General features: G+C 71.6%; 669 protein-coding genes, 20 tRNA genes, 1 other RNA gene, 7 pseudogenes and 4 riboswitches (1 of these 701 cut by a window edge). Of the genes and pseudogenes, 394 read left to right on the top strand and 303 right to left on the bottom strand.

Features of this window, described 5'->3' with window-relative positions; all coding sequences use genetic code 11:
• Positions 1-343 precede the first annotated feature (343 nt).
• Entirely contained in the window at positions 344-910 is a 567-nt protein-coding gene (locus ASC82_RS29105) for a MarR family transcriptional regulator (protein ID WP_056654199.1), read from the bottom strand.
• Positions 911-1,064: 154 nt separating this feature from the next.
• Between ASC82_RS29105 and ASC82_RS29100 the strand changes: the two genes are divergently transcribed.
• Positions 1,065-2,339: an MFS transporter gene (locus tag ASC82_RS29100; protein WP_199862625.1), complete on the top strand. Its 1,275-nt coding sequence runs from the start codon at positions 1,065-1,067 to the stop codon at positions 2,337-2,339.
• Between the two features lie 42 nt (positions 2,340-2,381).
• On the opposite strand, the gene ASC82_RS29095 is transcribed toward ASC82_RS29100, so the two are convergent.
• Complete coding sequence (locus ASC82_RS29095; RefSeq protein ID WP_056654193.1) at positions 2,382-4,055, bottom strand: SpoIIE family protein phosphatase; 1,674 nt, start codon at positions 4,053-4,055, stop codon at positions 2,382-2,384.
• A gap of 106 nt (positions 4,056-4,161) precedes the next feature.
• Complete coding sequence (locus ASC82_RS29090) at positions 4,162-5,526, bottom strand: NAD(P)/FAD-dependent oxidoreductase (RefSeq protein WP_056654191.1); 1,365 nt, start codon at positions 5,524-5,526, stop codon at positions 4,162-4,164.
• A gap of 353 nt (positions 5,527-5,879) precedes the next feature.
• On the opposite strand from ASC82_RS29090, the gene ASC82_RS29085 reads away from it, so the two are divergent.
• Together ASC82_RS29085 and ASC82_RS29080 are read left to right on the top strand one after the other, a co-directional pair.
• Positions 5,880-6,677 carry a helix-turn-helix domain-containing protein gene (locus ASC82_RS29085; protein ID WP_056654189.1) on the top strand — a complete coding sequence of 266 codons (798 nt, stop codon included), beginning with the start codon at positions 5,880-5,882 and terminating at the stop codon, positions 6,675-6,677.
• Positions 6,678-6,942: 265 nt separating this feature from the next.
• The gene (locus ASC82_RS29080; RefSeq protein ID WP_056654183.1) at positions 6,943-9,048 is read left to right on the top strand and encodes a sigma-70 family RNA polymerase sigma factor; all 2,106 of its coding nucleotides are present in this window, start codon (positions 6,943-6,945) and stop codon (positions 9,046-9,048) included.
• Here the strand turns inward: ASC82_RS29080 and ASC82_RS29075 are convergent.
• The 3 genes from ASC82_RS29075 to ASC82_RS29065 form a co-directional block, all read right to left on the bottom strand.
• A complete protein-coding gene (locus ASC82_RS29075; RefSeq protein ID WP_079039539.1) occupies positions 9,035-12,304 on the bottom strand; it encodes a BTAD domain-containing putative transcriptional regulator in 3,270 nt (1,089 codons plus the stop codon). The genes ASC82_RS29080 and ASC82_RS29075 overlap by 14 nt on opposite strands.
• A gap of 57 nt (positions 12,305-12,361) precedes the next feature.
• Positions 12,362-12,952, bottom strand: a complete 591-nt coding sequence (locus ASC82_RS29070) for a Uma2 family endonuclease (protein ID WP_056654179.1) — start codon at positions 12,950-12,952, stop codon at positions 12,362-12,364.
• Between the two features lie 121 nt (positions 12,953-13,073).
• Positions 13,074-15,287, bottom strand: a complete 2,214-nt coding sequence (locus ASC82_RS29065; RefSeq protein ID WP_079039538.1) for an asparagine synthase-related protein — start codon at positions 15,285-15,287, stop codon at positions 13,074-13,076.
• A 572-nt stretch (positions 15,288-15,859) separates the two neighbouring features.
• On the opposite strand from ASC82_RS29065, the gene ASC82_RS29060 reads away from it, so the two are divergent.
• The 4 genes from ASC82_RS29060 to ASC82_RS29045 all read left to right on the top strand — a co-directional run bounded on the left by ASC82_RS29060 (position 15,860) and on the right by ASC82_RS29045 (position 20,858).
• Positions 15,860-17,317, top strand: a complete 1,458-nt coding sequence (locus ASC82_RS29060; protein WP_056654176.1) for a hypothetical protein — start codon at positions 15,860-15,862, stop codon at positions 17,315-17,317.
• A gap of 113 nt (positions 17,318-17,430) precedes the next feature.
• Positions 17,431-18,615, top strand: a complete 1,185-nt coding sequence (lhgO, locus tag ASC82_RS29055) for an L-2-hydroxyglutarate oxidase (protein WP_056654424.1) — start codon at positions 17,431-17,433, stop codon at positions 18,613-18,615.
• 159 nt (positions 18,616-18,774) lie between these two features.
• Positions 18,775-19,494: a tRNA (guanosine(46)-N7)-methyltransferase TrmB gene (gene trmB, locus ASC82_RS29050; RefSeq protein ID WP_242427823.1), complete on the top strand. Its 720-nt coding sequence runs from the start codon at positions 18,775-18,777 to the stop codon at positions 19,492-19,494.
• Positions 19,495-19,550: 56 nt separating this feature from the next.
• On the top strand, positions 19,551-20,858 hold the full coding sequence (locus ASC82_RS29045; protein WP_107105992.1) for a PrsW family intramembrane metalloprotease: 1,308 nt from the start codon (positions 19,551-19,553) through the stop codon (positions 20,856-20,858).
• A 31-nt stretch (positions 20,859-20,889) separates the two neighbouring features.
• Here ASC82_RS29045 and ASC82_RS29040 read toward each other — a convergent pair whose 3' ends face one another.
• The 9 genes from ASC82_RS29040 to ASC82_RS29000 all read right to left on the bottom strand — a co-directional run bounded on the left by ASC82_RS29040 (position 20,890) and on the right by ASC82_RS29000 (position 29,196).
• Positions 20,890-21,837 (bottom strand): aldo/keto reductase, encoded by a 948-nt coding sequence (locus tag ASC82_RS29040; RefSeq protein ID WP_056654173.1) that lies wholly within the window; start codon positions 21,835-21,837, stop codon positions 20,890-20,892.
• A gap of 70 nt (positions 21,838-21,907) precedes the next feature.
• Positions 21,908-23,101 (bottom strand): M23 family metallopeptidase, encoded by a 1,194-nt coding sequence (locus ASC82_RS29035; RefSeq protein ID WP_056654169.1) that lies wholly within the window; start codon positions 23,099-23,101, stop codon positions 21,908-21,910.
• Between the two features lie 11 nt (positions 23,102-23,112).
• Positions 23,113-23,259: riboswitch (cyclic di-AMP (ydaO/yuaA leader) on the bottom strand.
• A 201-nt stretch (positions 23,260-23,460) separates the two neighbouring features.
• Positions 23,461-24,729: a PP2C family protein-serine/threonine phosphatase gene (locus ASC82_RS29030; RefSeq protein ID WP_056654165.1), complete on the bottom strand. Its 1,269-nt coding sequence runs from the start codon at positions 24,727-24,729 to the stop codon at positions 23,461-23,463.
• A 165-nt stretch (positions 24,730-24,894) separates the two neighbouring features.
• Positions 24,895-26,115: an MFS transporter gene (locus ASC82_RS29025; protein WP_056654162.1), complete on the bottom strand. Its 1,221-nt coding sequence runs from the start codon at positions 26,113-26,115 to the stop codon at positions 24,895-24,897.
• Positions 26,112-27,152, bottom strand: coding sequence for a PLP-dependent cysteine synthase family protein (locus tag ASC82_RS29020; RefSeq protein WP_056654159.1), 1,041 nt, complete (start codon positions 27,150-27,152; stop codon positions 26,112-26,114). The genes ASC82_RS29025 and ASC82_RS29020 overlap by 4 nt, the downstream gene beginning before the upstream one ends.
• A 72-nt stretch (positions 27,153-27,224) precedes the next feature.
• Complete coding sequence (locus ASC82_RS29015; RefSeq protein WP_056654157.1) at positions 27,225-27,587, bottom strand: hypothetical protein; 363 nt, start codon at positions 27,585-27,587, stop codon at positions 27,225-27,227.
• Between the two features lie 142 nt (positions 27,588-27,729).
• Positions 27,730-28,470, bottom strand: a complete 741-nt coding sequence (locus ASC82_RS29010; RefSeq protein WP_056654154.1) for a MerR family transcriptional regulator — start codon at positions 28,468-28,470, stop codon at positions 27,730-27,732.
• A 106-nt stretch (positions 28,471-28,576) separates the two neighbouring features.
• Positions 28,577-28,650, bottom strand: a tRNA-Met gene (locus tag ASC82_RS29005).
• Between the two features lie 51 nt (positions 28,651-28,701).
• The gene (locus ASC82_RS29000; protein ID WP_056654151.1) at positions 28,702-29,196 is read right to left on the bottom strand and encodes a rhodanese-like domain-containing protein; all 495 of its coding nucleotides are present in this window, start codon (positions 29,194-29,196) and stop codon (positions 28,702-28,704) included.
• Positions 29,197-29,390: 194 nt separating this feature from the next.
• Between ASC82_RS29000 and sigJ the strand changes: the two genes are divergently transcribed.
• Both sigJ and ASC82_RS28990 read left to right on the top strand, forming a co-directional pair.
• Positions 29,391-30,335 carry an RNA polymerase sigma factor SigJ gene (gene sigJ / locus ASC82_RS28995; RefSeq protein WP_056654147.1) on the top strand — a complete coding sequence of 315 codons (945 nt, stop codon included), beginning with the start codon at positions 29,391-29,393 and terminating at the stop codon, positions 30,333-30,335.
• A 104-nt stretch (positions 30,336-30,439) separates the two neighbouring features.
• Complete coding sequence (locus tag ASC82_RS28990) at positions 30,440-31,750, top strand: DUF1254 domain-containing protein (RefSeq protein WP_056654144.1); 1,311 nt, start codon at positions 30,440-30,442, stop codon at positions 31,748-31,750.
• A gap of 22 nt (positions 31,751-31,772) precedes the next feature.
• On the opposite strand, the gene ASC82_RS28985 is transcribed toward ASC82_RS28990, so the two are convergent.
• The 3 genes from ASC82_RS28985 to ASC82_RS28975 all read right to left on the bottom strand — a co-directional run bounded on the left by ASC82_RS28985 (position 31,773) and on the right by ASC82_RS28975 (position 36,833).
• Positions 31,773-32,366 carry a phosphatase PAP2 family protein gene (locus ASC82_RS28985; protein ID WP_056654142.1) on the bottom strand — a complete coding sequence of 198 codons (594 nt, stop codon included), beginning with the start codon at positions 32,364-32,366 and terminating at the stop codon, positions 31,773-31,775.
• Positions 32,367-32,385: 19 nt separating this feature from the next.
• Positions 32,386-33,744, bottom strand: coding sequence for a diacylglycerol kinase family protein (locus tag ASC82_RS28980; RefSeq protein WP_056654418.1), 1,359 nt, complete (start codon positions 33,742-33,744; stop codon positions 32,386-32,388).
• 146 nt (positions 33,745-33,890) lie between these two features.
• Complete coding sequence (locus tag ASC82_RS28975; protein WP_056654139.1) at positions 33,891-36,833, bottom strand: LuxR C-terminal-related transcriptional regulator; 2,943 nt, start codon at positions 36,831-36,833, stop codon at positions 33,891-33,893.
• A gap of 147 nt (positions 36,834-36,980) precedes the next feature.
• Between ASC82_RS28975 and ASC82_RS28970 the strand changes: the two genes are divergently transcribed.
• Together ASC82_RS28970 and ASC82_RS28965 are read left to right on the top strand one after the other, a co-directional pair.
• Positions 36,981-37,340, top strand: coding sequence for a VOC family protein (locus tag ASC82_RS28970; protein ID WP_056654136.1), 360 nt, complete (start codon positions 36,981-36,983; stop codon positions 37,338-37,340).
• A gap of 9 nt (positions 37,341-37,349) precedes the next feature.
• Complete coding sequence (locus ASC82_RS28965) at positions 37,350-37,814, top strand: pyridoxamine 5'-phosphate oxidase family protein (RefSeq protein WP_056654134.1); 465 nt, start codon at positions 37,350-37,352, stop codon at positions 37,812-37,814.
• 63 nt (positions 37,815-37,877) lie between these two features.
• On the opposite strand, the gene ASC82_RS28960 is transcribed toward ASC82_RS28965, so the two are convergent.
• The 5 genes from ASC82_RS28960 to ASC82_RS28940 all read right to left on the bottom strand — a co-directional run bounded on the left by ASC82_RS28960 (position 37,878) and on the right by ASC82_RS28940 (position 45,119).
• Positions 37,878-37,950: transfer RNA gene (locus ASC82_RS28960), tRNA-Lys, on the bottom strand.
• A 115-nt stretch (positions 37,951-38,065) separates the two neighbouring features.
• The gene (locus tag ASC82_RS28955) at positions 38,066-41,185 is read right to left on the bottom strand and encodes an FG-GAP-like repeat-containing protein (RefSeq protein WP_206779223.1); all 3,120 of its coding nucleotides are present in this window, start codon (positions 41,183-41,185) and stop codon (positions 38,066-38,068) included.
• Between the two features lie 158 nt (positions 41,186-41,343).
• The gene (locus tag ASC82_RS28950; protein ID WP_056654128.1) at positions 41,344-43,704 is read right to left on the bottom strand and encodes a DEAD/DEAH box helicase; all 2,361 of its coding nucleotides are present in this window, start codon (positions 43,702-43,704) and stop codon (positions 41,344-41,346) included.
• 198 nt (positions 43,705-43,902) lie between these two features.
• Positions 43,903-44,586: a hypothetical protein gene (locus ASC82_RS30495; RefSeq protein WP_157863516.1), complete on the bottom strand. Its 684-nt coding sequence runs from the start codon at positions 44,584-44,586 to the stop codon at positions 43,903-43,905.
• A 182-nt stretch (positions 44,587-44,768) separates the two neighbouring features.
• Positions 44,769-45,119 carry a metallopeptidase family protein gene (locus ASC82_RS28940; RefSeq protein ID WP_024756838.1) on the bottom strand — a complete coding sequence of 117 codons (351 nt, stop codon included), beginning with the start codon at positions 45,117-45,119 and terminating at the stop codon, positions 44,769-44,771.
• Between the two features lie 127 nt (positions 45,120-45,246).
• Between ASC82_RS28940 and ASC82_RS28935 the strand changes: the two genes are divergently transcribed.
• The 3 genes from ASC82_RS28935 (at position 45,247) to ASC82_RS28925 (ending at position 45,527) form a co-directional block, all read left to right on the top strand.
• Positions 45,247-45,319, top strand: a tRNA-Glu gene (locus ASC82_RS28935).
• Between the two features lie 38 nt (positions 45,320-45,357).
• Positions 45,358-45,431 (top strand) — tRNA-Asp (locus ASC82_RS28930).
• Between the two features lie 22 nt (positions 45,432-45,453).
• Positions 45,454-45,527, top strand: a tRNA-Phe gene (locus tag ASC82_RS28925).
• A 123-nt stretch (positions 45,528-45,650) separates the two neighbouring features.
• Here the strand turns inward: ASC82_RS28925 and ASC82_RS28920 are convergent.
• From ASC82_RS28920 to ASC82_RS28910, 3 genes are all read right to left on the bottom strand, one after another.
• Positions 45,651-46,493: a cytochrome c biogenesis CcdA family protein gene (locus tag ASC82_RS28920; protein WP_056654122.1), complete on the bottom strand. Its 843-nt coding sequence runs from the start codon at positions 46,491-46,493 to the stop codon at positions 45,651-45,653.
• Positions 46,490-47,230 carry a DsbA family protein gene (locus tag ASC82_RS28915; RefSeq protein ID WP_056654119.1) on the bottom strand — a complete coding sequence of 247 codons (741 nt, stop codon included), beginning with the start codon at positions 47,228-47,230 and terminating at the stop codon, positions 46,490-46,492. Before ASC82_RS28915 ends, ASC82_RS28920 begins: the two co-directional genes overlap by 4 nt.
• Before the next feature lie 61 nt (positions 47,231-47,291).
• The gene (locus ASC82_RS28910; protein ID WP_056654116.1) at positions 47,292-47,720 is read right to left on the bottom strand and encodes a hypothetical protein; all 429 of its coding nucleotides are present in this window, start codon (positions 47,718-47,720) and stop codon (positions 47,292-47,294) included.
• A gap of 103 nt (positions 47,721-47,823) precedes the next feature.
• Here ASC82_RS28910 and hrpA point away from each other — a divergent pair, with 103 nt between their 5' ends.
• The 3 genes from hrpA to ASC82_RS28895 all read left to right on the top strand — a co-directional run bounded on the left by hrpA (position 47,824) and on the right by ASC82_RS28895 (position 52,238).
• Positions 47,824-51,762 (top strand): ATP-dependent RNA helicase HrpA, encoded by a 3,939-nt coding sequence (gene hrpA, locus ASC82_RS28905; protein ID WP_056654113.1) that lies wholly within the window; start codon positions 47,824-47,826, stop codon positions 51,760-51,762.
• 86 nt (positions 51,763-51,848) lie between these two features.
• Positions 51,849-51,922 (top strand) — tRNA-Asp (locus ASC82_RS28900).
• 124 nt (positions 51,923-52,046) lie between these two features.
• Positions 52,047-52,238: a DUF6274 family protein gene (locus ASC82_RS28895; protein ID WP_056654110.1), complete on the top strand. Its 192-nt coding sequence runs from the start codon at positions 52,047-52,049 to the stop codon at positions 52,236-52,238.
• A gap of 330 nt (positions 52,239-52,568) precedes the next feature.
• Here the strand turns inward: ASC82_RS28895 and bldC are convergent, their stop codons facing one another.
• Both bldC and ASC82_RS28885 read right to left on the bottom strand, forming a co-directional pair.
• A complete protein-coding gene (gene bldC, locus ASC82_RS28890; protein WP_003949541.1) occupies positions 52,569-52,775 on the bottom strand; it encodes a developmental transcriptional regulator BldC in 207 nt (68 codons plus the stop codon).
• 586 nt (positions 52,776-53,361) lie between these two features.
• The gene (locus ASC82_RS28885) at positions 53,362-54,207 is read right to left on the bottom strand and encodes a hypothetical protein (protein ID WP_056654107.1); all 846 of its coding nucleotides are present in this window, start codon (positions 54,205-54,207) and stop codon (positions 53,362-53,364) included.
• A gap of 175 nt (positions 54,208-54,382) precedes the next feature.
• Between ASC82_RS28885 and ASC82_RS28880 the strand changes: the two genes are divergently transcribed.
• Together ASC82_RS28880 and ASC82_RS28875 are read left to right on the top strand one after the other, a co-directional pair.
• On the top strand, positions 54,383-55,483 hold the full coding sequence (locus ASC82_RS28880) for a Glu/Leu/Phe/Val dehydrogenase dimerization domain-containing protein (protein WP_079039557.1): 1,101 nt from the start codon (positions 54,383-54,385) through the stop codon (positions 55,481-55,483).
• A gap of 301 nt (positions 55,484-55,784) precedes the next feature.
• Positions 55,785-56,039 carry a DUF3073 domain-containing protein gene (locus ASC82_RS28875; protein ID WP_056654101.1) on the top strand — a complete coding sequence of 85 codons (255 nt, stop codon included), beginning with the start codon at positions 55,785-55,787 and terminating at the stop codon, positions 56,037-56,039.
• 156 nt (positions 56,040-56,195) lie between these two features.
• Here ASC82_RS28875 and purM read toward each other — a convergent pair whose 3' ends face one another.
• From purM to ASC82_RS28855, 4 genes are all read right to left on the bottom strand, one after another.
• The gene (gene purM, locus ASC82_RS28870; RefSeq protein ID WP_056654098.1) at positions 56,196-57,263 is read right to left on the bottom strand and encodes a phosphoribosylformylglycinamidine cyclo-ligase; all 1,068 of its coding nucleotides are present in this window, start codon (positions 57,261-57,263) and stop codon (positions 56,196-56,198) included.
• 41 nt (positions 57,264-57,304) lie between these two features.
• A complete protein-coding gene (purF, locus tag ASC82_RS28865) occupies positions 57,305-58,831 on the bottom strand; it encodes an amidophosphoribosyltransferase (protein WP_056654096.1) in 1,527 nt (508 codons plus the stop codon).
• Positions 58,832-59,197: 366 nt separating this feature from the next.
• On the bottom strand, positions 59,198-60,013 hold the full coding sequence (locus ASC82_RS28860; protein WP_056654092.1) for an META domain-containing protein: 816 nt from the start codon (positions 60,011-60,013) through the stop codon (positions 59,198-59,200).
• Between the two features lie 116 nt (positions 60,014-60,129).
• Entirely contained in the window at positions 60,130-60,918 is a 789-nt protein-coding gene (locus ASC82_RS28855) for a maleylpyruvate isomerase family mycothiol-dependent enzyme (RefSeq protein ID WP_056654088.1), read from the bottom strand.
• Positions 60,919-60,998: 80 nt separating this feature from the next.
• Between ASC82_RS28855 and ASC82_RS28850 the strand changes: the two genes are divergently transcribed.
• Positions 60,999-61,406 (top strand): nuclear transport factor 2 family protein, encoded by a 408-nt coding sequence (locus ASC82_RS28850; RefSeq protein WP_056654086.1) that lies wholly within the window; start codon positions 60,999-61,001, stop codon positions 61,404-61,406.
• Here the strand turns inward: ASC82_RS28850 and ASC82_RS28845 are convergent.
• The 5 genes from ASC82_RS28845 to purS form a co-directional block, all read right to left on the bottom strand.
• Positions 61,391-62,215 carry a M23 family metallopeptidase gene (locus ASC82_RS28845; RefSeq protein ID WP_056654082.1) on the bottom strand — a complete coding sequence of 275 codons (825 nt, stop codon included), beginning with the start codon at positions 62,213-62,215 and terminating at the stop codon, positions 61,391-61,393. The genes ASC82_RS28850 and ASC82_RS28845 overlap by 16 nt on opposite strands.
• A 21-nt stretch (positions 62,216-62,236) precedes the next feature.
• On the bottom strand, positions 62,237-62,743 hold the full coding sequence (locus ASC82_RS28840; protein WP_056654079.1) for a winged helix-turn-helix domain-containing protein: 507 nt from the start codon (positions 62,741-62,743) through the stop codon (positions 62,237-62,239).
• 106 nt (positions 62,744-62,849) lie between these two features.
• On the bottom strand, positions 62,850-65,099 hold the full coding sequence (purL, locus tag ASC82_RS28835) for a phosphoribosylformylglycinamidine synthase subunit PurL (protein WP_056654075.1): 2,250 nt from the start codon (positions 65,097-65,099) through the stop codon (positions 62,850-62,852).
• The gene (purQ, locus tag ASC82_RS28830; protein ID WP_056654072.1) at positions 65,099-65,779 is read right to left on the bottom strand and encodes a phosphoribosylformylglycinamidine synthase subunit PurQ; all 681 of its coding nucleotides are present in this window, start codon (positions 65,777-65,779) and stop codon (positions 65,099-65,101) included. The genes purL and purQ overlap by 1 nt, the downstream gene beginning before the upstream one ends.
• On the bottom strand, positions 65,776-66,021 hold the full coding sequence (purS, locus tag ASC82_RS28825) for a phosphoribosylformylglycinamidine synthase subunit PurS (protein ID WP_015035032.1): 246 nt from the start codon (positions 66,019-66,021) through the stop codon (positions 65,776-65,778). The genes purQ and purS overlap by 4 nt, the downstream gene beginning before the upstream one ends.
• A 378-nt stretch (positions 66,022-66,399) precedes the next feature.
• Here purS and ASC82_RS28820 point away from each other — a divergent pair, with 378 nt between their 5' ends.
• The 8 genes from ASC82_RS28820 to ASC82_RS28785 all read left to right on the top strand — a co-directional run bounded on the left by ASC82_RS28820 (position 66,400) and on the right by ASC82_RS28785 (position 71,017).
• Complete coding sequence (locus tag ASC82_RS28820) at positions 66,400-66,747, top strand: Lsr2 family protein (RefSeq protein WP_079039536.1); 348 nt, start codon at positions 66,400-66,402, stop codon at positions 66,745-66,747.
• 99 nt (positions 66,748-66,846) lie between these two features.
• A tRNA-Gly gene (locus tag ASC82_RS28815) sits at positions 66,847-66,918 on the top strand.
• 79 nt (positions 66,919-66,997) lie between these two features.
• A tRNA-Gly gene (locus tag ASC82_RS28810) sits at positions 66,998-67,070 on the top strand.
• A 139-nt stretch (positions 67,071-67,209) separates the two neighbouring features.
• Positions 67,210-68,151 (top strand): ABC transporter ATP-binding protein, encoded by a 942-nt coding sequence (locus ASC82_RS28805; protein WP_056654069.1) that lies wholly within the window; start codon positions 67,210-67,212, stop codon positions 68,149-68,151.
• Complete coding sequence (locus ASC82_RS28800; RefSeq protein ID WP_056654067.1) at positions 68,148-68,912, top strand: ABC transporter permease; 765 nt, start codon at positions 68,148-68,150, stop codon at positions 68,910-68,912. The genes ASC82_RS28805 and ASC82_RS28800 overlap by 4 nt, the downstream gene beginning before the upstream one ends.
• A 28-nt stretch (positions 68,913-68,940) precedes the next feature.
• Entirely contained in the window at positions 68,941-70,308 is a 1,368-nt protein-coding gene (locus ASC82_RS28795; protein ID WP_056654064.1) for a histidine kinase, read from the top strand.
• Positions 70,305-70,919, top strand: coding sequence for a response regulator transcription factor (locus ASC82_RS28790; RefSeq protein WP_056654061.1), 615 nt, complete (start codon positions 70,305-70,307; stop codon positions 70,917-70,919). The genes ASC82_RS28795 and ASC82_RS28790 overlap by 4 nt, the downstream gene beginning before the upstream one ends.
• 22 nt (positions 70,920-70,941) lie before the next feature.
• Positions 70,942-71,017, top strand: a tRNA-Gly gene (locus ASC82_RS28785).
• 54 nt (positions 71,018-71,071) lie between these two features.
• Here the strand turns inward: ASC82_RS28785 and ASC82_RS28780 are convergent.
• The 6 genes from ASC82_RS28780 to ffs form a co-directional block, all read right to left on the bottom strand.
• Positions 71,072-71,992, bottom strand: coding sequence for a phosphoribosylaminoimidazolesuccinocarboxamide synthase (locus tag ASC82_RS28780; protein WP_056654058.1), 921 nt, complete (start codon positions 71,990-71,992; stop codon positions 71,072-71,074).
• 88 nt (positions 71,993-72,080) lie between these two features.
• Positions 72,081-73,541: a N,N-dimethylformamidase beta subunit family domain-containing protein gene (locus ASC82_RS28775; protein ID WP_056654055.1), complete on the bottom strand. Its 1,461-nt coding sequence runs from the start codon at positions 73,539-73,541 to the stop codon at positions 72,081-72,083.
• 228 nt (positions 73,542-73,769) lie between these two features.
• A complete protein-coding gene (locus tag ASC82_RS28770) occupies positions 73,770-75,602 on the bottom strand; it encodes a hypothetical protein (protein ID WP_056654052.1) in 1,833 nt (610 codons plus the stop codon).
• 260 nt (positions 75,603-75,862) lie between these two features.
• Positions 75,863-77,113: a phosphoribosylamine--glycine ligase gene (purD, locus tag ASC82_RS28765; protein WP_056654049.1), complete on the bottom strand. Its 1,251-nt coding sequence runs from the start codon at positions 77,111-77,113 to the stop codon at positions 75,863-75,865.
• A gap of 61 nt (positions 77,114-77,174) precedes the next feature.
• Positions 77,175-79,304, bottom strand: a complete 2,130-nt coding sequence (locus ASC82_RS28760; RefSeq protein ID WP_056654046.1) for a DNA polymerase III subunit gamma and tau — start codon at positions 79,302-79,304, stop codon at positions 77,175-77,177.
• Positions 79,305-79,497: 193 nt separating this feature from the next.
• Positions 79,498-79,596, bottom strand: an RNA gene (gene ffs, locus ASC82_RS29795) — signal recognition particle sRNA small type.
• Positions 79,597-79,846: 250 nt separating this feature from the next.
• Here ffs and ASC82_RS28755 point away from each other — a divergent pair.
• Both ASC82_RS28755 and ASC82_RS28750 read left to right on the top strand, forming a co-directional pair.
• A tRNA-Ser gene (locus tag ASC82_RS28755) sits at positions 79,847-79,934 on the top strand.
• Between the two features lie 133 nt (positions 79,935-80,067).
• Complete coding sequence (locus ASC82_RS28750) at positions 80,068-80,289, top strand: hypothetical protein (RefSeq protein ID WP_056654044.1); 222 nt, start codon at positions 80,068-80,070, stop codon at positions 80,287-80,289.
• 151 nt (positions 80,290-80,440) lie between these two features.
• Here the strand turns inward: ASC82_RS28750 and ASC82_RS28745 are convergent, their stop codons facing one another.
• Complete coding sequence (locus tag ASC82_RS28745; RefSeq protein ID WP_056654411.1) at positions 80,441-81,025, bottom strand: hypothetical protein; 585 nt, start codon at positions 81,023-81,025, stop codon at positions 80,441-80,443.
• 192 nt (positions 81,026-81,217) lie between these two features.
• Between ASC82_RS28745 and ASC82_RS28740 the strand changes: the two genes are divergently transcribed.
• From ASC82_RS28740 to ASC82_RS28730, 3 genes are read left to right on the top strand one after another with little or no spacing between them, the layout of a single operon-like run.
• Positions 81,218-81,703 carry a DUF1269 domain-containing protein gene (locus tag ASC82_RS28740; protein ID WP_056654041.1) on the top strand — a complete coding sequence of 162 codons (486 nt, stop codon included), beginning with the start codon at positions 81,218-81,220 and terminating at the stop codon, positions 81,701-81,703.
• A 56-nt stretch (positions 81,704-81,759) separates the two neighbouring features.
• Positions 81,760-82,440 carry a GAP family protein gene (locus tag ASC82_RS28735; RefSeq protein WP_056654038.1) on the top strand — a complete coding sequence of 227 codons (681 nt, stop codon included), beginning with the start codon at positions 81,760-81,762 and terminating at the stop codon, positions 82,438-82,440.
• Positions 82,437-84,302: a SulP family inorganic anion transporter gene (locus ASC82_RS28730; RefSeq protein ID WP_079039535.1), complete on the top strand. Its 1,866-nt coding sequence runs from the start codon at positions 82,437-82,439 to the stop codon at positions 84,300-84,302. Before ASC82_RS28735 ends, ASC82_RS28730 begins: the two co-directional genes overlap by 4 nt.
• Positions 84,303-84,414: 112 nt before the next feature.
• On the opposite strand, the gene ASC82_RS28725 is transcribed toward ASC82_RS28730, so the two are convergent.
• Entirely contained in the window at positions 84,415-85,410 is a 996-nt protein-coding gene (locus ASC82_RS28725; protein WP_056654036.1) for an AraC family transcriptional regulator, read from the bottom strand.
• 92 nt (positions 85,411-85,502) lie between these two features.
• Between ASC82_RS28725 and ASC82_RS28720 the strand changes: the two genes are divergently transcribed.
• The 5 genes from ASC82_RS28720 (at position 85,503) to ASC82_RS28700 (ending at position 90,259) form a co-directional block, all read left to right on the top strand.
• A complete protein-coding gene (locus ASC82_RS28720) occupies positions 85,503-86,456 on the top strand; it encodes an NADP-dependent oxidoreductase (protein WP_242427814.1) in 954 nt (317 codons plus the stop codon).
• Between the two features lie 120 nt (positions 86,457-86,576).
• A complete protein-coding gene (locus ASC82_RS28715; RefSeq protein ID WP_056654031.1) occupies positions 86,577-86,984 on the top strand; it encodes a hypothetical protein in 408 nt (135 codons plus the stop codon).
• 58 nt (positions 86,985-87,042) lie between these two features.
• Entirely contained in the window at positions 87,043-87,717 is a 675-nt protein-coding gene (locus tag ASC82_RS28710) for an ABC transporter ATP-binding protein (RefSeq protein WP_056654028.1), read from the top strand.
• 68 nt (positions 87,718-87,785) lie between these two features.
• Positions 87,786-89,969, top strand: a complete 2,184-nt coding sequence (locus ASC82_RS28705; RefSeq protein WP_242427813.1) for an FtsX-like permease family protein — start codon at positions 87,786-87,788, stop codon at positions 89,967-89,969.
• An 80-nt stretch (positions 89,970-90,049) separates the two neighbouring features.
• Entirely contained in the window at positions 90,050-90,259 is a 210-nt protein-coding gene (locus ASC82_RS28700) for a DUF4287 domain-containing protein (protein ID WP_056654022.1), read from the top strand.
• 28 nt (positions 90,260-90,287) lie between these two features.
• Here ASC82_RS28700 and ASC82_RS28695 read toward each other — a convergent pair whose 3' ends face one another.
• Positions 90,288-91,505 (bottom strand): MFS transporter, encoded by a 1,218-nt coding sequence (locus ASC82_RS28695; RefSeq protein WP_056654019.1) that lies wholly within the window; start codon positions 91,503-91,505, stop codon positions 90,288-90,290.
• Between the two features lie 94 nt (positions 91,506-91,599).
• On the opposite strand from ASC82_RS28695, the gene ASC82_RS28690 reads away from it, so the two are divergent.
• From ASC82_RS28690 to ASC82_RS28675, 4 genes are all read left to right on the top strand, one after another.
• Positions 91,600-92,586 (top strand): DUF5937 family protein, encoded by a 987-nt coding sequence (locus ASC82_RS28690; protein ID WP_056654016.1) that lies wholly within the window; start codon positions 91,600-91,602, stop codon positions 92,584-92,586.
• A gap of 14 nt (positions 92,587-92,600) precedes the next feature.
• Positions 92,601-93,428: an alpha/beta hydrolase gene (locus ASC82_RS28685; RefSeq protein WP_056654013.1), complete on the top strand. Its 828-nt coding sequence runs from the start codon at positions 92,601-92,603 to the stop codon at positions 93,426-93,428.
• A 64-nt stretch (positions 93,429-93,492) separates the two neighbouring features.
• Positions 93,493-94,551 carry an aldo/keto reductase gene (locus ASC82_RS28680; protein WP_056654009.1) on the top strand — a complete coding sequence of 353 codons (1,059 nt, stop codon included), beginning with the start codon at positions 93,493-93,495 and terminating at the stop codon, positions 94,549-94,551.
• A 107-nt stretch (positions 94,552-94,658) separates the two neighbouring features.
• On the top strand, positions 94,659-95,957 hold the full coding sequence (locus tag ASC82_RS28675) for a winged helix DNA-binding domain-containing protein (protein WP_056654007.1): 1,299 nt from the start codon (positions 94,659-94,661) through the stop codon (positions 95,955-95,957).
• 10 nt (positions 95,958-95,967) lie between these two features.
• Here ASC82_RS28675 and ASC82_RS28670 read toward each other — a convergent pair whose 3' ends face one another.
• Positions 95,968-96,597 (bottom strand): MarC family protein, encoded by a 630-nt coding sequence (locus ASC82_RS28670; RefSeq protein ID WP_056654003.1) that lies wholly within the window; start codon positions 96,595-96,597, stop codon positions 95,968-95,970.
• Between the two features lie 135 nt (positions 96,598-96,732).
• On the opposite strand from ASC82_RS28670, the gene ASC82_RS28665 reads away from it, so the two are divergent.
• Entirely contained in the window at positions 96,733-97,149 is a 417-nt protein-coding gene (locus ASC82_RS28665; RefSeq protein WP_056654000.1) for a YciI family protein, read from the top strand.
• Between the two features lie 26 nt (positions 97,150-97,175).
• Here ASC82_RS28665 and ASC82_RS28660 read toward each other — a convergent pair whose 3' ends face one another.
• Entirely contained in the window at positions 97,176-98,612 is a 1,437-nt protein-coding gene (locus ASC82_RS28660) for an MFS transporter (RefSeq protein ID WP_056653997.1), read from the bottom strand.
• A 64-nt stretch (positions 98,613-98,676) separates the two neighbouring features.
• On the opposite strand from ASC82_RS28660, the gene ASC82_RS28655 reads away from it, so the two are divergent.
• Positions 98,677-99,351, top strand: coding sequence for a TetR/AcrR family transcriptional regulator (locus ASC82_RS28655; protein WP_056654399.1), 675 nt, complete (start codon positions 98,677-98,679; stop codon positions 99,349-99,351).
• A 125-nt stretch (positions 99,352-99,476) separates the two neighbouring features.
• Positions 99,477-99,764, top strand: a complete 288-nt coding sequence (locus ASC82_RS28650; protein ID WP_056653994.1) for a metal-sensitive transcriptional regulator — start codon at positions 99,477-99,479, stop codon at positions 99,762-99,764.
• Between the two features lie 108 nt (positions 99,765-99,872).
• Here ASC82_RS28650 and wrbA read toward each other — a convergent pair whose 3' ends face one another.
• Positions 99,873-100,481, bottom strand: a complete 609-nt coding sequence (gene wrbA, locus ASC82_RS28645) for an NAD(P)H:quinone oxidoreductase (RefSeq protein ID WP_056653991.1) — start codon at positions 100,479-100,481, stop codon at positions 99,873-99,875.
• Between the two features lie 154 nt (positions 100,482-100,635).
• On the opposite strand from wrbA, the gene ASC82_RS28640 reads away from it, so the two are divergent.
• Positions 100,636-101,274 (top strand): TetR/AcrR family transcriptional regulator, encoded by a 639-nt coding sequence (locus tag ASC82_RS28640; protein WP_056653988.1) that lies wholly within the window; start codon positions 100,636-100,638, stop codon positions 101,272-101,274.
• Between the two features lie 83 nt (positions 101,275-101,357).
• Here the strand turns inward: ASC82_RS28640 and ASC82_RS28635 are convergent, their stop codons facing one another.
• Complete coding sequence (locus ASC82_RS28635) at positions 101,358-102,143, bottom strand: TetR/AcrR family transcriptional regulator C-terminal domain-containing protein (protein ID WP_056653984.1); 786 nt, start codon at positions 102,141-102,143, stop codon at positions 101,358-101,360.
• 127 nt (positions 102,144-102,270) lie between these two features.
• Between ASC82_RS28635 and ASC82_RS28630 the strand changes: the two genes are divergently transcribed.
• The 5 genes and pseudogenes from ASC82_RS28630 to ASC82_RS28610 all read left to right on the top strand — a co-directional run bounded on the left by ASC82_RS28630 (position 102,271) and on the right by ASC82_RS28610 (position 108,544).
• Positions 102,271-104,550: an excinuclease ABC subunit UvrA gene (locus ASC82_RS28630; RefSeq protein ID WP_056653981.1), complete on the top strand. Its 2,280-nt coding sequence runs from the start codon at positions 102,271-102,273 to the stop codon at positions 104,548-104,550.
• Positions 104,551-104,616: 66 nt separating this feature from the next.
• The gene (locus tag ASC82_RS28625; RefSeq protein WP_056653978.1) at positions 104,617-105,177 is read left to right on the top strand and encodes an alpha/beta hydrolase; all 561 of its coding nucleotides are present in this window, start codon (positions 104,617-104,619) and stop codon (positions 105,175-105,177) included.
• A 10-nt stretch (positions 105,178-105,187) separates the two neighbouring features.
• Positions 105,188-106,161, top strand: a pseudogene (gene pip, locus ASC82_RS28620) (prolyl aminopeptidase).
• 42 nt (positions 106,162-106,203) lie between these two features.
• On the top strand, positions 106,204-106,875 hold the full coding sequence (locus tag ASC82_RS28615; RefSeq protein ID WP_056653975.1) for an HhH-GPD-type base excision DNA repair protein: 672 nt from the start codon (positions 106,204-106,206) through the stop codon (positions 106,873-106,875).
• Between the two features lie 115 nt (positions 106,876-106,990).
• A complete protein-coding gene (locus ASC82_RS28610) occupies positions 106,991-108,544 on the top strand; it encodes a M28 family metallopeptidase (protein WP_056653972.1) in 1,554 nt (517 codons plus the stop codon).
• A 29-nt stretch (positions 108,545-108,573) separates the two neighbouring features.
• Here ASC82_RS28610 and ASC82_RS28605 read toward each other — a convergent pair whose 3' ends face one another.
• The gene (locus ASC82_RS28605) at positions 108,574-110,169 is read right to left on the bottom strand and encodes a helicase HerA-like domain-containing protein (RefSeq protein ID WP_056653969.1); all 1,596 of its coding nucleotides are present in this window, start codon (positions 110,167-110,169) and stop codon (positions 108,574-108,576) included.
• A 97-nt stretch (positions 110,170-110,266) separates the two neighbouring features.
• On the opposite strand from ASC82_RS28605, the gene ASC82_RS28600 reads away from it, so the two are divergent.
• Both ASC82_RS28600 and ASC82_RS28595 read left to right on the top strand, forming a co-directional pair.
• A complete protein-coding gene (locus tag ASC82_RS28600; RefSeq protein ID WP_056653966.1) occupies positions 110,267-110,563 on the top strand; it encodes a type II toxin-antitoxin system VapB family antitoxin in 297 nt (98 codons plus the stop codon).
• Positions 110,564-110,661: 98 nt separating this feature from the next.
• Positions 110,662-111,291: a LytR C-terminal domain-containing protein gene (locus ASC82_RS28595; RefSeq protein ID WP_056653963.1), complete on the top strand. Its 630-nt coding sequence runs from the start codon at positions 110,662-110,664 to the stop codon at positions 111,289-111,291.
• 24 nt (positions 111,292-111,315) lie between these two features.
• Here the strand turns inward: ASC82_RS28595 and upp are convergent, their stop codons facing one another.
• Complete coding sequence (upp, locus tag ASC82_RS28590) at positions 111,316-111,951, bottom strand: uracil phosphoribosyltransferase (protein ID WP_056653959.1); 636 nt, start codon at positions 111,949-111,951, stop codon at positions 111,316-111,318.
• A gap of 92 nt (positions 111,952-112,043) precedes the next feature.
• Here upp and ASC82_RS28585 point away from each other — a divergent pair, with 92 nt between their 5' ends.
• The 9 genes from ASC82_RS28585 to ASC82_RS29790 all read left to right on the top strand — a co-directional run bounded on the left by ASC82_RS28585 (position 112,044) and on the right by ASC82_RS29790 (position 117,863).
• Entirely contained in the window at positions 112,044-112,253 is a 210-nt protein-coding gene (locus ASC82_RS28585; protein WP_055646140.1) for a hypothetical protein, read from the top strand.
• A 204-nt stretch (positions 112,254-112,457) separates the two neighbouring features.
• Positions 112,458-112,997 carry a hypothetical protein gene (locus tag ASC82_RS28580; protein ID WP_056653956.1) on the top strand — a complete coding sequence of 180 codons (540 nt, stop codon included), beginning with the start codon at positions 112,458-112,460 and terminating at the stop codon, positions 112,995-112,997.
• Between the two features lie 125 nt (positions 112,998-113,122).
• Positions 113,123-113,551, top strand: a complete 429-nt coding sequence (gene tadA / locus ASC82_RS28575) for a tRNA adenosine(34) deaminase TadA (RefSeq protein WP_056654396.1) — start codon at positions 113,123-113,125, stop codon at positions 113,549-113,551.
• 159 nt (positions 113,552-113,710) lie between these two features.
• A tRNA-Ser gene (locus ASC82_RS28570) sits at positions 113,711-113,795 on the top strand.
• Between the two features lie 412 nt (positions 113,796-114,207).
• Entirely contained in the window at positions 114,208-114,372 is a 165-nt protein-coding gene (locus ASC82_RS30775; RefSeq protein ID WP_185909424.1) for a hypothetical protein, read from the top strand.
• 11 nt (positions 114,373-114,383) lie between these two features.
• Positions 114,384-114,677 carry a Dabb family protein gene (locus tag ASC82_RS28565; protein ID WP_024756131.1) on the top strand — a complete coding sequence of 98 codons (294 nt, stop codon included), beginning with the start codon at positions 114,384-114,386 and terminating at the stop codon, positions 114,675-114,677.
• Between the two features lie 222 nt (positions 114,678-114,899).
• The gene (locus ASC82_RS28560; protein ID WP_024756132.1) at positions 114,900-115,742 is read left to right on the top strand and encodes an RNA polymerase sigma factor SigF; all 843 of its coding nucleotides are present in this window, start codon (positions 114,900-114,902) and stop codon (positions 115,740-115,742) included.
• A 235-nt stretch (positions 115,743-115,977) separates the two neighbouring features.
• A complete protein-coding gene (locus tag ASC82_RS28555; protein ID WP_056653954.1) occupies positions 115,978-116,886 on the top strand; it encodes an RNA polymerase sigma factor SigF in 909 nt (302 codons plus the stop codon).
• A 122-nt stretch (positions 116,887-117,008) separates the two neighbouring features.
• On the top strand, positions 117,009-117,863 hold the full coding sequence (locus tag ASC82_RS29790; protein ID WP_242427812.1) for a hypothetical protein: 855 nt from the start codon (positions 117,009-117,011) through the stop codon (positions 117,861-117,863).
• On the opposite strand, the gene ASC82_RS28545 is transcribed toward ASC82_RS29790, so the two are convergent.
• Positions 117,844-118,788 (bottom strand): oxidoreductase, encoded by a 945-nt coding sequence (locus ASC82_RS28545; protein ID WP_056653951.1) that lies wholly within the window; start codon positions 118,786-118,788, stop codon positions 117,844-117,846. The genes ASC82_RS29790 and ASC82_RS28545 overlap by 20 nt on opposite strands.
• A 119-nt stretch (positions 118,789-118,907) precedes the next feature.
• Between ASC82_RS28545 and ASC82_RS28540 the strand changes: the two genes are divergently transcribed.
• Positions 118,908-119,531, top strand: a complete 624-nt coding sequence (locus tag ASC82_RS28540) for a TetR family transcriptional regulator (protein ID WP_056653949.1) — start codon at positions 118,908-118,910, stop codon at positions 119,529-119,531.
• A 101-nt stretch (positions 119,532-119,632) separates the two neighbouring features.
• On the opposite strand, the gene ASC82_RS28535 is transcribed toward ASC82_RS28540, so the two are convergent.
• Complete coding sequence (locus ASC82_RS28535; protein WP_056653946.1) at positions 119,633-119,875, bottom strand: hypothetical protein; 243 nt, start codon at positions 119,873-119,875, stop codon at positions 119,633-119,635.
• A gap of 198 nt (positions 119,876-120,073) precedes the next feature.
• Here ASC82_RS28535 and ASC82_RS28530 point away from each other — a divergent pair, with 198 nt between their 5' ends.
• Both ASC82_RS28530 and ASC82_RS28525 read left to right on the top strand, forming a co-directional pair.
• Positions 120,074-120,517 carry a MarR family winged helix-turn-helix transcriptional regulator gene (locus tag ASC82_RS28530; protein ID WP_024756138.1) on the top strand — a complete coding sequence of 148 codons (444 nt, stop codon included), beginning with the start codon at positions 120,074-120,076 and terminating at the stop codon, positions 120,515-120,517.
• Between the two features lie 15 nt (positions 120,518-120,532).
• Positions 120,533-122,107: pseudogene (locus tag ASC82_RS28525) on the top strand (MDR family MFS transporter); the annotation flags it as partial.
• Between the two features lie 197 nt (positions 122,108-122,304).
• On the opposite strand, the gene ASC82_RS28520 reads toward ASC82_RS28525, so the two are convergent.
• From ASC82_RS28520 to ASC82_RS28480, 9 genes are all read right to left on the bottom strand, one after another.
• Complete coding sequence (locus tag ASC82_RS28520) at positions 122,305-123,090, bottom strand: TetR/AcrR family transcriptional regulator C-terminal domain-containing protein (RefSeq protein WP_056653940.1); 786 nt, start codon at positions 123,088-123,090, stop codon at positions 122,305-122,307.
• A 35-nt stretch (positions 123,091-123,125) separates the two neighbouring features.
• On the bottom strand, positions 123,126-124,655 hold the full coding sequence (locus tag ASC82_RS28515; RefSeq protein ID WP_056653937.1) for an MFS transporter: 1,530 nt from the start codon (positions 124,653-124,655) through the stop codon (positions 123,126-123,128).
• A gap of 90 nt (positions 124,656-124,745) precedes the next feature.
• Positions 124,746-126,953, bottom strand: a complete 2,208-nt coding sequence (locus ASC82_RS28510; protein WP_056653934.1) for a glycosyltransferase family 39 protein — start codon at positions 126,951-126,953, stop codon at positions 124,746-124,748.
• The gene (locus tag ASC82_RS28505) at positions 126,950-128,230 is read right to left on the bottom strand and encodes a bifunctional glycosyltransferase family 2/GtrA family protein (protein ID WP_056653931.1); all 1,281 of its coding nucleotides are present in this window, start codon (positions 128,228-128,230) and stop codon (positions 126,950-126,952) included. The genes ASC82_RS28510 and ASC82_RS28505 overlap by 4 nt, the downstream gene beginning before the upstream one ends.
• A 26-nt stretch (positions 128,231-128,256) precedes the next feature.
• A complete protein-coding gene (locus ASC82_RS28500; RefSeq protein ID WP_056653927.1) occupies positions 128,257-129,798 on the bottom strand; it encodes a HAMP domain-containing sensor histidine kinase in 1,542 nt (513 codons plus the stop codon).
• A 5-nt stretch (positions 129,799-129,803) separates the two neighbouring features.
• Entirely contained in the window at positions 129,804-130,547 is a 744-nt protein-coding gene (locus ASC82_RS28495) for a response regulator transcription factor (protein ID WP_056653924.1), read from the bottom strand.
• 68 nt (positions 130,548-130,615) lie between these two features.
• The gene (locus ASC82_RS28490) at positions 130,616-131,506 is read right to left on the bottom strand and encodes an amidohydrolase family protein (RefSeq protein WP_056654392.1); all 891 of its coding nucleotides are present in this window, start codon (positions 131,504-131,506) and stop codon (positions 130,616-130,618) included.
• A gap of 22 nt (positions 131,507-131,528) precedes the next feature.
• A complete protein-coding gene (locus ASC82_RS28485) occupies positions 131,529-131,864 on the bottom strand; it encodes an antibiotic biosynthesis monooxygenase (protein ID WP_056653920.1) in 336 nt (111 codons plus the stop codon).
• 74 nt (positions 131,865-131,938) lie between these two features.
• Positions 131,939-132,808 carry a DUF2797 domain-containing protein gene (locus ASC82_RS28480; RefSeq protein WP_056653917.1) on the bottom strand — a complete coding sequence of 290 codons (870 nt, stop codon included), beginning with the start codon at positions 132,806-132,808 and terminating at the stop codon, positions 131,939-131,941.
• Positions 132,809-132,835: 27 nt separating this feature from the next.
• Between ASC82_RS28480 and ASC82_RS28475 the strand changes: the two genes are divergently transcribed.
• Entirely contained in the window at positions 132,836-133,267 is a 432-nt protein-coding gene (locus ASC82_RS28475; protein WP_056654387.1) for a hypothetical protein, read from the top strand.
• Here the strand turns inward: ASC82_RS28475 and ASC82_RS28470 are convergent.
• The 4 genes from ASC82_RS28470 to ASC82_RS28455 all read right to left on the bottom strand — a co-directional run bounded on the left by ASC82_RS28470 (position 133,252) and on the right by ASC82_RS28455 (position 135,442).
• A complete protein-coding gene (locus ASC82_RS28470; RefSeq protein WP_056653914.1) occupies positions 133,252-134,079 on the bottom strand; it encodes a Bro-N domain-containing protein in 828 nt (275 codons plus the stop codon). The two genes, ASC82_RS28475 and ASC82_RS28470, sit on opposite strands and share 16 nt — an antisense overlap.
• Positions 134,080-134,206: 127 nt before the next feature.
• Positions 134,207-134,572 (bottom strand): PH domain-containing protein, encoded by a 366-nt coding sequence (locus ASC82_RS28465; RefSeq protein ID WP_056653911.1) that lies wholly within the window; start codon positions 134,570-134,572, stop codon positions 134,207-134,209.
• A 421-nt stretch (positions 134,573-134,993) separates the two neighbouring features.
• A tRNA-Arg gene (locus ASC82_RS28460) sits at positions 134,994-135,066 on the bottom strand.
• A 285-nt stretch (positions 135,067-135,351) separates the two neighbouring features.
• Positions 135,352-135,442, bottom strand: a tRNA-Ser gene (locus ASC82_RS28455).
• Positions 135,443-135,699: 257 nt separating this feature from the next.
• Between ASC82_RS28455 and ASC82_RS28450 the strand changes: the two genes are divergently transcribed.
• Together ASC82_RS28450 and ASC82_RS28445 are read left to right on the top strand one after the other, a co-directional pair.
• Positions 135,700-136,125, top strand: a complete 426-nt coding sequence (locus ASC82_RS28450) for an SSI family serine proteinase inhibitor (protein ID WP_056653908.1) — start codon at positions 135,700-135,702, stop codon at positions 136,123-136,125.
• Positions 136,126-136,289: 164 nt separating this feature from the next.
• Complete coding sequence (locus ASC82_RS28445) at positions 136,290-140,054, top strand: PAS domain-containing protein (RefSeq protein WP_056653905.1); 3,765 nt, start codon at positions 136,290-136,292, stop codon at positions 140,052-140,054.
• 66 nt (positions 140,055-140,120) lie between these two features.
• Here the strand turns inward: ASC82_RS28445 and ASC82_RS28440 are convergent, their stop codons facing one another.
• From ASC82_RS28440 to ASC82_RS28390, 11 genes are all read right to left on the bottom strand, one after another.
• Positions 140,121-141,773 (bottom strand): long-chain fatty acid--CoA ligase, encoded by a 1,653-nt coding sequence (locus ASC82_RS28440; RefSeq protein ID WP_056653903.1) that lies wholly within the window; start codon positions 141,771-141,773, stop codon positions 140,121-140,123.
• 212 nt (positions 141,774-141,985) lie between these two features.
• Entirely contained in the window at positions 141,986-142,543 is a 558-nt protein-coding gene (locus ASC82_RS28435; protein WP_024759589.1) for a SigE family RNA polymerase sigma factor, read from the bottom strand.
• A 203-nt stretch (positions 142,544-142,746) separates the two neighbouring features.
• Complete coding sequence (locus tag ASC82_RS28430) at positions 142,747-143,835, bottom strand: DUF1906 domain-containing protein (protein ID WP_242427811.1); 1,089 nt, start codon at positions 143,833-143,835, stop codon at positions 142,747-142,749.
• A gap of 160 nt (positions 143,836-143,995) precedes the next feature.
• On the bottom strand, positions 143,996-145,162 hold the full coding sequence (locus ASC82_RS28425) for a lipid-transfer protein (RefSeq protein WP_056653896.1): 1,167 nt from the start codon (positions 145,160-145,162) through the stop codon (positions 143,996-143,998).
• The gene (locus ASC82_RS28420; protein WP_056653892.1) at positions 145,159-145,542 is read right to left on the bottom strand and encodes a MaoC family dehydratase; all 384 of its coding nucleotides are present in this window, start codon (positions 145,540-145,542) and stop codon (positions 145,159-145,161) included. Before ASC82_RS28420 ends, ASC82_RS28425 begins: the two co-directional genes overlap by 4 nt.
• Positions 145,539-146,570 (bottom strand): acyl-CoA dehydrogenase family protein, encoded by a 1,032-nt coding sequence (locus ASC82_RS28415; RefSeq protein WP_056653890.1) that lies wholly within the window; start codon positions 146,568-146,570, stop codon positions 145,539-145,541. Before ASC82_RS28415 ends, ASC82_RS28420 begins: the two co-directional genes overlap by 4 nt.
• A 1-nt stretch (position 146,571) precedes the next feature.
• Positions 146,572-147,540 carry a bifunctional MaoC family dehydratase N-terminal/OB-fold nucleic acid binding domain-containing protein gene (locus ASC82_RS28410; protein WP_056653887.1) on the bottom strand — a complete coding sequence of 323 codons (969 nt, stop codon included), beginning with the start codon at positions 147,538-147,540 and terminating at the stop codon, positions 146,572-146,574.
• Positions 147,537-148,703 carry an acyl-CoA dehydrogenase family protein gene (locus ASC82_RS28405; protein ID WP_056653885.1) on the bottom strand — a complete coding sequence of 389 codons (1,167 nt, stop codon included), beginning with the start codon at positions 148,701-148,703 and terminating at the stop codon, positions 147,537-147,539. The genes ASC82_RS28410 and ASC82_RS28405 overlap by 4 nt, the downstream gene beginning before the upstream one ends.
• Before the next feature lie 340 nt (positions 148,704-149,043).
• Complete coding sequence (locus ASC82_RS28400; RefSeq protein ID WP_055642378.1) at positions 149,044-149,349, bottom strand: hypothetical protein; 306 nt, start codon at positions 149,347-149,349, stop codon at positions 149,044-149,046.
• A gap of 388 nt (positions 149,350-149,737) precedes the next feature.
• Positions 149,738-150,262: an O-acetyl-ADP-ribose deacetylase gene (locus ASC82_RS28395; RefSeq protein WP_056653882.1), complete on the bottom strand. Its 525-nt coding sequence runs from the start codon at positions 150,260-150,262 to the stop codon at positions 149,738-149,740.
• A 78-nt stretch (positions 150,263-150,340) separates the two neighbouring features.
• Positions 150,341-150,425, bottom strand: a tRNA-Ser gene (locus tag ASC82_RS28390).
• Positions 150,426-150,589: 164 nt separating this feature from the next.
• Here ASC82_RS28390 and ASC82_RS28385 point away from each other — a divergent pair.
• Positions 150,590-151,510 (top strand): MHYT domain-containing protein, encoded by a 921-nt coding sequence (locus tag ASC82_RS28385; protein ID WP_056653878.1) that lies wholly within the window; start codon positions 150,590-150,592, stop codon positions 151,508-151,510.
• A 54-nt stretch (positions 151,511-151,564) separates the two neighbouring features.
• Here ASC82_RS28385 and ASC82_RS28380 read toward each other — a convergent pair whose 3' ends face one another.
• On the bottom strand, positions 151,565-153,043 hold the full coding sequence (locus tag ASC82_RS28380) for a trypsin-like peptidase domain-containing protein (RefSeq protein ID WP_056653875.1): 1,479 nt from the start codon (positions 153,041-153,043) through the stop codon (positions 151,565-151,567).
• A gap of 219 nt (positions 153,044-153,262) precedes the next feature.
• Here ASC82_RS28380 and ASC82_RS28375 point away from each other — a divergent pair, with 219 nt between their 5' ends.
• The 3 genes from ASC82_RS28375 to ASC82_RS28365 all read left to right on the top strand — a co-directional run bounded on the left by ASC82_RS28375 (position 153,263) and on the right by ASC82_RS28365 (position 155,975).
• Positions 153,263-154,093, top strand: coding sequence for a glycerophosphodiester phosphodiesterase (locus ASC82_RS28375; protein ID WP_056653871.1), 831 nt, complete (start codon positions 153,263-153,265; stop codon positions 154,091-154,093).
• Between the two features lie 81 nt (positions 154,094-154,174).
• On the top strand, positions 154,175-154,777 hold the full coding sequence (locus ASC82_RS28370) for an ATP-binding protein (RefSeq protein WP_079039529.1): 603 nt from the start codon (positions 154,175-154,177) through the stop codon (positions 154,775-154,777).
• Between the two features lie 220 nt (positions 154,778-154,997).
• Positions 154,998-155,975 carry a DUF5926 family protein gene (locus ASC82_RS28365; protein WP_056653865.1) on the top strand — a complete coding sequence of 326 codons (978 nt, stop codon included), beginning with the start codon at positions 154,998-155,000 and terminating at the stop codon, positions 155,973-155,975.
• A gap of 220 nt (positions 155,976-156,195) precedes the next feature.
• Here ASC82_RS28365 and ASC82_RS28360 read toward each other — a convergent pair whose 3' ends face one another.
• Entirely contained in the window at positions 156,196-156,900 is a 705-nt protein-coding gene (locus ASC82_RS28360; protein WP_242427810.1) for a hypothetical protein, read from the bottom strand.
• A 149-nt stretch (positions 156,901-157,049) separates the two neighbouring features.
• Positions 157,050-157,757 (bottom strand): bifunctional DNA primase/polymerase, encoded by a 708-nt coding sequence (locus tag ASC82_RS28355; protein ID WP_056653859.1) that lies wholly within the window; start codon positions 157,755-157,757, stop codon positions 157,050-157,052.
• A 654-nt stretch (positions 157,758-158,411) separates the two neighbouring features.
• On the opposite strand from ASC82_RS28355, the gene ASC82_RS28350 reads away from it, so the two are divergent.
• Together ASC82_RS28350 and ASC82_RS28345 are read left to right on the top strand one after the other, a co-directional pair.
• Positions 158,412-159,803, top strand: coding sequence for a PP2C family protein-serine/threonine phosphatase (locus tag ASC82_RS28350; RefSeq protein WP_056653857.1), 1,392 nt, complete (start codon positions 158,412-158,414; stop codon positions 159,801-159,803).
• A 237-nt stretch (positions 159,804-160,040) separates the two neighbouring features.
• On the top strand, positions 160,041-161,504 hold the full coding sequence (locus tag ASC82_RS28345) for an aminopeptidase P family protein (RefSeq protein ID WP_056653854.1): 1,464 nt from the start codon (positions 160,041-160,043) through the stop codon (positions 161,502-161,504).
• A 117-nt stretch (positions 161,505-161,621) separates the two neighbouring features.
• Here ASC82_RS28345 and ASC82_RS28340 read toward each other — a convergent pair whose 3' ends face one another.
• Positions 161,622-162,098, bottom strand: a complete 477-nt coding sequence (locus tag ASC82_RS28340) for an ATP-binding protein (protein ID WP_056653852.1) — start codon at positions 162,096-162,098, stop codon at positions 161,622-161,624.
• Positions 162,099-162,302: 204 nt separating this feature from the next.
• Here ASC82_RS28340 and ASC82_RS28335 point away from each other — a divergent pair, with 204 nt between their 5' ends.
• The 9 genes from ASC82_RS28335 to ASC82_RS28295 all read left to right on the top strand — a co-directional run bounded on the left by ASC82_RS28335 (position 162,303) and on the right by ASC82_RS28295 (position 172,066).
• Entirely contained in the window at positions 162,303-163,073 is a 771-nt protein-coding gene (locus ASC82_RS28335; RefSeq protein WP_056653849.1) for a hypothetical protein, read from the top strand.
• Between the two features lie 113 nt (positions 163,074-163,186).
• Positions 163,187-163,987, top strand: a complete 801-nt coding sequence (locus ASC82_RS28330) for a YcnI family protein (protein WP_056653847.1) — start codon at positions 163,187-163,189, stop codon at positions 163,985-163,987.
• Positions 163,988-164,034: 47 nt separating this feature from the next.
• Positions 164,035-164,763, top strand: coding sequence for an SCO family protein (locus ASC82_RS28325; RefSeq protein ID WP_079039527.1), 729 nt, complete (start codon positions 164,035-164,037; stop codon positions 164,761-164,763).
• Entirely contained in the window at positions 164,760-165,212 is a 453-nt protein-coding gene (locus ASC82_RS28320) for a copper chaperone PCu(A)C (protein ID WP_056653845.1), read from the top strand. Before ASC82_RS28325 ends, ASC82_RS28320 begins: the two co-directional genes overlap by 4 nt.
• A gap of 24 nt (positions 165,213-165,236) precedes the next feature.
• Entirely contained in the window at positions 165,237-167,177 is a 1,941-nt protein-coding gene (locus ASC82_RS28315; protein ID WP_056653842.1) for a copper resistance protein CopC, read from the top strand.
• A gap of 71 nt (positions 167,178-167,248) precedes the next feature.
• Entirely contained in the window at positions 167,249-168,490 is a 1,242-nt protein-coding gene (efeB, locus tag ASC82_RS28310) for an iron uptake transporter deferrochelatase/peroxidase subunit (protein ID WP_107106005.1), read from the top strand.
• A gap of 62 nt (positions 168,491-168,552) precedes the next feature.
• Positions 168,553-169,488 carry a prephenate dehydratase gene (pheA, locus tag ASC82_RS28305; protein ID WP_056653836.1) on the top strand — a complete coding sequence of 312 codons (936 nt, stop codon included), beginning with the start codon at positions 168,553-168,555 and terminating at the stop codon, positions 169,486-169,488.
• A gap of 485 nt (positions 169,489-169,973) precedes the next feature.
• The gene (gene serS, locus ASC82_RS28300) at positions 169,974-171,263 is read left to right on the top strand and encodes a serine--tRNA ligase (RefSeq protein WP_056653833.1); all 1,290 of its coding nucleotides are present in this window, start codon (positions 169,974-169,976) and stop codon (positions 171,261-171,263) included.
• A complete protein-coding gene (locus ASC82_RS28295; protein ID WP_056653829.1) occupies positions 171,260-172,066 on the top strand; it encodes an HAD family hydrolase in 807 nt (268 codons plus the stop codon). Before serS ends, ASC82_RS28295 begins: the two co-directional genes overlap by 4 nt.
• Before the next feature lie 130 nt (positions 172,067-172,196).
• Here the strand turns inward: ASC82_RS28295 and ASC82_RS28290 are convergent, their stop codons facing one another.
• Together ASC82_RS28290 and lpdA are read right to left on the bottom strand one after the other, a co-directional pair.
• Positions 172,197-172,814, bottom strand: coding sequence for a rhomboid-like protein (locus ASC82_RS28290; protein WP_242427822.1), 618 nt, complete (start codon positions 172,812-172,814; stop codon positions 172,197-172,199).
• A 94-nt stretch (positions 172,815-172,908) separates the two neighbouring features.
• Positions 172,909-174,312: a dihydrolipoyl dehydrogenase gene (lpdA, locus tag ASC82_RS28285; RefSeq protein ID WP_056653822.1), complete on the bottom strand. Its 1,404-nt coding sequence runs from the start codon at positions 174,310-174,312 to the stop codon at positions 172,909-172,911.
• A gap of 123 nt (positions 174,313-174,435) precedes the next feature.
• On the opposite strand from lpdA, the gene ASC82_RS28280 reads away from it, so the two are divergent.
• Both ASC82_RS28280 and ASC82_RS28275 read left to right on the top strand, forming a co-directional pair.
• The gene (locus ASC82_RS28280) at positions 174,436-175,116 is read left to right on the top strand and encodes an FCD domain-containing protein (protein WP_056653816.1); all 681 of its coding nucleotides are present in this window, start codon (positions 174,436-174,438) and stop codon (positions 175,114-175,116) included.
• Entirely contained in the window at positions 175,113-176,408 is a 1,296-nt protein-coding gene (locus ASC82_RS28275) for an MFS transporter (RefSeq protein ID WP_056653813.1), read from the top strand. The genes ASC82_RS28280 and ASC82_RS28275 overlap by 4 nt, the downstream gene beginning before the upstream one ends.
• 130 nt (positions 176,409-176,538) lie before the next feature.
• Here ASC82_RS28275 and ASC82_RS28270 read toward each other — a convergent pair whose 3' ends face one another.
• Genes ASC82_RS28270 through ASC82_RS28255 form a run of 4 tightly spaced genes read right to left on the bottom strand, consistent with a single transcriptional unit; the run spans position 176,539 to position 180,054 of the window.
• Positions 176,539-177,258, bottom strand: a complete 720-nt coding sequence (locus ASC82_RS28270) for an ABC transporter permease (protein ID WP_056653810.1) — start codon at positions 177,256-177,258, stop codon at positions 176,539-176,541.
• Between the two features lie 14 nt (positions 177,259-177,272).
• Entirely contained in the window at positions 177,273-178,184 is a 912-nt protein-coding gene (locus tag ASC82_RS28265; protein ID WP_056653807.1) for an ABC transporter ATP-binding protein, read from the bottom strand.
• Positions 178,181-179,092 carry an ABC transporter permease subunit gene (locus tag ASC82_RS28260; protein WP_024760470.1) on the bottom strand — a complete coding sequence of 304 codons (912 nt, stop codon included), beginning with the start codon at positions 179,090-179,092 and terminating at the stop codon, positions 178,181-178,183. The genes ASC82_RS28265 and ASC82_RS28260 overlap by 4 nt, the downstream gene beginning before the upstream one ends.
• Complete coding sequence (locus ASC82_RS28255) at positions 179,089-180,054, bottom strand: ABC transporter ATP-binding protein (RefSeq protein ID WP_056654381.1); 966 nt, start codon at positions 180,052-180,054, stop codon at positions 179,089-179,091. The genes ASC82_RS28260 and ASC82_RS28255 overlap by 4 nt, the downstream gene beginning before the upstream one ends.
• Before the next feature lie 227 nt (positions 180,055-180,281).
• Between ASC82_RS28255 and ASC82_RS28250 the strand changes: the two genes are divergently transcribed.
• From ASC82_RS28250 to ASC82_RS28225, 6 genes are all read left to right on the top strand, one after another.
• Positions 180,282-181,127 (top strand): M24 family metallopeptidase, encoded by an 846-nt coding sequence (locus ASC82_RS28250; RefSeq protein WP_024760468.1) that lies wholly within the window; start codon positions 180,282-180,284, stop codon positions 181,125-181,127.
• A 56-nt stretch (positions 181,128-181,183) separates the two neighbouring features.
• A complete protein-coding gene (locus ASC82_RS28245; protein ID WP_056653804.1) occupies positions 181,184-182,974 on the top strand; it encodes an SDR family oxidoreductase in 1,791 nt (596 codons plus the stop codon).
• 143 nt (positions 182,975-183,117) lie between these two features.
• Complete coding sequence (locus ASC82_RS28240; RefSeq protein ID WP_056654378.1) at positions 183,118-184,047, top strand: MerR family transcriptional regulator; 930 nt, start codon at positions 183,118-183,120, stop codon at positions 184,045-184,047.
• A 115-nt stretch (positions 184,048-184,162) separates the two neighbouring features.
• Positions 184,163-184,705 carry an RNA 2'-phosphotransferase gene (locus tag ASC82_RS28235; RefSeq protein ID WP_056653801.1) on the top strand — a complete coding sequence of 181 codons (543 nt, stop codon included), beginning with the start codon at positions 184,163-184,165 and terminating at the stop codon, positions 184,703-184,705.
• Between the two features lie 106 nt (positions 184,706-184,811).
• Positions 184,812-185,264 (top strand): hypothetical protein, encoded by a 453-nt coding sequence (locus tag ASC82_RS28230; RefSeq protein ID WP_056654375.1) that lies wholly within the window; start codon positions 184,812-184,814, stop codon positions 185,262-185,264.
• A gap of 29 nt (positions 185,265-185,293) precedes the next feature.
• Positions 185,294-186,196: an LLM class flavin-dependent oxidoreductase gene (locus tag ASC82_RS28225; RefSeq protein ID WP_056653797.1), complete on the top strand. Its 903-nt coding sequence runs from the start codon at positions 185,294-185,296 to the stop codon at positions 186,194-186,196.
• Positions 186,197-186,206: 10 nt separating this feature from the next.
• On the opposite strand, the gene ASC82_RS28220 is transcribed toward ASC82_RS28225, so the two are convergent.
• Together ASC82_RS28220 and ASC82_RS28215 are read right to left on the bottom strand one after the other, a co-directional pair.
• Positions 186,207-186,716: a DUF6083 domain-containing protein gene (locus ASC82_RS28220; protein WP_242427809.1), complete on the bottom strand. Its 510-nt coding sequence runs from the start codon at positions 186,714-186,716 to the stop codon at positions 186,207-186,209.
• A gap of 192 nt (positions 186,717-186,908) precedes the next feature.
• On the bottom strand, positions 186,909-187,430 hold the full coding sequence (locus ASC82_RS28215; protein ID WP_056653794.1) for a MarR family transcriptional regulator: 522 nt from the start codon (positions 187,428-187,430) through the stop codon (positions 186,909-186,911).
• Positions 187,431-187,586: 156 nt separating this feature from the next.
• On the opposite strand from ASC82_RS28215, the gene ASC82_RS28210 reads away from it, so the two are divergent.
• The 4 genes from ASC82_RS28210 to ASC82_RS28195 all read left to right on the top strand — a co-directional run bounded on the left by ASC82_RS28210 (position 187,587) and on the right by ASC82_RS28195 (position 190,767).
• Positions 187,587-188,225, top strand: coding sequence for a hypothetical protein (locus ASC82_RS28210; protein ID WP_199862623.1), 639 nt, complete (start codon positions 187,587-187,589; stop codon positions 188,223-188,225).
• 1 nt (position 188,226) lies between these two features.
• Entirely contained in the window at positions 188,227-189,159 is a 933-nt protein-coding gene (locus ASC82_RS28205; RefSeq protein WP_056653791.1) for a GDSL-type esterase/lipase family protein, read from the top strand.
• Positions 189,156-189,806 (top strand): NAD(P)H-binding protein, encoded by a 651-nt coding sequence (locus tag ASC82_RS28200; RefSeq protein WP_056653789.1) that lies wholly within the window; start codon positions 189,156-189,158, stop codon positions 189,804-189,806. The genes ASC82_RS28205 and ASC82_RS28200 overlap by 4 nt, the downstream gene beginning before the upstream one ends.
• An 88-nt stretch (positions 189,807-189,894) precedes the next feature.
• Positions 189,895-190,767: a Cof-type HAD-IIB family hydrolase gene (locus ASC82_RS28195; protein ID WP_056653786.1), complete on the top strand. Its 873-nt coding sequence runs from the start codon at positions 189,895-189,897 to the stop codon at positions 190,765-190,767.
• 19 nt (positions 190,768-190,786) lie between these two features.
• Here the strand turns inward: ASC82_RS28195 and ASC82_RS28190 are convergent, their stop codons facing one another.
• The 4 genes from ASC82_RS28190 to ASC82_RS28175 are packed head-to-tail and all read right to left on the bottom strand — an operon-like array spanning position 190,787 to position 198,742.
• Entirely contained in the window at positions 190,787-192,499 is a 1,713-nt protein-coding gene (locus ASC82_RS28190; RefSeq protein WP_056653783.1) for a GAF domain-containing protein, read from the bottom strand.
• 60 nt (positions 192,500-192,559) lie between these two features.
• Positions 192,560-196,174 (bottom strand): thiol reductant ABC exporter subunit CydD, encoded by a 3,615-nt coding sequence (cydD, locus tag ASC82_RS28185; RefSeq protein ID WP_056653780.1) that lies wholly within the window; start codon positions 196,172-196,174, stop codon positions 192,560-192,562.
• Positions 196,175-196,213: 39 nt separating this feature from the next.
• Positions 196,214-197,215 (bottom strand): cytochrome d ubiquinol oxidase subunit II, encoded by a 1,002-nt coding sequence (gene cydB / locus ASC82_RS28180; protein WP_056653777.1) that lies wholly within the window; start codon positions 197,213-197,215, stop codon positions 196,214-196,216.
• Between the two features lie 18 nt (positions 197,216-197,233).
• Positions 197,234-198,742 (bottom strand): cytochrome ubiquinol oxidase subunit I, encoded by a 1,509-nt coding sequence (locus ASC82_RS28175; protein WP_056653773.1) that lies wholly within the window; start codon positions 198,740-198,742, stop codon positions 197,234-197,236.
• 202 nt (positions 198,743-198,944) lie between these two features.
• Between ASC82_RS28175 and ASC82_RS28170 the strand changes: the two genes are divergently transcribed.
• Positions 198,945-199,328, top strand: coding sequence for a cyclophilin-like fold protein (locus ASC82_RS28170; protein ID WP_056653769.1), 384 nt, complete (start codon positions 198,945-198,947; stop codon positions 199,326-199,328).
• Between the two features lie 15 nt (positions 199,329-199,343).
• On the opposite strand, the gene hisC is transcribed toward ASC82_RS28170, so the two are convergent.
• Positions 199,344-200,441: a histidinol-phosphate transaminase gene (hisC, locus tag ASC82_RS28165; RefSeq protein ID WP_056653767.1), complete on the bottom strand. Its 1,098-nt coding sequence runs from the start codon at positions 200,439-200,441 to the stop codon at positions 199,344-199,346.
• 509 nt (positions 200,442-200,950) lie between these two features.
• On the opposite strand from hisC, the gene ASC82_RS28160 reads away from it, so the two are divergent.
• The 3 genes from ASC82_RS28160 (at position 200,951) to ASC82_RS28150 (ending at position 204,541) form a co-directional block, all read left to right on the top strand.
• Complete coding sequence (locus tag ASC82_RS28160; RefSeq protein WP_055642419.1) at positions 200,951-202,057, top strand: LacI family DNA-binding transcriptional regulator; 1,107 nt, start codon at positions 200,951-200,953, stop codon at positions 202,055-202,057.
• Positions 202,058-202,306: 249 nt separating this feature from the next.
• On the top strand, positions 202,307-203,731 hold the full coding sequence (locus ASC82_RS28155; protein ID WP_277914799.1) for a metallophosphoesterase: 1,425 nt from the start codon (positions 202,307-202,309) through the stop codon (positions 203,729-203,731).
• 159 nt (positions 203,732-203,890) lie between these two features.
• On the top strand, positions 203,891-204,541 hold the full coding sequence (locus ASC82_RS28150) for a hypothetical protein (protein ID WP_056653760.1): 651 nt from the start codon (positions 203,891-203,893) through the stop codon (positions 204,539-204,541).
• Between the two features lie 79 nt (positions 204,542-204,620).
• On the opposite strand, the gene thiC is transcribed toward ASC82_RS28150, so the two are convergent.
• Complete coding sequence (thiC, locus tag ASC82_RS28145; RefSeq protein WP_056653756.1) at positions 204,621-206,408, bottom strand: phosphomethylpyrimidine synthase ThiC; 1,788 nt, start codon at positions 206,406-206,408, stop codon at positions 204,621-204,623.
• Positions 206,402-206,536: riboswitch (TPP riboswitch) on the bottom strand. It overlaps the preceding gene by 7 nt.
• A gap of 38 nt (positions 206,537-206,574) precedes the next feature.
• On the opposite strand from thiC, the gene ASC82_RS28140 reads away from it, so the two are divergent.
• Positions 206,575-208,083, top strand: a complete 1,509-nt coding sequence (locus ASC82_RS28140; RefSeq protein ID WP_056653750.1) for a YibE/F family protein — start codon at positions 206,575-206,577, stop codon at positions 208,081-208,083.
• A 135-nt stretch (positions 208,084-208,218) separates the two neighbouring features.
• Here ASC82_RS28140 and ASC82_RS28135 read toward each other — a convergent pair whose 3' ends face one another.
• The 4 genes from ASC82_RS28135 to ASC82_RS28120 all read right to left on the bottom strand — a co-directional run bounded on the left by ASC82_RS28135 (position 208,219) and on the right by ASC82_RS28120 (position 210,560).
• The gene (locus tag ASC82_RS28135; protein ID WP_024760447.1) at positions 208,219-208,653 is read right to left on the bottom strand and encodes an SsgA family sporulation/cell division regulator; all 435 of its coding nucleotides are present in this window, start codon (positions 208,651-208,653) and stop codon (positions 208,219-208,221) included.
• Positions 208,654-208,791: 138 nt separating this feature from the next.
• Positions 208,792-209,562 (bottom strand): helix-turn-helix domain-containing protein, encoded by a 771-nt coding sequence (locus ASC82_RS28130; RefSeq protein WP_199862622.1) that lies wholly within the window; start codon positions 209,560-209,562, stop codon positions 208,792-208,794.
• A 236-nt stretch (positions 209,563-209,798) separates the two neighbouring features.
• A complete protein-coding gene (locus ASC82_RS28125) occupies positions 209,799-210,017 on the bottom strand; it encodes a DUF5326 family protein (RefSeq protein WP_024760445.1) in 219 nt (72 codons plus the stop codon).
• Between the two features lie 225 nt (positions 210,018-210,242).
• Entirely contained in the window at positions 210,243-210,560 is a 318-nt protein-coding gene (locus ASC82_RS28120) for a cupin domain-containing protein (protein WP_024760444.1), read from the bottom strand.
• Between the two features lie 51 nt (positions 210,561-210,611).
• Between ASC82_RS28120 and ASC82_RS28115 the strand changes: the two genes are divergently transcribed.
• From ASC82_RS28115 to ASC82_RS28095, 5 genes are all read left to right on the top strand, one after another.
• Positions 210,612-210,989 (top strand): phage holin family protein, encoded by a 378-nt coding sequence (locus tag ASC82_RS28115; RefSeq protein ID WP_056653744.1) that lies wholly within the window; start codon positions 210,612-210,614, stop codon positions 210,987-210,989.
• A 10-nt stretch (positions 210,990-210,999) separates the two neighbouring features.
• On the top strand, positions 211,000-211,491 hold the full coding sequence (locus tag ASC82_RS28110; RefSeq protein WP_056653741.1) for a low molecular weight protein-tyrosine-phosphatase: 492 nt from the start codon (positions 211,000-211,002) through the stop codon (positions 211,489-211,491).
• A complete protein-coding gene (locus ASC82_RS28105) occupies positions 211,488-212,657 on the top strand; it encodes a cystathionine gamma-lyase (RefSeq protein WP_056653738.1) in 1,170 nt (389 codons plus the stop codon). Before ASC82_RS28110 ends, ASC82_RS28105 begins: the two co-directional genes overlap by 4 nt.
• Positions 212,658-212,884: 227 nt before the next feature.
• Entirely contained in the window at positions 212,885-213,781 is an 897-nt protein-coding gene (locus tag ASC82_RS28100; RefSeq protein ID WP_056653735.1) for a LysR family transcriptional regulator, read from the top strand.
• 35 nt (positions 213,782-213,816) lie between these two features.
• Complete coding sequence (locus ASC82_RS28095; RefSeq protein ID WP_056653734.1) at positions 213,817-214,296, top strand: NUDIX hydrolase; 480 nt, start codon at positions 213,817-213,819, stop codon at positions 214,294-214,296.
• Here the strand turns inward: ASC82_RS28095 and ASC82_RS28090 are convergent.
• Together ASC82_RS28090 and ASC82_RS28085 are read right to left on the bottom strand one after the other, a co-directional pair.
• The gene (locus ASC82_RS28090) at positions 214,239-215,474 is read right to left on the bottom strand and encodes a globin domain-containing protein (RefSeq protein ID WP_056654367.1); all 1,236 of its coding nucleotides are present in this window, start codon (positions 215,472-215,474) and stop codon (positions 214,239-214,241) included. The genes ASC82_RS28095 and ASC82_RS28090 overlap by 58 nt on opposite strands.
• 108 nt (positions 215,475-215,582) lie before the next feature.
• Positions 215,583-216,224 carry an HAD-IB family phosphatase gene (locus ASC82_RS28085; RefSeq protein WP_242427808.1) on the bottom strand — a complete coding sequence of 214 codons (642 nt, stop codon included), beginning with the start codon at positions 216,222-216,224 and terminating at the stop codon, positions 215,583-215,585.
• 143 nt (positions 216,225-216,367) lie between these two features.
• Here ASC82_RS28085 and ASC82_RS28080 point away from each other — a divergent pair, with 143 nt between their 5' ends.
• The 3 genes from ASC82_RS28080 to ASC82_RS28070 all read left to right on the top strand — a co-directional run bounded on the left by ASC82_RS28080 (position 216,368) and on the right by ASC82_RS28070 (position 218,289).
• Positions 216,368-217,231, top strand: a complete 864-nt coding sequence (locus tag ASC82_RS28080) for a GNAT family N-acetyltransferase (RefSeq protein ID WP_056653731.1) — start codon at positions 216,368-216,370, stop codon at positions 217,229-217,231.
• Positions 217,232-217,334: 103 nt separating this feature from the next.
• On the top strand, positions 217,335-217,793 hold the full coding sequence (locus tag ASC82_RS28075; protein WP_024760435.1) for a MarR family transcriptional regulator: 459 nt from the start codon (positions 217,335-217,337) through the stop codon (positions 217,791-217,793).
• Between the two features lie 43 nt (positions 217,794-217,836).
• Positions 217,837-218,289: a GNAT family N-acetyltransferase gene (locus tag ASC82_RS28070; RefSeq protein ID WP_056653728.1), complete on the top strand. Its 453-nt coding sequence runs from the start codon at positions 217,837-217,839 to the stop codon at positions 218,287-218,289.
• A 123-nt stretch (positions 218,290-218,412) separates the two neighbouring features.
• Here the strand turns inward: ASC82_RS28070 and ASC82_RS28065 are convergent, their stop codons facing one another.
• Positions 218,413-219,795, bottom strand: a complete 1,383-nt coding sequence (locus ASC82_RS28065) for a serine hydrolase domain-containing protein (protein WP_056653724.1) — start codon at positions 219,793-219,795, stop codon at positions 218,413-218,415.
• A gap of 81 nt (positions 219,796-219,876) precedes the next feature.
• On the opposite strand from ASC82_RS28065, the gene ASC82_RS28060 reads away from it, so the two are divergent.
• Entirely contained in the window at positions 219,877-220,818 is a 942-nt protein-coding gene (locus ASC82_RS28060; protein ID WP_056653720.1) for an NAD(P)-dependent oxidoreductase, read from the top strand.
• Here ASC82_RS28060 and ASC82_RS30490 read toward each other — a convergent pair.
• Both ASC82_RS30490 and dnaB read right to left on the bottom strand, forming a co-directional pair.
• Positions 220,788-220,925 (bottom strand): hypothetical protein, encoded by a 138-nt coding sequence (locus ASC82_RS30490; RefSeq protein ID WP_157863515.1) that lies wholly within the window; start codon positions 220,923-220,925, stop codon positions 220,788-220,790. The two genes, ASC82_RS28060 and ASC82_RS30490, sit on opposite strands and share 31 nt — an antisense overlap.
• Before the next feature lie 95 nt (positions 220,926-221,020).
• On the bottom strand, positions 221,021-222,502 hold the full coding sequence (dnaB, locus tag ASC82_RS28055; protein ID WP_079039525.1) for a replicative DNA helicase: 1,482 nt from the start codon (positions 222,500-222,502) through the stop codon (positions 221,021-221,023).
• Between the two features lie 424 nt (positions 222,503-222,926).
• Here dnaB and ASC82_RS28050 point away from each other — a divergent pair, with 424 nt between their 5' ends.
• The gene (locus ASC82_RS28050; RefSeq protein WP_056653717.1) at positions 222,927-224,264 is read left to right on the top strand and encodes an MATE family efflux transporter; all 1,338 of its coding nucleotides are present in this window, start codon (positions 222,927-222,929) and stop codon (positions 224,262-224,264) included.
• 85 nt (positions 224,265-224,349) lie between these two features.
• Here ASC82_RS28050 and rplI read toward each other — a convergent pair whose 3' ends face one another.
• The 4 genes from rplI to rpsF form a co-directional block, all read right to left on the bottom strand.
• Positions 224,350-224,796 carry a 50S ribosomal protein L9 gene (gene rplI / locus ASC82_RS28045; protein WP_056653714.1) on the bottom strand — a complete coding sequence of 149 codons (447 nt, stop codon included), beginning with the start codon at positions 224,794-224,796 and terminating at the stop codon, positions 224,350-224,352.
• 18 nt (positions 224,797-224,814) lie between these two features.
• The gene (rpsR, locus tag ASC82_RS28040) at positions 224,815-225,051 is read right to left on the bottom strand and encodes a 30S ribosomal protein S18 (protein WP_005315025.1); all 237 of its coding nucleotides are present in this window, start codon (positions 225,049-225,051) and stop codon (positions 224,815-224,817) included.
• Between the two features lie 58 nt (positions 225,052-225,109).
• Entirely contained in the window at positions 225,110-225,709 is a 600-nt protein-coding gene (locus ASC82_RS28035; RefSeq protein ID WP_056653712.1) for a single-stranded DNA-binding protein, read from the bottom strand.
• A 73-nt stretch (positions 225,710-225,782) separates the two neighbouring features.
• A complete protein-coding gene (gene rpsF, locus ASC82_RS28030) occupies positions 225,783-226,073 on the bottom strand; it encodes a 30S ribosomal protein S6 (protein WP_005482942.1) in 291 nt (96 codons plus the stop codon).
• Positions 226,074-226,359: 286 nt separating this feature from the next.
• Here rpsF and ASC82_RS28025 point away from each other — a divergent pair.
• From ASC82_RS28025 to ASC82_RS28015, 3 genes and pseudogenes are all read left to right on the top strand, one after another.
• Positions 226,360-226,676: pseudogene (locus tag ASC82_RS28025) on the top strand (hypothetical protein).
• 141 nt (positions 226,677-226,817) lie between these two features.
• Entirely contained in the window at positions 226,818-227,936 is a 1,119-nt protein-coding gene (locus ASC82_RS28020) for a peptidoglycan bridge formation glycyltransferase FemA/FemB family protein (RefSeq protein ID WP_024760417.1), read from the top strand.
• An 82-nt stretch (positions 227,937-228,018) separates the two neighbouring features.
• Entirely contained in the window at positions 228,019-229,050 is a 1,032-nt protein-coding gene (locus ASC82_RS28015) for an alanine racemase (protein ID WP_024760416.1), read from the top strand.
• 15 nt (positions 229,051-229,065) lie between these two features.
• Here ASC82_RS28015 and ASC82_RS28010 read toward each other — a convergent pair whose 3' ends face one another.
• Both ASC82_RS28010 and ASC82_RS28005 read right to left on the bottom strand, forming a co-directional pair.
• A complete protein-coding gene (locus tag ASC82_RS28010; RefSeq protein ID WP_079039524.1) occupies positions 229,066-230,640 on the bottom strand; it encodes a glycosyltransferase 87 family protein in 1,575 nt (524 codons plus the stop codon).
• A 121-nt stretch (positions 230,641-230,761) separates the two neighbouring features.
• A complete protein-coding gene (locus tag ASC82_RS28005) occupies positions 230,762-233,575 on the bottom strand; it encodes a transglycosylase domain-containing protein (RefSeq protein WP_199862621.1) in 2,814 nt (937 codons plus the stop codon).
• Between the two features lie 370 nt (positions 233,576-233,945).
• Here ASC82_RS28005 and ASC82_RS28000 point away from each other — a divergent pair, with 370 nt between their 5' ends.
• The 3 genes from ASC82_RS28000 (at position 233,946) to ASC82_RS27990 (ending at position 237,094) form a co-directional block, all read left to right on the top strand.
• Positions 233,946-234,626 (top strand): PadR family transcriptional regulator, encoded by a 681-nt coding sequence (locus tag ASC82_RS28000; RefSeq protein WP_024760413.1) that lies wholly within the window; start codon positions 233,946-233,948, stop codon positions 234,624-234,626.
• 50 nt (positions 234,627-234,676) lie between these two features.
• Positions 234,677-235,759: an inositol-3-phosphate synthase gene (locus ASC82_RS27995; RefSeq protein WP_056653705.1), complete on the top strand. Its 1,083-nt coding sequence runs from the start codon at positions 234,677-234,679 to the stop codon at positions 235,757-235,759.
• 75 nt (positions 235,760-235,834) lie between these two features.
• On the top strand, positions 235,835-237,094 hold the full coding sequence (locus ASC82_RS27990) for an MFS transporter (protein WP_056653702.1): 1,260 nt from the start codon (positions 235,835-235,837) through the stop codon (positions 237,092-237,094).
• 99 nt (positions 237,095-237,193) lie between these two features.
• Here ASC82_RS27990 and ASC82_RS27985 read toward each other — a convergent pair whose 3' ends face one another.
• A complete protein-coding gene (locus tag ASC82_RS27985) occupies positions 237,194-238,660 on the bottom strand; it encodes a CCA tRNA nucleotidyltransferase (RefSeq protein ID WP_199862620.1) in 1,467 nt (488 codons plus the stop codon).
• A 190-nt stretch (positions 238,661-238,850) separates the two neighbouring features.
• Here ASC82_RS27985 and ASC82_RS27980 point away from each other — a divergent pair, with 190 nt between their 5' ends.
• From ASC82_RS27980 to trxA, 7 genes are all read left to right on the top strand, one after another.
• Positions 238,851-241,220, top strand: a complete 2,370-nt coding sequence (locus ASC82_RS27980) for a DUF6049 family protein (protein ID WP_056654358.1) — start codon at positions 238,851-238,853, stop codon at positions 241,218-241,220.
• A 45-nt stretch (positions 241,221-241,265) separates the two neighbouring features.
• Entirely contained in the window at positions 241,266-243,503 is a 2,238-nt protein-coding gene (gene murJ / locus ASC82_RS27975; RefSeq protein ID WP_056653699.1) for a murein biosynthesis integral membrane protein MurJ, read from the top strand.
• 116 nt (positions 243,504-243,619) lie between these two features.
• A complete protein-coding gene (locus ASC82_RS27970; protein ID WP_056653697.1) occupies positions 243,620-245,305 on the top strand; it encodes a protein kinase family protein in 1,686 nt (561 codons plus the stop codon).
• 25 nt (positions 245,306-245,330) lie between these two features.
• Positions 245,331-246,035: an RNA polymerase sigma factor SigM gene (gene sigM, locus ASC82_RS27965; protein ID WP_107105988.1), complete on the top strand. Its 705-nt coding sequence runs from the start codon at positions 245,331-245,333 to the stop codon at positions 246,033-246,035.
• The gene (locus tag ASC82_RS27960) at positions 246,032-246,970 is read left to right on the top strand and encodes an anti-sigma factor (RefSeq protein ID WP_056653693.1); all 939 of its coding nucleotides are present in this window, start codon (positions 246,032-246,034) and stop codon (positions 246,968-246,970) included. The genes sigM and ASC82_RS27960 overlap by 4 nt, the downstream gene beginning before the upstream one ends.
• A gap of 139 nt (positions 246,971-247,109) precedes the next feature.
• Positions 247,110-248,075, top strand: a complete 966-nt coding sequence (trxB, locus tag ASC82_RS27955) for a thioredoxin-disulfide reductase (RefSeq protein ID WP_056653690.1) — start codon at positions 247,110-247,112, stop codon at positions 248,073-248,075.
• Positions 248,076-248,122: 47 nt separating this feature from the next.
• Entirely contained in the window at positions 248,123-248,455 is a 333-nt protein-coding gene (trxA, locus tag ASC82_RS27950; RefSeq protein WP_024760404.1) for a thioredoxin, read from the top strand.
• An 86-nt stretch (positions 248,456-248,541) separates the two neighbouring features.
• On the opposite strand, the gene ASC82_RS27945 is transcribed toward trxA, so the two are convergent.
• The 9 genes from ASC82_RS27945 to rpmH all read right to left on the bottom strand — a co-directional run bounded on the left by ASC82_RS27945 (position 248,542) and on the right by rpmH (position 255,278).
• Positions 248,542-249,159 carry a GNAT family N-acetyltransferase gene (locus ASC82_RS27945; RefSeq protein ID WP_056653687.1) on the bottom strand — a complete coding sequence of 206 codons (618 nt, stop codon included), beginning with the start codon at positions 249,157-249,159 and terminating at the stop codon, positions 248,542-248,544.
• Positions 249,160-249,319: 160 nt separating this feature from the next.
• Positions 249,320-250,417, bottom strand: coding sequence for a ParB/RepB/Spo0J family partition protein (locus ASC82_RS27940; RefSeq protein ID WP_056653683.1), 1,098 nt, complete (start codon positions 250,415-250,417; stop codon positions 249,320-249,322).
• Positions 250,414-251,490, bottom strand: a complete 1,077-nt coding sequence (locus ASC82_RS27935) for a ParA family protein (RefSeq protein WP_079039523.1) — start codon at positions 251,488-251,490, stop codon at positions 250,414-250,416. The genes ASC82_RS27940 and ASC82_RS27935 overlap by 4 nt, the downstream gene beginning before the upstream one ends.
• Positions 251,491-251,726: 236 nt before the next feature.
• Positions 251,727-252,476 carry a 16S rRNA (guanine(527)-N(7))-methyltransferase RsmG gene (rsmG, locus tag ASC82_RS27930; RefSeq protein ID WP_056653679.1) on the bottom strand — a complete coding sequence of 250 codons (750 nt, stop codon included), beginning with the start codon at positions 252,474-252,476 and terminating at the stop codon, positions 251,727-251,729.
• A gap of 92 nt (positions 252,477-252,568) precedes the next feature.
• On the bottom strand, positions 252,569-253,081 hold the full coding sequence (locus tag ASC82_RS27925; RefSeq protein ID WP_024760399.1) for a R3H domain-containing nucleic acid-binding protein: 513 nt from the start codon (positions 253,079-253,081) through the stop codon (positions 252,569-252,571).
• 14 nt (positions 253,082-253,095) lie between these two features.
• Positions 253,096-254,421, bottom strand: a complete 1,326-nt coding sequence (yidC, locus tag ASC82_RS27920; protein ID WP_056653675.1) for a membrane protein insertase YidC — start codon at positions 254,419-254,421, stop codon at positions 253,096-253,098.
• Positions 254,422-254,424: 3 nt separating this feature from the next.
• On the bottom strand, positions 254,425-254,751 hold the full coding sequence (gene yidD / locus ASC82_RS27915) for a membrane protein insertion efficiency factor YidD (RefSeq protein WP_015034858.1): 327 nt from the start codon (positions 254,749-254,751) through the stop codon (positions 254,425-254,427).
• Positions 254,748-255,119, bottom strand: a complete 372-nt coding sequence (gene rnpA / locus ASC82_RS29780; RefSeq protein ID WP_079039522.1) for a ribonuclease P protein component — start codon at positions 255,117-255,119, stop codon at positions 254,748-254,750. The genes yidD and rnpA overlap by 4 nt, the downstream gene beginning before the upstream one ends.
• Before the next feature lie 21 nt (positions 255,120-255,140).
• The gene (rpmH, locus tag ASC82_RS27905) at positions 255,141-255,278 is read right to left on the bottom strand and encodes a 50S ribosomal protein L34 (RefSeq protein ID WP_006381191.1); all 138 of its coding nucleotides are present in this window, start codon (positions 255,276-255,278) and stop codon (positions 255,141-255,143) included.
• Between the two features lie 395 nt (positions 255,279-255,673).
• Here rpmH and dnaA point away from each other — a divergent pair, with 395 nt between their 5' ends.
• From dnaA to ASC82_RS27855, 11 genes are all read left to right on the top strand, one after another.
• A complete protein-coding gene (gene dnaA / locus ASC82_RS27900; RefSeq protein ID WP_024760396.1) occupies positions 255,674-257,428 on the top strand; it encodes a chromosomal replication initiator protein DnaA in 1,755 nt (584 codons plus the stop codon).
• A gap of 842 nt (positions 257,429-258,270) precedes the next feature.
• Positions 258,271-259,401, top strand: a complete 1,131-nt coding sequence (gene dnaN, locus ASC82_RS27895; RefSeq protein ID WP_015034855.1) for a DNA polymerase III subunit beta — start codon at positions 258,271-258,273, stop codon at positions 259,399-259,401.
• A 122-nt stretch (positions 259,402-259,523) separates the two neighbouring features.
• Positions 259,524-260,402 carry a phosphogluconate dehydrogenase (NAD(+)-dependent, decarboxylating) gene (gene gnd / locus ASC82_RS27890; protein WP_024760395.1) on the top strand — a complete coding sequence of 293 codons (879 nt, stop codon included), beginning with the start codon at positions 259,524-259,526 and terminating at the stop codon, positions 260,400-260,402.
• 59 nt (positions 260,403-260,461) lie between these two features.
• The gene (gene recF / locus ASC82_RS27885) at positions 260,462-261,583 is read left to right on the top strand and encodes a DNA replication/repair protein RecF (RefSeq protein WP_056653672.1); all 1,122 of its coding nucleotides are present in this window, start codon (positions 260,462-260,464) and stop codon (positions 261,581-261,583) included.
• Positions 261,580-262,161: a DciA family protein gene (locus ASC82_RS27880; RefSeq protein ID WP_056653668.1), complete on the top strand. Its 582-nt coding sequence runs from the start codon at positions 261,580-261,582 to the stop codon at positions 262,159-262,161. The genes recF and ASC82_RS27880 overlap by 4 nt, the downstream gene beginning before the upstream one ends.
• Positions 262,162-262,525: 364 nt before the next feature.
• Positions 262,526-264,553: a DNA topoisomerase (ATP-hydrolyzing) subunit B gene (gene gyrB / locus ASC82_RS27875; RefSeq protein WP_056653666.1), complete on the top strand. Its 2,028-nt coding sequence runs from the start codon at positions 262,526-262,528 to the stop codon at positions 264,551-264,553.
• Positions 264,554-264,594: 41 nt separating this feature from the next.
• The gene (gene gyrA, locus ASC82_RS27870) at positions 264,595-267,204 is read left to right on the top strand and encodes a DNA gyrase subunit A (RefSeq protein ID WP_056653663.1); all 2,610 of its coding nucleotides are present in this window, start codon (positions 264,595-264,597) and stop codon (positions 267,202-267,204) included.
• A 106-nt stretch (positions 267,205-267,310) separates the two neighbouring features.
• Positions 267,311-267,898, top strand: coding sequence for a DUF3566 domain-containing protein (locus ASC82_RS27865; RefSeq protein ID WP_056653661.1), 588 nt, complete (start codon positions 267,311-267,313; stop codon positions 267,896-267,898).
• 98 nt (positions 267,899-267,996) lie between these two features.
• Positions 267,997-268,070, top strand: a tRNA-Ile gene (locus tag ASC82_RS27860).
• A gap of 168 nt (positions 268,071-268,238) precedes the next feature.
• A complete protein-coding gene (locus ASC82_RS29770; RefSeq protein WP_003958712.1) occupies positions 268,239-268,373 on the top strand; it encodes a DLW-39 family protein in 135 nt (44 codons plus the stop codon).
• Between the two features lie 122 nt (positions 268,374-268,495).
• Positions 268,496-269,830, top strand: coding sequence for a hypothetical protein (locus ASC82_RS27855; RefSeq protein ID WP_242427807.1), 1,335 nt, complete (start codon positions 268,496-268,498; stop codon positions 269,828-269,830).
• A 139-nt stretch (positions 269,831-269,969) separates the two neighbouring features.
• Here ASC82_RS27855 and ASC82_RS27850 read toward each other — a convergent pair whose 3' ends face one another.
• Both ASC82_RS27850 and ASC82_RS27845 read right to left on the bottom strand, forming a co-directional pair.
• Complete coding sequence (locus ASC82_RS27850) at positions 269,970-271,283, bottom strand: serine/threonine-protein kinase (protein WP_056653657.1); 1,314 nt, start codon at positions 271,281-271,283, stop codon at positions 269,970-269,972.
• Positions 271,284-271,346: 63 nt separating this feature from the next.
• A complete protein-coding gene (locus ASC82_RS27845; protein WP_056653653.1) occupies positions 271,347-271,895 on the bottom strand; it encodes a DNA-binding protein in 549 nt (182 codons plus the stop codon).
• 129 nt (positions 271,896-272,024) lie between these two features.
• On the opposite strand from ASC82_RS27845, the gene ASC82_RS27840 reads away from it, so the two are divergent.
• Positions 272,025-272,097, top strand: a tRNA-Ala gene (locus ASC82_RS27840).
• A 306-nt stretch (positions 272,098-272,403) separates the two neighbouring features.
• On the opposite strand, the gene ASC82_RS27835 is transcribed toward ASC82_RS27840, so the two are convergent.
• Positions 272,404-274,842, bottom strand: coding sequence for an XRE family transcriptional regulator (locus ASC82_RS27835; RefSeq protein WP_056653651.1), 2,439 nt, complete (start codon positions 274,840-274,842; stop codon positions 272,404-272,406).
• Positions 274,843-275,042: 200 nt separating this feature from the next.
• Here ASC82_RS27835 and ASC82_RS27830 point away from each other — a divergent pair, with 200 nt between their 5' ends.
• The 3 genes from ASC82_RS27830 (at position 275,043) to ASC82_RS27820 (ending at position 276,611) form a co-directional block, all read left to right on the top strand.
• Entirely contained in the window at positions 275,043-275,486 is a 444-nt protein-coding gene (locus ASC82_RS27830) for a carboxymuconolactone decarboxylase family protein (RefSeq protein ID WP_056653648.1), read from the top strand.
• Positions 275,487-275,529: 43 nt separating this feature from the next.
• Entirely contained in the window at positions 275,530-276,021 is a 492-nt protein-coding gene (locus tag ASC82_RS27825; RefSeq protein ID WP_056653645.1) for a DUF1801 domain-containing protein, read from the top strand.
• Between the two features lie 200 nt (positions 276,022-276,221).
• Positions 276,222-276,611, top strand: coding sequence for a DUF6344 domain-containing protein (locus ASC82_RS27820; protein WP_056653641.1), 390 nt, complete (start codon positions 276,222-276,224; stop codon positions 276,609-276,611).
• Between the two features lie 303 nt (positions 276,612-276,914).
• Here ASC82_RS27820 and ASC82_RS27815 read toward each other — a convergent pair whose 3' ends face one another.
• Positions 276,915-277,658 carry a DUF5324 family protein gene (locus tag ASC82_RS27815; protein WP_056653638.1) on the bottom strand — a complete coding sequence of 248 codons (744 nt, stop codon included), beginning with the start codon at positions 277,656-277,658 and terminating at the stop codon, positions 276,915-276,917.
• A gap of 180 nt (positions 277,659-277,838) precedes the next feature.
• Between ASC82_RS27815 and ASC82_RS27810 the strand changes: the two genes are divergently transcribed.
• Together ASC82_RS27810 and ASC82_RS27805 are read left to right on the top strand one after the other, a co-directional pair.
• The gene (locus ASC82_RS27810; RefSeq protein ID WP_056653635.1) at positions 277,839-278,366 is read left to right on the top strand and encodes a peptidylprolyl isomerase; all 528 of its coding nucleotides are present in this window, start codon (positions 277,839-277,841) and stop codon (positions 278,364-278,366) included.
• Between the two features lie 28 nt (positions 278,367-278,394).
• Positions 278,395-279,282, top strand: a complete 888-nt coding sequence (locus ASC82_RS27805) for a rhomboid family intramembrane serine protease (RefSeq protein ID WP_056653632.1) — start codon at positions 278,395-278,397, stop codon at positions 279,280-279,282.
• Positions 279,283-279,588: 306 nt separating this feature from the next.
• On the opposite strand, the gene crgA is transcribed toward ASC82_RS27805, so the two are convergent.
• Positions 279,589-279,843, bottom strand: a complete 255-nt coding sequence (gene crgA / locus ASC82_RS27800; protein WP_024760379.1) for a cell division protein CrgA — start codon at positions 279,841-279,843, stop codon at positions 279,589-279,591.
• A gap of 140 nt (positions 279,844-279,983) precedes the next feature.
• Here crgA and ASC82_RS27795 point away from each other — a divergent pair, with 140 nt between their 5' ends.
• From ASC82_RS27795 to ASC82_RS27775, 6 genes are all read left to right on the top strand, one after another.
• On the top strand, positions 279,984-280,751 hold the full coding sequence (locus ASC82_RS27795; RefSeq protein WP_024760378.1) for a DUF881 domain-containing protein: 768 nt from the start codon (positions 279,984-279,986) through the stop codon (positions 280,749-280,751).
• Between the two features lie 46 nt (positions 280,752-280,797).
• Positions 280,798-281,499 (top strand): class E sortase, encoded by a 702-nt coding sequence (locus ASC82_RS27790; protein ID WP_056654350.1) that lies wholly within the window; start codon positions 280,798-280,800, stop codon positions 281,497-281,499.
• 64 nt (positions 281,500-281,563) lie between these two features.
• Positions 281,564-281,725, top strand: a complete 162-nt coding sequence (locus ASC82_RS30770) for a hypothetical protein (RefSeq protein WP_024760376.1) — start codon at positions 281,564-281,566, stop codon at positions 281,723-281,725.
• Positions 281,722-282,360 (top strand): aminodeoxychorismate/anthranilate synthase component II, encoded by a 639-nt coding sequence (locus ASC82_RS27785; protein WP_056653630.1) that lies wholly within the window; start codon positions 281,722-281,724, stop codon positions 282,358-282,360. The genes ASC82_RS30770 and ASC82_RS27785 overlap by 4 nt, the downstream gene beginning before the upstream one ends.
• Positions 282,357-283,595 carry a class E sortase gene (locus tag ASC82_RS27780; protein WP_056653628.1) on the top strand — a complete coding sequence of 413 codons (1,239 nt, stop codon included), beginning with the start codon at positions 282,357-282,359 and terminating at the stop codon, positions 283,593-283,595. The genes ASC82_RS27785 and ASC82_RS27780 overlap by 4 nt, the downstream gene beginning before the upstream one ends.
• A gap of 37 nt (positions 283,596-283,632) precedes the next feature.
• On the top strand, positions 283,633-284,307 hold the full coding sequence (locus ASC82_RS27775; protein WP_056653626.1) for a class E sortase: 675 nt from the start codon (positions 283,633-283,635) through the stop codon (positions 284,305-284,307).
• A 73-nt stretch (positions 284,308-284,380) separates the two neighbouring features.
• Here the strand turns inward: ASC82_RS27775 and pknB are convergent, their stop codons facing one another.
• The 6 genes from pknB to ASC82_RS27745 all read right to left on the bottom strand — a co-directional run bounded on the left by pknB (position 284,381) and on the right by ASC82_RS27745 (position 292,535).
• Positions 284,381-286,441, bottom strand: coding sequence for a Stk1 family PASTA domain-containing Ser/Thr kinase (pknB, locus tag ASC82_RS27770; RefSeq protein ID WP_056653623.1), 2,061 nt, complete (start codon positions 286,439-286,441; stop codon positions 284,381-284,383).
• 167 nt (positions 286,442-286,608) lie between these two features.
• Positions 286,609-288,075 carry a penicillin-binding transpeptidase domain-containing protein gene (locus ASC82_RS27765; RefSeq protein WP_056653620.1) on the bottom strand — a complete coding sequence of 489 codons (1,467 nt, stop codon included), beginning with the start codon at positions 288,073-288,075 and terminating at the stop codon, positions 286,609-286,611.
• A complete protein-coding gene (locus tag ASC82_RS27760; RefSeq protein WP_056653618.1) occupies positions 288,072-289,511 on the bottom strand; it encodes an FtsW/RodA/SpoVE family cell cycle protein in 1,440 nt (479 codons plus the stop codon). Before ASC82_RS27760 ends, ASC82_RS27765 begins: the two co-directional genes overlap by 4 nt.
• A 26-nt stretch (positions 289,512-289,537) precedes the next feature.
• Positions 289,538-291,031, bottom strand: a complete 1,494-nt coding sequence (locus ASC82_RS27755; RefSeq protein WP_056653614.1) for a Stp1/IreP family PP2C-type Ser/Thr phosphatase — start codon at positions 291,029-291,031, stop codon at positions 289,538-289,540.
• A gap of 87 nt (positions 291,032-291,118) precedes the next feature.
• Positions 291,119-291,643 (bottom strand): FHA domain-containing protein, encoded by a 525-nt coding sequence (locus tag ASC82_RS27750; protein WP_024760368.1) that lies wholly within the window; start codon positions 291,641-291,643, stop codon positions 291,119-291,121.
• Positions 291,644-291,653: 10 nt separating this feature from the next.
• A complete protein-coding gene (locus ASC82_RS27745; protein WP_056653609.1) occupies positions 291,654-292,535 on the bottom strand; it encodes a DUF3662 and FHA domain-containing protein in 882 nt (293 codons plus the stop codon).
• A gap of 446 nt (positions 292,536-292,981) precedes the next feature.
• On the opposite strand from ASC82_RS27745, the gene ASC82_RS27740 reads away from it, so the two are divergent.
• The 3 genes from ASC82_RS27740 (at position 292,982) to ASC82_RS27730 (ending at position 295,872) form a co-directional block, all read left to right on the top strand.
• Positions 292,982-293,068: transfer RNA gene (locus ASC82_RS27740), tRNA-Leu, on the top strand.
• Between the two features lie 271 nt (positions 293,069-293,339).
• On the top strand, positions 293,340-295,172 hold the full coding sequence (locus tag ASC82_RS27735) for a histidine kinase (protein ID WP_079039518.1): 1,833 nt from the start codon (positions 293,340-293,342) through the stop codon (positions 295,170-295,172).
• 40 nt (positions 295,173-295,212) lie between these two features.
• Positions 295,213-295,872, top strand: a complete 660-nt coding sequence (locus ASC82_RS27730) for a response regulator transcription factor (RefSeq protein ID WP_056653606.1) — start codon at positions 295,213-295,215, stop codon at positions 295,870-295,872.
• 211 nt (positions 295,873-296,083) lie between these two features.
• On the opposite strand, the gene ASC82_RS27725 is transcribed toward ASC82_RS27730, so the two are convergent.
• Entirely contained in the window at positions 296,084-296,554 is a 471-nt protein-coding gene (locus ASC82_RS27725; protein WP_056653604.1) for a MarR family winged helix-turn-helix transcriptional regulator, read from the bottom strand.
• Between the two features lie 82 nt (positions 296,555-296,636).
• On the opposite strand from ASC82_RS27725, the gene ASC82_RS27720 reads away from it, so the two are divergent.
• The 4 genes from ASC82_RS27720 (at position 296,637) to ASC82_RS27705 (ending at position 300,766) form a co-directional block, all read left to right on the top strand.
• On the top strand, positions 296,637-297,719 hold the full coding sequence (locus ASC82_RS27720) for a hypothetical protein (RefSeq protein WP_107105987.1): 1,083 nt from the start codon (positions 296,637-296,639) through the stop codon (positions 297,717-297,719).
• A 102-nt stretch (positions 297,720-297,821) separates the two neighbouring features.
• Positions 297,822-299,285 (top strand): DUF2252 domain-containing protein, encoded by a 1,464-nt coding sequence (locus ASC82_RS27715; protein WP_056653600.1) that lies wholly within the window; start codon positions 297,822-297,824, stop codon positions 299,283-299,285.
• A gap of 266 nt (positions 299,286-299,551) precedes the next feature.
• Positions 299,552-300,364, top strand: coding sequence for a hypothetical protein (locus ASC82_RS27710; RefSeq protein ID WP_107106002.1), 813 nt, complete (start codon positions 299,552-299,554; stop codon positions 300,362-300,364).
• 57 nt (positions 300,365-300,421) lie between these two features.
• A complete protein-coding gene (locus ASC82_RS27705; protein WP_056653597.1) occupies positions 300,422-300,766 on the top strand; it encodes a rhodanese-like domain-containing protein in 345 nt (114 codons plus the stop codon).
• 51 nt (positions 300,767-300,817) lie between these two features.
• On the opposite strand, the gene ASC82_RS27700 is transcribed toward ASC82_RS27705, so the two are convergent.
• The 6 genes from ASC82_RS27700 to paaA form a co-directional block, all read right to left on the bottom strand.
• Positions 300,818-301,951, bottom strand: coding sequence for an acyl-CoA dehydrogenase family protein (locus tag ASC82_RS27700; RefSeq protein ID WP_056653594.1), 1,134 nt, complete (start codon positions 301,949-301,951; stop codon positions 300,818-300,820).
• Positions 301,952-302,049: 98 nt separating this feature from the next.
• Positions 302,050-303,138: a 2Fe-2S iron-sulfur cluster-binding protein gene (locus ASC82_RS27695; RefSeq protein ID WP_056653591.1), complete on the bottom strand. Its 1,089-nt coding sequence runs from the start codon at positions 303,136-303,138 to the stop codon at positions 302,050-302,052.
• A complete protein-coding gene (gene paaD / locus ASC82_RS27690) occupies positions 303,139-303,636 on the bottom strand; it encodes a 1,2-phenylacetyl-CoA epoxidase subunit PaaD (RefSeq protein WP_024760357.1) in 498 nt (165 codons plus the stop codon).
• Positions 303,630-304,367 carry a 1,2-phenylacetyl-CoA epoxidase subunit PaaC gene (gene paaC, locus ASC82_RS27685; RefSeq protein ID WP_056653586.1) on the bottom strand — a complete coding sequence of 246 codons (738 nt, stop codon included), beginning with the start codon at positions 304,365-304,367 and terminating at the stop codon, positions 303,630-303,632. Before paaC ends, paaD begins: the two co-directional genes overlap by 7 nt.
• Entirely contained in the window at positions 304,364-304,651 is a 288-nt protein-coding gene (gene paaB, locus ASC82_RS27680; protein WP_024760355.1) for a 1,2-phenylacetyl-CoA epoxidase subunit PaaB, read from the bottom strand. Before paaB ends, paaC begins: the two co-directional genes overlap by 4 nt.
• Positions 304,648-305,664 carry a 1,2-phenylacetyl-CoA epoxidase subunit PaaA gene (gene paaA / locus ASC82_RS27675; RefSeq protein ID WP_107105986.1) on the bottom strand — a complete coding sequence of 339 codons (1,017 nt, stop codon included), beginning with the start codon at positions 305,662-305,664 and terminating at the stop codon, positions 304,648-304,650. Before paaA ends, paaB begins: the two co-directional genes overlap by 4 nt.
• A 111-nt stretch (positions 305,665-305,775) precedes the next feature.
• Here paaA and ASC82_RS27670 point away from each other — a divergent pair, with 111 nt between their 5' ends.
• Genes ASC82_RS27670 through ASC82_RS27660 form a run of 3 tightly spaced genes read left to right on the top strand, consistent with a single transcriptional unit; the run spans position 305,776 to position 308,560 of the window.
• A complete protein-coding gene (locus ASC82_RS27670) occupies positions 305,776-306,609 on the top strand; it encodes a DUF5819 family protein (protein WP_242427806.1) in 834 nt (277 codons plus the stop codon).
• Positions 306,606-307,856: an HTTM domain-containing protein gene (locus tag ASC82_RS27665; RefSeq protein WP_056653581.1), complete on the top strand. Its 1,251-nt coding sequence runs from the start codon at positions 306,606-306,608 to the stop codon at positions 307,854-307,856. The genes ASC82_RS27670 and ASC82_RS27665 overlap by 4 nt, the downstream gene beginning before the upstream one ends.
• Positions 307,853-308,560: a TrmH family RNA methyltransferase gene (locus ASC82_RS27660; protein ID WP_056653578.1), complete on the top strand. Its 708-nt coding sequence runs from the start codon at positions 307,853-307,855 to the stop codon at positions 308,558-308,560. The genes ASC82_RS27665 and ASC82_RS27660 overlap by 4 nt, the downstream gene beginning before the upstream one ends.
• Before the next feature lie 42 nt (positions 308,561-308,602).
• Here ASC82_RS27660 and paaN read toward each other — a convergent pair whose 3' ends face one another.
• On the bottom strand, positions 308,603-310,300 hold the full coding sequence (gene paaN, locus ASC82_RS27655) for a phenylacetic acid degradation protein PaaN (RefSeq protein ID WP_056653575.1): 1,698 nt from the start codon (positions 310,298-310,300) through the stop codon (positions 308,603-308,605).
• Between the two features lie 124 nt (positions 310,301-310,424).
• Between paaN and ASC82_RS27650 the strand changes: the two genes are divergently transcribed.
• Together ASC82_RS27650 and ASC82_RS27645 are read left to right on the top strand one after the other, a co-directional pair.
• Positions 310,425-311,984, top strand: coding sequence for a 3-hydroxyacyl-CoA dehydrogenase (locus ASC82_RS27650; RefSeq protein WP_107105985.1), 1,560 nt, complete (start codon positions 310,425-310,427; stop codon positions 311,982-311,984).
• Positions 311,984-312,577, top strand: a complete 594-nt coding sequence (locus ASC82_RS27645; protein WP_024760348.1) for a TetR/AcrR family transcriptional regulator — start codon at positions 311,984-311,986, stop codon at positions 312,575-312,577. The genes ASC82_RS27650 and ASC82_RS27645 overlap by 1 nt, the downstream gene beginning before the upstream one ends.
• A gap of 68 nt (positions 312,578-312,645) precedes the next feature.
• Here ASC82_RS27645 and ASC82_RS27640 read toward each other — a convergent pair whose 3' ends face one another.
• Positions 312,646-313,257, bottom strand: coding sequence for an Lrp/AsnC family transcriptional regulator (locus ASC82_RS27640; RefSeq protein WP_242427805.1), 612 nt, complete (start codon positions 313,255-313,257; stop codon positions 312,646-312,648).
• Between the two features lie 192 nt (positions 313,258-313,449).
• Here ASC82_RS27640 and pdhA (ASC82_RS27635) point away from each other — a divergent pair, with 192 nt between their 5' ends.
• From pdhA (ASC82_RS27635) to ASC82_RS27605, 7 genes are all read left to right on the top strand, one after another.
• A complete protein-coding gene (pdhA, locus tag ASC82_RS27635) occupies positions 313,450-314,610 on the top strand; it encodes a pyruvate dehydrogenase (acetyl-transferring) E1 component subunit alpha (protein ID WP_056653572.1) in 1,161 nt (386 codons plus the stop codon).
• Positions 314,611-314,690: 80 nt separating this feature from the next.
• Positions 314,691-315,665, top strand: a complete 975-nt coding sequence (locus ASC82_RS27630) for an alpha-ketoacid dehydrogenase subunit beta (RefSeq protein WP_199862632.1) — start codon at positions 314,691-314,693, stop codon at positions 315,663-315,665.
• Complete coding sequence (locus ASC82_RS27625; protein ID WP_056653566.1) at positions 315,665-317,050, top strand: dihydrolipoamide acetyltransferase family protein; 1,386 nt, start codon at positions 315,665-315,667, stop codon at positions 317,048-317,050. The genes ASC82_RS27630 and ASC82_RS27625 overlap by 1 nt, the downstream gene beginning before the upstream one ends.
• Positions 317,051-317,132: 82 nt before the next feature.
• Positions 317,133-317,987, top strand: a complete 855-nt coding sequence (locus ASC82_RS27620) for an NTP transferase domain-containing protein (RefSeq protein WP_056653564.1) — start codon at positions 317,133-317,135, stop codon at positions 317,985-317,987.
• On the top strand, positions 317,984-319,561 hold the full coding sequence (locus ASC82_RS27615) for a molybdopterin molybdotransferase MoeA (protein WP_079039517.1): 1,578 nt from the start codon (positions 317,984-317,986) through the stop codon (positions 319,559-319,561). The genes ASC82_RS27620 and ASC82_RS27615 overlap by 4 nt, the downstream gene beginning before the upstream one ends.
• Positions 319,558-320,643, top strand: coding sequence for a potassium channel family protein (locus ASC82_RS27610; protein WP_079039516.1), 1,086 nt, complete (start codon positions 319,558-319,560; stop codon positions 320,641-320,643). Before ASC82_RS27615 ends, ASC82_RS27610 begins: the two co-directional genes overlap by 4 nt.
• A 43-nt stretch (positions 320,644-320,686) precedes the next feature.
• The gene (locus ASC82_RS27605; protein ID WP_056653556.1) at positions 320,687-321,673 is read left to right on the top strand and encodes an NAD(P)H-quinone oxidoreductase; all 987 of its coding nucleotides are present in this window, start codon (positions 320,687-320,689) and stop codon (positions 321,671-321,673) included.
• A gap of 174 nt (positions 321,674-321,847) precedes the next feature.
• On the opposite strand, the gene ASC82_RS27600 is transcribed toward ASC82_RS27605, so the two are convergent.
• From ASC82_RS27600 to ASC82_RS27575, 6 genes are all read right to left on the bottom strand, one after another.
• On the bottom strand, positions 321,848-322,396 hold the full coding sequence (locus tag ASC82_RS27600) for a bacterial proteasome activator family protein (RefSeq protein ID WP_024760339.1): 549 nt from the start codon (positions 322,394-322,396) through the stop codon (positions 321,848-321,850).
• 110 nt (positions 322,397-322,506) lie between these two features.
• On the bottom strand, positions 322,507-325,377 hold the full coding sequence (locus ASC82_RS27595; protein ID WP_056653555.1) for an ABC transporter permease: 2,871 nt from the start codon (positions 325,375-325,377) through the stop codon (positions 322,507-322,509).
• A complete protein-coding gene (locus ASC82_RS27590) occupies positions 325,374-326,108 on the bottom strand; it encodes an ABC transporter ATP-binding protein (protein ID WP_056653551.1) in 735 nt (244 codons plus the stop codon). Before ASC82_RS27590 ends, ASC82_RS27595 begins: the two co-directional genes overlap by 4 nt.
• Before the next feature lie 98 nt (positions 326,109-326,206).
• Entirely contained in the window at positions 326,207-326,908 is a 702-nt protein-coding gene (locus ASC82_RS27585) for a PadR family transcriptional regulator (RefSeq protein ID WP_056653549.1), read from the bottom strand.
• A 95-nt stretch (positions 326,909-327,003) separates the two neighbouring features.
• Positions 327,004-327,774, bottom strand: coding sequence for a hypothetical protein (locus ASC82_RS30250; RefSeq protein WP_157863514.1), 771 nt, complete (start codon positions 327,772-327,774; stop codon positions 327,004-327,006).
• A gap of 120 nt (positions 327,775-327,894) precedes the next feature.
• Positions 327,895-329,559, bottom strand: a complete 1,665-nt coding sequence (locus ASC82_RS27575) for a protein kinase (protein ID WP_056653544.1) — start codon at positions 329,557-329,559, stop codon at positions 327,895-327,897.
• Between the two features lie 278 nt (positions 329,560-329,837).
• Between ASC82_RS27575 and ASC82_RS27570 the strand changes: the two genes are divergently transcribed.
• Complete coding sequence (locus ASC82_RS27570; protein WP_056653540.1) at positions 329,838-331,487, top strand: protein kinase; 1,650 nt, start codon at positions 329,838-329,840, stop codon at positions 331,485-331,487.
• A 113-nt stretch (positions 331,488-331,600) separates the two neighbouring features.
• Here the strand turns inward: ASC82_RS27570 and ASC82_RS27565 are convergent, their stop codons facing one another.
• The 3 genes from ASC82_RS27565 to ASC82_RS27555 form a co-directional block, all read right to left on the bottom strand.
• A complete protein-coding gene (locus ASC82_RS27565) occupies positions 331,601-332,617 on the bottom strand; it encodes a phosphotransferase (protein ID WP_056653538.1) in 1,017 nt (338 codons plus the stop codon).
• Positions 332,618-332,632: 15 nt separating this feature from the next.
• Positions 332,633-333,145: a pyridoxamine 5'-phosphate oxidase family protein gene (locus tag ASC82_RS27560; RefSeq protein ID WP_079039515.1), complete on the bottom strand. Its 513-nt coding sequence runs from the start codon at positions 333,143-333,145 to the stop codon at positions 332,633-332,635.
• A gap of 144 nt (positions 333,146-333,289) precedes the next feature.
• The gene (locus ASC82_RS27555; protein WP_056653536.1) at positions 333,290-333,949 is read right to left on the bottom strand and encodes a response regulator transcription factor; all 660 of its coding nucleotides are present in this window, start codon (positions 333,947-333,949) and stop codon (positions 333,290-333,292) included.
• Positions 333,950-334,290: 341 nt separating this feature from the next.
• On the opposite strand from ASC82_RS27555, the gene pdhA (ASC82_RS27550) reads away from it, so the two are divergent.
• The 7 genes and pseudogenes from pdhA (ASC82_RS27550) (at position 334,291) to ASC82_RS27525 (ending at position 340,689) form a co-directional block, all read left to right on the top strand.
• Positions 334,291-335,484 (top strand): pyruvate dehydrogenase (acetyl-transferring) E1 component subunit alpha, encoded by a 1,194-nt coding sequence (gene pdhA / locus ASC82_RS27550; protein WP_056653534.1) that lies wholly within the window; start codon positions 334,291-334,293, stop codon positions 335,482-335,484.
• Positions 335,485-335,486: 2 nt separating this feature from the next.
• Positions 335,487-336,467 carry an alpha-ketoacid dehydrogenase subunit beta gene (locus ASC82_RS27545; RefSeq protein ID WP_056653531.1) on the top strand — a complete coding sequence of 327 codons (981 nt, stop codon included), beginning with the start codon at positions 335,487-335,489 and terminating at the stop codon, positions 336,465-336,467.
• A 31-nt stretch (positions 336,468-336,498) separates the two neighbouring features.
• Positions 336,499-337,404: pseudogene (locus tag ASC82_RS31315) on the top strand (biotin/lipoyl-containing protein); the annotation flags it as partial.
• A 1-nt stretch (position 337,405) separates the two neighbouring features.
• The coding region (locus ASC82_RS31310; RefSeq protein ID WP_242427804.1) for a dihydrolipoamide acetyltransferase family protein at positions 337,406-337,996 on the top strand (591 nt) is incomplete at its 5' end.
• A gap of 77 nt (positions 337,997-338,073) precedes the next feature.
• Complete coding sequence (locus tag ASC82_RS27535; protein ID WP_056653528.1) at positions 338,074-338,562, top strand: hypothetical protein; 489 nt, start codon at positions 338,074-338,076, stop codon at positions 338,560-338,562.
• A gap of 61 nt (positions 338,563-338,623) precedes the next feature.
• On the top strand, positions 338,624-339,277 hold the full coding sequence (locus tag ASC82_RS27530; protein ID WP_024760326.1) for a GntR family transcriptional regulator: 654 nt from the start codon (positions 338,624-338,626) through the stop codon (positions 339,275-339,277).
• A gap of 89 nt (positions 339,278-339,366) precedes the next feature.
• On the top strand, positions 339,367-340,689 hold the full coding sequence (locus tag ASC82_RS27525) for an MFS transporter (protein WP_056653524.1): 1,323 nt from the start codon (positions 339,367-339,369) through the stop codon (positions 340,687-340,689).
• A gap of 71 nt (positions 340,690-340,760) precedes the next feature.
• Here ASC82_RS27525 and ASC82_RS27520 read toward each other — a convergent pair whose 3' ends face one another.
• On the bottom strand, positions 340,761-341,588 hold the full coding sequence (locus ASC82_RS27520; RefSeq protein WP_056653522.1) for a maleylpyruvate isomerase family mycothiol-dependent enzyme: 828 nt from the start codon (positions 341,586-341,588) through the stop codon (positions 340,761-340,763).
• Between the two features lie 155 nt (positions 341,589-341,743).
• Here ASC82_RS27520 and ASC82_RS27515 point away from each other — a divergent pair, with 155 nt between their 5' ends.
• Positions 341,744-342,547, top strand: coding sequence for a carbon-nitrogen family hydrolase (locus ASC82_RS27515; protein WP_056653519.1), 804 nt, complete (start codon positions 341,744-341,746; stop codon positions 342,545-342,547).
• An 18-nt stretch (positions 342,548-342,565) separates the two neighbouring features.
• Here the strand turns inward: ASC82_RS27515 and ASC82_RS27510 are convergent, their stop codons facing one another.
• From ASC82_RS27510 to ASC82_RS27500, 3 genes are all read right to left on the bottom strand, one after another.
• Positions 342,566-342,865 (bottom strand): hypothetical protein, encoded by a 300-nt coding sequence (locus tag ASC82_RS27510; RefSeq protein ID WP_056653515.1) that lies wholly within the window; start codon positions 342,863-342,865, stop codon positions 342,566-342,568.
• Positions 342,866-342,980: 115 nt separating this feature from the next.
• Positions 342,981-343,589 carry a hypothetical protein gene (locus tag ASC82_RS27505; protein ID WP_056653512.1) on the bottom strand — a complete coding sequence of 203 codons (609 nt, stop codon included), beginning with the start codon at positions 343,587-343,589 and terminating at the stop codon, positions 342,981-342,983.
• Positions 343,590-343,617: 28 nt separating this feature from the next.
• The gene (locus ASC82_RS27500; RefSeq protein ID WP_056653509.1) at positions 343,618-345,096 is read right to left on the bottom strand and encodes a PLP-dependent aminotransferase family protein; all 1,479 of its coding nucleotides are present in this window, start codon (positions 345,094-345,096) and stop codon (positions 343,618-343,620) included.
• A gap of 63 nt (positions 345,097-345,159) precedes the next feature.
• On the opposite strand from ASC82_RS27500, the gene ASC82_RS27495 reads away from it, so the two are divergent.
• Positions 345,160-346,386, top strand: coding sequence for an aminotransferase class I/II-fold pyridoxal phosphate-dependent enzyme (locus ASC82_RS27495; protein ID WP_056653506.1), 1,227 nt, complete (start codon positions 345,160-345,162; stop codon positions 346,384-346,386).
• 45 nt (positions 346,387-346,431) lie between these two features.
• On the opposite strand, the gene ASC82_RS27490 is transcribed toward ASC82_RS27495, so the two are convergent.
• Complete coding sequence (locus ASC82_RS27490; RefSeq protein ID WP_056653503.1) at positions 346,432-346,923, bottom strand: LURP-one-related family protein; 492 nt, start codon at positions 346,921-346,923, stop codon at positions 346,432-346,434.
• Positions 346,924-347,083: 160 nt separating this feature from the next.
• On the opposite strand from ASC82_RS27490, the gene ASC82_RS27485 reads away from it, so the two are divergent.
• Entirely contained in the window at positions 347,084-348,901 is a 1,818-nt protein-coding gene (locus tag ASC82_RS27485) for an NHL domain-containing thioredoxin family protein (RefSeq protein WP_056653501.1), read from the top strand.
• Between the two features lie 6 nt (positions 348,902-348,907).
• Here the strand turns inward: ASC82_RS27485 and ASC82_RS27480 are convergent, their stop codons facing one another.
• The 3 genes from ASC82_RS27480 to ASC82_RS27470 all read right to left on the bottom strand — a co-directional run bounded on the left by ASC82_RS27480 (position 348,908) and on the right by ASC82_RS27470 (position 352,580).
• Complete coding sequence (locus ASC82_RS27480) at positions 348,908-349,252, bottom strand: hypothetical protein (protein ID WP_056653498.1); 345 nt, start codon at positions 349,250-349,252, stop codon at positions 348,908-348,910.
• Positions 349,253-349,313: 61 nt separating this feature from the next.
• Complete coding sequence (locus ASC82_RS27475) at positions 349,314-350,621, bottom strand: M18 family aminopeptidase (RefSeq protein WP_056653494.1); 1,308 nt, start codon at positions 350,619-350,621, stop codon at positions 349,314-349,316.
• 129 nt (positions 350,622-350,750) lie between these two features.
• Entirely contained in the window at positions 350,751-352,580 is a 1,830-nt protein-coding gene (locus ASC82_RS27470) for an acyl-CoA dehydrogenase (protein WP_056653491.1), read from the bottom strand.
• A 144-nt stretch (positions 352,581-352,724) separates the two neighbouring features.
• On the opposite strand from ASC82_RS27470, the gene ASC82_RS27465 reads away from it, so the two are divergent.
• From ASC82_RS27465 to ASC82_RS27455, 3 genes are all read left to right on the top strand, one after another.
• The gene (locus tag ASC82_RS27465; RefSeq protein WP_024760311.1) at positions 352,725-353,177 is read left to right on the top strand and encodes an SseB family protein; all 453 of its coding nucleotides are present in this window, start codon (positions 352,725-352,727) and stop codon (positions 353,175-353,177) included.
• 123 nt (positions 353,178-353,300) lie between these two features.
• The gene (locus tag ASC82_RS27460) at positions 353,301-354,263 is read left to right on the top strand and encodes a pirin family protein (RefSeq protein WP_056653488.1); all 963 of its coding nucleotides are present in this window, start codon (positions 353,301-353,303) and stop codon (positions 354,261-354,263) included.
• Positions 354,264-354,358: 95 nt separating this feature from the next.
• Positions 354,359-355,426 carry an AI-2E family transporter gene (locus ASC82_RS27455; protein ID WP_056653485.1) on the top strand — a complete coding sequence of 356 codons (1,068 nt, stop codon included), beginning with the start codon at positions 354,359-354,361 and terminating at the stop codon, positions 355,424-355,426.
• An 86-nt stretch (positions 355,427-355,512) separates the two neighbouring features.
• Here the strand turns inward: ASC82_RS27455 and ASC82_RS27450 are convergent, their stop codons facing one another.
• Complete coding sequence (locus tag ASC82_RS27450) at positions 355,513-356,328, bottom strand: MBL fold metallo-hydrolase (protein ID WP_056653482.1); 816 nt, start codon at positions 356,326-356,328, stop codon at positions 355,513-355,515.
• A 309-nt stretch (positions 356,329-356,637) separates the two neighbouring features.
• Positions 356,638-358,755 carry a SpoIIE family protein phosphatase gene (locus ASC82_RS27445; RefSeq protein ID WP_056653478.1) on the bottom strand — a complete coding sequence of 706 codons (2,118 nt, stop codon included), beginning with the start codon at positions 358,753-358,755 and terminating at the stop codon, positions 356,638-356,640.
• 184 nt (positions 358,756-358,939) lie between these two features.
• Here ASC82_RS27445 and aspS point away from each other — a divergent pair, with 184 nt between their 5' ends.
• Positions 358,940-360,766, top strand: a complete 1,827-nt coding sequence (aspS, locus tag ASC82_RS27440) for an aspartate--tRNA ligase (protein WP_056653475.1) — start codon at positions 358,940-358,942, stop codon at positions 360,764-360,766.
• A gap of 258 nt (positions 360,767-361,024) precedes the next feature.
• Here the strand turns inward: aspS and ASC82_RS29755 are convergent, their stop codons facing one another.
• The 6 genes from ASC82_RS29755 to ASC82_RS27415 form a co-directional block, all read right to left on the bottom strand.
• Positions 361,025-361,558 carry an SMI1/KNR4 family protein gene (locus ASC82_RS29755; RefSeq protein WP_079039514.1) on the bottom strand — a complete coding sequence of 178 codons (534 nt, stop codon included), beginning with the start codon at positions 361,556-361,558 and terminating at the stop codon, positions 361,025-361,027.
• The gene (locus ASC82_RS27435; protein WP_079039513.1) at positions 361,555-366,291 is read right to left on the bottom strand and encodes a putative T7SS-secreted protein; all 4,737 of its coding nucleotides are present in this window, start codon (positions 366,289-366,291) and stop codon (positions 361,555-361,557) included. Before ASC82_RS27435 ends, ASC82_RS29755 begins: the two co-directional genes overlap by 4 nt.
• A complete protein-coding gene (locus tag ASC82_RS27430; protein ID WP_056653472.1) occupies positions 366,291-366,938 on the bottom strand; it encodes a hypothetical protein in 648 nt (215 codons plus the stop codon). The genes ASC82_RS27435 and ASC82_RS27430 overlap by 1 nt, the downstream gene beginning before the upstream one ends.
• A complete protein-coding gene (locus ASC82_RS31305; RefSeq protein ID WP_242427803.1) occupies positions 366,935-367,459 on the bottom strand; it encodes an SseB family protein in 525 nt (174 codons plus the stop codon). Before ASC82_RS31305 ends, ASC82_RS27430 begins: the two co-directional genes overlap by 4 nt.
• Positions 367,460-367,515: 56 nt before the next feature.
• Positions 367,516-368,388, bottom strand: coding sequence for a helix-turn-helix domain-containing protein (locus ASC82_RS27420; protein ID WP_056653466.1), 873 nt, complete (start codon positions 368,386-368,388; stop codon positions 367,516-367,518).
• Positions 368,389-368,693: 305 nt separating this feature from the next.
• Entirely contained in the window at positions 368,694-369,125 is a 432-nt protein-coding gene (locus tag ASC82_RS27415; RefSeq protein WP_079039512.1) for an ATP-binding protein, read from the bottom strand.
• A gap of 156 nt (positions 369,126-369,281) precedes the next feature.
• On the opposite strand from ASC82_RS27415, the gene ASC82_RS27410 reads away from it, so the two are divergent.
• Both ASC82_RS27410 and ASC82_RS27405 read left to right on the top strand, forming a co-directional pair.
• Positions 369,282-370,157 carry a helix-turn-helix transcriptional regulator gene (locus ASC82_RS27410; protein WP_056653459.1) on the top strand — a complete coding sequence of 292 codons (876 nt, stop codon included), beginning with the start codon at positions 369,282-369,284 and terminating at the stop codon, positions 370,155-370,157.
• Complete coding sequence (locus ASC82_RS27405) at positions 370,154-370,417, top strand: DUF397 domain-containing protein (RefSeq protein ID WP_056653456.1); 264 nt, start codon at positions 370,154-370,156, stop codon at positions 370,415-370,417. The genes ASC82_RS27410 and ASC82_RS27405 overlap by 4 nt, the downstream gene beginning before the upstream one ends.
• A gap of 48 nt (positions 370,418-370,465) precedes the next feature.
• Here ASC82_RS27405 and ASC82_RS27400 read toward each other — a convergent pair whose 3' ends face one another.
• Together ASC82_RS27400 and ASC82_RS30765 are read right to left on the bottom strand one after the other, a co-directional pair.
• The gene (locus ASC82_RS27400; RefSeq protein ID WP_056653452.1) at positions 370,466-371,128 is read right to left on the bottom strand and encodes a hypothetical protein; all 663 of its coding nucleotides are present in this window, start codon (positions 371,126-371,128) and stop codon (positions 370,466-370,468) included.
• Positions 371,129-371,294: 166 nt separating this feature from the next.
• Positions 371,295-371,453 carry a hypothetical protein gene (locus tag ASC82_RS30765; protein WP_199862619.1) on the bottom strand — a complete coding sequence of 53 codons (159 nt, stop codon included), beginning with the start codon at positions 371,451-371,453 and terminating at the stop codon, positions 371,295-371,297.
• A gap of 163 nt (positions 371,454-371,616) precedes the next feature.
• On the opposite strand from ASC82_RS30765, the gene ASC82_RS30760 reads away from it, so the two are divergent.
• Both ASC82_RS30760 and ASC82_RS27390 read left to right on the top strand, forming a co-directional pair.
• Positions 371,617-371,820, top strand: a complete 204-nt coding sequence (locus ASC82_RS30760; protein WP_199862618.1) for a hypothetical protein — start codon at positions 371,617-371,619, stop codon at positions 371,818-371,820.
• Positions 371,821-371,914: 94 nt separating this feature from the next.
• The gene (locus ASC82_RS27390; protein WP_056653445.1) at positions 371,915-372,835 is read left to right on the top strand and encodes an intradiol ring-cleavage dioxygenase; all 921 of its coding nucleotides are present in this window, start codon (positions 371,915-371,917) and stop codon (positions 372,833-372,835) included.
• Here ASC82_RS27390 and ASC82_RS27385 read toward each other — a convergent pair.
• Positions 372,832-373,608, bottom strand: coding sequence for a triphosphoribosyl-dephospho-CoA synthase (locus ASC82_RS27385; RefSeq protein WP_056653442.1), 777 nt, complete (start codon positions 373,606-373,608; stop codon positions 372,832-372,834). The genes ASC82_RS27390 and ASC82_RS27385 overlap by 4 nt on opposite strands.
• Before the next feature lie 180 nt (positions 373,609-373,788).
• Between ASC82_RS27385 and ASC82_RS27380 the strand changes: the two genes are divergently transcribed.
• Together ASC82_RS27380 and ASC82_RS27375 are read left to right on the top strand one after the other, a co-directional pair.
• A complete protein-coding gene (locus tag ASC82_RS27380) occupies positions 373,789-374,142 on the top strand; it encodes a DoxX family protein (protein ID WP_242427802.1) in 354 nt (117 codons plus the stop codon).
• Between the two features lie 53 nt (positions 374,143-374,195).
• Positions 374,196-375,512 carry a hypothetical protein gene (locus ASC82_RS27375; RefSeq protein ID WP_242427801.1) on the top strand — a complete coding sequence of 439 codons (1,317 nt, stop codon included), beginning with the start codon at positions 374,196-374,198 and terminating at the stop codon, positions 375,510-375,512.
• Positions 375,513-375,601: 89 nt separating this feature from the next.
• Here ASC82_RS27375 and metG read toward each other — a convergent pair whose 3' ends face one another.
• Positions 375,602-377,209, bottom strand: a complete 1,608-nt coding sequence (gene metG / locus ASC82_RS27370) for a methionine--tRNA ligase (RefSeq protein ID WP_056653436.1) — start codon at positions 377,207-377,209, stop codon at positions 375,602-375,604.
• A gap of 112 nt (positions 377,210-377,321) precedes the next feature.
• Between metG and ASC82_RS27365 the strand changes: the two genes are divergently transcribed.
• On the top strand, positions 377,322-378,140 hold the full coding sequence (locus ASC82_RS27365) for a response regulator transcription factor (RefSeq protein WP_056653433.1): 819 nt from the start codon (positions 377,322-377,324) through the stop codon (positions 378,138-378,140).
• Entirely contained in the window at positions 378,137-379,237 is a 1,101-nt protein-coding gene (locus tag ASC82_RS27360) for a HAMP domain-containing sensor histidine kinase (RefSeq protein ID WP_242427800.1), read from the top strand. Before ASC82_RS27365 ends, ASC82_RS27360 begins: the two co-directional genes overlap by 4 nt.
• Here ASC82_RS27360 and ASC82_RS31300 read toward each other — a convergent pair.
• Positions 379,234-380,844 carry a VWA domain-containing protein gene (locus ASC82_RS31300; RefSeq protein WP_242427799.1) on the bottom strand — a complete coding sequence of 537 codons (1,611 nt, stop codon included), beginning with the start codon at positions 380,842-380,844 and terminating at the stop codon, positions 379,234-379,236. The two genes, ASC82_RS27360 and ASC82_RS31300, sit on opposite strands and share 4 nt — an antisense overlap.
• Before the next feature lie 271 nt (positions 380,845-381,115).
• On the opposite strand from ASC82_RS31300, the gene ASC82_RS27350 reads away from it, so the two are divergent.
• Entirely contained in the window at positions 381,116-383,182 is a 2,067-nt protein-coding gene (locus tag ASC82_RS27350) for a PhoX family protein (protein ID WP_056654326.1), read from the top strand.
• Positions 383,183-383,219: 37 nt separating this feature from the next.
• Here the strand turns inward: ASC82_RS27350 and ASC82_RS27345 are convergent, their stop codons facing one another.
• From ASC82_RS27345 to ASC82_RS27305, 9 genes are all read right to left on the bottom strand, one after another.
• Positions 383,220-384,209: a hypothetical protein gene (locus tag ASC82_RS27345; protein WP_056653431.1), complete on the bottom strand. Its 990-nt coding sequence runs from the start codon at positions 384,207-384,209 to the stop codon at positions 383,220-383,222.
• A gap of 40 nt (positions 384,210-384,249) precedes the next feature.
• Complete coding sequence (locus tag ASC82_RS27340; protein ID WP_056653429.1) at positions 384,250-385,728, bottom strand: APC family permease; 1,479 nt, start codon at positions 385,726-385,728, stop codon at positions 384,250-384,252.
• Positions 385,729-386,113: 385 nt separating this feature from the next.
• Entirely contained in the window at positions 386,114-388,063 is a 1,950-nt protein-coding gene (locus ASC82_RS27335) for an FUSC family protein (protein WP_056653426.1), read from the bottom strand.
• 49 nt (positions 388,064-388,112) lie between these two features.
• The gene (locus ASC82_RS27330) at positions 388,113-388,604 is read right to left on the bottom strand and encodes a hypothetical protein (RefSeq protein ID WP_242427798.1); all 492 of its coding nucleotides are present in this window, start codon (positions 388,602-388,604) and stop codon (positions 388,113-388,115) included.
• Positions 388,605-388,780: 176 nt separating this feature from the next.
• Positions 388,781-389,023 carry a DUF2630 family protein gene (locus ASC82_RS27325; RefSeq protein WP_056653420.1) on the bottom strand — a complete coding sequence of 81 codons (243 nt, stop codon included), beginning with the start codon at positions 389,021-389,023 and terminating at the stop codon, positions 388,781-388,783.
• 18 nt (positions 389,024-389,041) lie between these two features.
• Positions 389,042-390,070: an endonuclease/exonuclease/phosphatase family protein gene (locus tag ASC82_RS27320; RefSeq protein WP_079039510.1), complete on the bottom strand. Its 1,029-nt coding sequence runs from the start codon at positions 390,068-390,070 to the stop codon at positions 389,042-389,044.
• 5 nt (positions 390,071-390,075) lie between these two features.
• Entirely contained in the window at positions 390,076-390,507 is a 432-nt protein-coding gene (locus ASC82_RS27315; RefSeq protein ID WP_056653416.1) for a hypothetical protein, read from the bottom strand.
• A gap of 11 nt (positions 390,508-390,518) precedes the next feature.
• Positions 390,519-390,944, bottom strand: a complete 426-nt coding sequence (locus ASC82_RS27310; RefSeq protein ID WP_056653413.1) for a hypothetical protein — start codon at positions 390,942-390,944, stop codon at positions 390,519-390,521.
• Between the two features lie 37 nt (positions 390,945-390,981).
• Positions 390,982-391,779, bottom strand: a complete 798-nt coding sequence (locus ASC82_RS27305) for an alpha/beta hydrolase (RefSeq protein WP_056653411.1) — start codon at positions 391,777-391,779, stop codon at positions 390,982-390,984.
• Positions 391,780-391,855: 76 nt separating this feature from the next.
• Between ASC82_RS27305 and ASC82_RS27300 the strand changes: the two genes are divergently transcribed.
• From ASC82_RS27300 to ASC82_RS27290, 3 genes are all read left to right on the top strand, one after another.
• Positions 391,856-393,184: a PLP-dependent aminotransferase family protein gene (locus tag ASC82_RS27300; RefSeq protein WP_056653407.1), complete on the top strand. Its 1,329-nt coding sequence runs from the start codon at positions 391,856-391,858 to the stop codon at positions 393,182-393,184.
• A gap of 73 nt (positions 393,185-393,257) precedes the next feature.
• Complete coding sequence (locus ASC82_RS27295) at positions 393,258-393,650, top strand: RidA family protein (RefSeq protein ID WP_242427819.1); 393 nt, start codon at positions 393,258-393,260, stop codon at positions 393,648-393,650.
• A gap of 71 nt (positions 393,651-393,721) precedes the next feature.
• Positions 393,722-394,147, top strand: coding sequence for a hypothetical protein (locus ASC82_RS27290; RefSeq protein ID WP_056653401.1), 426 nt, complete (start codon positions 393,722-393,724; stop codon positions 394,145-394,147).
• On the opposite strand, the gene ASC82_RS30755 is transcribed toward ASC82_RS27290, so the two are convergent.
• Positions 394,105-394,413 (bottom strand): hypothetical protein, encoded by a 309-nt coding sequence (locus ASC82_RS30755; RefSeq protein ID WP_056653397.1) that lies wholly within the window; start codon positions 394,411-394,413, stop codon positions 394,105-394,107. The two genes, ASC82_RS27290 and ASC82_RS30755, sit on opposite strands and share 43 nt — an antisense overlap.
• Positions 394,414-394,578: 165 nt before the next feature.
• Here ASC82_RS30755 and ASC82_RS27280 point away from each other — a divergent pair, with 165 nt between their 5' ends.
• The 3 genes from ASC82_RS27280 (at position 394,579) to ASC82_RS27270 (ending at position 397,597) form a co-directional block, all read left to right on the top strand.
• Entirely contained in the window at positions 394,579-395,550 is a 972-nt protein-coding gene (locus ASC82_RS27280; protein ID WP_056653394.1) for an ATP-binding cassette domain-containing protein, read from the top strand.
• Positions 395,547-396,422, top strand: a complete 876-nt coding sequence (locus tag ASC82_RS27275; RefSeq protein ID WP_056653391.1) for an ABC transporter permease — start codon at positions 395,547-395,549, stop codon at positions 396,420-396,422. The genes ASC82_RS27280 and ASC82_RS27275 overlap by 4 nt, the downstream gene beginning before the upstream one ends.
• Positions 396,423-396,532: 110 nt before the next feature.
• On the top strand, positions 396,533-397,597 hold the full coding sequence (locus ASC82_RS27270) for a MerR family transcriptional regulator (RefSeq protein WP_079039509.1): 1,065 nt from the start codon (positions 396,533-396,535) through the stop codon (positions 397,595-397,597).
• 20 nt (positions 397,598-397,617) lie between these two features.
• On the opposite strand, the gene ASC82_RS27265 is transcribed toward ASC82_RS27270, so the two are convergent.
• From ASC82_RS27265 to ASC82_RS27250, 4 genes are all read right to left on the bottom strand, one after another.
• Complete coding sequence (locus ASC82_RS27265) at positions 397,618-397,992, bottom strand: VOC family protein (protein WP_056654320.1); 375 nt, start codon at positions 397,990-397,992, stop codon at positions 397,618-397,620.
• 5 nt (positions 397,993-397,997) lie between these two features.
• Positions 397,998-398,426, bottom strand: a complete 429-nt coding sequence (locus ASC82_RS27260) for a universal stress protein (protein ID WP_056653387.1) — start codon at positions 398,424-398,426, stop codon at positions 397,998-398,000.
• Between the two features lie 70 nt (positions 398,427-398,496).
• Positions 398,497-399,120, bottom strand: coding sequence for an FMN reductase (locus ASC82_RS27255; RefSeq protein WP_056653385.1), 624 nt, complete (start codon positions 399,118-399,120; stop codon positions 398,497-398,499).
• A gap of 4 nt (positions 399,121-399,124) precedes the next feature.
• Positions 399,125-400,201 carry an LLM class flavin-dependent oxidoreductase gene (locus ASC82_RS27250; protein ID WP_056654317.1) on the bottom strand — a complete coding sequence of 359 codons (1,077 nt, stop codon included), beginning with the start codon at positions 400,199-400,201 and terminating at the stop codon, positions 399,125-399,127.
• A 139-nt stretch (positions 400,202-400,340) separates the two neighbouring features.
• Here ASC82_RS27250 and ASC82_RS30750 point away from each other — a divergent pair, with 139 nt between their 5' ends.
• The 5 genes from ASC82_RS30750 (at position 400,341) to ASC82_RS27230 (ending at position 404,883) form a co-directional block, all read left to right on the top strand.
• Entirely contained in the window at positions 400,341-400,481 is a 141-nt protein-coding gene (locus tag ASC82_RS30750) for a DUF6126 family protein (RefSeq protein ID WP_185909431.1), read from the top strand.
• 204 nt (positions 400,482-400,685) lie between these two features.
• Positions 400,686-401,891, top strand: a complete 1,206-nt coding sequence (locus ASC82_RS27245) for an RNA-guided endonuclease TnpB family protein (protein WP_107105981.1) — start codon at positions 400,686-400,688, stop codon at positions 401,889-401,891.
• A 51-nt stretch (positions 401,892-401,942) separates the two neighbouring features.
• Positions 401,943-403,169: a bifunctional cobalt-precorrin-7 (C(5))-methyltransferase/cobalt-precorrin-6B (C(15))-methyltransferase gene (locus ASC82_RS27240; RefSeq protein ID WP_056653381.1), complete on the top strand. Its 1,227-nt coding sequence runs from the start codon at positions 401,943-401,945 to the stop codon at positions 403,167-403,169.
• Positions 403,166-403,915 carry a precorrin-4 C(11)-methyltransferase gene (cobM, locus tag ASC82_RS27235; protein ID WP_056653379.1) on the top strand — a complete coding sequence of 250 codons (750 nt, stop codon included), beginning with the start codon at positions 403,166-403,168 and terminating at the stop codon, positions 403,913-403,915. Before ASC82_RS27240 ends, cobM begins: the two co-directional genes overlap by 4 nt.
• 293 nt (positions 403,916-404,208) lie before the next feature.
• On the top strand, positions 404,209-404,883 hold the full coding sequence (locus ASC82_RS27230) for a hypothetical protein (protein WP_056653375.1): 675 nt from the start codon (positions 404,209-404,211) through the stop codon (positions 404,881-404,883).
• Here the strand turns inward: ASC82_RS27230 and ASC82_RS27225 are convergent.
• Both ASC82_RS27225 and ASC82_RS27220 read right to left on the bottom strand, forming a co-directional pair.
• Complete coding sequence (locus ASC82_RS27225; RefSeq protein WP_056653372.1) at positions 404,871-405,440, bottom strand: GNAT family protein; 570 nt, start codon at positions 405,438-405,440, stop codon at positions 404,871-404,873. The genes ASC82_RS27230 and ASC82_RS27225 overlap by 13 nt on opposite strands.
• Before the next feature lie 69 nt (positions 405,441-405,509).
• A complete protein-coding gene (locus ASC82_RS27220; protein WP_056653370.1) occupies positions 405,510-406,637 on the bottom strand; it encodes a cobalt-precorrin-5B (C(1))-methyltransferase in 1,128 nt (375 codons plus the stop codon).
• 15 nt (positions 406,638-406,652) lie between these two features.
• Here ASC82_RS27220 and ASC82_RS27215 point away from each other — a divergent pair, with 15 nt between their 5' ends.
• Positions 406,653-407,405, top strand: coding sequence for a cobalt-precorrin-6A reductase (locus ASC82_RS27215; protein ID WP_056654310.1), 753 nt, complete (start codon positions 406,653-406,655; stop codon positions 407,403-407,405).
• Here ASC82_RS27215 and ASC82_RS27210 read toward each other — a convergent pair.
• The 4 genes from ASC82_RS27210 to ASC82_RS27195 all read right to left on the bottom strand — a co-directional run bounded on the left by ASC82_RS27210 (position 407,374) and on the right by ASC82_RS27195 (position 412,622).
• On the bottom strand, positions 407,374-408,783 hold the full coding sequence (locus tag ASC82_RS27210; RefSeq protein ID WP_056653366.1) for a PA14 domain-containing protein: 1,410 nt from the start codon (positions 408,781-408,783) through the stop codon (positions 407,374-407,376). The genes ASC82_RS27215 and ASC82_RS27210 overlap by 32 nt on opposite strands.
• Positions 408,784-409,156: 373 nt before the next feature.
• A complete protein-coding gene (locus ASC82_RS27205) occupies positions 409,157-410,668 on the bottom strand; it encodes a precorrin-2 C(20)-methyltransferase (RefSeq protein WP_056653363.1) in 1,512 nt (503 codons plus the stop codon).
• Positions 410,665-411,318 (bottom strand): precorrin-8X methylmutase, encoded by a 654-nt coding sequence (locus ASC82_RS27200; RefSeq protein WP_056653360.1) that lies wholly within the window; start codon positions 411,316-411,318, stop codon positions 410,665-410,667. The genes ASC82_RS27205 and ASC82_RS27200 overlap by 4 nt, the downstream gene beginning before the upstream one ends.
• Entirely contained in the window at positions 411,315-412,622 is a 1,308-nt protein-coding gene (locus ASC82_RS27195) for a cobalamin biosynthesis protein CobG (RefSeq protein ID WP_079039508.1), read from the bottom strand. The genes ASC82_RS27200 and ASC82_RS27195 overlap by 4 nt, the downstream gene beginning before the upstream one ends.
• A gap of 79 nt (positions 412,623-412,701) precedes the next feature.
• Positions 412,702-412,836: riboswitch (cobalamin riboswitch) on the top strand.
• Positions 412,837-412,876: 40 nt separating this feature from the next.
• On the opposite strand from ASC82_RS27195, the gene cobN reads away from it, so the two are divergent.
• Positions 412,877-416,509, top strand: coding sequence for a cobaltochelatase subunit CobN (gene cobN / locus ASC82_RS27190; protein ID WP_056653357.1), 3,633 nt, complete (start codon positions 412,877-412,879; stop codon positions 416,507-416,509).
• A 149-nt stretch (positions 416,510-416,658) separates the two neighbouring features.
• Here cobN and ASC82_RS27185 read toward each other — a convergent pair whose 3' ends face one another.
• Positions 416,659-417,006 (bottom strand): DoxX family protein, encoded by a 348-nt coding sequence (locus ASC82_RS27185; RefSeq protein WP_056653354.1) that lies wholly within the window; start codon positions 417,004-417,006, stop codon positions 416,659-416,661.
• 92 nt (positions 417,007-417,098) lie between these two features.
• On the opposite strand from ASC82_RS27185, the gene ASC82_RS27180 reads away from it, so the two are divergent.
• Both ASC82_RS27180 and ASC82_RS31295 read left to right on the top strand, forming a co-directional pair.
• Positions 417,099-417,536 carry a MarR family transcriptional regulator gene (locus tag ASC82_RS27180; RefSeq protein ID WP_056654307.1) on the top strand — a complete coding sequence of 146 codons (438 nt, stop codon included), beginning with the start codon at positions 417,099-417,101 and terminating at the stop codon, positions 417,534-417,536.
• An 11-nt stretch (positions 417,537-417,547) separates the two neighbouring features.
• Positions 417,548-417,625, top strand: a pseudogene (locus ASC82_RS31295) (N-acetyltransferase); the annotation flags it as partial.
• A gap of 14 nt (positions 417,626-417,639) precedes the next feature.
• On the opposite strand, the gene ASC82_RS27175 reads toward ASC82_RS31295, so the two are convergent.
• Positions 417,640-418,632 (bottom strand): nucleoside hydrolase, encoded by a 993-nt coding sequence (locus ASC82_RS27175; protein ID WP_056653351.1) that lies wholly within the window; start codon positions 418,630-418,632, stop codon positions 417,640-417,642.
• 154 nt (positions 418,633-418,786) lie between these two features.
• Between ASC82_RS27175 and ASC82_RS27170 the strand changes: the two genes are divergently transcribed.
• Together ASC82_RS27170 and ASC82_RS27165 are read left to right on the top strand one after the other, a co-directional pair.
• Complete coding sequence (locus ASC82_RS27170) at positions 418,787-419,737, top strand: hypothetical protein (RefSeq protein ID WP_056653348.1); 951 nt, start codon at positions 418,787-418,789, stop codon at positions 419,735-419,737.
• Positions 419,738-419,739: 2 nt separating this feature from the next.
• On the top strand, positions 419,740-420,096 hold the full coding sequence (locus ASC82_RS27165; protein ID WP_056653345.1) for a GntR family transcriptional regulator: 357 nt from the start codon (positions 419,740-419,742) through the stop codon (positions 420,094-420,096).
• A 56-nt stretch (positions 420,097-420,152) separates the two neighbouring features.
• Here ASC82_RS27165 and ASC82_RS27160 read toward each other — a convergent pair whose 3' ends face one another.
• Complete coding sequence (locus ASC82_RS27160; RefSeq protein WP_347336089.1) at positions 420,153-420,695, bottom strand: histidine phosphatase family protein; 543 nt, start codon at positions 420,693-420,695, stop codon at positions 420,153-420,155.
• A 212-nt stretch (positions 420,696-420,907) separates the two neighbouring features.
• Positions 420,908-420,983, top strand: a riboswitch (cobalamin riboswitch).
• A 59-nt stretch (positions 420,984-421,042) separates the two neighbouring features.
• Between ASC82_RS27160 and ASC82_RS27155 the strand changes: the two genes are divergently transcribed.
• On the top strand, positions 421,043-421,270 hold the full coding sequence (locus ASC82_RS27155; protein WP_024755781.1) for a CbtB-domain containing protein: 228 nt from the start codon (positions 421,043-421,045) through the stop codon (positions 421,268-421,270).
• A 23-nt stretch (positions 421,271-421,293) separates the two neighbouring features.
• Complete coding sequence (locus ASC82_RS27150; protein ID WP_079039507.1) at positions 421,294-422,091, top strand: CbtA family protein; 798 nt, start codon at positions 421,294-421,296, stop codon at positions 422,089-422,091.
• Positions 422,092-422,195: 104 nt separating this feature from the next.
• On the opposite strand, the gene ASC82_RS27145 is transcribed toward ASC82_RS27150, so the two are convergent.
• The 4 genes from ASC82_RS27145 to ASC82_RS27130 form a co-directional block, all read right to left on the bottom strand.
• Positions 422,196-423,158, bottom strand: a complete 963-nt coding sequence (locus ASC82_RS27145; protein ID WP_056653340.1) for a D-2-hydroxyacid dehydrogenase family protein — start codon at positions 423,156-423,158, stop codon at positions 422,196-422,198.
• 109 nt (positions 423,159-423,267) lie between these two features.
• A complete protein-coding gene (locus ASC82_RS27140; RefSeq protein ID WP_056653337.1) occupies positions 423,268-423,708 on the bottom strand; it encodes a hypothetical protein in 441 nt (146 codons plus the stop codon).
• Positions 423,705-425,180 carry an APC family permease gene (locus tag ASC82_RS27135; protein WP_056653334.1) on the bottom strand — a complete coding sequence of 492 codons (1,476 nt, stop codon included), beginning with the start codon at positions 425,178-425,180 and terminating at the stop codon, positions 423,705-423,707. The genes ASC82_RS27140 and ASC82_RS27135 overlap by 4 nt, the downstream gene beginning before the upstream one ends.
• A 284-nt stretch (positions 425,181-425,464) precedes the next feature.
• Positions 425,465-426,379 carry a helix-turn-helix domain-containing protein gene (locus ASC82_RS27130; protein ID WP_056654302.1) on the bottom strand — a complete coding sequence of 305 codons (915 nt, stop codon included), beginning with the start codon at positions 426,377-426,379 and terminating at the stop codon, positions 425,465-425,467.
• A gap of 153 nt (positions 426,380-426,532) precedes the next feature.
• Here ASC82_RS27130 and ASC82_RS27125 point away from each other — a divergent pair, with 153 nt between their 5' ends.
• The gene (locus ASC82_RS27125) at positions 426,533-427,135 is read left to right on the top strand and encodes an MBL fold metallo-hydrolase (RefSeq protein WP_056653331.1); all 603 of its coding nucleotides are present in this window, start codon (positions 426,533-426,535) and stop codon (positions 427,133-427,135) included.
• Between the two features lie 134 nt (positions 427,136-427,269).
• On the opposite strand, the gene ASC82_RS27120 is transcribed toward ASC82_RS27125, so the two are convergent.
• On the bottom strand, positions 427,270-427,473 hold the full coding sequence (locus ASC82_RS27120) for an antitoxin (protein ID WP_056653328.1): 204 nt from the start codon (positions 427,471-427,473) through the stop codon (positions 427,270-427,272).
• Positions 427,474-427,485: 12 nt separating this feature from the next.
• Positions 427,486-428,925 carry a DUF1254 domain-containing protein gene (locus ASC82_RS27115; protein ID WP_107105978.1) on the bottom strand — a complete coding sequence of 480 codons (1,440 nt, stop codon included), beginning with the start codon at positions 428,923-428,925 and terminating at the stop codon, positions 427,486-427,488.
• Between the two features lie 499 nt (positions 428,926-429,424).
• Between ASC82_RS27115 and ASC82_RS31290 the strand changes: the two are divergent.
• Positions 429,425-436,084, top strand: a pseudogene (locus ASC82_RS31290) (amino acid adenylation domain-containing protein); the annotation flags it as partial.
• 112 nt (positions 436,085-436,196) lie between these two features.
• On the top strand, positions 436,197-438,524 hold the full coding sequence (locus tag ASC82_RS29740; RefSeq protein WP_079039505.1) for a non-ribosomal peptide synthetase: 2,328 nt from the start codon (positions 436,197-436,199) through the stop codon (positions 438,522-438,524).
• 694 nt (positions 438,525-439,218) lie between these two features.
• Here the strand turns inward: ASC82_RS29740 and ASC82_RS31285 are convergent.
• A complete protein-coding gene (locus tag ASC82_RS31285; RefSeq protein WP_242427797.1) occupies positions 439,219-439,395 on the bottom strand; it encodes a hypothetical protein in 177 nt (58 codons plus the stop codon).
• A 6,558-nt stretch (positions 439,396-445,953) separates the two neighbouring features.
• Here ASC82_RS31285 and ASC82_RS27095 point away from each other — a divergent pair.
• Together ASC82_RS27095 and ASC82_RS27090 are read left to right on the top strand one after the other, a co-directional pair.
• On the top strand, positions 445,954-446,967 hold the full coding sequence (locus ASC82_RS27095; RefSeq protein WP_056653317.1) for a pyridoxal-phosphate dependent enzyme: 1,014 nt from the start codon (positions 445,954-445,956) through the stop codon (positions 446,965-446,967).
• An 80-nt stretch (positions 446,968-447,047) separates the two neighbouring features.
• Entirely contained in the window at positions 447,048-447,770 is a 723-nt protein-coding gene (locus ASC82_RS27090; RefSeq protein WP_056653314.1) for a 4'-phosphopantetheinyl transferase superfamily protein, read from the top strand.
• 41 nt (positions 447,771-447,811) lie between these two features.
• On the opposite strand, the gene ASC82_RS27085 is transcribed toward ASC82_RS27090, so the two are convergent.
• Positions 447,812-448,816, bottom strand: a complete 1,005-nt coding sequence (locus tag ASC82_RS27085) for a LuxR C-terminal-related transcriptional regulator (protein WP_056653312.1) — start codon at positions 448,814-448,816, stop codon at positions 447,812-447,814.
• Between the two features lie 186 nt (positions 448,817-449,002).
• Between ASC82_RS27085 and ASC82_RS27080 the strand changes: the two genes are divergently transcribed.
• The 3 genes from ASC82_RS27080 to ASC82_RS27070 all read left to right on the top strand — a co-directional run bounded on the left by ASC82_RS27080 (position 449,003) and on the right by ASC82_RS27070 (position 451,229).
• Complete coding sequence (locus ASC82_RS27080; protein WP_056653309.1) at positions 449,003-449,338, top strand: hypothetical protein; 336 nt, start codon at positions 449,003-449,005, stop codon at positions 449,336-449,338.
• Between the two features lie 149 nt (positions 449,339-449,487).
• A complete protein-coding gene (locus ASC82_RS27075) occupies positions 449,488-449,718 on the top strand; it encodes a hypothetical protein (protein WP_056653306.1) in 231 nt (76 codons plus the stop codon).
• 137 nt (positions 449,719-449,855) lie between these two features.
• Entirely contained in the window at positions 449,856-451,229 is a 1,374-nt protein-coding gene (locus ASC82_RS27070; RefSeq protein ID WP_242427796.1) for an MFS transporter, read from the top strand.
• 214 nt (positions 451,230-451,443) lie between these two features.
• Here ASC82_RS27070 and ASC82_RS27065 read toward each other — a convergent pair whose 3' ends face one another.
• From ASC82_RS27065 to ASC82_RS27055, 3 genes are all read right to left on the bottom strand, one after another.
• Positions 451,444-451,644, bottom strand: coding sequence for a hypothetical protein (locus tag ASC82_RS27065; RefSeq protein ID WP_056653303.1), 201 nt, complete (start codon positions 451,642-451,644; stop codon positions 451,444-451,446).
• A gap of 4 nt (positions 451,645-451,648) precedes the next feature.
• A complete protein-coding gene (locus ASC82_RS27060; RefSeq protein ID WP_347336088.1) occupies positions 451,649-452,065 on the bottom strand; it encodes a DUF5994 family protein in 417 nt (138 codons plus the stop codon).
• A gap of 264 nt (positions 452,066-452,329) precedes the next feature.
• Positions 452,330-453,529 carry a PP2C family protein-serine/threonine phosphatase gene (locus ASC82_RS27055; RefSeq protein WP_056653297.1) on the bottom strand — a complete coding sequence of 400 codons (1,200 nt, stop codon included), beginning with the start codon at positions 453,527-453,529 and terminating at the stop codon, positions 452,330-452,332.
• Between the two features lie 223 nt (positions 453,530-453,752).
• Here ASC82_RS27055 and ASC82_RS27050 point away from each other — a divergent pair, with 223 nt between their 5' ends.
• A complete protein-coding gene (locus ASC82_RS27050) occupies positions 453,753-454,019 on the top strand; it encodes a hypothetical protein (RefSeq protein WP_056653295.1) in 267 nt (88 codons plus the stop codon).
• Positions 454,020-454,091: 72 nt separating this feature from the next.
• Here ASC82_RS27050 and ASC82_RS27045 read toward each other — a convergent pair whose 3' ends face one another.
• From ASC82_RS27045 to ASC82_RS27035, 3 genes are all read right to left on the bottom strand, one after another.
• The gene (locus ASC82_RS27045) at positions 454,092-454,691 is read right to left on the bottom strand and encodes a hypothetical protein (RefSeq protein ID WP_056653292.1); all 600 of its coding nucleotides are present in this window, start codon (positions 454,689-454,691) and stop codon (positions 454,092-454,094) included.
• A 73-nt stretch (positions 454,692-454,764) separates the two neighbouring features.
• Positions 454,765-455,448, bottom strand: a complete 684-nt coding sequence (locus tag ASC82_RS27040) for a response regulator transcription factor (RefSeq protein WP_056653289.1) — start codon at positions 455,446-455,448, stop codon at positions 454,765-454,767.
• Positions 455,445-456,578 carry a histidine kinase gene (locus ASC82_RS27035; protein WP_056653286.1) on the bottom strand — a complete coding sequence of 378 codons (1,134 nt, stop codon included), beginning with the start codon at positions 456,576-456,578 and terminating at the stop codon, positions 455,445-455,447. The genes ASC82_RS27040 and ASC82_RS27035 overlap by 4 nt, the downstream gene beginning before the upstream one ends.
• Positions 456,579-456,771: 193 nt before the next feature.
• On the opposite strand from ASC82_RS27035, the gene ASC82_RS27030 reads away from it, so the two are divergent.
• The 7 genes from ASC82_RS27030 to ASC82_RS27000 all read left to right on the top strand — a co-directional run bounded on the left by ASC82_RS27030 (position 456,772) and on the right by ASC82_RS27000 (position 463,224).
• Positions 456,772-457,146 (top strand): DUF6223 family protein, encoded by a 375-nt coding sequence (locus ASC82_RS27030; protein WP_056653283.1) that lies wholly within the window; start codon positions 456,772-456,774, stop codon positions 457,144-457,146.
• 108 nt (positions 457,147-457,254) lie between these two features.
• On the top strand, positions 457,255-458,640 hold the full coding sequence (locus ASC82_RS27025; RefSeq protein ID WP_056653281.1) for an FAD-binding oxidoreductase: 1,386 nt from the start codon (positions 457,255-457,257) through the stop codon (positions 458,638-458,640).
• A gap of 85 nt (positions 458,641-458,725) precedes the next feature.
• Positions 458,726-459,076: a metalloregulator ArsR/SmtB family transcription factor gene (locus ASC82_RS27020; protein WP_056654292.1), complete on the top strand. Its 351-nt coding sequence runs from the start codon at positions 458,726-458,728 to the stop codon at positions 459,074-459,076.
• Complete coding sequence (locus ASC82_RS27015) at positions 459,076-459,840, top strand: cation transporter (protein WP_242427795.1); 765 nt, start codon at positions 459,076-459,078, stop codon at positions 459,838-459,840. Before ASC82_RS27020 ends, ASC82_RS27015 begins: the two co-directional genes overlap by 1 nt.
• Before the next feature lie 82 nt (positions 459,841-459,922).
• Entirely contained in the window at positions 459,923-460,717 is a 795-nt protein-coding gene (locus ASC82_RS27010) for a TSUP family transporter (protein ID WP_056653278.1), read from the top strand.
• Between the two features lie 86 nt (positions 460,718-460,803).
• Entirely contained in the window at positions 460,804-461,619 is an 816-nt protein-coding gene (locus ASC82_RS27005) for a GNAT family N-acetyltransferase (protein ID WP_242427794.1), read from the top strand.
• A gap of 315 nt (positions 461,620-461,934) precedes the next feature.
• Positions 461,935-463,224, top strand: a complete 1,290-nt coding sequence (locus tag ASC82_RS27000) for an MFS transporter (protein ID WP_056653275.1) — start codon at positions 461,935-461,937, stop codon at positions 463,222-463,224.
• Between the two features lie 153 nt (positions 463,225-463,377).
• Here ASC82_RS27000 and ASC82_RS26995 read toward each other — a convergent pair.
• Positions 463,378-463,699, bottom strand: a pseudogene (locus tag ASC82_RS26995) (response regulator transcription factor); the annotation flags it as partial.
• A 13-nt stretch (positions 463,700-463,712) separates the two neighbouring features.
• Positions 463,713-465,059 (bottom strand): M23 family metallopeptidase, encoded by a 1,347-nt coding sequence (locus ASC82_RS26990; protein WP_242427793.1) that lies wholly within the window; start codon positions 465,057-465,059, stop codon positions 463,713-463,715.
• Positions 465,060-465,344: 285 nt separating this feature from the next.
• Here ASC82_RS26990 and ASC82_RS26985 point away from each other — a divergent pair, with 285 nt between their 5' ends.
• Positions 465,345-465,701 (top strand): PRC-barrel domain-containing protein, encoded by a 357-nt coding sequence (locus tag ASC82_RS26985; RefSeq protein WP_056653271.1) that lies wholly within the window; start codon positions 465,345-465,347, stop codon positions 465,699-465,701.
• 26 nt (positions 465,702-465,727) lie between these two features.
• Here the strand turns inward: ASC82_RS26985 and ASC82_RS26980 are convergent, their stop codons facing one another.
• Entirely contained in the window at positions 465,728-466,066 is a 339-nt protein-coding gene (locus ASC82_RS26980) for a MerR family transcriptional regulator (protein ID WP_056653267.1), read from the bottom strand.
• 733 nt (positions 466,067-466,799) lie between these two features.
• Here ASC82_RS26980 and ASC82_RS26975 point away from each other — a divergent pair.
• Positions 466,800-467,159: a hypothetical protein gene (locus ASC82_RS26975; protein ID WP_056653266.1), complete on the top strand. Its 360-nt coding sequence runs from the start codon at positions 466,800-466,802 to the stop codon at positions 467,157-467,159.
• 106 nt (positions 467,160-467,265) lie between these two features.
• Here the strand turns inward: ASC82_RS26975 and ASC82_RS26970 are convergent, their stop codons facing one another.
• The 5 genes from ASC82_RS26970 to ASC82_RS26950 form a co-directional block, all read right to left on the bottom strand.
• Positions 467,266-467,577 carry an SCO5918 family protein gene (locus tag ASC82_RS26970; protein ID WP_056653261.1) on the bottom strand — a complete coding sequence of 104 codons (312 nt, stop codon included), beginning with the start codon at positions 467,575-467,577 and terminating at the stop codon, positions 467,266-467,268.
• 49 nt (positions 467,578-467,626) lie between these two features.
• Positions 467,627-467,989, bottom strand: a complete 363-nt coding sequence (locus ASC82_RS26965) for a CBS domain-containing protein (protein WP_056653258.1) — start codon at positions 467,987-467,989, stop codon at positions 467,627-467,629.
• Between the two features lie 79 nt (positions 467,990-468,068).
• Positions 468,069-469,571 carry a DEAD/DEAH box helicase gene (locus ASC82_RS26960; protein ID WP_056653254.1) on the bottom strand — a complete coding sequence of 501 codons (1,503 nt, stop codon included), beginning with the start codon at positions 469,569-469,571 and terminating at the stop codon, positions 468,069-468,071.
• 265 nt (positions 469,572-469,836) lie between these two features.
• Positions 469,837-470,040 carry a cold-shock protein gene (locus ASC82_RS26955; protein WP_020133169.1) on the bottom strand — a complete coding sequence of 68 codons (204 nt, stop codon included), beginning with the start codon at positions 470,038-470,040 and terminating at the stop codon, positions 469,837-469,839.
• Positions 470,041-470,433: 393 nt separating this feature from the next.
• Complete coding sequence (locus tag ASC82_RS26950) at positions 470,434-471,075, bottom strand: TetR/AcrR family transcriptional regulator (RefSeq protein WP_056653250.1); 642 nt, start codon at positions 471,073-471,075, stop codon at positions 470,434-470,436.
• A 202-nt stretch (positions 471,076-471,277) separates the two neighbouring features.
• On the opposite strand from ASC82_RS26950, the gene ASC82_RS26945 reads away from it, so the two are divergent.
• Together ASC82_RS26945 and ASC82_RS26940 are read left to right on the top strand one after the other, a co-directional pair.
• A complete protein-coding gene (locus ASC82_RS26945; protein WP_056653245.1) occupies positions 471,278-472,489 on the top strand; it encodes an FAD-dependent oxidoreductase in 1,212 nt (403 codons plus the stop codon).
• A gap of 244 nt (positions 472,490-472,733) precedes the next feature.
• The gene (locus tag ASC82_RS26940; RefSeq protein WP_079039502.1) at positions 472,734-473,417 is read left to right on the top strand and encodes a maleylpyruvate isomerase N-terminal domain-containing protein; all 684 of its coding nucleotides are present in this window, start codon (positions 472,734-472,736) and stop codon (positions 473,415-473,417) included.
• A gap of 272 nt (positions 473,418-473,689) precedes the next feature.
• Here the strand turns inward: ASC82_RS26940 and ASC82_RS26935 are convergent.
• A tRNA-Gly gene (locus ASC82_RS26935) sits at positions 473,690-473,760 on the bottom strand.
• Between the two features lie 494 nt (positions 473,761-474,254).
• Here ASC82_RS26935 and dcd point away from each other — a divergent pair.
• On the top strand, positions 474,255-474,830 hold the full coding sequence (dcd, locus tag ASC82_RS26930; RefSeq protein ID WP_056653242.1) for a dCTP deaminase: 576 nt from the start codon (positions 474,255-474,257) through the stop codon (positions 474,828-474,830).
• Positions 474,831-474,843: 13 nt separating this feature from the next.
• The gene (locus tag ASC82_RS26925; RefSeq protein WP_024755952.1) at positions 474,844-475,341 is read left to right on the top strand and encodes a phosphoribosyltransferase; all 498 of its coding nucleotides are present in this window, start codon (positions 474,844-474,846) and stop codon (positions 475,339-475,341) included.
• A 46-nt stretch (positions 475,342-475,387) separates the two neighbouring features.
• Here ASC82_RS26925 and ASC82_RS26920 read toward each other — a convergent pair whose 3' ends face one another.
• A complete protein-coding gene (locus ASC82_RS26920; protein ID WP_056653239.1) occupies positions 475,388-477,997 on the bottom strand; it encodes a GH25 family lysozyme in 2,610 nt (869 codons plus the stop codon).
• Positions 477,994-478,536 (bottom strand): hypothetical protein, encoded by a 543-nt coding sequence (locus tag ASC82_RS26915; RefSeq protein ID WP_056653237.1) that lies wholly within the window; start codon positions 478,534-478,536, stop codon positions 477,994-477,996. The genes ASC82_RS26920 and ASC82_RS26915 overlap by 4 nt, the downstream gene beginning before the upstream one ends.
• 210 nt (positions 478,537-478,746) lie before the next feature.
• Between ASC82_RS26915 and ASC82_RS26910 the strand changes: the two genes are divergently transcribed.
• From ASC82_RS26910 to ASC82_RS26900, 3 genes are all read left to right on the top strand, one after another.
• Positions 478,747-479,868, top strand: coding sequence for a peptidoglycan DD-metalloendopeptidase family protein (locus tag ASC82_RS26910; RefSeq protein WP_242427792.1), 1,122 nt, complete (start codon positions 478,747-478,749; stop codon positions 479,866-479,868).
• A gap of 122 nt (positions 479,869-479,990) precedes the next feature.
• A complete protein-coding gene (locus ASC82_RS26905; RefSeq protein WP_242427791.1) occupies positions 479,991-481,238 on the top strand; it encodes an ATP-binding protein in 1,248 nt (415 codons plus the stop codon).
• On the top strand, positions 481,235-481,957 hold the full coding sequence (locus tag ASC82_RS26900) for a response regulator (protein ID WP_056653234.1): 723 nt from the start codon (positions 481,235-481,237) through the stop codon (positions 481,955-481,957). The genes ASC82_RS26905 and ASC82_RS26900 overlap by 4 nt, the downstream gene beginning before the upstream one ends.
• 104 nt (positions 481,958-482,061) lie before the next feature.
• Here ASC82_RS26900 and ASC82_RS26895 read toward each other — a convergent pair whose 3' ends face one another.
• Positions 482,062-482,988 (bottom strand): Yip1 family protein, encoded by a 927-nt coding sequence (locus tag ASC82_RS26895; RefSeq protein ID WP_056654277.1) that lies wholly within the window; start codon positions 482,986-482,988, stop codon positions 482,062-482,064.
• 214 nt (positions 482,989-483,202) lie between these two features.
• Here ASC82_RS26895 and ASC82_RS30720 point away from each other — a divergent pair, with 214 nt between their 5' ends.
• Positions 483,203-483,964 (top strand): hypothetical protein, encoded by a 762-nt coding sequence (locus ASC82_RS30720; protein WP_056653231.1) that lies wholly within the window; start codon positions 483,203-483,205, stop codon positions 483,962-483,964.
• Between the two features lie 60 nt (positions 483,965-484,024).
• On the opposite strand, the gene ASC82_RS26885 is transcribed toward ASC82_RS30720, so the two are convergent.
• Together ASC82_RS26885 and ASC82_RS26880 are read right to left on the bottom strand one after the other, a co-directional pair.
• Complete coding sequence (locus tag ASC82_RS26885; protein ID WP_056653224.1) at positions 484,025-486,280, bottom strand: (Fe-S)-binding protein; 2,256 nt, start codon at positions 486,278-486,280, stop codon at positions 484,025-484,027.
• A gap of 147 nt (positions 486,281-486,427) precedes the next feature.
• Positions 486,428-486,943 (bottom strand): sugar transferase, encoded by a 516-nt coding sequence (locus tag ASC82_RS26880; RefSeq protein WP_056653221.1) that lies wholly within the window; start codon positions 486,941-486,943, stop codon positions 486,428-486,430.
• A 256-nt stretch (positions 486,944-487,199) separates the two neighbouring features.
• Between ASC82_RS26880 and dnaK the strand changes: the two genes are divergently transcribed.
• Genes dnaK through ASC82_RS26860 form a run of 4 tightly spaced genes read left to right on the top strand, consistent with a single transcriptional unit; the run spans position 487,200 to position 491,357 of the window.
• Positions 487,200-489,044, top strand: coding sequence for a molecular chaperone DnaK (gene dnaK, locus ASC82_RS26875; RefSeq protein ID WP_056653218.1), 1,845 nt, complete (start codon positions 487,200-487,202; stop codon positions 489,042-489,044).
• Positions 489,041-489,697 (top strand): nucleotide exchange factor GrpE, encoded by a 657-nt coding sequence (gene grpE, locus ASC82_RS26870; RefSeq protein ID WP_056653214.1) that lies wholly within the window; start codon positions 489,041-489,043, stop codon positions 489,695-489,697. Before dnaK ends, grpE begins: the two co-directional genes overlap by 4 nt.
• A 30-nt stretch (positions 489,698-489,727) precedes the next feature.
• Positions 489,728-490,909, top strand: a complete 1,182-nt coding sequence (gene dnaJ, locus ASC82_RS26865) for a molecular chaperone DnaJ (RefSeq protein ID WP_056653205.1) — start codon at positions 489,728-489,730, stop codon at positions 490,907-490,909.
• 4 nt (positions 490,910-490,913) lie between these two features.
• The gene (locus ASC82_RS26860; RefSeq protein ID WP_056653202.1) at positions 490,914-491,357 is read left to right on the top strand and encodes a helix-turn-helix domain-containing protein; all 444 of its coding nucleotides are present in this window, start codon (positions 490,914-490,916) and stop codon (positions 491,355-491,357) included.
• Positions 491,358-491,439: 82 nt separating this feature from the next.
• Here the strand turns inward: ASC82_RS26860 and ASC82_RS26855 are convergent, their stop codons facing one another.
• Both ASC82_RS26855 and ASC82_RS26850 read right to left on the bottom strand, forming a co-directional pair.
• Positions 491,440-491,907, bottom strand: a complete 468-nt coding sequence (locus ASC82_RS26855; protein ID WP_056653199.1) for a hypothetical protein — start codon at positions 491,905-491,907, stop codon at positions 491,440-491,442.
• 5 nt (positions 491,908-491,912) lie between these two features.
• A complete protein-coding gene (locus ASC82_RS26850) occupies positions 491,913-492,893 on the bottom strand; it encodes a hypothetical protein (protein ID WP_056653196.1) in 981 nt (326 codons plus the stop codon).
• A 136-nt stretch (positions 492,894-493,029) separates the two neighbouring features.
• Between ASC82_RS26850 and ASC82_RS26845 the strand changes: the two genes are divergently transcribed.
• Positions 493,030-493,239: a hypothetical protein gene (locus ASC82_RS26845; protein ID WP_157863510.1), complete on the top strand. Its 210-nt coding sequence runs from the start codon at positions 493,030-493,032 to the stop codon at positions 493,237-493,239.
• A gap of 8 nt (positions 493,240-493,247) precedes the next feature.
• The gene (locus ASC82_RS26840) at positions 493,248-493,565 is read left to right on the top strand and encodes a hypothetical protein (RefSeq protein WP_056653193.1); all 318 of its coding nucleotides are present in this window, start codon (positions 493,248-493,250) and stop codon (positions 493,563-493,565) included.
• 105 nt (positions 493,566-493,670) lie between these two features.
• On the opposite strand, the gene ASC82_RS26835 is transcribed toward ASC82_RS26840, so the two are convergent.
• Positions 493,671-494,075 (bottom strand): pyridoxamine 5'-phosphate oxidase family protein, encoded by a 405-nt coding sequence (locus tag ASC82_RS26835; RefSeq protein WP_024755934.1) that lies wholly within the window; start codon positions 494,073-494,075, stop codon positions 493,671-493,673.
• A 123-nt stretch (positions 494,076-494,198) separates the two neighbouring features.
• Here ASC82_RS26835 and clpB point away from each other — a divergent pair, with 123 nt between their 5' ends.
• Together clpB and ASC82_RS26825 are read left to right on the top strand one after the other, a co-directional pair.
• Entirely contained in the window at positions 494,199-496,790 is a 2,592-nt protein-coding gene (gene clpB, locus ASC82_RS26830; RefSeq protein WP_056653190.1) for an ATP-dependent chaperone ClpB, read from the top strand.
• A 118-nt stretch (positions 496,791-496,908) separates the two neighbouring features.
• Positions 496,909-497,442, top strand: a complete 534-nt coding sequence (locus ASC82_RS26825) for a YbjN domain-containing protein (RefSeq protein ID WP_056653188.1) — start codon at positions 496,909-496,911, stop codon at positions 497,440-497,442.
• Positions 497,443-497,606: 164 nt separating this feature from the next.
• Here ASC82_RS26825 and ASC82_RS26820 read toward each other — a convergent pair whose 3' ends face one another.
• The gene (locus tag ASC82_RS26820; RefSeq protein ID WP_107105977.1) at positions 497,607-498,776 is read right to left on the bottom strand and encodes a pyridoxal phosphate-dependent aminotransferase; all 1,170 of its coding nucleotides are present in this window, start codon (positions 498,774-498,776) and stop codon (positions 497,607-497,609) included.
• A gap of 214 nt (positions 498,777-498,990) precedes the next feature.
• On the opposite strand from ASC82_RS26820, the gene ASC82_RS30475 reads away from it, so the two are divergent.
• From ASC82_RS30475 to ASC82_RS26730, 18 genes are all read left to right on the top strand, one after another.
• Complete coding sequence (locus tag ASC82_RS30475; RefSeq protein WP_056653182.1) at positions 498,991-499,176, top strand: hypothetical protein; 186 nt, start codon at positions 498,991-498,993, stop codon at positions 499,174-499,176.
• A gap of 52 nt (positions 499,177-499,228) precedes the next feature.
• Entirely contained in the window at positions 499,229-499,441 is a 213-nt protein-coding gene (locus tag ASC82_RS26810) for a hypothetical protein (RefSeq protein WP_056653179.1), read from the top strand.
• 278 nt (positions 499,442-499,719) lie between these two features.
• The gene (locus tag ASC82_RS26805) at positions 499,720-500,238 is read left to right on the top strand and encodes a DUF2617 family protein (RefSeq protein ID WP_056653176.1); all 519 of its coding nucleotides are present in this window, start codon (positions 499,720-499,722) and stop codon (positions 500,236-500,238) included.
• Positions 500,239-500,439: 201 nt separating this feature from the next.
• Positions 500,440-502,092 (top strand): spermidine synthase, encoded by a 1,653-nt coding sequence (locus tag ASC82_RS26800; RefSeq protein ID WP_242427790.1) that lies wholly within the window; start codon positions 500,440-500,442, stop codon positions 502,090-502,092.
• A 103-nt stretch (positions 502,093-502,195) separates the two neighbouring features.
• Entirely contained in the window at positions 502,196-503,149 is a 954-nt protein-coding gene (locus ASC82_RS26795) for an SRPBCC family protein (RefSeq protein WP_056653171.1), read from the top strand.
• Positions 503,150-503,183: 34 nt separating this feature from the next.
• A complete protein-coding gene (locus tag ASC82_RS26790) occupies positions 503,184-503,969 on the top strand; it encodes an aldose epimerase (protein ID WP_056653168.1) in 786 nt (261 codons plus the stop codon).
• Positions 503,970-504,014: 45 nt separating this feature from the next.
• Positions 504,015-504,554, top strand: coding sequence for an orotate phosphoribosyltransferase (gene pyrE, locus ASC82_RS26785; protein ID WP_056653165.1), 540 nt, complete (start codon positions 504,015-504,017; stop codon positions 504,552-504,554).
• A 211-nt stretch (positions 504,555-504,765) separates the two neighbouring features.
• Positions 504,766-505,788: a class II fructose-bisphosphate aldolase gene (fbaA, locus tag ASC82_RS26780; protein WP_056653162.1), complete on the top strand. Its 1,023-nt coding sequence runs from the start codon at positions 504,766-504,768 to the stop codon at positions 505,786-505,788.
• A 102-nt stretch (positions 505,789-505,890) separates the two neighbouring features.
• The gene (locus tag ASC82_RS26775; RefSeq protein ID WP_056653159.1) at positions 505,891-507,051 is read left to right on the top strand and encodes a MalY/PatB family protein; all 1,161 of its coding nucleotides are present in this window, start codon (positions 505,891-505,893) and stop codon (positions 507,049-507,051) included.
• 53 nt (positions 507,052-507,104) lie between these two features.
• Positions 507,105-508,562, top strand: coding sequence for an MFS transporter (locus tag ASC82_RS26770; RefSeq protein WP_056653155.1), 1,458 nt, complete (start codon positions 507,105-507,107; stop codon positions 508,560-508,562).
• A 22-nt stretch (positions 508,563-508,584) separates the two neighbouring features.
• A complete protein-coding gene (locus ASC82_RS26765; RefSeq protein ID WP_024758824.1) occupies positions 508,585-508,998 on the top strand; it encodes a DUF3151 domain-containing protein in 414 nt (137 codons plus the stop codon).
• A 398-nt stretch (positions 508,999-509,396) separates the two neighbouring features.
• Positions 509,397-510,179, top strand: coding sequence for a DUF3152 domain-containing protein (locus ASC82_RS26760; protein ID WP_157863509.1), 783 nt, complete (start codon positions 509,397-509,399; stop codon positions 510,177-510,179).
• Positions 510,180-510,303: 124 nt separating this feature from the next.
• Positions 510,304-511,146, top strand: a complete 843-nt coding sequence (locus ASC82_RS26755) for a tryptophan 2,3-dioxygenase family protein (RefSeq protein WP_056653149.1) — start codon at positions 510,304-510,306, stop codon at positions 511,144-511,146.
• Positions 511,139-512,341: a kynureninase gene (gene kynU / locus ASC82_RS26750; RefSeq protein ID WP_056653146.1), complete on the top strand. Its 1,203-nt coding sequence runs from the start codon at positions 511,139-511,141 to the stop codon at positions 512,339-512,341. Before ASC82_RS26755 ends, kynU begins: the two co-directional genes overlap by 8 nt.
• Before the next feature lie 103 nt (positions 512,342-512,444).
• On the top strand, positions 512,445-513,314 hold the full coding sequence (locus ASC82_RS26745) for an alpha/beta hydrolase (protein ID WP_056653143.1): 870 nt from the start codon (positions 512,445-512,447) through the stop codon (positions 513,312-513,314).
• A gap of 76 nt (positions 513,315-513,390) precedes the next feature.
• A complete protein-coding gene (locus tag ASC82_RS26740) occupies positions 513,391-514,713 on the top strand; it encodes a histidine kinase (protein ID WP_056653140.1) in 1,323 nt (440 codons plus the stop codon).
• On the top strand, positions 514,710-515,375 hold the full coding sequence (locus tag ASC82_RS26735; protein ID WP_024758818.1) for a response regulator transcription factor: 666 nt from the start codon (positions 514,710-514,712) through the stop codon (positions 515,373-515,375). Before ASC82_RS26740 ends, ASC82_RS26735 begins: the two co-directional genes overlap by 4 nt.
• A 60-nt stretch (positions 515,376-515,435) precedes the next feature.
• Positions 515,436-516,641: a cytochrome P450 gene (locus ASC82_RS26730; protein WP_056653136.1), complete on the top strand. Its 1,206-nt coding sequence runs from the start codon at positions 515,436-515,438 to the stop codon at positions 516,639-516,641.
• Positions 516,642-516,775: 134 nt separating this feature from the next.
• Here the strand turns inward: ASC82_RS26730 and ASC82_RS26725 are convergent, their stop codons facing one another.
• Both ASC82_RS26725 and ASC82_RS26720 read right to left on the bottom strand, forming a co-directional pair.
• Positions 516,776-518,341: a hypothetical protein gene (locus tag ASC82_RS26725; protein ID WP_056653124.1), complete on the bottom strand. Its 1,566-nt coding sequence runs from the start codon at positions 518,339-518,341 to the stop codon at positions 516,776-516,778.
• The gene (locus ASC82_RS26720) at positions 518,338-519,282 is read right to left on the bottom strand and encodes an ABC transporter ATP-binding protein (RefSeq protein WP_056653121.1); all 945 of its coding nucleotides are present in this window, start codon (positions 519,280-519,282) and stop codon (positions 518,338-518,340) included. The genes ASC82_RS26725 and ASC82_RS26720 overlap by 4 nt, the downstream gene beginning before the upstream one ends.
• 83 nt (positions 519,283-519,365) lie before the next feature.
• On the opposite strand from ASC82_RS26720, the gene ASC82_RS26715 reads away from it, so the two are divergent.
• On the top strand, positions 519,366-519,881 hold the full coding sequence (locus tag ASC82_RS26715) for a MarR family transcriptional regulator (protein WP_056653117.1): 516 nt from the start codon (positions 519,366-519,368) through the stop codon (positions 519,879-519,881).
• Here ASC82_RS26715 and ASC82_RS26710 read toward each other — a convergent pair.
• On the bottom strand, positions 519,845-521,248 hold the full coding sequence (locus ASC82_RS26710) for a hypothetical protein (RefSeq protein WP_157863508.1): 1,404 nt from the start codon (positions 521,246-521,248) through the stop codon (positions 519,845-519,847). The two genes, ASC82_RS26715 and ASC82_RS26710, sit on opposite strands and share 37 nt — an antisense overlap.
• 131 nt (positions 521,249-521,379) lie before the next feature.
• On the bottom strand, positions 521,380-522,177 hold the full coding sequence (locus ASC82_RS26705) for a hypothetical protein (protein ID WP_056653110.1): 798 nt from the start codon (positions 522,175-522,177) through the stop codon (positions 521,380-521,382).
• Positions 522,178-522,319: 142 nt separating this feature from the next.
• On the opposite strand from ASC82_RS26705, the gene ASC82_RS26700 reads away from it, so the two are divergent.
• A complete protein-coding gene (locus ASC82_RS26700; protein ID WP_056653106.1) occupies positions 522,320-523,603 on the top strand; it encodes an adenylosuccinate synthase in 1,284 nt (427 codons plus the stop codon).
• A gap of 61 nt (positions 523,604-523,664) precedes the next feature.
• Here the strand turns inward: ASC82_RS26700 and ASC82_RS26695 are convergent, their stop codons facing one another.
• A complete protein-coding gene (locus ASC82_RS26695; protein ID WP_056653098.1) occupies positions 523,665-524,495 on the bottom strand; it encodes an oxidoreductase in 831 nt (276 codons plus the stop codon).
• Between the two features lie 87 nt (positions 524,496-524,582).
• Between ASC82_RS26695 and ASC82_RS26690 the strand changes: the two genes are divergently transcribed.
• The 4 genes from ASC82_RS26690 (at position 524,583) to ASC82_RS30470 (ending at position 528,080) form a co-directional block, all read left to right on the top strand.
• Positions 524,583-525,527: a LysR family transcriptional regulator gene (locus ASC82_RS26690; RefSeq protein ID WP_056653095.1), complete on the top strand. Its 945-nt coding sequence runs from the start codon at positions 524,583-524,585 to the stop codon at positions 525,525-525,527.
• A 192-nt stretch (positions 525,528-525,719) separates the two neighbouring features.
• A complete protein-coding gene (locus ASC82_RS26685; RefSeq protein ID WP_056653084.1) occupies positions 525,720-526,214 on the top strand; it encodes a DUF6232 family protein in 495 nt (164 codons plus the stop codon).
• On the top strand, positions 526,211-526,582 hold the full coding sequence (locus tag ASC82_RS26680) for a hypothetical protein (protein WP_056653081.1): 372 nt from the start codon (positions 526,211-526,213) through the stop codon (positions 526,580-526,582). The genes ASC82_RS26685 and ASC82_RS26680 overlap by 4 nt, the downstream gene beginning before the upstream one ends.
• Before the next feature lie 322 nt (positions 526,583-526,904).
• Positions 526,905-528,080: a hypothetical protein gene (locus ASC82_RS30470; RefSeq protein WP_157863507.1), complete on the top strand. Its 1,176-nt coding sequence runs from the start codon at positions 526,905-526,907 to the stop codon at positions 528,078-528,080.
• 2 nt (positions 528,081-528,082) lie between these two features.
• Here ASC82_RS30470 and ASC82_RS26670 read toward each other — a convergent pair whose 3' ends face one another.
• Both ASC82_RS26670 and ASC82_RS26665 read right to left on the bottom strand, forming a co-directional pair.
• Complete coding sequence (locus ASC82_RS26670) at positions 528,083-529,966, bottom strand: serine/threonine-protein kinase (RefSeq protein ID WP_056654274.1); 1,884 nt, start codon at positions 529,964-529,966, stop codon at positions 528,083-528,085.
• 76 nt (positions 529,967-530,042) lie between these two features.
• Positions 530,043-531,584 carry a substrate-binding domain-containing protein gene (locus tag ASC82_RS26665; RefSeq protein WP_056654271.1) on the bottom strand — a complete coding sequence of 514 codons (1,542 nt, stop codon included), beginning with the start codon at positions 531,582-531,584 and terminating at the stop codon, positions 530,043-530,045.
• Between the two features lie 172 nt (positions 531,585-531,756).
• Here ASC82_RS26665 and ASC82_RS26660 point away from each other — a divergent pair, with 172 nt between their 5' ends.
• The 4 genes from ASC82_RS26660 to ASC82_RS26645 all read left to right on the top strand — a co-directional run bounded on the left by ASC82_RS26660 (position 531,757) and on the right by ASC82_RS26645 (position 535,102).
• Positions 531,757-532,698: an NADP-dependent oxidoreductase gene (locus tag ASC82_RS26660; protein WP_056653076.1), complete on the top strand. Its 942-nt coding sequence runs from the start codon at positions 531,757-531,759 to the stop codon at positions 532,696-532,698.
• Between the two features lie 179 nt (positions 532,699-532,877).
• Positions 532,878-533,099 (top strand): hypothetical protein, encoded by a 222-nt coding sequence (locus tag ASC82_RS26655; protein ID WP_056653074.1) that lies wholly within the window; start codon positions 532,878-532,880, stop codon positions 533,097-533,099.
• A gap of 164 nt (positions 533,100-533,263) precedes the next feature.
• Entirely contained in the window at positions 533,264-534,109 is an 846-nt protein-coding gene (locus tag ASC82_RS26650; RefSeq protein ID WP_056653071.1) for a VCBS repeat-containing protein, read from the top strand.
• A 102-nt stretch (positions 534,110-534,211) separates the two neighbouring features.
• Complete coding sequence (locus tag ASC82_RS26645; protein WP_056653068.1) at positions 534,212-535,102, top strand: glycoside hydrolase family 19 protein; 891 nt, start codon at positions 534,212-534,214, stop codon at positions 535,100-535,102.
• A 7-nt stretch (positions 535,103-535,109) separates the two neighbouring features.
• Here ASC82_RS26645 and ASC82_RS26640 read toward each other — a convergent pair whose 3' ends face one another.
• Positions 535,110-535,688, bottom strand: coding sequence for a Scr1 family TA system antitoxin-like transcriptional regulator (locus ASC82_RS26640; RefSeq protein ID WP_079039547.1), 579 nt, complete (start codon positions 535,686-535,688; stop codon positions 535,110-535,112).
• 156 nt (positions 535,689-535,844) lie between these two features.
• Between ASC82_RS26640 and ASC82_RS26635 the strand changes: the two genes are divergently transcribed.
• Positions 535,845-536,291: a hypothetical protein gene (locus ASC82_RS26635; protein WP_056653065.1), complete on the top strand. Its 447-nt coding sequence runs from the start codon at positions 535,845-535,847 to the stop codon at positions 536,289-536,291.
• Between the two features lie 47 nt (positions 536,292-536,338).
• Complete coding sequence (locus tag ASC82_RS26630) at positions 536,339-537,136, top strand: DUF2785 domain-containing protein (RefSeq protein WP_056653062.1); 798 nt, start codon at positions 536,339-536,341, stop codon at positions 537,134-537,136.
• Here the strand turns inward: ASC82_RS26630 and ASC82_RS26625 are convergent, their stop codons facing one another.
• The gene (locus ASC82_RS26625) at positions 537,137-537,607 is read right to left on the bottom strand and encodes a helix-turn-helix domain-containing protein (protein ID WP_056653059.1); all 471 of its coding nucleotides are present in this window, start codon (positions 537,605-537,607) and stop codon (positions 537,137-537,139) included. It abuts the gene before it with no gap.
• On the bottom strand, positions 537,604-538,209 hold the full coding sequence (locus ASC82_RS26620; RefSeq protein ID WP_056653053.1) for a DJ-1/PfpI family protein: 606 nt from the start codon (positions 538,207-538,209) through the stop codon (positions 537,604-537,606). The genes ASC82_RS26625 and ASC82_RS26620 overlap by 4 nt, the downstream gene beginning before the upstream one ends.
• Before the next feature lie 166 nt (positions 538,210-538,375).
• On the opposite strand from ASC82_RS26620, the gene ASC82_RS26615 reads away from it, so the two are divergent.
• From ASC82_RS26615 to ASC82_RS26605, 3 genes are all read left to right on the top strand, one after another.
• Positions 538,376-539,740, top strand: coding sequence for an aspartate aminotransferase family protein (locus ASC82_RS26615; protein ID WP_056653050.1), 1,365 nt, complete (start codon positions 538,376-538,378; stop codon positions 539,738-539,740).
• Positions 539,741-539,824: 84 nt separating this feature from the next.
• Positions 539,825-540,532, top strand: a complete 708-nt coding sequence (locus ASC82_RS26610) for a GntR family transcriptional regulator (RefSeq protein WP_056653047.1) — start codon at positions 539,825-539,827, stop codon at positions 540,530-540,532.
• A 122-nt stretch (positions 540,533-540,654) separates the two neighbouring features.
• Positions 540,655-541,305 carry a hypothetical protein gene (locus ASC82_RS26605; protein WP_056653044.1) on the top strand — a complete coding sequence of 217 codons (651 nt, stop codon included), beginning with the start codon at positions 540,655-540,657 and terminating at the stop codon, positions 541,303-541,305.
• A gap of 193 nt (positions 541,306-541,498) precedes the next feature.
• On the opposite strand, the gene ASC82_RS26600 is transcribed toward ASC82_RS26605, so the two are convergent.
• Positions 541,499-542,218, bottom strand: coding sequence for an SLATT domain-containing protein (locus ASC82_RS26600; protein ID WP_056654268.1), 720 nt, complete (start codon positions 542,216-542,218; stop codon positions 541,499-541,501).
• A 270-nt stretch (positions 542,219-542,488) separates the two neighbouring features.
• Between ASC82_RS26600 and ASC82_RS26595 the strand changes: the two genes are divergently transcribed.
• The 10 genes from ASC82_RS26595 to ASC82_RS26550 all read left to right on the top strand — a co-directional run bounded on the left by ASC82_RS26595 (position 542,489) and on the right by ASC82_RS26550 (position 553,420).
• The gene (locus ASC82_RS26595; RefSeq protein WP_024760124.1) at positions 542,489-542,824 is read left to right on the top strand and encodes a YbaB/EbfC family nucleoid-associated protein; all 336 of its coding nucleotides are present in this window, start codon (positions 542,489-542,491) and stop codon (positions 542,822-542,824) included.
• Positions 542,825-542,895: 71 nt separating this feature from the next.
• Complete coding sequence (gene recR / locus ASC82_RS26590; RefSeq protein ID WP_024760125.1) at positions 542,896-543,495, top strand: recombination mediator RecR; 600 nt, start codon at positions 542,896-542,898, stop codon at positions 543,493-543,495.
• 35 nt (positions 543,496-543,530) lie between these two features.
• Positions 543,531-544,193, top strand: coding sequence for a DUF5063 domain-containing protein (locus ASC82_RS26585; RefSeq protein WP_056653041.1), 663 nt, complete (start codon positions 543,531-543,533; stop codon positions 544,191-544,193).
• A 36-nt stretch (positions 544,194-544,229) separates the two neighbouring features.
• Positions 544,230-546,227: a tetratricopeptide repeat protein gene (locus ASC82_RS26580; RefSeq protein ID WP_056653039.1), complete on the top strand. Its 1,998-nt coding sequence runs from the start codon at positions 544,230-544,232 to the stop codon at positions 546,225-546,227.
• A 25-nt stretch (positions 546,228-546,252) separates the two neighbouring features.
• Positions 546,253-546,702, top strand: a complete 450-nt coding sequence (locus tag ASC82_RS31430) for a hypothetical protein (RefSeq protein WP_277914796.1) — start codon at positions 546,253-546,255, stop codon at positions 546,700-546,702.
• On the top strand, positions 546,699-548,585 hold the full coding sequence (locus ASC82_RS26570) for a tetratricopeptide repeat protein (protein ID WP_157863506.1): 1,887 nt from the start codon (positions 546,699-546,701) through the stop codon (positions 548,583-548,585). The genes ASC82_RS31430 and ASC82_RS26570 overlap by 4 nt, the downstream gene beginning before the upstream one ends.
• Before the next feature lie 115 nt (positions 548,586-548,700).
• Positions 548,701-549,972, top strand: coding sequence for an aspartate kinase (locus ASC82_RS26565; RefSeq protein ID WP_056653030.1), 1,272 nt, complete (start codon positions 548,701-548,703; stop codon positions 549,970-549,972).
• A complete protein-coding gene (locus tag ASC82_RS26560; protein WP_056653027.1) occupies positions 549,969-551,036 on the top strand; it encodes an aspartate-semialdehyde dehydrogenase in 1,068 nt (355 codons plus the stop codon). The genes ASC82_RS26565 and ASC82_RS26560 overlap by 4 nt, the downstream gene beginning before the upstream one ends.
• 264 nt (positions 551,037-551,300) lie before the next feature.
• Positions 551,301-552,053 (top strand): SigE family RNA polymerase sigma factor, encoded by a 753-nt coding sequence (locus ASC82_RS26555; RefSeq protein WP_079039496.1) that lies wholly within the window; start codon positions 551,301-551,303, stop codon positions 552,051-552,053.
• On the top strand, positions 552,050-553,420 hold the full coding sequence (locus ASC82_RS26550) for a hypothetical protein (RefSeq protein ID WP_157863505.1): 1,371 nt from the start codon (positions 552,050-552,052) through the stop codon (positions 553,418-553,420). Before ASC82_RS26555 ends, ASC82_RS26550 begins: the two co-directional genes overlap by 4 nt.
• Before the next feature lie 62 nt (positions 553,421-553,482).
• Here ASC82_RS26550 and ASC82_RS26545 read toward each other — a convergent pair whose 3' ends face one another.
• Together ASC82_RS26545 and ASC82_RS26540 are read right to left on the bottom strand one after the other, a co-directional pair.
• Entirely contained in the window at positions 553,483-554,223 is a 741-nt protein-coding gene (locus tag ASC82_RS26545) for an SURF1 family protein (protein WP_056653024.1), read from the bottom strand.
• Positions 554,224-554,274: 51 nt separating this feature from the next.
• Positions 554,275-556,140, bottom strand: coding sequence for a prolyl oligopeptidase family serine peptidase (locus tag ASC82_RS26540; protein ID WP_199862615.1), 1,866 nt, complete (start codon positions 556,138-556,140; stop codon positions 554,275-554,277).
• A gap of 71 nt (positions 556,141-556,211) precedes the next feature.
• Here ASC82_RS26540 and ASC82_RS26535 point away from each other — a divergent pair, with 71 nt between their 5' ends.
• Complete coding sequence (locus ASC82_RS26535; protein ID WP_056653018.1) at positions 556,212-557,042, top strand: class I SAM-dependent methyltransferase; 831 nt, start codon at positions 556,212-556,214, stop codon at positions 557,040-557,042.
• Between the two features lie 142 nt (positions 557,043-557,184).
• Here ASC82_RS26535 and ASC82_RS26530 read toward each other — a convergent pair whose 3' ends face one another.
• Positions 557,185-557,478, bottom strand: a complete 294-nt coding sequence (locus tag ASC82_RS26530; RefSeq protein WP_056653016.1) for a DUF6191 domain-containing protein — start codon at positions 557,476-557,478, stop codon at positions 557,185-557,187.
• A 49-nt stretch (positions 557,479-557,527) separates the two neighbouring features.
• Positions 557,528-558,571 (bottom strand): AsnC family transcriptional regulator, encoded by a 1,044-nt coding sequence (locus tag ASC82_RS26525; protein ID WP_056653013.1) that lies wholly within the window; start codon positions 558,569-558,571, stop codon positions 557,528-557,530.
• Between the two features lie 260 nt (positions 558,572-558,831).
• On the opposite strand from ASC82_RS26525, the gene ASC82_RS26520 reads away from it, so the two are divergent.
• Positions 558,832-560,202 (top strand): hypothetical protein, encoded by a 1,371-nt coding sequence (locus ASC82_RS26520; protein ID WP_056653011.1) that lies wholly within the window; start codon positions 558,832-558,834, stop codon positions 560,200-560,202.
• A gap of 62 nt (positions 560,203-560,264) precedes the next feature.
• Complete coding sequence (locus tag ASC82_RS26515; protein WP_056653008.1) at positions 560,265-561,272, top strand: YdcF family protein; 1,008 nt, start codon at positions 560,265-560,267, stop codon at positions 561,270-561,272.
• 40 nt (positions 561,273-561,312) lie between these two features.
• Here the strand turns inward: ASC82_RS26515 and ASC82_RS26510 are convergent, their stop codons facing one another.
• The gene (locus ASC82_RS26510) at positions 561,313-563,154 is read right to left on the bottom strand and encodes an alkyl sulfatase dimerization domain-containing protein (RefSeq protein WP_056654262.1); all 1,842 of its coding nucleotides are present in this window, start codon (positions 563,152-563,154) and stop codon (positions 561,313-561,315) included.
• A 151-nt stretch (positions 563,155-563,305) separates the two neighbouring features.
• Here ASC82_RS26510 and ASC82_RS26505 point away from each other — a divergent pair, with 151 nt between their 5' ends.
• Complete coding sequence (locus tag ASC82_RS26505) at positions 563,306-563,587, top strand: hypothetical protein (protein ID WP_056653005.1); 282 nt, start codon at positions 563,306-563,308, stop codon at positions 563,585-563,587.
• A gap of 13 nt (positions 563,588-563,600) precedes the next feature.
• On the opposite strand, the gene ASC82_RS26500 is transcribed toward ASC82_RS26505, so the two are convergent.
• Positions 563,601-564,761 carry a serine/threonine-protein kinase gene (locus ASC82_RS26500; protein WP_079039494.1) on the bottom strand — a complete coding sequence of 387 codons (1,161 nt, stop codon included), beginning with the start codon at positions 564,759-564,761 and terminating at the stop codon, positions 563,601-563,603.
• 179 nt (positions 564,762-564,940) lie between these two features.
• On the opposite strand from ASC82_RS26500, the gene ASC82_RS26495 reads away from it, so the two are divergent.
• Together ASC82_RS26495 and ASC82_RS26490 are read left to right on the top strand one after the other, a co-directional pair.
• On the top strand, positions 564,941-565,543 hold the full coding sequence (locus ASC82_RS26495) for a gamma carbonic anhydrase family protein (RefSeq protein ID WP_056652999.1): 603 nt from the start codon (positions 564,941-564,943) through the stop codon (positions 565,541-565,543).
• 121 nt (positions 565,544-565,664) lie between these two features.
• The gene (locus tag ASC82_RS26490; protein ID WP_242427789.1) at positions 565,665-566,543 is read left to right on the top strand and encodes a glycosyltransferase; all 879 of its coding nucleotides are present in this window, start codon (positions 565,665-565,667) and stop codon (positions 566,541-566,543) included.
• 30 nt (positions 566,544-566,573) lie between these two features.
• Here ASC82_RS26490 and ASC82_RS26485 read toward each other — a convergent pair whose 3' ends face one another.
• Genes ASC82_RS26485 through ASC82_RS26470 form a run of 4 tightly spaced genes read right to left on the bottom strand, consistent with a single transcriptional unit; the run spans position 566,574 to position 574,339 of the window.
• Positions 566,574-567,674, bottom strand: a complete 1,101-nt coding sequence (locus ASC82_RS26485; protein ID WP_056652994.1) for a hypothetical protein — start codon at positions 567,672-567,674, stop codon at positions 566,574-566,576.
• Positions 567,671-569,563, bottom strand: a complete 1,893-nt coding sequence (locus ASC82_RS26480) for a DUF1998 domain-containing protein (protein WP_056652991.1) — start codon at positions 569,561-569,563, stop codon at positions 567,671-567,673. The genes ASC82_RS26485 and ASC82_RS26480 overlap by 4 nt, the downstream gene beginning before the upstream one ends.
• Positions 569,564-569,567: 4 nt before the next feature.
• Positions 569,568-572,726, bottom strand: a complete 3,159-nt coding sequence (locus tag ASC82_RS26475; RefSeq protein ID WP_056652988.1) for a helicase-related protein — start codon at positions 572,724-572,726, stop codon at positions 569,568-569,570.
• Positions 572,723-574,339, bottom strand: coding sequence for an NERD domain-containing protein (locus tag ASC82_RS26470; protein WP_056652985.1), 1,617 nt, complete (start codon positions 574,337-574,339; stop codon positions 572,723-572,725). The genes ASC82_RS26475 and ASC82_RS26470 overlap by 4 nt, the downstream gene beginning before the upstream one ends.
• Positions 574,340-574,553: 214 nt before the next feature.
• Here ASC82_RS26470 and ASC82_RS31485 point away from each other — a divergent pair, with 214 nt between their 5' ends.
• From ASC82_RS31485 to ASC82_RS26455, 3 genes are read left to right on the top strand one after another with little or no spacing between them, the layout of a single operon-like run.
• Entirely contained in the window at positions 574,554-578,111 is a 3,558-nt protein-coding gene (locus ASC82_RS31485) for a sigma-70 family RNA polymerase sigma factor (protein ID WP_157863504.1), read from the top strand.
• Entirely contained in the window at positions 578,108-579,100 is a 993-nt protein-coding gene (locus ASC82_RS26460; protein WP_056652982.1) for a hypothetical protein, read from the top strand. The genes ASC82_RS31485 and ASC82_RS26460 overlap by 4 nt, the downstream gene beginning before the upstream one ends.
• Positions 579,097-579,984 carry a DUF6339 family protein gene (locus ASC82_RS26455; protein WP_056652979.1) on the top strand — a complete coding sequence of 296 codons (888 nt, stop codon included), beginning with the start codon at positions 579,097-579,099 and terminating at the stop codon, positions 579,982-579,984. Before ASC82_RS26460 ends, ASC82_RS26455 begins: the two co-directional genes overlap by 4 nt.
• On the opposite strand, the gene ASC82_RS26450 is transcribed toward ASC82_RS26455, so the two are convergent.
• The gene (locus tag ASC82_RS26450; RefSeq protein WP_056652976.1) at positions 579,953-581,272 is read right to left on the bottom strand and encodes a DNA cytosine methyltransferase; all 1,320 of its coding nucleotides are present in this window, start codon (positions 581,270-581,272) and stop codon (positions 579,953-579,955) included. The two genes, ASC82_RS26455 and ASC82_RS26450, sit on opposite strands and share 32 nt — an antisense overlap.
• Positions 581,273-581,583: 311 nt before the next feature.
• On the opposite strand from ASC82_RS26450, the gene ASC82_RS26445 reads away from it, so the two are divergent.
• From ASC82_RS26445 to ASC82_RS26430, 4 genes are all read left to right on the top strand, one after another.
• The gene (locus tag ASC82_RS26445) at positions 581,584-582,045 is read left to right on the top strand and encodes a DUF6325 family protein (RefSeq protein WP_199862614.1); all 462 of its coding nucleotides are present in this window, start codon (positions 581,584-581,586) and stop codon (positions 582,043-582,045) included.
• A gap of 25 nt (positions 582,046-582,070) precedes the next feature.
• A complete protein-coding gene (locus ASC82_RS26440) occupies positions 582,071-582,361 on the top strand; it encodes an SHOCT domain-containing protein (protein ID WP_056652973.1) in 291 nt (96 codons plus the stop codon).
• 76 nt (positions 582,362-582,437) lie between these two features.
• Positions 582,438-582,812, top strand: a complete 375-nt coding sequence (locus ASC82_RS26435) for a hypothetical protein (protein WP_079039545.1) — start codon at positions 582,438-582,440, stop codon at positions 582,810-582,812.
• Positions 582,813-582,924: 112 nt separating this feature from the next.
• Positions 582,925-584,541, top strand: coding sequence for an MFS transporter (locus tag ASC82_RS26430; RefSeq protein WP_056652968.1), 1,617 nt, complete (start codon positions 582,925-582,927; stop codon positions 584,539-584,541).
• A gap of 337 nt (positions 584,542-584,878) precedes the next feature.
• On the opposite strand, the gene ASC82_RS26420 is transcribed toward ASC82_RS26430, so the two are convergent.
• Positions 584,879-586,240 carry a DUF1254 domain-containing protein gene (locus ASC82_RS26420; RefSeq protein WP_056652962.1) on the bottom strand — a complete coding sequence of 454 codons (1,362 nt, stop codon included), beginning with the start codon at positions 586,238-586,240 and terminating at the stop codon, positions 584,879-584,881.
• 230 nt (positions 586,241-586,470) lie between these two features.
• Between ASC82_RS26420 and ASC82_RS26415 the strand changes: the two genes are divergently transcribed.
• Positions 586,471-586,776, top strand: coding sequence for a hypothetical protein (locus tag ASC82_RS26415; RefSeq protein WP_056652959.1), 306 nt, complete (start codon positions 586,471-586,473; stop codon positions 586,774-586,776).
• A gap of 172 nt (positions 586,777-586,948) precedes the next feature.
• Here the strand turns inward: ASC82_RS26415 and ASC82_RS26410 are convergent.
• The 3 genes from ASC82_RS26410 to ASC82_RS26400 form a co-directional block, all read right to left on the bottom strand.
• Positions 586,949-587,022, bottom strand: a tRNA-Pro gene (locus ASC82_RS26410).
• A gap of 38 nt (positions 587,023-587,060) precedes the next feature.
• Positions 587,061-587,807 carry a Pr6Pr family membrane protein gene (locus ASC82_RS26405; protein WP_056652956.1) on the bottom strand — a complete coding sequence of 249 codons (747 nt, stop codon included), beginning with the start codon at positions 587,805-587,807 and terminating at the stop codon, positions 587,061-587,063.
• A 17-nt stretch (positions 587,808-587,824) separates the two neighbouring features.
• On the bottom strand, positions 587,825-588,763 hold the full coding sequence (locus ASC82_RS26400) for a metallophosphoesterase (RefSeq protein WP_056652953.1): 939 nt from the start codon (positions 588,761-588,763) through the stop codon (positions 587,825-587,827).
• Between the two features lie 74 nt (positions 588,764-588,837).
• On the opposite strand from ASC82_RS26400, the gene ASC82_RS26395 reads away from it, so the two are divergent.
• Positions 588,838-589,302 carry a GatB/YqeY domain-containing protein gene (locus ASC82_RS26395; protein WP_056652951.1) on the top strand — a complete coding sequence of 155 codons (465 nt, stop codon included), beginning with the start codon at positions 588,838-588,840 and terminating at the stop codon, positions 589,300-589,302.
• 79 nt (positions 589,303-589,381) lie between these two features.
• Here ASC82_RS26395 and ASC82_RS26390 read toward each other — a convergent pair whose 3' ends face one another.
• Positions 589,382-591,622: a transglycosylase domain-containing protein gene (locus tag ASC82_RS26390; protein WP_056652948.1), complete on the bottom strand. Its 2,241-nt coding sequence runs from the start codon at positions 591,620-591,622 to the stop codon at positions 589,382-589,384.
• Between the two features lie 416 nt (positions 591,623-592,038).
• Here ASC82_RS26390 and ASC82_RS26385 point away from each other — a divergent pair, with 416 nt between their 5' ends.
• Positions 592,039-592,383 carry a WhiB family transcriptional regulator gene (locus tag ASC82_RS26385; protein WP_015034550.1) on the top strand — a complete coding sequence of 115 codons (345 nt, stop codon included), beginning with the start codon at positions 592,039-592,041 and terminating at the stop codon, positions 592,381-592,383.
• 24 nt (positions 592,384-592,407) lie between these two features.
• Here the strand turns inward: ASC82_RS26385 and ASC82_RS26380 are convergent, their stop codons facing one another.
• Positions 592,408-593,739 (bottom strand): ArsA family ATPase, encoded by a 1,332-nt coding sequence (locus tag ASC82_RS26380; protein ID WP_242427818.1) that lies wholly within the window; start codon positions 593,737-593,739, stop codon positions 592,408-592,410.
• A gap of 92 nt (positions 593,740-593,831) precedes the next feature.
• Entirely contained in the window at positions 593,832-594,794 is a 963-nt protein-coding gene (locus ASC82_RS26375; protein WP_024760178.1) for an ArsA-related P-loop ATPase, read from the bottom strand.
• A 73-nt stretch (positions 594,795-594,867) separates the two neighbouring features.
• Between ASC82_RS26375 and ASC82_RS30205 the strand changes: the two genes are divergently transcribed.
• The 5 genes from ASC82_RS30205 (at position 594,868) to ASC82_RS26355 (ending at position 598,395) form a co-directional block, all read left to right on the top strand.
• On the top strand, positions 594,868-595,026 hold the full coding sequence (locus ASC82_RS30205; RefSeq protein WP_015034547.1) for a DUF4177 domain-containing protein: 159 nt from the start codon (positions 594,868-594,870) through the stop codon (positions 595,024-595,026).
• Positions 595,023-595,493, top strand: coding sequence for a RidA family protein (locus ASC82_RS26370; protein WP_056652942.1), 471 nt, complete (start codon positions 595,023-595,025; stop codon positions 595,491-595,493). The genes ASC82_RS30205 and ASC82_RS26370 overlap by 4 nt, the downstream gene beginning before the upstream one ends.
• Positions 595,494-595,623: 130 nt before the next feature.
• Positions 595,624-596,508, top strand: coding sequence for an NUDIX hydrolase (locus ASC82_RS26365; RefSeq protein WP_056652939.1), 885 nt, complete (start codon positions 595,624-595,626; stop codon positions 596,506-596,508).
• Positions 596,505-597,335 (top strand): MBL fold metallo-hydrolase, encoded by an 831-nt coding sequence (locus tag ASC82_RS26360; protein WP_056652936.1) that lies wholly within the window; start codon positions 596,505-596,507, stop codon positions 597,333-597,335. Before ASC82_RS26365 ends, ASC82_RS26360 begins: the two co-directional genes overlap by 4 nt.
• Before the next feature lie 175 nt (positions 597,336-597,510).
• Positions 597,511-598,395 (top strand): prohibitin family protein, encoded by an 885-nt coding sequence (locus ASC82_RS26355; protein WP_056652934.1) that lies wholly within the window; start codon positions 597,511-597,513, stop codon positions 598,393-598,395.
• A gap of 88 nt (positions 598,396-598,483) precedes the next feature.
• On the opposite strand, the gene ASC82_RS26350 is transcribed toward ASC82_RS26355, so the two are convergent.
• A complete protein-coding gene (locus ASC82_RS26350; RefSeq protein ID WP_015034542.1) occupies positions 598,484-599,158 on the bottom strand; it encodes a Crp/Fnr family transcriptional regulator in 675 nt (224 codons plus the stop codon).
• A 306-nt stretch (positions 599,159-599,464) separates the two neighbouring features.
• Here ASC82_RS26350 and nth point away from each other — a divergent pair, with 306 nt between their 5' ends.
• From nth to ASC82_RS26335, 3 genes are all read left to right on the top strand, one after another.
• On the top strand, positions 599,465-600,373 hold the full coding sequence (nth, locus tag ASC82_RS26345) for an endonuclease III (protein WP_056652931.1): 909 nt from the start codon (positions 599,465-599,467) through the stop codon (positions 600,371-600,373).
• Positions 600,374-600,454: 81 nt separating this feature from the next.
• Positions 600,455-601,159 (top strand): CoA pyrophosphatase, encoded by a 705-nt coding sequence (locus ASC82_RS26340; RefSeq protein ID WP_056652927.1) that lies wholly within the window; start codon positions 600,455-600,457, stop codon positions 601,157-601,159.
• A 45-nt stretch (positions 601,160-601,204) separates the two neighbouring features.
• Positions 601,205-602,404 (top strand): MarP family serine protease, encoded by a 1,200-nt coding sequence (locus ASC82_RS26335; RefSeq protein WP_056652924.1) that lies wholly within the window; start codon positions 601,205-601,207, stop codon positions 602,402-602,404.
• Positions 602,405-602,465: 61 nt separating this feature from the next.
• Here ASC82_RS26335 and ASC82_RS31265 read toward each other — a convergent pair whose 3' ends face one another.
• The 6 genes from ASC82_RS31265 to ASC82_RS26310 all read right to left on the bottom strand — a co-directional run bounded on the left by ASC82_RS31265 (position 602,466) and on the right by ASC82_RS26310 (position 610,634).
• Positions 602,466-602,660, bottom strand: a complete 195-nt coding sequence (locus ASC82_RS31265) for a hypothetical protein (protein WP_078627229.1) — start codon at positions 602,658-602,660, stop codon at positions 602,466-602,468.
• A gap of 135 nt (positions 602,661-602,795) precedes the next feature.
• Complete coding sequence (locus tag ASC82_RS26330; protein ID WP_056652921.1) at positions 602,796-603,731, bottom strand: alpha/beta hydrolase; 936 nt, start codon at positions 603,729-603,731, stop codon at positions 602,796-602,798.
• Entirely contained in the window at positions 603,728-604,213 is a 486-nt protein-coding gene (locus tag ASC82_RS26325) for a phage holin family protein (protein ID WP_056652918.1), read from the bottom strand. The genes ASC82_RS26330 and ASC82_RS26325 overlap by 4 nt, the downstream gene beginning before the upstream one ends.
• 75 nt (positions 604,214-604,288) lie before the next feature.
• A complete protein-coding gene (gene nhaA / locus ASC82_RS26320) occupies positions 604,289-605,680 on the bottom strand; it encodes a Na+/H+ antiporter NhaA (RefSeq protein ID WP_056652915.1) in 1,392 nt (463 codons plus the stop codon).
• Positions 605,681-605,941: 261 nt separating this feature from the next.
• On the bottom strand, positions 605,942-607,900 hold the full coding sequence (gene acs / locus ASC82_RS26315; RefSeq protein WP_056652912.1) for an acetate--CoA ligase: 1,959 nt from the start codon (positions 607,898-607,900) through the stop codon (positions 605,942-605,944).
• Positions 607,901-608,174: 274 nt separating this feature from the next.
• Positions 608,175-610,634, bottom strand: coding sequence for a SulP family inorganic anion transporter (locus ASC82_RS26310; protein ID WP_079039491.1), 2,460 nt, complete (start codon positions 610,632-610,634; stop codon positions 608,175-608,177).
• A gap of 309 nt (positions 610,635-610,943) precedes the next feature.
• On the opposite strand from ASC82_RS26310, the gene ASC82_RS26305 reads away from it, so the two are divergent.
• On the top strand, positions 610,944-612,260 hold the full coding sequence (locus tag ASC82_RS26305; protein ID WP_056652910.1) for a hypothetical protein: 1,317 nt from the start codon (positions 610,944-610,946) through the stop codon (positions 612,258-612,260).
• 84 nt (positions 612,261-612,344) lie between these two features.
• Here ASC82_RS26305 and ASC82_RS26300 read toward each other — a convergent pair whose 3' ends face one another.
• Positions 612,345-613,331 (bottom strand): ATP-binding protein, encoded by a 987-nt coding sequence (locus ASC82_RS26300; RefSeq protein WP_056652907.1) that lies wholly within the window; start codon positions 613,329-613,331, stop codon positions 612,345-612,347.
• A 102-nt stretch (positions 613,332-613,433) separates the two neighbouring features.
• Here ASC82_RS26300 and ASC82_RS26295 point away from each other — a divergent pair, with 102 nt between their 5' ends.
• Entirely contained in the window at positions 613,434-614,273 is an 840-nt protein-coding gene (locus ASC82_RS26295; protein ID WP_056652904.1) for a hypothetical protein, read from the top strand.
• A 432-nt stretch (positions 614,274-614,705) separates the two neighbouring features.
• Here ASC82_RS26295 and ASC82_RS26290 read toward each other — a convergent pair whose 3' ends face one another.
• The gene (locus tag ASC82_RS26290) at positions 614,706-615,569 is read right to left on the bottom strand and encodes an HAD-IB family hydrolase (protein ID WP_056652902.1); all 864 of its coding nucleotides are present in this window, start codon (positions 615,567-615,569) and stop codon (positions 614,706-614,708) included.
• A gap of 574 nt (positions 615,570-616,143) precedes the next feature.
• Here ASC82_RS26290 and ssd point away from each other — a divergent pair.
• From ssd to ASC82_RS26255, 7 genes are all read left to right on the top strand, one after another.
• On the top strand, positions 616,144-617,187 hold the full coding sequence (gene ssd / locus ASC82_RS26285) for a septum site-determining protein Ssd (RefSeq protein ID WP_056654253.1): 1,044 nt from the start codon (positions 616,144-616,146) through the stop codon (positions 617,185-617,187).
• A complete protein-coding gene (locus ASC82_RS26280) occupies positions 617,184-618,377 on the top strand; it encodes a TadA family conjugal transfer-associated ATPase (protein WP_056652899.1) in 1,194 nt (397 codons plus the stop codon). The genes ssd and ASC82_RS26280 overlap by 4 nt, the downstream gene beginning before the upstream one ends.
• Positions 618,371-619,264 (top strand): type II secretion system F family protein, encoded by an 894-nt coding sequence (locus ASC82_RS26275; RefSeq protein ID WP_056652897.1) that lies wholly within the window; start codon positions 618,371-618,373, stop codon positions 619,262-619,264. The genes ASC82_RS26280 and ASC82_RS26275 overlap by 7 nt, the downstream gene beginning before the upstream one ends.
• Positions 619,261-620,061, top strand: coding sequence for a type II secretion system F family protein (locus ASC82_RS26270; RefSeq protein ID WP_056654251.1), 801 nt, complete (start codon positions 619,261-619,263; stop codon positions 620,059-620,061). The genes ASC82_RS26275 and ASC82_RS26270 overlap by 4 nt, the downstream gene beginning before the upstream one ends.
• 32 nt (positions 620,062-620,093) lie before the next feature.
• Positions 620,094-620,327: a DUF4244 domain-containing protein gene (locus ASC82_RS26265; RefSeq protein WP_056654248.1), complete on the top strand. Its 234-nt coding sequence runs from the start codon at positions 620,094-620,096 to the stop codon at positions 620,325-620,327.
• The gene (locus ASC82_RS26260) at positions 620,314-620,685 is read left to right on the top strand and encodes a TadE family type IV pilus minor pilin (RefSeq protein WP_199862612.1); all 372 of its coding nucleotides are present in this window, start codon (positions 620,314-620,316) and stop codon (positions 620,683-620,685) included. Before ASC82_RS26265 ends, ASC82_RS26260 begins: the two co-directional genes overlap by 14 nt.
• A gap of 107 nt (positions 620,686-620,792) precedes the next feature.
• Positions 620,793-621,113, top strand: a complete 321-nt coding sequence (locus ASC82_RS26255; RefSeq protein ID WP_056652895.1) for an Rv3654c family TadE-like protein — start codon at positions 620,793-620,795, stop codon at positions 621,111-621,113.
• On the opposite strand, the gene ASC82_RS26250 is transcribed toward ASC82_RS26255, so the two are convergent.
• Complete coding sequence (locus tag ASC82_RS26250) at positions 621,067-623,532, bottom strand: DEAD/DEAH box helicase (protein ID WP_079039489.1); 2,466 nt, start codon at positions 623,530-623,532, stop codon at positions 621,067-621,069. The genes ASC82_RS26255 and ASC82_RS26250 overlap by 47 nt on opposite strands.
• Before the next feature lie 80 nt (positions 623,533-623,612).
• Here ASC82_RS26250 and ASC82_RS26245 point away from each other — a divergent pair, with 80 nt between their 5' ends.
• From ASC82_RS26245 to ASC82_RS26180, 14 genes are all read left to right on the top strand, one after another.
• On the top strand, positions 623,613-623,966 hold the full coding sequence (locus ASC82_RS26245; RefSeq protein ID WP_015034520.1) for an STAS domain-containing protein: 354 nt from the start codon (positions 623,613-623,615) through the stop codon (positions 623,964-623,966).
• A gap of 14 nt (positions 623,967-623,980) precedes the next feature.
• Positions 623,981-624,439 (top strand): ATP-binding protein, encoded by a 459-nt coding sequence (locus ASC82_RS26240; RefSeq protein ID WP_055642713.1) that lies wholly within the window; start codon positions 623,981-623,983, stop codon positions 624,437-624,439.
• A gap of 235 nt (positions 624,440-624,674) precedes the next feature.
• Complete coding sequence (locus ASC82_RS26235; RefSeq protein ID WP_056652889.1) at positions 624,675-627,002, top strand: sodium-translocating pyrophosphatase; 2,328 nt, start codon at positions 624,675-624,677, stop codon at positions 627,000-627,002.
• 161 nt (positions 627,003-627,163) lie between these two features.
• A complete protein-coding gene (locus ASC82_RS26230; protein ID WP_079039488.1) occupies positions 627,164-627,883 on the top strand; it encodes a small secreted protein in 720 nt (239 codons plus the stop codon).
• A gap of 77 nt (positions 627,884-627,960) precedes the next feature.
• Positions 627,961-629,529: a methyltransferase gene (locus tag ASC82_RS26225; protein ID WP_242427788.1), complete on the top strand. Its 1,569-nt coding sequence runs from the start codon at positions 627,961-627,963 to the stop codon at positions 629,527-629,529.
• Positions 629,526-630,530, top strand: coding sequence for a helix-turn-helix domain-containing protein (locus ASC82_RS26220; protein WP_056652883.1), 1,005 nt, complete (start codon positions 629,526-629,528; stop codon positions 630,528-630,530). The genes ASC82_RS26225 and ASC82_RS26220 overlap by 4 nt, the downstream gene beginning before the upstream one ends.
• Positions 630,531-630,634: 104 nt before the next feature.
• Complete coding sequence (locus tag ASC82_RS26215; RefSeq protein WP_242427787.1) at positions 630,635-631,711, top strand: ABC transporter ATP-binding protein; 1,077 nt, start codon at positions 630,635-630,637, stop codon at positions 631,709-631,711.
• Positions 631,708-632,481, top strand: a complete 774-nt coding sequence (locus ASC82_RS26210; protein WP_056652880.1) for an ABC transporter permease — start codon at positions 631,708-631,710, stop codon at positions 632,479-632,481. Before ASC82_RS26215 ends, ASC82_RS26210 begins: the two co-directional genes overlap by 4 nt.
• 14 nt (positions 632,482-632,495) lie before the next feature.
• Positions 632,496-633,287, top strand: a complete 792-nt coding sequence (locus ASC82_RS26205) for an ABC transporter permease (RefSeq protein WP_024759188.1) — start codon at positions 632,496-632,498, stop codon at positions 633,285-633,287.
• A 167-nt stretch (positions 633,288-633,454) separates the two neighbouring features.
• Positions 633,455-633,652 (top strand): hypothetical protein, encoded by a 198-nt coding sequence (locus ASC82_RS26200; protein ID WP_056652877.1) that lies wholly within the window; start codon positions 633,455-633,457, stop codon positions 633,650-633,652.
• Positions 633,653-633,947: 295 nt separating this feature from the next.
• Positions 633,948-636,794, top strand: coding sequence for a type I DNA topoisomerase (topA, locus tag ASC82_RS26195; protein ID WP_056652874.1), 2,847 nt, complete (start codon positions 633,948-633,950; stop codon positions 636,792-636,794).
• A 122-nt stretch (positions 636,795-636,916) separates the two neighbouring features.
• Positions 636,917-640,273 (top strand): dTMP kinase, encoded by a 3,357-nt coding sequence (gene tmk / locus ASC82_RS26190; protein WP_079039487.1) that lies wholly within the window; start codon positions 636,917-636,919, stop codon positions 640,271-640,273.
• 100 nt (positions 640,274-640,373) lie between these two features.
• The gene (locus tag ASC82_RS26185; protein WP_056652871.1) at positions 640,374-641,162 is read left to right on the top strand and encodes an ABC transporter ATP-binding protein; all 789 of its coding nucleotides are present in this window, start codon (positions 640,374-640,376) and stop codon (positions 641,160-641,162) included.
• Between the two features lie 20 nt (positions 641,163-641,182).
• Positions 641,183-643,609 (top strand): FtsX-like permease family protein, encoded by a 2,427-nt coding sequence (locus ASC82_RS26180; RefSeq protein WP_242427786.1) that lies wholly within the window; start codon positions 641,183-641,185, stop codon positions 643,607-643,609.
• Here the strand turns inward: ASC82_RS26180 and ASC82_RS26175 are convergent.
• Both ASC82_RS26175 and ASC82_RS26170 read right to left on the bottom strand, forming a co-directional pair.
• Positions 643,599-644,243: a response regulator transcription factor gene (locus tag ASC82_RS26175; protein ID WP_056652865.1), complete on the bottom strand. Its 645-nt coding sequence runs from the start codon at positions 644,241-644,243 to the stop codon at positions 643,599-643,601. The two genes, ASC82_RS26180 and ASC82_RS26175, sit on opposite strands and share 11 nt — an antisense overlap.
• On the bottom strand, positions 644,231-645,475 hold the full coding sequence (locus tag ASC82_RS26170) for a sensor histidine kinase (RefSeq protein WP_056652862.1): 1,245 nt from the start codon (positions 645,473-645,475) through the stop codon (positions 644,231-644,233). The genes ASC82_RS26175 and ASC82_RS26170 overlap by 13 nt, the downstream gene beginning before the upstream one ends.
• Positions 645,476-645,635: 160 nt before the next feature.
• On the opposite strand from ASC82_RS26170, the gene ASC82_RS26165 reads away from it, so the two are divergent.
• The 4 genes from ASC82_RS26165 (at position 645,636) to ASC82_RS26150 (ending at position 649,125) form a co-directional block, all read left to right on the top strand.
• The gene (locus ASC82_RS26165; RefSeq protein WP_056652859.1) at positions 645,636-645,815 is read left to right on the top strand and encodes a hypothetical protein; all 180 of its coding nucleotides are present in this window, start codon (positions 645,636-645,638) and stop codon (positions 645,813-645,815) included.
• Between the two features lie 177 nt (positions 645,816-645,992).
• Positions 645,993-647,195 carry a DNA polymerase III subunit delta' gene (locus ASC82_RS26160; protein WP_056652856.1) on the top strand — a complete coding sequence of 401 codons (1,203 nt, stop codon included), beginning with the start codon at positions 645,993-645,995 and terminating at the stop codon, positions 647,193-647,195.
• 211 nt (positions 647,196-647,406) lie between these two features.
• Positions 647,407-648,972 (top strand): alpha/beta hydrolase, encoded by a 1,566-nt coding sequence (locus tag ASC82_RS26155; RefSeq protein WP_056652854.1) that lies wholly within the window; start codon positions 647,407-647,409, stop codon positions 648,970-648,972.
• A gap of 79 nt (positions 648,973-649,051) precedes the next feature.
• A tRNA-Thr gene (locus ASC82_RS26150) sits at positions 649,052-649,125 on the top strand.
• A gap of 122 nt (positions 649,126-649,247) precedes the next feature.
• Here ASC82_RS26150 and ASC82_RS26145 read toward each other — a convergent pair.
• Positions 649,248-650,858, bottom strand: coding sequence for a site-specific integrase (locus tag ASC82_RS26145; protein WP_024755866.1), 1,611 nt, complete (start codon positions 650,856-650,858; stop codon positions 649,248-649,250).
• Positions 650,855-651,529, bottom strand: coding sequence for a hypothetical protein (locus ASC82_RS26140; protein WP_024755865.1), 675 nt, complete (start codon positions 651,527-651,529; stop codon positions 650,855-650,857). The genes ASC82_RS26145 and ASC82_RS26140 overlap by 4 nt, the downstream gene beginning before the upstream one ends.
• Before the next feature lie 95 nt (positions 651,530-651,624).
• Here ASC82_RS26140 and ASC82_RS26135 point away from each other — a divergent pair, with 95 nt between their 5' ends.
• The 7 genes from ASC82_RS26135 (at position 651,625) to ASC82_RS26105 (ending at position 659,165) form a co-directional block, all read left to right on the top strand.
• Positions 651,625-651,855: a hypothetical protein gene (locus ASC82_RS26135; RefSeq protein WP_056654239.1), complete on the top strand. Its 231-nt coding sequence runs from the start codon at positions 651,625-651,627 to the stop codon at positions 651,853-651,855.
• Between the two features lie 223 nt (positions 651,856-652,078).
• Positions 652,079-653,404: a DUF3631 domain-containing protein gene (locus ASC82_RS26130; RefSeq protein WP_024755863.1), complete on the top strand. Its 1,326-nt coding sequence runs from the start codon at positions 652,079-652,081 to the stop codon at positions 653,402-653,404.
• A 384-nt stretch (positions 653,405-653,788) separates the two neighbouring features.
• Positions 653,789-654,481: a DUF2637 domain-containing protein gene (locus ASC82_RS26125; RefSeq protein ID WP_024755862.1), complete on the top strand. Its 693-nt coding sequence runs from the start codon at positions 653,789-653,791 to the stop codon at positions 654,479-654,481.
• 323 nt (positions 654,482-654,804) lie between these two features.
• A complete protein-coding gene (locus tag ASC82_RS26120) occupies positions 654,805-655,365 on the top strand; it encodes a MobC family plasmid mobilization relaxosome protein (protein ID WP_024755861.1) in 561 nt (186 codons plus the stop codon).
• On the top strand, positions 655,362-657,074 hold the full coding sequence (locus tag ASC82_RS26115) for a relaxase/mobilization nuclease domain-containing protein (RefSeq protein ID WP_024755860.1): 1,713 nt from the start codon (positions 655,362-655,364) through the stop codon (positions 657,072-657,074). The genes ASC82_RS26120 and ASC82_RS26115 overlap by 4 nt, the downstream gene beginning before the upstream one ends.
• Positions 657,075-657,094: 20 nt before the next feature.
• The gene (locus tag ASC82_RS26110) at positions 657,095-658,087 is read left to right on the top strand and encodes a hypothetical protein (RefSeq protein ID WP_051494222.1); all 993 of its coding nucleotides are present in this window, start codon (positions 657,095-657,097) and stop codon (positions 658,085-658,087) included.
• Between the two features lie 607 nt (positions 658,088-658,694).
• On the top strand, positions 658,695-659,165 hold the full coding sequence (locus tag ASC82_RS26105) for a hypothetical protein (RefSeq protein WP_157848173.1): 471 nt from the start codon (positions 658,695-658,697) through the stop codon (positions 659,163-659,165).
• Positions 659,166-659,225: 60 nt separating this feature from the next.
• Here the strand turns inward: ASC82_RS26105 and ASC82_RS26100 are convergent, their stop codons facing one another.
• The 6 genes from ASC82_RS26100 to ASC82_RS26075 form a co-directional block, all read right to left on the bottom strand.
• Entirely contained in the window at positions 659,226-659,639 is a 414-nt protein-coding gene (locus ASC82_RS26100; RefSeq protein ID WP_024755857.1) for an NUDIX hydrolase, read from the bottom strand.
• A gap of 590 nt (positions 659,640-660,229) precedes the next feature.
• Positions 660,230-660,817 carry a class IV adenylate cyclase gene (locus ASC82_RS26095; RefSeq protein WP_024755856.1) on the bottom strand — a complete coding sequence of 196 codons (588 nt, stop codon included), beginning with the start codon at positions 660,815-660,817 and terminating at the stop codon, positions 660,230-660,232.
• A gap of 24 nt (positions 660,818-660,841) precedes the next feature.
• Complete coding sequence (locus ASC82_RS26090; protein ID WP_024755855.1) at positions 660,842-661,489, bottom strand: hypothetical protein; 648 nt, start codon at positions 661,487-661,489, stop codon at positions 660,842-660,844.
• Positions 661,407-662,045, bottom strand: coding sequence for an AAA family ATPase (locus tag ASC82_RS26085; protein ID WP_106962261.1), 639 nt, complete (start codon positions 662,043-662,045; stop codon positions 661,407-661,409). The genes ASC82_RS26090 and ASC82_RS26085 overlap by 83 nt, the downstream gene beginning before the upstream one ends.
• The gene (locus tag ASC82_RS26080; RefSeq protein ID WP_024755854.1) at positions 662,038-662,940 is read right to left on the bottom strand and encodes a radical SAM protein; all 903 of its coding nucleotides are present in this window, start codon (positions 662,938-662,940) and stop codon (positions 662,038-662,040) included. The genes ASC82_RS26085 and ASC82_RS26080 overlap by 8 nt, the downstream gene beginning before the upstream one ends.
• Positions 662,941-663,048: 108 nt before the next feature.
• Positions 663,049-663,741, bottom strand: a complete 693-nt coding sequence (locus tag ASC82_RS26075; protein ID WP_024755853.1) for a haloacid dehalogenase-like hydrolase — start codon at positions 663,739-663,741, stop codon at positions 663,049-663,051.
• A 98-nt stretch (positions 663,742-663,839) separates the two neighbouring features.
• Here ASC82_RS26075 and ASC82_RS26070 point away from each other — a divergent pair, with 98 nt between their 5' ends.
• A complete protein-coding gene (locus ASC82_RS26070; protein WP_199862611.1) occupies positions 663,840-664,616 on the top strand; it encodes a helix-turn-helix domain-containing protein in 777 nt (258 codons plus the stop codon).
• Entirely contained in the window at positions 664,603-665,070 is a 468-nt protein-coding gene (locus tag ASC82_RS26065) for an NUDIX domain-containing protein (RefSeq protein ID WP_024755851.1), read from the top strand. Before ASC82_RS26070 ends, ASC82_RS26065 begins: the two co-directional genes overlap by 14 nt.
• Here ASC82_RS26065 and ASC82_RS26060 read toward each other — a convergent pair.
• On the bottom strand, positions 665,058-665,621 hold the full coding sequence (locus ASC82_RS26060; RefSeq protein ID WP_024755850.1) for an HD domain-containing protein: 564 nt from the start codon (positions 665,619-665,621) through the stop codon (positions 665,058-665,060). The two genes, ASC82_RS26065 and ASC82_RS26060, sit on opposite strands and share 13 nt — an antisense overlap.
• 268 nt (positions 665,622-665,889) lie before the next feature.
• On the opposite strand from ASC82_RS26060, the gene ASC82_RS26055 reads away from it, so the two are divergent.
• The gene (locus tag ASC82_RS26055; protein WP_106962260.1) at positions 665,890-666,876 is read left to right on the top strand and encodes a TIGR02391 family protein; all 987 of its coding nucleotides are present in this window, start codon (positions 665,890-665,892) and stop codon (positions 666,874-666,876) included.
• A gap of 408 nt (positions 666,877-667,284) precedes the next feature.
• Here ASC82_RS26055 and ASC82_RS26050 read toward each other — a convergent pair whose 3' ends face one another.
• Genes ASC82_RS26050 through ASC82_RS26035 form a run of 4 tightly spaced genes read right to left on the bottom strand, consistent with a single transcriptional unit; the run spans position 667,285 to position 674,117 of the window.
• Positions 667,285-670,059: a DNA methyltransferase gene (locus tag ASC82_RS26050; protein WP_024755848.1), complete on the bottom strand. Its 2,775-nt coding sequence runs from the start codon at positions 670,057-670,059 to the stop codon at positions 667,285-667,287.
• The gene (locus ASC82_RS26045; RefSeq protein WP_024755847.1) at positions 670,056-673,364 is read right to left on the bottom strand and encodes a helicase-related protein; all 3,309 of its coding nucleotides are present in this window, start codon (positions 673,362-673,364) and stop codon (positions 670,056-670,058) included. The genes ASC82_RS26050 and ASC82_RS26045 overlap by 4 nt, the downstream gene beginning before the upstream one ends.
• Positions 673,365-673,419: 55 nt before the next feature.
• The gene (locus ASC82_RS26040; RefSeq protein WP_024755846.1) at positions 673,420-673,875 is read right to left on the bottom strand and encodes a PIN domain nuclease; all 456 of its coding nucleotides are present in this window, start codon (positions 673,873-673,875) and stop codon (positions 673,420-673,422) included.
• Entirely contained in the window at positions 673,875-674,117 is a 243-nt protein-coding gene (locus ASC82_RS26035) for a type II toxin-antitoxin system VapB family antitoxin (protein WP_024755845.1), read from the bottom strand. Before ASC82_RS26035 ends, ASC82_RS26040 begins: the two co-directional genes overlap by 1 nt.
• 595 nt (positions 674,118-674,712) lie before the next feature.
• On the opposite strand from ASC82_RS26035, the gene ASC82_RS26030 reads away from it, so the two are divergent.
• From ASC82_RS26030 to ASC82_RS25955, 16 genes are all read left to right on the top strand, one after another.
• Positions 674,713-677,442: a BTAD domain-containing putative transcriptional regulator gene (locus ASC82_RS26030; protein ID WP_079039486.1), complete on the top strand. Its 2,730-nt coding sequence runs from the start codon at positions 674,713-674,715 to the stop codon at positions 677,440-677,442.
• A 442-nt stretch (positions 677,443-677,884) separates the two neighbouring features.
• Positions 677,885-678,913: a LuxR C-terminal-related transcriptional regulator gene (locus ASC82_RS26025; RefSeq protein ID WP_056652847.1), complete on the top strand. Its 1,029-nt coding sequence runs from the start codon at positions 677,885-677,887 to the stop codon at positions 678,911-678,913.
• Positions 678,910-679,569: a pyridoxamine 5'-phosphate oxidase family protein gene (locus ASC82_RS26020; RefSeq protein ID WP_056652844.1), complete on the top strand. Its 660-nt coding sequence runs from the start codon at positions 678,910-678,912 to the stop codon at positions 679,567-679,569. The genes ASC82_RS26025 and ASC82_RS26020 overlap by 4 nt, the downstream gene beginning before the upstream one ends.
• Before the next feature lie 99 nt (positions 679,570-679,668).
• Positions 679,669-680,541, top strand: a complete 873-nt coding sequence (locus ASC82_RS26015) for a diiron oxygenase (RefSeq protein WP_024755840.1) — start codon at positions 679,669-679,671, stop codon at positions 680,539-680,541.
• A complete protein-coding gene (locus ASC82_RS26010; protein ID WP_056652843.1) occupies positions 680,538-681,377 on the top strand; it encodes a hypothetical protein in 840 nt (279 codons plus the stop codon). Before ASC82_RS26015 ends, ASC82_RS26010 begins: the two co-directional genes overlap by 4 nt.
• Entirely contained in the window at positions 681,374-681,844 is a 471-nt protein-coding gene (locus ASC82_RS26005; RefSeq protein WP_079039485.1) for a holo-ACP synthase, read from the top strand. The genes ASC82_RS26010 and ASC82_RS26005 overlap by 4 nt, the downstream gene beginning before the upstream one ends.
• A complete protein-coding gene (locus ASC82_RS26000) occupies positions 681,841-682,074 on the top strand; it encodes a phosphopantetheine-binding protein (protein ID WP_024755837.1) in 234 nt (77 codons plus the stop codon). Before ASC82_RS26005 ends, ASC82_RS26000 begins: the two co-directional genes overlap by 4 nt.
• Before the next feature lie 21 nt (positions 682,075-682,095).
• The gene (locus ASC82_RS25995; protein ID WP_056652840.1) at positions 682,096-682,920 is read left to right on the top strand and encodes an SAM-dependent methyltransferase; all 825 of its coding nucleotides are present in this window, start codon (positions 682,096-682,098) and stop codon (positions 682,918-682,920) included.
• Positions 682,920-683,939 (top strand): 3-oxoacyl-[acyl-carrier-protein] synthase III C-terminal domain-containing protein, encoded by a 1,020-nt coding sequence (locus ASC82_RS25990; protein ID WP_079039484.1) that lies wholly within the window; start codon positions 682,920-682,922, stop codon positions 683,937-683,939. The genes ASC82_RS25995 and ASC82_RS25990 overlap by 1 nt, the downstream gene beginning before the upstream one ends.
• Positions 683,939-684,205 (top strand): acyl carrier protein, encoded by a 267-nt coding sequence (locus tag ASC82_RS25985; RefSeq protein WP_024755834.1) that lies wholly within the window; start codon positions 683,939-683,941, stop codon positions 684,203-684,205. The genes ASC82_RS25990 and ASC82_RS25985 overlap by 1 nt, the downstream gene beginning before the upstream one ends.
• On the top strand, positions 684,202-685,026 hold the full coding sequence (locus ASC82_RS25980; protein WP_056652837.1) for a hypothetical protein: 825 nt from the start codon (positions 684,202-684,204) through the stop codon (positions 685,024-685,026). The genes ASC82_RS25985 and ASC82_RS25980 overlap by 4 nt, the downstream gene beginning before the upstream one ends.
• A gap of 193 nt (positions 685,027-685,219) precedes the next feature.
• Positions 685,220-686,590: a condensation domain-containing protein gene (locus ASC82_RS25975; protein WP_056652834.1), complete on the top strand. Its 1,371-nt coding sequence runs from the start codon at positions 685,220-685,222 to the stop codon at positions 686,588-686,590.
• Positions 686,590-687,642 carry a polysaccharide deacetylase family protein gene (locus ASC82_RS25970; protein ID WP_056652832.1) on the top strand — a complete coding sequence of 351 codons (1,053 nt, stop codon included), beginning with the start codon at positions 686,590-686,592 and terminating at the stop codon, positions 687,640-687,642. Before ASC82_RS25975 ends, ASC82_RS25970 begins: the two co-directional genes overlap by 1 nt.
• Before the next feature lie 35 nt (positions 687,643-687,677).
• Entirely contained in the window at positions 687,678-688,973 is a 1,296-nt protein-coding gene (locus tag ASC82_RS25965) for an MFS transporter (RefSeq protein WP_056652829.1), read from the top strand.
• 135 nt (positions 688,974-689,108) lie between these two features.
• On the top strand, positions 689,109-689,789 hold the full coding sequence (locus ASC82_RS25960; RefSeq protein ID WP_242427785.1) for a 4'-phosphopantetheinyl transferase superfamily protein: 681 nt from the start codon (positions 689,109-689,111) through the stop codon (positions 689,787-689,789).
• 146 nt (positions 689,790-689,935) lie between these two features.
• Positions 689,936-690,559, top strand: a complete 624-nt coding sequence (locus ASC82_RS25955) for a pyridoxamine 5'-phosphate oxidase family protein (RefSeq protein ID WP_242427817.1) — start codon at positions 689,936-689,938, stop codon at positions 690,557-690,559.
• Between the two features lie 6 nt (positions 690,560-690,565).
• Here the strand turns inward: ASC82_RS25955 and ASC82_RS25950 are convergent, their stop codons facing one another.
• The gene (locus ASC82_RS25950) at positions 690,566-691,405 is read right to left on the bottom strand and encodes a sigma factor-like helix-turn-helix DNA-binding protein (protein ID WP_056652823.1); all 840 of its coding nucleotides are present in this window, start codon (positions 691,403-691,405) and stop codon (positions 690,566-690,568) included.
• A 93-nt stretch (positions 691,406-691,498) separates the two neighbouring features.
• Positions 691,499-691,882, bottom strand: a complete 384-nt coding sequence (locus ASC82_RS25945; protein WP_056652819.1) for a DUF6479 family protein — start codon at positions 691,880-691,882, stop codon at positions 691,499-691,501.
• 176 nt (positions 691,883-692,058) lie between these two features.
• On the opposite strand from ASC82_RS25945, the gene ASC82_RS25940 reads away from it, so the two are divergent.
• Entirely contained in the window at positions 692,059-692,568 is a 510-nt protein-coding gene (locus ASC82_RS25940; RefSeq protein ID WP_056652816.1) for a SigE family RNA polymerase sigma factor, read from the top strand.
• A gap of 69 nt (positions 692,569-692,637) precedes the next feature.
• A complete protein-coding gene (locus tag ASC82_RS25935) occupies positions 692,638-693,951 on the top strand; it encodes a hypothetical protein (protein ID WP_056652814.1) in 1,314 nt (437 codons plus the stop codon).
• Between the two features lie 105 nt (positions 693,952-694,056).
• Here ASC82_RS25935 and ASC82_RS25930 read toward each other — a convergent pair whose 3' ends face one another.
• Together ASC82_RS25930 and ASC82_RS25925 are read right to left on the bottom strand one after the other, a co-directional pair.
• The gene (locus ASC82_RS25930; RefSeq protein ID WP_056652811.1) at positions 694,057-695,748 is read right to left on the bottom strand and encodes a bifunctional 3'-5' exonuclease/DNA polymerase; all 1,692 of its coding nucleotides are present in this window, start codon (positions 695,746-695,748) and stop codon (positions 694,057-694,059) included.
• Positions 695,749-695,804: 56 nt separating this feature from the next.
• Positions 695,805-697,049 carry a LuxR C-terminal-related transcriptional regulator gene (locus ASC82_RS25925; protein WP_056652808.1) on the bottom strand — a complete coding sequence of 415 codons (1,245 nt, stop codon included), beginning with the start codon at positions 697,047-697,049 and terminating at the stop codon, positions 695,805-695,807.
• A gap of 163 nt (positions 697,050-697,212) precedes the next feature.
• Between ASC82_RS25925 and ASC82_RS25920 the strand changes: the two genes are divergently transcribed.
• Positions 697,213-698,142, top strand: coding sequence for an NADP-dependent oxidoreductase (locus ASC82_RS25920; RefSeq protein WP_056654231.1), 930 nt, complete (start codon positions 697,213-697,215; stop codon positions 698,140-698,142).
• Between the two features lie 102 nt (positions 698,143-698,244).
• The gene (locus ASC82_RS25915) at positions 698,245-698,814 is read left to right on the top strand and encodes a GNAT family protein (protein ID WP_056654227.1); all 570 of its coding nucleotides are present in this window, start codon (positions 698,245-698,247) and stop codon (positions 698,812-698,814) included.
• Between the two features lie 175 nt (positions 698,815-698,989).
• Here ASC82_RS25915 and ASC82_RS25910 read toward each other — a convergent pair whose 3' ends face one another.
• From ASC82_RS25910 to ASC82_RS25900, 3 genes are all read right to left on the bottom strand, one after another.
• Complete coding sequence (locus ASC82_RS25910) at positions 698,990-701,119, bottom strand: ABC transporter permease (protein WP_056652805.1); 2,130 nt, start codon at positions 701,117-701,119, stop codon at positions 698,990-698,992.
• Positions 701,113-701,865 (bottom strand): ABC transporter ATP-binding protein, encoded by a 753-nt coding sequence (locus ASC82_RS25905; protein ID WP_056652803.1) that lies wholly within the window; start codon positions 701,863-701,865, stop codon positions 701,113-701,115. Before ASC82_RS25905 ends, ASC82_RS25910 begins: the two co-directional genes overlap by 7 nt.
• 70 nt (positions 701,866-701,935) lie before the next feature.
• Positions 701,936-702,826, bottom strand: coding sequence for an NAD(P)H-binding protein (locus tag ASC82_RS25900; RefSeq protein WP_056652800.1), 891 nt, complete (start codon positions 702,824-702,826; stop codon positions 701,936-701,938).
• A gap of 82 nt (positions 702,827-702,908) precedes the next feature.
• On the opposite strand from ASC82_RS25900, the gene ASC82_RS25895 reads away from it, so the two are divergent.
• From ASC82_RS25895 to ASC82_RS30465, 6 genes are all read left to right on the top strand, one after another.
• Complete coding sequence (locus tag ASC82_RS25895) at positions 702,909-703,319, top strand: helix-turn-helix domain-containing protein (protein ID WP_056652798.1); 411 nt, start codon at positions 702,909-702,911, stop codon at positions 703,317-703,319.
• The gene (locus ASC82_RS25890; RefSeq protein ID WP_056652796.1) at positions 703,289-704,434 is read left to right on the top strand and encodes a DUF2786 domain-containing protein; all 1,146 of its coding nucleotides are present in this window, start codon (positions 703,289-703,291) and stop codon (positions 704,432-704,434) included. The genes ASC82_RS25895 and ASC82_RS25890 overlap by 31 nt, the downstream gene beginning before the upstream one ends.
• Positions 704,435-704,978: 544 nt before the next feature.
• Positions 704,979-707,057 carry an FUSC family protein gene (locus ASC82_RS25885; RefSeq protein WP_056652793.1) on the top strand — a complete coding sequence of 693 codons (2,079 nt, stop codon included), beginning with the start codon at positions 704,979-704,981 and terminating at the stop codon, positions 707,055-707,057.
• Positions 707,058-707,169: 112 nt separating this feature from the next.
• Positions 707,170-707,754: a hypothetical protein gene (locus tag ASC82_RS25880; RefSeq protein ID WP_056652790.1), complete on the top strand. Its 585-nt coding sequence runs from the start codon at positions 707,170-707,172 to the stop codon at positions 707,752-707,754.
• 101 nt (positions 707,755-707,855) lie between these two features.
• Positions 707,856-708,407: a SigE family RNA polymerase sigma factor gene (locus tag ASC82_RS25875; RefSeq protein ID WP_056652787.1), complete on the top strand. Its 552-nt coding sequence runs from the start codon at positions 707,856-707,858 to the stop codon at positions 708,405-708,407.
• The gene (locus ASC82_RS30465) at positions 708,404-709,183 is read left to right on the top strand and encodes a hypothetical protein (protein WP_056652784.1); all 780 of its coding nucleotides are present in this window, start codon (positions 708,404-708,406) and stop codon (positions 709,181-709,183) included. The genes ASC82_RS25875 and ASC82_RS30465 overlap by 4 nt, the downstream gene beginning before the upstream one ends.
• 90 nt (positions 709,184-709,273) lie before the next feature.
• On the opposite strand, the gene rpsN is transcribed toward ASC82_RS30465, so the two are convergent.
• Together rpsN and rpmB are read right to left on the bottom strand one after the other, a co-directional pair.
• Positions 709,274-709,579: a 30S ribosomal protein S14 gene (gene rpsN, locus ASC82_RS25865; protein ID WP_056652782.1), complete on the bottom strand. Its 306-nt coding sequence runs from the start codon at positions 709,577-709,579 to the stop codon at positions 709,274-709,276.
• On the bottom strand, positions 709,580-709,816 hold the full coding sequence (rpmB, locus tag ASC82_RS25860) for a 50S ribosomal protein L28 (RefSeq protein WP_056652779.1): 237 nt from the start codon (positions 709,814-709,816) through the stop codon (positions 709,580-709,582).
• Between the two features lie 124 nt (positions 709,817-709,940).
• Here rpmB and rpmG point away from each other — a divergent pair, with 124 nt between their 5' ends.
• The 4 genes from rpmG to ASC82_RS25840 all read left to right on the top strand — a co-directional run bounded on the left by rpmG (position 709,941) and on the right by ASC82_RS25840 (position 712,096).
• Complete coding sequence (gene rpmG, locus ASC82_RS25855) at positions 709,941-710,105, top strand: 50S ribosomal protein L33 (RefSeq protein WP_024758461.1); 165 nt, start codon at positions 709,941-709,943, stop codon at positions 710,103-710,105.
• Positions 710,106-710,111: 6 nt separating this feature from the next.
• The gene (locus tag ASC82_RS25850; protein ID WP_056652775.1) at positions 710,112-710,381 is read left to right on the top strand and encodes a type B 50S ribosomal protein L31; all 270 of its coding nucleotides are present in this window, start codon (positions 710,112-710,114) and stop codon (positions 710,379-710,381) included.
• Complete coding sequence (locus ASC82_RS25845) at positions 710,381-711,595, top strand: GTP-binding protein (protein WP_056652773.1); 1,215 nt, start codon at positions 710,381-710,383, stop codon at positions 711,593-711,595. The genes ASC82_RS25850 and ASC82_RS25845 overlap by 1 nt, the downstream gene beginning before the upstream one ends.
• Before the next feature lie 288 nt (positions 711,596-711,883).
• On the top strand, positions 711,884-712,096 hold the full coding sequence (locus ASC82_RS25840) for a DUF397 domain-containing protein (RefSeq protein WP_030219358.1): 213 nt from the start codon (positions 711,884-711,886) through the stop codon (positions 712,094-712,096).
• 84 nt (positions 712,097-712,180) lie between these two features.
• Here ASC82_RS25840 and ASC82_RS25835 read toward each other — a convergent pair whose 3' ends face one another.
• Positions 712,181-712,681, bottom strand: coding sequence for an ATP-binding protein (locus ASC82_RS25835; protein ID WP_056652770.1), 501 nt, complete (start codon positions 712,679-712,681; stop codon positions 712,181-712,183).
• Between the two features lie 363 nt (positions 712,682-713,044).
• Between ASC82_RS25835 and ASC82_RS25830 the strand changes: the two genes are divergently transcribed.
• From ASC82_RS25830 to ASC82_RS25800, 7 genes are all read left to right on the top strand, one after another.
• Positions 713,045-713,917 carry a helix-turn-helix transcriptional regulator gene (locus tag ASC82_RS25830; RefSeq protein WP_125747364.1) on the top strand — a complete coding sequence of 291 codons (873 nt, stop codon included), beginning with the start codon at positions 713,045-713,047 and terminating at the stop codon, positions 713,915-713,917.
• Positions 713,918-713,979: 62 nt separating this feature from the next.
• On the top strand, positions 713,980-715,437 hold the full coding sequence (locus ASC82_RS25825) for an aldehyde dehydrogenase family protein (RefSeq protein WP_056652764.1): 1,458 nt from the start codon (positions 713,980-713,982) through the stop codon (positions 715,435-715,437).
• Positions 715,438-715,537: 100 nt separating this feature from the next.
• Complete coding sequence (locus ASC82_RS25820; RefSeq protein ID WP_056652761.1) at positions 715,538-716,080, top strand: DinB family protein; 543 nt, start codon at positions 715,538-715,540, stop codon at positions 716,078-716,080.
• A 40-nt stretch (positions 716,081-716,120) separates the two neighbouring features.
• Positions 716,121-716,771 (top strand): PadR family transcriptional regulator, encoded by a 651-nt coding sequence (locus tag ASC82_RS25815; protein ID WP_056652757.1) that lies wholly within the window; start codon positions 716,121-716,123, stop codon positions 716,769-716,771.
• 91 nt (positions 716,772-716,862) lie between these two features.
• A complete protein-coding gene (locus ASC82_RS25810) occupies positions 716,863-717,819 on the top strand; it encodes an ATP-binding cassette domain-containing protein (RefSeq protein ID WP_056652754.1) in 957 nt (318 codons plus the stop codon).
• Positions 717,816-718,580 carry an ABC transporter permease gene (locus ASC82_RS25805; RefSeq protein ID WP_056652751.1) on the top strand — a complete coding sequence of 255 codons (765 nt, stop codon included), beginning with the start codon at positions 717,816-717,818 and terminating at the stop codon, positions 718,578-718,580. The genes ASC82_RS25810 and ASC82_RS25805 overlap by 4 nt, the downstream gene beginning before the upstream one ends.
• Positions 718,581-718,671: 91 nt before the next feature.
• Positions 718,672-719,928 (top strand): hypothetical protein, encoded by a 1,257-nt coding sequence (locus ASC82_RS25800; protein WP_079039482.1) that lies wholly within the window; start codon positions 718,672-718,674, stop codon positions 719,926-719,928.
• A 15-nt stretch (positions 719,929-719,943) separates the two neighbouring features.
• On the opposite strand, the gene ASC82_RS25795 is transcribed toward ASC82_RS25800, so the two are convergent.
• Together ASC82_RS25795 and ASC82_RS25790 are read right to left on the bottom strand one after the other, a co-directional pair.
• Positions 719,944-721,362, bottom strand: coding sequence for a glutamate decarboxylase (locus tag ASC82_RS25795; protein WP_056652748.1), 1,419 nt, complete (start codon positions 721,360-721,362; stop codon positions 719,944-719,946).
• Between the two features lie 30 nt (positions 721,363-721,392).
• On the bottom strand, positions 721,393-722,682 hold the full coding sequence (locus tag ASC82_RS25790; RefSeq protein ID WP_056652745.1) for an ion channel protein: 1,290 nt from the start codon (positions 722,680-722,682) through the stop codon (positions 721,393-721,395).
• A 135-nt stretch (positions 722,683-722,817) separates the two neighbouring features.
• Between ASC82_RS25790 and ASC82_RS25785 the strand changes: the two genes are divergently transcribed.
• Positions 722,818-723,579 carry a MerR family transcriptional regulator gene (locus tag ASC82_RS25785; protein ID WP_056652742.1) on the top strand — a complete coding sequence of 254 codons (762 nt, stop codon included), beginning with the start codon at positions 722,818-722,820 and terminating at the stop codon, positions 723,577-723,579.
• Between the two features lie 11 nt (positions 723,580-723,590).
• Here the strand turns inward: ASC82_RS25785 and ASC82_RS25780 are convergent, their stop codons facing one another.
• Positions 723,591-723,959, bottom strand: a complete 369-nt coding sequence (locus ASC82_RS25780) for a YbjQ family protein (protein ID WP_056652739.1) — start codon at positions 723,957-723,959, stop codon at positions 723,591-723,593.
• Between the two features lie 152 nt (positions 723,960-724,111).
• On the opposite strand from ASC82_RS25780, the gene ASC82_RS25775 reads away from it, so the two are divergent.
• Complete coding sequence (locus ASC82_RS25775) at positions 724,112-724,840, top strand: VTT domain-containing protein (RefSeq protein ID WP_056652736.1); 729 nt, start codon at positions 724,112-724,114, stop codon at positions 724,838-724,840.
• Positions 724,841-725,056: 216 nt separating this feature from the next.
• Here the strand turns inward: ASC82_RS25775 and ASC82_RS25770 are convergent, their stop codons facing one another.
• Positions 725,057-726,727 carry a threonine/serine exporter family protein gene (locus ASC82_RS25770; protein ID WP_056652733.1) on the bottom strand — a complete coding sequence of 557 codons (1,671 nt, stop codon included), beginning with the start codon at positions 726,725-726,727 and terminating at the stop codon, positions 725,057-725,059.
• Between the two features lie 126 nt (positions 726,728-726,853).
• Positions 726,854-727,345: an inorganic diphosphatase gene (locus tag ASC82_RS25765; RefSeq protein WP_056652730.1), complete on the bottom strand. Its 492-nt coding sequence runs from the start codon at positions 727,343-727,345 to the stop codon at positions 726,854-726,856.
• A 103-nt stretch (positions 727,346-727,448) separates the two neighbouring features.
• Here ASC82_RS25765 and dacB point away from each other — a divergent pair, with 103 nt between their 5' ends.
• The 8 genes from dacB (at position 727,449) to ASC82_RS31255 (ending at position 735,913) form a co-directional block, all read left to right on the top strand.
• Positions 727,449-728,936, top strand: a complete 1,488-nt coding sequence (gene dacB, locus ASC82_RS25760) for a D-alanyl-D-alanine carboxypeptidase/D-alanyl-D-alanine-endopeptidase (protein ID WP_056652728.1) — start codon at positions 727,449-727,451, stop codon at positions 728,934-728,936.
• A gap of 60 nt (positions 728,937-728,996) precedes the next feature.
• Positions 728,997-730,136 (top strand): zinc-dependent metalloprotease, encoded by a 1,140-nt coding sequence (locus ASC82_RS25755; RefSeq protein WP_056652725.1) that lies wholly within the window; start codon positions 728,997-728,999, stop codon positions 730,134-730,136.
• Between the two features lie 207 nt (positions 730,137-730,343).
• A complete protein-coding gene (tilS, locus tag ASC82_RS25750) occupies positions 730,344-731,363 on the top strand; it encodes a tRNA lysidine(34) synthetase TilS (RefSeq protein WP_056652722.1) in 1,020 nt (339 codons plus the stop codon).
• A gap of 41 nt (positions 731,364-731,404) precedes the next feature.
• Entirely contained in the window at positions 731,405-731,944 is a 540-nt protein-coding gene (hpt, locus tag ASC82_RS25745; protein WP_030219931.1) for a hypoxanthine phosphoribosyltransferase, read from the top strand.
• Positions 731,945-732,126: 182 nt separating this feature from the next.
• Positions 732,127-734,145, top strand: a complete 2,019-nt coding sequence (gene ftsH, locus ASC82_RS25740) for an ATP-dependent zinc metalloprotease FtsH (RefSeq protein ID WP_056652719.1) — start codon at positions 732,127-732,129, stop codon at positions 734,143-734,145.
• A 100-nt stretch (positions 734,146-734,245) separates the two neighbouring features.
• Positions 734,246-734,854, top strand: a complete 609-nt coding sequence (gene folE / locus ASC82_RS25735) for a GTP cyclohydrolase I FolE (protein WP_056652716.1) — start codon at positions 734,246-734,248, stop codon at positions 734,852-734,854.
• Between the two features lie 67 nt (positions 734,855-734,921).
• Positions 734,922-735,392, top strand: a complete 471-nt coding sequence (locus ASC82_RS31260) for a hypothetical protein (protein WP_242427784.1) — start codon at positions 734,922-734,924, stop codon at positions 735,390-735,392.
• Positions 735,389-735,913 carry a hypothetical protein gene (locus ASC82_RS31255; RefSeq protein ID WP_242427783.1) on the top strand — a complete coding sequence of 175 codons (525 nt, stop codon included), beginning with the start codon at positions 735,389-735,391 and terminating at the stop codon, positions 735,911-735,913. The genes ASC82_RS31260 and ASC82_RS31255 overlap by 4 nt, the downstream gene beginning before the upstream one ends.
• Positions 735,914-735,922: 9 nt before the next feature.
• Here ASC82_RS31255 and ASC82_RS25725 read toward each other — a convergent pair whose 3' ends face one another.
• The 7 genes from ASC82_RS25725 to ASC82_RS25695 form a co-directional block, all read right to left on the bottom strand.
• A complete protein-coding gene (locus ASC82_RS25725; RefSeq protein WP_056652714.1) occupies positions 735,923-736,456 on the bottom strand; it encodes a hypothetical protein in 534 nt (177 codons plus the stop codon).
• Positions 736,457-736,512: 56 nt separating this feature from the next.
• On the bottom strand, positions 736,513-736,998 hold the full coding sequence (locus tag ASC82_RS25720; RefSeq protein WP_056652712.1) for a DUF3180 domain-containing protein: 486 nt from the start codon (positions 736,996-736,998) through the stop codon (positions 736,513-736,515).
• 61 nt (positions 736,999-737,059) lie between these two features.
• A complete protein-coding gene (gene folK, locus ASC82_RS25715; protein WP_056652709.1) occupies positions 737,060-737,659 on the bottom strand; it encodes a 2-amino-4-hydroxy-6-hydroxymethyldihydropteridine diphosphokinase in 600 nt (199 codons plus the stop codon).
• Complete coding sequence (folB, locus tag ASC82_RS25710; protein WP_017240053.1) at positions 737,656-738,015, bottom strand: dihydroneopterin aldolase; 360 nt, start codon at positions 738,013-738,015, stop codon at positions 737,656-737,658. The genes folK and folB overlap by 4 nt, the downstream gene beginning before the upstream one ends.
• Before the next feature lie 191 nt (positions 738,016-738,206).
• Positions 738,207-738,686, bottom strand: a complete 480-nt coding sequence (locus tag ASC82_RS25705) for a nuclear transport factor 2 family protein (protein ID WP_056652706.1) — start codon at positions 738,684-738,686, stop codon at positions 738,207-738,209.
• A complete protein-coding gene (gene folP / locus ASC82_RS25700; RefSeq protein WP_056652703.1) occupies positions 738,683-739,543 on the bottom strand; it encodes a dihydropteroate synthase in 861 nt (286 codons plus the stop codon). The genes ASC82_RS25705 and folP overlap by 4 nt, the downstream gene beginning before the upstream one ends.
• Positions 739,544-739,571: 28 nt before the next feature.
• The gene (locus tag ASC82_RS25695; protein WP_056652702.1) at positions 739,572-741,458 is read right to left on the bottom strand and encodes a phosphatidylglycerol lysyltransferase domain-containing protein; all 1,887 of its coding nucleotides are present in this window, start codon (positions 741,456-741,458) and stop codon (positions 739,572-739,574) included.
• A gap of 164 nt (positions 741,459-741,622) precedes the next feature.
• On the opposite strand from ASC82_RS25695, the gene ASC82_RS25690 reads away from it, so the two are divergent.
• Positions 741,623-742,735, top strand: coding sequence for an alpha/beta hydrolase-fold protein (locus ASC82_RS25690; RefSeq protein ID WP_056652699.1), 1,113 nt, complete (start codon positions 741,623-741,625; stop codon positions 742,733-742,735).
• A gap of 3 nt (positions 742,736-742,738) precedes the next feature.
• Here the strand turns inward: ASC82_RS25690 and ASC82_RS25685 are convergent, their stop codons facing one another.
• Positions 742,739-743,496 carry the 3' portion of a betaine/proline/choline family ABC transporter ATP-binding protein gene (locus ASC82_RS25685; RefSeq protein WP_056652696.1) on the bottom strand. The gene runs 214 nt beyond the window's last position, so 758 of the gene's 972 nt are visible here — the last part of the coding sequence; the start codon falls outside the window, past its right edge; it ends in the stop codon at positions 742,739-742,741.

Genomic DNA, 743,496 nt, shown 5'->3' with positions numbered 1-743,496 from the left:
CCGGTCCCGTTCGCTTTCGCTCCGGGCCCTTCCGGCGGTTCCGACTCTATCAGATCCTTTCGGCGTCTGATCCCCAGTCAGCGGGGTTTGTCTTTCCGACTGTTGGGCCGTTCCGACGTCTCAAACTCTAGCGGATTCTCCCCGTCAACTCATAATCGAGTTTTCGAATTGAATTTCGGCATGCCGAAATTCATCCCGGTGGGGAGATCGTGCTGAGTAGAGGTGCCGCATCTGCGGCGTAAGTGGCCGTCGAAGAACCGTTCCGGCTCCGTGACAACTCGGAGAACATTACGGATCCGGAGGGGGCGTGTCAACCCCCTGCCGGGTGGCCGTGGTGGTGGGGTCAGTCCAGGTCAGTGAGGCGGCCGCCGGCGTCCGGCTGGGTGAGCTCGACGCGGCGCAGGAGACGGATGAGGACCTCGCCGAGGACTCCCCTCTCGTCCGTCGTGAGGTCCTGGAGGAGCTCCTCCTCGAAGTCCGTGGCCATGCGCATGGCCTCCAGCCACTTCGAGCGGCCCTCGTCCGTCAGCTCGACGATCACGCGGACCCGGTTGTTCTCGTCGCGGTCGCGGGTGACCAGGCCTTCGCCCGCCATGCGGTCGATGCGGTGGGTCATCGCGGCCGGGGTGAGGCCCAGTCGCTTCGCGAGCTCGCCCGGGCCGAGTCGGTACGGCGCTCCGGCGAGGACGAGGGTCTTGAGGACCTCCCACTCGGCGTTGCTGATGCCGAGGTCGGCGAGCTGGCGGCCGTACGCCACGTTCATCCGGCGGTTCAGCCGGCCGAGGGCGGAGACGACCTTCTCTACCTGGGGGTCGAGGTCGCGGTACTCGCGCTGGTAGGCCGCGATCTGCTCGTCGAGGCTCGGCTCCTGCGGGGCCTGCGGGCCGGGGCGCTCGGGGGTGTCGGACATGCGGCGAGTATCCCACGTACCCCGTTGGCATTGAAGTCCTTCGGTGTGTACTGTTAAGACGTTAACTTTAGAGGTTAAGTCTTCAAGGTTCAGAGCTACACCTCTGAACCTGCGACCGAAGTGGGTGAGTGTGACCAAGGCGAGGGGCGCTGCGATGCGCCGTATTCAGGCAGGCAGCGCGCTGAGCGCGTTCGGACTCGGCTTCACCGTGCCGTACCTCTATGTGTACGTCGCTCAGGTGCGGGATCTGGGCGCGGCGACCGCGGGCATCGTTCTCGCCGTCTTCGCCATGGCCGCGCTCGTGGTGCTGCCCTTCAGCGGGCGGGCCATCGACCGGCGCGGGCCGGTGCCCGTGCTCCTCGTGGCCTCGGTCGTGGCCGCCGTGGGTGCGGTGGGCATGGGCTTCGCGTCGAGCGTGCCGGCGGCCGTGGGGGCCGCGGCGCTGCTCGGTGCGGGTACGGCGGTGCTCCAGCCGGCGCTCGCCACGATGATCGTCTGGTGCTCGACGCCGGTGGGCCGGACCCGGGCCTTCGCCATGCAGTTCTTCCTGCAGAACCTCGGCCTCGGCGTCGGTGGTCTGATCGGCGGCCTGCTGGTCGACACGAGCCGGCCGGGGAGCTTCATCCTGCTGTTCTCGATCGAGGCGGCGATGTTCCTGGTGCTCGGCGCGGTCGTCGGGACCGTGCGGATGCCGGGCTCCCCCGCGCTGCGGGGCACGCGTCCCTCCGAGGGCGGCAAGGGCGGCGGCGTGCGCGCGCTGCTCGGGCACAAGGCGATGGTGCAGCTGTGCGTCCTCGGCTTCGTCCTCTTCTTCGCCTGCTACGGACAGTTCGAGTCGGGTCTCGCCGCCTACGGCACGGAGGCCGCCGGGATCGAGCCGTCGACGCTCGGGATGGCGCTGGCCGCCAACACGGCGGTCATCGTGGCCGCCCAGTTCCTGGTGCTGAAGTTCGTCGAGCGCCGGAAGCGGACCCGGGTGATCGCGGCCGTCGGTCTCATCTGGACCGTGGCGTGGCTGATCGCCGGGTACGCGGGCCTCGGGCACGGCAGCCAGACCATGGCGACCGCGGCGTTCATCTCCACGTACGCGCTCTTCGGGCTCGGTGAGGCGATGCTGTCGCCGACCGTGGCGCCGCTGGTGGCCGATCTGGCGCCGGAGTCGATGGTCGGGCAGTACAACTCGGCCTTCGCGCTGGTCAAGCAGCTCGCGCTGGCCGTCGGTCCGGCCGTGGGCGGGCCCATGGGGGCCGCGCTGCACGGTCCGTACATCGTGACCTTCGTGCTCTTCTCGCTCGGCATCACGTTCCTCGCGGTCCGGCTGGGCCGGCAGCTCACCCCCGAGCAGAACCAGCCGTCGCTCGCCGCCGCCAAGCCGTCGAAGGTCGTGGCGCGGCACCAGCCCGGGCAGAAGGTCGAGGCCGCGGCCTAGGTCTTCAGTGGACTGGCTCTGTGCGGGCTGGTTCTGTGCGGGCTAGTTCTCTGCGGGTCGGCTCTTCGCGGGCTTGTTCGGGAGGGCGAACTCGCACCAGACCGCTTTGCCGCCGCCCGGTGTGCGGCGGCTACCCCAGGACGAGGCGATCGTCGCGATGATCGAGATACCGCGACCCGCCTCGTCCTCTGTTTCCGCCCGGCGGCGGCGGGGCAGGTGGTCGTCCCCGTCCGTCACCTCGATGATCAGACGCCGGTCCGTACGGCGGAGGCGCAGCCGCATCGGCGGGGTGCCGTGCTGGAGGGAGTTCGCCACGAGCTCGCTGGTGGCGAGGACGCCCAGGTCGCGCAGCTCGACCGGGAAGCGCCAGCTCGACAGGACGCCGGAGGCGAAGGCACGCGCGCGGGGCGCGGCCTCCACCCCGCCGAGCAGCTCCAGGGCGGCGTTGTGGAAGAGCTCCGCGTCCGAGCCCTGGCGGGCGGGGTGCTGGACGACGAGGACGGCCACGTCGTCGTCGTGCTCGGCGGTGACGCCCAGCGCGCGGAGCAGCCGGTCGCAGACCACCTGCGGGGTGCCGCTCGCGCCGGAGAGGGCGCGGGCCAGGGCGGCGACGCCCTCGTCGATGTCCTCGCGACGGCGCTCGACCAGACCGTCGGTGTAGAGGACGGCCGTGGAGCCGGGCGGCAGGGCGATGGAGCCCGAGGCGTGCAGCCAGCCGCCGGTGCCGAGGGGCGGGCCTGTGGGGTCTTCGGCGCGGCGCACGGTGCCGTCCTCGTCCCGCACGAGGATCGGGAGGTGGCCGGCGGAGGCGTACACGAGCTTGCCCTCGCTGGGGTCGTGGATCGCGTAGACGCAGGTGGCGATCTGGCTGGCGTCGATCTCGGCGGCCAGGCCGTCGAGGAGCTGGAGCACCTCGTGCGGGGGCAGGTCCAGGCGGGCGTAGGCCCGGACGGCGGTGCGGAGCTGGCCCATGACGGCGGCGGCGCGCACGCCGCGGCCCATCACGTCGCCGATGACGAGCGCGGTGCGGCCGGCGCCGAGGGTGATCACGTCGTACCAGTCGCCGCCGACGGCCGCGTCCGTGCCGCCGGGCTGGTAGGTGGCGGCGATCCGCAGGTCGTCGGGCTGCTCCAGCTCCTGCGGGAGCAGGGAGCGCTGGAGGGTGACGGCGGTCTCCCGGTGCCGGCGCTCGCTGGCGCGGAGCCGCTCGGCGGCCTCGGCGTGGTCGGTGACGTCGGTGGCGTGGACGAGGACTCCGCCGTCGATGTGGGGGCTGTCCACGGGCAGGCACGTGACCGTGTACGAGCCGCCGTCCTGGGTGCGGCGGGACTTGACCGTGCGGGGCTTGCCGCTGCGCAGGACCTGGTCCATGAGGGGCAGCAGGCCGAGGTCCTCGGCCTCGGGGCAGGTGTCGGCGACGGTGGCTCCCGCGGGGCGGGGGCCGAAGGCGGCGGCGTAGGCGTCGTTGACGTACGCGATGCGGTGGTCGGGGCCGTACACGAGGGCGACCAGGCCCGGGAGACGGCCGAGGAGCTCCCGTACGGAGAAGTCCTCCAGGGCGGGGGCGGCGGCGACGTCGGCATCGGCGGTCTCGCTGCCGGGGTGCTCCAGCTGCTGCCCGTACTCACCGCGGGCGGCGGGCACGGAGCCTTCGGTCCCCCGCGCCGCTCGGCGCTGCGTGCCGGGGAGCCGGGCGCTCCAACGGGTGAAGTTCACGGATCTGTATGCCTCGTGGTGTCGGTGCCGTGCAGAGTCACGCTGTGCAGGTGTGAGCCCACCTATGGTCACACGTCCAGTGTGGACGAGTGCACTGACAGTGATGTCAGGACGACGGCTTGTCGCCGTGGTCGGGTGGCGGTGCGGCGGCGAGTTCGAATTCGGCGCGCGGGTGTTCCAGCGAGCCGAGAGAGACGATTTCCCGCTTGAACAGGCCGGAAAGGGTCCATTCGGCGAGGACGCGGGCCTTGCGGTTGAAGGTGGGGACCCGGCTGAGGTGGTAGGCGCGGTGCATGAGCCAGGCCGGGTAGCCCTTGAGTTTACGTCCGTAGACGTGGGCCACTCCCTTGTGGAGGCCGAGGGAGGCGACGGACCCCACGTACGCGTGCGCGTACTCCGTGAGCGGGCGGCCGGCCAGGGAGGCGGCGATGTTCTCGGCGAGGACCTTGGCCTGGCGGACGGCGTGCTGGGCGTTGGGGGCGCATTCCTTGCCGGGTTCTCCGGAGGCGATGTCGGGGACGGCGGCCGCGTCGCCCGCCGCCCAGGCGTGCTCGACGCCTTCGACGGCGAGGTGGGCGGTGCAGCGGAGCCGGCCTCGTTCGTTCAGGGGCAGGTCGGTGGCGGCGAGGACGGGGGCGGGCTTGACGCCGGCGGTCCAGACGACGGTCCGGGTGGGCAGTCGGGTGCCGTCGCTGAGGACGGCGACCCGGTCCTCGCAGGATTCGATGCGGGTCTCCAGGCGGACGTCGATGTTGCGGCCGCGGAGCTCGCGGATGGCGTACTTCCCCATCGTCTCGCCCACCTCGGGAAGGATCCGGTCCGAGGCCTCGACGAGGACCCACCTCAGGTCCTCGGGCTTGACGTTGTGGTAGTACCGCGCGGTGTAGCGGGCCATGTCCTCCAGCTCGCCGAGGGCCTCCACGCCCGCGTAGCCGCCGCCGACGAAGACGAAGGTGAGGGCGGCGTCGCGGATGGCGGGGTCGCGGGTGGAGGAGGCGATGTCCATCTGTTCGATGACGTGGTTGCGCAGGCCGATGGCCTCCTCGACGGTCTTGAAGCCGATGCCGTGGTCGGCGAGGCCGGGGACCGGGAGGGTGCGGGAGACGGAGCCGGGGGCGAGCACCAGCTCGTCGTAGGTGAGCTCGATGCCGCCGGTGCCCTCCTCCTCGGTGGCGAGGGTGGAAAGGAACGCCGTCCGCTTGGCGTGGTCGATCGAGCCGACCTCGCCGATGAGGATCCGGCAGCGGTCGAGGACCCGGCGGAGGGGGACGACGACGTGGCGCGGGGAGATCGAGCCGGCCGCGGCCTCGGGCAGGAACGGCTGGTACGTCATGTACGGATCGGGGGTGACCACCACGATCTCGACCGTGCCGGCTCTCAGCTCGGTCCTGAGCTGCCGCTGGAGGCGCAGCGCTGTGTACATGCCGACGTAGCCACCGCCGACCACGAGAATGCGCGCAGGTTCGGTCACTGTCCCATGACGCAACGCCGTCCGTTGTTTGTCCACAGGCTCGACAAATTGTGTGACCGGAAGGGTACGGAGGCGCGGGGTGGCGCGCGAGCGGGGTACGGGGCGAACGGTGCAGGTCACGGTAGGCGTGACGGGTGGGTCATGGGGTCGGAATCGGGAGTCTTCCGGTCCTTGCTCCGATCGGGGGGCGCACCGTACGGAACTCCCCCTTCTGAATTGACCCGGACTCAACTATGTTCGTACTTCATCGGGGTGTGGGACGGGAGCGCGTGGACCGAAGCGCTCACGGGCCGGAAGCCTCGTGTCAGGGCGGGGAGTCTCCGGGGGGAGACATCATGAGCGGGGGAACGCTTATGCAGATTCAGGATTCACGGTGGCAGTCGGTCGTCGGGACGGCGACCGCCGACGACGGCCAGGGTGCCGGGGCGCTGTCCCCGCTGGCGGGCGGCAGGTCCGCGCCGCTGCGGGTGGACGCCCAGCGCAATCTGGAGCACGTGCTGCGCGCCGCGCGCGAGGTCTTCGGCGAGCTCGGGTACGGGGCGCCGATGGAGGACGTGGCGCGCCGCGCCCGCGTCGGTGTCGGCACCGTCTACCGGCGCTTCCCCAGCAAGGACGTGCTGGTGCGGCGGATAGCCGAGGAGGAGACCTCCCGGCTGACCGAGCAGGCGCGGGCCGCGCTGGGCCAGGAGGACGAGCCGTGGTCGGCGCTCTCCCGGTTCCTGCGGACCTCGGTGGCCTCGGGTGCCGGGCGGCTGCTGCCGCCACAGGTGCTGCGGGTGGGCGTGGACGACCCTGCGGGGCCGGTCGGTGCCGAGTCGGGTTCCGGTTTCGCTTCCGGTTCCGGGTCGGGTGAGGACGCGGCCCGGGTGCCGTACCAGCGGGGTGTCGCCGATCCCGACGCCCGCGTGGTCGCGCCGCGCGCGGTGCCGGCCGACGAGCGGGACGACGCGGGGGCGGCGGAGCTGCTCGACGTCGTCGGCCGGCTCGTCGACCGGGCGCGTGAGGCGGGTGAGCTGCGGGCCGATGTGACCGTGGCCGACGTGCTTCTCGTCATCGCCACCGCGGCGCCGGCCCTGCCGGACGCGGCGCAGCAGGCGGCGGCCTCGACGCGGCTCCTCGACATCCTGCTTGAGGGTCTGCGCTCTCGGTAGGCGGCCTGTGTCGGGAATGGCCTTTTCGGGTGGCCGTTCCGTGGCGGCCTTTTCCTGGTGACCTTTGCGGGGTGGCCTTTGCGGGGTGACCTTCGTGTGGTCCGGGCGGACCAATGAGCATCGCACGAACGTGTGAGCGGTTACGCCCGGATACAGGAAGTCGCCCCGGACGAGTGGTAAGTGGACGCGGCGCTTCGGCGTGCCCGCGCTCTGTGGCAGGCTTGGCCGGTGTTCGGGTCTGGGCGTGCGTACGGGGGCTTCCGCGATGAGCGGTGACGGTCGGGACGATCCGCTGGGCAGCAGCGGCGGCGCGGAGACCGGAGGCCTGCCTCCCCGGCAGGTGCCGAGCCAGGGCGGACCGGGCAGTCTCTCCGGCGGATCCACGAGCGGGGCGCCGAGCGCGCCTTCGAGTACGTCCGGGACCGTAGAGGCGAGCGTCCCGCAGCAGCGCGAGGGCAAGACGGGGGCCGCGTCGGGCGCCGGGGCCGGGATCGCCGCCGGGGCCGACCAGGACGGGTACGGGCTCGGGGACGAGGCCGAGGGCGTCCTGCCGCCGGCCGTCGAACTGCCGCCCTCCGACGCCGAACTCGTCCAGCTCATGCGGGACGGCGACGACTCCGCGTACGAGGAGCTGTTCCGGCGCCACTCCGACGCCGTCCGGCGGTACGCGCGGACCTGCTGCCGTGACGCGCACACCGCCGACGACCTCACCGCCGAGGTCTTCGCCCGCACGCTCCAGGCGGTACGCGGCGGGGCCGGGCCCGAACAGGCCGTACGCGCCTACCTCATGACCACCGTCCGGCGGGTCGCGGCGAACTGGGCCAGGACGCAGAAGCGGGAGCACCTCGTCGACGACTTCGCCGTGTTCGCGGCGGAGGCCTCGCGCTCCTCCGAGGTCTCCGACCAGGACACGATGGACCTCGGCGCCGACGTACGGGCCATGCACGAGGCCGAGCAGTCGCTCGCCATGCAGGCCTTCCGCTCGCTGCCCGAGCGCTGGCAGGCCGTGCTGTGGCACACCACCGTCGAGGAGGAGTCGCCGAGCGACGTCGCCCCGCTCTTCGGTCTGACCGCCAACGCCACGGCCGTACTCGCCAGCCGGGCCCGCGAGGGCCTCAAGCAGGCCTATCTCCAGGCCCACGTCAGCCAGGCCCTCACCTCGGGCGGCGACTGCGCCCGGTACGCGGACCGGCTCGGCGCCTACGCGCGCGGCGGGCTGCGGATGCGGGCCGAGCGCGGGCTGCGCAAGCACCTGGAGGAGTGCGCCAAGTGCCGGCTCGCCGCCGGTGAACTCGCCCACGTCAACGCCGGGATCCCGGCGCTGCTGCCGATCGCCGTCATCGGCTGGTTCGCCGCCGGGTACTCGCTCAAGGCCGCCGGTGTCGTCGCGGGCGGTGCCGTCGGCGCCGCCGGTGCGGGCGCGGCGGCCGCCGCCTCCGGCGCGTCCGGAGGCTCCGCAGGCGGCGCGAGCTCGGGCGGTGCCGCCGCCGAGGGGCTCGGCATGCCCGCGAAGGCCGGCATCGCGGCCGGTCTGGCCGTCGCCGCGGCCGCCGGGCTCGTCTGGGCCATGGCCGGGGACCCGCAGCCCGTCGCCGCGCCCAAGGCCCCGCAGCCGGTCGTCACCCCCGTCGTGCCGCCGGAGCCCGCTCCCCCGGCGAAGCCGACGCCCGTACCGCCGCCTCCGCCCGTAGCGTCGGATCCGCCGAAGCCCACGCCGACCCCGACTCCGACCCCGCCCCCGACTCCCACGCCGAGCCCGGAAAAGCCCTCCCCGGAGCCGACGCCGACGCCTACCCCCACGCCGACGACGGCCGAGCCGACTCCTCCGCCGAGTCCCACGCCGACGCCGACCCCGACGCCCACGCCGACTCCCCCGCCCACGCCCACGCCCAGCGCCGAGAAGACCACTCCGCAGCCGCCGCCCGCGCCGCCCACCGTCTACCAGGTGGACGAGCTGGAGTACGGGATCTTCGGTGACGGCACCAAGCCCGAGGTGTCCCTCTCCGACAGCAGCTGGATGTGGCAGCGGAACAGCCTCTCGATCAGCGACACCCCGTACGCCCACGGGGTCAGCGTCCACGCGCCGTCCTCGCTGCTCATCAACCTCAACCGGCAGTGCACGAGCTACGACGCGGTCGTCGGCATCGACGACATCAGCGCCCTCTTCGGGCAGGGCGGCGTCCGCTTCTCCGTCTACGGGGACGGCGAGCGGCTCTGGCGCTCCGACGTGGTCCGGGCGGGCGACCCGCCGCTCCCCGTGCACGTCGACATCGCGGGCCGCTCCACGCTCCGGCTCGTCGTCGAGGAGCACACGCCCTTCGGCCGGGCCGCGGTCGCCGACTGGGCGCAGTCCCGGATCAGCTGCTCCTGACCCGCCCCTGCTCCTCGGGCTCCTCCGGCTCCTCGGGCTCCTCGGGCTCCTCCGGGCGCGTACCGAGGTAGGCGTCGACGAGCGACAGGAGGTCGTCGAAGCCGAGGCCCCTGCCGGTGGCGCGGGCGGCGGCGAGGCCGGACGCGCCGAGGACGGCGAGCGACCGCGCCGTCACCTTCTCGGTCTCCCGCAGCTCCGGGACCGAGCGGGGCAGCCCGCCGCGCCAGGAGTCGACGGCGGCCAGGACCGTCACCGCGAGGGCCGGCTCGGCCGCCTCCGCCAGGGTGACCGCGAGGCCCTCGGCGAGCGCCGCCACGATGAGGTCCGCGCACTGGGCGTCCCGCGCGGCGCGCAGCGCCCCGGCGGCGTTGGCCACGGCGGCGGCGCCCCCGCCCTCGTAGGCCTCGACGCGGGCGGCGAGACCGGTCACGACGGCCGAGAAGTGCGGCGGTGCGGGGCCGAGGTCGACCAGGCTGCCCGCCTCCTCCAGCCGGGCGCGGGCCGTCGGGACGTCGCCGAGGTGGAAGGCGATGGCGGCGCCCAGGAAGCACACGAACGTCAGGGTGTCCCGTACGTGGTAGCGCTCGGCCTCCCGTGAGGCCTCGACGAGTCCCTTCTGGGCCGCCTCCATGTCACCGGCGCGGTAGGAGAGTTCGGCGAGGCGGGCGATGAGGAACGGGGTCTCGGCGTGGGCGCCGACCTCACGGGCCAGGCCGAGGGCCTCCTCGTACGCCTCCCCGGCCTCCTCGTAGCGGCCGCGCATCATGTTGGCCTCGGCCGCGGCGCTCGCGATCTGCGCCCCCATCCAGCGGTCGCCGACCCGGCGGGTGAGGGCGCGCAGCTCGGCGAGGTCCTCGTCGACCCCGGACATGCCGTCGGCCAGGCCGCCGGGCATGTCGACGACCAGGTGCGTACGGAACATCAGGCTGACGCCGATCTCCCAGTCGCCGCCGTGGCGGCGGCAGTTGGCGACGGAGGCGTCGAGCAGGGTCCGGATGTGCAGCGGTTCCTCGGTGAGGTACGCCGTGAACGGCCAGAGCAGGCCGGGGAAGCGGGCGGCCTCGGGGCCGGGCTCGGTGCCGAACGCGGCGCGCACGCGGGCGACCTGGGCGACGGTTTCGGGGTCGTCGCGGAACTGGGCGGCCGTGTGGTTCTCGACGGCGAGGAAGAAATGGAGCATGCGCAGGTGCATGCGCGGCCAGTACCGGCGGTCGGCCGGGTCGTCGGGGTCCTCGCCGAGGACGAGCGCGCGCTCGACCCACGTCAGGCCCTCGGGGCGGTAGTTGCGCAGCCACCAGAACCAGCCCATGGCGAAGACGAGGCGGTGGGCGGCGGCCTCGTCGGGGGCGGTGAGGAGGACCCGGTGGAGCGCGGCGCGGATGTTGTCGAGGTCCCGCTCGATCCGTTCGATCCAGGGGAGCTGCTCCCCGGACCGCAGCTTGGGCTCGGCCTCCTCGGCGAGGGCCGTGAAGTGGGCGGTGTGGGCGGCGCCGGTGGCGGCGAGGAGCGCGGGGGTCTCGGCGGCGCGCTCGGCTGCGTACTCGTGGATGGTCTCCAGGAGGCGGTAGCGCATCTCGCCGCCCTCGGTGGGCGTGGCCACGACGAGCGACTTGTCGACGAGCGCGCCGAGGGTGTCGGCTGCTCCGGGGGCCAGCGCCTCGGCGGCGGCGAGGTCCCAGCCGCCGGCGAAGACGGAGACCTGGCGGAGCAGGGTGCGCTCGGCGGGTTCGAGCAGGTCCCAGGACCAGTCGACGACCGCGCGGAGGGTCTGCTGGCGGGGCAGGACCGTGCGGGAGCCGGAGGTGAGGAGCCGGAAGCGGTCGTCGAGGCGGTCGGCGATCTGGCGCGGGGTGAGCAGGCGGAGGCGGGCGGCGGCCAGCTCGATGGCGAGCGGCAGGCCGTCGAGGCGGCGGCAGATCTCGTCGACGGTGCCGGCGTCCTTCGCGGGGTCGAAGGAGGGGCGGACGGCGCGGGCGCGCTCGGCGAAGAGGCGGTGGGCCGGGTCGGGCGGCAGGGGCTCGACGGGGCGGACCGATTCGCCGGGGACGCCGAGGGGTTCGCGGCTGGTGGCGAGGATGCGGAGCTGCGGGCAGTGGGTGAGGAGGGTCTCGGCGAGGGCGGCGGCCGCGTCGATGACGTGCTCGCAGTTGTCGAGGACGAGGAGGAAGGGGCGGCGGGCGAGGTGCTCGACGAGGTGGGCGGTCGGGTCGTCCTGGAGGGGCAGGCCGTCGCGGGTGATCAGGTTGATCTCGCGGAGGCGGAGCGCGGAGAGGACGGCGCCGGGGAGCGCGTCGGGGTCGTCGAGCGGGGCGAGCTCGGCGATCCAGGCGGCGGGGCCGACGGCGCGCACGGCGGCCACCTCGGCGAGCCGGGTCTTTCCGGAGCCGCCGGGCCCGGTGAGGGTCACGAGGCGGGAGCGGGTCAGGTCGCCCTGGAGCGCGGCGATCTCGGGCTCGCGTCCGACGAAGGAGGTGAGGCGGGGGCGGATGTTGCCGGGGGCGGAGTCCCTCTCGGGACCGGTCGGGGACTCGGGCTCGGGCTCGTACGCGAGGAGTTCGTGGTGGAGGGCGGTGAGTTCGGGGCCGGGGTCGGCGCCGAGGGCGTCCGCGAGGGTGCGGCGGGCCGTCTCGTACGCGGCGAGGGCGTCGGCGTGCCGGCCCTCGGCCCGCAGGGCGCGGATGAGGTGGGCGTGGAAGGCCTCGTCGTACGGGTACGTGGTGGTGAGCCCGGTCAGCTCCGGTACGAGTCCGTCGGTGGCGCCCCGGCGCAGGTCGGCCTCGACGCGGCGGCGGAGGGCCGCGAGCCGCTGGGCCTCGGGCCGGACGCCCGCCGGTTCGGGGAGGTCGGCGAGGGCGGGGCCGCGGAAGAGGGCGAGGGCGTCGCGGAGGAGGGCGGCGGCGGTCTCGGGGTCGTCGGCGTCGAGGCGGGCGCCCGCGTCCCGGACGCCGCGCTCGAAGACGTACAGGTCGATGTCGTCGGGACCGGCGACGAGCCGGTAGCCGGGGCCGGGGGTCGAGGCGACGGCCTCCGCGCCGAGGACCCTGCGGAGGCGGCCGACGAGGGCCTGGAGGGCGGCGGGCGCGTCCTGCGGCGGGTCGTCCCCGTACACGTCGTCGGCGAGCTCGGTGGTGGAGGCGGCCCGCCCGCCGCGCAGCGCGAGCGCGGCGAGGAGCGCGCGCAGCCTGGCGCCGCCGAGGGGGAGGGGGTTGCCGCGGGGGTCGAGGGCCTCGGTGGTGCCGAGGATGAGATACCGCACCGGCTCATTGTGTCCGGTGGCGTGCGGGGGCGCCTCGGGGTTTACCCGGGTGGGACCTCAGAAGGCGCCGGTGTCCAGTACGAGTCCGCGCAGGGCGCGGAGCGGGACGAGCGTCCCCAGCTTGTGGATGAACTTGTGGGCGTAGTCGTCCCCGACGGGCTCGGAGCAGACGACGGCCTCGCCGGCCTCACGGTCGATGAGCAGGTAGACGGGAATCCCGGCGCGGGCGTAGGCCCGGATCTTCTGGACGCGGTCACGGCGTGCAGTGGAAGAGAAGGTGATCTCGGCGACGAGGAGGACGGGGTCAGGAGCGTGCCACTCCTGCTGATCATCGAAGCTGCCTTTGGGAGCGATGACGAGGTCGGGGATGACGCGCACCGTGTCGGTGGCCCCCGGCAGGCTGAGGCCGATTCCCGTGTAACGACCGAGCCCCTTGTCGTGGTCGCGGACCTGTCCGCTCAGCTCCGAGACAATCTCCTCGTGCTCGCCATTGGCCGGAGGCACCACGTAGATCTCCCCTTCGATCAGCTCCACACGCCAGCCCTTGGGGGCCAGCGCACTGAACAGCTCGAAGGTCTCCTGCACACTCGCACCCTCATGGTCGGGCAGCCCTTCGGAGAACACGTCCTCCGGAACCGGCATAACCATGACGGACCTCCTTCGCTCGGTGCGACGCTCTCAGCTTAGGCCGGGCATGGCGGCGGGGTCCCGAACGCGTTCACTCGAACGAGCGTGCTGTGACGTTTCACCCGAAGGCCGTCACCCGCCCTCACGCCGGCAGTGACCTCGACGCCGGGATCAGCGGCCCCTGGACCGCCCTGTGGGCGCGGGGTTCCGTCGTGTTGGTCCAGCAGGAGCCTCGGCGGGCGAGGAGGCGGTGGAGCCAGAGTTCGGTGGAGACCAGGTCGGCGAGGCCGTCGAGGGGGATCGGGGCGCCGTCGGCCGCCGCGCGGAGTGCCTCGCGGACGACGCGGGCCTCGATCAGGCCCGCGTCGGCGAGGAGGGGGGCGTCGAAGAGGGCCAGGAGGTGGGGGAGCGCGGCGCGCAGGCCCGCGCGGGTGGCGGCGGCCGGGACCGCCGGGTGGGGCGCGCCCCAGCCCGGGGGGAGGTCGTGGACGCCGGCGCCTTCCAGGACCGTGCGCAGGATGCCCGCCCGGGCGTCCGGCTGGACCCTGAGCGACTCGGGGAGGCCGCGGCAGGCCCGTACGACCTGGTTGTCGAGGAAGGGGGCGTGCAGGCGCTGGCCGCGGATCTCTGCGGCCTGTTCCAGGACCCGGTGGTCGGCCGCCGCACGGGCGAGGGCGGCGCGGGCGCGTGCTTCGCCGGGACGTTGGACGGAGGTCGGCAGGGTCGCCGCCCGGTTCAGGCGAACCGATACTTCAGCCAGCGCCTCCCCCGTCATCCAGCGCGCCGCGGGCCCCGGCCGCGACCAGGCGAGGGCGGAGAGCGAGGCCTCCAGGGGGCCGAAGCCGTCGGGGGGCGTGCGGTTCGCCTCCTGGACACGGCGGGCCGCCGCCTCCAGACCGGTGCGGTACGGGGTACGGGCCAGCTTCCGCGCCGCCCTGTAGACGGTCAGCGGCACCAGGAGCGCGCCCGCCGACGCGCCCGACGCCTTGGCGAGCGCCGCCACCGGGCGCACCAGGGAGCGGCGCCTGCGGTCCATCAGGAGGTCGGCGAGGCGCGCCGGGTGCGCGTCGAGGACCTGCTTGGCGCCCATCCCCGTGAAGTGGTCGGCGCTGCCGCCCGCGAGGCGCCTGCGGTGGCGCTCCGCCGTGACCAGCGCGGGTCCCGGTTCGTCGGTGAGCGGGCCGTCCAGGGCCGCGTACGGCAGGGCCTCCTCGCCGGCCGCGACGACCACGTGGTGCAGGCGCGGGTCGGCCGCGATCTCCCCGGCCCGCTTCAGCTCGTCCTCGCGGTCCGCGCCCGCCCGGGTCGCCAGGTCGTTGAAGGTGACCGCGAGCAGCCGCTCCCCCGCGCCCGTCCCGTGGCCGAGGATCGTGCCCGGCCGCCCCGGCAGCCCCGCCGCGAGGAGGGCGAGCGTGCCGGAGGCGCTGCCGCCGGACAGGTCGGCGCCGATGCCGGGCGCCGGGCCGCCGCCGCGGGCCGCGCGCCGGTCGGCGGGCCCCATCCCGGGGACGGGGCCCGGGTCGGGCAGCGGGGCCTCGGGCGCGTGCCGGGGCGCGGTGAGCCGGGCGCGTACGGCCTCGACCAGGGCGTCCCGTACCCCTTCGACGGCCTGCCGGGCGTCGGACTCGGGCGCCGCGACCGCGAGCGAGGCGACCGTCTCGTACCCGGCGATCTCCCGCGAGCCCTCCCGCAGGATCAGCGCGTGGCCGGGCGGCACCCGCCGCACCCCTTCGTACGGGGTGGAGTCGCGGAGCGCCTCCGGGGTCTCGGGGCAGGCGAGCAGGGCGCCCAGGTGGCCGATGTCGAGCTGGGCCTCGACGAGGTCGGCGAGCGGCAGGGCGGCGGTCGCGAAGGCGGTGCCGCCGGCCCACGGGGTGTGGAACACCGGCCGGGCGCCCGCGAGATCACCGGTGACGGTGACGCGGCGGCCGGCCTTGACGACGACGGTGTAACTGCCGGGCCACGCCGTCAGATGCCGCAGTGCGCCCCCGCGCGCGGTGAGCAGGCCGACCCGCAGTTCCTCGTCGGTGGCGGCGCAGCAGCCGAGCACGGCGAGGCGGGTGTGGTCGTCGACGGCCACCACGCGCACCTCGTCGGGGCGCCAGTCGCCGACCGCCCACAGCGGATCGGGGTCGCCCCAGAGGAGTTGCGCGCCGACGGGCTGCACCGTGCGCCCCTCGGCCGCCGCGCCGGAGCCGTAGTGCGCGCCGGAGCCGTGGGAGTTGTAGTTCGTGCCCGAGCCGTAGGAGTCGTGGCCCGCGGTGGAGTCGTAGCCGCCGTGCACCGCTCCCGCTCGGGGCCCCCCGGTCGTTGCGAAGCTCGCGGCGACACTGCTCCAGCCCACCAGCCATCGCATCGGCGCCTCCACATCCGTTTCGGTGGGAGACATGCTGCCACGACAACGGCGCACGGGGCGGAGTCCGGGTGCACGCGCGCGAAAGCCGAATGCGCCCCTGGCATGGGCCAGTTGGGTACCGGCGTCATTCGGCCAAATATCGACCCTCCCCGGAGGGTCGGAGAGGCGTCCGGGCATCCGCCGGCTCACCCACGCCCTCATGCGTCACCGGCAGCCCGGGAGGCGCTCCCGCCTCCCGGTGCCGTCCGCCGCCCGCGGGGAATGGGGCGGCGGTTTTCCCCCAGCCCACTGGTCCGGGACACCGTTCCCGGCCGAGCGGGCCGACCCACGCACCATCCATGGAAGCGCTCCCCCCGCCGGCCGGACGAGAGCGCACGCCTGGGCGCACGGCCACACGGCGGGAGCACGGGGCGGGCCGGCGGCCCCTTCCTCCGACCGGTCACACAACAATCTCGCCATACGGAACACCGCCCCTTAACGGTAGGGATGCGGCGAACTACGCTGTGTTTACGAATGCCGCACGCCTATGCCCGGCGTCGTGGCGGCCGTCTGGGTTGTCGAGGGGTGGCGTCATGTCCAGGGAGCAACGCGGGCCGAACGAAAAGCTCGGCACGGTTCTCGCCCTCGCGGGAATCAGCAACGCCGGGCTCGCCCGGCGCGTCAACGACCTCGGATCGCAGCGGGGACTGACGCTTCGTTACGACAAGACGTCGGTCGCCCGGTGGGTGTCGAAGGGCATGGTGCCGCAGGGCGCCGCCCCGCACCTGATCGCCGCCGCGATCGGCCAGAAGCTCGGCCGGCCCGTGCCGCTGCACGAGATCGGGCTCGCGGACGCCGACCCGGCGCCCGAGGTGGGGCTCGCCTTCCCGCGCGACGTGGGCGAGGCGGTCCGCTCGGCCACCGACCTGTACCGGCTGGATCTCGCCGGCCGGCGGGCCGGCGGTGGTGGCATCTGGCAGTCGCTGGCCGGTTCCTTCGCCGTGAGCGCCTACGCGACGCCCGCCTCCCGCTGGCTGATAACCCCCGCCGACCCGTCGGTGGAGCGCGAGGCGCCCCGCTCCGGCCCCGGCGGGCAGGACCCGGGCTCCGCCGCCGCGGTCGCCGCGGAGCACGCGCGCGTGGGCCACAGCGACGTCGCCAAGCTCCGCGAGGCCGCCGAGGACGCGCGCCGCTGGGACTCCAAGTACGGCGGCGGGGACTGGCGTTCGTCGATGGTCCCCGAGTGCTTACGCGTGGACGCGGCGCCGCTGCTGCTCGGCTCGTACTCGGACGAGGTCGGCCGCGCCCTCTTCGGGGCGACCGCCGAGCTCACGCGCCTGGCCGGCTGGATGGCCTTCGACACCGGCCAGCAGGAGGCCGCCCAGCGCTACTACATCCAGGCCCTGCGGCTCGCCCGCGCCGCCGCCGACGTGCCGCTCGGCGGCTACGTCCTCGCCTCCATGTCCCTCCAGGCCACCTACCGGGGCTTCGCCGACGAGGGCGTCGACCTCGCCCAGGCCGCACTCGAACGGAACCGGGGGCTCGCCACCGCCCGCACCATGTCCTTCTTCCGGCTCGTCGAGGCCCGCGCGCACGCCAAGGCCGGCGACGGACCGGCCGCGGCGGCCGCGCTGAAGGCCGCCGAGGGGTGGCTGGAGCGGTCCCGGGCGGGCGACGCCGACCCGACGTGGCTGGGCTTCTACTCGTACGACCGGTTCTGCGCCGACGCGGCCGAGTGCTACCGGGACCTGAAGGCGCCCCGCGAGGTGCGCCGCTTCACGGAGCAGGCGCTGTCCCGGCCGACCGAGGAGTTCGTCCGCTCGCACGGGCTGCGGCTCGTCGTCTCGGCCGTCGCCGAGCTGGAGTCGGGCAATCTGGACGCGGCCTGCGCGGCGGGCACGCGCGCGGTGGAGGTGGCGGGCCGGATCTCCTCGGCGCGGACGACCGAGTACGTACGGGATCTGCTGCACCGGCTGGAGCCGTACGGGGACGAGCCGCGTGTCGTGGAGCTGAGGGAGCGGGCCCGGCCGCTGCTCGTGGCGCCGGTGTGAGGTCCGGCCCCGCCCGGATCCACGTGAGCTGCGTCTCGTGAGGGCTCGCGAGGTTTCGCGGGATTGTCAGTGGGCCAGTGCACTATCGGGGTGGGAGGTGACAGGTGGCGCTGGTGTTTGACTGTGACGTGCTGGTGATCGGCGGCGGGATCGTCGGTCTGTCGACGGCGTACGCGCTGACGCGTGCGACCCCCGGCACCCGGGTCACGGTCCTGGAGAAGGAGCATGCCCCCGCGCGGCACCAGACCGGGCGCAACAGCGGGGTGATCCACAGCGGGATCTACTACCGGCCCGGCTCGCTCAAGGCGCGGTTCGCGGTCGAGGGCGCGGCCGAGATGGTCAAGTTCTGTGCGGAGTGGGACATTCCGTACGAGGTGACGGGCAAGCTCGTCGTCGCCACCTCGCGCGAGGAGCTGCCCCGGCTGCACGCGCTCGTGCAGCGCGGCAGGGAGAACGGCATCCCGGTGCGGGAGCTCGGCCCGGCGCAGATCAGCGAGTACGAGCCGCGGGTGCGCGGGCTGGCCGCGATCCACGTCGGCACGACCGGCATCTGCGACTACACGGCCGTCGCCGGGCGCCTCGCGGAGGCCTCGGGGGCGCGGATCCTGTACGGGGCCGAGGTCACCGTGATCGACCGGCGCCCGTGGGGCGTCGCCGTGCGCACGGCGGACGGCCGGATCGTGCGGGCGCGGGTCCTGGTGAACTGCGCGGGGCTGCACTGCGACCGGATCGCACGGCTCGCGGGCGACGACCCGGGGATGCGGATCGTCCCCTTCCGTGGGGAGTACTACGAGCTGGCGGACCCCTCGCTCGTGCGGGGCCTGGTCTATCCGGTGCCGGACCCGGCGTTCCCCTTCCTCGGGGTGCATCTGACCCGGGGCATCGACGGCGGCGTCCACATCGGGCCGAACGCGGTGCCGGCGCTCGCCAGGGAGGGATACGGCTGGTCCGTCGTCCGCCCGCGCGAACTGGCCGGCACGCTGGCCTGGCCCGGCTCGTGGGCCATCGCCCGCGACCACTGGCGGTACGGGGCGGGCGAGCTGCGGCGCTCGCTGTCGAAGCGGGCCTTCACCGAGGCCGTACGGAGACTGCTGCCGGTCGTCGAGGAGTCCGACCTGCGGCGCGCGGCGCCCGGGGTGCGGGCTCAGGCGGTGCTGCGGGACGGGACGCTGGTCGACGACTTCCTGATCCGGGAAGCGCCCCGGACGGTCCACGTGCTGAACGCGCCCTCGCCGGCGGCGACGGCCTCGCTGCCGATCGGCCGGGAGGTGGCCCGGCGGGCGCTGGCGCGGCTGTAGCTCCGCGAGCTGGTGGGTGTGGGGCCGCTGTCGGCTCCACGCCGCCGTCACCATCTGCGGGGCGATCGTAGAATCGGGGGCATTGTGTCTGAGCAGCCAGAGAACAGCCCGCGTCCCGTCGCCGACCCCGCCCAGCCCGTCGCGCGGCGGGGCAGTCGGATGTTCGCCCCCGGTGAGGGGCCCCTGCCCGATCCCGCCGGAGCTCATCACGAGCGGCGGATCCGGAGCTTCCAGCCGCGCCGCAGCCGCGTCACGTACGGGCAGGCCGAGGCCATGCTGAAGCGGTGGCCCGACTGGGGCCTCGACATCGACGGCAAGCGGGTCCTCGATCTGGGCGAGATGTTCGACGGGCTCCCGGTCGTCCTGGAGATCGGCTTCGGCATGGGCGAGGCGACCGCGCAGATGGCCGCCGCCGACCCCGGCACCGGCATCCTCGCCGTGGACGTCCACACCCCCGGCCAGGGCAATCTGCTCGGCCTCGCCGACCGGAACGGCCTGACCAACGTCCGGGTCGCCAACGGCGACGCGATCATCCTGCTCCGCGAGATGCTCGACAAGGACTCGCTCGACGGCTGCCGCGTCTACTTCCCGGACCCCTGGCCCAAGGCCCGCCACCACAAGCGGCGCCTGATCCAGCCCGAGTTCCTCAGCCTGCTCGCGACCCGGCTCAAGCCCGGCGGCGTCCTGCACTGCGCCACCGACTGGGAGTCGTACGCCGAGCAGATGCTGGAGGTCCTCTCCGCGCACCCGGACTTCGAGAACACCCGCGAGGACGGCGGCTTCGCGCCCCGCCCGGACTTCCGGCCCGTCACCCGCTTCGAGGGGCAGGGCCTGGACAAGGGACACGTCGTGCACGACCTCCTCTTCCGGCGGAAGTGACACGGAGTACGGAACTCCTTCGCCCGGTGTCGGTGCGGGTCGTTAGGGTCGCTGACGTGTCGAACCCCGCTCCCGTCCCGCACCGGGACACCGAAGAGCCGGCCTTCGCGGTCGCCGCCGACCGGTCCCAGTGGCGCTACCGGCCCCGCCGCGCCTTCTGGCGCAGCCGACTGGTCCGGGCCGTCGCCGTGATCACCCTGCTCGCGCTCTGCGCCCTGGTCATCCTGGCGCTGGTCCGCGAGCAGACCGGCACGCAGGGCTTCCTCGTCGGCCTGGGCCTCGCGGTGCTTCCCGTACCGCTGCTCATGGCCGCGTTCCGCTGGCTCGACCGGGTCGAGCCGGGCCCCTGGAAGAACCTGCTCTTCGCCTTCGCGTGGGGGGCCTTCGCCGCCGCGCTCGTCGCGATCCTGGCGAACTCCTTCGCGGTCCGCTGGATCGCGACGGCCACCGCCGACCCCGACTCGGCGGACACCCTCGGCGCCACCGTGATCGCGCCGGTCGTGGAGGAGACCGCGAAGGCCGCCGCGATCCTGCTGCTCTTCCTCTTCCGCCGGCGGCACTTCGGCGGACTCGTCGACGGGGTCGTCGCCGCCGGGTTCACGGCGACCGGCTTCGCCTTCACCGAGAACATCCTCTACCTCGGCAACGCCTTCGGGGAGGACCAGCAGTTCGGCTCCACCGGCATCGGCTCGGTGACCGCCGCGACCTTCTTCGTACGGGTCGTGATGTCGCCGTTCGCGCATCCGCTCTTCACCGTGCTCACCGGCATCGGCTTCGGCTTCGCCGCGCTCGCGCCGCGCGGGAAGCGGCTCCGCCGGGTGCTGCTGCCGATCGCCGGGCTACTCCTCGCCATGGGCATGCACGCCGCCTGGAACGGCGCCGCCACCTTCGGCGGCCCCCTGGCCTTCTACGCGGTGTACGGCTGCTTCATGGTCCCCGCCTTCGCCCTGCTGACCTGGCTCGCCATATGGAGCCGGCAGCGCGAGCTGCGCACGATATCCGGTGAGCTCCCGGCGTACGCGGCGGCCGGCTGGCTCTCCCCCGCCGAGCCGCTCGCCCTCTCCTCGATGCGCGCTCGCCAGGTGGCCCGCGCCTTCGCCGCCCGGACGTACGGCCCTCCGGCGGCGCGGGCCGTCGGCGAGTACGAGTCCTTCGCGACGACCCTCGCGTTCCTCCGGGACCGGGCCCGGCGCGGCACGGCCGGACCCGATTTCCCGGCCCGGGAGGAGGAGCTCCTGCACCACCTCTGGCAGCGCCGGGCGGTCGCCTCCCCCGCGCTCACGTACGCGGCGCGGGCGACGGGCCGGGTGTGGGCGCCGCCGCAGTACCTCGACTACGGCGGCTACAACCCGTACCGCAGTTAGGGCCGGACAGACTCCGGTCCGATCGGTCCGGTCAGAGCGCCGACGCCTCCGTCAGGAGCGTCAGCTCCGCCTCCGTGAGGGTGAGGTCCGCGGAGGCGACCAGGGCCGGGAGCTGCTCGACCGTACGGGCCGAGGCGATCGGCGCGACGACGGTCGGCCGGGAGGCGAGCCAGGCGAGGGCGACGGTGGCGACCTCGGCCTCGTGCGCCTCGGCGACCGCGTCGAGCGCGGAGAGCACGGCCCGGCCCCGCTCGGTGTCCAGGTGCTCGCCGGCTCCGGAGGCGCGGACGCTGTCGACGGTGGTGCCGGGGCGGTACTTGCCCGTGAGGAAGCCGGAGGCGAGGCCGAAGTACGGGACGGCGGCGAGCCCGGCGCTCTCGACGGTCTTCAGGAGCGGGCCCTCGTAGGTGTCGCGCGAGACCAGGTTGTAGTGCGGCTGGAGGGCGACGTAGCGGGCGAGGCCCTCGGACTCGGCGAAGTCGAGGGAGGCGCGCAGCCGCTCGGGGGAGATGTTGGAGGCGGCGACGGCCCGCACCGTGCCGTCCTTCACGAGCTGGTCGAGGGCGGTGACGATCTCTTCGACCGGGACGGTCTCGTCGTCGAAGTGCGTGTAGTACAGGTCGATGTGGTCGGTGCCGAGGCGGCGCAGCGATTCCTCGGCACCCGCCTTGATGGTGGTGGCGGAGAGCCCCTTGTACCGGGGGTGGGCGCCGACCTTGGTGGCGACGACGATGTCGTCGCGGTTGCCGCGGGAGGCGAGCCAGCGGCCGATGACGGTCTCGGACTCGCCGCCCTCGTTGCCCTCGGCCCAGGCGGAGTACATGTCGGCGGTGTCGACGAAGTTTCCGCCGGCGGCGGCGTAGGCGTCGAGGACGGCGAAGGACTGGGCCTCGTCGGCGGTCCAGCCGAAGACGTTGCCGCCCAGGGCGAGCGGGAAGACGTGCAGGTCGGAAGAGCCCAGCGGGCGGAGGGAGGTCATGGGGTGATCAACCCTCCGCGCCACCGGGCGTATTCCACGCGAGATGCCCGAGGGGCATCGGCACGTCAGGTCAGATCGACAGGCCCTTGGAGCGGAGCCAGGCCGCCGGGTCGATGCCGTCGCCGCCCGGGGTGTGGACCTCCATGTGGAGGTGGGCGCCGGTGACGTTGCCGGTGGCGCCGACGCGGCCGATCGTCTCGCCGGTGGTCACGGTCTGGCCCGCGGCGACCGTCATGGAGGAGAGGTGGGCGTACCAGATCTCGGTGCCGTCCTCCATCTCCAGGACGACTCGGTAGCCGTAGGAGCCGGACCAGCCCGCCGACTTGACGGTGCCGCTGTGGACCGCCTTGAGCGGGGTGCCCGTGGGGGCGGCGAAGTCGAGGCCGGTGTGGTAGCCGGAGGACCACATCGAGCCGGACTGCATGTAGGTGGCGCTGAGGGAGTACGAGGAGAGGGGCATCGAGTAGCTGGCGGCGAGCTGGGCGAGGCGCTCGGCCTCCGCCTCCGCGGCCTTCCGCTCGGCCTCCGCCTTGGCTTCCGCCTCCGCCTTGGCCTTGGCTTCCGCTTCGGCCTTGGCCTTCGCCTCGGCGGCCGCCTTCTCCGCCGCCTCTGCCTTGGCCTCGGCCTCGGCCGCCGCCTTCTCGGCAGCGGCCTTCTCCGCGGCGGCCTTCTCGGCGGCGTCGGCGGAGGCCTGCTGCTGCTCGGCCTGCTGGAGGATGCGGGCCCGCAGGACCTCGCCCGCGTCGGCGACGCCGCCGCCCGGGGCGGTCTCGGCGGTGGCGGTCTGCGGGGTGTAGGCGGCCTGGGCGGTGCGGGTGGCCGTCCCGGTGCCGTCCGTCTTGTCGGCGGACGGGGTGACGTACGTGGCGGCGGTGAGCGGGTGCGCGTTGCCGCCGGTCGCCTCGATGGTGTCGCGGAGCTTCTCGTCGGCGTCGTCGGCGAACAGCCCGCCGACGCCGGGGAGGTCCTCGGCCGCCGGGAGGTTCAGGTCCGGGAGGTCGGGGAGCGATATCGCGACCGGGGGCTTCTCCTGCGCGGTGGCGAGGCCGCCCGCACCGACGGCCGCGATGACGCCGACGCCGAGGACGGTGGAGGAGCGGGCGAAGTTGGAGCGCTGCTTGACGACCCGGTGCCGGCCGCCGGAGCGGCTCTCGGCGCGGAGGGAGCCCTCGGTGGGGTTCCACTCGGTGTCCGGAGCGGCAGGACCCGCACCACCACCGAAGGCATCGAAGGGGGCTTCGGGTGCGGGAGTGTTGGACGCCACGGGGGCGCGCTCCTTTCCTTCCTTCTCGCCTACCGGGTTAGCTGACGGGTTCGGAGCAGGAAGGTCTCCTACGGGCACGGTCGCACGGGTGCGAAAGGCCCGATTCACCCCAAGTAGTGGTTCCCCGGTTCCTTTTCAGGATTCGGCGCGTGCGCACGGTGCCGCCTCTTGCGACGGCTGGGACGACCGCGCTGCGTTATCGAACGTTAATAGACAGGGGGGTCCTATTCCAAGCTGTTCCCGGTGATCGTTCATTGAATTGGTCGAGAATCGCCCGAGTTGACCCCCCTTCAGCAAGGCACGGTCAAACTCTCGCGATCTGACGTTATGTCAATTGTTATCGCAGTGACACTCCTCGACTACGCCTGGTGACCGCGCTCGCCCGGCGGCACCACCGGCATCGTCCGGCGCCTCTCCTGCTGCCCCGCCGCCGGCCTGCTCAGCGCGAGCAGCGCCATGTCGTCCGTCGACCCGCCGCCCGTGTGGAGCCGTACGTCGTCCACGAGCGCGTCGAGCAGCTCCTCGGGCCCCGGGAAGATCCGCCCGGCGAGACGGGCCGCCGGATCGTAGAAGGCTCCCGCCGCGTCCCGCGCCTCCGAGAGGCCGTCCGTGTAGAAGAGCAGCGTCGCGCCCGGCGGGTACGGCCGCTCCTCGGCCCGGTCCGGCCACACCGCCAGCTCGCCCATGCCGAGCGGCAGCGCCGGCTCCGCCGGATCCAGCACGTCCAGCTTCCCGTCCACGTACAGCAACAGCGGGGGCGGATGACCGCGGTTGACGAGCCGTACGATCCCGCCGCCCCCCTCGCTTCCCTCGCCCCCGTCGCTTCCCTCGCCTCCGTCGCCGCCCTCGCCCCCGTCGCTTCCCGCGCCCGGGCGCGGGATCTCCGCCAGGACGGCCGTCGTGAACCCCTCGAAGGCGTCGAGCCCGTGCCTGCGGGTCCCCTCCCGGGCCAGCGCCCGCTCCAGCCGCTGCGCCACCTCCTCCAGGCTCCGCTCCTGCTCGGCCGCCTCCCGGAACGCCCCGATCACCACGGCGACGGCCTCGACCGCGTCCATCCCCTTGCCCCGGACGTCCCCGACGACGAGCCGCACCCCGTGCGGGGTCTCCTGCACGGCGAACAGGTCGCCGCCGATGAACGCGTCCGCCTGCGCCGCCTCGTAGCGGGCCGCGCACTGCAGCCCGCCGATCCGCTCGGCGGGCGTCGGAAGCACCGCCTTCTGCGCGGTCTCCGCGATGACCCGCGCGGAGGCCAGCCGCTCGCCGCTGCGCCGCACGACGCGGTTGATGAGGAGAGCGAGCACGGAGACGGTGACGACGGTGAGGGTCTCGGTGAGGGCCGGGATCCCCGACACCGTGCCGTTGTAGACGTGCAGCCCGACGGAGGCGAGGACGGCGGCGATCCCGGTGAGCAGGGTCGTGAGCATCGAGAAGAAGGGCGCCGCGATCAGCGGGGCCGCGGAGAAGAGCGGGGCCGCCGTGTACGCGGGCGGCGTCGCCAGGTCGTAGACGACACCGCCCACGATGATCAGCGGGGGCAGCGCACGGAGGAAGCGCCGGGCCCCGCCGTACGGGCGACGGCCCTCACGGCCCCGCCGCCCGCCGCGCGCTGCTCCTGGGGGCTGCCCCACCTGTGCTCTCCTGCCCGGTCCGTACCGGCCACGGTGTTCCGTACCGCGCCCTCCCAGCGTGGCCGCCCCCGCACCCGGCGGCGACCTCCACGGGGCCGACTGGCGTACGCCCCCGGAAGGCCCCGGGAGGCCGCGGACAGGCCCCGGCCCGGACTCGGATGGCCCTTAAGCGGCGTCCGGCGGCGCCGCGAGGCGTCCGCCGCGGGCGAGGAGGGCGACCGCCGCCGCGCACACCAGGCCCACCGCGCACAGGGCAAGCCACGGCACCACCGACCACCCGGTGACGTCGAGCAGCGCGCCCGTCCCCAGGTTCCCAAGGGTGATCCCGATCCCGCAGACCGTGTTGTAGAGCCCGTAGTGGGTGGCCACCCAGCGCCCCCGGGAGAGGGCGACGACGGTGTCCATCTCGTACGGGTAGAGCACGGCGTTCGCGACGGCCAGGACCGCCGCGCACAGCAGCAGCCCGGCCACGCCCCGGCCCAGGGCCGCCGGGATCAGGAAGGCCCCGCCCATCAGCGCGAGCCCGAGGACCAGACACCGCTCGCGGTCGAGGCGGCGCCGGCACCAGGCCGTGATCCGCAGCTGCCCGGCAAGCGCGACCAGCGCCGAGACGACGAACAGCGCCGTCGTGAGCCCCGTGCCCTCCGCCGCGAGCGGCAGCGCCAGATAGACCTGGAAGGACAGCACGTACGAGCCGGTCATCGCGAGCGAGAAGAGCCAGAACGTCCGGTGGGAGAGGACCGTGCGGAACTGCCCCCGCTCCCCCCGGTCCCCGGAAACGCCCCGCACGGGCAGATGCCGGAGCTGTACGAGCGTCAGGCCGGCGAACAGGACCGCCGCCACCGTGCACGTCAGCCGGAACGACACCCCGGTGAGCGCCACCCCGACGAGCGGTCCGAGCAGGATGCCCGCCTGGTAGTACGCGTTGAACAGCGCGAAGGCCTGGACGCGCCGCTCCTCCCCGGCCTCCGCCGCGAGGCAGGCCCGGACCGCCGGGTTGAACAGCGCGCCCGCGAGCCCGGTCGCGAGGGAGGCGGCGATCAGCATCGGCAGCGACTGCGCGAAGGCGAGCGCCCCGAAGCCGACCGTCCGCAGCGCGCAGCCGGCCACGATGAGCGGCTTGAAGCCGAGCCGGTCGGCGAGCGCCCCGCCGACCAGGAACATGCCCTGCTGGGAGAGGTTCCGGGCACCGAGGACGAGCCCGACCGCCCAGGCCGCCATGCCGAGCCCGTCCGCGAGGTGCGCGGCCAGGAACGGCATGAGCATGTAGAAGCCGAGGTTGATGGTGAGCTGGTTGAGGAAGAGCAGCCGCACGGCCGGATCGAAGGTACGGCTCTGCTTCCAGATGCCCCCCTGGGGAGGCGCGGGCGTGGTGGTCGTGGTCAACGCACGGCCCCCGACCGGTCCAGGACCTTGCGGGTCCAGCCGTCGACGCGCGCGCCCGCCTCGTACGCGACCGGGTCCTCCCGTACCGGCCCGTCGAGGAGCCCGTGCGCCGCGCAGAACTCGTCGTTGAAGACGGTGTCGAAGTACCGCTGCGGCCCGTCGGGGAAGACGGCCGCGATCCGCGTCCCGCGCGGCCGGGTGCGGGCCAGCCACCCGGCGACGAGCGCGACCGCGCCCACGCTCCAGCCGCCGGTGGCGAACTGACGCGAGGCCAGCCGGCGGGCCGCCCGTACCGCCTCGGCGGGCGCCACCCAGTGGACCTCGTCGAACGCCCCGTGGTCCACGTTGGCCGGATGGATGGAGGAGCCGAGGCCGCGCATCAGCCGGTTCCCGGCGGGAAGCCCGAAAACGGTGGAGTCGACCGAGTCCACGCCGACCAGCTCCAGGGCGGGGCTGCCGCCGGCGCGCAGCGCGCGGGAGATGCCGGCCGAGTGGCCCCCGGTGCCGACCGCGCACACGAGCACGTCGATCCGGTCCAGCTGCTCCGACAGCTCGGCGGCGAGCCCGCCGTAGGCGTCGCAGTTGTCGGGGTTCCCGTACTGGTTGGGCCACCAGGCCCCGTCGAGGCGCACGAGCAGCTCGGCGACCAGGTCCATCCGGGCCTGCTGCCAGCCGCCCCGCGGGCTGGGCTCGGCGGCGACGTGGACCTGCGCGCCGTGGGCGACGAGCATCCGCTCGACGATCGGTTCGAGGCCGGGGTCGGTGACGACGTGCACGGGGTGGCCGTGGAGCACCCCCGCGAGGGCGAGTCCGAGGCCGAGCGTCCCGGAGGTCGACTCGACGATCGGCGCGCCGGGCCGCAGCTCACCGCGGCGGCGGGCCTGCTCGACCATGTAGAGGGCGGCGCGGTCCTTGATGCCGCCGAAGTTGAAGCCTTCGAGCTTGGCCCAGTAGCCGTCGTCCGTCCAGAGGACGGGGGTGTTGCCGACGGTCTGGACGGCGATGGGCAGGGTGTTGCCGAACAGGAGACTGTTCATGGGGTACGTCCTTGAGGTGGTACGCCGGAAGGAGCCTGGTCACGCGTGCGCGGGGCACGCCGGGGACCCGGCTCAGTTCCGGTCCACTCCGAGGGCGATCAGCAGCAGGCCCGGCTCGGGGCCGGGTCCCGCCCGGCCCCGGACGCAGCGCGCGCGGGGGTCGGTGCGGTGGTCCGCCTCGTACGAGGACGGGGTGACGGTCCCGGCCTCCGGCGCGGCGACCTGCGGGGCGGCGGTCTGCGCGGGCAGGTGGGCGTCGAAGGACCAGGCCTCCCCGGGCCGGTCGCAGCCGTGCGGCAGGGCGGGGGCGGAGACGGTCGCGGTGCCGGAGGCGGGCAGGACGTGCCCGTGCGCTCCGTGGCAGACGCTCATCACGAGGGCGAGGAGCGCGAACAGGACGAGGACGGCGGGCGCCCGCCGTCGCACGTCACTCACGCCTTCGTCACTCATGGTGCGCGTGAGACTACGGTGGGGTTCCGCTCGCCCGCAAAGCGACGGGCGCGGTTTTTGGCCACCGCTTACTTCCGGTACTTCCGTGTGCTTCCGGTACTTCCGGTGCACGCCGGGGCGGTCGTGACTACAGGTTCCGCTCCGCGTAGACCGCCATCGCGTCCCGGACGAGGACCGCGGTGCCCTCGCCGTGCTTGTCGTAGTTCACCGTGAAGCGCGGGTCGTCGACGTACATGCGGCCGAGGCCGATCACGTACTCCTTGGTCAGGGTCGAGGTGGCCGACAGCCAGGCGATCTGGCGCCGCGTGATCGCCTGCACCTCGTCGCTGTCGGCGGCCAGGCCGTCCCGTACCGCCTGCCCGAAGTCGCGGGCGATGCCGGCCTGCTCGTCCAGGAACGCCTTCTTCTGCCCGTCGTCGAGCGAGCGCCACCAGCGGTCGCCCTTCTCGTACGCCGCGCGGCCCCAGCGCTCGGTCACCTCCTCCTCGTACCGCGTGTGGTCGAAGCCGTCGAAGACTTCCTCTGCCATGAGCTCTTCTCCCTTCTCGGTCTTGTGGAGAGTGGTGCGGACGGCCTCGATCTGCCGGCCGATGCGCTCCCGCTCCTGCTCCAGGAGGAGCAGGTGCGTGCGGAGCGCGGCGGACGGGTCGCTCTGCCCCTTCAGGACCTCGGCGATCGCGGGCAGCGAGAGCCCCAGCTCGCGCAGCAGCAGGATGCGCTGCAGACGCACGAGCGCCGCCTGGTCGTAGTACCGGTAACCGTTCGCGCCGATCCGGCTCGGCTCCAGCAGTCCCCGCTCGCCGTAGTGGCGGAGGGTGCGGCTGGTGGTGCCGGCCTTCTTGGCGATCTCTTGGATCGACCACTCCATGCCGACAACGCTAAATCTTGACGTTGCGTCAAGGTCAAACCGACGAGTGCGGGGGAACGACGAAGGCCCGGATCCATAAGGATCCGGGCCTTCGTTTGCTACTGAGTAGCGGGGACAGGATTTGAACCTGCGACCTCTGGGTTATGAGCCCAGCGAGCTACCGAGCTGCTCCACCCCGCGTCGGTAAACACGACTCTACGTCATGACCGGGGCAAAGACGAAATCGGTTTCTCAGCAGCCGCAGTCGTCGGAGTCCACCGGCGCCGTGAGCGGGTCCGCGGCCTTCTCCGCGGGCCCTTCCCACGTCTCGTACGCAAAGCCCTCGCGCACCCAGTACTCGAACCCGCCGAGCATCTCCTTCACCTGGAAGCCCAGCTGCGCGAGGGCCAGCGCGGCGCGCGTGGCGCCGTTGCAGCCGGGGCCCCAGCAGTACGTGACGACCGGCACGGACTTGTCGAGCAGCTGCTCGGCCTGCTCGGGGATGAGCGCGGTCGGCAGGTGGATCGCGCCGGGGACGTGCCCCTGGTCCCAGGAGGCGGTGGAGCGCGAGTCGATCACGACGAAGCCCGGGTCCGTGCCCTCGGCGGTCGCGGCGGCCAGGGTGGAGGCGACGTCGGAGACGTCGGCGTGGAAGGCGAGGCCGGCGGAGAAGTACGCGGCAGCGGCGGCGGGAGAGGCCGGCGGGGTGCGGAGTACGGGGTTGACCTGCGTCGTTGTCGTCGTCATGGTGATCAATCTACGGACGAAGATCACCGCGCTGAAGTGGCGATTCACGGCGGTCGGGGGCCTCGGCCGGGGAATCCCTGGCGTTCGCTACCGGGCGCAGGGGATCTCACGCAACGAGACGGTTCCGGCCGGTGGAAGGCTCTGGGCGGCCCGGGCTCGTGTCACATCCGCAGGGTTCCATCCGTCATGACGGCATGACGGGACGCGAAGGGGGAGATGGACGAGTGAACGCCGAACTGGACCACGGCAAGGAAGCACTGGCCCGGCGGTTCGAGGCCGACCGGGGGCACCTGCGGGCCGTGGCCTACCGGATGCTCGGCTCGCTGAGCGAGGCGGAGGACGCCGTCCAGGAGGCCTGGTTCAAGCTCAGCCGCTCCGACGTCAGCGCGGTGGAGAACCTCAGCGGCTGGCTGACCACGGTCGTCGGCCGCGTCTGCCTCGACATGCTGCGCTCCCGCGGCTCGCGCCGCGAGGACCCGCTGGAGTACTACGTCCCCGACCCCGTCGTCCGCGTCCACGACGCCACCGACCCCGAGCACACGGCGGAGCTCACAGAGTCCGTCGGCCTCGCGCTCCTCGTCGTCCTGGAGACGCTGTCGCCGGCCGAGCGGCTCGCGTTCGTCCTGCACGACATGTTCGCCGTCTCCTTCGACGAGATCGCGCGGATCGTGGACCGCACGCCGGCCGCGACCCGCCAGCTCGCCAGCCGGGCCCGCCGCCGGGTGCAGGACGCCTCGCCCGCCGCGGGGCCGGACGCGCGCCGCCAGCGGGAGATCGCCGACGCCTTCCTCGCCGCCGCGAACGGCGGCGACTTCGAGGGGCTGCTCGCCGTCCTCGACCCCGACGTGGTGCTGCGGGCGGACGGCGGCAAGGTCCTCGCGGCCGCCTCCAAGGTGGTGCGGGGCGCCGAGGCCGTCATCTCGCAGGCGCTCATGTACGCGAAGTTCCGCCAGGCGGCGCTGCCGGTCGTGGTCAACGGCTCGCCCGCGTTCGTCGCGGTCGTCGACGGCCGCCCGACCGTCCTCATGGCGTTCACGATCGCCGAGGACCGGATCGTCGGGCTCCAGATCCTGGCGGACCCGGAGCGGCTCGCCACGCTCGGCCTCACGGACGAGGATCTGGCCCGCGCGACGTTCTGAGGACGGCCCCCGGGCGCTGGGCACCGCATGCGAGAGGGGACCATTCGTGCGATTTTGTACGAGTTGGTCCCCTCTCGTTCGTCGACCCCGCAAAGGTGGCCGTTGTGCAGCCGACCCCCGAGGAGGCCCGCCGGACGGCGGCCGACGCCTGGATCTGGGGCTACCCGCTCCTCGAGAACTACCGCACGATGTACGCGCAGGCCATCGACGCCGACGACCCCCGGTACGTGGGCGGATTCGGGCGCTTCCGGCACTACGCGGAGCCGTTCACCGCCGCCAACACCGACGTCGTGACCCCGAACAACGACACCCCGTACTCCTGGGCCTGGCTGGACCTGCGCGCCGAGCCCTTCGTGGTCTCCGTCCCCGAGATCGACCGCTACTACGTGCTGCCGTTCCACGACCTCGACACCTCGTACGTCGGCTACGTCGGCGCCCGGACCACCGGCCGGGAGGCGGGCGACCACCTGCTCGCGGGCCCCGGCTGGACCGGCACCGTGCCCGAGGGCATCACCGGCGTGCTGCGCGCCGACACCTTCCTCGTCGGCATCCTCGGCCGCACCTACCTGTCCGGCCCCGAGGACGTGCCCGCCCTGCGCGCGATCCAGGAGCGGTACGTGCTCCGCCCCCTCTCCACGTACGAGGACACGGCCGCGCCGCACCCCGTCGACGAGCCGGTCTGGCCGGTCTGGCGCGAGGAGGACCTCGGGAACGTCGAGTTCTTCACGCTCCTCGACTTCCTGCTCCGGTTCTTCCCGGTCCTGGAGGAGGACCGGGAACTGCGCGAGCGGCTCGCGGCGCTCGGCGTCTCCGGCTCGGGCGAGTTCGAGCCCTCCGCGCTGGCCCCCGGCATTCGTACGGCCGTCGAGCAGGGCATCGCCGACGCCCGCGCCCGGCTGGAGGACGCCGAGCGGGACGCGATCGACTCCAGGCGGTGGTTCGGCACGCGCGCCGAGCACGGCACCGACTACCTGACCCGCGCGATCGGCGTCGACAAGGGCCTGTACGGACTCCCGGCCGCCGAGGCCTGGTACGCGGGCTGGGCGCAGGACGACCGGGGCAACCGGCCGCCGAACGCCGCCCACCACGCGTACACCGTCCGCTTCGCACCCGGTCGGCTCCCGCCGGCGCGCTTCTTCTGGTCGGCCACGATGTACCGGCTGCCCGAACGCCTGCTCGTCGACAACGAGATCGACCGGTACTCGATCGGCGACCGCACCCCGGGACTCGTCCACGACGACGACGGCGGGCTCACCCTGTACGTACAAAAGGACCGCCCGGCCGACCCCAAGCAGGCCGCGAACTGGCTGCCCGCCCCCGACGGGCCCTTCACCGTCGCCATCCGGGTGTACGGCCCCGATCCGTCCGTCCTGGACGGCGGCTGGCGGCTCCCGCCGCTGACCGTCACGGACTGACGGCGGACCGCCTCACCCGAGGTCACTTCTCCTTGGCGGTAATCCAGTTCAGGGCCGTCAGGGAGACGGCCGCGCTCGCGACACCCAGGACGGCGCCCGCGACGACGTCACCCGGGTAGTGCACCCCGGTGTGCACCCGGGAGTAGCCCACGGCCACCGCCAGCGCCCCGAGCGGCACGGCGACGCCGGGCATCACCACCCCCACGGCAGCGGCGAACGCGACCGCCGACGCGGTGTGCCCGGAGGGGAACGAGGCCGATTCGGGCATCGGGACCTGCCGGCTCACCACCACCCGGGCCGCCTCCCGGTCCGGCCTCGGCCGGCGGACGAGCCGCTTGCCCAGGATGTTGGCCGAGGCCGAGGCCACGGCGATCGCCCCGGCGCCCGCGAGCGCCGCCCGGCGGGGCCGGCCCGGGACGAGGGCGAGCGCCGCGGCCACGCCGAACGAGATCTTGGAGTGGTTCGCCGCGGTGGAGAGCCTCCGCAGCGCCGTGTCGAGCGTGGGCGTGGGGGTGGCGGCCACGGCGGCGTACACGGCGCCGTCGACGGCCCGGAGGTCGTGCAGGACCGCCCGCAGGGTCTCGGGCTCGGCCGTCTCCGCTGTCATGTCCGTCATGCGCCGCTCCTTGGGTTGTTCAGGGGGTACGAGGGGTGTCGAAGGCGAGCGTGGTGATCCGCCGCCAGTCGAGCGGCGGCAGGGGAGGCACCGTCCCCGGCCGGTCGCGGGGGACGAGGACCCGCAGGGCGCCGGGGCGGAGGGTGCAGACGACCGGGGTGGGCAGGGTCAGCGCCTCGCCGTCGACGGCGACGGAGATGAGATCGCCCTCCACGCTGCTTCCGGGGTTGCCCACGACCTGGACCTTACGGGCCGTCAGCACGTTCAGGCCGGACGCCTGGGTCCCCAGTACCGCCAGCTCGGCGGCCTGCGCGGCGCCGTCCACCCGGATGCCGATCACCCCGAGCTCGCCCCGGTCGAGGCGCGGCCGGTGGGCGGAGGCGACACCGAAGGGATCGGGCGCGGCGTAGGGGTTGTTGCTGACGAGGAGCGCCTGCTGGGCCGGGAGCCGGACGGTGTCGACGGTCGCGTCGAGGCGGCGCCCGCCCTCGCCGCCCTGGAGCAGGTCGGGCAGGACGTCGACGGCGGTGCCGGCCTTCGCGTCGCGGTACTCGGGGCGCTGGACGACGTCCGCGTACACCCCGAAGGAGACGGTGTTGACGAACGGCCGCCCGGCGACCGAGCCCAGGTCGACCCGGAGCTCCTCACCGTCGGTCAGCGCGTCCAGGCAGGTCGCCGGGTCGGTGCGGTCGAGGCCCAGGTCCATGGCGAAGTGGTTGCGGGTGCCCGCCGAGATGACGAGGAACGGCAGGTCGTGCTCGGCCGCCACCGCGGCGACCAGCGCCTGGGTGCCGTCGCCGCCGGCCACGCCGAGGAGGTCGGCGCCGTCGGCCACGGCCTTGCGGGCGAGCGCGGTGACGTCGGTCTCCGCGGACAGGTCGAGCAGGACGACCCGGGCGCCCAGCGCCTCCGCGCGCGCGACGAGCCCGAAGCGGCCGACCTTCCCGCCGCCGGACTTCGGGTTCATGATCAGGACGGGCCGCCGGGGACGGACCGCGGGCACGCCGCGCATCAGCGCGTTCCGCTCCCGGTCGGGGCGGCGCAGCGCGGTCCGCGCGCAACCGAGCGCCACGCCCCAGAGGCCGAGGGCCACGAGCGCGTTGCCCCAGACGCCGCCGACGACGTACAGGACGAGGACGGCGAGCGGCGCGCCCACGGCGAGGATCGCGCCGAACACCCGCACCGGCCCGCGATGGGCGAGGAACCACCAGATGCCCATGGCCGAGGCGACGAGTCCGACGATCCCGGTCAGCAGGATCAGGATCCCGCTCGTCAGGGCGGTCAGGAGCGCCACGACCGCACCGGCGGCCGCCGCCAGCGCCCATCGGGCCAGCTGCCGGGCCGACTCCGTCGGTTCACCGGGACCGCTTGCCGTCACCGACCCCACCTCCACGCTCCGGATCCACATTCCCTCACGGTCCCCCATCTCGCGCCCCGGGAAGACCCGTTCGAAGGAAAAAGATCAAGAAAGGGATGGGGAGGGCCACCAAGGAAGACCCGCGAACGGTGAGCGTGGTTGCTCCTTCACCGCACCAAACCCGACTCGGCCAGGGCCGCCGCACCGGCGGCGGCGTGCTCGCCACCGGCGAGGAGCAGCGTGCGCGCCGCCTGGTAGCGGCTGCCGGCGGCCTCGAACGCCTTCGCCGTGGCGAGGAGTCGCGGCCGGTCGCCGTCGAGCAGGGCGTCGGCCCGGTCGACGTGGGCGGTGGCGACCGGGTTGCCGGCGACCAGGGAACGGGCGGCGGTCGTCCGGGCCCGGGCGTCCGGGTGCCCGGCGAGCACGGACGCCTCCGCCCGGAGGGCCACGTACCAGTGCAGCCAGATCCAGGTGACCCACTTCCACACCTGCTCCGGCTCCGGCGCGAGCCGGTCGAGGGCCTCGGCGGCGTCCCCGTCGTGGAGCAGGACCATGGCGTCGAGGATCGCGCCGTAGCCGTGGCGGTACTCCTCCGCCGTACCCGCCCGGTCGACGATCCCGAGCCACTCCGCACGGGCGGCAAGGTCGCCGCGCAGGCCGTGGACCATGGCGACGGAGGCGGCCGCGGGGCCGAGGGAGAAGGACTGCTGACGCCCGCCCCGCTCCCACGCGTCCAGGAACCGCCCGCTGCCGGTGAGCACCTCGCCGCCCCGGCCGGCGAACGCGTCCGCGACCAGGAGCCAGGACGTGGCGTGATGGCCCACCTCGGCGAGCAGCGGATGCCCGGCGAGCTGCCGGCCCCAGCGGCGTGCCTCCGCGAGACCGCCCGCGCCGAGGGCGGTCCCGGAGGCCATGGCGAGGGCGTCGAGGAGCTCGTGGGTACGCGCCGGGGTCGGCGGCAGCGGGGTCAGGAGGTCGATCCGGCGGCGCGCGGCCGCCGCGGCGCCGAAGCTGTCACCGGCCCAGCTCCGGGCACCGGAGAGCGCGTCGAGAGCGGCGGACTCGGCCACCGGGTCACCCGCGCGGTGCGCGAGCGCGACGGCCCGCTCGGCGAGGGCGATCGTCTCCTCCACGGTGTTGTCGGTGGCTCCCTGGACGGCCCCGAACGCATCCGCGAGCACGGCGGCCTCGGCGAGCGCGACGGCGGCGGAGGCGGAGGGGTCGGGGGCGGGGACACCGCCGGGGTCGGAGGTGGGGACATCGCCGGGGCCGGCGGCAGAATCGCTGCCAGGGCCGGAGCCGGCGACAGGCACAGCGCCGGGACCGGAGCCGGCGGCGCGGTCGGAGGCGCGGACAGCGCCGAGGTCCGGGGCGGGCCCAAGGCCGCCCGCACCCGACAGCTCCCGCGCCTCCGTGAGCATCGCGGACGTCTCCTCCACCGCCGGGATCCGCGTGAACTCGCTGGAGAAGCGGTACGCGACGGTGGCGGCGGCCGCCAGGTCGCGGCCGGTGCCGGCGGGGTCGCCGGCCCGGCGGGCGGCCTCCGCGGCGGCCCGGTGCAGCCGGAACATGTCGTCGCCGAGTCGCCGGCACCCGGCCACCGCGGCGGCCAGCCGCAGGGACTCCCCCGCGTCGGCGTCGGCACCGGCGAGCGCGGCGGCCTGCTCGTACCGCTGCTGGGACTCGCCGGGCAGATTGCGGGTGAAGGCCGACTCCGCCAGGGACAGGGCGAGCCGGTGGGCGTCCGCGCGCAGCCGCGGCTGCTCGGCGGCCCAGGCGAGGGCGGCCCTGAGGTCCTCCGCCACGGCGTCGAACCGGGCGCGCCAGTCCGCGCCGCCGGCGTCCAGGAGCCCGGCCGCCCGGTCCAGGCACCACTCCACGTGCCGCATCCGGACGGCCTCGCTCTCGCCGGCCTCGTCGAGGCGCTCGGCGCCGTACTGACGGATGGTCTCCAGGGCCCGGTAGCGGGTGCCGTCGGCGGACGCCGTGACGGTGAGCAGGCTCTGCTCGGCGAGTCTGCCGAGCCCGTCGGCGACCGCGCCGGGGTCGAGCGGGGCGAAGCCGGCGAGCTCCACGGCCGCTTCGGCGGTGAAGGGCACCACGAAGACCGACACCCGGCGCAGCAGGGCCCGGTCGGCCGGTTCCAGCAGGTCGTGGCTCCAGTCGAGGACCGCCCGCACCGACCGGTGCCGGTCGGCGGCGCGGGGCCCGCCGGCGAGGATCCTCAACTGGTCGGAGAGTCCGGCGACCAGCCCGTCGAGCCCGAGCGTGGGGCAGCGCGCCGCCGCCAGCTCGATGGCGAGGGCCATGCCGTCGAGCCGCTCGCAGAGGGCGACGACCGTGTCCCGTACGGACGGGTCCCACGACAGGCCGACCGCCGCCGACCGCTCCAGGAAGAGCTCCACGGCCTCCGAGTCCCCGCCCCCGGCCCGTGACAGCGGCGGGACGGGGAAGACCCGCTCGAACGGCACCATCAGCCGGGCCCGGCTCGTCACGAGCACCCGCACGCGCGGGCAGGCCGCGAGGAGCCGCTCCAGGAAGGGCGCCACCCCGTCGCGTATCTGCTCGCAGTTGTCCCACACGAGCAGCGCCTGACGGTCCGCCAGTACGGCGAACACCGAGTCGTCGATGCCGCGCCCGGGTTGCTCGCCCACGCCGAGGGCGGCCGCGACGGCCGCACCGACCCGGCCCGGATCGGTGACCGGGGCCAGGTCGACGAACCAGACCCCGTCGGCGAAGTCCCCGGCCAGCTCCGCGGCGACGGCGAGCGCGAGCCGTGTCTTCCCCACGCCCCCGGGGCCGACCGCGGTGACCTGCCGGTGCTTCTTCAACGCCTCCGCGAGCTCCCCGCGCTCCCGCACCCGGCCGACGAACGCCGTCAGCGGCGCGGGCAGCACCGGCACCGCCATCTGTACGGGAGCGAACTCGGCCGCCCGCCGCGAGAGCGCCCGCCGGTCCGGCACCGCGAGCTTCCGCAGAAGCGAGGAGACGTGCGACTCGACGGTCCGTACGGAGATGAACAGCCGCGCGGCGATCTCCGCGTTGCTGAGGTGCTCTCCGAGGAGAGCGAGCACGTCGGCTTCCCGGGACGAGATCACTGGAGTGGACACGCCTCATTATCGGCTCGGCCACGGCACGCGTACGTGGTGTTTCCGTAGTGCTTTCCGTGGTCACCACGGAGGCGCGCCCGGCCCGCCTGACGGAGAGTGGAACCACGGCGAACACGCCACGGAAGACACCGATCCACAGGAGTGACCATGCCCGGTACGACCACCACCCAGGGAATCAAGACGATGCTCCACCCCGTGTCCGACCTGGGGAAGGCCAAGGCCGTGTACACCGCGCTCCTCGGCGTCGCGCCGCAGATCGACGAGCCGTACTACGTCGCCTTCGAGGCCGCGGGCCAGCACATCGGACTGCTGCCGGGCGGTGGCCCGCAGGGCCTGACCCAGTCGCTCGCGTACTGGCACGTCCCGGACATCGAGGCGAAGGTCGCCGAGCTGACCGCCGCGGGCGCCACCGTGAAGGACGCGGCGCAGGACGTCGGCGGCGGCCGCCTGGTCGCCACGGTCGTCGACCCCGACGGCAACCTCCTCGGCCTCCTCCAGGACAGCTGAGCCGGGACGATGACCGCCACCACCACCGCCGCTCCCCGCTCCCGCGCCCAGCGCCGCCTCGACACCGAACACCGGCTCGCCCACGACGTCGACGTCTGGGTGGCCACCGCCTCCCCGGACGGCGTGCCGTACCTCGTCCCGCTCTCCTTCGACTGGGACGGCGAGGCCCTGCTCGTCTCCACCCCGGCGGACAGCCCGACCGGCCGCAACCTGGCCGCCACCGGCCGCGCCCGCCTGGCCCTCGGCCACACCCGCGACGTGTCGATGATCGACGGCACCGTCGAGGTCCTGGAGATCGACGCGCTGTCCCGGGAGCGCGGCGACCGCTTCGCCGAGCACACGGGCTTCGACCCGCGCACGCAGAAGAACCCGTACCGCTGGTTCCGCATCACCCCGCACCGCGTCCAGGCCTGGCGCGAGGCGAACGAAATCGCGCACCGCGAACTGCTGCGCGACGGCCGCCCGGTGACCTGACCCCGGGAACGACGAAGCGCCCCGGCCGGTCGAAACCGATCGGGGCGCTCGTCAGCAAGTCAGTAGGCCGTGTGGGACTCGAACCCACAACCAATGGATTAAAAGTCCACTGCTCTGCCAATTGAGCTAACGGCCCGTGGACAAGCACACCCGAGCAGCATAGCCCGAGAGCTCCCCGGAACCGATCGGGTATCCGACACGAGGCGCGGGCCGTGGCGCGGTACGAGGTGCCGTCCGTGGCGGGTGGTTCGTCAGTGGAGGCTCTTGAAGGCGTTCCAGCCGCCGCCGATGAGCATGCGGGAGCCGTACGGGCCGCGGCAGGTGCCGTCGTAGTCGAAGAGCCGGCCCGCCGTGTCGCGGGCGACGAGGTCCGAGCAGCCGTCGCCGGAGATGTCGCCGACCCCCACGAGGGAGGTGTAGACGCCCCAGCCGCTGCCGACCCTCATCCGCGCGGTCACGCCGCCGGTGGCCGTGCCGTGGTAGCGCCACAGCACGCCCGCCGCGTCCACGCCGAGCAGGTCGCCGCGTCCGTCGCCGTTGAGGTCGCCGGCGCCGACGACCTTCTTGTACAGCTTCCAGTTCGTGCCGATCCGGACGCGGGGCTTCACCCGGTGGTCGGCCGTCCCGGCGTAGAAGTACATGTCTCCCGTCGACGTCTGGCGGGCGATCAGATCGGTGAACCCGTCACCGTTCGCGTCGCCGGGTGACGTCAGGACGTCGTACTGGCCCCAGCCCGAGCCGATCGTCGTGTACGGCGACGAGGCCGAGACGACCTTGCCGCAGCCCGGCCGGTAGGCCCGCAGCTGGTCCCCGACGCGCACCAGGACGTCGGCGCACCCGTCGGCGTTCACGTCGCCGAAGGGCACGAGGAGGGACGAGGTCGGGAACTTCGCGCCGGTGCCCGCGATCCGGGCCGACAGGCCGCTGTAGCCGGTGCCCCGGTACATCGACACGAGGCCCGCCGTGTCCATCACCAGGAGATCGCCCTGCGTGTCGTTCCCTGCCATGTCGCGCCAGGCCGGCTGGCCGCCGGAGACCGTGACCGTGCCGGTCAGCGACAGGTCGCTGCCCTGCCCGTCCGCCGTGTTGGCCTGGAGGTGCCAGGTGTACCGGCCGTTCGCGACGGGCTTCCCCGCCGCCGTCCTGCCGTCCCAGGAGACGTCGATACGGCTCCGGGCCTCGCCGCCGACGTAGGAACGGACCGGGTTCCCGGAGTGCGGGTCGCGCAGCGTCAGCTGCCAGTACGACGAGGGCTTGGACAGCGTCCAGTACGCCTTCCAGCCGTCCTGGATCCGCATGCTCGCCGGCACCTTCGACGAGGCGGCGGTGAGGCCGGAGGTGGGGACGCCGGGCCACACGACGTGGACGAGGTGCCGGGCGTCCTTGTAGGCGACGGCCCCGCCGAAGCGGTCCACGGTCCAGTACTCGCGGCGGGCGCCGCCCACGGGCGCGGAGTCGACGAGCCGGCGCATCGTGGGCTTGCCGTTGGTGAGCTTGGTGAGGTCGTGGAGCCGGAGGTACGCGTCGGAGTCGCGGTCGACGACGTAGCCGTCGCCCAGCAGGCCGTTGGTGTCCGTCCCCGGGGACAGCTGCAGCTTCGTGTTCGCCTTGAGGTCGACCACGCCGCGCTGCTGGGTCGCGCCGCACGCCCAGTACAGCCAGCGTCCGGCGGCAGCCTGGAGCTCCGTCGGGACGCACGCCGTCCCGGTCGTGACCTTGCCGAGGAGACCGCCGGTGGCCAGGTCGGTCCGCGCCACCTCGCCCGCCGTGGCCGTGCCGGTGTACAGGGTGTCGCCCCAGAGGGCCGCCGCCGAGGCCGGTTGGTTGCGGACGACGTTCTTCGCGTCGAGGTCCACGACGCGCGTCCGGCCGCCGCCCTGGAAGACCGCCCACCGGTGGAAGACGTCGGCGATCCGTCCGCTCGTCTCGCCGGTGGACACCCGGCTCACCTGACCGCCGGAGGTACGGGCGGTCACCTCCAGCGGCTGGGAGTCGCCTTGGGCCAGGTAGACCGTACGGCCGTCGCCGCTGTCGAACAGCGGTGTGCCGCTCTCCAGCCGCTTCGTCTCGGCGCCCGCCCACACCGACTGCGGATGACCGGTGTGCACCGGCCCCACCGGCAGCGGCGTCCGTCCGTAGAAGCCGGTACCCATCCGGGTGCCGAGCTCCAGGGTGGAGAGCCGGCCCGCGCCGAGGGCGAGCGAGCTCACCTCGGCGGGCAGCGGCTCCACACGGCTCAGCTTCTCCAGGAGCGGCGCACCGCCGTCCTTCGCCGGGACGGCCTTGAAGGCGGACCAGTCGGAGGAGGACGTACCACCGACGACGGCCGCGCCCCCGCCCGCGATCTGGGTGAGCTCCGCCTCGGCCTTCGCCAGGAGGGTCTGCGAGCGCCCGTCGGGGTGCAGCGCGACGAGCCGCCGCTTCAGGGAGGCGTCCTCGCCGGAGGCCTGGTCCACAGCGAGGACCCAGTCGCCGACGAGGGCGACACGGTCGGTGCCCAGGCCCTCGGGGAGGGCGATCGTCTGCTCGGCGCCGGTCAGCGCCGCACGCTGCCGCACGTGGACGGTGCGGTTCTTGTCGATCCAGGCGATCCGCTCGGGGCTCACGGCCACCGGCGCGGAGAGCGCGGTCCCGGGCGGGGTGGGAGCCGGGATCACGGTCATCTGCCCCGTGCGCAGGTCGACGACGCCGAGGTCGGAGTAGCCGTACGCGGCCGGGTCGCCGGAGCGGCCGAAGCGGAGGACGGCGACGGACTCGTCGCCGGCGACGAGCGGCGCCGCGTGCAGGTAGGCGCCCTCGGGCCAGCCGGTGACGGGCGTGCGGGTCCCGTTCGGGTCGTCGGCGCGCACCAGGGAGTAGCCGGTGGTCGTGGAGTGGTCCCCGGCGGAGGCGTACTGCTGGAAGAGCAGGGTGGAGCCGAGCAGCCCGCGGTAGCTCGCGTCGGCCGGCATGCCGAGCGACTGCTCGGTGCCGGTCTCCAGGTCTCGGACGGCATGGACGCCGATGCCGTGCTGGACGTACAGGTAGCGCCCGCCGGTGCCGGACTCGGCGAAGGGCAGGGCCGCCGTCGTCCCGTACCCCAGCGGAACGCTCTTCGTGGGGTCGGTGAGGTCGGTCCACTCCAGCTGCCCGCCGTCGGGCCGGTCGGGGTCCTCCGTCTCGTGCACGTACCCCGTGGGGCCGGCCGCGGTGACGGTCACCTTCCGGGGCACGGCCCGCCAGTTCGGCGCGATGTCGAGCTGGTCGACGCCGACGATCGGCGACGCCTGGGCGACCACGGCGGGCGAGAGGCCGGCGGCCGTGGCGAGGAGCGCGGTGGCGAGGACGGCTGTACGCGTGCGCGGGCGCCGCACGCGGGCGAAACGAGACAAAGAGAGGTCCCTCCCCAGGGCAACCGGATGACCGGCTGAGCGTATCCGCATCCTTGTTCGCATTCGCCCGAACGACCCTGCGGAGTCCCGGAAACGAGACAGGGCCCGTACCAGCACCGAAGTGCTCGTACGGGCCCTGCTCAGGGTGTTACACGGACTCAGCCGTTGCGCTTCCAGCGCGGCTTGTCGTCACGACGGCCGAAGGAGCCACCGGTCGAACCGGTCGAGCCGGTGCCGCGGTGCTCGTCACGACGGCCGTACGGGCGGTCGCCGCCGCCGGTGCGGAAGCCGCCGGCGGGGCGGTCGTCGCGACGGTCGCGGTTGAACGGACGGTCGCTGCCACGGTGGCCGCCGGCCGGACGGTCGTTGTCACGGCGCTCGAAGGGGCGGCCGCCACGGTCGTCACGGTTGAAGCCACCCGAGGGGCGGTCGTCACGGCGGAAACCACCGGAGGACGGACGGTCGTTGTCGCGGCGGAAGCCACCACGGTCACCGCCACGGTCATCGCGGTTGAAGCCACCCGACGGACGGTCGTCACGGCGGAAACCACCGGAGGACGGACGGTCGTTGTCGCGGCGGAAGCCACCACGGTCGCCACCACGGTCATCGCGGTTGAAGCCACCCGACGGACGGTCGTCGCGACGGAAGCCACCGGACGGACGGTCGTTGTCGCGGCGGAAGCCACCACGGTCACCGCCACGGTCGTCACGGTTGAAGCCACCCGACGGACGGTCGTCGCGACGGAAGCCACCGGACGGACGGTCGTTGTCGCGGCGGAAGCCACCACGGTCGCCACCACGGTCGTCACGGCGGAAGCCGCCACGGTCGCCACCGCGGTCGCCGCCACGGTCACGGCGCTCGTAGTTGCCGCGGTCGTCGCGGGCCGGACGCTCCTCGCGGCGCGCCTCCTCGGCGCGCGCGGCACGCTCGGCCTCGGCGGCAGCCGCCGCGACCTCGGCCTCGGCGGCCTCGGCCATCTCGGCCACGGCGGCCTCCGGGTCCTCGCCGCGCTCACGGGCGGCGCGGGCCACCAGGCGGTCGGCCTCCTCGCGGAGCTCGACGGCACGGCGCTGGAGGCGCTCGAGCTGCTTGGTCAGCTCGACGACCTCGCGCTCGGCCTGCTTGGCCGAGTTGTTCGCGGAGTCGGCCTGGACCTCGGTCAGGGACCGGGCACCGGTGATCTCGGCGACCTCGGGCTCGAAGGCGCCGGCGCTCTGGATGATGTGGCGCGAGGCGTCGACGCCCGCGTCCTCCATCAGCCGGAAGATCTGGCGGCGCTGGTGCGGCAGCGACAGCGAGACGACGACACCGGACTTGCCGGCTCGGGCCGTACGGCCGGAGCGGTGCAGGTAGTCCTTGTGGTCACCGGCCGGGTCCACGTTCAGGACCAGGTCGATGCCGTCGACGTGGATGCCTCGGGCGGCGACGTCGGTGGCGACGAGCGCGTTGACGTAGCCGTCCTTGAAGTCGGCGAGCACGCGGGTACGGGCGCCCTGCGTCATGCCGCCGTGCAGCGCGTCGGCCTTCACGCCGGACTCGACGAGCTGCTCGGCGATGCGGTCGGCGCCCAGCTGGGTGCGGACGAAGATGATCGTGCGGCCCTTGCGGGCGGCGATGGCGGCCGTGACCGGCGCCTTGTCCTTCGGCTTCACGACGAGGACGTGGTGCGACATGGTCGAGACGTTGCCCTGGGCGCTGTCGACCTCGTGGCTGATCGGGTTGTTCAGGTAGCGCTTGACGAGCGTGCCGATCTCGTTCTCCATCGTGGCGGAGAAGAGCATGCGCTGGCCGCCGGCCGGCACCTGGTCGAGCAGCTCGGTGACCTCGGGCAGGAAGCCCAGGTCGGACATCTGGTCGGCCTCGTCGAGGACCGCGACCTGGACGTTCTCCAGGGAGCAGGCGCCACGGTTGATGATGTCGCGCAGTCGGCCCGGGGTGGCGACGAGGATGTCGACGCCGCGCTCGAGGGCGTAGATCTGGTTGCCCATGGACGTACCGCCGCAGACGACCTTGATCTTCAGGCCGAGCACGTCGCCGTACGGCTGAAGGGCGTCCGCGACCTGCATCGCGAGCTCACGGGTCGGGGTGAGGATGACCGCGCGGGGCTTCTTCTTCTCGGTGTGACCGCCGGCCAGCTGGGCCAGGGTGGGCAGACCGAAGGAGAGGGTCTTGCCGGAGCCCGTACGGCCACGGCCGAGGATGTCCTTGCCGGCCAGGGCGTCCGGGATGGTCGCCGCCTGGATCGGGAAGGGGGTCGTCACGCCGTTCTGCGCGAGCTTGCGCACGACGCCCTCGGGCAGACCGAGGTCCGCGAAGGTGACGGTGGGCTCCTCGTCGGCGTCGTCGGACTCGGCGGAGTCCTCGACGTCGTCGAAGTCGGTGGTGTCGTCGATGTCGACGTCGGCCTGAGCGTCGACGGGGGCCGCGGCCTCGGTGGCGACGGTCTCGGTGGCCACTACGGCCTCGACGATCTCGTCGTTCTCGGGCATGACGGCGTGGTCAGAACTGAAAATGGACATGCGAAATGCGAAACCTTCCGGAGTCTCGGCACGCGCCCGTCAACTCCGTGAATTCGCAAATCGACCGCCTCAATGCGGTCAGCCACGGCTAGGGAGAGTACGCGCCACACGGCGCTCTTCTGTGTCGGCGCCGGGCAATGGGATCAAACGATCTACCACCATACGCACCCTCCCCCACCTATGGCAAACCGGACTCCGTCACACCGGCCCGACCTGCGGTGATGCCGCCGGCTCCGAAGGGGCTCCGGGCCCGTCCGCCGCCCGCATCGCACCCAGCTGGGTCTCGGGTCCGGGGGTCGGCGGATCGGTCGGGTTGGAGGTCGGCTCCGGAGTCGGTTCCGGGGTGGGCTCGGTGGTCGGCTCCGGCGTCGGGGTCTCGGTCGGGTTCGGGGTCGGCTCCGGCGTCGGCGTCACGCCGCCGTCGCCACCCGGGCCGCCGGCCCCGCCGCCGTTGTCACCGCTCCCCGCGCCGCCGTCACCGCCGCCGTTGCCCCCGCTGCCCCCGCTACCGCCGTTCGCGCCGTTCCCCCCGTTCCCGCCGCTTCCGCCGTCGCCGGGGCCCCCGCCCGTGCCGTGCTGGCCGCCGGCGGCGCCACCGTTTCCGCCGCCCGTCTGCCCGGGCTTGGGGGTGCCGTCGATCCCGGCGATGCCGCCCGGGGGCAGCTCGGCGCCCGGCGAGGGCTTCGTGGTGGTGGTCGGCGAGCCGCTCGGCACCGGGGACTTCGCGCCCCCGCCGGCCGCGTCGGGCCCGCCCTGCTCCGGCTGCCCGTTCCAGGAACCGCCGCCCCCGTCCGGGAGTCCGGCGCCGCCGCCCGCCTCGGACGCCACACCGCGCTTCCCGCCGGACGCGCCGGGCACCGGCTTCGCCCCCTCGTCACTCACGCTCATACAGCCGCTCAGACCGGCACAGGCCGCGACGGCCAGCGCGGCGGCGGCCCATCTCACACGGGTGGGCAAACGGGTGGGCAAATGGCGCACGGGGGCACCTCCAGGGACACAACAGGCAGGAACGGAACGCGTTGCCCTGCCCAACTCCCTGGGCGCCACAAGGGACACGCCTCGGCTCAGCCGTAGCCCAGCGCGTGCAGCCGCTCGTCGTCGATGCCGAAGTGGTGGGCGATCTCGTGGACCACCGTGATCTCGGTCTCCGCGACCACGTCCGCCCGCGACTCGCACATCCGCAGCGTCGGACCCCGGTAGATCGTGATCCGGTCCGGCAGCACCCCGGCGTACCACTCACCGCGCTCGGTCAGCGGCGTCCCCTCGTAGAGCCCGAGCAGCTCGGGATCGTCCGGGGCGGGCTCGTCCTCCACGAACACCGCGACGTTGTCCATCAGCCGGGCGAGTTCCGGGGGAATCCGGTCCAGGGCCTCGGCGACAAGTTCCTCGAACTCCTCGCGCGTCATCTCCAGCACGCGCCCATTGTCCCCCCGTCAGGGGGACACGACCGGGGTGCGCGGAAACCGTTTTGGCGATCGCGGCCGACATCCCATATGCTTCTCACGTCCCCGACGCGCTGAGAAGCGCCCCGGCGGGCCCTTAGCCCTCATCGTCTAGTGGCCCAGGACGCCGCCCTTTCAAGGCGGTAGCACGGGTTCGAATCCCGTTGGGGGTACGCATTAACGTGTGCGAGACTTGTCTCGCACATTGCAAGGCTCTGTGGAGCAGTTGGTTAGCTCGCCACCCTGTCAAGGTGGAGGTCGCGGGTTCAAGTCCCGTCAGAGTCGCTGAGGCTGGAAACAGTCTCGTGGCTGGGTAGCTCAGTTGGTACGAGCGATCGCCTGAAAAGCGATAGGTCGCCGGTTCGACCCCGGCCCCAGCCACAAACAGAAGGCCCCGTTCGAAAGAACGGGGCCTTCGTCGTTCTCCGGGTTCTCCGGAGACGCCGAGTCCCCCTGGACCGATTCCGTACGGGGAAGGGGCCCGCGCCCCTTCCCCGTCTCCGGTCACGCCTCCTCGCGCTCCCGCGTACGGCTCCCCCGCCGGCCCCGCAGCGCGAGCGCCACCGCCACCACGGCCACCACCGCGACGAGCAGCGCCCAGTCCGGGACCGCGCGCCCCAGCCCGGCCACCCGCTCCTCCACGGCGAACGACTCGTCCACCGAGAGCAGTCCCGGCAGCGCCGTCGTCCCGTCGAAGACCAGGAAGAGCGTGCCGAGGGCGATGAAGAACAGGCCCGAAAGCACCGAGGTCGAGTGGAGCGTGAGCGGCCCGACCCGGAGCGGCCGGCCGCGCAGCCAGCGGCGCCGGCCCAGGTCGTACCGCTCCCAGAGCAGCGCGAGGACGAAGAGCGGGACCGCCATGCCCAGCGCGTACACCGCGAGGAGCAGCCCGCCGTACGCCGGACTGCCGCTCAGCGCCGCCACCGTCAGGACGCTGCCCAGGATCGGGCCCGCGCAGAAGCCCGCGAGGCCGTAGACCAGGCCGAGGGCGTAGACGGAGAGCGCCGACGTGGGCCGGATGCGGCCGCTCGCCTCGGCGATGCGGCGGGAGGCGAAGCCCAGGCCGAGGAGCTGGAGGACGCCGAGCCCGATGATCAGCCAGCCGCCTGCGGTCACCAGGAGGTCCCGGTTGCCGTAGAAGAAGCGGCCCGCGAAGGACCCGGCCGCACCCAGCGGGACGAGGGTGGTCGCCAGGCCCGCGTAGAGGATCCCGGTCCTGGCCACCAGCTTCGCGCGCGTGTCGATCGAGTACGCGAAGAAGGCGGGCAGGAGCAGGGCGCTGCACGGGCTGAGGAGGGCGAGCAGGCCGCCGAGGAACGCGGCGAAGTATCCGATGCCGGAGGTCACTGCCCGGCGCCCGGCTTCTTCGCGGCCTTCGCCGTCTTCGCCGCCGCCTCGATGGCCTCGGTGAAGGTCTCCAGGGGCTGCGCGCCCGCGATCGGGCGGCCGTTGACGAGGAAGGACGGGGTGGAGGTCGCGCCGAGGCCGTACCCCTGCTCCTGGTCCTTGCGGACGGCCTCGCGGGCCGCCGTCCCGTCGGTGTCCTTCGCGAACCGGGCCGCGTCGGGGACGCCGGCCTCCTTCGCGAGGGCCGCGAGCCGGTCCTTCCCGAAGCCCTTCTCCTTGGCCCCCTCGGCGTACGCGGCCTTGTGGAACTCCCAGAACCGGCCCTGCTGTCCGGCGGCCCAGGAGGCGCGGGCGACGGCCTCCGACTCCTCGCCGAAGATCGGGAAGTTCCGCCACTCGATGCGGAGGACGCCCTCGTCCACGTACTTCTTCACGAGGACCGGCTCGGTGTCCCGGGCGAACTTCCCGCAGTAGCCGCATTTGAAGTCGGCGTACTCGATGAGGACGACGGGTGCGTCGGCCCGGCCCAGGGCGAGCTTGTCGGAGGCGTCGCGGCGGGCGTACGCCTCCAGCTCGGGGTAGACGCCGGCGGACGGGTCGGCGGAGACCTCGGCGACGGCGGACGAGCCGGCCGCGCCGTCGGCGGCCGGCTTGGTGGCGGTGTACGAGACGACGCCGAGCAGCACGGCGGCGGCCGCCACCCCGGAGACGATCATGATCGGCTTGGACTTGGACATGCGGAAGCGCTCCTGAGGAGGAAGAGGGGAAGGAGAGGGACGGCGGAGAGCGGCCGCCCGTCTACACCCTCATCAGGGTCGACAGCTCCACCGGTGACGGCGCCGCGCGCTCGGGCGGCTCCCGTCCCGGCGCGGTCCCCCGCCCGTCCGGCTCGCCGTGCCGGACCGCGCACGGCGTCCGGTCGGCGGCGAGGGCGGGCAGCAGCTCCGCGAAGCCGCCCGCCCGGGGCGGCAGGAGGGGATCGGAGGCGCCCGCCTCCGCGGTGTGACCCGGATCGCACCCCGGCACGGCGGCGCCCATGGTGACGGCGCCCATGACGGCCCCGGTCGCGTGCGGGGCGGCGGAGGCGGAGGAGCGGGAGGCGGAGGCAGCGGCGTGGGAGGCGGTGGAGGCGTAGGCCGCCGGCGCCGTCGTCCCGCAGACCAGCAGGCCGAGCACCAGACCCGCCAGCGCGGCGAAGGCCGCCAGGGCGCGGGTGGTGCGGAACATGCGATACCTCTCGGGTCCGGTCGACGTGCCCGAAATAGTACGCACCCGTCACCCGGAAATCGGTTCGCCGCTTCTCGTCCGCAGGTGCGATCCTGGGGTCCGTATGTCTACTTCCTTCGCCGCCCTCCAGTCCGTCCTGGCCGAGGTCTCGCTGCGGGACTCGCACCGGCTCGGCCGTCGTCTCGAAGGCGCCCGCCGCATCCGTAAGCCCGAGGCCCGTGAGGCCGTCCTGGACGAGATCGCCGCCGAGGCGGCCAAGGCCAAGGAACGCGTCGACGGGCGTGCCTCCCGCGTGCCCCCGGTCACGTACCCCGAGCAGCTGCCCGTCTCGCAGAAGAAGGACGAGATCCTGGAGGCGATACGCGACCACCAGGTCGTGATCGTCGCCGGTGAGACGGGTTCGGGAAAGACCACCCAGATCCCGAAGATCTGCCTGGAGCTCGGCCGGGGCGTCCGGGGCATGATCGGGCACACCCAGCCCCGCCGGATCGCCGCCCGCACGGTCGCCGAGCGCGTCGCCGAGGAGCTGAGGACCCCGCTGGGCGAGGCCGTCGGCTGGAAGGTCCGCTTCACCGACCAGGTGAACCCGGACGCGACCTTCGTGAAGCTGATGACGGACGGCATCCTGCTCGCCGAGATCCAGACGGACCGCGAGCTGCGCGCCTACGACACGATCATCATCGACGAGGCCCACGAGCGGTCCCTCAACATCGACTTCCTGCTCGGCTATCTGGCCCAGCTGCTGCCGAAGCGCCCCGACCTCAAGGTCGTCATCACCTCCGCGACGATCGACCCGGAGCGCTTCTCCCGCCACTTCGGGGACGCCCCGATCGTCGAGGTCTCCGGCCGTACGTACCCGGTCGAGGTCCGCTACCGGCCGCTCCTTGAAGAGGACGGCGAGGAGTCGGACCGGGACCAGATCACCGCGATCTGCGAGGCCGTCGAGGAGCTGCAGTCCGAGGGCCCCGGCGACGTCCTCGTCTTCCTCTCCGGCGAGCGCGAGATCCGGGACACCGCGGACGCGCTCCTCAAGCGGAACCTGCGGAACACCGAGGTCCTCCCCCTCTACGCCCGCCTGTCGCACGCCGAGCAGCACCGCGTCTTCCAGGCCCACACCGGCCGCCGGATCGTGCTCGCCACGAACGTCGCCGAGACCTCCCTGACCGTCCCCGGCATCAAGTACGTGGTCGATCCGGGCACCGCCCGCATCTCCCGCTACTCGCACCGGACCAAGGTCCAGCGCCTGCCGATCGAGGCGGTCAGCCAGGCCAGCGCCAACCAGCGCAAGGGCCGCTGCGGCCGTACGTCGGACGGCATCTGCATCCGCCTGTACTCGGAGGACGACTTCCTGTCGCGTCCGGAGTTCACGGACGCCGAGATCCTCCGTACGAACCTGGCCTCCGTCATCCTCCAGATGACCGCTGCCGGCCTCGGCGACATCGAGAAGTTCCCCTTCATCGACCCGCCGGACCACCGCAACATCCGCGACGGCGTGCAGCTCCTCCAGGAGCTCGGCGCGATCGACCCGGCGGAGAAGGACCCGAAGAAGCGGCTCACCCCGCAGGGCCGGAAGCTCTCCCAGCTGCCCGTGGACCCGCGGCTCGCCCGCATGGTCCTGGAGGCGGACAAGAACGGCTGTGTCCGCGAGGTCATGGTGATCGCGGCCGCGCTCTCCATCCAGGACCCGCGCGAGCGGCCGTCCGAGAAGCAGGCGCAGGCCGATCAGCAGCACGCCCGCTTCAAGGACGAGGCGAGCGACTTCTCCGCCTACCTGAACCTGTGGCGGTACGTCCGCGAGCAGCAGAAGGAGCGGGGTTCCAGCTCCTTCCGCCGGATGTGCAAGCAGGAGTACCTGAACTTCCTCCGCATCCGCGAGTGGCAGGACATCTACGCGCAGCTGCGGACCGTGGCCAAGCAGATGGGCATCCATCTCAACGAGGAGGACGCGCCGGAACAGTCCGTGCACGTCTCCCTCCTCGCGGGTCTCCTGAGCCACATCGGTCTCAAGGACGTGAAGGACGGGGCCAAGAACGACTACCTGGGTGCCCGCAGCGCCAAGTTCGCGATCTTCCCGGGTTCGGCGCTCTTCAAGAAGCCCCCGCGGTTCGTCATGTCGGCGGAGCTCGTGGAGACCTCGCGCCTCTGGGCCCGGGTCAACGCCCGGATCGAGCCCGAGTGGATCGAGCCGCTCGCCGAGCACCTGACGAAGAAGACGTACAGCGAGCCGCACTGGGAGAAGGACCAGGCGGCCGTGATGGCCTTCGAGAAGGTGACGCTGTACGGCGTGCCGATCGTCGCCGACCGCAAGGTGAACTACGGCCGGATCGACCCGGAGGTCTCCCGCGACCTGTTCATCCGGAACGCCCTGGTCGAGGGCGACTGGCGCACCCACCACAAGTTCTTCTCCGACAACCGCAAGCTCCTCACCGAGGTCGAGGAGCTGGAGCACCGCGCCCGGCGCCGGGACATCCTCGTCGACGACGAGACGCTCTTCGACTTCTACGACAAGCGCGTCCCCGAACACGTCGTGTCCGGAGCCCACTTCGACTCCTGGTGGAAGCACAAGCGCCACGAGGAGCCCGAGTTCCTCGACTTCGAGCGCGAGATGCTCATCAACGAGAAGGCCGCGGGCGTCACCAAGGACGACTATCCGGACTCCTGGCGGCAGGGCCCGCTGAAGTTCCGGGTGACGTACCAGTTCGAGCCGGGCGCGGACGCGGACGGCGTGACCGTCCACATCCCGCTCCAGGTGCTGAACCAGGTGACGGACGAGGGCTTCGAGTGGCAGATCCCGGGTCTGCGCGCGGAGGTCGTCACGGAGCTGATCCGCTCCCTGCCGAAGCCGATACGCCGCCACTACGTCCCCGCGCCGAACTTCGCGACCCGCTTCCTGGACGCGGTCGTGCCCGTGCAGGAGCCGCTGGCGGGCGCGCTCGCCCGCGAGCTCCAGCGGATGGTCGGCGTCCCGGTCACCGCCGAGGACTTCGACTGGGCGAAGGTGCCCGAGCACCTCAAGGTCACGTTCCGGATCGTCGACGAGCGGCGCCGCAAGCTCGCCGAGGACAAGGACCTGGAGACACTGCGGCTCCAGCTGCGTCCCAAGGCCCGTAAGGCGCTCTCCCAGGCCGCTGCGGCGGCGACGGGCGGCCCGGACGGCTCCGGGCCCTCTCTGGAGCGCACAGGGCTCACGGAGTGGACGATCGGCACGCTCACGAAGGTCTTCGAGACCAAGCGGGGCGGCCAGCCGGTCAAGGCGTACCCGGCGCTCGTGGACGAGGGCGCGACCGTCGCCGTACGGCTCTTCGACACGGAGGCCGAGCAGGCGCAGGCGATGTGGCGGGGCACCCGGAAGCTGATCATGCTGAACATCCCGGTGAACCCGGCGAAGTTCGCCTCGGACAAGCTGACCAACCAGCAGAAGCTGGCCCTGTCCTCGAACCCGCACGGCTCGATCCAGGCCCTCTTCGACGACTGCGCGACCGCCGCGGCCGACAAGCTGATCGCCGACCACGGCGGGCCGGCCTGGGACGAGGAGTCCTTCCGGAAGCTGTACGACAAGGTCCGCGCGGACCTCGTGGACACGACCGTACGGACGGTGGGGCAGGTCCAGCAGATCCTGGCGGCCTGGCAGGCCTGCCAGCGCCGGCTCAAGTCCACCAACAGCCTGGCGCTGATCAACAACCTCACGGACGTGCGCGAGCAGCTGGCGTGGCTGGTGCCCGCGGGCTTCGTGACCCGTACGGGACTCAAGCGGCTCCCGGACCTGATGCGGTATCTGGTGGCGGTGGACCGGCGGCTCCAGCAGATGGCGACCGGCGTCCAGCGGGACACCACCCGCATGGAGAAGGTCCACGAGATGCTCGACGAGTACGCGTGGCTGCTCGAACAGCTCCCGAAGGGGCGCCCGGTGCCCTCCGAGGTGACCGACATCCGCTGGATGATCGAGGAGCTGCGGGTGAGCTACTTCGCGCACGCGCTGGGCACGGCGTACCCGGTCTCGGACAAGCGGATCGTGAAGGCGATCGACGCGGCGGCCCCGTAGCGGGGCCCTGCCGTCGGTGAGTTCGACCAGACCGCTGACCTGCTGTACAGTCTCTCTCGCAGCCACTTACGAGGGGTTGCGAGCAAGGTCCTGTGGAGCAGTTGGTTAGCTCGCCACCCTGTCAAGGTGGAGGTCGCGGGTTCAAGTCCCGTCAGGATCGCTTTCACGAAGGCCCGCATCGCGAGATGCGGGCCTTCGTCGTGTTCCCGTCTCTTGACGGCGCGGGGCGCCCGCCGGTACCCCGGACTCAGGGACTCGGGGGACCGCACCGGAGGGGGTCGCGCATGGCCGCGGCGTCGGCGGCACGACACGACACGCGAGCGCTGCTGCGCGCCCATCTGGCGGCCGCTTCCCGCTACGGACACCTCACGGCGCACTGCGTGGTCTGCCATCGCCTCCTGGAGCTCGTCATGGAGTTCCCGGACGCCGAGGAGCCGGAGCCGGCGGTGGAGGACGAAAGTCCCACGGACCCATGACCAACGGCGGGTTGAAAGCGATCCGGGGAGTGGCAGGCTGGTGAATGGCAAGACTTCGCCAGTGTGACGGGTGTCACCGAACGAGTTTCCCGAACGCCTTCACTTACACCCCTCCTACACCGGCCCGATTTAATATGTGCAATTGCACCACCCTTCGCAGAGTGGCGCCGGGCACAAAAAAGATCGCGCCAGACCCGGCGGAGTCCAGCGCGATCGTTGACGAAGGCCTGTTGGGGCAGGATTCCGTCGGCAGTACTAGGGGTGGGCGACCGGATTGGGGGATCCGGACAGGCCCGGTGTTACAGGGTGCTGCGGGGTGTTGAGCGAGCCTCAGGCCTCGCTGCGCTGCTGCGGAATACCCGCGAGCAGTGCGCGAACCTCGGCCTCGCGGTACCGGCGGTGCCCACCCAGGGTGCGGATGGACGTGAGCTTGCCCGCCTTCGCCCAACGGGTCACCGTCTTCGGGTCCACACGGAACATCGTGGCAACCTCGGCAGGGGTCAGCAGCGGCTCGGCATCAGGGGTGCGAGCGGTCATGAGCGGCCTCCTCGGGAGAACCGAACCAATCTCGGTTCTTTCCTCTAAATTCTGCACCTTGACCCGCCTTGCCCGAAATGGCAGAAGCGGGCCGAGTCGGTTATAGGACGAACGGCTTGTCCTCGGCACTACAACTACACCATCCGTCCAGCCACGTCGGCCAAACCGATGGAATTGCCCTCGCAGGTGTTCATCAGCGGCGGAAGTCGATGGACCATGCCATAACGGACAGTCACGCGGCTGTGACGATCAGTCACAGAGCGATCAGGAGTCCTCAGACCCCCCATAGAGTGCAATGCTGAGCGTTCCGCCCAAACTTGGACGGAAGGAACCCTCCCCGGACTCCTTGTCCTATTTTGGCACGAGGGTGGGTGATGGGCGCAAGGGTGCGTTAAGTGCTATCCGTCACGCTTGAGCCAAAGGCCCGGATCAGGACCAACGTCCCCGGCGCGGGTGTGCCGAAAGACCCCGCCGCGAAGAGAGCGGCGAGAGGCCCCGGAGCCGTCGGGTCCGGATGCCTGAAGATCATTTACCCCAGCCGGACATGTCTTGTCGATGGCGACCTGACGAAGATGCCCGACTGATGTCAGTTCGCGCCCCGCAGGTCCCTGACGACCCGCCAGCGCTCCGCGAGCCGGCCGTACACCTCACTGGCCCGCTCGCCGTCCCCCGCCCGCAGCGCGGCGATCCCCTCCGCCATCTCCGCCGCCGACCGGTCCTGCGCCAGCCACTCCTCCGTGACCGCGTGCACCAGGCCCCCGAAGTCCAGCTCCACGAGCGCCCGCGGATGGAACTCCTCCAGCCACCGGCCCACGTCGACCAGACCCTCCGTCATCGGGCCCTCCTCGATCGACTCCCGCAGGGCCCGCAGCGCCCTCGCCAGCCGCCGCCGCGCCTGCGCCATCGTCGTCCGGTAGCGCAGCACCGGCGCCGCCTCCGGGCCGCCCGGCTCGTACCCCCGGTCCTCGTCCCCGAAGAGCGCGAACCAGCGCAGCGGCACCTGCCAGACCGCCGTACGGATCCACGGCCGGGCGTCCGGGTTCCGCGCGAGCCACCGCTCGTAGTCGCCGGCCACCTGCTCCCGCACCACCGGCGGCAGCATCGCGTCGAGCGCCGGCCCCGGATACCCGTCGGCCAGCAGCTCCTGGACGGCCAGCCAGCTCCGCAGCCGGGTCCGCCACGGGCAGATCACCACCACCCCGTCCACGTGTGCGACGAAGGCCTCCCCGCTCTCCTGGACCGGCACCGGCACCGGGGGCGTCGGCAGCAGGTCGGCGAGCGAGCGCCGCAGCTCCTCCTGCGCCCCCGGCGTGCGCGGCCTGCGGGCGTACCGGGCCCAGTGGCTCCGCTCCGGCTCGGGGAACGCGGCCAGCGGCTCGTACACCCGCAGGTAGGACGCGTAGGGGACGAGGACCGAGGAGGCGACCGACATGCCGCGAATCCTTCCACGGAGGTACTCCGCGAGGGGGTGATCCCGAACGAGAGAGGGTGATCCTGAGCACTGCTGCCGATCTACGCACAGGTAGGACTTACTCTCTTGCCGAACTGGTCCTCCCCCACCCGCAGGGAGGGCCGCAACCGCCGCTTCGTACTTGGGAGTCACCACCGTGACCGATGTGACCGGCGTTCCTGTCGTTCCCGCAGACGTGCTGCACACCTTGTTCCACTCGGAGCAGGGTGGCCACGAGCAAGTCGTGCTCTGCCAGGACCGCGCCACCGGCCTCAAGGCCGTCATCGCCATCCACTCCACCGCCCTGGGCCCGGCCCTCGGCGGAACCCGCTTCTACCCGTACGCGACCGAGGCCGAGGCGATCGCCGACGCGCTCAACCTCTCGCGCGGGATGTCGTACAAGAACGCCATGGCCGGCCTCGACCACGGCGGCGGCAAGGCCGTCATCATCGGGGACCCGGAGACGATCAAGACCGACGAGCTGCTGCTCGCCTACGGCCGCATGGTGGCCTCCCTCGGCGGCCGCTACGTGACGGCCTGCGACGTCGGCACCTACGTCGCCGACATGGACGTCGTGGCCCGCGAGAACCAGTGGACCACCGGCCGCTCCCCCGAGAACGGCGGCGCCGGCGACTCCTCGGTCCTCACCGCCTTCGGCGTCTTCCAGGGCATGCGCGCCTCCGCGCAGACCCTGTGGGGCGACCCGACCCTGCGCGGCCGCAAGGTCGGCGTCGCGGGCGTCGGCAAGGTCGGCCACTACCTCGTCGAGCACCTCCTGGAGGACGGCGCCGAGGTCGTCATCACCGACGTGCGCGAGGAGTCGGTCCGCCGGATCACCGACAAGCACCCGCAGGTCACCGTCGTCGCCGACACCGACGCGCTGATCCGCGTCGAGGGCCTGGACGTCTACGCGCCCTGCGCGCTCGGCGGCGCCCTGAACGACGAGACCGTGCCCGTCCTCACCGCGAAGATCGTCTGCGGCGCGGCCAACAACCAGCTCGCGCACCCCGGCGTCGAGAAGGACCTGTCGGACCGCGGGATCCTCTACGCGCCCGACTACGTGGTCAACGCCGGTGGCGTGATCCAGGTCGCCGACGAGCTCCACGGCTTCGACTTCGACCGGTGCAAGGCGAAGGCCACGAAGATCTTCGACACCACGCTGGCCATATTCGCACGTGCGAAGGCGGACGGGATTCCGCCGGCCGCCGCCGCCGACCGGATCGCCGAGCAGCGGATGGCGGAGGCCCGACGGGGCTGATGCCCTGTCCGGCCTCGCGGAGGATCGGCCCGCCGTCGGAGGGCACCGGGAGAGACATCGCTCACCCCTCCCGGCGGGTCGACCCTCAAGAAGAGGTTAAAATCGCGATTGACCAGCGAGGAAAGGGCGCCTCGAAGGTTCTGTACCGAGGTATGTGATGCGCACGGCGTACCGTAGAGCCGAGGAAACAGGTACCGTTGAAGCCCTACGGGCCGGTCTCTCTTTCGAGAGTCCGTTCCGAATCATGAACGCGTGTCAAGACTCTGGGGTCATCGAGCCCCGTCACCGAGGGGGTCGAGCCATGGGGCGCGGCCGGGCAAAGGCCAAGCAGACCAAGGTCGCCCGCCAGCTGAAGTACAGCAGCGGCGGGACTGACCTGTCGCGTCTGGCCAATGAGCTGGGCGCTTCGACTTCGAACCAGCCGCCGAATGGCGAGCCGTTCGAGGACGACGACGAGGAAGACGACCCGTACGCGCAGTACGCGGATCTCTACGACGATGACGACGAGGACGAGGACGACGAGTCCGGTCCGACCTCGTCCCCGCGTCGCGGTTGACCTTCTGAATCACCGAAACCCGGTCCGGTACACCCGGCCGGGTTTCTGTGCTGTCCTGCGCCGTACGGAAACGGACACGGACAGAGACATACGGATACGGGAGCGGCCCGGCGGTACCCCCTGAGGGGCGCTGCCGGGCCGCTGCCGTACCGCTGACTAGCTCGCGTACGTGCCGACCAGCTCCGCGCCGGTCGTGTGCGCGCCGCGCTCGGTGATCTCGCCCGCGACCCAGGACTCGACCCCGCGGTCCGCGAGGGTCGTCAGGGCCACGTCCACGGAGTCGGCCGGCACGACGGCCATCATGCCGACGCCCATGTTCAGCGTCTTCTCCAGCTCCAGGCGCTCCACCTGACCGGCCTTCCCGACCAGGTCGAAGATCGCGTCCGGGGCCCAGGTGGAACGGTCGACCGTGGCGTGCAGGCCGTCCGGGATCACCCGGGCCAGGTTGGCCGCGAGGCCACCGCCCGTGATGTGGCTGTACGCGTGGACGTCCGTGGTCCGGGTGAGGGCCAGGCAGTCCAGCGAGTAGATCTTGGTGGGCTCCAGGAGCTCCTCGCCGAGGGTCCGGCCCAGCTCCTCGACCTGCTGGTCCAGGCTCATCCCGGCGCGGTCGAAGAGGACGTGCCGGACGAGCGAGTACCCGTTGGAGTGAAGACCCGAGGAGGCCATGGCGATGACCGCGTCCCCCGTACGGATGCGATCGGCGCCGAGCAGCCGGTCGTACTCCACGACACCCGTGCCGGCGCCCGCGACGTCGAAGTCGTCCGGGCCGAGGAGGCCCGGGTGCTCCGCGGTCTCGCCGCCGACCAGGGCGCAGCCGGCGAGGACGCAGCCCTCGGCGATGCCCTTGACGATGGCGGCGACCCGCTCCGGGTGGACCTTGCCGACGCAGATGTAGTCGGTCATGAAGAGCGGCTCGGCGCCGCAGACGACGATGTCGTCCATGACCATCGCGACCAGGTCGTGGCCGATCGTGTCGTACACGCCCATCTGGCGGGCGATGTCGACCTTCGTGCCGACGCCGTCGGTCGCCGAGGCGAGCAGCGGACGCTCGTAGCGCTTGAGGGCGGAGGCGTCGAAGAGGCCGGCGAAACCGCCGAGGCCACCGAGGACCTCGGGGCGCTGCGTCTTCTTCACCCACTCCTTCATGAGCTCGACGGCGCGGTCGCCCGCCTCGATGTCGACGCCCGCGGACGCGTAGCTGGCACCAGTGGTCTCAGACATGCTGAAGAACTTTCGTGTCGTACTGCGGTTGCAGCGGGGTCTTACGGGCGACGCAGGGCGTCGGCGGCCGCGGTGGCGGCCGGGCCGGCGGCCAGCTCGGTCTCCAGGAGCTGCTTGCCGAGGAGCTCGGGGTCCGGAAGCTCCATCGGGTACTCGCCGTCGAAGCAGGCACGGCAGAGGTTCGGCTTCTGGATCGTGGTCGCCTCGATCATCCCCTCCAGGGAGATGTACGAGAGCGAGTCCGCACCGAGCGACTTGCCGATCTCCTCGATCGACATGCCGTTGGCGATCAGCTCCGCACGGGTGGCGAAGTCGATGCCGAAGAAGCAGGGCCACTTCACCGGCGGCGAGGAGATCCGGATGTGGATCTCGGCCGCGCCGGCCTCGCGGAGCATCCGGACGAGTGCGCGCTGGGTGTTGCCGCGGACGATCGAGTCGTCGACGACCACCAGGCGCTTGCCCTTGATGACTTCCTTGAGCGGGTTCAGCTTCAGCCGGATGCCCAGCTGGCGGATGGTCTGGGAGGGCTGGATGAAGGTGCGCCCGACGTAGGCGTTCTTCACCAGGCCGGCACCGAAGGGGATGCCCGAGGCCTCGGCGTAGCCGATGGCGGCCGGGGTGCCGGACTCCGGAGTCGCTATCACCAGGTCGGCCTCGACCGGCGCCTCCTTCGCTAGACGGCGGCCCATCTCCACGCGGGAGAGGTAGACGTTCCGTCCGGCGATGTCGGTGTCGGGGCGGGCCAGGTACACGTACTCGAAGACACAGCCCTTGGGCTTCGCTTCCGCGAATCGCGAGGTGCGCAGGCCGTTCTCGTCGATCGCGATCATCTCGCCCGGCTCGACCTCGCGGACGTAGCTGGCGCCGCAGATGTCGAGGGCGGCGGACTCGGATGCGACCACCCAGCCGCGCTCGAGACGGCCGAGGACCAGCGGGCGGATGCCCTGCGGGTCACGGGCCGCGTAGAGCGTGTGCTCGTCCATGAAGACGAGGGAGAAGGCGCCCCGGACGTCGGGGAGGACCTTCGCGGCGGCCTGCTCGATGGTGAGCGGCGTGCCGTCCTCGTCGACCTGGGCGGCGAGGAGCGCCGTGAGCAGGTCGGTGTCGTTGGTGGCGGCCACTCGGGTCGAGCGGCCTTCCTTCTTGGGCAGGTCGGCGACCATCTCGGCGAGCTGCGCCGTGTTCACCAGGTTGCCGTTGTGGCCGAGCGCGATCGAGCCGTGGGCTGTCGCCCTGAACGTCGGCTGCGCGTTCTCCCACACGGAGGCCCCGGTGGTCGAGTAGCGGGCGTGACCGACCGCGATATGACCTTGGAGGGAACCGAGAGAGGTCTCGTCGAAGACCTGGGACACGAGGCCCATGTCCTTGAAGACGAGGATCTGGGAGCCGTTGCTGACCGCGATACCCGCGGATTCCTGGCCCCGATGCTGGAGGGCGTAGAGCCCGAAGTACGTGAGCTTTGCGACCTCTTCACCCGGAGCCCAGACACCGAAGACGCCACAAGCGTCCTGGGGGCCTTTCTCTCCGGGGAGCAAGTCGTGATTGAGTCGACCGTCACCACGTGGCACGTTTCCGAGTGTAGACGGGCTCGCCCACTGGTCCGAATTGAAGAAAAGCGGCCCCTCCCCCACTCGTGCGATCGCACGAAATGATCATCTCCGGCTTGGAGAGGCCTACGAAGCAGGCGCCGGAAGGGATCCGGCCTCCGGCGCCCCGATGAGCAGACGCTCGTACCAGCCTTCGAGGGCTCCCGCGATGTGACGGAGTGCACCTCTTTTTGGGGCTCGGTTCACCTCCGGGGCGCTGGAGCCGGGCCCACAGGGCCGACCGTGCTCGCCTCCCTCGTTCCTCGGGAGGCGCCGCGCGCTCGTCCCTGTTCCCCCGGCGCGCCCCTTCGGCCCACTCGCCGGTCCCGTGGGTGACGGGCTGCTCCTCTACGGGGCCGCCGTGGCCGTGAGGCCCTCCCCTGAGGAGTCCGTGAGGGTCAGGGTGCGGTGGTCGAGGCGGTAGGTGAGCGGGCCGTCGAGGAGCTCGTACAGCTTCGTCTCCAGCTCCATCTCCGCGCTCGCGCACATCATGCGGGTGGTCGCCGCCGGGCCCTCGACGGTGAGGGTGGTGCCGTCGACCCGGACGGTGGCGGAGAAGTTGTTGCAGCCCAGGTTCCCGCTGACCCGACCGTCCTCGCCGATCACGAAGCGCGCCTTGCTCCCGCTGCCGGCGGGCAGCGAGGAGGCCGTCGTGCCGGAGAGGAGGGAGTCGACCTTCCAGGTGGTGCCGCGCAGCGGGGCGCCCGGCTCCGAGGACAGTTCGAGGCCGTTCCGGCCGTCGGCCGAGGCGAGGGTGAACCGCTCCCCCTTGATCGTGCCCTTGAGCGGGCCGGAGAAGGCCTTGATCAGGTCCTTCTCGAAGCGCTGCCGGTCGCCGGGACAGCCGATCTCGGTGATCTCGTTCTGCGTGACGGTGAGGGTGTCGCCGTTCACGGCGACGGTCGCGCCGAAGTGGTTGCAGCCGGTGTTCCCCTGGGCCCGGCCGTCCTCCTTGAACTCGACGCGCGCGCCGGCGGGGGCGGTGGACTTGCTGCCGTCGACCGTCACGGCCTTGATCGACCAGTGCGTCCCGCTGACGGGCAGGCCGGGATCGACGGTCCCGGCGCCGGCCGCACCGGGACCCTGTTCCGTACCGCAGGCGGTGGCGGTGGCGCTGAGCAGAAGGAGCGGGACCAGGACGGCGAGGACGCGTGGCTTCGGCATGGATGTGGGACGGAGCGGCGGGCCGTCCGGTTCCGCGGGGCCCCGGGTGCTGTACGGCGGACGGGTCCCCGGAGGGTTCTCCGGACGGGTCTCCGGACGGGTCTCCGGACGGGTCTCTAGGAAAGGACGGGGAGTACGCCGCTCAGGTCCGCGCGCTCGCCGCTCGCGCTGACGCGGGCCGCGTCCCGCTCTTCCGCCCACTCCGCGCGCCCGGTCGCGAGCCTGATCCAGGTCAGCGGGTCCGTCTCGACGACGTTCGGCGGGGTGCCCCGGGTGTGCCGGGGGCCCTCCACGCACTGCACGACCGCGTACGGCGGGATCCGCACCTCGACGGCGCCGCCGGGGGCCTTCGCGGCGAGGGCGTCGGCGAGCAGGCGGGTGCAGGCGGCGAGGGCCTGGCGGTCGTACGGGATGTGCAGGCCGGTCGCCGCGTTCAGGTCGTCGGTGTGGACGACGAGTTCGACGGTCCGCGTCACCAGGAAGTCGCCGAGCCGCATCGCGCCGAAGCGGGTCGGGACGAGCCGCTCGTCGGAGACGGCACCGATCCCCTCCTCGTACCGCGCTAGGGTCTCCGCGTACAGCGCCGGCAGGTCGGCCGTGTCGATCGCCCGGGTGTCCTCGTCGATGCTCCCGGCGGCCGTCGCCGTGGCCAGGGGCCAGTCGACCAGGACGAGCTCCCGCCCGGCCGGCTCGGGCTCCGTGAGCTTCCGGGCCAGGGAGCCGAGCACCATCGTGAAGTGCGCCGCCAGATCCCGTACCGTCCACGCCCCCAGCCGGGTCGGAGCGTCGAGCTGCTCCGGCGTGAGCCCCGCGACCGCCTCCCTTACGTGCCCGAACTGGGCGAGCACGGCGGCCCGGGTCTTGGCGGAGTCGTAACTGCGGGCGCGCTTCTTGGCCGGTGGCATGGGGGCGAGGGTAGCCGGAGACTGGGAGAGGGAGGGCTACCCGCACAGACCTCAACGCGTACGAGAGGGGTCGAGCAGCCATGGCTGAGCACCCTGACATCGCCCTGGTCCTCAAGGGTTTCGAGGCGTGGACCAAAGGAGACATGGAGACCGTCGGCAGCCTGATGACGGCGGACTGCACGCACCACTCGCCCGGCCACAGCCAGATATCCGGGCACTTCAAGGGCCGCGACAACATCCTCGACATGTACCGGAAGATGTTCGAGCTCACCGGTGGAGAGATGCGGGTGGAGATGGACAGCGTGTCCGTCGACGGCCGGGGCCACGCGGTGGCGGCGAACACGTTCTACGCCACGCGCGGTGACCGGGGCATCGAGATGAAGGGCGCGCTGATCTTCACGATCATGGGCGGCAAGATCACCGACATCGACGAGTGCGTCGCGGACATCGACCAGTCCGACGCCTTCTGGGGTCAGGCCGCCGCGTAGCCCGGCGCCGTGAAGGTCTCGCCGTTCGCCGGTACGCCGACGCCGTGCCAGGTGAACGGGATGCCGCTGGCCGTGGCCAGGTCCGGGCCGTCCATGAGCTGGAAGTGGACGTGGGGCTCCGTGGAGTTGCCGGAGTTGCCGCACCGGGCGAGTTCCTGGCCGGCGACGACCCGGTCGCCGGTACGGACGGCGAGCGAGCCGCGCCGCAGGTGCGCGTACATCGCGTACGTCCCGTCGCCCAGGTCGAGGACGAGGTGGTTCCCGGTCACGCGGCGGGGGCCGGCGAGCGCCCGGACGGAGGACTCGATCAGCATCAGGTAGACCAGCGCGGGCAGCGAGTTGCGGCTGAGGTGGTCGCGCTGGCCGTCCTCGGCGTGGACCACGGTCGCGTCGGCCACGGCGAGCAGGGGCGCGTCGAAGGCCGGGAAGTGGCGGTTGCCGCGGACGAGGGGCCAGAGCCAGGCGAAGGCGGGGCGGGGGCGCTTCTCGTCCTCCTCGACGATGTCGATGGCGTACGTCTGGCCGTACTGGTGCGTGCCGTGGCTCGGCGTCCGGTCGGCCGGGCTGTTGAGCGCGGACCAGCGGCCGGCGACCGGCGGGGCCACCTCGACGGTCTCGCGCGGCCGCGCCGCGATCCGGCGGCGGGCGGTCACGGAGAGCGCGAGGCCGAGTCCGCCGGCGGCGATCGCCGGGAGCCAGCCCGCCCAGTACGGCCACGGCGGCTCGACGGCCACCGAGGCGAGGGCCTGCACGACGAACAGCAGCCAGAGCGCGCGGTGGAGCAGTAACGCGGACGTGCGCGAAAACATGGACGTTCCCCCTGTCGGTTCCTACGGGCGGGCCGCGGTGAGCATCACGAGGAGCGGGACGACCCGGGCCGCGGGCACCTCGTAGCGGCCGCGGCCGGTGGTGTGGAGCCAGCCGGCGCCGGTCAACTGCCGGAGGTGGTGGTAGATCTGGCCGGTCGTGCCGATCTCCGCGAGCTCCGCCAGTCCGGCGGCGGTACGGCGGCCGCCGAGGATCTCCCGCAGCAGCCGGAGCCGTACGGGATGGCCGAGCGCCGCGAAGGAGTCCGCGGTCTCGGCCCACTCCTCGTCGAGCAGCCGCTCGGTGAGCGCGCCGAACTGCCACTCGTACCGCTCGTCGGTGGGCAGCCGGACCGTACCCGTGAACAGCACACCGCCGTCCTCGCCCCGCGCACCCGCTCCCGCGAGGTCCGCCTTGAGCCCTTCCAGCGCCCAGAACGTGGCGTCGGCGGCCTCGGGGACGGGGCGCTCGGCGCCCTCAAGGGCGGCCATGCGCCGTTCGAGTTCGGCGACCCGCTCTTCCAGCTCCATGACGCGGAGATTACGTAATTACGTAATCTCGTGCAAGCGGGAAGCGGTCGGAAAACGGGAAAGCCCCCACCCGGAAGGGGCGGGGGCTCTCTCGGAGCAGGTCGGATCAGGCCAGCAGGGCCGGGATCGTCGCCTCGTGGGCCGTACGCAGCTCCTCCAGGGAGAGCGCGAACTCGCCCTGGACGTCCACGGCGTCACCGTCGACGACACCGATCCGGGTCGCCGGCAGACCCCGCGCACCGCACATGTCGGTGAAGCGGAGCTCCTCGCTGCGCGGGACGGCGACGACCGCACGGCCCGCCGACTCGCTGAGGAGGAAGGTGAAGGCGTCCAGGCCCTCCGGGACGACCAGGCGCGCGCCGTTCCCGCCGCGCAGGCAGGACTCGACGACCGCCTGCACGAGACCGCCGTCGGACAGGTCGTGCGCCGCGTCGATCATGCCGTCGCGCGAGGCCGAGATCAGGATCTCGCCGAGCAGCTTCTCCCGGTCCAGGTCCACGGCCGGCGGCAGACCGCCGAGGTGCTGGTGGACGACCTCGGACCAAGCCGAGCCGCCGAACTCCTCACGCGTGTCGCCGAGCAGGTAGAGGAGCTGGCCCTCTTCCGCGAAGGCGATCGGCGTACGGCGGTTGACGTCGTCGATCACACCGAGCACGGCCACGACCGGCGTCGGGTGGATCGCCGTCTCGCCCGTCTGGTTGTAGAGCGAGACGTTGCCACCGGTGACCGGGGTGCCGAGCTGGAGGCAGCCGTCCGCGAGACCACGGGTGGCCTCGGCGAACTGCCACATCACGGCCGGGTCCTCGGGCGAACCGAAGTTCAGGCAGTCCGAGATGGCGAGCGGCTTGGCACCGGACGCGGCGACGTTGCGGTACGCCTCCGCGAGCGCGAGCTGCGCACCCGTGTACGGGTCGAGCTTCGCGTACCGGCCGTTGCCGTCGGTCGCCATGGCCACGCCGAGGTTGGTCTCCTCGTCGATGCGGACCATGCCGGCGTCCTCGGGCTGCGCCAGGACCGTGTTGCCCTGCACGAACCGGTCGTACTGGTCCGTGATCCAGGACTTCGAGGCCTGGTTCGGGGAGGAGACGAGCTTCAGGACCTGGTCCTTCAGCTCCTCGCCGGTCTGCGGCCGGGGCAGCTTGTTCGCGTCGTCGGCCTGGAGCGCGTCCTGCCACTCCGGGCGGGCGTACGGCCGGTGGTACGTCGGGCCCTCGTGGGCGACGGACCGCGGCGGCACGTCGACGATCTGCTCGCCGTGCCAGAAGATCTCCAGGCGCTCGCCGTCCGTCACCTCACCGATGACGACCGCGATGACGTCCCACTTCTCGCAGATCTCCAGGAAGCGGTCGACGTGCTGCGGCTCGACGATCGCGCACATGCGCTCCTGCGACTCGCTCATGAGGATTTCCTCGGGCGAGAGCGTGGCGTCGCGCAGGTGGACCTTCTCGAGGTCGACGTGCATGCCGCCGGAGCCCGCGGAGGCCAGCTCGGACGTGGCGCAGGAGAGCCCGGCGCCGCCGAGGTCCTGGATGCCCGCGACCAGCTTCTCCTTGAAGATCTCCAGGGTGCACTCGATGAGGAGCTTCTCCTGGAAGGGGTCGCCGACCTGGACGGCGGGGCGCTTGGTGGGCTTCGTGTCGTCGAAGGTCTCGGACGCGAGGACCGAGACGCCGCCGATGCCGTCGCCACCCGTGCGGGCGCCGTAGAGGATCACCTTGTTGCCGGGGCCGGAGGCCTTGGCGAGGTGGATGTCCTCGTGCTTCATCACGCCGATGCAGCCGGCGTTGACCAGCGGGTTGCCCTGGTAGCAGGAGTCGAAGACGACCTCGCCGCCGATGTTCGGCAGGCCCAGGCAGTTGCCGTAGCCGCCGATGCCGGCGACGACACCGGGCAGCACGCGCTTGGTGTCGGGGTGGTCGGCGGCGCCGAAGCGCAGCGGGTCGACGACCGCGACCGGGCGGGCACCCATGGCGAGGATGTCGCGGACGATGCCGCCGACGCCGGTGGCCGCGCCCTGGTAGGGCTCGATGTACGAGGGGTGGTTGTGCGACTCCACCTTGAAGGTGACCGCGTACCCCTGGCCCACGTCGACGACGCCGGCGTTCTCGCCGATGCCGACGAGCATGGCGTCGTTCTCCGGGACCTTCTCGCCGAACTGCTTCAGGTGGACCTTGCTGCTCTTGTAGGAGCAGTGCTCGGACCACATGACGGAGTACATGGCGAGCTCGGCGCCGGTGGGACGGCGGCCCAGGATCTCGCGGATGCGCGCGTACTCGTCCTCCTTGAGGCCGAGCTCCTTCCAGGGCTGCTCGCTGTCCGGCGTCTCGCTCGCGTGCTTGACGGTGTCGAGGCTCATCAGGCGTTGACCAGCTTCTTGAGGATCGAGGTGAAGAAACCGAGGCCGTCCGTCTTGCCCGTGCCGACCAGCGGCTCGACGGCGTGCTCCGGGTGCGGCATGAGGCCGACCACGTTGCCCGCGGCGTTGGTGATGCCCGCGATGTCGCGCAGCGAGCCGTTGGGGTTCATGTCCAGGTAGCGGAAGGCCACCCGCCCCTCGGCCTCCAGCTCGTCGAGCGTGCGCTCGTCGGCGACGTACCGGCCGTCCATGTTCTTGAGCGGGACCTCGATCTCCTGGCCCCGCTCGTAGTCGGACGTCCAGGCGGTCTCCGCGTTCTCCACCCGCAGCTTCTGGTCGCGGCAGATGAAGTGGAGGTGGTTGTTGCGCAGCATCGCGCCCGGCAGCAGATGGGCCTCGGTGAGGATCTGGAAGCCGTTGCAGATGCCGAGGACCGGCATGCCGGCCTTCGCCTGCTCGATGATGCTCTCCATCACCGGCGAGAAGCGGGAGATGGCTCCGGCCCGCAGGTAGTCGCCGTAGGAGAAACCGCCGGCGAGGACCACGGCGTCGACCTGCTTGAGGTCCTTGTCGCGGTGCCAGAGCGAGACGGGCTCGGCGCCCGCGAGGCGGGCGGCGCGCAGCGCGTCCTGGTCGTCGAGCGTTCCGGGGAACGTGACGACGCCGATGCGTGCGGTCACGACTCGACCTTCACGACGAAGTCTTCGATCACGGTGTTTGCAAGGAAGGTTTCGGCCATCTCATGGATGCGGGCGAGGGCGGCGTCGTCGACCGGCCCCTCCACCTCCAGCTCGAAGCGCTTCCCCTGACGGACGTCGGCGATTCCGGCGAATCCCAGGCGGGGCAGTGCACGCTGCACCGCCTGCCCCTGAGGGTCCAGAATCTCCGGCTTGAGCATGACGTCGACTACGACGCGTGCCACTGGCACTCCCGGTGGTGTGTTGCGTGGGCGGTTCCCTCAGCGTACCTGCCTCCAAATTCTACGCGGGTAGAGATCTGAAGGATCCTCCAAAGAGATCCCCAAAGCGCCGTGAACGGACCACGAACGGAGCGCGAACCCCCGGCACCCCCCGCACGCACACTCGCGCGCAAAATTCCAGCGAAATATTGCGTCCCCCAATCCACCGGGACACGCTGAAACAATTGCCGGGGCTTCACAATGCGATGCCTACCGCTGTACAAAGGAATGCAGAGGAAAGCAGCATTGTCCCGGCACAGCCGAACGGTCGGCATCGTCGCACGTCAGAGACGTCACAAGCGTCCTTCCGACCCCGACGGCCGCAGGAAAGGACCGATATCCGTGGCTCAGCGTGTGGTGGTCACTCTCTCCGATGACATCGACGGCGGAGAAGCTGCTGAGACGGTCGCGTTCGGCCTCGACGGGAAGACGTACGAGATCGACCTGAATGCTGCCAATGCAAAGAAACTCCGCAAGACCCTCGCCCCCTACCTCGCCGCAGGCCGCAAGCAGCAGGCCGGCGCGAAGGGCGGCACGAGGGAACGGGCGGGCGTCGAGACGTACACCCGCACCTCGCTCGCACCCGACCCGGCGGCCGTCCGCGCCTGGGCCCAGTCCAACAAGATGGACGTGCCCGCGAGGGGCCGCATCCCGAAGAAGGTCTACGAGGCCTTCCACGCCGCGAGCTGAGCCGACGCGCGGAGCGGATTTGCATTCCACCCCCCATGATCCGCTAGAGTCTGGAACACGCCGAGGGGCGAGGCCGCAGGGCCGAACCTCACGCAGCGTGCGGGTGTAGTTCAGTAGCAGAACATCCCCCTTCCAGGGGGAAGGCGCAGTGTGCAATTCCTGTCACCCGCTCTGCATCGCATTACCAAGCACTCCGGTGCATCAGGTAGAGTGGTGCTCGCGCCGCCCGATGAAAGTCGGTCGGAGGCATGCGGACGTGGCTCAGTTGGTAGAGCATCACCTTGCCAAGGTGAGGGTCGCGAGTTCGAATCTCGTCGTCCGCTCAGGAAGTCGAAGGCCCCGGTTCTCTGAACCGGGGCCTTCGTCGTGTCCCCGTACGCCCTGCGCCGCCATGACATTTGTCAGAAGCCGCGATGACAGCGCGCACTGCCGGACGGGCCCGGCCGCCGGAAGGCTGGACCCATGACCAACGCGATCGAAGCGGAAGGCCTGCGCCGCGGCTACTCCGGCGGCTTCGAGGCCGTGCGCGGCATCTCCTTCACCGTCCCCCGCGGCGAGATCTTCGCCCTCCTCGGCACCAACGGCGCCGGCAAGACCTCCACCGTCGAACTCCTGGAGGGCCTCGCCGCCCCCAGCGCCGGAACCGCCCGCGTCCTCGGCCACGACCCGTACCGCGAACGGGCCGCCGTCCGCCCCCGCATCGGCGTGATGCTCCAGGAGGGCGGCTTCCCCAGCGATCTGACCGTGGCCGAAACCGTACGGATGTGGGCAGGCTGCACCAGCAACGCCCGGCCCGCCCGCGAAGCACTCGACGCCGTCGGCCTCGCATCCCGCGAGAAGGTCCGGATCAAGCAGCTCTCCGGCGGCGAACGGCGCCGGCTCGACCTCGCCCTCGCGCTCCTCGGCCGCCCCGAGGTCCTCTTCCTCGACGAACCCACCACCGGCCTCGACGCCGAAGGACGGCACGACACCTGGGAACTGGTGCGGGCGCTGCGCGACGAGGGGACGACCGTGCTCCTCACCACGCACTACCTGGAGGAGGCCGAGTCCCTGGCCGACCGGCTCGCGATCATGCACCAGGGGCGGATCGTGCTCTCCGGCACCCCGTCCGAGGTCACCGCCGCCCGGCCCGCCCGGATCCGCTTCACCCTCCCCGAGGGGATCGCGCCCGCCCGCCTGCCGCTCGGTCTGAAGGCCGCCGCCGAGGGCCCGCGCGTGGAGATCCGTACGCACGCGTTGCAGGACGCGCTCGGCGAACTCCTCGACTGGGCCCGCGAGGCGGGCGTACGGCTCCACGGGCTCGACGCCCGCTCGGCCACCCTCGAAGAGGCGTTCCTGGAGATCGCCTCCCGCACCGACGCCCTGGACGTGGACCGGGACGGGGACCTGGAGACCGCCCGATGAACGCGACCGCACGCCGGATGACCTCGCTCGGACGGGCCGAACTGACCCTCCTCGGGCGGAACAAGAACAATCTCTTCATCGCCCTCCTGATGCCGCTGCTGATGATCTTCGTGCTGCGGTCCTCTCTCGGGCAGATGGGTTCGGACGAGCTGCCCGGCGGCATGGCGGGAACCACCGTCATCGGCGGGACCGGGCTGGTCCTCGTCCTCGTCGTCTACATGGGCCTCGTCTCCGCCCTCGTGGCCCGCCGCGAGGAGCTCGTCCTCAAGCGGCTGCGCACGGGCGAGGCGACCGACCTGGAGATCCTCGGCGGCGCCGCACTCCCGTCCGCCGCCATCGCGCTCCTCCAGTGCGCCGTCCTCGCCGTCGGCGGCGTCCTCGTCCTCGACGTCCCCGCGCCCCGGCGGCCGGACCTGCTCGTGCTCGGCCTGCTCGCCGCGATCCTGCTGCTCGCCGGACTGGCGGCCGCGACCACCGCCATCACGCGGAACGTCGAGAGCGCGGGCCTCACCACCCTGCCGTTCTTCCTGATCTCGGCGATGGGCTCGGGGCTGATGGTCCCCCTCGACCTCCTTCCCGACCCGGCCGCGAACATCGCCCGGCTGCTGCCGTTCAGCGGAGTCATGGAGTTCGTCCGGGCCGGGTGGCTCGGCGCCGGCGACACCGAGGACCTGCTGACCGCCGCGCTCACCACGCTGGTCTGGGGCGCCCTCACCGTGTTTGCTGTCCGCACGTGGTTCCGCTGGGAACCCCGCAGGTGAATGAGGGACGGAACGGGGGGCCGGGCACGTGTCCAGGCTGACGGGGTGGTGGAGCGGGCGCGGCAGCGCGGCCAAGGTCGAGCTGTACACCCGGTGGAGCTTCCACTTCTTCCTGCTGATCGAGATCGCCGCCATCGGCCTGGTGCCGGTCGCGGACTCCCGGTACAACCCGCTCGCCAGCCCGCTCGGGCTCGCGCTGACGCTGCTGGTCCTCGCGCACTCCGTGCTGAACGCCGTGCTCTCCTCACGCGCCCTGGACTGGGCCCTGGACCGGCGTGACCGGCCGGTCAGGCTCGCGGCGTCGATGATCCTGCTGACCGCGAGCGGCTCGCTGACGGTGCTCGCGCTGCGGGCCACGGACGTGCTGGACGCCTCGGTCGCCGCCGCCGTCGTCACGGGCCTGGTCACCTTCGCCATGGGCGGGCTCGTGCTCTGCGCGCGCCGGCCCCGGCGCATGCTGTACGTCGTCCCCGCCGCGGGGCTCGCGACCTGCGTCGCGGTCGTGGCGATGGGCATCCACCCGGGCGAGGGCCTCGGCTACGCGGTCGGGATCACCCTGGGCGGTGGCGGCCTCGCCGCCGCCTGCGGCTTCTCCGCCTGGCTGATGAAGATCGTCTGGGAGCTGGAGCGCTCCCGGGACGTGCAGGCCCGGCTCGCCGTCGCCGAGGAACGGCTGCGGTTCGGCCGGGACCTGCACGACATCCTCGGCCGGAACCTGTCCGTGATCGCCCTCAAGAGCGAGCTCGCCGTCCAGCTCGCCCGGCGCGAACGGCCCGAGGCCGTCGACCAGATGATCGAGGTGCAGCGCATCGCCCGGGAGTCCCAGCGGGAGGTGCGGGACGTCGTGCGCGGCTACCGCGAGGCGGATCTGCGGGTGGAGCTGGAGGGCGCGCGGGGGGTCCTCGACGCGGCCGGGATCGACTGCGACGTCCGGTCCCCTGGGGTCCTGCTGCCCGACGAGGTGCAGGCGGCGCTCGGGTGGGTGGTCCGGGAGACCACGACGAACGTACTGAGGCACGGGGACGCGCGGCGCTGCGCGATCGCCGTCCGCGAGGAGGAGGGTGCCGTGCTGCTGACGGTGGAGAACGACGGGGCGGGGAGCCCTTCCGGGATCGGGGACGGGGCCGGGGGCAAGGTCGGGGAAGGGGCCGGTGCCGAGGTCGGTCGCGGGCCCGGTGGTGGGATCGGGGACGGGTCCGGTGCCGGGATCGGTCGGGGGCCCGGTGGTGGGATCGGGGGCGGGCCCGGTTCGGGGCTTGCCGGGCTTCGGGAGCGGCTCGCGGCCGTCGGCGGGAGCCTGGAGGCCGGGCCGGGCGACGGCGGCACGTTCCTGGTGACGGCCCGGGTCCCCGTGCCCCGTACATCCGGTATGTCCCGTACGGAGGCGGCCGGATGACCTCGCCCGTACGCCTCCTGCTCGCCGACGACGAGCATCTGATCCGCGGCGCGCTCGCCGCGCTGCTCGGTCTGGAGGACGACCTCGTCGTCGTCGCCGAGGCCGCGACCGGGCCCGAGGCGATCGCCATGGCCATCGCCCACCGCCCCGATGTCGCCGTGCTGGATCTGCAGATGCCAGGCGCGGACGGTGTGACGGTCGCCACGCTTCTGCGGGACGAACTGCCCGGCTGCCGCACCATGATCGTGACCGGTCACGGCCGTCCCGGGCACCTCAAGCGGGCCCTCTCCGCGGGCGTCCGCGGCTTCGTCCCGAAGACCGTCAGCGCCCAGCGGCTCGCCGAGATCATCCGTACCGTGCACGCCGGAAACCGTTACGTGGACCCGGAGTTGGCGTCCGACGCCATCGCCGCCGGGGACTCCCCGCTGACCGCGCGGGAGGCCGAAGTCCTCGAACTCTCCGCCGACGGGGCACCCGTCGCGGAGATCGCCCGGCGGGCCTCACTCTCCCCCGGAACCGTCCGGAACTACCTCTCCTCGGCCGCCGCGAAGCTCGGTGCCGAGAACCGTCACACGGCCGTGCGTCTCGCGCAGGCGAAAGGATGGGTATAGTTAGCTCCGCGCTACGGCGCATGCGGACGTGGCTCAGTTGGTAGAGCATCACCTTGCCAAGGTGAGGGTCGCGAGTTCGAATCTCGTCGTCCGCTCCATGAAGAAGCCCCCGGTCGAATCGACCGGGGGCTTTCTCATTCCCCTGCGCGCTCCTAGAAGCTGTCGGACCAGGCCTTGCCGGTCAGCAGCTCGTACGCCTCCAGGTACTTGGCGCGCGTCGCCTCGACGACCTCCTGCGGGAGCGGCGGCGGCGGCGTCTCGCTCTTGCGGTCCCAGCCCGAGGCCGGGGACGTCAGCCAGTTCCGCACGAACTGCTTGTCGTACGAGGGCTGGGTGCGGCCCGGCTGCCACTGGTCGGCCGGCCAGAAGCGCGAGGAGTCCGGGGTGAGGACCTCGTCGGCGAGGACGAGACGGTCGCCGTCCGGGGTGCTCTCGAAGCCGAACTCGAACTTCGTGTCGGCGAGGATGATCCCGCGCTCGCGGGCGATGTCCCGGGCCCGGGAGTAGACGGAGAGGGTCGTCTGACGCAGCAGGGCGGCCGTCTCGGCGCCGACCTGGCGGGCAACCTCCTCGTACGAGACGTTCTCGTCGTGGTCGCCGACCGCGGCCTTGGTGGCCGGGGTGAAGATCGGGGCGGGCAGCTCGGAGCCGTCGCTGAGGCCCTCGGGGAGCGCGAGGCCGCAGACCGTGCGGGACTCGTCGTACTCGACGAGGCCGGAGCCGGTGAGGTAGCCGCGGGCGACGCACTCGACCGGGACCATGTTCAGCGACTTGCAGACCGTGGTGCGACCCGCCCAGTCGGCGGGGGCGCCGGCCGGGACCTCGGTGGAGAGGACGTGGTGCGGGACCAGGTCGGAGAGCCGGTCGAACCACCACAGGGAGAGCTGGGTCAGGACCCGCCCCTTGTCGGGGATCTCGGTCGGCAGGACCCAGTCGTACGCGGACATGCGGTCGCTCGCCACCATGACGAGGTCCCCTGCCTCGTTCCGGTACAGGTCGCGGACCTTGCCCGTGTGGAGATGGGTGAGGCCCGGGACCTGCACAGGCTCGGGCTTTTCTACGAATCCGGACACGGTTCCTCCGCGTAGGTTGATCCAGGAGCGTGTCCGATTCTCTCGCACATCCGGGCGGACCCCGCCGCCAGGTGCTGTGACTCCCCGCTCAGTCCCTCTTGCAGATCCGGTCGAGGAGGTTGGCCGTGGCGCGCTGGACCCGGGCGTCGACGTGGCCCGGGCGGTCCAGCGCCGGCGACCAGGCGAAGGTGCCGGAGGCGAAGACCCAGGCGCCGGACGGCGCCTTGTAGAGCGAGGTCTCCTGGTGGCGCACCGCCCCGTCGCCGTCCCGGTAGGGCGAGTGGGCCAGCAGGATGCGGCCCTGGTGCTCGGGGAGCGCGGTGCGCGGGAAGTAGCGGTCGGCCTCGCCCGCGACGAGACCGGGCAGCTCGTCGCCGTCGCCGGCGCCGGTGGCCTCCCAGAGCCAGTGCTCGGCGTTCCGCACGACCATCGGGTGCGGTTCGGGCACCCGGCCCGCGTACTGGATGCCGAGGAGCCGCTGCTCGGGCCGGTCGACCTCGCGCCAGAGGGCGGGGCGGCCGGGGCCGCGCCGCTTGCGGCAGGTGAGGAGGCGGTCCGGCACCCCGGACGGGGACGGGCCCAGCTCCACCTGCCAGTACATGGTGTTGGCGGAGAGGAAGACGAGGGACGTGCCCTGGTCGCGGGCGAGCTCGGCGGTCCTGCGCATCGGCGCCGACCAGTACTCGTCGTGGCCGGGGAAGACCAGGCCCCGGTAGCGGCTGGGGTCGATCCGGCCCGCGTGCAGGTCGCGGGTCTCCGCGTAGGCGAGGTCGTAGCCGTACCGCTCGGCCCAGCGGATGAAGTCGTAGGCGTGGCCGACGTGCAGGGGCAGGCCCGCGCCCGCGTACGGGCGGTCGAAGGAGACGGTGACGGCCGCGTCCTCCTCGCCGAGCAGCCGGCCCTCCTCGTCCCAGGCGTGGTAGAGGCTGGCGCCGGTGCGGCCGTCCTCCGGATAGAGGTTGTACGCCTGCCAGGTCACGTCGGGCAGGACGAGGAGGAGGTCCGCCGGGTGGCTGTCGCGGACCGTGAAGGGGATGTGGGAGCGGTAGCCGTCGGCGGTGGTGAGGACGGCGACGTACGCGCCGATCGACCAGTACGTCGGGACCTGGAGCCGCCAGGACTGCCACCAGTGGTGACAGGAGACCGTGCGGTCGGCGGTGAGCGGGGCGGGCTGGACGATCCCCGAGAGCCGCGGGCTCGTGGTGATCTTCGCGGCGCCGTCGCCGCCGTAGTGACCGATCCGGTAGACGTCGACCAGGAACTGCTGCGGCGGGTCCACGGTGATGTGGAAGTCGATCGACTCACCGGGCGCCACGGCACCGGTCGAGGCGAACCCCTTGATCTGGCGCCGGACGTCGTCGGCCGTGCGCGGGCCGCCGCTGCCGCCGCGGGCCAGGATCTCGTCCGCGTACCAGGGGACCACCTGGCCCGTGTCGTCGAAGTAGTTCTCCGAACCGCGGAGCCAGGGCAGCGGGCCCTGTCCGAAGGGATCGCTCACGGCGTGCGCCAGCGCGCCGGACTCCCACCGTCTGATCTGCTCGGCCCCCATGCTGCGCCCCTCCCTCGACTCCCCCGGTCGGCTGGTCAGTGCCTGTGGTTCTTGCCTTTGTCAGTGACGGTCTCCAGCACATCACATAACGCACGCACTCCGTCACCGTTCGTCGTGAATTGACGAGAGTGGAAGCCGGGGCTCCGGGACGGGGCGGTGGCGGGGCCCGTTCGGGGGCGGTTCCGGCGTGGCTCCGGGGGCGGTTCCGGGGGCGCTTCCGGGGCGCGTTCAGACCAGGCGCACGGGCTTCTCCGGGCGGACTCCGGTGCGGGCGAGCCAGGCGCGCAGGGGCTCCGGATCGCCGTCCTCGACGAGGGCGAGGACCCGGGGGCCGAGGTCCGAGGCGCGCTCGCCGCCGACGATCAGGGCGGGGCCGTCCAGCCAGTCGAGGCCGGGGACGGCCTCCGCGGTGTCGACGGCCGCGCAGCAGACCATCGCGGTCACGTGGTCGGCGAGCAGGTCGCGGCCGGTCCGGGGCGGCTGGAGCGGGAAGAGCGGCAGGGGTCCGTCGGGACCGCTGACGGCCGGGTGCGGGGTCGCGGTGCTCGGCGCCGCGGCCGCCGTCTTCGCGGCCTCGGCGGCGGTGGCGGCCGCGCGGGCCTCCCGTGCGGCCTCCTCACGGGCGAGGAGCGCGCTGAGCGCTCCGGCGAGGGCGTCGGCAGCGGGGTTGGCCTGCGGCTCGTCGTCGAGCGCGGACAGGTCGTCGACGTCGTCGGGGGCGTGCGCCTCGGCCGGGGCGTGCGCATCGGCCGGGGCCGGGGGCTGCTCCTTCGCGGAAGGAGCGATCGACAAGTGCGCCATCACCCGCGTCAGGGTCGGGCCGTCGGCGGCGGTCGAGGGTCGGGCGGCCGAGTCGGCGACGCCGAGCCGGTCGAGGACCTCGTGGAGCCGGGCCGCGTCCGTACGCCACTTCCGGTCGACGACCTCCTCCGGGTACTGGCTCCACTCCACCGGGGACCAGTCGGGGCCGGCCTCGGCCGGGCCGCCGTGGAAGAGGCGGGCGGCGAGCAGCGAGGTGGCCTCGTCGACCGCGCCGGGCTCCTCCAGGAGGTCGCAGGCGGGGCGCTCGCCGAGCCGGGAGGAGAAGCCGTCCGCGAGCCGGTCGCGGCGGGAGAGCTCCGTCAGGGCGGAGACCACGCCCGCGTCGAGCTTGGCGGGCCAGCGGCCCATGCGCCAGGCAGGCAGCGCGACCCGGGTCAGGAGCCGGTCCCAGCCCGCGTAGGCCAGGCCGACCTGCTCCTGGGCGACGATCCGTACGCCGTAGTCCACGGCCTGCGCGCGCTCCGAACCGGCGGCGGCCACCCCGCGCTCCATCTCGCCCGCGTGCCCTCGGCAGGCGCGCAGCAGGACGCGGGCGACCTGCCCGACGCCGTGGGCGCCGAGCCGGCGGAAGGGGTCGAGCCCGGGGGTCTCGGGGACGGCGACGGCGGCGTCGAGACCGCGGACGAAGCGGCGGGCGGCGGCTATGTCGGGGTGGGCGGCCGGGCCCGTACCGGCGACGACCGGGGCGAGGACCGCGCGCAGCTCGGCGACCCGCATCCACCAGAGGAAGGGCGAGCCTATGACGAGGACGGGGGCTGCTCCGGCGCCGTCGGACGTCCGGTGGACCTGCTTGTGGTGCACCCGGTGGGCGCGGTGGGTGCGGTCCTCCAGCCAGCTGTCGCAGTCCGGCGTCAGGGCTATCGCGGAGGGCGCGGGGACGTCGAGCCGGTCGGCCAGGTCCCGCACGAGCCGGTAGAGGTCGGGGGCCGCGGTCTCGGAGAGCTCCACGGTGGGCGTGGCGGCGGGCCGGGCGCGGGCGACGACGAGCGCGACGGCCGTGGCGGCGAGGAGGACGAGGACCGCGAGGACGGTCACCACCCAGCGGGCGGTGTCCCAGCCGGACCCGGTGAAGTGGCCGGTGACCCCGCCCGCGTACAAAACGACGGCCACCGCGGCGGGGAGCACGGCGAGGCCCAACGCCCTGCCACGGACACGGAGGACGGCGAGGGCCCGGGAGCGCGCGGCGCGCGCACCCCACTCCTCGCCGACAACGGCACCGGTACCGGACACGCCGTACATCACCCCCTCCTGCCCTCGTCGGGACTGCCTGTGGCGGTGTTGCTCACTCCCCCACTGTGGCACCCGCCACTGACACCGCAATGCCGGTGGGCCAAGTGCCGGAACGCCTCCGCCGCACCCTAGTTGGGGCTGTGGCGGGCGTCATCCGGATGGCCGAGCCGTCACTCGATCGAATGGCTTTGGGTAAAGGTGATGGCATACGTGCGGCCGTACGGTTCACCGCACGGCCGCACGAAAAAGCGGCGGAACGCCGCGCCGGATCAGGCCTCGGCGGCCTTCCGCGCGATGTCCGTGCGGTGCTGCGAGCCGTCGAGCCGGATACGGCCGACCGCCGCGTACGCGCGCTCGCGGGCCTGCGCCAGGTCCGTTCCGGTCGCGGTGACCGAGAGGACCCGGCCGCCCGCGCTCACGATCACGTCGCCGTCCCGCTTCGTCCCCGCGTGGAGGACGTACGCGTGCGGGGCGTCCTGCTCCGCGATCGCGTCCAGGCCCTCGATGGGGTCGCCGGTGCGCGGGGTCTCCGGGTAGTTGTGCGAGGCGACGACCACGGTGACGGCGGCGTCGTCGCTCCAGCTCAGCGGCGCCTGGTCGTCCAGGGTGCCGTTGGCGGAGTTCAGCAGGACGCCCGCGAGCGGGGTCTTCAGCCGGGCCAGGACCACCTGGGTCTCGGGGTCGCCGAAGCGCGCGTTGAACTCGATGACCCGGACACCGCGACCGGTGATCGCCAGACCCGCGTACAGCAGGCCGGAGAACGGCGTGCCGCGGCGGCGCAGCTCGTCGACCGTGGGCTGCAGGACGCTGTCCATGACCTCGTCGACCAGCTTGGGGTCGGCCCAGGGCAGGGGCGAGTACGCGCCCATGCCGCCGGTGTTCGGGCCCTCGTCGCCGTCGAGCGCGCGCTTGAAGTCCTGCGCGGGCCGGAGCGGGAGGACGGTGACGCCGTCGGTGATCGCGAAGAGCGAGACCTCCGGGCCGTCGAGGTACTCCTCGATGACGACCCGGTCGCAGGCGAGGGCGTGCGCCCGGGCCTGCTCGACGTCCTCGGTGACCACGACGCCCTTGCCGGCGGCGAGGCCGTCGTCCTTGACGACGTACGGAGCGCCGAAGGCGTCGAGCGCCTCGTCGATCTCCTCAGGGGTGGTGCAGACGTAGCTGCGGGCGGTGGGCACGCCGGCGCCGGCCATGACGTCCTTGGCGAACGCCTTGGAGCCCTCCAGCTGCGCCGCCTCACGGGACGGGCCGAAGACGGGGATGCCGACCGCGCGGACGGCGTCGGCGACACCCGCGACCAGCGGGGCCTCCGGGCCGACGACGACCAGGTCGGCGCCGAGCTCGGTGGCGAGGCGCGCGACGGCGTCGCCGTCCAGCTGGTCGACGGGGTGCAGCTCGGCGACCTCCGCGATTCCGGCGTTGCCGGGCGCGCAGTGCAGAGCGGTGACGTCGGGATCGAGGGAGAGAGAGCGGCACAGGGCGTGTTCGCGGGCGCCGCCGCCGATGACGAGGACCTTCACGCCAGCCAGGGTAGCCCGCTGGCCGGGATGCCCCTTGTGCGGGCCACCGAGCGAGACGGCCCTAGTCGTTCGTGTATTCCTCCACAACGGTGGCTCCGAGCTCGCGCACGATCAGGTCGTGACCGGAGAGGGCGGAGTCGACGAGGTCGGGATCGTCCTCCTCCGGCACGTCGTCCTCGGGCGCCACGGGCTGCGGCGCGGGCGGCGCGTACGAGGGCGCGGGAGCCTGCGCCGGAGCGGGCGCGGGGACGGACGCCTGCGGGAAGGCCTGCGTGGGCTGCGCCTGCACGGGGGCGGGCGGCGGGGCCTGCTGGAAGGCGGGCGCGGGGGCGGAGGCCTGCGGCCGGCCGCCGCCGAAGCCGGTGGCGGCGGGCGGCGGATTGGCTCCGCCCGAGGGGTCGATGATCGCCTCGACGCGCCACTGCACGTTGAACGTCTCGGCGAGGGCCTGCTTCAGGACCTCCTCGCTGCCGCTGCTCGCGAAGTTGTCGCGGGCGCCGGCGTTGAGGAAGCCGAGCTGGAGGGTGGTGCCGTCGAAGCCGGCCACCTGCGCGTTCTGGCTGAGCAGGATCCAGGTGAAGCGGCGCCGGTTCTTGACGGCGTCGAGGATCTGCGGCCACAGGTTCCGCACCTGCGCCGTGTCTCCACCGCCGCCTCCGCCGGCCGCGGGAGCGGGGGCCTGCGGCGCGGGCTGCGCGTGTACGGGAGCGGGGGCGGCGGGCGCCGGTGCCTGCGCGGCCGGGGCCGGGGCGGACGCACCGGGCCACGCGCCGGGAGCACCGCTGCCGGGGGCGGCGGCGCCGGGCCAGGCACCGGGGCGGGACGCGGGGGGCTGGGCGGGCTCCTGCACGGGCGCCTGTACGGGGGCGGGTGCGGGTTCCTGCACGGGAGCGGGCGCGGGGGCCGGGGTGGGCGGAAGCGGGGGCGGGGCCATCGGCGTGTGGGCGTCGGGCCCGGGCACGTACCCCATGGCGGGCATGGCGGGCGCCTGCGGCGCGGGCGTGTAGACGGGCGAGGGCCCGGCCCCGGCGGCCGCCCCGCGCTCCAGCCGGTCGAGGCGCGCCTGGAAGGAACGCTCGTCGTCGAAGGCGGCGGGCAGCAGCACGCGCGCGCAGATCAGCTCCAGCTGGAGCCGGGGAGAGGTGGCGCCGCGCATCTCGGTCAGTCCGCTGTTGACCAGGTCGGCGGCCCTGCTGAGCTCGGCGGCACCGAAGACGGACGCCTGGGCCTGCATGCGCTCGATCACGTCGACCGGGGCGTCGATGAGCCCCTTCTCGGCGGCGTCCGGCACGGCGGCGAGGATCACGAGATCGCGCAGCCGCTCCAGGAGGTCGGCGACGAACCGCCGGGGGTCGTTGCCGCCCTCGATGACCCGGTCGACGACCTCGAACGCGGCGGCGCCGTCACCGGCCGCGAAGGCGTCCACGACCGAGTCGAGCAGGGACCCGTCCGTGTACCCGAGGAGAGAGGTCGCCATGGCGTACGTCACACCGTCGTCGGCGGCGCCGGCCAGCAACTGGTCCATGACGGACATCGAGTCACGGACGGAGCCGGCACCGGCGCGCACGACGAGCGGCAGCACGCCGTCCTCGATCCGAGCGCCCTCCTGCCCGCAGACCTGGCCGAGGTAGTCCCGCAGGGTGCCGGGCGGCACGAGCCGGAAGGGGTAGTGGTGGGTCCGCGACCGGATGGTCCCGATGACCTTCTCGGGCTCGGTCGTGGCGAAGATGAACTTGAGGTGCTCCGGCGGCTCCTCGACCACCTTCAGGAGGGCGTTGAAGCCCGCCGAGGTGACCATGTGCGCCTCGTCGATGATGTAGATCTTGTACCGGCTGGACGCGGGCCCGAAGAAGGCCTTCTCCCGCAGGTCACGGGCGTCGTCCACACCACCGTGGGACGCGGCGTCGATCTCGATGACGTCGATCGACCCCGGCCCGTTCCGCGCGAGGTCGCGGCAGGACTGGCACTCGCCGCAGGGCGTCGGGGTCGGACCCTGCTCACAGTTCAGGCACCGGGCCAGGATCCGCGCACTGGTCGTCTTTCCGCACCCACGGGGCCCGCTGAACAGGTACGCGTGATTGACCCGGTTGTTCCGCAGGGCCTGCTGCAACGGGTCGGTGACATGCTCCTGCCCGATGACCTCGGCGAAGGACTCGGGGCGATAGCGGCGGTACAGCGCGAGAGACGACACGTATACGAGGTTATAGGCGCCCACCGACAACCCGGGAAAAACCACCGGGCGGAGCCTCGGCCACCACACCTTCCGCGCCGGGCCGGAACCTCTTCCGCACCGGGCCGGGGCCCTCTTACGCGCCGGGCTGGAACGCTCTTACGCGCCGGGCCGGAACGCTCTTACGCACCCGGCGGAAACCACTTCGCGCGGGAACGTAAGCGCCCCCCACGCACCCGCCAGAGCCAACCTACCCTTGCTGCCTTCCGGCCCTGGGGGAGTTCAGTCAGATAGCGCCACGTGAGGGGCTCCGCCCAGCCTACCCGATCCCCGGAGCCCCCTGACCCACACCCCCTCACACACTTTTTCCGCCCTCGCCGGGGCCCTCGCCGGGACCCTCGCGCGGACGTCTCAGAGGACGTCCCAGAGGGACACCCGGGCGAACCCCGCCGACCTCCTCGCGACCTCCGCCCGACTCCGTACGACCTCCGCAGACCCCCCTCGCACCCCCTTGATCGAATCGAGTTCGCGAGCACCCTCCTCGGTCATGTAATGTTCCGAGCGGAGGATTCGCCTAGAGGCCTAGGGCGCACGCTTGGAAAGCGTGTTGGGGGCAACCCCTCACGAGTTCGAATCTCGTATCCTCCGCCAGCTCAGAGGGCCGGACCGCGCAAGCGATCCGGCCCTCTGGCGTTCCCCCGAAGAGGGTCCGGCCCCGGCTTCCGTCGCATTCGTCGGCGGACGACCGCCGCACAGAGGGGTTCTCGGGCGCATACTGGTCGCAATGACAAAGCCAGCTGCACCGAAGCGCTACTTGCCGACCAGTCCCTTCAAGGCCCCGGTCGCCCCGCCGCCCAAGGAGTTCGCCGTGGGCGACCAGGTGACACACGACATGTACGGCCTCGGCCGAGTGATCGGCATCGAGGACGGAGTCGCCGCACTCGTCGACTTCGGCTCGGTGCAGGAGCGGATCCTGAGCCCGTACAACAAGATGAGCAAGCTGTAGGACCGCTGTGTCGGCCACGGCACGGCGGGCCCAGAGGGCCGGACCGCACCACGCGGCCCGGTCCTCTGGCATGTGAGGGCACAGGCAGGCCCTCGGACGGGCCCTTGGACGGACCCTTGGACGGACCCTCGGGCAGATCCTCGAACAGGCCCTACACGGGGCAGGGGCGGTACTCCAGGCTGAGCTCGCGGTCGACGGCGTAGCTCGTACGCATCGAGGCGTCGATGACCTTCTGCCAGGAGCCGTACTTGGCGTACAGCTGATCCGCGGTCGGGCCGAGCGGGTTGCCGTACTTGGCGAGGTTCCGCTCCTCCAGGATGCGGACCTCCTCCGGGCTCATGCCCGCGCGGGTGATCTCCTTCGCCTGGTTCCGCATGTCGACCAGCTCCCGGGCGATCTCCTCGTCGGTGAAGCCCGCCTCCCGCATGTCGGCCTCGGTGCGGTGCATGTCCTCCAGGAGCCCGTGGTACGCCATCCGCGTCCGCTGGGCCTCGACCTTCTCGTCCATCGGCAGGACGCGGATCCGGCACACGACGGGGTCGGTGCTGGGACAGGGGTCGTCGGCGGGGACGGGCCGCGCGAGCGGGGCCGTGATGATCGATCCGCACGACTCCGCCGCCGTGACCACGGACGTGCCGGCCGTGCCGAGCAGCGCGACCGCGGCCACGACCGGGAGCAGCGCCCGGCGCAGGCGAAGAGAGGGCGAGAGGGAGGGCGAGGGGGAGGGAAGGTGCATGCGCGCCACCCTGGCCAGGGCGCCGCGCCCCTTCACGCAGGCACACCGATGATCACTCCTACGGGGAGCCCGGATCCCTCACCCACCCTCACCACACCACCCATTTGTCCGAGATGCGCCATTCGTGATCACCGCATTTACTGGGGGCTACCTGTTGCCGAGCGCCCTCGGGCGAGCTTCTGGAGGCTGGACGTGGCCACGTTGACCGTGTGGAAATTCGACGCACCCGAGGGTGCCGGGGCCGTGGAGGACACCCTGCTCCAGCTGCAGAAGCAGGAGCTGATCAAGGTCATCGACGCGGCCACCGTCAGCTGGCCGGAGGAAGCGAGCAAGCCCAAGACGAAGCAGCTCAACAACCTCACCGGCGCCGGCGCGCTCTCCGGCACCTTCTGGGGCATGCTCTTCGGCCTCCTCTTCTTCATGCCACTCCTCGGCGCGGCGGTCGGCGCCGCCGCCGGTGCGCTCGGCGGCAAGATGGCCGACGTCGGCATCGACGACGACTTCATCGACTCGGTCAAGTCGAAGGTGACGCCTGGCAGTTCGGCGCTCTTCCTGCTCTCCGCCGACGCCGTCGTCGACCGCGTCAAGGACGCCTTCCCGAACGGCCACGCCGAGCTCATCCAGTCCAACCTGGACAGCGTGAAGGAGGCCAAGCTCCGCGAAGTCTTCGCGAGCTGAGCCGAGTCACCGCCTGAGCAAGGCAACCGATCGAGCGGAAGGCAGGGCTGTTCTCCATGGGCGACGCCGTCGGACAGATGCTGGCCTCGGCCGTCGGCATCGCCATCAGTCCCCTCCCCCTCATCGCGGTCGTCCTGATGCTGGCGACCCCGCGCGGGCGCAGCAACGGCATCGCCTTCACGGCGAGTTGGGTCGCCTCGCTCGCCGTCGTCGTCACCGCCGTCGTCCTGCTCGGTTCGGGCGCGGACGCCTCCGGTGACGACGGGCCCGCCGACTGGACGCTGTGGCTCAAGCTCGGACTCGGTCTCCTCTTCCTCCTCATGGGCGTCAAGCAGTGGAAGGACCGCCCGCGGGAGGGGCAGGAGCCCGAGCCGCCGGGCTGGATGAAGGCGATCGACCGGTTCACGCCCGGCAAGGCGGCCGGCCTCGCCGCCGCCCTCGCGGTCGCCAACCCGAAGAACCTGGTCCTGGCGATCGGCGGCGCCGTCTCCATCGCCGGCAGCGGCGCCTCGACCGGCGGCAAGACCCTCGCCGCCGTCCTCATGGTGCTGATCGGCTCCCTCTGCACCCTGGCACCGCTCGCCGTCTACCTCCTCGGCGGCGCGAAGTCCGCGCAGACCCTCGGCGACTGGAAGGTCTGGATGTCCCGGCACAACGCGGCGATCATGACGACGCTGCTCGTGGTCCTGGGGGCGAAGTACGTGGGCGACGCGATCAGCGGGCTGGCGGCCGCATGACCGTACGGGGGCGGGCCCGTGAGTCCGGGGAGGGCGGGGAGGGCGGGGAGGGCCGGGAGGGCCGGGAGAGCGGGGACGGCAGGGAGAGCGGGGCGAGGGGGGAGGGCCGGGAGAGCCGGCAGGCCGAGCAGGCCGAGCAACGGCCCGGGGGGCCTCTCGGGCGACGGACCGGGCGGCGGATCGGGCGGCGGATCGGGCGGCGGCTACGGCTCGGGCGGCCCCAGCCCGCCGACGTCGGATCCGGCCTCGTCACCGGCCTGTTCTCCATCCCCGAAGGCATGGCCTACGCCGCCATCGCCGGCTTCAACCCCGTCGCCGGTCTCTACGCCGGCGTCGTCCCGGCGATCGTCGGCTCGATCACCGCCCGCACGGTCCTCATGGTCACCACCCTGACCAGCGCCATCGCCCTCACTTCCCAGAGCGTCCTGTCCGGCGCGGGTCTCGACGCGAAGGACCCCGGCAACATCGCGACCCTCACGCTCCTCGCCGGGCTCGTCATGCTCCTGATGGGCGTGCTGCGGCTCGGGGCGGTGATGAGCTTCGTCTCGAACGCCGTCATGACCGGCTTCTCCACCGGCATCGCGCTCCAGATCGTCACCGGCGTGCTGAAGGACGCCACCGGCTACAAGCCCCAGGGCAAGAACCGCCTCTACCAACTCGGCGACTGGCTCGCCCACATCGGCGACTGGGCGCTCGGCGCGACCCTCGTCGCCGCCGCCACGATCGCCGTCTGGGCCCTGACCCGGCTCGTGAAACGCCTCGAACCCGTCGCCCTGCTCGTCGCGATGGTCGTGGCGAGCGTCGCCGTGGCCGTCCTCGGTACGGACGTGGAGCTCGTCCGGGACATCGCCCACATCCCGGCCTCGCTGCCCGGCTTCTCCGCGCCCGACCTCTCCGTCGTCCCCGAGCTGCTCGGCGGCTCGGTCGCCGTCGCCCTCGTCGCCCTCGCCCAGGCGGCGAGCATCGGCCCCTCCGTACCCAACCCGGACGGCTCCCGCTCCTCCGTCAACGGCGACTTCGCCGCCCAGGGCCTCGCCAACCTCGCCGGCGGCCTCTTCCAGTCGCTGCCCTCGGGCGGTTCCCTCTCCCGTACGGGCGTAGCCGTCTCCGCCGGGGCCCGCACCCGCTGGGCCGGCATCTTCTCCGGCATCCTGCTCGCCGTGATCGTCCTGGTCTGCGCGCCGCTCGCCGAACGCATCCCGATGCCCGTCATCGGCGGGCTGATCCTCGTCGTCGGCGGCGAACTGATCTGGGGCAAGCGCCACGACATCCTGCTGGTGCTCCGCACCTCGCGCCTGTCGTCGGCGGCGATGGTCCTGACGTTCCTCGCGACCACCCAAATCCCGCTCCAGCAGGCCATCGTGCTCGGCGCGGTCCTCTCCCTCCTCCTCTACTGCGCCCAGGCAGCCCGCCGCGCCCGTCTCGTCGCCTTGGTACGCGACGAGGACGGCGACTGGCACCCGACCGAGCCGCCGAAGCGGCTCACCGCGGGCGAGACGACCGTCCTCTATTACGACGGCATCGGCTTCTTCGCCGAACTCCCCCACATCGAGGAGACCTTGCCGCGTACGGACGACGCTCAGGGAGCCGTGCTCGTCCTCGTCATGCGCGGCGTCCCGGACGTGCCGTCCTCGACCGTCGTCAAACTCCTGCGCCGGTACGTGGCGGAGCTCCGCCGGAACGGCGGCCGCCTCGTCATCGCGGGCGCGGAGCCGGGCCTCGTCCGCACCCTCAAGGCCACCGGCCTCGAACGCGACCTCGGCCCCGGCGGCATCATCCCGGCCGAGGGCACGCTCCTCGCACCCCTGGACCGGGCGCTGGCGGAGGCGGCGCGCGGACGGCAGGGGGAGCCGGGGACCTGAGGATCTCCGGACCCTCCGGCGTCTCCGGCGTCTCCGGCGTCTCCCGGGCTACCGGGCTACCGGGCTACCGGGCTACCGGGCTACCGGGCTACCGGGCTACCGGGCTACCGGGCTACCGGGCTACCGGCGAGCGGCGAGCGGCCCGCCGATAGCCGCCGGGCGCCGACCCGTGGACGCGCTTGAAGGCAGCGGAGAAGGCGAACTCGGTCCCGTATCCGACCTGTTCGGCGACGGTACGGAGCGGGGCGTCCGTCGTCCGGAGCAGCCGCTCGGCGAGGGTCATGCGCCACCAGGTGAGGTACGCGAGGGGCGGGCGCCCGACGAGGGCGGCGAAACGGCGGGCGAACGGGGCCCGCGAGAGCCCCGCCTCCGCCGCGAGCCGCTCCACCGTCCAGGGCGCGTCCGGCGAGCGGTGCATCGCGTGCAGCGCGGCCGTGACCGCCGGGTCCGCGAGCGCGGCGGCCCACCCGGAGGCCCCGGGCGCCGCCGCGGCCGCCTGCTCGGCGAACCAGATGCGCAGGATGTAGAGGAGCAGGGTGTCCAGGAGGGCGGGCACGGCCGCGTCCGTCCCGAGCCCGGGCCGCCGCAGCTCGGCGGCGAGCAGCTCCACGGCCGCGGCCAGCTCGGGCGGGCGCCCGGGCCGGGCGGCGGGCAGATGGATCAGGTCGGGGAGGCCGTGCAGCAGGGGGTGGGTGCGGGAGGGGTCGAGCTGGTACGTGCCGCAGAGCAGCGCGGTGACGGGGCCGCCGCGGCCGGTGGGGTCGACGCGGTCGGAGACGTACGGGGAGGCCGAGGGGACGGGGACGCACTCCTCGGCGTCGACGACGGTGGCCGAGACGGGGGAGTCGGCGAGGAGGTGTCCGGTGCCGTGCGGCACGAACACGACGTCGCCGGTGGCGAGTTCGACATCGCCATCGCCGGGGCCATCGCCATCGCCACCGCTGGCGCCGGGCGAGCGCAGGACGCAGGTCCCCTCCAGGACGACCTGGAACCCCGCCGACCCCGGCACGGAGGCGAAACGCTGCGCCCAGGGTGCGTGCCAGCGAACGAAGGCGGACCGGGGACGGCCGGACCGCATCACGGCGATCACGTCGCTGAGCACATCCATGGGAGGAGCCTAGCGAGTGGGCGAGACGCACACGTATGAAAGAGGCACGCTGACTCATGGATCGTCTCGATCCCCGCTCCTAGATTCGTCGCATGACGACAACAGCAGGCTCAAGCCCGTCGATGAAGGCCGCCCGGATCCATGGATACGGCGACGCCTCCGCGATCCGTTACGAGGACGCTCCCCTCCCGACCCCGGCCGCGGACGAAGTGCTCGTACGGGTCGCGGCAACCTCCTTCAACCCGACCGAGACGGCCCTGCGCGCAGGCCTGCTGCACGGCTTCCTGCCGGTGGGCCTGCCGTTCACGCTGGGCTGGGACGTGTCGGGGGTCGTGACCGAAGTGGGTTCGGATGTAAGCGACTTCGCGATCGGCGACCGGGTGGTGGGCCGACTGGACGGTGGGGCCGGGGCCACGTACGTGACGGCGCCGGCGCGACTGCTGGCCGCCGCGCCGGTATCCGTACCGCTCGCGCACGCCGCGGCGCTGCCCGTGGCCGGGCTCACGGCGTGGCAGGTGGTCTTCGAGCACGGGCGAGTACGGGAGGGACAGCGGGTCCTCATCAACGGCGCGGGCGGAGGGGTCGGCGGCTTCGCCACCCAACTCGCGGCCCATGCAGGCGCGGACGTCACGGCCACGGCGAGCGCACGCAGCGCGGAGACGGTGCGGCGGCAGGGGGCGCGACGGATCATCGACTACACGTCGACGCCCCTGACGGCCGCCGCCCTGGACTCCCCCGTCGACCTCCTGCTGAACCTGGCCCCCATAGGACCGGCCGAGGCCGCGACCCTGCCCGGCCTCGTACGCCCGGGCGGCCACATCGTGTCGATCGCGACCCCGATCCCGTCCGACACGGTCCGCTCGGTGACGTCCCAGCACATGGTGGCCCGGAACGACGTGGCACAGCTGAGGGAGCTAATTGCCCTGGTGGAGCGGGGTGCGGTGACCATCGACGTCACGGAGACGCGACCACTGGAGGAGCTGGCGGAGGTGCATCGGTCGAGCGAGGGCGGGGGCGTGCGGGGGAAGGTGCTGCTGGTGCCGTGAGGGGGTCGTTCACCGGTTAGAGGGGTGATGAGAGGGAGGGACGTTCCTGCGACCACCGGTGTGTAGTGATGCCGATACTTTCTGTGATGACCAGTCGGTTCGACCAGACAGGGGTTATCGATGCGGAAGTTGGCGACTGCGGTGGTGGCTGCGGGGCTGTTCTTTGGGGGGATGGGGGTGGCGGTTGCGGACTCGTGGCACGGACTGACGATGACCACGACCGGAGCCGAGTTCAAGGGGTCCTACATGTGGGAGCCCCAGCTGCAGAAGCACGGAGGGCTCCGTGTGAAGGGGAGCCTGAAGGACGCGTCCAACGATGACGACCACAACGTGTACCTCCGGGCAAGGGTCAAGGGGTACTCGTGGATTCGTATCAAGGGCGTGCAGAAGAAGACCACTCCTATCGACCACACGTTTTACGACGGCGCCCTACTCCTGACGAGCCAGGTGGAGGTGCAGACGTGCCGAGATCGCGGATCACTGAGGCCGGATAACTGCTCGGCGAACAAGGTGTTCACGCGTCGATAGTCGACCGTTCCGGGGGCCGCCGTCGTGCGGCTCCCGCCCCATAGGAGTGCGCACCACGATGGACGTCATCCTCCACGCCAAGGGTGTGGATCTTCTCTACGGCACACATCCGGCAGTCAGCGGAGCCGACTTCACGCTCAAGCGCGGCGAAGTGGCTGCCATCATGGGGAGCAGTGGCTCGGGAAAGTCATCTTTGCTCTACTGCCTAGCCGGGGTCCTTCTGCCTTCCAGCGGAACCGTAACCTTCGACGGGATCGAGCTGTCGTCCTTACCTGACGGAGAGCTGAGTGCCCTTCGCCGCACGCGCTTGGGATTCGTCTTCCAGTATGGCGAACTGCTGCCCGAGCTGACCGTCGAGGAGAACGCGGCGCTTCCGCTTCGACTTGCAGGGATTAGCAAGACGCACGCCCATGCCGTGGCTGGCCAAGTACTTAGCCGACTCGGGATGGGCGACCTGGTACGACGCCGGACCTCCAAGCTTTCGGGAGGGCAAAGTCAGCGTGTAGCGGTTGCGCGAGCACTGGTACACCGGCCGGACGTCGTGTTCGCCGATGAGCCGACAGGGGCTCTGGACAGCACCAATGCCGCTGCGGTTCTGGAAGAGTTCCTCCAGCTGGCACGAAGGCAGAAGACGGCGGTGGTCATCGTCACTCACGACGCGAACGTCGCAGCGAAGGCCGACACCCAATACATGATGTCGGACGGTGTCCTGGCCCAACGGGTGGAAGCGTGAACACATTCCTACTCGGCATGCGCCTACTGTCGGGCAGCGGCTGGAGGGGACGAGCACGCTTTCTCTTGATGGCGATCGGCTCCGGGCTCGGGGTGGCGTGCCTTGCTGCTGCGCTCACCATTCCGTCGATCATCGCCGCCCATGACGCTCGCTCAGCCAGCCGTGAGCCACGACCGGGTTCGAACAACAGCGCTGTCTACCAAGAATTCCGGGATCCGTACGGTTCACTGCCACTCCGTCGGATCTTCGTTGCTCGCACTAAACCTGGCTCAAGCCCGGTGCCACCAGGCGTTGACAGGCTCCCCGAAGTCGGCGAGGCGATTGTCTCGCCGAAGCTGAGCGAGATCCTGGCGTCCCATCCCGGAATCGCCGGCCTCGTCCCAGGCCGCGTAATTGGAACAATCGGACCGGAAGGCTTGGGGGGCTCCGAGGACCTCTACGCCTACATCGGCACTACCCCTGCCAAGCTGCCCCAGCCAATCCCGCTCGGCGGGTTTGGCAGCAGGCACGCTTGGCATGAGCTGATTGACGAATCGACGGTCAACATCCTCCGGTTCACCCTCGGATGCATCGTCCTCCTCCCCCTCGTCATCTTCCTCTCCGTCTGCGCCCGGCTCTCCGGAGAATCCCGCGCCCGCCGTCTCGCCGCCCTTCGGCTCGTCGGGCTCAGCGTCAAGGACACACTGCGGGTCAACGCCGGGGAGAGCGTGGTCTCCGCGTTCGTCGGGGCCGTGCTCGGGGTCGTCGGGTATCTCGGGGTCAACGAGGTCATGGCGCGGGTCGGGTTGCCGGGGCTGCACTGGTATCCGGCGGACGGGCGGCCCGACGCTTCGACGGTTGCCGTGTGTCTGCTCGGGTGTCCGGCGCTCGCGTGGGTCGTGGGGCAGTTCAGTGCGCGGCGGGCCGCGTTGTCGCCGATCAGTGTCCGGCGGACCGGGGAGCGTAAACCGCCGAAGATGTACGGGACCTTGCTGCTGATCCCGGGGCTCGGGGTCATCGGCGGGTACTGCGTGCTGAGTGTGATGGGGCGTGATCCGTCCGGCGGATCGGCCAGTTCCGTGCTCGTACCCGGTGCCGTGTTGTTGACCGGTGCCGGGCTCGTCTTCGGTTTGGCGCCGATCACGGCATGGCTCGCGCGGCGGCTGGCCGGGGTGGCGAAGTCGCTGCCAGTGGCATTGGCGATGCGGCGTACGGAGGTCGATCCGGGGTCCTCGTTGCGGGTGGCCACCGGGCTCGTCCTGCTCGTGTTCGGGGCCTCGCTCACGCAGGGTGTGCTCGTCGAGCTGGACCAGGTCAGCCGGCGGACGGCGCCCGTTCAGGAGTACAACATCAGCCTCAGCGAGCTGAGTGCCCAGCAGAGGCAGCAGCTCGCGCAGGTCCCCGGCGTGCGGATGCAGGTGCCCGCGTACAGCTCGTGGGATCCGCTGGACGGCACGATGCGGCCGCACGTCGACCTGCTGGTCGCCACCTGCGCCCAGCTCAGGGGCACGACGCAGTGGGCCAGGGGCTGTGTGGACGGACGGATCATGCAGTTGCACGACGACAACTCGGCGTACCCCGAAGACCCTCAGCCCGGTGACCGATTCCCCTTCGAGACGCGTGACGGGCGGAAGATCACGGTCACTGTTCCTCCGGAGCGGATCGACATGAGGCCGTACCAGCCGTCCGTCTTCCGCACGAGCGCCCTGCTCGTCCCTCCCGCCCTCGTCCCCTCCAACCTGGCGGACGCGGACGGCACCCTCACCCTCGTCAGCGACGCCGACCCCGCCACCATCCGTGGCGTACTCGACGGCGTCGGGGCCATCGCTCCCACCGCGTCCGTCGACCCCGTCGGGATCGGGATCGACGCGCTCGCACAGCTCACCGTCATCCGCAGCCTCCTCGCCGTCGGAATGGTCCTCGGTCTGGTCATCGGTGTCGCCGCGTTCGTCGTGTCCGTGGCCGATCGGGCCATGGAGCGGCGCGGGCAGGTGACCGCGCTCGCGTTGTTGGGGGCTCGGGCGGGGACCTTGCGGGTGGTGCAGGTCGTGCAGGTCGTGTTGCCGTTGGTCGTGGGGTTGGGGGCGGCGATCGTCACCGGGTGGCTTGCCGAGTCCAGTTATCTGATCACCGGGGGTGGGGCCGTGCACTGGGACTGGGAGGGGCTGCCGTTGCTCTTCGCCTGCGCCCTGGGCGTGCTGCTGGCCGCGGCCCTCGCCTCCGTGCCGATGGTCCGGCGTCACATCGACCCCGAGCACATTCGGCGGGATTGATCTCGCGGTCGGCGATGAGTTCTGGGGGGAGTGGAGGTCATCACTTCAGTTGCCCACCCCGCCCCACCCAGGAGCTCACCATGTCCGAGAACACCCCCAACGGTCCCGCCAGCTACTTCCCCTCCATCGAGAAGAAGTACGGGCGGCCGATCTCGGAGTGGCAGGAGCTCATCCGTTCCTCGCCGCTCACCAAGCACATGGAGCTCGTCACCTGGCTGAAGGCCGAGCACGGGCTCGGGCACGGGCACGCCAATGCCCTCGTCAAGCACACCTTGACCGAGGGCAAGTAGGCAGTAGGCAAGAAGAAGCCGTGCGCGCTCAGGCCGCCAGGTCGTGGGCCGTGCGGCGGTTGACCCGGGGTGCCAGGGCCAGGGTCCCGGCCGCGGCCGCCGTGCCCGCCGCCAGGGCCGTCCACCACAGGGCGGCCGGGCCCAGGGTCGTGTAGGCCGCGACGCCGACGGTCAGGGCGGCGAAGCGGGCGACGCCCCAGGTCCAGCTGAAGGCGCCCTGGTAGCGGCCCCGGGCGTGGGACGGGGCGAGGTTGGCGACTACGCCGGCGGCGATGCCGGCGACGACGACCTCGCCGAGGGACCAGACCACGACCGACACCGTGTAGCCGGCGATCCCGTCGGCCAGGCCGGTGAGCGCGACGCCCGCGGCGATCAGGACGCTGCCCGCGCTCTGCACCGCGAGCTGCGGCAGCTTCGCCAGACGGGCGGTCGCGAAGGGCTGGAGGCCGACCACCAGGACCGCGTTGACCGCCGCCATCGCTCCGTACACCGCCGGTGAGAGGCCGCTGTCGCGGACCGCGAGCGGCAGGGCGACCTCGGTGAGCGAGTACACGAAGAGCTGGATGCCGAAGAGCGGCAGGAGGAGCAGGGCGAGGCGGTCGCGGAGGACCACTCCGTAGCCGATGCCGTCCTTCGTCTGTCGATCCTTCGTCTGTCGATCAGCGGTCTTCGGGGTCTTCGCGCGGGTCGGTTCCTTCAGGCGCGTCGCCACCACCCCCGCGTACAGCAGCATCGAACCCGCGTCCACCGCGAACAGCAGCCAGTAGCCGTGGGCCGCGAGGTAGCCGCCCAGGACGCCCGCGACGGCGGTGCCGATGTTCACGCCCCAGCCGAAGAGGGCGTACGCGCGCTGGCGACGTTCGCTGTCGACCGCGTCGGCCAGCAGCGCGTACGCCGCAGGCGACACCGTGCTGCCCGCCGTGCTGATCAGCAGCGACGCCGCCGCCATCGTCCACACCCCCGGCGCCAGGAACAGCGCGCCCTGCGCCGCCGCCGCGCCGATCAGGCCGATCAGCATCGTCGGCCGGCGGCCGATGCGGTCGGCGAGGATGCCGCCGACGGCGGGGCCGATGAGGTTGCCCGCGCCGAGGGCACCGAGGACGTACGAGGTGTCGGTGCCGGTCACTCCGCGCGAGGCCAGGAAGAAGACCAGGAACGGGGTGACGAGGTAGCCGAGGCGGTTGACGATCGTTCCGGCGAAGATCGTCCAGACGACGGGCGGGAGGCCGCGGAAGGAGGAAGGCATGGGGTGATCCTGTGGGGCGCCGCCTTCCTCCCTCCAATGATTAAGCTCAGCACGAATCCATTCGACGTATCGCACTGCCGAGGACGGTCACTCCATGGAATCCGGGCTCCGCTTCTCCGCCGCCGACCTCGCCCAGACCCGCTTCGCCGTCTCCCCCATGTGGGAGGTCGTCACCAGCTTCCGCCTCCTCGCCCGGCACCCCGAAGGCACCGGCGCCTCCCCGCACCGCCGCTGGGCCGCCCAGGTCCGCCCCCGCCTCCTGCGGGCCGGGCTCGACCGCGGCTGGCTCGCCGCCCTCGTTCCCGCCCACGGCTACCTCGCCGACTTCCTCAACCCCACCCCCACCGGCCCCTTCCCCACCCTCGACGCCGAACTCGACGCCATCCGCTGCACCCCGCCCGAGCAGGTGCGCGACGATCTGCGACGGCTCGGCGTCGAGGGCATCGACGGGCCCCGGATCCGGCTGCTGCACGAGGCTCCCGAAGCCGCCCTCCGCAAGGTCGCCGACGAGGTCGACACGTACTGGGAGCTCGCCCTCGCCCCCTACTGGGCCCGCATCCAGAAACTCCTGGAGGCCGACGTCTTCCACCGGGCCCGCCAGGTCGCCGAGCACGGTTCGGCGCGGGTCCTGAGCGAACTCCACGAGACCGTACGGTGGGACGACGGCACCCTCCGGCTCGTACGCCGCCACTGCGCGCTCACCCGCGACGAGGCCGGCTCCGGGCTGCTGCTCATCCCCTCCGCCTTCGCCTGGCCCAAGGTCCTCACCCGCTCCGTCCACCCCGATCCGCCCCAACTCGCCTATCCCGCCCGGGGCATCGGCACCCTGTGGGAGCCCCGCACGACCGGCGCCACCGACGCCGTCGCCGCCGTACTCGGCCGCTCCCGCACCCTGCTGCTCACCGAGCTCGACACCCCGGCCTCCACCACCCAACTCGCCACGCACTGCGGCCTGTCCGCCGCCGGCGTCTCCCAGCACCTCATCGCCCTGCGGAACGCCGGCCTCGTCACCGCCCACCGCAGCGGACGCTCCGTCCTCTACGCCAGGACCGCCGTCGCCGACCAGCTCCTCAACCCGTAGGAGAGGATGGGGTCATGGGCGATTCTTCGAGTTTCCGCTGGTCCGAGCTGGTCGTGGTGCGTGACGGCGTCCGGCTGTCCTGTCGCGACTGGGGCGGTTCCGGGCCCGACGTCCTCCTCCTCCACGGGCTCGCCGGGCACGCCGGGGAGTGGGACGCGACCGCCCGCGCCCTGTGCGAGGCCGGATACCGCGTCCTCGCCCTCGACCAGCGCGGGCACGGGAACAGCGAGCGCCGGCCCGAGGACGTCTCGCGCGCCGCGTACGTCGCCGACGTGGTCGCGGTCGTACACGAACTCGGGCTTCAGCAGCCCGTGTTGATCGGCCAGTCCCTCGGCGGGCACACCGCGCTGCTCACCGCCGCCGCCCACCCCGAGCTGCCGAGCGCCCTCGTCCTCGTCGAGGCCGGACCCGGCGGGTCGAACCCGGACGTCCAGACCGGCATCGCGGAGTGGTTCGCCGCGTGGCCCGTGCCCTTCCCCACGCGCGAGGAGGCCGTCGCGTTCCTCGGCGGCGGGAAGCGGCCCGTCGGGGAGGGGTGGGCGAGCGGCCTCGAAGAGCGCGCCGACGGGCTGTGGCCGCGCTTCGACGCCGACGTCATGGTCCGGTCCCTCGACGACAACGCCACCCGCGCCTTCTGGGACGAGTGGGCGGCGATCACCTGCCCCACCCTCGCCGTCCTCGGACAGGACGAGCAGGGCGGGATCATCGGCGACGAGGAGTACGCGGAGATGGCCCGGCTCCGGCCCGGGTCGTACGGGGTGAGCGTGCCCGGCACGGGGCACGACGTGCATCTGGAGCGGCCCGAGGTCCTGCACGCCCTGCTGACGGGATTCCTGGACTGACCCCCCTCCCGCTCCTGATTCTTCTCCTTGCCTTGGAGCGCACTCCAATTCCTAGAGTGCGCGCATGCGCTATCGACCGCTCGGCGGGACCGGGATCGACGTCAGCACCTACTGCCTCGGCACCATGATGTTCGGTGCCGTCGGCAATCCGGACCACGAGGAATCCGTACGGATCATCCATGCCGCCCTCGACCAGGGCATCAACTTCGTGGACACCGCCGACATGTACTCGGCCGGGGAGTCCGAGGAGATCGTCGGCAAGGCGCTGCGCGACCCCCGGCGCCGCGAGGAGACCGTCCTCGCCACCAAGGTGTACTTCCCGATGGGCGGCGAGGGCCCCAACAGGGGTGGCCTGTCCCGCCGTTGGATCACCCGCGCCGTCGAGAACAGCCTGCGGCGGCTCGGCACCGACTGGATCGACCTCTACCAGGTCCACCGGCCCGACCCCGGCACGGACATCGAGGAGACCCTCGACGTCCTCGGCGACCTCGTCACGCAGGGGAAGATCCGGGCCTTCGGCTGCTCCACCTTCCCGGCCGAGGAGATCGTCGAGGCGCACGCCGTCGCCGAGCGGCGCGGGCTGCGCCGCTTCCGCTCCGAGCAGCCGCCCTACTCGCTGCTCGCGCGCGGCGTGGAGGCGTCCGTGCTGCCCGTGGCGCAGCGGTACGGGATGGGGGTGCTGACCTGGAGCCCGCTCGCGTCGGGCTTCCTCACCGGCCGCTACCGCAAGGGGGCGCCGATCGACCTGACCAGCGGCCGGGCCGCGCTCACCCCGCACCGCTTCGACCCTTCGCTTCCGGTCAACGCCGCGAAGCTCGACGCGGTCGAGGAGCTCGTCGCGCTGGCGGACGAGATCGGGTGCAGCCTGCCCGAGCTGGCCATCGCCTTCGTGACCTCGCACCCGGCGGTGACCTCCGTCATCATCGGGCCGCGCACGATGGACCAGCTGGAGGGGCTGCTGAAGGGGGCGCCGTTGGTGCTCACGGACGACGTCCTCGACCGGATCGACGCGATCGTGCCGCCGGGGACGAACCTCTACCCGCCGGACGGCGTCTGGCGCCCGCGCGCCCTCACCGAATCGGGGCTGCGGCGGCGGCCGTTGGGGGAGCGGGCCGCGGGGTGAGACGGCAGGTGGGAGGGAGGCGGTGAGGTGGCGGTGACCGACTGCCGACTGCCCGACTTCCCGCCTTCTTCCTCGGTTCCGCCCACGGCCGACTCCATGCTGGGCCCATGAACGAGACGCGTACGAGAACGATCGGCGACGCCGAGCGCAGGGCCCGGCTCGCGGTGCGGCACCGGCTGGCCCCGGCCGCGCGGGCCGCGACGGCCGAGGAGGTCGGGGAGTCCTTGGTGGCGCTGCACGGGACGGACCCGGCGAGCGTGTTCCTCGCGGTGGGGGCGCGGCTGGCGGGCGGCGGCGCCGGGACGGTCGCGACGGTCGAGCGGGCGCTGTACGAGGACCGGTCGCTGGTCCGGATGCACGGCATGCGGCACACGGTCTTCGTCGTCCCGACCTCGCTCGCGCCGGCCGTACAGTCCTCGACGACCCGACCGGCCGCCGTCAGCGAACGGGCCGCACTTCTGCGGCACTTGGCGGAGGGAAGCTCCTTCGACGCGGCCTGGCTGGCGGAGACCGAGCGGCTCGTCCTCGCCGAGCTCGCCGTACGCGGGGAGGCGACCGGTACGGAGCTGGGCGCGGCCGTACCGAGGCTGCGGGAGACGTACGTGTACGGGCCGGGGACCCGCCAGGAGGGCGTCCAGTCCGTGGCGAGCCGGGTGCTGCGGGTCCTCGGCATGGAGGGGCGGATCGTGCGGGGGCGGCCGCAGGGGACGTGGACGTCGAGCCGCTTCCGCTGGTCGCCGGCGCCCGCGTCCGTCGACGAGCGCCCGCCGGTGGCTCCGGCGGAGGCGCGGGCGGAGCTGATCCGGCGCTGGCTCGCGGCCTGCGGGCCGGCGAGCGAGGCGGATCTGAAGTGGTGGACGGGGTGGAAGGTCACGGACGTGCGCGGGGCGCTCGCCGCGGTGGGGGCGGTGGCGGTGACGCTGGGCGGGCCGGGACCGGGGCCGGGGTCCAGGGCCGGCTCCGGCTCCAAGTCCGGTTCCAGGTCTGGCTCTGGCTCTGGCTCCCACTCCGGCTCCGGCTCCGGCTCCGGGGAGACGGGCTTCGTCCTCCCGGACGACCTCGACCCCGTACCGGCGCCGGAGCCGTGGGCCGCGCTGCTGCCCGCGCTCGACCCGACGGCGATGGGCTGGCAGGCCCGGGACTGGTACCAGGACCCCGGGCACCGGCCCGCGCTGTACGACCGCAGCGGGAACATCGCGCCGACGGTGTGGTGGGACGGCCGGATCGTCGGCGTCTGGGCGCAGCGGCCGGACGGCGAGATCGTCCACCGGCTCCTGGCCGACGTGGGCGTCGATGCGGTGCGGGCGATCGGGGTGGAGGCGGCACGGCTGGCGGCCTGGGTGGGGGACGTACGGGTGACACCCCGGTTCCGGACCCCGCTGGAACGGGAGCTCTCGGCGCCCTGATCACCGGCGCCTACTCGCTGTCGTCGAGCCCGGGGACCCCCAGGGCGGCGAGGCCGTTGAGGACGAGGTCGATGGCGACCGCGGCGAGCAGCAGCCCCAGGAGCCGGCCGAGGAGCTCGATGGTGGTGCCCTGGGCGCGGCGCAGGACGCCGGCGAGGAGCAGGACGCAGGCCAGGTCGAGGGCGATGACGGCCGCGTAGGCGAGGACGACGGTCGAGCGCCAGGCGAAGGAGTCTCCGGAGGCGCCCCCGATGAGGATCGCCGTCATGGCGAGCGGGCTCACCACGTACGGCGTGAGCAACTCGCGCACTCCGCTGACCAGGTCCGGGGCGTCCCGGTGGGTGCTGACGGGGCCGACGTGGAAGCCGAGGACGAGCCCGAGGGCGTAGAGGAAGAAGATGACGCCGCCCGCGAGCATGAGCGCGGGCGTGCTGATGTGGAAGAGGTTGAGCAGCCACGGGGCCGTGATGCCGGTGCCCAGCCCGACGAGGACGGCCAGTCCCGAGGAGACGAGGGCGACGGAGCGCAGCTGGCGGGGGGCGTGGATCTGGGCGAGGCCGGCGAAGGAGAGGAGCACCTTGGGCGGGCCGACGACGGAGAAGAAGGCGATGAAGGCGGTGGAGAAGCTGAGTGCGTGCACCCTGGAATCATGGGACGCCCGGGTGATTTCTCCCGTTTTTCCGGCCGAATCCCGCGCGGTGTCGAGAACCGCCCGCCGGCTCCGACTCTCCTGCGAGAGGCAGAACCGGAACGGAACGGACAAGAGGAGGACACCATGAAGTACCTGGTGATGGTGCAGGGCTCGCAGGCCGACTACGAGGCGATGGTGGGCCGCGGCTCCGCCGAAAGCCCCGCCTGGAACAAGGCGGAACTCAAGGCGATGTTCGAGCACATGAACGCGATCAACGCCGAGCTGAACACCAGGGGCGAGATGCTCGACGGCCAGGGCCTCGCCGCCCCGTCCACGACCCGCTTCGTGACGGTGGACGGCGACGGCAAGCCGGTCGTCACCGACGGCCCGTACGCGGAGACCAAGGAGGTCCTCGCCGGCTACTGGCTCCTCGAGTGCGACTCCCTGGACCGCGTCACCGAGATCGCCGCCCAGGTCGCCCGCTGCCCGGCCCCGGCCGGCTCCCCGGAGTACGCCGTCGTGATCCGCCCGGTCGACGAGACCGGTCCCACTCAGGACTGAGCGCAGGCGGATCCCTGGCCTCTTCCTCAGTGCACCCCGTGGGGGCCGCCCGTCGGGCGGGGGGTGCCTCGGGGGATGAGGAAGGGGGAGGTCAGGGCCGCTGCGGCGGCTGTGGCCGCGCAGAGGGTGAAGGCTGCGGTGAAGCCGATGTTCGTCGGTTGTGTGGTGGCGGTGAGGGCGAGGGTGGAGACGGCGGCGATGCCGATGGAGCCGCCGACCTCGTGGAAGGTGTTGACGATGCCGGAGGCGAGGCCGGCTTCGTGCGGGGCGATCAGGCCGAGGGAGGTCGTGGTCGCCGCGACGAAGACGGCGCCGAGGCCGAGGGACGCCGTGGCGAGGGCGGGCAGGAGGGTGGCCCAGGGGTTGGCGGCCGGGGTGAGGAAGGTCAGCGGCAGGCAGCCGAGGGCCGCCAGGGCCAGGCCGCCGGTGGCGCAGGTGCGCGGGCCCGCCGTGGTCACCAGGCGGGAGCCGAGGTGGGCGCCGATCGCCGTCGTGAGGGCGATCGGGAGGAAGAGCAGCCCGGTGCGGAAGGCCCCGAGTCCGTAGACGTGCTGGAGCTGCATCGAGCCCAGGAAGAAGAACGAGATCAGCAGCGCGGTCGCGATCAGCATGAGGAGTGAGCCCACCACGACCGGGCGGCGCTTCAGCATCCTCAGGTCCATCAGCGGGGCGCTGCTCGCCCGCTCGACCGCGGCGAAGAGTCCGTAGAGCGCGAGCGCGCCGAGCAGTGGCAGCAGGGTCGCGGCGGAGGTCCAGCCGGAGTCGCCCGCCTGGACGAGGCCGTACACGAGGGCGCCGGTGGCGGTGGTGACGAGGAGGGCGCCGGGGACGTCCAGGCGCGCGGTCGTCTGCCCGGCCCTGTTGGCCGGGAGGACCTTCGGGAGCGCGGCCAGCAGGGCCAGGCCGACCGGGACGTTGACGTAGAAGACCCACGGCCAGCCCGGGCCTTCGGTGAGGGCGCCGCCGAGCAGGACGCCGACGGCCGAGCCGGTGCCGCCGATCGCCGCCCAGGCCCCGAGGGCCTTGGCCCGCTCGGCGCCGTGGAAGGCGGTCGTGACGAGGGCGAGCGCGGCCGGGGAGAGGAGCGCGGCGCCGATGCCCTGGGCGATGCGGCCGGCCAGGAGGACGGGGGCGTTCTGCGCGAGGCCGCAGGCCAGGGACGCGGCGGTGAAGAGCGCCAGGCCGGTCAGGAGGACGCGGCGGGCGCCCAGGGCGTCGGCGAGCCGGCCGCCGAGGAGCATGAGCCCGCCGAAGCAGAGGGTGTACGCGGTGACGACCCAGGTCAGGGCGGTGCGGCCGAGGTCGAGGTCGGCGGAGAGGGCGGGCAGCGCGACGTTCACGACGGTGACGTCGAGGATCAGCATGAACTGGGCCGCGCAGATCAGTGCGAGGGCCGTCCAGCGGCGGGGGTGCGGGGCGGAGTGGGCAGGGGTGTGGGCTTGCTCTTCAAGGTGAGCCTTCATAACTGAACTGTACGGCACAGTACAGTTGAACTCAACGGTACAGTTCGGTTGTAGGGTGGCGGCCATGAACGCGCAGCCCTCGGACGTTCCCGCCGCACCCAAGCCCGCGCCCACCGGGGCCCGCGCCGCCCGCAAGCGGCAGGCCGTCGTACGGGCCGCCCGCGACCTCTTCCTCCGCGAGGGCTTCGGCGTCGGCATGGACGCCATCGCCGCCGAGGCGGGCGTCTCCAAGGTCACCGTCTACAACCACTTCGGCAGCAAGGAAGCCCTCTTCACCGCCGTCGTCGCCGGTGCCCTCGACGAGCCCCTGGCCGGAGGAGAGGAAGCGGAAGGGCCGGACCTCGCGCTGCTCGTCGCCGCCGACGGGCCCGACGCGCTCAAGGCCGCCCTCACCGACGCCGGCCGTGCCTGGGCCCTGGCCGTACGCGCCGACGACGAGGGCCGCGCCCTGCGCACCCTCGTCGCCACCGAGCTCCACCGTTTCCCCGAGCTGGGCCGCGCCTGGCGCGCCCACGGCCCCGCCGGCCACCACCCCGCCGTCGCGGACGCGCTGCGCACCCTCGCCGACCGGGGCCTCCTGGAGATCCCCGACCTGGAGGTCGCGGTCCTCCAGCTCTACTCGCTGCTCGTCTTCCCGCAGATGGTCTTCGAGCAGTACGGCACGGAGCTCACCGAGGAGCTGAGCGAGCGGCTCGTGACGGACGGGGCCGAGATGTTCCTCCGCCGCTACGCCGCCTGAGATCTACAGCGGAGGCGTACTCGCCGCGAGAGGGGTTCGTTCGCGGCAGGTGTCATCCTTGGTCTTCGGCGTAGCCCCGCGGTGGGGAGTAAATTACCCCCTGGGGTATCTGTGGAGGAGTGACTGTGGAACTCGATCTCGCGGGCGCGGAGCTCAAAGCGGTCCTGAACCGGCTGCGCCGGGCCCAGGGCCAGATCGCCGGCGTGATCCGGATGATCGAGGAGGGCCGGGACTGCGAGGAGGTCGTGACCCAGCTCGCCGCCGCCTCCCGCGCCCTCGACCGGGCCGGGTTCGCGATCATCGCGACCGGTCTCCAGCAGTGTCTGACCGACATCGATGACGGCCGGAAGAACGGCGAGGACCGCGACGCCATGCGGGCGCGCCTGGAGAAGCTCTTCCTGTCGCTGGCCTAGCCCGCGAACTGTCGCCGGCCTAGCCCACGAAGGACCGAAACGCCGAGCACCCCCGGGGATGTCCCCGGGGGTGCTCGCCGTTTCGGGCGGCTCTTCGGACCTCGGTCGTCAGTCGTCCGCGAGGCCCTTCAGCCGCTTCGCGATCCTCGTCAGGCGCGCGCCCTGGTAGCGGGCGGCCTGAAGGACGTTCTCCTCCGGGGCGCCGTTGGCGGCGGGGTGCGAGGTGCCGTAGGGGTTGCCGCCCGCCGCGTACACGGCCGGGTCGGTGAAGCCGGGCGAGACGATGACCGAGCCCCAGTGGTGGAAGGTGTTGTAGAGCGCGAGCAGCGTCGACTCGTTGCCGCCGTGGACGTTGTGGGCGCTGGTGAAGGCGGTCGCCGGCTTGTCCGCCATGACACCGCGCTGCCACAGGCCGCCCGAGGTGTCCACGTACTGCTTGAGCTGGGCCGCGACGTTTCCGAAGCGGGTCGGGGAACCCAGCGCGTACGCGTCGGCCCACTCCAGGTCGTCCAGCGTGGCGATCTCCACGTCACCCGTGGCGTCGACGTGGGCGCGCCAGGCCGGGTTCGCGTCGACGGCGGCGTCCGGGGCGAGCTCGGGCACCCGGCGCAGGCGCACCTCGGCACCGGCCTTCTCGGCCCCCTCGGCGACGGCCTGGGCGAGCTGGTGGACGGCACCGGTGGCCGAGTAGTAGATGACGGCGACCTTGACGGACATGACGAACTCCCTCAACCGGATTCTTTTCCGCTTTCGATGATTCGAGGTTAAGCGGATCGTTATCCGGTTCGCAAGGGCAGCAGGTATGCTCACATCGAGGAGCGACCGAGGGGGGACACGGGCGGACGAGCGCACGAAGGACAGGAGCCGGCAGATGAGCACGAGAGAACCGCAGGCCGGGAACACGGCGGCGCCGATGCTCAGCCTGCTCCCCACCGTCGGCGGCGGCCCCGCCCCGGAGCGCGCCGACGCCGCCCGCAACCGGCGGAAGATCCTCGACGCGGCCGCCCGGATCGTCGCCGAGGACGGCCCCCAGGCCGTCACCATGAACCAGGTCGCCCACGCCAGCGGCATCGGCGTCGGCACCGTCTACCGCCGCTTCGGCGACGTCTCCCAGCTCCTGTGGGCCCTGCTCGACGACCGCGAGCGGCAGTTCCAGGAGGCGTACATGAGCGGCCCGCCGCCGCTCGGGCCCGGCGCCCCGGCCGCCGAGCGGCTCGACGCCTTCCTCGACGCGCTCGTCGACCGGGTCGGCGAGCAGCGCGAGATCCTGCTCGCCGCCCACTCCGCGGCGCCCCGCGCCCGCTACCACAGCGGTGCCTACCGGGTGATGCACACCCATGTCGCGCTGATCATCGGGGAGTTGAGGCCGGGCTCCGACGCCACGCTCCTCGCGCACCTGGCGCTCGCGCCGTTCTCGCCGGACGTCATGCACCACCTGACCGTCGAGCAGGAGCTGTCGAACGAGCGGCTGAAGGCGGGCGTACGGGAGCTCCTGACCCTCAGAAGCTGAAGGCCCTCAGGCCCCGGCCCGCGCCTCAGACCCCCGGCCCACCCTCAGGACCCCGACCCGCGCCTCGGACACCAGCCCGCCCCTCAGGCCCCCGCCCCGCCCAGCGCCGCCAAGCCGTCCAGCGTCCGCGCGAGCCCGAAGGCGTACGCGTGCTCCGCGTCGTACACACCCCCGTACGCGATCGCCGACGCCTCCCCCACCCGCGCCGCCAGCGGGAACTTCTCCTCGTCGAAGACCCGGGCGAGCAGCGGCTCATGGGTGTCCCACCACTCCGCGTCGGACATCGCGCTCTCCCGCGCGACGGCCCGCGCGTCCAGCTCCGCCCGCGCGCTCGCCTGGACGGAGCCGAGGACGTACGTCAGCGCCGAGTCGCGCGCCACGTCGTCGAGCCCGAGCCCCTCGAAGGCGCCGAGCTCGTACTCGTACTTGGCCATCACCCCGGGTCCCAGCGGGGCGCGCACGACCCGCAGGTCGACCAGCCAGGGGTGCCGCAGGTACAGCGCCCGGTTCGCGTCGGCGACCGCCGTCACCCGGGCCCGCCAGGGCTCCTCCGGGCCGAACGGCGGCCGTTCCATCCGCAGGAAGGCGGCGTCCAGCATCAGGTCGATCAGCTCGGCCTTGCCGGGGACGTACGTGTAGAGCGTCATGGGGGTCACGCCGAGGCGCTGGGCGACCGCGCGCATGGTCAGCGCGTCGAGCCCGCCGCCGTCGGCGAGGCCGAGGCCGGCGTCGACCACGGCGTCGACCGTGAGCCCCTGCCGGGGGCCGCGCCGCCCCGCCGGGGCCGCGGCGCCGTCGCGCCACAGGAGCTCCAGGGTGCGCGCCGGGTCGCCGGCCCCGCTGCTGCTCTTCCCCTTGTCCGCCACCATGTCGTTCCGTTCTCGCCGTTCACGTCGCTCACGACGTTTGTGCAGGTCAGAGTCGTCGAGACTAACTTTGTACGGTGTATAGAGTACCCTTCCCGGGCAAGCAGGCCGACCACCGGAGGGCGCACGCATGAACCACCCCGTCGCAGCGGACAGCCACCACGTCATCCAGGTCCGCGGGGCCCGGGAGAACAACCTCAAGAACGTCGACGTCGACCTCCCCAAGCGCCGCCTCACCGTCTTCACCGGGGTCTCGGGCTCCGGGAAGTCCTCGCTCGTCTTCGGCACCATCGCCGCCGAGTCGCAGCGCCTGATCAACGAGACCTACAGCGCCTTCCTCCAGTCCTTCATGCCGTCCCTGTCCCGCCCGGACGTCGACGGACTGCACAACCTGAGCGCCGCGATCGTCGTCGACCAGGAGCGGATGGGCGCCAACTCCCGCTCCACCGTGGGCACCGCCACCGACGCGTACACGATGCTGCGGATCGTCTTCAGCCGCCTCGGCACCCCGCACGTCGGCACCTCGGGAGCCTTCTCCTTCAACCTGCCCGAGGGCATGTGCCCGCGCTGCGAGGGCGCGGGCGAGGTCTCGGAGATCGACGTAGACGAGCTCGTCGACCGGTCGAAGTCCCTCGACGAGGGCGCGATCACCGTCCCGAACTTCGCCGTGGACTCCTGGTACTGGAAGATCATGGCCGAGTCCGGCTTCTACGACTCCGCCACGAAGCTCGCCGACTTCACCGAGCAGGAGTGGGAGGACTTCCTCCACAAGCCGTCCTGCAAGGTGAAGGTCGGCAGCAACACCTTCACCTACGAGGGCCTCGTCCCCAAGGTCCAGCGGCTCTTCCTCGCCAAGGACCGCGAGTCGATGCAGTCGCACGTCCGGGCCTTCGTCGACCGGGCGGTCGTCTTCCGCGTCTGCCCCGAGTGCGAGGGCTCCCGGCTCACCCGGGCCGCGCTCTCCTCCCGCATCGACGGGGTCAACATCGCCGAGTGCTCGGCGATGCAGATCAGCGACCTCGCCGCGTTCGTCCGCCGGATCGAGGAGCCCTCCGTCGCGCCGCTGCTCGCCGGGCTGCGCGAGCTGCTCGACTCGCTCGTCGAGATCGGCCTCGGCTACCTCTCCCTCGACCGGTCCTCCGGCACGCTCTCCGGCGGCGAGGCCCAGCGCGTGAAGATGGTCCGCCACCTCGGCTCGCCGCTCACCGACGTCACGTACGTCTTCGACGAGCCGACCACCGGGCTGCACCCGCACGACGTGCAGCGCATGAACGACCTGCTCCTGCGGCTGCGCGACAAGGGCAACACCGTCCTCGTCGTCGAGCACAAGCCCGAGGTCGTCGAGATCGCCGACCACGTCGTGGACCTCGGGCCGCGCGCCGGGACCGCGGGCGGCGAGATCTGCTACAGCGGGAACGTGCCGGGCCTGCGCACCTCCGGCACCCTCACCGGCAACCACCTCTCCCACCGGGCGAAGCTCCGCCCCGACGTCCGGACGGGGACGGGCTCCCTCACCATCACGGGCGCGAACCAGCACAACCTCAAGGACGTGAGCGTCGAGATCCCCACCGGGGTCCTGACCGTCGTCACCGGCGTCGCCGGCTCCGGCAAGTCCTCGCTCATCCACGGCAACCTGCCCGGCCGCGAGGGGGTCGTCGTCGCCGACCAGTCCCCCATCCGCGGCTCGCGCCGCTCGAACCCGGCGACGTACACGGGGCTCCTCGCCCCGATCCGTACGGCCTTCGCCAAGGCCAACGGCGTCAAGGCGGCGCTCTTCAGCGCCAATTCGGAGGGCGCCTGCCCGCACTGCAACGGCCTCGGGCTCGTCTACACCGACCTGGCCATCGCGGCGGGCGTGGCCTCGGTCTGCGAGGCGTGCGAGGGCAAGCGGTTCACGCCCGAGGTCCTCACCTACCGGCTGGACGGGAAGAACATCCACGAGGTGCTCTCGATGTCGATCGAGGAGGCGTACGCCTTCTTCACGGCGCTCTCTGCGAAGAGCCAGGCCCGCGCGATCCTCGGCCGCCTCCAGGACGTCGGGCTCGGCTACCTCCGCCTCGGCCAGCCCCTCAACACCCTCTCCGGCGGCGAGCGGCAGCGCCTCAAGCTCGCCATCCACATGGCGGAGAAGGCCGCGGTCTACGTCCTCGACGAGCCGACCACCGGCCTCCACCTCGCCGACGTCGACCAGCTGCTCGCCCTCCTCGACCGGCTCGTCGAGGCCGGCAACACGGTCGTCGTGATCGAGCACCACCAGGCGGTCATGGCCCACGCCGACTGGCTGATCGACCTCGGCCCGGGAGCGGGCCACGACGGCGGCCACATCGTCTTCGAGGGCACACCCACCCAACTGGTCGAGAAGGGCGACACCCTGACGGCCCGCCACCTCCGGGAGTACGTGGGCGGCTGACCGGCCGTGCGCCCGCTCCGTGGACGGTGGTGGACCCGGAGCGGGCACCGGTCGCAGGATCGTGCCATGACCACGTATCTGATCCTGCACGGATTCCAGAACCACCGTCCCGCCGGCCACTGGCAGCACTGGCTCSCCGGCGAGCTGCGGGCGCGCGGCCACGAGGTGCGCTACCCGCAGCTGCCGGAGCCGGACGCGCCCGTCCTCGCGGACTGGCTCGCGGCCCTGGAGGAGCACGGCGAGCGCCCGGCCGAGGGCGAGTTCGTGGTCCTCGCGCACAGCCTGTCCGTGCTGCTGTGGCTGCGGGCCGGGGAGCGGCGGCCGGCCGCCGACCGGGTGGCGCTCGTCGCCCCGCCCTCGCCGCCCGTGACGGCCTCGATCCCCGCGATCGCCGCCTTCGCCGACGGCCTCGACCTCACGGAGACGGGCGTACGGGCACGGCTCGTGTACGGGGACGGGGACCCGTACTGCCCCGAGGGCGCCGACGTCCACTACGGCACCCCGCTCGGCCTCGACACGGACCACGTCCCGGGCGGCGCGCACCTCAACCCCGACTCGGGGTACGGGGAATGGGCCTCGCTCCTGGAGTGGTGCGAGGACCCGTCGGTGCGCGTGAAGGGTCGCTAACCTCGGGCGGATGCACCCCGTAACCGCACCGTACGACCAGGGCCTGCTCGACGTGGGCGACGGCAACCTCATCCACTGGGAGGTCTCCGGCAACCCGGCGGGCAGGCCAGCGCTCGTCGTGCACGGCGGCCCGGGCTCCGGGGCCTCGCCGCGCAGCCGGCGCTTCTTCGACCCGGCGGCGTACCGGGTCGTCCTCTTCGACCAGCGCGGCTGCGGGCGCTCCACCCCGCACGCGAGCGACCCGGCCGCCGACATGTCCGTGAACACCACCGCGCACCTGGTGGCCGACATGGAGCGGCTCCGCGAGCACCTCGGGGTCGACAGCTGGCTGCTGTACGGCGGCTCCTGGGGCTCCACGCTGATCTGGCGTACGCGGAGGCGCACCCCGAGCGGGTCACGGAGATCGTCATCGCGGCCGTCACGACCACCCGCCGCTCCGAGACGGCCTGGCTGTACGAGGGCGTCGGCCGGTTCTTCCCGGAGGCCCACGAGCGCTTCCGGGCGGGGGCGGGCCACGCGGAGGACCTGGTCGGCGCCTACGCGGCCCTCATGAACCACCCCGACCGGGCCGTACGGGAGAAGGCCGCGGCCGACTGGTGCGCCTGGGAGGACGCGGTCCTCTCCCCGGAGGGCATGGGCACCCCGTACACCGACCGGGTCGACGACACCCGGCTCGGCTTCGTCCGGATCTGCTCGCACTACTTCGCCCACGGCGCCTGGCTGGCGGAGGGGGCCCTGATCCGCGACGCGCACCGGCTCGCCGGCATCCCCGGCGTCCTGATCCACGGCCGGCTCGACATGGGCGGCCCGCTGGGCACCGCCTGGGAGCTGGCCCGCGCCTGGCCGGATGCCCGGCTGCACGTGGTCGAGAGCGCCGGTCACCTGGGCGGCGAGGAGACCGGGAAGCTGATCCTCACCGCCCTGGACGGGTTCGCGAGGGGGGTCCCCCTGCCCGGGCGAAGCCCGGAGCCCGCGGGAGGGTGAATCCACCGGGCGTACGCCGGGCGCGAGCGGGATGATCGGTTCATGAGCCCCACGCCCAAGACCCCCGAGATCCATCTCGCCCAGCAGCCCGACGCCGACGCGCTGCTCGGGCGCTCGCCGCTCGCCGCGCTCGTCGGCATGCTCCTGGACCAGCAGGTTCCGATGGAATGGGCGTTCTCCGGCCCGTACACGATCGCCTCGCGGCTCGGGGCCGACGACCTCGACGCACACGAGATCGCCTCCCGCAACCCGGAGGAGTTCGCCGCGCTGCTCTCCGAGAAGCCGGCCGTGCACCGCTACCCCGGGTCGATGGCCCAGCGCGTACAGCAGCTGTGCGCCTTCCTCGTCGAGGAGTACGGCGGCGACGCCGAGGCCGTCTGGGCGGACGCGGCGACGGGGAAGGAGCTGCTCGCGCGGCTCCAGGCGCTGCCCGGCTTCGGGAAGCAGAAGGCGCAGATCTTCCTGGCGCTGCTCGGCAAGCAGTACGGGGTGCGGCCCACGGGCTGGCGGGAGGCGGCGGGGCCGTACGGCGAGCAGGGCTCGTACCGCTCTGCCGCCGACATCACCGGCCCGGAGTCGCTGGCGAAGGTGCGGGCGCACAAGCAGGAGATGAAGGCGGCGGCGAAAGCGGAGAAGGCAGGGAAGGCAAGCAAGGCAGGGGAAGCGGAGAAAGCCTCAAAAGACTCCAAGGGGAGTAAATCACCCGGGAATTGATAATTCCAGATTTCAATCCTGCTCAACGTGACAGGAATTGTGGAGAAGGTGTTCACAGGATGCCCTGCTGATCGCTAACTTCCCCTCAACCTCGTCCGTAACGGGAAGGACTTCTGTGAACGCTACCCAGCGCCGAGCCGCGGCCATTCTGGCCGCCGCCGCCCTCGCCACCCCGCTGGTCCTCGCCTCTCCCGCCACCGCGGTGAAGGACCCCTCGGCCGCACCCGCCCGCGATGCCGCCCAGCTGGCGAAGAAGCTGGTCCGCGAAACCACTGGCCAGGACGCCTACAAGCACCTGCAGAAGTTCCAGGCGATAGCCGACTCGACCGGCGGCCACCGCGCCGCCGGCACGCTCGGCCACGACGCCTCCGCCGCGTACGTGTACCAGCAGCTCAAGAAGGCCGGCTACAACGTCTCGTACGAGCAGTTCGACTTCATCTACACCGAGACCCTCGCCGAGAAGGCCTCCGTCGTCTCGCCCGCGCCCCGCACGCTCGACGTCAAGGCGATGACGTACACCAAGTCCACCCCGGTCGGCGGCATCAAGGCCGACCTGGCCGCCGTGCCCGTCGACGCCGACGGCACCACCGGCTGCGAGCCGGGCGACTACGCCACGGGGACCTTCACCGGAAAGATCGCGCTCATCAAGCGCGGCGGCTGCTCCTTCGCGATCAAGCAGCAGCAGGCCGCCGCGGCCGGCGCCGCCGGCGCGCTCATCTACAACAACGCCGCGGGCGTCCTCTCCGGCACCCTCGGCGACCCCGCATCGGGCAAGCTCCCGACCGGTGGCATCACCCAGGCCGAGGGCGAGCAGCTCGCCGCCGACCTCGCCAAGGGCGCGGTGAACGTCTCCTTCGAGATCCGCCAGCTCCAGGAGAAGCGGATCACCAACAACGTCATCGCGGAGACCAAGGGCGGCAACGCCGCCAACACCGTGATGCTCGGCTCGCACCTCGACTCCGTCACCGCCGGCCCCGGCATCAACGACAACGGCTCCGGCTCCGCCGGTCTCCTCCAGACCGCCCTGGAACTCGCCAAGTCGAAGGACAAGGTCCGCAACAAGGTCCGCTTCGCCTGGTGGTCCGCGGAGGAGAACGGCCTCCTCGGCTCGGAGCACTACGTCGCCAACCTGACGGAGCTCGACAAGAAGGAGATCAAGCTCTACCTCAACTTCGACATGATCGCCTCGCCGAACTACGGCCTGTTCGTGTACGACGGCGACAACTCGGACAACGTCGGCGCGGGCGCGGGCCCCGAGGGCTCCGCCCAGCTGGAGCGCGACATCACCGACTTCATGGACAAGCGCGGGGTCCCGAACGAGGGCACCGACTTCTCCGGCCGCTCCGACTACGGCCCGTTCATCGAGGTCGGCATCCCCTCCGGCGGCACCTTCACCGGCGCCGAGGGCATCAAGACCGCCGCCCAGGCCGCCAAGTTCGGCGGCACGGCGGGCGTCGCGTACGACGTGAACTACCACGCCAAGGGCGACGACCTGAAGAACGTCAACATGAAGGCCTTCGACGTCAACATCGACGTCATCGCCAACGCCGTGGGCACCTACGCCCACGACATCTCCTCCCTGCGCAAGCCGGTCGTCTCCACCCCGACCACGGGCGGCGAGAGCAGCGGCGGCGGCCTGCACGACGACCACCACGAGGTCACCGAGTAGCAGTCCGCCGGTCCTGTCGGTCGGGCCCGTCAGCGCTTCCGGCGGGCCGTACCGAAGATCGAGCGGCTGATCTCCCGGCCCAGCTGGGTGCCGATCGACCGGGCGAGGGACGTGAAGATCCCACTGCCCACCACCTGTTCGGCGAGCGAGGGCTCCGGCTTCGGAGCCCTCGCTCCCTGCTGTGAAGCCGCCGCCTTCCCGGCCTCCTGCGCCGCCGCGGCCTCCAGGGCCGCCGCCTCCGCCGCCTGCTGCTCGGCCGTCAGCCGCTCGTACGCCGACTCCCGGTCCACCGCCTGCGCGTACCGCGCGTAGAGCGTCGACGCCTTCACGGCGGCGTCCAGCGCCGCCGCGTCGATCGGCCCCATCAGCGACTCGGGCGCCCGCAGCCGGGTCGCCGCCACCGGCGTCGGCGCGCCGTTCTCGCTCAGTACGGTGATCACCGCCTCGCCCGTACCGAGCCCCGTGAGCACCTCCTCCAGGTCGTACGCGGAGTTCGGGAAGGTCCGCACCGTCGCCTTGAGCGCCTTCGCGTCGTCCGGGGTGAAGGCGCGCAGGGCGTGCTGCACCCGGTTGCCGAGCTGCGCCAGCACGTCCGAGGGAACGTCCTTCGGCGTCTGCGTCACGAGGAAGATCCCCACGCCCTTCGAGCGGATCAGCCGGACCGTCTGCGTGATCGACTCCAGGAACGCCTTCGACGCCCCCTTGAAGAGCAGGTGCGCCTCGTCGAAGAAGAAGACCAGCTTCGGCTTCTCCTGATCGCCGACCTCCGGAAGGTCGTCGAAGAGGTCCGCCAGCATCCACATGAGGAAGGTCGAGAAGAGCTGAGGCTTGTCCTGCACGGCCGGCAGCTCCAGGACCGAGACGATCCCCCGCCCGTCCGCCGACGTCCGAAGGAACTCGCTCGTGTCGAACTCCGGCTCCCCGAAGAAATCCCCCGCGCCCTGCTGCTCGAAGGCCGTGATCGACCGCAGGATCACCCCGGCCGTGACCGTCGACAGCCCGCCGATCCCCTTCAGTTCGGCCTTCCCCGTGTCCGAGACCAGGAAGGCCACCACCGCCCGCAGGTCCTTGAGGTCGACCAGTTCGAGGCCCTTGGCGTCGGCGTAGTGGAAGATCAGGCCGAGCGACTGCTCCTGGGTCTGGTTGAGCTGGAGCACCTTGGAGAGGAGCACGGGGCCGAAGCTGGTCACCGTGGCGCGCACCGGGATGCCGGGGCCGGTGCCCCCGAGCCCGTAGAACTCGCAGGGGAAGCCCGTCGCCCGCCATTCCTGGCCGACCTGGGCGGCCCGCTCCCGCACCTTCTCGCCGTCCTCCCCGGGCGCCGAGATCCCGGAGACGTCGCCCTTGATGTCGGCGAGGAAGACCGGCACGCCCTGGGCCGAGAGCTGCTCGGCGATCAGCTGGAGCGTCTTCGTCTTGCCGGTGCCCGTCGCGCCGGCGACCAGACCGTGGCGGTTGAGCATCGGCAGCGGGATGCGCACCGGCGCGTCCGGGTGACATGCGCCGTCCCAGAGCAGCGCCCCCAGATCGAGTGCCGCACCGTCGAACGCGTACCCGGCGGCGATCTCGGCGGCGGGCCCGGCCAAGGGCGCGGGCGGCTGTTCGCTCTGCTCACTGACGCTCATGAGGGCACCTTGATTTCACTTTTGTCACGGTTCGCACCAGCATCCCACCGCCCTCGCGTGGCTGCGCCGGGAGCCGGTCGCCCGGTAGGCTTTCCGTGTGATCTTCAAGCGCATCGGACAAGGAAAGCCGTATCCCGACCACGGCCGGGAAAGCACCCGGCAGTGGGCTGACGTCGCGCCGCGCCCGGTCCGCCTCGACCAGCTGGTCACCACCAAGGGCCAGCTGGACCTGGAGACGCTGCTCGCCGAGGACTCCACCTTCTACGGCGACCTCTTCGCGCACGTCGTGAAGTGGCACGGCGACCTCTACCTCGAGGACGGACTGCACCGCGCCGTCCGCGCGGCACTGCAGCAGCGCCAGGTGCTGCACGCCCGCGTCCTGGAACTGGACTGACCGCTTACTGACCCTTTCGGGGTCAGTTCGCCCCCATCCGGACGCGATCACATGATCATCAAGTAGGCATCGCCGACGGGCGGCATTACGCTGCGTTCATGAGCATGCTCACTCCCCCCGGAATGGGCGGAAAGTACCGCATCACGGGGGATGTCTACCCGCGCATGCGCCGCCCCCACCGCCGGCGCCGGATCATCCTCGCGGCCGCGGCCTCCGTGGTCGTGCTCGGCGCGGCCGGCTGGGGCACGCTCCAGCTCGTCGACGTCTTCTCCGGCGACGAGGGCAAGAAGACGACCGCCGGGAAACAGGCCGACTGCAAGCCCGTGGCCAAGGCGACGACCCCGCCCGCGGCCGTCCTCCCCAAGCCCGGCCAGATCACGGTCAACGTCTACAACGCGACCCCGCGCAGCGGACTCGCCAAGACGACCGCCGACGAGCTCAAGAAACGCGGCTTCAAGATCGGCAAGGTGGGGAACGCCCCCGCAGCCTTCGACAAGAAGGTCACCGGCGCGGGGCTGCTGCTCGGCGCGCCCGCGGCCACCAAGGGCGCCTTCCCGGTCCTCGGCACCCAGCTCAAGGGCACCACGACCAAGACGGACACCCGGGCCACGGCGGACGTCGACCTGATCATCGGGACCGCGTTCAAGACGCTGTCCCCGAAGGCGACGGCGGACGCGGCCCTGGTCGCCTTGACCAAGCCCGCGCCCGTACCGACCGGAAAGTGCTGAAGAGCCGCTCAGCAGAGAGAGCTGCTACTCGGCGGAGCCGTACATGCGGTCGCCCGCGTCGCCCAGGCCCGGGACGATGTAGCCGTTCTCGTTGAGCCGCTCGTCGACCGAGGCCGTCACGACGGTCACCGGCGTGCCCGCGAGCTCGCGCTCCATGATCTCGACGCCCTCCGGGGCGGCGAGGAGCACGACCGCGGTCACGTCGTCGGCGCCGCGCTTGATCAGCTCGCGGATCGCCGCGACCAGCGTGCCGCCGGTCGCCAGCATCGGGTCCAGGACGTACACCTGGCGGCCCGAGAGGTCCTCCGGCATCCGCGTGGCGTAGGTCGACGCCTCCAGCGTCTCCTCGTTGCGGATCATGCCCAGGAAGCCGACCTCGGCCGTCGGGAGCAGGCGGACCATGCCGTCGAGCATGCCGAGACCGGCGCGCAGGATCGGGACCACCAGCGGACGCGGGTACGAGAGCTTCACACCGGTCGTGGGCGTCACGGGGGTCTCGATGTCGACCTGCTCGGTCCGCACGTCCCTGGTGGCCTCGTAGGCGAGCAGGGTGACCAGCTCGTCGGCGAGACGGCGGAAGGTCGCGGAGTCCGTGCGCTTGTCGCGCAGGGCGGTGAGCTTGTGGGCGACCAGAGGGTGGTCGACGACGTGGAGACGCATGACTCAACAGTAGCCCGCCCCGCACTGGCGTCGACCCACGCCGCTGGGGGAAGGTGGGGGCACAGGGACCCAGCGATGGGGTGGTGTGGCCGATGCCCGACCTGGAAGAACCGGCCGAGGAAGCCGCCGAGGGGGCGGCCGATCGACCGGCACCGGAGACCGACGCGGAGCGCCGCAGGCGCCGCGCCCAGTTCCTCCGCGAGCTGAACGAGGCCAAGGCGCTGCGCGAGCGCGTGCAGCCGCGGCGCGCCCGGGCCGCCCGCATGCGCCAGGCCATGCGCATGCGGACCTTCCGCTGGTGAGACCGCCGGGCGTGGCCCGCCGTGCGCCCCCTGTGTGCGCCGGGGTCGCACGCCCGCCCGATGGCGGTGCCCTTCAGACTGATGCACGACGCAAGAGCCGAAGACCTCTCCTGAGCGCCCTGTTTCTGTCACGATGCCGATTGGGCGGGGCATCAGGAGCGCGCCGCCGGAACGTCACACCTCTGATCAGTGGGAGAGAGTCAGGTGTACTTCGCCGCACTGCTCGCGCGCACCGAAGACGGGTGGGAAGCGAGCGACACGGAGCTCGACGACGTGGAGACCCTGTCGGATCTGGCCGAGCTGGCCCGTGAGGCCTCGGACGACGACACGGTGATCGTCTACATCGAGCAGGAGGACGCGTGGTTCGGGATCGTCCGGATCGAGGGTGAGGAAGACCCTCGGATCTACGTCTCGGACGGCGCGGCCGCCGCCCGTTCCTCGTACGGGGAGATCCTCACCCGGGAGATCCTCGGCGACGACCTCGACGCCGAGCTCGACGAGCTGGAGTCGCTGGACCTGGACGGCACGGAGGACGGGGAACCCCTCGCCGACGACGCCGACGATGACGACGACGGGCCGGCCGGCGTGGCCGCCGAGGCCGTACCTGCCGCTCCCGTGGGCGACGCGCTGGTCCTCGCGGACCTCGGCCTCTCGGAGCGGGAGCTGCGGGCGCTCGACAGCGACGCGCTCGCGGTGATCGCGGACGCGCTGGGCGCCGCGGAGGTCCTGGAGGCCGTCCGCTAGTGGCACACGCGGTATCCGTCCCCGACCCCGATCCCGTACCGACACCGGGCGCCGAGCACGTACGTACGCCCGGCCCCGATCCCGTACGGACGCCCGACCCCGTACGGGACCCCTGGCGGGACGCCATGCGGCTCGCGCTCGCCGAGGCCGACGCGGCCGCGCCCGCCGGTGACGTACCGGTCGGCGCGGTCGTGCTCGCCGCGGACGGCACGGTCCTCTCCCGCGCGCACAACGAGCGGGAGGCGGCCGGCGACCCGACGGCCCACGCCGAGGTCCTCGCCCTGCGGCGGGCGGCCGCGGTGACCGGGGAGTGGCGTCTGACGGGGTGCACGCTCGTCGTGACCCTGGAGCCGTGCGTGATGTGCGCGGGCGCCCTCGTCCAGTCGCGGGTCGAGCGGGTGGTGTTCGGCGCGCTCGACGAGAAAGCGGGCGCGGCGGGCTCGCTCTGGGACCTCGTACGGGACCGGCGGCTCAACCACCGCCCCGAGGTCGTCCACGGCGTGCTCGGCGACGAGTGCGCGGCGCAGCTGACGGCCTTCTTCCGCTCGCGCTGACGACCTCCGTCCGCTCGGCCTGACGACCTCCGTCCGCTCGGCCTGACGGCCTCCGTCCGCTCGCGCCGACGGCCTTCTTCCGCTCGCGCTGACACCCGTCCTGACCTCGGCTTCGATACGGATTTCATCGCAGCGCCAGTTTCGGCTAAGCTCTCTCTCGGTAGCGTGTCCGAGCGGCCGAAGGAGCTCGCCTCGAAAGCGAGTGTGGCGCAAGTCACCGAGGGTTCAAATCCCTCCGCTACCGCTTCGATCGAAGGGCCTGGTGCATCTGCACCGGGCCCTTCGGCGTATCCCCCGCCCATGTCCGCGGGCGGGTACGGGAAAGGCCCCGGTCCGCGCTCGTGGCGCGGGCCGGGGCCTTCTCCGTAGGACGGGGGGAACGGCATCGGGGGGACAAGCCGTTCCCCCCGATGAGAACCGGACCAGCAAGTCCTGCGCCGCAGTCAGGGGGGAAGCTCGCGGCGCGGACCCCGCAGTGCGGGCCGGTTCCAGAAGCCCTTCGGATTCCTGCCAGATCCTCCGGGCTCGACATCCATACTGCTCGCCCGTCACTCTTCCGGGGGGCGGCAAAAGGCCTCGATCTCCGGGCCCTTGGTCCATAAAGGCTCGGTTAGAGTGGCGCGGTCGTACGGCGGGGGACAGGGGAGGGCTGAAACATGGTGCAAGCGAGGAAGGTCGCGCTGTACGCGGTCGCGGTCTTTGTGCTGTACACGATCATCAACTCCCCCGAGCGGGCGGCGGATCTCGTGGGAGTAGGGTTCGAGGGCATTGCCGGTGCCGCCCAGGGCGTCGGCGAGTTCATGACCGAACTCATCAACTAGGAGCCCTCTCCGTGATCCGCCATCTGGTCCTCTTCAAGCTCAACGAGGGTGTCGAGCGCGACGAGCCGCGCGTCGTCGCCGGTGTCGAGGCGTTCCGCGCGCTCGGCGGGCAGATTCCCGAGCTGCGCTTCTGGGAGTGCGACTGGAACATCACGGACCGGCCGATCGCGTACGACTTCGCCATCAACTCGGCCGTCGAGGACAAGGACGCCCTCCAGCGCTACCTGGAGCACCCCGCGCACCAGGCGGGTGTCGCCCAGTGGCGCGAGTTCGCCACCTGGGTGATCGCCGACTACGCGTTCTAGCCACACCCGGAGCATTCGCGCCGTCGAGGCCCCCCACCGTCATGGTGGGGGGCCTCACGGGGTTCTGGCCTCCCCTTTTGCTCCAACATGCCCTCAACACGTGGCTATACGGTGCTTGCACACAGTGGACATGTCTTGTGATGCTATGACCGCTTTTGACGGATGAGTTGACCGTAGTTGACCCAGTCGACCAGCAAGACCAGCCAAAGGGGTGGCGTGAACGTGCCGGCCAGTACAGCACCTCAAGTCCCGCCCCAGCACGAGGCGGGCGCAGAGGCCCCGCGCCCCCGCCCCCAGAGCACCCGCGGCGCGGACACCCGCGCCCTCACCCAGGTGCTCTTCGGGCAGCTCAAGCACCTGGAACCGGGCACTCCCGAGCACCACCGGGTGCGCGGGGCCCTCATCGAGGCCAACCTGCCGCTCGTGCGGTACGCGGCGGCCCGCTTCCGCTCCCGCAACGAGCCGATGGAGGACGTCGTCCAGGTCGGCACCATCGGCCTGATCAACGCCATCGACCGCTTCGACCCCGACCGGGGCGTGCAGTTCCCGACCTTCGCCATGCCCACGGTCGTCGGCGAGATCAAGCGGTACTTCCGCGACAACGTCCGGACCGTGCACGTGCCCCGCAGACTGCACGAGCTGTGGGTCCAGGTGAACGGCGCCACGGAGGACCTGACGACGGCTCACGGCCGCTCCCCCACGACCGCGGAGATCGCCGAGCGGCTGCGGATCGGCGAGGACGAGGTGCTCGCCTGCATCGAGGCCGGACGCTCGTACCACGCGACCTCCCTGGAGGCGGCGCAGGAGGGCGACGGGCTGCCCGGGCTGCTCGACCGGCTCGGCTACGAGGACCCCGCGCTCGCCGGCGTCGAGCACCGCGACCTCGTCCGGCACCTGCTCGTCCAGCTGCCCGAGCGCGAGCAGCGGATCCTGATGCTGCGCTACTACAGCAATTTGACCCAGTCTCAGATCAGCCAGGAACTCGGCGTCTCGCAGATGCACGTGTCAAGGCTCCTCGCCCGCAGCTTCGCACGTTTGAGATCCGCAAACAGAATCGAGGCGTAACCGGAACGGGTAGACCGGTTCGGAGCAGTTCTGCGGCACCCCAAATGCCGTACACCCCTTGTTTCCTGCGGAAATGCACCGTCTGCTTGTCGACAAGTCACTACAGCGTGTTGCCGACATGTGACATTCTGCTGGAACCGAGTTTGCCGCAGCCCCGCCGCCGGTATTCAGGTGGAGGCTGCGTTCCTCAGATGGTCGCGGCCACCGCGACCGTCCGCGACCTCAAGGGGGTGGCATGTCCACAGAACTGGGCAGCTCGAAGGTGCTCACGCTCACGCCCGTTCCCGTGCCCACGCAGACGACGGCTCCGACCGCGGCCGAGAGCGCCGAGGCCACGCCTCCGCCGCCCGTGGTCGTCCCGTCCGGAGCCCTCGACACGCGCGCCCTCTCGCGCTCCCTGTTCCTGCGGCTGCGCGCCCTGGACGACGAAGGCGCCGCCTCCGACAGCCCGGAGCGGACCTACGTCCGCGACACGCTCATCGAGCTCAACCTCCCGCTCGTGCGGTACGCGGCGGCCCGCTTCCGCTCCCGGAACGAGCCGATGGAGGACATCGTCCAGGTCGGCACCATCGGCCTGATCAAGGCGATCGACCGCTTCGACTGCGAACGGGGCGTGGAGTTCCCGACGTTCGCCATGCCCACGGTCGTCGGCGAGATCAAGCGGTTCTTCCGCGACACGTCCTGGTCGGTGCGCGTGCCGCGCCGGCTCCAGGAGCTGCGGCTCGCCCTCACCAAGGCCAGCGACGAGCTCGCGCAGAAGCTCGACCGCTCCCCCACCGTCCCGGAACTCGCCGCGGTCCTCGGGGTGTCGGAGGAGGACGTCGTCGACGGCCTCGCGGTCGGCAACGCCTACACGGCCTCGTCCCTGGACTCGCCCTCGCCCGAGGACGACGGCGGCGAGGGTTCGCTCGCCGACCGCCTCGGCTACGAGGACACGGCCCTCGAAGGCGTCGAGTACCGCGAGTCGCTGAAGCCGCTGCTCGCCAAACTCCCGCCCCGGGAGCGGCAGATCATCATGCTGCGCTTCTTCGCCAACATGACCCAGTCGCAGATCGGCGAGGAGGTCGGCATCTCACAGATGCACGTCTCCCGGCTGCTCACCCGCACCCTGGCCCAGCTGCGCGAGGGCCTCATCTCCGACTGACCGGACGGCGATCCCCGGGACGGCCCTGGGGACGATCCCGGGGACGATCCCGGGGACGATCCCGGGGGCGGACTTCCGGAAAACCCCGCCTTACTGACGATCCGTCAGCCAGACTGGGGCCCATGAGGCGAAGGAAGCCGGGACTCGTGGCGGTGGCGCTCTGCCTCGGCGGGGCGCTGACCGCCTGTGGCGGCGGAGGAGACGGCGAGGGGTACGCGGCGGTCGGCGCCGGCCCCTCCCCGAGAGGCGCGGTCGCCCCCTCGGGCGCGGTCACGCTGGTCCCCCTGGACAGCCCCACGGCGAGCGGGACGACATCCAGCACGTCGTCACCGGCTCCGGCACCGTCGTCTTCGTCGGCTCTCTCCCCTTCGCCCTCGGTGCCTTCTCCTCCGGGCGCTACCGGCGGCTCGGGGTCCTCCGGCACGGAGTCGAGTACGGATACGGGCACGGGTACGGCTCCGACGACCTCCGCACCCGGCGGTTCCGGCGGTTCCGGCGGTTCCGGCAGCTCCGGCTCCTCCAGTACGGCCCCGGCGACCGGCGGCGGCACCCCGACCCGTACCCCCTCCACCACCACCGCCCCCGGGACCTCACCCGGCTCCGGCGGCCCCGGCCCTTCGTCGGAACCGCCCACGGCGCCACCCTCGCCGTCCCCCACCCCCGCGCCCCGGCCCGCCGTGCTGACCGTCTCCGCGCCCGTCCTCGCGGACGGCGACCGGCGGTGGTGCGAGCGGGTGACCGTCACCTTCAGGAACACCGGCGGCACGGCGGCCGGCTCGGGCACGGTCACCTTCGCGACGCACGTCATCGGCGCCCTCGGCGTCGACTGGGCGACGCTCACCTCCAGCCAGCCCCTGCCCGCGCCGATCGCCGCGGGGGCGGCGCGGACGCGGACGTACGACGTGTGCGTGGACTCCTGGCGGGTGCCGCTGGGCATGCGGATCGACACCCGGCAGGTCACGGCCGTCTGGCAGTGACCGGGAAGCGCACCCCCGTCAGCTCCTCCGACACCTCCCACAGCCGGCGACCCGTTTCGGCGTCGGCCGCTGCGTCGGAGAGGCGTACGCGGGTCGGGGCGCCACGCAGTTCGGCCGGTCCGTCCGGTCCGATGAACTCGCCGCCCTCCACGGCCGGGTCGGTCGCCGCGTACAGCTGGGGCAGTGCGCCCCGCTCCGGGGTCTGGGCCAGCAGCGGGTTGCCGATGCGCCCGAAGACCAGCCGGGTCAGACCGCGCGTGTCCCGGGTCTGGAGGCTCGTCGCGGTGTAGCCGGGGTGGGCGAGCACGCTGCGGACCGGGCTTCCGGCCCCGGTCAGGCGCAGATGGAGCTCCCGGCCGAAGACGGCGTTGGCGAGTTTCGACTGGTTGTAGAAGGCCATGGGGGCGTACCCGCGCTCGCCGTTCAGGTCGTCGAAGCGGAGGCTGCCCTGGCGGTGGTTGATCGAGCTGACGGTGACCACCCGGGGGTCCCGCCCGGCGGCGAGCAGGTCGAGGAGAAGCCCGGTGAGCGCGAAGTGGCCGAGGTGATTGGTGGCGAACTGGAGCTCGTGCCCCTGGGCGCTCAGGGTGCGGGGCGGTGCCATCACTCCCGCGTTGTTGACGAGCACGTCGAGGCGTGGGTGCTCCGCGCGCAGCCGGGTGGCGAAGGCGCGTACGGAGTCGAGGTCGGCGAGGTCGAGCCGCCGCACGTCGAACAGGTCCGGTGCCATCCCGCTCGACACGAGCTCCTCGACGACCTCGCGGCCCTTCGTCTCGTCCCGCACCGCGAGGATCACGCGCCCGCCCCGGCGGGCGATCGCCCGGGTGGTCGCGAGGCCGAGGCCACTGGTGGCTCCGGTGACGACGAAGACCCGTCCGGTCTGGTCCGGGACGTGATCGGCGGTCCAGCGCTGCTTCTTGGTCATGCGACACACGTTGCCGCTCGTGTCACCGAGTGTCAAGCAGTGCTTTTAGTGTCATGAGCTGTCTTCTGTGCCATGAATGCGCCCTGGTGCCAGGGAAGGCACCGCGTTACCATCGGCTCGTGAGCAATCGCCCCGATCTCAGCCTGGCCCAGCGCAAACGACAGCTCGTCGCGACCGAGCTGACCGAGGCGGCACTCCAACTACTCGCCCTCAACGGCTTCGACGCGGTCACCGTCGACGAGATCGCGACCACCGCCGGCGTCTCCAAGCGCACGTTCTTCCGGTACTTCGCGTCCAAGGAGGACGTGGTCGTCCAGTTCCTGGCCGACATGGGCGCCGACATGCGCGCGGGACTCGCCGCCCGGCCCGCCGAGGAGCGCCCCTCCGAGGCGCTGCTGCACGCCGTCTCCGTGCCGCTGACCGTCTGCGGCGACCACGCCGAGCGCGCGCTGCCGGTGGTCCGGCTGATCCTGCGGACGCCCGCGCTGCTCGCGCGCTTCCTGGAGCACGAGGCGCGGTGGCGGGAGGAGCTCACGGAGGAGCTGGCGGAGCGGCTGGGGCTCGACCCCGCGGTCGAGCTCTATCCGCGGCTCGCGGCGGGCATGGCCATCGCCGCGTTCGACACGGTGCTGCACCGCTGGAGCGCCGAAGGGGACGCCGGCGGCGCCGAGGACCCGACGGCCCTCATCGGCCGGGCCTTCGCGCTGCTCGCGCCCGCACTGGACCGCGAAGCGGTCTCGTAAGAGCCGAGGGGAAGCAGGGGAGAAGCCGAGGGAAAGCAGAGGTGGGCCGGGTCCGCGCGATGCGGATCCGGCCCACCCGGGTGTGCGGAGGAGTCGGGCGGTCAGCCCAGGGCGAGCCAGGCGACGGCCGCCAGGACGGCGATCACCGCGACGACTCCGACGATCAGGCCGACGCGCGGCCCGGCCGACGCCGGGGCCGCGGCCTGCGGCTGCTGCCGCTGCGGAGCACCCTCGTCGACGAAGGCGCGGAACATCTGCGTGCTGCCGGCGGGGTCGTAGCCCTCGGGGCCCTGCCCCTGGGGTGCCTGGCCCTGGCCGTACGGTGCTTGGGGGTTGTGTGCCATGAGCCAGGACCCTAGCGAAGTGCGGGTGGGGGGCCCAAGCCCGTCACCCTCCCCCTCGGCCCCGACGTCGCCCCGACCGCCCTTTGCCGATTCTTTAGCGCCGTTTGACCGATTTAGTTTGCCTGAAGCAACCATCCATCTCTATCGTTGCCCTAAGCAACAACATGCATGGAGTGCCCGATGGACCCGACGGATCCGATGGACAGAGGCAAGCGGTACGAGAACCTCGCCCGCCAGGTGAGCGCGATCGGAGCGGTGAAGCGCGGTCTCGCGCGGACCCTGCCCGCCGACTGCCCCGGGGGGTCCGCCATCGTGCTCGCCCTGCTCCACCACCACGGGGACATGCGGATCGGCCGCGTGTCCGAACTGATGGCCGTCGACATGTCGGTCAGCAGCCGCCACGTGGCCCACACCGTGGACCGCGGCTGGGTCGAGCGACTGCCCGACCCCGCCGACCGGCGCTCCCGCATCCTCCACCTGACACCCGCGGGCGAGTCCATGCTCGCCGTCCTCGACCGACGGCTGACGGACATGCTCGCCCGCACCCTCGTCGAGTGGTCCGACGACGACGTCGAACTGCTCACCGACCTGCTCGCCCGCCTCCGCGACTCCTTCGGGGACTGCCGGGCCCACCACGCTTGAGAACGAAGGAAGTTGATGGCTACGACCACACCTGCCACCGGTGTGCGCGACGGGAGTGCCCGACCGGGGGACACCACCACCGGCGGCACCCAGATGACGCACCGGCAGATCATGGAGGCGCTGTCCGGCCTGCTGCTCGGCATGTTCGTCGCCATCCTGTCCTCGACGATCGTCTCCAACGCCCTCCCCCAGATCATCACCGACCTGGGCGGCGGCCAGTCCGCCTACACCTGGGTGGTCACCGCGGCGCTCCTGTCGATGACCGCGACCACCCCGCTCTGGGGCAAGCTCGCGGACCTCTTCTCGAAGAAGCTGCTGGTCCAGATAGCCCTGATCATCTACGTGGCGGGCTCGGTCGTCGCCGGCCTCTCGCAGAGCACCGGCATGCTCATCGCCTGCCGTGTCGTCCAGGGCATCGGCGTCGGCGGTCTGACCGCCCTCTCCCAGATCATCCTGGCCGCGATGATCGCCCCCCGTGAGCGCGGCCGCTACAGCGGCTACCTCGGCGCGACCTTCGCCGTCGCCACCGTCGGCGGCCCGCTGCTCGGCGGCGTCATCACCGACACCGACTGGCTCGGCTGGCGCTGGTGCTTCTACGTGGGCGTGCCGTTCGCGATCATCGCGCTCTTCGTCCTGCAGAAGACCCTCAACCTCCCCGTCGTGAAGCGTCAGGTCAAGGTCGACTGGGCGGGCGCGTTCTTCATCAGCGCCGCCGTCTCCCTGCTCCTCATCTGGGTCACCTTCGCGGGCGACAAGTACGACTGGATGTCCTGGCAGACGGCCGTCATGGTGCTCGGCGCGATCGCGCTCGGCGGGATCTTCGTGCTCGTCGAGTCGAAGGCGAGCGAGCCGATCATCCCGCTCCGCCTCTTCCGCAACCGCACGATCACCCTGGCCTCGCTCGCCTCGCTGTTCGTGGGTGTCGCGATGTTCGCCGGCACGGTCTTCTTCAGCCAGTACTTCCAGCTGGCGCGGAACGAGTCGCCGACGATGTCCGGCGTCCTCACCATCCCGATGATCGCGGGCCTGTTCGTCTCGTCCACCGCCTCCGGCATGATCATCACGAAGACCGGCAAGTGGAAGGCGTGGCTGGTCAGCGGCGGCGCGCTGGCCGCCGGCGGCCTCGGGATGCTCGGCACGATCCGCTACGACACGACGTACTGGCACATCGCGATCTTCATGGCGGTCCTCGGCCTCGGCCTCGGCATGATGATGCAGAACCTCGTGCTCTGCACCCAGAACCAGGTGGACCCCTCCGACCTCGGCGCCGCCTCCTCCGTCGTCACCTTCTTCCGCTCCCTCGGCGGTGCGATCGGCGTCTCGGCGCTGGGCGCGGTCATGGCCCACCGGGTCACGGACTACGTCAAGGAAGGCCTGGCCGAGCTCGGCCCGAAGGCCGCGGGCGCCATGGGCCAGGGCGGCTCGGGCGGCGGGATCCCGGACATGGACAAGCTGCCGGGCCCGATCCGTACGGTCATGGAGAGCGCGTACGGACACGGCGTCGGCGACGTCTTCCTCTACTCGGCGCCGTTCGCGCTGCTCGCCTTCGTGGTGACCCTGTTCATCAAGGAAGTCGCCCTCAAGAGCAGCAGCACGGACGCGGCCGACGAGAAGGCCGCCGAGACGGCTGACGCGAAGGCCGACTCGAAGGCCGACGCGAAGACTGACGCGAAGGCCGACAAGTAAAAAAGCTCCCGGCCGCGCTTCGAGCGGAGGCGCGGCCGGGTCGGGAACGGAGCGGCGGGCAGGGGACGGCCCGCCGCTCCGTCATGTCCAGAGCCCGGCGGTCACGTCCCCGGGGCGTCTTCCGTACGGCTCCGCTCGACCATGACCTCGATGCCCGCGATGAGCACCTCCAGGGCGTAGTCGAAGTCGCGGTCCCAAATGGCGGTGACACTGCCGTGCGAGGCGCGCTCGTCGAGGATCTCCGCCATCGGCTCCAGCGCCTCGACGAACTGCGGGTCGTCGCGGAAGGCCCTGATCGACTCGCCGTAGAAGTCGTCCTGCGACATGCCGGCCTCGGCCGCCCGCCGCTCGAACTGGGACTCGATCGTCCCGTACCCGTACACGAACTGGAAGACCGCCGACATCGCGCTCGGCTGACGGGTCATCGGTAGCCCGGTGTCCCCGATCGCCTCCTGGATCTTCCCGCCGACGAGGATCGCGTGCGGTCCGATGTTCAGGTACTGGCCGGCGCACGGCGACATCCACGGGTGGTTCACCAGCATCCGGCGGTAGTCCAGGGCGAGCACCCGGATCCGCTCCCGCCAGTCCCCCGCGGCGTCGACCGCGGCGAGGTCGATCTCGCCGTAGACCGTGTCCACGGCGTACTCGATGATGTCGTCCTTGGTGTCGACGTACCAGTAGAGGGACATGGCCGTGACGCCGAGCTCCGTCGCGAGCTTGCGCATCGACAGCTTGGCCAGGCCCTCCTCGTCGAGCATCCGGATCGAGGCGGCGACGATCCGGTCCCGGTCGAGCCCGGCCGGACCACCGCCGCTTCGGGGCGCTCTCTCCTCCAGCCAGACGCTGGAACGCGCCGGGTTCTTGGCCCGATCGGCTGCCTTGACCATCGCGTTCCTCCGTCTGTCAGCGGTCCGTCACCATGCTAGGCAGCGACCGGCTGATCGGGCGTCAAGGCCTTCTCCGTCCGCTCGGCCCGGCGGAGCAGGGCCGCGGCGACCAGACCGCCGGCGAAGACGGCGATCGCGCCGACCAGCTGGCTGGTCTGGAGGCCCGAGGCGAAGGCGTCGGAGATCTCCTGGCGCTCGGCCTCGCTGCCCGCGGCGGCCAGGGCGGCCGGGAGCGACGTGGCGGTGACGGCGACGAGGGCGGCGAAGCGGGCGTTGAGCACGGCGCCGAGGACGGCGACGCCGAGGCCGTTGCCGAACTCGGCGAGGGTGCCGTTGATACCGGCGCCCACGCCCGCCTTCTCCGGCGGGATCGAGCTCATGATGGCGTTGGCCATGGCCGGGGACGAGACGGCGATGCCGCCGCCCATCAGGACCAGGCCGAGGAGCATGCCCCAGTAGCTGCCGTCCGTGCCGCCGCCGAGGAGCGAGATCGAGGTGAGCCCGGCGGCGACCAGGGTCATGCCGAGGACGACCGTGGGCGGGGTGCCGAGCCTCATGACGATCTTCGGGCCGATGCCGGTGAGGTTGAGGGCGACGATCGTCAGCGCCAGCGGCGCCATCCGCAGCCCCGCCTCCAGCGGCTCGTACCCGAGCACGAACTGCAGGTGCTGGGTCAGCAGGAAGAGCGAACCGCCCATGCCGAAGACGACGAGGATCGAGCCGCCGATGGCGCCGACGAACTTCTGGTTGCGGAAGAAGTGCATGTCGAGCATCGGGTACGGGGTGTGCAGCTCCCACAGCGCGAAGGCGCCGAGCCCGAGGAGACCGATGGCGGCCGGGATCAGGACCTCGGCGGAGAGCCAGCCGTGCTCGGGGCCGGTGATGATCGCGTAGACGACGGCCGTCATGCCGATCGTGGAGAGCAGCGCGCCGAGCAGGTCGGGGCGGTCGCCCTGCGGGTTCTTGGACTCGGGGACCAGCTTGAGGACGGCGACCAGCGCGAGGAGCGCGACCGGGATGTTGATGAGGAAGATCATTCCCCACCAGAAGTGGTTGAGGATCACGCCGCCGATCAGCGGCCCGCCGGCGAAGCCGAGCGAGGCGACCGTGGACCAGAGCGCGATGGCCTTGACCCGCTCGGAGTCGTCGAAGATCTGCATGACGACGGCGAGCGTGGTGGTCATGAGGAGCGCGCCGCCGACGCCCATGCCCGCGCGGGCGGCGATCAACTGCGCGGTGGAGTCGGCGAGGCCGGCGGCGAGCGAGCCGAGGCCGAAGAGCGCGAGACCGGCGGCGAGGAGCTTCTTGCGGCCGTAGCGGTCGGCGGCGTTGCCCGCGCTGAGCAGGAGGCCGGACTGGACGAGCGAGTACGCGTTGATCATCCACTGGATGTCGGTGGTGGTCGCGTGGAGTTCGGAGGTCAGCGAGGGGATGGCGACGCTGAGCACGGTGTTGTCGAGCAGCACGGTGAGCTGGGCGAGGCAGATGACGCCGAGGATCAGCCAGCGCTGCGGGTGGCCGCCGGCGGGTGCGGTCTGCTCGGTCGCGGCGGTCGGCGCCGTCATGGGCAGGACTCCTTGTACGGTGTACGGGACTAGGTCTCGTACACCGTACAAGGACTCTCGTACGCTGTATAGCGGTTTCTCTCCGGGGCCCTACTTCTCCTGTGTCAGGTCGTAGAAGGTGGCGCCGCCGATGGTGACCTTCTCGAAGGTCTCCGAGACCCACGTGGAGATCTCCGAGTTACCGCCGCCGGGGCCGCCACCCGGGCCGCCGCCCATCCGGCCGCCGTCTTCGCCGGTGCCGGTGGCGCTCTCACCGGTGCCGCTCCCGCTGCCGCCGATGAAGTAGTGGATCTTCCCTTCGGCCACGTACTGCTTGAACCGGGCGAGCGTCGGGGACGGGTCGCTGCCGTTGAAGCCGCCGATCGCCATCACGGGCTTCTCGGTGGCGAGCTGGTAGCTGGCCGCGTTCTGCGCGCCGACCGTGGCCGCGACCCAGGTGTAGTCGTCGGCGTCCGCGAGGAGCGCCGCCTTGGCCTCCGTACCGACGCTGGCGCCGTTGAGGAGCCCGCCCATGCCGCCACCGCCACCGCCGGGGCCGCCTTCGCCTCGGGACATGCCCTGGGGCATGCCCTGGGGCATGCCTTGCGGCATTCCTTGCGGCATTCCTTGGGGCGGGGTGCCGCCGGGCATCTGACCGCCCTGACCGCCTTGGCCACCAGGCATCTGACCACCCTGGCCTTGGCCCTGACCCTGGCCTTGGCCCTGACCACCGGGCATCTGTCCGCCCTGGCCACCGGGGAAGGCTCCGCCCTCGAACATCCGCATGCCGCCGCCCGGGCCCCGGCCGCCCATGGCGCCGCCCGCCGGGCCCGCCGTGACGATCGAGCCCTGGTGCCCGGTGCCCAGCGTCTCCAAGGTGTACGCGAACGGGCCCGCGAGCCCCGCCGCCAGACCGAGGCCCGCCACCGCGAGCCCGAGGCGCCGGTCGATCCGCCCCGCGAAGAGCAGCCCGAGCGCGGCCACCGAGCCCGCCACCAGGACCGCCCAGCGCAGCCACGGCAGCCAGTCCGGCGTCCGGCCGAGGAGCGTCCAGCCCCACACCGCCGTCGCCGCGACCGTCACCGCGAGGGCCGCCGAGGCGAGCCGGCGCGTGCGCTCTTCCCACAGCACCGCCGCGCCCATGCCGACGAGCGCCGCGAGGTACGGGGCGAGGGCCACCGTGTAGTACTCGTGGAAGATGCCGGCCATGAAGCTGAAGACGGCGAGCGTGATCAGCAGCGAGCCGCCCCACACGAGGAACGCCGAGCGCGCGGTGTCCGTCCTGGGAGCCCGCCAGGTGACCACGAGCCCCGCGACGAGCAGGATCAGCGCGGCCGGGAGCAGCCAGGAGATCTGACCGCCGATCGAGTCGTTGAACATCCGGCCGATCCCGGTCTCGCCCCAGCCGCCGCCCTGGCCGCCGCCGCGACCGCCGCCGCCGACGCTGCCGGTCTCGTTGCCGTTGATCCGGCCGAGGCCGTTGTAGCCGAAGGTCAGCTCCAGGAAGCTGTTGTTCTGCGAGCCTCCGACGTACGGACGGGAGGCCGCGGGCCACAGCTCGACCAGGGCCACCCACCAGCCCGCCGACACGATCATCGCGAGCCCGGCGAGGGCCAGGTGACCGATGCGGCGGCCGATCGCGCTCGGCGCGCACACCCCGTACACGAGCGCGAGCGGCGGCAGGATCAGGAAGGCCTGGAGGGTCTTCGCGAGGAACGCGAAGCCGAAGGCGACCCCGGCCCAGACCAGCCACTTCGCCGCGCCCTTCTCCTGCTCCAGGGCGCGCAGCACGCAGTACACCGCGACCGTCATGAGCAGCGCGAGGAGCGCGTCCGGGTTGTTGAAGCGGAACATCAGCGCGGCGACGGGCGTCAGCGTGAGGACCGCGCCCGCGATCAGACCGGCGCCCGCGCCGAAGCGGCGCCGGACGGCCGCGTAGAGCACGGCGACCGTGGCCACGCCCATCAGAACCTCGGGCACCAGGATCTGCCAGGAGCCGAGCCCGAAGAGGCGGACGGAAAGCGCCATCGGCCACAGCGCGGCCGGGGGCTTGTCGACGGTGATGGCGTTGGCCGCGTCGAGGGAACCGAAGAAGAAGGCCTTCCAGCTCTCGCCGCCCGCCTGGACGGCGGCGGAGTAGAAGGAGTTGGCGTAGCCGGAGGCGCTCAGGTTCCAGAGGTAGAGCGCGGTGGTCACGGCGAGCAGGCCCAGGAAGGCCGGCCGGACCCAGGGGGCGTCCTCGGCGCGCCCGCGCCAGAGCCGGACGAGCGGGCGGCCGCGGGACGGCGTGGCATGGGCCGCGGTGGACATGGTGGTCATCGGTCGTTCCTTGCTGAGGCGCGGTCCGGGAAGACCCAGAGCCGGAAGAGGAGGAAGCGCAGGACGGTCGCGGCGAGGTTGGCGACGATCAGGACGGCGAGCTCCGTGGAGTGCGCCGGATCGCCGGTCGCCGCGCCCAGGGCCGCGAGCGAACCGCTCGTCAGGGCCAGGCCGATGGCGAAGACCACCAGCCCTTGGGCCTGGTGGCGGACGGCCCGGTCCCGGCCCCGTACGCCGAAGGTGAGGCGCCGGTTGGCCGCCGTGTTGGCGACGGCCGAGACGAGCAGGGCGCCGGCGTTGGCGAACTGCGGGCCGACGCCGAGCCGGAAGGCCGAGTACAGCGCGACGTAGAAGAGCGTGGACAGCGCACCGACCACGCAGAAGCCGACGAGCTGGCGCGCGAGCCCGCCCGGCACTCCGCTGAGGTCGCGGTCCCGGGGGTCGTCCCCGAAGGGCCGGGCCAGCCGGTCGAGGGGCAGCGAGCCGGTCGCGAGGGCGCGCCCGACCCGCCACACGCCCTTGAGGTCGTCGGTGGCCGTCTTCACGATGTGCACGGTCGAGTCGGGGTCGTCGACCCAGTCGACCGGCACCTCGTGGATGCGGAGCCCGGCCCGCTCGGCGAGGACGAGCATCTCGGTGTCGAAGAACCAGCCGGTGTCCTCCACCATCGGGAGGAGCCGCTCGGCGACGTCCCGCCGTATCGCCTTGAAGCCGCACTGGGCGTCGGAGAAGCGGGCGGCCAGCGAGCCGCGCAGGATCAGGTTGTACGCCCGCGAGATGAACTCCCGCTTCGGCCCGCGCACCACCCGCGAGGAGCGGGCGAGCCGGGAGCCGATCGCCAGGTCCGAGTGGCCCGAGATGAGCGGCGCGACCAGCGGAAGCAGCGCGTTGAGGTCGGTCGACAGGTCGACGTCCATGTAGGCGAGGACGGGGGCGTCCGAGCCCGACCAGACCGTCCGCAGCGCCCGGCCGCGGCCCTTCTGCTCAAGCCGTACGGAGCGCACCTCGGGCACCTCGGCGGCGAGGGCCGCGGCGACGACGGGGGTCGTGTCGGTGGAGGCGTTGTCGGCGACCGTGATGCGGAAGCCGTACGGGAAGGTCCGGATGAGGTGGTCGTGGAGCCGGCGGACGCACGGCTCCAGGTCCTTCTCCTCGTTGTAGACGGGGATCACCACGTCCAGGACGGGCCTTCCGGCGACGCTCACCGGCAGGTGCTCCCGGGCGGGAAGGGCGCCGGGAGTCCCGGACGCGGGGCCCGCGATCGTTGGAGTTCGCATGCCGACGACACTCGCCGGGCCCGCTGTCACGGCTGTGTGATGAGCCTGTGCCCAGCCTGTGAGTGCTGCTCTGCGGGCAGCCGGACGGTGAAGACGGTCCGGCCCGGGGCACTCTCGACGCCCACGCCACCACCATGGGCCAGCACGACGGCACGCACGATGGCCAGGCCGAGACCGGTGGAGCCGGCGTGCCGGGAGCGGGAGGCGTCGCCGCGCGCGAACCGTTCGAAGACGGAGGGCAGGAGCTCGGGCGGGATGCCGGGCCCGTCGTCCTCGATGTCGACGAGCACGCTCGGCCCGTCGGAGCGGACGCGGGCGGTGACCTTCGTGCCGGGCGGGGTGTGGGTCCGGGCGTTGGCGAGGAGGTTGACGAGCACCTGCTGGAGGCGGGCGCCGTCGGCGAGCACGGTCACGGCCTCGCCGTCCTCGGGCAGTTCGAGGCGCCAGAGGTGCTCGGGCCCGGCGGCCCGGGCATCGCTCAGGGCGTCCACGACGAGGGGGACGACGTCGGTGCTCTCGTACGAGAGCGGCCGTCCGGCGTCGAGCCGCGCGAGCAGGAGGAGGTCCTCGACGAGACCCGTCATCCGGGTCGCCTCGGACTCGATGCGGCCGAGCGCGTGCCGGGTGTCGGGCCCGCACTCCTCCCGGCCGCGCCGGGTCAGCTCGGCGTACCCCCGGATCGAGGCGAGCGGGGTGCGCAGCTCGTGGCTGGCGTCCGCGACGAACTGCCGGACGCGGGTCTCGCTCTGCTGGCGGGCGTCGAGCGCCGAGTGGACGTGGTCGAGCATCCGGTTGATGGCCGCGCCGACCTGCCCGACCTCGGTGCGCGGATCGGCCTCCGCCTCCGGGACCCGCTGATGGAGCGCCACCTCTCCGCTGTGCAGCGGGAGGCGGGCGACCAGTCCGGCGGTGGCGGCGACCCGTCGCAGCGGACGCAGCGCCACCCGGACCAGCACGGTCCCGGCGATCGACGCGGCGATGAGCCCGGCGCCGGTGACGCTCAGTTCGACGAGGACGAGGGTGGAGAGGGCGTCGTCGACCTCGGCGAGCGGGATGCCGGTGAGGAAGGTGCCCTCGACGCCCTCCGCGTACTCGACCCGGTAGGAGCCGAGGGCGCCGGGCAGCTCGACGGTGTGCGGCTCGCCGTCACGGGGGACGGCGGCGAGCGCGGCCCGCTGGGCCGCGTCGAGCGGGATGGTCCGGACGTTCCGTCCGAACTCCCCGGCGTCCTCGGACGCGACCTCCGCCGAGTACCCGGCCGTGGTCACCTCGCCGTCCACCAGGACGGCGCCGAGGGTGCCGATCCGGGCGCCGGCCTGAACGAACGCGAGCAGGTCCTTCGACCCGCCCGGGTCGGGCATGCCGGGAGGGGAACCCATGGAGACCGGCGGGCCCGAAGCCCGCATCGAGACGCGGTTCAGCTGCTCGTCGGCCTGGTCGTACAGGTACGAGCGGAAGGCGATGGTCGTGACCGTCCCGATGACGGCCGCAACGACCGCGATCAGCGCGACCGCCGAGACGACGAGCCGGGTCCGTAGCGACCACGGCCGCCGGCGTCCTCCACGCACGGGCGTTACTCCCCCGGCTTGATGAGGTACCCGGCCCCGCGCCGGGTGTGGATCATCGGGGCGCGGCCCGCGTCGATCTTCCGGCGCAGGTAGGAGATGTAGAGCTCGACGACGTTGGCCTGGCCGCCGAAGTCGTACGACCAGACGCGGTCGAGGATCTGCGCCTTGCTGAGCACCCGGCGCGGGTTGCGCATGAGGTAGCGCAGCAGCTCGAACTCGGTCGCGGTGAGGTGGATCGAGTCCCCGCCCCGGGTGACCTCGTGGCTGTCCTCGTCGAGGGTCAGGTCCCCGACGGCGAGCAGCGACTCGCTGCGCGCCAGCGCCGCGCCGGACCGGCGGATGAGGCCGCGCAGCCGGGCGACGACCTCCTCCAGGCTGAAGGGCTTGGTGACGTAGTCGTCGCCGCCGGCGGTGAGCCCGGCGATCCGGTCCTCGACGGCGTCCTTCGCCGTCAGGAAGAGGACCGGCACGTCGGGCAGCTCGCGCCGGATCGAGCCCAGCAGGCTGAGCCCGTCGGCGTCGGGCAGCATCACGTCGAGGATCACGGCGTCGGGCCGGAACTCGCGTACGGAACGCAGGGCGGCGGCGCCGTCACCGGCGCTCCGCACCTGCCAGCCCTCGTAGCGGAGGGCCATGGAGAGGAGCTCGGCGAGCGAGGCCTCGTCGTCGACGACAAGGACGCGGACGGCGGTCCCGTCGGCACGGAGCATGTCGGCGCGGGTGCCGGGGCGGCGTGTGGTGACGGTCATGGGACCACGCTCTCCGCCGCCGCTGAGAGCCTTCTTTCCCTTCCCTGTGAATTCCCTGAGAAAGGCCCTCAGGGGGACAGGCTCGGTTTCACGTGAAACAAGGCGGCCCCGTTCTCGTAGAGGACCCGCCGGAGCCAGTCGTCCCCGAGCCCGAGGCGTTCGAGGGCGTGGAGCTGGTGGGCGTACGGGTAGGGGATGTTCGGGAAGTCGGAGCCGAGGAGGATCCGGTCGCCGAGGTCGGCGAGCCGCCCGAGCTCCGCCGGAGGGAAGGGCGCGAGCCGCTCGCTGAAGTCGGTGAAGGCCATGGTGGTGTCGAGGCGCACGCCCTCGTACCGCTCGGCCAGGGTGAGGAAGTCGCTGTACTCGGGCATGCCCATGTGCGCGACGATCACCCGCAGCCGGGGATGCCGGTCGAGCAGCCGCCCCATGGGTCCGGGGCCGGTGAATTTCCCCGGGGTGGGCCCGGAGCCGCAGTGGACGACGACGGGGGTACCGCTGTCGGCGAGGGTCCCCCAGGCGCTGTCGAGCAGCGGGTCGGTCGGGTCGAACCCGCCGACCTGGAGGTGCACCTTGAAGACGCGGGCGCCGGCGTCGAGCGCCTCGCGGACGTACGTGTCGACGCCCGGCTCGGGGAAGAGGGTCGCGGTGTGCAGACAGTCGGGGGTGCGGGCGGCGAAGTCGGCGGCCCAGGCGTTCAGCCAGGCGGCCATGCCGGGCTTGTGCGGGTAGAGCATCGCGGTGAAGGCGACGGCTCCGAACCCTCGCAGGATCGCGAGCCGGCGGTCCTCCTCCTCGCGGTAGGTGATGGGCCACTCCAGGCCTGTCAGGGGCCCGGCGGAGTCGAAGTACGCCCAGACCTTGTCGAGGACGTTCTGCGGCATGAAGTGCGTGTGCACGTCGACGAGTCCGGGGATCCCGAGCCGCGCGACAAGCGCCCGGATGTCGTCACTCTCGCTAATCCCGTTACTCCCGCTACTCCCGCTACTCCCGCTCAAAGCTGTAGCTCCGTTCGACCTTGCCGATGTGGACGCTGTAGCTCTGGTACCAGTGCTCCCGCCCGTGCGCCTTGGCGGCCTGGTGCTCGGTGTCGAGACGCCAGGCGTCGAGGGAGTCGAGGTCGCGGAAGTAGGCGACGGTGATGCCGATGCCGCCGGGGGTGCGGGCGGACTCGTAACCGAGGAACCCGGGGATGTCCTTGACGATCTCCTGCATGCGGGAGGAGGTCTCGGCGTAGCCCTCGGGCGCCTCGGGGCGGACGGAGGTGAACAGGGCGGTGTAGTAGGGCGGTTCCAGGCCCGCCACCAGCTTCGGAGTCATGTGATCACCCTCGTCCGGGCCGGGCCGGGATGTCCACGGGCGCAGGCCAAAGGGATCCAAGACTTTACGAAGCATCAGAAGAGCTCGCCCTGAGCGCTCTCGGGCTCCGCGACGGCCACGGAGGCCACCGGCACCGAGAACGCCTCCCCGTCCTCGACCCGCTGGAGCGCCCATCCCCCCATGAGCCGGGTGTCGAGGACGACGCAGCGCCCGCCGGGGTCGAGCAGGTGCAGATCGGGCCCGGCGGCGGCGAGCAGCCGCCCGGTGACGACACCGCCGTCGACGAGCTCGGTGACCGTCCCGTCGAGCGCCGGCAGCCCGTCGAGGTGGAAGGCCCCGACGTGGTCGCGGGGCACGAAGTCCAGCGGCTCCAGGGTCTCCGTCCAGCCCCCGACCGCCCGGGCGCGACGGTGCAGCTCCTCGACCTCCCCGGCACGGTCCTCGGCGGGCGGCAGGACGTGGCGCACGGCCCGCTTCCGCTCGTACGCGATCCGGTCGGGCACGCCGAGGGCCTGCCGCAGCACCTCCTCGGTCCGGCGCGCGGCCATCAGGGGCCCCCGCCCGAGCCAGCTGAAGGCGACGGCCCCCTGCTCCAGGAGCCGGGCCTCGCCACGGGCCTCGGCGGTGATCCCGACCTTGGTCATCCCGGGCCCGAACCAGGCGAGATAGACGCGGTACGGCTGCGGGTCGTCCAGCAGGGTGTCCGCCGCGACGGAGTGCGCCCGGTCGAGCCGCGCGCACTCCCCGCACCGTCCCCCGGTGGCCCGACCGGACACGACGGCCTCCAGCGGACAGGGATTGCCCCGGGCACCCGGACACCGCCGCACCCCGACGGCCCGGAAGGCGAGCTGCTGCCCATAGGCGAGAGCACTCACCCTCCCGCCCCGCCACCGCAACCCGGGCGCCCCACCGCTCCACCCGAGCCCCCGACACCACCACTCCACGGGTCCACGCCTCCCTACCCTGCTGTGGTGTCCAGTCTCCGCCACATCCGCTTCCAGTCCCCGACCCGAGGCCCCCGGGGCCATCACCCCGGCGTCTTCGGCCTCGCCAACGCACTCGCCGGGGAGGGGCGGCTCTCCCCGGACGAGTACGCGATCTGGCGCGCCTCCAACGACTGGTACGACGCCCACTTCCCGAATCCGTCGGATACCGACCCGACGGTCTACGACCCGGTGCTCAACCCCGGGGCGGCGGCCTGGTTCCGCCCGACGGCGACGGAGGCACTGGCCCGGGTTGCCCCGTACCTGCGCATCCTGCGGGCGCACGACGTGCCGTGCGTACGCCTGGAGTCGACGTCACCGGGCCGCATCGTGTACGCGGACGAGTACCAGGTGGTGGCAGTGGCCACCCCACCTCAGACCGCCCCGCCTCAAGGCAGCGGGCCTCAGGGCAACACATAGATCCGAGCCCCGTCAGGATCAGGAGCACCCACCTCCCGCATACAGCCGCGCTCCAGGAGGATCCGGACGCAGTCGCGGACGCACTCGCCGGACAGGCCGGTGCGCAGGGTGACGTCCTGGGGCCGGTAGCGGACCCCGCCCCGCACGAGCGCGGGCGCGAGACAGCAGGCGACCGTCCGCATGTCGCCGGTGATGGCCCAGGACTCGACGAGCTGCTGCGGGGTGAGCGCGGCGACGGCGGCACCGGTGCGCTGCCGGGGCACGGAGAGACGCGCAAGGGAGTCGGCGGCCCTTGCGAGGTTCTCGCGTGTCTCGCGGAGCAGCTCCGCGCGGTCGGCGTACTCCTCGTACGCGGCGCTCTGCTCGTCGAACTCGCCCTCCAGCCGGACGAGCGCGTCGACGAGCTCCGGCGGCAGGAGGAACCCGGCGCGGACGGGCGAGGGTTGGAGCCCGTAGCCGCCGTCCCGCTGGACGGCCGTCACGACCTCCGCGACCCACGCCCGGAACGGCGCGGCCTCCGGCCTCCGGCACGCACCCACGAGCTGCACGAGCCCCGGCAGGTTCACCATCCGCGCCGAGGCCCTGACGCCGCTGAGGGCGAGTATCGCGGCACTCCCGGCGAGCTCCCCCGCCCCGGCCAGACACCCCTCGGGCAACACCACCGTCCGCAACGCCTCCCGCGTCCCGGCGTACCCCAACCGCCTCGCCACGTCCACGACCGGGAACCAGTGCGTCCCGTCCGGCGCGGTCAATCGCCTCAAACGCGCCCCGGTGGCGACGTGCACCATGTCATCGATGTCGATCGCATCCATCGATCATCACCTCCACGACGCAAGCTAGGCCGAGGGCATATTCAACTGACATGCAAATCAGACAGGTTCACCCAAAAGGGGAAGGCCCCCGGAAATCCCGGGAGCCTCCCCCAAACGCGCAGAACTGCTACTTCGCGACGAACTGCGTGAGGATCGCCTGCACCTCGTAGATGTCGACGCCCTTGGTGAAGGTCTTCTGGACGGGCACGGCGTTGCCCGAGATCCAGATCTTCAGCTCGGCGTCGAGGTCGAAGGTGCCGGCGGTCTCGACGGCGAAGTGCGTGATGCTCCGGTACGGGATCGAGTGGTACTCGACCTTCTTGCCGGTGATGCCCTGCTTGTCGACGAGCACCAGCCGCCGGTCGGTGAAGAAGATCGTGTCGCGGATCAGCAGATACGCGGCGTGCACCTGCTCCCCCTGCCCGAGCAGCCGCGCGTAGTCCTGCTGCGCCTGCGCCGGATCGATCGCGTGCGCGTTCCCGAAAAGTGCCATACCCCAACCCCCATTGATGAGAAAGAACGATCATCCGACGCCAAACCACACCAACGCAAGAGGCTCCGGACTCTCGTCCGGGGCCTCTCGCCTATGCGCCGGAACGGTCAACAACGGGCTAGCTCACGTCGACGGTTGCTCGGGGCCCCGCCTTCCAACCCCAGAAATCCCACTGGCAGGCAGTCGTGGACGTACTACCGTCGGCGCATACGCATCGGGGGTGAGAGGCCGTGTTGTACGCGCACGAGGTGATCCTGAACGAACTCGCCCAGGGGCTCAGACCGACGGCACGACCGACGGCCGACGGCACCCGTGGATCCAAGGCCATAGGCAGTGACGGCTGACGCGGTTGCCACACTCCGCTGCCGTACCGCCCGGAAACGCAAGAGGCCCGGACTCTCGTCCGGGCCTCTTATCTATGTGCACTCGGCAGGATTCGAACCTGCAACCTTCTGATCCGTAGTCAGATGCTCTATCCGTTAAGCTACGAGTGCTTGTTTTGTTTTCCGTCTTCGCTCCCCGGTCTTTCGACCCGCTCGCGGCGACAGGAAGAACATTACATGACTGCCGCCGTCATGTGAAATCCATTCACCCCACCCCTTGTGACCTGCGAAAACGTCGCGCTGGGGAGGTTCGAGGGGCTGGCGGTCGAGGGGCGTCGGCGGGGGCCCGAGGGGCGGAAACGCGTCGAAAGAGACCGGGGTCACATCGGGTGCCTGAGGTGGCGTGTCCGGGAACGGCCGAAGCCCCGGCCTTGTGGGCCGGGGCTTCGGTAGGGGCGGAGGCGGAGGGATTTGAACCCTCGATGGGCTTTAAGACCCAAACCGCATTAGCAGTGCGGCGCCATAGACCGGACTAGGCGACGCCTCCATGCACCCCGCGCCTACGCGAGTGGTGCGTGCAGATGATGACACAGGCGAACCGGCTGTCACCAATCGATTCTCACCGTACTAGGCCTCCGGGGTCCAGGGCAAAGCCCCGGGGGCCCGCGCCGCCCACCCGGCGCACCCCGCTTGCGCAACGCCCCGGCGCCCGGAGCGTTAGAGGAGCGGGACACCGTGCACCCGCGGCACCCCGCTCGCTCCCGCACCCGTGTCCGCCGTACACCGCCGCTCCTGGAGATCCGTATGTTGCGCCGTCTCGCCCTCGCGACCCTCGCCACCGCCGCCGCCGGGTCCGCCGGGCTCGGCCCCCTGCCGCCGCTGCCCCTGCTCTCCCCGCCCGACACGCTGACCGTGACGATCGCCGAGAGCGGCAGGCCGGCCGCCGACGGCACGTTCGAGCTGACCTGCGACGACCGGGCCGGCGGGACGCACCCGGACGCCGAGGACGCCTGCGCGCGGCTCGAGCAGTTCGCGAAGGAGGGTGTGAACCCCTTCAAGCCCGTTCCGCAGGACGCGTTCTGCACCCAGATCCACGGGGGGAACGCCGTCGCGCACGTCACCGGCACCTGGCAAGGCCGCAAGATCGACGCGCATTTCTCCCGCGTCAACGGCTGCGAGATCGACCGCTGGGAGAACCTCCGACCGTTCCTGCCCACGCTCGGGCAATGACAGTGGCAAGGGCGCGCGTGATGGCACGGGCAGGGCGCGCGCAATGAAGGGCGGGCGGCGGCTCCCTTAGACTCCCTCAGTGACAGGCTGCGGCCCGAGGGGCAAGATGGGGCCCGCCTGCCGACAGGCAAGCACGTGCAGTGGGTCAGGGAGGAACCGTCGTCGTGAGCAGCAGGCCATCCCGAGGCGCTGCTCGCCTCGCAGCCATACTCGACGCCCTCCCCGACGGCCTCGTGCTCGTCAACTGCAACGGCACGGTCGTCAACGCCAACACGATCGCCCTCGGCATGTTCGAGACCCCCGGCACCGCGCTCGTCGGCCGTGGCCTGCTCGATCTGCTGCCCGGCTTCGACTCGCGCCTCATCCCCGGCTCCATGCGCCGCCCCGAGGGCACGGACGAGCGCGGCCGCACCAAGCCGACCCGGATGATCGCCCGCCGCACGGACGGCAGCGAGTTCCCCGTCGAGGTGACCAGCGCCAGCCTGGAGGACGGCCGCGAGGCCTACGACTCGTACAGCGGCTACACCGGCGACGAACTGCTCATGCTCGTCGTGCGGGACCTCACCGGCACCCTCGACACCGAGGCCGAACTCGCCCGCTCGCAGCGCCAGACCGAGATGATCCTGCGCGCCGCGTCCGAGGGCGTCGTCGGCACGGACACCGACGGCCGGGTCGTCCTCGTCAACCCCGCCGCCGCGCAGATCCTCGGCTACCGCGCCGGTGAGCTCGGCGGCCAGGAGCTGCACCCGCTGATCCTCGCCACCCGCGCCGACGGCGAGCCCTTCCCGTACGAGGAGTCGCCGCTCGCCGACACCCTCAAGTCCGGGCGCAAGCACCGGGTCCGCGGGCAGGTGCTGTGGGCGAAGAAGGGCGACCGGGTGCCGGTCGACCTCACGACCGCTCCCGTCCGGGACGGCGACCAGCTCGTCGGCGCCGTGATGACCTTCACCGACCGCAGGCCGTACGAGCAGCTCACCGAGGAGCACGCCGCCGAGCTCGCCGACCGCGCCGAGCGGCACGCGGCCGAGCGGGAGGCGCAGCAGGAGCGGTACGCCTCGCTGGCCGCCCGGCACGAGCAGCTGACCGCCGTCCTCGCCGAGTCGCTGCGCGGGCCCCTGGAGGAACTGCGCACCCGGCTGGGCGCGCTCGCCGCCGACGACGCCGGGCAGCTGTGGCCCGAGGCCAACCAGGTGCTGCACCATCTGACCGCCGGATACGCCCGGATGACGGCGCTCGTGGACAACGTCCTCGGCTACCAGCGCCTGGACTCCGGCGCGGAGAAGCTCGACCGGCGGGTCGCGCTGCTCGACGGGGTCGTGACGGCCGGCATCGACGCGGCCGTCGAGCTGATCGGGCCCGGCCGCGCGCAGTTCGCCGTGCACGCGCCGCCGATCGAGGCCGATGTGGACCCGGACCGGCTCGCGACCGCGCTCGCGCACCTCGTCGCGGACGTCGCCGGCGTCGACGCGACCGGCAAGAACAGGGCCGCCGCGCAGGGCGCGGGACCGGTCGACTCCACGATCGTCGTCGCGGCCGCCCAGCGCGGGGACGTCGTACGCATCGAGGTCCGCGGCCCGTACGCGGGCGGCGACCCGGTCCACGGGCCGGTCGTGCGCGGGATCGTGGCGGCGCACGGCGGTGTCGTGCAGACCCACGAGGTACCGGGTACGAGCGGCGGCGCGTACGTCCTCGAAGTCCCGCTCGGGGCAGGGCGGGGGACCGTCCCCGCACCTGCGGCCCCGCCCGCGTCCGTACCCGCTCTCGCTTCCGAGCCGAAGTCGCCGGACTCCGGTGCACGGGAGGTTCCGGCGCTGCCCGCGCAGGCCACGGGCGCGGAGGGCGAGACCTCCGGCGGCGGCCGTCGCCGGGCCCGACGCGCCTCCACGGACGCCTTCCTGGAGAGCCCGGTCTCCGCGGAGGGCACTGAGGCGAGCGGCCGACGCCGCGCCCGTACGGGAGAGTCGTCCGGCCCCGCCGAACTGATCCCTGCCCAGCAGAACGCCGCCGTGGCCGCGATTTCGGCACCGGCCCCATCGGCTCCGGGTTCGGCCCCGGTTCCGGCTGCCCCCGTCGTCGAGCCCACCGGGCGCCGTCGGGGTCGTCCCGCCGAGGGGTCCGTGGTGACCGCCGCCGAGGGCGCGCAGGGACGGGCCGCGCTGGGCGCCGCCGTGCCGCCGCAGGGTGTCGCCGCGGAGCACGCGAACGCGCCCGTGTCCGCCCACGGTCCCGCCCACGGTCCCGCCCTCGCCCTGCCCGCCGTCGCCTCCGGCGGTGACGTGCCCGCCGCCCAGCCGAGCGGGCGCCGCCGCCGGGCGCTGGCCGCCGCGCAGGAGCGGGCGGCGGCGGCCGAGGCCGGGCCCCGGACGCCGTTCGCGCTTCCGCCGGCCGACGCGGACCGCCCCGATTCCGTCCCCGCTCCGGGTCCCGCTCCCGCTGCGGTTCCGGTCTCCGCCGCGCTGCCCGTCTCCGACGAGGGCCGGCACGAGGCCGTACGCGGTGTCCCGGGCTCCGACCACACGCCCCCGCAGCCCCATCCGCACCTCGCGCAGCAGCCTCAGCCGCTGCCCGAGCCGAGCGGCCGCCGCCGGGCCATGGCGCCGCCGGCGCCCGTACCCCCGTCGGCGACCCCGCTGCCGGGCGCCGTCCCGGCCCCCGCGCCCGCGCCGCTGCCCGCGCCGCAGAGCGTCACCGGTTCCGGGACGGGCACCGGCTCCGTACCGCTGCCGCCCGAGCTGCCGATGCCGAAGGACTCGACCCAGGGGCGGGCGTTCAGCGTGCGCACCCTCGGGCAGGGCGTTCCCTTCGTCCCGCCGACGGCCGCGTCCGGCGCTCCGATCACCCCGGCCGCTCCGTCCGCTCCGATCGCGCCTCCGGCTCCTGTCGCGCCTCCCGCGGCGCCCGTGAGCTCCCCCGCGCCCTCCAACGGCTCCGGGCGGCGGCGCAAGCTCGCCACCCCGCCGGAGGTCGACCCGCCGGCGCCGGCCGCGCTCCCCGCACCGGCCGCCGCCGAGAACACGGCCAAGCCGCACCCGCAGTCCTCCCCCGAGGCCGCGCTCGGGCTCTCCCCGGCCGCCCCCGAGGGCCGCGCCTACGCCATAGGGGCGCCCGCGGAGGGCTCCGCCGAAGGCCCCGAGCCGCTCGACGGCCCCGGTGGCGCGGTCGAGGTCGCCAACCGTCCCGCGCCGCGGCCCGTCGACGACGAGCTGCCCCCCGAGCCGCTCGACAACCCGCGCCGGCTGCTCGTCTGGCCCGCGCCCGACGTCTCCACCCAGCAGGCGCTCAGCGACCGCGGCTACCGCCCGGTGATCGTGCACTCCCGCGAGGAGGTCGACGCCCAGATCGCCGCCTTCCCGGCCGCGCTCTTCGTCGACCCGCTGACCGGTCCCATCACCCGTACCGCGCTCCAGTCGCTGCGCCAGGCCGCCGTCGCCGCCGAGGTGCCGGTGCTGCTCGCTGCCGGTCTCGGGCAGGCGACCCGGGAGGCCGCCTACGGCGCCGACCCCGCCGTACTCCTCAAGGCGCTCGCGCCCCGCGACAGCGAGCAGCACCCGTCCCGGGTCCTGCTGATCGAGGAGCACGACGACATCGCGGAGGCGCTCGCCGCCACCCTGGAGCGGCGCGGCATGCAGGTCGCCCGCGCGGCCACGGACACCGAGGCGGTCACGCTCGCCACGCAGACCCGGCCGAACCTCGTCGTGATGGACCTGATGCAGGTGCGCCGCCGACGGGCCGGGATCATCGACTGGCTGCGCGCGAACGGGCAGTTGAACCGCACTCCGCTCGTTGTCTACACCTCGGCCGACCTCGACGAGGAGGAGCTGCCGAAGCTGTCCTCCGGCGAGACGGTCCTCTTCCTCGCCGAGCGGTCGAACAGCACCGAGGTCCAGGCCCGGATCGTCGATCTGCTCGCGAAGATCGGCACCAACTAGGCATGCGGACGGGGGCGGGAGGGGCCTAAGCCCTTCCCGCCCCCGTGCCCGTCCACTTCGCCGTGACTACAGCTGCGTCACGTCCAGCTCGCCCTCCGCGTACTGCCTGCGGATGACCTTCTTGTCGAACTTGCCGACGCTCGTCTTCGGCACCGCCGGCACGATCGCCCAGCGCTCGGGCAGCTGCCACTTGGCGATGCCGCCCTCGGTCGCGAGGAAGGACCGCAGCGTCTCGTAGTCCGCCGTGGCCCCGTCCGTGAGGACGACGGTCGCGAGCGGCCGCTCGCCCCACTTCTCGTCCGGTACGGCGACGACGGCCGCCTCGGCGACCTCCGGGTGCCCCATGAGGGCGTTCTCCAGGTCGACGCTGGAAATCCACTCGCCGCCGGACTTGATGACGTCCTTCGCACGGTCGGTGAGGGTGAGGAAGCCGTCGGGGCTGATCACGCCGACGTCGCCCGTCTTGAGCCAGCCGTCCTCGCTGAACTTGTCGGCCGGGCGGATCTCCTCGCCGTCGACACCGCCGAAGTACGAGCCCGCGATCCAGGTGCCGCGCACCTCCAGCTCGCCCGCCGACTCGCCGTCCCAGGGCAGGTGGTCGCCGCCGGGGCCGACGAGCCGCGCCTCGACTCCGGCGGGGAAACGTCCCTGCGTGACGCGGTACGGCCACTCCTCCTCGGCGCTCAGGCCGGCCGGCGGGTGGGCCATCGTGCCCAGCGGGGAGGTCTCGGTCATGCCCCAGGCGTGGCAGAGGCGGACGCCGAGCCGGTCGTAGGCCTCCATGAGGGAGGGCGGGCAGGCCGCGCCGCCGATGGTGACCTGGGCCATGGAGGAGAGGTCGCGGGGGTTCGCGGTGACCTCGGCGAGCAGGCCCTGCCAGATGGTGGGGACGGCCGCCGCGTGGCTCGGCCGCTCACGCTCGATCATCTCGGCGAGCGGAGCCGGCTGGAGGAAACGATCCGGCATGAGCATGTTGATGCCGGTCATGAAGGTGGCGTGCGGGAGGCCCCAGGCGTTCACGTGGAACTGCGGCACGACGACGAGGGTGGTGTCCCTGTCGGTCAGGGCCATCGACTCGGCCATGTTCACCTGCATGGAGTGCAGGTAGATCGAGCGGTGGGAGTAGACGACGCCCTTGGGGTCGCCGGTGGTGCCGGAGGTGTAACACATGGCCGCGGCGGAACGCTCGTCGAGCTCCGGCCAGTCGTACGTGGTCGGGCGGCCGGCGATCAGCTCCTCGTAGTCGTGCACGCGCGGCGCGATGCCCTCGAGACCGGAACGGTCCCCGGGGCCCGCGACCACGATGTGCTCGACCGTCGGAAGGTGCGGGAGCAGCGGGACGAGGAGCGGCAGCAGGGAGCCGTTGACGAGCACGACCCGGTCGGCGGCATGGTTGACGATCCACACCAGCTGCTCGGGGGGAAGACGGAGGTTGAGGGTGTGGAGGACCGCGCCCATGGAGGGGATCGCGAAGTACGCCTCGACGTGCTCGGAGTTGTTCCACATGAGGGTCGCCACGCGCTGGTCGCCGGTCACCCCGAGTTCGTCGCGCAGGGCGTTGGCCAGCTGGTGGGCGCGTGCTCCGGCCTCCGCGAACGTGCGGCGGTGCGGCTCCGGCTCGCCCGTCCAGGTGGTGATGGTGGACTTTCCGTGGATCGTCATCCCGTGCTTGAGGATGCGGCTCACGGTCAGCTGTACGTCCTGCATGGTGCTGTACACGGGGCGTCCTCCCGGTGGGCGCTACGTGGCAGAAAGGGTGTGGAGATTCTGCGCACGTACCGCGCGGTATGTCACTACCCGGGAGTACGTAAATTGCCAGTGATCACTGGCGGAAGTCGCTCTTTCCTGCGCTTTCCCTGCGTTTCCCTACGCTCTTCCTGCGCTCTTCCTGCGCTCTTGCTGCCCCTTCGCACCGGGTCCTCGTCGGGTTCTCACCGCACGGGCGTCAGCTCCGGGTCCTCGCGGAGCTTGCCGAGCGCCCGGGACACCGCGCTCTTGACCGTGCCGACCGAGACGCCGAGCACCTCCGCCGTCTGGACCTCGCTGAGGTCCTCGTAGTACCGCAGGACCACCATCTGACGCTGGCGCTCCGGCAGCTTCATCACCGCGCGCCACATCGCGTCGTGCAGGACCTGGCGGTCGGCCGGGTCCGGCTCCGGGAGCCCGGCCGGCTCCGGCAGCTCCTCGCAGACGAACTCGTCGACCTTGCGCTTGCGCCACTGCGACGTACGGGTGTTCAGCAGCGCGCGCCGGACGTAGCCGTCCAGGGCGCGGTGGTCCTCGATGCGTTCCCAGGCGACGAACGTCTTGGCGAGCGCGGTCTGGAGGAGGTCCTCGGCGTCGCAGGGGTTGGCGGTCAGGGAGCGGGCCGTCCGCAGCAGCACGGGACCACGGGCCCGTACGTACGAGGAGAACGACGGGTACGGCACGTGACCGAGGGCGGCCTTCGAGGCGCCGGTGCAGACGGGGCCAGAGGGTGGCGGAGTCATGACTCCACGCTAGAAGCGCACCGTGCCCGGCGGATCGGCCCCAGGTCCCGAACCGGGGTCCGCCTCAGGTCGGAGGAACGGCGACGGCTGGACCTCCTCTGGGTGGAGTCGCCCCACCGAAGGCCTCAGGGTCGAGACCGGATCGAACGGGAGCCGAACCGGGGTCGGGGGAAGGCTGAGGCGGGGTCCGGGCGTGCCGGGTGTCAGTTGCCGGTCGTCGTGACGCGGGCGACCGGCGCGTCCACCGCGTTGCGGTCGATGAGCATCCGGCGTCCTCCGTAGGACTCGGCGACGTTCCCCGCGTACTGGTGGATCCGGGCGTGCGGCGTCCAGGCCTCCGGGTGCAGCGACGTCTCGGTGTACAGCGCGGGCGTCCCCCGCCAACGCGCGAACCACATCACGGACGGCAGGTCCTGCGTGCCCGCCTTCCGCTGCCCCTCGATGTGCCGGACCCCGGTGTCGGCGCTGCTGTAGAAGCCGGGCAGATAGCCGAGGCGCCGCACCTCGCGGTTCCAGGCGCGGACGAACGAGAGGGTGGTGGCGGCACAGCTCGTGTCCTCCACCTGGTAGGCCTCGATGTCCAGGTAGAGCGGACTGCTCGTGCCGATCCCCAGGGCCCGCGCCGCCCGCACCGCCTCGCCCGCCTCCCGGACGCCCTGACTCCAGGGGGTGCCGCCGATGGCGTACGGCCGCTTCGCGGCGGCGTAGACGCACGGCGCCTGGGAGCCGACGAAGAGCGGCAGCAGCCGCCAGCCCATGGCGTGGGCGGAGGCGACCCAGGCGGGGCTCAGCTCCTTCTGGGTGGGACAGCCCCGCCCCCGGCCCCCGAAGTAGACCCCGACGGCCCGGTACGGGGAGTTGAGCCAGGCCTTCATCACCGCGAGCGACGGCGCCTCGCAGGTGTCGAAGGCCTTGCCCGCGAAACGCGGCGCGGGCTCGGCGACGACGGGCGCGGCGGGGACGGGTGCGGCGGGGATGGGTGCGGCGGCGGGTGCGGGTGCGGCGGCGACCGACTCGGCACGGACAGGTGCGGCGACGGCGGGTGGGGCGGCGACGGGTGCGGGTGCGGGTGCGACGACGGGTGCGGCAGCGACGACGGGTGCGGCAGCGACGGGCTCGGCAAGGGCGGGCTCGGCGACGGCGGGTGCGCCCGGAGCGGGGGCCGCGGCCGGAGCCGGGGCCCCTGCCGGGGCCCCTGCCGCAGCCACGGCCGTGGCGCGGGCCGTGGCGCGGGCCGGGCCGCCGGCGAGGAGGGCCGCGCCGGCCATCGCCACCACCAGGGCGGTGACCACGGTCCGCGCCCCGGGAGGCGGCGCGGACCGTGCGTGCGGCGGGCGGACGGGCGACGACGGGGCCGGCGAACGGGTCGGTGGACGCGAGGGCGGCGCGTGAGTGCTCATGGCGCCAGTGGAGGGCCGCCCGCTCCGCCCGGCCACCGCTGGGGCCCTCGCGTCAGCCGTCCGTGCCCAGGATCAACCCGGACGTGGGAACCCCCGTACCCGCCGTGACCAGAGTCCGGGCCGCGCCGGGTATCTGGTTCACCGAGGTGCCGCGCACCTGCCGCACCGCCTCCGCGATGCCGTTCATGCCGTGCAGATAGGCCTCGCCGAGCTGACCGCCGTGGGTGTTCAGCGGTATCGCGTCGGCCGCGACGAAGTCCGCCGCCTCCCCGGGACCGCAGAAGCCGAACTCCTCCAACTGCATCAGCACGAACGGCGTGAAGTGGTCGTAGAGGATGGCCACGTCGATGTCGTCCGGCGTGAGGCCCGCGGTCCGCCAGAGCTGCCGGGCGACCACCCCCATCTCCGGCAGCCCGGTCAACTCGTCCCGGTAGAAGCTGGTCATGGCCTCCTGCTTCCGTCCGGCGCCCTGGGCCGCCGCCAGGATCACGGCGGGCGGCCGCGGCAGATCGCGAGCGCGCTCGACGGAGGTGACGACGATCGCCTGGCCGCCATCGGTCTCCTGGCAGCAGTCGAGGAGCCGCAGCGGCTCGACGATCCAGCGCGAGGCGGCGTGGTCGGCGAGGGTGATCGGCTTCCCGTGGAAGTACGCGGCGGGGTTGCGGGCCGCGTACCGCCGGTCGGTGACGGCGACGTGGCCGAAGGCGTCCGGGGTCAGCCCGTACGTGTGGAGGTACCGCTGGGCGGCCATCGCGACCCAGGAGGCCGGGGTGAGCAGCCCGAAGGGCAGCTGCCAGCCGAGCGCGGCGCCCTCGGCGGAGGGCTCCCGCTGCTGGACCCCGGAGCCGAAGCGGCGTCCGGAGCGCTCGTTGAACGCCCGGTAGCAGACGACGACTTCGGCGACCCCGCCGGCGACGGCGAGCGCCGCCTGCTGGACGGTGGCGCAGGCGGCCCCGCCTCCGTAGTGCACCCGGGAGAAGAAGGACAGCTCGCCGATGCCGGCGGCCTGGGCGACGGTGATCTCGGGGTTGGTGTCCATGGTGAAGGTGACCAGGCCGTCGACGTCGCCGGGGGTCAGCCCTGCGTCGTCCAGGGCGGCCCGTACCGCCTCGGCGGCGAGGGAGAGTTCGCTGCGGCCCGAGTCCTTGGAGAACTCCGTCGCCCCGATGCCGACGACGGCCGCCCGGCCGCCGAGGCCGTCCTTGGTGCGGACGCTCATCGCGCCACCTCCACGGTGACCGTCCCGGTGACATGGTGCCCCAGGCCGTTGGCCCCGACGACCCGGACCGTGGCCGTGTCCCCGGCCACCTCGGTGACCGTCCCGGTCAGGGTCATGGTGTCCCCGGGGTAGTTGGGGGCGCCGAGCCGGATGGCGACCCCGCGGAGGGCGGCACGGGGGCCGAAGTGGTCGGTGATGTACCGGCCGACGAGCCCGTTGGTCGTGAGGATGTTCATGAAGATGTCCGGGGAGCCCTTCTCCCGGGCCAGTTCGGCGTCGTGGTGCACGTCCTGGTAGTCGCGGGAGGCCACGGCCCCGGCGACGATCAGGGTGCGGGTGATCGGGATCGTCAGCGGTGGCAGCTCGTCCCCGGGCTTCATGACGGGTCTCCCTTCGCGAGCAGGTCGCCGAGTTCGGCGAGGAGTTCGGTGCCGCAGCCCAAATAGGCGTCGAGCTGCCGGCCCCACAGGAAGTGCCGGTGGACGGGGTGGTCGAGGTCGGCGCCCATGCCGCCGTGGAGGTGCTGCCCGGTGTGGACGACCCGCTTGCCCGCCTCGGACGCCCACCAGGCGGCCGTCAGGGCGGCCTCGGTGGCGTCCAGGCCCTCGTCGTGGCGCCAGGCCGCCTCGTAGGCCGTGACCCGGATGGCCTCGGTGTCCATGTGGGCGTCGGCGGCGCGCAGCTGGACCGCCTGGTGGGTGGCGAGCGGGCGGCCGAACTGCTCGCGTACGGAGGTGTACTCCACGGCTCTGGCGAGGGACCCGGCGCACACACCCGCCTGGAGCCCGGCGAAGGCGACGCGGGCGGAGGCCAGCACGTCCTCGTAGGCCCCGGGGCCGGTGCCCAGCCGCTCCCCCGCCGTCCCGTCGAGCACGAGCCGCCCCGCCGACCAGGGCGCGGTGAGCTCGACGGGCTCGATGCGGGCCGCGTCCTCGGTGCGGACGAGCCACAGGCCGCGCTCCGCGTCCGGTACGAGGACATGGGTGGCGTCCCTGAGCCACGGCACCCAGTCGACGGCCCCGCCGAGCCGCCCCTCGCGCACCGTGACCCTGCCGGTCGCGGGGAGGGCGCCCGTCACCACCGTCGTACCGTCGCGGAGGCCCGGCAGGAGCCGGGCGCGCTGCTCCTCGGTGCCGTGCCGGGCGACGGCGAGGATCCCGTACACACAGCTCGCGGCGAGCGGGACCTGCGCGGTCGTGCGTCCCTGCTCCTCCAGGAGGAGGACGAGGCCGAGCAGCCCGGTCTCCTCGACGGCGCCGGGGAGGCCTGCCGCGCAGAGGGCCTTCCACAGCTCGGCGTCACTGCCGCTGCCGGCGGCCGCGAGCCGCTCGTGGGTGGCGAGGTCGCCGAAGATCCGTGCGGCCAGCTCCCGGACGGCGTCCTGCTCCTCGGTGGGGGTGAAGTCCATGTCAGCCCTCCCCTCCCGCGCGGAAGACGGGGAGCTCCAGCTCGTCGTCGACCCGCAGGAACTCCAGCCGCACCGGCATCCCGATCCGGACCTTGTCGTACGGCACGCCCACCACGTTGCTCACGATCCGCACGCCCTCGGCCAGTTCGACGAGCCCGACCGCGTACGGCGGGTCGAAGGCCGGGAAGGGCGGGTGGTGCATCACCACGTACGAGTAGACGGTCCCGGCGCCGCTCGCCTCGACGGTGTCCCACTCCGGCGAGCCGCACTCGGCGCACCCCGGAAGCCAGGGGAGCCGCAGGCTCGCGCAGCCACCGCAGCGCTGGATGAGCAGCCGGTGCGCGGCCACGCCCTCCCAGAATCCGGCGTTGTCCCGGTTGACGACCGGGCGGGGCCTCCGGGGCGCCGCCGCGGCGGTCTCCGGGGTCCGCTGCTCGGGCTTCGAGGCCCGCTGTGCGGGCTTCGGGGGACGTCCCGCGGGCGCGTACTTGAGGATCCGGAAGCGGTGGGTGCCCGCGAGCTCGCCGTCCGCCAGGACGTCCATCCGGGTGGTGACGAAGTGCCCGGTACCGAGCTTGGTCGTCTTGCGTGGCGACACGGATTCGATGACGGCGTCGAAGGTGATCGCGTCCCCCGGCCGCAGCGGCCGGAGGTACTCCTGCTCGCAGTCGGTCGCGACGACCGAGGTGTACCCCGCGCCGTCGAGCAGCGCGGACAGCTCGTCGTAGGCCTCGGAGCGGCCGGCGTGCCCGGAGAGGCCGCCCATGGTCCATGCCTGGAGCATGGTCGGGGGCGCGACCGCCCCTGGCCCCTCGTACGCCGGGTGGGCGTCCCCCATGGCCTCGCACCAGTGCCTGATCATGGGCAGGTTGACCGGGTCCTTGCCGACTCCGGCGGTGGCGGCGGACCGCCCCTCGTAGGCGGCGAGCCGCTCGTACAGCTCGTCCGGTGGCGTCTCCGTACCGCTCATCGCCGCCCCCTCCCCTTCATGCCGAGCCGCATCCTCGCGACGATCTCGCGCTGCACCTCGCTCACCCCTCCCCCGAAGGTGTTGATCTGCGCGGCGCGGTTCATGCGCTCCAGCTCGCCGCCGTCGAACTCCCCCGGCGAACCCGCTCGCACCGTCCCCGCCCCGCCCGCGATCTCCTGACATATTCGATACACCTCGACCGCCGATTCGGTTCCCGCGAACTTCACGCCGCTCGCGTCCCCCGGGGCCAGCCGGCCGGCCCCCACGTCCCCCACCAAACGCCAGTTGAGCAGGCGCGTTGCCGCCAGCCGGGCGTGCGCTTCGGCGGCCCGAATCCGTATCCACGGCTCGTCAACACGGCGCCTGCCCGTCACCGGATCGGGGGTGCGCGCCCGGTCGAGCGCCGCCGCGAAGAAGTCCTCGGCCTGCATGCCGATCGCGGCGAGCGCGACCCGCTCGTGGTTGAGCTGCTCGGTGATCAGCCCCCAGCCGCCGTGCTCCGGCCCGACGAGGTTCCCGGCGGGCACCCGTATCCCGTCGTAGTAGGTCGCGGTCGTCGTCAGCCCGCCGACGGTCGCGATCGGGGTCCAGGAGAAGCCCGGCGCGTCGGTGGGCACGAGGACGATGGAGATGCCCCGGTGCGGCGGCGCGTCGGGGTCGGTGCGGCAGGCGAGCCAGATCCAGTCGGCGTTCTGGGCGTTGGAGGTGAAGATCTTCTGCCCGTCGATCAGCCAGGCCGCGCCGTCCCGCACCGCGCGCGTCCGGAGGGAGGCCAGGTCCGTGCCGGCCTCGGGCTCGCTGTAGCCGATGGCGAAGACGGTCTCGCCGCGCAGGATCCGGGGCAGGAAGTAGTCCTTCTGCTCGTCGGTCCCGTACTTCATCAGGGTGGGCCCGACGGTGTTGAGGGTGACCATGGAGACGGGGGCGCCCGCCCGGTAGGCCTCGTCGAAGAAGACGAACTGCTCGTCGGGGCCGCGCCCCTGACCGCCGTACTCCTCGGGCCAGCCGAGACCGAGGAGCCCGTCCGCCCCGATCCGCCGGAGCAGCCGGCGCTGGGCGGCGGCGTCGTCGGGGGGAGGCGGGCCGTCGGGCATCACCTCGCGGAAGTACGCGCGGAGTTCGGCGCGCAGCCGCAGCTGCCGCTCGGTCGGGGCGAGGTGCACGGCGACGGCCTCCCGTGGGACGACTGAGGTTTCTGACTGTCCGTCAGATTCAGGACCCCTGTCAAGGTCGGCGACGCACGCCCTGGGGTGAGCGGTAGACGTTCGGACCCTCCGGCACACGGTCGGCGTTCGCACGCACCCCTGTACCGGCGCGCGCCCCTGTACCGGTACGCGCCCCATACCGGCGCGCACCTCTGCACCGGCGAGCGCCCCCGAACCCGGGGGCGCGAAACGCGAGACGGCCCGCACGCCGGTACCGAAGTACCGGCGCGCAGGCCGTCGTTCGTCGTTCACACCGCGGTCAAGCCCCCCGTCGGGCCGGCTCCCGTGCTACTGCCGACTACCACCACGGGTAGAAGTTCACCACCGCGTTCGACTGGTCGATGTGGGTGAACGCGGAGCCGTTCACGCTCGCCGTGTTGTTCTGGTTGGAGGCACCGGAACCGGTCGCCACCTGCTGCGTGGTGGTCGAGTTTCCGTTGTTGTCCCCACCCACACCGCTGCCGATGATCGTGGCGACGCTCGTGTTCGATCCGTCGTCCGCGAACCCACCGTTGTCGGCCTGGGCCACCCCCGTGAAGAGCGCGGCGGCGAGGGGCAGGGCGGCGGCAGCGGCGAGAACGCGGGCGGTACGGATGCTTGCCATGTCTGTTCCTCCGGGAACTGAAACTGATGCTTTGCACGGAACTGCTTCGAGAACTTCTCTGAACTACAGCCATTACCCAGGCAGTTGGCCGACCGCCTCGGTCGTTGTGCTCGACGTCGCGAATCCAGAGTTGCCCACCGAATCCCCGTCGAACCACCCCGGAGCGGCTTATTCCCCCGCAAGCGTGAGGACAGGCTGATAAACCCCGGCGAAGCGAGAACGGCGCAGCTCAGCCGGTCGATGGGAGGTGAGCGACCGGGAGGATCCGTGCGCGGTAAGGGAGGAAGCGTTCCGGCAGATTTTCCGCCAATCTTTCTCTCGGAAAGACGTCCCGGCGAGTCCCGGGAACGCGCAATTCGAACGCAATCACCGTCCAGACAAATGCGTTCTACGAAAAGTCCTGCCTGCCGACCGCCGCCTCGAAGGCCGCGTACGCCCCCGCATCGAAAAGCACGAACCGCACCTCCTCCACCTCGGTACGGGCGGCCCGCACGGTCTCCACGGCGATCCTGGCCCCGTCCCCCATCGGCCAGCCGTAGATCCCGGTGGAGATCGCCGGGAACGCGACCGTACGAGCCCCCAGCTCGTCGGCGATCCGCAGGGATTCGCGATAGCAGGAGGCCAGCAGCGCCGACCGGTCCTCGTCCCGCGACCAGACCGGCCCCACGGTGTGGATCACGTGCCGGGCCGGCAACCGCCCCGCGGTCGTCGCCACCGCCTGACCGGTCGCCAGCCCCTTGCCGTAGTGGGAGCGCCGCAGGTCCTGACAGGCGGCGAGGATCTCCGGCCCGCCCTTCCGGTGAATGGCTCCGTCGACGCCCCCGCCCCCGAGCAGCGACGAGTTCGCGGCATTGACCACCGCGTCCACCGCCTCGGCGGTGATGTCCCCCTGCACCAGCACGATCCGCACCACGCCAAGACCCCTTCATGCGAAAAGGGGCGCCTCTGACGAGAGGCGCCCCTTGCGATCAGCGTGGACGCTGATCCGGTGCGGTGGGTGTGGGATTTGAACCCACGGTGACTCGCGCCACGACGGTTTTCAAGACCGTTCCCTTAGGCCGCTCGGGCAACCCACCCTCGCCCCTGCCCACCTGGGGTGGAGCGGGCTACAGCGTACCGGCTGGGGAGCGGGGTGGGGCTGGGTCGGCCGGGGAGGGGGCTGAGTTAGAGTCGCTTGTTCACAAGATCTCCACATTTGAGTTTCGCGGCGTGCGCCGCGCGATTCCCGAAGGGTTGCAGGGTGCACGGCACGATCGACGGCTTCAGCTACGGCATGGTCACGCCCTTGGTGGGTTACGTGATGGCCTGTCTGGGAAGCGCCCTGGGTCTGCGTTGCACGGTCAGGTCCCTCAGCACCGACCGTGCGCGGAAGCCCGGTTGGCTGGCGCTCGGCGCGGCCTCCATCGGATGTGGCATCTGGACGATGCACTTCATCGCCATGCTCGGCTTCCAGGTGCGCGAGACGACGATCTCGTACGACGCGTCCCTGACGTTCCTCAGCCTCCTCGTGGCCGTGCTCGTCGTGGGCGTCGGCGTCTTCATCGTGGGCTACCTCGGCGCCCGGCCGGCCCCGCTGCTCGTCGCGGGCGTCTTCACCGGACTCGGCGTCGCCGGCATGCACTACCTGGGCATGGCGGCCATGCGGATGACCGGACAGCTCGGCTACGCCCCCGCCGTCGTCGTCGTGTCCGTGCTCATCGCCGTCGTCGCGGCGACCGCCGCGCTCTGGGCGGCGGTCTCGATCCGCGGCTTCCGGGCCAGCCTCGGCGCCAGTGTCGTCATGGGCGTCGCTGTGACCGGCATGCACTACACGGGCATGGCCGCCGTCAGCGTGCGGGTCGACGAGGCTTCGCACATCACCGACGGTTCCTCGCTCCTGAACGTGCTGCCGATGCTCGTCGGTCCGCTGATCTTCCTCGTCCTGGCCGCGGCCGTCGTGATGTTCGACCCGCTGCTGATCATGGGCGACGACGAGCCGCGCCGCCCCGCGCACCGGAAGCCCACCCGGGACGGCGAGTTCGACGCCGCGCGGATCGACATCGGGGACGTCGTCGGCGCCGGGGATTTCGTCGTCGCCGGGGAGGGGTCTTCGTCCTGGGAGGCGACCCCTGAGGTCCTCGACTCGTACGGCTCGTACGGCTCGCACGGAGGCCGGCGGTAGGGGGCGGGGTGAGCGGGAGCGCCTGGTGCCGGCGCTCCCACTCACAGGCCGGCCCTAGCTGTCGCCCGTGCGTTCGCCGAGGGTGACCGTGGCCGTGGAGGCCTTGCCGTCGCGCTCGTAGGTGATCTTGACCGCGTCGCCCGGCTTGTGGGTCCAGATCTCGCTGATGAGCGTCGGGCCGCTGTCGATCGCGTGACCGCCGAAGCCCGTGATCACGTCGCCGGCCTTGAGGCCCGCCTTCGCCGCCGGGCCGTTCGGGGTGACCGAGGCGGTGCCGCCGGTGCCCTGGGACGCGATCGTCGCTCCCTCGCCCTGCTCGGTCATGTTCACGGTCGCGCCGATCACCGGGTAGACCGGCTTGCCCGTCTTGATCAGCTGCTGGGCCACGTTCTTCGCCTGGTTGACCGGGATCGCGAAGCCCAGGCCGATCGAGCCCGCCTGCGACTGGCCGAAGCCGCTTCCGGTGGACTGGATGGCCGAGTTGATGCCGATGACCGCGCCGCTCGCGTCGAGCAGCGGGCCGCCGGAGTTGCCCGGGTTGATCGAGGCGTCGGTCTGCAGGGCGCTCATGTACGAGTTGCCGCCGCCCGAGCCGTCGCCCGAGGCCACCGGGCGGTTCTTGGCGCTGATGATGCCCGTCGTCACCGTGTTCGACAGGCCGAAGGGCGCGCCGATCGCGATCGTCGAGTCGCCGACCGCCACCTGGTCGGAGTTGCCGAGCGGCAGCGGCTTCAAGCCCTTCGGGGCGCTCTTCAGCTTCAGGACGGCCACGTCGTAGCCCTGGGCCCGGCCGACGACCTCCGCGTCGTACGTCTTGCCGTCGGAGAAGGTCACGGAGAGCGTGCCGCCGTCCGCCGCCGACGCCACCACGTGGTTGTTGGTGACGATGTGGCCTTCCTGGTCGTACACGAAGCCGGTGCCCGTGCCGCCCTCGCTCTCGCCCTGCGTTCCGCCGGACTTCGCCTGGATCGTGACCACGCTCGGCAGCGCCTTCGCCGCGACCGCGGCGACCGTGCCCGGGTCGCGCTTGAACGACGCGGGTGCCTCGCCCGAGGAGACGGTGGTCGAGCCGGTGCCGCCGCCGTCGCCGCGCTCGGCAGCCCAGTAGCCGATGCCGCCGCCGACGCCGCCCGCGACGAGCGCCGCGACCAGGACGGCCGCGACGATTCCGCCGGTCCGCTTGCGGGGCGCCTCGGGGGCGTGGGGTGCGGGCGGGAGGGGGGCGCCCCAGGCCGGCACGGCCGGCGGGGGCGGAGGCCAGCCACCGTCACCGGCAGCAGCCGTCGCGGCCGCCGGAGCCGCCGCGGGGACGGCGGGGGGAGCGGGCGGCGGGGGAGCCATGGGAGTCGCGACGGTCGCGGGCTCGGCAGCCGGGGCCGGGGCGGGCGCCGGGGCAGGGGCCGGGGCGGGGGCCTCGGCCGTCTTCTCCGTCACCGCCTCCACCGGCGGGGTCGGAGGTACGGGAGGCGTCGGAGGGGCGGACGGGGCAGTCGGGTCCGCCGGAACCGCCGTGCCCTCGTTCTCGGTGCTCACAGCTCGCTCTCCTCGTTGACTGCTTGTTGGCTTCTCGATGACTGCGCGGGGTGGTCGTGGGTGGTCATGCCTGGCTCAGGGTGTTGTCACCAGCTTTTCCCACCGGGCGTCAGGCCGCTGTAAGGCGGAGCTGTGCATCCGCTCCCCATCCTTTATATACGGACAGAACGGACAGATTCCGGTGTGCTCGCCCCACCCCGCCAATGGCACCATGACGCCGTGACTCACGCACGGCAGCACCCGAACAGCGCACCCGTCCAGGTCGTCGCCCACCGCGGAGCCTCCGAGGACGCCCCGGAACACACCCTGGCCGCCTATGTGAAGGCCATCGAGGACGGCGCCGACGCCCTGGAGTGCGACGTCCGACTCACCGCCGACGGCCACCTCGTCTGCGTCCACGACCGACGCGTCAACCGTACGTCCAACGGTCGCGGCGCCGTCTCCGCCCTCGAGCTCGCCGACCTCGCCGCCCTCGACTTCGGCGTCTGGAAGGAGCGGGAGGAGCGGGACGACGCCTCGGAGAGCCCCGACTGGGGAGACCCCGAGTACACCTCCGTCCTCACCCTGGAGCGCCTCCTGGAGCTCGTCTCCGACGCCGGGCGCCGGGTCGAGCTGGCCATCGAGACCAAGCACCCCACCCGCTGGGCGGGCCAGGTCGAGGATCGGCTCCTCCAGCTCCTGAAGCGGTTCGGGCTCGACGCCCCCGCCTCCCGCGACGACTCTCCCGTACGGGTCATGAGCTTCTCGGCCCGGTCCCTCCACCGGATCGCCGCCGCCTCGCCGACCCTGCCGACCGTCTCCCTGACGCAGTTCGTCACCCCGCGGCTGCGCGACGGGCGCCTCCCCGCGGGCGCGCGCGTGGCGGGCCCCTCGATCCGGATCGTCCGCCACCACCCCGCCGTGATCCTGCGGCTCCAGAAGGCCGGGCACCAGGTCCACGTGTGGACGGTGGACGAGCCCGAGGACGTCGAGCTCTGCGTACGCCTGGGCGTGGACGCGATCATCACGAACCGTCCGAAGCAGGTGCTCTCCCAGCTGGGCCGCGGCTGAACTCCTGCCCCATTCGTCACACCCTCCCCAGGGCTTACGGGGAGTGCACCGGCGCGTTCAGCGCGTACGCGATCGTCACGAGTGCCACACGCCACGTGCATTGGCCGGTTTCCGGTCCAGTCCAGTGGGGCATCCACACGGTGGCGTGGGGCAAAGGAGGTCTCGGGGGTGGCGTTGGTGGTGGCACAGGAGGTGCCCACGTCGTCGAGCATGGCCGTACCCCATGGCCCTGCGGGCGTGGGTGAGGCGCGACACCGGATGCGGGACGAGCTGTACCGCAGCGGGGTGTCCGAATCGGTCGTCGACGACGCGGTACTGATCCTTTCGGAGCTGCTCAGCAATGCCTGTCGCTACGGCAGGCCGCTGGGACGGGCGGAACGGGGCGAGGGCGATGTCCGGGCGGCCTGGCGGGTCGACCAGGCGGGTGGTCTGCGGGTCGAGGTGACGGACGGCGGTGGTCCCACGAGGCCCGTCCCGTCCACACCCTCGGTCACGGCACGCGGCGGACGCGGGCTGAACATCATCAGCGCGCTCGCCCAGGACTGGGGCGTACGGGACAGCGCGACCGGCGAGGTCACGGTCTGGGTCGTGGTCACCGAGGGACACCGCCGCGAGGACTTCGCGGCGCGCGTCGGCGGTGGCTCGGGCTTCGACTTCCTCGACACGTACGACGATCTGGACTGAAAGACGGACCGGACGGGCGGGCGGACGTGCGGACGTGCGCAGTGGAAGGACGGTCCGGACTGACGGACTGTCCGGATGGACGGACCGGACGAGCGGTCCGGACCGATGTGCCTCGGGCGGGGCCGCGCCCCGCCTGAGGGGCGGGGGTGCCCGGTGCGGCTAGGCTCGCGCCCGATACAGCACGCACACAGCACCGCCGCGATCGGGAGAAAGCCACACCATGGCCAAGAAGCGCCCCCAGACGAAGGCCGGCAAGGCCGGCCAGGCACAGGTCACGAGCGGGGAGATCCCGGTCGTCGGCGCGCGCGAGCCCTGCCCCTGCGGCTCGGGCCGCCGCTACAAGGCCTGTCACGGCCGGTCCGCCTCGCACGCCGTGACCGAGCTCGTCCAGCGCCCCTTCGAGGGCCTGCCCGGCGAGTGCGACTGGGTCGCGCTCCGCGAGCTCGTCCCCGCCGCCACCGTGCCGCTCACCCTGAAGGGCGGGCTGCCCGAGGGCGTGCCGTCCGTGACGCTCGCGACCGTGCTGCCGATGGCGTGGCCGGCGCTGCGCCGCGACGACGGCTCCGTCCTCCTCGCCCTGCAGAACGACTCCTCCTCCGGCGACCTCGCGCGCGACCTCTCCGACACCCTCCAGCGTGCGCTGGAGACCGAGCCGGGCACCCCGGTGCCCCCGCGCCGCGTGCCGGCCGAGGGCCCGCGCCTCCAGGAGCTGCTCGACGCGGACGCGCCGTTCGCCCCGGAGGTCCACACGGGCTTCGAGTTCTGGATCCCGGCCTCCGCGGACGGTGCCGACCCCGAGGTCGCCGCCTCCCTGGAGCGGGCCAACGCCGCCGCGATCCCGACGGTCAGGCTGACCGGCGTCGACTCCGCGTACTGGTGCGAGACCCCGGACAAGAACCACCTGCGCTGGGTCATGCCGCACCCGGAGGAGAAGCTCCTCGACGCGCTCGCCCGGCTCCAGGCCGGCGAGGGCACGTCCCTCGGCGCGGACACCCGCCTCGTCGGCTCCTTCCGCGCCCACGGCCTGATGGTGCCGGTGTGGGACCTGCCGACCTCCATGACCGCCGAGGAGTGCGAGAAGCCGGCCGCCGAGTTCGCCGAGCGGCTCGCCGAGGCGCTCGCCTCTGACGCCCCGCTGACGGCCGAGGAGCGTCGCGCGCGCGGCGGCCTCACGAACCGTCAGGTGACTCTCAGCTGATACCCCAGGTGGTATCGGTGACTGACAGACCGACCAGTCGGTGACTTCCGCCACAACCCGGTCTGCGGGCGGGTAAATCCCTGTCCGAATAACCGAGATCGAATTTGCGAACAGCAGATCTCTTGTTACCGTTCTGGAAGCCCGGTCGCTGGTGCATCCCCCGTCGCCAGCGATCGGGCGTTTCCATGCCCGCCCCAGGCCGCGCCGGGGCGTTCGGCACTCAACTTCCTTCGGTCTCCGCCGTGTTGTTGCCCGACCGCAGCAGCAGCGGAGTGCTGTCCCCTTCGCCGGTACCCGCGAATTCCGCTACCGCCGTATACGCCGTGGCCTTGTCCTGACCGCGTTCCCTGGGCGTTTCACAGGTTCCCGGTTCATCCTGTGCCGCGACCGGACAACGCACTTGTACGGTCCGCCCGCCGGGCGCCATCAGGGTCAGAAACGCGTCGAGTTCCTGACCCGTCGCGTTCCGGTAGTACGTACGCGCCCAGGTGTCGGGGCCTTCGACCAGGACGCAGGTCTGTGCCTCGATCCCCTCGGGAGAGGCGAGTTCCGGCCCACACTTCGTGATCCGCTCCGGGGCCTCGAAGGAGGGCCCGGAAGCGGAAGGGGAAGAGGAAGAGGAGGGGGGAGCGGAGACGGCAGCGGGCGCCGGACCAGCGCCGGTATCCGAGCCCGCGTCAGAGCCGCCGCCGGGAGTCTCCGCCGTACGCGATCCGCGGCCGAGCCCCAGGCCCGACAGCAGGTCCCCGTCCTCGCCCCCGTCCCCGTTGCCTGGCTTCGCGTCGCCCTGACCGGCAGGCCGTACGGGATCACCCATCTGCCCCGTCGGACCCGCCACCGCGACGATCGGCAGCAGCACGGCGATCGTGACGGCCGCTCCGAGTCCGATCATGCGGAGTTTCGCCGGGCTCATCACCGGACTCATGCGACCCACCTGCTCTTTCGCCCGGGATCTTCGACGCGTGGGGCGAACATATCGGCGGCCGGCGGGCGCCCGGTCGGCCGCGCGCCCGTTTCCCCTGCAAGTCGGGCCAGGACACACCCGTTCGGGTGAACGCCCCGGGCGATCAGCCGTCAGTACGTGAGCCGGCTTCCGCCGCCCGGTGTGCTCGTGCTCGCCTCGACCAGGGCGTCCACGACGGCCTCCACGTCCGGCAGCCACGGCCGGGCCGAGCCCGCGAGCGGTGCCCGCTCCCACCGCACCTGCCCGTTCCCGGCGACCGAGGGCGGCAGCAATAGATAGCCACCCTCACTGTGGAACCGCAGCGAACTGGGCACGCTGTCCTTCGCGTACAGCAGCTCGCCCAGCCGTTCGAGGCCGTACGGGGCGACGAGGATCGACCATCGCGTCGGCGTCGCCACCACGGGGCCGAGCCGCATGCCCATCGCGTCGAGCGCGGCCAGCGCCCGTGCTCCCGCCACCGCGGGCAGGCTCACCGCGCAGGGCGCGCCGCCGCCCGTGGCGAGGACCACCGGGGCCTCCGGGCGCCTGGTCCACCACCAGCGGATCATCCGCTCGTCGGTCGTGGCCGCGAGGAGCCCGGGGTCGTACGGGTGCGCGCCGGGGACGGCGCACTCGGGGTCGGGGCAGGCGCAGGCCGGCCCGGCGGCCGTGCGGGTCGTCGCCGACAGGCCGACGCCGGGCAGGACGGGCCAGTCCCACTCGACCGCGAAGGTGAGTGCCGCGTCGAGCCGGGCCGTCCTCACCTCGCGCCGGAGCCGGAGCCTGCGTCGCCTGCCTCGCCTCACAAGGGGTCCCAGGATTCCGAGGATCTCGCGCATGAGCGCTCGTTCCTTTCCGTTGAACGCCGAATCCACATCACACCATGTGCAGATCTCTTCACCGTGCGTATCAGCGCGTACAAGGTCGGTGGTGCGCCGCCCCGCGCCGAAGCGGGGGTCGACGGGCCAGGTATGAACCGGTTGTGCCAGGTCGAGCCGGGGGAGGAACCGGTGGAGCAGGTCAGAACCAGGTGGAGCCAGGTCGGAACCAGGTCGAGCCAGGTCGATCCGTATCGGTGCCAGATCCAAGCCGGGTCAGAACACGTTCCCCGCCACTGGGGGACGGGCCGAGGCCTGCGGCACGTAAGACGCCGGGGTTCCGCGGCACGTTCCGGGGCAGCTCCAACTGCCCCTGCCTGTCATCGAGTACGTACCCAGCACGCTCGGAATGACGCGCTTTCAAACGACGCCAGTCGACCGCAAAAGGTGCACACCGGGGGCAATTTTCGGCCAACTTCCCGCGTACTTCAACCCTTGCGTCCAAGCTCACGGACACCACAAGTCCCATGGGGACAATGCTGGACATCGCTCCTCCAGTGCGTGTACATGTGGATGCATCGAGCGGCGCAGAATGACATGGGGGTTTGCGATGCTATGGCGTCAAACGCACCGGTCGGAAAGCCGACTGACATGAGCGCCCCACACATGCCGAAAGTGGCCGGAATCGATTCCACGGTTCCCCACCCCCCGCACACTACGGCGCCCCTTTCCGGGGTCCCCGCGGCGGCGACGCCCGCCGACGCGGCCCTCCCGCCCGGCGCGCTGATCCAGGACCGGCTGGCCGGCTGGGTCTCCGACCTCACCACCCTCCACGAACTCACCGAGCGCCTCATCAGGACCTCGTCCCTCGACGAGGCCCTCCCCGAGGTGCTCGGCGCAGGTGCCGCCCTCGTCGGCGCCCGCCGGGGCATGGCCGTCCTCGAACCCGCCGACGGCCTCGGCCCCGCCACCACCATCGGCCTCGGGCTCGCCCACGCCGAGCTCGGCACGATCGAGACCGTCCCGCGCGGCGCCACCAGCTACGGCCGCCTCCTCGACGGCCTCCCCGATCCCGCCGACCCGGCCCGCGTCCCCGATCCGATCGCCATCCCCGACGTCCGTACGGAGGAGGGCCTCGACCCGCGCCACCGCGAGGTCGCCGCCCGCCTCGGCTACGCCGCGAGCTACGCCCTCCCCCTCGCCACCGAGGACGCCGGCCGGCTGGGCGCGGCCGTCTGGCTCTACGACGAGCCCGCCGAGCCCTCCGAACGCCAGCGCCACCTCATCGGGCTCTACGGCCGCTTCGCCACCGAGCACCTCGCCCGTCTCCTCCAGGTCGAGCGTGCCCGCGCCCAGGTCGCCACCATCGCCGAGGAGCTGCTCCCCAGCCGCCTCCCCCGCGTCCCCGGCGTCCAGCTCGCCGCCCGCCACCGCACCGGCCCCCGGGGCGGCGGCGACTGGTACGACGCGCTGCCGCTGCCGGAGGGCGCCCTCGGGCTCGCCGTCGGCTCCGTCTCCGGGACCGGGCCGAGCGCGCTGGCCGCCATGGGCCGGCTGCGCGCCTCCCTCCGGGCGTACGCGGTGATGGAGGGCGAGGATCCCGTCGCCGTCCTCTCCGACCTGGAGCTCCTGCTCCGGCTCACCGAGCCGGCGCGCTCGGCGACCGCGCTCTTCGCGTACGCCGAGCCCGCGCAGCGCCGGATCGTCCTGGCCGGGGCCGGGCACGCCCCGCCGCTGATCATCGGCGACCACCGCACCGAGTTCGTCGAGACCTCGCTCTCGGCTCCGCTCGGGATGCTCTCCTGCTGGGAGGCGCCGAGCGTCGAGCTGTCTCCCGCGCCGGGAGAAACGGTGCTTCTCTACACGGACGGGCTGCTCCGCCGTACCGGCGACGCCATGGACCGGGCCTTCGCGCGGCTCCACGCGGCCGCTTCGAGCGTCCCGAGGGCGGACCGGGGCGACCCGGGCGCGATCGCCGACCACGTCCTGCGGACCCTGCTGCCGGAGGGCCTCGACACCGCCGACGACGAGGAGGACGTGGTCCTGCTCGCCGCACGCTTCGAGTGAGCTCATCCCGGGCTGATCCAGGCTGATCCAGGCTGATCCAGGCGGTTCCGGGCTGTTTCCGAGCGGGTTCCGGGCGGGGTTCCGGGCTGCTTCCGGGCTCCTTCGCGTGAGCTCCGCGAGACGCCCGCGCGTGAGCGGAACGTGACGCTCCGGTAATAGGCCTTCCGGCCCTGGGCCCCCTTCCGTACGACCGTACGATGGTGGGGGTTCAGTGTCGTACCAAGAGGAGGCAGACCCGTGGCCGAGGAGCTCACGCCGGAGACCCCGGAAGAGACGACCGAAGAGCAGGCGATCAAGCAGCGGAAGAACGGCCTGTACCCGGGCGTGTCCGACGAGCTCGCCGAGAACATGAAGTCCGGCTGGGCCGACACCGAGCTGCGCGACCTGGCGCCCATCGCGCAGGCCGAGAAGACGGCCGCGCGCCGCGCCGCGCTGTCCGCCCGCTTCCCGGGCGAGCGCCTGGTGATCCCCGCCGGGAACCTGAAGACCCGGTCGAACGACACCGAGTACAGCTTCCGCGCCTCGACCGAGTACGCGTACCTCACCGGCGACCAGACGCAGGACGGCGTCCTCGTCCTGGAGCCGGGGAAGAACGGCCACCAGGCCACGATCTACCTGCTGCCGCGCTCCGACCGCGAGAACGGCGAGTTCTGGCTCGACGGCCAGGGCGAGCTGTGGGTCGGCCGCCGCCACTCCCTCACCGAGGCCGAGCAGCTCCTCGGCGTCCCCGCGAAGGACGTCCGCGAGCTGGCCGCGCAGCTGAAGGAGGCCACCGGCCCCGTCCGCGCCGTCCGCGGCCACGACGCCGGCATCGAGACGGCCCTGACCGACAAGGTCACCGCCGAGCGCGACGAGGAACTGCGCGTCTACCTCTCCGAGGCCCGCCTCATCAAGGACGACTTCGAGGTCGCCGAGCTGAAGAAGGCCTGCGACGCCACCGCCCGCGGCTTCGAGGACGTCGTGAAGGTCCTCGACAAGGCCGAGGCCACCAGCGAGCGCTACATCGAGGGCACGTTCTTCCTGCGCGCCCGCGTCGAGGGCAACGACATCGGCTACGGCTCCATCTGCGCCGCCGGCCCGCACGCCACCACCCTCCACTGGGTGCGCAACGACGGCGACGTCCGCTCCGGCGACCTGCTGCTGCTCGACGCCGGCGTCGAGACCAACGAGCTCTACACCGCGGACATCACCCGCACCCTGCCGATCAACGGCCGGTACACCGACCTCCAGCGCAAGATCTACGACGCCGTGTACGAGGCGCAGGAGGCCGGCATCGCCGCGGTGAAGCCCGGCGCCGCCTACCGCGACTTCCACGACGCCGCCCAGCGCGTCCTCGCCGAGAAGCTCGTCGAGTGGGGCCTCGTCGAGGGCCCGGTCGAGCGCGTCCTGGAGCTCGGCCTCCAGCGCCGCTGGACCCTGCACGGCACCGGTCACATGCTCGGCATGGACGTCCACGACTGCGCCGCCGCGCGCACCGAGGCGTACGTCGACACGACCCTCGCGCCGGGCATGTGCCTGACCGTCGAGCCGGGTCTGTACTTCCAGGCCGACGACCTGACCGTGCCGGAGGAGTACCGCGGCATCGGCGTCCGGATCGAGGACGACATCCTCGTCACCGAGGACGGCAACGTGAACCTCTCGGACGCGCTGCCGCGCCGCTCCGAAGAGGTCGAGGCGTGGATGGCCGGCCTCAAGGGCTGATCCGAACAGCCGAGCTCCGCCTTCGCGCGGACGAATTCGCGCGTACGTTGGAGACGAAGGGCCCCCGCCGACCGACCGGCGGGGGCCCTTCCCCGTACGCGCCCGTCTCTCCCGGGCTCAGACCATCAGGAGGGACGGGCCGTCCTTCCACTTCAGGATCTTGTCGAAGCTGACGACCGCGCCGCCCCTGCCCGAGCGGTTGCCGAACTGCACGTGGTCGGCGAGCTCCTCGATCAGGCGCAGCCCCCGGCCGTGCTCGGCGTCGTCCGAGGGGGCCGTCGGCGCCGACGCCGTCTCGGCACCGGGGAGGCCTGGGCCCGCGCCGGGGAAGCCCGGGCCCGAGTCCGCCACCTCGATGCGGCAGGTCTCGCCGTCCAGGTACGCCGTCACCCGGTACGCCCTGCCCGTCCCGCCGGCGTCGCCGTCACCGCCGTGCTCGACCGCGTTCGCGCAGGCCTCCGTCAGCGCGACCGACAGGTCGTACGACACGTCGGGATCGACCCCCGCCGTCTCCATCGTGCCCAGCAGAAGCCGGCGGGCCAGCGGCACGCTCGCGGCCTCGCGCCGCAGATGGAGTGACCACCAGATGCTCATGCTCCAGCCTCCCGGCAGCGGCTCGACATACCGATACCTATTGCCGGACGGAACCCTTCGTAAGCCCCCGAAGGCGACAAGAGCGCTCGTTCGGCGGATGCACCGCGCCGGTACGCCGGTGTATGTCACCCCGAAGACGCCCAAGAACGACCTTACGGACCTGCCTCATGGCGGCCCTGTGCCTGGTGCGATGATGGGCCCGCCATGACTGCCCCCGCGCTCGCTCCACGGCTGCTGAGGGCCGCGGTGTTCACCGCGGTCTGCGTCGTGCTGTCCGCGCTGGGACACGCCCTCGCCGCCTGTGCGGGCATCGCCCTGTGGACCCTCCTCGCCGGCTTCCTCGGCGTCTTCGGGATCACCGTCCTCCTCGCCGGGCGCGAGCGTTCGCTCGCCTTCGTCGTGGGCGCCCTCGCGGGCGGGCAGCTCGGCCTGCACACCCTCTTCACCCTGGGACAGCGCCCTCTCGCGCTGAGCCCCACGGCCGACGAGGCCCTCGTGCGGCTGGCCGCCAAGCTGGTCTGCGGAGCGGGCACCGGGGCCATCAGCCCCGCCGACGCCGCCAGGATCGTCGGCGACGCCGGGCTCGCCCCGGCCACCGCCCACGGCCACATGGGGCACGTGGCGGCCCCGTCCGACGGGCTCCTGCCCGGCCTTCCCATGCTCCTCGGCCACCTGCTCGCCGCCCTCGCGGCGGGCTGGCTGCTGCGCCGCGGCGACCGGGCCCTGGTCCGGCTCGTCCAGCTCTCCGAGCAGGGCGCGACGGAGCTCGCCGAGTGCACCCTCGTGCGCTCGCTGCGGGCCGCGCTCCGCCTCGTACGGAGCCTGCTCGCCGGACTGCCCGCGGCCCCGCACGCGGAATCGCGGCGGCCCACCCGTACGGCCTTCGACTCCTCGCCGCCTCCGGTCTTCGAGGCGCTCGAGAACACGGTGATCAGGCGCGGCCCTCCGGCCGCCGACTGCGTCCTCGCAGCCTGACGCGGACCGCTCATCAGGAGTGGGCCGCGTACGTCCGCACGCCTGAGCAGGGGTTCCGCCCCTCGGCGCGCCGGATCCCCGTCGTCCTCCTCCGAGCCGGAGTGTCTTCTGCCATGAACGTCTCCCGTCGTTCCGCCTCCTCCCGCGTCTCCGCCACGCGTGTCGCCCTCGCCGGTGGCATCGCGCTCTCCTCCGTCGTGCTGCTGTCCGGCACGGCCTTCGCGCACGTCAGCGTGCAGCCGCAGGGCGAGGCCGCCAAGGGCGGCTACGCGACCGTCAACATCAAGGTCCCGAACGAGCGCGACAACGCCTCCACCGTGAAGCTGGAGGTCAACTTCCCGCTCGACCACCCGCTGGCCTCCGTCATGCCGCAGCCCATCCCCGGCTGGAAGGCCGAGGTGACGAAGAGCAAGCTCAGCAAGCCCCTGGAGCTGCACGGCAAGAAGATCAACGAGGCCGTCTCCAAGGTCACCTGGACCGCCGACGGCTCGAAGATCGGCCCCGGCCAGTTCCAGCAGTTCCCGCTCTCCCTCGGCCAGCTGCCCGAGGACACGGACCAGCTCGTGCTCAAGGCCATCCAGACGTACGACAACAAGGAGATCGTGCGCTGGATCGAGGAGCCGAAGGAGGGCGCGGACGAGCCGCAGAACCCGGCTCCCGTCCTGAAGCTCTCCGCCGCGAGCGGTGACCACCACGGCGGCGGCGCCACCGCCACCACCGCGCCCTCCGCCTCGGCCTCCGAGGACGCGAAGGCCGGGCACGACGACAAGGCCGGCGCCCACGAGGAGAAGGCGGCCACCGCCTCTTCCTCGTCCTCCGACACCACGGCCCGGATCCTCGGCGTCATCGGCATCCTCGTCGGCATCGCCGGTGTCGCCTTCGGCGTCCTCGCCGGCCGCCGCCGCTCGGCCTGACGGCCCCGGAGCCAGACCTCTCTCACCCGACGAGTTCGGAAAGAAGCATGTCCGCAGAGAAGACACCCACCCCTGATTTCGAGAGTGCCGCCGCCCGGCCCGGGCGGCGCACCCCGCTGATCGTCGCCGCGGTCGCGATCGTGGCCGCCCTGGGCATCACAGCCGCCGTCCTCGGCGGCAACGAAGACAAGCCCTCCGGCACGGGCTCCAGCTCCATCGCCGAGGTCTCCGGCGGCAGCGACTCCACCAAGGCCGCCACCGTCCTCGACCGGCCGTTCACCAAGCCCTCGCTCGTCCTCACCGACACCAAGGGCGAGAAGTACGACCTGCGCGAGCGGACCAAGGGCAAGCCGACGCTCATCTACTTCGGCTACACGCACTGCCCCGACGTCTGCCCCATGACGATGAGCAACATCGCCATCGCCAAGAAGCAGCTCCCCAAGGCCGACCAGGACAGGCTCCAGGTCGTCTTCGTCACCACCGACCCCGAGCGGGACACCTCCGCCGAGCTCGCCAAGTGGCTGCCCGCCGCGGGCGACCCCTCCTTCACCGGTCTCACCGGCGAGTTCTCCACCATCCAGGCGGGGGCCCGCTCGATCGGCATCGGCATCGACCCGCCGAAGAAGGAGAACGGCAACGTCGTCTCCATGCACGGCGCCCAGGTGATCGCCTTCTCGCCCACCACCGACCAGGGCTACGTCCTGTACGGCGAGGACACGACCGTCGAGGACTACACCAAGGACCTGCCGAAGCTCATCAAGGGGGAGAACCCGTGAACCGCCGCACCACCGCCCTGTCCGCCGCCGTGGCCCTCGCCGCCTCGCTCGCGCTGACCGGGTGCTCGTCCGACAGTGACAAGCCCGAGCTGAAGGTCAGCGGCGCGTTCATGCCGCAGCCGGTGATGGACATGGCCGGCGGCTTCCTCACCGTCACCAACGACGGCGGCGCGGCGGACAAGCTCACTTCCGTCACCAGCTCCCTCTCGGACGACGTCACGATCCACGAGACGAAGAACCAGAAGATGGTGGAGGTGAAGTCCTTCGACATCCCCGCCAACGGGGAGCTGAAGCTCGAACGCGGTGGCAACCACATCATGTTCATGGAGCTGAAGAAGAAGCCCAAGCAGGGTGAGAAGGTCAGCATCGAGCTCCACTTCGAGAAGTCCGACCCCATCAAGGTCGAGGTTCCCGTCGAGGCCGCCAACCACAACCCGCAGCAGCACTGAGCTCGTTGACGGAGTGACACAGAGATGACAACCACCACCGCCCCGCGCCTCGGTACCGCCGTGGCCCGGCTGCTGATCCTGGCGGCCGCGCTGCTCGGCACGCTGCTGGCAGGCGCCGCCCCCGCCTCCGCGCACGCGGCGCTCACCGGAAGCGACCCGAGGGACGGGGCGGTGGTCGCCACCGCTCCCAAGGAGGTCAACCTGACCTTCTCCGAGCAGGTCGCCATGAGCGCCGACTCGATCCGGGTCCTCGACCCGGCGGGACGGCGGGCCGACACCGGCGAGATACGCGACCTGTGCAGCGGCTCCATCGTCCGGTACGGAGTCGGGCTCCGCGCCGGACTGCCCGATGGCACGTACACCGTGGCCTGGCAGACCGTCTCCGCCGACAGCCACCCGATCGCCGGCGCCTTCACCTTCTCCATCGGGGCCCCCTCCAAGACCTCCGTCGCGCTGCCCGAGCAGAACGCCGGCGGTGGAATCGTCGGCGCCCTCTACGGCATCGCGCGCTACGTCTCGTACGCCGCCTTCGCCGTCCTCGTCGGCGGCGGCGCCTTCGTCCTGGCCTGCTGGCCGCGCGGAGCGAGCGTCCGCCCGGTCCAGCGCACCGTGGTCCGGGCATGGCTGACCCTCACGGTCGCCACGCTGGCGATGCTCCTGCTCCGTAGCCCCTACACCGGCTCCGGCGAGCTCGCCGACGCCTTCGACCTGGCGGGCCTGAAGTCCGTCCTGGAGACCAAGACCGGGGCCGCGCTCACCTCCCGTCTGCTGCTGCTCGGTGCCGCGGCGCTCTTCGTCGCGGTCCTCTTCGGTTCCTACGCCCGCCGCACCGACCCGAAGGAGAGGAAGGACCTCGCCTTCGGCCTCGGCCTCGGCGGCACCGTCGTCGCCGCCGGCATCGCCGGCACCTGGGCCCTGGCCGAGCACGCCTCGACCGGCATCCAGCCCGGCATCGCCATGCCGGTCGACATCCTGCACCTGCTGGCCGTCGCCGCCTGGCTCGGCGGCCTCACGGTGCTGCTCGTCGCCCTCTACCGTGCGCCCTCCGTCGAACGCTCGGCGGTGGAACGCTTCTCGAAGGTCGCCTTCGGCTCCGTGCTCGTCCTCGCGGCCACCGGGCTCTACCAGTCCTGGCGCCAGGTCGGCTCCTGGTCCGCGCTGACCGACACCCGCTACGGGCAGCTGCTGCTGGTCAAGATCGGCCTGATGGCCGTGCTCCTCGGCATCGCCTGGGTATCGCGCCGCTGGACCCAGCGCCTCGCCGACCCCACGTCCACCGAGGAGCCGACCGAGGCGGAGGCGGATGAGGACGGGGAGGCGGACGAGGCCCTCGTCGACGCCGCCTCGGAGCCCGCGTCCGCGTCCGCTTCCGAGTCCGCCCCCGACCCCGAGCGGGCCGCTCAGCTCGCCCGGCAGCGCGCCGCCGTCGCCACCGCCCGCCGCAAGCGGGAGCGGGACGCCGACCCCGAGCGGGCCGGTCTGCGCCGCTCGGTGCTGACCGAAGCCGCCGTCGCCATCGTCCTCCTCGCCGTGACCACCGTCCTCACCTCCACCGAGCCCGGCCGCACCGAGGAGGAGGCCGGCCGTGCCGGCTCCGCCGCCGGTTCGGCCGCCGTGCCCGACCGTCCCGTCGACATCCGGCTGCCCTTCGACACCGGCGGCGTCGACGGCAAGGGCGTCGTCCGTCTCAGCCTCGACCCCGGCCGCACCGGCGCCAACGCGCTCCACCTCTTCGTCGAGCGCCCCAACGGCAAGCCGCTGGACGTCCCCGAGGTCAAGGTCGCCCTCACCCTGGAGGCGAAGGACGTCGGCCCCCTGCCCGTCGCCCCCGACCGCATCCAGACCGGACACTGGAGCGCGAGCGGCGTCCAGATCCCGATGGCGGGCGAGTGGAAGATCCAGGTGACCGTCCGCACCTCCGACATCGACCAGACCACCATCGACAAGAACGTGAAGATCGGCTGACCCTCGTGACCGAGAGCCACAACAGCGGCAACAGCGACAGCAACGGCAGCGCCGACAGCGGCCACGTCGACATCTCCCGGCGGCGCCTGCTCGGCACCGTCGGAGCGGCGGGCGCGGCCGGACTCGTCATCGGCGCGGCCGGCGGCGTCGGGATCTCCGGGGCGGTGTCGCACGACGACACCACCACCGGTGCCGCCGGCCCGCAGTCGCTGACCTCCGTCGGCGCGACCGAGGTGATGTTTCACGGGAAACATCAGGCCGGTATCACCACCCCTCTCCAGTCCCGCGGTCATCTGATCGCCTTCGACCTCGCCCCGGGCGCCGGTCGCAAGGAGGCCGCCGCCCTGCTGCGCCGCTGGTCGGCCACGGCGAAGGCGCTGATGGCGGGCAAGGCCCCGGCCGGGGACACGGGCATCGCGCTCGACGCCGGGCCCTCCTCCCTCACGGTCACGTTCGGCTTCGGCCGGACCTTCTTCGATCGCACCGGCCTGGCCGCGCGCCGCCCCACCGGGCTCGACCCGCTGCCCGCCTTCTCCTCCGACGCGCTCGACCCCCGGCGGTCCGAGGGCGATCTGTGGGTGCAGATCGGTGCCGACGACGCCCTCGTCGCCTTCCACGCGCTGCGCGCCCTGCAGAAGGACGCGGGCGACGCGGCCCGGGTGCGCTGGCAGATGAACGGCTTCAACCGCTCGGCCGGTGCCACCGCGAAGCCCATGACCGCGCGCAACCTCATGGGCCAGGTCGACGGCACGGGCAACCCGAAGCCCACGGACCCCGACTTCGACCGGCGGATCTTCGTCCCCGCCGGGGCCACCGGCGCCCAGGAGTGGATGGCCGGCGGTTCGTACGCGGTGGTGCGGCGGATCCGGATGCTGCTCGACGACTGGGAGAAGCTGCCGCTGGACCGGCAGGAGAAGGTGATCGGCCGCCGGAAGTCCGACGGTGCCCCGCTCACCGGCGGCACCGAGACCACCGAGCTCGACCTCAACAAGTTCGGGCCTGACGGAAAGCTGGTGATCCCGGACAACGCCCACTCCCGGATCTCCGCCCCCGAACAGAACGGCGGGGCGGCGATGCTGCGCAGGCCCTTCTCCTTCCACGACGGGATCGGTCCGGACGGCACGCCGGACGCCGGGCTCCTCTTCGTCTGCTGGCAGGCCGATCCGCTCCGGGGGTTCGTCCCGGTGCAGCGCAAGCTCGACCGGGGCGACGCGCTGTCCTCGTTCATCCGGCACGAGTCGAGCGGCCTCTTCGCGGTCCCGGGCGGCCCCGCCGAAGGCGAGTACGTGGGCCAGCGGCTCCTGGAGGCGTAACCGCGTCCCGTCACCCCGTTCGAGCGGGCGCCCCCGCGCCCGGCGACCATTAGGGTGACGGTATGTCCGCCACCCGGTTCACGTATCTCGGCCCCGAAGGCACCTTCACGGAGGCCGCGCTGCGTACGCTGCCCGAGGCCGCGACCCGGGAGCTCGTCCCGATGGTCTCGGTTCCGGCCGCGCTCGACGCCGTACGGAACGGGGAGGCCGCCGCCGCGCTCGTACCGATCGAGAACTCGGTCGAGGGCGGGGTGACCGCGACCCTGGACGAGCTGGCCTCCGGCGAGCCGCTGATGATCTACCGCGAGGTGCTGCTGCCGATCGCCTTCGCGCTGCTCGTGCGGCCCGGGACCCTGCTCTCGGAGATCAAGACGGTCACGGGCCATCCGGTGGCCCAGCCGCAGGTCAGGAACTGGCTGCGGGCGCATCTGCCCGACGCCGTGTGGGAGTCGGCCGCCTCCAACGCCGACGGGGCCCGACTGGTCCAGGAGGGCCGGTTCGACGCCGCCTTCGCCGGTGAGTTCGCTGCGGCGACGTACGGTCTGGAACCGCTGGTCACCGAGATCCACGACGCGGAGAACGCCGAGACCCGGTTCGTGCTCGTGGGCCGCCCGGCCCGCCCGGCGGCTCCGACCGGCGCGGACAAGACCTCGGTGGTGCTGTGGCTGGGTGACGATCATCCGGGTGCCCTCCTCGAACTGCTCCAGGAATTCGCGGTGCGCGGGGTGAACCTGATGCTGATCCAGTCCCGGCCCACGGGAGCGGGGATCGGGAACTACTGCTTCGCCGTGGACGCCGAGGGCCATATCTCGGACCGCCGGGTGGGCGAGGCGCTGATGGGGCTCAAGCGGATCTGCCCCAAGGTGCGCTTCCTCGGCTCGTACCCGCGGGCGGGCGTCGCGGTCGAGGACGTGTCGGCGCTGCGGCGCGGGACTTCGGACGTGGAGTTCATGGCGGCCTCCGACTGGCTGGCGAGGGCCCAGGACGGTCGGGCCTGACCCGATACTGACCGACCGCTCCCGCCGCCGGGAGCGGTCGTCCACAGGTACGAACAACTAGTCCTACCTGCATACTTTTCAGTTACCCACAGAGGTTATCCACAGGCCCTCGCTCGGCCTGGGGACAAGTCGACATCGCAATCCGACATGGTCGACAAATCGCCCCAGCCACTCCCTGGCCGCCCCCCGGTCGTCCACAGCGCACTGATGACGCATCCGTCACCGCGTTTCCCCGGATCAACTCTTTGGAGCGAGCAATTCCCACCCGATTGAGTGGGCAAATGGTGTTTGATCACGGAATTACCAGGTCGGCGACGAGAAATCCCCGCGATCTCTCCCGTAGTCCACAGAACTTCCGCACAGCCTGTGGATAAGTGAATGCGGTGGCCCACAGTCCACTTTCCCCTGAGCGGCAATTCGGGCAAAACAACACGCGCGGCGTTATCCGGTGAGGGCGCGCAAGCGGGCACCGGTAGCCTGGTGGGGTGATTGACCTTCGCCTGCTCCGTGAGGACCCCGACCGTGTTCGCGCCTCCCAGCGCGCCCGTGGAGAGGACGTCGCGCTCGTCGACGCCCTGCTCTCCGCCGATGAGCGGCGCAGGTCGTCCGGCGTCCGCTTCGACGAGCTCCGATCCGAGCAGAAGGCGCTCGGAAAGCTGATCCCCAGGGCCACGCCCGAGGAGCGCGCCGAGCTCCTGCAGAAGGCGGAGCAGCTCAAGACCGACGTCAAGGCCGCCGAGGCCGAGCAGAACGAGGCCGACGAGACGGCCAAGCGGCTCCTGCTCCAGCTCGGGAACATCGTCCACGCGGACGTCCCGGTCGGCGGCGAGGAGGACTTCGTCGTCCTTGAGACGCACGGCACCATCCGTGACTTCGCGGCCGAGGGCTTCGAGCCCAAGGACCACCTGGAGCTGGGCGAGGCGCTCGGCGCCATCGACGTCGAGCGGGGCGCCAAGGTCTCCGGCTCGCGCTTCTACTACCTGACCGGCGTGGGCGCCCTCCTGGAGCTCGCCCTGGTCAACGCGGCGATCGCGCAGGCCACCGAGGCCGGCTTCGTCCCGATGCTGACCCCCGCGCTGGTCCGTCCGCGCGCCATGGAGGGCACCGGCTTCCTCGGCCAGGCCGCGGAGAACGTGTACCACCTGGAGAACGACGACCTCTACCTGGTCGGCACCTCCGAGGTTCCGCTCGCCGCGTACCACATGGACGAGATCATCGACGCCGACAAGCTGCCCCTGCGGTACGCGGGCTTCTCGCCCTGCTTCCGCCGTGAGGCCGGCACGTACGGCAAGGACACCCGCGGCATCTTCCGCGTCCACCAGTTCGACAAGGTCGAGATGTTCTCGTACGTCGCGCCCGAGGACGCGGAGAACGAGCACAAGCGCCTCCTGGACTGGGAGAAGCAGTGGCTGACCGGTCTGGAGCTGCCGTTCCAGGTCATCGACGTCGCCACCGGTGACCTCGGCGCCTCCGCCTCCCGCAAGTTCGACTGCGAGGCGTGGATCCCGACCCAGGGCAAGTACCGCGAGCTCACCTCCGCCTCGAACTGCAACAGCTTCCAGGCCCGCCGTCTCTCCGTCCGCATGCGCGACGAGCAGGGTGGCAAGAAGACCGTGCAGCCGCTGGCCACCCTGAACGGCACGCTCTGCGCCGTACCGCGCACGATCGTGGCGATCCTGGAGAACCACCAGCTGCCCGACGGCTCGGTGCGGGTGCCCGAGGTCCTGCGGCCGTACCTGGGCGGGCGCGAGGTCCTGGAGCCGGTCGCCAAGTGAGCCCCTTCCCCTACCGCCTGGTGGCGACGGACCTCGACGGCACGCTGCTGCGCGCCGACGAGTCCGTCTCCGATCGCACGCGGGCAGCGCTCGCCGCCGTGACCGAGGCGGGTGCCGCGCACATCGTCGTCACCGGCCGGGCGGTGCCCTGGACGCGGCACATCCTCGACGACCTCGGCTACGAGGGGATCGCGGTGTGCGGGCAGGGCGCGCAGGTCTACCACGCCGGTGAGCACCGGCTGCTGACCTCGCTGACCCTGGACCGGCAGCTCGCCGGGCTCGCACTCTCCAAGATCGAGGCGGAGATCGGCCCGCTGGCGCTGGCAGCCAGCCGCGACGGCCTGGAGGGCGAGGTCCTGATGGGCCCCGGCTACCAGGTCCAGGAGGGGCCCCTCCCGTACGTCCCGTACGAGGACCCGGCCGAGCTGTGGGCGGCGCCGCTGACCAAGCTCTACCTCCAGCACCCGACGCTGAGCGACGACGAGCTGACGCGGATCGCGCGCGCGACGGTCGGCGGGCTCGTGGACGTCGTCATGGCCGGGCCGGGGATCGTGGAGATCCTCCCGCTCGGCCTGAGCAAGGCGACCGGTCTCTCCCTGGCCGCGCGCCGACTGGGTGTGAAGGCCGCGGAGACGATCGCCTTCGGCGACATGCCGAACGACATCCCGATGTTCGCCTGGGCGGCACACGGTGTGGCGATGGGCAACGCGCACGAGGAACTGCGGGCGGTGGCGAGCGAGGTGACCTCGTCGAACGAGGAGGACGGCATCGCCGTCGTCCTGGAGCGCCTGCTCTCTGCCTGAGTTCACTGAACCGACGACGAAGGCCCGCTCCCCGAAAGGAGCGGGCCTTCGTCGTTCACGGCCTCGCGCGGACGCTGCCCGCGCGCTCGAAGCGGCCGCTTCCGGGAGATCCCCCGTTTCCCCCGCACAACTAGTGTGCTCCGTGCCCCTGTTCGGGAGCGACTGGTTTTCCGCGGGTCAGCGGATAGCAGGCGAGGCCGATCGCCAGGGAGATCGCGTGCCCGAGGTCGGTGTACGTGCGGCCGGCCACGAGCGGTACGAGGAAGAAGGCGACGGCTCCCGCGAGGTAGAACCAGCGCCAGGGGCGGGGCAGCCGGTAGGTCAGGATGCCCACGGAGGCGGCGAGCCCGTAGCTGACCCCGATGTCGACGACGTGCGCCATGCTGCGCGGCACGTCGTGATCGCGGATGGCGTCCAGGACGACCTGCTGGCTGACGAGGGTCGCCGCGATGTGCGCCGTGGCCACGGTGAAGAGCCACTTCGCGGTGCCGATCCAGCGCTCCACGGGGGCGTGGAAGAGCTCGAAGAGGACCGCGTACAGCAGCAGGTCGGCCGGGTCCTCGATCCAGAACGCGCTGCCGAGCAGGGCTCGTACCGGGTGGTGGGCGAGCTGGTGGAGATTGCTGCTGTTGCGGTGGAGGAGATAGGCCTCCAGGCCGGCCGGGGACAGCGCGATGACGAGGCTCGTGATCGCGATGACCAGCAGCCAGACATGCGTACCGGGTGACGAACGCACCCACGACCTGATCGGTCGGGACGGTTCGCCACCCGGCGAGGTGTCGCTGCCCGGGGTTTCTGTGTTCGGCACCTTTCAGTGCCTATCACCCGGGCCGGGAGAATCCTCAGAAATTGATCATGTGTCCGGCAATGCCGTGGATGGCTTCCTTCACGGCCTCGCCCAGCGTCGGGTGCGCGTGGACGTTCCGCGCGACCTCGTGGACCGTGAGGTCCCACTGCTGCGCCAGCGTCAGCTCGGGCAGCAGCTCGGTGACGTCGGGGCCGATGAGGTGGGCGCCGATGATCTCGCCGTGCGTCCCGTCGGCGATGATCTTGACGAAGCCGGTGGCGTCGCCGAGACCGTGCGCCTTGCCGTTCGCCACGAAGGGGAACTTGGCGACCTTGACGTCGAAGCCCTTCTCGCGGGCCTGCGCCTCGGTCCAGCCGAAGCTGGCGATCTGCGGCTGGCAGTAGGTCGCGCGCGGGATCATCGGGTAGTCGAGCTCCATCGTCTCGGCGTCCCCGATGGTCTCGGCCGCGATGACGCCCATGGCCTCGGCGGTGTGCGCGAGCATCAGCTTCGCGGTGACGTCGCCGATGGCGTAGATGTGCGGCACGGAGGTGCGGCAGCGGCCGTCGACGTCGATCGCGCCGCGCTCGGTCAGCGCGACACCGGTGGCCTCCAGGCCGTAGCCGGTGACGTTCGGGGCGAAGCCGATGGCCTGGAGGACCTTGTCGGCCTCCAGGACCTTCTGGACGCCGTCCTTGCCGGTGACGGTGACGCGGACCTGCGGGCCGGACTCGTCGATGGCCTCGACCCGGGTGGAGGTCAGGACGTCGATGCCGAGCTTGCGGTACTGCTTCGCCAGCTCCTTGGAGACCTCTTCGTCCTCCAGCGGGGCGATCCGGTCGAGGAACTCGACGATCGTGACCTTGGTGCCGTAGTTGTTCAGCACGTACGCGAACTCGATGCCGATCGCGCCGGCGCCGGCGATGACGATCGACTTCGGGGCGTCCTCGGCGAGGATCTGCTGCTCGTACGAGACGACGCGGTCGCTGAGGGCGGTGCCCGGGAGCAGACGCGGGGTCGCGCCGGTGGCGATGATGCAGTTGTCGAAGGTGATCGTCTCCGAGGTGCCGTCGGCCTTCGCCACCTGGAGGGTGTTCGCGTCGAGGAAGGTGCCCCGGCCGTTGAACTCGGTGATCCCGTTCTTCTTCATGAGGAAGTGGACGCCCTTGACGCGGCCGTCCGCGACCGAGCGGCTGCGGCGGAAGGCGTCGCCGTAGTCGAAGGTGACGGTGCCGTCGACCTTGATGCCGAAGGTCTTGGCCTCGTGGTTGAAGATGTGGGCGAGTTCGGCGTTGCGCAGCAGGGCCTTGGTGGGGATGCAGCCGACGTTCAGGCAGACACCGCCCCAGTACTTCTCCTCGACGACCGCGACCCGCTTGCCCAGCTGGGCGGCGCGGATGGCGGCGACGTAGCCGCCGGGGCCAGCTCCGAGTACGACGACGTCGAAGCGGTCTGACATGACTGACTCCCGAGGGTGGTGAGGGTGTTCGGTCCGCGTACGGCCCCACAGTAGTCCGGTGTCCCCCGCAGGGTCAGTTGTAGGATGACTGGGCAACCGGGCGAATGGAGAGGTCGGAACGGCATGGCACTCAAGGCGGCGGGGCGGACCTCGTTGGTGGACTCCGCGGTGGAACAGCTCCGGGCGCAGCTCGCGGACGGGGAGTGGGCCGTCGGCGACCGCATCCCCACCGAGCACGAGCTCGCGCAACAGCTAGGCGTGGGCCGCAACACCGTCCGCGAGGCGGTCCGGGTCCTCGTCCACGCCGGCCTCCTGGAGTCCCGGCAGGGCAACGGCACGTTCGTCAGGTCGACCGCCGATCCGACCGCCGTCCTGCGCGGGGTGCGCCACGCGGGCGCGGCGGACGTGCTCGAACTGCGGGTCGCCCTGGAGGCGGAGGCCGCCCGGCTCGCGGCGGTACGCCGGGACACCCACGACCTGCTGCGGCTCCGGGCGGCGCTGACCACCCTGCGGGAGGAGGGCGACCGGGACGCGGACGCGGACCTCGCCTTCCACCTCGCGGTCGTGGGCGCGACGCACAACGCCGCCTTCGTCGAGGTCTACCGCTTCTTCTCCACGCAGGTGCACGAGGTGCTGGTGGAGGCGCTCGGCGACCGGGAGATGCCGCCCGTCGACATCGACGCCCACGAGGCCCTGGTGGAAGCGGTCGAGGCGGGCGACCCGGAGGCGGCGGAGCGCCAGGCGCGGGAGCTGCTGCGGGTGCCGCTGGAGACGATCGCGGCACTGCCGGAGCAGAACCGATGAGCCCGATACGTACGGGCGACGAGGCCCTCGCCGAGGCACCCGCGCGCGTCCTGGTCGACGCCGAGGCCGGTGTCCCGCCGTCGGCCGAAGGGGTGGCGGCCCGGCGCGCGCTGCTCGCGCACCCGGCGGTGCTCCTCGTCGGGATCGTGCTGGCCTCGCTGAACATGCGGGTCGCCCTGGCGAGCGTGGCGCCCCTGGTGGGCGAGGTCTCCGCCGCCTTCGGTCTGTCCTCGACGGCGAGCTCGCTCGTCACCTCGGTCCCGGTCCTCTTCCTGGGCGTGGGCGCGCTGGTCGCTCCGTGGCTGGGGCGCCGCTTCGGCGCCGAGCGGGTGCTGTTCGCCGCTCTCCTCCTGCTCGGCGTCGGCATCCTCGCGCGCGTACTGCCCTCTGTGTACGCGCTGTACGGCGGCGGGATCCTCGTCGGCACGGCGATCGCCCTGCTCAACGTGCTGATGCCGGGGATCGTCAAGCGGGACTTCCCGGACCGGGCCGCGGCGATGACCTCGGTCTACACGGGCGCGCTGATCGCGGGCGCGACGGTGGCGGCGGCCGCCTCGGTGCCGCTGGAGGAGGCCCTCGGCGGCGGCTGGGAGGCCTCGCTGGGCTTCTGGTCGCTGCTCGCCGGGGTCGCGGCGCTCGCCTGGCTGCCGCAGGTGCTGATCGCCAAGGGCCGCACGGGGCATGCGGTACGGGCCGTCCCGGCGGCCGGCGCCAAGCCCCCCGTGAGCATCTGGCGCTCGCCGCTGGCCTGGCAGGTGACCCTTTTCATGGGCGGCCAGTCGCTCTGGTCGTACGTCCTGATCGCCTGGATGCCGACGATCTTCACCGATCACGGCATGAGCCGCTCCACGGCCGGGATGATCTTCGCCTTCAACACCCTGACCCAGATCGTGGGCGCCTTCGTGGTGCCGCTGCTCGCGGGCCGGATGCGGAGTCAGCGCCCGCTGATCGTGCTGGTCACGACGCTCGTCGCGGCCGGTTACGCCGGTCTGCTGATCGCGCCCGCCGAAGGCGCCTGGCTCTGGGCGGCGCTGCTCGGCGTCGGCCAAGGGGGCGCGCTGGGCCTCGCGCTGACCCTGATCGTGCTGCGCTCGGGGGACGCGGTGACCGCGTCCAGGCTGTCGGGGATGGCGCAGACGGTCGGCTATCTGCTCGCCGCGGCGGGCCCGCTGGTCGCCGGCGCCCTGCACCAGGCCACCGGCTCCTGGACCCTGCCGATCTCGCTCGTCCTGTGCGTCTGCGCGGCGTCCCTCGCCGTGGGCCTGCTGGCCGCGCGGAACCGCACGGTCTGAGAACGGCGATCCGGCGATATGCCGGTCCGACGTCGGTGAGGGGGTGGCGGTACGGCTCCGGGAGGGCCTCCCGGAGCCGGGGCGACGACCCTCGGAGCCGTACCGCCGCCGTGTCGTCCCGGCCCTGGGCCTACTCCTCGCCCGCCAGGGTCAGCGTCCGCAGCTTGTAGCCGGCGAACCAGGTCGCCACGACCGTGACCGCCACGAGGAGCACGGTCGCCGTGGTGAGTCCGACCTCGGAGTCGATCAGACTGTCGCCGGTGACCTTCTCCGCGAGGGCGAGCGACCACTGCTGGACGCTCAGGGTCTTCGCGCCGGAGATCAGGGAGCCGAAGAGGGTCTCCCAGACCAGCGCGTAGACGAGGCCGATGACCACCGCGTGCCGGCTGACCGTGCCGAGCAGCAGGAACAGCGCGCTGTAGGCGATGGAGGCCACCAGGGCCGCCACCGTGTACGCGACGGCCACCTGCTGGCCGTTGCCGTTGAGGACGAAGCCGGCGATCAGCGTCGGCACCGCCGAGAAGACCATGGTCACGGCGATCGCCACGATGAGCTTCGTGAAGATGATCGAGGACCGCTTCACCGGCTTGGACAGCAGATAGACGATCGAGCCGTCGTCGATCTCCGGCCCTATCGCGCCCGTACCGGCGATCACGCCGATCAGCGGCACCATCGTGGCCAGCGCGAAGCCGCCCAGGACGTCGGCGGCGACCTGGTCGTCCGCGCCGTTGAAGGCGCGCACGGCCGCGGCGATGAGCACCAGCAGGGCGGGCAGCAGGAAGAGGATCAGCGCCCGCCGGCGGCCGAGGAGGGCCCGGTAGGTGAGCCGGGCGACTGTGGGGTTGTACATCGGTCAGGCTCCTTTCAGGCCGCGACGAGATACGAGAAGACCGATTCGAGGGACTCGTCCGAGGGCGAGACCGTCAGGAGGCGGATGCCCCGGTCCTTCGCGACCCTGGGCAGCAGCTCCGTGAACCGCCCGAAGTCCACCGCCTGGACGCGCAGTCCGCCGTCCACCTGGTCGACCTCGATCCCCGCCGTGGACGGGTCGGCGATCAGCGCGGCGGCCAGCGCCCGGTCGTCGCTGGAGCGGACGAGATAGCGGTGCGGCCGGTCCGTCATGAGCCGGCGGATCTTGCGGAAGTCGCCGGAGGCCGCGTGCCGCCCGGCCACGATCACCTCGATGTGGGAGGCGAGCTGCTCGACCTCCTCCAGGATGTGCGAGGAGAAGAGGACCGTGCGGCCCTCCGCGCCCATCCGCCGCAGCAGGTCCATCAGCTGCATGCGCTGGCGCGGGTCCATGCCGTTGAACGGCTCGTCCAGGAGGAGCACGGACGGCTGGTGCACGAGGGCCGAGGCCATCTTCACGCGCTGCCGCATGCCCTTGCTGTACGTGGAGATCTTGCGGTCCTGGGCGTACTCCATCTCGACCGTGGCGAGCGCCGCCTGGGCCTCCTTGTCGCCGAGGCCCTGCAGTTCCGCGTTGGCCACGACGAACTCGCGGCCGGTGAGGAAGTCGTACATCGCCTCCCGCTCGGGGACGACACCGATCTGGCGGTAGACGGACTCGTTCCCCCAGATCTTCTGGCCGTCGAGCGTGACGCTGCCGGTGGAGGGGTCGAGGAAGCCGCCCATCATGTTGATCAGGGTGGACTTCCCGGCGCCGTTCGGCCCGAGGAGGCCGGTGACACCCGGGGCCACCGACATGGTGACGTCGTTCACGGCCACGACGTTTCCGAACCAGCGGGAGACGTGGTCGATGTGGAGGGTGGTCACAGCCCGACCTTTCGGTAGCGGCGCATCAGGATGCCGTACGAGCCGGCGATGAGCGCGAGGACGACCAGCACGTAGACCACGCCGACGCCGGTGCTCGGGCCACCGAGCTCGGGGAAGCCGGGGGGCGCGCCGAGGAAGGCGCTCTGCACGCCGTCGATGAGGGTCATCGGCGAGAAGAGGCCGATCCACTGGATGGCGCCCCCGTTGTCCGTCGCGAAGGCGATGCCCATGAGCGTGGAGACCGCGCCGTACGACACCGTCAGGACGGCGATCACCGCGGCGACTCCGAAGCCCCGGCGCGGGGTGAGGGCCGCCATGACGAGGCCTATGCCGCCGAAGAGCACCGAGAGCAGCGCCACGGAGACGAGCCCCTGTCCGAACATCTTGGTCTGCTCGGCGAAGTCCATCTTGGCCAGCAGCGAGCCGATCCAGAGGATCAGCAGCGGCGAGGCGGTGAGGATGAAGAGCGCCGAGGCCATCGCGCCGAACTTGGCGAGGACGTAGTCCGCGCGCTCGATCGGGCGGGAGAAGTACAGCGGCACCGTCCGGAACCGGAGGTCCCGGGAGACGGACTGGGGCGCCTGCGAGGCCAGGTAGATGCTGATGACGACCTGGAGGTAGAGCGCGTACTGCGTGTACTCGATCGAGAGCTTGGACTGCTTCCCGACGACGGCGACCGCGACGAGGATCAGCGCCGGGACGCACATCACGGCGAAGAGGATCATCGGCAGCACCTTCGACTTGGCGCTGCGGCCGAGGCCGTAGGCACCGCGCAGGGACTGCGAGAAGAGCGACCGGCGCGCGTAGGCCCGGCCGAGGCGCGGGCCGTCGTAGGACCGGTAGCCGATGTTGTGGATCTGCGTCGTGTCGGGAGCGGCCTGGGAGGGGTGGGGCAGCTGGGTGCTCATCGGGCCGGCACCTCCTCGTGCCGCGGGGGCGTCTCGGGCCGGAAGACCTCGGCGATGTGGTGACGGCGCTGCTCCATGCGGACGAGACCGAGGCCGAGACCGGCGACGGTGTCCCGCACGAGGTCGTACGTCTCCTCGCCGGCCGCCTCCAGGAGCAGGATGTGACCGGCGCCGGGCAGGCCTTCCTCCACACCCGCGTGGAGGACGACGCCGGCTTCGGTGAGGGCCGCGCGGAGCGCCCCCGTGCCGTCGGGGTGGCTGTCGGAGTCGGTGACCTCGACCGCGAGCGTCGTCGTGGTCCGGGTGAAGTCGCTGGTGGAGCTGGAGCGGAGCAGCTGCCCGCCGTCGATGACGACGACGTGGTCGCAGGTGCGCTCCAGCTCGCCGAGGAGATGCGAGGTCACGAGGACGGAGATGCCGAAGTCGGTCCAGACGCGGCGGATCAGTCCGAGCATCTCGTCGCGGCCGACCGGGTCGAGGCCGTTGGTCGGCTCGTCGAGGAGGACCAGCTTCGGGTCGTGGACGAGGGCCTGCGCGAGCTTCACCCGCTGCTTCATGCCCGTCGAGTAGCCGCCTATCGGGCGGTACCGCTCCTCGTACAGGCCGACGTGGCGGAGGGTGTCGGCGGTCCGCTCCCGGGCGGCGGTCGCGGGCAGGCCCGACATCCGCGCCATGTGGACGACGAACTCGGTGGCCGAGACGTCCGGGGGCAGGCAGTCGTGCTCCGGCATGTAGCCGACCTGCTCGCGGATCCGGGCGCCGGAGGTGCTGACGTCGAGGCCGAGCACCTCGGCGCGGCCCTCCGTGGCGGGGGAGAGTCCGAGCAGGATTTTGATCATGGTGGACTTGCCGGCTCCGTTGGCACCCACCAGTCCGGTCACACCGGGCCCGATGTCCAGGGAGAGCCGGTCGAGAGCGGTCACCCGGGGGAACCGCTTGCTGAGGCTTTCGGTCGCGATCACAGTCACGAGTACGACGGTAGTGGCGTGCGCCACAGCAGTCGTCAGCCCAACGGCTGGATCCTTCTCCGACTAGAGGAGTACAAGCCAGTAGGGGGGTCGAGACGAAAGTCTTTTTCCACAGGCCCGCGTCCGACCCCTTGACTCAGCCGTCGGGCATTGTCACATTCATCGGTGTCAAGTTACGGACGCGTAGTGCGATCGGGCGCTCACACGGGACGGCGGATGGCATGGCCTCAGCAGTGAAAGGCGAACTCTCCGCGGAGCTGCGGGGGTTCAGGGAAGTACAGCGGCTCTCGTACGAGTGCGCGGAAGCCGTCGCGGCGCAGCTCAAGCCGGGGGTGACCGAGCGCGAGGCGGCCCGGATGCAGCGCGAGTGGCTGTACGAGCGCGGGGTGCGGGACTGGTTCCACCGGCCGTTCGCCTGGTTCGGGGACCGCACGGCCTTCGTGGACTTCAAGATCCCCCTGCAGTTCTTCCCGACGAACCGGCGCCTGGAGGCGGGGATGCCGTTCATCCTCGACATGGCGCCGGTCTACAAGGGACACACGGCCGACATCGGCTACAGCGGCTGCCTGGGCCTCAACCCCCTGCACGACAAGCTGCTCGCCGACCTCCGCGACCACCGCGAGCTGATCCTGCGCGAGGTCCGCGAGCGCCGCACGCTGCGCGAGATATACGAGGACGTGGACCGGCTCATGGTCCGCCAGGGGTACGCGAACCGGCACCGGGCCTATCCCTTCGGCGTCATCGCCCACAAGATCGACCGGGTGAAGGAGCGCCGCTGGTCGCCGACGCTCTTCGGCTTCGGCACGCAGGCGCTCAAGGGCCTGGCGAGCGACGCGGTCCACGGCCACCGGGACGGCTGGTCGCCGCTCTGGTCGCCGTACACATTCTCCGACCACCCGCCCGTGCCCGGGCTGTGGGCGGTCGAGCCGCACCTCGGATTCCGGGGGACGGGCGCGAAGTTCGAGGAGATCCTGGTCGTCACCGACTCGAAGGATCCCGAGCAGAGCGCGTTCTGGCTGGACGACGATCTGCCGCACGTGCGGCGCTGGAACGAGGGGGCGGTCTGATGGCAGGGCTCAAGGGCGCGGGGCCCGAGGGTGCGGGACAGGGCGTGAGGCAGGGCGTGGGGCTCAAGGGCGCGCGGGAGCGGTGGGTCCGTACGGGCGGGGTCGAGCTTTGTGTCGCCGAGCTCGGCGACACGGGGCGGCCGACCGTACTGCTCGTGCACGGCTACCCGGACTCCAAGGAGGTCTGGTCGGAGGTCGCGGCCCGGCTGGCCGAGGAGTTCCACGTGGTGCTGTACGACATCCGGGGCCACGGCCGGTCGACGGCTCCGGCCCCGCTGCGCGGCGGCTTCACCCTGGAGAAGCTGACGGACGACTTCCTCGCGGTCGCCGACGCCGTCAGCCCGGACCGCCCCGTCCACCTCGTCGGCCACGACTGGGGCTCGGTGCAGTCCTGGGAGTTCGCCACCGTCGCGCGCACCGAGGGGCGGATCGCCTCCTTCACCTCGATGTCGGGGCCGAGCCTCGACCACTTCGGGCACTGGATCAAGCAGCGCATGGCCCGGCCCACCCCCCGCCGGGTCGGCCAGCTCCTCGGCCAGGGCGCCAAGTCCTGGTACGTGTACATGCTGCACACGCCCGTGCTGCCGGAGCTCGCCTGGCGCGGGCCGCTCGGCAAGCGCTGGCCGAAGATCCTGGAGCGCGTCGAGAAGGTCCCGGCCGGCGACTACCCGACGCCCTCGCTGCCGAGCGACGCGGCCCACGGCGCCTGGCTCTACCGGGACAACGTCCGAGCCCGGCTCGGCAGGCCGCGCCCCGACGCGTACGCGCACGCGCCCGTGCAGCTGATCACGCCGACCGGTGACGCCTTCCTCTCCGAGCGGCTCTACGACGACCTGGGCACCTGGGTGCCGGACCTGACCCGACGCACCCTGCCCGCCAAGCACTGGGTGCCGCGCACCCGGCCCGACCAACTCTCGGCCTGGATAGCGGACTTCGTCCGGGCCAACGAGGACCCGGCGACCAAGGCACCGAAGCCGGTCGCGGCGACGGCGGCGAAGAGCAGGGTGAGGCCGGAGTACGCGGAGCGGTTCGGCGGGCAGTTGGTCCTGGTGACCGGGGCGGCCAGTGGCATCGGGCGGGCCACCGCCTTCGCGTTCGCGGAGGCCGGCGCCCGGGTCGTCGCCGTCGACCGGGACGCCGAGGGCGCGGGCCGCACGGCCGAGATGGCCCGGCTGATCGGCGCCCCCGAGGCCTGGGGCGAGACCGCCGACGTCGCCGACGAGCAGGCGATGGAGAAGCTGGCCGCGAAGGTGGCGAGCGAGTACGGAATCGTCGACGTCCTGGTCAACAACGCGGGCATCGGGCTCACCGGCTCCTTCTTCGAGACGACCAGCGAGGAGTGGAAGCGGGTCCTGGACGTCAATCTGTGGGGCGTCATCCACGGGTGCCGGATCTTCGGCGCGCAGATGACCGCGCGCGGCCAGGGCGGTCACATCGTGAACACCGCCTCCGCCGCGGCTTTCCAGCCCTCCCGGGCCCTGCCCGCGTACAGCACGTCGAAGGCGGCCGTGCTGATGCTCAGCGAGTGCCTGCGCGCCGAACTGGCCGACCAGGGCATCGGGGTGTCCGCGATCTGCCCCGGCATCGTCAACACCAACATCACCGCGACGACGCGGTTCGCGGGGGTCACGGACGCATCGGAGGAGAAGCGGCGCCAGAAGAAGGCGTCCCGGCTCTACGGTCTGCGGAACTACCCGCCGGAGAAGGTCGCGGACGCGATCCTGGGGGCGGTCCTGCACGACCGGGCCGTCGTCCCGGTGACCCCCGAGGCCCGGGGCATCCACGCCCTGTCCCGGCTGAGCCCGGGCGCGCTGCGGGCGTTCGCCCGCTGGCAGCCGCCCGCGTAGGCCGGTCGTTCCCTCCGCGTCCGCCGGATGCGGAGGGAACGGCGGACGCGGAGGGACCGGGGGAGGGCAGGCGGTCGTACGATCCCTCCCAGGAGGGGCCCCGTCGGCGACGGGGTGCGAGAAAGCGGGCGGTGGGAGCGGTCTTGTCCGAGCAGTCAGCACAGCCGGAGTACCGGATCGAGGATCTCGCGCATCACAGCGGGGCCACGGTCCGGACGATCCGCGCCTACCAGGACCGCGGTCTGCTGCCCCGCCCCGAGCGGCGCGGCAGGTCCAACGTGTACGGGGACGCGCACCTCGCCCGGCTGCGGCAGATCGCCGACCTCCTCGACCGCGGCTACACCCTGGCCTCGATCAAGGAGCTCCTGGAGGCCTGGGACACGGGGCGGGGCCTCGGCGGGGTGCTCGGCCTGGTCGCGGAGGTCCACGGTCCGTGGACGGACGAGGAGGCGGACCGGATCTCCCGCGCGGAGCTGGACGCCCGCTTCGGCGGCACACCGGACGAGGACGCCATCCGGGAGGCCGTCGAGCTCGGCGTACTGGAGCGGCTGCCGGACCGGGAGGCGGAGGAGTACCTCGTACCGAGCCCGCAAGAGCTCGCCGTGGCCGTCGAGTTGTACGCGGCGGGGGTGCCGCTCCCGGCAATCACCGGGCACCTGAGGGAGCTTCGCGACCAGGTCGAGCACATAGCGTCCCGTTTCCTGGAGTTCACGACCGAGCACGTCTTCGCGCGCTATCTGGAGCACCGGCCCCCGACGGACGCGGACGCGGCCGAGGCGGCGACGATGGTGCGCCGGCTCCGGCCGCTCGCCCAGCAGACGGTCGACGCCGAACTGGCTCGGGCGATGCGCCTGTTGGCCACCCGGCACCTCCAGCTCCACCTCTCGCCGGACGCGCCGCCGACGAAGGACGACGAGCCCCGCGCGGTGGCCCTGCCGGTCGGAACGATTCGGGCCGTACAGAATCTCGTTGGCGCGGAGGGTGTCGCGGCCTTCATCATGGCCGCCACCGAACGAGAGCTCCACAAAAGGACATTGGATACTCTTGCCGCAACTGGCAAGATTCCCGACTAATTTACCCAATGCCCCTTAAATAGCAGGTGCGTTGTCCACAGAATCGCCAACTGGCCTGTGGATAAACCACTTTGGCTGTGGATCAAACATGTCCGCTTCAATTCCTGGGAGAACGATGGACGAACGACGCACGGTGAAGGTGTCGAAGTACCTCTCGAAGCATCTGCGTCACCAACCCGAGCGCATCGGCCTGGTCCTCGACGCGCAGGGCTGGACCGAAATCGACGCCCTGCTGCGGGCGCTGGCCGCCCACGGCTTCCCCGTCACCCGCGAGGAACTCGACCACGTCGTCGCGACCAACGACAAGAAGCGCTTCGCGATCGAGGGGACCCGCATCCGCGCGAGCCAGGGCCACACCGTCGAGGTGGACTTGGACCTGCCGGTCGCCGAGCCGCCCGCGTACCTCTACCACGGTACGGTCGCGGACCGGCTTCCCGCGATCCGGGCGGAGGGGCTGCGTCCCATGGCCCGCCACCACGTGCACCTCTCCCCCGACCGGGAGACCGCGACCCGGGTCGGCGCCCGCCGCGGCCGGCCGATCGTGCTGAGCGTCGACGCCGGAGCCATGCACCGGGCGGGACATGTCTTCCACGTCAGCGCCAACGGGGTCTGGCTGACCGACGCCGTACCGCCGGAGTTCCTCCGCCTGCCCTCGTGAGCCCGACCTCGTGAGCCCGACCTCCTGAGAGGCCGCGCTCCTGAGGCCGCGCTCCTGAGACCGCGCTCCCACCCGCTCGGCCGGAGGCTGAGGCATGATCGTCCCCATGGCACACCCGCATCTGCCCACCACCGAAGCGGCCGTCACCGCGATCCGCGCGATCGCCCAGGAGTTCCACCTGGAGATGACGGTGACCGACGCCATCGGCGCGGACCAGACCTCCCGGCGCACCTCCTCCGGCGCCTTCACCGTCCTCGATCCGGACGGCTCCCTCCCGCACGAGGCCTACGTCGAGCTGGGCGGCTCCCCCTCGCTCACCGTCCAGGTCTTCCCCGAGGACGATGCCCGGATCACCGTGGACAACATCGAGTTCGCCGACGTGCCCCGCGACGCGGTCCCCGCCTTCCTCCGCTCCGTCCTCGGCGGCCTCGCCCACGTGAAGGGCCGGTTCTTCCCGCCCGGCTACTGGCTGGTCGTCCCCCTCCCCGGCGACAGCACGTACAAGGAGCTCATCCCGGTTAGCTCGCTCACCCCCTGGATGAACCGCAACTTCCGCTGATCCCCGCGGGCCGCCGTAGGCTCGGGACCATGAGCCTGCGTCTGAGCACCGTCATCCTGCCCACCGACCGTTGGCACGAGGGAGGCCGCGAGAAGTGGCGGCGCGCCGAGGAGCTGGGGTTCCACACGGCGTACACCTACGACCACCTCTCCTGGCGCACCTTCCGCGACGGCCCGTGGTTCGGTGCGCTGCCCACCCTCACCGCGGCCGCCGCGGCGACCGAGCGGCTCCGTCTGGGCACGCTCGTGACCTCCCCGAACTTCCGCCACCCCGTGACCCTCGCCAAGGACCTGATGTCGCTCGACGACATCTCCGGAGGCCGGATCACGCTCGGCATCGGGGCCGGCGGCAACGGCTTCGACGCCACCGCCCTCGGGCAGGAGGCGTGGACGCCGAAAGAGCGGGCCGACCGGTTCGGCGAGTTCGTACCGCTGCTCGACCGGCTCCTCACCGAGGAGTCGGTGACGGAGCGGGGCACGTTCTACTCGGCCGAGGAGGCCCGGAACATCCCCGGCTGCGTCCAGCGCCCGCGGCTGCCGTTCGCGGTGGCGGCGACCGGGCCCCGCGGGCTGAGGCTGGCCGCCCGGTACGGGCAGGCGTGGGTGACCACCGGCGACCCGAAGATCTTCGAGGAGGGCACCCCGGAGCAGTCCGTGGAGGCGCTGCGCGGCCAGATCGAGAAGCTCGGCAAGGCGTGCGCCGAGACCGGCCGGAACGTGGCCGAGCTCGACAAGATCCTGCTGACCGGCTTCACCCCGGACCGCGGTCGTCCGCTGGAGTCCCTGGACGCGTTCGTCGACTTCGCCGGCACCCACCGCGACCTCGGCTTCACCGAGATCGTGATCCACTGGCCGATCGCGGACTCCGACTTCGCCGCCGACCAGGCCGTCTTCGAGAAGATCGCCACCGAGGCCCTGGCGCAGCTGGGCTGAACCCTCGCCGTCACCTCGCCCTGTGGCGTCGGGCGTGCCCGCGCCACAGGGCGAGGAGAGTCGGCGAGTCGGCCGGGGCGGGCCGCGCCGGACAGACGTCGAAGTGGCTGATCCGGCAGGTGTCGGAAGGTACGGCGGAGCCGAGGGCGACCGCCGTGCCGTCGCCCGCGATCCGCCAGCGTCGGCCCGCCGGAACGACCCGGGCCGCCAGCTCCCCCGGCTCCATCAGGACCCAGCGCCCTCGCAGCGTGCGGTGCCACGCGGCCCCTGCCCCGCACCCGTCGCATGTCCCGGTCGACGGACGCCGTGGGTCCGGTACAGCCCTTCCGGTGCGGGCCGCGATCGTCACGGCGGCGGTCATGCCGGCCAGTACGTCCCCCACCAGCACCGGTTCCCGTACGGGACGGTCCGATCCGGCCCGCTCGCAGGTCCCGCAGAGGGCCATGCCGAGGTTCGCGATCCAGCTGCCGTACGGCGCGCCACAGACCTCGCACGCGTCGGACCACCGGCCCGAGATCATGCCCTCCACCCCCTGAGCGCCGCCGGCTCCCCTGTCTTCTGAGGGTCTTCCCCGCACACCCCCGAACCGAACGGACGTTTACGGCCACATCCATACGACTGGTCAGGTCGTCCGGTCGGGGTCGGCCGGTCAGGTCGGCCGGTCAGCGTCGGCCGGTCAGGTCGGCCGGTCAGGTCAGGTCAGGTCAGGTCGTCAGCGTCGGCCGGACCGCTTCGACAGGTGGCGGTAGCCCGGGTGGACGCCCGGCGTGAGGCCCTGCTGGTCGGCGACCCGGCCGAGGAGTGCCGTCAGCCCGACCCGTTCCTCCGGGTCGAGAGCGGCGAAGAGGTCGTCCTCGTGCGCGCCGGCCGCCTCCCGGACCCGTGCGAGCACCCGGCCGCCCTCCTCGGACACGTACAGCTCGTGATGACGGCGGTCCTCGGTGCTGCGGCGCCGTTCCACGAGCCCCTTCTGCTCCAGGTTGTCGATGAGCGCGACGACCCGGCTCGGTACGACGCCGAGGTCGGCGGCGAGCGAGCGCTGGCTGCGCCCCGGGTCCATGGCGATCATCCGCAGCAGGCCGACATCCGGCGGCGCGAGGCCGAGTTCGCCGACCCGTTCGCCGAAACGCTCCGCCGCGTGTGCCCCGAGCTGGGCGAGCAGGAACGCGCCGAAGCGCGGGGGTGCGGCTGGGGCCGCTCCGGGATCTTCGGCTGGTTGCCGGTCGGTACTCACACGGCTATGGTACGAGACAAGAATGATTCTCTCTAGTGAACTATTCTCCTCAGAGAACGGACAGGACTCGTGCCTGCAGAGAGCCGGACCGACACCCACCACCCGACCGGAGCACCAGCGGAGCGCCGGGAAGCCCAAGGAGGACCGCCCCCGGGCGTGCTCGCCGTGGTCTTCACCGCGCTGTTCCTGGCCGGACTCGCCCTCAGCACCCTGCTCGCCGGCGGCGACCCGTTCCCCTCGCCCTTCGGCGAGACCGGCGAGATCGTGGCGTACTTCCGCGCCCACTCCGACGCCGTACAGGTCTCCGGAGCCCTCCAGTTCGCCGCCTCGATCCCGCTGGCCGTCTACGCCGCCACCGTCTCGGCCCGGCTGCACCGGCTCGGCGTCCGCGCCCCCGGCGCGACCATCGCCCTCGCCGGCGGCCTCCTCGCCGCCGGGTTCCTCGCCTGCTGCGGCCTGGTGAGCTGGACCCTCTCCCGCACGGAGGTCCTCGAACTCCCGCCGCTCGTCCGGGCCCTCCAGTACCTGGCCTTCGCCACCGGCGGCCCCGGGCACGTCGCGACGCTCGGCCTGCTCGTGGCCGGCATCGCCGTCCCCGGCCTCCTCGCCGGACTGCTGCCGCGCGCCCTGGCCGTCACCGGCCTCGCCCTCGCCACCATCGCCGAACTGGCCACCCTCACCCTGCTCTTCGACGGCGCCGCCCTGCTGCTGCCCCTGGCCCGCTTCACCTGCCTGGGCTGGCTGATCGCCGCCGGATTCCTGCTCCCCCGCCGCCGCACCCGCAAGGAGCTCTGACATGTCCGAGGACAGGACCGGGAACATTCTCGAGAAGCTCGTCCGCTTCCAGCAGCCCGAGAAGACCCTGCGCTACCTGGGGGAACTACCCGAGGCCCGGTTGGCCGACCTCTTCGGCCTGGACACCGATGCCTACCGCGCGCTGCTGCGCGACTTCGACGACCAGGCACGCGCCACCGCCGCCGAGCTCCTGAAGGACTCCGACTTCGCCGACCTGGCCGACCGGCTGCCCTTCCGGCCCGGGCAGCGGATCGTGGCCCTCGGCGAGAGCACCACCGCCGACCGGCTGTCGTGGTTCTCGATCCTTCGCCACCTCCTCCCGGACGGCGTCGTCCTCGTCAACCTCGCGGTCTCGGGGCTCACCACCACCCAGGCCCTCGCCCAACTGCCCCAACTCTCCTTCCTGCGCCCCGACTGGGTGCTGTGCATGCTCGGCGCGAACGACACCCAGCGGCTCGGCCGCGGCGCGGGGGCACCGGGCACCCGGCTGGTCAGCGAGGCGGAGACCGCCCGCAATCTCCTCGCCCTGCGGGAACTCGGCGGGACAGACGACCTCGGCGATCTCAGCGGTCCCACCGGGCCGGGCACGCATGCCGTGCTCCCCGGCCAGGATCGCTGGATCTGGCTCACCCCGAGCTCTCTGGACCAGGAACGAGCGGACGCCTACCCGCACTTCCGCCGCGCCGGCATCGGCTGGACGCGCGAGGACATCGACGGTGTCGCGGACTTCCTCCTCGGGCTGCCGGACCTCACGGTCGACACCCGGCAAGCCACGGCCGGCCTGCACCTCGACGACGGGATCCACCTCACGCTCGACGGCCAGCGTGCCGTCGCGGTCGCCCTCGTCGAAGCACTGGCGAAGGCCGCGGACGCGGCGCCGGAGACAGGGCCAGGGGCGGGGACAGGGCCGGGGACGGGGACGGAGACGTCATGAAACTCCTGCTCTTCGGCGTGACCGGCGGCACCGGCGCGCAGCTCCTGTCCCAGGCCCTCGGCGCCGGCCATCAGGTGACCGCCGTGGCCCGCCGCCCCGCCCGGGTGCCGGTCGCGGATACCGAGGCGCGGCTGACCGTCGTGCCCGGCGACGTCCTGTCACCCGATGGCTGGTGGCAGGCCGTACCCGGACACGACGCCGTCCTCTCCTGCCTCGGCAGCACCGACCGGAAGCACCCCACGACCGTCTACTCGGAAGGCACCCGAAACATCGTCGAGGCCATGCACGCCGCCGGGGTCGGCCGCATGGTCTGCCTCTCCTCGGCCGGCCTGGAGATCACCCCCGACGTGCCGCTGCCGCAGCGCCTCGTCACCCGGTACGTGGTCCAGCGGCTCTACCGGCGCGGCTACGCCGACATGGCCCGGATGGAGAGCTTCATGGCCTCGCCGTCCGTCGGCGACACGGCATGGACGGTGGTCCGGCCGCCGATGCTCACCGACGGCCCGCTGACCGGCCGCTACCGCACGGCCGAGAACGGCCACCTGGAACGGCCGAAGTCCCTCTCCCGCGCCGATCTCGCCCACTACCTGCTGACCCGTGTCGACGACGACCGCGCCCACCGCGCCGTCGTGGAGGTCGCGTACTGAGCCGGAGAAGCCACCGGAAGACGAAACCGGCTCACTCATATGTGCGGCTCCCTGCACGCACGTGCGTCCGGTGCGGAAGAATGGTGCGGTGACCTCTCCTCGTTCCCCGCGTCCTTCCGCTCCGGTGACCCGGCTGATCGCCACCGACCTCGACGGCACGCTCCTGCGCGACGACAAATCCGTCTCCGAGCGCACGATCGCCGCCCTCGCCTCGGCGGAGCGGGCCGGTATCGAGGTCTTCTTCGTCACCGGCCGCCCGGCCCGCTGGATGGACGTCGTCAGCGACCACGTCCACGGTCACGGCCTGGCCATATGCGCCAACGGTGCCGCCGTCGTCGACCTCCACTCGGGAGGCACCTTCCTGGAGGTCCGCCCGCTGGAGCGGCCGGTCGCCCTCGACGTGGTCCGGGCCCTGCGCGCCGCCGCGCCCGGGACCTCCTTCGCGGTCGAGCTCACCACCGGCATCCACTACGAGCCGGAGTACCCGCCCTTCTTCCTCGACCCGGGCGCCACCGTCGCCACGGCCGAGAAGCTCCTCTTCGAAGAGGCGCCGGGCGCCGCGGCTCCCGTGCTCAAGCTGCTCGCGCAGCACCCCGAGCTCGATCCCGACGCGTTCCTGGCCCTGGCCAGGGAGGCCGCCGGCGAGCTGGCCTCCTTCACCCGGTCCAGCCCCACGGCCCTCCTGGAGGTCAGCGCCCTCGACGTCTCCAAGGCCTCGACCCTGGCCCGGTGCTGCGCCGAGCGCGGCATCGCCGCCGAGGAGGTCGCCGCCTTCGGCGACATGCCCAACGACATCGAGATGCTCAGCTGGGCCGGCCGCTCGTACGCGATGGGCAACGCCCACCCCGCCGTGATCGCCGCCGCTTCCGGGCAGACGGTCGGCAACAACGAGGACGGCGTTGCCGTCGTCATCGAGCAGCTCGTGGCGGAAGCCCTGGCCGCGCGGCAGGACACCGTCTAGAGCAGAACGTCGGAGCGGATCAGAGCGGCGCCTCCCACACCACCGTCGTACCGCCGCCGTCCTCCCCGAGGCCCGGCCCGCACCAGCTCGCGCCGCCCAGCGACTCGGCCCGTCGTGCCAGGTTGCGCAGACCGCTGCGCCGCCCGCCCGCCGGGATGCCGATGCCGTCGTCCGCGACCGAGAGCCGCACCCCGGCCGAGCCGTCCGGCAGCGTGACCGTGGCGTCGACGACCACCTCGATGCGGCCCGCCTCCGCGTGCCGGAAGGCATTCGAGAGGGCCTCGCGCAGGGCGGCGATGAGGTTCTTGCCGGTGAGTTCACCGACCGCCGAGTCGATCACGCCGAGGAAGCGGTGCGCGGGCTTGAAGCCGAGCGGCACCGCCGCCATGTTGATCTCCCGCAGGACCCGGGTGCGCAGCCCCGACGGGGCCTCGGCGGGACCCTGCTGGAGCGCGAAGATCGCCGTACGGATCTCCTGGATGGTCACGTCCAGCTCGTCCACGGCCTTGCCGACGCCCTCGCGCACGGCCGGCACGATCGACTTGCGCTGGGCGCTCTCCAGCATCATGCCGGTGGCGAAGAGCCGCTGGATGACCAGATCGTGCAGGTCACGGGCGATCCGGTCGCGGTCCTCGTACACGGCGAGGCGCTCCCGGTCCCGCTGCGCGTCCGCCATCATCAGCGCGAGCGCCGCCTGCGAGGCGAACTGCGTGGCGAGCGTCCGCTCGGTCTCCGTGAACGGGCGCGCGCCCCGCACCCGGGGCGTGGCGAGCGCGCCGAGGACCCGGCCGCCGCTCTGCAGCGGCAGCATCATGCTCGGGCCGTACGCGGAGGTCAGCCGACTGATCATGCGCGGGTCCGTCGAGGCGTCCGCAACGAATACCGCCTCGCCCTCCAGGAGCTGCTTCACCACGGCGCTCTCAGGCGGGATCACCACACCCAGGGACTTGGTGGCGCGCGGCGAGGAGACGGCGACGATCTCCAGGCCTCCCTCCTCGGCGGGCAGGAGCACGATGCCGGCGTCCGCGTCGGCGAGCCTGCGGGCCTGCTCGGCGACGACCGTGAGGGCGTCGTCCGCGTCGCCGCCGGAGAGCAGCGCCGTGGTGACGGCGACCGAGCCGTCGATCCACCGTTCGCGCTGCCGGGCGGCCTCGTAGAGGCGGGCGTTGCCGATGGCGATGCCCGCCTCCGTGGCGAGCACCCTGACCATGTGGACGTCGTAGTCGTTGAACTCGCCGCCGCCGTGCTTCTCGGCGAGGTAGAGGTTGCCGAAGATCTCGCCCTGGACCCGGATGGGTACGCCGAGGAAGCTCCGCATCGGCGGATGCCCTGGCGGGAAGCCGGCCGAGCGCGGATCGGTGGCCAGGTCGGCGAGGCGGATGGTCTGCGGGTCGCGGATCAGCGCGCCGAGCAGCCCGGCGTGGCCGTCGGGAAGGTGCCCGATCCGGCGGGCCACGTCCTCGCCGACGCCGAAGGTGACGAAGTCGGACAGTCCCTCGCCCTCGTCGTCGACGACCCCGATCGCGGCGTAGCGGGCGTCGGCGAGTTCGGCGGCGGTCTCGCAGATCCGGTCGAGGGTGGAGTGGAGTTCGAGCCCCGTGCCGACCGAGCGCATGGCCTCCAGGAGCTGCGGTACGCGGGCGGTGAGCTCCGTGGACAGCCCCTGGAGGCTGCGCGTGGCCTGAGTGGCGGCTTCCAGGGGGTCCGATGCGTCGGACGCGGCGGCGGTCATGAGCCTGAGCCTAGTTAGTCCTATTTGGCGAGAAAAGTCGGCCGCGGCCCGTTACGGTGCTCACGCCCCGGACCCGGCCCGGCTCGGCCCGGTGCCGACGACGAGCAGATCGGTCTCCCGCTCCTGCTCCAGCATGCGGCGCAGCGGGCCGTCGGTCTCCGCCAGCTCGGCGCACGGACCGCGTTGGACGGTACGGCCTCCGTCCAGGACCAGCACCTCGTCGACGGCGTCGAGCCCGTGCAGCCGGTGGGTGATGAGGACGGTGGTGCGGCCCTCCGTGGCCCGGAGCAGGTCGTCGGTGAGCGCGTCGGCGGTGGCCAGGTCGAGGTGTTCGGCCGGCTCGTCGAGGACGAGGACGGGGAAGTCGGCCAGCAGGGCGCGGGCGAGCGCGAGTCGCTGCCGCTGGCCGCCGGAGAGCCGGGAGCCGTGCTCGCCCACGAGGGTGTCGAGCCCGGCCGGGAGCCCGTTCACCCAGTCGAGCAGCCGGGCCCGGCGCAGCGCGTCGCGGAGCTCCTCGTCGCTCGCCCCGACCTTCGCGAGCCGCAGGTTCTCGCGGACGGAGCTGTCGAAGATGTGGGCGTCCTGGGCGCAGAGGCCCACGAACCGCCGGACGGTGTCGCCGTCGAGCTCCCAGGCGGGCACGCCGCCGATCCGGTACATGCCGTTCTCCACGTCCAGGAAGCGCAGCAGCACCTGGGCGAGGGTGGTCTTCCCGGAACCGGAGGCGCCGACGACGGCGACGCGGCGCCCGGCCTCCAGGGTGAGCCCGAAGTCGGCGAGCGCCATCCGGTCCTGCCCGGCGTGCCGGGCGGAGAGCCCGGTCAGCTCCAGCGGGAACGGGTCCGCCGGGGGAGTCCCGGGCGTCGCCGGCTCGTGTACGGGGACGGGGGCGTCGAGCACCTCGAAGACCCGCTCGGCGCTGTGCCGGACGCGCTGCCGGTACTGGACGGCGAGCGGCAGACCGGTGACGGCCTCGAAGGCGGCGAGCGGCGTCAGGACGACCACGGCGAGGGCCACCCCGTCGAGCCGCCCGTCGCGCACGGCCTGGACGCCGACGAACGCGGCGGCCGCGACCGTCAGACCGCAGACCACCGCGGAGAGTCCGGCGCCCAGCGCGGTGGCCGCGGCCTGCCGCGAGGCGATGGAGGTGAGGCCCTGGTCGGCCTTCCGGGTCCGCTCGACCCGGCCGGGCAGCGCGCCCGCGACCGTCAGCTCGGCGCAGCCGCGGAGCAGGTCGGCCACGGCGGTCGCCAGGGCGCCGCGCGCGGGGGCGAGCCGGCGCTCGGCGCGGCGGGCGAAGGCCCCGCCGACCGCCGGGACGACGACACCCGCGACCAGCAGGCCCACGGCGAGGACGGCCCCGGCCTCGGGCAGCATCCAGGCGGTGAACCCAACGGAGGCGACGCCCACGACGAGGGCGGCGCCCACGGGGAGCAGCCAGCGCAGCCAGTAGTCCTGGAGCGCGTCGACGTCCTGGACGAGCCGGGAGAGGAGGTCGCCGCGGCGGGTGCGGCGCAGCCCGGCCGGGGCGATCCGCTCCAGCCGGCGGTAGACGGAGACCCGCAGTTCGGCGAGCATCCGGAGCACGGCGTCGTGCGAGACGAGCCGCTCGGCGTACCGGAAGACGGCCCGGCCGATGCCGAAGGCGCGCGTGGCGGTGACGGCCATCATCAGGTAGAGCACGGGCGGTTGTTCGGAGGCCCGGGAGATCAGCCAGCCGGACACGGCCATGAGTCCGACGGCGGAGCCGAGGGCCAGGCTCCCGAGGAGCAGCGCGAGCGCCATGCGTCCCTTGAGCTCACCGGCCATGTCCCGGACCCGCCCGAGCACCGACCGTGCGGAGCCCGCTCCGGCCACGCCGTCCGGGACGCCGACGACGGCCGCGTCGCCATCGGACCGAGCGCCCGACTCCGCACCCGGCTCCGAGGCCGCATCCGGAACCGACGCCGACGACTTGGCGTCCGACGCCGCCGCATCCGAAACCGACGCCGCCCCATCCGAAGCCAGCGCCGACGCCTCGGCCGAGCCCGCTTCCACAGCCGCCGGAACCAGGCTCACCACCCGGTCCGCGATCGCGAGCAGCGCCGGCCGGTGCACGACCAACAGCACGGTCCGCCCCGCCGCGAGACGCCGGACGGCGTCGACGACGCCCGCCTCCGTCTCGCCGTCCAGCGCGGCCGTCGGCTCGTCGAGCAGCAGCAGCGGCCGGTCCGCCAGGAACGCCCGGGCGAGCGCCAGGCGTTGCCGCTGGCCCGCCGACAGTCCGGCACCGTCCTCACCGAGCGGGGTGTCGAGCCCCTCCGGAAGCCCCATGACGAACCCGTCCGCCCCGGCGTCCCGCAGAGCCTCCCGTACCGCCTCGTCGGAGGCGTCCGGGCGGGCCAGCCGTACGTTCTCGGCGATCGTCCCCGCGAAGAGGTACGGGCGCTGCGGCACCCACGCGATCCGCGACCGCCACGTCTCCGGGTCCAGCGCCGCCAGGTCCTCGCCGCCGACCCGGACGGAACCGCCTTCCTCAGGCGTCACGAAGCCGAGCACCACGTCGAGGAGCGTCGACTTCCCGACGCCGCTCGGCCCGACCAGGGCCACCGTCTCGCCGGGCTCGACCGTCAGCGTCGCCGCGTCGAGCGCCGGTTCGGCGCGCCCCGCGTGCCGCACGGTGACCCGGTCGAGCTCCAGCCGTACGGACTCCGGAACCGCCCGCGTACCGCCCCCGCGTACCGGCTGCTCCAGAACCTCGAAGATCTCCTCCGCCGCCGCGAGCCCCTCGGCCGCCGCGTGGTACTGCGCGCCCACCTGCCGCAACGGAAGGTAGGCCTCGGGCGCCAGGATCAGGATGACGAGCCCGGTGTAGAGGTCGAGCTCGCCATGGACGAGCCGCATGCCGATGGTCACGGCGACGAGCGCGACCGACAGGGTCGCGAGGAGTTCCAGGGCGAAGGAGGAGAGGAAGGCGATCCGCAGGGTGCGCATCGTCGCCTGCCGGTACTCCGAGGTGATCGTGCGGATCGACTCGGCCTGGGCCTTCGCCCGACCGAAGATCTTGAGGGTGGGCAGGCCCGCCACGACGTCCAGGAAGTGGCCGGAGAGCCGGGAGAGCAGCTTCCACTGCCGGTCCATCCGCGCCTGCGTGTACCAGCCGATGAGGATCATGAAGATCGGGATGAGCGGCAGGGTGACGACGATGATCGCCGCCGAGACCCAGTCCTCGGTGACGATCCGGGCGAGGACCGCCACCGGGACGACGACCGCGAGGCCGAGCTGGGGCAGGTAGCGGGCGAAGTAGTCGTCGAGCGCGTCCACGCCCCGCGTCGCGAGTGCGATCAGCGAGCCGGCCTTCTGGCCGCTCAGCCACCCGGGTCCGAGCGCGGCCGACCGAGCGAGGAGGCGGCCGCGGAGTTCGGACTTGACCGCCGCGCTCGCCCGGTGGGCGGCGAGCTCGGTCAGCCAGGAGACAAGACCCCGCGCCACCGCGACGCCTGCGAGGAGCAGCAGAGGGGTGGTCAGGTCGGAAACCGCCAGGCCCTTCTGGAAGGCCCCCACCACGATCTCGGCGATGAACATCGCCTGGGCGATGACCAGCGCCGCCCCGGCCAGACCGAGCACGACCACCGCGGTAAGGAAGAGACGGGTGGCCCGGGCGTACCGGAGCAGACGCGGATCGATCGGTTTCACGTGAAACATGCCCCTCTAGTGAGCTCGTGCGTCAGTCAGCTAGTGAGCGTCGGCGATGTGCTGCGTACCGATGCGCTTACGGAACACCCAGTAGGTCCAGCTCTGGTAGAGCAGCACCAGCGGGGTCGCGATCGCCGCGCACCAAGTCATGATCTTGAGCGTGTACGGGCTCGACGACGCGTTCGTCACGGTAAGGCTCCACTCGGGGTTGAGCGAAGACGGCATGACGTCCGGGAAGAGCGCGAGGAAGAGCATCGCCACCGCGGCGGCGATCGTGACGCCCGAGAGCGCGAACGACCAGCCCTCGCGCCCCACCTTGATGGCACCGATCGCACCGACGAGTGCCACGACGGCGACGAGCATCGCCGCGAGGCTCCAGCTGTCCCCCGTGTCGACCTGGGTCCAGATCAGGAAGCCGAGCGCGAGCACGGCCGTGACCAGACCCAGCTTGAGCGCGAGCGCCCGGGCGCTCACCCGGATGTCACCGACCGTCTTGAGCGAGGCGAAGACCGCGCCGTGGAAGGTGAAGAGGGTGAGCGTGACCAGACCGCCCAGGAGGGCGTAGGGGTTGAGGAGGTCCCAGAAGGTGCCGACGTACTCCATGTCCGCGTCGATCTTCACGCCGCGGACGATGTTGCCGAAGGCCACGCCCCAGAGGAACGCGGGGATCAGGGAGGTCCAGAAGATGGCCTGCTCCCAGTTGCGCTGCCAGTTCTCCTCGGGCCGCTTCACCCGGTACTCGAAGGCGACACCCCGGATGATCAGGCAGACCAGGATGATCAGCAGCGGCAGGTAGAAGCCGGAGAAGAGCGTCGCGTACCACTCGGGGAAGGCGGCGAAGGTCGCGCCGCCGGCGGTCAGCAGCCACACCTCGTTGCCGTCCCAGACGGGACCGATCGTGTTGATGAGGACCCGCTTCTCGGCCCGGTCACGGGCGAGCAGCTTGGTCAGGACACCGATCCCGAAGTCGAAGCCTTCGAGAAAGAAGTAGCCGATCCAGAGGACGGCGATGAGTACGAACCAGACGTCGTGGAGTTCCATGCCTCGTTCTCCTGAGCCTCAGTACGAGAAGGCCATGGGCCGGTCGGGGTCACGGGAGTCCCCGCCGATCTTGGTGGGCGGGTTGAGGTCGTCCTCGGTGAGCTCCGGCGGTCCCGCCTTGACGTACTTGACGAGGAGCTTGACCTCGATCACGGCGAGGACGGCGTAGAGGGTGGTGAAGATGATCATCGAGGTGAGCACCTCGCCCTGGGAGACACCGGGGGAGACGGCGTCCCGGGTGCGCAGCACGCCGTAGACGACCCAGGGCTGGCGGCCCATCTCGGTGAAGATCCAGCCCCAGGAGTTGGCGATGAGCGGGAAGCCCATGGTCCAGAGGGCGACGATCCAGTACCACTTGGTGAAGCGCGGGCTGAGTGCCTTCCGCTTGAACAGGACCAGATTCGGCACTTCGTCCTCACCGGTCCGCATCCCCGGCGCCAGCATGAACTTCTTGCGGGTCAGCCAGAGGCCGAGCATCCCGATGCCCAGCGAGGCCATGCCGAAGCCGATCATCCAGCGGAATCCCCAGTACGCGACGGGGATGTTGGGCCGGTAGTCGCCCGGACCGTACTTCTCCTGCTCGGCCTTGTTGATGTCGTTGATGCCCGGGACGTACGAGGTGAAGTCGTCGTTCGCGAGGAAGGACAGGAGGCCCGGGATCTCTATGGCGACCTTGTTGTGGCCCTTGTCGACGTCGCCGTAGGCGAAGATCGAGAAGGGCGCGGGCGCCTCGCCGTCCCAGAGCGCCTCGGCGGCGGCCATCTTCATCGGCTGCTGCTTGAACATGACCTTGCCGAGCAGGTCACCGCTGATGGCGGTGCCGAGGCCGGCGATGATCAGCGTGATCAGGCCGAGCCGCAGCGAGGTCCGCATCACCGGGATGTGCTTCTTCCGCGCGAGGTGGAAGGCGGAGATGCCGACCATGAACGCGCCGCCGACCAGGAAGGCCGCCGTCATGGTGTGGAAGAACTGGGTGAGGGCGGTGTTCTGGGTGAGCACCTGCCAGAAGTCGGTGAGCTCCGCCCGGCCGCGCTCCTCGTTGATGCGGTACCCGACGGGGTGCTGCATCCAGGAGTTCGCCGCGAGGATGAAGTAGGCGGAGAGGATGGTGCCGATCGACACCATCCACATGCAGGCGAGGTGGATCCGCTTCGGCAGCTTGTCCCAGCCGAAGATCCACAGGCCGATGAACGTGGACTCGAAGAAGAAAGCGATGAGCGCCTCGAAGGCGAGCGGGGCCCCGAAGATGTCGCCGACGAAGCGGGAGTAGTCGGACCAGTTCATGCCGAACTGGAACTCCTGCACGATGCCGGTGACGACACCCATGGCGATGTTGATCAGGAAGAGCTTGCCCCAGAACTTCGTCGCCCTGAGGTACTTCTCCTTCTCGGTGCGCACCCAAGCGGTCTGGAGACCCGCGGTGAGGGCGGCGAGGGAGATCGTCAGGGGGACGAAGAGGAAGTGGTAGACGGTGGTGATGCCGAACTGCCAGCGCGCCAGAGTCTCTGGCGCAAGAGCGAGGTCCACGTCGTTTTCTCCTTACTCGCCGTGGTCACATCGGCAGTTTGCCCCGTTAATCCCACTAATTACGGGAGGAACCGGGACACGCTTGTGAACGCGTTCACATTCACAAGCATTATGGCTCATACGAAATCCGTACCTTCAGTCGGGGTCCCCCTGCCGAGGGTCACCTCTTCCCAGGATCTTCAACATATTGTTGAATCCGGGCATGACCCTTCGGATACGCATCTCCTGGCCGGCCGGACACACCACGGCGACCCTTGAGGAAACCCCCACGAGCAAGGCGCTCGCGGGGGCTCTCCCGATCTCCTCCACCGCCCGGACCTGGGGCGAGGAGGTCTACTTCGACACTCCGGTCTCCGTCCCCGTCGAGGACGACGCCCGCCAGGTCGTGGAACCGGGCACGGTGGCCTTCTGGACGGACGGCGACGCGCTCGCCCTCCCCTACGGCCCGACCCCGATCTCCCGGGGGGACGAGTGCCGGCTCGCGAGCCCCTGCAACCTCCTGGGCGCGCTGGACGGCGACCCGCGGATCCTGGCCACCGTCCGGGACGGCGACCCGATCCGCGTGGAACTCGTCGCCGGCAACTGAGTCACCGGCAGCTGATCAGCCCTCCTTGCGGAAGCCCTCCGCCGCCTTCAGGAACAGGTCGTTCGCCTCGGTCTCGCCGATCGTGACGCGCACGCCCTCGCCCGCGAACGGCCGCACCATCACGCCGTGCCGCTCGCACTCCGCCGCGAAGTCCAGCGTCCGCTCGCCGAGCCGCAGCCAGACGAAGTTCGCCTGGGTGTCCGGCACGGTCCAGCCCTGGGCCACGAGCCCCGCGTGGACCCGCTCGCGCTCGGCCACCAGCGAGCCGACCCGGCCGAGCAGCTCGTCCTCGGCCCGCAGCGAGGCCACCGCCGCGTCCTGCGCCAGCTGGCTCACCCCGAACGGGACCGCCGTCTTGCGCAGCGCAGCCGCCACCGGCTCGTGGGCCACCGCGAAGCCGACCCGCAGCCCCGCCAGGCCGTACGCCTTGGAGAACGTGCGCAGCACGGCGACGTTCGGCCGGTCACGGTAGAGCTCGATACCGTCCGGGATGTCGGTGTCGCGGACGAACTCCTTGTAGGCCTCGTCGATCACGACCAGGACGTCGGAGGGCACCCGGTCGAGGAAGCGCTCCAGCTCGGCCCGGCGGACCGCGGTGCCCGTGGGGTTGTTGGGGTTGCAGACGAAGATCAGCCGGGTCCGGTCGGTGATCGCCGCGGCCATCGCGTCGAGGTCGTGCACCTCGCCGTCGGTCAGCGGCACCTGCACCGAGGTGGCCCCGCTGATCTGCGTGATGATCGGGTACGCCTCGAAGGAGCGCCAGGCGTAGATCACCTCGTCGCCCGGGCCCGAGGTGGCCTGGAGCAGCGACTGCGCCACCCCGACCGAGCCCGTGCCCGTCGCCACGTGCGAGACGGGCACGCCGAAGCGGTCCGCGATCTCCTGCGTCAGACCGGTGCAGGCCATGTCCGGGTAGCGGTTGAAGTTCGCGGCGGCGGCCAGCGTGCTCTCCATGACCCCGGGCAGCGGCGGGTAGGGGTTCTCGTTGGACGACAGCTTGAAGGCCACGGGGCCGCCCGCTGCGGCCGGCTTGCCCGGCTTGTAGGTGGGGACGCCGTCCAGCTCGGCGCGCAGCTTGGGGCTGCCGGTGCTCGTCCCGCTGGTCTCGCTCACAGTGTGGCCTCCTCGACCGTCCGTACCGCCAATACTCCTCACCTTATGAGGATTCGCCTCCGCTGCGAATGGCCTGTGGACAACAGGAGGGACACGCTGTGGATACCGCCCTCCGCCCCGCACTCCACCCCGCACTCCACCCCGCCCTCCGCCCTGTCCTCTGCCCTGTCCTCGATCCCACCCGCGGCCCCACCCTCGGCCCCACCTCCATCCCGCCCCGATCGCCCCCGTCGTGAGCCCGCGGACAGGGGGAGCGCGCGCCCGGGTGGCGCGCGCTGGTGGCGGGCGCCGTGGCGCGCATCCCCCGTAGAGGTGAGTTGAGACCTCTTCGAGACCTCGCCCCTTCGCCAGGCCTACGCCGTTCGGCAACCCTAGGTCGCACGTGAAATCCCTTAACTGCCTTGGATTCCTTGACGATTGACTGATTTCGATCATGCAGAAACGTGCCTGTCAATGCCTGCATATGCGACCGTCCCGACCGCCCCTCATCCCCCTACTATCGGCTCGCCATGACAGCAGCAGGGAAGCACCAGGTGAGCCGGGCACAGACCCGGGGAAGCCGGCAGGGCCGGGCAGGCATCCGGGACGTGGCCGCCGCCGCCGGAGTCTCGATCACGACTGTCTCCGACGCGCTCAACGGCAAGGGCCGACTCCCGGACGCCACCCGCCGCCACGTCCGCGAGGTCGCCGACCGGCTGGGCTACCGCCCATCCGCGGCGGCCCGCACGCTCCGTACGGGTAAGTCGGGACTCATCGGCCTGACCGTGACCACGTACGGGGATGAACCTTTCACCTTCACCGAATTCGCATACTTCGCGGAGATGGCCAGAGCAGCCACATCGGCCGCACTCGCCCGGGGCTACGCCCTGGTCATCCTCCCCGCCACCTCCCGCCATGACGTCTGGTCGAACGTCGCCCTCGACGGCACCGTCGTCATCGATCCCTCCGACCACGACCCGGTCGTGACCGAACTGGTCCGGCAGGGCCTCCCCGTCGTCTCCGACGGACGCCCCGCCGGCACCCTTCCGGTCACCGCCTGGGTCGACAACGACCACGAAGCCGCCGTCCTCGATCTGCTCGACCACCTCGCCGACGCCGGCGCCCGCCGGATCGGCCTCCTCACCGGAACCACGACCGACACGTACACCCGCCTGTCCACCACCGCGTACCTCAACTGGTGCGAGCGGGTCGGGCAGGACCCCGTCTACGAGGCCTATCCGGCGCACGATCCGTGCGCGGGCGCCGTCGCGGCCGACCGGCTGCTCGCCCGCCCGGACCGACCCGACGCCGTGTACGGCCTCTTCGACCCCAACGGAACCGATCTCCTCGCGGCCGCGCGCCGCTACGGGCTGCGCGTCCCGGAGGACCTGCTGCTGGTCTGCTGCAGCGAGTCCACCGTCTACGCCACGACCGAACCGCCCATCACGACACTCTCGCTCAAACCACGCAGGATCGGCACGGCCGTCGTCCAGCTCCTCATCGACGCCATCGAGGGGATCGATACGGACGGTCCGGTCGAGCAGGTGATACCGACCGAACTCATCGTCCGCACCTCCTCGCAGCGGCGCTCGCCGCGCACCACGGTCAGTCCTCCGCGCTCACCCGCGAAGGACTGACCAAGGCTCACCGAAACCGCCGCCCCCCGCCCCTGCCCGTGGGCAGGGGCGGCGAAACCGAGCCCCATACCGGCCTCAACCCTGGACTGGACCTTCTCAATTCGGGCGAAACAACCGGTGAACCCGGAGTGGACCCGGATTCACCACCCCTGGTGCGTCACACAGGAGGACGCTCATTCCTATGATGGGCGGACGACATCGTGGGCCACCCCGACCAGGCCGGTCCACGATGTGCAGGGCATCGCGACGGTGGTGGAGGGGTCCATGACTCAGGGGGCCGGGCAGGAGCCCGTGGTGCGCACGGCGACATTGCGCGACTTCCGCGTACCGCCGTACGCCCGGGTGCCCGTACAGGGCCACGCCGCCGAGCACCTTCCGCCGGCCGAAGGGCCGGTCGAGGCGTCGGCCGAGGCATCGATCGAAGCGTCGGTCGCAGCGCCGACCGAGGCTCCCGTCGAGCCGCGCACCGTCGAGCCGCAGGCCGTCGAGCCGCGGACCATCGAGCCGCCGCAGGCCGTCGAGCCGCGAACCGCCGAGCCGCGCCCCGTCCCCCCCATGCCGACCACCGCGCCCACACCCGCGCCCGCGCCCGCCGACCCGACCCTGCTCCTGGGCCGCCGCGTCGTGCCCGCGTACGCAGCCACGGCCGGTACGACCAGCACCACCGGCTCGTCCTCCATCGTCTCGGTCGCCACCGGCCACCCCGGCAGCGCCTTCCCCGAGGGCGGTCTGCCCGAGGGCTACACCCCGACCGAACGCGACCTCCCGGTCATCAACCGCGGCGACACCGTCCAGGTCCGGGTCACCCCCGACGCCGCCGCCACGCCCGACCCCGCCGCCACCACCGGCGAAGGCCCCGGCCCCCTCTACGTCGTCGGTGACGTCCACGGCTACCTCGACGAACTCGTCGCCGCCCTGCGCGCCCAGGGCCTCGTCGACGAGAACGGCGGCTGGGCCGCCGGCAACGCCCGCCTGTGGTTCCTCGGCGACTTCACCGACCGCGGCCCCGACGGCATCGGCGTCATCGACCTCGTCATGCGGCTCTCCGCCGAGGCCGCCGCCGCCGGCGGCTACTGCAAGGCCCTCATGGGCAACCACGAGCTGCTGCTGATCGGCGCCAAGCGCTTCGGCGACACCCCCGTCAACTCGGGCGCGGGCACCGCCACCTTCCAGGCCGCCTGGCTGCTCAACGGCGGCCAGAAGCACGACATGGACCGGCTCCAGGACGTCCACCTCCAGTGGATGTCCCGGCTCGACGCCGTCGTCCTGGAGGACGACCACCTCCTCCTGCACTCCGACACCACCGCGTACCTCGAATACGGCGAGACCATCGAGGACGTCAACGAGACGGTCCACGAGATCCTCAACCGGAGCGACGCCGACGAGGTCTGGGACGTGTTCCGGAAGTTCACGAAGCGCTTCGCGTTCCGCGACGAGGGCGGCCCTCAGGCCGTCCAGGAGCTCCTCTCCACCTACGGCGGCAGCCGGATCGTGCACGGCCACAGCCCCATCCCGTACCTCCTCGGCCAGGTCGGCACGGAGGAGAGCGAGGGCGGCGGAGGCCCGATCGTCGACGGACCGCACGTGTACGCGGACGGTCTCGCGATCGCCATGGACGGCGGTGTGACCATGGCCGGAAAGCTGCTGGTCGTCCAACTCCCGCTGAACGGCTGACGCATAACCCTGTGCATCCGGGGAAGTCGATTTCCGGAAACACCCTGTCAGCACGTGGCGTCACCGCAATACCATCGGACCATCCGTAGCAGGCTCTCCTCCGTTTCCGCCCGACCGGCCGTTCTCCACGGCCGATCCGGGCCTGCGGAGCATCGGGGGATGCACATGAACGTGGCTCCGTACCTGCTGACCGAGGATCGCGCCGAGTACGAGCGGGTCCTCGACGACGCACTGAGCACCGCCCACGCACGTCCGGATCTCGCCGGAGTCGGGACTCGGCTCACCGCCGGGCAACTGCGCTCCATGGCCCTGAATGCGACAGCGCTGATCACCACCGCGGCGGCCGGCGAGTACGACCACTTCGTCAAGGTCCGCGAGCAGAGCCGGCTCGCGGTCGCCACCCGCATACCCGCGCCGCAGGACGGCTCCGGCGCGGGGATCGTCGCGATCGTCACCGTCATGGTGCCCGTCCTCGCCGGATCGGCCGCCTTCATCTTCCTGCTGGTCGGCGCGCTCCTGCACGCGATCGCGCCCACCGTGGTGTTCGGCGCGACGCTGCTGACCGCCGGCCTGGTCTTCGGTGCGGTCGCCGCCGCCGGTCTGCTCTGCGCGGCCGCCGGTCTCCTCCGGACCGCCCTGCGCAACAGCCCGACCGCGACGGTCACGGCCGGCCCGCCCGCCACCACGCCGGACGACGAACTGTCCCGCGCCCGCGAGGCCTGGCGCCTCGCCCTGCTCGAACGCGGCGTCCTGCCGTTCCTCCGCGACGCCCTGGCCGCCGCGCACCGGGACGACGAGCCCACCCCGTGACAACGGCACCGGCCCGCGACTCCCCCGTGGGTCGCGGGCCGGTGCCTGCTCTGAAGCGGGCGCAGCGAAGCCTCTGCGGTCAGTCCGCCAGCGGCAGGTAGACGCGGTTGCCGCTCTCCGCGAACTCCTTCGACTTCTCGGCCATCCCGGCCTCGATCTCCTCCTGCGTGCCGCCGTGCTCACGGCGGATGTCCTGGGAGATCTTCATCGAGCAGAACTTCGGACCGCACATCGAGCAGAAGTGCGCGGTCTTCGCGGGCTCCGCGGGCAGCGTCTCGTCGTGGAACTCGCGCGCGGTGACCGGGTCGAGCGCCAGGTTGAACTGGTCCTCCCAACGGAACTCGAACCGCGCGTCCGAGAGCGCGTCGTCCCACTCCTGCGCGCCCGGGTGCCCCTTGGCGAGGTCCGCCGCGTGGGCCGAGATCTTGTACGTGATGACGCCCGTCTTCACGTCGTCCTTGTTCGGCAGGCCCAGGTGCTCCTTGGGCGTGACGTAGCAGAGCATCGCCGTGCCCCACCAGGCGATCATCGCCGCGCCGATGCCGGAGGTGATGTGGTCGTAGGCGGGCGCCACGTCCGTCGTCAGCGGGCCGAGCGTGTAGAACGGCGCCTCCTCGCAGATCTCCTGCTGGAGGTCGATGTTCTCCTTGATCTTGTGCATCGGGACGTGGCCCGGGCCCTCGATCATCGTCTGCACGTTGTGGCGCTTGGCGATCGTGTTCAGCTCGCCGAGCGTGCGCAGCTCCGCGAACTGCGCCTCGTCGTTGGCGTCCGCGATGGAGCCGGGGCGCAGGCCGTCGCCGAGCGAGTAGGTGACGTCGTACGCCGCCAGGATCTCGCAGAGCTCCTCGAAGTTCGTGTAGAGGAAGTTCTCCTTGTGGTGCGCGAGACACCAGGCGGCCATGATCGAGCCGCCGCGCGAGACGATGCCGGTCTTGCGGCGCGCGGTGAGCGGCACGTACGGCAGGAGCACGCCGGCGTGCACCGTCATGTAGTCGACGCCCTGCTCGGCCTGCTCGATGACCGTGTCCTTGTAGATCTCCCAGGTCAGGTCCTCGGCCCTGCCGTCGACCTTTTCCAGGGCCTGGTAGAGCGGCACGGTGCCGATCGGCACGGGGGAGTTGCGCAGCACCCACTCGCGGGTGGTGTGGATGTTGCGGCCGGTGGACAGGTCCATGACCGTGTCCGCGCCCCACTTGGTCGCCCACGTCATCTTCTCCACCTCCTCCTCGATGGAGGAGGTGACGGCGGAGTTGCCGATGTTGGCGTTGACCTTCACCAGGAACCGCTTGCCGATGATCATCGGCTCGATCTCCGGGTGGTTGACGTTCGCCGGGAGCACGGCGCGGCCCGCGGCGATCTCCTCCCGCACGACCTCGGGGGAGACGTTCTCGCGGATCGCGACGTACTCCATCTCCGGGGTGATCTCGCCCCGACGGGCGTACGCGAGCTGCGTCACCGCCTGGCCGTCGCGGCCGCGGCGCGGCAGGCGCGGGCGGCCGGGGAAGACGGCGTCGAGGTTCTTGAGCCCGCCGCCGCGCGGCGACGTGTGCTTGATGCCGTCGTCCTCGGGGCGGACGGGGCGGCCCGCGTACTCCTCGGTGTCGCCGCGCGCGATGATCCAGTTCTCGCGCAACGGGGCCAGGCCGCGCCGCACATCGGTGTCGATGGTGGGGTCGGTGTACGGACCGGACGTGTCGTACAGCGTCACGTCCTTGCCGTTGGTGAGGTGCACCTGACGGACCGGGACGCGGAGGTCGGGGCGCGAACCCTCGATGTACCCCTTGTGCCAGCCCGGCGTGCGCTCGCCGTCGGCGGAGCTGTCACCCTGGTCGGAGGCGCGCGTGCGTGCATCCTGAATGGTCATGAGACCGATCTCCCTACGCCGGCATTACCCGGTAACAGGTTCGGCGGTCGGCGCAGCCTCCTCCCGTACGTGCGTACGGTGATCAGCGCCCTCTCAGCCCGGTGCTCCGAGCTCCCGCGTGTGCAAAGGTGTCACCACGCTAGCGTCATCCCTGGCGTGCTGAACAGTGGGCCCCCGCCGTTCTTGCGATGATCGGTCGGTGACTTCCCCCCAGCAGACCCCCGAGCCGCACGGCCACGGCCACGAACCCGGCCACGGTCATGAACCGGACCATGGGCATGATTCGGGCCGCGGGCACGATTCGGGCCGTGGAAATGATTCGGGCCGCGGGCACGATTCGGGCCGTGGAAATGATTCGGGCCGCGGGCACGATTCGGGCCATGGCCACGGGCACAGCCACAGCCACGGCCCCGCCGCGCCCGTCTCCCGGCATCTGCGCAAGGTCATCGCCGCGGTCCTGATCCCCTTCGCCACGGCCGTCGTGGTCGGGCTCGCGATCCTGTGGCCCGGGGGTACCCCGGCGCACGAGCGCACCGGGGTCGGCTTCGACCGGCAGACCGAGCAGGGCACGGTCGTCTCCGTCGAACAGGTCGACTGCAAGGACGTGAACGCCGCCCAGGTCCCGCCGACCGGGGACACCTCCACCCCCGAGGGGCGCGAGGCGGTCAACGCCCAGCAGGGGCAGTGCGAGAAGGCGACGATCGAGGTCACCAGCGGCGCGGAGAAGGGGCGTACGTTCACGGAGATCGTGCAACCGGACGCGCCGCGTCAACTGCACGAGGGGCAGGGCGTGGTGGTGGCGTACGCCCCCGACGCCCCGCGCGACCTGCAGTACTCGGTGACGGACGTGAACCGGAAGGTTCCGCTGACGGTGCTCGCCGGGCTCTTCGCCCTCGTGGTCGTGCTCGTCGGCCGGATGAAGGGCGTGATGGCGCTCATCTCGCTCGCCGCGAGCTTCCTGGTGCTGACCCTCTTCATCCTGCCGGCGATCCTGGAGGGCTCGAATCCGCTGGTCGTGGCGGTGGTCGGGTCGAGCGCGATCATGCTGATCGCTCTCTACATGTGCCATGGGCTCTCGGCCCGCACCTCCGTCGCGGTGCTCGGCACGCTGATCTCGCTGATGCTGATCGGTCTGCTCGGCTCGCTGTTCATCGACTGGGCCTCGCTCAGCGGCAACACCGACGACAACACCGGCCTGATCCACGGCCTGTACCCGGACATCGACATGTCCGGCCTGCTGCTCGCCGGCATCATCATCGGTTCGCTCGGTGTGCTCGACGACGTGACCGTCACCCAGACGTCGGCGGTCTGGGAACTGCACCAGGCCGACCCGGGCATGGGGCCGCGCGCGCTGTACCGGGCCGCGATCCGGATCGGCCGCGACCACATCGCCTCGGTCGTGAACACCCTGGTCCTCGCCTACGCGGGCGCCGCCCTGCCGCTGCTGCTGCTCTTCTCGATCGCGCAGAGCAGCATGGGCACGGTGGCCAACAGCGAGCTGGTCGCGGAGGAGATCGTCCGAACGCTGGTCGGTTCGATCGGTCTGGTCGCCTCCGTGCCGGTCACCACGGTCCTCGCGGCGCTCGTGGTCTCCGCCGACCGGCCGGGATCCGACGCCGGCGGGAAGCCCCGGGCGGCGGCGGTACGGGGCGGTCGGCGCCGCCGCGCGAAGTAGGGGCTCCGCTCGGCACACCGGCCACGATCAGCCGGCGCCTTCCTCTACCCCGACTCGGCCGGCGTCCTCGTCCACCCCGACTCGGCCGGCGTCCTCGTCCACCCCGACTCGGCCGGCATCCTCGTCCACCCCGACTCAGCCGGCGTTCTCCTCTGCCAGAATCCGGCCGAGTGCCGCCTCCAGGTTGTCCTCGAAGTCACCGAGTGTCCGTTCCTGACCAAGCGGAACCAGCTTGTCCGTGCGGTCGAGGAACGCGACCAGCGGCGGCGCGCTGGCCCGGAACAGGGCGCGGTCGCCGCCTACCTGGAGCCGGATGGAGACGTCCGAGAGCCCCTCGGGGTCCGTCGGGGCGATGTGCACGTCCCCGTCCCCGCTCGGCCTGTTGATCCCGTCGAGCAGCAGTTCCCTGCCGAACGCCCAGGTAACGGGCGCGTCGCCGGGGAGGTGGAAGGTCATCCGCACCGCGTAAGGATCCCGGGTCTCGTATCGCAGCTCGACTGGGATCTTGAAGCAGAGCTCCTCGGAGACGAGGAAGCTCATCAGGACCTCGGCCTGAACCGACTCTCGCATCATGTACCCCGCAGTAGATGAAGCAGTTGTGTAAACACAGCTGCTGAAAGCTGTGACCGAAACGGCCAGGAATGATCCCCCGTGGCCCTCTTGACGCAATCGTGCTGTAAGCGCTAGCAGATCACAAGGAGTGATTTTTCAGATACTGATAGAGAACGCGAGCGAACTGAAGAGCCTGCCGATCTCCGTACGTAGCCGCTCGACTGCTGGGAGCAACCGTTCTTCCTGGTGAAGGGGGAGGGAAATGGCCATCGCGGCCGCCGCGGAGCCCGCCGTGATGGGAATGGCGGCACAGACCGTGCCGAGCGCATATTCCTGACGCTCTACCAGGGGTTCCATTCGCCCCAAACCGCCCAAACGCTCCAAAAGGACACGGCGGTTACGCACCGTGTACGGAGTGATGGCTTCCACCGGATGGCGGTCGAGGTGGTCTTGACGAGCTTTCAGATCGAGTTGACTCAGCAGGCACTGCCCGATGGCGTGCGCGTGCGCGGTCTCGCGGAAGTCGGCCCACTCCTCCACTGCGGGGGCGGAGGGAGTGTCCGCGACGGCGACGAGCTCGATCTCTCCCTCGCGGTAGAGGGCGAAGTACACCGGCACACCGATCTCGTCCCGCCAACGGGCAAGGGAGTCTTCGATCTTGATGCGACGATTCTGCACAGCTCCGCCGCCGGCCAGTCGGACGGCGGCGTCGCCCAGGACGAACACACCCTTCTCGCGGCGTAGATAGCCCTCGTGCGTCAGGGTGCGGAGCAGGTGGTACGTGGTGGGCAGCGGAAGGCCCGTCTCACGGGCGAGCTGTTTGGCCGGGGCGCCGTCCACATGGGAGGACACGGCCTCCAGAAGTCTCAGCGCCCGCTGCACCGAGCCGATCAGGGTAGGTGCAGCAGTCTGCGTAGCCGTGGCCAAAGGTCACCCCCAGGCGTGACGACGGATGCATGGCATCCGCCCGCGGGGGCCGCCCCCGCGCGCCCGCCGGGCCTGGGAAACCGCTGGTCAGTAGGGAGGTCTACGCCTGTAGTCCCCAACACGGCGGAGGGATTCCACTCTAGTGGCAGCCCTTGAGGCGCCGCCCGGTTCCGCCCACGCGTTCCCCCGCCCGGGCTAATGCCTGCCGTCGGTCGCCTGCCGTGCGACGGCTTGTGCTACCAGTCCTCGCGCGACCCGGAGGAGTTCTTGAACTTCCGTACGACGTAGACCACTCCGGCCACGAGGGCCACGAAGAGCAGCACCTTGAACAGCAGCGCGACCACGAAGGTCAGCACGCTGGTGATCAGTCCGCCGAAGACCAGCAGGGCGAGAGCGGGTATGACGACCCACTTCACCCACCAGGGCATCCCCGCGAGAATCTCCTGTACGGCCATGGTCCTACCTCGCTCTCGAAGTTCCGTTCCGCGCACTCCGCGCCGAACACCCTCAAGGCTAGGCGCGCAAGACGGCCCACGGGGGCCCCACGGCCCCCGCTCTCCCCTGATCCGCCCCCTAGGGGGTCACCGCCGCCACCTCGGGGATCGCCATCGCCGCCTCGGGGGTCACCGCCGCTGCCGCGGGGGTCACCGGCGCCTCGGGGGCCATCGCCGCCTCGGGGCTCAGCTCTCCGGAGGGGAGAAGACCACCATGACCCGCAGATCCTCGCTGATGTGGTGGAACTTGTGGGGAACCCCGGCCGGCACGTAGACCACGCTGCCGCGCGCCACCTGGGTCGTCTCCTCCCCGACCGTGATCGCGGCGCGGCCGCTCACCACGAAGTACACCTCGTCCTGACCGTGCGGCTGCTGCGGGTCGAGCGCCCCGGCGTCGAGCGCGTACAGGCCCACCGACATGTTCCGCTCGCGCAGGAACTGGAGATAGGCGCCCTGGTTCGCGGCGCGCTCCGCCTCCAGTTCGTCCAGCCGGAATGCCTTCACTGTCTGTCCGCCCCTGCCCTTGGCCCGATCATGTCTGCCACGATCAGACACATGAAGAATTTCGTAGTCAAGACGCTCGCCAACGCGGGCGCCCTGGGAGTCGCCATCTGGCTGCTCCAGGACATCACCCTGACCGGTGAGAGCACCGGCAAGAAGGCCCTGACCCTCATTCTCGTCGCCTTGGTCTTCGGGCTCGTGAACGTCTTGGTCAAGCCGATCGTCAAGCTGCTGACACTGCCGCTCTTCATTCTGACGCTCGGCCTGATCACCCTGGTGGTCAACGCCCTGATGCTGCTGCTCACGTCCTGGCTGGCCGACCAGTTCGACCTCAGCTTCCACGTGGAGGGCTTCTGGACCGCCGTCCTCGGCGGTCTGATCATCTCCATCGTCTCGTGGGCACTGAACATCGTGCTCCCCGACGGCGACTGAGCCGGCGACCGTGACCTATCGCGTGTGCTTCGTCTGCACGGGCAACATCTGCCGCTCGCCGATGGCCGAGCACGTCTTCCGCCGTCGTGTGGAGGAGGCCGGCCTCGGCGGGGCGGTGGAGGTCGACAGTGCGGGAACCGGCGGCTGGCACGAGGGCGACGGTGCCGACCCGCGCACGGTCGCCGTCCTGGAGGAGAACGGCTACACCTCCGCCCACTCCGCCCGCCAGTTCCGGGCCTCCTGGTTCCCCGCCCTCGACCTGGTGATCGCGCTGGACGAGGGGCATGTCCGGGAGCTCCGGGCGCTCGCCCGCACCCCCGAGGAAGCGGCGAGGATACGGCTGCTGCGCTCCTACGACCCGGCCGCGGGGGACGCGCTCGACGTCCCCGACCCGTACTACGGGGGCATAGAGGGCTTCGAGGAGTGCCTTGAGATGGTGGAGGCCGCGAGCGAGGGACTGCTCGCGACCGTACGTGCGGAAGTGGAGGAACGGACAGCGTGACCGACCAGGCAAGCGACCCCGACCGGCGGGAGGCCGCCGCGCTCGGCGACGGCACCCTCGCCGTACGGGCCGGGCTCCCCGAGCCCGTGAAGTACGAACCGACCCTGCCGGGACCGGTCTTCGCGGCCCACTTCCATCTGCCCGGCGAACCGACCGGCCCGTACACCTACGGCCGCGACGAGAACCCCACCTGGACCCACCTGGAACGGGCGATCGGTGAGCTGGAGGCACCGGGGGAGCGGGGCGTCGAGACGCTGGTCTTCGCCTCCGGCATGGCCGCGATCTCCGCCGTCCTCTTCTCCCAGCTGAAGGCCGGCGACGCGGTGGTGCTGCCGACCGACGGCTACCAGGCGCTGCCGCTGCTGCACGAGCAGCTGAGGGCGTACGGCATCGAGGTCCGCACCGCGCCGACCGGCGGCGACGGGCAGCTCGCCGCCCTCGAAGGCGCCCGGCTGCTGTGGATCGAGACCCCGTCCAACCCCGGGCTCGACGTCTGCGACATCCGGCGCCTGGTGCGCGAGGCGCACGCTGCGGGGGCGCTCGTCGCCGTCGACAACACCCTCGCCACCCCGCTCGGCCAGCGGCCCCTGGAGCTGGGCGCGGACTTCTCCGTCGCGAGCGACACCAAGGGCATGACCGGGCACGGCGACGTCCTGCTCGGGCACGTGAGCTGCCGGGATCCCCAGCGGGCGGCGGAGGTACGGCGCTGGCGCAAGGTCGTCGGCGCGATCCCCGGCCCCATGGAGGCCTGGCTGGCCCACCGTTCGCTGGCGACGCTCCAGCTGCGGATCGACCGGCAGTGCTCCACCGCCCTGTCCCTCGCGCGCGTCCTCGCCGAGCGCGCTGACGTGACCGGTTTGCGCTACCCGGGACTGCCCGGCGACCCCTCGCACGAGGTGGCGGCCCGGCAGATGCGGCGCTTCGGTCCGGTGGTCTCCTTCGAGCTGGCGGACCGGAAGCGGGCCGAGCGGTTCCTCGAAGAGCTGCGTCTCGTGGACGACGCCACCAGCTTCGGCGGCGTGCGCTCCACGGCGGAGCGGCGGGGACGCTGGGGTGGGGACGCGGTCGCGGAGGGCTTCATCCGTTTCTCGGTGGGCGCCGAGGATCCGGAAGACCTGATCGCCGACGTCCTGCGGGCCCTCGACGAGGCCGGAGCCGCCGGCTGAGGTGCCGGTGGCGGCAGGAACGGGGCGCTCCGAGCCTCCCCCCTCGTGGCTCGGAGCGCCCTCGGTTCCACGCGCGGAGACCGCCTGAACAAGGCTAGTTGACTGTGCGTCAGTGTCCAATCACGGTAGCGACAGAGGCCTATCGACTTATTTATAGTTGGACGGTCCTGAGGCGCAGTCAGCCGACCGCCTGAGTCGAACGGCCGCACGGCCGGGAGGGGGCGGACATGGATCTGGCCCTGCTGCGCACGTTCGTCACGGTGCACCGGGCCGGCTCCTTCACCCGCGCCGCCGCGCTCCTGGGCCTCTCCCAGCCCGCCGTCACGAGCCAGATCAGGACCCTGGAGCGGCAGCTGGGCCGGCCGCTGTTCCTCCGGCAGGCGCGCGGGGTCACGCCGACCACGATCGGCGACGAGCTGGCGCACCGCGCCGCACCCCATCTGGACGCCCTGGTCGAGATCGCCGAGACCGGCCTCGACGAGGAGAGCGGCGTCCGCACCCTCCATGTCGCCGGTCCCCCGGAGTTCATGGCGCTCCGTGCGCTGCCGGCGCTCACGCCGCTGGTCGGCCAGGGTCTCGCCGTACGGGCCTCCTTCGTGGGCAACGCGGAGGACATCCTCGACGGGCTCGCGGCGGGCCACCACGACCTGGCCCTGACGACCGCCCGTCCGCGCGGCGGCCTGTTCGCCGCAACCCCGCTCTGCGACGAGGAGCACGTCCTGGTCGCGGCCCCGCGCTGGGCGGCCCGGCTCGCCCCCGAAGTACTGCTCAGCAAGGGGGCGGTGGTCCTGGAGCAGCTCCCCGTGGTCGAGGTGCACGAGTCGCTGCCGTTCGTCTCGCGGTACTGGGCCGCCGTCTTCGAGACCAAGCCGGCGGCCGCCGCGACCGTGATCGCCCCCGACCTGCGAGCCGTACGGGATTCCGCGGCGTCCGGCGCCGGTCTCGCCGTCCTGCCGCGCTTCCTGTGCGAGGAGGCCTTGGCACAGGGGCGGCTCGTGGCGCTGCTCGATCCCCCGGTGCCTCCGCTGCGGACGTACTTCCTGGTCGTGCGGACCGGCACGCTCGCGCTGTCGCACATCGCGCGCGCTCATGAGGGTCTGTTGCAGGCCGCAGGGGCCTGGTGAGTTTCAGGACACCGCGGACGGGCCATTTTCTTCCCATGACCGAACGGCCCGTGATCAAGCGCACCGCACGCGCCATCCTGCTCGACGGGGACGATCTCGTCCTCATCAAACGCACCAAGCCGGGGATGGATCCCTACTGGGTCACGCCCGGTGGTGGCGTGGAACCCTCCGATTCCACCGTCGTCGAGGCCCTGCACCGCGAGGTGCTCGAGGAGCTCGGCGCCAAGATCACCGATGTGGTGCCCTGCTTCGTCGACACCGTCGAGCACATCGTCGACGGTGGGGTCTCCGGGGTGAAGGTCCAGCACTTCTTCGTGTGCCGGCTCGGCTCCATGGACCCGTCCCTGCGACACGGCCCCGAGATCGACGAGCCGATCGGCGAGTACGAGATCGTCCGGGTGCCGTTCAACCGGGTCGGCATCGCCGCCGTCCACCTCGTCCCTCTCTCCCTGCGCCACTACCTCGACGGCAACATCGAGGGGGTTCGCGCCATGCACGCCCCTGACCTGGGCTGATCCCCGCTCGCGGGGGTGAGCTCTGCCAGGAAGTCGTGCCGGATGCGGTCCGATGGCACCCCCGCGCCGCGCAGGGCGTCGACCCCGCGCCGGACCATGCCGAGCGGGCCCGAGAGGTAGGCGTCGCGCTCCTCCCAGGACCCGTAGCGGCAGACGGCGTCCGGGAGGCGCCCCTGTTCCTCGGTGACCGGGTGGACGGAGAGCCAGGGGAAGGTCTTCTGGAGCCGCAGCATCGTGTCGATGTCGTACAGGCCGTGACCGCTGCGCGCCCCGTAGAAGACGTCGACCGGCCGCCGGTCGCCGTGCTCGGCGACGTCCTCGACCAGGGCCTTGATCGGCGCGATCCCGGTGCCGCCGCCGAGGCAGAGCAGTCCGGTGTCGGTGGAGTGGTCCACCGTCATCGAGCCGGCCGGCGGGCCGAGCCGCAGGACGTCTCCGGGGCGCGCCCTGTGGACCAGCGCATTGGACACCCATCCCGCCGGGACCGCCTTGACGTGGAGGGAGAGCAGCCCGTCGGGCCGGGGCGCCGAGGCGAAGGAGTAGTGGCGCCATGTGCGCGGCCACCAGGGGGTCTCCAGTGTCGTGTACTGCCCTGCCAGGAAGGGGTACGGCTGGTCGGGCCGGAGGGTGACGACGGCGACGTCGGGGGTGCGGAGATCGTGGGAGACCACCTCGGCCTGCCACCAGGCGGGCGCGTGCTGCTCGTTCTCCGCCGCCGCGTCGATCATGATCTGGGAGATCGTCGTGTACGTACGGACCCAGGCCGCCTCGGTCTTCTCGTCCCAGCTCGCCGTGGCGTACCGGACGAGCGCCCCGATGAGGGCCTCGCCGACGGCCGGGTAGTGGGTGGCCCTCGTGCCGTACTTCCGGTGCCCCTTGCCGAGGTTCTCCAGGTACGCGGTGAGGACGGGTACGTCGTCCAGGTGCTCGGCCGCCGTCAGGAGGGCCTTCAGGAGCCGGTCCCGCTGGGTGTCCATGGCCGCGGGGAACATCTCGCGCAGCTCGGGGTTCCGGACGAAGAGCAGGGCGTAGAAGTACGAGGTCACCTGGTCGGCGACGGGTGCGATCTCCGCCAGGGTGCGGCGGACCAGAAACGCGTCGGAGGAGACCTCTTGAGCGGAGACCTCTTCGGGTATTCGGGCCTCCGTCCCGTCCGTCGTGGTGGTCGGAGCATCCATCATGTGCCTCGCCTCGCGCTGGCCGGCTTCCGTGCCCGCAGCATGACCCTGCCGAGCACCGCTTCGGACGGAAAGCGGTGTTCTCGGCCCATAGGGCCGGGTTTCTGGCTAAGCTGCGCTGTTTCGGACCAAGCCGTAGGCCTCGCGCAGGTCCCCGCCGGTGTAGCTGTGACGGGAGATCCCGGCGAGATGGTGGTCCGCGTTCACGGCCACGGTGTCCCGCACGATCGCGAAGAGCTCGGCGTCGGACATCGAGTCCCCGTAGGCCACACAGTCCGCCCACTCCACGTCGTACTCCGTGCACAGCTCCCGGGCGATCCGTACCTTCGCCGCCGCGTCGAGGATGCCGGGCCGGTGGATCGGCTCGGTGAAGGGGACGGCGGGCCAGAGCGAACCGTGTGCCGTGTCGACGCCCCAGTCGAGCAGGCGCTTGACGAAGAAGTCCGGCGAGAGGGAGATGACCGCGCAGTGCTCGCCCCGGGCCCGGATATCGGCCCAGACCTCGCGGATGCCCTCCAGCCAGGGCGCGCCCTCGAAGGCGGCGGCGACCTGGTCCGGGGTCAGCGCGGACCAGAGCGCGTGGGCCTGCACGGCGAACTCGTCCGGAGTGAGCCCCCGCAGGAACCCCTCCTCCAACGCGGCGATCTCTTCCACGAGTCCCAGTTGGCGGGAGATCTCCACAGCGGCGGCCGAGCCTCGGATCAGCGTGCCGTCGAGGTCGAAGAGGTGGAGTCTGCCGTGTCGGGACACGATGGATTCACTCGGTTTCACGTGCGGTTTCACGTGAAACATCGTCCGCATCCCAGGGAAGGGAATCAACGCTTCCCCGGGTAATCGGCCGGATCTCGTAAACCGGTGGACGGAAGATCACCGCTTCGGCCAGCCTGAAAGGCATGCCTACGCCCCCTGCCGCTCTCGCTCAGCTTCCCATCCGGCGCCTCACCACGGACGACCTCCTCGCCTGCGCCGACCTCTCCGAGAACAGGGGGTGGCTGCGCGAGGAGTACAAGTGGGGCCATCTCCTCACCTCGGGTACCGGATACGGCATCGACGACCCGTCCGGCACGGGGCTGATCACCTGCTGCGTGGTCACCTCCTACGGCCCGGGGCTCGCCGCGATCGGCATGGTGCTCGTCGCCGAGTCGTACGCACGCCAAGGGGTGGGCCGCCGGCTCATGGAGCACGTCCTGGCGGAGGCCGGCGACACCGCACTCACCCTGTACGCGACGACCAACGGGCAGCCCCTGTACGAGCAGCTCGGCTTCGTCGAGACGAGCCGGGCCGAGATGGTGAGCGGGCGGTTCAGCTTCACCACGCCCGCCCCGGACGCTCCCGTCCGCCCGGCGACCGCGGATGACCTCCAGGCGATCCTGCGCCTGGACCGCGAGGTCTTCGGCCTCGACCGCACGCACATCATCACGCGACTGCCCGCGTTCGCGGACCATCTCCGGGTCGCGGAGGAGAACGGCGAGATCACCGGTTTCGCGGCGGCGTGGCCCAACATGGACACGCATGTCGTCGGACCGCTGATCGCCAAGGACCCGGCCACGGCCCAGGCGCTGATCGCCTCCCTGGCCGCCGCCACCGACCGCCCGCTGCGCACGGACATCGACGTGCGCCACACGGAGCTGCTGAGCTGGGTGAAGGGGAACGGCATCGACTCGATCGCCAACACCTCGGTGATGGTCCGCTCCCTGCCGGACCTTCCCGGCGACTGGCGCCGGCGCTTCGCTCCGGTGACCGTCGCGGCGGGCTAGGACCCGCCCGGATCCGATTTACTTGCAGACGCCCATTATTGCGTTGCATCGTCTACGCTGGTCATGAGCCGCTCCGGCGCCGAGGAGAGACCGAGGAGAGACCATGACCGCCACGGACCCCGCACTGACCGCGCTCTCCCAGCGCTGGTGCGCCCTCTCCCTGCTGCACGGCAGGATCGAGGCCCACATCGAGCGCGCCCTGGAGTCCCGTCACGGCCTGAGCGTCCGCGAGTACTCGCTCCTCGACGTCCTCAGCCGCCAGCACAGCGGCCCGGGCGGTCACCTCCAGATGAAGCAGGTCGCCGACGCCGTCGTGCTGAGCCAGAGCGCCACCACCCGGCTCGTCACCCGGCTCGAGGACCGCGGCCTGCTCACCCGGTACCTCTGCGCCACCGATCGGCGCGGCATCTACACCGATGTCACCGAGTCCGGCCTGAAGCTCCTCGAAGAGGCCCGTCCCACCAACGACAGCGCGCTGCGCGAAGCCCTCGACGAAGCCGCGAAGAACCCGGAGCTCGCCCCGCTGGTCCAGGTCGTCGAGGGCGCAACCGTCACCGTCTGACCCGTAGGAGGCAGCGTCAGCCGGGCATACGTACGCTGCGGGCATGAGCGATCTTGAAATACGCCCCGCCGCCGCGACCGACCTGCCGGCCATCGTGGCCATGCTCGCCGACGATCCGCTGGGCGCACAGCGCGAGTCGCCCGACGACCTCTCCCCGTACCTCGCCGCCTTCGAGCGCCTCGCGAGCGACCCCCACCAGCACGTCGTCGTGGCGGTCCGCGGCGAGAAGGTCGTCGGGACGCTCCAGCTGACGGTGATCCCCGGGCTCTCCCGCCGGGGCACCACCCGCTCGATCATCGAAGGCGTCCGCATCCACGCCGACGAGCGCGGCAGCGGGCTCGGGACGCAGCTCATCGAGTGGGCCGTCGAGGAATCCGGCCGCCAGGGCTGCGGACTGGTCCAGCTGACCTCCGACGCCACCCGCACCGACGCCCACCGCTTCTACGAGCGGCTCGGCTTCGAGGCCTCCCACGTGGGCTTCAAGAAGAACCTCTGAGGCCACCCACGGTCCAACAGCGGACCGGGCACTGCGCGGACAGCGCGCCGGGAACCGCCCCGGCGCGCTGTTTCACGTGAAACACGAGGTGGCCCGTAGGGACCGCACCACCGGCCGGACGGCTCAGAGGCCGCGCCAGCCCGCCTCGTCCACCCCTCCCGGTACGGCGTCCCCCGGCTCGTACGGCTCCCGGGTGAAGACGAAGGACGCCAGGTCGAGGTGGCTCACACTGCCGTCGGGGCGCCGCACCACCCGGAGCGTCTCTCCCGCGTAGTAGCCGTTGAGCCCGACCCAGCCGCCCTCGGGCAGCGCACGGAAGCGAGCCCGCCGCCCGGCTCCCCTCAGCGGCTCCAGCACCACGGACCGCTCGGGCCCGAGCCGGAGCCCGTAGGAGTACGTGCCCCAGTACCAGGGCCCCGTCAGGGACAGCAGCTCCTCGTCGACCTCGGCCTCAGGAAGGGGCCGCCAGGGCTCCGGGAACCTCGGCTCGGCGTCCGCCACGATCCGTACGAGATCGGCCGCCACGGCTGCCGTCAGCGGCCCGGACGTGGCATTGGCGAGGGCGATGCCCGCCAGCCCGTCCTCCACGCTCACCCACAGGCAGGCGACGAAGCCCGGCAGCGAGCCGGTGTGCCCGATCAGCGTCCGGCCGTCCCTGCGCAGCAGCTGGAGACCGAGCCCGTAGCTCCCCTCCCAGTCGCCCTCACCGGCGGGAGAGGCAGGAACCCGCATCTCCTCCACGGAGGCCGCCACGAGCACCCGCTCGTCGCCCGCCGCGAGGAACACGGCGAACCGGCCGAGATCCGCCGCCGTCGACCACAACTGCCCGGCCGGCGCCATCAGTCCCAGATCCTCGGACGGCTCGGGCAGCATCACATCGGCCCAGGGGTGCACCGCCCAGCCGCCCGCGTGCGGGGCGACCGGGTCGAGCGTCGTACGGCTCATCCCCAGCGGCTCCAGGATCTCGCGCCGCAGCGCCTCCGCCCAGGAGACCCCCCGCACCTCCTCGATGAGCGAACCGAGCAGCGTGTAGCCGGGGTTGGAGTAGTGGAAGCCGCGCCCCGGAGTCCGGAGCGAGGGCCGCTCCCCCAGGACGTCGGAGAGCTCCGGGCGCAACGTGGCGGAAGACCTCTCCCACCACTGGCCGGGCGTCTCGGCCGCGAGACCACCGCTGTGGCCGAGGAGCTGAGCGATCGTCACCTCGCCGACGCCCGTCCCCTTGAGGTGGCGCTCCAGCGGGTCGTCGAGGGCGAGCAGTCCCTCGTCCCGCAGGCGCATCACGAGCACGGCCGTGAAGACCTTGGTGAGTGAGCCGATCCTGAACTGCGTGTCGGCGTCCGGCGCGTGCCCGTCCACACAGCTGCGCGAGCCGCTCCACACCAGCGCGCCGTCACGGACCACCGCCCCCACGAAGGAGGGCGCGCGCCCCTCGGACTGGGCGACCGCCACACGGTGCAGCAGGGCCCTCTCGGTACCGGGCAACAAAGCTTCGAAAGATGTCGTCATAGATCCCATCCAACGTGATGTCACATTCGAAGCTTCCCGATCCGTCCCCTCGACATCACCGGATCGGAAGGGAGTACGAACATGAGGGTTCTGCTGGCAGGAGCGAGCGGCGCACTGGGCCGGAGCGCCACCCGACAGCTGACCGCTGCCGGCCATGAGGTCGCGGGGCTCGGCCGGGGTGCCACGAACACGCTGCGCGCCGACCTCCTGGACGCCGACGCGGTCCTCAGGGCCGTGGACGGGCTCGCCTTCGACGCGGTCGTCCACGCGGCGACCGCGCTCAAGGGCGAGTCGATGGCACGCCACCAGAGCATGGTGCCGACCAACGCCCTGCGGACCCGGGGCACCGAGAACCTGCTCGCCGCCGCCCGCGCGACCGGTGCCCGCCGGTTCGTGGTCGAGTCGATGATGTTCGGCTACGGGTACGGGGACCACGGCACCGGCCTCATCACCGAGGAGAACACCCCCTTCGGCCCGCGCGGCACCAACGCCTGGCTGGAGCGCCACGTCGATGCCATGCGCACCAAGGAGCGCCTGGCCTTCACCGCGGAGGGACTGGAAGGGATCAGCCTGCGCTTCGGCTTCTTCTACGGCTCCGGAGTCACCGATACCGACGTGCTCCCCCTCCTGCGCAAGCGCTCCCTGCCCGTGGTCGCCGACCACGGACGCGCCTTCTCCTGGGTGGACGTCGACGACGCGGCACGGGCCGTCGTCCTCGCCGTCGAGAGCGGCACCCCCGGCCAGGCCTACAACATCGCCGACCGCACCCCGCTCCCCTTCGGCAGACACCTCCAGGAGGTCGCCGCGGCCTTCGGTGCCCCCAAGCCCCTGCGGGTCCCGCTCTGGCTGCTCAAGCCGGCTCCCCTGGCCCACACGGCCATGACCTCCCAGCTGCGCCTCGACGCGGGCAAGGCCGAACGGGAACTCGGCTGGTCGCCCACCCACGACGACAGCCTGGCGGGCGTACGGGCCCTCGCCGCCGCCCAACTGCCTCATCCGGCGGCACGGGTCCGGCGTCGGTAGTAGGCGATCGCGAGAGCGATGATCGCCGGTCCCCACACGGCGGTCGGGGCGACGCAGATCGTCGCGAGCGTCTCCCAGGCGTGGTTGGTGCAGCCGACGGTCTCCATGACGCCGAGCGCGGTGAGCCTGCGACCGCCGCCGAGGGGGACGTCGGTGAACAGCAGGGTGAGGATCAGCCCGTCGAGGACCGACCGGCCTCCGGTCAGGTCTGGGCCATGTCCACGAAGCGGGAGTAGTGGCCCTGGAAGGCGACGGTGATCGTGGCCGTCGGACCGTTACGGTGCTTGCCGACGATGATGTCGGCCTCGCCCGCTCGCGGTGACTCCTTCTCGTAGGCGTCCTCGCGGTGCAGCAGGATGACCATGTCCGCGTCCTGCTCGATCGAGCCGGACTCACGCAGGTCGGAGACCATCGGCTTCTTGTCGGTGCGCTGCTCGGGGCCACGGTTCAGCTGGGAGAGCGCGATCACCGGCAGCTCCAGCTCCTTGGCGAGGAGCTTGAGGTTTCGCGACATGTCGGAGACCTCTTGCTGACGGCTCTCCTGCCGCTTCGAACCACCGGACTGCATCAGCTGCAGGTAGTCGATGATCACGAGTTTGAGGCCGTTGCGCTGCTTGAGCCGGCGGCACTTCGCCCGGATCTCCATCATCGACAGGTTGGGGGAGTCGTCGATGTACAGGGGCGCCTGGGAGACATCGGGCATGCGGCGGGCGAGGCGCGTCCAGTCCTCGTCGGTCATCGTGCCGGAGCGCATGTGGTGGAGCGCGACCCGGGCCTCCGCCGAGAGCAGGCGCATCGCGATCTCGTTGCGGCCCATTTCGAGGGAGAAGATGACGCTGGGCAGGTTGTGCTTGATCGAGGCCGCCCGGGCGAAGTCCAGGGCGAGGGTCGACTTACCCATGGCGGGACGGGCCGCGATGATGATCATCTGGCCGGGGTGCAGACCGTTGGTGAGCGAGTCGAGGTCGGTGAAGCCGGTCGGCACACCCGTCATCTCGCCGCTGCGGGAGCCGATCGCCTCGATCTCGTCGAGGGCCCCCTCCATGATGTCGCCGAGCGGCAGGTAGTCCTCGGTGGTGCGCTGCTCGGTGACCGCGTAGATCTCGGCCTGGGCCGAGTTCACGATCTCGTCGACGTCTCCGTCGGCCGCGTAGCCCATCTGCGTGATCTTGGTGCCGGCCTCCACGAGGCGGCGCAGGACGGCGCGCTCGTGGACGATCTCGGCGTAGTACGAGGCGTTGGCCGCGGTCGGTACCGACTGGACCAGGGTGTGGAGGTAGGAGGCGCCGCCGACGCGGGTGATCTCACCGCGCTTGGTGAGTTCGGCGCCGACGGTGATGGGGTCGGCGGGCTCGCCCTTGGCGTACAGGTCGAGGATCGCCGCGTAGACGGTCTCGTGGGCGGGCTTGTAGAAGTCGTTGCCCTTGATGATCTCCACGACGTCCGCGATGGCGTCCTTGGAGAGCAGCATGCCGCCGAGGACGGACTGCTCGGCGTCGAGGTCCTGCGGGGGGACGCGCTCGAATCCGGAGAGTCCACCGTCCCACGGGCCGTCGTTGCCGCGCTCGTGCTGGTCGTCGCGCCCGCGGCCCCGGCCGCGTCCTTCTCCTCGGGTACGGGTGGGCAACCGGTCGCTTGGTCCGCTGTCGGCCCAGGGGTCGTCCATGGGCTCGGTAACGCTCACCAAGCCACCTCCTCCCGTCCGCTCCGCGGACCTCGCCGTGCCACTCTTTCTTACGCCACGGCCTTCATCAACAAGTGGCTTTGCGACCGCTGCTGGCGCGTCGGGCGCCGGACCACGGTAGGCCCGCGAGGAGCGTCAGCCAATCTGGTTATCCACAGGGCCTGTGGGTGAACGGCCAGATGCTGTGGAGAACTCCCCGGATCCTGTGCACGGAGCGGGGGACAGCCATGTGGACAAACTCATAACACCCCCACCCTTACCCATCTGACCTGCATCTTTTCCATCCACGGCCTGTGGGGGAGAAAAAGTTCTCCACCCGGACCAAGATCAGAACAAACGGCCCACACCCGAAGCCCCGCTCCCCAGTAAAGTAATAGCCTCTTGGCCATTGTGTCGCTTACCTGTGGAAGATTAGATTGACCCCATGATCCAGGCCCCCGCGACCTCCAAGGCCGTCCGCCGACAGCACGACCGCGAGATCGTCTCCCTCGCCCTGCCGGCCTTCGGTGCGCTCGTCGCCGAGCCGCTCTTCCTCATGGTCGACAGCGCCATCGTCGGCCACCTCGGAACCCCCCAGCTCGCGGGTCTCGCGATCGCCGCCGCCCTGCTGTCCACCGCCGTCAGCGTCTTCGTCTTCCTCGCCTATGCGACCACGGCGGCCGTCGCCCGGCGCGTCGGCGCGGGCGACCTCCAGGCCGCCATCCGACAGGGCATGGACGGCATCTGGCTCGCCCTCCTCCTCGGCGCCGCCGTCGTCGCCCTTACCCTGCCCACCGCCCCCTGGCTCATCGACCTCTTCGGCGCCTCCGACACCGCCGCCCCCTATGCCGTGACCTATCTGCGGATCTCCAGCCTCGGCATCCCCGCCATGCTGGTCGTCCTGGCCGCCACCGGCGTCCTGCGGGGCCTCCAGGACACCCGTACGCCGCTCTACGTGGCCATCGGCGGCTTCGCGGTCAACGGGGCGCTCAACGTCGGACTGGTCTACGGCGCCGGCCTGGGGATCGCCGGCTCGGCCTGGGGCACGGTCATCGCCCAGTGCGGCATGGCCGTCGCCTACCTCTTCGTGGTCGTACGGGGTGCCCGGCGCCACGGCGCCTCCCTCCGCCCGGACGCGGCCGGCATCCGGGCCTCCGCCCAGGCCGGCGCCCCGCTCCTGGTCCGTACGCTCTCGCTCCGCGCGGTCCTGATGATCGCCACCGCCGTCGCCGCCCGGATGGGTGACGCCGAGGTCGCCGCCCACCAGATCATCCTGTCCCTGTGGAGCCTGATGGCCTTCGCCCTCGACGCGATCGCCATCGCCGGCCAGGCCATCATCGGCCGCTACCTGGGTGCGAACGACGCCGAGGGCGCCCGCCAGGTCTGCCGACGCATGGTCCAGTGGGGCGTGCTCTCCGGAGTGGTGCTCGGCGCGCTCCTCATCGCCGCCCGCCCCCTGTTCGTCCCGCTCTTCACCAGCGACACCACCGTCCAGGACACCCTGCTCCCCGCCCTGCTGGTGGTCGCGCTGTCCCAGCCGATCTCCGGGGTCGTCTTCGTCCTCGACGGCGTCCTCATGGGCGCGGGCGACGGCCCCTATCTGGCCTGGGCCATGCTGCTGACCCTCGTGGTCTTCGCCCCGGTCGCCCTGCTCGTTCCGGTGCTCGGTGGCGGGCTGACCGCCCTCTGGTGGGCGATGACCCTGATGATGACCGTCCGGATGGTGACGCTCTGGCTGCGCTCACGCTCCGGCCGCTGGATCGTCACGGGCGCCACACGCTGAACGTTTCACGTGAAACAGCGGAAGGGCCGCACCCCGAGGGGTACGGCCCTTCCTTACTGCTGAGCGCAGACTGCCAAGGGCAGCGTTACGCGGCGACGACCTCGACGCCGAGCTTCGCGGCAACCTCGGGGTGCAGACGCACGAAGACCTGGTGCGAGCCCAGGGTCTTGATCGGCGAACCGAGCTCGACGCGACGCTTGTCGACGTCGGGGCCACCCGCGGTCTTGATCGCCGAGGCGATGTCGGCCGGGGTCACGGAGCCGAAGAGACGGCCGGCGTCGCCGGAGCGAACGGCCAGGCGAACCTTCGTGCCCTCGAGCTGGGCCTTGATCTCGTTGGCCTGCTCGATGGTCGCGATCTCGTGGATCTTGCGGGCGCGGCGGATCTGCGCCACGTCCTTCTCGCCACCCTTGGTCCAGCGGATCGCGAAACCACGCGGGACCAGGTAGTTGCGAGCGTAGCCGTCCTTGACGTCGACGACGTCGCCGGCGGCGCCGAGGCCAGAGACCTCGTGGGTCAGGATGATCTTCATTTTTCGGTCACCCTTTCCTTATCGCGCGGTGGACGTGTAGGGCAGCAGCGCCATCTCACGGCTGTTCTTGACGGCCGTGGCGACGTCACGCTGGTGCTGCGTGCAGTTGCCGGTGACGCGGCGGGCACGGATCTTGCCGCGGTCGGAAATGAACTTCCGCAGCATGTTCGTGTCCTTGTAGTCCACGTACGCGGTCTTGTCCTTGCAGAACGCGCAGACCTTCTTCTTAGGCTTGCGCACAGGCGGCTTCGCCATGGTGTTTCTCCTGTGTGATCAAGAAGTGGGGATACGAGCTGCTTCGAGGGCGTGTGCCCTAGAAGGGAGGCTCGTCCGAGTAGCCGCCGCCGGAGTTCCCACCCCAGCCGCCGCCTCCGCCGCCCTGCTGGCCGCCGGAACCGCCGGAACCGCCAGAAGGAGCACCGGTCGCCCACGGGTCGTCGGCGGGAGCACCGCCACCACCCTGCGGGGCACCGCCGCCGGAGTTTCCACCCCAGCTGCCGCCACCCTGCTGCTGGCCACCGCCGCCGTAGCCGCCCTGACCACCGCGACCAGTGGTCTTGGTGACCTTGGCCGTGGCGTTCTTGAGGCTGGGGCCGACTTCCTCGACGTCCAGCTCGTAGACCGTGCGCTTGACGCCCTCACGGTCCTCATAGGACCGCTGCTTCAGCCGGCCCTGCACGACAACGCGCATGCCTCGCTGAAGCGACTCGGCGACGTTCTCCGCCGCCTGACGCCAGACCGAGCAGGTGAGGAAGAGGCTCTCGCCGTCCTTCCACTCGTTGGTCTGACGGTCGAAGGTGCGGGGGGTGGACGCGATACGGAACTTCGCGACCGCCGCACCGGACGGGGTGAAGCGCAGCTCGGGGTCGTCGACAAGATTGCCGACGACCGTGATGACGGTCTCGCCTGCCATGGGGGAACCTCTCGGCGGGATTGCTTCTGGCTGCTTGTAGCTACTCGAACCCGATGACCTCTGAGCTAGAAGCTCAGTGGGTCTCGGGGCGGAGGACCTTGGTCCGGAGGACCGACTCGTTCAGGTTCATCTGGCGGTCGAGCTCCTTGACGACCGCAGGCTCGGCCTGCAGGTCGATGACCGAGTAGATGCCCTCGGGCTTCTTCTTGATCTCGTACGAGAGACGACGACGGCCCCAGGTGTCGACCTTCTCGACCTTTCCGTTGCCCTCACGGACGACGGAGAGGAAGTTCTCGATCAGGGGGGCGACAGCGCGCTCCTCCAGATCGGGGTCGAGGATGACCATCACCTCGTAGTGACGCATGTGGAACCCACCTCCTTTGGACTCAGCGGCCACGGTCGTTCCGTGGCAGGAGGGTCGTGATGCGTAAGCAACGGTATCCGCCACCACTGACAATCCCCCTCGACGAACGAGGGGCACGGTCGGGATCCAGGACGGACCAGGGCAGACACCGGTGCAGACCGTACAGAGTACCTGCACATCGGCCTCCGGTTGAAATTCCCCGGTGAGGGGACGCAATCTGTACACATCGGATGTCGGCGGCGCTAAGATGCGCCGCCGTCCGGCAGGCACGCCAGGAGGTGCCCTCATGGCACAGGCAATGCGACCCGACCCGGCCACTCCCTCTTCGCGACCGACGGCAAGCCCCACCCCCTCCAGGACACGCTCCTCGGCGTGACGCTGGTGCTGGGAGTCCTCTCCTTCGTCACCGCCCAGTTCCACAACCTCCACCTGCTGACTTCCTGGGCGGGGCTCATCGGCATCCTGACCGGGGCGTACGGCCAATTCATCTCCGCCACGACCCGCGAGCGCTTCGCCCTGGTCGTCGGACTCGGCCTGGCCGGGGTGGGCTTCTACCTCGGCATGGCACACGGCGGACTCTTCGGGGGCGTCATCAGCTACTGAGTCCGGCGGCACGTCAGGGCGGGCCCAGCGGCACGTCAGGGCGCACACGCCCATCCGGGGCGCTCCCCGGTCACAGTAGGCTTCGGCGCGAGAGCCGGAGCCCCTGACCGATGGGGACACACCTGCCGAGGAGCGCCCCGCATGAGCCTGACCCTGAGGACCATCAGCCGTGAGCAGCATCTGGGATTCATCCAGAGCCAGCCCGCGGCGAGCCACTGCCAGGTCCCGGCGTGGGCTGATGTGAAGACCGAGTGGCGCTCGGAGAACCTCGGTTGGTTCGACAAGAACGGCGAGCTCGTCGGCGCCGGCCTGGTGCTCTACCGCCAGCTCCCGAAGATCAAGCGCTACCTCGCGTACCTGCCCGAGGGTCCGGTCATCAACTGGCACGCGCCGAACCTCGACGACTGGCTGCAGCCGATGCTGGCGCACCTCAAGCAGCAGGGCGCCTTCTCGGTGAAGATGGGCCCGCCCGTCGTCATCCGCCGCTGGGACGCCGCGGCCATCAAGTCCGGCATCCAGGACCCGGACGTGAAGCGCCTCAAGGACGTCGAGGCCACCCACATCGAGCCGCGCGCCTTCGAGGTCGCGGACCGGCTGCGGAAGATGGGCTGGCAGCAGGCCGAGGACGGCGGCGCCGGCTTCGGTGACGTCCAGCCCCGCTACGTCTTCCAGGTCCCCCTCGCGAACCGCTCGCTCGACGACGTCCTCAAGGGCTTCAACCAGCTGTGGCGCCGCAACATCAAGAAGGCCGAGAAGGCCGGCGTCGAGGTCGTCCAGGGCGGCTACGAGGACCTGGCCGAGTGGCAGCGGCTCTACGAGATCACGGCCGTCCGCGACCACTTCCGGCCGCGCCCGCTCTCGTACTTCCAGCGCATGTGGACCGTCCTCAACAACGAGGACCCCAACCGCATGCGGCTGTACTTCGCGCGCCACAACGGCGTGAACCTGTCCGCCGCGACCATGCTCGTCGTCGGCGGCCACGTCTGGTACTCCTACGGCGCCTCCGACAACATCGGACGCGAGGTCAGGCCCTCGAACGCGATGCAGTGGCGGATGCTGCGCGACGCCTACGCGATGGGCGCGACCGTCTACGACCTGCGGGGCATCTCGGACTCGCTCGACGAGACCGACCACCTCTTCGGGCTCATCCAGTTCAAGGTGGGCACGGGCGGCGAGGCCGTCGAGTACGTCGGCGAGTGGGACTTCCCGCTGAACAAGCTGCTGCACAAGGCGCTCGACATCTACATGTCCCGCCGCTGAGCGGCGTCGCTTCGGCGACTGTTCCGTAGTCTCGTACATATCTTTGATACACCGCTGCCACCAGAAAGGTTCCGGGCCGGCCATGGCGCTCTCCCTCTACGTCGACACCGCTCGCTGGCGCGCGCACCAGAAGACCGTCATCGACCAGTTCCCCGGTCTGATCCCGGTCTGCAAGGGCAACGGCTACGGCTTCGGGCACGAGCGCCTCGCCGACGAGGCCGCCCGCTTCGGCGCCGACATGCTCGCGGTCGGCACCACCTACGAAGCCGCGCGCATCAAGGACTGGTTCAGCGGCGACCTGCTGGTCCTCACCCCCTTCCGCCGGGGCGAGGAACCGGTTCCGCTGCCGGACCGGGTCATCCGCTCCGTGTCCTCCGTGGACGGCGTCCACGCCCTGGTGGGCGCCCGCGTCGTGATCGAGTGCATGAGCTCGATGAAGCGTCACGGCGTCCACGAGGAGGAGCTCCAGCAGCTCCACGCCGCCATCGAGGACGTACGCCTCGAAGGCTTCGCCCTCCACCTCCCGCTGGACCGCCCGGACGGCACCGACGCCGTCGAGGAGGTCATCGCCTGGATGGACCGGCTGCGGGCCGCCCGCCTGCCGCTGCACACCATGTTCGTGAGCCACCTGCGGGCCGAGGAGCAGGCCAGGCTCCAGCAGCAGTTCCCGCAGACCCGCTTCCGCGCGCGGATCGGCACCCGGCTCTGGCTGGGCGACCACGAGGCCACCGAGTACCGGGGCGCCGTCCTCGACGTGACCCGGGTCGCCAAGGGGGACCGGTTCGGCTACCGCCAGCAGAAGGCCGCGTCCGACGGCTGGCTGGTCGTCGTCGCCGGCGGCACCTCGCACGGCGTGGGCCTGGAGGCCCCCAAGGCGATGCACGGCGTCATGCCGCGCGCCAAGGGCGTCGCACGGGCCGGTCTGGCCACGGTCAACCGGAACCTGTCGCCGTTCGTCTGGGCGGGCAAGCAGCGCTGGTTCGCCGAGCCGCCGCACATGCAGGTGTCGATCCTGTTCGTGCCCTCCGACGCCACGGAGCCTCGCGTCGGCGACGAGCTGGTGGCGCATCTTCGCCACACCACGACGCAGTTCGACCGGCTCGTGGAGCGCTGAGCCGGCCGAGCACGTTCACCCCCGGGGGTCCGGACCCGTTTCCGGCTCTCCGGGGGTTTCTCGTTCTCCCGGGGTTTCCAGTTCTTCAGGAGTTTCTCGTTCTCCGGGCGTGCCCCACTCCACCCGCGGCCCCTCCACCGTCCGTGCGGCGTGCCGTGCCGGGTGCGCCGCCCTGCCCGTGACGAAGACGTCCTCCGCGCCGTCCAGGACGCCCCCCGAGGGGTCGTCCGAGCCGTCCTGCCGGACCGGGTCCTTCTCGGGCATGAGGATGTCGCGTACGACCATGACGCACAGGTACAGCGTGCCGAGCAGGTGCAGGACGATCGCGAACTGGTAGCCGTCGACCGGCAGTCCCTGCTTGTTGCCGCTGTTCATGAAGGCCAGGTACATCCAGATACTCAGGAAGTACATGACCTCGCACGCCTGCCAGATCAGGAAGTCGCGCCAGCGCGGCCGGGCGAGGGCCGCGAGCGGGACGAGCCACAGCACGTACTGCGGCGAGTAGACCTTGTTGGTCAGGACGAACGCGGCGACGATCAGGAAGGCCAGCTGGACGAAGCGGGGCCTGCGGGGGGCGTTGAGCGCCAGGAAGCCGAGGGCGACCACCGCGACCACCATCAGCATCAGCGCGTACAGGTTGGCCTTCTCCGGCGGGATCGACGTGCCCGTCCGCTGGCTGACCAGCAGCCAGACCGAACCGAAGTCGACGTTCCGGTCACGGCTGAAGAGGTAGAACTGCTTCCACCCCTCGGGAGCCATCAGCATCACGGGCAGGTTCACGACCAGCCACGCGCCCGCCGCGCCGAGCACGGCCGTCCCGTACTCCCGCCACTTCCCCGCGCGCCAGCAGAGCAGCAGCAGCGGGACGAGCAGCAGTATCGGGTAGAACTTCGCGGCCGTGGCCAGGCCGAGCAGGATGCCGAAGCCGAGCGGCCGGCCGCGCGACCACAGGAGGACGGCGGCGGACGTCAGGGCGACGGCCAGTATGTCCCAGTTGATCGTGGCGGTGAGCGCGATGGAGGGCGCCAGGGCGACCAGGAGACCGTCCCAGGGGCGGCGCCGGTGCGTCCGTGTCACGCAGACCGCGAGGACGGCCGCGCAGACCATCAGCATGCCAGCGTTGACCATCCAGAACGTCTGCTCGCGGTGGTCCATGGTGCCGCTGCCGGGCGTCAGCCAGGCCGCGACCTCCATGAAGAGGCCCGTCAGGACCGGGTACTCCAGGAACGGTATGTCGCCGGTCAGCCGGTCGAAGTAGGGCACCAGGCCGTCGGCGAACCCGCGTCCGGAGAAGAGGTGCGGGATGTCCGAGTAACAGGCGTGGGTGTACTGCGAGGTGGTGCCGCGGAACCAGGCCCAGTTGTAGCAGGGCAGTTTCTGCACCATGCCGAGGGCGAACATCCCGATGGCCACGAGGGCGATCACCCGCACCGGCGTGAACTGACCGCCGCCGATCAGGGCGCGGCGGCCGAAGGGGCCGCCGATCAGCTCGCTGCCCGCGGCGGCCACCTCGTCCCGATGGGTGGGGATGACCGCCGGCGGGCCCTGCGGCCGGTCCTGCGGCTCGCGCGTCTTCTGGAGGCTCGGCATGGGGGACATCCTGCCGTACGTCCCTGGGAAAGCGGCGAGGGCCGCCGCGTCCGGCCCGTACGGAAAGTACGGACGGACGCGACGGCCCTCGCTGCGTGCCCGGGTGAAGGCGCGGCCCGGGTCAGGGAGTCCAGACCCCGTTCCCGCCGCTTCCGCCGCCGGGCTTGCCGGTGGAGCCGCCCGGGTCCTCCGTCGTCGGGTCGCCGGTCGGTGTCGGCTCGTCCGTCGTGGTCGGCGGCGTGGTCGTGGGCTCACCGGTGTTGCCGCCCGGGTCGCCACCCGGGTTGTTGCAGTCCCAGTCGAAGACGTCACAGGTCGTCTTGTCCGGCTTCGGCGGCTTCGTCGCCGTCGTCGGGGGATTCGTCGTCGGCGTGGCCGGGGGAGTCGTCGTCGGTGCCGTCGTCGTCGGCGCGGCCGTGGTCTCCGTGGGCGTCGGGGTGGGCGTCGGCGACGGCGTCGGGCTGGTGGCTCCGCCGCCGAAGACCGGCTTGGCGTCGTCCAGCTTCTCGGGCTCCGGGAACTTCACGTCCGGCATGTCCGCGACGGCTTCCGTCATGTAGTCGTTCCAGATCTGCGACGGGAACGACGAACCGTGAATCGTGTCCTTGCCACCCGTGCCGTACATCTCCTCGAACTCGCGGTTCTTCTTCGACTCGTCGTCGTCGAAGCGGAACATGTCGATGGCGGTGGACAGCTGCGGGGTGTAGCCCACGAACCAGGCCGACTTGTTGCCGTCGGTCGTACCGGTCTTGCCGGCCACGGCACGGCCCGGGATCGCGGCCTTGCGGCCGGTGCCCTCCGGGTCCTCCACGACGGACCGGAGCACGTCGGTGACGTTGCTGGCGATGGCCGGCGAGAAGGCCTGCACGGTCTTGCTCTCGTGCTTGTAGACGGTCTTCCCGCCCTTGACCACCTTCGTCACGAAGAACGGGTCGTTCTGCTCTCCGTTGTTGGCGAAGGTCGCGTAGGCGCCCGCCATCCGGATGGCGCTCGGGCTGGAGATACCGAGGGAGAAGGAGGGCACCTCGCCCTTGACGAGCGAGTTCTCGCGCAGACCGGCACTGACCGCAGCCGCGCGGACCCTGTCGATGCCGATGTCCATGCCCAGCTGAACGTACGGCGAGTTGGCCGACTTGATCATGGCCCGACGAAGGGTCATGGAGCCGTAGCTCTCGTCGCCGTCATTGGTCTGGAGCCACTCCTCGCCCTTCTCGTTCTGCCAGATCTCGCCGTTGTACTCCCGGATCTTCAGACCGTTCTTGCCGGAGTAGCGGCTCTTGTCGGGGTCCACGATCGTGCGGGAGGCCGCGTCCTGGGTGGGACCGAGGTCCTTGTCCCGGACTCCGTCCTTCATCGCGGCGGCCAGCACGAAGGGCTTGAAGGTCGATCCGACCTGGGCACCGGTCTGGTCGGCGTTGTTGGTGAAGTGCTTCGTCGCGTTCTGGCCGCCGTAGATCGCGACGACCGCGCCGGTCTTCGCGTCGACGGAGGCACCGCCGAACTGGACGTGGGTGTCCTTCGTCGGCCGCTTCTTCGGGTCGATGTTCTCCTTGTAGACCCTCTGGACCGCCTTCTCGAGCTGGTTCACCTTCTTCTTGTCGAAGGTGGTGTAGATCTCGTAGCCGCCGCGCTCCAGCTCCTTGGTGCCGACCCCATCGGTGTTGCTGTTGATGTAGTTCGCCTTGGCCGAGCTGACGAGGTAGCCGATCTGGCCGGTCAGCGCCGCGTCCTGCTTGCGCTTCTGGACCTTGGGCAGCGTCGTGTACTTGGCGCGTTCCTCGGCCGTGATCTTGCCGTCCTTGACCATCTCGTCGAGGATCCAGCTCCACCGCTTGGTGGCACGGTCGAGGTTCTTCTCGGGCGTGGCCTCGGGGTCGATCTCCGGGTAGCCGGCCGGGTCGTAGTACGTCGCGCCCTTCAGCACCGCGGCGAGCAGCGCCGACTCACTGGCGTTGAGGTACTTGGCGTCCTTGTTGAAGTACGCGCGGGAGGCCGCCTGGATGCCGTAGGCACCACGCCCGTAGTACGACGTGTTCAGGTAGCCGGCCATGATCTGGCCCTTGCCCAGCTCGTTGCCGACCTTCATGGAGATGAAGAGTTCCTTCACCTTCCGGGTGAGGGTCTGCGACTGGTCGTTGAGCCGGTTGTTCTTCACGTACTGCTGGGTGATGGTCGAACCACCCTGGGTCTCGCCGCCCTTGGCCATGTTCCACACGGCGCGGCCCATGCCCATCGGGTCGATGCCCGAGTCGTCCCAGAAGGTCTTGTTCTCGGCCGAGACAACGGCCTCCTGCATGACCCGCGGGATCTGCTCGATGCCGACGATCTGCCGGTTGGTGCCGCTGCCGGTCGCGACCATGCGCGAGCCGTCGGCCCAGTAGTAGATGTTGTTCTGCGAGGTCGCGGAATCGTCCTGCTCAGGGATGCCGACCTGGGAGTACGCGAAGACCGCGCCGCCCATCAGCACACCGACGAACACCAGGAACGTGCCCGTCACGAGCTTCCACGACGGCATCCAGCGACGCCAGCCGTACTTGTCGTACCGCGGGTAGTCGATGATCCGCTTCTTGCCCGGCGGACGACCACCGGAGCCGCGCCCCGGACCACTGCCGCGACCGCCGCCACCACCGCCGCCACCGCGCCGTCCTCCACCGGGACCGGCGGGACCACCAGGGCCCCCGGGGCCGGCTTCGGCACCCTTTCGGCGGCCGCCGCGCTGCGCGGCCCGTCGGGCCTCCGCGCGGCCGCCGTAGGGCCGCGGCTCCTCCCCATGGGAAGAAGGCGGCCCGTACGAGGCCGAAGGGGCCCCCCTACCGACGACATCCTGGGCCGGGGCCGACCTGCGGCCCACCGGCTGCTGGGCAGCGCGTCGTGCCGCCGCGCGGCCACCGGTCGGCGGCTCCTGCGGCGGCATTCTGCGACGATGCTCGCTCATCGAACGACTACTCCTCGGGCAGGCGCGTACGCCTGGAAGCGGCAGTTGAGTTCCGGTCCCCCCGAAATGCGCACGGACGGAACCCCATCGGAGGTCCCTCCGGAACGCAGCCGGTCACCCGCAGCACTGACGCCCCACGGCATCGCTTGGTTCCCGGTGGTCTGCATGCCGCACAGACTACGCACGACCAAAACCCACGTAGGGCCGGAGTTCACCCCAAATCAGGCAAGTCGATCCCTGTGAATTGACGATGTGACGCCGGTCACGGCGGTCCCACTTGTCGGGACAGTGCGGCCGTTCTATCGTGCTGATGTATCGAGTCGATACATCAGCACGGCATAAGGGTCCCGAGAAGCGGAGGAGGCGACGGATGAGCAGGCGCTCAGGCATCCTCGAGTTCGCCGTTCTCGGCCTGCTCCGCGAGGCCCCGATGCACGGGTACGAGCTGCGGAAGCGCCTCAACACCTCGCTGGGGGTCTTCCGGGCCTTCAGCTACGGGACGCTGTATCCCTGCCTCAAGACGCTGGTCGCCAACGGCTGGTTGATCGAGGAGCCGGGCAGCGCCCCCGAGGAGGCGCTCGCCGCTTCACTCGCAGGACGCCGGGCCAAGATCGTCTACCGGTTGACACCGGAAGGTAAGGAGCACTTCGAGGAGCTCCTCACCCACACCGGCCCCGACGCCTGGGAGGACGAGCACTTCGCCGCCCGCTTCGCCTTCTTCGGCCAGACCGAGCGCGAAGTACGGATGCGGGTGCTCGAAGGCCGCCGCAGCCGACTGGAGGAGCGCCTGGAGAAGATGCGCGCCTCCCTGGCCCGGACCCGCGAGCGACTCGACGACTACACACTTGAGCTGCAGCGCCACGGCATGGAGTCCGTGGAGCGCGAAGTGCGCTGGCTGAACGAGCTCATCGAGAGCGAGAGGGCGGGACGGGATCAGCGATCCGGCCCCGACGCCCCCGCTCTGCACGACAACGATTCTGGAGAAACGGGCGGCCTGCCCCGGCACGGGGGCAGTACCCGGCCGGATCCGTCCGACGACACCGCCAAGTGAAACCCTGCACACAGCAGGGCTTCCACGATCACAACAGGGAGCAACCGGAAATGGGTTCGGTTCGCGTAGCCATCGTCGGCGTGGGCAACTGCGCCGCCTCGCTGGTCCAGGGCGTCGAGTACTACAAGGACGCCGACCCGGCGGCCAAGGTGCCCGGCCTGATGCACGTCCAGTTCGGCGACTACCACGTCGGTGACGTCGAGTTCGTCGCCGCCTTCGACGTCGACGCGAAGAAGGTCGGCCTCGACCTCTCCGACGCCATCGGCGCCAGCGAGAACAACACCATCAAGATCTGCGACGTCCCGAACGCGGGCGTCACGGTCCAGCGCGGTCACACGCTCGACGGTCTCGGTAAGTACTACCGCATGACCATCGAGGAGTCCGCCGAGGAGCCGGTCGACGTCGTCCAGGTCCTCAAGGACCGCCAGGTCGACGTTCTCGTCTGCTACCTGCCCGTGGGCTCCGAGGCCGCTGCGAAGTTCTACGCGCAGTGCGCCATCGACGCCAAGGTCGCGTTCGTCAACGCTCTCCCGGTCTTCATCGCCGGCACCAAGGAGTGGGCGGACAAGTTCACCGAGGCGGGCGTCCCGATCGTCGGCGACGACATCAAGTCGCAGGTCGGCGCCACCATCACGCACCGCGTGATGGCGAAGCTGTTCGAGGACCGCGGTGTCCGTCTTGAGCGCACCATGCAGCTCAACGTCGGCGGCAACATGGACTTCAAGAACATGCTCGAGCGCGACCGCCTCGAGTCCAAGAAGATCTCGAAGACGCAGGCCGTCACCTCGCAGATCCCGGACCGCGAGCTGGGCGAGAAGAACGTCCACATCGGCCCGTCGGACTACGTGGCCTGGCTGGACGACCGCAAGTGGGCGTACGTGCGCCTCGAGGGCCGCGCCTTCGGTGACGTTCCGCTGAACCTGGAGTACAAGCTCGAGGTCTGGGACTCCCCGAACTCCGCGGGTGTCATCATCGACGCCCTGCGCGCCGCGAAGATCGCCAAGGACCGCGGCATCGGCGGCCCCATCCTCTCCGCGTCGAGCTACTTCATGAAGAGCCCGCCGGTGCAGTACTTCGACGACGAGGCCCTGGCCAACGTCGAGAAGTTCATCAAGGGTGAGGTCGAGCGCTAAGCGCCCGCCACGCTTGTCGAAGAGGGTCCCCGCGGCGCTGCCCGGGGGCCCTCTTCGTATGTGAGTCTTGCTGCCATGTCCGTCGTACGTGATCTGCGCGTACTCCTGCGCCTGACGAACTTCCGCCGCCTGCTCGCCGTCCGGCTGCTCTCGCAGTGCGCCGACGGCGTCTACCAGGTGGCCCTCGCCACGTACGTCGTCTTCTCCCCCGAGAAGCAGACCTCGCCCACCGCCATCGCCTCCGCCATGGCCGTACTCCTGCTCCCGTACTCGCTGGTCGGACCCTTCGCCGGAGTCTTCCTCGACCGCTGGCAGCGCCGCCAGGTCTTCCTGTACGGGAACCTCCTGCGGGCCCTGCTCGCCTGCGGGACCGCCGTCCTCGTCGTCGCCTCCGTCCCCGACTGGCTCTTCTACGCCTCCGCCCTCTCCGTCACGGCGGTCAACCGCTTCGTGCTCGCGGGACTCTCGGCCGCGCTCCCCCGCGTCGTCGACGAGGAGCGACTGGTCGTGGCGAATTCGCTCTCCCCTACGGCCGGCACGCTCGCCGCGACTGTCGGGGGCGGTCTGGCCTTCGGCGTCCGACTGATCGCCGACAACTCCGACGCGGTCGTGGTGGCCTTCGGCGCCGCCCTCTACCTCCTGGCCGCCCTCGCCTCCCTGCGGATCCCCCAGGGGCTCCTCGGACCCGACTCCACGGTCACCCCGCAGCGGCTCACCTCCGCCCTGGCCTCCACGGCCCGCGGGCTGGCCGAGGGACTGCGACACCTCGCCGAACGACGGCCGGCCGCGCGAGCGCTGACCGCGGTCGCGCTGATGCGCTTCTGCTACGGCGCCCTGCTCGTCACCGTGCTGATGCTCAGCCGCTACGCCTGGAGCACCACGGAGTCCGAGGGTCTCGGCCTCCTGGGGATCGCCGTCGCCGCTTCGGGCGCCGGGTTCTTCGCGGCCGCCGTCCTCTCCCCCTGGGCGGTGGGGCGACTGGGCCCCTTCGGCTGGATGACCCTCTGCGCCGGGCTCGCCGCCGTCCTGGTGCCGACGCTCGGTCTGTTCTTCGACCCCGCGCCCTTCCTCGTCGCCGCCTTCGTCCTCGGGCTCATCACCCAGGGAGCCAAGATCGCGACGGACACGGTGGTGCAGACGACGGTGGACGACGCTTACCGGGGACGGGTCTTCTCCCTCTACGACGTGCTGTTCAACGTCGCCTTCGTCGGCGCTGCCGGTGTCGCGGCGCTGGTGCTGCCGCCGGACGGTCGCTCTCCGCTGCTGGTCGTTCTGGTTGCCGTGGTCTACGCGGCGATCGCGCTGGCGCTGCGAAGGGAACGCACGGAGGGGTGATGTTTCACGTGAAACACCACCCCTCCACAGCACCGCTGTCTCGGCCCCGATCGGGCGGGTGTTTCACGTGAAACATCGACCCGATCGACCCGGCTCGTCTCAGTCGCGCGCCGCCCACCACTCCTTGAGCGCCGCGATCGCCTGGTCGTGCTCCATCGGGCCGTTCTCCAGCCGGAGCTCCAGCAGGAACTTGTACGCCTGGCCAATGGCCGGACCGGGCCCGATGCCGAGGATCTCCTGGATCTGGTTGCCGTCCAGGTCCGGACGGATCGCGTCCAGCTCCTCCTGCTCCTGGAGCTGGGCGATGCGCTCCTCCAGGCCGTCATAGGTGCGGGAGAGCGCCGCAGCCTTGCGCTTGTTGCGCGTGGTGCAGTCCGAGCGGGTCAGCTTGTGGAGTCGCGAGAGCAGCGGCCCGGCGTCCCGGACGTAGCGGCGCACGGCCGAGTCGGTCCACTCGCCGTCCCCGTAACCGTGGAAGCGGAGGTGCAGCTCGACCAGCCGCGAGACGTCCTTGATCATCTCGTTGGAGTACTTCAGCGCGGTCATGCGCTTCTTGGTCATCTTCGCGCCCACCACCTCGTGGTGGTGGAACGAGACCCGGCCGTCCTTCTCGAAGCGACGGGTGCGCGGCTTGCCGATGTCGTGGAGCAGGGCCGCGAGGCGCAGCACCAGGTCGGGGCCGTCCTCCTCCAGGTCGATGGCCTGCTCGAGCACGATCAGCGAGTGCTCGTAGACGTCCTTGTGCCGGTGGTGCTCGTCGCTCTCCAGGCGCAGCGCGGGCAGCTCGGGCAGCACGTGGTCGGCGAGACCCGTGTCCACGAGCAGGCCGAGGCCCTTCCGGGGGTGGGCCGCGAGCAGCAGCTTGTTGAGCTCTTCCCTGACGCGCTCCGCGGAGACGATCTCGATCCGGCCGGACATCTCGCGCATCGCCGTGACGACCTCGGGTGCCACCTCGAAGTCGAGCTGCGCGGCGAAACGCGCGGCCCGCATCATGCGCAGGGGGTCGTCGGAGAAGGACTCCTCGGGCGTGCCCGGCGTGCGCAGGACCCGGGCGGCGAGGTCTTCGAGACCGCCGTACGGATCGATGAACTCCTTCTCGGGGAGAGCCACGGCCATGGCGTTGACGGTGAAGTCACGCCGGACGAGGTCCTGGTCGATGGAGTCGCCGTAGGAGACCTCGGGCTTCCGCGAGGTCCGGTCGTACGCCTCGGAGCGGTACGTGGTGACCTCGATCTCAAAACGCTGGTCGACGTCTCCGACGCGGGCGTCCTTCTGGCAGCCGACCGTCCCGAAGGCGATCCCGACCTCCCAGACGGCGTCGGCCCAGGGGCGGACGATCTTCAGGACGTCCTCGGGGCGGGCGTCGGTGGTGAAGTCAAGGTCGTTGCCGAGCCGGCCGAGCAGGGCATCCCGTACCGAGCCGCCGACCAGCGCGAGGCTGAACCCGGCCTCCTGGAAACGGCGGGCAAGGTCGTCGGCGACAGGGGACACACGCAGCAGTTCGCTGACCGCGCGGCGTTGCACCTGGCTCAGTGCGGTCGGGGTGTCTTCGTTGGCGTTCGGCACAACAGAAAAGGGTACGTGCCCCGGTCCACCGCGGCGTCCCCGTTTTGCCCTGGGCAGGGCACACGGCCCCATCGGCTGGAGCAGTCCCCGGCACTTGCCCCCAGCGTGCCTCGTTACCATGCCTGGACACAGCAACCGGGAACCATCGACACCACTGGCACCACAGACAACGACGAGGATGGGCGAACGCGTGGGCGAGGCGGCAGACATTCAGGGAACCGGTCCCTCACCTGCCCGCCGATGGCTGCGGCGCACCATCACGGTCGCCGTCGGCGCGCCGCTCCTCGCCGGTCTGCTCCAGGCCCCGACCGTCGCACCGGCGGCCGCCGCCGAGGACGGGACCGTCTCCAAGACCGTCGATGTGTCCCTCGACACGCTGTCCCCGAGCGCACCCGTGGAAGGTGACACCGTCACCGTCTCGGGGACGGTCACCAACCGGGGAAAGAAGACCATCACCGACGCGACCGTGGATCTGCGGGTCGGCCCGATGATGACGAGCCGCAGCGAGATCGACCAGGTGTCGGGCCGCACCGGGTACCGGAACGACAGCGACCCCGCACCGCTCGACGAGGCCCCCTCCGTCGAAATCCCTCGCCTCGGCGCCGGGCTCAGCGCGGACTTCTCCCTCTCGATCCCGGTCTCCGATCTCGGCCTCGACGAGTCGGGTGTCTACCAGCTGGGTGTCTCGCTCACCGGCCAGACCTCGGACCAGCGCTACGACCGGGTGCTCGGCATCGAGCGGACCTTCCTGCCGTACCAGCCGGAAGCCACCGAGAAGAAGACCCAGCTCACCTACCTCTGGCCGCTGATCTCCTCGTCCCACGTCTCCGCGGAGACGGCCACCGACGACCAGCAGACCCCGGTCTTCGAGGACGACGCCCTGGCCGCCGAGCTGCGTCCCGGCGGCCGTCTGGAGCAGATGGTCTCGCTGGGCAAGGACCTGCCGGTGACCTGGGTGATCGACCCTGATCTGCTGGCCACCGTCGACGCCATGGCCAACGGCTACCGCGTCAAGGACGGCACGGTCCACGTCCCTGGCAAGAACAAGGCCGTGGCCGAGCAGTGGCTGAACGCCCTGGAGACGGCGGTGCAGGGGCACAAGGTCGTCGCGCTGCCGTTCGCCGACCCCGACCTCGCCTCCCTGGCCCATCGCGGCAAGGACGTCCCCGGCTCCCTGGGACACCTCCAGTCGGCCACCTCGCTGGCGGCCACGACCGTGGAGACCGTCCTCCACGTCCAGCCGTCCACCGACTTCGCCTGGCCCGTGGAAGGGGCAGTCGACCCCTCGATCGTGGCCGTCGCCACCTCGGCCGGTGCCAACAAGGTCATCGCCCGCAGCGACAGCGTCCGTGACGACCTCTCCTACACGCCGACGGCGGCCCGTCCCCTCGGCAACGGCAGCACCACCGCCGTGGTGAGCGACGAGCTCCTGTCCACCGCCTTCGAGGGCGACATGGTCCGCACGGAGAACTCCACCCTCGCGGTCCAGGAGTTCCTCGCGCAGTCGCTCGCGATCACCCTCGAACAGCCGGAGCAGCAGCGCAGCGTCGTGGTCGCCCCGCAGCGGGTACCGAGCGTCTCCCAGGCGCAGACGATGGCGACCGCCCTGCGGGGGCTGTCCGCCCGGCGCTGGACCACGCCGATCGACCTGCCCGCGGCCGCCGCGGCGAAACCGGACCCGGACGCGTCCACCACCGTGCCCAGCGGCTCCCGGTACCCGAAGCAGCTGCGCGACCGGGAACTGACCGTCCAGACCTTCCGTGACATGAAGACCACCCGCGACGAGCTGGACGACTTCAAGGTCGTCCTGACCGTCCCGGACCGGGTCGTGGTGCCCGTCGGCAACGCGATCAACCGCGAGATGTCCACTTCCTGGCGCGGCCAGGCCAGAGCGGCCGCGGTCTACCGGAACGACGTCCTGCAGTACCTCCAGGACCTCTCCGAGGGCATCCAGCTGGTCGACAAGTCCGACCTCACCCTGTCCGGCCGCAGCGCGACGATCCCCGTGACCGTCCAGAACCAGCTGCTGCAGGGCGTGGACGATCTGGTGCTGCGCCTCACCTCCAGCAACAAGAGCCGGCTGGAGCTGAACGGCGAGCGCTATGCCGAGCTCCCCGTGAAGATCAACGCCGGGCACAGCCAGTCGGTGAAGTTCCCGGTCTCGGCCAACGTCAACGGCCAGGTGCCGATGACGGCCCAGCTCTACACCGTGGACGGCACCCCGTACGGTCAGCCGATGACCTTCAACGTGAAGGTCTCCGAGATCACCGCCACGGTGATGCTCGTGATCGCCGGCGGTGTGCTGCTCCTCGTCCTCGCCGGAGTGCGGATGTACAGCCAGCGCAAGCGGGTCGCCGCCAGGAAGGCCGAGACGGAGGCCGAAGGGGCCGAGGAATCCGGTGCCGAGGCCGCGCAGGCCGAGGCGAGCACCGGGACGGAGCCGGGACCGGCGCCGGAGGACGTCGAGGGCGACGAACCCGAGCAGCCGAGTGACCCGACGCCGGACACCGGGTCCGAAAGCGGTGACCCGTCGGGCCCGGGTGAGAAAGTGGACCGTTGAGCGATGTCGTGGCCGGTCGGCCGGGGACGATGAGGTGGGGTAACCATGAACGCGCCGTACGACGGTGACCGCGGCCAGGGCGCGGGCGGCACCTCGCCGTCCGGTGGGACCCCCGCGGCACCCCCCGGTTCCGGGTACCCACCGGTGCCGCCCTCCCCTCAGCAGGGCGTGCCCGACCCGCACGGGCAGGACCCCTACGCACAGCAGCAGAACCCGTACGCCCAGGACCCCTACGTCCAGGACGCCTTCGCCCACGACCCGTACCGGGCCCAGGACCTCTCCGCACAGGACCCGGTGACCGAGGCGCTCTACGACCGCGCCGCGCACCCGCCGCCCCCGCCCGGCACCTACCAGGAGCCCCAGCCGCTCTACCAGCAGCCCGCCGCGCCCCAGCACGCTCCGGACCCCCGCGTGTGGGCGCAGACCCCGGCACCCGAGCCCGAAGGCCCCTCGCGTCACCTGCCGTACGGCGACGACGCCCGCACGGTGCAGTTCACCGGTGTCGACGACCTGGTGACCCGCGCGGGCGAGGAGCAGCCCGAGCCGGACGCGTTCGCGCACCTCTACCGGGACCAGCAGACGCCCGGCCAGGTGCCCCCGCCTGCCACGGAGCCGGACCCCATGCCCGTCCCCGCCCCCGCGCCGAAGACGTCAGGCCGCGCCTCCGGGCTGCTCAAGTCGAGCGCCGTGATGGCGGCCGGCACCCTGGTCTCCCGGCTCACCGGCTTCGTCCGCAGCCTGGTGATCACCGGTGCGCTCGGTGCCGCACTGCTCGGTGACACCTTCACCATCGCGTACACCCTGCCGACGATGATCTACATCCTCACCGTCGGCGGCGGCCTCAACTCGGTCTTCGTCCCGCAGCTCGTCCGCTCCATGAAGAACGACGAGGACGGCGGCGAGGCCTACGCCAACCGCCTGCTCACCCTTGTGATGGTGGCGCTCGGCCTGATCGTGGTGGCGGCCGTCCTCGCCGCGCCGATCCTGGTCCGGTTGATGTCGAACACGATCGCCGACGACGCCGCGGCCAACAGCGTGGCCGTGACCTTCGCCCGCTACTGCCTGCCCACGATCTTCTTCATGGGCGTGCACGTCGTGATGGGCCAGATCCTCAACGCCCGCGGCAAGTTCGGCGCGATGATGTGGACGCCGGTCCTCAACAACATCGTCATGATCGTCACGTTCGGCCTGTTCATCTGGGTCTACGGCACCTCCGCCGAGTCCCACATGGGCGTCCAGACCATTCCTGACGAGGGCATCCGCCTGCTCGGCATCGGCACCCTCCTCGGCCTCGTCGTGCAGGCCCTGGCGATGATCCCGTACCTCCGCGAGACGGGCTTCCGCTTCCGGCCCCGCTTCGACTGGAAGGGCCACGGCCTCGGCAAGACGGTGAAGCTCGCCAAGTGGACCGTCCTCTTCGTCCTCGCCAACCAGGCGGGCGTCCTGGTCGTGACCCAGCTCGCCACGGCCGCCGGCCAGGAGTCGGGGAAGAACGGCGCCGGCTTCCTCGCCTACTCGAACGCCCAGCTGATCTGGGGCATGCCGCAGGCCATCATCACCGTCTCCGTCATGGCCGCGCTGCTGCCGCGGATCTCCCGCGCCGCCCACGACAACGACCCCGGCGCCGTCCGCGACGACATCTCGCAGGGCCTGCGCAACTCGGCCGTCGCGATCGTCCCGGTCGCCTTCGCCTTCCTCGCGCTCGGTGTCCCGATGTGTACCCTGCTCTACGCCTCCAGCGGCGTCCAGGCCGCCCAGGGCATGGGCTTCATCCTGATGGCCTTCGGACTCGGCCTGATCCCCTACTCCGTCCAGTACGTCGTGCTCCGCGGCTTCTACGCCTACGAGGACACCCGGACGCCCTTCTACAACACGGTCATCGTCGCCGCCGTGAACGCGGCCGCCTCGGCCCTCTGCTACGTCCTCCTGCCCGCGCAGTGGGCCGTCGTCGGCATGGCCGCCTCCTACGGGCTGGCCTACGCCGTCGGCGTCGGCATCGCCTGGCGCCGTCTGCGCAACCGCCTCGGCGGCGACCTGGACGGCACCCACGTCATGCGGACCTACGCGCGACTCTGCATGGCCTCCGTGCCTGCCGCGATCGTCGCCGGCGCCGTCGGCTTCGGACTGCTGAAGCTCCTGGGCGAAGGCGCCCTGGGCTCCCTCGTCGCCTTGGTCGTCGGCGGAGCCGTCCTCCTGGGTGTCTTCTTCGTCGCGGCCAAGCGCATGCGGATCGCCGAACTGAACACCCTGGTCGGGATGGTGCGGGGACGCCTGGGACGCTAAATCGGCAACCCCGCACAACCATCGGCGGGGACCGCGTGTCGTGCATAGCGTCGGACTGTGGGCACAATTGGCATGGCTGTTGGAAGTGGCGCAACGGATGGGGAGGCAGGACGACGGTGGCGGAACGTAGCACGGCTGCCGTCGACGTGGCCGACAACAGCGGTGACGACCCGCTGACCGCCAAGGCGGACAAGGCCGCGACCGACGGGGTGGCGGAAACGCAGAAGACGGCGGAGATGACCGCCGAAGCCACGGAGAACAAGGCGGTCGAACGACAGAGCGGCGAACAGCCCTCCATGACGGCACCCGAACTGCACAGCGGCCACAAGCTGGCCAGACGGTACCGGCTGGAGGAGTGCGTCACCCGACTGGACGGCTTCAGCAGTTGGCGTGCCGTCGACGAGAAGCTGCGCCGCGCCGTCGGGGTCCACCTCCTGCCGGCCGACCACCCCCGGGCCCGCTCCGTCCTGGCCGCGGCCCGTTCGGCAGCGCTGCTCGGCGACCCCCGGTTCGTCCAGGTCCTCGACGCCGTCGAGGAGAACGACCTCGTGTACGTCGTGCACGAGTGGCTGCCCGATTCCACCGAGCTGACCGCGCTGCTCGCGACCGGCCCGATGGAGGCGCACGACGCCTACCAGCTCGTCAGCCAGGTCTCGCAGGCCATGGCCGCCGCCCACCGCGAGGGACTCGCGCACCTCCGGCTCACCCCGAGCGCCGTCCTGCGCAGCTCCACGGGCCAGTACCGGATCCGCGGCCTCGCCGTGAACGCCGCCCTGCGCGGCATCACCGCCGAGCGCCCGCAGCGCACCGACACCGAGGCCATCGGCGCCCTGCTGTACGCCGCGCTCACGCAGCGCTGGCCGTACGACAGCGACGCCTACGGGCTCTCCGGCCTCCCCAAGGGTGTGGGGCTCCTCCCGCCCGACCAGGTCCGGGCCGGGGTCCACCGCGGCCTCTCCGAGATCGCCATGCGGGCCCTCGCCAACGACGGCGCGACCGCCTCGCGCCAGGAACCGCCCTGCACGACCCCGGACGAGCTCGCCAAGGCCGTGGCCGCGATGCCCCGCGTCAAGCCGCCGGAGCCGGAGTTCCCCACCCCGCCCGACTACCAGCGCACGACGTACCAGCAGGGCACCTACGGCCGCCCCCAGGCACATCCCGCCGTCACCCAGCCGGTCATGGTGCCGCCCGCCCCGCTCCAGAGCCGCACCGGCACCGCGCTGAAGTGGGCCGTCTCGGCCCTCCTGATCGCCGCCCTGGGCCTCGGCAGCTGGCAGATCGCCGACCGGCTGCTCGACCAGGAGCCGACCACCAAGACGCCGGTCACGTCCCCCACGGTCGACGAGAAGCCCAAGCCGCTCAAGCCGATCCCCATCGTGTCCGCCCAGGACTTCGACCCGCTGGGCAACGGTTCCGAGAAGCCCCACGCCATAGACCTCGCCTACGACGGTGACCCCAGCACCTTCTGGTACACCGAGAACTACCGCGGTGTCGGCTTCGCCAACCTGAAGTCAGGTGTCGGCCTGATCCTCGACCTGGGCACGGCCCAGGAGATCAGCTCGGTCGACCTGTCGTTCGTGGGCCACACCTCGGTGGAACTCCGCACCGCGCCCGCCGACGCCTCTTCCGCACCCTCCACGCCCGACGCTTTCACGACCCAGGCGGACGGATCGGGCAGCAACGTGACCCTGAAGCCCACCAAGCCGGTCACGACCCGCTACGTTCTGGTCTGGCTGACGGAACTCCCCTCCAACGACGGGGGATACCGCGGCAAGCTGACCGAGATCAAGATCTTGGGCTGATCACCGCACGGGGAGGGGCTCACCGTTGGACGCTCCGATAGACGAGACCACAGGCGACCAGGAGCTTTTGGAGCGCCATGTCGCCGGGGATCCGGACGCCTTCAGTGAGCTCGTGCGGCGTCACCGCGACCGGCTCTGGGCGGTGGCCCTGCGGACCCTGGGGGACCGCGAGGAGGCCGCCGACGCCCTCCAGGACGCCCTGCTGTCCGCGTTCCGGGCCGCCCACACCTTCCGGGGTCAGTCGGCCGTCACGACCTGGCTCCACCGCATCACGGTGAACGCCTGCCTCGACCGCGCCCGCAAGGCCGCCTCCCGCCGCACCTCACCCGTCGACGACACCGACCGCTTCGAGCAGCTCCTCGACCCGCACGAGTCCGCCGAGGCGCCCGTGGAGCGCCAGGATCTGCACCGGCAGGTCCTCGCGGCGCTCGCACTGATCCCTGCGGACCAGCGCGCCGCGCTCATCCTCGTCGACATGCAGGGATACCCCGTCGCGGAGGCGGCACGTATCCTCGGCGTTCCCACCGGAACCGTGAAAAGCCGCTGCGCACGAGGGCGGTCACGCCTGCTCCCGATGGTCACTCATCTGCGCACCGACACGGTGGGTAACGAGGCCGCCGAAGGGGGAAGGAACCGGACGCCGGGGACATCCGTCCCACCGGTGCCGGGGCCGACGAATACCGGACCGACAGATCCAGCTGCTGTGAAGGGCGGAGGTGGGCGCGCGTGACTTCCACGACCGGCAATGCCGACACGACACAGCACCCGGACGTCTCGGAGATCTCCGATCTGACCGAGGGGCTCCTGTCACCGAGCCGCTCCGCAGCCGTACGCCGCCATCTGGACGGCTGTCCCCTCTGCGCCGACGTACGGACCTCCCTGGAGGAGATCCGGGGCCTCCTGGGCACGCTGCCCGGACCGCCCCGCATGCCCGCCGAGATCGCCGGCCGGATCGACGCCGCGCTCGCCGCCGAAGCCCTCCTCCAGGCCACCGCGCCGGAGAACGGCAGCCCCGTTTCACGTGAAACATCGCGTCCCCGCAGCGAGCCGCTCCCCTCCGGTGCGCCTTCCCCTGCCGCGGAGCGCCCTGCCGGCCGGCCGACTGCGGCCACCGGCCCCGGCCGCCCCGGAAAGCCCCGCCGGCGCCGGATCGCCCTCGTCTCCACCCTCGGCGCCGCCTTCGCCGCCGCCGTCCTCGGTACGAGCCTCCTCCTCAGCCAGGGCAGCGGCCCGACCCTCGGGAGCGCGGACGGCTCCACAAAGGCCGACGCCCGCAGTGTGGCCACGAGCCCCTTCTCCGGGACACCGGTCGAGGAACGCGTCCACACGCTCCTCGGTGAGCAGAGCAGTGCGGCCAAGACCCCTCAGGGAATCGGTCCCGAGTCGATGTCCGCCGCCGAGGGAACGACCAGTAGCCCCCAGCGCAACAGGGACATCGCCGTCCCCGGCTGTGTCCTGGCCGGCACCGGCCGTACCGACGCCGTGCTCGCCCACGAGCGGGGCGAGTACCAGGGGAATCCCGCCTATCTGCTCGTCCTGACCGACCCCACGGACAGCACCCGGGTCCAGGCCTTCGTCCTCGACGCCTCCTGCGCCGACCTGCCCACGAGCACCGGAAGCCCCGCAGCCGAGCTTCTGCTCAGCGAGACCTATCCGCGCTCCTGATCTCGCTCGGCAACTCGGCCACGTGCCGCGCGGCCATCTCGGGAATGCATCCCCCGTAGGATCCGTTGGGTGGGGTGAGAGTGACCGAGACAACCGCCCCCGTAGGCAGTGGCAGTCTGCAGAGACGAGGAAGCAACCCGTGAGCGACGTCCGTAACGTGATCATTATCGGCTCGGGGCCCGCGGGTTACACCGCTGCGCTCTACACGGCCCGAGCGTCGCTGAACCCCCTGGTCTTCGAGGGCGCCGTCACCGCTGGTGGCGCCCTGATGAACACGACCGAGGTCGAGAACTTCCCCGGTTTCCGTGACGGCATCATGGGCCCGGACCTGATGGACAACATGCGGGCCCAGGCCGAGCGCTTCGGCGCCGAGCTGGTCCCCGACGACGTCATCGCCGTGGACCTGACCGGCGACATCAAGACCGTCACCGACACCGCCGGCACGGTGCACCGCGCCAAGGCCGTCATCGTCACCACGGGCTCCCAGCACCGCAAGCTCGGCCTCCCCAACGAGGACGCGCTCTCGGGCCGCGGTGTCTCCTGGTGCGCCACCTGCGACGGGTTCTTCTTCAAGGACCACGACATCGCCGTCGTCGGCGGCGGCGACACCGCGATCGAGGAGGCCACCTTCCTCTCGCGCTTCGCCAAGTCCGTCACGATCGTCCACCGCCGCGACACCCTGCGTGCCTCCAAGGCCATGCAGGAGCGCGCCTTCGCCGACCCGAAGATTTCCTTCGCCTGGGACAGCGAGGTCACCGAGATCCACGGCGAGCAGAAGCTCAGCGGTCTGACCCTGCGCGACACCAAGACCGGCGCGACCCGCCAGCTGCCCGTCACCGGCCTCTTCATCGCCGTGGGCCACGACCCGCGCACCGAGCTCTTCAAGGGCCAGCTGGAGCTGGACGACGAGGGCTACCTGAAGGTGGCCGCGCCGTCGACCCGTACGAACCTCACGGGCGTCTTCGGTGCGGGCGACGTCGTCGACCACACCTACCGTCAGGCCATCACGGCCGCCGGTACCGGCTGCTCCGCCGCGCTCGACGCCGAGCGCTTCCTGGCCGCCCTCGCCGACAGCGAGAAGCTGGCCGAGACCCCCGCGGTCTGACCCTCGCTCTTCCTGACCCCACACCCCGCGAAAACAAGGAGGCCGCCGTGGCCCTGAAGACTGTGACCGACGCTTCCTTCGAAGAGGACGTCCTCAAGAGCGACAAGCCCGTCCTGGTGGACTTCTGGGCGGCGTGGTGCGGCCCGTGCCGCCAGATCGCCCCGTCGCTGGAGGCCATTGCCGCGGAGCACGGCGAGATCGAGATCGTGAAGCTCAACATCGACGAGAACCCGGCCACGGCCGCCAAGTACGGCGTCATGTCCATCCCGACGCTGAACGTCTACCAGGGCGGCGAGGTCGTGAAGACGATCGTCGGTGCCAAGCCGAAGGCCGCGATTCTGCGCGACCTGGAAGGCTTCGTCGAGCCCGCGAACGGCTGACACGCTCTCCGTTTCACGTGAAACATGGACCGTGAAACACGAACGGCCCGCCCCGACAAGGGGCGGGCCGTTCTCATGTCCCGGTACTAGAGGGGCCTCAGGGCGGGCTCCTTCTGGACGGCGCCGAGCAGTCGGTCCAGGGCCATCTCGACGTCCTCCTTCCAGGAGAGCGTCGTCCGCAGCTCCAACCTCAGCCGGGGGAAGGCATGGTGCGGCCGGACCGTCTTGAAGCCCACGGCGAGCAGATGATCGGCCGGCAGCACACAGGCCGGCTCCTTCCAGCGGGCATCGCCGAATGCCTCGATCGCCTTGAAGCCCCGCCTCATCACGTCCTTGGCCACGGTCTGCACGACCATCCGACCCAGCCCCTGGCCCTGATACCCCGGCATGATCCAGGCCGTCATCAACTGCACGGCGTCCGCCGCCACCGGGCTGGTCGGGAAGGACGTCGATCGCGGCACATAAGCCGGGGGAGCGTAGAGGACATAGCCGACGGGCACCTCGTCCACGTAGACCACCCGCCCGCAGGACCCCCACTCCAGGAGGACGGCGGAGATCCAGGCTTCCTTCTCCAGCGCCGGACGCCCCGCTTTCACGGCGGCCTCCCCACTGACCGGGTCGAGCTCCCAGAAGACGCAGGAGCGACACCGCTGGGGAAGATCCGGAAGGTTGTCCAGCGTGAGCGGTACGAGCCGACGCCCCACGGCTGCCCCTCGCTTCCCTCGCCACCGAGTACGGATACGCCTCTCAGAATCGTATCGACCGGGCGATCACGGGGACACCGCTCTCAGCCAAAGGGCGGGCCGGGCTCCGGTGAAGACCGGAACACGACCCGCCCTGGGCGGCCTCAGCGCAGCGGGAACGTCAGCCCTGCTCGCCCTGCGCGGCGTTGTTGTGGTCCATGACCTTCCCCTCACCGGGGGCGAGGGTCGAGAGGATCCGGTCCAGATCGTCCATCGACGCGAACTCGACGACGATCTTGCCCTTCTTCTGCCCCAGGTCGACCTTCACCCGGGTCTCGAAGCGGTCGGAGAGACGGGTGGCAAGATCCGTGAGCGCGGGCGAGACGCGTCCCCCGGCACGCGGGCCCTTCGGCTTGACCGCGGCGGGCTGCTCGGAGCCCATGAGGCTCACGATCTCCTCGACGGTACGCACCGAGAGGCCCTCGGCAACGATCCGGTAGGCCAGCTGGTCCTGGGCCTCCGCGTCCTCCACGCCGAGCAGGGCCCGCGCGTGGCCGGCGGAGAGCACGCCGGCGGCGACCCTCCGCTGCACCGGATGAGAGAGACGCAGCAGACGCAGCGTGTTGGAGATCTGCGGGCGGGAGCGCCCGATCCGGTCCGCGAGCTGGTCGTGCGTGCAGCCGAAGTCCTTGAGCAGCTGCTCGTAGGCATGAGCCTCTTCGATCGCGTTCAGCTGAGCCCGGTGGAGGTTCTCCAGGAGGGCGTCCAGGAGCATCTTCTCGTCATCGGTGTCCCGGACGATCGCCGGAATCAGCTCAAGGCCGGCTTCCTTCGAGGCCCGCAGACGACGCTCACCCATGACGAGCTCGTAGCGCTCGTCAGCGACCTTGCGCACGACCACGGGCTGGAGCAGGCCGACCTCCTTGATGGAGACGACGAGCTCCGCCAGGGCGTCCTCGTCGAAGATCTCACGAGGCTGGTGCCGGTTGGGAACGATGGCGTCGAGCGGGAGCTCAGTGAAATAGGCACCTGCCGGAGGCTCCGGCGTGGTCACCGTCTCGGCCTCGCTCCACGGCCCCGACGCATCGGGGGACGGGCTGCTGTGCGGGAGGGATGCCAGCTTCGCGGCGGCCACACCCCGCTCCGAGCTCAGGGCAGGCCCGGCACCCGCGGTGCTCGTACCCGCGCCGACACCGACCATCGGCGTCTGCCGCTCCTGGGGAGCCGAAGGAATCAGCGAACCGAGCCCACGCCCCAATCCCCTACGTCGCTCGCTCACTGGATCCCCTCCGACATGCTGCGCTGGTTGTTCTGTTGCCCTGTGTGGGCGTGCTGCGGGTCGTAGTGCAGAGCAGCACCCCGCAGGGCGATCTCACGAGCCGCTTCCAGGTACGACAGGGCGCCGCTGGAGCCCGGGTCGTACGTGAGGACCGTCTGCCCGTAACTCGGTGCCTCGGAGATGCGGACGGACCTGGGAATGCTGGTCCGCAGCACCTCCTCGGCGAAGTGTGTGCGCACCTCGTCGGCTACCTGGGAGGCAAGCCTCGTCCGGCCGTCGTACATGGTGAGCAGGATCGTCGAGACGTGGAGCCCCGGGTTCAGGTGGCCGCGGACCAGCTCGACGTTCCTCAGCAGCTGGCCGAGACCCTCCAGTGCGTAGTACTCGCACTGGATCGGGATCAGCACCTCGGCTCCCGCCACCATGGCGTTGACCGTGAGCAGGCCGAGTGAGGGCGGGCAGTCGATGAGGATGTAGTCGAGCGGCTGCTCGTAGGCCTGGATCGCCCGCTGCAGACGGCTCTCACGCGCCACCAGCGAGACCAGCTCGATCTCCGCACCGGCGAGATCGATGGTCGCGGGGGCACAGAAGAGGCCCTCGACGTCCAGTACCGGCTGCACCACCTCGGACAGCGGCCTGCTGTCCACCAGGACGTCGTAGATCGAGGGGACCTCGGCGTGGTGGTCGATGCCGAGCGCCGTGGAGGCGTTGCCCTGCGGGTCCAGGTCGATGACCAGGACTCGGGCGCCGTGCAGTGCCAGGGAGGCGGCAAGGTTGACCGTCGTGGTCGTCTTGCCCACGCCGCCCTTCTGGTTGGCGACCACCATCACACGCGTCTGGGCCGGTCGGGGAAGTCCCTCACCGGCACGGCCCAGGGCTTCTACTGCCAGTTGGGCAGCACGACCAATGGGGGTGTCGTCCATCGGGGGCAATGTTTCACGTGAAACATCCTCCCCCACCGATTCGGTTCGGGGACCGGGGACCGGATCGGTCATCGGTCCCGCGATGTTGGCGTCGGACCGCAAGGATTCACTCTCCTCGGCTTCAGGCTCGCGATGAGCAGAGCCTGCCATGCTTTCGGGGTCGTGAACCAGCGAGGTCGGTGGTTCTGTGGGTGAATCCACCTCTGTGGACAACTCCGTAACCCTCGCGAGTGGCTTCGCGCGGGGCTTACGGTCCCGGGGCGTGGCAGCCGCGCGACCGCGGCTGATGATCCCCTGCAGCAGGGAGTGACGTTTCACGTGAAACACCATGCCCCTGCTGCCCGGTCGGAGCCGTTCGACACTCCGAAATGGTACGTATGCGACGCTCAGCGGCGCCGACGGGTCTTGCTCGTCCGGGCGGCCTTGGCGCGCTTGGCCGCGAACCGCACACCACCCGGGCTCTCGCCGACCTCCACCCGGACGACCGTGGACAGCGGATCGACGATCCCCTCGCCCACGTGCAGCACCGAGGTCTCGACCACACCGAGCTTGGAGAGCGCGGCGCGAGCGCCGTTGAGCTCCTCCTCCGCGGTGTCGCCCTTGAGGGCCAGCATCTCGCCGTAGGGGCGGAGCAGAGGAACGCCCCAGCCGGCCAGTCGGTCCAGCGGAGCCACCGCGCGGGCGGTCACCACGTGGACGGGCGTGATCTTGCCGAGCATCTCCTCCGCACGGCCACGGACCACGGTCACGTGGTCGAGGCCCAGCAGCTCGACGACTTCCTGAAGGAAGTTCGTCCGGCGCAGCAGCGGCTCCAGGAGGGTGATCTTGAGGTCCGGGCGGACCAGAGCCAGCGGGATGCCGGGAAGACCTGCTCCCGAGCCCACGTCGCAGACCGTGACGCCCTCGGGCACGACCTCCGAGAGGACGGCACAGTTCAGCATGTGCCGCTCCCACAGCCGCGGGACCTCACGCGGGCCGATCAGGCCGCGCTTCACACCCGCGTCCGCGAGAAGCTCCGCGTACCGCACGGCCTCCGGGAAGTACTCACCGAAGACTGTCCGCGCCTGCTCCGGCGCCTCCGGGAGCTCCGCTGCCTCCGCTGCCTCCGTCACGGGAACCGTCCTTCCGTACCGCACGCAATCCTGCGGGCGCACTGTGGTGGCTGACTATCAGGCTGACAAAGATCGGCCCCGCCTGTGAACAGACGGGGCCGACACTACGAGAAGGATCAGGCCGGGAGCACGACGACGAAGCGCTCCGGCTCCTCGCCCTCGGACTCGCTGCGCAGACCGGCCGCGGCGATCGCGTCGTGCACGACCTTGCGCTCGAACGGCGTCATCGGGTCCAGCTTGACCGGCTGCCCGCTGGACTTGACCTCGTCCGCGGCCTTGGCGCCCAGCTCGGCGAGCTCGGTGCGCTTCTGGGCGCGGAAACCGGCGATGTCGAGCATGAGCCGGCTGCGGTCGCCCGTCTCACGGTGCACGGCCAGGCGCGTCAGCTCCTGGAGAGCCTCCAGGACCTCGCCGTCGCGGCCCACGAGCTTCTGCAGGTCACGGCTGCTGGAGTCGCTGACGATCGAGACCGCGGCGCGGTCCGCCTCGACGTCCATGTCGATGTCGCCGTCGAGATCGGCGATGTCGAGCAGACCCTCGAGGTAGTCGGCCGCGATCTCACCCTCCTGCTCCAGGCGGGTCAGGGTGTCGCCACCCTCGGCGGCGGCGGAGGTGATGCCTTCCGTCACGGATGGTCTCCTTCTTACTTCTTGGACGACGGGTGCTTGGGCCGCTGCTGACCCTTGCGCTGACCGGACTTGCCCTGGCGGGAGCCGCCGGAGTTGGCGCGGGGGCGCGCGGGCTTGTCGCCCTGCGCCTGGTCCTGCGCCTCGTCCTTCGCCTCGGCGTCGGCCTTGGCCGAATCCTGCGGCTTCTTCTCCAGCGAGGTGGTCGCCTGCTCGGCGGCCGGCTCGGAGTCTTCCTCGGCGTCCTTCGCCACGACGTGCTGCGCCGCAGCAGCCTGGCGCTGGGCCTTGGTCTGACGCTTGGGCTGCTGGCGCTTGGCGGTGGCGCCGCCCTCGGCCTCGGCCTCGATCGTGTCGCTCTTGATCACGGTGCCGTCGGCCTGGGCCGCGAAACCGGCCTTGGTCAGACCCGCGAAGAAGCGGCGCTCGTTCTCGTTGCGGTCGCCGCCCTTGGCGACGATGACCTTGACGATGTTCTTCCGACGGCGGCCGCGGACCTCACCGTGCGCGGTGACGCTCTTCAGCAGGCGCTGGAGGTAGGAGTCCTGCGCCTTGCTGCCCGGGGTCGGGTTCTGGTTGATCACGTACATCTGCTGGCCCATGGTCCACACGTTGGTGGTCAGCCAGTAGACGAGGACACCGACGGGGAAGTTGATACCCATGACGGCGAAGATCACCGGGAAGATGTACATGAGCATCTTCTGCTGCTGCATGTACGGGGTCTTCACCGAGAGGTCGACGTTCTTCATCATCAGCTGGCGCTGCGTGAAGAACTGCGAGGCCGACATCAGGACGATCATGACCGCGGTGACGATGCGGACCGAGGTCAGCGAAGCGTCGAGAGCGGCGACCTCAGCGGCGCTGTCGGTGAACTTCGCGGCCAGCGGGGCGCCGAAGATGTGAGCCTGACGGGCGCTGGCGAGCAGCGGGCCGTCGATGACACCGATCTCCTTGCCGGAGGCGATCGAGGACAGCACGTGGTACAGGGCGAAGAAGAACGGCGACTGCGCCAGGATGGGAAGGCACGAGGAGAGCGGGTTGGTACCCGTCTCCTTGTACAGCTTCATCATCTCTTCGGACTGACGCTGCTTGTCGCTCTTGTAGCGCTCCTGGATCGCCTTCATCTTCGGCTGGAGCGCCTGCATGTTCCGCGTCGACTTGATCTGCTTGACGAACAGCGGGATCAGACAGATACGGATCAGCACCACGAGAGACACGATGGACAGGCCCCAGGCCCAGCCCGTGTCAGGGCCGAAGACCGCCCCGTACACCTTGTGGAACTGGACGATGACCCAGGAAACGGGCCAGGTGATGAAGCTGAACAGACTGGCAATCGTGTCCACTAATCAGGCTCCTTGAGCATTGGGCGAGGTCTCGGCGGCCGGGCTCGTCTCGGCGGTGGACCCGCCCTTGTCGCCGCGCAGCGCGTTCCTCAGCATTTCGTGCCAGCGAGGGCGCTTCCGCGGGGGGACATGGTCCACACCGCCGGGCGACCACGGGTTGCACCGCAGGATGCGCCAGGCGGTCAGGGCCGTGCCCTTGATCGCGCCATGCCGGTCGATGGCCGTGAATCCGTAGTGGGAACACGACGGGTAGTACCGGCAGACGGGCCCCAGAAGAGGGCTGATCGTCCACTGGTACAGCTTGATGAGAGCCAGCAGCGGGTACTTCATCGCGTGCCCCCTCCCAGCAACCGCTGAAAAGCGGCGTCCAGGTCTCGGGCCAGCTGTGCGTGGTCGGCGTCACCGGCTCCGGGCAACGCCCGTACGACCACCAGGCTACCGGGGGGCAGCTCGGACAGTCGGTCGCGGAGGAGATGGCGCAGGCGACGCTTCACCTGGGTGCGTACGACCGCACCGCCCACGGCCTTGCTCACGACGAAACCCGCACGCGTCGGGGGAGCGCTCTCCCCAGGCGCGTGCGGGTCCGTTGCACCGCTGCGTAGGTGGACGACGAGGAGCGGGCGACCAGCCCGGCGACCTCGGCGTACCGCGGTTGCGAAGTCCTCGCGCCGCCTCAGCCGATTCTCGGTAGGCAGCACGTCATGACCTGTTTAAGTGGATCAGGCGGACAGGCTCGCGCGACCCTTGCCACGGCGGTTCGCCAGGATGGCGCGGCCGGCACGGGTGCGCATGCGCAGGCGGAAGCCGTGGGTCTTCGCGCGACGACGGTTGTTCGGCTGGAAGGTGCGCTTGCTCACTCGGGGGCTCCAGAAATGATTCGGGTGGTGGCGGGACATCGCCTGGCTGTCACCGTGCGCCCACGAGTAGCTCGTAACGCCCGATAGCACCGCTTCGCGATCACAAAACGTGATCTTTGCCCATCGGAGGCAGGCGGCAGCAGCCATCGACAACTCGACCTGGTCACGGTACGCGCGGCTACGCCATCCGGTCAAACCGACCTGTCGCCATGGTCCATTATGCACAGGCTGTGGACAACAACTTGAACCACGTCAGCCGCCCCGACTACCGTGGTGAGACTCCACAGTCTTTTCCGTTCTGTCCTCACCTGTCCTCAACGGACCCGTCCTCACGGACTTCGACCCACCGTCCCCGAGAACCACACCATCGTGGGACCTGCGAGAAAGCGTGCCCCGTGGCTGACGTACCTGCCGATCTTGCCGCAGTGTGGCCACGCGTCCTCGAGTACCTTCTCGGCGAAGGCCAGCAGGGGATCGAAGCCAAGGACAAGCAGTGGATCGAGCGCTGCCAGCCGCTGGCCCTGGTCGCGGACACCGCTCTCCTCGCCGTACCCAACGAGTGGGGCAAGCGCGTCCTCGAGGGCCGGCTCGCTCCGCTGATCAGCGAGACCCTGAGCCGTGAGTGCGGTCGCCCGATCCGGATCGCGATCACCGTCGACGACTCCGTCGGTGAACCGACCCCGCCCGCGCCGCCGACGCAGCAGCCCCGCTACGACGACCGCCAGCAGCCCGAGCCGTACGAGAAGTACGAAGGCTACGGTCACCGTCCGATGCCCGACGACGGGCTGCCCACCGCGCGGCCGGCCTACCCGGACTACCAGCAGCCGCAGCGGCCCGACCCCGGCGCCTGGCCGCGCACGCAGGAGGACCTGTCCTGGCAGCAGCCGCGGCTCGGCGGCTACCAGGAGCGTGCCCCGTACACCGGTCCGGAGCAGTCCCGGCAGACCCGCTATGACGAGCCCTCCCGGGGATACGAGCAGCCGCAGCGGCCCGAGCGCGCCGAGCTGCCCGACCCGCAGGGCCCCGGCGCCCGCCCCGGCCCCCGGCCCGGCGGCGGTCCGGTCCACGGCGGTCCCGGCTCCTCCTCCGGGCAGGGCTCCGGCGCACCGGGCGAGCAGCACGCGCGGCTGAACCCCAAGTACCTCTTCGACACCTTCGTCATCGGTTCCTCGAACCGCTTCGCGCACGCCGCCGCCGTCGCGGTGGCCGAGGCGCCGGCGAAGGCGTACAACCCGCTCTTCATCTACGGGGAGTCGGGGCTCGGCAAGACCCACCTGCTGCACGCCATCGGCCACTACGCGCGGAGCCTCTACCCGGGCACGCGCGTGCGGTACGTGAGCTCCGAGGAGTTCACCAACGAGTTCATCAACTCGATCCGCGACGGCAAGGGCGACGCCTTCCGCAAGCGCTACCGCGATGTGGACATCCTGCTCGTCGACGACATCCAGTTCCTCGCGAGCAAGGAGTCGACGCAGGAGGAGTTCTTCCACACCTTCAATACGCTGCACAACGCGAACAAGCAGATCGTGCTCTCCTCGGACCGGCCGCCCAAGCAGCTGGTCACGCTGGAGGACCGGCTCCGCAACCGCTTCGAGTGGGGTCTCACCACCGACGTGCAGCCGCCCGAGCTGGAGACGCGGATCGCGATCCTCCGCAAGAAGGCCGTACAGGAGCAGCTCAACGCCCCGCCGGAGGTGCTGGAGTTCATCGCCTCCCGGATCTCGCGGAACATCCGCGAGCTGGAAGGCGCGCTGATCCGGGTGACGGCCTTCGCGAGCCTCAACCGGCAGCCGGTGGACCTCGGACTCACCGAGATCGTCCTGAAGGACCTGATCCCCGGCGGCGAGGACAGCTCGCCGGAGATCACCGCCCCCGCGATCATGGCGGCCACGGCCGACTACTTCGGGCTGACGGTGGAGGACCTCTGCGGATCGTCGCGCAGCCGCGTGCTGGTGACGGCGCGGCAGATCGCGATGTACCTGTGCCGTGAGCTGACGGACCTGTCGCTGCCGAAGATCGGCGCGCAGTTCGGCGGCCGCGACCACACGACGGTGATGCACGCGGACCGGAAGATCCGCGCGCTGATGGCGGAGCGGCGCTCCATCTACAACCAGGTCACCGAGCTCACGAACCGCATCAAGAACGGCTGACGGACCGCCGCCGCAGCACCGCCGAAGGGCGCTCCAGGACACCTCCTGGGGCGCCCTTCGGCGTTCTCGAACCCCTTCCGAGGGTGCCCCTGTTCGCTGTGCACAGCTGTGTACGAGCGCGGGGTGTTCGATTACTCCGTTCCGGTGGCGGGTTCTCCACAGATTGGGGGATGATCTCCCGTCCACAGGGTGGGGACTGTCGAGTTATCCGGATTGTGTCCACAGGTCCGGCTGGTGACAGATCATCACCCCAGGTCAGGCCCTTGTGGATTTGTTGGCAACTTCTTTCCACAGCCTGTGGATGAAATCTTCGTCCACAGGGGGCCCGGAAAGTTGTCCACTGGCTGCCCACAGGGGGCCGGTGGTTGCCCACAGCTTCTCCACACCCCTGTCCACTGTTCGGCAACGAATCGCCCGGCCTCACCGCGTCGAGTGAAAGCGGTCACACCAAGGGAGACGGTTGGGCTGTGGGGAACGTGGGTAAAGCTGGGGACAGCGCTGGGGAGAACTCCCCATGGCCTGTGTACCGGGTGTGCAGAACTTTTGGGTGTCCACAGAGAGCCCTGGTTTTCCACGGGTTCCACCCACAGGGTCGGTGGACAAAAAACTGGGCCTGACCTGCGAAAACGACGTTATCCACCGTTTCCACAGGCCCTACTACTACTCCCACTTAGAGTTAGCTAGGAATCCGCTTCGAAGTGGGGCCTGTGCACAACTCGCCGCCGGAGCTCCGACGCGCCCTCGTCGCGACTTGACCCCGAGCAGCACCGAGTGTCGGCGGCGTACGTCAGACTGGTTCCCGCAGTCGACGAAGAGCCAGCAACAAGCAGGAGGCGGTTCCGGTGAAGATCCGGGTGGAGCGCGACGTACTTGCCGAGGCGGTGGCCTGGGTGGCCCGCAGCCTCCCGGCCCGTCCGCCGGCTCCCGTACTCGCGGGCCTTCTGCTGAAGGCCGAGGACGGCGCGCTGAGCTTCTCGAGCTTCGACTACGAGGTCTCGGCCCGGGTCTCCGTCGAGGCGGAGGTCGAGGAGGACGGCACCGTCCTGGTCTCCGGCCGGCTGCTCGCCGACATCTGCCGCGCCCTCCCCAACCGGCCGGTGGAGATTTCCACAGACGGTGTACGGGCGACCGTGGTCTGCGGCTCCTCCCGCTTCACCCTCCACACTCTGCCTGTGGAGGAGTACCCGGCACTGCCGGAGATGCCCACCGCGACCGGCACCGTCCCCGGTGAGGTCTTCGCCTCCGCCGCCGCGCAGGTGGCCATCGCCGCCGGCCGTGACGACACGCTGCCCGTCCTCACCGGTGTGCGCATCGAGATCGAGGGCGACACGGTCACCCTGGCCTCCACCGACCGCTACCGCTTCGCGGTCCGCGAGTTCCTGTGGAAGCCGGAGTCCCCGGACGCCTCCGCGGTCGCCCTGGTGCCCGCGAAGACCCTCCTGGACACCGCCAAGGCGCTCACGAGCGGCGACACGGTCACGCTGGCGCTCTCCGGCTCCGGCAAGGGCGAGGGCCTCATCGGCTTCGAGGGCGCGGGGCGCCGCACCACCACCCGGCTGCTCGAGGGCGACCTGCCGAAGTACCGCACGCTCTTCCCCACCGAGTTCAACTCGGTCGCGGTGATCGAGACCGCGCCCTTCGTCGAGGCCGTCAAGCGCGTGGCCCTGGTCGCCGAGCGCAACACGCCGGTCCGTCTGAGCTTCGAGCAGGGCGTGCTCATCCTGGAGGCCGGCTCCAGCGACGACGCACAGGCTGTGGAGCGTGTGGACGCGCAGCTGGAGGGCGACGACATCTCGATCGCCTTCAACCCGACCTTCCTCCTGGACGGCCTGAGCGCGATCGACTCCCCGGTCGCCCAGCTCTCCTTCACGACCTCCACGAAGCCGGCGCTGCTCAGCGGCAAGCCGGCCCTGGACGCCGAGGCGGACGAGGCCTACAAGTACCTGATCATGCCGGTGCGGCTCAGCGGCTGAGGCCTGGCCGAACGCGCCTCGTGGGGGTCGTCGCCTGAGCGGCTGACCCCACAGGTGTGCACCCGGGGCCGGGCGTAGGCTCGGACCCGGGTACACCGCACACGACGCTTAAGGAATTTCTGATGGAGCTCGGTCTCGTCGGTCTCGGCAAGATGGGCGGCAACATGCGCGAGCGCATCCGCCGCGCAGGCCACACCGTCATCGGATACGACCGCAACCCGGACCTCGCCGATGTCCACAGCCTCGAAGAGCTTGTGGGCAAGCTCAAGGGTCCGCGCGTCGTGTGGGTCATGGTCCCCGCCGGTGCCGCGACCCAGTCCACGATCGACGAGCTGGCCGACCTGCTCGCCCCCGGCGACATCGTCGTGGACGGCGGGAACTCCCGCTGGACCGACGACGAGAAGCACGCCGAGGAGCTCGCGGCCAAGGGCATCGGGTTCGTCGACTGCGGCGTCTCCGGCGGCGTCTGGGGCCTGGAGAACGGCTACGCGCTGATGTACGGCGGCTCCGCCGAGGACGTGGCGAAGGTCCAGCCGATCTTCGACGCGCTCAAGCCCGAGGGCGAGTTCGGCTCGGTGCACGCGGGCAAGGTCGGCGCCGGCCACTTCGCGAAGATGGTCCACAACGGCATCGAGTACGCGATGATGCAGGCCTACGCCGAGGGCTGGGAGCTCCTGGAGAAGGTCGACTCCGTCACTGACGTGCGCGAGGTCTTCCGCTCCTGGCAGGAGGGCACGGTCATCCGTTCCTGGCTGCTGGACCTCGCGGTGAACGCGCTGGACGAGGACGAGCACCTGGACGGGCTGCGCGGCTACGCGTCGGACTCCGGCGAGGGCCGGTGGACCGTCGAGGCCGCCATCGACAACGCCGTGCCGCTGCCGGCGATCACCGCGTCGCTGTTCGCGCGGTTCGCGTCGCGGCAGGACGACTCCCCGCAGATGAAGATGATCGCCGCGCTGCGCAACCAGTTCGGTGGCCACGCGGTCGAGACGAAGAAGTAATCCACAGGCTGTGCACCCCGCGGTGCACAGCCGCCGGGGGAAGAAGGTCGGCGCCCACCATGCACGTCACGCATCTGTCGCTGGCCGACTTCCGCTCGTACGCCCGGGTCGAGGTTCCGCTCGACCCGGGCGTCACCGCGTTCGTGGGCGCGAACGGCCAGGGCAAGACGAACCTGGTCGAGGCCGTCGGCTATCTCGCGACCCTCGGCAGCCACCGCGTCGCCTCGGACGCCCCGCTCGTACGGATGGGGGCGGAGCGGGCCGTCATCCGGGCCGCCGTCACACAGGGCGAGCGCTCCCAGCTGATCGAGCTCGAACTCAATCCGGGCCGGGCCAACCGTGCCCGTATCAACAGGTCCTCGCAGGTCAGGCCGCGTGACGTCCTCGGGATCGTCCGGACCGTGCTGTTCGCGCCGGAGGACCTCGCCCTGGTGAAGGGCGACCCCGGCGAGCGGCGCCGCTTCCTCGACGAGCTGATCACCGCGCGCACACCGCGCATGGCGGGCGTGCGCTCCGACTACGAGCGCGTGCTCAAGCAGCGCAACACGCTCCTGAAGTCGGCGGCGATGGCCCGCCGGCACGGCGGCCGCGGCATGGACCTGTCCACCCTCGACGTGTGGGACCAGCACCTCGCGCGGGCCGGTGCGGAGCTGCTCGCGCAGCGCCTCGACCTCATCCACACCCTCCAGCCGCTCGCCGACAAGGCGTACGAGCAGCTGGCGCCGGGCGGCGGACCGATTCTGCTGGAGTACCGCCCCTCCGCGCCGGGCGCCGGACAGACCCGCGAGGAGCTGTACGAGCAGCTGATCGCCGCCCTCGCCGAGGTCCGCAAGCAGGAGATCGAGCGGGGCGTGACGCTCGTCGGACCGCACCGGGACGAGCTGCTGCTCAAGCTCGGCGACCTGCCGGCGAAGGGGTACGCGAGCCACGGCGAGTCCTGGTCGTACGCGCTGGCGCTGCGGCTCGCCTCGTACGACCTGCTGCGTTCCGAGGGCAACGAGCCGGTCCTCGTCCTCGACGACGTCTTCGCCGAGCTGGACGCGCGCCGGCGCGAGCGGCTCGCGGAGCTGGTGGCGGGCGGCGAGCAGGTGCTCGTGACGGCGGCGGTCGACGACGACGTGCCGGGGGTCCTCGCGGGGACGCGGTACGAGGTGGCCAGCGGGACGGTGGAGCGGGTATGAGCGAGCAGCAGTCACTGGGCGCCGGGTCCGGCGCCGGGGCGTCGGAGCCGCCGGAAGCCCCCAAGGTCCCCGAGTCCTCGGGCATCGATCTGGCGCGGGTCGCGCTGCGCGCCGCCAAGGAGCAGGCGAAGGCGCGGGGCGCCGCCGCGCAGCAGAAGAAGCAGGCCCGGCGAGGGGGTGGACTGCGCTCCGGCGCGCGCGCCGACGGGCGCGACCCGATGGCGCTCGGCGCGGCGATCAACCGGCTGATCACCGAGCGCGGCTGGGAGACCCCGGCTGCGGTCGGCGGGGTCATGGGCCGCTGGCCGCAGATCGTCGGCGAGGACCTGGCGAAGCACTGCGTACCGCTGAAGTTCGACGACGAGCCGGACGCGCGGGTCCTCACCGTGCAGTGCGACTCCACGGCGTGGGCGACGCAGCTGCGGCTGCTCGCGCCGCGGCTCGTGGCCCGGCTGAACGAGGACCTGGGGCACGGGACGGTGCGGGTCATCAAGGTGCTGGGGCCGGGGGCGCCGCGGCGGGGGTACGGGCCGCTGCGGGCGCCGGGGTCCGTGGGGCCCGGGGACACGTACGGGTAGTCGGCGGTACGGGGCCGGGGCCGGGGCCGTGTGCCGCGGGTGCCGGCGAAGGGTGCTGCGCGTGCCGACAAAGGGTGCTGATCCGGTGGCCGCGACGCGATGGAGCGCGTGCCCATGGCGGGAGTCCGACCGTATGCCCACAACGCGCTACGACCCGAAGCGCTAGGTGGCCGTCAGAGGGCTCTGGAGCCCCTGTCTGGATATGGGGAGTCGTCTCGCTACCGCTCAGGGCGGCACATGCGGACTCAGGCACCGGCAAACCCCCATGACTGTCTGCGCTACCGGTAGACTGGGGAGACAATCCCGCCACCTTGCGGAACATGTCGAACGACGCAGCCGCTCCCGCATGCCCGGAGAACGGCCTGTGCTGTGCCAGAGAGGGCGCTTCGTGGCCGATTCCGGCAACCCCAACGAGAACAACCAGTACACCGCCAGCAACATCCAGGTCCTCGAAGGCCTGGATGCGGTGCGCAAGCGCCCTGGCATGTACATCGGCTCGACCGGTGAGCGCGGTCTGCACCACATGGTGCAGGAGGTCGTCGACAACTCGGTCGACGAAGCCCTGGCCGGCCACGCCGACACCATCGACGTGACGATCCTGCCCGACGGCGGCGTCCGCGTCATCGACAACGGCCGTGGCATCCCGGTCGGCATCGTCGCCTCCGAGGGCAAGCCGGCCGTCGAGGTCGTGCTGACCGTGCTGCACGCGGGCGGCAAGTTCGGCGGCGGCGGCTACGCCGTCTCCGGCGGTCTCCACGGCGTCGGCGTCTCCGTCGTCAACGCCCTCTCCACCAAGGTTTCGGTGGAGATCAAGACCGACGGCTACCGCTGGACCCAGGACTACAAGATGGGCGCCCCGGTCGAGGCGCTCGTGCAGAACGAGGCGACCGACGAGACCGGCACCTCGGTCACGTTCTGGGCCGACCCGGACATCTTCGAGACCACCGAGTACTCCTTCGAGACGCTCGCGCGCCGCTTCCAGGAGATGGCCTTCCTCAACAAGGGCCTCACCCTGACGCTCACGGACGAGCGCGAGTCGGCGAAGGCCACGGTCGGCGCGGACGACCCGGACGCGGAGGCCTCCGAGGCCGCCGCGCGCACGGTGAAGTACCACTACGAGGGCGGCATCGTCGACTTCGTGAAGTACCTCAACTCGCGCAAGGGCGAGCTGATCCACCCCACCGTGATCGACCTGGAGGCGGAGGACAAGGACAAGGCCCTGTCCCTCGAGGTCGCGATGCAGTGGAACAGCGGCTACAGCGAGGGCGTGTACTCCTTCGCCAACATCATCCACACCCACGAGGGCGGCACGCACGAGGAGGGCTTCCGTGCGGCGCTGACCTCGCTGATCAACAAGTACGCGCGCGACAAGAAGCTGCTCCGCGAGAAGGACGACAACCTCACGGGCGACGACATCCGCGAGGGTCTGACCGCGATCATCTCGGTCAAGCTGAGCGAGCCGCAGTTCGAGGGCCAGACCAAGACCAAGCTGGGCAACACGGAGGCGAAGACCTTCGTCCAGAAGGCGGTCTACGAGCACCTCAACGACTGGCTCGACCGCAACCCGGTCGAGGCCGCGGACATCATCCGCAAGTCGATCCAGGCCGCCACCGCGCGCGTCGCCGCCCGCAAGGCGCGCGACCTGACCCGCCGCAAGGGCCTGCTCGAGTCGGCGTCGCTGCCCGGCAAGCTCTCCGACTGCCAGTCGAACGACCCCGCCAAGTGCGAGATCTTCATCGTCGAGGGTGACTCCGCCGGCGGCTCGGCCAAGTCCGGCCGCAACCCGATGTACCAGGCCATCCTGCCGATCCGCGGCAAGATCCTGAACGTCGAGAAGGCCAGGATCGACAAGATCCTGCAGAACACCGAGGTCCAGGCGCTGATCTCGGCCTTCGGCACCGGTGTGCACGAGGACTTCGACATCGAGAAGCTCCGCTATCACAAGATCATCCTGATGGCGGACGCCGACGTCGACGGTCAGCACATCAACACCCTGCTGCTGACCTTCCTCTTCCGCTTCATGCGGCCGCTGGTCGAGGCAGGTCACGTCTTCCTCTCGCGCCCGCCGCTCTACAAGATCAAGTGGGGCCGGGACGACTTCGAGTACGCGTACTCGGACCGCGAGCGGGACGCGCTCGTCGCGCTCGGCAAGCAGAACGGCAAGCGGATCAAGGAAGACTCGATCCAGCGCTTCAAGGGCCTCGGCGAGATGAACGCCGAGGAGCTGCGCGTCACGACCATGGACGTCGAGCACCGTGTGCTCGGCCAGGTCACCCTGGACGACGCGGCGCAGGCCGACGACCTGTTCTCGGTGCTGATGGGCGAGGACGTGGAGGCACGGCGCTCGTTCATCCAGCGCAACGCCAAGGACGTTCGCTTCCTCGACATCTGAGTCGGTCTCAGCTGACCGTACGAAAGGACTGACGACCAGCAATGGCCGACGAAATCACTCCCGGCACCACCGAAGAGCAGGCCCCCGTGCTGCGCATCGAGCCCGTCGGGCTCGAGACGGAGATGCAGCGCTCGTACCTCGACTACGCGATGTCCGTCATCGTGTCCCGCGCGCTGCCCGACGTACGGGACGGCCTCAAGCCCGTCCACCGTCGCGTGCTGTACGCGATGTACGACGGCGGCTACCGGCCCGAGAAGGGCTTCTACAAGTGCGCCCGCGTCGTCGGTGACGTCATGGGTACGTACCACCCGCACGGCGACTCGTCGATCTATGACGCCCTCGTCCGCCTCGCCCAGCCCTGGTCGATGCGGATGCCGCTCGTCGACTCCAACGGCAACTTCGGTTCCCCGGGCAACGACCCGGCCGCTGCCATGCGGTACACCGAGTGCAAGCTCATGACGCTGTCGATGGAGATGCTCCGGGACATCGACGAGGAGACCGTCGACTTCCAGGACAACTACGACGGCCGCAACCAGGAGCCGACGGTCCTGCCGGCCCGCTTCCCGAACCTGCTGATCAACGGCAGCGCCGGCATCGCGGTGGGCATGGCGACCAACATCCCGCCGCACAACCTGCGCGAGGTCGCGGCCGGTGCCCAGTGGGCGCTGGAGCACCCCGAGGCCAGCCACGAGGAGCTCCTCGACGCGCTGATCGAGCGGATCAAGGGCCCGGACTTCCCGACCGGCGCGCTCGTCGTCGGCCGCAAGGGCATCGAGGAGGCGTACCGCACCGGCCGTGGCTCGATCACGATGCGTGCGGTCGTCGAGGTCGAGGAGATCCAGAACCGCCAGTGCCTGGTGGTCACGGAGCTTCCGTACCAGACCAACCCGGACAACCTCGCGCAGAAGATCGCCGACCTCGTGAAGGACGGCAAGGTCGGCGGCATCGCCGACGTCCGCGACGAGACCTCGTCCCGTACCGGCCAGCGCCTCGTCATCGTGCTCAAGCGCGACGCCGTCGCCAAGGTCGTCCTCAACAACCTCTACAAGCACACCGACCTGCAGACGAACTTCGGCGCGAACATGCTGGCGCTCGTCGACGGCGTGCCGCGCACCCTCTCGCTCGACGCGTTCATCCGCCACTGGGTGACGCACCAGATCGAGGTCATCGTCCGCCGGACGAAGTTCCGGCTGCGGAAGGCCGAGGAGCGCGCCCACATCCTGCGCGGTCTGCTCAAGGCCCTCGACGCGATCGACGAGGTCATCGCGCTCATCCGCCGCAGCGACACGGTCGAGGTCGCCCGCGGCGGCCTGATGGACCTCCTCCAGATCGACGAGATCCAGGCCAACGCGATCCTGGAGATGCAGCTCCGCCGCCTCGCGGCCCTGGAGCGGCAGAAGATCGTCGCCGAGCACGACGAGCTCCAGGCCAAGATCAACGAGTACAACGCGATCCTGGCCTCGCCGGAGCGCCAGCGGTCGATCGTCAGCGAGGAACTCGCGGCGCTCGTCGAGCGGTTCGGCGACGACCGCCGGTCCAAGCTCGTGCCCTTCGACGGTGACATGTCCATCGAGGACCTGATCGCCGAGGAGGACATCGTCGTCACGATCTCCCGCGGCGGCTACGTGAAGCGGACGAAGACCGAGGACTACCGCTCGCAGAAGCGCGGCGGCAAGGGCGTGCGCGGGACGAAGCTGAAGCAGGACGACATCGTCGACCACTTCTTCGTCTCGACCACCCACCACTGGCTGCTCTTCTTCACCAACAAGGGCCGGGTCTACCGGGCCAAGGCGTACGAGCTGCCGGACGCCGGCCGGGACGCGCGCGGCCAGCACGTGGCCAACCTGCTCGCCTTCCAGCCGGACGAGCAGATCGCCCAGATCCTGGCGATCCGCGACTACGACGCCGCGCCGTACTTGGTGCTCGCCACCAAGGCTGGCCTGGTGAAGAAGACCGCGCTGAAGGACTACGACTCGCCGCGCTCCGGCGGTGTCATCGCGATCAACCTCCGGGAGACCGAGGACGGCAGCGACGACGAGCTGATCGGGGCCGAGCTGGTCTCGTCCGAGGACGACCTGCTCCTCGTCAGCAAGAAGGCGCAGTCGATCCGCTTCACGGCCACGGACGACGCGCTCCGCCCGATGGGACGTGCCACCTCGGGCGTCAAGGGCATGAGTTTCCGCGCTGACGACGAACTGCTCTCGATGAATGTCGTCCGGCCCGGTACGTTCGTCTTCACCGCGACCGACGGCGGGTACGCGAAGCGCACCCCCGTCGACGAGTACCGCGTCCAGGGCCGTGGCGGCCTCGGCATCAAGGCCGCCAAGATCGTGGAGGACCGCGGCTCGCTCGTGGGCGCGCTGGTGGTCGAGGAGACCGATGAGATCCTCGCCATCACGCTGTCCGGCGGTGTGATTCGTACGCGAGTCAACGAAGTCAGGGAGACCGGCCGTGACACCATGGGCGTCCAGCTGATCAACCTGGGCAAGCGCGATGCCGTCGTCGGCATCGCACGGAACGCCGAGGCCGGCAGCGACGACGAAGATGCCGACGACGATGCCGAGGGCGTCGTCGAGGCGACCGAGGCCGCAGTGGTCGAGGCCGAGGCAGTCGAGGGCACGGAGCCCTCGGCCGGGGAGCACGAGGAGTAAGAGCGTGAGTGGAGCCACGGGCGCCGGATCGGCGGCTGCCGGAGCTTCTGCTGGTGCTGGAGCGAACGGCGCCCGTGGCCCCGCCACGGACTCCCAGGGGGTTGCGGTGACGGATACCCGAGGGCAGCAGCCCTCGTACGAGAGCTACAGCGGGCCGCTGCCCGGCGAGCGCACGGGTGCGCAGCAGCCGGGCGGCCCGTACCACCCGCCGCAGGCGTACGGCGCTCCGGCGCCGGGCGGTCAGGCGGGCGGCGGGACGCTGGGCGGCCAGACGGGCGCCGGGGCCGTGCGCCGGCCGCGTACGGGGGCGCGCACCACGCCCCGGACGCGCAAGGCGCGGCTGCGGGTGGCCAAGGCCGATCCGTGGTCGGTGATGAAGGTGAGCTTCCTGCTCTCCATCGCGCTGGGCATTTGCACGGTCGTCGCCGCTGCGGTGCTGTGGATGGTCATGGACGCCATGGGCGTCTTCTCGACCGTCGGCGGCACGATCAGCGAGGCGACGGGCTCGAACGAGTCCAACGGCTTCGACCTGCAGTCGTTCCTGTCGCTGCCGCGGGTGCTGATGTTCACCTCGGTGATCGCCGTGATCGACGTCGTTCTGATGACCGCTCTGGCGACGCTGGGCGCGTTCATCTACAACCTGTCGGCCGGTTTCGTCGGAGGCGTGGAGCTCACGCTCGCCGAGGACGAATGACCTGCGAGGGGGCCGGGCCGGAACCGATTTTGGGACTGGCCCCCACGTGCGCTAATCTTCAGGAGTCAGCGCGCGGGACACACACCGCAAAGCGCGGCGGGGCTATAGCTCAGTTGGTTAGAGCGCATCCCTGATAAGGATGAGGCCACAGGTTCAAATCCTGTTAGCCCCACAGTATCGATCGACCCGGACGGTTCCTCCGTCCGGGTCGATTTGTTTGTCCGGGGAAGACGAGGGCGCGTCGAGGGTTTGAAACTCGTACAGGTCACCGATCGGTATCGGTCGATGTGTAGAGTGGGCGTCAGAAGTCTCCTACGTCAACGAAAGACGAGGTCGCGCGGTGAAGAAGCTTCTCCTGGTCGCACTGGCCGCCATCGGCGGGCTCCTCGTGTACCGCCAGATCCAGGCGGATCGCGCCGAGCAGGATCTGTGGACGGAGGCGACCGACTCCGTGCCCGCAGGTTCGGGTGTCTGAGACGAGAACCGTCTGTGGGTGGAGCCCCGGCCGCGCGTGAGCGGGCCGGGGCTTTGCTTTGCCTGAGCGAACAATTTGCTTGCTTGAGTAAAGGGGAGAGGCGCGTGAGGACGCAGGCCGGCATGGGACGTGTCGAAGGCATGGGGCGCATCGGACGTGTCGAGCGCTTCAGGCGCGGGACCGGGGTCGCCCTGGTCGCGGCGGTGGGCGTCGCTGTCGCGGCCGTGGGCGCGGTCACGGCGCTGCCGGGCCAGGCACGGGCGGCCGACGGGGGCACGCTCCCGCCGTACGCCTTCGACGGCACGGCCCAGCGGGTCAAGGGGGCCGCTTCGAGCTCGGACGCCGTGCAGCTGAAGACCGGGGAGACCTACCGGGACACGCTCAAGAAGGACGGCAAGGTCTACTACCGCGTCGACCTCGACGACAAGCTCAACAGCTACGTCTCCGTGGTGGCCGTACCGAAGCCCGGTGGCAAGGTCGAGTACGGCGACGGTTTCAAGGTGAGCATGCAGGACGGCTCCGGCACCGACTGCGGCTACCAGCAGGTGTCGTTCTCCTCCGCCGAGTACGCGCGGCCGCTCGCCGGGTACGCCCGCCGCATCGTCGACCCGGACAGCTCCAGCTGCCAGAAGGCGGGCGCCTTCTACGTGCTCGTCGAGCGCACGTCGAAGCCCACCTCCGCCTCGGACGACTGGGAGCTGGAGATCCGGCACCTCTCCGAGCCGGGCCTGAAGAAGGCCGGCCCGACCGAGCTCCCCGAGGCCTGGTCCTCCGCCACGCCCCCGCCGCCGACGGGCGGCCCGCAGAAGCGGCAGGGCGGCGCGGGCTTCCACGACGCCGTCTCGCTGACGCAGGGCGAGTGGCGGTCCGACATCCGGCCCGGCCAGACGCTCTTCTTCCGGGTGCCCGTCGACTGGGGGCAGCAGCTCTTCGCCACGGCGGAGCTCGGCAGCAGCGCCGCCGCGGACGAGTACGTCGGCAACGCGCTGGTGCTCTCCCTCGACAACCCGGCGCTCGGTCACGTCGACGAGAACACCGGAAGCTACGACGGGAAGCAGACGACGCTGGTGCTCGACGCGCAGCGGCCGGTGGCGCACGAGAACCGCACGTCGTACAACGACGCCGCGAGCGGCATGCGGTTCGCGGGCTGGTACTACCTGTCGGCCACGCTCAATCCGGCGATCGCCCAGGAGTACGGGGACAAGCCGGTGCCGCTGACGCTGCGGGTGAACGTCACGGGGGCGGCGAAGCCCGGGCCGGGGTACGTCGGGGACCCGGGCCCGTTCGCCGTGACCGCCGACGACAAGGAGGCGGCGGCGAACGGCGCGAGCGGCTCGCAGGCGGCGGAGGACAGCGGCGCCATGCAGTTCGTCGCGGTGGCCGGGATCGGCACTGGGAGCGTGCTGCTGCTCGGGCTCGGCGCGTGGACGCTGGTGGCGCGGCGGCGGGCTGTGTAGGGCGGTGTAGGGCGGTGTAGGGCCCTGTCCGGGCCCTTGCGGATGGCTCGGGTCTGGGCGGCTCGGGTCTGGGTTGGCTCGGGTCTGGGTTGGCTCAGGTCTGGGCGGCTCGGGTGCGGGCGGCTCAAGTCCGGGCTGCTCAGGTCTGGGCGAGGGCCCAGAAGCCGACCGCCAGGCAGATCAGGGCGAGCAGCAGGACCGGGACCGTCACCTTCGGGGGCGGTCCCGGTCGGCGTACGGGGACCGGAGCCGTGGCCGGGGACGCGGGCTGCGCGTGGTGCGCCGGTGCGGTGTGCTGACCGGGAACCTGAACGGGTCGAGCGGTGTATGGATGAGTAGGGGCCGGTCCGAACGGCGCCGCGGCCGTGGGGGCCTGGTCGAAGGAGGGGGTCGGGTGCGTGACCGGCGGGGGCAGGTGGAAGCTGCCCGTCTCGGAGGCGGGCGGGACGGGCGCGGTCGGCGCCGATACGGGCTGCTGGTGCTGCTGGTAGGCCTGTGCGGGGTGCTGCTGGGTCGGTACGGGCGGCACGGGCGGCACGGGGGGTGCTACGGGCGGCATGGCGTCGGCGGGGCCGGCCGGGCCCTGGGGGCCGAAGCCGGCCGGCAGCGGGCCGATCTGGTCGAAGATCTCGACCGGCGGCTCGTCGGGACGCGGCTCGGGCAGCATCTCGGCGGCGGCGTCCAGCGCCTTGCGCGCGCCGGTGGCCGTCCGGAAGCGGGCCTGCGGGTCGGGCTGGAGCAGCCCGGCGAGGACCTGCCACAGCGGTTCCGGGATGCCCTCGGGGGCGCTCGGGGTGCCGTACGTGAGGAAGTGCGAGACGAGGGCCTGGGAGTCCGGGCTGCGGCCCTGGAGCAGATAGAGCGCGACCAGGCCGACGGCGAACAGGTCGGCGGTGAAGTCCGGCTCGGCTCCGAGGAGTTGCTCGGGAGCGAAGTAACCGGGCGTGCCGACCACGTAGTTGGTCTCGGTGAGCCGGGGTTCGCCCTTGCGCATCGAGATGCCGAAATCGGACAGCCGCAGGTGCGGCCGCCCGGTTCCGGTGACGTCCAGAAGGATGTTGGCGGGCTTGATGTCCCGGTGGACGACGCCTTCGGCGTGCACCGTGGCCAGACCGGAGAGCAGCTGGTCGAGCAGGGTGCAGACGAAGCGGGGCGGCAGCGGGCCGTAGTCCCCGACGACATGCGCCAGCGAGCCGCCGGCGACCAGGTCCATCGTGAAGAGGACCTTGTCGTCGTCGGCGGCCCAGCTGGCCGGGGCGAGGACGTGCGGATGGTCGATCCGCATCGCCTGCTCGCGGACGAAGCGGAGCAGCGTGTGGGCGTCGCTCTGCTGGAGCACCTTGGCCGCCACGTACCGTCGGCGCCGGTGGTCCCAGGCGCGCCACACCGCGCCCGCCCCGCCCCGTCCGATCGGGTCGATCAGCTCGTACCGGCCAGCGAAGACCTCACCCATCGCGCTGCGCCCGCTCCCCGTCGTCTCGTGTCCCCCCGATACCGGCCGAGTGCCGGTACCGCGTCAGTTCTGGTGCGACTCGTAGTGCGCGACCGCGTCAGCGGTGCGCCCCGCGCCGTACACCCGGAGGAACTCTGCCAGTTCCGGGTGGGCCGGGGCGAGGGAGTCGGCCGCGTCGATGATGTCGCCCGCGGCCGCCACGGACCGCAGCAGGGACTGGATCTCGCGGACCACGCGGCGCACGGTCGGCGCACCGGAGCCGGTCGGGGCCTGGGCGGTGCTGGTGAGGACGGAGCCGCCCTGCGACTTCTTGACCTCGTCCATGCGGTCGGTGGCCTCGGCGGCGCTGACGCTGCCGTCGGCGACCTGGACGGCGAGCTCCTGGAGGGCCTGGACGCGCTGGACGACGGCAGGGTTGCCGATCTTGGCCCGCTGGCCGCTCATCAGCTGGGACAGCATGGGCGCGGAAAGCCCGAGGACGGCCGCGAGCCTGGCCTGATTGAGCCCGAGATCGTCGATCAGCCGACGGAAGAGCGCCCCCAACGGCTCCCCGTACCAACTGCGCTGAAGCTCTCTGGCTCTTGCCGTGGCTTCCTGCTGCGCTGCGTCCATTACTTCTCCCCATCCCTTAGGTTCGCCACTGCGAACCTCGATCAGCATCTTACGGAGAGTGGTCGTGGACCGGGAGTCCCTATCCTTTTGCCGGACATGGGGGGTGACCCGGTACGCTGTTCTCGTTCCGGGGCCTTAGCTCAGTTGGTAGAGCGCTGTCTTTGCATGGCAGATGTCAGGGGTTCGACTCCCCTAGGCTCCACCTGGATGCACCCCCTTGATCAGCGGAAACGTGATCAAGGGGGTGTTTTTGTGCCCTTTTCCGGTGGTCCGGGGTGGTCCCGGTGGTCCCGGGTGGTCCCGGTGGTCCCGGGCAGGCTCAGAGCTCGGCGAGGGTGCCGTCCACGGTGGCCGGCAGGGCCTGCCTGTCCCGCCGGACGCGGCCGAGGACGCGCAGCCCGTAGTACGGACGTCCTGGTCCGGGCCGGAGGCCTCGACGGCGGCGTTGATCGCGAAGCAGCCGCGGCCGTCGGTCTGAGTGGTGCCAAACGCTGTTCGGTCGGGTCGGTCAGAACACCTCGGGGGCGAGCTCCCGCAGGACCGCGATCCCCTCGTGGGCCTGCGCCTCCGCGTGCCGGTTGCCCAGCTTCCCGGCCAGCTCCAGGGCCTGCCGGTGCAGTCGCAGGGCCTCGTCGGGGAGGCCCGCGAGGCGGTACGTCTCGGCGTAACCGTCCAGGAAGTGGATCTTCCAGTGCTCCTCGAAGACCTCGTCGAGCAGCGCGAACGCCTCCCGGTGACTGGCCAGGGCCTCCTCGTACCGGCCCATCTGCCGCAGCGCGACGCCCCGGCAGTTGAGGCACCACGCCTGGTTGTGGAGGTGCCCGTCGTCCCGGGCCACCGCCAGTGCCCGACCCAGGTGCTCCACCGCCTCCTCGGGCCGCTCGTGCGCGACGGCCACCCCGAGGGTGATCCGGGCGGTCAGCGCGGGAGGCCACGTGGGGTCGGAGTGCGGGATGCCCAGCACCTCCCGGGCCCGCTCCGCGGCCTCCTCCCGGTGGCCCAGCTGGAGCATCGCCCAGGCCTCCGAGGCGGCCGCGTGGGCCGCGCCCGTCGGGCTGCCGGCCTCCTCGTACAGCTTCCCCGCCAGCCGGAAGAGGTCGAGCGGCTCCTCGACGTGTCCGGCGTCCCAGCTCAGGTAGCCGCGGCGCAGGGCCAGTTCGGCCTCCGCCCGGGTGTCCCCCGCGCGGGCCGCCAGGACGCCGGCCTCCTCGTACGAGGCGGTGGCCTCCGCCATCCGGCCCGCGTTGTACCGCGCGAAGCCCAGGTCGCTGTGCGCCTCGGCCAGCTGCAGCGGGTCGCCCAGGCGCTCGGCGGCGGCCAGCGACCGCTCGAAGAGGTAGTTGAGGTGGGACGTGCCGCAGCGGCGCGCGAAGTACGCCCGGAGGAAGCGCGGCAGCTCGCACACGTGCGTGTCGGCTCCGACGGCGGCGGCCGTCTCGAAGGCGGCCAGGAGGTTTCCGTACTCCGTGACGAGCCAGGTGAAGGCCGCGTTCTTGTCCGCGAACCGGGGCAGCGCGGCCGGCGGCAGGCCCGCGGAGGCGGGGCGGCCGGGCGCCAGGTACGGCATCGCGGCATCGGCCGCCGCCGTCGCGTGGACGTAGTAGTCGAGTACGCGGTGGAGGGCCCGCTCCCGCTCGGACGCCGTGTCCTGCTCCGCCACCGCCCGGCGCGCGTGCTGGTGCACCAGGTCGTGCAGCCGGTAGCGGCCCGGCGTCGGCTCCTGGACGAGGTGCGCGTCCAGGAGGTCCTCCAGGGCCGCCCGCGCCTCGCGCAGCGGCAGGTCCGCGAGCGCCGCCACCACGTACGCGTCGAACGACTCCCCCGGCAGCAGGCCGAGCTTCCGGAACAGCCGGGCCAGGGCGCGGTCGAGCTGCCGTACCGACATGGCGAACGCCGCGCCGAACTCGGCGTCGACCTCGCTCGCGCCCTCGTCCGCGCCCTCCGACATCCGCTCGACGAGGATGCCCACGGTCCAGCCCGGCCGGTGCCGCAGCCGCGCCGCGGCCAGCCGCAGCGCCAGCGGCAGCCGGCCGCACAGCCGCAGCACCTCGGCGGCGGACTCCGGATCGCGGCCGAGCCTGCCGTCGGGGCCGCCCGGGTCGCCGCTGGCGCGGGAGAGCAGCTCCGCGCTCTCCTCCGGGCTCAGCACGTCGAGCGAGACCGGGGGCACCTCGTCCAGGCCGAGGAGACGGTTGCGGCTCGTGATCAGGGCGACGGACGGCCCGGCGCCGGGCAGCAGCGGGCGGACCTGCTCGGCGTCGGCGGCGTTGTCGAGGACGACGACGACCCGGCGGCGCGCCAGCTCCGACCGCCAGCAGGCGGACAGCTCCTCGACGCCTTCGCGCGGGACCTTCTCGGAGGGCACGTCGAGCGCGGCGAGCAGCATCCGCAGCGCCGAGTCGGGGTCGAGCGGCGGCCGGCCCTCGGTGAAGCCGTGCAGGTCCACGTACAGCTGGGCGTCCGGGAAGTCGGCGGCGAGGCGGTGCGCGGCGTGCACCGCGAGGCAGGTCTTGCCGACGCCCGCCATGCCGTCGACGGAGACCGCGCGGTGGCTCTCGACAGCGGCGAACACGGCGGCGAGCCGCTCCTCGCGCCCCGTGAAGTCGGGCACGTCGCGGGGCAGGTCGTTGCGGGGCAGCGGCCGGATCTGCCGACTGCTCTTCGGCGGCGCGGGCAGGGGGTTCGAGGCCCGCTCCCACAGGGGCCGCAGCGGGCGCGGGTCCCGCTTCACCAGGCGGCAGAGGGCGACCACCGCGGGCCAGGGCGGCACGGTCAGGCCGTTGAGGTAGCGGGAGAGCGAGGAGGAGCTGAGGCCGGTGTCGCGCGCGAGCGCCCGGACGCCGAGCCCGGACAGCTCGTGGAGCAGGCGCAGCCGGGCGGCCAGTTCCTCCTGCGGGTCGGCCCCCGAGGCTCTGCCGTGTGAGTCGGCCGGTCGTACGTCGTCCATGGTTCCCCCGTCGTCGTGTCCCGCGCGGGGCGAAGTCTTCCGAGCCAACTCGTCGCAGGTCAAGGATGATTGAGCTGTCCCACGGTGTCCCATCGCGATGGCCGGGGCGGGCGGAACGGGCTGTCATGGAGCCACGCCCCGAGGGAACGGGGCACCGACCCGGAAGAGGTGAAGAGGTGCCGAGCGAACCGCGGTCCCGCATGCAGAACCCCGTCGCCGTGCTGCCCGCCGCGATGCGCCCCGTCCAGGAGCTCCTCGGCGCCGTGCGCTCCGGCGGCGTGGACGGGCAGACGCTGGAGCTCGTCCACCTGCGGGTCAGCCAGATCAACGGCTGCTCCGCCTGCGTCGACGGCGGCACCAGGACGGCCCGTGCGGCCGGTGTGAACGACGAGCGGCTCGCCGCGGTCGCCGCCTGGCGCGAGGCCCCGTACTTCACCGCGGCGGAGCGCGCGGCCCTCGGGCTCGCCGAGGCCGCGACACGGATGGCCGACCAGCCCGACGCGGTGAGCGACGAGGTCTGGGACACGGCCGCCACGTACTACGACGAGAAGCGGCTCGCCGCGATCATCCTCATGGTCGGCGTGACCAACCTGTTCAACCGGCTCAACGCGACGACCCGGCAGATCGCCGGTTCGCGCGGCTGACGCCCGCCCCTACCGACGTACACACGAGAGAAGGAAGCCCGCCATGACGAACACCCGGAAGCCCGCCGAGAAGGCCACCGCGACCACCGCCGCGGACAAGACCAAGGCCGAGGGATTCACCGCCGAGGAGCGGAGCGCGATGAAGGAGCGCGCCAAGGAGGTGAAGGCGTCCGCGCGCCGCGGATCGCGCGCCGAGAAGGCGGCGGAGGAGGAGGCGGCCGTGGTCGCGAAGATCGCCGAGATGCAGGACTCGGACCGGGACATGGCCGAGCGCATCCACGCCGTGGTCAAGGAGAGCGCCCCGGAGCTCGCACCGAAGCTCTGGTACGGGATGCCCGCGTACGCCAAGGACGGCAAGGTCGTCTGCTTCTTCCAGAGCGCGCAGAAGTTCAACGCGCGGTACGCGACCTTCGGCTTCAACGACGTGGCGAACCTCGACGACGGCACGATGTGGCCGGCCGCCTACGCCCTGAAGGAGCTGACCGCCGCGGACGAGGCGCGGATCGCCGAGCTGGTGAAGAGGGCGGTGAGCTGAGGCCGCGGGGCCAGGGCCGGAGCCACGGCCGCACAGGCCAGGAGGTGGCCATTGATCCGTACGGGTGGTGTTCATCGGAAGAACTGCGCGGGGGTGGCGTCGCTCCCCGGAATCTCGGGCCGCATCCACATCATGTGGAAAGTACGTAAAGCGCGCAACCCGAAATGAACCATCCGAGAACGTCACGAAAGTGAGGGATCATGGCCACCGCCAAGGTCAAGCAGTTCTGGACCGCCTTCATCTCCGTCCTCTTCGCCCTGCTCGCCTCCGTCGGCCTGGCGAGCACCGCCGCCGCGGCCCAGCAGCCCGCCGTGCAGCAGCCCGAGGAGCCGGCCGGTTCCGCCGCCCCCGCCGCCGTCCCCGCCACCGGGGAGCGCGCCGTCGCCTCCGTACCGGCACAGCGGACGCACCGGTGGCCCCTCGTCGGCGACCGCTCCCTGCCGCCCACCATCAAGCAGCGCATCGGCGCCGAGGCCCACGGCTCCTCCCCCTCGGTACGCCACCGCCACGCGGGCGGCGCGGCCGAGAGCGACCCGGTCGCGCTGACGGAGCTGGCGCTCGCCGCGACCGCGCCGGCGACGGGTGCGTAGGACGCGGGGAGTAGACGGCGTACGCGCACTCCCCGCGCCCGTGAGAACTGCAGCAACCGCAGCAACTGCAAGAACCGCAGGACCGGTAAGACTCGCAGGACCCGCAGAAACCACAGGACCCGTAAGACCCGCAGGACTGGTGAGACCCGCAGGACCCGCAAGCCCCGCAAGAACTGCAGGACCCGCAAGCCCCGCAAGAACTGCAGGACCCGCAAGCCCCGCAAGAACTGCAGGACCCGCAAGCCCCGTAGGACCCCCTAGCCCCTCAGAGCACCACCCTCGTACCCGTCCGGACCGCAGCGGTCAGCGACGCTCGTCGCGATCGGCTTCCGCCGCATCGGCCGCCGCCTCAGCCTCGATCTCGGCATCCGCCTGGATCTCGGCCTCGGCTTCGGACTCCTTGAACTCGACCTCCGGGTCGAGGAACCCCCCATTGCCGTCACCGGACGACAACGCGGAACCCTCGCCCACCTCGGTGGGAGCGGGCGGCTCGACCAGCCAGTCGGGATTGGCCTGCTTGTCCCACCACTTCCAGGCGGCGTAAACGCCGCCGGCCACCAAGCCGAGGATCACGAGTCCCTTGGCGAGGCGACCGGCCCTGGCCCGCCGCTCGTGCTTCCTCAAGATCTTCTGAATTTCCTTCGGCGTCACCTGTCCGCGCAGCGCGGCCCAGGCGGCGGTGGAGCGCGACCCGGCCTCCTCAAGGACGGGACCGGTCGCGGCGACCGCGTGCTCGACACGCGGAACGGTGTAGTCGGCCGCCTGACGGGCGGCTGAGCGGGTCATGACCGCCGCGCGCTGCGCGGCCGCGTCGACCCGCGGCGGTACGTGCGGTGCGACGTGCGACGCGTACTGCGCACGCGCTTGTACTCGGGCCTGTCGTGCGGCCTTCGAGACCGTCGGCGCGATCCGCACCCGCGCCTCGTGCGCGTAGTACGTGGCCTGGTCCTTGGCCGTTTCGGCGTACGGCGCCACCACTTCCGCGGCGTGCAGGACGCTCTCCTTCGCCGAATCTGACGCGGCGCGCACGCTGTCCATGCGGGTCACGGGATTCCTCCTCCTCGGTGGCGACGATGTCGGTTTTTCACCTTTCCATCCTTTTCGGAATCATGCCCCTCGGACCGAAGTCCGGCATGTGGGGCGGGCATCCGGGGCATGCGAGGATCGGTCACGCCAGAGACAGACGTGACATGACGCGACACGATTCGACGTGGACGGAAGGCGACCGTGGCCGAGCAGCTGTACGCGATCCTCAAGACCAGCCTGGGTGACATCGAGGTCCGGCTGATGCCGTTCCACGCCCCGAAGACGGTGCGCAACTTCGTCGAACTCGCCGGCGGCGAGCGCGAGTGGACGCACCCCGCCACGGGCAAGGTCTCCTCGGACCGGCTCTACGACGGCACGGTCTTCCACCGGGTCATCAAGGGCTTCATGATCCAGGGCGGTGACCCGCTGGGGAACGGTACGGGCGGGCCCGGCTACGAGTTCGCCGACGAGTTCCACCCGGAGCTCTTCTTCGACCGTCCGTACCTGCTGGCCATGGCCAACGCCGGCCCGGGCACCAACGGCTCGCAGTTCTTCGTCACGGTCGGTGCCGCGACCTGGCTGAACCGCAAGCACACGATCTTCGGCGAGGTCTCCGGCCTGGAGAGCCGGAAGGTCGTGGACGCGATCGCGGCGGTCGCCACCGACCCGCACACCGAGCGCCCGCTCCAGGACGTGGTGATCGACTCCGTGGTGATCGAGAAGCGCTGAGGCGGAAGCGATGGAAGGGATAGAAGGCATGGAAGGGGCGAAAAACCCCGTGGATCCGCAGTCCGGCCTGCCCCGCTGCTACCGCCACCCGGAGGCCGAGACCGGCATCCGCTGTGCCCGCTGCGACAAGCCCATCTGTCCGCAGTGCATGATCTCCGCCTCCGTCGGCTTCCAGTGCCCGGACTGCGTGCGCAACGGTTCGGGGACCGGCCACGCCGCCGACGCCAACCAGCCCCGGACGCTCGCGGGCGGCAGGGTGGCGGCCGACGACCGGCTCGTCACCAAGATCCTGATCGGGATCAACCTCGCGGTCTACCTCATGGTGCTGCTGTTCGGGCAGCGGTTCGTCGACGAGCTCGTGCTCATCGGCTACGCCTACATGCCGTCGCTTGGCGAGGTCGTCGGGGTCGCGGACGGCGAGTGGTACCGGCTGCTGACCTCGACCGTCCTCCACCAGGAGGTCTGGCACATCCTCTTCAACGTGCTGGGCCTGTGGGTGATCGGCGGGATCGTCGAGCCCGAGCTCGGCCGGATCCGGTTCGCGGCCCTCTGCCTGCTCTCCGGGCTGTCCGGCTCCGTGCTCGCCTATCTCGTCGCCGCGCAGAACCAGCCCTCGCTGGGCGCCTCCGGCGTCGTCTACGGCCTGATCGGCGCCTGGGTCGTGCTGGCCCGCCGCAAGCGGCACGACATGCGGCCGGTGGTGCTCTTCGTGGCGCTGTCGCTGCTCATGACGTTCACCCGTCCGGGGATCTCCTGGGAGGCCCACGTCGGCGGTCTCGTCGGCGGCGCCCTGGTGACGTACGCACTCGTGCACGCGCCGAGGGCGCGCAGGGACCTCGTGCAGTACGGGGCCTGTGGACTGCTGCTCCTGATCGACCTGGGGCTGGTGCTCGCCCGATCCGCCGCGCTCACCTGAGCTCAGGGGGCTGTGGATGAGCACTTTCGCGAGCTTTCCCCAGAGTTATCCACAGTGTGGGGCGGATCGTTTCCGCGTCTGAGGGAAAGACTGCACCCCTCGCCTCTGACCTGGTGTTTCTCCAGGGAGGCGAGGGGTGTTTCCCGTCCTTCCGCGAGTGATCGCGGTCAGGGAGCGGTCATACCGGCGTCAATCTCGTGCAAGTTATCCACAGATCTTCGTAAGTTATCCAGTGCTGTGTACAACGCTGTGGATAAGTTCAGGGGAGAGCTTGACGAGCCGCCGGTCCAGCCGATAAATCGCCGGCTACTTCCACTGTGTGGAGACGCCGAAACCCGCGGCGATGAAGCCGAAGCCCACCACGATGTTCCAGTTGCGGATCGCCTCGATCGGCATCGAACCGTCGGTGACGTAGAAGACCACGATCCACACCAGCCCGATGGCGAAAAGCGCCAGCATCACAGGCGCCACCCAGCTGCGGTTCGTCAGCTTGATGTTGGTGGCCTGCTTGGTGGGCGTAGGCGTGAAGTCGGCCTTCTTGCGGATACGTGACTTCGGCACGAGGGACTCTCCTGTCGATGCGCTGCGTGACCGCGCAGGGAACTGTGGCTGGCGCCGGGATGTGACGTAGGAGGAAGACTGCGTCCCCCGGGCGTCCGTTAGCGTAGTGGTTCCGCGGCACCGAAGGGGATCAGGGTACGTTGAGCAATTCCGCCGACACTCCCGCAGGGCCGGGCCGCACCACGAGGTGGCGCCCCGTCCGGGTGCTCACCCTTGCCGTCTTCGCCCTCGCCGGACTGATCTTCGTCACGAGTTTCAACACCGCCAAGGGCACCAATATCCGCACGGACGCCTCGCTGCTCAGGCTCTCCGACCTGATCGAGGAACGCAGCCACAAGAACGCCGGGCTCGACGAGTCCACCGCTGCCCTCCGCTCCCAGGTCGACGGCCTCGCCGCACGCGACGACGGTTCCACCCGTGCGGAGGACGCGAAGCTCGACGCCCTCGAAGCCACAGCGGGCACCAAAGAGGTCGCCGGCTCCGGCCTCACCGTCACCCTCGACGACGCCCCGCCGAACGCCCAGGCCGCCCCCGGATACCCCGAACCGCAGGCCAACGACCTCGTCATCCACCAGCAGGACCTCCAGGCCGTCGTCAACGCCCTGTGGCAGGGCGGCGCCGAGGGCATCCGCGTCATGGACCAGCGGCTCATCTCCACCAGCGCCGTGCGCTGCGTCGGCAACACCCTGATCCTCCAGGGCCGCGTCTACTCGCCCCCGTACAAGATCACCGCCGTCGGCGACCGAGGGAAGCTGAGCAAGGCGCTCGCCGACTCCCCGGCCCTCCAGAACTACCAGCTGTACGTCAAGGCGTACGGGCTCGGCTGGAAAGTCGACGACCACAAGGCGGTGACTCTGCCGGGCTACTCGGGCACAGTGGACCTCCACTACGCGAAGCCGGTGAGCTGACCGGTCAGCTGACCGGAGGGACTGCGGGGAGGGGCGCGTGGGCGGCGTGCGGCTCGTCGTGCGGACCTTCAGCGAGCTGTGCCTGACCGTCGGCACCCTGATCGTCCTCTTCGTCGTGTACGTCCTGTACTGGACCGGGGTCCAGGCCGAGAGCGCGAGCGCCGGCCAGATCGACACCCTCCAGCGGGAGTGGGCGGCGGCCCCGGTCGCACCGCCACCGCCGAGGCCCTCTTCGGGGCCGCCCGCGTCCTCACCCGCCCCCAAGGCACCGGCCTACACCCCCGGCAAGGGAATCGCCGTCATGTACGTCCCCCGGCTCGGCAAGGACTGGAAGTGGCCCGTTCTCGAAGGCACCGGCCCCGGCGTCCTGAAGAAGGGCCTCGGGCACTACGCGGCCACCGCCCGGCTCGGCGCGACCGGCAACTTCTCCGTCGCCGGCCACCGCCGCACGTACGGCGACCCGTTCAAGGACTTCCCCCGGCTGCGCGCCGGCGACGCGGTCGTCCTCACCGACGGGACGACCTGGTTCACGTACCGGATCGACCGCGGCCCCTACCGGACCGTGCCCACCGACGTCGGAGTCGTCGCCCCCGTACCGAAGAAGTCGGGCTTCGACGGGCCCGGCCGCTACCTCACCCTCACCACCTGCGAGCCCGAGTGGGGCAGCAGCCACCGACTGATCGTCTGGGCGCACCTCGACGGCACACAGCCGGTGACCGACGGTCGTCCACAGGCTTTGGACAGCTGACCCCCCACGGCCCCCTCGCCCCGTACTCTGGTCCCCGTAACGAACGGAAGGGGCGGTCGACGTCATGTACGGCTGGATCTGGAGGCATCTGCCGGGCAACGCGTGGGTGCGGGCACTGATCTCGATCGTGCTGGTGCTCGCGGTCGTCTACGCCCTCTTCCAGTACGTGTTCCCCTGGGCGGAGCCCCTGCTTCCGTTCAACGATGTGACGGTGGACGGCCAGTGAGCGCGCGAATTCTCGTCGTCGACAACTACGACAGCTTCGTCTTCAACCTCGTTCAGTACCTCTACCAGCTCGGTGCCGAGTGCGAAGTGCTCCGCAACGACGAGGTCGAGCTGAGTCACGCCCAGGACGGCTTCGACGGCGTCCTGCTCTCGCCCGGACCCGGCGCGCCCGAGCAGGCCGGCGTCTGCATCGACATGGTCCGGCACTGCGCCGACACCGGCGTGCCCGTCTTCGGTGTCTGCCTCGGCATGCAGTCGATGGCCGTGGCGTACGGCGGCGTCGTCGACCGCGCGCCCGAGCTGCTGCACGGCAAGACCTCCCTCGTCACCCACGAGGGACAGGGCGTCTTCGCCGGTCTTCCCTCGCCCTTCACCGCGACCCGCTACCACTCGCTGGCCGCCGAGCCCGCCGCCCTGCCGGCGGAGCTCGAGGTCACCGCGCGGACCGAGGACGGCATCATCATGGGGCTGCGCCACCGTGAACTGGCTGTCGAAGGCGTGCAGTTCCACCCCGAGTCGGTCCTCACCGAGCACGGCCACCTGATGCTCGCCAACTGGCTGGAGCGTTGCGGCGACAAGGGGGCGGTCGCACGGTCCGCGGGGCTCGCGCCGGTGGTGGGCAAGGCCGTCGCGTGACGACGGGTTCGCCGTGGTTCCGGGACGGGGGAGGCCCGGCGCCGGAGCCGATACCCGTGGACCCGTACGCGCAAGGGCAGCAGCAGCCGTACGAGCCGACGCCCGCGTACGAGGCTCCGTACGAACCCGGTTACGACGCCCCGTACGACTCCCGGCCGGCGTACGAGCAGCAGCCCGCGTACGAGCACCAGCCCCCGTACGAACCGCAGCCCGCGTACGAGGCTCCGCCTGCTGCCTACGAGCCTCCGCCCGCTGCCTATGAGGCTCCGCCGGGCTACGAGGCCCCGCGCGAGCCAGCGGCCGGGCCCGCGTACGCGCCGTACGCCCCGGAGGAGCCCTCACAGGCCACACAGGCCCCGCCGGCCCCCCGGGACGAGACCGTGGCCCTGCGGGCCGTGGAGACGCCTCCGGGGCCCGGACGGGCCGAGCGCCGCCGCGCGGCCAAGGGCGGCAGCGGCAGAGGCAAGGGCCGCGGCACCTCCCCTGCCACCGGGGGCCCCGGAACCGAACCCCGTGCCCTCTCCCGCGTCGAGGCGCGCCGAGCCGCCCGCGCGGCCAAGGACAGCGTCGGTGTCGTCGCCAGCCGGATCATCGGGGAACTCTTCATCACCTTCGGCGTCGTCATGCTGCTCTTCGTCACCTACCAGCTGTGGTGGACGAACGTCCTCGCCGGCCAGGAGACCGACCGGGCCAAGGAGCAGATAGAGGACACCTGGGCCAAGGGCGACGACAACAAGCCGGAGGCCTTCGAACCCGGCCAGGGCTTCGCCATCATGTACATCCCCAAGCTCGACGTCGTCGTGCCCATCGCCGAGGGCATCAACAAGACCAAGGTCCTCGACAAGGGCATGGTCGGCCACTACGCCGAGGGAAAGCTCAAGACGGCCATGCCGTCCGACAAGCAGGGCAACTTCGCGGTCGCCGGACACCGCAACACGCACGGCGAACCGTTCCGGTACGTCAACCAGCTCAAGCCCGGCGACCCGATCGTCGTCGAGACCCAGGACGCGTACTACACCTACGAGATGGCGAGCATCCTGCCCCAGACCGCGCCGTCGAACGTCTCGGTGATCGAACCGATCCCGAAGGGATCCGGCTTCACCAAGCCCGGCCGGTACATCACGCTGACCACGTGCACGCCCGAGTTCACGAGCACGTACCGCATGATCGTCTGGGGCAAGCTCGTCGAGGAGCGCCCGCGCAGCAAGGGAAAGCCGGAGGCCCTCGTAGGCTGAGCCCCGACACCTCCGGACGGGATGACGGGACGACCTAGTGGCACGCGTGCGTAACCGGATCGCCGGGATCATCAGCGTCTTCGGCGAACTCCTCATCACAGCGGGCCTGGTGCTCGGCCTCTTCGTCGTCTACTCGCTGTGGTGGACCAACGTCCTCGCCGACCGCGCGGCCGACCAGGACGGCGCCCAGGTCCGCGACCGCTGGGCCGACGGCCCCGGCGCCCTCGACACCAAGGACGGCATCGGCTTCCTCCACGTCCCCGCCATGGGCGACGACGAGATACTGGTCAAGCAGGGCACCACCAGCACCATCCTGAACAACGGCGTCGCCGGCTACTACACCGACCCGATCAAGTCCGCCCTCCCGCAGGACAAGAAGGGCAACTTCACGCTCGCCGCGCACCGCGACGGCCACGGCGCGAAGTTCCACAACATCCACAAGCTGAAGACCGGCGACGCGATCGTCTTCGAGTCCAAGGACACCTGGTACGTCTACAAGGTCTACAAGACGCTGCCGGAGACCACGAAGTACAACGTGGACGTCCTCCAGCCCGTCCCCGAGGAATCCGGCAAGACCAAGCCGGGCCGCTACATCACGCTGACGACCTGCACCCCGATGTACACCTCGGACTACCGGTACATCGTCTGGGGCGAACTGGCCCGCACGGAGAAGGTCGACCGCGACCGCACCCCGCCGGCGGAGCTGCGCTGACACCCCTCCCACGACCGAGCCCCGGCATCCATGGGATGCCGGGGCTCGGTCGTGCTGCGTGCGGGTGCGGCCGTCAGTCGAAGAAGCCGCCGCCGCCGTTGTCGCCGCCGCTGTTGTCTCCGCCGGGGTTGCCGCCGTTGTTGCCGCCGGGCTGGCCGGCGTTCGGGTCGCCACCGCCGCCCACGGTGATGACGGTGACCGTGTCGCCCGTGTTGACCATCGAACCCGGTCCCGGGGTCGAGGTGATCACCGTGGCGTCCTCCTTGTCGGAGCCCGACTGGACGACGACCAGACCCAAGGCCTCAAGCTGCGCCTTGACGTCCTTGTACTGCTTGCCGCCGATGTCCGCGGGGACCTGGACCTGGACCTGCTGCGGGCCCTTGGAGACCTGGAGGGTCACCTGGGAGTTCTTCGCGGCCGAGGCGTTGCCGTCCGGGGACTGCTTCACGACCTGGTCCTTGGGCTGCTCCGAGTCCACGTACTGCGTGACCACGGTGAAGCCCAGGTCCTTCAGCTGCTGCTCGGCCTGAGCGAGCGGGTTGCCGACGACCGGGGGAACCGTCGTCAGCAGCTGCTTCGCGACGGTGATCGTCACCTCGGAGTTCTTCTCCGCCTTGGTGCCGGCGACCGGGTCCGTGCGCAGGACCGTGCCCGGGTCCTCCTCGGACTCCTCCTGCTCGACCTTGACCTTGAAGCCCTTGTCCTTCAGGGTCTGCTCGGCCCGCTCCTGGGACTGCTCGTTGACGTCCGGGACCTCCTGGAGGGGGGCGCCCTCCGAGATGTACAGCTGGATCGTGCTGCCGGTGTCCATCGTCGCGCCGGCGTCCGCGGCCGGGGTCTGGCGGCAGACGGACCCCTTGGGCTCGTCGCAGCGCTCCGTGCCGGCCTGGACGGCCTTCACCTGCGCGTTCGTCGCGAGGCCCTCCGCCGCCTTCAGCGTCTGACCGACGAGCTGGGGCACCTCGACCTGCTGGGGCCCCTCCTTCTTGTCCATCAGCGAGACACCGATGAAGATCGCGCCGACGAGCACCAGGATGCCCGCGAGAACCAGCAGGATCGTCGAGGTGTTCGACTTCTTCTGGCCACCACCGCGGCGCCGGTCCGGACGGTCGTCATAGCCGTAGCCGCCGTCGTCCCCGTTGATCGGGGGCATCATCGACGTCTGACCGGCCGGGTCGGCCTGGCGCAGGGCGGTGGTCGGCTGGTCCTCCGGGTAACCGCCGTAGCCCCCGCCGTACGCGGGCGCGCCCGCCATGCCCATCCCCATGCCCATCGCCGCGGCGGCCGCGACCGGCTGACCGTCGAGGCAGGCCTCGATGTCCGCGCGCATCTCGTCCGCCGACTGGTAGCGGTAGTCGGGGTCCTTGACCAGGGCCTTGAGGACGATGGCGTCCATCGACGGCGTGATCTCGGGGTCGAAGTTGCTCGGAGGCTGCGGCTCCTCACGGACGTGCTGGTACGCGACCGCGACCGGCGAGTCGCCCACGAAGGGCGGCCGGACGGTCAGCAGCTCGTACAGCAGGCAGCCCGTGGAGTACAGGTCGGACCGGGCGTCGACCTGCTCGCCCTTGGCCTGCTCCGGGGAGAGGTACTGGGCGGTGCCGATCACCGCGGCGGTCTGCGTCATGGTCATGCCCGCGTCGCCCATGGCGCGCGCGATGCCGAAGTCCATGACCTTGACCTGGCCGGTGCGCGTCAGCATGACGTTCGCGGGCTTGATGTCGCGGTGCACGATGCCGGCGCGGTGCGAGTACTCGAGCGCCTGGAGGATGCCGACCGTCATCTCGAGGGTGCGCTCGGGCAGCAGCTTGCGCCCCGAGTGCAGCAGCTCGCGCAGGGTCGACCCGTCGACGTACTCCATCACGATGTACGGGATGGAGACCCCGTCGACGTAGTCCTCGCCGGTGTCGTAGACCGCGACGATCGCCGGGTGGTTCAGCGAGGCGGCGGACTGTGCCTCACGGCGGAACCGGGCCTGGAAGGACGGATCGCGGGCCAGGTCGGCTCGCAGCGTCTTCACGGCGACGGTGCGGCCGAGCCGGGTGTCCTGGGCGATGTACACCTCGGCCATGCCACCACGGCCGAGCACCGAGCCCAGCTCGTACCGGCCGCCGAGGCGACGCGGCTCTTCCATAGCTAATCCAGCCCTCTCCGTCTGTCCCGACCGCACCCATGGGTGGTCCGGCGGTGTGTGCTGTTCGCGCATACGCTACCGGCCCCGGGAAGACGTTCCGCTCGGGGCCGGTAGCTGATACCTGACCGGTACCTGGCTGGTACCCGGCTCGTATGGGTCCGGGGGGATCAGCCCCGGTTCTTGATGACCGCCTTCATGACGGCCTTCGCGATCGGGGCGGCCAGGCCGCCACCGCTGATGTCCTCGCGGTCGGTGCCCGCGGAGTCCTCGACGATCACGGCCACGGCCACGGGGGAACCCTGGTCGGTCTTGGCGTACGAGATGAACCAGGCGTACGGACGCTTCGCGTTCTTGTCGCCGTGCTGGGCGGTACCCGTCTTGCCGCCGACCTTGACGCCGTCCATGTGCAGGTCGGCGTTGCCGCCGGTGCCCTTGGTGACGACGTTCTCCATCATCTGCTGGAGCTTCTGGGCGTTCTCCGGGGAGACCGGCCGGCTCATCTCCTCCGGGTCGTTCTGCTTGACGACGTCGAGGTTCGGAGCGCGCAGCTGGTCGATCATGTACGGCTTCATCAGCTTGCCGTCGTTGGCGATCGCCGCCGTGACCATCGCCATCTGCAGCGGGGTCGTCGCCGTGTTGAACTGGCCGATCGAGGAGAGCGCGTTGCCGCCGCGGTCCATCTTCTTGTCGTAGACGGAGGCGGCGGAGCGGACCGGGGTGAACTGCTCGGCGTTGAAGCCGAACTTCTCGGCCATCTCCACCATCTTGTCGCGGCCGACGTCGTCGCCGAGCTTCGCGAAGACCGAGTTGCAGGAGATCTCCAGCGCCCTGGTGAGGCTCGCGTTCGCGCAGCCACTGGCGTGGTTGACCATCTCCTTGGTGGAGAGCGGGATCTTCCAGCCCTCGGGGGTCTCGGTCGCCGCGTTGATGTCGGTGACCTTGCCGCTCTCGAGCGCCGCGGCGGCGGTGACGACCTTGAAGACGGAACCGGGCGGGTAGATCTCGCGGATCGCGCGGTTCAGCTTCGGCTTGCTCTTGTCCTTCTCCAGCGCGACCCAGGCCTTCTCGTCCTTGCCGGAGTAACCGGCGAAGGAGGAGGGGTCGTACGAGGGCGTGGACGCCATCGCGAGGATCTTGCCGGTCGACGGCTCGATCGCGACGACGGCGCCGGTGTTGTTCCCGAGGCCCTCGAAGGCGGCCTTCTGCGCGGCGCCGACGAGGGTGGTGACGACGTCGCCGCCCTTCTTCTTGTCGCCGGTGAACATGGCGAGCGTGCGGTCGAAGAAGAGCCGGTCGTCGTTGCCGGTGAGGATGCCGTCCTCGATCTTCTCGATCTGGTTGGCGTCGTAGGCCTGCGAGGCGTAGCCGGTGACCGGGGCCCACATGGGGCCGTCGGTGTAGGTGCGCTTGTACTTGAAGTACTCGTCCTTCGAGTCGACGGAGCCGGTGACCGGCTTGCCGTCGACGATGATGTTTCCGCGCTCGTTCGCGTACCGCTCGATCCGGACACGGGTGTTCTTGGGGTGCGAGTTCAGCTCGTCGGCGCGGACGAACTGCACCCAGTTGTCCCTCAGGAGCAGGGCGAGAATGAGCAGGCCGCAGAAGATCGCGACCCGGCGCAGCGGCTTGTTCACGGACGGACCACCTGGGTCATCTCGGCGTCGGGGGACGGGGCGGGCGCGGGCGCCGGACGGCGCGCCGTGTCGCTGATCCGGATCAGGATGCCGATCAGTGCCCAGTTGGCGATCACGGAGGAACCGCCGTACGCGAGGAACGGCATGGTCATACCGGTGAGCGGAATGAGCCCCATCACGCCGCCGGCGACGACGAAGATCTGCAGCGCGAAGGCGCCGGAGAGGCCCATCGCGAGGAGCTTGCCGAAGGGGTCGCGGGCGGCGAGGGCAGTGCGGACACCGCGCTCGACGATCAGCCCGTAGAGGAGCAGGAAGACCATCACACCGGCGAGTCCGAGCTCTTCTCCGACGGTGGCGAAGATGAAGTCGGAGTTGGCGGCGAACTGGATCAGGTCGGAGTTGCCCTGGCCGAGACCGGTGCCGAGGATGCCGCCGGAACCGAAGGACATGAGCACCTGCGTCATCTGGTCGCAGGCGTTCAGCATGTTCTGGTCGGTGGCCGTCTCCAGGCAGCCGAAGGGGTCGAGCCAGGCCGCCACACGGGACTTCACATGGCTGGCCGTGGAGCCGACGACTGCCGCACCGGCGACTGCCATCAGCAGACCCATGACGATCCAGCTGGTCCGCTCCGTCGCCACGTACAGCATGATCACGAAGATGCCGAAGAACAGCAGCGACGTACCGAGGTCGTTCTCGAAGACCAGGATGAGGAGGCTGACCGCCCAGATCGTGAGGATCGGGCCGAGGTCGCGGCCGCGCGGCAGGTAGAGCCCCATGAAGCGGCGGCTGGCCAGGGCCAGCGCGTCCCGCTTCACCATCAGGTAGCCGGAGAAGAACACCGCCAGGACCAGCTTGGCGAACTCACCGGGCTGGATCGAGAAACCGCCGATACGGATCCAGATCTTCGCGCCGAAGACATCCGCGCCGAGGCCCGGGACGAGCGGGAGCAGCAGCAGGACGAGCGAGACCACCATGGAGATGTACGTGTAGCGCTGCAGGACGCGGTGGTCCTTCAGGAGCAGCAGTACGCCCACGAACATGGCGATGCCGACCGCCGAGTACATCATCTGGCTCGGGGCGTCCGGGCTGAAGCTCTTGTACAGCCGCATCGATGTGGCGATCAGCCGCGGCGACTGGTCAAGACGCCAGATCAGCACCAGACCCATGCCGTTGAGCAGGGTCGCGAGGGGCAGCAGCAGAGGGTCCGCGTACGGGGCCCACTTGCGCACCACGAGGTGGGCGACGGCGGCGAGCAGCCCCAGGCCGAGTCCGTACCCCAGCATGCCGGCCGGGACCTTGCCGTCCATGGCCAGGCCCACGTTGAGGTACGCGAACACCGGGATGGCGACGGCGAACGCGAGCAGCGCCAGCTCGGTGTTGCGGCGGCTCGGCGCCTCGATCGCGCCGATCGTGGTCGTGTTGGTGACAACGCTCATGGTGGTGAAAGGCCCCCTACGGGTGCTTACTGCTTGCCGCAGTTCGAGGCCAGCTTCTGCTCCTCCGCGGTGAGGGTGGGACCCGGCGACGGAGCGGCTGTGGTGGGCTTGGAGTCAGGGGTGGCGGGGCCGTCCGGCGTCTCGGCCGGCGGCTTGCTCGCCTGGTCCGCGGCCTTCTCGGCGGCGGCGCGGCGCTGCTCGGTCTTCTTGCAGGCCGAGGCCTGCGCGGCCAGCTCGGAGATCTTCGTCTCCGCCTTGCCGAGGCTGCCGCCCGTGATCGTGTCCTCGACCTGCTTCCGCTGGTAGGCGGGGAGGTACTTGAGTTCGATCTCGGGGTGGTCCTTCTCGACCTTCGACAGCGAGACCCAGGCCAGGTCCTGGCTGATGCCCTGGTAGAGCGCCACGTGCTGGTCCTTGGAGCCGACGAAGTACTGCGTCTGCGTCCACCGCCAGCCGCCGTAGAGCCCGCCGCCGACGATGCCGAGGACCAGGACGAGGAAGAAGGACCGCTTCAGCCACTTGCGGCCGGTGCGCGGCTTGACGAAGTCGTCGTCCGTGTACGACTCGAAGGAGCCCTGCGGCGGCATGCCGCCGTAGCCGTGGTCGTCGCCGCTGCCGGGCGGACCGAAGCCACCGGCCGGCGGCTGCTGCTGCGGGGCCGGGCGGCCGAGGCCGGAGGCGCGGCCGGCGGGGGTCTGCATCGCCCCGCCGTCGTTCAGCTGGGCCGCCTGGTTCTCGGCGACCGCGCCCACGATGACCGGGGTGTCGCTGAGGTGACCGGCGAGGGTGTCGCCGCCGTCGACGTCGAGGACGTCGGCGACGATCACCGTGATGTTGTCGGGGCCGCCGCCGCGCAGCGCGAGCTGGATCAGCTCCTGCACGGTCTCCTGCGGGCCCTGGTAGCTGGCGAGCGTGTCCTCGAGGGTCTGGTGGGACACCACACCGGACAGGCCGTCGGAGCAGATCAGATAGCGGTCGCCGGCCCGGACCTCACGGATGGAGAGGTCGGGTTCGACGTGGTCGCCGCTGCCGAGCGCGCGCATGAGGAGCGAGCGCTGCGGGTGGGTGGTGGCCTCTTCCTCGGTGATCCGGCCCTCGTCGACGAGGCGCTGGACCCACGTGTGGTCCTGCGTGATCTGGGTGAGGACACCGTCACGGAGCAGGTACGCGCGGGAGTCGCCGACGTGCACGAGGCCGAGGCGCTGACCGGTCCACAGCAGGGCCGTGAGCGTCGTGCCCATGCCCTCCAGCTGCGGGTCCTCCTCGACCATCATCCGCAGCTGGTCGTTGGCGCGCTGCACCGCCGTACCGAGCGAGGTGAGGATGTCGGAACCGGGGACGTCGTCGTCGAGCGTGACGAGCGTGGAGATCACCTCGGAGGAGGCGACCTCACCGGCGGCCTGGCCGCCCATGCCGTCGGCGATGGCGAGCAGCCGGGGACCGGCATAGCCGGAGTCCTCGTTGCCCTCGCGGATCATGCCCTTGTGGGAGCCCGCGGCGAAACGCAGGGACAGAGTCATGCGCACCTGCCCTGTCGACGCTGCATCGGGGTACAGCCGGTCTCGACCCACACTGCCCACCCTCCGGTCGCTCCGCTCATTGTCGTACTACTTCCGCAGCTCGATGACGGTCTTGCCGATGCGAATCGGCGCGCCCAGCGGAATCGGTGTGGCGGTGGTGAGGCGGGTCCGGTCGAGATAGGTGCCGTTCGTGGACCCGAGATCCTCGACGATCCACTGGCCGTCCCGGTCCGGGTAGATCCTGGCGTGCCGGCTGGACGCGTAGTCGTCGTCCAGCACGATCGTCGAATCGTGCGCCCGGCCCAGCGTGATCGTCTGGCCTTGGAGCGCGACGGTGGTGCCGGTGAGGGTGCCCTCGGAGACGACCAGCTTGGTCGGGGCGCCACGGCGCTGCCGGCCGCCCGCGGCGGGCTGCTGGCCGCGCTGCTGCGGAGGCGCGGTGGCCTGCTGGCGCGTGTTCTGCTGCGGCCGGGCGTCCTGGCGCCGTGAACCGCGCTGAGTCACCCGCGTTCCGAACAGATCGCTGCGGATGACCTGGACGGCCACGATGACGAACAGCCACAGAACGGCCAGGAAACCCAACCGCATGACCGTCAGGGTCAGCTCTGACATTGCCCCCGCTTCACCCTTCGGCTTGCCGGTAAACGATGGTGGTGCTGCCCACGACGATCCGCGAGCCGTCGCGGAGCGTAGCGCGGGTGGTGTGCTGCCCGTCCACCACGATGCCGTTGGTGGATCCCAGATCCTGGATCGTCGAGGGCGTTCCGGTCCGGATCTCGCAGTGCCGGCGGGAGACGCCGGGATCGTCGATCCTCACGTCCGCGTCGGTGCTGCGGCCGAGGACCAGGGTCGGGCGTGAGATCTGATGGCGGTTGCCGTTGATCTCGATCCAGCGGCGGACCTGAGAGCTAGCTCCGGCCCCGGTGCCCGTGCCGGGCATGGCCACGGGGCCGCCGGCCGGGCGTCCCGCGGGTGCCGCGGGACGGTGGCCGGGGGCGCCGGGAGGCGGCGAGGCGGGCATGGGCGGAGCGCCGGCCGGGGGGTACCCGTAACCGCCGCGGCCCTGTGCCTGGCCAGGCTGCTGCTGGTGCTGCTGGGGTCCGGCAGCGGGCGGCTGCGGCTGTGACGTACTCGACGCGAGTGTGCGGCTGCGCACCCGGTACAGACCGGTGTCGAGGTCGTCGGCCTTCTCCAGATGGACCTTGATCGGGCCCATGAAGGTGTACCGCTGCTGCTTCGCGTATTCCCTGACCAGGCCGGCGAGCTCGTCGCCGAGCTGGCCCGAGTAGGGGCTGAGGCGCTCGTAGTCCGGCGCGCTCAGCTCCACGATGAAGTCGTTGGGGACGACGGTCCGCTCGCGGTTCCAGATCGTCGCGTTGTTGTCGCACTCGCGCTGGAGTGCGCCGGCGATCTCGACGGGCTGGACCTCGGACTTGAAGACCTTGGCGAAGGTGCCGTTGACCAGACCTTCGAGGCGCTGCTCGAATCGCTTCAGGACTCCCATGGGGCACCTCCTCCGTCGTTGTCGTCCTGGTACTGCTTACTGATCGTATCCACGCGTCGGGAAATCGGCTGGTTCCCCTTCTCTGCCCTGTGGACGAGTGTCACCTCTCACAGACCTTTCCCCCGGATCGTAGAGGCGGCCTGTGGACAGTGTCCCGCACCCGACTGTGGGACCCGCGATGGGACCGGGGTCCGGTCCCGCGAGCGGACGTGCGGTCCGTCACCTTCCTCCCTCCCCTTCCTCTCTGTGCCCATCCGTTCCCTCGCTGCTGCCCTCACTCCTTCCCCCGGGGGTCTCGGGCAGGCCTTCCTCGGCCCTCCCTCTCTCCTTGTTCTCAGGGAGTGGGGGCGAAACAACGGATGTGAATCCACGGTCTCCGACGTGCTAATCTTCAGATGTCGCCAGGCGCTCGCACCGAAAGGTGAGAGGGCGTGGAGGTCATCAATGCGCGGGTGGCGGAATAGGCAGACGCGCTGGATTCAGGTTCCAGTGCCCGAAAGGGCGTGGGGGTTCAACTCCCCCCTCGCGCACCAGACGGAAGCCCCGTAGGTCATCGACCTACGGGGCTTCCGCATTTGTGTCGTGGAATGTGAGCCTTCCCACGTCGGTCTGGGCCGTCGGGTCTCGCGCTGGACGGCTCTCGGGTCGGAGTGCGGGGCTCGGGGGCGGGGCTCGGGTCGGCGTCGGGTCTCGGGCCGGGGTGCGGGGACGCGGGGCGAGGTCGCGACTTTTGTCGTCGTGGGGCGAGACGAAAGACGGACGTCCGCGGGCGGGGGCGCTGCCTAGGGTGCGAGCGTGGACGTTATGTCGAAGTCGGGGGACCGGGGCGCGGGCGGGATCGACACCGGGACCGCGACCGGGAACGAGGCAGGAATCGGGGCCAGGGCCGGGGCGAGAGCCGCTGCCTGGTGGGGATGGTTCGCCGTACCCGGGCAGTGGTCGCGGCGCAGGACCGCCGGTGAGATATCGCTCGCGGTGGTCGTCGCGCTGCTTGCCGCCGGGAGCGAGGAGCTCCTGGGCGGTGAGGGCTGGCGTCTGGCCGGGGTCGCCGCCGGCGCCGCCGTGCTGTCGTTGCTGCGGCGCAGGCTGCCCGCGAGCGTGCTCGTCGTCGCCGCGGGGCTCGCCCCCTTCCTGCCTGGCTTCGGGCCGCTGCTCATCGTGGTCAGCTGGTCGGCCGGCCGGTACGTCGCCAGTGCCGGGCGGGCGCTGGCCGCGTTCATGGCCGCCTTCGTCCTGGACGTCGGGGGGACGCTCCTGGAGACCGGGGACCACAAGCGGCTCCTCACGGTGGCCTTCCTCGCGACCCTCTACTACCTGGCCACCACGCTGGCGCCCGGGCTCGCCCACCGCTACTGGACCCAGCGGCGGACCCTGCTGCACGCCCTCCAGGAGCGCAACGCCCAGTTGCTGCGGGAGCGGACGATGGTGGCCTGGCAGGCGCGGCTGCGGGAGCGGCAGCGGATCGCCCAGGACATGCACGACAGCCTCGGGCACCAGCTGGCGCTGATCGCCGTGCACACGGGCGCCTTGGAGGTGGACCGGGAGCTGAGCGATCGGCAGCGCGAGGTCGTCGGAGTCCTGCGGAACGCGTCGGTGACGGCGATGCAGGAGCTGCGGGAGGTCGTCGGCATATTGCGCGACGGGATCGAGGCGACGGAGGGAACGGCCTCGGCTCCCGCGCTGGCCGGGGACGAGACGGGGCGGGCGGCCCGGGGGACCGCCGGCATCGAGGGGCTCGTGGTGGCGGCCAGGGCGGCCGGAACCACGGTCGGACTGAGCCGGCTCGGGGAGGAGCGGCCACTGGCACCGGCCGCGGACCACGCCGCGTACCGGATCGTGCAGGAGGCGCTGACCAACGCCTACAAGTACGCGCCGGGGGCGCCGATCGGCGTCGAGCTGCGGTACGAGCCGGACACCTTCGTCGTGGAGGTCCTCAACGAGGCCTCGGCGGACGGTCCGGCCAAGGACGTGGTGAGCGGCGGGCAGGGGCTGACCGGACTGGCCGAGCGGGCCCGGCTGGTGGGCGGCATGTGCCACGCGGGTCCGGCCGACGGAGGCGGTTTCCGCGTGGCCGGGATGCTGCCGTACGGGGCGGCGCCCGTCGCCGAGGCAGCGCCTTTGGTCGATGCCGCCGACGACTTCCGGCAGCAGTCGACGAGACCGCTCGTGGGCGATGGTCGTCCGGTCGTGGTCGGACCGGCCGACTGGACGTTCACGGAGCGGGAGCTGGCGATGGCGGTGCGCGGGGGCAGAGGCAAGGGCATGAGCGCGGGCGGTGGGGTCGCCCTGGGCTGCGGGATCGCGGTCGCGGCGGTCGTCCTGCTCGTGGTGGCCGCGGGCTTCGGACTCTTCTTCATGATCAATTCGATGGAGGAGGGGATGATCGAGCCCGCGCAGTACGACGCGGTGAAGGTCGGCACGGCCGAGCGTGAGGTTCGTGAGCAACTTCCTTCGGGCGACACGATCGCCACCGTCGGCCTGACCGGCAAGGGGCCCGCCCAGCCGGACGGAGCGGACTGCCTGGTGCTGCTGTCCTCGGACACGGGCGACGACTTCGACAAGGAGCCCGTTTTCCGGTTCTGTTTCAAGGACGGCAAGCTGATCGAGAAGAAGTCGTACGTGGTCGAGCAGCGGTGACGCTGTCCTCGGTCCTAGCGGGAGTCGTGGGGGAGTAGCTGTGGCAGGGCAGCCCATCAGGGTCGTGATCGCCGATGACGAGCCCCTGATCCGGGCCGGGATCCGGATGATCCTCATCTCGGACCCGGACATCGAGGTGGTCGGCGAGGCGGCCGACGGCCGGGCGGCCGTCGAGGCGGCGCGGGCGCACGCCGCCGACGTGGTGCTGCTCGACATCCAGATGCCGGTGCTCGACGGCCTCTCCGCGCTGCCGGAGCTGCGCCGGGCCGCACCGGCGTCCCGGGTGATCGTCCTGACGACCTTCGGGGAGCGCGAGAACGTCCTGCGAGCGCTGGAGCACGGGTGCGCCGGGTTCCTGCTCAAGGACACGGCGCCGGCGGAGCTCATCCGGGCGGTGCGGGCGGCCGCCGCGGGGGACGCGTACCTGTCGCCGGCGGCGACCCGGCACGTCGTGGAGCGGCTGGCCACGGGCCGGGAGGCCGCGAGGTCCGAGCAGGCGCGGGGGCGGGTGGCGGCGCTGAGCGAGAAGGAGCGCGAGGTGCTGGCGGTGCTCGGGGAAGGGCTGTCCAACGCGGACGCGGGCAGACGGCTGCACATGAGCGAGGCCACGGTGAAGACGTACGTGAGCCGCATCCTGGCCAAGCTGGACTGCGAGAACCGGGTGCAGGCGGCGCTGCTGGCCCGGGACGCGGGGCTCTAAGCCCCCTGCTGGGGTGGGCGGCCGGGGCGGCGCCGGTATGAGTGTGGGGCGAAGGCCTCAGCGCGGGGTGTCGGCCTGAGCACGGGGTCTCGGCCTGAGCGTGGGGGCACGGCCTGGGCGTGGGGCGCCGGTCTTGGCGTGGGGCGCCCGGTCTTGGCGTGGGATGCCGGTCTTAGCGCGGGTCGCCCGGTCTTAGCGCGGGGCGCCGGCCTCAGCGCGGGTTGCCGGTCGGGAGGCTGCCGCCCGTGCCTGCGGTGTTGTAGCGGAGGAGGTAGGCGGCGAACCGGGCGAGGTCATCGGCCGACCAGTCCCTGAGACGTTCCTGATAGGCGGCGTGGCGGTTCGTCTGCGCCGTGGCGAGGACCTGGGCGCCCGCCTCCGTGGGGTGCAGGACCTGGACGCGGTGGTCGTCCGGCGCGGGCCGTCGCTCGACCAGGCCGAGCCGCTCCAGGGTGGCGACCTGGCGGCTGACCGTCGACTTGTCCAGCAGGTAGTGGGCCGCGAGGTCCGTGGCGCGGCAGCCGCGCTGCTCGTCGATGTGGGCGAGGAGCGTGTAGGAGACGAGCGGGAGCTCGGGGTGGACCCGGGCCGCCGCGGCGCGGGCGCGGCGCGCGAAGGCCGTCAGCTCGCGCTGGATGACGTCCACGGACGCCTCGCGCGGTACCTCTGCGCCACCGGTCATGGTGCGCTCCCCTGTCGTCGGTTGTCGTCGGCTGCGGTTTCAGTTGTATAGTACAACGGTTCTTTAGTTGTAAAAGCCAACCATGGAGGTTCCGGTGTCCGCAGGACCGAGCACCAACGGCGCATTGCGGCATGTCCTCGGACATCTGCTCACTCCCCTGCTGATGTGCGTCGGCATGGGCCTCGCCTACCTCGGCGCCTTCCACGCCCCCGCGCCCCACGACCTGCGCGTCGACGTCGTCGGCTCCGGCCCGAGCGCCCAGGTCCTCGCGCAGACGCTCCAGGACAAGGGCGCGGGCGCCCTCGACGTCCGTACCGTCGCCGACCGGGAGACGGCCGTCGCCTCCCTCCGCGAGCAGGGCAGCTTCGGGGCCTACATCCCCGGCCAGCAGCCCGAGCTCCTCGTCGCCTCGGGCTCCTCCGACACCAGCGCCATGGCCGTCGAGAAGCTCTTCACCAAGGTCGCCGCCGCGCAGGACGCCCCGCTCAAGGTCACCGACGTCGCCCCCGTCGCCTCCGGCGACCCCACCGGTCAGGGGATCTTCTTCCTGCTCGTCGCCCTCAGCATCGGCTCCTACGCCTCGGTCGCCGTCATCGGCGGAGCCGGCGCCGTCCTGCCCATGCGGATCAGGGCCCTCCTCGCCGCCGCGATGTCGCTGGTCGTCAGCCTGATCGGCACCCTGTTCGCCGGACCGGTCTTCCACCTCGTCGACCAGGGCCTCGGCGGAGTCTGGGCGATGTCCTGGCTGTACGCGGCCGGCATCCTGCTCGTCGGCGTCGGCCTCCACACCTTCCTGCGCCGCTGGACCACGCTCGGCGTGATGGTGCTCTTCGTGATGCTCAACTTCACGAGCTCCGGCGGCATCTACCGGCCCGAGCTCCAGCCCGGCTTCTTCGGCGCGCTGCACGCCTTCTGGAACGGCGCCGGCTTCGTCGAGGGCGTCCGCAGCCACGTGTACTTCGGCGGCCACGCGCTCGGCGGACACGTCCTCGTCCTCGCCCTGTGGTTCCTCGCCGGAGCCGCGCTCGTGGTGACCGCCGGAGCCGTGGAGGCCAGGCGCAGCGGCGCGGAGAAGGCCGAGGACAAGGGCAAGGAGCAGGCCGGCGAGAAGGTCGGGGCAGCGGAGGAGTCCGAGGAGGAGATGGCCGAGGCGGTCGCCGTCTGAGTTGTCCACAGGGCGTTGTCCACAGGGGGAGACGGTCGCTCAGGTGCGGAGGTACCTTCAGGGCCGGATGATGTTGGACATCGCATCGGGGGAGGACGTCCCATGGACGAGATCCGGGCCGCAGTGCCGGGACAGCGCGGTACCGAAGGGACGGCGGACGGAGAGCGCGTCCCGCACGTACCGGGCTTCGCGCGGCGCGCCGCCGCCGGCGGCACGGGGGTCTCCCCCAAGGACGCGGGCAAGGAACTGCGCGGCCGGGTGCCGCGCTCCGCACACGACCGGCCGGCCCTCGCGGCCGACCGGCCGGACGCCGTCCGCGCCGTCGAGGAGTCCAGCCGCGGCCGGGTGCCCGAGCTCGCGCCGATACGGGTCGGGAGGATGGCGGCCAGCCCCTTCGCCTTCCTGCGCGGATCCGCCGGCCTCATGGCCCAGGACCTCGTCACGACCCCCGTCACCGGGATATCCGCCCAGCTGTGCGGCGACGCCCACGCCGCCAACTTCGGCCTCTACGGCGATGCCCGCGGCCGGCTCGTCATGGACCTCAACGACTTCGACGAGACGATCGTCGGCCCCTGGGAATGGGACCTCAAGCGGCTCGTCACCTCGCTCGTCCTCGCCGGGCGCGAGGTGGGCGCGAGCGAGGAGGTGTGCAGGGCGGCCGCCTTCGACACCGTCGGCGCCTACCGGCGCACCATGCGCCTCCTGGCCCGGCTCCCCGCCCTCGACGCCTGGAACGCGATAGCCGACGAGGAACTCGTCTCCCACACCGACGCCCGCGATCTCCTCGGGACCCTGGAGAAGGTCTCGGCGAAGGCCCGGAACAACACCAGCGCCCGCTTCGCCGCCCGGTCGACCGAGGCGGTCACCGACACCGAGGGCGGCGGCCGCAGGTTCGTGGACGCTCCCCCGGTGCTGCGCAGGGTCCCCGACGGTGAGGCGGCGGCCGTCGCCGCCTCCCTCGGCGCCTACCTGGAGACCGTGTCCGAGGACCGGCGGCCGCTCCTCGCGCGGTACGCCGTCCACGACGTCGCCTTCCGGGTCGTCGGCACCGGCAGCGTCGGCACCCGCTCCTATGTCGTGCTGCTGCTCGACCACCGGGGCGAGCCGCTCGTGCTCCAGGTGAAGGAGGCGAGGCCTTCGGTCCTGCTGCCGTACCTGCCGGCCGTGGGCTTCACCGTGCCGGACCCCGGCCACGAGGGGCGGCGCGTGGTGCTCGGGCAGAAGCGGATGCAGGTGGTCAGCGACCATCTGCTCGGTTGGGCCACGGTCGAAGGGCGCCCGTTCCAGGTGCGCCAGTTCCGCAACCGCAAGGGCAGCGTCGACCCCGCCGCCCTCACCGTCGACCAGGTCGACGACTACGGCCGGATGACCGGGGCGCTGCTGGCCCGGGCGCACGCCCACAGCGCCGATCCGCGGCTGATAGCCGGCTACTGCGGCAAGAACGAGGAGCTCGACGAGGCCGTCGCGTCTTTCGCCGTCACGTACGCGGACCGCACCACCGCGGACCACGCCGACCTGCTCGCCGCCGTCCGGGCGGGGCGCATAGCGGCAGAACTGGGCGTCTGACCGACGCCCGCATCGGGGGGAGGGAGGGGAGGGGGAGGGAGGGGGAGGCCCCCCGAAGGACCGTAGGCTGGGCGGGACGAGCCGGAACGAGGACGTGGGCGGGCGTGAACGTGAGCGTGGACCAGGGTGCGAATGACGAGCCCAAGCCCTCGGCTGATGCCGAGGCCGAGCGGTCCGCGGACGAGCAGCCTTCGGGCGAGCAGCCCGTGGGTGAGCGGTCTGTGGGCGAGCAGCGCGTGGACGAGTGGTCTGTGAGCGAGGCGTCCGTGGGCGGCGAGCGGGGGGCGGAGGCGTCTGCTGCGGACGAGCGGCCCGAGGCTCGGTTGGAGCGGGCCGTGCGGGCCGCCGAGCAGGCGTTGATCGAGTTCGAGATCGCCGTCGAGACCTTCCGGGTCGAGGTGGAGAACTTCTCCCGGCTGCACCACCAGAAGCTCGGCCCCATGTACGCGCGGCTCGACGAGCTCGACGCGCGGATCGCCGAGGCGCGGGCGGCGCGCACCGGGGACCCGGAGGATCTGCGGCGGGCCCAGGAGGCGCGGGCCGCGGTCATGCCCATGCCCGGGGTGGAAGAGCTGTTCAACGACTGGATCGACTCCGACGGCCTCTCCCCCGAGGCGGCGGCCATGCTCAACGAGCGGCCGGTGCAGGCGCCGAAGCGGGTCCGGCCCGGTGAGGAGGCGCGCAGGCTCTACCGCGAGCTGGCCCGCAAGGCCCACCCCGACCTGGCTCGGGAGGAGGACGAGCGGCAGCGGCGCGAGGAGTTCATCACGCGGGTGAACGCCGCCTACGCCCGGGGCGACGAGGCGCAGCTGCGCGAGCTCGCCGCCGAGTGGGAGGCCGGTCCGGTGCCGGCCGAGGAGCGGCTCAGCGAGAGCGAGGAGCTGTACGCGCGCCTGGAGTGGCTGGCGGAGCGCAAGGACATGCTGTCCGTGATGGCGCGCGAGCTGGAGGAGTCCGCGATCGGCGCGATGCTCCGGATGGCTCCGGACGACCCGGACCGGCTCCTGGAAGAGATCGCCGAGCAGCTGCTGGCGCAGGTCTCCGAGCGTGAGACCGAGCTCGCCGGGCTGGTGGAGTAGGTTTTTTCCATGCGCTCGAACTACGTCGGGCGGTTCTGACGAGAGAAGGCCAGTCCCATGAATTTCTCCCCGCTGCCCTCGGTGGACGCGGCTTCCGTGCCGGCCGATGCCCTGGTGCTGGACGTCCGGGAGGACAACGAATGGGAGGCCGGGCATGTCGAGGGTGCGCTGCACGTGCCGATGAGCGACTTCGTGGCGCGCTTCGGTGAGGTGACGGAGGCGGTGGCCGAGCGCGGTACCGCCTATGTGATGTGCCGGGTGGGTGGCCGGTCGGCGCAGGTCACGCAGTATCTGGTGCAGCAGGGCTTCGACGCGGTGAACATCGACGGCGGGATGCTCGCCTGGGACGGTGCCGGGCGTCCGATGGTGACGGGGAACGGGAGCCCGGCCTTCGTCCTCTGACCTGAGGCGTCTGGCCTGAGGTGACTGACCTGAGGCGTCTGGCCTGAGGTGTCAGCCGAGGGGGTGGGCGGCCAGGAGGTCGCCCAGTGCCTCCTCGTGGGCGGCCGCGGGGCCGAGGGACAGTTCGAGCTGTTTGGCCCAGGCGTGGTAGCGGTGCAGGGGGTAGTCGGTGTCGGCGCCGAACCCGCCGTGCAGGTGCTGGGCGGTCTGCACCACGCGCCGTACGCCCTCGGAGGCCCAGATCTTCGCGACGGCGATGTCCCCGGCGGCGGGGAGCGCCCCGTCGGCCCCGGTGGAGACGCGCCAGGCGGCCTGCCAGAGGGTGGCCTCCATGGCGCGCAGGTCGATGTAGCGGTCGGCGGTCTGGACGGCGACGGCCTGGAAGGTGGCCACGGGGTGGCCGAACTGTTCGCGCTTGCCGGTGTATTGGCTCGTCATGGCGAGGACGGCTTCGCCGAGTCCGAGGGCGAGTGCGCAGGTGCCGGTGGTGAGGAGCTCGCGCAGCCGCTCGCCGGCGCCTTCGGTGTCGATGACGTCGGTGCTGTCGAGGCGTACGGCGTCGAGGTGGAGTTCGGCGAGGAGTTCGCCGCTGGTGGAGTACTGCTCGACGAGGGTGACGCCTTCGTGGGTGCGGGGGACCAAGGCGAGGACGGTGCGGTCCTCGGGGGTGTGCGCGGGGACGGCGATGAGGTCGGCGCCGTGCGCCCAGGGGACGGCGCTCTGGAGTCCGTCGAGGACCCAGGTGGTGCCGTCGCGGCGGGCGGTGACGGCGCGGTCGGCCGGGTCGTGGCCGGTGCGGCCGTGGGAGGCGGCGGTGAGGACGAGTTCGCCGCGGCAGACACGGGGGAGGAGCGTGGCGGCCGTCGCCCGGTCCGCGTACCGGTCGATGGTCATCGCTACGGCGCCCGTCTCCAGGAGGGGTACGCGGGCGAGGACGCGGGCGGATTCGCGCAGCACGAGGCAGAGGGCGACGGGGTCGAGTCCGGCGCCGCCGTGCTCGGGGGACAGGGTGAGGCCGAGGAGGTCGGCGGCGGCGAGGCGGGACCAGAGTGCTCGGTCGAGGTCCTCGGAGACGGCGCCCGGCGTGAGGGCCGGGCTCGGTACCGCGTCGGGTGCGATGTCCGCGAAGACCGCCTTGGCCGCCTCGACGGCCGCCTGTTGTTCTTCGGTGAAGGTGAAGTCCACGGTCCTGCCCTCCCGTTGCCGCGCCTGCTCTCTCTGCCCTGACGAGCCGTCAAGATAGAACAGGTTCTAGCGGAAGGGAATGGCGGTGCCGGGGTTCGTCAGCGGTCGAAGTCCAACTCCACGTCCGGGGTGACGGGATGGGACTGGCAGGCCAGTACGTATCCGGCCTCGGTCTCGTCGGGCTCCAGCGCGAAGTTGCGGTCCATCCGGACCTCTCCGCCGACGAGGAAGGCGCGGCAGGTGCCGCACACTCCGCCCTTGCAGGCGTACGGGGCGTCGGCGCGGGCGCGCAGCACCGTGTCGAGGAGCGTCTCGCCGCGGTCCACGGGCCAGGTGCCGGAGCGGCCGTGGAGGGTCGCGGTCAGGGTCGCGTGCGCGGGGGTGTCGGCCGCGGCGACGGGTGCGGGTGCCGAGCCGTCGTCGACGTGGAAGATCTCCTGGTGGATTCTTCCCCGGTCCACCCCGAGGGCGCGCAGTGTCTGCTCGGCGCCCTGGACGAGCCCGAAGGGGCCGCAGAGGAACCAGCCGTCGATCTCGCCGACCGGCAGCAGCGCGGGCAGCAGGGTGTCGAGCCGCTCGCGGTCGAGGCGGCCGGAGGGCAGTCCCGCCTGCTGTTCCTCGCGGGAGAGCACGGTGACGAGCTGGAAGCGGTCCGGGTAGCGGTCCTTGAGGTCGGCCACCTCGTCGAGGAACATCGTGGAGGAGGCGGTGCGGTCGCTCCGGATCAGGCAGAACCTGGCCTCGGGCTCCCGGGCGAGCAGGGTGGCCGCCATGGAAAGCACCGGGGTGATGCCGCTGCCGCCGACGACGGCGGCGAAGTGGCCGGGGCGCGGGGTGAGCGTGAAGCGGCCCATGGGTTCCATGACCTCGACGAGGTCGCCGGCGGTCAGCTCCTTGAGCGCGTACGTCGAGAACGCGCCGCCGTCGACGAGCCGGATGCCGACGCGCAGGACGGGGGTCTCGCCGGCGGGGGCGGCGGGGGCGCAGATCGAGTAGGTGCGCCGGATCTCCTCCCCCTGCTCGCCCGTGCGGCGCAGGGCGAGGTGCTGGCCGGGGAGGTGCCGGTACGTCTCGTGGAGCTCGGGCGGTACCGCGAAGGTGACGGCCACGGAGTCGTCCGTGAGCCGCTCGACCTCGCTGACGCGGAGCGGATGGAACCCGGCCCGGGCGGCGGCTGAGGGCGGCATCTACAGCTCCTTGAAGTGGTCGAACGGTTCGCGGCAGGCGGTGCAGCGGCGCAGGGCCTTGCACGCGGTGGAGGAGAAGCGGCTGAGGAGCTCGGTGTCGGTGGAGCCGCAGTGGGGGCAGCGGATCGCCAGGGTCAGGGGCACGGGGCCGCCGGCCGGGCCTTGGGGGCGCGGTGGGGCGATGCCGAACTCGGCGAGCTTGCGCCGTCCTTCCTCGCTGATGTCGTCGGTGGACCAGGCGGGGGCGAGGACCGTGACGACGGAGACGTCGGGCACGCCGTGCTCGTGGAGGGCGCGCTCGATGTCCGAGGACATCGCCTCGATCGCGGGGCAGCCCGTGTACGTCGGGGTGAGGGAGACCTCGACCCGGCCGGGGCCGGTGACGTGGACGCCTCGCATGACGCCGAGCTCCTCGAGGGTGAGGACGGGCATCTCGGGGTCGAGGACGGCGCCGGCGATCCGGCTGAGCTCTTCCTCCAGGGCGGTCATGGTCACCATGTCGCCCCCGGGTGGCTGCGGTGCAGGTGCTGCATCTCGGCGAGCATCCGGCCGAAGGACTCGGTGTGGAGGCCCTGTCGGCCGGCGCCCGCGGCCCAGGCGCCGGTGCGGGGGCCGGTGGGCACGGTGAGCGTGGCCTTGTCGAGGACGGCCGTGACGGAGTCGAGCCAGGCGCTCTCCATGGCGGCGTGGTCCAGGTCGAGGCCGTCGACGGGCTGGAACAGCTCGCCGGTGTAGCGCCAGAGGGCGTCGCAGGCCCGCTGCATCCGCTCGTGACTCTCGGGGGTGCCGTCGCCGAGGCGCAGGGTCCAGTGCTCGGCGTGGTCCTGGTGGTAGGCGATCTCCTTGACGGCCTTGGCCGCGAGGCCGGCGAAGGGGCCGTCGCCGGTGGCCAGCTGTCCGTACAGGAGCCGCTGGTAGGTGGAGAAGTACAGCTGCCGGGCGATGGTGTGGGCGAAGTCGCCGTTCGGCTGTTCGACCAGTTGTGCGTTCCGGAAGGAGCGCTCCTCGCGGAGGTAGGCCAGTTCGTCCTCGTCTCCGGCGAGGGAGAGCAGGACGCGGGCCTGGCCGAGCAGGTCGAGTGCGATGTTCGCCAGGGCGACCTCCTCCTCCAGGACGGGGGCGGAGCCGGCCCACTCCCCCAGCCGGTGGGAGAGGATGAGCGCGTCGTCGCCGAGGGCGAGGGCGGCGGCGGTGGGCACGGTGGCCTCGCGGGTGCCGGGGGTGCTCACAGGTGCTTCACCCCCTCCGGGATCTCGTAGAACGTCGGGTGGCGGTAGGGCTTGTCCGCGGACGGCTCGAAGAAGGGGTCCTTCTCGTCGGGCGAGGAGGCGGTGATCTCCGTGGAGGGCACGACCCAGATCGAGACGCCTTCGCTCCTGCGGGTGTACAGGTCGCGGGCGTTCCGCAGGGCCATCTCCGCGTCGGGTGCGTGGAGACTGCCCGCGTGGGTGTGGGACAGTCCGCGGCGGGAGCGCACGAACACCTCCCACAGCGGCCAACCGTCGCTCGTCATGCCTGTGCCTCCCCGTGCTTGCCGGTGTGCTTCTCCGCGTAGGCCGCGGCTGCTTCTCTGACCCAGGCGCCGTCCTCGTGGGCCTGGCGCCGCTGGCTCAGCCGCTGGTCGTTGCAGGGGCCGTTCCCCTTGAGGACGTCCCAGAACTCGGTCCAGTCGATGGGCCCGAAGTCGTAGTGCCCGCGCTCCTCGTTCCACCGGAGGTCGGGGTCGGGGAGGGTGAGGCCGAGCGCCTCGGCCTGCGGCACGGCGATGTCGACGAAACGCTGGCGCAGTTCGTCGTTGGTGTGGCGCTTGATCTTCCAGGCCATGGCCTGGGCGGTGTGGGTCGACTCGTCGTCCGGCGGGCCGAACATCATCAGCGAGGGCCACCACCAGCGGTCCACCGCGTCCTGCGCCATGGCGTGCTGGGCCTCGGTGCCGTTCGACAGGGCGAGGAGGGCCTCGTATCCCTGGCGCTGGTGGAAGGACTCCTCCTTGCAGACCCGGACCATCGCCCGGGCGTACGGCCCGTAGGAGCAGCGGCAGAGGGGGACCTGGTTGGTGATCGCGGCCCCGTCCACGAGCCAGCCGATCGCGCCGACGTCGGCCCAGGTCAGCGTGGGGTAGTTGAAGATCGAGGAGTACTTCTGGCGGCCGGCGTGGAGCTTGTCGAGCAGCTCGTCGCGGCTGGTGCCGAGGGTCTCCGCGGCGCTGTACAGGTACAGGCCGTGGCCGGCCTCGTCCTGGACCTTGGCGATGAGGATCGCCTTGCGGCGCAGCGAGGGCGCGCGGGTGATCCAGTTCGCCTCGGGCTGCATGCCGATGATTTCGGAGTGGGCGTGCTGCGCGATCTGCCGGACGAGCGAGGCGCGGTAGGCCTCGGGCATCCAGTCGCGTGGCTCGATCCGCTCGTCGGCGGCCACGGCGGCGTCGAACACGGCTTCGTAGGCGGCCTGTGTCGCCGCTACGGCCGCGTCCGACACGCCGGGCGTGCCCGTGGTTCCTGTCGTCCCTGCCGTCACTGCGGTCATCGAACCCCCTACCGACCGATCGTTCGGTTGAATGACTTCAATGGTGAGTCGGCGGCCCGTATGGTGTCAACCCTGTGGATAACCGAGTGGGCCGATCGGGATCGGGGCGGGATGGACGCGGACGTCGGAAGGGACATCGACGCGGACGTCGACAGAGGCGTCGAGACGGGCGCCGAAACGGGTACGGACGCGGCCGAAACGGGTGTGGACGCGGGCGTCGAGCCGGGTGTCGAGTCGGTGCCGGCGGGGTCCGGCGGCGGGATCATGGCTCTGTCGCTGCCCTACCAGGTCGTCGCCGCCGTGGCGCTCGCCGTGGCCGGGGTCTTCGTCTGTGTCCACCTGGCGATGGTGTTCCTGCACGTCGCGCCGTCCAACACGCTCACCAAGCGGCACGGCCAGGCCGTCGACGACTGGATCTATCCCGAGTTCGAACAGAACTGGAAGCTCTTCGCGCCCAACCCGCTCCAGCAGAACGTCTCCGTCGAGGTGCGCGCCGAGGTCGTCACCGCAGGCGACGGCCGCCGCACCACCGACTGGATCGACCTCACGGCCCAGGACGCCGAGGCGATCCGCCACAACCCGCTGCCCAGCCACACCCAGCAGAACGAGCTCCGCAGGGCCGTGGACTTCTACCTGAACTCGCACTCCGACGACGGCACCCCCAACGGGACGCGCGGCCAGCTCTCGGAGGACTACATGCGCCGGATCGCGATGCTCCGGCTCGACGGCCTCGCCTCCCTCGAAGGGGCCGACGTGCGGCGCGTCCAGCTCCGCGCGGTCACCCGGCCCGTACCCGCGCCCCGGTGGAGCACCGAGAAGAACGACCACACCGCTTCCTACCGAGACTTCCCCTGGTGGCGGGTGACCGACGCCGACCTGCCGGACGGCGCCGCCCGGAGCCGTGCGGAAGCCGCCGCCCCGAGCCGTACGGAGGCGAGCCGATGAGCGGTCCCAGCGCCCCGAGCACGCGTCCGCGCGAGCCCTTCGACCGGCGGATCGCCCGCGCCGTCCAGGCCGTCACGGGCCGCGCGCTCGGCCCGCACCAGACCGCGATCGTGCGGATCGGCTTCTCGCTGACCTGGCTCGTCTTCCTGCTGCGCGAGCTGCCGCACCGCCACGAGATGTACGGGCCCGACGGCCCCTGGTCCTGGGAGCTGGCGCGCCGGCTGACCGCCGACAACCGGGCCTTCACCGTGCTGATGTGGTCGGACGGGCGGGTGTGGTTCGAGGTCGTCTACGGGCTCGCGGTGCTCTCCGCCGCCCTCCTCCTCGTCGGCTGGCACACCCGCGCCGTGTCCGTGGTCTTCATGGTCGGGGTCCTCTCGCTGCAGAACCGATCCGTCTTCCTGGGCGACGGCGGCGACAACGTCCTCCACCTCGCCGCGATCTACCTGGTGCTGACCCGCTGCGGCCAGGTGTGGTCCCTCGACGCGAGGCGAGCCGCGAGGAGATCCGCGAGCCGAGCCGCCGGGAAGGCCGACCGCGGTCCCCGCGAGGACATCGCCGGCCCGCTCCTCTGGACCGTGCTCGGCGGCTTCCTGCTCGCCACCACCTGGTTCAGCGACATCACCGGGGAGTGGTGGCTGCCGGTGCTGCTGTGGGTGCTGTGGCTCGGGCACGGGCTGTGGTGGCTGGTGTGCCGGCTCGCGCCCGGGGAGCCGCGCACCCTGCTCGACGTCCTCGCGAACCTCACGCACAACGCCGCCCTCGTCGTGATCATGGCCGAGGTCTGTCTGATCTACGCCACGGCCGGCTGGTACAAGATCCAGGGCTCGCGCTGGCAGGACGGCACGGCCCTGTACTACCCGCTCCACCTCGACTACTTCTCGCCCTGGCCCGCGCTCTCCGAGCTCCTCGGTGCCAGCGGGATCATGGTGCTGCTGCTGACCTACGGCACGGTGATCGTGCAGATCGCGTTCCCCTTCACGCTCTTCCACCGCAAGGCCAAGAACGTCCTGCTCGTCGCGATGATGTTGGAGCACGCCGGGATCGCCGTGCTCCTCGGCCTGCCGGTCTTCTCCCTCGCGATGATCTCCGCCGACGCGGTGTTCCTGCCGACGGCCTTCCTGGTGGCCCTCGGCGCACGGGTGGCACGGGGCAGGGACCGGGTGCTGGGGCGGCGGTCCGCCGGAACGCTGCCCGAGCAGCGCCGTGCGGGTGAGGAGCACGGCCCCCGTACCCTCGTCGGGTGAGCACCACCGAAGAGAAGCCCGGAGCCGAGACGCCCGAGACGCCCGAGACGCCCGAGGCGGCCGAGCCGGCTCAGTACGACGAGGGCTTCGGCCCCGAGATCGGCGTCGGGCCGCACCCGGAGCCGTGGCCGGAGGACGAGCGGTACGACCCCGAGCTGCTCGCCGAGGGCGACCGCCGCAACGTCGTGGACGAGTACCGGTACTGGACGCGGGAGGCGATCGTCGCCGACCTCGACACCCGGCGCCACGACTTCCACGTGGCGGTCGAGAACTGGGGCCACGACTTCAACATCGGCTCGGTCGTACGGACGGCCAACGCCTTCCTCGCGAAGGAGGTCCACATCGTGGGCCGGCGGCGCTGGAACCGGCGCGGCGCCATGGTCACCGACCGCTACCAGCACGTCCGCCACCACCCGGACACCGAGTCGCTGACGGCGTGGGCGGCGGCCGAGGGCATTCCCGTCATCGGCATCGACAACCTGCCGGGCGCCGTGCCGCTGGAGCGGACCGTGCTGCCCCGCCGCTGCGTGCTGCTCTTCGGGCAGGAGGGCCCGGGGCTCACGGACGAGGCCCGCGCCCACGTGGAGATGGTCTGCTCGATCGCCCAGTTCGGCTCGACCCGGTCGATCAACGCCGGGGCGGCCGCCGCGATCGCCATGCACGCGTGGGTGCAGCGGTACGCCGAGATCGACTTCCCCGCCTGACGGACCGCGGAGGCTCCTCAGGGCCCCCGCGGTACCGGTGGGTCAGGCCTGGCGGCGGACCTCCACCACCCGGAAGCGGTTCGAGACGAAGGCGCCGTCGCACAGCGCCGCGTTCGCCGCGGGGTTGCCGCCGGAGCCGTGGAAGTCGGAGAACGCCGCCGTCTGGTTGACGAACACCCCGCCCGTGAGGTTCAGCGACAGCTGCGCCGACTCCTCCAGACAGACCTCCTCGACCGCGCGCTCGGTCTCCGCCGACGTCGTGTACGCGCCGACCGTCATCGCGCCCTTCTCGCGGACCGTGCGCCGCAGCAGCTCCAGGGCGTCGGCGGTGGAGTCCACCGAGACGGCGAAGGAGACCGGGCCGAAGCACTCGGAGAAGTACGCGGCCTGCGCGTCGGGCTTGGAGCCGTCCAGCTTCACGATGACCGGGGTACGGACCACGGCGTCCGGGAAGTCGGGGTTGACGACCTCGCGGGAGGCGAGCGCCACCTCGCCCAGGCCGGCGGCGGCCTCCAGACGCGCCTTCACGTCCGGGTTGACCAGCGCGCCGAGCAGGCCGTTCGCCCGGGCGTCGTCGCCGAGCAGACCGCCGACCGCCGCTGCGAGGTCGGCGACGACCTCGTCGTACGACTTGGGGCCCTGGTCGGTGGTGATGCCGTCGCGGGGGATCAGCAGGTTCTGCGGGGTCGTGCACATCTGGCCGCTGTACAGGGACAGCGAGAAGGCCAGGTTGGACAGCATGCCCTTGTAGTCGTCGGTCGAGTCGACCACGACCGTGTTGACCCCGGCCTTCTCCGTGTAGACCTGCGCCTGGCGGGCGTTGTCCTCCAGCCAGTCGCCGAAGGCGGTCGACCCGGTGTAGTCGATGATCTTGATCTCGGGGCGCACGGCCAGGGTCTTGGCGATGCCCTCGCCCGGGCGCTCGACGGCCAGCGCGACCAGGTTCGGGTCGAAGCCGGACTCGGCGAGCACCTCGCGAGCCACGGAGACGGTGAGCGCGAGCGGCAGGACGGCGCGCGGGTGCGGCTTGACCAGGACCGGGTTGCCGGTGGCCAGCGAGGCGAACAGGCCCGGGTAGCCGTTCCACGTGGGGAAGGTGTTGCAGCCGATCATCAGGGCGATGCCGCGGCCGACCGGAGTGAACTCCTTGGACAGCTCCAGCGGGTCCCGCTTGCCCTGGGGCTTGGACCAGCCGGCCCGCCCGGCGGGGGTGCGGGTCTGCTCCTCGTACGCGTAGGCCACGGCCTCCAGGCCGCGGTCCTGGGCGTGCGGGCCGCCGGCCTGGAACGCCATCATGAACGCCTGGCCGCTGGTGTGCATGACGGCGTGGGCGAACTCGTGGGTGCGGGCCGAGATCCGGGACAGGATCTCCAGGCAGACGAACGCGCGGGCCTCGGCGCCGGCGTCGCGCCAGGCGGCCATGCCGGCGCGCATCGCGGGCAGCAGGACGTCGATGTCGGCGTGCGGGTACTCGATGCCGAGCTCGGGCCCGTACGGCGAGACCTCGCCGCCGGTCCAGCCGTCGGTGCCGGGCTGGTCGAGCTCGAAGCGGGTGTTCAGCAGGGCCTTGTGGGCGGCGAGACCGGCCGCCGCGTCGAGCGAGCCGTCCTCCCCGTACGCCTTCGGGTGCTCGGGATGCGGCGACCAGTAGGCGCGGGTGCGGATCGTGGCGAGTGCCTGATCGAGCGTGGACCGGTGCTTCTCGGCCAGACGGTCGGTGGTCGGCAGAGCGGTGGCCATGGATGGACCAACTCCTCGTCGAGCTGGGCAGGGAGACGCGTACGGAGTTAGAGTAACCGAACGATCGGTCGGGACAAGGGGGTCCGTCGATCCTGTGGAAAACCCATCGGGGAGGATCACTCCTATGAGCGCCAACGTGACCGTCAGGGGGAGCGACGACGTGACCGCCAGTGAGATCACCGCCCTCGCACAGGACCGCACCGTCGCCGTCGTCGGCACCGGCACCATGGGCCAGGGGATCGCCCAGGTCGCGCTGGTCGCCGGCCATCCCGTACGGCTCTACGACAGCGCCCCCGGCCGGGCCGGGGAGGCCGTGGCCGCCCTCACCGCCCGCCTGGACCGGCTCGTGGAGAAGGGCCGCATGGACGCCGCCGCGCGCGAGGCGGCCGTCGGACGGCTGCACGCCGCGGAGGAGCTCGGGGAGCTCGCGGACGCGGCGCTCGTCGTCGAGGCGATCGTCGAGCGCCTCCCCGTCAAGCAGCAGCTCTTCGCCGACCTGGAGAAGGTCGTCGGCGACGACGCCGTCCTCGCCACCAACACCTCGTCCCTCTCCGTCACCGCGATCGCGGGAGGGCTGCGCCTGCCCGGCCGGTTCGTCGGACTCCACTTCTTCAACCCGGCGCCGCTGCTCCCGCTCGTCGAGGTCGTCAGCGGCTTCGCCACCGACGAGGACGTCGCCACGCGCGCGTACGAGACGATGAAGGGCTGGGGCAAGACGCCGGTGCGCTGCGCGGACACCCCCGGCTTCATCGTGAACCGGGTCGCGCGCCCCTTCTACGCGGAGGCGCTGCGGGTCTACGAGGAGGGCGCGGCCGACCCCGCCACCATCGACGCGGCCCTGCGCGAGTGCGGCGGCTTCCGCATGGGGCCCTTCGAGCTCACGGACCTCATCGGCCAGGACGTGAACGAGGCCGTCACCCGCTCCGTCTGGGAGTCCTTCTACCAGGACCCGAAGTTCACGCCGTCGCTCGCGCAGCGGCGGCTCGTCGAGTCGGGACGACTCGGCCGCAAGTCGGGGCAGGGCTGGTTCTCGTACGCGGAGGGCGCCGAGCGGCCCGAGCCGCACAACGCGCCGCCGGCCGAGGCGCCCGCGCGGATCGCGGTCCGGGGTGAGCTGGGGCCCGCGGAGCCGCTGATCGGGCTCTTCGAGGAGGCCGGGATCGAGGTCCGGCGCAAGGGCGGCAACGGGTACGTCCTGCTGCCCGGCGGAGCTCGGCTCTGCCTCGCGGACGGCGAGAGCGCCTTCGAGTACTCCACGGACGAGATCATCTACTTCGATCTCGCGCTGGACTACGCGCGCGCGAGCCGGATCGTGCTGTCGACCGGCGAGCACACCTCCGCCGAGAGCCTCGCGGAGGCCGTGGGCCTCTTCCAGGCGCTCGGCAAGGAGGTGTCCGTGATCGGTGACGTGCCCGGCATGATCGTCGCCCGTACGGTCGCGATGCTCGCCGACGTCGCCGCGGACGCCGTCGACCGGGGTGTCGCCACCGCGGAGGACGTGGACACGGCGATGCGGCTCGGGGTCAACTACCCCGTCGGCCCGCTGGAGTGGGCCGGAAAGGTGGGGCACGAGCGCGTACGGGACCTGCTCTCGTCGCTGCACGAGCGCTACCCGACGGGGCGGTACGCGCCGAGCCTGGCCATCGCCCGTCGGGGCTACGCCCAGGAAGGGCAGGACTCCTGATGACCACGGCGAAGCGCGACACGTACACGCCCGAGACGCTGCTCTCGGTCGCCGTGCGGGTCTTCAACGAGCGCGGCTACGACGGCACCTCGATGGAGCACCTGTCCAAGGCGGCGGGGATCTCCAAGTCGTCGATCTACCACCACGTGTCCGGCAAGGAGGAGCTGCTGCGGCGCGCGGTCAGCCGGGCGCTCGACGGGCTCTTCGCGGTGCTCGACGAGCCGGGGGCGGTGCGCGGCCGGGCCGTCGAGCGGGTCGAGTACGTCACGCGGCGGACCGTGGAGGTGCTGATCGCGGAGCTGCCGTACGTGACGCTGCTGCTGCGGGTGCGGGGCAACACCGCGACCGAGCGGTGGGCGATGGAGCGGCGGCGCGAGTTCGACCACCGGGTGGCCGATCTGCTGAAGGCCGCGGCGGCGGAGGGCGACCTTCGGGCGGACGTGGACATACGGCTGGCGACCCGGCTCCTCTTCGGCATGATCAACTCGCTGGTGGAGTGGTACCGGCCGCATCCGGACGCGGTGGGCGAGCGGGAGCAGCTCGCCGAGACCGTCGCCCACCTGGCCTTCGACGGGCTGCGGACGGCTCGCTGAGCGCCTTGAGGACCCACGGACGGCCCCTTCGGGGGCCGTCCTGCGTTTCCGGTGGTCAGAGGCGGTGGTCAGAGGCGGTGGTCGGTGTTGAGGTCCGTCTCCTCGAAGACCAGCAGGGTGCGGGTGGACAGCACCTCGGGGATCGACTGGAGCCGGGTGAGGACCAGCTCGCGCAGCGTCCGGTTGTCGGGGGTGTGCACGAGCAGCAGGACGTCGAAATCCCCGCTGACCAGCGCGATGTGCGTGGCGCCCGGGAGGGTTTTCAGCTGCTCTCGGACCGTCCGCCAGGAGTTCTGGACGATCTTGAGCGTGATGTAGGCGGAGGCGCCGTGCCCCGCCCGCTCGTGGTTGACCCGGGCGCTGAAGCCGCGGATCACCCCGTCGTCGATGAGCCGGTTGATCCGCGCGTAGGCGTTGGCCCGGGAGACGTGCACCCGCTCGGCCACGGACCGTACCGAGGCGCGGCCGTCCGTTTGCAGCAACCTCAGGATGTCGCGGTCGATCGCGTCCAGCGGGCGTGCCGGCAGGACGCCCGTCGGCACGCCGATGGGGGCGCTCAGGGCCTCGCCGGGCACCTCGGCCTCGGTGCCGCCGAGCGGCCCGCCGTGTGCCCCGCCGAGTGCCTCTCCCGGCGTTTCGCCCGTGGCATCGGCCGGAGCCCCGCTCCGATCGACGGCCATTTGTTCATCCGCCATGTCCCCCCGCCTCTCTCCGGTGGACGACCTGCTCCTATCCCAGGCTGTGGAGAACCGTTTGTCCACAGGCTGGAGGTGCCTGTAGCCAAAATGCCTCCACGACCGAACAATCGGTAGGTGAGGCGCGCCACACTCGCGCCACCCGCCTTCGGGTCTTATGCCCGCTCCCACGAGGAGGTGGACTCGTTGCAACAGCGCAGTTCGACAGTCCAAGAGCCGCCCGGTGCCGTTCCCGCCTACCGGCCCACCCCGCCGCCGGCGTGGCAGCCGCGTACCGACCCCGCCCCGCTGCTGCCCGACGCCGAGCCGCTGCGCGTGCTCGGCACGGACGCCGTGGCCGACGCCGACCCCGCGCTGCTGCTCCGGCTGTACGCGGAGCTGATCCGCGGCCGCCGGTACAACACGCAGGCCACCGCGCTCACCAAGCAGGGCCGGCTCGCCGTCTACCCGTCCACCACCGGCCAGGAGGCGTGCGAGATCGCCGCCGCCCTCGCCCTGGAGGAGCGGGACTGGCTCTTCCCCTCGTACCGCGACACCCTCGCGGCGGTCGCCCGCGGCCTCGACCCCGTCCAGGCCCTGACGCTGCTCCGCGGCGACTGGCACACCGGGTACGACCCGCGCGAGCACCGCATCGCGCCGCTCTCCACCCCGCTGGCCACCCAGCTCCCGCACGCGGTGGGCCTGGCCCACGCCGCCCGCCTCAAGGGCGACGACGTGGTCGCGCTCGCCATGGTCGGCGACGGCGGCACCAGCGAGGGCGACTTCCACGAGGCGCTGAACTTCGCGGCCGTCTGGAAGGCCCCCGTGGTCTTCCTCGTGCAGAACAACGGCTTCGCGATTTCCGTGCCGCTGGCCAAGCAGACCGCGGCCCCCTCCCTCGCCCACAAGGCCGTCGGGTACGGGATGCCGGGCCGGCTCGTCGACGGCAACGACGCGGTCGCCGTCCACCAGGTGCTCACCGAGGCCGTGGCCCGCGCGCGGCGCGGCGGCGGCCCCACCCTCGTCGAGGCCATCACGTACCGGATCGACGCCCACACCAACGCCGACGACGCCACCCGCTACCGCGCGTCCGGCGAGGTCGAGACCTGGCGGGCGCACGACCCGATCCTGATCCTCGAGCGGGAACTGACGGAGCGCGGCCTGCTCGACGAGGACGGCAAGCGCGCCGCAGCCGAGGCCGCCGAGACGATGGCGGCGGACCTGCGCGAGCGGATGAACGCCGAGCCGGTGCTCGATCCGATGGACCTGTTCTCCCACGTGTACGCGGAGCAGACCGCACAGCTGCGCGAGCAGGCGGCGCTGCTGCGTGCCGAGCTCGACGCCGAGGGTGAGGCGTGATGACGACCGCGACGACCGGCTCCGAGGCGGCCAAGACGGCCAAGGGAGCCAAGGCCGCCGGGAAGCCCAAGCCCGCGACGATGGCGCAGGCGCTCCAGCGCGCCATGCGCGACGCGATGGCCGAGGACCCGACCGTCCACGTGATGGGCGAGGACGTCGGCACGCTCGGCGGCGTCTTCCGGGTCACCGACGGGCTCGCCAAGGAGTTCGGCGAGGACCGCTGCACCGACACCCCGCTGGCCGAGGCGGGCATCCTCGGCGCGGCCGTCGGCATGGCCATGTACGGCCTGCGGCCGGTCGTCGAGATGCAGTTCGACGCCTTCGCGTACCCGGCGTTCGAGCAGCTGATCTCGCATGTGGCGAAGATGCGGAACCGCACGCGCGGCGCGATGCCGATGCCGCTCGTCATCCGCGTCCCGTACGGCGGCGGGATCGGCGGGGTCGAGCACCACAGCGACTCCTCCGAGGCCTACTACATGGCCACCCCGGGCCTGCACGTCGTCACCCCGGCGACCGTCGAGGACGCCTACGGGCTGCTGCGCGCGGCCATCGCCTCCGACGACCCGGTGGTCTTCCTGGAGCCCAAGCGGCTGTACTGGTCGAAGTCCGACTGGTCGCCCGAGGCGCCCGCGCCCGTCGAGCCGATCGGCAAGGCGGTCGTACGGCGTCGGGGCACCGGCGCCACCCTGATCACCTACGGCCCGTCGGTGCCGGTCTGTCTGGAGGCGGCGGAGGCCGCCCAGGCCGAGGGCTGGGACCTGGAGGTCGTCGACCTGCGCTCGCTCGTGCCCTTCGACGACGAGACGGTCTGCGAGTCGGTGCGGCGCACCGGCCGCGCGGTCGTGGTCCACGAGTCGAACGGTTTCGCCGGCCCCGGCGCGGAGATCGCCGCGCGGGTGACCGAGCGCTGCTTCCACCATCTGGAGGCGCCGGTGCTGCGGGTCGCGGGCTTCGACATCCCGTACCCGCCGCCCATGCTGGAGCGGCACCATCTGCCCGGCGTGGACCGGATCCTGGACGCGGTGGCGCGGCTGCAGTGGGAGGCGCAGAGCTGATGGCCCAGGTGCTCGAATTCAAGCTGCCCGACCTCGGCGAGGGACTCACCGAGGCCGAGATCGTCCGCTGGCTCGTCGCCGTCGGCGACGTCGTCGCGATCGACCAGCCGGTCGTCGAGGTCGAGACGGCCAAGGCCATGGTCGAGGTGCCCTGCCCGTACGGCGGCGTCGTCACCGCCCGGTACGGCGAGGAGGGCACCGAACTGCCCGTCGGCGCGCCGCTCCTGACGGTCGCGGTCGGGGGCACGGGTGCGCCGGAGGAGCTCGCCGAGGCGGCTCCGGAAGCCGCCCCCACGGCGGCCGAGTCCGCCGTCTCCTCTGAGTACTCGGGCAACGTGCTCGTCGGCTACGGCACGGCGGGGCCCGCCGCCCGCCGCCGACGGGTGAAGCACACGAGCCCGACGGCCGCCCCGGCTCCGACGGCCCCCAAGGCCCCGGCCGCCGCTCCGGCGCCCGTGGCCGTGGCAGCAGCGGTTCCGGCGTCCGCCGGGCCGGTGCCCGTCATCTCGCCGCTCGTGCGGAAGCTGGCCCGGGACCGAGGGCTCGACCTGCGGGAGGTGCGCGGATCGGGGCCCGAGGGGCTGATCCTGCGGGCCGACGTGGAGCTCGCCCTCGCGGCCCTGGAGCGGCCGGTCGCCGCCCCTGCGCCCGGCTCCACGCCCGCCGCGAGCCCCGCGGCGACCTCTGTCGCGGCGGCCGGGGAGCGGATTCCGCTGCGCGGGCTCCGTGGCGCGGTGGCGGACAAGCTCTCGCGCAGCCGTACGGAGATCCCGGACGCGACCTGCTGGGTCGACGCCGACGCGACCGAGCTGATGGCGGCCCGGCGGGCCATGAACACGGCGGGCGGGCCGAAGATCTCGCTGCTCGCGCTCCTCGCCCGGATCTGCGCCCACGCCCTGGACCGGTTCCCCGAGCTCAACTCCACGGTGGACACGGCCGCCCGGGAGATCGTGCGGCTGCCGGCCGTACACCTCGGCTTCGCCGCCCAGACCCCGCGCGGCCTGGTCGTCCCGGTGGTCAGGGACGCGGGGACGCGGACGGCCGAGTCGCTCACGGCGGAGTTCGCCCGGCTCACGGAGTCGGCCCGACAGGGCACGCTCACACCGGCCGATCTGACGGGCGGCACGTTCACCCTGAACAACTACGGGGTGTTCGGGGTCGACGGCTCGACGCCGATCATCAACCACCCCGAGGCCGCGATGCTCGGCGTCGGCCGGATCATCCCCAAGCCCTGGGTCCACCAGGGCGAACTGGCCGTCCGTCAGGTGGTGCAGCTCTCGCTCACCTTCGACCACCGCGTCTGCGACGGCGGCACGGCGGGCGGCTTCCTGCGGTACGTGGCGGACTGCGTCGAGCAGCCCGCGGTCCTGCTCCGCACGGTCTGACGACCGGGCGCTCCGGCCCGGCCCGTCTCTCTTGGTGGGACGGGCCGGACGGCCGCGGTGCCCGGCGGCCCATACTGCTGGGGTGACCACCGCATACGACGCCGTCGTGCTCGCCGGGGGCGCCGCCAGGCGCCTCGGCGGCTCCGACAAGCCCGGGGTACGGGTCGGGGGCCGGACGCTCCTCGACAGGGTGCTCGCGGCCTGCCCCGACGCCGGCCGGACCGTGGTCGTCGGGGACCCGCGCCCGACCGTCCGCCCCGTCCGCTGGACCAGGGAGGAACCGCCCGGCGGGGGCCCGCTCCCCGCCGTCGACGCCGGGGTGCGCGAGACGGACGCCGGGATTCTCCTCGTCCTCTCCGCCGACCTGCCCTTCCTCGACCGGGACACCGTCCGGCGGCTCCTGGCGGCGCTCGCCGAGGCACCCGAGGCGGAGGCGGCCTTCCTCACCGACGGCGACGGCCGGGACCAGCCGCTCGTCGCCGCGTACCGGACCGCACCGCTGGTACGCGAGCTGACCCGGCTCACGCACGATCATGGCGGTCTGGCCCACCTGCCGTTGCGGCGCCTCACGGAGGGGCTGAGCCTCACCCGGGTCGCCGCCGGGTCCCTCGCCTCCTTCGACTGCGACACCTGGGAGGACATTGCCGCGGCCCGGGCCCGCATCAGGGAGCATGGGACCGTGCTGGACGAATGGATCACCGCAGTCAAGGACGAACTGGGCATCGAGCTGGACGTCGACACCGGCGTGCTGCTCGACCTGGCCCGTGACGCCGCCCACGGAGTGGCCCGCCCCGCCGCGCCCCTGACCACCTTCCTGGTCGGTTACGCGGCGGCGCGCGCGGGCACCGAGGGCGGCCCCGAGGCGGTCGCCGAGGCGGCCCGCAAGGCGGCGGAGCTCGCCAAGCGCTGGGCAGCCGAACAAAACGAGGCCGGATGACCCTCAAGCAGTCCGCTCTCGTGGCCCCCGACACCGCGACCCGCCCGCAGGCGGCCGAGCAGCCGCACCGTGCCACCGCCTGGCCCGCGGCGCGGAGCACCGCCGCCGAAGCCGGTGCCGCAGCCCGCGCCGGCCAGGCCGGGCAGGCGAGTCACGACGGGCAGGCGAGTCACGACGGGCAGGCGAGTCACGACGGGCAGGCGAGTCACGACGGGCACGCCGGGCACGACGGGCCCGCCGGGCAGGCGAGTCGCGACGGGCAGGCGAGTCACGACGGGCACGCCGGGCACGACGGGCCCGCCGGCCAGGCCGGTCGCGCCGGGCAGGCCGCGCGCGGGCCGCTGGCCGTGCCGCTCAACGCGGCGCTCGGCCGGGTGCTCGCGGGGCCGCTCCTGGCCCTCACCGACCTGCCCTCCTTCGACACCTCCGCCATGGACGGCTGGGCCGTCGCGGGGACGGGCCCCTGGACGGTCCGCGAAGAGGGCGCCGTCCTCGCGGGCCACGCCCCCGCGGCCGTACTGGCCGACGGCGAGGCCGTACGCATCGCCACCGGCGCCCGCGTCCCGACCGGGACCACCGCGGTCGTCCGATCCGAGCACGCAGAGCAGTCCGAGCACTCGGAGCGCGCAGAGCACTCAGCGCGGCCCGAGAGCCCCGAGCAGCCCGAGCATGCCCCCGCGGCGGCCGGCCCGTTCCTGCACGCCCTGCGCGAGGTGCGCCCCGGGCAGGACATCCGCCCCCGGGGCCAGGAGTGCCGCTCCGGAGACGAGTTGCTCCCCGCGGGCTCCGTCGTGACCCCCGCCGTCCTCGGTCTCGCCGCGGCCGCCGGCTACGACGCGCTTCCCGTCCTCGCCCGCCCCCGCGTGGAGATCCTGGTCCTCGGCGACGAGCTGCTCACGACGGGCCTCCCCCACGCGGGACTCATCCGTGATGCCCTCGGACCGATGCTCGGCCCCTGGCTGGAGGCACTCGGGGCCGAGGTCCTCGCAACCCGACGGATCGGCGACGACGCCGAGGAGCTGTACGCGGCCGTCACCGGGTCCACCGCCGACCTGCTGATCACCACCGGCGGGACCGCCGCCGGGCCGGTCGACCATCTGCACCGTGTGCTCGACGCGGCTGGCGCCACCCTCCTCGTCGACGGGGTGAAGGTCCGCCCCGGCCACCCCATGCTCCTCGCCCGGCTCGCGGGCGGCACGGAACCCCGCCACCTCGTCGGGCTCCCCGGTAACCCGCTCGCGGCGGTCTCCGGTCTCCTCACCCTCGCCGAGCCGCTGCTCGCCGCCCTCGCGGGAGCTCCCCGGGAGCCGCACCACACCCCCGGAGTGCCGGTCCAGGACGAGATCCAGGGGCACCCCCACGACACACGGCTCGTCCCGGTCGTCCGCCGCGCCGACCGGGCCGTCCCGCTGCACTACAACGGACCGGCCATGCTCCGTGGCATCGCCGCCGCCGACGGCCTGGCCGTCGTCCCGCCCGGCGGTGCCCGACCGGGCCAGGCACTGGAGATCCTCGGCCTGCCCTGGCCGACGGTGGCGGGGGACGCCCCGGCCCAAGGAGCGTGTTTCACGTGAAACTTCCCAGCCGTGACGTGATGGCCCGCCAGGCGGACGAGCGGATCTCGGGTCCTCAGATCCGGCTGCCCCGCCGGGTCGTCGAGAAGCCGCTGCGCCAGGTCGGCAAGCGGCTGCTCATGGCGTTCGGCGTGCTGCTCCTGACGGTGCTCATCGTCTACGTCGACCGCGATGGGTACCACGACAACGCCAACGAGACGCTCGACTTCCTCGACTGCGTCTACTACGCGACCGTGACGCTCTCCACCACCGGGTACGGCGACATCGTCCCGTACAGCGACACGGCGCGGCTCGCCAACATCCTGCTGGTCACGCCCCTGCGCGTGCTGTTTCTGATCATCCTGGTCGGCACCACCCTGGAGGTCCTCACGGAGAGGACCCGGGAGGAGTTCCGGCTGAATCGCTGGAGGTCCACCTTGCGCGACCACACCGTCATCGTCGGCTTCGGCACGAAGGGGCGGTCCGCGATCCAGACCCTCTGCGCGACCGGTCTCCGCAAGGAACAGATCGTCATCGTCGACCCGTCCAACAAGGTGATCGAGACGGCGAACGCGGACGGCTTCGTCGGTGTCGTCGGCGACGCCACGCGCAGCGACGTGCTGCTCAGGGCCGAGGTGCAGCGGGCCCGGCAGATCGTCATCGCCACCCAGCGCGACGACACGGCCGTCCTGGTCACCCTCACCGCCCGCCAGCTCAACCGGGGCGCGAAGATCGTCGCCGCGGTCCGCGAGGAGGAGAACGCGCCGCTGCTGCGCCAGTCCGGCGCGGACGCGGTCATCACCAGCGCCTCCGCCGCGGGCCGGCTGCTCGGCCTCTCCGTGCTGAGCCCCAGCGCCGGCACGGTGATGGAGGACCTCATCCAGCAGGGCTCCGGCCTGGACCTCGTCGAGCGTCCGGTGACCAAGGCCGAGGTCGGCAAGAGCGTGCGGGAGACCGAGGACCTGGTGGTCAGCGTGCTCCGCGGCCACCGGCTGCTGGGTTATGACGACAAGGCCGCCAGCCCGCTTCTGCCCACCGACCGGGTGATCACCATCGTGCGCGCCGCGCCGGTGACCCCGCTCACGACGCCGCCGCAGGACTGATCGTGCGGGACTGAGCACCGACCGCCGGAGTAGCCTCGCCGCCATGCATGCGATCACGATTCCGGAACCCGGTGGTCCCGAGGCGCTCGTCTGGGCCGAGGTGCCCGATCCCGTGCCCGGCGAGGGCGAAGTCCTCGTCGAGGTGGTGGCCGGCGCCGTCAACCGCGCCGATCTGCTCCAGCGCCAGGGCTTCTACGACCCGCCGCCGGGCAGCTCTCCGTACCCCGGTCTGGAGTGCTCGGGGCGGATCACGGCGCTCGGGCCGAGGGTGTCCGGCTGGTCCGTCGGCGACGAGGTCTGCGCGCTGCTCGTCGGCGGCGGTTACGCCGAGAAGGTCGTCGTCCCGGTCGGCCAGCTCCTGCCGGTGCCGGAGGGCATCGACCTGGCCACGGCCGCGGCGCTCCCCGAGGTCGCCTGCACGGTCTGGTCGAACATCTTCATGATCGCCCATCTGCGTCCCGGCGAGACGCTGCTCGTGCACGGCGGGGCGAGCGGGATCGGCACGATGGCGATCCAGCTCGCGAAGGCGGTCGGCGCGCGGGTCGCGGTCACGGCCGGCAGCCCGGGGAAGCTGGCCCGCTGCGCCGAACTGGGCGCGGACGTCCTCATCGACTACCGCGAGCAGGACTTCGTCGAGGAGCTGCACAAGGCGACGGACGGGGCCGGCGCGGACGTCATCCTGGACATCATGGGCGCCAAGTACCTGGAACGGAACGTGAAGGCACTGGCCGTCAACGGCCGGCTGGTGATCATCGGGCTGCAGGGCGGCGTGAAGGGCGAGCTGAACCTGGGGGCGCTGCTCGCCAAGCGCGCGGCGGTCATGGCGACCACGCTGCGCTCCCGTCCGCCGCAGGAGAAGGCGGCGATCGTCGCCGCGGTCCGCGAGCACGTCTGGCCGCTGATCGGCGCGGGTACGGTCCGGCCGGTCGTCGACCGTACGGTGCCGATGCCGGAGGCCGCCGAGGCGCACCGGGTGCTGGAGTCCGGCGACCACGTCGGCAAGGTGCTGCTGCTGGCGCCGCAAGGCTGATGCGTAGGACATGGCCACAGGGCTGATCCGCAGGACATGGCTACAAGGCTGATCCGCAGGACATGGCCGCAAGGCTGATCCGTAGGACATGGCCACAGGGCTGATCCGTAGAACGTGAAAGAGGGGCCCGGCACACGAGATGTGCCGGGCCCCTCCTCGCGTACGTCCTCAGGCCTACAGGTACGGGCCCGAGCGGACGGCGTGGCCGTGGCCGCGGTCGTCGTCGTCATCATCGTGCGAAGCGCCCGGCGGCAGCGCCCGGCGCATCTGCTCCAACTGGGCGCGGGCCGCCATCTGCTGGGCGAACAGCGCGGTCTGGATGCCGTGGAAGAGGCCCTCCAGCCACCCCACCAACTGGGCCTGCGCGATCCGCAGTTCCGCCTCGGAGGGGACCGCCTCGTCCGTGAACGGCAGGGAGAGCCGCTCCAGTTCCTCGACGAGCTCGGGTGCGAGCCCGTCCTCCAGCTCCTTGACGGAGCTGGCGTGGATGTTCTTGAGCCTGACGCGGCTGGCCTCGTCGAGAGGGGCCGCCCGTACTTCCTCCAGGAGCTGCTTGATCATGCTGCCGATCCGCATGACCTTCGCGGGCTGCTCGACCATTTCCGTCACCGGGACCTCGCGGGATTCGTCGTCACCCTGAGTGCCGCCGAGCGCCGTTCCGTCCTGTCCCACGATGAGGACTTGGGGGCTCTCCTGCGACCTGTCATTCCTCGGCATCTCCATGCCGCCATTCTCTCGCACACATGCCTCACCACACGGTGTGCCCCTGTACGAGAGTGATCCACCCTCGTACAGGGGCACAGGAAGGCAACGAACGGCCGTGGCCGGGTCTGTCAGGTCGCCTCGCGCCGGGCCAGCGCACCGCGCGAGCGGGTCACCAGAGCGGCGAGGAGCGCGGCGCCGAGCGGTACGGCGACGAGGAGGCCGGCCAGCGTCTCCCAGGGGATGACGATCGGCACGTACGGCGGGCCCGACATGCCGTTGTCCCAGCCCCGCGCGATGGCCTGCTCGTAGAAGTTGAGCGCCTCGCGTTCCTCGGTGAGCCGGAGCCCGATCGCGGGCAGTACGCCGGCCGCAGAGCCGAGGATCACGCCCATCGCCGCGACGACTCCGCACTGGAAGCCGCTGAGCGTACGGCGGACCCGGGGCGGGGCTCCGACCGCGGCGAGCGTCTTCAGGTCGGCCTCGGCGTCGGCCTGGGCGAGGCCGGTGGCGATACCCGCGGCACCGATGGTGACGAGGCCCGCGAAGACGGCCAGCGCGATGAGGAAGAGGCCGTCCTCGTTGACGAAGCCCTCCTCGACGTGCAGCTCGGCGTTGCTGCCGAGCTTGGCGAGCTCGCCGTCGAGCTTCTGGCGCTGCTCGGTGTCCGGCATCCGCTCGGTGCTGAAGTACGCGCCGGCCGGCAGGGTCGTGAGTCCGGCGGCCTTCGCGGTGGCCGGGGTCATCAGGAACTGGACGCCGTAGGACTCCTGGTCCTTGGGCACCAGGTAGGCGGGGACGGAGCTGACCTTCCCGGGTGCGGGCAGACCCTTCTCGGAGGCCTTGTCGGCGGCGGCGAGATCGGTGATCTGCTTGATCCCGACGGTGCCGTTCTTGTCGATCTGGGGCCGGGAGAAGCTGACGATCTTTCCTTCGGCGAGGGCCTTCACGGCGCCCGGGTCGTCGACGCCGAGCACCTGGAGGACCTTCGCGTCACCGACGAGCAGACCGCCGTCGACGGACATCCAGCCGCCGCCGGAGGACTGGTCGCACCGCCAGTCCTCGGTGATCATCTTCCGCCGCTGTTCGGGGGTGTACTTCTCGCTGGGGTCGCCTTCACCGGGCAGGGAGGTGGCGTACAGGGGGCACTCGTTCGCCTTGGGAAGCACGACCTCGTAGCGTCCACAACCCGAGGCACGGCCCCAGGGGTCGCAGCCGGGCTTGCCGACCGAGACCCGCTCGACGTCGGCGCGGACGTCGACGGGGAGGTAGCGCTGGACCGCCTCGCGTACCGCGGGGACGTCCCGGCCGCCCTCCTCCGTGATGAAGGTGGAGACCGCTCCGTACGGCAGCCGTGCCTCGTATTCGGCCCTCTGCTGGGCCTCGCTGCTGGCCATGAAGGTGGAGACGGCGACCGTGCCCGCGACGGCGGCGAGGACGGCGGCGACGGCGGGTGCCGTACGCCCCCGGTTCCGGACGGCGTCCCGCAGCGCGAGCCGCGGCGAGAGCGGAAGCCAGCGCCCGGTGCGGCCGAAGAGACCCACCAGGGCCGGGGTCATGGCGACGACGCCCAGCTCGGCGATGGCCGAGCCGCCCGCCACGATGAAGAAGTCCTCGGTGACGAGCGAACCGAAGAGCGCGGTGGCGGCGCCCAAGAGGATGGCCGCGAGGCCGACCAGGGGCAGGACGCGGCTGCTGCGCCGGACCCCGCGGCGGCCCGTGAGCGAGGCGAGGACGGTCTGCCGGGAGGCCGTGATCGCCGGGACGATGGCGGCGAGCAGACCGGTCAGGACGGCGATCAGCGCGATGCCGAGGAGTTCGAGCGGCCGGATGTCGAAGGCACCGAACCGCTGGTTCATCACGTCCTCAAGGACCGGCTGCAGCGCCAGCGTGAGGATCACGGCGAGGACGGTTCCGACGACGGCCGAGGCCACGCCGATGACGAGACCGCCGCTCAGCACGATGGCCCGGATGTGGCTGTGGGCACCGCCGTTGGCCCCGACGAGACCGAGCTGGCGGCGCGAGCGACGGGCGCCGACCGCGAAGGCGGGCCCGGCGAGGAGGCAGATCTCCAGCATCGCCAGGCCGACGACGGTGGCGACGGCGGCGAGCGCGGAGGCGTCGGCCCCCGGGCTGGAGTCGTAATTTCCCCAGCCCTCCCTCGCGTACAGAGGCACCTCGGAGTCGGCCGGTGGGTCGAGGAGGACAGCCCGCGAAGTGACGACCACACCCTTGGTGTTGATCTGCTGGACCGTGTTCCACGTGAAACCACCGGACTTCTTCACCAGATACGTGGTGGAGGCGTCGGGGGCGGGCAGACCGGACTTCTCGACCGCCTTCGCGTACGGGGCGAGGAAGGCTCCCGGCAGCGCGTTGACCTGGTCGACGGCGAGCGCGTCGGGAAGTTCGTAGGAGCCGACGATCCGATAGGTACGGTCGAAGTTGCGGGCGGAAAGGGTCGAGCCGATCGACAGACCGCTGGACTCCAGGAAGTGCGAGGTCGCCATGACCTCGTCGCTCTTCTCCGGGAAACGACCCGAGAGGAGCGTCGTGATGCCGCGGGCGATCGGGTCGGACGCCTTCAGCTCACGGACCTCGCCCGTGAGCAGACCGTGGGCCGTGGTCAGCTTCGCCGACCCGGAGCGGTCCGTGAGGACCGAGGAACCCGCCGGGATCGCCTTGGTGACGTCGGTGGGGCCGTTCGGCCAGGGCTGGTCCTTGTAGTCCTTGGCCGGCGTGTGCATCTCGCCCAGCGGGTCCTGGAGGATCGGCACGCCCTCGGCCCCGGCGTCCCGGAATATCCCGTCGGCCGTGCCCATCGATCTGTCCGCCCGCTCGGCGGGGGACAGTTCGGAGCTGCGGTAGGTCAGATCGAGGGCGCTGACACCCAGGATCGGCAGGGCGATCATCGCGAGGACGAGGGCGCTGCGGCCCTTGGAGCGCCAGGCGTCACGGCGGGCGATGCGGATCGCGGCCCGCCAGGAGTGGAACCAGGTCTTCACGCCTCCGCCACCTGGCCCGAGAGGAGGGAGTCGGCCTCGCTGCGCACGGTCTGGTCGACGATCGCGCCGTCCCGCAGGAACACGACGCGGTCGGCCCAGGCGGCGAAGCGCGGCTCGTGGGTGACCAGGACACCGGCGGCGCCGGCGTCGCAGCGGGAGCGCAGCAGGGCGAGCACGGACTCGCCGGTCTCGGAGTCGAGGGCGCCGGTCGGCTCGTCGGCGAGGACGAGACGGCGGTCGCCGACGAGGGCGCGGGCGATGGCCACGCGCTGCTGCTGGCCGCCGGACATCTCGTCGGGGAAGCGGTCGGCGAGGTGGCCGAGCCCCATCTCCTCCAGGGCGGCCAGGGCCTCGACGCGGGCCTTGCGGGCGGAGGTGCCGTCGAGCTCGCGGGGCAGGGCGACGTTCTCGGCGGCGGTGAGCGCCGGGATGAGGTTGTAGTCCTGGAAGACGTACCCGATGCTGCGGCGGCGGAGGGCGGCGAGCTGCTTGACGGTCGCGGTGGTGATGTCGGTGTCCTCGACGATCACCCGGCCCGAGCTCGGGGTGTCCAGGCCGCCCGCGATGGTGAGGAGCGTGGACTTTCCGGAGCCGGACGGGCCCATGACGGCGACGAGTTCGCCGGGGTACACGGCGAGGTCGATCCCGCGCAGTGCGTGCACCTCGGTGGCGCCCGAGCCGTGGACACGGGTCAGGTTCTGGAGCTGCAGCACGGGCTGCTGTGTGGACATGGAGGGGTCCCCCTTGGACGTACGCGGCGGTCGGCCGGTACGGAGCGAGCGGTGGAAGGTGGTGCGGCAGCGGTACGGGGTGGGGCGCGACCGTGCGGTCAGCGCGTCCCGCCCGAGGTCGATGCCGGGGTGGTCGTGATCGGGTTCGGGGCGGCGGGAGCCGGGGCCGGGGCCGGATCAGCGGCCGACGGCGACGCGGATCGGGATGCGGATCCGGAAGCGGGCGCGGACGCGGACGGGGAAGCCGGCGGCATCGTCGTCGACAGGCGGATCAGCCGGGCCTCGCAGTGGTCCAGCCAGCGCGCCTCGGCCTCGGTCTGGAAGATCAGCTGCTCCAGGACGAGCAGCCAGGCCACGTCGTCCCGCTCTCGCGCGCCCCCGCTCTCGACGGCGACGAGCGCCTGGGCCTTGAGCCGGGTGTAGTCCTGCATCGCCTTCACGGTGTGCCGGCGCTGGGACTGGATGACGTCGCGGATGTCGACGCAGGGCGCGCCCACGGCCATGGCGAGCTTGATGGCCAGCTCGTCACGGGCGGGGCTGGTGCGGTCCACGGGCTTCTCGAACCAGGTCCTGAGCTCGGCGAGGCCGGCCTCGGTGATCGCGTAGAGCGCGTGCCCCGCCTCGTCCTGTCCCCCCTGCGCGACCATGCCGTCGCGCTCCAGACGGTTCAGGGTCGTATAGACCTGGCCGACGTTGAGCGGCCAGGTGGAGCCCGTGCGGGACTCGAACTCCGTACGGAGCTGGGAGCCGTAGCGGGGTCCGCGTTCGAGGAGGGCGAGGAGCCCATGGCGGATCGACATACTCAGTATGTATACCGGGTATGCGCTGCCGGACAACCGTCCTGAGAGGGAACGGCCGGGTCCGACTCAAGGGGGACCCGAGCGGCCGGTACGGCTCAACGGCGGCGCATGCGGAGCCCCAGGAACCCGATCCCGAGCCCCATCAGGGCCAGCCCCACGCCCAGGGTGAGGACGGGAATCCGCTGGTCGACGAGGGTGGGCGCGGCCTCGGAGGCCATCCGGGGCGCGGCGGCGGGCCGGGTCGCGGGCGGCACCTCGTTCGCAACGGGGTCCTCCTCGCGTACCTCTCCGACCTCTTCCTCGACGGCTTCGTCCTCGGCGGAGTCTGTTGCAGTCCTGGTACGAGAGGGGCCGGGCGACGGAGGAGCGGTGCTCGGCGTGGCGGCCGGCGTCGTCTCGGAGCGGCCGGGCCGCGGGTGGCCCTCGCCGGCCGGACGGCCCGCGAGGGAGGCGGAGCCGCTGGGGGCGGGGGCGTCGGAGGCGGGGGCGCCGGTGGGCGGGGAGCTCGGCGCGGAGGGGGAGGGCGCCGCGGTGCCGGTCGGCGCGGGCGCCGGCGGGACGGGCGTGCCGGGGCTGACCGTTCGCCCGGGCGAGGCGGTTCCGGAGGCGGGGGTGGAGGGGAGCGTGGTGCCGAGTGGTGTCGCGGAGGAGGGTGTCGCCACCGTGGCGGTCGGTCCGGACGGCACGGAGGGCCCGGACGGGGTGGTCGGTGCGGGGGGCGTGGACGGCGCGACCGTCCGCGTACCGCCGGGGGCCTCCGCCCCGTACGCGAGGGGCGCGGCACACAGGGCGGCCGCGCAGACGAACGTGCAGGCGAGCGCGGGGCCGAGGGCCCGCGCCCGTGCCCTGCGGAGTGCTGGAGTCACCGGGTGACCCCCTCCCGTACCGAGCCGCCGAGGTGTCGACTCAGCGTCACATGCCGGGACACTTCCGGCATCCGGGAGGGGGCGGCCGGCGGGCCGTCCGTACTACTGGCCCGCCACCGCCTACTGCGGCGGGTTGCCCGTCGAGATCTTGAAGGTGAACTCGGCGTCCTCGTCGGTGATGTCCTCACCGGCCGGCGGGTACTGCTCCAGGACCGTGCCCTCGCCGTAGGTCGACTCGTCCACGGGGGTCTGGGTCATGGTCTTCCAGCCCGCCGCCTGGAGGCAGGCCTTCACCGACACGATGTTCTTGTACGTGAAGTTGGGGACCTCGAACTTGGTGGGGTCGTCGCTCGACTCCGAAGGCTGCGTGCACTTCTTCACGTCGATGACCTTGGTCAGGTCGGGTCCCTTGTGGCCGGGCTTCGCCGTCTCGGCCTGCTCCGTGCCGCCGGTGGTGCCGCCCGTGCCGCCGGCGTTCGGGTCCGGGTCCTCCTTCTGGAGCACGAAGATCAGGCCGCCGATCGCGAGGAGGGCGGCGACGACGGCGCCCACCAGCACCGGGGTGTTCCGCCGGGAGCCGCCGCCCGTCGCCACGGGAGCGTGCGCGGGGGCCGGCGTGTGCATCGGGCCCGGGGCGTACGGCGACGGGCCGGGGGCCGGGGTCTGGTACATCGGCGCCGGCGTCGGGGCCTGCTGCGGGTAGCCGTACGACGGGCCGGGCGCGGGCGTCGCGGGGCCGTACGGACCGGGCTGCGGCGTCGGCGGCAGGTACGGCTGCTGTACGCCGTGCGGGCCGGGGTGCGGGGCCGGCGGCGGGGTCTGGCCGACCGGCGGGAAGACCGCAGAGCCGACGCCCGCGCCGCTGCTGACCGGACCACCCTGGACGATCATCGGGGCACCGGTCTGGCCGGCCGCGAGCACTCGCAGGCACTCGTCGCGCATGGCCGCGGCGCTCGGGAACCGCTCGTTCGGGTTCTTCCGCAGAGCCCGGGCGACGAGCGCGTCCATCGCCGGCGTCACCGCGCGGTTGACGGTGGACGGGGCGACCGGCTCCTCCTGCACGTGCGCGTACGCGATGGCGAGCGGCGAGTCGGCGTCGAAGGGGAGACGGCCCGTCAGCAGCTGGAAGAGCATGATGCCGACCGAATAGAGGTCGGAACGGGCGTCCACCGCGCGGCCGAGGGCCTGCTCGGGGGAGAGGTACTGGGGGGTGCCGACGACCATGCCGGTCTGCGTCATCGACGTGACGCCGGACTGCATGGCGCGCGCGATGCCGAAGTCCATGACCTTGACGACGCCGCGCTTGGTCGTCATCACGTTGCCCGGCTTGATGTCCCGGTGGACCAGGCCCATCTCGTGGCTGACCTCCAGGGCGGCCAGCACGTCGGCCGTGACCTTGAGCGCCTTGTCGGCGGGCATCGCGCCGTACTGCTGCACGTCCGAGGCGAGGACCGAGCCGAGCGGCTGCCCCTCCACGTACTCCATGACGATGTACGGCATGACGGCGCCGTCGAGGGTGTCCTCGCCGGTGTCGAAGACCGAGACGATGTTCGTGTGGGACAGCTTCGCGACGGCCTGCGCCTCGCGGCGGAAGCGCTCGCGGAACGACTGTTCCCGGCCGAGCTCGGTGTGCAGCGTCTTGATCGCCACCTGGCGGTCGAGTGCGCTGTCGTAGGCCAGGTACACCGACGCCATGCCGCCCTCACCGAGGAGGTCGCGCAGCTGGTACCGGCCGCCCGCTACCGAACCGCCCGCATAGCGGCCCTGTGCGCCGTCCTGGCTCATCTGTGCTTCCCCCTACGCGCGCGAGGCGGCGTCGAATTCCGGAATTTCCTGGCGCAAGTCTGCCCCAGGGCACCGACACGTCAAGCCGCGTGCCCGTTCCGTGACCCTCCGCACAGGGCGGGCCCGCGAAGCGTTCCCGAAGTGTCCGGGGAAACCCGTCGAATTTGCACAGGTGTACGTGGACGAGGTTGGATGGCCGGTCAACCGCGGACCGTGATGTCGTGCGGAGCCTGTAGCGTGGCGACTGGACACGGCACGACAGACGACGGCGAGGACTGATGGCACCCGAATCCGGAGCAGGGGGCGGTGTGCCGGACGCGGCCGCGGAGTCGTGGGGCGTCGGTGGTGTCGTCGGCGACGGCCGCTACCGGCTGACGCACCGTCTGGGACGCGGCGGCATGGCCGAGGTGTTCGCGGCGGAGGACGTGCGCCTCGGGCGCACGGTGGCGGTGAAGCTCCTCCGCGCCGACCTCGCGGAGGACCCGGTCTCCAAAGCGCGCTTCACCCGTGAGGCGCAGTCGGTCGCCGGGCTCAACCACCACGCCATCGTCGCCGTGTACGACTCCGGCGAGGACCTCGTGGGCGGCCGGCCCGTGCCGTACATCGTGATGGAGCTGGTCGAGGGCCGCACCATCCGTGACCTGCTGATCAGCGCCGACGCGCCGGGTCCGGAGCAGGCGCTCATCATCGTCTCGGGCGTTCTCGAGGCGCTGGCGTACTCGCACCAGCACGGCATCGTGCACCGCGACATCAAGCCGGCGAACGTGATCATCACGCACAGCGGTGCCGTGAAGGTCATGGACTTCGGCATCGCCCGCGCCCTGCACGGCGCGCAGTCGACGATGACGCAGACCGGCATGGTCATGGGCACCCCGCAGTACCTCTCCCCCGAGCAGGCGCTCGGCAAGGCCGTCGACCACCGCTCCGACCTGTACGCGACGGGCTGCCTGCTCTACGAACTGCTCGCGCTGCGGCCCCCCTTCACGGGTGAGACGCCGCTCTCCGTCGTGTACCAGCACGTGCAGGACGCGCCGGTCCCGCCGTCCGAGGTGACGCCCGGCGTGCCGCCGGAGCTCGACGGCCTGGTGATGCGCTCCCTCGCGAAGGACCCGGACGACCGGTTCCAGAGCGCCGAGGAGATGCGCGGGCTCATCCAGTACGGCCTGCAGATGCTCCAGCAGCAGGGCGGCCACACGGGCACGTGGAACACCGGTCCGGTCGACGTGCACGACGGCGGGCACACGCCGGTCGGCGGCATGGCGGCGACGACCGCGATGGGTCACCCGATGCACGGGGACACCGCGCAGGGCCGGATCCTTCCGCACATGAACCCGGACGACGGGGGCGTCGGCGCGTACGGCGGTTACGACGGCGGCACGGGCGGCACCGGCGGCTACGGCCAGGACGGTGCGTACGGCTCGAACGGCGGCGGCAAGGGCGGCCGCGGCAAGCTGATCCTCTTCATCGCGCTCGCGATGGTCGCGGTCGTCGCGGGTGTCGTGTACGCCATCGACAAGGCGAAGAACGGCGAGGCGGTGACGCCGACGCCGACGAAGTCGTCGATCTCCAACTCGCCGTCGACCGCTTCCGAGGAGCCCACCCCCTCCGAGGAGCCCTCCACCGAGGAGGAGCAGACGTGGGACTCGGGCACGTCGACCGGGGGCGGAGCCACGCAGCCTCCGTGGACGCAGCCGCCGGTCACGCAGCCGCCGACGACGCAGCCGCCGACGACCGAGCCGTCGACGCAGCCGCCGACGACGGACCCGACGGACACGACGGAGCCGACGACGGACCCGACGGACACGACGGAGCCGCCGGTCGACCCGACGGGCACGACGCCGCCGCCGGTCGACCCGACCGGTGACCCCACCGACGACGGCGGCAACCCCGAAGACCCGCCGACGGACGGCACGACCGCGACCAACTGACCCGCCGCCGGGCGCCCCAGGGCGCCCGCCGGCCAGGCCTTACGCCGCCGGCCAGGCCTTACGCCGCCGGATGCGCCTCATCCGCCGGATGCGCCTCATCCGGCGAAGGCGTCCTATCCGGCGAAGGCGTCACGGACGGCGTCGTACTCGCGGGTCCACCAGACCGCCAGGGCCGACACCGCGGGAAACTGCGGGTCGGCCCTTCGGTCGTGCAGCTGGTAGCGCCAGCGCAGGGTCCAGAAGTCGTTCAGCCGCTCCCACCACACCCGGTGCGCCGCCGCGGCCAGCTCGGCGCCGTCCGCGCCCGTCGCCCGCCGGTACGCCCGCGCGTACGCCCGCACCTTCTCCAGGGCCAGCTCGCCCCCCGGCCGTACGAAGAAGATCGCGGCCGCCCTGACCGCCTCCTCCGCCCGCGGGCGGACCCCGAGGCGGTCCCAGTCGACGATCGCGGCGGGCTCCGCGCCCCGGTAGAGCAGGTTCAGCGGGTGGAAGTCGCCGTGCACCCAGCCGGACGCGGCGGCCGGCGGCGGCCGGTGGTGGGCGTGCTGGGCGAGCAGCCGGCGGCGCTCCCGCAGCCGGTGCTCGGCGAGCGCGTCGAAGCTGTCGTGGGGCCGGTGCGCGCGGGCGAGGCGGATCAGCTCCTCGATCGCGTCGAAGGTGTCCTCGGGGCGGGCGCTCTCGTGGTCGTCCCCCGGCGGCGGGGACTCCATGACCCGCTCCAGACAGGTGTGGACGTGCCCGAGGAGGGCTCCGAGGCGTCGGGAGCCCCCGGTGGAGAGCTGGGCGCCGTCGCGGTGCCGGCCGTCGATCCACGGGTGCAGGGCGTAGCAGAGGCCGTCGATGACCGCGACCGTACGGCCCCGGTTGTCGGCGAGCGGCGGTGCCACCGGCAGGCCCAGGGCGTGCAGGCGCTGGGTGGCGCGGTGCTGCCGGACGATGGTGGCGCGGTCGGCCGTGGGGGCGTCCAGGTGCTGCTTGAGGAAGTAGGCGCCGCGCGTGGTGGAGAGGCGGTAGCCGCGGTTCAGGAGGCCCTGGGCCACGGGTTCGCAGGAGAGGGGCTCGCCCGCGGCCGCGTAGCGGCGCAGGAGGGCGCCGACGGGCGGAGCGAGGGTTGCATATGAGCGCGGCACTCCGCAGATGTTAGATCACGCTACGTGGTGGAGGTGTCGCTCCAGGGAATGGTCCAGGGGATGGTCCAAGGGGTGCTCCGCGGAGTGATCCGTGGAGTGCAGCTCGACGGGGCGGCCGGCGGACTCGGCGGGGTGGCCGGCCGAGTAGTCGAGCTCGTGCACGGTCACGAACTGCGGTTCGATCCGCATGAAGACCGGTTCGAAGGACTCGTCGTCCACGGTCCGCGGCTCGGGCCCGAAGGCCGCGAGCTCCTCCTCGGTCGGCTCCACGATCTCCGCCGTGCCCGTGAACTGCACGGACCAGATCTTCCGGGCGCCGGAGTTGAAGTTGTCCGCGCCGTACGCGACGACGCTGCCGTTGCAGGCGCGGTGGTAGCCGAGCCCCCGGTGCATCCGGAGCAGGACACGTCCGTCGGTCACGATGTGCCGGGCGGGCGCGACGAACGGCATCGCCCGCATGCTCGTCGCCACCCGGCCGTACGACACTCGGCCGAGCAACTCGATGGCGCGGATCTCATCGGTGGACATGGCTTCCACTCTCCGCCACCGGCAGCGTGTCGGAAAAGGGGCCCCTGCCCCGCCTTCATGGGGACGTAGGTCCCGAATCCGGGCCGTCGGCCCCGGGCTGCTCCGTACGGGTGACGCACGGACGGGCCCGGGGCCGCGCGGGCCTCAGTGGCGCTCGGCCTGGAGCCGGGCCACGTACGCCGCGGCCTGCGAACGTCGCTCCATGCCCAGCTTCGACAGCAGGCTGGAGACGTAGTTCTTGATGGTTTTTTCCGCAAGGTGGAGCCGCTCGCCGATGACCCGGTTGGTCAGGCCCTCGCCGATCAGATCCAGGATCTTGCGCTCCTGGTCCGTCAGGTTGGCGAGCTTGTCGTCACCCTTCGGATTGTTGCCGTCGCGCAGCCGCTCCAGGACGCGGGCCGTCGCGACCGGGTCGAGCAGCGACTTGCCGGCCGCCACGTCCCGCACGGCGCTCAGCAGCTCGTTGCCGCGGATGGCCTTCAGGACGTATCCCGAGGCTCCGGCCATGATCGCGTCGAAAAGTGCCTCGTCATCGGCGTACGAGGTCAGCATCAGGCATTTGATGCCCTCGTCCTGCGAACGGATCTCGCGGCACACCTCCACCCCGCTGCCGTCCGGCAGCCGGACGTCGAGCACGGCGACGTCGGGACGGGTCGCGGGGATCCTGACCAGCGCGTCCGCCGCCGTTCCGGCCTCGCCGACCACCTCGATATCGCTTTCCACGGAGAGCAGCTCGTGGACGCCGCGCCGGACCACTTCATGGTCGTCCAGCAGAAATACCCGGATTTTTCCTTCTTCGCGCACCCAGTCAGTCTCACATATTGGCTCTTCCCGCGCCCGGGGTGCGCGGGATAACGTGCCGGATGTTCCGGCGGCCTGTCTGGCCGTTGCCGACGCGCTGACCAGCGACTGTTCCCACTTTTCTCGATTTACTTGGAAATCCAAGCAAAATCGCAGGTCAAGTGGGGTTTCGCGGGAATGCCGCGCTGTGGGTAACGTGCCTAGAACAGGGCTCTCGCCGGGGCACCTGTCACGCCCGACCCCGACCGCATCGCACCCACCCCGTGCGAAGGGTACGGATAAGGCGGAGAGCCGCACTGGCCTACCGGCGAACCCGGAGGCCGGACCGACGGAGGAGCACGCACGTGACCGTGGAGAGCACTGCAGCGCGCAAGACGACGCGACGCAGCAGCGGCACCAAGCGCACCGCAAGCGCGAGCACGAGCACCACCAAGAAGACGAGCACGCGCGCCGAGGCGGTAGCGACGGAGCCCGAGCTCGTCCAGCTGCTGACGCCCGAGGGAGAGCGCGTCCAGCACCCCGACTACGACATCGACCTGAGCGCCGAGGAGCTGCGCGGTCTCTACCGCGACATGGTCCTCACCCGTCGCTTCGATGCCGAGGCCACGTCCCTCCAGCGCCAGGGCGAACTGGGCCTGTGGGCCTCGCTGCTCGGCCAGGAGGCCGCGCAGATCGGCTCCGGCCGCGCCCTTCGGGACGACGACTACGTCTTCCCCACCTACCGCGAGCACGGCGTCGCCTGGGTGCGCGGGGTCGACCCGACGAATCTGCTGGGAATGTTCCGTGGCGTGAACCACGGTGGCTGGGATCCCAGCACCAACAATTTCCACCTGTACACGATCGTTCTCGGCTCGCAGACCCTGCACGCCACGGGCTATGCCATGGGCATCGCCAAGGACGGCGCGGATTCCGCCGTGCTCGCCTACTTCGGCGACGGCGCCTCCAGCCAGGGCGACGTGAACGAGTCGTTCGTGTTCTCCGCGGTCTACAACGCTCCCGTCGTGTTCTTCTGCCAGAACAACCAGTGGGCGATTTCCGAGCCCACCGAGAAGCAGACCCGCGTCCCGCTCTACCAGCGTGCCGCCGGCTTCGGCTTCCCCGGCGTCCGCGTCGACGGCAACGACGTCCTGGCGTGCCTGGCCGTCACCCGCTCCGCCCTGGAGCGCGCCCGCCGCGGCGAGGGACCGACGCTCATCGAGGCGTTCACCTACCGCATGGCCGCCCACACCACCTCCGACGACCCGACGAAGTACCGCCGGGACGAGGAGCGCGAGGCCTGGGAGGCGAAGGACCCGATCCAGCGCCTCAAGACGTACATGGAGAACGAGGGCCACGCCGACGCGGCCTTCTTCGAGGAGCTGGAGGCGGAGAGCGAGGCCCTCGGCAAGCAGGTCCGCGAGGTCGTGCGCGCCATGCCCGTCCCGGAGCACATGGCGATCTTCGACAACGTGTACGCGGACGGGCACGCGCTCGTCGACGAGGAGCGCGCGGAGTTCGCCGCCTACCAGGCGTCCTTCGCGAACGGAGAGGCCGAGTAATCATGGCTGTTCAGAAGCTTCCCCTCGCGAAGGCGCTCAACGAGTCGCTGCGCAAGGCCCTGGAGACCGACCCCAAGGTCCTCATCATGGGCCTGGACGTCGGCAAGCTCGGCGGTGTCTTCCGGATCACCGAAGGCCTGCAGAAGGACTTCGGCGAGGACCGTGTCATCGACACCCCGCTCGCCGAGTCCGGCATCGTCGGCACCGCGATCGGCCTCGCGCTGCGCGGCTACCGGCCGGTCGTGGAGATCCAGTTCGACGGTTTCGTCTTCCCGGCGTACGACCAGATCGTCACCCAGCTGGCGAAGATCCGGGCGCGTTCGCTCGGCACCGTGAAGATGCCGGTCGTCATCCGCATCCCGTACGGCGGTGGCATCGGCGCCGTCGAGCACCACTCCGAGTCCCCCGAGTCGCTCTTCGCGCACGTCGCGGGCCTCAAGGTCGTCACCCCGGCGAACTCCTCCGACGCCTACTGGATGCTCCAGCAGGCGATCCAGAGCGACGACCCGGTCATCTTCTTCGAGCCCAAGCGCCGCTACTGGGACAAGGGCGAGGTCGACACCGAGGCCATCCCCGGCGAGCTGCACAAGGCCAGGGTCGCCCGCGAGGGCACGGACCTCACTCTGGTCGCCTACGGCCCGATGGTGAAGACCTGCCTGGAGGTGGCCGAGGCCGCCGCCGAGGAGGGCAAGTCCATCGAGGTCGTGGACCTCCGCTCGATCTCCCCGATCGACTTCGACACCCTTCAGGCCTCGGTCGAGAAGACCCGCCGCCTGGTCGTCGTCCACGAGGCGCCGGTGTTCTTCGGCTCCGGCGCGGAGATCGCCGCCCGGATCACCGAGCGCTGCTTCTACCACCTGGAGGCCCCCGTCCTGCGGGTCGGCGGCTACCACGCGCCGTACCCGCCGGCGCGCCTGGAGGAGGAGTACCTGCCGGGTCTCGATCGCGTGCTCGACGCCGTCGACCGCTCGCTGGCGTACTGAGGAGAGCACCGTGACGATCCGCGAATTCAAGATGCCCGACGTGGGCGAGGGCCTCACCGAGGCCGAGATCCTCAAGTGGTACGTCCAGGTCGGTGACACGGTCACCGACGGACAGGTCGTGTGCGAGGTCGAGACGGCCAAGGCCGCCGTCGAGCTGCCGATCCCCTTCGACGGGACCGTGCACGAGCTGCGCTTCCCCGAGGGGACGACGGTCGACGTCGGCCAGGTCATCATCTCGGTGAACGTCGGCGGCGGCGCCGCGCCCGAGGCCCCGGTGGCCGAGGCCGCCCCGGTCGCGGCGGCCCCCGCCGCCCCGGCGGTCGAGGACGAGGAGCCCAAGGGCCGCCAGCCCGTCCTCGTCGGCTACGGCGTGGCCGCGAGCTCCACCAAGCGCCGCGCGCGCAAGGCCCCGGCGGGCACCGCCCCGGCGGCCGCGCCCGCCGCTCCGGTCCTCGCCTCCGTACCGGAGCAGCTCAACGGGCACGCGCCGGCCGGCGCACGGCCGCTGGCCAAGCCGCCGGTCCGCAAGCTCGCGAAGGACCTCGGCGTCGACCTGGCGACGGTCACCCCGACCGGCCCGGACGGCATCATCACCCGCGAGGACGTCCACGCGGCGGCGGCTCCCGCCCCCGCGCCGGCCGCCCTGGCCCCGGCCCCCGCGGCCGCCCCGGCTCCGGCCCAGGCCCAGGCTCCGGCTCCTGCCGCCGCGGGCGTGGTGTCCTCGGACGCCCGGGAGGTCCGTGTCCCCATCAAGGGCGTACGGAAGGCGACCGCCGCGGCGATGGTGGGTTCGGCGTTCACCGCGCCGCACGTCACCGAGTTCGTGACGTTCGACATCACGCGGACGATGAAGCTGGTCGAGGAGCTGAAGTCCGACAAGGACATGGCGGGCCTGCGGGTCAACCCGCTGCTCCTCATCGCGAAGGCCGTGCTCGTGNACGCGGACGATGAAGCTGGTCGAGGAGCTGAAGTCCGACAAGGACATGGCGGGCCTGCGGGTCAACCCGCTGCTCCTCATCGCGAAGGCCGTGCTCGTGGCGGTCAAGCGGAACCCGGACATCAACGCTGCCTGGGACGAGGCGGCGCAGGAGATCGTGCTCAAGCAGTACGTGAACCTGGGCATCGCCGCGGCCACCCCGCGCGGTCTGATCGTGCCGAACATCAAGGACGCGCACGCCCAGACCCTGCCGGAACTCTCGGCGTCCCTGAGCGAGCTGGTCTCCACGGCCCGTGAGGGCAAGACGACCCCCGCGGCCATGCAGGGCGGCACCTTCACCATCACCAACGTCGGCGTCTTCGGCGTCGACACCGGTACGCCGATCCTGAACCCGGGCGAGGCCGCGATCCTCGCGGTCGGTGCGATCAAGCTCCAGCCGTGGGTCCACAAGGGCAAGGTGAAGGCACGTCAGGTCACGACCCTGGCGCTCTCCTTCGACCACCGCCTGGTCGACGGCGAGCTCGGCTCCAAGTTCCTCGCGGACATCGCCGCGATCCTGGAGCAGCCGAAGCGGCTCATCACCTGGGCCTGAGCAGTAGCGGGTTCGCCCGTTTCACGTGAAACATCCGGTGGTGGCATCTGCCCCCACCGGATGTTTGGCTTTACGGCATGGATCTCCACCTCGAACCACCGCACGGCGTCCGGCCCGTACGCCTGGGCATGACCCTCGACGAGGCGGTGGCCGCCGCGACGGCCTGGGACGAGCCCCGGGTCCGGATCCGTCGCGGCTCACGGCGCGGCTCGCTCTCCACCTCCTGTGAGGGCGTGGGTGTCGAGGTGCTCCTTGAGGAGGAGGACACCGTCACGGCCGTCGAGTTGTGGTGGCCGGGCGAGGGGAAGGTGAGCCCCACGCGCGTGCTCCTGAACGGGCAGGACGTCTTCCGTACGCCCGCCGTCGATGTCCTCGGCCTCCTCGGTGAGCAGGGGTGGCGCGTCCACGACGCGGGCGGCGAGGACCCGTTCGTGGCCGGCCTGTCGCTCGGCTTCACCCGCCGTACCTCCCAGGAGGTGCCGCGCGAGCCCGGCGGTCTCCCCGTCTGCTTCACCTCCGTCCTCGTCGGCGGCGAGAGCTACTACGACTTCCGGGTCCAGGGGTAGTTCCCGTCCGTATTCTGGACGGCGGCTCCTGTTGCACCTCTGTTGTATCTATGCTGTGCGCATGCCCTCCGCGCCAGCCAAGCAGGCCCCCGCAGCCGACCGCGTCTACATGCACGTCAAGCAGGCCGTACTCGACCGGCGCTACGAGGGAGGCACCCTCCTCACCGAGGGCGAACTCGCCCAGGCCGTCGGGGTGTCCAGGACCCCCGTCCGCGAGGCCCTGCTCAAGCTGGAGATGGAAGGGCTGCTCAAGCTCTACCCGAAGAAGGGCGCCCTCGTCCTGGCCGTCTCCGCCCAGGAGATCGCCGACGTCGTCGAGACCCGGCTGCTCGTCGAGGAGTTCGCGGTCCGCCGGGCCGTGCCCGCGTCGGCCGCGCTGATCGAGCGGCTCGAAGAGCTCCTGGAGGAGCAGAAGCGGCGCGCGGAGGCCGGGGACCTCGCCGAAGTCGCCGTCACCGACCGCTGCTTCCACGCCGAGATCGTCCGCCACGCCGGCAACCAGATCCTCTCCCGCCTCTACGACCAGCTCCGCGACCGCCAGCTCCGCATGGGCGTCGCCGTGATGCAGTCCCAGCCCGACCGGATCGCCAAGAACATCACCGAGCACGCCGAGATCCTCGACCGGATCCGCGCGGGCGACGTGGAGGGCGCCGCCCACTGCGTCCGGCAGCACCTCAGCTGGGTGAAGGTCCTGGTCCGGGGAGAGGACCGATGAGCCACGACAGCGGGAAGAAGAGGCGCGAGGCGCGCAACGGGCGCGAGGCGGGCGGGAGAGGCGGGGCGGGCAGGAGAGGCGGGGCGGGCATGAGCCGCCACGGCCAGAACGGGTACGGCTCCGCCGTCACCCTCCCCGGCGACCCGCCCGGCGGCCGCCGCGCCGCCCTCGTCTGGGGCGTCGGCGTCGCCGTCTACTTCGTCGCCGTCATCTTCCGCACGTCCCTGGGCGTCGCCGGACTCGACGCCGCCGACCGCTTCGACGTCAACGCCTCCGCGCTCTCCACCTTCTCCATCCTCCAGCTGCTCGTCTACGCGGGCATGCAGATACCCGTCGGGCTCATGGTCGACCGGCTCGGCACCAAGAAGGTCCTGGTCCTCGGGGTCACGCTCTTCACCCTCGGCCAGCTGGGCTTCGCGCTCTCGCCCACCTACGGCACGGCGCTCGCCTCCCGCGCGCTCCTCGGCTGCGGCGACGCCATGACCTTCATCAGCGTCCTGCGGCTCGGCAGCCGCTGGTTCCCGGCCCGGCGCGGCCCGCTCATCGGCCAGGTCGCCGCCCTCTTCGGCATGGCCGGCAACCTCGTCTCGACCGTCTTCATCGCCCGCTCCCTGCACGGCCTCGGCTGGACGACCACCTTCGTCGGCAGCTCGCTCGCGGGCGTCCTCGTCCTCGTCCTGCTGCTGCTCTTCCTCAAGGACCACCCCGAGGGGTACGAGCCCGAGCCCGCCCGGCACGCGGGCGCCGCCTTCGTCCGCCGTCAGATCGCCGAGTCGTGGCGGGAGCCCGGCACCCGGCTCGGCATGTGGGTCCATTTCACGACCCAGTTCCCCGCCATGGTGTTCCTGCTGCTGTGGGGGCTGCCGTACCTCGTCGAGGCGCAGGGGCTGTCCCGGGGCACCGCCGGGGAGCTGCTGACTCTGGTCGTGCTCTCCAACATGGTCGTCGGCCTCGCGTACGGGCAGATCATCGCCCGCCACCACACGGCCCGCGCCCCGCTCGCCCTCGGTACGGTCGCGGCCACCGCGCTGCTGTGGGGCGCCACTCTCGCGTACCCCGGCGACCACGCCCCGATGTGGCTGCTGATCACCCTCTGCCTGGTCCTCGGGGCCTGCGGACCGGCCTCGATGATCGGCTTCGACTTCGCACGCCCGGCCAATCCGCCGGAGCGTCAGGGCACGGCCTCCGGGATCGTCAACATGGGTGGCTTCGTCGCCTCGATGACGACGCTGCTCGCCGTCGGCGTCCTGCTCGACGCGACCGGTGGCAACTACCGGATCGCGTTCTCGTCCGTCTTCGTCCTGGAGGCGATCGGCATCGTGCAGATCCTGCGCCTCAAGGCCCGTACCCACCGCAGGGAGCGGGAGCGGCTCGTCGCCAGCCGCGTGGAGGCCGTACACGTACCGGCGTAGCCCGTACCGGCGTACGCCCGCCCCACGTACCCACGTACCCACGCGGAGACCGGACCGGAAGAGCCAAGGAACTAGCGGGGCGTCACCGCGAAGTTGTCGAGGATCGCGCGCGCCAGGCCCTCGTCGCCCTCCGTCTTGACCCGGTCGGCGACGTCGGCCGGCCGCACGCGCCCGCAGGCGAGCCGGACGAACGTCTCCCAGTCCGTCGCCAGCGTCACCGCCGGGCCCAGCGAGGGCGCCCCGTCGATCGAGCCCCGGCCCTCCGCGTCGACCCGCACCGTCCGCAGGAACTCCACCGGACCGGTCACGTCGAGCACCACCGCCGAGGAGGCGGGCGCCCCGGCGTCCTTGGCGACCACCTTCGGGAGCGCCTCCAGGAGCACGTCCCGCGTGACGTGCGCCCCCGCCGAGTCCAGGTTGCCCGGCGTGCCCAGCGCGACCCGCAGGTCCTGCTCGTGCACCCACACGTCGAAGGCGCGCATCCGGTAGGCCAGTTCGAGGGACTGCTCGGCGCCGAGGGGAGCGCGGATCATGTGCTCGGGGGAGCGGTTCTCGTTGCGGAGCTGCCGGGCCCGGCGGATGAGGATGTACTCCAGCTCCGAGGTCATCTCCGGCGCGGTGTGGTGCCGCCGCACATCGACCTGGACTTCCATGTAGCGGGCGAAGTCACTGCGTACGTGGTACAGATCGCGCGGCAGGGAGTGGATCGGGCGCGGGTCGCCGAGCATCTCCGTCTCCATGCCGATGACATGGGACACGATGTCCCGCACCGACCAGCCGATGCACGGGGTCGGCCGGTTCCACTCCCCCTCCACGAGCGGCTGCACCAGCTCGGCTATCGCCTCGATGGAGTGGGTCCAGGCGTCGGCGTAGTTCTGGAGGCTGGGATGGACGGTCACGGGACCCCTCGGCGGTTCTTCGGTGCGCGGGCTGAAAACACGACTGGGTGGGAGGCTCGGACGCTAAGTTACGCTGCCCGAAGGCACCCCGGCAGTGCTTTCGTGTGACGATCGTAGGCCGGTGTTGACGGCTCGAATGCCAGGACGGTGGTAGTGTGCGCGCCTCGCTGATCCAGATCGCGGTAGACCCGGACGAACCGGTCGACGCCAGGCGGGCCCGCGTGGCCCGTCTCGTACGGGAGGAATCCGGCCACGCCGACCTCGTCGTCCTCCCCGAACTGTGGCCCATGGGGGCCTTCGCGTACGAGTCCTTCGCCGCCGAGGCCGAGCCGCTGAACGGCCCGACGCACCGGGCGATGGCGGAGGCCGCGCGGGACGCCGGGGTCTGGCTGCACGCCGGCTCCTTCGTCGAGGCGGAGGGCGGCGCGCTCTACAACACCTCGCTCGTCCTCTCCCCCGACGGCGAACTCGCCGCCTCCTACCGGAAGATCCACCGCTTCGGCTTCGACAAGGGCGAGGCCGTGCTGATGGCCGCCGGGGAGGACCTGGTCACCGTCGACCTGCCGCACCTCACCCTCGGCGTCGGCACCTGCTACGACCTGCGCTTCCCCGAGCTCTTCCGCGGCCTCGTCGACGCGGGCGCCCAGGCCTTCGTCGTCCCCGCCGGCTGGCCCGCGCGCCGCCGCGCGCACTGGACGCTCCTCGCCCGCGCACGCGCGGTGGAGAACCAGGCGTACGTCCTCGCCTGCGGTACGGCGGGTACGCACGCGGGCGTCGAACAGGCCGGGCACTCGATCGTCGTCGACCCGTGGGGCGAGGTCCTCGCGGAGGCGGGCCCCGACGAGGAGATCCTGCGGGTCGTCCTCGACCCGGCGAAGGTGACGGAGACCCGCGAGCAGTTCCCGGCCCTCAAGGACCGCGTCCTGGGCATCGCGGCGCCGCGCGCCCGCCGTTCCTGAGTCCCCGTCTCCGAGCTGTCAGCTGCCGGTCATGAGCGCGGAGAGGCCCTTGGCCAGGTCCTCCCGGTTCATGACCGGCCGGTAGGAGAGCTTGGCGCCGAGCTGGAGGAAGAAGGGCTCCGAGAACTTCGGCATCTGGGACGGGTCGGTCAGGTCGAAGAAGATGTACGCGGTCCGACAGCCGTCCTCGGCGCCGAAGTAGGCGGCCTCGGGCTGGAGCGCCGACATGGCCTCCTCGACGATCTTCTGCAGGGTGCCCTGCTTGATGGCCTCGTTGGAGGCCGGGGTGTCCATCTGAACCTTCAGCAGCATGCGCATGGCACGGCCTTTCCGACCGGGCAGGTGCCTCGTTCGGGGCGCCCTAGACACCCGGACGCGCTTAAGTCCAGCGTCCCCCTTCCCGCCCGGCGGGACCACTCGGCAGCGCGTACTCCTAGGCCTGCGCCTCCGCCCACAGCTGGCCGACCCGCGAGAAGCCCGCGCGGACCGCGCCGCCCCGGGTGAGGGCCGCGCGGTCCACGCCCGCGAAGATCAGCGCCAGGGACAGGTCCGCCGCGCCCGCCCGGCCCGCGACCGTGACGTCGAGCCGGCGACGGCTCCCGCGGCCCGCCCCGCGCACCGACACGGTGACCCCCGGATCCTCGGCGTCCGCCGCACGGGCCAGCACCCAGGAGCGCCGGTCCCGCGCCCACAGCCGGTAGTGGTCGCCGCCGTACCGCAGCTGGAGCGCGCGCTGACGGGCCGTCGCGCCGAGGCGGTTGCGGGTCATGTAGACGTGGGCGTCGCCGACGCGGAGGGTCGCGCGGTTCAGGGTCGGCAGCCGGATGGTGTCCGTGTGGATGCCCCGCGTCTCGTACGAGGCCGGCGGGACCAGGCCGCCCCGCAGCTCCGAGACGATGACCTCCTGCACGGTCTGCCGCAGCGGTGCCTCGACGGTGATCTCGCCGAACTCGGCGGACGCGCCCTGCCAGCCGGCCCGCCGCTCGTACCCCTTGCCCTCGCGCCACGGGCGCAGCGTGAACGGTGTGACGGCGGTGTGCATGGCGGCCTCCCTGAGGTGGATCCGGTCGTCAGACGACGATCCCATGGAGGGACGCGCGCTCCGGATCCGGGCCCGGGGTGTACTCGGCCCAGGCCGCCGCCAGTCTCCGTACCGCCTCCGACAGGACCTCGGGCGGCGCGAGGAAGTGGAGCCGGAGGTGGCGGACGCTGCCGCCGAGGGCGTCGGTCGTGGCGCCCGGCAGGACGGCCACCCTGTGTCGGAGGGCGAGTTGGGCGAAGGAGACGCCGTCGCCGTGCGGGAGCCGCACCCACAGCGTCTGGCCGCCGGTCGCCGGGGCGCAGGACCAGGAGGGCAGCAGCCGGGCGAGCTCGCCCCGGAGGTGGTCGTGGCCCGCGCGCGCCGACGCCGTACGGGCCGTCAGGACGGGACCGAAGTCGTCGAGGAGGCGGGTCGCGGCCAGTTGGGACGGGAGGTCGCTGCCCAGGTCGTGCAGGGCCTTGAGCCGGGCGAGCCGGGCGATCAGCGGCGCCGGGCCCCGCACCCAGCCGATCCGCAGCCCGCCCCACACGACCTTGCTGAGCGAGCCGACCGCGATCACGTCGCCGTAGGCGGAGAGGGAGGGCTCCCCTGAAGCAGAGGGCTCCTCCGGCTCAGGGGCGAACGCCAGGTCGGTGAGGACCTCGTCGTCGACGAGCGGCACGCCCAGCGCGTTCGCCGCCTCGACGAGCCGGCGCCCCGCGAGCGGCGGGAGGACCGTCCCCGTCGGGTTCTGGAAACGGGCCACGACATAGGCGAGGGCGGGCCGGTGGCGCTCCATCACCCGAATCGCCTCCGCCACGTCCACGCCGTCGGGACCCACCGCCACCGGCAGCGGAACGGCCGCCGCCTCCCGGAAGAGGTCGAGCGCCCCCGGATACGTCGGCGCCTCCACGAGCACCCCGTCGCCGGGCGCGAGCAGCAGCCGGGTCAGCAGCGAAAGCCCCTGCTGGGCCCCGGTCGTGACGAGGATCTGCGCCGGACCCGTCGGCACGCCCCGCGCCGCGTACCGCCCGGCGACCGCCGTCCGCAGCGCCCCCAGCCCGGCCGGGTGGTAGCCGAGGTCCCCGTCCGGCAGGACGAGGGAGCGGTACGCCTCCGCCAGCTCGGGCGGCGGCTGCGAGGGCGCGGCGCAGCTCAGCAGGATCACGTCGTCGGGCGCCTCCAGGAGGTGCAGGAAGAGCGGGTTCGACGTCTCGGTCACCCGGGGCGCCTCGGGGGCGAGCGCGGCCCTGGCCACCCGGGTGCCGCTGCCCTGCCGCCGTACGAGCCGCCCCTCCTGGCGGAGGGTGTCGTACGCGGCGACGACCGTCGTGCGGCCCACGGCAAGGGCCGTCGCGAGCCGCCGGTCGGGGGGAAGCCGCGCGCCGGGCGGCAGCGCCCCCTCGTCGATCAGCCGGCGCAGCCGGGCGGCGAGCAGGAGGTAGAGCGGGCCGCGCCCGGCGGACCAGCGGCCGAGGCGGGCGACCAGCGCGTCGATCGTGTGGGGGGTGAGATTGATCGGCTCCATCGACGGACCAATCTGCCGGGATTGGATCTGGGAAGGCAAACGGCCCGTCCACAGACTGGGCGCATGAGCCACGCCGACTCCGCCGCGTCCCCCGTACCGTCCTCACTCCCGGAGACGGCCCGCCCCGAGACCCTCGCCGTCCACCCGCCCCACGTCGAGGTCACCGGCAGCCGGCCGCTCGGCGTCCCCCTCCACCAGGGGCACGTCTTCGCCTTCGACTCGGCCGACGCCCTCGCCGAGGCCTTCACCTCCCCCGACGCGTTCATGTACAGCCGCCACGGCAACCCCACCGTCCGCACCCTGGAGAACGCCGTGGCCCGCCTCGAAGGCGGGGCCGCCGCCCTCTCCTTCGCCTCCGGCATGGGCGCGGTCAACGGCGTCCTCCACGCCCTGCTCGGCAGCGGAGGCCACGTCGTCGCCCAGACCTGCCTGTACGGCGGTACGTACGCGGTCCTCACCGACCTCGCCACGCGCTGGGGCGTCGACGTCACCTACGTATCCGGCACGGACCCGGAGGAGGTGCGGGCGGCCCTGCGCCCCGAGACGCGCCTCCTCTACCTGGAGACCATCGCCAACCCGACCACCCGCGTCTCCGACCTGCCCGCGCTCGCCGCCGTCGCCGGCGAGGCCGGGGTCCCGGTCGTCGTCGACAACACCTTCGCCTCCCCGCTGCTCTGCCGGCCCCTCCACCACGGCGCCGACATCGTCGTCCACTCCGCCACCAAGTACCTCGCGGGGCACGCGGACGTCCTCGGCGGCGTCGCCGTCTTCAAGGACCCAGAGCTCCACCGCAGCGTCCGCCGCCACACCGTCGAACAGGGCGCGTCCACCGACCCGTTCGCCGCCTGGCTCACCCTGCGCGGCATGCAGACCCTCTCGCTGCGCATCGCGCGCCAGTGCGCGAACGCCGCCGAGCTCGCCGCCCGCCTGGAGGCGCACCCGGCGGTCGCGGCCGTCCGCCACCCGGCGCTCGCGAGCCACCCGGACCGGGAGATCGCCGGGCGGCTGCTGCCGGACGGCGGCGGCGGGGTGATCTCGGTCGACCTCGCGGGCGGCCGGGAGGCGGGCCGGACCTTCGTCGAGGCGGTCCGGGTGGCTTCGCTGAGCGTCTCCCTGGGCGACGTGAAGACCCTGGTCATGCACCCGGCCTCCACCTCGCACCACCAGCTCGACGCCGAGGCCCTGGCGGCGGCGGGCATCGGCCCGGGCACGGTCAGGATCTCGGTGGGCATCGAGCACGTCGAGGACCTGTGGACGGACCTGGAGCAGGCACTGACGAAGGCCGGGTGACGACGGCGCGGGCGCAGGATCAGGCCGGTCCTCGGGCTCGGCCGGTCAGTCCTCCCGCTCGCGCTCGGCCATGCGGATCACGCACACGGCCACGGCGACGAGCAGCGCCGCGTCCGCGTCCTCGCGGACCACGTTCACGGCGTACGTCTCGCGGACGCGGAACCACTGCCGGGAGATGTGGGCGAGGAGTTCACCGTCGTACTCGACGGTGAACTCCCGGTCCAGGATCCGCCCGCTGACGTCCAGTTCGGTGCCCTCGACGAGGGTCACCCGGTAGTGGTTGCGCAGGAGCGAGAGCCGCTTGCGGCGGACGCTCGCGAGGGGCCGGTCGTCCCGCTCGATCGTCATCGCGTCCCGCAGGCTGAACATCTTCTGGCGCAGGGTGATCAGGACCTGCCCGTCGGGGTCCTTCAGCTCCAGGGTGTCGCGCAGCCGCATGGCCTTGCCGTCGACGAGGAAGGCGTGGCGGCCCTGCTCGTCCTCGATCCAGTAGTCGTCGCCGATCGCGAAGATCTTGTCCCGTACGAGATATTTCACGCGGATATGCCTGCCCCGCGACGGCTCCTCCTACGCGACGCGGCGCACGTCGAGAAGGAGAAGGCGATGAACCCGGAGAGGCCCGCTGCGAGGGGCGTTACCGGCGATCTTCCCGTACGGCCGTGACCGGCCGTTCGCGTACGGATGGCAAGCTTGAAGCATGAACGATGCCGCCCCGGCGCCCACCCCCGCGCCCGCGCCCCGCCGCCGTGCCCGTGTCCGTGCCCCTGAGCTGATCGGCAAGGGTGGCTGGCTCAACACCGGAGGCAAGGAGCTCACCCTCGCCGACCTCCGAGGTAAGTGCGTTGTTGTTGATTTTTGGACTTTCTGCTGTGTGAACTGCCTGCACGTCCTCGACGAGCTCCGGGAGCTGGAGGAGAAGCACCGCGACACGCTCGTGATCGTGGGGGTGCACTCGCCGAAGTTCGTGCACGAGGCCGAGCATCAGGCCGTCGTCGATGCCGTCGAGCGGTACGAGGTGCATCACCCCGTGCTCGACGACCCGGAGCTCGCGACCTGGAAGCAGTACGCCGTCCGGGCCTGGCCGACGCTCGTCGTGATCGACCCCGAGGGGTACGTCGTCGCCCAGCACGCCGGTGAGGGGCACGCCAACGCGATCCGGACGATCGTGGAGGAGCTGGAGGTCGAGCACGAGGCGAAGGGGACGCTGCGGCGCGGGGACGGGCCGTACGTGGCGCCGGAGCCGGTGGCGACCGATCTGCGGTTCCCCGGCAAGGCGATTCTGCTGCCGTCCGGGAACCTCCTCGTCTCCGACACCACCCGGCACCAGCTCGTCGAGCTCGCGGCGGACGGGGAGACCGTGGTGCGGCGGATCGGGGAAGGGGTGTTCAGGGAGCCGCAGGGCCTCGCGCTGCTGCCCGACGGCAAGGTCGTCGTCGCCGACACCGTGAACCACTCCCTCCGTGTCCTCGACCCGGAGACCGGCGCGATCGAGCTCGTCGCCGGCACCGGAAAGCAGTGGTGGCAGGGCTCGCCCACCTCCGGGCCCGCCCTGGAGGTCGACCTGTCCTCGCCGTGGGACGTCGCCTGGTGGCAGGGCAAGGTGTGGATCGCCATGGCCGGCGTCCACCAGATCTGGACGTACGACCCCGAGAGCGGGACCGTCGAGGTCGCCGCCGGGACGACGAACGAGGGACTCGTCGACGGACCCGCCGCCGAGGCCTGGTTCGCGCAGCCCTCCGGGCTCGCCGCCACCGAGGACCGGCTGTGGATCGCCGACTCCGAGACCAGCGCCGTGCGCTGGATCGAGCGGGAGGGCGACGCGTACGTCGTGCGCACCGCCGTCGGCACCGGGCTCTTCGACTTCGGCCACCGCGACGGCGCCGCCGACCAGGCCCTGCTCCAGCACCCGCTGGGCGTGACCGCCCTCCCCGACGGCTCGGTCGCGATCGGCGACACGTACAACCACGCCCTGCGCCGCTTCGACCCGGCGACGGGCGAGGTGACGACGCTCGCCACCGATCTGCGCGAGCCGAGCGACGCCGTGCTCGTCGACGGCGACATCGTGGTCGTCGAGTCCGCCCGGCACCGGCTGACGCGGCTGCGCCTCCCCGAGGAGGCCGTCCAGGTCGAGTCGGTCGCCCACCGCACCAAGCGCGAGGCCACCGAGGTCGCCCCGGGCCGCCTCCGGCTCGACGTCGTCTTCCAGGCCCCGACCGGGCAGAAGCTGGACGAGCGGTACGGTCCCTCGACCCGGCTCCTGGTCTCCTCGACCCCGCCGGAGCTGCTGCTCGGCGGCGAGGGCACGGGGACGGACCTCTTCCGGGAGCTCGAACTGAACCCGGAGCTCACCGAGGGCGTCCTGCACGTCTCCGCGATGGCGGCGTCCTGCGACGACGACCCCGCGAACGAGTACCCGGCCTGCCATGTCCATCAGCAGGACTGGGGTGTTCCGGTGAAGGTCACGGAGACGGGCGTGGCCCGGCTGCCGCTGATCCTCGCCGGCATGGACGGCTGACGGGGCTCAGCGGACGAGTCCCTGGTTCCTGGACGGGCGGCCCGCCGCCCCGTCCAGGCACCCGGCGACCCATGCCGCCGGGTCGTGGACGGCCCGGTCGCCGCCCATCCCCCGGCGTTCCATCAGCGCGCACTCCCCGGCGAGCAGCGCCTTCGTGCGCGAGCCGTCGACGTCGTACCCGCGGATGCGGGAGGCCTGGATGAAGCCGCCCTCGTACGCGATGTCCGTGGCCCACGGCGGCCGGTCGTTGTACTGGGCGATGACGACGCCCACCGCCGTGGCGGCGAGCGCGACGGCGGCGGCGAGACCGGTGGCGAACTTCCCCCGGGACGGGCCCTCGTGACGGTGCATGAGGGCGAGGCTGTCAGCCGGGGGCTTTCGCCGATGTTTCGCTCGGCGGACCCGAGCGCTCTCAGCCCTCCAGGAAGGCGACCAGCGCGTTCGCGAGGAGGTACGGGTCGTCGGCGCCGCAGAGTTCGCGGGCGCTGTGCATGGAGAGGATCGCGACGCCGATGTCGACGGTCGTGATGCCGTGGCGGGCGGCGGTGATCGGGCCGATCGTCGTGCCGCAGGGCATGTCGTTGTTGGAGACGAACGCCTGCCAGGGCACGCCCGCCTTCTCGCAGGCGGCGGCGAAGATGGCCCGGCCGCTGCCGTCGGTGGCGTACCGCTGGTTGACGTTCACCTTGAGGATCGGGCCGCCGTTGACGCGCGGGTGGTGCGTCGGGTCGTGGCGCTCCGCGTAGTTGGGGTGGACGGCGTGGCCGGTGTCGGAGGAGAGGCAGACCGTGCCGGCGAAGGCGCGGGCGCGGTCCTCGTAGCTGCCGCCCCGGGCGTAGACGGAGCGCTCCAGGACGTTGCCGAGGAGGGGGCCCTGGGCGCCGGTGTCGGCCTCGGAGCCGTTCTCCTCGTGGTCGAAGGCGGCGAGGACCGGGATGTACGGGAGGTCGTCGCGGCCCGCGAGGGAGGCGAGGGCGGCGACGGCGGCGTGGACGGAGAGGAGGTTGTCCATGCGCGGTCCGGCGAGGAGTTCGCGGTCGCGGCCGAGGTAGGCGGGGGCGTCGACGGCGTGGACCATGAGGTCCCAGCCGGCGACGTCCTCGGCGTCGACGCCGGCCTCGGCGGCGACGAAGGAGATCAGGTCACCGTCGTGGACCTCGCCGATGCCCCAGACGGGCTGCATGTGGCGCTGGCGCTCCAGCTTGAGGCCGTCGTTGGCGCCGCGGTCCATGTGGATGGCGAGCTGCGGGACGCGCAGCAGCGGCCGGTCGATGTTGACGAGGTGGTGGCTGCCGTCGCGGAGGGTGAGGCGGCCGGCGAGGCCGAGGTCGCGGTCGAGCCAGGTGTTGAGGAGGGCCCCGCCGTAGATCTCGACGGCGACCTGCCGCCAGCCCTGGGCGCCCATGTCGGGGCGGGGCTTGACGCGCAGGTTGGGGGAGTCGGTGTGGGCGCCGACGATGCGGTACGGGGTGTGGGCGGTGGCGCCCTCCGGCACGTACCAGGCGATGATCGCGCCGCCGCGGGTGACGTACTTCCCGCCGCTCGTCCCGTCCCACTCGGCGGTCTCCTCGACCCGCCGGAATCCGGCCTTCTCCAGGCGCTCGGCGGCGCTCGCCACCGCGTGGTACGCCGATGGTGACGCCGTCAGGAAGGACATGAGGTCATCGGTGTGACCGCGGTCGAAGGGGCCGGCGATCGGGCTGGAGGCTGCGCTGCTCATGGGTTCACCTTAGCCAGGGACCGAAATGCGGATACGGGACCCCGCAGCAAGGACGCGGGGCGGGGCACAAACAACACGGCCCGCCCCCCTCCCCGGGGACGGGCCGTGTCGGTATGGGCGAGGGGCGTCCTAGAACGCGGCCTCGTCCAGGTCCATGAGCGAGCCCTCGACGGCCTCGGCGAGCGCGCGCTCGGCCGAGACGCCCGGGAGGACGTTGGCGGCGAAGAACTTCGCGGCCGCGATCTTGCCCTGGTAGAAGGCGACGTCCTTGCCGGTCGCGCCGGCGGCCAGCTTCTCGGCGGCGACGGCGGCACCGCGCAGCAGCAGGTAGCCGACGACGACGTCGCCGGAGGCGAGCAGCAGGCGGGTGGTGTTGAGGCCGACCTTGTAGATGTTCTTGACGTCCTCGCCGGTAGCGGTGAGGTCGGTGATCATCGTGCCGACGATGCCTTCGAGGTCGACCGCGGCCTTGGCGAGCGCGTCGCGGGCGCCGGCCAGCTCCTCGCCGCCGGTGCCGACCGCGAGGAACTTCTTGATCTCCTCGGACAGCGCGTTCAGGGACGCGCCCTGGTCGCGGACGATCTTGCGGAAGAAGAAGTCCTGGCCCTGGATGGCCGTGGTGCCCTCGTAGAGGGTGTCGATCTTGGCGTCCCGGATGTACTGCTCGATCGGGTACTCCTGGAGGAACCCGGAGCCGCCGAAGGTCTGGAGCGACTGCGCGAGCTGCTCGTAGCCCTTCTCGGAGCCGTAGCCCTTGACGATCGGGAGCAGCAGGTCGTTCAGGCCGTGCAGCGCCTTGACGTCCTCGCCGGCCGCTTCCTTGATCGCGATCTCGTCCTGCACGGAGGCCGTGTAGAGGACGAGGCTGCGCATGCCCTCGGCGTACGCCTTCTGCGTCATCAGCGAGCGGCGGACGTCGGGGTGGTGCGTGATGGTGACCTTGGGCGCGGCCTTGTCCATGAAGTTGGCCAGGTCGGTGCCCTGGACGCGCTCCTTGGCGTACTCCAGGGCGTTGAGGTAGCCCGTGGAGAGGGTGGAGATCGCCTTCGTGCCGACCATCATGCGGGCGAACTCGATGATGAGGAACATCTGGCGGATGCCCTCGTGCTTGTCGCCGATGAGCCAGCCCTTGGCGGGGTGCTGGTCGCCGAAGGTCATCTCGCACGTGTTGGAGGCCTTGAGGCCCATCTTGTGCTCGACGTTCGTCGCGTAGACGCCGTTGCGCTCGCCGAGCTCGCCGGTCTCCCAGTCGAACTCGTACTTCGGGACGAGGAAGAGGGAGAGGCCCTTGGTGCCGGGGCCGGCACCCTCGGGGCGGGCGAGGACGTAGTGGAGGATGTTCTCCTCCATGTCGTGCTCACCGGACGTGATGAAGCGCTTCACGCCCTCGATGTGCCAGGAGCCGTCCTCCTGCTGGACGGCCTTGGTGCGGCCGGCGCCGACGTCCGAGCCGGCGTCGGGCTCGGTGAGGACCATGGTGGAGCCCCAGCGCTTCTCGACCGCGATCTGGGCGATCTTCTTCTGCGCCTCGTTGCCCTCGTTGTAGAGGACACCGGCGAAGGCCGGGCCGGAGGAGTACATCCAGATGGCCGGGTTCGAGCCGAGGAGCAGTTCGGCGTAGGCCCAGACGAGGGAGCGCGGGGAGACGGTGCCGCCGATGCCCTCGGGGATGCCGAGGCGCCAGTACTCGGAGTCCATGAAGGCCTTGTAGGACTTCTTGAAGGAGGCCGGGACGGGGGCGGTGTTGGTCTCCGGGTCGAAGACCGGAGGGTTGCGGTCGGCGTCGGTGAAGGACTCCGCGAGCTCGTTCTCGGCGAGGCGGCGGATCTCGTCGAGGATGCTCTTGGCGGTCTCGACGTCCATCTCCTCGAACGGACCGGTGCCGTACACCTTGTCGCGGCCGAGGACCTCGAAGAGGTTGAACTCGATGTCGCGGAGATTCGACTTGTAGTGCCCCATGGCGACGGCTCCGTTAAGGCTCGGGGAGGCAGGTTCCTCGTACACGTACCAGCGAGTAGCAAAACGCTCTCTCCGATGATGCTACCCACCGGTAATAAGAGCAACCCCTTCCGGGGCATCTGTGACGCAGTAGGCTCAGGGCCCATGTACGGCTACGACCAGAATCCGGGTGCCCAGCAGCAGTACGCCCCGCCGCAGCAGGGGTACGCGCAGCAGCCCCCGCTCTATCCGGAGCCTTCGCCTCCGTCTCTCGCCGACGCCGTACGCGCCTTCACGACCGGCACCCTCGCCCCCGAGGACTTCCAGCAGATCTTCGCGACCTCGAAGGTCTACTGCCCGCGCGGCGACAACCCCGGCTTCCTGGCCCTGCACAACACCCAGCAGCCCGTGATCCCGATGTTCACGTCGCTCAAGGAGCTGCGGCGGTACGCGGGCAAGGAGTCGAAGTACTTCGTCATCACCGGTGCCGAGGTGATCGACCTGCTGCCGACCGGCTACGGCTTCGTCCTCGACATGGAGGGCGACCACCGCATGGTCTTCGACGCCAAGGCCGTGGAGCAGATGGTCGACTACGCGATGCGCAGGATGTACGGCTGACCGATTCTTGACCCCATGAGGCGCCCGGGAGGAATTCCTCCCGGGCGTTCCGCGTTCCTGGTGGCAGAAAGTTCAGCGTTCAACTAAAGTGGACGTACAAGGTCGCACCTAGGAGGTCCGGTCATGCCCGCTGTGACTGTCGAGAACCCGCTCACCCTGCCGCGCGTCGCCGCCCCGGCCGACGCCCCGTCCCGCCCCGTGCTCGCCGTGACCACGGCCCCGTCCGGCTTCGAGGGCGAGGGATTCCCGGTCCGGCGCGCGTTCGCCGGGATCAACTACCAGTACCTCGACCCGTTCATCATGATGGACCAGATGGGCGAGGTGGAGTACGCCCCGGGCGAGCCCAAGGGCACCCCCTGGCACCCCCACCGCGGCTTCGAGACCGTCACCTACATCATCGACGGGACCTTCGACCACCAGGACTCCAACGGCGGCGGCGGCACCATCACCAACGGCGACACCCAGTGGATGACAGCCGGCAGCGGTCTGCTCCACATCGAAGCCCCGCCGGAGTCCCTCGTCGTCAGCGGCGGACTCTTCCACGGCCTCCAGCTCTGGGTGAACCTCCCCGCGGCCGACAAGATGATGGCCCCCCGCTACCAGGACATCCGCGGCGGCCAGGTCCAGCTGCTCACCTCCCCCGACGGCGGCGCGCTGCTCCGGGTCATCGCGGGCGAGCTCGACGGCCACGAGGGCCCCGGCATCACCCACACCCCGATCACGATGATCCACGCCACCCTGCGGCCCGGCGCCGAGATCAGCCTGCCGTGGCGCGAGGACTTCAACGGCCTCGCGTACGTCCTGGCCGGCCGCGGCACCGTCGGCGCCGAGCGCCGGCCCGTCCACACCGGCCAGACCGCCGTCTTCGGCAAGGGCGGCGCTCTCACGATCCGCGCCGACGAGAAGCAGGACGGCCACACGCCGGACCTGGAGGTCGTGCTCCTGGGCGGACAGCCGATCCGCGAGCCCATGGCGCACTACGGCCCGTTCGTCATGAACACCCAGGCCGAACTCCGCCAGGCCTTCGAGGACTTCCAGGCGGGCCGCCTCGGCACGATCCCGGCGGTCCACGGCATGGGCGAGTAAGCGAAGGGCGCGGTACGCAACCGGCGCTGACGGGCCGTCACCCGTACGGCCGTCAGCGCGCGACGACACGCCGACGGGCATGGTCCGGTGGACGGGTGCAGACGACCCGAGCGCTCCTCCCCGAACCCGCCCGTCGCTTCGCTGCCTGGTGCGTCGTCCTGCTGCTCGCCGCGGGGGTCTTCGCCATCGGGATCTGGCTGTGCGTCGTCTTCCAGACCGCCGTCACCCCCGTCCTGCTCGCGATCCTCGGCACCGCCCTCCTCGGGCCGCTCTACCGGCGGCTGCTCCGCATGAAGGTGCGGAAGGCGCTCGCCGCCGCGCTCACCGTCGTCGCCGTCGTCACGGTCGTCGGCGGAGCCACGTACATCGTCGTCCTCGCCCTCATCGAGACCGGCGACCAGATCGTCGCCTCGCTGCGGCAGGCCGCCACCGACATCGCGAAGCACCTCGGCGCGGCCGGCACCTCCCTCGACGACCTCGCCAAGAACGCCAAGAGCCTCCTGGAGAAGTTCGGCGGCACCGCCGCCTCCGGGGTGATCAACGGGCTCAGCGTCGTCGGCGAGATGCTCGCCACCGCCGTCCTCGCCCTGCTCCTCATCTTCTTCTTCCTGAAGGACTCCGACCGGGCCGCGGGCGCCCTGCGCTCCCTCGCCCCCCGCGCCACCGGCGACCTCATGGAGGCCATGGCCCGCCGGGCCTTCGAGGCCGTCGAGGGCTTCATGCGCGGCACCACCTTCGTCGCCTTCGTCGACGCCGTCCTCATCGGCATCGGCCTGCTCGTCCTCGACGTGCCCGGGGCGGTGGGACTCGCCGCGCTGGTCTTCGTCACCGCCTACATCCCGTACCTCGGCGCCTTCCTCTCCGGCGCCGTCGCCGTCCTCGTCGCCCTCGCCGACCGGGGCTTCGTCATCGCGCTGTGGGTGCTCGGCATCGTCCTCGCCGTCCAGGTCCTGGAGGGGAACGTCCTCCAGCCCATCGTCCAGAGCAAGACCGTGCAGATGCACCCGGCCGCGGTCATGCTGGCGATCACGGCCGGCGCGTCCGTCGCGGGCATCCTGGGCATGCTCCTCGCCGTACCGCTGACCGCCGCCGCGACCGGGGTCCTCGGCGAACTGCGCTCGCGGTACGGGGCGCCCCGCGAAACCCCGGGGGAAACCGGCTAGGCGGCTGCCATCCCGCCCGGCTCGAACGGGGTCGGAACCGGCTAGGCGGCAGCCATCCCGCCCGGCTCGAACGAGGTCGGAACCGGCTAGGCGGCAGCCATCCCGCCCGGCTCGAACGAGGCCAGCATCTGCTCAAGGGCCGCCTGGTCGGGCCCCACGAACGGGTCGGAGTCCGGGGCCATCGCGATCGTCTCCAGCATCCGGTCCGTCATCCGCACGGCCGGCGGCAGATGCGTGCACAGCACGATCTCCGGGTTCATCTCGCGCAGCGGCGCGATCGTCGCCCGGTACTTCTCCGCGTCCACGATGTGCACCCACGGGCTGTCGAGCGTCGCCCACAGCAGCTGCGTCTGCCGCAGCTCCTCCGGCTTCAGGTCGCTCGCGTGCCCGCTCTCCGCGATCTCCAGGGTCGGCATCGGGCCGCCGAAGCAGTCGGAGCTGAAGCAGATCCGGGTCTTGTCGTCGTAGAAGCCGACGGTCGCGGGGTTGTCGAAGAGCGGCGGCCGGAAGGCGTGCAGCATGCGGTCGCCGACGTCGAGGGACTGGCCGGGGTTGAGGAAGTACACCCGGTCCATGGGCAGCGGCCGCTCGGTCATCATCACGCCGAAGCCGACGAAGGTCGTGACCACGCGCGCGTCCGGGGCCGCGTCGAGCAGGTCGAAGATCCCGCCCGTGTGGTCGCGGTCGGGATGGGTGAGCCAGATCCAGCGCACGTCGGCCGGGTCCATGACCTCGCCGAGCGCCGCGACGAAGTCACGGTCCTCGACGGAGAGCCCGGTGTCGACGACGACCGGTTCGGCGGCGGTCAGCGCGAAGGCGTTGACGGGGATGTGGCCGATGCCCGGGGCTTCGAGGCTGTCGGCGAGCACGGTGGTGTCACTGCCGACCTTGTGGATGTCCATGGCATGCCTGCTCCGTGGTCCCCCCGAGCGGCCGTACGACACCAGTCTGCGCCGTGGGAGGGGGAGGCGCGCGGTGGGCGGGGGAGGTGCGCGGCGATGAGGTGGGGGGCCTGTACGCGGCGGGAGCCCTGTACGCGGTGCGAGCCTCGCCCACGGCGGGAGGCCCGTACGCGGCGGTGCGAGCCCCGCCCACGGTGCGAGCCCCGCCCACGGTGCGAGCCCCGCCCACGGCGGGAGGCTCATACGCGGGTGCGAGCCCCGCCCACGCCGCGAGCGGCACCCACGACGAAAGGCCCGATGGGGCAGCCCCTACTCGCAGCAGCCCTTCCCCGAAGGCGGCTCGTTCAGTTCGAACCAGATCGACTTGCCCTCGCCCCGCGGGGCGAAGCCCCACGCGTCCGCGAGCATCTCCATCAGGAGCAGGCCGCGGCCGCTCGACGCCATCTCGCCCGGGTGCCGCTTGTGCGGCAGCTCGTCGCTCTGGTCGGAGACCTCCACGCGCAGCCGCCGCGACTCCTCGCCGCAGGCGACCTCGGCGACCAGGAGCGCGTCGCCGTCCGTGTGGACGAGGACGTTCGTGACCATCTCGGAGACCATCAGGACCGCCGAGTCGAGCTGGTCCTCGTCCTTCCAGTCGTGCAGTAGCTGGCGCAGCTGCTCGCGGGCCTCGGCGATCCGCTCCGGCTCGGCCTGGGCGATCGTCATCAGGGTGCGGCGCGGTGCCTCGGCCACCGTGCCCGCGGGCCGGCGGGAGAGCAGCAGGACCGCGATGTCGTCCTCGCGGCGGTCGGCGAGCGGGCCGGTCGTGTGGTGCGAGCCGGGGCCGTGGACGGCCTCGACGAGGGTGTCGGCGAGGTGCTCCAGGTCCTCGCCGTCGTGGGACTCCAGGAGCTCCTTGACCCGCTCCCAGCCGGTGTCCAGGTCGTGCCCGCCGGTCTCCAGGAGGCCGTCGGTGCAGATCATGAGGGTCTCGCCGGGCTCCAGGGTGAGCCGGGTCGTGGGGTAGTCGGTGTCGGGGTCGATGCCGAGGGGCAGGCCGCCGGCCGTCGGCCTCAGGAGAACCGTTCCGTCGTTCATCCGTACCGCCGGGTCCGGATGCCCGGCGCGGGCGATGTCGACCGTGCCCGTCTCCAGGTCGACCTCCAGGTAGAGGCAGGTCGCGAAGCGCGGGCCGACGTTCTCCCCGTCGTCCCCGTCCGTGATCCCGTACAGGAAGCGCGAGGCGCGCGAGAGCACCGCGTCCGGCCGGTGGCCCTCGGAGGCGTACGCGCGCAGGGCGATCCGCAGCTGCCCCATCAGGCCGGCGGCCCGCACGTCGTGGCCCTGGACGTCGCCGATGACGAGCGCGATGCGGCCGGCGCCGCGCCCGCCGGCGCGGGTGTGGCCGCCGGGCAGCCGGATCATGTCGTACCAGTCGCCGCCGACCTGGAGCCCGCCGCCGGTCGGCACGTACCGGGCGGCGACCTGGATGCCGGGGATGCCGGGGCCGAGGACCGGCATCATCGTCCGCTGGAGCCCGAGGGACAGCTCGCGCTCCGACTCGGCCACCCCGGCGCGCGCGAGGGCCTGCGCGAGCATCCGCGCGACCGTCGTGAGCACCGAGCGTTCGTCGGGCGTGAAGGCGACCGGGTGCTTGAAGGCGGCCATCCAGGCGCCCATCGTGCGCCCGGCGACGACGAGCGGCACGAAGGCCCAGGAGCGGCGGCCGAAGCGCTGGGCGAGCGGCCAGGTGGTGGAGTAGCGCCGCAGGTACTCCTCCGGCGTCGGCAGATAGATCGCCCGCCCGGTCCGTACGACCTCGGCCGCCGGATAGTCGGTGTCCAGTCCCATCGACGAGAACGGCCCCTCGTCGCCCTGGCTGTGCCCGTGGTGGCCGATGACGGTGAGCCGGTCGCCGGCGACGCCGAAGACGGCGAGTCCGTCCGGCGAGAAGCCGGGCATCGACAGCGAGGCCGCGACGCGCAGCACCTCGGCCGTGGAGCGGGCCTCGGCGAGGGCGCGGCCGGCGTCGAGGAGGAAGGCCTCGCGGGAGCGGCGCCAGTCGCCGGTGATGGGGGTGTGCGCGGCGGTGCCGGGCTGCTGCTCGGCGACTTCCTGGAGGGTGCCGACGAGCTGGTAGTCGTTGCCCTCGATGAGGGGCTTGGACCGGCTCCGTACGGTACGGATCACCCGGCCCTGCTCGTCCATGATCCGCAGCCGGGCCTCGGCGAGGGTGCCCTCGGCGACGGCGAGATTGACGACCCCGTCGATCTCGTTCCAGTCGACCGGGTGAAATCGCGAGCGTACGGCCGCCTCGGTGAGCTGCACCGATTCGGCGGGCAGCCCGAGGAGCCGGGCCGCCTCGGCGTCGAGCGAGACGATCCCGGACGCGTTGTCCCAGCGCCACAGGCCGGTCGCGATCGCGGCCAGGACGTCCTCGGTGCGCATTGCCCCACTTTATGAATATCGGACAGCAGGTCGCCACTGAGAGTATTCGAAAAGGGATCATGGGGCGGCCGGTACCCTGGGTGCGTCTGTCCGCGTGTTCCTGTGACTTGCGTCCCGTGAGTGACGGTGTGCGACGACGGCGCCCCACCCCAAGATCCCGATCCCGAAGACTGGATGAACGACGATGCATCGGTACAGGTCCCACACCTGCGGCGAGCTCCGCGCCTCTGACGTCGGCACCGACGTCCGGCTGAGCGGCTGGCTGCACAATCGGCGCGACCTGGGCGGCATCCTCTTCATCGATCTGCGCGACCACTACGGCATCACGCAGCTCGTCGCCCGCCCCGGCACCGCCGCGGCCGAGGTCCTCGACAAGCTGACGAAGGAGACCGTCGTCCGCGTCGACGGCAAGGTCGTCTCGCGCGGCGCGGACAACGTCAACCCGGAGCTCCCCACCGGCGAGATCGAGATCGAGGCCGCCACGGTCGAGGTCCTGGGCGCGGCCAAGCAGATCCCCTTCACCGTCAACACCGACGACGGCGTGAACGAGGAGCGGCGCCTGGAGTACCGCTTCCTCGACCTGCGCCGCGAGCGCATGCACCGCAACATCATGCTGCGCTCGGCCGTCATCGCCTCCATCCGCTCGAAGATGGTGGCCCTCGGCTTCAACGAGATGGCGACCCCGATCCTCGCCGCGACCTCTCCTGAGGGCGCCCGCGACTTCGTCGTCCCGTCCCGTCTGAACCCGGGCAAGTTCTACGCGCTGCCGCAGGCGCCCCAGCAGTTCAAGCAGCTGCTGATGATCTCCGGCTTCGACCGCTACTTCCAGATCGCGCCCTGCTTCCGCGACGAGGACGCCCGCGCGGACCGCTCGCCGGGCGAGTTCTACCAGCTCGACGTCGAGATGAGCTTCGTCGAGCAGGAAGACGTCTTCCAGCCGATCGAGAAGCTGATGACGGAGATCTTCGAGGAGTTCGGCGGGGGCCGTCACGTCACCTCCCCGTTCCCGCGGATCCCCTTCCGCGAGTCGATGCTGAAGTACGGCAACGACAAGCCCGACCTGCGCACGGCCCTGGAGCTCGTCGACATCTCCGACGTCTTCGAGGCGTCCGAGTTCAAGGCCTTCGCCGGCAAGCACGTCCGCGCCCTGGCCGTCCCGAACACGGGCGACCAGCCGCGCAAGTTCTTCGACGCGCTGGGCGACTTCGCGGTCTCCCTCGGCGCGAAGGGCCTGGCCTGGGTCCGCGTCGGCGAGGGCAACGCCCTGACCGGCCCGATCGCCAAGTTCCTCACCGAGGAGAACATCAAGGTCCTCACCGAGCGCCTCGGCCTGGAGCCGGGCCACGCGATCTTCTTCGGCGCGGGCGAGTTCGACGAGGTCTCCAAGATCATGGGCCCGGTCCGGGTCGAGGCCGCCAAGCGCGCCGGCCAGTTCGAGGAGAACGTCTTCCGCTTCGCGTGGATCGTCGACTTCCCGATGTACGAGCGGGACGAGGAGACCGGCAAGATCGACTTCTCGCACAACCCGTTCTCCATGCCGCAGGGCGGCATCGAGGCCCTGGAGACCCAGGACCCGCTGGACGTCCTCGGCTGGCAGTACGACATCGTCTGCAACGGCATCGAGCTCTCCTCGGGCGCGATCCGGAACCACGAGCCCGAGATCATGTTCAAGGCCTTCGAGATCGCGGGCTACTCGCGCGAGACGGTCGAGCACGAGTTCGCGGGCATGCTCCGCGCCTTCGAGTACGGCGCCCCGCCGCACGGCGGCATCGCCCCCGGCGTCGACCGCATCGTCATGCTCCTCGCCGACGAGCCCAACATCCGCGAGACCATCGCCTTCCCGCTCAACGGCAACGCCCAGGACCTCCTGATGGGCGCCCCCACCGAGCTCGACGAGTCCCGCCTGCGCGAGCTGAACATCCAGCTCCGCAAGCCGGTCGAGAAGGCGGCGGAGAAGCCGACCGACGACCGCCCGGTCACGGACGCGGTCCACCCGGACGCGGCGCGGTAGTCACTGACGCTCTGTCACTGAAGGGGCCCGGAACCGTGGATATGGTTCCGGGCCCCTTCGGCGTGCGCGGCGGAGATCAGCCGAGTCGCTCCTGGAGCCCTCGAAGGCGACTGGCGAGGTCGGGGAGAGACCGCCTCATTGGAGCCTGATCTCGGCGGGTAGGTCGGAGCGTTGCATGCGCCCGAGAGCGAGGTCACGCACCTGGCATCCAGCGAGCCGACCAAGTCGAAGCCTTGGGCTCGACAGAGCGCCGCATCGTCATACCGTGCGGAGTCGCCGGAATTCATGCGGAGTGCGGGGGAACAAGGAGGAGAGGATGTTCGACTGCAGCTCTCCATCAAGAGAGGAAGCGAGGAACTGTGTGCAGGATACGGAGAAATGCTCCCATCGGTCGCCGCGTGCCTCGTTCACCATGACGGTCCATTGGTCCGGATCAAGGCCGGGTCGAACAAGCCAGTAGAGGCATTCTCCGTTGTCCGTGGTCGCCCATGGGATGACTCGGGACCCCTCGACCTCCAGTTCTGTCGGCTTCCTCTCGAATTCCCATAGGCCTTCCAGGTTATCGGCCTGGTTTTCCACCCATTCGATGAGTTCATAGTTCTCGTTGGGGCATCCGGGCTCGAGTACGTAGAGATAGTCGTCCCAGTTGCTCCCTCCGTAGACATGAATGAGCTCCTTATAGTCGGCTGGAAGATCAACCCCGAGGGTGCGTTCGATCTCGCCCCAGTCTTTCCGGCGAGAATCGCTCGGTGGCGGGGCGATTTCGAGAAGACGCGCAAGGGCGTTGGTCATGGCGTGGATCCACTCTTCTTCTGGTTGGGTATGTATGCAGTATTTCCCGAATCGACGATTCCGGTGCTGTGGTGCTGAGTGAACTGGAAGCCGTTCGAGCCGTAGGCCTCGATGTATACCCCCGCGGGGATCTCGTCACTCCCATTGTATCTAGGGGTGACGCTGTACTGGATTATTTCCCCGGACTCGGTTGCAGCCCTGACCTGATTTTCTATATGCCGCATGACGGGGGAATTGGCGTAGGAGTGCATAGTGACGAAGTTTTCCGGTTTATAATTGGATCCGCCGAGCTGTGCGCCGAGAAGATGGGCTCGGTTGTACCCCTTGTCCTTTTCCCAGCCGGGGGGATCGCCGTGCGGGTCCGTGGGATTCTTCCCCATCATGTCGTCTCCCAGTGTGGCGCGCATTCCCGTCGGCCGTCCGAGTTCGTCCAGTTCGCCATAAATAACCCTGCCGCCCCATGTAGGGTCGTCCGGCTCGTTCTTGCAGGGGAGAAGCCCGAGAGGATCGGCCCACAATAGAGGGTTGTGGACGTATGCCGCCGGGTTTGGGGACGGGGCGAGGCCGAGAGGGTCCTGGCTGAGGTAGCGGGCGCTTTCCGGGTCGTAGTAGCGGAAGTAGTTGTAGTGGAGGCCCGATTCGGGATCGAAGTACTGGCCGGGGAAGCGGAGCGGCGTGTATGCCGTGGCGTCGCGGTTCCAGGTCGTTGTGCCCCAGAGAGTAGTGCGGGTATGCCAGGCCAAGTCGCCGAATTCGCCGACGAGTTCCGTCGGGGTGCCGATCAAGTCGGTGACGATGGCGAAGAAGCGTTCGTCGTCGGTGTCCGTGCGGCGTTCCGTCTGGGACAGGGGGCGGGGGCCCGCGTGGTCCCAGGTCAGGACGACGTTCGCGGTCGCCTGCTCGCAGAGGGTCGTGCCGTCCCAGGTGAAGTGGACGGTCTCCACGGCCGATTGCTTGGATATTCGGCGACCCAGGGGATCGTACGCGTACCGCCAGATCGTGCCGTCCGGGGTCGTCACCGCGGTGAGGCGGTCTTCCGCGTCCCATTCGTAGCGCCAGGTATCCGGCTTGCGGGAGAGACGGGTCTTCTGGCGCAGGACGGTCCGGCCCTGGGCGTCGTGTTCGTAGCGGAAGGCACCGGCGGTGACGATCCGCGTGCCCTGGTATGCGCGTGCGCCTGTCGCGGAGTGGGCCGGATGCGTGGACGGCCAGTCCGCCTCCGTCTGGTTTCCGGCCTCGTCGTAGGCGTACCGCTCGGTCCAGCGGTCCGCCCGCACCGCCGTGATCCGGCCCGACCCGTTTACGTCGAAGTGGCGCGTGCCCAAGAGACCGTCTGTGACGGAGACCAGTCCGCCGCCGGGGTGGTATTCGTACGCGCGGTGCTGGAGGCGGCTGTCCCGGGAAGTGATCTCCTGGGCCGTCAGGCGGTTCATCACGTCGAATGACGACTTCAGTGTCACGAACTCCGACACTGTGCGCTCCACTTCGCGGCCCAGGGCGTCGAAGGAGAAGGCGATCTCGCGTCCGGATGCGGTGAGCTTCGTCCTGCGGCCCACCGCATCGAACGCCCACTCGCTCACCGCACCGCTCGGCGTCGTTCTGCCCACCTTGCGGCCCAGCTCGTCGTACGCGTACGTGAGCGTCCGGCCGTTGACCGTCTCTGACTTTAGGCGGCCGTAGCGGTCCCGGAGATGCTCCAGTCTCACCTCCGGGGCCGTCGCCACCGAGAGCTCATCGAAGATGTCGTACTCGAACGTCGTGACCGCCCCGTCGGCGACCTCCTTGCGGATCACCTGGCCGAGGGCATTGTTCGAGAAGTCGATGCGCTGACCCATGCCGTTCGCCCGAGACGTCACACGACCCGCAGCGTCGTACTCGTAACTCAGCGTGCGGCCGTCGAAGTCCGTTTCTGCGATCAGTCGGCCCGCGGGGTCATAGACGTAGTCCCAGGTCAGGCCTTGCGGGTTGGTTACCTGCGTCAACCGCAGATTTGTGTCGTGAGAGAACTTGTGGTGGACGCCGTCAGGGTCGGTGCGCGCCGTCATCAGGTCGAAGTCCGTATACGCGTAATGGGTCGTGCCGCCCAATACGTCCGTGTGTCCAAGGCAGTTGCCCTCGCCGTCGTACGTCCAGGACTCCACCATGCCGTCAGGTGCCGTTCGGCGTGCCGGCCGGCCCTCGACCGTCCACGCCATCCGGGTCTCCGCGCCGAGAGCATCGGTGAACCGGACTCTGCGGCCGAATGCGTCGTGCTCGTAGTGGGTCGTGGCACCGAGCGGATCGGTGATCTCGATCGGGAGACCACGGTCGTCCAGGACCAGTCGCGTGGTGGCGCCGAGCGCGTCCGTCACCGACGTCAGCCGGCCCGACTCGTCGTACGCGAACTCTGTCCGAGCGCCCGAGGGGTCCGTGACTGACGTGCGGTTGCCGCGTTCGTCGAAGGTCTGGCGGGTGACATTGCCGTCGGTGCCGACGATGCGTATGGGGAATCCGCGTTCGCTGTACTCGGCTCGTGCCTGCCGTCCGTCCGGGCGCTCCAACACCGTCACGCGGCCCTGCTCGTCACGCGTGGTGCGGCTGACGTGGCCCAGCGGATCCGTCCGGGACAGCAGGCGGTTGTGGCGGTCGTACGCGAAGCGGGTGACCGCTCCGAGAGCGTCGATCTCGGCGACGACCTGGGAAAGGTCATTGATCAGGTACCGCTGGGTGTGCCCCAGGCCGTCGGTGAGGGTCGTGACGCGGAGTCCGGTCGCCGGGTCGACGTCGTCCCAGGTGAAGGTGGTTTCGAGGTGTCCGTTCGTGCCCGACTGGTAGGTGCAGCGGTCCTGGTCGTCGTAGACGTAGTCGAAGCGGCTGCCGTTGGTGTCGGTCCATGAGGTGATGCGGCCGTGTTCGTCGCAGCCGAAGCGCAGGGGGCGGCCGCAGGAGTTGGTGACCTCGGTCAGGTGGCCGTCCGTGTAGCCGTAGCGCAGGATCTCCTGGTCGGATCCGTCCGCCGCCGCACCCGCGAGGTGGAGGGCGGTCACCCGGCCTTCGCTCGTCGTGAGCTTCAGGTGGTAGCCGCCGTGGTGCACGATCGCCGTCGGGGCGCCCGACTCGTCGTACTCGAAGGTGATCCAGCGGCCGTTGCGGTCGTCGATCTGGGCCAGGAGCGCGAGCCCGTCGCTGTGGTCCGTGAAGTGCCGGACCGTGCCGGCGGCGGGGTCGGTGATCGTGTAGCCGTCCTCGACCCGGTCCAGCGGCCACTGCCGGCCGTGGGTGGGCATGACCGGGACGCCGGGCGCCGGGTGCGGATACGCCAGGAGGCTGCCCTCGTCACAGCTGAAGACGACCCCTTCCGAGTCGATCTCCAGCCTCTGGTCCACCGTGCTCGACCACGCCGGGCCGAACCAGCGGCCCGAGCGGCGCGATGAGTCGAAGCCGCGTCGGAAGACGAGAGGAAGCGATCCGGGCAGGGCGATGTCGGTCTGCGGCAGCAGCATCCGGCCCGTGGCGATGTCGATGGGATCCCGCTCGCACCGCGTCTCCTTGCCCGTCTTGCACGTGCTGGGCGGGTTCTTCTCCTGGTCCGCGCGGCTGCCGTCCGGCTTCTTCCCGTCGGGCAGGTGCTTGGTGCCGTTCAGACCGACACGCAGGCCGCTGCGGAGGGCGCCCGCGCCCTTCGTGCCGAGCAGTTCGGGGAACAGCCGGCCGATGAACTCCGACGGGTCGCCCTTCGCCGCGTCCCAGGCGTTCTTCAGCGCCCTGTCCGGGTTCGCCACCGTGGACGCCAGGCCGGAGAGCGTCATGTTGACGCCCTTGTAGTACTCGGCCGGGTGGGTCAGGTTGTACGCGTCGACCGGGTTGACCGAGCGGACGAAGTTGATCAGACCCGCCGTGCCCTTGATGACGCCACCGCCGACGTGGGCGAGCTCGAAGCTCGTGCCCAGGCTGTAGTCGGCAAGTTCCAGCATGGCCTTCTCGCGGCCCGTCGGTTCCTTGGGCGCGTGTGCCATGGCAGCACCGACCGCCGCCTTCGCGGTCTCCCCAGCCTCGTTACGTGCCGTCCGCGCGTCGTTCAGGATCTCGCGGGCTCGCTGCCGCTTGGCGTTGCCGGGGTCGGAGAAGGCCCCGGGATCCGGCAGCGGACTGTCGCCGGTGCGGGCCGCGTTGTACGCGTCGACCTTCTTGTTGTACGTCTCGACGGCCGCCTTGGAGTCCTGGTCGCCCTCCTTGTACAGCGCGATCGCCTCACGCGCCTTGCCCTGCGCGCTCACGACGGCACTGGAGTACGTCTCCAGCGCCTTCGCCGCGTCCTCCATCGCGTCCGCCGCGCGCAGCCAGTCCGTCGGCAGGGTCCGGAACTTCTCCCGGAACGCGTCGGCGGCCTCGCCCTTCCAGTGGCCGGAGTCCAGCTGCTTCATCCCGCTGCCGACCAGGTCGAACGCCCGCTGGAAGTCCCGCAGGTTCTTCACGGCCTCGGCGATCTTCTCCGGCTTGCCGTGGACGAGCTCGTCCGCGTCCTCGGTCTGCCCGAGCTGCTGCTCCCCGACCTGCGCACCGAGGGAGGACGCGGTCTGGTCGCCCCAGTCCTCGACCGCGTCCGCCCAGTCGCGCGCGCCCAGGCTCTCCAGGCCCTGGCCGGTCTTGTCGGTGACGTAGTCGATGCCCTCGCCGAGGCCCTGCTTGCCCTTGTCGATGGCGTCACCGACCTTGTCGATGCCCTTGTCGACCAGACCGCCCCAGTCCACCATCAGCGGTTCTCCCCCCAACGCGGCTGCTCCGCCTGGTCGATGGTCGCCTGGTCGGGATCGAGCGTGTCCTTGAGCTGCTCGTCCATTCCGTCCCGCAGCTTCGAGTCCAGCACGCCCGAGCGCTCCAACCCGTCGAGCATCGAGTCCTCGACGTCGTACGCGGTGTTCTTCCAGTTCTGCTTGACCTCTTGATGGGCGTCGCTGAACGACTCCGGGTCCCAGTTCGCGTTGTCCCACGTGTTCTGGTCGCGGATCGTGTCCCAGCGCATCTTCTTGACGTCGTCCTCGGACAGGTGCGGGTTCCCGTTGAGGGAGTTCACGCCGATCTTGATGGAGTCCTTGATGTACTGCTCCTGCTCCGCGAACGAGCCCGCGGACAGGCCGACCGCCAAGGCGAAGCCGTTCCCCTGCTGGGTCAGCGCGCGGACGCCCCACTCCCACCGGTTGCAGAACGTCTCGAACTCCGACGTCAGGCCGCCGTGCCCCAACTCAAGCCCGGACAGGGCGAGATCGGAGAACCCGCGCCCCGTCGAGGCCTCGCCCGTCATCCCGAGCTCCTTCAGCTCGGCATGGGCCAGGTCGATGCCCTTCGCTATCGCCGCGAGCGCCGCCGCCGGCGCCGCGAGATCGGGATCGTTGCCGCTCATCGTGTCTCCGTTCCCCCGAGATCCACCGCCACCTCGTCCGGGACGATCCCCGCCACCGGCGGAAACAGCGCCCCGTCCGCACTGCCCGCGTCGAGCGCGACCCCGCCAGGCCCGGGCAGCATCGGCACCATCACGTCGAGCAGCCGTGCGCCGAGGATCGTCCGGTACGTCCACTCGCGCGCCGCGTCACCCCGCGCGACCGCGAACCGCGCCAGCGCGTCCTCGTCCGAGAACGCGCAGATCCACCGGACCCCGTTGAAGTCGGCCGTCCACAGGCTCCCGGACTCGTCGAACGGCACCAGCACCGCCGTACGCCGGAACTCCCCCAGCAAACGCGCAAACTCCCGTCGTGCCACCGCGACGTCATCGGCCGGTTTCGGCGCAGCAGGCGCAGCAGGTGGGGTCGGCGGATTGGTCGGAGTCGCCGGAGTCGATGTGGCTCGCTGGACGGGCGCATCCGCCAACTCGGCGAGCCTCGACACCTGGTGAGGCGTGGGTATGTCGTCCCCGTTGTCCTTCACTCACGCATGCTGCCATGCGGCCGTTCACGTGAGCAACGAACTGGGGTGCGAACCCGTCAGGTCGGGCGGGTCGCGACTCCTGCGGGTGTGCACGTTCCGCAGGTGCCTGGTTCGGGGGCGCGGTAGGCGCGGTCGCAGGTGTCGCAGTTCTGGAGGGGGTGCCGGGGTCCCGGGTCCTCGCGCGGGGTGCGGAACGGTGGCAGGGGTGGGAGCTGGGCCGTGAGGCGGTGGGCCAGGAGGGCGGCCGGGCGGTGGAGGGGTTCTGGGGGTAGGGCAGTGGTCAGGGCGCGGTGTACTGCCTCGGGGGTGAGGTCGCGTTCCAGCCAGGCGGCGACTCCCGGGACCAGTTGTTCGGCGTCCGTGGCGGAGATCAGGAGCCGGGGGTCCTCGCGGCGGAGTCCGGAGAGGACTCCGAGGGCGGTCTGGAGGAGGTCCGGGGTCGGGTACACGGGCTGCGGTACGGCGGGGAGGGCGCGGCGGCGCGGTGGTTTTTCGGCGGTCCGCCGGGGCGGGGGGCTCGGGTCGTCCCCGCGGCCGGTCCTGCCCGGCTGGTTGCAGGAGACCGTACGGGTGACCATGCGGCCCCCGTCGGTGCGTACGCGCGTGCGCCGCAGATAGCCGTGGGTCTCCAGCTCCCTGAGGGCGGCGGCGATCCGGGTCTTTCCCTCGGGGAAGCGCGTGGCCAGGGTGTCGATGTCGACCTGGGCGCCGGTCGGGAGCGACTGGATGTGGAGAGCCAGGCCGATGGCCGTCAGCGACAGCTCGTCGTGCTGCGCCAGATGGTTGCCGACCACCGTGAAGCGGGTGGTGTGGCGGGCGTTGTCGTGGATCACGCCGCCCGGGCGCCTGCGGTCACCTCGGGAGGCGTGGCTTTTCCCGTCGTTGCGGGACTGGGCGCGCGGGCGCGCGCTAGTGTTCTGGGTACCCATCGGGAAGTGCCTCGTACTTCCTCGGTGGTCAGGCCCTCGCAGTGGGATTCGCCGTCCCGGCGGGGGCCGACTCATGTCAGCGGTGATGTGGTGATGTGGTGTGTCGCGCTGAGCCTAGATCAAGCAACCCCGCCCGAAGCCAGCCGATTTGGTGTTTTTCACTCAAGTGAGTGAGCCCGGCCTGAGCGGGGCGGAGGGGTGGGGCTTGGTCCGGTTTCTTTCTCTCGGTGGTCGTCCTTGAGGAGACCCTCCGCCTCACCGAAGTCCCTATTTCAGGGGTTCGGTGACCCCTCCGTTTCCGCAGGTCAGGTGCGTTGCAGGTCGAGTTCGGCCCATACGGTCTTCCGGGGTACGGGACCGAACTCGACGCCCCACCGGTCCGCCAGCGCCTCGACGAGGAGCAGCCCACGTCCGGAGTCGCCCTCGGGGCAGGCCGGTTGGAGGCGTGGGAGGCTCTCGCTCCGGGTGTCCGTCACCTCGATACGGAGGACATCCGGCTGCGACAGGAGCCCGAGCCGGAAGCTCCGGCCGGCGACCCGGCCGTGCGTCGCCGCGTTCGTGGCGAGTTCGGCGACGACTTGCGTGGCGGTCTCCCTCACGCCGTACGGCACCTCGTGATCCCCCATCCACTCGACGGCGAGCAGGCGTGCCAGTCGTGCCCCGCGTGGCGTGGGGGACAGGAGGACGGTGAAGTGGCTTTCGGGAGACAGGACTTGAGTGGTGTTCTGCTCATTCATGTCACCGAGCGTGGCCGTCCCCGCCTACCGTGAACAGTGACGACGCCGATGCGTAGGGTGACTGTCCGGGGCTTGTCCACTGCTGTCCGGGCTGTCCGATCCCCTCGGGAGGGTAGGGGCGTCGCGATACGAGGCGGGGCGAGGGAAGGGTGCGGTATGTCGGTGGACGGCGGGGCGCAGCGACTCAAGACCGAGGCGGACGAGCCGGGGTGGGAGGTCGATCCCGACGATGACTGGGGTGTGGCCGTAGTCGCCACTGTGGGGCGGCAGTTGAGGCTGCGGAGGGAGGCGGTGGGGATGCGCGCCGCCGAGCTGGGGGCCGCCACCGGCTATGGCGAGGACCTCATCTACAAGATTGAGAGCGGGAAGCGAATCCCGCGACCTGAGTTCCTGGACAAGGCGGACGAGGTGCTGGGGGCGGATGGGCTGATCTCGGCGATGAAGGAGGACGTCGCAAAGGTCCGCTACCCGAAGAAGGTGCGGGCCTTGGCGAGGATGGAGGGCAAGGCGGTCGAGATTGGGGTGTACGAGTGCAACATCATCGCCGGTCTGTTGCAGACGCCCGAGCATGCCAGGGCCGCGATCGAGGCGGCGCAGCCTCCTTATTCGCAGGACGATGTAGAGCGCATGGTGGCCGCTCGTGTGGCCCGGCAGTCCGTCTTCGAACGGGACCCGGCGCCCGCTCTTAGTTTCGTGCTGGAAGAGGCTCCGCTGAGGCGCCCTCTCGGAGGCACAATGGTGCGGCGGAGGCAGCTCGAACGTCTGCTGGAGGTGGGTCGATTGCGCAACGTCACGCTCCAGGTGATGCCGACGCACAGCGAGGTCCACTCCGGTCTGGACGGCAGGATCGAGCTGCTGAAGTTCGCGGACGGTACGGCGGTGGGGCGCTCCGATGGGGCGTTCAGCGGTCGGCCCGTTTCTGACCTGAGGCAGCTCCGCATCCTTGAGCTGCGATATGGCACCATCCGGGCGCAGGCCCTCCCTCCACGGGAGTCGCTGGCCCTCATCGAGCAACTGCTGGGAGAGACATGATCCGCAAGGCCGCCGCCGGGGACGCCTCCGAACTGGCGTGGTTCAAGAGCAGCTATAGCGGCGGAAACGACGGCGACTCCTGCGTCGAGGTCGCCTGGCGCAAGAGCAGCTACAGCAGCGGCAGCGAGGGTGACTCATGCGTCGAGATCGCCACCACCCCCGCAACCATCCACGTCCGTGACTCCAAGAACCTCGGCGGCCCGCAGCTCGCGCTGACGCCGGCCGCCTGGGCGGGGTTCGTCTCGTACGCGTCCAGCTGAGCCGCCACCGCCCCGTCCCGAGCGGCGGTACCGAGCGGCGTTGCCTCTCTACCGCGCGGTGGTGCCGTCCTCACCGTCAAGCTCGTAGATCCGCTCCTGAAGCCGTTCACCGGCCCACTCCAGCCCGACGCCCAGGTCGAACCAGTGCCGGTCCTTCCGCGCTGCGGGCTGTGAGAGGTCGACCGCCGCCCAGGAGAACACTCCCAGGAGGACGGAACGCCCGTGCTGCGCTGTCCGCACGGACAGCGCAAACGGCGCGGCGAGTGCCGCGCGGGTCACCAGGATGACCGGTTCGCCCTCGGAACGCGGACGGCCACCCGTGAGGAACCGGGGCGCTTCGAGGATCTTCACCCACTCGACCACCGCGTCTGCCACCTGGGCGCGCAGGGACTCCTCAATGCCCTCCCGGACGGCCCTCGCGGGATCATCGCCGAGCCAGCCAAGCCAGTGATCAGGATCGGTGAGCTTGCTGAAGTCGTCCTGGGGCACCCCGTGACGGGGATTCTCCTGGTACTCACCTGTCAGCTTCCCGCTGCCATCTACCACCCACGCACCGCGGATCGCCTCGGGAGGTACGTAGCCGTTCGGGTCGTCGACATACGTCGGGTCGATCTCGGCGACGCTGCCACCCGGATTCTCGGCAGCCGCAGCCAGCAGCGCCGGCTCGTTCGGTATGCCCTTACGTCGGCTCCGCGATCCAAAAAGCCCCACGTTCCCACCCCCACCGTTGCCCGCCTCGTCGACTCCGATTGTGCCGCAGCGGTCAGGACCGCATGCGGACGGAGCCGCGGGGAGGAGGACGGCCGCGAAGCCCGCGGTCGGCGAGGCCTGTTACGGGCTCACCTCGGTGGCGACCGAAGGGTCGTACCGCATCAGCTCAGTCGTGACGGTCCTGTGCACGCCCGGCCCTCCGCCAGATCACCGTCATGCCGAGCACCAGGATGCTCAGCGCCAGGACCACGATGACGACCTTGATCGCACGGTCCACCAGCAGGTGGTGAAGGAGTTCCGACGACTCCGCTCCGGGGCTGGTCATCGCCGGCCGTCCTGTCGCCGCGACCAGGACGCCCCGTTCTTCCTGCCCTCAAGCCGTCGGGCGGCGGCGCGCAGCCCGGCCCTCACCACGGGGTCCGCATACCGGCGTGCCTCGTCGAGCCTGCCCCTGCGCCTGAGCGTCAGGGCGATGGCGAAGGCCGGCAGTGCCAGCGCAGTCGATGCTCGACCGGGTCGGAAGTCGACTGCTCGAACACGTCGAGCGCATCGGAGACCTGGGCAGCCGCCCCCGTTCCGAACAGTTCGAGCTCGCAGCCGAGATCCTGTCCGCACGGGCGTGTTCCGACGTGCTGCTCACGCATCTGGGCGGTCTGTCACTGCCCGGGGGAACTCCGGACGCGGAGCACTGACCGCAGCGCCCCGGTGAACGTCGGCCTCACGTCCACAGGAACCCACAGCCCGCTCCCACGTTCCTGACAGGCGTGATTCCTAGGGTCCTCGCCCATGAGCGAAAACCAGAAGCACAGGCGGGACATGACCCGGCGGCGGGCACTCGTCGCGGGTGGTGGGGTCGTGGTCGCGGCGGGGATCGGCGTCGGGGTCGTCTCCACCGCCTCGGCGGACGGAGCGGCCGGGAAGGAGTCGTCCGCGAAGCCCACGGCGGGTGAGGCCTGCTATCGGCTGACCTCCGAGACGACCGAAGGCCCGTACTACATCGACGCCGACAAGATCCGCCGGGACATCACCGAGGACCGTGAGGGCATCCCGATGATCCTGCGGCTCAAGGTCGTCGACTCCGACACCTGTAAGCCGCTGCGCGGCGCCGCCGTCGACATCTGGCACTGCGATGCGCTGGGCATCTACTCCGGTTACGAGAGCCTGAGTTCGGGCGGGCCCGGTGGGCCCGGAGGCGGTACGCCTCCGACCGATGCCCCCACCGGTACGCCGCCCACCGGTACGCCCCCGACCGGAGGTCCCGGTGGCGGTGGCGGAGGCGGCGGGCACGAGGAGCCCACCGACGACAAGCGGTACCTGCGGGGGACTCAGCTCACCGACAAGCACGGGTACGTGGAGTTCCGGACGGTCTTCCCCGGCTGGTACCGGGGGCGTTGCGTGCACGTCCACACCAAGGTGCACGTGGGCGGGAAGATGACGGCCTCCGGTTACGAGGGCGGGCACACCTGCCACACCGGCCAGCTCTTCTTCGCCGAGAGCGCGGTTCTCGACTCCGCGAAGGTCGCGCCGTACTCCACCAGCACCACCGAGCGGACGACCCTCGACGACGACACCATCTACCCCGGCAACGGGGCCGAGGGCGGCCTCCTCGCCCTCAAGTACCCCAAGGGGAAGATCGCGAAGGGTGTCTCCGCCACCCTCACCCTCGGCGTCGACCCCGACGAGACCCACACCGGGACCTCCGCCTAACGGAGGCAGTCCAGGAACAGGGCAGCGGCCAGGAGGTGGCCGCTGCCCCGGGGGTGGAGGGTGCGTTCGCGGAGCCGTCGGTCGAAGGTGTCGAGCGGCAGGTCGCCGGCCAGCACCTCCCGGGCTCCGTCCTGGGCCTCCCGCAGGCCGTGCGGGCCGGCCGTGTGCAGGAGGCCGGTGTCCTGGAGGGTGGTCATGATCGTGAGCAGGGCGTTCAGGCGGGCCTCGGGCTCGCGCGCCCCGGCGGCGCGGGCGGTACGGAGTGCTGCCGACGCCCTCCGTACGTGCGGGAACCCGGCCCGCGCCTCGCCCTTCGCGCCGGCGGCGCCGTACCGGACGGAGACGGACGAGCCGGGGGTCGCCACGCGTGGAGCACGGCCGTCCGGGTGGGCCGCGATCCGGCCCGCGAGCCCCGTGATCTCCTCCACGGTCCCACCCGGCGCGAGCGCGGCCCCCGCCACCAGCAGCCCCAGCGGCCACACGGCCCCGTGGTGCAGGACCGCGCCGCCGTCCGCCCGCGCCATGGCCCGTTCGGTGGACCGCCCCACCGCCCCGAGCTCGGCCCGAAGCCACTTCCCCGGCTCCCCGGTCCGCCGCGCGGCCGCCGCCATCGCGGCGAGCCCCGGCTCCAGCGCCCGCGCGGACCACCGCAGCCCCGACAGGTCCGCCTCCCGGGCATCCGGTAGCCCCGGCTTGGGCGTCAGCTCCACCCCCGCAAGCAGCCCTTCCACCGCAGCCCGGGCCAGCACCTCGTCCTCACGCGTCACGACCATGCCGCGCACGCTAGGCACCGGACCTGGGCGTTTCCTCGGGTCGACCTGTGGGTCGGCTGTGTCACCCAACGGGTGCGCGGAAAAACTTCGCGCGGGCCGTCACACTTCCCGGCCCCGCTCCGTCAGTGCTGTGTCCGGCTCGGTCGAGGCGGATACGGAGAGGCTGAAGGAGCCGTCGCGATGTTCACCGAGATGTCCACCACCGCAGTCGTCGTCACCGCCGTCGCCGCGTTCATGGCCGGGTTCTCCGCCGCGGCGATCTTCTTCCGCGCCGCGTTCGTCGTCGAGCCCCTCGCCCAGTACGGCGTGCCGCAGTCGTGGTGGAACTGGCTCGGGGCCGCCAAGGCCGCCGGGGCCGTCGGGCTCGTCGTCGGGTTCTACCTGCCGGTGATCGGGACCCTCGCCGCGATCGGGCTGATCCTGTACTTCGCCGGCGCCGTGATCACCATCGTCCGGGCCCGCTCGTACGGCCACGTGCCCTTCCCGCTGGTCTACATGGCCCCCGCCGTCGCCGCCCTGGCCCTGACCTGGTGAGAAGGTGCAGGAAACGTTCACCGGCGGCGACGGGCCCGTCATAGCATCGCGCGATGACAAGAAAACGATCATCCGGACCGCGCCGCCACTCCCGCACGTTCGGTGCGGTGGTGGCGGCGCTCGGCCTGCTGGTCCTGGCGCTGACGGGGGCACAGCCGGCTGCCGCGGCGACGCCGTTCGCCGCCATCGACGCGTCGAACCTGGAGCTCACCGCGGGGGACTTCAGCGGGCGCGCCGCCGCCATCGACGCTCTGGAGACGTCGGGCCGGGTCACCAGCTTCACGGACCAGCCCGCTCTCGCGCCGGTCCTGGACGGGACCGGCGTCACGGGCCGGAACGGCCTGTGCCACACGAACTACCTCGATCCCGCGTACAGCGTGAACGGCTTCTGCTGGAACCTCGAGGACGACACCTCCAGCGAGTGGACGCCCCAGGGGTTCACGGGATCCCATGACGCCCAGCCCGGCGGCACCTGGAACGGCAAGTACGTCTCCATCGCCTCGTGGCACAACGCGAGCAACACGCAAGCCCGCATCACGGTCGTCGACAAGAGCAGCGCCGGCGCGGCGCCTGTCTACCACCGCATCCTCCTGGTCGACCCGTACGGCTCCGGCGACACCGCGAACTTCGAGGCGGTCGGAAACCCGGCCTCCCAGAGCGTCCCGAAGACCGGGGCCCACGCCGACGGCGTGGCCTGGTACGGCAACAAGCTCTTCGTCGCCACGGGCCACCAGATCCAGGTCTACGACCTGCGGCACCTGTGGAAGACGGACAGCGGCTCCACATCCGTCGGAGTCGTCGGCGGCAAGGCGTACGCCGCCCAGCACGAGTGGGCCCTGCCGATGATCGGCATCTACTCCAACGCGGCCCTCGGCGCGGCGTGCAGCGACACGGCACCCACCACCCCCTGCATGACGTCGCTCAGCCTCGACCGCACCGGCACCGACGGCCTCATCGTGTCCGAGATCGGCGCCCAAGGCGGCCGCCCCCTCATCCGCTGGCCGCTCAACGCCGCCACCGCCCTGCTGCAGACGGACACCGCCGACGACACCACCGGCAAGGTGGCGGCGGCCGCCGCCTACCGTGTGCCCGTCTGGAAGGTCCAGGGCGCCGCGACCGACGGCACGTACTACTACTTCAGCGGCGAGTGCCCCGAGTACGCCGGAACGACGGACAGCGACGCTCCGTACTGCATCCATCGTGCGAAGCCCGGAGAGGCTCCGCACGTGCTCACGAAGGCCCCGCCCATCACTCAGAACCTTTCCTGGGCCCCCGCCTCCGGCCGGCTCTGGGGCCTGAACGAGCGAGCGAACTGGGCCCCCGGCGCCGCCGGCAAGCGGGTCGTGTTCTCTCTCGACCCGCCCGCCTGACCCGCTCCCTTTCGCATGTGAAGCAGACGGCAAAAGGCCGCCACCCCTGTGAGCAGGGGCGGCGGCCTTTTGCCGTACGAGAGGGGACGTCAGTCCTTCTTCGGCTCCTCCAGGCGCGGGAACAGCACCGCGCCCTTCGTCACCGTCGCGCCCGCGGGGAGCTGGCCCCAGGTCGCGGAGGACTGGACCGGCTGGGCCGACAGGGCGCCCAGGGACTCCTCGGCGCCGAGGGAGTCCCAGAGGGCCTGCGAGGTCTCGGGCATGATCGCGTTGAGCAGGACCGCGACGGCGCGGAGCGACTCGGCGGCCGTGTAGAGGATCGTCGCCAGGCGGGCCCGGCCCTCCTCCGACTCGTCCTTCGCGACCTTCCACGGCTCCTGCTCCGTGATGTAGCCGTTGACCTGCTTCACGAAGTCGAAGATCGCCAGGATGCCGGCCTGGAAGTCCAGCTCCTCGCCGATCTTCGCGTCGGCCGTCGCGACGGCCTTGGCCAGGCCCTCGTGGATCGCCTTCTCCGCGTCGCCGTCGGCCGTCGAGGCCGGCAGCGCGCCGTCGAAGTACTTGCCGACCATCGCCGCGACGCGGGACGCCAGGTTGCCGTAGTCGTTCGCCAGCTCGCTCGTGTAGCGGGCCGTGAAGTCCTCCCACGAGAACGAGCCGTCCTGGCCGAACGCGATCGCCCGCAGGAAGTACCAGCGGTACGCGTCCACGCCGAAGTGCGAGGTCAGGTCCTGCGGCTTGATGCCCGTCAGGTTCGACTTCGACATCTTCTCGCCGCCGACCATCAGCCAGCCGTTCGCCGCGACGCGGCCCGGGACCGGCAGGCCCTGCGCCATCAGCATCGCGGGCCAGATGATCGCGTGGAAGCGGAGGATGTCCTTGCCGATGAGGTGGACGTTCGCCGGGAAGGTCTCGTCGAACTTCGCCTGGTCGGCGCCGTAGCCGACGGCCGTCGCGTAGTTCAGGAGGGCGTCGATCCACACGTAGATGACGTGCTTGTCGTCCCACGGGACCGGGATGCCCCAGTCGAAGGTGGAACGCGAGATCGAGAGGTCCTCAAGGCCCTGCTTGACGAAGTTCAGGACCTCGTTGCGGGCGGACTCCGGCTGGATGAAGCCCGGGTTCGACTCGTAGAACTCCAGGAGCTTCGGGCCGTACTCGCTCAGCTTGAAGAAGTAGTTCTCCTCCTTGAGGATCTCCACCGGCTTCTTGTGGACGGGGCACAGCTTGGTGCCGTCCTCCGCCTCGATGAGGTCGCCCGGGAGCTTGAACTCCTCGCAGCCCACGCAGTACGGGCCTTCGTACCCGCCCTTGTAGACCTCACCCTTGTCGTACAGGTCCTGCACGAACTCCTGCACGCGGTCGGTGTGACGCTTCTGCGTGGTGCGGATGAAGTCGTCGTTCGCGATGTTCAGGTGCTCCCAGAGGGGCTTCCACGCCTCCTCGACGAGCTTGTCGCACCAGGCCTGGGGCGTGACGTTGTTCGCCTCGGCCGTGCGCATGATCTTCTGACCGTGCTCGTCCGTGCCGGTGAGGTACCACACCTTCTCGCCGCGCTGACGGTGCCAGCGCGTGAGCACGTCGCCTGCGACGGTCGTATAGGCGTGGCCCAGGTGAGGAGCGTCGTTGACGTAGTAAATGGGGGTCGTGACGTAGAACGCCTTCGCCCCCTGCTTCTCGGATCCAGTGGCCGCCATGGTCGAAATCCTAACGGTCGTACGAAGATCCACTCACATCGATAACCGCGGGTGGGACGAGGACACGACGGGGGAGAGGTCCGGGAAACATCCCGGCGGGGAGGATGGGGGCATGCGTGTACTGGTGGCCGAGGACGAGCGCGTCCTCGCGGAGCTCGTCGCCGTCGGCCTGCGGCGGGCCGGCTTCGCCGTCGACACCGTCCACGGCGGGGACGACGCCCTGGAGCGGTTGGGTCTGGTCGGGTGGGAGGGCGTCGGTGGTGGTGGTCGGATCGCTTCGGGCGCGAGCGTGTCGGGCCCGTTCGCGTCGGGCATGAGCGCGTCGGGTACGAGCGCGTCGGGCATGAGGGCGTCGGGCCCGTTCGCGTCCGGACCGTTCGTGCCCGGTCCGCTTTCGCCGAGTCCGTACGACGTCCTCGTCCTCGACCGCGACCTGCCCCGCGTCCACGGCGACGACGTGGCCCGGCGCCTCGTCGCCGCCGGCTCCCCCACCCGCATCCTCATGCTGACCGCCGCCACCACCGTCGAGGACCGCGTCGAGGGTCTCGACCTCGGCGCCGACGACTACCTGGGCAAGCCCTTCGAGTTCCCCGAGCTCGTCTCCCGCGTCCGCGCCCTGCGCCGCCGCTCCGCCCGCCCGCCGCTCCCGCCCCTCCTGGAACGGGACGGGCTGCGCGTCGACACCGTCCGCCGGACCGCCACCCGCGACGGGCGCGACCTCGACCTCTCCCCGAAGGAGTTCTCCGTCCTCCAGCTCCTCCTGGAGGCGGACGGTGCCGTCGTCTCCGCCGAAGAGCTCCTCGAACGCGCCTGGGACGTCCACACCGACCCCTTCACCGGAGCCGTACGCGTCTGCATGAGCAAGCTGCGCGCCAAGGTGGGGGAGCCCGGGCTCATCCGGACCGTGCAGGGCGTCGGGTACGTGCTGTGAGCTCTGCGAACGAGCCCCTGCTCGGGTCCGGCTCCACCATCCGGACCCGGATCGCGCTCGTGTACGGAGGTGTCTTCCTGGTCCTCGGTGCCGTGCTGCTGCTCGTCGTGAACCTCCTCGTCCTCGCCGGTACGGACGACACGACGGACGCGATCGTCGCGCGGGCGGGCGAGGGCGCCGCCGTGGAGGCGTACCGGATCGGCGACGACATCAGCCGGGCCGCCGGCGAGCAGATGTTCATGTGGTCCTGCATGGCCCTGCTCGTCATCGCCTGCGGCGCCGTCGTCGTCGGCTGGTGGACCGCCGGGCGCGTCCTGCGGCCCGTGCACGAGATGACTGCCCGCGCGCGGCGGCTCTCCGAGCGGAACCTGCACGAGCGGATTGCGGCGAGCGGCCCCGACGACGAGCTCAAGGAACTCGGCGACACGATCGACGCCCTCCTCGGACGCCTGGAGACGGCCTTCGACAGCCAGCGCCGCTTCATCGCCAACGCCTCGCACGAGCTCCGCACCCCGCTCGCCACCCAGCGCGCCGCGATCCAGGTCGGTCTCGACGACGACTGCGAGGTGCGGCAGATCCTGCTCGACACCAACCGCCGCAGCGAACGGCTCATCGACGGGCTGCTCCTCCTCGCGCGGAGCGAGCGGGGGCTCGCCGAGCGGGAGGACGTGGTGCTGGGGGAGGTCGTCGTGGAGGAGTACGAGGACGCGGTCGTCGTGGTCGACGGGGGTGTGGTGCGGGGGAGTCGGGTGCTGCTCGGGCAGCTCGTCCGGAACCTCGTCGCGAACGCCGTCGCGTACAACGTGCCCGGGGGTGTGGTCGACGTACACGTCGAGGGCGGGGTGCTGACCGTGGTCAACACCGGGCCCGTCGTTCCCCCGGAGCAGGTCGACGGCCTCTTCGAACCCTTCCGGAGAGGGGAAGGGCGGGACCGCATGGGGCCGGGCGCCGGGCTCGGGCTCTCCATCGTGCGGTCGATCGCCGTGGCGCACGGAGGGTGCGTGACGGCGACCGCGCGCAGTACTGCGGAGGGCGGCGGGCTCGCGGTGGCGGTGACCCTGCCGGTCACCGCCACCCCCGCCGCCTCCTCGTCCTAGAACTCCAGGCCGTCGAGCAGCCCGCGGTAGAACGCCGGGTGCGCCGTCTCGACCGGGGTCGCGCCGGGGAAGTACGCGGCGGTACGGGGCGTGCCGTCGAGCTTCCGGAGGAAGTCGAAGGCCTTGTTGTCCTCTTCGCCCCAGGCCACGAACCGCCAGTGCAGCGGGCGGTCCGCCGCCTCGGCCAGCGCCTGCGTGGCGGCCGTCTTCGACTCGGGCGCGCCGTCGGTCTGGAACACGACCAGGGCGGGCCGCGTCGGGTCGGCCTTCTCGTGGTGGGCCAGGACCTCCTCCACCGCGCGGTGGTAGTTGGTGCGGCCCAGGCGGCCGAGTGTGGCGTTGACCTCCTCGACGCGGGTGGGCGTGAGGTCGGCGGGAGCGAGGTCGACGGTGCCGTCGATGTCCGTGGAGAAGAACACGGTCGTGACGGTGGCGTCCTCGTCCAGGTGCGCGGCGAGCGCGACGGTCTGCTCGGCGAGACGCTGCACGGAGCCGTCCTTGAAGTACCCGCGCATCGAACCGGAACGGTCCACCACGAGGTACACGGCTGCCCGCGCCCCGGTGAGCCCCTGCTTCTTGAGCTGGGCGCCCGCGGCCTTGTACGCGTCGGCGAGGTGCGGGGCGGCGGCCTTCACCTTGGCGAGGGGGAGGGCGGGGGTGCCGGTGCCGGTCTCGGTGTCCGTGTCGGTGGCGGCCTCGGTGTCCGTCTCGGCGTCGGTGTCCGTGTCGGCTTCGGCGACCTGCGCCTCGGCGGCGACGGGCTCGGCCTCGACCTCGACCTCGGCCTCGACCTCGGCCGGGCTCGCGTCGTCGGCCGCGGGCTCCACATCCACCTCGGCTGCGAGGACAGCCTCCGGCTCCGCCTCGGCGGTCGCGGGCTCCGCCGCGCCTTCCTGCTCCTCCGGAGCGTCGACGGCGACGACCGCTTCCGCCTCCGCTTCCGGCTCCGCCGGGGCCGTGGCGGCCACCGTTTCCGGCTCCGTTTCCGGCTCGGCGGTCTCGGTGTCGGGCGACTCGGCGGCTGCCGCTTCCGGCTCCGCCTCGGCCTCCGCCTCGGCCTCCGCCTCCGGCGCAGCCGGTTCGGCGGTCTCGGTCTCGGACTCGGTCTCGACCGTGGCGGCGGCCGGTGCCTCCGCGGTCTCCGCCTCCGGCTCCGTCCGCTCCTCGGCGTCGACCGCAGCGGCGGCCGGCTCCTCGGCCTCGACGGTCGCGGGGGATGCCTCCGCTTCCGGCGCCTCGACCGTCGTGGCGGCCGGCTCTTCGGCCTCGACGGTCGCGGCCGGTGCCTCCGCCGGCTCCTCGGCCGTCGTCGGCTCCGACGCGCTCGCCGTCTCCGACGTCTCGACCGCTGTCTCTGCCGCCTCGACCGCCGTCTCCCCGCTCCGCGCCTTCGGGACCTGCGGGTTGTCGAACGACGCCGCCACCAGGTCGTCCGCCGCGCGGCGGGCCGCCTCTTCCTCGGCGTCCGTCGACGCGGACGTAGCCGTGTCCGTCGTCGTCGCCGACACCGACGCGGACGCGTCCGTGGACGAGGCCTCACGCGTCTGGGCCGGGACGGAGGTCGCCGGGGTGTCCTCGCGGTCCCGGCCGAATACCTTGCGCAGCATGCTCCGAATACCCATGGGCGAACCCTTTCGCATGAGTGGGTGCAGTGTGAATGTCCGTACTGGGCGTTTCGGGACGTTCATCCCTGGCCAGGGCGGACACGTAAGGTTAGCGGCCACCCCCTCCCTCCCTTGTGACCCGGTCGCCCCCGGTTGCCGTGCATTCATTCGGCGTTCACTCCGGCGCCGCCCCTGTGCAGATGTGCGCACATAGCGTCGCGGCCGAAGGATTCCCGACACCATGTCGGCGCAGTGTGCGCCGGAGGAGGACGAAGTGCGCAAACTGCTGCCGCTCCTGAGCACGAACCCCCACGGAGGCGGCCGTTCCGCTCTCACCTGCCGGTTCCGGTGTGGTGACGCCTGCTTCCACGAGGTGCCCAACACCAGCGACAACGAGTACGTCGGCGACGTCATAGCCGGTGTGCTCTCCCGCCGTTCGGCCCTCCGCGCCGCCGCCGTCGTGACCGTCGCCTCCGCCGCCGGCGGTGCCGTCGTCCTCGGCAGCGCGCCGGACGCCGTCGCCCGCCCGCAGAAGCCGGGCCACGGCGGCGGCAAGGTCGACGGGGCCCGCGGCCTCCGGTTCGCCGCCGTCGCGCCGAACACCGCCGACCAGGTCACCGTCCCCGCCGGTTACGCGCAGAACGTGGTCATCCGCTGGGGTGAGCCGATCCTCCGCGGCACCCCCGCCTTCGACTCCGAGAAGCAGACCGCGAAGGCCCAGGCCGGCCAGTTCGGCTACAACAACGACTTCCTCTCCCTGCTGCCGCTGCGCGGGGAGCACCACCGCCAGGTCCTCGTCGCCAACCACGAGTACACCGACGAAGTCCTGATGTTCCGGGGCTACGACGCCGAGAACCCGACCCGCGAGCAGGTCGAGATCGCCTGGGCCGCGCACGGCCTGTCGGTCGTCGTCGTCCAGGAGGAGCACCGCTCCGGCAAGCTCACCCCGGTCACCCGCCACTACCTCAACCGGCGTCTGCACACCACCAGCGAGTTCGAGCTGACCGGCCCCGCCGCCGGCAGCGACCTGGTGAAGACGAGCGCCGACCCGGACGGCCGTATCGTCCTGGGCACGCTCAACAACTGCGCCGGTGGCACCACCCCGTGGGGCACCACCCTCCACGGCGAGGAGAACTTCAACCAGTACTTCGCGTACGGGAGCTCCGCCACCGACAAGCGGTACGGGGTCGGCACCGGTGCCTCCGAGAGGAAGTGGGAGCGGTTCGACTCGCGCTTCGACCTCCGCCAGGAGCCCAACGAGGTGCACCGCCAGGGCTGGGTCGTCGAGCTCGACCCGTACGACCCGGACTCCACGCCCCGCAAGCGCACCGCGCTCGGCCGCTTCAAGCACGAGGCCGCGCAGCCCCGTCTCACCGAGGACGGCCGCCCGGTCGTCTACATGGGCGACGACGAGCGCTTCGACTACTTCTACAAGTTCGTCTCGTCGAAGCGGATGAAGAAGGGGAACTCGCGCAGCGCCCGCGAGCACAACCTGACGCTCCTCGACGAGGGCACGCTGTACGTCGCCAAGCTGACCGGCGACTCCCCGGCCGCCGAGATCGACGGCACGGGCAAGCTGCCCAACGACGGCGAGTTCGACGGCAGCGGCCAGTGGATCCCGCTCGCCACCGCCACCGCCGACGGTGCCATCTCGCACGTCCCCGGCCTGACCGCCGACGAGGTGTTCGTCTTCACCCGTCTCGCCGGTGACAAGGTCGGCGCGACGAAGATGGACCGCCCCGAGGACGTCGAGCCGTCCCCGCGCAGCGGCCGCGTGTACGTCGCGCTCACCAACAACAGCAACCGGGGCAAGGGCACGAACCCGGGCGTCGACGAGGCCAACCCGCGCAACCTCAACAAGCACGGGCAGATCCTGGAGCTCGCCGAGCACTGGGACGACCCGGCCGCCGACGGCTTCGCCTGGCGTCTCTTCCTCGTCGCCGGCGACCCGAACGACCCGGCCACCTACTTCGCCGGCTTCCCCAAGGAGAAGGTCTCCCCGATCTCCTGCCCGGACAACGTCGCCTTCGACCCGCACGGCAACCTGTGGATCTCGACGGACGGCAACCAGCTCGGTTCGCACGACGGCCTGTTCGGCGTCGCCACGCAGGGCGAGCGGCGCGGTGAGCTGAAGCAGTTCCTGACCGTGCCGAAGGGCGCCGAGACCTGCGGCCCGATCATCCAGGACCGCCGCGTCCTGGTCTCGGTGCAGCACCCGGGCGAGCTCGACGGCGCCTCCGTCGAGAACCCGAAGTCGGAGTGGCCGGACGGGCCCGGCAAGATCGTCCGCCCGTCGGTCGTCTCCGTCTGGCGCACGGACGGCCGCGACATCGGCGTCTGATGACGCGGGGAGGGTCCGGGGGTGGAGCCCGTAAGCCTTACTCCACTCCCAGGCCCTCCCTGAACCGTACGAACTGCTCCTCCGGGTCCCCCGTGTACGCCCACGGCACCCACGCCGCCCGCGCGCCGAGCATCCCGAGCAGCTCGCGGGCGATCTCCACCTGGCCCGCGTAACAGGCCGCGTGCGCGAGGAAATGGAGGTCCCCGACCTCCTCCGGCGCCACCGGGCGGTCCGGCTCCCTGCCGCCGATCCAGCGCGCGTACGTGCGGCGCAGCTCCGTCACCGCCAGCTCGTGCTTCCAGTGCTGGTCGAAGCCCCGCACGGGACCCCGGCCGAGTGCCCCGTCCGCGATGTAGCGGTACTCCTCGACCCGGGCGACCTGCACCAGGACCGGCAGTGGGGAGCCGGGCGGCGCCACGCCCGCCGCGTCGCGCGCGAAGTCGTACATGCTGCCGTGCGTGCCGTGCCACCGCGCCGACCAGTAGCGCAGCACCTGGATGTGGCCCTCGGTGTTGTACGGGTCGCGGCGCCGCAACTCGTCGAACCAGTGGCGCAGTTCGCGGCGGGCCACCCCGCCCTCGTACAGCCTGGCCACCGACAGCAGGGACACCCAGGGCATGGGGTCGGCGGGCGCCGCTTCGGCCGCGCCCCGGCAGGCGTCGACGGCGGCGTCGATCCGGCCCCGCTCGACGGCCGCTCCCCGGCCGGCCGCGATGGCCGCGTCGAAGACCCGGACGACCTCGGTCGCGGCGCGCAGCACGGCGGCGTCGGGGTTGCCGGGCTCGGCCGCCCGCCAGGTCTCGACGGTGGAGCTGCCCGCGGCGGCGTGCGAGAGGAGCCGTATCCGGTGGGTGCGGCGTGCCCAGTCGTCGCCGGTGGCGGCGAGCAGGTCGCGGACTCCCTGCCAGCGGCCGATGACGATGTCGTGGCGCGCCTCGGTGAGGGCGCGGTCGCCGAAGTCCGGGTCGAAGTCGGGCGCGAAGCGCTCCGCTCGCGCCGTGCGCGCGGAGCGGCGGCGTACGGCCATGGGACCTCCAGATCGCGTTCTACTACGGTCTCGTGGGTGCTCAGAAGTCGGTGGCGTAGCTCTTGTCGTGGGCGCCGGTGCGGGCGCGCGGGGTGGCGGGGCCGGAGTCCTCGGTGGCGGCGAGCGCGCGGACCGCGTCCAGGCGGGCGGGGCGGTAGTAGTCGCTGCCCTTCCGCCAGTACACGAGCAGCGGCACGACGCCGAGGAGCAGCCCGCCGAGGCCGATGGTGAGGGCGGTGGTGGAGAGTTCGCCGAGGGACTCGACGAAGCACCAGAGCATGAAGCCGGAGCCGAGCAGCGGCCACAGGCCGCCGAGGACGAAGTTCCGTACGGAGCGCAGCAGGAGCGACTTGTACGCGACGACGGCGGCGATGCCCGCGAGGCCGTAGTAGAACGCGATCTGGAGGCCGATCGCGGCGACGGCGTCGCTGAGGATCCGCTGGACGGACTCGGCGGTCGCGGCGGCGACGAACATGAGGAGCGCGGCGCCGCCGACGGTGGCGATCGCGACCCACGGGGTGTTCCAGCGGCGGTGCACGGTGCCGAGCGCGGCGGGCAGGGTCCGGTCGCGGCCCATCGCGAAGAGCGAGCGGGTGACCTGGAGGAGGGTGGTCTCCAGGGTGGCGACGGTCGACAGGACGACGGCCACGACGAGGAGCTTGCCGCCGACACCGGGCCAGATCTCCTGGCCGAGGACGGCGAGGACGTTGGGTCCGGCGGTGCGGATCTCCTCGGCGGTCAGCAGGACGTTCACGGCGACGGTGAAGGCCTCGAAGAGGACGAAGACGAAGCCGACGCCGACGAGCGCGGCGAGTCCCGCCGTGCGGCGGCTGTTCCGGGTCTCCTCGCTGAGGTTGCTGGTGACGTCCCAGCCCCAGTAGTAGAACGCGGCGATGAGGGCGCCGGCGGCGAAGCCCTGGGGGCCGTCGAACTGGCCGAGGCCGAACCAGGACCAGTCGAAGGCGGTGGCCCGGCCCCGGTGCAGGACGGCGGCGAGGACGAAGCCGATGAGGATGACCATTTCGACGCCGGACATGACGAGTTGGGCCCGTACGGTGAGGCGGGCGCCGCCCAGGACGACGAGCAGCATCATCAGGAACCAGCCGGCGCCGACGGCCGCCGCGAGCGGGGTGTTGTCGGCGAGGTCCGGGTCGATCAGGGAGAGCGTGAGGGAGCCGGCGGGGAGCGAGCCCGCCACCATGAAGACGGTGGCGGCGAAGACGAGCGCCCAGCCGGAGAGGAAGCCGAGGAAGGGGTGGAGCGTGCGGCCCACCCAGGAGTAGCCGGCACCGGCGTTGACGTCGATGCGGCCGAGGCGGGCGTAGGCGAGCACGATGCCGAGCATCGGTATCGCGCAGTAGAGCAGGGCGGCGGGTCCGGCGAAGCCGACCGCGCCGAAGAGGACGGCGGTGGTCGCGGCCAGCGAGTAGGCGGGCGCGCTGCCCGCCACGGCCATCACGATCGTGTCGAACGTGCCGAGGACATTGGGCTGGAGCCCTCTGCTGTGGGTGGTGCGCATGGCGGAGTCCTCGGGGCGCGGGGGGTGAGGGGCGGGGCTGGTGGTGCGGTGGTGCGGTGGTGCGTCAAGGCGTTGGTGGTGCGGTGGTGCGGTAGGGCATTCGTGGTGCTGTGGTGCTGTGGTGCTGTGGTGCGTCAAGGCGTTCGTGGTGCGGTGGTAGGGCGGTGCGATCGTGGTGCGGTGGCGGCAGGGTGAAGTGGCCCGTCCGCCGGGTCGGTTGCGCGACGGCGGCGGGCGCGGATCACGGGGTAGCGCTGTGAATCCCGGCGAATATCGGTGAGATCGAGCGCATCGTAGTCGCCCGGGTGGCGTTCGGTAACGGCGGTGGGGAAGGTTCCGTTCCGTGACCGCCGGTAAGTCCTTCCGTACGCCCCTCGGGGGAGGTTTACCGCAGGTCGGGACCGGCGATGGCGCGGGCCGCGAGGACCTCCTGGCGGAGCGGCGCGAGGACTCCGCTCTCGTCGCCGGGGAGCTCCACGCGGACCTCCACGAGCGTGTCGGTGGAGCGCAGTCCGTCGGAGAGCTCGCGCAACTCGCGCTCCACGGCGGCGACCTCGGCGGGCTCGGGGGCCGGGGCGCCGTGGTCGACGCGGATCCGGGCCGCGGTCGTCGCGTCGACGATCCGCTCGACGGCGACGACGAGCGGCCACCAGGCGGCGGCGCGAGGGCCGGTGGGCGGCGGTTCGGTCAGGGCGCGCTGGAATTCGGAGCGGACGGTCGACAGGTCGCGGTAGAGCTTCCGCCGGGCCCGGTGCCGGGCGGTCCTGTCGTCGCCCGAGAAGGCGCCGTTCACGTACGCGGCGGTGTCGGCGACGGCGTCCGCGAGCCGGTCGCCGATGCGGGTGTGCCAGGACTCGGGCCAGAGGAGGTAGCCGGCGACCAGGGTGATCGCGCAGCCGATGAGCGAGTCGTAGAGGCGGGGCAGGACGAGGTCGAAGCCCTGGTGGTTGAGCATGTCGGAGAGCAGCAGGATGACCGGGGTGATGGCCGCGGTCTGGAAGGCGTACCCCTTCGCCGAGAAGGCCGGGATCAGGGCGGCGAGGACGACCATCACGGGCACGTCCCACCAGCCGCGCGGGACTTCGGAGAGGACGAGCGCGGCGAGGACGAGTCCTGCGGCGGTGCCGAAGGCGCGGAGGACGGCCCGGGAGAAGACCGAGCCGAAGTCGGGCTTCATGACGAAGGTGACGGTGAGCGCGACCCAGTAGGAGCGGGGGACGGCGATCAGCGAGACGAGGGCCTGGGCGAGGCCGATGCAGAGCGCGAGCCGCAGCCCGTACCGCCAGGAGGCCTCGGAGAGCAGGACGGCGCGGGCGGCCCTGCGGGCCCGGACGCGGAGTGCGGCGGGGCGGCCGAGGCGGTCGTCGACGTTGTACGGGTCGGGCTCCGCCTTGTGGACGACGGTCGCCGCGTAGCGCACGGCGTGGTCGACGGCCTTCTCCGCGGGCCGCTCGGGCGCGGGCAGGTCGAGGACGGGGGTGCCGGTGCGGCCCTCCTCGACGGCGTCGGCGAGCTCCCGTACGGCCGCGGGGATCGCGGCGGGCAGCGGGCCGATGAGCCGGACGCGGAGCTGGGCGGCGGGGGCGGCTTCCAGGAGCGGGACGAGGGCGTTGAGCTGGGCGAGCAGCCGGACGAGGTGCGGGGCGCGGCCGTGCTGGCGGGCGCGGCGGGCGAGGACCAGGTCGTAGGACTGGTTGAGGGAGGCGGTGACGGCGTGGCGCTGCTCGTCGTACGTGGGGGTGCCGGCGGCCTCGTAGAGCTCGGCGACGGCCCGGTAGGTGTCGGCGACGGCGGTGCGTTCGGGGGCGGTGCGGCGCAGGGGCCAGCCGAGGAGGGAGAGGAGGAGGACGAAGAGTCCGCCGACGCCGAGGAGCAGGGGTGCCTTCCACCACGGTCCGGGCATGGGGAGGCCCGCGCCGACCACGCAGTTGAGGAGGAGCAGCAGTCCCGAGACGGAGGCGACCGCGCCGATCGAGGAGATCATCCCGGAGACGAGCGCGACGAGGGTGACGGCGGCGACGGCGATCCAGCCGTGGCCGAAGACGAGGGTGCCGAGGGTGACGCCGAGGGCGCCGAAGAGCTGCGGCACGGCGATGTTGAAGATCCGCATCCGGTACGCGTCGGCGGTGTCGCCGATGACGCCGGAGAGGGCGCCCATGGAGACGAGGGCGCCGTAGACGGGCTGCTCGACGGCGAGTCCGACGGCGATCGGCGCGGAGAGCGCGACGGACGCGCGGAGGACGGCGGCCCAGGGGATGGGGGTGGGGGCGGGCTTGAGCCCGGCCGTGAGCCAGGTGGGCGGGGAGAGCCGTACGGGCCGAGCGGGGCGTGCCATGTCCCCAACTTACGTCGCGGCCTCGCGGACCCGAGTCCTCGACGGGGCGTCAGGCGGCGCGGCAGAGCGCCGATCGGTCGGCGGGGGCGGCGGCGGTGACCGTCGTGTGCACCGGGCGGGCGGAGGTCGTGGCGCGCGAGCGGTTCCGTGCGAAGACGACGAGGCGCAGCACCGCGAACCGCGCGGCACCGGCGAGCGCGGAGGCGGACAGGTAGACGACCTGTTCGAGCTTCGCGCCGGGCGCGGCCACCAGTTGCTGGAGCAGGAACATCGCCAGGCAGGTCACCGCGTACGCGGCCACGGCCGATCCGGCCGACTGCGTGTGCTGGCGCCAGGTGGCGCGCCCGCCCTTGCCGAAGGTGAAGCGGGCGTGCAGTTCGGTGGAGAGGAGCGTGGAGGCCATGGCTATCAGGGCGTTGGCCAGGAACCAGGGGATCCAGGAGGCGAGGCCGGTGACGGCGAAGCTGGAGGCGATCCCCACCCCGCCCCCGCAGAGCACGAAGCGGGCGAACGCGGTGATGGCGCCGGGTTTCTCACTCATGGCGCCATCATGGCACACGCGTGGCGCCATTGGAAACCATTCATGGCGCCTGTGGTGCCATGAATGGCGCCATGGTGGGCGTGGGCTCCTCATCGTGGCGCCACTGCCTGGAGCGGCGCACGGGGCGCACTCGACGAAGCGCGGCGCGCAGGGATTCAGGAGGGCAGGGGCAGGCGTCAGTTGCGGTAGGACTCGACCTCCGAGGCCGGGCGGAGGGCGGCCGTGTCCGGGTCCTCGCCGAATTCGGCCTTCGCACGGCGCTGGCGCAGCAGGTCCCAGCACTGGTCGAGCCTGACCTCAAGGTCGGCGAGCCGGGCGCGTTCCTCCGGGGGGAGGCCGCCCGTGCCCGCACGCTGCCGCAGGGCGCGTTCCTCCTCGACGAGGGCGCCGATGTCGCCCAGGATCTCCTCGTTGTCCATGCATTCAAGCGTGGCGGATCAGCGCTCTCCGCGCAGGTCGAGAGAGGTGAGGACGGCCCGGTGGTCGGAGCCGGCGAGGTCGAGGAAGCGGATGTTCCGGACGGTGAAGTTCCTGCTGACCAGGACGTGGTCGATCTGGGCGAACGGCGGCAGGGGGCCTTCCATGGGCCAGGTCGGCGTGCGGCTCGTGTCCGCGAGGCGGGCGGAGTCCAAGAGGTGGCCGACGTCCAGGATCCTGCGGAAGGCGGCGTGGTCCTGGGAGGCGTTGAAGTCCCCGGCGAGCAGCAGGGGGCCGGGCTCGTCCCGGGCGGCGTCCGCGATCCGGCCGAGCTCCCGCTTCCACGCGTCCACCTGGCCGGGCACCGGCGGCAGCGGGTGGGCGAGTTGGAGGCGTACGGGCATGCCGCCGATCTCGGCGGTGGCGCCCGGCATGCCCATCACCGCCGGGATGACCCGCCGGTCGGTGAGCGGGTAGGCGCTCAGCAGGACGGAGCCGGAGGCCCCGCCCGCGTCGACCGAGGCGTGGTGGGGGAGTTCGGTGGCGAAGGCCGTGGTCAGGGCGCGTCCGCAGGCGGTGTCGCACTCGGAGACGAACACGAGCTGCGGGTTCTCGCGCCGGATCGCCTCGGTCAGTGCCCCGGTGGCCTGGCCGTACTCGACGTTGGCGGCGAGGACGGTGACCCGGGTGATCGGCAGCCCGGAGGACATGACGAGCTGCGGCATGTACGGCAGGGAGCTCCAGCCGACCGCGCCGAGGACGACGACGGCGAGCAGCGTGAGCGCGCGCCGGCCGGCGAAGGCGGCGAGGAGCACGGCGAGCCCGGCGGGCACGGAGAGCCAGGGCAGCACGGAGAGCAGCTGCGGTACGGGGCTGATCCCGTCGGTGTCGAGGAGGCGGCAGGCGCTGATGACGGCGGGGACGACCAGGAGCAGCCCGGCGGCCCAGGCGGCGGGACGGCGCCTGGGCCGGAGGGGCGGTTCGGAGTGCGTCGCGGAGTCGTTCGCGGAATTGCCGGCCACGGGCTCGGCGGTCAGGGCTCGGTCCACGTCCTTCAGTGTCGCAAAGCCTGTGCGATTTCCGCGGTGGTTGCGCCCGAGAGCGTCCGATTGCTGCGGGCCGTACCGGACTTGGAGGCTCCCGGCTCGACGCCGTTGATGTTCAGGACGACCGAGTCGAGCAGATTCCCGCCGTCGTCACGGAAGTTGACCATGATCGTGTAGTCGGCGTTCTTGTCCTTCGGGTTGGTCGCCGTGATCTCGGCGACCGTGCGGTCCCCGTCGGTGCTCGTCTCCCCCGCCTTCACGTCGGCGGTGGCGTTCACCCCGTCCTTGACCTCGTTCATCTTCTCCTCGGCCGCCGAGGCGACGGCGGCCGTCGCGGAGGAGACGACGTCCCCGGCCGTGTCCGCGATGGTGTCGCAGCCGGTGAGGGCGAGGGCCGTCGTGGCGGCGAGGGCGAGGGTGAGTCCCGCGGTGCGTCGCATGGGCCGCCGCCTCAGAACTTCTCGTCGCGGCCGTAGGCGTCGTCCGTGGCCAGCGCCCAGATCACGAAGATCGAGATGGCCATGGAGAAGAGCGCCCACCACGGCTGGTACGGCAGGAAGAGGAACTGGAAGAGGACGTTGAGGGAGGCCAGCGCGATGCCGGCGACCCGTCCCCACTCGGCGCCCTTGAGGATGCCGTAGCCGGCGATGGCGAGGATGACGCCGAGGATCAGGTGGATCCAGCCCCAGGTGGTGAGGTTGAACTTGAAGACGTAGTCGCCGACCCGGGTGTAGACGTCGTCCTCGGCGATCCCGGCGATGCCCTGGAAGACGTCCATGAATCCCGTGACCAGCATGAGGACACCGGCGAAGAGGGTGCCGCCGCTGGCCCAGGCTCCGGCGGTGCTCGGCTTGCGGGGTGCTGTGTTCTGGCTCATGACCCCATCGTGGGAGCGATCGTACGATTCCGAACTTTCAGTTGAGCCGAACGAGTGAGCGAAGGTAGGAGTCGAGTACGGCGTCGAATTCCTCGGGCCGTTCCAGGTTGGGCAGGTGCGCGGCCCGCTCGATCACGGCGAGCGTGGAGTCGGGCAGCAGCGCGTGCATCTCCTCCGCGTCCTCGACCGGCGTGTACGTGTCGTCCCGGCCGACCACGACGAGCGCGGGGACGGCGACGGTGGTGAGCGACTCGCGGTAGTCGGGTCGCTCGGCCCGGCCCCGCAGGGCCGCCGCGGCGCCTGCGGGGTCGGTCGCGCACATCATGCGGTGGACGTGCGGCGCGGCATGGGTGTTGTACGGGGCGACCATCCGGTCCAGGACCTCGTCGGCGTACCCCTGCATCCCCTCCTTGAGCAGCCGGTCGGCCATGGCGTTCCGCACGGCCTTGCCCTCCTCGGTCTCGGCGGCGGGGAAGGTGTCGGCGAGGACGAGGCCGCGGACGCGCTCGGGGTGGCGGCGGTGGAGCTCCATGGCGATCTGGCCGCCCATGGAGAGGCCGGCGACGACGGCCTCCTCGATCCCCAGGTCGTCGAGGAGGGTGACGAGGTCCTCGGCGAAGTCGCCGAGGCCGGTGACCTCGGGCATCGCGCCGAGCGGGGTGATGCCGTAGCCGCGCAGGTCGGGGGCGATCACCCGGTGCGTGAGCGAGAAACGGTCGATCTGGGGCTGCCACATCGTGTGGTCGAAGGGGTGGCCGTGGACGAGGAGGAGCGCGGGGCCGCTGCCCCGGTCCTCGAAGTAGAGCCGGGTGGCGAGGGTGTCGGTGAAGCGCATGACGGCAGGCTAGGCAGCGGCAATCGCTCGGTGCAATGAGATCTTTGCTCTCGGTGCAATCGTGGGAGGGGACGGCATGGACGAGTACCGGAGGATCGCGGACCGGGTCGAGGCGGCCGTACGGGACGGGCGGCTGCGGCCCGGCGACCGGCTGCCGCCGCAGCGGGTCTTCGCCCGCCGCCACCGGATCGCGAACTCGACGGCCATCCGCGTCTACGGAGAGCTCGCCCGCCGCGGCCTGGTCGTCGGCGAGGTCGGCCGCGGCACCTTCGTCCGGGCCGCGCCGCCGCTGCCCGGACCCGCGCTCGCCGAGGCCACCGGCGCCGCGCCCGTCGACCTCCAGCTCAACTACCCGGTCGCGGAGGGGCAGTCGGAGCTGATGGCCCGCGCGCTCGCGGCGCTCGCCCGGCCCGACGTCCTGGCCGAGGCCGTCTCGGGCCCGGCCGCCGCCACCGGCACCCCGGAGGCCCGGGAAGCGGCGGCGTCCGTCCTCGCCCGGCCCGGCTGGGCGCCGGACCCGGAGAGCGTCCTCTTCGCCGGGAACGGCCGCCAGGCCATCGCCGCCGCGCTCTCCGCACTCGTCCCGCCCGGCGGCCGACTGGGCGTCGAAGCCCTCACGTATCCGCTGGTCAAGGCGGTGGCCGACCGGCTCGGCATCCGGCTCGTGCCGCTCGCCCTCGACGCGGAGGGGGTCCGGCCGGAGGCGCTCGCGGCGACCCACCGGGCGACCCCGCTGGCCGCCGTCTACCTCCAGCCGACCCTGCACAACCCGCTCTCCGCGACGGCGGGCGAAGGCCGCCGGGCCGAACTGGCCGAGCTGCTGCGCCGCCTGGACCTGACGGCGGTCGAGGACACCACCTGGGCCTTCCTCGTGCCGGACGCGCCCGCGCCGCTCGCCGCCCTCGCCCCCGAGCGGGTCCTGCTGGTGGACAGCCTCTCCAAGCGGCTCGCCCCCGGCCTGACCGTCGGCTACCTCGTCGTGCCCGCGCGGCTGCGGGCGGCGGCGGGCGACGCGCTGCGCTCGGGTGCCTGGACGGCGGGCGGGCTCGCGCTCGCGGCCGCGACCCGCTGGGCCGGGGACGGCACGGTCGCCGAGGCCGTCGCCGCCAAGCGCGCGGACACGGCGGCGCGGCACGCCCTGGTCCTGCGCCACCTCGGCGGCCACGCCGTACGGACCTCCCCGCACGCCTACTACTGCTGGTGGGAGCTGCCCGCGCCCTGGCGGGCGGAGACCTTCGCGGCGGCGGCCGAGCGCGCGGGCGTGGCGGTCACCCCCGGGAGCGCCTTCGCGGTCGGCCCCGGCACGGCCCCGGACGCGATCCGGGTGGGCCTCGCCTCGCCGCCCCGCGCGGTCCTGGACGGGGCGCTGGGCCGCCTGGCGGCGCTGGCCGGGGGAGTGGCCTGAGGGTGCGCGGGTGAACGACTTCGCACCCACCACCGCCGACTCTTCGCCCGCCGCCGTCACCGACCAGCGCGTCATCACCAACCCCGCCACGCTCCACGACCCCACCCCCTTCGGCTACAGCCACGCCGTCTCCGCGCCGGGCGAGCTCGTCTTCATCGGCGGTCAGTACGCCTCCGACGCCACCGGAGCCCCCGTCCCCGGGGACTTCGCCGCCCAGGTCGAGCTCTCGCTCACCCACCTGCGGCTCGCCCTGGAGGGCGTCGGCCTCGGCCTCGACCACGTCGTCCGCCTCGGCTCGTACATCGTCGAGCACGACCTCGCCAAGCTGGAGGTCCTCGGCAAGGCCCTGCACGCGCACTTCGGCGAGCGGCTGCCCGCGCAGACCCTCAGCGGGGTCGCGGCGCTCGCCCTGCCGGGCATGCTCTTCGAGATCGACGCCGTCGCCGTCCGGCCCCCGAGCGCCTGATCCACTTGCGGGGCGCCGGGCGCGGGTGTGCCCTGGAGGGTGCGGGGGCGAGAGACGAAGGAGCTCATGCCATGGCCGCACACGCAGCGGTACCGGCCCGGCGCCGGGCGAGCGCTACGAGCAGCACGAGCAGGACCTACGGCTGGATACTGCCCGCCGTACTCGGCGTCTTCTACGGCTGGTACGCGGCCTTCATCGCGAAGTCCGGCTCCCCGGTCAGCTGGGGACAGTTCTGGCTCGGACTGATCTCGGCGGTCGTGCTCGCCACGGCGGTGTACGGGCTGCACCGCGTCGGGCACAGACTGCCGCGCGAGCTCCACGCGGCGGCCTGGGGCAGCCTCGCGGGCATCGCGGTCGGCTTCCTCTACAGCCTGTCCGACGTGAGCATCCTGTCGGCGACCGTCCTCGGCCTGATCATCGGGGCGGGCGTCACCGCCGGCGCGTTCTACCTCTACTACACCCACGAGGACGCCGCGGGCCGCCCGGCGCCGTACTGACCCCGACCCTGACCCCGACCCGCTGAGGTCCGGCGCCGGCAGTACGAGGCCGCCACGGCGGCGACGAGCACCGGCCGGGCCGGCAGGGGCGTGTAGCAGGCGATCAGCAGGGCGTCCTGCGCCGGAGAGGCGGGGATGCCGGGCCCGAGGTCCGCGATCGAGGCGTACACGCCCCACGCGACGATCGCGCACAGCCCCGCCACCCCGGCGAAGGCCGCGCCCGTCGCGGCCCTCGGGTTCACCCGGCGCCCGCCGAGGAAGGGCATCCACCGGGGGAAGACCTCGCCCCAGGAGCGGACGAGCCCCAGGGTGAGGAAGGCCGGCGGCGCTCCTCCGCCGTGGCGAGAAGCGGAGAGCCGACGGAGACTGGGAGAAGCGCTCTCTTTCCGAGCAAGGAGAGGTCCGTACTCCCTTCGTCCCGGAGGAACGGCATGACCACCGACCTCGCCATCGAGACCGAAGGCCTGGTCAAGGTCTTCGGTACGAACCGCGCCGTCGACGGCATCGACCTGCACGTCCCCGCCGGCACGGTCTACGGCGTCCTCGGCCCCAACGGCGCCGGCAAGACCACCGCCGTCAAGATGCTCGCGACCCTCCTCCGCCCCGACGGCGGCCGGGCCAGCGTCTTCGGCAAGGACGTCGTGAAGGACGCCGACGCCGTACGCGGCCGGGTCAGCCTCACCGGCCAGTACGCCTCCGTCGACGAGGACCTCACCGGCACCGAGAACCTGGTCCTGCTCGGCAGGCTCCTCGGCCACACCCGCCCCGACGCCCGCGAGCGGTCCGGGCAGCTGCTCGCCGCGTTCGGCCTGGCGGAGGCGGCGGACAAGCAGATCAAGAACTACTCGGGCGGCATGCGGCGCCGCATCGACATCGCCGCGTCCATCCTCAACACCCCCGACCTGCTGTTCCTCGACGAACCGACGACCGGCCTCGACCCGCGCAGCCGCAACCAGGTCTGGGACATCGTCCGCGCGGTCGTCGCCCAGGGCACGACGGTCCTCCTCACCACGCAGTACCTGGACGAGGCGGACCAGCTGGCGTCCCGCATCGCCGTCATCGACCACGGCAAGGTGATCGCGGAGGGCACGAAGGGCGAGCTGAAGGCCTCCGTCGGCTCGGGTTCGGTGCACGTACGCCTCCGGGACCCCGAGCAGCGCCCCGAGGCCGAGCGGGTCCTCCGGAGCTCCCTCAACGCCACCGTCCAGCTCGACCCCGACCCCGTCGCGCTGACCGCCACCGTCAACGGCCACGGGACGGACCTGGGCGCCGCCGAGCAGGCCGCCCGCGCCCTCGCCGAGCTGTCCAGGGCCGGGATCACGGTCGACAACTTCGCGCTGGGACAGCCGAGCCTCGACGAGGTCTTCCTCGCCCTCACCGACCGGAAGGGAACGACGGCATGAGCACCGGCACCACCGTCACCACCGGCAAGGACACGCAGACGACCGACGCCCTCGACTTCGTCGCCCCGAAGGCGGACGAACTCGCTGCGCTGTTCACGGGACGGGCCCGTCCGCCGCGCCCCGGCGCACTCGCCGCGTCGCTGACCTTCGGCTGGCGGGCGATGCTGAAGATCAAGCACGTGCCGGAGCAGCTGTTCGACGTGACGGCGTTCCCGATCATGATGGTGCTGATGTACACGTACCTCTTCGGGGGCGCGCTGGCCGGCTCGGTCGACGAGTACATCCAGTTCCTGCTGCCGGGCATCCTCGTGATGAGCGTCGTGATGATCACGATGTACACGGGCGTCTCGGTCAACACCGACATCGAGAAGGGCGTCTTCGACCGCTTCCGCACCCTGCCGATCTGGCGGCCCGCGCCGATGGTCGGCTACCTCCTCGGCGACGTCGTCCGCTATCTGATCGCCTCGGCGGTCATGCTCACGGTCGGCGTGATCATCGGCTACCGGCCGGACGGCGGGCTGCCGGGCATCCTGCTCGGCGTCGCGCTGCTGCTGGTGTTCTCGTTCGCGTTCTCGTGGATCTGGACGATGTTCGGCCTGCTGCTGCGCAGTGAGAAGTCCGTCATGGGCGTCTCGATGATGGTGATCTTCCCCCTCACCTTCCTCTCCAACGTCTTCGTCGACCCGAAGACGATGCCGGGCTGGCTCCAGGCCTTCGTGAACAACAACCCGGTGACCCATCTCGCGACGGCGGTACGCGAGTTGATGGCGGGCAACTGGCCGGGCGCGGACATCGCCTGGACGCTGGGCTGGTCGGCGCTGTTCGTGGTCGTCTTCGGCTCGTTCACGATGAGGCTGTACAACCGGAAGTAGCGCCGGCGGGGGGATGTTGACCTTCCCCGCGGGGGAAGGCCCAGCATCGGCGGTGCCGGAGGCCGACGGGGCGTCCGGTACGGGGAGGTGGCACGCCGGTGGAACGGCTCATGACGATCGGGGAGTTCGCCCGCGCGTCCCGGCTCTCCGCCAAGGCGCTGCGCCGCTACGACGAGCTCGGCCTGCTGACACCCGCCCGCGTCGACGCGTACAGCGGCTACCGCTACTACGCGGGGGCGCAGGTGGAGCGGGCGCGCCTGGTGGCCTGGCTGCGGCGGATCGGGATGCCGCTCGCCGAGGTCCGGGACGTGTGCGCGCTGCACGGTACGGACCCGGGGGCGGCGGCCCGCACGGTCCGCGCCTACTGGGCGCGGGTCGAGGCGGAGACGGCGGCGCGGCGGGACCTGGCGGCCTCCCTGGTGGACCGGTTGGGAGGACCCACGGACATGACGACGACGATGAACGCACGGCCGTACGGCCTGCTCTCCGCCGCGCTCTCGGAGCGCGGACGGGTGCGGGCGAGCAACCAGGACCGGGCGCACGCGGGACCGCGGCTGCTCGCCGTCGCGGACGGCTACGGGGAGGCGGGGGAGAGGGCGGCGACGGCCGCGCTCGCGGAGATCGAGGCGCTGCTCCCGGCGCCCGAACGGCCGGGCGACCTGCTCAACGCCCTGGAGGAGGGCGTCCGCCGCGCGGACACGGCGGTCGGGGCTGCCGCGCCCGGCTCGGGGACGACCCTGACGGCCGGGGTGTGGACGGGCGACCGGCTCGCGCTCGCCCACGTCGGGGACGGGCGGGCGTACCTCCTGCGCGACGGCGCGCTCAGGCGCCTCACCCGGGACCACACGGTCGTCCAGGAGCGGGTGGAGGCCGGCGAGCTCGACCCGGCGGAGGCGGCGGCGCACCCGGACCGGGCGCTGCTCCTGCGGGCCCTCGACGGCGCGGACGGCGGCCCCGTACCGGATCTGACCCTGTACGAGGGGAAGCCCGGCGACCGCTGGCTGCTGTGCACGGACGGCCTCTCGGCGGTCGTGCCGGAGGCGGAGCTGCACGGGGTCCTCGCGGCGGGCGCCGGCCCCGAGGACACGGTCCGGGCGCTCGCCGACCTGGCGCTCGCGGACGGGCGGGGCGGCCCGGACAACGTGTCCTGCGTGGTGGCGGACGTCGTGCCGTAGGGGGGCGCTAGCCCGCCGTGCTAGCCCGCCGTGCGCGGAGTCGTCTGCTGGACGGCCCAGCGGTTGCCGTCGGGGTCGGCGAAGTAGACGAAGGAGCCCCAGGGCTGGTCGTCGATCTCGGTGACCTCGATGCCGCGGGCGGTGAGGTCGGCGTGGGCTTTCTCGATGTCGGTGACGACGACCTGCATGTTGTCGAGGGAGCCCGGGGCCATCTCCGTGATGCCCTTGCCGAAGGCGATCGAGCAGGCCGAGCCGGGCGGGGTCATCTGGACGAAGCGGATGTCGTCGCTGACCGGGATGTCGTGGTCGGCGTGGAAGCCGACCTGCTCGTAGAAGGCCTTGGCGCGGTCGATGTCGGTGACGGGGACGCCGATCAGTTCCAGCTTGATGTCCATGGTGGTCACTCTCCGCGGACGACGACGACGGGGCAGGGGGAGTGCTGGGTGACGTGGGACGAGACCGAGCCGAGGACCGCCGCCTTGAAGCCGCTATAGCCGCGGTCGCCGACGACGAGGAGCGTCGCGCCCTTCGCCGCGTCGAGCAGGGCCTGCGGGGCGTTGCCGCCGATCACCGTGCGGGTGGTCGCGGCGGCGACCTTCGGGTCGAGGGCCGTGTCCAGGGACTCGTCGAGGATCTGCTTGGCGAGCCGCTCGGGGTCGAACTCCGGCGGTACGCCCGGCATGAGCGTCGCCCAGGAGGCCGGGTACTCCCAGCTGATCACCGCCTGGAGGGAGTCCCCGGTGAGGGCGGCCTGCGCGGCCGCCCACTTCAGCGCCTTCAGGGAAGGCGCCGATCCGTCCACACCCACCACGATCCTGCCGCCGGCCATCGCCGACCTCCGTTCGTTGTCGGGAACCCCAGGGAATGCAGGGCAGCTCCCTCACAACGTAACAAACAGGTCAATCCAGTCGCAGGTCGGCCAACTGCTTCTCGAAGGGGACGATCTCGTCCTCCTCGGCCGACCGCGACGGCCGCGCCGCGACCGCGTCCGCCAGTTCGTGGCCCGCCCGGGTGATGCGGGACGGCAGGCCATCTGTGTACTCGTCGCCGCCCGAGCCCCAGTCCTCCGAGGCCGCGTAGACGGCGGTCGGGACGACGTGGGCCCGCAGGTAGGCGAAGAGCGGGCGCAGGGCGTGGTCCAGGACGAGGGAGTGGCGGGCGGTGCCGCCGGTCGCGCCGACGAGGACGGGGGTGCCGGTCAGGGCCGCCGGGTCGATCAGGTCGAAGAACGACTTGAAGAGACCGCTGTACGAGGCCGTGAAGACCGGGGTCACCGCGACGACCCCGTCCGCGCCGGTCACCGCGTCGATCGCGTCCTGGAGCTTCTCCGAGGGGAAGCCGGTGACGAAGTTCTTCGCGATGTCGAGGGCCAGGTCGCGCAGTTCGACGACCTGGACGTCGACGGCGTACTCCTGCTCGGCCAGCCGGTACCGGGCGGCCTGGAGCAGCCGGTCGGCGAGCAGCCGGGTGGAGGAGGGCGCGCTGAGTCCGGCGGAGACCGCGACCAGCTTCAGGGTCTGCATGACCTCATGCCTCCTTCGTGCGTACGGCGGGGTGGAGCGGGGCGGTGGCGGGGACGCCGGCCGGGCGCAGGTTGGCGAACTCCTTGCGCAGGACCGGGACGACCTCCTCGCCGAGGATGTCGAGCTGCTCCAGGACGGTCTTGAGGGGCAGTCCCGCGTGGTCGACGAGGAACAGCTGGCGCTGGTAGTCGCCCACGTAGTCGCGGAAGGACAGGGTGCGCTCGATGACCTCCTGCGGGGAGCCGACGGTCAGCGGGGTCTCCCGGGAGAACTCCTCCAGGGACGGGCCGTGGCCGTAGACGGGCGCGTTGTCGAAGTACGGGCGGAACTCCCGTACCGCGTCCTGGGAGTTCTTGCGCATGAAGATCTGGCCGCCGAGGCCGACGATGGCCTGCTCGGGGGTGCCGTGGCCGTAGTGCGCGTACCGCTGCCGGTAGAGCCGGACCATCTTCTCGGTGTGCTGCTTGGGCCAGAAGATGTGGTTCGCGAAGAAGCCGTCGCCGTAGTAGGCGGCCTGCTCGGCGATCTCGGGGGAGCGGATGGAGCCGTGCCAGACGAACGGCGGGACGCCGTCGAGGGGGCGCGGGGTGGACGTGAAGCCCTGGAGGGCCGTGCGGAACTTGCCCTCCCAGTCGACCACGTCCTCCCTCCACAGCTTGTGGAGGAGCGCGTAGTTCTCGATGGCGAGCGGGATGCCCTGGCGGATGTCCTGCCCGAACCACGGGTAGACCGGCCCGGTGTTGCCGCGGCCCATCATCAGGTCCACGCGGCCCTCGGCGAGGTGCTGGAGCGTCGCGTAGTCCTCGGCGATCTTCACCGGGTCGTTGGTGGTGATGAGGGTCGTGGACGTGGAGAGGATCAGGTTCTCCGTGCGGGCGGCGATGTGCCCGAGGAGGGTGGTGGGGGAGGAGGGCACGAAGGGCGGGTTGTGGTGCTCGCCGGTGGCGAAGACGTCCAGCCCGACCTCCTCGGCCTTGAGCGCGATGGCGACGGTGTCCTTGATCCGCTCGTGCTCGGTGGGGGTGCGGCCGGTGGTGGGGTCGGTCGTCACGTCGCCGACGGTGAAGATCCCGAACTGCATCGTGCTCACCTCTCGCGTTCCTGTTTCCCGGCCCCGATCCGGACCAGTGGTTGAATCTTAAACCATCACGTCCAACGGTGCGACCCCTCTCCGTATTCCGGCCCGCCCCCGGCCCGCCCCGGCCCGTACCCTGGAGCGCATGACCGACAAGACGTACGACAACGAACGCTGGAAGGAGCGGGGCGTGATGCTCCGCGTCTTCGTGTACGTCTTCGCCACCCACGCCTTCGCCGGCTTCGTCTGGCTCCTCTTCTACGTGGGGCAGAACGCCCAGAAGTAGCACTTGCGTGGCCTGCCCCACGTGAAGCCGACGTGCTTGCGAGAGGGGGCTCGGCCGCTCGAAGCGAACGCGCGTTCCTTCGATCGCTGGGTGGTGTGGTGGTCGGAAATCGGGACATGAGTGTGCGGTGCTCGCACGTACGGTGCTCGCGGAAGGTTCGGGAAGTGGCGACATCCGGGGCCCGGCGAGGCGGGTACATGTGACATGGGGGCGATCATGGATGTGGCCCGGTACACGTACCGGCTTCGTGTGTCGCCCACGGCGCAGGCCGCGTTGCTGGCGGAGTGGGACCGGAACCGTTGGGTCTGGAACGAGTGCGTCGCCAAGTCCAAGCATGTGCACGAGCGCAACAAGGCCACGGGTGAGAGGGAGACGTGTGGCCCCGCGCAGCTCGACAGGATGCTGACACAGGCCCGGCTGAGTACCCCTTGGCTACGTGAGGGATCCTCGGTTTCGCAGCAGCAGATCATCCGTGACTTCAGCGCCTCCCGCGCCAAAGCACAGAAGGACATCAAGGACCGGCTGCCGACGCACAGGCGAGCGGGGATGCCCAGATACAAGAGGAAGCGGGAGACCGACCCGAGCCTGAACTACACCCGACGCGGATTCCGTATCAAGAACGGTCTCCTATGCCTGGCGGGTGGGATCGTGCTGAGGGTGGTGTGGTCGAGGGATCTCCCGGCCGACCCGTCCAGCGTGCGGGTGTACCGCGATGTCATCGGGCACTGGCACTGTTCGTTCGTCGTTCCCGCCCCGGTCGAACCGCTGCCCGCGACCGGTCGGGTGATCGGTGTCGACTGGGGTGTGACGGAGACCGCAACCACCACGTCCGATGCGCATGATCTGGCGCATGCCGAGTACGGCAAGAAGGCCCAGCCGAGGTTGACGCGCTACGACCGGATGATGGCCCGGCGCAAGCCGAAGAAGGGTGAGGCCGCCTCGAAGGGATACCGCGAGGCGAAACAATTGCGCGCCAAGCAGCACAAGAAGGTCGCGCGTCGACGAGAGGACACCGCACGCAAGTGGGCCAAGCGTGTGGTCCGTGACCATGACGCCATCGCAGTGGAGGACTTCCGGCCGAAGTTCCTGGCCAAGACCACCATGGCCAGGAAAGCCGCAGACGCCGCCATCGGCATCACCAAGCGAGTCCTGATCGAGATGGGCCGCAAGCACGGTCGTACCGTGCACCTGGTACACCCCGCGCACACCACGATGGACTGCGCGCAGTGCGGAGCGAGAGCCAAGCACGTCCTGCCGCTGGGGATGCGTGTCTACACCTGCTCCGTATGTGGAGTTTCGTTTCCTCGGGACAAGAACTCCGCCCGCGTGATGCTCGTCAGGGCTGGTCTGTGCCCTGCTGGCGCTGAGGACATAAGACCTGGTGAGGCGCTGCCCCACCAGGCCGTCTGAGCCAGGAATTCCCTCCCTTCGGGCGGGAAGCAGTCAAGTAGAGTCCCGGACGTGAACGCTGCGATATCGGTCGTCGGAATCGGCGCGGACGGCTGGGACGGACTCCCCGAGCGCTCCCGCCGCGTGCTGCAGGCCGCCGAGGTCCTCATCGGCGCCCCCCGCCAGCTCGCTCTCCTCCCCGCCGGCGAGTGCCCCGGCGAGCGGATCGCCTGGCCCTCCCCCCTCCGGCCCGCCGTCCCCGGACTGCTCGCCGCCCACGAGGGCCGCGAGGTCGCCGTCCTCGCCAGCGGGGACCCGTCCTTCTACGGGATCGCCCGCACGCTGACGGAGATCCTCGGGTCCGACCGCCTCCGCGTCCACCCGCACCCGTCCTCCGTCTCGTACGCCTGCGCCCGCCTCGGCTGGCCCCTGGAGGACACCGAGACCGTCTCCCTCGTCGCCAGGCCGCTCGCCGCGCTCTCCGCCGCCCTCCACCCCGGCCGCCGGCTCCTCGTCCTCGGCGAAGGCCCCGGCACCCCCGCCGAGGTCGCCGCGCTGCTGCGCCGCACCGGCTGGGGCGGCACCCGCGTCCGCGTCCTCGAACAGCTCGGCGGGCCCGCCGAGCGGCTCCTCGACGCGACCGCCGCCGACTGGCCGTACGAGCGGACCGACGCCCTCCACGTCCTCGCCCTCGACTGCGTACGCGACCCGGACACCCTCCGGCTCGGCGCCGCGCCCGGCCTGCCCGACGAGGCGTACGAGCACGACGGACAGCTCACCAAGCGGTACGTCCGCGCCGCCACGCTCGCCGCGCTCGCCCCCGCCCCCGGCGAACTCCTCTGGGACATCGGCGGCGGCTCCGGCTCCATCGGCATCGAATGGATGCGCACCCACCGCACCTGCCGGGCGATCGCCGTCGAGAAGTCCCCGGAGCGCGCCGCGCGCATCACCCGTAACGCCGACGCCCTCGGCGTCCCCGCCCTGCGCGTCGTCACCGCGAAGGCACCGGAGGGGCTCGACGGCCTCCCCGCCCCCGACGCCGTCTTCATCGGCGGCGGCCTCACCGTCCCCGGCCTGCTCGACGCCTGCTGGGACGCGCTCCCGCCCGGCGGCCGGCTCGTCGCCAACACCGTCACCCTCGAATCCGAGGCGCTGCTCGCCGACCGCTACCGCCGCCACGGCGGCGAACTGGTCCGGCTCGCCGTCGCCGCGGCCGTGCCGGTGGGCGGGTTCACGGGCTGGCGCCAGGCGATGCCCGTCACGCAGTGGTCCGTCACCAAGTCAGGAGAACGAGCATGACCGTCTACTTCATCGGAGCGGGCCCGGGCGCCGCCGACCTCATCACCGTGCGCGGCGCGCGGACCCTCGCGAAGTGCGGGGTCTGCCTCTACGCCGGTTCCCTCGTTCCCACCGAGCTGCTCGCCGAATGCCCGCCGGAGGCCAGGCTCGTCGACACGGCCCAGCTCGACCTGGACCGGATCGTCGCGGAGATCGCCGCCGCCCACGAGGCCGGCCAGGACGTCGCCCGCCTGCACTCCGGCGACCCGTCCGTCTTCAGCGCGGTGGCGGAGCAGATGCGCCGCCTCGACGCGCTGGAGATCCCGTACGAGGTCGTGCCGGGCGTCCCGGCGTTCGCGGCGGCGGCCGCGGCGCTGAAGCGGGAGCTGACCGTCCCCACCGTCGGCCAGACGGTGATCCTCACCCGGATCGCCCAGCAGGCCACCCCGATGCCCGAGGGCGAGGACCTCGCGACCCTCGGCCGCAGCGGCGCCCTGCTCGTCCTCCACCTCGGCGCCCGCTACGTCGACCGGATCGTCTCCGAGCTCGTCCCCCACTACGGCGCGGACTGCCCGGCCGCCGTCGTGGCGATGGCCAGCCGCCCCGACGAGCTCGTCCTGCGGGGCACCCTGGAGGACATCGCGGGCCAGGTGAAGGACGCCGGCATCACGAAGACGGCGGTGATCCTGGTCGGCCGCACGCTCGCGGCGAAGGAGTTCCGCGACAGCCACCTGTACGACCCGGCGCGCGACCGTCACGTGTGCTGACCGCCGCATCCACGGCCCCGTCTGCTCACGGCCGCATCCGCTGACGGACCCGTCCGCTGACCGCGCGCGGCGGGGCCCCGAGGAGTCCGATCCCCGGGGCCCCGCCGCGTCCGCCGCCCTACGCGTTCGGCCGCTTGCCGTGATTCGCGTTCTTCTTCTTGCGGGCGCGCCGCTTGTTGCCTCGCTTCGCCATGGGACTCCCTCTCGCTCGTGGGGGGTATGTCCCGGTAAGCCTAGGTTCGGGCCGAGGGGGCCGCACGTCGGCCGCCGGGGCCGTGTTGTCTCATGGACCGGTGACTGTCTACGACGTGGCCCGGGCGCTGCCGGGCATCGAGGAACTGCGCGACCACTCCCGGGGGCTCGCGATGCTGGACGCCGTCCTCTGCCCGGAGTGGGAGGGCCGGTACTACTCCTTCGACGCGCACTGGTCGGAGAGCGAGCAGCTGGCGTCGATGAAGGACGGCCAGGGCGGTGAGTACACGATCGTCCTCTCGCCGGCGGGGGCGTACGCGCGCGTCTTCGACCACGAGTCGCCGCTGAGCCCGTTCGGGCCGCTCGCGGACGGGCAGACCTGGCCCGGGGTGCTCGACGGGGTCCCGGAGGCCTTCCGGGAGTACCTGACGGAGCCCGCCTTCACGGACGAGGACGGGGTGCACGTGACCACCGCCTGCCTGTGGCGCGAGACCGCGGACACGGCCTGGCGGACGGGACCGGTCGCCTTCCCCGACCTCGACGACCACGAGGACCCGGACGGCTCCGGCCGCCTCCTCCACCTGCTCGTGGACCGTTCGGCCGAGGCGTACGCGGAGTGGGCCGCGGACTACTACGAACGGCCCGTCGACCTCGAAGCCGTACGCCACGTCCTCGCCCTCCGCCCCCTGACCCCGGAGCTCGTGGCGACCCTCAATCCGGAGACCGACCTAGCGGGCCTCGCGGAGGACGTACGGGAGATCGGCTACCCGGCCTGAGAGCCCCGTCGAGCCGGTGCCCACTCCGGTGCCAGGATCGACATCACCGTCGCGTCCACCCGTTCGCCCTCCCACAGCAGGGCCCCGCGCAGGACGCCCTCGGCGGTGAAGCCGGCCTTCTCGTAGGCGCGGCGGGCGCGGGGGTTGAAGGCGTAGACCTCCAGGGAGATCCGGTGGAGGCCGAGCGCCTCGAAGCCGTGGCCGACGATCAGACGGGTCGCCTCCGTACCGAGTCCGCGGCCGACGGCGTCCGGGACGAAGACGATGCGGAACGAACAGCTCTCGTTCTCCTCGTCCCACTCGTTGAGCACGGCCTCGCCGACGACCCGGCCCGTCGCCCGCTCCACGACCGCGAGGTCGAGGCGGTCGTCCTGCGCGCCCCGGGAGGCGTACCACTTCCGGAGCGCCGGCTCCTCGAAGTGCGTGTGGCAGCCGGTCAGCCGCATGACCTCCGCGTCCTCGTAGAGCGGCAGCAGCGCGGGCACGTCCTCCTCGGTGACGGGACGGAGGATCACCAGGTCACCGGGGAGGGTGGGCTTGTGCGAGAAGTCGGTCATCCCCGGATTCTCCGCGGCGGGAGTCTGCGCTGTCGCGGCGATTTACGCGCCGCGTCGGGCGTCGTCGGGCTACGAGTCGCCCGGCCCCCGTACCGACGAGCGGCCCACGACCGTGCCCGCTCGGTCGATGCAGATCACGTCCACCGCGACCGGCGCGCCGCGCAGGACCGCGAGGGACTCGTCGCGGGCGCGGGCGGCGACGAGGTCGCCGAGGGGCACGCCGGCGGCCTCGCAGAGGCGGAGGGCGGCGAGGCCCGTGTTCGCCTCGGCGATCTCCGCCGCCAGGGACTCCGAGGCGCCGCCGGTGCGGGCCAGGTCGGCGAGGAAGCCCTTGTCCACCTGGGAGCGGGCCGAGTGGAGGTCCAGATGGCCCGCGGCCAGCTTGGACAGCTTGGCGAAGCCGCCGCAGACGGTGAGCCGGTCCACGGGGTGGCGGCGGATGTACTTGAGGACCGCGCCCGCGAAGTCGCCCATGTCGAGGAGGGCGATCTCCGGCAGCTCGTACATCCCCGCGACGGTCTTCTCGGAGGTCGAGCCGGTGCATCCCGCGACGTGCGTGAGGCCGCCCGCGCGGGCCACGTCCACGCCCCGCCGGATGGAGTCGATCCAGGCCGAGCAGGAGTACGGGACGACGACGCCGGTCGTGCCGAGGATCGACAGGCCGCCGAGGATGCCGATGCGCGGGTTCCAGGTGGAGCGGGCGATCTCGGCGCCGTTGTCGACGGAGACGGTGATCTCGACGTCCCCGGGCGCCCCGTGCCGGGCGGCGACCGCGGCGACGTGCTCGCGCATCAGTTGCCGGGGGACGGGGTTGATCGCCGGTTCGCCCACGTCGAGGGGGAGGCCGGGGAGGGTGACCGTGCCGACGCCCTCGCCCGCCCGGAAGACGATGCCGGAGCCGGGCGGCAGGAGCCGTACCGTCGAGCGGATCACGGCGCCGTGCGTGACGTCCGGGTCGTCGCCGGCGTCCTTCACGACGGCCGCCATGGCCGACCCGTCCGCCAGGGACTCCGCGGTCAGCGCGAACGCCGGCGTCTGTCCCTTCGGCAGCGTGATCGTCACGGGGTCGGGGAAATCGCCGGTGAGGAGGGCCGTGTACGCGGCGGTCGTCGCCGCCGTCGCACAGGCACCGGTCGTCCACCCCGGGCGCAGACCGGTGTGCTTGAGTTGGGCCTCGCGCCCGCCGCCCGCTTTCATGAAGAGGCTCCTGTGCTGCACATACTCATTCTCGGAGGGACGACCGAGGCCCGCGCGCTCGCCGGCCTGCTCCACGGCGAATCCGACGTACGGGTCACCAGCTCCCTCGCGGGGCGGGTGGCGAGTCCCCGGCTGCCGGCCGGTGAGGTCCGGATCGGCGGGTTCGGCGGTGCGGACGGTCTCGCGGCCTGGCTGCGCGAGCACGCCGTGGACGCGGTCATCGACGCCACCCATCCCTTCGCCGAGCGGATCAGCTTCAACGCGGCCCGGGCGGCCGCCTCCGCCCATGTTCCCCTGCTGGCGCTGCGCCGTCCCGGCTGGGTCCCGGTGGCGGGCGACGACTGGCACTCGGTGGCCTCCCTGGAGGAGGCGGCCGGGGCCCTGGACGGCCTCGGCGACCGGGTCTTCCTGACCACGGGCCGTATGGGCCTCGCGGCCTTCGCGGACCGCCCCGAGTGGTTCCTGGTCCGCTCGGTCGACGCCCCGGACGCCCCGATGCCGGCCCGCACCGAGGTCCTCCTCGACCGGGGGCCCTTCACCCTGGACGGTGAGCGGGAGCTGCTTGCCCGGCACCGCATCGGCGTCCTGGTGACGAAGGACAGCGGCGGCGCGGCGACCGCCCCGAAACTGACCGCGGCCCGCGAGGCGGGCATCCCGGTCGTGGTGGTCCGCCGCCCCCCGGTCCCGGAGGGCGTCCCCGTGGCGGCGACCCCCGAGGAGGCCGCCGCGTGGGTGGCTACCCGGCTTCCGGAGTACCGAGTTCGGTGACCTCGACCCAGTTCATGCCCGGGTCGGTCGCGTCCATCTCGTTGCCCCAGGTGTCCGTCGCGACCACGCCGTAGAGCACGTTCTCGCCGTCGGGCGCGCTGCCGTGGAGGTAGGACGAGGCGTCGGGGCCGAGGTAGTCCCCGAGCTTGTACGCGACCCACCCCGTCTCGCCCTCGCCGTTGTCGTACCACTCGGCCCTGTAGATCCGGTAGTACTTCACATCGGACTCGGGGCTCGGTGTCCACTCCAGGAACACGCCGTCCTCGCGCGGGGTCGCCTTGAGCCCGGTGATCGGCGCGGGGGCGACGAGGTCGCCGCTGCGCGTGAACGAGGCCGAGGCGGCGGCGGAGACGTTCCCGGCCCGGTCCACGGCCCGGACCGTGTACGCGTACGTCGTACCGGGCGTCAGCCACTGGTTGCTGTACGCGGTGGCGGTGACCGTGTCGACGAGCGTGCCGTCGCTGTACACGCGGTACGCGGCCACGTCCGTCGCCGTGGGGGCGGTCCACGTCAGATCGACACCCCGGAGGGCGTTCTCGACCGCCTTCAGGCCGATCGGCGCGCCCGGAGCCGTACGGTCCACGGACGTGATCGGCAGGTCGACGGTGCCGACGGACTCGTTGCCCGCCTTGTCCACGGCGCGGATCTCGTACGCGTACGCCTGGCCCGTGGGCGGGGGGCTGTTGGTGAACGTGGTGGCGGTGAGCGGCGAGGTGGTGCCGCCGACGCGGGACCAGGCGGTGGTGCCGGTGAGGCGTCGGTAGACGCGGTAGCCGGCGAGGTCCATCTCCTTGTTCGCCGTCCAGCGCGAGGTGACCTGGTTGAGGGTCTTGTCGTACGCGACGGTGAACCCGGCGGGCGTGAGCGGGCGGATTTTGTCCACCGTCGCCGAAGTGCGGGGCGTGTAGGCGACCTTGACGTTCGCCGCGCCCGTCCAGGTCACGTAGTGCACGACGATCGTGTGGCGGCCGGACGGGATGGTGAGGTCGACCGTCTTCTTCTGGGTGGTGGAGTTGTTCTTCCAGAGGTCGATCTTGCGGACGCCGTCGAGGCTGACGCGGATGCCGTCCTGCGCCTCGGCGGTGAACGTGAAGGGGCCGCCGGAGCCGAAGTCGCGGGTGAGGGTCCAGCGGACGCCGAAGTTGTCCTTGGGGAGCGTGGTGACGGCCGGGTCGCCGAGGCCGTAGTTCTCGGAGATCACGCTGTCGCAGGTGGTCAGCTTGGGCGTGCCCGTGAGGGTGGTGTTGGCGTAGTACTCCGCCTTCCACAACGGGGAGTTGCAGGTGACGGCCGCTGCGGCCGGGGTGGCGGTCAGCAGACCGCCGGAGGCGACGAGGGCGGCCGTCGTGGCCAGCGCGCTCAGCCGGGTACGAGTCATCACAGGGAGAGGGGCCCTTTCCGGACCTATGGGGAACAGGTGATGCGTGGGGGAGGCGGGCCGGGCGGGTGAGGCCGGGCCGCGGCCGGAACGGGACTCTACCTGCCGGTTCCCTCTGCGCGACAGGGCATTCCGCTCGGCGCCCGCCCGCCCGGCGCCGGCGCCCGCCCGCCCGGCGCCGGCGCCCGCCCGCCCGGCGCCCGCCTGCCCGCCCGGCGCCCGCCTGCCCGCTCGGCGGCACCTTTTCCCCGGACGGGAAGACCGTCCGCGTCGAGTACCCGGACCGGGCAGGTCCGGGCACCTCACCCGGGGCCGGGTCCTGTCCGGCGGCCCTGATCCGCCGGACGGACCCCGGCCGCCCCGTGACCCTGCGTCAGCCGTACCGGCGCGGCGTCCAGGCGATCGTCCTGCCGTCCGCCCGCTCCACCGCCTGCGTCTGCGACGAGCCGACGAGGAGCAGGGTGCGCATGTCGACCTCGGACGGGTCCAGGGTCTTCAGGGTCAGGACGCGCACCGACTGCTCCGGGCCGCCCACGTCACGGGCGACGACCACCGGGGTCTCCGGGGAGCGCAGCTCCAGGAGGAGGTCGCGGGCCGCGGCCACCTGGTGCGTACGGGACTTGGAGCCCGGGTTGTAGAGGGCGATGACCAGGTCGGCGCCGGCGGCGGCGCGCAGCCGGGCCTCGATGACGTCCCACGGCTTGAGCCGGTCGGAGAGCGAGATCGTGGCGTAGTCGTGGCCGAGGGGGGCGCCCGCCGCGGCGGCGGCCGCGTTGGCGGCGGTCACGCCGGGGAGCACGCGTACGGGCACGTCCGCGTACTCCGGTTCGCAGGCGACCTCCAGGACGGCGGTGGCCATGGCGAAGACGCCCGGGTCGCCGCCGGAGACGACCGCGACCTTCCGGCCGCGCCGGGCCAGGTCGAGCGCGAACTCGGCGCGCTCCGACTCGACCTTGTTGTCGGAGCCGTGCCGGATCTGCCCGGGGCGCAGCTCGGGCACCCGGTCCAGGTAGGTGGTGTAGCCGACGAGGACGTCGGCGTTGACGAGCGCGCCGCGCGACTCGGGCGTCAGCCAGGGCGCGCCGGCCGGGCCGGTGCCGACGACGACGACCTCGCCCCGCTCCCGTACCGGCGGTTCCTGGTCGACGCGGGAGGGGAGGACCGCGACGGAGAAGTACGGGACGGACTCCGGGTCCACCTCGTCCAGCTTCGCCGTCCGCTCGCCCGCCATGAACGCCCGCTCCACGTACCGGGCGTCGTCGAGCCGGCCGGCCCGCTCCAGGGCGCGCTTCACGGTGGGGAAGGTGCGGCCGAGCTTCATCACGACCGCCGAGTCGGTGCCCGCGAGACGGGCCGTCAGCTCGTCCTCCGACAGCGTGCCGGGGATGATCGTGAGGACCTCCTCCGCCTCGCACAGCGGCTCGCCGAGCCGGGCGGCGGCGGCGCTCACCGAGGTGACGCCGGGGATGACGGTCGTGTCGTAGCGGTCCGCGAGCCGCTTGTGCATGTGCTGGTACGAGCCGTAGAAGAGCGGGTCGCCCTCGGCGAGGACGGCGACGGTGCGGCCGGCGTCGAGGTGGGCGGCGAGGCGGGCCGCGGCCTCCTCGTAGAAGTCGTTCAGGGCGCCCCGGTAGCCGCCGGGGTGGTCCGTGGTCTCCACCGTGAGCGGGTACATGAGCCGCTCCTCGATGTGGTCCTCGCGGAGGTGCTCGGCAGCGATGGAGCGCGCTATGGAGCGGCCGTGGCGGGCCGAGTGGTACGCGACGACGTCGGCGGCCGCGATGGCCTTCACCGCGGCGACGGTCATCAGGTTCGGGTCGCCGGGGCCGAGCCCGACCCCGTACAGCTTGCCCTTGCCCTTGACCTGGCTCGTGCCCGTGCTCATGCCTGGATCTCCGCTTCGTGGGCGAGGGCGTTGATCGCGGCGGCGGTCATCGCGCTGCCGCCGCGCCGTCCCCGTACGACGAGGTAGTCGAGGCCGAGCGTCTGCTCCGCGAGCGCGTCCTTGGACTCGGCGGCGCCGATGAAGCCGACCGGGATGCCGAGGACGGCGGCGGGCCTGCCCGCGCCCTTCGCGATCATCTCCAGGAGGTGGAAGAGGGCGGTGGGGGCGTTGCCGATGGCGACGACGGAGCCTTCGAGGCGGTCCCGCCACAGTTCGAGCGCGGCGGCGGAGCGGGTGGTGCCGAGCTCGGCGGCGAGGCCCGGCACGGCCGGGTCGGAGAGCGTGCAGATCACCTCGTTGTCGGCGGGCAGCCGCTTGCGGGTGACGCCGCTGGCGACCATCTGCGCGTCGCAGAGGATGGGGGCTCCGGCGCGCAGGGCCTCGCGGGCGTTCGTGACGACCTGGGGGGAGTAGGCGATGTCCTGGACGAGATCGGTCATGCCGCAGGCGTGGATCATCCGGACCGCCACCTGGGCGACGTCGGCGGGCAGGCCCGCGAGCTCCGCCTCGGCGCGGATCGTGGCAAAGGACCGGCGGTAGATCTCCGCCCCGTCCTTCTCGTAGTCGAACATCCTGGTGCTCTCGCTCATCTCGTCGTCGTGGTGGCGGTCGTGGTCGGGGTGGCGCTCTTCGTACGGGCCGTGGTCACCGCTGGGGGCGGGGCGGTACGGGCCGTGGCCACCGCTTCGGGCAGCGCGGTACGGGCGGTGGGGACGCCGTCCACCAGATAGGTGCCGTCGGCGGTGGCGACGACGTCGACCCAGGTGCCGTGCGGATGCCCGCAGCGGCGCTCGCACCCGGAGTAGTGGACGGGGAGCCCGGTCCGTCCCGGGGCCGCGTCGGCGCGGACGTCCGCGAGCGACTTGGCGCAGCCGGGGCGTCCGGTGCAGGCGCTGACGCCCGCCCAGGGGGAGTCGGGCCGGGTGATCAGTCCGTACGGGGGAGCGGCGAGCGCGGCGAGCCGGTCGGGACCGGCCGCGCCGACGACGACCGCGCCGCGCCACGGCGTCAGCCGGATCTCCTCGGCGGGCAGCAGCGCGCGCAGCTGGGCGGCGGTGAGGCGGCCGAGGGGTGCCAGGACGTAGAGGGCGGTGGCGCCGAGCGGTCCGGGGGCGAGCGGCTGCCCGAGGACCAGCAGCGATTCCCCCGCCGGTACGGGCTCCGCCGCGATCCCCGCGCGGTCGAGCGCGCCCGCGACGTCCGGGGCGTGGCCCTCGGGGAGCTCCCGGACGCGCCAGGCTCCGTTCCCGGCCTCGCGGGCGGCGTCGAGGAAGGCCCCGGCGGCGGCGAGCGCGGCCCGGGGTGCGTCGGCTCCGCGGACCCTGAGGGCCAGCCCGCCGACGTACAGAAGGGCGGATTCCGGCCCCACTGCGACCAAGGTCACATCGCCGCCGAGCCCTGCCACGTCGCCGCGGCCGTCGTCGAGGACGAACAGGAAACGGCCGGAAAGCGCCGCCGCCCAGGGTGCGGCGCACAGCAGCCCGTCGAGGGCGCGGGCCCACAACTGGACCTCGGGGCCGCCGAGTCCGTCGAGGCCGGCGGCGGGGGAGGCGACGATGTTGCGGACGCGTTCGTGGGTGGGGGAGGGCAGCAGGCCCGCCTCCGCGAGCAGTGCGGCGAGCTCCGCCCCGCACTCCTCCGCGAGGCCGCGCAGCTCCGCGTTTCCCCGGGAGGTGAGACTGATCCGCCCGTCGCCGAGGGACTCCGCCGCGGTCGCCAGGACCTCGACCTGACGACTCGTCAGGCGCCCTGCGGGCAGCCGCAGTCGGGCCAGCCGGCCATCGTCGGCGGCGTGCAGGCGCAGCGCCCCGGGGCAGGCGTCGCCACGGTCCCGAATGCGAGCTTCGTCCCGTTCGGGCGTCGGGGGTGGGGTGGGCGGCATGGCGGCGAGCATACCCACGGGGCACCGGGCCACCACCGAGTGTGATCCGGCCGACTCCACGGCCCGCCCCGCCCCGCCGACGCCACGATCTAGGATGCAGATCGGCATGGGGTCCCAGGGCCCCGGGGAGGAAGCCCGGTGAGAATCCGGCGCGGTCCCGCCACTGTGAGCCCGTACCGGCGATGGTCACGGGTGAGTCAGGAACTCCCGCCGTCCACACGACCACCCGGGGCGCGGACAACCCCGAGGAAGGGCCTGCGCACGCCATGCTTCTGCTGCTGTCGCACTCCGACACCGACCTGCTCAGCGCCCGCGCGGCGAACGCCGCCTCGGCCGAGGGCCCGGTGGAGTACCGCTTCGCCAACCCCTCCCGCCTGCCCCTCGCCGACCTCCCCGGCCTCCTCGACGGCGTCGAGCTCGTCGTCGTCCGCCTCCTGGGCGGCCTCCGCTCCTGGGAGGAGGGGATCGACGCGATCCGCGCCACCGGGAAGCCGGTCGTCGTGCTCAGCGGCGAACAGGCCCCCGACGCCCAGCTGATGGAGACCTCGACCGTCCCCGTCGGCGTCGCCACCGAGGCGCACGCCTACCTCGCGCACGGCGGCCCCGCGAACCTGGAGCAGCTGGCCCGCTTCCTCTCCGACACCGTCCTCCTCACCGGCCACGGCTTCGAGGCCCCGGCCGCCGCCCCCACCTGGGGCCCGCTGGAGCGCACGCCCCGGCGCACGGACGGCCCGACGATCGCGGTGCTGTACTACCGTGCCCACCACATGAGCGGGAACACCGCCTTCGTGGACACCCTGTGCGCGGCGATCGAGGACCAGGGCGCCCAGGCGCTCCCGCTGTACGTGGCGTCCCTGCGCGCCCCGGAGCCGGAGCTGCTCGACCGGCTCCGTACCGCCGACGCGATCGTCACCACCGTCCTCGCCGCGGGTGGCACCAAGCCCGCGGAGGCGCAGGCCGGCGGCGACGAGGAGGCCTGGGACGCGGGCGCGCTCGCCGCGCTCGACGTGCCGATCCTCCAGGCGCTGTGCCTGACCGGTTCGCGCGAGAACTGGGAGGAGAACGACGAGGGCCTGTCGCCGCTGGACGCGGCAAGCCAGGTCGCCGTGCCCGAGTTCGACGGCCGCCTCATCACCGTCCCCTTCTCCTTCAAGGAGATCGACGCCGACGGCCTGCCCGCGTACGTCGCGGACACCGAGCGCGCCGCCCGCGTCGCCGGGATCGCCGTCCGCCACGCGCGCCTGCGGCACATCCCGAACGCCGAGAAGAAGCTGGCGCTCGTCCTCTCCGCGTACCCGACGAAGCACTCCCGCATCGGCAACGCGGTCGGCCTGGACACCCCGGCCTCCGCCGTCTCCCTCCTCCGCCGTCTGATCGCCGAGGGATACGACTTCGGCCCGGCCGAGGAGCTCCCCGGCCTCGTCTCCGGCGACGGCGACGAGCTGATCTACGCCCTCATCGAGGCCGGCGGCCACGACCAGGACTGGCTCACCGAGGAGCAGCTGGCCCGGAACCCGGTCCGCATCCCGGCCGCCGACTACAAGCGCTGGTACGCCGAACTCCCCTCGGAGCTCCGCGAGTCCGTCGAGGAGCACTGGGGCCCGGCGCCCGGCGAGATGTTCCTCGACCGCTCCCGCAACCCGGAGGGCGACATCGTGCTCGCCGCCCTGCGCCGCGGGAACCTGCTGATCCTCATCCAGCCGCCGCGCGGCTTCGGCGAGAACCCGATCGCGATCTACCACGACCCCGATCTGCCGCCGTCGCACCACTACCTGGCGGCCTACCGCTGGATCGCCGCCCGTGCCGAGGACGGCGGCTTCGGCGCCGACGCCATGGTCCACCTGGGCAAGCACGGCAACCTGGAGTGGCTGCCCGGCAAGAACGCCGGCCTGTCCGCCGCCTGCGGCCCCGACGCGGCCCTCGGCGACATCCCGCTCGTCTACCCCTTCCTCGTCAACGACCCGGGCGAGGGCACGCAGGCCAAGCGGCGCGTGCACGCGACGCTCGTCGACCACCTGGTGCCGCCGATGGCGCGCGCCGACTCCTACGGCGACATCGCGCGCCTGGAGCAGCTCCTCGACGAGTACGCGCAGATCTCCTCCATGGACCCGTCCAAGCTGCCCGCGATCCGCGCCCAGATCTGGACGCTGATCCAGGCGGCGAAGCTCGACCACGACCTGGGGCTCGAGGACCGGCCGGAGGACGACGGCTTCGACGACTTCCTGCTGCACGTCGACGGCTGGCTGTGCGAGGTCAAGGACGCCCAGATCCGCGACGGCCTGCACGTCCTCGGCGGCGCCCCGGAGGGTGAGGCCCGGGTCAACCTGGTCCTCTCGATCCTGCGCGCCCGCCAGATCTGGGGCGGTACGCAGGCGCTCCTCGGCCTCCGTGAGGCCCTGGGCCTCGACGAGTCGGCCGCGACCCGCACCACGGCCGACGAGGCGGAGGCGACGGCGCGCGAGCTGGTCGAGGCGACGGAGGCCGCGAACTGGTCGGTGGACGCGGTCGCGACCGTGGCCGCCGCGCACGGCCCGGACGTGTCGGCGATCCTCCGCTTCGCCTGCGAGCAGGTCGTCCCGCGCCTGGCCGCCACGACGGACGAACTGACCCACGCGGTCCACGCCCTGAACGGCGGCTTCGTCCCGGCGGGCCCGTCCGGCTCCCCGCTCCGCGGCCTGGTCAACGTCCTGCCGACGGGCAGGAACTTCTACTCGGTGGACCCGAAGGCCGTGCCCTCCCGCCTGGCGTGGGAGACGGGCCAGGCCCTGGCCGACTCGCTCCTGGAGCGCTACCGCACGGACAACGGCTCCTGGCCGACCTCCGTCGGCCTCTCCCTCTGGGGTACGAGCGCGATGCGGACCGCCGGCGACGACGTGGCCGAGGCGCTCGCCCTGCTCGGCGTCCGCCCGCTCTGGGACGACGCGTCCCGCCGCGTGAACGGCCTGGAGCCGATCCCGCTGGAGGAGCTCGGCCGCCCCCGCATCGACGTCACCCTCCGCATCTCCGGCTTCTTCCGCGACGCGTTCCCGCACGTCATCGGCCTCCTCGACGACGCGGTACGCCTGGTGGCGGCCCTGGACGAACCGTCCTCGGACAACTACATCCGGGCGCACGCGCAGGCCGACCTGGCCGAGCACGGCGACGAGCGGCGCGCGACGACCCGCATCTTCGGCTCGCGGCCGGGGACGTACGGCGCGGGCATCCTCCAGCTCATCGACAGCCGCGACTGGCGCACCGACGCCGACCTCGCCGAGGTCTACACGGTCTGGGGCGGCTACGCCTACGGCCGCGGCCTCGAAGGCCGCCCGGCCCGCACCGAGATGGAGACGGCGTACAAGCGGATCGCGGTCGCCGCGAAGAACACGGACACCCGCGAGCACGACATCGCCGACTCCGACGACTACTTCCAGTACCACGGCGGCATGGTGGCGACCGTCCGCGCGCTGAAGGGCACGGCCCCCGAGGCGTACATCGGCGACTCCACCCGCCCGGAGACGGTCCGCACCCGCACGCTGGTCGAGGAGACCTCCCGGGTCTTCCGCGCCCGCGTGGTCAACCCGCGCTGGATCGAGGCGATGCGCCGCCACGGCTACAAGGGCGCGTTCGAGCTGGCGGCCACGGTCGACTACCTCTTCGGTTACGACGCCACGACCGGCGTCGTCGCCGACTGGATGTACGACAAGCTCACCCAGGAGTACGTCCTCGACCCCGACAACCAGGCCTTCCTGAAGGAAGCCAACCCCTGGGCCCTGCACGGCATCGCGGAGCGCCTCCTCGAAGCCGAGTCCCGCGGCATGTGGGAGAAGCCGGACCCGGAGACCCTGGCCGCCCTGCGCCAGGTCTTCCTGGAGACCGAAGGCGACCTCGAAGGCGCCGCGGACTCCGACCGGGAGGACTGACCCTCCCGAGGAGGGCCGGCACCCCTCCTCATCCGCGTGGTCTCCGAAGGCCTCGCTCACCGCACGGGGGTCGGTGGGCGGGGCCTTCGGCATGCCCGCGCACACCCCGCAGGCAAGGCGGCTCGGCCTGCTCCGTCGGCTCGGCCGGTTCAGGCGGAGGCTATGCGCAGGATCAGGGCGGCCACCGAGATCAGGGTGAGGACGAGCGCCGGGGCCAGCTCGTAGTCCTTCGCGCGCAGGTGGGTGATCACGGCGCCCGCGAAGTAGAGGGTGACGCCGATGGCCGCCGCCACGCCGAGGAGAGGGACGGCGAGGCCGGCGAGGAGGCCGACGGCGCCCGCGGCCTTCGCCGTGGCGAGCCAGGGGAGCCAGGATTCGGGCACGCCGAGCTTGGTCATGTTGCCGGTGATCTGCGGGTTGCGCGTGAAGGTCAGGAAGGCGGAGGCGGAGAGCGCGAAGGCGAGCAGCGCGGCGACGATGGTGTAGCCGAGGAACATGGAAGGGCTCCGATGGTGTGGGTGACTCAATCGTTGAACGGTATCAACGATTGACCTGGCTCCACAATGGGCCCGCTGTTACGGTGGACGGCATGGCAGCTCATCCGACCGATCGCCTCGGCTTCCTCCTCTCCTTCCGGGGGGAGCTCACCGGCGCGCGCATCCGCGCGGCCCTGGGCGTCGTGGGGCTGCACCCGCGGAACGCGATGACGCTGATGCAGCTCGCCCCGGGGGCCATGAGCCAGCGCGAACTGGCCGCCGTCATGGAGATCGACCCGAGTCAACTCGTCGCGATCCTGAACGAGTTGGAAGACGCCGGGCTTGCGGGGCGGCGGCGCGATCCCGCCGACCGCCGGCGGCACATCGTGGAGATCACCCCGGCCGGCGTCGAGGCCCTCGAACGGGTCGACGCGGCCGTGGGCGCGGCGGAGCGCGAGCTGTTCGGGGATCTGACCGAGGCCGAACAGGTCCTGCTGCGCGGGCTGTTGGACCGGGTGGTCGTCGATCCCGCCGACCACGAGTGCGGTTAGCCGGGGCACGTCCGTTCTCCGTCGTGGAGCCGGACGGCGGCACGCTGGTCGGGACCGTGACGCGGTGGGGCATCGACACGCACCACCGGACGTGCCCTAGGGCCTAAGGCGTGTTCGGCGCGCCGCCCAGGACCCGTACCGCTTCCACGATCAGGTCCCAGAAGCCGGCCGCGTCGACGTCCATGCCCACCTCCGCGTTGGGCGGCAGGCCCGTCACCCCGTCCAGGTCGACGACCGTCGCGCCCCGCGTCCACGTCCCCGTCAGCTCCACCCGCACCGCCGCGCGGACCAGGCTGACCAGCGACGGGTCGATGAGGTGGGCCACGGTCAGCGGGTCGTGCAGCGGGGGCGTGTCGAAGCCGTACACCTCGCGGTAGGTCGACGCGAAGTAGGTGAGCAGCTCCACGCAGAGCCGGCTCAGCGGCGTGCCGAGCGCCGTGAGCCGGGCGATGACCTCGGGGGTGGCCCGCACCTGGTGGGTGGCGTTGAGGCCGAACATCGTCACCGGCACTCCGCAGCCGAAGACGATGTCCGCCGCCTCCGGGTCGCAGAGGATGTTGAACTCGGCCGCGGGCGTGGTGTTTCCGCGTTCCGCCGAACCGCCCATCAGGACGATCCGCTCGATGCGGTCCGTCAGCCGCGGGTGCGCGAGGAGCAGCGTCGCGATGTTCGTCAGCGGGCCCGTCGGGACGAGGGTGACGGGGGCCGGGTGGCGGATCAGGGTGTCCCGGAGGAGCGTGAGCGCGTCCCGCGGGTCCTGCGGCACGGTCGGTTCGCCGTCGCCGAAGCCCGCGCCCGGGCCGGACTCCCAGCTCGGGCCGTCGAGCCCCGAGCCGCCGTGGATTTTCTCGGCGATGAGCTGCCCGCCGTGCGGCCGGGCGTGCAGCGGGCCCGCCGCGCCCGCCGCGATCGGCACGCCCCGGATCCCCGCGGCCTCGCACATCCGGCGCGCGTTGAGGGTGGTCTTGTCCACCGACTGGTTGCCCGCGACGGTCGTGATCGCGAGGAGGTCGACGGAGGGGTGGGCGGCGGCCAGCAGGATGTTGAAGGCGTCGTCGTGACCGGGATCGCAGTCGAGGATCACGGGTACGGGCATGCCTCCACCGTGCCACAGGGGGCCGGGTGCCGTCACGAGCCCTTCCGGGTCATCCGCCGATCGGTGCCATCCGAGTCACGAGTGCTCGCATCTCGAAGATCTTCGAGCCGAAAACCTCATTGTTCTAGTAGAGTGCAAACAAGGGAGGTTTTCGATGAACCGTGCCACACCTCGTCTCCGCGCGCTCGCCGCGCTCCCCTTCGTCCTCGCCCTCGCCGTCCACCTGCTGCTCTTCGCCCGCTGGCGGGACGAGTTGCCCGCCGAACTCGCCACCCACTTCTCCGCCCGGGGAGAGGGCGACGGCTGGACCGGCCCGACCGCCTACGTCCTCGTCAGTACGGCCCTGCTCCTCGGTCTCGCCGCCGGCTGGACCGCGCTCGTCCGCCGCCGGTACCTGTGGGCGGCCTGGGCCACCGCGGGCTTCGCCGGCGGACTCCTCGTCCAGCTCCTCCGCGCCAACCGCGTCGACGACACCTTCGGGCCGGTGGTCTTCAGCCCCGGCATGGACCTCGGGATCGCCTTGGTGGTCGCGGTCGTGGCCGGCGCCGCCGGGTGGGCGCTCGGCTCGCTCGTACCGGCCGAGGCGGAGCCCTCGGCGCCCGGGGAGGCGGACCCTTCGGTGCTTCCGCTCGCCGCGGGCGAGGCCGCCCGCTGGTCCAAGGACACCGGCTCCCGCGCCCTGACCGTCCTCTCCGTGCTCGCCCTCGCCGCCGCCCCCGTGACCCTGCTCGTCGCCACCTGGCCCGGCGCCCTGCTCGGCCTGCTCGGTCTCGTCGTCGGCGTACCGGGGCTCGCCCTCGCGCGGGTCCGGGTCACCGTCGACCGGCACGGCCTCACCGTCCGCTCCGCCCTCGTCCCCCGCCCCCGCGTCCGCGTCCCGCTCGACGGGGTGGAGGGCGCCGGCGTCCGCGAGATCGACGCCATGACCGACTTCGGCGGCTGGGGCTACCGCGTCCGGGCCCACCGGACGGGCGTGGTGCTGCGCTCCGGCGAGGCCCTCGTCGTACGGAGGGGGAGCGGCCGCGAGTTCGCGGTGACCGTGCCCGACGCGCGGACCGCCGCCGCCCTTCTGAACGCGCTGGTCGAGCGGCATGGGAAGGTCTGACCGTGCTCTTCCGCGTCGACCCGGCCTCCTCCGTCCCCCTCGGCGACCAGATCGCCGCCTGCGTCCGCGGGGCGCTCGCCGACGGCTCCGCCGAGCCCGGCGAACGCCTCCCGGCCGCCCGGGAGCTGGCCGACTCCCTGGGCGTCAACGTCCACACCGTCCTCCGCGGCTACCAGCGGCTCCGCGAGGAGGGCCTCATCGAGCTCCGCCGGGGCCGCGGCGCCGTCATCGTCCCGGGTGTCGCCGCCCCCGACCGCGCCCGGCTGGTCTCCCGGCTGCGCGAGGCGGCGGCGGAGGCCCGCGAACTGGGCCTGACGGAGGCGGAGTTCCTGGAGCTCGCGCGTACCAGCCTCGGTTGAGGCAGGAGCTCGTCCGTATCCGTCTCGGCTGAGGCAGGAGCTCGCCCGTACCCGTCTCAGCTGAGTACGGAGCCGATCCCGACGTTCCAGCGGCCCGAGCGGCCGGTGAGTTCGACGGACGACCGGGGGCGCACGTCCAGGCGCCAGAAAGCCGCCCCCGGCGCGCCGAGGGCGTGCGCGACGGCCGCCCGGATCACGTCCGGCTCGGCGACGGCCCAGACGGTGCCCGGCTCCAGGCCGTCCATCCAGGCGGCGACCCGGTCCCACAGGGACCGCAGGGACTCCCCGCCGTGCGGTACGGCGTCGGGGTCGGAGAGCCAGGCCGCCACCGACTCCGGATCCTCGGCGGCGAGTTCGTCCAGGCGCCGGCCCCGCCACCGGCCCATCGCGCAGCCCGCGAGCGCCGGTTCGGGCACGACCCCCGGCACGCGGAGGAGCTCGGCCGTGCCCCGGCAGCGCGGGGACGGCGCGGTGAGCGCCCGTACCGACCGTCCGAGGCACACCGGGTCGGCGCTCGCGGGATCCACCGGGGAACCGTCGTCGAAGCGGGCCTCGCGCAGGGCCGCGTTCATGGCCGGGGCGACCAGGACGAGCCGCACGGTCCGCTCCGGCGGAGGCGGGCCGGACGGCCCGGGCACGCCTGACGGCCCTGACGGCCCGGGCACGCCGGACGGCCCTGGCGGTCCCACGGTTGATGCGTTCACGGGTGATTCATCCCTCAGTGCTCGATCTGCCGCCCGTGCGCTCTTCCCGCGCTGCGGCCCGCGCGGTACGGTCACGGCGACAATTCCACAACCGACGACGGCGAGACGGAAGTCCGGTGAGAAACCGGCACGGTCGCGCCACTGTGAGCCGACCCGGCATCCCCGGGACCCGGCGAGTCAGACCCGACGACCGTCGTCGCGCACCACCGTTATGGGACGCGAGTTCCCGAGGAGGTTCCGCCATGGCCGAGGCCGTCGCCCCGTCCGCCATCCCCACCACCCCCGTCGCGCTGCCGGTTTCCCTGCCGGTCCGCACCGTGCTGCCCTGGGCGCTGTTCGCCGGGCTGCTGGCGCTCGTCGCGCTCTACTTCGTCGGCGCCGAGCAGGGCGCCCTCTCCGTCTTCGCGGGCAGCGATGTCCACGAGTGGGTCCACGACGGTCGTCATCTGCTCGGCTTCCCCTGCCACTGACCGCGGTAGAGGAGCTCACGCACATGTATGACACGTCGTCCTCCACTGTGAGGAGACTGCTGGTCCGCGGCATGCTCGCGGGCCTGATCGCCGGACTGTTCGCCTTCGTCGTCGCGTACGCCGTGGGCGAGCCGTCCGTCGACGCCTCGATCGCCGTCGAGGAGGCCGCCGCCAAGGCCGCGCACGCCGGTCACGGCGCCGCGGCGGCCGCCGAGGAGGCGGAGGAGGAGCTCGTCAGCCGGGACGTCCAGTCCACGGCCGGCCTCGCCACCGGCGTCCTCGTCTACGGCGTCGCGCTCGGCGGCATCGCCTCCCTCGCGTTCGCCTTCGTCCTCGGACGCGTCGGCCGGTTCACGCCGAAGGCCACCGCCGCGCTCGTCGCGGCCGCCGCCTTCACGACCGTGTACCTCGTGCCGTTCCTGAAGTACCCGGCGACCCCGCCGGCCGTCGGCAACCCCGACACCATCGGGAAGCGCACCACGCTCTTCTTCCTGATGATCCTGCTGAGCGTGCTGCTCGGCGTCGCCGCCGTCATCGCCGGCCGCCGCCTCGCCCCGCGCCTCGGCAACTGGAACGCCACCCTCGTCGCCGGCGCCGGTTTCGTCGCCGCCGTCGCCGTCGCCTGCGCGCTCCTGCCGGGCAACGACGACGCGGTGCAGGTCGGCTTCCCCGCGGCCGTGCTGTGGGAGTTCCGGCTCGCCACCCTCGGGATCCAGGCGGTCCTGTGGGCGGTCTTCGCTGTCGCCTTCGGCGTCCTGGCCCAGCGGCTGCTCGCCCCGGCCGCGCCCCGCACGGCGGTCGCGGAGCCGGTCACGGTCTGAGTGACGGTCCGGGTCACGGCCTGAGCCATGGCCTGAGCCATGGCCTGGGTCACGGCTTGAGGTGCCCTCCCTTCGTAGGCGTACGAAGGGAGGGCACCTTCGCGTCACCCCAGTTCCCGCACCGGCGCGCCCGCCAGGAACGCCTCGATGTCCTCGACCGCCTGCCCGAAGTAGCGGGCGTAGTTGCTCTCCGTCACGTACCCCAGATGGGGGAGGGCCAGGACGTTCGGCAGGGTCCGCAGCGGGTCGTCGGCCGGCAGCGGCTCCGTCGCGAAGACGTCGAGCCCGGCCCCGGCGATCCACCCCTCGCGCAGCGCCCGCAGCAGCGCCCCGCCGTCGACGAGCCCCGCCCGTGAGGTGTTGACGAGGTACGCGGACGGGCGCATCGCCCGCAGCTCCTGCTCCCCGATCAGGCCCCGGGTGCGATCCGACAGCACCAGGTGCAGGGAGACGAAGTCACTGCTCCCGAGCAGCTCCCGCCGGTCCTTCGCGAGCCGTACGCCGTGCTCCGCGGCCCGCTCCTCCGTGAGGTTCGGGCTCCAGGCGAGGACGTCCATGCCGAAGGCGAGGCCGATCCGGGCGACCCGGCCGCCGATCTTCCCGAGGCCGACGAGGCCGAGGGTCCGGCCGGCCAGGTCGGCGCCGACGGTGGACTGCCAGGGCCCGCCCTCCCGCAGCGCCTGCGCCTCGGTCCGTACGTGCCGGGCGAGGCCCAGGAGCAGGGCCCAGGTCAGCTCGGTGGGCGGCTCGGCGCTGCTGGCGGTGCCGCAGACGGTGATGCCGCGGGCGCGGGCGGCGGCGACGTCGATCGAGGCGTTCCGCAGCCCGGAGGTGACGATCAGCCGGAGCCGGGGGAGCCGGTCGAGGAGCGCGGCGTCGACGGGGGTGCGCTCCCGCATGACGACGAGGATCTCGCAGTCCTCGACGGCGGCGACGAGCGCGTCCCGGTCGGCGAGGTGCTCGCGCAGCGCGCGGACCTCGACCCGCCCGGCGAGCGGGCCCCAGTCGGCGGAGGAGAGGGCGACACCCTGATAGTCGTCGAGTACGGCGCAGCGCGGCAGCTTCATGACCGCATGATCGCCCTCCGCGCGACAAAGCCGCTCGCCCCCCAGGGAATTGCCCTGACTTGTCTCTCTTCGATATCGCCGCGAGGGGTGGCGGGCGACACCGTACGGCTCAGCGCCGCACGGTGTCGTCCGTCTTCAGGTCCTTCACGGCCTCGTCGAACTCGGGGAGCTGGTCGGGGCAGTAGACCTTCAGCACGAGCCGCTCGGCCTCAAGGGCCTTCGTGTCGGAGATGACGGGCCGCTGGCCGGGGCCGGTGGTGCCGTTCGACTGGCGGATCTTCCAGAGTGCGGTCTGCAGGGCGCTGCCCGGCGCATCGCAGACCGGGCCGCCGTCCGTACCGAGCAGCTGCTCGATCGTGTCGGCGTCGGGGGGCGCGGAGTATCCGGCCTCCAGCAGCTCGTCCTGGAGCTGGTTGGCCTTGGCGACGGACTCGCTGTTCGACCGGACGACCGTGTACTTGATCACCCCGGTGACGGCGAGGCCGACGAGGAGAACGATCGCGCCCCAGTAGATCCACTTGTGCTCGGAGGCGTAACGGGTGGGGCTCATGACCGGTCTCCCTCGGCCGTCGGGTCCGAAGAGGCTGCGGCGGTGCGCCAGCTCGGCTTGCGGAACTTCAGGAAGGCCCAGGGGATGAGGAACCCGAGGACGAGCAGGCCGCTGCCGATGAAGAGGGCGTACGCCCACACGCTGCCGCCGCCGAACTGGGACGGCGGGACGAAGCCGATGGCGAGGGCCGCGAGCGAGGCGAGCAGGCCGACCGTGCAGATCAGCCCCAGGGCGGGTGCCCGGTAGCCGCGCGGATGGTCGGGATGGGTCTTCCGCAGCCGCATCGCGGCGGCGAACATCAGCAGGTAGACGATGAGATAGACCTGCGTGGTGATGGTGGAGAAGATCCAGTAGACGCTCGACACGTTGGGGATGAGCGCGTACATCAGGGCGATGATCGAGGTCACGACGCCCTGGGTGACCAGGATGTTCTGCTGGACGCCGAACTTGTTGAGCTGCTGCAGGAACGGCGGCAGGTAGCCCTCGCTGCGGGAGATCTCCAGGAGGCCCTTGGACGGGCCGGCGAGCCAGGTCAGCATGCCGGCCAGGGAGGCGGAGATCAGCATGACGGCGGCGATCGGCGTCATCCAGCCGATGTCGAAGTACGAGAAGAAGGCGTCGAAGGCCTGCATCACGCCCGCGGTGAGGCTGAGCTGGTCGGCGGGGACGACCCAGCTGATCGCGAGCGCGGGCAGGATGAAGATCAGGAGCACCAGGCACACGGCCAGGAACATCGACTTCGGGTACTCCTTCCCCGGGTTCTTCAGCGAGGAGACGTGGACGGCGTTCATCTCCATGCCGGAGTACGAGAGGAAGTTGTTGACGATCAGGACGAGGCTGGCGAGGCCCGTCCACTGCGGCAGCAGGTGGTCGGCGTTCATGGGGGCGGCCGACGGGTTGCCCTGGCCGAGGAAGATCATGCCGAGGACGACGAGGATCGTGCCGGGTACGAGCGTCCCGATGACCAGGCCCCAACTGGACAGTCCCGCGAGGGCCTTCGTCCCGCGTGAGGAGACCCAGACGCCGGTCCAGTACAGGACCATGATGACGATCGCGGTGTAGACGCCGTTGGAGGCCAGGGACGGGTCGATGACGTACGCGATGGTGGAGGCCACGAAGGCCAGCAGGCTCGGGTAGTAGAAGATCGTCATCGCGAACTGGCACCAGACCGCGAGGAATCCGAGCGGTTTGGAGAGGCCCTCGGAGACCCAGCGGTAGACGCCGCCGTTCCAGCCGGAGGCGAGCTCGGCGGAGACCAGCGCCGTCGGCAGGAGGAAGACGATGGCCGGGACGAGGTAGAGGAAGACGCAGGCCAGGCCGTAGACGGCCATGGTGGGCGCGGCCCGCAGGCTCGCCACCGACGCGGTCGTCATCAGGGCGAGCGTCACCCACGTCATGGTGTTCGGCGCGGCCGCCCCGGCCGCCGCCGCACGTGGGCGGGGTACTTCGGCCGGGGTGTCGATGCTGCTCATGGGCCCTCCCATCGGTCACACGATCACCCCAGGCTGGATCGGGGGGTGGGGTGCGGCAACCGGTGGAACCCGTACGGGCTAGGGCGGCTCGGCGTTCCTCGGCGTGTCGGCCGTGAGGCGGCCTTCAGTCGCGCTTCGAGGTCGTCGAGGAGCGCCCCGAGCCCGTGCGCGAAGGTGTCGTCGAGGGCGTCGGCGAGCCCATGGCCTCCGTGGCGGCGGCGGGGCGCCGGCGGCCTCTGGGGGGCCACCCTGACCCCTGACGGCCGCGGCCCTCGTCCGACCCCTCAGGCGGTGGGCGTGCGCGTGAAGGACCGGCGGTACGAGCGGGGCGGGACGCCCCGGCGGCGGACGAACTGGGCGCGGAGCACGGCCGCGCTGCCGAAGCCGACCGCGTGGGCGATCTCCTCGACCGGCAGGTCCGTGGTCTCCAGGAGCTCCTCGGCGCGGCTGAGGCGCAGCCCGAGCAGCCAGGCGTGCGGGGTGGTGCCCGTGGAGGCGGCGAAACGGCGGGCGAAGGAACGCCGGCTCATCAGGGCCCGGCGGGCCAACTCGGCGACGGGGAGCGGCTCGTCGAGATGTTCCCGGGCCCAGGCGAGCACCTCGGAGAGCCGCTCGTCCTGACTGTCCTCGGGTACGGGAGTGGCCAGGTACTGGGCCTGGCCGCCGTCCCGGTGGGACGGGAGCACCAGGTCACGCGCGATGGCGTTGGCCGTGGTGGCGCCGTACTCCCGGCGCAGGAGGTGCAGGCACAGGTCGAAGCCGGCGGCGGCGCCCGCGCCCGTGGCGACGCTGCCCTCGTCCACGTACAGCGCGTCGGGGTCGACGGTGACGTCCGGGTGGCGCTCGGCGAGGAGGCCGGCGAACCGCCAGTGGGTGGTGGCCCGCCGCCCGTCGAGGAGCCCGGCGGCGGCGAGCGCGAAGGCGCCGACGCAGTGGGCCGCGACCAGCGCGCCGCGCCCGTGGGCGGCGTTCAGCGCGTCGAGTACGGCGGGGGCCGGGGGCGTACGGAAGTCGTTCCAGGGCAGGGCGATGACGAGGTCGGCCGAGGCGAGCCGGTCCAGGCCGTGCTCGACGACGAGCGGCAGACCGACGTCGGTGCGGACCCGGCCGGGCCGGTCGGTGCACAGGGCGAAGTCGAAGCGCGGCAGGCCCTGTCCGCGGAAGTCGAACACCTCGGAGACGATTCCGGCGCCGAGCATGCCGACGCCGGACGGGGCGTAGGCGGCGACGGTCACGAAGGGCGGCACCCCAGGAGTGTGGCACGGGCCGTCCGCGACACCTGGCACGATTCACGCGATCGGTGGCAGCACGGCCACTCGTGAAGGGGCCGCCGGAAGCGAAGACTTGGGTCCATGAACACCAACGACGACGCACTGCGCGGCCGCACCGCCCGCTACACGGTCCTGACCACCGGCTACACCCTCTCCACCGGCCCGGGGGTCGCCGCCACCGTCTCCTACGTGCACGACGGCGACCGGCACGTGATCGTCGACCCCGGCATGGTGGCCGGCCGCGACCGGATCCTCGGACCGCTCGCCGAACTGGGCCTCGGCCCCGACGACATCACTGACGTCGTGCTCAGCCACCACCACCCGGACAACACCATGAACGTCGGCCTCTTCGGCCAGGCGCGCGTCCACGACCACCACGCGATCTACGAGAACGACCAGTGGACCGACCGCGACGCCGAGGGCTACGAACTGACCCCGTCGCTCCGCCTGATCCGCACGCCTGGGCACAGCCGCGAGGACATCACGCTCCTCGCCGGCACCGACACGGACGTCGTCGCCTTCGTGGGCGACCTCTGGTGGCGTCCGAACGGCCCCGTGGACGACCCGGTCGCCCCGGACCACACGGTCCTGCGCGACTCCCGGCTCCGGGTGCTCGCCGCCGCGGACGTCATCGTGCCCGGCCACGGTCCGGCCTTCCCGGCCGACGACACGGCGCCGCGCTGACACGCCCGATCGGAGACGCGACCGATCGGAGACGCTACCGATCCGAGACCGACCGATCGCAGACGCGACCGATCCGAACGACCGAGGCCCCGGGGGAAATCCCCCGGGGCCTCTTCGGTCGTTCGACGGGAGGGCTAGGGCTGGGGCGGCTTCTGCTCGCCACCAGGCTGCTGATGCGTCCCCAGCTGTTCGTTGATCTTCTGCTGGGCCGTATCGACCTGGCTCTGGTACTTGTTGCCCGTCTTGGCGTCGATGGCGTCACCCGCCTTCTCGACACCCTGACGTGCGGTGTCCTCATGGCCCTTGAGCATGCCCTTGAGCTTGTCGAGCATGGACATTACTTGTCCTCCTCACGAAAAGCCGACGCCCCCAGCTTCGCGGCCAAGCGGAGTTTCCGCATCCTGAGGCGTGATGTCGCCGAGCTTCCAGGACCGGTCGAAGTACGGCTCCAGGGGCCCGTAGAAACGGGTGTAGGCGAACCAGTGGCGGCCGGGGACGGTCTGCACCCAGTTCGTCTCGCCCGACGCGGGCGGCTCGGGCCCGAAGTGGAGGACGACGGAGCCGTCGTCCTCGTACGTCAGCTCGTCGTCGCGCGAACCGCGGTCACCCCGCTGCTGGGGGTTGTCGATCAGGCACCGGGTCTCCGTGTCGTAGACGGTGACGGACCAGAAGAGCTTCGCGGGCGGATCGGCCGGGACCCGGAGCGTGTACGGGCGGGATCCGTCGAGCCACTGCCCGCCGGCATCGGTGTAGGTGCCGAGGTACGCCTGCCCGAGCCCGGGCGTCCGCGACTTCATGGCCTCGGAGAAGCTGACGGCCTCGTAGAACCAGGCCGCGCGCTCCAGCAGCTGGTCGTGGTGGTCGGCCCGCTGGTCGGAGCGGTCCAGCATCAGGACGAGGTCCCACTGGCGGTCGGGCCAGTAGCGGGAGCCGGGGAAGCGCTTGGCGAAGGAGTTCGTCTTCGCCATGAGCTCGCCGACGGCACTGGCCCGGGTCAGGATGCGGACCAGCCGCTCGTCGGGCGCGAACGGCTTCCCCTTCTCGATGCCGAGCTGCTTCAGCATGGCCAGGAAGAAGCGGTCGCGTTCGTCGACGGTCTCGCGCTGGTAGATGTCGTGCAGCCGCTCCCAGTACGCGAGCCCGCCCGGCTGGTCCCCGGACCAGGGACGGCCCTCCGGGGAGACGAGCCGGGTCGTGGCGCTCTCGTCTCCGTACGGGTGGATGCGGACGGCGTCGACGAGGGCCTTGGCCCGTACGGGGTCGGGGTCGAGGGTGCGGAAGCCGAACATGACGTTGAAGCCGGTCGAGGCGAGCAGCCGGTGGTCACGGTCGGCGCCCTCGGGCACCGCCTGACCGGGCGGGACGATCAGATAGCGGCCGCCCTGCCCGCGGTCGGGCCCCATCTCGCCCATGGCGCCGATCTCACGCTGCCAGAAGTCCGAGACCCCGCCGGCGGTCGGCCCGGCGGGCAGGTCGACGACCAGCGGCCCGGAGACGGACAGGTCGAAGAAGCCGAGGATGTACGGCGTGGTGGCGTTCGCGGTGATGAGGCCGAGCCGGTCGCGGTAGGTCACGTAGTGCACGAGGTCGTACGGCCCCGCCTCGAACACCTCCCGGTGCACCTTCTGCCACTGCGCGTACGAGACCAGCGGCAGCGCCCAGAGGTACGCCTGACAAGCCATCTGGTGGTCCAGCTCGTCGAAGACGAGCCCCAGGTCGGCCCGCCGGGGCAGGTCCCCCTCCATGACGAGGCTGTGCAAATCGCCTGAAAGCATGTCGAATTCGCTCATGCCGCCACGCTAGACGCCCCTCCTCCGCCCCGCCCGCCGAACGCAAGGACGGTTCATGTCGGTGCCGTTTCCGTCCAGCGGCCAGATCTTTCGCCCGCCCGGGGAGAACGCAAAACTGTGATCACCGGGGCAGCTCCCCGGAGATAAACAGGCAGTGTCGGCTGTCCGCATGCTGATGTCTGCACGTCGTCGGACGAAAACGAGAAGGGGGAAAGAGAAGTGCAGCGCGATCCGCTCCCGCAGAACCACGTGACACGGAATTCCGCCGGCTCGTCCGACTCGGACGACGGATCGGAAACGACAGCAAGAGGGTCGTAGGCAGCCGCCTGACCTCGTGTATCCCCGGTGGACGGAGCCCCGGCTCGCACCGACGGCAGCAATTCCCCTTTCACGCCGAGGCTTTCTTCGCCATGCCCGCCCGGCGTGTCCCCGCCTTGCTCCCGGCGCTTTGCGCGCCGGTTCTTCTCGAACCCGGATCGGTGATGAAGTGACGCTCTCCATGGAAATGATCTCGGCCGACGCCCTCGCCCGTCAGCAGGAATTCTGGCGGCGAAGGCTGGCCGGTGTGGAACCACTGGAGTTCCCCACGGACCGCCCCCGGCCGCTCAGCCATCCCGGCGTCACCGACACCGTCCGCTTCACCGTTCCCGCCGCCACGGCCGAGGGCCTGCGGACGCTGGCCTCCGGGCAGGACGCGTCGCTGTTCACGGCGGGTCTCGCGGGGCTCCAGGCGCTGCTGTCCCGCTGGTCGCGCCAGGACGACATCGCGGTGGGCACCCCCACGGCCCCCCGCGCCGGCGAGCAGCTCCCGAACACGCTGGTCATGCGGGCGGACCTGACCGCGAACCCGTCGTTCACCGACCTCCTCGGCCAGGTGCGGGAGACGGCGCTCGACGCGTACGGGCACCAGGACCTGCCGTTCGAGCGGATCGTGGAGGAGCTCGTCCCGGAGCGGGACCTCTCGCGCAACGCCCTCTTCCAGGTCATGTACGAGCTCCGCGAGACCACGCCGGCCGCCGCCCCGCAGACGGCCGCGTGCGACCTGTCGCTCGTCCTCACCCCGGCCGAGGGCGGCGCGCTCACCGCCGAACTCGCCTACGCCGCCGAGCTGTTCGACCGCACCACCGTCGAGCGTCTCGCCGGCCACTACGTCAACCTCCTGACGGCCGCGCTCGCCCACCCGGACCGTCCCGTCGGCCACCTCGACCTCCTCGGCGTACAGGAGCGGGATCAGCTGCTCGGCGCCTTCAACGACACCTCCGTCCCGTACGAGGACGACATCACCGTCCACCGGCTCTTCGAGCGGCAGGCCGCCCGCACGCCGGACGCCGTCGCGGTCCTCTTCGGGGACACCCGCCTCACGTACGCCGAGCTCAACGCCCGGGGAAACCGGCTGGCCCACCACCTGATGGGCCGGGGCGTCACGGCCGGCGACCTGGTCACGGTCTGCGTCGACCGGGGCCCGGACATGATCGTCGCCCTCCTCGGCGTCATGAAGACCGGCGCCGCGTACGTCCCCCTCGACCCCGACTACCCGGCGGCGCGCCTGGAGTTCATGCTCTCCGACACCCGCGCCCCGCTCGTCGTCACGCAGTCGCACCTCGTCGAGCGCCTGCCGGGAACGGCCGCGCAGGTCTTGATGGACACCGACTGGGACGCCATCGCGGAGGCCCCCGCCACCGACCCCGCCCCGCAGTCGGGCCCGCAGGACCTGGCGTACATCATCTACACCTCCGGTTCGACCGGGACGCCGAAGGGCGTCATGGTGCAGCACCAGGCGATCTGCCGGCTGATCGACAACAACTGGTTCGCGGACATCACCGCCACCGACGTCGTCGCCCAGACCTGCAACTTCTGCTTCGACGTCTTCACCTGGGAGTGCTGGGGCGCCCTCACCTCGGGCGCCGCGCTCGCCATCGTGACCAAGGAAGCGCTCGTCGACACCCCGCTCCTCGCGTCCACCCTCCGCGCCCACGACGTCACCACGATGTGGCTGACCGCCCCGCTCTTCAACCACCACGTCTCCGAGGCCCCCGACCTGGTCGCCGGGATGAAGACGGTCATGTACGGCGGCGACGCCGTCGAGCGCTCGGTCGCCGACGCCCTCCTCGCCGGCCCCCACGCGCCGGAGCACCTCGTCAACGGCTACGGCCCGACCGAGGCGGCCGTCTTCGCGACCTGCTACATCGTCGACCCGGACGGCCCGCAGATCACGTCCATGCCGATCGGCCGGCCCATCGCGAACACCGAGGCCCTGATCATGGACCGCTTCGGCGGCCTCGCACCGGTCGGCGTCCCCGGCGAGCTGTGGATCGGCGGCCCCGGCGTGGCCCGGGGCTACTGGAACCGGCCCGAGCTCACCGAGGAGCGCTTCGTCCCGCACCCCTTCTCGCAGGACGCGGGCGAGCGCGTCTACCGCACCGGCGACCTGGTCCGCTGGCTCCCCGACGGGAACATCGAGTTCCTCGGCCGCATCGACCAGCAGGTGAAGCTGCGCGGTCTGCGCATCGAGCTCGGCGAGATCGAGGCGGCCCTCGCCGCCCACGAGGACGTCGCCAACGTCACCGTGGTCGTCCGCGAGGACACCCCCGGCGAGAAGCACCTCGTCGGCTACTGCGTCCCCGTCGTCGGCCGGGTCCTGACCGTCGCCGCCCTGCGGGCGCGGCTCCGCGAGAGCCTGCCCGACTACATGGTCCCGAACTGGTTCGTCTTCCTCGACGCCCTGCCCCTGACCCCCAACGGCAAGGTCGACCGCCGCTCGCTGCCCGTGCCCGACGGCGCAGGCCAGGCCGCCGACGGCGACTACACCGCCCCGCGCAACGAGACCGAGCAGGTCATCGCCGACATCTGGCGGGACGTCCTCGGCCTCGACCGGGTCGGCGTCCACGACGACTTCTTCCTCCTCGGCGGGCACTCCCTGCACGCCGTCCGGATGGTCTCGCGGGTCGCGAAGCGGCTGAACGTCGAGCTGACCGTCCGCGACATGTTCAACGCCCCGACGGTCGCGCTGCTCGCGGACGCCCTCACCCACGGAGACGGGGGCGTCGCCGTACCCCTGCTTCCCCGTGAGGACGGCGCCACCGTCCTCCCGCTCTCTTTCGCGCAGCGGCGGCTGTGGTTCCTGGACCAGCTGGAGCCGGGCAGCGCGGAGTACGTGATCCCCTTCGGCTTCGAGGTGGAGGGCGTACTCGACCTTGCGGCCCTGGAGACGGCCTTCTCGGGCCTTGTCGCGCGGCACGAGGTGCTGCGGACCCGGTTCGTGACCGGCGAGGACAGCGAGCCGGTGCAGGTCGTCGGCGAGCCGTGGCAGGTGCGGGCCGAGCTGATCGACCTGCGGCACATCGCCGACGCGGCCGAGCGCGAGCGGCAGGCCCGCGCGGCCGTCGACGCCGGCGCGGGCGAGCCCTTCGACCTGTCGGGCGGGCGGCTGCTCCGCGTGACGGTCGTGCGGCTCACGGACGACCGCCAGCTACTCATGACGGCGATCCACCACATCGTGGCCGACGGCTGGTCGGTGTCGGTGCTCACGGACGAGCTGCGGGAGTTCTACGCGGCGGCCGTGGAGGGCCGGGAGGCAGGTCTGGCCGAACTGGCGGTCCAGTACGGGGACTTCGCGCTCTGGCAGCACCAGTGGCTGACCCCGGAGCGTGCCGAGCGTCAGCTCGGGTACTGGCGGGAGAACCTCGCCGGGGTCGAGCCGCTGGAGCTTCCGACCGACCGTCCGCGCCCGTTGGTGCGTTCCGGCGCGGGTGACGCGGTGACCTTCCGCGTACCGGCGGAGACGGCGGAGGGCCTTCGGAAGCTGGCCTCCGGGCAGAACGCCTCGCTCTTCATGGCGGGTCTGGCGGGCTTCCAGGTGCTCCTGTCGCGCTGGTCGCGGCAGGACGACATCGCGGTGGGGACGCCGGTCGCCGGCCGTAACCGCGCCGAGGTGGAAGACCTGGTCGGCTTCTTCGTCAACACCCTGGTCATGCGGGCGGACTTGGCCGCGAACCCGTCCTTCACCGACCTCCTCGGTCAGGTGCGGGAGACGGCCCTGGGGGCGTACGGCCACCAGGACCTGCCCTTCGAGCGGATCGTCGAGGAGCTGGCCCCCGAACGGGACCTCTCCCGCAACGCCCTCTTCCAGGTCATGTTCGCCCTCCAGAACGTCCCGGAGAGCGCCTGGACCCTCCCCGGCCTCTCCCTCGACACCATCGAAGTCGCCACGCACGCCTCGAAGTTCGACCTGACGCTCTTCCTCACCGAGCAGTCCGACGGCTCGCTCGACGCCGAGATCGTGTACTCCACCGAGCTCTTCGACCGCGCCACCGTCGAGCGCCTCGCCGGCCACTACGTCAACCTCCTGGCGGCGGTGCTCGCCCACCCGGACCGCCCCGTCGGGCGCCTGGACCTGCTGGACGCGGGGGAGCGGGACCGGCTGATCGCCGCCGCCACCGTCCCGGACGAGTACGAGGGCGCGGCCACGATCCAGGCCCTGGTGGAGGCGCAGGTCGCCCGCACGCCGGACGCCCCGGCGGTGGTGTCCGATGCCGTGGAGCTGTCGTACGCGGAGCTGAACGCCCGCGCCAACCGGCTCGCGCACCACCTCATGGGCCGGGGCGTCACCGCCGGCGACCTGGTCACGGTCTGCGTCGACCGGGGCGCGGACATGATCGTCGCGCTGCTCGGCGTCCTGAAGGCGGGCGCGGCCTACGTGGCGCTCGACCCCGACTACCCGGCGGCGCGCCTGGAGTTCATGCTCTCGGACACCCGCGCCCCGCTGGTCGTCACGCAGGCGCACCTCGTCGAGCGCCTGCCGGGAACGGCCGCGCAGGTCGTGATCGACTCCGATTGGGACGTCATCGCGGAGGCCCCCGCCACCGACCCCGCGCCGCAGTCGGGCCCGCAGGACCTGGCGTACCTCATCTACACCTCGGGATCGACCGGGACGCCCAAGGGCGTCATGATCAGGCACCAGGGCGTGGTGAACTACCTGGGCTTCCTGACCGGATCCGTCCTCGGCGGGCAGAACCCCGGGACGCTCCTCCAGACGGTCTCCATCTCCTACGACGCCTCGGTACGGGAGATCTTCGGCGGCCTCGCCTCCGGCGCCCGGCTCCGGATCATGCCGACCGGCTCCATGGCCGACCCCAGGACCTACCTGGAGGCGGCGGAGACCGAAGGCGTACGGAACATCCTCAGCTGCGTGCCCAGTGCCTACCGGGTGCTCGTGCAGACGGCGGCCGAGTGCGGGATCGACCTCGCCTTCGACACGGTCCTGCTCAGCGGGGAGAGCCCGACGCTTCTCGCGGGCGAGCAGGCGCTCGTGCACGCCTCGGCGAAGGAGGTGGTCAACCACTACGGCCCGACCGAGACGACCATGACCGCCGTTTTCCACCGCCACCACCGGATCTCCGACGGCAACCTCGTCGGCCGGCCCCTCGCGAACGTGCAGGCGCTCGTCATGGACCGGTTCGGCGGCCCGGCGCCGGTCGGCGTCCCCGGTGAGCTGTGGATCGGCGGCCCGGGCGTGGCCCGGGGCTACTGGAACCGCCGCGTCCTGACGGACGAGTGCTTCGTCCCGCACCCCTTCTCCTCCGACCCCGGAGCCCGCGTCTACCGCACCGGTGACCTGGTGCGCTGGCTCCCCGACGGGAACCTGGAGTTCCTGGGCCGCATCGACCGGCAGGTGAAGCTGCGCGGTCTGCGCATCGAGCTCGGCGAGATCGAGTCCGCGCTCGCCGCCCACGAGGACGTCGCCGCCGCCACGGTGATCGTCCGCGAGGACACCCCCGGCGACCGGCGTCTCGTCGGCTACTGCGTCCCCGTCGCGGGCCGTGAGCCGACCGTCGTGGAGCTCCGCTCCCGGCTGCGGGAGAGCCTGCCCGACTACATGGTCCCGAACTGGTTCGTCTTTCTCGACGCGCTGCCGCAGACCCCCAACGGCAAGGTCGACCGCAAGGCGCTGCCGCAGCCGGACGGCGACCGCCCGGACACGGACGGCGGGTACGTCGAGCCGCGCAACAGGACCGAGCGGATCGTCGCCGACATCTGGGCCGAGGTCCTGGGCGTGGACCGGGTGGGCGTCCACGACAACTTCTTCCACCTCGGCGGACACTCCCTGCACGCGGTCCAGGTGATCCTGCGCGTGGCCAGGAAGCTCCACGTCGAGCTGGCCGTCCGCCGCATGTTCCTCTACCCGACCGTCGCGGACATGGCCGTGGCCGTCGCCGAGGGCACGCCCGTGAGCGACGGGCTTCCGGTGCTGCCCCGCGCCGAGGGCACCGTCGTACCGCTCTCCTTCGCGCAGCGGCGGCTGTGGTTCCTGGACCAGCTGGAGCCGGGCAGCGCGGAGTACGTGATCCCCTTCGGCTTCGAGGTGGACGGCTCGCTCGACCCGGTGGCCCTGGAGACGGCGTTCTCGGGTCTGGTCGCGCGGCACGAGGTGCTGCGCACGCGGTTCGTGACCGGTGAGGGCGGCGAGCCCGTCCAGGTCGTGGACGAGGCGTGGCGGGTGCCGGTCGAGGTCGTGGACCTGCGGCACGTCGCCGACGAGGCCGAGCGCGAGCGCCAGGCCCGCGTCACCCTGGAGAACAGGGCCTGCCGCCCCTTCGACCTGACCAGCGGCCGGCTGCTGCGGGTGACGGTCGTGCGGCTGGCCGACGAGCGCCAGCTGCTCATGACGGCGATCCACCACATCGTCGCGGACGGCTGGTCGGTGTCGGTGCTCACGGACGAGCTCCGCGAGTCCTACGCGGCGGCGCTGGCAGGACGGGACGCCGCACTGGCCGAGCTCCCGGTCCAGTACGGTGACTTCGCTCTCTGGCAGCACCAGTGGCTGACCCCGGAGCGTGCCGAGCGTCAGCTCGGGTACTGGCGGGAGAACCTCGCCGGCGTCGAGCCGCTGGAGCTTCCGACGGACCGTCCGCGCCCGTTGGTGCGTTCCGGGGCGGGTGACGCGGTGACCTTCCGCGTACCGGCGGAGACGGCGGAGGGCCTGCGGAAGCTGGCCACCGGGCAGAACGCCTCCCTCTTCATGGCGGGTCTGGCGGGCTTCCAGGTCCTGCTCTCCCGCTGGTCGCGTCAGGACGACATCGCGGTCGGCACCCCGATCGCGGGCCGCAACCGCGCCGAGGTCGAGGACCTGGTCGGCTTCTTCGTCAACACCCTGGTCATGCGGTCGGATCCGGTGGTCGCGTCAGGACGACATCGCGGTCGGCACCCCGATCGCGGGCCGCAACCGCGCCGAGGTCGAGGACCTGGTCGGCTTCTTCGTCAACACCCTGGTCATGCGGTCGGATCTCACGTCCAACCCCTCCTTCACCGACCTCCTCGGTCAGGTGCGGGAGACGGCCCTGGGGGCGTACGGGCACCAGGACCTGCCGTTCGAGCGGATCGTGGAGGAGCTGGCCCCCGAGCGGGACCTCTCCCGCAACGCCCTCTTCCAGGTCATGTTCGAGCTCCGCGAGACCACGCTGGGCACCACCGACTTCGTCACCGACGGAGCCCGGTGGACCTCGGACGAGACGGTGATCTCGGAGGCGGCCAAGTTCGACCTGTCGCTGACGCTGACCCCGGCGGCGGACGGCGGCTTCGCCGGAGAACTCGTCTACTCCACCGAGCTGTTCGACCGCACGACGGCCGAGCGCCTCGCCGGCCACTACGCGAACCTGCTGGACGGGGCCGTGGCCGACCCGGCGCGTCCCGTCGGGGAGCTCGACCTCCTCGGCGCCCCCGAGCGGGACCGGCTGCTCGGCACCTTCAACGACACCGCCGTCCCGTACGAGGACGACATCACCGTCCACGAGCTGTTCGCGCAGCAGGCGGCCCGCACCCCCGACGCCGTGGCGATCGTCTGCGAGGGCACCCGCCTCTCGTACGCGGAGCTCAACGCCCGGGCCAACCGGCTCGCCCACCACCTCATCGACCTGGGCATCACGACCGACGACCTGGTCACGGTCTGCGTCGACCGGGGCCCGGACATGATCGTGGCGCTGCTGGGCGTGATGAAGGCGGGTGCGGCGTACGTCCCGCTCGACCCCGACTACCCGGCCGCGCGCCTGGAGTTCATGCTCTCGGACACCCGCGCCCCGCTCGTCATCACGCAGGCGCACCTCGCGGACCGGCTCCCGGAGACGGCCACGCAGGTCCTCGTCGACACCGACCTGCCCGCGATCGCCGCGCGGCCGGTCACCGACCCCGTACGGCGGGCGGGCCCGGACGACCTGGCGTACCTCATCTACACCTCCGGATCGACCGGCACCCCCAAGGGCGTCATGATCCAGCACCGGTCGATGAGCAACAGGCTCCAGGAGATGCGCAGCCGGTACGGGATCACGGCCGCCGACCGCGTCCTGCAGTTCGCCTCCGTGACCTTCGACGCGGCGGCGGAGCAGATCTTCCCCACCCTGATCTCCGGCGCGCGCCTTGTCATGCGGGGTACGGAGAAGTGGAGCCCCACCTCCCTCCTCCAGACCATCGGCTCCGAGGGCGTCACGGTCGGCGAGCTGACCCCCGCCCTGTGGGAGCAGGTCGTCCCGCACCTCGGCAACGGCCGGTCGCTGGGCCCCGACTTCCGGCTGCTCGTCCTCGGCGGTGAGCAGGTGCCGGCCGCGGCGGTGCAGGAGTGGTTCCGGTACACCTCCGTGCCGATCTACAACACGTACGGTCCGACCGAGACGACGATCACCGCCACGTCGAGCCTGATCACCAGGCCGCGCGGAGTGATCCTGATCGGCTCGCCGATCGCGAACACCGAGGCCCTGGTGATGGACCGCTTCGGCGGCCTGGCGCCGGTCGGCGTCCCCGGCGAGCTGTGGATCGGCGGCGCGGGCGTGGCCCGGGGGTACTGGAACCGGCCGGAGCTCACCGAAGAGGTCTTCGTCCCGCACCCCTTCTCCGACGAGCCGGGGGCCCGGGTCTACCGGACCGGTGACCTGGTGCGCTGGCTCCCCGACGGGAACCTGGAGTTCCTGGGCCGGATCGACCAGCAGGTGAAGCTGCGCGGTCTGCGCATCGAGCTCGGCGAGATCGAGTCCGCGCTGTCCGGGCACGAGGACGTCGCCGCGGCCGTCGTGATCGTCCGCGAGGACACCCCCGGCGACAAGCGCCTGGTCGCCTACTGCGTCCCGGCCGCCGGCAGCGTGCCGAGCGTCGCCGGTCTGCGGACGCGGCTCCGCGAGAGCCTGCCCGACTACATGGTCCCGAACTGGTTCGTCCTGCTCGACGCCCTGCCGCTGACGCCCAACGGCAAGGTCGACCGCAAGGCCCTGCCGGAGCCGGAGGGCGACCGCCCGGACACGGACGACGAGTACGTCGCCCCGCGTACCGAGGTGGAGCGGATCATCGCCGGCATCTGGGGCGAGGTCCTCGGCATCGACCGGATCGGCGTCCACGACAACTTCTTCCACCTCGGCGGGCACTCGCTCCTCGCCACCCGGGTGATCAACCAGATCGACCTGCTGACCGGTCTCGAAGTCAGCCTCAGGAAGTTCTTCCTCACGCCCACTGTCGCGGAAGTCAGCGCGCACGTCCTGGAACTGCTCGCGCTCGAAGACGCCCCGGCCGATCCGGCCGCCCCGGCCGGCTCCGCCTCCTCCGACTCGACTTCTCTCTGATCAGGTAAGGGACAATTCCGATGAGTATCGCTACAGGCGACAGCCTCGAGTCGCGTCTTCTCGCCCGGATGAACAAGCGCACGGTGGACGACCGCATCAAGCGCGTCGAGAGCCCGGGCGGCAAGCCGCTCTCCTTCGCGCAGCGCCGGCTGTGGTTCCTGGACCAGCTGGAGCCGGGGAGCGCGGAGTACGTGATCCCCTTCGGGTTCGAGATCGGCGGTGCCCTCGACCTGGCGGCCCTGGAGTCGGCCTTCTCCGGACTGGTCGCTCGGCACGAGGTGCTGCGGACCCGGTTCGTGACGGGTGAGGACGGCGAGCCGGTCCAGGTCGTGGACGAGGCGTGGCGGGTGCCGGTCGAGGTCGTGGACCTGCGGCACGTCGCCGACGGGACCGAGCGCGAGCGCCAGGCCAAGGCGGCTGTCGACGCGGGGGTGGCCGGGGCGTTCGACCTGTCCGGCGGGCGACTGCTCCGCGTGACGGTCGTGCGGCTCACGGACGAGCGGCAGCTCCTGGCGATGGCGATCCACCACATCGTCGCGGACGGCTGGTCGGTGTCGGTGCTGACGGACGAGCTCCGCGCGTTCTACACGGCGGTGCTTGAGGGCCGGGAGGCCGGACTGGCCGAACTGCCCATCCAATACGGGGACTTCGCGCTCTGGCAGCACCAGTGGCTGACTCCGGAGCGGGAGGAGCGTCAGCTCGGGTACTGGCGGGAGAACCTCGCCGGGATCGAGCCGCTGGAGCTGCCGACGGACCGTCCGCGTCCGCTGCACCGGTCGGGTGCGGGTGACGCGGTGACCTTCAAGGTCGGCGCGGAGGTGACGAAGGGGCTCCAGGAGCTCGCGTCGGCGCAGGGCGCCTCGCTCTTCATGGCAGGACGACATCGCGGTCGGCACCCCGATCGCGGGCCGCAACCGCGCCGAGGTCGAGGACCTGGTCGGCTTCTTCGTCAACACCCTGGTCATGCGGTCGGACTTGGCCGCGAACCCTTCCTTCACCGACCTCCTCGGTCAGGTGCGGGAGACGGCGCTCGGCGCGTTCGGCCACCAGGACCTGCCCTTCGAGCGGATCGTGGAGGAGCTGGCCCCCGAGCGGGACCTCTCCCGCAACGCCCTCTTCCAGGTCATGTTCGCCCTCCAGAACGTCCCGGACGGCACCTGGACCCTCCCCGGCCTGGCCGTCGACACCGTCGAAGTCGCGACGCACGCATCGAAGTTCGACCTGACGCTGTTCCTCACCGAGCAGTCCGACGGCTCGCTCGACGCCGAGATCGTGTACTCCACCGAGCTGTTCGACCGCACCACCGTGGAGCGCCTCGCCGGCCACTACACCCGCCTTCTCGGCGCGGTCGTCGCCGACCCGGTGCGCCCGGTCGGGGAGCTCGACGTCCTCGGCGACGCCGAACGGGAGCAGGTCCTCCGTACCTTCAACGGCACCCCCGTCCCGTACGAGGACGACGTGACCGTCCACGCGCTCTTCGAGCGGCAGGCCGCCCGCACCCCGGACGCCACCGCCGCCACGTTCGACGGGACGCGCCTCACCTACGCCGAGCTGAACGCCCGGGCGAACCGGCTCGCGCACCACCTGACGGGTCTGGGCGTCACGCCCGGCGACCTGGTCGCGGTGTGCCTGGACCGGGGCCTGGACATGATCGTCGCGCTCCTCGGCGTGACGAAGGCCGGTGCGGCGTACGTGCCGCTCGACCCCGACTACCCCGCCGCCCGCCTGGAGTTCATGCTCTCCGACACCCGCGCCCCGCTGGTCGTCACCCAGGAGCACCTGGCCGGCCGGCTCCCCGGCACCGCCGCCCGCGTCCTCGTCGACGCCGACCGGGCCGCGATCGCCGCGCGGCCCGCCGCCGACCCCGCCCCGCAGTCGGGCCCGCAGGACCTGGCGTACATCATCTACACCTCCGGTTCGACGGGGACGCCGAAGGGCGTCATGGTGCAGCACCAGGCGATCTGCCGGCTGATCGACAACAACTGGTTCGCGGACATCTCCTCCACCGACGTCGTCGCCCAGGCGGCCAACTTCTCCTTCGACGCCTTCACCCTGGAGTACTGGGGCGCCCTCACGGCCGGTGCCTCCGTGGCGGTCCTCTCCAAGGACGTCGTGCTCGACCCGGAGCGGCTGCGCGCGGCCATCCGCACGCAGGGCATCTCCACGATGTGGCTGACCGCCCCGCTCTTCAACCAGCACGTCGCGGAGTGCCCGGACCTGCTGGCCGGGATGAAGACGGTGCTGTACGGCGGCGACGCCGTCGAGCGGTCGGTCGCCGACGCCCTCCTCGCCGGCCCCCACGCGCCGCGGAACCTGGTCAACGGCTACGGGCCGACGGAGACCACGGTCTTCGCGACCTGCTACGTCGTCGACCCGGCGGGCCCGCAGCTCACGTCCATGCCGATCGGCCGGCCCATCGCGAACACCGAGGCCCTGATCATGGACCGCTTCGGCGGCCCGGCGCCGGTCGGCGTCCCCGGCGAGCTGTGGATCGGCGGCCCCGGCGTGGCCCTCGGCTACTGGAACCGGCCCGAGCTCACCGAGGAGCGGTTCGTCCCGCACCCCTTCTCGACCGACCCCGGGGCCCGCGTCTACCGGACCGGCGACCTGGTGCGCTGGCTCCCCGACGGGAACATCGAGTTCCTCGGCCGCATCGACCAGCAGGTGAAGCTGCGCGGTCTGCGCATCGAGCTCGGCGAGATCGAGTCCGCGCTCGCCGCCCACGAGGACGTCGCCGGCGTCACGGTGATCGTCCGCGAGGACACCCCGGGCGACAAGCGGCTCGTCGGCTACTGCGTCCCGGCCGCCGGCCGCGAGCTGACCGTCGCCGGGCTGCGGGCGCACCTGCGGGAGAGCCTGCCCGACTACATGGTCCCCGGCTGGTTCGTCTTCCTCGACACCCTGCCGCTCACGCCCAACGGCAAGGTCGACCGCAAGGCCCTGCCCGCGCCCGACGGCGCCCGGCAGGCCGCCGACGGCGACTACACCGCCCCGCGCACCGAGACCGAGCGGATCATCGCCGACATCTGGCGGGACGTCCTCGGCCTCGACCAGGTCGGCGTCCACGACGACTTCTTCCAGCTCGGCGGGCACTCGCTCCTGGCGACCCGGCTCGTCTCGCGCATCAACAAGGCGCTCGGCGCGACCGTCACCGTCCGGCAGCTCTTCGAGGCGCGGACCGTCGGCTGCCTGGCCGCCGAGGCCGAGTCGGCGGCGCAGCAGGAGAGCGCGATCGGACGGCGCCCCGCCGGCACCGCCGTCGTCCCGCTGTCCTTCGCGCAGCGGCGGCTGTGGTTCCTGGACCAGCTGGAGCCGGGGAGCGCCGAGTACGTGATCCCGTTCGGTTTCGCGGTGGACGGCGTACTGGACCTGGCGGCCCTGGAGACGGCCTTCTCGGGCCTGGTCGCGCGGCACGAGGTGCTGCGGACCCGGTTCGTCACCGGCGCCGACGACGAGCCCGTCCAGGTCGTCGACGACCCGTGGCAGGTGCGGAGCGAGCTGGTCGACCTGCGGCACATCGCCGACGAGGCCGAGCGCGAGACGCTGGCCCGCGTCACCCTCGACTCCAAGGCCTGCCGCCCCTTCGACCTGACGAGCGGCCGGCTGCTGCGGGTGACCGTGCTGCGCCTGGCCGACGAGCGTCACCTGCTGATGGTGGCGATCCACCACATCGTCGCGGACGGCTGGTCGGTGGCGGTGCTCACGGACGAGCTCCGCGAGTTCTACACGGCGGCCCTGGAGGACCGCGCACCGGTGCTCGACGAACTGGCGGTCCAGTACGGGGACTTCGCGCTCTGGCAGCACCAGTGGCTGACTCCGGAGCGGGAGGAGCGCCAGCTCGGGTACTGGCGGGAGAACCTCGCCGGGATCGAGCCGCTGGAGCTGCCGACGGACCGTCCGCGTCCGCTGCACCGCTCGGGTGCGGGTGACGCGGTGACCTTCAAGGTCGGCGCGGAGGTGACGAAGGGGCTCCAGGAGCTCGCGTCGGCGCAGGGCGCCTCGCTCTTCATGGCGNTCGGGTGCGGGTGACGCGGTGACCTTCAAGGTCGGCGCGGAGGTGACGAAGGGGCTCCAGGAGCTCGCGTCGGCGCAGGGCGCCTCGCTCTTCATGGCGGGTCTGGCGGGCTTCCAGGTGCTGCTCTCCCGGTGGTCGCGTCAGGACGACATCGCGGTCGGCACCCCGATCGCGGGCCGCAACCGCGCCGAGGTCGAGGACCTGGTCGGCTTCTTCGTCAACACCCTNCCGGTGGTCGCGTCAGGACGACATCGCGGTCGGCACCCCGATCGCGGGCCGCAACCGCGCCGAGGTCGAGGACCTGGTCGGCTTCTTCGTCAACACCCTCGTCATGCGGTCGGACTTGGCCGCCAACCCCTCCTTCACCGACCTCCTCGGTCAGGTGCGCGAGACGGCCCTGGGCGCGTACGCGCACCAGGACCTGCCGTTCGAGCGGATCGTGGAGGAGCTGGCCCCCGAGCGGGACCTCTCCCGCAACGCCCTCTTCCAGGTCATGTTCGCCCTCCAGAACGTCCCGGAGAGCGCCTGGACCCTCCCCGGCCTCTCCCTCGACTCCATCGAAGTCCGCGGTGAGACCCCGAACTTCGACCTCGTGTGCCTCCTCGACGTCGACGAGGCCACCGGCGGAGTCGAGGGCCGGATCCTCTTCTCCCCCGAGCTGTTCGACCGGGCCACCGTGGAGCGCCTGGCCGGCAACTACACCCGGCTCCTGGGCGCGGTCGTCGCCGACCCGGCGCGACCCGTCGGAGAGCTCGACGTGCTGACCGACGCCGAGCGGGAGCGGCTGCTCGTCACCTTCAACGACACCGCCGTCCCGTACCGGAACGACATCACCGTCCACGAGGTCTTCGAGCAGCAGGCCGCCCGCACCCCGGACGCCACCGCGATCCTCTTCGAGGACACGCGCCTCTCGTACGCGGAGCTCAACGCCCGGGCCAACCGGCTCGCCCACCACCTGATGGACCTCGGGATCAAGGCCGAGGACCTGGTGACGGTGTGCGTGGACCGGGGCCCGGACATGATCGTCGCCCTGCTGGGTGTGATGAAGGCGGGTGCGGCGTACGTGCCGCTCGACCCCGACTACCCGGCGGCCCGCCTGGAGTTCATGCTCTCCGACACCCGCGCCCCGCTGACCATCACCCAGGGCCACCTGGCCGACCGGCTCCCCGGCACCGCCGCGCACGTCCTGATCGACACCGACTGGCCGGCGATCGCCGAACGGCCGGCCACCGACCCCGTACCGCAGTCGGGCCCGGACAACCTGGCGTACATCATCTACACCTCCGGATCGACCGGCACCCCCAAGGGCGTCATGGTGCAGCACCAGGGTGCGGTCAGCATGGCGGAGCACCTGCCGCGGCAGCTGCGCCTGGACTCCGGCAGCCGCGTCCTGCAGTTCGCCTCGCCCAGCTTCGACGCCTCCATGTACGAGGTGATCACCACCTGGGGCGCCGGCGCGGCCCTCGTCCTCGCCCCGCGCGAGAACCTCTTCCCCGGCAAGCCCCTGGAGACGACGGTGGCCCGCCACGGCGTCACCGCCGTCACGATGTCCCCCTCGCTGCTCGCCGGAGTCTCCACGGAGGCCCTGGAGAGCGTGCGGACGATCGTCGTCGCCGGCGAGGCCTGCCCGCCGGACGTCCTCGCCACCTGGTCCCCGGGGCGGGTGTTCGTCAACGCCTACGGGCCCAGCGAGGACACCGTCTGCAGCACGCTGTACGAGTACACGCACAGCCGCAACCGCGTCCTCATCGGATCGCCCATCGCGAACCACGAGGTGTACGTGATGGACCGCTTCGGCGGCCTCGCGCCCGTCGGCGTCCCCGGCGAGCTGTGGATCGGCGGCGAGGGCGTCGCCCGGGGCTACTGGAACCGGCCGGAGCTCACCGAGGAGCGGTTCGTCCCGCACCCCTTCTCCGACGAGCCGGGGGCCCGCGTCTACCGCACCGGTGACCTGGTCCGCTGGCTGCCCGAGGGCAACCTGGAGTTCCTCGGCCGGATCGACCAGCAGGTGAAGCTGCGCGGCCTGCGCATCGAGCTCGGCGAGATCGAGTCGGCGCTCGGCGCCCACGAGGACGTCGCCGCGGCGGCCGTGATCGTCCGCGAGGACACCCCTGGAGACAAGCGGCTCGTCGGCTACTGCGTGCCCGTCGCCGGCCGCGAACTGACCATCGCAGGGCTGCGGGCGCGGCTCCGCGAGAGCCTGCCCGACTACATGATCCCCGGCTGGTTCGTCTTCCTCGACACCCTGCCCTTCACCCCGAACGGCAAGGTCGACCGCAAGGCGCTCCCGCAGCCCGAGGGCGACCGCCCCGAGACCGACGGCGAGTACGTCGCCCCGCGCACCGAGGTCGAGCGGATCGTCGCCGACATCTGGAGCGAGGTCCTCGGCCTCGACCGGATCGGCGTCCACGACGACTTCTTCCAGCTCGGCGGCCACTCGCTGCGCGCGGTACGGCTCGCGACCCGCCTCCAGGACGCCGGATACGCCCTGTCCGTACGGGCGGTCATGCAGTACCCGACCGTCGCCGAGGCCGCGGAGCTGATCTCCCGGGCCGGGACCGTCTCCCGGTCCCTCGCCTTCGAGCTGGGCGGCCCGCGCCGGGACGACGCGCCCGCCGCTCCGGGCGCCGGCGACACGTACCTCTTCTGCATCCACCCCAGCGGCGGCAGCGCCCACTGGTTCTCGGCCCTCGCCGCCCAACTCGCCGGCACCTGCCGGACGTACGGCATCCAGGCACCCGGCATGGAACCGGACGAGGAGACCGTCCTCGGCGCCGAGGCGCTGGCCGCCCGCTACTGGGAGGAGATCAAGGCCGTCCAGCCGGAAGGCCCGTACCACCTGCTCGGCTGGTCGCTGGGGGCCGTCATCGCCCACGAGATGGCCCGGCAGGCCCCCGACGAGACCGAGCAGGTCTACCTCGTCGAACCGCCCATCGTCGAACCGGGCGTCAGGAAGCGGCTGATGGGCTACGTCGCCGACTACCACAAGGCCGTCGCCCTCTGGGAGAAGGGCCGCAAGGAACAGGGCGCGGAGCGGGAGCGGACCGAGATGGCGCTGCGCCACCTCGCGAGCACCCTGGAGGTGCCGGACGAGTCCGCCACGCTCGACGAGTGGCTCCCGTACGCCACGCTCGGCGGCCTCCTGGAGTCGGTGGCGGCCTACGAGCCGCCGGTGTCGGCCGCGGCCTGCACCCTCGTCATCAGCGACGACGTGCTGCTCAGCGGCCAGGGCTCGCACGCGAGCGACGGCAGCCACGAGGAGTACACGGCCTACTGGCGCGGCCTCTATCCCGGCGGCCTGCGCGAGGCTCGCACACCGGGAACACACCTGGACATGATGACGGCTCCGGAAGCCGTCGCCGTCCTGGCTCAGACGATCATCAGCAACTCGATGGAGTACGCGGGGTGGCAGGCATGAGGATTTCCACGATCCAGGTTCCGACGGTCGAGACTCCGGCGGTACGGATTCCGACGTTCCAGGATGTGCTCGCGGCCGGAGAGCGCATCGCGCCCGTGGTCCGCCGGACGCCGGTTCTGCGCCTTCCCGGCACCCGCGTCCTGCTCAAGCGGGAGGACCTGCAGAAGTCGGGCTCGTTCAAACTGCGGGGCGTCACCAACGCCTTCGCGGCCGCCGCACCCTCCCGGGTGGTCACCGCCTCCTCGGGGAACCACGGCAAGGCGGTGGCGATGCTCGCCCGGGCCGCGAAGGTCCCGGCCACGGTCGTGATGACCGCGGCGTCGGCGCCGGAGAAGGTCGAGACGATCCGCGGTCTCGGCGCCCGCGTCCTCTTCGTGGAGGGCGGTGTGGCCGAGCGGAACCGGCTGGCCGAGGCCCTCGCCGCCGAACAGGGCGCGACCCTGATCCCCTCCTCCGACCACGCCGACGTCATCGCGGGCCAGGGCACCACCGGCCTGGAGATATCCGCCCAGACGACGGGCGTCGAGGCGGTCTACGTCCCCGTCGGAGGCGGCGGACTCCTCGCCGGCATGTGCCTCGCCAAGGGCGCCTGGCGCGCCGCCCCGGCGGTCATCGGGGTGGAGCCCGTATCGGCCCCGCGCTACGCCCTGTCCCTGGCCACGGGGAGGCCGGTATCGGTCCCGCCCTCCACGTCCGTCGCCGACGGGCTGCGCGGCCAGGCACCGGGCCGCGTCGCCCTCCCGGTCGTCGCCGCCGGGGTCGACCACCTCACGGCGGTGGAGGACGACGAGATCGTCCGGGCCATGGCCCTCCTGCGGACGCACGGCATCGTGGCCGAGCCCAGCTCGGCGGCGGCGGTCGCGGCGGCGCTCAAGGCCGACCACGTACGGGACGTCGTCGTGGTGCTGACGGGCGGCAACATCGCGCGGGCGCGGTTCGACGAACTGACCGCACGCGAGGACCGGTTGTCCCGCGAGATCCACTCGTACGCGGCCCTCGCGGCGGCGTGACCCCGACCCGACCGCCGTCTCCCGGCCCCGTCTCCCGGCCTCGTCTCCCGACCTCGTCCCTCCGCGCCGCAAGGAGCACCATGACCACCACGTGCCTGTCCCGCGAAACGCTGACCTCGCTCACCCCGCTCACCCCGCGCACCTACCGGTCCGACCGGCCGGCCGACCTGGTCCAGCCCTTCACCGGGCCGCGGCTCTGGATCGTGAACCTCGCCGCCGGGCCGGCCGAAGCGAACCCCCTGGCCCTCCTGGACGCGAAGGAGCGGGCCAAGGCCACGGCCTTCCGCTCGCCCCTCGACCGCGCCCACTACACGGCCTCCCACATCGCCCTGCGCCGCATCCTCGGCGCCCACCTGGGCCGTGCGCCGCAGGACGTACGGCTCGCGCAGGACGACTGCCCCGTGTGCGACGGCGGCCACGGCAGGCCCGTCGTCGCCGACAGCTCCCTGCAGTTCTCGCTCTCCCGGCGTGCCGGCTACTGCCTGATCGCCCTGGCCCGTACGGCGGTCGGCGTCGACCTGGAGGTGGCCCCGGAACTGGAGGTCGCCGACGAGCTCGCCACCACCCTGCACCCGGGGGAGCGGGCCCTCCTGGAGTCGGCCCCGCCGGACCGGCGCGCGGCGGCGTTCGCCCGCATCTGGGCACGGAAGGAGGCCTACCTGAAGGGCCTCGGCACCGGCCTCGCGATGGGTGCCGCGCACGACTACGTGGGGGAGGACGCGGACGTACCGGACTGGCGCTTCCACGACGTGGCGGCCCCGGCGGGCCTCGCGGCGGCGCTGGCGATCAAGGAGCCGGTGTGACGCCAGGGCCAGGCGGCGTGGAGCTGTGCGGGAGCGGAGCTCTATTCCTCGCCCGTCAGCCAGCCCTTGGCCACGGCCCGGGACCCCGCCTGGAAGCGGCTGCGCGCCCCGAGCTTCTCCATCAGGTCGGCGGCGATGCGGCGGGCCGTGCGGGGCGAGACGCCGAGGCGCTTGGCGACGGCGTCGTCGGTGAGCCCCTGGCCGAGGAGGCGGAGGGCCTCCGACTCCTGCGGGGAGAGGCCGCGCTCGTCCTCGCGCTCGCGGGAGGCCGCGCCGCCGAGGGGGAGGGCGTTGTCCCAGATGGTGTCGAAGAGCGCGCACAGGGCCGTGACCGTGCCGCTGCCGCTGAGCACGAGGGCGCCGGCGCGGCTGTCCTCCTCGTCGGTGGGGACGATCGCGACCCGCCGGTCCAGGACCATCAGCCGGATCGGCAGGGACGGGGTCGTGCGGACCTCGCCGCTCAACTCGGCGAGCCAGTTGGCGTACGCGACGGTGGCCGGGCTGTTGCGGACGCTGTCGAGGTAGAGCGTCCGCATCCGGACACCGCGCTCCAGGAGGGCCTGGTCCTGGGGCTTCGCCGCCTCCATGCTGGCCTCGCTCTGCGCGCCGCCCGGGGCGAGCGTCATGACCTCGGTGCTGACGTCGCGCACGAGCCGCGAGATCCGCTCCCTGATCTCCTCGATGCCGTCGAGCCGCTCGATGCCGTCGATCTGCTTGTGGGGGCGGGCGGCGGTGAAGTCGGCGGCCAACTGGGCGGCGGCGAGGCGGATCTGCTCGATGCGCTGCTGTTCGGCGGCGAGGCGCTCCTGCTGGCGGGCGATGACGGCCTGGATGCCGACCTCGGGGTCCACGGCGCGGAAGCAGTGGGGGTGGTCGAAGGCGGTGCGGACGAGGGCGAGTTCGCTGAGCTTGTCCAGCGCCCCGCGCAGTTCCTCCTCGGGCAGGCCGAGTCTGTCGCGCAGAACCTCGAATTCCGCTTGTGGGTGTGCGAGTACCGCGCGGTACACGTTCTCGCAGACGCCGTCCAACCCCAGTGCTTCCAGCATTTTCGGCCTCCCCCTCTGAAGATCAAGACGAATCAAAGCATGAATTGCGCCGTTGGCCGATAGGTGCCTATGGAATGCCCGGGGGACTGGGAGGCTTACCGGGGAAGGTGGCCGGATTGGGCAATGGCATAAACAGTCCGGTATTGACTGCTGTTGCACCTTCTGTACTTCCGGGATGGTGGGGTTATGCGCTTGGTCCATGTACGCATTCGGCTTCCCTGCATCCCTGACGACCCGGAGTCGCTCAGGAAGGCTTTTCTCTCCTACGCGACTCCCGAGGACGGAGTAGGCCACGTCAGCGTCCATCCGGGTGACGGGGGCGATCTGACGGTCGGGTTCTTCGTCACCGCGGCGACGCTCCCCGAGGCGGAGACGGTCGCGTACACCGTGGCGCTCAAGGCCCTGAGCGGCGAGGTCGCACTTCAGGAGGCCTACGTGACCAGCTACTCCGCGGCGCTGGTCCCCGCCCTGTTCGACCGGATGCTCCACGAGTCCGGCGACGACGGACGGTGGACGGAATAGGCGAAGGCCGGTTGAGGTCAACCCGTAAAGCTGGTCGGCGGCACCGGGGCAGGCAAGACTTGTGGATGTCAGCAGGGAACAGGCCGGAACGACAAACGGGCCACCGAAGCTGACAACTTCCAGCCAACTATTTCCGGACGGAGTTTGTCATGTCTAAGAACACCCTTCGCCTTGCCTCGAAGTTCGCTGCCGTCTTCGCTCTCGTCGCCCTGCCGACCTTCGGTATCGCCACCCTCGCCACTCAGCCGAGCGCCCCGGTCGCGACGGTCGCCGGCACCACCACGGACACCGAGACCGCCACGACGAACGGCGGGGCCGACACGGCCGCCGCGCCGACCCCCACCCCGTCCTCCTCCAAGGACACCACGGGCTGGGACTAGCAGACCGGCCGCCAAGGCCACCTCCTCCCCTTCCGCACTGCTGCTGAGAGTTCCCCCGACGTCGCCCGACTCGCCAGGAGAGAGAAGAGGAAGCCCCGATGGCGGATGTCACCCGTGCCCCACGCACTGAACGGCCCGTGGCCGAGCCCGCGTTCAGTACCGAGACGACGCCCGACTCAGGGACCGGAACGAGGTCCGAGTCCAGGTCCGAGACCAGGTCCGAGACCAGGTCCGAGTCCAGGACCGAGCCGGAGCCCAAGCCCGCGTCCCGGCCCGCGTACAAGGACGGAACCGTCCTGCGGTGGCTCGCCGCCTACACCCTCTCCATCCTCGGCGACAGCATCTACTTCATGGCCCTCGGCTGGGCCGCCAACCGGATCGCCGGCCCCGCGGAAGTCGGGATGATCGTGGCGTCCGGTGCGGTTCCCCGGGCCCTCCTCATGCTCGGCGGCGGAGTGGTCGCCGACCGCTTCGGACCGCGCAGGGTCGTCATCGGCAGCGACGCGGTGCGCTTCGCCGTCATCGCGGCCGCCGCGGTGACCCTCGCCTTCACCCCCGGCCACGTCTGGCTCCTCGTCACGGTCGCTCTCGTCTTCGGCGCGGTCGACGCGCTGTTCATGCCCGCCGTCGGCGCTCTTCCGCCCCGCATCACGACACCGGACCAACTCGTCCGCATCCAGGGCATGCGCGCCCTCGCCGTGCGCGGCGGCAGCATGATGGGCCCCCCGCTCGCGGGCCTCGCGATGGGCCTGGGAGGGCCGGAAGCGGCCTTCGGACTCGCGGGCGTCCTGTTCGGCGTATCGCTGCTGCTTCTGCTCGCGGTCCGGCTGCGCCCCCTGGAAGAGGACGCCGGGAGCGGCACCGACGACTCCGCGCCCACCGGCGACTCCGCTTCCCCCAAGAACTCCGCCCGTCACGACCTGACCGAAGGCCTGGGCTTCATCCGCCGCCACAAGCTGATCGGCCCGCTCGTGCTCGCGGCCGCCCTCAGCGAGCTCGGCTTCGCCGGACCCCTCAACATCGGCTTCGTCTTCCTCACGTCGGAGCGTGACTGGGGAGCCGGCGGAATGGGCTGGATCGTCGCCGGATTCGGCGGTGGTGCGGCGGTCAGCGCGCTCGCCCTCGCGGTCCTGGGGCGCCTGCCGAAGTCGGGTTACGTCCTCATCGCCACGACCCTGGTGACCTCGGCCTGCATCGCCCTGTTCCCGGTCGTCCCGAACCTGGGCTCCACGGTGGCGCTCGCCGCCGTCGCCGGCCTGGCGGGCGGTATCGCCGGCGGCCTGGCGCAGGCCCTCATCCAGACGGCCACGGACCCCGCCTATCTGGGCCGGGTCACCGCGGTGACCAGCCTGACGGCCCTGGGGCTCGCCCCGCTGACCTTCCCGGCCTTCGGAGCTCTCGTCAGCTACGGCGGCGTCGGCACGGCCTTCCTGGCCGGCGGTGTCCTCAGCGCCCTCGGCATGATCGTCTGTCTCGCGTCGCCCACGGTCCGCAAGGCCGAACTGGCCTGATGGGCCGGCAGGTCAGGCGGTGGCGGGAGCGCCGACCCCGACTTTCGTCGCCGACGCCCGGCCATCCTTGAACCAAGGGCAAGGGGACTCCGTGGAGCCGTCGCCGAGGATCTCGCGGGCCCGCAGCACGTGGAGGACGACATCGCAGCAGAGGTCCTGCTCCTCACGGAGCAGGACCTGGTCGAACCGGACGCGCTGCCCGTGCCGGGCGCCGTCACGGGGTGACCCGGCGGCCGGAGGGCTGCTCCGCCGACGGGTGGTGGCCGTGGCCGGGCGGTCGGAAGATCGCCGGGAACGGTTCGCTGAAGCGGTGGGCCGCTATACGCGCGTCGTGCTGGGCGTTGAGCCGGTGGATCAGGCGCATGCCGAGCGCGATCAGCAGGGCGACGGCCGCGATCACGATCAAGGTTTCCATGGCGTCACCTCCGCGGGGTCCCCGGCATCGTGATCATCCGCGCTCCGACGACGGGGTGCCGGATCGGCATCGGGGCGGCGGCGGTGTCCATGAGCCGGGCGGCTTCTGCGGGTTCGGTCTCGGGCGGGATCACCAGAAGGTCGCAGCGGCCGACGGTGTACGAGAGCAGGATCATCTTGTCGGGATCCTGTTCGGTGAACCAGCCGACGTGCACGATGTGCCCGGTGGCCGGAACCTTGTGCGGGATCACGGGCCAGTGCGCGGGGTTCACCGCGACGCGCGTGATGCGTCCGTACTGCTCCTCCAACGCAGCGACCAGCGCGGGAAGTTCGGCGCTGAGGTCACGCGAGCGAGGCCACCAGGCGCCGTCCATCGGGCCGGCGGGGACGGTCTTCGGTGCGAGCGACAGACGCGCTGACATCGGGGGCGCGGAAAGCGTGGGTGCGAGGGTGGTGGTCATGAGGGCGGACCCGTCTCCGGGCCGTCCTGCAGGACGGCCCAGTGCCTTGATCGCCGGAAACGACGTCCGCGTGGGAGCGGGTGTTCGAGTTACTCCCGGTAAATCCAGCGTACTCCGGCCGAGGGCCGGACGAGCCGTTCTGACCGGCCGACTTTCCACCGGGCGACTGTCCACCAGGCGGCTTTCCACCGGGTGTGGACGGCGGGCGCGCGGGATCCGCTCCGCTCAGCCCCGCCACTCGGCCAGGACGAGGGTCGCGTCGTCCGAAGTGGACTCCCCGCGGGCCCGCTTGAGGGTGTGCGAGAGGTCCCGGGCCACCGCGCGGACCTCGCGGTCCGCCCGCTCCAGCTGGTTCACCCAGTCGATCAGCTGGTCCTCGCCGAACTGCTCCTGCCCGGTCGCGTGTTCCTCGATCAGCCCGTCGGTGAAGCACAGGACGCGATCCTCCGGTTCGAGCATCACTTCGCTGACCTGCGGCTGCGCCCCTCCGAAGCCGACGGGCAGGGTCGTGGGGCTGTCCAGACGGCGGACGACGCGGTGCCGGCGGATCAGCATCGGGGCAGGGTGCCCGGCGTTGACCCACTGGAGGCGGCCGGTGTCCGTGTCGAGGCGCATCATCTGCGCGGTCACGAAATGATCGGGCGCGAACTGTTCGGCCACGGCCCGGTCCATGAAGAGGTAGATCTCGGAGAGCTCGATGCTGATCCGGCGGGCGTGCCGGTACGCGCCGATGGCCACGGTGGCCATCGTGGCCGCGTCCAGACCATGGCCCATGGCGTCGATCATGGCGAGGTGGAGGGTGTCGTCGTTCAGGGCGTAGTCGAAGCTGTCGCCCGCCACGTCGTAAGCGGGCTCCAGCACGCCGGCGACGGCGACGCGCGGCGTCGTCATCGACAGCGGCGGCAGCAGCGACCACTGGATCTCGGCGGCGACGCTCATCGGCTCGCTGCGGCGGGTGCGGAAGAAGAGGTCGGTGTGGCCGTTCTTGGTCCGCATCGCGTCGCCGATCAGACCGGAGATCCTGCGCAGCAGGCGCCGGTCGTCATCGTCGACGGAGTCCAGGGTGACGGCCAGGACGCCCGCCTGGTCGCCCCCGTCCGGCAACGGCAGCAGGATCCGTACGCCATCGGGCAGAGGACGTTCCACCGGGCGTGAGGTGAGGAAGCAGCGGCCCGCATCGGAGCCGTCGATGAGCTGCGGTTCGCCGCCCGCCAGCCCTTCGCCCGGCAAGGGGACCAGCCGCTGCTGCCCGTAGTCCTGGAGCAGGATCTGCGGATCCCGTCCCCCCAGCCGGGCCACCGTCTCGGCGAGCAGCGCCCCGACGAGATGGGGCGGCAGCTCGTGGGCCCGGTCCAGGAGCCCGCCGAGGAGCCCCTCGCCGAAGCTCTCCGAACGGTCAGGCCCCCCAGACGATCCGACTGTCATCCCGTTCCTCCCGCAGTGCGGCGGACGGGCTGCGCGACGGACACGGGGAGCCGGGCCCGGTACCGGCGATCTCGCCACCAGGATGCGCCCCGACGCCGGGGCACGCCACACGGGCGGCGGGACGGGGCGAGCGACGGCAGCCCCGGTGCGCACGGGCGGAGGTCCCGCCGACGGAGGACGTACGCCTGGACCGGCCGCGGGCCGCGCCCCCGATCCTGAAGGCATGAACCAGAAGCTCTGGCTCCCGTCCCCAGCCGTCGCCCACCCCGCGCGCCCCCAGTCCTCCTTGGTCACCCTCGGGGTGCTCGCGCTCGTGTACGGCTTCGGCCGCGCCGAGACCGACGGCTGGACCTCCGCCCGCACCCTCGTCCTGTCGGCTGCGGCGACGCTCCTGCTGACGGCCTTCGTGAGGCGCACCTGCACTCCCTGGTTCACGGCTTCACCACGGCGTTCTGGTGGTCGGCAGCTCTCCAGGTCCTGGCGGCGCTGATCGCGTACGCCCTCATCGACACACCCGAGCCGAAAGCCGGTGAGCGCCTGCGCGTGGGCGAGGAGGAGCGGGTCAGGGCCGGCTGAGGAGGGCGGCTGCCTCGCGGGCGGCGTCGACGGCTCCGGCGCGGGCCGCCTGCCGGTCGTCGTCGCTGCGGGCGTAGGCGAGGGAGATCACCATGTTGCTGCGGCGGAAGACGACCTGCGCGGTGATGTTCTTGCCGGGAGTGGGCGGTCGGAAGCGGAGGATGGCCTCGTCGCCGAGGCCGATCAGATCTTCCTGGGTGCCCTTCTCCCAGCCCGGTTCGCCGCCGGCGCGCTGCTCGCGCATGTCCTTCTCGGCCAGTTCGACGTCGAGGCGGCTGGCGAAGAGATGGACGTTCGCCCGGTACTTCCCCTTCTCGCGCGGGGCCGCCCAGGTGCAGGACGCCGCGTCCTCGCGTCCGCCGTACGCCTCGGGCACGAGCCGGTGGATCGTCTCGGGCGTGACGAGCCCGCAGACGTGCGGATCGGCGCGGAACTCGCCGTCCTGCGCGCGGTCCCACCACCGCCACGCTCCGAAAGCGGAGAAGACCAGGACCGTCAGCGCGATCCACGTGAGGAAGGCGCGCCGCGAGAGCTTGGCGGGAGGGGGCGCGGGGGTGCTCGTGGGAGTGGTCGCGGGTGTGGTCACCGCCGCAGCATAGGTGCACGGGCCCCGGACGGACCCCGGGGATTCACGGCATCCGATGTTCCGTCGACGGATGTCAGGAGGTGCCCGGGGGCGTCAGGCCCCCCGGGGTCACCAGGCCCGATTCGTAGGCGAGGACCACGAGTTGGGCGCGGTCGCGGGCGTGGAGCTTGGTCATGGCCCGGTTGACGTGGGTCTTCGCGGTCATCGGGCTGATCACCATGGTCTCGGCGATCTCGTCGTTGGACAGGCCCCGTGCGGCGAGGGCGACGGCCTCGCGTTCGCGGTTGGTCAGCTCTTCGAGGCGGCGCGTGCCGCTGTCGGTGGGGAGCGGCTGGGTGACGTACCGGTGGATCAGCTTGCGGGTGATCGAGGGTGCAAGCAGGGCGTCACCGCGTGCGGCGACGCGGACGGCGTGCAGGAAGTCCTCCGGGACGATGTCCTTGACGAGGAATCCGGCGGCGCCGGCCCGCAGCGCGTCGAAGACGTACTCGTCGAAGCCGTAGTTGGTGAGGATGACGACGTGCACGCCGGCCAGGGCGGGGTCCTCGGCGATGCGCCGGGTCGTCTCGATGCCGTCCATGACCGGCATCTGGATGTCGATGAGCGCGACGTCGGGCAGGTGCTCCGCGGCCAGCGCCAGGCCGGTCTTGCCGTCGGCGGCCTCGGCCACGACCTCGATGTCGTCCTCCAGGTCGAGGAGTACGCGGAATCCGCTGCGGATGAGCGGCTGGTCGTCGACCAGCAGGACACGGATCACGAGGCCCGGTCCAGGGGGAGCTCGGCCTGGACGGTGAAGCCGCCCTCGCCGCGGGGTTCGGCGCGCAGGCGGCCGCCGAGGACGGTGACCCGCTCGCGCATGCCGAGCAGCCCGACGCCGGGCGTCGGGGTGGTGGCGGTGGCCGGGGTGGCGCCGCCGTCGTCGTCGATGCGGACGGCCAGGGCGTCGGGGTGGTAGTCGATCCGTACCGACGCGGTGGCGGCGTCGGAGTGCCGGGCGATGTTGGTGAGCGATTCCTGCACGATCCGGTAGACGGTCCGGCCCACCGCGGCCGACACGTCCTGCCGCTGCCCTTCGATCGTCAGCGTGGCGTCCAGGCCGGTCAGCCGGGAACGCGCCACCAGTTCCGGTACGTGGCCGAGCCCCCGGGGCGGGCTGGTGTCGTCGTCGCGCAGCGCCTCCAGGGTCGCGCGCAGCTCCCGGGTCGCCTCACGGCCGGCCTCCTGGATGGCGAGGAGGGCCTCCGGCACCCGCTCGCCGCGCTTGCGGGCGACGTGGACGGCGACTTCGGACTGGACCTTGATGATGGAGATCTGGTGGGTGAGCGAATCGTGCAGCTCCCGCGCGATGCGCAGCCGCTCCTCGTCCGCGCGCCGCCGCGCGGTCTCCTCCCGGGTGCGCTCGGCCTCGTCCGCCCGGCGCTCCGCCTGCCGCAGCGCTTCCCCCGCGGCGCCGGCGGCGATCAGCCAGGCGATCTCCAGGGCGCCCCGGGCCTGCGCGAACGCCTCGCCCGTGCCGTGCAGGCCCGAGGCCAGGGCCGCGAGCGGAAGCGTGGCGAGTACGGCCACGGACGCCGCCACCGTGACGGCGCGGTGCCCCGCCCGCATCGCGGCGTACACCGCGAAGAGGTAGGCGACGGCGGGTACGTCGAAACCGGCCGCCTGGTACCCCAGCGCGCACACTCCGGTGACGACCAGGACGGTCACCGGCGCCCGCCGGGCCGCGAACAGTGCCAGGCCACCGGCCGCCAGCAGCACGTACCCGAGCACGTCGAGGCGCGTGCCGGAGTGCTGCCCCGACACCCCGGTGCCCAGCAGCGCCGCCGCCACGCCGACGGCGATCACACCGTCCCTGACTCCGGCCCGGACACGGAACCGCCCTGTACTCATGCGCGCACCTTAGCCGCGTGCCCGCGGGCGGCGAATCGCGCTGCCGGAGGAGGGCGGGCTACCGCGCACGCGGTACGTCCGCGCCGCCTACCGCGTCCGCGGCAGTGGGAAGTGTCTGCGTCCGCCGGACGACCGGCGAGGGGTCCGGCGGACAGGATCGGGCCACGCCCTGTCGTACGAGAAGGAGCACCTCATGCCGGTCCGATCCCTGCTCGCCGCACCGGCGGCCGCGTACCTCTCGGTCCAGCCGGCCGCCGCCGACGTGACCGCCATGAGCCCCGGGCGCCTCGGGGCCGTCGTGGCCGCGCTGCTCGGGCTGACCGGCGTGGTCATCGGCGTCCTGTCCCTGGCCCGCCCCGCCGGCCGCTTCGGCACCCGCTCCCGCCGCCTCGTCTCCCTCGCGGCGGGCCTGACCGCCATGGCCCTCGGCGCGCTGGTCGTGGCCACCTCCGACAGCGGCATCGGCACGGGCAACGGCCGGGGCGGAGCGTTCGTGGCCCTGCTGCTGGGCCTGACGGGCGTGGCGACGGCGGGCCTGTCGCTGACCCGCGCCCGCCGCACCGGCTGACGGGCGCGGGATCTCGGGTTGAGGCCCTGCCTCATCGGCGTAGCGTGAAAGAAGGCCGACGCGCGGGCCCCGGTGTGACATGGAGTGACATCCCGAGGAGCGATCGCTATGGGCAAGCTCTCGATCGAGCAGGTGCAGGAACGTGTCCGAGGGGCGGTCGTCACCCCCGGCGACGATGCCTACGACGAGGCGCGCACGGTCTACAACGCCATGATCGACAAGCGGCCGAGCGCGGTCGTGCGCTGCGTCAACGCGGGCGACGTCATGGCGGCCGTCGACTTCGCACGCGAGAACGAGCTCGACCTGGCGGTGCGCGGCGGCAGCCACAGCGTGCCCGGCTTCGGTACGTGCGACGGCGGCGTCGTCGCCGACCTGTCCGGGATGCGCGGCGTACGCGTCGACCCGGCGCGCCGGACGGCGCGGGCCGAAGGCGGCGCGACCTGGGGCGACTTCAACGCGGCGACGCACGCCTTCGGCCTGGCGACGACCGGCGGAATCATCTCGACCACGGGCGTCGGCGGACTCACCCTCGGCGGCGGCATCGGCTATCTCGCCCGCGGACTCGGGCTGAGCTGCGACAACCTGATCTCCGCCGACGTGGTGACCGCGGACGGCCGGCTCCTCACCGCGAGCGAGGACGAGAACGACGACCTCTTCTGGGCCCTGCGCGGCGGCGGCGGCAACTTCGGCGCGGTGACGTCCTTCGAGTTCCGGCTCAGCCCCGTCAAGGACATCTACGGCGGGCCGATCCTCTACGAGCTGGACGACGCCGCCACCGTCCTGCGCTCCTTCGCCGACTACATCGGCGGTGCGCCGGAGGAACTCGGCGGCTTCCCGGCGTTCCAGCTGGCCCCGCCGCTCCCGTTCATCCCGGAGAACCGGCACGGCGACCCCTTCACCCTGATCGTGGCGTGCTGGTCGGGCCCCCTGGACGAGGGCCCGCGCGCCCTCCAGGCCTTCCACGACTTCGCCCCGGTGGTCGCCGAACACGTCGGCCCCATGCCGTATCCCGCGCTCAACAGCGCCTTCGACGCCCTGGTCCCGCCCGGCCTCCAGCACTACTGGAAGGCCAACTTCGTGACCGAGCTCGACGAAGCCGCCATCGCGGCGCACGTCCAGCACGCGCCAGGGCTGCCGGCCGTGAACTCGACGGTCCACATCTACCCCATCGACGGCGCCTGCCACCGCGTCGCACCGGACGCGACGGCCTTCGCCTACCGGGACGCCTCCTTCGCCACCGTCATCGCCGGAATGTGGCCCGATCCGGCCGCGAACGAGGCCAACACCGACTGGGTACGCGACTACTACGACGCGACCGCCCCGCACTCGGAGGAGGGCGGCTACATCAACTTCATGGCCGACGACGACCAGAGCCGGATCAGGGCCAACTACAAGAGCAACTACGACCGCCTGGCCGAGGTCAAGCGGGCGTACGACCCGGGAAACCTCTTCCACCTGAACCAGAACATCAAGCCGGGCCCCGCCCCCAGCTGATGGTTCACGTATTGCTGAATTCAGGATCTCCTGTACTGTCGCGGATGTGCTGACACTCGCCGCTGACACCGACGACATCGACGACATCGACAACGCCGACGACGTCACCGACACCGACGACATCGACGTGCTCGTGCGCTTCGGTCGGGCCCTCGCCGACCCGATCCGCTGCCGCATCCTGCTCGCCCTGCGGAAGGCCCCGGCCTACCCGGCCGACCTCGCCGACGCCTTGGAGATCTCGCGCACCCGGCTGTCGAACCACCTGGCGTGCCTGCGCGACTGCGGACTGGTCGTCACCGTGCCCGACGGACGGCGCACCCGTTACGAACTCGCCGACGAGCGCCTCGGGCACGCGCTGGACCACCTGCTGGCGGCCGTGGTCGCGGTCGAGGCGGACAAGACCTGCCCGGACGCCGCCACGGAGGGCTGCTGCTGATGACCGCGATGTCCCTCGGGCCGTCCCCGGCCCGCCGCGACGCGCTCTCCCGGCGCATACGGCTGTTGGTCGCCGCCACGATCACGTACAACGTCATCGAGGCCGTCGTCGCGATCACCGCCGGCACGACGGCCTCCTCCACGGCCCTGATCGGCTTCGGTCTCGACTCCGTCATCGAGGTGTCCTCGGCGGCGGCGGTCGCCTGGCAGTTCTCCGCGCGCGACCACGCGGTGCGCGAGGCCCGGGAGACGACGACGCTGCGGATCATCGCGGTCTCCTTCTTCGCCCTCGCCGCGTACGTGAGCGTGGACGCCGTCCGGGCGCTGGCCGGTACCGGCGAGGCGGACCGTTCGGTCCCCGGCATCGTCATCGCCGCGCTGTCCCTGGCGATCATGCCGTTCCTCTCGGCGGCCCAGCGCAGGGCGGGCCGCGAACTCGGCTCCGCCTCCGCGGTCGCGGACTCCAAGCAGACCCTGCTCTGCACGTACCTCTCGGCCGTCCTCCTGGTCGGCCTGGTCCTCAACGCCACCCTCGGCTGGTCCTGGGCGGACCCCCTGGCCGCCCTGGTGATCGCCGCCATCGCCGTCAAGGAAGGCCGCGACGCCTGGCAGGGCAAGGGCTGCTGCGCACCCACGGCGTCCACCGCGCCCACGGCGTGCACCGCGCCCTCGGCCTGTACCGCGCCCTCGGCGTCCACCGCGCCCTCGGCCTCCACCGCGCCCTCGGCCTCCACCGCCCCCACGGCGTGCAACTGCTGCTCGTGAACATCTCGTTGCCCACCCCCGCCCGTGACGACGTGGCGGTCGATACTGGCCGGGCGATCAAGGAGTGGCGGGGGAGGCGGCGGTGGACTGGACGATCTGGGCGGGCTTCGCCGCCGGCCTGCTGATCTCGACGGTGACGGCCCCGGTCGGTGTGTCCGGCGCGGTCTTCCTCCTCCCGGTCCAGCTCAGCGTCCTCGGGGTGCCCAGCCCCGCCGTCACGCCGACGAACCTGCTGTTCAACGTGGTGGCCGGGCCCGGCGCCCTCTGGCGCTACCACCGGGACGGCGCTCTGCGCGGCGCCCTGACCAGGCGCCTCGTCCTGTGGACGCTGCCCGGCGTCATCGCAGGCGCCGCCGTCCGCGTCTTCGCCCTCCCCGGCCCGGACGTCTTCCGCGCCCTGGTCGCCGCTCTCCTCCTGCCGCTCGGCACGTGGCTGTGCCTGCGCACGCTGCGCCCGGCCCGGCAGCGCGCCGGTGCCGCCGAACCGTCGGCACCGGCGCTCGCCGCTCTCGCCCTGACGGTCGGAGTGGTGGGCGGGATCTACGGGATCGGGGGCGGTTCCCTGCTCGGCCCCGTCCTCGCGGCGCGCGGCATGCCCCTGGCCCGCTTGGCACCGGCCACGCTCGCCGCGACCTTCACCACGTCCGTCGCCGGGGCCGCCGCGTACGCCGTGCTGGCCCTGGCGAGCTCCGGCCCGGTGGCACCCGACTGGTGGCTGGGCCTGGCCTGCGGCCTCGGCGGCCTGATCGGCGGCTACCTCGGCGCCCGCCTCCAACCCCACCTCCCCGAAACCGCCCTCCGCCTCCTCCTCGGCACCCTCGCCGCCGCTCTCGGCGCGCTGTACGCCGTCCAGTACGCCGTCCAGGCCCTGGCCTGAGGGGTGCGGCCGGCCCGCAGGTGGCCCAGTCGGCGGGCAGGGAATTGGCCCGTGTGGCAGGGGAGTTGCGCATTACCGTAGACCCAATGACAACAAGATCCACTTCGGCCGACCAGCCCGTGTCCGCGCCCGTGTCCGCGCCCGTCTCCGCGTCCGTGACCTTGACCGAGGCGCCCCTGCGTCAGGCCCGTAACTCCGCCGCCCTCTGGACCGCGACCGGCCGATCCCGGGGACACGAGGTCATCCGACGCCGCGGCTTCGTCGCGGTCGACGGCGACGAGCGCGCCGGCACGCGGATCCTGATCCAGGAACCCGGCCTCGACCCGGACGAACTGGCCGAGCTGAGCGAGCTGGTGCGCCGCGCCCCGGGCCCGGTGAACGCCGAGGACCCGTTCGGCTCGACCGACCTGAGCCACCTGGGCATGCGCAACTGGCAGATGCCGATCATGCTGCGCCGGCCCGGACCCGTCGCCGAACCGGCACTCGACGTGTTCCGCGTACAGCGGCCCGAGGACCTCCAGGCCGCCGAGCGGATCGTGATCGAAGGCTTCGAACTGACCGGCTTCGAGCCCTACAAGCCCGGCGAGCTGTTCCCGCCGGCGCTGATCGAGCAGCCGGGCGTCGACGTCTTCGTCGCCTCGTGCGACGGCGTACCCGCGGGCGCCGCCGTCACGGTCGTGGACGACGGCATCGGCAGCCACTACTGGGTCGGCACGTCCCCGGCCTTCCGCTCCCGCGGCGTGGGCCGCTCCGTCATGCTCGGCTCCCTCGCCCCCCTCGCACACCTCCCGGTCACCCTCACCGCCTCGAAGCTGGGCAGGCCGCTGTACGAGTCGATGGGCTACACCGTCGCGTCACCCTCCACCTGGTGGGCCTCTGTTCCCGCGACACCGTCGCGGTAGACGGAGCACGGGAACGCACGAAGCCCCGGGGCGCTGACCCGGGGCTTCGTGGACGAGCCGAACGACGCGGCCACGACCTCACGGAGGCGGGCGGGGAACACGCACGGCCGGTGGTCCCGGCAGCAGTGGATACGATCCGGGGTGGCGGGCCGAGCTCTTCGCCCCCTCCGGAAGGCGACCACCGGACGCGTTCGATCGGGTGGTGGGCTGCGCGAGGGGCGAGCGCGACGGGACGATGCCGCTCGCCGAGTCCCGTGCCACAGCCGCGCTGTCCGAAGCCGTGGCTCGTGGAGCCTCATCCAAGGAGAACCGACGATGGACCCCACACCCGGTGGACGGGCGTTCCGGAAGCTGTGGGCAGCCACCGCCACGTCGAACCTTTCGGACGGGGTGAGCCTGGCCGCAGCACCGCTGCTCGCGGCCACCGTGACACATGACCCGGCGCTGATCGCCGGCATCACCGTGGCGCAGAGGGCCCCGTGGCTGGTCCTGGCCTTCATGTCCGGGGCCCTCGCGGACCGGCTGGACCGAAAGCGCGTCGCCCAGGCGGCGAACTGGATCCGCGTGGCCGGGTTCGCGGCTCTCGCGGTGGCGGTCCTCGGCGACGCCGTCGGCATGCCGCTGCTCTATGCCGTCTTCTTCGCCATCGGGACGGCCGAGACGCTCTACGACAGTGCGTCGTCCGCGTGGCTTCCGACCCTGGTGGCCCCGGACGACCTGGGCCGGGCCAACGGACGGCTGCAGACCACGTTCGTCGTGTGCAACGAGTTCGTCGGACCGCCGATGGGCGGATTCCTCTTGGCCTCCGCGGCCGCCGCCCCGTTCGTGCTCGGAGCCGGCGGCTATCTGGCCGCCGTCGGCCTGCTGACGCTGATTCCCTCGGCCACCCGGCACCGGAAGGAGCCGGCCGCGGAGCCCCTGAGCGTGCGAGGCATCGCCGCGGACATCGCCGTCGGCGCGCGGTGGTACTGGTCGTCGCCGACGCTGCGGTCGCTGAGCATCGTCGCGGCGACGGGCAACGCCGTCAGCGCCGCCACCTACGGCATCCTCGTACTCCTGGCCACGGACGTGTTGGGTGTCACCTCGGGCTGGTACGGCGTACTGCTCGCGGCCGGCGCCATCGGCGCGGTCGTCGGCGGCCTCGTGGCCGGCAAGGTCGGCGAGTGGATGCCGCTGGGCACGCTGATCCTGGTGACGAACCTCCTGTCGGCCGGATCCGTCATCGGCATGGGACTGGCGATCAGCCCGGCTGTCACCGTCGCCTTCATGGCGCTGGACGGCTTCGTCGTCCTGATCCAGACCATCCACGTCGTCACCCTCCGACAGCAGATCGTGCCGAACGAGCTGATGGGCCGCGTCACCGCGGCCTACCGGTCCGTCGCCGTGGGCGCCTTCACCGTCGGAGGAGTAGCGGGCGGCCTGGTGGCGAAGTTCTTCGGAATCCCCGCCGCCTTCTACGCCGGCGGTACCGCCATGGCGCTCACCGCCTTCGCGGTCCTGCCCGTGCTGAACGACAAGCGCCTCGCCCAGGTGAAGGAAGAGGCGGCAGACCCGCCCGAGTCGCGGCAAGCGGAAGGCACGACGAGGTCCGGCAGCGCCCCGTGAGGATTGAGGGGGTCCGGACAACAGAGAAAGGTCCAGGTCGCTGACCCGGGGCTTCGGGAAGCCGCCTCAGTGCGCTCCCAGGCCCCCGTCCGAGGCCGACACGACTCCCGACTCGTACGCCGCGATCACCAGCTGGGCGCGGTCGCGGGCGGCCAGTACCTCCGCGGGCGGGGCGTCCTTGAGGAGGAAACCCGCGGCGCCGGCCCGCAGGGCCGCGTAGACGTACTCGTCGAGGTCGAACGTGGTCAGGATCAGCACCCGTACGCCGGTGGTCTCGGGGGAGCCGCAGATCCGCCGGGTCGCCTCGATGCCGTCCATGACCGGCATCCGGACGTCCATCAGGACCACGTCCGGACGGTGCAGGAGGGCGAGTTCGACGGCCTCCGCCCCGTCGCCCGCCTCGCCGAGGCCGAAGGCCCTGCCCGGTCCGGACAAGGACGAAGGCCCTGGTCTCGGGACCAGGGCCTTCTCTCACGAGTGGACGACCGTCAGAAGTCGATCACCTCGCGGTCCAGCGGGTACTTCGACCGGTGCACGCCGTCGTGCGGCGAGGGCTGGATCGGCAGGACGCCGGTCGGCTGCAGGCCGAGGTTGTCGTCCCACAGCCGCGGCGCGACGTGTCCGGCGACCCGGAACTCCCGGAAGGTGAAGGGAGGGCTGTCGGTCGGGAAGAACTCCGCCGTCGTCATCACCTGGAAGTGCAGGTGAGGGGTGGTGGAATTACCGCTGTTGCCGATCAGCCCGAGGGTCTGGCCGGGTTCGACGCAGTCCCCCTCCCGAACCTTCAGCGAACCGGGAGCCAGGTGACCGTAGAGGAGGTACTTGCCGGGTGCGACCTCCAGCGTGATGTGGTTGCCCACGGTGTCCGCGATCGGCGGGATGGGGGGCGACACGGGCGGCCGGTTGTCCGGGATGCCGTCCTGGACCTCCACCACCCGGCCGCGCGTCGATGCCACGACCGGCCGGCGGTAGCTCAGGTAGCTGGCGAGCCGCGTGGGGTCGCCCTCCCAGGTCTGTCCCTTTCCTCCGACCCGGTACCAGTCGATCGCGAAGCGCTGCGGCACGTAGAAGCGGCCGTTGATCGGCGCGAAGCCGCGCCGGTGGTGGGTGTTGCCGCAGCACGCCTCGCTGGCGTACCAGGTGCCCGGGAGCACCGGCGGGTGCAGGTCGAGCGGAGCCGTACGGGCGGTCGGGGTGGACTGCACCGTCTCCTCGAACGGAGAGGTGCCCGACGCGTTCAGGATGGCGCCCACCAGGTGGTGTTCGAGTACCGCGGGCACGCGCTGCCCGTGGTCGAGGGCCAGGTCGATCCAGATGATCCACTGCTGGGAGCCCTGGATGACGGTCGGCGTCGGCGGTGGCGGCGGCGGCGTGTACCCGTCCGCCCCCGGCAGGGGGTCACCCACCGGGTTGGCGGCCGCGCCCAGTGCCTGTCCGCTCAGCGAGCCGATGACCCGGTGGGTTTTCGCGTCCTGGATTTCCACCCGGTCGAGGCGCACCCGAGAACTGCTGGGCAGAGCACTGGTGGTGAGCAGCTCGTACGACAGGTGCACCTTGCCGTCCGTGGCTTCGACCGGCGCGGGCTTGGTCAGCACCGCTGCGGTGAGCGGGGTGAACTGTGTGCCGGGCGGGAGTGTGGCTCCGTGCCCGGGCACGACCGCGGTCGCCGTGACGATCGCACCGAGCGCGACGCCGACGAGCCCGCGGAGCAGTGCCCGGCGGCCGATGGATGTGGGGGAGTTCCGGTGTGCCATGTGGTCCCCGTCGATCGTCGAGGCCGGCAGCTCCCGGGGGAGGAGCGCCGGTACGCCCCGGGGGCGGAGACGCAGGCCCATGCAACCCGGCGACGGCCCGGTCCTGGCGGATGCTCCGCGGCCCCACGCCGGATTTGCACCCGACCGGGCTCACCGCCACCGGTCGAGTCCCCGGTCGGACCGGTCGATGCTCGCGGGAGCGATCGCAGGTGCGCGGAGTACCGTGAGATCACGGCGGTGACTCGTCGGTGACTCGTCGGCCATGAGGTGTCGGCGGCCCCGCACAGCCCGCCGAAATCCCTCTCGCCACGCTTCCCGAACCGGTGACAGGCGGTGACGGATCGTGGCAGACCGCAAGGAGTCGGCATGATCCAGATGGCGGACATCCGTGAGTGGAGAACCCACGACGTCGTGGACGCGCGGGGCCACAGGATCGGAGAGCTGGAGGCGGTCTACGTCGACACCAGCACCGATGAGCCGGCCATGGCCACGATCCGGGTCGGTCTGCCCACCCGCCACCGTCTGGTGTTCGCCCCCCTGGACGGTGCGACGGTGGGGCCGGGCTATGTGCGGGTCGCCCACGACAAGGCACTGGTGAAGCAGTGCCCTTCGATCGGCACCGACGACGTACTTCCTGCCGAGGACGAGGAAGAGGTCTTCCGGCACTACGGCCTTCCCTACGAGCCCGGGGCGAACGGTGAACGCCAACTGGCCCGCCGCTGAGCCCGCCGACCACGGGCTCAATCGACTCAGTCCGAGGCCGGCGGAGGGGATGATTCGGCGGCGCGGCGGTACTCGGCGTTGATGCGCTGGGCTTCTTCGAGCTGGTCTTCGAGGATGATGATGCGGCAGGCGGCCTCGATGGGGGTGCCCTGGTCGACCAGCTCCCGGGCGCGGGCGGCGATGCGCAGCTGGTAGCGGGAGTAGCGGCGGTGGCCGCCGCCGGAGCGAAGCGGAGTGATGAGGCGCGCTTCACCGAGGGCGCGCAGGAATCCCTGGGTGGTGCCGATCATCTCGGCGGCCCGGCCCATCGTGTAGGCGGGGTAGTCGTCGTCGTCGAGACGGTCGAAGGAGTTGTCTGCTGTCACTTGCACCTCTCTGGTGAACGCGTGGAGGGGCCCTGGTGCCGTACTGGCACCAGGGCCCCGAAGGAACTACTACACCATCTGCCGGTCCTGATACTGCACCGGCCTTCTGTTTCCGCCGACCCGACCGAGACGCTGTCGGGAACGCGGGGATCGCGGTTGCTTGACCGGAGACCACCTCACTATCGATGTCCTGCGGTACCCGGGCTCAAGAATTCCGCCCGGGCGATCCTGATGGCGCTCGGCTCCTCCGTTCTTCCCTCGGTGATCAACTGTTTCCCAACGGGGGACTGCGTACTGCTGGTACTGCGTACTGCTTGTACTGCTTGTACTGCGTACTGCCGGTACTTCTCCTGCGTACTGCACTGACGGGTACCGCGACTGCCATGACTGCGGTCCCGTTCGTGGCGGCCCCTGATCACTGCGGGCCACCCGGTCCGGTCGTCAGTCCCGTCGCCGTCCTGCGAAAACCCTGGCTTCGGAACTCCACCACCGAACCGCCCTGCCAACTGCACCTGCGGGTACTGCTGCCCGGCAGTTCGTCTCTGCCAGGCCCTCTTGTCTCGCTGGGCTACGACAGAAACCATAACCACGCCACCACCCAATGTCTACTCTGGCCGAGGTAGATTTTTATGTGTCGGGAGAAGAGCTAGTCCTTCACGGCCGGTCCAGGATGTGCGGAGCCGCCTCCACCGCAGGTGGGGCGCGGGACGGCCGGTGAATAGAATCGGGTCTCATGTCGAAGCCTGACGAGCTGCTCGTTGACGTCGCCGCCCTGGTGGAGTCCGGGCAGAGCAATCAGATGTCCCTGACCGTGGTCACCGGTGGTGCTGTCATCACCGGTCGACTGGCTCCCGAAGCCGTGTGGAGGCAGCGGGTGTCGGAGGTCCTGACGGACTCGGCCCGCTTGGGCGAGTTCTCCGCCGTCTTCACCGCCATGTCACGCGGTGAGGGCCCGCCCACGCACCTGCACTTCCACGTGGCCCGCATCCTTCAGGGCACGGTGGGGATCCCCGAGACGGGCGGGATGTACCGCGTCGCGATCGCGGACGTCAGCGCCTGGACCATGGGCGACTTCAGCTACTCCGACCACTGACACAGCGCCGCTGGGGAAACCCTCGGCACGCGGGAGGGCCCGACCGGCACGTGTGCCGGTCGGGCCCTCCTGGTGTTTCGATGGCGGCTCGCGCCGGTCCCGTCGGTCAGACGGCGACCGGGGTGCCGAGCAGCGCGGACGCCTGCTGGACCGGGCTGAGGCCGGGTGCGTGGGCATCGGCGTCGGGAAGCCCCCGGCAGGTGAAGCCGAGCCGGGTCATGGCCCTCAGGACTTCGCCGGCGCTGAAGTCACGGCGGTCCTGGCGGGTGACGACCTGGCCGACCTGCTTGGCGGGGTAGGTGCGGCGGCCGATGATCACGGATTCGCCGGTGACCGGCTCGGGCTTGATGCCCTTCATGGATTCCAGGACGCCGCTCTTGGTCAGATCGAACGGGAACCGGGCGATGACACAACGCATGGTGCCTCACAGGGAGAAGGGGAGAAGGGACCGGCCGCGACGAGTCGGTTCAGGCGGGAGCGCCCGGAGCGCGGCCGTACCCGGCCGCGACGGGCAGGGCGCCGCTCCGACGGTTTCTCGTCGGGACGTCGCGCAGCCGGATGCGGTCCGTGTACGCGCTGCTGTCACGGACGGCGGCGAGCTGGGCCCGGGTCACCAGGCGGGTGCACAGACCGTCGTCGTCACAGATGAGCAGATGCCCCGCACGGGCACTGATCACGACGGACAGGGCCACTTCCACGGTCATGTCGTCACCGACCCTCGGTGCGGCCGTTTCCGTGGCGTCGGCCATCGCCCTGTCCACAGGGGTGGCGTTCTTCCTGTCCACGGGGGTGGCGTTCGCCGAGCGGGGCTGCGTCTGGACCAGCGTCAAAATGCCTCCTGCGGAGATGGGTCGGTTTCCTGTGCACGGGGCGTAAGGACCGCCGGGCCGGCGCCGGACCGCCGCGGGCTCACGCGCCGGACCGCTGCGCGCTCGCGCGGCGGGCCGCCGAGGCGGCGCTCCGTCGACCGCGGGACACCGGGCCGCGCTTGCGCTGCTCGGCCGGCGGCGCGGTGATGGTGACCGGGACGCCGGAGGGGGTCCGGGCGCCGGTGATCCGGTGGAGCGCTTCCTCGCCGGAGCGGACCTGGGTGGTCTTGGGCACGATGCCGGCGTCGGCCATGAGGCGGGTCAGGCCGCGCCGCTGGTTGGCGGTGACCAGGGTGACGACGCTGCCGGACTCACCCGCGCGGGCGGTGCGGCCGCCGCGGTGGAGGTAGTCCTTGTGGTCGGTCGGCGGGTCCACGTTGACGACGAGGTCGAGGTTGTCGACGTGGATGCCACGGGCGGCGACGTTCGTGGCGACCAGGACGGTGACGTGGCCCGTCTTGAACTGGGCGAGGGTGCGGGTGCGCTGGGGCTGGGACTTGCCGCCGTGGAGCCCCGCGGCGCGCACTCCGCTGTCGAGGAGGTCCTGGGTGAGCCGGTCCACGGCGTGCTTGGTGTCCAGGAACATGATCACCCGGCCCTCGCGCGCCGCGATCTCCGTCGTCACGCGGTGCTTGTCGGCGCCGTGCACGTGCAGGAGGTGGTGCTCCATCGTGGTGACCGCGCCCTGGGAGGGGTCGACGGAGTGGACGACGGGGTCGGTGAGGTAGCGGCGGACCAGGAGGTCGACGTTGCGGTCCAGGGTGGCGGAGAACAGCATCCGCTGGCCGTCGGGGCGCACCTGGTCCAGGAGAGCGGTGACCTGGGGCATGAAGCCCATGTCGGCCATCTGGTCGGCCTCGTCCAGGACGGTGATCGCGACCTGGTCCAGCCCGCAGTCGCCTCGGTCGATGAGGTCCTTGAGGCGCCCGGGGGTGGCGACGACGACCTCGGCACCGCCGCGCAGGGCGCCGGCCTGGCGCCCGATGGGCATGCCGCCGACCACGGTCGCCAGCCGCAGCCTGACGGCGCGAGCGTACGGAGTGAGGGCGTCGGTCACCTGCTGGGCCAGCTCGCGGGTGGGGACCAGGACGAGGGCGATCGGCCGGCGGGGCTCGGCGCGCCGCCCGGCGGTGCGGGCGAGGAGGGCCAGGCCGAAGGCGAGGGTCTTGCCGGAGCCGGTCCGGCCGCGGCCCAGCACGTCGCGGCCCACGAGGGAGTTCGGCAGGGTCGCGCCCTGGATCGGGAACGGCACGGACACGCCCTGCGCGGTGAGCGCGGCCAGGAGCTCCCTGGGCATGTCGAGTTCGCCGAACGACTCGACGGCGGGCAGCGGGGGCGTGATCGTCTTCGGGAGGGCGAACTCTCCCTGCACCGCGGCGGGCCGACGGCCGCGGCCGCCCGAGCGGCTCGGGTCTCCCGCACGGCTGGGGGCGGACGAACCGAAGCGACCGGCCCGGACGGGAGCGGCGGTGGAGCCGAAGGAGGGGCCGCCGGCGCGGCGGCGTCCGTGGGAGGAGCGGCTATTCGTACGTGTGGGGTTCATTCGGAACCTTCCTTGATGCGGCACGTCATCAAGGAATTCCCGCAGCGGTGGAGCTGCGCGGGGAACCAAAAGAACGGGCCGATGAGAATGCGAAAGCGAATCTCGCCCGCATGGAATCCGTATCGGCGCAGGCGCTGAAATCCGAGGTCCGTGGGCGGCGGGGACCGGCGGTCGTCCTGCCGGTGAAACCGCTGCCGGAAAATGCGTGTAGCCGGGACCCGCACCCCGAGGGATGCGGGTCCCGGCTACGAACTACGCGTCAGCTTCAGGCGGGAACGATGTTCTCGGCCGTCGGGCCCTTCTGGCCCTGCGCGATGTCGAAGGTGACCTTCTGGCCCTCCTGCAGCTCGCGGAAGCCCTGGGCGGCGATGTTCGAGTAGTGGGCGAACACGTCGGGGCCGCCACCGTCCTGCTCGATGAAGCCGAAGCCCTTTTCCGCGTTGAACCACTTCACGGTGCCAGCAGCCATGTCATATCTCCTTTGGGCAGTACACCGGCACCCGCACTTTACGGATGCCGTGTCGCCGCGATGATGCCCTGCCCGGAAAATGACCGGAAGTAAAAAGCGCTCCCAAGCGGCGGAAGGCCGCCTGAAGGCACTTGAAGTCTTTGGGTACCAAAACTGCAACTGATATCGACAGTAGCATGCCGCAGCGGTTTCTGTGCGGAGAGCAATCGCTCTCCGTGCGTTGCGGTAAAAACTCTCACTGCGGGGCCCGGTAAATTCTCGGCCCGCGGTCATAGATATTGACTCGCCCCGAGTGCAGCATTTCGGAAGGACGGCCCGAGCCTCCGGCATCGCCCGTCGGGCCGCCGCCTCGTCGTCCGCTGTCGGTGTCGGCCGGCGTGGGGAGCCGTCGTCTTACGGGCCGTCCGCCTCGTGTTCCCTGATCGCCGCCTCCACCAGGGCGCGCGCCGCCCAGGTGATGGCCTCCTCCTCGGCCTCCGGGCCCAGGCCGCGGACGTCGCGCAGGGCGATCTGCGCTTCCCAGCCGACCACGATGGTCAGGGCCGAGATCAGCCGCTGGTACGACTCCTGGCTCAGCGTGTCGCGGAGCGGTTCGCAGGCCTGCTCCAGCCACTGGATCCGGCGAGGGCCGCGGCGCGGCCCGGTCGGCTCCGGAGTCTCGCCTGCCGGTTGATCGACGGTCAGGCGGATCAGTCGGCGGCCGAGAGGAAGCGACTGCGGTGAGTACGTCAACAGCGTCCTTATGAGGGCGTCCACCCGGCCCGCGGGGTCGCCGGTCAGTGCGGGGTCGTTCAGCGCTTCCTCGACCGGGGGCTCGTTGAGCGCGCCGGCGGTCGCGTCGATCAGTAGGTGGTCGAGGCTCGGGAAGTACGCGTAGACCGTGCGCCGCGACACGTCGGCGTCGGCCGCGATCTCGTCGATGGACGGTGTCGCTCCGCCGGCGCTCAGCCGGACCGCCGCCTCGACGATCGCCTTGCGGGTGCGGCGGCGCTGCGCTTCACGGCCGCCGCGGCGGACCGGATCGTCACTGGTCATCGTGGCCTCTCGCTCCCGGATCGGGTCGGTGGGCTCTTGACGCCCCCTCAGGGCATAAGTATATCTTCATGCAGTCGCTGCACAGCAGTGCAGTGACAGCACAATCGTGAACTCAATGTGGGGCAGGTCACACAGCCGTACCTGTCACAGGAACCCGGGCGTCGGTGTCTTGAGGTCGACCCCTTGAAGTGGAGGACGCACCATGAACGAGAACACCGATGTGGTCGTGATCGGCGGAGGGTACGCGGGCGTCATGGCGGCCAACCGTCTGACGCAGCGCGGTGACGTGACGGTGACGCTGGTCAATCCGCGCCCGGACTTCGTCCACCGCATCCGCCTCCACCAGTTGGTGGGCGGCACCGACACGGCGGTCGTCGACTACCGGGAGGTCCTGGCCGAGGGCATACGGCTGGTGGTCGACAGCGTGACCCGGATCGACTCGGCCGGGCGTGCCGTGGAGCTGGCGGGCGGCGGCACGGTCGGCTACGACTATCTGGTCTACGCGGTGGGCAGTGGCAGCGCAGACCCGAGCGTGCCCGGGGCGGCCGAGTTCGCCCATCCCCTCGGCACCTTCGAGGAGGCCGGGCGGCTGCGGCCGATCCTCGACGCCGCGCCCGCGACGGCCGCGGTGACGGTGGTAGGAGCCGGTCCGACCGGCATCGAGACCGCCGCCGAACTTTCGGAGGCGGGCCGCGCGGTGACGCTGGTGTGCGGCGGGGAGCTCGGCCCGTACCTGCACCCCCGGGGCCGGCGCTCGGTCGCCCAGCGGCTGGCCAGACTCGGGGTGACCGTCCTCGACGGCCCCGGCACGAAGGTGACGGCCGTGACCCGCGACGCCGTACGGCTCGCCGACGGCCGCACGCTGTCGAGCGAGGTGACCATCTGGACCGTCGGCTTCGGCGTACCGGACCTGGCGGTGCGCAGTGGGCTGAGCACCGACGCCCTGGGCCGGCTGCTCACGGACGAGACGCTGACCAGCGTGGACGACGAACGGATCATCGCCGCCGGGGACTCGGCGGCGCCGTCGGGCCTGCCGCTGCGGATGAGTTGCCAGGCCGCGATGCCGATGGGCGCGCGCGCCGCCGACACGGTGCTGGCCCGGATCGCGGGTGACCGGCCCGAGACCCTCAACCAGTCCTTCGCGGCCCAGTGCATCAGCCTGGGCCGGGCGGACGGCATCTTCCAGTTCGCCAACCGGGCCGACGTCGCGGTGTGGTTCAACATCGACGGCCGCCTGGGCGCCAAGCTCAAGGAGGCCGTCTGCAAGGGCGTCGTCAAGCACCTGGCCGACGAGGCCGCCAAGCCGGGCGGCTACCGCCTGCACCGCGTCTCGGGAGGCGCCACGCGACAGCGACTGCTCCAGGCCGAGCAAGCCGGTCAGGCCGAAGCGCCGGTGGCAGTGGCCGCGCTGTGAGCATCGGGGCCGTCGGTCAGGCGAAGGTCCGGGTTCGGTCATGGCGGGGAGCCTCTTGCGCGCCCCGTGAGGACGATCGGCGGAGAAGCCCGGTGCTGGTGCCTGCTTGGCGATCTTTTCCGGCGGCCCTGCAACCGGGACCGCTTCGGCCCGCGTGTCGATGATCTGAGAAGCGAGCGCGGAGCGGAACCGGCGGGGCAGCGAAGCGAGCGCGGGACAGTGAACGGACGGAAGGCGACACAGCGTGGGGCACGACCAGGTTCTCGAAGCGTTTCAGCTGGAATGCGGAGCCCTCGGCGACGCCGTGGCCGGACTGTCCGAGACCGAGTGGGACCTGCCGACACGCTGCACTCCCTGGACCGTACGCGACCTGCTCGGGCACGTATGTGTGGTGATCGACTGGCTTCCGGCCATGCTGGACGCGCCGGAACCAGGCGAGGCGGAGATCTCCGCGGTGGAGTACTACCGCCCGGACGACCGCTTCTCACCGCAGACCAACGGCAAGAGGATCGCCTTGGCCCAGGACCGTGCGGCGCGGCCGGCCGACGGAGCCGCCCGCGCCGAGGACTTCGCCGCGACGTGGCGGCGGGTCGACCGGCTGTGCCGGGCCCAAGCGGGCGGTCGGACCGTGCGGACACGCCATGGCGACGCCATGCTCCTCTCGGAGTTCGTCCTCACCCGCGTCGTGGAAGTCGCCGTCCACGGCCTCGACCTGGCCGACGCACTCGGGCGCGAGGCCTGGCTCACCCCGGCAGCCGGTGACGCGGTGACGGAGCTGCTCCTCGGCCCGGAGCACGCCCCGGCGGCCGACAAGCTGGGATGGAGCCGGTCCCACTTCCTGCGCAAGGCCACCGGCCGAGAGCCGTTGGACGAAGCGGAGGCCGTACAGGTCGAACGGCTCGGCATCCGCTGGCTCGCCCTGGGTTGATCTCCGTGCCCGCCGTAATCCCGCGCAATGAGGTCGATCGCGGCCGGTTCAGCGGTCCGGTCGTCGAAGTCGCCGTCCGCGACCCCGGCCGAGGCGCCGATGCGTCAGGCCCTGAGAACCCGTGGTGACCGCTGTTCACCGGCTTGAAGGGCACGACTGGGGCACCCTCGGGCTCGCCCTCCCCGCCTTCGCCTGGCGCCCTCCGGCGGTCCCCCTCGCAAGGGCCGACAACGACGAAGCCCCAGGTCGCTGACCTGGGGCTTCGTAAGAAGAGCGGATGACGGGAATCGAACCCGCGCTATAAGCTTGGGAAGCTCATGTTCTACCATTAAACTACATCCGCACAGCGGCCGTATGAACGGTGCCGCATCGTTGCACACTGTACCCCATGCGCCACTTGCGGCGAAGCTCACGCCTCCGCGTGTGCGGAGCGCCGCCTGGAGGGTGTCCTGTTGATCCCCTAATGTGGCTGTCTCGTCCACCGCATGTGTAGGGGAAGGGACTTGATGGGTTCCATGGAGCGCACCGTCGTCCGCTGTGCCGAGGGGCACGTGTTCAGTACCGCCTCGTTTCCGCTTCAGCAGCTCGGGGCCGGGCGGATCGGGCCCGGGCGGCTCATTCGGTGTCCGCGGTGTGCGCGGTTGCGGCACGCGGTGCCCGTGGTGCTCGGACAGCGCTGAGCCGGACCACTGAGCCGGACCGCTGATCCGGACCGCTGAGCCCGACCGCTGAGCCGGGAGGGGCCGAGGGGCCCGAGGGGCCCGGGGGGCCGAGGGGCCCGGGGCGCGTGACCCTGCCGATTGGGGCAGGTCCGCGCCCTCTGCGTATCGTGGGGGCGTGCTTCTCTCAGACAAGGACATCCGGGCCGAGATCGACGCCGGACGGGTGCGCATCGACCCGTACGACGAATCCATGGTGCAGCCCTCGAGCATCGACGTGAGGCTTGACCGCTTCTTCCGGGTGTTCGAGAACCACCGCTACCCCCACATCGACCCCGCCGTCGAGCAGCTCGACCTGACCCGTGAGGTCGAGCCGGAGGGTGACGAGGCGTTCATCCTCCACCCGGGCGAGTTCGTGCTCGCCTCGACCTACGAGGTCATCAGCCTCCCGGACGACATCGCGTCGCGTCTGGAGGGGAAGAGCTCCCTCGGGCGGCTCGGGCTCGTCACCCACTCGACCGCCGGGTTCATCGACCCCGGTTTCTCCGGGCACGTGACCCTGGAGCTGTCGAACCTCGCCACCCTGCCGATCAAGCTGTGGCCCGGCATGAAGATCGGCCAGCTCTGCATGTTCCGGCTGAGCTCCCCCGCCGAGTTCCCGTACGGGAGCGAGCGGTACGGCTCGCGGTACCAGGGCCAGCGGGGGCCGACGGCCTCCCGCTCCTTCATGAACTTCCATCGGACCCAGGTGTGAGGCGGTAGCCGGCATGAGTGAAGTACGCGAGAACCTGACGTACGAAGGCTTCGGCACCGCCGTCCGCGAGCTGGCGCAGACCATCGCCGACGACGGCTACGAGCCGGACATCGTGCTCTCCATCGCCCGCGGCGGTGTCTTCGTCGCCGGCGGTCTGGCCTACGCCCTCGACTGCAAGAACATCCACCTCGTGAACGTGGAGTTCTACACCGGGGTGGGCACCACCCTGGAGATGCCGGTCATGCTGGCGCCCGTGCCCGACGCGATCGACTTCAGCGACAAGAAGGTGCTGATCACCGACGACGTCGCCGACACCGGCAAGACGCTCAAGCTCGTCCACGACTTCTGCGTCGACCACGTCGCCGAGGTCCGTTCGGCCGTCATCTACGAGAAGTCGCACTCGCTCGTGAAGTGCGAGTACGTGTGGAAGAAGACCGACGAGTGGATCAACTTCCCCTGGTCGGTCGAGCCGCCCGTCGTGAAGCGCGAGGGCCAGGTTCTCGACGCCTGAGCCCCTCCGCCCTCCGCCCTCCGACCTGGTCACCTGAGCCGTCGGCTCAGGTGACCAGGTTGTTCAGTGCCTTGTACGTGTTCGCCCCCGGCACCCCGTCGAGCGGCCCCGCGTAGCCGCCGGTCTGGGCCAGTCGCTGGAGCGCCACGTAGGTCGCCGTGCCGGGAGCGCCGTCGATCAGGCCGGAGTAACCCCAGCCGCGCAGGCAGGCCTGGATCCCGCCCCAGCTGTACGAGCCGAGGACCCCGTCGGCCGGGCCCGTGTAGCCGCCGAGCGCGGCCATCCGCTGCATCGCCGCGTACGTGTGCGTCCCCGGCGCGCCGTCGATCGGACCCGTGTAGCCGAAGCGCCGCATCACCGTCTGGACGCCCTTCCACGAGTTCGTGCCCATGGCGCCGTCGATCGGGCCCGTGTAGCCGCCCGCCGTCGCCAGGGTCTGCAGTCCCTTGTACGTCGCCGTGCCGGGCGCCCCGTCCAGCGGGCCCGTGTAGCCGTAGCCGCGCAGGACGGTCTGGACGCCCTTCCAGCTGCTCGTCCCCGGTACCCCGTCGAGCGGGCCCGTGTAGCCGCCCGCCTTGGCGATCTTCTGCAGGGTCGTTCCGTCGGCCGTCGAGACCGGGCCGGGGCCCGTGCCCGTCACGCTCAGGTAGGTGCGGACGGCCGCGAAGGTGTACGGGCCGGGGACGCCGTCGATCGGACCGGTGTAGCCGTAGTCGGCGGCCAGCCGCTGGAGACCCTGGTACGTCTCCGGGGCCGGCGTGCCGTCGATGGGGCCCGTGGAGTAGCCCTGGGCCAGGACCGTCTGGACGCCCTTCCACGACAGAGGGCCGAGGACGCCGTCCACCGGGCCCGTGTAGCCGCCGCGCCGGGCCAGCTCCTGGAGCGTCTTCGCGTCGGCCGTCGACAGCGTCACCGGCCCCGTACCGCCCGCCTGCGCGAGATAGCCGCGCAGCCCGGCGTACGTGTTCGGGCCCATGATCCCGTCGACCGGGCCCGTGTACCCGCCGCGCTGGGCCAGGGTCTGCAGTCCCTTGTACGTGTTCGGGCCGGGGGCGCCGTCGACCGGGCCGCCGTACAGGCCCAGCTGGGTGAGGAAGGTCTGGACGCCCTTCCACGACAAGGTGCCCAGGACGCCGTCGAGCGGGCCCGTGTAGCCGCCGAGCTGGGCGATCCGCTGGAGGGTGACGCCGTCGGCCAGCGGGATGTCCGGCGCCGGGTCGGGGAGCGGGTTCGGGCCCGGGGGCGGCAGGACTGCCGAACCGAAGGCGTCCGGCCTCGCCTGGTTCAGGTCGACCGCGACGCCCTTGACCGAGCCCGTGTCACTGAACTGGTGGATCGCCCAGTCCGGATACGCGGTGCCGATCCGCGGGCTGCCGGCCGGAGCGCCGTAGTCCGCGATCCACAGCTTCGCGCCCGTCGCCCGCGTCTGCGGCCAGGACCGGGACGTGAGCAGGGAGGAGTACGTGTAGAGGAACGGGGTCGTGCCCAGGCGGGCCTTCACGATGCCGATGAACTCCGCCGTCTGCGCGTCCGTCCACACCGGGCTCTGGTCGACGCCCTCGACGTCGACCATCAGCGGCTCGCCGGGGCGGTGGTCACGCAGATGGGCGAGGAAGTACTCGGCGTCGGTGGCGGCCGCTCCCCAGCCCGTCATCCAGTAGTGGCCGACCAGGAACCCGGCGGCCCGCGCCTCGTCGACCTGCCGGACGTAGTGCGGCGAGGTGTAGGGCAGATGGGTGCCGTCGTTGGAGCCGCCCGCCTTCACGACGCAGAACCGGAATCCGGCGCTGCGCGCGGCCAGGAAGTCCAGGTCGGCCTGGCTGGTGCCGACATCGATCCCGTACACCGCTTCGGTGGGCGAGGGGGTGGGGGCGGGGCCCGGCGCCGGTGTCGTGGACGGCGGGTGCGCGGACAGCCAGCCCGACACGCCGCGGATCGTGTTCGGGCCGAGGACGCCGTCGATCGGGCCGGTGTAGCCGCCGTCCCGGGCCAGCGCCTGCAGGGCCTTGTACGTCTCGGTGCCGGGCACGCCGTCGGCCGGGCCCGCGTAGCCGTAGCCGCGGACCGCGGTCTGCACGCACTGCCAGCCGTTCACGCCGATCGCGCCGTCGACCGGGCCCGTGTAGCCGCCGCGCTGCGCGAGCGTCTGCAGGACCCGCTGGTCGTCGGCGGTCAGGACGTACGTGCTGCCGCCGGGGCCCGGGGCGCCCACGTCGGCCATCCGCGCACCCACATTGTCCAGGGTCCAGCCCAGGTAGACGAGGCCGGAGAGGGAGTCGTACCGGGCGACGGACTGCGTTCCGATGCGGTAGCCGCCGGGGGCGAAGTCCTCCCCGCCCGACAGGTGGCCCGTCGCCATCAGGCAGCGGGTGCCGCCGCCGTCGAGGTCCAGGGCGACGTGGCCGGGCGTGAGCCGTACGGCGTTGGCCCACCAGTGGAAGGCCCCGCGGGGCGCCGCCGAGTAGTCCGGATGCCCCTCGCCCGAGGCCTCCCACGCGTCGTACGCCGTGCCCCGCGAGCTGCTCAGGTCGCACGCCCGGAACATCAACGACTGGCACATGTCGGCCCAGTCGGAGCCGTTGTCGAAGCCCGCGGCACCACCGTCGGTGACGTGCAGGCGAGCCCACTGCTCGGCTCCGGCGACCGTTCTCGTCACCTCGCACCCCTCGGGTCGGGAACCACGGACAGGTCGGATGCGGCGAGGATCGTTTCCGATCCCACCAGTTGGGCCCGGAGCACGGGTCGGACCGCGACGGTCGGGACGGCGCCGTGCCGGAGCCGGGGGGCGAGGGCGACCGCGCCCTCCGCGTCCGTGTCGAGGTCCAGATATCCGTACCTGCCAGGGGACTTCCGGCCCTCGGACACCTCGAACCAGAGGCTGGGACGGACGGCGTGGAAGGAGCTCAGGGAGAACCGGACCCGCCGGCCGGGCAGCGGCCTGCCGTCCGGCGCGGTCAGGACGAAGACGACTCCCGTGGCCGGGGCGCCGGAGGAGACCAGTGCCCCCGAGGCCGGCCAGCTGTAGCCGGGTGACGAGAACGTCCCCCTGGGGGCGCCCGCCGCCGATGCGGTGCCGGCCGCGGCCGCTCCCGTACCGGCCACCCCCAGGACCAGCCCCGGCAGCAGCGCGCCGGCCGTCCTCAGGAGGGACCGCCGGGACGGCCCCCGTCCTCCGTCATCAACCCACTCGGGCACCTGACCTCCTGGAATCCCGTACCGCCGGACGAACCACGGACCGGACAAGACCACCCCACGGGCCGGACGCCGACAACCCAACGAAAGCGCGGAACCCGTGCCTCGACTCCGCGCTTTCGTTGGGTTGTCGGTGGCGGGGCGGGCCGATGGGATGAGCGGGCTCTTGATGACCCGCGATGACCCGCCAGTCGAGACAGCCAGGGAGAAGCGTTGACCGAGAACGAGGCACGGCACCGTTGTGGCGGCGGCCAGGACGACCAGCACTTCCCCACCGGCATCAGCCGCCGCACGCTGCTGCGCGGCGCGGTGGTGGGCGGCGGCGCGCTGGCCGCCGGCGGGCTCGTGCTGCCCACGAGCGCGTACGCCGTCCCCGCCCTCTACAACCCGTTCGGCGCGTACGCCATCACCGGCCCGTGGGACCCGCCGAACCACAACGGCGTCGACTTCGGCATGGCCGTGGGGACGTCGCTCCCGGCCTGCGGCGCCGGAACGATCGAGAACATCGCCTACAACGGCACCGGCGGCCACACCGTCACCATCCACCACGCAGAGGGCTACCGCAGCCAGTACATGCACCTGTCGCAGTTCCTGCTCGCCAACGGCGCCTCCGTGGCCGCAGGGACGATCGTCGGGCGCTCCGGAGGGGCGGCCGGGGCCGACGGCTCCGGCAACTCGACCGGTCCGCACCTGCACTGGCACGTCATCAACGCGAGCGGCGTCAGGGTCAACCCGCTCTCCGTCACCGGTGGCGGTACGCCCCCGCCCTCCTCCGGGGGCGAAGGGCTGACGCTGCAGAAGATCGCCGGCGCCGGCGGCTACACCGGAGCCCTGGACGGCGTGCCGGGTACGAACACCTGGATGGGCGTGCAGCAGGTCGTGAAGGGCTACGGCTACACCGGCCCGATCGACGGCGCCCCCGGCAGCGGCACGTACTCCGCGCTCCAGCGGATGGCCGCGAAAGGCGGCTACGGCGGCCCGGCCGACGGGGTGATGGGCACCAACTCCTGGAAGGGCGTGCAGACCGTCTGCCGCCGCTTCGGCTACACCGGCCCGATCGACGGCGCGCCGGGGGCGAACACGTACGCGGCGATGCAGCGGATCGCCAAGCTCGGCGGCTACACCGGCCCCGCCGACGGCATCCTCGGCGCCAACTCGTGGAAGGGCCTGCAGAGGCTGTTCACCGGCTTCGGGTACACCGGTCCGATCGACGGGGCGCCCGGCACGAACACGTACAAGGGGCTCCAGCGCATGGCCCAGCTCGGCGGCTACGGCGGCCCGGTCGACGGCGTTCCCGGGGACTACACCTGGGCGGCGCTCGCCAAGCTCGTCTGACCCGTCCCCCTCCTCGAACTTCCCCTGGGCAGGGCCTCTTTCCGAGGCCCTGCCCATAGCCATGCCGCTCAACTATCTTCATCGTTGCGTGCCGGAAGGCTGTCCCGGAGCCGAGGAGGACGATGAGGATCCGTAGCGGGCTGTGGCGGGTCGCGGAGCTGCCCACGACGAGGGCGGGCGTCGAGCGGGCCTTCTCGTACTTCACCGCGGGGGTCCGCCTCGGGACCGTCGCGCAGATGGTGCCCGCGGTGCAGCTCGGGGCGGCGCGGGCGTCGCACGAGGCCGGCTACCTCGCGTGCTGGGGCGCCGCCGCCCTCGCGGCCGTTGCGGTGAGCGTCGTGACGCTCGTGCGCCGCCGGCCGCCGGGCACGGCCGTCTCCGTGCTCGACTTCGGGCTGGCCTGCGCCTTACTCGTCCTGGGTCCCCTGGTGCTCGCGCCGTGGGACCGCTTCGGCACCTGGACCGCGTTCCAGCCGGGGTACGCGCTGTCCGTCATCATCACCGCCGGCGGGGTGCGCGGCCTCGGGGTCTGGGCGGCCAGCCTGCTCGCCGTCTCCCTCTCCTACGTGGTCTACCTCGGCGGCGACGTCGGGAGCGAGATGACGTCGACGGCCGTCGGCAACGTCCTGACCTATGTGGTGTACGCGCTGGTCGCCCGCATGTTCTTCGGGTACACCCGCCGCATCGCGCGCGACGCCGACGCCTCGCGCGCGCGGGCCGCCGAGCTGGCGCGGCGCGAGGAGGAGCGGCGGGCGCAGGTGATGATGCACAACGGCGTCGCCGTCATGCGCCTGCTGACCGAGCAGGGGGACGACGTCTCCCGGGCCCGGCTCGTCGGCCAGGCCGAGGTGGAGCTGCGGCGGATGCGCTCCTATCTGCGGGGCGGGGACGCGTACGCCTCCGAGGGCGAAGGCCCGTCGGCCGGGCTCGTGCCCGTGGTCAGGCGGGTCTGCGAGCGGTTCGCCGACCTGAACGTCGTCGCCTCGCTCGACCTCGGCACCGGCCTGCGGATCCCCGCCGCACAGGCCGAGGCGCTGGAGCGCGCGCTCGGGAGCCTGCTCCTGAACGTCCGCGTGCACGCCCGTGCGCACGAGGTCGTCGTCCACCTCGACGGGACGGGGGAGGGAGGCTGGACGCTGACCGTGCACGACGACGGCGTCGGCTTTGACCCGGCGTCGGTGACCGCCGGGGTCGGGCTGCGCGAGGTGGTCGTCGGCGAGCTGCGGCGGCGGGGACTCGCCGTCGGGATCGTGTCCGCCGCGGGCGAGGGAACGACCGTGACGGTCCGGTCGCGCCCGGGGCCGGAGGCGGCGCCGCCTCCGGAGCCGGCGCTTCCGACCGTACGGGCCGCCTTCGCGGACGCGCCGTGAGGCCGCCCGCGGTGGCGGTCGTCGACGACGCCTCCCTGATCCGCGAGTCGATCGGCCTGCTCATGCCCGGTCTCGACGTCGTCGCCGCGGTCGCGACCGTGGAGGAGCTCGTACGCCGGGCCCCGGCGGTGGACGTCGTCCTGCTCGACCTGCACCTCGCCAACCTCGAACAGCAGCCCGACGCCCGCCAGGGCATCGCCGCGATCCGCACCCTGACCCGCCACGGCTACCGCGTCTGCGTCTACAGCCAGGAGGAACGCCGGTTCGTCCTCGCGGCGTGCCTCGCGGCCGGTGCGAGCGGCATCGTCTCCAAGGCTCTCCCGCGCGACCGGGCCGAACAGCTCTTCCTCGACGTCGCCGCCGGCGGGACCGTCGTGCCGCAGCCGGTCGTCGGCATCCTCGAAGTGCTCGTCCGGCGCGACTGCATCACCCTGCTGAGCGAGCGCCAGCGCCAGATCCTGCACGGCCGCGCCCGCGGCCTGAGCTACGCGCAGGTCGCGCGGGAGCTGTTCGTGAGCGAGTCGACGCTGCGCGGCTACTGGTTCGACCTGACCAAATCACTCTCCGGCTCCCTGCGCGGCCTCACCCCCGGCGAGATCGAGCGCGCCCTCGGGCTCGCGCCGGGCGACCTCCTGGAGTTCTGGGCGGACCCGACGGAGGAGGCGGACGGGGCGGACCGGAAGGAGTGGTGGCGCATCGGCGGCCGGGGCGGACGCTGAGCGTGCGGGTGCGGGTGCGGGTGCGGGTGCGGACACGGGGCGGGTACGGAGAAGCCCCCCACCGCCGTGCGATGAGGGGCTCTTCGTTCCGCGTACGTACGCCGCTACAGCATGCCCAGCTTGGTCAGGCTCAGCAGCGCCACGAGCTGGATCGCCGACGCGCCCAGGGCCTTCGGCCACGGCAGGTCGTGCGAGCGGCTCACCATCATCGTGAGCAGGGCGCCGAGCGCCAGCCAGGTCAGCCAGCCGACGACCTGGACGAAGCCGTTCTCGCCGCCCAGGAAGAGCGCGAAGACGAGCCGCGGCGCGTCCGTGATCGACATGATCAGCATGGACAGGCCCACGGTCGGCTGCCAGGAGCCGTCGCCGCCGAGCTGGCGGGCGAGCGTGTGCGTGACCGCGCCGAGGATCAGCCCGCCGACGACGAAGCCGAGGGCGGTCATCAGGACGTACGGGATCGCCGTCGACAGGGTCGCGTTGATCGCCTCGTCGCGCGCCTTGTCGAAGCCGAAGATCGCGAGCAGGCCGTAGAGGAAGGTGACGACGAGCGCCGGGCCCCAGACGGCGTGGTCCCGCATCCGGAGGAAGGTGTCCGCCGGGCGCAGCACGATGCCGCTCAGGAGGCCCTTCCAGTGGAGGCGGGGGCCCGTGGGGACGGGGGCGGGCTGGTAGCCGCCGCCGCCGTCGCGGTACGGGTCGTCGACGCTGAACATCTGCGTGTGGCCCGGATTGTTCGCCGTGCCGGGGTGCGCCTGCTGCGGCTGCTGCTGCCCGTAGGCGTCGCCGAAGTACTCCGGCTCCCCGTAGGGCTGCTGCGGCTGCCCCTGGGGGCCACCGTGCCGACCGCCCTGCGGGCCGCCCTGAGGAGCTCCGTACTGACCGCCGTACTGACCGCTCTGCTGCGGGGGCCACTGCTGCTGCGGGTACGGCGGCGGAGCCGCGTTGTACCCGTAGGGCGCCTGCTGCGGTTGCTGCTGCTGTTGCTGCGGGGGGCGGTTGTCCCGGCCGCGTCCGTTCCTGAATCCAGCCACGCCCTTGAACGTACCCGCTCGGGCTGTGGGGGCGCTCATCCGGCCGCTCCTTGCCACTGAGCTGTGACATCCCCTAAGGGATCCCCAGGGGACGGCGGCGCCGTGACGCGGTCGGTGGCGAGGCGCGGGGTCGCTGTTACAAATCCGACGTATCACCTCAATATCGGCCTCGTAGCTTCGGAGATGTCAGCGACCCGAGCAAGGAGCTCTTCCGATGCGTGTCACCCGTCGTTCCGCCCGTACCGCCGCCGTCGCCACCGGGGCCGTCGCCGCCCTCCTCCTGCCGGCCGCCGGAGCCTTCGCCGCCGACGCCCCGGGCCAGGACCCGGCCCCCACCGCGACCGCGAGCGACGGCGACCGGACGCCGACCGACGGCGACCAGTCGGTCCTGTGGCGGAACGTCGACCTCGCCGACGGCTCGCTCGCCAAGGTCTACCAGGACGGCCCGGGCCGCTTCTCCGCCGAGATCTACGCGGGCGGGTCCCTGATCGACACCCTCACCACCACCGGGCAGCCCGCCTACGGGCAGAACAACGGCCTCCACGTCACGCTCCACCCGGACGGCACCGTCACGTCCTGGCTGGAGACCGCCCCGAAGCCCACCCCGAAGCCGAAGCCCACCCCGCACCACAAGCCGGCCCCGGCCCCCAAGCCCGCCCCGCACAAGAAGCCCGTCCAGCAGGCGTACGCCAAGGTCACCCTCCCCGACGGGAACACCGCCCGGTTCTTCAAGAGCAAGGGCGAGAACACCTGGCCCCGCGTCGAGATCGCCAGGACCGACGGGCGCGCCGTCGGCACCCTCGACCTGAAGCACCCCACCGCCGCCCACCACGGCTGGACCTACAAGCTCGTCGACACCGGCAAGCACCGCTACAAGCTCGCCGCCATCGACACACCGAAGCAGGGCGCCAACAGCTGGGTCTACGACTTCCAGGGCAAGCTCATCGAGAAGTACACCGCCCAGAAGACCGCCTGACCCATGCGAAGAGGGCCGCCCCGCGATCACGCGGGGCGGCCCTCTCTCACGTACGGGACCTTATGCGGCCGGCTCCGGCTCCGGAGCGGCCTCAGGCTCCGGCTCCGCCGGGGTCTTCACCGAGTCGAGGAGCAGCTGGGCCACGTCCACGACCTGGAGGTTCTCCTTCGCCTTGCCCTCGTTCTTCTTGCCGTTGACGGAGTCCGTCAGCATGACGAGGCAGAACGGGCAGGCGGTCGAGACGATGTCCGGGTTGAGGGACAGGGCCTCGTCGACGCGCTCGGTGTTGATGCGCTTGCCGATGCGCTCCTCCATCCACATCCGGGCACCACCGGCGCCGCAGCAGAAGCCGCGCTCCTTGTGGCGGTGCATCTCCTGCTGGCGCAGGCCGGGGACGGCGGACATGATCTCGCGCGGCGGCGTGTAGACCTTGTTGTGACGGCCCAGGTAGCAGGGGTCGTGGTAGGTGATGAGGCCCTCGACCGGGGTCACCGGGACCAGCTTGCCCTCGTCGATGAGGTGCTGGAGCAGCTGGGTGTGGTGGATGACCTCGTACTCGCCGCCGAGCTGCGGGTACTCGTTGGCGATGGTGTTGAAGCAGTGCGGGCAGGTCGAGACGATCCGCTTCGCCGACTTCGGCTTCTTGGTCTCCGGATCGTCGTCGTCCTCGCCGAACGCCATGTTCAGCATCGCGACGTTCTCCTGGGCGAGCTGCTGGAACAGCGGCTCGTTGCCGAGGCGGCGGGGGGAGTCACCGGTGCACTTCTCGTCGCCGCCCATGATCGCGAACTTGACGCCCGCGATGTTCAGCAGCTCGGCGAAGGCCTTGGTGGTCTTCTTGGCCCGGTCCTCCAGGGCGCCGGCGCAGCCGACCCAGTAGAGGTAGTCGTACTCCGAGAGGTCCTCGACGTCCTTGCCGACGATCGGGACCTCGAAGTCGACCTCCTTGGTCCACTCGACGCGCGCCTTCTTGGCGAGGCCCCAGGGGTTGCCCTTCTTCTCCAGGTTCTTGAGCATCGTGCCCGCCTCGGACGGGAACGCGGACTCGATCATCACCTGGTAGCGGCGCATGTCGACGATGTGGTCGATGTGCTCGATGTCGACCGGGCACTGCTCGACGCAGGCGCCGCAGGTGGTGCAGGACCACAGGACGTCGGGGTCGATGACGCCGTTCTCCTCGGCGGTGCCGATGAGGGGGCGCTCGGCCTCGGCGAGCGCGGACGCCGGGACGTCCTTCAGCTGCTCGGGCGTCGCCTTCTCGTTGCCCTCCATGTCCTTGCCGCCGCCGGCGAGCAGGTACGGGGCCTTGGCGTGCGCGTGGTCGCGCAGCGACATGATGAGGAGCTTCGGGGAGAGCGGCTTGCCGGTGTTCCAGGCGGGGCACTGCGACTGGCAGCGGCCGCACTCGGTGCAGGTGGAGAAGTCGAGGATGCCCTTCCAGGAGAACTGCTCGACCTGGGAGACACCGAAGACGGCGTCCTCGGCCGGGTCCTCCCAGTCGATCTCCTTGCCGGCGGTCGTCATCGGCTGGAGCGCGCCGAGGGCCGTGGAGCCGTCGGAGTTGCGCTTGAACCAGATGTTCGGGAAGCCGAGGAAGCGGTGCCAGGCGACACCCATGTTGGTGTTGAGCGAGACCGTGATCATCCAGGTGAAGGACGTGACGATCTTGAGCGCCGCGAAGAAGTAGGTGAGGTACTGGATCGTGCTCAGGCTCAGGCCGTCGAGGGCCGCGATCAGCGGGTACGAGGCGAAGAAGCCGGGCTCCCAGCTCGTGACGTGGTGCTGGACGCCTTCGAGGGCGCGCAGCGTCATGATGCAGACGCCGACGATCAGGATGACGGCCTCGACGAAGTACGCCTGGCCCGTCTTGGAGCCGGTGAAGCGGGACTTGCGGCCCGCCTTGTTCGGCTTGCTCAGCTGCCGGATCACGATGAGGGTGACGATGCCGAGGACGGTCATCAGTCCGAGGAACTCGGTGAAGATCTCGTACGGCAGCCAGTCACCGATGATCGGGATCAGCCAGTCGGCCTGGAACAGCTGGCCGAAGGCGTTGACGATCGTCAGGAGCAGCGAGAAGAAGCCCACCGCGACGAACCAGTGCGCCACGCCGACGATGCCCCAGCGGTTCATCCGGGTGTGGCCGAGGAATTCCTTGACCAGCGTGATGGTGCGCTGTGTGGGGTCGCCGGTGCGCGAGCCCGCGGGGACCGGCTGACCGAGCCGTACGTAGCGGTAGATCTGCACGATGGCACGGCCGAACAGCGCGACGGCCACCACCGTGATGACGATCGACACGACGATCGCGGCGAGTTGCATGAGGGGCTCCTCGGGCGGGCCTCGCGGGCCTACTGATCTCGCGGGCCTACTAAGCGGTAACTTATTGAGTCCGTGCTGAGATTACCGGGTCACGGCCCCGCGCTGTAGCGGCACTCACGGTGATCTGTGTCGCTCAGGCAAGCCTTCTCAGGCGAAGCTCCCCGGGCGGACCCGCTCGGGCAGCCTTGCCGCGCGACGTCGGCGGACTGCTGGAAGCGTACGCGCCAGGATCGCCAGATCCATCCCCAGCCAGTGGTGGTCCACATAGTGGAGATCGAGCAGCTCGCGCTCCTCCCACGGCAGCTCCGAGCGTCCGCTGATCTGCCACGGCCCGGTGAGCCCGGGGCGTACGGAGAGCCGGCGGCGCCCCTCGCCCGTGCACTCGCGGTGGGCCGGGGCCAGTGGACACGGTCCGACCAGCGACATCCGGCCCGCGACCACGTGCAGGAGCAGGGGCAGCGCGGCCAGCGGGCTCTTCGTCCGGAAGGTCAGCATCGTGAAGGTGCGGCCGCCCATGCCCGCCACCGTCCGGCGCCGCAGGACGCTGCCGCCGGGGGCCGCCCCGCCGAGCGCGACCGAGAGGGCGACGGCGGCGAGGACGGGGGAGAGGACGGTCAGGAGGGCGAGGCCTCCCAGGACGTCGAAGATGCGCTTGGCCGTCATTCCCCACACCCTTCCGAGGGACCGAGTGAGAATCATGGGATATTCGTGGGATATGCCTGCTTTGCCCGGCAAGAGGCACAGCGGACTCTCTCACGCGTGACCCCGTCCGGTCCCGGATCGACGCGCACCGGGCCCCGTATGAGCGAGATAAAGGGCGAAGAGTTGAGCCCCCTCCGCTCAGGTCTGTTGACGCATCGCGGGGTCTCGTGCATCCTTGAGTCAGATCCACTCAAGTCAGTCAGCTGGAGGAATTGAAATGGCACGTGCGGTCGGCATCGACCTGGGCACGACTAACTCCGTCGTCAGCGTTCTGGAAGGCGGCGAGCCCACCGTCATCACCAACGCCGAGGGCGCCAGGACCACGCCGTCCGTCGTCGCCTTCGCGAAGAACGGCGAGGTGCTCGTCGGCGAGGTGGCCAAGCGTCAGGCCGTCACCAACGTCGACAGGACCATCCGGTCGGTCAAGCGCCACATGGGCACCGACTGGAAGATCGAGATCGACGGCAAGAACTTCAACCCGCAGCAGATGAGCGCCTTCATCCTGCAGAAGCTCAAGCGTGACGCCGAGGCGTACCTGGGCGAGAAGGTCGTCGACGCGGTCATCACCGTCCCGGCGTACTTCAACGACTCCGAGCGCCAGGCCACCAAGGAGGCCGGTGAGATCGCGGGCCTCAACGTCCTGCGCATCGTCAACGAGCCGACCGCGGCCGCCCTGGCCTACGGCCTCGACAAGGACGACCAGACGATCCTCGTCTTCGACCTCGGTGGCGGCACCTTCGACGTGTCCCTCCTGGAGATCGGCGACGGCGTCGTCGAGGTGAAGGCCACGAACGGCGACAACCACCTCGGTGGTGACGACTGGGACCAGCGCGTCGTCGACTACCTGGTGACGCAGTTCCAGAATGGCCACGGCGTGGACCTCGCCAAGGACAAGATGGCTCTCCAGCGTCTCCGCGAGGCCGCGGAGAAGGCGAAGATCGAGCTCTCGTCCTCGACCGAGACCTCCATCAACCTGCCGTACATCACGGCCTCCGCCGAGGGCCCGCTGCACCTGGACGAGAAGCTCACGCGCGCCCAGTTCCAGCAGCTCACCTCGGACCTGCTCGACCGCTGCAAGGTGCCGTTCCACAACGTCATCAAGGACGCGGGCATCAACCTCTCCGAGATCGACCACGTCGTTCTCGTCGGTGGTTCGACCCGCATGCCGGCCGTCGCCGAGCTCGTCAAGGAGCTGACCGGCGGTCAGGACGCCAACAAGGGCGTCAACCCGGACGAGGTCGTCGCCATCGGCGCCGCGCTCCAGGCCGGTGTCCTCAAGGGTGAGGTCAAGGACGTCCTGCTCCTCGACGTGACCCCGCTGTCCCTCGGCATCGAGACCAAGGGAGGGATCATGACCAAGCTCATCGAGCGCAACACCACGATCCCGACCAAGCGGTCCGAGATCTTCACGACGGCCGAGGACAACCAGCCGTCCGTGCAGATCCAGGTCTACCAGGGCGAGCGCGAGATCGCGGCGTACAACAAGAAGCTCGGCATGTTCGAGCTGACCGGTCTGCCGCCGGCCCCGCGTGGCGTCCCGCAGATCGAGGTCGCCTTCGACATCGACGCCAACGGCATCATGCACGTGACCGCGAAGGACCTCGGCACGGGCAAGGAGCAGAAGATGACCGTCACCGGCGGCTCCTCGCTCGCCAAGGACGAGGTCGACCGGATGCGCCAGGAGGCCGAGCAGTACGCGGACGAGGACCACCGTCGCCGCGAGGCCGCCGAGTCCCGCAACCAGGGCGAGCAGCTCGTCTACCAGACGGAGAAGTTCCTCAAGGACAACGAGGACAAGGTCCCCGGTGACGTCAAGGCCGAGGTCGAGGCCGCGCTCGTCGAGCTGAAGGACAAGCTCAAGGGCGAGGACACCGCCGAGATCCGCACCGCCACCGAGAAGGTCGCGGCGGTCTCCCAGAAGCTCGGTCAGGCGCTGTACGCCGACGCCCAGGGCGCGCAGGGTGCCGCGGGCGCCGAGGGTGCCCAGCAGGCCCAGGCCGACGACGACGTCGTCGACGCCGAGATCATCGACGACGAGCCCAAGAAGGGTGGTCAGGCGTGACCGAGGAGACCCCGGGCTTCGAGGAGAAGTCCGACGTCCCCTCCGGCGCCACCCCTGACGACGCCACCGAGGCCGCCGACTCCTCCACGGAGGAGAAGGCGGCCCCGGCCGGGGACACAAGCAGCCAGAAGTCGGCCGGTACCGCGGGCCTCACCGCCCAGCTGGACCAGGTGCGCTCCGCGCTCGACGAGCGCACCGCGGACCTCCAGCGGCTCCAGGCCGAGTACCAGAACTACCGCCGCCGCGTGGAGCGGGACCGGGTCACGGTCAAGGAGATCGCCGTCGCGACGCTCCTGTCCGAGCTCCTGCCCGTCCTCGACGACGTCGGCCGGGCCCGGGACCACGGCGAGCTCCTGGGCGGGTTCAAGTCGGTCGCCGAATCGCTGGAGACCGTCGTCGCCAAGATGGGTCTGCAGCAGTTCGGCAAGGAGGGCGAGCCCTTCGACCCGACGATCCACGAGGCCCTGATGCACTCGTACGCGCCGGACGTCACCGAGACGACCTGCGTGGCGATCCTGCAGCCGGGGTACCGGATCGGCGAGCGGACCATCAGGCCCGCCCGGGTCGCGGTGGCCGAGCCCCAGCCGGGCGCCACGCCCGGCACCAAGGAAGAGAAGGCCGACGAGGAGAGCGGTGCCCCCGAAGAGGGGTGACGCAATGATCGTCCGGAAGGAGGGACGTCGATGAGCACGAAGGACTTCGTCGAGAAGGACTACTACAAGGTTCTCGGCGTCCCCAAGGACGCCACCGAGGCCGAGATCAAGAAGGCGTACCGGAAGCTCGCCCGCGAGAACCACCCGGACGCCAACAAGGGCGACACCAAGGCCGAGGAGCGCTTCAAGGAGATCTCCGAGGCCAACGACATCCTCGGCGACCCCAAGAAGCGCAAGGAGTACGACGAGGCCCGCGCCCTCTTCGGCAACGGCGGCTTCCGGTCGCCCGGCGGCCCCGGCGGCTCGTTCAACTTCGACCTGGGCGACCTCTTCGGAGGCGCCCAGGGCGGCCCCGCCGGAGCCGGTGGCTTCGGCGGCGGCGGGGGTCTCGGGGACGTCTTCGGCGGCCTGTTCAACCGCGGGGCCGGCACGGGTACGCGTACCCAGCCGCGCCGCGGCCAGGACATCGAGTCCGAGGTGACGCTCAGCTTCATCGAGGCCGTCGAGGGCGCGACCGTACCGCTGCGGATGTCCAGCCAGCAGCCGTGCACGGCGTGTTCGGGCACCGGCGACAAGAACGGCACGCCCCGGGTGTGCCCGACCTGCGTCGGCACCGGACAGGTCTCGCGCGGCAGCGGCGGCGGCTTCTCGCTCACCGACCCGTGCGTGGACTGCAAGGGCCGCGGCCTCATCGCCGAGAACCCCTGCGAGGTCTGCAAGGGCAGCGGGCGGGCCAAGTCCTCCCGCACCATGCAGGTCCGCATCCCTTCGGGCGTCTCCGACGGGCAGCGGATCCGGCTGCGCGGCAAGGGAGCGCCGGGCGAGCGCGGCGGGCAGAACGGCGACCTGTACGTCGTCGTGCACGTCGACGACCACGCGGTCTTCGGCCGCAAGGACGACAACCTCACCGTCACGGTGCCGGTCTCCTTCACGGAGGCGGCCCTCGGCGGCGAGATCAAGGTGCCGACCCTCGGCGGCCCCGCGGTCACGCTCAAGCTGCCCGCGGGCACTCCGAACGGCCGGACCATGCGCGCCCGTGGCAAGGGCGCGGTCCGCAAGGACGGCACCCGCGGCGACCTGCTCGTCACGGTGGAGGTCGCGGTGCCCAAGGAGCTGGACGACAAGGCACGTGAGGCCCTGGAGACCTTCCGCGAGGCGACCGCCTCCGAGGACCCCCGGGCGGAGCTGTTCCAGGCCGCGAAGGGAGCGTGACCCCGTGGACGGGCGCCGACGCAATCCGTACGAACTGACCGACGAGTCGCCGGTGTACGTCATCTCGGTGGCGGCCCAGCTCTCGGGTCTGCACCCGCAGACCCTGCGGCAGTACGACCGTCTCGGTCTGGTCTCCCCGGACCGCACGGCCGGCCGGGGGCGCCGCTACTCGGCCCGTGACATCGAGCTGCTCCGTCAGGTGCAGCAGCTGTCGCAGGACGAGGGCATCAACCTGGCCGGAATCAAGCGGATCATCGAGCTGGAGAACCAGGTCGCGGCGCTGCAGAGCCGGATCGCCGAGCTGTCGGCCGCGGTCGACGGCGCGGCGGCGGCGATGCGGCAGCGCGAGGCCCAGGTGCACGCCTCGTACCGGCGCGACCTGGTGCCGTACCAGGAAGTGCAGCAGGCGAGCGCGCTGGTCGTCTGGCGCCCGAAGCGCGGCGAATAGCTCTTCGAAGGACATGCGACGAGGCCCCCTCCACCACGGTGGAGGGGGCCTCGTCGTCTCTCAGGGGATCAGCTCGCCCCTCTCAGGGGATCAGCTCGCCGACGATGTCGCCGACGGTCTCCCACCACGGCGAGGCGCCCGTGCCGAACGCGGCTGCGAGGGCGGTGCCGAGGGCGCGGTCGCGGGGGGTGGGTCCGCGGTCCCACTCGTCGATGACCTTGCCGTCGCCCGAGCAGAGGAGGGTGCCGAGCCGGTGTCCGTCGCGGGTGAACCGGCTGTAGTCGTACCCGCAGGGCACGAGCCGGTAGCGGACCCCGTCGGTCCGGACGTCCACGCGGTAGGAGCGCCGCAGGAGCCGGCCGCGCGCGGGCCGGATGGTGGCGGGCTCACCGTCGATGGTGAGCGTGAGCAGGGCGGGCTTGCGGGTCCCGATGGGGATGTGGGGGTCGGGACTGGTTCCCGGGGCCCGTATGAGCTCCACGGTGGGCAGCCCGTGGCCGGAGACCCGGAGCGTGCCCGCGTCCCCGTCGTGGTCGATCTGTACGTACACGCTGGTCAGTTGTCCCGTTCGAGGATGCCGGACTGGGCGATGAGGTAGCCGAGCTGCGCCCGGCTGCCGCTGCCGAGGGCGGTGGCGAGCTTGGCGATGTGCGCGCGGCAGGTGCGGACGTTCATGCCGAGGCGGCGGGCGATGGCCTCGTCGACGTGGCCTTCGACGAGGAGTTTGGCGATGGAGCGCTGGACGCCGCCGATGCCGTCGGTCTTGATGTCGTACGGGATCTCCTCGCGGATCGGCACCGCGAGCTGCCAGAACTGGTCGAAGACGCCGCCGAGGTAGGCGACCAGGCCGGGGTGGCGCAGTTCCAGGGCGACCTGGCGGTCGCTGCGGGCCGGGACGAAGGCGACCTCGCGGTCGACGATGATCAGCCGGTCGATGATCTCTTCCAGGGTGCGGACCTGGACCTCGGGGCCGACGTGCTCCAGGTAGGTCAGCGTGAGCTCGGTGTGGCGGGCCGTGTGCTGGTAGAGCGTGCGCATGCTGATGCCGCGGCCGAGGAGCGGCGAGACGCGGTCGAGGGCTTCGCTGAGGGCCTGCGCGGGGCGTCCGCCGCCGGGCTGGACGGTGAGCAGCTCGTGGCGGCAGTTGGCGACGACGCGGTCGAGGGTGGAGTTGATGCGGTCGATGCCCTCGAGCACGGTGATGGCGTGTGTGGTGGGGGAGTCGTGGGCGCTGATGGCCATGAACGGCTCGAAGGCGTCCGAGAGGGCGACGGTGCGCCGGCGGCGGTCGAGTATTTCCCGTTCGATGGGCTGGAGCAGCTGGGCGAGGGCGGCCGAGGGGGGAACCGGGCGCAGCCACTGGGCGTCGTCCGGGTCGGGGTGGAGCAGGGAGAGATCGAGGAGGCAGGGGGCCTCAAGGGTCTCTGACCGGGGTATTCGCCCGGTCCGCAGGGCGGCCGCGTACAGCTCGGAACCGGCTTGGCAGAGTTCGGCATACGAATGCGGGTGACCCGTTTCGTCCGCTTCTTTCCGCATATGTACACCCCCAGGCTCCTGCATCTCAGGAACATGATGCCTGGGTTTGGTGGTGCAGGTGCAGAGAGTAAGCCATCGTCTTACTCGCGGGGGTTGGTAAAGAGACGTTGCCTTCAAGTGAGGTTGCTCGGTGATGATGAAGAAGCTCATACGCACGGTGGCCGGTGTCGCCTTCATCGCGGCGGCCGCAGTGGGCGCCGTGGGAGTGACCCAGGACCCCGGTTGGCACACGGCGCCGGCCGAGGTGCAGGCCGCTCCGCTCGACCCGGGCTGGCACGCGGCCCCCGCGCTCCTCGGTGACCCGGGCTGGAGCGTGGCCCCCGCGCAGGATCCCGGCTGGAATTAGACGGGCGCATGAACGTACCCGATGACCCCAGGTTCCGCCGGGAGATGGCCTCGGCCTATCGATCCGGCTGGCACTTCGTCGATCTCGCCACGGCAATCCCCCACCGTGGCGACGCGCTGAAGGTCACCCTCTTCGGAGAACCGATCGTCGTGGCACGCGAGCAGGACGAGGACGTCCGTGCTTACCGCTGTCTCCGCCGTCCCCGCGGTGCCCCGCAGCCCATCCGCTGTGCCATCCGGTACGGCATGATCTTCGTCAATCTCGACCAGCGGGACCACCAGCTGATCGAACCAGAGACCATCACCGCCACCCCCCGCAGTGCCTGAGCGATTCCCCCGTCGTTGTAGATCGCTCCGGCACTTCCCCCACACAGCGGCGCCATCGCGGACCTGAAACGCGATGGCGCCGCTGTGCTGCGCCCACACTTTTTCTCAGGCGCGGCCCATCGCCCGCGTGAGGGCGATCTCGATGACGACCCGGTCCGGGTTCGGGGCCGGCGTGCGGCCGTACCGCTCGGCGTAGCGGGCGACGGCGTCCGCGACGACCTCGGCCTCCGTACGGATGCGGCCGACGCCCTCCAGGGTGGCCCAGCGCCCCTTGTCGACCTGGCAGACCGCCACGCGCGCGCCGTCCGCGCCCGCCGCCAGCACGTTGGCGACCTTCCGGCTGTTCTTGTTGGTGATGACCCGGGCGTATCCGCCCTCGGGGTCGTACGTGACGCCGACCGCCACCACGTGCGGGGTGCCGTCCGCGCGGGGGGTCGTCAGGGTGCACATGTGGTACTCGCGCCAGAAGCTGAGGTACGAGTCGGACGGGTTCCTCGGGTCTGTGGCCATGCCCCGGAAACTACCCGGGGGAGAACTCCCTCCGAAAGCTTGAGTGGAATGGACTCAACTTTGTGTACGCTGGAAGGGTCATAGAGGACGGATGGCGCCGTATACCGAGGAGGAACACCGCACGTGGACGTCGAACTGACCAACCGGAGCCGGGACGCGATCAACGCGGCCACGAGCCGCGCCGTGTCCGAGGGGAACCCGGACCTCACCCCCGCGCACCTGCTCCTGGCCCTGCTGGCGGGTCAGGACAACGAGAACATCACCGACCTGCTCGCCGCCGTCGAGGCCGACCAGGCGGTCGTGCGCGCCGGCGCGGAGCGGCTGATCGCCGCCCAGCCGAGCATCACGGGGTCCACGGTCGCGCCCCCGCAGCCCAACCGCGAGTTCCTCGCGGTCATCGCCGACGCCGACCGGCAGGCCAAGGCGCTCGGCGACGACTTCCTCTCCACCGAGCACCTGCTCATCGGGATCGCCGCCAAGGGCGGCCAGGCCGGTGAGATCCTCGACCGGCAGGGCGCGAGCGCAGCGAAGCTGCTCGACGCCTTCGAGAAGAGCAGGGGAGGACGCCGGGTGACCACACCCGACCCGGAAGGGCAGTACAAGGCGCTGGAGAAGTTCGGGACGGACTTCACGGCCGCCGCGCGCGAGGGCAAGCTGGACCCGGTCATCGGCCGGGACCACGAGATCCGGCGCGTGGTGCAGGTGCTGTCCCGCCGCACCAAGAACAACCCGGTCCTCATCGGTGAGCCCGGCGTCGGCAAGACCGCCGTCGTCGAGGGCCTCGCCCAGCGGATCGTGAAGGGCGACGTACCCGAGTCGCTGAAGAACAAGCGGCTCGTCTCGCTCGACCTCGGCGCCATGGTCGCCGGCGCCAAGTACCGAGGCGAGTTCGAGGAGCGGCTGAAGACCGTCCTCGCCGAGATCAAGGCCAGCGACGGCCAGATCATCACCTTCATCGACGAGCTGCACACGGTCGTCGGCGCGGGCGCCGGCGGCGACTCCGCCATGGACGCGGGCAACATGCTCAAGCCCATGCTGGCCCGCGGCGAGCTGCGGATGGTCGGCGCGACCACCCTCGACGAGTACCGCGAGCGGATCGAGAAGGACCCCGCCCTGGAGCGCCGCTTCCAGCAGGTCCTCGTCGCCGAGCCGACGGTCGAGGACACCATCGCGATCCTCCGCGGCCTCAAGGGCCGGTACGAGGCGCACCACAAGGTCCAGATCAACGACTCCGCGCTCGTCGCCGCCGCGACCCTCTCCGACCGGTACATCACCTCGCGCTTCCTCCCCGACAAGGCCATCGACCTCGTCGACGAGGCCGCCTCCCGGCTCCGGATGGAGATCGACTCCTCGCCCGTCGAGATCGACGAGCTCCAGCGCTCGGTCGACCGGCTCCGCATGGAGGAGCTGGCGCTGAAGAACGAGACGGACGCGGCGAGCAAGCAGCGCCTGGAGAAGCTGCGGCGCGACCTCGCCGACCGCGAGGAGGAGCTCCGCGGCCTCACCGCCCGCTGGGAGAAGGAGAAGCAGTCCCTCAACCGGGTCGGCGAGCTGAAGGAGCGCCTCGACGCGGCCCGCGGCCAGGCCGAGCGCGCCCAGCGCGACGGCGACTTCGACACCGCCTCCAAGCTGCTGTACGCCGAGATCCCGGCCCTTGAGCGGGAGCTGGCGGAGGCGAGCGAGGCCGAGGCCCAGCAGGAGTCGAACAAGGACACCATGGTCAAGGAGGAGGTCGGCCCCGACGACATCGCGGACGTCGTCGGCGCCTGGACCGGCATCCCCGCCGGCCGCCTCCTGGAGGGCGAGACGCAGAAGCTGCTGCGCATGGAGGACGAGCTCGGCAGGCGGCTGATCGGCCAGTCCGAGGCCGTGCAGGCCGTCTCCGACGCCGTGCGCCGCACCCGCGCGGGCATCGCCGACCCCGACCGCCCCACCGGCTCCTTCCTCTTCCTCGGCCCCACGGGTGTCGGCAAGACGGAGCTGGCGAAGGCGCTCGCGGACTTCCTCTTCGACGACGAGCGGGCCATGATCCGCATCGACATGTCGGAGTACGGCGAGAAGCACTCCGTCGCCCGGCTCGTCGGCGCGCCCCCCGGCTACGTGGGCTACGAGGAGGGCGGCCAGCTCACGGAGGCGGTCCGCCGCCGCCCGTACAGCGTGGTCCTGCTCGACGAGGTGGAGAAGGCGCACCCGGAGGTCTTCGACGTCCTGCTCCAGGTCCTCGACGACGGCCGCCTCACCGACGGCCAGGGCCGGACGGTGGACTTCCGCAACACCATCCTGATCCTGACCTCGAACCTCGGCAGCCAGTACCTCGTCGACCCGCTGACCTCGGAGGACGTCAAGAAGCAGCAGGTCCTGGACGTCGTCAGGGCCAGCTTCAAGCCGGAGTTCCTCAACCGGCTCGACGACCTCGTGGTCTTCTCGGCGCTCGACCGGGCCGAGCTGGGCCGGATCGCCCGGCTCCAGATCGACCGGCTCGCCAAGCGGCTCGCCGACCGCCGGCTCACCCTGGAGGTCACCCCGGAGGCCCTGGAGTGGCTCGCCGAGGAGGGCAACGACCCCGCGTACGGCGCCAGGCCGCTGCGCCGCCTCATCCAGACGGCGATCGGCGACCGGCTCGCGAAGGAGATCCTCGCGGGCGAGGTCGTGGACGGCGACACGGTCCGCGTGGACCGGTTCGAGGACGGTCTGATCGTCGGCCCGGCGCGGTGACGAGGGCGGTAAGGGGCGACGTTCTTGTCAGCCCGCAGCGGATCGCGGCTGGTGGGGCTCCCATGAACCGCCCGACATGGGGGAGGATGGCGAGCATCCGTACGAAGGGAAATTCACGGTGAGCATCGACCCGTCCTCGATTCCGAATTTCGGGGGCCAGCCCCAGCCTCAGGCCGCAGGACCGGCGGGCCCCGTCGTCCCCGACCAGGACCTCGTCAAGCAGCTCCTCGAGCAGATGGAGCTGAAGTACGTCGTCGACGACGAGGGTGACCTTGCGGCGCCGTGGGAGGAATTCCGCACGTACTTCATGTTCCGCGGCGAGGACGAGCAGCAGGTCTTCTCGGTGCGGACGTTCTACGACCGCCCGCACTCGGCCGACGACCGCGCCAGGATCCTCGACGCGATCGACGACTGGAACCGCCGCACCCTGTGGCCCAAGGTCTACACCCACCTGCACGAGGAGGAGGACGGCTCCGCCACCCTCCGCCTCATCGGTGAGGCCCAGATGCTGATCGGCACCGGCGTCGCCCTGGAGCACTTCGTGTCCTCCACGGTCAGCTGGGTCCGCGCCTCCATCGAGTTCGACAAGTGGGTCGTGGAGCAGTTCGGTCTGGAGACCCCCGAGCAGAAGTCGGGCGACGAGGAGGCCTGAGCCTCCCGCCCCCGCGCTGCACGCAGCACGCCGAAGCCCGGCCGGAACCGTGACCCTGGTGGTCACGGCCCTGGCCGGGCTTTCGTGCACCCTCGGGGCTCTCAGGGGCCTCAGGGGCCTCAGGGGCCTCAGGGGCCTCAGGGGCCTCGGGGGTCTCGGGGGCCTCAGGCGAGGCGCTTGAGGCGGGAGACGGCTTCCTCCAGGACCTCCGTCTTCTTGCAGAAGGCGAAGCGGACGAAGGGGGCGCCGGCCTCGCGGTGGTCGTAGAAGACGGCGTTCGGGATGGCGACGACGCCGGCGCGCTCGGGGAGGGTGCGGCAGAAGGCGAAGCCGTCGTCGGCGCCGAGGGGGCGGATGTCGGTGGTGACGAAGTAGGTGCCCGCCGGGCGGTAGACCGCGAAGCCCGCCTGCGCGAGGCCCTCGCTCAGCAGGTCCCGCTTGGCCTGGAGGTCGGCGCGGAGGCCGTCGAAGTACGTGGCCGGGAGGCGGAGCGCCTCGGCGATCGCGTACTGGAAGGGGCCGGAGGAGACGTACGTCAGGAACTGCTTGGCCGAGCGGACGGCGGTCGTCAGCTCGGGGCTCGCGGTGATCCAGCCGACCTTCCAGCCGGTGAACGAGAACGTCTTGCCGGACGAGCCGATGGTGACCGTGCGGTCCCGCATGCCGGGGAGGCTCGCGAGCGGGATGTGTTCGGTGCCGTCGAAGACCAGGTGCTCGTACACCTCGTCGGTGACGACCAGCAGGTCCCGCTCGATCGCCAGCTCGGCGACGGCGGTCAGCTCGGCCCGGCTGAGGACGGTGCCGGTGGGGTTGTGCGGGGTGTTGAGGAGGATGAGCCGGGTCCGGTCGGTGACGGCTGCCCGGAGCTCGTCCAGGTCGAGGACGTAGGCGCCCTCGTGCGGGCGGAGCGTGACGGGGACGCGGGTGCCGCCGGCCATCGCGACGCAGGCCGCGTACGAGTCGTAGTACGGCTCCAGGGCGATCACCTCGTCGCCGGGCTCCACGAGGGCGAGCAGCGCCGCCGCGATCGCCTCGGTGGCGCCGGCGGTGACCAGGACCTCCGTGTCGGGGTCGTACTCCAGGCCGTACCACTGCCGCTGGTGGTCGGCGACGGCCTGGCGCAGCTCGGGGACGCCGGGGCCGGGCGGGTACTGGTTGCCGCGGCCGTCCCGCAGCGCGCGGACCGCGGCCTCGCGGATCTCCTCGGGGCCGTCGGTGTCGGGGAAGCCCTGACCGAGGTTGATCGACCCGGTTCTGGCGGCGAGCGCGGACATCTCGGCGAAGATCGTCGTCCCGAATTCGGCGAGCCGGCGGTTGAGCAGCGGTCGTGTCATGACCGCCATCCTGGGGGGAAGCTCTGGACTTGCTCAAGTGCGCTTTGGCGAGGGCACGCCGCGGGGATCGCCCTGGCATGAACATCGCATTCTTCATCCTCGGGATCGCGGCCGTGATCGCGATCGTGGTGTGGGTCGTCGCGCTGTCGATGCGCGGCACCGTGCGTGCGGGTGGCGGCGTCGCCGGTGGCAGCGCTTCCGGTACCGACAGCTGGTGGGCCGGGTCGTCGGACTCCTCGTCCTCCTCCTCGTCCTCGTGTTCCTCGTCCTCGTCGTCCTCGTCCTCGTCCTGTTCCACCTCCAGCTCGTCGTGCTCGAGCTCGTCGTGCTCCTCGTCCTCCTGCTCCAGCTCCTCGTCCTCGTGCAGCTGAAGCTCTGGAATCGCTCAAGTCGGCTTTGACGGGGGGATGCAGAGGGCATCCCCCTCGTACAGAAGAACGGGGGTCGTACACATGGAACTCTTCATCATCTTCATCGGCGCGGTCGTCATCATCGGTCTGATCGCCGCCGTCCGGGGCATCACCGGCGCCGGCCACCCGCGCGCCAGGCGGAAGAGCGGCAGCAACTGGGCCGACGGCGGGGGCGGCGGGGGCTGCGGCGGGGGCGGGAGCTCCTGCAGCTCCGGATCCAGCTGTGGGGGTGGCGGCTGCGGCGGCGGCAGCTGAGCGCAACGGACCCGTAGGCACGTGACGTTGGCATTTCGGCGGATCTTGTCGATCAATTCTGATTGAACAATTGAACTGTGGGGTCCCCGAAGGGGTTGGAAACCACGGCAAGTTGGGTAAAAACGCTGCGAGTCGCTCGGCGTCCGTGGTTCTCTCGCTCCTGACAGAGACAGCCCTCGGACCGTGTGTGGAACCGAGCCGGCGATCCCCCACTCCCGTTGGACCCTCTCCGGGGCGCCCCCGGCCCACCCGTCAAACCGTGTTTGCGGAGCCGACCCATGCTCACCACCCTGAAAACCTCCTACACCGATACCCGCGCGGCCGATCTGGCCTGGGCCCTCGGGCGCGAGCCGCTGCCCGCCCTCGCCGTACTCGACCTCGAACTCTCCGGCGCCAGCCTCCAGTTGAGGCTTCTCGGCGCATCCCACCAGGTACTCCTGGAGGAGGAGGGGCGCAGCTGCTCGGAGACCGTCGCCTGCATGCCCGGCAGCAGCACCCCCCTCCCGCTCGGCGTCTCCAAGCGCGTCGGCGAATGGGAGTACGAATTCGCAGCGCGCGTCGAGACGCTCTCGCACGGCTCCTTCGCGGGCCGTGCGCAGGAGTTGCTCGCGCTCGTCGCCGACCACCCCAACGGACTCGCGGGGACCTTCCCCGGCTCCCCGCACGCCTTCACGGCGATGCTGGCGCAGCGTCACGAGGGGCAGGTGCGCTGGCGCACCTGGCACGCCTACCCGCAGGAAGGGCAGTTGGTGGTCACCCGGACCCGGATCGGCGCACGTATGCCCGCAACGCTCTGATACGCCCCTCCAGGGCTCCAGTTGCACTCGTGTGGGTGACAAGGAGCGCGTAAGTCGTGACGTAGCGTTACGTTCATGATCGAGCCGACCGTGACCATGCCACCCACAAGGGTGCGACAACCGCCCGTGCGGCGGCGCGAGCGGCCGCCCAGACCACCCAGACCGCCCAGGTCGCCCCGGTCGCCGCGATCGGGACAGGCGGTGCGCTTCCCGGTCCTCGCCGTGGTCTTCGTCTGCGCTGCCTGCGGTCTGGTCTACGAGCTGGAACTGGTCGCGCTCGCCTCGTACTTGATCGGCGACTCGGTCACCCAGGCCTCCGTCGTGCTCTCCGTGATGGTCTTCGCGATGGGAGTGGGCTCGCTCCTCGCCAAGCGGCTGCGCTGCCGCGCCGCCGTCGGCTTCGGCATGGTCGAGGCCGGGCTCGCGCTGATCGGCGGCTGTTCCGCCCTCGCGCTGTACGCGGCCTTCGCCTGGCTGGGTGAGTCGCGGTACGTCGTCGTGGCGTTCTCGCTCGCCATCGGCGTGCTCATCGGTGCGGAGATCCCGCTCCTCATGTCCCTGATACAGCGGGCCGGCTCCGTCCCCGAGTCGGGGGCAGGGGCCCGGTCAGGGGAGCGGACGGGGGCGCGGTCGGGGCTCGCTAAGCGGGCGCGGCGGCAGGCCCCGCCCGTCGAGCCGGACGACGCCGCGGGGACGGTCGCCGACCTCTTCGCCGCCGACTACGTCGGCGCGCTCGTCGGCGGCCTCGCCTTCCCCTTCCTCCTGCTGCCCTGGCTCGGCCAGCTCACCGGCGCGCTCGTCACCGGCGCGGTCAACGCGATCGCGGGCGGCGGCCTCGTGCTGTGGGTGTTCCGCCGCGACCTGACCGCCCGCTCCCGCGCCCTGCTGATCGGGGTGAACATGTCGGTCCTCGCCGTCCTCGCCACGGCGACCGTGCTCGTCGACGACTTCGAGGAGGCCGCGCGCCGGGCCGTGTACGGGGACCAGGTGCGGGTCGCCGTCCACACCGACCTCCAGGAGGTGGTGGTGACGGGAGGCCGCGAGGGGCCGCCCGACCTGTTCCTCGACGGGCGGCTGCGGGTGGCGGGCCAGGACGAGTACCGGTACCACGAGGCGCTCGTCCACCCCGCGATGAAGGGCCCGCACGCGCGCGTCCTGATCGTCGGCGGCGGGGACGGGCTCGCCGCCCGGGAGGTGCTGCGCTACTCCGGCGTCTCCTCCGTCACCGTCGTCGAGCTCGACCCCGGCGTCGTCCGCCTCGCCCGTACGGACCCGGCGCTCGCCACGCTCAACGCGCAGGCGTTCCGGGACCCCCGTGTCCGGGTGGTCTACGCGGACGCCTTCAACTGGCTCCGGGGCGCCGCCGATCGTGTGCAGGAACGGTACGACGTGGTGATCTCCGATCTCCCCGACCCGGGCATCACCCCCAGCACCAAGCTCTACTCGCAGGAGTTCCACGGACTCGTGGCCCGCGTCCTCACCGGTGCCGGGCGGTTCGCCGTGCACGCCGGATCGGTCACCGACCGGCCGCACACCTACTGGACGGTCGACGCCACCCTGCGCGCCGCCGGGTTCGCGACCCGCCCGTACAGCGCGAGCGGCCGCACCCCCGGCTTCGCGGCCGGCCCCGACCGCGCCGACCGCCACAGCGGTACGGAACAGGGACCGGGGGACTGGGGCTTCCTCCTCGCGGTCCCGGGCGACCGGCCGCCCGTCCTCGGTCTCGCTTCCGACGCGCCCCGGCTGCGCTCCCTCGGCGCGGGCACCCTGGAGGCCGCGGCGCGCCGCGCCGAGCGGGCCCGGGTCCCCGCGCTGCCGCCCTCGACCCTGGTGCACCCGCGCTACGGCAGCTGAAGGCGGAGTGCGGAGCGTGGAGCGCGGAGGGCGGTGGCAGGGGCGCGCGGGCCCCGGCGCAAAGAGGCGACGCCGCGCCCCGGCCTGAGTAGGCTCGGCTTCCATGGAGCATGAGGTGTTCGTTCCCGTACCGGCCGAGGCCCTGCGCGCGACGCTCACGGACCCGGCCCGGGTGGTGCGCTGCGTGCCCGGCCTCCAGCGGGACGCCGACGCGGAGGCGGGCCCCCTCGCGGGCCGGCTCAAGATCCGGGTCGGCGGCCACACCATCACCTACCGCGGCACCTTGCGGGTCGTCGAGCGGGACGGCGCCATCACCTACGAGGGGCAGGGTGCCGAGGCCCGGGGCAAGGGCTCGGCCGAGCTCTCCCTGACGGTCGTCCTCACCCCCGTGGGCGAGGGCACGAGCATCGGCTTCACCGGTGCGCTGACGGCGGCCGGCCGGCTCGCCGAGGCGACGGACGAGGCACGGGCCACGGCCGGCGTCCGGCTGCTCGACAAGTTCGTGGACGCGGTCACCGCGCTGATGGCGGCGCCGGAGGCATCGAAGGCATCGGAGGCGCCTCAGGCATCGGCGGCGGCACTGGACAAGGACGGCGCGGACTCCGACACGGACGCTTCCGACACGGACGCTTCCGACACGGACGCTTCCAACAGGGACGCTTCCAACACGGGCGCTTCCGACGCCGACGCCGACGCCGACGCCGACTCCGATCACGACGGTGTGGACGACGGGGTCGACGAGCCCGGGCGTTCCCCCGTCTTCGACGCGCCCGTCCCTCCCCCCTCCCTCGACCCCCTCCTCGACGAGAGCTTCGGCGCCACCCCGATCGACTTCCCCGCCCCGCAGCCCGCCGCCGAGGCCGCCCACGCGCGGCGGACCATGATCGGGCGCAGCGCCGAGGAGGTCGACCACGCCCCGCCGCGCGGCCGGTACGCCCCCGTGCCCGCGCCCGAGGCCGGCGGAGCGACCGCCACCCTGCGCTGGATCGCCCCCGCCGCCGCGCTCGCCATCGCCTCCGCCGTCGTCGTCGGCCGGGCTCTGCGCCGACGCCGCTGAATCGGCCCGGCACGTTTAGGGTCGGGGCGTGAGCATGCAGACGCGACTGACGGCGGGCGACGCCGAGTTGACCATCAGCCCCGAGCACGGCTGCCGGATCGAGGGCCTGCGGATCGGCGGCACCGAGGTGCTGCGCCAGGGCGAGCGGTTCGGGAGCTTCCCGATGGTGCCCTGGTGTGGGCGGACCGAGAACGGCCGCTTCCGCAACGGGGCGACCACGCACCAGCTGCCGGTCAACGCACCCCCGCACGCCATCCACGGCACCGTCCGCGACCTCGCCTGGAAGACGGCCCGGGTCGACGAGACCTCGGCGGTCTTCACCTGCGAGCTCGGGGACCCCTGGCCGTACAAGGGCAAGGTCACCCAGGTCTTCGAACTGGCCGAGGACTCCCTCACCCTCGCCTTCGGCGTCGAGACCTACGACGACTCCTTCCCGGCGCAGGCCGGCTGGCACCCCTGGTTCCTGCGGAACCTCGGCCGGGGTGGCCAGGACGTGCAGCTCGACTTCGCCCCCGCCTGGCAGGAGGAGCGCGGCGAGAACCACCTCCCCACCGGCCGCCGGATCGACCCCCTCCCCGGCCCCTGGGACGACTGCTTCGGCATGCCCGGCGGCGTCGACGTCACCCTCACCTGGCCGGACGAGCTGGAGCTGAAGGTCACCAGCCGCGCCGAGTGGGTCGTGATCTACGACGAGCCGGCGGAGGCCGTCTGCGTCGAGCCGCAGTCCGGTCCGCCGAACGGCCTCAACACCCACCCGCGTCTCGTCACCCCGATCGACCCCCTGGAGGTCGGGAGCGTCTGGCGCTGGCGGAGCCTGTAGACGACGGTAGGCGCCCGTGCGCGGACGCCCCTTAAGCTGCTGACCATGACTGACGTACGCGCTGAGCTGCTCCAGCAGATCAAGGACAAGGCCGTGGTACACGGCAAGGTGACCCTCTCTTCGGGTCTGGAAGCCGACTACTACATCGACCTGCGCCGGGTCACGCTGGACGGCAAGGCCGCGCCGCTGGTCGGCCAGGTCATGCTCGACCTCACCGCCGACCTGGACTTCGACTGCGTCGGCGGTCTGACCCTGGGCGCCGACCCGGTCGCGACCTCGATGCTGCACGCCTCCGCCGCGCGCGGACAGCGCCTCGACGCCTTCGTCGTACGGAAGGCGCAGAAGGCGCACGGCATGCAGCGCCGTATCGAGGGGACGGACGTGAAGGGCCGCCGCTGCCTCGTCGTCGAGGACACCTCCACCACCGGCGGCTCGCCGCTGACCGCCGTCGAGGCCGTCCGCGAGGCGGGCGGCGAGGTCGTGGCCGTGGCCACGATCGTGGACCGGGGCGCTGCCGGCGCGATCGACGGTGCGGGCCTGCCGTACCTCACCGGCTACCAGCTGGCCGATCTCGGCCTGGCGTAACCGCCGCGAAGTCGTGACTTAGGTCCCGGACCCCGGTCAGACCGGTCCTGACCTGCATTTTCGGGGTGTTTCACGTGAAACACCCCGCCCCTTGTCGTGCCGTGCCCGTGGGAGCTCGGACGAGAGTCTGAAAGGATGGGGTCGACGATGACGTCGCCCCCAGGTCAGGGACAGCAACGCACACACCCCGCACATCACAAGGAGCGGACGAATGCCCATCGCAACCCCCGAGGTCTACAACGAGATGCTCGACCGGGCGAAGGCAGGCAAGTTCGCCTACCCGGCCATCAATGTGACCTCGACCCAGACTCTGCACGCGGCGCTGCGAGGCTTCGCGGAGGCCGAGAGCGACGGCATCATCCAGATCTCGACCGGTGGAGCCGAGTTCCTGGGCGGCCAGTACAACAAGGACATGGTCACGGGCGCCGTTGCCCTGGCCGAGTTCGCGCACATCGTCGCCGCGAAGTACGACATCACGGTGGCTCTGCACACCGACCACTGCCCGAAGGACAAGCTGGACGGCTACGTCCGTCCGCTGCTCGACATCTCCGCCGAGCGCGTCGCCCGTGGCGAGAACCCGCTGTTCCAGTCGCACATGTGGGACGGCTCCGCCGAGACCCTCGCCGACAACCTGGCCATCGGCCAGGAGCTGCTCGCGAAGGCCGCCGCCGCCAAGATCATCCTTGAGGTCGAGATCACCCCGACCGGCGGCGAGGAGGACGGCGTCACCCACGAGATCAACGACGAGCTGTACACCACCGTCGACGACGCGATCCGCACCGCCGAGGCCCTCGGCCTGGGCGAGAAGGGCCGCTACCTGCTGGCCGCGTCCTTCGGCAACGTGCACGGCGTCTACAAGCCGGGCAACGTCGTGCTCCGCCCCGAGCTCCTCAAGGACCTCCAGGCGGGCGTCGCCGAGAAGTTCGGCAAGGTCAACCCGTTCGACTTCGTCTTCCACGGCGGCTCGGGCTCGACCGCCGAGGAGATCGCCACCGCGCTGGAGAACGGCGTCGTGAAGATGAACCTCGACACCGACACCCAGTACGCCTTCACCCGTCCGGTCGTGGACCACATGTTCCGCAACTACGACGGTGTCCTGAAGGTCGACGGCGAGGTCGGCAAGAAGTCCACCTACGACCCGCGCACCTGGGGCAAGCTGGCCGAGGCCGGCATGGCCGTCCGCGTGACCGAGGCGTGTGCCGCGCTGCGCTCGACCGGCACGAAGCTGAAGTAAGCGGCGTAGCCGAAGTCAGCGAAGTAAGTGAAGTAAGCGTGTGAGCGACGGGCCCGGTACCTCCTGAGGTGCCGGGCCCTCGTGCGTCGACGGGAGGGCCTGATGTACGACTTCGACCGCGAGATAGACCGGCACGGCACCTGGTCGGTGCAGTGGGACGGGATAGCGGACCGCTTCGGCGTCCCCGACCTGCTGCCCTTCACCATCTCCGACATGGACTTCGCCTCTCCTCCCGAGGTCCTCGCCGCCCTGCGCGACCGCGTCGACCACGGCGTCTTCGGCTACACGGACTGGCGGCTCGGCGACTTCCGGGACGCGATCGGACACTGGTACGCGAGCCGGTACGCGACCGAGATCGACCCCGGGGCGCTGGTGTACGCGCCGTCCGTGCTCAACCAGCTCTCGCAGCTCCTGCGGATGTGGACGGAGCCCGGCGACGGCGTCGTCGTCCACACCCCCACCTACGACGGCTTCCGCAAGGCCGTCACCGGGCTCGGGCGCGAGCTGCGGGGCGTGCCGCTCGGGGACCTCGACGCGCTGGAGCGGGAGCTCGCCCGCCCCGACAGCCGGATGCTGCTGCTCTGCTCCCCGCACAACCCGACCGGCCGGGTGTGGACCGAGGAGGAGCTCGCCGCCTTCGCCGAGCTGGCCGAGCGCCACGGGGCGGCCGTCGTCAGCGACGAGATCCACGCCGACCTCACGACCGACGGCCACCGCCACGTCCCGTGGAGCCGGGTGGCCGAGCCGGGCCGGGGCCGGCGCTGGGCGCTCGTCACCTCCGGCACGAAGGCCTTCAATTTTCCCGCGCTCTCCGGCTCGTACGGGATCGTGGGCGACCCGGACGAGCGCGAGGCGTTCGTGCGGCGCATGGAGACCGGTGAGGGCCTCGCCTCGCCCGCCGTGCTCTCGCTGACCGCCCACATCGCCGCGTACCGGCAGGGCGCGCCGTGGCTGGACGCGCTGCGCGGCTATGTCGCGGGCACGATGGAGCTGCTCCGGGAGCGGCTGGCGACGGGGCTGCCCGGCGTCGTGTGGGAGCCCCCGCAGGCCGGCTACCTGGCCTGGATCGACCTGCGGCCGCTCGGGATCGAGGAGACCCGGCTCCAGGAGGAGCTGGTGTCCGTGGAGAAGGTCGCGATCATGCCGGGCGGGGTGTACGGGACGCCCGGCTTCGTCCGGCTGAACGTGGGCTGCCCGAGGAAGAAGGCGGAGCGGGGCGTGGACGCGCTGATCCGCGCGGCGAGCCGGTTGCGCACGACCTGACGCGGGCGGGGCCCGAAGGGCGGGTGCGTCCTCTTCGCGGGACCATGGCAGGCATGGGCGAGCGGGACGTGCGGATGGCGTCGGGGACCGGTCGGTGGATCGTGTTCACGACCGTCCTCGGGTCCGGGATGGTGCTGCTCGACTCCACCGTCGTCAACGTGGCCCTGCCGCACATCGGCGAGGACCTGGACGCCGACATGGGCGCGCTCCAGTGGACCGTCAACGCCTACATGCTGACCCTCGCCGGGCTGATCCTGCTCGGCGGGGCGCTCGGCGACCGGTACGGGCGGCGCCGGGTCTTCGTGATCGGCGTCGTGTGGTTCGCGGTGGCCTCGCTGCTGTGCGGGCTCGCGCCGAACGCCGGGATCCTGATCGCGGCCCGCGCCCTCCAGGGCGTCGGCGGAGCCCTGCTCACGCCCGGCTCGCTCGCGCTGATCCAGGCCAGTTTCCACGAGGACGACCGGGCCAAGGCGGTCGGCCTGTGGTCCGGCTTCGGCGGTGTGGGCGCGGCGATCGGGCCGTTCGTCGGCGGCTGGCTGGTGGACGGCCCCGGCTGGCGGTGGGTGTTCCTGCTGAACGTGCCGCTCGCCGCCCTCTGCGTGCCCGTCGCCCTGCGTCACGTGCCCGAGTCGCGGGACGAGACCGCGCACGGCCGCTTCGACGTGCTCGGCGCGGTCCTGGGCGCGGCGGCGCTCGGGCTCGTGACGTACGCGCTGATCGGCGCGGCCTGGTGGGCGGGGGCGGTCGGGGTGGTGCTCGGGGCGGCGTTCGTGATGGTGGAGCGGCGGCGCGGCGAGCGCGCGATGGCGCCGCCGTCGATCTTCGCGTCCCGGATGTTCACGGCGGTCAACCTGGTCACGCTCTGTGTGTACGCGGCGTTCGGCGGTTTCTTCTTCCTCGCCGCGCTCCAGCTCCAGGTGGTCTCCGGCTACTCGGCGCTCGGCGCCGGTACGGCCCTGCTGCCGACGACCGTGCTGATGCTGCTGCTGTCGGCGAAGTCCGGCGAGGTGGGGGAGCGGATCGGGCCCCGGATCCCGCTCACGGTGGGGCCGCTGCTGTGCGCGGCGGGGATGCTGCTGATGCTGCGGGTCGGGGAGGACGCCTCGTACGTACGGGACGTGCTGCCGGCCGTGCTGGTGCTCGGCCTCGGCATGACGGCCCTGGTCGCGCCGCTGACCGCGACCGTCCTGGCCTCGGTGGACGTGGGCAGGGCGGGCCTGGCGAGCGGCATCAACAACGCGGCGGCGCGGGCGGCCGGGCTGCTCGCGGTGGCCGCGCTGCCGCTGCTCGCGGGGATGGGCCCGGAGGCGTACCTCTCGGCGACGGAGTTCGACGAGACCTTCCGGCGCGCGATGCCGATGTGCGCGGGGATCCTGGTGGTCGGGGCGGTGCTCGCCTGGACGACGATGCGGACCCGGCCGGCGGGCGCGGAGTGCCACCCGGAGTGCCGGGTGCACTGCGGGGTGACGTCGCCGCCGCTGGACCCCGGGGAGCGGGACGCCGGCCGCTGAGACACGCCCTAGGGTGGTCCCCATGGCCATCCACGAGAACCTCCTGGGGGGACCCGCCCCCACCCACCTGCCGGACGAGCCGGGTCCGCGCGAGCTGCTCGCGAGCGGCACGGCGCCGGCCGAGGTCGCCGCGCAGTACCCGACCTCCTCGCTCGCCTGGGCCCGCCTCGCCGACGACGCCTTCGAGGGCGGCCGGGTCGTCGAGTCGTACGCCTACGCCCGTACGGGCTACCACCGCGGCCTGGACGCGCTGCGCCGCGCGGGCTGGAAGGGCCACGGCCCCGTGCCGTGGGAGCACGAGCCGAACCGCGGCTTCCTGCGCGCCCTGCACGCCCTCGCCCGGGCGGCGGGCGAGATCGGCGAGAAGGCGGAGTTCGAGCGCTGCACGACCTTCCTGCGGGACTCCTCGGAGACCGCGGCGGAGACGCTCGGCTGACCTTCCGGACGACCACCGGAACGACCTTCCGGACGACCACCGGAACGACCTTCCGGACGACCACGGAACGACCTTCCGGAGGGCCCTCCGAACGACCTGATCCGTCCCGGTTTCCCCCTGTCCTGCCGGGCAGGGGGAAATCGGGACAGACCTCTCGACGCCACCGAGCGCGTTCGAAGACGTTCGAAGAGGGCCGGTACGATCCCGGGGACCGCAGGACCGAAGACGCCGGTTTCCGAGGCCCCATCTCCTCTTCCCCCACACCGGCCGACGCAGGGGAGAAGACTGTCGTGGGCAAGCGTGCCGCACCCGCAGGACGGCGAGGGAACCAGAGCCGCCGGCGGGGCAGAGGCAGACGCGGCCCCGTGCGCCGCCTCGTGCTTCCGACGCTGGTGCTGATGACCTTCGCGCTCGGCGGCGGCGCCGCCCTCGCCCACTTCAACGGCACCGCGACCGACGACTCGGCCGCCCCCGCACCGCGGCCGACGACCGTGACCGAGGCGCCCACGACGGACGCCCCGGCCCCCCGGCCCACGACGGCGAAGCCGAAACCCAAGCCCAAGCCGACGACGGCGAAACCCAAACCGAAACCGAGCCCGAAGAAGACGACCGTGCCGCAGGCCGGCGCCGGGACCTTCACCACCGCGCAGGCCTCCGGCGACGCGGTCGGCACCGGCGGCTCCCTGCGCCGCTACCGGGTCCAGGTCGAGGACGGCATCGAGCTGTCGGCGCACGGCGCGGCCGCCGAGATCCAGCAGATCCTGGCCCATCCGCGCAGCTGGGCCGCGCACGGCCGGGGCCGTTTCCAGCTGGTCTCGCAGAACGCCGACTTCGTCATCCGGATCGCCACCCCGGACACCGCGGACGCCCTCTGCGCCCGGCAGGGCCTGAACACCCACGGCGAGCTGAACTGCGAGACCGCCGACGGCGTCGTCGTGAACCTCAAACGGTGGATGCTGGGCTCGCCGACCTTCGCGGGGGAGGCCGCCGAGTACCGGCATCTGATCATCAACCACGAGGTCGGGCACGAGATCGGCATCCGGCAGCACATGGGCTGCCCGGGTCCGGGCAAGCCGGCGCCCGCGATGATGCAGCAGATCAAGGGTCTCAACGGCTGCCGTTCGAACGCGTTTCCGTATGACGAAGACGGGAGCTACATCACGGGGCCGATCGTGTCATGATGCGGTTGGGACGGCGCGCGACGAAGCACGCCTCCCGAGGGGACCGGGGCTCCCGTGCCGCAGGGAACGACGCGCGCGCGGTGGAGCAGACCGCTACCCGGTAGTTCGTATCGAGGAGACAGCAATGTCCACCTTCCCCGATGCCGGAGCCGGTTCGGTCGACCCGAACCTCGACTTCGCGGGTACCACGCCGTACGAGGACTACGTCCAGGCGGACGTCCTCACCCACCTCCAGCACCTCCGCTCGGACGACCCGGGCGAGATGGTCTTCCTGGTCACCACCCAGGTCATGGAGCTGTGGTTCACGGTCATCGTCCACGAGTGGGAGACCGCGAGCCGCGCCCTGCGCGAGGACCGCGTCCCCGTCGCGATGGACGCGCTCAAGCGCTCGGTCCGCGAGCTGGAGGCCCTCAACCACTCGTGGCGGCCGCTCGCCCAGCTCACCCCCGGCCAGTTCAACGCCTACCGGGCCGCGCTCGGCGAGGGCTCCGGCTTCCAGTCGGCGATGTACCGCCGGATGGAGTTCCTGCTCGGCGAGAAGTCCGCGTCGATGCTCGTCCCGCACCGGGGCGCGCCCCGCGTCCACGCCGAGCTGGAGAAGGCGCTCCAGGAGCCGAGCCTGTACGACGAGGTCCTCGGCCTCCTTGCCCGGCGCGGCCTGCCCGTGCCGCAGTCGGTCCTCGGCCGTGACCTCGCGCAGCGGTACGAGCCGTCCCCCGAGGTCGAGGCCGTGTGGGCCGGGATCTACGCGGACGCCGACCAGAACACCGAGCTGGTCCGGCTCGGCGAGGCCCTGAGCGACGTCGCCGAGCTCGTCTGGCGATGGCGCAACGACCACCTGGTGGCGACCCGGCGCGCGATGGGCGCGAAGACCGGCACCGGCGGTTCGGCCGGTGTGGCCTGGCTGGAGAAGCGGGCCCAGAAGAACGTGTTCCCGGAGCTCTGGACGGCGCGAAGCCATGTCTGACACGTACGAGGAGAGGGCCGCCCGGCTGGACGCGGCCGACGAGCTGGCCAAGCACCGCGAGAAGTTCGCGCTCGACGCGGGGACCGTCTACCTCGACGGCAACTCGCTCGGCGCGCTCCCCGCGCACATACCGGCCCGCATGGCCGACGTGATCACCCGCGAGTGGGGCGAGCTCCGCATCCGCTCCTGGGACGAGTCGGGCTGGTGGACCGCGCCCGAGCGGATCGGCGACCGGATAGCCCCGATCGTCGGCGCCGCCCCCGGGCAGATCGTGGTCGGCGACTCGACGAGCGTGAACGTCTTCAAGGCGGTCGTCGCCGCGGCCCGGATCAACGGCGACGAGCGGGACGAGATCCTCGTCGACGCGACGACCTTTCCCACGGACGGGTACATCGCGCAGTCCGCGGCGCGGATGACGGGTCACGAGATCGTGGCGTGCGACCCGGCCGACATGGCGGACGCGGTGAGCGAGCGCACGGCTCTCGCGCTCGTCAACCACGTCGACTACCGCACGGGCCGGCTCCAGGACCTGCCCGGCCTCACCGCCGCGCTCCACGCGGCGGGCGCGCTCGCCGTCTGGGACCTGTGCCACAGCGCGGGCGCCCTGCCCGTCGGCCTGGACGCCCACGGGGTCGACCTGGCCGTCGGCTGCACCTACAAGTACCTGAACGGCGGCCCCGGTTCGCCCGCGTACCTGTACGTCGCCGAGCGCCACCAGGCGGCCTTCGACTCGCCGCTGCCCGGCTGGAACTCGCACACGGACCCCTTCGCCATGACCCCCGGGTACGAGGCGGCCGAGGGCGCGCTGAAGGGCCGGGTCGGGACGCCCGACATCCTCTCCATGCTGGCGCTGGAGTCGGCGCTCGACGTGTGGGACGGGGTCGCGATCGAGGACGTGCGCGCCAAGTCCCTCGCGTTGACGGACTTCTTCCTGGAGTGCGTGCGGGCGTACGTGCCGGAGGGCCGGGTCACCTCGGTGACGCCCGAGGCGCACGGCGAGCGCGGCAGCCAGGCCGCGTTGAGCTGCGAGAACGCGCCCGCCGTCATGGCGGAGCTGATCAAGCGCGGGGTCGTCGGCGACCTGCGCCGCCCGGACGTGCTGCGCTTCGGCTTCACGCCGCTGTACGTCGGCTTCGCGGACGCGGAGCGGGCGGCCCGCACCCTCGCGGACGTCCTGGCCGACCTCCCCGCCTGAGGGGTGACCGTCCGATGATCGCCTGATCTGCGGGGGCTCCGGTGCTGGTACCGTCCCCGCAGGTCAGGCCAATTCGGCCGCGTCACCGAGAGGTTGGAACAGCATGCCGGACCCCGCCGCGCGCGATGCCGCCGAAGAAGCCTCGGCCTTCTCGCACCCGGCCGTCGCCCCGGACGCCTCCGCCGCGTACGGCGACCACCCGGACCAGGTGGTCGACTTCTACGCCCCGCGCGACGGCCGCACCCGGGCCCCGCTCGTCGTCGCCCTGCACGGCGGCGCGTGGCGGGCGCCGTACGACCGGCAGCACCTGACCCCGTTCGTGGACTTCCTGGCCCGCCGCGGCTTCGCCGTGGCCAGCGTCGAGTACCGGCGCGGCAGCGACATCCCCCGCCAGGGCGGTACGGCCCCGGTCGCCGGCCGCTGGCCGGAGACCTTCGACGACGTGGCCGCCGCGCTCGACGCCGTACCGGACCTGGCCGCCGTCCACCTGCCGCAGGCGGACACCGCCCGGATCGTCCTCACCGGCCACTCCGCCGGCGGCCACCTCGCCCTCTGGGCCGCCGCCCGGCACGTCCTCCCCGCCGGCTCCCCGTGGCGCCTGCCCGCCCCGCCCGCACTGCGCGGGGTCGTCGCCCTCGCCCCGATCGCCCACTTCGAGCGGGCGGTGGAACTCGGCGTGTGCGGCGGCGCGGTCACCGAACTCCTCGGCGGCGAGACGGAGTACGCCCACCGGGCCCCCTTCACGGACCCGGCCGTCCTCCTCCCGACGGGCATCGCCACCACCGTCGTCCAGGGCCGCGAGGACATCGTCGTCCCGCACACGGTCGCCGAGGCGTACGCGGAAGCGGCGGCCAAGTCCGGCGAGGAGGTCGGCTTCACCCTCCTCGAAGGCGTCGGCCACTTCCCCCTCATCGACCCGGCGGCGGACGCCTGCGCGGTGGTCTCGGAGGAGATCGCCCAGCTGGCCTGGTGACGGACACGTAGTCCTCAGGGGGGATGGCGGAGGATCCGTAACGAGCGGGACGACCGGGTCCCCCGCCGCCCGTACCGTGGAGCGCGTGACCGAGACACGGACCTCCGAGACGAGCCGCAGCCCCGAGCTCCACCTGGTGCAGGTGGCCCTCGGCGGGCTGCGCCAAGAGCTGTTCCATGACGCCTTCGCCTACCGGCCGCTGCCACGCATGGACGTGAACAGCGGGCCGACCCGCTTCCTGCCGGAGCGGATACGCATTTTCGCGGGGTTGCTCCCGCACGCCTTCGTCCTGTTCTGCGCCGTGATCGTCTTCGCCCTGGGATACGACCGGATCTACTACGGATTCGGCGTGTCGGCACTCGTGATCACCTGCCTGCCGGCCGCGATCGTGCTGCTCACCCTGGTCCGGCCGATCCTCGCCTTCTGGGCCTCGCTCGGCGCGGCCCCCTTCGTCGGGTACATCGGCGGCTTCGACGGCGGCTGGCCCTGGTCGGCGGCCTGCCTCGTCTGCCACGTGGTGGTCCTCGCCGTGGTCGCCGCCCGCACCCGGCCCCGTACCGCCGTGTGGATGTGGCTGGTGACGGCCGGCTACTGCCTCTTCGCCGAGATGTTCCTCGGCATGGGGCGCAGCTCCGTGTCGGTCCCGCTCCTCTTCGTCTCGGCCCTCGTCCTGCTCACCGTCTCCATGGTCCAGGTCCGCCGCCAGGCCGACCGCGAGGTCACCGCCCAGCAGACCGTCACCGCCCAGGAGATCTCCAAGCGGACCGTCCTGGAGGAGCGGACGACCATCGCCCGGGAGCTTCACGACGTCGTCGCCCACCACATGTCGGTGGTCGCCATCCAGGCGGAGGCCGCGCCCTACCGGGTCGAGAACCCGCCGCCGGAGCTGGAGCAGGCCTTCCTCACCATCCGCGAGAACGCGGTGGCCGCGCTGACCGAGCTGCGCCGCATCCTCGGGGTCGTCCGCGCCGAGGACTACGAGGCGCCCGACGCCCCGCAGCCGACCCTCGGCGACCTCGACGCGCTCGTCCGGAACGTCGCCGAGGCCGGGCTCGACGTCGAGAAGACCGTGACCGGCGCGGTGCGGGAGCTGCCGCAGGGCGTGGAGCTCTCCGCGTACCGGATCGTCCAGGAGGCCCTGTCGAACGTGCTGCGGCACGCGCCGGGTGCTGCGGCCAAGGTCGAGGTGTCGTACGTACTCGGGGGGCTTGGACTGCGCGTCGCCAACGGGCCCGCGCGGGGGCTCGTGAAGCCCTCGCCCGGCGCCGGGCACGGCATCACCGGCATGCGGGAGCGTGTGACGATGCTCGGCGGGGAGATGACCGCCGAGGAGACCGCGGACGGCGGCTACGAGGTCGCGGCCTTCATCCCCGTGAGCCGTGAGGAGAGCGTGGAATGAGCATCCGTGTGCTGATCGTCGACGACCAGATGATGGTCCGCGAGGGCTTCTCCGTGTTGCTCGGCGCGATGCCCGACATCGAGGTCGTCGGCGAGGCCGTCAACGGCCGGGAGGCGATCTCCCAGGTCGCCGCCCTCCGCCCGGACGTCGTCCTCATGGACATCCGCATGCCCGAGCTGAACGGCATCGAGGCCACGCGGGAGATCGTCGCCGCCGACGAGGACGCGAAGGTCCTCGTCCTGACCACCTTCGACCTCGACGAGTACGTCTACCAGGCGCTGCGCGCCGGCGCCTCCGGCTTCCTCCTCAAGGACGCCTCCGCCCGGCAGCTCGCCGAGGGCGTGCGGGTGGTCGCGGGCGGCGAGGCGCTGCTCGCGCCGACCGTCACCAAGCGGCTGATCACCGAGTTCGCGAAGGCGCCCGGCAGCTCGCCGCGCCCGCCCGCGATGGCGCAGATCGGGGAGCTGACGGAGCGGGAGACGGAGGTGCTGGTGCTCATCGCGCAGGGCCTGTCGAACGTCGAGATCGCCGAGCACCTCGTCGTCGCCGAGTCCACGATCAAGACGCACGTGAGCCGTGTCCTGGTGAAGCTGGGGCTGCGCGACCGGACGCAGGCGGCGGTCTTCGCGTACGAGGCCGGCCTGGTGCGCGTCGGCGGCTGACGGTCCGGTCGGCGGTCGGCGGTCGGCGGTTGGCGGGGGTTCCGGGGGTAGCGTCCGGTCATGGATGCCATCGACGCTGTTGACGCCGTGTACGACCCCTGGTCCCCCGGGTTCGTCGCCGATCCCTACCCCGCCTACGCCCGGCTCCGCGCCGCCGGCCGTGCGCACTGGCACGCTCCCACCCGCCAGTGGCTGATCCCGCACTACGCGGACGTGTCCGCGCTCCTCCGGGACCGCCGGCTCGGCCGGACGTACACGCACCGGTTCACGCACGAGGAGTTCGGGCGGGAGGCGCCGGCCGCCGCGTACGAGCCGTTCCACACGCTCAACGACCACGGGCTGCTCGATCTGGAGGCGGCCGACCACACCCGGATCCGGCGGCTCGTGTCGAAGGCGTTCACGCCGAGGACGGTGGAGAACCTGGCGCCGACGGTACGGCGGCTCGCCGCCGGGCTCGTCGGGGACCTGGTGGCCCGGGGCGGCGGCGATCTGCTCGCCTCGGTCGCCGAACCGCTCCCCGTCGCGGTGATCGCCGAGATGCTGGGGATTCCGGAGGACGACGAGGAGCGGGGTCGGCTGCGGCCCTGGTCGGCGGCGATCTGCGGGATGTTCGAGCTGAACCCCTCGGAGGAGACGGCCCGGCGGGCGGTCGTGGCCTCGATCGAGTTCTCGGACTATCTGCGGGAGCTGATCGCGCGGCGTCGGAAGAGCCCGGGGGACGACCTGATCTCGGGGCTCATCGGGGTGGAGGAGCTGACGGAGCAGGAGATGATCTCCACCTGTGTGCTGCTCCTGAACGCGGGCCACGAGGCCACGGTGAACACCACGGTCAACGGCTGGTGGACGCTCCTGCGGAAGGGCGTCCGTCCGGATCCCGAAAAGTTGTCCACAGCTGTGGAAGAAATCCTGCGGTACGACACCCCGCTCCAGATGTTCGAGCGCTGGGTCCTCGACGACATCGAGATCGGCGGCCAGGTCATCCCGCGCGGCTCCGAGGTCGCCCTCCTCTTCGGCTCCGCCAACCGCGACCCGGCCCGCTTCGGTCCGACGGCCGACGAGCTCGACCTCACCCGCGCCGACAACCCGCACATCACCTTCGGCGCGGGCATCCACTACTGCCTCGGCGCCCCGCTCGCCCGCCTCGAACTGGAGGCGGTCTTCGGCGAGTTGCTCCGCCAGGCGCCGGACATGCGGCTCGCGGCGGAGCCCGTACGGACGCCGGGGTACGTGATCCGGGGCGTCGAGGCGCTGCTCGTGGAGGTGTGAGCCCGCCGGGGGACGTCCCGGGCCTCAGCCTTGGACGTCCCCCGTCTCAGCCTTGGACGTCCCCCGTCTCAGCCTTGGACGTCCCCGGCCTCAGCCTTGGACGTCCCCGGCCTCAGCCTTGGACGTCCCCGGCCTCAGCCCTGGACGTCCCGGCGCCGCAGCCCCGCCAGGCCGGCCGCGACGAGGGCCGCCGCCAGGGCGGTCAGGGCCAGGACCGGGCCCCAGGCCATGTCCTGGCCGGGCAGCTTCGGCAGGTGGCCGAAGGGCGAGAGGTCCAGGGCCGCCTGCGGCAGGTCGAGCGCCGGGCCGATCCAGCCGAGCGCGAGACAGAGCCCGGCCGCGCCCCACGCGGCGGTCGCGGCCTTCGGCACGGCGCCCCAGAGGAGGACGGCGAGCCCGGCGAGGGTCCACACCGCCGGGAGCTGGGCGAGCGCGGCACCGAGGACGGGACCGAGGTCGTGCCCGTACGAGAGGGCGAGGCCGAGTCCGGCGAGGGCCAGGATCAGGGCGGAGCCGCCGAAGGCGATCACCAGGTGGCCGGCGGCCCAGCGGATCCGGCCCAGGGCGTTTGCGAGGAGCGGTTCGGCCCGGCCGGAGGTCTCCTCGCCGTGCGCCCGCAGCACCGAAGCGACCGCGAAGAGCGCCGCGATCATCCCGAAGAGGGAGACCATGGTGGCGAGGAAGGCGTTCGTGAGCCCGCTCCGGCCGCCCATCCGCTCGAAGATCTGACGGGCCTGTTCGTTGTCGCCGACGATGTCGGCCGCGCCCTCGACCATCCCGCCGAAGACGAGCCCGCCGAGCAGGAAGCCGAGCGACCAGCCGAGCAGCGCGCCGCGCTGGAGCCGCCACGCGAGGGCTCCGGCGGTCGCGAGGCGTCCCTCGGCCGGGCCGGGGCGGGTCGCGAAGAAGCTCGCGCCGACGTCCCGGCGGGCGGTCAGCGCGTACGCCACCGCCGTCTGGACCAGGACGGCCGCGAGGATCAGGAGCAGCACCCACCAGCGCTCGCCGGCGAAGGCGCGGACGTTCTCGGCCCAGCCGATGGGGGAGAGCCAGGTCAGGACCGAGTCCCCGGAGGCCGTACCGGCGTCGCCGGCCGCCCGCAGGACGAAGGCGAGGCCGAGGACGGCCGCCGCCAGGCCCCGGGCGAGGCGGGCGCTCTCGGTCAGCTGCGCGGTGACGGCGGCCAGGGTCGCGAAGACCATGCCGGTGCCGCCGACGGCGAGGCCGAGGGCGAGGGCCCCGGCCGCGCCCTGTCCGGCGAGGCCCGCCGTGACGATGAGGGCGACGGCGGTGTCGAGGGCGAGCGCGGCGAGGAGGGCGGCGGTGAGCGGGGCGCGCCGGCCGACCGCTCCGGCGGAGAGCATCTCCTGGCGGCCGGTCTCCTCCTCGTCGCGGGTGTGGCGGATCACGACCATCACGCTCGCCACGGCGGCGAGGACGGCGGCGAAGGTGCCGAAGCGCCAGGCGACGAGCCCGCCGAGGGAGTCGCCGAAGACCGGCCCGTAGAGGGAGCGCATCGAGCTGTTGGCGGTCATGGATGCGGCGATCTCGGCGCGCTCGGCGGCCGTGCCGTACAGCCCTTCCAGCGAGCCGGCGCCGCTGGCGACCAGGCCGCCGGTGACGAGGGCCCAGAGCGGGATCATGACCCGGTCCCGGCGCAGGGCGAGCCGGGCGAGGGTGCCGGTGCCGGTGAGGGTCATGACCGCACCTCTTCGTCCGCGTGCTGGTCGTCCGCGTGCTGGTCGTCCGCGTGCTGGTCGTCCGCGTAGTGGCGGAGGAAGAGCTCCTCCAGGGTCGGCGGGGTGCTGGTCAGGCTCCGGACGCCCGAGCCGGTGAGGGACCGCAGGACGGCGTCGAGCTTGTCGGTGTCGACCTGGAGCCTGACCCGCTGTCCCGTGACGGTCAGGTCGTGGACGCCGGGGAGGTGGGCGAGTCCGTTGGGCGGGGAGGCCAGTTCGGCGGTGACGCTCGTACGGGTCAGGTGGCGCAGCTCCGCGAGCGAACCGGACTCGACGGTCCGGCCCCTGCGGACGATGCTGACCCGGTCGCAGAGGGTCTCGACCTCGCTGAGGAGGTGCGAGGACAGGAGGACGGTCCGGCCGCGCTCCCGCGCCTCGGTGACGCAGGACTGGAAGACCTCCTCCATCAGCGGGTCGAGGCCGCTGGTCGGCTCGTCGAGGACGAGCAGGTCGACGTCGGAGGCGAAGGCGGCGACGAGGGCGACCTTCTGGCGGTTGCCCTTGGAGTAGGTGCGGCCCTTTTTGGTGGGGTCGAGCTCGAAGCGCTCGATCAGCTCGGCGCGCCGGGCCTTGTCGAGGCCGCCGCCGCGCAGCCGGCCGAACAGGTCGATGACCTCGCCGCCGGAGAGGTTGCGCCAGAGCGTCACGTCGCCGGGGACGTACGCGATGCGCCGGTGCAGCTCGACGGCGTGCTGCCAGGGGTCCCTGCCGAGGACCGCGGCGGCGCCGGAGTCGGGGCGCAGCAGGCCCAGGAGGACCCGGATGGTGGTGGACTTCCCGGCTCCGTTGGGGCCGAGGAAGCCGTGGACCTCGCCGGTCTCGACGGTGAGGTCGAGGCCGTCCAGCGCGTGGGTGCGCCCGAAGGACTTGTGGAGTCCGGCGACGCTGATTGCCTTCGTCATGCTTCAGAACGTACGGTACTTTCACAAACTTGTGAAGTTAAGGAAGCGTATAAAGTCGGAGCGGCGGAGCGACGAGGGAGACGATGACCGGCATGACGAGCACCGACGTGAGCAAGGACGGCAACGAGGAGGGCGTGTCCCGCTTCGTGGAGCGCTTCGCCGCCGAACTGACGGAAGCCGGCATGCAGCGCATGGCCGCCCGCGTCTTCGCGGCGCTCCTCGCCTCCGAAAGCGCCTCGATGACCTCGGCCGAACTGGCCGAACAGCTCAGGATCAGCCCGGCGGCGGTCTCCGGCGCGATCCGCTATCTCAGCCAGGTCAGCATGGTCAGCCGCGAGCGCGATCCCGGCACCCGGCGCGAGCGGTACGTCCTCCACAACGAGCTCTGGTACGAGACCTTCACCCGCCGCGACCAGATCCTCGTCCGCTGGGAGAAGGCCCTCCGCGAAGGCTCCGAACTGCTCGGCCCGAAGACGGCGGCGGGCGCCCGCACCGCAGAGACGGCCGAGTTCTTCGCGTTCCTCCAGCGGGAGATGCTGGGGATCATGGACCGCTGGAGCGCCTACAAGGCGGCTCGGGGAGCCGAGTTCTCCTCCTGACGGGCCCGCGCGTCCACGGGCGGAGCGAGCCGGGCGAGGAGCGCGGCGCCCTCCGCCCCCCGGGCCGGCCGGTACGGCCCCGCCGGCCATAGCGCGCGCCCCTCGACCCGCGGGACGACGACCGGCAGGCCGTCGGCGTGGAAGTCGCGCCAGCCCCTCAGCTCGACGGTCCCGGTGGGCTCCGACGGCAGCCCGAGCCACGGGTGCTTGCCGGTGCCCGGCGGCAGCAGCGGAAGAAGCCCCTCGGGCGCGTCGTGCGGTCCGCAAGGGGTGGTGAAGGCGACCAGAACGGGAACCCCGTCCCGCGGGTCGTGGAGCAGTACGTACCGCCGCGTGACCGGTACGGGGGAGTGCGCGGCCCGGGCCATCAGCCGGACCGCGGGAATCCCGACGGTCAGCAGGTGGTGGCCGGAGTAGGCGAGCGCCGCGATCCCCACGATCGCCACGAGGAACAGCCTCATCAGGCCGCTCCCCTCCGGCCGGATGCCCGCCGCCACGGCCGCCACCGCGCAGACGACCAGCGCCACCAGGACCCGGCTGACCCCGGCGGCCCGTCGCAGGCTCCGCACGCGCCACCACGCCACCTCGCGGACGTCCGCCTCCGGCCGCCGGGTCCGCGTCCGGGGCCGTGGCACGGCCTGCCGCCCGGCGTGGGCCGCGAGCCGCGCGTACGTCGGGGCGCCGGGCGGGTCGGACTCGGGCCGCTTGACCAGGCTCACGCGCGGGGCCGGAACGGTGGGCGGGACCGGATCCGGGATCTGCGGCACCCGGACCCGCACCTGCGGCTGGACGGGGTTCGCCCGGCCGAGGAGCCCCGTCCGCGCGGCCTGCTCCACGATCCGCTGTCGCGCACGCCGATGCTTCACCGGCCTGGTCCAGAGCAGCGCCCCGCCGCCGGGCGGCGCGAGCACCCCGCCCCTGGTCGGGTCCCCGCACCACCACATCACCCCGTCGGGGCCCGGCCGCAGCGGCTCGTACCGCTGCCGCATCGCGACCACCTCCAGCGGCCACAGCCCGTCCCCGGCCGGGGACCGCAGCACGACGGCCTCGGTGGTCCGCATGCTCCGCACGGCCACCGCGGCATGCGCCGACCAGGCCCCGGAGCCGAGCACGCGCCTCATCCGGCGTGCCAGGGCCCAGGAACCGGCTCCGGCACCGGCCACGAGCACGCCCAGGGCGACGAGCGCGCCGATCAGGTCGTCGGCCCACGGCTCCCCGGGTGCCACGAGCGGGATCCCCGCGGCGGGGACGAACAGGACGCACCCGCTCGCCATCACGCTGCTCGCTCTTCGCCCGTACCGGTCCAGAGCCTTCGCCGTCTCCGGCAGATCCAACGCCCGTGCCATCGCCCGTCCCCCGTCACGCATGTGGCCACCCACGCGTGACGTTAGACGGCCGCCGCACCCCGGCACCAGCCGGTTCCGTACCGGACCGTTCCGTACCGGACCGTTCCGTACAAGTCCGGTCGGCACCGGCTCGGCTCGGCTCCGCGACCCGGTCAGCTCCGGGGAAGCGTCAGCCCCCACGCCCCCGCCCGGGCCGTCCACGTCCGCCGCCGGACCGGGCCCGAGACGCGGCCGTCCGCGCGGTAGCGGAAGTCCGGGCCCGAGACCGTGAGGGTGCGCGCCCGTGCGAGGTGGGCGGGGGCCGTGGCCGGGTGGACCGTGACCTCCGCCGTACCGGCGACGGAGCGGACCGAGACGCCCTCCACCGGCGTGTCCACGTCCGCGAGGAGCACCCCGTCAGCCTCCACCCGCAGCCGGTGGGTGCGGACCGCGAGGGCCGTCGGGGCCGGCCGGACCAGGGTGCGGACCAGGGACCGGCAGGTGCCCCAGACGGACGAGGTCGGCGCGGTCAGGGCGGGGACGGCCGGGACGAGGAGGTCGCCGAGGACGACCCCGTCGCTGTCGTCGACGAGCAGGTCGAGGCGGCGCACCGCCCCGTCGAGGACCGCCCGCGCCGCCGCCGGGGTGGAGCGCGGCACGCCGAGCGCGTGCGCCAGTTCCAGGGCGTCCGGCGGGCCGATCGGGACGAGGGAGAGCGCCCCCTCGGCGAGCTCCCGCTCCCGGTGCAGCAGCGTCACCGTACGGAGCAGCGCGCGGTCGTCGCCGAGCACCACGGGGTGCCGGGAGCCGCGCCGTGCCAGGGCCCGGGTGAATTCCTCCGGGCTGTCCGGCAGGCAGATCTTCGCTTCTGCGCCCGCCGACAGGACATCCTTCGCGATCCGTACGGACTCGCCGTCACTTCGGCGGGCGACCGGGTCGACGATGACCAGCAGCTGGTCGTGATCCGACACCTCGGTCCTTCCTCGGGTAGCATCTTTGTGCAAGAGCCCCTTGCGCTATTGCGCCAGGGGCTTCGTCTATTCCGGGGCACACCGGTGAGGCGGCCTCGGCCCCTGACCTTGGACATGCCCCACCCGGAAGGGGTGTACGCCTGTGCCCGCACTTGTGCTGCTCGGTGCTCAGTGGGGTGACGAGGGCAAGGGAAAGGCCACCGATCTCCTCGGTGGATCCGTTGACTATGTAGTGCGTTACCAGGGCGGCAACAACGCCGGCCACACCGTCGTCGTCGGCGACCAGAAGTACGCGCTGCATCTTCTCCCTTCCGGAATCCTCTCACCGGGGTGCACCCCGGTGATCGGAAACGGTGTCGTCGTCGACCCGGCGGTCCTGCTCTCCGAGCTGAGCGGACTGAACGAGCGCGGCGTGGACACGTCGAAGCTCCTGATCAGCGGTAACGCTCACCTGATCACCCCGTACAACGTCACCCTCGACAAGGTGACGGAACGGTTCCTCGGCAAGCGCAAGATCGGTACCACCGGTCGCGGCATCGGGCCGACCTACGCCGACAAGATCAACCGCGTCGGCATCCGGGTCCAGGACCTGTACGACGAGTCGATCCTCACCCAGAAGGTCGAGGCGGCGCTGGAGGGCAAGAACCAGCTGCTCGCCAAGCTCTACAACCGCCGTGCGATCGACGCCGCCCAGATCGTCGAGGAGATGCTCCAGTACGCGGAGCAGATCAAGCCGTTCGTCGCGGATACCACGCTGATCCTCAACAACGCGCTCGACGAGGACAAGGTCGTGCTCTTCGAGGGCGGCCAGGGCACGCTCCTGGACGTGGACCACGGCACGTACCCCTTCGTCACCTCCTCGAACCCGACCGCGGGCGGCGCCTGCACCGGTGCCGGCGTGGGTCCGACGAAGATCAGCCGGGTCATCGGCATCCTCAAGGCCTACACGACCCGTGTCGGTGCCGGTCCGTTCCCGACCGAGCTCTTCGACGCGGACGGCGAGGCCCTGCGCCGCATCGGCGGTGAGCGCGGTGTCACCACCGGCCGTGACCGTCGCTGCGGCTGGTTCGACGCGGTCATCGCCCGCTACGCGACCCGCGTCAACGGCCTGACGGACTTCTTCCTCACCAAGCTCGACGTGCTGACGGGCTGGGAGCAGATCCCGGTCTGCGTCGCGTACGAGATCGACGGCAAGCGCGTCGAGGAGCTGCCCTACTCGCAGACCGACTTCCACCACGCGAAGCCGATCTACGAAATGCTGCCGGGCTGGTCCGAGGACATCACCAAGGCCAAGACCTTCGCCGACCTGCCGAAGAACGCGCAGGCGTACGTGAAGGCCCTGGAGGAGATGTCGGGCGCCCCGATCTCCGCGATCGGCGTCGGCCCCGGCCGCACCGAGACGATCGAGATCAACTCGTTCCTCTAGGAACACAGCGAAGGGCCCGCCCCCCGGCCTGAACCGGGGGGCGGGCCCTTCGTCGTGTCCGTCAGCCGTCCAGCCTGGTGTCCCGGCCCACCTTCTCCCAGGTGGTCAGGTCCGCGCGCACCTGCTCCAGGTGGCCCAGGATCGTGTCGATCGAGTCGTCGCCGAGGGCGAGCCGCAGCGGGGTCTCGTCGGCGTCGAGGGCCTTGAGGACCGCGGCCGCCGCCTTCGCCGGGTCGCCCGCCTGCGTGCCGCCGCCCGTCTCCACGAACGCCCGGGTCGCGCCCACCGTGTCCGCGTAGTCGGCGATGCCGTCGCCGCTGAGGCTGTGGTTGCCGAAGAGGCTCGTCCGGAAGGCGCCCGGCTCCACGATCAGGACCTTGATGCCGAGCGGCCCGACCTCGGCGGCCAGCGCCTCCGACATCCCCTCCAGGGCGAACTTCGTCGCGCTGTACGCGCCGAAGCCCGCCATCGACGCCTGCCCGCCGACGCTGCTGAGCTGCACGATGGCGCCCGAGCGGCGGGCCCGCATGTGCGGCAGGACGGCCCGGGTCAGGGCGGCCGGGCCGAAGACGTGCAGGTCGAAGAGGGAGCGCAGCTCGGCGTCCGCGGTCTCCTCGACCGAACCGACGTGCGTGCGGCCCGCGTTGTTGACGAGGACGTCGATGCGGCCGTGCCGCTCGGCGGCCTCCGCGACGACCCGGTCGACCGCCGCCGCGTCGGTGACGTCCAGGGCGACCGCGTCCACCTGGTCGGGATGGGCGGCGACCAGGTCGTCCAGGGTCCCGGGGCGGCGGGCCGCGGCGACCACCACGTCCCCGGCGGCGATCGCCGCCTCGGCGAAGGCCCGCCCGAAACCGCTGTTGGCGCCCGTGATCAACCAGACCTTGCTCATGTCCGTACTCCCTCTCGCCTGCTCAACTCGATGCAACAAGCCTGCGCCGCAACCCCTTTGGCCGTCCAAGACCTGCCGTGATAACCCATGGGCATGACGACCAGTGATGTCCACGGCCGCGACCTGAGGTACTTCCTCGCGGTCGCCGAGGAGCTCCACTTCACCCGCGCCGCCGAGAAGCTGTACGTCTCCCAGCCCGCGCTCAGCAAGCAGATACGGGCCCTGGAACGGCAGCTCGGCGCCCCGCTCTTCGACCGCGGCCGGCAGGGCGTCGCCCTCACCCCCGTCGGTACGGCCCTGCTCCCGCACGCCCGCGCCGCGCTCGCCGCCTGGGAGGAGGGCCGGGAGGCGGTACGGCACGCGCGGGAGGCCGCGGACGGCACCCTCGTCGTCGGCATGAGCACCAGCCCCGGGCGCGGCGGCCTGCTGCCCGCGATCCGCTCCCGCTTCACCGAGGCGCACCCCGAGGCCCGGCTGAAGCTGCGGCAGGTGGCCTGGGAGGACCCGACGGCAGGCCTCGCTGGGGGCACCTCCCGGGACGGAGTCCTAGGGGGAGGCGGCAGCGACGTCGCCTTCGTCTGGCTGCCGCTGGCCGGCGCGGACCGGTTCCGCTGGGTCGTCGTGGCCACCGAACCCCGGCTCGTCGCGCTCCCCGCGACGCACCCGCTGGCCGCGCGCGAGAGCCTGGACTTCGCCGAACTCCTCGACGAACCCTTCCTCGCCCTGCCGGACACCGGCCCCGAACTGCGCGACCACTGGCTGGCGTTGGACTGCCGGGACGGGCGGCCACTGGTGATCGGCGCCGAGATCGGCGGGGTGGACGAGACGTACGAGGCGCTCGTCGGCGGCCTCGGCATCTGCCTGGTCGCCGCCGGGAACGCGCCGCTGCTCGCCCGCGAAGGCGTCACCGTCCGCCCCGTCCGCGGCCTCACCCCCAGCCGCTTCGCCCTCGCCTGGCGCGCCGACGACACCCGCCCTCTGGTACTCGGCTACGCCCGCGCGGCGGCCGAACTCTGCCCTCCCGAGGCCTGAACTCGCCTTGTGTAGCAAGGGTGTTGAGCGCCTAATGGGTGTCCACTCGCGCGTGGTTCCGTCACAGGGGGAAGCATGGAAACGCCCGAACCTCCCACCACACCGCCGCCGCCGGACCGTCCGCCCGGTCGTCCGTGGGCAGACCGGCCGATGGCTCCACCCCTCCCTCACGGGGGTCGCGACACCGTCGACGTGACCGTCAGCAAGCGCCTGCTCTGGGTGGACGGCGCGTGCTATCCGCTGGAGAACATCGCCCGTGTCCACATCTTCGTCGTCGCCCCCGACCGCGGGGCGGCGCTGATGACCTTCGTGAAGCGACTGGTCCCGACGCTGCTGGTGCTGGCCGTGATCGGCGCCTTCGAGGAAGACAGCGGCGAGAGCCTGGACTTCATCCGGTTCCTCTGTCTCGCGTTCCTCGTCTACGCCGTCGTTGACCTGCTGATCGTCCTCTTCGCGGCATCGCACACGGTCCTCGCCATCGAGACCACGGGAGTGCCGTTCGCCCTGCTCACCAACCGTGACCCGCTCGTCCTCATGGACCTCGTCCGGCGCATCGCGCACGCGATCGAGAACCCGGAGACGGAGTTCCACGTACGGGTCCAGAAGTTGACGGTCAACATGAAGAACTACACCGGCGACACCGTCAACATCTTCGGCGGGCACGGGCACAAGGGGATCATCAAGTGACGTCCGGCGAGAACCACGGCGGTGCCCACCACGGCAGCGGCGACATGGTGAACATCTTCGGCGGCGAAGGCCACGCGGGCATCGTCCACCACCACGGCGGACCCCCGCCGCAGCCCACCCTGGAGGAGGCGCTGCGGACCGTCGTCGAGCTCATGCGGGTGCTGCGCGCCGAGGTGCCGCCCGAGGACCGGGGCTCCTTCGACGACGCCCTGCCCGTCCTCGCCGCGGACGAGGCCGCCACCGCGTCCCCGGTACGGCGCCGGGCGCTGCTGACGGTCGCGGGCATCGCCGCGATGCTCGGGACGGTCGGTACACCGCTCCTGGACGCGGCCCGCGCCGCGCTGGAACTACTCGGTGTAGGCGGGTAGGACCCCTCCAAGGGCCTTGCTCACTCAGTGTGTTCGGCGCCCCGGTCCCGAGTTGCCAACTCGGGACCACGGGAGAAGAGTGGTTCCTGTGATTCCTGTGCACCGTTGAGTCGTGGAACTCCGGTCACCTTGGGCCGCCTTCGTCGGCCGGCCCCCGAGGACGAGCAGCACCCCGATAGCACCTGGATTCACCATGACCACATCCGCCCAGCGACGAGTCGTCCGGGCTGCGAGCGCGTCCCTTCTGGCTGCCGGCTTGGCCTTGTCGGCAGGCATGGGTGCCATGGCGGCACCTGCCGCCGCCCCGGCACAGTCCCAGACCGTGGCAAGTGACCTGAACGAGCCCGTACCGCCTCCCGGCGAGGGGGAGCCGGTGCCGCCGCCTCCGGCCGAGGAGGAGGTGCCGCCTCCGGCCGAGGAGGTGCCGCCTCCCGTCGAGGAGGAGGTGCCGCCTCCCGCGGAAGAGGAAGTCCCGCCGCCCGCCGAGGAGGAAGTGCCGCCTGGTGAGGAGGAAGTGCCGCCTCCCGGCGAGGAAGAGGCACCGCCGCCTGGTGAGGAGGAGGCGCCGCCCGCCGAGGGTGAGGCGCAAGTGCTGCCCGCCGACGGCGAGGACGCGCCTCCCGTCCAGGAGGTGGCACTGCCGACCCTTACCGCCACCGAGATCAAGACGCAGGTGGACACAAGTATCTCGGGCTCCGCCCTCTCCGCAGCAGAGAAGGCGAAGGCCCAGAAGTCGCTGGACAGCCTCCTCGCCATCATCAACAACCCGCAGTCGACGCCGTCGCAGAAGGCAACTGCCGAAAGCCTCGCGACGGGCATGGGAGAGGCCCTGAAGCTCAGCAAGGACGCGACCGTGTCGAAGGAGGACCAGGCCAGGTTCGAGAAGATCGCGCGCGGCATCAGTGAGGCGTCACTGAAGTTCACCGACCCGAAGGCGACCATCGGGGACCTGCTCCTCTACGGGATGGTCCTCGAAGACCTGAACCGCGTCGTCACGAACCTCACGGACAAGACCCTGACCCCGGAAGCCAAGGCCTTCTACTCCAAGTGGGCGGACGTGCTCCTCGGCGGTCTGGTGGCCGTCGAACAGCCGGGTGCGGCGCCGACGAAGCCGGAGGACAAGAAGAAGGTCAAGGAGAACCTGCAGAAGAACGCCGCCGCGCTCAAGACGTACCAGAGCGCGAGCGCTTCCGAGTCGGAGCGGTCGGCCGCCAAGCAGACACTCGACGAGCAGGCCGCCGCGACGTCGAACGACAAGTACCAGGAGCTCGTCGAGGAGCTCAAGCGCCTGAAGGCACCGCAGGCCTGCCTCGACGTCGTGCAGAACCGTACGCAGCAGGCCGGTTGGCCGGACGGATCCCTGTGGGCTCTGACCGACAAGTCCTGCGTCGCCACGGTGAAGGCGGGTGCCGCGGACACCAACAGCGACTGGAGCGCACTCTTCTCCTGCGTCACGACCCAGGCGTTCTCCACCTGCACGGCCCGCATCCCCGAATAGCCCTACAACCGCAGGAACTCACCCGGCTCCGCGTCCACCATCGGGTAGACGAGGAGCCGGTCCTTGCCCTCCCACTTGTCCACGGCCAGGTAACTGGAGCCGTTCTCGGGGCACTCGGCGTCCGTGCTCTCCGGGTCCTTGACCAGGGGGCCGATGACGAGGAAGTCGCCGACGCCCGCGAGGACGGCCGTGGAGCCGCAGCTGACGACGTCGGTGGTCATCTCGCCGGCGTCGTTCGTGCGCGGGAAGACGTCCGTCATGCGCACGAGCTGCGTGCCGATCGGGCCCTGGCTGACCGTCACCTCCGTGGTGAAGCGGTCGTCGTTGTCGCCGTAGACCTCCCGCATGGGCTTGCTGCGCCAGCGGCCCAGGAAGCGGGCGGGGACGACGGCGGTGCCGGTGGGCGCCTTGCGGAAGGTGGCCTTCGCGGCGCCGGAGGTCCACTCCAGGACGTCGGGGGAGCGCAGGGTGAGGGTCTGGTGGGCGGCCGGCGTGCAGCGCTGCGCGGGCACGCTGTTCGTGACGTCGGACTCCCCGTAGACGACCTTGTCCTCGTCGGCGGAGACGAGCCGTGAGCGGCCCATGCAGAGCCGGTTCTCGGAGACCTGGACGTAGACGGCGTTCTTGGCGCCGGCCGCGCCCTGGGTGATCTCGATGCGGGCGGTCTCCCGGGGGTGGTCGGCGGTCCCCTGGATCACGCCTTCCCAGGCGCCGAGGAAGCCGGCGGGGACGATCCCGGCGGGCCGGGCGGAGACGCCGTTGGTCTCGCCCTTGCCGCGGTTCTTCTGCTCGTCGCCGCCGGTGTCCGGGTCGGGCCAGAAGGTGTACGTGGCGGTGGCCGCGCCGGCCACGAGGAGGGTCGCCAGGGCGGCGATCAGGGGCTTGCGGCGCCGGGCCCGGGGCCCGGTGCGGGCGGTGGGCGGCAGGGGCGTGGCGGGCGTCGGATCACCGGCGGCGGCGGCCGATGCCGCGCCGACGTGCTCCGGCCCCGTCCCGGCCTCCGCCTCCAGGAGGCGGGCCGCGTGGCGTCCGAGCCGGGCGAGGACGTCCGCCGGGAGCCAGGGGTCGGCGACCGGCAGGGTCTCGACGATCTCGTCCGCCGAGGGGCGTCCTTCCGGGTCCTTGGCGAGGCAGGCCCGGATGAGCCCGGCGAGCTCCGGTGCGAGGTCCGTCAGGTCGGGCTCGTCGTGGGCGATGCGGAACATCATGGCGTGGACGCCGCTGTCGGCCGACCCGAAGGGGGAGCGGCCGGTCGCCGCGTACGCGAGGACGGAGCCGAGGCAGAAGACGTCGGAGGCGGGCGTGACGCGGTCGCCGCGGACCTGTTCGGGCGACATGAAGCCGGGGGAGCCGACGACCGCGCCGGTGGTGGTCAGTCCGCCGCCCTCGGCGACGGTGTCGACGGCGCGGGCGATGCCGAAGTCGATGAGCCGGGGGCCGTCGACGGTCAGCAGCACGTTGGACGGCTTGAGGTCGCGGTGGACGAGCCCGGCGGCGTGGATGTGGACGAGGGCGCGGGCGAGTCCGGAGGCCAGCGCCTTCACGGTGGCGGGCGGCAGCGGCCCGAACTCGTCGCCGACGACGGTCCGCAGCGAGGGACCGGGTACGTATCCGATGGCCACCCACGGGGCGTCGGCGGAGGTGTCCGAGCCGAGCACGGGCGCCGTGCCCGTCCCGCCGACCCGCTCCAGGGCGGCGACCTCCCGGGCGAACCGCCGCCGGAACTCCTCCTGGGCGGCCAGCTCGGTGTGCACCACCTTCACGGCGACCGTCCGGCCGCCGGCCGAGCGCGCGAGGAACACCCGGCCCATCCCCCCGACCCCGAGACGGCCGATCAGACGGAACGGACCGATGCTGACCGGGTCTTCCGCGTTCAATGGCTCCACGGCGACGAGCATGCCAGACCGCGCCCCAGCCGTCTCCGTCAGCCGTCCCCGTCAGCCGTCCCCGCTCCCGTCGCCGTCAGCCGTCCCCACAGATCCGCAGCCCCTTCGGGGTCGAGCAGGGCAGATGGCCGTGGGTGAGGACGACGTCCTGGCCGCTGCCCCTGATCAGGTAGTTGAGGAAGCTGGAGGTCAGGGAGTCGGCCGGCGGCTGTCCCCAGGTATAGGCGTACTCGATCTCCCGGTACGGGTAGGGGGACTCGCCGATCTCCTCGACGACCGGCCGGCGCCCGTCGATGGCCACCCGGTGCAGCCCCTTCAGGTCGCTGCCGCTGCGGAGTTCGGTGTAGCCGATGGCGCCGGGGAGCTTGGCGACGGCCGCCAGGACCTGCTCGGTGGAGTCGAGTTCGCAGCGGACGACCGTGGACGCGGGGTCGTCGATGCTCTCGCAGTTCAGGGAGGAGTTGGCCAGCTCGTTGCGGCCGAGGACACGGCGCTGGAAGACCTCCCTGGTCCCGGAGTTGGCGTCCCTGCTGATGAGCCGTACCGGCTGGTGGAGGCTGGGGACGAGCTCGTTCCAGTCTTTGATCTCGCCCCGGTAGAGGCGGCGGATCTCGTCCAGGGTGAGGCTCTCGACGGGTATCCCGTCGTTGAGGACGAGGGTGTAGAGGGAGACCGCGACCATGCTCTCCCGCAGCTGCGGGTAGCCGCTCGGCTTGCGCCCGTCGGAGAGGGCGACGACGGCGGGGGAGCCCTTCGCGGGCTTCGCCCCGGAGGCCTCCAGCTCCCGTATCCCGGCGGTCGAGCCGTGCGCGGTCACGTTCACCGTCGAGCCGGGGCAGTCCTTCTCGTACTTCTTCGCGAGCTCCCGCACGACCGGCGCGAAGGCCGTCGAGCCGGTGACGGTGAGCGTGCCGCGGGCGCAGCCGATCGGCGGCGGGGTCTGCTCGCGGACGATGATCGCGGCGAGCGCGACGACACAGACGGTGAGGACGACGGTGACCGTGCGGGCGACCCGGCTGAAGACGGGCGGCTTGTCGTCGGGGGTCGTGCTGTGGTTGACGTGGACGTGGCCCTCGGCGATGTTGCCGTCGACGGAGACCGGGTCGCCGATCGGGCCGCCGGTGAGCAGCACGAGCAGCTTGTAGTGGGCGCCGCGGTTGAGCGGGACCTTGGGCAGCCGGACGGTGGCGTCACCCTCGGCCGGGCCCACCCAGCTGTCGGTGAAATGGCTGAGCAGCCGGGGGTGGTCGGGGGCGGTCACGACGACCGCCTGCACCCGCCGGTGTGCGAACTGGACCGTGAGTCCGTGGTCGTCACCGTCCGTGTAGTGGTCGGCGCCGATCGACATGGCCCCGTCGTTCTCGATCCGCAGCAGGACGAGCGTGGCGTCCCGCAGGGCCGGGGTCGCGTCGAAGAACCCGCGCCGCACGGCCGCGCCGGGGCCGCCGGCCGCCCCGTTCGCGGCGGCGTTCCCGATGGTCGTGTCGAGCTGGACGCGGTAGCCGATCCGCCGCTGGTGCGGCACCCGTCGCTCGTACCAGACGGCACCGGTGGAAACGAGGACACCGAGGAGGGCGGTGACCAGGGCGATGAGGTTCTCAGCGGTGAGCCAGTCCACCCGCGCGACGGTACGCACGTGTGTGCGGTTCCGTGGGGCGCGTAGCCGCCCGTCACCCGGAGTTCTCCCTTCCTTCAGGCGGGGGCTCGCGGGCGGGTCAACAGAGGTTGCCCGGGGGTCCCGGGCGTGGGTGTAATGGCCACGAGGGGGCCTTCCGTCTGAGGAGTACCCCATGCGTGTCGTCGAAGTGACCGCCTACGGCGGACCCGAGGTCCTCAGAATGGCCCGCCGGCCCGAGCCGGAGGCCGGGGACGTCCCGGGCAGGGTGCGTGTGCGGCTCAAGGCCGCCGGTGTGAACCAGGCGGACCTACGGATCCGGGCCGGCCTCTACGCGGACGCGGTCGGCGCCCTCAAGCCCCCGTTCGTCCTCGGGACGGACTTCGCGGGGAAGCTGCTCGATCCCGTCCCCGGGATGGCCGCGGGAACCCGTGTGGCCGGTTTCGTCCCCTGGTACGAGGAGCTGACCGGCGAGGGCACGTACGCCGAGGTCGTACGGGTCGCCCCGGAGTGGCTGGCCCCGATCCCGGAGGACGTGGAATTCACCGTGGCCTCGTCCGTCCCGCTGGCCTCGGCGACGGCCCAGCTGGGCCTCGACCGCCTCGCGCTCCCCGAGGGGGCGACGCTGCTCGTGACCGGTGCCAGCGCCGTGGTGGGCCGCTTCGTGGTCCAGTACGCGGCGGCGGCCGGGCTGCGGGTGGTGGCCATCGCCCACGAGGGCGACGAGAGCGAGCTGAAGATCCTCGGCGCGGAGCACGCCGTCCCGCGCGGCACGCCGGAGGACGTGCTGGCCCGGGTGCGCGCGGTCGTCCCGGAGCCGGTCGACGGCATCTTCGACGGGGCGCTCGTCGGCGTGGCGCACCTTCCGCTCCTGAAGGACGGCGGCGTCTTCGTCGCGATCGCTCCCGACCGGATTCCGGCCACCGAACGGAACATCCGCGTGGAGGCCGTCCGGGCGAAGCCGGACGCCGCCCGCCTGAAGGAGACCCTGGAGAAGGTGGCGGCCCGCGAGGTGATCACCCGGGTGGCCGATGTCCTCCCCTTGGAGGAGGCCGCCGAGGCCCACCGGCGGGCGGAGGCGGGCCACCGCCCGGGCCGCATCGTCCTGATGATCTGACCGGCTGCGGTGATCTGACCGGCTCGGATGATCGGATCTGATCAGATCCCATGGCCCGACCGGTTCCGATGGCCCTTGACCGGTTCCCATCGGTCAACCCCGTCCACCCCGAGTGCCCCCGCCCGGGGTGGATGTCGGATGCACCGGTACCTGGCGCGCGGGGGCTCGTTAGCCGGGACATGAACTCTTCCCAGCGTGTCCTCACCGCCCTCGCCCTCGCCGCCTCCGCCATCGGCATCGGAGCGGGCGCCGCCGCCGCGGCCGACCCCCTGGCGGGCGCGACCGGCCTGCTCGGTCCCGTCGGCGGCGTCGCCACCCAGTCCGACTCCCCCCTGGGCGCCGTCACGGACGCGGCGAACCCCGCCGCGCTCAGCACCGTCACCTCGGCGCTGCCCCTCTAAAGCACCCCGTTCGTCCCGCTCTCTCCCCGGCCGGCTCCGGGGCGGCGATCCGCCGCCCCGGAGCCGTCTTTTTCTGGTCCGAAAACAGTCGAACGCTGTGGCAGGATTCGAAACCTCAGTGGCGTGTGAAGTGCGCCGCCGAAGAGTCCCAGGGGGGATTTTCGATGAACATCATTCGTCGCCGTGCGCTCAAGGGCGCGCTCGTCGCCACCGCCGTCGCGGTCGCGACGGCGACCGTGGCCGGCACCGCCTCCGCGGAGGAGCTGCCGGTGCAGCCGACCTTCCCGATGTACGGCGTCCACAAGACGACGTCGGACCTGCGGGTGTGGTTCCCCAACTACACGGGCGGTCTCAGCGGGGAGACGTTCGACTACGACTTCTCCGACGTCGCCGACATCATCAGCGCCGACAACGACAACGACGGTTACCCCGAGGCCGATTGGACCCTCTACAAGAACGGGCGCCTGGACTTCTTCTCGACCGAAGGCACCGCTGAGGACGCGAACGTCATCGGCTGGGGCTGGAACACCTACACCACGGTCCTCTCGCCCGGTAACACCGGCGGGGCCAAGGAGGCCGACCTCATCGGCGTCGACAAGACCGGTGTGCTGTGGAGCTACCTCGCGTACCCGGATGGCAAGCTCACCCCCCGCGTGCGGGTCGGCGGCGGCTGGAACGCCTACAACCAGATCGCCGGCCAGGGCGACCTGACCGGTGACGGCAAGCCCGACATCGTCGCCAAGGAGAAGTCCACCGGCTACCTGTACCTCTACAAGGGCACGGGCAACTGGAAGGCCCCCTTCAGCGGCCGTACGAAGATCGGCCAGGGCTGGAACGCGTACGACCGTCTGATCTCGGTCGGCGACCTGAACGAGGACGGCAAGGCCGACCTGCTCGCCCGCAAGCCCAGCGGTGCGCTGATGCGCTACTACGGCACGGGCATCGCCGCGACGCCGTTCAAGGCGCCGGCTCAGATCGGCACCGGCTACCAGTCGTACAACCTGCTGTAGTCCCGGCACTTTGTCACGATGATTGGTCTGGACCTTGACAGGTCCAGACCAATCGCGCTTTTCTGGCTCTCCCCACCCGGATCCCCCACCGGAAGGACAGCCATGCTGCGAAGGCTGATCACTCTGATCGCCGCTCTCTGTACGGCAGTTGGACTCGCCGTACTGATCCCCTCCGCGACCGCCGGCGCGGCCCCCGCCTGCGTCGGAGCCTGGAACTCGGGCAGCGTCTACACCGGCGGCATGACCGCCTCGTACAACGGCCACAACTGGTACGCGAAGTGGTGGACCCAGAACGAGCGCCCCGGCTCCTCCGACGTCTGGCGCGACGAGGGCGTCTGCGGCACGGGCGGCGGCGGCACGGACCCGGACCCCTCCGGATTCGTCGTCTCCGAGGCCCAGTTCAACCAGATGTTCCCGAGCAGGAACCCCTTCTACACGTACAAGGGCCTCACCGACGCCCTGAAGTCCTACCCCGCCTTCGCCAAGACCGGCAGCGACACGGTGAAGAAGCAGGAGGCCGCGGCCTTCCTCGCGAACGTCTCCCACGAGACGGGCGGCCTCTACTACATCGTCGAGCAGAACACCGCGAACTACCCGCACTACTGCGACGCCAACCAGCCCTACGGCTGCCCCGCCGGCCAGGCCGCGTACTACGGCCGCGGCCCGATCCAGCTCTCCTGGAACTTCAACTACAAGGCGGCCGGCGACGCCCTCGGCATCGACCTGCTCAACAACCCGTGGCGCGTCGAGCAGGATCCGGCCGTCGCCATGCAGACCGGCCTCTGGTACTGGAACACCCAGAACGGCCCCGGCACGATGACCGCCCACAACGCCATGGTCAACGGCGCCGGCTTCGGCCAGACCATCTGGGCGATCAACGGCAGCCTGGAGTGCAACGGCGGCAACCCGGCCCAGGTGCAGAGCCGGGTCACCAAGTACCAGCAGTTCACCCAGATCCTGGGCGTCCCGGCCGGTGCGAACCTGTACTGCTAGACGCTGATCAGTCCTGCCAGGTCAGGAACGCGGTCCAGGCGGCGGGCTCCACGGCGAACGTGGGCCCGTCGCTGACCTTCGAGTCCCGGAGGTGGACGGCGTGGGCGCAGGTGGCTACCTGCTTCCGGTCGAACAGAGCCTTTCGTGCCATCCGGCTGATGACCAGCTCCTCCACCCGCTCCGGCGTCGGCTCCGGATGTCCGCCCGCGATCAGCGCCCGCGCGTACGCCTCCGTCTGGAACAGCTCGTGGACGACGTGGTTCGCGTACAGCCAGAGGGCGACGGCCTTCTGCTCGATCGGGGCGTACCCGCGGAACTGCTCGGGCAGTTTCTCCAGCCGTACGAGCGGGCGCATCTCCTCGAAGATGCCCGTGCCGCCGCCCAGGATGCGTTCGAGGTGGACCAGCATCTCGTCGCTCACCGGGTGGAGGAGGCGTTCCATCGCGCTGATCGCCGCGCCGCTGTAGCCCATCTGGGCGCCCAGCTGTTCCTGTGTCAGGCCCTTCTTCACCCGCATTCGCTTCGCCACTGCGGCGGCCATCCGCGCCGCGGGTCCCACGGTTTCCTTGTTCTCTTCTCGCGCCATCGCGATCCCCATCCGAACTCAACCGGTCTCAACCGGTCTCAACTGCTCCCCGCCGAATTCGACTGCCCACGAGGTGCGTTGGTGCAGGTCAAGGGGTTGCCGACGCGCCCTCCGCAGTCGTGGAAAACGCTAGCGGCGGCGCGGGAACATGTCCTCGTGAATGCAGAGAATCGGGAAGTAAACGCGGATTGGATTCCGGTCTCCGGATTCCAACTCCGGAAGGCGGGAGTGCAATTCGACGCCGTTCGCGTCGACGGTGAGGAGGGGCGCCGGCTCGCCGACCGGATAGAGGTGCTCACCGGGGGCGACCCCGGCCCGGTCGTCATCGAGGCGAACGGCCGGCGGGGGGTGTACTTCCTCGTGCCGCCGGGGTTGACGGCGCACCGGTCGTGGCCGCGCGGAGTGACGCGGTTCAACGCGGGTGCGAATCATGTGAGTTATGTGCCGGTGCCCGCGTTGACGGGGAGGACCTGGCCGCTCGCGTGGCGGTTCCCGCCGGCGGGGCCGGACCGGTTCGTGCACACGCTGCTGCTACGGAGTGCGGTGACGGAGCTGTTCGCGGACCCGTACGCGTATGCGGACACGACCGCCCGGGATCAGTGAAATTTTATTCTCGGCGCGCGGCGGCGGTATGCGCTTATTGTGCCGCCGTGACCGACTGGAACGGCATCGAAGCCGCTGACTACGCCATACCCGCCGACCGCGACCTGTCCGAACTGACAGGAGAGCTGTCCCGGGCGCTCGCGGATCCCGACCCGGGGGTCCGCGACGGGGCGGCCTACTCCGTCCTCGCGACCTGGATCGAGCGCGGGGTGATCGACGGGCCCCGACGGCTCGCCCTGGGCGACGAGATGGCGGCGCGGTTCGAGGACCCGGAGATCCAGGCCCGTACCTTCGCGCCGCTCGTACTCGACATGCTCGTGGGCAAGGGGGACGTCAGGCCGGAGTGGGTGGACGCGTTCGCGCGCTGGTACCCGGCGGAGGAGGACCTGCGGGGCCACGACGAGAAGCTCGGCTGGCTCCACGCGGTCGCGCACGGGGCGGACCTCCTCTGCGCGTTCGGGCGGCACGCCGAGGTGGACCCGGTGCGGATGCTGGACCTCGCCGCCGCGCGGCTGACGGCGCCGACCGCGCACGTGTGGGACCAGCTGGAGGACGACCGGCTGGCGCGGGCCGTCGCCCGTGTCCTGACCCGCCCCGACCTGAGCGAGTGCGACGCGACCGGATGGCTGGACGCGATCGCCGCGGAGTTCGGCGCCGACCGGATCGTCACGCCGGTGCCCGCCCAGGTCTCCAACTGCCTGCGCACGCTCCGCCTGCTGTACGTCCTCGCCGACCGGGGCGTACGCCCGCCGGCCGACCCGGGCGCGGCCCCGGAGCCCCTGACGCACGGCGAGGCGGTGAAGGCCCGCCTCGCCGAGGTCCTGGACCGCATCGTCAGGCGCTGATCAGGAGGGCTCGGGGTCGGCGTAGCGCGCGCTGACCGCCTCCAGCGCCCCCGAGAGCCGTTCCAGCACCCGTACCGTCTCGTCGAACGCCTCCTGGCCGCCCAGCTCCCGTGCGAGCAGGGCCGCCAGCTCCGCGTGGCCCGGGCCGATGCGGTCGATCGCCGCGTGGCCCGCCTCCGTGGGGGCGAGGAGCTTGGCGCGCCGGTGGGCCGGGTTCGGCTCGTAGGCCGCCAGGCCCTCCCGTACGAGCAGGTCCGCGATCCGCTGGACGCTCTGGCGCGTGATGCCCATGACGCGGGCGATCCCGGCGACGGGGAGCGGTTCGGGGAGGACGGCGCCGAGGACCTGCCACCAGGCGGCGGTCAGGCCGGCCGGTTCGGCCAGCTTCTCGGAGACGGCGAGGAACTGGCCGTTCAGGCGGAAGACGCCCAGAGCCGTACGGGAGAGGGCGTCCTGCTCCTGGCGGCTCACGAGTTCAGCTCGACGAAGGCCGCCGGGTCGGAGTCGTGGAAGAGGCGGTACCAGGCGTCGCGCTTGCCCTCGTACGCGCCCAGCCGGGCGAAGATCTCCCGGGCGAACGCGACAGGCTCCGTCGGGCCGGCCGTGATCAGGTCCCCGTCCGTCACCGCGTCCGCGTCGACGTAGTGCTCACCGCCCTTGTAGCCGGTGGCGGCGAGGTAGAACGAGACGGCGCTCGTGTGCGGGCGGTCGTCGAGCAGGCCCTCCTTCGCCAGGCCCGCCGTGGCGCCGCAGATCGCGGCGACCGGCACGCCGGCGTCGAGGAAGGCGCGGGCCTTGGCCGTGAAGGGGGCGAGCTCGTCGCCCTCGTCGTACTTCTCGGCGCCCGGAAGGATCAGCAGGGCGCTGTCCTCGGCGCGGAGGTCGGCGAGCGCGAGGTCGGGGACGATCCGGATTCCGGCGATCGTCGTGACGGGCTCTCCGGCGACCGGGCCGACGGTCCGGATCGTGTAGCCGGCGCGGGCGAGCCAGGCCGTGGCGTGGCCCGTCTCCCAGTCGGCGAGCGTGTCGTAGACGGCGAGATGAACGGTCTTGGTGTCGCTCTCGATTCCCATGACAGAAGACTGTCATGATGACAGCTTGCTGTCAATAAGGATGTGGCTTCCTCCGAGTCGCCGCCCGGGTCCAAAGCGGGACAGAGCAAGGTGTCGCGTCCCGCCCGGTCTCGGTGGACAAGATGGCCATGGCCCGCCCCACCTGCGATTCCTTACCCTCGACCGCATGACCCCTCATGTCGCCGCACCCGATCCCCAGGCCGGCGCGGCCGTCAAGGCCGCCGACCGCGCGCACGTCTTCCACTCCTGGTCCGCCCAGGGTCTGATCGACCCGCTCGCCGTCGCCGGCGCCGAGGGCTCGTACTTCTGGGACTACGACGGAAACCGCTACCTCGACTTCACCAGCGGTCTCGTCTACACGAACATCGGCTACCAGCACCCGAAGGTCGTCGCCGCGATCCAGGAGCAGGCCGGGAAGCTCGCGACCTTCGCGCCCGCCTTCGCCGTGGACGTCCGCTCCGAGGCCGCACGCCTCATCGCCGAGCGCACCCCGGGCGACCTGGACAAGATCTTCTTCACCAACGGCGGCGCCGAGGCCGTCGAGAACGCCGTCCGCATGGCCCGGCTGCACACCGGCCGTACGAAGGTGCTCTCCGCCTACCGCTCGTACCACGGCGCCACCTCCACCGCGATCAACCTCACCGGTGACCCGCGCCGCTGGCCCTCCGACACCGCCTCCGCCGGCGTCGTGCACTTCTGGGCGCCGTTCCTCTACCGCTCGCCCTTCTACTCCACCACCGAGGCGGAGGAGAGCGCGCGGGCCCTCCAGCACCTGGAGGACACGATCGCCTTCGAGGGTCCCGCGACCGTCGCCGCGATCATCCTGGAGACCGTGCCCGGCACCGCCGGCATCATGACCCCGCCGCCCGGCTACCTCGCCGGCGTCCGCGAGATCTGCGACAAGTACGGCATCGTCTTCATCCTCGACGAGGTCATGGCGGGCTTCGGCCGCACGGGCAAGTGGTTCGCCGCCGACCACTTCGACGTCGTGCCCGACCTGATGACCTTCGCCAAGGGCGTGAACTCCGGCTACGTGCCCCTCGGCGGCGTCGCCATCAACGCCGAGATCGCCGCTACCTTCGACAAGCGCGCCTACCCGGGCGGTCTGACCTACTCCGGTCACCCCCTGGCCTGCGCCGCCGCCGTCGCCACCATCCAGGTGATGGAGGACGAGAAGGTCGTCGAGAACGCCGCCCACATCGGCGAGAACGTCCTCGGCCCCGGCCTGCGCGAGCTCGCCGAGCGCCACCCGTCGGTCGGCGACGTCCGCGGCATGGGCGTCTTCTGGGCCCTTGAGCTGGTCAAGAACCGCGAGACGCGCGAGCCGCTCGTCCCGTACAACGCCGCCGGCGAGGCCGCCGCGCCGATGGCCGCCCTGGGCGCCGCGGCGAAGAAGAACGGCCTGTGGCCCTTCATCAACATGAACCGCACGCACGCCGTCCCCGCCTGCAACGTCTCCGAGGCGGAGGCCAAGGAGGGCCTCGCGGCCCTGGACGCGGCGCTGTCGGTGGCCGACGAGTACACCGCGTGACCGTCGGGTCGCGATAGCGGCATACGGGGAGGTTCCCTCCGTTTGGACTAGGGTGTCCGAAGCCGGACGGAGGGGGCCGACCACATGCCCGCGAGCGCAGCTGTCACCCGCAACACCCTGCGACAGCAGATCGCGGACGCGCTGCGTGACGAAGTGCTTGCCGGGCGTCTCCAGCCGGGCCAGGAGTTCACGGTCAAGCAGATCGCCGAGCAGTACGGGGTGTCCGCGACGCCCGTACGGGAAGCGCTCGTCGACCTCTGCGCACAGGGGCTCCTCGACTCCGACCAGCACCGCGGCTTCCGCGTCCACCAGTACTCGGTCGACGACTACCGGCGGATGGTCGAGGCCCGGATGCTCGTCGTCGACGGCATCTTCCGCCGCGACGCCGCCCTCGTGCCGCCCCGCTCCGCGACCACGGAACCCGACCTCGGGATCGGCGTCGCGCTCGTCTCCATACGGCGCAGGGGAGAGGCCGCGGCCCGCGCCGCCCGCGCCGGGGACCTCGACGTCCTCATCGGCTACGACATCCGCTACTGGCGCGAGCTGGCCCGCCTGGTCGCCGCCAACGACTACATCGCCGACTTCCTGCACCGGCTCCGCGTCCAGGCCTGGGTCTTCTCCGTGCCCTACCTGCGCTCCGAGCGGGAGATGCACGGCTGGCTGTGGAGCGGACACATCGACCTGGTGGACGCGATCACGCGCGGCGACGCGGAGGCGGCCGTCGCGGTCGTACGGGACTACAACACGCACTCGCTGGAGTGGGCCGACCGCCTGGACAGCCGCGCGCGCTGACGCGTCGGGGGACAGGCCCGGGTTGAGGCGGGGCCTCCCGGGGCAGTTCCTCAGCGGGTGGGAGTCGTCGGCCGTGCCGACTACCCTGGCCGTCCCTGCAACTGACGGAGAGCGAGCCTCCCTTGGCCTGTGACCTGTGGCTGGTCCCCCTTGTCGACCTGCTGTGCCACAGCCCCGACAACCCCTTCGCCGAAGAGATAGCGACGTACGACGCCGTGCTGAGCGCGGCCGGCCTGCCGACCGTGCCCGTCTACGCCTACATGCCGGGGCTCTCCGGTGACGTCGCCCCGATCGCGGGCTTCGACTACGAGGCCCTGCACTTCCTGCGCCGCGCGTACCTCCTCCAGGTGTGCGGGCTGCCGGTCGAGCCGGTCGGCGAGCTCGGCGGGGACTACGAGCAGCTCCTGGAGATGTTCGAGGCGACCGCCCAGCAGTCGCACCTCGTCTGGCACTACGACCACGCGGGCGCCTACGTGCCCGTCGACTTCCCCGCGCCGCTCTCCAGCGACGCGCTCCTGGAGGGCGGCGGCCCGCTCGGCTCCTCGTACGGGCTGCTGCGGGAGCTCGAATTCGTGGCGCCCTCGATCGGGATCGACCCGATGAACCCGCCGGCGACCCCGGTGCCGCCGGAGCGGCCGACCTCCCTGGAGGAGCCGGCCGGACCGATTCCGTACGACGACAGTCCCTTCGCGCGGGAGCGCCACGTGTGGCTGGGGCTGCACGCGGCGGCGACCCGGAGCCTCGCACAGGGCTCGATGATCATCCTCAGCTGAGCCCTGTGGCCGTGCGGCCCCGGACCCCCTAGGGCCTGTCCGGCGGATCATGGCCGGGGTCGCGGGGTCTGGCACGGCACCTCGCCGCGTTGCCGGAGCGCCCACATAGCTCCGCTATGTGGGCGCTCCGGCGCCTTGCGATGCACCGCACCAGACCCCGCGACCTGTCCGACCCTGATCCGCCGGACAGGCCCTAGCGGGCCTCCGGGGGCCGCTGGCGCGGCATGTTCGGACGGGTGCCGGGCAGCAGCGGGAAGCGGCCCGCCGGATGGGAGCTCTCCGTGCGCGCGGGCGCCACGCCCACCGACTGGAGCATGAGCGGCGCGGGGCCCGAGCGGAACTCGACCATCCAGTCCGCGGTCTCCGCCCGTACGAGCTCGGTCACGTCCTCCGAGAAGCGGCGCAGCACGCCCAGACATCGCTCGGCCGCCTCGCTGGCCGTGCCCTCCGTGGGGCCCAGGACCTCCCGGACGCTCTCCGACGCCCAGTCGAACTGGAGGGCCTGGAGACGGCGCTGCACGGCCTGTGCCGTCGCCACGTCCCGCATCCAGCCGGACGTCAGCCCGAAGTACCGGTCGCAGGCCACGCAGGCCGCGCCGAGCAGCAGGGACAGATAACCCCAGCCGGCCGCGCCCTCCGCCACCCCGGTCACGTCGAGCAGCGGCAGCGCGGCGCCCACGATCACCCCGGCGGCGGTGCCCACCCGCAGGATCCGGGCGCTGCGGCGCTTCCAGAGGCGGTCGGAGAGGTACCACTCCGCCGTGCGCAGGGCATGGGACTCGACCCAGCGGTACAGCTCGTCGAGCCGCTCGGCGGGCTCGCCCCAGTCGCCCAGCGGGAACGGCATGCCGGTGAGATCGCGGTCCGGCCGCTCTGTGTCCTCCGGGTTCTCCCCGGACTGACCCGGCTGCATGTCCGGCTGCTGGCTCACCGGGGGACTCCTCTGTTCAGCTCAGCGCGCGTGTCCTTCTGTGACGTGCGGTGCACGTGGTGCCTGCCCTTCCTACCGCCGAATGGTGGGCGGCGGGCCCGGAATCCCGGGATTTCCGCCCGCAAGAGGGTGTTGATCAGGTAGAGAAGCCCGCAGTTTCTCACCCGAAAGAGTGATGGAGGCAGGGCGGGCGGCGACCACGTAGGCTCGGGCTTACCCGACATACGGACGTACCGAACCTCAGGAGTGACCGTGATTCCCGGTGGTGGCCAGCCCAACATGCAGCAGCTTCTCCAGCAGGCCCAGAAGATGCAGCAGGACCTCGCCCGAGCCCAGGAGGAGCTGGCCGCGACCGAGGTCGAGGGCCAGGCGGGCGGCGGCCTGGTCAAGGCGACCGTCACCGGCTCCGGCGAGCTGCGCGGCCTCGTGATCGACCCCAAGGCGGTCGACCCCGAGGACACGGAGACGCTGGCCGACCTGGTCGTGGCCGCCGTGCACGCCGCCAACGAGAACGCGCAGCAGCTCCAGCAGGCCAAGCTGGGCCCCCTGGCGCAGGGCCTGGGCGGCATGCCGGGACTGGGCTTCTGACCCGTACGCCTTCAAAGGTGTACTTCCAGCCACTACCGTAAGAATCAAGCACCTCTGAGAAGGGCGTTCCGTTGTACGAAGGCGTGGTTCAGGACCTCATCGACGAACTGGGCAGGCTGCCCGGCGTCGGTCCCAAGAGCGCGCAGCGGATCGCCTTCCACATCCTCCAGGCGGAGCCCACCGACGTACGGCGGCTGGCGCACGCGCTCCTGGAGGTCAAGGAGAAGGTCAGGTTCTGCGCCGTCTGCGGCAACGTGGCACAGCAGGAGCAGTGCAACATCTGCCGGGACCCGCGGCGCGACCTCACCGTCATCTGCGTGGTCGAGGAGCCGAAGGACGTCGTCGCGATCGAGCGGACCCGCGAGTTCCGGGGGCGGTACCACGTCCTCGGCGGCGCGATCAGCCCGATCGAGGGCGTCGGACCGGACGACCTGCGCATCCGCGAGCTCCTGGCACGGCTCGCGGACGGCACGGTCACCGAGCTGATCCTCGCCACCGACCCGAACCTGGAGGGCGAGGCCACCGCGACGTACCTCGCGCGGATGATCAAGCCCATGGGGCTCAGGGTGACCCGGCTCGCGAGCGGGCTCCCCGTCGGCGGCGACCTCGAATACGCCGACGAGGTAACCCTCGGCCGTGCCTTCGAAGGACGGAGGCTGCTAGATGTATGACGACAGGGCCGGCGCGCTCTCAGGGAGGCTCCTCGATGTCTGACGCCACACTGCACTCCGTCACGCAGGATCCGGACGACTTCGCGGTCCAGATCTCCGATTCGATCGAGAGCTTCATCGTCGCGACCGCCGAGGTCGCCAAGGGCGACGAGCCGGACAGCGCGGTGCCCTTCCTGCTCCTGGAGATCTCCCAGCTCCTGCTCGCGGGCGGCCGGCTCGGCGCACACGAGGACATCGTCCCGGACGAGCGCTACGAGCCGGACACCGGTCCGGAGCCGGACGTCGACGACCTGCGCGAGCGGTTCGCCGCGATGCTCGACCCGGTGGACGTCTTCTCCGAGGTCTTCGACCCGTACGAGCCGCGCAAGGCCCCCGTCCCGGCCCGGATCTCCGACAACCTCGCCGACATCGTCACCGACCTCCGCCACGGCCTCGCCCACTACCGCGCGGGCCGCACCAGCGAGGCGCTGTGGTGGTGGCAGTTCTCGTACTTCTCCAACTGGGGCCCCACCGCCTCGGCCACCCTCCGCGCCCTCCAGTCCCTCGTCGCCCACGTCCGCCTCGACCAGCCCCTGGCCGAGCTGGACGGCCTCGACACGGACGAGGACCTGGCGGAGGAGGAACTCGCCGAGGAAGCGGGCCGCGTGATGCTGGAGGAGATCGCGGCGCCGCTGGGCCTGCGGTCGCTCAGGAAGTAGCGGACCGCTCCTGCTGCCCCCTGCCATCATGGGCCGATGACTGGGGGAGCAGACACGGGCCGGGCCGAGGCGTCCGGTGACCGGGCCGTCGCGGCGGGCGGGAACATCGGGCGCGTCAACACGGGGGACTTCGTCACCCAGGTCGAGCGCGCGACACTGCTGCCCCCGGAGGCGCTCACCGTCTCCCCTGACGGCCTGGTCCATCTCCCCGAGCGCACCAAGCTGTTCGTGGGCCGCGCCCGCGAACTCGCCGCGCTGAGCGAGGGCACGGGCGTCCAAGTCATCTGCGGACTCGGTGGCATCGGGAAGTCGACCCTCGCGGCGCGGTGGGTCGCGGACCGGACGGCCGACCACGCCGTCGTCTGGTGGATCACCGCCGAGACCCCCGCCGAACTCGACGCGGGCCTCGCCGACCTGGCACGGGCCATGCAGCCGGGCGTCGTGGGCGTCCTCCCCGAAGAAGCCCTGCGTGAGCGGGCGTTGCAGTGGCTGGCCAACAACGACGACTGGCTCCTCGTCCTCGACAACGTCTCCGCCCCCGCCGACCTGCGCCCGTTGCTGGCGAGGGTGGGGAACGGCCGGATCGTCGTCACCTCGCGGCGGGCGAGCGGCTGGCAGGACATCGGGCGGACGGTGGTCCTGGACGTCCTCGGAGCGGCGGAGGCGGCGGAGCTTTTCACGGGTGTGTGCGACGCCGACGACGGACTCGGCGAACTCTGCTCGGAACTGGGCTACTTGCCGCTGGCGCTGAGGCAGGCGGCCGCGTACTGCGCGGAGGCCGGCATCACCCCGCGTACGTACCTGGGACTGCTCGCCGCGTACCCGGGCGAGATGTTCGCGGCGATGGCGGAGGGGGGCGAGGCGGCGCGGACGCTGGCGCGGGTGTGGCAGGTGACGTTGGAGCGGCTCAAGGACACCCCGGCTGCCGAGGTCGTGCTCCGGATCATCGCCTGGTGGGCGCCCGAGGGGATCTCCCGGCGGCTCTTCGAATCGCTGGGGACACCGCTGGAGTTCACGGAGGCCGTGCGGCGGCTGGCCGCGCACAGCATGATCACGCTCAGCGGCGGGGAGCTGACCGTCCACCGGCTGGTGCAGGCGGTGGTCAGAGCGGGACCGGCGGAGGTGACGGGGGTGGCGCGCGAGTTGGCCACGTGTCTGCTGTACGACGCCCTGTCGCAGTCGGAGATCGGCGCGGACCGGCACATCGTGGGGCACGTGGAGGCGCTGGCCGGACACACTGATCCGGCGGACGACAGCGCGGTGGCGGCCGAACTGTTCCAGCTGGCCGGAGTGCACTTCGGCATGGGTACGGCCGTCAGCCGGGCCCTGCCTCTGTGCGAGCGGGCGCTGCGCTCCTTCCACCGGACCCACGGCCCGGACCATCCGCGGACGCTGCTGGCGATGCAGACCCTCGCCCTGAACCTGGACATGATGGACGGCGCCCAGGCGGCCGCGGAACTCCTGACGGAGGGCCTTGCGGGCCAGCTGCGTGTCGCCGGGCCCGACGATCCCCGCACGCTGTCCACCCGGGGGCACCTGGCCCGCGTGCTGCGGAAGAACGAACCGGAGCGGGCGAAGGAGCTGTTCCAGGAGAACGCCGCGCACTGCCATCGCATCCTGGGACCGAGGCATCCGCAGACCATCTTCGCCCGGTACGAACTGCTCGGAGTCGTGCCCGGTCAACGCATGGACGTGACGGCGCTGGAGGTGCTGGTCGCCGATGCCGAGCGGGCGTCGCCCGAGGATCCCCTCATGTGCGACACCATCAGACGCGCCCTGATCCTGGAGCTCGCGGCCTCCGGGGAGACCGAGCGCGCCGTCGCGCTCGCGGCGGACGCCATCGCGATATCCAGTCGCCGCTACGGCGCCGAGGACTCGCGCACCTTCATGTCGCGCCTCGTCGAGGTCCACGTCCTCCAGCAGAGCGGACAGACGGAGCGTGCCGGAGCCCTGAAGGCCGCGCTCCTGGCGGACTGCCTCAGGGTGGTCGGGGAATGCGAACTGACCGCACTCCTGCGGAAGATGGAGCCCTGACCCCTCGCGCTGTCATCATGGACGCATGGCAGCGCAGACGCAGAGACGGTCGAAGGCATTGCTGTGGAGCGGCGCCGGTGTCGGTGTCGTCGGGATCGGCGCGCTGATCGCCGTCGCGGCCACCGACCTGGGGAAGGCCGACCAGCTCGCGAGCGTCATCGGTGCGGTACTGGCGGCGGTCGGCCTCGGGCTCACGCTCTGGGGGCAGTACGGGGGTGCGGCGGCGCCCGCACCGGCGCCCGCACCGGCACCGGCCGCCCCGGTCGTGACCGCCTCCGGCCCCGGCTCCGTCGCCGCCGGCGGGAACATCGGGTCCGTCGCTACGGGCAGCGGTACGAGCCCGGCACCGGCCCCGGCCCCGGCACCCACCGCCACCCCATCCTCCGCGCCCGCCCCGGGCTCCGTCGCCGCCTCCGGTGACCGTTCCGTCGCCGCGGGGGGCGACATCGGCTCCGTATCGACCGGCGACGCGTGAGCGAGGGCGTCTCCGCGTCGGGGGAGCGGTCCGTCGCCGCCGGTGGGGATATCGGGTGGGTGCACACCGGCGACCGGGTGACCGCGCTGCCGCCCGAGGCGCTCGGGCCGGTGGTCTGTCCGCCCGGGCTCGTCAACGTGCCCCGCAAGGCCGCCCACTTCGTCGGGCGCGGCGAGGAGGGCGAGCTGCTCGACCGGGAGGCGGAGACCGTCGTGATCTCCGGCCTCGGCGGGGTCGGCAAGTCCTCGCTCGCCGCCCGCTGGGCCCTCCGGCAGGCGGCCGACCGCAACCCCGTCTGGTGGATCACCGCCGAGAGCCGCGCCGACGTGGACGCCGGGCTCGCGGGCCTCGCCGCCGCGATGCAGCCCGCGCTGATCGACGTACTCCCGCAAGAGGCCCTGCGTGAGCGGGCGTTGCAGTGGCTGTCGGCGCACGACGGCTGGCTGCTCGTCCTCGACAACGTCACCGATCCCGGGGACGTGGCGGGCCTGCTGGCCAGAACCGGCGGCCGGGGGCGGGTCGTCGTCACGAGCCGGACGACGGACGCCTGGTACGGGATCGGGCGCGTCCTCACGCTGCCCGTCCTGCCGGCCGCCGACGCCGTCGAGCTCTTCACCCGCGTCGCCACCCACGCGGGCCCCCGCGACACCACCGGCGCCGAGCGGCTCTGCGAGACCCTCGGGCAGCTGCCGCTGGCCGTCGAGATCGCCGCCGCGTACTGCGGGCGCACGGCCACGCCCCCGCTCGACTACCTGGCGGAGCTGGGTGGCCGGCCCGGGGACGCGGAGGCGGCGGTCGCGCGGACCTTGCGCGTCACGCTGGACCGGCTCGCCGCCTCGGATCCGCGAGCCGGGGAACTCCTGCGACTGCTGGCCTGGTTCGGTCCGGACCGGATCCCCGCTCTGCTCCTGCCGACGGGCGCGCGTCACGCGCTGGGGGAACTGGCGGCGCACAGCATGGTCACGCTCCACGAGGACGGCTCGGTGTCGGTGCACCGGCTGGTCCAGGCGGTGGCGCGGCGGCCGGATCCGGAGGACCCGCACCGGGAGCCGGGGCTGATCGCTCGGGCCTGGCTGGCGGCCGAGACGGCGCTCGGAGACGCTGCGCCGCGGGACGTCCCGAACCCGGCCAGCTGGGAGACGTACCGCGGGCTGATGCCGCACGTCGAGGCGTATCTGAGGTGCACCGATCCGGCGGGCGACGGCGAGCGGCTGCTCGGAGCGTTGGTCTCGGTCGGTACGTATCTCGTGCTCAGCGGGTTGCCCGAGGTGGCGTTCGGCGTGTTCGAGCGGGCGGTGGCCGGTAGCGAGCGGCTGTACGGACCGACCCATCCGTTCACCCTGGGGGCGCACGGCGCGCTGCTCACGGTCTCCGGCTCGGCGAGAAGCCGGGAAGAGCTGATCGAGCGGGTGGCCGAGGTGGTGCGCGTCATGACCGAGGTGCTCGGAGCCGATGAGAGGGGCACGCTCTTGGCGCGGAGAGTTCTCGCGCAGGCTCACCGGCGGGCAGGGCGGGTCGACGAGGCGATCGCCATGCACGAGGGCTTGGTGGCGGACCTGATCCGTGTCGTGGGCGCGGGCCATCAGGAAACGCTGGGGGGGTTGGTCGAACTCGCCGGGAGCTACGAGGCCGCGAACCGGACCTCCGAAGCCGTCGCGACGTGCTCGTACGCGGTGGACGGGCTGCGGGCGCTCCTCGGTGAGGACTCTGTGGAGACCCTGGAAGCACGGGTCGTCCTGGCCGGACTGCGCGCGATCGACGGGGCGACCGACGAGGCCCTGGCCGAGTACCGGGAGCTGCTGCCCGTCCTCGTACGCGTCCTCGGGGAGCACCACCCCTACACACTCCTCGTGGCGAAAGGCCTCGCGGAGCTGCCCGAGTGATCACTCCCTGAGCGGCCCGTCTCACCATCCGATATCACGCTGGCGTTTCCAGGTCCCTCGTTAGACTGAGCCGATCGCAGCGCCGGCTGCGGCACACACTGAGCGAGGAGCGCACGTGGGCCTTGTCGTGCAGAAGTACGGAGGCTCCTCCGTTGCCGATGCCGAAGGCATCAAGCGCGTCGCCAAGCGGATCGTGGATGCCAAGAAGAACGGCCACCAGGTGGTCGTCGTGGTTTCCGCGATGGGCGACACGACGGACGAGTTGATCGATCTCGCCGAGCAGGTATCCCCGATCCCTGCCGGACGTGAGTTCGACATGCTGCTGACCGCCGGAGAGCGGATCTCCATGGCTCTGCTGGCCATGGCGATCAAAAACCTGGGCCACGAGGCCCAGTCGTTCACGGGCAGCCAGGCAGGTGTCATCACCGACTCGGTCCACAACAAAGCGCGCATCATCGATGTCACGCCGGGCCGGATCCGCACCGCCCTCGACGAGGGCAACATCGCCATCGTCGCCGGCTTCCAGGGTGTGTCGCAGGACAAGAAGGACATCACCACGCTCGGCCGTGGCGGTTCCGACACCACGGCCGTGGCGCTCGCCGCCGCGCTCGACGCCGAGGTCTGCGAGATCTACACCGACGTGGACGGCGTCTTCACGGCCGACCCGCGCGTCGTGAAGAAGGCGAAGAAGATCGACTGGATCTCCTTCGAGGACATGCTGGAGCTCGCCGCCTCCGGCTCCAAGGTGCTGCTGCACCGGTGCGTCGAGTACGCGCGCCGCTACAACATCCCGATCCACGTCCGCTCCTCCTTCTCGGGGCTGCAGGGCACGTGGGTCAGCAACGAACCGCAAGGAGCCCAGAAGGTGGAGCAGGCCATCATCTCGGGTGTCGCCCACGACACCTCCGAGGCGAAGATCACCGTTGTCGGCGTGCCGGACAAGCCGGGTGAGGCCGCGGCCATCTTCCGTGCCGTCGCGGACGCCGAGATCAACATCGACATGATCGTGCAGAACGTGTCCGCCGCCTCCACCGGTCTGACGGACATCTCCTTCACCCTCCCCAAGGCCGAGGGCCGCAAGGCCATCGACGCCCTGGAGAAGGCGAAGGGCGCGATCGGCTTCGACTCGCTCCGCTACGACGACCAGATCGGCAAGATCTCCCTGGTCGGCGCCGGTATGAAGACCAACCCGGGCGTCACCGCGGACTTCTTCAAGGCGCTCTCCGACGCCGGTGTGAACATCGAGCTCATCTCGACCTCCGAGATCCGCATCTCGGTCGTCACCCGCGCCGACGACGTCAACGAGGCCGTGCGCGCCGTCCACTCCGCCTTCGGTCTGGACAGCGACTCGGACGAGGCCGTCGTCTATGGAGGCACCGGCCGATGACGTCGAAGCCGACGCTCGCGGTCGTCGGTGCGACCGGAGCCGTCGGCTCGGCGATGCTCCAGATGCTCACGCACCACGCGGACGTCTGGGGCGAGATACGCCTGTTCGACTCCCCGGGGGCGGCCGGCTCCAAGGCCGCCGTCCGCGGGGAGGAGTGCGAGGTCCTCGCGCTCGGCGAGGGCTCCGAGGAGTCCTTCGACGGCGTCGACCTGGCGCTCTTCCTCGTGCCCGAGGCGGTCGCGGCCCGGTGGGCGCCCATCGCCGTCGCCAAGGGCGCGGTCGTCGTGGACACCTCCACGGCCTTCCGGGGCGACCCGGACGTGCCGCTCGTCGTCCCCGAGGTCAATCCGCACGCGGCGCGCGTACGCCCCCGGGGCATCGTCGCGAGCCCCGGCTGCACCACGCTCGCGCTGATCGCCGCCGTGGGCGCCCTGCACGCCGAGTTCGGGGTCGCCGAACTGGTCGTCACCGCCCAGCAGGCGGCGAGCGGCGCCGGTGCCGGGCAGGCGGGCGTCGACGCGCTCCGCGCGCAGCTGGGCCTGGTGGCCGGCGACGGCGAACTGGGCACGCAGCCCGGTGACGTACGCCGGGCCGTCGGCGAGGACGCCGGGCCCTTCCCCGGTCCTCTCGCGCTCAACGTCCTGCCCTGGTCGGGCACGGCCGGCGAGGACGGCGCTTCCTCGGAGGAGGAGCGCGTCAGGGACGAGACCCGCAGGGTCCTCGGGCTTCCGGGGCTGCGGATCGCCGTCACCTGCCTGCGCGTTCCCGTCGTGACCGGCCACTCCGTCTCCGTCCACGCGCGGTTCGAACACCCCGTCACCGTCGGGCGCGCGCACGAGGTCCTGGCGACCTCGCCGGGGGTCGTGCTCTACGACGATCCCGCCGCGGGCGACTTCCCCACGCCGGCCGACGTCGTCGGCACCGATCCCGCGTGGGTCGGACGGGTGCGGCGCTCCATGGACGACGAGCGCGCGCTGGATTTCTTCGTCTGCGCCGACAACCTCCGCAAGGGCGCCGCCCTCAATGCGCTCCAGATCGCGGAATCGGTTGTCACGGATTTGTAGGATCTGTGAAGGCGCTGTGAGCAAAAAGGCGTCAGATACCTCTTGAACTGCGGTGATTCCGTGTTCGACGATGCTCTTCCCCCGCATTGCAACCACGAGTTGGGTGGGGCGCGTCTCTGCGTTCACTCACCATCGTGTGGCGCGGAGCACGCTGCGAAAGCGGGGCATCGGGGGAGAACGGTTACGCATGAGGACATACGGGTCACCGTCGATTTCGGTGGCGTACGCGTACAACCCTGGCGGGGGGAGGCGTGTCCAACAGGCGTGGCAGAGGTACTCGACATCGCGACCATCGCTCCGCTGCGCGGCGCGGGCACAGCGGTGCTCCCCGTGCGGAGCGCCGCCGTCATCCCCGTACGCGGCTCCGCGGTCCGTCCGTTCGGACGTCCGCGTGGAGCCGGCGTCGGCGGAGTCGGCGGGCGCGGCGGGATGCCGGTGATCGCCCCCGTGCCCACCGGATCCCGCATGAGAGCGGTGGACGGCATCCCGTCCCCCCGCACGAGCGCTGAAGGGGCCATGGCCGCCGGCACCACCGTCGACCACCTGACCGAGACCTACCGCGCCCACTACAGGTCGCTGCTCGGCCTCGCGGCGCTCCTCCTCGACGACACGGCCTCCTGTGAGGACGTCGTCCAGGAGGCGTTCATCCGCGTCCACTCGGCCCGCAAGCGGGTGCGCGAGCCCGAGAAGACGCTCGCCTACCTGCGGCAGACCGTCGTGAACCTCTCGCGGTCCGCGCTGCGCCGGCGCATCCTCGGCCTCAAGCTGCTGTCCAAGCCGATGCCGGACATGGCCAGCGCGGAGGAGGGGGCGTACGACCAGCTGGAGCGCGACGACCTCATCAAGGCGATGAAGGGGCTCCAGCGGCGGCAGCGCGAGGTGCTCGTCCTGCGGTACTTCGCGGACATGACGGAGGCCCAGGTCGCCGAGACGCTCGGGATATCGCTGGGTTCGGTGAAGGCGTACGGTTCGCGGGGCATCGCGGCGCTGCGTGTCGCGATGGAGGCGAACGCATGAGCCACGAGGATGACGAGCCCCGTGCCGAGCGCGACGCCCGTGCCGAGCGTGAAGCCCGTGCGGAGAGCGACGCCCGTGCCGAGCGTGAAGCCCGTGCCGAGCGCGAAGCCCGTGATGAACGTGACGACCTGAGTGGACGACGGATGCTGAACATCGAGCCCGATTCCGAGCCGGACGGGGAGCCGGAATCCCAGGCCGGGTCCGGGGTCGGGCCCGAAGCCGGGTCCGAAGCCGGGTCCGAAGCCGGGTCCGAGCTCGGCGCTCTGGGTGACGAGCTCGCGCTGCGGCGGCTGCTCCACGGCGCCGTGGCGGGCCTGGAGCCCACCACCGGCTCGCTGGAGCACCTGCGCCGTGCCGTGCCCGCGCGGCGCGCCCGCAAGCGGCAGGCCGTCGTCGGCGCCGCGGCGGCCGCCGTCCTCATCGGGACGGCCGTGCCCGCCTTCGTCCACGTCGCGAACTCCGGCGGGGTCACCGCCGCCAATCCCGTGAACGCCGGCCACGGCCAGGACGCCCAGGGCGGCACCGGCGCCGAGACGGGCGTCGAGGGAGGCAAGACCTCCCAGTCCCCGGCGACCCAGGTGTCGCCCAGCCAGGGCACGGTCGACGGGGCCACGGGCAAGCCGGAGCGGCCCGGGACCGGCGCGAGCACCGAGGGGCCGCAGGTCTCGCAGAACCCGGTCTCCGGCGACACGCCGCAGTGCGAGGCCGGCCAGCTCGGCGTCAGCGCGACCCAGACGAGCGGACCGGACGGTTCGGGGAGCGTGTACGGCACGTTCCGCGTCGCCAACGTCTCCGGGAAGAGCTGCGTCGTGGACGGCAGCGGCATCGTCGGCTTCGAGGCCAGGGGCGCCGCCGACCCGAGCCGGATCGAGGTCGTCCGGCACACCGCGGGGGACGGCAGCGGGCTGCCCGACCCGGCGCAGGAGGAGCCCGCGCTCCTGCTGAAGCCCAGCGGCTCCTACGAGGTGCGGTTCGCCTGGCTGCCCAGCGAGACCTGTCCGAGGACCGGCGGGACTCCGACGACCGAGCCGACTCCGACCGAGCCCACCCCGACCGTGCCGCCGACCGAGCCGACTCCGACGGAGCCGACCCCGACCGAGCCGACGACGACGCCCCCGACGACGATCCCCCCGACCTCCAAGGACCCCGATACGGGTACGGGGACCAACCCCGGCGGGGAGACCGGCACCGGCACGGACGCGGAGGGCGGGACGGCGGCGCAGCTGCTCCGGGAGGACGGCGGTCCGGCCGACGGCAGCGTCGCGGTCAGCCACACCGCGGAGCCGGGCGGCCCCGTCGCCGTGGCGACCGTCCCCAACGCCTGCGCGGGCACCATCTACCGCACCGGCATCCTCGCCGGCCCCTGAGCGCATGAAGAAGGGCCCGGTGGACGACTACCGTCCGCCGGGCCCTTCGCCATGAGCGCGTCCTACAGGCCCAGCGCCTCGTCCCGGGAGGCCTCCGCCTCACGGCGCGCGAGGCGGAACCACATGAAGAGCACGAAGCCGGCGAAGACGAACCACTCCGCCGTGTAGCCGAGGTTCTGGAAGGCCTTCACGTCCAGGCTCGTCCCCGCGGCGGCGGCCGCCGGGACCGGCGTGAGACCGGCGGGGGAGTCGGCGAGGGTGATCCAGGCGTCGTAGACGTCGTCCGTGACCACGTTCACCAGGGACGCCGCGCTGATCATGCCGAGCTGACCCTCGGGCAGGCCGCCCGCGGCACGGACGCCCTTCGTCCCCGGGTTCTCCGAGGCCTGGAGCGCGCCCACCACCGAGACCTCGCCGGACGGCGGGGCCGGGGCCTTCGCGCCCGTCGGGAGCCAGCCCCGGACCACCGGAAGCGAGCGGCCGCCGTCCGTCTTGAGCAGCGTCAGGACGTACGAGCCGGCCCGGCCGTCCAGGTCGCGCTCGGGGACGAGGAACTGCTCCCCGAACCGGCCGCGCGCCTCGGCGGGCCGCCCCGAGGTCTCCTTGTCCACCGGCAGGAGCGTGTCCAGCGGCGCCGCCTTCAGCGAGCTCGCGGCGGGCCGCTCCTCGGCCTCGCGATGGGAGTCGACGCGATCCTCGAACTTGCCCAGCTGCCAGGTCCCCATGAACACGCAGAACGGGATCGCCAGCAGGACGAAGACGTTGATCCCCCACCAGCGGGGCGTTCTCAGGAACCGGTACACCCCCCCACCGTACGCAAACGCGCTCCCCTCCCCGACGACCGGGTCCCCGGGCTAGACGGTCCCCGTCCCGGCCCCCGTCCCGGCTCCCGCCCCCTTCCCGGTCCCCAGGTGCTTCGCGGCGAAGGCCAGGTCCAGGCCGACCTGCTTGATCCGCTCCTCCACCACGAGCGAGCCGTGACCCGCGTCGTACCGGTACACCTCGTGGACCGCGCCCCGCGCCGCCAGCCGGTCCACGTAGTTGTCGATCTGCCGGATCGGGCAGCGCGGGTCGTTGACGCCGGCCGAGATGTGCACCGGGGCCTTCACCGCGTCCACGTACGTCAGCGGCGACGAGGCCGCGTACCGCTCGGGCACCTCCTCGGGCGAGCCGCCGAGCAGCGTCCGGTCCAGCGCCTTCAGGGCCTCCATCTCGTCCTCGTACGCCGTGACGTAGTCCGCGACCGGGACCGCCGCGAGACCGACCGCCCAGGCGTCCGGCCGGGTGCCCAGACCGAGGAGCGTGAGGTAGCCGCCCCACGAGCCGCCGGACAGGACCAGGCGCGCCGGGTCGGCGAGGCCGCTCTCGACCGCCCACTCGCGGACCGCCTCGACGTCCTCCAGCTCGATGAGACCGACCCGGTGCTTGAGCGCGTCCGTCCACTCCCGGCCGTATCCCGTCGAGCCCCGGTAGTTGACCCGCACCACCGCGTACCCGTGGTCCACCCAGGCCGCCGGGCCCGAGGCGAAGGCGTCGCTGTCGTGCCAGGCGGGACCGCCGTGCACCTCGAAGACCGTAGGGAAGGGCCCCTCGCCCTCCGCCGGACGCTGGACGAGCGCGTGGACCCGGCCGCCGGGACCATCCACCCACACGTCCTCCACCGGCACCGACGGCGGCGCCGGCGGGCCGGGCGGGTCGAGGACGATCCCGCCGTCCGTGGAGCGCACCACCGGCGGCTCGGCGGCCGAGGACCACAGGTACTCGACGCTGCCGTCGGGCCGGGCCGTCGCACTGGATACCGAACCGGCCGGGGTCTCCACCCGGACCAGGGCGCGCGTGGCGATCTCGTACCGGAAGAGCTCGCTGCGGGCCTCGAAGCTGTGCACGATCAGCAGGCCGGAGCCGTCCGGGTACCACTCCGCCGACACGTCGCCCGGCAGGTCGAGCCGCAGGTCGGTCTCGGTGCCCGCCGCCACGTCCCAGAGCATCGGCTCCCAGCGGCCGCGCCGCTGGTGCCCGACGAGCAGCCGGGAGTCGCCGGCCACCGGGGCGAAGCCGAGGACCGAGAGCCCGAGCTCCTCCGTCCCGCCCTTGGTGTCGTCGAGCTCGGCCAGCACGCTCGCGTCCGCAGCGCGCAGCACGCGCAGCGCCGAGTGCATCGCGTCCCCGTGCTCGGTGTGCTCGATCGCGATCAGCGAGCCGTCGTACGAGAGGTCGCCGACCCCGGCCGACTCCCGGTGCCGGTAGATCTCGACGGGGGCGCCGGCCCCCGGACGTACGAGATGGACCGTCGACCCGTCCTCGTCCGTGGAGCGGCCGATCACCAGCGTGCCCTCCCGGCCGATGGCGAGACCGCCCGGATAGGAGGCGTCGAGACCGGGCACGGCGGGCTCGTCGGCGCCGCCCGCGAACGGCTGGCGCATCCACACCCCGAACTCGTCCCCGTCGGTGTCCGCGAACCACCAGATCCAGGCGCCGTCAGGGGAGAGCGTGCCGTCCGTCGTGCCGTTCGGCCGGTCCGTGACCTGCCGCTGCTCGCCGCTCGCCCGGTCCCAGGCGTACAGCTCGTACGTCCCCGTGGCGTTGGAGACGAACAGCGAGCGCTCCGGGGCCTCCTCGGCCCACTCGGGCAGGGAGACGCGCGGCGCGCGGAAGCGCTGCTCCCACGCCGGGGTCCGCTCCCACGCCGAGGTCTGGGTGAAGTCCTTGCTCTCAGTCATGACACCCATCATGCTCCGAGCGGCAGACAATCCGGTCGCGTCGTCCGCAACCTGTGGATAACCTCGCCGACATGTACTCTCCGACACCCCAGGACTGGCGCGAGGCCAACCGCGCCCGCTGGGACGAGCGGGTCCCGATCCACGCCGCCAGCTCGTTCTACGACCTCGACTCGTTCCGCGCGGGCAAGGACGCGCTGCGCGACTTCGAGCTCGCGGAGGTCGGCGACGTCACCGGACGCTCCCTGCTCCACCTCCAGTGCCACATCGGCCTGGACACGCTCTCCTGGGCCCGCCACGGCGCCGCGCACGTCGTCGGCCTGGACTTCTCCGAGCCGGCCATCGAGACCGCCCGCTCGCTCGCCGCCGACCTGGGGCTCTCGCAGGACCGCGCCGCCTTCGTCGCCGCCGACGTGTACGACGCCGCCGAGGCCGTCCCCGACAGCTCGTACGACGTCGTCTACACCGGCACCGGGGCGCTCAACTGGCTGCCCGACATCGAGCGCTGGGCGGAGACCGCCGCCTCGCTGGTCGCCCCGGGCGGCTTCCTCTACGTGGCCGAGTTCCATCCGATCACCGACTCGCTCGACGACGAGACCGGCAGCCGGGTCGTGCACGACTACTTCGTCCGCGAGCCGTGGGTGGACACCAGCCCGGGCACGTACACGGACCTCGACGCCGACACCGTCCACAACCGCAGCGTGGAGTGGGTGCACCCGGTCGGCGAGGTCGTCACGGCGATCGCGCGGGCCGGCCTCAGGATCGAGTTCCTGCGCGAGCACGACGCCTCGCTGTTCCCCCGCTACGGCGCGCTCCAGCGGCACGACGACGGCTACTACCGCTTCCCGGCCGACCGCCCGCGGATCCCGATGATGTACTCGATCAAGGCGACCCGTCCGGCCTGAAGCCCGTCCCCGGCTTGAAGCCCGTCCCCGGCTTGAAGCCCGTCCCCGGCTTGAAGCCCGTCCCCGGCTTGAAGCCCGTCCCCGGCTTGAAGCCCGTCCCCGGCCTGAAGCCCGTCCCCGGCCTGAGCCCGCCGGGGCTCTTTCAGGAAGTCTTGCCGAGCCTGATGACGGCGCGCCCGCCCGTCAGATCCACCGTCGAGTGGTGCGGCGGGGCGCCGTCCTCCTCGTCGTCGCGCATCACGAGGGCGCTCTGCCGCTCCTTGAGCTCGTTCTGCTTGCCCTGCGAGAACGTCGCGTGCAGCTGCTCGAAGCCCGTGGAGGAGACCTGGCCGGTGCGCTTGCCGCGCCCGGTCGCCCGCAGCAGTTGGTCGGCGAAGGCCACCACGGTCAGCAGGATGACCAGACCGGGCAGCGTCACGAACACGGCGAATTCCATACCGCCATGAGACCACGCACGGCCGTACGAGGGAACGGGCCGACCGCCCTCAGAAGGCGGGACCGGCGTCGGTGTCGGGCCGTATGTGGTGCGTGCGCCGCCCGTCCGGACCGAGGACCTGCGTCCCGATCTTGTGGGTGCGCAGCGAGACCTGCGTGCCCGTGATCCGCAGCGCCGGGGCGGCCCGCACGAGCGTCGCCGTCACCTCGTGCAGCTCCTCGACCGTACGGAGCCACATCGCGAGCGCCAGGTTGTACGGCCCCGTCACCGAGGTGATCAGCCGGGTGTGGCGCAGCCGGGTCAGCGCGGCCACCGTCGGCGCCACCTCAAGGGGCGGGACGTCGGCCGCGACCAGCGCCCACACCGGGCGCCCGGAGAACCTCGGGGCCGGCAGACAGTGGTGGTGCAGCGCGCCGGCCGCCATGAGGGCGTCGAGCCTGCGCCGTACCGTCGACTCGCTCGTGTCGCACTGCCGGGCCAGCTCGGCGGCGCTGCGCCGGGCGTCCCCCGCCAGCTCCGCGACCAGCTTCCGGTCGAGGTCCGTGAGGGGCGGGTGCGCGCGGCCGGACGGGCGCGGCCGCCTCTCCCCGCCCGTGATCTCCGTGAGGAGCCGGACCTGCCCGGGGGCGAGCTGCTCGATCCGCGACCGGTACGGGCGGTTGTGCAGCCGCGTGACGACCTGCGCACGCGTGCGGAGCACTCCCCGCAGGCGCCGAACCCGGCTCGCGAGGTAGGCGTCGAGGGCGTAGAGGTCGGGGCAGACGACGAGCAGCACCAGGTCGGCGTTGCCGGTCACCTGGTGGACGCCGAGGGTGTACGGATCGCCCGCGAGCGCGACCGCCGTGGCCTCGGTGTCGCTCGCGACGCAGTCCAGCTCGATCCAGGCGTACAGCGTGGCGTCCCCGCCGCGCGCGACGATCAGCGAACTCCAGGCCCAGCCGCCGGTGGTGAGGTGGTCCCAGCGGCGGGCGAGCGTGTCGGGGCTCGACCCCAGGACGGCCGAGAGCTGCGTCCAGCTGGCGCGCGGGGCGACCTGCAGTGCGTGGATCAGTGACAGATCCGCCTCTCCCAGGACGGATTCCCCGGTATGCATATGCCTCCTTGGCCGATCCCTGGGAAACCGTGGGTGTGGGCGCCAGGGCGCCCCAGGATGTGGACTGGGGCATATGCATTCAAGCCGCAGCGGCGATTGTTCGCCATTAAGGCTGGCATAAGTCACAGAAAAGGACAGGAACAGGGCGGACAGAACAGGACAGGGTGGTACGGGGGATGGAATCCATGGGGCACATGGGGAATCCGCGGAGCCCGAGCAGTACCAGCGGTACTCGCAGCAAAGGGGATGCGCAGCCGCCCGTGACGGAGCTGCTGTGGGGCGAACCGGTCAGTCCCGACCAACTGACAGCCGCCGAGCAGGGCTACGCGCGCTGCGGACCCGCCGAACGCCTCCTCTGGGAGCGGCTCTCCGTCTTCGAGGGCGCTTTCGGCCGGGAGGCCGTCCGCGAGGTCTGCGCCTCCGGCACGCTCCCCGCGGGGGAGATCGAGGCGGTCCTCGACCGGCTCGCCCCCCTCGCGCTCCTCCCCGTCGACGACCTGTTCGACGGCGAGGACGGCGCTCCCCGCTACTGGATGCCGCACCCGATGCGGGCCGTCGGCGCCCGCCGCCTCACCGCACGAGGCGACCGCTGGACCGTCGTCACGCACCACCGGAGGTGGTGCGTGAAGCTGGCCAGGCAGGCCGCCGACTGGTGGCAGAGCGGCCGTCAGATCGACGCCAGGAACCTCGCCCTGCGGGAACTCCCCGACCTGTCCGCCGCGATGGATCCGACGACCGCCCCGATCTCCCCGAGCGCCGAGGCCGGCACCTCCGTCGAGATCGCGGTCTCCCTGTGGTTCCTGTGGGTGGCCTGCGGACGGGTCGCCGAGGGCCGGACCCGGCTGCGGCACGCCCTCTCCCTGCACTCCGGCCCGCCGCCCGCCCGCGCCCTGTGGCTCGCCGCCTATCTGGAGCTGGAGTCGGGCCGCCCCGAGGACGCCGACCCGCTCCTCGCCCAGGCCTGGGCGGCGGCCGTACGGGACGGGGACGACCGGTGCCTCGGGATGCTGGCCCATCTGCGCGGCGCGACCGCCCTCTTCCAGGGGCGTACGCGCGCGGCGGCGGCCGAGTTCCGGGAGGCACTCGCCCTCATGGAGGAGCACCCGGAGTTCGGCCCGAGCCGTGAGCTGTGCTGGGTCGCCCTCGCCCTCACCCTCAGCCGGACCGATCCGGAGGCCGCCCAGGAGGCCCTGGACCAGGCCGTTCTGGACACGGACGCGCGGCGGGCCTGGACGGGGCGCGACCTGTGGGCCGACGCCTGGGCGCACCACGCCCGGGCCGAACTCCTCGCCTGGGACGGGGAGCGGGAGCGGGCCGCCGAGCACGCCCGGCGCGCGCTCCGCACGCACCTGACCCTCGGCACGGCCGTCGGAGCGGCCTGCGCGGCCGAACTCCTCGCCCAGATGCGGGTCATGGTCGGCCGGATGACCTCCGCCGCCCATCTCCTGGGCGCGGCCGACCTGTTGCGGGCCTCGGTCTTCGAGGAGACGTACCGCCCGGCGGAGTACTGCGTGACCTCACGCGACCGCAGCGAAAGGCTCCTGCGGAGACGGTTCGACGACGGCCAGCTGCGCCGCGCGTACGAAGAGGGCGCGCGGATGGGCCTGTTCGCCCTGGCGAGCGAGGCCTAGGACGGTCCCTCCGGACCTTGATCGTCGGCGGGGATGTCCGTCGTGCTGTCTACGATGACGGAATGTTCGCCTTCGTCGTGGCCGCCGTCTTCCTGCTGCTCTTCGGGGCCGGTGTGCTGCGCGACCGGCGCCGCTTCGGCAATGCCGTCTACCTCGGCCTGGCCGTCACCTTCCTCGGGCTCGGTCTCCTCGCCGGGATCGACGCCGCCCCGCCCGGCATCTCCGAGACCGTGATGGTCCTGGTGCTGCTCGTTCTGGGCCTCGGCCCGGTCGTGCTCGCGGGACTGCTCTGCGTGAACGGCGTGAAGATGGTCCGCAAGGAGGGCAGACGCCCGGCGAACCTGCTCTCGCTCCTCGCGGGCCTCGGCATGTTCGGGGTGATGGGCCTGATGGCGGCGGCAGTTGTCACGCACTCGCGGGCCCTGGGCGTGATCGCCGTCACCACCCTCCTCGTGGTCGGCTACGTCTCGTTCCTGTTCCTCTGCTTCGTCGGCTACGCGTTCCTGTACGGCCGGATGCGGCTCCGCCGCGACGCCGACTACGTCGTGGTCCTCGGCTCCGGCCTCATCGGCGGGCGCCGGGTGCCACCGCTCCTCGCGAGCCGCCTGGACCGGGGCCGGCAGGTGTACGAGACGCTGGCCGCGCGCGGCGGGGACGCGCCGGTCCTCATCGCCTCGGGCGGCCAGGGCCCCGACGAGGAGGTGCCCGAGTCCCACGCGATGGCCGACTACCTCGTCGAGCGGGGCTTCCCGGCCGGGGCGGTCGTGCGCGAGGACCGCTCGCGCACGACCGAGGAGAACATGCTCTTCAGCAAGGAGCTGATGGAGCGGGACCGGCCCGGCTCGTCCTGCGTGATCGTCACCAACAACTTCCACGCGTTCCGGGCCGCCCTGATGGCCCGGAGGGCGGGCGTGGACGGCCAGGTCGTCGGCTCGCCCACCGCCGCCTACTTCTGGCCGTCGGCGACCATGCGCGAGTTCGTCGCCGTCTTCCTCCAGTACAAGGTGGTGAACCTCGGGATCTGCGCGGGGCTGATCCTGCTCGGCGTACTGGCGTGGTTCGTCCGCTGACCGTCCGGCATCGGGCGCCGGCCCCGGTGGTCCCGGCCCATCACGGGGTGACGATCGGGAACTGCGGGTCGGGCTTCGTCACGTACGAGAAGAGCCGCCCGAGCAGCGCCGGATCGCCCTCGGTGCCGATTCCGAGCTCCTCGATGCTCTTGCCCGCGAGGAGACCGAGGAGCTGCACCTTGGCCAGGGTGAGCGTGAGCCCGGCGGGGGTCCTGGGCGCGCCATCGACCGTCCGGTGGGTGAGCGCGCCGTTGTGCAGGGTGAGGCGGTAGCGCTTCCCCGCGTCCGTGGGGCCGTCCGTCAGGACCAGGTCGACGGTCAGGTCGTCGTGCCAGGCGCGCGGTCCGTCGATCCGTACGGCGATCGAGTCGAGGAGCATGGGGACGGTGAGGGCCATCGCCATCTCGGGGTTGGTCGTGTCGAGATCCGTCTTGACGATGCCCTGGCGGAGCTCCAGCGCCGAGGTGAGGTAGAAGTTGCGCCAGGTGCCGTTCTCGGAGCCGTACCCCAGCCGGTCGTAGACGGCGGCGAGGGCCTCCTTCGCCTCGACGTTCCCGGGCTCGGCGAAGACGAGGTGGTTGAGGAGGGTCGCCGCGAACCGCAGGTCGTCGGCGTCGACGTACTCGCGGGCCTTGACGAGCATCTCCGCGGGGCCGCCGGCCAGGGCCACGTACCGCTTCGCGGTCTCGACCGGCGGGTGCTCCCAGAGATGGGCCACGTTGCCGTCGAACCAGCCCAGGTAGCGCTGGTAGATCGCCTTCGTGTTGTGACTGAGCGAGCCGTAGTAGCCCCGCGCGTGCCAGGACGTGGCCAGGGCCGGCGGCAGCTCGATCCGCTCGGCGATCTCCGGGCCGGTGAGGCCGTCGTTGAGCAGCCGCAGCGTCTGGTCGTGCATGTACGCGTAGAGGTCCCGCTGCTCGGTCAGGAACCGCACCACGTTGTCGTGGCCCCAGGTCGGCCAGTGGTGGGAGGCGAAGCCGACGTCGTACTGCCCGTGGAAGTACTCGATCGCCTCGTCGAGGTACGCGGACCAGATGCGGGAGTCGCGGACGACCGCGCCGCGCAGGGTCAGGATGTTGTGCATGTTGTGCGTGGCGTTCTCGGCCAGGCACAGGGCGCGGCGGTCGGGGAAGAGGAAGTTCATCTCGGCCGGGGCCTCGGTGCCCGGGGTGAGCTGGAAGACGATCCGTACGCCGTCGACCGTCACCTCCTGGCCGGTCTCCGTGATGTCCACGGTCGGCGGGATGAGGCTGATGGTGCCGAGGGAGGTGGTCGTGCCGAGCCCGGCGCCGATCTGGGCGTCCGGTGCCTTGGGGAGGTTCGCCCCGTACATGTAGACCGCGCGGCGGGTCATCGCGTTGCCCGCGTACACGTTCTCGCTGACCGCGTGCTCCAGGAAGCCGGCCGGGGCGATGATCGGGATGCCCTCCTCGGTGCCGTGGGGCAGGATGCCGCGGGCGCCGCCGAAGTGGTCGCCGTGCGAGTGGGTGTAGATCAGGCCGGTGACGGGTCGGTCGCCGCGGTGCTCCTTGTAGAGGGCGAGCGCGGCGGCCGCGGTCTCCGTGGAGATGAGCGGGTCGATGACGATGATCCCGCGCTCGCCCTCGACGACCGTCATGTTCGACAGGTCGAGGCCTCGCACCTGGTAGATGCCCTCGGTGACCTCGTACAGGCCCTGACGGGCGCAGAGCTGGGACTGGCGCCACAGGCTCGGATGAGCGGTGTCCGGGCAGTCCGCCTTCAGGAAGTCGTAGACGTCGTTGTCCCAGACGGTCCGGCCGTCTGCGGCCGTGACCGTGCCGGGGACCAGGGAGCCGATGAAGCCGCGGTCCGCGTTCTCGAAGTCGGCGGTGTCCTCGAAGGAGGGCAGGGTGTCACTCATGGACGAGGTGCTCCGTTCCGCGGGGGCGGTGATCGGGTTCCGATCCATCTGAACACCGGCGCACTACGACCGCACTTCGGAGCGGGCCCCCGGGCCGTGGGAACGGCGGGAGCGGCGCTCCGTACCTACTCTGGAGTTACGGAGGTGACCCATGCGCCGACGCCACCACTTCCACATCGACTACCTCGGGCACTCGGTCTCCGCGACCGTCCAGACCGGGCACGATGCCGTCGTCGAGATCCTCGTCGACGGCAAGGAGACGGGGTACGCCACGACGAAGGGCGACCGCCCGGTCACCGTCCCGATCGAGCTGCCGACCGACCCGCCGACGGCCGTGTCCGTACGGGCGGCCCCGGGCCCCGGCGTGCCGCGCTGCCTGCTGCTGCCCACGGAGGACGGGGAGCCGCACGTGATGGCGCCGAGGCCGTACTGAGAACCGCCCCGGCTCAGGAGAGCACGGCCATGCCGATGATCAGGAAGACGACGAAGGCGATGGCCCCGGCGACGGCGGCGGTCTTGCGGGGGCGGCGCCGGGACAGCTCGGCGAGGCCGCCGGTGCTCGTCCCCACACCGGCCGCGGGGCGCTCGCGCCGCCGCGAGACGGGCGCGGTGGGGGGTACATGACGGGGCGCGGGCTGGTGCGCGGGCACGTGCTGCTGTGGGGCGTGCGGCGCAGGCATGTGCTGCTGCGACTGCTGAGGCTGATGGGGCTCAGGCGACTGATACGCCTGCTGAGGCTGATGCGACGGATGCGGTTGCTGTGACTGGTGGGGCTGATGGGAGACAGGCTGCGGATAGCCGCGCCAGGCGCCCGAGGAGAACCAGTCGGCGATCGCCTGCGCCGAGGGCCGCTGCTCGGGCTGCTTGGCCAGCAGGCTCAGCAGGTACGTCTCGAAGACGGGCGGCAGCGCGACCCCGAGCCGGCCGGGCGGCATCGGCGCGGTGTCGATGTGCTGGTAGAGCAGGGCCGTGGCCGTGTCCGCGCGGAACGGCGGACGCCCGGTGAGGAGTTGGTAGAGCACGCAGCCGAGCGAGTACACGTCGGAGGCGGACGAGGCGGACTGCCCGAGGGCCCGCTCGGGCGCGAGGTAGAGCCCGGTGCCCACGATCTGGCCCGTCGTGGTGAGCGCGCCGGAAGGGTCGTCGACGAAGCGCGCGATGCCGAAGTCGGCCAGCTTCACCGTGCCCTCGGCGTCGACGAGGAGGTTCCCCGGCTTGATGTCGCGGTGCACGACACCCTGCCGGTGGGCGGCCGCGAGCCCGGCGGCGGCGTGGGCGGCGACCACGGCGACCCGCTCGGGCGGGAGGACCAGCGGATCGGACGGGCTGCCCGCGAGGCTGTCGCCCTCGACCAACTCCATGACGAGGAAGAGCTTTCCGTCCCACGTGCCGAAGTCGAAGACGCCCACCACGTGCGGGTGGCTCAGCCGGGCGGCGGTCTGAGCCTCCAGCCGGAAGCGGTCGCCCGCGGAGGGGTCGGAGCCGTGGCCCAGCATCAGCTTCACGGCCACGGGCCGCCCGAGGACCTCGTCGGTGGCCTGCCACACCTCGCCCATGCCGCCCCGGCCGATACACACATGAAGCCGATATCGGTCCGCGACCAGCACCTGGAGACCACCCTTTCGACGATCGATCAACTTGACGGAAGGGAACCAGCGTAGAGCCGCCGGAGGCCGCCCCTCGCCGCGCGTCCCCTTCGAGCCGCATCCCACCCCTTCCCGGCCGTCTCCCACCCCCTCCGGTCCGCCTCCCACCCCTCGGGACCCCCGCCCGGGATGATGACGGGATGCTGATCGAACACGACGGCCACGCGCCGACCGTCCACCCGACCGCGTACGTCGCCCCGACGGCGACGCTCTCCGGCGACGTACGCGTCGGCGCGGGCTGCCGGATCCTCTTCGGAGCCGTACTGACCGCCGAGGGCGGCCCGGTGGAGCTCGGCGAGGGCTGCATCGTCATGGAGAACGCGGTCCTGCGCGGCACCCGCCGCGACCCCCTGATCGTGGGCCGGCACGTCCTGATCGGCCCGACCTCGTACCTCACGGGCTGCACGGTGGAGGAGGGGGTCTTCCTCGCCACCGGCAGCCGGGTGTTCAACGGGGCCCGGGTCGGCGCGCGTTCGGAGGTCCGCATCAACGGGATCGTGCACCTGCGGACGGTGCTGCCCGCCGACGCGACGGTCCCGATCGGCTGGGTCGCGGTCGGCGACCCGGCACGGATCCTCCCGCCGAACGACCACGGGGAGATCTGGGAGACGCAGAAGGCGCTGGACTTCCCCGGCTACGTCTTCGGCCTGGACCGTCCGGCGGAGGGCGAGAGCCTGATGCCGGCCGTCTCCGAACGGTACGGCCGGGCGCTGGCCCGCCACCTGGACGACCGCCCGCTCTGACCACCGCCGGGGCGCGGTGTACACCGCACAAGACGCGGATGAACGGAAGGTGTCCCCGACCGTTAGCATCACGGCGTTGTCTCTGAGCGTCTGGGCCTCTGAGCGTGGGACGGAGTGGGTCGTGGCACGACCGCGTATGGGTGTGGCGGTACTGACGATGGGCACGCGCCCCGACGAGTTGCGGGCCCTGCTCGACGCCGTGGCGGGCCAGGACGAGCCGGCCGCCCGGATCGTCGTGGTCGGCAACGGCACCGGCTCGCTCCCGGAGCTTCCCGAGGGCGTCACCGGGGTCGAGCTCCCCGAGAACAGGGGAGTGTCCGGCGGCCGGAACGTCGCCATCGAGACGCTGCGCGCCTGCGGCGACGTCGACGTGGTGGTGGACCTCGACGACGACGGCCTGCTCGTCGACACGGACGTCCTCCGCCGCCTCGCCGACCTGTACGAGGCCGACCCGGCGCTCGGGATCGTCTCGTTCCGCATCGCCGACGAGACCGGCGAGACGCAGCGCCGCCACGTCCCCCGCCTCGGCGCGAAGGACCCGCTGCTCGGCGGCGAGGTGACGACGTTCCTCGGCGGCGGCCACGGCCTGTCGATGCCGATGCTCGACCGGATCGGCGACTGGCCGGAGGACTTCTTCTTCACCCACGAGGAGACCGACCTCGCGTGGCGGGCCCTCGACGCGGACTGGAAGGTCCTGTACGCGCCGGAACTCCTGCTCCAGCACCCGAAGACCAGCCCCGCCCGGCACGCCGTCTACTACCGCATGACCGCCCGCAACCGCGTCTGGCTGGCCAAGCGCAACCTGCCCGTCCTCCTGGTCCCCGTCTACCTCGGCGTCTGGACCCTCCTGACCCTGGCCCGCACCCGCTCCCTCCCCGGCCTGGCAGCCTGGTTCGCCGGCTTCGCCGAAGGCGTCCGCCGCCCCTGCGGCCCCCGCCGCCCCATGCGCTGGTCCACCGTCGCCCGCATGACCCGCATGGGGCGCCCGCCGATCATCTAGCGGGGCCCGTGGCGCGGGGGGATCCATGGTTCAGCCCGCGTGCCGCGTCAGCAGGGTCTCCGGTATGCCCGACAGGATGGCGGGCTCCTGATGGCCGCGATGTGCGAAGTGGAGGTCCTCGCGGGCGCGGGTGCACAGCACGAGGAAGCGCAGGCGGGCCTCCACGCTGGTCGGATCCTCGGTGTAGGCGTCGAGGTCCGGCACGAAGACGCTGTCGAACTCCAGGCCCTTCATACTGGCCGTGCTCACGATCCGGATGGGTCGTGTCGAGAAGTCGACGGTGTCGCGGTATCGATCGCCGTATACGTAGGCCTGGGTGTGCTTCGCGAGCCCGAGCCTGGTGAGCCCGCTCTGAACGTCTCGTACCACGTGGGCAGACCTGCAGATGATGCCGATGCTGCGTTCCCGATGGGCGCTGAAGTACCGAAGGATCTCCTGGAGGAGCGGTTCCAGTGAGGCGACCTTCATGACTATGGGCGTGGGACCGACGTGTGCCGGCACGGCCGTCTCGTCTCCGGTCCTCATGCGGAACTCGGATGCCAGTTTCGTGATCGCCCGGCTGTTGCGATGGTTCTCGCGCAGCACGAGTGGCTCGTCCGGCAGCCCGCCGGCCCGGCATATCTCGGATACGGTGCTCTGCTCGTCGCCGATCGGCCGGCTCTCGTCCGCGCACACCGTGACGGGGATGCCGAGGACTCGGCACCACCGGTAGAAGGCGACCGGCAGGTTCTGGCCGTCGTCGATCACCAGGTGGGTGGTCGACCCGACCGCGCCCAGGATGCAGTCGCGCTGCATCCGGTTCCAGTCGTAGCTCCAGCCGTTCTCGTCGGTCACCGGAGGCCCGGTGGTGAAGTTCCGGTCCCAGAACTTCCTGATCCACCGGTGGTACGTGGTGACGTGCACGGCCTCCGTGAGGGTCGGCGCCATCTGGGCGAGGTACTGGTGCAGCAGATTGGACCGGGTGAGGAGGACGACGTCGCGACCCGCCGTCGCAAGCGCCCAAGCGCGGTAGACGGCCATCACGGTCTTCCCGGTGCCAGGCGTTCCGGTGATGACGTGGCTCCCGTGGAACGGGAGGCCGACGACGGCCTGTTGGTCGGCCCCGAGCTCCAGGAGCGTGGGGACCCTCATGGGAGTTCGACGGAATCGGCCGATTCCGTGAGCGCGGCACGGACGACGTCCCGAAAGAACCCCGGGACCTCGGCGTCTCCGATCAACAGTGTCCTGTCCAGCAGGGAGTTGTCGATCTCGCAGCACGTCTCGGGGAGGAGCGTGCACGCATGACAGGCAGCACGGTTGAGGTTGGCCAGCGACCTGCCCGTCGAGTCCGAGCAGAGAGGGTCCTGCGAGCACCATTGCGCCGATTCGAGCATCCTGATCAGGGTCTCGGCGAGGTACGGCGGCCGGCCCTGGCGGACGAGCCCGCCCAGCGTGCCCTCGGCGTCCCCGGCGGCCGTGTAGATGAACACGCCGGCCTGAGGCGGGAGGTCGCTGCCCGGACCGTGACTCCGGGCGTAGACCCGCTCCCGTAGCGAGGCCGCGTTGTACCCGCTGTCGTACGACAGCTGCCGGATGAAGTGATGGGCCATGGTGTGCAGCATCACGAAGCGGGGGAGGAGCCGCGGACCGGACTTCCCCCTGAGTCGGTCGGCCTTGAACGAGGCGTCCAGGTCGAGCTCGATCCGGCGCGTCCAGTCACGCACCGACTGAAGCTCTTCCCAGTCGCGCAAACGCTGCTCGTCCACGGCGATGAAGATCCCCTCGCCGTAGGTCTCCACGGCCGGCAGCCATTGGGTCCGGCTGCGCGTGTTGACCGAGACGACACGTCCGCCCTCGCCGTCCTCGCCGTCGCCGGAACTCGGCTCGTACCGGGTGAACCCTTCGAGCGCACGTACCTCGCGCACCCGGTCCGCGACGACGACCGCGGAGACGCGGGCGTCGAGTTCCCGCATCGAGTCGACGTCGTCGTGCTCGATCCCGAGGTGGGTCGGGCGCACGGAGAACGTCTTCGACCCGGCCACGGACCCCGGGTCGGAGAAGGCCGCCCATTCGGCGACACTCAGGTCGTCGTCGGCATCGGACGCGGACGGGCTCGACGCGGAATCGTGGACGTGGCGGCGTCGGATGGACTCCACGAGATCCTCCGGCACCTCGCACTGGTTGGCGATCACCGTCCGGAACGCATCGAAGGCAGGGCCACCCTCGGCGCTGATGAAGTCCAACCAAAGGGGGCTATTGGTCACCCTTTGAGCTGCTTCGTCCCCCTCGGACAGGCCTGCGGGTGCGGGAATGTCGAGAGCGGAGTGCGTGATCGGGAAGTACACGTTGGAGGCACCGCGCTGCACCGCCTGAGGTGACTCCTCGCACGCGTCTGCCTCATCGGAGTCGGATTGCCAGGGGTGGGTTCCGGGGCAGCGCAGGTTCGTCTGCTTGAGGATGTTCCGCTGGCTGATGCCCGCCAGATTGCGTTCGGCCTTGCACACGGCGCACACGACGCACAGGGCTTCCAACCCGGAAGAATCGGGGGTGGCGACGAATCGGAGGCGGAGCACCTGGCATTGGCGCTGGTCATGGCCCTGGCCCCGGGAGTGAGCCCAACGGCGCCAGTCGATGTCGGCCATATGGCCTGCCCTGCAGACCTGGATGAAACGCATCGGGGCCAGCTGCGGCCTTCCGGGACAACGACCGCAGGTCGGCTGCTTGTCGCGCTGCTCGCGATCAGGGCGCCAGAGCAACATCTCCCTGCACTGCGGGCAGAACAACCATTTGGGGAACCGTACGTACGCCGGCCCGATCCGGGACGCGTAGGCGGCCTTCCCGGAGGGGATGACGGGGGCCGAGCGGAACTCGAGGACCCCCAGCTTCGCGGCGAGTCGAGGCGATTCCACTCGGTCCCCGTTGGCCGCCCAGCTCCGGATGTCGGCGGCCACGAACGATTCGCCTCGGAGGTCGATGATCCCGCCGACGCCGAAGGGGACGATGGTCTGCGCTCTGCGGACCTTGCGCCGGATGTCCTTCACGCCCTCATGCTCCCTTCACGGCGACGAGGCATTCGCGGTCGACGTTGCGCATCGACTGAGCCGTCCCCCACAGACCGTCCTGCTTGCCGAAGTCGGTGAGGAGGGACGGATGTGACCGCCCCTGGGGGCGGTAGTAGAGACGGCTGCCCTCACCGCGCGCCACCTCGGCTTCCTGCTGCCAGGCTTCGATCAGCGAGTCCAACTCTTGGGCGGCGTCGTCGGCCTCGTCCGGATCGGCCCTGCGTACGTGATTCACCACGAGGTCGCGGACACGGGCGACCTCGGCCGGGTGATCGAGCACGTCCCCGGCCTTGTTCTCCGCGTTCAGACCGATTCCGTGGCGAACCAGAATGGTGAGCACCGCGTGCAGTGCGCGGCTGCGAGCGGGTGCGGACCACGGGGTGACGCTGGTCGGTTCGACATGGCGGTAGAGCGCGCGGTGGTAGACACCGAACGACTCGTAATGGGACCGGTCGCGGGGCTTGGACGAGCGGAAGAGCGTCACGATCAGCCCCGGCACATGACGGCGGCCGACGCGGCTGGTGGCCTGGATGTACTCCGATGTCGTCTTGGGCTGCCCGTTCATCAGCATGAGGCCGAGCCGGGGTACGTCGACACCGACGGAGAGCATGTTGGTCGTGGCGAGGAAGGAGACGCATCCCGCTTCCTTGAAGCTCTTGCCCAGGCGCTCCAGGAGCCGTGGCTGGGCGGAGCGCGGAATGTTACTGGTGAGCTCGACCACCGAGTCGTCGTCCAACCCGCGCCGCCGGGAGTCGTCCTTCGTCAGATGCTCGAGTCGCGCGGGAATGTCGTCCCTCGCGATCGTGACGGTACGTCCGAGTTCCCGCAGGCTGTTGTGGTACGCGACCGTGGTCCAGTACGCGTCGCGGACGGAGTCGTCGTCGCAGATCTCCTTCGGGGCCTGCAATCCCGCGGCCCCCACGTGGACGGTCGCCGTGGAGGCCGTGTGTCCCTGCGCCATGACACCGACGTACAGGCGTCCGGGCTTGTCCGTGTCGGGCGAGGCGAAGTAGGAGTGACCGGCCTTGATGCCGGCCGGTGGGAAGAGCTGCGCCGGGCGACCGTACAGACCGCGAATCTGGTCCCGCGAGCGGCGGATCGTGGCGGTCGAGGCGATGACCTTGGGCGCGGGGCCCTTCCAGGAGCAGAGTTCGAGTACGGCCGATTCGTAAAGACCGACCATCGTCCCCAAGGGACCGCCGAGCAGGTGCAGCTCGTCCTGGATCACCAGTGAGGGCGGGCGCCTGTCGTCTCCGCCGAAGAGGTTCCCCGCCTCCGGCTCCCACGCCAGCCGCGCGAACTTGTCCACGGTGCCGAGGAGGAAGGTCGGCGGTTCGGCGTAGATCTGTTCGTCCACGACGGACACCGGAAGGCGGTCGTGGAAGGCGCAGGAGGCGCGTGGGCAGAAGAACTCGGTGATGACGCCGTCCGCCCGGATACCGAAGTCCCGGTCCTGCCCGTGGCGTTCCGGGACGATCTCCGTTCCGCACCAGGGACAGCGCTCCAGCAGGAAACGGTCATCGGGCTGGTTCATCTGCTTCAGAGCGCCGAGCTCGTCCTGCGCGGCGGAGATCCTGTTGGGCGTCGTCTCCATGCCGACCCAGAGACCGATGGAGATCGGTTCCTGCCCGAGATCGACAGGGAGCGGCCCGTCGCGCCCCAGCCTGATGAACTCCAGGGCGCAGATGGCCGTCGCCGTGCGCTGGAACTGCTGCGTGGTGAGCAGACTCAGCGTGTACCGGCTGAGAACCGCGGTGCCGCCGCCCTCCGCGCCGTACCGCAGCCGGCGCCAGAGGATCTCGAAGCAGGCCGTCAGGAGGTACGCCTCGGTCTTGCCTCCACCCGTGGGGAACCAGATGAGGTCGACCGTGCGGCGGTCCTCGTGCTCGGGGTTCATCAGCCCTTCGACGACGAGCAGGAAGTACGCCAGCTGGAACGGATGCCAGGCGAGGTCACCCGAGGGCTCGGTCAGTTCGAGCACCTCGCTGTCGCGTCGACGTCGGCTGCCCGCAAGCTCCGGGAGACTGTGCAGCATCTGGAGCGCCATGGCCCGATTGGCCAGGCGGAACGCCTCGCGCGCCTTGGCCCCTGACGGAGTCGGCGCGGTGAGCGCTTCGACCCCTGACGTCATGCGGCCGATCGCGTCATCGATGCGGCCGAGGATGCGTTCGGCGGGTGCGGCGGCCCAGAGCGGCAAGGACTCCGCGTCCGCCTTCTGGGTGTCGAACCACTTGCCGTAGCCCAGGACGAAGGAGTGCAGCTCGGCTCGGAGGTCGGACGCGTCGAGCCCGGCCTGGGACAGATGCGCGAGATTGAGCACCGGCAGGTCCCTGGGCCCGTCGGGCTTGATGTGCTCGACCACCTGCTTCGGCATCACCTGAGCCCGCACGGTGGTGACGTCGCCGTGCCGGTCGTCCCACTCGACGGCGCATCCGTGTCCCACGGCCCTGGTCACGATGTGCCGGTACTGGACGCGAAGCTCCTGCTCCTCCTCGTCGCGGCTGTTCAGGCGGGTGCTCGGGTACTCGAGGATCGTCCCGTCGACCGTCGTCACCTCCAGCTGGGCCTGGAAGAGCATCAGCTCCCGGTCCTTGTACGTGCTCTCCTCTTCGCTGTGCGCGTTGGCCAGTACGCACGTGACGAGATGCCCCGAGCCGCACGGCCGCCAGCGGACATGGAGCCGCCCGTGGCCGTCCAGTACGGGGATGGGAGCCGTCTGCTCCAGAGTGACGGGCTTGGCGTCCGAGAGTCGCGGTTGCCGCTGCCAGCTGCGCCGCCCGCCCACGCGGAGTGTGGCGTACCGGGAGGCCGCGCAAGTGACGAGAATCTGTCGGGAGTTGGTGAAGAACGAGAAACCGAGGGACGAAGGGAGCCACGCGTTGGCCTCGGCCACCGGATCGTCGGCGAAGCCGTCCTCCTCTCCGTGACCGGCCGCGGTCTCGTCGAAGAGCTGCTCGCCTTCCTCCTGGGAGTGTTCGAGCATCGAGGCGCCGCGCGGGTACAGCGTGCCCATGAGATAGCGCCGGTCGGGCGGGTCGACGAGCGTCTCGTCCTCACCCGTCGCCGGCCCCACCAACTGCCGGCGGAGGTACGCCACGAACCGGTCGCGATGGTCTGCGAGCCGTGCCGCATCATCGGTCACTTGAGACGCCCCTTCCCGGTCAGCATGGCCACGCCCAGCTTCTTCAGCACCTGTCGGGTCTCGGGGCGACAAGCGACCCAGAGCTGGGCGCGGGCCCGGGTCCAGGCGACGTAGAGCGCGTCGAGTCGGTCCTCGAGATGCTCGGGTTCGAGGTCGACGAGACAGACGACGTGGTTCTCGTGGCCCTTGAAGTCGGCCACGGACGACCAGGTGGGACGGTGCTTGGTGCGGTCGGTCCCCACGACGTCGACGAAGCGCTCGATCTTGGACGCGCGCTGCGACAGGCGCGCCGAGCTCGATTCCCAGTCCCCGGACGCGGACAGCAGTGTGACGTCCCGCGGTGAGACTCCCTGCTGCACGAGTTCGTTCACGTAGGCGTCGAGAGCGGTGGCCTCGTCCTGGGCATCGCGCACGTCGACGAAGCGGACCGGCTCGCCCTCCCCGGCGGAGGCGACGCCCAGGTCCGCACCCGTGTAGAAGTGGACCTGCTTGACGATCTGCACGGTGTTGCGGCAGTTGCGCTTCATCGGTCCGTAGACGGAACCGAGAGGACGCAGGTATTCCCATGCCTCGGGGTCGTAGGCGTCCGGTGCCAGCACCTGGTTGTTCGGATCCGACATGAAGATCCAGTGCCCCTCGGCGAGACCGCCGGCGACGAGTTCGTCCAGGGTTCCGAGGTGCTCGAAGGTCATCAGGTCCTGCGCCTCGTCCACGATCAGCTGGTCGAAGGCGCGGCCTCGGACCTCGTCCAGGCGGTCGACGGGCAGGACGGTGATCGCGTCGTCGGCGAGGATCCGGCCCATGTGGGTCGCCAGCGTGGTGCTCGCGCAGGTGAACAGCACGCTGCCGGTGGCGGACTTGCGGCGAGCGGCCTCCGCGGCCAGGAACGTCTTGCCCGTCCCCGCGCCGCCGGTCCAGACGAGACGCGGGTTGGACTCCAACTCGTCAAGTCTGTCGAGTTGTTCGTTGGTGAGCCGTTCGAAGACGACATCGAGGTCCGTCAGTCGCGCCTTCAGGTTCGGCACGAGGTCGAAATCCGGTCGGACGGCATCGAGCATCTTCTTGCGCAGGCCGGGCGGGACGGGAGTCCGAGCCCAGCGGTTCCGCGTCAGCCAGAAGCGAATGGCTCGTTCTATTCCCCGGGCGAGACCACGTCCGCCGTCGTATTCCGTGGCGCCGAGATACTGTTCGGGTTCGTACTCGGTCGTGCGTGGGAGGTCGACGTCCGTGGTGATGACGAGGTACCCGCTGGGGACGCCGAGGTCCCTGAGGTTGCCGACGTGGGCGCCGATCTCGCGATCGAACTCGTGCATCGCTGCGCTGACCTGCGCGAACGGGCTTTCCTTGGGGCCTGATTCGCGACCGGGAGGCCCGAAGAACCACTGCCCCTCGCGGTGGACCACCCTTCCGCCTTTGACCTCGACGAAGAGCAGCATGTCGGGCGTGATGACGACGAAGTCGACCTCCCCGACCCTCTTCTTGTGATGCCGGGGGAGATGAACCGCGTGCAGCGCCACGCTGTGGGCATCGGGAATCGCCTTGAGGGCCGCGAACACGCTGTGCTCGGCCTGGCTCTCGGTGCTTCCCGAGATCTCACTCGGAATGATGCGCATCAACTCTCCCCATGGTCACGCCCGCCCCTGCTCAACGTACCGAACGATGGTTCCTCGGGGCGGGGATCCGGACGAGGAAGTGCCGGCGGGGACGGTCCCGGGAGTGGTGGACTGCGAGGGTGAGGGTACGAAGACCGAGGGCGGGCGCGGGGGCGGGATGACCACGGAACGGAGCGGTGCCTCCGACGGACGGATGAGCGGGACGGGGCGGGACATGCTCGTCGGTCTCATCCGTCGGTTCACGGCCGAGGGGGTGGAACGCCGAACGGCTCTGCTGCAGGTGATGAGGGCTGCGCGCCTCGATTCGGAGGAGACGCACGCGCTGTACGAGGCCGTGACGGCCGCGGAGGTGGCTGCCGAAGGAGTCGAGGAAGAACCTGAGGTCACGAGTGATACGACCTTCGAATCCGACGGCGATGGCCACGAGGTCCTCGACGACGAGGACCCTCGCGAGGGCGAGGGCGAGGGCGAGGGCGAGGGCGAGGACGAGCAGGGCCCGGACCCGGAGGCCTTTCGCGGGACCGTACGGGTCGACGACCCGGATGCCGCTCGTCGTGCCGCTCGGCGGCTGCTCGACATGGATCGGAGACGGGCGAACCCGCAGCGGCACTTGTTGAGTGCTGAGGAGGAAGTCGGGCTCTGCCTCTTGTTCCGAGGGTCCGGAACGTCGTCGGGAGCATTGCCCGACGGATACCTGGCGACCCTGCCGCGGGAAAGCGAGGAGTGCAGGGCCATCTCCGCGATGGTTCTGCACAACGAGCTTCTTGTTCACCGGATTCTGATCGATTTTGGGCACCGCCCGGGCAGTTCCATGTACGAGGATCTCGCCCAGCACGGCAGGATCGGACTCGTCCGGGCCGTGGAGAAGTTCGACGTTTCCCTGGGATGCAAGTTTTCCACCTATGCCACGTGGTGGATTCGGCAACGCATCACGCGAGCGGTTGCCAACGAAGGATCCGCCATTCGACTTCCGGTTCACGTCTGGACCGACGTGGAAAGAGTGCGCAGGAAGGAGCGGTCCTTCCTCGCTCAAGGCAGAGTTCCCAATCTGGACGATCTCGCCTTGGCATGTGAGCTCACTCCAGCAAAGGTGGCGGAGTGTCTGCGGCTGAGTCGTCGGTCGTCGGTCCTGTCGCTTGAGCTACCGGTGAGCGAGAACACCACGCTCGGAGAGCTGGTGGTCGACGAGTTCCGTACGGTGCCGGGACCGGAGCAGGCGCTGTGGTCTCTATTCGAACGCCAGGAGCTGTTCCAACTTTTCGATGCGTGCGTGTTCAACGAGAGAGTCCGTAAAATTCTCCTCCTGCGATTCGGATTCGTCGACGGGACGCCCTGGACGCTGGACGAAATCGGTAAGCGACTCGGAGTCACGCGCGAACGGATTCGGCAGATCGAGAAACGCGCGCTGAAGGACCTGAGGATTCAATTCGGGCTTGACCCCGATGACCCCGAGTCGGAGCGCCGCCGATCGAACGCTGCCAAAAGAATGGCCAGGGAGGCCGCTGCAAAGAGCGCACGACACGAGGGCTCGGGGGAGCGGGAGGAGACGGGGTTCGGTGAGCCGCTGCCGCACGACAGCGGCGGCGGGCCGGAGACGGAGAGCAGTTCCGAGGGGAGAGAGGGAGCGGTGGCCCCGATGGGTTCCGAGTTCGGCCAGTGGTTGGCGGAGCGGATGCGGGAGAGCGGGATGGACGAAGGCGAGCTGGCGGATCGACTGGGAGTGGGGCGAGCGCTCGTCGTGTCCTGGCTCGGCGACGGTTCCACGCCTTCGCCCGACCTGGCGGTCAGGGTGGAGAAGGTCTTCGAAGACGGGGACACGGCCGGTCGGACCGTCACAGCCGTCCCGGAACAGCGCGATGAACTCGAGGAAAGGGAGGTCCTCTGGTACCACCGCCCCGGACACGACGACGGTGGCCGGGAATTCGGCAACGCGGCGGCCTTCGCCTTCGAGGCCGATCTCGAAGTCCTGGCCCGTGAGGCGACCCAGAACAGCCTGGACGAGCGCGACAGGAGGAACGACCTCCCGGTCAGGGTGAGCTACACCCTCCACGAGTTGACCGGTGACGCTCTGGCCCGGTTCCGTACGGCGATTCGCTGGCACGATCTTCAGCCGCACTACGAGGCGGCAGCGGCGCAGGACCAGAAGGTCGGCCGTGTCATCAGCGCCGGATTGCGCGAGATGCTCGAACGAGACCGGCTGGTCCTCCTTCGCGTGGACGACTACAACGCCAACGGGCTGACAGGCGACGACTACGAGGACGGCCGGTTCGCCGCGGTGGTGCGACGCCAACTCGAAAGCCGTAAGTCCGATGCGTCCGCCGGTGGTTCGTACGGACTCGGAAAGGCGACTCTCTGGGCGACCAGCCGTCTGGGGCTCGTGCTCGTGAACTCCACTCTCTCCGAACCGCACGAGGGGCGGACCCGGCGGCGTGTGATCGGACGACTCGATCTGCCGTGGCGGGAGGTGGGCGGCGCGAGATTCGCAGGACCAGCTTGGCTGGGTCGTCCGGATGCCGAGTCGGACAACACCGACGTCGTCCGTTCCTGGTGGGCCGATCAGGCGACCGTCGAGGACCTGCACCTCGCCCGCGAGCGCGAGGATCCCGGCACGTCCTTCTTGATCGTCGGAGCACACGACGTGGCCAGCCTCGTCGAGCCCGGCCCGGATCAGGAAGGCGACGGGGGAGAAGACGAGGACAGCCTGGAGCGCATGCACCAGAGGTTGGTGGGCGCGCTCGGCCGTAACTTCTGGGCCGCGATGACAGAGGGCGGCGGCCGCGGGCCGCTCCTTGAGGCATCCGTACGGACGCTGCGCAACGGCGTGGAGCATCTGCCGGAGGAGCGGGTCGACCCGCAGGTCCATCAACCCGCCCGGTCGCGCGCTCTGCGGGCCTTCCTCAGCGGTACCACCGTGGACCGTCTGACCGAGGCGGGCCAAGTGGCGCTCACTACTGTCGCGTTGAAGGTTCCCGGGAGGGACGGTGTCCCGGACTCGGCCGGTGAGCACCGGGCCGTACTCCTCGTCACCGAGGCCACGGACGCCGACGGCAGGATCAATCAGGTGACCGCGATGCGCGGCAACCGCATGACGGTCAAGACCAGTCGCGTACCCGGCCTGCCCGTGGGGACCAATCCGTTCCAGGCGGTCCTGCTCGTGGGACGCGCGGCGGGGGAGGACGCGCCGTTCGCGGACGAGGCGGAGGAGTTCCTCCGCTCCTCCGAGCCTCCGGAACACAACAAGTGGGGACAGACCGAGGAGTTGAGGATGCGCTACTCGGCCTCGGCCCATCGACGCATCATGTCGCTGACGACGGTGACCAACAAGGCCGTTCACGACCTGGTGGCGATTCCCAAGGAGAAGAAGCCGAGTGGCACGGGCAAGGTGAGCAAGCGGCTCAAGATCTCGGGGAAGCCCGCCGCCAAGGTGCGAGGGACCGTGGCGCCGCCGAAGCTGGACGATCTGGAAGCCGTGATCGACCCGTCCGGTGCCTGGCGGATCACCGCCGAGGTCAAGGTGGCGCCCGGTGAGGTGCCCTGGCGCATGACGCCCGTCGCCAAGCTGGACGTTCGCTCCGGCACCCGCCCGGTCGTCGAGTGGTCCGAGCTCGTCGCCGTCAGCAACTGCGAGGTGCGGGACGGCGTTTTGCACTTCCCGGCAGGGGCTCGCCGCGCCGTCTTCCGAGGCGTCACCGACGTGTCCACGCATCCGGTACGGGCCGCACTGACCGGTCTCGTCGTCGAACTGCAGGAGAGCAAGGGAGGGATCGCGTGAGGGCCTACCCGTACCCCCGACTGGCCGGCGCGGTAACGGCGCGGGTCACGGCCGTGCGGCTGCGCGGTTCCGGCGACAGCCGCGAGAAGTTGGACAGCAAGGCGTACTCCGTGGTCGAGCAGGTCGTGGCCTTGGGCATGGCGGAGCGCGACGACTGGCAGACCGCCCGATTGGCTCTGACCGCGACCGTGCCGGCTCGTGAGATCGAGACGAAGGGCCATTGGTCCGACCTCGCGGTCGTCGCCGTTCTGACGGAGGGCGCCACGAACGCGCGCACCGTCGCCCGCCTGGCGCCCGATGCGGAGGGGGGCAGGGACTGGGTGGGAGAGATCGAGTTCGACCGGGACCACCACCTGGACCGCGCGTCACTCACGGTGCACGTGGTGGCCACGGTCGATGGCATAGAAGGCCGGATCATCGGATCGACGGACCAGGAGTGGATGGTCGACATGTCGGCGGACGCCCCGCTCAGGGACCGTCGCCTCGACGTGAGCACGGTGAGTTTCACCCGTGGCGCCGAGTGGCTGCGGAGCTTCCGGGACGCACCGTGGGTCGTGGACACCTCCGGACGACTGCCGACCGTGCACCTGAACTCGGATTTCGAGGGACTTGTCGCGCTCGTCGAAGGACAGGGCTCGAAGGTGGAGAGCGTGGTGGGCGAGATGCTGCTCGCTCAGATGTGTGCGGACGTGTGGACGGCGGTCTTCCACACCGCCGTCGGTGACCTGGAGATCGAGGATGACGGGACCCCGCTCTTCCCGCCCGACTGGCGAGGAGCGGTGCTCCGCGAGATGCTCCCGGACATCGTTCCCGGGAGGTCGGACGAGGACGCGCTCCGAGAGGTGTACATCCGCCGGATCGGTGAGGGCAGCTGGGCGAGTCTGCAGCCACGAATCCAATACGCCGCCGCTCGTCGTGCCGAAGTACCCCAAGCACTGGCCGGCACCGTCCGCGACATCGAACGACTCGACCAGGAGACCCAAGCGTGACTTCCCGCCCCGAGCACCTGCCGGAACGGCTTGCTCTGATCTCGGACGTACAGGCCGCCCAGTACATCTCCGCAGGGCTCCTCGAAGGGCGCGAGAACGTCCCTTCCATCGCGTTGAACAAGGCGGCCGAGGTCCTGCCCGGCGATGACGCACGACTGCGGTTGCACCGGGTGCGAGACCTGATCGACGAGGCCCTGCTGAGGTTCGGTTCCGGACGCCCCACGGTGGCGGACGCATGGCTGGCGCCGCGCCTGCACGAGACCCTCCGGTTGACACGCCGGGAGGCGGCGGAGAAGAGGCTTTGGACATATCTGGCCCTCGGGGTGGCCCCGGACTACGTGGTCTGGCGCCATTTGTCCGAGCCCAAGGCGGACGGCTCGCGAGGACGAGTCGCGCGGGACAAGTTCGTCGGCCCGCACTACAAGCAGGCGTTCGCCCGACTCTGGTGGGCGGCCGAGCTCTTCCGCGACGGCCCGGACTATCGCCCCGTCGTCGCGGCCTGTGGCAACCAGGACATGCTCAACTCCGCTCTGCGGCTGGACATCGTCGACCATCGCCCCACCGCTCTCGCCCTCGTCGGGCTCATGGAGAGAGGGGTCGTACGGACCGGCCGTGATGTCAACGCGCTGACGCCCGCCGTCAACGCCGCGGCGGCGACGTTGATGTACGACGTCATCGCTCCGGACTCGGAGCGTGACGGGGATCCGATGCGCGACTGGATCGACGGGGCCGAGTCGGCCCTCCCGTCCCTCCGGGGCGAGCTCCCCGACGGGCCGGACGAGCAGCGCGTCCCTGCGGAGGCGGTGCGGATACTGGCCGCCCACTTCGAGGAGCTGTTCGCGGAGGCGCCTGTCAGGGGGCGGACTTCCGACGACGACCGGTGACCTTGTGCGACTCCGGAGGGCACTGGCTCTGATCGCCGCAGCCGATGGCGCGCAGCCCGTCCGTGACGTCCTGGGGGACGGCGGGCCATGAGGTGGCGTCGGCGAGCTCGTCGTCCGAAGGGCGGTCTCCGCGCAGAGCCGTGCTGAGTACGTGCATGCCGAGACGGGGCGGTACCGCATTGCCCACCTGCTGCGCCTGGTCGTTGCCCGACCAGGGGAAGTTGTGCGGGAAGGTCTGCAGGACGCCGGACTCGGGGATGGTGAAGCGGTCGTAGTCCTCCGCCTCGTACGCTTCCTGGCTCTTGTACACCTTGTTCCGGGAGATCTTTCCGGTGACGGTGAAGGCGGGCTCGGAGGACAGGCGCCGACCCCGGTTCTTGGGGTCGCCGCCGGAGCCGTAGTTCGAGACGACGAAGAACCGGGTCTCGCCTCCCGTCCGGAACCGGGACACATCGACGGGCGAGCCCTTCGTGTCGCTCGCCGTGTCGAGGGCCGTCTCCATGGAGAGCCAGCGATCACGAGGCCGGGGACCGTCGGAGTCGGCCGGGAGCATGTCCGCCTGGACGGAACGGCGTTTCCCGCGGTGCACGTCGAAGGCGTGATGACTCGCCTGAGGCGGTTCGATGGCCCCGAGGCCCGGGAGTCGGGCCACGAGCACGGCGCGCGTACGCGTCTGCGGGACCCCGAACTGCTCGGTCTTGAGCTCCCAGAAGTCCGCTTCGTACTTGACGCCCTTGAGTCGCCCTTCGCCGCTTCTCAGGAGCTTCGCGTAGACCTCCCAGAGAGGGAGCACCGCGGGCACCTGCTCCAGGACGATCACCTTGTAGGGGTCGCGGCCCTCCGTGTCGATGGCCTTGAGGAGCCATCGGAGCGGTTCCAGGACCAAGGCGGTGCGCGGGTCCGCGGTGAGGGCGTGCAGATCCTCGTCGATCTTCGCTTCGTCCTCGCCGTCCACGAGTCGGTGGATGAACGTCTTCACCTCCTCCAGGGCCCGCCGGCCCGCGCCTTTCCCCGCGACGGAGAAGGACTGGCAGGGCGGTCCCCCGGCGAGGACGTCGACCGATTTCGGGATCTCGTCGAAACGGCTCTCGCGCATGACGCTCACATCGGCGTGGATCGTCGGCAGTCCCGCCGCGTAACGCGTCTCACACGCGTTCCGATCCCACTCGATACCGATGCTCTTGAAGCCCAGGAAATGCGCGGCGACGTCGAGTCCACCGGGACCTGCGAAGAGGTCCAGGATCCGGATCTCGTCGAGAGGGTGCGCCTGTGTTCCCGGGCTGTTCATAGAGCTGAAGTGTAGCCGGCGCCACGGACAGCGGACGCTGCCGAAGCGGCGTCCCCCAGGGGGCCGGTATCTGTCGGATGGCGTCGTGTCACCGCCTCCTCGGCGCCGGTGGTGCCGCGCGGAGCCGAAGTGCACGTACTTCGTCACGCCGATCATCCGACACCGGCGGACGACGCCGGCGGACATGCGAACCGCTCCGGCGGATGCTGCAATGGGGATAAAGCTCCGTCCGACCAGGCTTTGCCGGACACGACGGCGGGGCGAGGCCGGGTGCGGCCAAGTTCTGCGAGCGGCGTGTCTCTGGAGTGGTGATGAGCGACGTAATCGAAGACATGGGGCCGGTCGACTTTCTGGTCATCGAGTTCCCGGGCAACCGCATGACGGGTGAAGGCTTCCCCCTGCTTCTCGACCTGGTGGACCGCGGCGTCATCCGCGTCCTCGACCTCCTCTTCGTACAGAAGGACGACGACGGGAGTGTCGTCGCCCTGGAGCTGGCGGATCTGGATGGCGACGGCACGCTCGACCTGTCCGTGTTCGAGGGCGCTTCGTCCGGCCTCCTGGGCCAGGACGACCTCGACGAGGCAGGGGCGGCGCTCGAACCCGGCAATTCGGCCGGAATCCTGGTGTACGAGAACCTCTGGGCGGCTCCCCTCGCGCGCGCACTGCGGCGCGGCGGCGCGCAGCTCGTAGCGGGCGGGCGCATCCCCGTACAGGCTCTTCTGGCCTCGCTCGACTTCGCGGAGGCGGCAGAGGGCGACAGGCCCGCGGCCTGACACCCGTGAAGCAAGGAGGACCGACATGCCAGGACTTCTTCGAGGAGTAGCACGCACGGCTGTGGTGGCCGGGACGGCGACCGCGGTCTCCAACCGGGTCTCACGGCGCCAGGCCGGTCGCTGGGCCCGGCAGGAGCCGGCGCAGGCCGAGCCGCAGTACGCACCGCCACCTCCCCCGGCGCCCGCGCCCGCCGCACCGGCCGACGACATGAGCAGCAAGATCGCCCAGCTCAAGGAACTCGGGGAGCTGAAGGACCAAGGCGTACTGACCGAGGAGGAGTTCACGGCGCAGAAGAGCCGGATCCTCGCTTCCTGACCGGGAGACCCACATGTCCAGCAACGTCAGAGGAACCGAGCGTGGCGACGCGGCGCACAGCCCGTCCCAGGGCGGCATGGCCGTCGGGGGATGGGTGGTGTTCGCCGCCGTACTGATGATCTTCGTCGGGTTGATGACCCTCTTCCAGGGCATCGCCGCCATCGCCAAGGACGACGTGTTCGTCACCACGCGCAACTACGTCTACCAGTTCAGCCTGAGCGGCTGGGGCTGGGTCCACCTGATCCTCGGCATCATCATGGTGCTCGCGGGTCTCGCACTGTTCAAGGGCGCCCTGTGGGCGCGCTTCGTCGGTGTCGCGCTGGCAGGCCTGGGCATGATCGCGAACTTCATGTGGCTGCCGTACTACCCGTTCTGGGCGATGCTGCTGATCGCGATCGACGTCATCGTCATCTGGGCGCTGTGCGCCGCACCTCGCCTGCCGCAGAGCTGACCGGCAGGCTTCCCGGTCCACGGGCGGCCCCCGCTCCGTAACGACCGATTGATCGCCGCCGCGCGGCGGGTCGTACGTCCTGCCCACTCGGGGGGCTGGGACCCTACCGGGCATGGCACCGGGAACAGATACTGCCGAAGGCTCCGCGAAGTCGCGACTCGTTCTGCTGGTACTGGCGTCCGGCCAGTTCCTGATGGCGCTCGACAGCTCCGTCATGAACGTCTCGATCGCGACGGTGGCCGAGGACGTCGGCACCACGGTGGCCGGGATCCAGGGGGCCATCACCGCCTACACCCTGGTCATGGCGATGTTCATGATCCCCGGCGGGAAGGTCGGGGCGCTGATCGGCCGCAAGCGGGCCTTCCTCATCGGCTGCGTCATCTACGGCTGCGGCTCCCTGACCACCGCCCTGGCACCCACCCTCACGGTGCTGCTGATCGGCTGGTCGTTCCTGGAGGGCATCGGAGCCTCGCTGATCCTGCCGGCGATCGTGGCGCTCGTGGCAGGGAACTTCCCTACGGAGCGGCGTCCCGCGGCCTACGGTCTCGTCGCCGCGGCCGGTGCGGTGGCGATCGCCTTGGGCCCGCTGATCGGCGGCTTCGCGACGGCGTACTTCTCCTGGCGATGGGTGTTCGCCGGCGAGGTCCTCGTGGTCCTGGGCATCCTCGTCCTCGCCCGTCCGATCGCCGACGCGGTGAGTGAGCAACGGGCCCGCATCGACGGCGTCGGTGTCGTGCTCTCGGCCCTCGGGCTGGGGAGCTTCGTCTACGGCGTGCTCCGCTCCGACGAGTGGGGCTGGTTCCAGCCCAAGCCCGACGCGCCCGCCATCTTCGGGATCTCCCTGACCGTGTGGCTGATGCTGCTGGGCATGGCACTGACCTGGCTGTTCCTCCGCTGGGAGGCCCGCCTCGTCCGGCAGCACAAGGAGCCCCTCCTCGACCCCACCATGCTGCAGAACAAGCAGCTGACCGGTGGGCTGACGATGTTCTTCTTCCAGTACCTCGTCCAGATGGGCGTGTTCTTCCTCGTCCCGCTCTACCTGTCCGTCGCCCTGGGCCTGTCCGCGCTCGCCACCGGCGTCCGGCTCCTGCCGCTCTCGGTGACCCTGCTCGCCGCCGCGGTCCTCATCCCGCGCTTCCTCCCGGACGTCTCGCCCCGACGAGTGGTACGCCTCGGGATCATCGGCCTGCTCCTCGGCGCGGTGATCCTGATGGCCGCGCTCGACGCGGACGCCGGCGCGGAAGTCGTCACGATCCCGATGCTCCTGATCGGGCTCGGGATGGGCGCACTCGCCTCCCAGCTGGGATCCGTCACCGTCTCCGCGATGCCGGAGGCGAAGAGCGCCGAGGTCGGCGGTGTCCAGAACGCCGTCACCAACCTCGGCGCCTCGATCGGCACCGCACTCGCCGGATCCCTCCTGATCGCCTCGCTCACCTCGTCCTTCCTGGCAAGCGTCGAGCAGAACCCGACGGTCCCGGACAGCGTGAAGAGCCAGGCGACCACCGAACTCCAGAGCGGCATCCCCTTCCTCTCCGACGCCCAGCTGGAGAGCGCCCTCGACGAAGCGGGCGCCGACGAGGAACAGACGCAGCAGGTAATGGACGCGAACGCCGCCGCGCGACTCGACGGCCTGCGCGCCGCACTCGCCATCCTCGCCTTCGCGGCCCTCGTCGCCCTGTTCTTCACCCAGCGCATCCCGACCGTCCAGCCCGGGTCGACGAAGCCGTAGCGGCCTCGCCGACCCGGGCCGGCTCATGCGCCGGGAGCCTGGCGCAGCATGTCGAGGAGCCGGAAGTCGCGGATCAGCACGGCGGTGGTGCACTGCGGCTTGAGCCGGGCCTCGCGGGTGAAGGCGTCGCGCAGGAAGGGAGCGAGCCCGTCCGCGGGGTGCGTCTCGAGGACCAGATCGAGCGTGTGGGCCGGGATCTCGTTCAGGCGGAGATCGAGGACATCGGCGGCGGAGCCGAGGTGGATGCCGGCGACTTCGGGGCGGTGGTCGTCCCCTGTGGCGAGGTCGAGATGCAGGCGGATCGCATCGCGAGGGGAGGGGAGGGGAGAGCGGAGGGTCAGCGGTCGACGCGGACGACGGCCGGGGGTGCGTAGCGGCCGGTGAGGATGGCGGGGGTGGGGAGGTACTGGCGCAGGATGAGGCGGAACAGGACGCCGGGCTCGGTGGTGGGGAGCCAGTTCGACTCCTTGTCCGGGCCGGGGTTCTCGCGCTGGAGGTAGAGGGTGAGGGAGCCGTCGGGGCCGTACGTGAGGTCCTTGGTGAGGCTGCCGAGGTGGTAGCGGCCGATCGGGTTCTCGACGAGGAAGCCCTGCGGATTGAGGTACATGGTCACCGACCAGAAGGCGTCCACGGGCGGGAAGTCGTCGGGTCCGAAGCGGAGTTCGTAGCGGTGTTCGCCGGAGAGCGGGTCGCCGTCGCCGTCGAGGATGGCGCCGATGTAGTACGCCTCCTTCGCGCTGTTGGCGAGCAGGCCGATCTGGGCGATCTCCAGGCGGGAGAAGTAGTCGGTGCCCCAGTCGCCGATGGTGTCGACGTCGACCATGACCCAGCCGTTGCGGGACGGGCCGGCGAACGGCATGTCCGCGTACAGGTCGCGCAGCCCGTCCGCGACGGCTCGCCGCAGGCCGTCGACGGCGGCGGGGTGCAGCCCGGAGGGGTCGAAGGGGCGGTGCGGGGTGATGCCGATGCGGGCGATCAGCCCGAGGACGCCGGCGTCGGCGGCCGGGGGAGGGCTCGCGCTCAGGCAGTCGGCGAGCATCCGGTAGAAGTCCAGCGGATCGCCGCCCTCACCGCGCCAGTCACGGGCGGGCGGGTTGACCGAGGGGTCGGGCTTGCCGGTGGCCGGGTCGGCGGGGCGCAGGGCGATCCGCTTCTGCAGGGCCACGGCGGCGGGGACGTCGTCGTCGAGGATCGTGACGCGGGCCAGCAGGCAGACGAGGGGGGTGGGGGCCGTGACGACCCGGGTGATGCCCTCGGGGACGGTGCCGCGCCAGCCCGGCCCGGCCAGCAGGTAGTCGCCTCCGGTGGTGTCGCCCATGCGCGTACCGACGTAGGCGAAGCTGTTGGTGTACATGTCCAGCAGCTGGACGGTGAAGTAGCGGTCGGTGACGGGCGGGACGGTGAGGACCACAGCGCCGTCGGACAGGTCCACGAAGGTGCGCGAGTACGGGGCGTCGACGATCGGCGTGACGAAGTACGTGTCCTTGGGCTCCGCGCGGCGCGGGGTGTGGTGGATCTCGTTGATCGCGCCGAGGTGCGTCGGTGCAGCGGTGTCGACGTGCCACTCCCACAGGCTGCGGTGCATCTCCAGGAGCGGGAAGCCGTAACGGAAGGCCGCCATGCCGAGCCAGTAGCCCTCGTCGGCCCGCGCCTTCTCGTGGGCGGTGGCGATCTGCTGCTTCAACGTCTGCGCGTCCATGCGGACTCCGATCCGATGCACCAATAAGGGAACACAAGCCCTATAACGGTCATCGCTCTCCAAGAGGCCCGCAACCGCGCTCCCTGACGGGGGAGGAGCGTCACCCGTTCGGCCCTGCCTCGGGCGCGGCGCCTGTTCCCCGTGACTCCCCGCTGGATCGGGCACGCGAGGGGCACGGTGATTGTCAGGGTGGCTGCTGAGCCTCCCCACCCTGCTGCTTTGATCAGAGCATGACCCACGCTGATGATCCGGCTGACGACAGATCTGGGCGGATGAGCCGTTCCGTCGTTTTCGGTGCGGCTTCCGTTGCGTTTTGGTTCTGCTGCCCGTTCTGGATGCTCGTCTGGGCTCTGGCCCTGCCGCTCGGCCTCACGGGTCTCGTCCTGGGTGTCATCGAATACCGCGCTGCCGCAAGGCAGGGCGTCAGCCGCGCGCAGCCACTGACCGGCCTGGCGCTCTCGGCGGTGGGTACCGCAGCGGCCGTTGCGTACATGCTCTTCGTGTTCGCACATCCGGACCTGGCAATTCAGGAGTAGGTCGACGGAGCGGCCTTGGGGCGGAGCTGCCACGGTTTGCCGACCTTCGCCGAATACTCGCCCTGACTCCCATCCCGTCTACCGTCGACCTACTCACGCAGATGGACGCGCAGACAGAAACAGGTGAGGCAGCTACCGAATTCGATAGCTGCCTCACCTGCTGTTTTGGCTGTCGGGGTGGCGGGATTTGAACCCACGACCTCTTCGTCCCGAACGAAGCGCGCTGCCAAGCTGCGCTACACCCCGATGTCGCTGCTCTGTTCTTCACGTCGCGGCGACATCGCTTACTTTAGCCCACGCGCGCGCTGAGACGAAATCCGGTTTTCGGAGAGCCGCACCGCAGGTCGGACGCGGTCCAGGCCGACGATCGCGAGGCCGAGGACGGAGAAGACGGCGCCCAGCACGACCGCGTTGGCGAGGACGCCGGCGTAGCCGTGGACGGTGACGTCGAGGAACGGGTACGTGTAGCGGGTGGGGGCGTCCGGGGAGATCAGTTCGCCGCGGATCAGGGCGAAGGCGAAGTAGACGCCCGGGGCGGCGAGCCACTGGGCGGCGTGGCGCCAGCGGAGGGCGCCGGGGAGGGTGAGGAGGAGGAAGTCGACTGCCGCGCCGATCGGGGTGACGGTGTGGAGCAGCTGGTTGGCGACGGCCTTCGCGCCGGTGAGGCGGGCGATCTCGGCGGCCTGGTTGAACTCGCTCGCCTCGTTGTCGAGGATCAGGTGGAAGACGAGCCCGACCACCGTGATGCAGAGCAGGACGCCGCCGGTCCACAGGGCGGGGAGCGGCGGGCGGCGGGTCCAGGCGCGGACGGCGCCCCAGCCGAAGACCACGGCGACCAGGATGTTCGACCAGATCGTGAAGAAGCTCAGGACGACGAGCACGCTCCCGTGGACGCACTCGATGACGATTCCCGTCGCCGCGCACAGGGCGATCAGGCCGCGGAACGCCGCCACGAAGGGGCGGCGCCGGGCGGGGGGTGTGACGGCGGAGGCCGGCACGGTCGACGAGCCTGCGGAGTGGGGCGTGAGCATCCCCCCACCGTAGGTGGTTACGGGCGGGCCGTCAGCGTGAGCAGGGTGACCTCGGGCGGGCAGGCGAAGCGGACCGGGGTGAAGCGGTTGGTGCCGCAGCCCGCCGAGACGTGCAGGTACGAGGTGTGGCGGCCGACGGTGTGCGTGGAGAGCCCCTTCACGCGGTCGGTGTCCAGGTCGCAGTTGGTGACGAGCGCCCCGTAGAAGGGGATGCACAGCTGGCCGCCGTGGGTGTGCCCGGCGAGGATCAGCTCGTAGCCGTCCGCCGTGAAGGCGTCGAGCGAGCGCAGGTACGGGGCGTGGACGACGCCCATCGTGAAGTCGGCCGCGGCGTCGGGGCCGCCGGCCACGCGCTCGTACCGGTCGCGCTTGATGTGCGGGTCGTCCAGGCCGGTGAAGGCCAGCTCGGCCGTGGGCAGCTTGAGCGTGCCGCGGGTGTTGGTGAGGTTCACCCAGCCCGCCGCGTCGAAGGCGTCCCGCAGGCCCTCCCACGGGTTGTGGACGGCGCCGACGACCGGCTTGTTGCCGTTGAGGCCGTGGCGGCCCTGCACCTTCTCCATCAGGTAGCGGGCGGGGTTGCGCAGCATCGGCCCGTAGTAGTCGTTGGAGCCGAAGACGTACACGCCGGGGAACTCCATGAGCGGCCCGAGCGCGTCGAGGACCTCCGGCACCGCTTCGGTGTCGGAGAGGTTGTCGCCGGTGTTGACGACGAAGTCCGGGCGGAGTCCCGCGAGCGACTGGAGCCAGGCCCGCTTCTTGCGCTGGCCGCTGACCATGTGGATGTCGGAGACCTGAAGGACCCGCAGGTCGCGCATGCCGCGCGGGAGTACGGGCACGGTCACCCGGCGGAGCCGGAAGGAGCGGGCTTCGAAGCCCGCCGCGTAGACGAGTCCGGCCGCCGCCGTCGCCGTGAGACCTGCCGTGACCTTGAGGGGGATCCCGTACCGTGCGCGCATCGCACCATCGTCGCAGACCCGGCGGGTGGAAATGTGCGGGCGGGTGGGGTGGGGCACCTGCCACACTTGACCCCATGACCACGCTCAAGGAGAAGCTCAAGGCCGACCTCGACGCCGCGATCAGGGGGCGCGACGAACTGCGTTCCTCGACCCTGCGGCTGACCATCACCGCGATCACCATGGAGGAGGTCGCGGGCAAGTCCAAGCGCGAACTCTCCGACGACGAGGTGCTCAAGGTGATCGCCAAGGAGGCGAAGAAGCGCCGCGAGGCCGCGGAGGCCTTCACCCAGGGCGGCCGTGCCGAGTCCGCCGAGCGGGAGCGCGCGGAGGGCGTGATTCTCGACGCGTACCTGCCGAAGCAGCTCAGCGACGAGGAGCTCGACGGGATCGTCGCGGCGGCCGTCGAGGAGGCGAAGGCCGCGGGCGCCGAGGGGCCGCGTGCCATGGGCGCCGTCATGAAGATCGTGAACCCGAAGGTGGCCGGCCAGGCCGAGGGCGGCCGTGTCGCCGCCTCCGTGAAGAAGCTGCTCGCGGGCTGATCCGCACAGCGGTACGTACGAGGAAGGGCGCCCCACCGGGAGTGGGGCGCCCTTCCTCGTACGTACCGGACCGCTGACGTCAGCGGTTGCCGCGGCGGTTGCCGTTGTTGCCGTCACCGAACAGGTCCGGCGGGATCGTGATCCCGGGGAACGGGTTCGTCGGCGGCTTCGTGGCCCCCGGCTTGTTGTCGCCCGGCTTCTTCGGCTTGTTCGGGCCTTCGTCGCCCTCCTTCTCCTTGTCCTTGGGCTTCTCGGCCCGCGGTACGGAGATGGTGTTGAAGCCCGGCTTCTCGTCGCCCAGCGCGCCCGTCATCGCGATCCGCCAGATGGGGCCGGGGAGGCAGCCACCGCAGACCTTCTCGTAGTAGACGCCGCCGATGGTGAGGTCGAACATCTCGTCGCGCTTGCCGACGTCGTCGCCGACCCAGACGGCGGTGGAAAGGTTCGGCGTGTAGCCGACGAACCAGGCGTCCTTGCGGCCTTCGGTGGTACCGGTCTTGCCCGCGTTGTCGCGGTCGCTGAGGCCGGCCTTCTGGCCCGTGCCGTCCTCGACGACACCCTTCAGCATCTGGTTGATGGTGTCGGCGGTGCGGTCGGACATCGCCCGCGTGCACTTCGTCTGCGGCACGTTCAGCTTGTCGCCGTTGGCGCCCTTGATGGACTCGATGGCGATCGGAAGGCAGTAGATGCCGCGGTTGGCGAAGGTCGCGTAGACGGAGGCCATGTCGAGCGGGGTGCTCTCGAGGCTGCCGAGGGTGGCCGACGGGCTCTGCGCGATGGACTTGCCGAGCTCGCGCTCGTAGCCGACCTTCTTCGCCATCGTCAGCGTCTCGCAGAGGCCGGCCATCTGCTCCAGCTTGGCGAAGTACGTGTTGATGGACTTCCCGAGGGCGCTCGTCATGTCGTACGCCCCCTTCTCCGACTCGAGCTCGTTCTGGACGGGCCATTCGGCGTAGCCCGCCGGCTTGCCGTCGCAGCGCGTGAAGTCGTTCTCCTTCATGGTGATCTTCCACGGCGTGTCGAAGCTCTGCGCCGGGCTCAGACCCTTCTCCAGCGCGGCGGCGGCCGTGATCGGCTTGAAGGTCGAGCCGACCGGGAAGCCGTACGTGGTGCCGCCCATCTTGCTGCCGACGGCGAGGTTGAGCGTCGTCTGGTGCTGCTTCTGGTCCAGGCCGTACGGGCGGGACTGGCCCATCGACAGGATCTTGCCGGTGCCGGGCTCGACCTGGACGACGGCGGTCGCGACCCCGTCGTCCTTGTTGACCTTGGCCACGGCTGCCTCGTTGGCCGCCGCCTGCGCCTTCGGGGAGAGCGTGGTCCTGACGGTGAGACCGCCCAGGTTCCACAGCTTCTGCCGCTCCTCGGCCGTCTTCCCGAAGACCGGGCTGGACAGGATCGTCTTGCGGACGTAGTCGCAGAAGAAGCCGGCGCCGTCGACGGCGGTGATGCAGCCGTTCTTCGGCGTCTTGACCTTCAGCTTGAGCGGCGCGGCCTTCGCCTTGTCCGCCTCCGCCTGGCTGATGTCCTTCACGTCGGCCATCCGCTGGAGGACCACGTTGCGGCGCTTGGTGGCTTCCTGGATGTCGTTGATCGGGTCGTAGCGGCTCGGCGACTGGACGAGACCGGCCATCATCGCGGCCTCGCCCAGGGACAGGTCGGCGGCCGGCTTGGAGAAGTACCGCTGGGAGGCGGCCTCGATGCCGTACGCCTGCTGACCGAAGAACGTGATGTTGAGGTAGTTCTCGAGGATCTTCTTCTTGCCCAGCTCCTCCTCGACCTGGATCGCGAACTTCAGCTCGCGGACCTTCCGGCCGATGGTCTGCTGGGTGGCCTGCGCGACCTTCTCGGGGTCGTCGCCCGCCTCCTCGACGAAGACGTTCTTCACGTACTGCTGGGTCAGCGTGGACGCGCCCTGCGCGACTCCGCCCGACTGCGCGTTGCGGTTGATCGCGCGCAGCACGCCCTTGAGGTCGATCGCCCCGTGCTCGTAGAAGCGGCCGTCCTCGATCGCGACGATCGCCTTCTGCATGTACGGGGAGATCTTGTCCAGCGGGACGACCTTCCGGTCCCGCGAGTACACCGTGGCGAGGAGCCCGCCCTCGGCGTCGAGAATGGTGGTGCGCTGACTCAGCGGCGGGGTCTTCAGGTTGGAGGGAATCTCGTCGAATCCCTCGACCGTGCCCTTCGCGGCCAAGCCGAGTGCTCCGGCCGCGGGCAGGGCGATGCCTGCCAGCACGGCTCCGGAGAGCACACTGACACCGAGGAACTTGGCGGCCTGCTGGGTCCCGGTCAGACCACCGCCCGAGCGCTTCTTTGCCATGGGGGCAGCCTACGTTCTCATTCGCCGGACACGCGTATATGCCTTGGCCTAAGCTGCTCACAACTGTCACAGCAGTGCGGTCTCGCATCAAGACCCGTGCGTGACATCGACATGAATTCCCGTGACCCCGAAACACGGGAAGCTCGTGTCCGTTTCCGGACCATGCGTCACCCGGTGTCCGAAGTGGCACCGGTGAGGAAGGGCGTATCCAGGCGGTATGTCCCCTATCACACGCATGTCCTTCGATCACTCCCCTGGGTGATCTGACGCGCACGCATAGTCCGTTCGGGCCATTCAAGATTGGGCCCGAAGGGGGTGTTGCGCTGTGCCCACCTTCCGTAACGTCCCAACTGGCAGCGGTGAATATGCCGCTGCCGCCGTGGGGGAGCCTCGATTCGGGAGAGGACGGCGCCGGTATGGGCTGGGTAGCTGACTGGAGTGCGCAGGCGGCCTGCCGCACTACCGATCCGGATGAACTTTTCGTGCAGGGAGCGGCACAGAACAGGGCAAAGGCGGTGTGCACCGGATGTCCGGTGCGGACCGAGTGCCTGGCCGACGCCCTCGACAACCGCGTGGAGTTCGGTGTGTGGGGCGGCATGACGGAGCGCGAGCGCCGTGCCCTGCTGCGCCGACGGCCGACCGTCACCTCGTGGCGCCGGCTCCTGGAGACGGCGCGGACGGAGTACGAGCGGGGTGCGGGCCTGCTGCCCGTGGCGATCGAGGACGACGCGACGTACGAGGCGTACGCCGCGGTCGGCTAGTCCCGACAGGGACGGCCACTCGGCTCAGGCCGAGGGCATCCGACCGGCCGTGAGCCGGTCACCGATGGCCCGCAGCCCGGCGAGGTCGTGCACATCGCCGGGCAGGGCGGCCACTTCGGCCACCGCCACCTCGGGGTGGAGCGCGGTGAAGCGGTCGCGCGTGCGCTGCTCACGCGCGAGCACCCGCATGCGCTCGGCATGCAGGCGCAGAAGTCCCGCGGTGAGATGTCGTACGTCCGTGTCTGCGGGTGCGTCCGTGTCCACGCGTACGTCGATGTCGTCGCGTACGGCGATGTCGTCTGCGTCTACGTCGGGGTGCTGTGCGGCCGGTTCGGCTGTGGGGGCAGCCTCGGGTACGGAAGATACGACGGCGGCGGTGGCGAGGTCTGACGGCTCGGGCGACGTGGCCGGGGAGCCACTCCGTCCAGTCTTCCCGCCCCCCTGATCCGTCATGCGCCCCTCGTCAAGATTTTCCGCGGCCGCCCGCGCCCGCTCGGCCGACAGGCCGGCCGCGCCGCTGCCGTGGACGCGGTTGAGGACGAGACCGGCCAGCGGCATCTCCTCGGCCGCCAGCCGCTCCACGAAGTACGCGGCCTCGCGCAGCGCGTCCCGCTCCGGCGTGGCGACGACGAGGAACGCCGTGCCCGGGGCCTGGAGCAGCCGGTACGTGGCGTCGGCGCGGGTCCGGAAACCGCCGAACATCGTGTCCATCGCCGCCACGAACGTCTGCACGTCCTTGAGGAACTGGCCCCCGAGCAGCTTCCCCAGCGTCCCCGTCATCATCGACATGCCGACGTTGAGGAACTTCATGCCGGCCCGGCCGCCCACCTTCGCCGGGGCCATGAGCAGCTTGATGAACTTCCCGTCGAGGAAGGACCCCAGGCGCTTCGGCGCGTCGAGGAAGTCCAGGGCGGAACGGGACGGCGGCGTGTCGACCACGATCAGGTCCCACTCGTCGCGCGCCCGGAGCTGGCCCAGCTTCTCCATCGCCATGTACTCCTGCGTACCGGCGAATCCGGCCGACAGGGACTGGTAGAAGGGGTTCTCCAGGATCGCCCGGGCCCGCTCGGGGTCCGCGTGCGCCTCGACGATCTCGTCGAAGGTCCGCTTCATGTCCAGCATCATGGCGTGCAGTTCGCCGCCGTCGGAGCCCTTGATTCCGTCGACCTTGCGGGGCGTGTTGTCGAGGGAGTCGATGCCCATCGACTGCGCGAGCCGCCGCGCCGGGTCGATGGTGAGGACGACGACCCGCCGGCCGCGCTCCGCCGCCCGCACGCCGAGCGCCGCCGCCGTGGTCGTCTTGCCGACCCCGCCCGCGCCGCAGCAGACGATGATGCGGGTGCCCCGGTCGTCGATGAGCGGGTCGAGTTCAAGGACGGGGACCGCGTCGAGCCCGGTCGTGTCGGGACGGGGCGCGTCGAGCCCGGTCGCGTCGAGAACCTTCTCCGTCACGCGCCCACCCCTTGCTTCCGCAGTTCCTTCGCCAGCCGGTAGAGCCCCGCGATGTCCCCGCCGTCCCCGAGGAAGGGGAGTTCGTACGCGGGCACGCCGATGCCGTCCAGGACCGCGCGCTGCTCCCGCTCCAGCTCCACCCGGCGCGCGTGCTCCGCCGCCTGGTCGAGGAGCGGTTCGACGAGCCGCGTGCCGCCCGGGACGCCGACGGAGGCCAGGCTCCGCGCGATCGCGTCCCGGTGGTCGCCGGAGGCGGCCCGTACCGCCGCCTCGTCGAGGACGTGCGGGCGGACCATGTTCACCACGACCCGCCCCACCGGCAGTTCGGCCGCGCGGAGTTCCGCGATGCCGTCCGCCGTCTCCTGGACCGGCATCTCCTCCAGGAGCGTCACCAGATGGACCGCCGTCTCGGGGGACTTGAGGACCCGCATGACGGCCTGCGCCTGGTTGTGTATCGGGCCGATCCTGGCGAGCCCCGCCACCTCGTCGTTGACGTTGAGGAAGCGGGTGATGCGGCCGGTGGGCGGCGCGTCCATGACCACGTGGTCGTAGGTGTGGCCGCCGTGCTTCTCGCGCCGCCGCACCGCCTCGCACGCCTTGCCGGTCAGCAGGACGTCCCGTACCCCCGGGGCTATCGTCGTCGCGAAGTCGATCGCGCCGAGCTTCTTCAGTGCCCGCCCCGCCCCGCCCAGTTTGTAGAACATCTGGAGGTAGTCGAGGAGCGCGCGCTCGGCGTCGATCGCCAGCGCGTACACCTCCCCGCCGCCCGGCGCGACGGCGATCTTGCGTTCCTCGTACGGAAGCGCTTCCGTCTCGAAGAGCTGTGCGATGCCCTGTCTGCCTTCGACCTCGACGAGGAGGGTGCGTTTGCCCTCCGTCGCGAGGGCGAGCGCGAGGGCGGCGGCGACCGTCGTCTTACCGGTACCGCCCTTGCCGCTGACGACCTGGAGCCTGCTCACGCTGTCGAGCCTAACCACTGGCGGCGGCGCCCAATCAGGAGGCCGCCCCGCGGCAGCGGATACAGTCGCCTCCATGACCAAGTGGGAGTACGTCACGGTGCCGCTTCTGGTGCACGCGACGAAGCAGATTCTGGACACCTGGGGCGAGGACGGCTGGGAGCTCGTCCAGGTCGTGCCCGGGCCGAACAACCCCGAGCAGCTCGTGGCCTACCTGAAGCGGGCCAAGTCGTGAGCGGGGCCGTCGAGGCGAGGCTCGCCGAGCTCGGCCTGACCCTGCCGGAGGTCGTGCCGCCGCTGGCCGCCTACCAGCCGGCCGTGCAGTCGGGCGTGTACGTCTACACCTCGGGCCAGCTCCCGATGGTCGGGGGCAAGCTCTCGGTGACCGGCAAGGTCGGCGACGAGGTCACCGCCGAGGAGGCCAAGCAGCTCGCGGCCACCTGCGCGCTGAACGCCCTCGCGGCCGTGAAGTCGGTCGCCGGTGACCTGGACCGGATCAAGCGGGTTGTGAAGGTCGTGGGCTTTGTCGCCTCCGCCTCCGACTTCACCGGGCAGCCGGCCGTCATCAACGGCGCCAGCGAGCTGCTCGGCGCGGTCCTCGGCGACAAGGGCGTGCACGCGCGCAGCGCCGTCGGCGTGGCCGTGCTGCCGCTCGACGCGCCGGTCGAGGTCGAGGTCCAGGTGGAGCTGGTCGAGGCCTGACGGTGGTCTGATCGAGGTCCGACATGGGCCTGATCGCCCGCCGTCCTCAGCAGTTCGTGACGAGAGCCGGTGCCTTCGAGGGAAGGAACCGGCTCTCGTGCATTCGAGTGCTTGCGCATAGCATCCGCCCATGTCGAATGCTCAGCCGAACGGTCAGTGGTACCCGCCGGAATGGCCCGACCGCATCCGGGCCCTCGCCGCGGGCGAGCTCACCCCGGTGAGCCCCCGGCGGGCCGCCACCGTGCTCCTCCTGCGGGACGGGGCCGCGGGGCCCGACGTGCACATGCTGCGCCGTCGCGCCTCGATGGCCTTCGCGGGCGGCGCGTACGCCTACCCCGGCGGCGGGGTCGACCCGCGCGACGAGCAGCCGGTGCGCTGGGCCGGGCCCTCCCTCGCCGTCTGGGCCGCGCGCCTCGGCTTCGACGAGGGCGACGCGGCGCAGGCCCAGGCCGTGGTCTGTGCGGCCGTACGCGAGACGTACGAGGAGGCGGGCGTCCTGCTCGCCGGGGAGACCGCGGACACCGTGGTCGGCGACACCACCGGCGAGGACTGGGAGCGCGACCGGGAGGCGCTCGTCGCCCGGGAGCTGTCCTTCGCCGACTTCCTCGACCGGCGCGGGCTCGTCCTGCGCTCGGACCTGCTCGGCGCGTGGGCGCGCTGGATCACGCCCGAGTTCGAGCAGCGGCGGTACGACACGTGGTTCTTCGTGGCCGCGCTCCCGGCCGGGCAGCGCACGCGGAACGCCTCCACGGAGGCGGACCGCACGGTCTGGATCCGCCCGGCGGAGGCCGCGGCCGGCTACGACCGCGGCGAGCTGACGATGATGCCGCCGACGATCTCGACGCTGCGGACCCTGGAGCCGTACGGCACGGCCGCCGAGGCGCTGGAGGCGGCCGGGGGCCAGGACCTGACCCCCGTGCTCGCACAGGCGCGCCTGGAGGGCGACGAGCTGGTCCTGAGCTGGCCTGGGCACGAGGAATTCACCAAGATCATCCCCGTCGGGGGTGAGGGATGAGCGACGCCGCCGCCCTGCCCGGGCAGCCGCGCGGGCTCGTCGTCTCCGGCCCCGCGACCGCCCGCGCGGTGAACGTCCTCGCGCCGAACCCGTCCGCGATGACCCTCGACGGCACGAACACCTGGCTCCTCTCCGAGCCCGGCTCCGACCTCGCCGTCGTCGTCGACCCGGGTCCGCTCGACGAGGGCCATCTGCGCCATGTCGTCGAGACCGCGGAGAAGCTCGGCAAGCGGGTCGCGCTCACCCTGCTCACCCACGGCCACCCGGACCACGCGGAGGGCGCGGGCCGCTTCGCCGAGCTGACCCGGACCGCCGTGCGGGCCCTCGACCCGGCGCTGCGGCTCGGCGACGAGGGGCTCGGCGCGGGGGACGTGGTGGCGGTCGGCGGCCTGGAGCTGCGGGTCGTCCCGACGCCCGGGCACACCTCCGACTCGCTCTCCTTCCACCTGCCCGCCGACCGGGCGGTGCTGACGGGGGACACGATCCTCGGGCGCGGCACGACGATGGTCGCGCATCCGGACGGGCGGCTCGGCGATTACCTGGACTCGCTGCGGCGGCTGCGCTCCCTCACCGTCGACGACGGGGTGCACACGGTCCTGCCGGGGCACGGGCCGGTCCTGGAGGACGCGCAGGGGGCCGTGGAGTTCTATCTGGCGCACCGGGCGAACCGGCTCGCCCAGGTCGAGACGGCGGTCGAGAGCGGCCACCGGACGGCGGCGGAGGTCGTCGCGCACGTGTACGCGGACGTGGACCGCTCGCTGTGGCCGGCGGCGGAGCTGTCCGTACGGGCGCAGCTGGAGTACTTGCGGGAGCACGGCCTGGTGTGAGGGGCGGTCGGGGCGGGGCGGGGCCGGTCGGAAGGGCAGGCGCCGCCGAGTGGTCACGATCCGGGCCGGGGAGTTGTCACGATCCGGAACCGGGCTGGCCCCCGGCGCGTCGGTCGTCTTGACCTGTGCTTTACGCTCCGCTTACTTCTGGCCGTAGCTTTCGGGGGGATCGCCCGTGTTCGTCATCGCCATTCTGCTGCTCATCGCCGCAGTGGTGCTCTTCTTCGTCGCACGTTCCAACGACTCGAAGGGCCTGAAGCTCGGCGCCGTCGGTGCGGTCGTCGCCGGCCTCTTCTCGCTCGTCGTGAGCATGACGTACGTGATCAGCGCGTACGAGGTCGGCGTGCCGGTCGCCTTCGGCAAGGTCGGCTCGCCCATGACCTCCGGCATGCACGTGAAGTCGCCGTTCACCGACGTCACGACCTTCTCCACCCGCCCCGTCGACCTCAACCTCTCCGACAAGGACGTCGTCGAGGTCCGCTCCTCGCAGGGCGGCGTCATGTACGCCGAGGTCACGGTGAAGTGGGCCGTCGTCCCGTCCAAGTCGGTCGAGCTGTACAAGCTCGCTGGCAGCGAGGACGCCATCCAGCAGCGGCTCGTCTACCCGGACAGCCGGGAGATCGTCCGCAACGTCTTCGCCCGCTACACCAGCGAGCAGGGCTACGCCTCCGACCGCGAGAAGATCAACGCCGAGATCGGCGCCCTGATCAAGGAGCGCCTCGTCCCGCGCGGCATCGACGTGACCACGGTCAACCTGCGGAACGTGAAGCCCTCGGACTCGCTCCAGGGCCAGATCGACCGCAAGATCCAGCAGCAGCAGTCGACCGAGCGTGCCCTTGAGGCCGCCCGCACCGCCAAGGCCGAGTCCGACCGGCGCCGGATCGAGGCGGAGGGCATCGCCCGCGCCAACAAGATCCTCAACGACTCGCTGACGGACAAGGTCCTCATGAACCAGTGCATCGACGCGTTCAAGGAGGCCGCGGCGAAGAACCCGATCTACACCGTGCCCTGCGCGAACGGCGGCTCGGCCCCGGTGATCGTGGACGGCTCGAAGCGCTGACCGCTCCCTGACATGCGGAAAGGCCGCCCTGGTCCGATGGCCGGGGCGGCCTTTCCGTACGTACGGAGGCGCTGGAGGTGCTTGGCGCTTACCGCGAGCGCTTCGCGAGGCGCTCCACGTCCAGCAGGATCACGGCGCGGGCCTCAAGGCGCAGCCAGCCGCGCTGGGCGAAGTCGGCGAGCGCCTTGTTGACCGTCTCGCGGGAGGCGCCGACCAGCTGGGCCAGCTCCTCCTGGGTGAGGTCGTGGACGACGTGGATGCCCTCCTCGGACTGCACGCCGAAGCGGCGCGACAGGTCGAGGAGCGCGCGGGCGACACGGCCCGGCACGTCGGAGAAGACCAGGTCGGACATCTGGTCGTTGGTCTTGCGTAGCCGGCGGGCGACCGCGCGGAGCAGCGCGGTGGCCACCTCGGGGCGGGCGTTCAGCCAGGGCTGGAGGTCGCCGTGGCCGAGGCCGAGCAGCTTGACCTCGGTCAGCGCCGTGGCCGTGGCGGTGCGCGGGCCCGGGTCGAAGAGGGACAGCTCACCGATGAGCTCGCCGGGGCCGAGGACCGCCAGCATGTTCTCGCGGCCGTCGGGGGAGGTGCGGTGCAGCTTCACCTTGCCCTCGGTGACCACGTACAGGCGGTCACCGGGGTCGCCTTCGTGGAACAGCGCGTCGCCACGGGCGAGCGTCGCCTCACTCATCGAGGCGCGCAGCTCGGCGGCCTGCTCGTCATCGAGCGCCGCGAAGAGCGGGGCGCGCCGCAGAACGTCGTCCACGAGTTCTCTCCATACTGTCGACCTGCTCAAAGGACCTGGGTCCCATGATGCCGGACGCACAAAACAGTGCGATCAATCACAACAAGTTTGACGCACTTGGCTACCCGTGCGTACGGCAGGGGCCCGATTGGGGTCCGATCGGCCATGCCCGGGGCGGATGTCGGTGGTGGCCCCTAGGCTGGCCGGGTGTCCAACTCGCCGGTGAGAGCGCAGGCCAAGGGGGCTGAAAGAGTGTCGGGCGAAGGTAATTCCGCCGTGGGCGAACACGGCGTGTCGAAGCGGGCGAAAGCCTCAAATCGGACGGATGTGGGCTCCAAGGAGACCTCTAAGACGACCTCCAAGGCGATCTCCAAGGCGACCAAGTCGGCCAAGCCCGCCAAGGTCGCCCCGGCCAAGCCCGCCCCCGCCAAGGTCGCCCCCGCCAAGCCGGCCAGGCCCGTCAAGCCCGAGTCGCGGCTCGCGATGGTCCGGCGGGCGCGGAAGATCAACCGCGAGCTGGCCGAGGTCTTCCCGTACGCCCATCCGGAGCTCGACTTCCGGAACCCCTTCGAGCTGGTCGTCGCCACGGTCCTCTCCGCGCAGACCACCGACCTGCGGGTCAACCAGACCACCCCCGCCCTCTTCGCGAAGTACCCCACGCCCGAGGACCTCGCCGCCGCCGTGCCGGAGGAGGTCGAGGAGCTGATCCGCCCGACCGGCTTCTTCCGGGCCAAGACCAAGTCGATCATGGGCCTGGCCGCCGCCCTCAGGGACGACTTCGGCGGAGAGGTCCCCGGCCGCCTTGAGGACCTCGTCAAGCTCCCCGGCGTCGGCCGCAAGACCGCGTTCGTCGTCCTCGGCAACGCCTACGGCGTCCCCGGCATCACCGTCGACACCCACTTCATGCGCCTCGTCAGGCGCTGGAAGTGGACCGAGCAGGAGGACCCGGTCAAGATCGAGGCGGAGATCGCCGAGATCTTCCCGAAGAGCGAGTGGACCATGCTCTCGCACCGGGTGATCTTCCACGGCCGCCGGATCTGCCACGCCCGCAAGCCCGCGTGCGGCGCCTGCCCGATCACCCACCTCTGCCCCTCGTACGGCGAGGGCGAGACGGACCCGGAGAAGGCGAAGAAGCTGCTCAAGTACGAGATGGGCGGCTTCCCGGGCCAGCGGCTCAACCCGCCGCCCGGCTACCCGGGCCGCCCCGCGCCCCCGCTGGGCGCGAGCGACGGCTGAGACCCGTTCCCCGGACACCCGCAAGAGCTCCGGAGGGAACGAACCCGTACATCGATCGCGTTGTGAAACTCGGGGGTGCCTATGACGCGCACTGACGAAGAGATCCACGGGCCCGGCACCGGCGGGCTGCTCAGCAGGGACGGGCTGCCCGGCTGGCTCGGCCCCGTCGACCGGGCCGCCCGCACGGTCGCGCCCGAGCAGCTGAGCCGCTTCCTGCCGCCCGCGAGTGGCGCCGGCCGCCAGTCCGCCGTCCTCGTCCTCTTCGGCGAGGGCGAGCGCGGACCCGAGCTGCTCCTCATGGAGCGCTCCGGCAGCCTCCGCTCGCACGCGGGGCAGCCCTCCTTCCCGGGCGGCGCCCTCGACCGCGAGGACGGCGACCCGGCGCAGGGCGGGCTGCTGCGCGCCGCCCTGCGGGAGGCCCAGGAGGAGACCGGGCTCGACCCGGCGGGGGTCCAGATCTTCGGCGTGCTGCCGCAGCTCTACATCCCGGTCAGCGGCTTCGTCGTCACCCCCGTCCTCGGCTGGTGGCGCACCCCCAGCCCGGTCGGGGTCGTCGACCCCGGCGAGACCGCCCGCGTCTTCACCGTGCCCGTGGCGGATCTCACGGATCCCGCGAACCGCGCGACGGCCGTCCACCCGAGCGGCCACCAGGGTCCCGCTTTCCTGGTCGAGTCCGCGCTGGTCTGGGGTTTTACGGCCGGAGTGATCGACCGGCTACTGCACTTCTCCGGCTGGGAGCGTCCCTGGGACCGGGCCAAGCAGGTCCCGCTCGACTGGCGCTCATGACAGGCTGACCCCGGCGACCGAAACGAATTTGCGAGGCTATCGACGGTGAACGTGCTGGACATCTTGTTGCTGCTCGCCGCCGTGTGGTTCGCCGTCATCGGATATCGCCAGGGCTTCGTCGTCGGCATCCTGTCCGTGATCGGCTTCCTCGGCGGCGGTCTCGTCGCCGTGCTGCTGCTCCCGGTCCTCTGGAACCAGCTGACGGACAACAGCGAGGTCTCGACCACGGCGACGGTCGTCTTCGTGATGATCGTCATCGTCAGCGCCTCGGTCGGCCAGGCCTTCACGACCCACCTCGGCAACAAGCTGCGCCGGCACATCACCTGGTCACCGGTGCGCGCCCTGGACGCCACCGGCGGCGCACTGGTCAACGTGGTCGCGATGCTCCTCGTGGCCTGGCTGATCGGCTCCGCCCTCGCCCGTACCTCGCTGCCCACCCTGGGCAAGGAGGTGCGGAACTCCAAGGTCCTGCTCGGGGTCGAGCAGGTGATGCCGGATCAGGCGTCCGGCTGGTTCGACGACTTCACCTCCACGCTGGCCCGCAGCGGCTTCCCGCCGGTCTTCAGCCCCTTCGCCAACGAGCCGATCACCCAGGTCACACCGCCCGACCCGGCGCTCGCCGACAGCCCCGTCGCCGCCCGCGCCCAGCGCTCCATCGTGAAGGTCGTCGGCACCGCGCAGAGCTGCGGCAAGGTCTTCGAGGGCACCGGCTTCGTCTTCTCCGACCGCCGGGTCATGACCAACGCCCATGTCGTCGGCGGGGTCGACGAGCCGACCGTCCAGATAGGCGGCGAGGGCAAGCTCTACGACGCCAAGGTCGTCCTCTACGACTGGCAGCGCGACATCGCCGTCCTGGACGTGCCGGACCTCAAGGCGGAGCCGCTGCGCTTCACCGAGGAGGACGGCCGCAGCGGCGAGGGCGCGATCGTCGCCGGCTTCCCGGAGAACGGCTCGTACGACGTCCGATCGGCCCGCGTGCGGGGCCGTATCAGCGCCAAGGGCCCCGACATCTACCAGCGGGGCGAGGTGCGCAGGGACGTGTACTCGCTGTACGCGACGGTGCGCCAGGGCAACTCCGGCGGCCCGCTCCTCACCGAGGACGGCGAGGTGTTCGGCGTGATCTTCGCCCGCTCCCTCGACGACGTGAACACGGGCTACGCCCTGACCGTCGACGAGATCCGCGAGGACATCGAGCGCGGCCTCAGCGCCGCCCAGCAGGTCGACACCCAGGGCTGCGCGCTGTAACCCACAGTCCACAGCCCGGGAGCCGACGGCCCGGGGGCGGGCAGCCCCCGCCCCCTACCCCCTAAGGGGTGTCGCGTGGATGCCGGAGCCGGGCCGAGACCCAGCGCGCCCGGCGGCGCAGGATGCGCGAGATCCCTACCCCTGGCACGGCGTGCGCGTGGCCCTGGTCCTGCGGGCCACCCCTCTCTCGGGAGCCCGGCCCAGCGGCCGAGCGGCGGTTGCGTGCTGTGTCACCGTAGTCGTGCGTCCAGCCCATACCTCGACGTCTGCCCGTGGCCCAAGGTCGGTAACCGCCCGGGGGCCCGCCAATTGGAGTATGCGCCGGGCACATGGCCGTTCGACGGATGTCTGTGCGTCAGAAGAGCGGCCGGGCAGGTGTGCGGACGGTGCGTCAGCGGTCGGGCTCGGGGTCCTTCAGCCAGTTGACGAGCTCCGTGGAGAAGGCCACCGGGTCCTCCTCGTGCGGGAAGTGGCCGAGGCCGTCGAAGAGCCGCCAGCGGTACGGCGCTTCGACGTACTGTCCCGAGCCGGCCGCGCTGCGGGTCCGCATCACCGGGTCCATGGAGCCGTGCAGGTGCAGCGTCGGCACTCGTACGGGCCGCTTCATGCGCCGGTTGAACTGGACGCCGTCGGGGCGGGCCAGGGACCGCACCATCCAGCGGTACGGCTCGATCGAGCAGTGCGCCGTCGACGGGACCATCATCGCCCGCCGGTACACCTCGACGGCCTCGTCGTCGGCGGGGCGCGGCCCCGACCAGTCCCGGATCAGCTCCCCGACGAGCGCCGCGTCGTCCGCGACGAGCCGGCGCTCCGGGAGCCACGGCCGCTGGAAGCCCCAGATGTGCGAGCCGGCCCGCGACTGGGCGAAGTCGGCGAGCATCGCCGAGCGCCAGCGGCGCGGGTGCGGCATCGAGGAGACGGCCAGGCGGCGCACCAGCTTGGGCCGCATCACCGCCGCCGTCCAGGCGAGGTAGCCGCCCAGGTCGTGCCCGACGAGCGCCGCGTCCGGCTCCCCGAGGGAGCGGATCACGCCGGTGATGTCGAGGGCCAGGTTGGCGGGGTCGTAACCCCGGGGCGTGCGGTCGCTGCCGCCCACCCCGCGCAGGTCCATCGCCACGGCCCGGAACCCCGCGTCGGCCAGGGCCGGGAGCTGGTGGCGCCAGGTCCACCAGAACTGCGGGAAGCCGTGCAGGAGCAGCACCAGCGGGCCGTCGCCCATCTCGGCGATGTGGAAGCGGGCGCCGTTGGCGGCCACGTCGCGATGGGTCCACGGCCCGTCGAGCCGGACGGGCCCGCCGTTGCCGTTGCTGCTCTCGGGGAGGGTCATACGGACGAGCGTGCCACAGCGGAGGCCTTGTCCAGCGCCGGGCGCTGCTCCGGGCGGGGGTGCGGCTTCACGTTCTGCATGATCGCGGCCGTCTGCTTCGCGGAGGCGATGGACTTCTCCGGCGGCTTGACCTTCTTGAACTTGGCGTACGCCAGGAGGCCGAGGAGCCCCGCGAGCAGCACGTTCGCCGTGAAGGAGAGCAGGAAGCACCAGACGAGGTTCCAGCCCCCGTCACCGTTGTGCCCGCCGGTCCAGGTGTTGATGGCGTACGCGAGTGCGAAACTCAGCATCGGCAGCGAGAACAGCAGCACCACGCCCGCGGCGATGCCCGCGACGCTGCCGATCGCGCCGCGCTTGACGTCCTGCCTGATCTCCGCCTTGGCCAGGGCGATCTCGTCGTGCACCAGCGCGGACATCTCGGCGGTCGCCGAGGCGACCAGCTGGCCGAGGCTGCGCTCGGTTCCGTCGAACGGGTCGCTCATCGCTGCTCCCTCTTCTCTTCTGCGGTCCGAGGTTCTCTTCTACGGTGCGAGTCCTCTTCTACGGTCCGACTCAGATCATGCCGGACGGTCGGCCTCGTCGCGCGATGCCCCCGCCGCTTGGGCGCGCTCGCGGTGCTCGGCGGCCTTCCTCTCGTAGATCTCCGCCATCCGCACGTGGTACGCCGGGTTGTCCTGCTCGTAGATGTCGGGGATGCCGTCGTGGTCCTCGTCGCGCTCCTCGTCGGCGATGAGCGCCTGGTAGGTGCGGACCCGGAGTTTCAGCAGGACGGAGGCGAAGACGGCCGCGATGAGGGAGCCGATGAGGACGGCGGCCTTCACCTCGTCGGTGAGGACCTCGTCGCCGGCGAAGGCGAGTTCGCCGATGAGCAGCGAGACGGTGAAGCCGATGCCGGCGAGGGAGGCGACGGCGAAGACGTCCGGCCAGGTCAGGTCGGGGTTGAGCTCGGCCTTGGTGAAGCGGGCGGCGAGCCAGGTGCCGCCGAAGATGCCGACGGCCTTGCCGACGACGAGACCGAGGACGACGCCGAGGGTGACCGGCTGGGTGAAGACGTCGCCGATCGCCCCGCCGGAGACGCTGACGCCGGCGGAGAAGAGCGCGAAGAGCGGGACGGCGAAGCCGGCGGAGAGCGGTCGTACGAGGTGCTCGATGTGCTCGCCGGGGGAGTGCTTCTCACCCTCGCGGGTGGTGCAGCGGAGCATCAGGCCCATGGCGACGCCGGCGATGGTGGCGTGGACGCCGCTGTTGTACATGAGGGCCCAGATGACGAGGGCCAGCGGGACGTACACGTACCAGCCGCGGACGTTCATGCGGAGCAGGACCCAGAAGAGGACGAGCCCGGCGAAGGCGCCGCCGAGGGCGGCGAAGTTCAGGTCGCTGGTGAAGAAGATCGCGATGATCAGGATCGCGAAGAGGTCGTCGACGACCGCGAGGGTGAGCAGGAAGGCGCGCAGCGCGGACGGCAGCGAGGTGCCGATGACGGCGAGGACGGCGAGCGCGAAGGCGATGTCGGTCGCGGTGGGGACGGCCCAGCCGTCCATCGAGCCGTTGCCGAGGGTGTTGACCAGGGCGTAGACGAGGGCGGGCGCGGCCATGCCGCAGATCGCGGCGATGACGGGGAGCGCGGCGGCCTTGGGGTCGCGCAGCTCGCCCGCGACGAGCTCGCGCTTGAGCTCGATGCCGGCGACGAAGAAGAAGATCGCGAGGAGGCCGTCGGCCGCCCAGTGCTGGATCGACAGGTCGAGGCCGAGGGCGGCGGGGCCTATGTGGAAGTCCTGGACGGACTTGTAGCTCTCGGCCGCGGGGGTGTTCGCCCAGATGAGGGCGGCTACGGCGGCGGCGAGGAGCAGCACGCCGCCGACGGTCTCCGTGCGCAGCGCGTCGGCGAGGTAGCGCCGCTCGGGCAGCGAGAGCAGGCCGAGGAACTTGCGGTCGGTGGGTGCGGACACGTGGGAGACCTCCGTCGGGCGGGCAGGGCGAAGCACATGCCGACCAGACTTCCCGGCGCACCTAGGTCTTTCTGTCGCGTTCCTGACGCGGTCCTTACTTTACCTAACGAGCGAGGGTTGTGTCCGGCGAGAATTACTTTATGGATATATGCGGCTTCCGTCCCGCCGGAGCCCGGCATTCGACACGCGGAAAGCCCGCCCCGGAACGGAAGTGGTTCGGGGCGGGCTTTCGCGGCGTACGGCTTACGCGGCTGCCGAGGCTCAGTCCTCGCTGGACGAGGCCGGCAGCTGGGTCTGGATGAGCGACATGACCGAGGAGTCGGTGAGCGTCGTGACGTCCCCCAACTCCCTGTTCTCCGCCACGTCGCGCAGCAGACGGCGCATGATCTTGCCCGAGCGGGTCTTCGGCAGCTCCGCGACCGGCAGGACCCGCTTCGGCTTCGCGATCGGGCCGAGGGTCGCGCCGACGTGGTTGCGCAGGTCGGCGACGAGGTTCTCGTCGTTCGCGCTGGCCGTGCCGCGCAGGATGACGAAGGCGACGATGGCCTGTCCGGTGGTCTCGTCGGCGGCGCCGACGACGGCCGCCTCGGCCACGGCCGGGTGGGAGACGAGCGCCGACTCGACCTCGGTGGTCGAGATGTTGTGACCCGAGACGAGCATGACGTCGTCGACCCGGCCGAGCAGCCAGATGTCGCCGTCCTCGTCCTTCTTGGCACCGTCACCGGCGAAGTACTTGCCCTCGAAGCGGGACCAGTACGTGTCGATGTATCGCTGGTCGTCGCCCCAGATCGTGCGGAGCATCGACGGCCACGGCTCGGTGAGGACCAGGTAGCCGCCACCGCCGTTCGGCACCTCGTTGGCCTCGTCGTCGACGACGGTCGCGGCGATGCCGGGCAGCGGGCGCTGGGCGGAGCCCGGCTTGGTCTCGGTGACGCCCGGCAGCGGCGAGATCATCATCGCGCCGGTCTCGGTCTGCCACCAGGTGTCCACGATCGGGGTCTTGTTCGCGCCGATGTGCTCGCGGTACCAGACCCAGGCCTCGGGGTTGATCGGCTCGCCGACCGAGCCCAGCACGCGGAGGCTGGACAGGTCGAACTTCGCGGGGATGTCGTCGCCCCACTTCATGAACGTGCGGATCGCGGTGGGCGCCGTGTAGAGGATCGTGACGCCGTACTTCTGGACGATCTCCCAGAACCGGCCCTGGTGCGGGGTGTCCGGGGTGCCCTCGTACATGACCTGCGTCGCGCCGTTGGCCAGCGGGCCGTAGACGATGTACGAGTGCCCGGTGACCCAGCCGATGTCGGCGGTGCACCAGTAGACGTCGGTCTCCGGCTTGAGGTCGAAGACCGCGTGGTGCGTGTACGCGGCCTGGGTGAGGTAGCCGCCGGAGGTGTGCAGGATGCCCTTCGGCTTACCCGTCGTCCCGGAGGTGTAGAGGATGAAGAGCGGGTGCTCCGCGTCGAAGGCCTCCGGGGTGTGCTCCGCGGACTGGCGGGCGACGATGTCGTCCCACCAGACGTCGCGGCCCTCGGTGAAGGCGGTGTCCTGGCCCGTGCGGCGGACCACGAGGACGTGCTCGACCTGCGGACACTTGGCGACGGCCTCGTCGATGGCCGGCTTCAGCGCACTCGGCTTGCCGCGGCGGTAGCCGCCGTCGGCGGTCACGACCAGCTTGGCGTCGGCGTCCTGGATGCGGGAGGCCACGGCGTCGGCCGAGAAGCCGCCGAAGACCACCGAGTGGGCGGCGCCGACGCGGGCGCAGGCCAGCATCGTGATGGCTGCCTCGGGGATCATCGGCAGGTAGACGGCGACGCGGTCGCCCTTGCCGACGCCCAGCTCGGTCAGGGCGTTGGCGGCCCGCGAGACCTCGTCCTTGAGCTCGGCGTAGGTGATGGCGCGGCTGTCGCCCGGCTCGCCCTCGAAGTGGATGGCGACCCGGTCGCCGTGCCCGGCTTCGACATGGCGGTCGACGCAGTTGTACGCCACGTTCAGCTCGCCGTCCGCGAACCACTTGGCGAACGGCGGGTTCGACCAGTCGAGCGTCTCGGTCGGCTCGGTGGCCCAGGTCAGGCGCTTGGCCTGCTCGGCCCAGAAGCCCAGCCTGTCCGCCTTGGCCTGCTCGTACGCCTCCGCCGTCACATTGGCGTCCGCGGCCAGCTCGGCGGGCGGCGCGAACCGCCGCTCTTCCTTGAGCAGGTTGGCCAAGGATTCGTTGCTCACGACATCTCCCTTTCCCAGGGCGTCCTCTGTGCGTATGTGTCCCGCGTCATAGCTCATCAGTCAGATGCCCGGGTGACAAGAGCATCCGGGCAATTGGTTTAGACCTGTGAGCGGATTGACGTGCGGTGGCCCCTTCTTCCCGAGCGGGTGGGAGAAGGGGCCACACAGTCTCACGGACGGCCGGAGCCGATGGTTCAGGACGCGCGGGTACGGGATCGCGCCGATCGTTTCAGGACGCGTCGTTTCAAGGGGCGTCCTTTCAGGAGGCGTCCTTTCAGGAGGCGCGGGCGCGCTCCAGGTGAGCGGCCTCCGGACGCTCCGGTTCCGGCTCCCAGTGGTCCGTCGGCATGACCTGGGTGAAGACGTCGTCGTAGCTGTGCACTTCGTCCGTACCGGCGAGCAGGTACGCCTGCGCCTCGCCCACGTGGAAGTACATGCCGTGCAGCGTCAGGCTGCCCTCGGCCAGCCGGCGCGCCACTGCCTCGTACGCCCTGAGGTGCTCCAGCTGCTGCACCACGTTGGTCAGGCAGAGCTGCTCGACGGCGTCGGCAGGCAGCCGGCCGGAGATCCGGGCCCAGGCGTGCCGCCGGCTCGCCATCCGCTCCAGGCTCGGCCGGCCGTGCCGCAGCCAGCGCCGCAGCGGGGTCGGCGGTGTCGCCGGATCGTCCGGTCCGCTGCCCAGCAGGGCCTGCATCGCGCCGCAGCCGGAGTGGCCGCAGACGGTGATCGACTCGACCCGGAGCACGTCCACCGCGTACTCGATGGCCGCCGCGACCGAGTCGTCCCCGCTCTCCTCACCGGGGAGGGGGACCAGATTGCCGACGTTGCGCACGGTGAAGAGGTCGCCCGGGCCGCTGGAGGTGATCATGCTCGTGACCAGACGGGAGTCCGCGCAGGTCAGGAAGAGCTGCGAGGGGCGCTGGCCCTCGCGGGCGAGCCGGGCGAGTTCGTCCCGCACGAGCGGGGCGGTGTTCCGCTGGAACTTCCCGATCCCGCTGGCCAGATGCAGCCCCGACGTCCGCCGGGCCCCGGTGGGCCGGTCGGCCTCGGCGGTCGGGACCTCCTCGGCGGGCGGGTCGGTCTCGGCCGGGGGCTGCTCCCCGCACTGGTGGTTGTGCCACGGCGTCCAGGGGCGGCAGCAGCTCGGCGCCGTGGAGTCGGTGGCCGCACCGGCGAAGGGCTCGGCGATGCGGGTGCCGGACGGACCGGTCGTCTCGACCGTCCCGCCGTGGGCCAGGTGCCCGGACGTCCAGTCGCTCAGCGTCTCGAAGGCGGCGTGGTCCATGAAGGACCCGTCCAGCTCGACCACGACATGGGACCCCTGGGGCAGTTGGTGCAGGGCCCGGCTGAGCCGGGGGACGGCGAGGAAGGTCAGCTGGCCCCGTACGTGCAGCAGCTGCCTGCCGTCCCGCTCCTCGCGGCTGATCCGGGTGCGGGCCAGCCGGTGCATCGCGACCGCGATGGCCACGGCGATGCCGAGGGCGACGCCCTCCAGGATGCCGACGAGGACGACACCGGCCAGCGTCACCGCGTAGACGACGACCTCGCGGTGCCGCGTGACCGTACGGATGTGGGTGATGCTGACCATCTGGATGCCGACCACCATGACCAGCGCGGCGAGCGCGGCCAGCGGGATCAGGTCGAGCACGGGGACGAGCAGCAGGGCCGCGAGCACGATCCACAGGCCGTGGAGCATCGTGGAGGTGCGACTCACCGCACCCGCCGAGACGTTGGCGACGCTGCGAACGGCGACCCCGGCGACCGGCAGTCCGCCGAGCGCCCCGGACACCACGTTGGCCGCGCCCTGTCCGGCGAGCTCGCGGTCGAGGTGGGAGCGCGGGACGCTCCGGCTGCGGTCCGCGCGGGCGGCGACCAGTTTGTCGACCGCGACGGCGGAGAGCAGCGACTGCACGCTCGTGACCAGGGTGATCGTGAGCACCCCGGCGGCGATGCCGAGGACCGGCCCCTCGGGCAGGCCGGGCAGTGCGTGGCTGCTCCAGGAGGGCAGGTCGACGCGCGGCACTGCGAGCCCGGCGACGACGGCCACCGCCGTCGCCCCGGCCACCGCGACGAGCGCGGCCGGGATCTTCCGTACGAGCCGGCCGGCCCGCCCCGGAAGCTTCGGCCAGGACAGCAGCACGGTCACGGTGAGGGCGCTGATGGCGAGCGCGGACGGATGGATGTGCGCCAACTGGGCGGGCAGACCGAGGACGTTGTCCACGGTGGAGCTCTGCGGGGTGCCGCCGAGCACGATGTGCAGCTGGGCGAGGGCGATGGTGACGCCGATCCCGGCCAGCATGCCGTGCACGATCGCCGGCGAGACGGCGAGGGCGGATCGGGCCACGCGCAGGGCGGACAGACCGAGTTGGGCGAGTCCGGCGAGGACGGTGATGGCGCACGTGGTGCGCCAGCCGTACCGCTGGATCAGCTCGGCGGTCACGACGGTGAGGCCTGCGGCGGGCCCGCTCACCTGGAGCGGGGAGCCGCCGAACCGGCCGGCGACGATCCCGCCGACGGCGGCGGCGACCAGGCCGGCCTGGAGCGGGGCTCCGGTGGCGAGGGCGATGCCGAGGGAGAGCGGCAGGGCGATCAGGAAGACGGCGACCGAGGCGGACAGGTCCGCGCCGGCGACGCGGAAGCGGCGCGGGCCGCCCGGCGGGCCGTGGGGCCGCTGGGCTCGGGGCCGGGTGGTCTCGTGGCGGGTGGTCTTGTGGGCAGGGGGGCAGAGAGTCATGTGTTCCCGTCTCCTCCGGGGCAGCGCGGTCGCGGCTCGTGCGGGACGAACGTGGGGGTCGCGGCCGTGGGTCACGGCGTGCAGCGGCGGGATTCCGGCGGGACCCCCGGGATGGGGAGGATCAACGCTCGGTAAATGGATCGTAATGGAGAGTAAAGTCTCCGGCATTATTTTCGGGGCAAACAGGGCAATGATTCACCGGTTCCGGTGAAGGGTGAGCGGAATCCCGCTTGTCGTTTCATCTCTCCGGCGGGTGTGGTGCGACGTTGACGCCGCTCGTACGAACGTGCTCTGAGGAGAGGTGGGCGGATGCCAGCCGCCGGGAGAAGGACCGCATTCCACAAGGCAGTCCACAAGAGGGTGCTCGCCGCCGGAGCCCTCGCCGTCGCCCTGATCACCGGCCTCGCCGGCTGCTCGGGCTCCGACGGGGCCGCCACGAAGGGCACGCCGGGCGGCGGGGGTGCCAAGAAGGGCCCGGCCGCGGCTCCGCCGAACGCGGTGCGCCTGATCGGCGACGGCTCCACGGCCTTCACCGGCGCCCAGCCCCACCAGCCGGTCTGGCAGCGGCTCAAGCCGGGGGAGACCCCGCCGCAGTTCGTGGTCTTCTCGTGGGACGGCGCCGGCGAGGACAGCCAGAAGCTGTTCTCGCACTTCCGCTCGGTCGGCAGGAAGTACGACGCGACCATGACGTACTTCCTCAGCGGCGTGTACCTGCTGCCCGAGGAGAAGCGGAAGCTCTACGACCCGCCGCAGCACAGCGCGGGCCGCTCCGACATCGGCTTCAACGACGTCGAGGGCATCCGCGCCACCGTCCGCGAACTGCGAGCGGCGTGGCAGGAGGGCAACGAGATCGGCACCCACTTCAACGGGCACTTCTGCGGTACGGAGTCGGGCGTCGGCAACTGGTCGCCCGAGGAGTGGAAGAGCGAGATCAACCAGGCCAAGTCCTTCGTCAAGAACTGGAAGACGAACGCCGGTCTGCAGGCGGAGCAGCCGCTGCCCTTCGACTACGACAAGGAGCTCGTCGGCGCCCGCACCCCCTGCCTCGAAGGCCGGAAGAACTTCGTCCGGGCAGCGGCGGAGATGGGCTTCCGTTACGACACGAGCGGCGTCAACGACCAGATCTGGCCCAAGCGGGACCTGGGCCTGTGGGACCTGTCGATGCAGCTCGTGCCGGTCCCGGGCCGCGCCTTCCAGACGCTGTCCATGGACTACAACTTCCTCGTCAACCAGTCTCCCGGCACGACCCAGGGCGACCCCTCGCAGCGCGAGTACTGGGGCGACCAGATGCGGGACGGCCTGGTGCAAGCCTTCGAGCGCTCCTACCGGGGCAACCGCGCGCCGCTCATCATCGGTAACCACTTCGAGTCCTGGAACGGCGGCACGTACATGCGCGCCGTCGAGGAGACCATCGCGACGGTCTGCGTACAGAAGGACGTCAAGTGCGTGTCCTTCCGCCAGCTCGCCGACTGGCTCGACGCCCAGGACCCGGACGTCATCGCCAAGATGCGCACCCTGAAGGTCGGCGAGGCCCCGCAGGGCGGCTGGCAGTCCTTCCTCGCCGCCCGGCCCGCCGCCCCCGCGGGCGCCCCGGCGACCGGCGTCAAGCAGGCTGAACGGCACTGAGCCCTTCGGCCAACACGAAACCGGGGTCGACCTGCGCAGCCAGGTCGGCCCCGGGCCCCTTTGTCCTTGCGCCTTCGGGCGCCGTCAGCCGAGCCGCGACACGGCCAGGGGTTCGCCGAGGACGAAGTCGGGGTCGACCTGTGCCGCCAGGTCGGCCCCGGTCTTGGCGTTGCCCCAGCTCTCCGCGTTGCGGAGGTGGAAGTGGACCATCTGGCGCGTGTAGCGCTCCCAGTCGCGGTGGGCGTACGAGTCGTCGGCGGCGTCCTGGAGGGCCTGGAGCGACATGCGGTTCTCCGCCTCCAGGAGTTCGAAGCGGGGCGGGCGGCCCTTCTCCATCGCGCGGACCCAGTCGGAGTGGCCCACTGTCACCAACAGGTCGTCGCCGATCTCCGCGCGCAGGAAGTCGAGGTCGTCCTCGCCCTGCACCTTGTTCCCGACGACCTTGAGCGCGACGCCGAAGTCCCGCGCGTACTCCTTGTACTGGCGGTAGACCGAGACGCCCTTGCGGGTCGGCTCGGCGATCAGGAACGTCATGTCGAAGCGGGTGAACAGGCCGGAGGCGAAGGAGTCCGAACCCGCCGTCATATCGACGACCACGTACTCGTCGGGCCCGTCGACCAGGTGGTTGAGGCAGAGCTCCACCGCGCCGACCTTCGAGTGGTAGCAGGACACCCCGAGGTCCGACTCCGTGAAGGGACCGGTCGCCATCAGCCGGATGTCGCCGTCGTCGAGCCCGACCGTGCGCGCGCAGGCCTCGTAGACCGGGTTGTCCTCGCGGACCCGCAGGAGACGCGAACCCTCCCCAGGCGGCGTCGTCTTGATCATCGTGTCGGCGGAGACGATCCGCGGGTTGGAGCCCCGCAGGTACTCCTTGATGAGCGGCAGGTGCGCACCCATCGCGGGCATCGCGGCGGCCTCGGACTCTGGCAGCCCGAGCGCGGCGCCCAGGTGCTGATTGATGTCGGCGTCGACGGCGACGACCGAGGACTCGTTGGCGGCGAGGTGGCGGATGAAGAGCGAGGACAGCGTGGTCTTGCCGCTGCCGCCCTTCCCCACGAAAGCGATCTTCATGTTCACCTAGCGTAGCGGCATGAATGCATGGTGTGGTCAAGGTGCGTGAAGAAGACCACTCCATCGTGGGGCGGGCCGCCGGGGCGCGTAGCCTCCCTACTTATGAGTACGCACGCCTCTGACCCCTTGGCCGCCCTCGGCTCCCTGCCGGGCGTCGCCGACGCGGTGGACTCCGTACGCAAGGCCGTCGACCGGGTCTACGGCCACCGCGTGATGCGCCGCCGCAGCAACGAGATCTCCTCCGAGGCGGCGCTGCGCGGGGCGCGCGGCTCGGCCGCCCTGTCCGGTGCCGACTGGGCCCTCGAAGAGGTCCGGCGGCGCACCGACTTCAGCGCCGATGCCGAGGCCCGCACGGTCGGCGCCGCCCTGCGCCTGGGCGCGGAGGCCGGGCAGCTCCTCTCCATCTGGCGCCAGTCGCCGATGCGGGTACTCGCCCGCCTCCACCTGGTCGCCGCGGGCGACGCGGGCCTTCCGGGCGACGCCGCGGGCGACGAGGTCGGGCGCCCCCGCCTGGACGGCGAGACGGTCGACGAGCCGCTGATCGAGGCCCCGCTGCCGGCGCCCTCCGAGGTGGCCGGCCGTCTCGAAGGGCTCGCGGAGCTGATCGTCGCGGGCGGCGATGCCCCGGCGCTCGTGACGGCCGCCGTGGTGCACGGCGAACTCCTCGCGCTGCGCCCCTTCACCTCGTACAACGGTCTGGTCGCGCGGGCGGCGGAGCGGATCGTGCTGATCGGCAGCGGTCTCGACCCCAAGGCGATCTGCCCGGCCGAGGTCGGCCACGCCGAGCAGGGACGGGCGGCGTACCTGGCCGCGTTCGAGGGGTACCTGTCGGGCACCCCGGAGGGCGTGGGTGCCTGGATCGCGCACTGCGGACGCTCGGTCGAGCTGGGGGTCCGGGAGTCGACGGCCGTCTGCGAGGCGCTCCAGCGCGGCGCGGCCTGACGAGCGTTCCGGTTTCCGTTCCGGTTCCGGTCTGGGCTCCGGATTCGGCTTGGCGCCGGTTCCGGTCTGGGTTCGGGATTCGATTCCGGTGCCGGATCCGCTCCCGGCACCGGCTCCAGTTGCGATCCAGAGCCGGGCCGGAAACGGGTTGCGGCGGCACCAGGTCTGGTACCGCCGCTGGCACGTCTACCCAGTTACCATGCGTCCTCGATAAGTGCCCATCAGGCCGGGAACTTTGCCCTTGGCCTGGTGCGGCTGGCCCGTAATCGACGGGTCGACGTCGCGTGGGTGCTCGGTTTCTGTGCTAGGTCCGTGGGGCCTTCATGCTCAACAGGTGATCCTCTCGGATGTCCCAGGTCTCGCGGGCCTGATTCCTTTCTACTCCTGTCGGCGGGGAAGCGAAAGTGCTGGCTCCGCTTCTTTCCTCATTGCTCAAATTCGGGCAAAGTCACCGGCGAGGCGATGGGTGAGCGCGGCCTGGCGGCGCCGGGAGGCGTACCAGACGAGTCCGGCCGCCGCCGCCGCACCCACGGCCGCCGCGGCGACGAGTGCCGGACGGGGTGGCATCCGGAATTCCGGCAGCCGCTGCTTGAGGCGAACCGGCTTCTCGAAGGAGAGGACCGGCCATTCGCGGGCGGCGGCCTCGCGGCGGAGCGTCCGGTCGGGGTTGACGGCGAACGGGTGGCCGACGGCCTCCAGCATGGGGATGTCGGTCGCCGAATCGCTGTAGGCGTAGCAGCGGGAAAGGTCGTATCCCTCGGACTCCGCGAGCTCCCGGACGGCCTCGGCCTTCGTCGGTCCGTAGGCGTAGTACTCCACCTCGCCGGTGAAGCAGCCGTCCTCGCCGACCACCATCCGGGTGGCGACGACACGGTCGGCTCCGAGCATCTCGCCGATCGGCTCGACGACCTCGGCGCCGGAGGTGGAGACGATCACGACGTCGCGGCCGGCGGCATGGTGCTCTTCGATGAGGGAGGCGGCCTCGTCGTAGATGATCGGGTCGATCAGGGCGTGCAGGGTCTCGGCGACGAGCTCCTTGACCTGGGCGACGTTCCAGCCTTTGCAGAGCGCGGAAAGATATTCGCGCATCCGCTCCATCTGGTCGTGATCGGCTCCGCCCACCAGGAACACGAACTGGATGTAGGCCGTCCGCAGGGCGGCGCGGCGGCTGATCAGTCCGCCCCGGTAGAAGGACTTGCTGAAGGTCAGCGTCGAGGACTTCGCAATGACCGTCTTGTCCAGGTCAAAGAAGGCGGCTGTGCGCGGCAGGGAGTGGTTTTCCACAAGCCTGAGCATAGGTGCCCGCCATTCGGCGTACGCTGGGGCGCGTGGGTTTGCCTGAGAAGGCTCTCGGGTACACCATGGAAGTCACGGATCGTTCGCGACCGTGCTAACCCGGTCCGGCTCCTCCCCCCCCGAGTCGGCCGGAAAGACGACCCCCGCTCTCCCCCCCGGCGGGGGTCGTCGCATGTCCGGAGCCGTTTTGGCCCTCCGTTGCATCGCTGACTCCTCTCTCCCTGCGCCTCGGCCGCGATCCGGCCGGCCTGCTGTCGAACGCTCGATTCGTCACTCACAGTAACCGGCAGGATGCGTTCCGGGGAAGTCCCCGGAGGAGTGGCCGGGATATTCACAGGGCTTCGGTTATCCACAGTTTTTCGGTGAGATCTCCAAGATTTCCGGTACGGCCCCACGGTGATTCCTGACGCGAAGTTCGCGGACGACAGGAATCACGAGAGGGGTGTGTGCCGTGGAGGGAACGCGTACTTCCGGGGCCAGGGGCGCGGCGAGGGCCGCGGGCAGGAGCGCAGGGCGGAGTTCCGCGAAGGCCGCGGCGCCGGGTGGGACGGCCGAGCCGCGCCGCGCCGGTCCGCTGATCGTCACCGAGGACCTTGCGCTCCTCGACGACCTCCTCCGGCTGTGCGCGGCGGCCGGGGTCGAGCCCGAGGTCCACCACCGGGTGCCGGAGCGGCGGGCGAGCTGGACCGACCCGCCGCTCGTCCTGGTCGGCGACGACGCGGCGGCCCGCTGCCGGGCGGCGGCCCGTCGTCCGGGGGTCGTCCTCGTCGGCCGCGAGCAGGACGATCCGGGGGTCTGGCGGCTGGCCGTCGAGGTCGGCGCGGAGTGCGTGCTGCGGCTGCCGGAGGCCGAGAGCGTCCTCGTCGACCGCATCGCCGACGCGGCGGAGGGCGTGGGGCGGCAGGCCCTGACCGTCGGGGTCGTCGGCGGCCGGGGCGGTGCGGGCGCCTCCACCCTGGCCTGCGGCCTCGCCCTGGCCGCCGCGCGGACCGGACGGCGCACCCTGCTCGTCGACGGCGACCCGCTGGGCGGAGGGCTCGACGTGTTGCTCGGCGGCGAGCGCGAGGACGGCAGACGCTGGCCCGACTTCGCCGCCTCGAAGGGACGGCTGGCCGGCGGCGCCCTGGAGGAGTCCCTGCCCGCCGTGCGCGGTGTGCGGGTGCTCAGCTGGGGCAGGGAGCCCGCGGCGCCGGTGCCGCCCGAGGCCGTGCGGTCCGTGCTCGCCGCCGCGCGCCGGCGCGGCGGGATCGTCGTGGTCGACCTGCCGCGCGGGACCGACGAGGCGGCCACCGAGGCCTTGGCCCAACTCGACCTCGGGCTGCTCGTCGTCCCGGGGGAGCTGCGGGCCGTCGCGGCGGCCCACCGGGTGGCCTCGATCCTCGGCATGGTCGTGCGCGACCTCCGGGCCGTGGTCCGCGGGCCGTACGCGGCGGGGCTCGACGAGCGCTGGGTCGCCGACGCGCTGCGGCTGCCGCTCGCCGGCGAACTCCCCTACGACCCGGGGATCGTCGCCGACCAGGACGCGGGCGTGCCGCCCGGCGCGGAGCCCCGCGGGGCGCTCGGCCGGTTCTGCGCCGCCTTCTGGGAGCGCGCCCTCACCCCGGGCGGTGCGGCATGACCGGGACCGTCGTCGTGGGCGGCGGCGGGCCCGGGGCCGGCGGTGCGGGACTGCTCGACGCCGTGCGGCAGCGGCTCGCGGCGAGCGGCGCCGAACCCACACCGGCGCGAGTGGCGGCGGCGCTGCGGGCCCAGGGACGGCTCCTCGGCGACGCGGAGGTGCTCGGCGCGGCCGAGGAGCTCAGGTCCGAACTGATCGGGACCGGACCGCTGGAACCGCTGCTCGCCGATCCTGCGGTCACCGACGTCCTGGTCTCGGCGCCCGACCGGGTGTGGGTGGACCGGGGCGCCGGCCTCGAAAGGGCCCCGGTGTCCTTCGCCGACGCCACCGCCGTCCGCCGGCTCGCGCAGCGGCTCGCGGCGGTCGCGGGACGCAGGCTCGACGACGCCCGCCCCTGGGTGGACGCGAGGCTGCCCGACGGCACCCGCATGCACGCGGTGCTGCCCCCGGTGGCGGTCGGCTCGACCTGCCTGTCGCTGCGGGTCGTGCGCCCCCGCGCCTACTCCCTGGAGGAGCTGACCGAGGCGGGCACCGTGCCGCCGGGCGGCGACCGCATCCTGCGGGCCCTCATCGAGGCCCGCGTGTCCTACCTGGTCAGCGGTGGGACAGGGACGGGGAAGACCACCCTGCTCGCCTCCTTGCTGGGGCTCGTGGGGGAGCGCGAGCGGATCGTGCTCGCCGAGGACTCGGCGGAGCTGCGACCGGACCACCCGCACGTGGTGCGCCTGGAGGCCAGGCCCGCGAACCAGGAGGGCGCGGGCCTCGTGACCCTTCGGGACCTGGTCCGCCAGGCGCTGCGGATGCGGCCCGACCGGCTGGTGGTCGGCGAGGTCAGGGGAGGTGAGGCGGTCGACCTGCTCGCCGCCCTCAATACAGGCCACGAAGGTGGCTCAGGGACTCTTCACGCCAATACCGCCGCGGACGTACCGGCCCGTTTGGAGGCGCTCGGGACGGCAGCCGGGCTCGACAGGGCCGCCCTGCACAGCCAGTTGGGCGCCGGCCTGTCCGTGGTGCTCCACCTCGTACGGGACCGGGACGGGCGGCGGCGGATCGCCGAGGTCCATGTCCTGGAGCGGGACCGGGACGGACTCGTGCGGACGGTTCCCGCGCTGCGGTGGGGTGCGGCCGGATTCGAGCGGGAGCGGGGCTGGGAGCGGCTGCGGTCGCTGATCGGAGGAGGGGCATGGTGACGGCCGATCTGGTGTCCGTACGGGCCGTGGCGGAGGGCGCGGCGGTGTTCTGCGCGGGGCTCGCCCTGTGGTGGATCGTCGAGTGGCGGCGCGGGACAGCCCGGGCCCGGGTGGTGCTCGCGGGTGCCGCTGTGGACGAGCCAGGGGAGCGGGACGAGGGCCGCGTGTGGGCGGCGGTGGGCGCGCGGTGGTGGGCCGTGGTGCGGGGGCGGCGCGCATGGCTGTGCCTGCCGGTGGCGGGGGTGGTCGCGCTCCTCGGCGGGTCGCCGCTGCCGCTCCTCGCCGGGGCGGCCGCGGTGCCGCTGGTGGCGCGGCGCCTGAAGGCGGCCGAGCGGCGGAAGGAGCGGGAGGCGCGCGCCGGGCGGGTGGTGGCCCTGTGCGGGGCGATCTCCGGGGAGCTGAGGGCCGGGTGGCAGCCGGCGCAGGCGCTGGCCTATGCGGCCCGGCAGACGGGCGCGCTGGGCGACGAGGAGGCGGTGGTGCTCGCGGCGGCCCGGTTCGGCGGGGACGTGCCGGAGGCGCTGCGGCGGGCGGCCGGGCAGGACGGCGCCGACGGGCTCGCGGGCCTGGCGGCCTGCTGGCAGGTGGCCGTGGACGGTGGTGCGGGTCTGGCGGCCGGGCTCGACCGGCTGGAGGCGGCCCTGCGGGACCACCACGAGCAGCGGGACCGGCTGCGGGCCGAACTGGCCGGGGCCTGGGCGACGGTGACGGTCCTCGCGGTGCTGCCGGCGGCCGGACTGGCCCTCGGCGCGGCGCTGGGCGCCGATCCGCTGCGGGTGCTCCTGCACACCCCTGCGGGCCTCGGGTGCCTGGTCGTGGGCGGTGCGCTGGAGGCGGCCGGGCTGTGGTGGGCCGCGCGGATCGTCCGGGGAGGGGAGCGGGCATGACGGGGGCTGTCCGGATCGCGGCGCTCCTGATCCTGGTGACGGCGCTGTGCGCGCAGGCCGTTCGGGAGGTGCTGCGCGAGCGGCGGGCGCGCGGGGTGCGGCGACGGGTGGAGAGCCTGCTGGCGATGCCCGTGCCACGGCCAGGGAAGCCGGTGGACGCCCGGAAGGCTCCGTTCCCGGAGGCGGGGGGCAGGTGGGTGACCGGGGCGAAGCACTGGGCGGTGCCGCTAGTGGCCGCGCTCGCCGGCTGGGCGCTGCTCGGTGCGATCGGCGGCCTGGGTGCGGGGGCCCTGGCGGCCTGCGGGGCGCCCTGGAGACGGGCCCGGCGGCGGCCCGCCGAGCCGTCCGGTGGCGAGATGGCGGTGCGTCACCTTCCGCTCGCGGCCGATCTGTTGGCGGCCTGTGCCTCCGCAGGGGCGGGGCCGGGAGAGGCGGCGGAGGCGGTGGGGCGTTCGCTCGGCGGCCCGCTGGGCGAGCGCCTGACCCGCACGGCGGCCGAGCTGCGGCTCGGCGGTGAACCGGCCGAGGTGTGGCGGAGGTTCGGCGCGATACCGGGCGCCGAAGGGCTGGCCCGGTGCATGGAACGGGCCGGTTCCTCGGGCGCGCCCGCCGCGGAGGCCGTCGCCCGGCACGCGGCCGGCCTGCGGGCGGGCCGTGCCAGGACGGCCGCGGCCCGGGCGCGCAGGGCACAGGTGCTGATCAGCGCACCCGTGGGGCTCTGTTTCCTGCCCGCGTTCCTGGCGGTGGGGGTGGCGCCCGTGGTGATCGGGCTGGCGGCGGGACTGATGGACCGATGAACGCGACGGCAAGGCGAGACGAGGAGATCGACATGACGGACAAGGCAGCAAACAAGGCAGTGGTGACGGGTGGTTCGGTGAAGGGGTGGTGGCGGGCTCGGCGTCGGGCCGCCCGGTCGGACGCCGGGATGACGACGTCCGAGTACGCGGTCGGCACGATCGCCGCGGCGGCCTTCGCCGCCGTGCTCTACAAGATCGTGACGAGCGGGACCGTCTCCGGAGCGTTGGAGTCGGTGATCGGCAGGGCCCTCGATGCGCCGTTCTGACCGGGGGTTCGTGACCGTCGAGGCGGCGATGGTCCTGCCCGTTCTCGCGCTGTTCACGGTGACCCTGCTCTGGGCGCTGGCCGCGGCCGCCGCGCAGATCCGGTGCGTGGACGCGGCGCGGGCGGGGGCCAGGGCGGCGGCCCGCTCCGAGCCGGTCGCCGCCGCCGAGGGCGCCGCGCGGGCCGCCGCGCCCGAGGGTGCCCGGGTGTCCGTGACGCGGTCGGGGGAGCTGTGGCGGGTGACGGTGGAAGTGGCGGCCCCGGGCCCACGGGGCATGGGAGTGACCTTGCGGGCGGGTGCGGCGGCCCTCGCGGAGGACACCGTGGGCGAGGCCCCGGCGCCCGAGGGCTCGCCGTGACGACGGTCAGCCGGGCCGGACAGGGCAGCCAGGCCGGCCAGGGCCGGCGTGGAGGGCGGGGCGGTCGGTCGGGGCGTGCCCGGCGGGGTGATCGGGGGGCGGCGACCGTGTGGGCGGCGTTCGCGGCTTGTGCGTTGTGCGTGGTGTTCGGGGCGGTGCTCGCGCTCGGACAGGCGGTGGCGGCCCGGCACAGGGCCGGCGGGGCCGCCGATCTGGCCGCCCTCGCCGCCGCCGACCGGGCCCTGTGGGGCGAGGCCGAGGCCTGCGCCGCCGCGTCCCGGGTGGCCGCCGCCCAGGGCGCCGAGCTACTGCGGTGCGTGGTCCTCGGCGAGCTCGCCGAGGTGACCGCGCGGGTGGCGCGCGGGCCCTACCGGCCGGAGGTCAGCTCCCGGGCGGGGCCTCCGGGGCTTCCCGCAGCAGTTCCGTGAGGAGGCGGACCGCGCCGCGCTTGTGCAGCGGGTCGTTGCCGTTGCCGCACTTCGGGGACTGGACGCAGGACGGGCAGCCCGCCTCGCACTCGCAGGAGGCGATGGCCTCGCGGGTCGCGGTCAGCCAGGCCCTGGCCGTGTGGAAGGCGCGTTCGGCGAAGCCCGCGCCGCCCGGGTGGCCGTCGTACACGAAGACGGTCGGCAGGAGCGTGTCGGGATGGAGGGGGACGGAGACGCCACCGATGTCCCAGCGGTCGCAGGTGGCGAAGAGCGGCAGCATGCCGATGGAGGCGTGCTCGGCGGCGTGCAGGGCGCCGCCGAGGATCTCCGGGGTGATCCGGGCGGCGTCGAGCTGGTCCTCGGTGACCGTCCACCACACGGCGCGGGTGCGCAGGGTGCGGGGCGGCAGGTCGAGCTTGGTCTCGCCGAGCACCTCGCCGGTGATCAGACGGCGGCGCAGGAAGGAGACGACCTGGTTGGTGACCTCGACGGAGCCGAAGCAGAGGCGGCCGGCTCCCCAGGGGATCTCGGTGTCGGTTTCGAGGACGGAGACGGAGGTGGTGTCGCGGGCGGTGGTGGAGTACGGCGGGACGGCCTCCTCCACGAGGGCCACGGAGTCCTTCAGGTCGAGCTCCCGCACCAGATAGGTACGGCCCTGGTGGAGGTGGACGGCGCCCTCGTGGACGGCGGTGTGGGAGGCGGCCTCGTCGACCGTGCCGAGCAGGCGGCCGGTGCCGGCCTCCACGATCCGGACAGGGCTGCCGCCGCCGCCCCGGATGTCGGTGAGGTCGGCCGCCCGCTCGCGGCGGGTCCAGTACCAGCCGGTGGACCGGCGGCGCAGGAGTCCGGCGCCCTCCAGCTGGGGCATCAGGCCGGGCGCGGCCGGGCCGAAGAGCGTCAGGTCGGCTTCGGTCAGCGGGAGCTCCGCGGCGGCGGCGCACAGATGGGGGGCGAGGACGTAGGGGTTGTCGGGGTCGAGGACGGTCGACTCGACCGGTTGTTCGAAGATCGCTTCCGGGTGGTGGACCAGGAAGGTGTCCAGCGGGTCGTCCCGGGCGACGAGGATCGCCAGGGCGCCCTCGCCCGAGCGGCCGGCGCGGCCCGCCTGCTGCCACAGGGAGGCCCGGGTGCCCGGGTAGCCGGCGATCACGACGGCGTCCAGGCCGGAGACGTCCACGCCCAGCTCCAGGGCTGTCGTGGCGGCCAGGCCGAGGAGCTCGCCGGAGTGCAGGGCCCGCTCCAGGGCGCGGCGCTCCTCGGGCAGGTAGCCGCCCCGGTAGGCGGCGACCCGGCGGGCCAGGGCGCGGTCGGTCTCGGCGAGCCGTTCCTGGGCGATCACCGCGATCAGCTCGGCGCCGCGCCGGGAGCGGACGAAGGCGACCGAGCGCACGCCCTGCCGGGTCAGGTCGGTCAGCAGGTCGGCTGTCTCGGCGGTGGCGGTGCGGCGTACGGGCGCGCCGCGCTCGCCGTGGAGCTCGGTCAGCGGCGGCTCCCACAGGGCGAAGACCAGTTCGCCGCGCGGGGAGGCGTCGTCGGAGATCTCGGTGACCGGCAGTCCGGTGAGGCGGCCGGCGGCGAGGGCGGGTTCGGCCGAGGTGGCCGAGGCGAGGAGGAAGACGGGATCGGAGCCGTACCGGGCGCAGATCCGGCGCAGGCGGCGCAGCACCTGGGCGACGTGGGAGCCGAAGACGCCCCGGTAGGTGTGGCACTCGTCGATCACGACGTAGCGCAGGGCGCGCAGGAAGGAGGACCACCTGGGGTGGGAGGGGAGTATGCCCCGGTGCAGCATGTCGGGGTTGGTCAGCACGTAGTTCGCGTACTGGCGGACCCACTCGCGCTCCTCGACCGGAGTGTCGCCGTCGTAGACGGCGGGGCGGATCCGGGTGCCGAGCGGGCCGGCCAGTTCCCGGACGGCGCGGCGCTGGTCGGCGGCGAGGGCCTTGGTGGGCGACAGGTACAGGGCGGTGGCCCCGCGTCCGTTGGGGGCCTCCGCGCCGTCCAGGAGGGTCGTGAGGACCGGGGCGAGGTAGGCGAGCGACTTGCCCGAGGCGGTTCCTGTGGCGATCACCACTGACTCGCCGTTCAGAGCGGCCTCGGCGGCCTCCGCCTGGTGCGCCCAGGGGTGCTCGATCCCGGCGTCCTGGATCGCGTTGATCACCTCGGGACGGATGAGATGCGGCCAGACGGCATGGCGGCCCTCTCGGGCGGGCATGTGCTCCGTATGAGTGATGCGCGCGGCCCGACTCTCGCCTGCGGAGAGCCGGTCGAGGACCACGCCGGGGGAGGGGCGACTGCCCGTGTCCCCGGCAGGTCGACGGGGGCGCTGATTCTTGGCCATCGGCACCGAGTGTGTCACTGCCAGGACGGACAATGCTCCCAAGGCGTCGTGCATGGCTGCCGGTAAGTGATTGAATGCCATTGCGGCTGGCGATCAGTTCCCTGGCTCCGCCCGGGAGGCCCGAGGGGGCGATCGCCCGATAGCAAGGTGCTGGAGGATCCGTGGACCTGTCCCTGTCGACTCGCAATGTGTCCGGCGCTGGTGGTGACCGTACGGTCGTCGAGGTCGGTGGCGAGATTGATGTGTATACCGCGCCCAAGCTGCGCGAGCAGTTGGTCGAGTTGGTGAACGACGGCAGCTACCACCTGGTTGTCGACATGGAGGGCGTGGACTTCCTCGACTCCACCGGCCTGGGTGTGCTCGTCGGTGGCCTGAAGCGCGTCCGTGCGCACGAGGGCTCACTGCGTCTGGTCTGCAACCAGGAGCGCATTCTGAAGATCTTCCGGATCACTGGGCTCACCAAGGTGTTCCCGATCCACACGTCGGTCGACGAGGCCGTCAACGCGGTCGACTGACCCAGGGGGATCGCATGGCCACCGTTGAACTCCGATTCAGCGCTCAGCCCGAGCACGTCCGTACGGCCCGCCTGGTGGCGGCCGCGGTCGCCCGCAGGGCCGGGGTGGACGAGGCGGTCCTCGACGAGGTGCGTCTCGCCGTCGGTGAGGCCTGTTCCCGTGCGGTCGGGCTGCATCGCAGCAACGGCGTCACGACCCCCATCAGGGTCGTGCTGACCGAGGAGGAGAAGACCTTCTCCATCGAGGTCGGCGACGAGGTGCCGGGCGCGGGCGTGGCGGCGGCTGATGCCGCCGGTGTGCCCGGTGCGCGGTCCTCGGCTCCGGCCGACGACTTCGACGACGCCGACGGCGAGGACGAGATGGGTCTCGCGGTGATCCGCGGGCTCGTCGACGACGTCGAGGTGAGCGCCGGCGAGGACGGCGGCACCATCCGCATGAGCTGGCCGACCAGCCCGGCGGACGTCCTGTCCTGACGTCGCCCGACCCTTACACGCGCGACGAGAAGAGGCCCTGCCCTGAGCAGGGCCTCTTCTCGTTTGCCCCGCCGGCTCGTGAGGCCGCTCTTCCGCCGGTTCGTGCGCCCGCTCTTCCGCCGGTTGGTACGGCCGCTCCCCCGCCGGTTCGTGCGGCCGCCCGGATTGGTGCATCCGCGCGGTGGCCCCGCAGGGTCCCCGTATGTACCGCTTCGTCTCTTTATGATCCGTCCCCATGGACCCCACTTCGCTCGCCGCGGCGGTGCTCACGAGCGGGAACCGGACGATCGTGGTCGTCGTCGCGGCCATCGCCCTCGGCGCGCTGGTCGTCGCCCAGCTCCTCGTCCGGCAGGTGCTCGCGGCAGGCGAGGGCACCGAGAAGATGAAGGAGATCGCCGCCGCCGTACAGGAGGGCGCGAACGCCTATCTCGCGCGGCAGCTGCGCACCCTCGCCGTCTTCGCGGTCGCCGTGTTCTTCCTGCTGATGCTGCTGCCCGCCGACGACTGGTCGCAGCGCGCGGGGCGGTCCCTGTTCTTCCTGGTCGGGGCGCTCTTCTCGGCGGTCACCGGATACGTCGGCATGCGCCTCGCCGTCCGGGCCAACGTGCGGGTCGCCGCCGCGGCCAGGGAGGCCACCCCGGCACCGGGCGAACCGGAGAAGGACCTCACCGAGGTCGCGCACCGGGCCATGCGGATCGCCTTCCGTACGGGCGGGGTCGTCGGTATGTTCACCGTCGGCCTCGGACTGCTCGGGGCCTCCTGCGTCGTCCTCGTCTACGCCGCCGACGCGCCGAAGGTCCTGGAGGGTTTCGGTCTCGGCGCCGCGCTCATCGCGATGTTCATGAGGGTGGGCGGCGGCATCTTCACCAAGGCCGCCGACGTCGGCGCCGACCTGGTCGGCAAGGTCGAGCAGGGTATCCCCGAGGACGACGCGCGCAATGCCGCCACCATCGCCGACAACGTGGGCGACAACGTCGGCGACTGCGCGGGGATGGCCGCCGACCTCTTCGAGTCGTACGCGGTGACGCTGGTCGCGGCGCTCATCCTCGGCAAGGCCGCCTTCGGCGACTACGGCCTCGCGTTCCCGCTGATCGTGCCGGCCATCGGCGTGGTCACGGCGGTCATCGGCATCTTCGCGGTCGCCCCGCGGCGCGCCGACCGCAGCGGGATGAGCGCGATCAACCGGGGCTTCTTCCTCTCGGCGACCATCTCGCTCGTGCTGGTCGCCGTCGCCTCCTTCACGTACCTGCCGTCCTCGTACGCCGAGCTCGAGGGCGTCACCGAGCCCGGCATCCCCGGCCACGGCGGCGACCCGCGGGTGCTCGCCCTCGTCGCGGTCGCCATCGGCATCGTCCTCGCCGCGCTCATCCAGCAGCTCACCGGCTACTTCACCGAGACGGGCCGGCGGCCGGTGCGGGACATCGGCAAGTCCTCGCTGACCGGACCCGCCACCGTCGTCCTCGCGGGCGTGGCGCTCGGCCTGGAGTCCGCCGTCTACACGGCCCTGCTGATCGGGCTCGCCGTGTACGGCGCGTTCCTGCTCGGCGGCGCCTCGATCATGCTGGCGCTGTTCGCGGTCGCCCTCGCCGGGACGGGCCTGCTCACCACCGTCGGCGTGATCGTCGCCATGGACACCTTCGGCCCGGTCTCCGACAACGCGCAGGGCATCGCGGAGATGTCCGGGGACGTGCGGGGCGCGGGCGCGCAGGTCCTCACCGACCTCGACGCCGTCGGCAACACGACGAAGGCCATCACCAAGGGCATCGCCATCGCCACCGCCGTCCTGGCGGCCGCGGCGCTCTTCGGCTCGTACCGGGACGCCATCGCGACGGCGGTCGCCGAGGCCGGCGGGGTCGGCGCGATCGGCGGGGCGGCGGACCTGCTGACGCTCTCGATGGACATCTCTCAGCCCAACAACCTCTTCGGGCTTATCCTCGGCGCGTCGGTCGTGTTCCTGTTCTCCGGACTCGCGATCAACGCGGTGTCCCGGTCCGCCGGTTCGGTGGTGTACGAGGTGCGGCGGCAGTTCCGCGAGCACCCCGGAATCATGACGTACGCCGAGAAGCCCGAGTACGGACGGGTCGTCGACATCTGCACCAAGGACGCGCTGCGCGAACTCGCCACGCCCGGGCTGCTCGCCGTGACGGCCCCGATCGCGGTCGGCTTCGCGCTCGGTGTCGGCCCGCTCGGCGCGTACCTCGCCGGGGCGATCGGCACGGGCGCCCTGATGGCGGTCTTCCTCGCCAACTCCGGTGGCGCGTGGGACAACGCGAAGAAGCTGGTCGAGGACGGCAACCACGGAGGCAAGGGCAGCGAGGCGCACGCGGCGACCGTCATCGGGGACACCGTCGGCGACCCCTTCAAGGACACGGCGGGCCCGGCGATCAACCCGCTCCTGAAGGTGATGAACCTGGTCGCGCTGCTGATCGCCCCGGCGGTCGTGAAGTTCGGTTACGGGGACGACGCAAGCGACTGGCTGCGGGCGGCGGTCGCGGGGCTCGCGGTCCTCGTCGTGGTCGTCGCGGTCCGGGTCTCCAAGCGGCGTTCGGTGACCGTCTCCTGACGTGTCGTCCGTCTCATTCCCCGGGCGCCGGAGGCGTCCGGGGAGCGTTCTCGCTTGGTTCAAACGACTGCATTGTGGGATGAATCCCTCCCACGAAAGGTGGAAGTAGCCCGTTCGGCGTGTATGTTCCGGGGCCGAGAGCCTTGGAAGGGACCGATCCGGTGAACAAGAAGCTTGCGGCCGCACTGTCCGGCGGCGCGGTGCTGATGCTCGTGCTGTCCGGTTGCAGCGACGACGAGGGCAACAAGGTGGAGGACTGGGCGAAGACGTTCTGCGACCAGGCGAAGCCTCAGATCCAGAAGCGGGCCAACGCCCACCAGATCATCATCTCGACGGCCGCCGACAGCAAGCCGGCCGAGATCCAGGCCGCCGACTCGAAGGCGTTCCAGGACATCGCCAACGCCGACCGCGCCCTCGCCAAGGCCGTCGAGGCCGCCGGGGCCCCGCCCGTCGAGAACGGCGCGAAGGTCCAGCAGGACGCGATCAAGGAGCTCAACGCCACCGCGGTGGCCTACGAGGGGCTCAAGAAGGAAGTCGACGCGCTCGACCCGGCCAACCAGCAGAAGTTCGCCGACGGCCTCCAGGACGTCGCCGACGGGCTGACCAAGATCGAGAAGATGGACCAGGCGGCGCTGGCCAAGCTGGAGGAGGGCGAGCTGGGCCAGGCGATGGCCAAGCAGCCCGGCTGCCAGAAGCCCACCGCCTCGGTCCCGCCGAAGACCTCCGGATCGGCCACGGCCTCGCCGAAGCCCGGCTCGACCTCCTCGGACAAGGGCTCGGACGCGGACGCCGGCACGGACGCCGGCTCCGACTCCGGCTCGGACTCCTCCGGGCCGAGCAAGAAGGCCTCCGCCAAGCCCACCAAGAAGTCCTCGGAGTAGGTCGTCCCCACCCCGGCGGCGGCGATCGGCCGCCTGCCGCCGGGTCGGCCGCCCGGATGTCGGTGGCGGCCGTCACAATGGGATCCGTGAGTACGACCAGCCTGCCCCCCCGCCTCCCGGTGCCCGCGCACGCCGACCGTCTGCGCGAGGCACTGCTCGCCGCCGACTACACCGCCGACGGCCTGCTCGACCTGCTCGGCGCCCCCGCCTACGCGGCGCTCGCCCGCAGCGAGACCGTGCCCGCCCTGCGTGCCACCCGCGGCGACTCGCCGCTGGAGACCCTCGTCCGGCTCTTCCTGCTCCAGCGGGCCGTCCCGTACGGGAGCGCCGCCGCCGCGCTCCCGCTCGACGAGGCCCTCGCCGACGGCTGGGTGATCCGCGAGGACGACGCCGTGCTCGCCACGGTCGACGTCCGGCCCTACGGCGGCGAGGACGGCGGGAACTGGTTTATCGTCTCCGACCTCGGCTGCGCCGTCGGCGGCGCCGGCGGCATCGGGAAGAAGGCCGAGGGCGTCGTCCTCGGCGTCGGCGGCGCCTCCACCACGCTCGCCGGGATCACCGTCCGCACGCCGGTGTCCGCCGCGCTCGACCTCGGCACCGGCTCCGGCATCCAGGCGCTGCACGCCGCCCAGCACGCCACCCTGGTCACCGCCACCGACCTCAACCCGCGAGCCCTGGACTTCACCCGGCTCACGCTCGCGCTCTCCGGGGCCCGGGAGGCCGAGCTGCTCGAAGGCTCGCTCTTCGAGCCGGTCGACGGCGACACGTACGACCTGATCGTCTCCAACCCGCCGTTCGTGATCTCCCCCGGCGCCGCGCTCACCTACCGGGACGGCGGGATGGGCGGCGACGACCTGTGCCGCACGCTCGTGCAGGAGGCGGGCGAGCGGCTCAACGACGGCGGATACGCCCAGTTCCTCGCCAACTGGCAGCACGTGGAGGGCGAGGACTGGCAGGACCGGCTGCGGTCCTGGGTGCCGCGCGGCTGCGACGCCTGGATCGTGCAGCGCGAGGTCCAGGACGTCACCCAGTACACCGAGCTCTGGCTGCGGGACAGCGGCGACCACCGCGGCGACCCGGACGAGTACCGGCTCGCGTACGGGCGCTGGCTCGACGAGTTCGAGGCCCGCAAGACCAAGGCCATCGGCTTCGGCTGGATCACGATCCGGCGGAACGCCGCGGTGGAGGCCGGCGAGACCGAGCCCTCGATCCTCGTCGAGGAGTGGCCGCACCCGGTCGAGCAGCCCCTCGGCGCCACCATCCGCGCCCACTTCGAGCGCCAGGACTACCTGCGGTCCCACGACGACGCCGCGCTTCTCGCCGACCGCTTCACGCTCGCGCCCGAGGTCATGCAGGAGCAGGTCGGGCTGCCGGGTGCCGAGGACCCCGAGCACGTCGTGCTCCGGCAGAACCGCGGCATGCGCCGGGCCACCAGGGTCGACCACGTCGGCGCCGGGTTCGCCGGCGTGTGCGACGGCACCCTCAGCGCCGGCCGCATCCTCGACGCGATCGGGCAGCTGATGGGGGAGGACCCGGTGATACTGCGGGACCGCACCCCGCAGGCGATCCGGCTGCTCGTCGAGGAGGGCTTCCTGCTGCCCGTCGGCGAGACGCCCGGGGCGCACGGCGAGGAGAGCCTCGCTTGATACGGATCGAGCTGGACGAGGCCTCGCTCGGGGCGACCCGGATCGCGATCAGCCCGCTGCGGGACGCGTTCTGCTCGATGCACCTCGCGCTGCCGCACCGGCACCCCTCCTGGCCGTACCAGGAGTGGGTCGGGCAGGCGCGCGAGGTGTGGCGGGAGGACGACAGGCTCCGCCCGCTGTGGGACCTGTTCGCCGTGGGGCGGGCCGTGGACTCCGACTTCCTGCTGCCCCGGCCGTTCGGCACGGTCAACGTCCACGAGGAGCTGGCCGCGCTGCGGGGCACCGCCCCGGAGTTCGTCCGCGAGCAGGTGGCCGTCTGCTACCCCGGCATGGCCGACGCGCCCTTCGTACAGCCCTACCTGAAGGACCCGGAGGCGGCCTGCGCGGCGCTCGCCGACGCGTACGAGGCCTACTGGGAGGGCGCGGTCGCGCCGTACTGGCCGACGATGCGGCGGCTCGTCGAGGACGAAGTGCTCGTCCGGGCCAGGACGTTCGCGACGGAGGGCGTCGACGCGCTGTTCGCGGGCCTGGAGGCGCGGGGGCGGTGGCAGCCCCCCGTACTCGAACTGACCAAGCACATCGACGCGGAGTACGCGCCCGGAGAGCGGCGCCTCGTGCTCGTGCCGCTGGTCTTCGCCGAGGGCTGCCGGCTGTACTCGACGGACGACCCCGAGGTCTTCGCCCTCAGCTTCCAGGCCCGGGGCGCCGCCGCCCTGCGCGAACCGCCCGAGCCCGTCGCCGAGGACCGGCTCGGCCTGATGCTCGGCCGGGGCCGCGCGGCCGTCCTGCGCGAGCTGGGCGGGCCGCTCACCACGGCCGGGCTCGCCGACCGGCTCGGCCTCGCGCCGAGCACCGTGTCCGAACACCTGTCGGTGCTCTCGGAGGCCGGTGTCGTCACGCGGCACCGGGTCGGGCGCTCGGTGTACTACCAGCTCACGGACACCGGCAGGTCGCTGCTCGCGCTGCTCGTCGGGGAGGACGTGCTGCACGCGGTCGCCTGAGCGGGCGGGCTGCCGGCGGTCGCCCGAGCCGTCGTGCCGCCGCACGATTCGGGGGCTCCCGAATCGATGGCAGCGCCCCTCCGCCGGCTTCTACCGTCCGCCGCATGCTCGCAATCGAGGCGGACGCGCTGCGCCGCACCTACACCAGCAGGGCCGGGTGGCTGAAGCCCCGGCGGACCGAGACCGAAGCCGTGCGCGGGGTCACCTTCGAGGTGGCGCCGGGGGAACTCTTCGGCCTGCTCGGCCCCAACGGCGCCGGGAAGACCACCACCATCAAGATGCTCAACACCCTGCTCCTGCCGACCTCCGGCACGGCCCGGGTGTTCGGCCACGACGTGGCCCGCGACCCCGTCGCCGTACGCCGCAGGATCGGGTACGTCTTCGGCGGCGACCGCGGCCTGTACGACCGGCTCTCCGCGCTCGACAACCTCCGCTACTTCGCCGAGCTGTACGGCGTCGAGGCCCGCGACCAGAAGCGGCGCATCGCCGAACTCCTCGACCTGGTCGGCCTCGTGGGCCGCGAGAAGGAACGCGTCGAGGGCTACTCGCGCGGCATGCGGCAGCGCCTCCACATCGCCCGCGGCCTCCTCCACCGCCCCGACGTCCTCTTCCTCGACGAGCCGTCCATCGGCGTCGACCCCGTCGCCGCGCGCGATCTGCGCCGTACGGTCGCCGACCTGGCCGCCGGCGGCACCACCGTCCTGCTCACCACGCACTACATGGCCGAGGCCGACGAACTCTGCGGCCGGATCGCCGTGATCGCGGGCGGCCGGATCCGCGCCCTCGGCACGCCCGAGAGCCTCAAGTCCCGTGTGCGGGGCCGGGACGTCCTGGAGATCGAGGCGTACGGCGTGGACGAGGAACGCCTCGACCGGGTGCGCCGCATCGACGGCGTGCGGGGCGCGTCGGTCGAGGACCGGGGAGCCCTTCAGATCGTCACCGTGCAGACCGGCCGGGGCTCCGCCGAGCTGCACGGACCGGTGCTGACCGCGCTGGACGGCGTACGGATCGGGCGGGTCACGAGCCGCGAACCGTCCCTGGAGGACGCCTACATCGCGATCGTGGAGGAAGCGGCGGAGGCCGCGGTCGGGCTCGCGGAGGCCGAGGAAACCCCGGCGGGCGTGCCCGGTGGCGTGACCTCTGGCGTGACCGATGGCGTGACCGAGGAGCTGTCCGTATGAGGCGCGTCCTCCGGCTGATCCTCGTCGGCGTGCGCACCCACGTCTCGTACATGTCGCGCTCCCCGATCGAGATCACCTTCGCCGTCCTCGTCCCGCTCGTCTACGCGACCCTCGCCGTCTACCTCTTCCGGGCGGCGGGCGACCCCGACCGGCTGCTCACCGCCTCCGTCGGCGCCGGACTGATGGGCATCTGGGGCTCGGTGCTCTTCGGTTCGGGCGGTGCCGTGCAGAACCAGCGGTGGCTCGGCACGCTGGAGACCCTGGTCGTCGCGCCGGCGCCGCTCGCGCTCGTCCTGCTCCCGATCACCCTCGCGACCGCCGTCATCGGCACGTACGCGATGGGCGCCACGGTCCTGTGGGGCGTGGTCCTCTTCGGCGTCCCGCTCGACTTCGCGCACCCGCTGCTCTTCCTGCTCGCCGTGCCCGTGTGCGTCCTCGCGCTCGGCATGATGGGGCTGCTCCTCGCCGCCACGTTCGTCCTGCTGCGCAACGCCAACGCCCTGGCCAACCCGCTGGACACACCCGTCTGGCTGCTGTCCGGACTCCTCGTTCCCGTCACCGTGCTGCCCGCCTGGACGCACCCGCTGTCCTGGGCGCTGCCCACCACCTGGGGCGCGCGGGCCGTGCACGCGGCGACCTCCGGCGGGGACGTGCTCACGCCGCTGCTCGCCGCCGTCGCCCTCGGGGCCGGATACGCCCTGGCCGCCGTCCTCGTCCTCGGGCGGGTGGAGCGCCGGGCGCGCGCCGCCGCCACCCTCGCGCTCACCTGAAAGGCCAGACAGAGATGTTCCGTTTCCCCGGCACCGCCCGGCTCCTCGTCGTCGGCGGGGCGATCTCCTACCGGGCGCTCTTCAACTGGACGACCCCGCCGATGTTCATCGGAACCCTGCTGGTGGGGCCGCTTCTCCAGGTCTTCTTCTTTGTCTTCCTCGGGCGGGAACTGGGCGTCGCCGACGACCGTTTCCACCTCGTAGGGAACGCCGTCCTCGCAGCTTCCACCTCCTGCGTGTACGGCGGCACGATGGCCGTCGCCAACGAGCGGCGGTACGGGACTCTCGGCGCCGTCCTGCTCTCGCCCCGGCACCGGGTCCCGCTCTGGACCGGACGAGCCCTCCCGTACGTCCTCAACGGGCTGTTCGTCAGCGCGTTCGTGCTCACCGCCGCCGCGCTCGTGCTCGGGCTGCCCGTGCCCGCCGGGGCGCTGCCCGCGCTCGGCCTGGTGCTGCTCGCCGCCGCCGGTGCCTGCTCGGCTTTCGGGCTCGCGCTGGGGGCCCTCGGGCTCCGCTTCCGCGACGTGTTCCTCGTGTCCAACGTGGCGAGTTCGGTGCTCCTCCTCCTGACGGGCGCCGCCGTGCCCCGGGAGTCGCTGCCGGAGTGGATGCGGTTCGCCGGCGAGCTGCTGCCGCTCACGCACGCGGCGGACGCGGCGCGGCGGCTGACCGCGGGCGGAGGTCTGGACGGGGCGCTGCTCGGGACCGAGCTCGCGGTGGGCGCCGGCTGGGGGCTGCTCGCCGTCGCCCTGCTGGCCGCCTTCGAGCGCGGCAGCAGGCGCCGGGCCACGCTCGACACGATGTGACGGAGGAGAAGGAGAGGGAGTGAGGAGTGGGTCACTACCGGCCATCTTCGTGAAACCGTACGGGACGGTCCGCGTCGTTCACCCGGAATTCGCATCACAGATGCCCGGAGGTGCCAGCCTCGGCTGCGGGAGACGAACACCGCACGTGGACGGAACGGGGTACGGGCATGGAGAGCGGGCCGGCGATCTTCGCGGGAGCGGCGTTCACGCTGTTCGGAGCGGCGCTGCTGGTGTGGACCACCGTGCGGACGCTGCACCGCGCGCCCGTGGCGTACGGGGTCGCCCCGCGCACGGCCGTGGCGTTCACGAGCCTCTTCGGCGCGCTCTTCCTCCTCCTCGGCGTCTGGTGCTTCGGCAGGCTCTGAGTCCCCTCCGGATCCTCCTCCGGATCCCCTGCGGATCCTCCTCCGGATCTCTCTCGCGATCTCGCTCCGGAGCTCCGGCGCGTCCGCCCGCCCCGCCCGACCGGGAGTCCGGGCGGCAGGAATGCCAGGACTCGGGTTACCGTTCGAGTGGCCGTTGCGGGCTTTCGCCGTTTGACACGGGGGCGGGTTGTACCGTCACACTCCGCAGCGACGGGAGCGTCACCGTCCGTGCCGCTGCCGTGCGTGCCAGTGCCGTAGGTGCCCAGAGAGTGTCGATCCGGAGAGAAGAGCGAAGTTGTCCCCGACCAGCGAGACCGCACACGGCGGCCGCCGACTCGTCATCGTCGAGTCGCCTGCCAAGGCGAAGACGATCAAGGGCTACCTCGGCCCTGGCTACGTCGTCGAGGCGAGCGTCGGGCACATCCGCGACCTCCCCAGCGGCGCCGCCGAGGTGCCGGAGAAGTACACCGGCGAGGTGCGCCGCCTCGGAGTCGACGTCGAGCACGACTTCCAGCCCATCTATGTCGTCAACGCCGACAAGAAGGCACAGGTCAGGAAGCTCAAGGAGCTGCTCGCCGAGTCCGACGAGCTCTACCTCGCCACCGATGAGGACCGCGAGGGCGAGGCCATCGCGTGGCACCTCCAGGAAGTCCTGAAGCCCAAGGTCCCGGTCCACCGGATGGTCTTCCACGAGATCACCAAGGACGCGATCCGCGAGGCCGTCGCCAACCCGCGCGAGCTGAACCAGCGCATGGTCGACGCCCAGGAGACCCGTCGCATCCTCGACCGGCTGTACGGCTACGAGGTCTCGCCGGTCCTGTGGAAGAAGGTCATGCCGCGGCTGTCCGCCGGCCGCGTGCAGTCCGTCGCCACCCGGCTCGTCGTCGAGCGGGAGCGCGAGCGCATCGCCTTCCGCTCCGCCGAGTACTGGGACCTCACCGGCACCTTCGGCACCGGCCGTACCGGTGACGCCTCCGACCCGTCCTCGCTGGTCGCGCGCCTCGCGGCGGTCGACGGCAAGCGCGTCGCCCAGGGCCGTGACTTCGGCGCCGACGGGCGGCTGAAGTCCGACAGCGTGCTCCACCTGGACGAGGAGAAGGCACGGGCGCTCGCCGCCGCGCTCGCCGACACCGCGTTCGCCGTGCGCTCGGTCGAGTCGAAGCCGTACCGCCGCTCGCCGTACGCGCCCTTCCGCACCACGACCCTCCAGCAGGAGGCGAGCCGCAAGCTGGGCTTCGGTGCGAAGGCGACCATGCAGGTGGCGCAGAAGCTGTACGAGAACGGCTTCATCACCTACATGCGTACGGACTCCACGATCCTGTCCGACACCGCCGTCTCGGCGGCCCGGGCGCAGGTCACGCAGTTGTACGGCGCCGACTACCTGCCGGAGAAGCCGCGCGTCTACGCGGGCAAGGTCAAGAACGCCCAGGAGGCGCACGAGGCGATTCGCCCTTCGGGTGATCGTTTCCGCACTCCGGCGGAGACCGGCCTGACCGGCGACCAGTTCCGGCTCTACGAGCTCATCTGGAAGCGGACCGTCGCCTCCCAGATGAAGGACGCGACCGGAAACTCGGTCACCGTGAAGATCGGCGGCCGCGCCGCCGACGGCCGTGACGCCGAGTTCTCGGCGTCCGGCAAGACGATCACCTTCCACGGCTTCATGAAGGCGTACGTGGAGGGGGCCGACGACCCGAACGCGGAGCTCGACGACCGCGAGCGGCGCCTGCCGCAGGTCGCCCAGGGCGACGCGCTGACCGCCGACGAGATCACGGTGGACGGCCACGCGACGAAGCCGCCGGCCCGCTACACCGAGGCCTCGCTGGTCAAGGAGCTCGAAGAGCGCGAGATCGGCCGCCCGTCGACGTACGCGTCGATCATCGGCACCATCCTCGACCGCGGCTACGTCTTCAAGAAGGGCACGGCCCTCGTGCCGTCCTTCCTGAGCTTCGCCGTCGTCAACCTCCTGGAGACGCACTTCGGGCGGCTCGTCGACTACGACTTCACCGCCCGGATGGAGGACGACCTCGACCGCATCGCGCGGGGCGAGGCCAAGTCCGTGCCGTGGCTGAAGCGCTTCTACTTCGGTGAGGGCGACGGCACCGGCCAGGGCGGCGCGGCGGACGCCGGGAACGGCGACGGCGACCACCTCGGCGGCCTCAAGGAGCTCGTCACCGACCTCGGCGCGATCGACGCGCGCGAGATCTCCTCGTTCCCCGTCGGCAACGGCATCGTGCTGCGCGTCGGCCGCTACGGCCCGTACGTCGAGCGCGGCGAGAAGGACGCGGAGGGCCACCAGCGCGCCGACGTCCCGGACGACCTCGCGCCCGACGAGCTGACCGTCGAGCACGCCGAGGAGCTGCTCGCCAAGCCGAGCGGCGACTTCGAGCTGGGCGCCGACCCGGTCAGCGGCAACCAGATCGTCGCGAAGGACGGCCGCTACGGCCCGTACGTCACGGAGATCCTGCCCGAGGGCACCCCGAAGACCGGCAAGAACGCGGTGAAGCCGCGCACGGCCTCCCTCTTCAAGTCGATGGCGCTCGACACCGTCACCCTGGAGGACGCGCTCCGGCTGATGTCCCTGCCGCGGGTCGTCGGGGCGGACGCCGAGGGCGTCGAGATCACCGCGCAGAACGGCCGCTACGGCCCGTACCTGAAGAAGGGGACGGACTCGCGGTCGCTCACCGACGAGGAGCAGCTCTTCTCGATCACGCTGGAAGAGGCCCTCGCGATCTACGCGCAGCCGAAGCAGCGCGGCCGGGCGGCGGCCAAGCCGCCGCTGAAGGAGCTGGGCACCGACCCGGTCAGCGAGAAGCCGGTCGTCGTCAAGGACGGGCGCTTCGGCCCGTACGTGACGGACGGCGAGACCAACGCCACCCTGCGCACCGACGACAGCGTGGAGACGATCACGCCGGAGCGCGGCTACGAGCTCCTCGCGGAGAAGCGGGCCAAGGGACCGGCGAAGAAGACCGCCAAGAAGGCCCCGGCGAAGAAGACCACGGCGAAGAAGACGGCCACGAAGACGGCGGCGAAGAAGACCACCGCCGCCAAGACCACGGCCGCCAAGAAGACCGCCGCGAAGAAGACCACGGCGGCGAAGAAGACGACCGCGGCCAAGAAGACGGCGGCGTCGCAGCCGGAGTAGACGCAGGGTGTGACGAAGGCGGGGCGGGGGCCGGGTGGCCCCCGCCCCGCCTTCGTCACAGGCTCGTCCGGATGTTCGGTCGGAGGCCGCGGGGAGCAATGCCGTCCGGATAGGGTGGACGGATGACGCGAGCAGAGCAGCCAGACCGCCTCGGCGATTCCGACGCCGCACTCGTCGCGGATTCCCAGGAGCGTTCCGTACGGGCCCTCCTGCGCCATCAGCCCTTGCGCAGGCTGTGGGGCGCCCAGGTGGCCGGCAGTGTCGGCGACGCCCTCGCCCTCCTCGTCCTCGTCCTCCTGGTCCTCCAGGCGGCCGTCGTCGAGGGCGCGTTCGGGGGCGGGTACCGGGGGGCCGCGTTCGCCGTGGCCGCCGTCGTCGGTACGCGCCTGCTGGCCACGGTCCTCTTCGGGGCCGTCCTCCTCGGGCCGCTCACCGCGCTCACCGGGCCCGACGGCCCGCTCGACCGCCGCTGGACCATGATCGGCGCGGACGGCCTGCGCATCGCGCTCCTCGTCATCGCGCCCCTGTGGATCGACTGGATCCCCGACAGCGCGCTCTGGTACCTGCTCGGCACCGTCTTCGTCACCGGGGCGGCCGAGCGGCTCTGGACCATCTGCCGCGAGGGCGCGGCGCCCGCGCTGCTGCCCGCCCCGCCGCTGGAGGGCGACGCCGTACGGCCGCTGCCCGACCACCTCGGCGCGCTGCGCCGGCTGTCCCAGCGCACCGGCTTCCTCGCCGTGCCCGCCGCGGCCGCCGTCCTGCTCGTCGCCACGCTCGTCGGCGATCTGCTCGGCACCGGACTCGACTGGTTCTCGCTGCACCAGGCGGCCCTCGGCTCGTACGTGGCGGCCGGCCTGTTCGCCGCCTCCGTCACCGGCCTGTACGCGATGGCGCTGCCCGGCGGGCGGACGCCGAGGCCCCGCTCGCCCCTGGAGGGGCTGCGCCGCCCGGCAGCCGAGAAAGGCGCCGACGAGGGGAAGGGCCGTACCGGCGTCCTGCCCCTGCTCGTCCTGACCTGCGCCATCGTCGCCGGGGCGATCGCCGCGGCCGCGTCCCTCGCCGTACTCCACGCGTACGACCTGGGCGGCGGCCCCCTCACGTACGCGCTCCTGATCCTCGCGCTCAGCGGCGCCACCGCCGTCGGCATCCGCACCGCCGGCTCCGTCCTGCCCGTCCTGTCCCGGCGCCGGCTGCTCGCCCTCGCGACCGCCGTCACCGGTGTCGCGCTGATCGCCATGGGCCTGGTGCCGGACACGGCGACCGTGCTGTTCCTCGCCGTCCTCGCCGGCTACGCGGCCGGTGTCGCCGCCAACACCGGCCACACCCTCGTCGACCAGGAGACCGAGGAACCGCGCCGCGCCCGGACCACCGAGCACCTCCAGGCCAACGCCCGCGTCGGCATGGCCGTCGGCGCGCTCGCCGCGCCGCTGCTCGCCGCCGCCATCGGGCAGTACCGGCTCGCCGCGGAGAGCGCCGTCTTCGCGCACGGCGGCGCGGCCCTGACGCTCGCCCTGATCGGCGCCCTGCTGCTGCCGGTCGCCGCACTCGTCCTCGCGAAGACCGACGACCGCGCCGGTGTCCCGCTCCGCCGCGACCTGCGCGACGCGCTGCGCGGCTCCGACCCCGCCCAGGCGCCCTCCCCGACCGGCTTCTTCATCGCCCTGGAGGGCGGCGACGGGGCCGGGAAGTCCACGCAGGTCCAGGCGCTCGCCGAGTGGATCCGGGCGAAGGGCCACGAGGTCGTCGTGACCCGCGAGCCCGGTGCCACCCCGATCGGCAAGCGGCTCCGCTCGATCCTCCTCGACGTGTCGTCGGCGGGGCTCTCGAACCGCGCCGAGGCCCTGCTGTACGCGGCCGACCGCGCCGAGCACGTCGACTCCCTGGTCCGGCCCGCGCTGGAGCGGGGCGCCATCGTCCTCTCCGACCGGTACATCGACTCGTCCGTGGCCTACCAGGGCGCCGGCCGGGACCTGTCCCCGACCGAGATCGCCCGCATCTCGCGCTGGGCGACCGACGGGCTCGTCCCGCACCTCACCGTCGTCCTCGACGTCTCCCCGGCGACGGCCCGGGAGCGCTTCACCGAGGCGCCCGACCGGCTGGAGTCCGAGCCGCCGGAGTTCCACGCGCGCGTGCGGGCCGGTTTCCTCGCCCTCGCGGCCGCCGACCCGAGCCGCTACCTCGTCGTCGACGCCGGCCAGGAGCCCGAGGCCGTCACCACCGTCGTACGCCACCGGCTCGACCGGATGCTGCCGCTCTCCGAGGCCGAGGTGAAGGCCGCCGAGGAGGCCCGCCGGAAGGCCGAGGAGGAGGCGTGCCGCCTCGCCGAGGAAGAGGCCGCCCGCAAGGCCGAGGAGGAGCGCCTGGAGCGCGAGCGGCAGGAGCAGCTCGCCAAGCTCCGCGCCGAGGAGGAGGAGCGCAAGCGGCGCGAGGAGGAAGAGGCGCGCCGCCTGGAGGCCGAGCGTCAGGCCGAGGAGGCCCGCCGGAAGGCCGAGGAGGCCCGGGTGGCCGCCGAGCTCGCCGCCGAGGAGGAGCGCAAGCGCCTCGCCGCCGAGGAGAAGGCCCGTCAGGAGGAGCAGGAGCGGATCCGCAAGGAGGCCGAGGAAGAGGCGCGGCTGCGGGCCGAGGCCGAGGAGCGCCGCCTGGAGAAGCAGCGCAAGGCCGAGGAGGCCCTGCTCCGCGCCGAGGAGGCCCGCCGGATGGCCGAGGCCGCCGCTGCCGCCAAGGCGGCGGAGGAGGCCGCGCTGAAGGCCGCGGCGGAGAAGGTCGCCGCCGAGGCGGCCGCGAAGGCCGCTGCGGAGAAGGCCGCGGCCGAACGGGCCGCATCGGAGAAGGCCGCCGCTCAGCGTGCCGCGGCGGCGGAGGCGGCCGCGGCGAAGGCCGCCGAGGAGAAGAAGGCCGCGGCGGAGAAGCGCGCGGCGGCCGAGCGGCGTGCCGCCGAGCAGCGGGCCGAGGCCGAGCGGGCCGCCCGGGCCGCCGAGGAGTCGGCGAACGAGGTCACGGTGGCGACGCCGGTCGTGAAGCCGGATGCCGTGGACCCCAGGACCGGCGCCGCGAAGGACCCCCGGACGGGCGCCACGCCTGCTCCCGAGTCCGAGGCCCCCACGGTCTCGCCCACCGAGGTCACCGTCGCCACGCCGATCGTGAAGCTGCCGGAGGCCGAGACGGCCGTCCTGCCGCAGATCAAGGACCCGCGGGCCGTCGACGAGACCGCCGTCCTGCCTCCCGTACGGGACTCCCGGGCGTCGGACCCCGCCGACCGGGTGCCGCAGGGCATCTTCCGTGACGAGCGGAGCGGGACCCGGCCGGAGCCGCAGGGTGCGAACGACCGGACCCGCGAGCTGCCCCAGCTCGACGAGAACGGGCAGCCGCGCCGCCGCTCGGACTGGGCCGAGGAGACCCCGCTCGACGACCTGCCGACGCTCGCGGACGAGCTGTTCGGCCCGCACGACGACGAGAACGACCGCGGTCGTCGCCGCTGACCCGCCCTGCACATCCGGGTTGAGGGTGTAGCTAGCTCCACCCTCAACCCGGAAGCCAGCTCCATACCGCCGTGACCTGCGGTTTTCTAGCGTTGTCGGCATGATGACGACAGCAGCGACGGAGAGCGGTGCCGCACTCGCCCTGGAAGGGGTGAGCCGGACGTACGGAGCGACCACGAGGTCCCGGGGCGGTGCGCCCGCGCTCGACGGAGTGGACCTCGTCGTGCCGCGCGGGCGGTTCGTGGCGGTGATGGGCCCGTCGGGCTCCGGGAAGTCCACGCTGCTGCGCTGCGCGGCTGGCCTCGAACGGCCGACGGCGGGCACGGTACGCATCGGGGGCACCGACCTCGCCACGCTGAAGGCGGCCGGCCTCACCCGGCTGCGGCGCGACCGCGTCGGCTTCGTCTTCCAGTCGCTGAACCTCGTCTCCGCCCTGAACGTGCGGGAGAACGTCACCCTGCCGCTGCTGCTCGCCGGCGCCCGCGAGGGCCGGGAGCTCGACGGCCGCGCCCTGGCCGGTCTCGCGGCCGTGGGACTCGCCGACCGGGCCGAGGACGCGCCCGAGAACCTCTCCGGCGGCCAGCGGCAGCGGGTGGCGATCGCGCGGGCCCTCGTCAACGAACCCGAGGTCGTCTTCGCCGACGAGCCGACCGCCGCGCTCGACCCCGTCACGGCCGCCGGGGTCCTCGCCCTGCTGCGGCGCGCGGTGGACGAGCGCGGCCGGACCGTCGTCCTCGTCACCCACGACCCGGTGGCGGCGGCCTGGACGGACGAGGCGGTGTTCCTGGAGCGCGGCCGGCTGGTCGGCCGCCTCGACCGGCCGGACGAGGCCGGGGTCCGCGCGGCCCTCGGCGCGCCGACCGAACGGCACCTGGCGGTGGCGCGGTGAAGCGGGCCTGGAACCCTGCGGTGAGGCTGCTCGCCACCCGGTCGCTGCGGACGCACCGCAAGGCGTGGGCGGCCGTCTTCGCGGCCGTCGCCGTCACCTCGGCGCTGCTCGGCGCCCTCGCCCTCGCCGCCGGGTCGGTCGGACTCGGCCACGCGCGCGTGGAGCGGTACGCGGCGGCGCCCGTCGTCGTCGCGGGCGACCAGGAGGTCAGCTGGACGACCGATCCCCCGGTGAGCGAGCCGACCACGGTCTCGGCGGGCCTGACCGAGCGGGTACGGATCCCGAGCGCGGCCGTCGACGTCCTGCGCGAGGTCCCCGGCGTCCGGGCCGCGGTCCCGGACGACACCTTCGTCGTACGGGGGACGGGCGCCGGCACCCCCGCCGAGACGTACACCGGGCGGTCCTGGGAGGCCGCCTCGCTGGCGCCGTACAAGCTGCTCGACGGGCGGGAGCCCCGTAAGGCCGCAGAAGTCGTGGTCGGGGCCGGAAGCGGCGCCGGTGCCGGGGTCCGGGTCGGGGAGACCGTGGCCGGGCGGACGGTCGTCGGTGTGGCCGACGGGCCCGCCGCCCTCTACGTCACCGCCCCGGAGGCGCGGCGGCTCGCCGGGCACCCGGGCGCCGTCGACGCCGTAGGGGTCCTCGCCGAGCCGGGCGTCCCCGTGGACACCCTTCACGCGCGCGTGCGGGCCGCTCTGGACCGTGCCGGACTCAAGGACACCGCGTCGGGGCAGCCCCTCCGGGCGCTCACCGGCGACGGCCGCGGCGGCGTCGAGTACCTCGCCGCGCCGCCCGCGCGGACCCAGCTCCTCGAACTCCTCGCGGCCGTCTCGGGGACGGTCCTCCTCATCGCCGTCCTCGTCCTGTCCTCGCTCGTCGCGCAGGCGCTCGGCCAGCGCGGCGCGGAGCGGGACCTGCTGCTCGCGGTCGGCGCGACACCCCGTCAGGTGCGGGCCGCCGCCGGCCGGGAGGTGACCCGGGTGGCGGGTGCGGCGGCGGTGCTCGGCGCGGTGGCGGCCGTACCGGCGTTCCTGGTCGCGTGGTCGATGCTGCGGGCCCGTACCGGAGTCGTACCGGAAGGGCTCGTCCTGCCCACGCCGCCCTGGCTGTTCGCCGCCGCGCTCATCGTCGCGGCCGCCCTCGTGGTGGGCCTCGCCCGGCTCGTCGTCCTCTTCTCGACCCGCCGGGCGGGCCGTCAGGGGCCGGGGCGTGCGCGCCGCGTCGGCGGGCTCGTCCTGCTCGCCCTCGGCGCGGGCGCCGCCGTGACCGCCACGACGCAGGGCGGCGAGGCGGCCGGCGCCGCGGCCGGCGCGGCCACGGTGACGCTCGTCTCCGGCTGCGCGCTGCTCGGGCCGTGGATCGCGCGGGGCGCGATGCGGATCCTGGACGGGGCGTTCCGCCGGCTCGGCGGGGCTCCCGGGCGGCTCACGGCGGCCGGCGCGGCCGCGCACTCGCGGCGGCTCGGGGCGGCCCTCACCCCGGTCGTCCTCGTCACCGCCTTCGCGCTGGTGCAGCTCACCGCGGGATCGACCATGGTCCGGGAGGCCGAGGCGCAGGCGAGGTCCGCGACCACCGCGGACCTCGCGGTCGCCGGCACGACGGCGGAGCAGGTGCGGAGGACGCCGGGCGTGACCGCGGCGACGGACGTGCTGCGCTCGACGGTCGTCCTCGCCCGCACGCAGGCCGGTACGCCGCGCCTCGACCGGCTCCCGGTCCTCGGCGTGGACGCCGGCGGTCTGAAGGGCACGCTCGACCCGGGCGTGGTCGCGGGCGACCTGGCCGGACTCGCCGGGCGCGGGACGGTCGCGGTCGGCGCGGACATGGCCGGTTCGCTGGACGTACGGCCCGGTTCGACGGTGGCCCTGCGGCTCGGGGACGGCACGGAGAAGCGGCTGCGGGTGGTGGCGGTGTACGCGCGCTCGCTCGCCCTCGGCGAGTTCCTGCTGCCGAAGGCCGAACTGGCCCCGCACATGACCGACCCGTACCCCGCGCGCGTGCTGGCGGCGAAGGGGGACGCGCCTTCCGACGCGGCTCGTTCCGGCTCCGCCGTCGTACCCGAGCAGGTGACGACGGCCGGGGCCGAGCTGAACGGGATCGTCTCGGCGGCGGTCCTCACCGCGATCGGCGCGCTCACCGTCCTCTCCGTCCTGAGCACCCTCGCCCTGATCGGCGCCGGACGGCGCGGCGAGCTCGCGCTGCTGACCCAGGTGGGCGCCTCGGCCGGTCAGGTGCGCCGGATGCTGGGCCTGGAGGCCGGGTTCCTGACGGCCACGGGGCTGCTCCTCGGGGGCGTGGTCGCCGCGCTGCCGCTGACCGCCTTCGCCTGGGCCCTGACGGGCGGCCTGCCGTACCTGCCGCCCGCGCAGGCCGCCCTGCTCGCGGGGACCGTGGTCGTCACGGTCGTGGCGGGCGTGTTCCTGCCGGTTTCGGGGCGGCGCCTCAGGCGTTGAGGTACGCGAGCACGGCGAGGACCCGGCGGTGGCCGCCGCTGTCGCTCGGCGGCAGGCCGAGCTTCGCGAAGACGTTGCCGATGTGCTTGTGCACGGCCCGCTCGGTGACCACCATCGAGCGGGCGATCGTGCCGTTGTCGTGGCCCTGGGCCATCAGTTCGAGGACCTCGCGCTCGCGCGGGGTGAGGGAGTCCAGCGGGTCGTCGCGGCGGCGGGCGAGCAGCTCGGCGACGACCTCCGGGTCCAGGGCCGTACCGCCGGACGCGACCCGCTCCAGGGCGTCGAGGAACTCGTCGACCCGCCCGATCCGGTCCTTCAGGAGGTAGCCGACGCCCCGGGCGCCGCCGCCGAGGAGCTCGGCCGCGTACGTCTCCTCCACGTACTGGGAGAGGACGAGCACGGGAAGCCCGGGGAGCTGCTCGCGGGCCGTGAGCGCCGCCCGCAGCCCCTCGTCGCGGAAGCCGGGCGGCAGCCGTACGTCGAGGACGGCGACGTCCGGGCGGTGCTCCAGGAGCAGCGGCAGGATCTCGGGGCCGGTGGCCGCGACCCCGGCGACCTCGTGGCCGGAGGAGGACAGCAGCAGCACCAGGCCTTCCCTGAGGAGGGCGTTGTCCTCGGCGATCACCACACGCACGGAAGCTCCACTTCGATCACGGTCGGGCCCCCCAGGGGGCTGGTCAGTCGTACGGTGCCGTCCAGCGCGGCGACCCGGCGGCGCATGCCCGTCAGGCCGGAGCCGCCGCGCTCGCCGGCCTCGGCCCCGCCGCGGCCCTCGTCCCGGACGAGGACGCTCAGGCCTGTGGGGCGGCGGGAGAGGGCGACGGAGGCGCGGGCGGCGCCGCTGTGCTTGGCGGCGTTGGTGAGGGCCTCCGCGACGACGAAGTACGCGGCGGCCTCGACGGCGGCGGGGGCGCGGGGGCTGTCCTTGGAGAGGGGGCCGTCGGGGGCGAGAGGGCCGTCTGCGGAGAGGCCGTCTGCGGAGAGGGGGTCTGCGGAGAGGGGGTCTGCCACCGACACGTCCACCTCCAGGCCGCTGCTCGCGGCGAGCGCCCGGACCGCGCCGGTCAGGCCGCGGTCCGTGAGGATCGGCGGGTGGATGCCGCGTACGACGTGCCGCAGCTCCGCCAGCGCCTCCTCGGCCTGTTCCTGGGCGTCGTCGAGGAGCGCCCGCGCGGTCGCGGGATCGGAGTCGTACGCCCTCTTGGCCAGGCCGATCCGCATGGAGAGCGCGACGAGCCGCGCCTGAGCGCCGTCGTGCAGGTCGCGTTCGATCCGGCGCAGCTCGGCGCCGTGCGCGGCGACCGCGCCGGCCCGGGTGGCGGTCAGCTGCTCGACACGGGCGGCGAGCGCGGCGTCCCGGGCGGCGGACGGGGACGGGGTGAGCAGGGCGCGCGACCAGTCGGCCTCCAGGTCGGCGAGCCGGCCGATCAGCGGCAGCAGCACCGGGCGGTTCCCGGCGAGCCCCGCCCACACGCCGTCGACCGGCAGCGCACACACCCACATCACGAGCGTGACGCACCACAGCGCCACCCCGTAGACGGCGTGCGCGGCGGCCCAGATCAGATCCCGGTGCGTGCCGGGGTCGGTGACGGCGGTCCGCACACGCGCGGGGAGGGGGCCTTCGAGCGGAAGGTACGCCGCCGGGACGGGCACACCGGTTCTGGCGGCGGTACGGCGCCGCTCCGCGCCCGCGAGCACGCGCAGCAGCAGGACGCTCTCGGGGAGGACCCCGGCGCCGAGGACGGTGAGGGTGAGGAAGGCCGTGAAGAGGGCGACGCCTGCCATCAGCTGACAGAGGATCGCGAGCGCGGCCCCGGTCAGGAGGTGGAACCAGGCCCGGGCCGCATCCTTGATCGCCTCGCGCATTACGCCAGGTTAGGCGGTGTCCGGCGGAGGCACGGTGGTGCAGGCTCCACCATCGGTCCGGGGGCGGGCACCGCTGTGCGGGGACGGGGACGCGGCGAAGATCGAATAGGCGCCCGACGCCACCCCACACCCCGTACCTCACACCCTCTTGGAGATCCCCATGCGGTTCCTGCTCTGGATGCTGTTCACGGCGGGCGTCCTCGCCAACGCCTACATCAACACCCTCGCCGGCTGGACCGGCGCCGCGCACGTCACGGCGAGCATCTGCTCGGGGGTGCTCGTGCTCGGCTCGGCGGTCGGCCTGTGGCTGACCCGCGCCCGGGCACGTGACGCGTTCTGACGGTGGCGGCCTCACGGCGGTGGCGGTCTGACGGCGGCGGCCTCACAGCGGCGCGGCCTCACGGCGGTGGCGACCTCACGGCGGCGCGGTCTGCCGGCGGCGCGGTCTGACGGCCGGTCGGCGGGGGTTGTCAGAGCGCTGCCCCACAATGGAGGGCGTACCTGAGGAGGGGCAGACATGGCCGTATGGGACGACCTGGTCGGACAGACGCGGGTCGAGGAGCAGCTCGCCGCCGCCGCGCGCGACGCCGACGCGCTCGTGACCGCCCATGCCGCCGGAGAGCCCGCCCCCGAGGCGTCGAAGATGACCCACGCCTGGCTGTTCACCGGCCCGCCGGGGTCCGGGCGGGCGACCGCGGCGCGGGCGTTCGCCGCCGCGCTGCAGTGCGTGAGCCCCGACCGGGCGATGGGCGGGATCCCGGGCTGCGGATTCTGCGACGGCTGCCACACGACGCTCGTCGGCACCCACGCGGACGTGGAGATCGTCCGTACGGACCTGCTGTCCATCGGCGTGAAGGAGACCCGCGAGCTCGTCCGGCGCGCCCAGCTCTCCCCGGCGGGCGGCCGCTGGCAGGTCATCGTCCTGGAGGACGCCGACCGCCTCACCGAGGGCGCGGGGAACGTGCTCCTGAAGGCCATCGAGGAGCCCGCGCCGCGCACGGTCTGGCTGCTCTGCACGCCCTCCATCGAGGACGTGCTGCCGACGATCCGCTCCCGCTGCCGCCTCCTGACCCTGCGGACGCCGCCGGTGGAGGCGGTGGCCGACGTGCTCGTGCGGCGCGACGGCATCGAGCCGGAGGCGGCGTACGCCGCGGCCCGCGCGACCCAGGGTCACATCGACCGGGCGCGGCGGCTCGCCACGGACGAGCGGGCCCGGGCGCGCAGGGCCGTCGTCCTCAAGCTGCCGCTGCGGGTCGCGGACGTCGGCGGCTGCCTCAAGGCCGCCCAGGAGCTGGTCGACGCGGCGGCGGAGGACGCGAAGCAGGTCGCGGAGGAGGTCGACGTCAAGGAGACCGAGGACATGAAGGCGGCGCTCGGCGCCGCGCAGGGCGGCCGGATGCCCCGCGGCACGGCCGGGGTGATGAAGGACCTGGAGGAGCGGCAGAAGCGGCGCAGGACGCGTACCCAGCGCGACAGCCTGGACCTCGCGCTCACCGACCTGACCGGCTTCTACCGCGACGTGCTCGCGCTCCAGCTCCGCTCGCGCTCGGCCATCGCCAACGTGGACGTGCGGGACGCGCTGGAGCGGATCGCCGGGGACAGCACCCCGGAGCGGACCCTGCGCCGGATCGAGGCGATCCTGGCCTGCCGTGATGCCCTCGACCGGAACGTGGCGCCGCTGCTCGCGGTGGAGGCGATGACGATGGCGCTCCGCGAATAGGGCGTGTTCCGAAAGTCCCGCCCGCCTGGTGACGCCTGGCACGCACGCTCTAGGGCCTGTCCGGCCCGGTCCCTGCGAAGCGTGCGATTGGACACGCTCCGCACTCGTCCCGATACGCTCCGGGAATGGACTCCACTAGGGCCTGTCCGGCCCGGTCCCTGCGAAGCGTGCGATTGGACACGCTCCGCACTCGTCCCGATACGCTCCGGGAATGGACTCCAGGCGTGTGCTTCGTACGTCCGCCACGGCCCTCGCGGCCGCCGGGCTGATCCTTTCCGGCTGCACGGGCGGAAGCGACGCGTCCGCGACCCGTACGACGACGACGTCGGCCGCCCGCGCTTCCGCCACCACCTCGCCCGACGGCGAGGCGCTGAAGAAGTACTACGGCCAGAAGTTGGCGTGGCGCGACTGCGGTGTGCCGGGGTTCCAGTGCGCGACGCTGCTGGCCCCGCTCGACTACGCGAAGCCGGACGGCGGTGACGTGAAGCTGGCGGTCTCGCGGGTGCGGGCCGCCGGCCCGGGGAAGCGGCTCGGTTCGCTCCTGGTCAACCCCGGCGGGCCCGGCGGATCGGCCGTCGGCTACCTCCAGGGGTACGCGGGCATCGGCTACCCCGCCCCCGTCCGCGCCCGCTACGACATGGTGGCCGTCGACCCGCGCGGGGTCGCCCGCAGTGAGCCGGTCGAGTGTCTGACGGGCCCGCGGATGGACGCGTACACGCAGGTGGACCAGACGCCCGACGACGCGGCGGAGACGAACGCGCTGAGCGCGGCCTTCAAGGAGTTCTCGGCGGGCTGCGAGAAGCGCTCGGGAAAGGTCCTGCCGCACGTCTCCACGGTCGAGACGGCCCGTGACATGGACATCCTTCGGGCGGTGCTCGGCGACGAGAAGCTGACCTACGTGGGGGCCTCGTACGGCACGTTCCTCGGCGCCACGTACGCCGAGCTGTTCCCCGGCCGGGTCGGCCGCCTGGTCCTCGACGGGGCCATGGACCCGTCCCTGTCCGCGCTCGACCTCAACCGCGACCAGACCGCCGGCTTCGAGACCGCCTTCCGCGCCTTCGCCGCCGACTGCGTCACCAAGCCGGACTGTCCGCTCGGCACCGAGTCGGTCGCGGCGGCCGGCGAGGCGCTGCGGGCGTTCTTCCGCGACGTGGACGCGAAGCCGGTGCCCACGGGCGAGAGCCGCGAACTCGGCGAGTCCCTCGCGACGACGGGCGTGATCGCGGCGATGTACGACGAGGGCGCCTGGCCCCAGCTGCGGGAGGCCCTCACGCGGGCGATCGGCGGCGAGGGCTCGGGCCTGCTGGCCCTGGCCGACAGCTACTACGAGCGGGAGGCGGACGGCACGTACGCCAACCTGATGGCCGCCAACGCCGCCGTGAACTGCCTCGACCTGCCGGCCGCCTACGCGGGCCCCGCCGACGCCGCGAAGGCGGCCCCGTCCTTCGAGAAGGCTTCCCCGGTCTTCGGCGAGGGCCTCGCCTGGGCGGCCCTCAACTGCACCTACTGGCCCACACGCCCCACCGGCAGCCCCCACCGCATCACCGCCGAGGGCGCCGCCCCGATCCTCGTCGTCGGCACCACCCGCGACCCGGCCACCCCCTACAAGTGGGCCCGCTCCCTCGCCGACCAGCTCTCCTCCGGCACCCTCCTGACGTACGACGGCGACGGCCACACCGCCTACGGCCGGGGCAGCGACTGTGTCGACACCGCCATCAACGCCTACCTCCTGGAAGGCACTCCTCCGCCGGACGGAAAGCGCTGCTCACAGGCGTGATCCAGGGGTGGTCGGAGCACCCCCGGAAACTGTGTAGACTTGGCGGCGCTGCTGCACCCAACATGGGTCTGCACGGCAAGCCGCCTTAGCTCAGTTGGCCAGAGCAACGCACTCGTAATGCGTAGGTCTCGGGTTCGAATCCCGAAGGCGGCTCGGAATTACCCCAGGACTCACTCGCCGTGACCTGGGGTTTTTTCATGCCCTTTACCTGAGCGGGCATGCGGCGGCGGAGGTTCGGAATCCCGTGCGTGAGCGATGCGTGAGCGGAGGGGCTGTCAGCCCTTCTTCGCGACCTTTTTGGCCTTGGCCTTCTTCTTCCGCTTGGCCTTCGCCTTCTCGGCCTTCTTCGCCTCCTTGGCAGCCTGGTGGACCTGCGCTTCTTGCTCGGCCTTGCGCTGCAGCGGGACGAGCTTCGCGGTGGCCTCGGCGGCGCTCTTGCCGACGTGGGGGAGCACGCTCTGGTAGATGTCGCGCGTGATCCGGGTGTCGCTGTGCCCGAGTGTGTCGGACACGATCTTGATGTCTATGTCGGCGGCCAGCATGAGGGTGGCCGCCCCGTGCCGGAGGTCGTGCAGCCGGATCGGCGGCAGGCCGGAGGCGGCGACGAGCCGCTCGAAGAGGTCGGTGACCTTGCCCGGGTGGAGCCAGGAGCCGTCCTCCTGGGTGAAGACGAGCCCGGTGTTCACCCAGGCCGATCCCCACTCCGCGCGGTCGGCTGCCTGCTGCTTGCGGTGCCGCTCCAGGACGCCGACGGTGTCGTCATCGAGCGCGACCACCCGGAAGCCGCTGTCCGTCTTCGGCTCGGACGCCTCGACCTCCCAGTCGTCCTGGACGAGCTGTCCGGTCACGGTGAGGGAGTGCCGGTCGAGGTTGGTCTCCGACCAGGGCTGCCCGCATGCCTCACCTCGCCGCAGGCCGCGGAAGGCGATCAGGTGCCACATCGCGTACAGCCGGTCCTCGGCGACGAAGTCGAGGAAGGCGCCGGTCTGTTCCGGCGTCCAGACCATCACGGGGGACGGCTTCTCGCCGGTCTGCTCCCACTTGGCGACCCGCTCGTCCGTCCATACGAGCGCCTTCGGCTTACGCACCGGATCGATCTCGACATGGGCCGCCGGGTTGAACGTGATGATCTGCTGCCCTATCGCGTCGTTCAGGGCCGCGCGGAGCGTGGCCTTGATGTGCTGACGCGTGGCGGGGCCGGTGACGCGGCGGAAGGGCGGCATCGCGTCGATCGCGGCCTTCATCGCCTTGCGGCGGGCGCGGTTGGCCACACCCTTCCACGGGACGGTCGCCAACTCGTCGACCGCTGCACGCCGCTGGGCGTTCTGCTCCAGGAGCTCGGCGTTGGCGTCGGTGATGGCGGTGAACATGTCGCTGAGGTGGCTGACGCGCAGCCGGTCGAGACGCCGGTGGCCGATGTGCGGCTTCAGGTGCACCCGGACGTCGGTCTCGTACCGGCTGATGCCCGACTTTCGGATGCGCTTGCCGGCGAGCCACCGATCCAGCCACTCGGCCACGGTCAGGCTGCCGATGAGATCCTGGCCGGCCCTGAGCCGGCGCCGGGTCTCCTCCACGTCCGGCAGGGGCAGCTTCTCACCGCTGACCTCTGCCAGCATCGCGGCGATCAGCTGGACGCCTTCGGGGTCGTCGGCCTCGGCAAGCCCGAGGAGGGCGCGTACATGGTCGAGATCGGCCTGGGCGGCCTTGAGGCTGCTGTACCCGCCGCGCGCGAAGGACCGCCGGCTGCCGTCCTCGCGGGGCGGCAGCTCCTGGCGTACGGAGTACGTGCAGTGATTCCTACTGTTGCGCTTGGGGCAGGAAGTGCCGAGTTCCTTGCCGGTCTTGGGGTCGCGGCAGGCGCAGCGGCGGTAGGTGGAGCCTTTCAAGCGTCTTCCTCCTGGTCGGGGTCAGGCTGCGGCTCGATGTCCTCGAGCCATGGGGACGGTTCGGGTGGGGTGGCGCCTTCCCCGCGGATGTCGTCACGGAGGTCGAGGAGTCGGTGCTTTGCTTCTTCGGCCAGCTGGGCGTACTCGCCGGCTTTCCGCTCTGCTTCCTCGCGCTGGGCGGGGTTGGTCGCGGTCTCTACGGCGAAGGCGGCGCTTTTGGCCTCGCGTCGTGCGGCGATGATGGTGCGGGTCAGGCTGGCGTGTCGGTTGAACTCGGGGATGAGGCCGTCGTCGATCCCGAGCTCGTCGGCTTCGCCGGTGAACTTCCGCATGGCGTCCCAGGTCGGGATGAGCGAGTGGAAGGGGAGTTCCTGCGTTCTCTCGACGTGGCCGAGGGGGAAGATCAGGCAGATCGGATGCGTCTCCAGGGCCGCGGCCAGCACCATGACGTCCACCAGGGGCAGGTTCGCCCTTCGGCCGGATTCCAGGTTGGCGATCACGTTGCGGGGGATGGGGTGCCCGAGTTCTTCGCAGCGGTCGGCCAGCCGTTGGGCGCTCCACCTCCTCTCCTTCCTGCGGCGCCGGACTTCGCCGGCGACGTTGTTCCTGATGCGGTCGACCCACTCCGGGAAGTCGTCGTCCTCTTCATCATCGAAACCGTGTTGTGTCATGGCGACACAGTAGCTTCTTCATGATGGCTCTCGTTGGCCTGGAGCCGGACGCGACGACCGTGTTCGCCGAAGGCTGTGAGGAGAGGGGGCGCTGCGTGCGCGACGACACCACGGGAACCGGCCCGAAGGGCATGAGTCGGGACGAGTTGCTGGCTCTGCCGGCCGCCGTTGACCTGGACACGGGCAACCGTGCGCTGGGTCTCGGGCGGAGCAAGGGCTACGAGCTGGCCAAGCGAGGCGAGTACCCGTGCAGGGTCCTGCGCCTGGGGAAGGCGTACCGCGTGGTGACGGCGGACCTGCTCAGCCTGTTGGGGCTGGCTGCGTGAGGGCGGAGAAAGGTAGCAGGCGGTTCTGCGCTGAGCTGACACAGAATCGCTGGACTGTTGCCGGGCGTGGACGTACGGTCCGTGTTCCCTCGCCCCGCTCGGGAAGCGAGAGAGCCTCCGGCGAGGCAACGCCGGAGGCTCAACAACCCCCCGCCCGTAATCCCACGAACGACCCCGCGCGCCGGGCCCGTATGCCTGGCGACGCGAGAAGAGGAGCTGCCCAGTGCAACCCGCGATGCCCGAGCCCTATTCCGACCAGGGCACGTCCCCGTGGCCGCCCGTCGCCGTGCCCGGACAGCTGGGCCGGACCGCAGCAGAGACTGGCCAGGCCGCTGGCGCCCCGGCGCTGACCTCGCCGCCCGCCGAGCGGTGTCCCGAAAATGAACGGCCTGACCTCGACCCCAAGCGGTGTCCCGAGACGGAACAGACGGATCCGGAGCCGACGCACGGATCGGAACTGCTCGACGAACTGCGTGCGCAGATATCGAAGTTCGTCATCCTGCCCTCCGAGCAGGCGCTCGACGCGGTCACCTTGTGGGTGGCGGCGACGCATCTGCAGCCCGCGTGGCAGCACGCCCCGCGCCTGGCGGTGGTGGGACCGGCGAAGCGGTGCGGCAAGTCCCGGCTGCTGGACGTGCTGACCGAGACGGTCCACGAGCCGATGCTCACGATCAACACCACGCCGGCGGCGGTCTTCCGCTCGATCACTGAGGAGCCGCCCACGCTCCTGGTGGACGAGGCGGACACGATCTTCGGCACGCCCAAGCAGGCCGAGAAGAACGAAGAGATGCGCGGCCTACTGAACGCCGGCCACCAGCGCAACCGCTACGTGACCCGCGTGGTCGGCAACGACCACACGCCCCACCGGTTCGCCACCTTCGCCATGGCGGCCATCGCCGGGATCGGCGACCTGCCCGACACGATCATGGACCGGTCGGTGGTCATCCGCATGCGCCGACGAGCCGACGGCGAGACCGTCCGGCCCTTCCGGTCACGACGGGACATCCCCGCACTACACGGCCTGCGCGACCGCATCGCTGCGTGGGCGGGTCCCCTGGTGGACGAGGCCGCCGACCTGGAACCGGCGATGCCGGTCGAGGACCGGGCCGCAGACACCTGGGAACCCCTCGTCATCGTCGCCGACCTCGCCGCCGGCACCTGGCCGCGTCGCGCCCGTACCGCGTGCGAGCAGATGGTCGTCGCCGAGACGGCGGCCGAGGAGGACCACCCCAGCGGGGCCCGCATCCTGGCCGACATCCGGCGCGTCTTCGCCTCGCAGCGCGAGGTCGACAGCCTCTCCACGGAGGAGCTGATCCACCACCTGCGCCAGGATCCGGAGAGCCCGTGGGCCGAGTGGGGGCGCAGCGGGCTCAGCCCGCGTGATCTCGGCTCGATGCTCCGGCAGTTCGGCATCAAGCCCGGAAACGTTCGCATCGTCGACGGAACCCAGCGCAAGGGCTACATGCGCAACAAGTTCCTCGACCCCTGGCGCCGCTACTGCCCGACCGTCCACCCGGTCGAGGCCGCACCCACCCTCCCGCAGGGCTGACCCTGCCCCACACGCTGGTTGCCGTCCTTGCCGTCCTTGCCGTCCTTGCCGTCCTTGCCGTCCTTGCCGTCCCTGCCGTGATTCCGCAGGTCAAACGGCATACGCGCAAGACGGCAGCCGGGCCCAAGACGGCAACACGATCGCACCCGCCCGCGCAGGCCGCCGGTACGTCGCCCGCATGCGTCTCGTGCCGTCCCACGCGTACGTGCCGTATCGCCGCAGGTCACCGGCCATGAGGCCAAGACGGCGGGCCGACCCGCGCCGTCTCCACCGGGACACGGCCAGGACGGACGCCTACCGGGCCTGCCGTACCGGCCCTGACCTGCGCTTGCAACGGCCAAGACGCCCAAGACGCATCACGCCACCACCACAGGAGCACCCCGCTTGACCACCCCTGCCATACCCGCCCACCACCGCACAGCCCACCAGGCGACCGGCTGGGACCGCGCCGCGATCCTCACCCTCGGCGCCGCCGCGTGTGCCCTCTCGTACGACGCACTCCAGCAGATGGCCGTCGCCATCCACATCCGCGGGTTCCTCACCTACCTCTTCCCCCTCGTGATCGACGGGTTCATCGCCTACGGGGTACGAGCCCTCCTCGTCCTGCGCACCGCCCCGTTCCGAGCCCGCCTCTACGTATGGACCCTGTTCGGAACAGCGACCACGGCGAGCATCTGGGCGAACGCCCTGCACGCTCTCCGCCTCAACCAGCAGGGGACATCCGACGGGCTGTACCTGGGCGACGCCACGGTGGGCGTCCTCTCCACCATCGCGCCGCTCGCCCTGGCCGGCGCGGTCCACCTCCACATCCTGATCACCCGCGAGACCACGATCGAGGCTCCGGAACAGTCGGCCGGGGATACGGAGGCCAAGCGGCGAGGCGGACGACCGCCGGACGCCTCGCTGGAGGACCTGGTCGAAATAGGCCGCGCCGCTGCCGCCGAGCAGGGCGAGCTGTCCCGAGCGGTTGTCCGCACGGCCGTGCAAGCCCAGGGGCTCGGCATGGCCGGCAAGCGACTGACCGAGGTCATGAACATCCTCCGGGCCGAGGCGAAGGACGCTTCCGAAACCTCCTGACCTTCCGAACCCCGAGCCCGGGTGGGGTGGTCGGAACCCTTCCGACCACCCCGACCGCGGCCTTGTCCACACCCTGGGGGCCGCTCCTGTGGATACGCACACGCGCCCCCGACATCCGCTTCCGTCCCGCGCATCGGAGAACGCCCGTGCCCCGCGACTCCCACGACGACGCCACTATCAGTACCGACACGGCGTCCCTCCAGCCGAAGTCGTTTACGTTCATGGACCGTTTGCGGCAGGCGTTCGGACGGACAGCCCCTGGCGGAGCCAGTAGTACCCCGAGTCCGACTCAAGGCCGGTCTTCGGGGAGCTCCGCCCCAGGGGTGGCGGAGACGGCCCAGCGCCAGGGGGCGCCGGGCCGGGAGGTCGGGACCGAGGGCGGCCCCGACCCGGACGAGCTCCATGCCGTCCAACAGCAGATCCTCCGCCCCGCACCCGCCACCGAACCGACAGTCGGCGAGCGAGCGGTGCAGAGCGTGCAGCCGGCGATCCGCCGTTTCACCGGCACCAAGCGGACCGTCCGCGTCGGCCCGCTGCGGTTCACCGGCGACGAGCACGCCGGCCTCCAGGAGGCTGCCGCCGAGCACGGCTACAAGGGGGAATCCGGCTTCGCCGCCGACATCGTCCTCGCGTTCGTATCCGGCCGGTTCACCGCGAACTTGCCGCTGTCCGAGGACCGCCGCCGTATCCACATGTTCCGCGCCCAGGTGCTGCGCGAGCTCAACCGGATCGGCGTCAACGTCAACCAGATCGCCCGCGCGCTGAACAGCGACCTCACCCCACCCGACGTCCGCCACCGTCTCGACGAGCTCCACCGCCTGCTGGAGCTGATCGCCGAGGCCCTGCGCGAACCCGCCGAATCCAGGAAGGACCTGGCCGCGTGATCGCCGCCATCAAACCGGCCGGGTCCAACTCCCGTGGCCTGCTCGCTTACCTCTTCGGCCCCGGCCGCCACGATGAGCACGCCGACCCGCACATCGTCGCCGGCTTCGCCATGCTCGGCATGCCCGACCCCGGCCGCGACCCCGATGCCACCCTCACCCAGCTCGCCCGCCACCTCGACGAGCCCGTCCATCTTCGGAACAGCGAGTTCGGCAAGAAGGTCACCGACCACGTCTGGCACTGCCCCGTCCGCACCGCCCCCGAAGACCGCCGCCTCTCCGACACGGAGTGGGCCGACATCGCCCAGCGGATCGTCGAAGCCGCCGGCATCGCCCCGGCCGGGGACGATCTTGGCTGCCGGTGGATCGCCGTACGCCACGCGGACGACCACATCCACATCCTCGCCACCACAGTCCGCGAAGACGGCCGCCGCCCCAGGCTCCACGACAGCGGCATCCGCGTCGGCGACGCCTGCCGCCAGATCGAGACCGACTACGGCCTGCGCCAGCTGAAGAAGGGCGACCGCACCGCCGGACGCCGGCCCACCCAGGCCGAGATGCACAAAGCCGAACGCCTCGGCTGGGAGCAGACCAGCCGCGACTGGCTCCAGGACCGTATCCGCGCCGCCATCCCCCACGCCGGCAACACGGAGGAACTCCTCGCCTACCTCGAAGCCATGGGCATCGCGGTCAAACCCCGCCGCGGACCTTCCGGCGACCTCCTCGGCTACGCCGTCGGCCGCCCCGGCGACCTCAACAAGGACGGCGAACAGATCTTCCACCCCGGCGGAAAGATCGCCCCCGACCTCACCCTGCCCAAGCTCAAGGCCCGCCTGGAGACCACCGCGCCGGAGGAACACCCCACCGCCCGCCGCGACCAGCCTGCCGCCCCCTGGCACCAGGCCGTCGACGCCCTCGACACCCTTCGCACCAGCATGGACGACGACACCCACGCCCAGGCCCACATCATCGCGCTCGGCGACCTCATCGAAGCCACCGCCCAGAAGGCCCCCAACCACCTCCATGCCGAACTCCGAGCCGCGTCACGGGCATTCGCCCGCGCTCAGCGCTCCCAGGTCCGCGCGGAGAGCCAGGCTGCCACGACCCTGCGCAAGGCGGCCCGGGACCTCGCCCACACCGCCACCGGCCCCGACGGCAGCGCCCTGGCGACCCTGCTCGCTGCCCTTGTCTGGGCCACGATCGTCGCCGCCCGCTGGCACGAGGCGAAGAGCCACGCCCACCAGACCGAAGCCGCCCGCCAGACCCTCCACCACCTCCAGAACGCCGCCGACCGCGCCCTCGCGCCCGTCGTCGGCAGCCTCGCCACCCGTCGGCCGAGTGATCAGGCCCGCCGGACCCTGGCCCACGACGTCCGGGCCGCCGTCCCTGACCACGCCGATCGCATCCTCACCGACCCCGCTTGGCCGTCCCTCGCCACCGTCCTCGCCGACGCCGAAGCCGGCGGCCACAAACCCCACCAACTCCTCAAGGAGGCCGCCGCCCAGCGCGAACTCACCACCGCCCGTCAACCCGCCCGCGTCCTGATCACCCGCATCCAGCACACCAGCCGAAACCCCGCCCCCAACCCCCGCGCCGAAGCCGCCCGCCGCCGCTCGACCATGGCGCCCGCGCCCAGCGAACACCAGGCCCGAAACCCCCAGCCCACCCCAGCACCCGCGACCCCCGCCGATCAGCGCCACCGACGCCGCTGACAGCCACAGAGAGCGCCCCCATGACAGCCACCCGACAGCCATCCACCTACACCACCGAAGCGCACCCGCAGAGTGCCGACCCCACAGCAGCCGACAACAAGGAGCCCGCCCTGAAGATCCACCCCGCCGCCGACATCTTCCCGATGCTCAGCGAGGACGAACTGCTCGACCTCGCCGAGTCGATCAAGAACGAGGGCCTTCGCAAGGCCATCGTCCTCGACTCCGACGGTGTCCTCCTCGACGGTCGTAACCGTCTCGCCGCCTGCGAGATCGCTGGCGTCGAGCCGCGCTTCACCACCTACACCGGCGACAACCCCCGAGCATTCATTCTCTCCAGCAACGTCTACCGCCGGCACCTCAGCAAGGGTCAGCAGGCCATGATCACCGCCATGGCCTGTTCCGTTTCGGGACACTCCCTGAGCGACCTGGCCAAGACCCACAGCCTCAGCCGCACCCGCCTCTCCGCCGCCAACGTCGTCCTCGCCTATTCCCCCGACCTCGCCGAACAGGTCCGCGTCGGCGCCTTCCCGCTCGACGCCGCCTACGACATCGCCCGTGAGCACAAGGCGAAGGCCGCAGCATTCCAGGAGAAGCGCGACCGCCTCAGCGAGCAGGCCCCCGACCTCTCCCAGCTTGTCACCGAAGGCCACCTCACCCTCGATGAAGCCATCGCCACGCTGGAGGAACGAGAGGAGGACAACCGCATCCGGAAGCAGATCGCCGACGCCGACGAGCTCCATCTCGCAGACGGCCACACGACCCCACTCCTGGCCCAGCTCGCCGAGCAGGGAGACATCACCTGGCGCCAGGCCCACCAGCGTGCCGAAGAGTTCCTGGCCCACAGGCAGGACGCCATCTACCACGCACGGCAGGCCCTGGAACGGATCGCGGAGAACTGGGGCGTCGTCCAGGACCTCTCCGCCCGGCCGAACACCGCCTACGTCCAAGAGGTCACCGCCGGCCTCAGCTCAGCGGCGCGCGCTCTCATCACCAATCTGAACGCCAGCAGCTGACACGCCGAGCACCCCTACGGGGCCAACACCGAAACGGGTTGGCCCCGCAGCCGCTGACTTTCCTGCACCGAGTGATCAGTCGGCGCTGTGGTCGGGGACGCCAGCTCCTCAAGGAGGCCGGCGTCCCCGGCGAGCACCAGCCCCACCACCGCCGATAGAGGGAGAAGCGTCGCCTGCCTGTGCTGTCAGCCACGGTCAAGGGAGATCCCCTGATGCACGCCGATGCGGCTCGAACGCGAAGGTCAGGTGTGCAGTCCGACATCTCCAACTCGATGTCCATCAAAGGACTTCACGCCTACGCTGGGCCTGCTGTGTCCGAAGGGCCTGAACTCATCCGGGCGTTCAGGCTCCTCAGTGCGAAGGGAACGCTTTGCCTACTTCCCCTACTGAGAAGGGCCGGTGTCGGCTCTGCGGCGGCGCCATACGGATAGATCGGCGTACCGGGAAGGTCCTCGCCCATCCTCGCGCCGACCGGCGAGTAGGGCAGTGCCCGGAATCGGCGAAGCAGCGCTATCAGCCTGGGGCGCCCCGGACGCCCCTCTACAGGGTCGGCCCCTCCGACAGCTCACCTTCCGCGCCGCGCCGCCCTCGCAGCACGATCCGGGAAGTGCCCGTGCCGAGACCGTCGTGGATCCCGCTGTGGGGTGACATCGACGCTCCCGTTGTCACCCTTCCTGCCAAGGGACGCACCGGCTACTGGATCCCCAAGCACGGCTGGCAGAAGCACGAGCAGTTCGTGCACGACTACGTACATGGGCGAGCCAGGCCGGAGTGGGAACGGGACAACGACTCCTGGGCTGTGGCCACGGACCACTTCATCGAACTTGCCGGCACCCTTGTCCAGCGGCACGGCCGCATCCTGCTGGGCAGGGAGTTCAACCGCTCCGAAAAGTGCAACCCTCGCTGTATGAGTGCGCTCGGCCACGTATGCACCTGCTCGTGCCGGGCGCGCAATCACGGCGGTGGCCGATGGATGAGGGGCTGGCGCATCGCAGACGAAACCACTCTGGTGGTCGGCGGGCGCTCGTGGAGCTGGACCATGTTGGAGAAGATCCCGTCAGAGGCGTCTCGCCTTTGATCAGCCGCCCAACGGGGGACGCAACGCTCCTGTGCGCGTGATCCCCGGCCCGGAGACCCTTCAGGCGGGCAGGGCCGTGTCGAGATAGTCCTGCACCGGCTCGAACACTCCGTACGGCACGTACTGCGGGATCTCGCCATGGGTGACCCAGGCGAGCTCGGCCACCTCCTCGGTGTCCGCGACATGAGCGGTGCCGCCCACCACCTCGCAGACCGTGTACGACATGAGTCGACCCGTCTGCGGGTGGATCCGCTCGCCGAGCAGCTTCACAGCGGCCACGGTCAGCCCGGTCTCCTCTTGAGTCTCGCGCACTGCCGCCTCTTCACGGCCTTCACCGGGCTCGACCTTGCCGGCCGGGAACTGCCAGGACAGCTGCCCCTCGCTCACCCGGCGGCGCACCAGGAGGACGCGTCCCTCGTGAACGATTACGGCTGCCGCTACGCCCGGCTGCTTCTCCGAGTGCTGCTGAGTCACGTCTACTCCTCCGAGGCGGCCATGATGGGCGAAACACAGTACCGAGAGGGATGAAACAGGACACCGTGTCACTGAGAACTGCCCAGGGACCGCCGTTCTGGCGTTGGCATCATCGGCGCCAAGTCTCGGCAGAGTGAAACCCGCCCTGGTCACAGGGCTCATGCCGTGGGGGACGGCCAGGCACTTCCGTGACCAGGGCGGGGGCTTAGCGGCGTAGGAACCTGCTTTGGCCTCGGTGCCGACCAGAACGCCGTTCAGCGGGTGCACCGGATCCTGCGGTCTGGCTCGGGTGTGGAGCGTGAGCCGGCTGGTCATCGAGAAGGATCGATCGCCAGACCCGCTCCTGAAGCTCCTGGATGCAGGGGCCGCAGGCGTACATCGCTGCTTGGGCACCGGCGACGCTCGCGGGGCCGATCCAGAGGACGCGGGTCCATCGCTGTCCGCAGTAGAGCCAGCAGAGGCCGTCGACCCACTCGTTGCCGTCGTCGGTCGCTGCTGGCGCGGGCAGTCCGCCGCGGGCGAATTCGGCGATTCCAGGGATCACGCTGTTCGGCAAGGCGAGTTCTGTGAGCATCGCTTCTCGCCTGAGGTCACCGGCCTCGGACCGGTTCGGAGGGAACCTCCTGCTTGTCGGAATCGGCGAAGAGGAGCGTGGGCTCGGCAAGGATGTCGCGGCCGGCCTCGCTCTTGTAGATCTCGTCGACGCTGCCGAAGCGGGCTTCGGTGTAGTCGAGGTCGAGCAGGTCGGCGGCCTGGCGGACGGATGCCTCGTCCGGGCCTTCGATCTCGACGAACGTGGGGAGGTCCGGCCAGGTGTCGAAGTCGAAGGCGACCTCGCCCAGGCGCCACTCCTCGCGGTAGTTCTCCTGGTAGCGGACCTCGGTGAGGCCGAGGCGGCGGAGGATGTCGGCCATGGCGTGGAGGTCGGTGACCTCGGTTTCGATCTCGGTGGTGCCGTCGATGGTCGTCGCGTCGGTGACCTGCTTGAGGGTGAGAGTGGAGCGGGTCCCCTCGTCCCGCAGCCGGAGCCACGCGCCGCCGTCGAGGGCGTCGTTCTCGAAGATCTTGCGGGTGAGGAGGGTACGGGGGAACGCTCGCGTGGCGCCCAGGGCGGTGAGCTTGTCCTGCAGGGCGATGACGTCGACGTTGAGGAACTTGGCCTCGTACTCGTGCTTCATGGTCCTCTTCCTCGTTGGGTGCGATTACCTGGTGGTGTGGGCCGCGATGAGCAGACCCATGCGGTGCGTGTGGTCGTGGGGCTGGCCGAGGTGCGGGCGCTCGATGAACTGGTTCGTGCGCACCGTGAGCAGGACGTCCCAGCCGGGGGCGAAATGGCGGGCGAGTCTCTCGGGCGAGGTATAGTGCTCGATGAACTGGTGGCGCTCTTCGATGGGCATCATGAACTCCGCGCCGAACAAGCCCCCTTCGCGAACGAGGTCCTGCATGCGGCGGACGAAGTCGCCGAGCGGGCTGTGGTGGTTGGCACTGTAGTGCCACGAACAGCTCGTCCAGACTGCGTCGCAGTGGCCCTCGGGGAGCTCGGCCGTGAGGAAGTCCTCGCCGATGACCTGGACCCGGTCGTGGAGTTCCTCGGCCTTGAGGCGGTCGATGAGGCCGGGGGCCTGGGCATGGGTGTCACCCGGAAGGCTGACCTCGCCTCCGTGGAGAGCGAAAGGGTCGCGCTCGATGGCGATGACGCGGTAGCCGGCGGCGGCGAGGGGCAGCACGAACTTGCCGTCGCTCGCGCCGACGACCGCGACTGTGGCGTCAGGAGACGTGCGCTCCTTCAGGGCGGCGAGGAACTGGGGGAAGAACGTGAGGGTGTGCTCCCACAGGCTCTGCGTCTGCACGGTGATGTCCTTCCTGGGTGGTGGTGAGGATCGTCTGGACGATCTGCTCCGGGGCACGGCTCGTGGTGTCGATCCGATACATCGGGAACTGGGCGTAGGCGGTCGAGATCCGGTCCGAGGCTTCCTCGCTCAGGGCGTCCCACCGGGAGGTGGGCTTCGTCCGTTGGGCGAGGCGCCGCTGTCGTTCGTCCTCCGTGCACAGCAGGTGGTACGTCGTGGGCTGGGGCAGGTCCGGCGGGAGGGTGACGCCGAGGCGGGCCCCGAAGGCGCGGTGGTTCGCGAGGCACCGGGCGAAGTAGCTCTCGACGACAACCGGGGTGCCGGCGGCGAGGTGCTCTCGGATCTCCTCGGCGGCAGTGAACAGGGCCGAGAGGTAGAAGCACAGGCGGGCCTCGACGCTCTCCCGCAGATCCACCTGGCGCCGCAGCGACTGGTAGAAGAGCGGCACGGTGGGGACCAGAACGGCGCCCCTGGCCGCCGCGAGCAGTGGCGCGATCGTGGACTTCCCGCTTCCCCGTAAGCCTTCGAGCGCCTCGAAGAACGGCCGGTCAGGCACGGGCGTACACCACGTCCGGGACGGCGAGGGTGAGCTCGTCGGTGGCGGAGGGCCGGTGGACGATGTGGTTGGCGGTCTTCTCGTACCAGAAGGCGTGCGAGTCCTTGCCCACTGCCTTGCAGGACATGGTGAGCGCGCCGCGCGGATCAGCCTCGATCCGTTCGATCTCGCGAGGGCCGCCGGCCTGCACGCAGATCTCTGGAGCCCCGCCCTCGGCGAGGTCTTCGTCGAGGATCACCTCGATGGAGAGCCCGGCCGTCCGTAGGTCCTCGCGGAGGCGGGTGTACGCGGTCGGGTCGCCAACCAGGAGCTCGGGGTGGTGGGCGGCGTTGCCGACCGGGCGGAGGCAGTGAAGCTTGAGCTGCCGGGCGCCGAACCTCTGCATGACCCGCGCCAGGGGCAGCACCTCGTCGATGTTCCGCGAGGTCACAGTCATCGTCGCGGCCGTCATGACGCCGAGCTCCCGAGCGAGGTTCAGCGTGCTGAGCGCGGCGTGGTAGCTGCCCTGCCTGCGGATGTCGTCGTTGGTGCCGGCGACACCCTCCAACGAGACCCGCAGCAAGTCCACGTAGGGAGCGATCTCGGTGAGGCGACGCTCGATCCGGTAGCCGTTGGTGCAGATCTCCACCTGCATCCCCAGCTCCTGGCGGGTGTAGCGGACGACCTGCGCGAGCTCCTTGTAGAGGAAGGGCTCGCCGCCGAGCAGGGTCACCGCCTCGGTGCCGTACTCCTCACGCATGAGCCGGATGAGTCCGACCGCCTCCTGGGCGGTGAAGGCGTCGGCCTGCTTCAGGCGCTCGCCGTGGAAGCAGTGCAGGCAGGAGAAGTTGCAGCGGTACAGCAGCTGCAAGTACAGCATCCGGATCCTGCGGATACCGGTGACGTCGCGGATCACGCGGGCCTCCTGGGTCAGTTGACTGGCGGGGAGGACCCGATCGTGGCCGAGTGGGTGTGGACGGCGTCACCGCGTAGGGGGACGGTCCGAGGACGTCCTGGGACGTTTTCAGCGCGCGGCGATGCCCTCCAAGTGGCTCATCAGCCTTGCGGTGTCCGAAAGGTCAGGCAGCACGACGACCGCGCCGGCTGCGGCCAGTTCCTCCTGACGGTGAATGCCCGAGGCGACGGCGACGACGTGAGAGCCCGTGGAGAGGGCGGCTTCGACGTCCCGCGGCGTGTCCCCCACGAGCACGACGGGGACATCCTGTTCCGCTCCATAGGCGCGGCGGATTCGTTCTCGTGCCACCGCCACGAGATCGGGACGCTGGACCCCGTCGGCCCCGTAGGCGCCGACGGAGAGGTCGAGCAGAGAGTCGAGGCCGAAGGCGGCGAGCTTGACCTCGGCGTTCGCCGCGATGTTTCCCGTGAGCACTGAGGACACCCACCCTTCCCTCTCCGCAACGCACTTGAGCGCGTCGCATGCACCCGGCAGGGCCGTACCGCGTACCCGCAGCTCCGCGAACCGCTCCTGTCCGGCATGGGCCAGGGCGTCCTGGATCCGGCCCCATTCCGGCTCGGGAACGTCGTGCCGTACAAACAGATCCCGCATGATCAGGCGGTCCGTACGCCCCTCCGTGCGTGCGGGCTCGGTCGGCGTGAAGCCGGCCAGCGCGGCGAACGCGGCGGAGTAAATCTCCTTGCTCACACCCGCGTTGTCGATGAGCGTGTGGTCGATGTCCCACAGGACGCTGAGCTGCATGCCGTCAGCGTAAGCACTGGCTCGATGTCACCCCGTACGGCGGAAACGTCCCATGACGTCCTTGCCCTCCCCCTCGCGACTCGGCTTGTATGGCGTCCGTGAACGAGCGACTTCACTCCGTACTCGCCCAGCGCGGTGTGTCTCCCGAATCGCTCGCCGAAGCCTGCGAAGTGGACCCCAAGACCGTCGGCCGGTGGCTCGGCGGACGTGTGCCCCACCCACGGCACCGCTTCAGCGTGGCCCAGCACCTGCGTGTCGAGGAGACCTTCCTCTGGCCCGTACCGCTGTCGCGCAGCGGTCGGCCTGGCACCGGCTTAGGCAGCGGCGAGATCATCGGCACCTACCAGAATCGGGCCAGCGTTCCCCGCGACACATGGCTTGCCCTCCTCCAGGGCGCGCAGCGGCAGATCGATGTCCTGATCCTCTCCGGCACCTTCTTCGCCCAGACCAACCCGCACGTCGCCAAGATGCTCGCCGAGCGCGTGGCCACCGGGGTGCGCGTACGTCTCTGCTTCGGCGACCCGAGCGGCAACGCAGCCGCCACCCGGGGCCGCGAGGAGGGCATCGGCGACACCCTCGCCGCCAAGATCCGCGCCTCCCTCACCTACTACCGCCCGCTGCTGTCCGAAACCGGATGCGAGGTGCGGCTCCACGACACCACGCTCTACAACTCCCTCTTCCGGTACGACGACGACCTGTTGGTCAACCCGCACGTCTGGGGCCAGCCGGCGAGCGCCAACCCCCTGTTCCACCTGCGGCGAGTGGATGCTGCGGGCTGGTTCGACAACTACGCTCAGAGCTTCGACGCCGTCTGGGCCGGCGCACGGCCCTGGACGCCCGATCACGAGGGGACCGCCGTACATGGGCAGGACTGAGTACTACAACGACCCCGACGCTCCCAAGGCCAACACCCTCATCCCAGCCAGCAACCTGTTGGTCGTCGACGACAGCGGCGCGATCCTGCTCCAGCGCCGCCGTGACACCGGCCAGTGGGCGCTGCCGGGCGGGGCCCAGGACATCGGCGAGACGGCGGCCGAGTGCGCGGTACGCGAATGCCTGGAGGAGACGGGGATCGTCGCCGAGATCACCGGATTCCTCGGCGTCTACACCAACCCCCGGCACATCGTGGCGTACACCGACGGTGAGATCCGCCAGCAGTACGAGAACACGTACATCGGCCGTCCCGTCGGTGGCGAGCCCACGATCAACGACGAGGCCGACGGCGTCCGCTTCGTACAGCCGGCCGACCTCGACCAGTACGACATCCACGCCAGCATGCGCCAGCAGATCGGCGACTACATCGCCGGCACCTACCCCTACCTGGGCTGAGTCGCCAGCGCCGCCTCCACCCGCCCCACTGCGGCGAAGATCTCCGGCGCCGCCCGACGGATGAACCGCCCGACGACGCTGTCGTCACCGTAGCGGCCCAGGATCTCCGCGACACGCTCCTCGGCGGTGGTCCGGCCGCCGTCGGGCGTGGTCGTCATGTCGCAGTACACGAGCGCATCCACCAGCAGCGGCTCTGCCAGCAAGGGGAACTCGCTCGCGAGCTCCTCCCGCAGCCCTCGCTCCTCGGCCTCCAGAAGCGCGAAGGAGTGGTTGGCCACTAGCCGCACCAGGCGCTCGTCGGCCCCGTGCTCGTCGCGGAGGAACCGGGCTCCGTCCAGTGGATGGAACCCGGTCGCGGCCAGGCGCGGCGCGTACCCGACGTCATGCAGTGTGGCGGCAGCGACTAGCAGTCCGGCGTTCTTGCCGAGGACCTGCCCGATCTCAGCCGCACGTTCCGCCACTCCCTGTGTATGCGCCCACCGACGTGGGAGCGCGGTGCTGAGTTCAGCTGCTGCCAGCCTCGTCGCCCACTCTTCGATCAGATCATCCATGCCGCGCTCCCTGCCCGGGGCGTGCCTCGCGTAAGCATCGCCGGGAACTCATTCGTACAGGGGCAGCGCAATCCTGATGGCGAATGACTACGCTCTGTGGATCGAGCAGCGCTTGCTCTGCCCTCACGTCGGGGCAGGCGGGTGGACAAGACGCTGGTGGTGAGGCTGGACCTGTAGCGGCGGCGCGTGGGGCATCTACGGGAGGTCTGCCCACGCCAAACCGAAGGTTCGCTGCAACGGGGTCCGCAGCCGATGAGATGCTCATCTCATGAGCGAAGGTGAATCGGATGCTGAGAAGTCCCGTGACCCCTCTGACCACCCCGGATGGTTTGGATGGGGCTACGGAGATGGTGACGGTGGCTTCATTCTGGGGATTCATGCGGACTGGCCTGCATACCCATGCTCGCCGGGTGGGCTGCACGGTCTGTTCGACTTGGCGCAGTTCCCGGAGGGCACCCGCTTCGAGCCCATGTCTGACATTGATCGCTGCGTCCTGTTCAGTGCGTACAACTACGACCCGAAGAAGCCACGCCCTCCCAAGGATCCGTGGTCGCGCGACGCGTTCCAGCTGGCGATCTGGCATGAAGATCTGCTTCGTCTGCGGGAGGAGGGCCTCATCAGCGGCGTCACCCCGATCAGCGAACGTGAGTGGGAGCTCCGCCGGCGCATCGAGATGGGGTGGAAGCCAGGAGTCAAGTACTTCACCAAGGACGCCCAAGGTAACACCCGGGAAGTCTCGCTTCCGAGGCTTCCCGAGCCTCCGGTAGAGGAGGATTTCTGGGATGGCGATCCCTACACGTACCCCGCCTTCGAGGAGGACGGCAAAGAGTCTCCTCTGACTATCACCGCTGCGGGTTGGGAAGTCGTCACCCAACAGCTCGCGGAGCAGGTCGAGCTTCCCGAGTCCCTGCCAGACCTGCGTAAGCTCTTGGACAACGAGCTCTATGACCATGCGGTCCGCGAAGTTGGGATTGCTGTTGAGTCGGCGCTGCGAGAGGTGGTGGGCAACGACGACGGTTACGGCCAGAAGCTCGTCGGGGAGTTCATCAGCCACCTGCATGACGAAGTCTTCGCCTATAACACGATGCTGAAGATCTACCGGCTCCGGCTGCGGACGTTCTTCAAGTTCGTCCGTAACCCGCACGCCCACCGCAAGATCGCCCTGACGCGGTCTCACGCCCTCTCGCTGACCGCGCATGCCCTCCACCTGCTAAGCGACATCCAGCAATTTGGCGGGGAGGAAGAGCGGCAGTAGAACGCCCAGGGTTGGCAGTCCGCTGCCAGATGTCCCTGCCGAAGCGGGCAGCTGCGTCATCACATGGTGTGTGAGCGGACTGGGCGGCACCAGGGTGGACCAGCCGTCCCCCTGATCAAGGTCGTAAGACCCTGATCAGCGGAAACGCGTCCCGCGCACGCCGAATCGCTGTTGGCATCCAGGCCCGAACGAACGGCCTGACCGCCTACCTGGAACACAGGCAGTTGCCGGAAGTAGGCACCTGGCCACACCTTTGCTTACGCCCCTCCGGTCAAGCAGCTGCCATCCGGGGCCGAGAGGAAGGCATGGGCGACACCCTCGTCGCCAAGACCCATGCCTCCCTCGCTGAGATGCCCAGTTAGATCGACATGTCCGCGCGTGTCACGTGCGGCACATGCTCCGTAAACTTCATCGCTTCCTTCTCGGTGCGCTCGCGAAGAGTGGTGCAGTTAGTTCCTCGTACCTGGCGAACAGAGCTTCCTGCCGGCGCAAGAGGCTCGGCGTGCGTTCGCGGATACCGAAGGCTCGATCGACGATTGCGTCGAGTTGTAGATGCGCTTGGAGCAATTCGGGTTGCATGGCTCCGGGCTTGTAGTGCTCCTCAAGGGATCGATCCGCCTTGAGCGCTCGGGTTGCGAGGATGGCTGATCCTGCCGTAGCGATTGAGTCCCGCGTGCTCGCGTCGAGTGCCGGCAGTGGGAAGTTGTTCCACGTGATCGTGCTCGAGAACGATGGGTCGGACTTCATTCGTCCTCCAACGGTCTTCATCCAGGTGATGAACATCGCGGAAGAGGCGATCGCGAAGACGAGACCAGTTGGGTCAACCGCGCCGTAGACCTTATTGCTGATGATCGTTCCGGGAGCAAGGTATCCGACAGGTAGGTACTGGCGGTTCTCGCTGGAGACCTCAGGAATCCCCACGAATGACGTATCGGGTGTGATGCCTCGCTGCCGGAACAGATGATGGTGCGGATAGCTCCGTGTAGAGGCAGCGGTGCTCGAAAGACGCATTTCTCGTACGGCGGTAACCCGCCGTCGCAGTTCGGAACTGCTACTGAGGTCAGTTGGCGTCGCATCTACGAGCCAGAGGCACCATCGCTGCTTTCCGTTGATGAGCTCCTTGGATCCCACGTAGGGGCGCAGGAATTGGCGAGCGATCGGGTCGGCAGTAACCAGCTCATATTCGCTTGGTGTCACGACGAGATTGCCGCCATCCGTTGGCTTGGATCCGTACTCTACCTCGGGAAGTGTGAGAGAAAGGGGACGGCTCCTTTTGGCCACTAGAACGTTCGGGCCGTCGACAAGATAGGCGTTGATATTAGAGACAGAGATTTCTTCCGGGGCAGCCTTAAGCCAGGCGTAGTCGAACAGTCGGGGCTTGGAAGTCAGCCGTCGTGAAAAGCCTATGATGACGCAGTGCACCGCTGCGGCTCCTGCCGCTTCTGAGGTCCACGCGAAGGTGCGGTGGGCGAACTTGATATTCCAGCCAGCGGCGAAGATTTCCGAAAAGAGTCTATGTACTTGATCGCCCTGGGTAATTGAGTTGGTGGTGACGAATGCCCAGAGGCCGTCGTGCTTCGCGAAGTAGCGCACTGCTTGGGCGTGCCAACCGGTGACGTAGTCCATCCGGCTGAGGACCTTGTCTCCTCCCCATACGGCTTGCAGCTCAGCCAGTTGTTCCCTCGTTCGCGTGTGGTCACCGAGGAAGGGGGGGTTGCCCGCGACGACGACATCGGCAGTCGGTGGACAGACGGTGGCCCAGTCCATGCTCAGGGCGCTGACGCCGCTGACGATGGTGGCCTGCTCTTGGATTGGGAGGCGGTCGGGGGCCCAGCCGAGGCTGACAGTGAGCTTGAGATCGCACTGACGGTCGATAAGGAACATGGCAGTCTCCGCAATGCGGGCGGGCCATTCGTCGATCTCAATGCCGTAGAAGTGGTCAAGGGTGACCTTCAGGCCGACGTTCGCGAGGAGCATCGCCCCGTCGCCAGTGATTTCTTGGAGCCTTTCCATGATGGCGAGTTCGAGGTCGCGTAGCTCCCGGTAGGCGACGATGATGAAGTTGCCACAGCCACAGGCAGGGTCTAGGTAGCGGATCTGGCCGAGCTTGTCGCGTAGCTTACGGAGCCGGTCGGCCTCGTACTTGCCGAGGGTTTTGATGTGCTCGAGCTCGGCACGGAGCTCGTCGAGGAAGAGAGGGTTTAGGGTCTTGAGGATGTTCGCTTCAGACGTGTAGTGCTCGCCGAGCTCGCGGCGGGTTTGGGAGTCGCGCACGGACTGGAACATTGACCCGAAGATGGCAGGGCTGATAGCGGCCCAGTCCCGGTCACAGGCTTCGAGGATGACATTGCGGAACTCGGCGTTGAGGATCGGCAGAGCGACTCGTTCACGGAAGATGCCACCGTTGACATACCGGAACCCGCCCAGCTCCTTCGTGGCCCCGGTTCTCTTGGCTGGAGGCGTGTCGAGGTACTCAAACAGGGCGGTCAGACGCGCGCCAATATCGGACCCGTCCGAGCTGGTGTGTTCGTGGATGAAGTCCCGGAAGAGGTCCTGGCGCCACATGTCTGTGTCGTCGCCGAACATCAGGAAGAGGATCCGGGCGAGGGTGACGGAGATCTGGTGGTCCCGCTCCCTGCGGTCGTAGTCGTCTGGGTACGCGTGCTCCATTGAGGTGTACAGCCGGGCCATGAGCTTGGAGGCGTGTCGGGTTTCGTTCTCGGTCTCGACGTCGAATGCGGAACGGACCTTGGCCAGTACGGCGTTCGGGTCGAGCGATACATCGAACGGGAGACGGATGGCATCGAGCTTTGCGGAGAACCGAGGATCGGGGTCGCCCGTGCGGTGGCGATGGCGGCTGAGCCGCGTCGCGGTGGTGTTGCCGGTGGCGCGTCGGACGGGCCAGCGCCAGACCTGCTCGGTGGCATCGTGGAAGATGACGAGGCGGTCGGTGGAGGTCTTGGAGATGAGCTGATCGAGAGCAGCTTCGAGTTTTGAGCCTGGTTTCTGGTCGACCACCCAGACGCGTAGTCCCTTGTACGAGGAGACGTTGGTGGCGGTCAGTGTGTGTCCGTCTTTGCTGTAGATCACTGGGGCGTTGTCCGGCCGGGACCAGTTGAGGTCCTCGATGAACAGCTTCTGGTAGTCGTGCTGCTCAGCGCGGGCGATCAGGGGGTCGGTCATGCTTCCTGCACTCCAAGCGAGCAGACGATCTTGATGGTGTCTGTGTCAGTGGATTTGATGACGAGCCGGTCCTCGGCGTGCAGCTGCGCGATCAGGTCGGCGAGGTCGTCGAGGCTGTATCTGTTGCGGCGAGCTTGGGTCAGGCGCATGGTCGCGTGCTCGGTCAGGGGTCGCTCGTGCAGTGCACCCAGTGCGTCGGCGGCCTTCTCGCCGAAGATGGTTCCCCCAAGGCGTTGCCAGGCCCATTTACGCACGCCTTTGAGGTTGCCAGCCGTGATGGTCTCAGTTTTGAGTGGACCTTGGACGAGCGCCTTCTCCCGGTCGAAGTGATCACCGCGTAGGGGCGCGGTGGGGGTGTCCGGGGTGGAGCGGAAAATGCGTAGTGCCTCAAGCGGGGTCAGCAGCTTCTCGGTAACACCAGTGGCGGTAGCGGTGGCAGTGGCGAAGGCATCGACGCCGGAAGCTGTAGCCACGTAGCAGGTGACGCTGCCCTGGTTCTCGTGAAGGTACTGCTCGCGGGTGCTGTGGACCATGTCCTGCATGGCCAGGACCTTGGCAGCGGTTGCGGGGTACTTGTCCTGCGCGTTGGACCAGACGAGCCACGCTTCGCTGACGGCGTCGGCCTCGCCCTCGGTGTCGTCAGTGTCGTCGGTGATCCGGCCGTTGTAGAAGTCATCGAGGATTCTGACCTCTTGCTCGCCACCGAAGAACTGCTCATCAGAGCCGAAGGCTTCGGCGGAGGCGCCGAGGCGTGCCTTGATGCGTTGCCGAAGTTGGATCTGCTGCTCGATTTTCTCGTGGGTGATCAGGTAGACGTGCACGGTGTCGGACTTCTGCCCGACGCGGTCTACACGCCCGGCGCGTTGGATGACCCGGATAATGGCCCACGGCAGGTCGTAGTTGACGACAATGTGGGCGTCCTGCAGGTTCTGGCCTTCGGAGAGTATGTCGGTGGCGACGAGCACATCGATGGGGCCGGCGGCGAGCGCATCTGCGTCGGAGTGTTCCTGCCCGGGGAGCTTGTTGGACTCCGGCGCGAACCGCCGCGCGATCGTGGCTGGGTTGTCCGTGTCGCCGGAGGCGAGGCCGACGTGCTCGATGCCGGCCTCGGTCAGGGCATTGGCGACGTAGTCGGCGGTGTCGACGTATTCGCTGAAGATGAGCACCTTCTCACCAGGGTGCTGGTTGCGGAGCAGGTCGACCAGGGTGTTGATTTTGGAGTCGCGGGTCGAGTCCCAGTAACCGAACCGGTCGAGCAGGCCCGTGATGGTCTGGTTGTCCCTGAGCAGGTCGGTGCGCAGCTTAGATTTGAAGACGGGGCTGTTGACCCACTTGGTCTTGGCTGGCAGGGAGTCGACCAGTGCCTGGTAGCGGGTGGCAATACTGCCGTGGAGGTCGCCGTCACCCTCGATGTCCTCGTCGACGATGCTGATCTGCCTGTCGCTGAAGGACCCTAGAGGGATGGGCAGCCCATTGTTGATAGCGTGGACGAACAGCTCGTTGCGGGCCCGTTGGCGCTGCAGAGACAGGACGAACGAGTGCCCGGACGAGGAGAGCCGCTTGAACAGTCCGATTCGCACGAAGCCGCTGACATTGCCCCGGCCGGAGCGGATGTCGTCGAGGTTCTTCGTGTCGACCTCAGTGTGCTTTGCCTTGGGGTTGTCGTAGTCCGCCAATCGGTACCGAGGCAGGACTAGGTCGCGGATCGCGTCGAGGGTGGTGTCGTCTTCCATGAGTGCGGCGGGGTCGTCGGCGCTGAAGGTGTGACTCAGCGGGGTAGCGATTCTGGTTGGGAAGTGGAACTTCTTACCACTGGCGAACTGCAGGTACTCCCGCTCCGTCTGTACACCGTCCGGGCCGGTGATCAGTTCCCTTTTTGCCGTGCGCTTGATGAAAGACCGGGTGCGGCGTACAAGGTGGTCGCTCATCAGTCGCTTCCAGTCCTCAGCCTCTTCGGAGCGGCGGAACGCAGTGAGCGTGTTGATCTTGCCATCGACTTTGGCAACCAGACTGGGATCGGCCAGTATCGCCGCGGTCGGGACGATACCTAGATCGTCGTCCTCGTCGATGTAGAGGCCGATCTGGTTGGCTACGTCGGTAAAGGCGAGGTTGTAGGGCGTAGCGGTGAGCAGGAGCACCTTGGATGCGTTAGCGCGGATGTATTGGTGGATAGCTTCGTAGGCGACGGTGCCGTTGTTGCGCAGGTTGTGCGACTCGTCGCAGATGACGAGGTTGAAGCGCTTCAGCTCGGGCAGGACCTTGTCGACCATCGAGTAGGGCACAACCCGGCCGTTGATGTCGTAGGCCTCGAGATGCTCGTTCCACATCGGCACGAGGTTCTTCGGGCACAGCACGAGGGTGGAGTAGTCCTCGGCGGCCTGCAACATCAGCGCGGTCGCGACTGCGGTCAGGGTCTTGCCGAGGCCGACGACGTCGCCGAGCATGGTGCCCCCGCGTCGCACGATGCGCCGGGCGAGAGTGCGGACGGCGCTCTCCTGATAATCCAGCAACAGGGTGCTCATCGACTTTGGCAGGACGTACCCCATCCCATCGCGGGCATCTTGAGCCAGGGAGTGGCACACCTTGAGGTACACCTCGAAGGGACTGGGCTGTTCTTCGTCTGCCCAGGAGTCACTGATCAGGTCGATGATCTCCTCGGTAATGCTCAAGGAGAATCGGTCGTCCCACCGCTGGTCGAACCAGGTCGCGAGTTTTTCGGTTGCGTCGGAGTCCTGCACGTCGATGTTCAGCTCGAGGTTGCGGTGCAGGCCGGCGCCGGTGAGGTTGGAGGATCCGACGTAGGCCCACCGTGATCCGTGTTTCTTCGCGGGGTCGTGGAAGATGTACGTCTTCCCGTGGAGGGGCCTTTCCGTGAAGATCTTCATCGCGACGATCCCGTCGCGCAGCTGGCGCTTGAGCGTCTGCAGTGTTGCCTGGCCCGCGGGAGTGGCTAGGCCGCGCATCAGCTGGGTACGCAGGTGCTTGACGAGCTGGTCGCGTCGGGCCAGTGCCCGTTCCCGGTCGTGGATGTCGGCCCCGTACTCGGGTGGCTGAACTTGGTCCTGCAGCAGGTCCAACAGCTGCTCGGAGTCTGATGGTGCCACCATCCCGACGAGCACGCGTGCCGTCGGCCGAGTGCCCAGAGTCGGCCGGTCCTTAGAGCTGAGGATGTCGGCGAAACTGTCCCAGCCGCGCAAGTCAAGGTACCCCGTGGCGATGTCGACCGTGTCGAAGTCTCTGAGGGATTCGCGCAGCGCCCGCCCGAGACGGGTGTCGGCGGTGATGTTATCGAAGATGTTCGGCACTGCTGGCTCCCCCTGCGGGTGGTTGATTCGGCTGGGCGCGCGTGGGCTGGCTGGTTTACGGGGCGGCCTGCAACGGGCTCCTGGGTTGACACTCATCGGCCGGCGTGCCCGGTGGGACGACCCATTCAGTGGGTTGGCCGGTGAGCGAGGCAATCATGTCGAAGTCGCCGTCGTAATGGAGGACCGTCAGTCGGTTCAGCTCCGCAGTGGCGGCGATGAGGAGGTCGGGGAGCGACAGAGCGCGGTGGAAGCCCGCGTTGAGCGCGTGTTGCTGGACCTCCAACGCGCGGGCGAAGGTGTCGCTGGTGCTGTGCACGTAGTCGAAGGCGCGGAGCCAAGTGCTGATGCGTGTTGCCTCTGCGCTATCCCGGGCCGAGTGGATCATCTCGTATTCAGTGGGCTGGCAGACGGCAAGCAGACAGCGCTCGTGAAGCGGTTTGAGTACATGCCTGACGCCGGGTTTCGTCCAGCGGGCGAGAGCGGACTTGTCGATCAGGTAGCGGTCCTGCATCAGGCAGCCCGGCCGCCATCGCGCTTGAGAGTTCCATCGGCGTTGCGGGGACCCGTGGTTTCGATGATCTCGCTGAAGTCGAGCTCGCCGGCGTCCATGGCATCGAAGCCCTCTTGCCGCAGATGACGCTTAACGGCGTCCTCCATGGCGAGTCGCACGGCCTGGGCCTTCGTCTTGGTGCCGAAGATGCGCATGGCCTCGGCAACCATGGTTTCGTTGAGGTCGATGACTGTCCTGGCCATGCGGGCCTCCTTGAGTGCTCAGACAGGCCAAATGATATCAGTCGGTGAGCTATTGTGATATCGTTTTGCGTTTGCGGCGTGGAGCTCGGAGCGCGCGGTGGCCGAGCGCTGTGAACAGTGATCAGTGGATTGGCGTGCCGGTCACCCCGTGTATCTCCACCCTCGGAGGTTGATCTCGTGCGTGGGCGGTGCGTGAGCGGTGCGTGAGCGGTGCGTGAGCGGACGGGACGGCATGGGTTGGACTGGGCGTCACGCGGGGCCGAGCCGGACCTTCGCTGACCTTGGGAGACTGGATTCGGCGGCATCGCCCGGCACCAGCTGGGATGATCTTGTGGGGCCTCGTAATGCGTAGGTCTCGGGTTCGAATCCCGAAGGCGGCTCGGAATTACCCCAGGACTCACTCGCCGTGACCTGGGGTTTTTTCATGCCCGGGTGCGGCTGTGACCCCCGGGCCGGTGTCAGGGCCCCTTGCTTGGCTCATTGGTCTAGTCCAAACTGATCGATTGACGAAGCCTCTGCAGAGTCGGCCACGCACGCCCGCAACGCCGCCCCGGTCATGATCGACAGGTCGCGGTCATCGGATGAGGGGGATGCCATGTCAGAGAGGACGGCGGCCACGGGGCTTCCCCGGGGAGGTCCGGCAGGCGAGGCCGGTCCGTTCGGCGCACGGCTGCAGGCGTTTCGCAGACGGGCCGGGCTGAGCCAGGAGGTGGCCGCGGCGCGGGCCGGGATCAGTACCAGAGCCCTGCGCGACATCGAGCGCGGCCGGGTCCAACGGCCCCAGTCGCGCACCCTCCAGCGCCTGGCCGACGCGCTCGGGCTGACCGGCGGGGAGCTGACGGACCTGGTGACCGCCGCCCGCACCGGGCCGCCGCGCGACGCCGGCCGGCCGCGCCTGCTGATCCTCGGCCCGCTCTCCCTCCAGCGCGGCCAGACCCCCGTCCCCGTCACCAGCCCCATGCTGCGCCGCCTCCTCGGACTCCTCGCGCTCAAGCACCCCGAACCCTCCACCCAGCAGGAGATCACCGACACCCTCTGGCCGTCCGGGCCGCCCAGCTCCCACCAGAGCCTCATCCACACCTACGTCAGCCAGGTCCGCCGGCTCCTCGAGCAGGGCGGGCTCCGCACCGTCCCGCCGCCCACCGTCGTCCGCACGCCCACCGGCTACCTCCTGAAGGCCTCCCGGAACCAGATCGACCTCGGCCACTTCGACGAGCTGCTCGGCGAGGCGAAGCGCCTGCTCCGCGCGCCCGACCCGGCCGCCGCGTACGAGTCGCTGACCCGGGCTCTCCAGTGGTGGCGCGGTCCCGTGCTCGCCGACGCCGACCCCGTGCTGCGCCAGCACCCCGCCGCCGTCGTGGCCAACGAGCGGCGCGTCGCGGCCGTGCTGCTGCACGCCGACACGGCGCTCCTCCTCGGCCGCCCCGAGGAGACCGTCCCGCTCCTGTGGGACATGGTCAACGCCGAACCGCTCCACGAAGGCCTGCACGCCCGGCTCATCCTCACCCTCGCCAGCTGCGGCGAACAGGCCGCCGCCCTCAACGTGTTCAACCGCCTCCGCGACCGGCTCGACGACGAGCTGGGCATCGCGCCCAGCGCCGAGGTCCGCGACGCCCAGCTCCGCGTGCTGCGCCAGCAACTCCCCCTCGCACAGCGCCCCGACCACCCCGCACCGGCCGAGCGCCCGGCGCCCACCGGACCGCTCCCCGCCCAACTGCCCGCCAGAGCGGGCTCGTACGTCGGCCGGAGACGGCAGATGCGGGAGCTGGACGCCCTCGTCTCGCCCGACCCCGCCCGGCGCTCGCACATGGTGGCCGTCGTCGGCGCCCCCGGCGTCGGCAAGACGGCCCTCGCCAAGCACTGGGCCCACGCACGGCGCGAACACTTCGAGGACGGCCAGCTGTTCGTCGACCTGCGCGGCCACTCCCCGCTCCCGACCCTCCGCCCCGGCGACGTCCTGGCCCAGTTCCTCCGCGCGCTCGGCGCCCCGCCCGACCAGCTCCCCGTCGACGAGGACGAGGCCGCCGCGCTGTACCGCACGCTGCTCGCCGACAAGCAGATGCTGATCGTGCTCGACAACGCCCGCGACGCCGAACAGGTCAGGCCCCTCATCCCCGGCGCCCAGGGCTGCGCCGTGGTGATCACCAGCCGCAGCCGGCTCGCCGGCCTCGTCGCGAGCGACGGCGCCCGCCAGCTCGTCCTCGACGTCCTCGACCCGGACGAGGCCCGGCAGCTCCTCGGCAGCACCATCGGCGAGAGCCGCGTCGCGGCCGAGGAGGAAGCGGCCCGCAGGCTCGTACGGGTCTGCGGCGGCCTGCCGCTCGCCATCCGGATCGCCGGCGCCAACCTGCTCGCCCGCGACGCCGGAATCGCCGACTACTGCGCCGAGTTAGCCGGTGACGACATGCTCAGCCGGCTCCGCATCGAAGGGGACCGCCGCTCGACCGTGCGGGCCGCCTTCGACCTCTCGTACCGCGAACTCCCCGCCGCGGCCCAGCGGATGTTCCGGCTCCTCAGCCTCATACCCGGCCCGGACGTCACCGTCGACGGCGCCGCGGCCCTCGCGGACTCGTCCGCCGCCGAATCGGCCCGACTGCTCGTGACCCTCACCAACGCCCATCTCGTACGGGAACGGGCCGCCGGCCGCTTCGGGCTGCACGACCTGCTGCGCTCGTACGGCCGCGAGCTCGTCAGCAGGGACGAGGCCCACGCCGCCCGGCAGCGGCTCTTCGACTGGTACCTCCACCACACCGACGCGGCGGCCCGGCTGCTCTACCCGGTCGAGTCGGGCACCGGTGGTGCGGAGCCCTCGGGCCCGCTGGTCTTCGCCGACCGGGGGCAGGCCGCGGCGTGGCTGGACAGCGAGCGGGAGAACCTGGCCGGCGCCGTCCTCCAGGCGTCCGGCGTCGGCTTCACCGCCCTCGCCTGGCGGCTCGCGGAGAGCCTGCACGACTACCTCTCGGCGGGGATGTACACGGGCGACTGCCTCAAGGTCGCCACCGCCAGCCTGTTCGCCGCCGTCGCCGACGGTGAGCTGCGGGCCCAGGCCGCCGCCCAGCTGCGGCGCGCCGAATGCCACTGGGTCCTGGGGAACACCGCGCAGGCCATGGAACTCTTCGGCAGCGCGCTGGAGCTCGCGCGCCAGGCCCACTGGCCCGAGGGGCAGGCCCTGGCCCTGCGCCGCATCGGCGCCGCACACCAGGAGGACGGCGCCGCGCGACCCGCCTGCGACCCCCTCTCCCGGGGCCGCGAACTCACCCCGTGCGGGGGGCATGGGGCGGGTGCGGGAGCGGTAGTGGGGACCGACGGGGTCCGGGTCGGCTGATCGCCGGGTCGGGGCCGTCGGTTCAGGCCGGGGCGGGTCCGTTCAGGCCGGGTCGGGCCCGTCGGCTCGGACCGGATCAGGCCCCTCCAGGAGAGTCCCGGCCAGTCCCGGCCAGTCCCGGACTGACTCGTTCCGTCCTGTCGCCCGGCCCGACCCCGTCCTTCTGCCGCCCCCGGCGGCAGGACTACTCCTCCGGCAGTTGCCCCGGTTCTGCCGGTTACTCCGGGGTCGCTTCCCGGTGACCGGAAGAACCGTAGGTCAGCACCGGTGCGTGCGCGCTTCCGGGGGCTTCCCGAGGCTGCCGGACCTCTGGCCCGGCTGTAGGAGCCCGCCCAGGCCGGAACCGTACGGTGGCCGCACCGGAAGGCCGTTCCCGTTCCGGGACCCTCTCCTTTCGGTCATGCCCAGAGCCCGCGCCATCCGTGCGATCAGAAAGGTGACGATGGAATCCCCGGCACAGACCTCACGTCAGGAAGCTCGGCGCACCGCCGAGGTGAACGAGTTCGTGGTCGCGTTCTACGAACACACCATCGGACGTGCCGACTTCAGCCCGTCAGGGATCGCCGAAGAGCTGGGCGTCCCGCGCCAGCGCGTCGAGCAGGCGGTCTGCGTGCTGCGTGACTTACGTCTGGTCAAGCCGGCGGAGGGCGCCGCCGACCGGCTGGTCGCGGTCAGTCCCGAGGCCGCCCAGATGGAGCTGCTGGTCCCGCTGGAGCGGGAGATCCTCGACAGCCGCAACCGACTCGAAGGATTCAAGGGGCAGTTGAACTCCTTCGTGGCCGCGTTCGAGAAGCAGGCCAGGACCCGGGCCGAGACGGTGGTGATCACCGACGACCGGGAGGAGATCGAGCTGCGTCTCCTGGAGGCGGCCCAGGGCTGCACCACCGAGGTCCTCGTGATGCAGCCTTGCGTGGCCCGCGAGACCCCCGAGTTCCGGCTGGCCCGTCCGCTGGTCCTCGAAGCGGTACGGCGCGGGGCGCAGGGCCGGATCCTGTACCCCCACACCGCCCGCGGCGACTCCGACACCCGCGCGCACCTCGGCGAACTCCTGCCCTCGGGCGGGCAGGTGCGCACGACCAACGAGGTGCGCGACCGCTTCCTGGTCTTCGACCGGAAGACGGCCTTCATCCCCGCCGGCGAGGGCGACGCGATCGCCGTCGTCTACGACGCCGCGGTCGCGGCCTTCCTGGCCGGACTGCACGCCCGGGTCTGGGAGTCCGCCTTCGACTTCGACTCCGGAGCGCCCGGTTACGCCGGGACGATGGGCGACCTCAAGGCCACCCTGCTCGACCTGCTGGCCTCGGGGGCCAAGGACGAGGTGATCGCGCGCCGGGTCGGCATGTCCGAGCGGACCCTCCGCCGCCATGTGGCCACGATCATGCAGGACCTGTCGGCCTCCAGCCGCTTCCAGGCCGGTGTGCTGGCCGCCCGTACCGGACTGGTCGACCTGGCCCTGAGGGGTGCCGCATGAGCCGCTACGACCGTCTCGCGTACACCTCGTCGGTGCGCAGGGTCCAGGAGCAGATGGGCAGCGCCTCGGCGACCGACCGCCGCCTGCGGGAGCCGGTCGGGGAGGCCGAGCCGCTCACCGGCTCCGAGGTCGACTTCATCCGGAGCCTCGACGGCTTCCTGTTCGCCAGCGTCGGCGAGACCGGCTGGCCGTACATCCAGTTCCGGGGCGGTCCACCGGGCTTCGTGCACGTCCTGGACGAGCACACCCTGGGCTATCTGGACGTCCGGGGCAACCGGCAGTACATCACCACCGGCAACGTCCGCGGCAACGACCGGGTCGCGCTCTTCTTCATCGACCACGCCCGGCAGACCCGCCTCAAGCTGTACGGCCGCGCCACCGCCGTACAGGCCGGCGAGGACCCCGCGCTCGTCGAGCGCCTGGACGCGCCCCGTACCGACGGCACCGTCGAACAGGTCGTCACCATCAGGGTCGAGGCCTTCGCCTGGAACTGCCCCAACCACATCACCCCGCGCTTCAGCCAGCGCGAGGTCTCCGAGGCCCTGGCCCCGGTCCGCGAGCGTCTCGCGCGCCTGGAACAGGAGAACGCCGCCCTGCGCGCGGAACTGGCCGCCCGGCCCGACCGGCCCGTTCGGCCCGACCGGCCCGCCCGCTGACCGAATTCGGCAGCCGGTTTCGGTCCTTGAGGGAACGCCCGTCCGAATCCCATTCTGGATTCAGCAAAGAACCCTCGAAGCGAACGGAGACATCGCGCGATGGTCAGCGAAGTGATCGACCGAAACGACCGGTTCCGGGGAATCCTGGACCGGCTCGCCACGAAGTCGATCGATGACTACTACAACCCGTACCGGCTGTTCGAGTGGCCGGACCGACTGCCCGAGGACATGTGGTGGATGAGCCCCGAGCTCACCACCACGTACGGGACGGAATGGGCCGAGAAGCTCACTCCGCAGCAGCTCCACACGCTTTCCAAGCACGAGAGCATCAATTTCTACAGCCTCAATGTGCACGGCATCCGGGAACTGCTCATCGAAGTGGTCGCCCGGATTCACACCGCCGGTTTTGAAACGCCTTCGGAGTTCTTCCACCATTTCATCGGTGAGGAGAACGAGCACATGTGGTTCTTTGCCGAATTCTGCCTCCGCTACGGCGGGAAGATCTACAAGCAGCCGGCCGGCGGTGCCGAGGTGGCCGGTTCCTCCGCCAAGATCCAGAGCCTGCTGGTCTTCACCCGCATCCTGATCTTCGAGGAGCTGGTCGACCACTTCAACTCCGCGATGGCCGAGGACGAGCGCCTGCACGAGACGATCCGCGGCATCAACCGGATCCACCACCAGGACGAGTCCCGGCACATCGCCTTCGGCCGCGAGCTGGTCTCCCTGCTCCACCAGGACCTCAAGGAGACGGCCACCGAGCAGGAGCTGGACGAGATCTCCACCTACCTGCGCCGCTACCTGAAGCACAGCTTCGACTCCCTCTACCACCCGCAGGTCTACCGCGACGCCGGCCTGGAGAACCCGCACGAGCTGCGCCGGTCCCTGATGGAGTCGCCGGCCCGCGCCGAGGCCGAGCTGCGCACCTTCCGCAAGACCGCCAAGTACCTCGAGAAGACGGGACTCATCCGATGAACCGCCTGACCGGGAGCGACGGGGCGCCCGCAGTCGCCATCCTCGGGCCGCAGGCCACTCGGCTCGTCAAGGAGCTCGACGGGATCTTCGCCGGCTGGGGCGTCGCGGCGGGCGCCGAGGAGATCAGCGCGCCGCCGCTCTTCCCGGTGACCGACCTGGAGAAGTTCGACGTCTACACCAACTTCCCCCAGCTCGCCTGGGTGGCCGGTTCGCTCGATCTGAACGACGATCAGCACAAGCCGGTGGAAGGGAAGTTCGGCCCCGGTGCCGTGACCGAGGCGCGGTACGGGCTGCCGCACGCCACCTGCTACGGCGCGTACCTCTTCCACGAGGGCGACCGGGTCGCCGACGACACCCTGGTGACCCTCGTCAACCGCTGCTTCCGCAACGAGGACCACTACGGCGGGCTGCGCCGCCTCGCCACCTTCCAGATGCGCGAGATCGTCGCCCTCGGCACCTTCGACCACACCCAGCAGGTCATCGCCCGCTTCACCGAGCGGATCCAGGCCTTCGCCGGCGCGCTCGGCGTCGACCTGGGCAAGGTGCCGGCCGGGGACCCGTTCTTCCGGAACGACAACGGCCGCGCCCTCATGCAGAAGCTCAGCCCGGTCAAGTACGAGTTCCAGTACGGCGACCTGGCGATCGCCTCCGTCAACACCCACCGCAACTTCTTCGGCGAGCGGTGCGACATCCGGCTGGAGTCCGGCGAGCACGCCTACACCTCCTGCGTGGCCTTCGGCCTCGAACGCTGGATCGCCGTCCTGACCGAGCACTTCGAGGAAGACCTCGACGCCGCGCTGGCCGCCGTACGCGCCGCCGCAGCCGACCCGTCGTGACCCAGCCCCTGATCGGCGTCGACCTCGTGCCGTTCTCGCGGGTCCGCGAGCTCCTCGACCCCGGCATCGGGCCGCTGCTCAGGCGGTACCTCTCCGCCGAGGAGCTGACCGTCTCCCGGACCCCGGACGGCGCACCCGACCAGGCCAGGATCGCCGGAAGGCTGGCCGCCAAGGAGGCCGTCTTCAAGCTCCTCGGCGCCGTCGGGCGGCCCGTTCCCTGGCAGGGGATCGAGGTCCTGCGCGGCCCCGGCGGCCGGCCCGGGATCCGACTCTCCGGCAGGGCCGCGGAGTTGGCGCGGGACGCCGGGCTCGGGCCGATCGACGTGAGCATCAGCCACGACGCCGGCTTCGCCATCGCGGTCGCGGCGTCCTCGACGTCGGTCGACCAGCGGCGCGCTTCCGATCACCCCCTTTCTTCCGATCACCCCCTCTCTCAGCAGTCAGCGACCCCGAAGGGAATGCCATGAGTTCCGCAGGTATCGACAAGGTCCGGGACTGGATCCTCGGCCGTCACCCCGAGCGCACCGAGCTCGCCGCCGACGTCGACCTCATCGAGAGCCGGCTCGTCGACTCGCTCGCCTTCGTCGAGCTCGTCTACACCATCGAGGACGCCGCGGGCGTCGAGATCGACTTCGACAACATCGACATCGAGGACTTCCAGACCCTCGCGACCATCGAGAAGGCGTTCTTCGCCTGATCCCGAGGAGGGATCTTCACCATGGATGCTGTCTCGTACACCGCACAGTGGATGGCCGCGGCCCGCGCTCAGGAGTCCGAGCGGGAGGACGCGCTGTTCGTCGACCCGCTCGCCAAGGACCTGGCCGCGCCCAGGGGCTTCGAGCTGATCGAGCGCTACGCCGGCGGCGGTCTGCTGCCGTTCATCTCCATCCGGACCCGGTTCCTGGACGACGCCATCCGCGACGTCCTCGCCGAGGGCGGGATCCAGCAGGTCGTGCTGATCGCGGCGGGCATGGACACCCGGGCGTTCCGGCTCGACTGGCCCGAGGGCACCGAGCTCTACGAGGTCGACCACGCCCTCCTCATCGCCGAGAAGCGCCGCCGGCTCGACGCCCTCGGGGCCGAGCCGCGGACCGACCGGCGCGAGGTCTCCGCCGACCTCACGAAGGAGTGGCTGCCCGACCTGGAGGCCGCCGGCTTCGACCGCACCCGCCCGACCCTGTGGGTCGCCGAGGCGCTGACGTTCTTCCTCACCGAGGAGCAGGCCGCCGGACTGCTCCAGCTGCTCGCCTCCGCCTCGGCGCCCGGCAGCCACCTGGCCTTCGACATCCTCGGCCGCGCCCTGCTGCGCAGCCCCTTCTCGAAGCGCTGGCTGGACACGCTCGCCGCCGACGGCACGCCGTGGATCTTCGGCAGCGACGAGCCGGAGGAGTTCCTCACGGCGAACGGCTGGAAGACCACCGACCTGCGCGAGCCCGGCCAGCCCGGCGCCGGCGAGGGCCGCTGGCCGTACGACGTCCAGCCGAGGGACCGCCGCGGCGCCAACCGCCTGTGGCTGATCCGCGCCGAGATAGCGACGGCCTGATGGGCCTCCCGACCACGGACCACCCGGTCACGGACCGTCCGGCCTCGGCTCCCTCGACAGGGGACCGCCGGATCACCCTGGAGCGGATCGAGTCGTACCTGCCCGAGCGCAGCGTACGGATCGAGGAGCTGGGCGAGCGGCTCGGTCTGCGCCGGGCCGAGCTCGGGGTGTTCCGCAAGTTCTACGGCCTGGACACGCTCCGCTTCGACCCCGAGCTCCCGCTGCTCGACCTGCTCCGGCCCGCCGCGCGGGGCGCCCTGGCCGCCCTGCCGGAGGGCGGCCGGGTGGACTACCTGGCCTACGCCCACGTCACCCAGGCGGTGGCCCCCGCCGACGTGGACATCGCCCAGGAGGTCAGCGACGACCTCGGCCTCGCCGGCACCGAGGCCTTCGGCCTCAGCCACCAGGCCTGCGTCAGCAGCCTGGGGGCCATCGAGGTGCTCGGCGAACTGCTGCGCGCCGAGGGCGCCGAGGGCGGGTACGCCCTGATGGTCACCGGCGAGCAGGCGTACTCGCCGATGGTCCAGCTCGTCCCGAACACCTCGATCATGGCCGACGCCGCCGCCTCCTGCCTGATCACCCTGGACGGCGACGGCGATGTCGTCCGCTCCTTCGCCACCCGGACGCTGGGCGAGTACGCGCAGTGGCTGGAGCTGACCGCCGAGCAGAACACCGAGTTCGGCGAGCAGTACGGCAAGCGGATCTCCGAGGTCATCCACCAGGCCCTGACGGAGGCGGGACTGACCCTCGACGACGTCGACCTGGTGATCCCGCACAACGTCAACAAGCTGGCGTGGCGGCAGACCATCAAGGAGCTGGAGGTGGCTCCGGAGAAGGTGTTCCTGGAGAACGTCCCCCGCTACAGCCACACTTTCGCCTCGGACGTCTTCGTCAACTACACCACCCTGCGGGACGCCGGCCGCCTCGTCGACGGCGCGCACTACCTGCTGGTCTCCGTCGGCCTGGGCGCCACCTTCGGCGCGATGGTGATCACCCACCGGGCGGGGGGCGAGAAGTGATGAACCGTCAGGAAATCCTGCTCGTCATCGAGAAGGCGCTCAGCGAGGTCCTGGAGCGGCCGATCAGCGGGCTCACCGAGGAGACCGCGCTCTTCGACGAGCTCCAGCTCGAATCCATCGCGGTACTGGGTCTCCTGATGACCGTCGAGGAGGCGACCGGGATCGCGGTCGACCCGGACGAGCTCGACATCGACCACCTGCGGACCATGCGGTCCTTCGCCGACTACGTCGAGGCCGCACTCCGCGAAGCAGAGGGGACGTCATGAGCGGACTCGCCGTCCGGGCCGCCGCGGCGGTGCGCTCGCCGCAGGGCCGGGCACCGGGCGACCGCCCGGCCGCGCTCGACTACTACCGCGACCTGCTCACCCCCTTCGGGGAGAAGCCGGACGAGGAGCTCCTGAACCGCGGTGCGCACGTCCACCACCGGGACCTCGCGGACCTGCTCGTCGCCGACGAGGGCGTCGGCCGGAGCCGGCCGGAGCTGCTGATCGTCACCCACGCCCTGCCGGACGTGGTGCCGTTCACCGCCGTCGCGCCGCACCTGACCGATCGCCTCGGCGGCGGGGCGGCCAACTTCGCGATCGCCCAGCAGGGTCTTGCCGCGCCCTTCACCGCGCTGCGGATCGCCTCGGCGTACCACCGCGCGGGGCGGGCCGCGGAGGTCGTGCTCGCGGTTCTCGAGCAGACGACCCTGCCGACGCCCTTCCCCCTGGCCGCGGAGTTGATCGATTCGGCGGCGGCGCTGGTCCTCGGCGCTTCCGGTGAGGCCGACGCCGACGCCGGTCTGCGGTTCGTCCGGGCGTACTCGGCCGGTTCGGCGGCGGACGCCCTCGGCGAGGGCGCCCTGGGATCGGACCTCGGGGACGACGGCACGCTCCTCGTGCTCGGCCCCTGGGTCACCGAGGACCTCCCGGAGCGCTCCGTCGTGCACCGGGTGGCCCCGGGCAGCTACTGCACCAGCCTCTGGCTGGCGCTGGCCGACCACTGGCAGGAGTGGTCGGAGACGTACCGCCGGGTCGTCCTGTGCGACACGGACCCGCGCTCCGGCCGCAGCCACGTGGCGCTCTTCGCCCGCGGCGAGGGGTGACTCCCGCGCGGCCCCCAGGGGGTGAGCTCGTCCACCACGTCCCCGCCGTGGTGGACGGGCTCGCCCCCGGTTGGCGGTACTCCACCGGAACGCCGGATTCAGGCTCCGGAAGGCGGTACTCCGCCGGACCGCCGGGCCCGGCCCGGCCTCGACAGACATCGGACAAGGCAACCGAAGGGAAGGTCGGAACACGATGACCACGGCTGAGACCCGGACCATCAGACTGGACTCCGCGAGGGCCGGGACCGGCCCTGCGACCTGGGGGCAGCGGGCGATCTGGGGCGTCGTCACCCGGCTCGGCGACGACGCCCCCCGCTACAACGTGCCGGTCGACCTCCCCGTCAGCCCGCCCCGCCCCGCCGACCGCGTCCTCGCGGACGTGACCGAGCTGCTCCGGCTCCACGACAGCCTCCACACCAGGTTCCTGCCGGACGGCGAGGACGGCCTGCGGCAGGTCGTGGACGACGCCGGCGAGCTCGCCGTGGAGATCCGTACGTGCGCGGCGGCGCGGTCCGCCGAGACCGGCGCCGAGCTGCTCAAGGAGCTGGCCGGGCGCTCCTTCGACCACACGCGGGAGTGGCCCCTGCGGGTCGGCCTGGTGGAGTGCGAGGGCCTCGTCCACCGGCTGGTGCTGGTCGGCGCGCACACCGGGATGGACTACTGGGGTCTCGGCATCCTGCTCCGCGACCTCGCGGCGGTCGAATCGGGGGAGACCGCCGCTTCGCTGCGCCAGGCGCGCCCCTCCCTCCAGCCCCTGGACGCCGCGGAGGTCCAGGCCTCGCCGCTCGGCCGCCGCCGGGACGAGGCGGCCCGCCGCTACTGGATCGAGCAGCTGACCGCGGGCCCCCGGCAGCTCTTCCAGGAGCCCGCCGCGCCGGAACTCGCGGACGACCCGACGCGGAAGTTCCCCAACGCGCTGCTGCGCTCGCCCGCGCTGGCGATCGCCGTCGGGCGGGTGGCGGCGGAGCTGGAGGTGAGCGACGCCGCGGTGCTGCTCGGCGCGGCCTCCCACCAGCTGGCCAGGATGTCCGGGAGCAGCGACGTGCTGTTCCAGGTGGTCGTGGGCAACCGCTTCCAGCCGGCCGCCGCCGCGGCGGTCAGCACGGTCGCGCAGGAGGCGCTGTTCCGGCTCACGGACGCGGACCGGGACTTCGAGGACGCGGTGCGGCGGACGCGGTCCGTCGCCTTCAGCGCGTTCCGCCACGCCTCGTACGACAAGTGGGCGCTCGACCGGGAGGTCGCGCTGCTGGTCGAAAAGGGCGAGGCGGCCGACCACTCGTACTGGTGGAACGACACCCGCGACCCGGGCGTCGGGCCGTTCGACGGCGTCGAGAAGCCGAAGGCCGCGCTGAGCGAGCTGATCGGCCGGACCGAGCTGAGCTGGCCGACGGAGTTCCTGCCCCGGAAGAACGTCTCGATGGCGGTGGACGTCCTGACCGCCCCGGGCGCGCTGGACCTCGCCATGACCGCCGACCCGGCCGTGCTCGACCGCGACGGCATGGAGAGGTTCCTCCGCGGGGTCGAGCGGCTGATCGTCGCCGAGGCGATCGCGCTGGGGGACTGATGAGCGCCCTGACGAGCGAGCGGTACGCGGGAATCGCCTGGACGGGCGAGGGGTACGAGGTCGAGGTCCTGGACGGCGAGGGTCGCCGGGTGGTGGAGCCCAGCGGCTGGAGCGGCGCCCAAGCGGCCGAACTCATCGCCTGGCTGAGGGACTTCGAGGGCGGGCGGACGCCCGCCGTCGTCCTCGACAGCACCAACGGCCTGCTCGACGGCCCGATGACGGCGGCCGGTCTCGAGGTGTACCGGGCCGACCCCTGGCTGCTGCCGCCGCGGCCGGGCTTCGGCTCCGTCACGGCCGGAGAGCTCGCGGAGAAGGCCCGGACCGCGCCCGGCGAGCTGGCCAGGGTGACCGCCGAGGGCGGCACCCTGACCGGCCGCGCCGAGGAGTACTTCGACGGCGTGCGGCGCGGCGAGCCGATCGTGGCGGCGCTGACGGCCGCCGGCCGCTGCTTCGAGCACGGCAGCCGGGACGTCCCCCGGGTCGCGCTCACCTTCGACGACGGCCCCGACCCGGTGCACACCCGCCAGGTGCTCGACATCCTGGACCGCTACGGGGCCCGGGCGACGTTCTTCTGCGTCGGCCACCACGTCGCGGCGCTGCCCGACCTGGTGCGCCGGATCGCCGCCGCCGGCCACGAAGTCGGCAACCACTCCTGGTCGCACCCCTACCTGCCCGACCTCACGCCCGAGCAGCTGCGCGAGCAGCTCGACCGGACGGCGGAGGTGGTGGCGAAGGTGACCGGCGAGCAGGCGCCGACCCGGTTCCGGCCGCCGTACGGCGCGCTGAGCCCCGAGGTGCTGGCCGCCCTGGAGGGGTATCCGACCACGCTGACGATGTGGGACGTCGACACCCGCGACTGGGCGAGGCCGGGTCCCGAGCGGATCGCCGCGACCGTCCTGGAGTCCGCGGGGCCGGGCTCGGTGGTGCTGATGCACGAGGGCGCGGGCGATCGCGCCCAGACCGTCCAGGCCCTTCCGGCGATCGTCGAGGGCCTGCTCGAACGGGGCCTGGAGCTGGTCACGGTGGAGGAACTGACCCCGCCCGCCCGATGAAGACCACGATCAACGACCGAAGGGTTTGAACAGTCATGGAAGAACGCCTCGCGGAGCACACCGCGGCGGACGCACCCCCGCCGACGAAGGACGGCCCCGACGGGCCACCGCCGTCGGGGGACCGGTCCGGGGAGCCGGCGATCTGGTCCCGTAACTTCCGCTACTACTTCACGGCCCGCAGCGCGGGCCTCCTCAGCTGGGCCATGCTGCCGGTCGCGGTCTCGGCCGGTCTGCTCAGCGGCGGGTACGGCCTGGACACCGCGGGCTACTCGATGGCCTTCCTGGTCGCCCCGTTCGCCGGCCTGGTGCTGTTCGGCGGGGTCCTCGCCGACCGGTTCACCGCCCGCCGGATGATGATCATCGCGGACCTGGCCAACCTCACCGCCCACGTCCTGCTCGCCGTCCTCTTCATCCACGGCATCGACCATCTCTGGCAGCTGTACGGGCTGTTGGTGGTCGCCGGTACCGCCAACGCGCTGTTCCAGCCGGGCGCCTCATCGACCGTCCCGCTGGTCTCCCGTGACGTGCAGGGCGCCAACGGCGTACTGCGCACCTCCGAGGCGATCACCGGCCTCGGCGGCCCGGCGCTGGCCGGCGTCCTGGTCGGCTTCGGGTCGACCGGCTGGGTGATGGTGATCTCCGCGATCGCCTACGGGACCAGCGCGATCTGCCTGTTCGTCCTGCGGCTCGGGGTGGTCCCGGCCCCGCCGGCCGGCCAGAGCCTGTGGCGCAACCTGGCCGTCGGCTGGCAGGAGTTCAGCTCCCGCAGCTGGCTCTGGGGCGTGATCCTCATCTGGATGTTCTACGCGGTGCTCTCCTGGGGGCCGCAGCTCTCCGTGGCCGCCGGCGTCCTCGTGCCCGAGCACGGCGCGAGCGCCTTCGGCCTGGTCAACGCCGCGCTGGGCGCCGGCACCGTGGCCGGCGGTCTCCTCGCGATCCGCTACAAGCCCCAACGGCCGCTCGCCGCCGGGGCCGTGGCGATGATGGCGTACCCGCTCTACCCGCTCGGCATCGTCCTCGGCTGGCCGGTCTGGCTGCTCTGCGTCGCCCAGGTCCTGGTCGGCGTCGGCATCGGCGTCTGGGGCGTCATGTGGGCGACCAGCGTGCAGACCCAGGTGCCGGGCGAGGTCCTCAACCGCGTCCACGCCTACGAGGTCGCGGGCTCCGTCGGCATGTACCCGATCGGCAGCGCCCTGGCCGGCCCCGCCGTCGGCGCGTTCGGCACGGACACGGTGCTCGTCGTGGGCGTCGTGGTCGGCTTCCTCACCACCGCGGCCCTCCTCGCCGCCCGACCGATACGCACCCTCCAGCGTGTGCCGGACCGCGCCTGAACACCACCTGACCGGTCCGGGGCCGACGGGCGGCCCCAGGGCCTGTCCGGCGGATCACGGCCGGGGTCGCGGGGCCTGTCCGGCGGATCACGGCCGGGGTCGCGGGGCCGGGCACGGCACCGGAGAGGGGTCCGCGTGAGCGCGGCGGCGGCGCGGTGGAGAGCGCGGCCGCACACGGCCGCCGAGGGCGTGCACTACCTGGTCGCCCGGAGCGAGGACGTCCTCCGCGCCCTGCCCGTCGCCGCGCCGGACCGGGCGGCCGCCGCCGCACTGCCGCCGTGGCGCGCCGCGGAGTACACGGCCGCGCGCACCCTGCTGCGGGCCCTGCTGCGGGAGACCGGCGAGGACCTCCGCGGCGGCCCGGTCGCCGCCCGCCCCGGCGGCCGCCCGTACCTGCCGGACCGGCCCGACCTGGGCGTGAGCCTCTCGCACTCCTCGGGCTGGGTCGCCGCCGCCGTCGGCACGGGCCGCGACGTCGGCATCGACGTACAGACCCCGTCCCCCGTCGCCGCCCGCCTCCTCCGCCTCTGCTGCTCACCCGAGGACGCCGAAACCCTCACCGCCCTGCCCGAGGCCGACCGCAGACGCGAGTTCGCCTGGATCTTCACCGTCCAGGAGGCCTGCGTGAAAGCCCTCGGCACCGGCCTCTCCGGCCGTCCCTGGACCGTCCCGGTCCCCCTCGGCAGGCCCTCGGGCACCTGGCACCACCTCCACTGGACCGCCCCCCGCACCGCACAACCGGTCCCGACGGGCTGTGCCTGGACCGAGCGGCGGGTGTTCCGACAGGTGGGCGGTGGTGGCGGGGGCGGGGGGTGAGGTCGTAGAACACCTGGAGGAATCGGTACGGGGAACGAGAGGGCACCATGAGCGCCACCAGTGAAGTCAGCGGCGGGCCGGCGGGCGGCGGGGAGCCGGGCCCTGGGCCGGAGTTGGGCGTCACCGAGCGGACGCGGTTGCGGCGGATGCGGGAGAAGGGGAGCCATCGGCGGGAGGATCTGGACGCCGTGCTCGCCGCGGGCTTTCTCTGCCACCTCGGGGTGCCCGTCGACGGGACGACGATGGTCGTGCCCACCGCGTACGGCGTGGACGGCGACCGGCTGTACCTCCACGGCTCGGTCGCCAGCCGCAGTCTGGTCCAGGCCCCCGACACCACCGTCTGCGTGACCGTCACCCACGTCGACGGTCTCGTCCTCGCCCGTTCCGTCTTCGAGCACGGCGTCAACTACCGCTGCGCGATGGTCTACGGCGTACCGCGGATCGTGACCGACCCGGAGGAGAAGCTGCGCGGGCTGCGGGCGCTCACCGAGCAGAGCTCGCCGGGACAGTGGGAGTACGTGCGGCAGCCCAGCCGCAAGGAGCTCGCCGCGACCTCCGTCCTCGCGCTCGACCTCACCGAGGCCTCGGTGAAGACCCGCAGCGGCCCGCCGGACGACGGCGACTCCGAGGACGCGGCGCTCGGGCTGTGGGCGGGCGTCCTGCCCGTCGTGACCACTTTCGGCGAGCCGGTCACCGACCCCGTCCTGCCCGAGGACCTCGCCCCGCCCGCGCACGTCGCCTCCCGCGCGGGGCGCCTGCTGGGGGAGTGACCGGGCTCAGAACGGGGCGGTGCGCTCCGCCAGGGGCCGCACGGTCAGCCGGCCGAGGTGGCCCTCGTCCGCCAGGACGTCGACCGAGGTGATCCGGCCGTCGAGCACGGTGAAGGCGAAGACCGTGCGAGGCCGCCCCTCGCGGGTCACGACCAGGCCCGCAGCCCCGTCCACCAGGGCCTGGCGGGCCTCCCGGGTCCGCCCGGCGAGGGCAAGCGCCACGGGCACCGCCCCGTGCGCGGCCCGCGCGCCCGTCCGTACGGCGGTGGGGTCGGCCCGCAGCGCCACGTCCCGGTCGAGGAGCGCGAGCATCGCCTTCGAATCGCCTGTCCGCGAGGCCGCGAGGAAGGCGGCGACGACCTCCCGCTGGCGCGCCGGGTCGGGTTTCGGCATCTCCTCGGTGCCCTGCACCCGGTGCCGGGCCCGGCCGGCGAGGTGGCGGGCGGCGGCCTGGGTGCGTTCCAGGGCGGCGGCGATCTCCTCGTACGGGACGTCGAAGAGGTCGTGGAGGACGAAGGCGAGCCGCTCGGGCGGGGTGAGGCTGTCCATGGCCGTCAGGAGGGCCCGGCCCTCCGGCCCGGCCCGGTCCGCGTCCCAGGGGTCCCACGGGTCCCAGGGGGCCGTCCGGTGCGTCTCGCGGGCGCGGAGTCGTTCCAGGCAGATCCGGGTCAGGGCGGCGAGGAATGGGTCACCGGTGGTGGGGGCGGGGTGGCGGGGTGCGTCCCGTATCGCCTGTTCCACCGCCTCCTCGGCCTCGTCGAACGAGCCCAGCAGCCGGTACGCCACCGCCTTCAGGCGTGGCTCCTGCGCGCGGGTGCCGGGGGCGTCGTCGGCGTCGTCATCCACGGTCGTGACCTCCGTGTGGCGAGGCAGGGTACGGCCGTCGTCGGGGCGTCCTCCCGGACGCCCCGGCGCGGCCATGTTCGGGTTCGCCCGGCGTCAGTCGCCGTGGCCGGTGCCTCCGCTGCCGAAGCCGCCGCTGGAGATGCCGCCCCACTTGCGCTTCTCCTCGCTCGGCGGGTCCGGTGAGGTCTCGGTGCCGGACTTCTTGAGCTGGTACGGCATGAGGCGGTGCTCGCCGTCGGTCTGCGGCATCACCTCGGGCCTGCGGTACTCGGACATCTCGCCGGGAAGCTGGTCGGTCTCGGGCCGATGCGGCTGCTCTTCCGGCTTGGGCGTCGCGGACTCGCGATCGCGAACCCGGAAGCCGAGCCAGACGGCCGCGATGAGGACGGCGACGATGACCAGTCCACCGATCACCTGTCCCAGGCCTGACTGCCAAACCCCAGCGGCCAGGATCTCTGCTGCGCTGAGAGTGTTCATACTTCAGGATTACCCGATTCCGCTTCTTCGGACCCGTCGGGCGGGCTCCACCTCGAAGATTTCCCCGGAGATTCCCCGCAGAATTCCTCGACCGATCCCTGAAACATTTCCGCACCCCCGTCGCGTCAATGAGGTGTACGGCGACCACGCCACGTGACCGCGAGGGAAGGAGGGGCATGAGAAAGTCCCGCGCGGACGAGTTCCTGGAGTTCGCCTCCGCACGCACGGGGCACCTGTTCCGGTCCGCATGCCTGCTGACCAGCGGCGACACCCACCTCGCCGAGGACCTCACCCAGGAGACACTCGGCCGGATGTACGCCCTGTGGGGCCGCATGGCACGGATCGGCAACCCCGCCGCGTACGCCCAGACCGTGCTCGTCCGCACGTTCCTCAGCCACCAGAGGCGCCGCTCGGCCACCGAGCGCCCCCTCGGCGAGCTGCCCGACCGCGCCCCCGAGAACGGCGAGGACCCGGCACTCCGGATCGCGCTGCTCGACGCGCTGGCCGGACTCGCGCCCAAGGACCGGGCGGTCGTGGTGCTGCGGTACTGGGAGGACCGCAGCATCGAGGAGACCGCCGACGCCCTGAACGTCAGCTCCGCGGCGGTCCGCACCCGCTCCGTACGGGCGCTGGCCAAGCTGCGCTCACGGCTCGGCGGCAACATCGCCGAGTTTGCCGCGCGCTGACCCGCGGACCGCTGACCCGCTCCCATCCATCAGACTTCTCACCCACGAACCGGAAACGGTGGTTTCGGCATGCCTCAGAACGAAGGCTCCCCGCACGACGGCGCCCCGCACGAGGGCTTCGAGGAAGAGCTCGGCGCGGTCCTGCGCAGCACGGGCGAAGGCTTCTCCGTCGACGGCCGGCGCGAGCTCGTCGAAGGCGGACTCACCCGCGGCCGGCGCCGCGTGGTGCGCCGCCGCCTCGCGGTGACCGGCGGCGCCCTCGCGCTCGCCGCCGTCGGCATCGGCGGCGTGTACGGCGGCTCGCTGGTCGGCCCCACCGGGAAGGCGACGACCGCCGGTGTGGCGGCGGCCCCCAAGCCCAAGGCCCAGAACGAGACCGGCGCGGTCGACCCCGCGCTGCGGGGCGGCCAGGCACAGATCCCGGTCAAGGACATCGCGGCCGTCATCAAGGCCAACACCCCGGCCGGAGACTGGCAGTTCGACAACGTGGAGGCCAAGGGTCAGGCGGCCCTCGGGATCTACGACGACGGAGACGGCGAGGCCGCCGTCTCCGTCGGCCTCTACCGTGCGGGCGGCGGCGACGGCGAGGCCGGTGCGGGGCAGGTCGAGTGCCCGAGCAGGGTCCACGTCGACTACGACAGGTGCGCCACCGGCCGGCTGCCGGGCGGCGACCGGCTGATGGTCATCCAGGGGTACGTGTACCCCGACAAGCGCGAGGAGACCAAGAGCTGGCGGGCGGTCCTGCTCACCAAGGACGGCTTCCTGATCGACGCGAGCGAGTACAACGCCCCCGCCGAGAAGGGCGCCGCGATCAGCCGCGAGAACCCGCCCTTCACCGCCACCCAGCTGAAGGCCCTCGTCACGTCCGACGACTGGCGCCCGCTGCTGAAGAAGCTGCCCAAGGACCCGAAGTCGGCCGCCGTCCAGGGGGCGCCCCAGGCGCCCGCCGAGCCCGCCGGCGACGCCGTCCGGACGACCCTGCGCTCGCTTCTGCCCCAGGGCCTCACGGTCACCGACAAGGGCGGCGACGGCGAGTACGGCTTTGTCGTGGTCGACGACGGCAAGGGCAAGAGCCTCGTCGAGATCAACGTCCAGCCGGACATGTCGAACGTGGCCGGTGACCTCTTCGGCAGCGGCGACGTCACCGTCCTGCCCGACGGCCGCAAGGTCAAGGTCACCCAGGAGACCGCGGAGAAGGGCGGCTCCGGCGTCGTCTCGTGGACCGTCGACACCATCACGCCCGAGGGCTTCCGGGTCGTCGTCTTCACCCGGAACTCCGGCGGGTACCGCGAGGCCGCCACGCGCGCCGAGCCCGCGCTGACGGTGGCGCAGCTGAAGGAGATCGCGCTGAGCCTGAGGTGGCAGAAGCTGCCCACGAAGTAGCCCCGGGGCGGCAACCCCGGAGGACCGGCGGTACGGATGTGGGGACCCGTACCGCCGGTCCTGCTGTACGTCCCCGTACCGACGGTCCTGCTGTACACCCAGTCCCTACTTGGCGTCCGCGTACCGCTCCACCGTCGCCGTCGTGAACGGGAACCGCACCGGTGTCTCCCCGAAGGCGATCCGCCCCGCCTCGTCCCCCGCCGCGCTGATCGCGGCCGCGACCGCCTCCGCCTCCTCCGCCGGGCAGTGCACGATCACCTCGTCGTGCTGGAAGAAGACCAGCTCCGCCCGCATCCCCGCGAGGGCGCGCCGCAGCGCCGCCAGCATCAGCAGCGCCCAGTCGGCGGCGCTTCCCTGCACGACGAAGTTACGGGTGAACCGGCCCCGCGCCCGGGCGTTCCCCGAGGCGTACCCGGGGACGAACTCGCCTTCCTCCGCCACCGGTTCGCCGCCCTCCTGCGGCAGGCCCGCCTCGTCGTCGTCGCCCGCGCCGACCGCCTTCGGGCTGGTCCTGCCGAGCCAGGTCCGGACGAGCCGGCCCTCCTCGCCCGCCTTCGCCGCGTCGTCGACGTAGGCCACCGCGCGCGGGAAGCGGCGCCGCAGCGCCGCCAGGTTCTTCAGGCCGTCGCCGCTGGTCTGGCCGTAGATCGCGCCCAGGAGCGCGATCTTGGCGTGGTCGCGGTCGCCGGAGAAGGCCCGGTCGGAGAGGCGCGTGTACAGGTCGTCGGGGTGCCCCGCGACCTCCATCAGACCCGGGTCCCGGGAGATCGCGGCGAGCACGCGCGGCTCCATCTGGTCGGCGTCGGCGACGACGAGCCGCCAGCCCTCGTCGGCGACCACCGCCCGCCGGATCACCTTCGGGATCTGGAGCGCCCCGCCGCCGTTGGTCGTCCAGCGTCCGCTGACCGTGCCGCCGGGCAGGTACTCGGGCCGGAAGCGGCCGTCGCGCACCCAGTCGGCCAGCCACGACCAGCCGTGCGCGGTCCAGATCCGGTACAGCTTCTTGTACGCGATGAGCGGCTTCACCGCCGGGTGGTCGATCTCCTCCAGCTCCCAGCGGCGGGTGGACTTCAGCCGGATGCCGGCCTGCTGGAAGGCCTTCACGACGTCGGCGGGCAGGTCCGGCCGGACCCGGCGCCCGAAGGCCGCGGACACCTCGTCCGCGAGCTCGGCGAGGCGGCGCGGCTCGCCCCCGCCCGCGTACCTCTCGCCGAGCAGCTCGTGCAGCAGGTCCCGGTGGACGTCCGCCCGCCACGGCAGCCCGGCCCGGTGCATCTCGGCGGCGACGAGCATCCCCGCCGACTCGGCGGCCGTGAGCAGCCGCATCCTGCCCGGGTGCTCGGCCCGGTCGTGGCGGGCGAGCTGCTCCGCGTAGACCGCGAGGAGCCCGTCGAAGGGCACGGAGGCGACGGGCCGGGGCTCGAAGAGCGAGTCCTGCGAGCCGGGCTCGGCGGCACGCTGCGGCGGATCGGGCGGTACGGGAGCGTTCCGCAGGCGCGCCCAGGCCGCCGCCGCCGAGCGGGGCTCCCCGAGCCGTCCCTCGTGCCCGAGGAGGAGCTGCTCGGCGTCCTCCACGTCGTAGCACCGCTCGACCCGCACCCCGGCGGCGAGCAGCCGCGGATACACCTCGGCCGTCGACCGCCACACCCAGCGGGCCACCTCGGGCCGGGCGCGCACGGCCGCCACCAGGTCCGGCTCGCGCCGCACGTCCCCGGCGGGCAGCCCGTCCCGGCCGAGGGGCACGAGCAGCGCCCCGTCCCCCTCCGCCTCGGCGGCCAGCGCCCACCTCTCGGTCATGGGTGCGAGTCTGGCACCCGCCACTGACAGCGCCGGGTCACGACATCGCCCGGCCGCTACGCCGCCGCGTGGAAGAGCGCGGCGGCCTCGCCGCGCGAGTCGACGCCCAACTTGTTCAGGATGTTCGCCACGTGGAACTTCACCGTCGACTCGCTGATGTGCAGCTCCTCGGCGATCCGCCGGTTCCGGTGCCCGAGCGCCAGGTGCCGCAGCACCTCCACCTCCCGCTCGCCGAGCCCGGTCAGCGGGTGCGCGGCCTCGACCGGCGCCTCCGGGGTCGCCAGCGGCACCACCGCCGTGATCGTCGTGCCCCAGCCCGGCACCGCGTCCATGTCGAGCCGCCCGCCGAGCACGTCGAGACGGTCCCGGATGCTGCCCGCCCCCAGGTCGCACGGGGCCAGGGCGCCCGCCCCGTCGTCCCGCACCGAGGCCCGCAGCTCGTGCTCGGTCAGCTGCCAGCCGACGTGGACCCGGCGCACGGAGTCCTGCTCCAGGACGATCAGGAGCAGCGCGCGGACGATCGCCCGCGCGCTGTGCGCCACGTCCGCCGCGAGCGAGCGGTCCGAGTCGGGCGCGCCCAGGTCGAGCCGGACCGCGCTGTGCCGCAGCATCGGCCGCAGCTCGCCGGCGAGCCGCTCGAAGGCGTCCCGCGCGGGCTCCTCGGCGAGGTCCCGGTCCCGTCGCTGCTCGGCCCGCATCTCGATCAGCGCGGTGGCGGCCAGGTCGGTCGCGGTCGCCCGGGCCGTCGTGTCGTCGAGGGCCCGGCTGCGCAGCACCCCGAGGACCCCGGAGAGCGCCGCCGCGTGCGCGGTCGACAGCTCGGCGATGACCCGGGCGCGGGTGTCGGCCGCGGCGCGCGACCGGGCGAGCGCCCCCGGCATGGCCTCCGTGGCGAACCGGTCGAAGTGGCTGGTCACCAGGTTCCACAGGGCCTGTGCCACGGCCAGTTCGGCCGCGCCGGCCGGGGCGGCGCCGTCGTCCCGTACGAGCACGAGGACCGACCCGCGCCGGGTCGCGTCGCTCTTCACGGCGACGACCTCGCGCGCCCGGCCGCCGATCGTCGCGACGCCCTGCCAGGGGCTCCCGGGGACGCCCGCGAGGAGCAGCGGCGTCAGCTCGGCGGCGGTCAGCTGCTCCGTACCGCCGAGGGCCTTGAAGGGCGAGTGGGCGCAGTGGGTGGAGAGTTCGGCGGCGTCGGCGTGCGGGATCAGCGGCGCGAGGGCGGCCGAGACCTTGGGGAGGATCTCGCCGAGCGGCTGCCGGAGGATCTCGTACGCGGAGGTCAGGGTGAGCGCGTCCATGCGGTGAGCGTAATCGGGGGAGAGGTGGGGGCGGCCAGCCTTTCGGACAGGTGGGACTGGCCGTTGGGAGGGCGGGGAGAGGAGGGGGCGGGGCGCAGGCTGGAGCACGACGGAGCACGAGAGACGCGAACGAGCAGCGGTGGAGGCCGAGATGGCGACGACGATGGAAGCGATCGTGTACGAGGAGTTCGGCGGCCCCGAGGTGCTGCGCCACGAGACCGGCGCCGCCGTGCCGGAGCCCGGGCCCGGTGAGGTCCGGGTCAAGGTGGCGGCGGTGGGCGTCAACCCCGTGGACTGGAAGCGGCGTTACGGCTGGGTCGAGGCGTTCTACCCGACGACCTTCCCCGCCGTCCCGGGCCTGGAGTTCGCCGGCACCGTCGACGCGCTCGGCGAGGGCGTCACCGACCTGGCCGTCGGCGACGAGGTCCTCGGCTGGACGAAGACCGGCGCCTACGCCGAGTACGCCATCGCCGGCACCGTCGCTCCCAAGCCCCGCGGGCTCTCCTGGGAGGCCGCCGCGAGCCTGCCGGTGGCCGGGGAGACGGCCCAGCGGGTCCTGGACCTGATCGGGGTGCGGGCCGGCGAGACGCTCTTCCTGCACGGGGCGGCGGGCGTCGTCGGCTCGGTGGCCGTCCAGCTCGCCGTCGCGGCCGGGATCACGGTCGTCGGCAGCGCCTCGGAGTCCAACCACGCGTACCTGCGGGAGCTCGGCGCGATTCCGGTGGCGTACGGGGAGGGCCTGGCCGAGCGGGTCGCGGCGGCCGCGCCGGGCGGCGTCGACGCCGTCTTCGACGCGGCGGGGCACGGCGTGCTGCCGGTCGCGATCGAGCTCCTGGGCGGCGAGGGGACCGCCGACAAGGGGCGGATCGCGACGATCGCGGCGACGGACGCGGCGGAGTACGGGATCACCTTCTCGGGCGTCACGGGCGCCCCGGACGCCGTACGCGCCGCGCTCACGGCCCAGGCCCGGCAGGCCGTGGAGGGCACCCTCGCGGTCCGGCTCGCCGAGACGCTCCCCCTGAAGGAGGCGGCCCGCGCCCAGGAACTGAGCGAATCGGGCCACGTGCGGGGCAAGTTGATCCTGGTCCCGTAAGCCCGCCCACCCCGCCGGAATGTCGGTGGTGGCCGTCGGCGGCGGGTGAGAGGATCCCCCCGCTGTGAGGCCCTGACCCGACCGCGGAAGGCGACGACGATGATGTACGCGATACCCCTGGGGGACGACGGCGCGGAACTGCGGCCGCTCGAACCGTGGCAGGCCGACGAGTTCCTGGCGCACATGGACCGGGGGCGGGAGTTCATCGGCGCCCGCAACGGCCTCCCCGACGTCGTGACCGACCTGGAGTCGAGCCGGGCCTTCCTCCGCCTGTACGCGGAGAAGGTGGCCGCCGACACCGGCCGGATCTGCGGCATCTGGTCGGCGGAGGGGACGCTCGTCGGCGCCGTGATCCTCCGGAGCCTGGACGCCGCGAGGGGCAGGGCCGAGGCGGGATGCTGGCTGGAACCGGCGGGGGTCGGCAAGGGCCTGGTGACCCGGGCCGCGCGGGCGCTCGTCGACTGGGCGATCGAGGTACGGGGGATCCGCCGCGTGGAGTGGGTGGTCGCCTCCGGCAACGAGCCGAGCATCGCCGTCGCCCGGCGCCTCGGCATGACGCGGGACGGCGTCCTGCGGCAGAGCTACGCCTACCGGGGCGAGGTGCACGACGAGGAGGTCTGGTCGGTCCTCGCGCACGAGTGGCGGGCGGCGAAGCCGGGGGAGTCGGACTGACCGTACGTACGTGGGCGGAGTCGGGCTGACCGGCTGGCCGTACGTACGCGGGGGAGTCGGCTGACCGTACGCCCGCGGGCGCAGCCGGCCGGGCAGAGCCGGCCCCGGCGCATGCCTGGAGGGGCGGTGACCCGGCTCCGACCCTTGTCACCGCCCCGTGTCCCACCATCGCCGCTCAGCGCGTGAGGCGCCACGCGGGGAGGGCCGACGCGGCGACCGCGACCGCCGCGCAGACCGCCGCCGCGGCTCCGGCCGTGGCCCAGGGCAGGACCAGGGCCACCGGGGCCGACAGCGAGGCCAGGCCCGCCCCCAGGGTGCCGAGGACGGCCGCCGTCACGCCGAGGCCGAAGAGCGTCCCGATCGCCGTGGCGAGCGCGGCCTCGCCCGTGACCACCCGCAGGATCTGCGCCCGGGTGGCGCCGGCCAGCCGCAGCGAGGCCAGTTCCCCGCCGCGTACGGAGGTCGCCATGAGGAGCGTGTTGGCGAGGCCGATCACCGTGTAGACGAGGGCGATGCCCAGGACCAGGATCATGCCGAGCCGGGTCTGCGGACTGCTCGCCGGATGGGCGGACGCGGCCCACGCGTCGGCGGTCCTGACGGTCCCGCCGCTCGCCTCCAGGGCCCGCGCCGTGGCCGCGCCGCCGCCGCGCGCGTCGATCCGGTCGAGGGGGGCGCCCGGCGCGTTGGCCCGGGTGACGTACGGGCCGTTGTCGCCGGTCCCGAGCGCGAGGACGGCCACGACGCGGAGCCGTACGGGACCGCTCCCGTCCGCGCGCCAGATCTCGACGGTCTCGCCGACCCGGCGCCGCTCGAACTCCTCGTTGACGACGATCGACCGGTCGTCGAGGTCCCGCAGGTCGCCCGCGACGACGGGCAGCCGCGCGAGCTCCGCGAACGCCGCCGGGTCCGCGACCGCCCGCGCCCCGTACTTCACGACGGCCTCGGCCCCGTCCCGTACGAAGAGGGAGGTCGACGCGGTGGGGGAGACGACGGCTCCGTCCGGAGCGCCCGCCACCGGCCTCAAGTCCTCGCCGCTCACCACGTACTGAGCGGTCGTCTGCTCCCGCGCCTCGACGCCCCGCGTCTGCGTGACGCTCGCCGCCGACCCGAAGAGCGTCCCGGCGAGCGCCACGGTCACGAGGACGGGCGCGGCGACGGCGGCCGTACGGCGTACGGAGGCGGCGCTGTTCTCCCGTACGAGCGTCCCCACGGCACCGCGCAGCCGCAGCAGGCGCGCCACGGGCCGGACCAGGAGCGGGGACAGCAGGGCGACGCCGCCGATCAGGAGCATCGGGAGGGTCGTGTACGTCTTCCGCTTCAGCAGCTCCGACGGTTCGGTGACGCACGTCCAGACGAGCAGCCCGAGCCCCGTGAGGAGCAGTCCGGTGCCGAGCAGGGCCCGGCCGAGCGGCAGGACGTCGGTGTCGACGTCCGCCTCGCGCAGCGCGGCCGTCGGGCCGACCTTCCCGGCCCGGCGGGACGCGGCGACGGCTCCGGCGACGGCGACGGTCAGGCCCGTCCAGAAGGCGAGGTGGAAGGGCCAGGCGGCGTCGCCGACCGCGAACCACTCGGGGGCCAGGCCGCCGTCGACCAGCGCCCGGGCCAGCATCGGCGCACCGGCGGCGCCGAGCGCGCAGCCGGCGGCGGAGGCGAGCACGCCGAGCGCCGTCGCCTCGGCGAGGAGCATCCGGCGGACCTGGCCGGGGGTGGCTCCTGCGGTGCGGAGCAGGCCGAACTCGCGTCGCCGCAGGGCGACGGCGAAGGCGAAGGTGGAGGCGACGACGAAGACGGAGACGAAGGCGGTGACGCCGCCGGTGGTGCCGAGGAGGGCGTTGAGGCCGACGAGGGCCTGGGCGTCCCGCTCGGGGTCGGGGTCGGCGTTCCGCCGTTCGTCGCCGGTGAGGACGCGGGCGCGGTCGCCGACCAGGGCGCGGACCTCGGCGGCGGGGGCGTCGAGTCCGACGGCGTCGGGGCCGCCGGACGAGGGGCCGCCCGCCGTGCTGAGGGTCCAGCGGGCGCGGAGTTCGCGCAGGAGTTCTTTGTCCACAGGCTGTGGACGGTCGAGCCGCTGCGACACGGGGACGGTGTCGGGACCGCGCCGCACGTCGAGCGTCAGCCGGTCCTGCCCCTGGACGACGACGGGGGAGGAGGCGAACCGCTGGGGAGAACGCTCGGGCGCGTGAAAGGTCGCGGAGAGCCCGAGGCCCATGGTGACGAGCAGTCCGACGCCGAGGGCGAGGGCGAGGAACCCGCCGAGGAAGGAGGCCCAGCGGGTGCGGAGGCCGGAGAGGACGACGGTCAGCATGCGGAGCTCCCCACGAGGGTGGCCGACGCTTCGAGGCCCGCCATCCGGGCCGCGACCGACTCCACCGTGGGCGCGGCCAGTTCGCCCGCCAGGCGGCCGTCGACCAGGAACACCACCCGGTCCGCGCGGGCCGCCGCCACCGGGTCGTGGGTGACCATGACGATCGTCTGGCCGTCCTCGTCGACGAGCCGGCGCAGCATGGCGAGCACCTCGCGGCTCGTCGTCGAGTCCAGCGCGCCCGTCGGCTCGTCCCCGAAGAGGACGGCGGGCCGGGTGATCAACGCCCGGGCGATCGCGACCCGTTGCTGTTGCCCGCCGGACAGTTCGCCCGGCCGGTGCCGCTCCCGCCCGGCGAGCCCGACGCGCGCGAGGGCCTCCCGCACCTCCGTACGGGAGGGGCGGCGGCCGGCGAGGCGGAGCGGCAGGGCGACGTTCTGCGCGGCGGTGAGGCTGGGCAGCAGGTTGAAGGACTGGAAGACGAAGCCGATCCGGTCCCGCCGCAGCAGGGTCAGCCGCCGCTCGCTCAACCCCTCCAGGGCGGTCCCGCCGACCTCCACGCTCCCGGACGTGGGCCGGTCGAGCCCGGCGGCGCACTGGAGCAGCGTGGACTTGCCGGAGCCCGAGGGGCCCATGACGGCGGTGAAGGTGCCGGCGGCGAAGTCGAGGTCGACGCCGTCGAGGGCGCGGACGTCGCGGTGGTGGCGGGCGAGCCCCCGGAGCCGTACGGAAGGAGTGGTCGTGGTCATGGCTCAAGCGAACCGTTTCCGCCCCCGCCGATCACGACCACTGCCGGGCGTCCGGGGGGTAGTGCCAGGCCTACCCCTCCCGTACGGCCTTCACGAACACGTCCAGCGCGTCGAGGGGTTCGCGCCCGCCGAGCAGCGCGCGCAGGTCGCTCTCGACGCCCGTTCCGTCCAGGAAGCCGTGCGCGATCGCCGAGTACGTACTCGCCACCATCGGCACCTGGAAGGGCACGGCCCCGGAGGCGGCGACGGCCGTACGGGCGTCCGCGAGCGTGCCCGGGGCGTACGTCGCACCCAGGGCCTCCGCGAGCTCGGCGCCGCCGAGGGGGCGCTCGCCGACGAGCTCGTAGACGCGGTTGCGGTGGGCGGCCGGGTCCGTGGCGACGGCGACGGCGACGTCGGCGAGGTCCTCGCGGGCGACGGCGGCGAGCCGGCCCTCGCCGAGGGGGCCGGTGATGCGGTTCTCGGCGTCCGGGGCGGCGAGCCCGGCGAGGAGCTCCGCGTACAGGCCGTTGCGGAGGATCGTCCAGTCGAGCGTCGTGGACCGCTGGAGCCGCCGCTCTGTCCAGCGGTGGGCGAGGGCGTACGCGAGGTGGTCGCCGTCGCCGGAGAGGCTCGTGTAGACGACGTGCCGGACGCCGGCCCGCTCGGCGGCGGAGATCGCGGCGCCGTGGCGGGCGGCGACCGTGTCGTCCTCCCCGTACCCGGCGGAGACGAGGAGCAGGGTGTCGACCCCGGCGAAGGCCTCCGGCAGGGTCTCGGGCGCGTCGAAGTCGACGCGGCGGGTGCCGGGGAGTGCGGCGCGGGCCGCGCGGGAGGCCTCGGCGGTGCCGGCCGCGCGGGAGGCCTCGGCGGTGTCGGCGGTGTCGGCCGCGCGGGTGCCGAGGACGACGTCGGCGCGGCCGGCGAGGCGGGCGGCTACGAGAGAGCCGAGGGCGCCGGAGACGCCGGTGACGAGCAGCATGGTTTCCCCCTGGGATGGTGACGGCTGAGACCGCTGAGACCATCGTGCGGGGACGGTGAAGATCGCGGAAGGAGGCACATTGATGTCCGAAGGGCACACGGAGGTAACCACGGCGCCGGTCGCCGCACCGGTGGTGAGCTGCGCCGACGAGTGCGGGGTGCGGGACGTGCAGGACCGCCTCGGCGACAAGTGGACGGTGCACGTCGTCGTCGAACTGGCCCCGGGGCCAAGGCGGTTCCGGGAGCTCCAGCGGCTGGTCACCGGCGTCTCGCAGCGCATGCTGACCCTGACGCTGCGCCGCCTCGAACGCGACGGTCTCGTCTCGCGGACGGTGTACCCGACGACCCCGCCGCAGGTGGAGTACGCGCTGACCGAGACCGGCCGGAGCATGACCCACCTCATCAAGCAGCTGGTCGACTGGTCGCTCGATCACCGTGCGGTGATCGCCCGGTCGCGCGAGGAATGGGACACGAGGACGGCGAGGACGGCGTGAGCACCACCACCATCGACAAGGCCTTCGAGGCGCTGTACGCGAGCGACGACCACTCGCTCGACACGGCGGCGTCGCTGCTCGCCGCCGACCGCGGAGCGGACGCGGAACTGGCCCGGCGCGGCGAGGAGTTCGTCCGGACGCTGTGGACGAGGGGCTGGCAGCCGGCGGACCTGATCCGCACGGCCCGCCGCGAGCTCGCCGACGAGCACGTCCGCGCGCTCTCCGCGCTGATCAAGGCCGAGACGGCCGGTTACGAGCGGCTGCCCCACCGCTGGCAGGCGCAGCTCGACGAACTGGCCGACTCCACGGTCCGGCCGACGGACCGCTTCTCGTACGCGACGACCGTCCTGGAGCTGTACCGGATCCTGGTCCGGCTGCCGAGGCTCGACGCCGTCGGCCCGGTCCCGGGCGAGGCGCTGCCGCCGGCCGCCGCCGGAGAGCCCCGCATGCTCACCCGGATCCGCGCGCTGCTCGCGAAGGCGGAGGCGACCGGCTTCCCGGAGGAGGCGGAGGCGCTCACGGCGAAGGCCCAGGAGCTGATGGCGCGGCACAGCCTGGACGAGGCGACGCTCGCCGCGGGCGCGCCGTCGCCGGAGACGCCGGGCGCGATCCGGATCGGGGTGGAGCCACCGTACGAGCAGGCGAAGGCGATCCTGCTGGACGCGGTGGCGACGGCGAACCACTGCCGGGCGGTGTGGAACGAGGCGTACGGCTTCTCGACGGTCGTCGGCTTCGAGGCGGACCTCGATCCGGTGGAGCTGCTGTACACGTCGCTGCTCGTGCAGGGGACGGCGGCGATGACGCGGGCGGAGGCGGAGCAGCGGGCGGGCGGCCGCAAGCGCACGAAGTCGTTCCGCCAGTCCTTCCTCCTCGCCTACGCCAACCGCCTGGGCACCCGCCTCTCGGCGACGTCCCGCCGCGTCGCCGCCGAGACCCCGACGCTCCTCCCGGCCCTGGCGTCCCGCGACCTCGCGGTCACGAACCGCACCGACGAACTCTTCCCGGAGACCCGCTCGACCAGGGTCCGCGCGGCCTGGGACGAGGAGGGCTGGACCCACGGCGCCACAGCGGCCGACAAAGCCGGCCTCCACCCCAACCGCCGCCACCTGCCGTAACCCACCGGGGCCCACCGGGGCCCGCGCTGCCGGGGCTTGGCATCCGGCCCCGGCTTGGCCTTGGCCCCGGCTTGGCCCCGGCCTTGGCCCTGGCCCCGGCCTGGCCTTGGCCCTGGCCCTCGGCCCCGGCCCCGGCCCCGGGCCCGGCCTGGCCTTGGCCCTGGCCCTGGCCCCGGCCTTGGCCTTGGCCTGGCCCCGGCCTGGCCCTAGCCCCGGACCCGGCCCCGGCTTGGCCCTCGGCCCGGCCCCGGCTTGGCCCTCGGCCCCGGGCCCGGCCTGGCCCCGGGCCCGGCCTGGCTTTGGCCCCGGCCCCGGCCCCGGCCTGGCCTTGGCCTTGGCCCTGGCCCCGGCCTGGCCCTAGCCCCGGACCCGGCCCCGGCTTGGCCCTCGGCCCCGGCCCCGGCTTGGCCCCGGCCTGCCCCCTCTAACCACCCCCCGTCTCTCTCCCCCCACCAGCCCCCCCCAGCCCCCGGCAGGGTTTCGGGAAGGGGCGGGGTGGGGGGAAATGCCCGTTTCATGGGTGTTCGCGGATACGCTCAGGATCATGAGTTGGCTCCGGGCCCTGAAGGAGACCGCCCGCTCGGGGCTCACCGTCGAGCGGCGGCGGCTCGAACCCGTGATCGCCGCCCGTGGCGCCCTCGGACTCGCCCTCGTCGTCGGGGTCTCCCTCGCCCTCTTCGGCCCCGCCGTCGCCGCCTCCTCCGCCTTCGGGGCGTTCCAGGCCGCCATCGCCACCTTCCAGCGTTCCTGGCGCCCCCGCCCCACCCTCGCCCTCGCCTCCGGCGCCAGCCTCGCCGCGTCGACGTTCCTCGGGTACGTCACCGGCGCCGGCTCCCATCCGGTCCTCTTCCTCGGCCTGCTCCTGCTCTGGACGTTCCTCTCGGGGCTCGCCTGGGCCGCCGGCCCCACCGCCGGCATCATCGCCTCCTCGAACGTGGCGATGATGCTCGTGACGGTCACCCTCCCCACCTCCGTCGCGACCGCCGCCGGCCACGCCGCCATGATCTTCGCCGGCGGTGTCGTCCAGGCCGCCCTCGTCGTCCTCCTCCCCGTCCGCCGCTGGGGCGCCCAGCGCGACGCCCTCGCCGACGCCCTCGCCGCCGAGGCGGACTACGCCCGCCGCCTCCGCCACGACCCGGTCGCCCCCTTCGACCCCGTACCGCTCATGACGGCCCGCAGCGCCGCCGCCGTGACCCCGCGCCAGGCACGCAGCCGCCCGGCGGAGCTGCACGGCGCGCGGGGCCTCGCGGAGCGGATCCGCCCGGTCCTCGCCTCGCTCGCGGACCCGGCCGTCGGCGTGCCCGAGGAGGGGCCGGAGCGGGACCGCGTACGCGAGCTGCTCGCCGCCGCGGGCGCCGTCCTCGACGCCGCCGCGCACGCGATCCGGCACGGCGAGCCGGTCGCCCTCCCCCCGGCCGCGCTCGCCGCCCTCCGGACCCCCGATACGGGCGCGATCCTCTCCGGCCCGCCCCGCCGCGCCGCCCACCGCCTCGCGGCCCTGCTCGGCGACGTCGTCGAGACGGCGGAGCCCCGCACGGAGACGACGGGCACGGACGAGGCCCGCACCCGCCCCACGATGGTCCGGCTCGCGCCGATCGTCCTCGCGAAGATGCGCGCGGAGCTGCGCCCCGACTCCGCGATCCTGCGCCACGCCGTCCGCGTCTCGGCGGTCACGGCCGCCGGTTACCTCCTCGGCACCGCGCTCCCCTTCGGCCACGGCTACTGGGCGCCGATGGCCTCCGTCATGGTGATGCGCCCGGACTTCACACAGACGTACGCCCGCTCGGTGGCCCGCTTCGGCGGCACCCTCGTCGGCGTGGCGCTCGCGACGGCGGTCGTGCAGACGGCGCACCCGGGCATGTATCTGTCCGCCGGACTCGCGGTCCTCTGCGCCTTCGGCATGTACCTCCTGATGCGCACGGGGTACGCGGTCAGCCAGGTCTGCGTCGCCGCGTACGTCGTGTTCCTGCTCGGCATGGCCGGCGCGGGCCTCACCCAGACCGTCCGCGAGCGCGTGCTCCTCACCCTCCTCGGCGGGCTGCTCGCCATGCTCGCGTACGCCGTCTACCCGGCCTGGGAGACGCCCCGCCTGCGCGGCCGCCTCGCGGACTGGCTGGTGGCGGACGGCCGGTACGCCGCCGCCGTCGCCGCGCGGTACGCCGAACCCGCCGGCCAGTCCTGCCCCGACGTCCGCGAGGCGCTCCTCGCCACCCGCGCCGCCCGGGTGGCCTGGCAGGAGGCGGTGGACCGCGCGAACCACGAGCCGGTACGCCACCGGGGGCTCTCGCACGCGGCGGCGGAGGAGGCCGGGCACGCCCTGGCGGAGTTCGGCCGCGCGGCGATGCTCCTGGAGGCGCACCTGCCGGACCGGGGCGCCGCCCCGCTGCCCGCCGCCGCGGCCCTCGCCGAGTCCCTGCGCCGGACGACGGAGCGGGGCGCGAAGGACGTACGGGAGCGGCGGCGACCGCACTGGGACGACCTGCGGGAGACCATCGCCGCCTGGTCGGCCGACCCGCCGGACCACTTCCTCGTCGACAAGGGAGCGAGGCTGCTCCTCGACGCCCTGGACGAACTCACGGAGGCGCTCGCGGACTCCGCTCCGGCGCGCCCCCGACCGTCTTGAGGAAACGGATTCCGGGATCGTGTCATCCGGCGGAGGGCCGGGGGGAGTTGAAAGGAGTGGAGACCCAGACGGTCGCGGACGACCGGACACGATGATCCCCAGGAGCAACCGGATGAAGAAGTACCTGACGGCCGTCGTCGCGGTCGCCGCCGTGGCCACCCTCGCCGCACCGGCGACGGCGACCGCCGAGACCACTGCCACCCTCGCCACCCGGACGACCGTCACCGCCACCACCGCCGTGGCCCCGGAGGCGAGGACGACCCCCGTCAAGGCCGCCTTCGCCCCCACCCCCATCCGTACCGTCCGCCCCGGTGAGCGCGTCGACGCCGGACAGGGCTGGACCGTGTGGCTCACGAGGCAGGGCAAGTACTGGTCGGGCCCGGACGGTTTCGAGAACTTCCGCAGCGTGGTCGACGGCAACATCGACCGGAGCCGGCCGGGCGTCAGCCACCAGAGCGAGGGCGACCAGAACGGCGTCTTCCACTCCGGCCTCTACTACGGGACCCGGAACGCGGGCCGCGTCGAACTGACCGACGCGGACGGCCGCAAGACCGCCGCCACCCTCGTCGCCCTGCCCGGCCGCTCCGACTGGGGCGTCTGGTACGTCCACACCGGACCGTCCAAGGGCAGCCCGGCCGTCGCGCTGTACGACCGCTCCGGCAAGCTCCTGGTCGACCTTCCGGCCTGGGACTTCTGACGGGCTGTCCCCCTGAGCGGGGGCGGGGCCCGGCACGGGGCTGGCCCCGCCCCACCCCTCTTCCTCCTCTTCTCCACCGAACGATCGCGAGGTCCGCCACCGTGCCGCACGAGTCCGCCGCCGAGGACGACGGCTTCGCCGAGTTCGCCGTCGCCGCCTGGCCCCGGCTGGTGCGCACGGCCCAGCTGCTGACCGGCGACTTCCACGAGGCCGAGGACCTGGTGCAGACGACGCTGGCCAAGGTGTACGGGCGGTGGGGACGGGTGCCCCGGGGCGAGATCGACCTGTACGTGCGCCGGGCCCTCGTCAACAACAACCTCAGCCGTATCCGCCGCAAGCGGGTCGCGCTCCTCCTCACGCCCGTGCTCCCCGAGTCGCTCCGGCACACGTACGCGGGACATGCCGAGGCCGTCGAGCAACGCACCGCGCTCCAGGAGGCGTTAGCGGACCTGACCGCCCGCCAGCGCGCCGTGATGGTGCTCCGCTACTGGGAGGACCTGACCGAGCAGGAGATCGCGAGCGTGCTCAACTGCTCGATCGGCACGGTCAAGACGCACGCCCGCCGAGGCCTGGCGGCGCTGCGCACCCACCCCCGGCTCGCCGCCGCCCCCGTCCCCTACGCCCCCGCCGCCCCGTCCGGAGCTCCCCGATGACCCCCGCATCCACACCCGATCCCGACACGGGCCCTGCGACCGACGCGACGAACGTGGACGCCGAAGCCGAAGCCGAGGCCGAAGTCGACCGGATCCGCGAGGCGTTCGTGCGCGAGGCCCACGACGTCACCCCGAGTCCGGTGCCGCTGGCCGCCCTCATGCGCGAGGGTCGGAAGGCCCGTCGGCGCCGCCGCACGGCGACCTTCTCGGCGCTCACGGTCCTCGGCGCCGCGACGGCTGCGGCGGCGGTCGCCGGCGTGATGGCCGCGCGGCCGTCCCTGCCGGCCCCCGCCCCGATCGCCGCCCCGCCGTCCGCCGTCGCCCCCCGGGTCCCCACCCCCAAGGCCACGCCCACCTCGGCGAAGCCCACCCCGACCCCGGTCCGGGTCGTGGCCTCCGGCCAGCGCATCGACGCGGGCAAGGGCTGGAAGGTCTGGCTGACGGCGGAGGGCAAGCACTGGGCGGGGCCGGACGGGCTCGAGAACTCCCGCAGCGTCACCGACGGGAACATCGACACCGCCGTGCCGGGAGTGTCCCACCAGGCGCACACGTCCCCGGCGGGCGGCTTCCACTCGGGCCTGTACTACGGGACCCGCGCGGTCGGCCGGGTCGAGCTCAAGGGCCCCGGGAGCACCAGGACCGCCGCCACCCTGCTCGAACTGCCGGGCCGCCCCGGCTGGGGCGTCTGGTACGCCCACGCCGGACGGGGGGCCGGGGAGGCCGGCCTGGCGATGTACGACCGCGCGGGCAAACTCCTCGCGGAGCTGCCGGGCTGACGGCCAGGGCGTGTCCGGGCGGATCATGGCCGGGATCGCGCGCTGATCCGCCGGACACCCCCTAGGCCACGACCGCCGGCGGCGCGCCCCTCACCACGAGGCCTTCCGCACCCCCGGCAGGAAGCCCGCGTGCGCCTGCTGCCGCATCCGGACCCGGGACAGTCCGAACCTCCGCAGATGGCCCCGGGGCCTGCCGTCCACCGCGTCCCGGTTCCGTACCCGGGTCGCGCTCGCGTCCCGGGGCTGGCGGCGGAGTTCCCGTACCGCCGCCTCGCGGTCCGCGGCCGGGGTGGAGGGGAGGCGGAGGATCTCCTTCAGCTCGGCGCGCCGCTCGGCGTACCGCGCGACGACCGCCTTCCGCCGTTCGTTGCGTGCGATCTTGCTGCGCTTGGCCATTCAGACCCTCACCCCGCGCGCCCGGATGCGGGCCACGGCGGCCTCGACCCCGATGGCGTCGACGGTCTTGATCGCGCGGGCGCTGAGCGTGAGCCGGACGTACCGGCCCTCGCCGGCGAGCCAGTACCGCTTGCGCTGGATGTTGGGGTCGAAGCGGCGCGAGGTGCGCCGGTGGGAATGCGAGATCCGGTTGCCGAATCCGGGCCGCGCGCCGGTCAGCTGACAGTGGGCGGACAAGGGGTGACCTGCCTCTCCATAGGGCTTTCCCTAGGGCTCTCCGTAGGACTCTCCGTGGTGCTCTGCGGAGGGTTCTCCGAGGAGTCATTGGAAATGGGAACCATTTTCATTTACTCTACACACCATGGCCCGCAACGAACTCCGCCCCGTCATCAAGCTCCGGTCCACCGCCGGCACCGGATTCACCTACGTCACCCGCAAGAACCGCCGCAACGACCCCGACCGCCTCACCCTGCGCAAGTTCGACCCGGTCGTCCGCGCGCACGTCGACTTCCGAGAGGAGCGCTGAGCCACCATGAAGCCCGGCATCCACCCCCCGTACGAGCCCGTCGTCTTCCGTGACAAGGCGGGCGGCTTCGCCTTCCTCACCCGTTCCACGCTCGGCAGCGACAAGAGCGTCGAGTGGGAGGACGGGCGCACGTACCCCGTCGTCGACGTCGAGATCTCCTCGGCGAGCCACCCCTTCTACACCGGCACCGCGCGCGTCCTGGACACCGCGGGCCGCGTCGAGCGCTTCGAGAAGCGGTACGGAAGGCGCGCCGACGACCCCGGGGCAGCCCGCTGATGTTCACCGTCGCCCTCGTCGGAGGACTCCACTCCGACGCCCGCCGCGCTGCCGTGGACCGGCTCCTGGCCGACGTCCCCGGCAGCGTGGCGCTCCACCACGACCTCGCGACGGCCCCGGCCACCGGGACCGTCGCCCGTACCGTCCGCGACGCCACGAGCGTCCTGTCGGCCGGCGAGACACCGCTCGTCAACGACTGCGCCTGCTGCGCCCTGCGCGAGGACCTCGTCCCCGAGCTCGCGCGCCTCCGCGACTCCGGGCTCACCCGACTCGCGGTGGTCGAGCTCTGGGACTCCGTCGAACCCAAGGCGATGGCCGAGGTCGTCGCCGCGGCCGGGTTCCGCATCGGCGCCGTCGTCACCGCCGTCGACCCGGCCCTCCTCCTGCCGTACCTCGGCAACGGCGACGACCTCGCCGACGTCGGCCTCGCCGCGGCCGCCACCGACCGCCGTACCGTCGCCGACACCTGGGCGCGCCAGCTGGAGTACGCGCCCGTGCTCGCCGTCGCCGAGAGCTCCGACGTCGCCGAGAGCGCCGACGCCGACTCGGGTGGCGACGTCGACTCGGGTGGCGACCTCGACCCGGGTGGCGACCTCGCCCCGGGCGCCGACGCGGATGCCGACCGCGCCCTGCTCGACCAGCTCCACCCCACCGCCCTGCGGATCCCGGTCGACGGCGGCGGGCTCGCCGTCGCCGTCTTCGCCGGCTTCGACGTGGAGGCCGCGGCCGCCGCCCAGCACCCGGCCTGCGCGCTGCTGCCGCAGGACGCGGACGAGCACGGCGTCGCCACCTACGTCTGGCACCACCACCGGCCCTTCCATCCCGAGCGGCTCTATGCCGCCCTTGAGGGCCTGACCTGCGCCGCCACCCGCAGCCGCGGCCGCTTCTACCTGGCCGACCGGCCCGACACCCTGCTCGCCTGGGACGCGGCGGGCGGCGCGCTCTGCGTGGAGAGCCACGGCCCCTGGCTGGCCTCGCTGCCCGACGCCGCCTGGGAGATGGTCCCGCCGGTCCGCAGGGCCGCCGCGGCCCTCGACTGGCACCCGGAGCACGGCGACCGCTGCCAGCACCTGGTCTTCACCTCGCCCGGCCTGGACCGCGAAGGCCTGTCCGAGCTCCTCGGCTCCTGCCTGCTCACGGACGCCGAGTACGCCGCCGGGCGCGAGTCCTGGAAGGGGTTCGCCTCGGCCTTCGACACCCTCCTGGAGGTCTGACCCCCCTGCGCGCGAAAGTCGCGCGCGCGTCCCCGCGAAAGTCGGCGAAGCGCGACCGAACCCTCTGGGCCGCGATGGCGTCCTCTATACGGGCTGCCGTGCTCGCCTGTGCGAGCTGCCGTACTCGCAGGTAGCACGCTGAGTCGCGTAGCCGCTACGCCACCCCCCGTGCACGTGCATCTGCTCATGCATTGGCATATGAACACAGCTATGATCCGAGGAAGTTGACACCTGCACCAAGCAACTCGGGAGCTACCAGTGCATCATGCGCATCGCGCGTACAACGGCATGGCGGCCACGGAGCTGCGAGGCGTCGTGTGGCAGAAGAGCAGGCACAGCAACTCCCAGGGGTCCTGCGTGGAGTTCGCGAAACTTCCGGGGGGAAACGTTGCCGTACGCAATTCGCGCCACCCCGACGGGCCCGCACTCGTCTACACGCCGGCGGAGATAGAGGCGCTCCTTCTCGGCGTCAAGGACGGGGAGTTCGACCACTTGGTGTGAGCCCGGTGTCACGAGGAACGGGAAAGAGGAAGGGCCCCGGCGGAGACCGCCGGGGCCCTTCCTCTTTCTACGTACAGATGCCGCCTACTGCTCGGGGCCGACCCGGAACAGCGCCCACACGACCTTGCCCTGGAGCGTCCCCGCGAGCGGGTGCCACCCCCAGCTGTCGCTGAAGGACTCCACCAGGAAGAGCCCGCGGCCCGACTCGGCGGCGAAGTCCTCCTCGCTGCAGCGCGCCTCCGGGCTCGCCTCGCTCGGGTCGCGCACGGCGCACACGAGGCGCGAGGCCCAGCGCATGAGATGCAGTCTCACGGGCGGGTTCTGGCCGTCTTCCTGAGGCGCGTCGGGGGGTACCGCGTGCCGCAGCGCGTTGGTGACGAGCTCGGAGACGACCAGCGCCACGTCGTCGAAGCGGTCGGCCATGTCCCAGCGGTCGAGCGTCGCGCTGGTGAACTTCCGGGCCCCGCGCACGGCTTCGTACCGGGCGGGCAGGGCGCAGGAGGCGGAGGTGGAGACGGCGCCGGGATCGATCGGCGGAAGGCCCTGCCGTAACGGCTCGAGCACGGTCGATCCATTCGTCCCCATGCGAGGCACTCCCGGGAATCGCGACTGTGGTGCGACAACACGACAACACGAACGAGTACGCGGCTGCGCGGGGTCCATGGTTCCGAAAGCGACCACTGGATGCAAGGGCAGATGCACGTGCACGCGCCGGACCTGTCCGTCCCTGTGGTGAATCTGTGCATATCTTCTGCGGGTCGGCGGGCGATTCGGCGTGTCCCGAGCCCCGTTCCGCCACCGTTCCACCCCTGATCCCTCCCGATTCGTCGATCACTTGCCCGGAAGTCGCCCTCTTTCCGTAATCGAATGTGTACGCGCTGAAGCGTTTGGTGGCAGAATCCGGGGCTCGACGGGGGCTCGACACCGTAAATGGGGAGGCTGAGAGCCGTGACCGCAGGCGAATCCGGTGGAGCGAGCGGGAGTGTGGTGCGGCGCATCCTGCTGGGCTCTCAGCTGAGGAGGTTGCGCGAGTCGCGCGGGATCACCCGCGAGGCGGCCGGTTACTCGATCCGCGCGTCCGAATCCAAGATCAGCCGTATGGAGTTGGGACGGGTGAGCTTCAAGGCCAGGGACATCGAGGATCTGCTCACCCTCTACGGAGTCGGCGACGAGACCGAGCGCGGCGCGCTCCTCGGGCTCGCCCGTGAGGCCAACGTCACCGGCTGGTGGCACAGCTACGGCGACGTCCTGCCCGGCTGGTTCCCCACGTACATCGGCCTCGAAGGCGCCGCCTCCCTCATCCGCGTCTACGAAGTCCAGTTCGTCCACGGCCTGTTGCAGACCGAGGCGTACGCCCAGGCCGTCGTCACCCGCGGCATGCCCGAGGCTCCGCGCGCCGAGATCGACCGCCGTGTCGCCCTCCGCCTGGAGCGGCAGAAGGTCCTCGTCTCCGAGCGGGCCCCGCAGTTCCACGCCGTCCTCGACGAGGCCGCGCTCCGCCGCCCCTACGGCGACCGCGCCGTCATGCGGGGGCAGTTGAAGCATCTGATCGAGATCTCCGAGCACCCCGGGGTCACCCTCCAGGTCATGCCCTTCAGCTTCGGCGGTCACGCCGGCGAGAGCGGCGCCTTCACGATGCTGAGCTTCCCCGAGTCCGACCTCTCCGACATCGTCTACCTGGAGCAGCTCACCAGCGCCCTCTACGTCGACAAGCGCGAGGAGGTCGCCCAGTACCAGCGCGTGATGGAGCGCCTCCAGAAGGACAGTCCGGATCCGGCCGAAAGCCGGGACCTTCTCCGGGGACTCCTCCAACTCTCCTGACACATCAGTACGATGACGCCACATCAGTCTGATCGCAGGTAGCGGGTAGAGGGGTCTCCACCATGTCGCACTTCACCGACCTGGCCCACCAGTACATCGACGGCGAGTGGAAGCCGGGCAGCGGCTCGTGGGACATCATCGACTTCAATCCGTACACCGGGGAGAAGCTCGCGTCGATCACCGTCGCCACCGCTGACGAGGTCGACCACGCCTACCGGGCCGCCGAGCGCGCGCAGGCCGAGTGGGCCGCGACCAACCCGTACACGCGCCGGCTCGTCTTCGAGCGCGCGCTGCGGATCGTCGAGGACCGCGAGGCGGAGATCGCCGAGACGATCGTCGCCGAGCTCGGCGGCACCCGCCTCAAGGCCGCCTTCGAACTGCACCTCGCCAAGGAGTTCCTGCGCGAGGCCGTCCAGCTGGCCCTGCGCCCCGAGGGCCGCATCCTGCCCTCGCCGGTCGACGGCAAGGAGAACCGCGTCTACCGCCTCCCGGTCGGTGTCGTCGGCGTCATCTCCCCCTTCAACTTCCCCTTCCTCCTCTCGATCAAGTCGGTCGCGCCCGCGCTCGCCCTCGGCAACGCGGTCGTCCTCAAGCCCCACCAGAACACCCCGATCTGCGGCGGCACCCTCGTCGCCAAGGTCCTGGAGGAGGCCGGCCTCCCGGCCGGTCTGCTGAACGTCGTCGTCACCGACATCGCCGAGATCGGCGACGCGCTCCTCACCCACCCCGTCCCGAAGGTCATCTCCTTCACGGGCTCCGACAAGGTCGGCCGGCACGTCGCCACGGTCTGCGCGCAGAACTTCAAGCACGCCGTCCTCGAACTCGGCGGCAACAGCGCGCTGATCGTCCTCGACGACGCCGACGTCGACTACGCGGTGGACGCGGCCGTCTTCAGCCGCTTCGTGCACCAGGGCCAGGTCTGCATGGCCGCCAACCGCATCCTGGTGGACAGCAGCCTGGAGGCGGAGTTCACCGAGAAGTTCGTGGCGAAGGTGAAGACCCTGCGCGTCGGCGACCCGGCCGACCCCGCCACGCACATCGGCCCGCTGATCAACTCCCAGCAGGCGGAGGCCGTCTCCTCGCTCGTCGACCAGACGGTCGCGGCCGGCGCGACGGCCCTGCTCCACGGCGCGGTCGACGGGAACGTCGTCTCGCCGTCCGTCCTGAGCGGCATCCCGGCCGACTCGCCCGTGCTCAGCCAGGAGATCTTCGGCCCGGTCGCGCTCATCGTCCCCTTCGACGGCGAGGACGAGGCCGTGCGGATCGCCAACGACACCCCGTACGGGCTCAGCGGCGCCGTCCACACCGGGGACGTCGAGCGCGGCGTGCGGATCGCCCAGCGCATCCACACCGGCATGATCCACATCAACGACGGCACCGTGCACGACGAGCCGATCGTGCCCTTCGGCGGCGAGAAGCACTCGGGCATCGGGCGGCTCAACGGCGACGCGATGGTGGACGCCTTCACCACGCAGAAGTGGATCTCGATCCAGCACGGCCGGAGCCGTTTCCCCTTCTAGGACAGAAGCTGTCCGCAAGGGTGCGTAACTTGATGGGTGTCGGGAGGGGCCAAGGCCTCCCCGGCACCCATCGGCGTAGACGTACCGGAAGGCGGACACCATGGTTGCTCTCGTTCCCACCGAGGCCCACGGCGACGAGCGCGGGGCGCTCCTCAACTTCATCGAGGCCCAGCGCGCCGCGATCCGCCGCTCGCTCCTCGGCCTCACCGAGGAGCAGGCGGCGAGCCGCCCCAGCGCCAGCGAGCTGACCCTGTCGGGCCTGCTCAAGCACGTCGCCGAGGTCGAGCTGAACTGGCTCCGCCTCGCGCAGCAGCGGCCCAACGAGAAGCAGCGCACCGAGGACACCTGGAGCGAGGGCTTCAAGCTCGTCGGGGACGAGACGATCCCGGAGATCATGGAGTTCTGGTCGGGCGTGGCGAAGGAGACCGAGGAGTTCGCCCGCTCGGTGCCGAGCCTGGACGACACCTTCCCGCTGCCGGAGGCGCCGTGGTTCCCGAAGGACGGCCGGGTGTCGGTCCGCTGGATGCTGATGCACCTCGTCCAGGAGGCGGGGCGGCACGCCGGGCACGCGGACGTCATCCGCGAGTCCCTGGACGGCAAGGGCTCCTTCGACCTGATCAAGCAGGAGCAGGGCTGGGGGTGACCCCGTACCCTGGTCAAAATTGACTAGGGAGGTGTGGGGGATGTCGGCGATCCGGCTGCTCGTCCTGGGCGCGGTGAAGCAGCACGGCCGCGCCCACGGCTATCAGGTGCGCAACGACCTGGAGTTCTGGGGCGCGCACGAATGGTCCAACGCCAAGCCCGGCTCGATCTATCACGCGCTCAAGCAGATGGCGAAGCAGGGACTGCTGCACGCCCACGAGATCGCGCCGAGCGCGGTCGGCGGGCCGCCGCGCGTCGAGTACGAGCTGACGGAGCAGGGCGCGGAGGAGTACTTCACGCTGCTCCGCGAGGCCCTGACCACGTACGACCAGAAGATGGACGTCCTGTCGGCGGGGATCGGCTTCATCGTGGACCTCCCCAGGGCGGAGGCGGCGGAGCTGCTGCGCCGGCGGGTGCGGGCGCTCGACGAGTGGCGCGCGTCGGTCACCGAGTACTACACGCCGGAGGGCGGCCCGGGCCAGCTCGGGCACATCGGCGAGATCATGCACCTGTGGATCCACTCGGCGGACGCCGGCAAGGAGTGGACGCTCGGCCTGATCGAGCGGATCGAGGGCGGGGCGTACGTGTTCGCGGGCGAGGGGGATCCCTTCGTGGGCGTGCTCGCCGAGGGTGAGGAGAACCCGTTCGCGACGGGGTCCGGCGATGAGGATCCTGAGGATTCTCGCGACTAATCAAGCTTGACTAGCTGCCCGCGAGGGCATACCTTCCTTCGTCGGTGGCAAGTGGTCAAATTTGACTAAGGTGTTTTCGGGAGGAATCGGAATGCACACGGAAGCGATCCTCATGGAGGGCGCGCGGAAGCGGTACGGCGAGAAGGACGCCCTGGCCGGGCTCGACCTGGCCGTCGGCCGCGGCACCGTCCACGGCCTGCTGGGCCCCAACGGCGCGGGAAAGACCACGACGGTACGGATCCTGGCCACCCTGCTGCGCCACGACGAGGGCCTGGTGCGGGTCGCGGGCCACGACGTACGGACCGAGGCACGGGAGGTGCGCCGGCGGATCGGGCTGCTCGGGCAGCACGCCGCCCTCGACGAGGAGCTGGGCGGCCGGCAGAACCTGGAGATGTTCGGCCGGCTCCACCACCTGGGCGCGCGGGGCGCCGGGGCGCGCGCCGACGAGCTCCTGGAGCGCTTCGGCCTCACGGACACCGGCCGCAAGCCCGTCAAGCAGTACAGCGGCGGCATGCGGCGGCGGCTCGACCTGGCCGCCTCGCTGATCACCGATCCCGAGGTGCTCTTCCTCGACGAGCCGACGACCGGGCTCGACCCGCGCGGCCGCGGCGAGGTGTGGGAGTCCGTGCGCTCCCTGGTCGGCGGGGGCACGACCGTCCTGCTCACGACGCAGTACCTGGAGGAGGCCGACCGGCTCGCCGACCGGATCTCGGTCGTGGACCGGGGGCGGGTCGTCGCCGACGGCACGGCCGGCGAGCTCAAGGCGAGGGTCGGCGCGGACCGCATCGACGTGGTCGTCCGGGACGCGGCGCGGCTCGACGAGGCGGCCGGGCTGCTGCCGGCGGCCCGGTCCGAGGTGAGCGTGGATGCCGACCGGCGGCTCCTCAGCGCGCCCGTGGCGGACCGGATGGCCTCGCTCACCGAGACCGTCCGCGCCCTCGGCGAGGCGGGGATCGAGGCCGAGGACATCGCGCTGCGGCGGCCGACGCTGGACGAGGCCTTCCTGAGGCTCACCGAACGCGAGCAGGAGAAGGAGGTGGCGGCATGAGCGTCGCGTACGTGGTGAGCGACTGCTGGACGATGACCCGCCGCGAGCTGTCCCACTGGGCGCGGCAGCCCGTACAGGTCCTCGTCGGGCTCGTGTTCCCGGTGATGATGCTGCTGATGTTCGGCTACCTCGTCGGCGGCGGGCGGGCCGTCGACGGCGACTACGTCGACTACCTGGTGCCCGGGATGCTCACGCTGACCATGGTCTTCGGCCTCGAAGGCACCATGACGGCGGTGACGCAGGATCTGAACAAGGGCGTGATCGACCGGTTCCGGTCGATGCCGATGACCGACGGGGCCGTCCTGGTCGGGCGCGCCGCCGCCGACATGCTCCAGTCGGCCACCGGGCTCCTCGTGATGGTGGGCGTGGGGTACGCGATCGGCTGGCGGGCGCACGGCGGACTCGGCAGCACCCTGGGGGCACTGGGGCTGCTGCTCCTGCTGAGGTTCGCGATGCTGTGGATCGGGATCTTCCTCGCGCTGGTCGCGGGGCGGGCGGAGCTGGTGCAGGCGGTGCAGATCCTGGTCTGGCCCGTCGGCTTCCTCTCCAACGCCTTCGCCTCGCCGGACTCGATGCCGGGCTGGCTCGGCACGGTCGTGGAGTGGAACCCGATGTCGGCGACGGCGACGGCGGTCCGCGAGCTCTTCGGCAATCCGGGCGGCGAACCGGGGCACATCGTGGCGGCGGTGGTGTGGCCGCTGGTGCTGTTCGCGGTCTTCTTCCCGCTGGCGGTACGGCGGTTCGGGAGGCTCGGAAAGTAGCGGCGCGGAGGTGGGAACCCGAAGGCGGTGAGCGGTGTATTGAAGGCAGTGGTTCACCGCGAACCGCCCTAGGGGCAAGGGGGATCGTGCGATGCGCAGGGTCGTGGGAGCGGCCGGCGCCGTCGTGGCGCTGGTGTTGGTGGTGTTGACGGGATGTACGGAAACGGGTGCGGGTGCCGGGCCGGGTGCGGGCTCGCCGGGGGCCTCCGGGTCCTCGGGGCCGGGGTCCTCGGGGTCGGCCGGCCCGCCTCCGGCGGGGGCGTTCGGGGCGCCGCCCCGGCTGCCCTCCTCGGCGGGGCTGCCCGGGTGGCCGCACGGTCTGGGGCTCGCGCGGGACGGCAGCGGGTTCGCCCTGCTCGCCGAGTGCGCGGGCGACCGGGCGGCGTACTCGGGGAGTGGCGTCTGCCGGCAGCACGTGGCCGTGCGGGACGCGGGGGCGAAGGAATGGGTGCTGCGGCGTTCGCCGCTGCCCGACATACGGATGCCGGACGGCGTCTCGGCGAATCTGCGGGTCCTCGGGCCGGGCCGGGCGCTGATCGAGGACGGTGGCGCCGGGCCGGACTCCAGGACCTGGTTCACCCGTGACGGCGGCCGCAACTGGCGGGCGGGCGACGGGCGTACGGTCGGCACGACCCCGGAGATACCGGCGGGGGCGGTGCTCGTCACCGACTGCGCGGCGCCCGCCGCGGCCGGGCCGGACGACTGCGACAGGGAGCGCCTCGTCGTGGTCTCGCCGCAGGACGGGCGGCGCCGGGCGCTGGCCCGGGTGCCGCTCCTCGGGGCGCACCCGCGGCCGGCGGAGCAGCCGGAGCCCGACGGGTCCTGGTGGGTCTCGGGGACGGATCCGCTCTCCGGGCGGGCGGCGGTCGCCGTCTCCCGGGACGCGGGCCGGAGCTGGCAGGTGAGCCGGCTGCCGAGCCCCGCCACCCGGCCCGGGTGGTTCACGGCGGTGGCGGTCGGCCCGGACGCGGTGTACGCGGCGGAGATGGGGGAGTTGACGGGCGGCGAGCCCGTGAAGAACCCGATGCGGGCGCTGCACCGCTCCCTGGACGGAGGCCGGACGTGGCAGCGGATGTGGACGACGGGTCCGGAGCGGGAGCCCCGGACGCTGCTCGGGCTGCCGGTTCCGGGCCCCGGCGGCCGGGTCGAGCTCGGCGGGGAGCTGTCGGGGTACGGCAGCGTGGACGGCGGGCGCACCTTCGTCCGGCTGGGCGACGGCGCGCACTTCACCCGCCGCACCCCGCTCGGTCTGCTGCGGGAGTCGGCCCCCTGTCAGTACGCGCTGACGGCGGACGGGGTGCGGTGGTCGGAGTTCCTGCTCGCCTGCGAGGACGCGAAGTCCTCCTGAGGGTGCGGCCGGGGCTCAGTGGTGGAAGGAGGTCGCCGCGCCCTTGTCGTGGGTGAACGGGCCGGTCTGGCGCCGCAGTTCGGGCAGGACCCGTTTCAGGTCCTCGATGAGCAGCCCTGCGAGGTCGGCCGAGAAGCCGTTGCGGCAGACCACGCGGAGGACGGACAGGTCCTCGCGGTGGGCGGGGAAGGTGTAGGCGGGGACCAGCCAGCCCCGTTCGCGCAGCCGTCGGGAGACGTCGAAGACGTCGAAGGCGGTGACGTCGGGCGCGGTCGTGAAGGCGAAGACGGGCAGCTGGTCGCCGCGGGTGAGGAGCCGGAAGTCGCCCGTGGCCTCGATGCGTTCGGCGAGGCCCCGGGCGACGTCCCGGGAGGTCTGCTGCACCACCCGGTAGCCCTCGCGGCCGAGCCTCAGGAAGGTGTAGTACTGCGCGACGACCTGAGCGCCCGGCCGGGAGAAGTTGAGGGCGAAGGTGGGCATGTCGCCGCCGAGGTAGTTGACCCGGAAGACGAGTTCCTCGGGGAGTTCGTCGGGGGAGCGCCACAGCGCCCAGCCGACGCCCGGGTAGACCAGGCCGTACTTGTGACCGGAGGTGTTGATCGAGGAGACGCGGGGGAGGCGGAAGTCCCACACCAGGTCCTCGTCGAGGAAGGGGGCGATCATGGCGCCGGAGGCGCCGTCGACGTGGACGGGGATGTCGAGGCCGGTGCGTTCCTGGAGGGCGTCCAGGGCGGCGCAGATCTCGGCGACGGGTTCGTAGGAGCCGTCGAAGGTGGAGCCGAGGACGGCGACGACGCCGATGGTGTTCTCGTCGCAGAGCGCGACGGCCGACTCGGCGTCGAGGTGGAAGCGGTCGCCTTCCATGGGGACGAGCCGGGGTTCGACCTCCCAGAAGTTGCAGAACTTCTCCCAGCAGACCTGGACGTTGACGCCCATGACCAGGTTGGGGCGGGCGGAGGCCGGGTAGCGGTCGGCGTTCCGTTTGGCCCAGCGGCGCTTGAGGGCCAGGCCGGCGAGCATGCAGGCCTCGCTGGAGCCGGTGGTGGAGCAGCCGACGGCCGTGGAGGGGTCCGGGGCGTTCCACAGGTCGGCGAGCATGGCGACGCAGCGGCGCTCCAGTTCGGCGGTGCGCGGGTACTCGTCCTTGTCGATCATGTTCTTGTCGCGGCACTCGGCCATGAGGACGCCGGCCTGGGGTTCCATCCAGGTGGTGACGAAGGTGGCGAGGTTGAGCCGGGAGTTGCCGTCGAGCATCAGCTCGTCGTGGACGAGCTGGTAGGCGCTCATGGGGGGTAGCGGCCCGTCGGGGAGGCGGTGGCGCGGAGGGGCCTCGGTCATGCCGCCGATCGGGTCGGCCTCCCCGAAGAAGGGGTTGAGTGCGAGCCGGCGCTCGTGCTCGGGCGTGGAGGCGTCGGGGCCTTTGTGCAGCGGCATGGGGGACTCCTTCTGTCCGAGTGGGGAGGGTCAGTGCAGGGGGGCGCCGTGTTCGTCGAGTTCGAGCTGAGGGCGTCCGGTGACGATCAGCCAGGCCGGGAGAGAGGCCAGGCAGAGCACGGCGAGCATTGCGGGGGAGGGGGCGAGGACGGCCCCGGTGAAGAGGCTGATCCAGCCCAGCCGGGTGGTGGCGAGCAGGACGCCGAGGACGGCGGAGGAGACGGCGACGGCGGGGTGGACCTCGGGGACGAGCGCCTGGGCGAGCAGCCCGAAGGCGGTCCCGATGAAGACGGCGGGGAAGATGCGGCCGCCCCGGAAGCCGCAGGAGGCGGCGACGAGGAGGGCGAGGAGTTTGATCACGGCCAGCTTGGCGAGTTCGCCGGAGGACCAGCTGCCGATCGAGGAGGTGAGCTCCTTGACCTCCTCCAGGCCCTTGAAGAGGGTCAGTTGCCCGCCGAGGGCGCCCAGGAGGCCGAGGACGAGACCGCCGAGGGGCAGCATCACCATCGGATGGCGCAGGCGGCCGAAGAGGGCGTGGAGGGAGGGGAAGAGGTAGCAGGAGGCGAGCCCGAAGACGGCCGCGGCGGAGGCGATGACGAGGGAGGCGAGGAGGTCGCCCCAGCCGGGGTCCGTCAGCGGCGGCAGCCCCATGTCGAAGGTGGGCTCGGCGAGCAGCTCCGTGGTCATCGCGCCGGCGCCGGCGGCGACGAGCGGCGCGAAGAGCCGGTCCCAGAGCGAGCCGCGGCCCGGCTGCCCCGCCAGGGCCTCGGAGATGACGAGGGCGGCGGCCACCGGCGTACCGAAGAGGGCGCCGATGGTGGCGGCCGAGGCGAGGGCGACCCAGGCGGCGGCGGGCACCGAGGGCGCGGCCTTGCGGCCGAGCCAGTAGGTGAGGGCGATGTTGGCCATGATGATCGGGTTCTCGGGGCCGAGGCTGACTCCGCCGGCGAGCGCGAGGGTGGCCGCGAGCAGCAGGCCCGGCACCACTCCGGGGGCGAGCGGCGCTCCGCCGAGACCGCCGGATGCCGGGTCGGGGCCGGCGTGTCCCGGCACCTTCCACACGACGAGGCCCACGGCGATACCGGTGGCCGTGAGCATGAGGACGATCCAGAGGGAGGAGTAGCCGCCGATGCCGAGGGCGTCCGGGAGGTCGTTCCAGAGCACGCCCTGGAACTCGTCCGCGAGGGCGCTGATCCCGAGGAGTACCAGGCTCGCCCCGACGCCGATCGCGAGCGCGGGCGGGATCTGCCGCAGCTGGACCAGACGGGGAGCCTCCGCGCCGGAGGGCGACGGCGTGGGCGGAACATGATCAGTGGCCACTGCCCCACCATATGTGAGCAAATGCCGCATAACATCCCGAGATGTGGCCGGAACGGGCTCGCGAGGGCTTGCACCTCACGTCACGTCAGGCCCGAGGCTGACACGCGTACCGACAGAGAAAGGGGCGGACGGCCGATGGGCTACTCCGTGGGACAGGTCGCCGGCTTCGCCGGGGTCACGGTGCGCACCCTGCACCACTACGACGCGATCGGACTGCTCTCCCCGAGCGGCCGCAGCACGGCGGGCCACCGCCGCTACGACGACGCGGACCTCGACAGGCTCCAGCAGATCCTGTTCTACCGGGAGCTCGGCTTTCCCCTCGAAGAGGTCGCCGTCCTCCTCGACGACCCCCGTGCCGACCCGCAGGAGCACCTGCGTCGGCAGCACGCGCTGCTGACCGCGCGGATCGGGGAGCTCCGGAGGATGGCGGCGGCCGTCGAGCACGCCATGGAGGCGAAGAAGATGGGCATCAACCTCACTCCCGAGGAGAAGTTCGAGGTCTTCGGGGACAAGGACCCCGAGCGGTACGCGGAGGAGTCCGCCCGCCGCTGGGGCGGCACCCACTCGCACGAGCTGGCCCAGGCCCGCGCCGCCGCGTACACGAAGGAGGACTGGCAGCGCATGAAGGACGAGGTGGACGCCTGGGGAGCCGCCTACGGCGCCCTCATGGACCGGGGCACGGCCCCCGGGTCCGAGGAGGCGATGGACCTCGCCGAGGCCCACCGCGCCCACATCACCACCTGGTTCTTCGAGTGCCACCCGAGGACCCACATGGGGCTCACCGAGATGTACCTCGCCGACGAGAACTTCCACGCCTTCTACGAGGCGATCCACGAGGGCCTTCCCGAGCACCTCCACGCCGCCGTCCGGGCGAACGCCCAGCGCCTGGCCGCCTAGGCAGCGTCGGCTCAGGCGCGTGGCGCGATCACCACGGCCGTGCCGTACGCGCACACCTCCGTGCCCACGTCCGCCGCCTCCGTCACGTCGAAGCGGAACATCAGCACGGCGTTCGCACCGCGCGCCTGGGCCTGTTCCACCAGCCGCTCCATCGCCTGGTTGCGGGTCTGCACCAGCGTCTTCGTCAGACCCTTCAGCTCCCCGCCGATCATCGACTTCAGCCCCGCGCCGATCTGGCTGCCCAGATGGCGCGAGCGCACGGTGAGCCCGAAGACCTCACCGATGACCTGCCGCACCTCGAAGCCCGGCACGTCGTTCGTCGTCACGACCAGCACGTCGGGATGCGGCCCCTGACCGCCTCCGTACTCATCGATGCCCATCGGCATACACCTCCTGACCCCCCAGCCTCGGGGGAGCGGGCCCTCTTCGCATCCTGTGGGCCCCGGGTGGAACCGGTCGCGTCCGGCTCGCGTTGATAGCTTGGGGTCAGCCGTCCCCCCATGCCCCCACCGACTGCAGGAGCCCGGAACCCGTGAACACGCTTGCCCTCGGACCGAGCTGGCTGGACCCGGACTATCTGATCGGCGAGTTCGGTCTGATCGGCGTCCTCGTCATCGTCTTCGCCGAGTCCGGACTCCTCATCGGGTTCTTCCTGCCCGGTGACTCGCTGCTCTTCACCACCGGGCTGCTCGTCACCACAGGGAAGCTCGACAAGCCGCTGTGGATGGTGTGCGCCCTGATCGTGGCCGCCGCGATCATCGGCGACCAGGTCGGCTACCTCTTCGGCCGGAAGGTGGGCCCGGCCCTCTTCAAGCGACCCGACTCCAAGCTCTTCAAGCAGGAGAACGTCGCGAAGGCGCACGAGTTCTTCGAGAAGCACGGCCCGAAGTCGCTGATCCTGGCCCGCTTCGTCCCCATCGTGCGGACGTTCACGCCGATCATCGCCGGCGTCAGCCGGATGAACTACCGCTCGTTCATCACGTTCAACATCATCGGCGGCGTGCTGTGGGGCGCCGGCGTGACCCTGCTCGGCGCCTCCCTCGGCAAGATCGACTTCGTGCACCAGCACATCGAGATGATCCTCGTCGGGATCGTCCTGATCTCCGTGATCCCGATCGTGATCGAGTTCCTGCGGGCCCGCTCCCAGTCGAAGAAGGCCCAGGCCAGGGGCGACGGCGACCAGGGCGGTCACGGCAGCGGACACGACGCCCCCGGCACCCCCAACCCCCCGGCCTCCCGAGGCCGCCACGCCAAGCGCTAGGGCCTGTCTGACAATTCCCGCCGGGTCCGGCCCGCCCGGCACGCACGCTCGCCGCACGGCCGACACACCCACGTAGTCCCCCGTAGCCCTTCGGGCACGGGAGGTACCCCCACCGCTACGAGGGCGTCCCGGCCGCACGCCGATCGCACGCACCGAACGACCCGGCCTGATCCGACGCCAATTGTCAGACAGGCCCTAGAGGCCCCGAAGCACGCCTTAGAAGCCCCTGGTCCGCTTGGCCGCACGACGCGCCGAAGCGGCACCGGGGGCCTGCATGAAGAGGCGCGCCAGCTCGCCTCCCAGGTTCACCCCGATCGCGATCGCCAGGGCCAGGGCCGCCGCCTTCGCCAGCGAGGCGAAGCCCTGGTCCAGATTGTTCTGGGCGATCGCGAGCACCCCGAAGTACGTCGCCGAACCGGGCAGCAGCGGACCGATCGCCGCCGTCACGTACGGCAGCGACGACGTGTGGTGGTACCGGGCGATCAGCTGCCCGAAGAGCCCCACAAGCCCCGCCGCCACGGCCGTCGCCATCACCGTCGACCCCTCCGCGGTCACCGCGATCGACGCGTAGATCACCCACGCCACCCCGCCGTTCAGCGTCGCGAAGAGCACCGTCGCCCGCGACTGCTGCAGAAGGATCGCGAAGGTCGCGCACAGCACCATCGACGCCAGGATCTGCGTCACCGGCCGCTCCACCGCCTGCAGCGCCCCCTCCGGGTTCAGCTGCGCGTCGAACTGCACCGCGACGTAAAGCACGGACAGCACGCCCACCACGATCGCGACGAAGAAATACGCGACCTCGAGGAGCCGGGCCGAGGCCGTGATGTAGAAACCCGTCAGACCGTCCTGCACCGCCGCCACGAGCGCCCGCCCCGGAATCAGCGCGAACAGACCACCGGTGATCACCGCAGAGGGCCGCAGATCCGCGTGCAGCAGCGTCAGGAGCACGCCCATCGCCGCCGGCGGCATCGCCGCCACCAGGAACTGGTAGAACTCCGGCAGCCCGCGCCCCGCGCACAGCCACGCCAGCCGGTCACCGAGCACCGCGCCCAGCGCCGCCACCAGGAAGACCGTGAGGCCACCACCGAGCAGCACCGAGGCCGCACCCGCCAGCACGCCCGCAGCCGCCGTCAGCACCCACCCCGGATACGGATGCCGGTTACGCCGTATCTCCGCGAGCCGCCGGTAGGCCTCCTCCGGCGTCACCTCGTGCGCCCGCGCGTTGATGTCCGCCAGGAGCGTGTACACCGCCGCGAGCCGCGTGTAGTCCGTGCCCCGCCGCCGTACCGTCCGGTTCGCCGTGATCGGCGCGTCCACGAGCGACGGCTGGTACGTGACGGACAACAGAGTGAACGTCACCGTCGGCTCGACCCGGTCCAGACCGTACGAGCGGCAGATCACGAACATCGCCGTCTCGACGTCCTCCGCGCCCTCCCCACCCGCGAGCAGCAGCTCGCCGATGCGCAGCGTCAGGTCGAGGACACGCGGCACCGAAGGACCCGTCTCGTCCTCCTTGCCCGCCGCCTCCGGCACCGGCCGCTCGTGCACCGGCAGCCGCAGCATCGTCCGCATCCGGTCCTGCCACGGCGCGTCCTGCGGCAGCCGCACGAGGGGCACCCCGTACGCCGGGGTGAACGCCGGCGGAGAGTTCTTCGCGGAGTACGTCGCAGGCGTCGCGAACGCCGAACCCTCCTGCTCGGCCGGCGGCTCGGCCGTCAGCCCCGGCGGAAGCGCGAACTCGGAGGTCGGATGCTCCTCCTCCGGCGGCGAGGGCTGCTCGACCCCCGCAGGCGGGACGAACGCGCTCCGCGCCTCGTCCGACTGCGGCTTCCGGTCCTCCGGAGCGTCGTCCGGAGCACCCTTCGAGCCGTCCGGCTCCGCCACCACTCTGTCCGCCTCACTGCCTCGGGAACCGTGGCTTCCAGTATGAGCGTGCGACGGATGTGCGAAAGGCGGTGCACCCCAAAGAGGTGCACCGCCTTCACACGATCAGAAGCTCAGAAGAGCGCAGCCTCAGTGGCCGCCCTGCTCCTTGGCGCGCGCGTACGACTTCTCGATCTCTTCCTCGGCCTCGGCGCGACCGACCCAGTCCGCACCCTCGACCGACTTGCCCGGCTCCAGGTCCTTGTAGACCTCGAAGAAGTGCTGGATCTCCAGGCGGTCGAACTCCGACACGTGGTGGATGTCCCGCAGGTGCTCCATGCGCGGGTCGGTGGCCGGGACGCACAGCAGCTTGTCGTCGCCGCCCGCCTCGTCCGTCATGCGGAACATGCCGATCGCGCGGCACTTGATCAGGCAGCCCGGGAATGTGGGCTCGTCGAGGATGACGAGCGCGTCCAGCGGGTCGCCGTCCTCACCGAGGGTGTTCTCGACGTAGCCGTAGTCGGTCGGGTAGGCCGTCGACGTGAACAGGCGACGGTCCAGGCGGATGCGACCCGTCTCGTGGTCGACCTCGTACTTGTTCCTCGATCCCTTCGGGATCTCGATGAGAACGTCGAACTCCACGGGTGGCTCCTCCTGAATCAACACAAGTGAATGCTCGCGACGACGCGCGGTGATTAAGTGTCCCTCACGGACGACCGTGATCGCGAAAGGGGCTGGTCATCTCATGCCGGAGCCGAGGATGTGGCAGCTCACGGCGGGCTCCGCCGCCCTCGGTCTGGCCCTGGCCGCCGTGGCGGTGACCGCGGCAGGCCCGTGGGACACGGGTCAGCGTACGGCCGAGCGGGCCCGCGCCGCCGCCCCCGCGACGGGTGGCGCGCATCACGCCCCGCCCCCGGCCCCCGCCGCGCCCCGACGCCCCGCGCCCGCCCCCAGCGCCCCCGGCGTCCTCCCCGCGCTCCACGCCCCGGCCGCCGCCGAGCGCCCCGCCGGCCGCCCCGCGGACCTCGCCGCCACCCTCGTACCGCTCCTCGCCGACCCCGGCCTCGGCCCGCTCCGCACGGCCTCCGTCGTCGACACCGCCACCGGCACCCAGCTCTACGGCGAAGGCGCCGGCACCCCCATGACACCCGCCTCCACCGTCAAGATCGCCACCGTCGCCGCCGCGCTCTCCGCCCTCGGCCCCGACCACCGCATCCCCACCACCGTCACCGCCACCGCCGACGGCCGCACCGTCACCCTCACCGGCGGCGGCGACCCCACCCTCGACCCGGCCCGCCTGGGGCGCCTCGCCGCCGACACCGCCCGCGCCCTCAAGGCCCGCGGCCACACCTCCGTACGCCTCGCCTACGACACGAGCCTCTACGAGGGCCCCGAGCTCCACCCCATCGGCCCCAACGAGAACCTCGCCCCCGTCACCGCCCTCATGACCAGCGAGGGACGCCTCGACAAGAGCAACAGCGGCCCGGCACCCCGCGCCGCCGACCCGGCCGGCGACACCGCCACCGCCTTCGCCGGCCTCCTCACCGCCGCCGGCGTCAAGATCACCGGAGCGCCCACCAAGGCCACGGACGGCCCCACCAAGGCCACCGACGCCCCGGCCCAGGCCACGGACGCCCCGGCCAAGACCCCCGCCGCCGCCCCGAAGCCGCCCGCCCCCCTCGCCCGTACGCACTCCGCCCCCCTCGCCGACCTCGCCGAGCGCACCCTCACCCACAGCGACAACGACCTCGCCGAAGCCCTCGCCCGCCAGACCGCCCTCGCCCGCAAACAGCCCGCGAGCTTCGAGGGCGCCGGGAAGGCCGTACGCGACGAACTCGCCAAGCTCGGCCTCCCCCTCGCCGGCGCCCGCTTCGCCGACGGCAGCGGACTCGACCGCCGCGACCGCGTCTCCGCCGCCCTCCTCACCACCCTCCTCACCCGCGCGGCCGACCCCGCCCGCCCCGCCCTCCGCCCGGTCCTCACCGGCCTGCCCGTCGGCGGCTTCACCGGCACCCTCGCCGGCCGCTTCGACACCGCACCCGCCACCGCGGGCGCCGGACTCGTCCGCGCCAAGACCGGCACCCTCACGGGCGTCAACACCCTCGCCGGCACCGTCGTCACCGCCGACGGACGACTCCTCGCCTTCGCCTTCCTCGCCGGCCGCACCCTCTCCCCCTACGAGGCACAGCCCGCCCTCGACCGACTCTCCGCCGCCCTCGCCGGACAAGGCTGACCACCGACAGCACCATCCGGAACCCTCACCGATCGGGCCCCGAGACCGTACGGTTGACGCATGACGAGCATCGGTGGCGCAGGCACATCCGGGATGGTCGACTGGAACCTCGCGGTCGCGACCGCGACCCGCCTCGTGCGGCCCGGACCCGAAGTCAGCCGCGACGAGGCCCGCGAGGTCGTCGCCGAACTCCGCAAGCACGCCAAAGCCTCCGAGCAACACGTCCGCGCCTACACCCGGATGCTCCCCGAAGGCGCCGACGTCCACGACACCCCCGTCCTCGTCGTCGACCGCGCCGGCTGGATCAAGGCCAACGTCGCCGGCTTCCGCGAACTCCTCACCCCGCTCCTCGGCAAGATGCAGGAACGCCGCTCGACCACCCCCGGAAACGCCGTCCTCGGCGCCGTCGGCGGCAAGGTCACCGGCGTCGAGCTCGGCATGCTCCTGTCCTTCCTCGCCTCCCGCATCCTCGGCCAGTACGAGACCTTCGCCCCCGCCACCCGCGAACTCCCCGCAGGCGCCAACGGCGGCGGACGCCTCCTCCTCGTCGCCCCCAACATCGTCCACGTCGAACGCGAACTCGACGTATCGCCCCACGACTTCCGCCTCTGGGTCTGCCTCCACGAAGAGACCCACCGCACCCAGTTCACCGCCGTCCCCTGGCTCCGCGACCACCTCCAGGGCGAGATCCAGTCCTTCCTCGCCGCCACCGAGGTCGACCCCGGCACCGTCGTCGAACGCCTCCGCGACGCCGCCCAGGCCCTCGCCGGCGGCCGTCCGGAAGGCGAACAGGGCGAACCCGCCCCCTCCCTCGTCGAGATCGTCCAGACCCCCGAGCAGCGCGAGATCCTCGGCCGCCTCACCGCCGTCATGTCCCTGCTCGAAGGCCACGCCGACTACGTCATGGACGGCGTCGGCCCCCAGGTCGTCCCCTCCGTCGCCGAGATCCGCGAGAAGTTCCAGCAGCGCCGCGCCCGCGGCGCCTCCCGCCTCGACCTCGCCCTCCGCAAGCTCCTCGGCCTCGACGCCAAACTCCGCCAGTACCGCGACGGCGAGCGCTTCGTCCGCGCCGTCGTCGACCAGGTCGGCATGGACGGCTTCAACCGCGTGTGGACCTCCCCCAACACGCTCCCCACCAAGTCCGAGATCGCCGCCCCCGCCGACTGGATCGCGAGGGTGCACCGTAAGGCAGACTCCTGAGACAGGTGCGCCGGACGGCGTAGGAACACGGGAGAACAACCCGCCAATCACCCATCCGAGGGACCCTGGGCATGGGGTGAGGCGTGCAATGCTCGGGTAACGGCCGGGTTTCTGTCACCATCGACGCACTCTGAGTGACCGAACCCCCCTTTCCGACCGTTAAGACTCCGACCGAGGCACCCCACCCCATCACGAAGGGCACCGGACATGGGTCCCCATCCTGCGGTCGCGGCGATACGCCTGGCGGTCCGCCGCGTACTCCACGACGTCCTCACCGAGCACCAGACCGACCCCACCACCGCACACGACGGACGCGAACCCCTCGTCCTCGTCGCCTGCTCCGGAGGCGCCGACTCGATGGCGCTCGCCTCCGCACTCGCCTTCGAAACCCGCAAACTCCCCGTACGCGCCGGCGGCATCACCGTCGACCACGGCCTCCAGGACGGCTCCGACACCCGGGCCGCCGAGGTCGCCGGACGCATGACCGCCCTCGGCCTCACCCCCGTCGAGGCCGTCACCGTCACCGTCGGCCGCGAAGGCGGACCCGAGGCAGCCGCCCGCGACGCCCGCTACACCGCCCTCGACGCCGCCGCCGAGCGCCACGGAGCCGCCGCGATCCTCCTCGGCCACACCCGCGACGACCAGGCGGAAACCGTCCTCCTCGGCCTCGCCCGCGGCTCCGGCATCCGCTCCCTCTCCGGCATGGCCGCCGTCTCCGGCGCCGCCGGACGCTACCGGCGCCCCTTCCTCCACCTCGACCGCCACACCATCCGCAAGGCCTGCATCGCGCAGGAACTCGCCGTCTGGGACGACCCCCACAACAGCGACCCCGCGTACACCCGCTCCCGACTCCGCCACGAAGGCCTCCCCGCCCTCGAGAAGGCCCTCGGCAAGGGCGTCGTCGAAGCCCTCGCCCGGACGGCCCAACTCTCCCGGGACGACGCCGACGCCCTCGACACCTGGGCCGCCGACGCCGAGACCTCCGTACGCGACGAGGCGGGCGCCCTCGAATGCGCCAAGCTCTCCGGCCTGCCCCCCGCCGTACGCCGCCGTGTCCTGCGCCGCGCCGTCATCGCCGAGGGCGCCCCCGCCGGTTCCCTCTTCGCCCGCCACATCGAGGAAGTCGACCGCCTCATCACCGGCTGGCGCGGCCAAGGGGCCATCAACCTGCCCGGACGAGTCGAAGCCCGCCGCCAGGGTGGCAGACTGGTCATCCGGCAAGGCTGACGCACGCTGCAACGAAAGTGACCCGGGTGAACGAGAAGGACATGGGCACCGACCTCCAGTCGGTGCTCATCACCAAGGAAGAGATCGACGCCAAGCTGGCAGAGCTGGCCGCGAAGATCGACGCGGAATACGCGGGCAAGGACCTGCTCATCGTCGGCGTCCTCAAGGGCGCGGTGATGGTGATGGCGGACCTGGCTCGCGCCCTGTCCACCCCCGTCACCATGGACTGGATGGCCGTCTCCTCCTACGGCGCCGGCACCCAGTCCTCCGGCGTCGTCAGGATCCTCAAGGACCTCGACACCGACATCAAGGGCAAGCACGTCCTGATCGTCGAGGACATCATCGACTCCGGCCTGACCCTGTCGTGGCTGCTGTCGAACCTCGGCTCCCGCGAGCCCGCCTCCCTGGAGGTCTGCACCCTCCTGCGGAAGCCGGAGGCCGCCAAGGTCGCGATCGACGTCAAGTGGATCGGCTTCGACATCCCCAACGAGTTCGTCGTCGGCTACGGCCTCGACTACGCGGAGAAGTACCGGAACCTTCCGTTCGTCGGCACGCTCGCCCCGCACGTCTACGGCGGCTGACTCACCCCCAGGACGGGGAACCCGCACCGCCTTCCCCCCGTTGAACCACGGGAAGGCGGTCGCGGGCGACGATGCTGAGGTACCGTCCGAAGAACAGCTTTTTCACATAGCAGCACTCATGCAGCTCTCACAGCAGCATTTTCCTACGGGCAGGAGGGACGGGGCGTTCTCGCTCCGTATGGATGGACGTGAAGCGATACTTCCGTGGGCCGGTCATGTGGATCGTGCTGGCCGTCCTCGCCGTGGTCGTGCTGATGCAGGTCGTCGGCTCGTCCGAGGGCTACAAGACGGTGGACACCGGCAAGGTCGTCCAGGCGATCGACAAGAACCAGGTCAAGCAGGCAAAGGTCACCACCGGTGACGAGCAGATCATCAAGATCGAGCTCGTCGACGGTCAGAAGATCGACAACAGCAGCAAGGTCCAGGCCAGCTACATCGGCTCCCAGGGCGTCGACGTCGCCGACAAGCTGCAGGAGAAGTTCGAGGCCGGGCAGATCGAGAAGGGCTACACCGTCTCCCCGACGAAGCAGTCGCCCTTCGTCTCGATCCTGCTCTCCCTCCTCCCCTTCGTCCTCATCGTGGTCGTCTTCCTCTTCCTGATGAACCAGATGCAGGGCGGCGGCTCCCGCGTCATGCAGTTCGGCAAGTCCAAGGCGAAGCTCATCACCAAGGACACGCCCAAGACCACCTTCGCCGACGTCGCCGGCTCGGACGAGGCCGTCGAGGAACTCCACGAGATCAAGGAATTCCTCCAGGAACCCGCGAAGTTCCAGGCCGTCGGCGCCAAGATCCCGAAGGGCGTCCTGCTCTACGGCCCGCCCGGAACCGGCAAGACGCTCCTCGCGCGCGCCGTCGCCGGCGAAGCCGGGGTGCCGTTCTACTCGATCTCCGGCTCCGACTTCGTCGAGATGTTCGTCGGCGTCGGCGCCTCCCGCGTCCGCGACCTGTTCGAGCAGGCCAAGGCCAACGCACCCGCCATCGTCTTCGTCGACGAGATCGACGCCGTCGGACGCCACCGCGGCGCCGGCCTCGGCGGCGGCCACGACGAGCGCGAGCAGACCCTCAACCAGCTGCTCGTCGAGATGGACGGCTTCGACGTCAAGGGCGGCGTCATCCTGATCGCCGCCACCAACCGTCCCGACATCCTCGACCCCGCGCTCCTGCGCCCCGGCCGCTTCGACCGGCAGATCGCCGTCGACCGTCCGGACATGCAGGGCCGACTGGAGATCCTCAAGGTCCACCAGAAGGGCAAGCCGGTCGCGCCCGACGTCGACCTCGGCGCCGTCGCCCGACGCACCCCCGGCTTCACCGGTGCGGACCTCTCCAACGTCCTCAACGAGGCGGCACTCCTCACCGCTCGCGGCGACCAGAAGCTGATCGACAACCACGCTCTGGACGAAGCGATCGACCGAGTGGTCGCGGGCCCGCAGAAGCGGACCCGGATCATGTCGGACAAGGAGAAGAAGATCACCGCGTACCACGAGGGCGGTCACGCCCTGGTCGCGGCGGCCTCGCCGAACTCCGACCCCGTCCACAAGATCACCATCCTGTCCCGCGGCCGCGCCCTGGGCTACACGATGGTGCTCCCGGAAGAGGACAAGTACTCGACCACGCGCAACGAGATGCTCGACCAGCTCGCCTACATGCTGGGCGGGCGCGCGGCCGAGGAGCTCGTCTTCCACGACCCGACCACGGGCGCGGCGAACGACATCGAGAAGGCCACCGCCACGGCCCGCGCGATGGTCACCCAGTACGGCATGACCGAGCGTCTCGGCGCCATCAAGTTCGGCGGCGACAACACGGAGCCGTTCCTCGGCCGCGAGATGGCGCACCAGCGCGACTACTCGGAAGAGGTCGCGGCGCTGGTCGACGAAGAGGTCAAGAAGCTCATCGAGACCGCGCACAACGAGGCCTGGGAGATCCTCGTCGAGAACCGTGACCTTCTCGACAACCTGGTCCTCGCGCTCCTCGAGAAGGAGACGCTGGGCAAGGAGGAGATCGCCGAGATCTTCGCCCCCATCGTCAAGCGCCCGGCCCGCCCGGCCTGGACCGGCTCCTCCCGCCGCACCCCGTCCACGCGTCCGCCGGTGCTCTCCCCCAAGGAGCTCGCCCTGACGAACAGCGCGAACGGCACGGCGACCCCGGCGGTCGACACCACGAAGGGCATCGAGATCGCCCCGGTGGACACCCCCGAGGACTGACGGTCCGGGTAACCCGGAATGGATGCCGCGCCCCCACAGGTTTTAGCCTGTGGGGGCGCGGCTTTTCGCGCACACCAGTCAGACGGAACGAGGCACAGAGATGACCGACCCGGTGACGCTGGACGGCGAGGGCAGGATCGGCGAGTTCGACGAGAAGCGCGCCGAGAACGCCGTACGAGAGCTCCTCATCGCGGTCGGCGAGGACCCGGACCGCGAGGGCCTGCGGGAGACGCCGGCGCGGGTGGCGCGGGCGTACAAGGAGATGTTCGCTGGGCTCTGGCAGAAGCCTGAGGACGTTCTGACCACGACTTTCGATCTCGGGCACGACGAGATGGTCCTTGTGAAGGACATCGAAATCGTTAGTCAGTGCGAACATCACCTCTTGCCGTTCCACGGGGTGGCCCACATCGGCTACATCCCGGCGGATTCGGGCAAGATCACCGGACTGTCGAAGCTCGCGCGTCTTGTCGACGTCTTCGCTCGCCGCCCGCAGGTGCAGGAGCGGCTTACCACCCAGATCGCGGACTCGCTCATGCGCATCCTCGACGCCCGTGGCGCGATTGTCGTGATCGAGGCCGAGCACATGTGCATGTCGGTCCGTGGCATCCGCAAGCCGGGTGCGAAGACGACCACGTCGGCGGTGCGCGGCCAACTTCGTGACGCTACTACAAGGGCCGAGGCCATGTCCCTGATACTGGCTCGCTCGTAGCAGGCTGCCGGGAGTGCCCCATACCGTCCGGATCAGTGAGGTTGATCGCTGATCGAAGGGGATCGGTATGGGGTACGGGCTTGCGAGCAAGCAGCTGGTGAACCGGGTCGGGGGCCGCGTCCAGGCCAAGGGTGTAGCTCGTGGCGATGCGCTGTGGACGCTGGACGGCGACCGGACGGTGCGGACGACAGTGGCCGGGGTGACGGTCACCAAGGCTCGTGATGCCGTCGAAGTCGTCACCGATCACATGACCTTCATGGCCAGTCCGGATCTCCTCCTGTCCACGCCGGACGGCTGGGCGCATGCCCGGGACTGCGCCGGTGCCGTGGTCGCCTGGACGCCGGCGCGGAAGCTCTGCCGCGAGAGGTTCACGATCCGGCCGGGCTATGCGTTCGGGTACTTCGTGGGTGCCACCTGTGCCGACGGAACCGTCGGCAAGAACTACGTGTCTCTGGTCGTGAACGACGAGGCTTCGCGTCCCGGTACGCGGAGGCCCTCACGGCCTGCACGGGGCTCCCCTCGCGGCTGGAGGCGGTGACCCGCCCGTCCGGCTTCCTCAAGCGGGACCTGCCCGGTTTCCGGGTGCGGGTGGTCTCCTCGTACCTGTCCGACGCGATGAGGTACTTCGTCGGCGGCGACGCCCACCATGCGCGGCAGCGATTTCCACGGGTGGTGCTGCGGGACATCGATACCTTCAACGGGTTTCTCGACGGATACGCCGACGGCGACGGGTTCCGCCACAAGAGCTGGCAAGGCCGCACGATCGTCAGCGCCAATACTCCCTTTCTCTCGGATCTGGCCGTCATCATCGGGGCCCGCTTCACTCCGAAGGGCAGGGGACTGGCGTCACACCTCGTCGTCTCCGACCGCTGGGCGAGCCGGGGTACCTTCGCCCCCGAGTACCACCGCATCGACCCACCGGAATCGTCCTGGATCCAGGTCCACGAAGTCCGCCCCCGCCCCGCCCTCGGCACGAAACCCTTCACCTTCTACAGCTACCGACTCTCCCCCCACCCCACCTTCCTGGTGAACGGGCACCTGGCGCGGGAGCCCTGGTAGGAGGCGGGTTCAGAGCAGGGGCGAGGTCTTCAGGGCTCCGATGGCGAGAATGGGCGAGTAGATCACGGCGGCCGCAACCAGCCCGCGGCGCCACGCGAATCCGTGGTGGCGGGGGACGGGGCCTGAGGGGCGGCGGGCGGTGGCGTGGTGGGCGTCGTCCAGGATGCGCTGGGCTCCGCGATGGGTCACGTATCCCGTGAAGGCACCGAGGAGGGAGTCGCCGTAGGCGACCGAGCCGAGGGTCGTTCCGTCGCGCAGCCGGAGGGCCAGGCCGGCGGCGCTGTCGACGTGAGCGACGTCCCGCCATGCGACGGTCGTGGTGACGAGGAAGTGCGTTGTGGAGACGTGGGTGGCCGTGTAGCGGTAGGTGGAGTCCCAGCCGATGGCCCACAAGAAGAGGGCCGTCGTCGCGAGGACGAGCCCTACCCCGAATCCGCCGTGCTCGTCGCCGAGGGCGACGAGCAGCCCGCCGACGTAGAAGGCGACCGTAAAGGCCATGGTCGTCCAGGCGAACGTCTTGCGGCGTACGGCTCTCGCGTGCATTGGCTGCCCCCCCCGGTGGGGGATCCTGCCACCCGGTTGGGGGCTTAGCCAGGGCTTCAGGAGACGGGCGCGTGGCCCTTGTCGTTCTCGGGGTCCTCCGGGAGCTTGCAGACGCGCTCCAGGAAGAGGGCCGCCGCGATGACGGCGATGCCTGCGGCGACCGCCAGGGCCGCGTAGAGGGCCTGGTCGCGGCGGGCCGGGACGTCGAGGGAGCCGAGGAGGAAGACGCCCGTGCCGCCGTACATGCCGGCGACGAGGGCGGCCACCAGGGCGCTCGCCTGGCCGAAGACCACCGCGCGGGCCGCCATCAGGGGCTCGACGCCCTTGGCGCCCGGGCGGCGCTCGCGCTGGGCCTTGAGGCGGGAGCGGATCGAGAGGGCGGTCGCGGTGAGGACGACCGCGATCACGGCGAGGACGATCGGTGCGGCGATCGGCACGCTGGGGAGGGTGCCGACGGAGTCCCACAGGCGGGCCGCGCCCCAGGAGAGGATGCCCGCCACGAGGAAGAGTCCGCCGAGCACCTTCAGCCGCAGTTGTTTCACCGAATGTCCTTCACGTGGTCGTCGGTCGTGGTCGTGGGCGGTCTGCCACGAAGCGTAACGACTACTCGGGCAGACGGAGTTCCAGGTCGACACGGGGAGTGACGCCCTCGCTGCCCAGGCCGGCGAGCAGCTCGGCCACCGGGCCGCGGCCGGGGAGCTGGGCGGCGGGGTCCACGTCGTGCCAGGGGGCGAGGACGAAGGCCCGCTCGTGGGCGCGGGGGTGCGGGAGGGTGAGGACGGGGTCCTCGGAGATCACGTCCGCGTACGTGATGATGTCGACGTCGATGGTGCGGGCGCCCCAGCGCTCCTCGCGGACGCGGTGGAAGGCCTCCTCGACGGCGTGGGCCCGCTCCAGGAGCGAGGAGGGCGGCAGGGTCGTCTTCACGAGCGCGACGGCGTTGAGGTACGAGGGCTGGCTGCCCGGCTCGACGCCCCAGGGCTCCGTCTCGTACACGGGGGAGACGGCCTTGACCCGGAGGCCGGGGGTGTCCTCCAGGGCGTCGACGGCCCCCTGGAGGGTCTCCAGGCGGTTGCCGAGGTTGGCGCCGAGGGCGAGAACGGCCCAGCGGGGGTTGGACAGGGTGGTGTCGGCGGCGTCGACGGTGGCGACGACGGCGGCCGGTACGGGCTGGACGGTGGGGTCACTCTGGGTCGGCTTCATCGTCGGCTCCGGGTGATCGTGATGGTCACGTCGTCGAAGGGCACGGTGATGGGTGCGTCCGGCTTGTGGACGACGACTTCCACTTCCTGTACCCCGGCGTGGCTGAGGCATTGCTGGGCGATGCGCTCGGCGAGGGTCTCGATCAGGTCGACGGGCTCGCCCTGGACGACGTCGACGACCTCCTCGGCGACGATGCCGTAGTGCACGGTCTTCGCCAGGTCGTCGTCGGCGGCCGCCGGGCGGGTGTCCAGGCCGAGGACCAGGTCCACGATGAAGGTCTGGCCCTCCTCGCGCTCCTTGGGGAAGACGCCGTGGTGGCCCCGGGCCTTGAGGCCGCGCAGCGCGACACGATCCACGCGAATCACTCCTGCTGTCGTAGTTCGGGTGGCCACGCAGCCGGTTGCGGACGGCCGGGTGTCCACTTCGAATCTACCTGCGGGGACCGACAGCGCTTGCCCTCGGGGGCCATGAGCGGGTCGGGAGGGGGGTCGGGACGACGGGCGGGAGGGGGAATCGGGCGGGGTCGGGACCGGGGTCAGGACCGGGGTCAGGAGGACGGTTCCGTGCCGTCGATGCCCGGAGGCTCGCTGTCCGGTCCGTCGTTCTCGGTGAGGACGGGGGACGCGTGGTGGGACCAGATCTTCCAGCCGTCCGGTGTGCTGCGGAACACATTCGTGGCGACGACGAGCTGGCCGACGAGGGGGCCCAGCTCCGCGCCGTCCTCGGCGGGGCCGCCGCTGAGGATGTTCTCGGTGCAGGTGACGACGGCGGTCGCGCCGGCCAGGGAGATCCTGAGGTCGGTGAGGAAGAACTGGATGTACTCCGTGTTCGCCATGATCAGGGCGTACGAGCGGAGCACCTCGCCGCGGCCGGTGAGGACGGGCCAGCCGGGGTGGACGCAGGTGATGGGGGTGGCCCCGTCGTCGAGCCAGAGGGCGGAGACGCCTTCGAAGTCGCCGGTCTCCATCGCCTCGTAGAAGGCGGTGTTGGCGGCTTCGACGGCCGCTTGGTCCGTGGTGCGGCTCACGCGGCTCCCTCGACGGCCCTGGCGACGCGTACGGCGTCGGCGGTGGCCCTGACCTCGTGGACGCGGACGGCCCAGGCGCCCTCGTGGGCGGCGATGGCGGAGACGGCGGCGGTGGCGGCGTCGCGCTCGCGGGCGGGGGGCGGGGTGGCGCCGTCGCGGGTGAGGACGTGGCCGAGGAAGCGCTTGCGGGAGGCGGCGACGAGGAGGGGCCGCCCGAGGGCGCGGAGCTCGGGGAGGTGGGCGACGAGGGCCAGGTCGTGGGGTGCGAGCTTGGCGAAGCCGAGGCCGGGGTCGACGACGATGCGCTCGGGGGCGATGCCGCCGTCGACGACGGCCTCCAGGCGGGTGCGGAGTTCGGCGACGACCTCGGCGACGACGTCGTCGTACACGGCGAGGCTGTTCATGTCCTGGCTGAAGCCGCGCCAGTGCATGACGACGAAAGGGACTTCGGCGGCGGCGACGGCGGGGACCATGCCGGGGTCGGCGAGTCCGCCGCTGACGTCGTTGACGAGGACGGCTCCGGCTTCGACGGCGCGGGCGGCGACGGCGGCACGCATGGTGTCGACGGAGACGGTGACGCCTTCGGCGGCGAGGCCGCGGACGACGGGGACGACGCGGCGGAGCTCTTCCTCCTCGTCGACGCGGCTGGCGCCGGGGCGGGTGGACTCGCCGCCGACGTCGACGAGGTCGGCGCCCTGGGCGACGAGGTCGAGGCCGTGTTTGACGGCGGCCGTGGTGTCGAACCAGCGGCCGCCGTCGGAGAAGGAGTCGGGGGTCACGTTGACCACGCCCATGACCGCGCAGCGGTCCCACTCCGGCAGGCCCTGGGCAGTGCCCCGGTCGATCGTCGTACTCATGTGTCCAGCGTAGGGCCCAGGGGTGGGATCAGGCGGCGCGGACCTCGCGCCCGGCGGGAGCGGAGGCCGGAGTGGGGACGGAAGCGGAGGCCGGGGCGGGGACCATGTGCGCGCAGGGGCGCGGGGCCGGTGCCGGGCGGCGGCGGGGGAAGGGCCGGGGGAGGGAGACGGTGACGAATCCTTCGGCGCGCATGGCGGCGAGGCTGATGCGGGGCAGGTCGCGGCTGTTGCGGTAGACGACGAAGCGGGGTTCCCAGCGGGGCCGGAACTTGGCGTTGAACTTGTAGAGCGACTCGATCTGGAACCAGCGGGAGAGGAAGACGAGGAGTCCGCGCCAGACGCGGAGGACGGGTCCGGCGCCGATCTTCTCGCCGCGTGCGAGGGCGGAGCGGAACATCGCGAAGTTGAGGGAGACGCGCTCGATGCCGAGGGCGGGGGAGGCCTGGAGGGCGGCGACGATGAGGAGTTCGTTCATGCCGGGGTCGGCGGAGCGGTCGCGGCGCATGAGTTCGAGCGACATGCCGTCGGGGCCCCAGGGCACGAAGTGGATGATCGCCTTGAGGTCGCCGTAGGGGCCGCCGGGATGGGCCGGGTCGTCGGGATCGTCCTTGTGGGCGGTCGCTATGACGGCGTCTCCGTCGCCGGGGGCGCCGATGCGGCCGAGGGCCATGGAGAAGCCGCGTTCGGTGTCGGTGCCGCGCCAGTCGGCGGCGGCGCGGCGGACGCGTTCCAGTTCTTCCTCGTCGAGGTCGCGGACGCGGCGGACCTGGGTGGTGTAGCCGTTGCGTTCGATGCGCTTGACCATCTGTCGGACGTTGCGCATGGCGCGGCCGGAGAGGGAGAAGTCGGCGACGTCGACGATCGCCTCGTCGCCGAGTTCGAGGGCGTCGAGGCCGGTCTCGCGGGTCCAGACCTGGCCGCCGGTCTCGGAGCAGCCCATGACGGCGGGGGTCCAGGAGTGGGCCTTGGCCTCGTCCATGAAGCGTTCGATGGCGCCGGGCCAGGCTTCGACGTCGCCGATGGGGTCGCCGCTGGCGAGCATCACGCCGGAGACGACGCGGTAGCAGACGGCGGCCTTGCCGCTGGGGGAGAAGACGACGCCCTTGTCGTGGCGGAGGGCGAAGTGGCCGAGGGAGTCGCGGCCGCCGTGCTGGTCGAGGAGGGCGCGCAGCCGGGTCTCGTCGTCGGTGGTGAGGCGGGCGGCGGGGTGCTCGGGGCGGAAGGCGAGGTAGATGGTGGTGAGGGCGGTGAGCATGCCGAGGGCGCCGAGGGAGTAGCCGACGGTCCAGTCGACGCCGCGGGTGTAGGCGACGGGGCCTTCGACGCCGAAGAGTCCGTACAGGACGTGTTCGAGGCGGTCGGTGAGGCTGGGGTCGCCGACGACGCGGCGGGGGTGGGCGCTGACGATGACGAGGCCGAGGGCGATGGATCCGGCGCCCATGACGACGAAGTTGGCGAGTGCCCGCCAGCGGCTGCGCGGGTCGGGGAGGGCGGCGAATTCGTCGCGGTGGCGCAGGAGGAGGGCGAGGAGTGCGAGGGAGAAGAGGGTGCCGATGACGGAGTGGCGCCAGATGTACTGGGCGGCTGCGCCGACGGGGAGGAGGACGACGGCGGCGCGCCAGGCGCGGCGCTTGTGTCGCTTGAGGCCGTGGGCGAGGAGCAGGAGGAGGACGCCGGCGCTGAGGGAGAGGGCGGCGGAGAGGTGGCCGAGGGTGCCGGGGAGGACTTCGGCGACGGCGTGCATGCGGCTGGCGCGGAAGCGGGGGAAGACTCCGGCGGCGATGTCGATGAAGCCGCCGAGGGTGCAGGCGGTGCCGACGAGGGCGGGGACCTTCTCGGGGCGGGGTCCGCGGAGAATCCGGCGTACTCGAACCGGAACCAATCGCGATTTGTCCCCATCTACCGTGACAGACATGGCTTCCCGTACTTCCCGTGGTCCTGCGAGGGGTCTCTGACTCCGGCCGGGCCCTGCGGCGCGTTCGGCGGGCCGTACCGGCTGTGCGCTCTCTATGACGGAGTGGCGTGGAGCGGGGTTCATCGGTTCACAGGAAATTCTTGGAAAGAAGGCTCGGTCGTCTCATGGGGCTCACCAGCAACAAAGTCCTCGTGCTGGCCGTGGTGCTGGCCGTGCTGCTGTTTCTCGCCACGGTGTGGCTGTGGCCGCGGCTCGCGCGGCGCGGGTGGCGTGCGGTGGTGGGGCGGGTGGGGCTGCTGCTCGTGACGCAGGTGGCGCTGTTCGCGGCGCTGGGTCTGGCGGCGAACCGTTCTTTCCTCTTCTACGGCTCCTGGGCGGATCTCTTCGGGCAGGAACAGGACATGGGGGTGGTCGTCGACCACTCGGCCGGCTCGAAGGACCTGCGGGTGGTGGAGAAGCAGGGGCTGACCGTGCCGGGCGGGTCCCGGCCGGATGTCGGCGGTCAGATACAGAAGGTGGTCGTTGCGGGGGACCGGTCGGGGATCGTCTCGCCGGCCTACGTCTACCTGCCGCCGGAGTACTTCCAGAAGAAATACGCGAAGAGCACGTTCCCGGCCTCGGTGGTGCTGACGGGGTACCCGGGCACGGCGGAGAACCTGATCAAGGGGCTGAAGTACCCGAGGACGGCGTACACCCAGGCGAAGGCCGGGAAGATGCAGCCGATGATCCTGGTGATGCTGCGTCCGACGGTGGCGCCGCCGCGGGACACCGAGTGCGTGGACATCCCCGGGGGCCCGCAGACGGAGACCTTCTTCGCGGAGGACCTGCCGAAGGCGGTCTCGGAGACGTACCGGGTGGGGACGAAGCCCCGGAACTGGGGCTTCATGGGGAACTCGACGGGTGGGTACTGCGCGCTGAAGATCGCGCTGCACCACCCGGACCGGTACGCGGCGGGGGCGGGCTTCTCGGCGTACTACAAGGCGGCGGAGGACGTGACGACGGGGGACCTCTTCCACGGTGACGACCGGCTGCGCAAGCGGGGGGACCTGCTGTGGAGCCTGGACCACCTGCCGCAGGGGAAGTCGTCGTTCCTGGTGACGACCTCGAAGCAGGGCGAGGGCAACCTGAAGGGGACCCGCGAGTTCGTCAAGAAGGTGAAGAGCCCGGCGCGGGTCTCGTCGATCACGCTGGAGAGCGGCGGCCACAACTTCAACACGTGGAACCGGGAGATCCCGCCGGGTCTCGTCTGGATGGCCGGGCGGCTCAGCGCGTCCTGACGGTCATTCGACGGCGGCCCTGCGCAGGGCGCCGTGGACTCCCGCCGGGGTGAGGACGCCGAGGGGGCGGCCGTCGGCGCCGGTCACCGTGAGGTGGCCGGTGTCGTGCTGGAGGAGTACGGCGAGCGCGTCCTTGAGGGAGGTCCCGAGGGGTACGGGGGCGGGGGCGCCGTCCTCCGCCTCGGTGGTCCCCTTGGGGAGCGGGTCGAGGTCGGCCTCGGTGACGGGGGTGACGGCGAGCCGCTTGAGGCCGCGGTCGCTGCCGACGAAGTCCGCGACGTACGGGGTGGCGGGGGAGCCGAGCACGGTGGCGGGGGTGTCGAACTGCTCGATGCGACCGTGCCCGTAGACGGCCATGCGGTCGCCCATGCGGACGGCCTCCTCGATGTCGTGGGTGACGAGGAGGACGGTCTTGCGGACGGTGGCCTGGAGCGCGAGGAACTCGTTCTGGAGGCGCTCGCGGACGACGGGGTCGACGGCGCCGAAGGGCTCGTCCATGAGGAGGACGGGCGGGTCGGCGGCGAGCGCGCGGGCGACGCCGACGCGCTGGCGCTGTCCGCCGGAGAGCTGGGCGGGGTAGCGGGAGCCGTAGACGGCCGGGTCGAGGCCGACGAGGTCGAGGAGTTCGGCGGCACGCGCGCGTGCGGCGGCCTTCTTCCAGCCGAGGAGGGCGGGGACGGTCGCGGTGTTGTCGAGGACCGTGCGGTGGGGGAAGAGCCCGACCTGCTGGATGACGTAGCCGATCTTGCGGCGCAGGGCGA

Origin of the sequence: Streptomyces sp. Root431, assembly GCF_001426585.1 — a bacterium.
GTDB lineage: Bacteria > Actinomycetota > Actinomycetes > Streptomycetales > Streptomycetaceae > Streptomyces > Streptomyces stackebrandtii.
Note: the sequence above shows the minus strand (reverse complement) of the source record. Positions and strands in the feature narration are given on the sequence as shown.

Excerpts from the sequence above, each read along its gene's own strand:
- ASC82_RS29105 (WP_056654199.1), bottom strand. The coding sequence starts at position 910 with ATGTCCGACACCCCCGAGCGCCCCGGCCCGCAGGCCCCGCAGGAGCCG.
- ASC82_RS29100 (WP_199862625.1), top strand. The coding sequence starts at position 1,065 with ATGCGCCGTATTCAGGCAGGCAGCGCGCTGAGCGCGTTCGGACTCGGC.
- ASC82_RS29085 (WP_056654189.1), top strand. The coding sequence starts at position 5,880 with ATGCAGATTCAGGATTCACGGTGGCAGTCGGTCGTCGGGACGGCGACC.
- ASC82_RS29080 (WP_056654183.1), top strand. The coding sequence starts at position 6,943 with ATGAGCGGTGACGGTCGGGACGATCCGCTGGGCAGCAGCGGCGGCGCG.
- ASC82_RS29070 (WP_056654179.1), bottom strand. The coding sequence starts at position 12,952 with ATGGTTATGCCGGTTCCGGAGGACGTGTTCTCCGAAGGGCTGCCCGAC.
- ASC82_RS29065 (WP_079039538.1), bottom strand. The coding sequence starts at position 15,287 with ATGCGATGGCTGGTGGGCTGGAGCAGTGTCGCCGCGAGCTTCGCAACG.
- ASC82_RS29060 (WP_056654176.1), top strand. The coding sequence starts at position 15,860 with ATGTCCAGGGAGCAACGCGGGCCGAACGAAAAGCTCGGCACGGTTCTC.
- trmB (WP_242427823.1), top strand. The coding sequence starts at position 18,775 with ATGTTCGCCCCCGGTGAGGGGCCCCTGCCCGATCCCGCCGGAGCTCAT.
- ASC82_RS29040 (WP_056654173.1), bottom strand. The coding sequence starts at position 21,837 with ATGACCTCCCTCCGCCCGCTGGGCTCTTCCGACCTGCACGTCTTCCCG.
- ASC82_RS29020 (WP_056654159.1), bottom strand. The coding sequence starts at position 27,152 with ATGAACAGTCTCCTGTTCGGCAACACCCTGCCCATCGCCGTCCAGACC.
- ASC82_RS29010 (WP_056654154.1), bottom strand. The coding sequence starts at position 28,470 with ATGGAGTGGTCGATCCAAGAGATCGCCAAGAAGGCCGGCACCACCAGC.
- ASC82_RS29000 (WP_056654151.1), bottom strand. The coding sequence starts at position 29,196 with ATGACGACGACAACGACGCAGGTCAACCCCGTACTCCGCACCCCGCCG.
- sigJ (WP_056654147.1), top strand. The coding sequence starts at position 29,391 with ATGACGGGACGCGAAGGGGGAGATGGACGAGTGAACGCCGAACTGGAC.
- ASC82_RS28985 (WP_056654142.1), bottom strand. The coding sequence starts at position 32,366 with ATGACGGACATGACAGCGGAGACGGCCGAGCCCGAGACCCTGCGGGCG.
- ASC82_RS28970 (WP_056654136.1), top strand. The coding sequence starts at position 36,981 with ATGCCCGGTACGACCACCACCCAGGGAATCAAGACGATGCTCCACCCC.
- ASC82_RS28965 (WP_056654134.1), top strand. The coding sequence starts at position 37,350 with ATGACCGCCACCACCACCGCCGCTCCCCGCTCCCGCGCCCAGCGCCGC.
- ASC82_RS28950 (WP_056654128.1), bottom strand. The coding sequence starts at position 43,704 with ATGTCCATTTTCAGTTCTGACCACGCCGTCATGCCCGAGAACGACGAG.
- ASC82_RS28915 (WP_056654119.1), bottom strand. The coding sequence starts at position 47,230 with ATGTCCAAGTCCAAGCCGATCATGATCGTCTCCGGGGTGGCGGCCGCC.
- ASC82_RS28910 (WP_056654116.1), bottom strand. The coding sequence starts at position 47,720 with ATGTTCCGCACCACCCGCGCCCTGGCGGCCTTCGCCGCGCTGGCGGGT.
- hrpA (WP_056654113.1), top strand. The coding sequence starts at position 47,824 with ATGTCTACTTCCTTCGCCGCCCTCCAGTCCGTCCTGGCCGAGGTCTCG.
- ASC82_RS28895 (WP_056654110.1), top strand. The coding sequence starts at position 52,047 with ATGGCCGCGGCGTCGGCGGCACGACACGACACGCGAGCGCTGCTGCGC.
- bldC (WP_003949541.1), bottom strand. The coding sequence starts at position 52,775 with ATGACCGCTCGCACCCCTGATGCCGAGCCGCTGCTGACCCCTGCCGAG.
- ASC82_RS28885 (WP_056654107.1), bottom strand. The coding sequence starts at position 54,207 with ATGTCGGTCGCCTCCTCGGTCCTCGTCCCCTACGCGTCCTACCTGCGG.
- ASC82_RS28875 (WP_056654101.1), top strand. The coding sequence starts at position 55,785 with ATGGGGCGCGGCCGGGCAAAGGCCAAGCAGACCAAGGTCGCCCGCCAG.
- purM (WP_056654098.1), bottom strand. The coding sequence starts at position 57,263 with ATGTCTGAGACCACTGGTGCCAGCTACGCGTCCGCGGGCGTCGACATC.
- ASC82_RS28860 (WP_056654092.1), bottom strand. The coding sequence starts at position 60,013 with ATGCCGAAGCCACGCGTCCTCGCCGTCCTGGTCCCGCTCCTTCTGCTC.
- ASC82_RS28855 (WP_056654088.1), bottom strand. The coding sequence starts at position 60,918 with ATGCCACCGGCCAAGAAGCGCGCCCGCAGTTACGACTCCGCCAAGACC.
- ASC82_RS28850 (WP_056654086.1), top strand. The coding sequence starts at position 60,999 with ATGGCTGAGCACCCTGACATCGCCCTGGTCCTCAAGGGTTTCGAGGCG.
- ASC82_RS28845 (WP_056654082.1), bottom strand. The coding sequence starts at position 62,215 with ATGTTTTCGCGCACGTCCGCGTTACTGCTCCACCGCGCGCTCTGGCTG.
- ASC82_RS28840 (WP_056654079.1), bottom strand. The coding sequence starts at position 62,743 with ATGGAGCTGGAAGAGCGGGTCGCCGAACTCGAACGGCGCATGGCCGCC.
- purL (WP_056654075.1), bottom strand. The coding sequence starts at position 65,099 with ATGAGCCTCGACACCGTCAAGCACGCGAGCGAGACGCCGGACAGCGAG.
- ASC82_RS28805 (WP_056654069.1), top strand. The coding sequence starts at position 67,210 with ATGACCAACGCGATCGAAGCGGAAGGCCTGCGCCGCGGCTACTCCGGC.
- ASC82_RS28800 (WP_056654067.1), top strand. The coding sequence starts at position 68,148 with ATGAACGCGACCGCACGCCGGATGACCTCGCTCGGACGGGCCGAACTG.
- ASC82_RS28790 (WP_056654061.1), top strand. The coding sequence starts at position 70,305 with ATGACCTCGCCCGTACGCCTCCTGCTCGCCGACGACGAGCATCTGATC.
- ASC82_RS28775 (WP_056654055.1), bottom strand. The coding sequence starts at position 73,541 with ATGGGGGCCGAGCAGATCAGACGGTGGGAGTCCGGCGCGCTGGCGCAC.
- ASC82_RS28770 (WP_056654052.1), bottom strand. The coding sequence starts at position 75,602 with ATGTACGGCGTGTCCGGTACCGGTGCCGTTGTCGGCGAGGAGTGGGGT.
- ASC82_RS28750 (WP_056654044.1), top strand. The coding sequence starts at position 80,068 with ATGACAAAGCCAGCTGCACCGAAGCGCTACTTGCCGACCAGTCCCTTC.
- ASC82_RS28745 (WP_056654411.1), bottom strand. The coding sequence starts at position 81,025 with ATGCACCTTCCCTCCCCCTCGCCCTCCCTCTCGCCCTCTCTTCGCCTG.
- ASC82_RS28735 (WP_056654038.1), top strand. The coding sequence starts at position 81,760 with ATGGGCGACGCCGTCGGACAGATGCTGGCCTCGGCCGTCGGCATCGCC.
- ASC82_RS28730 (WP_079039535.1), top strand. The coding sequence starts at position 82,437 with ATGACCGTACGGGGGCGGGCCCGTGAGTCCGGGGAGGGCGGGGAGGGC.
- ASC82_RS28725 (WP_056654036.1), bottom strand. The coding sequence starts at position 85,410 with ATGGATGTGCTCAGCGACGTGATCGCCGTGATGCGGTCCGGCCGTCCC.
- ASC82_RS28720 (WP_242427814.1), top strand. The coding sequence starts at position 85,503 with ATGACGACAACAGCAGGCTCAAGCCCGTCGATGAAGGCCGCCCGGATC.
- ASC82_RS28715 (WP_056654031.1), top strand. The coding sequence starts at position 86,577 with ATGCGGAAGTTGGCGACTGCGGTGGTGGCTGCGGGGCTGTTCTTTGGG.
- ASC82_RS28710 (WP_056654028.1), top strand. The coding sequence starts at position 87,043 with ATGGACGTCATCCTCCACGCCAAGGGTGTGGATCTTCTCTACGGCACA.
- ASC82_RS28705 (WP_242427813.1), top strand. The coding sequence starts at position 87,786 with ATGGCGATCGGCTCCGGGCTCGGGGTGGCGTGCCTTGCTGCTGCGCTC.
- ASC82_RS28700 (WP_056654022.1), top strand. The coding sequence starts at position 90,050 with ATGTCCGAGAACACCCCCAACGGTCCCGCCAGCTACTTCCCCTCCATC.
- ASC82_RS28695 (WP_056654019.1), bottom strand. The coding sequence starts at position 91,505 with ATGCCTTCCTCCTTCCGCGGCCTCCCGCCCGTCGTCTGGACGATCTTC.
- ASC82_RS28690 (WP_056654016.1), top strand. The coding sequence starts at position 91,600 with ATGGAATCCGGGCTCCGCTTCTCCGCCGCCGACCTCGCCCAGACCCGC.
- ASC82_RS28685 (WP_056654013.1), top strand. The coding sequence starts at position 92,601 with ATGGGCGATTCTTCGAGTTTCCGCTGGTCCGAGCTGGTCGTGGTGCGT.
- ASC82_RS28680 (WP_056654009.1), top strand. The coding sequence starts at position 93,493 with ATGCGCTATCGACCGCTCGGCGGGACCGGGATCGACGTCAGCACCTAC.
- ASC82_RS28675 (WP_056654007.1), top strand. The coding sequence starts at position 94,659 with ATGAACGAGACGCGTACGAGAACGATCGGCGACGCCGAGCGCAGGGCC.
- ASC82_RS28665 (WP_056654000.1), top strand. The coding sequence starts at position 96,733 with ATGAAGTACCTGGTGATGGTGCAGGGCTCGCAGGCCGACTACGAGGCG.
- ASC82_RS28660 (WP_056653997.1), bottom strand. The coding sequence starts at position 98,612 with ATGAAGGCTCACCTTGAAGAGCAAGCCCACACCCCTGCCCACTCCGCC.
- ASC82_RS28655 (WP_056654399.1), top strand. The coding sequence starts at position 98,677 with ATGAACGCGCAGCCCTCGGACGTTCCCGCCGCACCCAAGCCCGCGCCC.
- wrbA (WP_056653991.1), bottom strand. The coding sequence starts at position 100,481 with ATGTCCGTCAAGGTCGCCGTCATCTACTACTCGGCCACCGGTGCCGTC.
- ASC82_RS28640 (WP_056653988.1), top strand. The coding sequence starts at position 100,636 with ATGAGCACGAGAGAACCGCAGGCCGGGAACACGGCGGCGCCGATGCTC.
- ASC82_RS28635 (WP_056653984.1), bottom strand. The coding sequence starts at position 102,143 with ATGGTGGCGGACAAGGGGAAGAGCAGCAGCGGGGCCGGCGACCCGGCG.
- ASC82_RS28630 (WP_056653981.1), top strand. The coding sequence starts at position 102,271 with ATGAACCACCCCGTCGCAGCGGACAGCCACCACGTCATCCAGGTCCGC.
- ASC82_RS28615 (WP_056653975.1), top strand. The coding sequence starts at position 106,204 with ATGAGCCCCACGCCCAAGACCCCCGAGATCCATCTCGCCCAGCAGCCC.
- ASC82_RS28605 (WP_056653969.1), bottom strand. The coding sequence starts at position 110,169 with ATGAGCGTCAGTGAGCAGAGCGAACAGCCGCCCGCGCCCTTGGCCGGG.
- ASC82_RS28595 (WP_056653963.1), top strand. The coding sequence starts at position 110,662 with ATGAGCATGCTCACTCCCCCCGGAATGGGCGGAAAGTACCGCATCACG.
- upp (WP_056653959.1), bottom strand. The coding sequence starts at position 111,951 with ATGCGTCTCCACGTCGTCGACCACCCTCTGGTCGCCCACAAGCTCACC.
- ASC82_RS28585 (WP_055646140.1), top strand. The coding sequence starts at position 112,044 with ATGCCCGACCTGGAAGAACCGGCCGAGGAAGCCGCCGAGGGGGCGGCC.
- tadA (WP_056654396.1), top strand. The coding sequence starts at position 113,123 with ATGCGGCTCGCGCTCGCCGAGGCCGACGCGGCCGCGCCCGCCGGTGAC.
- ASC82_RS30775 (WP_185909424.1), top strand. The coding sequence starts at position 114,208 with ATGGTGCAAGCGAGGAAGGTCGCGCTGTACGCGGTCGCGGTCTTTGTG.
- ASC82_RS28555 (WP_056653954.1), top strand. The coding sequence starts at position 115,978 with ATGTCCACAGAACTGGGCAGCTCGAAGGTGCTCACGCTCACGCCCGTT.
- ASC82_RS29790 (WP_242427812.1), top strand. The coding sequence starts at position 117,009 with ATGAGGCGAAGGAAGCCGGGACTCGTGGCGGTGGCGCTCTGCCTCGGC.
- ASC82_RS28545 (WP_056653951.1), bottom strand. The coding sequence starts at position 118,788 with ATGACCAAGAAGCAGCGCTGGACCGCCGATCACGTCCCGGACCAGACC.
- ASC82_RS28535 (WP_056653946.1), bottom strand. The coding sequence starts at position 119,875 with ATGGCACACAACCCCCAAGCACCGTACGGCCAGGGCCAGGCACCCCAG.
- ASC82_RS28530 (WP_024756138.1), top strand. The coding sequence starts at position 120,074 with ATGGACAGAGGCAAGCGGTACGAGAACCTCGCCCGCCAGGTGAGCGCG.
- ASC82_RS28520 (WP_056653940.1), bottom strand. The coding sequence starts at position 123,090 with ATGGTCAAGGCAGCCGATCGGGCCAAGAACCCGGCGCGTTCCAGCGTC.
- ASC82_RS28515 (WP_056653937.1), bottom strand. The coding sequence starts at position 124,655 with ATGACGGCGCCGACCGCCGCGACCGAGCAGACCGCACCCGCCGGCGGC.
- ASC82_RS28510 (WP_056653934.1), bottom strand. The coding sequence starts at position 126,953 with ATGACCACCATGTCCACCGCGGCCCATGCCACGCCGTCCCGCGGCCGC.
- ASC82_RS28505 (WP_056653931.1), bottom strand. The coding sequence starts at position 128,230 with ATGCGAACTCCAACGATCGCGGGCCCCGCGTCCGGGACTCCCGGCGCC.
- ASC82_RS28495 (WP_056653924.1), bottom strand. The coding sequence starts at position 130,547 with ATGACCGTCACCACACGCCGCCCCGGCACCCGCGCCGACATGCTCCGT.
- ASC82_RS28485 (WP_056653920.1), bottom strand. The coding sequence starts at position 131,864 with ATGACTCCGAAGCTGGTGGCGGGCCTGGAACCGCCCTACTACACCGCC.
- ASC82_RS28470 (WP_056653914.1), bottom strand. The coding sequence starts at position 134,079 with ATGGATGCGATCGACATCGATGACATGGTGCACGTCGCCACCGGGGCG.
- ASC82_RS28465 (WP_056653911.1), bottom strand. The coding sequence starts at position 134,572 with ATGGCACTTTTCGGGAACGCGCACGCGATCGATCCGGCGCAGGCGCAG.
- ASC82_RS28450 (WP_056653908.1), top strand. The coding sequence starts at position 135,700 with ATGTTGCGCCGTCTCGCCCTCGCGACCCTCGCCACCGCCGCCGCCGGG.
- ASC82_RS28435 (WP_024759589.1), bottom strand. The coding sequence starts at position 142,543 with ATGACTCCGCCACCCTCTGGCCCCGTCTGCACCGGCGCCTCGAAGGCC.
- ASC82_RS28425 (WP_056653896.1), bottom strand. The coding sequence starts at position 145,162 with ATGAGCGTCCGCACCAAGGACGGCCTCGGCGGCCGGGCGGCCGTCGTC.
- ASC82_RS28420 (WP_056653892.1), bottom strand. The coding sequence starts at position 145,542 with ATGAAGCCCGGGGACGAGCTGCCACCGCTGACGATCCCGATCACCCGC.
- ASC82_RS28415 (WP_056653890.1), bottom strand. The coding sequence starts at position 146,570 with ATGGACTTCACCCCCACCGAGGAGCAGGACGCCGTCCGGGAGCTGGCC.
- ASC82_RS28410 (WP_056653887.1), bottom strand. The coding sequence starts at position 147,540 with ATGAGCGGTACGGAGACGCCACCGGACGAGCTGTACGAGCGGCTCGCC.
- ASC82_RS28400 (WP_055642378.1), bottom strand. The coding sequence starts at position 149,349 with ATGGCAAGCATCCGTACCGCCCGCGTTCTCGCCGCTGCCGCCGCCCTG.
- ASC82_RS28365 (WP_056653865.1), top strand. The coding sequence starts at position 154,998 with ATGGCCAAGAAGCGCCCCCAGACGAAGGCCGGCAAGGCCGGCCAGGCA.
- ASC82_RS28360 (WP_242427810.1), bottom strand. The coding sequence starts at position 156,900 with ATGAGTCCGGTGATGAGCCCGGCGAAACTCCGCATGATCGGACTCGGA.
- ASC82_RS28355 (WP_056653859.1), bottom strand. The coding sequence starts at position 157,757 with ATGCGCGAGATCCTCGGAATCCTGGGACCCCTTGTGAGGCGAGGCAGG.
- ASC82_RS28340 (WP_056653852.1), bottom strand. The coding sequence starts at position 162,098 with ATGAGCATCTGGTGGTCACTCCATCTGCGGCGCGAGGCCGCGAGCGTG.
- ASC82_RS28335 (WP_056653849.1), top strand. The coding sequence starts at position 162,303 with ATGACTGCCCCCGCGCTCGCTCCACGGCTGCTGAGGGCCGCGGTGTTC.
- ASC82_RS28330 (WP_056653847.1), top strand. The coding sequence starts at position 163,187 with ATGAACGTCTCCCGTCGTTCCGCCTCCTCCCGCGTCTCCGCCACGCGT.
- ASC82_RS28325 (WP_079039527.1), top strand. The coding sequence starts at position 164,035 with ATGTCCGCAGAGAAGACACCCACCCCTGATTTCGAGAGTGCCGCCGCC.
- ASC82_RS28315 (WP_056653842.1), top strand. The coding sequence starts at position 165,237 with ATGACAACCACCACCGCCCCGCGCCTCGGTACCGCCGTGGCCCGGCTG.
- pheA (WP_056653836.1), top strand. The coding sequence starts at position 168,553 with ATGTCCGCCACCCGGTTCACGTATCTCGGCCCCGAAGGCACCTTCACG.
- lpdA (WP_056653822.1), bottom strand. The coding sequence starts at position 174,312 with ATGTCAGACCGCTTCGACGTCGTCGTACTCGGAGCTGGCCCCGGCGGC.
- ASC82_RS28280 (WP_056653816.1), top strand. The coding sequence starts at position 174,436 with ATGGCACTCAAGGCGGCGGGGCGGACCTCGTTGGTGGACTCCGCGGTG.
- ASC82_RS28275 (WP_056653813.1), top strand. The coding sequence starts at position 175,113 with ATGAGCCCGATACGTACGGGCGACGAGGCCCTCGCCGAGGCACCCGCG.
- ASC82_RS28270 (WP_056653810.1), bottom strand. The coding sequence starts at position 177,258 with ATGTACAACCCCACAGTCGCCCGGCTCACCTACCGGGCCCTCCTCGGC.
- ASC82_RS28260 (WP_024760470.1), bottom strand. The coding sequence starts at position 179,092 with ATGAGCACCCAGCTGCCCCACCCCTCCCAGGCCGCTCCCGACACGACG.
- ASC82_RS28250 (WP_024760468.1), top strand. The coding sequence starts at position 180,282 with ATGGCCTCAGCAGTGAAAGGCGAACTCTCCGCGGAGCTGCGGGGGTTC.
- ASC82_RS28235 (WP_056653801.1), top strand. The coding sequence starts at position 184,163 with ATGGACGAACGACGCACGGTGAAGGTGTCGAAGTACCTCTCGAAGCAT.
- ASC82_RS28230 (WP_056654375.1), top strand. The coding sequence starts at position 184,812 with ATGGCACACCCGCATCTGCCCACCACCGAAGCGGCCGTCACCGCGATC.
- ASC82_RS28225 (WP_056653797.1), top strand. The coding sequence starts at position 185,294 with ATGAGCCTGCGTCTGAGCACCGTCATCCTGCCCACCGACCGTTGGCAC.
- ASC82_RS28220 (WP_242427809.1), bottom strand. The coding sequence starts at position 186,716 with ATGATCTCGGGCCGGTGGTCCGACGCGTGCGAGGTCTGTGGCGCGCCG.
- ASC82_RS28205 (WP_056653791.1), top strand. The coding sequence starts at position 188,227 with ATGTCCGAGGACAGGACCGGGAACATTCTCGAGAAGCTCGTCCGCTTC.
- ASC82_RS28200 (WP_056653789.1), top strand. The coding sequence starts at position 189,156 with ATGAAACTCCTGCTCTTCGGCGTGACCGGCGGCACCGGCGCGCAGCTC.
- ASC82_RS28190 (WP_056653783.1), bottom strand. The coding sequence starts at position 192,499 with ATGACCGCCGCCGCGTCCGACGCATCGGACCCCCTGGAAGCCGCCACT.
- cydB (WP_056653777.1), bottom strand. The coding sequence starts at position 197,215 with ATGGAACTCCACGACGTCTGGTTCGTACTCATCGCCGTCCTCTGGATC.
- ASC82_RS28170 (WP_056653769.1), top strand. The coding sequence starts at position 198,945 with ATGACCCTTCGGATACGCATCTCCTGGCCGGCCGGACACACCACGGCG.
- ASC82_RS28160 (WP_055642419.1), top strand. The coding sequence starts at position 200,951 with ATGACAGCAGCAGGGAAGCACCAGGTGAGCCGGGCACAGACCCGGGGA.
- ASC82_RS28150 (WP_056653760.1), top strand. The coding sequence starts at position 203,891 with ATGCACATGAACGTGGCTCCGTACCTGCTGACCGAGGATCGCGCCGAG.
- thiC (WP_056653756.1), bottom strand. The coding sequence starts at position 206,408 with ATGACCATTCAGGATGCACGCACGCGCGCCTCCGACCAGGGTGACAGC.
- ASC82_RS28135 (WP_024760447.1), bottom strand. The coding sequence starts at position 208,653 with ATGCGAGAGTCGGTTCAGGCCGAGGTCCTGATGAGCTTCCTCGTCTCC.
- ASC82_RS28125 (WP_024760445.1), bottom strand. The coding sequence starts at position 210,017 with ATGGCCGTACAGGAGATTCTCGCGGGGATGCCCTGGTGGGTGAAGTGG.
- ASC82_RS28115 (WP_056653744.1), top strand. The coding sequence starts at position 210,612 with ATGAAGAATTTCGTAGTCAAGACGCTCGCCAACGCGGGCGCCCTGGGA.
- ASC82_RS28100 (WP_056653735.1), top strand. The coding sequence starts at position 212,885 with ATGGATCTGGCCCTGCTGCGCACGTTCGTCACGGTGCACCGGGCCGGC.
- ASC82_RS28095 (WP_056653734.1), top strand. The coding sequence starts at position 213,817 with ATGACCGAACGGCCCGTGATCAAGCGCACCGCACGCGCCATCCTGCTC.
- ASC82_RS28090 (WP_056654367.1), bottom strand. The coding sequence starts at position 215,474 with ATGGATGCTCCGACCACCACGACGGACGGGACGGAGGCCCGAATACCC.
- ASC82_RS28080 (WP_056653731.1), top strand. The coding sequence starts at position 216,368 with ATGCCTACGCCCCCTGCCGCTCTCGCTCAGCTTCCCATCCGGCGCCTC.
- ASC82_RS28075 (WP_024760435.1), top strand. The coding sequence starts at position 217,335 with ATGACCGCCACGGACCCCGCACTGACCGCGCTCTCCCAGCGCTGGTGC.
- ASC82_RS28070 (WP_056653728.1), top strand. The coding sequence starts at position 217,837 with ATGAGCGATCTTGAAATACGCCCCGCCGCCGCGACCGACCTGCCGGCC.
- ASC82_RS28065 (WP_056653724.1), bottom strand. The coding sequence starts at position 219,795 with ATGACGACATCTTTCGAAGCTTTGTTGCCCGGTACCGAGAGGGCCCTG.
- ASC82_RS28060 (WP_056653720.1), top strand. The coding sequence starts at position 219,877 with ATGAGGGTTCTGCTGGCAGGAGCGAGCGGCGCACTGGGCCGGAGCGCC.
- ASC82_RS30490 (WP_157863515.1), bottom strand. The coding sequence starts at position 220,925 with ATGGAGACCGTCGGCTGCACCAACCACGCCTGGGAGACGCTCGCGACG.
- ASC82_RS28050 (WP_056653717.1), top strand. The coding sequence starts at position 222,927 with ATGATCCAGGCCCCCGCGACCTCCAAGGCCGTCCGCCGACAGCACGAC.
- rplI (WP_056653714.1), bottom strand. The coding sequence starts at position 224,796 with ATGAAGATCATCCTGACCCACGAGGTCTCTGGCCTCGGCGCCGCCGGC.
- rpsR (WP_005315025.1), bottom strand. The coding sequence starts at position 225,051 with ATGGCGAAGCCGCCTGTGCGCAAGCCTAAGAAGAAGGTCTGCGCGTTC.
- ASC82_RS28035 (WP_056653712.1), bottom strand. The coding sequence starts at position 225,709 with ATGGCAGGCGAGACCGTCATCACGGTCGTCGGCAATCTTGTCGACGAC.
- rpsF (WP_005482942.1), bottom strand. The coding sequence starts at position 226,073 with ATGCGTCACTACGAGGTGATGGTCATCCTCGACCCCGATCTGGAGGAG.
- ASC82_RS28020 (WP_024760417.1), top strand. The coding sequence starts at position 226,818 with ATGAGCCTGACCCTGAGGACCATCAGCCGTGAGCAGCATCTGGGATTC.
- ASC82_RS28015 (WP_024760416.1), top strand. The coding sequence starts at position 228,019 with ATGGCGCTCTCCCTCTACGTCGACACCGCTCGCTGGCGCGCGCACCAG.
- ASC82_RS28010 (WP_079039524.1), bottom strand. The coding sequence starts at position 230,640 with ATGCCGAGCCTCCAGAAGACGCGCGAGCCGCAGGACCGGCCGCAGGGC.
- ASC82_RS28005 (WP_199862621.1), bottom strand. The coding sequence starts at position 233,575 with ATGAGCGAGCATCGTCGCAGAATGCCGCCGCAGGAGCCGCCGACCGGT.
- ASC82_RS28000 (WP_024760413.1), top strand. The coding sequence starts at position 233,946 with ATGAGCAGGCGCTCAGGCATCCTCGAGTTCGCCGTTCTCGGCCTGCTC.
- ASC82_RS27995 (WP_056653705.1), top strand. The coding sequence starts at position 234,677 with ATGGGTTCGGTTCGCGTAGCCATCGTCGGCGTGGGCAACTGCGCCGCC.
- ASC82_RS27990 (WP_056653702.1), top strand. The coding sequence starts at position 235,835 with ATGTCCGTCGTACGTGATCTGCGCGTACTCCTGCGCCTGACGAACTTC.
- murJ (WP_056653699.1), top strand. The coding sequence starts at position 241,266 with ATGAACGCGCCGTACGACGGTGACCGCGGCCAGGGCGCGGGCGGCACC.
- ASC82_RS27935 (WP_079039523.1), bottom strand. The coding sequence starts at position 251,490 with ATGGCAGGCTCTGCTCATCGCGAGCCTGAAGCCGAGGAGAGTGAATCC.
- yidD (WP_015034858.1), bottom strand. The coding sequence starts at position 254,751 with ATGAAGTACCCGCTGCTGGCTCTCATCAAGCTGTACCAGTGGACGATC.
- gnd (WP_024760395.1), top strand. The coding sequence starts at position 259,524 with ATGGAGCTCGGTCTCGTCGGTCTCGGCAAGATGGGCGGCAACATGCGC.
- recF (WP_056653672.1), top strand. The coding sequence starts at position 260,462 with ATGCACGTCACGCATCTGTCGCTGGCCGACTTCCGCTCGTACGCCCGG.
- ASC82_RS27880 (WP_056653668.1), top strand. The coding sequence starts at position 261,580 with ATGAGCGAGCAGCAGTCACTGGGCGCCGGGTCCGGCGCCGGGGCGTCG.
- gyrA (WP_056653663.1), top strand. The coding sequence starts at position 264,595 with ATGGCCGACGAAATCACTCCCGGCACCACCGAAGAGCAGGCCCCCGTG.
- ASC82_RS27855 (WP_242427807.1), top strand. The coding sequence starts at position 268,496 with ATGGGACGTGTCGAAGGCATGGGGCGCATCGGACGTGTCGAGCGCTTC.
- ASC82_RS27850 (WP_056653657.1), bottom strand. The coding sequence starts at position 271,283 with ATGGGTGAGGTCTTCGCTGGCCGGTACGAGCTGATCGACCCGATCGGA.
- ASC82_RS27845 (WP_056653653.1), bottom strand. The coding sequence starts at position 271,895 with ATGGACGCAGCGCAGCAGGAAGCCACGGCAAGAGCCAGAGAGCTTCAG.
- ASC82_RS27835 (WP_056653651.1), bottom strand. The coding sequence starts at position 274,842 with ATGGACGACGTACGACCGGCCGACTCACACGGCAGAGCCTCGGGGGCC.
- ASC82_RS27830 (WP_056653648.1), top strand. The coding sequence starts at position 275,043 with ATGCAGAACCCCGTCGCCGTGCTGCCCGCCGCGATGCGCCCCGTCCAG.
- ASC82_RS27825 (WP_056653645.1), top strand. The coding sequence starts at position 275,530 with ATGACGAACACCCGGAAGCCCGCCGAGAAGGCCACCGCGACCACCGCC.
- ASC82_RS27820 (WP_056653641.1), top strand. The coding sequence starts at position 276,222 with ATGGCCACCGCCAAGGTCAAGCAGTTCTGGACCGCCTTCATCTCCGTC.
- ASC82_RS27805 (WP_056653632.1), top strand. The coding sequence starts at position 278,395 with ATGGAAGGGGCGAAAAACCCCGTGGATCCGCAGTCCGGCCTGCCCCGC.
- ASC82_RS30770 (WP_024760376.1), top strand. The coding sequence starts at position 281,564 with ATGTACGGCTGGATCTGGAGGCATCTGCCGGGCAACGCGTGGGTGCGG.
- pknB (WP_056653623.1), bottom strand. The coding sequence starts at position 286,441 with ATGGAAGAGCCGCGTCGCCTCGGCGGCCGGTACGAGCTGGGCTCGGTG.
- ASC82_RS27760 (WP_056653618.1), bottom strand. The coding sequence starts at position 289,511 with ATGAGCGTTGTCACCAACACGACCACGATCGGCGCGATCGAGGCGCCG.
- ASC82_RS27755 (WP_056653614.1), bottom strand. The coding sequence starts at position 291,031 with ATGACTCTGTCCCTGCGTTTCGCCGCGGGCTCCCACAAGGGCATGATC.
- ASC82_RS27750 (WP_024760368.1), bottom strand. The coding sequence starts at position 291,643 with ATGTCAGAGCTGACCCTGACGGTCATGCGGTTGGGTTTCCTGGCCGTT.
- ASC82_RS27745 (WP_056653609.1), bottom strand. The coding sequence starts at position 292,535 with ATGGGAGTCCTGAAGCGATTCGAGCAGCGCCTCGAAGGTCTGGTCAAC.
- ASC82_RS27735 (WP_079039518.1), top strand. The coding sequence starts at position 293,340 with ATGTCGAAGTCGGGGGACCGGGGCGCGGGCGGGATCGACACCGGGACC.
- ASC82_RS27725 (WP_056653604.1), bottom strand. The coding sequence starts at position 296,554 with ATGACCGGTGGCGCAGAGGTACCGCGCGAGGCGTCCGTGGACGTCATC.
- ASC82_RS27720 (WP_107105987.1), top strand. The coding sequence starts at position 296,637 with ATGGAGGTTCCGGTGTCCGCAGGACCGAGCACCAACGGCGCATTGCGG.
- ASC82_RS27715 (WP_056653600.1), top strand. The coding sequence starts at position 297,822 with ATGGACGAGATCCGGGCCGCAGTGCCGGGACAGCGCGGTACCGAAGGG.
- ASC82_RS27705 (WP_056653597.1), top strand. The coding sequence starts at position 300,422 with ATGAATTTCTCCCCGCTGCCCTCGGTGGACGCGGCTTCCGTGCCGGCC.
- ASC82_RS27695 (WP_056653591.1), bottom strand. The coding sequence starts at position 303,138 with ATGCCGCCCTCAGCCGCCGCCCGGGCCGGGTTCCATCCGCTCCGCGTC.
- paaD (WP_024760357.1), bottom strand. The coding sequence starts at position 303,636 with ATGGTGACCATGACCGCCCTGGAGGAAGAGCTCAGCCGGATCGCCGGC.
- paaB (WP_024760355.1), bottom strand. The coding sequence starts at position 304,651 with ATGACGAGCGACGGTTGGCCGCTGTGGGAGGTGTTCGTGCGCTCCCGC.
- paaA (WP_107105986.1), bottom strand. The coding sequence starts at position 305,664 with ATGACCGCAGTGACGGCAGGGACGACAGGAACCACGGGCACGCCCGGC.
- ASC82_RS27670 (WP_242427806.1), top strand. The coding sequence starts at position 305,776 with ATGGACGCGGACGTCGGAAGGGACATCGACGCGGACGTCGACAGAGGC.
- ASC82_RS27665 (WP_056653581.1), top strand. The coding sequence starts at position 306,606 with ATGAGCGGTCCCAGCGCCCCGAGCACGCGTCCGCGCGAGCCCTTCGAC.
- paaN (WP_056653575.1), bottom strand. The coding sequence starts at position 310,300 with ATGGCCACCGCTCTGCCGACCACCGACCGTCTGGCCGAGAAGCACCGG.
- ASC82_RS27650 (WP_107105985.1), top strand. The coding sequence starts at position 310,425 with ATGAGCGCCAACGTGACCGTCAGGGGGAGCGACGACGTGACCGCCAGT.
- ASC82_RS27645 (WP_024760348.1), top strand. The coding sequence starts at position 311,984 with ATGACCACGGCGAAGCGCGACACGTACACGCCCGAGACGCTGCTCTCG.
- ASC82_RS27640 (WP_242427805.1), bottom strand. The coding sequence starts at position 313,257 with ATGGCCGTCGATCGGAGCGGGGCTCCGGCCGATGCCACGGGCGAAACG.
- ASC82_RS27630 (WP_199862632.1), top strand. The coding sequence starts at position 314,691 with ATGGCGCAGGCGCTCCAGCGCGCCATGCGCGACGCGATGGCCGAGGAC.
- ASC82_RS27625 (WP_056653566.1), top strand. The coding sequence starts at position 315,665 with ATGGCCCAGGTGCTCGAATTCAAGCTGCCCGACCTCGGCGAGGGACTC.
- ASC82_RS27615 (WP_079039517.1), top strand. The coding sequence starts at position 317,984 with ATGACCCTCAAGCAGTCCGCTCTCGTGGCCCCCGACACCGCGACCCGC.
- ASC82_RS27605 (WP_056653556.1), top strand. The coding sequence starts at position 320,687 with ATGCATGCGATCACGATTCCGGAACCCGGTGGTCCCGAGGCGCTCGTC.
- ASC82_RS27600 (WP_024760339.1), bottom strand. The coding sequence starts at position 322,396 with ATGGAGATGCCGAGGAATGACAGGTCGCAGGAGAGCCCCCAAGTCCTC.
- ASC82_RS27590 (WP_056653551.1), bottom strand. The coding sequence starts at position 326,108 with ATGTCCACACAGCAGCCCGTGCTGCAGCTCCAGAACCTGACCCGTGTC.
- ASC82_RS27585 (WP_056653549.1), bottom strand. The coding sequence starts at position 326,908 with ATGTCGATCCGCCATGGGCTCCTCGCCCTCCTCGAACGCGGACCCCGC.
- ASC82_RS27575 (WP_056653544.1), bottom strand. The coding sequence starts at position 329,559 with ATGAGCCAGGACGGCGCACAGGGCCGCTATGCGGGCGGTTCGGTAGCG.
- ASC82_RS27570 (WP_056653540.1), top strand. The coding sequence starts at position 329,838 with ATGGCACCCGAATCCGGAGCAGGGGGCGGTGTGCCGGACGCGGCCGCG.
- ASC82_RS27560 (WP_079039515.1), bottom strand. The coding sequence starts at position 333,145 with ATGTCCACCGATGAGATCCGCGCCATCGAGTTGCTCGGCCGAGTGTCG.
- ASC82_RS27545 (WP_056653531.1), top strand. The coding sequence starts at position 335,487 with ATGGCTGTTCAGAAGCTTCCCCTCGCGAAGGCGCTCAACGAGTCGCTG.
- ASC82_RS27535 (WP_056653528.1), top strand. The coding sequence starts at position 338,074 with ATGGATCTCCACCTCGAACCACCGCACGGCGTCCGGCCCGTACGCCTG.
- ASC82_RS27530 (WP_024760326.1), top strand. The coding sequence starts at position 338,624 with ATGCCCTCCGCGCCAGCCAAGCAGGCCCCCGCAGCCGACCGCGTCTAC.
- ASC82_RS27525 (WP_056653524.1), top strand. The coding sequence starts at position 339,367 with ATGAGCCGCCACGGCCAGAACGGGTACGGCTCCGCCGTCACCCTCCCC.
- ASC82_RS27510 (WP_056653515.1), bottom strand. The coding sequence starts at position 342,865 with ATGCGCATGCTGCTGAAGGTTCAGATGGACACCCCGGCCTCCAACGAG.
- ASC82_RS27505 (WP_056653512.1), bottom strand. The coding sequence starts at position 343,589 with ATGCACACCGCCGTCACACCGTTCACGCTGCGCCCGTGGCGCGAGGGC.
- ASC82_RS27500 (WP_056653509.1), bottom strand. The coding sequence starts at position 345,096 with ATGGAGCCGATCAATCTCACCCCCCACACGATCGACGCGCTGGTCGCC.
- ASC82_RS27495 (WP_056653506.1), top strand. The coding sequence starts at position 345,160 with ATGAGCCACGCCGACTCCGCCGCGTCCCCCGTACCGTCCTCACTCCCG.
- ASC82_RS27485 (WP_056653501.1), top strand. The coding sequence starts at position 347,084 with ATGAACGATGCCGCCCCGGCGCCCACCCCCGCGCCCGCGCCCCGCCGC.
- ASC82_RS27480 (WP_056653498.1), bottom strand. The coding sequence starts at position 349,252 with ATGCACCGTCACGAGGGCCCGTCCCGGGGGAAGTTCGCCACCGGTCTC.
- ASC82_RS27475 (WP_056653494.1), bottom strand. The coding sequence starts at position 350,621 with ATGAGCAGCGCAGCCTCCAGCCCGATCGCCGGCCCCTTCGACCGCGGT.
- ASC82_RS27470 (WP_056653491.1), bottom strand. The coding sequence starts at position 352,580 with ATGGGGCACTACAAGTCGAATCTCCGCGACATCGAGTTCAACCTCTTC.
- ASC82_RS27465 (WP_024760311.1), top strand. The coding sequence starts at position 352,725 with ATGTACGGCTACGACCAGAATCCGGGTGCCCAGCAGCAGTACGCCCCG.
- ASC82_RS27460 (WP_056653488.1), top strand. The coding sequence starts at position 353,301 with ATGCCCGCTGTGACTGTCGAGAACCCGCTCACCCTGCCGCGCGTCGCC.
- ASC82_RS27450 (WP_056653482.1), bottom strand. The coding sequence starts at position 356,328 with ATGGACATCCACAAGGTCGGCAGTGACACCACCGTGCTCGCCGACAGC.
- ASC82_RS27445 (WP_056653478.1), bottom strand. The coding sequence starts at position 358,755 with ATGCGCACCGAGGACGTCCTGGCCGCGATCGCGACCGGCCTGTGGCGC.
- aspS (WP_056653475.1), top strand. The coding sequence starts at position 358,940 with ATGCATCGGTACAGGTCCCACACCTGCGGCGAGCTCCGCGCCTCTGAC.
- ASC82_RS29755 (WP_079039514.1), bottom strand. The coding sequence starts at position 361,558 with ATGACCAACGCCCTTGCGCGTCTTCTCGAAATCGCCCCGCCACCGAGC.
- ASC82_RS27435 (WP_079039513.1), bottom strand. The coding sequence starts at position 366,291 with ATGGTGGACTGGGGCGGTCTGGTCGACAAGGGCATCGACAAGGTCGGT.
- ASC82_RS27430 (WP_056653472.1), bottom strand. The coding sequence starts at position 366,938 with ATGAGCGGCAACGATCCCGATCTCGCGGCGCCGGCGGCGGCGCTCGCG.
- ASC82_RS27420 (WP_056653466.1), bottom strand. The coding sequence starts at position 368,388 with ATGGGTACCCAGAACACTAGCGCGCGCCCGCGCGCCCAGTCCCGCAAC.
- ASC82_RS27415 (WP_079039512.1), bottom strand. The coding sequence starts at position 369,125 with ATGAATGAGCAGAACACCACTCAAGTCCTGTCTCCCGAAAGCCACTTC.
- ASC82_RS27410 (WP_056653459.1), top strand. The coding sequence starts at position 369,282 with ATGTCGGTGGACGGCGGGGCGCAGCGACTCAAGACCGAGGCGGACGAG.
- ASC82_RS27405 (WP_056653456.1), top strand. The coding sequence starts at position 370,154 with ATGATCCGCAAGGCCGCCGCCGGGGACGCCTCCGAACTGGCGTGGTTC.
- ASC82_RS30765 (WP_199862619.1), bottom strand. The coding sequence starts at position 371,453 with ATGACCAGCCCCGGAGCGGAGTCGTCGGAACTCCTTCACCACCTGCTG.
- ASC82_RS27390 (WP_056653445.1), top strand. The coding sequence starts at position 371,915 with ATGAGCGAAAACCAGAAGCACAGGCGGGACATGACCCGGCGGCGGGCA.
- ASC82_RS27385 (WP_056653442.1), bottom strand. The coding sequence starts at position 373,608 with ATGGTCGTGACGCGTGAGGACGAGGTGCTGGCCCGGGCTGCGGTGGAA.
- ASC82_RS27380 (WP_242427802.1), top strand. The coding sequence starts at position 373,789 with ATGTTCACCGAGATGTCCACCACCGCAGTCGTCGTCACCGCCGTCGCC.
- ASC82_RS27375 (WP_242427801.1), top strand. The coding sequence starts at position 374,196 with ATGACAAGAAAACGATCATCCGGACCGCGCCGCCACTCCCGCACGTTC.
- metG (WP_056653436.1), bottom strand. The coding sequence starts at position 377,209 with ATGGCGGCCACTGGATCCGAGAAGCAGGGGGCGAAGGCGTTCTACGTC.
- ASC82_RS27365 (WP_056653433.1), top strand. The coding sequence starts at position 377,322 with ATGCGTGTACTGGTGGCCGAGGACGAGCGCGTCCTCGCGGAGCTCGTC.
- ASC82_RS31300 (WP_242427799.1), bottom strand. The coding sequence starts at position 380,844 with ATGCTGCGCAAGGTATTCGGCCGGGACCGCGAGGACACCCCGGCGACC.
- ASC82_RS27345 (WP_056653431.1), bottom strand. The coding sequence starts at position 384,209 with ATGGCCGTACGCCGCCGCTCCGCGCGCACGGCGCGAGCGGAGCGCTTC.
- ASC82_RS27340 (WP_056653429.1), bottom strand. The coding sequence starts at position 385,728 with ATGCGCACCACCCACAGCAGAGGGCTCCAGCCCAATGTCCTCGGCACG.
- ASC82_RS27335 (WP_056653426.1), bottom strand. The coding sequence starts at position 388,063 with ATGGCACGCCCCGCTCGGCCCGTACGGCTCTCCCCGCCCACCTGGCTC.
- ASC82_RS27330 (WP_242427798.1), bottom strand. The coding sequence starts at position 388,604 with ATGAGTGAGAAACCCGGCGCCATCACCGCGTTCGCCCGCTTCGTGCTC.
- ASC82_RS27325 (WP_056653420.1), bottom strand. The coding sequence starts at position 389,023 with ATGGACAACGAGGAGATCCTGGGCGACATCGGCGCCCTCGTCGAGGAG.
- ASC82_RS27315 (WP_056653416.1), bottom strand. The coding sequence starts at position 390,507 with ATGCGACGCACCGCGGGACTCACCCTCGCCCTCGCCGCCACGACGGCC.
- ASC82_RS27310 (WP_056653413.1), bottom strand. The coding sequence starts at position 390,944 with ATGAGCCAGAACACAGCACCCCGCAAGCCGAGCACCGCCGGAGCCTGG.
- ASC82_RS27305 (WP_056653411.1), bottom strand. The coding sequence starts at position 391,779 with ATGCGCTTCACCGACACCCTCGCCACCCGGCTCTACTTCGAGGACCGG.
- ASC82_RS27300 (WP_056653407.1), top strand. The coding sequence starts at position 391,856 with ATGGACGAGTACCGGAGGATCGCGGACCGGGTCGAGGCGGCCGTACGG.
- ASC82_RS27290 (WP_056653401.1), top strand. The coding sequence starts at position 393,722 with ATGGCCGCACACGCAGCGGTACCGGCCCGGCGCCGGGCGAGCGCTACG.
- ASC82_RS30755 (WP_056653397.1), bottom strand. The coding sequence starts at position 394,413 with ATGCCCTTCCTCGGCGGGCGCCGGGTGAACCCGAGGGCCGCGACGGGC.
- ASC82_RS27280 (WP_056653394.1), top strand. The coding sequence starts at position 394,579 with ATGACCACCGACCTCGCCATCGAGACCGAAGGCCTGGTCAAGGTCTTC.
- ASC82_RS27275 (WP_056653391.1), top strand. The coding sequence starts at position 395,547 with ATGAGCACCGGCACCACCGTCACCACCGGCAAGGACACGCAGACGACC.
- ASC82_RS27270 (WP_079039509.1), top strand. The coding sequence starts at position 396,533 with ATGACGATCGGGGAGTTCGCCCGCGCGTCCCGGCTCTCCGCCAAGGCG.
- ASC82_RS27265 (WP_056654320.1), bottom strand. The coding sequence starts at position 397,992 with ATGGACATCAAGCTGGAACTGATCGGCGTCCCCGTCACCGACATCGAC.
- ASC82_RS27260 (WP_056653387.1), bottom strand. The coding sequence starts at position 398,426 with ATGGCCGGCGGCAGGATCGTGGTGGGTGTGGACGGATCGGCGCCTTCC.
- ASC82_RS27255 (WP_056653385.1), bottom strand. The coding sequence starts at position 399,120 with ATGCAGACCCTGAAGCTGGTCGCGGTCTCCGCCGGACTCAGCGCGCCC.
- ASC82_RS27250 (WP_056654317.1), bottom strand. The coding sequence starts at position 400,201 with ATGCAGTTCGGGATCTTCACCGTCGGCGACGTGACGACCGACCCCACC.
- ASC82_RS30750 (WP_185909431.1), top strand. The coding sequence starts at position 400,341 with ATGACCGACAAGACGTACGACAACGAACGCTGGAAGGAGCGGGGCGTG.
- ASC82_RS27245 (WP_107105981.1), top strand. The coding sequence starts at position 400,686 with ATGGGGGCGATCATGGATGTGGCCCGGTACACGTACCGGCTTCGTGTG.
- cobM (WP_056653379.1), top strand. The coding sequence starts at position 403,166 with ATGACCGTCTACTTCATCGGAGCGGGCCCGGGCGCCGCCGACCTCATC.
- ASC82_RS27225 (WP_056653372.1), bottom strand. The coding sequence starts at position 405,440 with ATGACCGACTTCTCGCACAAGCCCACCCTCCCCGGTGACCTGGTGATC.
- ASC82_RS27220 (WP_056653370.1), bottom strand. The coding sequence starts at position 406,637 with ATGAAAGCGGGCGGCGGGCGCGAGGCCCAACTCAAGCACACCGGTCTG.
- ASC82_RS27210 (WP_056653366.1), bottom strand. The coding sequence starts at position 408,783 with ATGACTCGTACCCGGCTGAGCGCGCTGGCCACGACGGCCGCCCTCGTC.
- ASC82_RS27205 (WP_056653363.1), bottom strand. The coding sequence starts at position 410,668 with ATGAGCACGGGCACGAGCCAGGTCAAGGGCAAGGGCAAGCTGTACGGG.
- ASC82_RS27200 (WP_056653360.1), bottom strand. The coding sequence starts at position 411,318 with ATGAGCGAGAGCACCAGGATGTTCGACTACGAGAAGGACGGGGCGGAG.
- ASC82_RS27195 (WP_079039508.1), bottom strand. The coding sequence starts at position 412,622 with ATGCTCGCCGCCATGCCGCCCACCCCACCCCCGACGCCCGAACGGGAC.
- cobN (WP_056653357.1), top strand. The coding sequence starts at position 412,877 with ATGCTTCTGCTGCTGTCGCACTCCGACACCGACCTGCTCAGCGCCCGC.
- ASC82_RS27185 (WP_056653354.1), bottom strand. The coding sequence starts at position 417,006 with ATGTTCCTCGGCTACACCATCGTCGCCGCGCTGCTCGCCTTCGCGCTC.
- ASC82_RS27180 (WP_056654307.1), top strand. The coding sequence starts at position 417,099 with ATGGCAGCTCATCCGACCGATCGCCTCGGCTTCCTCCTCTCCTTCCGG.
- ASC82_RS27175 (WP_056653351.1), bottom strand. The coding sequence starts at position 418,632 with ATGCCCGTACCCGTGATCCTCGACTGCGATCCCGGTCACGACGACGCC.
- ASC82_RS27170 (WP_056653348.1), top strand. The coding sequence starts at position 418,787 with ATGAACCGTGCCACACCTCGTCTCCGCGCGCTCGCCGCGCTCCCCTTC.
- ASC82_RS27155 (WP_024755781.1), top strand. The coding sequence starts at position 421,043 with ATGGCCGAGGCCGTCGCCCCGTCCGCCATCCCCACCACCCCCGTCGCG.
- ASC82_RS27150 (WP_079039507.1), top strand. The coding sequence starts at position 421,294 with ATGTATGACACGTCGTCCTCCACTGTGAGGAGACTGCTGGTCCGCGGC.
- ASC82_RS27145 (WP_056653340.1), bottom strand. The coding sequence starts at position 423,158 with ATGAAGCTGCCGCGCTGCGCCGTACTCGACGACTATCAGGGTGTCGCC.
- ASC82_RS27140 (WP_056653337.1), bottom strand. The coding sequence starts at position 423,708 with ATGAGCCCCACCCGTTACGCCTCCGAGCACAAGTGGATCTACTGGGGC.
- ASC82_RS27135 (WP_056653334.1), bottom strand. The coding sequence starts at position 425,180 with ATGAGCAGCATCGACACCCCGGCCGAAGTACCCCGCCCACGTGCGGCG.
- ASC82_RS27130 (WP_056654302.1), bottom strand. The coding sequence starts at position 426,379 with ATGCTCGGCGCCGGAATCGTCTCCGAGGTGTTCGACTTCCGCGGACAG.
- ASC82_RS27125 (WP_056653331.1), top strand. The coding sequence starts at position 426,533 with ATGAACACCAACGACGACGCACTGCGCGGCCGCACCGCCCGCTACACG.
- ASC82_RS27120 (WP_056653328.1), bottom strand. The coding sequence starts at position 427,473 with ATGTCCATGCTCGACAAGCTCAAGGGCATGCTCAAGGGCCATGAGGAC.
- ASC82_RS27115 (WP_107105978.1), bottom strand. The coding sequence starts at position 428,925 with ATGAGCGAATTCGACATGCTTTCAGGCGATTTGCACAGCCTCGTCATG.
- ASC82_RS29740 (WP_079039505.1), top strand. The coding sequence starts at position 436,197 with ATGCGGTCGGATCTCACGTCCAACCCCTCCTTCACCGACCTCCTCGGT.
- ASC82_RS31285 (WP_242427797.1), bottom strand. The coding sequence starts at position 439,395 with ATGAAGAGCGAGGCGCCCTGCGCCGACGCGAGCTCCTGGAGCCCCTTC.
- ASC82_RS27095 (WP_056653317.1), top strand. The coding sequence starts at position 445,954 with ATGAGGATTTCCACGATCCAGGTTCCGACGGTCGAGACTCCGGCGGTA.
- ASC82_RS27090 (WP_056653314.1), top strand. The coding sequence starts at position 447,048 with ATGACCACCACGTGCCTGTCCCGCGAAACGCTGACCTCGCTCACCCCG.
- ASC82_RS27085 (WP_056653312.1), bottom strand. The coding sequence starts at position 448,816 with ATGCTGGAAGCACTGGGGTTGGACGGCGTCTGCGAGAACGTGTACCGC.
- ASC82_RS27080 (WP_056653309.1), top strand. The coding sequence starts at position 449,003 with ATGCGCTTGGTCCATGTACGCATTCGGCTTCCCTGCATCCCTGACGAC.
- ASC82_RS27075 (WP_056653306.1), top strand. The coding sequence starts at position 449,488 with ATGTCTAAGAACACCCTTCGCCTTGCCTCGAAGTTCGCTGCCGTCTTC.
- ASC82_RS27065 (WP_056653303.1), bottom strand. The coding sequence starts at position 451,644 with ATGGAAACCTTGATCGTGATCGCGGCCGTCGCCCTGCTGATCGCGCTC.
- ASC82_RS27060 (WP_347336088.1), bottom strand. The coding sequence starts at position 452,065 with ATGTCAGCGCGTCTGTCGCTCGCACCGAAGACCGTCCCCGCCGGCCCG.
- ASC82_RS27055 (WP_056653297.1), bottom strand. The coding sequence starts at position 453,529 with ATGACAGTCGGATCGTCTGGGGGGCCTGACCGTTCGGAGAGCTTCGGC.
- ASC82_RS27050 (WP_056653295.1), top strand. The coding sequence starts at position 453,753 with ATGAACCAGAAGCTCTGGCTCCCGTCCCCAGCCGTCGCCCACCCCGCG.
- ASC82_RS27035 (WP_056653286.1), bottom strand. The coding sequence starts at position 456,578 with ATGAGTACAGGGCGGTTCCGTGTCCGGGCCGGAGTCAGGGACGGTGTG.
- ASC82_RS27030 (WP_056653283.1), top strand. The coding sequence starts at position 456,772 with ATGCCGGTCCGATCCCTGCTCGCCGCACCGGCGGCCGCGTACCTCTCG.
- ASC82_RS27025 (WP_056653281.1), top strand. The coding sequence starts at position 457,255 with ATGGGCAAGCTCTCGATCGAGCAGGTGCAGGAACGTGTCCGAGGGGCG.
- ASC82_RS27015 (WP_242427795.1), top strand. The coding sequence starts at position 459,076 with ATGACCGCGATGTCCCTCGGGCCGTCCCCGGCCCGCCGCGACGCGCTC.
- ASC82_RS27005 (WP_242427794.1), top strand. The coding sequence starts at position 460,804 with ATGACAACAAGATCCACTTCGGCCGACCAGCCCGTGTCCGCGCCCGTG.
- ASC82_RS27000 (WP_056653275.1), top strand. The coding sequence starts at position 461,935 with ATGGACCCCACACCCGGTGGACGGGCGTTCCGGAAGCTGTGGGCAGCC.
- ASC82_RS26990 (WP_242427793.1), bottom strand. The coding sequence starts at position 465,059 with ATGGGCCTGCGTCTCCGCCCCCGGGGCGTACCGGCGCTCCTCCCCCGG.
- ASC82_RS26985 (WP_056653271.1), top strand. The coding sequence starts at position 465,345 with ATGATCCAGATGGCGGACATCCGTGAGTGGAGAACCCACGACGTCGTG.
- ASC82_RS26975 (WP_056653266.1), top strand. The coding sequence starts at position 466,800 with ATGTCGAAGCCTGACGAGCTGCTCGTTGACGTCGCCGCCCTGGTGGAG.
- ASC82_RS26970 (WP_056653261.1), bottom strand. The coding sequence starts at position 467,577 with ATGCGTTGTGTCATCGCCCGGTTCCCGTTCGATCTGACCAAGAGCGGC.
- ASC82_RS26960 (WP_056653254.1), bottom strand. The coding sequence starts at position 469,571 with ATGAACCCCACACGTACGAATAGCCGCTCCTCCCACGGACGCCGCCGC.
- ASC82_RS26955 (WP_020133169.1), bottom strand. The coding sequence starts at position 470,040 with ATGGCTGCTGGCACCGTGAAGTGGTTCAACGCGGAAAAGGGCTTCGGC.
- ASC82_RS26950 (WP_056653250.1), bottom strand. The coding sequence starts at position 471,075 with ATGACCAGTGACGATCCGGTCCGCCGCGGCGGCCGTGAAGCGCAGCGC.
- ASC82_RS26945 (WP_056653245.1), top strand. The coding sequence starts at position 471,278 with ATGAACGAGAACACCGATGTGGTCGTGATCGGCGGAGGGTACGCGGGC.
- ASC82_RS26925 (WP_024755952.1), top strand. The coding sequence starts at position 474,844 with ATGAGTGAAGTACGCGAGAACCTGACGTACGAAGGCTTCGGCACCGCC.
- ASC82_RS26905 (WP_242427791.1), top strand. The coding sequence starts at position 479,991 with ATGAGGATCCGTAGCGGGCTGTGGCGGGTCGCGGAGCTGCCCACGACG.
- ASC82_RS30720 (WP_056653231.1), top strand. The coding sequence starts at position 483,203 with ATGCGTGTCACCCGTCGTTCCGCCCGTACCGCCGCCGTCGCCACCGGG.
- ASC82_RS26885 (WP_056653224.1), bottom strand. The coding sequence starts at position 486,280 with ATGCAACTCGCCGCGATCGTCGTGTCGATCGTCATCACGGTGGTGGCC.
- ASC82_RS26880 (WP_056653221.1), bottom strand. The coding sequence starts at position 486,943 with ATGACGGCCAAGCGCATCTTCGACGTCCTGGGAGGCCTCGCCCTCCTG.
- dnaK (WP_056653218.1), top strand. The coding sequence starts at position 487,200 with ATGGCACGTGCGGTCGGCATCGACCTGGGCACGACTAACTCCGTCGTC.
- dnaJ (WP_056653205.1), top strand. The coding sequence starts at position 489,728 with ATGAGCACGAAGGACTTCGTCGAGAAGGACTACTACAAGGTTCTCGGC.
- ASC82_RS26850 (WP_056653196.1), bottom strand. The coding sequence starts at position 492,893 with ATGCGGAAAGAAGCGGACGAAACGGGTCACCCGCATTCGTATGCCGAA.
- ASC82_RS26845 (WP_157863510.1), top strand. The coding sequence starts at position 493,030 with ATGAAGAAGCTCATACGCACGGTGGCCGGTGTCGCCTTCATCGCGGCG.
- ASC82_RS26840 (WP_056653193.1), top strand. The coding sequence starts at position 493,248 with ATGAACGTACCCGATGACCCCAGGTTCCGCCGGGAGATGGCCTCGGCC.
- ASC82_RS26835 (WP_024755934.1), bottom strand. The coding sequence starts at position 494,075 with ATGGCCACAGACCCGAGGAACCCGTCCGACTCGTACCTCAGCTTCTGG.
- ASC82_RS26820 (WP_107105977.1), bottom strand. The coding sequence starts at position 498,776 with ATGACACGACCGCTGCTCAACCGCCGGCTCGCCGAATTCGGGACGACG.
- ASC82_RS26810 (WP_056653179.1), top strand. The coding sequence starts at position 499,229 with ATGGAACTCTTCATCATCTTCATCGGCGCGGTCGTCATCATCGGTCTG.
- ASC82_RS26805 (WP_056653176.1), top strand. The coding sequence starts at position 499,720 with ATGCTCACCACCCTGAAAACCTCCTACACCGATACCCGCGCGGCCGAT.
- ASC82_RS26795 (WP_056653171.1), top strand. The coding sequence starts at position 502,196 with ATGGAGCATGAGGTGTTCGTTCCCGTACCGGCCGAGGCCCTGCGCGCG.
- ASC82_RS26790 (WP_056653168.1), top strand. The coding sequence starts at position 503,184 with ATGCAGACGCGACTGACGGCGGGCGACGCCGAGTTGACCATCAGCCCC.
- pyrE (WP_056653165.1), top strand. The coding sequence starts at position 504,015 with ATGACTGACGTACGCGCTGAGCTGCTCCAGCAGATCAAGGACAAGGCC.
- fbaA (WP_056653162.1), top strand. The coding sequence starts at position 504,766 with ATGCCCATCGCAACCCCCGAGGTCTACAACGAGATGCTCGACCGGGCG.
- ASC82_RS26775 (WP_056653159.1), top strand. The coding sequence starts at position 505,891 with ATGTACGACTTCGACCGCGAGATAGACCGGCACGGCACCTGGTCGGTG.
- ASC82_RS26770 (WP_056653155.1), top strand. The coding sequence starts at position 507,105 with ATGGGCGAGCGGGACGTGCGGATGGCGTCGGGGACCGGTCGGTGGATC.
- ASC82_RS26765 (WP_024758824.1), top strand. The coding sequence starts at position 508,585 with ATGGCCATCCACGAGAACCTCCTGGGGGGACCCGCCCCCACCCACCTG.
- ASC82_RS26760 (WP_157863509.1), top strand. The coding sequence starts at position 509,397 with ATGACCTTCGCGCTCGGCGGCGGCGCCGCCCTCGCCCACTTCAACGGC.
- ASC82_RS26755 (WP_056653149.1), top strand. The coding sequence starts at position 510,304 with ATGTCCACCTTCCCCGATGCCGGAGCCGGTTCGGTCGACCCGAACCTC.
- kynU (WP_056653146.1), top strand. The coding sequence starts at position 511,139 with ATGTCTGACACGTACGAGGAGAGGGCCGCCCGGCTGGACGCGGCCGAC.
- ASC82_RS26745 (WP_056653143.1), top strand. The coding sequence starts at position 512,445 with ATGCCGGACCCCGCCGCGCGCGATGCCGCCGAAGAAGCCTCGGCCTTC.
- ASC82_RS26735 (WP_024758818.1), top strand. The coding sequence starts at position 514,710 with ATGAGCATCCGTGTGCTGATCGTCGACGACCAGATGATGGTCCGCGAG.
- ASC82_RS26730 (WP_056653136.1), top strand. The coding sequence starts at position 515,436 with ATGGATGCCATCGACGCTGTTGACGCCGTGTACGACCCCTGGTCCCCC.
- ASC82_RS26725 (WP_056653124.1), bottom strand. The coding sequence starts at position 518,341 with ATGACCCTCACCGGCACCGGCACCCTCGCCCGGCTCGCCCTGCGCCGG.
- ASC82_RS26720 (WP_056653121.1), bottom strand. The coding sequence starts at position 519,282 with ATGACGAAGGCAATCAGCGTCGCCGGACTCCACAAGTCCTTCGGGCGC.
- ASC82_RS26715 (WP_056653117.1), top strand. The coding sequence starts at position 519,366 with ATGACCGGCATGACGAGCACCGACGTGAGCAAGGACGGCAACGAGGAG.
- ASC82_RS26710 (WP_157863508.1), bottom strand. The coding sequence starts at position 521,248 with ATGCGTGACGGGGGACGGGCGATGGCACGGGCGTTGGATCTGCCGGAG.
- ASC82_RS26695 (WP_056653098.1), bottom strand. The coding sequence starts at position 524,495 with ATGAGCAAGGTCTGGTTGATCACGGGCGCCAACAGCGGTTTCGGGCGG.
- ASC82_RS26690 (WP_056653095.1), top strand. The coding sequence starts at position 524,583 with ATGGGCATGACGACCAGTGATGTCCACGGCCGCGACCTGAGGTACTTC.
- ASC82_RS26660 (WP_056653076.1), top strand. The coding sequence starts at position 531,757 with ATGCGTGTCGTCGAAGTGACCGCCTACGGCGGACCCGAGGTCCTCAGA.
- ASC82_RS26655 (WP_056653074.1), top strand. The coding sequence starts at position 532,878 with ATGAACTCTTCCCAGCGTGTCCTCACCGCCCTCGCCCTCGCCGCCTCC.
- ASC82_RS26650 (WP_056653071.1), top strand. The coding sequence starts at position 533,264 with ATGAACATCATTCGTCGCCGTGCGCTCAAGGGCGCGCTCGTCGCCACC.
- ASC82_RS26645 (WP_056653068.1), top strand. The coding sequence starts at position 534,212 with ATGCTGCGAAGGCTGATCACTCTGATCGCCGCTCTCTGTACGGCAGTT.
- ASC82_RS26640 (WP_079039547.1), bottom strand. The coding sequence starts at position 535,688 with ATGGCGCGAGAAGAGAACAAGGAAACCGTGGGACCCGCGGCGCGGATG.
- ASC82_RS26620 (WP_056653053.1), bottom strand. The coding sequence starts at position 538,209 with ATGGGAATCGAGAGCGACACCAAGACCGTTCATCTCGCCGTCTACGAC.
- ASC82_RS26615 (WP_056653050.1), top strand. The coding sequence starts at position 538,376 with ATGACCCCTCATGTCGCCGCACCCGATCCCCAGGCCGGCGCGGCCGTC.
- ASC82_RS26610 (WP_056653047.1), top strand. The coding sequence starts at position 539,825 with ATGCCCGCGAGCGCAGCTGTCACCCGCAACACCCTGCGACAGCAGATC.
- ASC82_RS26600 (WP_056654268.1), bottom strand. The coding sequence starts at position 542,218 with ATGCAGCCGGGTCAGTCCGGGGAGAACCCGGAGGACACAGAGCGGCCG.
- ASC82_RS26585 (WP_056653041.1), top strand. The coding sequence starts at position 543,531 with ATGTCTGACGCCACACTGCACTCCGTCACGCAGGATCCGGACGACTTC.
- ASC82_RS26580 (WP_056653039.1), top strand. The coding sequence starts at position 544,230 with ATGACTGGGGGAGCAGACACGGGCCGGGCCGAGGCGTCCGGTGACCGG.
- ASC82_RS31430 (WP_277914796.1), top strand. The coding sequence starts at position 546,253 with ATGGCAGCGCAGACGCAGAGACGGTCGAAGGCATTGCTGTGGAGCGGC.
- ASC82_RS26560 (WP_056653027.1), top strand. The coding sequence starts at position 549,969 with ATGACGTCGAAGCCGACGCTCGCGGTCGTCGGTGCGACCGGAGCCGTC.
- ASC82_RS26550 (WP_157863505.1), top strand. The coding sequence starts at position 552,050 with ATGAGCCACGAGGATGACGAGCCCCGTGCCGAGCGCGACGCCCGTGCC.
- ASC82_RS26540 (WP_199862615.1), bottom strand. The coding sequence starts at position 556,140 with ATGACTGAGAGCAAGGACTTCACCCAGACCTCGGCGTGGGAGCGGACC.
- ASC82_RS26535 (WP_056653018.1), top strand. The coding sequence starts at position 556,212 with ATGTACTCTCCGACACCCCAGGACTGGCGCGAGGCCAACCGCGCCCGC.
- ASC82_RS26530 (WP_056653016.1), bottom strand. The coding sequence starts at position 557,478 with ATGGAATTCGCCGTGTTCGTGACGCTGCCCGGTCTGGTCATCCTGCTG.
- ASC82_RS26525 (WP_056653013.1), bottom strand. The coding sequence starts at position 558,571 with ATGCATACCGGGGAATCCGTCCTGGGAGAGGCGGATCTGTCACTGATC.
- ASC82_RS26515 (WP_056653008.1), top strand. The coding sequence starts at position 560,265 with ATGTTCGCCTTCGTCGTGGCCGCCGTCTTCCTGCTGCTCTTCGGGGCC.
- ASC82_RS26510 (WP_056654262.1), bottom strand. The coding sequence starts at position 563,154 with ATGAGTGACACCCTGCCCTCCTTCGAGGACACCGCCGACTTCGAGAAC.
- ASC82_RS26505 (WP_056653005.1), top strand. The coding sequence starts at position 563,306 with ATGCGCCGACGCCACCACTTCCACATCGACTACCTCGGGCACTCGGTC.
- ASC82_RS26495 (WP_056652999.1), top strand. The coding sequence starts at position 564,941 with ATGCTGATCGAACACGACGGCCACGCGCCGACCGTCCACCCGACCGCG.
- ASC82_RS26485 (WP_056652994.1), bottom strand. The coding sequence starts at position 567,674 with ATGAGGGTCCCCACGCTCCTGGAGCTCGGGGCCGACCAACAGGCCGTC.
- ASC82_RS26470 (WP_056652985.1), bottom strand. The coding sequence starts at position 574,339 with ATGCGCATCATTCCGAGTGAGATCTCGGGAAGCACCGAGAGCCAGGCC.
- ASC82_RS31485 (WP_157863504.1), top strand. The coding sequence starts at position 574,554 with ATGCTCGTCGGTCTCATCCGTCGGTTCACGGCCGAGGGGGTGGAACGC.
- ASC82_RS26450 (WP_056652976.1), bottom strand. The coding sequence starts at position 581,272 with ATGAACAGCCCGGGAACACAGGCGCACCCTCTCGACGAGATCCGGATC.
- ASC82_RS26445 (WP_199862614.1), top strand. The coding sequence starts at position 581,584 with ATGAGCGACGTAATCGAAGACATGGGGCCGGTCGACTTTCTGGTCATC.
- ASC82_RS26440 (WP_056652973.1), top strand. The coding sequence starts at position 582,071 with ATGCCAGGACTTCTTCGAGGAGTAGCACGCACGGCTGTGGTGGCCGGG.
- ASC82_RS26435 (WP_079039545.1), top strand. The coding sequence starts at position 582,438 with ATGGCCGTCGGGGGATGGGTGGTGTTCGCCGCCGTACTGATGATCTTC.
- ASC82_RS26430 (WP_056652968.1), top strand. The coding sequence starts at position 582,925 with ATGGCACCGGGAACAGATACTGCCGAAGGCTCCGCGAAGTCGCGACTC.
- ASC82_RS26420 (WP_056652962.1), bottom strand. The coding sequence starts at position 586,240 with ATGGACGCGCAGACGTTGAAGCAGCAGATCGCCACCGCCCACGAGAAG.
- ASC82_RS26415 (WP_056652959.1), top strand. The coding sequence starts at position 586,471 with ATGACCCACGCTGATGATCCGGCTGACGACAGATCTGGGCGGATGAGC.
- ASC82_RS26405 (WP_056652956.1), bottom strand. The coding sequence starts at position 587,807 with ATGCTCACGCCCCACTCCGCAGGCTCGTCGACCGTGCCGGCCTCCGCC.
- ASC82_RS26400 (WP_056652953.1), bottom strand. The coding sequence starts at position 588,763 with ATGCGCGCACGGTACGGGATCCCCCTCAAGGTCACGGCAGGTCTCACG.
- ASC82_RS26395 (WP_056652951.1), top strand. The coding sequence starts at position 588,838 with ATGACCACGCTCAAGGAGAAGCTCAAGGCCGACCTCGACGCCGCGATC.
- ASC82_RS26390 (WP_056652948.1), bottom strand. The coding sequence starts at position 591,622 with ATGGCAAAGAAGCGCTCGGGCGGTGGTCTGACCGGGACCCAGCAGGCC.
- ASC82_RS26385 (WP_015034550.1), top strand. The coding sequence starts at position 592,039 with ATGGGCTGGGTAGCTGACTGGAGTGCGCAGGCGGCCTGCCGCACTACC.
- ASC82_RS30205 (WP_015034547.1), top strand. The coding sequence starts at position 594,868 with ATGACCAAGTGGGAGTACGTCACGGTGCCGCTTCTGGTGCACGCGACG.
- ASC82_RS26365 (WP_056652939.1), top strand. The coding sequence starts at position 595,624 with ATGTCGAATGCTCAGCCGAACGGTCAGTGGTACCCGCCGGAATGGCCC.
- ASC82_RS26360 (WP_056652936.1), top strand. The coding sequence starts at position 596,505 with ATGAGCGACGCCGCCGCCCTGCCCGGGCAGCCGCGCGGGCTCGTCGTC.
- ASC82_RS26340 (WP_056652927.1), top strand. The coding sequence starts at position 600,455 with ATGACGCGCACTGACGAAGAGATCCACGGGCCCGGCACCGGCGGGCTG.
- ASC82_RS31265 (WP_078627229.1), bottom strand. The coding sequence starts at position 602,660 with ATGGGCTGGACGCACGACTACGGTGACACAGCACGCAACCGCCGCTCG.
- ASC82_RS26330 (WP_056652921.1), bottom strand. The coding sequence starts at position 603,731 with ATGACCCTCCCCGAGAGCAGCAACGGCAACGGCGGGCCCGTCCGGCTC.
- ASC82_RS26325 (WP_056652918.1), bottom strand. The coding sequence starts at position 604,213 with ATGAGCGACCCGTTCGACGGAACCGAGCGCAGCCTCGGCCAGCTGGTC.
- ASC82_RS26310 (WP_079039491.1), bottom strand. The coding sequence starts at position 610,634 with ATGACTCTCTGCCCCCCTGCCCACAAGACCACCCGCCACGAGACCACC.
- ASC82_RS26305 (WP_056652910.1), top strand. The coding sequence starts at position 610,944 with ATGCCAGCCGCCGGGAGAAGGACCGCATTCCACAAGGCAGTCCACAAG.
- ASC82_RS26300 (WP_056652907.1), bottom strand. The coding sequence starts at position 613,331 with ATGAAGATCGCTTTCGTGGGGAAGGGCGGCAGCGGCAAGACCACGCTG.
- ASC82_RS26295 (WP_056652904.1), top strand. The coding sequence starts at position 613,434 with ATGAGTACGCACGCCTCTGACCCCTTGGCCGCCCTCGGCTCCCTGCCG.
- ASC82_RS26290 (WP_056652902.1), bottom strand. The coding sequence starts at position 615,569 with ATGCTCAGGCTTGTGGAAAACCACTCCCTGCCGCGCACAGCCGCCTTC.
- ASC82_RS26280 (WP_056652899.1), top strand. The coding sequence starts at position 617,184 with ATGACCGGGACCGTCGTCGTGGGCGGCGGCGGGCCCGGGGCCGGCGGT.
- ASC82_RS26275 (WP_056652897.1), top strand. The coding sequence starts at position 618,371 with ATGGTGACGGCCGATCTGGTGTCCGTACGGGCCGTGGCGGAGGGCGCG.
- ASC82_RS26270 (WP_056654251.1), top strand. The coding sequence starts at position 619,261 with ATGACGGGGGCTGTCCGGATCGCGGCGCTCCTGATCCTGGTGACGGCG.
- ASC82_RS26265 (WP_056654248.1), top strand. The coding sequence starts at position 620,094 with ATGACGGACAAGGCAGCAAACAAGGCAGTGGTGACGGGTGGTTCGGTG.
- ASC82_RS26260 (WP_199862612.1), top strand. The coding sequence starts at position 620,314 with ATGCGCCGTTCTGACCGGGGGTTCGTGACCGTCGAGGCGGCGATGGTC.
- ASC82_RS26250 (WP_079039489.1), bottom strand. The coding sequence starts at position 623,532 with ATGGCATTCAATCACTTACCGGCAGCCATGCACGACGCCTTGGGAGCA.
- ASC82_RS26240 (WP_055642713.1), top strand. The coding sequence starts at position 623,981 with ATGGCCACCGTTGAACTCCGATTCAGCGCTCAGCCCGAGCACGTCCGT.
- ASC82_RS26235 (WP_056652889.1), top strand. The coding sequence starts at position 624,675 with ATGGACCCCACTTCGCTCGCCGCGGCGGTGCTCACGAGCGGGAACCGG.
- ASC82_RS26225 (WP_242427788.1), top strand. The coding sequence starts at position 627,961 with ATGGGATCCGTGAGTACGACCAGCCTGCCCCCCCGCCTCCCGGTGCCC.
- ASC82_RS26215 (WP_242427787.1), top strand. The coding sequence starts at position 630,635 with ATGCTCGCAATCGAGGCGGACGCGCTGCGCCGCACCTACACCAGCAGG.
- ASC82_RS26210 (WP_056652880.1), top strand. The coding sequence starts at position 631,708 with ATGAGGCGCGTCCTCCGGCTGATCCTCGTCGGCGTGCGCACCCACGTC.
- ASC82_RS26205 (WP_024759188.1), top strand. The coding sequence starts at position 632,496 with ATGTTCCGTTTCCCCGGCACCGCCCGGCTCCTCGTCGTCGGCGGGGCG.
- ASC82_RS26200 (WP_056652877.1), top strand. The coding sequence starts at position 633,455 with ATGGAGAGCGGGCCGGCGATCTTCGCGGGAGCGGCGTTCACGCTGTTC.
- tmk (WP_079039487.1), top strand. The coding sequence starts at position 636,917 with ATGACGCGAGCAGAGCAGCCAGACCGCCTCGGCGATTCCGACGCCGCA.
- ASC82_RS26185 (WP_056652871.1), top strand. The coding sequence starts at position 640,374 with ATGATGACGACAGCAGCGACGGAGAGCGGTGCCGCACTCGCCCTGGAA.
- ASC82_RS26170 (WP_056652862.1), bottom strand. The coding sequence starts at position 645,475 with ATGCGCGAGGCGATCAAGGATGCGGCCCGGGCCTGGTTCCACCTCCTG.
- ASC82_RS26165 (WP_056652859.1), top strand. The coding sequence starts at position 645,636 with ATGCGGTTCCTGCTCTGGATGCTGTTCACGGCGGGCGTCCTCGCCAAC.
- ASC82_RS26160 (WP_056652856.1), top strand. The coding sequence starts at position 645,993 with ATGGCCGTATGGGACGACCTGGTCGGACAGACGCGGGTCGAGGAGCAG.
- ASC82_RS26155 (WP_056652854.1), top strand. The coding sequence starts at position 647,407 with ATGGACTCCAGGCGTGTGCTTCGTACGTCCGCCACGGCCCTCGCGGCC.
- ASC82_RS26140 (WP_024755865.1), bottom strand. The coding sequence starts at position 651,529 with ATGACACAACACGGTTTCGATGATGAAGAGGACGACGACTTCCCGGAG.
- ASC82_RS26110 (WP_051494222.1), top strand. The coding sequence starts at position 657,095 with ATGACAGCCACCCGACAGCCATCCACCTACACCACCGAAGCGCACCCG.
- ASC82_RS26095 (WP_024755856.1), bottom strand. The coding sequence starts at position 660,817 with ATGAAGCACGAGTACGAGGCCAAGTTCCTCAACGTCGACGTCATCGCC.
- ASC82_RS26075 (WP_024755853.1), bottom strand. The coding sequence starts at position 663,741 with ATGCAGCTCAGCGTCCTGTGGGACATCGACCACACGCTCATCGACAAC.
- ASC82_RS26065 (WP_024755851.1), top strand. The coding sequence starts at position 664,603 with ATGGGCAGGACTGAGTACTACAACGACCCCGACGCTCCCAAGGCCAAC.
- ASC82_RS26060 (WP_024755850.1), bottom strand. The coding sequence starts at position 665,621 with ATGGATGATCTGATCGAAGAGTGGGCGACGAGGCTGGCAGCAGCTGAA.
- ASC82_RS26055 (WP_106962260.1), top strand. The coding sequence starts at position 665,890 with ATGAGCGAAGGTGAATCGGATGCTGAGAAGTCCCGTGACCCCTCTGAC.
- ASC82_RS26050 (WP_024755848.1), bottom strand. The coding sequence starts at position 670,059 with ATGACCGACCCCCTGATCGCCCGCGCTGAGCAGCACGACTACCAGAAG.
- ASC82_RS26040 (WP_024755846.1), bottom strand. The coding sequence starts at position 673,875 with ATGCAGGACCGCTACCTGATCGACAAGTCCGCTCTCGCCCGCTGGACG.
- ASC82_RS26035 (WP_024755845.1), bottom strand. The coding sequence starts at position 674,117 with ATGGCCAGGACAGTCATCGACCTCAACGAAACCATGGTTGCCGAGGCC.
- ASC82_RS26030 (WP_079039486.1), top strand. The coding sequence starts at position 674,713 with ATGTCAGAGAGGACGGCGGCCACGGGGCTTCCCCGGGGAGGTCCGGCA.
- ASC82_RS26025 (WP_056652847.1), top strand. The coding sequence starts at position 677,885 with ATGGAATCCCCGGCACAGACCTCACGTCAGGAAGCTCGGCGCACCGCC.
- ASC82_RS26020 (WP_056652844.1), top strand. The coding sequence starts at position 678,910 with ATGAGCCGCTACGACCGTCTCGCGTACACCTCGTCGGTGCGCAGGGTC.
- ASC82_RS26015 (WP_024755840.1), top strand. The coding sequence starts at position 679,669 with ATGGTCAGCGAAGTGATCGACCGAAACGACCGGTTCCGGGGAATCCTG.
- ASC82_RS26010 (WP_056652843.1), top strand. The coding sequence starts at position 680,538 with ATGAACCGCCTGACCGGGAGCGACGGGGCGCCCGCAGTCGCCATCCTC.
- ASC82_RS26000 (WP_024755837.1), top strand. The coding sequence starts at position 681,841 with ATGAGTTCCGCAGGTATCGACAAGGTCCGGGACTGGATCCTCGGCCGT.
- ASC82_RS25995 (WP_056652840.1), top strand. The coding sequence starts at position 682,096 with ATGGATGCTGTCTCGTACACCGCACAGTGGATGGCCGCGGCCCGCGCT.
- ASC82_RS25990 (WP_079039484.1), top strand. The coding sequence starts at position 682,920 with ATGGGCCTCCCGACCACGGACCACCCGGTCACGGACCGTCCGGCCTCG.
- ASC82_RS25985 (WP_024755834.1), top strand. The coding sequence starts at position 683,939 with ATGAACCGTCAGGAAATCCTGCTCGTCATCGAGAAGGCGCTCAGCGAG.
- ASC82_RS25980 (WP_056652837.1), top strand. The coding sequence starts at position 684,202 with ATGAGCGGACTCGCCGTCCGGGCCGCCGCGGCGGTGCGCTCGCCGCAG.
- ASC82_RS25975 (WP_056652834.1), top strand. The coding sequence starts at position 685,220 with ATGACCACGGCTGAGACCCGGACCATCAGACTGGACTCCGCGAGGGCC.
- ASC82_RS25970 (WP_056652832.1), top strand. The coding sequence starts at position 686,590 with ATGAGCGCCCTGACGAGCGAGCGGTACGCGGGAATCGCCTGGACGGGC.
- ASC82_RS25965 (WP_056652829.1), top strand. The coding sequence starts at position 687,678 with ATGGAAGAACGCCTCGCGGAGCACACCGCGGCGGACGCACCCCCGCCG.
- ASC82_RS25955 (WP_242427817.1), top strand. The coding sequence starts at position 689,936 with ATGCGGGAGAAGGGGAGCCATCGGCGGGAGGATCTGGACGCCGTGCTC.
- ASC82_RS25945 (WP_056652819.1), bottom strand. The coding sequence starts at position 691,882 with ATGAACACTCTCAGCGCAGCAGAGATCCTGGCCGCTGGGGTTTGGCAG.
- ASC82_RS25940 (WP_056652816.1), top strand. The coding sequence starts at position 692,059 with ATGAGAAAGTCCCGCGCGGACGAGTTCCTGGAGTTCGCCTCCGCACGC.
- ASC82_RS25935 (WP_056652814.1), top strand. The coding sequence starts at position 692,638 with ATGCCTCAGAACGAAGGCTCCCCGCACGACGGCGCCCCGCACGAGGGC.
- ASC82_RS25930 (WP_056652811.1), bottom strand. The coding sequence starts at position 695,748 with ATGACCGAGAGGTGGGCGCTGGCCGCCGAGGCGGAGGGGGACGGGGCG.
- ASC82_RS25925 (WP_056652808.1), bottom strand. The coding sequence starts at position 697,049 with ATGGACGCGCTCACCCTGACCTCCGCGTACGAGATCCTCCGGCAGCCG.
- ASC82_RS25920 (WP_056654231.1), top strand. The coding sequence starts at position 697,213 with ATGGAAGCGATCGTGTACGAGGAGTTCGGCGGCCCCGAGGTGCTGCGC.
- ASC82_RS25915 (WP_056654227.1), top strand. The coding sequence starts at position 698,245 with ATGTACGCGATACCCCTGGGGGACGACGGCGCGGAACTGCGGCCGCTC.
- ASC82_RS25910 (WP_056652805.1), bottom strand. The coding sequence starts at position 701,119 with ATGCTGACCGTCGTCCTCTCCGGCCTCCGCACCCGCTGGGCCTCCTTC.
- ASC82_RS25905 (WP_056652803.1), bottom strand. The coding sequence starts at position 701,865 with ATGACCACGACCACTCCTTCCGTACGGCTCCGGGGGCTCGCCCGCCAC.
- ASC82_RS25900 (WP_056652800.1), bottom strand. The coding sequence starts at position 702,826 with ATGCTGCTCGTCACCGGCGTCTCCGGCGCCCTCGGCTCTCTCGTAGCC.
- ASC82_RS25895 (WP_056652798.1), top strand. The coding sequence starts at position 702,909 with ATGTCCGAAGGGCACACGGAGGTAACCACGGCGCCGGTCGCCGCACCG.
- ASC82_RS25890 (WP_056652796.1), top strand. The coding sequence starts at position 703,289 with ATGGGACACGAGGACGGCGAGGACGGCGTGAGCACCACCACCATCGAC.
- ASC82_RS25885 (WP_056652793.1), top strand. The coding sequence starts at position 704,979 with ATGAGTTGGCTCCGGGCCCTGAAGGAGACCGCCCGCTCGGGGCTCACC.
- ASC82_RS25880 (WP_056652790.1), top strand. The coding sequence starts at position 707,170 with ATGAAGAAGTACCTGACGGCCGTCGTCGCGGTCGCCGCCGTGGCCACC.
- ASC82_RS30465 (WP_056652784.1), top strand. The coding sequence starts at position 708,404 with ATGACCCCCGCATCCACACCCGATCCCGACACGGGCCCTGCGACCGAC.
- rpsN (WP_056652782.1), bottom strand. The coding sequence starts at position 709,579 with ATGGCCAAGCGCAGCAAGATCGCACGCAACGAACGGCGGAAGGCGGTC.
- rpmG (WP_024758461.1), top strand. The coding sequence starts at position 709,941 with ATGGCCCGCAACGAACTCCGCCCCGTCATCAAGCTCCGGTCCACCGCC.
- ASC82_RS25850 (WP_056652775.1), top strand. The coding sequence starts at position 710,112 with ATGAAGCCCGGCATCCACCCCCCGTACGAGCCCGTCGTCTTCCGTGAC.
- ASC82_RS25845 (WP_056652773.1), top strand. The coding sequence starts at position 710,381 with ATGTTCACCGTCGCCCTCGTCGGAGGACTCCACTCCGACGCCCGCCGC.
- ASC82_RS25840 (WP_030219358.1), top strand. The coding sequence starts at position 711,884 with ATGGCGGCCACGGAGCTGCGAGGCGTCGTGTGGCAGAAGAGCAGGCAC.
- ASC82_RS25835 (WP_056652770.1), bottom strand. The coding sequence starts at position 712,681 with ATGGGGACGAATGGATCGACCGTGCTCGAGCCGTTACGGCAGGGCCTT.
- ASC82_RS25825 (WP_056652764.1), top strand. The coding sequence starts at position 713,980 with ATGTCGCACTTCACCGACCTGGCCCACCAGTACATCGACGGCGAGTGG.
- ASC82_RS25820 (WP_056652761.1), top strand. The coding sequence starts at position 715,538 with ATGGTTGCTCTCGTTCCCACCGAGGCCCACGGCGACGAGCGCGGGGCG.
- ASC82_RS25815 (WP_056652757.1), top strand. The coding sequence starts at position 716,121 with ATGTCGGCGATCCGGCTGCTCGTCCTGGGCGCGGTGAAGCAGCACGGC.
- ASC82_RS25810 (WP_056652754.1), top strand. The coding sequence starts at position 716,863 with ATGCACACGGAAGCGATCCTCATGGAGGGCGCGCGGAAGCGGTACGGC.
- ASC82_RS25805 (WP_056652751.1), top strand. The coding sequence starts at position 717,816 with ATGAGCGTCGCGTACGTGGTGAGCGACTGCTGGACGATGACCCGCCGC.
- ASC82_RS25800 (WP_079039482.1), top strand. The coding sequence starts at position 718,672 with ATGCGCAGGGTCGTGGGAGCGGCCGGCGCCGTCGTGGCGCTGGTGTTG.
- ASC82_RS25795 (WP_056652748.1), bottom strand. The coding sequence starts at position 721,362 with ATGCCGCTGCACAAAGGCCCCGACGCCTCCACGCCCGAGCACGAGCGC.
- ASC82_RS25785 (WP_056652742.1), top strand. The coding sequence starts at position 722,818 with ATGGGCTACTCCGTGGGACAGGTCGCCGGCTTCGCCGGGGTCACGGTG.
- ASC82_RS25780 (WP_056652739.1), bottom strand. The coding sequence starts at position 723,959 with ATGGGCATCGATGAGTACGGAGGCGGTCAGGGGCCGCATCCCGACGTG.
- dacB (WP_056652728.1), top strand. The coding sequence starts at position 727,449 with ATGCCGGAGCCGAGGATGTGGCAGCTCACGGCGGGCTCCGCCGCCCTC.
- ASC82_RS25755 (WP_056652725.1), top strand. The coding sequence starts at position 728,997 with ATGACGAGCATCGGTGGCGCAGGCACATCCGGGATGGTCGACTGGAAC.
- tilS (WP_056652722.1), top strand. The coding sequence starts at position 730,344 with ATGGGTCCCCATCCTGCGGTCGCGGCGATACGCCTGGCGGTCCGCCGC.
- hpt (WP_030219931.1), top strand. The coding sequence starts at position 731,405 with ATGGGCACCGACCTCCAGTCGGTGCTCATCACCAAGGAAGAGATCGAC.
- ftsH (WP_056652719.1), top strand. The coding sequence starts at position 732,127 with ATGGACGTGAAGCGATACTTCCGTGGGCCGGTCATGTGGATCGTGCTG.
- folE (WP_056652716.1), top strand. The coding sequence starts at position 734,246 with ATGACCGACCCGGTGACGCTGGACGGCGAGGGCAGGATCGGCGAGTTC.
- ASC82_RS31260 (WP_242427784.1), top strand. The coding sequence starts at position 734,922 with ATGGGGTACGGGCTTGCGAGCAAGCAGCTGGTGAACCGGGTCGGGGGC.
- ASC82_RS25725 (WP_056652714.1), bottom strand. The coding sequence starts at position 736,456 with ATGCACGCGAGAGCCGTACGCCGCAAGACGTTCGCCTGGACGACCATG.
- folK (WP_056652709.1), bottom strand. The coding sequence starts at position 737,659 with ATGAAGCCGACCCAGAGTGACCCCACCGTCCAGCCCGTACCGGCCGCC.
- folP (WP_056652703.1), bottom strand. The coding sequence starts at position 739,543 with ATGAGTACGACGATCGACCGGGGCACTGCCCAGGGCCTGCCGGAGTGG.
- ASC82_RS25695 (WP_056652702.1), bottom strand. The coding sequence starts at position 741,458 with ATGTCTGTCACGGTAGATGGGGACAAATCGCGATTGGTTCCGGTTCGA.
- ASC82_RS25690 (WP_056652699.1), top strand. The coding sequence starts at position 741,623 with ATGGGGCTCACCAGCAACAAAGTCCTCGTGCTGGCCGTGGTGCTGGCC.